Genomic DNA, 922,746 nt, shown 5'->3' with positions numbered 1-922,746 from the left:
CAGGTGGACCACGATCTCGTACGCGCCGAGTTGCCGCGTATCCAACCGGGGCCCGCCACCGAAATGGCCGAGCTATTCCTCGAATTCGAGGAAGCGGATTTCGCCCTGCAGCCCGAGGTCAGCGATATTGCGAAATTGCTCGGTGTATCCACGGTTGCGGTCCGTGACGTGCTCGCGCGGAGTGAGCCGTCCTACACCGAGGAAGAGCAGCGTGTTATCGCAGCTCTCCAATGGTTCGGCGCTCCGATCCCGAATGCGCTGCGCACGGCAGTGGATACGGAATTTCTGGCGAACAGGTTCACCCCCGGTCGGTTCGTCGATGGGCGTTTGGTGCCCGGATCCTTTACACGCCAGCCGAGTCAACAAGAAGTGGCTTCGCATGCCGGAGTCTCGCAACAAACCGTCAGTAAGGCGATCAGGGGCGTCGGTGACATCAGTGAAAGAACAAGAGAGCAGGTCCTTGTCGCCGCCGAGGAACTCGACTTCTGGTATTTCAGGAATGTTGCCGCCGACGGGTCGGCCGCGAGGTCCGACGGCGAGCCACCCCACGGGCAGCTCCCGGACAGCGCAGGGCTGGATCAAGTGGCCGATCGAGCCGGGGTGCCACTGACGACGGCTCAGGAGGCGCTGAGCGGTCGCCTGGTGGGCACCGTCCGCCTGGTGGATGCCGTCACGATGCGCGCGCTGTTGGCAGCCGCGACCGAGCTCGGGTTCCCGTTGCCGCCGACCTTGCTGGCGCAACTGCGACTGCCGCCGCAGTTGGTGGCCGAACTCGCCCGGGCGGCGGAGGTCTCGAACGACGCTGTCCGACGGGTATTCGCCGGCCGGACGGTTTCTCTGGATGCCTGGCACCGAGTACGTGACGCGGCGACGCGAGCGGGACTGTTGCCCGCCCGGCCGACGCGCGCGGCGGTGGTTCGACTTGCGGGGCTGGACAGCGCCGCCGACGCGGCTCGCATATTCAACCGAACTGTGCCCGAGTACTCGGAGGCCGAGCAACGACTCATCGTCGCCGCCCGGTCGCTCGGCTATCCCGTTCCGGCCCATCTCGAGGATGTCGCCGACCCGAGGTTCGCCGCGGAGAGGTTCTTCCCGGATCGGGCCGCCGACGGCGACAGCGGCGAGACGCTGTTCGCCCCCCAACCTTCGCTTGCCGAGTTGGCCGATGAATCCGGCGTCGGTGCGGAGATCGTCTCCCGAGTACTGGCAGGCGAATTCGATGTCGACCCGGCGGACCGGCGTCGCGTGTACCGGGCAGCGGACCGGATCGGCTCCTGGTATTCGCCCCTGCATCGGAGGGGCGCCGAACAGGTGCGGGCGCTGCGCGGGGAATTGGCGGACATGTTGGGGGTGGATTGGCGAGATGTGGATCGGGTCCGGGTCGAGAATGCACTCGCCGCGCCCGGAAGCGATCTCGAATTGCCGGAACGATTCGTCGAGGTGGCGGATCGGTTCCTCGCACTCGAAGATGGCGAGCGCGATCACGCGCCGAGTCAATACGATGTGGCGCTGCTGGCGGGCACCGACCAATCGACTGTCTCTACCGTGCTCAGCAGGCAGGAACCGGTACTCGAGGAGGCAGAACAACGAGTTCTGGTGGCGGCCCAGTGGTTGGGCCACCCGATTCCGTCGCACCTGGTGTCCGCGATCGATCCGGCATATGCGGCGAACAGGTTCATGCCGGGGCACTTCGCGGGCCACCGATTCGTGCCGGGACGTTTTGTTCCGCAACCGATGCAAGCGGAAGTGGCGGCGGCGGCCGGAGTTTCACCGCAGACGGTGCACCGAGTGCTCCTGGAAGGGCGCGGAACCACACGGAATCAACGATTGGTATTCGAGGCGGCCTTCGATCTCGATTACTGGTTCCCGAGCAGGTTCGTCAAGGCCACACTTGCCGATGTCGCCAGGCTGGCCGGGGTTACCTGGCGTACATCTCGCATCTTGATGGGCCGGACGGCGCCGATCGGTACCGATCAAGAGCTGAGGACGCTCCTGGCCGCTAGGCAACTCGGCTACCCGGTGCCGCGTGGGCTCCGGGTGGTGCTCGAGCAACCTGAGATCTCGCAGCCGGGCGGAACCCGGGATCCGAGTCCGGAGGAAGCCGGCCCTCTCGGCGGTCGCCCGGAACTGACGGCGCCTCCGCCTCTGCCGACTGCACTTCCACCGACGCCGCCGCGGCGCTCGGCATTCGTGGAGTCCGGAGACGTGACACCTCACGAGCAGTCGGAGTCGCTGCGGCAGCGGTGGGCCGAACTGGTCGGGCACGCTCCCGACGCGCCGTTGGATTGCCTGCCGAAGGCCGCGCTGGATATGTGGGCGGAGTTGGGTCAGGAACCGCCCGCGGGGTTGGCCGAGGCGGGCCTGGGCGGTGTGCTGCTGGGTAGTGCCGCCGCAACGGCGGGCGCGGGCTGGGATCCGGACGTCACGGACTTCGCTCAGGTGCGTGAGCGGGTCGAGGCTACGGGACGCCCGATGGTCGCGGTGATGGTGTACGAGGGTGTGGACGGCGCGCCGCCGCAGTGGGGGCATGCGGTGAATGTCAAGCGGGCCGCCGACGGCACGGTGGTGGTGCACGAGTTCGGGGTGGACGTCGCCTTCGAGGAATGGTCGCCGCCCGCGGGAGTGGTCGCGGTGCTGGGGATGCGGGTCGCGGAAGGCCCGGAGGACCGTGTGGTCGCGGACCTTCCCGAGCACGCCGCTGGGTTCGCCGATGTCCTGGTCGGCGCCGAGCTATCCCCCCGCATCGGGAAGGAACCAGAGGACGGGACAGGGGCCCTCTGGCTCCGCGCCGTGGCGGACCTTCCGGAAGAGTTCACCCCCGACGGGGTGCTGCGGACGCGCGGCGTGAACGCCGATGAGCTGTTCCGCGTGGACGGCATGAGTTTCCTGGGGCGTGTCGCGGGTATCGAGGCCATGCCGACCGGCGTGGCAGTCGCCCTCACCGTGGATTTCGGCCCGGGCGCGCCGGCGCGGGTCGAGCTGGAGCTGCGGCGAGAGAACGGAAAGATCGTCGCGCGCTACCGGCATGTCGAGGTGGCGAACGGCTCCCGTGCCACCTGGGCGATGGGCCGGCTGCACGACCGGCTCACCGAATGGCTGACCGAGTCGGATGCGACCTGGGCTGCGGACAGTGCGACCGCCCCGATCGAAAATCGGCCCGGCCGGGATGAGTCGGCGATCTGGGAATCCCGGCCGATGCAGTCGATGATGGTGACCTATCCCAGCACTCCGGTCCAGAGTGTCGCGGTCGATGCGGTGCTGAACATGCTGGTCGACCAGCTGCGCGGCTGGCCGGTATGGACTGTGGCCGACCTGGTGACCGAGATCGACGATATCGCCGCCGTCATGCGGCAATCCGGTAGTGGTGATTTCCAGTTGCAGGTCAAGGCGGTCCCGGGTCGGCTGCGGGTGACCATGTCGGATCGCGGCACCGCGCTCGTCGGCACGGCGGAACAGCCCGAAGAGCGGCGGCAGTGGTACCGGTCCGGGATGGAGCGGACCGAATCGGGCCGGGAGATCTGGTTCGAGATCGACAACGAATCCCCGGAGCTCGTGGCGATCGTGCGCGACACTCTGCAACGGGCTGGTCTGCAGACCATGGATCTACCGGATCTGGTCGCGCAGGGACCGGCGGACGCCGCCTCGGCTCGCCGCCTCGGCGAGATGATCACCCAGCTGTGGCAGAGAGCGGAAGCCGCGGGACGGCAGGATGAACTGCTGGACCGGTATCCGCAGCTGCGGCAGATGATCACTGCCCTGCCCTCCGACGTTCTGGAGTCGCATGCGCAGGACCAGTTGCAGGCGGTCGACGAGGCCGTGGTGTCGGCCATCCCGGACACCTTGCGCGATGCCGTTCCCGGCGAGCAAGTGCGGCTGCTGGCTACTGAGCAGGTGCCCGATACGGGTGAGCGGGGCGTCGCAGTGGACAGCGGTGGGCGTCGGCAGGTCCGGATGGGCATCGGGGATGTCGCGAATGCCGACACGCTGATCTGGTTCGAGGCCGGCTCGGCCTCCGACCAGCACGGTATCGACCAGGCTGCGATCGAGGCCGGTGACATTCTGCGCAGCCATCAGCAGACCGGCAACGGCTCGGTGGCGATGATCATGACGATCGATTACGACTTCGCCGCTCACACAGGCGTGTCCGCCATGTGGAGCGAGGTACTGAACGCCCGGGTCGAACGGGATGCCGCGCGGCTGGTGGCGCACGTCGCGATGGCGAACACTGTCTACGAGAGTCGGCACGAGGGCGCGCGGCGGCCGAATGTGGTGCTGTACGGGCGCCGCGGCGGCAGCGACGTGGTCGGGATCGCCGCTCGGAACCTCGACGGTGAGTATCGGTCCAGGCACGTCGACGATCCGTGGGACCCGCAGGGGGTGCTGCAGAAGATCACCGAGGACCCCACGATCGATGACGGAGCGCTGGAGCAGGCGCAGCAGTTGGCGCAGGAATTGCGCGACGCACTGGGGGCCGAACCGACTGCGTGGCAGCTCGAGGAGGCACTGGTCCGTGCGGGGCGCGGTCGACATGCACTACAACACGTCGCCCTGGTTGCTCGCGATCTGGTGGCGAGGCTGCCGGGAGCGCCGATCTCGGCGCGCACTATCGCCGGCATGCTGCGGTACGCCGACCAGCTGCGGCAGCTATCCGATCTGGCCGAGCAGCAGGAACGCGATACCGGCAGTGCTGATCCGGAAATCCGGCGGCAACTGAACGAACTGACCAACATCGACTTGTTGTTGCGAGACTTCGTGCGCTCGGCCGACCGGTTGCCGGGTCGCCCCGAGGTGTCGGTGCTGGAATCGGACGGTCTGACGGTCGCGCTCGGCGACACCGACAACGTCACGAGGATTTACGTCGTGACCCAGCTCGGCTACGCGGAGCCGCTGTACAAGGGACTCGACCGGGCAGTGCGGTTGCACCGGGAGCATACGGCCGAAGCCCCGCAAGCGGTGACGTTGCTGAGTTCGGGCCTCGATCTGGCCGAGGTGCTCGATGCGGTCACCCCGGTCCTCGAGGCCGAGGCCGTGGCGTCTATGTTGTCGGGCAAGCAGTTCCCGGACCTCTCAGTGGTGGCCCAGACAAGCTCGGGCCTTCATTCGTATGTCTTGCACGAGGCCCTGGTCCTCATCGCGGTCGCCGCTGTGCGGCATCGGACCGTCGCGGTCGCCAATTTGAAGAATGCGGCCGCAGAGGTCGAGTTGAACTGGCTCGATCTGATGGACCCGGGACCCGGACGTATCGCCTTGGAAGCCGGGATGATTGCTGCGCGTGCGGAGTTCGCCGGGGTGGTGGCCCGGCTTCGGCTCGGCGAGGATGCCGCCCCGGGTCGGTTCGCCGCGGAGCGGCAACGGTTGGTGAGAGTATTGGCCGACCCGCTGTTGGCCGAGCACGAACTGAACGGTCCGGCGTGGCTGCTCGCCTCCCCGGAACAAACAGAGGTGCAGGCGAACTTCCGGCGCTGGCACCTCTTGACGGAGCAGGTCGCGGATATCGACCGCCATGCCACTCGGCGACATCGACTCATCCAGTTGGACGCCGCACTGCGGGAAATGAACGAGCCCCGGGGCCGGGACACCCGGGACGACTACGAGCGGTTCGTACGAGAATCCGCGGGGCTCGCCGAGCTGGCGGCGGATCTGAACGCCGTCCTGAGTCTGCCGCCGTTGTCGGGAGACAGGGAGGGCCGGCCCGAGATCCGACAGCGCCTTGTGCGTGATCTGTTCGACAGCCGATTGGCCGAAATAGTCCTACAACTGGAGGAACGCCCACCTGTCGCGGACCATCCCGAATTCGGCGATCACCTGGATCGGCTCAACGACGAGGCCGAGCGTCAGGCGTGGACGCGGCGGGAGCCCCATCCGTCGAAGCGGCACCTCGATCCGTCCAAGGTCACGGCGGCCGATCTGGCACCGTATCACCTGCGGCGGGATGAGCTCGCCGCCGTGGTGGCCGGCTGGCTGCACGTCGATCCGGAGGCGCTGTCCCAGCAGCGGGTGGCCGCGATGTCGATCATGGGAACGGTGGCGCGACTGCGCGAGGATCTCGGACACGACGAGGCCGATGTGGCCGTTGCCCATGAGCTGTTGGCCCTCAACGCCTTCCTCACCCACGTCGAGGAATTCCGCACCGCGCATGGCAGGACCGAACTCCTCGGCCGGTTGAACCGCATGCTCGGCGAGACCCAGATCCAATTGCTGACGGCCAAGGACAAGTTCTATCAAACGCTGCGACAACTCGTCGCGAAGTTCCCGGCCGAGGCCGAATACGTCCACTGGGGACCTGATGCCCGGCAGCAACTGGTCGCCCGATCGGCCGTCGAGACCGAGCCGCCGTCCGTGGCGTCACAGCGCACCGACCTGCTGAACACGATGCTCGAGCTCGTCGACACCCACACCCGGCTGGAACAACAGCTCGGCGCACTGGTCGAGGAAACCGGCGAACTGGAAACCCTGGCAGGTGACCGTGCCGCTGCCGTGACCGCGAGACAGACCGACCTCGTCGCCGACCTCGACTCACAGATCGATGCCGCGCTCGAGCGGATCACCACGACACCGCTCGAGGAGGAGGTCGCGCTGCGCACAACGGCGCCGCAAGCTCCGACCGATGGAATTACGGACACGGTCGCCTCCTCGCCGGAGGATCTGCTGGCTGCCGCGCTGCTGTCGGAGGCGTTCGACGGTGTCGATGGCACTGTGGAATGGTCCGGGTTCCCGAGCGAAGCGCAGGAAGCGCACCGGGACGGGGCGCCGAAGATCTGCGCGGCGGACGCGATGTGGTTCACCTCCGATTTCCTCGGTGTCGAGGGCATCGATCTGCCGTCGATGTCCGACTCCGAGATCCATCTCGACGGCCTGCTGCCCTCCAATATCGCCGCGCGGATGGGCGCCAAGTGGCACGAGAACGGATTCGCGAACATCGAGCAGATGCGCGAGCTGGCCGCAAAGGGCGAGATCGTCATGGGCACCGTCACCCACGGCAGCACCGGCGCGCATATGTTCGTGCTCTACCGGGGCACGGACGGCCGGGTGTGGGTGCACGAGCGCAACGGCCATCAGGTCGTCGATGTCCCGTTCGCCCGCTGGTCCTCCAAACCGAGCGGGAAGCTGCATGCCATCCGGCTCGTCCGGAACGCGGACGGCAAGTGGGTTCCCCAGCGCCCGTTGGCCAAGGGAGAGTCCGCTGGTCGCCCGTACCACGATATGCCCGGTGCACTGGACGAGCAGGGCAACCTGGTCGAGATCCCGGTGGCCGGGCAACCGCCCACGGCGGAAAGTCCAGGGGGCGACGGCGCCGCGAACCTGCCGCCACGCCCCTATGTCGAGCCTCGGGCTGCCCTGCCGCCCGTGCGTGACCTGGGTGAGCGGTGGCAGGAGGCTCCGGCCACGTGGGCGGAGTTCCGGCAGTCGGTGGACGACCTGGCCGCCGAGAACGCCGGGCTGCCGGCGCCGGAGGATCCGGACGAGGCGCGGCAGCAGATCGTGGATGCGATGGATCGGCGCTGGCGGCATCTCACCGACGAGCAGCGGGAGCTGATCCTCGCCCACCTGACCGATCTCGGGTCGCAGCTTGTCGCGGTCGCCACCGGCGAAGAGCTTCCCACGGCCGAACTCCTGCCGGATTCGATGGCGGACGCGCTGAACCGGGCTCGCTTGCGCATGATGCGGGATGATCTGGCCGGGCGGGAGCCCACCGCCGAGAACACGTCGCGGCTGGCCGAAGTCGACGAGTGGATCAACCGGTTGCTCGTCGCGGAGCGGTGGGCGACCCACCAGAACGACCATCCTCCGGTGCGACTGCTACGGCTGGAACTGGATGAGCCGCGATATGTGGTGATCGAGGTCGGCGTGGATGTGCGGTCGGCGGTGGATCCGACCCTGCACGTCGTCCACAGTGATATCGACGACTCGGTGGATTCCGCGCTCGAGGCGGTGATGCAGGACGTGGTGCGCGGTCGGGGCGGCTCCACCGCGGCGGTGCTGTGGTTCGGGCAGGACCCGCTGGAATTGGCCGGATATATCGCGGACCTGGCGGGACCGGCCCCGGCCGAGCAGACCGAGCTCGGCGTTTTCTGGAGTGACCTGCCATCACGTGAGCTGCTGACCGCTGCGCGGGTGGGCTTGCTGGCGCGTCAGCGGGAAACGACCGCTGCCCTGTACTCGAACGTGTGGCAGGAAGCGGGCGAACCGGACACGATCGTGCAGGCCGCGCTGCGCTGGGCCGGGATCGAGAGTCTCGACGCCATGCGGCTCCCCGAGAACGCGTCGTTCGAGGAGGCGGAGCGGGTGGCCGCCAGGAACGCGGCGGCATGGCGTGGGTGGCCGCGTTACGTCCGGAGATTGTTGATGCAGTGGCACCCGGACGTGCTGGGGAGTGCGGTCGGGTTGCCGTACCGGGTGCGTTCCGCCGGCACCGAGGCAGCGATGCGCGCCGAGCTCGCCGAACTCCGTGGGATCGCCGGGATCGATTCCGGGGTGAGCGAGCGCCTCGACGCCGCGCAAGAGCGGCGGTACCGCGAACTCGAAGCCGTCGATCGCATGATGTCCTCGGTCCGGCAGCAGTTGTCGGAACAGCAGATCGAGCCGACTGAGGCATTGCTGGTGTCGCTGCACCGTACGCCCGACGGCGCCCTGGAGATGACTGTCGGGCTGGGGAGCCCGGACACCGCGAACCAGGTGAACCGGCTCGAACTGGACACCGAGGCGGGCGCGGCCGCGGCGCTGTCGGTGGCCGGGCGAGGGTACGGGGAGCTACCGAAGGGCACCGCGGCGATGGTGGTGACGGTTCGGGTGCCCGTGGGCGACAGCGCGGCGGCGGCCGAGCGTCCCGCTGCTGGAAGGCGGCTGGCGCTCGGGGTTGTGGCGGACAACAGTGCGCGGCGCCAGCTCCATCCCTACGGGCGGCGACCGGAGAGCCACCTCCTCGGAGCGGGCCTGGGCGAGCACACGGTGAACAGTGCGATCGAGATGCTCGCCGGAAGGGACGAGGTCGACTCGGCCAGCTGGCCCAGCCGAGACGACATCTGGTTCCCGGACCCGAGGCGGGAGGTCATGTTCCAGCGTGACGACTACCGCCAGCTGTTCGACCAGATCCGTGCCGACATCGAAAATGTGGTGCGCGGTCTGACGATCGACGGACTGCCCGCTCGGTTGCGTCCCGGGGCCCTCGATCCGGATCGGATCGACGAGTCGCTGGACAGCCTTGCTGCCAGAGTCACCGGAGTCGAGCATCAGGCGGCCCTGGCGCAGCTCTACGCGTTCGCCGGGCGTTTGAAGACCGTGCATGCCATCGGCGTGCATCTGGATCGGCAGCTGCTGAGCGGGCGCGACCCGGCCTTCTGGTCCGGGCTCGATGATCGTGGGACGCGCCTGGAGGCGGCGGGTGCGCTCGCCAGGCGGCATGTGCTGACCGTGCGGATCGCGGAATCCCTGCAGAGTTCGATATCCGACGCAGCAGGCGACGCAACCCTGCAGCCGGTGATCGAGGCATGGCAGCGGTCGCGCGATCTGGTCGGCATGGACACGCACCAGGTAGAGGAATGGGCCACCCGACTCGCGGTTCTCGCCGAGACGCAGTCCGATAGTCGCCGGGCGGCCGAACTCGCCGGTTGGGCAGCGGAACTGGCGGTCATCGACGCCGAGATCACCCACCTGCGGTCGCGAACCCGGATCGACGCCCTCGAGACGATGGGAACCAGGCTGGCGGAGGCCTTCGAGACGCGCGTCGCGTCGCGAGCGATCATCGCTGACACGCTTCGCGCGCTCGGGCGGCCGGCGGACACCGACCTGGGGCCCGAGGGATTGCGTGAGTTGCGGCAGCAGCGCGATTTCGCGCAGGCACAACAGCCCGAGCTCTACTCCGATCTGCGCGCCCTGGTCGAATCCGTGGAGCAGCACGCGGCGGCCGATGCGGAGCTGCGGTGGTTCCTGGAGCGGGCCCACCTGCTCGCCGGTCTGAACGAGCAGGTCGCCGAACTCGACCCCGAGATGGCCGGTTTCGCCGAGGATATGCGTCGCTGGGTAGCCGAAGAGCGACTGCACGATGTACTGGCCGAGCTCGCCGGGGGTTACCAGCCGCCCCGGCCCCCGGCCGTGCCGACCGCGATCCGGACCGAGGCCGCGCCGGAGTCCGATACCTCCACCGCCGCCTACTCGTTCCAGGACAACCATCCGCAGGTGCCATTGTGCGGCCCGTGGGTGCAGGCCGTTATCGCGGTCGGCGCCGGGGTGCATGCCGCCCAGATGGATATCGCCGCCGAGGACGATCCGGTGATCGCCATGGACGGCATGACCGGGACGGCGTTCGCGCAGGGTTTGACCGCGGACTGGGATTCGGATCCGTGGCCGGCCGGCCGGGCCGGGCTGGCCGAGTTGGTGCGCCGAGTGGGCTTGGACGGCAACGACATCGGCATGTTCGCCGCCGTGTTGCAGATCGCCGGACAGCCTTTCGAGCACGCGGTGGCGGTCGTGCGGGTCAACGAGCTGCTCGCGAGTCGATACACGCAGTTGGAGGGCAGGGTCGGCCAGGTCGCCGTGTTCGACGGCGGGTGGATCGTCGGGGACGATGCCGTCTGGCAGTGGGTGGAGCACGCCGGGCGGGGTGTGCAGAAAGTGCGCCGGCTCGTCTTCCGCGAGAACGGTGCACCGCGGGACCGGCTGGAGCGAGGTGCGGCTCCGTCACTTCAGCTGGGGCCCGATCAGCCGGTCGGCCTGCGGCTCCAGCGCCCCGGTTTCGATCAACGCCCACTGGGGCTGACGTCGCAGTTGACGGCGATTTCCCACGGCCTGTGGAGTCTCGACGCGGAACCGGCCGACGTTGAGCAGATGTATGCCGTGTCGGTCGAACTGCTGGGGCTCGACGCGACGCAATCGGTAGCCGCGCATGTCGCGCAACTGGGCGACCGCGTCGCGGACACGGACCGGAGGCTGCGAACCGCTGTCGAGGCGGTGTACCGCTACCACCGGCTGCGGCGGGCGCATGCGTGGTCGGCGGTGGTGAGCTCCGCCCTCACTACCGCCTTGGTGGACCGGGCGCACTGGCTGGAAACGGTGTCGAAGACAGCGGCCGCGCTCGGAGTCGAGCTGCACGCGGGCGATTCGCCCACGGCAGTGGTCGAAGCGCACACCAGGCACTGGGATGACGAGCAACGGCTTGCGCACGCCACCATCTCGGCCGAATTCGCCACGGCCGTCGAATCGTTGCGCATCGCGGAGGAACAGATCCAGGACGTCGTCCCGGTGCTGGAACTCGGACTGGCGGAGCTGGAGGTGCCGCCGCTCGAGGATGGCGACGTCACCGACGGAGCGCAGCTGGCGCCCGCCTTGCGCACGATCACGGACCTGCACGGACTCGGTGCGGTGGCGCCCGCCGACACCGTGAGCGGCGACACCCCGGCGGCCCGGTTGCAGACCCGCCTCCGCGCGCGGTTGCTGCAGTTCCCCGGCCTCGAGGATCTCGCCGGCCGGGTGACCGGGCTGGGGCGGGGAGCTTCGGCTCTGGTGATGGAGCGCACCAACGACGGAGACACCCGGTGCTACGTGCTCACCAACCGCAACGACACCATCGTCAGAATCGATGCCGACGATGTCGCGGTGGTGAACCGACCCGCCGCGAGGTCTGCGCACGACACGGCCACCTTCGCCGTCCTGTTGCGGCCGGACGGCACACCGGTCCACCCGGTCGACCCCGAATGGCACACCGCGCCGCAGTCCGACCGCGCCTCTTCGGCGAGTCGATTCGACCAGGCCGGCCGGTTGTCCGCGACCGTTGTCGAACGTGGGGACGCCTGGCGCGAAGCCCTGAGCCTGGCGTCGTCGCTCCGGCTGAGGCTGAACCCGCAACGTCTGGAACACATCCGGGCCGAACTGACCGAGCTCGTGGCAGGCCCCGACAGGGAGCGAGCGGATAAGGCCCGCCAACTGATCCAGGTGCTGCGTCGGCATGAACAGATCGACACCGAACTCACCGGGTTGCTCGACCTGGAAAATCAGCGCTGGCAGGCTGTTTTCGAGCACCATGCGGCCGCCGCGCGGCTCCGCGCCGCGGAGGCGCTGCCGGATCTCACCGAATCTCAGGCCACCGAGGTGACTGGGCTCGTCGCCGAGGCCGCGCGGGCCGCCGCCGAGGTCGAGCGGCTCGACGGGGCCGTGAACGCCGCATTGGATGCCCGCCTGCCAGTGCCCGAACCGGCGGGGCCCGACACGAGACTCGGGCCGTGCGCCCCCGATGCGGTTCTGGGGGCGAGGACCATCACCGGTAACCGGAACATCCGGTTGCTGGACCGCGCGACCCCGCTGGAGGGCACCCACCGCTTCGAAATAAGTGCCGCGATCGGCGGAAAGCTGGAGCAGTTCACCGATGTGGAAGCGATGGCGAACGAGATTCCGGCCAATGGCACAGCCGTGGTGACGGTGACCTACGGTGACCATCGAAAGGGACCCGGCGGGCACGCGTACCTGGTGAAGTCCATCCATGGCCGGCTGGTGGTCGTCGACAACAACGGCATCGTTCTGTACGACTTCCCGCCTGACGGCAGCAGGGATGTGGCGTATGCCCAGGCGATCGTGCTGGACGAGGCGGGTGTTCCGCGCCACCGGTTGTCCGAGAGCGAACGGGCACGTCTGTTCGCGTACTCCGACGAGTACCACCGGCTGAGTGAACAAGTGCCGGAGCCCGGCACAGAAAAGGCTCAGCGGCTGGAACAGCTGGTCGCGGAGACCACCTCACTGTGGTTGTGGGACGGGTCATCCGAGCAGGAACCCGAGAGCGACTCGCTCGGGAACCTCACCGATGACATATATGGTTCGGATCAGGACTCCGGCCGCCGGAGAATTCTTGCTGTGGCATCGCCGGTGCCCTCTGCGCCCGGGTCCCGGGAGCCTTCCGCGCTGGCCGGCGGGAAGGTGCCCAAGCGGGCCGCGCAGCTGTTGCGCGCGGCGGCCCGGGACATCGGATACGACCTGCCGCAGCTGCCGCTCTGGCAGGCGGTCGCGGCCGACGCCGGGGTCTCGCCGCAGACCGTCCTGTGCGTGATCAAGGGCATTCCGGTGCCAGAAGAGGTCGCGCGCGGCGTCGCGGACGCGGCGCGGCAGCACGGATTGGTGTTGCCGCAGGCCCCGGCGGTGGATCGGGGCGCGCAGACCGATCCCTATCCCATGGCCACGGCGCAGGAAGTGGCCGCCGCGGCGGGAGTCACGCCCGAGACGGTGCGAGAGGTGGTGTCCCGGCGTGAACCGGTGCGCGACCCGTCGCACCGTCGCGCGCTGGCCGCCGCCCTGCAGCTGAGCTACTACGATCTGCCCGCCGGGATGCGCGCGGCGCGGCAGCGTACGGCGGATATCGCCGCTGCCGCCGGAGTCGACGCGGCCGTCGTCGCGCTGTTCCTCGACGGGCGTCTGTCGATCGAAACCGGCGACGGAGCCCGAGTATTCGACGCCGTCCAGGAACTCACCGACTGGGACGCGAACCCGAACGACGGGCGCGGCCTGCTCGCCATGATCGGGCCGGCGCCGTTCTCCGCGCTGTCCGGGCCCACCGTCGGCGTACCGCCCGCGGTCGTCGGCGACGGCGACACCGAAGCACCGGTCACCGAAATCGCCCGCGAGTCGGTGGAGGCGGCGTTGGCGGTGCTGCCCGAGGGCAGCCGGGCGAAGCAGGTGGCCGCCGAGGCCGGGGTGGACCCGGTGGATGTCGTCGATCTGCTCGCGGGTCGCGCCGATCGGGTCGATGCCGAAGTCGCGCAGGCGATCCGGGCCGCGGCCGGGCCGGGCGGCCTGCCGGGGCCGTCGACCCAAGCGGCGGTCGCCTGGGTGGCCGGCTACTCGACCACCACGGTCGGCAAGCTGCGTAGCGGCAATCGGGTCGGGGCGGACACCGAGCAGAATATCCGCGCCGCGGCACGGTTGGTCGGCTACACCCTGCTCGACCAGAAACAGCCGGGTGCCGCGCGACGGCCCAGGACGCCCGGTTTCGGCACGCTGATGATGACGATCGCCACGCTGCCGTTGGCATTGCTGACGAAGAACGCGGGCGGCGACGGCGGCGGGCATGCCCGACCGACCACACACGGCTTCGGTGACGGCGCCGTCGCTCCGGTCGAGCCGGACGCCACGGAACAGGCCCGCCGCGAACTCGTGCGCGCGGCCCAATCCGGTGACCCGAAGAAACTGCGCGAGCTCCGCGCCCACTACGACCGTCTGGTGCTGGCCTCGCTGGAGACCGAGGTCGACGACAAGGACCTGGCCGGCAGGCTGCGGGAACGGGTGTTCGACCGGATCGCCGCCGAGACGCTGCCGCCGGACCGGAATGTGCGGTCCTGGCTGGACGACCAGGTCGAGCGCGTGCTGGGAGAGCACCGGTGGTTCCAGATGTTCACCGAACGGGTATGGGCGGCGTTCGTCCAGCGCGCTCCCATGACCGAGACCCAGCTCGCGAGCCTGCCGGCAGCACCCTACGAGCCCACGGCGGCGCGGCTGCCCGGTGGCCCGCTGGCCGGTGTCGCACCGGAAGCGCTGCGGATCGCGTTGCGTCAACTGCCGCCGGCGCAGCGATGGATAGTGCGGCAGCGGTTCGAACACGGGCGCGACCTGAGCGTGATCGCCGCCGCCGCGAAACGTCCGGTACAGGAGCTGGCGATCCTGGAACGCCGGGCCACCCAGGCCTTCGTCACCGAGGTCCGGATGCTGACGAACCCGGACGCGCTCGTGCAGGATGTCGGTCGCAGCGAACGCGACAGCGCCGATGCGGAACAGTCGATGCCCGACGCCGCGGCCCGGGTGGACTTCGAGGCGATCGCCCGGCGCATCGCGGGCCGGACGCACGAGGCATTCCGGGAGTTGTTCCGCGAATCCGAGAGCAGCTACAGCCGGCAAGGTCGGATGCCGGACGGCTCGCTGATTCCGGGGGGAACGCTCGAGAGCGACCAGATCGATATCGCGAACCTGACGTTCGACGAGCTGCCGCAGCACTGGCAGCAGGTCTACCTGACCGAGGCCCGGACGGCGATGCGAGCCGCGCTGGTGGAGCGTGACGCGGGCGCGAACCTGTACTCGCCGTCGGCGATCGAGTTGGTCGCCGCTCGGATCCAGGAAACGCGGATCCACGAGCGGATCTTCGCGCCGCGTGCCGAGACCCGAATCGAGCCCGGGGCCACCCTCACACCGGTGAACATGCGCCCGCTCGACGGGTTGACCGTCGAGGAAGATCTGCCCGCCGCGGAGCAGGCGAAGGTCGTGGCCGCCGCCCGGCTCGCCATCGAAGAGATAGCCCCCCAGGCCCTGGACCACGAGACCTGGCAACAGCATCGCGCGCAGGTGCTGGAGGGTTTCGCCGACCAGATGCGCTGGTACGGCTGGACCGCCCCGCCCGCGGTTGCGCTGCTGGCGCAGGTGGTGGACGCTCTCTTCGCCGACACCCCGCAGGCGCGGGTGACGGTTCGGCCGCAGATCCACGGGACCCCGGGCGGCCGCGAAGTGCAGGTCGACGTCGTGGTCACCGGCGCCGCGCTGTCCGACGAGTCGATGGTGGCGGCCACCGAGATAATGGCCGGGACGGCGGAACGCTGGCAGCTCGAATCCACTGCCGACGCCGACACGCTCCGGTTCGAGTTCGTCGAGCGGCCGACCACTGGACCGGACGCTCCCGTTCGCCGACGTGCCCAATTGCTCGTCGGTGTCGGCCCCGACGAGCGGGAGGCCGATGTCGGGAAGGTTCGGGCTTGGCTGGTCGAGTTCTTGAAGAACCAGAAGCTGCCCGAAGACATGATCCAGGATGCCCGTCGAGCGCTGTCCGAATGGGGCGGAAACGCGCTGAACCACACCGATGGCCCAGTCCTCGTCCGGGCCACCGTCATCGGCGTTCCGGGTAATGCGAACGTGCCCGGGCGGGTGTTGGTCGAAGTCCTCGACGGTAGTACCCGATTCCCGCCGCCCATGCCTGCCGAGGTGAAAACGCCGGAGCAGTACCAGCTCGATGCGATTACCGACGAGGGCAATATCGGCTCCCTCATCAACGCGTATCTGGACATTGATCTCGACGCGGACGAGGCGGACGATGCGGACGACGCCGAGGGCTCCGATGCGGCCGCCGCCGACACCCAGGTGGATCGGAAGTTCGAGCGGAACCGGGGTCGCCTCGTGGTCCGCGAGTCGATGGATCAGCTGGGTGCCCATCCGCTCGCTCCGGGCGAGCAGGGTCCGTACCGCAAGGTGGTGTGGTTCGCCATCTTCCGGCCGGGCGTCGCGCACACCGAGGCTTCGATCGGCCCGGCTGACCCCGACTTCCACGGAACCAGCGCCCTGCTCGCGGAGATCAACGATATCGACGCCGAGACCCGGGCCGCGGCGGTGGCCGCGACCGATGCCGTATTGGATGCGGCTTTCGGTGAGCTCCACCTCGCCGACGGCGTTCGCACCGACCGCGACGAATCCGGCAGCACCGTGTACCGGGTGGATCTGCACGCCGCGTCCGAGCTCCCCGAGGCGAGCCTGTCGCTGGTGGCCTCGGAAACACCGGTGGTGGAACTTTCCGCTCAGCTCAAAGCCCGCCGTCCGGAACGCATCACCGCGTTGGAGCAAGCAATCCGGCGGCTGACCCGGGACTGGGTGTCGCCACTGGACGCGGCGAAGGCCGCGGTGGCTGCGGCCGAGACCGCGCTGGCGGAGTCCGAGGGCCCGCGGGATACGGCGCTGGCGGAGGCGCGCGCCGCGCTGGAAGCGGCTACGGCTGCCCTGGCGCAGGCCGAGGCCCCGCTGGAGGCGGTCGACCGGCATCTCCGCGTCACCGCGACCGAACTCGCCGGCCGAGCGCATGTGTCGATATCGGGTGAGCCGGGCAACCGGGTCATGACGGTATGGGTCAGAACCGCCCTGAGCTTTGCCGGGGTGACGGTGTCCGAGGCCGACTGGGCGGTCGGCAGGGCCGACCGGACCTCGGCTCCGACCGAACTGGAGCAATTCGAGGCCGACGCGGATGTGCAGAACATCCAGGTCGGTGCGGATTTCGCAGATCTGCTGGGCGCACCGGCAGCGTCGGCTCTCCTCGAGGCGGAGCCCCCCGGAGCGCTGGGTGACGGGATGATCGTCGACGGATTGCACGGTCAGCGCGGGTTGGTCTGCGGTCGCGAGGTGCAGCTGCGGCTCCAGCAGCTGCTGGGCGAAGGATCCCGGATCGTCCCGGCCGAGCTGACCGACAACTTGGTGCTGAACGGGATGACCGATGGGAATCTCGCCGCCGGGTTGGTGGCCGGGTGGCGGGAGCGTCCGTACGGCCGGGGTGTCGACGGACTGGTGGCCGCGGTGGCCGCGGTGGACACGGACGGTGACGATCGGGGCGCGGTCGCGGGTGTGATCGACTACGGCGAGACCGGTGCCCACGCGTTCGCGGTGATGCGCGTGAATGCGGCGTTGGCGGCGGCGAATCCGCAGTTGCGTGTAGGCGACGTGGTGGTGTTCGACAATGCCGACCCGGTGGCGGCCCGCAACGGTGGCTGGCTCGTCGGGGAAGAGGCGATCGCCGCGTGGATGCAGCGGGTCGCCGCGGACAGCGACGCCGTGATCAGGGGCATCGAATTCGACGCAGAGCTCGAGCCGGTCGTCGGCCTGGAGGAACGCCCGACTATCGGCATGGCCGGAATGATCGGCGCGCTGCCGGAAGCCCAGCGCTTGGCGGATTTGAACCGCAGGCAGCAGGCGGCCCTGATCGAATTGGCCGATCTGCGGAACAGCTATCTCCAGGCTGTTCGAATACTGGGATCCAGCGATTTGTCGGTGGACGAGGTGTTGCGGCGGTTGGAGGATACGGGGCCCGATGTCCTCGACGCCGAGAGCCGATCCTCGCTGATCGACCGGACGCGGCGATACGGCTACGCGGTCGAGGCCTTCCGCCGGCTCGATGTAGTGAGCGCTCGGCACACCACAGCCCTGGTGGCGCGGGTGGCACGCACCGCCGAGGCCCGGCGCTCGGCACTGCAGGCGGGTGTCGAGGTGCCCGATACACAGTGGCGGGGCAAGCGGATGGCCGCGCAGGCCGACCGGTCGCAGCGCAGCGGCGACTTCGACCAGGCTCAACAGTTGCGGAGTGTGGTCGACGCCGCGACGCGCCTGCGCGAGTCCACCGAGCAGGCACGCATCCTCGAGAAGGAGCTGGCTGCCGGACTGAAGAACCCAGCCGTGCTGCCTGCTGGAGCCGATATCGCCGGCGCCGTGCAGGGGGCCGGCATCGGGGACGGCGGCGCGGCTCTGCGGACACTGGTCGACATCTACGGCTACGACGCAGTGGATCTCGTCGACTACTCGGGCTGGGAAGGCCTGCCCGATACGGTGCTGCAGGCGCGAGCACGGGGCAGGCTGTTGCGTGTGCCGGGGCCGAAGACTCTGGCCGAGACGCTGACTGCGCTGGGCTCCAAGGCGTCGGCGTTGGTTGTCGAGGTGCAGCCCGACGGCGCCATCGCCCGCTATGTGGTGACCAACCAGGACGGAGTTCTCGTCAAGGTCGCCCGGCATATCGGAGAAGTGTCGGAATTCGACACCGATTCCGACTTCCGCTCACCCAGCTACAGCGCGCGTTTCGACGTCACCCGGATGTATGCCGTCGTCTATGACTCGGTCGGCACGCCGGTGCAGCCGAACGACGCCGCGAATCCAGTTGTCCCACAATCCGTGAGCTTGCCGGACCTGGGACAGCGGCACGACGACACCCGGCTGATGTATCTCATCTCCCTCGACCGGGCCGAGTGGTTGGCAGAGGCGGAAGCCGCGGCAGCGCGTATCGGTCGTCCGATAGATCTGTCGGATCCAGCAGTCCGGGCTCGCACGGTACGCGAGTTCGCGGAGACCGCGTCGCTCGATGAGGGAGATCCGCGGCGTCGCCTGTGGACGGCCCTCCATCGGCACCAGCTGCTCACCGAGGAACTCGACCGACTGCACGGATCGAATGCCCGCCGACTGCGAGCGCTGCTGGCATGGCACCGCCACCGGTCCGACTCCCTGCTCCAGGCCGCCGAACTCGACCTCGCCCAGGGACGCGTGGATGATCTCGCCGACTCGGCGGAGATCGCCGAGGCCTTGGCACAGGCGGCGGCGCTGGTGGCCGAGTTGGATCAGGAGATCTCCGAGGCCGTTGCGTACCGGCGAGAAGGACCGCTGCGTTCGCTGCCCAGCTTCTGCATGCCCGCCGCTGTCATGGTGATCAAGGCGCTGACCGGCAACCCGAACATCCGACTGCTAGAACGAGATGGCGATGGCGCGACCGGTTTGGAGCTGGCTGTCGCGTTGGGTGGTCGGCCGCGAGATTTCGTTGATCACGACGCGGTCGCGCAGACCCTGATCGAGTCGGGCCCGGGAAGCATGATCGCGGTGACCGATTCTCTTTCGGGAGAAATCGGTGGCGAGGATGACGGACACACCTATGTGGTCGTCAACGACAACGGGCGTCTGGTGGTAGTCGACTGGAACGGTGTCGTCGTCCACGATTTCCCGCCGCAGCAACAGTCGAAGGTGCTGCTCACGCAGGGAATAGTCTTCGACGCCGCGGGGCAGGCTCTCGACCCGATGAGCGAAGCCGAACGCACGATGTTCCAGGCCTTCGTACTGAGGTTCGAGGAAAAGCGTGCGGTGCAGCGGAGTGTGCGGCACCGGATCGGGCAGGAACTCGCGGGGCTGGATATGGCTCTGGGGCACGACTACACCGATGCGGCAGGAGCTGCCGAGTTGCTCGCGCAACTGCGCGCCGCACCCGGGAATCGCGAGGCCCGCCAGCAGATCGACAGAGTGCAAGAGCTGGTCGGCGAACACCTCGATCTCGTCCGCGAATTGGACGAGTTGCGGGACGAGCTCGACCAGTCGATCGCGAATTTCGACGCCGCACAGCAAGCCGCGCACTATCGGGGCGGCGACCTGCCCGTGTCCGCCGAGGCGTTGGTGCGCGGAGTGCTGGACCGGGCCGGGCTGGCGCATGTCTCGGATATGCTGGCGACCGGCAGTGTCGACGAAGCGCGCGCGCAGGCGCTGGTCAATCGGCAACTCTGGGCCGACTGCAGCGACACCGAGAAGCGGGTGCTGCGGATACTGCACCCGGAGGTCATCGGTGCGGCGGAGGGTATTCCGTGGTCGGTGCGTGACGAGGTGAACCGGGCGGAGTTGGCGCGGTTGCGGGCGTGGGCCGATACGACGGACCAGTTCGATATGCTCTACGAGCTGGACGCACTCAGCGCCGCTCTGCGTGACGCCGGCGATCAAGCCGGTCGGACCCCCGGGCAGCCGACGATCTCGGTGTTGTCGATCCCGCGTCCATCGGATTCCCGCACCCGTGGCCGGTTTGTGCTCGGATACGGGCCCGAAGACGCGACCGACCTCACCGGCTATGTGCCGAGGACCGCTCGCCAGCAACTGAGTGGGATATCCGACGCCTCGTTGGAAGCTCTGCGGTTGTTCGGCGTCGAACGCGAGAGCGCGGCGTCGATCGCAGTTCTCGCGGTGGTGCGAATCGATCTCGACAGCGCGGCCCGGGCCCGGGCGCCGCACTCGGTCGACCTGGTCCGATTCGATGGCGACGATCTGGCCCACCGGGTTGTGGCCATGAACGCGGTGTGGCAGGCGGAGAACGCGGCCCGCGACGCGCCGACGCGCCGGGACGCGAATTCGCGGCAGGTCGAGTTGGTCGGCAGTGCCGACGTACTGGCCGCCGCGACAGCCGATGGCAGGTTGGCCGGTGCGGTCCAGCAGATCGTGCCCACCGAGACCGAACCGGACGATTCCGATGCTGAGCGGAGCCTTTTCGGTGCTCGCGCCGAAATCACCGAGGCCGCGCGGGCGATCGCCGAAGCCGACGAACAGCTGATCGGGAATCCGGACCTCACGGTCGGCGATGTCGCCCGGCAGTGGGCGCAGTGGAACGAGGCGAAGCGGGCCGCGTTCGTCGGCACCTGGCCGGAATCGGTCGCGGCGGCCGACGGCATCGTGGGCCGGCACCGCGCGGCCGCTGTGCTGCGGGCGCTGGAATTGAAACTGGGCGATCTGCGGCTGCAGCGTGAACTGTCCGACCCCGACCGGTCGGCGCCGGACGACGGACAACTGTCCCGGCTCGAAGAGCTCGTGAACACTCTGGCCCTGGCCCGACCTTGGATGCAGGCGTTGCAGTCCGGCGATCTGCAACCGCTGGCACTGCCGCTGGGGGACGGGGATCCGTCGGACCGGGCGGCGGTATCGTCCGCGGACACCGGAACAGCCTCGAACATCACCGTTTTCGTGTCCGCGCAGGAGCCGACGCCGGCGGCGCTGCGGGCGGCGCTGTACCGGACTCGCGGCTACCACGCGGTTCGCAATGATCTGGGCCGCGATCGGGCGGTGATCGCCTGGAACGGCATGGACCCGCGGCGGCTGGCCGAGGATCTGGCGGGCTTGGCCGAGTCTCGGCGAGTCCTGGCGGAAGACCCGTTGGCCCCGGCGCCGCCGGTGATCCGGGTCGTCGCTGTCGACGGTGCGGAGGCATTCGTGGCGGAGGCGCTGGCCGATGATGTATTGGCCGGCGAGGGTTTCCGGATCGACCCGGAGCCGCCCGCAGGCTGGCTGTCGGATCCAGCTCCGACCGAAATCCCCTCGGCTCCCGTGCCGGACGCCGCCCCCACCGCGTCCGTTGTGCCGTCACTGGCCGCACCGATCGAGGCGCTGAACCGTCTCCGTCGCGAGTACGCGGACGAATTCCGGCAGCTGAGCCTGCGGCTGGCCGATCGCATCGACCGGGAAAACGACCTGGACCTCCCCGCGGGTCTGAATCCGAGTCTGCTGCTGGTGGAGGACTCCGCGGAACGAGCGCAATGGAACGACCGCGCCAACGAGGCCGCGGCGGCGCTGTTCAGCCGACCCGATCTCGACGACTCGGAGTTCTCGGGTGACGAAGAGCAGTGGCTGGACCATCTGGCCGACTCGGATGATCCGGAGGTGGCCGCGGCGGCCAAGCGGCACCTCTTCTTCGTGCGTGCCGGGCAGGAAATCGAGGCGATCGAAACCTTCACCGAAAAATTCTTCTGGGTCGATCGGATGGAAGATGTTCTGCACCAAGGGAATATTCTCCGCGAGCAGGGCCTGAGCCCGGCGGACGATGCCGCGTGGCTGGCCGAGCGGGTCGATCTCCTCGGACGGGCATCCCGCGCGCTACTGGAGTTGCAGGTCGCCCCTCGGACGGGAGGGGATGCGGATCTCGAACGTGAGGCACGGATCGGCCGGCACCGCCAGCAGATAGAGAACGTGGTGTACGTGGCGCGCAACAGGGTGGGCCGGGGGAAGCCCGTCCTGCTCGGATCGGGACCGGAGTTGTTCTGGATCCAGAGCGAGAACGCCGCCACCGTCCGACGGCTGGAACTGGAGTTGGCGCGGCGTGCGGCGGGACTCGGGATCGATCCGACGGATCCCCGGCAGGCGCGCACCCAACTGCTCGAAATGCGTGACCGCCTGGACGGATCCGACCGCGAGACCACGCGGCGCAGGAACCTGGTGGACACGATGCTGCCGCTTGTCGACGAGTTCGTTTTCGCTCGTGACCGTTTGCACAGGATCGAGGCACTGGCGACAGTGCGGCGCCGGATCGCCGCGCAACAGGCCGTACTGGAGCGGGAGTTCGAGCTGCGGCGCGGCGAACACCTGACCTGGTTCCCCGAGGATTCGGATCGGTTGCCTGTCTCGACGGCAGATCTGGACGCGTTGCGTGCCCTGCACGCCGAGGCCGAGCCGGGTGGCCCGGGCCGGACCGGCTTCGATCCGACGCGACGCCATCGAGGGCTGGGCAGGCTCTTGCAGGTCGCCGAAGCCCGCCTGGCATCGGCCGAGCCCGCCGACCAGCTCACCCTGCGCGCGGCCGAGCTCGAGCTGAAGGCCGAACAGCTGATGCTGGCTCGGAATGCCGTGTTCGCCCGCAGCTGGGAACTCGCCCTCGTCGGCGCCGGTGAGATCGGGCTGTCCAAGGATGCGGACAGTGTCGCGGCAGCACTCACCGGACTGCGTGAGCGTCAGCAGGAAGCGCGCCGGCGCTTGCTGGCCACCCTCGATGCCGAGGCCCGCGGTGAGCTGGGAATCACCGAAGAGAACGCGACTGCCGACCTGGTCCGCGCGCTGCTGCGTCAGCAGGCGCTGCCGGCCGACGCCCAGGGCGTCGCCGACGACTACGTCTCGTTGGACGGCTCGGTGGCCGCCGCCGAGGCGTACCACGATGCCGTGGTGACAGTCGATCGGCTGGACGCGGAACTGAACACTCTGCTTGTCGCCGCGACCGCCACACCGATCACCGCCGCCACCCTCGACCCGCCCGTCGCGGATCTGGCCGCCTATGAGCGCCCCCCCGCCGCAGCGGACCATCTCGTCGGTACCGACCCGAAGATCTGTGTTCCGTTGGTGCAGGCGGTCATTCATGCGGTGGTGGACGAGGCCGTAGCCGCCCGGATGCGCCCGGAATCGGTCGGCAACGCGATCGTGCGTGCCCGTGGCATGTCGGATGTGGCCATGGCCGTGGGGCTGGACGCCGACTTCCGTACCGAGCCCCTCGGAGTGGGTGTCGAGGGTCTGGCTGCGGCCGTGGCCGAAGTCCGCGGCGGCAAACACGCGATCGCGGGTGTGATGAACCTCGGCCGGTTCGGCGATCACGCGTTCGCGGTGGTCCGGGTGACGGAGAAGCTGCTCGTGGAGAACCCGGAGCTGCGAGGGCGGGTGGAGATCGGCGACACCCTGGTCCACGACAACGGTTTCGCCGGTGCCGTCGAGGGTCGCTGGATATTCGGCGACGCGATCGACGAGTGGGTGCAGGCGGCGGGTGTCGGCGTCGGCGACGTGGACGCCATAGTCTTCGACAGCCCCCGGGATCCGGAGCTTCCGTTGCACGGCCGCCGGCCGCTGGGATTGGGGCAGGGCCGCATGATCGGCGCCCGCCCGGATGCGCCCGACGGTGGTCGGGATCCGGATGCGCCCGACCAACCCGAGCCACCGGCGAAGGTACTGCAGGGGCGGATCGTGACCGGCGAGAACATCGGCGAAGCCGAGCCGGAGGCGCCGCGGGCGGAGAACGACGGACCGTTCGTATACCGGCCGCTCCTCTCCGACGCGGATTTCGAGGCCCTGCCGCTGGAACGCAAACATGAAGTGGCCCTGGCCGAATTGTCCGCTACGGCATTGATGTTCGATACCCGCGAGAAGGCTGTCGAATTCGCTCGGCGGTACTGGAGCGAGCCGTACCCGGACCCGGTCCGCGACTCCCTGGCCTGGATCAAGGGCGCGGTAGCGCAGAGTCCGCTCGGGTACACGGCGGCCGACGACTATCTGACCGGTACTCCGGAAGAGCGTTCCGCCGACGAGGACGGGGCGGGCCATGTGCGCCGGGCGGACGAGACGATGCACCACAACCGCTCGGACCGCGACCTGTTCTTGACCATCCCGTTCCTGTCGGACGGACAGGGCGGGCCAGGAGTGTTCTGGAACCCCGGCTTCAGCGCCGCCGACATCGGCCACATCCCTTCGAATCGTTTCGATTTCGTGGACCTCGGCGTATTCCTGGCTCCCAAGGGGACCCGGATGTTGTGGGTCGAGTCCGTAACCGGGATACCGGAGATCGCGCTGGGACACGGATTCACCCGGGTCGTCACTCGCAGCTTCACCGACGGGGACCAGACAATCGAGTACGGCTACCTGCTGCCGGACGCGGGCGAGGTCACCGAGCCGAGGCAGCTCACCGGCGGCCCGGCGGGCGGCCCGTCCACGCCCGAACTCCCGGGAGTCGACAGGCCGCAGATCGGCGCCGGATCCACCCGTCCCGGCCTGCCCGCGTCGGGGCTCGCACCGTTCGGCGGCGGGCATCCGCGCGCAGGGGCGCGTTTCGACCCGACCGGCCGAGTGACGCCGAACGCATTCGGCGGCGACGATCTGTCCGCGCACGCCCACCGGGGACCGGGGGCCGGGCGCCGGCTGCTGCGAAAACTGCTCGGGAACAGGGGTAGTGGACCGGCCGCCGCCCAGTCGCCCGTGGTGCTGCCCGAGTCGCTGGCCGTGCGGCGCCGCGACGCCGAGCTCCAAGCGCGGGAACTCCGTTATCGACTGAAGTACAGCATTCCCGAGGGAGTGACGGTCGAGGCTCTGCTGGAGGCGGGGCCGGTGCTGGCGGCGATGGCCGATGAACTCGTCCTGCACCGCCGCCGGTACGCGGCGTTGCTGGAGATCCCGCAGGAGGATCTGCTCGACGATGTGCGGGTCGACGAGGAGCGTGCGGACGTACGGGCGCAGACCCCGTCGTCACCGTCGGAGCCGATCAGCGATGAACTGCGGGAGTTGATCTCGGCGGACCACGAGTTCTTCAAGCGTTACTCGGTCATGAAAATGCTTGCGGACCTGCGTCGTCTCGAGGCGTGGTCCGACACGGTGGACGCGCTGGAAGACGCGCTCTACGACGCGCATGCACGAGCCGAGCAGGGTGCCGGGTCCGTCGACGACTTCCGTCGGCTGGCCGGGCAGGTTGCTCGGATCGCCGCCACCGCCCAGGAAATCGAGGAGGTCCGCGCCGAACGTCCGTTGCCCGGCGCCCTGCGTTACGTCCCGGACGGCGCGATCCGCGACACCGTGAGGTACGGCTTCGAACCGGACAGTGAGAATCAGCCGCGGCTGGGGCGGCGAACACTGGCGAAGTTGCGCGATCTCAGCGCCGCCACGCAGACGGAGCTGGAGTCCAGCGATGAGAAGTCGGGCAGGCGCCTACTGCGCGCCAACGCAGACGAGTATCGGGTGCTGCTCGAATGGGCCGACGTGGTCGCCGCGCGCGATCAGAAGCTGCGCGAACTCGACAACAGCCTCGATGACGCCATCGCCGATACCGGCGTATCGACCGCGGGATCGCGGTTCACGCTGGTCGGCGAGCTCGCTCAACGCGCCCAGGACGCCCGATCCCGGCAGGAAGAGCTGGGCCGCCGGTTGGCACGGACCGGCGAGGAATTCGGCGTCGATCCGGCGAAGCTGGACGAGAAGGTCCTACAGCGACTCAACCGGCGGTCGACTCTCTTGGAGAGTGCCTTCGCCCTGGGCAGGGAGGAAGCCAGGTCGGAGCAACAGCGTCTGCGCGAGGTGATCGACAGTGTCACCGAGATTCTCGAGCTGCGCCGGCAGGTCCGCGAAGTCGAGGCGGTGCGCGCGGCGCTCCGTCTCTGGCATGCGCGCCGTTCCGTCGCCCAGCAGCGATTCGACGAGTATCGCGCCACCTACGCGACGAAAGTCGACGACGACGAATTCACGCTGGTGGGCGCGCCGCAAGACCTGGACGGACTGCGCTGGCTGCACCAGCAGGCCGCGGCGGACCCGGCCGGCGGTCGCCGCCGCGATGAGCTGGGTCAGCTGCTCGAACTCGGGGCGGAATACCAGCGTCGGGCGGCGGAGACCGAACGCCTCGAGGAACGGATCCGCCGGTTCGATCAGTTGATCGAGGAGTCGCGGCGGGTCCGGGACCGCCGTGACAGTGCCCTCAGCACACTGCGGGACCTGGCCGCCGCCTTCGGCGTTCCGTTGGACAGCGCCAAGTCCGGCCTCGAAACGCTGCGGACACTGCAGGAGCTTCTCAGCGCCCAGCAGACCCACATGATGGATCTGCTCGGTCCGGACCGCCGGCGGGAACTCGGGGTGCCCGAGGCCACCGACCTGACTCCGGCACTGCTGGAGAACCTGCTGCCGCGGCTGGTGGACGCAGAAAGCGAGTCGGTCGCGCGGCTCGTACAATTCGACAGCCTGGTCCGGGCCGCCGCCACCGTCCAGACCAACACGGTGGAACTCGGCCGGATAGAGCGGGTGGTGCGGGACGGTCTGGTGCAGCCGCCCGCCGAGATCGTCGACCCCGGTGACGGTCGTGCCACAGTGAACCGGGCTCCGTCGGCAGCGGCGGAAGCTGTTCGCCTGAAAGGCGATTGCGCGCCGTACGCGGTCGCGGCGACGGCGGCGGCCAACCAGCGTGCGCGTGGTGAGGAGCCGGACGAGCCCACCACGAAGCCCCGAGAATTCTCGCTGGCGGGTGACGATCCCGTGGATGTCGCCGTGTCGTTGCGCGGCAACTGGCGTCCCGGTGGTTACGCGAACATCTCCGAGCCCATCGACTACGTGATCGCCATGCACGAGGCCGGCGTATCCGCGACCGTGACGCTCGGCATCGACTACCGCCGCAATCGCGGTGCGCATCTGGCGGTCCTCACCTGGGATCCGGACCTCGACATGATCGTGGTGAAGGAGCGCCAAGACGGCCGCGAGCTGATTCACCGCGGTGAGCACGCGGTCCGGAAATGGGCGGCGCGCCAGGAGCGCGACGCCGAGCGCGTCTTCGGCTTCGAATCGGAGAACGGACAGCTGAAGCTCCCGCTCGCCGAGGGAGAACGGCCGACCGGAGTCTCGGGCCAGGATATGCCCCGCCAGCTGCTGCGCGGCGCGCCGCGGGATCCGGAGCCCGCCGCGGACCCCGGCCCGGCGGACAGCGCCGACGGCCGGCCGGAGCGGAAGCGGTCGCGCAGGCCGTCCGCACGCGACTTGTGGCACGCCGCTGACCCGAACATTCCCGAAGGAACGGGCGCGCACGTATACGAAACACGTCCGTCTACGGCCAACGGTGAGGCCGCTGTCTCCGCTGCCCGGACCGACAACACGGACGCCGGCGTCTCCGCGGATTCCGATCTCCCGGGCAAGCCCCCGAATCTGGGTGTGTATCTGGCGGAATCGGTGCGGCAACGGCGGGAGGTCGATTGGGAAGAACTGCTGCAGGGTCGAGAAATCGTATTCCTGGCGGACAACCACGGCAATGAAATGATCGGGACCCATCTGATAGCCCAAGCGGGTGAACTGCGCAGAGCGGGAGTCGAATTCTGGGCATTCGAGGCTCCGCACAATCCGGCGTTCGACCGTTTGAACAATGGCGAATACGTGAATCTCGATACGGTGGACTGCGGGCCGGCGGCGGGCGCCCGCGAGATTCTGCATGCAATGGTTTACGTCGGAATCAAGCTTGTCCCGGTCGATATCGATCATTCGACATCACCGTCGAAGGAAGAGCGTGAAGCGTATCTGACCGATCGAGTGGTTGAGGCTAAACAAGCGAATCCTGATGCGTTGATGGCCATCCATATCGGTGCAGCCCACGCAGGATCGCATCCGATCCGGTTGCACAATCACTCGGTGGCCATGGGCCGTGAGACCGAGGGTGTGACACCACTCGGGGAACGAATCAGAGGGCTCGGTTATCGAACCACCACGATCGGGTTCGACGGCGGGTACCAAACTCAGAGTTCTCTCGCCCGGGCTGCACAGTCGGAAGGGCAGCAGGACTTCGTTTTCCTGGTCGACCTCGAGAAACTTCACCGGGCAGGTGTCGAATACTTCGATCGTCGTATGGATTCGATGATCCACCTCTACCAGATACCGGGAATGGCGAGCTACGCAGGCCTCGACGTCGGGGAACTGTCCAGTTGGGTGGAGCCGCCCACGCCCATCGGTTTCGTCTCGCCGACGGATCAGCCCGGGATGGGCGGGAGCGCTGCGGCAGGTGCCGTGTTGGGCGCTCTCGGAGGTGCCCTGGCAGGCGCCATGGCGTCGCAGGACTGGGCGCCCGATCCTATTGTGAGAATCGGTGGCTTCGCGGGTGCACTGCCATTCGAGTTCGCGCCCTGGGGACTCTCGTCGAGTTCGCCCTCCTCCGACGGTGTGGCGGATACCGAACAGCCGGACAGCCGCCGTGCCGACGACGCCGCCTCGATCGAGCAACTGAACGAGGGCCGGGGACACGAGGAAAACCAGTGCGGGCCGATGCTGCTGCGTCTGCTGCAAGAGCAGAACCCCGCCATCGACGCCCCTGAGCGGGTCGGGCTGCAGGGCATGCTGGTCAGCGATTTCGTGCGGCGCGTCGGCGGCGACGAAGCGCTGGCGCTGGTGCGCCGCTTCGAGGTGGATCCGCAGCGTGCCCACCAGCATGCGGAAGCCGCGCTGCGCCGGTTGGTCGCATCCCTGCCCGCCGCCGAGCGGGAAGGCGCCGGCATCGTCGTCTTCGACGCCTTCCGCAATCCGCAGGAACACGGCGCCGAGGGCCACTGCTTCCGGCTGGTGTGGCGCGACGGCGACGTGCATATCGATGACCCCGGCAAAGGCTTGCGGGAAGTGTTCCGCGACCGCGACGAACCGGCCGCCGTACGCGGTTTCGTCGCCCTGGCCGTCGATCGCCACGGCAACGCGATCGAAATGGCCGTCGACGACAACGGCGATCGGATCGTGCTGCCCGGGGAGGTCACCGACGGCGAGATGTGGGACTTCCACGTCGGGGAAAACGCCGCCTCGGAGGACGCGCAGGCAGCCATCGGCGACGGGGATGTCTCCGAATCGATCGCCGGCGCGGTGGCGAGCATCCGCAGAATGGCCGACTGGCTGCAGGAGGACCGGCGGCAGCTCCCGTCGCGAAATGCAGAGGAGGAGCTGCACTTCCGTCAGCAGAATTACATCTGGGACGCGTTGATCCAGGAGGTCGAGGCACGGCCGGACGGAGCAACCGCTCGGGTGCTGTTCCCGCACGTACCGCCCAACGCGCGCCTCACGAGCCACCCGCCGACCCGGCTGCTCCAAGCGCTGAATCAACGTGCGCTGGCCGGCCTCGAACCCGAGATCGCGCAGTGGCATTCCGTCATGGGTGGCCGGCCCGCGCGGACACCGGCGGCCCTGCGGGCCGTTGCCGATGCCTACCTCGCGGCGATCAACGCGAATGAATCCGAGATCGCGCAGTACATGGAGCGCGGGACGCAGACCAATGATCCCAGGCGCGCGCGGTTGCTCTATCTGGTCGAAGTATTCGCGACCATCGCCACCGGGAAGCCGCTGGAAATCGTCGTGCCGGGCGCGTGCGGGTTGCTCGAAGCGCGCGCACACCAGTACCGCTTCGATTTCCGGGGCGAAGAGATCGGTGATCCCGACGGCAGGACTCTTGTCGAGGACCGCTGGGAGTGCCCGGACCCGCAGGTGAACCGAGTACGGGAACTGCTCGCGGTGCGGCCCCGGGTTGTCGACGTAGCCGGATGCGACCTGGACCCGTTGCATGCCACGAACCTCGACGATCAGTATCGACTTGCCGCCGGATTCGTCGATATCGAAGTCGAAGCGGTGCGAACGATATTGACGGCTTTCGAGGATGCGCGACGTGGCGATCCCACGCGGATCGACCAGGAGAGCGCGCTCACCTGGTTGCCTCGGGAGCTCGCCGGGGAGCGTACCGGGCGCGCCACCATCGTCTGGGATTCGATGTTGCGCAGGTATCTGACGCCCGAGGAGAACACCGAACTCGACACTGTCATCGAAGAGGCCGGTGCCCGGGCCACTTCCGACGCTCCGCTGATCCACGCGAAGTTCGAGACAGTGGACGGTACGGAAACATTGGTTATCCGGGCCTTCCTGGGCGACGGTCGGCGCGACGAATTCGTCGCTTCCACTCGGATGCCCAACCGCACGCCGGGTGTCGATGTGGCGGAGCTCTTCACCGTGCTCGGGGTGCTGCCGCAGGTGAGCGATCCGAGCAGCGAGGCACGCCGGCTCCCGGACGAGGATTCGGGCAGCAATCTCGACCACACCGCGGCCGACAGCGGGGTCGCCGCGCCGGTTCGTCCCCGTGCCGCACTCGAATGGGCGCGGACAGCGTGGCGCCAGGACCAGAGTCTGCTGGCCGGGCACCTGGGGGGATTGGAGCCCTTCCAGGCCCGTTGCCTGCGGCTGTATATGGACGGATCGACCGTCAATGCCATTGCCGGGATCGTCGGGCGAGATCAGCGTGCGGTGAACGCCGCGCTGTTGCGCGCCGGATTCCTGTTGGCCGACCACATACCGGCAGCGCTGCGCGTCGTCCCCGAGTCACTGCCTCCGATCGGGCTGTCCGAGATCGCCGCCGCAGCCGGAGTGGGTCAGGCGACCGCGCAACGGGCGCTCACGCACGGTGTGGCGATGACCCCGGAGACCCGGCAGCGGATCGTGCGGGTCGCCGATGCCTTCGGCTACGACTATCGAGGCAAGTACACGAGTACTGCCGCGACGGCCGGGCAGGCCGTGACCCCCGGTGCTCCCGAAACAGCTGGTGAAACCGCTGCGTACCGCCTCCCGGATGCGCTGCGGGAGAGGCCGTTCAACTGTGCGCCGGCGATGGTGGGGTTCATCGGGGATTTCCAGGATGAGATCGGGGCGGTGCGTGGTCCGGGGTTGGCGGATGCGCCGGAGATCGACCTGTTCGGGGTGTATGAGGACGCGATCGTCCGCGGTGTGGGTTTGGAGTGGAAAGACGGCGGTTTCGGTGTCGGGGTCGACGGTCTGCACGCGGTATTGCAGTTGGTGGATGATCCGGCGGCGCGTAAGGATCCGAGTCTGCGTCGGGCGGTGGCCGGTGTCATGGAGTTCGGTGAGGCGGGTGGCCACGCGTTCGCGGTGAAGATGCGTGCCGACGGGCAGTTGGAGGTGTTCGAGAAGGTCCGTGGGCGAGTGCGGCGCTGGATCGGTGACGAGCAGGTGCGGCAGTGGCTCGCCCAGTGGTCGGCGTCCGAGGTCGCGGTGGGCCGGGTGCGCGGGATCGTGGTGGAGAAGAATCCCGATTCGGCACGACGGTTCGTCGAGGGCCGGGATCGGTCCGAGATCGTCGCCCGGTCGGCGCCGAGGGGCCGGATCCGCGGCACGGCCGTCGGGGCCGTGGCGGTAGCGCCGCCGGAGGTGAACCTCGCCGGCCTGTCCGAGAGTTCGGTTCGATCCCGGCTCGCTTCGGCGAAGCTGCTGGCCGAGGCGGGTTTCCGTGTCGACCCGGTCGGGACGCTGCGGCTGGACGGCCGGGAGTTCGCGCATCTCGCGCCGCCGGCGACCGGGTTGCGCCGGCTGCGCTCATGGCTCGAGCACACAGTGACCGGCACGCGAGCGGACCGGATCGTGGTCGATCTGCTCGAGGCGGGTGTCGGCACCCAGGACCTGGCACGGGAATTGAGCCGCAGGCCGATCACGGGGTTGCGCGAGGTGATCGTGATCGACCGGTACGGGACGGTCGTTCAACTGGACTCGTCCGAGGCCGACGAGCCGTCCGACGCGGATACCCGGAACACGGATCGCCGCGCCGATGGTGACGACGGCAGTATCGAGGCGGGTGGGCGCGACGGGGGCGACCGAGGTGGAGACGGAGACGGCCCGCCGTCGCCGCCGCCGGAGGACGGGGATACCCCGGCCGACGGGATGCTGCCCGCCGAGCTGATCGCTGTGCGCCGCGAAGCCGAGGTACGGCTCGAGAAGATACATGCCGACCTTCTGGTCCGGCACTCTCTCTCCAGAGCGGACCTGGAACCGGGGGCGCTCGTCACGGTCAGGTTGCAGCTGCAGATCGCCACCTGGATCCAGCAGTTGGAGTCCGGGTTCGGCCTCCCGGCCGGGGAAATGACCGATGAAGCGTCGGTGCGACGAGGGATTGCCGAGCTGCAGGCTCGTGGAATCCCTGCGGAAATGACGAAGCGGCTCCAGGATCTGTTCACCGATCTGTACGAACAGCTCAGGTTGCTCGCGGAGTCCGATCGCTTGGATGTCCGGATCCGCGGGATCGACCGGCTGGAAGCGTCGCTGTCCGAGGCGTACCGGGATAGTGAGCGCGTCGAGGAGCTTCGCTCGCTGACGGTGGATGCCGCCCGGCTGGGTCGGCTGGCGGCCGACTGGCACGCGGCGCAGGATCAGCCGCTGTGGTCTCAGCAGGTTGTCGGCGCACCCGAGTACGGTTGGCAGCCGGGGGAAACGCGGCCGACCGAACAGGCCGCGCAGGGCTTGCGTGACCGGTTCGCGACGCTGGGAATGCATTTGGCCGATGCGCTGCCCGGCCTCGATCTGAATGCTCCGACCGTCGAGCAGGTCACACAGCTACTCGGCAATGATCTCGTCCGGATCATGGAGATCGAACCGCTGGCGGTGGAATTCGAGTCCCTGCGCGGTCTGAACGATGTCATCGAGGAGATCGACACCCGGGAGACGGGCCTGCGTGAGCTCGAAAACCGGCTGGATGACGATCTGACGGCTGCAGTCCGCTCCCGTCCCGCACCCGAAACCACCGAGTACCCGAGGATCGGGCTCGGCATGGAGTTGGTTGCCAAGCGGCTGGAGTCTACGAGCCTGCGGGATATCTACCACGCGGTGCTCGCCCGAATCGGCCCGCGGTTCGGCGTGACCCCGGACGGGTGGAATCGCGGCCAGGCGCAGCAGTTGAAGGACCGGCGCGCCGCACTGGCACAGCGACTGAGCGGATTGCTCCGCGAGGTCACGGCACAGGATCTGACGCCGGATCGGGTCGCGGAAATGGCGGGGCAGCTGGAGCCCGGGCTGGGCGGATCCCCAGCGGTGGACGCAGTGCTGGAATTGGCCGCGCTCGATCAGGTGCAGCGGTTCGCGGACGGGTTCGCCGCCGCGGACAACGCGGCCGACGTCTACAACGATGTACTCGGCAGGCTGGAAAGCGCTCTGGTAGAGGCGCAGACGGAGCAGCGCGAGGCCGCGAATCGTCTTGCCGCGATGCAGCGTTCACGCCGCGACCCCGCGGCGGGCGGGCTGTCCGCGCAGTTGAACCGGTCGCAAGAGCGCCTGCACCGACTGCTTGCCCGGCGCGACGAACTCGCTGATCTTGCACAGCGCCTGCGCGAAAAACAGCTCGAGCAGGTCGCCGCGCGGAAGCGGATCGCGGATTCGATCGACCGGCGCGGTGCCGACGTCAACGAACTGCTGGCCCTGGACCCCGAACTGGCGCAACTCCGCACCGAACTCACCGAGCTGCAGGGCCGGCTGACCCGGATGTTGGCCTTGACACATTTCTTGCTGATAGCACCGCCGCCCGGGCCGACGACCTGGGCCGCCGGCTTCAGCTCACCGCTGACCGGTGCAGGGCCTGCGGCCATCGCCGACGCAATGGGTGGTGCATTCGGCTCGGCGCTCTCGACAGGCCTGGGTGGGGGCCTGCTCGGGACAGGCTTCGGAATCCCGGGCGGGGTTCTGAGCGAGAACTCCCTCACATGGCAGCCGTTGCCTCCGAACGACGGCTCGAACGAGTTCGTGACCCCGGATCGGGACGAGGATGCGCCCGAGCAACCCGCATCGTCGGGTGAGCGCGCAGAGATCGACGCCGGCGATGCCGGCCGAGAGCCGCGCTACAGTCCGCTGGACCCGCAGGGGCCGTTCAACTGTGCGCCGGCGATGGTGGGGTTCGTCGGGGATTTCCAGGATGAGATCGGGGCGGTGCGTGGTCCGGGGTTGGCGGATTCGCCGGACATCGACCTTCATGGGGTTTACGAGGACTCGATCGTCCGCGGTGTGGGCTCGGAATGGAAAGACGGCGGCTTCGGTGTGGGAGTCGGCGGACTATTCGCTGTCGTGCGGTTGGTCGACGACCCGGCGGCGCGTAAGGACCCGAGCCTGCGTCGGGCGGTGGCCGGTGTTATGGAGTTCGGTGATGCGGGTGGGCACGCGTTCGCGGTGAAGATGCGGGCCGACGGGCAGCTGGAGGTGTTCGAGAAGGTCGGGGGGAGAGAGCGTCGTTGGGTCGGTGACGTGCAAGTGGGGCGGTGGCTGGCGGAGTGGGCGCAGTCCGAGGTCGCGGTGGGCCGGGTGCGCGGGATCGTGGTGGAGAAGAATCCCGATTCGGCACGACGGTTCGTCGAGGGCCGGGATCGGTCCCAGATCGTCGCCCGGTCGGCGCCGAGGGGCCGGATCCGCGGCACGGTCCTGGGAGTGCGCGCAGATCCGAGCGTCCGGCCGGCTGCGTCGCCGGTCGATTCGGCCGGAGCCCGGTATTCTTCGGCGGTTTTGCTGTCGCGGGCCGGTTTACGGGTCGAAGAGGGCCGCGATCTGCGTATCGACGGAGAGGAGTTCGCGCATATCGCACCGCGGGTGCCGGGGCTGCGTGGGTTGCGCTCGTGGCTCGAGCACACAGTGGCGGCCTTCCCGGAGGGCCGGATCGTGGTGGATCTGGTCGATGGTGGTGTCGGTGTCCAGGAGTTGGCTCGGGAGTTGAGCCGTCGGCCGATCACGGGGTTGCGTGAGGTGGTCGTGATCGACCGGTACGGCACGGTCGTGCAGCTGGATCCGTCCGACGGGAGCGGGACCGGCGACCCGGTCGATGCCGACGCCGAGGCCGGTGCGCCGACCTCGGACGGGCGCACCGATGGTGACGACCGCGGTGTCGCGGCGGGTGGTAGTGGACGCGGCGATCAGGGCGGAGACGGGGACGGCCCGCCGCTGCCGCCGGAGGACGGGGGCGACCCGGCCGACGGGATGCTGCCTGCCGCACTGGTCGAATTGCGCCGCGCGGCGGAAATGCGGATGGAGAACGTACACGCGCACCTGCTGGTGCAGCACTCGTTCTCCAGGGCGGACCTGGATCCGAGCGCGCTCACCGGGGCCAGATTGGCCCGGCAGAGGCGCCAGCTCGAGCACATGTTGCAGGACCCCGACACCGCGCCGGATGACGCGGAATCGATCGAGAAGGCGATCGCCGGAATAACCGAAGAGATGGGCTTGTTCAAGGAAGCCTCGATCCTCGGCAGCCGGATCATGCTGATCGACAGGCTGGAAGCCTTGCTGTCCGAGGCCTATCGGGACGGTGAACGCACGGCGGAGTTCGCCGAGCTGGCCGCGGACGTCGCCGAGGTCGCCCGGCTGGCGGCCGATCTGTCCGGCGCGCAGGACCAGCCGCTGGTGCCGGAACAGGTACTCGGTGCGCCATACGGTTGGCAGGCTGGAGAGTCGCGGCCGGGTGCGCGGGTCGAGCAGGCTATGCGGGACCGGTTCGTGACGCTCGAAATGGAGTTGGCGGAGCTTCTGCCCGGGGTGGAACTCGACGCGCCGACAGTCGCACTCATACTCGACAGCGACCCTGCCCGAGTCTCGAGAGTCACCACTCTCGCAGCGGAATTCGGAGAGCTGCGGCGCCTGAACGACGTGATCGAGAGGATCGATGCCCGAGAGGTCGAGAAGAGTGATCTCGAAGCCGAATTCTATCGGAGTCTGGCGCGTGCGGCCCTGCACCGTCCCGGTCCGGAGCAGATCCCGGACCCGAAGGTCGGGCTCGGCGCGGAGCTCGTCGCATTGCGGTCGCGGTTCACCAGCATCCGGGATGACCGGTACGCGGACCTCGCTCGGGTCGGTCCCCGGCTCGAGGTGTTCCCGGATGATCTCGGCCCCGAACAGTTGCAGCTGCTGGCGGACCGGCGTGCCGAGTTGGCAGAGCAGTTGGCGAGGTTGCTCGGGCCTGTTTCGGTAGAGCAGCTGACTCCGGCGTGGACAGCCGAGGTGGCGAACGCGCTGGAGGCATTCGGCGATGAATATGTGCTCGACTTCTTCCGGGAAGCGGGGCTGGGTAGCGACCCGCAGGTGATCGACGCCCTCCGGGCGCTGGCCAACGTCGACGTGGTGCACGGTGCGGCGTCCAGGTTCACCGCCGCGGACGAGGATGCCGCGTTCCACGACGAGGTCCTCGGCAGGTTGGAGCAGGCCCTGGTCGATGCGCATTCGCGGCTTCGGCAGGCAGCGAATCGACTTGCCACGATGCATCGTTCACATCCCTACGGGGCGGTGGGGCAGTCGGCGGCCGCGGCGCAGTTGAACCGGTGGCACGAGTGGCAGCAGCGGTTGCGGACGCAGCGCGACACACTCGACGCTCTCGCACAGCGGCTGCGCGAGACACGGAAAGAGCGTGGCCAGGGGATAGCGGATCTCATCGAGTCGGCGACCCTGACTGGTGCCGACATCGTCGAGCTGATCGCCTCGGACCCAGAGTCGGCCCGACTGAAGCGTGAGGTCCTCGAGCTGGAACGGCAGCTCCGTGCGGCGTTGGAGCAGACGATTCCGCTGCTGGCGAAGCCGCCCACGGATCCGCTGGCATCGGTCGTCGACGGCGGAATCCACTCGGACGGTAATTCACCTTCGGCTTACCCCGGTGTGTCCAGTGGTATCGGCGGCGGCATCGTCGGCGCGTTGGCGGGGCTCGGGCTTTCGGGCGACGCCTGGAAGCTCGACAGCGGCCTGAAGGGACTGGGCGCGTTCAATTGGACGCAGCCGAATCAGAACGACGGCTCGGCCGATTTCGAGACGCCGGATTCGCCCGAGCAAACCGCAACGCCGGGCGAACGCGCCCAGGACGAGGACAACAGCGGCGGCCCGGAGCCGGATAACGGTCCGCGCGACTCGCAGACGACTCCGGAGCCCGCGTTGCAGGGCAGCGACGACCAACAGGTCCTCGGCGACCGGCTGCTGGAGTTGCGGGCCAGGTTGCAGGAGCGGCAGCTGCGGCTGTACGCGGAATTGCGCGACCGCCGCCTGTCCGGCGAACGCCTGTACATCCGTACCGAGACCCTCGTGCAGCGCGTCGACGAGCTCGAGCGCCTGCTGCGCGCGGAGCCCGTCCGGCGGGACGCGGCGGCGGCCCGCTTCGACGAACTGGCCGTGGCGCTGTTCCCCGACGAGATCACGCGGCCCGGCCGAGCGGACCTGACGCGGCTGCGGACGCTGCGTGCGGAAGCGTATCGGCCGGGCGAGCAGGTCCAGTCGACCCGCTACCGCCGCTTGCACGAGCTGGTCGAGGCAGCGCAACAGCACCAGCGGGCCGTCGATCAGCTGCGGCATCTCGTTCAGCTGGCCGAACAGCTCGAGGCGGTGGCCGGACAACGGCTCGCGAACTGGTCGGCCGTGGACGAACACCGCGAGCCCACGCAGGTGTCCGACAGCTCCGAACACCGTGGGTCCGACCAGGCCGAGCAGCTGGACAGGAAACTGGCCGAGCTGTCCGCGCAGGTGCTGTGGCGACCGGTTCTGCCCGATCCGCCGGCGCCCGGCGCACGCGAACGGGCCGACCGGATCTGGCGGCGCAGCGAGGGATTCGACAGTGTCGGCGAGTTCTTCGCCTCGCTGAGCGCCGAGGACCGGTGGACCCTCGCCGAGGGCGGGCTGTCGGACGAGGCCCCATACGACCTCGCCGGGGTCCCGGCCCGCTGGCGCAACCGGATCAACCGGCACGAACTCGCCCACCGCCAGGCGGCGGGACAGGACGTTCATCAGCTGGTGGACGACCTGACCACGGCCGAGCGGCAGGCAGCGGAGTTGCCGGGGCACCCGCCGGTGCACCTGCTGACCCTCGACGCGCCGGTGGTCGCCTTCGGCGATGTGGACACCACCGAGAAGGCGGGGGTGCTCGACATGGGCGTCGGCGGGACGCTCTCGGACGGGTTCCCGCAGGCCGCGGCGCAATTCGAGACCTATGTGCTGGAGGGTGAGCAGGAACGCGGCGACGAGTATCCGGCGGTCGTCGTCTACACCGCCACCGAGGAGACGGATGTCTTCCGGTTCACCGAGGAGCTCCTCGGATTCACGCAGACCCGGGAGCACTACAACGTCTACGACCAGGCCGGCGGTATCGGGCAGCTGGCGCCCGACCTCCTGTATCCCGCGCCCCGCTTCTCCGGCGAGCCGACGTTCGACCCGGGGCCGGCCACCTCGGACCCCAACGGCATCGCGAACTATGTCGGCCCCCACCAGTCCCGGGTGCGGCCGCTGCTCGAGCACGCGCTGGAAGGGTATTACGCCGACTGCACCACCCATGTCCTCGTCAACGCCACCGGGGTGGATCCCGCGACGATCCCCAGCTCGCGCAAGCCGGGCCGCGACGCCGACGAGTTCAGCGGCCCACTGGCGGGCATCTGGTTCAAGGGCGGGTTCGTCACCGACTCCGAGCACTGGAGCCAGTCGGGACGATGGTCCGCGGGCGGTCCCCGGACGGCGTGGGACAAGGTCGCCGACCAGTTGGTGCGCATAGGGTCCCCCGGCGCGGTCGCCGCGGTGGTCGACGAAGCGGCCGGGCTGTCCGACTCGCCCGATATGGTCGGCGCGCACGCCTACGAGCTGGAATACCAGGGCGAGGACGAGCACGGTTTCCCGATCATCATCGAGCGGCACTGGATTCGCGGCGAGGCGTCGGCGAACGCGATCGAACGCCCCGAGGCGAGGAAGGTCGAGAAGCGCTACCAGCCCGGCCTGGTCCGACCCGGGGTCGCCCGCACCTACGTGATGTTCCGCCTGGCCGACGGGACCGCGTGGGTTCCACCGGAGCAGGGACCCGCCGACTACACCGAAGGCAACGGTGAACCCGGGGTCGACAAGCCGGTCACCCGGATCGGTCGCCCCCTGCCGCCGGCCGGTCCCGGCGGGCCCGCGGCGGCCGGTGAGCCTGCGCCGACGACGGCAGCGAATCGGCCCCTGCCCGAATCGTCGTCGACCGGCTCGGTCGAGGGTCTGCCCGTTACTCTCGATCAGCTGCGCGAACAGTTCGCGGCGGCGGTGCAGGAGCGGGTGGCTGTCGTGGGTAACCCGAAGGTGGCCGCCGACCTGGTTACGGAGGTGTTCCGCCGCGCCGAAGCCCGCATCGATGCGCTCGGCGAGGTCCGGGACATCGGCCGGTGGATGATCTCGCTCGCCGATGGAGTGTTGTCGGATCAGGCGAAGTTCGTTCGGCATGCGCGTTTCCGCCGCGCGCTCGAGGATGCGGTGCAAGGGGTGCAGCGGACGGCGTTGGCCGGAGCGAGTGATAGGGACTTCCGCAATGCCGTGGCTGCGCTGCCCGCCGGCCGGCGTCGGGTGCTCATGCTGCTGTTCATGGGGAACGGTATGTCGGTCGGGCAAGCTGCCGCGGTGGTCGGTGTCGGCGCGGACCTGATCACGACGATGGTGCCGGACACCCTGCGCCGGCTGGCAGTCGAGCTCGGCGCGGAACTCGGGGAGGACGTGTCCGACGACGATGCGGATCGGTTCCCGACGGGTGGGGAAGCCCTGGCGGAGCTGCTCGCAGGTGGTGGCTTGGAGCTTTCTATGTCCGAGGGACCGCTCGCGCCCGCGATCGCTGTGATTCGGGAAGCGCGCGATCAGAGGCTCGACGAGTTGCGTCTTTTGGTCGAGCAGACGTCTGCTGCGTCTCGGGATGTCTTTGTCCGATGGTTCCTCGGACAAGGCGTTACTGAAATCGCCAAGGCCGACGGTGCCGGGCGTGAACTGACCGACAACCGGGTGCGAAGGACGGTTTACCGTCTGGCCGAACAGCTCACCGCTGCCGCGCAGCGCGAATCCGAGCCCGGCGCCGGGTCGCGGCAGGAGCCGAGTACCGAGCCGACAACCACGAAATCACAGCAGGATTCCGGCTCCGAGCGGAATCAGACCGCTGTGGAGCCGCAGCCCGGGCCGGAGCCGACCCGCGGTAGGCCGCGTGAGAAGCGTGAACCTGCGCAGTCCCAGCAGCTTCGGGACGAGCCCGAGCTGATTCCGCCTGCGGCTGAGGAACCGCAGCCGTCGGAGTCCGACGGGAACGATCCGGCGCCTGAATCGCCCGGTGACAGGTTGTCCGAGCGTGAGGTCGAGGCGCTTCGACTCGTCGGGGACGGCGAGACGGACCAGGCGATAGCAACGGCGCTGGGAATATCCGAGGCCGAGGCAAGTGTCCTGGTGGGAGATATCGTCGGCAAACTCGGCGCCGGCCATCGCGCAGTGCTGGTGGACGTTGCGCGGTACAGCCCCATATCGGAGACCGAAGACGATTTCGTGCTGCTCCGGCAACGCCTGGCACTGATGACGATCAGTCCGCCCGGCTGGGGGATCGCGGAGTCGGCGTTGGCGAGAACGGCCCTGGCGCAGGTGAGTGCCGTGGATCTGCGGGATCGTCTCCGTGGATTGGGCAGTTCCGAGCGACGACTCATCGCCAATGCGATGGGCGCTGTGCGAAATGGCGGGGTACTGAGCCCGCGTGAGCGTGAGGCGATCGCCGTGGCTGTCGGCGATCTGGTCCTTTCGGTCCGTGCTGGGCAACCGCGAACTTCTGATGTGCTGACCTACCGAGAGGTCGGCGTGCTGTGTTTGGTCGCGGAGGGCTGGTCGAATCAAGAGATCGCCGATGCGCTGGGACGGTCGCTGGACACTGTGAAGTCGCGCCTGGTTCGCATCAGCTTCAAGCTCGGCATCAGCGGGCGCGCCGGAATGGTGGCGACGGCGATGCGAGAGGGCAGAATCCCGCTCCACAGTGCCGAACTCGTCGGCGGACCGACCGCCCCCTATGGCCCCCTGAGCAGCCGAGAGGTCGGAGTGCTCGGTTTGGTCGCCGAGGGCTTGACGAACCCCGAGATCGCCGATGCGCTGGAGTTGGCGACCGCAACCGTGAAGACCCACTTGGCCCGCATCGGCGCAAAGCTGGGTACCGGTGACCGTGCTGGAATGGTCGTGGCGGCGATGCGCGCGGGTGTAGTCCCACTCCACCGTCCGAGCGCTGTGGACCCTGCCGCCGATATCGGTGCGTCGACCGCTGTCACGTCCACGCCTGCCCCGACCTCCGCGGATCGAGCACCGATCGATCTCGCGGAGGCCGGGGCAGGCGTGGACGAAGCACCGCCCATGCCGGAGGGGGCGGCTGACTCGACGGTACTGAGCGATGACGAGGAGCCCCCGACAGAACAACCCACCGGACTCCGGGTTTTCACGTATGCGGAGGCAGAGGCCCTGATCCAGGAGACCAAACGCAATGAGCGCGATCGGTTGCTGGACTGCATCGCCGAACTCCCGCCCGTGCTGCAGGAATTCAGCACGCTGTGGCTCGTCCGCGAGAAACCGCTCGGCTTCATAGCGGTCGATATGGACAAGCCCGGTCGTCAGCTTCTGCTCGTGCGGCGGCGCGCTGTGCGTCGGCTGGCCGAGCTGTTGTCCGCTACCGAGGTGCTCACAATCGCGGAGGCGTCAGCGATTATCAGGCAGGCCCTCAGCGGCGGGCCCGACGCACTGTCGCCCTATCTCGGTCGGCTCACACCCAAGCGGAGCAAGTGCATCGAGCTGGGGTTCCTGAGAGAGCCTCCCATGTCGGTCGACGCCATGGTGGGTCAGCTGGGCGGCAACCTGAAGTCAGTGGTAGTACTGCACTTACGTGCAGTTCGCCAGTTGGCCGAGCTGTTGGCCTTGGAGCCCGACGTTGCGCAGGACGCCGTGTCGGCAGCGCCAACCGGTCATACCAGAGCCTTTACTTCCGGCGGCCCGGCGCTGGAGCTGGTCAACGAGACCCCGCCCGGGGAGCTGCGGCTGGCCAGCAAGAACCTCCCAGCCAAACAGCGGAAGTTCGTCGAGCTGCGGTTCATCCGGCGGCTGTCGACTCGTGAGACGGCGGCCGCGATGGGTCTCGAGGAAGATGCGGTATCGGACCTGCAGAGCCGCGTCGTCCCTCGGTTGGCGACAGTGCTCAAAGGTGGCGAGGTGTCGAACACCGCAGGAAGGGCGTTGGAGTTCGTCGAGAAGACTCTGCGCGACTCCCCGGCCGAGTTCAATTCGGCGGTCCGCCGGCTCACCGACGACACGGGCAACCCCGACGTTGAGGCGCAGAGGTGCATCCAGCTGCGGATCGTGGAGAAATGGCCCGTTCCCGACACGGCGAAATTGATGGGTCTCACACCGGCCGCTGTCAGAAAGCTGCAAGGCCTGACGGTGCGCAAGCTCGCCGGGACGCTGCTCGGAATCCAGTCGCTCACGGCCGACGCGGCGTCGGCGATAGTCAAGGCCTGGCAGGAGCACGACGCCGAAGCTTTCAAACGTCTTGTCCGGCGGCTGGGCACGGATCCTCTTTCGGATCACGAGCGACGGTTCATCGACCTGCGGTTCGTGGAGCGCCGCACGTACAGTGAAATCGCGCCGGTCCTGAAAATTGCCAGAGGGTCGGTTGCTCAGTTGCGGAACCGTGCCGTGACCAAGCTGGCAGACTTCCTTGTAGCGGAACTGCTTCCGGTCGAGAACGGTGACAAGTACACGATCCTCGGCACGGTCCGTCGAGCCACGGTCGAGGATGTGGCTCGCGTGGCCGGGGTTACCCCCGAATTGGTCGACCAGGTCCTTCGCAGCGGCGCCCAGTCCACTCGATGGAGTTCGAACACGGCGAACCATGTACTGGAGGTGGCCGCGCGGCTCGGGTTCCACTGGCCGGTTCCGGAGAGCGTCGCCGCCTACGAAACCGATACGGTTCCGGATAGTTCTGTGCCGCCGCTCGCAGGTGCGCCGGTGGTCGACGCATTCGGTCCGCGGCCCCAGCGCGACCCGGCTGGTGTCGACGATGTGCTCGCCGAAATCGGTGGGCCGCGGGAGCCGAAGAAGCGTGCCCGGCAGGCGGCTCCGGGGGAGTTCTTCGCCCGCGAAGAAGAAGGTGCTTCGCCCGACGAAAACAACGAGCCGGATTCGTTCGGGTTCATCAAGGAGAACAACTGGACATACTATCCCGACCTGCAATCCGGTGAATACAACAATTCGTATGGGACAACGCATTACGGAATTTCGGCGGAGCTCGAAGACGGTATTCTCCATCTCCGGATCATGGCCGGCCCCGGAACGCCTTCGGGTCGGGCAATGTTCCGTGAAGTCATGGATTCCGTTTCCTACCCGGTGAACGAAATTCATGCGCACTGGAATTTCTACGGTCTCCGGGATCGCCCGCTTCGCCCCCATGAGGTGACCGAAGGGGACAGAAGCGATTGGAGGGGGGACAATCTCGAAACCTTCAATGCCCTCATGCAGGACCTGTTCCTGTCCCCCGAGGACGCGGCACGGGAGACCTTCACCGGCAAGATGGCGGCCGAATACGGCTACACCCGAGTTCGGGTCCTCACACTCAACGGAGACGAGGGTGCGGGTGCCGTAGCAGGTCGACAGTTCTACGGCGAGTACACCGAGGTCGATGTGCGGTTCGGTAGATCCGACCCGGCACAGCCGAATGGACTGTCGGAGCTCGAGTCGGTTGCGCGGCGGGCTGCGGAGTTGTCCCGCCGTCTCGATCTGTCCCCCGAGATATACGGCGAGTGGACAGAAGAGCAGTGGCGCGACGCACTCGCGATGCGGGCGGAAGCGGTGGCCGCCGACCGGGCCGGGTTGTCCGCCGAACTCGGCGTGGAACCGGCACAGTTGGAACAGGTGGAGCTGCTGCTCCAGTTGGGATACGGCCGTGCGTTGGACGCGCGCAGGGCCGACATTTCGTGGCGCGAAGAGGCACTGGCCGAACTGCCTCGGGTGCTGGCCCAGTATCGCGACTTGGTGGCGGCAGCAGTGCGGCACAACGAAACCGTCGATGCGCAGGCCCGCGGACCGGTCGTCGAGGAGGTGCTGCGGCGGCGTCCGGGCGGGAAGAAGCTGGAAGGCCGCGACATCGTCCGGTTCCCCGACGGGACACTGGTCGTGATCGCTGTCGACGGCGAGCATCAGCGGGCGTTGGACAGGTTGCGGTCGCAGTGGCGTGAGTTCGAGCTCGAACTGGGCGAGGAGCCGACCCGGATAGAGGACCGTTTCCGCGTCGAGCGGGAAGCGGTACCGGTCCCGGCAACGCGGATCGAGATTCCGCAGGCCCTGCCTGCTTCCGGCGTCCCTGCTCGGCATTTGGGCGCCGTCGACCTCGCCGCCCTCGACCAGCGAGTCCGCGCGGCGGAACGAGAGTGCGCCGCATTGGCAGACGCGTTGGGAATCTCACGACGGGGCTGGCCCGATACGGCGGCGGCGCAGATAGCCGATCTCCAGTCGACGATCATGGCGGAGTGGACCGCACTGGCTCAGCGGCTGCGGGTGGACCCGGCGGACCTCTCCGATGTCGTGCTCGACAATCCCCTGCAGTCGAGCCTCTTCGATTCGTCGCCGGTGCTCCGGAACTCCCGGCAGCAACGGGCAGAACTGCGCCGCCGGGACGACAGCATCACCCGGCTGTCACAACTGCTCGACGGGTATTACCGCGCGGTCGCCACGCTCGACGCCGAGGCGGCGCGGCGCTTGATCGAGGCCGAGACGGCGGCGCACCCGGGCGGCGTCCGGTTGACCGATCACGTCATCCATGTCCCGGACCCGAGCGGTGGCCGCGGCCACTTCGTTGTGCTGGCATTGCCGGGCAGGCATGACGCGGCGCGGACCGAATTGGCCTACGCCCACCCGGAATTCAAGGACATACTGTCGGCGGGGCCCGGTTACCAGATCTCACAGGTGCCCCTGACCGTAGGCCGGGACGGTTCGGTGCAGGTTCTGCACAGCACGTGGGCGGCCGCGGATGCCGTAGCGGAGCAGGCTCCGAACCAGGTCGAGATCGTCTCCGCGCTCTTGGACGCCTATCTGCGCGGTCTGGACAACGGCTGGGTGGACATGAGCTTGAATGAGTGGCTCGAGCCGCTCGGACCGCTCGATCACACGGCGACGGCCGGTCCCCTCTCGGCCGATCGCGATCGGTTGCCACTGGACGAGGAAACCTCCCCCGTGTTGCGCGCGGGCCGTGACCTGGCCGATTCCGGTGAGGTCACCGACCCCTTCGGACCGTTGGAGGTCGCGCGCAAACTGGCCAACGGAGAGGTCACACGAGGCGATACCCCGACTTCGGCGCAGCCGGGCCCGCCCACAGCGTGGCAGGAACTCGACATCTGCGGCCTGCGCACGAAGCTGCCGATGGTGCAGGACGAACAGCAGCAGTGGCGGCTGGTCGCTGTCACGCCGGACCAGGGCCTCGCGCATGTCCTGGGGAAGTGGTTGGCGGCTACCCGCGGGAGCAGCCCGAGGGAATTGGCGCGGAAGTTGGATGACGCGCTGAAAACTCGATCGGTCCAGCACTTCGGGGTGTTGGAAGCCCAGATAGAGGCCGCTGTCCAGTCCGCAGTCGACGAGGAGTGGGAGCAGAGGCTCGAGCGGGAGACGGCCACCGTCCCCGGCTGGTTGAGCTGGAGCGCGGAATCGGCGCCTTCGCCGGGTGAGGTCCGCGACAGCGTGCGCGCCGGGATCGAGAGTGCGGCACGCATGGAATCCGAGACCCGCGCGGATGTGACCGCGTTGTGCCGTGAGCTCGGACTGGAGGTCGCCGGCACCGATCCGGAAGCGATCGAAGCGGCACGGCAGCAGCGGATTCAGGAAGCGGAAGGCACCGACGACCTCGAGCGGGTCCTCGACGAATACGGTGTGCTCCCGGATATGCTGGCGCGCCTCGAGTCGGCTGAGCGGTACCTGACGCGGGTGTGCGAGGCAGCGACGGTACTGGCCGCGCGTGACGTGCTCGCCGCCGCGCACGCGGTCCCGGTAGCCGAAGGGGTGGGAGTGGTCGTCCGGCCCGGGGCTCGGCCACAGGTCATCGTCGCCGCGCCTGCTGCGGAACTGTCCAGGGTGTTGCGGTATGCGGGTCTATCGCACGACAAGTTGACCGCAGAGGGTGTCGATGTCCACTATCGCGAGGTCCGCGTCGACCGGCACGGGCGTCTGCAGGTGTTCGATCGGTCGCACGATCCGGACCAGCAGCCCGCCGAGGAGACCTCGTCCGGTGGCTACTACACCCACCCCGATGCGCGTGCGTGGATGGACCGCTTCGCCGACGGGCGACCGTTCGGCCGAGTGGTTGCCCAGGCTGTCACGATGGGCGAAACGTACCGCGGATCGTTGTACTTCGGATCCGGCAATGGAGAGTCGACAATGGCGAGGGTCTACTTCGCCGACGGCACCCTGCTGGCCCACACACGAGTCGACAACCCGCGGCAGGTCGAGGTAGCGAAGGCGGCCGCGCTGCTCGCCGCGGCATGCGACGTGGAACCCGCACAGGTGGAGGCGGATCCGGCCGGTCTCGGCTATTACCAACGTTTCCGCGAGGGAACACCGGAGAGCGAATTTCGTAAGGTCGGCCATCTCAACTCGTGGCGTGCGCAATACGATTCCGCGGCCGGGAAACGGCTCGGTCTGTTGCAGGCGTTGTTGCAGCTGCCCCGAAGTGCCAACGCCTGGATCGTCGGCGAAGACCAGGCGCTGATCGGCGTCGATCTCCACCTCGCCTTCACCGGGAACTCCACACCGCCGCAGGGAGCAACCGACGATGCGAGACCGGCGCTGTCCGAGCATTACGTCCGTCGCAATGAGGACGGCACCGAAACCTGGCTCGACCACGATGTGCCGAGATCGCGGATCCGGGAGATCCGGCAGCGCATCCTGCGGGCACAGCCGGAACTGCGCAGCCTGGGCTTGCCGGAGTACCAGGCCGTTCTGAACGGGCTGGACGAGCTGGAACGGCACGCGCCTGACGACGGCGACGGCGGTCTGCCACCGGCGAGCGAGCCACCGGGCTCGGGGACGCAGGACGGGACGAGCACGACCGCCGGGACCGTCGATGAGAATGGGCAGCCGGGCTCAGAGCTGACGCCCGCGCCCGCCGACGCACCGCTTCGCGGCGTGCTGAGCCACGATCCGGCTGCCGTGACCCCGGTGGTGATGTGGCTCGGCAATATCCGGATCGAGTTGACTCCGGGGCAGCCGGTCTCGTTCGGGCGAGGCGATGTCGATCCCGGCGACCGGTTCCCCAACCAGTACAGTGATGTCGCGGTCGAGCACATCACCTTCGGGGTGGACCCGGACGGACGGGTGTGGTTCGAGGACCAGGGGACCCGGGGCGGCACCCGAGTCGTCTCCGAGGGTCGTGATGTCCGAGCGAAGCCCGGACGGCGGGTGTATCCGAGGCCGGGTCAACGGATCGTGCTGGGCTTCTCGTTCTCCGCGGTCCCGATTGTGCTGCACCCGCTCGCGGACGCGCCGATGCCCGATCATGTGGCGCGCGGGTCCGATCTCTCGGCCGGTCTGGATTATGTCGCGGTCGCGGGGATGCTGCGTGACGATCTCGCTTTCGACCCGGGACTGACGGAAATCGCGCGGTTGCAGGGATTCGACGCTGTGCCGACCGTGGTCGACCCGACCGGGGTGGACGCGGTGGTGCAGGCGCAGGGCCTGGAGTTGTTCCGGGGCGTTTTCGAACCGGCGGAGGTCGCCGAATTCGAATCCGGGCCATACTTTGCCGGCAAGTCGGTCGCAGGGTCCGCCTCCGGCAACGGGATCCGCGTCTCGGATCGGGAAGCGACCGCACTGAAACATGCCCGCGATGCAGGTCCGGATGGTGTGATCCGGATGGCGCTGCGACCGGGCGCTCGAGTGATACACGGTTCGGATCTGCGCCGGGAGCAGCAGGCGGTTCTCCGTGAACTCGCGAACGAGCAATCGCGACTCGAAGCGCGACCGCGCACCGCCGCCGTCGCGGCGGAGCTGGCACAGGTAGAGGCGCGACAGGCGGTGCTGTCGGACCTGGGACGGTACGCGGCGATCCGCGGATATGACGCGTACGTGACCGACGGCGGGAACGAGCGGGATCAATCCGTCTACTGGGTGGTGGTGAACCGTTCCGCGCTCGTCGTGCAGGGCCAGGGGATTCCGCACCCCAGGGCCGCTGTGCCCCGTGAATTCGACGGTGCGCTGGACCTCGCTGTGCTGAACACGCGGAACCAGATCAGCCTGGGTCTGGAATTCGTCCGGAATGCTCGGGACATCGTCGCGCGTTCGGGCTTCGGCCGCGGGATGGCCGCGGGTGCGGCGAAGGGGGCGGATGCGGTTGTCGCACGGCCCGTTACCTCCGATCCGGGCCGACTGCCGCGGACCTGTGGCCTGGTGGGATTGCGGTTCGGCCGATACCGGCTGGGTTTGCGAGTGGATGTCCCGCAGTCGACGAGCACGGTGCGCGCCCGGGGCCTGTCGGGCATCGAGATCGCTCGGGCCACCGGCGGCAAGTGGCGGGGCTTCCGGTTGGTCGCGGAGATGGCCGAGTTGGCCGCCAAGGGGCGGACGGTGTTCGGTGCGGTCAACTTCGGCGGGGATCGGGGTGGCCATCTGTTCGTGGTCTACAAGGACCCGAAAACGGGTGTGGTGCGGGTGCACGAGGGGATCGGTGACGAGGAGCGCGATGTCCCGTTCGCCGAATGGAAGCCGCCGATGGATGTGGTGGGCATCGCGGGCATCGTGCTCGATCGGCGCGGTCGGCCGGAAGACAGGTTGCGGCCGGAGGACGGGATCCGGGTCGATTCGAGTGTGAGCGTTCCGGAGTGGGTCGGCGCCCGCCCGCCCGCTGAGGAACCGCCGGGCGACGACCCGGGCGAGGAGAGCGCGGATGCCGACGGCATTCGACCGGAGCAGATTCCGCCCAAGCCGGGCCCGGGGGAGCCGTACGGGTGGATGTCCGACGAGGCGTGGCGGCGGCTTGTTCTCGCAGAGCGAGATTCGTACAACGAGGTAACGTCTGCTTCCGGCAGTATTCCGACCGAGCCGAACGACTCGGTGTTGTCGGCCGCTGCCGGCCGATCGGCCGCTGAGGCGCTGGACCTGCGCAGGCTGACGCCGGGCGCGCCGGATCCCGACTCGGACAGCTCGGCGTCGTCGTTCGAACTGCTCGGCGATACCGATCCCCGGGAACACGGGCCCGGGTGGCGGTATGTGATGGTGCCGTTGAGCGCGGGCGGCACCATGCTGCGCGAGTTGATCGGCCCCGATTCCCGAATCGCCCGGTCGACGCCCGAGGATGCATTCGTTCGGGATCCCGACCGGGTCGGCGCCCATCATGGATACGACTCCGATGTGAACCGGTTGATGTCGCATACACCGGCTCTCATCGATGCGGATCATCCGCCGGAGCATGCCGGTCTGCTGATCGCGTTGCCACCGCAGAATCTGCATCTGGCGTGGTCGACTGCGGGCCCGATCACTGGACACAGTCTGATGGCGGATGAGCGTCGGATGGGTCGACCGGTAAATCTGAACAGCACTTTCGGCCCTGGAGTGCGGATTATCGGGGTGGTAGTTCCGCAGACCCGGACCGAGGGTGATCCGGCGGCGCCGGTCAGTGCGTGGGACGCCGAATGGCTGGGCCGGTTCGCCGCTGAGCGGGACCTGCCGGTTATCGAGACTCCGGCCGCGGACCGCACAGGTCAGAGCATCGAACTCGGGCCCGACGGGTGGCGGGTGCGGATTCCGATCGACGATCGGCCGGAAGGTGACGTATATCCCCTGACCGGTCCCGCCGCTTTCCGTTCCATCGAAACGGAATTCGCCAATGGTCTGTTGATGTCTCCGCGTCAGCTCGCCGAAGCGCTGGAGGATCTGAAAACGGCGGGAGTGCGCGACGAGGAACTCCGCGCGATCGCCGCTCACTACGAGTCGTTCATGGAAGAGAACGAGAAACCACGTGTGATTCTGCGGCCTTCGGACACCGATCCCGACAGCTTTGAGGTCGTCGGCGTGACAGTGACGGTTCGGGAGCAGTCGGACTACCAATACGGCCGGTACGAGGAACGCACGGTGATCACCGCCGCCGGTGCCCATGCCGGGCGTCTGCATGCCGATCGGTGGGGAGGAGTGGTCGACGCCCTCGCCCCGGACGAGACGTTCGAGCTCATGGAAGAAACCAAGCGGCACTATCCCCATCTGGCCGACGAACTCGACGCGCTCTACCAGCAGGCGCGGACACCGAACGCTGAGCAATGGGCGCACGAGCAGCGGATGGGGGGCCGAATTCCTGACGGCGTCATGGAGGTGGCCGACAGGTGGGCTGGTCGGCCTGTCGATTGGGTAGCCGCCCAAGCCGAAGCTGCACGGGCTACCGAAATGGGCTGGGCGCGAGCATTCGCACCCCTCATTGCGGCAGGTGTACCGGTAACAATCATCAGTAACCGGGGCACATTCACGGTTCCGGCGCGCGCCGCCTGGCAACAAGCGCCCGGGACCGAACTCGCAGGTATCAGCGCCGTACCCGCCCCGCAAGTTCCGGCGCCGGCCGACGGCGTCGCGGCCTACTCCGAGCGAAACGTCGCGGGGCAGATAGATGAACAGTCCGGCGACCGTCCTCTGGCCGGTCCGCCGGGCGACGGTGATCCCGGGACCGCTGCCGAACCGGGGGTAGGGCCTGCGGGCGCGGAAATCCCCGAGGTTGTACAGCCGAATGACGCGGCGGCGCCGATCGCGTCCACGTCGTCGGCTGCCTCCGCCCGGCCGAGCTCCGACAGCAACTCGGCGCCGGAGCCGGTGGTGATATGGCTGGGCGATCGCCGGATCGAGCTGACGCCCGGGCGCCCGGTCACGTTCGGGCGCGAAGACGTCGATCCCGAGCACAGGTTCCCGACCCGATTCCAGGATGTGGCGCCCGAGCACGTCACCTTCGGGGTGGACCCGGACGGGCGAGTATGGCTGGAAGACCTGGGGACACCGGGCGGGACTTCGCTCCTCTACTACCTTCGGGGTACCGCTCGGGCCGAATCCGGCCGCCGGATTTATCTGACCGGGCACGAAAGTATCAAGTTGGGTGGGGAGTTCGGTGTGATGCCGAGCATTTTCCACCCGCTCGCGAGCGCGCCGTTGCCCGATCATGTCGCGCCGGGCCGCGATCTGCTGGCCGATCTGGACTATGTCGCGGTCGCCGCGCTGTTGCGGGACGACCTTCCGTTCGACCCGGCGTTGGCGGAAATCGCCCGGTTGCAAGGATTCGACGGAGTGCCGACCGTGGTCGATCCGACCGGAGTGGACGCGGTGGTGGCGGAGCGTGGCCGGGAGTTCTTCCGGGGTGTCGAGGATCCGGCGAATGTCGCGGAGTTCGAGTCGCATCAATATTTCGCCGGTAAGCCCGTCGAGGGGCTCAGAACCGGAAACGGGATCTATGTGTCGACCCGGGAAGCCACCGCACTCAACTATGCCGAAGGCGACCCGGATGGTGTGGTCCGGATGGCGCTGCGACCCGGTGCCCGGGTGATCCACTCCAAGGATCTCGATCCGGAGAGGCAGGCGGTCAACGATGAGCTCTCGGCCGAGGAGCGGCGACTCGAAGCGCTGCCGCAGACCGACGATGTCGTAAACGAACTGGCACAGGTGCAGGCACGCCTGGCTGTGCTCTCGGATCGCGGACGATACGCCGCGATCCGCGGATACCACGCGTACATGACCAAGGGCGGCATAACGGCGGATGACTCCGAATACTGGGTAGTCCAGAATCGCTCGGCACTCGTGGTGCAGGGGCAGGGGATTCCACACCCGCTGGCCGACATTCCAGATCGTGGCGCCGGCGACGGTGCGATGGATCTGGCACTGCGGTCCAGCCGGGATTGGGCCGGCCTCTATCACGGTGCCGGCCGGCGTGTCCGGGGCGCGCTCGCGCGGATCGGATTCGGCCGCGGTGCGGCTGTTCAGGCGCCCGTGGGGCCGGACGCGGTTGCCCCTTGGCCCGCTATCTCCGATCCGGGGCGGCTGCCGCGGACCTGCGGGCTGGTCGGGTTGCGGTTCGGCCGGGACCGGCTGGGCTTGCCGGTGGACGTTCCGTGGGCGACGAGAAGGGTTCGTGCCCGGGGCTTGTCGGGTGTCGAAATCGCTCGGGCCACCCGTGGTAGGTGGCGGGGTTTCCGGCTGGTCGCGCAGATGGCGGAGCTGGCCGAAAATGGCCGGACGGTGTTCGGCGCCGTTAATTTCGGTGGGAACCGGGGTGGCCATCTGTTCGTGGTCTACAAGGACCCGGAGACGGGCGTGGTGCGGGTACACGAGGGGATCGGTGACGAGGAACGCGACGTCACGTTCGCGCAATGGAAGCCACCGGCGGGCGTGGTGGGCATCGCGGGCATCGTGCTCGACGAACACGGTCGGCCGGAGGACGGCCTGGAGCCGGGAGCCGGGGTACGGGTCGATTCGGAGGTGAGTGTTCCGGAGTGGGTCGGCGCCCGGCCGGACGAGCCGTCGCCCGGTGACGGGGACAGCGGTGCTCCCATCGACCCCGGCGGGTCAGGGCCGGTGGACGACGGTGTCACCCAGACGACCATCACCCGCGAGGAGTGGGAACTGGGTCGGTGGGATGTCGAGAGTCTCCTGCCGGGAAGCTGGCCGCAGAACTCCCGCGCACCCCAGGCCGTCCGATTGATCTCCGCGCTGCTGGACGACGCGTTCCGGTACAGCGGTACTGCGCGGGTGGCGATATCGCAGGAGTACGCCGCACTGCTGTGCACCGTCACCGCCGACGGCCGCGAGGCGTCGGTACGGGATTCGCCGGGGCCGCAAGATCAATGGGTCGCCGAATTGGATCGAGCGGCCGCGCGGTGGAGTTTCGCCATGCACCGGACGCCGCCCGGCCGCGAAGTCGGCTTCAAACTGTTCCGCTCGGACGAGGAACCCCGGCGCAGGCCGAACTGGACGGTCACCACCGAGAACGACGCCGCCGGTGGGCGCGGACCGGTCGATCTGAGGGACGGCGTGCGGATCGGCCGGGACCAGCGGCAGCTGATCGCCGAGGTCCGGCGAGCGTTGGTCGCGCTCGCGGGCGCGGGACGGAGTCAGACCCTGTTCCCGGAGCTGTCGTTGCACGCGTTGGTCGACAACGCCCATCGGCACTCGGACGGGGAGGTGTGGGTGCGGGCGTCGATATCGGATCAGGGCGTCCTGCGGGTCGCGGTCACCGACAACAACCATCAGCTTCCGGTGCCGGACCGCGTGCGTTCGAGCCGCTTGGCCATGGTGGACGACACCGCGGCCCGCTGGGGTGTCGAACTGCACCAAGAGGGCAAGACCGTGTGGTTCGAGTACGACATCGACCGGGCCGCGCCGAGTCTCGAGCTCGACGCCCGAGCCGAGGCCCTCGCGGATGTGCTGGACGATACCCGGGACTGGCCGGACGAGGAGGTGTTGCGCAGCGGCACGACGGTCGAAGTCACCGAATGGTTGCGGCGGACCTGGCAGGTCGAGATGACCGGGATCGACGATCCGGAGGCGTCCCGGAATGTGGCTCGCGGCCTGCACCACATGCTCGCCGGCCACCGGCAGTTCGCCGTACAGAACGGCGCCACGATCTCGGTCGGCAAAGACGCCCGAGGGGTCGGCGTCGCGGCTCATGCCGACGACAACGGCCGAATTCTCATCGAGTCCATCACGGTCGATCCGAAGTTCGTCGGGGAAGGGACCGAGGTCGTCGGCGGGGTCGTCTTCGCGGCGGTTGTCGGTGCGATCGGCGCGGTTCTGGTGGACTCGGGAGTCGGCATCGTGCGCGAACGCGGCTTCCAGTATCTCTTCGCGCATTTCCTGGGCGCTCGGCCCGAACTCGGTGTCGCGGACGAAGCGGCGTTCGAAGCGTGGGTGGGCGAACAGCTCGGCGAGTCCGTCGTCTCGTCCCGCGGCCGGAATCCCTTCGAACGGTTCGGCGGTCTGTCCAGGCGTTTCGATATCGAACGCGCCGCGCGCGCGGCGGTCGCCGAGGTGGAGGTCAAGGGCTGGGACAACGCCTCGGACGCGGCGCGGACGCTGTCCCGGCTGCTTTTCGCGCAAATCCGCATCGCTCCGGAAATGCTGGATCTCATGCGTCCCGCGGTGCCGAAGGGCGACCCGAACGACTGGGTTATGTGGTGGGGCAGAAATCTCAACATTGGGGACCTGGTCGAAGAGTTCCAGGAGGTACGTCGCATCCCGGTGGAGGGATTGTACGACCCGGGCATTCATCGGCCGGACATCCGCGACTTCCTCCGCGGGCTCAACTGGATGTGTGAGATCTTCCCCGAGGTCGAGATTCGTGCAGTAGGTGGCCGACCGATGGACAACTCGACGATGGCTACGAGTGACGGGCACGAGATATTCCTCAACCACACCTATCTCACCGCCAACCGGCCCAAGGTCCGGTTCGACCGATTCCGATACACCGTGGGTGACACTTTCCAGGAGGCCATATATCAGTTCTCGTCGGTCATGGTCGCCACTGCCGGCCAAGCTGTGGTCGACGAGGTGTTCCCCGCACTGCTCGCACGGTGGCAGTACGGCAGAGTGACCGGGGACCCGGACTATCAGCAGCCCTTCTCGTCGTGGCTGGCCGAACAGTTCACCGAGCACAGCCTGCTGCGCATAGCTCGCGTAGGCAGGGAGCGTCGTCACCCCTTCCTGCACCTGGACGAGAAACTGGCCCTTGCGGAGTCGGTCGCCGACGTCATGCGTCGAGCGAGAACCACCGCTGGGCACCAGGTGCTGTATACGCTGCTGATGAAGCATCTGGTGCCCACCTGGAATGCCACACTCACCGCACCCGGCACGGCGACCGGACCCGTCGGTGCCAGCGACTCCGCGAGCGAGCACGAGTCCGGAACCCGGGCGGCCACCGAGGTCTTCGAGCTGCCGCCCCAGCTGAGTGCCCTGTACGGCGACCTGCGCGCCGTGGCGCACCTGCTGCGTCGCGACCTCGCGGAAGACATCGAGTTGTACCGCGGCCACTACGGGCTGGACGAGACGGTACCCGCGGCGGATCTCATCGCGGACCTCCTGGTTCCCGGCTCGCCGACCTGGCATTTCTGGTTCACCGAGCTGTCCGAGGCGCGCGCCGCGCTGGCCGCGTGGTTCGGCATCTCCCCGGAGGAGCTCGTGAACGCCGAGGACGTCGCGGCGGCGTTCATGGACCGGCAGGGGACCCACGACGAGGCGGAGCAGAAGTTCGAGCGGGTACACGAGATCGTGCAGCGGGTCGGGGAGGTGCGCGATCTGCAGGAGCGTGCCGAGGACATCGGCGCCCTCGCCGCGGCACTGCGCGGCGCTCGGGCGCGGTTCGAGCAGGGTGTGGGGTCCGTCGACGATATTCGCCGGCTGACCGCACAGGCTGCTCGAACCGACGTGGTGGCCGGACAGGTCCGGCAGTTGGCGAACTTCCGGCGACCGATCGGGGAGCCGTTCGACCTCGCGGCGAGTGCCGAGCGTGCCGAGCAGCTGACGCGACTGCGCGGCCAGTTGCACACCGAACTGGTCGAGCTCGCGCTCGATCGAGCCGGTGCCGTGCGGGATGCCGAGGGCGTCAGGGTAGGGAACGAATTCTCGCGCGTCCGGGCCGAAGCGCTGGTGGCGCGGGGCACGGCCCGGGACGAATTCGCCGATCTCACTGCGGATGTCGGTGTATCGGTCGACCTGGCCGATCTACGTGCCGAACATGCCCGGCTCCAGTCCGCGCGGAAACATTGGTGGACCATGCTCACCGCGTCACTCCGTGACGTGGCGTCGTGGGAACAGCTGACAACGGACCAGATCGCGGCGATCCCCCTGGAATCGATCTCGCTGGAAGCGTTGCCCGGGGAGTTCCGGGCCGCGTGGCCCGAATGGGTGCGGCAGCTACAGAACATCGACACGGTGCTGCCCGCACTCGACGCGTTCATCGCCGCGGACGACCAGCTGCGCCGGTTCGACGCCGCCGAAGCGGAAATGGCGCAGGCGGCGGCACTGCGCACCGTCGCGCGGACCCGCTACACCACGGCATACGACGCTCATCGGGCTCGCTTCGCCGACACCCACATCCCGGCGCGACCCGACCATGCGTCGACCGCGCTGCGGCCACTGCTGCGGGCCGCTGAGGCCGACGTGGAGCGGTTGCCGGGGTGGCACGCCGCCACGGTGACAGCGGAGACCGTGCGCGAGCGATTGCGCCGGAGCCGGCCGGAGGCGACCGATGAGCTCGAGACCGCGCAGCGGTATCTGAGCCTGCGCGAGTTGGTCGGTGCCGCGATGGACTACGACGACGCGAATCTGCACGGACACGACCTGGCGGCCCAGGCCCATCGACTCGAGACCGTGCTGGCGCGGCGCCGTGAGGTCGCCGGTCTGCAGGCGGCGGTCGACGCCGAGTTCGCCCGTCTGGCCGCCCAACTCGGGGCGGCGACCGATGGCGATGCGACCCGCCCGACCGTGCTGCGCCGCGCGCGGGAGAAATCCCGCGCGGCACTGGAACAGCTGGTCCGGGAATCGGATTCGCTGCGCGGCGAACTGATCGAGGGCAGGCTGCCGCTGCGCCGGGTGCCCGAGCTCCTGAACATGCTCGCGCCCCAGGACGAGGCGCTGCGCGCGGCGGCGCAGCAGGTGATCGACTACGGCGATCTGGCCGAGAAAGCCACTCGCCGTGCGGAACTGGCCGCGACGCTCGCCCAGCAGGACCGCTACGTGGACGCCGGTCTCGCCGAACTTGCCGGGCAGACCTCGGAATCGGTGAACGACGAAGGCATATCGCTGGGTTCGACCGACTTCCTGGTACCCGATGTCGAGCGCAGGATCCCGCCGGGCAACTGCCTGCCGGTGGCGGGCCGGTCAGCGCTGAACTCGGTGGGCGCGCCGATCCCGCCGGGACTGGCCGGTTTCGTCGCGGGCCCCGATGGTGTGTCGGCCCGCGAGGCGGCGAAACTGCTGCGCGCGGACTGGCACCCGGGCGGCTTCGATTCGACCGACGCCATCCGCGCGCATCTGCGCGCCAACGGCGGCGCGGTGGTCGCGGTGCTGGTCTTCGACGGCTTCGGGCGCAAAACCGTCGGCGGCCACGCGGTTTCCTTCGAACTCGACGGTGACCGGGTCGTGGTCAACGACGACGGTCAGGTGACCGACTACGACGACTGGGCCCGCCCGGACAATGTGGTCGGGATCTTCGGTTTCGTTTTCAACGCCGACGGCACCGCGGCCCGCCCGCTCGCCGACGGCGAAGAGTCGGCGGCCGTGGCAGGCACCGATTTCGAGGACACCAATGCCGGCGCGAAGCCGGACCCGGACCGGACCGGACCGGCTCCCGCGGAATATGAAGTAGCGCCGCCGATCAGCACCGCGTTCTACCGGCCCGACCTGGTCACGGGTGTCGGCGTCAAGAAGCCGACCATCGGCGCGGACGGGTTGTTCTACGGGGAGGACGGTGAGCTGTACAACACCAACAATGAAGAGTTCTTCCTGATCGGCGCCGGCCCGACGGATATTCGAACCGGGAATTACGGGGATTTCTTCGAGGATTTCCAACGGGTGGGCTCGCCGCACGCGGTGCTGTACAGCACGTATGCGGATCCGGGTGCCGGGCCGATCGCGTTCGGCTACTGGAAGATCGTCGACGGCGAACTGAAGGGGGTCAATTTCAGTAGTGGGACATTCCTGGACGGCCCGGCGGACCTGGCCGAGCAGTTGAAGTTCGGAGCCCAGCTGCGGAAATGGCTCGATGCGCACCATGTGGACACCTCGAGTGTCGAGTACATTCGCGGCACCCTGGACGGCGAGGTGTGGCGTCCGTGGATCGACGGGCTGGAGCCGACGGCCGGTGAATTCTTCACCGCGGACCCCTTGTCCGCTGCTCGAAGGCTGTTCTGCAGCGTCGGCGACGGCTTCTGGGTGGACGTCGACGGAGTCGAGTCGACTCCTGGCCGCGCGGCGGTGTCGGTGACGCTGAATCTGTTGAGCGGCGCGTCCGGCAGGTTCACCTGGACCCTCACCGAGCAAGACGGCGCCTACACGGCCGTAGTCTCGGACAAGGACTGGGAATCGTCCGCGAGGGAACTCGCCGCGGCATTCGACGACCTGGACACGCATGTGATCGCTTCATGGCCGGCCCGCCCGGACGCGGCGGACGCCGATACCGTCGGCGAACCAGGGTCCTCGACGTCGGAAAGCGAGCAATCGCAGCCGCTTCCCGATGCCCTCCCGACGCTGCCCGACCGGGCCCGGTCTCTGATCGATCAACTGCTGCCGCCGGGAGCGATCGGCTACGAACTCGACGGAGGCGAGCTCACCGCGGCCGCCGGAGACGGGGACCCGGGTTTCACGGCCGGCCGTCTCGTCCTGGAACGGCTGGGTATCCCCGCCTCTGACGCACCCGGATTCCAGGGCGCCCGCCGCCCGAACTCCGGGCTGCCGCAGTGGCCGGATGGCGTGGTCGGAGCCATCACCCCGGTGTGGTCGCCGGACGCCTACGCGGCGGCGGTGGTAGCCAACAGTCAGGATTACCGGGGGCTCGGCATCGGTGTGGGAATGAACGAACCCATGTCCATCGAGCGGAGCGCCACGGAACCGCGAGGTTTCGTCGACGCCGAGGAATGGATCTGGCTGCAGGAGGTCGGTGGCCCGGATCTGGCTCACGACGGGGTCCAGCTGGAGCCGCTGCTCCTGGCCGTCAAGGACTCCGTCGGTGAAGCCTTGGACGGGTTGGTCCTCGAGGAAGTCCGGGCCCGGAACATCCATGTGACCCTCAACCTCGCCACCGGCACCTTCCGGGCGACCCTGAGCGTCGGCGGGGCCGCTTTCGTCGGTGCTCCGGTAGAGGTGGTGTCGGGCGGATGGAGCGTGGGGGAAGACAGAGTAATAGTCGCGGTCGCCGCGGTGCGATGGGAAGGTGACCCGGGTAGCGACCCGACTGCCGCCGAGCCGGGTGCTGGTGCGCCGCTCGGTGGATCGGCCGACGGGACCGTCCCCGCTCTCGGACCGCGCGGTTCGATCGTGAACCGTGACCGCCCGGCGGAGCGGCTGCGGCAGGAGTTGGCCGAGTTCGCCGAGCGCGGGGAACCGGCATCCCTGCCCCGCGCCGACCGGGCCCGGCTGCGCTGGTTGGAGCTGGTGCGCGAGGAGACGGCTGAGACCGACGCCTACCTCACCAGGATGCAGCCGTCGGCGTCGGTATCGGTGCGCTCCTACGAGCACGAGCCGGATGCGGAAGGGGACGGCATCGGGCAGGCGAGCATGACCGTCGCCTACGGCGACCCCGAGACCGCGGACCGGGTCATCTGGTTCGCGACCGACACCGCGCGCGGCGAGTACGGGATCAGCTCGCTCATGGTCGAGGCCGCTGATATGTACGACGACGAACTGCGTAGCGCGCAGAGCGAGGATCCACCCCGGACGGTCGCGGTGATGGCGGTGGTGCGCTACGACGACACCACACACCCGGAGGGCGACTGGGCCGATGACCTCGAGGCCCGGGATCGGGCGGCCGGCGCGCGGCTGGCCCACCAGATCCGCGCGTTGAACGCGGCTCGACGCGAATCGTCCGGGCAGCGTGCGCTGATCACGCTGCGTGGTAAAGGCAACGGTCACGGCGGCGACCTGATCCTGGCCGCGCTGGCACAGGAACAGTTGTCCGGCGAGGTCGACACGGTGGATGCCCAGCCGAGCCACGATGTGCTCCGCTCGGTGACCGCCGACTTGGACGTCGATGAGCAGCGCCCCCTCGCGGAGGCGGCGTGGCAGGGCTATCGGCCGGGTATGCCGGTCACCGACGTCGTGGACTGGTGGAGTGGGCTGACCTTCGTGGGTGGGCCGGCGTTGGCCGCGGTCATGCCGGGACGACTCGGCGCGGCCGACGCGGTCCCTCCGCAGTGGCGCCACGAGGCGGCCGTGCAGTTGCTGCGCACGGAACTCGCCGAATTGCGGGCCGTCGCCGAACCGTCGCCGCGACAGCGAGACCGGATCGAGCATCTGGAAGCCACGGTGACCGCGCTGAACCGCGCGGCACGCGCCGCCGCGCGGCTGCCGGGCAAAGCGACCGTCGAGGTCCGCGCGCTCGACGTGGCATACGAGGACGGCGCAGGCACCCCGGTGGTGGCGGTCGGGGGCCTGGACGGCGGCCCCGCCCGGCAGATCCGGGTGCACGTGCTGGCCGGTGAGCCGGACCCGGCAGCCTTGGACGCGGAGTTGCAGAACATCGTCGCCGACCGCCAGAAAGCGAGCGACGAGTACAGCCGGGTACTGACGGTGGTGTGGCAGGGCACCGACCCGTGGCGGCTGGTCCGCGATATCGAAAGCCTGGCCAGGGAATGGCAGGTGCAGGTCGCCATATCGGACTCTCTCCCAGCGGAATGGGATCTGGTAGTGACACGGCCTCGCGAAGCGAGGGCGATGGACCTGCGGCTGCACGACAACGGCGACCCCGCCGCGGCCGCGCTCGTCTCCCGGGCGCACGCGATGGTGACCGCCGCCGTGGCCCTGGAAGACACCGGGATCGACACCGGCATCCAGCGCACCGCCGCCGACCTCGGGTTGAGCCTGGTGTGGTTGCTCGTGGAAGACGAGCAGCGCAGTCGTCTGCTCCGCCGCGGAATCGAGGACTGGGCACGAGACGAGCGGGTGGATGTCGGGGAGCTGCTCCGCCCCGGATCGGACACCTGGACCGAATGGTTCGACCGGTTCGTCGCCGCGCGCACGGAACTGGCCGGACTGCTCGACCCGCCACGTACGGCCGTGGAGTTGGAGAACGACGCGACGCTGCGTCAGGTACTGGCCGACCTGCGCGAGATGGGCCCCGAGGACAAGCCCGCCGCACTGGCCGAAACCGAACGCTTCGTGTCCGCTGTGCGTGTCGTGCTCGAATCGGTCGAACAGATCCGCCGGCGCGGGGACCGGGCCGAGCAGATCGAAAAGCTGGAAGACGCGCTGCACGACGCCCATGACCGGGCCGGGGACGATCCCGCCGGTCACGGCGAGTTCTTCCAGTGGATGGTCGCGCAACTGCAGCAGGTCGATGGCCTCGCCGGAGAGCTGCTGGTGTCGCGCACCGAATTCGACAACTTGTCGCCGTGGTCCGAAGAGCCGTCGGACGCGTTGATCGAGGTCATGTTCAGATACGACGCGGTGGTCACCGAGCCGCCATTGGGCGCGGACACGAAAGCCCGGCTGCGCACGCTGCTGAGCGTGGCGCGGGAAAGCCTTCGATTCCTGATCGGCGGTGACCCGGCGCAGGCGAGAGCCGAGGCGCTGGACCGGATGCAAGCCCAGCCGACGACGGCCGACCTGGTCACCGAGTACCGCGAACTCGTCTTGCTGATGGACCGGTTCGATCGGTTCCAGTACCTCGAGGAGGAGCAGACCCGCCTGGACGACGAGATTCACCGGGCCGTGGACGTGCTCACCCGGGCCCTTGTCACCCGGGCCGCTGCGACCCAGGTCGACGGCGATGCCCCGTATACCGCGCCGAGCCCGTCGAAGCCGGCGGACGAATCGTCGAGATCGGAGGAACTTTCTTCACAGGAACCGGATTCCGGTGAAGTCTCGTCGCCGGTGGAGGGAACGCCGGAAGTCGCCGAGAGCAGCGAACTCGACGGTCGATCGGCCTCGCCACGCGGCGGCCGGGATACGACGGCCGGCGAGGTACGCGGCGGTCCGCTCGAGCAGCCGCCCGCACCGCCGTCGGCGCCGGGCGAGGGCCAGGGTAGGCGCGGTGCCGGGGTCGCCGACGGCGCGGCGGCGGATGACGCGGTTCTCGATTACTTCGACAACCGGTCGGAGGGGAACAATTGCGCGGCTTTGGTGCAGGGTGTGGCGGGGGTGTGGGTGGCGCCGGGGCAGGCGGTGTTGATGGATCCGGTGTCGCCGCGGGATCCGGGTGTGGTGCGGGCGGGGATGTCCGGCACCCGGTTTGCGCAGGGGTTGGCGGGGGATTGGTTGCCGGAGGCGTTGGGGTCGGGTCGGTTGGGGCTGGCGGAGGTGATCGGCCGGGTTCGGGATCGTGATGGTGGTGTGGGGATGATGGCGTTGGCGTTGGAGGGCGACCACGCGTTGGGGCATGCGGTGTTGGTGGTCGAGGTGAATGAGAGGTTGGTCGAGCGTTTCCCGCATCTGGAGGGGTATCGCGGTGAGGTGGTGGTGTTCGACAACGCGTATGCCGGTGCTGATGAGCACGGTTTCGTTGTCGGGCGGACTGCGGTGGATCAGTGGGGTCACGATGTGGGTGCTGTGGTGGAGCATTTGCATGGGGTCGGGTTCGGTAAAGACGGTATGGCGCTGCAGCAGTTGGCGGCGGGACAGGTTCCGGCACAGCGCGGCCCGGTAAAGAATCTGGGGGCTGCGCTGCCGCGGATGCGTGAGTGGCTGGACGGCCACTTGCCGCAGTTGCCGGGCCGCGGTGGCTCCGGCGAACGGCCGCGCGCGGCGCCTTTTGCGCATCGTTGGCCGTGGCATGCGGACGGTGAGTACGGGATCAGGTCCGGCCGGGCGCAGTATCTTCGCCGGTCGGTGGAGACGCAGCGGGGCGCGGACACGTGGCGGCTCCATTCTCCGGCCGAGACATCGACACCGGACGATGCGGCCACCGAAATGCCGTCGGCAGCGGAAGAGTCGGCCGACCGGTCGGGCTCCACGGCGGGTACGACCGAGCCGCCATCGCCCGCCAACGCACCCGATTCCGACTCTGGGCTCGCCTACTACGAGACCGCACCGATCGATTCCCCGCGAGCGGCTCAGGTGCGGTCGGTGCGCATGGGGGTCGAGAGGGAGCGTCGGGAGCGGGCGATCGATGCGGATGGAACACAGTTGTGGCCGGATGCGGGTCGGCATTACCGACTGAACGGCATGATCGGCCTGTTGAACGAGCTGTCGGATGTGATGGACGGGTTGGCGCCGGTCCCGCCGGAACGCCTCCCGTTGCTCGAAGAGTTCGTACACCGGGTGGGCGCATGGTCGGCGAGTGCGGAAGAAGTCCGCACTGCCACCGCCGCGAACGGGCAGCTGCCGCACGAGGCCACGATCGCGGACCAACGGGCCCGGCAGTCAGCGGCAGAGAACCGTGTTCGAACGGCCCTCAGCATGGTCGAGCCTTTCGAGGCGCGAGCGCTCATGGAATCCGAGGCTCGGGAGGAGCCGATAGGCCCTCGCGATATGGGCCTGCTCCGGGGCCTCGACCGCGACCGGTTGCGCCAGGTGTCCGAAATGATCTTCGACGAGCTGGTGCAGGCCGAGGAAGCCGTCGATCCGGAGAGCGAGCACGTATGGGAGGCCAGGGAACGGTACTTCGCGCTGGAACGAAGGCTCGCGTTGCTGAGGGAACTGCGGGATGCCAGACCGCTCCAGGGGGTGGGCAGGAAACGGCTCGCGTTGCTGATCGAGCACTTCGAGGCGACGTCGGAGTTCCTGAACGCCACAGCGGCCGCCGAACGAGAGCGTCAGGTCGCCCGGGCTCTCGAGGGCTATTCGGCGGCCGACCGCGCTGTCCGCCACCTCGCGGCGAGGCTCGGTGCGCCGGATGCCGCGAGCGCCCGCCCGGCGACTCTGGTGGACTTGCGGATCAGCGAACTCGATGCTGCGGGCGGGTTGCTCGAGGTATCGGATCAGGATTTCGCGGATGAACCTTCCGGAGGCGTTCCGAACCTCCCGGGACCGCCGAAGGCGCTGGACAAGACTTTCGCCTCGCAGGACACGCTGGGAGGCGGGTTGCGGATTGCACCCGATGCCGCCGAGGCAGCGGACGAGCCCGGCGACACATCGCAAACCCCATACCCGGAGCCGGCGCCGGGGTTGGAAGAATTCCACTCGGCGGAGACGCTGGGGGGTGGGGTGTGGATTGCACCCGATGCGGCCCGGGCAGCGGACCGACCCGGCGACACGTCGCAGAACCCGCCTGGGCACGACGCGCCCGAAGTATGGGCGGACGGGCAGTGGGTCGGCCCGCCGGCGGCAGCGACGTCGAGTTCAGATGGCCAGGCGGATTATGCCGACTCCGGTGTCTGGTGGCCGGGGGCGCCGGGCCAGCCCGACCACTGGTCGCCGACACCTCTGGACGGCGTCGATGAGCAGTCGGCCGGATCACCCGAGGAGCGGGCGGCCGCATCGCGGGCCGGGCGCGCCGGATCGCCACGGGAACCCGGGCCGCGGCAGCCGACTCTCGGAGACGGCGAGATCTTCAGCAGCGTGGAGCCCGCGACACCGCCGGCTGACGATCGGTCCCTGCGGGAGTTGACCGAGGCGCGGCGTGCGGCAGTGGAGCTGCCGGAAGTCGATCCCGGTGTGGCGGCGTACGACTACCTGGACAACCGGTCGGGGGAGAACAATTGCGCGGCTTTGGTGCAGGGTGTGGCGGGGGTGTGGGTGGCGCCGGGGCAGGCGGTGTTGATGGATCCGGTGTCGCCGCGGGATCCGGGTGTGGTGCGGGCGGGGATGTCCGGCACCCGGTTTGCGCAGGGGTTGGCGGGGGATTGGTTGCCGGAGGCGTTGGGGTCGGGTCGGTTGGGGCTGGCGGAGGTGATCGGCCGGGTTCGGGATCGTGATGGTGGTGTGGGGATGATGGCGTTGGCGTTGGAGGGCGACCACGCGTTGGGGCATGCGGTGTTGGTGGTCGAGGTGAATGAGAGGTTGGTCGAGCGTTTCCCGCATCTGGAGGGGTATCGCGGTGAGGTGGTGGTGTTCGACAACGCGTATGCCGGTGCTGATGAGCACGGTTTCGTTGTCGGGCGGACCGCGGTGGATCAGTGGGGTCACGATGTGGGTGCTGTGGTGGAACACCTGCATGCGGTCGGGTTCGGTAAAGACGGTATGGCGCTGCAGCAGTTGGCGGCGGGACAGGTTCCGGCACAGCGCGGCCCGGTAAAGAATCTGGGGGCGGCGTTTTCGCGTATGCGTGAGTGGCTGGACGACCAGCTGTCGCAGTTGCCGGGCCGGGGTGCCCCCTACGAACGGGAGCTCGCGGCACCGTTTGCCCGTCTCTGGCCGTCGGATGAAGACGGCCAGTACGGGATCGGGCCCCGCCGAGGGTGGAGCCTGAGGCGGTTGGCGGACCTCCAGCGAGGTGCGGACAAGTGGCGGCTCGATGCGGCGGAGAAATTCCGGGACGCGGTGACGGCGTTGCGTTTGGACGCGACGCGTCCTGTAGCCGAACATGTCGCCGCGCTGGGTGATCCGGCCGAGGTCCGGAGTAAGCGGCGCCGCGGGCACATCGAGGCGGTGCGTCGCTATCACTACCTGCAGCAGGCGCACACCTGGTTGGACGCGGTGAGTGCCGATCTGCACAAGGTGGTGCTGGCGCGTACCTTCTGGGCGAGCACGCTGGCCCATAGATTCCGGGCACTGGGCATCGATATCGGGACCGAATCCGAAACCAGGAGCTCGGGGGTCACCCTGGCGCAGCAGCTCGCCGACGGGATCCGCGATTGGGACGCCGAGGAGCGGCAGGAGAAGTCCGCCGAGCTGGCCGAACTGGATCAGTTCATCGAGAAACTGCGGATGGCCGACGCCGAACTGAATCGGCTCGCGATGGCGTTGGATGAGGGTCTGGTCGACCTGGCCGAACCGGAACTGTTCGATCACGAAGCACCCGACGAGTTCAACACCTACACAGTGGTGCGCACTTTCAAGAATATGTACGGGCCCGCCGCAGTGGAATCAGCCGAGGACAGTCTCCCGGACGGTGACAGGTCCGGTCGGTTCGATCGGGATCATCGCCTGCAGGACATAATCCAGGACGAGCGCTTGCAGGACCGGCTACGTGGTCGAATGGTGCGACTGCCGGGTTACAAAAACATGGACGCATTGCTGAAGGCACTGCCCTCGGGGTCTTCGATCACCGTTGTGGACAAGAGCTACCTGATTCCGCGACGTTACACCCTCATCAATTGCGAGGGCATCGTTATCGAGAGCGATCCTGCCAACAGGGTCTACGAGGAATTCGACCCGAATTTCCGGGATCGCCCGAAGGACCCGGACTTGTACGGGATCGTCGCTGGTGCCGACGGGGTCCTGCTGCATCCGGCCGAACTGTTCGGAAACCTCCCGTTTCCGTTGGAGCCGGTCGAACCTCCGGAGCGCAGGTACCAGGAGCTCCAGATGTATGCCCTCGATGTCGAACGCGGCGACGAATGGCGGCGGGCTCGGGGAATCGCCGACGAACTCGGGCAGCAGCTGGTGCGCCCGGAGGACAGTGAAGAAGTTCTGGCCAGGGTCTCCGGTGAGGATGGGCCGCGTGCCGGGCGGGTGCGGGAATTGCGTCGCGTGCTCACCCGGCATCGGCAGATCACGGCGAAAATCGCCGAGGTCACAGAGCTCGACCGAGCCAGAACGCAGGCGGTGCTGGTGCAGCACATCGTGTCCGCGCGGGTGGCGGCGGCAACCGCGGTGCCGACGCCGCCGTCGCTTGCCGAGCCGGAAAAGATGAATGATGCCCTTATCCGGGCGAACTCGGATGTGGAGCGCGCCGATCAGGCGTTGGACAGGTGGTTGCTCCAGTTCGGGCCAGGTCCCCGCGTACTCGATTCGATAGAGCTGTACAAATTCTACTGCGGCCCCGTGACGATCCGGGCCGTGTCGGCGCTGACCGGGAATTCGACGATCACACCGATAGAACGCGGTGTCGCCCTGTCGGGTACCGCATTTTTCGAGTTGGTAACCGCGCTGGGCGCCCTCCCGCAAGTGTTCGACGACTACGAACATCTATTGAAATATCTGCCGGACACAGGAGTTACCTGTGTAGTCGACGATTTCGGTGTATACGGTCTCACATATCTGATCGTTTCGCTGGGCTCATATCGCATTGTGTACGACGAAAACGGTATCCTTGTGCACGACTTCCCGCCGATCCCGGCCGACCCCTTGCAGGACAAACCGCGTGCCTTCGTGCTCAGCCCGGCGGGCGAATCCCGGTTCCCGCTGCCCGACGACAGCCGCCGCCGCCTGCAGGAGCTGGCCCAGCAGCTGAGCGAGCCCATGATCGCGGCCACCCGGGCCGGGATGAACCGACAGGAGTTCTTGGACACGGTCGTCGGCGGGCAGGAGATCACCGGCATCCTTGCTGAAGCCGACGAGGTGATGACCGTAGCAGTGGAGTCCGGATTCCCCACGGCACCGCAACAGCCGGTTGCGTCGGATCCGCTGCTTCCGAAGGTGCTGGAACGGGTGGATCAACTGCTGGCCGGCATACCCGCTCTGGCGCTCGATCCTGTGGTGGCGAAGGAGACCGCACCACAAGACGGGCCGCCGTCGAACCCCGCCGACGCACAGCCGGAACAGCCGCCGGCCGACAATGGTGACGCGGTGCGGAATTCGCCGTTTACGGCCGGGAGGGCGTCGGGGCGCTCGGGCGAGGGGCGCGTCGACCGAGTTGGCGACAGCGAGGCCCCGGAAGGCCCTTCCACCCGGGCATCCGAGATGCCGGGGTCTCAGGTGGGCGGACAACCTTCCACAGAGCTGCCGCCCAGCGTGCGACGAGCGATCGCCGCGGCCGCGAAACATGTCGATGAGGTGGTTGTCGCCGCGCTCAGCCCGGCCGTTCAACTCGGCGTCGACACCGCGAACCTGACCCCAGCGGAGATCAGCCGTGCGGTGACCGAGGTGTTGAGCACCCACGAGAGGCAGTACGAAGCCGCCCTGCGGCAGTTCGTCGTCGACGACACCACATCGCGCGTACTGCTCGACGCGGAGTTCATACCCGAGTTGGTTGCAAGATTCCGGATCGCCGCCGAACACGTCGAGACCGCTCGCGTGTACGAGAACGACGTACGCGAGGCGCTGGCCGTGCTGGTCGCCCGCACACTGCTCCCCACCGAAGAGGCACAGCCGATCGCCGAGGGCGTCGTAATGGTGCGGGGCGACTCCCCGCGTATTGTCGTCGCGTCGCCGCTGCGCAACCAGGAAAGCCTGCTGGACGCGGTGGCGCCGGGGTTGCGTAGCTGGGCCGAGCTCGCCGGTGTGCCGATCGAGTACCGGCGTGTGCGGATCGATGCCCAGGGACGATTGACGGTCGCGCTGGTGTCCGGCGCGCACACCGAGTTCGAGCCGGGGATTCGTTTTTACGTCGACGATGAACACGCGGCGTGGATGAACGAGCTGGTCGACGAGCGGTCTTTTGCGGAGAAGTTGGCCGAGGCCAGAGCCTCAGGTGAGCGCTCACGCGAGCCGGCGAGGACTACGGGCCATCTCAATGGATCCGAGAAGGTCGAGCTGGTCACCCACAACAACGGTTATCGCGTGATCGAGAAGAAGGTCCGCAACGTCGAGCAGCGGGAGGCCGAGATACTGGGATCGGCTGTCCTCCGGGCGGTCGGCGTGGATGCTCCGGAGGTGCTGAGGCTCGACGAGCTGGACGAATTCGGCGAATCCGACGATATCGACGAGCTCGTCGTCCTGATCGAATATGTGCCGGGAACCGATGCGAACGCGCTCGGCCAGAAAGATCTCTGGTGGCGATACTTCGATACCCCGAGCGGTCGGCGTCTCGGTAAGGCAGACTTCCTGCTCCAAGCAGTGGACCGTTATCTGAACGAGAACTTGCGAATCGGTCTCTTCCGCGACGATGTGCGGCCCATCGACAACGGTGTGCTGTTCAGGGGGCGATTGCGGCGCGACGGACTCCACCGCCGGTTCCTGTCGAAAGACTTGGAACCGATTCCGCACGACATTCCGCGAGCCGAACTCGCGGCGGACCGCGAGCGAATCATGGAACTGCATCCGGAGTTCGTGCGACCGAATCGCCGGGACTGGTACCAGACCGTTCTGGAAAATTTGACGTTGCTCGAGCAGTACGCGGTCGGTGGTGAGTCTTCGCGGACGGAGGCGCCGCTCGAAGAGGTCCTGGAGGTGCTCGAACGGCGTGGGGACCGCCTGGTCGAAGAACTCGGTCTCGTGCAGCGCCTGAAACCACAGGGATGGCGCAGAGAACTGGCGGAGCTGAACGAGCGGGCGCTGGCCCGTGGTGACGATCGGACCGGCATCACGGCGCTCATCGGCGTAGTCAAGCTGCACTTGCACGTTCAGATGCTCCTCCTGGGAGTCGATGAACTGGCGGAATCGCACGAGCTGCTCGACCACTACCTCGACCGGGTGTCCCAGCGGCTTGCCGACCTGGATGAGCAGTCACAATCACAGGTGAGCGGCGAGACCCACGCGCAGTGGACGGAACGCTTCGACCGCGAGATCCAGCGGGTCCTGGAGGACCGAGCGAAAAGGCCGGCACCCGGAGCCCGGGATGTGCAGTCCGGCGGTTCCACCCCGTCGCAGCGGTACTCCGGCGACCCCCGGACCGTGGTGGAACCGCCGTCGGCCCCGGCCGACGGCGACGCCGCTTACACCGTGCCGACCGCCATGGCCGGTCCGGAAACACAGGACCAGCCCGGGCTGCCCGGCGCGCGTGGGCGCGCGCAGTCGCGGGTACTGCACGGCGAGCCCGGGCACCGCAATGACTGTGTGCCGGTGGCTTTCGGGAGGCTGGTGGAGTTGCACCAGCGTGCTGATCTGGTGGATCTGTCGAAGCTGTTTCCCCTAGGGCCGCAGGGGGTGTCGGGACGGCAGATCGTCGATGCGTTGTTCGGGGATCGTCCGGCTGGTTTCGGTAGCCGTGGGGCGGTGGCGCAGGCGGTGCTGGATGGTGGCACGGGGGCGTCGGCTGTGCTGTTCGAGGAGTACGACGGTATCGGTATGGGTCATGCCGTGGTTCTGGTGAACCGGGGCGGTGAGGTGGTGGTCCTGGACAGCGACACCGACGAGGAGGTGGGGTTCGAGGAGTGGGACCGCACGCATACCGGACCGACCGGGGTGTGGGCGGTGGTCGTGGCCGATGGCCGGATCTCGGCGGAGGCGGGAGACCCGACGTTGCCGCGGTTGCCGCTCGATGCCGTATTCGGACGGCAGCCGGGTCCCGCCGACGAACCATCGCGCGGCGAGAGTGTCGAAGCGGATCACCAGCCGTACGCCCAGGAAGGGCGCCGCGTCGCGAAATTCGGGGAACCCGAGCCGCGTGAGCGACCAGCAGGGGAACCCCCGTCGGCCGAGGCGACGTTGTCGGCGGCTACCGTCGCGCGGGAACTGGGACTCTCGCCCGACGGCGCGCGTGCGCTGGACGAAGCGATTCAGGAGCGTGCGGGCCGGGTGGAGTCGTGCATCGCGGACGTGCACGCCTTGCGGGACACGATCCTCGGATTGCTGGGCGAGTCGAAGGCTATCGGTGCGGCCCGGATCGTGACGGATATCCGGGCCGACCTCGATACGCTCTTGGAGGCACGGCTGGCCGAGTTCCTCGAAACCGACCAGGGCAAAGAAGACCGGACTGTCGGGCTGCTGCGCATGGTCACCGATCGCCCGAGCCTCGACGAGGCCGGTGTTCGCGCGCTGACCGACCTCGCTCTCCTGGCCCGTGGCAGGCTCGCGAGCCTGCTCCCCGGGGGGAAGAACCGTTACGCGAGGGACCTGCACGCCGCGGCTCGAGCGCGCCTGGCCGAGCTGGACGCACAGCGCTCGACATTTGAATCCGACCGTGCCGAAAGCGCTCTGCGCAGCTTGTCTTTCGAGGTTCGTCGCCCTGTCGAAGAACTGCAGGACAGGTTCTTCCGCAGCGTGGGCAAGAAGGCGCTGGATCCGGTACGCGTGATCGAGAGCTTGGAGAAGCTGCGAAGTGATATGCCGTCCGCGCAGCAGCGGATCGTAGCCGGCTGGAACAACGCATCGGAGCGCGATCTGCGTCCACTTCTCTCCGAATTGGTGCGGGGTGTCCGCACCAAGGAGGACGTGCTCCTGGCGATGGAGTCCGCCACCGCACCGTGGAGCATCGTCAAGCTCGTCCGCGATGCACTGACCACCATGGATGAATCGGTCCGGTACGAGTTCGCCGAATCATCCCTGCTGGGATTTGTATTCGGCGAACCCGAGATGCGGCAGATCGCAACCTATGAGGCCGCCACGGCGGAGCTGCGCGGCCTGTTCGGCATCGACGAGGTGACCGACTTCCGTGGCGAATTGGCGGAGCAGCGCCACAAACGGCTGATCGACTTCGAGGCGTACGTAGATCCGGCTGACACGCTGTATCTCCACTTCACGCCCAATATCCGGGCGATCGCCCAGTCCGGCGAGCTCAGATCCGGCGCAAGCGACGACATCAATACCATGACTCCGCGTTCCAAAGGAATGCATTTCATCAAGCCAGGTGAATGGCAGGGTTCCGAAGACTACGATCTCTATCTCGGATATCCCGGTGCTACCAACTTCGACAATGGAAGCAGAGTGCCCGATGCGCTCGGCGCCATCGTCGTGATGCCGGTGGGCATGATCGTCGAAGCGGCTCCGCTGCGCAACGAGGTCAAAACGACGACAGCGTTCGATGACAGTCATCTCTCCAGTGACTCCACATTTCGGCCGCTCGACGAATCAGCGCGATACTCGATGTCCATCGAGAACGCCTATTTCATACCCTGCTACAACAACTCTCAGGTGCCTTGGGAAGACCGAGTCACCATAGACCCGAAGACGGGTGAGGCGCAGAAGAAGCCGATTGCCGAGCCGATCCGTGAGGCTTTCCGTCGTGCCGGGTACGACGAGGAGTGGATCGCCCTTCATGTTCTGGACCTGGCCGAGCCGATTCCCGACGGTGTGACTCGCAGGCATGACCCAGAAGGTTATGCGAAGGTGCGCAGGCAGATTGCGGAAGTGCAACGTGAGATCTCCGAAAGGATAGTCCGAGAAGGAAAATACAATGGAAAGTTCGTCGCGCCGTTGCGGACGGAGCTCGGCCGAGAATTCGAGGTCCTGGACGACCATGGGCTGCCACGCAATCGCAAGAACTTTTCGCAAGCCGACAATGCCGTCGAGCGCCTCACAATATTGGAAGGGCCGCGCGGTGACCACGCGGACTCCGACACCGCGGGACTCGCCGGGCAGGAGGGTCCGAGAGATTCACCGGCGGTTACCGGGTTCCACCCCGCGGCGCCGGCCCGGCGCCTCGCCGACCTGGACGCATCACGGATCCGGCGGGGAGACGCGTCCCGCGAGCCGGCGACCCGGATCGGCGGCGAACAACACAACACGGCGTCGCCGCCCGATTGTGTGCCGGTGGCTTTCGGGAGGCTGGTGGAGTTGCACCAGCGTGCTGATCTGGTGGATCGGTCGAAGCTGTTTCCCCTAGGGCCGCGAGGGGTGTCGGGGCGGCAGATCGTGGATGCGTTGTTCGGGCATCGTCCGGCTGGTTTCGGTGATCGTGGCGCGGTGGAGCAGGCGGTGCTGGACGCGGGTCCGGATGGGTCCGCGGTGCTGTTCGAGGAGTACGCCGGCACGGGGATGGGCCACGCGGTGGTTCTGGTGAACCGGGGCGGTGAGGTGGTGGTCCTGGACAGCGATACCGACGAGGAGGTGGGGTTCGAGGAGTGGGACCGCACGCATACCGGACCGACCGGGGTGTGGGCGGTGGTCGTGGCCGGCGGCCGGATCTCGACGGAGGCGGGAGACCCGACGCTGCCGCCCCTGCCGCTGGACGGGACCTTCGGTCAGCAGCCGGGCGGACCGGCGTTCGATCCTGCCGAAGCGGACGGACTGTCCTACGGTCCCGACGGTGAGCGGTACGACACCAACGGCGAAGAGATGCTCGGCCGGCCCGAACTCGTGACCGACGAGAATACGGCCGAATCACGCATCCACGCCCTGTTCGGGGTGTTGCCTGTCGCGGGCGCCGAGAACGCGCCGCTGCCGCTGCTCGACCGGATCTCGGCCGCCGACCTTCTGCTCGCCGCCAGGACCGGGATCGAACTGCACAATGCCGAATTGGCGGAAATCGCCACCAACCCGGAACCGGCGACCATCGAGAACACGGTGCACGCACTGGCCGCGTCGGGCGCACTGCTGTCCGCCCTGATCGAGGTGATGTCGATCCTGTCCACCGCGGATCGGACTCCCGGTCTCCGTGAGGTCGAGCCGACCGTCGTAGAGCTGCTGGCCGAGCATCGCAGCGCGGTGCTGACCGACGAGCGCCTGTTCCGCCGCATCGCCGCCCTGTACGACCGGCGCGGCGACCTCGAATTGGATCCGAGAACGCGTTGGTATCTGGAACGGCTGCATCTGGATTACGTCCGGTCCGGGATGAGTCTGCTGGAGAGCGACAGGGCCGCACTCGCCGATATCAACCGCGAGCTGTCGAAACTGCAGATCGAGTTCAAAGCGAATCAGGTGGCGGCCTCCAATGCCGTCGGCGTCTGGGTGGCCGATGCCGCCGATCTGGACGGTCTGACCGCTGGGCAGATCGCCGCGGCGAAGGCCGCCGCCGGGGACCGCGGCGGTTTCCTGCTGAAGCCCGACCCGGGCTTGAGCGGCTTCTACCATCCCGCGATGGCTTCGCTGCGCAACCGTGCGGTACGTCAGCGGCTGTTCGACACATCGGTCACTCGGTGCGTAGGCGGCGATTTCGACACCAGCCGGAATCTGGTCCGCCAGGCCGAGTTGATGGCGCGGCGCGCGGAGATACTGGGGCGCGACCATCACATGGCGTTCGCGACGGAAGTAGAAGCGTTCGACTCGGTGACCCTGGTGGAGAATCTGCTCGGAAAGCTCATTCCGGCTGCCGTTGCCAAGGCTCGGATCGAAGAGGTGGAGGGCGCCGCGGCAATCGGTCTCGAGCGCCTCGAAGCCTACGACACCGTGTTCGCGATCAACACTCTGAGCGAGCAAAAGTTCGGGATCGATACCAATGAGATCCGCGAATATTTTCAGCTGGATCGAGTGCTGGAGAACGGTGTCTTCTTCGTCGCGGACAAACTGTTCGGGCTGAAGTTCACGGAACGCGACGACCTACCCGTTTACCACCCGGATGTCCGGGCGTTCGAGGTCTTCGACGCCGAGAACGAATCGATCGGATACTTCTTCTTCGACCCCTACTCGCGCGAATCGAAGAACGGCGGCGCATGGACCGATCTCATCCGCGCCAAGTTCGCCCGGACCGGTCAGCGCCCTGTGGTGATCAGTTTGATGAACCATCAGAAACCGGCCGACGGGGACCCGGACCTGATCAGTTGGGATGAAGTTCGCACTGTGTTCCACGAGTTCGCACACGGCCTGAACGTGCTACTCGGCGAGGGCGTGAACGAGCGGACCGCGCGCCGGATGCCGTTCAGTTGGGGCGAGTTCGCGGCCCAGATACTCGAGATGTTCCGGTCACATCCGGATGTGGTCGCCAACTACGCTGTCCATCACCGAACCGGGGCGTCGATGCCGCGGAAGACGATCGACATGTTGGACGAGTGGACAAAGGCACACCGCGGTATTCTGACGGTCGAACGCCTGACATCCGCTCATCTGGACAAGGCGTGGGCGACTCTGCCGGCCGGCCGCATTCCCGGTGGCGAGAACCTTCCCGAGGCGGTCCGCGACTTCGAGAAATCCGCACGGGCCGCGGTCGGTATCGACCTTCCGGAAGTCATGGGCATTTTCACATCCCAATGGTTCGGCCACATATTCGCTCACGCGGGTGGTTTCGGATCCTATGCCGGTCGGTACTGGTCCTATCTTCTGACCGAAGTGATCTCCAGGAACGTCGCCGCCCGCGTCCAGCAGATGATCGACGAACAGGGCGGGCTCACCCGAGAGGTCGGTGATTGGCTGCGCCGTCACGTCTTCGTGCACGAAGAGGCGAACCTCGGTGCGGCCATCCGGGAACTGGTCGGTCCAGAGCCCGACGCAGGGCCATTTCTGGAGGCGAACGGTCTCGATATCACCACCTGGTTCGACGGGATCGAGCTGCCGCGGGCGGCCGACGACGAACTGGTGACGCGAGCGCTGGAGAAGCTGGGGCCGGGCGCGACGATCGACCAGCTGGCCGCGGTCGGCGACGATCTTCCCTCGACCGGGCACCGCGCGGCATGGTGGGCACGGCTCAGTGCCGTCGAGCAGGCGGCACTGATCAGGTCGTATCCGGATCAGGTATGCGCCGTGAGCGTGGCGCCGGAGGCTACGACCGCGGCGAACCGTCAGCGGGTGAAACTGCTCGTGCATTCGTTGAGCACGAAACCGCCGGGCACAGAGCTCACCGCGGCGGAACGCCGGCACCTGCTGTACAGCTGGCGCCTGTGGCAAGGGCTGGCGGTGGCCGACGGGCTGGCCCGCGCGCTGGCCGAGCCACACGAAGTGCGGTTGCTCTCGTTCGATCCGCACACCTCGACGGCCCGTGTCGAATTGCGCCGGGTGGGTCCCGGCGGGAGCGGCGCCACGGTACGCGAACGCACTGTAGGCCCGGATGACGTTTCGTGGCCGGAACAGTTGCTGGCGCCCGCGGTATCGGACCCGCAGAACACGGCGACGACACAAGCGGGCGCGGGCCTCGTGGAGCCGCCGCCCGGCGCCGCACCCGCAGCCCTACCGGCCGACGCGTCACACGTCGCCGCTTCGAGTGCGGAGATCGAAGCGCTTCAGGAGAAACTGCGGCGGGCGCGTTTGCTGCTCGACGACGAGACCAACCGGGTGAACAGCGCTCGATTCGGGCGTGCCGAGCCGTATCCGAGCAAGCTGGTCCGGCCCGGTGATCCGGCGGCCGCGGCTCCTGGTCAGGGCGGGCGCCCCGCTATCAACCTGCGGACGCTTTTCCTGGGCGACACCGTCCTGCTCAGTACTCGGGTATCGGAGGAATCGGGTGATATCGGCACCACAGCCATCGACCCGGCACTGCTGGGTCCGGGTTCGACGCGGTTGTGGCGGCTGCGCCGCGAAGCGGCCACCGGCCGCGCCGAACTGGCCGAACTGCTCAGGCTGGACCCGGATCTGCTGACTCCACGCCGACTCCGGAACGTGTTGGAGTTCGTGCAGGACGAGGTGGCCTCGCTGCGTATACGTGGTTGGGAGACCGCACTGCCCCGTGGTTATCGGCCGACGGAGGTACCGGGCTGGATCGCTCGCGCGATTCGCCACGATGCCGCCTTCGACGCGACGACACCCGATGCGGAGCCCGCGTGGCGCCGTGCGTCCACCGAACTTCGTGACGAGTTGCGCGCACTCCTCGGCGCGTCCCGATCGAAAGTGTCGACGATGTACGTGTCGTTCGACCATCCCACCACTCCGCTGGACGATCTCGAGCACCTCGCGGAAATGACGGGACTCGGCACACTCCGACACCTGGCCGCTGCCGCCGGGCGGTTCGACTTCGAAACTCTGGTCGAGCGTGCGGACGAGTACAACGTGCTGGAACAACGTCTACTCCTGCTCGAGCGGTCCGCGTCGGGGAATAACGGGATCGGTTCTGCCGCGGGACTGCCGTTCGACGGTGTACGCCGTACCCCGAATTCGCGTGAACAGTTTCTCGCCGACTTCCCGGAGGTGCCTGTCGAGGACGCCTTCAACGATATCGACGAGCTTTGCCGCACATTCGTTCTCGATGCGTCCGAGCGGCAACTTGTTCTCGATGCCTACCACGTCGGCCGCTCTCTCTACGGCCCTTTCTTCGCATGGGTCGCCGACGAGATGCTGCCGCGTCTTCATCGCCGTGCGGCCGAAAACCTCGACTGGATGGCGGGGTTCGCGGCGCGGGACGGGCATGTCATGGCAGCAGCGGTACGCGGCCGCGATCCTGTCTTCTTCGCCCGGAACTGCCGAGAATTCAAGTTGTCCCGTAAGCTCATCGAACTGATAGCTCAGGACTACGAGGCGCAGTCCGGGACCCACCTTCCGCTGGGGCCTTCGCTCCGCCGTGAGCTGAGCGAGCAGCAGCTGAAATTCGTTTCGGGATCATTGCGCAGGTACACGAAATATCTGCACGATATGGGAATACCCATCGGGCAGCCCGGCAGCGCCTTTACTTTGGTGGACAACGGATTCCGCGGCACCTCCGAGGAGATCCTCAGAGCCGTGTACAGAAATACGGAATTCAGCGGCGAGTACGCGATGCTGGGTATTTCTCCCGATGATCCCAACCCCCAGACCAAGACAGGGTCTGTGTTCCAGCTGCCGGCCACGGACTGGCAGGGCGGCCCGGTCGGATTCGTCCCGGCCGGCGATATGCGGCTGACCATGTTGTCGAATCAAGCCCTGATTGTGCTGGAGTGCCTCGGCCAAGGACCCGGTCGATCGGTATGGGCCATTACGGACGACGGGTTCGAAACGGATAAGGACCAGTGGGCGGCACGCCGGTACCTACCGATCGTGCGGGACGCCCGTTTCCAGAACGAGTGGGTGGTCCAAGCGGTGAGAACCGCAATTCTTCTCGGTACGGCTCATTACGCGCGTTCCGGTGGCGACGGCGATCTCTATCCTCTCCTCCGGCAGATCCGCTCCTGGATCCTCGAGGACGGCTCCACCGATCCGCGGTTCGCGCTGCTGGCCGACCAACTGTCCCCGAAATGGAAGAATTTCGAACAACCGATGGGTGTCGTCGGGCGGCCGGGGAACCGTCGCACCAGGCCGGGCGGCGACGGTGCGGACGGGGCGGCGTCCGGAGCGGAGCGGGCTCTGGACGATCCGCGGTCGGGCGGGCCGGACGGCGACGAGATGGCAGTGCCCGGTGATCACGCCGGCAGGTGACGACCGGGATCGGAGGCAAGTCGCACAGGTGCCCGGGAGTGTGACGCATCGCCACCGGATCCGGGGCAGGAGGTATGTGGATGTTGCCGGTCCTCGACCGCGCCAGCGGGGCGGCTTCCCACTTGTGGAGGGTTGGAGGCTGTGTGTCGGATCGGAGGGTGTGTGCCAGAATGTTGCTCAGGCATTGGTGAAAACTGAGGGAAGCAGCGTAGACGATGATCGAGCAGCACGCGAAGCTGTTGACAGAGGCCGGTGACAGCCTGGATGCCATCAAGGCCAATTTCGCCGCTATCGCTGCTGATGCCAGGGATGTCCTTGCCGACCTGAAGGCGGCTGTCGGCGACGATCATTTCGGCCGTAAGTTCATGGACGGGGACGAGGGTTTGAAAACCCGGGTGGCCGGGGTCATCCAGGCGACGAAGAATGTGTCGACCACATCCGGTTCCTATTCCGAAGGCCAGTATCAGGCCGCGAAATTGCTGTCGGGGACCGATGACGCGTCGGGCGCCGAGATCTCGAAAGCGGTTTAGGACGTGGATGCGGAACCGGAGCTAGCGTCTGTACTGGAAGAATTTCAGCAACAGATGAAGACGGTCGTCCGGCTCCAGCAGGAGCGGGCGCGGCTCACCGCGACGGCATCGGTACAGGAGCAGCGGGTCACGGTGACCGTGAATGCGAATGGCGCGGTGATCGAGACCCTATTCGCCGACAATGTCTCCGACCTGAGCTACAGCGAGATCGCGGAAGCAGTCACCAGCGCCGCGCTCGAAGCGGCGGCCGAAGTGGCTCGCCGAAGCCGGGAACTCACCGAACCGCTGGCAGAACACCGGAAACGGATGCCGAAACTCTCGGACCTGGTCGAGGGGATGCCCGACCTGGAGAGTTTGCGTCCGGCGCGGGTGCCGGTGCCCACCACACCGCCGAATTCCCCTGACCGGCTGGAGGCGGAAACTCCGGAGATGGAGTTCGCCGACGTCGAAGACCGCCCGGGTCCGACCTCGGGAGTCACCGACAAGAGCTGGTGACCGCGGTTGTCTCTGTTCGCCGACTGCCTCGCCGCTCCGTCGTGTGGTCCCCGTCGCCCGACCGAGCGCCGGGACCTATGACGGGTTACTGGTGGGCCGCTCCCTGCTTCGCTTCGGTTGAGGGGTATTCCGGGCGGGTGACGCCGTGGCGATAGAGATTCCCGGATGGGCGACTCATTTGGAATGGGTCGCGGGCGCCGCGTGGCCGCGGATCAACGAGGATGTCGTCAAAAAGCAGTCCTGGGCTTTCACCGATCTGGGTAAACGTGCGCGCGCCGAGCTCGACAACCTCGATGACGCGATCGACCAGGCGCGAAAGGGCTATCCCGCGGGCGTGGGCGCGGAGGAGAACCTGAAGGCACTGAAACAGCTCCGCAAGGACGCCGCGGGTCTGCCCAAGTTCTACGACAACATCGCCGAATCCACCCATAGTTTCGCGGGACAGATCGTTTCGCAGAAACTGAATGGAATCATCGGGTTCGCCTGGCTGGTATTGGAATTGGCGCAGGCGGCACTGCTGGGGCCCGGTGCGCCGTTCGAGGAAGCATTTGCCATCGGCCAGGCCAATATCTTCTTCCGGATGCTGGGAGGCCGGCTCGCGAGCGCGATCGAGTCGATTCTGCTGCGTGCGGGGATGTCGGCCGAGGCGGCGAGCATCACCGCGAAGTTCATCTACGAAATGGTGCAGGAAGCGTTCGTCGAGGTGTTCCAGGGCACCTCACAGGAGATGGCCGTTCAATGGGCGCTGATCCACGGCAACTATCAGGAGAAGCTCGACTGGGGCCAGATCGGGCAGAACGCCTGGATTTCCGGGGTGGCGGGCGCGGGCGGCGGTGCGACCGGGCATCTGCTGCACCGAGTGTTGCACCGGTTGCCGCTGGCCGAGAGCGGCTGGCAGGGCGGGTTGCGCGGGTCGATGATGGGCGCGGGCGCGGGGCTGGGTGGTCAGGCCACGGCCTACGCGGCGACCGGTTTGAGCGGCGGCGGCTGGGAGTTCGATCCGTATGCCTGGGTGGGCGGCGCGCTGGGCGGGATGGGCCCGAGCATCATCCACGGGTGGCGGGGGAACTCGGATTACGGCGGTGGCCCTATCCCGCGGGGTATGCGGGTCGGCACCCGGATCGGGCAGATGCCGGGCGATCCTTCGGACGACACCGCGCCGGTGGGCGATGGCACCGCGCCGGTGGGCGATGACACTGCGCCGGTGGGCGATGACACTGCGCCGGCAGGCGATGACACTGCCGCGTCGCCGGCTGCCGCGGCGTCGGGTTCCGGCGGGTCGAGTGCGGCGCGCGGGGCGTCGTCCGAGCCCGCGGCGGCAGGCGCGCGGGCCGAGAACTCCGCGACCGGCGACGATGACGCGGCGGCGCAGCCCGGCGATACCGGATCGGGCGCTACCCGGAGCGAGACGACGGGTGAGGATACGGCCGAGGGGAAACGACCGGAGTCCGGAGCGGCCGCGGATACCGCAGAGGGGGATTCACCCGCGAGTTCGGCAGCCCGTGGCGACGCCGCAGCGCCCGACGGCGCCGGTTCCGTGGCGGCAGCCGGTGCGTCATCCGAGGGCGGCGCACCGAGCGGGGCCGCACCGGGCGCAGCGCCGTCGGGTGGTGCGACGCCCAGTGACCCCGCCGCGTCCGCCGTCATCGGCGACGCGAACAGCAGCCCGGGGGCCGACTCTCCGTCGGCCACCGGGGCAGCGCCGACCGGCGCTTCGGCCCCCGGGTCTCCGGCAGTTGGCACCTCGCCGACCGGGTCTTCGACCGCGGGATCTCCGGCGACGGGAGCGCAGGCACCGGCGTCGTCGTCGAACACGACCTCCACCACACCGGCCGCGGGCGTTGCCGGGGCCGCTCGATCGGGCGAGAGCAGCCGCTCCGGCAGCGCGGCGCGGACGGGCGACAGCAGCTCCGCGCGGACCCGGAACACCACGGACGCCGACGCGGATCCCGGTGCCGCGACCTCGCCCTCAGCCGGCGAACCCGCCACCCCGGAAACGCCTACGGCCGCTCCGCGCGCCGGGGCCGCGCCCGATGCGGCACCGCAGAACGTCGGTGCGGCACCGCGTGCCGAAGGTGCACCGGACAGCGCGGCGCAACAGACCCGGGCCGACGACGGGGTCACCGAACCGGCCCAGCCGCAGACCCCGGACGACACCGGCTCGCAGCCCGATCCGGCGGCGCCACGAGACCCCGACGACCCGACCCGGCAGCCCTCCGGCGACGACGAGGCGAACCGGCCACAGCCGGAACCGGACTCGGACCCGGACTCGGACAACGTCGTTCCCGATGTGGACAACCAATGTGGGCGGTTCTCGTTGGCGCGCGTTGCGGAGCGGACGGGTAACCCCTTGGTAACTGTGCCCGTGCCGGGTGAGGTCGGGTCGAATGGTATGCACCAGCGCGACTTGCAGGGTCATGCGGGTGGGATCCTGATGCCGATGCGGGGCCGTAGGCGGATGTCGGCGCACGCGAGGGTGGCCCAGCAGCTGCGTGATCTGGGCGACGGCGCGACCGTGCTCGTGGTCGATCGCCAGCGCGGCCGGTTCGGTCCGAACGATGTCGGGGCGCACGCCTATGTGATGTACAACGAAGGCGACCGGATCATGGTGGATGATCCGCGGATCGGTCCGCCGTTCGAGTTCGACCCGGACAACGCGCCGGATGTCCGAAAAACCTTCGTCATCACCTACGGTCCGACCGGTGAGTTGCTGACCCCGTCGCTGGCGGCGGGCTCGGGCAGTAACCAGGAGGAGGACGAGGAGTCCGGGGACGGTGCCGGGACGGTCCCGGACACGGCGGCGCGCCGGGACGCGGCCGCGTGGTTGCAGGCCGTGTATCAGTCCATGGTCGCGCGGCGAGACGAGGCGGCGACCCGGCTGGAGGAAGTCGCGGGCCGGATGCCGCGGCCGGTCGCTGTCGCGGACTTGCGGTCGCCGGACTTCCGGCCGGTGCTGCGGCAGCTGGCCGCCCAGCTGGGTGCATCGGGCCGGGCGGACCTCGCCGACCTGACCGAAGCGGTGCGTGCGTTTCACGAAGTCAACGGCATGGTCGATCGTTTCGACGCGATGCGGCGGGGTTTCGCGGGGATTCTCGGCGAGCGGGCGGCGGCGCTGGCCGAGTTGCGGAATCTGGCCGAGGATTTCTCGCTGGACCTCGCGCGATTGCGGTCGGACGACTATCAGCAGGTGCTGGACGAGTTCGCGGCGTCGCCGGACCGGGAGGTCGACGCGGCGGATCCGACCCGCGCCGACCGAGCCCTGAGCGCGGCGGTGCGGCGCTACCGCACTGTCGACCGGGCGCTGGGGGAGTTCGCGCCGTTGGCCGCGGTGGCGCGGCAGTCCGGGGCGCCCGACGGGTCTTCGGAACCATTCGGCGAGGCCATGTCCCGCGCGGCCGGCGCGCTGGGGTGGATGTCGGCGCTGCGGCAATTGCGGCACGGCGCCGCGCAGTTCCCAGCGGTGAACGTGGCCGAGCTGGAGGCGTCGGCGCGACGGGCCGAGGCCGAACTGGCCCGGGTGGCCGAGCCGGATTCGGGTATCTCGGTGCGGGATCAGCGGCTGTTGAGCGTGCTGGTGAGTCAGTTCCATGAGGCCGCGGGCCGTATCGGTCTCACCGATTCGGACGTACCCGAAACCGAGCCGGCCGCGGACCCCGATGTCGCCCCCGGCGCCGATTGGCTGCGGCAGGTCTACCGGTCGGCGGTACTGCGACACGACGGGATCAACGACGAATTGGTCGAGATCACCGACGGTCTGCCGGTCGATCCGGACGCGCTGCGGTCCGCCGACCACGCCGCCGAACTCGAGCGTTACGCGCAGACGGTTCCCGACGACAGCCCGGAGCTCGCGCGGCTGCGCGACGTGGTGCGCCGCTATCACGAAACCGGCGAGATGGTCGACCGTTTCGACGAGATGCGGCGGGCATACGCCGACGTGCTCGCCGAATGCGACACCGCGGAACAGGAACTGACCCGGCTGGCGGATGATCTGTCGCTGGATCCGGCGCCGTTGCGGTCGGATCGATACCACCAGGTATTGGACGGGCTGGCCGATTCGCCGGAGCACCGGGCCGTGCGCGCGGCGACTACGCGCTGGCACGAGGCCGACGGCATCGCCCGCCGGATCGACGAACTGGCCGAGACGGCAGCACGATCCGGGCAGGAACCGGAGCGGTTCAACCTGTTGTACGCCCACGCCACCGAGATGGTGGAATGGGCGGCGGCGCTGGCGGCGCTGCGACATGTGTCCGGCCAGTTCCCCGTCGATCTGGGCGAACTGTGCTCAGTGGACCGGACCGCCGCCGAGCTGGACCGGTACGCGACCGCACCGGACCGGGTGGTCGACCCCGCCGACCCGGCCCGTGATGTGCGAATGCTCACCCACGCCGCACAGCGGTACAGCGAAGCCAGCGTCCGCATCCGGGATATCGGAGCCCGGCTCGCGGCACTGGACGGGAGCATCGAGACCGGTGGTGCGTGGTTGTGGCGCACCCGCCAGGCGGCGCTGGTCCGGCACGGCCGCGCCGCGGCGGAGTTGGCCGCGGTTGCGGGCCGGCTGGGTGTGGATCTGGATGCGTTGCAGTCGTATCAATACTGGCAGGAGGTGGAACGCTACCGGTCCGCTGCAGGCTCCGTCGACGAGGAGGTGACCGAACTACGGGCCGCAGCGCGGCTCTACCACGAAACCAACGATCGAGTAGTGCAACTCGGCGAACTACGGGACGGCTATAGGGCGGTCGTCGTCGGGCGCAATGCGGCGTTCGCGGAGCTGACCCGGCTCGCCGAGGCCGCCGCGGTGGATCCGGCCGAACTCCGGTCGGCGCGGCACGGCCGAGCCCTGGACCGGCTCGCCGACACCCCGGAGTACCGGGCGCTACGTGCGGCGACAGTGCGTTTCCAGGAAGCCGACCGCATCCTCGGCAGGTTCGACGAAATACCGGAAGCGGCGCAACAGTCACCCCAGCGGTACGCCCTGTTGATGGCACACGCCACCGCCACGCTGGAATGGACCTCCGCGCTGTCCGGTCTGGCCTTCGTCGCCACCCGGTACCCGGTGGACCTGGCCGAATTGCGGACCGCGGAACGTACCTCGGCCGAGCTGCGGCGCTATGAGAAGGCCCCGGATCGCGTGGTCGACCCCACCGACCGCAACCGCGACCGTCGCGTCATCGCCGCCGCCGCCCAGCGTTATCACGATGCCACCGCCCAGGTCCGGACCCTGGACCAGCAGCTCATCGCCGCCGGCCCGGTCGTCGGCAATGTCGCCGCCGCGAACCCGATGGGCCTCGACCTGGCCGGCTACCAGCGCCCCGACCTTCCGGAGGCGTTGGCGCGCGGCCCGATGAACTGCGCCCCCGCCGTGGCGCGGGCCATGCGGGCGTTCGTCCTGCGCGTAACCGGGTCGCCCCTGGACGCGCCCGGGTTGCCCGACAGCGTCCTGATCGATATGTACGGCGTCCGCGAACACCAGCTCGCCCGGGCGCTCGGCGGCGACTGGCAGAACTTCGACTCGCTGCGGCAGGTCGTCACGCATGTCGCCAAGTACGGTGGCGCCGTCGCGGGTGCGATGAGCTTCGGCGCCCGGGGCTGGCACGCCTTCCAGGTCGAGAAGGTCGGCAGTACGGTCGTGGTGCGCGAGCGGGTCAACGGCGTCGATCGCGAATGGAGTGGTCGCGTCGGCGAGAACGGCTGGGACGCCTGGTTACAGGAACGCACCGGAGCCGGGGTGTCGCGAGTAGCCGGTATCGTCTTCGACCGCCACGGGAAACCGCTGATCCGGTATGTCGAGGGCAACCGCCTGATCGATGCCGCACGGGTGGCCCCGGACGGTCCCATCGGCCGGCTGCCGCCCCCGGAGCGCGGGCCGCCGGCGCAACAGTGGCATGACCGGCTGGGTGAGTCCGGTGACGTGCACGGCGATCGGCTCGCTGCGTCGGCCCGGCTGAGTGAACTGGAACCCGGCACGGTCGAATACGCGCGGTTGGCCGCGCAGATCGCCGATGTCGATGCACTGGCGCACCGTCAGTTGGCGTTGGCGATCGAGGTGATGGGTCTCGAACACGAATTGGTCGAGCCCGGTATCGACCCGGTCGCGGCCTACCAGCTGACCCATAGGCTGCGCCGGTCGAAGGCCGAACTGTCGAGGGTGAACAGCGAACTGGCGCCGCTGTCCACCGACCCGAAGGCGTTGCTCGGCCCCAGCCGCCTTCCGCACTCCGCGCCCCTCCCCGACGATATGCGTTACGGGTTCCAGGCGGTGAACGACCGGTACGGCCGACAGGTGCTCGACCTGCCGCACGGGTCTAGTCCGGACAGGTTCGGTCGGCCCCGAGCGGACTTCGAGAACGCGGTGGGGAGTCGCACTCATCGATTCCGGACCGAGGCCGAAGCGGCCGCGCTGCTCGCGCGGCTGCCCGGCGCCGCCACCATGGTCGTGCACCGGGAATACCGGATGGGGATCAACCAGGTCGAGGTGTTGACCAAGAACGCCGGCGGGCCGGTGGTGAGGATCCGCCGCGATCTGGCGCATATGGAGGTCTTCGAGCCGCGTCCGTCGCAGGACGCGCAGCTGCGGGGCGTCTCGGTTGTCCTTTTCGACGGGAACGGCGAGGTGGTCGCACCCGGCGACGCACGCCTGGCGCGCGCCCCCGAACCGGATTCCGCGGGCCCACCGGTTCGTGAGCTCGATATTCCGGCCGAACTGCGGCAGGACTACGACGCGGTGATCGCCGAACGCGATGCGGCAGCGGCGAAGATGGAAGCTCTGATCAGCGGTGAGCTGATCCCGGTGGACCTGGCGGCGCTGAAGTCGGCGGATCATGAACAGGAGTTGCGGTCCCTCGAGGGGATGGCGCGGCTCGGCGGCCTGGCAGATATCACCCGCGTCGATGTCGCGCTGTGGGCGGCGGTGCTGCGGTATCACGAGGCGGACCGGGTGCTCTCGCGGTTCGTCGAACTGGCGGCCCTGACGCAGGATCCGGGGCGGCAACCGCACGTGCGCGAGTTGTTGCGCGAGCACGCCGCCGCCACTCGGAAGTGGCTCGCCGCACTGCGGACATTGCGCACCGTCGCCGGCTCGGTGGACGCCGATATAGCAGAGCTGCAGTCGTCTCGGCCTTCACCCGAAGTGGCGCGGGTGCGGGAGTTGATGAAATCCGCGGAGCGCTACGGTTTCCCCGACTGGGATCGGAACAACACCCGATTGGCCGCGGCGATCGGGGGCTACCACGCGGCGGCGGCCGCGCTGCGGGGACTGGAGCGGCAGCTCGCCGGAGCCGCGCCCGGCTGGTCGGTGTCGGTGAGCGATCTGCAGAGCCCGACCGGGGATATCGACAAGGTGGGCCGGAAGTTCCTGCACCGGCTGCCGCCGCCGGGTCTTGCGGCGGATGCCGCGGTGGCGCCGTTCGAATCACTGCCGTGGGCGCACGAACTCAACCTGTGCTGGCCGCAGGTGGCGGCGGATGTTCGCGGTATCACCGGTCGAGACCTGCCGATGCCGGCGAGTACCGGCGCCGGCGGGACGTTCGTCCGGGATATCGAGGACGTCGTAGGCGGTCGGGCCCGGCGCCTCGGCGGGGTCCGCGAAATGGCCCGGATCCTGGACAACTGGGGGAAGCTCCAGGATTCGACCCCGCCATCGCGGCAAGACCAGCCGGGCAGCGGAAATCGGATGTCGGTGCTGCTGTTCGACCCGACCGTGTCCGGAACCGGCCCGCACGGCGACGTCGGCCACGCCTTCTGGCTGGTGCGACACGTCCGCGGCGACGGCAGCTCATGGATCGAACTGCGCGACCCGGGGCGGGGCATCTTCCGCGCCGTCGACCTGGATGACCCGGACGATCCGGTCAACGAGTTGTACGGTCCCGAATTGTGGGGGCTGTTCCTCGAACCGAACGGCCGGGCGTTGCGGTTCCCCACGCCCATCGGCACCGAACCCGAGCGCGTGCCCGCCGATCTGCGCGTCGGCCGTAGCGACGCGCCGGCGGAGCTGCCGCCCGCCGAGCGGGACATCGCCCCGACCGCCCGGGAGCAAGAGCTCGCCGAACAGGCCTGGGTCGCGATGTCACTGGAGATCGATCGCTCCGAGGTCGGGCAGGTCGCGCAGTGGTGGAATGCGCTGACCGATGACGTGAAATGGGCGCTGGTGCGGGTGATGCCGGCGCGCATCGCGGGCCTGGACGGAGTCGCGCATCAGTGGCGGCACGAGGCGAACCTGCGGATGCTCGTTCGTGAAGCCGCCGACTTGCGGGCCCGCGGCAGACACCTGCGCGCGGCCCAGTTGCTGGCCACGGCGCAGGTGCTGGCAGAAGCCGGTCAATGGTCGGACGCGCAGCTGGCAGGTAGTCCGAAGGTCTCCGCGGTGGCATTGGATCTGCGTGATCTCGGGAATACCGGGCGGCAGTTCGCCGCGATCGGAGACGTCGGATCCGCTCACGAAGTGGGAGTGGTCGTGCTGGACGGTCCTGCCACTCCGGCGGCCCTGCGGATGGGTCTGCAGCGGGCGGCGGACTACTTGAAAATGCGCGAGGGGTCGGAGGGGAAATACGCGGCAGTCGTGGTGCAGGGGCGCGATACGAGGCGGATCGCACACGACCTCGAGGGTCTGATCGCGACCCCGGGGGAAAAGATATGGAGGCGGGTATTCCGCTTCATCGTCGATGAGCAAGGGGCGGAAACGGCACGCGCCGTCGTCTTCGATGAACTCGTGGTGCGTAACGGCTCTTCTTTCAAGGATGTGCCGCCCGCCCCGCGGTCCCGGCCGCTGACGTCGAGGGCCGCCCCCACCGTCGCGGACACCGCCCTGGATGTGCCGGTCCGGAACGGCGACGCTCGTGACGGGCGCGACCTGGAGTATGCCTTGGCCGGGATGCGTCTGACTGCCCAGCGGCTACGCGAATCGGCCCACGCCGGCCTGGTCGAGATGTGCGCGGCGTTCGAGGCGGAGCTGGAGCAGAAGGTGGACGTCGCCGAACTCCTGCTCCCGGACTCGGATACGCGGCGGGAGTGGAACGGCCGCTTCGCCCGCGCGCGCGATGATCTGGCGCGGTTGCTCGGCATCGAACGCGACGAGCTGGTCAGCGATGACCGGCTGCGGCGCGAGCTCGCGAAACTCATCGGGCGAACCGGCAAGTCCGCGGAGTTGGCCGCGGCGGAAGTCGAATTGATCAGGCATTTCAACCTGCTGTTGACGGTCAACAACATCGAGTCCTTCGATAGGCGGATTCGCCGGATGCGCGCGCTGGAATACAAGGTGTCCGTCGCGCGGGCGCAGATCGATCAGGGGGTCGCCTCGGCTGACGAATTCCAGCCGCTGCTCACCGAGGCTGCCCGACTCGAGGCGGCGGCCCAAGCGATCCAGGAAGCCGAGGAGCGGCTGGCCCGCAACAAGACGCTGGTCGGCCCGTTGTGGGTGCGCGGCAATCACATCGACAGCGTCGAATACGAAGTGCTGCCCGGGGATTTCCGCCCCGACAAGGACAATGTGGCCCGCTTGCGGGACATGTTGTGGGAGACACAACTGGAGCTCGGCGCATTCCTCGACCTGGATCCGACCACGCCCGTGTCCCGGTACGAGCTGACGGAGATGGCGCCGCGTCAGGGGCTACCGAAACCGCCGGAGAACGATGCCGCGGTATCCGACTATCTGGAGGCTCTGTCGAAGGCGTTGTGGGCGAACCGGAAAGCGGAGCTGGTCACCCGATTCCTGGAGCTCGACGGGCTGCTCCAGGTGATCGATGAGACAGCCCGGCTGGACAAGCTGATCGACGAGCTGGATTCCGGATTGGAGTCCTCGACCTGGGAAATCGACCCAGTACGCCTCTCCGACCTCACGGTGGGCGATGGGCTGCTCTGGTATCACGACCACCTGGTGACACAGCTCGCGAACCAACTCGGCTCGCTGCAGTTCGCGAATTACCAACAGTTCGACGTCGACCTGCTCGCTTTGGATATGGGGGTGCTCGCTCGACTGCGCGACACGGCCGTCCAGCTGCGTGCGGAATTGGCGGCACGGCTCGATCTGGCGCTCGCGGACCTGGCGCCGGACCGGATGGGGCGACTCATCGCCGACTTCGAGGGCCATGCGGCACTGGATGACCTCGTGAAGTTGCGGCACCTCGACTACCTGATCCAGAAAGCCGGTCCGGCTCTCGCCACGATGACGGCAATCCGAGACGTTCGCGCACTGGAAGCCGCGCAACGCCGGGCGTATATCGAGATCGCGGTGGCGAAGGAGCGGTATTCCGCACTCCGCGACGAACATCTGATGCGATTCCCGCAGGATATCGAGCAGCTGCGTCCGGGGCGCAAGGACGAGGTCCGGAGCCTGGAACGTGCCCGGGAACAGGCGCGCGCGGAACTGGAGGGGGCGTCGCAGCGGGACCGGGCCACCGCCGAGCAACGCTATCGCGGGCTGACCGAACTACACGAAGTCGCCGTGGAACGTCAGCGGTTGAGCGATCGGTATCGGCATCTGCTGGGGCGGCTGCGCCGGCTCCATGACCGGGCGCTGGAGCTTCGGCGCACCGAAGGCCGGATTCAGGAGAACGACGATCTGGTGAAGTCAGTGGGTGAGCGGGCCCAGACGTATGTGTCGCCGACTACCACGCTGGCCGAACTGGCCGGTAAGCGTGACCGGGAGCAGCTGCGGCTGTCGCGTTGGCTCCGGATCCCGCGTGCCGAACTCGGGCCCGCGCGGGTGCGGGCGCTGCTGGCGGATCCCGCGGACAGTCTCCTCGCCGAGCATGCGTACGTCCGCGCGGTGGCGGAGCGGTATGTGGTGCTGGACGACATGGTCAGCGTCTTCGTCGAGAACGAAGCCGCGCGGGCCGACCGCGACCGCCTCCACGCGGCGCTGATCGCCGCCGTGGCGAATCCGGCCTCGATGGATGTCGACGGCGGTGCCAGCTACAACTGGCCCGCTGCCGTACCGGCCGTGCTGCGCGGCGGCCCGATGAACTGCGCCCCGTTCGTGGTGCAGTCGATGGCCGAGTTCGTGGCGCGGGTGTCGCGCGGTGAACTGTCGATACCCGGGATGCCCGACAATCCGCTGATCGACCTGTACGGGGTGGACGAGGAGACGTTCGCCGCGGCGGTGCAAGGCGATTGGCAGAGTTTCGGCACGCTGCGCGAGGTCGTCGAGTCCGTGGGGCGGCGAGGTGTCAACGCGGGCGGCGCCGTTGCCGGCGCCATGGGATTCGCTGGTGCGGGCTGGCACGCGTTCCAGGTGGAGCTAAGCGCAGACGGCGAAGTGGTGGTCCGGGAAAGGGTCGCCGGCGTCGAAAGGGAGTGGAAGGGCGCGGAGGAGGTCGAAGGGTGGCTACAGGAGCGGGAGTCGGACGTATCCCGGGTAGTCGGCGTCGCTGTCGACCGCACGGGGAGATCGCTGATCCGGTACGTCGAGGGCAATCGCCTGATCGATGTCGCGGAAGTGGCGCCGGACGGGCCGATCGGTCAGCTGCCGCCGGCCCGGGGACCGCCGTCGCCCGAGGTCCAGGGTGTGCTGCGGCGGAACATGCTGCGGCATCAGGACGAGATGCTGCACCGGCTCGCCGCCACCGACGCGGAGGTCGAGGATCGGGCGCGGGCCAACGCCGAACTGTGGCGCGGCTCGAGCGACGCGGAGAAGGCCGTGTTCGCGGCGCTGTGCCGGGACGCCGTCGGGGAAGCGGAAGGGATTCCGCGTTCGGTCCGCGATGCCGCTAATCGGGCTGCACTGGAAGATGAATGGCGCGAGCTCGAATCCCGTTCCGGGAGCATGGACTTCGACCGGCGACAGCGGTGGCGCGAACTCACCGCGATTCGGAAGATCCTGGCCGAGGCCGATCAGCGGGCGAAACGTCGCGGTGCGGTGGCGCACCTGTTGTCCTACAACCGTGATCCGGAGCCCAACAGTGCGCGCGGGCGGGTTGTCCTCGCCTTCACCGACGCCGGGGACGATCCGGCGGTTCCCGCCGACGATGTGGTCTGGCAGGTGACCGCGGGGCCCCGGTCGGCCGAAGCCATGGAATCAGCCGTCGAACACTTCGCGGCCCAACGCTACGGCCGGGACGGCACGCTGGAATTGGTCGCGGTGTTCAGGTACGCGGGTGACTACACCGCCGCCGACAGTGATGATCTGGTGCAGCGCATCGTGGCGTCGGATGCGGTGCGCACCGGCGCCGGACCGTCGCGGCGCACCGAACTGGTCGCCGACCGCAAGAGTTTCCAGATGCTGCGCCGCGCGGCCGATCGTTTGGAAGACCGGGTCGACGCGGCGCGGATCCTGACCGGTCCCGGCGAAAAGCCCCCGCTCCGCCTGGCCGATCGGCAGCGGCGACTCCGGGTCGCTGCCTGGTGGCGGCTGATGAAGTCCGCCGGCGGTCCACTCGGCGCGAGTTACTGGCTTTCCTCGTGGTGGGTGAGTTTGTCGCCACAGGAGAAGCGGGCGTTGGCCTGGATGCGTCCGAGGCCCGCCGCGAGCTCCGCGAACCTGTCCTTCGCCGAGCGTGCCGAGGGCAGTCTGCGGGGTTTGCACGGCGTCGTCGAGTTGCTCGGGAACAGCTATGAACTCACCCTGGCGCAGTGCATCGTCCTGGCGGAGGCCGAAGCCATATCGGCGGTTTCGAGTGGGCCCGGCCGGTCGGAGCGGCCGACGGCAGCGGCGTTGCTCCAGGTGTTGTCGCACGATGTGACGACGAACCCGGACGCGACCACACGCCACGTGATGATCGCGGACGGCCGACTCGACGCTGCCGAGCGGATCGCCGTGTTCGTGCAATCGTCGAGTGCGACACCGACGTCACTGGAAGCCGGCCTCAGGGAAGCCGACGACTATCACCGCGGGGTCACCGCCGAGCACCCCGACCTGACGGTGGCCACGGTGGTGTGGCAGGGCACCGACCGGCAGCGGTTGGCGGCCGATCTCGCCGAGCTCATCGAAACCTGGCGCCGGCAGAACCCGGGCCGGGCACTGCCGGAGTTCCATTTCCACGGGCCCGGCGCCACGATGGTGCCGATAGCCGACGCGCGCCTGGCGCCGCATCAGGAACGCTTCCGCTTCCCCGCCTTCGACCCGGACGCGGTGCACACTGTCGCGCGGGGGCCGGCCGGCCGCGAACTCGGCCCGGATCTGGCCGCGGCCGCAGCGGCTGCCGCTCAGCGGCTGGGGGCTTCCCGCACGGCGTTGCGGGGTAAGGGCGGGGATTTCAACGTCCATCCATTCGAGCTTGAGAGCCACGGACCCGAAGAGGTGGCGCGGCTGCGCAGCCTGCGTCGGCGGTTGTGCGCCGAGCTCGCGGCGCAGCTGGGCGAGAGCCGACCGGAACTTCTGACACCGGCCAGGGTGCGGGAACTTGCTGACAGCCACAGCGGCACGGTGGCCGCGCGTCTGCGGGACCTCGACGAGGTGATCGGTCACGCCACAGCCTTCATCGCCGCCGATGTTCTGGTCCGTGCTGTCGCGACGCTGAAGATCGGACTGCGCGAGGCGCATGCACATCGCTCCGACAGTGCGGGGCATCGCCGCTGGGAGGAGCGGTTCCGGCGGCTGGCGGCGCAGGCCGGTGAGCTCGACGACCTGTCCGGGCAGCTGAGCCGGAGCAGGGATCGAGCCGAGCAGTTCGACGAGCGGATCCGGCGGCTGGGCGGCGAACTCCATATCGCTCCCGAAGAGCTGATGCCGACCGAGCGGCGCGCGCGTCGCCTGCACGGTGTGCGTGCCGGCCGCCAGCAGCAGCTGGCGGAGCAGCTCACGGAGCAGTTCGGTGAAGAGCGGATGATCGAGCTGTTCGGTGACGAATTGGGGTCACAGTGGGGCCCGGACGAAGTTCAGCGAGTTCGGGACGCGGTGGAGGCCGATCCGCTGGCGCCGGGGCACCTGCGCACGGACGCCGAAGAACTCCTCCTCCTGAACGAGCTGGTCTACGCCGCCGACGAATTCGAGCAACTTCAGTACGAGATCCGCGCCGTCGAGGACGCGCTGCACAGGGGCTCAGCGCGGGTGCATCCCGTCGCCAGGGACCGGGCGATCCTGCTGTGGGCTGCGGTGTTCGGGGACGTCGATGCCGATTTCGCCGCCGGAACAGTGGCGCAGCGGTGGCGATATCAGCTGGGTCCGCGGGAACAGGCCGTGCTGGCCGAACAGCTGCCGGAAGCGCTGGCCGATACCGACGGCGTGCCCTGGCCGGTGCGGGACACGGCCAACCGGACGCTGATGTCGGCCGAACTCGCCGCACTGGAAGACAGCGAGCGCGACGGCCGGCTCTTCCCCGACGAGCGGCGCAGGCTGATCGCGCTGCGGGAACAGCTGCAGGCGCTGGCCGACCTCGAGAAAGAGACCGGCGGCCCGGTGTTCGTGCTCTCATACGACACGCGAGGTGAGCACAACGGTCGCCTGACCGTCGTGTCCGGTAGCGTCCGGGCGTCGCGGCTCGAGGTCCACTCGATGGGCCGCCGCTCCCAGCAGTCGGTATCGGAGACGCTGCGGGGCGTCGCGAGTTCACCCGGCAGCCGGGACCCCGCCACCGCGCTCGTTGTTCACATCGCGCCGGACACCACCGAGGTGGAGGCCGGGCACCAGCTGGCGCGCGATATCGACGGCGTGATCGCGTCGTGGGAATTCCACCAAGATTCGAGCGGAGGCGATCCCGGCCCGTCGGTGCAGGTCGTCGCACATCTCGACGGCGGCGCAATCGCGCGGACCGCGTTGCGTGATCTGCGGACATGGCAGTTGACGTGGAACCGCGCCCACGCCCCGCGCATCACGATCGACACGATGATGTCGATCGCGCTGCCCGAGCCGGAGCCCGGTGCGTTGGCCGGGCCGGAGGAGTTTCCGGAACGGGCGGCCGAGTGGCAGGCCGCCGCCGAGCAGCGACGTGAGGAGGTCCGCGACGCGATCGCGACGAGGGCAGCCGAATTCGCGGAGTTCGACGTCGATCCGCGCGCGGTGGACTTCGGCGACCTGGACCGGTTGCTCGGCATCCGTGCCCGGCTGGCCGCGGAATTTGCCCAGCGGCTCGGCGATCGGACCGAGATGACCCCGGCGATCGTCGATGACCGGCTGGCCGAACTGCGGATACTGGGCGGCGATCCGGCGGTGATCCGGGCGGGTGAGCGGTTGCGCGACCTGGACGGCGTGATCCGGCTCGTGCAGGCGCTGGTCCGCGCCGATGCGCGGGCGAACGGTCTCGGCACGCTGCTGACCACCGTGGCGGAGAACGCATCCGGGCCGCTGGCGGCGTGGACGGAATTCGCCGCCGCCCGGGATACCTATCTGGCGCGATTCCCCGATGACGCCCGGGCGTTGGGGGTGCTGCCGTACCGGGCGGACGCACTACGTGACCTGCGCCGCCGCGCCCGGCGGGACTTGGCCGAGGCGCTGGGCCTGGATCCGACCGAGATCGAACTGGGCACGGGATCGCCGCAGACGGTTGTGCCCAGCCTGATCCGGGAGCTGGGCGCCGACGCGCACGCGGCCCGCGTCCGCCTGCTCTACGCGCGGTACACCGAATCGGGCGATCTGCTCCAGACGGTTGTCCGCTATCAGGATGCTCTGAGCAGACAGCGCTCGTTGAGCCGACTGACAGAAGAACTCGATGACCTGTTCCGGGCACAACGAGCGGTGGCGCGACGGCGCACCGCCATCGGGCGGCGCGATCGTGCTATGGCCGCCCTTGTCGGATTGGATACGCGGGACTGGGGTGCGCGTGCCCAGCGGCCCGGTGCGGTGGCTCGACTGCGGGAGCGCCTGCAACAGGAGTTGAAGACCGGCCTCGGCCACGGCGAGACGACATCGGTCGAGCGGCTCTTCGGCGGTGAGATGCCTTCGAACCTCACCACCGATCAGGTGCGGCAAGTGTCGCAACATCTGGGTGGAAAGCGGAAGCGAACCCGCCTGCTGGCGGTGGCCGAACAGATCATGGGCCTCGATGCCCTGGACGGTGACACCGTCGAGTTCAACGAGCTCACCGTGCAGCTGGCCGGTATCGAGGGCCGGATCGACGCGGTGCTGGCCGAAGCCGGGCAGGCGGCGCCCCGCACCGCGCGGCCGGCGCAGTCCGACGGCGTCGTGCCCTACCGGAAGCCGAATGCGCCGGAGCCGCTGCGCAACCAGTGCGGCAGTGCGGCGGTCGACAATGTCGCGCTGGTCACCGGACGCACGGACATCGGGATCGGCGCTGTCGATCCCGACACCGGAATCATGGTCGGTGAGCTCGAAGCACATATGGCCGGCGACCGGCCGGTGGTGCGGTCGCAGCGGATGTCCGGTCTCGGCGAAGCCTACGATCGGCTGCTGGCGTGGGGAGCCGAGCTGGATCGGGAGAATCCCGGCAGCGGCAACGGAATCGGCGTGATGGTCTTCCAGCCGACTCACACCGGCAAGGGCGGCCGGCTGGGCCACGCGCTGGTGCTGGTGCGCCACGTCGAGAACGGCGTGGTCCGGGTCGAGCTGCGCGATCCGGGCCGGGACGTGCGGAATTTCGTGCCACGGGACGGGGATGCGGAGTCGGTGGTCTACGGGCTGTTCCTGGAGAACAACGGACGCCCGGTGGACCTTCCCGGCCCGGACGGGACCGTCGTGCACCGGGGCACCGCCGAGGACTTCGCCGTCGGTGAATCTCCTGGCTCGGTCGCGGGGCGGGCGCCGCCGCCGGGCGAGCCGCCGCCGCGCGTCGAGAAGGACCTGGGTTCGATTGCGGCGGTGAGCGATATCGGCAATGTCGCTCGCCATGGGCATGCCAACGAGGACGCCTTCGCCATCGATGTCGTCGATGTGCGCGGCCGGCCGGCCGGTGTGGTCGTGGTGTGCGACGGGGTATCGATGTCGCAGGACGGCGATCGGGCGGCGCGGATCGCGTCGGATGTGGCCCACGCCTACCTGAAGGAGATCCTGGAGACCCAGGGGCATCGCGCGGACTTCGATCCGGAGCAGGCGGTGCGGGACGCGATCGCCGCCGGGCATCAGGCGCTGGTCGAGTTGGCGGGGCGCGAGTACGCGGGTGCCACGGATCCGCCCGCCTGCACGATCGCGATAGCGCTGGTGGAGTCGACGCGGATCACCGTCGGCTGGGTCGGCGACAGCCGGGTGTACCTGCTCGATCCGGAGGGTCTCGATTCCGAGTTGGTGACCAGTGACCATTCGATTGTCCCCGCGTTGACCGCGTATCACATCCGCCAGGGCATGTCCCCGCAGATGGCCGAGCTCACGGCATTGCAGAACCCGCGCGCACACGGGATCGACCATTGGCTCGGCGGCGGCGAGGGCGGCGGACCGCCGGCGAACCGCGTGTACACCAGGACGATCACGGTGGCGGGTCCGCGCGTGGTGATGGTGAGCACCGACGGGGCCTGGGGTGAGCGGCCGGATGCCCAGGGGTTCGCGGCGATCGTCCGCCGTCATCCGGGTGACCTGCACGGGGCCGTGCTCGAGGTGATCGACCAGGCGTTGGACGACGGTGGGGGGGACAACGACACTGTCGCCATGGCGCAGTTCCCACCCGCGTCCGCCCGGCCCGGCCCGACGCCTCGGCCCGCTCAGCCTGTTCCGGTGGGATTACGGCGTGGCCACGCGGCTCTGGTCGCCGAGCGGGATGCCGCGCTGGCCGAGCTGCACACCCGGGCTCGGCGGCTGGGGTTGCCGAATCGTACTGTGGAGAAATTGAAATCGTCCCGGTTCGGGAGTGCGCTGGGAAGGCTGCCGGATCCGGACCGGCGGCAGCTGGCAGCGCAGACACGTCGTTATCGCCGGGCGAGCAACCGGCTTCGCGCACTGGACCAGCGGATCAACGCGCATCGCGGCGGGGTGGATTCGGCGGCCGCGCGCCCGCGACCGATGCTCGCGGCCGATCCCGGATTCAGCGCCGAGCAGGAGTCGAAGGCCGCGGACATCTGGGGATGGCTACGGCAACAGGCGAGGTCGGCCGGTGATTTCGCGGCCCGGTGGCGTTCGGTGCCCGGCTCGCATCGAGCGCTGATCCAGGCCACTCCCGAACAGGTCGCCGATACCCCCGGGTTTCCGGTGGCCGCGCGGCACGAGGCGATGCAGATCGCGCTGTTGCGCCGACGGAACCAGCTGGCGGCCCTATCGGGTCCGGTAGACGAATCGGCACAGCTGATGATGGACGAGCTCGACGGCCGGATGGACATGTTCGCCGCCGCCGAGCGCGGGGCCGCGCAGGTGCCGGGTCACCCCGCGGTGCGCCTGCTGGGCACCAGCGGCACCCTCATGGTGGTCGGCGATCTCGACGCCGCGGAACACGTGACCGTGCATGCGCTGGAATGGGGTTCGAGCCCCGAACGTCTGCTCCAGGGTGCGGCCTTCGCGGTCGACGATGTCGCGTCGGGCCGGGTGCCGACGGCATCGATAGTGTGGCGGGCCCCGGGTCCCACCCTGGCCGGCGATATCGCCGCTCTGGTGGACACGCGGGCCGGCGACCGGCCCGGCCCCGGTATCACGCTGATCGGCCACGGCCGCGAGGTCGCCGAGTTGCGTCGCGCGCGCGACGATGCCGCCCTTTCCGGCTACTCCGTCGGTGTCGGCGAAGCCGTTCCCGGTCAAGGCCTGGCGGCGCACGCGGTGTCGCACCGGGTGGAAGGGGGCGCGAACAACTGTTTCGCGGACGCGCGAGACGTGGCGCTGGCCTGGGTGCGCAACCTGCGGCGGGCGGCGGGCAACCAGTCTCGGGTGCACGCCGATCCGCTTCCGGACCGCGATGTGTTCGGCATGAACGGTGTGTGGGGTGCGGACGGGGCGACGAGTCTGCGCGCCGACTGGCACGAGGGAGGGTTCCCGGACACCGAAGCGATCCGTGATCATCTGCTGGCCAATGGCGGCGTGGTGATCGGGGCGCTGGCCTTCGACGGGTTCCAGCGTCGCGGCGTGGTCGGCGCGCATGCCGTGACCTTCACCGTGGTCGGCGGCGTCGTGATGGTGCACGAGGCGGGTGAGTCGACTACCTACGACGAATGGCGGAAGACGCAGCCGCGGGGCGTGGTCGGCGTGTACGGGATCGTGTACGACCGCTACGGCATCGCCGAACACGAGCTCACCGAAGGTCAGCCGTCGCGGCGCGTCGCGGGCAAGGACTTCCCGATCGCGGATATCGGCGCCCGGATGGACGGCGCCCGTTCGCCGCCGCCCGACCCCGGCCGGGCTGCGTTGCAGCGGGCCGGAATAGCGCAGGTCGCAGACCTGCTGCATCCCGCCGACGGCCCGGTGGGCGACGTAGTGTCGGCCGCACGCCGTCGAGGCGTGGTCAATGCCGCTCTGTCGCAGGATGACGCCGCGCTCGCCGCGTTGCGGGGCAAGGAGTATCGGGCGTACCTGGGATCGGCCGACGGTGTGCCGGCGCAGACACGCCATGAGCTGAACCAACAGGTCCGGGAGGAGGAGTTCGACGCGCTCAGCGCCCGGGTCGGCGAGGACCTCGACGCCGAGGGGTTGCGGCGGCTGGTGCTGCTCGACGCGGTGCGGGTCGCGATGTCGGCGGCCGAGGACGTACGGTCCGGAATCGACGCTGCGCCGGTGCGGCTGCTGTCTTTCGGTCACCGGCCCGATATCGATGCGGACGGCGCCGAGGCCGTGGCGGGTGGCCGCGGCGGGATCCAGATCGCGTTCGGTGATATCGACACCGCGGACACGGTGATCTGGTACGTGGCAGACACAGTGGGGTCCCGGGAAATCTCCTACGGCGTGCACGCCGCCGCCGAGTACCTCGCCGATTACGTCACTGACCCACAGAATTCGGGCGGCAGCGTGGCGATGGTCGCGCTGGTCGGTTACGACGACACCGTCGACCCGCCCGACAGTTGGGCCGCCGTCCTCGACCGGCACGAACGCGCGGACGCGACAGCGTTGGCGCAGCACCTGGCGGCCACGAATGCGGTCCGGATCTTCCGCGATCCTGCGGCGGGCAGGCCCATCGTCCGGTTGGTGGGTGAAGGCAGCGGTGGCGACGTGGTGCGGACCGCACTCGAGATGTACCCGTTGGCCGCCGAGGTCGATGATGTCCGGGCCGAGCGAGCCTGGAACGTGCTGGCCGCGGCCGGTCGCATCGAGGACGGTTCGCCGCGTGAGCGCCATCGTGCGACCATGACACAGCTCGCCGACGACCTGCGCAGGGCTCGGGAGCGCGCTGCGGCCGCAGCACCCGCAGCGCAACTCGAGCTCGCGCGCCTCGAGTCCATCGCCGCGGCGCTCGACCGCGCCGCCCGCTCGGCGAATCAACTGCCCGACGCGCGGACCCTGCAGGTACTGTCGCTGACTTCCCGGACCGCGCTGGTCGAGATCGGGCCGAGTGCGGGGGCCGAACAGATCGATGTGCACGTGCTGGTCGGTGAGCCCACCCCGCAGCAGCTGGCGGCGGGCCTGCAGCGGGCCGTCGACCGCCACCAGGCGGCCGCTTCCGACGGGGAACTACTGGTGGCGTCGCTGGTCTGGCAGGGGGACGACCCGGCGGGGCTGGCCGCCGAACTCGCCCGCGTCCTGGACGCGGAGCCGGGGTCGGGGTCGGCGCCGATGGTCCGGATCATCGTGCACGGTGACGGTATCGCCCTGGTGCGCCGGGTGCTGGCCGACGAGGCATTGGCGGCGTACGCCGACCGGATCGGGTTCTATCGGGACAGCAAGGCCCTGGACAGCCGGGCCGCGAACCAGCAGCCGCTGCCGGTCCGGGTCGCCGAGCCGCCCGCTGTGGTCGTCGTCCCGGCGGTCGCCGACAAGCCGTCGAAGCCCAGCGCGCCGGATCCGGTCGCCTTCGAACCAACCGATGCCCTCCCGCTCAGCGGACTGCCGGAGTCGCTGCTCGCCCTGCGCCGCAGCGACAATCGCGAAGTGCGGCGGCTGCGTGCCGCGGTAGCCCGCCATTTCGCGGAACGCGGTGTGGCAGAGGCAGATACGGTCGCGGCGGCGTTTCTGGACAGGGCTTCCGACACGTGGAGCGAGTGGACGACGAAGTACCAGACCGCGAGAGGCTTCTTCGCCGATCTGGCGGGGCTCGACGACTTCAGCTTGCAGGTCGACCTGAAGATGCACGGCGAATTGGCGGATCTGCGGGCGCGGCCGGAGGTCTCGGAGGAGGTGCGGGCCGCGGAAGCGGAGTTCCGCTGGTACGACACGCTGATGCGGCTGGGATCGGAGATCCAGTTGCGCACCCAGCGGGCCCGAGCGCTCGATCTAGTGGAAGAGACGCTTGGCGACGCCTACGCGCGTTTCCAGGGGGACCCCCAGAGCGTGGGGGAATTCCGTCGGCTGGCTGCGCAGGTCGACAGGCTGTCGGGCGTGGTCGATCAACTGCACGAGGTGCAGAGCCGGAAGCCTGTGCCCCCGGAGAGCTCCGGGCAACCGGATCCCCTTGCCGAATACGGTGTCGACCCGGAGCATCCGCGCTTCGGCCCGCGGGCCGTTCAGCACGTGCGGGACATGCTCGCCGACGCGCGCATGGGACTGGCCCTGCTCGATGAAGATCCAGTGCTCTGGTCGGCTGAGACGCTGACGCGCCGGATGTCGGATCCTGACCCGGAAAAGGCGGTTCTGGCACGGGATTATGAGAAGTACCGGCAGCTGGACCGGATGATCGACGAGATCGCGCGGCGCGACAAGGATTGGTCGGAACACGCCAACTCGTTCCAGAAGATCCTGGAATCGGTGCTGGGTCGCGCGGCTGTGCACAACCGGACCGCCCGCACTGCCCTGGGCGCCGAGTTGGCCCGGCTCCGCGACGAGGTCGCACCGCCGGGGAAGCGCCTGGCGGCCTGGACCGGGCAGCGTATCGACGCGGAGAGCGATACGCGGAACAGTGCGGCCGAGGTGTGGGTCAGCGGTATCGACGCATTGCATACCGCGCTGCGCCGCGCGGATTCGAGCCGGCATATCGCGCAGGCGGCGTTCGACGAGGTTCTCGGCGAGCACCTGAAGTGGTATCCCGACGACGCGTCGGCGCTGCGGGGCGCCCCGGACGCACTGGGCGGGCTGCGCGAACTGCTCGCCGGAACCGACGTCGAGCCCGCACGCCGGGGTCGACTGCACGAACTGCAGAGGCTCGGGCAGGAGTATCAACGGCGCACCGAACACGTAGGCCGGCTGTACACGCGGGCCCGGCAGCTCGACCTACTGGCCGGGCAATGGCAGGCGGCCCGCCTACGCGGGGATCCGGCGGAAAGCCATCGGCTCGGCGCGGCATTGAATGCCGCATTGGCGCAGGAAGCCGGAGCCGAGCTCGCCCACGACGGCGACCACGCGCAGGCCGGGTATCAGCGCCCGGCCGACGGGACCGCGCATCTGAACTGTCTGCCGGAGGCGGCCCAGGACGCCTGGGCCGCTGTGGGCTACCCGCCGCCGCGGCAGCTGGCCGGGTACGTCGCGGGCCCGCAGGGCGTCGACGCGCGGGAAGCCGCCTGGTTGGTGGGCGCGGACTGGGAGCCGAACGGTTTCGAGTCCATCGATGCGGTTCGCGACCATGTCGAGGCCAACGGCGGCGCCGTGATCATGGTCATGGAGTTCGAGGGCTTTGCCGAAATGGGCCCGGACGTCGTCGGCGCCCACGCGGTGAGCGTGAAGAAGCTGGCCGACGGCAGCGTCGTGGTGCACGAGAACGGCAGCGATATCCCCTTCGACCAGTGGGCGCGGCCTGCCCGCGTGGCCCGGACCTCCGGCATGGCGCTCGGGGTGGCCGGGCCGGCACGGGCGCTGGACGCCGACGGGCGTTCCCGGGCGGTGCCGGGTCGCGACTACGGGATGGTCCGGATCGGCGCCCGGGTGGATGTGGACCGCGCGGCGGTCGGCGTCGAACCGGATGTCTCGCTGACGCCGGTCCCCGCGGCGCCCCCGAACACGGCGTATACCGAGCCGTCCGGCCCCATCAACGCTCGTGCCCGGCCATCCGGTGAAACGACCCTGGCCCACCTGAACACAGACGCGGCCAACGAACACCGGTTGGCGTTGGAGAACGAGTCGGCCGAGATCCTGGCCCGGGTCGGTTTCCGGGTCGACCAGAACCCCGCCGTGCCGGGCACGCAGAAGAATCCCGACCTGCTGGTCGAGGGCTTGGTGTTCGACGTCTACTCGCCGTCATCGGACTCGGCCGACAGTGTGCTCGGCGGGATCGCGGAGAAGGTCGGTGCGGGACAGACGGACCGGGTGGTGGTGAACCTGGCCGACAGCGTCGTCGACCTCGCTGCCCTGGCTTCGTTGCTGCGCGGGGATCCGGGCGTTCCGAACCTGCGGGAAGTCATCGTGATCGACCAGTACCACGATGTCATCCGCCTCTATCCGGTTGTGGACGCACCGGTGCTGACCGACCCGGGCCCGGCGAGCCCGGATCCGCGGAGCCGGGCGGATTCGGCCGACCCGGTGGACGTCGAACTTCCCGTCGCGCCCACCGGCGATCTCGTCGATACGGCCGCGAACATGGAGCTACTGCCGCCGCCCCGACCTCGCGATTACACGATCCCCGGCTACCGACGCAAGTATCGGTGGGAGGACGAGTCGGTCGAGGCGCTGGCCGAGGCCGGGTACAAGGTCGTGCAGAATCCCCCGGTCCGGGGGCGCCGACAGAACTCTGACCTGCAGATCGAGGGCCGGAGATTCAACTTCTACGCACCGGACTACGATCTCACTCCGAAACGGCTGCTGGGCACGATCCAGGCCACGGTAGCCGGAAACCCGGGCGGCCGGCTCATCGTGCATCTGGGCGACAGCACCCTCGATCTCGGAGTCGTGACACAACTGCTGAACCACGGTTCCGGCGTCGCCGGTCTGCGGGAACTCATCGTGATCGACAGGCAGGGCAAGGCTGTTCCCGTCTATCACCGCTCGGGAATGCTTCTCGACGGCCGCGCGCTCCATCGACGGCCGCAGCGGCGGACGGTGCTCGGAGACTGCGCCCCGCCGGTGGTGTCGTTCATCGAGGATTTCGTCGAACAGGTGGGCGGCGTGTGGCACGGCGCGGGTCTGGTGACCGACGACGCGGTGGGCGGAGTGACCGAGGAAGCGTTCGTGCGCGCGCTGGGCGGCGAATGGCGCACCGGTGACAATCGGTTCCGCTCGCTGGAAGAAGTCGTCGAACATGTGCGGGTGCACGGCGGGGCCGTCGCCGGGGCGATGACGTTCGGACCGGCCGGCGACCACGCTTTCGGAGTGAAGAAGGTTGGCGGCGAGATAGTGGTCTTCGAACGCGCCCACGGCCGCAACCGCACCTGGACCGGTGCCGCCCAGATCGCGATGTGGCTGCATCAGCGCGGCCGGCTGGGCGTCACCGCGGTGCACGGAATCGTCCTCGACCGCAGGGGAAGGTGGGAACAGAAGTACATCCCGGGCACGGACCGGACCGTCCTGATCGAGCGCGGCGACGCTCCGCGCGGCCCGATCCGCGGCCTCCCGGGGCAACCGCGCGGCCCCGGCACCCGCACCGCACCTCCCGCCGACCACGACGCCATGTCGGCCCGGGGATATTCGACCCTGATCGTCGAACAGAGCGCGGCCGCGGCGGAGGTGGCGCGGCTGGCGAGCGCCCTGCCCGTGCACGAAGCGGATTTGTGGTCGCCGCTGCGGTACGAGGCGGCGCTGACCCGGTTCGAACAGGGGCCGTGGTCCTCGACCAGCTCCCGCAATGGGCTGTTGCTCCGTGAGGTGGTCGAGCGCTATCACGCTATCGAGAGGATGATCGGCCGGGCTGCCGAGCTGATTTTCGCCGAGCCGAACCTCGCGCGTGAGCACTATCGGTTGGCGCTGCGAGCGGCCGACGCGGCGCGGGTGTGGTCGGTGACCGCTACCCAGCTGCGGTCGGCCGTGACGTCGCGCACCGCGGATCTGACCGAGCTGTTCTCGAATCGGTACGCGGCGGAGCTGGATCGGGAGGATCCGCATCGGCAGGACAGGGAGTTGCGGGAGCTCACGTGGCGGCATCAGCACGCCAGGGCGACCGTTCGTGAGCTGGAACAGCGGCTCGCTGCGCACCGGGCCGGCCCGACAGCGAGACATGTCGGTGTCCACGGGTTCGCCGAGCCGACCGATCTCGTCACCGGGATGCGGAGTCTGCGAGCGCAATCCAGGCTGATCGCCCCGGATCTGCGATTGGAGTTCCTGCCGGGCCAGGCCGAGCATGTGGCGGCGGCCGCTCGTGCGCTGGGTGACCAGCTGCGGGCATCGGGGTGGCGAGACCAGGCGCAGATCGACGCGGCGACCGGAATGGTGCGTCAGGCTACGACGAAGGCGCTGCGCCATCTGGAAGCGGCGGATCCGGACCTCCGCGATGATGCGTGGACGGTGGGCACGACGCTGCGCTTGTCCACCGACGAGGCCGGCTTCCGAGTCCTGCACATCTCGGTCGAGGTCTTCAAGAACGGGGAGCCCTACTTCGATACCGAGAACACCGTCGACTCCGGTGTGATGGCTGATCCGCAGATGGCGACCTTGCTGGCGTCGGCCACTCGGTGGACCGCGGAATCGTGGCCGGAACTCTGGGCCGACTTCGTCGAACCGCGTCCCGCGGTCCCCTCGGTCGAGCCGAGCTCCGATACGGATCCGACCGATGCCCGGCTCCGGGTGGTCCACGCGCTGTACGACGACCACCACATCCGGTTGCACGGCTGGGAGGGGGCCGATCTCGAATACCTGGAAGCCGCCGATCAGGAGCTCCGGGACTGGATAGCCGCGCACAACGGCCGGTACGACCTCCGGGACCTCATTTTCCTTGATATCGCCGACCGATTCCGGCAGACGAGGGTCGAATCCACGGCGGGCCTCACATTCCATGGCGGCCATCGTGTAGTCGTCGTCGACAGGAGGGCGGTCACCGATCGCGGGTGGGTGATCGAAATGCAGCAGGCCGAGCAGCGGAAGCTCGGCGACGTGCGCGTGCCGGGGCCATACGTCCGCAGGGTCTTGCGGCACGAACTCGAGCATGTGGGCGATGGCGCGCGCAAGCAATTGCCCGCGCGCACGTTCGCGGAAGTATTGCGCCAGTCCTTCGGGATCTATCGGGAAGAAGGCGCTGTCCCGATGACCGGCGAGTCCGCGCCATGGCGCGAATCGCTCGCGTTCCTCCGCTGGCGCGGGCAGCTGCCTCCCTACGGGTTCCATGCCGCCAACCGGTGGGGCCGGCTGCGGCCGGGGGAAGCATTTCCGGAGGGGGCGGTGGCCGGACTTTCCGCGGCGACGGCCTTCACCGATCCGGCTCGGATCGCGGCCTGGCACGCGATCACCGGCAATGGAGTCGAGGCCGCACAGATCTATGTGTCCTGGCTGAAGCAGCGAGCCGCGTTGGACCGGATGATGACGACTTCCGCGCCGACCGATGCGGAAGGGCTGCTGCAGCGTTGGTGGAGGAAGGTGAAAGCCCTCGTCGGGCAGCCGGGTCCGGTTTCGGAGCCGATCGCGCTCGTCGAGGACGGACTGGCCGAGTATGTCGCGGCGGACCGGCCGAACCTGGCGAACCAGTGCGGCCCCATGGTTCTGGGCGACGTTCGGGAAGTGTTCGGTCGTGCGGATCTCGATATCAGCCCGGCCGATCCACTGGCCGGCATGCTGGTCAGCGAGATCGAGGCGCGGATCGGCGGTCGGGCGGACTGGCTGGGCGGAGTCGGCGAGGCGGTCACCCGGTTGAAAGACTGGGGCGCCCGGCTGGACGATCCGGAGATTTCCGATCCGGATCCGGACAAGGGCATCCCGGGAGGCGCGGGCGACGGTGTCGCGGTGCTGGTCTTCGACCCCGAGTCGCAGCACGTCCGCTGGCTGGTGCGGCGAGTCGGCCCGGACGGCGCGGTACGGGTCGAGCTGCGCGACCCCGGAAAAGGTGAGCTCCGCGCGAATTTCGCGCCGGGTCGAGATTCCCCGGGCGGCCCCGGGCAGAAGGCGCTGTTTCTGGACAGAACCGGCCACGCCGTGCCGCTGCCCGGCTGGGAAGGGCCCGATTTGCGGCCGCGCGCGATCGACGACTTCGCTGTCCGCACGTCGCGGTACACGATCCCCGACCCGCAATCGAACGAAATGCGGGTGCGACGGTTCCGTCGTGAGATCCTGGCCGCGTTGTATACCGCCCGGGGTGGCGTGGGCAGACTGGAAGCGACCGAACTGGCCGCGGCGAACGAGGAGAAGCTGAACGCCGCTCTCCGGCGATTCGATCCAGATGAGCAACAGTTGCTGCTGCGGCGGTTCCGTGACGGGGAATCGGATGTGGATGTCGCCGCGGACATCGGTCAGGCGGTGAATGTCTACCGCGGCAGAGAGCAGCGCCTGGTGGCCGCCTTCACCGCGGCTGTCACCGCGGCCGAACATCCCGAGCTGGCCGCGCTGTGGGCCGACCGCCGGGCGATCCCAGGATTGTTCAGCGCGGCCGCGGCCGTCGTCGCCGCGCGCAACGAGAGCCCGGCGGATTTCCGGGGTGCGATGGCGTCGTTGACGGCCGAGGAACAAGGAGATCTCGCGTCGTTCCTGCAGGCGCGGACGTCGCACCAGGTCGCCTTCGAGACCGGTCGCGACCGCGGGGAGATCAGAATGCGACGGGGCGCCGCGATCCGCCGGGCGGTCGAGCTGCTCGCCGCGGCCGCGGCGCCGGTCATGGAGACCAAGCGGGAGTACACCGTCGATCGGGACACCGCTGAGCTGATCGCGGACGCGCTCTCCGCGGACAGCGCAGCCTCCGGCGAGGACCTGGCCGATGCGATCATCTCGACGCTCTGGGACCGCGCCGCCCGTGCTTCCGCCGCACTGGGGATCGAGTCCGGCGTCGCGTGGATCACCCCGGCGGAGGCGAAGAGCCTGGCGGCGGCGTTGGACGTGGTCGCGCCGAAGCTGCTGAGCTCGGCGATGCTCGCACTGGCAAGAGACACGGTGAACGACAAGGTCGCCCGTCGGCGGATACGGTGGGGGCGGTCGGTCGCCGAGACCGCTGCCGAGTTGGGCATCACCGAAGAGGAGGTCGGGGCCCACGAGGCCCGGGCGCTGGCGAAGGTGGCCACCCGCGTCGCCGGATTCCGGGTGCCCCGCTCCGATGAGGACATCTCGCTGGTGACGGCGTTGCGTCGGGGCCCCGGAGAATTGCGAAACCTGCTGGACCGGCTCCCCGCGGTGGAGCGGACCGTCATCGAGGGGTATCTGACGGGGCGTTCGAGCAGCGAAATCGCGGACGGGCTCGAGCTGCACCCCACCAAGATTCCGCAGCAGCGACGCCGTGCCGTCCAGGAGCTGTTCTCCGACGTCGATCCCAGCGAACTGGTCGCGGACCGGCTCGATGACGTGGACGAGGACCTCGTCGACGACCCCGCGGCGGATGTCATCTCTTCGGAAGCGACCGCGCTGATCGCGGCGGCGCGGGCGGCAGACCCCGCGGGCTTTGCCGCGAACCCCGTCGACGCGGTCGTCGCCGCGCTGCGACACCGCGCGGTCGGGCAATCCATCGAGTTCCCCGGCGCCGAGCCAGGAGCCGTGTGGGCCGACCTGGACGACGCCCGGATTCTGGTCCTGGCCGTCCATCGGGTCGACCCGGCGGCGTTACGGGACGCCATGCGGAAGTTGCCGGATGCGCAGGCGCGCAAAATTATTCGGCGACGCGTTCTGTGGGGCTCATCGGGCGCCGGGACAGCCGTCGAATTGGGCGTCAGCGAGCACCGGGTCGAGGTCGGCGAAGCCCGTGCGCTGGCACTGCTGGCCGACCTGCTCGGCGAGTTCCGGCTACCGGTGGACGACGAACTGAACCTGGTGTCGGCGCTGCGCCGCGATGCCGCAGGCGTCCAAGGGCTGCTCGCGCAGCTGTCTTCGGTCGACAAGACCCTCATCGAGCGGTATCTGCAAGGGGCGCTCGACAAGGATGTCGCGGCCGAGCTGTTCCGCGACCCCTCCGAGATCTCCCAGCTCCGGCGCCGCGCCATCCAGAGGTTGTTCGAGCTGCGGGCACGGCCGGTCACGGAACTGCGCGACCGCGCGGTCGCCTGGGCGGTCGAACTGTTCGGTGCCGCGCCCAAGGCCGGCTACGTCACGGCCGAGGAGGCATGGGGCATGCTCGAATCGCGTGCCGAGGTGGACGAGCAGCGGCTGCGGGACGAGATGCGCGCGCTGCACGATAAACGCGCGCAGGTCATGGAACGGCGACTCTTTCAGGGGCTCACCGTTACCGAGACCGCCGCCGAGCTGAGCTTGTCCGAAAGCCAGGTCCGCGAACTCCAGGACAGTGCGGCGGCGCACTTCGTGGCCGGCCTCGCCGGTCTCTGGGTGTGGCAGCCGCGCGGTGCGGCGGGCCTCCGGGTGATCGAGGCATTGAGCGACGATCCCGACGATTTCCTGGACTGCCTTGCGCTGCTGGCTCCCGACTCGGCGACCGCGGTGCGACTGTTCCTGCTGGGCTGGTCGGACCCCGAGATCGCCGCTGAACTGGGCGGCGAGGTCAGGACGGTCACGAAACTGCGGCAGCGTGCGATCGACCGGCTGGCTACCTTGCTGGACACCGATCCCGGCGACCGCGCGCCGCAGCGAGCGATTCGACGCTCCACCGCCGCCGGATATGAGCGCCCGGCCGCCGCGGGGATTCCGGAAAAGCTGCGCGGCCGGATGAACTGCGCCCCGGCGGTGACCGACAAGGGCCGGAAGTTCATCGAACGACTGACCGGCAGCCTGCCGCCGGGGCCGGCGCTCTTGGACAGCCCGGACGTCAAGACCCACGGTGTCCGGGAGGACGAGATCGCCCGGACGCTGGGCGCGGAGTGGCATGAGGGCGGGTTCGGCGCCGGCGGGCTGGCGACGGCGTTGCGCATGGTCCAGGACGGCGAAGCCGGATTCATCGCGGGCGCCATGGTGTTCGGTGACGCCGGGGCGCATGCGTTTTCGATCGAGCGAACCGCCGACGGCACGGTGGTGGTGACCGAGAAGATCGACGGCGAGACCAGGACCTGGAGCAGTAAGCGGGGATACACCACATGGCTGCGCGAACGAGCCGGCTGGCCGATCACCCAGGTGCACGGCATCATCATCGGCACCGACGGCCGGCCCGAGACCGCCTTCGACGAAAATCGCGACCGCGCAGAAGTTCGCGGCCACTCCGCCCCGGCGGGGCCGATCGGCGGCCTGCCGTCCGAGGCCGGTGGATCGCCGCTCCCGCCGGAGGGCTCCGGGGAAGTGTCGGCAGTACCATCCGACCAGCAGAGCGGCCGCGGACTACCTGCGTCCGAACTGCCGTCTCCGGACGGTGTGTCCGCCTACGTGGAGCCCGACTCGGAGAAACCTACTGCCGCGGCGCTCGGAGCCGCAGAATTGTCGCCCGGCCGGACGTCCGCGGAGTCTCCGGCCGCGCACTCTGCGCCGGAAGGCGGAACGGAATACTGGGCCGAGGTGGACGCGGCCATCGAAGAACTCATCGCGATCGATCCTGCCTTCGCCTATCTGGAGGATCTGCCGAGGGGGGAGCCGGGGGAGCCGTTCGGCGCCGACTGGGTCAGTAAGCGTGGGATCTGGTTCGACGCCTTGTTCTCCCAGGTCGTCGAGGACCTGCGCGCGCTGGAGCTCTCGAACGCGGAACTGCGCAGGATGGGTCCGCGCCGGCTGGGGAAGATGGTCTCCTTGTCCTTCTCGCGGGGCATCGATAAATTGCGCGAGACGGATTTCGCGGAGGAGTTCACGGATAAGGACGCCCTCGAGATGCGGCGGGTCGTCGCGCGTGCTCCCGTCTACGCCGCGCTCGCCTTGCTGGCCGTGACCGGCCTGTCGATAGATCAGCTGGTACACAACGGCAAGATCAGCCGGCAGTCGCTCTTCGTGAAGCAGCAGAAGATCACCAGCGACGGCCGGACCATCTCAGTCTGGAAATTGCGTACGCTGCCGGAGAATTCACCGCAGCGGGCCAGCAGCCTGCAGAGCCGAGACCGGATCTCCCGGTGGACGAAATTTCTGGCCGCGACCTCGCTCGACGAATTGCCGCAGCTGGTATCGATCCTGTTCGGCAAGATGCAGTACTACTCGGGCCGGCCGCTGCTGGGCGACGACCACGCGAGAATGCGCAAGGTGCTCACCCCCGAGGAGTACGCGAACTGGAATCGGTTCCTGAAGGACGATCTGTGGTCTGCCCTGCATTTCCCGGGCTGCCGGGCGCTCACCCCGCAGAGCGACGAATATCTGCGCGCTCGGTATCTGGCCGCGTTCATCTGGTCGAGGATGGGCAGCCGGGCGGGTGAGGAATACATGATGAAGGTCGTCGACCGTTACCTGCTCAGTACCGTCGTGCGAGAGGGCACGGACCTGGTGCTGGGAACCGGGAAGGATATCGCCGACGGATCAGTCGGGCTGCTACCCGACGCAGCGGCCGCGCGAGTGCGCGATATCGCGCGGCCGACCCTCGGGGGAGCGGCCGGCTGGCTCGGGAGGTTGATCCGGGGCGCGGCGGATCGTGCGGCGGGCTTCATCTACCCGGTGACCCGGATGAGGTCCCGCACGGACGGGACGCGGCTGGTCACCCACAACCAGCGCCTTTCTGCACACGGTGGGGAACAGCCGGGCGGCCGCCCCACCGTGGCGTCACCGACCGGTGAATCAGCGTACGAGGCATCCGCTCCGCGCCGCCCCGCAGCGCTCAACTGGACCATGGGCGTCCCCGACCCCGACGCACGCTGGGACGGCAGCGGTGACCTGTGGGATCGCGGTCCCGCGCCGACGCGGGGGCAGAACCGGATACAGAGGCTCGCGCAACTGAACGCGGACGGCGGTGGATTCGCGCGCGGCGCCGGACAGTCGTCCGAACGGGCGGATGTCGCCGCTGGCGACGGGGCGCAGCCCGGAGGGATCGCCGGTGCTGCCGATCGGGGCATCTACGAGGTGGCGCGGCCGGACCATCCGGCAGTGATCCGCCCGGAGGGTAAGCGCCATCACGGAGTTCGGCGGGTCACTGTGGAGGGAGGGCTTTTCTACGACTGGAACGGCGATCTCTACAACACCACTGGTGAAGGCGATATTTTCCTGATCGACGCGAACACGCTCGACATCCGGATCGCGGGCGACCCCGAGATCGATCACTCGATGGTGTACAGCGAGTACGACGACCCGGAGCAGGGCCCGATCGGCCTCGGATTCTGGAAATGCGTCGAGGGCGAGATAAAAGAGATCTCCTCCGGCAGTTGGGTATTCGGCACGGCATCGGAGAACCCGAAGTTCGCCGCTCAGATCAGATATGCGCTCCGAGCGAAGGGGGTGAACCTCGCGCCGGTCGAATTCGGTGAGCGAGGCCAGCACGGGTTGTGGAAGTCCAGTGTCATCAACCCGGATCTCGGCGGATTCATCGATCAGGGCGGCCCGGACGCCGCGCAGGTGTTCAGCGGCTTCGGTGACGATTTCTGGATCGACATGGTCGGGAAAATCGCGACCGTCGACCAGGTGTCGGTGATCCTGCGGGTCAATCTTGTCGGTGGGAAGCCCGGAAAGTTCACCTTGGTACTGGCCCGCGAGAACGGGGCTCTCACGGCCCGCATCACGAATGTGGATCTGGGTCCGGACGCTGCCCGGGTGGCGCCTGCCCTACCGGAGTTCTATTCGAGGGCATTGGCGCCGTGGCTGGCCGAGGCCGGCGCCCGCTATGTCGGGGATCCGGGCGTCATCGGCGGGATGAGTCCTGGCGCGGGCCGCCACGGGGTCGGTTCGATCCGGGAACCGTAACCGCGGTCGGCCGGGGCCTCGGCGATGACGCGTGCGACCCGAAGCCCGGGACCACTGGTAGCGCCGCGGCGGCGGCCAGCGGTCGCCGCGAATCGAGTGAGTCGCGCGCCGCGCGACGGAACGAGGAACCACCGGTTCCGGAGTTCGACGAGCTACGTGTGCAATTCTTGCCGGAAATATCCTTGACGGTGCTGTCCGAGGTGCGCGATCGGCGGTTGGCGCACTGCGCCGCGTGCTCGGAGTCGCCGCAGTGCTCGGAATCGAACCGGGGCAGTGACGGAAACCAGGCCGGCGGGCTGTCGAAGTCTGTTCCGTCGCAGCCGGAGTAGCCGGCTCCGGCAGCGGGAATCCGGTCGGCCGCCCCACCTCTTCATTCCCCACGGTGGGAGTAAAAGAGGTGGGGCACATGGAAAAATTATGGCGAGTCAGGACGGCGCGGAGCAGGAAGACCGGCGGAATCGGGCAGTGCAGGATCGGAACAGCAGGAAGCAGGATTCCGTCGGAGACGGTAACCATCGGCCGGAGATCGATTCCGGTCCGTGCGCAACGAGGACCCCACAGCCCACAGCTGTCCGTCCGCCGATGCGCGCAGTAGTGGTATGAGAGTGCGCACCCGCGCCTGGACGGTTGAGGATTCACCATGCCAAGAGATATCGAGGCGGACGCCGACGGCCTGCGGGAGGCATCGGAGCTGATCGCCGAGATCAAGGACAAGTTCTCCGATATATCCGCGACCGCGACCGGCATCCTGGGTGATATGACCCGGGCGTGCGGTGACGACCACTTCGGGCACAAGTTCACCGACGGAAAAGAAGGTTATCGCGCACGGTGCGACAACCTGGTCGCCCGCAACGACGACCTGGCCGGCGCCTTCGACGACTACGCGTCCAGCCTCGGCGACGCCGGCGCGGCGGGAGCCTGGGACGGGAGCGAGAGTCTCTCGGCCGCCGAACAGCGGCGAGCGGTCTGACGCCCGGTGACCGAGAATTATTCCGACGCGGCCGCGTCGGCGATGGAGAACCTCCGCAAGCAGATGAGCATGATCGCGCAGCTGCAGCAGCAGCGCGCAGAACTCACTGCCTCCGCGTCGGTGCGCGATAACCGAGTGACCGTCACGGTGAACGCCAACGGCGTGGTGATCGCGACCGAGTTCGCATCCGATATCGGCGACCTGAGCTTCGACGAGATCGCCGCGGCCGTCACCGAAGCCGTGCAGCAGGCGGCCGCCGACGTCGCGCGGCAGAGCGAGGAACTCGTGCGGCCGTTGCGCGCCGAGCGCGCGCGCCGGCCGAAATTGTCGGAGACCGTCGAGGGGATACCCGATCTCGAAAGTCTGATCCCGGCGGAGCCGCCGGTCCTGCTCTCCGCGCCCGGCTCCCGCGAGCGGGTGTCTGACGACGACGCAGACGCGGCAGATCCGGTCCTCGTCTTCGACGATGTGGTGGAGATCGATCTCCGTCGGGACGCGGCGGCACGCGACTCGAGCGTTTCCGATTCCAGCTGGTGACCCGTTGTGGAGTGCGGTGAGTGCTGATTCGATGCCGAGCGGAGATTCTTCGCCCGGCATCGGCGACCTCACGGCCGGGTGGTGGTGACCCGGGGTGGCGATCCCATTTCCTCCTCCCGAACTCGCCTGGTTGGGCTGGGTCGCGGGCTCGGAACTTCCGATCGGCAACGAGGATGTCGCGGAAGTCATGCGCGAGGGGTTCCAGGGACTGCGACAGCAGATCCTGAACGACGAACTGCCGCGCATCGACGAGGCGATCCGCAAAGTGGAAACGTCCTATCCCCAGGGTTACGCCACGGGCCCGATTCTCGAGGGCTTGGAAAACCTACGCGACCAGGCCAAAGGAATGGCGAAGGATTTCGGCGACCTCGGCGTCGGGATCCACGACTTCGGCGGGGAAATCGTCTCGGCGAAACTCAACGGCATCATCGGGTTGTCCTGGCTGGCAGGGGAATTGGCGTGGGCCGCGCTCATGGGACCCGCGGGGCCTTTTGCCGAACAAGCCGCGATCGCGGCGGCGCGGACCTTTTTCCAATTGATCGGGGAAAAGCTCACCTTTGCGATAGGCGCCATTCTGCGGAGGTTCATCACCAATGCCGGGGTCCGCACGGCAATCGCGCACGGGCTCTACGAAGCGCTTCAGGAAGGCGTCGTAGAGATCTTCCAGGGCACCACCCAGGAACTGGGTGTGCAGGCGTACTTGATCGAACAAGAATACAAGGACGGCTTCGACGGTGAGGCGCTCTTCCAGAACGCCTGGATCTCCGGTTTCGCGGGCGCTGCCGGCGGCGTGGCCGGCTTCGGACTGCACTCCGGGGCCCGGCGCCTGCCCTGGCGGCCGGACCGGTGGGGCGGCCTCGGACGCGGCGCCATCGTCGGTGCGGGTGCGGGCGCGTTCGGCGCCCTCGCGGCGTGGGTCGCTACCGGGTGGAGCACCGGGGACTGGACGCTGGACCCGCGGATGATCACCGGTGGCGTGCTGGGCGGTATCGGGCCCAGCATGCTCTACGGATGGCGCGGCGGGTCGGATTACTCCGGTGCGCCGATGACACCCGACGACTATCGGAGATTGGTTGTCGGTCGTCAGGACCCGGGCCCCGAAACGGGTCCCGACGAGGACGGCACCGCCCCGACCCCGGGCGCGACCCCCGGCAGTCCCCACACTCCCGCTCCCGATACGGCTGGATCGTCGAGTGCCGCGCCCGGGCCGGCGGGACCGGGACCGGACTCGGCGGCGGGTTCGGCCCGGGGGGCCGCCGCCGGGGGGCCGTCGCGCGGGTCTTCGAGCGACCCGGCCGGTCCCGATACCGATGCGCACCCCGATGATTCCGATGCCGGCGAGGGTGACGGCGACGGTGCGGTGGCGACGTCCGAGGACGCGGACGGTGAGGCCGGGGGCGCTCGACCACCGGATGAATCGTCGGCGATGTCGGAATCCGACGACCGAGGGTCGGTGTCGGACGCCGGTGCCCGGGGGACGCCGGCGGCGCCCGGCGCCGGTCCCGACGGTGAGAGTGCGGACGGTACTGCCGAAGGCGCGACCGGTGGCGCAGAGGGCGGGGCGGGCGCCGGGGAAGGCGGGGCCGGTACTGCCGAGGGCGGGGCGGGCCCCGCCGCGAGCATGGGGGATACGAATGCCGCGGACGGAGCTGGAGTTCCGGAGTCCGGTAGCGACGGGGACGCCGCCGCTCCCGACGAGACCGACGCGGGTGCCCCTCCCGGCGGTGCCCCGGCCGTCACCCCAGGCGTCGCGGCCCCGGCGGCCGGCAGGCCCGCTGGCCGCACCGGCAACCCGGCGGAATCGGATGCGGCGGGCAGTTCCGCCGCGCGCGGCTCGAATCCCGCGGGTGGGACCGCGGGACGGAGTTCGCCCGCACGATCCGCGGCAGCCGATGACACGGCGGGGGCAGCCGCTTCGGCGAACGATGGTTCGGGCGCCGGCCCGGGCCCGGTCGGTGCCGGCGCGGCGGATTCCACGGCAGGCACTGGTGTACGTGCAGGGTACGCGGATGCCGAGGGGGCTCGCGCCGATGGCGCCCCGCCGGACCCAGGGGGAGTTCCCGAGCCGGTCGGGTCGCCGGGTGAACCGTCCGCCTCGGATCCGGATCCGGCGGCGACCGGAGACCGCGACGCGGGCCGCGGCGACCGGGATGAGTCCGGTGGCAGCCGGACCGACGCCGACCGTCCGGGTAATCGGAGCGATACCGATGATCGCGAGGGTGATCCGGGCCCTGCCCCGGACCGTGGGACGACCGACGACGACACCGCACCCGATGACGGGGAACCTGATGGCGCTGACGATGATTCCCGGACCGATGACACCGCGGACGACACCGGCCCCGACGATGACGCCCCCCGGCGCACCGACGACCAACCGGACGGCGACAACTCGGACGTAGACGACCCGGACCGCGACAGCCCGGACCGCGACAGCCCGGACCGCGACAGCCCGGACCGCGACAGCCCGGACCGCGACAGCCCGGACCGCGACAGCCCGGACCGCGACAGCCCGGACCGCGACAGCCCGGACCGCGACAGCCCGGACCGCGACAGCCCGGACCGCGACAGCCCGGACCGCGACAGCCCGGACCGCGACAGCCCGGACCGCGACAGCCCGGACCGCGACAGCCCGGACCGCGACGACCCGGACCGCGACGACCCGGACCGCGACGACCCGGACCGCGACGACCCGGACCGCGACGACCCGGACACCGACGACCCGGACACCGACGACCCGGACCGTGCTCCCGACAACCGGAAGAATCAATGCGGGCCGGAGACGCTGGCGGCGGCCGCGAATCGCCATCCCGGCGCGGGTATCAATCCGGTGGGTCCGGTGGGTCTGGGTGGGATGCGCGCACAGGATCTGCAGAACGCGGCGGGCGGGCAGCTGGTCCGGTCGGGATCGGGCCGGGGGGCGACGCCCCGGCAGGCGTCCTGGCTGCTGCAACTGACCGCCCGCCGCGAGCAGCACCGCCTCGAGGGCATGGGCCACCAGCTGCAGAGCGGGACCGGGAAGCGAGCCAAGAAGCGCAACAGGCGGGTCGGCGCCGCGGAGCAGCGGTTGCGCCGTGCGCAGCGACTGCTGGAGGCGGGCCGCCCGATCGATCCGCTGCTCCAGCGTCAATTGACGCGGACCGCGGAGCAGCAGGGGCTGTCGCTGAGCGAACTGCTCGAGCAGCGTATCCGGAGTATGACCGGTACCACCGAAACGCGGCTCGGCAGCGAACGGGAGCGGGCCGACCGGCAGGCACGGCACCTGGAAGAACGCGGCGCCGCCGAACGGACCCGGTTGGAGGAGTTGGCGGCCCGGCGCCGCCGGGTGCCGAAGGCGCAGTGGCGGCAGGTCCCGACCCGGCAGCGGCTCCGGGAAGAACTGGAGGAGGTGGGTGAGGGCGGCACGCTGATCGTCGTCGACTCGCTCGGCACCGCCGACGAACACGGTGTGAACGGACATTCGTTTCTGCTGTACTCCGACGAGGGTGTCGCCATCGCGGACGATTCGGCGGTGGGTCTGCCGCAGCGGTTCGATTTCGCCGAACGCTCCGATGTCGACATCACGTGGGTCATCAAGCTCTGGCCGGACGGGGCCCCGGTGGATCCCCTGGTCGGGGGTGGCGGCGGAAACGATCCGCTGGGCGAGGACGAACTCGAGTATTTCCTGGACGAGCAGCGGCGCCGCACCCGAGCCCAGCTGGATGCCCTGCGGGATGAGTACACCCGGGCACGTGACGAACTGGCCGATATCGCGGGGCGGTCTCGAATCCGGCCGGCGGATCTGGACGCGTTACTCGATCCGGGCCGTTTCGGCTACACACTGGACCACCTGCAAGTCCCCGACGTCGACGATACGACACCCCCGGAGGAGATCCTCGCGATCCTCGACGGTCGTGCGGAACTGCGCGCCGCGGTCGACAGGTACCACGATCTCGGCCGGATGCTGGAGACGTTCGACGATCTGAACCAGATGACGGCGACGCCCGCCGATCCGCAATGGGGGCCCGGGACGGGGCAGCGACACCCGATGCTGGTGCGGGCGCACGCGGCGGCGGTGGCGGTATGGCTCTCCGCGCTCGGCGATCTGCGCGCGGTGGCCGGCGGGTTACCGGATGCGGACCTGGGCCGGCTGCTGTCCAGGGATACGTTCGAAGACGAACTGACACGGCTTCAGGGAAGCCCCGCGGATCTGGGCGACCTGGCCGCGGTAGTGCGCCGGTACCACGTTCTGGAGGCCCGGATGCGCGCCGCCCAGGAACAGATGGATGTGCGCGTCGTGTCGGATCCCGACGAGGGGACCATGCGGACGCGGTATGCCGCGGTGGCGACACAACTACTGGGCCGGGCGGTGCGGGATCTGACCGAGGAACGCGCCGCCGCCCGCACGGAGTTGACGGCCCTTGCCGACGACGTTGCCGGAGCCACGCCGGATGCCTTGCTGTCCACGCGGTTCGAGGAAGAACTGAACGCCGTGGACGACGGGTCCGACGCGGCCCGGACGCTCGCCGCCGCGGCGCACTACCACCACGAACTGGCCCAGATGGTCGCGCAGGTCACGGTGCTGCTGGACGAACTCCGGGAGCGGGCCCAGCATTCGCCGGGCTGGATCGCTGCGGCAGCCCAGTGCGCGACGGCGCTGCCGGAATGGTCGGCGGCGGTGCGCGCGGTCCGTGATGCCGTCGCCGGCCGGGCCGACCCGGTGCGACTGTCCGCGGTGATCCGGCGCGCGCATACCGCGATCGACCAGATCGCCACGGCTCGGCGGACACTCGGGCGCGACCATCTGGAACTCGACCAGTTGTACTCGAATCCTGTTGCCGGGGTGAGTGATCGAGGGCCGGACAACGTCGGCAATCAGGACGCCATGGCGGGCGGCGAGATCGTCGTCGACGGGGTGCCGTTGCGGTTCGCGATCGTCGCCAAGGGCGTGGCCGGCTCGGTAGACGGCCACCGGGCCGCGGCCGTCGCGACCGAGGCGGCCCGGAAGAGCCTGCGCGATGCTCTGATCGCGGCCGAGGAATCCGGTGCTCCGATCGATCGTGCTGCCCTGGTGCGCAACGCCATCGATGCGGCGCAGCGTGCCGTGATGGAGCTGATCCAGCGCGATTATGCCGATGTCCTCGCGCGGGCCGAGCAACGATCGGCGGGGGACCCGGATACGGCCGGGGCGCCGATGCCGCCGCAGACCACGATCGCGCTCGTCCTGGTGGAACCGGGTGCGGACGGTCGACCGGGACGTTTCACCACGGGCTGGGTCGGTGACAGCCAGGTGGACATCCTCGATCCCACCGAGCCGGACCGCTCGCGGACGGTGACCTTCGACCATTCGCCGGGTGGAATGATGCGGGCCGCCGCCGCGGCCGCCGCCGGTGTCGCCCACGTAGTCGATGACAGCGTGGAGGCGGAGGGCGGACCACAGAATGTGCTCGGCTTCCACCCAGCGGGCGGCGGGCCGCCGAAACCCGAGCAGACCCATCACCAGTACATCAACGAGGGTGAGCTGCAGGATACCGATATCCTCCTCGTCCGCACCGGCGGTCTGGGGGTTCGATCCCGGCGGCCTGCGCAGTTCGCCCGCGTCTTCGGCGCGGATCCCGGCGATGTGGAGGGCGCGCTGGGCGAACTCGTCGATCAGGCGCGGGCGGCGGGGGAGACCGACGACATCACCGGTGTCGCGGTGGTGTGCACCCCGGTGCTCGCGCCCGCCACCCCGGAGCCGAACGGGCAACCGAACCAGGCAACTCCGGCCGACGAGGCCCGGATCCGGGCGGGGCTGCGGGACCTGGTGGACCGGGCCACCGCTCGGGCCGAGCTGGAGGCGGCAGCGGCCCGGGTGCACGAGGCGCGGGAACTGGACCGTGCAGACCCGCGGGAACGCGCGCTGGCGGAGTACCTGCGCGCCGAGTCGGCCTACCGGCGTGTGCAGATGGACGGAAACGTCGAGGAAATCGCGGCGGCCGAGCGCGAATTCGATAGGGCCGCGGACGAATACGAGGCCACGATGGCCGAAGACGTCCCGCCGTCCGACGACGCACCGGGACCGGCCGAACAGGCCGCGCGAGAACAGGCGCGGGCGGCCGTCGCCCGCTGGCGGACACTGGATCGCAAGGCCGGCGAGTTCGCGGAGTTCCTGGGCTATCGGGCACGAGCGGAACTTTCGGCGGGCCGGCTGCAACAGCTGGCCGATTTCGCCGCGGCCCTAGCGGAACTGAACGCCGCTCAGGAGGCGGCCGAGAACGGAGTGCCGCCGGAGGAGGCGGATCCACGTGTGCGTGAGGCAACCCGGCGCGTGCAGGGCGTGGCGCGAGTGTTCGCCGCTGATCCCGCCACTCGCCCGGTGGCCGAAATAGCCGGGCCGGTACCGGATCCCGCCGCCCCGGGCGACGCCGATTTCGCGGAGCCGGGCAACCGGCCGGCCGATCGTGTCGACGAGGATCTCGGATCGATCGTCGGTATCAGCGATAAGGGCGCGTACAAGGACCGCAACGAAGATGCGATGGCCGCCGCCGTCGTCGCCACCGACGACGGTCCGATCCGGATCGCGGTGGTCGCCGACGGGCATCCGGCCGGGCAGGTCGCCTCGCGGGTCGCCCGCGACCATCTCGCCCACCGTGCGGGTACCGGTGAAATCCGTACCGATTCGGCGGCCGCCGACGCGGTACGGGAAGCGATCGCCGCCGCGCAGGCCGCGGTCGTCGCGCTGACCGAGCAGACCGAACGGGAGATGCGGCAGCGGATCGATGCCGCGCGGGCGGTGGTCGTCGCGCTGACCGAGCAGGGCGAGCAGGTGGCCACGGCAGAGCTGGCCGCCGCCCGGGCGCGGGTCGACGAACTGGTCGCGGAAGCCGACGCCTACACCCGCACACCACCGATGTGCACCCTCGCGGCGGTTGTGGTGCGTCCCGGGCGCAACGGCGGCGAGGGCCGGTACACCGCCGGTTCGGTGGGCAACAGCCGAGTACAGGTGCTCAGACCCGGCGGCGTGTCGGAGACGGTGACCGACGACCACACCGCTCTGCGGACGCTCATGGACGCCGAAGGGTGGACTCAGCGCCGGGCGATGCGGGCCCCGGAAGCGCACCGCGTACTGCACCTGCTCGGCCGGGACTCCGGCCCGCCGGCCGCGGACGGCGAATCCGGTGACTACATTCACTCCGGTGCGGTGTCGGCCACCGATATCGTCCTGGTGGACAGCGACGGACTCTGGGGCGCCAACCCGGAGCCGGCCGAGTTGGCGGCGGCGCTGGACGGTGGGAAGGTCACGGACCTGCGCACGATCACCACCGGTCTGGTGAACGACGCGCTCGTCGCCGGCGGCCGCGGCAATATCGCCGTGCTCGCCGTGTCGTGCGCGTCGGTCGAGCCGCCGCCGCGCCGGCTGCCGGTGCCGCCGCCGGTGCTCCCTCCGGAAGCGGTGGCGCGATACCGCGTGCTGGCCGGACAGTACGAGAGCGCCTTGACCGAGCTGCGGGAGCTGGCCGGGCAGGAGCCGTTCGCGAACCCGGACGAATTGACCGATCCGGACGGATTCCTCGACCATCTGCGCGCGCTCTCGCGCGCCGGGGTGCCCGCCGAAACGGTGGCAGCGCTCGAGGCCGGGTCCCGCGTCTTCCACCAGTTCCGGGCCGCGGCCGAGGAACTGCGCGATCACCTGGACACGCTGACGGCCGCGCGGCCCGCGGTGTGGTCCGATGACGATACCGATTACCTTGCCGTGCTGTCGGATTGGTCGCAGACGCTGGGGCGGCTGCGGGACGCCGAGCTGGGCGAGCCGACCGGCCCCGGCATACAACCGGAAACACCGAGCCCGGCTCTGCTCGCCGCACTGGCCGATCACGAAGCCGCCGCACAGGATCTGCGGACAGTGCGACAGTGGCTGACCGACACCCACACCGCCGACGGAAGCACCGAGGTCCCGCCCGGCCTGCGTCCGGCCTACCGCATGTTGCGGGCCGAACTGCGCAGCAGCGAGCGGATCCTGCGTGAGCTGGCCGAGTCGCTGTCCCTCGATATCGCCACCTTGACCGGGGATGAGCACCGAGCGGCGCTGGCCGCCGCGGCGACGCAGGCCCGCGCAGGGGAGCACGCCGACGATGCGCGCACCGCGCTGCTCGAACATCTGCGTTACGTCACCGCTCGATACCACCGCGCGAAGGCGAGTATCTCCGCGCTCGAGGAACGAATAGCCGCCCACGGCGGCGGCCTGGACGGGGTGGTCGCGCAACCCAGACCGGCCTTGCCGGCCACGGACCCGGGGTACTCGACCCAGCAGTACCACCGCGCCCAGCGGCGGTGGCGGACCATCCGGGCGTCGGCGCGGACAGCCGAGGAGATCCGCACGGCGTGGGAATGGACCGACTCCCGGACTCGGCAGGCGCTGCGGGTGGCCCTCCCCGAAGTGCTCGCCGAGACAGCCGGTATCCCTCGCGAAGTCCGTGACGAGGCGATGCGCCTGCTGCTGCGCCGCCACCGCGACCGAACCGCTGCCGACCCGGACCAGGACCCGGCGCAGGCCGGCCAGCAGAATTTCTGGGCGGATCTGGCGATCGCCGCGGAGCGCTGGTCGGCACAGGTTCCGGGACATCCGCCCGTGCAGTTGCTGGGCACCGACGGCACGCTGATGGTGATCGGCGACCTCGACAGCGCGCACGAGGTGCGTTTCCACGCGGTGCACCGCGAATCCGACGACGCCGCCGCGGCTGTGCAGCAGGCGGTGGCCGCCGCGGTGCACGACGCGGGCGCGGCGGAGCGCCCGACCGCGGCGGTGGTGTGGCTCGGGACCGACGGTCACGCGCTGGCCCGGGACGCGGCGGCGCTGCTGGCGCGGGAGCCCGGGGGTACCCCTGTCGACACCGTGCTGATGCGGCACGACTCCGGGGTCGCGACCCGACCGGATTCGGATTCCGACGGACAGGCGGTCCCGGAAAACCTTGCGGACCTGATCCGCGACGCGCGCGACGATGCGGCGCTGGCCACGCGGGACGGCCGTCTCACGGTGCTGGAACCGGGCGAGGGCGTTGCGACGTGGCTGCCTTCGTACCGGGTGGACGACCTGGTCGCGAACTGTTTCCCGGAGGCGGCCCGGGTCGCGCTCGAGCGGGCGATCAGGGCCCGCGCACAGCGAACCGATATCGATCCGGCCACCGATCCCGTGCTGGCGGACCTGCGGCAGCGGCTGGCGCTGGTCGAGCTGGTCGGCGTTCCACCCCATGGGATGGCCGGTGCGCTGGGGGCGCAATTGGTGGGGGCGGACTGGGATCCGGAGGGTTTCGCCGATTTCGACGCGATGCTCGCCGCCGTACCGGCCGAGGGCGGCACCATGATCGCCACGGTCGCCTTCGACGGATTCGCGCAGCGGGGCGTGGTCGGCGCACACGCGGTCGCGATCTATCGCGAGAACGGCCGGATCATGGTGCGCGAAACCGGCCGGATGCCCGTGGAGTTCGCGCAGTGGCGGCAGGGGTTGTCCGGGGTCGTCGGCTGGCACGGGATCGTTATCGAAGCGGACGGGACGGCCGCGGTCGCGCTCGAGGACGGGCTGTCGCGGGGGCAGGAGGGCAAGGCGTTCCCGAAAGCGGCGATAGGCGCGCGGCGCGATCGCGCCGGACCGGATACCGCCGATATCGGCCGCGTCTTGACCGGAATGGTGGCCGAGGCGCAGCGCGCGGCGCCGATACTGCGGGAATCCGTGCACAGGCAATTAACTGTGCGTGGCCTGGCCGTCCCGGACGACCTGTGGTCGCCGCGTTCGGCGGCCCGTGCGCAGTGGAACACCGAGTTCGCCGCGGCGCGCCGGCGACTGGCCGAGGCGGCGGGTGTGCCGCCCGCGGCGCTGGCCGACGTGTTGCTGGTCGGCCAGGAACTGTCGGATCTGCGGGAGCGGCTCGGCAAGCCCGCGGAATTCGACGCCGCGGAGCGGGAATTCCGCTGGCGGCACGAGGTGACGCGGTGGCTGCACCTGCACGATCGCGGGGTGCGGCGGGTGGACGGGCTCACCGAGCTGTCCCAGCGATTGCGCGATGCCGGTCGCCGCGTGCGCGCCGGTGCGCCCGCGGCCGAGTTCAGCCGATTGGCCACACAGACCTACCAGTTGGAAGAGCTGGCCGAGGCGCTGGCGCGGACGCGGGCGCAGATACCGGCCGGTGTCGAGCGCCCGAGTCGCGCGGCGTTCGACCGATTGTCCCTGGACTACCGGATCGTCCGGGTCCGACTCGCCACCAGACTGGCAGGCGTCGATCCGGCCGACCTGTCCCCAGCCGACCTTGACGCCCGGCTCGCGCAGGTCCCTGCCGGGCGTGATGCGGAGTTCGTCCGGGAGCGGGCGGAGCTGGCGGCGAAATTCCGTGAGCTGAGCGAACTCCGCGAACGATTCCGGCGACTCGACGAGACCGCGCAGACGACCCGCATGCTGGACGATCTGCTCGACGCCCATCTGCGCGACGCACTGGGCGACCCCGACCGGCGTCCGCCGCGGCGCCGCCACACGCTGGGGCCGGAACTGGTGCGGGCACACCGCGCCGCGGTCGCCGCTCGCCTGCGCAATTCCGAGATCCCGCTGCCCGATACCGCGCTGCCCGAAGCCGCCGACCCGACCACCGGCGTCAACTCAGTGGATTCCGCCGACCTCGCGATATGGCGCAAGGAGCGGGGACGAATCGCCGCCGAAGTAGCGGCGGCGCTGCGGCTGCTGGGACTGGATATGCCCGACCGGCTGGAGTTGCGTGACAAGTTCCCCGAGCTGTTGGCGCGGGTTCGTGCCGCGGGCGGGGAACAGATTCTGAGCGATCAGCTGTGGGCGCTGCGCCGATTCGACGGGGCCATCGCCCAGCTGGAACAGTTCCTCGCCGCGGCCCGCCGTGTCGACCTGTTGGACAGACTGTCGACCGCGGTCGGCTCTGTCCGCACGGAGGGGGCGCGGGCGCAGACCCGGTTCGCTGATCTGCTGCGCGACCTGCGCAACGGCATGCCCCCGGAGGTCGCGCGCCGGCTAGGGCCCGGTCCCGGAGGGGTCGACGAGGACTGGTTCGCCGAGGTGTCGGTCCTGCGGGCGACCGCGCGCGACTCCGATCCGACCGGCTCCGGGGGAACCGTCGCCGCGCTGGACCAGCTCGTCGACGCGGCCCGCGCTCATCGCGACTCGAAAACCGCTCTCCGATACCTCGAATCGGCTCTCCAGCGCCTGGACGATGCCGCGGCGGCGCTCCGCCGGGCTTCGGAGCAGCCGGATCCCGCACAGCAGGCAGCGCCCGCGGAACTGAGCCGAACCCTGGACGAACAGCTGTCCCGTGAGGTGGCCGAGGCCGAGCGGACGGCAGCCGAGACCGCGGCCGGCACGCTCGGCCGAACCGCACCCGATATGCCCGGTGCCGATCGGTCCGGCAGGGCACGGCACCGGGCCCCGGCGTCCCTGCCGGCCACCGAACCGCCCGCCGTCGGAGACGGCAGCGTGGTGGCCCGGCCTCCCCGCGCCGCCGCGAAATCGGTAGTGGACGAGATGGCGCCGCTGTGCGCCGCCGAAGTGCAGTGGTTCGCCGCGAAGGTACTCGGCCTGCCCATAGATCCGCCCTCGCTCTACCTCGCCGCCGAGCGGCTACGACACCTCGACCCCGTCGAGCTCTCCCGGGACGCCCGTGCGAAATGGCAAACACGCTGGTTGGGGTCCTACGACGAGATGTACGCGCTCGCCGACGCGGGCGGATACGTGCTCGGGGCCGTCGACGGAGAATTCAGCGCCCACCTCTTCGTGCTGTACAAGGCCGCGGACGGTGACGTGTGGGTGCACGAGCGGGGCCGCGGACCGGACAACGATGTGCGGTTCGACCGATGGGCCCGGCCGCGCGGGAAGCTGTACGGAATCGTCTTCGACGCCGATAAGCGGCCGGTATCGCCGTTGGGGCCGGATGATCCCCCGCAGGTGCGCGGGGAAGACTACCCCGAACATCCGCTGGGAGAGAGATATCCCGGAGACGACGACGAGGGAGACGATTCTCCGAGGGACCCGTCGGCGAACTCCGTCGATCCCGCCGCGGTGGGTATCGGCGCCGAGCTGGCGCCCACCTTGGCGCGCATGCGCCGGGAGCTGGGCGCTCGTCGACGGTTGAGCCTGGAACACCTCGAGCGGATGCTCGATCGCGCCCGCGAACCGGATACCGAGACCGGCACGACCGCGGTGGCCGGCCCGCCCACCAGCGCGGGACTGCTGGACCCCGATTCCCGGATGAGGGCAGAGGCGACCGGGGCGCGCGCTCGCGCCCGGGACACGCTGAACGAGTTGCTCGAACTGGCGTTCGCGGCAGGTGCGCGAGCGACTGTCGCGCCCTTGCCGCAGGACCTTTCCGACCGGGTGGCGGTGCTGCAGGTGCTCGGTGATCTGCGGCAGTGGACCGACGCGCCCGAGGCCGTGACCGAGGCGCTGCAGCGCTTCGCGGCATGGGACCGGACGATAGCGCTCGTCGAGGAGATCGAACAGGTCGGAAACTGGGTCCGGGCGATCGACTCGATCGACGCGGCGTTGCACCGGGCCTACGCCGCGGCGGCGCAGGGCGCGCCGTACGCCCATGTGTACGACTCGCTGGTTCGGCAGGCGGTGGAGCTCGACGAGCTGGCTCGCGGGTTCGACGAGGCCCAGCAGTCGCTGGGGGATCTCGATTCGGTGGCCGGGCAGCGGATCGACCCGGAGATCTACGGTCTCGCACCCGAGGATGTCGGGCAGCTCCCCGGCCGGGCGGCCCTGGTGCGGTTGGCGAGCGAGCTCATCGACGCCCAGAACGAGCTGGCGGCACGGATCGAGAGCGATCCCGCCACCCTGAGCGTCGCCGACCTCGAACAGATCGTGGTGGAAGCCGGAGATCGGCCCACCGAAGCCGCCGGGTACGCGCGGCGCTGTGCGGAACTGATGGTGCTGATCCGGTATTTCGAAGCGGCCACGGAGCGGGCCTTCCGGGTGCGGGCCGCGGCCGCGGCGTTCGACTTCGGATCTACGTTTGCGCCGGGTCCCGGGCAGGTCGTCATCGAGAACGACGGGGGCGAGCGAGAAGTCCGGACGGCCGCACCGGCGTTGGGTCCGGAACTGACCATGTTCGGGGAGGACTTCCGCGCCGAACAGATCGGTCTCCTGAAATCGGCCACGTCCATCGCGGCGAATCTCGCGGCGGTGAGCGACGGCGCGTACACGATCGACCCGGCCGCGACGAGCCGGGCGACGCAGGACCGGTTACGACAGTGGCGAACCCAGGTGCGTCACGCGCTCGCCGAGTTGCTGGGTATCCCCGTGGAGCACGCGAGGTCCGTGTCGATCGCGACAGTGGCGGCGAACGCGGGCCCGGCGCTGCCACTGGCCACGATGCACCAGCTGCTCGACCGGTTGATCGCTACCTCGGAGACAGCGATCCGGTGCCGGAATCGGGCCGACGGAGTCGACGCGCTGGCCCAGGCGACGCGGTTTGCGACCGCCCAGCGCACGGCTGCCGAGGACCGGTATTCGGCGGCCCGGGTCCGGTATCTGCGGCTGCTCGGGACACCGGCGGAGGCCGATCTGCCGCCCGCGCACATCAGAAATGCGGGGGACCTGGATCGGTTGCGGGCCGTGCTGCAAAGCGGCGAGCCGAGCCCGGCCGCCGGACCCGTGAGCCCCGACGACGAATCCGCCCGGACTCGGCGGGCGGCGGCGGAGTTGCTGGCGGCGGGTGCCGGGCTCCGGCACTGGTCGCAGGTGGCCGCGCGGCCCGAGGCGCGGGTGCGGCGGCTCGAAGATATGACGGGTCGCCGCCGCTGGATCCGCGGTCGGTTCGCTCAGCTCGAACGCGAGATGGCACACGCGATCGGCGATCAGCGCGCGGAATTCGATGCCGCGCTGACACATTCGACCGGGGTGCCTCGGTCCGGCAGCCGGGAAGGCGTCGAACCGGGCCCCGGTCCCAGTGCAGCGGGCGAGCCGGCCGGAACGCAGGGCCCGTCGGCGGCCCGGCGGCTGTTGCGCGCCGATGCGCGGAACCTGTCGGCTCAGCTGCTGCGGATGCGCGACGCGGCGATTTCCGCGTGGTCCGAGCAGGTCGCCGACGGAGCGGTCACCGGCCGGGACAACGCCGGCGAGTCGCTCAGCGCACGAGTCGCCCGACTGACCACGATGGTCGAGATCGCCGACGAGTTCGCCGTCCTCGACGCGGAACTCGCGCGGCTCGACGACCGGTTGGGCACGCTGCTCGCCCCCGCCGACCCGCGCGCGGTGTTCCGTGACCTCGCCGCCGGAGCCGGCCCCGGCGTGGCGCCCTATGCGCACCCCGCCACCGGCGAAACGACGACCCCACCCGGCTCGGTCTCACCGCACGAGCTGAACCAGTGCGCCGCCACCCTGCTGGCGGATATCGCACGGTTCTTCGGGCGCCATGTCCGGGTCCCGGACGAGGCCGGTGACCTCAACGGCGTACGGGTCAGTCGAGTGGAGAAGGCGCTGGGCGAACTCAGGTCGCTGGAGTTGCGCGATGTCGAGGAAGCGACGCAACTGCTGCGTATCTGGGGTCGCAAACTCCGGGCGTCCGGGATGAGCGACCGCGTCGGAGTGGTGATCTTCGACCCGACGGTCACCGCGACCACCGGTGCGGGCGGGATGGGGCACACCTACTGGCTCGAGCTGCGCGTCGACGAGACCGGAGAGCATATCGATCGCCATGATCTCGGGGTGGTCCACCGCGACTACGAGGCGTCGCCGGACAGCGCCGACAACTCGGTATTCGCGCTCTTCCTGGACCGCAAGGGCAAAGTGACGCCGCCACCGTCGGGGCATTATCGAGGGCGGCTGCGGCACGACGATCAGGACTTCCCGGTCGGTGCGAGCGGGGGCGATCAGCCGCAAGGGATCGGGGCGGGGTCGCCGGAACTGGTGACGCTGCTGCGAGACGCGGTAGGACGCACGGGAGCGGCGACCCTGCAGGCGGCCTTGAATCCCGGCGAGCCGGCGGGCGACGTCGAAGCCGGGCGGGCCCGTGGACGTCTGCTCGCCGAGATCTGGGACAACGCCACGCGGCTCGGGGTGCGGCAGGAATTGCTGGACAACTACCCCCTCATCCGTTCCTGGCTCGATGTTCTCGGCGCTGATCTGCCGCCCGCCGTAACCAGGGAAGTGTTCCGGAACAAGGTCGAGGCAGCGCGCGCGCCGGACCCCGCTGTCGATCCGGAGTCGACGCGCGGGGAGCTGGACGGTCTGCGGTTCGCGGATGAGTTCCTCATCGATCAGGTGACGGATCTGCTGGAAGAGCACGGCCACCGCCACGATCAGCCGGTGCGGTTCCTCTCGGCCGAGTACCGCCGGGACGATCCGGCGACCGAGGGCAGTGCCGCGCGGGGCTTGCTGCGGATGCGGTACGTGATCGGTGACCCGGATTCCGCGGACACGGTGATCTGGTATCAGTCGAGCACCGTCGCCGGGGAGGCGGAGCTGTCGGCGGCCGTCGCGGACGCGAGTGACGTGCTGCGCGCGGAGCAATCGGCGTCACAGGGCCGGGTGGCGATGATCGCGCTGATGGATTACGACGCCGGCGACGCGGACCGGCCGGCGCACACCCCGGGCGATGTCGCCGCGGATCGGGAGCGCAGCGGCGCCTCGGACCTGGCAGGCAGGGTCGCCGCACTGAACGGGGCGCGCGAAAGCCGGGCCGGCGGCCACCGGCCGCGCATCCGTTTGGTCGGCCGGGGCGAAGGCGCCGATATCGTCGAAGCCGCGAGCCTGATCCCGGGCATGCGCACCGAATTCGACGGTGAACCGGATATCGATCGGGCCCGGGAGCCCTTCGCCGGGCGGTCTCGGCTCACGCTGAACGACGCAGAACAACAGCGGGCCGTTGCCGCGATCCGCGCCCTGGACGAACTCGGTCCGAACCCTTCGGTGCGGCAGGTACTGCGGCTGCTGACCGAACAGGCCGAACTGTTCGCCGCGCTTCCCGATGCCGCGCCCGAGCGGATCGGCAATCTCGCGGGAGCTCCGCTGCTGGCCCGCCATCTGGCCAATACTGTGCTGCACCACGACGAATTGCGGCCGGGTGACGGCGGCGTACCCGCTGCCGCGGCCGAAAGGGCCGGCGCCCTGCGGCGCCTGGCGCGGGCCGCGCAGCTGTTGCCCGGATCGCCGGAGATGGCAGTGCTGTCGCTGGATTCGGCCGTCTACGGGACTGCGGGCGCGGATTTCGTCGCGATCGGCAACCCCGAAACCGCCCAGCGCATCGCGGTGCATTTCGCGGTGGGCCGCGACAATGGGAAATCGTTCGATTCGATCGCCCGTTCCGCTGTCGAGCAGCATCGGAACGGACTCCTCGCGGAGGAGGGGGCGGCAGCGGAATCGACGGCGACGCTGATCTGGCGGGGACAGGACATCCAAGCGCTGGTCGGACATCTCGCGGGGGTCCTGGAGAAACGCGCGCTCGTCGCCGCCGAGAGCGGAATCCGGATGCCCACGGTGTCGTCCCGGGCTTATGACAGCAAGCTGCGGCCGGCGGACCCGGACCTCGGTACCGCGCTGGCGGCGACCGCCGCCTCGGCCGCGATCATGCGCGCGGATCTGATCGCGGCGCTGCTTCCGCACGTCGGATCGAGTTCGGTGGTGGAGGTACTCGATCCGCGGTCTCCGCTGCGTGTGGGATGGCAGCAGCGTTATGACGCGGCACGGGAAGCTGTCGCCGCGCACCTGAAGGTGCCGGTGGCGGCATTGGCCGATGAAGTGCTGGTCGAGCAGGCATTGTCCGATCTCGCTGCCGAGGCCGATCTCGGCCGAGCCGAACAAGATTTCCTCCGTCTGCATCGAGTCCTGCAGGAGGCCGCCGACCTCGACCGCTGCGAAACCTGGATCGCGCGGCTGATCATGGTGGAGAACACGCTGCGCGATAGTTGGGGACGGGCGGACAGCAAGCTGGACACCGGCGACGATTTCGAGCGTTTCGCCGTGATCGCCCAGCAATTGAACACAGTGGCACAGCAGCGGTTCGTCCAGCGCAACGAGTTCTCGCCCGTGCTGCGGCCCGCCCGCGTCCGCGGTCGCGATCTCGATGTGGGCGCCTATGGCCTGGACCCGTCGGAGCGCCGGCAGAGCAGTGCGGCGCTGAAGCGACTCTCCGCACGATTCGAGTCGAGCAGGCTTTTGCTGAGTCTGCACACCGAAACTGATCCGGCGACGCTGAGCGCGGCGGAGCTGGCCGCGCTGGAAGTACCGCCCACGATCGACGCTGTTCCCGATCCAGGGCAGGATCGGGGCGGACTGGTCCGGGAATTCGAGGAGCTGCGCGGGCTGGTCGACGCGGCGCGCGCGGTCGACGCCCACGACATCAGGGTGCATCTGCTGACCAGTTTGCTGGATGCGGGCCTCGCGGATTTCGCCGATGAGGTGCGGGACCGTCCGGCGGCGCGAGGACCCGGCCTGGGCGCGGATCTCGCGCTGTTGCGCGGGTACCGGGCGGAGGCGCTGGAGCGTGTCGCCCGCATCGCCGAACGGGATACCGGTGCCGCCGACCAGCTCCGGCGGATCGACGCCGCGGCCGCGGCGCTACGCGAAATCCACCGGCAGCGGCTCGCCGCGAAACGGCAGACTTTCGAGCGTCGTCGGCAGCTGGCCCGATTGTTTCCCGCCGACGCCGCCCGGGTCGGCTGGGGACCGGATATCCGGGCGCGACTGCGCGCCCAGCTCGCCGAGCCGGCGCCCGACGGCCCGAAACGTCCGGCCCGTGTCCTCTTGCTGAGGCGGCTGCTCGCGGCTGTCGAGAGCCAGCTGCGGGGACAGGACCTTCTCGGACTGTTGGGCGTCCGCGCGCAGGAGCTGAACGATATTGCGGCACAACGTAATGCGGCCGCCGGCGTGCTGTTCGACCGCGTTCTGCGCAGCCGGGAACTGGTCGCGGACGCTCGGGTCACCGGGAACGATTCCGAAGGCGCCGTCGGACAGACCGAGCACGCCCGCCGGTTGCGCACCGAACAAGCTGCCCGGCTCCTCGAATTGTTACCTCCCGAGCAGCGGGTGGCGGTGCCGTCCGCGCTGACCGCCGAACAGGTCTGGTTGCTGCCGATGGGGCCCGAGCAGACCGATGCTCGGGTCGCCGCACAACGGTTCCTGCTGCTGGACGAGCTGGTGGAGGTATCGGCGTCGATCGAAGACCAGCACCGGATCATCGCCGACCTGGACCGGCGATTGAACGAGGGCCTGGACGAGATCGTCGCCGCGGCCGCGGTGGAGGAGACCCGGAACCCGGCCGGGCCACCGGCGGACGCACCGACCGGCGGTCTCGGACCCGTTTCCCAGCAGCGCCCGGATGCCCGAACGCCACTTCCCGACGTCGGTGACGGAATCGCGCCACCACACGCGCCACTCGCCGCCACCCCGGTGGACCCGCTTCCCGGTATTCCGAAGATATGCGCCGCGGACGCCTTGTGGTTTCTGCGGCTGCTCGGCGTCGAGGTGGACGCGCCGTCGCTGTTCGACAGCGGGATCCAGCTGAACGGCATGATGCCGACGGCGGTCGCGAAGGCGGCGCACGCCAATTGGCATCCGGGTGGTTTCGACGGGATCGACGCGATGGTGCGACGGGCCGCGGCGGGGGAGATCGTGCTGGGCGCGGTGAGCCACGGTGACGCCGGCGCGCACGCGTTCGTCCTGTACCGGGGACCCGATGGCCAGGTGTGGGTGCACGAGCGTAAAGGCAATGAGGTGGTCGACCGGCCGTTCGCGCGGTGGCGGCCCCCGGCGGGGAAGTTGTACGGCATCGTGTTCGACGCGGACGGCACGCCGCAGCGCCCACTGGAACCCGGTGCCGAGCCGGAGGGTGAGCCGGGCCGCGACTACCCGGCGCACGCTCTTTCGGGCGATCCGGACCCGCCCGACCCGTCCGGCGCCCGCCGGGAAACACTGCAGGTCGCCCTGGCGCGGGCCGGCCTGCTCGACGTCGGGGAACTGTTCCATCCGACCGGGGCCCGAGCCGATACGCCCGCGCTCCGGGTACACCTGCGCCGCGCCGCCGCGTTCTGGGACCGGACCGGACACGATGTGGCCGGCGCCGCGGAGCGCAACGCACTGCGCGTCGAGTACCCGGAGATCTTCGGTGCGCTCGACGTGATACCGGGTTCCCTGCGCGATGCGCACCACCGGCAGCGGCTGGCACTGGAATTCGACGAATTGTCGGCGCGCGAATCGGCCGGTGATCTCGATGCGGCGGGCCGGTCCCGGCTCGCCGAACTGAAGGATATCCAGAACGCGCTGGACACCGCGGACAGCCGGGCGGCTCGGGCCGGGGTTCCGGCCCGCCTGCTCGCGTTCCCGCAGGCGTCGGGTCCCGGCGTGCTGGTCGTGGAATTCGGCGATACGAATGCGTCGGCGGAGCACGCGATCTGGTATCTGCCCGACCAGCTGGCCGATTCGACCGGGCTGGCCGGTCCGGTGGGCGAGGCGGCCGATCTCGTCGCGGACGGTGACTCCGCCGAACGAACGACAGCCACCGTCCTGGTCGCGCGCTACGGCGCCGCGGCGAGCACGGCGGCGGGTGTCGCCGCCGCGACGGAGGACGTGGTGCGCCGGATCGTGGCCACCCACGAGGTTCGTGAGTTCCGGGCGCCGACCGCACCGCTACCGACCCAGGAGGTCGTCTACCGCGGTGACGGCCGGGCGATCTGGGAATCCGCGGCGGCCCGGTTGCACGGGATCGCCGGGGGACGCGAGGCCGTGCCGCCCCCGGGGAGCGGTGCTGTCCCACCGGTGCCCGGCGACGGGAATGTCCCGGTGCGTCCCCGTCGTGACCGGTGGCGTCGTTTCAAGAATATGGTCGCGGGGGTCGTTCGGACGCAGCGCGTCGATCCGCCCACGGTCACCGTCGACGACTCCGCGTCGCGGCTCGGCATCGGCCTGGATCGCGTCCGCCGTGCCGCCCGGATGGCGCAACGGCCACCGGAACTTTCCGCCGCGGCGGGCAGGCCGGCGCGGCCTTCGGCGGACAGCGCGCTCGCCCTGGGGCTCGACGTCCTGGAGACGGCCCTGGCCCGATCCTGGACGCTGCTGACGCAACCGGGCACACCCGACGAGGAGTATCAGCGGATCCTCGCCGGCCGCGACGAGCTGCTCGACAGGGTGGCTCAGCTGCGCGAGCATGCGGATCGGCTGCAAGCCCACGAAGTCGACGCATGGGCGATTCGCTCCGGCGACCCGACCCGCCGCCGGGAAATTCTCGACACCATCCGCCTGGAGATCAGCCAGCTCGAGATCCGGTTGGAGGGCGCCCTGGAGTTCGTGCGGAGCCTGGGGCTCGCCGACGAAACCGGGCTCCCCCCAGCGGTGGTCGGCCCCGTGCTGACCCAGTTGGCGCACGCGGACGCGCGGCTGCGCACCGAACTCGGTGTTCCCGAGTCGGTGCGGCACGCCGACCGCGGCTCGGGTCCGGATCTCGCCACCACCTATGACGCCATGCGCCGGCAGCGAGATCTGGATGCCGAGCGACTGGCGTCGCAGGTGGGTATCCCGGTGGCCCGGCTGACACCGGGGCGTGTCGCCGAACTGGCCCGGATCTTGTTCCGGCAACACGGCCACCGCGCGGTCACCGGCCTCGCGGAGCGGATCCGGCAGCACGACACCGATATCAGTGCCACGAAGGAGTTCGCGGCCGCGACACAGCGACTCGCGGGCATCGCCGGACTGCATGCGGCGGCGATCCGGACCCGGGCGCAGATCGACCACGTGGACGAACGATTCGGCCGGCTGCAGGCAGGCCACCGGCGTGCCCTCGTCGCCGGACCCTTCACATTCACGGAGGGACCCGGCGATCTCGCCCGCCTGCGTGAACTGCGGAACCTGGCGCTCGAGCGGAAGCCGCGCCGCGGCCGGTCGGCGATGACCGCGCAGACTCGCACCGCCCTCGACCACTTGATCGATCTCGCGGAGACCCGGGACCGCCTGGTCCAGCGGGAGCGCCTACTGCGTGGACTGGCTGCCCGGATGGAAACGCTCGCCACCGAGCGCGTCCGGGTGGAGGCCGATCGCTACGCCGCGCTGCTCGATCTGGCGGCGTCCCCGATCCTGGTGGAATACGGCTGGTCGGCGACGGAACCGCCGAGTGCGGAACAGCTGCGCGCCGAGCGGGACCGCGCCGCGGCCGGACTGCTCGCCGAACTCGGCGACCCGCCGGTAGCCGGGGCCGTTGGCTCGGCCCCGGAATCGGCGGCGGACCGGGCCCGGGCGCTGCTGTCGGATCGGACCGGTCCGGGAACCGCCGCACAGGTGACGACATTCACCCAGCTGGACGGCATCGTGGCCGCCCGGGAAACCATCGACCGGGCGTCGTCTCAGCTGGAGCGTATCGACGCGGCGCTGGAAACCGGACTCGGCTTCCAGCTCGACACGCTCATGGCGGAGGAACCGCCGCCCGCGGATGTGTCCGATCACAGTGAACCGGACTCGGCCGCCGCGCCGAATCTCCGGGGCGGCGAACTCGGGACCTGTCTGTTCACGGCCACCGACGCCGTTTACGCCGCGGCGGGTCGGCGGCCACCGGCCCGACCGGCGGGCATCGCGGCCGGTCCGAGCGGTGTGGCGGCAGCCGACGCGCCGCGCGTGGTCGGATCCGACTGGGAGCCGAACGGTTGGGCGTCCTTCGACGAATTGCACGACCGGGTCCTGCATTCCGGGGACGCCGTCGTCGCGGTCGTCGGGTACTCGGGGCACGACAACCCGGACGCGGTGGGATCGCACGCGGTGGCGGTGCACCGGGACGGGCGCGAGGTCAAGGTCACCGACGGCACCGAGGTGATCTCGTTCCGGGAATGGGTGTCCCGGCAAGAGGGTTTTGTCGACTTCATCTCCGGCATGGTGGTGCGCGCCGACGGATCGCCGGGCCGGCGGCTCGGCCCCGGCTGGACGTCGATCGCGGTGGCGGGACTGGATTTCAAGAATGTGCGGATCGGCGCTCGCCTGCCCGGCTATGTCGAGCCGCGACCGGCGCTTCCGCACCTGGACCCGCGGTTCGCCGACCGCAGGGGACGCGAACGACACCGGTGGGCCGCCCGGGACGTCTGGCATACGCTGCGGCGCGTCGTGGATCTCGAGCTCGGGAGCCTGGGGACCGGCAGCGCGACACCGCCGGAGATCCGGCAGCTGCGGTTGCCGATCATCGAGAAGCACTGGAACAGCCGACCGGCGGCGGTGGCGCGCGCCCTGGTCCTCCAGACGTTGACCGATGAACTGGCGGAGATGGATCTGCCCGACTCGCTGCGAGACGAGCTCAACCGGACCCGGATGGCGCGCGCGCGAGCGACTCTGCAGGCCGCGGCGCGGCTGTCCGATTCGAGTGCCGTGGACCCACTCGTGGCCGCCCAGCTCGCCGAACTCGACGCGTGGGCGGATCGCCTGACCATCGCGGAACGGTGGACCACTCAGCTGCCGCAGCGCCCGCCGGTGCGGTTGCTGGAGTTCGCGACGCCCGCCGAAGCCGGGCACCAGGCCCTCGTACTCGGCGATATCGACACCGCGGACCGGATTCACGTGCTCGTCGCCGCGGAGTCGGATATCCGTGAGAGGCGAATCGGCACGGCCGAAGACACCGATCTCGTCCGGGCGATGAACCTGCTCACCGCGCCGGGCGGTGACAGCGTCGCGGTGGTCCTGTGGCACGGTCTGGGCGTCGGCAGCGCGAGCGATGTGGCGAGCCGGCTGGGGCTGGGGGCGGACGCGGCCGCCCGGATGCGGCTGGTCGCGCGTGCCGACGGCGAACCCGAGGTCCGAGCGCGCGATATCGCTGTCTCGCCACTGCCGGAGGATCCGGCCGGGGTGGTCGACACAGCTCTGGAGTGGGCCGGGATGCGCGATATCCGGGAGATGCTGCTGGACCCGGCGGCCGGCCCCGACGAAGCGCGCCAGCTGGCGCGCGCCAACGATCGGCGCTGGCAGACCTGGCCGGCGTATGTACATTCGATTCTGTTGCACAGGCATCCGGAGGTGCTGGCCGCGGCCCCCGGACTGCCGATCTCCGTGCGTGACGAGGCGGCCCGGGAAGTAGTGCGCCGCGCGATTCCCGGCGACTCGGGCGTCGTCCATTCCGCCTTCGACGGTCTGCTGCGGGAAGCGGCCGCCCACGCTCCGCCGGTGTTTCTGCTCTCCGGTGGAGTCCAGCCCGACGGACCGGCACTCACCGTCGCTTTCGGTGACCCGGACGCGGCGCGACGGGTGCACTACGCGGTCTACGAACACGCCGACCTCGAGGTGGCCATGGGCTGGGCGGTCGACGCGGCCCGCGATATCGCCGACGGTGACGCGGTGGTCGCGGTGGTACGCGGGTACGGTCGCGAACCGGCCGCGCGGGCCCAGGACCGCGCCGCCTCCGACGCGGCCGAGTTGGCGCGGCTGCTCGCCGCGCACAATGCGGTGCGGCAGCAGCGCGACCCGTGGGGCCGCCGACCCGAAACCCATATCCTCTCCGATGCCAACACGTCGGACGCGGGCGCGCTCGTCGCGACGATTCGCGGCGTGGCGACCGAGATCGACTCGGCGCCGGACCTGGTGGACCGGCATATCCGGCAACTGCTCGGTGCGGCGCGCACCGCCGCCCGGGTCGCCGTCGCCGAGATCGCGGGTCTGATCACCGCCCTCGAATCGGTCCCGGGGGCCCCACCTGTGCTCGCGGCGGATCTCGCCCCCGACCGGATCCTCGAGACGATCCGCCTCGTCGCGGCGCGTGCCACCGGATTCGAGCATCTCGCGGCCCTCTCCGGCCTCTTCCACACGGCCCCCGCGGTAGTACAGGCCGACGCCGCGATACGGCGATTCGAGCGGCACCTGGCCGACCGGGCCGCCGCCGTGGCACCGGCTACCCCTGAGGAAGCGGCGACAGAACTGGTTGCGGCGCAGGTACGCCGCCTCCTGGGCGGAACCCGCCTCCTCGGCGAAATCGACGGTCTGTTCGCCGAGTTGAGCCGTGGTATGAATTCGCCGGATCGCGCCACCCTGGCGGACGCGGTGGGAATGCCCTTGACGCCTCAGGATCTGACCGCGGACCGGTTGCGCGCGGTCGCTTCCACCCTGCTGGGGCACGCCGTATCGGAGGAGCACACCGGCCGGATCACCGGCCTGTTCGCCGACGCTGCCGACCTCGTCCTCGCGGATGCCGCGATAGCGGCGCTGCGGCGGCTGTCGGGCGCCGCCGGCCTGGACCCCGTGGTGGAGCTGTTGCACCGCGCCGATCTCGACCGCGGCTTCGCTCGGCGCGAGCTGGCCGAAGCCGGACTCGGGACCGGCAGCCCGACCCCGCAGACCCTGCGTGCGGCCCGGGCCGAGCGGGCCCGGTTGCACCGGCAGGTGGCCGAGCGGCTCGACGTACCCGGAGCGGCGCTGTCCGACCGGTACCTCAACACACAGGTGAACCGGCTGTCCGTCACCGGCGACCTCGCCCGTACCAGCAGCCTCATCCGGCAGTACCAGGAGCAGCGCATCGCGGTATCGCTGGTCGAGCAGCTGGAGCGGGCCGATCGTCGGTACCACTGGCTGCTGGCGCAGATCCGCGAGATCGGTGAGCTGACCGGCCGTCCCGGTACCGACGGCCGGATCCGGGCCCTGCTCGCCGACGCCGCCGGTCGCTTCGAGGCGATCGATCCGAGCGCGGGAACGCCGTTGCATGCCACGGAGGACGGTCCACCGCGCTGCGCGTTCTTCGCGGTGGCCCGATTCGTGGAGTTCCGCAGACAGCGGGGCGGTCTCGCGCGCACGCCCGACGCGCTGGCCGCGCTCGCCGACGCCGGGCTGGCGGGAGCGCCTGAACACCAGGTCGCCGCGGCAGCCGACGCCGACTGGCAGCATTTCGGATCGCTCGAGGAACTCGTGGCTCAGGTGAGCGAGCACGAGGGAGCGATCGCCGGGGCCATCACCTATCGTGACGGTGCCCGAGTCGGCGGGCACATGTTCGAGGTCGAGATCGACGCCGCCGGCCACCTGCTGTGGCACGAGGGAGACGGCGAGCCCCTGCGCGACGGCGAGGTCCGCGAGCGACTGCGGGAACTGAACGAGCTGAAGATCCTGAATGTGCACGGGATAGTGGCCGATAGACACGGCGCCGACGCGATTCCCTTCGTGGCAGCCGAGCGTATCGCGGTCGACGACGATGTTCCGGCGGTGGGGCTCACCGGTCTTCCACACGATGAACGGGGGCCACCGCGGGACTCCGTGTGGCGGGACGAGCAGAACCGGGCGGCGCTGGATGCCGAGCTGTACCGATTTTCGCGTCGGCCCGATGCCGTGCGTCGCATCGAACTCGACGCGCTGGATCTCACTCTCGCGCAGGCGGATATCGAGGTCGTCCGCAACCGGATCGGGTCTGCCCGATTGCTCGAGTTCAACCGGGCCGATGCCGATACCGATCGCGGCCGGATGGTTCTGGAGTTCGGTGACCCCGCCGCCGCGGACGTCGTGCTCGGCTACGTGGCCGAGACGGCGAACGAGCTGGGGCAATTGCTCGGTCGTCCCGCGGCGATCGCCGAACTGCTGAATGCGTATCGGTCACGCGGCTCGGTGGCGATGATCGCGGTGATCCGTTATGACGACGACCTCGAGGTGGCGGGCAGAGCCCCGCACACGGTCGATATCACCGCGGCCGACAGCGCCGCACTGACTCGCGAACTCACCCGGGTATCCGAACTACGGCGGGAAACGGGACAGCCCGTGTTCGAGATCATCGGCCAGGGCGACGGCGCGGCGGTCGCGCGGGCGGCTCGTGACCAGCTGCCCGAACGGGCCGCCGGCCTCCGAGAACTGCCTGCCGCGCAGCCGCCGGCCTTCGACCTCACGGACTATTCGGCGCCGCCGGACGCCGGTATCCCGGGCCCGTCGCGAGGCGAATTCGAGAATCCGATCGCCGGGGCGACCGGCGGCGGCGAACAAGGCGGCGTCACCGCGCTGTTGCGACTGCTGGCGGAGCAGAGCCGCTGGGCAGCAGCACTCGACGATGCCGCGGAGGTCGCCCGGCTCGCGGCCTTGGTCGAATGCCTCAATCGAGCACACCGAGCGGTTGCGGTGCAGCCCGCCGACTCCGGGGCGCTGCCGAGTGTCCGCCCCTTGGCACTGCCCGTATCGGTTGTCGGCGATTCCCGTTCGTTCGTCCTGATCGGCGATCTGATATCGCCGAAGGAGGTCACGGTGTTCGTCACCGCGACCGAACCGACGCCCGAAGCGCTGCGGTCCGGCCTGCACTCGCTTCCCGCATCATTGGGCGATTCCGGCACTCGGGCGGCCGCCGTCTGGCAAGGGACCGATCCGGCGGTCCTGGCCGGCGACCTGCGCAGGCTCGCCGAAGCACTGCCCACCGAAAGCATTCGCCTGGTGATCGTGGGGGAGAGCAGCGAGCTGGTGCGTCTCGCGCTGGACGACGATCAGCTGGCCGCGCAGGGAAGCCGCTTCGCGGTCGGCGACGACGCCGATCCGAGCCTGTCCGCCGAGGAGATCCTGCTCGCGGAACTGCTCGGCGACTGGAACCCGGATTCTCCGGTGGAGCCGAAGTTCGCGGCGCGCACCACCACCGGAGACACCGGACGGCAGCGCGTCCTGCCCCGGATACCCGGTCTGCACGCGACAGCGGAGGCGGACGCTCTCTGGCGCAAGAGATTCGGCTCGGCGGCGGTCCTCTCACCGGACAACTTCCTGGTGAACTGGGTGGATCTGAGCCGGAGCGACCGGTGGACACTGGTCGAAGGCGCACCCGAGAAGCTCGTGGAACAAGCGGGGGTTCCGGCACGCTGGCGCAACCGCGCGAACCGGATGCTGCTGGCTCGCCATATCGCCGAGCTGGAGGTGCAGCACGCGGCGGGAATGCTCACCGGGGCGGACGAGCGGCGCCTGGAATCCCTGCGGCAGCTGGTTTCGGACCTGCGCCAGGCCGAAGCGATGGCGGCGTCGCTACCCGGGCATCCACCGGTTCACGTCCTGTCGCTGGGTCTCGGCGAAGCCGGCCGGCCCGCCCGCCTGGCCGTCGCCTTCGGCGATATCGATACCGCGCGCCGGATCAGCGTGACTGTCGCTGGACGGGCCGGCGGCGAATCCTTGGTGAACGCGATGGTTTCCGCGACTGAGGCCTTCCTGCCCTACGGCAACCGCGTGACCGTGGCCTACCTGGGCGCGGATACCGCCGCCGCGGTGGCGGGCGACGAGCTGGTCACCGATATCACCATGCTCATGGAAGCCCAGCTCCACTACCGCAACCCGATACTCGGTGCGCGGATGGCCGGGCTCGAGGTGGTGGCACTGACCCCGGGTCACGATATCGTCGCGGCAGCTCACCGTCGCTCGACCTCCCTGGCCCGCTACCTCGACATCGAATGGGACGAATCAGGTTTCGCGCCTCTGCGCGACCTCGCCGCCTACCGTCTCCCGGACACCCATGAACTGCCGAAGCTGGACCATGAGCTGGAGGGCGAGGAAGCCAACTGCACCACGCTGATCGGCAACGCGCAGCGCGAACGCTGGCCGCACCTGAACCTGCGGCGCGCCGACGATGTCGGCGCCGCGGGTCGAACGGCCGACCAGTTCTCGGCTTTGCTGCGGGCGGGATGGCATCCCGAGGCATTCCGGGCGGACCCGGACGGTGTGCGCACCGCGCACGACAAGATCGCCGACGAACTGCGGCGGCTGGGACCGGGAGCCACCGCCGCGGTGGTGGACGAGTACCGCCCGTTCGACCCGGCGCGCCCGGAAGCCGTCGGCGCGCATGTGCGCGAGATGTTCCTCGACACCGACGGGCAGGTGAAGTGGCGGGACTGGATCAAACGCGACCAGATCGACCGCGACGCGATCGAACGCCCCGATCCAGCGGAGATCGAGTACCCGCACACCGAGGGTGCGGTTCAGGGCCAAGGCTTCGCCAACTACGCGATCTTCCGTCATCCCGACGGTACGGCCGTCGTCGACTATGACCCGAAGATCGACGCGCTCGCACCGAAGCCGCTCACGCACATCGGCCGTGCGCAGCCGGAGGGCGATGCGGATCCCCCGGACGGGCACCGGGAATCAGGCGGGAACGCCGCGGGCCGCGGGCCGGACGAGAATCCCACAGCCGGTGAGGGCACGGCGACATGGGCGGTACCGACGTCTCCCCGGCCCGCGAACTCCACGGCCGCTCCCGGCCGGGTGAGCCCCGAATTCGCGGCGGCGTACAGGCGGCCGGGAGCTGAACGCGACAGTCGCTTCGAGCGGTTCGCGCCACGGCGGTTCGTTGCGGCGCTGCGTGACCTACTGAGCCGGGACGATCCTGCCGGGCTCCCGGCACGGCTCGTTCCCCTGGTGCGCGACCTGCTGGATCCGGCGGGAGAAATCCGGCCGGCGGACGCGGCGGCCGGAATCGGCGAAGCCGGTTCGCTGGTCGCCGAGTCCCGGGACCGCGGGCGGATCGCCGCTCAACTGTGCGCCGCGGCGCACGAACTGGGCATATCGCCCACCGAGCTGGTGCGATACGTGCCGCCGCTGCGCGATGTCGTGGGCGCTCTCCCGCCGGCGCTGGTGGATGTCTGGTCGCGGGCCGAGTTGCTGGCGCAGACCGCGGCGCCGGAGACGAACCGGGCGGCGGCGTCACATGCGCAATGGCAGCAAGCGGCCGAGGTGTTGGGCCTGGTCGACGAGCAGGCGGAAACAGCGGGACTGGGCGTGCAGCTCTTGTCCGCGCGATTCGTCCCGGACACCCGGGCGGACGGTGCGCCGGCCGGTGCCGACGGCCGCGTCCAATTGCTGGTCGCGGTGGGGGATAAGGGTGACGACGACACCGGTGTGCGAAGTGTGGACACGGCGGACACCGTGCTCTGGCATCAGCCCGCCACGGTCGAAGAAATACTCGGCGAACCCGAGGGCGGCGTATCGGACATCCTGTATCACCTCGAGCGCCGGAAACAGGAGAACCCGTCGGAACACGCGGCCCTGGTGTTCCTGCTCGACGTCGATCCGACACCGGATCCCGCGGACCCGGCCCAGCGGCCGATAGTACGGTCGCGGCGGCAGCGCACGGCGGTGGACGCCGAGAATCTCGCGACAATGGTGGTATCGCTGAACGCGGTACGTGAGGTCGGGACGGGCCATCGGCCGACAGTCTTGCTCGTCGGTGACGACACCGGCACGGATACCGTGCGCGCCGTGGCCGAACTGCCGGGTATGCGGGGCGAGTTCGACGGTGAGCCGCGCCTGGGTGATCCGTTCCTCTACCCCTTCGAGCCGCACTTGGCCGAGCTGGAACGGTCCGTGCCCGCGGAGCCGGGTACCGAACGCGACCAACGGTTGGCGGAGTTGCAGCGGTTGCGCGAGATTCTGCGGGACTTCACGAAGGAGTTCGCCGAGTTCGGAGAGCCGAGCCGAGCGTCGCTCGGGTGGGGCGGCCGGGCCGAGCTGGTACTGGGCGATCCCGAGTCCGCGGGCCGGATCGAGATCCACGCGGTGGTGGGACGGAAGAACCCGGTATCGCTGGAGGACACGCTGTCCCACGTTCTCGACCAGGAGCGGAGACGGACCGTCGAGGACCGCGAGGAGGGCGAAGACGGGATCGCGTCGCTGGTATGGGCGGGCCCGGATCTCGCGGCGTTCGTCGGCCGGGTGACCGAGTTGCTGGAGTCGTCGTACAACGCCGGACAGAAGCCCGAGGTCGTGTTCCGGGGAGCTGATGCCGACACCCTGCGCGAAGGCGACCCGGATCTCGGAAGGGCATTGATCTCGATCGCGTTCGTGGAAGTCGAGCAGCGTGCCCGCGCACTCGCCGGCCTGCGCACGACCGGCGACGCACTTGGAATCGACACAACCGAACTGCTGGACCCGGATTCGCCGGCTCGCCAGGAGCTCATGGCGCACTACCGTTCGCTGCTGTCGGTGATTCCCGCACGCTACGGGATCTCCGCGGACCTGATCACCGATCCGGCGACGGCCGGCCGAGCGTGGCAGGATCTGCGGGCTGCAGTCCGGACCGTGCCCAGACCACAGGTGTCCGGACCCGTTTCCGACGAGGTGATCGATTTCAGGTTCCACGCCAGCACCCCCGAGACCCGTGAGTTCAACCAGTTCGCGATCTTGTCCGGCATGCTGGATCAGTTACGGACCGTCGAACGCGCCGATACCCGGCTGGCGCAGCTCATCGGCCTGGAAGGCGCCCTGCGCGACACTGCCGCACGTGCGCAGGAGCGCCCCGGCACCCGAACCGTGTTCGAGTATTTCGCCACGGCCGCCGCCACGCTCGACCAGGTCGGGAATAAGACCCACGGCGCGCGGTTGGCGGTGGTACTGGATCGGGTGGACAGTGCCGGTGGTCGCCCGGCCGTGCGGAACAGTGCGCGGCTGCGCATGCTGAACGATTTGTTCGACAGTCTCCTGGCCGAGGTGTCGAGGTCGGCGGGCGAACAGCGGGCACCGGCGCCGATCCGTCTCGTCGATATCGCGTCGCGGGCGCTACAGGATGAAGGCCGGACAGCGCTGGTGGATGATGTGCAGGGCGGCCTGCGCACGGCCGCGCTGCGGCGGTCGTCGGCCGAAGAGCGCTATCTGGCCGTGCGCGACGAGCTGGTCGCCCGATTCCCGGCCGAGTCGGAGTACGCGGGACCCGTACCGGCGCCGATCGATCCGGTGCGGATCGCGGTCCGGATGGGGCAGGTCGTCGGAGAGGGAGCGAACTGGCGGGAACGTGTCCGTCTGCTCGACGAGCTGCGTACCGCGGCGGAGCAGTTCGCAGCCTGGGACGCGCGGTTCGACCGATGGCGGGCAGCGGCCGACGCGCTTGAAAAGGCCGCGGTCGCGCGGGCCGCCGCCGCCATCATGGGCCAGGACGAGAAAGTGGTCGAGTACCGTCGGCGCCTGGACCGAAGCGCGGCGACGGTGGCGCGGCTGGCGGCCGAGCCGGAGCCGGGACCGAGCCCCCTGCGCTCGGGAACACTGCGCGGCACCGCATCGGAGACCGCTCAGCGAACACCCCTGCCGACCGTCGGCGACGGCGCCGTGGGACCGAACGCGGCACAGCTCGCACACGGCCTCGGCGATATCCCGAAGATCTGCGCGATCGAGATTCTGCAGTTCGCGCAGCTGTGCGGGTTCGAAATCCAGGGCGAGATCCCCTCGCTGCTCGACGAACAGATCCGATTGAACGGATTCGGCCCGGTCGAGTTCGCGAAACTGCTGGGCGCTCATTGGGAACCGGAGCCTTTCGCATCGCTGGAAGCGATGCGGGCCTTGGCCGCCGACGGCATGACGGTGTTCGGCGCTGTCGAGAACGGTCCGGCGGGCGCGCACGCGTTCCAGCTGTCTCTGCGCGACGGCCAGGTGTGGGTGCACGAGCGCCGGGGAGACCAGGTCATCGATGAGCCGTTCGCCCGGTGGAAGCAGCCCAGCGGCACATTCCACGGCATGGTGTTCGACGCCCGGCGCAAACCACTGCGGCCCCTGCTTCCCGGACAGGAGCCGGGCGGCAGCTACCCGAAGACGCCACTCGCGGGCATGGATCCGGTCGGCGGCGCGGAACCGGAGTCCGGAGCCGAGCCCGGGGCGTCCGAAGCGGACGGCAGCGACACTTCCGATACGCCGGGTGCGATGCCCGGTGCGGGGGTGCCACGTCCGACCCCGCTGACGATGGCGGCCCGGCTGGGTCGGTCGGGTGTGGTGCCCGATGCCGCGGTGCGGCGTCCGACCCCGATGACGATGGCGGCTCGGCTGGGCCGCAAAGGAGTTGTCGCCCCGGCCGGCGAGGGCGGCTCGCGCGACGGTTCCGTCGAGAAGCCGGCCACCGGAGCCGGTCCGGGCACGCCATCGACGGACGGTGTCGTCGCCGTGGCCTTGAACGACGAGAACTTCGCTGCCGCGCACGTCCGTATGGTCTATGCCCTCAAATGGCTCGCCGTGCACGAGGTATACGCCCGGCACGGTGTCGCTCCGACCCTGACGGCGCGGCTCGGCGCCGGCGGTATGGAGTTCGGGATGGCCATCGATCACTGGCCGGGGGCTTTTCCGGATGCCGCCGTGGACGATCCGGTTGCCACTGCCCTCGTGTGGGCGTTCCGCAAGTTCGTTCCCTACGGCGAACCGATCAGGGCAATGCGCAGTGTCACAGTAGTCAACGAGGGCACGGGCCCGGGAACGCTGCGGATGGCTTTCTCGGAATTCCTGCTGTACCGCGAGTTCGGTTCGCCTTTCACCGCCACGCCCGAGATCGCCGCCGCGGTTGCCGACCTGGTGACTCCCCGCCGACTGGAGGCACTGGCGGCGGCGGTACCGGATTCGCCGCATCGGGCGTCGCGGGTTGCGGCACTGACAGAGAGCGCCGATGTGCTGCGCGCTGTTTCCGGTAGCTCGAGCCCGGTCGCGGCAGCGCTGGAACCCGATACCGCGCTGCTGGTCTGGACGGTTCCGGTTGTGGGCCGACACGATCCGTCGATACCGGACGAGCCCGTTCTCCTCAGGGTCGACTACCCGGAGTCGGCATGGAATGAAATGCGGCCGTCACGACGGATGGGGAAGGGGCCGTTCGCGCCGCCGTACCGGATCAAAACCCTGCCCGGTCACCCCACGCTCACCGCGCCCCCGGGCGCCGCGCCGGAGGTTTCCGTCGTGCCCCCGTGGGCTCGGGCGCGGCGGACTCCGACTACGTCGGCCCCTCCGCGCGGCGGCGCGCGAGCCGACCTGGCCGCCGCGGACGGGGCAGCCGGATACATGGTTCCGCGACGGCTGCCCAGTCTCGTGCCGACGTCGTTCCGTCGGACCGCGCGGGATATCGAGCGATCCAGCCTGTTCGCGCGTCGGCGCGACGAGTTGGCAGCCGAACTCGGCGTGCCGTGGCACGAAGCGACCGAGCAGTTGGCCGCCGCCCGTACGGAACTGGCCTCGAGGCTGGGCATCGAAGCGGTCCATCTGCGTTGGCCGGATCTGCTGTCCGAATCAGTGCGCAAGGTCGGCGGTCTGTTCACCGCGTCGGACTGGGACCGGGTTGCGCGACTGGCGCCGCCCGACCTGTTCGTCCGGATACGGAATCTGCTGGCTATCGAAATCGTGCTGTCGGCGACGGATCGGGTCGCCCCCGCCGAGCCGTCGCTGCCCGGCGCCGACGCCTGGCGCAAGGTCTCGCGATCACAGCAGGAGGTGGCGGAGCAAGCACTTCTCTTGTTGCTCGCCTCGCTCGGTGAACGGGATCCGGACGAGGCCAGGCCGTCCGTTTCCGCGGCCGATGTTTTGCGACAACTCGTCGACTCGGCCGGGGACTCGGATTCCGCCGCCGAGTTCGCCGCGGTGGGCCGGGTCCTGCGGCTGATCGAACTCGAAAACGCGTCCGACCGCACACAACCCGACGAGGCGGCCCGCAAGCTGGACCACGCGTTGGTCGGGTCCTTGACCGAGGGCATCGGTACCGTGCACGACACGGCCGGTGAACTTCCTTGGTCGGAGTACCCCGGGCTGCGGGAAGAGCGTGCTGCCGCGGCCCGCGAATTCGTCTCCCTGTTGCGCGCGGGCCTGGCGGGCAGCGCCGCAGCCCGGGCGAACCCGCCGGTCGACATGACCGTCACTCCGGATACGTTGACGGTGGCCCTCGCCCAGCAGATACGCGATCTTGCTCGCCTTCCCCGGGGGCGTCGCGATCCGAGCCTGCAGCGGCTCGCGGCCGCAGCGGAGAAATTCCTGGGTGCGCATTGGCGAGCGGCTACGTTCCTGCCCCGGCTGCGCTGGGCGGGGGAGACGGCACGGCTGACGGCCGTGCTCAGTGAGCTGGGGCCGCTGGCGGTTTCCGGAGAACGGTTCGCCACCTTGTCGATGCCGGGCAAACTGGCGATAGCGCAGACCGAATATGCCGCCGGTGCCGTGCTCCTGAGGAACAAGCGCGCCGCCCTGGAATACGCCGGACGGCGTCTCATCTCCGGCGACGGGGCCGCGGTCGTCACTACCGAGGCCCTGGCGGTGGTCGGCCGACTCCCCAACGCGGTCGCCGCGTCCGCCAGCGCCGAGCGATTCATCCCGGGGAGCGGCAGCCCTGACTGGGAGGTCGTCACCGGCCCGGCCGAGGGATTCGACGGGCAGCCGCAGCTGTATCTCCGAATTCCGGCGGGGACCAGAGTTCGCTGGAACACCGAGCGGGGGCGTCTGGAAATTCACGACGACCTGCAATGGTCGGTGACCCGCTCCTTCATCGACGCGGCCGGCCGACTACGCGCCTACGGGATCGCCGAAGCCGCCGGCGCCACGGAGCCGGGGACGCAACAGCGTGGTCCGCGGGAAACCGGCCGGATCCGGGCATCCGATCGCGGTTCGGGGGCGACCGGCCCGACCCGTTCCGCGCGCGAGCGGGCCGAGCGGGCGAAAGATCGCGGTGCGCACCGGGCGCGATTGGCCCACGATCTCGAGCGCGCCCGGGAACGCGAGGACCTGAGCGCGCTCGTCCGAGCGATTCTCGACTCGCTACCCGCATCCGAGCGCCGGCCCGGGGACCATCGGGAAATCGTCGCCACGCTGCTGGGATACCGCCCGTCGGCAGCGCCGTCCGCCGTCCGGGGCGACTGGCTGACCACAGCCCGGTCGGCGGCATTGACCGGGGTTTTGGCGACACTGCGGGACAAGGGGGTCGGGCCCCGCGAGCGGAACATGCTCGTGGTCGCCTTCGGGAGGTTCGCGGCGGCCGACTCGAAGTTGCTGAACGCCGACCTCGCCGGCGCTGTGCGGATCACCTATGAGGCGAACGCGCTCGTGGAACGGATCATTCGGCAGCGTACGCGCACCCCTCTCACCGAGGGTTCGGATCCGGCGCCCACCGAACCACCGCCGAAAGACGGCAAATGCGCGGTGCTGGCCGGGCAGGCAGCCAACGACTATTACGGCCGCAGGCGGCGCGCCGGGCGAGTCGTCGCCATGCCCGAGGTCGCTATCGATGACGAGGGCACCCCGGGCGCCGCACTGTCCTGGCTGGCGAACGGACATGCCGACTACCGGGGCGACGGTGTGTCCGGCCACGAGGCGATCGCCGCACGGCTGTTGGGCGCCGAACCCGGGCAGGAACCCACCGAGCAACAGCGCATGCGGAACCAGGGCCGCGGCATGCTGGTCGTCGACACCTATATCGGTGACGTCGATTCCGAGCCCCGCTCGCACGCGTACCTGGTGGTCAACCACCAGGGCGTGCTGCTGAAATTCGACTACAGCGCCGGTGAGAGCGGCGAATTCGTACCCGGCCACGCCGAAGGTCTGGTGGCGCGGACCCACGGCATCGAACTCGACACGGACGGCAACCCGGTCCGGCCGCTGATCGACGACGACGGCAACGAGGTGATCGCGTCCGAACCGGCCCCTGACCTGTCGCCCGCAGAGCGGCGACGCCGTCGGCTGGGAAATATCACCGGCCGGGCCGAGGACGACGGACACCGGGGCGAATCCCGGCCCACCGGCAGGACGGGCGATCGCACCGCCGCGGGCGGCCAGAACGAGCAGACACCGGCGGCATTCGACGATTTCGTGTCCGTGCGGGAACTGTTCGCTTCGAACAAGCCCTACCGGCGGTTGTACATCTCCAACGGAGTCACCGCGCTCGGCGACGGCATCCAGCAGTCGGCCCTGCCGTTGCTGACCCTTCAGCTGACCGGTTCGCCGATGGCCGCGGGGCTCACCACCTTCGCGACCTACGTCCCGAGAATTCTCTTCGAGATCCCCGCCGGCTATTTCGCCGACTTCACCGACCGCCTGAAGATGATGATCGCCGCGCAGTGGGTCGGCGCGGGCGGCATGCTCGGCGCTGGTGGGGCAGTGTTCTTCGGCGCTTCGGACCTGTCGACGATTCTCACCGCGACGACCCTGGTCGAGAGCACCGCGGCCGTGTTCTATATGCGCGGACTCGGCAGCGCCGTACTGGATCTCGTCACCCCGGCGCAGCGCTCCGCCGCGAACCAGATGTCGGTGCTCGAAGGGTATGTCACCGGTGCCGGCGCGCGGGCGGCCGGCGCTGCGCTGTTGGGCGTGCACGTGACAGCTCCGTTTGTGGCGAACGGCCTATCGTACGGCTGGAACCTGGGCGCACTCGCACGAATGCGGGACTCTTTTCCCCGGCATATACCCCGCGAGCACAGCATCCGCAGCCTGGTGACGGATCTCGGGGCCGGCGCTCGAGCGGCCTGGCGGGTTGAGTTCCTGCGGCGGTACACCGGGACCACCCTGTTCACCAACGCGGCCGCCGCGGCACTGAACCTGCGGGCCGCGGCGGTGGTCGAGCAGTCGGCACTACCGGGCTGGGTGGCCGGACCGGTGCTGGCCGCGGGTGCGGTGGGTGCGGTGGCCGGCGGACTCCTGCCCCGCCGCCTGTTCGACAAGATCGATATCGACACGCTCTACCTGGGCGCGCTGGCCGGCTTCACCGGATCCGCCGGGATCCAAGCGGTGAGCACGAATCCGTTCCTGACGGCGGTCGGCAGCTTCGGTTTCGGAATGTTCGGTGTGGGGATGAACGCCCGGATCCTCGGCCACCAGCAGGAATTCATTCCCCGTGACCTGTTCGGGCGGGCGGTCAGCGTGGGCAGCGCGGTGATGGGAACCGGTTCGGCCGCCGGTGCGCTGCTCGGTGGCGCGCTGTTGTCCGCGCACGGCGTCGACGTCGCCGGCTGGATGCCCGCCGCCGTCGTCGGCGCGGCCGCGGGCGGCATCGGAATGCGCAGCCTGATCAAACAGTGGCGCGGCATGTTCGGGTTCCGTTGGCGTGGGGAGGCCATCCGCGCTCCTCGGGAAGCGGGGCCCTTCCCGAGGACCATCGAACTCGACTCGAACGCGACCCGAATCGTCGTTCCCGCCGCCCCGCCCGGCCCGGCGGGTGAAAAGCCGGTCCGGACAGTCCGAGTCGGTCGCCTCCTCGGTAACGATCCGGCCGTGCGCGCCGCACACGAGGCCGGCGACCGGCTCGAACGCCTCCGCGCCGAGTCCGCGCGTCCCGCGCATCTGCGCGGCACTCAGCACACGATGTGGGCCACCACCGACGGTATCGCGTACCGCCTCTACTGGAACAGCGGCCGGTATTCGCCTCTCGCGCGGGCCGCCCATACCGCCGTGAACAGTGCCCGCCGATCCGGACCGAACCCCGCGCTGCGGCCGCCGGTGGACGGTAGGGCCGAGGTGGCCGGGCACGCATCGCCGGAGTGGAAGGACCGGCACAGCACGGACCGGCGCAATGCCGAGGCCGAGGCGGTGCTGGCCGCGGGGAGAGTCGTTCCCGAACTGGGCGAAGAGGTCTGTGAACTGGTGGTGAAATCCGCCGCGCTCACCGCGCGCATCACCGAACTCCGCATGGCCGGGTGGACATTCGAATACGGACCGCCCGGAGCCGGCAGCTACGCGGATCGGGATCTGCGGGCGATCGTCGTGGACGGAAAGTATCGAGACGCGCACTTCGCCCCGAAGACGGTGGCGGTGCTCGCCGAAGAGTCGGCGCTGGCGACCTTCGACAGCCCGGTCCGGGAATCCGGCTACCAGGGCGGGCCGGTCGAGGAATGGATCGAGGCCCTGGTCGTCGAGCGCCTGCGGGCCGAGGCCGAGGCGAAACTGTCCGCCGTCGCGGATATGTGGGAGGTCGAGCGCGGCGGCGGCCCCTACATTCCGGCCGGCGGGTCGTACTTCTCGAGGTACGAAGCGATCTACGAACAGATGATGGAAGGCTCCCTCACCCGGGACGAGGCCAGGAACCAGGTCGCCCGGATGCGCGACGGGAATGATATCGGGCAGGACACGACGCAGACCTTCGACGAGTACTGGCGTACCCGTTACACCCGGCGCAACCCCGAATCGGCCCCCACCGCGATGCAACTGGGGGAGATCGCCTATCGCGTGCTCGCCGAACACAATGCGGCGGTCGCGGCCGTCTCGGAAACGATGGCTGCTGCGGGGGCGGTCGGCGCCGCTGTGGCCGCGGCGGCGCCGACCCGCCGGTCGGGATCGAACTCCGGCGGCGCACTGTTCCCGAGCGAAGCGCCCGGCCGGCATTCCGCCCGGTTCGGTGGTTCGGGAAGGTCGCGGACCGTGCGTGGCGCCGGCCCGCTCGATCTTCCGCCCGCTGCGCCCGCTGCGCCCGCTGCGCCCGCTGCGCCCGCTGCGCCCGCTGCGCCCCGCTCTCCGGTCGGCGAGGGTCCCCGTTCCCGCACGGCCGGGGGCGACGGACACGGTGAACATGCACCGATCACGGCCGGTGAACCGCCGGGCGGGCCGCGTAACTGCGCGCCGGGCGTGGTGCGGTTCATCGCGGATTTCGTGCGCCGGGTCTCCGGCCGCGAACTCGGCACGCTGGCCGACGACGCGCAGGTCCGGGCCCGCGGAGTTCCCAAGGGCGACTTCGCGGATGCGCTGGGCGCGGTGTGGACACGCGATACGGTGTTATTCGATTCGCTAGGGGACGCAGTCGATCTCGTTCGGCGGACCCGAGGTGCGGTCGCCGGGGTGATGCGGTTCGGGACACGTGGCGACCATGCGTTCGGTGTGGCGATCGACGACAAGGGTCGCGTGGTGGTGCACGAGGTCGTCGACGGGGCGGAGCAGAAGTGGGTGGGCGAGAGACGGATCCGGAAATGGCTCGCCGATCGCGAGGGCCTGGCGGTGACCGCGACCCTGGGGATCGTCGTCGACCACAAAGGCAGTCTGGTGCGGCTGGGCCGGGGTGCGGGCAAGGACCTGGTCGCGGCACATGATTCCGAAGACGGTTACATCACCGGCCTCGTCCGGGAACGGCCCGGCCCGGCACGGCCCGCCGGGCCCGGACTCACTTTCGAAACGCAGCAGCCCTGGCTGGGGTTTCATCATCCGGATGACGATTCGCCCGGACAGTGGGGCGCCGGCCGGTCTGCTGACGCGAGCGGCCGGAATGAACTCCACGTCAGCTCGTTCCGGCCACTCGGCGCCGTAGACGACCCCCGGCCCGAGCTGCCGGACGATATCGTCGGGGAGCTGCTGCTCCGAGCCTTGCACAACGACGATATGCGGCAAGGTTTCAATAATTTCAATTACGCCCTCCCGGAGCTCGGCTGGTTCTTCCGGATGCGCAAGCCGTCCGTCGGTGTGGATCCGCGCATGTTCATCGAGCACGAACTGCTCCAACTCATGGCCGAGTTCGGGGTCGACAATGTGCCGAAACCGTATGCGGTGAAGACGAATCTGATCGTGCCGGGCCGCTGGGTGGCCACCGAGTCCACGCCGATCGTCCTCACCGATATGCTGCCCGGTCGTCAAGCGACCCCGGCGGATTTCTACGCGCAACAGGAACAGGTCATGGCCGGGTTCCGGCGGCTGTGGCGGCAGACGGACCAGATTCCGGTATCGGCCGTGCGGCCGCTTCTTCAGGGGGATGTGCCCGAAAGCGGAGATCCCCGTGAGTTCTTCCGGTGGGTGATCGATATCCAGCGGCGCCTGTTCCATTCGCTGCTCGAAGACGACGACGTGGCCGATCTCTTCCACCGGGCCGAGATCCCGGACACCTTGTTCGATGTCGTCGATCGGATGGTCGACGACGCGGAACCCGAGCGGTCCACCGTGTTGCACGGCGATATCATTCCGCCGAACGTCCTGCTCGGCCCGTTCGGCGTGGTGGACTGGGATCTGGGGTTGTGGGGACCGCGATCCTGGGACAAGGGAATTCTGCATCAACGCGGCGTCGCCGGGTATCTGAGCACCGCCGAGATGACCCCGAATGTCAGGATCGCGCTCGGGATCCTGCACGCACAGCGGCTGGCCCACGATACGGCCCCGGCCTTCCTGGGACGGGTTTCCGATCCGAGCCGGGATACGACGTACATGGCCAGTTTCGCCGCCGTCCGGGAGATGCTGGACAGACCCACCCGAGGCAGTGCTGAGCTGGTCAGGAAAGTGATGGGGTCAGGAGATCAGCTGCGCACCGGCGTGCACAGCCAGCCCACTGTGCGGACCGTGGTCCTGCGTACCGAAGGTCTGAATTACGACGAGGCCGATATCGTCTTGGTTGCGGAAGAGGTCAGAGCGCTCATCAGGGCGGAGATGAAACTCTGGCCGGGGGTAAAACGCAGTGTGGCAGGCCTTGCCGTCGAGATGACGGTCAGGCACGTATTGCGCAACTCCGGCGGTCGGTCCGTACTGATGCTGGTGAGCACGAATGAACCCTGGTGGAATCGGGTGGCTCGAATAGTAGTCTTCCACCAGGGTGCGGAGATGCCGCCGGTCGATCTCTCCTCGCCGGTACTCGACTGGGTCGGTGAGCTCGAGAACACCCGGCTCGAGAACAACGCCGAAGGGTGGACCGGTTCACTCAGTTTCGTGATGCGCATGCGGTATTTCGGCGACTTCAGCTCGGACAAGGTGCTGGTTTCCCGGGCGAGGACCGATGCCCTTATCGGCCGGCCCGGCGTACTCGGCCCGGAGTTCCCGGCGCGCCGATACCGGACGCTGGGCGGCACCGAGGGCCGTGCCCTGACCGGCGCCGAGGCCCAGCTCCTGATCGAAACGGCCGCCGAGATACGGGTGGCGAGGATGGAGGGTGCGCGCCGCTACTGCCTCACCGTGGGGGACGGGTTCTGCGTGGTCGGCGATCTCGCGGATCGCGCGGCCGCCGCGGTCCGCGGGCAATGGGAGGGCCGGGAACACAAACTGCTCGCCGTGCTGGATCGCCACGGTGTGCGGCGGGTTCCCCGTCCGCTGTACCGGCTGGAGACCGAAGACGCGGGCACGGTTCTCATCGAGGAGCGCATGCCCGGCCATCCACTGGCGTTCCTCGATCGCCATCTGGTGACGACAGAGTTGGTCGCTCCGGTCGACGAACTGCTCGAACAGCTCGGTGCCGTACCGCTGTCGGACCTGCCGGGTGAAGTTCGGGTGGCGACCGACGCCGAGCAGTTGCTGCGGTCGCTGATCGCCGCGGAGATGGAGGCACTGGACGCGAACCTGTCGCCGACCTCGCGGGAGCGGTTCAGTGTGCCCGATCAGCCGTTCGCTCCGATACTCGCGCAGGCAGCGACCCTCCGGCAAGATCGCTGCCAACTGATTCCGGCGCTGACCTTCGACAACATCCTGTTCACGAACGGTCGTGTCTCCGGGTTCACCGGGTGGGGATCGGCCATGTGGGGCACCCGCGATCTTGCCCTGGCGATGCTGGGCGTCTCACTGGAAACGCCCGCCGCCACCCCGTCCCAAGCCGTGTATCAAGGCTACCTGCGTATCAGCCGGCTGCTGCGGGCGATGACGGCCGCGGACTCGGAGCCGATTGCGCAAGCCCAGATCTCGGATCTGCGGTTCGCGCGGAGTATCTGGTCGGCTCCGGTGGACGAACTGCCGGGGCGATTGGCCTCACGCTGGGGAGATCTACCGCTCGGCCGCGGCGAGGACAGAACCGGAGCCGCGCAGGAGTCCGGCGGCTTCCACTACCGCCCCGTCGACGACGACGACGATTTCGACAAGCTACCCGTCCGGGAGCAGACCCGGCAGGCCGAGTTCGAAATCATCGGCGGCACAGTGGAGCTACGGACCGAAGCCGAGGCGACCGAGTATCTTCGCCAGGTCTTCGAAGGTGACCGTACCCAGGTGCTGCCGCACGACGCGCTGGTCGTGTTCGAACTCGACCCCGGCGCTCCGGACGCAGATGGCTCGGATGGGATGCGCGACCGTACTCGTACCGAACCGGAGAATCGAACGGCTGTCCTGTTCTACGACGAATACGAAGCGGCCGGGCCCCGCACGGCAGTGGTGCGGGTGCCCGCCGGGACGCCGGTGCGAGTGACCGAATCGAGCTCTGGCAGAACATCTCTCGTGTTGACCGAGGGACTGCGTTATCAGGTGACCCGGGTATTGACCGAGTCCGCCGGACGACCGTCGGTCTACGGTTTCGGTTCTCCCGGGCTCGCGCCTCGAGCTACCGTGGAGCCGCTCGTCTCGTCGGCGATCGAGGTGCGGACCCGGATCGGGCTGGATCACTTCGCGGTCCCCGACTACCGCCCCCTCGGCGGCACCCTCGGCGAACGCCACATGTCGGATGCCGAAGCAGAGATTCTGGTGTCGTACGCGGGACTCGGGGCGAGCCGCTGGGACGGCTCCTTCCACGGCAGCCGCAGGCTCGGCGGTCTGACCGTGCGCATCGAGGACGGTCCGGTAGCCCCTGGCGCGCACCCCCGGGGTTTCTCCGCTGTACGGGTCCTACCGGCGATCAGGCAATTCGTCACCATGGCAATCCCCGAGTTGCTGCATACGGCCGCGGATGTGGCGGTCCCTTCCGTCGACGGAATGGACTCGGTGACCGTAGCCGTCTGGCGCCGCATGCGCGGGGCACCGGTTCGCGCCGAGGAGCTCCGGGACCCGACCGGAATCGTCGGCGATATCGAAACCCTGCTGGCGGAGCTGAAAACAGTGCCGCACGCGGTGCTGACCGAGCTGAACGACGGTCCGCTGGAGCCGAATGACACCGCCGGATTCCTGCGCGGCCGGGTCGCTGCGGCATTGTCGGCGCACCAGGAGTTCCGCGACGATTCCGCGGCGTCGCGGACGCTGGCCGCGGTCGGGGTCCCGGCAGAGCCCTACGCCGTCGTGCTGACCGCCGCGGACACCATGGCGAGCGCCGAACTCCAGCTGATCCACGGCCGCCTCGTCCCGGAGAGCGTCCACGTGATCAGTGGAACGGTCGTGGGGTTCAACGGCTTCGATTCCACGCAGCGCGGCGATCCGGACTTCGACCGGGCCACGTTCGGTTACCGGCCCGGCGCGGAATCGTTGCGTTTCCCGCAGGCAGGCCCGAACGCCCGCGTCTACGACGATCTGCTCCGGATCTCGGACACGATCGAGACCATTGTCGCGCTGTCCCGGGGACAGGTGGATCCGGAGCTGCGGGCGCAGACGCTGCGGGACACGGCCGCGAACCTGACCCGGCTCCGGCGGCTGTGGGGTGACCGGAGCGAATCGGTGACCAGCGTCGACGATCTCGTCCGAGCCCTGGGAACCGAAGACACCGACTCCGCACCCGCTGATCGCGGCACGCCGTCGACCGATAGCGAACGGGATGGACTCGGGAGGTACGCGCACCCATCCAGTGACGGAAATCGAGATGACGACGGTCCGGCGGCGGAGCAGCCGACGGCCGTCGATGACACGACACAGGCAGAGCCGTCCGAGAGTGTGCCCGGGCCGCAGACGGGCCCGGCACAGCACGCCTCGCCCGCTGCCCGTGAGCCGGACGGCGGTGCCGCCACAGGGGAATTCGCCGACTTTCTCGAACATCTCCGGTCCGGGCGTCAGAACTGTGCCGCGCTGGTCGAGATGCGTGTGCAGGACATGTTGGGCGATGCGGGCCGTGACGTGGCCCCCGCGGACGCCGATGATCCGCGTTTCGAGACCGCGGGTATGTCGGCGGGCGAGCATGCGCGGCGGCTCGGTGCGGGGTGGTCGGCGGAGGAACTCGGCACCGGCGCCGAGGGTTTGGCCGTACTCGTGCAACGTATCCGCGCGCTGGGCGGAGTGGCGGCGGGGGCTGTGGAATTCGCTGACGCGGGTGCGCACGCTTTTGCCGTCTTCCGGGTGACCGAGGAGTTCCGGCAGCGCCACCCCGAGCTGGGCTTCGCGGTGGATGAGGTGGTGGTGTTCGACAACGCGGCGGGGGGTTGGGTGCGCGAGGCCGATGTGGAGGCGTGGATCGCGCGGCTGGACGCTGCGGGTGCGGGCGAGGTGCACAGGATCTTCTTCCGGGTGGACGGGCGTCCGGCGGTGCCGTTGGACGGCAGTGTGCCGAGGGGGGATGGTCCGCGTGGTCCGATCGCGGGGGTGCCGGACGGTCCGGGGCGCGGCCGAAATGATCCGGAATTGCTCTCGGCCGCCATCGACCTGCTCGAGACCTCTGAGGTGGACGGTACCGAGGACACCGGCGATACGCGGATGCTGGTTCGGGTACTGCAGGCCGCGCCGCCCGAGATGGTGGTCGAAGCCATGAACGAGCGTGTCGGAAAAGACCATCGGGACTGGCTTCGTCAGCGATACGGCCGGCGAGTCGCCGCCGACGCCGAGGGCAGTTCCGCCGCGGCGCGCGCGTCGGTTTCGCAGGCGGAGGCCGCCCCCGCAGCGGATGTCAGGGCGGTGGCCGAGGCGGTCGCCGCGACATTGCCGCTACCGCTGGGCAGTCTCGACCGGCCGAAACCTGCGGCCGGGTCCGCCCGGTCGGATGTCCGCGAGTACGAGTTGCTCGAGTTCCTGGTGTCCCGGCGATTCCCCGGCGAACTGGTGGCGGCCCTCGACGGGAATCTGTCCCGATTGCAGCAGGCGATAGCGGAACGGACCGGGCAGGTCGCCGAATACTGCCGACTCCGGTATCTGAGTGGGTTCGGCACCGATCGGATCATGGCGTCGATGGGTCTCGACGCCGCCGCCGTGCGCGAAATCCGGCGTCGTGCCGAGGACGAGTTGACGCGGTCGGTGCTCGACGCGATGGGCTCGTTCGAGGTGGCGTCGGCCACGGCCCGGTCCGATGCTGATGCGGCGGAGTCCGCCGGACTGCGGCCGCAGTCGGCCCGACGCGTTTTCGGCGATGTCCTGACAATTCTCGGATACGACCGAGGGAAGGACCAGGGGGAGCAAGCAGCCCTGGCGTCATTGGCGCGTGCCGTCACAGACGATGTCGCTGCTACGGCTCGATTGCGGCACGGGGAAATGCCCGAGGGAACGAGTCAGCACGACTGGTTGATATCGATCGCTCGGCTCGCCTTGCAGCGTAGGATCACCGAAAATATTCGTGCCGGTGTAGTGGCTACGCTCACCGAACTCGGGGGCGATGGGGAGCGCTCGGCCGGGCACGTGCGATTGCTCGCCCACGCGGTGGATTCGGCGCCCGTCGCGGTGATCGACTCAGTGCTCGATCACCATCTCGGCGAGAGCCGCCGTCGGTGGCTGCGGCGGCGGTTCGGGCTCCACTCGGTATCGTCGGACCCGAACCTGGACAGAGCTTCGGCGTCCGCACTGGCCGAGGCCGTGCTGGCAACACAGGCGATCTCGCTGGAACCGCTGCCGGCGCGGGCAACACCCGACTTCGCGGTGCTCCAGCTCAGGGTGGCCGAGCGGTTCCCCGCTTCGGTCGTCAAGATCTACGGTGATGACCTGGCGGGGTTGCGGACCGCGCTGGCAGCGCAGACCGGCCGTGTCGCCGAGTACTGCACTGTGCGGTTTCTGCGCAATCTGACGCCTGCAGAGGTCATGGCGTCGATGGGCCTCGACGAATCGGAAGAGAAAGCCCTGGGGCAGCGTGCCGAGGCCGAACTCTCGCGGCGGCACATCCCCCCGCAGGCGGCGCGGCGCGCAACTCGACCGGAGTTGGCGCGTGAGGCCGGAGTCAGCCACCGCGCCGTGGACACCGTGCTGAAAGGTCTCCCGGTCGGATTGGAGATCTGGTGGCGGGTGGTGGTCGCGGCTGAGCGGATCGGTTTCGTGTTGCCGGACGAGGTGTATGCCGCCCCGCTGCCCTCGGAGTCGGGTCCGTCGCGGTCGGAGCTGGCGGTGGTTGCCGGTGTCGCCCAGGACATCGTCGACAGGGTGCTTCGTGGTGACAAGGTGAGCACACAGATGTGGTGGCGAGTGGTCGAGGCGGCCGATGACATCGGATTCGAATTGCCGCCCACCGCCACGGATCTGGCCCATGCCGCAGAGGTCGAACTACCCGTTGTCATCCTGGTGTTGAACAAGAAGGCGGTGGACCCGCAGGTCCACGCTCGGGTGCTGGAGGCCGCGATTCGGATCGGATTCGATCTCGGCGACGATCTCGCGCGACCTCCGGAGATCCGGCGCCGGGTGAGCGTCGGCATCGTCGAGAAGCATGCCGGAGTGCCGCGTGGCACCGTCCGCCGCATGGCCGCGGGCGGCGCGGTCGCCGACACCGCCCGGGCACTCGTTACTGCCGCCATGGCGGAACTCGACATCGAGTTCCGCCATGGCGGCGTGGTGCCGAGGAGTGGGTTCGCACCGGAATTCGATTGGCGTGCCATGGCCGGTCTGGCCGGATTGGACGTGGAATTATTGCTCCACGTCCTCCGTGGCGGCCCGGCCCTGGCCGAAACGAGGCAAGCGGTTACCGCGGCCGCGGACCTGCTGGAGTTGACGCTCCCGCCGGAGATACCCCGGAGAATACCCAGGCGCGTCATGGCCGAGCTCGCCCTGGAGTCCGGGCTGTCGGTCGCCATGGTCAAAAGGATCCTCGACTACGGGCACGGCACACCGAGCACGAAGCAGCGGCTCATCGATGCTGCTCGCCGGAGGGAGGTGCGGTTCCCACCGGAACTGCTGCGGCAGGAACCGCCGCCCGCGCCCACCAGGATCGAGCTGGGGCGTGGCGCCGGGGTGTCGGACAATACGGTGCGGCGGATGCTCAACTACGGCGAGGGCAGCGACAAGGCCAAACGTGCCGTGATCACCACCGCTGCCCGGATCGCATTCGAGCTGCCCCCGGGACTTGCCTTATTGCTGTCCGGATGGCCTGTCGACGAGATCGCCGCGGAGGCGAAGGTACACACCGGCGTGGTTCGTGCCGTGGCGGTGAACGAAGATGTGGACCCACAGGTGCGGGAGGCGGTATTCGCTGCCGCGGAGCGGATCGGGCATCAGGCGCAACCGGTGGTGCGGTACGGGCCGGTCGCGTACGTCGACGGAATATCCCACGATCTGCTCGAAAAGCTGTTCAGCGGCTTCCGGCTCGACTACGAATCGTGGCATGAGGTCGTCGATACGGCCGACCGGCTGGGTGTCGAGTTGCCGGAGCGGGTCAGGTGGGCGCCGTTGCGCTGGCCGATCGCCGACATCGCCCGCGCCGCCGGTGTCGAAGAGGACATCGTCCGCGCGCTGCGCGACCAGCGCCGGGTGGAATCGCGACTGCGCGAACAACTGCTGCGGACGATCCGGACGCAGTTCCCCGGGTTCGTCGACCGGGTGCCGCCGGCGCCGCCGGACGGCGTGAGCCGACGCGATCTCGCCCGGGCGGCCGGTGTCTCCGAGCATGCACTGTGGCAGATGTTCGAGTCCGACCGCTACCGGTTCGCCTACTCCTCGTGGGCCAATGTGCTCGCCGCGGCCGAACGAATCGGGTTCGAGCTTCCACCAGAGTTCCTACTCGCCGAGATCATGTGGCCGGTCCGCGAGATCGCCGCCGCCGCCGGGGTCGGCCTGGAGACGGTACGCCGAGTGCGCATCGGCCGGCTTACCGTTGATCCGGCCCTTCGCGAGCGGGTGCTGGAGGCGATGCGACGGGTGACGCCGAGACTGGTGGACAGGCGAACTCTCGCACCACCCCTGCCGGACCTGCCGCGCCTGGACGAGCTGATCCGCGAGGCACAGGTGCCGACGGAAATCGTGCGCCGATTCCTGCAGGGCATCGCGGTGGATTACCGCAGCCGTCGCAAGATCCTCGCGGCCGCCGACCGGATCGAGTACGACATTCCGGCCGATGATCTGGCCGGCCCGATCCTGTGGCCCTTGGAGGAGATCGCGCAGAAGGCCGGAGTCACGGTGACGACTGTGAAGGAAGTCTGCGACGGGCAGCGGGTGCAGCGGGATTCGCGGGCGAAAGTCGTCGAGGCCATCGCGGTCGTCGTCCCGGAATACCGGGACAGAGTTCCCCCGGAACCTGCCGGGCCGATGATCGTGAACAAGAGCGAACTGGCTCGGGAGGCGAATGTCGAAACCGAGACGGTCGACAATCTGCTGAACGGCCGCACGGTGGAACTGCGCGCATGGCGTGCCGTCGTCGCCGCGGCAGCGCGGCTCGGGTACGACATCACGGAGCAGGCGGCAGCCGCCGACATCAAGTGGCCGACCGGTGAGATCGCGCGGGCTGCCGGTGTTTCGCCGGAGACCGTGGTGAAGGTGCGCAAGGGTGACCCGACCGTGAAACCCGAGCTTCGGGCCCGGGTGATCGCGGCGATCGCGGCGATCGCACCCGAGCTCGCGTCGCGGGTACCCGATATCGATTCCGGCTCTGCCGATCTGGGCTCGTGAGCAAGTTGATCCTCGGGATCCCGGTTCGATGAGCGCTGAAGCACTCCGTAGCGACTGCTCGCCGAACCGGGTCAGCGGCGTTCGTCCCGGATGGCCGACACCACTTCCGCGATGCTGTCGTTCAGCATCGCGGTGAGTTGTTTCGCCTCCACGGGCACGGCAACCGGCGAGGGCCCGAGGGTGATCGCGTAGCGGCCGTCGTCGTCGAGATCACGCCAGCGCATTCGGATCCGGAAGACCCCGCGCGGGCCGAACCGGGATATGCCCTGGCTGATCGTGATGATGCCCTCGCCGGTGGTCGGCGCCTCGAGGAACCCGGTCGTCTGTTCGTGGACGGTGTCGTCGAAGGAGTCGTGCACGACCGAGCGCCCGAAGCTGTAGTCCACATCGGGATTCCGGGAGTGACGCGCGAGCACGGTTTCGCCCCGGGTGCCCGCGGCAACCTCGGGAAGTTCGGCCGTGAGCGCCCCGGCCAGGTCCACCGGAGCGCATTCGGTGACGATATAGCCGCCGCTGTGCCACACCGTTTCTCCGGGAAGTTGTTTGAGCAGGTATCCGTCGTTCCCGCGGCGGACCGCGAGCAGCCGGATCTGACTGTCGGGGTCCTCCTCGTCCCGGCCCCATCCGTGAAGTTCGATGCGGATATCGGGTCGCGCCGCGATATCCACCACCCGATGGAAATCGGGATCCAGCGTCGTGCGCAGCCGCTCCCTGATCTCCCGCTTCTCGCGCTGGTAGTCGTAGTACAGCGGGGTCCGGCTGGTGAACACGAACGGCCCGGGCAGGATATCGGCCTGGGTGTCCTCCCAGGCGACGACGAACTCCAGGTCGGTGAATTTCCAGGTACGGGTCATTTCTCCACGACGGCCTTGGTGACGGTGCGCGCCTCGCCCATGGCTTCCTCCAGATGCTCCTTGGAGTTGAGGCCGGCTGGACGTTTGTGGTCTTTGTTCTGCTGTCCCTGATTACCGCCCGCGCCCGAACCGGGGGAGCCGGGCGTTCCGCCGCCCATCGGCATTCCCGAGGCGGGCATGCCCATGCGAGCTGCGGAGGAGGCCGCCGGTCCCGCGAGACTGGCCCGGGGGAACAGGCGGGCCGCTTCGGATTCCGCCCGGATCGAGGGAGCCGCCGGGCTCGAACCGCCACCGCCCACGCCCGCGCCGCCTCCTCGGGCGCCGCCGGGCCCGCTCGGTGCGCCGGAACGGGCGAGATCGCCGAGGCCGGGGATGTTCGGCATGGAGCGCATGGCGGCGTCCTGCGCCGCGGCCTGGGCTGCCTGCTGGGCAGCGGACCCCACACCACTCAGACCCTGTTGGGCGAGGCCGGCCAGTTGACCGAGCCCGTCCGCGCCGGATGCCGCCGGGCTCGTGAGAGCCGGGTCGTTCGCGCCGCCGCCCACCTGTGTGGGGTCTATACCGCTGGTGTCGTAGTCGACGGGCGTCGCCATCAGCGAGCGCGATGCGGCGTACGGATCGATCCCGCTGATGCTGGGTGCGGTGCCGCCGCCGATGCTGGGACTGAGGCCGCCGCCGCTGATGCTGGGACTGATGCCGCCAGGGCCGGTGCCGCCGGGTCCGGTGCCACCGGGGCCCGCAGCGCCATCCTTAGCGGTTTTCTTGTCGTCCCCTCCGGGCTTGCCGTCGGGTTTGTCAGTGGGTGGGCTCGGCAGTTCGGTCAACGCTGGAACAAACTGGGACGATCCCTGAACACCCGGAACATAGTTGTTTTCCATGTTCTGCCGGTATATGGCCAGGTTGCGCCGGTTCACCGACTTCTGTATATCGGAACTCCAGTAGTCGTTGTCCTCGCCTTCGAACTTGGGTGGTGTCCGGTCGGTGGGCATACCTTTGTGGGTATTCGCCAGCCACTGCGCGGTGTAATCCAGGTTCGCGCCGAACGACTGCATGCGTTTGGTCAGGTCAGTGGACTTACCGTGATAGTTCTTGACCGCACCTATCGCGGTATCGGCTCCTTCGCCTTTCCAGAGGGAGTCGGGCATCTTCGCCAGCCGCTCGGCGAAGCCGCCTACGGCCTCGTCTATTTCGTCGGCCATCCATTTCCACATTTTCCCGACGTAGATCACCGGGGTGGTCGCCTTCTTGGTGGTTTCACCGAGTTCGTAAAGGTCCCCCCAGGACTGGCTTTCGGGGTTCTCGGTGTTTGCGCCGAGCTCTAATCGCCACTGTTCAAGCGCCGCCGGTTGAGTCTGGTTGGATCCCAGGTATTCAGCCATCTTGTCCGAGATTGTCGCCGGTCGCACCAGTTCCTCGGGTCGGATCGGGATGCCGTCGTCAGGGTTTACCTTCATGTTCCGCGTGCCCCAAAGATCTGGCTCATCCTCCTTCTGGAGGTGGGTCTTCGGTGCCTTCAGTCCGGTGGCTTTCGGCGCCTTCTTGGAGAAACCTTCCGTGCCGTCCGCAGGCTTCACTTTGACGCGGTCGAAGTCTTTCTTCATGTCTTCGCGGGTTTGCTTATCGAATCCCCACGCCGAATCGAGTTCGGTATCGATGTACTTTTTGCCGGCTTCCTTGAACGCGTCCAGCATTCGGGTGAGCACCGCCTTATGGCTGCCCAGCACATCGTTCAGGCCGTCGAGAGTGTTGTTGAACTGAGTGGCAAGCATTCCACCGGAAGCCAACTGGCTCAGCGCGGTGAGGTTGAGGTCGTCCGTGTCGGTGGCGATCTTCTTCTGGACGCCCAGAATTCTGCTGATGGCTTCGGCGCATTCTTCGGCCGCTGTCTGTGCCGCGATCGGATCGAATACGAGATCACCGGCCGCCACCTGCTTCGCGACGTCCTTCCATGGATCGTCGTCCGTGGCCGGCGCGATCGCGCCGACGAGCGGGGTCGGCTTTCCGCCATCCGGGTCGTCTAGCATCCTCGCCTCCGACTACGTCCCCACGACAACCATAAGAAGTCGACCGCACCCATGTGTAGCTCCCGAAACCTCATCACTCAACCGTCACATCCTGACATGAACCGGCCCGCGGTGGCTCTCGCTTCTTCCCGTCAGTGGCAGGAGTGCGAGCAAGGCCAGGGGTCGGCGGGTCCGGTCACCGTAGAATTCCAGGGGAACAACGAGTGGACGAGGTGTGATGACAACAGCTACGTCGAGAAGCGGCTCGATCTCGGTGGAGACCACCGAGCAGGGCCTGCCGATCAAGATCGGGATCGAACCGGGCGAATTGCGTCGTGCGCCCGGAGATCTGGCCCGGGAGATCATGAGATTGTGCACACGGGCGGCCAACCGGGCGGGCCTGGCCCGCCGCGCGGAACTGGAAGCCGCCGGGATGAGCAGTGAGATGCTGGCGCTGACCGGCCTGCCGAAACCGGAGGACGTCGCACGCGACGAGTACGTCGAGGAAGCCGAATACGATTACGAACCGCAGAGCTGGTTGAGGTCGATATGAGCGAGGCGATGGATGCGCTGGAGGCGCGGGTGCACCGCCAGCTGAACATGATGCGCGACCTGGGAGATCGGCTCGCCGGGATCCGGGTGCGCGAGACCTCGCCCGACGGCGCGGTGACCGCCGAGGTCGACGGTAACGGCTCACTGTGCGATCTGGTTTTCACGGAGGCGATCTCGAAACTGTCGCCGAGTGAGTTCGAGTCGGTGGTGGTGGCCACCGCCGGGCGGGCCGCCCATCTGGCGATCGCCCGGCGCGGCGATCTGGTCGGCGCGTTCAATGCTGAACTCGCCGAATCGATGCCGGGCGGTGAGCCCGGCCACTGACCGCCCGGCGGCGGCCGGGCCCGGCTTCCCAATAGAGGCAAGCTTCTGTCTAGGGGGGAGTCATCGGGTTGGGTAGTTTTACATAGCGAATGTTCACTTCCCGGCCGTTAGGCGTTCTGATGACTGATATTGCAGCGGAATCCCACATCGTCCGCGGGTACGGCGATGCGTCGACTTCCATGGCGGTGGAGACGGCGACCGCCGGCGCCGCGAACCAGGCGGCGCTCATCGCGGCCGCTATCCCGGTGTTCGGCCTGATCGGTCAGGATTTCCTGGCGGCCTTCGCCTATGCCCAGGCCAATAATCTGATGTCGGTCAACGAGCTCGCCGCGGTACACGCCGGAACGGCGCTGACCTGCTATGAGGGTGCTACCGCCTACGAACTGACCGAATGCAGTACCGCCTCCGAATTCGGGGCAATCGGCAGACTGGCATGACCGGACCGATCGACGCGACCGTGCTGGACCTGCTGCGCAAGAGCGCGGCCGGTCCCGCCCTGGACCGGCCGGTCAACGATGTGCTGGCGGACTTGGGGCTCGGGCCGCTACCACAGTTGCCCGCGCAGATCGCGATGCCGGAACTTCCGCCCCTACCGGCGCTGGACCTGTCGCTGCTGACGAAGCCGATCACCGATCTGGCCAGTAGTTTCGGCACCGGACAGTTCGTCGCCGGCCAAGGCAACGATCCGTCCCAGGTGTTCTCGCAGATCTCCTCCGTACTGCAGACCTCGATGCAGCTGGGCTCGTCGGCGGTGCAGGTCGCGATGACGTTGTGGCAGGGCATGGCCGCGATGGAGGCGGCGAACAAGGCGAGCGCGGCGCAGCGCGACGGCGCCGCGATAGCCGGCCAGAGCGCCGGAACCGCCGCCGGCACAGCGACAGCGGCGACATCGGTGTTCACCGGATCCACCACCATGGCGGCGATCATGGCGCGCTACCTGGCCTCCGTGGCCGCCGCGGGCCCGTTCCTGCTGACCGGTATCGGTCAGGTGTTCCTGCTCTCGGCCACCACCGAAACCCTGGCCGAGGCGGCCGCGGTGACCGCCAAGACCCGGACGGAACTGGGCGTGGAGAGCGCCAAGATGATGGAGACGGGTGAGAAGGTACCGGTCACCAACGCGCCGGACGGCGTCGATCCCATGCAGATGGTGTCGCAGTTGATGCAGATCGTCCCGACACTGGTGAGTGCGGTCTCCTCGGGAGCGCAATCGGTCGCTCAGCTGCAGGAAACACTGAATCCGGTGAAGTCGATCGCGGACGGAGACCGCGCCGACTCCCCGGCCCGGGGCGGCATCGGTGGCGCGGGTTCGCCCGGCGCCCCCGTCGTGGGCGGAATCGGCGGCGGGATGGGCGGTGCGGGAGCGCCTGCCCAGCAACTCGCCCCATGGTCCGGAACCCGGGCCGCCGGCGGCAATCTCGGTGGGAGCGCAGCCACTGCGGGCAGCTCACCCGCCGCCATGACCAGCAGCAGCGCGAACCGCAACAGCGGGAACGCGATCCCGATGGGCGGCGGAATGGGCGGCGGCGCCGGGATGGCCAAGGGCGGTGATTCCACGACGGCCGACGGTGCGCGTGACCATCTGATCAACGCGGAGCACGGCAACGAGGTCGTCGGAGATATCGAAGGAGTGTCGTTGCCGGTCGTCGGCACGGCCGAGCGTGTGTCCGAACCGGTGAGCGGCGACTCCCCGGACAAAGCACTGACCCTCTGACAGGAGATCGGCATGGAATTCGATCCGCCCCAGGTCCGGCGGGCCGGCACCGAACTGGACGCGCTGGCCGGCCGGTTGGAAGACGCACTGCGGGCGAACCTGCCCGCGCTCGCCGTCGAACCGGCCGGTGTGGACGAGGTTTCGGTGCGTGCGGCCGACACCTTGCGTGCGGTGGCCTCCTCGTACGACGACGCCACCACCCGCGGTGTCCACGAGATCCGCAAGCTGGCCGCGGCCCTGCGTTCGCAGTCCGATCAGCTCGTCCGGATGGACGAGGACAACGTCGCGGGCTCGAGAGCAACGACCTAGCCGTGGAGCGGAAGAGATGATCGAACCGCCGGTCCCCGGTTTCACCGGCGTGATATGGGAGGCACGCCCAGCGGAGAAGCTCGCGCACGACCTGGCCACCGGTCCCGGTGTGCGGCCCATGGCCGAGGCGGGCACCGCATGGGCGCGGTTGGCCGCGGCATTCGGTGCGGCAGTGGTCGAATACGACCAGATCATGGCCCGGATGCGGGATTCGTGGCGGTCCACCGAGAGCGGCCCCGCGATCGACCGATTCACCACGCTGCGGGAATGGCTGGTGGACGCCGCCGCGGCCGCGGGACGCAACGCCTCGCTGGCCGGCGGTCAGGCGGTCGCCTATGAGATGGCGAGTCTGGCAATGCCGCATATGGCCGAGATCGCCGCCATGACAGCGGCGATTCGGAGTATGGAGCAGATCGGCGCGGCGCTCGGCGCCCCGCTCGTGGCGGCGGTGGCGGAGGTCGACGCCGAACAGCACATCGCCAAGGCGAACGCCGCCCGGGTCATGCACGGCTACGAGTCGGCCTCCACTTCGCTGGCACTGCCGTGGGAACAGGTGCATCCACCGCAGATCGTCTCGAGCGCGGCATTGGAGGCCGAGCAGAAGGCCGCTCCGGCGGCCCCGAGCCGGGCTGTGCCCGGTGGCGTACCGGCCATGATGGCGGGCACGGGTCTGGGTGTGCCCCGCGCGCCCCGATCCATCTCCGCGTATCAGGCCAGGGCTTACACCTCGTTGTCCACGGCCGCGGCGGAGCCGGTGCCCGTGCAGTCCTCCTCCGCGGCCGCGCAGTCGGAAGCGGGACGGATGGTTCCGGGCGGTATGACACCGTCGTCGGGAACCGCCGGCGTCGATCGCCCGGTGCGCGCCGGAATCGTCGACTCCGAGGACGGCGAGGTGATGGAGATCGAGGCCGGTATCCAGGCGGCCCCACCGGTGCTGGGCGCGGCCGAACCTTCCCATCATGCGGTCCCGGGAACGGGGTCGCCGTGACGCTGCCCTGGTGGGAGGGGGTGTTGTGACGACGTTGACCAATGACGGCCTGCTGGCCGTGACGGGTCTGCTGGGTGTGCAGACCCTGCCGTTGGTGCTCGGCGCCGGGCCCCAACAGGATTCGGCGGCCGCGTGGGCCGCCGCGCAGCGCGAGGCGCTGGCCGGGTTGCGGAGTTCGGGCCTGGTGGACAGCTATGACGAGGTCGACACCGATCTCGCCGCGGCCCTGCACGTCCTGTCCCAACCGGACCGTGAACTGGTGGCGCGGGTCCACACCGAGGCCGGAGTCCGGCGCGCGTGCCTGGCCCGCCGCGCCGAACGGCACGCGGTGGCGACCAGGGCCGGTGACGTCTTCGAGGTACGAACAACCTGGGCCGATGCGACGGGTACCGCGCTGGCGCGCCCGCTGCTCGATGTGCTCGGCGCCTGCCCGCCCGCGGCGACAGCGAGTTTCAGCGCTCCCGTGGCGGCGCTGCGGGAACGTCTCGACGGCGCCACCGATTCCAGCGAGTACACCCAGGCCCTCTATGACCTCGGGGTCGAGGAGCGGACGGCGATCGAGTTCGGTCTCGCTTTGTCCACCTGCACCGCGTATTCCGAAATCGTCGCCTACGCCCACGGCGAGGGTGTCACCCACCGATCCGCGGGAGCCGTCGTGGTGTACGACACCGCGCGCGGGCGGCTGGTCGCCAGCCCCGGTACCGCACCGGACCACCAGGTCTGGTCGACATTCACGCCTGGTTCCGATCACCGGATAGCCCAGGCGGTTTCCGCTCTCGTCCACTCGCTGCCGGTAGGAGGGTGGATGTCGTAGGCCAGGCGATTGCCGGGGCCGATCACGCGGAGACGCGGACGGGTCCGTCGGCGGCGAAATCAGTAGCTCCCGAGGCGCTGACCCACCGTCTCATCATCTCGAGATCCTCGGATCTCGGCACGAACACAACCTCACGAAAGGAATCCAGTAATGGCGACACAGGGTGTTGATCTCGATATCGAGCTGGTCAAGAAAGCGACCGGCGAGATGTATCAGGCCATCGAGAATCTGCGGCTGTCGGTGAAGGCCGTGGATTCGGCCGGCGATGCCGCCCGCGCGGGCTGGAAGGGTTCGGCGAACGCCTCGTTCGTCACCACCTCGCGGGACTGGAGCGACGAGTCCGACAAGCTGAACAAGAAGCTCGACGACCTGACCCAGGAGACCGAGAAAGCCACCCAGGCGATTCTCGGTATGGACGAGGACGACTTCATCCCCGGCGGCGGCTACACCAGCCTCTGATCCGGCCGCCGGCCTCTTCAGCTATCCGCTTCACCGAAAAGGAATTGGAATATGAGCGACGACAGGATTCTCTACGACCGGCCCACGATGGAGGCGCTGTTCGACGCGCTGAACACCGAGGGCAGCAAGATCCAGGGTGAGATCGAGGCCCTGGGCACCGCCAAGGACAACTTCCTCGCGGCCATGGCCAGCGAGGGCGCGCAGGAAGGATTCCAGGGGGCTCACCGTGCGGTGAACACCGAACTGGAGGACACCCTGCACAAGCTGGACCAGCTCGCCATCGCGGTCGAGAACGCGCTGCATCGCGCGCTGCAGACCGATAAGAAGATCGGCGACGGGTTCGCGGCTTTCAGCTGAAGGCCGGTTCGAACACTGCGCGAACGGTCGGCCGGATCAGGATCCGGCCGACCGTTTTCGTATGACTTCCGTTCCTTCGTCGACCGGGTGCGGAACCTGCGTGGGTCGGCGAGGAACTCATCGGGCACGAGCCGGCTCAGCCGGTCCTGCCGTACAGATAGTCGTCCACCGGGAAGCGGACGGCTTCACGATGTGCGCTGACCGTGCTGGTCGGGCGGAGTAGCGCGGCCTCGCCGTGCTGGTTGAAGTAGTAGCTGCGGGCAGTGGCGCAGTCACCGCCGTAGAACACCGAGGAACCGAGTTTGTCGGTGACCCGGTCGAGGAACTCGGTGTTGGCGTGTTCGCTGACCTCGAATGTGGTCTCACCGCGGCGCGACATCTCTCCGAAGAGCCGGCCCATATGCTTCATCTGCGCCTCGATGGTGGTGAAGTAGGACAGCCCGCTGTAGGAATAGGGGCTGTTGAGGCTCAGGAAATTCGGGAACTTCGGTACCGTGATGCCCTCGTAGGCCTGGAAACGGTTGTCCCGCCAGAACTTTCCGAGATCGACCCCGTCGCGGCCGATGATCTCGATGGCCGGGAAGTTCACATCCCACAGGTTGAAGCCGGTGGCCAGGATCAGGGTATCGATCTCGGTTTTCGTACCGTCGCCGGTGACGATGCCGTCCGGCTCGATCCGTTCGATGCCGCCGGTCTCCAAACGCACGTGCGGTTCGTTGAAGGTGGTGAAGTAACGGTTGGAGAAGGTGGGGCGTTTGCAGCCGAAATCGTAGTCGGGGGTGAGTCGTTCGCGGGTGTGCTTATCGCGCACCTGCGCGCGGAGATGAGCCTTGGCCAGCAGGGCCGCCGCCTTGTTCAACGGTTTGGCCTGTTTGTAGTGCAGGACGCCGATCACCATGAGCGCTTCCAGCGCGGTGGTGTTGGCCAGCCGGGCGGCCTTCTGGGCGGCCGGCACCCGGGCGAACAGCCGCTGGACCGCGGGCGGGATCGGCATATCGACCTTGGGGACCACCCAGATCGGGGTGCGCTGGAAAACGGTGAGCTCCCGGGCCCGCGCGGCGACCTCGGGTACGAGTTGGACGCTGGTGGCGCCGGTGCCGACGATCGCGACCCGGCGGTCGGTGAGGTCGTGGCTGTCGTCCCAGGCCGTGGTGTGGATGATCTTGCCGGCGAAGGTGTCGATACCGGGGAACGGCGGGGTGTAGGGCTGGGAGAGGAACCCGGTCGCGGTCAGCAGGTACCGGGCGGTGATCGTTTCACCGCCGGCGAGCGTGACCACCCAGTGCTGGTGCTCGGCGTCCCAGCGGGCGCTGTCGACGGAGGTGTCGAAGCGCATCCGCTCGCGTAGTCCGTACTTGTCGGCGACGTGGTCGGCGTACTTCTTCAGTTCCGCGCCCGGTGCGAACAGGCGCGACCAGTTCGGGTTGGGTTCGAAGGAATAGGAGTAGGTCACCGAGGCGATATCGACGGCCAGACCGGGGTAGCGATTGACGTGCCAGGTGCCCCCGAGGTCCGATTCGCGTTCGAGGATCACATAATTGTGCAGGCCGAGGCGGTCGAGCTGGATACCCGCACCCATACCGCCGAATCCCGCACCGACCACGACCGCGTCGTATCGAGGTGCCACGCCGAACCTCCTGCTGCTGTGCTGAACGAACTGTATTTCTGAACGGTTCATCACAGAATGACACATCATTCCGCTTGTGATGACAGTATCATCGGTGGCGTGACGAAGCCATCGACGCGGGCCGAACGCCGTAAGGCCGAGCTACGCCAGGAGATCATCGACACCGCCTTCGTCTGCTTCGCCGAAAAGGGCTATCACTCGACCGGGATCGCCGATATCGCGGCGCAGCTCGGTATCGGCCACGGCACCTTCTACCGGTACTTCAACAATAAGCGCGACATCATCGACCATGTGATCGACGATCTGGCCGCCCGGATCATCGACGCGCTGGGCACCGATAACGCGCCCGATGCCGCGACCACCCTGGACCAGTACCGGGCGCAGATCGACCGCATCGGCGTCGCGCTCACCCGGATCCTCATCGAGGACCGCCGGGTGGCCCAGCTGCTGCTGTTCCACGCGCCCGGAATCGACGACGAACTCACCCAACGCCTCTACGGTCTGCTGGACACCGCCGACGCCCTGACCGCCGGGTATCTCGAGCACGGGGTGGATCTGGGCTACCTGCGAGCGGATCTCGACACGGCCAATACGGCGCGCGCGGTGACAGGGATGCTGCTGGCCGGTGTCGTGCACGGGTTGCGCGATCCGGACGAGAACGCCATCGCCGCACTGAACCAGGCGATCCGGCGGCTGCTGGTCGACGGCGTCCGGCGGGACTGACGCGGCGACGGTACGGCGACGCCGCCCGGTAGTGACCCTCTCGGCACTTACAGTGGAGGGATGTCGCCGTTGGACGAATGGCATCCGTCCAGCGTCGGGGACTGGAGCGAGGAACGTCGCCGGGCCCGGTTGCGAGAAACGCGCCTCGGGCACGGGTGGAAGACGTTGCGCCGCACCAGACTGGCGTTGTCGCGGGTGGCCGCACTGTTGTTGATCATCCTGGTCGCGTTCGCGCAGTACTGGGATCACGATGTCGAGCCGGAGCGCACGCGTCTCGCGTTGACCGAGCCCGCGCTGTTGCCGATCGCCGAACCGGCACATCCGGACAAACGGGATACCGCCGTGGTCGATCTGGTGGGACTCGGCAATCTCAACGCGAGCGATACGGCGGCCTCGCTTCCGGCTCTGCGGGAGATGGGCGCGGTGTGGGCGATCCGCTATGACAACCGCGGCATCGACACCGAGGTGATCGCCGATCTGATCATCCGCGCCGCGGTGATGTCGGGTGTGCGCAATATCGTGCTGACGGGGCACAGTATGGGCGGCGTGATCGCGCTGGAGGTCGCCGAGCACATTCACACCGGCAGTGATCGCAGGCTGGTCGGGGTGCTGCTGGATTGCACACCGCTGGACCTCGATTCGGTGCGCCCGGAGAGCCGGGGTCTCGGCGAGGATATGGTGCGCTGGATGGGCTGGCTGCCCGGAGCGCGGGAGAGCCGGGGGTTGCGCACCGCGGTGGAGACCTACGCGCGGCGCGATAGCTTCCTGGACCGTACCGGAGTGCCCGGGATCCGGTTGCACGACTTGCGTGCGTCGGTGGCGCAGGTCTTGCGGGACAAGATCTTCAACGAGGACGCCGCCAGCAACGGGCTGATCGAAGCGCAGTTCCTGGCGATCGTGGCGGGCGGCGCGACCGATAACCTGCGCGCGGTGGCCAGGCCCGCGCACGGCAAACCCCGGCCGGCCATTGTCTTCATCCGCCCGCACACCGCGAGCCGGGACCGGGTCGTCGACGTCGCGCACACGCAGCAGGTGCTGATCGACAAGGTCGGCGGAATCAATGGGAATCTGCTGGTGGTGAAGCCGCGCGGTACCGGCCATGCCAATCCGCGGCAGCGGCCCGCCGAGTACAACAAGGTGATCGCTCAGCAGGTGCTGCCGTTCGTGGAGCGGTACCAGGCGCGGATCAGCAGCGTGGCCGGCGCGGCTCCCGCCTGGCCTCGGTGACCATGCCGCGGGCTGTTGTCGGCAGGGGGTGCGGTTACAGGGCGGTGTCGGTCGGCGCGGCCGCGACCTGGGGGACGGGTCCGGTCAGGTATCGCTGGATCGTCGGTCCCAGCCAGTCGATGATCTCCTGTCCGGTCATCGCGACCAGCGGCGGAAATGCCAGCACGAAGCGGCACAGCGCCATGCCCAGGATCTGGGAGGCTGCCAGACCGGCGCGCATCGGCGCCTCCGCGGGGTCGTTGCCGGCCTTCGCGGCCACCGGCCCGAGTTGGGTCGCGAAAATCGATCTCATCCGGTCGGCCGCCGCAGTGTTGGTCACGCCCGCGCGCAGCAGGATCAGCAGGGTTTCATCTCGCTCCCAGCGGTCCAGGAAGTGAGCCACCAGGGCGGGACCGATCCGGTCGCGCGGAACCGCTGTCAGGTTCGGTAGTTCCAGATCGAACTCGGCCGCCGCCGCGAACAGCCGCTCCTTGTTGCCGTAGTACCGCATCACCATCGCCGGGTCGATATCGGCGTCGGATGCGATCGACCGGATGGTGGCCCGGTCGTACCCGTCGGCCGCGAAGCGCTCGCGCGCCGCGGCGAGGATGACTGCTTTCGTTTCCGTCGAGGACCTTCTCATGCCAACGATTGTAGGCCAACATCTGTTGACAACGGCCGGCAGGCCGCCATAGTCTTATGCCAACAAGTGTTGACCTACTGAGAGCGGGTAAGAGCAATGACGACCGAAATCGCAGATGTCCTGATCATCGGGGCGGGGCCGGTCGGCCTCACCGCCGCTGTCGTCCTGACGCAGCTCGGCCACGACGTCGTCATCGTCGACAGTCAGGCCGAGGGCGCGAACACCTCGCGCGCCGCCGTCGTCCACTCGCACACCCTCGAGCTGCTGGAGCCCTACGGAGTGACGCCGGCGCTGGTCGGCCGTGGGCTGCACACCCCCGACTTCACGATCCGCGACCGTGATCAGGTGCTGGTCGCCGTCCCGTTCGACAAGCTGCCCACCGACTACCCCTACACCTTGATGATCTCGCAGGCCGATACCGAGAAGTTCATCCTGCAACGGCTGACCGAACTCGGCGTAGCGGTGCGGCGGCCGGTCACCGTCACCACGGTCGTGCAGGACGCCGAGCTGGTCACCGCGACCCTGTCCGACGGGGAGCAGATCCGCGCCCGCTACCTCATCGGCGCCGACGGTCTGCACAGCGTGGTGCGAGAACAGGCCGGGATCGGATTCACCGGCGGAAGCTACGCCGAATCGTTCAGCCTGGCCGATATCCGGGTGTCCGGCGGGGTGCCCGAGGACGAGGTGATCCTGTACTTCTCGCCGGCCGGTCTGGTCGTCGTCGCGCCGCTGCCGGACGGGATGTACCGGATCGTGGCCACGGTGGACGAGGCGCCGCACGAGCCCGATATCGCCTTCTTGCAGAAACTCCTGGACGAACGCGGTCCGCAGGCGCACCCCGCGGTGGTCGAGGAAGTGGTGTGGGGTTCGCGCTTCCGGGTGCACCACCGCATCGCCGACAGCTTCCGGCAGGGCCGGATCCTGTTGGCCGGAGACGCCGCCCATGTGCACTCGCCGGCCGGTGGGCAGGGGATGAATCTGGGAATCGAGGACGCGGTCGCGGCCGGTACGGTCCTGTCCCGCGTGCTGCGGGGCGAGCCGGAGAGCCTGCTCGACGAGCATGCGGCGACCCGGCGCCGCAATACCGAGACCGTCCTCTCGACCGCCGGGCAGCTCACCCGGCTGGCCACCATGCCGGCCGCGGTGCGTCCCCTCCGCAATCTCGTCATGCGGCTCGCGGGCGGCACGTCCGTGGTGCGCAACAAGCTCTCCTGGCGGCTGTCCGGTCTCGACCGCCGCTGATCCCGGGACCCTCTCTCGCAAAAAGGAATACAACGATGGAAATCGTCAACGAGCAACTCGCTGTGAAGGTCCGCCTCACCACCCCCACCAGCTCGGGATTTCTACTCCTGGCCGCCGAGATCGGCGGCGGGGCCGGACCGTTCGCGCTGCCGTCCCGCGCGCACCGCGAACCCGCTCGCGAGCGCCGAGCCGATGGCGCCGTCCGCCCCGCCCGGGGCACTCGCGGCGGGCGCTACCCTTCCGTGTCCGCTACATCCGCGGGTTCGTCGTCGGGACGGGTGAGTGGAAGCCACACCGTGAAACGGGTATCCCCGGGACGCGAATCGACCCGGATGTCTCCACCGTGTTTGTCGACCACGATCCGGAACGAGATATCGAGACCGAGCCCGGTGCCCTCACCGACGGGCTTGGTGGTGAAGAACGGCTCGAAGACACGTCCCTGTACCTCCCCGGGGACACCCGGGCCGGTGTCCCCGACGACCACCACCGCGCAGTCGTTCTCCAGCCGGGTGCTCAGCGTCAATGTGCCGCGACCGTCCATCGCGTACACCGCGTTGTCGATCAGATTCGTCCACACCTGATTGAGTTCGGCGGCATAGCAGGGGACCGCGGGCAGCGAGCGGTCGTAATCCTTCACGACCTCGATCGAATCGCCGATCTTGCGGCTGAGCATCACCAGTGTGCTGTCCAGCAGTTCGTGCAGATCCACCACCTGGAACGGGGCCCGGTCCATCTGCGAATACTGCTTGGCCGCGTCGACCAGGGTGGAGATCCGAGTCGTGGAGTCGGCGATCTCGTTCATCAGCAGTTCGGTCTCGATGGTGTAGTTCAGCCATCGGAAGGCGCCCTCGAGAACCGGCGGCGGACAGCCTTCCAGGGTGGCGGCCACCCGCTCCAGCCAGTCCGTATCGAACCCGGCCTGAACGTAATTCGGGGCGAGTTCCCAGCCGTCGCGCACCCCGTGTTCGTCGAGCCAGTCACCGAGCAGGTCTTCCCGGTCCGCGGCCTCCATCGGAGACAGGTCCGGCGCCTTGGCGACTTGGGCGGCCGCCTCCTCCTGCAACCGGACCAGGGTCTCCAGGACCGCGGTATCGAATTTGCCCTGCGCCATCATGGCCAGCTTGTGCCGCATGCCGGCGATCCGGTCACGCAGACCCGAGGTCGCCCGGACCGCGGCAGCGGCCGGATTGTTGAGCTCGTGGGTCAGCCCTGCCGACAGTGAACCGAGCGCGAGCAGCCGTTCCCGCTGGGCGATACGGGCATTGGTGTTGCGATTGCCGAAGAACGCGCCCTCGAGCAGATGGACGGCCATCGGGAACCACGCGTGCATCATGCGGGAAAAGGTCTGCGCGTCCAGCACGTAGAAGCGCGACGGACGGGTCACGTACAGCGACGTGCTGTACTGCGTTTCGGCGCGTTCGCCCAGATAGGCCGTCCACGCGCCGGCGTAGGTGCCGCGATGGTCGGTGAGCGACATCTCGATCTCCCGGCCTCCGGACAATTTGGTGAGCCGTACCTCGCCGTCCATCAGGACGTAGAAGCAGGTCGCCGGATCGCCCTCCTGATAGACAGGGCCCGGTTCGAGATGTTCGATGCGGCCGTCGGCGCACAACCAGGCGAGCTGCTCGTCGTCGAGTTTCTCGAACAGGAACAGCGTCCGCAGTTCGATGGGGTCACAGATACTCATCGGTCGGCCTCCCTATGCCAGATAGCGGTGCACGAGCATGACGGCCATGGCGCCCTCGCCGACGGCCGAGGCCACCCGTTTGGCGGATTCGGCGTGCACGTCACCGGCGACGAACACGCCCGGCACGCTGGTCTCCAGATGGTGCGGCGGCCGGGACAGCTCCCAGCCCGCCGGGCGGTCGCCGTCGACGAGCAGATCCGGGCCTGCCAGGACATACCCGGCCGGGTCGCGGTGCACCACGCCGTCGAGCCACTCGGTCTGCGGCGCGGCGCCGATGAACAGGAACAGCCGTTCGGTGGCCGCTTTCTCCTCGGCTCCGGTCCGGTTGTCGCGCAACACCAGTGTGTGCAGGTGGTCCGCGCCGTCGACCGCGACCACCTCGGTCTCGGTGTGCACCTTGATGGTGTGAACCTGCGCGATCTGCTGGACCAGATAGTGCGACATCGACGTGTCCAGTGCGTCACCGCGGACCACCAGATGCACGGTGCGCGCGTTGCGGGACAGGAACATCGCCGCCTGGCCCGCCGAATTGGCCCCACCGACGATATAGACGTCGTGTCCGGCGCATTCGGCGGCCTCGGTCATCGCCGAGCCGTAGTAGACCCCGCGACCGGTGTACTCGTCCACCCCCGGTGCGGGATGGCGCCGGTAGTCCACGCCGGTCGCGATGATGACCGTATGGCCCGACAATGCGCCGCCGTCGGCGAAACGGACGGTACGCGCCGACCCGTTGACCTCCAGCGCGACCACCTCACGAGTGGTGATCACTTCCGCGCCGAACTTCGCCGCCTGCCGGCGAGCCCGATCGGCCAATTGCGCACCCGACAGGCCGTCCGGGAATCCCAGGTAGTTCTCGATCCGCGAACTCTGACCCGCCTGGCCACCCGTGGCGGTGCGTTCGACCAGCACGGTCCGCAGTCCCTCGGAGGCGCCGTACACCGCGGCGCCGAGACCGGCCGGGCCGCCACCGACGACGACGAGATCGTAGAAGTCCCCGGCCGGCTCCGTGCTGAGCCCCACGCTTTCGGCCAGCTCACCGTCGGTGGGCTGGACCAGCGCCTGTCCGCCCTCGGTGATCACCACCGGGCAACGCCGCGGATCGGCGCCGGCGGCCTCGAGTAGTCGCGCGCCCTCGGGTTCCTCGGCGAGGAACCAGCGGTAGGGCAGCTGGTTGCGCGCGAGGAACTCCCTGACCTGGGAGGAACGCGGCGACCACCGGTTGCCGATCACCTTGGTTCCGTGCACCGGCCGGTGCTCACTACTGCGCCAGGCGTCCAGCAGAGTGTCCAGTACCGGGTAGAGCTTCTCCTCCGGCGGATCCCAGGGTTTGAGCAGGTAGTGGTCCAGATCGACGACATTGATCGCGTCGATGGCCGCAGTGGTGTCGGCGTAGGCGGTGAGCAGCACCCGGCGTGCGTAGGGGTGCAGGTCCATGGCCTGTTCGAGGAATTCAATCCCGTCCATACCCGGCATCCGGAAATCCGCGATCAGTACCGCGACGGGCTGGCCGCGCAACTTCATCTCGCGCAAGGCCTCCAGTGCCTGCGCCCCCGACTCGGCGCGCAGGATCCGATAATCGGCGCCGTAACGACGCCGCAGATCGCGGACCACGGCCCGGGATACGCCCGGATCGTCGTCGACGCTGAGGATGGCGGGCTTGGCGACAGCGGGGGAACTCACCCAACGAGTATGGCGCGTCCGCACGTCAGGGAGCTGCTCCGGTGGCGGGCAGCGCACCCGGTTCGCTCGGGATCTCCCGCTGAGCGGGGTGTGTGCGGGGCTCCGCCCTCGGCGCCGCTCGGCCTGCCCTCGACAGAGCCGGTCGTTGCGGGCGGGGGTGGGCGACGTTGCCGCCGGTGCGATCGCGAGGGATTTCTCCGGGCTCCCTGACCGTCCGGCCGTGTTGCCGAGCGCCGAATACGGACCGGATGCTCGCCTTCTACCTCGGCGAATGAACCGGCGTCGCAGGATCACGCGCTGGAGGTTTGCGGAATAGTTATCCGGCGCGCCTGTTTGACAACCACCCTGCCGGGTAGTTGCCCCGATGTAGCTGATCGGGTGTTCCCGTCGGGAAACCGGACCCGCTACGAGGTGGGTGCAGCGTCGCGCTCGATTCGATATCGCGTGGAGCCGGGAGCGACGGGCACGCCGAGCGATGAGGCGGCGGGTCGCCGTCCGGACTGCGATCGGAGATGAGCCGGAAGAGGCCGGGACCGCCTTCGCTCGGTCGGCCGACCACGTATCGGACGAGAAATGAGGAATGAACATGGCTCAGCATGTGGAAGATCTGATCGGCGACGCGGTGTACGACCTCGGCGGCGCCAGGATCGGCAAGGTCAAACGGGTCTACGTCGACAACAGCTCCGGCGCGCCGACGTGGGCCTCGGTGAGCACGGGAATGTTCAGCGAAGACTCCCTGGTGCCGCTCGCCGGCGCCCAGTTACGAGAGGACGCGACCGAGGTACAGGTGCGGGTACGCAAGGACGCGGTGAAGTCCGCGCCGCACCTGGCGCACGACGGGCTGATCACTCAGGATTCCGAGAACGAATTGTTCGTCCACTACGGCATCGATCCCAACCGCGCCGGCTGGGACGATTACGGCCGCCACGCCGGGCAGCCCGACCTCGGCGAGACACGGGCGGCCGGTCTCACGGGTGCCGCCGGCACCGCGACCCCGAAGACCACGACTCCGAAGCCCACGACCCCGATGGCGGCGGCCCCGGATACCCATGCGATGCGCGACCGCGTGGACTTCCTCGTCCGGTCGGAGGAACGCCTGAACATCGGCACCGAGGAGATGGAGTCCGGGCGCGCGCGGCTGCACAAATACGTGGTCACCGAGGAGCAGACGATCACGGTGCCGACGAGCCACGAAGAAGTGCATATCGAACGCGAACCGATCACCGATCCGGCGGCCGTGCCCACCGACTGGGGCGAACAGGAGCGGGAGGTCACCCTGCACGAGGAACGCGTCACCGTGGAGAAGGAGACGGTCCCGGTCGAACGGGTCCGGATGGTCGTCGACAGGGTCGAAGGCGAGCAGACGGTCACCGAGACGGTTCGCAAGGAGCGGATCGACATCGAGGGTGCGGATCGCGGCGACACCCGCCGCTGAACCCGCGCGACGGTGGGTCCGGGCTCGGGTCGGGTCCGGACCCGCCGGCGGCCGTGCTCATCCGTTCCGGACCTGCTCAGCCCGTCAACCGCGGGACCGCGAGAACGCGCCGGTGATATGTATCCCCGGCAGGAGGTCGAGTTCGGCGAAGATGGTGCCGACGCGCTTCTCCCACTGCCAGTTCCGAGACGGCGGGCGCGCGGGTGGCGCTGTCGGTCAGCCGTCCGCCGGCCGCGGCGCCCACCGTCGGGTTCCGTGGCCGGTCGCCCAGCCGCGCGATTTCGGTCGGCATCGTGGCGGACCCGCGAGCAGTCGGTTCGGCGGGCCGCTCCCGGCAGCCCATCTGTCGGTGCCGGATCGATCGAGCGCGGGCGTATTCGATGGGTTCGGGCCGGGTCGAGGTGAGGAGTCGTCGTCATGCGTTGTGTCGTATTCGGGGCCACCGGGTACCTCGGCGGTCGCCTGGTGCCGGAGCTGCTGCGGGCTGGTCACTCCGTGCGTGTGCTCGCGCGCACGCCCGGCAAACTGGCCGACGCTCCGTGGCGGGATCAGGTGGATATCGTGCGCGGTGATGTGACGGTCGCCGACGATGTCCGTACGGCGCTGGCGGGCCGGGAGGTCCTCTATTACCTGGTGCACTCGTTGACGCGCTCCGATTTCGACACGGTGGACCGGGATGCGGCGACGATCGTCGCCCGGGAAGCCGATACCGCGGGCCTCGATCGAATCGTCTACCTCGGTGGCATCGCCCCCGCCGGACAGCAGCTGTCGCGGCATCTGTCCTCGCGTGCGGAAGTCGGCCGGATCCTGCTCGACGGCGCCGTTCCCGCCCTCGTCCTGCAGGCGGCGGTGGTGATCGGGTCCGGTTCGGCCAGTTTCGAGATGCTGCGCTACCTCACCGAACGGCTGCCGATGATGGTGACACCGCGCTGGGTGCGCTCGCGCATCCAGCCGATCGCCGTGCGCGACGTGCTGTACTACCTGACCCGCGCCGCGGACCTGCCCGCCGCTGTGGACGGCGCGTTCGATATCGGCGGACCGGATGTCCTCACCTACGAGCAGATGATGCGCATGTACGCGGAGGTGGCCGGTCTGCCGCGCCGGATCATCGTGCCGGTGCCGGTGCTGACACCGTGGTTGTCGGCGCAGTGGGTGAATCTGGTGACGCCGGTGCCCAAGGCGATCGCCGTGCCGCTGATGGAGTCGCTGGTGCACGACGTCGTATGCGGTGAGCACACCATCGCGGCTCATATTCCCGACCCCGACGGCGGTCTCACCGGCTGCCGGCGGGCGGTGGAACTGGCGCTGGCCAAGATCCGGGATCTGGATGTGCCGACGCGGTGGTCGGACGCGGGGCCCGAACCGTCGGAGCCGCTGTCCACCGACCCGGAATGGTCGGGCGGGTCGCTGTACCAGGATGTCCGAGAACGCCGGACGCTCGCCGATCCGGCCGCGCTGTGGGCGGTGATCGAGTCCATCGGCGGCGAGCACGGTTGGTACTCGTTCCCGCTGGCCTGGTCGTTGCGCGGATGGCTCGACCGGCTCGCCGGCGGCGCCGGGCTGCGCCGGGGCCGGCGCGATCCGCACCGGCTGCACGAAGGCGAAGCGCTGGACTGGTGGCGGGTGGAGCGGATCGAGCGCCCCACGCTGCTGCGACTGCGCGCCGAGATGCGAGTTCCGGGTCGCGCCTGGCTCGAGCTGTGCGTGCGCTCCGCAGACGGGCGGCCCGGCGCGACCTACCACCAGCGCGCGGTGTTCGAGCCGCACGGGTTGGCCGGCCATCTGTACTGGAAGTCGATCGTGCCGTTCCATGCGCTGATATTCGGTGGCATGACCCGCAACATCACCGGCGCGGCGGAGACCACGAGCAGCGTCCCCGGTGGATCCCATCGCGTCCGGCGGACCCCGCTGCGGGTCCTGCGGCGCAGGCTCGGCCGGTCCGCACGCTGATATCGCGCCCGGCGCGCGCCCGCTCGCTGCGCGCAGTGTCGGAGGCCGTCGTTACTCTCGCTGTATGTCGCTGGCATGGTTGCGTTCCAACGCCGTCGCCTGGTCGCTGCCGCGCAGCACGGGCTCACTCGCGGGCGCCCTTGCCGAGCTCGAGTTCGTGCAGGCCGACCCCATTCGCGCGCCCGCCCGCGCGCAGGACCTCATCCTGCGTCACCGAGTGCGCGGATACCGGGCCGGCGACCTCGAGCGCAGATACCCCGAACTCGATCTCGACGAGGACTTCGTCTACGCCTACGGCTACATCGTGAACCGCCTGCGCCCCTACCTGCACCCGCGCCACCATCCGCGTGGTGGCGACGGCGGATTCCCGCACGACACGCACACCGCCGAAGTGCTGGATTTCGTCCGGGAACGTGCCGTGGTGCACCCGCGGGACCTCCAGGCGCATTTCGGCCATCGGGGAGTGGTGAACGCCTGGGGCGGAACATCGTCGGCGACCACCGTCCTGCTCGAGGAACTGCATCGGTACGGGTTGCTGCGGGTGGCCGACCGGGTTTCGGGAATCCGACGGTACGAGCTGGCACCGCGCCTGGAAGAAGTGCTGGATCCCGGTGATCGCCGCCGGGCGTTGGCGCTGCGGGTGGCCCGCACGCTCGCCCCCGCGACGGAATCGACCCTCACCGCCACGGTCAATCGTGTGGTGCGCCGGATCGACGGTGTGACCGGATCCGCGACGATCCGCGAGCTGCTTGCCGACGGCCGCCTATCGGCGATCACCGTCGACGGCGTCCGATACCTGTGGCCCTCGGATCTGGCGCCCACCGACAGCGCGCCGCCGGCGCGGGTGCGGTTCCTCGCACCTTTCGATCCGCTCGTCTGGGATCGGAAGCGGTTCGGCCTGATCTGGGGATGGGACTACCGTTTCGAGGCCTACACTCCCGTCGCGAAGCGGATCCGTGGCTACTACGCGATGCCGATGCTGTGGCGTGATCGGGTGATCGGCTGGGCGAACTGCGCCGGTCCGGGCAGTGAGGTCGAGGTCGGCTTCGTGGACGGTGCCCCGAAAGGCCGTGCCTTCGCCACCGCCCTCGACGCCGAAATCGGAAGACTGCGGACGTTTCTGGGACCGGGCTGATTTCCGGGTGTTCGGCACAGCGGAGGGCGGCGTAACCATCGCACCTGCCCCCACACCTCGAAACAGTGTTGCGAGGGGGCCGTCACTGCGAGAAGAGTGCCAGGTAGCCGGCGAGCCCGAACCCGCATACTGCGACGCCGACCCGCATCAAGGTCGGCGGCAGGCGGGCGACCACCGGGGGGCCGTACCATCCGCCGGCGAAGGCGCCCAGGCCCATGCCCACGGCGGCGAGCCAGTGGACGGGCCCGAAGGCGGCGAATCCGATCGCGGCCACCAGGTTGGCGACCCCGGTCAGCACGCTCTTGAGGATGCTGGCCCGCCAGATCGTCTCGGAGGTGCACACCAGGATCAGGGCGAGGAACATGACCCCGACTCCCGCTCCGAAGTAGCCGCCGTAGAGCGCGACAACGGCGGTGGCGAGGGGATACAGCCGGGGGAAGGTCCTGCCGCCGGCGAGTTCGCGCAGTTTCGGCTGGAGTAGCAGGCTCGCCGACGCCGCGGCGATGAGGAAGGGGACGACGACGGCGAAAACCTCGGCGGAGGTCGTCAGGAGCAGGGCCGCACCGGCGAGGCCCCCGGCGGCGGCGCAGGCAGCGTGCAGCAGCAGTGCCCGGGAATTGTCGCTGACCGCCGCACCTGCCTTCGCGGTCGATCCGGCGCCGACGGCGACCATCGCGACGGTATTGGTCACGTTCGCCGAGACCGGGGACAGACCGACGGCGAGCAGGGCCGGATAGGAGATCAGCGACGCCATCCCGGTGACGTAACCGACGAGTCCGGCGAAGAACCCGGCGACCGTGACCAGGCAGAAGGTGAGCACGGTCACGCTTGTATCTCCTGAGGTGGGCTGGATGCCGACGGGTCGCGCCGTCGCCGCGGGTGTTCCAGCCACTTCGGCGCCGTTGCCGAATCGTGCCGGTACGATCTGCCGCAGCATAACGGGCGTACTGGTCAGCCGATCACGCGGCTGTCTCCGGCGTCAGCTGCACCAGCAGCGCGCCGATGAGCAGGATCGCCGACCCGGCCAATTGCGCCGGACCGAGGGTCTGGCCGAGCAGTAACCAGGCCAGCCCGGCGGCGACCAGCGGTTCCACCATGGCCAGTGCACTGGCCATGGTGGAGGACAGAGTGCGCAGCGCCCGTAGTCCGGCCAGGTAGGGCAGCGCGGTGCCGGCTACGGCCAACACCAGCAGCAGCGACCATGCCGGGGCGTGGAAGCCGCCGAGTTCCGCGGTGGCGGTGAGCAGCGCCGGGGACAGTGTCCAGGGCGGGCTCACGGCGACCACCACCACCGCGCCGATCGTCAGGCCGGCCGCGGTCAGCCCGAATGAGTCGTGCCTGCTCGCGCCGTGCTCGCCGAGCAGAAAGTAGCCGGCCGAGCACACCGCCGCGCCCAGCCCGGCGGCGATGCCCAGCGGGTCCGGTCGGGCGCTCTGCCAGAGCTGCGCGACCAGGACCAACCCGGCCACGGCCAGTCCGATACCGAGCCACGCTTGCCCGGGTAGCCGGGTGCCCCGCACTACCCGCAGCCACAGGGCTACCAGTGCCGGCGCCAGGTTGACCAGCACCATGGCCGCCCCGACCGGGACCCGTGCCACGGCCACGAAGAAGAAGAGCTGCACGCCGGCGACACCGAGGAGACCGTAACCGAGCAGCGGCCAGAGGTCGGTGCGCCGGAATCGCAGGGCCCGTGGCCGGACGATCACGATCGCCGGCGCCAACAGGACCGCGGCCAGCGCGATCCGCGCCGAGGTCACCGCGGCCGCGGACCAGCCTGCCTCCATCACCGCCTTCGCCAGTGGGCCGGAACTCGCGAACAGCACCCATGAGGTCAGGCTCAGCCCCGTCGCCCGGGGCCGGCTCGGCGCCTGCGCAGTCTGCTCCGATACCGCCACATAAGGCAATATGCCCACGGGATCGCCGCTCTGGCCACTGGTTTTCGGGCACCCCGGGAGAACTCCCTGACGGAGATCTGGCGGACCCCACGTCCGAGGAGTGCGCGACCGACCCGCATATTTGCGACATTGTACAAAAATGTCTCACTTGGGGGTTGAACTCCGGACCGAAGTGCGGAATACCTATTAGGTGAGTGGCGATGTCGCGACCCTGCGGCACGGGATCGAAGGAGACGCACTGTGCGTACATTCACCGGTAAGGACGAGGTGCTCGCGGCGGCGGGGGAGACCCTGGGCACCAGCGACTGGCTGGAGGTCACCCAGCAGATGGTCGATCAGTTCGCCGAGGCCACCGGGGACCACCAGTGGATCCACGTCGACCCCGAGCGGGCGAAGCGGGAGAGCCCCTTCGGTGGGCCCATCGCGCACGGATATCTGACCCTCTCGCTGCTGCCGCTGCTGGGTTCGCAGATCTTCGGCTTCGAGAACGCCAAACTGGGGATCAACTACGGCTCCAACAAAGTCCGGTTCCCGAGCCCGGTGCCGGTCGGCGCGAAAGTGCGGTCGACGGCGGTACTGGCGGAGGCCGGTGAGGTATCCGGTGGCGCGCTGCAGCTGGTGGTGCAGCACACCGTGGAGATCGAGGGTGGATCGAAGCCGGCGTTGATCGCGGAGGCGGTGAGCCGGGTCGTATTCTGACCCGGCGCACGCCGGTGGTCAGCGATCCGCGTCGGTGAAGCGGATGATCCCGCGAATATTGCGGCCCTCGAGCATATCGGCGATCCCCTCGTTGATCTGTTCGAGGGAGTATTCGCGGGTGATCATATCGCCGAGCCCGAGGTCGCCGAGTTTGTAGAGAGCCAGTACCTCCGGGATGAGCAGCTGCGGGTTTCCGCCACCGAACAGGGTGCCGCACAGACTCTTCTGCTGGAAGGTGAGCGCGGACAGGTTCATTCGCGGATTGGTCTCGGCGGCATCGCCGGTGGCGGCGAGTACGCAGCTGCCGCCCTTGGCGGTGATCCGCATCCATTTGGCGAGGTCGTGGCCGTCGCAGCGCCCGACCGCGATGATCACCGTCCGGCACATCTGGCCGCCGGTGACCTCCTCGATGCCGCCGATGGCGCTGTCGATATCGGCATAGGTGTGGGTCGCGCCGAACTTCGTGGCCTGCGTGCACTTGGCGGCGATCGGGTCGACGGCGAAGATGCGCCGGGCGCCCGAGATCACGGCCGCCTGCACGGCGGCGGTGCCGACCGCGCCCGCCCCGACCACCGCGACGTCTTCGCCGGGCCGGACGGTCGCGGTATTGACGACGGCGCCGTAGCCGGTGGTGACGCTGCAGCTGGCGAGGCAGGCGATATCGAAGGGGATGGACGGGTCGATCTTGACCACCGAACTCTTGTGGACTACCGCGTACGGGGCGAACGCGCCGATCAACGAGGTGGGATGGACGTTGCGGTCGCGGGCGCGGATCCGGAAGGTGCCGTCGGAGACCGCGCCCCGGGTGAGTAGGTCCTGTCCTCGGTCGCACAGGTTGTGATGCCCGGATAGGCAGGACTGGCAGATGCCGCAGGCCGGGATGAAAGAGAAGACCACGTGATCGCCCACGGCGAGTTGCTCCACGCCGGCGCCGACCTCGACGATCACTCCGGCCCCTTCGTGCCCGCCGAGGATCGGGAATTCCGCGGTGGGGACGTCGCCGCTGGCCAATCGCTGATCGAACTGGCACAGACCCGCGGTCTCGACCCGGACCTTGACCTCGCCCTGCTGCGGGTCGCCGATCTCGATCTCCTCGACCGACCACGGCTGCGCGTAATCCCAGATCAAAGCGCCCTTGGATTTCATCGGCTTCCCTTACTGTCGTGGCGGTATCGCGTGTCTGTTCACGGCAGTAACCAGGTTGCCTGATAATGACGTTCTCGGAAAGTGTTATATGGAATTTTCCTCCAGTTTTCCGCCGCCCGCTACCCGGTCGGGTGCGGGCGGCGCGGGGGCGGGACTCGGGCCGGTCACCTGCTCGAACGAACCCCGGGGTCGTCGTGCGCTCCGGTCGGGCCCGGATCCGGTCAGCACGACGGGCACGCCGAGGAATCGCTCGAACCAGGGGAGTGGATCGGTGGGCAGATCGGTGAGCACCGGTGCGGCCGTGGTGAGCGTGGAGGTCAGCTCGCTCTGGTACTCCAGGTTTCGCCAGGGGCCGGGGACGAGAGTGTGCCGGATGCCGCGCGGTGTGGTGTAAGCGGTCGCCACCCGAGTCCGGCCCGCGACGTCGAGGTGATTCACCACGATCCCGTCGACGCCTCCGCATACCGCGATCGCGTAGCGGAGCAGGACGGCATCGAGATGCCCCCGCCGGAAATCGCCCTGATACCGCCCGGAGCCGTTGTGCGGCTCGGGCAGCCGGAGTCCGGGATCCTCGGTCGGAAAGGGACCCGCGCCGTGCCGGGTGGTGTAGGTGCGAGTGACGCCGAGTACCGAACCGGCCGCGCCGATTCCGGCCAGCATCGCCCGGGCATTGCGCGGTTCGACCGTCGACCACGTCGTGTGCGGATGGAATCCGCGCCACTCGTCCAGCAGTACCCCTTGGGCGCCTTCGAACACCAGCCGGCCGCGCCGGGCCAGTCGCGCCGGTTCCCCGGGGCCGGTGACGCGTACCGCCCGGCCGAACTCCCGGTACATGTCCACGAGCACCTCGATCGGTTCGCAGGTGTGTCCGCTGCGTTCGAGCAGCGGCCGACAGTGCCGGGCCAGCGCCCGCAACTTCGAACGCAACGCCTCCGGCTCCCGGCAGTCCGAGACCCGGGGCGCGTCGTAGTGCAGGGCGTACGAGGCCGTTTCGCCGATCCCCATCCCGCACGAACCGTGCCGGCCGACGCCGCGCGCGTCCTCCCGCGCGCGATTGGCCGCAATGTGGAAAGGAGTGGTGAGCAGTGCCCGGCCGTCGACGGCGAGCAGGGACAGCGGGTCGGTGACCCCCTGTTCTGCCAGCCGGTCCGCCTCTGCCGCCAGCGCCATGGGTTCGACCAGAACATGCTCGGACAGCAGGGTCGGTACACCGGAGAACGTTCCCGAACCGAACTGGGCGAAGGTGTGTTGCCGTCCGCCGGCGACCACGGTATGCGCCGCCTGCGCCCCACCGTTGAACCGCACCACCGCCGCGACGCCCAGGTTCGCCTCTGGTGAACACAGCCAATCGACCGTCGCACCCTTGCCCGCGTCCCCGAATCCGAGATCGACGACGATCAAATGCCGTCCGATGGGGGCGCTGCTGATCGCCATGACTGCTCCTGTCGTTCAGTGGGCACTACCGCCGGGCAGGGCCTTCGGCTCGAGCGCGTGCAAGGCCCGGCCGACGACCTCCGCTTCGGCCGCCGATCCGATATCGCGCAGATCGGCCAGCCCCGTGTGCACGTCGACCCGGTCCTCGGCCGAGCCGATCGTCAACGCGATCAGCTCGCACACCGCGGCCGGGTCGTCGAGCCGCAGGAAATTCTGTCCCAGCAGCCGATTCCAGTGCTCCGCGATCTCCGGGTCGTGGTAGTACGACGACTGGTTCGGCAGGATGTAGTGCACCTGCCAGCGCTGGGCGAGGTCGCGGTAGATGGATTCGACCGAGATATCGGTGCGTACATGGTCGCCGATGACGCCGCGAATATGGCGGGCGGCCAGCCGGGGTTTGTTGAGTTCGTCCCCGATCAGGAACAGGTATCCCTTCTTGCCGCGTTTGTCCCAGGCGTCGGTGACCACGTGCTCGGCCATGAAATAGGCAGCCAGCTCGTAGCTTTCGGATTTCTGGCCGCCGCCCCCGCCTTCGAGGAGGATGGTGCGCAACTGTTCGTCCATGCGGTTGTCGGATTCGAATTGGCCCACCTGTAGCGGTGCCCGGTCGACGTCCGCGTCGCCGATTCCGCCGAACAGTATCTGTGGATCGTCGGCGTAACCCTTGTTCTTCAACAGGTCGTGCAGCTTGCCGAGCTTGCTCTGCATGATCACCGGTACCCGGCCCATGGAGCCCGTGACGTCGAACAGCACGGCGATCGGCAGCGAATTCCCGTGCTCGGCCGAATCCCGGCATTCGCGGGCGGTGACCCCGAACGGATCCAGATCGGGGTGGACCTTCCAGGTGTCGTAGGGCTGATCGCGCAGTTCTGCGGTGTATCCGAAATCGTCGATGCCCCGGCGGGTCCGGTAGGCCTTGGCGGCCCGGTACGCGCTGTGGTCCCAATTTCCGTAACCCATCCCGGGGCCTCCTCATGTTTTAGTCTTTACGACTATAACTCGCCCGGTGTGAGATGGCGAGGGAATTCGGTGGGTGCGGTCGCGGATGCTCCGCGGTGCCGGTCGCTGTCGCGGCTCCGAAGCTGACCCGCCGGTGTCCGGGGGTCGACCCGCGCGGGGCGCGGGCTGGCTATCGTGAGCACGTGCCCACCCGCATCGTGAAGCGCACCGCCACACTCGCCGACGGCCGGGACCTCATCTACTACGACGACGCCGATACCCGGCTCGGCCCCGAGCGCCGGATCGACACCCGGCGGCTGGAGCCGCGGCCACCCACCGCGGTGATGCGCCAGGATGTGCTCACCGGGGAGTGGATCTCCATCGCGGCCGCCCGGCAGAGCCGGGTCGTGCTACCCCCGGCCGATCGCGATCCGCTCGCCCCGCAGACGCCGGGAAACCCCTCGGAGATACCCGACCAGTACGACGTGGCCGTGTTCGAGAACCGGTCCCCTTCCTTCGGTCCGGCACTGCCCGCCGATGTGACCGGGGACCCTCCGGCGCCGCGCGGTATCGAGGATGTCGCCGATATCGGATTCGCGCGCGAACGGGTGGCGGTCGGGCGGTGCGAGGTGGTGTGCTTCAGTCCGGAACACGAAGGGGCGTTCGGCGATCTCGGTCCGAATCGGGCGCGAACGGTCATCGAGGCCTGGGCGGATCGGACCGCCGAACTGTCCGCGTTACCCGGGATCCAGCAGGTCTTCCCGTTCGAGAACCGGGGGGAGGCGATCGGCGTGACCCTGCCGCACCCGCACGGACAGATCTACGCCTACCCCTATGTGACACCGCGGACGACCCGGCTGCTCGAATCCGTGCGACGACTCGGTCCGGATCTGTTCGAGCGCATTCTGGACAGCGAACGCGCGGGCGGCCGGGTGGTGCTGGCCGGGCAGCGGTGGACCGCCTTCGTCCCGTTCGCGGCGCGGTGGCCGATCGAGGTGCATCTGCTCCCGCACCGGCAGATCCCGGATCTCGCGGCCACCGACGAGGCGGAACGAGACGAACTCGCGACGCTGTACCTGCGGTTGCTGCGGGGGATCGATGCCCTGTACGACGATCCGACACCCTATATCGCGGCGTGGCACCAGGCGCCCGTCCATACCGGAAGGGACACGGTGCGGCTGCATCTGCAGCTGACCTCGATCCGGCGGGGGGCCGACAAGATCAAATACCTGGCCGGTTCGGAATCGGCGATGGGGGCGTTCATCGCCGATATCCCGCCCGATACAGCGGCCGAACGGATCAGGGCGGCCGTGGCCTCGGTCCGCCCCGTGCCCGGTGCGGGTGCGCACCGGGCACGGGCGGTCAGCGGCTGGTGCTGAGCTGGAAGGTCCGGGTCGCATCCAGATAGATGCTGTACTGGGCCTGCTTGCTCGGCGGGGGGAGCTGGGATACCAGCTGGTTCAGCGATGTCGTCGCGCCCACCACCGGAATGCCGGCGACGTACAGATCCGCGACCGCCCGGCGGATATGGTTCGGGGAGGTCACGGCGACCGCGCTGGTCGCGCCCATGCCGTGCAGGATGTCGGCGCTGAACAGCGCATTCTGCACGGTCGAACCGGCTCGGTTCTCGACCTGGATCCGGTTGGCCGGGATACCGTGACCGACCAGCCAATTGCGCATGGCCTCGGCCTCGGTGATGCCGTTGCTCGGGTTGTTCCCGCTCACCACGATCGGCGAGAACGGCGAGGCCATGGCCTGCAGCCAGGCGGCCTGGAGCCGGTCGACCAGTTCGGGCCGCGGTGCGCCGTCCGGAAGCAGGCCGAAACCGAAGACCACGATGCCGGTCTGCGGGCCGACCAGCGCCGGAATCGGGTTGGGCAGGGTGGCGATGCCCGCACCGACCGCGTGCAGTACGCCGTCGGTGCCGGCGGCCATACCGCCGTCTATGGCGCGCAGCCGGCCCATCGCATCGTGCAGCGCCGGGACATCGCCGGCGTAATGGGACCAGATGGCCTGTAAGGAGAGCGCTTCGGCGTCGGTGGGATCTCGACCGATGAGGTCCTGGAGTGCGGCGCGGCCGGCGACCTCGTCGCCGTCGGTGAAATGGCGCTGGGCGGAGTTGTAGAGAGCGTCCGTCTCGGGGCTGGCCTGAGCAGGAGTGCCGGTGAGACCGGCGAGCGAGATGCTCGTCGCGGCGGCGGTGATCGCCACCAGATACTGCAGACCTCTGCGATTGTGCACTACGGCGACACCTTTCCACGGGGGAGTTGGTTCTCGTAGGTGATCGTTGGGTTGACTGTCGGTTGCGGTATGTGGCAACCCACCTTAGGGCCCGTCACGGTCGGAACACGGTATTTGGGCCTGTCCGATTCGTGACATGTCTCGAATTCGGGACGGCTCGTCACGGGCCGCTCCGTGCCGAGGTTCCGGGCCACCGCCGCCGCTCCGGCCTGGGCGCGGGACGGCGGATGGGTTCGGCCGCATCGCGCCCACTAGGGTGAATGTTCGTGGATACCGCATCGCTGACCGGGAAAGACCTCGCCGCCGCCCTGAACGCCGAGACGACCGCGCGGGCGCGGACGCTGACCGAGCAAGCGGGCCGGGCCCCGCGGCTGGCACTGATCGTCGCCAATGACGACCCCGCGAGCGCCTGGTATGTCAACTCCCTGAAGAAATCGGCCACGAACCGTGGAATCGAGTGCGAGACCGTGGATCTGGGCGCGGACGCCTCGGCCGAGGCGCTGCGGACCGAACTCTCGGTGCGCAGCGCGGACCCCGACACCGACGCCATCATGCTGCAGACTCCGCTGCCCGCCGGCGTGACGCTGGAGGACGTCTCCCCGGCGATCGCGGCGAACAAGGATGTGGACGGGGTGAGCCCGCTGTCGCTGGGCCTGCTCGCCGCCGGGTCGCCGGGGTTCGCGCCGGCCACCGCCGAGGCGGTGGTGGAGTTGCTGAAGCATCACGACATCGCGCTGGAGGGCCGGCACGTGGCGGTGGTCGGACGGTCGAACGTCGTCGGCAAGCCGCTGGCCCATCTGCTGCTGGCGCGCCACGCGACCGTCACCGTCTGCCATTCGCGCACCACCGACCTGCCCGCGGTGACCGCGGCCGCCGATGTCGTCGTCGCCGCGGCGGGCCGGATCGGATTGGTGACCGGGGCGAACCTGAAGCCGGGAGCGGTGGTGATCGATGTGGGCACGAACGAATCGGCCGATGGGACGATCGTCGGGGACGTCGACACGGAATCGGTGCGCGGTATCGCGGCCGCGCTCAGCCCCGTGCCGGGCGGTGTCGGACCGGTGACGACCGCGCTGCTCATGCGCCATGTCGTGATGGCCGCCGAACAGGCGCGCCGATCGGGCTGACCAGGTGTCCGGATCAGGTTCGAGAAGGGTTCCCACGGGGTAGCGCTAGGGTGTGTGCGGCTATCGGTCCGCACTCGTAGTCGAGTTAAGGTGACATCGTGAACGTCGAAGTGACACCCTTGCCCGGAATAGGCGTACGCAAGGATTTTCCACTTACCGCCGTACGCCGGCGGATCGGGGTCGTCGACCGCAAGGACGGAACGATCGATCTGATCTTCACCAAGATCGGCGACCCGGACGCGACCACCCAGATCCCGATGACCGAGGCCGAGGCCGGGACCCTGGCCAACCTGCTGGGGGCGCCGCAACTGGTGGGCCAGTTGCGCAGCGAGCACCGGGATATGGCCGGGGTGAACACCCGGCAGTTGCCGGTCAGCGAGAACTCGCCGTACGACGGCCGGACCCTCGGCGAGACCCGGATGCGCACCCGGACCAAGGCGTCCATCGTGGCCGTCATGCGCGCGGGACAGGCGATGCCCGCACCCGGTCCGGATTTTGTTTTCACCGGTGGTGATGTGTTGATCGTGGTGGGTACCACGGACGGTCTGGACAGCGCTGCGAATATCTTGAAAGACGGCTGAACTTACGGCGATGAATGCGACCACGCTGGCGATGATCCAGCTGGGGGCGGTGTTCTTCGGGCTAGGAGTGCTCGGACGCATCGCGGCCCGGATCGGCATGTCCCCCATCCCGCTATATCTGGTGGGCGGATTGGTTTTCGGGGAAGGAGGTTTCTTCGGACTTCATGCGGCCGATGAGTTCATCCATCTCGCCAGCGAGATCGGCGTGGTCCTGCTCTTGTTGCTGCTCGGTCTGGAATACAGTGCGGCAGAACTGTTCACCGGGATGCGAAGATCCTGGATGGCGGGCCTGCTCGACCTGGTGCTGAACACGACGCCGGGTGTTGTGGTGGCCCTGCTGCTGGGGTTGGGGCCCACGGGTGCGCTCGCGATGGCCGGCGTCACCTATATCTCGTCCTCCGGAATCATCGCGAAAGTCTTGAACGATCTGGGGCGGCTCGGCAACCGGGAGACCCCGGTGATCCTGTCGATCCTGGTCTTCGAAGATCTGGCGATGGCCGCGTATCTGCCGGTGCTGACGGCTGTGCTGGCGGGCCTGGGGTTCGTGGCGGGCCTGCAATCGCTGGGTATCGCGTTGCTGGCGGTGACGGTGGTGCTCGTGGTCGCCTTCCGGTACGGGAAATACGTTTCGGCGATCGTGTCCAGCGAGGACAACGAGATCTTCTTGCTCAAGTTGCTCGGCTCCGCGCTGCTGGTGGCCGGCGTGGCTTCCGCGCTCCAGGTGTCGGCCGCGGTCGGCGCCTTCCTGCTGGGTATCGCGATCTCCGATACCACCGCGCACAACGCGACGAAGATCCTGGAACCGTTGCGCGACCTGTTCGCGGCCATGTTCTTCGTACTGTTCGGCCTGACCACCGATCCGCGCAGCATTCCACCGGTGCTGGGGTGGGCGGTACTGCTGGCGGTGATCACCACGGTCACCAAGATCGCCACCGGATGGTGGGCCGCCGCGCATGCCCGCTCCTCGCGACTGGGTCGCGCCCGAGCCGGGGCCGCCCTGGTGGCGCGCGGTGAATTCTCCATCGTCATCGCCGGTCTGGCGGTATCGGCGGGCGCCGTACCGGAAGAATTCGCCGCATTGGCGACCACCTATGTGCTGTTGATGGCCTCGCTCGGCCCGATCGTGGCCCGGGTGGTGGAACCGGTGCTGCGGATCGTGACCCGCCAGCCGAAACCGGAACTCGATACAGCCGACGAATAGGCCGTGGCCGGTCAGAGCGCCGTGTAACCGCCGTCGACCAGATATCCGGCGCCGGTGACGAAGGAGGCGTCGTCGGAGAGCAGGAACGCCACCACCGCGGCGACTTCCTCGGGTCGGCCGAAGCGTTTGAGCGGGTGCTTGTTCTCCAGGAATTGCCTGGCTTCGGCAGGCATTTCGGTGAGCGGAGTAGCGATGACGCCGGGCTGTACGGCGTTGATCCGCAGACCGGTCGCCCCGTACTCGACCGCGGCGGCCTTGGTCATTCCCAGCACCGCGTGTTTGGACGAGGTATAGGCGGAACCGGGCGCGTCGGTGGCGACCGTGCCGTGCACCGAGGACATGTTGACGATCGCGCACCGCTGCGGCCCGGCGGCCAGCATGGCGGGGATCTGATATTTCATCCCGTACACCACACCGTCGCAGTTGATCGACATGAGCAGCCGCCACTTCTCGGGATCGAGTTCGCCGATCGGTCCGGGGCTCACGCCGATCCCGGCATTGTTGACGGCCAGATGCAGCGCACCGTAGGTCTGGATCGCGAAGTTCACCGCGGCCTCGTGGTCGGCGAGCCGCGAGGTGTCCTGCGCAATGGCGGCCGCGGTTCCGCCGGCCGCACCGATCTCCTGGGCGACCCGCTCGGCAGACCCGAAATCCACATCGCCGAGGACGACCTGCGCGCCCGCCCCCGCGAGCCGCAGCGCGGTCGCCTTCCCGATTCCGGAACCCGCACCGGTGACCAGCGCGACTTTCCCGGTGAACTCCGCCATATCTCCTCCATGACGTCGGTGACAGCAGGGACTACAGGTACGCGTGCTCCGGGAACAACTGAGCCGGGCCGGGCCGGGCCACTCGGCATGCCGGTGGAGGCATGTGCCGGGACCGCAGGGTGTTCGGTCTCTCGTCGTATGCGATCGATCGGCTGCGTCGCCGGTACCCTACCGGCCGATATCGATTCCGCGGCGAGTAACGGTGTTCGGTGGGCGAGTCGGTCCACTCGACCGGCTAGCCGAATACTCGATCTCCGGCGCCGCCGCGTGCCCGCGGTCCGACAGCACCCGGAGCCTTCCCCGTGACGCGAACTTCGCCGTACTCATCGGAGACCGAGTCGCACGAGCGCCCGGCACCCCCCGTTCGCAAGAGGCACCCTCCGCGCACATCCCTCGGACTCTCCGGATGGCCCACTTCCGTGGCCGGGGTCACCCGGGCCCCCGCCCGCGACGCCGCAGGCGGGGCAATCCGACCGGTCGGGGCCCGCCCTGGTTCTGGAGTGATAGAGCGATGGATCGCAGCGGCTGACCGGGTGGAGTGAAGGCCGGAGACCACCGAGATCCAGGTCCGTGCCGCGACTTCTTCGTCGGATGGTCGGCTGTGGTGGTCGGGGCCCGCCCTGGTTCTGGAGTGATAGAGCGATGGATCGCAGCGGCTGACCGGGTGGAGTGAAGGCCGGAGACCACCGAGATCCAGGTCCGTGCCGCGACTTCTTCGTCGGATGGTCGGCTGTGGTGGTCGGGGCCCGCCCCGGTTCTGGAGCGACGGAGCGAAGGAGCGCAGCGACTGAGCGCAGGAGTGAAGAACCGGGGTTGACAAGGGCCCCGACCCCGCCCCGCCGAAGGCGGGGCAATAGATACAGCCGCCGCTCAGGCCGCGGCGGCGTGCCGCAGTGAACTCAGTGCCGTGCCGACGTCGTCGACATCGACGACCAATCGGGTGTAATCAGTGCCGCGGAGGTCGATACGCACCGCGTTTCCGCCGAAGAGGGTATCCCAGAATTCTTTTCGGCCTTTACCGCGGAAGGTCCCGGCCGCGATCGCGCCCGGGAAGAACGCGCCTGGTGCGCGTACCCATGGGGGTCGCCGATCGATCTCGGCCGGTTCGACCGCCACGATGTTCGCGAGGTCGAAGGTGATACGTTCGCACAGCGACAAAACCCGGTGCGCGCCGCGGACGTGAACAGTGACGGTGGTGCCGGTGATCTCGATATCCACCATGGGTTCCTCCCTGATGCCGAGTTCTGCTGCCGAGTTCCGCTCGTCTTGTTCCAGGATGACGCGCCGGGCTTGCCGTTGGCTGTGCTGCGGCTGTGAAAATCCTCAGGTTCGCATTCGTCCGGCCGAATTGCCGCGGCCGGTGCGTTCGCGGGTGGCCGTCGGCGGCCGGGCTGCCCGTTATGCGGCACTGGCGCGGTGCGGGCGCTATCGGTCAGACTCGTCGGTGTGGATCAGAAGTCATACGAGTGCCGGGCCGGGAGCCGGGCACCTCGGCGGGCCGGTGCAGGTGTGCGCCGGTACGCGTCGAGTCGAGGTGATATGCGGTGACCGCACTCGCTCCGGGGGAGAACCGGCCCGCGCCGGGCGACCGGCTGACCGTCACGGTCACCTGCTCCGCGGCGGTGGACGTTTCCGCGCTCCTGCTCGCCGGTAACGGAAAGGTCCGGTCCGACGGCGATTTCGTCTTCTTCAACCAGCCGGCCGGACCGGGGGTCACCTACCGGCACGGGCGGGGTGCGGGGGACGTCGTCGATGTGCAGACCCCCGCACTACCGCCCGATATCGACAAGGTGGTGGTCACCGCGAGCCTCGACGGCAGCGGCCCACCCGCTTTCGGTTCTGTCGGTTCGCTCACCGCGACCATCACCGGCCAGCAGGGCACACTCACGTTCCCGGTCTCGGGGTTGAGTACCGAGACGGCAGTGGTGTGCGTGGAGATCTATCGCCGGGCCGGTGCGTGGAAGGTACGTGCGGTCGGGCAGGGCTATGACAACGGTCTGGCCGGTATCGCCACCGATTTCGGGGTGAACGTGGACGACGAACCGGTCGCCGCGGCACCGCCGGCACCGCCGTCTTCGCGGACCGATCCCACCACGGTCGCGAACCCCGCTGCCGCCCAGCAATATTCGGCTCCGCAGTACGCGGCTCCGCAGTATCCCGCCGGGCCGGGACCCGCGCCCGTCCCCCCGCCGACCGGATATCCCGGGGTCCCTCCGGGCGGCGGCTATCCGCCTCCGGCGCCCGCCTACCCGCCGCAGCAGCCGTATCAGCCCGCTCCGGTACCTCCGCCTGCCCACCATTCCTATTCTTCTCAGCAAGGAGCTCAGCCGATGCACAGCGAGCTGTTCGATCCGCGGCACGCCGAAGTCTCCGGAATGGGGATCCAGAAGCAGGGCGGCAAGATGATCAAAGTCGGGGTGAACGGCGAAACGCTGGTCCGCTCCGGCTCGATGGTCGCCTATCAGGGGGAACTCAATTTCCAGGCGCTCGGTTCCGGCGGGATCGGCCGGGCGATCCAGCAGCGGCTCACCGGCGAGGGCGTACCGCTGATGAAGGTTTCCGGCCGGGGTGATCTGTTCGTTGCCAATGGCGCGGCCGATGTGCACATCATCGATCTGGACGGCACCGACGGGCTCACCATCAACGGGTCGAACGTGCTCGCCTTCGACCCCACGCTGGGCTACGACATCCGGATGGTGCAGGGCGCGGCCGGCTACGCCAGCAACGCCGGTTTGTTCAACTGCGTGTTCAGTGGCCGGGGCCGGATCGCGATCACCAGCCACGGCACCCCGGTCGTGCTGAATGTCGACCAGCCGACCTATGCCGATCCGCAGGCGGCGATCGCCTGGTCGTCCAGTCTGCAGACGGGGGTCAAACGCAACGACTCCTTCGGCCTCGGCCGGCTCATGGGACGCAGCACCGGCGAGGGGATGACGCTGGCCTTCTCCGGCCGGGGCTTCGTCATCGTGCAGCCCTCCGAGCTGCCGCCCGGCGGGATGCTCGGCGGCACCGGCGGTGGGCAGGAAGCCGGACAGAGCGGCGGACTGCTGGGCGGTCTGCTCGGCTAGCCGCACCGCCGCCGGGTCGGCGGTGTGGTATCGACGACATATGGTGATGCGGTCCCGGTACGACGTGGCGATCGTCGGTGGCGGGCACAACGGGCTCGTCGCCGCGGCCTATCTGGCCCGGGCCGGGTGCTCGGTACTGGTGCTGGAGCAGGCGGCCGCGGCCGGGGGCGCGGCCGTATCGGCCCGGGTGTTCGACGGGGTCGATATCCGTCTGTCCCGGTATTCGTACCTGGTCAGCCTGCTGCCGCAGCGAATAGTGCGGGATCTCGGGCTGCGGTTCGAGACCCGGAAGCGGCGGATCTCGTCCTATACCCCGGCGGGCACGTCGGGCCTGCTGGTGGACAACGGGTCACCGGCGGCCACTCGGGAGAGTTTCGCGCGGGTCACCGGATCGGACCGGGAGTTCGCGGCCTGGCAGCGCTTCTACGCGATGACCGGGGAGGTGGCGCACGCCGTTTTCCCGACCTTGACCGAGCCGCTGCCCACCCGGACAGAGCTGCGGAAACTGGTCGGCGGGCGGGCGTGGGCGGAACTGTTCGAACGGCCGCTCGGCGAAACGGTGGAGAAGTACTTCGCCGACGACCTCGTGCGCGGTGTGGTGTTCACCGACGCGCTGATCGGTACCTTCACCCACGCGCACGACCCGTCACTCGCCCAGAACCGGTGTTTTCTCTACCACGTGATCGGCGGGGGAACCGGTGACTGGGATGTGCCGGTGGGCGGAATGGGGGCGCTCACCGATGCGCTGATCACCGCGGCGCGCGCGGCGGGAGCCGAACTGGTGACCGGTACCGAGGTCACGGCGATGGCTACCGACGGGACGAACGCGGAAGTTCGTTTCACCGGTGCGGCGTCCGGCGCGGTGGCGGCCCGGTATGTGCTGGTGAACGCGGCGCCCACCGAAACCGCCCGGCTGCTGGGACGGCCGGCGGGCAGCAAACCCGAAGGGGCGCAGCTGAAGATCAATATGGCGCTGACCCGGTTGCCGCGGCTTCGCGATACCGCGGTGTCCGCGGCCGACGCCTTCGCCGGGACCTTCCATATCGCCGAATCCTATGCGCAACTCGAACAGGCCTACCGGGACGCGGCGGCGGGGCGGTTCCCGGCGACTCCGCCGTCGGAGATCTACTGCCACACCCTCACCGACTCCGGGATCGCCGGCCCCGGCCCGGCCCGGCACACCCTCACTCTGTTCGGGCTGCACACCCCGGCAAGACTTTTCGAGACCGATCCGGAGGGTGCGAAGGCGGCGGCGGTCACCGCGACCCTCGCCGCGCTCGACGCGGTTCTGGCCGAACCCCTGCACGACTGCCTCGCCCGCGACGCCCACGGCGCGCCGTGTCTGGACACCGCCACTCCGGTCGATCTGGAACGTGCGCTCCGTCTCCCCGGTGGGCACATCTTCCACGGCGAGCTGTCCTTCCCGTATCGGGCCGGTCCCGCCGACACACCCGCGCAGCGCTGGGGTGTGGACACCGCTGATCGGAACATCCTGCGCTGCGGCGCGAGCGCGGTCCGCGGTGGCGGGGTGAGCGGTATCGGCGGGCACAACGCCGCGATGGCGGTTCTCGAGGAAACCGCTGCCCAGCGGATGGGAAATATCGGATGAATTCTGGTCGGAGAATCAGCTGCGACGCTCACTGCTGGGAGTATCCGAATACTGTGTGGCGGTAGCGTTGTCGGCTGTCGATCGGCCCCGCGGGTCGTTCGATTCCGATGCCCGGCGCCGAGGAGATACACGTGGCACTCGATACCGTCCCGAGGGGCGCGGCCCCCGAAGACAAAGCGGCCCGCGAGCGGAGGGCGATCCGTGAACTGGAGAATCGGCTGGCCGCAGCGTATTCCGAGAATCGCTCGGCCGACGAGATCAACGTCGCCGTCCGATCGGCGCACGATCGGTTCGCCGAAAGCTCGGTGCGCGACTTCGTTCCCATTCTCGTGGAACGGGCGGTGCGCAAGAAATTCGAGTCACCGGACGGTCCCGAAACCCCCGTGGTGCTCACGAAGCCGAATGCCGCACAGAAGCCGGCCGAGAAGATCACGGCGGCGACTGCCGCCGAACTGCCCCCGGCCGAGGGCCCACGCGGGTTGACCACCGACCGACGGGGTCTGTTCGCCCTGGCGGGGGCCGCCGGTGTGGTGGCGGTCGGCGCGACGGCGTGGGCGGTATCGCGCCCCGATTCCGGTCCCGCCCCGGCGGCGCCCGCGGCGGGAGCGCCGCTGGCGACGGTCACCGGGGTGGTCGGGTCGGAGAAGCTGGCGTTCTTCGAAGATCAGCGGGTCGTCGAAGTATTCGCCGCACACGGGTTCGATGTGCGGGTGAAGGCGGCCGGGTCGCGGGAGATATCCACCTCGGTCGATCTGCACGGCCAGGCCTTCGCGTTTCCGTCCAGCCTGCCCGCGGCGGAGCGACTGAAACGTGAGGTCGGGGTGCGCACCCACTTCATCCCGTTCTATTCGCCGATGGCGATCGCCACCTTCACGCCCATCGTGGAACTGCTGGACGCGGCCGGCGTCGTGAAATTCGACGGTCCGGCGCCGACCCTGGACTTCTCCGCCTATATCGATCTGGTGCAGCGCGGCGTGCGTTGGGACGAACTGGCCGACAACACCGCCTATCGGGTGGATAAGAACATACTGGTCAGCACCACCGATGCCCGGACCTCCAATTCGGCGGCCATGTATCTGGCGGTGGCGAGCTACGTGGTCAACGACGACGCGGTGGTGCGCGGCGCGACGGCCGAACAGCATGTGCTGCCCACTCTGCAGCGGCTGTTCCTCGCGCAGGGCTATACCGAGGGTTCGAGTTCGGGTCCGTTCGAGGAATACCTGACGGCCGGGATGGGGGCGACGCCGATGACCTGGATATACGAAGCGCAGTACGTCGCGGCGGCGGTCGAGGCGAGGTTGCGGCCGGAAATGGTACTGCTGTATCCGTCGCCCACGGTGGTCTCCCGGCACACAGTCGTCCCGCTCACCCCGGAAGGGGAGGAGATCGGCGCCCTGCTGCACAACGATGCCGGATTGCAGGCGCTGGCCGCCGAGCACGGTTTCCGGACCGGGGACGCCGCCCGCTTCGACGAGGTGGTCACCGAGCACGATGTGCGGGTTTCGGCGGATCTGGTCGACGTCGTCGATGTTCCCGCCTACGAAACGCTCGAGCATCTGATCGACGGGGTGGCCGGCGCCTACGAATGACCGACCGGGTGGCGGACGGAGCCGGGAGGACGCCGTCCACCGCCGGGCTCACAGCTGCGGGGCGACCTCGTTCGCGATGAGCGCGAGATGGTCGATATCGGCCAGGTCCAGGATCTGCAGGTAGATTCGCTGGGCGCCGATCTCGCGGTACTGCCCGATCTTGTCGACGACCTCCGCGGGGGAGCCTGCCAGTCCGTTGGCGCGCAGTTCGTCCGCCTCGCGGCCGATCGCCGCGGCGCGCCGCGCGATCTCCGCCTCGCCGTCGCCCACGCAGGCCACGAGTGCGTTGGAGTACACCATGCTGTCGGCGGCGCGGCCCCGCGCGGCGACCGCCGCGCGGACCCGGTCGAATTGGGCGGCGCTGTCGGCCACCGAAACGAACGGGACATTGAACTCGGTCGCGTACTGCGCCGCGATCCGCGGGGTGCGTTTCGGTCCCTGACCGCCCACGATCACCGGGACCGGCCGCTGCACCGGCTTCGGCAACGCGGGCGATTTCACCAGCTCGTAGTACTTGCCGGTGAAATCGAAGCTTTCCCCGAGCTCGGTCTCCCACAGGCCCGTGATCACGGCCAGTTGTTCTTCGAAGCGACCGAACTTATCGTCCGGGAACGGGATCCCGTAGGCACTGTGTTCCTCGGCGAACCAGCCGGTGCCCAGCCCCAGCTCGACCCGCCCGCCCGACATCTGGTCGACCTGGGCCACCTGGATCGCCAGCGGTCCCGGCAGCCGGAAGGTGGCCGCGGTGACGAGCGTGCCGAGCCGGATACGGCTGGTGTCGCGGGCCAGGCCCGCCAGCGTGATCCAGGCGTCGGTGGGGCCGGGGAGACCGTCCACCGACCCCATGTGCAGGTAGTGGTCGGAACGGAAGAAGGCCCCGAAGCCGAGGTCCTCGGCCGCGCGGGCTACTTGCAGCAGCGTCGGGTAGTCCGCGCCCTGCTGCGGTTCGGTGAAGATTCTCAGTTCCATACGACTCATCGTGCCGCACCGCGGGGCGGCGTCGGCTTCGGGTGGCGGGCCGGGCGGGGGTCAGGCCGGCGCGGCACCCGGACCGGTCATCTTCGTCGGCGACACCCGGTCCGACCAGCCGCAGGGGAGCCCGCAACTGGCGATGACGAGGGTTTCGACCTCACCGTTGTCGAATATCCGGCGGGTCGACTCGGCACGCGCCGGATACCCGCAGGATTTGCATTTGCCGAAATAGTCGAGGATCTCGGTGATATGGGTGATGGCCACCCGGCGTCGGGTCTGGTGCATGGTGGGCCTCCGGGGTGGGAGCGAGTGTGACGCGGCCGAATGTAGTTCGCGCACAAGGGCCGTGCGGTCGGAGTGCGGGGTCGCTGGGAGTTCTCACACCGTGGTCGGGGCCGGATTGGGCAACCTCCAACAGCCAGGTCGGTCCGGGCGTAGGGGTGGGGAGTGAATACCGGGCAATCCGGTTCGTGACCTGTCACAGACCACTCGCGGACCGGTTCTACTCGCTGGTAACAAGTGCGGCGGAACGCTATCGTGAGAGACGTTACAGATGGGTTACCCGCCGACCCAGTTGTCCGTTGCGGGCCGACGAGAAGTTGCGCGAGTTGGTTACCGACGTCATCGATGTGGTCGCGGATCTCCCCGCAGCACGTGCCGCTGTCTGGGATCTGCTCCTCGATCCGCAGACCTACCCGCGGGTGTTCATCGGTATCGGCGCCTGCGTCCGGCTGGACGTGCCCGGCGAACAACCGGTGCTGGAATTCCGTATCGGCACCCCCGAAGCCGGGATCCGGATCCTGCGCGTTCGGGTGGTCACCGGTCGCTGGTACGAGAGCCTGGAGTTGCACGCCCCGGAGATCGGCAGTTTCGCGGCGCTGCGGCTGTACGGCGAAGGAGACCGCTGCACGGTCTCGGTCACCTACTTCACCCCGGGCCGCGTGCACCGTCACATCGCTGAGCTGTCGAACTCCGCGATCCAGGACTGGACCGCCAAAGGGCTGCGCCGGGTGACCGATATCCTGCGCGGCGCCCGCACCTCGACGGTGGTCAACGGCGAGAGTTCGCTGGTGTTGCGCCGGGTCGAGGTCCTGCGCCAGGTCACGGTCAGCGGGGTGGTGCGTACGCGTGCGAACGCGGTGATGAAACAGTTGCTGTCACTGAACAAATGGGGGTTCAACCTCGCCGGTGGCTACGCCGCCGGCGCCGCCTACGCTCCCGACCGTGCCGCTGTGGTCGATGATCAGGGCTACCGCACCTTCGCTGAGATGGACAGGCGCACCACCGCGCTGGCCGCGGCGCTGGCCGCGGTCGGCCTGGCGGCCGGCGACGCGATCGGCCTGCTGTCGCGCAATCACGCGGGCATGGTCGAAACCATGGTCGCCGCGGGCAAGCTCGGCGTGGACGTGGCGTTGCTCAACGCGGGGCTGTCGGCCCGCACGATCGAGCAGATCATCCAGCGACACCGGCTCTCGGCGCTGTTCGTCGACGGTGACCTCGAACAACTTGTGCAGTACCTGCACGACGACATCCCGCGGTACAACACCGATCTGCGCCCGCCCTTCCCGGAGCGGTACACCATCGAGGACCTGATCGAGTTGGGGGAGAGCGAGTTCCGGCTCCCCACCCATCCCGGCCGGCTGATCGTGCTCACCTCGGGTACCAGTGGGATACCGAAGGGGGCGCGCCGCCCGCACCCCAAGGGTTTCGGCACCATCGCCGCGCTGCTGTCGCGGATCCCGATGGAGATGGACTCCACGATGCTCATTCCCGCTCCGCTGTTCCACACCTGGGGACTGGCCGGGCTGCAACTGAGCACCGCGCTGCGGTCCACGGTGGTGCTGCCCGAGCGGTTCGACGCCGAGGACTGCTTGCGGGCGGTCGCCGAACACGGGGTCACCACCATGATCGTGGTACCCACCATGGTGAACCGCATCCTCGATCTACCCCCCGCCGTACGCGCCCGGTACGACACCTCCAGCCTGCGCCATGTCATCAGCTGCGGCGCTCCGCTGGCCGGAATCACCGTGCTGCGTTTCATGGATGCCTACGGCGACGTCCTCTACAACGTGTACGGGTCCACCGAGGTCTCCTGGGCCACCATCGCCACCCCGCAGGATCTGCGGTTCGCGCCCACCACGGCCGGTCGCCCGCCGCTCGGCACCCGGGTGTCGGTGCTCGGCCCCGACCACAAGCCGGTGCCGATCGGCGCCACCGGCCATATCTTCGTGGGCAACCACATGCTGTTCGACGGTTATGTGAACTCCGCGCCGCCCGACGAAGCACACGGGATGCTGGATACCGGCGATGTCGGATATTTCGACGTCAACGGCCGGCTGTTCATCGCGGGCCGGGACGACGAGATGATCATCTCCGGAGGTGAGAACGTCTTCCCACGGCCGGTGGAAGAGGCCTTGGCGCATCTGCCCCAGGTGAGCGAGGTCGCGGTGGTGGGTGTGCCGGATCCGGAGTTCGGTCAGCGGTTGGCCGCGTTCGTGGTGAAACACGAAGGGTCCGGTCTGGATTCCGATATGGTGCGTACCTATATCCGGCATCGGCTGAGCCGGTTCTCGGTGCCGCGGGACGTGACCTTCATGGCCGCACTGCCGCGTGGGGAAACCGGGAAGATCCTGAAATGGCTACTTGCCGGAGGGCAGAACGGAGACCTCCCGCCGTCCGGGTTGGGCGGGCTGGGAGTCACCGGGTCGGTGTGACGCCGACCGCACCGGTCGAATGCGGTCGGGTGTGCGGGATCGGTCGCGCCCGGGCGAATGCCGGTGTGATGCTGGGGTACCCGATAATCATTGCTACATGGTCTTATCTATGGTTGCCGGGCCCGACCCGCCGAGGGGGGTGCTACCGCGGCGTGGTGTAACAGGTGCCGGGGCCACGGTCGGCCGGGCGGCGAGGGGTAGATTCATCAGCCGCATAAGCAATCGGTCAGGGAGAGGCATCCTTCCGTGGTAGTAGTTTCCGTACTCACAGGGCTGGCCGTGGTGTGGTTGATCGCCGTGCTGCACTGGTACCTGTGGCGGCGGCTCGTGCGCGACACCACGCGAGAGGGTTCCCGCTGGCGGGCGCCCGGCGGCGTTGTCCTGGCGGTCGGCGCGACGGCGATGTGCGGCGCGTTCGCCGCGATGCTCAGGGGTGTCGACTGGGCTGCCTGGCGCTGGCTGTCCTGGCCCGGCTTCCTGTGGGCGGCGCTGTTCCTCTACCTCCTGATCGGGGTGCTGGCCGGTGAGATCGTCCGGCCGCTGCTGCTGCGGGGTCTGGTGATCCGGGATGCCGGGACCGGCGCGCCGGCCGGGGCGGGCGCCGCGGCTCCGGCGGGTGACGCAAACCTCACTGCACCGGCCGCCGCGCCTGTCGAGCCGCATATGACGCCGGAGCCCGTGGGCGCCGCGGTCGGAGAGGGGCCCGGCACGGACACCTCGCGTATCGCGGTCCCCGGACCGGCTGGTCCCCCCGTAGTGGGTCCCGTCGTCCCATCTCCCGCCGAACCGGCGGTACCGGCGCGGCGCCCGATATCGCGACGCGCGCTGATCTCGCGTCTGGCCGCCGGGGCCACCGTGATCGGGGCCGGCGCGGTGGTGGCCACCGGCGCCTACGGAGTGCTGGACGGGCCGGCGGTGCGGCGCGTGACCGTACCGTTGGCGAAGCTGCCCGTTCAGGCCCACGGCCTACGGATCACCCTGGTCAGCGATCTGCATCTGGGGCCGGCGCTGGGGCGCGCGTTCTGCGAACGCGTCGTGCGCACGGTGAACGACACCCGGCCCGATCTGATCGCGGTCGTCGGCGATCTCGCCGACGGCACCGTGGCGGATCTGCGCGCGGACACCGAACCGCTGGCCGGACTCAGCGCCCGGCTGGGCGCCTATTACGTACCGGGAAATCACGAGTACCTCTCCGATGCCGACGCGTGGCTCGCCCGGGCCGCCGAGCTGGGGATGACGGTGCTGCTCAACGATCGGGTATCGCTGCCCGATTTCGACCTCGCGGGAGTCGACGACCCGAAGGGGGTGGCGATCGGCCGGGGGCCCGACTTCGGCGCCGCCCTGGACGGCCGGGATACCGGGCGCGCCTGCGTGCTGTTGGCGCATCAGCCGGTGGTGGTGCACGAATCGGTCGCGCACGGGGTCGATCTGCAACTGTCGGGGCATACGCACGGAGGGCAGTTGTGGCCCGGCAATCTGCTCGCGCGCCTGGCCAATCCGACCGTGGCGGGTCTGGAACTGTACGGGGGGACCGCGCTCTACGTCACTCGCGGTGCGGGTGCCTGGGGCCCGCCGGTGCGGGTGGCGGCTCCGTCGGACATCACGGTGCTGGAACTGGCCTCGCTGCAGGGCGTCTGACCCGTAATGCCGCCACGGTGCGGGTTGTCGCCGATCAGAGCCGGGTGAGCAGTGTCTCGAGATGCCGGATCCGGGGGATCTGCACCGGAGTGAATTCGGGGGGATGGTGGACCTCGACGCTGAGCCGGTCCTCGTAGGTGCTGATGATGCTGGTACCGCCGCCGGCCTGCGGTGGCCGGCGTCCGGTCGGATCGGGCTTGGCGATCATGGTGGTGCGGAAGTCGTGAATTCGCAGGTTCGGTACGGGCAGCCGAGGTAATCGGCCCCAGTTGGTGGTCATCACCGTGTCGAACGGGTTGGCCGGCGGCGCGGCCAGGGTGTCGGGAAGCTGTAACGGTGTCTGCTGGATGTAGCCGGAGGCGAGTCCGGCGCGCAACGCGTGGAATACACCGTGCGCCAGCGCGGTCAGGGTGGCTTCGGTTCCGGGGCCCGGCCGGTAGCCGGCGAAACCCAGAACATTCGTCCCCTCGGTGGGGCCGATCGGCGGCCGGACCCGGCGGCGTAGATCCACCGAATACGAACACAGCAGTTCGTCGACCGGTAGTTGCCTGGCCTCGGATTCGATCAGCAGCAGGGCGGCCGCTATCAGACTGTGCACCGTCACCCCGGCGTGCCGCCCGTATGCCAGGAGTGCGCCGGTCTGCTCCCGGCTCAGCCGACAGCGAGTGGTGATCAGGGGCGGGTAACGCTCCTCGTTCGCGCTCAACGCGTCCGCCGGGGGGAGCGGCGGAGCGATCCGGGGTGGTTCGGCGCCACCCGGTACCGGCCGGCGTACGACGCCCCGGGCCGCGAGTAGATCCTCCACCGGCAGCGGTTGCCGTGTCGGCGCGAGGAACGGGACCCGGCCGGCCGCGGCGGCCGCGTAACAATGCCACAGCTGCTCGAGCAGTTTCAGGGCGTGGGTTGCGTCGGCGATGCTGTGATGAACGAGCAGTGTCACGCCCGCGGTCGTTCCGGATCGGACGACGTGCACCGTGCCCAGGGCACGTCGCTGGTCCGGCTCGGCGCCGGTGAGCAGCATTTCCGGATCGCCGTCGGCGACGGTGAGCACGATTTCGGGCGGTCCGGAGGTGACCAGCGTGTGCCCGGTCGGTTCGGTCGGCGCCAGTTGTGCTCCGAGCATGGGATGGGCGGTGACCAGGGCTTCGAAGGCGGATGTCAGGGCGCTGAGGTCGAGGGGCCCGGACACTCGCGCGCAGTATCCGACGAATACTTCGCTGAATGCGAAGATCTGTTCGCTGGGCGCCAGCGGACGAATGACGGTTGCCGCGGTCATGGTTGGTGCCTTTGTCCGGAAGTTTGTGTGAGGTTAACCCAATAATGGTTCGTTGCCTCATATTTCGGTGAGGACGAGACGGACGCTACACAGGGCCCGCATCCGGGCTGGTACGTTCGGTTAGGTAAACCTAATTAAGTGAGGAGGCCGGATGGCCAGGAAGCGCACCACCATGACCGTGGCCCGGACGGAGTGGCTCAGCCCACATATCGTCCGGGTGTATCTGGGCGATCCGGCTTTCGGTGATTTCGATGCCAACGAGTTCACCGATGCCTACGTGAAACTGCTGTTCGACCGCCCCGACGGCGAGGTCGTGCGCACCTATACGGTGCGGTCGGTGGACAGCGCGGCCCGGGAGATCGCCATCGACTTCGTGGTACACGGTGACGAAGGCATCGCCGGGCCGTGGGCCGCCGCGGTCCGGCCCGGTGAGCAGATCACCTTCTTCGGTCCGGGCGGGGCCTACGCACCGCGCGCCGATGCCGACTGGCATCTGCTGGCGGGCGACGAGGCCGCGCTGCCCGCGATCTCCGCGGCGGTGGAAGCGCTCCCGGAAAGCGCTCCGGCGAAGGTGTTCATCGAGGTCGCCGACGCCGCCGATGAGATCACCTTCACCTCCAAGGCGCTGGTGGACGTCACCTGGGTGCATCGCGGCGGCGGCGCGCACGAGGTGGGTGACGACCGGGCCGGCGATCACGCCCCGCTGATCGCCGCGGTCCGCGGAGCGCCCTGGCTACCCGGGCAGGCGCAGGTGTTCATCCACGGCGAGGCGCAGGCCGTGATGCACAATCTGCGCCCGTACATCCGCCGGGAGCGCGGCGTTTCCGCGCAGTTCGCCTCCATCTCCGGGTACTGGCGCCGGGGGCGCACCGAAGAGGGATTCCGGGTCTGGAAGAAGGAACTCGCCGAGACCGAGAGCGCCGGTTAGGACGTTCCGGGCACGGACCCGAAAGCTCAGTTCGCCGGGCAGTCGGCGCCGTTCGGGATCGGGAGGCAGATACCTTCGGTCGCCGACAGCAGCAGCCCCGCCCCGACCACGAGCGCGCCCAGCGCCACGGTCAGGAACACCGCCACCCACAGCAGGCCCGGCAGTTTGGTGAGCCGGGCCAGCTGATCGGCATCGGTCGTGCCGTCGCGCATCCGGGAGCGGGTGCGCTGCAATTCGAGCACCGGGCGACTGCCGGCGAACAAGAGCAACCAGGTCGCGAGATAGGCGAAACCGGCCTGCAGGGCATCGGAGCCGAACCAGGAGACCGCGAAAACCAGCGCTCCCGTGCTGACCACGGACACCACGCCGTACACATTTCGGATCATCACCAGCATGACGGCGAGGGCGGCGATCGCCGTCCACAGCATGAGGGTGATCCGCCCGGCGCCGAGCAGGGCGGCGAAGCCCAGGCCGACCAGGGGTGGGGCCGGATATCCGGCGAGCGCGGTGAGGATCATGCCGAGCCCGTACGGCTTGCCGCTGGACACCGTGAGTCCGGAGGTGTCCGAATGCAGGGTGATGGCGTTGAGCCGGCGCCCGCTCAGTAGGGCCATCAGGGCGTGGCCCCCCTCGTGCGCGATGGTGACCACATTCCGGGTGATCCGCCACAGCGGCCGGTATCCGACCAGTACGATCGCTGCTACGGCGGTGGCGAGCACCAACCAGGACGGGGGCGCCGCCTGGGTCGTCGTGAGCCGTTCCGCGATGGAACTGCTGCGGTCAATCAGATCACCGGTATCCACTGCCGCACCTTAACCGGGGGGAGCGGCGGGGCGCGCGTCGTACCGTCGGGGGTGCCGGCACCGGCCCGCGCGGTGGGCGACTACACGAAATCCAAGTATGTGTTGATGGGACGTCTCACTATCTTTGCCGGGTCCCGTTCCGAGGTGGACCGAAGTCCGGGCGATGTGTCGTATCGCAACGGCTGGGTAACTATACGTTTGTCCATATCGGTTGTCGGTCGCTGGTGGAGGGAGCACGCATGTGCACGAGTGGGCAGTACGACCGCGAGCCGGAGGACTCGCGGGAGCTGTTCGACGTCCCGGATCCGGCCGAGCTGCTGCGGATCTGGTCGGCGAACACCGTCGATCCGTCGACCACCGAACGACCGAGATCGGATTTCGAGACGGCCTTCCGGGTGGGGCTGGGCCTGGCGCTGGCACTGCTGGACGATTCGGATCCGTCCGGGCAACAGGTCCTGGCCCGACTGGAGGTGGCCACCGCCCGCTGGGCGCGCGAGGACGTTCCGCTCGAAGTCATCCAGCACGCCCTGCACGAAGGTGTGAAAAGCGGCCTGGGGTTACGTGATTCGGAGTTGCGCGCGACATTCGACCCGGCGGCCGACGGTGTGGACGGCTGCTTCGTGGTCGATGTCCTCGACACGCTGACCGCCGCGGTGTCCCGCGCCTACGTCGCGCAGATGCGCAGCGGCCAGGAGCCGGCGTGACGGTCAGCCCGCTCGGTAACTCCGGGCGACCAATGCGGAGCGCAGATACCACAATCCCGAGGGCTGTGTCGGATCGAAGCCGGTGAGCTGGGCGACCCGCTTGAGCCGATAGTCGATGGTGTTGGTGTGGATGTGCATGAGGCGAGCGGTGCGCTGCCGGTTCAGGTTGTTGCTGATATGACGCTGCAGCGTCTCCAGCAGTTCGGGATGATCGTCGAGCGGGTCCAGCAGCGAACCCAGGTATTCGCGGCCGGGGCCGGGTCTGGTCAGCTGGTATTCCAGGGCCATATCGTCGAATCGGTACAGTCCGGGAACGCAGTCCAGGCGCTGCACCATGTCCAGCAACTCGTGTGCTTGATCGGCCGCCGACGGTACGTCCGCGGTCGGCGCCTGCACCACCGCGGCGCTGATCGGCACCTGGGCCGCGCGCGACACCTGCGCGATGAGTTCGTCCAGCTCTTCGCCGTCGAGGATATCGGCCGGCAACAGGACCGTCCCGCCGTCCACGCTCAGCAGCGACAGCGCCGAATCCTCACAGCGGGTGGCCAGTTCGGCCTGGACCCGGCGCAGTTTCCGCCGTGCCACCACCTTGCCGTCGAGCGCCGGGACCGACTCGTCCGGGTGTGCCGGGATGGCCACCGCCAGCACGGTGTAGGCGTGCGCGATCTCGATCCCGCACTCCCGGGCCATGGTCGAGGTGCTGTGCCCGCCCAGCAGTGCCGAGGTCAGCGTGTGCACGGCCGTATGGTGTTCGCTCACCACCGACCGCAGTTCCCGCACATAGGCCATGGAGATGCAGACGGTCATCTTGTCCAACATCTCGACCACCAGCTTGGCGCCGTCCACCAGCGCCGAGTAGTCGGTCACGGTGGCATTGGAGACCACCAGGTCCAGGCCGAGCCGGAAGCCCTCGTGCACGGCGTGGTGAATGGTGTCGATCGGTACGCCCTCGCGCGCCCAGCCCGCCGCGGCGTTCTCCAGCCGCCTGGTCTTCTCCGGGATGTCCTGGCCGTCGAGCATGCTGACGGCGAGTTCGAGACAGGTGCGGGTGATGGTGGTGACGTCGCCGTAGATCGCGTCACCGGGCAGCGTGCCGCAGGGCACCACGTTCTCCACGAAATGGCCCACCATCCGGCGGGATAATTTGCGCACGTCCTGTAACGGGGCGGACATTGGCTGGCCGGATAGCGTCAGCTTGGTTCTGGTCGCATCGACGGTCATGCTGACTCCTTCTACCCCTGGGTGGCGAGACTGCGGCTCCACAGTAACGATCGTGTCTCGTATTGCGGGCGTGTTTGCGAACTCGACTGGACGACCCTGAAGGTCGAACCATCTGGCTTGTGACTGGTCACAGTGGTGTGGGTTACGGTCGGTTCGGCCGATCAGGCCGGAAACGCGGGTGCAAGGGTGCTTGTCGCCCGTTCGGCCCGCGCACAAGCACCGCCGGCGTCCCCGGGTGCGCTGTCCACCCGGACCCGCACGACGCCGCTGTCGGCGGTGGGCAGGACGACCGTGCAGGTGGTCGCGGTATCGGCGGCGCCGGTGTGCAGGCGTCGTGCGGTCCGATTCGCGAGGGCGATCTCGGTGCTGGTGTCGCCGTCCCCGGCCACGTCGTCCGGTGAGCCCGCGCTGCTGAACAGCACCCGTAGCGCGGCCCGGTCACTGCTCCAACCGCACCCGGCCCAGCCCGGCTCGGTGGCGACGTCGCGCCGGACCGAATCCGCGGCGAACCCGGAATCGGCGAGGAGGTCAGCGGGCAGGCCGCACGGATCCCACACCGCCGCGGGGTCCGCAGGTTCCGTGGCGTCCCCGCATCCCGCCGCGCCGAAGCAGCCGGCTGAAGCCAATGCGCTGAACAGGATTCGTGCGAGGAAACGACGGCGGTGACGGTGCAGGGGCGCGCTCATGCCGCGGATGCTATCCATCCGCCCGGCCGCGCCACACGCACTCTGTGGGGGCTCACAGCGGTGCTTCCGGCGCGGTTGCGCTGCCCCACAACCTCGCTCGGCGGCCGCCGCGGACCGAAGTCGTCCCACCATGTGGAAAACCTGCGGTGTGCGCCGGAGTGGGAGGAATACCGTGACCCGGCGGCCGTGTTGGCCTTTCTGGTCTGGAGAAAGAGGTGCGCTGGTGGTGGCGGAAACGGTGAAGACCGGCGTCGGGCTGCGCTCCGAACGCGGTGCGATCCTCGGCTCGCTCATGCTGGCCACCGGTCTGATCGCGCTGGATTCGACGATCATCGCGACCGCGGTCCTCACCATCACCGAAAGTCTGGGCGGTTTCGCCCAGTTCCCCTGGCTGTTCTCCGTGTACTTGCTCGCCCAGGCCGTCAGCGTGCCCGTGTACGGCAAGGTCGCCGATACGGTGGGCCGTAAACCGGTGCTCCTGTTCGGAATCGCGGTCTTCGCGATCGGCTCGCTGCTGTGCGGGCTCGCGGGGAGCATGCTGTGGCTGATCGTGTTCCGGGCGGTGCAGGGTATCGGCGCCGGCGCGATCCAGCCGATGACCATGACCATCGCCGGTGACCTGTACACCCTGGCAGAACGCGCCAGGGTCCAGGGCTATCTCGCGGGCGTCTGGGCGTTCTCCTCGGTGATGGGCCCGCTACTGGGCGGGGTGTTCGCGGATTTCGTCGGGTGGCGCTGGATCTTCCTGGTGAACCTGCCGCTGTCGGCGTGGGCCGGGTGGATGCTGTGGCGCCACTTCACCGAAACCGCCCCCCGGCAGCGGCAGCGGGTCGACTATCCGGGTGCGGTTCTGCTCACCGCGGGCGCCGGGGCGCTCATTCTCGGGTTGCTGGAGGGCGGCCGGGCGTGGGCGTGGGATTCACCTGTCAGCATCGGGATCTTCACCGGTGGCGCGGCGGTACTCGTGGTGTTCGTATTACTGGAACGCCGGGCGGCGAATCCGATTCTGCCGCTGTGGTTGTTCACCCGGCGTGTCGTGGTCGCCAGTTCGGCGATATCCGGGCTGGTCGGCGCGTTGCTGCTCGGCCTCACCTCCTATGTTCCGACATTCACCCAGGGGGTCCTGGGCGCGAGCGCCGTGCTCGGTGGGCTGACCGTGGGGGCGCTGACCCTGGGCTGGCCGGTCTCGGCGTCCCAGTCGGGCCGGGTGTACCTGCGTATCGGTTTCCGCCGCACCGCTCTCGCCGGCAGCGCGATCGCGGTAGTCGGCGCCGCCGGCACGCTGTTCATCGGGCCGCACACGTCGATCGGGCAGATCGCGGCCACCTGTTTCGTGATCGGCCTCGGGATGGGCCTGGTGGCCAGTCCGACGCTGATCGCCGCCCAGACCACCGCGACCTGGGGTGAACGGGGCGTGGTGACCTCGGCGAACATGTTCGCCCGGTCCATCGGTAGCGCAGTGGGTGTGGCGGTATTCGGCGCGCTCGTGAATTCGCGGGTGGGCGATACCGGCACCCCCTCGCCCGCGGCACTGGCCGAGGGGGTGCATCTGGTGTTCGTGGCGGTGGCCGTGATGGCCGCGGCCATCGTGGTCGCGTCCGCCTTCATGCCCGGACGCGCCGAATCCGCTCGCTGACGATCATCCGGTCACTGCGGGGCGGGCAGGACCTCCACGCGTTCGCCTGCGTCGAACTCGATCACCTGATGGACCCGGGTGTCTCCCACCGGTCCGAGGTCGGCGACCACCACTTCGCCGCGTTGCGCCACTGATTCGACGAGGGCCTCCACCGGGTTGCCGTCGGATCCGGCGATCCGGATCCGATCGCCGATCTCCAACGCGTCGGCGCGGACTCCGCTGTCCACGAGACGCGGGGTGAAGACGCCGCAGTAGGTCCGGCCGGCCGAATCCCCGACCCCGCGTTGCGCGATCGTCCACCACACCGGCGCGGAACCGTCGCTCGCGGTGCGCCGATGCCAGCCCAGTACGCGATCTCGCCCCGCTTCGGCGGCGGCCCGGCTCTCGTGCACCGATACATGCCTGCGGACCGGCGCGCTGCGCGGTTGCACGGTGCCGGCCGCGCCGTCGACCACCAGGACCCAGTTCGCCGACTGGTCCTGATCCCGGGTCGCGTTCACCCGTTTCGCCAGTGCCTGACCGGGTGTGGCGCCGAGCCGGTCGGCCACCTCGGCCAGATTCTCGGCCAGGCCGAGCGCGCGTAGGAAACCGGCCACCTCGATCTCGGCGGTATCGAGCCGCTGGGCGAGCACCGGCATCGGGGTGCGATCCCGCCACGCGCCGCGCACCAGGTGCTCGTGCTCGGTGAGCCACAGCGCCGAGGGCCCGTGCCGGTGGTATTCGAGTACGACCGCCCACCAGTCCCAATCCGGCTCGGCGGCCAGCCGGTCCCGGATCCAACCGGCTCGATCACCGGCGCGCACCTTCTCTTCGGGTGGCACGAAGTTCCGCAAGGCCGCCTGCACCGCGGACGGCGTGCGGCCGAGCTCCGCGGCGATCGCGGCCAGCCCCTTGCCGGCCCGCAGTTCCGTCGCCACGACCCGATATTCGGATTCCCGCCACGACGTCCCGTGCTGACGCGGCGGCAGCAATCGTTCCTGTCCGATTTCACTCATCACAGAACCCCCGGTTCCGATACGCCGGAGGGCTTGTCGCCCGGCCGGTTCGCCGACCGCGCTGAACCCTTCCGACTGTGTCCTACCTGCACAATTATAGGAGGGGGGTCCGACAGAAACGGGGCTCTCGGCCGCCGCCGCGGGAGTGGATTCCGATTCCGGCGCAACGGAATCGGGCGCCGTTCGGGCTGTGCGAACCCGGCGGACCCACCGGGTGCGGTGGGCCATCGCCGAGTCCGGTTGTCACGGAGTGGAATAGCCGATCAGGGCGCCGACCCCGGCGCCGATCGGAATGGTGATCAGCGCGCCGACCCCGCCCAGGAAGAAGCCCAGCACCGCGCCGATACCGCCGCCGATCAGGGCGCCGACGCCGGCATTGTGCAGTTTGCGGGATTCGGTATCCGGATCGGCCACCAGCTGGGCCACATGCTGCCCTGCGGGTGTGGACGCATCCGGTGTCAGGGTGAGGGTGCGCCCGTCGGCGGAGATGGCCGAGGCCAGCGGTGCGGTCTGCCCGGCGGCCGCGACCCCCAGCGGCAGTGTGGTGAGCACGCGGCCCGCCGGATCCGACAGGGTGACGGCCGCGCCGTCGGCAGTCAGCGCGAAACTCCCGGCGTCGAGGGTCGTGACGACCGCGGTGCCCGTCTCGTTCGGTGCCACGACATAGCCGACCCCCTGTTCGGCGCCGTGGGCGGCGATCTCCGTGGCGGCGTTCGGATGGGCCTGTGCGGTGCCCGCGGCGACGCCGAGCGCGCCGATGGAGAGCAGAGCTGTGGCGGCGAGGTGCTTGATTCTCATGGTCTTTCCCCACTTGTTCTGCCGGCGCCGGAGCGCCGACGGTCCCCAAGAAGCCGGATTTCGGCTCGGAACCCATTCTCACGGAACAAGATCGGGCCGACAATACTTTCGGTGAATTGCGATTCCGGTGAATTCCGCTTCATCGGCGATTCTTTCACCGGCGAGTCGCCGGCGCCGTGGCCGGAGATTCGGTGCGGGCAGCGGTCGATGTTTCCCCCCGGGACGCCACGCCGGGGGCGGCCGCCGCACCGCCGCTACCCGTCACACGTCCAGGATGTGGGGGAGCCCGGCCCGGAACCGGTCCGCGTCGATCCGCTTGGCGGCCTCGAACGCCGGGAGCGCGACCAGGGGGAACACCGGGGCGTGCGGTGCGGGGTCGTCCGCGGCGTCGAGGATCGCATTCGCGGCCGACCGGCCCGATTCGTTGGCGCTCTCCATCGTGGCCAGGTCGATATTGCTGCGCACGTGGTCGCCGCCGAAGAACAGGTTCGGAATCGCGCAGTGCGCGGTGGGGCGTTTGTCGTAGGAGCCGACGGTGTTGACCAGCAAGGGGGGTTTCGTTGTGCGTGGCGCCCCCGGACCAGCTGACCCCCGGATCCAGATGCCAGGAGTGGATATCCTCGTCGCGCAGCCACCCCGTGCCGTTGTTCAGCCACATTTTCAATTGCGCCCACACCTCGGTCGCTATTTCCTGCGCACTGCACTGTTTGGCCGGCCGGTGATGCAGAATCCCCGGGGAATCCCAATCCGAGATATCCACCGAGAAGCATTCCCGTACGGATCCGTCGCCGTACTGGGCGGCGAAATCACCCACCCACATGGGAGCCTGCCGCAGCGCGGTGAGCGCCCACGGAGAACCCAGCGCCGCGACATGCCCCTCCGGTATGTCGGTGGGCCGGCGCAGGTAGTACTGGATACCGACCATCCAGTCCGTGAGCAGGTCACGCATACCCGCCAGATGCGGGTCGGCGGACAGGATCCGGTCGTCGAGCAGCGGGACCGTCTTGTCGACCGGTATGGCGCAGACGTAGTAGTCGGCGACAACGGAATTCGTCGCGCCCCCGCCGCCGGTGACCGATACCGAGGTGATCTTCCCGCCGTCGTAGACCAGACGGCTCGCCCGCTGGCCCATCACGAACTGCACCCCGCGCGATTGCAGGTAGGCCACCCAGGGGTCGATCCAGGCCGCGTTGGTCGGCCGGTTCAGGATCCGGTCCACGCCGCCGGAGAACTCCGGGATGAGCCCGGTGCCGGCCAGTACCAGAGCCTCGCCGATCGTGCCGATGGTGCGTGCCGAGCTGAGATGCGGTTTCGCGGCGACGGTGATCCGGGTGAGCGCGTTGACCAGATAGGCGCGGTAGGCCTCGGATTTGCCGTCGGCGCGCATGATCTGCTCCCAGGTCAGATACTCCCACTGGCCGAATCGGCGTTCGGTGCTGGAGGTGAACCACATGAGCATCTGCTTGCCGAAGAAGGCCAATTCGTGCGGCGGGAGTTCCGGGATGAAACTGAACGCGCCGATGATGCTGTTCTGCAGGCGTTCGGGCGTGAGCTGATCGAGTGCGCCCACCTCTACCGGTGCGAAGATCGGCGGCTTGTCACGGAAGCCCGCCACCGTTCCCTCCACCCGGATGAGATTGTCCAATACGCCGTTCGGGTTGCCGGGAAACGGAATCCGGCGCATGGTGTCGGGAATGTTCTGGTAGCAGCCCGGGAAGAAGCGGAATCCGTGCTCACCCGGCAGATCGGCGCGGCCTCCGGTCCCGGTGTCGGGGACCGGCATACTGCGTGCTTTGCCACCCAGATAGGACGGTTCGTACACGGTCACCCGGAATCCGCGTTCGATGAGTTCGTGTGCGGCCGACAGCCCGGCCATTCCGCCGCCGAAAACGGCGACCTCTCTTCCGCCGGTTCGTAGCCCCGGGGTCCGGCGGCGGGGCGCGGCGGCGGTCGCGGTGCCGCCGGCCGCCGATCCGGCCGCGAGAATCGCGGCGCCGGAAAGCGCACCGCGCAGGGCGGTGCGGCGGTCGATCGAGGCTGACGTCTTCGGCAGCTGATCCGACATGGTGTTCTCCTGGTCAAGCGGTGGCGGTTCCCGGGGACGATGGGGGGACAGGGGGCGGAGTGCCGCGCAGCAGGGTGCACGAGGTGTGCAGTTCACGGGCCGTCGCACCGATCTCGTGGGCCACGTCGGCCAGTACCGGTGCCGGGTCGCCCCGGTGGTGCCAGAGCGCCCCGGCGGTGAGCCGCGCCATCCGGGCCGGTGTGTAGAGCTCGGCCGGACGCCGGGTGCGGGCGAAGATTCCGGTGGTGATCGCCGCGAGTTCCTGATCATCGGCCGCGGCTCGGTACAGCTCGACCTCGAGCGGGCTCATCTCCGTACCGCGGGCGAGCCGGTTGGTCCAGTGGTAGATCTCCCGGCACTCCCGGACCCGCCGGCGCTCCCAGCCGGCGACGGCGCGGTCCAGCCGCGCCGGATCATCGAGCACCGGTGCGACGGCCTCGGCCAGCAGCCGTCCGTAGTGCAGCGCGTCGCGGATGCCCTGGGCTGTCACCGGATCCTTGAAGTGCCCGGCGTCGCCGGGCAGCGCCCAGCCCGGTCCGCCGGAGCGGCGGAAGTAGGAGACGAGATCGGTCGCCGAACGCACCCGGCCCACCTGTTCGCAGCCGCGCAGTCGTGCGCGCAGCGGCGGGATCCGGTCGAGTGCGGCGGCGTAGCGGCGTTCGGCCTCGCCGGGGCGTCGCCGGCCGGATTCGGCGGGTGGCTGGACCAGACTCAGCAGCAGGCCGTCGTCGCAGGGGAACGCTGTCCCTAGGTCGGACCCTTCGCGCCATTGGGCGGCGGTATCGCGCCAGTCGGTCGAGGTGTCGCGCCAGTAGGCGAAATAGCAGTCGCGCCCGCTGGGTTCGGCGGCATACGGGGACTGCGCGCCGACCAGTTCGGCCACCGTACTGCGGCGGCCGTCCGCGCCGACGACGAGCGCGGCGCGGATCTCGACGAGACGGTCGTCGGGATCGGTGTACCGCACGCCGGCGCAGCGCCCACCGTCCCAGACGAGCTCGGTCACCCGGCACCGCTCCCGGATCTCGGCGCCGGCGGCACGGGCGGTGCGCAACACCGCGTGATCGAGTCCGGTCCGGCGTACACACAGGGTGTAGTCGATACCTTCCACCTGTGGAAATCCGCTGGCGATCGCGAAGCTCGCGCCGGCTGCGTACGCGTGGGTGAGCCGGGGTGCGCCCAGTTCCGCCACTGCGTCGAGGGCGCCGAGCCGGGACAGTTCGGCGACTCCCGCCGGCCACAGCAGGTGGGTGGACAGGGTGTCGGACGGGAAGCGTGCACTGTCGAGTGCGATGACCCGGCGGCCTGCCCGCGCCAGGGTGGCCGCGGTGGCCGAACCGGCGCATCGGGCGCCGACGACCACGACGTCAGCTTGCTCGACCAGGAGGGGGGAGTCGGTCATTCGAACCACCTCGGTCAGCAAGTCTCGGACATGGTGTCCGATTGATGGTGAGCTGTAGCGGCTCGATTGTCAACCATGTGAGCGGCACTGTCCCGCACAGTCTTCCGTATACCGCGGCGAATCGGGAAACCGGTGCGCGGACCGCCCCGAGGGCCCGAGAGGAAAGCCGCTCCAGCGGTGGAAGGCGTGAATACGGGCACAATGGGCCCATGGACCTTCCGAGCCGATATCCACTGCACCGCACAAGTGAGAGCGCGGACCCCGGATGCCCTCGCTGACCCGGGCTCCCCGGGCCGCCCGGAAAACGGACGAGGACCGCCGGGCCGAATTCGAGCGGCGGGTGCTGCGCGCCGTCGAGGACCTACTGGCGGACGGCACCCCGTTCACCGAGATCGCAGTGCAGAAGATCGCCACCGCCGCTCAGATGGCGCGGTCGACCTTTTATCGGTACTTCCCGGACAAGAGTCAGCTGCTGATCCGCACGGCGGACCTGGCGACGGCCGACCTGTTCGCGGCCGCCGAACGATGGTGGGGCGCCGAGGACCCCGATCGCGAGGCAGGGGTGCGCCGGGCGATGGCCGCGATGATCGCCGGATTCCGCCGGCATCGCTATCTGCTGCTGGCGCTGAGCGAGGTCGCCGCCTACGACCGGGATGTCGGCGCCTACTGGCGAGCGCGGGTGGCCACCTTCGTCGACCTGGTCCGGGTGCGCCTCGAAGCCGATCGCGCGGCCGGACAGGTATCGCCGGACCTGGACCCCGCGGCGACGGCCCTGGTCCTGGCGGCCATGGTGGAACGCTCCATCACCACCGCGTTCGCCGTGCGCACCGGGATCACCGACGCGGAGCTGGCGGACGCACTGGGCCGGTCGATCTGGCTGGTCGTCTACGGTGACGCCCCGTCCGGAAACGAGCCGGCCGGTACAGCGTGACCTCCGCCGCCGCGCTGGTGCGGGACTCCCTGGGGTAGCCGGCCGACCAATCGCTGCGCGGCGAGCACGACAGCCGCCCGCTGGGCGGTGATGCGCTCGGCCGGTCCGGGCCGGGCGTGCACGGCCGTGGTGCGAGCCAGTTCGGTGAGCATGCGCAGCAGTGTCGGCGCCGCGATATCGGCGGTGACGATCCCCGTCCGCTGGCCGCGGCGGATCTCCGCGAGCTTGGGGTCCACGGATCGGCGCAGCACTTGTTCGATGCGCTCGTCGACCGGTTCCAGATCGGCCCAGGCCTGTAGCCGCGCGTTTTCCGGGTGGGCCAGGAAATGGTCGAAGAGGCGTCCGACATACCCCGGCAGGTCCTCGGCGCGCAGCGCGGTCTCCGTGGTGGTCTGGGTGGTCCACTGTTCGGTGACGGCGGCGTAGAGCTCGGATTTCCCCGGGAAATAGGCGTAGAGACGGTCCTTGCTGGCGTGCGCGGCCGCGGCGATGCGATTGATCCGGGCTCCGGCCGTGCCGTACTCCGCGAACTCCGCCTTGGCGGCCGCGAGGATCCGATCCCGGGTTGCCTGACCTGCCGCGCGCATATTCGGATCCTATCTTGCCGAACCGGATGGTTCGGAACTATCGTCATTGCCGAACCAGATGGTTCGCCGAATCCAGCGATGGGACAGCAATGAGCGCGGACAAACCACGGTGGCAGCAACTGCGGGAGACGACCGAGGGCGTATCCGTCGAGGAGCTCGACGAGTTGTGGACGCGGCTGCGGCCCGCCCGGGCGGAGGACATCCTCGGCGAATGGCGGGGTGACGCGTTCCAGACCGACCATCCGCTGTGCCGGGCGCTGCCCAAGAGTCGCTGGTACGGCAAGACCTTTCACGCGCTCGACGACGCCAAGCCGCTGATCTGTCGTGCCGAGGACGGCACGCTGTTCTCGAATGTGGAACTCGGTCAGGGCGAGGCCACGCTCTGGAACATCGAATTCCGCGGCGAGGTGACCGCGACGATGGTCTACGACGGGCGCGCCGTCTTCGACCATTTCAAATGGCTCGACGACACCACCCTGATGGGCATCATGAACGGCCGCCCGGAACTGGTGCTGGCCGGTGGCGAGTTCTTCTACTTCCTCCTGGAACGGGTGTAGCGATGCGGACGACGGCGGTTCTGTCCCGTGATCCGGCGGCCCCGTTCTCGGTGGAGACTGTGGATCTCGACGGGCCCCGCGACGACGAGATCCTGGTACGCATCGTCGCGGCGGGTATCTGCCACACCGACCTGGTGAATCGCGTGATCGGCAGATCCGACCGGCCGATCCTGCTCGGACACGAGGGTGCGGGGGTCGTGGAAACGGTCGGCGCGGCGGTGACCACGGTCGCACCCGGTGACCACGTGGTCCTGACGTTCCGGCACTGCGGCGCCTGCCCGAATTGCGTGTGCGGCCGGCCCGCCTACTGCCGGGACTCGACCGCGCTGAACCATTTCGGCCGCCGGCGCGACAAGTCCCCGCGCGTCACCGTGGCGGGCGTCCCCGTACGGGACGGATTCTTCGGGCAGTCCAGTTTCGCCCGCTACGCACTGGCCACGGCGGACAACACGATTGTCGTCGATCCCGCGGCCGATCTCGCTGTGGCCGCCTCGTTCGGCTGCGGATTCCAGACAGGCGCGGGTGCGGTCCTCAACGCGCTGCGTCCGGAATCCGGTGCGTGGCTGGCGATCTACGGGGCGGGTGCGGTCGGCTCGGCGGCGCTGCTGGCCGCCCGCACGGTGCCCGGCGTACGGACCGTCGTGGTGGAAACCGCCGCGCCACGGCGCGAACTGGCGCGGGAACTGGGCGCCGACGAAGTCCTGAACCCCGCCGAGACCGAGACCGTCTCCGCCATCCGCGAGATCACCGGCGGCGGTGCGACACACGCGCTGGACACCACCGGCGCGCCGAAGGTCCTGGCCGACGCCTTCGCGGCACTCGGTACCGGCGCGACGGTGGTCGCGGTCGGGCTCGGCGTCGGCGTCCCGCCGATAGACGTCCGCGATCTGGTCCTGAGCGGAAAGACGATCCGCGGGTGCCTCGAGGGTGACGCGGAACCGGCGACGTTCATCCCGCATCTACTCGATCTGCACGCTCGGGGCCTGCTCCCGGTCGACCGGCTGGTGACCCGCTTCCCGTACACCGAGATCGAGAAGGCCCTGGCCGAGCAGCATTCGGGGTCGGTGATCAAACCGGTGCTCACGTGGTGAGCCTGTTCGGCCGGGCCCACACGGCGGGTCTCACCGACCGATAGGGGGTTGTGGTCACCACCGCCGACGGGCACGGACGCTGCCCCGTTCGATTCTCTGTTACCTGCGGGATGAAACCCGTTCGGAGGGAGAACATCCGGACGTCGTGTTCGTGGTCCGCTCTGCACGGTAGCGATGCGGGGTCGGCAGTCCCGGGCCGTCGGGATCCGGCGGTCGGAACATCGGAGAAGGGCGGTCGCGGTGTCGGACACGATTTCGAGCCGGGACTATGTCGCGGAATTCCTCCACACCCATTGCGATCTGGAATTCGCCGAGATACCGCCCGGCGCCACTTTGGGCGACCTCGATATCGATTCGCTGACCGTGTTGTCGATCATCGTGCTGGTGGAGAAGCAGTACGGACTCGAACTGCCCGAGCGGCGAGTGGCCGCCGCCCGGACATTCGCCGAGCTCCTGGCTCTGCTGGGCGTGCGTATCGCTTCCGCCTAGCCGACCGGGTGGTGCGACTCCGGGGCGTCCACCGCTGCGGCGGCACCGGATTCCGCGGCGCGATCACCGGACGCGGAGCCTCCGACGGACGGAGAACTGCTGTCCACTCCGGACGTGCCGGTGGCATTGCCGCCGGTCTCTCCGGGATCCGTCGCGGTCACGCCGCCGTTGCCGCTGCTGCCGGTCTCCGCCGGGGGTGTGGTGCCGTCTCCGGCGCCACCGGGTTCCGTGCCACCGCTGCTTCCGGACCCACCCGGGGTGGTGGCGCCCTGCTCCGGCGTCCCGGCGCCGCTGTCACCCGGCGTCTCGGAGGTGCTGCCCTGCCGCTCGGTGTTCGATTTCTCGCTCGGCTCGGTGCCTGATTTCTCGCTCGGCTCGGTGCCCGACTTCTCGCTCGGCGTCGGCGAATCCGGGCGGGGGCCGAACCAGAGGAAGAACTGCGGAGTCGGCGCCGCCGGCTCCGCGAGGACCGTGGCGGGCGCCAGGGCGATAGCCGGCGCCACGAGACCGGCGAGGCCCGCGATCGCGACCGAGATGCGTCGTGCTGTTCGTGTTCCCACGTAAAACCTCCCAGGTGAATGATCGGTTTTCGTTGGTGCTGAAACAGTCGAGCGGTCCGACGCTAGCTGGCATTCGGGACCAGGTCGCCGCCGCGCCGAGCGCGTGACCGAGACGTCGGTGTGTTGTGACCGGCCGGTGATCGGTATCCGCGGCCGCCGGTCACAACCCTCGAACCGGATGCTGATCGGATGCCAGGTGCGGCAATGAGTGCGTGTCGCGCTCGCGACACGCCGCTATTTACCGGCCTGACCAGAAGAAATCGGTGAGTCTCGCCCCATTTTGCCTGCGATTGCGCTTGAATAACCGGTCGGGTTCGGCTTTACGGAATCGGCATTCGTCGCCACCGCATATACCGGCATCCGAGAGGGGCACGACCAGATGAGCACGATCCTCACTGCACTGCACGACGGCCTTCCGGCGCTCCATGATCACTACGCCGTACTCGCCCAGCTGGGCGATCCCAGCCCCGAAGCACCCCCGCTGTCGGACAAGATCATTCAGATGACCAGGTATCTCACCTGGTTCGTGCTGTTGTCCGGCGTCACCTCCATCGTCTTCGGCGGCGGCAAGTTCGCCTGGGAGAAGTGGAACGGCGGGGCGCTGACGGCTCCCAAACAGATCGCGGGCGCGATGGCCGGCGGCGCCGTGGCGACCAGCGCCGGGACCATCATGAACGCCATCATGGGGTAGTCCCGGAGAACCCCTGATCGGCTGGGCGAGATCGGGAACGGTGCTCTCGCTCCGCCCGGCGTCTTCACGGCCCCCGTCGCGGCCGGTGCTCGAGGAGTGCTGCGACCGGAGTTCGGGCCGGTGTTAGATTCGGGCGGTGAATTCCGGCCTCGTGGGAACACTGGTGCGCTGGCTGTTGCCGGCCGTACTGGCGGTGGCCGTACTGGGCATGCACCATGTGCCCGTCGAGGCCGGCCACGAGGCGCACCATCCGGTAACCACGCACTACGCGTCCACGGGTCCGGCGCCCCTTCCGATTGTGGAGGGGGTGTGGGAATCCACGAACCCGTCCTGCTGTCCGGAACCGGCGGCCGCGGCATCGGCGGGGCAGCACGACGAGGCTCCCGCCGAGCACGGGAACGGGCACGATCTGCTGCACCTGTGCCTGGCGATCCTGATCGCGTCGGTGGCATCGGTGCTGGTGTTCGCGGCGCTGGGCCGGTTTCTGTGCGCGAGGGTCCCGGCTGCGACCGCTGGGCGCCGGCCGATCACCCTTGCCCGGCCGCCGCCGTTACCGACACCGCAGCGCCTGGCCTTCCTGGGTGTATTGCGGCTGTGATCGACGCCCGCCGGGCCCGGTATCCCCGGGTCGCGGCGCTGCTCAGTCACGCGCAATACGACCGAATCCCAGGAGTACATCCATGATCAGCAAACCGATTACCGCGTTCGCGTCGCTCGCCGCCGCCGTCGTGCTGACGAGCTGCGGTGACAACGACAGCGCGGACGGTGCCGGTGCGGTCACGAGCGCTACCGTCACCGCCCCGGCCGGTGCGACCGCGCCGGTGACCGCCGACCACAACCAGGCCGATATCCGCTTCGCCGAGGGGATGATCCCGCATCATCGCCAGGCTGTGGCGATGGCGGCACTGGTGCCGTCACATTCGACCGACCCGCAGGTCATCGACCTGGCCGCGCGTATCCAACAGGCGCAGGACCCGGAGATCGCGACCATGACGGGATGGCTGCAGGAGTGGGGAGTCGCCTTGCCGGAAGAAACCGGACATTCGGGTATGGATCACGGTGATATGCCCGGCATGATGACCGATGAGCAGATGGCGCAGCTCGAAGCGGCCCGGGGTCCGGAGTTCGACCGGATGTGGCTCACCATGATGATCGACCACCATGAGGGCGCGGTGCAGATGGCCCGTACCGAGCTGGCCGAGGGCTCCGATCCCGACGCCCTGGCGCTGGCGCGGCAGATCGTCGATTCCCAGCAGGCCGAGATCCAGCAGATGCAGGCGCTGCTGAACGGCTGATCGCAACCGGTCACCGGCGTCCGCGCTGTGCGCGGGCGCCGGGTCACCCGGTCGTCCGGGGCCGAGGTTTCCCGATGCGTCGGAAAGCCGGCCCGCGCCCTTTCGTCGATACCCCCTAGGGGTATATATTCGCGGTATGTCCTCCGATCGCACACCAGCCGAAGCGGGCCCCGGCGCCGCCGGCCCGGCCGACCGCTCCCCAAAGCATTCGCACGGGGAATCGCGTCACAGCGGTGCCGAGTTCGCGTCGTCGCCGCACGAACACGGTGACGGCGCGGACCACGGTGGCCACGGCGATCACGCGGCGATCTTCCGGCGCCTGTTCTGGGCGATGCTCGTGCTTGCGGTGCCGGTCGTGCTGGCGGATGCGATGTTCGCGGATCTCATCGGGTATGCCGTGCCCACCGCGCTGTCCTGGGTGTCACCCGTACTCGGCACCGTTATGTACGCGTGGGGCGGCCGGCCGTTTCTGACCGGCGCGATCTCGGAGATCCGCACCCGACGCCCCGGCATGATGCTGCTCATCACCCTCGCCATCACGGTGGCATTTCTGGCGTCCTGGGGGGCCGTTGCCGGGCTGCTCTCGCACTCGCTCGATTTCTGGTGGGAACTGGCACTGCTGATCGTGATCATGTTGCTCGGTCACTGGCTCGAGATGCGGTCGCTCGGGCAGGCCTCCAGCGCCCTGGAATCGCTGGCCGCCCTGCTGCCCGATCGGGCCGAACGACTGGAGGGGGCGGACACCGTCATCGTCGATTCCGGTGACCTCGCACCCGGTGATCTGGTCATCGTGCGGCCCGGTGGCCGGGTCCCCGCCGACGGCACAGTCGAATCCGGTGCCGCCGACGTGGACGAATCCATGATCACCGGTGAATCCCGTGCGGTCCGCCGCGCACCGGGTGACCGGGTGGTCGCGGGCACGGTGACCACCGATTCGGCATTGCGGGTGCGGATCACCGCCGTGGGGGCGGACACCGCGCTGGCAGGTATCCAGCGCCTGGTCGCCGAAGCGCAGGATTCCTCCTCACGCGCCCAGGTGCTCGCCGATCGGGCCGCCGGCTGGCTGTTCTGGTTCGCCTCCGGCGCCGCCGCGCTGACGGCGCTGGTCTGGCTGCTGCTGGGACAGCCCGAATCCGCGGTCACCCGGACCATCACCGTGCTCGTCATCGCCTGCCCGCACGCGTTGGGGCTGGCCATTCCACTCGTGGTCTCGATCGCCACCGAACGTGCCGCGCGGGCCGGGGTGCTGATCACCGACCGGCGGGCCCTGGAGGCGATGCGGACGGTCGACGCGGTGTTGTTCGACAAGACCGGCACGCTGACGAAGGGGGAACCCGCCGTCGTCGCGCTGACCGGCGCCGGGGCGCTGGACGAGGACACCGTGCTCGCGCTGGCCGCCGCGATCGAGGGCGACAGCGAACATCCGCTCGGCCGGGCGATCGTCGCCGCCGCTGCGGATCGGGCCCTGAAGGTCCCGGTCGCCACCGGATTCGCCGCCCGCAACGGCATCGGCGTCATCGCGACCGTATCGGGAGCGACCGTCGGTGTCGGCGGGCCGGGGATGCTCGACGAATACGGGCTCGCGCCACTGCCGGGCACCTCGGGATGGGCCGCCGCGGGATCGACCGTGCTGCACGTCGTCCGGGACGGCGAGGTCGTCGGTGCGCTGGCGGCGGCCGACGCGGTCCGGCCGGAATCGGCGGCGGCTGTGGAAGCACTGCACGAGCGCGGCATCCATGTCGCGATGATCACCGGCGACGCGGTGGCGGTCGCGCGGTCGGTGGCCGCCGAGCTCGGCATCGACGAGGTGTTCGCCGGTGTGCTGCCGCAGGACAAAGGCGAGAAGGTGCGGTCGCTACAGGCAGCCGGGCGGACGGTCGCCATGGTCGGCGACGGAGTGAACGACGCACCGGCGTTGGCGCGGGCCGATGTCGGCATCGCGATCGGCGCCGGTACGGATGTGGCCATCGCCTCGGCCGGGGTCGTGCTGGCCGGCGATGATCCGCGGTCGGTGCTGTCGGTGATCACGTTGTCCCGCGCGACCTATCGCAAGATGATCCAGAATCTCGTCTGGGCGGCGGGTTACAACATCATCGCCGTGCCCTTGGCCGCCGGGGTCCTGGCGCCGTGGCACATCACGCTGCCCATGGAGGTGGGTGCGATCCTGATGTCGGTGTCGACGGTGGTGGTCGCACTCAACGCCCAATTGCTGCGGCGCCTGGACCTGAGTCCCGGCGCAGTGCCGGCCCGTCGAGCGGTCGGGGCGCCGAGCGCCGGACCGGGCGGCGGCCGCCGGTGACCGCCGGTCTCAGCCGCCGGGTTCGAGAGCGGCGAGTGCGGCGATCGGCGGGGCGAGCGCGGCGGCGTCCAATGCCGACCCGCTCGACAGCGCGTGCAGCAGTGTGCCGTCGAGGAACACCGCGATGGCCCGGGCGCCGGCCGGGCCGGTGTGCGGAGTGAGGATATCTACCAGACCTTCGAACCAGACGCGGGCCAGCGGGCGGAGTTCGGGCAGGCGGGTGGCAGCCAGGTAGAGCTCGTTGACGGTGAGCAGCCGGGCGGGCTGGTCCAGACATTCGGCGGTGAGCCGGGCCAGTGTCGCCGGGACGTCGGCGGCGGTCCCGAGCGCCGCGGACCATTCGGCCAGCGCGGCACGCGTGGCCACCGCGGTATCGGCCAGCGCGGCCTCGGTGAGGTCGGCGAGATCGGCGAAGTAGTAAGTCGTCGAACCGACCGGGACCCCCGCCTCGGCGGCGACGAGGCGGTGGGTGAGACCGGTGATTCCGTGGGTGGGAATCAGCGCCCGCGCGGCGTCGAGGATGCGCTGGCGGCGGTGTGGATCACGGGGGGTCAATGCGCGCCCGCGAGATTGAGCGTGACCACGCCCGCCACGACCAGGGCGACCCCCGCGATCTTGGTGGCGCTGAGCGATTCACCGAGGAACAGCGCGCCGATGATGACGATCAACGTGGTGCCCAGCCCGGACCAGACCGCGTAGGCGAAACCGACGTTCATGCCTCGCGCGATTGCCTGGGCCAAGAGCACGAACGCCAGGGTGTACGCGGACAGCGAGGCGACCGTCGGCCAGAGTCGGGTGAACCCCTCGGTGGCCTTGAGCAGGCTGGTGCCGATGATTTCGGCGACGATGGCCGCCCCGAGCAGCGCGAGCGACATAACAGACCTCCATTTGTGTACGTTTGTACATGGACAACCGTACACAATGAGGCGTGCGGGCCGACCGGCCGTACCGAGTTGTCGGACGGAGTCCCTACGGTGGGTGCATGCCGATGACGTGGCCGCAGGTTCGGGGATCGAACTACAGCACTATGGGGCGATCTGTACGCGCCGAAATCTGGAGCGGCGATACCTGTACCGGACGGGTCTGGCACTTGCCGCCCACATCCTGGCGGATCGAAGACGCGAACGGTGACGCCACCTATATCGAGAACGACACCGACGAATATCGCCGGGCTGCCGACGGAGTGATGGTGCACACCGTCAAGGCGGCGAACCGGATGGTGGCGATAACCGGCGCTTCCCCCGCGCAACTCCTGAAGGCGTATTCGATGTGGCCGCCGGAAGATCGCGGCGCAGAGCCGCGTTTGGTTCGGCCGAGCCGTCCTCAGCAGGTGGAGGTGCGCGGCCGCACCGGCTGGCAGGTCCGGTTCGTCGACACCGCCTCCGGCGGCGAGGTGACCTACGTGATCGACGCCGAGTCGGGCGTCGCGGTGTCGAGGTTCGCGGACGCGCAGTCGATGGAACTGGCCGACCCGGTCGTCGACGAGGATTTCGAGCCGGCGCTGTTCGACTGGACGGGCCCGGCGCGCGAGAAAGCGGATCGGCTCGTGTCGCCGGCCCAGCGCGAAGACGACGCGAAGACGCGTGCCCTCGGGGCGATCCCGCGGCCGGAGGTCGGCTGGTTGCCGCGGACAGTCGATACTCGGCCGATCGACGGCGATCCACGAACCGGGGCACTGGATTTGCACGTGGCGGGTCAGTACAGCTCGATCATGTTGCGCCAATGGGTAACCGCGGTCGGGGAGCCTACGGTCGGTTCGATGTACGACCGCGTTCCACCCGTGCACCGGGAGGTAGTCGGCCCGTGGACGTACGAGATTCGCAGCCGTGACTCGATCGCTCAGGATGCCTGTGCGCGGATCATCGCCTCTATCGTCGCGCCCGACCCGCCGTCCACCTCGCCCGCGCAGATCCGTGAGATGCTCGACTTGGAGGCCGCCGCGCATCACGAGGCCGAGCTACGGGAATCTCTGGGGACGGGACGCCGTCTCGACGACTGTCTCGACGACCAAGGCGAGCTTTCACTGTTCATCCGAACCGATTTCGGCGATGATGCCGTGTGGCGCGAGGTGGCCGCGGCGGCGATGGCGCCCGGCGAAGGCGAAGACTCCGCGTTCTCCGCCTACCTGACCTGTATCGACAACCCCGAAAACGAAGGGTTGTCGATACCAGCTCTGCTCGACCGGATCGGTGACCGGCCCGTGTACTACGTGTTCGTCGCGGACACCGCCACGATGACCGATCCCGAGCACCCCATCCTCGCCGTGGACACCGGCCCCGCCGAAACGGGCCACGAGCCGGGCCGAACGTTACGTGTGATCCCCACGCAGATGTGGGCCATCGAGAACAACCTCTCGATCGCGAACCTGGACTTCGCGGATTTCGCGGATGCCGCCGATCCCGACGGCGTCTACCGCGGTTTCTCCTGAGTCCGTGTGTGCACGTGGCCCCGATCGATCGGGTGCGCCGACCATGACCCTTGGGCTCGTCTCATCGAGGAGACACGCCTCAACCGCCGGTGTCGGGGCGCCGCCGCCGGGTGAGTAGCAGCAGGAGTACCAGCACCGTCGCACCCAGCGCGAGCAGGAGTTGCCGGTTGGCGGTGATACCGGCGGCGGCCATCAGATCGATGGGCTCCGCCGCCGGGCGGGGAGCGATCGGGGTGACCGGAGCGGGACCCGCCGTCGGCGACGGTTCGGCGGCCTCCGACTCGACCGCGCCGGGAGCGGAGGAGGTGATCTCCGCGGCGAGATTGTCGGCGAAGGCTCCGATCAGGCTGCCGGCGACATCGGCGAGCGCGCCGCGACCGAACTGAGCGGGCTTCCCGGTGATCGCCAGATCGGTATCGACGAAAACATCGGTGATCCCCCCGGATTCGACCAGTCGGCAGGTGATGACCGCCTTCGCGGTGCCGTTGCCGCGAGTTTCGCGCCCGCCACCTTCGAGGATTGCGATCTTGGCCTCCTCGTCCTGGGAGACGACTTTGATGATGCCGTTGTAGCTGAGCCCCACCGGGCCCAGTTTGACCTTGATCTTGCCGTGGAAATCGTCTCCGTCCCGGGAAGTGAGGACGGCTCCCGGAACACAGGGCGCGATCCGCTCGAGATCGAGCAGAACCGGCCAGGCGTCGGCGGCGGGTACGGGAATCTGGAAGGTGTTCGCTAGTTTCATTCGCGGTCCTTGGCGTCGGTGCCGGCTCAGGCCTGCGGGGTCACGGGGGCTTCGGTGCTGATCGTGGTGGCGGCGTCGCGGACCGCGCGGATGATGCCCTGGTAGCCGGTGCAGCGGCAGATGTTCCCGGACAGCCCTTCCCTGATCTCGTCGTCGCTCGGATCGGGTGTCTCCTGCAGGAATGCGGTGGCGGAGACGACGAAACCCGGAGTGCAGAAACCGCATTGGAGGCCGTGATGGTCGCGGAAGGCCTGCTGGACGGGGGACAGCGTGCCGTCGGTGTCGGCCAGGCCCTCCACGGTGGTCACCGCTGCGCCGTCGGCTTGTACAGCGAACACCAGACAGGCGCGCACGGCATCGCCGTCGAGCAGAACCGAGCAGGCGCCGCAGACACCGTGTTCGCAGCCCAGGTGGGTGCCGGTGAGGCCGCAGGTCTCCCGGAGATAATCGGCCAGGGTGCGGCGCGGTGGGATCCGGTCCCGGCGTTTCACCCCGTTGACGACCACCGAGATCTCGACATCAGTCATTGCTCGCCTCCTCTACCGCGCGGGTCCAGGCCCGCGCGACCATGACCGCGCCGATCCGGCGCCGGTAGTCGGCGGAGCCGTGGATATCCGCCGGGACAGAACTCAGGGCCGCGGTCGCGGAGCGGCCGACCTCCGTCGCGTCGACCTCGGCGGCCGGGCGTCCGACCAGCTCGGATTCGGTCGCGACGGCCCGCAAGGGAGTCGGCGCCAGGCCGAACAGCCCGACCGCGACCCGGTCGATCCGGGAGTCGGCGTCCAGCCGTATCGCGATCGTCGCACCCGCCATCGCGAAATCGCCCGCCCGACGAGCGAATTCCTCGATCGCGAAACCACTGCGTCCCCGCCACGCGGGGAAGGTGATCCCGGTGAGCAGTTCATCGGCCGCCATCGCCGTGCTCCACATGCCGGTGAAATAGTCCGCGGCCGGGATGGTGCGCTGCCCGCGTGGGGACAACGTCTGCATCTCGGCATCGAGTGTGAGTGCGACGGCCGGGTACTCGCCCGCGGCGTCGGCATGGGCGATCGCCCCGCCGATGGTCCCGCGGTTGCGGATCTGGAAATGACCGATCAGCGGCGTCGCCCGGTGCAGCAGCGGGATAGCGCGCCGGATCTCGGGGGAGCGGCCGACCGCGGCATGGGTGGTCCCGGCGCCGACCCGTACTTCGTCGCCGTGGGTGTCGATCCCGCGCAACTCGTCCAGCAGGCGCAGGTCCACCAGATGGTCGAACACGGCGAGCCGCAGTGCCAGCATGGGCACCAGGCTCTGCCCGCCCGCGATGATCTTGGCCTCGTCGCCGAGGTCGGCCAGCAACGCCACAGCCTCGGCCGCCGTGGTGGGTGCGTGATAGTCGAAGGCGGCGGGCTTCATGCGGTCACCTCCGAATCGCCACGGGCCGCTTCGATCAGGGACACGATCCGGGCAGGGGACAGCGGGAGCCGGTCGAGCTGGACGCCGAACGGCGACAACGCGTCGGCGACGGCATTGAGCACCGCGGGCGTCGAACCGATCGCGCCGCCCTCGCCCACGCCTTTGAAACCCCCGGGCCCGGTGCTCGGCGTCTCGACGTGGCCCAGTTCGATCTCGGGCACCTCGGTCGCGGTGGGCAGGAGATAGTCCAGGAAGGTGGTGGCGACCGGATTGCCGTCGTCGTCGTAGGCGAGGTGCTCGTAGAGAGCGCCGCCGATGCCCTGGACGGTGCCGCCGTAGATCTGGCCTTCCACGACATTCGGGTTGATCATCGGACCGACGTCCTCGCTGACGACGAACCGGAGCAGGGTCACCTGCCCCGTCTCGATATCGACCTCGCAGGTGCACACATGAGTGGCGTTGGCCCAGATCATCAACTGGTCCGCCCGGTGGCGGCCGGTCGCCTCCAGCCCGGGCGGTACTCCGGGTGGGAGCAGTTCGGTCTGGTAGTAGGCGATCTGGGCGATCTCGGCGAGCGACAGGGATTTCTCCGATTCCGGTACTCCGGCCCGGCCGTGCGCGAACTCCACGTCCTCGACGCCGACACCCAGCTGTTTCGCCGCGATGGCGATGATCCGATCCCGCAGCACCCCGGCGGTCTGCGCGATGGCGCCCGCGGCCATCGAACCGGAGCGGCTGCCGTTGGTCCCGCCGCCCTGCGGGGCGACCGCGGTATCGCCCTGAATGGTCTGCACATCGGCGATATCGATTCCGAGGGCATCGGCGGTGAGCTGCACAGCGGTGGTCTCGAGACTGTTTCCGGCCGATCCGCCCGATAGGTAGACGTTCACCTTGCCGGTCGGCGCGATCCGGATGGTCGCGCCCTCGGTGCTCAGGAACGGGGTCGCGCCGGTGGTGGGTTCCACGTAGGTGCAGGTGCCGACACCCAGATAGCGGCCGACGGCGCGCGCGGCGGCTTGTTCGGCACGGAAGGCGTCGTAGTCGAGGATCTGCAGCGCCTGTTCGAAGGTTTCGCGCGGCGACGCGTCGGAATAGGGCATACCGTTCGGATTCGCGACCGGCATATCGCTGTGGCTCAGCATGTTCCGCCGCCGTAGTTCCACCGGGTCGAGTCCGAGTTGCCGGGCGGCGGTGTCCAGGAGCAACTCCCGCGATACCGATTCGAACTGCCAGGGCCCGCGATAGGCGACTCTGCCCACGGTGTTCGAATAGTACGAGGCGGTGCTGAACCCGGATTCCGGTACCCGATAGGGCCCGGGAAACAGCATCCCGACCGCGATCGACGCGGTGAGCGGCGACGGCACCGGGTAGGCCCCGACGTTCTGAACGTGCTCGATGGTGGCGGCGAGGATATGCCCCTGCTCGTCGAAGGCCATCGCGACCTCGCCGTGTTCGTGGCGGGCCATACCGGCCGCCATCAGGCTCTCCTGCCGATCCTCGATCCATTTCACGGCGTGCCGCACGGTGCGGGCGGCCAGCATCACGCAGGTCTCCTCGCGCTGCGGCGCCACCTTCTGCCCGAATCCGCCGCCGGTGTCGCGCACGATCACCCGGACCCGGTGTTCGTCGATACCGAGCAGCCGGGAACAGAAGCCGCGGACCTCGTGCGGCGACTGGGTGGAGGTCCAGATCGTCATCTCGCCGGTGGGGGCGGTCCACTCCGCCACTATGCCGCGGGTTTCCAGCGGCACCGGCGCGTACGCCTGTTGGTGCACGGTCTGGCGCACTACGTGCGGGGCCGCCTCGAGCACCGCGGCCAGATCCGACGGCGCGCGTCCGGCCAGGCCGCCGGCCGAGTTGCCCGGGTGTTCGGCGTGCACGAGTTCGGCTGCTGTGGCGGCGGTTTCGTAGTCGACGACCGGCTCGAGGGGGTCGTAGTCGACGATGACCAGTTCAGCCGCGTCCTCGGCGATATAGCGGTCGGTCGCGATCACGAGGACGACCGGGTCGCCCACGAACCGCACCTCGCCCTCGGCCAGTGGCGGACGGGGGACCGCCGGGAAGCCCGGTGTGTCCAGGGCATAGGAGATCTCGCTGACCCGCGGATTGAGATCGGCGGCGGTGTAGACGGCGACGACGCCTTCGAGATCCGCGGCTTCGGTGATATCGATGCCGGTGATCCGGGCGCGGGCCAGCGGGCTGCGGACGAAGCAGGCGTGCACCATGCCGGGCCGGGTGATGTCGTCGACGAAGGTGCCGGCCCCGGTCAGCAGGCGCAGATCCTCGATCCGAGGTACGCGGGCGCCGACGGCCGTCGTTTTCTCGGTGGTGCTCATCGGCGGCTCCATCGCGTCGGTACCTGATTGGTGGTGCTGCGAGACAGCCTGATTCGACCCATCCGGCCGTTCCTCCGTTCGCGGGATGTCGCGGGCGCCGGCATCCGAGCGCCCACAGGTGCGGCACGCTGATGCTGAGCACTTGTCTAGCATTGGTGCGAGGGCAGTGTCAATACAGGATATGTCGTGTTCAAGAATTCCAATGTCATTTTGTGAAAGTGGTATTCTCGCATGTTGTCACCGGTTTCCGGTATCCGTTGCGGCGAGGAGGTGGAGTATGCGCGACCTGGCCGCGCACCTGGTTCGATGGCACGCCGAGGGCGTCGTCTACGCGCTGGCGACCGTGGTGGCGACCCGGGGTAGTGCCCCGCTGCCGCTCGGGACCTGTATGGCGGTCGACGCCTCCGGTTCGGTACACGGGAGCCTGTCGGGAGGCTGTGTCGAAGGCGCGGTGTACGAATTGTGCACCGCGGTACTGGCCTCGGGTGAGCCCGTGCGGCAGACATTCGGGTACAGCGATTCCGACGCTTTCGCCGTCGGCCTGACCTGCGGTGGTGAACTCGAAGTCTTCGTCCAGCGGATCACGGCCGCGGACCGCCGGGCCGTCGAGGCCGCACTCGACGGGTCCGAACCCGTCGCGCTGGTCCGGGATCTCGGCACCGGGGCGATGCTGGCGGTCACCTCCCGGACGGTGACCACGACGGGTGACTGGCCGGATTCGGTCGTGGAGCAGGCGCGTGCCGTGCTGGGTCAGGGGGTCGGCACGGTGCAGGTGATCGGCTGCGGGGCCGCCGCGCGTGCGGTTTTCGTCGTCTCGTTCGCCGCGCCGCCGCGGCTGATCATCTTCGGCGCGAATGTCTTCGCGGCCGCCCTGTGCCGGGTCGGGCGATTGCTGGGCTATCGGGTCACCGTCTGCGAGGCGCGCCCGGCTTTCGCCGATCGCGCTCGGCTGCCGGAGGTCGACGAGGTGATCGCCGAATGGCCGGACCGCTATCTGCGCGGCACCGCGGTGGATTCCCGGACCGTGCTGTGTGTGCTCACCCATGATCCGAAGTTCGATATCCCGGTACTGGTCGAGGCGCTGCGGCTGCCGGTCGCCTATATCGGCGCCATGGGATCGCGCCGCGCCGACGCAGAACGTCGGGCCGCGCTGCGGGCGGCCGGCGTCACCGACGATCAACTCGCGCGATTGCATTCCCCGATCGGGCTGGAATTGGGCGGGCGTACTCCGGAGGAGACGGCGGTCGCCATCGGCGCGGAGATCATCGCGCGGCGTCACGGCGGGTCGGCGCGCTCGCTCTCGGCCACCCGGCGGCCGATCCATACTTCCGCCGTAGCGGGCCGGGTCGACGCCGCCGGATCCGGCTCGGCGCGCGGCGAGGATCAGCGCATCAGGTCCTGCGGAGTGTCGACGTCGTCCGGCGAGCCGGTGCCGTCGCACGGAATATGCTGAACCAGAGCGGGGTTGGCGGTCAAAAACTTTCGCGCGCCGATATCGCCGGCCGCCTCGGCCGCTATCGCGGGGAAGTATTCGGCGCCGAGCAGTACCGGATGCGCGGGCCGACCGCCGTACGCGGCCATTGCCAGCCGTGCGTCACTCGCCAGCAGCCGGCGTACGGATTCGGCCCCGAGCCAGGGCATATCGACAGGAACCACCACGACCCTGGTCTCGTGCACCGCGCGTAACCCCGTGGCGAGCGAAGAGCCCATTCCGGTCTCCCAGTGCGGGTTGTGCACCACCGTGGCGTGGGGGACGTCCAATGCCACCGCTCCGGACACCACGACCACCCGTGCGCAACCGCCGTCGCGCAGCAGCCGGACCGCGCGGTCCACGAGTCGTTCGCCGTCCACCACGACTTCGGCTTTGGGGCGGCCGAAGCGACGTCCGGCGCCGGCGGCGAGTATCAGTCCCGCGGCGCCGGGCCGCGGCGGGGAGGTATCCATGACCCGATCATGGCCGCCGCGGCCGTCGGTCGTCCGGTAGATCGATTCCCAGCAGGGCGGCCTGGACCTGGTGGAGGCGGTCCACATCGCCGCGCAGGCCGGTCACGTTGTCCTGGTAGAGGAACGCCTCTCCCAGCCGCACCAGGGAGTAGGCGAGCAGCGAGCGTTCCAGGTGGGGTGCGTACCCGTCCTGCTCCTCGGCGCGGGTGATCAGCCCTTCCACCGCCACGAGGATGCGCGGCTGGACCGGCCCGTCGCTGGAGGTGAGGATGCGCAGCCCGGCCAGCGGCTCGTTCTCGAAGTACTGCCGGAACGGTTCGTTGCCGGCCATCCAGCGGTTGACCCGGTCGAGGACGGTCAGGATGCGCCGGGCGCCGGAGTCGCGCCGACGGGCGTCCGCGCGTTCGATGAGAGATTCGAATTCCCCGGCCAGCACGGCGCCGAGCACGCCGTCGCGGGAGCCGAACCAGCGGTAGATGGAGGCTCGGCTCAGTTTGAGCTGGGCCGCGATCGCCTGGACGTCGACTCGGTCCCCGCCGAGGAAGGCCTGCCGGGCCAGTGCTACGACTTCTTCGCGGGTTGCCGAGGCCGGGCGGCCGGGCGGTCTGGAGGTGCGGCTCGCGGTGGTCACTTCGTTATGGTACACACTATGTCCCGTGTATCTAAAACGGAGTAGATCCTGATCCCGGGGTATCGAGTGTAGAGCCGCTCAGGCCGGCAGGGCCAGCGGAGATCGCGCCGACCAGCGGCCGCCCTGCCGCTCGACCCGCACCGGATGGTCGAAAGCCGCCGAAATATGTGCCGTAGTGATGATTTCGGCGGCCGAACCCGTGGCGACCGTGCGGCCGCCCGCGATCAGCAGCGCATGGGTGGTCGTCGTCGGCAGCTCCTCGAGGTGGTGGGTGACCAGTACCGAGGCGAGGTCGGGATGCGTTCGGTCCAGCGCATCGATCGTATGCAGGAGCTGTTCCCGGGCCGCCACATCGAGACCGGTGGTCGGCTCGTCGAGCAGGAGCAGCCGGGGGGCGGTGATCAACGCGCGCGCGATCAGGGTCCGCCCGCGCTCGCCCTGGGAGAGGGTGAGCCAACTGCGATCCGCCTTGGCCGCCATGCCGACGGCCTCGAGGGCCGCTGTCGCGGCATCGATCTGGTCGGCCCGGGCCGACCAGCGCGTCGGAGTGTCCACGGTGCCGGTGAGGCCGGTGAGCACCACATCGCGTACCGGCAGCGGATAGCGCAGCGGATGGCGCGGGTCGACATGTCCGATCGAGCGCCGCAGCTTCTGCAGTTCTACGTGACCCAGTTGCTCGCCGAGTACGTGGACCGTGCCACTGGAAGGGTGGGTCACCGCGCCGCAGAAGCCCAGCAGGGTGCTCTTGCCCGCCCCGTTCGGGCCGAGCAGCGCCCAGTGCTCACCGGCGCGCACGGTCAGCGAGATCCCGTCGATTATCTGGTTGCCGTCGCGCCGGAAGGTGACATCGGTCAGTTCCAGAACGGGTGTGGTCACGAGAATGCCTCCTTGATGGCACGCAGATGCGCGCGGCTGTGTGCGGCCGCCGCGTCGGGGTCGCGAGCGGCGACGGCGGCGGCGAGCCGCTCGTGCGCCGCGTGATCGGCGGGTAGGGAGGGCAGCGGGCGGATGTGCAACATATCGATCATCGCGGTCCGCAGCCGGGGCAGGAAAGTATCGAACAGCTGGATGAGGATGTCGTTGTGCGCGGCGACGATCACGGCCCGATGGAAGGCCATATCGGCGTCGACGTGCTCGGGTACCGACAATCCCGCGACGGCCCGGCCGGCCAGAGTGCGCCGGATCGTGCGCAGATCGGCCGGGGTCCGGCGGTGGGCGGCCAGCGCGGCCGCCTCGGTCTCGATGGCCATCCGGGCCTCGACGACCGCGGCGATGGTGGCGCGGCGCACCACGATATCCCAGTCCTCGGCGATGTCGAGAGCGGTGACGAAGACGCCCGCCCCCTGCCTGCTGGCCAGGACGCCCCGCCCCGCGAGCTCGCGGATGGCCTCGCGCAGCGTCGAACGGCCGACGCCGAGCTGGGCCGCCAGGGTGGTCTCGCCGGGCAGCCGGTGCCCGAGCGGCCACTCGCCGGCACGGATCCGCGCCAGCAGCAGTTCGGCCGTCTGCTCGGCCAATGGGTGGCGTCGCACCTGGGTAACCATGCTGAACCTCGCTACTTGTCTGAGGAGTCGTGTACAGTCTGCCATATGTCGCACCCGGAGCTTCTCCTCGACCGCCACGGCGGGGCCTGAACGATCGGCCGCCCCGCCGTGGGGTTGTCGTCGGCCGGTCACCGTTTCGAGACGGCCGAATGATCGAGAAAGTCCGGGGAGAGCACCCTATGAGCACACAAGCCCATCCCACCATCGACACCCCCGTCGGCGCGGTCCCCGCCGACGCGCCGAATTGGTACCGGCAGCGCGGTTCCCGCATGCCCTCGCACCGGTACCGCGACATCTTCGACCGCGTCGATATCCCGCGCGCCGACCGCCACTGGCCGCAGGCCCGTATCGAGCGGGCGCCGCTGTGGGTCCCGGTCGACCTGCGCGACGGCAATCAGGCATTGGCCGAGCCCATGGATCCGGAACGCAAACGGCGTTTCTTCGCCCTGCTCGTCGCCATGGGCTACAAGGAGATCGAGGTCGGTTACCCTTCGGCCTCCCGTGCCGATTTCGAATTCGTCCGGCTGCTGGCCGATACCGGTGCGGTCCCTCCGGATGTGACGCTGGTCGTCTTCACTCCGGCCCGGCGCGATCTCATCGCCCGGACCGTCGACTCGGTCCGCGGGCTGCACACCGAGGTGGTGATCCATCTCTACACCGCGACCGCGCCGGTCTGGCGGGACACCGTACTGGGCAAGGACTCCCACGCGGTACGCGAACTGATCCTGGCCGGTGCGCGCGATGTGCTCGAACTGGCCGCCGACCTGCCGCGGGTGCGCTTCCAGTTCTCGCCGGAGGTGTTCAACCAGACCGAACCCGGCTATGTCCTCGATATCTGCGACAGCGTCACCGAACTGTGGCAGGCCACTCCGCAGCGACCGGTGACCCTGAACCTGCCGGCGACGGTGGAGATCGCGACACCCAATGTGTACGCCGACCAGATCGAGTACATGCACCGCCACCTGGCCCGTCGCGACAGCGTCATCCTGTCGGTGCATCCGCACAACGACCGGGGGACCGGCGTCGCCTGCGCCGAACTGGCGGTACTGGCCGGCGCGCAGCGGGTGGAAGGCTGTGTATTCGGCAACGGTGAGCGCACCGGAAACGTCGACATCGCCACGCTCGCGCTCAATCTGCACGCCCAGGGCGTGGATCCGATGATCGACTTCTCCGATATCGACGAGATCCGGCGCACCGTCGAATACTGCACCCGGCTGCCGATCCACGACCGTCACCCCTACGTCGGCGACCTCGTGCACACCGCCTTCTCCGGTACCCACCAGGACGCGATCAAGAAAGGTTTCGCCGAACACCGCGCCCGAGCCGCCGCCACCGGCCGCGACGAACGCGAGATCGAATGGCGGGTCCCGTACCTGCCCATCGACCCGGCCGATATCGGGCGCAGCTACGACGCCGTGGTCCGGGTGAACTCGCAATCCGGGAAGGGCGGAATCGCTTATCTGCTGGCCACCGAGTACGGGCTGGAACCACCGCGCCGGTTGCAGATCGACTTCGCCCGGCACGTCCAGGATCACGCCGACGGCACCGGCGGCGAGGTGAGCGCAGCCCAGTTGCGTGCCCTGTTCGACGAAGCCTACGTCGATACTCCGGAACCGCCGGATGTTGTGCTGAAGGATCTGCTGGTGGCAGGCGGGGATTCGGCGCCCGCAATATCCGTCGAGCTGACGGTCGAGGGCCGGGCCCACCTCAGCTCGCATCAGGGTGCCGATCGAGTGACCGCGGTCGTGGCGGCCCTCGCGGCGGCCGGGCGCGCCATCGAGGTGCTGAGTCTGATCGGCCATCCGGTCACCGATCATGCCGTCGCCTATCTCGAGTACCGGCGGTCCGGACGGACCGGATGGTCGTGCGCGCATGGGGATTCGGTGGCAGCGGCGGGAGTCGCCGCGGCCGTTCGCGCGGCCGCCGGCGTCGCCGCGACCTGAGCGGGGCCGGGATCAGTCTCCGGTGCGGCCGTCGATCCGTTCCCGGAGCAGGTCGGCGTGGCCGTTGTGCCGGGCGTATTCCTCGATGAGGTGCAGGTACACCCAGCGGAGGCTGTACTCGGCGCCATGGGGAAGGCGGCAGCGGTGGTCCAAACCCGACCGTGCGCGCGAATCCTTTTCCGCGCGAGACTGGGGATCGGCCGACGCGTCAGAACCAGCTGTCGTGCATATCCAGGGTGGTGGTGTCGAGGTCGGCCAGCAGATCCAGTTGCGGGCCGGTGCGGGGGAGTTCGTGGCGGAAGAAGTATCGGGCCGCGTGCCGTTTGCCCTCGTAGAAGTCGCCCGGGTGACCGTGCGCGGCGACCATCTGGTCCAGCCAGATCCAGGCGAGGACATGATGGCCGAATGCCTCCAGATAGACCGAGCTGTTGGCGAGCGCGACCTCGATATCTCCCGTCGCGAACAGGCTTCCGGTGACCGAGACCAGGCGGGTCCAGGATTTGTCGAGCCGTTCGGCCAGCTCCGCGGTGTCGCCGCCGAGGTCGTGGGCGGCGGCGAGGGTCGCGCGGATCCTGGTGTCGAGTTCGCGCAGGCTCGCTCCGGACTGCTGGGTCACCTTGCGGCCCAGTAGGTCCAGGCCCTGGATCCCGTGGGTGCCCTCGTGGATCGGGTTGAGGCGGTTGTCGCGGTAGTGCTGTTCGACGTTGTATTCGCGGGTGTAGCCGTATCCACCGAGCACCTGGATGGCGAGATCGTTGGCGGCCAGGCACCATTGGGAGGGCCAGCTCTTGGCGATCGGGGTCAGGATGTCCAGGAGCAGGGTGAGGGCGCGGCGTTCGTCGCCGGAAGCGGCGGTGTGCTGTTCGTCGATCAGGCGGGCGCAGTACAGCACCAGCGCCAGACCGCCTTCGGCGTAGCACTTCTGCGCGAGCAGCATGCGCTTGACGTCGGCGTGCTCGATGATCGGGCGCTGTGCGGAGGACGGGTCGGCCGCACCTTTGGTGCGGCCCTGGGGGCGCGCGCGGGCGTACTCGAGTGATTCGAGGTAGCCGGTGTAGCCGAGAGCGGCCGCGACCAGACCGACACCGCTGCGGGCTTCGTTCATCATGTGGAACATGTACTTCAGGCCCTGATGCGGTTCGCCGACCAGATAGCCGACGGCGCCCGGTGCGCCCGTCGGCGTCCAGCGGCCCTCGCCGAAGTTGAGCACCGTGTTGACCGTCCCCCGGAAGCCCATCTTGTGGTTGAGCCCGGCCAGTACCACATCGTTGCGTTCACCGCGGGCGCCGTCGTCGCCGACCAGGTAGCGCGGCACCACGAACAGTGAGATCCCCTTGGTGCCTGCCGGGCCACCGGGGATCTTGGCGAGGACCAGGTGCACGATGTTCTCACCGAGTTCGTGATCGCCGCCGGAAATCCACATCTTGGTGCCGAACACCCGGTACGTACCGTCGTCCCGGGGTTCGGCCCGGGTGACGATATCGGCGAGCGAGGAACCGGCCTGCGGCTCGGACAGGCACATGGTGCCGAAGTACCGGCCCTCGAGCATCGGCGGCACGAACCGCCGGACCAGATCCGCGTCGGCGTGCGCGCTGAGCAGGTTCGCGTTGCCGATGGTGAGCAAGGGATAGGCGCTGGTGCCGGGGTTGGCGGCGTGGAACCAGGCGAAGGCGGCCTGCGCCACCGCGGCCGGGAGCTGAGCGCCGCCCAGCTCCGTGTCCATGGTCGCCCCCACCATGCCCGCGTCGGCGAATGCGGTGAGGGCCGCGCGTACCTCGGGGATGATGGTGACGGTCTCGCCGTCGAAGGTGGGTTCGTGGGCGTCGTTGAGTTTGTTGTGGGTGGCGAAGTACTTGGTGGCCAGCTGTTCGCTCAGTTCGAGCACGGCGTCGAACGTCTGTCGCGAATGGTCCGAGAAGCGCGGTCGCCGGGTCAGGTCTTCGACGTCGAGCCATTCGTAGAGCAGGAACTCGAGGTCGCGCCGGGACAGCAGAGTAGACCGCATAACCACCCTTTCGGTACAAGTTGCCGCCAGAGTATCAAACCCTGCCGTGGTAGTGCCCGCGGATCCGCACTCCACCAGCGCGGCCGCACTCACCCGAGCGTACTGTTCACCGCGTCCGGCGGATCAGGGGATCGCCCGGGCGAGGGCGGCGACGCGTCATTCTGTGCCCAGCGCCCCGCGCAGCACGGAGACCGCCTGGGCGACCGCGGCTTTCGCGGCCTCGGTGCCGTGCATCGAGTTCACCATCACGAAGTCGTGGATGATGCCGCCGTAGCGGGTCTGGATCACCGGAACGCCCGCCTCGCGGAGTTTGCCCGCGTAGGCCTCGCCCTCGTCGCGCAGGACATCGGCTTCACCGGTGACGACCAGCGCCGGCGGCAATCCCGCGAGCTGCTCCCGGGTCGCGCGCAGCGGAGAGGCGGTGATCTGGGCCCGGTCGGCCTCGCTGGTGGTGTACTGGTCCCAGAACCACCGCATGCCCTCGCGAGTGAGGAAGTAGCCCTCGGCGAACTGCCGGTAGGAGCCGGTATCGAAGGCCGCGTCGGTGACCGGGTAGAACAGGACCTGCTGAGCGAAGGTGATATCGCCGCGTTCCTTGGCCATCAACGTCAGCGCGATGGCCATATTGCCGCCCACCGAGTCGCCCGCGACCGCGATCCGCGTCGGGTCGAGCCCCTTCTCCGCGCCGTGCGTGCTCACCCATTGGGCCACCCGGTAGGACTGTTCGTTGGCGACGGGGTAGCGCACATCGGGCGAGCGGTCGTATTCCGGGAAGACGACCGCCGCCCGGACGCCGACGGCGAGATCGCGAACCAGGCGATCATGGGTGTGGGCGTCGCCGAAGACCCAGCCCGCACCGTGCGTGTAGACGATCACGGGCAGCGGGCCGGTCGTGCCGGGCGGTGTGACGATCCGCGCGCGGACCGACCCGGTCGGCCCGCCTTCGACGGTGATCCACTCCTCGTCGACCTCGGGCTTGTCGATCGGTGAGTCCTGGACCGAATCCACCGCCTTCCGGCCTTCTTCCGGCGGCAACTGGTAGAGGAACGGGGGCTGCGATGTCGCGTCGACGAACTCCTGGGCGGCCTGCTCCAGCGAGATGTTCAGCGGGTTTCCGGTCATCGGCGGGTGCCTTTCGGTTGCGGTGCGTGGGATGTTGCGGGAATTCAGGCGAGGTCGTCGAGTGCGCCGGTGATGACTCCGGCGACCTCGTCGGGATGGGTGTGCATGACCAGATGGGGCGCGTCGACCTCCACGATCCGGCGCAGCGCGGCCCGCTGGTACCCGAACCGCTCGACCTCGGGATTGATGGTGTGGTCGGCGGTGGAGACGATGCCCCAACCCGGCTTGGTCTTCCAGGCCGCGACGGTGGCGGGCTCACTGAAGGCCACAGCCGACAGCGGCCGCTGGGAGACCGCCAGCGCCCGTGCCGTCCGCGGATCGAGGCCCGCGGCGAAGATCTCCGGGAAGGCGGCGGGGTCGACGCTGACATCGGTGCCCGGTTCGCCGCTATCGGTGGGGTAGGGGCGGTAGACGAGGTGGGCGGCCAGGGCGGAGTCCGGGAAGCCGCCCTGCAACTGCCCGAGACTCTCGCCCTCTTCCAGCGCGTAGCCGGATACGTAGACCAGACCGGCGACATTCTCGGCCACTCCGGCGACCGTGATGACCGCGCCGCCGTAGGAATGCCCGGCCAGCAGCACCGGCCCGTCGATCTGCTCGACGAAGGACTTGATGTAGGCAGCGTCGGCGGACAGGCTGCGTCCGGCGACCGGCGGCGCCACCACGTGGTGGCCGCCCGCGAGCAGTCGCTCGATGACCGGGTGCCAGCTGGACGCGTCGGCGAAGGCGCCGTGGACGAGAACAATCGTTGTCGTGGAGGTCATGGGGGCTCAATTCGGTCGCGGTGTCGGCGCCGATTCGTGCGCCTGATCCAGCTTCCGCCGGGCGACCTCGTCGGCGCCCCTCGCTACCGGCCGTGAAACCCCCGGATCAGGACGCGACGGCGGTAACAGCGACCTCCGGGGCGGAAACCACGCCGGTCGAGCGGAACCGCTGCTGGTACTTGCGCGGGGAGACGCCGAGACGGGCCACGAACGCGCGCCGCAGCGCCTCGCTGCTGCCGTATCCGGCGGCCATCGCGGCCTCGGTGACGCTGTGGCCGGCGTGCAACATATCGCGTGCGACACCGAATCGGATGAAGGCGACGTACTCGGCGGGCGAATGTTCGAGTTCGGCGCGGAAGAGCCGGGTGAGGTGGCGCACGCTGACCCGGGCGTGGTCGGCCAGGGTCTGGACCGTATGTGGGAAGGCGGGGTCTGCGCAGATCAGGTCGACGACCTTGCGCACCAGTGGGCTGCGCGGCGCCGGGCCGCTCAGCGATGCCGAGAACTGCGATTGACCGCCGGCGCGCTGCAGGTGGACCACCAGCAATTGGGCGACGCGCCGGGCGATATCGGCCCCGTGATCCTCCTCGACGAGCGCCAGGGCCAGATCGATTCCCGCCGCGACACCGGCCGAGCTGTACAGATTGCCGTCGCGTACGAAAATCGAGTCCGGTTCCACCGTGACGGCAGGAAAGCGGCGCGCGAGGTCGGCGCCGAACTTCCAGTGGGTGGTCGTACGACGGCCGTCCAAGAAGCCGAGTTCGGCCGGTACGAAGGCGCCGCTGCAGATCGAGGCGAGTCGCCGCGTGTTCCAGGACAGGTGCCGCGCGGCCGCGAGCAGTTCGGGGGTGATGAATTTCGACGGCGGCAGTTCGCTGCCGGGGATCACGACCGTGTCGAACCGCCCGGCGTCGGCGGCCGCGGCGCTCACCTCGATGCGCACGCCGATCGAGGTCTGCACGCTGTTGCCGTCCGGCGAGACCAATACCACCTCGTATCCGGGCACCGCCTGGTTGGCCTCGACGAACACCTCCGCGGGGCCCACGAAGTCGAGCGTTTTCACGCCGTCGAAGACCAGGACGCCTATCCGCCTGCGGGGCGACCCCATACCGTCAGAGACCATGTAGCGAGTGTTCTGGAGCAGTGTCTCCATAACAAGCGCATGTGGGCGATCTCGCAGCACGATTGGTACGGTGACCGAATGGGACGGCCTCGACAGTTCGATGAGCCGCGACTCCTCGACGCCGCTACGGAACTGTTCTGGTCACGTGGTTTCGACGACACCGCGGTAGGGGATGTTTCCGCGGCGACCGGTGTCGGCAACGGCAGTATCTACGCCGCGTACGGCAGTAAGCGGGGGTTGTTCCTGGCGGCTTTCGAGCAGTACTGCGATCTGCGTGCCCGCTTCGTCCGCGACGTCGTGACGGCCGCGCCCGGGTCCGCCCGTGACGCGGTGCGCGTCCTGCTGCGCGCGATCATCGACGACTGCGCCGCGCAGCCGGATCGGCGCGGGTGCCTGATGCTGAACAGCATCGCCCAGTTGGGCCCGCGGATGCCGGAGGTCATCAGCATCGGCAACCGCACCACGGCGGCCATGGAACAGGGAGTCGCCGAGGGCATCGCGCACCGCGGCGATGCCGATGCGACTACTCTCTCCGCGCGCAGTGCCGGTGTCGTGGTGATGGCTCAGGGGCTCATCCAGTTGAGCCGTCTCGGAACATCCACACAGCGATTACGCGAGATCGCCGACGTATCGAGCGGTCAGATGCTGCTGGGTACGCCGGTCGAATGATCGCGCGACCGCCGTGCATGCGCCGTCTCCGGTGATTCGCCGTGCACGCAAGCGACCGCGCGGTGCGGGAGCTCATCTCCGCGCCGCGCGGCGGCCGTGACGTCAGCGGGTCGTGCCGATATCGGGCACCGCCGTCGCGGTATCAGGCACTGTCGTCGCGTGCCAGCACGGCCAGGATCGCGGCGGCCATGGCGGCCGGATCGCCGTCCTCTGGACGCAGCACCAGGGCTGCCGCGGGCGGTGGCTCGTACGGATCGTCGATACCGGTGAAGCCCCGGACCTCGCCGGCCCGGGCTTTGGCGTACAGGCCCTTGGGGTCACGGGCTTCGCACACCTCCAGCGGTGTGTCCACGAACACCTCGAGGAACGCGATGCCGGCGGCTTCGTGGACGGCCCGAGCGCGCTCGCGATCGGCCTGATAGGGGCTGATGAGCGAAACGATCGCGATGGTGCCGGACTCGGCGAAGAGCCGGGCCACCTCGCCCACCCGGCGGATGTTCTCCGTCCGGTCGGCGGCGCTGAACCCCAGATCGGAGTTGAGGCCGTGCCGCAGATTGTCGCCGTCGAGCAGGAACGCGGGCCGTCCGGCGGCCACCAGTCGCCGCTCGAGCTCCACCGCCACCGAGGATTTGCCGGACCCGGACAGGCCGGTGAGCCAGATGGTGAGGCCGCGGGTCGCGCGCTCCGAACGTTCCACCGCGCTGGAATGCCAGACCACCCGGGACGAGGGGAGGCTGGGGCCGGTGATCATCCCGGCGCCGACCGTATCGCCGGTGATGTCGTCGACGAGCAGGAAGCTGCCGGTGGTGCGGTTGCGCCGGTAGGGGTCGAACTGCAGTGCCTGGCGCGTGCGCAGCTGAACCCGGCCGATCTCGTTGAGCGATAGCGAGGTCGCGTTCTCGTCGCGGTGCAGGGTGTTGACATCGAGGCGGTAGTCGAGTGTGCGGATCTGGGCCGCGACGCTGCGGGTCGTGTGACGGACCGTATACGACGCACCGGCCCGCATACTCGCCTCGTCGCTGAACCAGCAGACCATAGCGTCGAGATCACGGCTGGTCTGTGGTCGGTTCGCCGGCCGGCAGAGCATATCGCCGCGACCGATATCGAGCTGATCGGCGAGGCCGACGGTGACCGCCTGCGGCGGGAACGCCTGATCGAGTGGAACTCCGCCCGGCCCCCAGATCCCGGTGACGGTGGTGGTGAGCCCCGAGGGCAGCACGGTGATCTCGTCACCGGGGGACCAGACCCCGCTGGCGATCGTTCCGGCGTAGCCGCGGAAATCCGGGGTGTGGCTGCGGATCACGTACTGCACCGGCAGCCGGGCATCGATGAGGTTGCGGTCGGAGGCGATGTGCACTTCCTCGAGGTGGTGCAGCAGCGGGGTCCCTTCGTACCAGTCCATGGTGGTGCTGCGGTGCACGATATTGTCGCCGTGCAGGGCCGACATCGGGATGAAGGTCAGGTCCGCGATCTGCAACCGGGACGCGAAACCGGCGAAATCCTCGCGGATCTCGGCGAACCGCTGCGCCGAATATCCGACCAGATCCATCTTGTTCACGCACAGCACCAAGTGCGGCACCCCCAGCAGCGAGGCCAGGAACGCGTGCCGCCGGGTCTGCTCGACCACCCCGTAGCGTGCATCGACCAGGATCAGCGCCAGATCGGCGGTAGAGGCGCCGGTGACCATGTTCCGGGTGTACTGCACATGCCCCGGTGTGTCGGCGATGATGAATTTGCGGCGGGGGGTGGCGAAATAGCGGTGCGCGACATCGATGGTGATGCCCTGCTCCCGTTCCGCGCGCAGGCCGTCGGTGAGCAGTGCGAGATTCGGATAGTCCTCACCGCGGTCGCGGCTGGTGCGTTCCATCGCGTCGAGCTGGTCGGTGAACAGGGTCTTGGAGTCGAAGAGCAGTCGTCCGATCAGCGTGGATTTGCCGTCGTCGACGCTGCCCGCGGTGGCCAGGCGCAACAGGGTGCCCATCAGAAGTAACCCTCTCGTTTGCGGTCTTCCATCCCGGCCTCGGAGATCCGGTCGTCGGCGCGTGTCGCGCCGCGTTCGGTGACCCGTGCGGCGGCCACCTCGGTCACCACATCGGCGGGGGTGGCCGCGGTGGATTCCACACAACCGGTGCAGGTGGCATCGCCGACGGTGCGGAAGCGCACCAGCGCTTCCTGCGGTTCCTCGCCGTCGAGCAAGGTGAGGAACCTGGTGTGCGCCAAGAGCATTCCGTCACGCTGCACCACCGGGCGGCGGTGTGCGTAGTACAGCGCCGGCAGTTCGATGCCCTCGCTCGCGATATAGGTCCAGATATCGAGTTCGGTCCAGTTGGACAGCGGGAACACCCGGATATGTTCCCCCGGGCGGTGTTTGCCGTTGTAGAGGTTCCACAGCTCCGGGCGCTGGCGGCGCGGGTCCCATTGCCCGTACTCGTCGCGGAAGCTGAAGACGCGTTCTTTGGCGCGGGCCTTCTCCTCGTCGCGGCGCGCACCGCCGAAGACCGCGTCGAAACGGCCTTCGCGCAGGGTGCGCAGCAGGGTCGTGGTCTGCAACCGGTTGCGGCTCGCGCGCGGGCCGGTCTCCTCGGCGACCCGGCCCGCATCGATATCGTCCTGGACGCTGCCGACGAGCAGGCGCACCCCGTGCCGGGCGACAGTTTCGTCGCGATAGGCGATGACCTCGTCGAAGTTGTGTCCGGTATCGATGTGCAGGACCGGGAAGGGGGGCGGGGCCGGCCAGAACGCCTTGGTGGCCAGATGCAGCATCACCACCGAGTCCTTGCCGCCGGAGAAGAGCAGGACGGGGCGTTCGAAGGTTGCGGCCACCTCCCGCAGGATATGGACCGATTCCGCCTCGAGTGCGGCCTGATGCGAGAGCTCGTATGTGCTCGCCGCCGACTTCGTGTGCTGGCTCACCCCTAAAAACTAGAACACGTTTCTATGTGCGGTCAACGGTCCGTCGGGTGACGGCCGCCCGCCGCGGCGGTGACGGCGTCGGCGGCGGCCACCAGTGCGGCGCCCCGGCGGGCGATCTCGGCGCCGGTGATCGGCTTTCCGACGTACATGGTGAGAACCAGCTGCTGGCGGCCGTCCGCGTCGTAGGTCGGGGCGGCGAGCAGGCTGACCGGGTGTTCCTTGCGGGGGCGCAGGTCGTCACCGAGATACACGCGTTCGCCCAGGGTGGTGACCAGTTCGGCGACAGCCGTGCGCAGCTGATCGGGCAGTTCGTGACCGCCGACCCCGGCCAGCAGCGAGTACAGGCGCCGGCTCGCGCCGGTGGTGCTCTCCACCAGGTAGCCGCGCTCCCGACATTCGCTGACTATCCGGCGCAGCCGGGTCTCGTCCTGGTGCAGCGGGACGGTCGGCGCAGTGGTCGACCAGGCGTCGAAGGCGGCCGCGGTATCCCACAGCACGTACATCAGCCCGACCGGCGGCGCGAAGCGGTAGGTGGCCCCGACCTGCACCATCGCCGGTCCGGCGCTGTCCAGGACGCTGATGCGCTCGCCCACCACGGCGGAGGCGGTGCAGGTGGTCGCGTAGGCCGCGCTCAGTCGCTGTAATTCGGGATGGGCGAGCGCGGCGATGGAGAAGCTCTCCTGGGCCACCCGCCCCGCGGCGATGAATGCCGGCCCGGGCCCGTACCCGCGGGTACGGGGATCGCGGGTGAGGTATCCGGCGGCGGTGAGCTCGGTGAGTATGCCCAGACAGGTGGGTTTGGCCAAGCCCAGGTCACGGGCTATTTCGGAGAGTCCGGCCCGGCGTCCGCGGCGGGCGACCACATAGTCGATCACCTGGACCACTCGCTGGGTGGGGGCCGAGCGCCGACCTACTTCGCGGACCTCCGATATCGCTGCCGACGTCGACGACATTGACCACTCCTAGAACAGGTTCTAATGTTTCTTCTATCGAAATGTACCAGGGCGGTACATATATGGAACACCCGGGAGAATCGTGCTGACGCAGCCCTTCGCGGACTCGATCGCCGCCGCCGAGGAAATAATCAAGAGCGCACCCCATATCCGCACCGAACAGGACCTCGCCGAGGGCTACGACTACCTGGCGGGCAGTATCCGTGCGTCCATCCAGATGTCCTGGGCCTTCGAACGCGACTTCCCGTTCTTCGTCCAGTCCACCGGCCCCTACACCAAGATGGGCCTGGACAACCCGGATACGCTCTACTGGCACGCCAACCTGCGGCCCGACGCCGAATACCTCGTCACCGGCACCCGCGGCACCACACGTGACCTGAGCTTCCAGGTGCTCAACGGCAACTACTCCGCGACCGAGGTACCGGGCGGGGAAACCGCCTTCGACGACCGATCCATCGATATCGCCGCGGACGGGACCTACCGGATAACCCTCGGTCCGGGGCCCGGCGGACGCAATCACATCCAACTCGCCGCCGATTCGACGATGCTCGCGGTACGCGAGGTCTTCGGCGACTGGGCCGACGAGAAAGCGGGCACCGTCCGCATCAGCCGCGTCGATACCGCCGGCTCCGCCCCGCCCGCGATCACCTCCGACCTGATGGCCAAACGGTACGAGGTCGCGGGCAAGATGCTGGTGTCGCGGTTGAAGACCTTCCTCGCGTTCCCTGAATGGTTCTATCTGAATCTGCCGGTCAACACGATGACCGAACCGCGGCGTACACCCGGCGGGCTGTCCACGCAGTTCTCCTCCGTCGGTCACTACGATCTCACCGACGATCAGGTGATCATCCTGACCGTCCCGAAGTCCGATGCGCCGTACCAGGGCTTCCAGCTCGGCAGCATGTGGTATCTGTCGCTGGACTACATCAACCATCAGACCAGCCTCAACGCCGATCAGGCCGGGGTGGACCCGGACGGCATGATCCGGCTGGTCGTCAGCGAACGCGATCCCGGCCTGGTCAACTGGATCGAGCGCACCGGCCACGACCGGGCCTATCTCCAGTTCCGCTGGCAGCGGCTGTCGCGTGAGATGACTCCCGAGGACGGGCCGACGGTAGAACTGGTGTCGTTCGACGAACTGCCCGATCGGCTGCCCTACTACAAGGAGTCGCGGATCAGCCCGCAGGACTGGAAGGCCAGGATCGCCGGCCGCCAGGCCGCCGTGGCCGAAAGGATGCTGGGCTGATGCTGTTGCGGGACAAGGTCGTCGTCGTCTCCGGAATCGGCCCGGGGCTGGGGCAGGCCATCGCGTTGCAGAGCGCGAAGGCGGGCGCCGACGTGGTGCTGGCCGCGCGCACCGAGAAGCGGTTGCGCAAGGTGGCCGCACAGATCGAGGAACTCGGTCGCCGCGCCCTGGTCGTGCCGACCGACATCACCGACGATACGGCCGCGCAGCACCTCGTGACCGCCGCGCACGAGGAATTCGGGCGGGTGGACGCGCTGGTGAACAATGCGTTCGCCATGCCGCCGATGGTCGACCTCGCCGAGGTGGCATTCGACGATCTGCGCACCAGCCTGGAAACCAATGTGTTCGCCGCGCTACGGCTGACCCGGCTGTTCGCCCCCGCGCTCGCCGAGCGCGAAGGGTCGGTGGTGATGATCAATTCGGCGGTGCTGCGACATTCGCGCCAGCCCTACGGACCGTACAAGTTGGCCAAGACCACCCTGCTGGCGCTGGCGCAGAGCCTGGCCACCGAGCTCGGTCCACGCGGTATCCGGGTGAATTCCGTGGCCCCGGGCTGGATCTGGGCCGACACCCTGAAATGGTATTTCGACTATCTGGCCAAGGAACGTGGGGTGAGCGCCGAGGATGTCTACACCGAGACCGCCGCCGATATCGACCTGCGCCGCCTGCCCGAACCCGATGAGATCGCCGACGCCGTCGTCTTCTTCGCCTCCGAGATGTCCCGGGCCATCACCGGGACCTGTCTCGACGTGAACTGCGGCGAATTCCACCACTGAGGAGAAACCAGAAAATGATCGGCAGAGACGACGTCGGAACACTCGACGATCTGCACGCCTCGGCCACCAAGGTGATCGGGCTCGACGATTTCGGCGACGACGACTACCGGACCGGGCTTTCGGTGCTGCTGGACTCCTATGCGCACGACGCCGAACTCACTCCGTTCGGCAACAAGGTCAATCGCGCGTTCCTGCGCGGTGCGCTGATCGCCCGGGCACTGAGCGAGGTCGGGTGGCGGCAGTACCCGCAGCACGCCGATATCGCGATCGAACGTCCGATATTCGTGACCGGGCTGCCGCGTTCGGGCACCACGGCCGTGCATCGGCTGCTCACCGCCGACCCCGGGCATCAGGGTCTGGAGATGTGGCTGACCGAGATGCCGCAGCCACGCCCGCCGCGGGAGACCTGGGAACAGAACCCGGTGTTCCAGCGGTTGCAGGCCGGCTACGAGAAACATCATGTCGAACACCCGGAGTTCATGGGTGTGCACCATATTTCCGCCGATCAGGTGGAGGAGTGCTGGCAGTTGTTACGCCAGTCGGCGATGTCGATCTCCTACGAATGCCTGGGCTATCTGCCCCGGTACTCGGAATGGCTGCGCGAGCAGGACTGGACGGGCGCCTATCGGCGGCATCGCCGGAACCTGCAGCTCATCGGAGTCAACGATCCCGACCGGCGCTGGGTGCTGAAGAATCCGAGTCACCTCTTCGCGCTCGACGCACTGCTCGCCGTGTACCCGGACGCGTTGGTGATCCAGATGCACCGGGTGCCGAAGACGATCGTCGCCTCGGTGTGCAGCCTCAACGAGCAGGCGACCGCGGGCTGGTCGGAGAAGTTCCGCGGCCCCGTGGTGGGCGCGGCGCAGCTCGAGCTGTGGTCGCGCGGGGCGAAAACGTTCCTGGCGGATCGAAAGAAGCATCCGGCGGCGCAATTCTGCGATGTGTACTACGAGGACTTCGTCACCGACCCGCTCGCTACGGTCGAGCGGATCTACGCGCAGTTCGAGCTCGATTTCAGTGACGCGGCCCGGGCCCGGATGGCCGCCCTGCACGGGGAATCCACCTCGGGTGCCGCGCGGCCCGCGCACAAGTACTCGCTGGCCGATTTCGGATTGACCGAGGACCAGGTCGATGCGGCGTTCGCGCCGTACCTGGACGAGCACTACCCGGGCGGTGGCCGGCGCTGAGTTCGATGGGCAGCGGAACACGACTACGTTCCGCTGCCCGGTCGTCCGGCGCGCCGGCAGTCCGGGCGACAGGCTCCGGGCCGCGGGAAGTCAGGGCTGGCCGGGTTTCAAGACGATGAACAACCCGTTCGCCTCGGCACAGAGCCGGTCCCCGTCGTGCAGCGTGGCCTTGATCCACACTTTTCGGCCCTCTCGGCGGTCCGCCCAGGCGTGTAGTGCCAGTTCCTTGTTCAACGGTGTGATCGATCGATAGTCGACCGTGAGCGAGGCCGTCCGGGTGACCGAGCCGGTATGCGCCGAACCCGCCAATCCCATGAGATCGTCGAAACCGAGCGAGATGTAGCCGCCGTGGGCCGCCGCGTTACCGCCCAGATGGAAGGTCCGGTAGGTGATCCGGGCGTCCACGCCGTCGCGGTCGACGCGGTCCACCCGGTACGGCGGCAGGGTCACATTCCCGCGCGAGGGCAGATCGAACCGGGTCCAGCCCGGCGCGTTCCATTCGTCGCCCACATACGGGGCGAGCCGGTCGTTGAGCTTCTCCAGGAGCCCGGCCGCCTCGAGCACCAGATCGTCCGGCGGCACCGCCAGCCGGGCCCGGTCCATGAGCGTGCGCACCTGCTCCACGAAGTCGCCGTAGTGCGGTCCGCCCCGGGTGGTGTCGATCGAGCGGACCGCGTCCATCAGCTCCGACATGGGCCGGAATCCGCCCTCGTGATGCTGGGCGTCGGGGAGGGCTTTCCCGGCCTCGTTTTCGCTCATGAGAACACGTTATCGGTCGAGGTGGCCTCGGCCGGCGACCGGGGCGGCCGCGAAGGGTACGCGACCGGGCTGCTCCGGACCCTTCCCGGCGCGTAGGCTGCCGGATATCGGCGGCCCGGGAGGAGACTCATCGCCCGGCGGCCGAAGCCCGTTCGTGCGACGATTCCGGACGGGGTGAGCACGCACGCGGGGCGGCCCGGCACGGGCCGCCGGGAGGACTACCATGCCGACGACACCACTGACCCAGCAGAACTTTCAAACGGTGGTGGCCACCAATCACATAGTGCTGGTGGACTTCTGGGCGACCTGGTGCGGTTGGTGCACCCGGTTCGCGCCCGTGTACGAGGCATCGTCGGAGACACACCGCGATATCGTGCACGCCACCGTGGAGGCCGAGGCCGAACCCGCGGTCGCGGCGGCCGGACAGGTCGACCGGTACCCGTGGGTCATGGCGTTCCGCGAAGGTCTGCTGGTGTACTCGAAGGCCGGATTCCTGCCCGGCGATCAGCTCGAGGAACTCGTCCAGCAGGTCCGCTGGATGGATATGGAGGAGTTCCGGCGGGAGAACGGTCACCAGCAGCAGGCTGCCGCCGTAATGCCGGCGCCGCAGCAGGCGCAGGCACAGGCGGGTCGGGCCGGGCCCGCGCCCGGACCTCAGGCATACGGGTGGCCGGGACTGCGCAGCGCGTGAACCGCGGACCCGAACCGGGACACACGTTCGCCGGGTACCGCATCGAACGCCTGCTGGGCGCCGGCGGAATGGGGGAGGTGTATCTGGCCCGCGACCGCGACCTGCCGCGCCCGGTCGCCTTGAAATTGCTGACCCCGATCGTCGGCGACGACCGTGCCATCCGCGAGCGTTTTCTGCGGGAAGCCGATACGGCGGCGCGGTTGTCGCATCCGAACATCGTCGCCGTCTACGCCCGGGGCGAGGAACGGGACCGGCTGTGGATGGCCATCCAGTACATCGAGGGCACCGATGTCGCGGCGGTACTCCGGCACGGGCCCATCCGGCCGGATCACGCGGTCCGGATCACCGAGGAGACCGCCCGGGCACTCGACCACGCGCACGCCGCCGGTGTACTGCACCGGGACGTCAAACCCGCCAACATCCTGCTGGCCTGGGGAGATCAGCAACAGGTGTATCTGTCCGATTTCGGGATCGCGAAAGCCCTGGACCGCGTCGACGGTCTCACCCGCACCGGTGAGCTGTACGCCAGTTTCCATTACGCGGCGCCCGAGCAGTTCGCGATGCGCGCCGATACCGACCGCCGCGCCGATGTGTACTCGCTCGGCTGCACGCTCTACTACATGCTGACCGGGCGGTTGCCGTATCCCGCGGTGACCACCGGCGCGCTGATCAACGCTCATCTCAACGCGCCGGTACCCCTGCCCTCACAGGTCGATTCGCGACTGCCGCCGGGTCTGGACGGGGTGATCGCCCGGGCGATGGCGAAGGACCGGAACGAGCGCTTCGCCAGCTGTGGCGAACTGGCGCAGGCGGCCCGCCGGGCGCTCATCGAGCCGGCCGCGACCGTCCCGGCCGCGCTGCGGCCGCAAGCTCCGCCTCCGCCGCTCCGGCCACGACCTGCTCGGCGGCGTGCGATCACCGCGCTCGCGGGCGTCGCCGTGGTCGCCGTCTTCGGCGCGGCCGCCTGGCTCACCTGGGTGCTACGGGGCGGGGCAGCGGCACCGCCGCCGCCCGCGGATGCGCAGGCCGCCGCCGAACAGGCCGCCTGCGACTACACCGCGCTCGTGGCCACCTACGACTACGACGATCCGGCCGGCTGGGAGCAGCAGGTGCAGGCCGGGGCCACCGGACAGTGGAAGAGCCAGGCCTCGACCGTGATACCGATGGCCCGGGTGCTGGTCGCCTCGGACCCCGAACGATCCCGGGCCGGTGACACCCGCTGCGCGGCGACCATGTCCGAGGGGGACACCCGGGCCGAGGTCCAGGTGCAGCTCACCACGGTCAACCAGGAAGCCGGCGCGGCGGAGACCACCCGGGACATGTCGGTGTCCGCGGTGATGGAACTCGTGGACGGCCGGTGGCTGTGCAGTGTCTTCAACGCGCCCTTCATGCCGAGCTGAACCGCTGTGATGGTTTGCACAGCTCCGGAACGGGGCATCGTCAATACCGTTCGGTTCGCTGCGCATAAGCTGGCCGAGCTGCACGATGGAGGTAAGTCTTGACGGTCGAGGTGCTGGCCGACCCGGAGCCGGGCGGGTCGTGGCGGGTTACGCAACCCCCGGCCCGGCCGACGCCACCGGTGTCGATGATCGAGCGGATGACGCTCATCCTGGACGCGTTCGAGCCGGGGACACCCGTGCTCACCCTGCAGGACCTGGTGGAACGCACTGGGCTGCCGCGTTCCACGGTGCACCGGATCCTGGACCAGATGATCCGGCTGCGGTGGCTGGCGCACTATCCGGGCGGATACCGTCTCGGTTTGCGTGCACTGGAACTGGGTGGGCTGGCAGCGGGCCACAACGAACTGCGTGCCGTGATCGGTCCGCTGCTGCACGAACTGTGCCAGCGGACGCTGTCGGTGGGGCACCTCGGGGTGCTGGACGGCCGCGACGTCGTCTACCTCGACAAGACGGGCGGACGCCAGAGCGCGGCCGTACCGACTCGGGTCGGCGGCCGGTTGCCGGCCCACAGCACCGCATTGGGTAAAGCGCTGCTCGCCAGTCTCGATCCGGGCGTGGTGGAGACCTCGCTGCGCGAACAGCTTCCCCGCCTCACCCCGCGCACCATCGGTGACCGGCTGGAACTGCACCGGGAGCTGGCGCGGATCCGCGGCCGGCAGGGGATCGCGGTGGACAACGAGGAAGCCGTCACCGGTATCGGGTGCGTGGCGGTGCCGGTGCGCCGCCGCGGCGTCACGGTGGCGGCGCTGTCGCTGTCCACCCGGATCGGATCCGGACGCCCGGCGATCGACACGGGCAGGCAGGCCCGGCAGCTGGCCGCGCTGGCCGCCGAGGCCGGGCGGCTGCTCTCCCAGACCTGAGTGCCGCGAGCGCGTCCGCCCGGCCCGCCGGTCAGGCGGGACCGAGCGTCGTCGCGAGCGCGCGGCCCGCGGCCCGGCCGGAGAAGATGCAGCCGCCGAGGAAGGTGCCTTCGAGGGCGTTGTAGCCGTGTACCCCGCCGCCGCCGAACCCGGCGACCTCACCGGCGGCGTACAGACCGGGCAGCGGGGCACCGTCGGAGCGCATCACCTGCGAATCCAGATTCGTCTGCAAACCGCCGAGAGTCTTGCGGGTGAGAACGTTGAGCCGGACCGCGATGAGCGGTCCCGCGGCCGGGTCCAGGATCCGATGCGGTTTGGCGACCCGGGCGGTCCGGTCGCCGAAGAAGTTGCGGGCGTTGTGGATCGCCATCACCTGGGCGTCCTTGCTGTATTTGTTGGTGATCTCCCGATCGCGGGCCACGATCTGGCGCTCCAGCGCCGCGTGGTCCAGCTGCGGACCGCGGGACAGCGCGTTCATACCGTCGACCAGTTCACGCAGCGTATCGGCGACCACGAAATCGGCTCCGTGCTCCTTGAACGCCTCCACCGGCCCCGGCGCGCCCTTGGTGAACCGGCTGCGCACGGTGGTGAGGCGGTCTTTGCTGGTGATATCGGGGTTCTGCTCCGAACCCGACAGCGCGAATTCCTTCTCGATGATCGACTGGGTCAGCACGAACCACGAATAGTCGTATCCGGTCGCCAGGATCGCCTTCATGGTCGCGTTGGTGTCGAAGCCGGGAAAGCACGGCGCCGGCAGGCGCACCCCGGTCGCGTCGAACCACAGCGACGACGGACCAGGGATGATGCGGATCGCGTGGTCGGGCCAGATCGGGTCCCAGTTGTTGATGCCCTCGGTGTAGTGCCACATCCGGTCGCGGTTGACCAGGGCGGCGCCGGCCGCCTCGGAGATACCGAGCATCCGGCCGTCCACATGCGCGGGTACCCCGGAGATCATGGTTTCCGGCACGGGACCCAGCCGATCCGTCGGCCAGTTCGCCCGGATGAGGTCGTGGTTGTGGCCGATCCCGCCGGAGGTGACGAGTACCGCGCCGGCGCGGAATTCGAAATCGTCCACGACGGTGCGCGGCGAGGCCACGCCGCGGGCGAGTTCGGTCGGCTCGAGGACGCTGCCGCGAACCCCGGTGACCGCGTCGCCGTCGACGAGCAGTTCGTCCACCCGGTGCCGGAACGCGAAGCGCACCAGACCCTTGCGCTCGGCCTCGAGGACGGGGTTCAGGAAAGCCTCCAGGACGCCCGGGCCGGTGCCCCAGGAGATATGGAAACGCGGCACCGAGTTCCCGTGGCCGTCGGCCAGGGCCCCGCCGCGTTCGGCCCAGCCGACCAGCGGCGTCACCCGCAGTCCGAGGTCGTAGAGGTAATCGCGTTTCTCGGTGGCCGCGAACCGGACGTAGGCCTCGGCCCACCGCCGGGCCCAGTGATCCTCGTCGTCACGGTCGAATCCGGCCGAACCCAGCCAGTCCTGCAGTGCCAGTTCGTAGGAGTCCTTGATACCGAGGCGCCGCTGTTCGGGGCTGTCCACGAAGAACAATCCGCCCAGCGACCAGAACGCCTGGCCGCCCAGGTTGTTGCGGTTCTCCTGATCGAGCACGAGAACTCGATGTCCGGCTCGGGTCAGTTCGTAGGTGGCGACGAGACCGGCCAGCCCGGCGCCGACGACGATCACGGGGTGCTCGTCGGCCGGTACCCGGCCGGCAGGGGAGGTTTCGGACACGATTCACCCTTCGTTCGCGGTGGCTACCGGCGGGAATGTATCAGACGTCCAAGTCGGCCGGGCCGGGATCAGGAGGGGCGCCGGGCGGGGAACTCGGCGGCGAGTTCGGCGAACACCGCGCGGTTGAGTACGAAGGCACGTTTGCCCTCGTCGAGGATGCGGCGTTGTTCCAGGTCGTCCACGCCGATCCGATCGAGCAGCGCCCGGTATTCGCGTTTGAACGCCGCCGGATTCCCGATGCCGTCGAAGATGTAGAACCGGACGCCGTCACCGCGATGCGGCAGGTCCCACAGCTTCTCGGCCCGGCCCCGGATCACCTGACCACCGGACAGATCACCGAGGTAGCGGGTGTAGTGGTGGGCGATATAGCCGCCCGGCCAGGTCCGGGCGCACTCTTCGATCCGCGCGGCGTAGCCGGCCGTCGCGGGCAACGGAGTCAGCTCCTCGCGCCATCCCGGACCGGCGAGGTGGGCCAGATCCCGTTCCAGTTCCGCGGTGCGGGCCAGTTCCGGTTTGATGAACGGGCCCGCCACCGGATCCGCGGCGAGCGCCTCGGCATGCGCCTCCAGCGCCCGGTAGATGAACCAGAGCTGACCGGTATAGCGACGATAGGAGTCGATACCCAGCGATCCGTCCAGCATTTCGGTGATGAAGGTCGAGTTCTCCGCCTCCTCGTGCTCGCGGGCGGTGGCCTCCCGGATACGAGTGGAGAACGCGGACACGGCCGGATCGATGGTTTCGGGGGTGTCCGGCATCGAGTGAACCTTCCTGCGAACGTTGATCCGGGCGCCTCGCCCGGATCAATTCGGCCGGTCGCGCGGAGTGCGGGGGCACTCCGCGCGACCGGGTAGTCGACAACCCGACGATACCGGGTCCGACCTCTGCCGCGGGTTTCTCCGTCAGCGGCTGTCGGGACGCAGCGCGACGGGCAGCGGTTCGGTCGGCGCCTGCCGCTGTTGCGCCGCGCCGACACCCACGGGTTGTCCGGTCCCGAGCCCTACCGGTTCCGGGGGAACGAGGATCGGCATCGCTGCGGTGGGCAGGAGGTCCTCGGCGATACCCAGGGGTTCGGTCGGCAATGCGACCAATTCCGCCGGGAGGGCCGGCATCTCCAGCATGTCGGTGGGCAGGGCCGCCGGCGTCGCATCGGGCAGCGCCGTGGGCGGGCCCAGCGGCGTCGCGTCCAGGTCGCGTGTCCAGACACCGCTGTCGAACTCGGGAACCGGTGCGGTTCCACGTCCCGCGGTTTTGGGCACCTGCGGCAGTTGCCCGGCCGCGGGAAGGTTCAACGCAGTGTCCTGGGCCGCGGAAGCCGAGTGCTGCACCGGCACCCGGATCGGGTGGCGTCCCACCGGCGTCGCGCGGCGCTTGCCGAGGTTCACTGCCGGACGGCGTTTGCCCAGGTTCACGGTGGGACGGATTTTGCCGAGGTTCACGGTGGGCCGCCTTTTGCGCTGGACCACCGGCCGACGCAGGGCGCCGAACTTGCGCAGGATCGGCGGGCGGCGCACCGTCCGGTCGAACCATTCACCGAGCGTGACACCACCGGCCAGTGCGCAACCGACACCGAAGGCCGCCAGCAGTTGGTTCGCGCCGCGGGCCAATTCGTCGTTGAGCAGGCCGTACAGCCCGCGGTAGATGCTGAGGCCCGGCAGCAGCGGGGTGATACCCGCGAGGGCCACGACCAGCGGCGGGGTCAGCGCACGCCGGGCGAGCAGACCACCGACGAGGCCGATCACGATGGCGGCCGCGCCCGCGGCGACAACCGGTCCGAACCCGGCCGTGATCACCATCAGGTAGCAGATGGTGCCCATGGCGCCGCTGCCGGCCGCCGCGGCCAGCGCTCGCCGTTCCGCGTAGCAGGCCAGCGCGAACGCTGTTGCCGCCGCGGCGCCGGCTACGACCTGCACCGGCAGGTTCGACAGCGCGTGTCCTGGATCGAGATCGAAAGGCACCGTGGTGTCGAACATTTCGCCGATGCGCAGGGTGAGCGCGATACCGGCGATGATCCCGCCGGTCATCATCAGCAGTTCGAGCATGCGCGCGGCCGCCGTGATCGGCGCGCCCGTGATCGCATCCTGTACCGAGCCCACCAGGCTCAGGCCACTGAGCAGCACCGTGATCCCGGCGGCGATGATCAGCGTGGGGCTCACCGAGATCCCGAGCGGTCCGGCGACGGCGGCCAGCGCCACCGCCGGTGTGGCCGCGATCGCACCACCCACCAGATGCTGGAAGAAGAACGGCAGACCGTAGCGGTTGAGGGTTCGGTTGGTCCGGTCGATCACCGCCGTGGTGACGAAGCTGAGTGCCGCGACCAGGAAACCGCCGCCGAGCAGCAACGAGATCGCGGCTGCCATCAGCGACCAGCCGAAGGTGGCCGTCCAGCGCTTGTACGGGTGGGGCGCCGAGGTGATGGCGTCCAGGGCTTGGCGTGCGTCGTGGGGCGGCACCACTTCGCGGCGGATGCGGCGGGTGAGCCGGTCCACAGCCGCGAGCCGGGTGAAGTCGAGCGAGCGGTACTGCACGATGCGCATCGAGCTCGCCGACGGCAGCCGCGCACCGCGATGCACATAGATACGGATGGAGTTGTAGGTGACCTCGACATCGCATGCCGACAGTCCGTAGGTAGCGGCGATGAACCGCATGGTGGTCTCGGTGTCGGTGACGGCCGAACCCGAAGCCAGCACGACCTCACCCATACGCACCGCGAGATCCAGCACCTCGGCGACCGCGCCGTCATCGGACAGATCGATCGGCTGCAATGGCGCCGGCGCGGACACGATCGTGTCCGCGGTGGCGGGGCGATCGGCGACCAGTTTGCTGATGGCGCCGGTGAGGACGGGCAGGCGAAGGGGATTACGCCGAGGGTCGGCGTACCCGGACGGGTCCGGGGAGATCGGTGGTTCGGAGGTCGCTCCTTCCAGGAATCCTTGCGCAGCCATAGCCGCGAAGGTAGTGGCCGAAGGTGCCTCTTGCCCACCGCAAAACGGGCTCTGGAATTGTGACGTTTGTTACGTCCTGGTTTATTTGACATTTCGTCTGGACATAGAGGCCCGAACACGGCCTTGACCTGGCGTGTCATTCAGGTCGTCGATACCCGGTTCTCGGGCGTTACAACGCTGTGTGTCCCTCGTTACACCGTCGCGTGTCCGTGAACCCCGCCGGTCCGGAGCCCCGGCTAGGGTCGAAAGCATGAGCACCGGCAGCACTGTGACAGCGCAACGTTTACGTCAGGCACTGGACGGGCCGTGGGGCGAGATCCGGGAGCAGGCCCGCACCCAGCTCGCGGGGGGCGAATACACCGGCGATCCCGATCTCGATCTACCCGCGGCGCGGGCCCGGGTTCTGGAACAGATGCGGGCGCTGGCGAAACTGGGGTACGCCGAACGCGGATTCCGGCGCGAGCACGGCGGTACCGGGGAACCCGGCGCGGCCGTCGTCGGGCTGGAAATGCTCGCCTACGCCGACCTCTCGCTCTGGGTGAAGGCGGGCGTGCAGTGGGGGCTGTTCGGCGGCGCCGTGGAGAACCTGGGCAGCGAACGGCACCGAGAGCACATCCTGCGCCTGATCTCACTGGATCTGCTCGGCTGTTTCGCCATGACCGAATCCGGGCACGGCAGCGATGTCGCGAATCTGGAGACCACCGCGACCTACGATCCGGCCACCGAGGAATTCGTGGTGCACACCCCCACGCCGTCGGCGCGCAAGGACTACATCGGCGGTGCGGCCGAACACGCCCGGATGGCGGCGGTCTTCGCGCAGCTGCGCACCCCCTCCGGCGACCACGGTGTGCACTGCCTGCTGGTCCCGATCCGTGACGAGCAGGGCAACGATCTGCCGGGCGTCACCACCTCCGACTGCGGCCGAAAAGGCGGGCTACCCGGAGTCGACAACGGCCGTATCGTCTTCGATCAGGTGCGGGTGCCCCGCGAGAACCTGCTCAACCGCTACGCCGATGTCGCGCCGGACGGCACCTACAGCTCCGAGATCGAGAACCCCAGCCGCCGCTTCTTCACCACCCTGGGCACCCTGGTCCGCGGCCGGGTGAGCGTGGGCGGGGCCGCGGCCGCCGGCGCCCGGGTCGGTCTGAGTATCGCGCTGCGGTATTCACTGAAACGCCGCCAGTTCGGCGATCCGGACGACGGCGCGGAAACCCTGCTCCTCGATTACCGGATGCATCAGCGGCGGCTGCTGCCGCTGCTCGCGCACTCCTTCGCGCTGTCCTTCGCGCAGAACGACCTGGTCCGCCGGATGCACCTGGTGCAGACGGGACAGGACCTCGCGCCCGGCGCGCAGCGCGCGCTGGAGAAACGCGCGGCCGGCTTCAAGGTGGCGCAGACCCGGCATGCCACCCGCGCCATCCAGGAATGCCGCGAGGCCTGCGGCGGCGCCGGATATCTGACGGAGAACAGGCTTGTCACCCTGAAGGCCGATACGGATGTGTTCACCACCTTCGAGGGTGACAATGTGGTGCTCACCCAGCTCGTCGCCAAGGAGATCCTGACCGCCTACGCCGACGAGGTCCGCGATCTGGACGCGCTGGGCTGGGTCCGGTTCGCCGCGACCATGGCCGGTGACGTGGTGCGGAAACGGTCCGGGGTGCGTCAGCTCATCCAGACCCTGCGCGATCGCGGCGACGAGACGGTCGACGAGGGCGACCTGGGCAAACGCGCGACCCACCTCCAGTTGTTCGCGGACCGCGAGGACTATCTGACCCGCACCGCCGCACACCGGTTGCGCGCTCGCGCGCAGGAGACCGAACCGTTCGAGGCGTTCAACAACGCCCAGGACCATATCCTCGCCGCGGGCGCCGCGCATATCGACCGGCTGGTGCTGGAGGCGTTCATCGAGGGCATCGCCGATATCGAGGACGAGGAAGCCCGCCGGCTCGCCGAGACCGTCTGCGACCTGTACGTGTACTCGCTGCTGGAGGAGAACTCGGCCTGGTACATCATGCATCGGTTCATCTCGGTGGAGCGGGCCAAGGCGATCCGCCGCGGCGTGAACGAACTCGTCGACCGGCTCCGCCCGCACGCGTTCACTCTGGTCGAGGCGCTGGGGGTGCCCGAGTCCATGCTGGGCGCGGCGATGCTGGACGACGCGAGCGTGTACGAACGGCAGTAGGCGAATACGGCGGCGCCCGTACCGGTCAGCCGGACCGGGCGCCGAGAGTCCGCGCGGTGTACACCGACACCCAGTACAGAACGATGGCCAGCGTGATACCCGCCGTCGTGCCGCCCACGATATCGGTGGCCAGGTGGTAGTCGAGCGCGACCATGCCGATGCCCGCACCGGACCACGCGACCGCGGTGACTGCCGTCAGCGCGATCCGGGCGCGCGCCGATCGGAGCAGCAGCACCAGCGTGGCCACCACCGACACCAGGTGCACGGTATGGCCACTGGGGTACGCGAGATAGTCCTGCAGCGGCCGCGACCACCACGGTTTGAGCGCCCAGGCGTTGATCGCGACCGCGACCTCGGGAACCGCCACCATGGTCGCGGCCTCCCACCATTTCCGCTGCCACGCGAACCAGGCGGCACCGCCGCACAGCACCGCGAGCACCACACCGGTATTCGTCGCCAGGGCCAGGACCTCGGCCACCCAGGGCCGCGGGTCCAGCCGCGGATCCACCTGCGCGTTCACCGCGAGATCGAACGAGGTCGGCCCGCCACCGGGCGGGAACGACAGCGGAATCGCGGCTGTCACCGTGGCCCCGGCGGCCGCGGTCAGCGCGGTGGCGAGCGGACTCGCGGGGTGCGGTGGTCCGCCGCGGTGTGAATCGGCCGGGGCGGTGCCCGATTCGGTTCCGTCCGATTCGGCGGGTTGCGCGGCGGTGGGGTCCGTCGTCCCGGAGCGGCCGACATTCGCGCGACCGACCCGGTCGTACGGCCGGTCCGTGGGGAACGGATCCGGCGCGCCGGATGCTGTGCTCACGACCCGACCCTATCCAGCGCCCGGTCGTCCCGTGCAGGTCGTGCCGGGGACCGGGCGACCGGCCGGGTCAGCCCGGGCCGTAGGTGAGTACGGCGGTGATCACGAACCACAGTATCCAGGCGATCGCGACGAACATGCCGATCGCGAACGCCGCGCGCATGACCGCACGGCCGAAATCGATATCGCCCACTTCCCGCGGATACAGCCGCCACGGGCTGTACCAGGGCGAGCGGAGGCGGCGTACCCCGGCCTCGCGTTCGGCGAGTGCGAGATCCTCGACGTACTGCTCGGCCTCGGCCTGCGCGGGCCCCCCGTGCCACAGGGTGACGTCGATCGGGCCCAGGAACCCCTCCTCGAGCAGATGCTGCGGCGCCGGCAGATACGGCAGCATCCCCATGCCCCGGAAGGCGATCGCGATATCGTTGGCGGTCCAGCGGTGCGACTCCCGTTGCGCGAGTACACCGAAATACTGCCGGAGCCGCTCCCCGTCGTCGCCGAGGATCACATCGAAACTCGGATCGTGCACTTTCTGCTCGATCTGCACCGGGGCCCCCTGCAGGGGCACGATCAACGCGACCCCGTGGACGGCGCGCTGTCCGAGTCCGCGCGCGGCCAGCCAGGTCTGCAGCGCGAAGGTGTGGTCGCGCGACCTGTCCAGGACCGAGCGGTCGTCAGTGCTCTCCAGCTCGGCGCGGACACCGTTGAGCGTCCATTCCCCGGTCAGCGGGACCTGGAGGGTACCGCCGTGCGTGGAGCGCAGCCCCGCCACATCGATGACCACACAGCTGGTGGGCGTCCACACGACGGCGTCGAACCGGTGCGCGACGCCCTGATGGGCCAGTCCGCAGTTCACCGTCGCGATCCCCTGCGGGCTTCCCGCGCCGTCCCAGCCGCTGAGCCGATCGAGCAGGGCCCGTTCGGCAACGCTGTCGGTGCTGTTCTGTACCTGCACGAGCATGGTGACCGCCCTTCGCGTCCGAACCCCATGGCGGCGCCGGCTGCGCGGCGCCTCTTCGAAACTACCGGTCCGGTTCCTGCGCCGGAAGTTTTCCGGCGCGAACCGCGGCGACGAGTTCGTCGTGGTCGGCCTCGGTGCGGTCGGCGTAGCGCACCGCGAAATCGGCGATCGCCCGGTCGAAGTCCGCGTCATCACCCAGATAGCCGCTGATCAGCCGTGGATCGAGCGAGCGTGCATGAGCGCGGGCCAGCAGCGCGCCGGCCAGGCGGCCGTAGTCGTCGAGATCGTGCGGCGCCAATTCCTCGGGTGCGATCGCGCCCTTGAGATTGCGGAACTGGCGGACGATGAACGGCAGTTCCCGGCTGCCACCGCCGGGCGCGGGGACCGACATGGTGGTCCAGCCGAGCAGGATATCGGTCTCGGTCTGAACCAGCCTGGCGCCCTGCACTATTCGCTCACCCTCGTGTTCGGGCGGGGGGACCCCCAGCACGGGCGCCAGCGAGGAGGGCGCGGCCTGCTTGAGCTGCAGCACCAGCACCTCCCCGGAATTGCCGTGTAGCAGCGCGACGTAGCTGTGCAGTCCGACGCTGCCGGTGCCGACGATGCGGAAGGCGATATCGGCCACCGCGAATCGGGACAGCAGTCCCCGCCGCGATTCGCGCAGCGTCGCGCCGTAGCGCTCGAGGGCGTCGATCGCCGCGTCCTCGACCGCCTGTGTCACCGTGGTGAGCACGGGGGGATCACTGACGAAACGGTGACTATCGATACCGGTCTCGTGATCGTCGATATGGGTCCACTTCTGCACGACCTTGTCGCTGTTGTTCTTCCGGGCCTTCTTGGCCGCTTTCTTGTAGTTGTCCAGCAGATCGTCGGCTTCGACCCGGTCGAGGACCGACTCGTCGGCGAGCGCGGACCAGGTCTGCAGGAAGGGGCGCTCCGCCATCACCGCCGCGGCGCGGCGGTAGCTGCGGGCGGCGTCTCGCGCGGCGGTGCGGCAGTCGTCCTCATCCGCTCCGCCGACCCGGCCCGCGAGTACCAGACTGGTCGCGAGCCGCTCCAGATCCCATTCCCACGGGCCGCGGACGGTTTCGTCGAAATCATTGATGTCCATGACGATTTCGCCGCGCGAGGTGCCGTACAGCCCGAAATTGCCGGCGTGGGCGTCTCCGCAGAGCTGTGCCGTGAAGCCGGTATCCGGGCTGCTCGCCAGATCGATGGCCATCAGACCCGCGGCGCCCCGGTAGAACGCGAACGGTGACGCGATCATCCGGCCGATGCGCAGCGGGATCAGATCCTCGATCCGGCCGTGGTTGGAGGCCTCGACGAACTCCACCACCGATGGCCGGTCCGCGGCGCCGGCGGCGCGGTCACGGGCTGTGCGCGGCACCCGGTCGCGTACGGCCGCACCGCGGGCGAGCACCTCTTCGGCGGGGGTGTACGACCGCAGCGTGATACGACTCTTCGACACCTCGCAACGGTACCGACACCCGCGTCACCGAACGGAGTGGGCCGCGAACCCGCCACGCCGCGGGCAGGGCCCGAGCGCTCTCGTCACGTGCGGGTCCGGGCCGGGGTGATCGGCAGCCGCAGCGCCCCCACCGCCGCGGCCGGGACCACCGGATGCGCGGGCGCGACCGGGGCGATCAGTTGATACGGCGTGCCGAGCCCCGGGCGGGTGTCCTCCTGACCCTTGTTGGGCCAGAAGGCCATGGCGCGCTCGGCCTGTGCGGTGATGGTCAGCGAGGGGTTCACCCCGAGATTGGCGGTCACCGCGGAGCCGTCGGCGATATGCAGCCCCGGATACCCGTAGACGCGCTGATAGGGGTCGATGACGCCGGCCTCCGGGCGGTCGCCGATGACGCAGCCGCCGATGTAGTGCGCGGTGGCGGGGATGTCGAGAACATCGGTGTAGAGGCCGTGGGTGTCCCCGTCGATCTTCGCCGCGAACCGCCGTCCCACCTCGTGTGCCAACGGTATCCAGGTCGGGTTCGGTTCACCCGTGCCCTGTTCGGTTCGCAGCCGGCCGCGGTGCAGGAACGAGGCGAGCGAGTTGTCCAGCGATTGCATCACCAGCAGGATCACCGATCGCTCCGAGGCGTGCCGGGCGTTGAAACTGCGCAGGAACACCACCGGGTGCCGGGCCGCCGCGAGCAGGAAGCGCAGCGCCCGGAACGCTCCGCCGTCGATCACCGGCGCCGACAGGGGGAACAGCGCGTTCTGCCCCTTTCCGTAGTGGCAGACCTCGATATGCGTGTTCGCCTCGGGATGTATCGAGGAGGTGATGGCGATACCGTCGGCGAAATCCCGCCGGGATCGGCTCACCACCGCGAGGATCGCCTCCGAGTTGCTGCGGGTGAGTTCACCCAGTCGCGGGGAGATCCGCGGCAGGACGCCCCGATCGCGCATGCGGTGCAGCAGTCGCTGGGTGCCCAGTGCCGCGCCCGCGAAGACGACCTGTCCGGCGGTGAACGTGCGTTTGCCTGTGCGGATCCAGCGGTCCGGGCGTTCGGTGTCGACGGCGTATCCGCCCTCCGGCAACGGCCGCACGGCGGTGGCGGCCGTGAGCGGGTGCACCGTGGCGCCCGCCTGTTCGGCGAGATAGAGGTAGTTGGTGGTGGTGGTGGTGTTCTTGGCGTTGTGCGGGCAGCCCGTCAGGCAGCGGGCGCAGTGCACGCAGCCCTGGCGGCGCGGCCCGGCTCCGCCGAAGTACGGATCGGCGACTTCGGCGCCGGGGTCGTCCTCGTTGAAGAAGACTCCGACCTCCGTCGGATGGAAGGTCTCGGCGACGTCCATATCGGCGGCGACGTCGCGGATCACCTCATCGGCCGGCGTCGTCCGGGGGTTGGTCGAGACCCCGAGCATGCGTCGCGCCTGGTCGTAGTACGGGGCGAGTTCGGCCCGCCAGTCGGTGATATGCGCCCATTGTCGGTCGGTGTAGAAATCGGTGAGCGGCTCGTAGAGCGTGTTGCCGTAGATGAGTGAGCCCCCACCCACGCCGGCCCCGGAGAACACCGCGCACCCGCCGAGCACGCTGATCCGCTGCGGTCCGGTGCAGCCGAGTTTCGGCGCCCAGATGGATTTGCGCAGATTCCAGTTGGTACGGGGCAGATCCGCGGCGTCCCAGCGCCGCCCGGCCTCGAGCACCGCGACGCGATATCCCTTTTCGGTCAGCCGCAGCGCGCTGACACTTCCGCCGAAACCCGATCCGACGACCACGACGTCGTAGTCGAACTCTGACATGATCTTCCTCTCACCCGAGTCGATGATGAGATGGTTTCATACTCATTCACTCATCGAATAATGCGCGGGGTGTGCTGGCGCAGGTGGGTCGCCATACGGTAAGCACTGCCATGTGATGAGTGATTCGGGAACCGGCGCATCCGATACCGGGGCCGCGGACCGGGATCCCCGCGGTGTGGTCGGACAGGTGTTGTCGGACCGCCTGTTCACCGTGCCCAACGTCCTGAGCGTGCTGCGGTTGATCGGCATACCGGTCTTCCTGTGGCTCCTACTGGTCGAACACGCCGACGGCTGGGCGTTCACGCTGCTGATCCTCAGCGGCGTGACCGATTTCCTGGACGGCAAACTGGCCCGTCTGCTGGACCAGTCGTCGCGGCTCGGCGCCTTGCTGGACCCCCTCGTCGATCGGCTCTTCCTGGTGACCACCCTGATCGGGTTCGTCGCCCGTGGCCTCGTTCCCTGGTGGGTGGCGGCTCTGCTGATCGGCCGCGATCTGGTGCTGACCCTGACGCTGCCGATCTACCGGCGCCGCGGGCTCGACCCGCCCGAGGTCATCTACCTGGGCAAGGCGGCCACCTTCGCGCTCATGTCGGCGCTGCCGTGGCTGCTGGCCGGGCAGATGGACTGGGCCGGAGACGGTTTCGGTCGTGCCTTCGGCGGGGCACTACTGATCTGGGGTACAGCCGTGTATGTGTGGACGGGTCTGCTCTACCTGGGCCGTGCGATCGCCGTGGCGCGGACGGTGCCGTCGGCCCCGGCCGGAGGAGGTGGGACACCGGGCCGCCATACCGACGCGGCGGATGGCGGCGGGCTCGCATAGAGTTGCGTGCATCGTGCACGACGACACGAGGAAAGGACACCACGTGAACCGGGCTCCGGAGGATCTGCGATACACCGCGGAACATGAATGGGTGCGTCGGATCGAGCCCACCCGGGTCCGGGTAGGGATCACCGATTTCGCGCAGTCGCAACTCGGTGACGTCGTGTTCGTGCAGTTGCCGGAGACCGGCGCCGAGGTCGCCGCCGGAGACAGCATCGCCGAGGTCGAATCGACGAAGAGCGTTTCCGATATCTACGCTCCACTGAGCGCGAAAGTCGCTGCGGTGAACCAGGAATTGGAGGCGAAGCCGGAAACGCTGAATACCGATCCCTACGGTGACGGGTGGTTGTTCGAACTCGAGGTGGACGACGCGTCCGCACTGGACTCGAGTGTCGCGGAACTGCTCGATGCCGCGGGTTATCAAGGAGTTATCGGGGGCTGATCCAGCCTTCCCGGTTCTACCTGCACGGGCACGGCCCGGCAGGGTACGGTCAATGCCAACGGATGTGCCGCCCGGAGTCGGGGCCGCCCAGCCACGTCTTATCGCGGCATCTGCCTGCATGGTTTATGAGGTTCGAGGAGGAGAGAAACGGTGAGCGAGAACAAAGACCCGGGTTACGGGGAGACCGCGGCCGAGACGACGTCGGTCTTCCGCGCGGATTTCCTGAACGAGGTCGACGCATCGCGCTCCGGCGAGCCGACCGGTGAACAGCCGGTGCAGGGTGTCGAGGGTCTTCCGGTCGGGGCGGCACTGCTGGTCGTCAAACGTGGTCCGAACGCGGGCTCACGCTTTCTGCTGGACCAGCCCACCACCTCCGCCGGTCGTCATCCCGACAGCGATATCTTTCTCGATGATGTCACCGTCAGCCGTCGTCACGCCGAGTTCCGGCAGGACGAGGATTCCTTCCAGGTCGTCGACGTGGGCAGCCTGAACGGCACCTACGTCAACCGGGAGCCGGTGGATTCCTCGGAGCTCCAGAACGGGGACGAGGTACAGATCGGTAAGTTCCGGCTGGTGTTCCTCACCGGTCCGCGGACTCAGGAAGCCGGTTCGGCGGCGGGTGCGGGAAGTTTGTGAACAGCTGATGATCGGTGCGCCGGTCCGGGTGATCGGCGCTTCGGCATGAAAGACTCCAAGTCATGACAGGCGCGGCGCAGCAGTGGGCGCACGGAGGGATGTCGATCGGCTCCGTGCTCGATCTGCTGCGACCGGATTTTCCGGATATCACCATCTCCAAGATCCGCTTCCTGGAAGCGGAGGGGCTGATCCGTCCCGAGCGGACGCCGTCGGGCTACCGGCGGTTCTCGGTCGCGGATTGCGAACGGCTGCGTTTCGTACTCACGGCGCAGCGTGACCAGTACCTGCCCTTGAAGGTGATCAAGGAACAACTCGAGGCGATCGACAGCGGAGCCGCGACGCTCGGGGTGCGCGAAGCCCGTGCCCGGGCGCGGACCGCCCGTCCGGATGCGGGGCAGCCGGTGCCCGAAGACGCCGCTGATACGTCACAGCGCCCACCGCGGCGGCTGGGGGTACCCCCGGGCCGGATCACCCCGGACGATTTCGAGTTCGATCACGAGATCCGGGTGACCCGTGCGGATCTGCTGGAGCAGGCCGGTATCGAGGAGACATTCCTCAACGACCTCATCCGGGCGAATTTGATCACACCGGGTCCGGCCGGTTTCTTCGACGCCGACGCGGTGACCCTGGCGGCCACCGCTAAGGCGATGGCCGAATTCGGTTTGGAGGCGCGGCATCTGCGCGCGTTCAAACTCGCCGCCGACCGGGAGGCGGCTCTGGTCGCGCAGATCGCGGCGCCGATCGCCAAGAGCCGCGACGCGGGGGCTCGGGCCCGTGCCGAAGAGACGGTGCGCGAACTTGCCGCACTGTCGCTGACCCTGCACGCCAGCCTGGTGAAGGCCTCGGTGCGCAACTCGCTGGGCGGATGATCCGCCCGGCCCATTCCGGCCGCTGGCGGCCGCATCCAGTCTGACCTGCGGTCGAGCCACCGGCGGGTACGCCGGTGGCAACACACCGATTCCGGTGTTCGCCAGCGATCGCGGCGCCGCGCGAAGTTCGCCTAGACTCGTGGTACGGCGAGCCCTGCATCGGCGAGGGCGGGCGGCCGGGGAGTATGGGAGGCAGTGCGATGAGCGAAATGCGCGTGATCGGCATCCGGGTCGAGCAGCCACAGAATCAGCCCGTCCTGCTGCTGCGGGAGGCGGAGGGTGAGCGGTACCTGCCCATCTGGATAGGGCAGGCGGAGGCCACGGCCATCGTGCTCGAACAGGAGGGGGTCACGCCGATCCGGCCCCTCACCCACGATCTGATCAAGATCTTGATCGCCGATCTCGGGCACACCCTCGAGGAGGTTCATATCGTGGATCTGAAAGAAGGCACCTTCTACGCCGATCTGGTCTTCGAGAACGAGGTGCGGATCTCGGCCCGGCCGTCCGATTCGGTGGCCATCGCCCTGCGCGTCGGCTGCCCGATCTACGCGGCGGAATCGGTGCTCGAGGAAGCCGGTCTGGTGATGCCCGACGAACGCGAGGACGAAGTCGAAAAATTCAAGGAGTTCCTCGAGTCGGTATCGCCCGACGATTTCAAAGCGACCGATAGTTGAGTTTCGGCATTATTTTCTAGACCTCAACTACAGGTCGAGACTGTTACCGCGCGTCGCATTTGGTTCGGCACTGCTGCGGCCGAGAGAATGGGAAGAGTAGCCTCATAGTCGACGCCGGGCCGCCGGCTATGGGCACTGATCGGCGGAGCAAGGGAGTAGTTCAGTGGCAGAGAATATGCGGGATATGCGATCGGAAGTGGGCCCGCCTCGGCGCTACGAAATACAACCCGGATTGTTCCCCGACGATTCGGTCCCCGACGATATGGTCGGATACCGGGTGCCGACGGCGTGTCAGGTCGCGGGGATCAGTTACCGGCAGCTGGACTACTGGGCGCGGACGAGTCTCGTGGTCCCCTCTATTCGCGGGGCGGCGGGTTCCGGAAGTCAGCGGCTGTATTCGTTCAAGGACATCCTGGTCCTGAAGATCGTCAAACGGCTCCTCGATGCCGGTATTTCGCTGCAGAACATCCGGATCGCCGTCGATCACCTGCGTAGTCGCGGGGTTCAGGATCTGGCGAATATCACCCTGTTCTCCGACGGCACGTCGGTATACGAGTGCACCTCACCGGAAGAAGTCGTCGATTTGCTGCAGGGCGGCCAGGGAGTATTCGGGATCGCGGTGAACAGTGCCATGCGTGAACTCACCGGGGCCATCGCCGCATTTCCCGCCGAACGCGCCTCGGAAGCCAGCGAACGGCCCGAGGACGAATTATCCTATCGTCGTAAGGCGCGGTTGACCCGCAAAACAGGGTAGGCGGTTCGCCGGCGATACCGGCGGGGTCGAGGTGAGGGCAACGACACAGTGCGGGTGACTGCGGGTCGTGCCCGTTGCCCGGGCTAGAATGACCGGGCGTCGTAGCCGTGCGGGAGAGTCCCGGATCCAGGCCGGATCCGGGCGCCGAAGGAGCAGCACCTCCCCGTCAATCTCTCAGGCCCCAGGACCGTGCGGGAACCGGCGCCTCTGGAAAGTGGTGGCTCCGGGCCGCCCGCCCAAGGTGAAAGGCGCCCGGGATCCGTTCCGGGCGCCGAAGCTCTCAGGCGCCCGCGACAGAGGGGGAGGGCCCTGCGCCGACCGCGCCGGTCGGCCGCCCGTACCAGGGAGCCGTCGTGACCCAGACCTTCGCAGATCGTCATATCGGACCCGATGACCGGGAGTTCGCGCGAATCCTCGCCGCGATCGGCGTCGATTCGGCCGATGAGCTGGCCGCCGCGGCGTTGCCGGTCGGCATCCGGGATACCGACCCGCTGGCCGGGCTGCCGGCGCCGGGTAGCGAACACGAGGTGCTCGCCGAACTGGCCGAGCTCGCGGCCGCCGATAAAGTCGCCACCTCCATGATCGGACTCGGCTATTACGACACGCTGACCCCACCGGTACTGGTGCGCAATCTGCTGGAGAACCCGGCCTGGTACACCGCGTACACGCCGTACCAGCCGGAGATCAGCCAGGGCCGGCTCGAGGCGCTGCTGAACTTCCAGACCATGGTGACCGATCTGACCGCCATGGATGTCGCCAACGCCTCCATGCTGGACGAGGCCACCGCGGCCGCCGAGGCGATGACGCTGCTGCGCCGGGTCAACCGCCGTGGTGGTTCCCGGCTGGTCGTCGACCGCGACCTCTTCCCGCAGACCCGCACCGTACTGGCTACCCGTGCCGAACCCCTCGGCATCGAGATCGTCGAGGCCGACCTGGTCGGAGACGGTCTCCCCGACGGCGAGTTCTTCGGTGTCCTGGTGCAGGTGCCGGGCGCTTCCGGCCGGATCGTGGATTGGTCCGTGACGATCGCGCAGGCGCACGACCGCGGCGCGCTGGTGGCCGCCGGTGCGGATCTGCTGGCACTCACGCTGATCGCCCCGCCGGGTGAGCAGGGCGCGGATGTCTGTTTCGGCACGACCCAGCGATTCGGGGTGCCGATGGGGTTCGGCGGTCCGCATGCCGGGTACCTGGCAGTGCGCGCCGATTACGCCCGGCAGCTGCCGGGCCGGTTGGTGGGGGTCTCGAAGGACGCCGACGGCTCGCTCGCCTATCGATTGGCGCTGCAGACCCGTGAGCAGCATATTCGGCGGGAGAAGGCGACCTCGAACATCTGCACTGCCCAGGTGCTGCTGGCCATTGTCGCCGGGATGTACGCCTGCTACCACGGCGCGGACGGATTACGGGCGATAGCGCGCCGGGTCCACGGGCACGCCGCGACACTGGCGGCGGCGCTGGGCGAGGACCTGGTGCACGACACCTACTTCGACACGGTGCTGGCCCGAGTGCCCGGGCAGGCCGAGACGGTGGTGGCCAAGGCCGCCGCGCGGGGTGTCAACCTGCGCCAGGTCGATGCCGACCAGGTGGCCGTGGCCTGTGACGAGGCCACCACAGCGGACCACGTGGCGGTGGTGCTCGACGCCTTCGGTCGCGCGCCCGCCGAGCCGGCCGGAACGGGGATCGCGAACCGGACTTCGGAATTCCTGACCCATCCCGCATTCACCCGCCACCACACCGAAACGGCGATGCTGCGCTACCTGCGAGCGCTGTCGGACAAGGACATCGCCTTGGACCGCAGTATGATTCCGCTCGGCTCGTGCACGATGAAGCTCAACGCCACCGCCGAGATGGAACCGATCACCTGGCCGGGCTTCGCGCGTCTGCACCCGTACGCGCCGATCGCCGATACGCCTGGTCTGCGGCGAGTGATCGATGATCTGGAGCGCTGGCTGGCCGAGATCACCGGATACGACGCGGTGAGCCTGCAGCCGAACGCCGGCAGCCAGGGCGAGTACGCGGGTCTGCTGGCGATCCGCCGCTACCACCTGGACCGCGGCGACACCCGCCGCGACACCTGCCTCATCCCCTCCAGCGCCCACGGAACCAACGCCGCGTCCGCGGCGATGGCCGGGTTGCGGGTCGAGGTCGTGAAATGCCGGGCCAACGGCGATGTGGATCTGGACGACCTACGGGCCAAGATCGCCGACCACGCCGAACGACTGGCCTGCATCATGATCACCTACCCGTCGACGCACGGTGTGTACGAGCAGGAGATCGCCGACCTCTGTGCGCTGGTGCACGATGCCGGCGGTCAGGTGTATGTCGACGGCGCGAATCTGAACGCGCTGGTCGGGCTGGCCCGGCCGGGTCGATTCGGCGGCGATGTCAGTCATCTGAACCTGCACAAGACCTTCTGCATTCCGCACGGTGGCGGCGGTCCGGGAGTCGGTCCGGTCGCGGTCCGGTCCCATCTGACCCCGTACCTGCCCGGTGACCCGCTGGTCGCCGATTCGCACGCGGTCTCGGCGGCGCACTACGGGTCGGCATCGATTCTGCCGATCACCTGGGCCTACATCCGGATGATGGGCGCCGAGGGCCTGCGCCGGGCCACCCTCACCGCGATCGCCTCGGCCAACTATCTGGCGCGCCGTCTCGGCGAGCACTACCCGGTGCTGTACACCGGCGACAACGATATGGTCGCCCACGAATGCATCCTGGATCTGCGCGAGCTCACCAAGCGCACCGGTGTCACCGTGGACGATGTCGCAAAACGCCTCGCGGACTACGGGTTCCACGCGCCCACCATGAGTTTTCCGGTGCCGGGCACGTTGATGGTCGAACCGACCGAGAGTGAGAATCTGGCCGAGCTCGACGATTTCGTCGAGGCCATGATCGCCATCCGGCGCGAGATCGATCAGGTCGGCGCCGGTGTATGGCCGGCCGAGGACAATCCGCTGCGCAACGCGCCGCACACCGCGATGAGCGTGGTCCGCGAATGGGATCACCCGTACAGCCGGGAGGTCGCGGTGTACCCGCGCGGACTCGCGCATGCCCGTGCGAAGGTGTGGCCGGCGGTCCGCCGCATCGACGGTGCGTTCGGAGACCGCAACCTGGTCTGCTCCTGTCCTCCCCTGGAGGCATACGCCGAGTGACGCCCGAGGGTCGTGGCGAAATGCCCGACCGCCGAAAGGCTGAGCGCGCGCCCCGGCCGTGGTCCGGTTCCGGAGAAACGGAACACGGCCGGGGCCGGTATCCGGGCTCGGCGGAGTCACCGGGCGATTTCAGGCCGAGACGAGAACCTGCGTGCCGGTCTCTTCGGCGGGGCCCGTTTCGTGGTCGTCCACCATCGTCTGCTCGTCGAACGGCAGCTTCCGGTCCAGGACCGCACGCACCTGCTCGGAATCGATTGTCCTGGTCCAGGTCCCGATCAGCAGGGTGGCGACCGCATTGCCGGAGAAGTTGGTGAGCGCACGGGCCTCGGACATGAAGCGGTCGATGCCGACGATCAATCCGACACCGTCGAGCAGTTCGGGCCGGTGACTCTGCAACCCGCCCGCCAGCGTGGCCAGCCCGGCGCCGGTGACACCGGCCGCACCCTTGGAGGCCACGATCATGAACACCAGCAGGCCGAACTGTTCACCCAGGCTCAGCGGCTGCCCCATCGCGTCGGCGATGAATATCGACGCCATGGTCAGGTAGATGGCGGTGCCGTCCAGGTTGAACGAATAGCCGGTCGGCACGACCACACCCACGGTGGTGCGCTGGACCCCGATGTGCTCCATCTTCGCGATGAGTCGCGGCAGGGCCGATTCCGATGACGAGGTCGCCACGATGAGCAGGTACTCGCGTGCGAGGTACCGGCACAGTTTGAAGATCGACACCCGCGAAACGATCCGCACCAGCACACCGAGAACCCCGAAAACGAACAGCAGGCAGGTCAGGTAGAACGCGACCATCAGGGTGGCCAATTGGACCACGGCGTCCAGCCCGGTCCGGCCGACCACATTGGCCATCGCGCCGAACGCCCCGATCGGAGCCAGCCAGAGGATCATCGCCAGAATCCGGAATACCAGTTTCTGGATCAGCGCGACACCGCGCAGGATCGGCTCACCGGCCGAGCCCATGGCCTGCACCGCGAAGCCCACCAGCAGCGCGACGAACAACGCCTGCAGCACGCTGCCCGCGGTGAGCGCGGAGACCAATGTCGTGGGGATGATGCCGTGGAGGAATTCCACGGTTCCGCCGGCGCCGTGCGCCTCTTCCGCGTAATGCACGCCCTGGCCCGCCGAGTCCGCGATGTTCATCCCGGTGCCCGGGTCGAGCAGATTGCCCACCAGCAGACCGATCCCCAGGGCCACCGTCGACATCACCAGGAAGTACCCGATGGCCAGACCACCGACCTTGCCCACGGTGGTGGCCGCGCGCACCGAACCGATGCCGAGCACGATCGTGCAGAAGATCACCGGCCCGATCATCATTTTGATCAGGTCGACGAACATCGTGCCCAACGGCGCCAGCGCCCGGCCGGTGCCCGGCGCCAGCCATCCGATCAATATTCCCGCCAGCACGGCGACGATGACCGCCAGGTAGAGCCAATGGGTGCGATCCCGCCGCGTTCGAGTCCGGTCTGTCATGACCCGACCTCCTCCTGAGTCGTAGTACATGGGCGAGGTGAACCCGCCACCACGCCCTGTGCAGAATGATGGACTGATACGTGACGGCCGTCATGCTTTCGTGCATTTCGTTCAGCGGAGGAGCTCGTGCGAACCGGTCGATGGTCCCTGGCGGGACAGGTCTTCGCCCTGCAACCGGTGCTGGGATTACGGCCGGACCGGCCGCCCCAGAACCCGCTACCGCTGGCGGCGACCCCGGGCGGGCGGTCCGGATGAGCGCTGCTCAGGGTGTGGTGAGCGCGCCGACCATCGCGGTGCCGAACTCGAGGTCGTTGCTGCTCGGCAGGACCTTGTAGGTGCCGCCGGTGCGTTCGCTCAGGGTGCGCAGCGTATCGGCGCCCGCACCACCGACCACGATGACATCCACCCGGATCGGGGTCGCCGGATCACCCGCGTCCTCGATCGCGGACAGCAGTTCCTCGCCGCTGAGCGCGGAACCGTCCTCGGGTCCGTCGGTGACGAGCAGGATCGAGTTGGTGCGGTCGGCAGCGTAGGAGTCGACCGCGTTCCGGTACGCGGCGAGCAGCGCCGGATAGCATTCGTCGGTGGTGCTGGAGGTCGCCCGGATAGAACCCAGCGAACCCATCAGGGTGTCGCGCTGCCGGTCGTCGAGGCGGGCGGTGTCGGCGATGACTTCGTAGGGGTTGTCCCCGCTCACGTTCTTGCCGAACGTCCAGATCCCCAGACCGAAGTCGGGCGGCATCACATTGAGGGTGGAGGCCAGCGCACCGACGGTATTGGCCAGTCGGGTGAGATCACCCTCGGTGGTGCTCATCGAGGCCGAGACGTCGAGGAGTGCGGTGGCGTGCACTCCCAGCACCGGGTGGGCGAGGGCTTTTCCGAGTCGATCCAGCGCGGCCCGCGGGGGTGCCGCCACGGCGTCGGCAGGCGGCGCGGCGAACCCGGCTGCGACGAGATCGCGCTGCTGTTCGGGCTTGCGCAGGTAGTCGGCGAACAGGCCGGCGATCAGGTTCTGTGTTTTGTCGACCCAGGGGCCGGCCATGAGCGCGGCCGGATAGTCGGCCACCGGGGCGGCTCCGACGGGGATGTAGAACGTCGCGTTACCGTTCGCCGCGAGCAACCGCTGAGTGACCGGTACCGCGTGCACCGAGGCTTCGGCCGGGGCCGCGGCGGACAGTGTCGTCAACGCCGCCGAGATATCGACGGCCTCGGGCGCGGCCGCGGCCAGGCCCGACACCGCGGAGATCGCTTGACCGGACGTCGCCGCCTCTTCGGTCAGTGGATCGGTGCCGGAAACCGCGCCCGCGACCGCGGCGGCGACGGCGAGCGTGGTATCTCCCGGCGGCAGCGCGAGTTTCAATCCGTCCCAGCCGGGGAGTCCGATCTGCTCCAGCGAACCCTGTTGCAGCCGTGGCAGATCCGCCCAGGAGGTCTGGGTGGCGCCCAGTGCGTGCCGCAGTATCTCCGGGACCGCGAGCACGATCGGACTGGACGCGATGGATTGCGGACTGCCCTCGATGAGGCCGGGGACCCGCATGGACTCGATATTGCGGTGGGAAATCGGGATCCACAATGCGGGCCGGGGGCCGAGCACCGGATTCCAGGTGGCGTTCGAGGTGAACGCGGCGACCATATCCGCCGACGGACGTTCGGTGACGACGACCTTTGCGCAATGGTCGCGGACCACCGGATGGGTCTCGTTGTAGCGTGCCGCGATGGTGCGGACGGGATCGGCGATCTCCGGATCGGCCGTGACATCGAGGATGGCCGCACCCTCCACGCAGGATCCCGAACCGGAGGCCGTCGGATCCACCGGATCCGCGCCCAGTCTGGACCATCCGAAAACGACGACGACCAGTACCACCACGACACCCGCCGCGATCACCGGTCCCTTGCTGATTCTCCGGGAAGTGCCGGTGCTGCGATGGGTACCCACGGGCAGTCAGTCTAGGTACCGGAGCCCCGCTGTGACGCACCACGGTCACGACTGTGGGGCCGCGTTCGGCACGCGGCCCCACCGCGGTCGGGCCCGGTTTCCGGCCGGCTATTCCCGGACCATCGTGCCCCGGTCGAACTCGTGCCCGCCCCAGACCCCGGACTGGCCGGTCCGCTCGGCGAAGGCGCGGCACTCGGGCCGGATCGGGCAGCGTCCGCACACTTCGCGCGCGTACGCGAAATCCTGGGACGGGTACGGGAACCACGCCTCGTGGTTCGAGTCGCCGCGGCATGCGGCGCGCTGCCATTCGCGGCTGTCGGACAGGGGCAGCAGATCTGCCAGAATCTCGACGGTCATATCGATCCCTCCTTTCGCGGATCGCCTCAGGGTGTGGCGGCGAGTTGTCTCCATACCCGCCGCTGTACGCGGGCCAGCGGATCGGGTGCCCGGGGTTCCCAGAGCAACCGCATACCCGCCTCGTCCGGGGTGCGGTCCGCTTTACCGGTGTTGCAGGTCGCGCAGCAGGCGATCAGGTTCTCCCAGGTGTTGGGCCCGCCCCGGCTGCGCGGGCGGATGTGGTCGACGGTGTGCGCGCGGTCGCCGCAGTATCCGCACCGGTTGCCGTCGCGCCGCAGGACCGCGGCGTGGGTGGTCCGGGCGCCCGGGTTGCGTACGGAGATACGGGCCAGGTACCGGTAGCGGACCAGCCGGATCGTTTCCGGCAGCATGATCTCGGTGTGCTGCGACCGGATCGGGAAGTAGGGCCGGCGAACCACTACGGACTCGGCGATCCCGGTGGTCAGCAGCACCACCGCGCGATCGGCCGGGATCTCTGCCAGCGCTTCGAAACTGGCGTTGAGTACCAGTACGCGGGTGTGTATCCAATTGTCCGGAGTGAGCGTCGCCGCGGTGGCGGCAGCGGGTATCGGCATGGGGATCACCAGGTTTCGACGGCCCGGTCACCCGGGACTACAACAGGAACGAAGAGTGCGGACGGTCAGCGCCGCCGCGGGAGGAGCCGGTCGATCACGAGTTCGCCGGCGGCGGGTTTCGGCTGTCGCGACGGATCGCCGTAGCCGGCCATCGGCCGGGACCGCATCTCGGCGTACCGCGCGGATCCGGCGATCGACCGGGTGCTATCGGCCGGTGCGACTGGATACAAGACCACTCCTCCTTTCTCTGTGTCGTAGACCTGCCGTGTCGGCAGACCGGGTGGAATACATGGTGGCACAGCGCAGTAACACCTGTCGGCCCATTTATTTCGGGCACCGGTGCGGGCGCCTGCACAGAGCGGGATCGTCCGTGCGCGGTGCCCCGGCCGAACGGCGTGAAACGCGGCGCCCGGGCCTTCCCGCGTCCGGGTCACGGCCGGCGGCCCGGAGTAGAGTCCGGGCCTGGAAGGCAGCCTCTGCCGACGTGCTCACCCGGCGATCGGAGCAGCGCTACCGGTCGGTAACATAAGTGTCGACTTTTCACCCGGCATTCGCGGAAGTGAGGCAAGTAATGACAGAGCGGAAAAAGGTCGGCGGGCTCGAGGTTGCCACCGTTCTTCACGACTTCGTAGAGAACGAGGCCCTCCCCGGCTCCGGCATCGATTCCGCCGCGTTCTGGGCCGGCGCCGAGCGGATCATCACCGAGTTCGCCCCGCGGAACCGGGCTCTGCTCGCCGAACGCGACGAAATCCAGGGCAAACTGGACGCCTGGCACAGCGAAAACCCGGGCGCGAACTACGACAAGGCCGCGTACAAGCAGCTCCTGGTCGAGATCGGCTACCTGCAGCCCGAGCCGGCCGATTTCGCCATCGGCACCGGCGGCGTCGACGACGAGATCAGCAGTACCGCCGGTCCGCAGCTGGTGGTTCCGGTGAGCAATGCCCGATTCGCCGTCAACGCCGCCAACGCGCGCTGGGGCTCGCTCTACGACGCGCTCTACGGCACCGACGCGATTCCGGAGACCGGTGGCGCGGAGAAGGGCAGCGGCTACAACAAGGTTCGCGGTGACAAGGTCATCGAATGGGCCCGCAACTTCCTCGACGACTCGGTCACCCTGATCACCGGCTCGCACATCGGCTCGACGTCGTACGCGATCGTGGACGGCGAGCTCGAGGTCGGCCTGGAGGACGGCACCACCATCGGACTGGCCGACGCCGGCCAGCTGGTCGGGTACCTCGGCGACCCGGCCGCGCCCCGGTCGATCCTGCTGAAGAACAACGGCCTGCACATCGAGATCCAGATCGACCCGGAGTCGCCGATCGGCAGCACCGATAACGCGGGTGTGAAAGACGTGGTCATCGAGTCCGCGGTCACCACCATCATGGACTTCGAAGACTCCGTGGCAGCGGTGGACGCCGAGGACAAGACCCTCTGCTACCGCAACTGGCTGGGCCTGATGAAGGGCGACCTCGCCGAGGAGGTCACCAAGAACGGCAAGACCTTCACCCGCACCATGAACCCCGATCGGGTCTACACCGGGCTCGACGGCTCGGATGTGGTGCTGCACGGTCGGTCGCTGCTGTTCGTGCGCAATGTCGGTCATTTGATGACCAGCGACGCGATCCTCGACCCCGAGGGCAACGAGGTGCCCGAGGGCATCCTGGACGGCATCATCACCTCGCTCATCGCCAAGCACTCACTGCGCGACGATGTGGCGCTGACGAACAGCCGCACCGGTTCGGTGTACATCGTGAAGCCGAAGATGCACGGACCCGACGAGGTGGCCTTCACCGATGACCTCTTCGCCGCCGTCGAAGACGTGCTCGAGCTGCCGCGCAACACCCTCAAGGTCGGCATCATGGACGAGGAGCGCCGCACCACCGTCAACCTGAAGGCCTGCATCAACGCGGCCGCCGACCGGGTGGTGTTCATCAACACCGGCTTCCTGGACCGCACGGGCGACGAGATCCACACCTCCATGGAGGCGGGCCCGATGATCCGCAAGGCGGAGATGAAGACCCAGCGCTGGATCTCGGCCTACGAGGACTGGAACGTCGACACCGGTATCGCCGCCGGGCTGCCCGGCAAGGCCCAGATCGGCAAGGGTATGTGGGCCATGCCGGATCTGATGGCCGGGATGCTGGAGCAGAAGATCGGGCACCCGAAGGCCGGCGCCACCACCGCCTGGGTGCCGTCCCCGACGGCAGCCACCCTGCACGCCACCCATTACCACCTGGTGGACGTGTTCAAAAGGCAAGCCGAGATCGCCAAGGGCGGGGCACGCGCGAGCGTCGACGATATCCTGCAGATCCCGCTGGCCGCCGATCCGAACTGGACCGAGTCCGAGAAACAGCAGGAGCTGGACAACAACTCGCAGTCCATCCTCGGCTATGTGGTGCGCTGGATCGACCACGGCGTCGGATGCTCCAAAGTGCCCGATATCTCCGATATCGGCCTGATGGAGGATCGCGCCACCCTGCGGATCTCCAGTCAGCTGATGGCCAACTGGCTGCGCCACGGCGTGGTCACCACCGACCAGGTGGTGGCGAGCCTGGAGCGGATGGCGCCGGTGGTGGACCGGCAGAACGCCGGTGACCCCGGTTACCGTCCGATGGCGCCGGATTTCGCGGGCAGTGTGGCGTTCCAGGCCGCTAAGGACCTGATCCTCGAGGGCACCGCGCAGCCCAACGGTTATACCGAGCCGATCCTGCACCGCCGCCGCCGTGAGGCCAAGGCACTGGCGGGCAAGAACGAGTCGTAAGCGACCGTAGCCCCCGCGCGCAGTCCCCGACCGAACGGTCGGGGACTGCGCGCGTTCGCGGCGAAATCAACTGCCAACGGTGCGGGCGGCGCGCCCGGGCAAGGTTCATCGTCGGCCCCGGGCCTGCGGCGGGTGGTTGCGGCCCGGTCGCCAGGAATGTTCACCACCGAAACGGATGTTGCCCGGTGCGTGAAGGTTTTGATCGTGTACGCACACCCGGAGCCCGATTCGCTGACCGGGACCTTGAAGGATGTGGCAGTCGAACAGTTGCGGTCGGACGGGCACGAGGTCCGGGTGAGCGACCTCTACGCCATGGGCTGGAAGGCGCACGCCGACGCCGCCGATTTCGGCTCGGTCGCCGAGACCAACTTCATGCTGGCTTCGGGGGAGGCGTTCGAGAACGGGACGCTCGGTGCCGACATCCGGGCCGAGCAGGAGAAACTGCTCTGGGCCGATACCGTGCTCCTGCATTTTCCGCTCTGGTGGTTTTCCATGCCCGCCATTCTCAAGGGCTGGGTGGATCGTGTGTTCACCTGCGGATTCGCCTATGGGGCAGGCGGGACCGCCATCCCGCGCTACGGCGACGGCACGCTGGCCGGGCGGCGGGCCATGCTCGTGGTCTCCGTCGGCGGACGGGAACCCGCCTATTCCGATCGCGGGATCAACGGGCCGATCGAGGATCTGCTGTTCCCCATCCACCACGGGATCCTGTACTACCCCGGGATGGACGTGCTCGCGCCTTTCGTCGTACACGGCACGATCCGAATCGACGACGAGGGGTTCGCGCGGATCGCCGGGGAGTTGCGCGAGCGGCTGTCGTCGCTCGAGAAAGACGAGCCGATCCGATATCGGCGGCAAGCGGGCGGCGACTACGACCGCGGCCTCCGTCTCGAGCCCGGGCGCGAGACTTCGGGGGCCACCGGATTCGGGTTGCATATCGCGTAGCGGGTCGTCGACGGCGATCCCGCGCACCCCGCCGGGACGCGATTCCGTTCGGGCACTGGGTGGTCCGTGGGGGCCCGGGCTGCGGCCGGACCGTCGTACGACTAGCTTTGTCGAGTCGAGACCATATCTGGGGAATGAGCGGATCAGTCCCCGTCGATGGAGGAAAAACGTGCGTGTCCTGCTGGTCGCCAGCGCTTTCAACAGTCTCACCCAGCGCGTTCACACCGAACTGCGCTATCGCGGGCACGAGGTGGCGGTCGAGCTGGCGCTCGGGGAGGATCTGCTGCGGGCCCGGGTGGCCCGTTTCCGCCCCGACCTCATCGTCGCGCCGATGCTCACTACGGCCATCCCGGAAGACATCTGGACCGAGCACACGGTTCTGATCGTGCATCCCGGACCGAAGGGTGATCGCGGGCCCTCCTCGCTCGACTGGGCGATCAGCGAGGGCGCGCGCGAGTGGGGTGTCACCGTCCTGCAGGCCGTCGAGGAAATGGACGCCGGGCCGATCTGGGCCTCGCACTCTTTCCCGGTGGCGGACTGCGGAAAGAGCGAGCTCTACCGCAACGAGGTGTCGGACGCGGCCGTCGCGGCGGTGTTGCTGGCGGTCGAGCGGTTCGCCGCCGGCGATTTCGTGCCCGAGCCGCTGGACTACGGCCGCCCGGATGTGCGAGGCCGGTTGCGGCCCTACCATTCCCAGGAATATCGCCGGATCGACTGGTCGACGGAGACCACCGCGGACGTGTTGCGCAAGCTGCGTGCCGCCGATTCCCAGCCGGGTGTGCTGGACGAGCTGTACGGCCGTGAGTACTTCGTGCACGGCGGCCACAACGAGGACCGGTTGCGCGGCGCCCCCGGCGCGGTGATCGCCACCCGCGACGGCGCGATCTGCCGGGCCACGGTCGACGGCGCGGTCTGGTTGCCGCAGTTGCGGCCGCGCCGGATTCCCGGCGGGCCCGCGACGTTCAAGCGTCCTGCCGTCGACGCTCTCGGCGCCGACCTGCCCACGGGCACGCCGGAGGTCGCGGTCACCCCGGCCGACGCCGCTGTGCGCGACACTTGGTCGGAACTGCGCTACCGCGAACTGGGTTCGGTGGGGTACCTCGAGTTCTCCTTCGCCGGCGGCGCGATGAGCACCCGGCAGTGTCGGCGCTTGCTCGCGGCGTACCGGCAGGCCTGCGCACGGCCGATCAGGGCGATAGTGCTGGGCCCGGACCGGGACTTCTTCTCCAACGGCATCCATCTCAACGTCATCGAGTCGGCCGACGATCCGGCGCAGGAATCCTGGCACAACATCACGGCGATGAACGACCTGGTCGAGGCGATTCTCACGACAACCGACCGACTCGTGATCTCGGCGTTGCCCGGTAACGCCGCGGCCGGCGGCGTGATGCTGGCACTGGCCGCCGACGAGGTGTGGTGCCGGGAGTCGGCGGTGCTCAACCCGCACTACCGGTTGATGGGTTTGTACGGGTCGGAGTACTGGACGTATTCACTGCCGAAGCGAGTCGGCGCCGCCGAGGCCGCCCGGCTCACCCGGGAGACCATGCCCGTCGGCGCGCGATCGGCCGCGGACTCGGGTTTGGTGGATCGCGTCGGCCCGGGGGATACGCACGCGTTCGGCGCCTGGGTGCGGCACGAGGCGGCGCTGCTGGCGGATTCGCCGGAACTGGAGAACCGCTTGACCGCCAAGAAACAGCTGCGTGCGGCCGATGAGGCCGCCAAACCGCTGGCGGAGTATCGGGCGGAGGAGTTGGCGCAGATGCGCCGGAATTTCTTCGACGAGGGCGAGCCGTATCATCAGCTGCGGCGAAACTTCGTCTACAACGTCACGCCGCCTGCCACTCCGGCGTACCTGCTGAGCTGACCCCGGACATTCCGTCCGTAGCTCAGTTGTGACATCAAGTGGCGGATATCCATCGACCTGAGGTGAAATTTTTACTCTGCAGGCCCCCTCGGGCCGTGCCGAACTATTGTTCATCCGGTCTTGTTTCGGAAATCGACTAGTACAGCGGAGTTACACGTGCAGCTCGAGCACTTCAGCAATGGGTGGGTGACACCAGTCCTCGCCTACCTCATGTCGTTCATCGGGTCGGTGTTGGGCCTGCGGTGCGCGGTGCGCGCGCGGTCGTCCGAGCAGGCCGGCGGCTGGCTGGTCGCGGCGGCCGTCGCGCTGGGCGGCGCGGGCATCTGGGTCATGCACTTCACCGCGATGCTCGGCTTCTCCATCGGCGGCGCGACCATCCGCTACGACATGCCGCTGACCCTGCTCAGCGCGGCGATCGCCATCGTCGTCGTGCTGATCGGGCTGGCGATCGCGGTGCGCGGGCATCGGGAGGCGATCGCCCTTCCACTGGGCGGGTCGATCACCGGAATCGGCGTGGCGGCAATGCACTACCTGGGTATGGCCGCGATGAACAGCGGTGTGTCCATGGAATACGGTACCGGGCTGGTCCTGCTGTCCCTGCTGATCGCGGTGGTCGCCGCGACGGCGGCGCTGTGGTTCATGCTGCATGTGAAGGGCTGGGCCAATACCATCGGCGCGGCGCTGATCATGGGCGTCGCGGTGTGCGGTATGCACTACACGGGAATGGCCGCGATGAGCGCCCACCACGGCGACCACGATATGACCAGCGTGCCGGAGGGGGTCGCGCCGGTGGAACTGCTGACTCCGCTGCTCACGACCGTGGCGTTGGTGGTCGTGGGTCTGGTCGTACTGGTCGGTGTGGCCGAACTCGAGGTGCGCTCCACGGCCGCCGCGAATCCCGAACGGGAGTCCGGTGACGGCGATACGCTCACCACCGATCCGGCCACGCTCGCCGTCAGTGGTCGCGAGTGGCCGCGCCAGCGGGCCGACTGGTAGGACCGGAAGCTTCCCGGGGCGGTGCCTTCCGTTTCGTGGGCGGGCGCGTCAGTGCAGCCAGCGTGGCCGGCTGCACCGCGCCGGCCGCGGCCGAACCGCGCAGTAGTTCGGCCAGGTCATGCGGCCGAGCCGGCTCCCCGGTCGGCGTAGCGGCAGTGATCCGGTCCAGGCGGAAGCCGCGGCCGGCTCGTCGCTCGCGACACCAGGCGATGAGGTACCACCGGCCGTCGGCGGTGAGCAGGCCGGCCGGTTCCACGGTGCGGTCGCTTTCCCGCCCGGCGGCGTCGATGTAGGACAGGCGCAGGACCGTGTTGGTGCCCAGGGATTGCTCCACCGCGCCGCGGACCACGGTGTCGGTGGCAGGCGGCAGCGAAACGAGCTGTGCGGCGAGTTGCTGTGCCGCCACCGCGGCGGGGCCGGTCATCGACGCCGCGATCTTCTGGGCCGCCGTGCGGGCAGCGCCGGCGTACGGGGTGGCCGCGTCGGCGGCGGCGAGAGCGATGGCAAGTGCCGAGGCTTCCGCGGCGCTGAACCGAATCGGGCGCAGGGTCATCTCCGGGTCGATCGACCAGCCCCCGCCGCGCCCGGCTGTGGCGCGTACCGGGACGCCGGTCTCCATGAGCGCCTGGAGGTCACGCTGCACAGTGCGTGGATTCACCTCGAATCGTGCCGCGAGCGCCGCGACCGTCAGCGAGCGCGGCGCGGCCGCCCGCAACTCTTCCACCAGCGCATAGAGCCGAGCAGTGCGGTTCACGCCCCGACGCTACCTTCCCGTGGCGGCCGTAGGTCCCGCTCGCCCGTGGTAGCCAGGAAGTCCCGCTCGCGCCGCAGTTCCCGCTCGGTGACGGTCAGCGGAAACAGGGTGAAGCCGTGCATCGCACCGGCGACGACACCGAGTTGCACCGCCGCGCCCGCGGCCTGCCACCGCTGCGCCAGGAACAGCGAGTCGTCCAACAGCGGGTCCTCGGTGCCGACGACGATCCGGGCGGGCGGGAGCCCGGACAGGTCGGCGAACAGCGGGGAGACCGCGGGGTCGCGCCGCTGCTCCGCGCCCATCGCCGGGGTGAACAGCGCATAACTGCCCCGCAGTGAGTCCGTATTGCTCAGCAGCCGTCGTGATCCGAACAATCGTTGGCTCGGCGTCATCGACAGGTCGTAGGGACCGAAGAGAAGGTTGGCCGCGCCGAACGCGCCGAGGATGCCGTGCCGATCGCGAAGGCGTAGCAGTGTCACGACACTCAGGTGGGCGCCGGCCGATTCACCACCGATCAGCAGCCGCCGGGTGCCGAACTCGGCTTCGGCCCGTTCCACCAGCCATAGCGCGGCGGCGGCACAGTCGTCGGGCCCCGCGGGGAAGGGATGGTCCGGTGCGAGGCGGTACTCCACGCTGACCACTGCCAGCCGTGCCTGCTCGGCGAGCCGCCACAGCCGCGCGTCCTGCCCGTCGGCCGACCCGAATGCCCAGCCTCCGCCGTGGATGTGCAGGTATACGCCGTCGACGTGGTCGGGGACGAATACCCGGACCCGCACGCCGTCCGTGATGACACGGTCTCGGCCGTGCGGCAGCCGCACCGGCGGGGTGTCGCCACCCAGCCGGTTACGGCGCAGAGTGGCCAGCCGGATCGCGTCCGGCGTGCCCGTGCGCGCGGGGCGTTTCGCGGCATCAGCGGCGAAACGCTCGTTGAAATCCAGAGTCTCGGCCAGGACATCCTCGTCGGTGATCATCATGCTGTCGACAGTCGCAGCCGTCCGCGACAACACCCTGTCACCTTTTCCTGGAGATCCGCGTCACAGATAGCCGACGCGCAGGCCAGACGACCGCCCGATCCGGTCATTGATTCAGGTCACGGGGCGTCGGGATGTCCTGGCAGGGACATGCGGCCGCGGCCCGTTTGTCGTACCCGGCGCCGGACGCCTACTCTGGGCCGCCGTACGTGCAAGCTGAAGTGAGGATTAGTTCGAATGGGTAGTACCGTGCTCGACATCGCCGCGCTCATCGTGCAGCGCGCCGGAGATTTCTGGAACTGGATCGCCACCGGATCGGCGGGATTCCCGCCCCTGTGAACGAGTAGTCGATCGAATCGGACGAGCCCGGACGCTCTGTGCGTCCGGGCTCATCTGTCCACTGGACCGGGTTGCCCCGGCGAGGGCGCGACAGCCGCCGGGTAGTGAGACGCGCACGCGCGCACCAGGACGAGCCCCGGTAACGCGGTGCGGTGTTCTGGGTGACCTGGACAGGTGGTGTACGGCCTCGCACAGTGGACGGCCGGTGTGCCGGGCTCCGCGCACGAGGGTCGCCGCTGCTCACGAACCCACGGTGGATCGCTGATCCGCGGGCGCCGAATACACCGATTCGTCGACGTGCAGCACCATGAACCCGTTATCCGAGCAGGTGACGAACAGCTCGTTGCCGCGCCACTCCGGTGGGGACATGCACCAGTCGGTGGAGATATCGCCGAAGGCGAGTTTCCCGGTACGGGAGCTCAGTGCCTGGGAGGGATCGAACTGGCCTTCGAGGACCGCGCGCGCCGCGCTCGGGGCTGTCATCGCCGGGATGCCGAGCAGCGAGGCCAGCGCGTGCGGTGAATTGACGAGTTCGAGGTTGCGTCCGGTACGTGCGGGCGGGTTGAAGTAGGCGACCTCCCGGATGGCGTGCGGATCGCGGATATCGAACACCCGGATGCCGGACGAGATCCAGCCGCAGGCCAGTGCTGTCGGATCCACCGGGCGATCGGCCGCGCAGTAGTGCGATTCGTAGGCGAAGATCGAACCGCCCATGGACGAACTGATATTGCTGTCCAGGTGCTGCGGAAGGTTGATCTCCAACTTGATCTTCGTCACCACCCGGGGGTCGGCGTCGTCGGAGATATCGATGAGTTTCACTCCGCCGGAACCGCCCTCGTCCACCGTGTAGACATAGGGTGTGCCGTCATAGGTGACCGGGATGCTGTGCTGGGTGGCCCAGCCGTCCGACCAGAACATCCGTCCGAGGTGCTGGACCTGCGGATTCGGATCGCGCCGCTGAACCGCGCTGATATCGAGAACGGTGACCCCGCTCAGCGCCGACAGGTACAGCCGGTTGCCGTCCGGACTGACCCCGAAACCGTGGGCCGTGAGCCCGGTCAGGCCCTGCCAGACGACCCGTGGATTCGCCGGGTCGGTGAGGTCGACGGCGCTGAGGAATCCGGGGGTGATCCCGGAGGCCCAGTAGGTGTTGCCGTCGGGGGAGAAGCCGCCTTCGTGGGTGGTGATCGGCAGCGGCATACCGAGGTTCGTGCCGGGCCCGGGATTGAGCAACCGTGGATGCGCGCAGTCGGAGATATCGTAGACCGACAGGTATCCGGCGCCGACCAGCAACGGAACCCCGGTGCCCACCAGCAGTTTCCGCTCGGCGTTGACCTTGAGGCTCTCCCAGGTGCCGGCCACCATGGCAGGTTCGTTCAGTGTCGCCGTCGGTTGCGGATGCGCCGGATCCGAGACGTCGAGCACCTGGACCCCGCCGTTCTGGTGCAGCAGGTTACCGGGGAAGAAGGTCCCCATATAGGCGCAGTGTTCGAAGCTGGTGGAGGTGATACCGGCGCCGCGGCCGGCGAACTGGCCGACCATCGACATATTGCAGCGGTATCCCTGCGTGCTGCGCCCGCTGTCGCGGTCGGCCGCCGGGACATCGCCCTGCAGACCGGGTTCGGGCATCGACCCCGGCCCGCAGTCGGCGCGGGGCACCGACGTACGGCCGATATCGAGGAATTCGCGGACCTCGTTCTGGATATCGGACTGCAGATCGGCCGCCGCGCTGCCCGGCAGCATGACCGCGACGACGATACCGACCGCCCCCAGAACCAGCGACCTGGTCCCACGCAGTTTCCCGAAGGGACGCTCCATTGCATCCTCACGCTTCCCGAGCAGTCTCGCTCGACCCGGCACCCGGCAGGCATTCGGTACACACCCCGGAATTTGTCCAGTGATGGTAACTATCCGGGACGCGCGGGATACGGGTTTTCGCGAACAGCGGGACCGGGTCTTCGAAAGGTCACCGATCGGAGTCGCGCTCTCGGCAAACGAAACGGGCCGCCGCAACCCCACTTCACGGGTAGTGCGACGACCCGGGGAACCTGTCCTCGGTGGGGCTCTTCGCGTTTACCGGGTTACGCGCGATCGAACTCGCTGTTCTTCGCGCCGTGCAGGAACGCGTCCCATTCGCCGGGGGTGAAGATCAGGGCGGGTCCGTTCGGGTTCTTGCTGTCGCGCACGCCGACCATGCCGCTGTCGAGGTGGGCGGCTTCGACGCAGTCCTGCTTTCCACCGCTGCGCGTGCTCTTGAACCACTTTGCGCCGGACAGGTCCATCATCATTGCTCCTTCGCTACCTGCAGCATCAGGTCCCTGGATGCCGACGCGGACAACGCTACATGGCGAATTCGTTGAGCCTCTTGTGAGTATTTGTCGACCTCGGACGCACGCTCCATATATAGGCCGCCGGACAGGCCCTCCATGTAGGCGACAGGGGGCTCCTGGAGCTTGGACGTGGGAAGAGGCGGGAAGCTGAACAGGACGAAACTGCCTGCATTCAGCCCGTACGGAATGTCCTGTTCCGAGGGGACGATGCGGATCTCTACGCTGGAATCTTCAGAACGCTCGATCAGGTGCTTGATCTGTCCCTCCATCACTGCGGATCCACCGACGCCGTAACCGAGAACGGCCTCTGTCAGTAGCGCTTCGAATCGGAAGTCGTCACGCTGAAGGAGGTCTTGTCGGCGCATCACTACATCGAGGATGCGTTCTGTCTCGTCGGGGGAGCTGTCCGGAACTGTGGCCCACGTCAGAGCTCGGCGGTATTCGCGCGTTTGGAGCAGGCCCGGAACTACTGCTGTCTGCCAAGACGTAACCCAGTTCGCTGCCTCTTCCAGAGCCAGGTAATGGTCGAACCCCTTCGCGATCGCATCGTCATACGCTCGCCACCACCCGCTACCGGACGGGCTCGATGCCCGGATTTCCTGGGCGAGATCGAGTAGGAGTCGACGTTCGGAATCGCTGGCGTTGTAGACGTTGGCCAGGGCGTTGAGGCCGAGGTCCATCACCTTGGTTACTCGCCCGTCCTCGATGCGGCCGTAGGACTGCGGTGATATCTCGGCGACCCGGGACGCCGCCGATTGTGTCAAACCTGCTCGCTCCCGCAGTTTTCGCAGTTGGCGGCCCAGAGCGCGCCGCGGGAGGGTAGATCCATTGGACATATCGTTCCCTTTGCTAACCGGATGCGTGGAATATGGAAAGCTCCATGTCGAAAGCGCTGTGGTGAAAATCCGAAACTTCCCCCTTGGATCTGCCACCGTCCTGCTTTCAGATCCTTTGCGGCAGAGGTCTACTGAGGAAGCACGCGGCGCAGGCCCACCCCAGTGTCGTTGGGGGACACCGGATCGACGCCAGGAAGGCCGAGAGCCGGTGGTCCAATCATTCAGTTGGTCGCTGATTCCCTGTTGGACCCTGCGTCGGGTGCACTCCAAAATTACGCCAGGAACAGGGGATTCGTCATGCATACCATGGGTTCGGGAAGTGCAGCAGCCACCGGATGGCCGATGCAGCTGTACCCGCGCGGCCATCGCTGGCCGATGGACTACCTCCGTGGTGAGCGGGCGAGATGATGAGCAGTGCTGTACTGGTCCAGCTGGCGCTGGGTCTGCTCGGCCTCACGGTGGCTCTGTACTGGCCCGACTGAAGGTACTTCCGACCGGGCACCCCCTCGACCGGTGGGGCGCTGTTATGCCGGGAGCTGGGCCAGCAGACCTTCGCACGCGTCGAGCAGTCTCGAGCGCAGAATCGCCGCCCTATCCGCGACCTCGGACTGACGGCGGACGTATTCGGCACGGCCGGAAGGGGTTTCGATACAGATCGGATCGTAACCTTGCGTGCGCAGATCGTAGGGGCTGGCCCGCATATCGAGTTCGCGGGCGTCCCGGGCCAGCGCGAAACAATCCAGCAGCAGATCCGAGCCGATCAGCGGGCTCAATTTGAAATTCCATTTGTACAGATCCATATTTGCGTGCAGGCAGCCCGGCTGCTCGGTGCGGATCTGGTCGTCGCGGGTGAGCTGCCGATTGTTGCGCCCCACCGCGTCCGGAGCGAAGAACCGGAACGCGTCGAAATGGGTGCAGCGCACCGGCATCGACTCGAACACGGCGTCTGTGCCTGCCGCGCCGAGCCGCAGCGGCACCGAATCGTGGCGGAGCGCCCCGGTCCGGTACACCATCGCCCATTCGTGCAGCCCGAAACACGACAGCTGGGCCGGTCGGTTCGCGGTCGCGCGCAGCAGGCGGACGATATAGGTCACCGTATCTGCCCGTGCGCGTAGGAATTCCGGATCGGCGGTGACCGCCGGGCCTGATTCGGCGCCTGCCCGATCGATCCGGTGGTACCCGCGTAGCCCCACGTAGTCCGCGGCGCCGGTGAGCGCGATACCGAATCCGGGATGCCACCGGCGCAGCTGAGCGGGTTTGTGCCCGTAATAGGTGAACAGGAAATCGAGCACCGGATGTTTCGCCCCGGCGGCCCGGGCCCGCAGGTACGGGCCGGCCAGGGTATCGACGCGGTCGCGGTGCGCGGCGGCGCGTGCACGCCACTCGGATCCGGCCAGGACCGAGCGGGTGTCCGCTGCTGTCATTCCGCCACCCGGTGCGTGGTATCCCGGACAGTGCCGACGAACTCTTCGACGAGATCCTCCAACGCGACGATGCCGACCGTGTTGCCCCGCGTGTCCACCACCCGGCCCAGATGACTGCTGGTGCGCCGCAACCGCGCTAGCGCCTCGTAGAGGGTGGTGCCCATCAGCACGGTGGGCAGCGGCCGGATGTCGGTGCGCGGGATCACGGTGCTCGGGCCCGCGGTTTCGTCGGAGACCTTGTCCAGGACATCCTTGACATGCAGATAGCCGACCAGCGAGCCGTCGTCGGCGCGCACCGGGTAACGGGAGAAACCGGTTTCGGCCACGGCGGTCTCCATATCGCCCAGCGTGGTGCCGTCGGCCCACAGCGGGACCGTGCGCGCCCGGTCCAGCGGCACCATGACTTCGGCGACGAATCGTTCACCGGTGCCGAGCGCCTGGGTGAGACGCCGGTGCTCCTCGGCGTCGAGCAGGCCTTCGGACCGCGATTCACCGATCATCTCGGCGAGTTCGTCGCTGGAGACCGCGGACTCGAGTTCGTCCTTGGGTTCGATACGCAGCATCCGCAGGCTCAGGTTCGCGGCGAAGTTGTAGATCGCGATGAGCGGCCGGGCGATCCGCAGCCACGCCAGATGCAGCGGTACCAGCAGCAGCGCACTACGTTCCGGACCGGCCAGCGCGATGTTCTTCGGGATCATCTCACCCAGCAGGATGTGCAGGATCACCACGATGGTCAGCGCCAGCACGAACGACACCGGATGCAGCAGCGATTCGGGCAGGCCGGCCAGTTCGAACGGCTGTTCCAGCAGGTGGGCCACCGCGGGTTCGCCGACCCGGCCGAGCAGGATCGAGCAGATCGTAATGCCCAGCTGGGCGGCGGCCAGCATCATCGACAGATTCTGGCCGGCCCGGATCACGGTGTCGGCATTGCGTTTCCCCTGCGCGGCGAGCGCTTCGAGCCGGTCGCGGCGCGCGGAGATCAACGCGAATTCCGCGGCGACGAAGAAGGCGTTGCCGGCCAGCAGGAACACGGTGAACAGCACGGCGAGCAGGTCACCCATGGTGTGCCTCCCGCCCGGCCGGTTGCTGTTCGCGTCCGGCGATGGCATCGGCGTCCACCGGTACCAGGCGGACCCGGTCGACCCGGCGTCCGTCCATCCGCTCGACCCGGGCCAGCCAGCCGCCCTGCCCGTCGGGATGGCGGCGGTCGTGGCCGCGACGCAGCGGCAGGATCACGGTATCGCCGGTCACCGGAATCCGGCCCAGGCGGGTGAGCACGAGACCGCCGAGGGTTTCGTATTCGCCCTCGGGGGCCGCGTATCCGGTGGCCCGGTCGACTTCGTCGATCCGCAGCAGGCCGGAGCAGTCCCAGCCGTCGGACACCCGGCGCACGTCGCGTTCCTCTTCGTCGTGTTCGTCGCGGACATCGCCGAGGATCTCTTCGATGATGTCCTCCATGGTGACCATGCCCGCGGTGCCGCCGTATTCGTCGACCACCAGCGCGACCTGCATACCGTCGGCGCGGACCCGTTCGAGCACCTCGTCGCCGTCGAGGCTGGCCGGTACCACCGGAACGGGTTGCGCGATCTGGGCCAGACCCACGCGGGCCCGGGTGGGTGCGGGATGGGTGAAGGCCTGCTTGACGTGCACGACACCGAGGGTGTTGTCCAGGTCGCCGTCGATCACGGGGAAGCGCGAGTAGCCGGTCCGCGCCGCGGCCGCGAGCAGATCACCGATGGTCGCGGTGCGATCCAGCGCTTCGATCTTCACCCGCGGGGTCATCAGTTCCTCGGCGCTGCGCTCGCCGAACTGCAGGGACCGGTCCAGGAGCTGGGCGGTGCGCTGGTCCAGGGCGCCGCGCCGGGCCGAGGTGCGCACCAGCGATCCGAGCTCCTGCGGGGAGCGCGCCGAGCGCAACTCCTCCGCGGGTTCCACTCCGAAGCGGCGCACCGCCCAGTTGGCCGTGCCGTTGAGGAATTGGATCATGGGTTTGAACACCGCCGAGAACGCGACCATCGGACCCGCGGTGGCGCGGGCGGTCGCCATCGGGGCGGCGATGGCGATGTTCTTGGGGACCAGCTCGCCGTAGATCATCGACAGCGAGGTGGCCAGAATCAGAGCGAGCACCAGCGAGATACCGGTGACCGCGGAATCCGGGATCCCTACCAGCCCGAACAGTGGCTCGAGCAGCCGTGCCAGCACGGGTTCGGCGATATAGCCGGTGATCAGGGTCGTGATGGTGATGCCCAGCTGGGCGCCGGACAACTGGAAGGAAAGGGTGCGGTGCGCCTGCCGGACCGCGCGCGCCCGGACATCGCCCTCGCGGGCATGGGCTTCGACCGTGCTGCGCTCCAGCGCCGTGAGGGAGAACTCGGCGGCCACGAACAATGCGGTGCCCGCGGTGAGCGCGACGAATCCGATCAGACTGAGAACGGTGAGTGCGATTGCCATATCACCACCACCCGGCGGACATCGGCGTCAGCGATGCGAACGGGGCCGGATGAGGGGGGAGGGTCGTACAAGGGAGGACGCCGGGTCTGTCACCCGGCTCGATAGATGAGCCCTCCTGAGTGGCGCCCTCGGACGCGGGTGACAACTGGTTCCTTTCGTCCTGACGACAGCGGCCGGCGGTCGCCGGCGACTCTCATGCTACCCGGACCCCGCGTGGGGGCGCAGGGTCCGGTGGGTGTCGTGGCCGCGTGGCGGTTGCCTCGGTGGTGCCGGTGCGGGTCACCATCCGCCGGGCAGCGGGCGGCCCTCCGCGAAGCCGGCGGTGGACTGCACACCGACCACCGCGCGGTCGTGGAACTCCGCCAGGGTGCGGGCGCCGGCGTAGGTGCAGGCGCTGCGGACCCCCGAGCAGATGTGGTCGATGAGGTCTTCGACACCGGGACGTTCCGGGTCCAGCTGCATCCGCGAACTGGAGATCCCTTCCTCGAAGAGGGCCTTGCGGGCCCGGTCGTAGCCGTGGTCGGCGACGGTGCGCGCGGCGACCGCGCGCTTGGAGGCCATCCCGAAGCTCTCCTTGTAGGCATTGCCGTCCCGGTCCATCCGCAGATCGCCCGGGGATTCGTAGGTACCGGCGAACCAGGACCCGATCATCACATTGGACGCACCGGCCGCCAGGGCCAGCGCGACATCGCGCGGGTGCCGAACTCCGCCGTCGGCCCAGACGTGGGCGCCGAGTTCGGCAGCCGCGGCGGCGCATTCGGCCACGGCGGAGAACTGCGGCCGACCGACGCCGGTCATCATGCGGGTGGTGCACATGGCGCCGGGTCCGACCCCGACCTTGACGATATCGGCGCCGGCCGCGATGAGGTCGCGGGTTCCTTCGGCCGACACGGTGTTGCCGGCGACGAGCGGGACGCCCAGATCGAGATCCCGGATGGCCCGGAGCGTCTCCAGCATTTTCACCTGGTGACCGTGCGCGGTGTCCACCACCAGTGCGTCGGCGCCGGCGTCGACGAGTGCTTTGGCCTTGGCCGGGACGTCGCCGTTGATCCCGACGGCGGCCGCGATCCGGAGCCGGCCCTCGGTGTCCACCGCGGGCGTGTAGATCCCGTGCCGCACCGCGCCGGTGCGGGTGAGCACACCGGCGAGGGTGCCGTCAGGCGCGAGCAGTACGGCCGGCCCCACGTGCGCGGCTTCGAGACGATCGAAGATATAGGAGGGTTCGGCGGTTGCCGGGGCGGTGACGAAATCGGTGGTCGCGATCTCGTGCAGCCGGGCGAACCGATCGACGTCGGCGCAGGCGGCCTCGGTGACCAACCCCACCGGCCGACCGTTGTCGACCACCACGACCGCGCCGTGCGCCCGTTTGTGGATCAGCGCCAGCGCATCGGAGACCGAATGATCCCCGGTGAGCGTGACCGGGGTATCGGCGATCAGCGACCGGCTCTTGACGAACGCGATGGTCGCGGCGACGGCACTGTTGGGCAGGTCCTGTGGAAGCACCACCAGGCCGCCGCGCCGGGCCACGGTTTCGGCCATCCGCTTGCCCGCGACGGCGGTCATATTCGCGACCACGAGGGGAATGGTGGTGCCGGAGCCGTCGGCCGTCGCGAGATCGACATCGAACCGGGAAGCGATATCGGTGCGGTTCGGAACCAGGAAGACGTCGTTGTAGGTCAGGTCGTACGGCGGGTGATGTCCGGGGAGAAACTGCACTGCGCCCATGGTAATCGGGATGGCTGTCCGGCGGGCGGCCGCGACGGATTCACTTCGCCGGGCGGCGGCGGGGCCGGTGTGCGGGCGGCGGATTCGCGGTGCCCCGGCGGCCGCGCCCCCTGGTCTCGGGCCTGCGCGTGCGCCCGCGGTCGGCGGCGGCCGCGATCGCAGGAGCCTCCGTGGCGGCCGGGCCGGGAGGAGTGCGCGCACCGGTGAGCCGGTGTAGTTCCCGATCTCCCGGGCGCACCCGGTGCTCGACCACGTGCACACCGGCCGCGCTGGTCAGCGCCTCGACTTCGGTGCGCTGGTCCGGGGTGACCACGGTGATCACAGTTCCGGTCGCACCCGCCCGGGCGGTGCGTCCGGCGCGATGGACGTAGTCCTTGGCGTCGGCGGGCGGATCGGCGTGGACGACCAGCGATACCGCGTCGACATGGATACCCCGTGCGGCGATATCGGTCGCGACCAGTGCGGAGATACCGCCGTCGGCGAACGCCGCGAGGGTCCGGATCCGCCGATTCTGCGCCTTGCCGCCGTGCAGGGCAGCAACCCGTATCCCTTGGTCGCGTAGTCGGCGGGTGAGTTTCTCGGCGCCGTACTGGGTGCGCGAGAACAGCAGGGTGCGCCCGTCACGTGCGGCGAGTTCGGCGAGGACGGCTGGTTTGTCCGCGGTCTCGACGTAGAGCAAGTGGTGGGTCGCGACGGCGGTATCGGGCTCGGGCGCCACGGAATGCGTCACGGGTGCGTGCAGATACCGGCGCACCAGGTCCTGGACGGAGTCGTCGTCCAGGGTCGCCGAGAACAGCAGCCGCTGCCCGTCGGCGGGAACGAGGTCGAGCAGTTGGCGGACCTGGGGCAGGAAACCGAAATCGGCCATGTGATCGGCTTCGTCGATCGCGGTGACCTGAACCGCGTCCAGTACGGCGGCGCCCTGTTCGAGCAGATCGGCGAGTCGGCCGGGGGTGGCGATCAGCAGGTCCACGCCGCGCAGGAGTTTCGCGGTCTGCCGGACCATGGGCATACCGCCGACGGCGGTCCCCAATCGCAGACCGAGGGCGAAGGGTTCCAGGGCCTGTTCGATCTGCAGGGCCAGTTCCCGGGTCGGCGCGAGGATCAGGCCGCGCGGGGCCCGTGCGATCGCGGGCGCCCCCGCGAGGCGCGCGAGCATCGGCAGACCGAAGGCGAGCGTCTTACCGGACCCGGTGGGGGCCCGCCCCAATACGTCACGGCCGGCCAGCGCGTCGGGAACGGCGGCCACCTGGATGGGCAGCGGGTCGGAGATGCCTTCCCGGTGCAGCGCCTGCACCGTGAGTACGGGCAGTCCCAACCTCGCGAAGGGTGGGGGAGTGCGGGCGGCGCCGGAACGCGGCTCGGCAGGGCCCTCTGCGCCGGTCTCCGGCGCCTGCCGCACTCGTGGCGGCGTGCGGCGGTCAGGCACGGAACAACCGGCTCAGTTCGACCAGCCAGGGGATCGCGACGGACAACGTCGGCACGACGAGGATCGCGATCGACGCCAGGTACGCGGCGCCGGCGATCCGGATATCGCCCAGCGGGCCGGCCAAGCGCTGGATCCGGATCAGGGTGCTGGGCCCGCCCACCGCGAGAGCGCCCTGCGGGGCGGTCGATTTCGAGCACGCCACCAGCGCCCGGGCCAGCGGTTTGGGGCCGGTGACCTTGACCGCGGAATCGTCGGCGAGTAGTTCGATGAGCAGTTTCACCGAGTCCAGCGCGGATTTGCTGCGCACGAAGCGGGGGAACGCCTCGTGCGCGGCGGTGAACGCTTCGAGGACCAGGTCGTGGCGGGCCCGTAGATGGGACCGCTCATGGCTGAGGATCGCGGTCAGTTCCTGTTCGTTCAGGTTGTCGAGGGTGCCCGCGCTGACCACCACCCGCCGTCGCAGACCCGGCAGGCAGTAGGCGATGGGCTCGGTGGCCGACAACACCCGGATATCGGCGGCGCGCCGGACCGGACCGCTCTGGTCGAGGAGATCCACCAGCATGCGATGACGCGCCCGCCGCCTTCGGGTGTGGATTCCCACCCGGATCGAGGCGTATACGAGCCGGGCGCCGACCAGCAGGGTCAACATGAACACCGACACATAGGCCAGCCACAGCGGCAGGCCCAGTGCCTCGATCTCATCGGTGGGTTTGGTGGTGGGGCGGCCGTCGTGCCCGGGGACCAGGAGCTCGGCCGCGATGGCGAGCCCGGAACTGAAGGCGCTGAGCACCGCGGCCAGCGCGATGGCCTGCCAGAGTACGAGGGCGGCGCGCGGCACGCGGTAGGTCCAGGTCGCCCGGCTGAGTGATTCCGGGACGGGACCGGCGAGAAGCAAGGCAAGTACGGCGAAGGCCGGTGCTGCTGCGTTCATCGACTCTGCTCACTGCGTTGTGGGGCCAGGGTCCGAGATCACTGTCCAGGCGGGGTGTCCTCGGTTGCTTCGAGCTTAGCGAGTGCGTCCCGCAGAGCGGCGGCCTCGTCCTTGCCGACCTGTTCCACGAAGTGCACCAGGGCCGCAGCCCGGCTGCCGGCCTCGTCGGCTTGTTGCAACGCGTCCATCATGAGACCGGCGACCAGCTCGTCGCGGGTGTGTACCGGAGCGTACCGGTGGGCGCGATCGTCGCGCCGCTGCACTACCAGATTCTTCTTCGCGAGACGTTGCAGCACGGTCATCACCGTGGTGTACGCGAGTTCGCGGCGCGCCGACAGGGCCTCGTGCACCTGCCGGACCGTTTGTGGTTCATCGGTCGACCACAACTGGTCCATAACCGCTTTCTCGAGTTCACCAAGTCCAGCCATCTTTCGATTTTACGACTTCAACGACGCAAAGGCGTACTACAGGGTGTCGTAACCGCGTGGGATTGGTCATACCTGGTGGAGCGCCGGAAACGGCGGTTCGCCGCGGGACGCGGCTGTCAGGACTGCGCGGCGGTCACCGGCGCCGGTCCGCCGACGGTTCCCCGGACGTGCCGGGTGCCGATCGGCACGATCATCGGGCGCGCCGACACCGGATCGGTGAGAACCTGCGCGCGCAACCCGAACACCTCGTCGAGCAGCCCGGGCGTGATGATCTCCCCCGGTGCGCCCTGGGCGACGACCCGGCCCTCGCGCAGCACGATCAGCCGGTCGCTGTAGCGGATCGCGAGATTCAGGTCGTGCAGCACCATGACCACGGTGCGGCCGAGATCGGCGTGCAACCGGTCTACGAGATCGAGAACCTCGAGGGCGTGGGCGAGGTCCAGGTAGGTGGTCGGTTCGTCGAGCAGGAGGATATCGGTGCCCTGCGCCAATGCCATGGAGATCCAGGCGCGCTGGCGCTGCCCGCCGGACAGTTCGTCGAGCGGGCGTTCGGCGAGATCGGCGATACCGGTCTGGTCGAGCGCGGCCCGGACCTCGGTTTCGTCCCCGGACGACCATTGCCGCAGCCAGGACTGGTGCGGATGGCGTCCGCGGGCCACCAGATCCCCGACGGTGAGCCCTTCCGGCGCGACGGGAGTCTGCGGCAGCATGCCGACGGTCCGGGCGACCTCCTTGGTCTTCATCGTGGCGATCGCCTTCCCGTCGAGCAGGACCTGCCCGGACTGCGGCCGCAACAGCCGCGCCAGCGCGCGCAGCACCGTGGACTTACCGCAGCCGTTCGGGCCGATGACAGTGGTGACCAGCCCCGGTGCGATCTTCAGGTCGAGACCCTCGACGACGCGCCGGTCTCCGTATCCCAGGGAGAGGTCGTGCGCAGTGAGCCGGTGGTCGCCGGGATCCGCGAGTTGTCCGGTCACAGCGTGGCCTTCCGATTGATGAGGACGAGCAGGTACAGCAGGAACGGCCCGCCGAGCGCGGCGGTCACGATGCCGACGGGCAGGTCGACGGGCAGTAGGACCCGGGCGAGGATATCGGCGCCCAGCACGAGGATTCCTCCGGTCAGCGCGGACCCGATGAGCGGTTCGCCGGGGCTGCGCAGGAGCCGCCGGGCGACTTGCGGTGCGACCAATCCGACGAAGGCGATCGGCCCGACCGCGGCCGTGGCCACCGAGACCGCGACGACCGCGGCGCCGATCAGCAGCGCCTGCTGGGACCGCAGCCGCACACCCAGCATCCGGGTCGAGTCCGTGCCGAGGCGCAGGGCCGCCAGTGTCCGCGCCGAGATCAACGCGACCGCGACCACCAGCGCCAGGGCCACGGCCGCGGGGGCGAGTGTCGCGCCGGTGGCGTCGTCGAGGGAGCCGGTGAGCCAGCGCTGGGCGCGCGCGGCTCCGGCGAAATCGGAGCGGACCAGCGTCCAGTTGATACCGGCCAGCAGCAGTGAATTCACGCCGATGCCGATGAGTACCAGGCGTATTCCGGTGGTGCCCACGTCGCCTGATCGTCGGCGTCCCCACGCCAGAAAATAGATGAGCCCGGCCGTGCCCAGACCGCCCAGTACAGCGGCCAGTGGAGCGCCGACGGCCGCGGCGAGGCCCGTGGCCGCGCCGCCGGAGCCGGCCAGCACCGTCACCGCGCCCAGGCCCGCGCCGCTCGTGATGCCCAGGACATCGGGTGCGGCGAGCGGGTTGTGCAGGACGGACTGGGTCAGGGCGCCGGCGATGCCGAGTGCCATCCCGACCACGACACCGGTGAGCGCCCGGGGAAGCCGGGAGTCGAGCACGATGAAGCGCTGGGACCGGGTGCCGCCGCCGCCCAGTACGTCGAGAACACGGCCCAGGGGGAGGGCGGTGCTACCGGTGGCGATATCGACGCAGAAGAGGGTGCACAGCGCCACGGCCAGCAATGCCACGACGAGGATGACCGCGGGCCGCCGGACGAACGACAGCCGCCCGACTCGGACCGCCCCGGGCAGGATTGCGGCGGACTCGGCTGACCGGCGTCGCGAGAGGACCGTCATGCGCGCACCAGTTTCCGTCGTCGCACCAGCAGGATGAAGAACGGGGCGCCGAGGAGCGACAGCATCACCCCGGTCTGCAGCTCACCGGGACGGGCGACCACCCGCCCGGCGATATCGGCGAACAGCAGGACCACCGCGCCGAAGAGCGCCGAATAGGGGAGCAGCCAGCGCTGATCGGGTCCGGTGAACTTGCGCGCGAGATACGGCGCGATGAGGCCGAGGAAGGCGATCGGCCCGGCGGCGGCGGTCGCGGCGCCGCACAGCAGCACCACCGCGGTGAAACCGAGTGCCCGGCTACGTCCGAGGTCGACGCCGAGACCGCGCGCGACGTCGTCCCCGAGGCCGATGAGGTTCAATCCCGGCGCGGCCGACAATGCCAGTAGCGTTCCGGCGACCAGGAAAGGCAGGACCTGCCAGAACACCGACGCGTCCCGCCCGGCGACCTCGCCGATGACCCAGAAGCGGTAGGTGTCCAGCGCGTAGGCGTCGAGGGTGACGATGGCGTTGGTGAGCGCCTGGAGCAAGGCGGCCATCGCGGCGCCGGCCAGCAACAGGCCGAGGGGGCTCCCACTGGATCCGCCGATCCGGGACACCCCGAACACGACCAGTCCGGCGATCAGTGTGCCCGCGAAGGCGAACCAGATGTACTGCTGCGGTGCGGTGAGCGCGAACAGGTAGATGCCCAGGGCCGACAGGAAGGCCGCGCCGGATGTCAGACCGAGCAGCCCCGCGTCGGCGAGCGGGTTGCGGGTGTAGCCCTGGATCAGGGCTCCGGCCAGCCCGAGGGCGAGGCCGGTGATCAGGGCGAGTGCGGTACGCGGAATGCGCATCTCGCGCACGATTTCCTCGTCCGCGGAAAGTGCCGCGCAACTGAACGGACCGTCCGGGCAGGACAGTGCGTGGACGAGTGCGTCGTGGACGACGCCGAGGGGCAGGGTCTGGCTGCCGACCGCGACGCCGGGCACGAGCAACAGTGCCGTGAGCGCGGCGAGCAGCCCGAGTCCGAGCAGGCGGCGGCGCCGCGGGGGGCCGAGGTGTGTCACAGGCCCGTTATTCCTTTGTTCGCGGGAAATACTTGCTAGGTCTGGTAAGGCTAACCTATCTTTCGATCAAGTCGTTGCTGCGACGCCGATCTCGAGGAGGTTCGAATGTCCGAACTGGCCACTGTGCGCATCCATCGTCCCCATGAGGCGGCGTTCGGGTCGGCATGTTCCCGGTTGCGATCCCTGCAGCCGGAGCATCCGCGTGTCTATGCCGCCGCGGCCATGGCCGAACAGGGTAAGCGGCGCTGGTGGGCGCTGTCCACGGGTCTGCGTGAAGGCCGTATCGACCTGATGTACCGCCGCCACGTCGCGGAGATGATCAGTGCGTCCGCGGCGTCGGAGGTGGTGGCCACCGCGCTCATCCATGCCGTGGTCGGCCGGGTGGCGGCGCTGTGGATCGCCGACGGCCGGGCCTGGGATCCCGGGCTGGAGAATCTGTGGATCCACACCGATAACGACGGTGGGATCGACTGGGCGGGCCTCGCCGATACCACCGTCCGCGTCGTCGCCGGTGATCCGCTGGAGGGTTCGCCCGGGGTGGCGACGCTGCCGTGTGAGCGGGCGATGTGGGTGTGGCTCGCCTACCGCTGTGAACCGTCGCTGCTGCTGGTGCAGGGGGCGTTGGCGCGATGTGCCGGACTGAGTTCCCGGCGGTTCTGGGCGCTGGTCGCCGAATCCGTCTCCGGCGCTACGACCTACGTCCCCGACCTGGCGCGAACCGACCCCGTGGCAGGCGCACGGCGTGGTCACGGGTTGCTGATGGCGCTGGAGGATCGAGGTATGGCGATCCGGCGCGCCCAACGTGTTGCCTAGTTAGGTAAGCCTGACCTATACTCGGAACCGGCGTACGGATCGAGCGAGAGTCCCGAGGGCTGCGGCGACCCCCGATCCAATGCCCGCGGCGGACCCCACCTTCGAAGGTGGGGTCCGCCGCATCATTTCCGGATCCGACCACCGGCCCGTGCTCCGCCATCCGGACCCGGCATGCGATCGTGGAGCCATGACCGAACAGCAGACCCGCCCCCCGACATCGATGGCCGATCTCAGTGCCGAACAGATCAACGAGATCAGCAAGGGGACCTTCGCGGATCTCATCGGTCTGCGGGTGACCGAGGCGGGTCCGGACCGGGTCTGTGGCGAATGGACCGTCACCCCGCAGCTGCACCAGCCCGCCGGGATCCAGAACGGCGGTGTGCTGTGCACCGTGGTGGAAACTCTGGCCAGCACCGGCGGCTCCGCCTGGTACGGCGAGCGGGGCGTGGTGGTCGGAGTCAACAACAGTACCGACTTCCTGCGCGCGGTCCGTGAGGGGACGCTGACCGCTGAGGCCACCCCGCTGCATCGCGGCGGCATGCAGCAGCTGTGGCAGGTCGTGGTCACCGACGAGGGTGGGCGAAAGATCGCGCACGGCCAGGTCCGGTTGCAGAACCTTCCGCATCGCGCCTGAACAGCGGCCGTACGACCGAAAACGACCCGGGCGGGGACAGTACGACGTACTGTCCCCGCCCGGGTCGTTCTAGGTGGGGGGTTCGATTCAGAGACCGCCGGTCGACAGCAGACCGCCGTCGACGCGAACCGTCTCACCGGTGATCCACGCCGCCTGATCGGAAGCCAGGAACGCGATCAGTCGCGCCACGTCCTCCGGGGAGCCCAGCCGTTTCATCGGATAGACCTGCGCGGCGGCGTCCTCGTCGGCCGAGTAGAGCGCATCCGCGAAGCTGGTCTTCACGACCCCGGGCGCGACCGCGTTGACCCGGATGTTCGGGCCCAGCTGCCAGGCCAGTTCGTCGGTGAGCCGGATCAGTGCCGCTTTGGACGCGCCGTAAGCGGCGATCACCCCGGTGGAACGGATCCCGGCCACGCTCGCCACGTTGACCACGGCGCCGCCGTGCTCGCCCATCCACGCCTTGTACGCCTCCTGGATGTAGCCCAGCGCGGCCACGACGTTCACGTCGAAAATTTTGCGCACCGCATCGAGGTCGGCTTCCATCAGCGCGCCGTACACCGGATTGATCCCGGTGTTGTTGATCAGGATGTCCAGCGACCCGAATTCGGCGACCGCCCGTTGCACCGCCGCGGTACGCGCCTCGCCGTCGCCGGAGTTGCCGGCCACGGCGACGACCTCGCCCTGGTGTCCCAGCGCACGCAGTTCAGCGGCCGCTTTCTCCAACGGTTCGGGTTTGCGCGCGGTGATCAGCACATTCGCGCCCCGGCTCAGCAGTTCGGCGGCCACCGCGTGGCCGATCCCCCGGCTGGCTCCGGAGACCAGCGCGCTCTTGCCCAACAGATCGGTGCTCATATCCGGGCACGTTACCGTGCCCGCCCGGGAGCTCCGCGGGCGCGGACCGCCCTGCGGCCGCCGTGACCGGGCAGTGTCGCGGTCCGGGTAAAATCAGTGGTTCCATGTCCGCCAGGCATCCGATGATCGGTGGACGGGCCCGCCGTCGGGATGAGCCGGGCCGCTGCCTCCAACCCCTGTTCCGAGGAGATATCTGTGATCACCGCGACCGACCTCGAGGTCCGGGCCGGCGTCCGTACCCTGCTGTCCGCGCCGGGACCGGCGCTGCGGGTGCAGGCCGGCGACCGGATCGGTCTGGTCGGGCGTAACGGCGCCGGTAAGACCACCACCCTGCGGATCCTGGCGGGCGAGGGCGAGCCGTACGCCGGGACGATTCTGCGCTCGAGTGATATCGGCTACCTCCCGCAGGATCCCCGGGAAGGCAACCTGGACGTCCTGGCCCGCGACCGGGTGCTCTCGGCCCGCGGACTGGACGCGCTGATCCGGGATATGGAGAAGCAGCAGGCGTTGATGGCCGAATTGGCCGATGAGAAAGAGCGCGAACGCGCCGTTCGCAAATACGGCCGGCTCGAGGATCGCTTCTCCGCGCTCGGCGGGTACGTGGCCGAGAGCGAGGCCGCCCGGATCTGCAACAGTCTGGGCCTCCCGGACCGGGTGCTGGACCAGACGCTGCGCACCTTGTCCGGTGGTCAGCGCCGGCGAATCGAGCTGGCACGCATCCTGTTCGCGGCCTCCGACGGCAGCGGCGGCCGTTCCGACACCACCCTGCTGCTGGACGAGCCCACCAACCACCTCGACGCCGACTCCATCACCTGGCTGCGTGGATTCCTGCAGAACCACGACGGGGGACTCATCGTGATCAGCCACGATGTGGACCTGCTCGCCGATGTGGTGAACAGGGTGTGGTTCCTCGACGCGGTACGCGGTGAGGCCGACGTCTACAACATGAGCTGGCAGAAGTACCTCGACGCCCGTGCGACCGATGAACAGCGCCGGCGCCGGGAGCGGGCCAATGCGGAGAAGAAGGCGTCGGCGCTGCGCGCCCAGGCCGCCAAACTCGGCGCCAAGGCCACCAAAGCCGTTGCCGCGCAGAATATGGCCAAACGCGCCGATCGGCTGATGTCGGAGCTGGACGAGGTCCGGGTGGCCGACAAGGTCGCGCGGATCAAGTTCCCCGAACCGGCCGCGTGCGGCAAGACGCCGCTGACGGCAGAGAACCTGACGAAGGTCTACGGTTCCCTGGAGATCTTCACCGGGGTGGATCTGGCCATCGACCGGGGTAGCCGCGTGGTGGTGCTCGGCCTCAACGGCGCGGGTAAGACCACGCTGCTGCGTCTGCTGGCGGGCACCGAGGAACCGACGGCCGGTGGGCTGGTGCCGGGCCACGGACTCAAGGTCGGGTATTTCGCGCAGGAACACGACACCCTCGACGACAGGGCCTCGGTCTGGGAGAACATCCGGCATGCCGCCCCGGACGCGGGTGAGCAGGAACTGCGCGGTCTGCTGGGCGCCTTCATGTTCAGCGGCCCGCAGCTGGAACAGCCGGCCGGGACGCTGTCCGGCGGTGAGAAGACCCGGCTCGCGCTGGCGGGGCTGGTCTCCTCGGCGGCCAACGTACTGCTGCTGGACGAACCCACCAACAACCTCGACCCGATCTCGCGTGAGCAGGTCCTCGACGCCCTGCGCACCTATGCGGGCGCGGTCGTCCTGGTGACCCACGATCCGGGGGCGGCCGAAGCGCTCAACCCGGAGCGGGTGATCCTGCTTCCGGACGGCACCGAGGACCACTGGTCGGCCGAGTATCTGGAATTGATTCAGCTCGCGTGAGTTTCATCACAAGAACTCATTGCCGGATGGTCGCGGAGTGCTTAGCCTGAGAGTGACGCTGCTCGGCGACTCGGAGGAAGCCATGGGCGACAGGCCGGTACAGAGCAAGAGCACATTGGGCAAGGGCACTCGCGTTACGGGAAAGTCGCGTGATCGCCTGCAAAACCAATTGAAGAAGCAATACGAGGCGGGGGCGAGTATCCGGTCACTGGCACGTGCGACCGGGCGCTCCTATGGATTCATCCACAATGTGCTGACGGAGTCGCATGTGCAACTCCGCAGCCGTGGCGGCGCCAACCGCCGTAAATCCCGCTAACCGCGCCGTATTCGCAGGTTCCGCCGCCGGTGCATACGACCGGTGGCGGGGATCTGCGTGCCGGTGCGGTCGGTGGGGCGGCACTCGGTCACCAGCCGGATACGGCCCCGTCACCGTGCGCCAGCAGGTTGGCGAGACTGGTGAAGATCGGCAGTCCGGTCTTGATCTCGAGATAGGCGAACTGCCCCTGGGGGTTGACTTCGAGGAAATAGTGCTCGCCGTCGATGCCGACTCGCAGGTCCAGGACGCCGAAACTCAGGCCCAGCGTGCCCATGAGCGTCGCCAATGATTTGCTGACCGTCGCCGGTAGCCGAGTCGGGGTGAAACCGACGGACGTATCCAGCCGGGAGTCCACGCGTCCGGCCCCGGCGCGGGAATCGATGCGCACCGCCCATTCCTGCCCGTCCACCCAGACCACCCGCAGATCGCATTCCGGATCGATATAGCGCTGGAACGTCGTCGGCGCCCAGCGGATCCCGGTGAGCCGGTCCAGTTCGGCGGTCCCGACGAGCCGGGTTTCGGCGAATTCCGCGCGCGAGGTCCCGGTGCGCTTGAAAACGACCCGGTCGCCACAGGATTCGATGAATTCCCGCGCCTCGTCGGGGTCGTTGGTGACCAGGGTTTCCGGTACGGCGCAGCCGGCGCGCACGGCGGTGTCGAGTTGCACTATCTTGCGATGGGCGATCCGGTCGCAGCCGGGATCGTTGACCCATCGGGCCGGGAGCGACCACAGGAGCCCCTGTACGAACCCGTCGCATTCGGCTTGCCGATAGGCATTGTCGTCGGCGCGTACGCCGGCGGGCACGCGGCTCGGATGCGGGCGGCGCCACCAGACCGCGCGGACTTCGTCCAGACCGGCCGTGCCGGTCAGCGACCGGGCGACCCCGGCCCGGTCGAGCCGGAAACTGCCCGATTCCTGTGGGAAATCGCGTAGGTCCAGCCTGAGGGGATGGATCCCGTGGTGCTCCCGCAACGTCGCTTCCATGGCCGCTGCGTGCAGATCGTCGGATTCGGAGACGATGAGAACCGGCCCCTTTTCCCGGGTGCTCACCGTGTCCGCCGTTCAGTCGAAGCTATCGCAGTGGACGCCGTCGTCGCTGGTGTGTTGCGACCTGGTCTGCGCGCAGGTGAACGTCGCCGGGAAATCGGAGTCGTCCAGGTTCAGGCGTTGCGCCCACGATTCGGTGAGCCGGCGTAGTTGCAGGTCGCCGAACGATTCGGAGGGCGGGGCCGCCAGTGTCATCGGCCGCTCCACCACATCGATGCGCAGGCTGCGGGTGAAATCGGCGGTCGTGCCGGGCCGGATGTCGACGCGGACCCGGCGACCCGCTGTCTCGATGGTGTCGTCGGCACTACTACAGAGAGCGAGCACATCGCGGCGCCGGATGGTCCACGTCCCGTCTGCCACTAGTACCCGGATATCACGGTCGGATTCGCCGACCAGGACACCGGTGAGGGTGGCGACCGCACCGCATTCGGGTGTGTCGAGGAGGTGGAGGGCATCGGTCATCTGGATTCTCCGATCTTGCTCGCAGTGTGCTACGACCCGAGCGCGTCCGGATCATAACGCTGTCGGCAGGCTCCGGAAGCCGATATCGCCGCATTTCCCCCGTCCAGATACCTGATCTTGCTTCCGGAAAAAACCTGTGGCGGAAGATTTCCGGATGTGCAGGGCCGCACGCCTGTCGGAGAATTGTTTGCCGCGCGCGAGTGCCCGGTGGTCACCGACGTTGGGCGTGGCGCTGCGCCCACCACTGTGGAGCGTCGACGAAGTGGTTGTCATATTCCTCTTGGGCCGCGGCGAGTTCGTCCAGTGCGGCCTCCTTCCGGGCGATGCGCTCGAGCAGCCGGAAGTATCCGAAGCGCTGTACCCCGGGCATGAGCGCGATGAGGATGCGGGCGCCGCTGTCGGGCGTCGCGCCGAAGGCGTGGACGGTCGTCCGGGGCACCACGAGCGCCCCGCCCGCTCCCACGGTGACGATCCGTTCGTCCACCATGACCTGCAGTTCGCCGTCGGCGACGTAGAACAGCTCGTCGGAGCGGGTGTGGTAGTGCGGTGCGGCCCCGTCGGCACCGCGGTCCATGGTGACCTCGAGGGTGCTCACCGCGTGGCCGGTGTCCTCGGCGTCGATCAGCAGGCGCATGGTCACCGATTCGGTGCGCAGGGTTTCGGCGTCTCCGGGCTGCCGGATCGCGACGGGATGCGGAGTGGCGTTCATGGCGGATCCTTTAATTCGCTGCCGAATAATTCGATGCCTAACTATATTCCAGCGAATAGAATATTGTCCATGACCGAACCCGAAGTGGACGCGCTCGGCGTCATCGAACGGCAGTGGCGGCGCGAACGCCCCGATCTCGACCTGGCGGCGATGGTCGTCTTCGGCCGGCTGGGCCGGTTGGCCCTGGTCGCGGAGCGCAGGATCGACGCGGTGTTCCGGGAGCACGGACTGCGGCACGGTGAATTCGATGTGCTCGCGGCGCTGCGGCGGGCCGGTGCGCCTTTCGAATTGAATCCCTCCGCACTGGCCGACACCCTCATGCTGTCGCGGGCCGGGATGACGGGGCGGCTCGACCGTCTGGAGGGAGCGGGCCTGGTCCGGCGCATCGCGGACCCGGCCGATCGACGTGCGGTGCGGGTCGCGCTGACCGGCGCCGGCCGAGCCCTCATCGATGTGGTGGTCACCGAGCACACCGAGAACGAAACCCGGCTGCTGGCATCACTGTCCGCGCCGGAGCGGGACGAGCTGGACCGGATCGCGCGAAAACTGCTCGGCGCGCTGGAATCCGGGTGAGGGGTCCCCGTCGGCAAGGGCCGCGGGCGTCAGGGTCGGCGGCGCACCGAGGCTTCCACCAGATCCAGTACGGCCGTGAGGTTTTCATTGGTGTGCCCGGAAGCGATCCGGGCGATGAGCCCGTCGAGAACGAGATCGAGATAACCGAGTAGGACATCGGTCGGTACGTCGTCGCGCAGCGCCCCGGCAGCCTTACGCCGCTCCAGTCGGGCCAGAGTGGCCGCGGTGAGTTCGGCCGAACGCTGGGTCCAGCCGGCCCGGAACTCCGGGTCGGTGCGCAGCCGCCGGGCGATCTCGAGCCGGGTGCCCAGCCAGTTGTATTCCTGCGGATCGGCCAGCATGTTCCGCATCACCTGCACGATGCCCTGGTTGGCCGCCACCTCGGCCATCCGTTCGGCGTCGTCCTGGGCCAAGGCGAAGAAGAGTGCGTCCTTGTCCCGGAAGTGGTGGAAGATCGCGCCACGCGACAGTCCGATGGCTTCTTCCAGGCGCCGCACGGTGGCGCCGTCGTACCCGAACTCGGCGAAGCACCGGCGGGCGCCGTCGAGTATCTGTGTGCGCCGGGCGGCCAGATGATCCTCGCTGACCTTGGGCATGGGTGCTCCTCGCGGAATATGGCGAACGGTCGGTACGGCCGGAAACGTGCGCACCCGGGGATGCGCGAAGGTCCGTGCACCCGCCGCGGCGGGTGCACGGACCTCACCGCGGAATCAGCCGCGGATCATGTTCCGCAGGACATACTGCAGAATGCCGCCGTTGCGGTAGTAATCGGCTTCACCGGGGGTGTCGATCCGGACCACCGCGTCGAACTCGACCTGCTGGCCGTCGTCCTTGGTGGCGGTCACGTGCACGGTCGACGGGGTGGTGCCCTTGTTCAGCTCCTCGATGCCCGCGATATCGAAGACCTCGGTGCCGGTCAGGCCGAGCGACTTCGCCGATTCACCCGCCGGGAACTGCAGCGGGATCACGCCCATACCGATCAGGTTCGAGCGATGGATGCGCTCGAAGGATTCGGTGATCACGGCCCGCACGCCCAGCAGGCTGGTGCCCTTCGCGGCCCAGTCGCGCGACGATCCGGAACCGTATTCCTTACCGCCGAGCACGACCAGCGGGATACCGGCCTTCTGATAGTTCTGCGACGCGTCGTAGATGAACGCCTGCGGCGCACCCTCCTGGGTGAAGTCGCGGGTGTAGCCGCCCGAGACGTCGTCGAGGAGCTGGTTGCGCAGCCGGATATTGGCGAAGGTGCCGCGGATCATCACCTCGTGGTTCCCGCGCCGCGAACCCAAGGAGTTGTAGTCCTTGCGTGCCACGCCGTGCGAGTCGAGGTAATCGGCGGCCGGAGTGCCCGGTTTGATGGCGCCGGCGGGGGAGATGTGGTCGGTGGTCACCGAATCGCCGAGCAGCGCCAGGACGCGCGCACCCGTGATATCGGCGACGGGCTCCGGGTCCATCCCCATGCCGTCGAAGTACGGCGCCTTGCGGACGTAGGTGGAGTCGTCGCTCCACTCGAAGGTGTTGCCCTCCGGAGTGGGCAGGCTGCGCCACCGCTCGTCGCCCTTGAAGACATCGGCGTAGGACTTGGTGAACATCTCCTGGCTGATCGCCGACTTGATGGTGTCGTCGATCTCCTGGGCCGAGGGCCAGATGTCCTTCAGGAACACCGGATTGCCCTGAGTGTCCTTACCGAGCGCGTCGTTCTCGAAGTCGAAGTCCATGGTGCCCGCGAGCGCGTAGGCGATGACCAGTGGCGGCGAGGCCAGGTAGTTCATCTTCACGTCGGGGGAGATACGACCCTCGAAGTTGCGGTTACCGGACAGCACCGCGGTGACGGTGAGGTCGTTGTCGTTGACCGCCTGGGAGATCTCCTCCGGCAGCGGACCGGTGTTGCCGATGCAGGTGGTGCAGCCGTAACCGCCCAGGTAGAAGCCGAGCTTCTCCAGGTAGGGCCACAGGCCGGCCTTCTCGTAGTAGTCGGTGACGACCTGCGAACCGGGGGCCATATTGGTCTTGACCCACGGCTTGCTGGACAGACCCTTCTCGACCGCGTTGCGGGCGAGCAGTGCCGCGCCGATCATGACCGACGGGTTCGAGGTGTTGGTGCAGGAGGTGATACCCGCGACGGCGACCGCGCCGTGGTCCAGGATGAACTCGCCGCGCTCCTCGGAGGCGACCCGCACCGGCTTGGAGGGCCGGCCGTTCGAGTTGAGCGCCGCGGACTGCACGTCGACCGCGCCGTCGTCGGCGAAGGACAGCGTGGCCGGATCCGAAGCCGGGAACGATTCCTCGACCGCCTCGTCCAGCTGCGAATGCGGGGTCGGGTGCTGATCCTCCACATAGTTGTGGATGTCCTTGCGGAACGCGATCTTCGATTCGCTCAGCGCGATCCGGTCCTGCGGGCGCTTGGGTCCGGCGATGGACGGCACCACGGTGCTCAGATCGAGTTCGAGATATTCGGAGTAGGTGGGTTCGGCGGCCGGATCGTGCCACATGCCCTGTTCCTTGGCGTAGGCCTCGACGAGCGCCAGCTGCTCATCGGTCCGGCCGGTCAGGCGCAGGTAGTTGATGGTCTCCTCGTCGATCGGGAAGATCGCCGCGGTGGAGCCGAACTCGGGGCTCATATTGCCCAGGGTCGCGCGGTTGGCCAGCGGCACCTCGGCGACGCCCTGCCCGTAGAACTCGACGAACTTGCCGACGACACCGTGCTTGCGCAGCATATCGGTGACCGTGAGCACGACGTCGGTGGCGGTGACGCCCGGCTTGATCTCGCCGGACAGCTTGAAGCCGACCACCCGCGGGATCAGCATGGAGACCGGCTGGCCCAGCATGGCGGCCTCGGCCTCGATGCCGCCGACGCCCCAGCCCAGCACGCCCAGGCCGTTGACCATGGTGGTGTGCGAGTCGGTGCCGACGCAGGTGTCCGGGTAGGCCTGGCCGTTGCGGACCATGACGGTGCGGGCCAGGTACTCGATGTTCACCTGGTGCACGATGCCGGTGCCCGGGGGCACGACCTTGAAATCGTCGAAGGCGCCCTGTCCCCAGCGCAGGAACTGGTAGCGCTCGCCGTTGCGCTGATATTCGAGTTCGACGTTGCGCTCGAAGGCGTCGGCGCGGCCGAAGACGTCGAGGATGAGCGAGTGGTCGATCACCATCTCGGCGGGGGAGAGCGGATTGACCTTCTCCGGGTCACCGCCGAGGGCGGAGACCGCCTCGCGCATGGTGGCCAGATCGACCACGCAGGGGACGCCGGTGAAGTCCTGCATCACCACACGCGCGGGGGTGAACTGGATCTCGATACTGGGCTGGGCGTCGTGGTCCCAGTTCGCCAGCGCGCGGATGTGGTCGGCGGTGATGTTCGCGCCGTCTTCGGTGCGCAGCAGGTTCTCGGCGAGGACTTTGAGTGCGTACGGGAGTTTCTCGGTGCCGGGCACGGCCGAGAGCCGGAAGATCTCGTAGGAGTTGCTTCCGACCTCGAGGTTGCCCTTGGCGCCGAAAGTATCGATACTTTTCGTCACGTCAGCTCCACTTGTCGGGTGTGCGGACGCCGTCGGCGGGGCTGTGCCGGCGGCGGTACGTCTCTGGCATGAGGTCCCGGCCCGGGATGGCGCCGGTCCTCCGCGATTCCCAACCCTAACAGTACGCTTGTCCTGTGAAATTTCGGGGCCGACCGGCAGGCCCGTCGGCCATTGGGCGTGGCGTGTGTACGGCAACCGTCCACTCGTCGCGTAATCTGCTCTCGAGCTGGTCCGGGTTGCCGGGTCGTACCGTCGGGTACTCCCGTGACTTGTGTCCAGTTATCGGATTCCCCGTCGCTTCGCCGAGCGAGGCGGCTCGACCAGACCGGATGGAAGATGACCGTCACCCACACCTCGGCCTTCTCCCTCAAGGCCACCAAGTTGCCGGACGGATTCGACTCGAAGACCATGCAGAAGGTCCGGGCCGATCTCGCCGACAACGCGGTGGCCGCTCCCGACGGCGCGGACCAGGAGAAGCTGGCCGCCGTAGTCGACGCAGCCCGGCACGAGGGGATCGAACTGAGCGTCGTGGTGATCGAGGGCAACCCGGGCCACGATTCCGAACTCCGCGATCTGGCCACCGAGATCGCCAAGACCGAACACGACACGGTGCTGGTACTCAGCCAGGACTGGGTGGGAACCTACAGTGATTCGTTCAGCAGAGTCCGTCTCGAACTGGCCGAGGACCATGTGCGGGCGGTCCAGCCCGCGGAGGCCGTCGACGTCAAGACCCGGACCTTCGTAGATCGCGTCCAGCACGAGGGGATCATCGATCCGACCACCGTCACGATCGTGCTCCTGCTGGGAATCGTGCTCGGAATCGCGGGCCTGTCCTGGCTGAAGGCGAGAGCCGGCACGAAAACGCCGCTACCCGAAGATGATTCACATACCCCGGAGCGCGTGTCCGTGTAGCGACCGGACACGCCGACCCGATCCGTCGGCACGGACGAAACGAGGTGCCCGACCGCCACGGCGGCCGGGCACCTCGTTTCGTCCGCAGGTATCGCAAACGCAGGACAGCGGTGGCCGCCGAATCGGTGAATCTCCGGCTCCGCGAGCATGCGAGCGCGTCGGTTTTACGCCTATGGTGGAGCCGGTTACGGCATATACGGCCGTTACCTGGAATAGTTGTGACAGCACGCACAGGACCGAGGCGAAAGCGGGGATGTTGGTGACTTCGACGGACGGTGTCAGCAAGGCGGATTTGGCGAAAGAACCGCCGACGCCTGCTTCGAGCACCCTCGAGCGAGACGTCCAGACCCTGGAAAAGGCGATCTACGAGGTCAAGCGGGTCATCGTCGGACAGGATCGGCTCGTCGAGCGGCTGCTCGTCGGGGTGCTCGCCAGGGGTCATGTCCTGCTGGAAGGCGTCCCCGGTATCGCCAAGACGCTCGCGGTCGAGACCTTCGCCAAGGTGGTCGGCGGTTCGTTCTCGCGCGTCCAGTTCACCCCCGACCTGGTGCCCACGGATCTCGTGGGTACCCGCATCTACCGGCAGGGCCGGGAAGAGTTCGATACCGAACTCGGTCCCGTCGTCGCGAACTTCGTCCTCGCCGACGAGATCAACCGCGCCCCGGCCAAGGTGCAGTCGGCGCTGCTCGAGGTGATGGCCGAGCGCCATGTGTCGATCGGTGGCAAGACCTATCCCATGCCGGATCCGTTCCTGGTGATGGCGACCCAGAACCCGATCGAGAGTGAAGGCGTGTACCCGCTGCCGGAGGCGCAGCGGGACCGGTTCCTGTTCAAGATCGTTGTGGACTACCCCTCGGTCGAGGAAGAACGCGAGATCATCTACCGGATGGGCGTCGCCCCGCCGGAGGCGAGCCGGATCCTGGAACCCACGGAGCTGATCCGGTTGCAGAAACTGGCGGCGAACACCTTCGTGCACCACGCCCTGGTCGATTACGTGGTCCGGGTCATCTCCGCCACTCGTACCCCGGCCGAGTTCGGTATGCACGATGTGGCGAGCTGGGTGTCCTACGGCGCCTCACCGCGCGCCAGCCTCGGCATCATCGCCGCGGCCCGTGCCGTCGCACTGATCCGCGGCCGCGACTACGTCGTCCCGCAGGACGTGATCGAGGTGATTCCCGATGTGCTGCGGCACCGGCTCGTGCTGTCCTACGACGCGCTCGCCGACGAGGTCAGTCCCGAGGACGTGATCCAGCGGGTGCTGCAGACCGTCGGCCTCCCGCAGGTTGCTCCGCAGGCCGTGGCGCCCGGCGGCGCCCCGCCCGCCACGGAGAACGGCAATCGGCCGCCCGCGCCGCCGCAGCAGCAGGCCCCGGCGCCCCAGGTACCGCAGACCGCCGGCACGAACCAGCCCCAGTGACCCGGCCGCCGGACCCCCGCGCCCGAGAGACCGTGCCCGACCCACACGCCCCGCCGTCGTTCCGTTCCGGTGAACTCACCGACCCGCATCTGACGGCTGCCCTGAAAACCCTCGAGCTCACCGTGCGCCGCCGTCTGGACGGCGTCCTGCACGGTGACCACCTCGGCCTCATCCCCGGTCCCGGTTCGGAACCGGGGGAGGCCCGCGCCTATCAGCCCGGTGACGACGTCCGTCAGATGGACTGGTCGGTCACCGCCCGCACCACCCATCCCCATGTGCGGCAGATGATCGCCGACCGGGAACTGGAGACCTGGATGGTGGTGGATCTGTCCGCCAGTCTGGACTTCGGCACCGGCGCCTGCCAGAAACGCGATCTGGCGGTGGCCGCCGCGGCCGCGGTCACCCATCTGACGATGGGCGGGGGAAACCGGATCGGCGCCGTCGTGGCGACCGGTGAGCAGATGGTGCGGATTCCGGCGCGCAGCGGCCGGGTGCACGCGCAGTCGCTGCTGCGCAGCGTCGCCACCACCCCGCACCCCCGCGACGGCGTCCGGGGTGATCTGCGCGGTGCGATCGAATCGCTGCGCCGCCCGCAGCGCAAACGCGGGCTCGCCGTGGTCATCAGTGATTTCCTCGGGGATATCGACTGGCAGCGGTCGCTGCGGGCCATCGCCGCCCGCCACGATCTGCTGGCCGTCGAGGTGCTCGACCCGCGCGATACCGCGTTACCCGATATCGGCGACGTGGTGCTGCACGATCCGGAGACCGGACGCACCCGCGAGTTCAGCGTCACCCCACAACTGCGCGCCGACTACGCGGCGGCCGCGCAGCGGCACCGGGACGAGGTCGAGCAGACCCTGCGCAGTTGCGGCGCCCCGGTGCTCACCTTGCAGACCGACCGGGACTGGATCGCCGACGTGGTCCGGTTCGTCTCCACTCGGCGCCACAGCCTCGGCGCCTCGACCGCGCGGGTGCCACGCCAGTGAGTATTTCGAATTTCGCCGCGCCGATCTGGCTCGGATTTCTTGCTGTCATCCTCTTGCTCGCACTCGGATACCTGCTGGTGCAGCGCAGCAAGCATCGCCAAATGTTGCGATTCAGCAATATGGAGCAACTCGAGAGAGTGGCTCCGAACCGGCCGAGCTTCTGGCGTCATGTGCCGATCGTGCTGCTGATCGTGGGCATGGTCTTCTCCACGATCGGCGCGGCCGGTCCGACCGCCGAGAAGAAAGTGCCGCGTAACCGGGCCACCGTCCTGCTGGTCATGGACGTGTCGTTGTCCATGGAGGCGACCGATGTATCGCCGAACCGTCTGCAGGTCGCACAGGAAGCGGCCAAGAGCTTCGCCGACGGCCTCACCCCCGGTATCAACCTCGGGTTGGTCACCTATGCCGGTACCGCCTCGGTGCTCGTCTCGCCCACCACAGATCGGGGTTCGGTGAAGGCCGCGATCGACAACATCAAGCTCGCCGAGCGGACGGCCACGGGTGAGGGAATCTTCACCGCGCTGCAGTCCATCGAGACCCTGGCCTCGGTACTGGGTGGATCGGAGACCCCGCCGCCGGCCCGGATCGTGCTCATGTCGGATGGCAAGCAGACCGTCCCGGATTTCGAGGATGTCGACAATCCGCGGCACGAGTTCGTCGCCGCCCGTCTGGCGAAGAGCAAGAAAATCCCGGTCTCGACCATCTCGTTCGGCACCAAATGGGGTGTGGTCGAGATTCCGCGCGAGGACGGCGGCACCGATTCGGTCGACGTCCCGGTGGACGACGAGGCGATGCAGGAGATCGCGAAGTTGTCCGGTGGCGAGTTCTACACCGCGTCCAGCCTGCAGGAACTCTCCAGTGTCTACGACACCCTGGAAGAACAGATCGGGTACGAGGTGACCAGGGGCGACGCCAGCCGTCCGTGGTGGCTGCTCGGCCTGCTGGCCACCCTCGCCGGTGTGGTGGTGGCGCTGGTCATGCGCCAGCGGCTGCCCTGATCTCGATGCCGGAAGCGGTGCGGCACGGTCCGCCGCCGCACCGTTGATCACCGTGTCCTCCGGGGCCGGGTTCGAATCGAACCCGGCCCCGGAACCTTTTGTGCGACTTGTGTGTGATGAACAATCATGGAGGGTGAATATCGGTGGACGTCCCATGGCGAGGGCAGGGTGGGGGCCAGGTAGGTTTGTCCCCATGTCGAACTTCACAGCACGCTCGGTCCTGGTGACCGGCGGTAACCGCGGAATCGGGCTCGCGGTGGCGCAGCGTCTGCACGCCGACGGCCACAAGGTGGCGGTCACCCATCGCGGTTCGGGCGCCCCCGAGGGTCTGCTCGGGGTGAAATGCGATGTCACCGACAGTGAATCGGTCGACCGGGCGTTCGCCGAGGTCGAGGCCGCGCAGGGTCCGGTGGAAGTACTGGTGGCCAATGCGGGCATCACCGAGGACACGCTGCTCATGCGGATGAGCGAGGAACAGTTCACCAAGGTCGTCGACGCCAACCTGACCGGGGCGTTCCGCTGCGCCAAGCGGGCGAACCGGGCGATGCTGCGCGGTCGCTGGGGCCGGCTGATCTTCCTCGGTTCGGTCGTCGGCATGGCCGGTATGGCCGGCCAGGTGAACTACGCCTCCACCAAGGCGGGCCTCGTCGGTATGGCCCGGTCGCTGACCCGGGAACTCGGTTCGCGGTCCATCACCGCCAACGTCGTCGCGCCCGGTTTCATCGAAACCGATATGACCAACGCCCTGGACGACAAGTACCAGGAGATGGCCCTGCAGGCCATCCCGCTGCAGCGCAAGGGCCGACCCGAAGACGTGGCCGCCGTGATCAGTTTCCTGGCCTCGGAGGATTCCGCCTACGTCTCCGGCGCGGTCATCCCCGTCGACGGCGGTCTGGGCATGGGGCACTGAGCGGGCCGGCGAGCCACCGATCGACGGTACCGGTCACCGGGCCGCATCCATCACACACTTCGAATATTCAGGAGAACCGACAACTCATGGGCGGATTGCTCGAAGGCAAGACGATCCTCGTCACCGGCATCATCACCGATGCCTCGATCGCGTTCCACGCGGCGGCGATCGCGCAGAAGGAAGGGGCCCAGGTGATCATCACCGGCCTCACCGAGCGCCTGCGGCTGATCGACCGGATCGCCAAGCGGCTGCCGCAGGAGGTGCCGCCGGCCATCGGGCTCGACGTCACCAGTGACGAGGACCTCGCGAAACTGCCGGACGAGATCCGCCGCCTCGCGCCACAGGGCATCGACGGTGTGCTGCATTCGATCGCGTTCGCTCCGAAGACGCTGATGGGCCCGGACGCTCTGCCCTTCCTCGACGCCCCCAGCGCGGACGCGGCGAAATCCTTCGAGATCTCGGCGTGGAGCTATGCGGCGCTGGCGCGCGCGGTGCTCCCGGTGATGAACGAGCGCGGATCGATCGTCGGAATGGATTTCGATCCCCGGACCGCCATGCCGTACTACAACTGGATGGGTGTGGCCAAGGCCGCGCTCGAATCGGTGAACCGGTACGTGGCGCGCGAGGTCGGCTACGCGAAGAAGATCCGGTCCAACGTGATCGCGGCCGGTCCGGTGAAAACGCTTGCGGCCAAGGCGATCGCGGGTACCGCCACCGACGACGCGAAGCAGCTGAAGCAGCTGGACACCTATTGGGACGGCGCGTCGCCCATCGGCTGGGACGGCGGCGCCGAAGTGGTCGGGAAGTCGATCGTCGCGCTGCTCTCGGACTGGCTGCCGGCCACCACCGGGTCGATCGTCTACGTCGACGGCGGAGCCAGCCACAACACCTGGTTCCCCGAGAACATGCCGCTGGACTGACGGATCGACCGAGGAGGAGACACTGTGGCCCGCGCGGCCGACGCACTGCTGCTGCTGTCCTTCGGCGGGCCGGAGGGGCCCGAGGACGTGCTGCCGTTCCTGGAGAACGTGACCCGCGGCCGCGGTGTCCCCCCGGAACGGCTCGCCGAGGTCGCGCAGCACTATCTGCATTTCGGCGGGGTGTCGCCGATCAACGCCCTCAACCGCGACATCATCGCCGCCGTGGAGCGGGAACTGGCCGCCGCCGGTGCGGACCTGCCCGTGTACTTCGGCAACCGCAACTGGCATCCGCTGGTCGAGGACACCCTGAGTCGGATGGCGGCGGACGGGGTCCGTTCGGCACTGGTGTTCCCGACCTCCGCATGGGGTGGGTACTCGGGTTGCCGACAGTACGACGAGGACATCGTCCGGGCTCGGACAGCCGTCGGGTCCGGCGCCCCGGAACTGGTGAAACTGCGTCAGTATTTCGACCATCCACTGCTGGTCGCCGCCTTCGCCGACGCGGTGCGCGCGGCCCGGGACACACTGCCCGCCGAGACCCGGGACGGCGTCCGGCTGGTGTTCACCGCGCATTCCGTACCGGTGGCGGCCGACGCCGCGGCCGGGCCCCCGGCCGACGGCGGCCACCTCTACAGCCGGCAGGTCGCCGAGACCGCCCGGTTGTGCGCCGCGGCGACGGGTGTCGACGATTACGACGTGGTCTGGCAGTCGCGTTCCGGTCCGCCGCGGATCCCGTGGCTGGACCCGGATATCGTCGATCATCTGGAAACCCTGCCGGACAAGGGATTCCGATCAGTGATCGTCTGTCCGGTCGGTTTCGTCTCCGACCATCTCGAGGTGATCTGGGACCTGGACAACGAGGCCGCGGCGAAGGCCGGGGAACTCGGTATCGCCTTCGCCCGGGCCGCCACACCGGGGACCGATCCTCGGTTCGCCGAAATGGTCGTGGAGCTGATCGGCGAGCAATTGCGCGGGATCGCGCCGCGGCGCCTCGGTGCGGTCCCGGGGTACGGGTGCACGGTCGACGGTGCGCCCTGCGCCGTCGATTGCTGCGCCTCGGTGCGCCGTCCGTCCAGCCGGTGATTCTCCGCGACCGATCCGGCACGGCAGGCGGTCGGCGGGAGACCCGCGGGTACAGGTAGTCGTGCTGTGCGTCTGTGTTCGCGGAAGTGGGCGGGACCGGCGACCGGACGCGACGCCGGGTCAGCGAGCGGGGGGCGCGGCAGTGTGCACGGCGACCAGCCGGGCCGCTCGGATCGCGTCCCACAGCGGGCGTAGCAGCGATTCGTGGGCGGAGGCCGAACTGGCCGAGGTGGGCGCGGAGGCGGGCTCGCGCTGTGCGACCGTCAGGATGGCCGCCACATGGTCCGCGGAGTCGAGGATCCGCTTGGCGCGCAACGGTACGCAGTCCGGGTAGATGTGCCGGGAGTAGTCGGCCAGTTCGGCCTCGATGAGTTCACGCGGGTCGGCGTCGCCGGCGCCGAGGCCGGTGGTGTGCAACTGCATGAGCGCGTCGGCGGCGTCGCGCACGGCTTCGCGCATCGCGTATTCGGCCTCGCCGAGTGACATATCGGGTCCGGCCACGCGCGGCATCGGCACGCTGTAGACGGTCCACTGCAGGGCGTCGTCGTCGGTGCGGTAGGGGATGAGACCGGTACCCTCGGCGCCCGGCACTCCGATGACCGTTCCCTCCCCGGCTTCCACCGCGTCGGTGGCGAACGCGGTGCCGGTCGGCAGGCCCCGGACGTCACCGGGCACCGGCAGCACCAGCCGGAGCTCGGCCCCGGGTACGGCCAGCGCTTCGCGAATCATCTTGAGCAGCGGCATGACTCCGGTGCCCGCACCGTTGCCGAGCGCGGACCACGGCAGATCGGTGCGCCCACCGGCTACCGGGTCGCCGGCCGCGAGGGTGTGCCGGGGCGCCCACGCGTGCAACGCCTCGAGCACGTCGTCGGGCGCGCTGCGGCCCGCGAGCCACGAACCGGCCCACAGTGTGAGGGTGGCACTGGGAGAGCACATAATCATCGAGCATAAAGGGTGTCGGCAACCGGCGGGCAGCCTCTGCGGAGGCTGTTTCCGGCGGTTAGAATGGTTCGCCCGGTTCGGTCACGAAATCGATCAGACGCTCCACCGCGCCCAGCAGCGGGGCCTCGAGATCCCGGAACGAGTTCACCGCCGAATAGACTCGCCGCCAGCCCTCTTGCGGCGTACCCCAGCCCAGCCGGCGGCATACTCCGGTCTTCCAGTCCTCGCCGCGCGGTACTCGCGGCCATTCCGGGATCGCGAGGGCCGCCGGTTTCACCGCCTGCCACACGTCGACGTACGGATGCCCGGTTACCAGCACATAGGGCCCGAGTCCGGTGGTGAGCAGGGTCTCCTTGGAACCGGTCACGAGGTGGTCGACGAGGACCCCGACCCGTTTCCCGGGGCCGGGCGCGAATTCGGTGAGCCGGTCGCCGAGGTTGTCGAGACCTTCGAGATGTTCGACCACCACCCCCTCGACCCGCAGATCGTGCCCCCACACCCGCTCCACGAGCGCGGCATCGTGCACCCCTTCGACCCAGATCCTGCTGGGCGCGGCGACTTTCGCGCGCAATCCCGCTACCCGGGTGGACCCGGACGCCGAGCGGATGGAGGGCGCCGACGTGGTGGCCTTCGGCCGGACCAAGGTCACCGGTTGACCGTCGATGAGGAAGGCCGCCTCCCGCATCGCGAACAGGCGGACGGCGCCGCGTGCGTCGGCGAGTTTCACGAAATCACCGTCGTAGGTCCGGTCGAATCCGACCACTGCCCCGCAGAACCCGCTGGCCGCGTCCTCGACCACCAGATCGGATTCGGCGTTCACCCGCGGGACGGTGCGCCGGGCAGTGCGCGGGTGGCCGGAGAAGATATCGCCGTATCGATCGCTCACCGGGCCGAACGTAGCGCACTCGCCGCCCCCGGGTCGGTTTCCGGGCCGGGGTGTCGCCGGTCCGTCCCCGCGAACTGGGCGATCCGGCTAGGGTGGGCGTGTGGCCGCAATTGTCTGGTTGGTCGCCGGTGTTCTCCTGGCGGCGGCCGAGATGTTCGTCGGTGAACTGACTCTCCTGATGCTCGGTTCCGCCGCGCTCTTCACCGCGGGGGTGAGTTTTCTCGCCGGTACCGCGCCGGTGGTCGACGCGGTGGTGTTCGCTGTGTCGGCGGTGGTGCTGCTGCTGGGTGTGCGACCGGTCCTGTTGCGGCGCTTCGGAACTCCGCCGCCGACGTTGACCAACGCGGACGCACTCCCCGGCAAGACCGCCCTGGTACTGGAACCGGTGGGTGAACACGGCGGCCTGGTGAAATTGAGTGGTGAGGTGTGGACCGCGCGTGCCCTGGATCCGGGTGAGGAGTACCCGGAGGGGGCGACCGTGTACGTGATGAAGATCGACGGGGCGACCGCTGTCGTCTGGAAAGGGCCGTAATGGCTGCATTGATTATCGTCATCGCACTGGTACTGCTGGTGGCGGTGGTGGTGTTCAAATCCATCGCACTGGTGCCGCAGGCCGAGGCCGCGGTGATCGAACGGCTCGGCCGATATTCGCGGACGGCATCGGGACAGCTGACCTTCCTGATCCCCTTCGCCGACCGGATCCGCGCCAAGGTCGATCTGCGGGAGCGGGTGGTCTCCTTCCCGCCGCAACCGGTGATCACCCAGGACAATCTGACCCTGCAGATCGATTCGGTGGTGTACTTCCAGGTGATGCAGCCGCAGGCCGCGGTCTACGAGATCTCCAACTACATCGCCGCCGTCGAGCAGCTCACGGTCACCACGTTGCGCAATGTGGTAGGCGGGATGACGCTGGAGGAGACGCTGACCTCCCGCGATCAGATCAACAGCCAGCTGCGCGGCGTGCTCGACGAAGCCACCGGGCGCTGGGGTCTGCGGGTGGCGCGGGTCGAGCTCAAATCCATCGACCCGCCGCCGTCGATCCAGGAGTCGATGGAGAAGCAGATGAAGGCCGACCGCGAGAAGCGCGCCATGATCCTGAACGCGGAGGGCACCCGGGAATCGCAGATCAAAACCGCGGAGGGCGCCAAACAGGCGCAGATCCTGTCCGCCGAGGGCGCCAAACAGTCGGCGATCCTGTCGGCCGAGGGCGAGCGGCAGAGCCGGATCCTGCGGGCTCAGGGTGAACGCGCCGCCTCCTACCTGCAGGCGCAGGGGCAGGCCAAGGCCATCGAGAAGGTCTTCGCCGCGATCAAATCCGGGAAACCCACCCCGGAACTGCTCGCCTACCAGTACATGCAGACCCTGCCCATGGTGGCGCGTGGTGACGCGAACAAGGTGTGGCTGGTGCCCAGCGATTTCGGAAAGGCGCTGGAGGGTTTCGCGAAAAATTTCGCGACCCAGGGCGAGGACGGGGTCTTCCGGTACGCGCCGCCCGCCGACGAGGAGACGCCGGGTAAGCCGGAGGACGATTCCGACGAGGTGGCCGATTGGTTCGATACGAGTACGGACCCAGCGGTGGAACGGGCGGTGCGCGCCGCGGAATCGGTCGCCCGGACCCCCATCGACACCGCGGCGCCGGTCACGACCACAAAACCGGCTCAGGATTCCGCTCCGCCCGCGTTGCCGCCGCAGCCGCCCGCGTAGCCGGTCCGCTCCCCAGCAGCCCGCGTATCACCGCCGTATCAACACGAGCAGCAGTATCGGCCGCCGAATCAGCCGTGACCGAGTTCTGACCCGGGCCCCGGTGCGAGCGCCGGTGCCGCGGGTTCCGCGAACAGCCCGCGTTCGGCCGGCGTCTGGGACATAATCGAAACCCTCTGCCGGACAACTGCATCGGGGCCTCGTGAGAACACGTCGTGCGGTACTCCAGACGGCGGCGGTTGTGCCGCTGCTGGTGGCCTGCTCACCGGATGTGCTGCTGGGCGAACGCGACGCGGTGCGAATCGCGGTCGCCTGGAGCGGACTCGAACTGGCGGCATTCCGGTCGGTCCTCGAGGCCACCGCGCTGCCGGAAGCGATCGAGGTGGTGCCGCTGGGCGACGAGATCGGGACGGCGCTCACGGCGCGGGGACGGTCGGCGCCCGATATCGTGATGCTCCCCCAAGCCGGTCAGGTCCGGGGGTTGGTCGCGCAGGGCCGGTTGCGGGAGGTGCCCGACACGCTGTGGTCCGATCCGGGCGGTGTCCGCTACGCCGAGCAGTGGCGGGAACTGTGCTACTACCAGGGCCGCCTCTACGGCGTGCCCTTCAAAGCGAGTGGTAAGTCGCTGGTCTGGTACGACCGGGAGGCGATCGGCCGGTCCGGGCTGGGCGATCCGGCGCAGTGGACCGTGCCCGACTGGCTCGCCGGGGTCCGCGAATGCGCGGCGTCGCCGCGGCGGTTGCTCGCGCTCGGCGCCGCCGACGGTTGGGTGCTGACCGATCTGTTCGAGAACCTGTTGCTGGCGCAATCTCCGGCGGTGTATCGCGAACTGGGCTCCGGGATCCGGAACTGGGATGTCGGGCCGGTCCGCGCGACCTTCGAACAACTCGGCGGCCTATGGGGTATCCGATCCGGGCTGCCCGGCGGGGTGGGCACGGCGCTGACGCGGCAGTTCGCCGACGCGGTACGCGATGTCTTCGAGCACCGGCGGGCGCTGGCGGTGGCCGCCCCGGATTTCGCGGAGCCGGTGGTGCGGGACGCGCTGCGCCGGCTGGGACGCGCCGAAGAGGCGGCCGCGGTCGTGCCGTTCCCGAGGGCGGAGCCGGACCGGGAGAACCCGCGCATCGTCGGCGGGGACGTCATGGTGCTGACTCGATCGGCGGGACCGCGCGCGGAAGCGGTCGTCGCCGCGCTCGCGGCCGACCAAGCCCCGGTGCCGTGGATCGAGCAGGTGGGCGGCTTCCTCGGCCCCAACCTGCGCACTCGCGCCCACTATTCGTCGTGGTCGGCGCCGACCGCCGAGGCACTGGCCGAGTGGCCGGATTTCGATCTGTCGGACCGGCTCGGGGCCGTCGGAGGCCGGGACGGGCTGTGGCGGGTACTCACCGAATTCCTGATCACCGTCGGTGACCGGGGCGGTGATGTGGGCATTGCGACCGATACCGCCGTCGGGACGCTGAGCCGGTTCGAGAGAGGGTGGAGATGAGCACGCCGGTACCGGAATTCGAGGCGCACGGGCTGAAACTGGAATTGCCCACCGGGCGGATGCGCGGGCCACTGGTACCCGGCCGCCCGCCGTCGCGGGGCATCACCCTGATCGCGTGCCTGCCCGCGACCCTTTTGCTGACGCTGCTGCTGGTACCCGCCGGACTGACCGTCGGCCTGGCGGTACGGACGCGCTTGTGGCCGGTGGTCGGCTGCGCGGTGGCGGCCGTAGCGTTCGTGGTCGCGGTGGAATCGGCGCGGCGGGGTGCGCACCGGGGCCTGTGGGGGGTGCCCGGGCTGGTGGCGGTGATCGCGCTCGGGATCCTGTACTGGTCGGACGAATCGTACGCGCGCAGTCTGTACTGGATGGCGTTCGCCGCCGCGCTGCTGGTCGCCGCGATGCTGCTGGCCTGGTGGAGTCGCCGGACCCGCGGACTGTGGTTGCCGCTGATCGTGCCGTTCGGTATCTCGGCTCTCGTATCCGGTGTGGCGTTCCGGCTGATTTTCCAGTATTCCGGGGCGCGGCTGGGTTTCGACGCTTTCCCCGGATACCGGTCGTGGTTCGTGGTGATGCTCGGTTCGGCGTTCCTGTGGACCTGGCTGGGTTTCCTGATCGGGGTGTTCCGCGCGGGGATCCGGGCCCTCGAACGTGACCCGGTCCGCTGGACCCGGCTCCAGGAGAAGCCCGGGATCACCCTGTTCTGGCGGCTGTTCACCCTGCAGCGGCCGATCGTCCTGGTGGCCGGGCTGGTGGTGGGCGTGGCCGCGGCCCGCGTATTCGATGTGGTGCTGATCGGGGTGCCGGGTTCGGTCCAGTACCAGGTGGACAGCGCTACCGTGTCCTGGTGGCGGCTGGCCACCGACCCCGCCACCGCCGGCGAGGCGGCCGCCTACGCTCTGCCGCTGGCTGTGCTCCTCGGGGTGGCCGCCTGGGCGCTGCAGAGCGATTTCCGTGACCGCCGCGCCGGTTTCCCGCCCGCCGAGCATCCTGGTGACGGCGGGCCCGTCGCACCCCCGGGCAGCACCGTCGCGGCCTACGCCCTGAGCGCGGTGATCGCCGCGATATCGGTCGCCGCGGTGATTCCGCTGGTGGTGCTCGCGGTGGTGGCGTTTCGCGGCCCGGACGGGTGGTCGGCCGCCGCGTTCACCGATGTGTGGCGCGACCGGTGGCTGCTGCATTCCGTCGAGGCCACGTTCTGGGTGGCGGTACTGGCCACGATCATCGTGGTGGCAGCGGCCGCGCCCCTGGCCTACCGGCTCGCCGTGGCGCCCGCCGGGTGGCCGACGCGGGCGCTGGTGACCGCGCTGGTGGTGCTCGCGGTGCTGCCGGTGCAGGCCTACCTGGGGCCGCTCGATACGTTCATCGACGACCACGGCCTGTCCGGGACCCGGGTGCCGCTGGTGCTGGCGCATGCCGCGGCGGGCCTGCCGATCGCGGTGCTGATCCTGCGAGGCGCGGTGGCCGCACCGCCGGGCAGTCCGGCCGCGGACGCGCTGCGCGGGCTGGCTGCGCCGGGGACCATCAGCCGCCGGCTGCTCGGCTCGGCGGGCCCGGCGCTGGTCGCGGTCGCCGTGCTCGAATTCGTGCAGGTGTGGAACGATTTCATCGTCGGGTTGCTGATCAGCGGGGCCGGCGCGTCGCCGTGGTCGTTGCTGCTCTGGGGTGAGGCACGGCAGTTCGGTGAGAACGCGGCCCAGCTGGCGGCCGGAGCGCTCATCGCCGCATTGCTGCCGGTGGCACTGGTGCTGGCGACCTGGCGGCGCTGGATCGTGCCCGGACTGACCGGCGGGGTGCTGCGATGAGGGAACCGCTGCCACGGACGTCCACGGTCTCGGGGGTACTCAGTGGGCTGTCGGTGCTGGCTTCGGCGCTGCTCCTGGAACTGGGCCGCAACCTGGTCATGAACTCGTTCGGCGACGGCGCGGAGGTGCAGCTGCTGGCCTCCGGCCTGCGCTGGCTGTCGGTGGCCGTCATCGTGCTGGCCGTCGTCTACACCGGGTACCGCCTGACTGCCGAGCGACGGTCCCGGGCTCGGCTCGCGCGCCGCCGGATGTTGCTCGCCGACCTGGACGGGCCCGCGCTCACCGAGCCGGTCACGCCGCCGCCACCCCCGCCGCCACCGCAGCGCGACCCCGGTCTCGCCGGCGATCCGGTGGCCGCTGCGCTGCGCGAACTGCCGGTCACCGAGTACGACGCCGCGACGGTGTACGCGATCGCCACCGCGGTGGGAATGGAGCAGGCGCTCGCGCCGGAGCCGCCGCCGTCCGGGGATCAGACGATCGCGCTGGGGGAACGGTGGACCGCGTCCGATCTGCTGGCCCGGCTGGTGGCGGCCGGGGTGCTGGTGTGCCACCAGCCGCAGCGCTATCGGCTCGCGCGGGTTCCGGTGTCGCCCGGCCGGGAGGTGGTGATCGCCGGCGCCGTATGGCAGGCGGCGCTGTTCGCGCTGTTGTGTCACAACGCGGATCGGGCCGCCAGCTGGGCCGCCGGAGCGACAACTGTTCCGTCCGCTCCACGCGCCCGCCGCTGGTTCATCGCGGCGGAGCCGCGGCTGCGGGCACTGGTGCGCCGGTGCTGCCGCGACGGTATCGCGCATGCGATCCCACCTGCCACCGCCGCCCAGTTGGTCCGAATCGGGGACGCACTCGACATCTGGTACGCCGTCAGCCGCGCGGAGGGCGGTGAAACACGTGCGGTGGCCAGGGATCTGGCCGAGCTCGGCCCTGATGCGCTCGGCGGCCATCAGACGGCCGTCCTGCTGCGGGCGGGCCGGCTCACCGGCTCGCCGTCCCGGTGGCAGCGGCCGTGGCGGCGGGCCACGGGTGTGCGCGCCCGCGCCGAACACGGCGCGGGTCTGCGGCTGCTCGATACCGCGACCACGCCCGAGGCGCTGGCCGCCGCCGTGGACCGGTTGCGGGCGGCCTATTGGCGATTGCCGCGCGAGGATCTGGCGAACCAGGTGCGGGTGCTGGCCGACCTCGCGGTGGCGCATATCCACCAGGGGCGACTGGACGCGGCCCAGGATCGGCTGGAGTTGGCCGCGTTGCGCGCCCTCGACGACGAAGACATCGACGGATGGGCCCGGGTGCACGAACTCGCGGGCGCCGTCTACTGGGCCCGTGGCGAGCCGCGAGCAGCCCTGCGCTGCTGGCAGCGGGCGTTGACGAGTTACCGGGATCTGGCCGATGACAACGGTATCGGCCGCTGCCTGCAGCATCTCGGCGCCGCCGTCCTGATCGCGCCCGAGCACGGCGACCTGGTCCTCGGCGGTGACGGGGCGCCCGGAGCTCCAGAGGTGCTGCGCCGCGCCCACAGTTGGCTGGCCGAGGCGGGCCGTCGTGATCCGGGTACGGCCTATGTGAGTGAGTATCTCGCGCGGGCCGCGACGATCCGCGGCGTGAGCGAACCACCGGATCTCGACCACTGGCCGGTCGCGGTGCGCGACGCCACCGGAACCGACCCGGTGTGATCCGTGAGCCGGTCACGAGAGCACGCGGTAGAGCCGCCAGGTCGGTTGATCGTCTCCGTCGTTGGGGATCTCGAGCTCGAGGGCGGCGATCTCGGCGCCGGTCTCGTAGAGCGTGGGGTAGCGCACATTGATCGCGTCGGAGGAGCCGCGCCCGCTGTTCGGGACGGCCAGGATGTACCGGACCCCGTGTGCGGCGGGGTCGTTGAGGATGGTGATGAAATCCTGGTCGGACGGGATGATGTAGGTGCGCGGCCGGTCGGCCGCCGTGAACACGGCGAAGCCGTACACCGTGTCCATCAGTACCGACGAGTCCGGCAGACCCAGCGTGTCCAGATACTGCGCCAGTTCGCGTTCGGTATGGAACGAGGCAATGATCCGCCGTTCCTCGGAGCGGGTGGCCGAGGTGTCGTCGGGGTCGGGGAACACGATCTCCTGGAGCGCGTACTGCTGGACCGACAGCGTCGGTGACATCATCAGCGCCCCGGTGATCACCGGGGTCACCAGCACCACTGCGGTGGCGAACACCGCCGGGGCCAGCCGTGCGCCGGGCGCGGTGACCCGCGGTCGGCGGTGCCGTCCCGGCCGTCGAGCGGGGACCTCGCCGCGGACCGGTACGAGCTGGCAGGCCAGCACGATCATCAGCGGTATCGCGCTCATGTAGAAGCGAAGGAACGGAAAGGTCGTTCCGGTCATGTAATTGCGGGTCGCGAACACCAGCACCGCGCCGAATACGACGCCCGTCGCCAGTACTTCTGGATCGCGCCGTTGCCATGCCAGCGCCAGCGCGATAGGTATCAGAATCGGCAACGCGGGCCCGAGCACCATGATCTCGCTGATCGAGAAGACCAATCCGTAGAGCGGGCCGATGGTCGACCCGTCGCCGCCGCTCTGTTCGATGATGCTGGTGTTGCCGTAGTTCGACGTGAACTGCTGGAAGGGTTCACCGGTGATCAGCCAGCTGGTCACCGTCCACACCACGAACACGACCCCGGTGGGCGCCGCGACCAGGAGCGCGTCCATCGCGGTATCGGTGACCCGGTCGCGGCGCCGGTCGCGCGCCCGCAGCCAGGTCACGACAGCCACGAAGACCGTGACTCCGGCTGCGGCAGGCAGTGCGTCGTAGCGGGTCAGATACGCCAGGGCCAGGGCGATGCCGGCGACGCACAGATCGTGGACGTCGTCGGTGTGCAGCCAGCGGATCAACCGGCGGGCGGTCCAGCACAGCAGGAAGACGAACGGCGCTTCGCTCATCCCGTTGGCGGCGTAGAAGATCACCATCGGGTTCAGCGCGAAGAGCGCGGTCAGCACCCACACCAGCCAGATCGGTACTCCGCGGTCGAGGCAGATGCCGCGGATCTGGATCACCGCGCCGGCCATGAACGGCGCCGACATGAGCACACCGGAAATGTTCCACGCAGTCAGCACCGGCCACCAGTGGCTGAGTAATACGACCGGTAGCTGGATGACCGTCGTCAGCGGGGTGAAGATGAATCCGATGGCCGCCAGGTGCGGATCGCGGCTGAACAGCACACTGCGGGCGGCGGACACCCGGCTCAGCGAATCACCGAGAATGTAGTGGGGTTCGATCGCCAGATACAGACCGGCGGCCAGGTAGCCGACGGTGGCGAGGGCGAACAACCACCGGGCCGTCCTCATCGCGCCGCGCCCGTCGCTTCCGGTTCCGCGGCGCCGGGCAGCCCGTGGAAGGTCTTCTCCCAGTACGACGGTTTGCTGATCAGCTGGTAGGTGCCCTTGATCGCGGCGACACTCATCAACACCCAGTACAGCGGTGCGGTGAGCGCGGCCGGCAGCAGAACGGTCAGGCGGCTCTCCCGGCAGGCGACCAGATTCATGTACAACACCGCCGTATTGCCGAATACGAGGCAGAACAGGGCGGGGAAGTACACGTAGGCGGGGAACTGCTCCTGCACCGCCTGCGGTTGGCCGAGCAGCCAGGCCAGGGTGATCAGCCAGAACAGCATGTTGAGACAGGCGATGAGCGGGGTCCCGGCCATCAGGGTCGTGAAACGCGAGAAGCCGACCGGACCCAGCGTCCGCCACAGCTGGACCGGGCGGCGCATATGCACCAGCCAGGTCTGCAGATAGCCCTTGTACCACCGTGAACGTTGGCGTATCCAGTTGACCGGATCGCTGTTGGCCTCCTCCCAGGTGACCGAGTCCAGCACTGCCGTGTGATATCCGCTCTCGGCGATACGGACTCCTAGATCGGCGTCCTCGGTGACATTGAACGGGTCCCAGGCGCCGATCTCGTCGAGAACGTCGCGGCGCAGATGATTCGAGGTGCCGCCCAACGGAATCGGCGCGTTCCCGCGCATCAGACCGGGCAGCACGAAGCCGAACCACAGCGCGTAATCCGCGGTGAACCAGGCGGTGAGCAGGTTCTGGCCGCCGTTGTGGAACGCCAGCCGCGCCTGGATACACGCGGTGTCGGCGGGCAGTCGGTCGAAGACGACCGCGGCGCGGCGCAACTGCAGCGGGTCGGGCCGGTCCTCGGCGTCGTAGATGGTGACGATGTCGCCGGTGGCGAAATGCAGGCCGAAGTTGCACGCCTTCGGTTTCGTCCGGGGGTCGGCGGGCGGCACCTCGATGATCCGCAGTGATTCCGGTGCGTCGACGGCCCGGGCGGCGGCGATGGTGGCGTCGTCGTCTGCCTCGAGCAGGAGAAGTATCTGGAGTTTGTCCGCCGGATACCGGAGCGCCGCCAGGTTCTCGATCACCGTCGCGATCACTTCCGGTTCGTGGAAGGCGGGGACGAGAATCGTGTAGTGCGGCAGGACATCGCCGGTGGCCGCTTCGGCTTCGGCGTCGGTGACACCGACGATGCTGCGGCCGTCGAGGCCGCGCAAGAACAGGATGAGGCGATCGACCAGGGTCCACACGTAGGCGGCAGTGCACACCACGGTGATCGCGACCAGTGTCGGAGTCCGGGCGAACACTGCGCCCACGACCAGCGCGGCCAGCAGCCCGATCAGCACCCGGCGTTGCCAGGGCACCACCACCGTCGCCGCGGAGGCCTCGGGCCGGCGCTCGCGCAGGCCGTGCACGGCGTCGTGCAGCGCGGCCGCGACCAGGTCCGGCCGATCCGAGGGATCGTCGTTCACCACGGCTGCACCTCCACCAGTTGCCGGCCCAGCGTTTCGAGCAGGTCCGCGTCCTTGAAATCCGGATCGGTATCGGTGACCGCCGAGACGCCGCGCGCGAGCAGGGCGATCATCGCCGACGCCGTACCCGCCACGGAGGGTTCCGGCGGTAGGAAGTAGGCGTCGGGTTCGTGGTTGTCGACGGTCATCACCGTGACGCGCTGGATATGGTCGCCGTCGCGGCGCCAGGTGAAGGTGAGGTAGTTCCAGGTGAGGTGAATGCGCTCGTCGACGACCGAGTACATGGTCCCGGTGAGGCCGCGGCCGAGGTCGACCGATCGCGGCGGATTGCTGACCCGGGCATACCGCAGGTCGTAGGTGATGAGGGTGGGCGTGACATCGAGGGCGGCGCCGTAACGCACGGTGAGGAGATCGATCTGGGCCGTGCGATTGCGGTCGAGGGTGTCCCAGCGGGGGTTGGGCTCGAGGGTGCGGATGGTCTGGCGCAGGAAGGTGGATTCGGTGTGGAAATAGTGGACCGGCCAGTCCAGGTTCTGCAGGTCGGTCTGGCGCCAGCCGGGCGGGACCACGAGACCGGTCGGACCCTGGTAAGCCGGTCCCGCGGCGATCGCGTCACTCGTCATGGGCGGCATCGGCGATATCGCGATGATCAGCGTCGCGACGGCGAGCACGGCCAGCGCGTACCACGGGTTGTCCGGGCCCCCGCCGACGCGGGGCGCGGAACCCCGCGGCGGCAGCGGTTCGTGCAGGATCACCGCGCAGCCGCACACCACCAGCGCCGACAGCGCCACCACACCGGCCGTGACCAGCGAGATACGTAGATTCGGATACCACTGGCCGACCGCGGCCACTACGGCGGTGTCGACGAACACGGCCAGCGCGGCTACCGCGGCCACCCGCGGCTTTCCGATATGGAATCCGTAGGCCAGGGCGACCGCGGATGCCACGATCATGACGAACGCGTAAGCGACCTGGCCGCCGCCCAGCGCGACGGCGATGAGCCGGTAGGTGATCGGGTTGACCACCAGGAACAACACCCAGACTTCCCAGTAGCGCAGGGTGGCCCGCACGCCGAAGAGCAGGACGGCCCCCGACAACACGAACAGGGTCAGCGCGAGCACGTCGAAGTGGAACAACTCGTAGAACGGCGCGTAACGGGGGAGCAGCAGTCGCTGTACGAACAGTGCCACCACCAGACCGATGAGTCCGACGATGACATCGGTTTCCCGGTCGTGGATCGGCAGTACCGGCTTATCGCGTCGCCGAACGCCGAGCACGAGGGCCGCCGCGAGCAACGGCAGGGCGAAAAGGTACCCGATCGAGGTGCCCTCGCTCGCGCCGATCCAGATGTCGACCAGGGTGCGCCCGAACGCGAGCCCGGTGAATGCGACCAGCACCAGCCAGCGGACCGTGACACGGGTGGTCGGGTCCGCCGTGCCGCACAGCATGGTGTTCAGCGTCGGTTCGCCGGGCGGAAGCCGCGAGCGGCGATCCACAGTGCCGCGACGAGGCCGACGGCCACGAGCACTCCCGCCGCGATCAGCAGGGTGCGCATCGTTGCCGATATCCCCGCGTCCGTGCTCGATTGCGCTGTGTCGGAGGGCAGGGCGTAGTCGACGGGGTCTCGGCCGACGGCGGTGAACAGGACATCGCCCGACAGCGAGTACCAGCCGTCGGGTTCGGCGGCCAGCCGGTCCAGTGTGCGATCGAGTTCGCCGGGTCCGGCGTTGCTGGTGGCGACGAGCAACTGCCGGTCGCCGTCGTAATAGCTCTGCAGCGAGGCGAATCGCAGATCGGGGGAGAGTTGCAGTGGGGTGGTGGTCCCGTCGTGGTCGGTCACCGCGATACGGGTGTCGTCGGTCTTGCTCAGCGGCGGGGCGATGCCCGCGGGTATCTCCCCGTCGGCCAGGACGAGCACGGCGGGCCGGTTGTTCGAGACCGCGTCGGGCAGGGGTGTCCAGCGCGGATCGAGCCGGGTCGAGGTGAGCGACTGCAAACCCGCCGCGATGGCGACCGCTCGATCGAGATCGTCGAAGTCGCCGGTGGCGGCGGCGACGTCGAACATCGGAAGCAGCCCTTGCGGCAGTGCCTGGAACCCGCGCGGCGGACCACCTGGATCCGCTTCGCTGGTGACCTCGCTGCCGGGCAGGAGCGTGAGCGTGAGCGGCTGGTCGGTGCCACAGCGTCCGGTATCGCCGGTGGTGCGGAGCGTGACGGTCACTGTCGTGGCGCGCTGTAGGACGTCGTCGGGGATATCGATCCAGCGGTCGATCTGCCCCGACGGTTCGGCGGCCCAGTTCGCGACTTCGCGGTCGCCCGCGGTGACGGTCAGCAACCCGGCCTGGCTCGGCGGTAGCGGCGTGTAGTGACCCTGCAGCTTTACCCGGATATCGCCGGAGGGCCGGCCGAGCCGGGACTGGTCGAGTTCGAACGAAACGCTGACCTGGGCATGTGAACTGGCGCTGAGGTCGCCGGCGCCGAGTTGTCCCAGTGTGGTGGTGTCGGGCGCCAGTACCGGCGGTTGATCCAGCGACCCCGCGACGGCCCGGCTGCCGACCGCGAACTCCGAGACCCGGCTGGTGATCAGCCGGATCTGGTCGAGGAGGGCGGTGCCCGTACCGGTGACCAGCAGTGCGGGCGGCCCGGCGGCCGGGACCAGCGTCGTTTCGGTATCGCCGGTGGCCCGGATGGCGACCGACCGGGCGAACGCGTTGTCCGCTTCGGTGATCGCCCCGTCGATCCCCAGTCTGCGCAGGCTCACCCGGACCGGTTGACTGCCGTAGTAGGCCACGATCGCGGTGGACAACGACAGCGCGGCGGTCGATTCGACGTCGGTCGGTGATTCCGGGACATAGATCCGCAGTTCCTGCAGGATCGGCGGCAGGAAATCCGCGATCACGGTGGGGGCCAGCGGTGTGCCGGAGTATCCGATGCGGATATCGCGCAGCACCGCGCCGTGGTCGAACCAGTCGTCCGGGCAGCGGCCCACATCCGGATACAGGTTCACGTGCAGGACCACCGCGGCCGCCTGCTCCTCGACGTCGGCTCCGTCCAGCGGCACGGTGACCGGAACTCGCGTGGCGGCGCCGCCGGGCAGATCGGCATGACCGATGAACCGGTTACCGGATTCGATATCGATCGTGCCGCGCGCCAGATCGGCGGGCAGATCGACGGCCGCGGTGAGTCGGGTGGGCGCCGTCCCCGGCGGAACCGGGATCGTGAGGTCCACCTGATCGTCGTCGCCGCGCAGGACGATCTGCTCGCCGAGACCCAGATCGCGGCCGGAGAATTCGGTCGACGGCGCCCCGGACGATTGTCCGGCCGGGCCGGCGGGTTGCGCGGCGCCCGTCCCCGCCGACGGGGCGACCACGGCCAGCACGGCCCAGCAGGTGCACAACGTCCGCACGGCAATCCGCATGCACACGACCCCTCAGCTATCCGGTGGCGCTTCCCGGCTACCCCGATAACGCCATGACTGCGCGGCACTCCCGGTCACGAAGATGGTAACGAGGATCGTGTCGGCTATCGGTCAGCAATGACGGTGGCGTGGCGTGGCCGCCTGGGTGGGGGATCAGTCGAGTACGGGGTCCCGGTCGAGCACGGTGCTCTCCTCGACCACGGCAGCCGGGCTCTGTCCCGCCGGGTTCCAGCGCTGGTCGATGAGCAGGCCCAGCAGGCCCGCGGCTATGCACGCGATCGAGACCGCCACGGTGACCGGGTGGGTGCCACCGGTCAGCGCGTCGGCCAGGATCACCGTCGCCGCCGTGCCGGGCAGGATCCCGACGGCGGTGGCGCCCAGGTACGGCCAGAACCTGATCGAGGACAGGGCGCAGGAATAGTTCACCACCGAGAACGGCGCGAAGGCGATGAGCCGTAGCGCTCCCACGGCGAGCCACCCGCGCCGGTGCAGCCGCTCGTCGACCATCCGCACGGTGGGATGGTCGAGGTGAGCGCTGACGCGATCACGGCCGAAAGTGCGGACGAGGAGGAAAGCGGCGGCGGCGCTGAGCACGGTCGCCGTGAGGGCCACCGCCAGTCCGACGACGGGGCCGAAGAGCAGCCCCGAAGCAACGGTGAACACGGTGCGCGGGACAGGGAAGATTGTGATCAGGGTGTGTGCGAGGAAGAACAGGATCGGGAAGTAGGGCCCGGCCGCCCCGGCCCATTCCTGGATCTGCTGGGGGCTCGGCAGCGGGGTCAGCAGCGCCGCCGCGCAGACGATCGCGGCACCGCACAGAACAAGGACCAGCCGCCGGTCGCGAAGCATACGGAGCACCGGGCGAGGTTACCGGTCGCCTGCCGGACGAGCCCGGCCGGTGCCGGGGACGAGCGACGGCGCGGGGCCCGGCGGACCGCCGCCCGGCGGAGGTTACTCGCTGGTAGTGGTGGCCACGGGTAAACCCGTACGGCCATCCCGCTAGCATCGGAGGAGCGAGCTGAATGCTCGTTAACCAAAGTATTCGCTGAGCTGGGCGGATACCAAGGTACACGCGTGCACAGCTGGTGCGCTTGTACTGGAACGACAATGAGGGAACAGGGTATGCCGATTGCTGCAGAGCCCGCGGCCGGGGCTGATCCGTCCTCGTCCGCGGTGCCCGAATATCCCGCCTGGCGCAAGGGTGTGGCGGGTGTGCTGGCCAAGGCCCGCCGGGTCGAGCCGGCCGAACTCGGCGAGGAACCCGAAAAACTGCTGGAACAGTCCACCTATGACGGGCTGACCATCGCGCCGCTGTACACACGGCGGGACGAACTGCCCGAACAGCCGCTGCCCGGCGCCTACCCGTTCGTCCGGGGCGTGGCGGCCACCCGGGATGTGCACCGCGGCTGGTTCGTCAACGCCCGGATCGGCTCGGCCGCCGCCGCAGACGCCAATCGCGAGCTCCTGAGCGGGTTGGAGAACGGCCTCGGCGCCGTCGAGCTCGGAATCGGCGATCACGGTATCCCGGTGGGTGATCTGGCCACCGCGCTCGACGGCGTGATGTTCGAACTCGCGCCGTTGACCTTGCGGGCGGGAACGTCGACCGCCGCAGCCGCGGCCGCCGTCTACGAGGTGATCGACCGGTACGCGACGCCTGACCGGGCTGCGATCCGGCTCTCCCTCGGCGCGGCTCCGCTCACCAGTGCCTTCGCCGGATCCGATGATCTGGACATCACCGCGACCGCGGCTCTCGCCGTCGCGGCGGGGCAGCGGCCGGAGACCGTCCGCGCGATCACCGTGGACGGCACCGTCTTCCACGACGCGGGCGCCTCGGACGCCCAGGAGCTGGGCGCCGCTGTCGCGGCGGGCCTCGAGTACCTGCGTGTGCTGTCCGGGGAGATGCCGGTCCCCGAGGCGTTGCGCCAGCTGGAGTTCCGGTTCGCCGCCACCGACGACCAGTTCGCCACGCTTGCCAAGTTCCGGGCCGCCCGGCGGCTCTGGGCGCGGGTCGCGCACGTCTGCGGCACGCCGTCGGAGGGCGCGGCCCCGCAGCACGCGGTGACCTCGGCGGCCATGATGAGCCGGCGCGATCCCTGGGTGAACCTGCTGCGCACCACCCTGGCCGCGTTCGGGGCCGGAGTCGGTGGCGCGGATACCGTGACCGTGTTGCCGTTCGATTCCGCGCTGCCCGCGGGTGAACTCGGAGTCTCGGCCTCGTTCTCGGAACGGATGGCCCGCAATACCCAGCTGCTGTTGCTCGAGGAATCCCATCTCGGCCATGTGCAGGACCCGGGCGCGGGTTCCTGGTACGTCGAACAGCTCACCGCCGACCTCGCCGGGGCCGCGTGGACGTTCATGCAGGAGATCGAGGCCGCCGGTGGCTACCGGGCGGCCCAGGACTCCGGTCTGCTGGCCACGACGATCGGCGCGACCCGTACCCGGCGGGAAAGCGATATCGCCCACCGGCGGACCGCGGTCACCGGTGTGAACGAATTCCCGAACCTCGCCGAGTCGCCGCTGTCGGAAGCGGCCCGCGCGGCGGGACCGGGACAGCGCTACGGCGCGGCGTTCGACGCACTGCGGGACCGGTCGGACGCCTATCTGGCGGCGCACGGCACGCGCCCGCAGGCGATGCTGGTGCCGCTGGGCACAGTCGCCGAACACAATGTGCGGGTCACCTTCATCGCCAATCTGCTCGCTTCCGGCGGTATCGAATCGATCAACCCCGGGCCGCTCGCCGAGTACGAGATCGCGGCCGCGGCGAAGGAATCCGGTGCCTCTATCGCGGTGCTGTGCGGCACCGACGCCCGGTACGGCACCGACGCGGCGGGTGCCGTGGAACAACTGCGGAACGCGGGAGTCGGGACCGTCCTGCTGGCCGGGCCGGAAAAGGTCCTGACCGGTATCGAGGAGGCCCGGCGTCCGGACGGGTTCCTGGCGGCCCGGATCGACGCGGTCGCCGCCCTGACCGCCCTGCTGGAGAAGGTGGGAGCCTGATGACGACACAGCGAATCGAGCAGGTGGTCGGCAATTTCGCCGAGGTGCCGCTCACCGAGCCGGGGTTCACCCCGGAATCGGCCGACGGCACCGCGAAGGACGCGTTCGTCGCGGCGTCGGCCGCGGCCAACGACTACGCGCCCGAACAATTGGTGTGGTCGACGCCCGAAGGCATCGAGGTGCCGCCCGTCTTCACCAAGTCCGACCGTGACGCGGTGGCGGCGGCCGGTTTCCCGCTGGACAGCGTCCCGGGTGTCGCACCCTTCGTGCGCGGCCCCTATCCGACGATGTATGTGAACCAGCCGTGGACTATCCGCCAATACGCGGGTTTCTCCACCGCCGCGGATTCCAACGCCTTCTACCGCCGTAATCTGCAGGCAGGCCAGAAGGGTCTGTCGGTGGCGTTCGACCTGGCCACCCACCGCGGCTACGACTCGGATCATCCCCGGGTGCAGGGCGACGTCGGAATGGCCGGCGTCGCCATCGACTCCATCCTCGATATGCGCCAGCTCTTCGACCAGATCCCGCTGGACCAGGTCAGCGTCTCGATGACCATGAACGGCGCGGTGCTGCCGATCCTGGCGCTCTACGTCGTGGCCGCCGAAGAGCAGGGCGTGGCGCCCGAACAGCTGGCCGGAACGATTCAGAACGATATTCTGAAGGAGTTCATGGTCCGCAACACCTATATCTATCCGCCGAAGCCCTCGATGCGGATCATCTCCGATATCTTCGCCTACACCAGCGCGAAGATGCCGAAGTTCAACTCGATCTCCATCTCCGGCTATCACATCCAGGAAGCCGGCGCGACCGCCGATCTGGAACTGGCCTACACCCTCGCCGACGGCGTGGAATACCTGCGGGCCGGGATCGACGCCGGGATGGAGATCGACAAGTTCGCGCCCCGGCTGTCGTTCTTCTGGGCGATCGGGATGAACTTCTTCATGGAGGTCGCCAAGCTCCGGGCGGGCCGGCTGCTGTGGAGCGAACTGGTTGCGAAATTCGACCCGAAGAATCCGAAGTCGCTTTCGCTGCGAACCCATTCGCAGACCTCCGGCTGGTCGCTGACCGCGCAGGACGCCTACAACAATGTGGCCCGCACGTGTATCGAGGCGATGGCCGCGACCCAGGGGCACACCCAGTCGCTGCACACCAACGCCCTCGACGAGGCGCTCGCGCTGCCGACCGACTTCTCGGCCCGGATCGCGCGTAACACCCAGCTGCTCATCCAGCAGGAGTCCAACACCACGCGCCCGGTCGATCCGTGGGGCGGTTCGTACTACGTCGAATGGCTGACCCATCAGCTGGCCGAACGCGCCCGCGCCCATATCGCCGAGGTCGAAGCGCACGGCGGAATGGCGCAGGCCATCGGCGAGGGGATTCCCAAGCTGCGCATCGAGGAGGCCGCCGCCCGTACCCAGGCACGTATCGATACCGGCCAGCAGCCGGTGATCGGCGTGAACAAGTACCAGGCGGAGGAGGATCACGAGGTCGAGGTCCTCAAGGTCGAGAATTCGCGGGTGCGCACCGAACAGCTCGAGAAGCTGCGGCAGCTGCGCGCCGACCGGGATTCCGGCGCCGTGGAACGTGCCCTGGCCGAATTGTCCAGGGCGGCCGCCTCGTCTGACGGTGGCATGGCGAACAACCTGCTGGCGCTGGCCATCGACGCGGCGCGCGCCAAGGCCACCGTCGGCGAGATCTCCGACGCCCTGGAGAAGGTCTACGGCCGCCATCAGGCCGAGATCCGTACCCTGTCCGGTGTGTATCGCGATGAGGCCGGCAAGGTCACCAACATCACCACCGCCGGAGACCTGGTGGCCGAATTCGCCGAGGCCGAGGGGCGGCGACCCCGCATCCTGGTCGCGAAGATGGGCCAGGACGGTCACGACCGCGGCCAGAAGGTGATCGCCACGGCCTTCGCCGATCTCGGGTTCGACGTCGATGTGGGCCCGCTGTTCCAGACCCCCGAAGAGGTGGCTCGGCAGGCGGCGGACAACGACGTGCACGTCGTCGGAGTGTCCTCGCTGGCCGCCGGTCATCTCACGCTGGTGCCCGCACTGCGGCAGGCACTGGCCGATGTCGGCCGGCCCGACATCATGGTCATCGTCGGCGGGGTCATTCCGCCCGGTGATTTCGACGAGCTGTACGAGGCGGGCGCCGCGGCGATCTTCCCGCCGGGCACGGTGATCGCGGACGCCGCGATCGATCTGCTGCGCAAGCTCGGCGCCGCGCTCGGGCACGAGCTCGGTTCCGGTGACGCCGAATCCGGGGTCGACACCCAGGGATGAGCACACGTGTCATCGACGTGGAAGCCACCGCGGAGGCGGTCCGCTCGGGCGAGCGGGCCGCCTTGGCGCGGGCCATCACCCTGGTCGAATCGACTCGTTCCGACCATCGGGATCAGGCCCAGCAACTGCTGCTGCGACTGACTCCGGAAGCCGGTGCGGCACTGTCGAATCGGGTGGGAATCACCGGGGTGCCCGGGGTCGGGAAGTCGACGTTCATCGATTCCCTGGGGATGCGACTGATCGAACAGGGGCATCGGGTCGCGGTCCTGGCGGTGGATCCGTCCTCCACCCGTACCGGTGGTTCGATCCTCGGCGACAAGACCCGGATGGCGCGGTTGTCGGTGGAGCCGAACGCGTTCATCCGTCCGTCGCCCACCGCGGGGACGCTGGGCGGGGTGGCGAAGGCGACGCGCGAGACCATCGTGCTGCTCGAAGCGGCCGGTTACGACGTGATCCTGGTGGAGACCGTCGGTGTCGGACAGTCCGAGGTGACCGTCGCGAACATGGTCGACGTCTTCTGTTTCCTCACTCTCGCCCGGACCGGCGACCAGTTGCAGGGCATCAAGAAGGGCGTGCTCGAGCTCGCCGATCTGGTGGCGGTGAACAAGGCCGACGGCAGGCACGAGATCGAGGCGAAATCGGCGGCCCGGGAGCTGTCCGGCGCGTTGCGGTTGATCCACCCGCACGATGCGCTGTGGCGGCCGCCGGTACTCACCATGAGCGGGCTGGAAGGAATCGGCCTGGAGAAGTTCTGGCAGACCGTGCTGGAGCATCGGCGGGTGCTCACGGACGCGGGCGAGTTCGATGAGAAGCGCCGTCGGCAACAGGTCGATTGGACCTGGACCATGGTGCACGATCAGCTGCTGCGCCGGCTCGCCGATAATCCCGCGGTGAAGGCGATCCGGGGACAGGTGGAGCGTGAGGTCCGCGACGGGACGCTCACCGCGGCCCTCGCCGCGGGGAAACTGCTGGACGCCTTCGACAGCTGAAAAAAGTTTCCGGCAAGGAATTATTTCCAATCCGGAAAATATATGTACGCTGGTTCGCATGGATGATGCCGAACCCGGGCTCCGGGAACGCAAGAAACGCGAGACCCGCCTCGCGCTGAGCCTCGCCACGATCCGGCTCGCGGTCGACAAGGGCTGGGACGAGGTCACGGTCGAGGACATCGCGGCGGCGGTCGGTGTTTCCGACCGAACGTTCCGCAACTATTTCGGCAGCAAGGCCGAAGCGGTGGCGTCGCGGCACCTGGATCGGATGCGGGAGATCGCGCGGCAGGTGCGTGCCCGCCCGGCGGACGAACCGCTGTGGGAGTCGCTCACCGCATCCGTTCTCGGTGGATTCGGGCTGGGACAGGACGACAGCGGTGCGCAAGCGGGTCGGGCCGCCGATACCCGCTGGGCCGAAACCATCGGGCAGATCCTCGCCGAACCCGCCGTCCGCGGAGCCGTACTGGAAGCCGACGCGCTCGCCCAACGGGAACTGGCCGCGGCCGTCGCCGCCAGGATCGGTGCGGACGCCACCCTGAACCTGTATCCGAAGCTGGTGGCGGCGGTCGTGGGGGCGGCCTGCGCGGTGGCCACAGAGCAGTCCCTTGCCACGCGCCCGCCCGAACCGATCTCGGATGTGCTGCGCTGCGCGCTGACCCAGGTCGCTGCTGGTCTGCCCGTACCGACCACCGGGAGCTGAGATGCGCTACGACGTGATCATCGTCGGGGCGGGCCCGGTGGGCCTGCTGCTGGCCTGCGAACTGGGCCGGGCCGGGATACGTCCGCTCGTTCTCGAACGCCTGCCCGAACCCGCTACCGAACCCAAGGCCAACGGGTTGGTGGGGCATGTTGTGCCGCTGATGGACCGGCGCGGCCTGTTCGAGCGCCTCAGCGGCACATCGGGTCCGCCGCGGCCGAACGACCGCTACTTCATGTTCGGCGGACTCGCGCTGGATCTGAGCCTGCTCGACGACGGGCCGGTGTACACCCTGGCGGTTCCCCAGCGCGAAATAGTCTCGGTGCTCACCGAATACGCGACCGAGCTGGGTATCGAGATCCGCCGGGGCTGCGAGGTCGTGGCCGTGGACACCGACACCGGCGGGGTCACGGTCGAGATCACCGGACCGACGGGCTCCGCCCGCGCCCGCTACCTCGCGGGTGCCGATGGGGCGCACAGTGTCGTCCGGAAACAGCGCGGCATCCCCTTTCCCGGCATCGGTTACGACCGGACGACCGCGCGTACTGTCCACGCCTCGATTCCGGCCGACTGGGTGAATCCGGCCTCCGGTGAACTCGACGTGCCCGGATTCGGCGCGATCCGGCCGTTCCTGCCGCTGCGCACCGAGCGCGGCGGCTTCACCTATGCCCCGTTCCCCGGCCGTGCGCCGATGCTCGCCACCATGGAGTGGGACGAGCCGCCGACCGAGGAAGCGATGACACTGGGTGAGATGCGGGCCAGTATCGCCCGTGTACTCGGCGTCGAGTTCCCGCTCGGGGAGCCGGACGGATCGGGACCGCATCTGCTGCGGCGGCTGCGCGGTGGCCATACCAGGGTGGCGCAACGTTTCCGCGACGGGCCGGTGTTCCTACTCGGCGACGCGGCGCATGTGTACACCGGCGGCGGTGGGCCGGGGCTGAACGTGGGGTTGACCGACGCGGTGGAACTCGGCTGGCGTCTGGCCGCGGCGATAGCCGGCGGGGCGCCCCCGGGGCTGCTCGACAGTTACGACCTGGAGCGGCGGCACGCGGCGACACGGACGGAACTGGCCGCCCGCGCTCAGTCCGCGCTGCTCGCACCCGGTGAGGATGTCAGCGCGCTGCGGGTGGTGTTCGGTGAGTTACTCGCCGACGAATCCGCGGTCGGGCGGGTGGCCGCGTTGATCGCCGGTACCGATGTGCGTTACGACATGGGCCTCCCGGACCCGCATCCGCTCGTCGGTTACAGCGCCCCGGACCTCACGCTGCGCACCGCACACGAAACCGTGCGGTTGGCCGAACTGCTCCGGGACAGTCGGCCGTTGCTCGTGGACCTCGGGGGCGAGGGGGCATGGGCCGCGGCGCTGCACGATCTTCCGAGCCGGGTCGCGGTGGTCGTGGCCCGGACCGAGGACACCGCGGCGACCGCGCTGCTGATACGCCCCGACGGCCGGGTGGCGTGGGCGACCGGATCGCCGCCCACTCGTGAGGAGTCGTCCGAATTGCGTTCGGCGCTGACCCGCTGGGTCGGCACCGAGACGCCGGAACAGATCGTCACGCCGGAGGGGAGTGCGAGTCGCTAGTTGTATGAGGCCAAGACGTTGGTTACGCCTGCGCGTAGTCGCCGGGCCGGCGGTTGGCCTCCAGCTGCACCGTGGGGCCGGTGGTAGTTGTAGTGGATGTTCCAGACGCCGAGGGCATCTCGGCGTTGATCCTCCGAGGCCCAGCAACGGACGCAGAGGAACTCTTCGGCGATGATCCGGTTGTAGCGCTCCACCTCGCCGTGGTGGCGAGGCGTGTACGGCGTGATGCGCTGGTGTCGCGCCTCGAGCATGGCCCGGGCGAACGTGCCGGCGCGGTAGCAGGCGCCGTCGTCCGTGACGATGCGTTCGATCCCGACGATGCCGTGGGCTGCGAACCAGGCCCTGGCTCGGTTCGATGTGGACCCTGTGTCCCGGACGGCGAGCGGTGACCTTCTGCGGTTCCCGGTTGAGGTCGCCGTGGGGATCGATGAAATGGCGTTCCTAGTGCCAGGGATCGAGGGCAAGCTTGCCCCGGGTCTGGCCCGCTTCCAGTTGCTGGAGCACCGCCGGTCCTTCGGCCAAAGGATGCACGCGTGGGGTGCCGGGCGGGTAGACGCCGTGGGCGATGAGAGCCTCGATCTCGACGAGCAACGACTGGTAGATGGACGGGGCCGCGACCGCCATCGCGCCGATGTGCAGGCCTTTGATCTGAACCTGATGGGTGAAGACCAGGTCGTGTGTCGTCAGATCGGCGTCACCGGAAGCGGCTCCGAATACGACGATGCGTCCGGTGAAGGGCTTGGTAACCGACAGGCTGGCCGCGAACGTGGCCTGGCCCACCGATTCCAGGACCAAGTCGACCCCGCCGGTCAGGCGGGTGATCTCCGCAGCCAGGTCGGGGCGGCGGCTGTCCAGCACCTCGTCGGCGCCGAGGGCTTTGACGGTGTTGTGCTTCTCCGGTGAGGCCGCGGCGATCACGCGTGCGCCGTAGTGGCGGGCGAGGCGGACGGCAGCCTGCCCGACGCCGCCGGCCGCGGCATGAACGAGCACCACCTCGCCCGTCTTGATCTCGCCCAGCGGCTTCAGAGCCGCCAAGGCGGTAGCCCAGTTCAGGACCAGGCCCAGGGCTTCGGCGTCGCTCCAGCCGGATGGCACGGGAAGCGCACCCGCGGCCGGCATAGTCATGTACTGCGCGAAGGCGCCCGGGCCGGCTCCGACGACGTGGGTGCCGAGCGGCAGCGGATTCTCGACGTCCGGGCTGATCTCCACGATCTCGCCGGCTCCCTCGAAGCCCGCCACATAGGGTGCTTGCGGGCCTCCTCCGTAGGTGCCATGGGTCTGCATGACATCGGCGAAGTTCACCCCGGCGGCGCCGACGCGGATCAGGTACTCGCCGGGCCCCGGGGTAGGGCGGCGGTGATCCGTTGCCAGAGTCAGATCCTTCGGTCCCCGGTTCGATCGCTGGACCAGTGCTCGAACGGTCTGCTCGGCGGTGTGCTGCTGCTTGTTGATCTCCATGCACCGAACGTAGGAACCTCACACTTACGTCAAGGTCAAGTCGCTGTCAGCGATCAGTACCGCGGGCCTCTCGCAGGTAGGCATCGAGTGCCGCTTGCTGGTCGCTGAGAAGGGCGATGCGAGCAGCGAGCCGGTCGCGATAACCCTGCACCTCGTGCAGGAACTCCGCGCACACCAATTCGGTGCCGGTATCGGATCCGTCGGTGAGGCCGGGCAGAATCTCCCTGATCAACCGCACGGACAGCCCGGACTCCAGCAGCGAGCGGATGACGAGCACCCGGTCGATCGTGGACTGGCAGTAGTCACGGAACCCATTGCTGAAACGCCCAGGGACGATCAAGCCCTCGTCCTCGTAGTGCCGCAACGACCGCGCACTCACACCGCTGAACTTGGAAGCCTCGCCGATCTTCATACCAGCAGCCAACGTCCAGGAGCACCGCAACCTTCCGGCGCTCGCTGCGATGAGTCGACGACCTACTCAGGCGCCGACAACCTCATGTCCCGCAACAGCTAGTGCCCAGCAGCGGTGGCCGGGACCGCCTTCTCCCGTGCGGTTCGGCCCTGGTCGAGAGGTCAGGCGAGACCGAACAGGCCGGCTGCGTTGTGGTAGCAGACCCGCCTCAGCCACTCGTCGCCGAGGTCGAGTCGTTCCAGCGCGTGCACCGCATGGCGGTACGGGTAGGGGATGTTCGGGAAATCGCTGCCGAACAGGATCCGATCGCCGTGGTCGGTCAGGCGCTGCCGGCCGGCCATGGGGAACGGGATATCGGCCTCGGCGAAATCGGTGAACGCCATGGTGGTGTCCAGCCGTACCCCCGGATAGCGGTCGGCGAGGTCGAGGAATTCCTGGTACTCCGGCATGCCCATATGCGCCACGATCAGCGGCAATCGCGGGAACCGCCGGAGCACCGCGGCGATCGGGCCGGGCCCGGTGAACGCGCCGGGCGCCGGGCCGGAACCGCAGTGGATCACGGTGGGCACGCCCGCATCCTGGAGGACGCCCCAGACCGGATCCAGCAACGGGTCCCGGGGGTCGTACGCGCCGACCTGGATATGTGATTTGAAGACCCGGGCGCCCTGATCCACTGCGGCCGGAACGTATTCGGCGGCACCCGGTTCGGGGAAGAAGGTCGCGGTGTGCAGGCACTCGGGAACGTCGGCGGCGAATTTCGCGGTCCACTCGTTGAGCCAGGCCGCCATATCCGGCCGGTGTGGATACACCAGTGCGGTGAAGGCGCGAATCCCGAAGCGGCGCAGGGTATCCAGCCGCACCGATTCCTCGTCACGGTAGGTGATGGGCCACGGCCGGCCGGTCAGCGGCCCGGCGTCGTCGAAGTACGCCCAGACCTTGCGCAGCACCTGGTGCGGCATGAAATGGGTGTGTACGTCGATCATCCCGGGCAACCCCAGCCGCGTCCGGAACTCCGCCAGATACGCCTCGTCGGCCGGAACCTCGGATTCTGCGGAGGTGCTCACATTCGTACTCCTCGACGAGTCGGTCGGCCGGTCAGCGTGGCGGGGTGACGACATCGCCGCGAAGTTCGCCGGGATACCGGGCACGGGCATAGTCGCCGATCCGGGCGATCATGCGATCGAAGAATTCGCCCGGATCGGTGCCGACGACGATATCGGCATTGGGTGCTCGCCCCCACATCCCCGCCCAGTCGGCGACGGTCGTGGCGCGGGTGAGAGTCCCGGCCAGCTCGACGTCCACGGTCGCGGGCCGGGTGCGGGCCAGCGTCGGGTCGAGGGCGACGGCCGCGGCGAACGGGTCGTGCATATGGGCGAGGTAGCCGAGGTCGTAGCCGTCGTGGAAATCGAAATAGAAGCGGACCGCGTCGGTCAGCTGCTTGATGATCGGATTGCTCGCCGCGGACCGGGCCCGGGGCGGATCCGCGGGGGACACCGTCTCGATCGGACGACTGCCGGCGCGTTCGGCCAGCCGGACCAGGTGGGCGGGCCGCATCTCGATGGATTCGGTGATATCGAGTGGGCAGACGATCGGGCGGCGATCCGCCGGGGCGGCGGAGAACGCGTCGAAGACGATTTTCGCGGCCTCGGGATCGACGTGGATATTCCACTCGTTGGTCGGTGTCGTGTTCCCGGGGTGGTTGAACGCCCCGCCCATGACCACGAGCCGGCGCAGCAGCCGAGGGAGTTCTGGTTCCTCGCGCAATGCCAGGGCGAGGTTGGTGAGCGGTCCGGTGCACAGTCCGATCAGCTCTCCCGGCTGCTGCCGGGCCAGGTCCACCCACATCCGGGCCGCGGTGCGCGACGATATCGATCGCGTGGGGGCCGGGAGTTCGGCGTAGCCGACCCCGTGCGGCCCGTGGGTGTCCTCGGTGGTGCGCAGCGGAATCTCCAGGGGATCCGCCGCACCGAGCGCGACCTCGATCTCCGGCGCTCCGGCAAGGTCGAGCCAGGCCAAATTGTTGATCGCGACCTGTGCCGCGGGCACGTTGCCGGCGGTGGAGGCGATACCCGCTATCTCTGCCTCGGGGCTGGCGAGGAGATAGAGCAGGGCCAGAGAGTCGTCCACTCCGGTGTCCACGTCCACGATGATCCGCTGCCGCACGCTACGACCCTATCGAGGTGGGCCGCGGGCGATCCGGCGCGGGTCATGTCACGTGACATGACCCGCGCCGCGGACGGCCGTTCAGTCGCGGGTGGGCCAGTAGTTGTCGGTCGCGGGCCGCCGGGACAGCGCGCCGCCGCCTCCGCCCACTTCGGTGAGCCCCAGGTGGAACAACATGCCCACCGTCATCAGGCTGACGCCGACGATCAGCGGGGTCAGCAGCTGGGCCGCTCCGGCGCCCGACGGCGCCATCTGGTGGTGTTCGCCCACATGCATCGCGTACATCCCGGTGTAGTGCATTCCGGCGACGGCCACACCCATCGCCAGGGCGGCGCCGACGGTGGCCAGGGTGCCGCGCACATTGAGGGTGAACCAGAGTGCCGCGGTCGCGGCGATCACCGCGATCACCAGGGAGAGTGCGACGGTCGCCCAGTCGTAACCGAGCTCGACATCGGTCTTCATGGCGTACATGCCGGCGTAGTGCATGGCGCCCACGCCGATTCCGGTGACCACTCCGCCGACGAGCAGGCTCTGCCCACCGAGTCTGCGCTGCTGGGCCAGGCACAGTCCGAGCCACACCACGATCATGGCGATGACCGCGCTGACGAGGGTCACCGGTACGTCGTATTTGATTGCCGCGCCGTTGATCCGGAAGCCGAGCATGGCGATGAAATGCATGACCCAGATGCCGGTGCCGCCGATGGCGACCGAGGCCGCGATGAGCCAGCCGTCGAACGGCGATCCGCTCCGGACGCGGCTCATGCACCGTAGGCCGAGCAACGATCCGGTGAACGACATGACATACGCGACCACGGGGGTGAGCCAGCCATGGCTGAAGTGGTCGATCTCCACCGGTGGACCTCCTCGCTGGGGTGGAATACCGCCCCCGCAACAGCGGAACACGAGCATTCCAGAATGGTGAACGTGCAGGAGGTGAATTTAAAGGAGTCATGTCATAAAAAACAAGAGCCGCAAAAAGGACATCGGCGCACCTGTGACATGAGTGCGGCGCGGTATCGATCCGACGGGCCACACGTGACGGCCGCCATAGTACCGGGTGGGCTGCTATCCATTCTGGCAATCGATCGGCATCGGCGCGTCCGGTACGGCCGTGGCGCCCAACGCATGCCGGGTCGGCGCTATCGTGCCGGCACCCCGGATGCGGGAGCGGTCCGCGCGGCGCGGCGCGCGAACCGTCGAGATCGTGCGGATGCCGTGCCTCCGCTGGTACGCGGAGCCGTGTTACCGGTTGCGCTGTGCGTCATCTGTCGTGGGCGTAGGCTTCGATCAACTCGAAGGAGACCCATGCCTGGCACATCCAGCCGCCACACGCCCGTCGATCACGAACTTCCCGAGTCCGAACTGGCCGAATTCGCCGAGATCCGCAGTGCCGAACGCGCCGAGGCCGCTCGCCGCAGCGCGGTCGCCGCCCGGATCGTCGCCGGCCACTCCACCGATGCCGCCGACTGCCAGAACCTGTTGGCGATGCTCGGCCTCGACGCGGAAGCGGGCAAGCTCGCCGGTCTCCAGACCTGATCCGGGTGGCGTGCACGGCCCGGGGTGGCGGCGGACGGTGTCCGCCGCCCCGGCACGTACCCTCGTGCCATGCCCGTCACGGCACTGCGCAGCGATGACCACACCGAATGCCGGCCCGATCACCTCGACGAACTCGTCGAACTGATCGGCGGCCGGCCGGTGGTGGTACTGACCGGCGCCGGGATCTCCACCGACAGCGGGATCCCCGACTATCGCGGCCCCGGCTCGCCGCCGCGCAATCCGATGACCTACCAGCAGTTCGTGGGCGATCCCCTTTTCCGCCAGCGGTATTGGGCGAGGAACCACGTGGGCTGGCGATACATGGACGCCGCCCGCCCGAACGCGGGCCATCGCGCCCTGGCCGAACTGGAGCGCCGCGGTGTGGTCGCCGGTGTGATCACCCAGAACGTCGACCTCCTGCACACCAAAGCGGGCAGCCGGCGGGTGATCGACCTGCACGGCAGCTACGCCCAGGTGCGTTGTCTGGACTGCGGGGCGCGGATATCCCGAATGGCTCTCGCCGACCGGATGGAGCAGGCGAATCCGGGTTTCGCGGCGACCTCGGTGACCGGGCTCGAGGTGGCGCCCGACGCCGATGCCGTGGTCGAGGACACCAGTGGTTTCCAGATGGTGGACTGCCTCCGGTGCGGCGGGATGTGGAAGCCCGATATCGTCTACTTCGGTGAAAGCGTGCCGCCCGAACGAGTCGCGGCCGCCTACGAACTGGTGGATGCCGCCGAGGTGATCCTCGTGGCGGGATCCAGTCTGACGGTCCTGTCGGGCCGGCGTTTCGTGCGCCGGGTCGCCCGCAACGGCGGCACGGTCCTGATCGTGAACCGCGGACCGACCCGCGGCGACGAGCTCGCCACCCGGCGCCTGGACGCGGGCTGTTCGAGCGTTCTGTCCGCGCTGGCCGATCGCTACCGGGATCACGCCGCGTCATCGCGGACCGATCGGGCCGGATCCGCGTAGGCTCCCCGGGCATGCGCAGCACAGTCATCGCCGTGCACACCGGCGGGACCGAGGTGGTCCGCGACATCACCCCCGAATGCACGGCGTTCGCGCAGGACGCGGGCGGTGACGGGCTCTTGCACATCTTCGTCCCGCACGCGACCGCCGGCGTCGCGATTCTCGAACTGGGCGCCCACAGCGATGCGGACCTGCTGGCCGCATTGCGCGACCTGCTGCCGGCCGATGATCGGTGGCGGCACGCGCACGGCTCCCGCGGGCACGGGCGCTCCCATGTGATGCCCGCGTTCATCGCCCCGTACGCGATCGTTCCGGTGCTCGACGGCACACCCGCGCTGGGTACCTGGCAGTCCATCGCGCTGGTCGATCTCAATGTCGACAATCCGGACCGTGCGGTGCGGTTGTCGTTCCTGACCTCTGCGGGGTGAGTCCGGCCGCCGGGTAACGTCGGCGGTATGAGCAGCCTCGGAGTCGCGATCATCGGGTACGGGCTGGCCGGTTCGGTTTTCCACGCGCCGCTCGTCGCCGCCGAACCGCGGTTGCGGGTGGCCGCGGTGGTCACCGGTTCGGCCGAACGCGCGGCGCAGGCACGGCGTGAGCATCCGGGGGTGCGCGTGCTGCCCGACGCCGACACCCTGTTCGCCGATCTGTCCGATATCGACGTGGTCGTGGTGGCGACGCCCAATCGGACGCACGCGGCGCTCGCGCGGCGGGCATTGGCCGCCGGGGTCGCCGTGGTGGTGGACAAACCGTTCGCGGTGACCTCCGCCGAAGCCGAAGACCTGCTCCGCTTCGCAGAGGAAACGGGGCAGCTGCTGACCGTTTTCCAGAACCGGCGCTGGGACGGTGATTTCCGGACGGTCGGCCGGCTCGTCGCCGACGGTGCGCTGGGCCGGGTGCGTCGGTTCGAATCGCGCTTCGAACGCTGGCGTCCGGTACCCAAGGGCGGCTGGCGCGAGACGGGCGGCCCGGCCGACGCCGCCGGGATCCTCTACGACCTCGGCAGTCATCTGGTCGACCAAGCGCTCACGCTGTTCGGTCCCCCGGCCACGGTCTACTGCGAACTGGATATCCGCCGGCCCGGCCTGCGCACCGACGACGATATGTTCCTCGCCGTCACGCATGCCGGCGGCGTGCGCTCCCACCTCTGGGCGAATGCGGTGGCGCCACTGCTCGGACCGCGGTTCCGGGTGCTCGGCGACCGGGCCGGGTACGAAGTCCACGGTCTGGACCCTCAGGAGGCCGCGTTACGGGCCGGGCGCCGCCCGGGCGACGGACAGCCGTGGGGGGTCGTGCCCGCCGCGGACTACGGCGTACTCGGCGCCGGATCCGAGTCGGCGCCCTGTGCCACCCTGCCGGGCGAATATCTCGCCTTCTACGCCGCCACGGCCGCCGCGATCCTGGACGGTGCGCCCCCGCCCGTCGATCCCGCGGACGCGGTGCCGACACTGCGGGTGCTCGAGGCGGCGCGGGAATCCGCCGCGTCCGGTGTCGTCGTCCGCCTCTGAACCGCTTCGTTTCGAGATGCACGGGAGTGGGAGACCCAGCTCCGGTGTGCGTGTGATGCCGACAGCCTGTTCCGCACCGGGCGGCACGGCGGCCGGGGGATCTTCTCGAACACTTCTCATGGGGTGCGCCGGAGAGTGATGATGGTGTCATGGCCGCACCGACTCCCGCTGTACCCGCCTCCGGCGTCCGGAACCTGCTCCGCACCTGTCCGCTGTGCGAAGCGGTCTGCGGGCTGGAACTGACGGTCGACGCGCAGGACCGGGTCACCGGTGTGCGCGGGGACAAGAAGGATCCGTTCAGCGGTGGATTCCTGTGCCCGAAAGGCGCCAGTTTCGGGCAGCTCGACGGCGACCCCGACCGGATCACCGAACCCATGATCCGCGACCGCGCCACCGGCGCGTGGCGAACCGCGGGCTGGGCGGAGGCCTTCGATCTGATCGCCGCGCGCATTCCGGCGGTACAGGCCGAACACGGCAAGCAGGCGGTCGCGCTGTACCTGGGCAACCCGAACGCGCACACCGTCGCCGGAACCCTGTACGCACCGGCGGTGATCCGGGCGCTCGGCACCAAGAACGTGTTCTCCGCGAGCACCGCCGATCAGATGCCCAAACAGCTGGCGTGCGGGCTGCTGTTCGGTGACCCGCTCGCTGTCCCGGTCCCCGATCTGGACCGCACCGAGTACATCCTGATGCTGGGAGCCAACCCGCTCGAATCGAACGGTTCGCTGTGCACCGCGCCCGATTTCCCCGGCCGATTGCAGGCACTGCGCGCACGTGGCGGCCGCCTCGTCGTGGTGGATCCGCGCCGGACTCGCACCGCCGCCCGCGCCGATGAGCATGTGTTCGTGCGGCCGGGCACCGATGCCTACCTGCTGTTCGGCATCGTGCACACGTTGTTCGCCGAGGATCTCGCCGATATCGAAGTCGAGGTCACGGGACTCGGCGAGCTGCGGGGCGCGGCCGCTGAATTCGATCCGGATACCGTGGCCACCCACACCGGTGTTCCCGCCGACACCGTGCGGCGTCTGGCCCGTGAGCTCGCGGCGGCCCCGACCGCGGTGGTGTACGCCCGGATCGGTACCTGCACCGCCGAATTCGGCACGCTCACCCAGTGGCTGGTGGACGCGATCAATGTGCTCACCGGCAATCTCGATACGCCGGGCGGCGCCATGTTCGCGACCGCGGCCGCCCGCGGGATCGTGCGGACCAAGCCGTTCCGGCCGGGGCGCTGGCGCAGCCGGGTGCGCGAACTTCCCGAGGCAATGGGCGAATTGCCGGTGGCGACCCTGATCGACGAGATCACCACCCCGGGCGAGGGGCAGGTCCGCGCGCTGATCACCGCGGCGGGCAACCCGGTGCTGTCCGCACCCAGCGGTGCCCGGCTGGACGCGGCATTCGCCGGTCTGGACTTCATGGTCAGTCTGGACTGCTACCTCAACGAGACCACCCGGCACGCGGATGTGATCCTGCCGCCGCCGCGTCCGGTCCAGTCACCGCATTACGATTTCGCGCTGCTGAATTTCGCCGTCCGCAACTATGCGCGTTACTCGCCGCCGCTCGTGCCGCTGGGGGACCGGCCGTCGGAGGCGGCGGTCTATGTCCGGCTGGCCGCGGCGGTCGGCGGGCTGCCGCACAATCCGGCGCCGGACTACGATCCGCTGGCGGCCTTCGACGAACTCGTCATCGACACCACATTGCGGCAGGCCGGTCTGGCGCAGCGGCGTCCCGAACTGACCGGGAGCACGAGCACCGAGCAGCGCCTGGATCTGATGGTGCGACTGGGCCCCTACGGCGAGTGGAACGGCGGCGACCTGAGTCTGCGCACACTGCTGGACAACCCGCACGGAATCGACCTCGGCGCGCTGCGGCCCCGGCTGGCCGAAGTCCTGCGCACCGCGTCCGGCAAGGTCGACCTCGCGCCGGAGCTGCTGCTGGCCGATATCGGCCGGCTGCGCGCCGGGTCGGCGGCCGTACCAGCGGATCTCGTCCTGATCGGCCGACGCCATCTGCGCTCCAACAACAGCTGGATGCACAATGCCCCCCGGCTGGTCGGTGGAACCAATCGCTGCACGCTGCAGATCCATCCCGACGATATCGCCCGCCTCGGCCTGGGGGAGCGGGCGCTGGTGAAGTCGGCGGTCGGTTCGCTGACTGTTCCGGTGGAGGCGACCGATTCGATCATGCCGGGGGTGGTGAGCCTGCCGCACGGATGGGGTCATACGACCAGCTCCCAGCAGGTGGCGCGGGAGAACCCGGGTGTCAACGTCAATGTGCTGACCGATGATTCGATCCTGGATGTCCCGTCCGGTAACGCGGTGTTCAACGGTGTCCCGGTGTCGGTGACCCCCGCCTGACGACCGCGGCCCGCGGGATTCTCAGCGGTAGGCATCAGCGGCCGGAGCCGTGGGACGAGGGTCAGCCGCCGCCGGGATGGGGATACATGAGCGGTGCGAGATAGCGTCGGGCGAAGGCCCGGGCCGCCTCGGTGTCGCCGAGCGGCAGCACGCCGCGCGGGTTGGAGATGAAGGAGACGGTGAGCCGGACGAACAGTTCGGCCACCACCTCCGGGTCGAAGCCGCCGAGTTCACCGCGGTCCTGCCAATAGGTCAGGAACTGGGCGACCAGGCCGCGTCCCTGCTGGATCACGTCATCGTCGGTGAGGAAGTCGGCGAGCTGTCCGGCGCCGCCCGATACGCGCAGGCTTCGGGTGAGCAGTTTGGGCGCGGTGGCCTCGCCGACGAACGCGGCGAACATATCCGCCAGTGCGCCGACCGGTCCCGCCGAGCGGTGCATCGCGTCGGCCACGATCATCGCCAGCCGCTGCGATTCCGCCATCAGCGCGTATCGGACCAGCGTGGATTTCGTGCCGAAGCGGCGGTAGACCGTCGCGACGCCCACTCCCGCTGTCTCGGCGATCCGCACCATGGTCGTCTCCTCGAAACCTTGGGCGGCGAAACATTCGCGCGCGGCATCGACGATCCTGCGCGATCTGGTGTCCAACTGCTGCAGTTCGGTCCACTGCGCAGCGGTCGTTTCCATTCGGGTCAGCCTACCGGCTCGATACCGGGGCGGGGGCGGCGCGGGGACCGGGCGGGCGCGCTGAACCGTGGATGGAACGGTGGCCGAATGATAGAATGAAGGCTCTGTATCTATCATTTCTGTTTCTTCTTCCCGCCCGAGGTGACGAGATGGCGACCCACGCAACGGAGCGCACCGCCGAAGAGTCGACCGACCCCCGAGTCCGGCCCGAGGTACTACGCGAATTCCGCAAACATTCCGGCAGCGTCCTGGCCGGCGTCTTCGCCGGGGCCGCCTTCGACCAGGTGGCGCTGGTTCCGGTCGCCGCCGCCGTCGACCGGACCGGCCGGTTCGACCGGAACTTCGCTGATCGCGGCGTACGCAGCGGCGTCTCGGCGATGATCGCGCTCTGGGGCGATTCCGACGACCGGCGGGCCGAAGCCGAATGGCTCAAGCTGCGGCACCGCGAGGTGCGCGGATCCGGTACCGCGGCATTCGGCGAGGTCAAGTACAGCGCCCTGAATCCGTTCAGCTGGAAATGGATTGCGGTGAGCGGCATCTTCGTCGTGCTCAATACGTTCACCTACTGCACGGGCACAGACCTGCGTCCGGAGGAAGAGGAGGCGGCCTATCAACAGTTGCGTGCGGCCTTCGCGGATCTCGAACTCCCCAGTGCCGGCGGGAAACTCCCCGCCGATCTCGCCGAGGCTCGTGCGTATTACGACCAGATGGCGACGCAGGAACTGGCCGAGAACCCTTTTCTCGTACAGAAGTTCGCCGATCTGACGAAGCTGCCGCTACCCACTCTCGGGTTGCCGTCGCTGGCCCGCCGGGCGCTGACACCCATGTGGCTGCTGGTTCGTCCGGTGGCCGGACATGTGATCCAGGTCTGTTCTTCCAAAGCGCTGCATCCCGCCGTGCAGCAGCTCACCGGATTCGAACTCGTGCCGCGCCACGATGTGGAATTCGCGCTCTACGTCCGATTATTGCAGCTGGCATGGCGTGTTCTGCCCGACATGCTGCTGATGCAACCCCTGGCGTACAACCGCTTCCAATACGAGAAGCTCGTGGCCGTCTGCCGCAGCTATGGTCTCGAATCCTTCGCGGTGCCCGCCGACCGGCACTGACCCCATCCGCCGGCTGTCCGCACGCCGTGCGCCGAGCGCGGTGGGTGTCGCGAGTCAGCGCTGTCCGGCCCGGAGGAAGCGTCCGGTGCGAGTGGCGCCGAGGGTCGAGTCGGCGGTGCCGTCACCGAACACGTAGTGCCCGCCGATGTACACCGCCGACACCGCGGCGTCGTTGCGGTTCACCATGCGTTCCAGGCCGCCGTACTGAGCCACCGGGCTCTCGGCGTAGGCGTCGAGCGAATCGTCGAGCCCGGCGGGATCGACGACGACCAGATCGGCGCGGTCGCCCTCACGGAGGCGGCCCGCGTCGATGTCGTACCAGTCGGCGAGCTCGCCGGTGAGCCGGTGTACCGCGCGTTCGAGCGAGATGACCGGTTCACCCGCCTGTTCGGCGCGATACATCCGGCGCAGGAACCGGAGCCCGAAGTTGTAGAAGGCCATGTTCCGTAGATGCGCGCCCGCGTCGGAGAATCCGAGCTGGATACCGGGGTGCGCGGCGAAGCGGTCCAGGATCTCGGGCCGATGGTTGGAAATGGTGGTGCGCCAGCGCAATTCGGTGCCGTGTTCGAGCACCAGATCGAGGAACGCGTCCACCGGGTGCAGCCCACCGCGGTCGCGGCCGACCTGCCCGAAGGTCTGGCCGACGACCCCTTGGTCCGGGCAGCTCACGATCTCGGCGTCGAAGAAGTCGCGGTGCCAGACCCGCAGCCCGAACTTCGCGTCGTAGTCCTTGCGGAACCGGCGGCGATAGTTCTCGTCGGCGAGTAGCGTGTCGCGTTCCACCCGGTCGGCCAGGTGCAGAGCCGCCGCACCGGAGCCGAACTCCTCGAAGATCACCAGGTCGATGCCGTCGGCGTAGACCTCGAACGGCACCGGGAGATGCTGCCAGCGGAAATTACCGCCGAGCGCGTTCACCAGGCGCGCCAATGTGCCGATGAGGACGACCGCGAAGGGGTTGGCCTTGATGTCGGCGGCGGACAGGAGAGTGGTCTTCAATCTCTTGCGCCCGATGCCCAGGCTGCTGAAGATCATCGCCCCGAGGCTGCGCGGCGAGGTGATGTCCGGTCCGCCCTGCAGAACCCGCCCGCGCCGGCGCAGGATCGCGTTGAGACGGCGCCGCTCCTTTGCCCGGGCGTAGGTGGAGGGCAGGGTGCGGGACCGGCAGGTCTCACCGTCGACCTTGTCGAACAGCAGCTGCTGCGCCGACAGCCCGAGGAATCCGGCGTCGAGTGCTTCGTGCAGCGCCGCTTCCATATCGGCCATCTCCGCGCGGCTGGGCCGCACTTTCTTTCGGGTGGCCCGATCCAGTCCGAGCCGAGCTGTCCGGATATCCGAATGACCCAGCATGGCGGCGATATTCGGTCCCAGCGGCAACTGTTCGAGCGCGGTCACGTACTCGCTCGCCGAGCTCCAGGTCTTCGTATCGGCGAGGGTGTCGATGACATGACCGCGCGGAATGGCCTCGACGCGGCCGAAGATATCGCCCGCGCCGGTGGGGTCGATGTGCACGGTGGACAGCGAGCACGAACCGAGGAGGACGGTGGTGATGCCGTGCCGGACCGACTCCGCGAGCGCGGGGGATTTCAGCACCTCGATGTCGTAATGGGTGTGGATATCGATCATCCCCGGCAGCACCCATTTTCCTGCGGCGTCCACCACGTCCGGGCAGCCGGTTTCGTCGAGGGGCTCCGCGGAGACGGTGACGACCCGGTCGCCGCGTATTCCGAGATGGCGCACAGCGGAACGCGCCCCGGTGCCGTCGAACCAGCGGCCACTCTTGATGATCGTGTCGTAGCTCACAACCCCATTGCAACTGGTCATATGACCCGGAGTCAAGGGGGCGGGGTCGCCGGGCGGGGGACCACCCGGCGACCGGCGCTCAGCTGGTCCGGACCTCGCTGCGGTCCTCGCTCCACAGGGTGTGGTACTTGCCCTCGGCGTCCACCCGCTCGTAGGTGTGCGCGCCGAAGAAATCGCGCTGCGCCTGGGTGAGTGCGGCCGGGAGGCGCTCGGCGCGCAACGCGTCGTAGTAGGACAGCGAGGAGGCGAAAGCCGGGACCGGGATCCCCAGCAGCGTCGCGGTCGCGACCACTCGGCGCCAGCTGTCGATCGCCGTTTCGATCGCGTTGCGGAAGTAGGGGGCCAGGATAAGGCTCGGCAGCGCCGGATCGTTCTCGTAGGCTTCCTTGATCCGGTTCAGGAAGCGGGCGCGGATGATGCAGCCGCCGCGCCAGATGGTGGCGAGATCACCGGGGTGCAGATCCCAGCCGTATTCGGCGCTGCCCGCGGCGATCTGATCGAACCCCTGGGCGTAGGCGACGACCTTGGACGCGTAGAGGGCCTGCCGGATGTCCTCGGTGAACTGCGCGATATCGGTGGGCTTGGCAGCCAGTTCGCCGGAAGCCAGACCCTGGGCGGCCGCCCGCTGGCCGCGCGAACCCGACAGCGCCCGCGCGAAGACGGCCTCGGCGATACCGGTCACTGGGACCCCGAGATCGAGCGCGGATTTCACTGTCCAGCGGCCGGTGCCCTTCTGCTCGGCGGCGTCCACGATCACATCGACCAGAGGCTTACCCGTCCTGGCGTCGACCTGCTGGAGTACTTCGGCGGTGATCTCCACCAGGTAGCTCTCCAGGTCACCGGAATTCCACTGGGTGAAGATATCGGCGATCTGCTTCGGGTCCAGGTCCAGCGCGGCCCGGAAGAGGTGGTAGGCCTCGCCGATCAGCTGCATATCGGCGTACTCGATACCGTTGTGCACCATCTTCACGAAATGCCCGGACCCGTCGGGGCCGATATGGGTGCAGCACGGGGTGCCGTCCACCTGGGCGGCGATGGACTCCAGCAGGGGGCCCAGCGATTCGTAGGATTCCGCGGGACCGCCCGGCATGATGGACGGGCCGTTGAGCGCCCCCTCCTCGCCGCCGGAGATCCCGGCGCCGACGAAGTTCAGCCCGCGGGCGCGCAGCGCTGCCTCGCGGCGAATGGTGTCGGTGTAGAGGGCGTTACCACCGTCGATGATGATATCGCCGGTCTCCATGGCGTCGGCCAGTTCCTCGATCACCGCGTCGGTGGCGTCACCGGCCTTCACCATGATGAGAACACGGCGCGGCTTCTCCAGGGCGGCGACGAACTCCGCGACGGTTTCGGTGCGGACGAAATCACCGTCGTCGCCGTGCGCGGCGAGCAGCGCATCGGTTTTGGCGACGCTGCGATTGTGCAGTGCCACGGTGTACCCGTGCTTGGCGAAGTTGCGGGCGATATTGCTGCCCATCACCGCCAAGCCGGTGACCCCGATCTGTGCGCGCGCTGTGGAGGACGCCATCAACCAGCTCTTTCGTTCGACAGTTCCAACATTTCGGCGGGTTCCACCGTTGCCGCGGTGATCGGTGGAGACCGTCCGCGAGCACAACGACTGCCCTGTGTCATTTCTACCGGGTGACGCTTCGCGCGCGTGCGCAGACCCGCCGACAACGGTCCGGGGCGGTCCGGGTGCGCGGAGACGCCGCGGTCCGCCGCCACCCCCTACGGAGCACGCCGGGGCGGCTCGTGACGATCTCACGCCGCGCCGAGTAGTGCTCGCGCGCAACGGAATGAGAGGTTTCGCCCACGCCGGATCGGTGCGGCGTGTCGGCGCCGCCGGCCGTTGTGTCGCGGTGCGAATGGGTATCCCGGGGATGTGCGGTACAAATATCTGTTCGCGGTGCTGGCCGCCGCGATGTCACTTGTCGTGATCTGTCCCGCCGCGGCCGACCCGGGTCCCCGGGTCGACGCGGAGAAGCCGCTGGGGGAACGGGCGGTCCAGATCGATGTGTATTCCCCCGCGATGAACCAGGTGGTGCGAAATCGGGTCATCCCGGCCGCGGACGGCGGTCCGGCGCCCACCGTGTACCTGCTGACCGGTATCGGCGGCGGAGCCGACGGTATCTCGTGGTGGGACGATACCGATGTCCGGCATTTCTTCGCGGACAAGAACGTGAACGTGGTGATGCCGATCGGCGGCGCCTACTCGATGTACACGGACTGGCTCACCGACGACCCCGCGGTGGGCCGCTCCCGGTGGCAGACCTATCTCACCGAGGAACTGCCCTCGGTGGTGGACGCGCGGTTCGGCACGACCGGCCGCAACGCGGTCGCCGGGGTGTCCATGAGCGGCGGTTCGGCGGTGGACCTGGCCATCCAGGCGCCCGGCCGTTATCAAGCGGTCGCGTCCTACAGCGGCTGCCCGTGGTCGGCGGACGCCGCGGGCGTCGCGATGGTGAGCGCGCAGGTGCTGCGCGGCGGAGGCAACCCCGGCAATATGTGGGGCGTGCCGGGGGCCGCGGGCTGGCAGATCCACGACGCGTTCCGGCACGCGCCGAGGCTGGCCGGGAAAACCGTCTATCTGTCCGCGGCGTCGGGCGTCCCCGGCGCTATCGACCGGGGCTGGGGGTTCCCGCCCGTGGAGGCCGTCGCCAGTGCCTGTACCGCGGCCTTCGCCGGTCGGCTCGGGCAACTCGGGATCGGGGCCGTGCACATCGACCGGCCCGCCGGTGCGCACACCTGGGGTCAGTTCGAATACGACCTGCACGACTCGTGGCCGCACCTGGCGCGGGCCATCGGTGCGTGATCGCCGGGTGCGGGTCTCGCCCGGGCACCGCCGTTGTCCCGGGAGAGCGTGCCGAGCGCGGCCGCCACGTATCGGCGATCATGGGAGCATGAAGGAATCACGGTGCACCCACTGTGCGGGCACCGACCTCGAGCCCGGCTTCCTGGAGGATCGCGGTGAGGGTTCCGCCGGGTATCTACGCTGGATCGAAGGACCGCTCGAGCGCGGAATCTTCGGTGGCGCCAAACGATTCGGGCGACCCCGCCGGGTGGTCGACGCCCACCGGTGTGTCGCCTGCGGTCATCTCGAACTGTTCACCCGTCCGGAACTGGAATGATCGGGCGTCCTCCGGACCGATGCGCCGCCGAAATATGAATCGGCACAGGGATTCGCCGCGGGCATAGCCAGATCACCGCGTATGGACGAGGATGAGCCGGAATCGGAAACGCTGACCCGGTGCTGGCCGGGACGGGGGTGTGCGGGTGTACGTGCGGCGAAACGGGACGGGCCGTCGGCGCGGCCGGGGTATGTGCTGATGGCGGCGGTCTGGGATCGTTTCCGCCTGTTCAATATCGGCGACCTGCTGGTGCATCGCGGGCGGAGCCTGCTTGCACTGACGGTGATGGCTGTTTCCGCGGCACTGCTGGTCGCGGTGTTCAGTATCTCCGGTTCGGTGACCGGTTCGGTGGACAAACTGGTCGCCGGTCTCGGCGGTGACGCCGTGCTCGAGGTCAGCGGGATCACCGACGCGGGCTTCGGACAGGACCTGCTCGGCCCGATCGCGGCGACCCCCGGCGTGCGCACGGCCGTGCCGATGCTGCGCGCGCAGACCGGCGCGGACGCCGACCGTGCCCTGCTGGTGGGGGCGGACGCCCGGATCGCCGAACTCGGCAGTTCACTCACCGGATCGTTCGGCGATCAGGCGCCGAAACTGCTCACCGTGCCCAACGGTGTGCTGACCGGAGCGGCCATGGGCTACCGGGAAGGAGAAACCTTCCCACTCGGAAACGGCACCGCCACAGTGGCCGGTGTCCTGGACGCCGACGGCGCCGGACAGCTCAACGGCGGCTATCTGGTGGCCACTACCCTGGCCACCGCCCAGAATCTCACCGGACGGGTCGGGCAGCTGGATTCGGTGCAGATCATCGCCGAGCCGGGCGCCGATACCGGCCGGTTGCGCACCACGCTGACCGATATCGTCGCCGGCCGGGCCGTGGTCGCCGATCCCGGATTACGGGCCGCGCAGGCCGGCGGCGCGGTGCTGATCATCCGCTATTCCACCTTGATGGCCGCGGCGGCGGCCCTCGTGGTCTCGGCATTCCTGATCTACAACGCCATGGCCATGGCGATCGCCCAGCGCCGCCCCACGCTGTCGCTGTTGCGGGCGATCGGCGGGCGGCGCGCTCCGATGGTGCGCGATCTGCTGGCCGAGGCGGTACTGGTCGGTGTGGTCGGCGGTATCGTCGGCGCGGGGGCCGGGATCCTGATGGGTCGCGTCGCCATCGGGCAGCTGCCCGCCGCGATCGTGCAGTCGGTCGAGGCACGCACCGAATACCAGGTGCCTGGATACGCCGTCCCGGTCGCGATCGGGTTGTGTGTGCTGGCGAGCGTGCTGGCCTCGGCCTTCGCGGCTCGCGCGGTGTACCGGGTGGAACCGATCGAGGCACTGGTTCCGGTGGGCGCGGCCGCTACCGACACAGTGCGACCGGCGCTGCGCTGGGCGGCGGTGGTGCTGGGCCTGGCCATGGTCGGGTCCGCGATCTACTCGGCCGAGAACGATTTCGGGCTGTGGTCGCTGACATCGATCTCGCTGTCCTTCGGGGCGGCGATCGTCCTGTGCTTCGCCGCGACCGGACCCATCGTGCGCGGAGCGGGTGCGATCGCCCGCTTGTTCGGCGGACCCGGCGCGCTCGGCGCGACCACTCTGGAACGTGCGCCGCGCCGGGTGTGGGCGACGGCGATGACCGTCCTCATCGGGGTATCGGCGGTCGTGTCCACCGGTAGCGCCACCCGGAATGTGGTCGATTCTGCGGGTGCGAGTTTCGAGAATCTGGCCACCACCGATTTCTGGGTGACTCCGGGATCCATGGCCCAGTTCCCGACGGGCCCGCTGCTGCCCGACGGCCTGGAGGAAGAGCTCGAGGCGTTACCCGGTGTGGCGGCGGTGAACCCGGCGCAGCTGGCGTTCGCCAGTATCGGCGCGGGGCGGGTGCTGCTGCAAGGGTTCCCGGCCGACGCCGACAACACCCGGCTCAGCTCGGAGATCACCCCGGAGGTGGGTCGCCGGCTCGTCACTGGGCAGGGTGTGGTGGTATCGCGCGATGTCGCACGGTCGCTGGGTGTGTCCGAAGGGGACACCGTGACCCTGCCGACCCCCACCGGCCGCCACGATGTACCCGTATTACAGGTGATCCCGTACTTTTCCGCGATCGCCGGCGTGGTCATGATGGATCTCGAACAGATGCGCACGTGGTACGAACGCCCGGGGGAGACCACCCTCGCGGTGGATCTCGCCCCCGGCGCCGATCCGGAAACCGTGCGGGCCGCGTTGCGCCGGGTAGTTCCCCCGGATCTCTACATCGATTCGGGGGACGAAGCCGTCGCGGCCACTTCGGGCAGCTTGCGGCAGGGGACCGCGCTGGCCACCAACATTCTCTGGATTGTGGTGCTGGTCGCCACCATCGCGCTGCTGAACACGCTGATGCTCTCGGTTCTGGACCGCCGCCGGGAGATCGGGGTGTTGCGCGCGATGGGAACCAGCCGGCGTTTCCTGCTCCGATCGGTGCTCGCCGAGGCGGCCGGGATCGGGGTGATCGGCGCCACCCTGGGCCTGCTGGTCGGGGCGGCGGTGCAGTATCTGTCCGCGATCGCCATCGGGCACGCGCTGACCATCGATGTGGTGTACGAGCCGAGTCCGCTGCTGGTCGTTTACGGTTCGGTGGCCCTGGTGCTCGCGCTGCTGGGGTCGGTGCCGCCCGCGCTGCGGGCCGCGCGGATGCCGATCGTGGAGGCGTTGGCCGTGGATTGACCGGGTGACCTACTCGCGTTCGCTCGCCGCGGCGCGAAGGATGCGGCCGAGCGCGGCGAGGTAGCGGTCCACTGATTCGTGCGCGACAGCGTTATCCGGATAGATCACGCTGATCGTCGTCTCGGTGGGCAGCCGGTTGATCCAAATGAGGGCCTCTTCGCTGGCCGCCCGGTTCCCGTACAGGCCGCCGCGGGCGATATCGAAATACTCGCTGCCCGCGAAATCGCGGGCGTCGACATAGGAGATCATCGGATTGGACCAGTTCGGCCCGACCGAGATCCCGCTGTCGGGCGGCACCAGTTCGAGCACCCGGTGGATGGTGGTCGTTGTGAGGCGCATCCCGTTCTCGTAGGCGCGCTGGGCCCGCGCCACTGTCCTTTCGAACGAAGCCCGTCCGCCGATCGGGAACGCCACCGGGACCAGGGCGACATACCAGCCGACGGAGGCCATCTCTTCGAAGGTCGTCCGGGTGTTGAGCGGGGTGATGCCGAAGTAGTAGTCGCTGTCGGTGAGTTCGCGTTCGGCGAGCGCCGCCCCGGCGAAGACCCCGCCCGCGAACTCACCGCCGTTGTCGCGGCACACCTTCTCGAACCGGGCGGCCTCGTCCTCGCCGAACAGGGGCACCGTGCGGTGGGCGCTGCGATCCGAGTCGCCGCCGCGCAGCCCCAGATCCAGTGGGAAAGAGGGGAGCTCACCGTCGTTGCCGCGGAGCAGCCGCAGCCAGGTACCGACCTCCGGCGAGGCGAGGGTGAGCTGGGCCGAGGCAGCCCGCTCCCGGGCACAGTACTGCGTATAGCTCGCCGGCAGCGGTATGGGCGGGATCTGCCCCCAGGCGTGCTTCGCGTACGAGCAGGCCAGGTCGAAGCACGAGATATGTTGTCCCACACCGTCGGTGTGCAAATGGTCCACGGCCAGGCACACGGTCGTGGATTCGGCGTGCGCGATCGTCCAGAAGGTGAAGCAGTCCCACTGCGGCGGCGGGGGTGTCTGTTTCTGTACGAGATCGCGGATCGACTCGGCGTTGTCGATATGGCCGTGGTCGACCGGAGCGAATTCGATCTGTTCCGGTTCGAGCAGGTGGCGCCGGATGGTGCCGTCGGATTCCGAGGAGAACCAGCTGCGGAACGTGTCGTGCCGCTCGAGGAACTCGTTGACCGCCCGGGTCATCGCGTCCTGATCGAGCACCGCGGGAACCTCCGCCGTGACCAGGCACAGTCCGGAGCCGCGGCAGCCGGCGCCGGCGTTGCGGTAGGCCTGGCGCAGATAGTGTTCCTGCTGATGTGACGGCGGCGCGGGATGGATCGGCGCCGCCGCCGCACCGGCCAGCGATTCGGGTGTCGCCACCCAGCTCACGACCCGGCCCGGTGCGGGATTCCATTCGTCGATGAGACCGAAATCGACCATCTCTCGTTCCTCAGTTCACCACCGGCGCGGGCGCCGGGCCGGAGCGGTCCGGCATCACTGCCGGTTCGGGTAGGGCCAACGTGACGGCGGCGAGCGCAACGGCCGCCACCGCGATCGCCGACAGCATGACGGTGCTGCCGCCCAACGTGTGGGCGCGGAAGAACACCGCGGACAGCAGCGCGAGACCGACACCGTTGCCGATCTGCTCGAGGGTGGGCAGCAGCCCGGAAGCCTCGGCCATCTGGCCGTCGTCGAGACCGGACAGCATGATGGGCTGGAGCGGCACCGCGAACACCCCCGCCCCGAACCCGCACAGCAGAACCGGTGCGGCACAGAGCATCATGTTCACCCTGCCGCCGGTGATGTTCACATAGGCGACGCCGAGGGCCACGCACGCCGCGAACAGCACCAGCCCGCCGGCGAGCGCCCGGATACCCCAGCGCTGAACCAGCGGGGGTGACAGCAGCGCGCCCGCCCCGGCGCCGAGCGCGAACGGGGTCATCGCGATCCCGGTGCGCAAGGGGGAGAAGTCCAGCACATCCTGCAAGGTGAGGGAGATGGCGAACACGAACGCGGTGAACAGTCCGAAGAACCCGGTGACCACGATCGATCCGACGGCGAAGCCGCGGTCACCGAACAGATCCAGTCGCACCAGCGGCCCGGCGTCGCGGCGAGCCACCCGCCGTTCGTGGAGCAGGGTCACCGCTCCGAGGACGAGCGCGACCGCGATGATCAGGCACGGTACCGGTCGCCAGCCGCGCAGATGGATCTCCGAGAGCGCGTAGAGCAGGCCGAACAGGGTAGCGGCGGACAGGATCACGCCGGTGGGATCCAGCGGCGACCGCTGCCGCGGCGTATCCAGCCGCAGGAACCGCCATCCCAGCGCGAAGGTCACGATCCCGAGCGGCAGATTCATCAGGAAGATGCTGTGCCAGCCGAATCCGGCCGGATCGGTGGTCACCAGGGCGCCGCCCAGGATCGGGCCGAGCAGGCCCGCGAAACCGGAGGTGGCGCCGTACAGCGCGAACACCCGGGTGTGCAGGTCGCGCGGGAACAGCGCGGTGAGGATGGCGATGGTCTGGGCCGCCATACCCGCGCCCGCGATCCCCTGGGCCACCCGCGCGATGACGAGTTCGTCCGCGGTACCCGCCGTTCCGCACCACACCGAGGCGGCGGTGAACGCGAGAACCGCGATCAGGAACATGCGGCGCCGTCCGGTCATCGCGCCCACCCGCGCCGCGGGCAGCAGGGTGCACGCGAAAGCCAGCGAATACCCGGACACGATGAGCAGTTGCTGCGCGGAGGTGGCGTTCAGATCGGTGGTGATCGCGGGCAACGCGGTGTTGACGATCGTCACGTCGATCATCTGCATGAACACCGACAGCAGGCAGCCGGCGAAAGCAGGCCAGGCGCCCGGGCCGCCGACGGCCCGGGCGGTGGTGGCTCCCTGTGTCACGAATGCGCCTCTTCAGCGATCAGCACCTCGGCGGGAGCGGCCTGCGCCGTGCCGGTGTCCGGATGCGCCCTCCCGTTCCCAGCGGTCGCGCCGCTATCCGGGGCTGCCGTACCGCCTCCGTTCGCCACGTGCCCATTTCCCGGGGCGCCGGTCCCATTCGGGTTCGGTGCGCCGGCACCGGCCTCCGGTATCTTCCCGGCCTCGGCTACGCCCGTGGCGGCCGGCAGGGAGGCCGCGAACCCGGCGGCGGGGTCGGTGGCCAGGATCAGCTCGGCCACCTTCGGTCCGGCTTGTTCCAAGCTGAAGGACCGGCCCATCTGCAGTGACATCAGTTCGATCCCGAGCTGTTTGCTCACCCGGGAACCGAATTCGACGGCCATGAGCGAATCCAAGCCCAGTTCGGTGACCGGTACGGTCAGATCGATGGTGTCGGGCTGGACGCCCATCACCACGGCCAGCTGGTCGGCGAGCATCCGCGCCATGGCCTGCCCGCGTTTGCTCTCCTCGAGTGCCGCCAGCTCGGCCTTCAGCTTGGCCAGCATCGAATTGTCCTCGACCGAGGCGGCGACGAGTGCCGTGAGCCGCCCGGTACGACTCATCTGCGGGAACGCCGCGGTGAGTTTCGACCAGTCGATGGGAATGACGGCCGCCCGGGTGACCCCCAGCCGCAGCGTCTGCTCCAGGTAGACGGTGCCGTCGGCCATATCGATGGCGCCGAAACCGGCCAGCTCCAGATATCTGGCGACCTTGTCGTCGGCGGCCATCCCGCCGGTCGCACCCGACATATGACCCCAGCCCACGCACAGCACCCGTTCTCCGGCCCGCGACCATTCCTCGGCCAGGGCCTCCACGGCCAGGTTCGCGGCGGTGTAGTTGTACTGGCCGAAGATACCGAACATGGCGCCGCCCGAGGAGTACAGCACGAACATGTCCGGTGCGGCTCCGGCTGCGAGGACCGCGTCGTGCAGAACCCGTGCACCGTGCACCTTGGATCGGTAGACCCGACCCAGTTGTTCGGCGTCCATATGCTCGACTCGGTTGTCGGCGACCGCGCCGGCGGCATGGAAGACCCCGCGCAGTGGATGGCGTGGATCGTGTGCCCGGGCGACCACCGAGGTGACGGTGGCAGGGTCGGCGATATCGGTGCGTTCCTCGATCACGGTGACATCGGCGGCCCGCCAGGCCGCCAATTGCTGTCGCGCGGCCGGTGTCGCCGCGCCGCTCCGGCCGAGCAGTACCAGCCGCCGCGCGCCTTTGGCGATCAGCCAGGTGCCGGTGGCCATACCGAATCCGCCGAATCCGCCGGTGATCAGATAGGTACCCGCCGGGTCGATTTCGAGCTCGGGCAGCATCGGACGGACCGGTGGCGCCTCATCGGTCATCGACAGCGCGACCCGGCCGATCTTGGTGGAGCGGATGGTGTCGTCGAACGCCTTGGCCACCTCGTGCGTGCCGTACAGCTCATAGGGCAGCGGCCGGTATTCACCCGACCGGAATTTCTCCACCACCCGCCGCAGCAGGTCGGCCAGTTGCCGCGGCCGCACCCGGCACATGCGGTCCAGGTCCATGGAGAAGTACGAGAGGTTCTTGTCGAAATTGGCCAGCTCCAGCAGACCGCCGGTGTAGATATCGGCCTTGCCGACCTCGATGATCCGGCCGAATTCGCGGACCGCCTTGAAGTTCTGGCGCAGGGCCTCACCGGGCGCCGAACTCAGGATCACATCCACTCCGGCGCCGTCGGTGAGACCGAGGATATCGTCGGCGAAATTGAGCGACCGTGAATTGAGCGCGTGGTCGGCGCCGAGTTCGAGAATATGCGCGCGCCGCTCCGCGGTGCCGGCGGTGCCGATGATGCGCGCGCCCCGCGCCTTGGCGACCTGGATCGCCGCCGAACCCACTCCGCCGGCGGCGCCGTGGATGAGGACGGTCTCCCCGGGCTCCAGGCGCGCAAGGTCGAGCAGGGAGTACTCGGCGGTGCCGAACGCGGTGGTGCTGGTGCACACCGCGGGGTCGGTATCGGCGGGCAGTGCAATGACCGCACCGCGATCCACCACGTGATAGCGCCGCATCATGCCTTTGGCGGCCAGCGCCACCAGATCGCCGACCGCGATATCGGTGACCCCTGCGCCGACCCGTGTGACACTGCCGATACCTTCCATCCCAGGGCTGGTGCCGAAGAAGGTCTCAGCGAGTTCACGTTCGCCGAGGATGCCCATGACCTTGAGCGGATCCTTGTAGTTGAGGCCGATGATGCGCATCCCGACCTCGACTTCTCCCGGTCCGGGGGCGCGGCGCACCGTGCGCCGCCAGGCCAGCGCGGACAGCAGCTTCGATTTCGGTATCTCCAGCGCGAAATCGGCTTCGGGGTCGGTGAGGGGTTCGGCGGTTTCGAGGATGTCGATCCGCTCCTGCAGCGGCCGGGTGATCCGCGGCAGCCAGCGGCCGCCGTCGCGCAGCAGCACCTCGTCGGAGTTGTCGTACTGGAACGCGCCGGGGACGGAGAGTTCGGTGATCAGCTCGCCGGTCGTGGTGGCGGGTTCGGTGTCGACGAGCCGCCAGCGCAGCGCGGGCTGCTCGTTGAGCAGGACCCGGCGGGCGCCGGCGAGCGCGGCCTGACGTGAATCCGGGGCCCCGGCGGCGGGCAGGCTGAAGGCTTGTTCGGTGACCAGGGTGAGGTGACAGGTCCCGTCCCCGACGCCGACCATCGGGGTTTCGCTCGCACCGGGTGCGATGAACTGGTGCGCGGCGACAGCGACGCGTTTGAGCGTCCACAGATCCGCCAGATCGTCGTCGATCCGGCCGGCCACCACAACGAGGTGGACCCGCGTGGTGTCCGGATCATCGGCTCCGCCCCGCAGCAGCGCCGTGAGTTCGGCTTCGAGTTCGGGATCGTCACCGGAGGTGAGGCGATACCGGGCGCGGGGAAGGGAGTCGGCGAGTCGACGGGCGCGGTCGCTCTCCCCGAGCGCGAGGACGATCGTGGTGGCCGCGCCGGTATCGCCGAGGATTTCCGGATCGATCGGTTCGGCCCGCTCCACGGTATCGGCGTAGTAGAAGTCCGTCATCCGCTGCAGCGGGCTGCCGCCGGGAGTCAGCGCACCCAGCCGGACCCCCACCAGGTGCAGGCACAGCGTGCCGTCGGCGGCCAGCAACCGCACATCCGCGAGGGGGGCGGCATCGCTGTCGCGCCGGGCGACCACTGTTATCTCCGCGGGCAGCGGCCGGTACATCCGGACGGCCGAGACGCCGACCGGCACCATGGCGCCCTCGCCCAGGCTGTCCTGCGCGAACAGCAGCGCCACGGTCTGCATGGCGGCGTCGACCACGGCCGGATGCGCGAGATGCCCGGAATCGGCGGCGATACTGCCGTCGACGGTGGCCACCACGGCGTCGCGACCGGCGCGGACCGCGGTGACCCGGCGGAACGCCGGACCGTACTGCAATCCGCGGGACGCGAGTGCGGCGTAGAACAGGTCCGGCTCGAAATCTATCGCCGACTCCGGCTCGGGCACCGTTTCCAGGACCGGCTCGTAGGCTCCGGTGAGCACCCGCCCGGTGGAATGCACCGTCCACACCGATCCGGTGGCGCTGCGGGAACGAATCAGGAAGCGGCCGCTGGCGTCCTCGATGCCGAGCTCCAGGAACGGCACATCCGGCTGGGACATGACCAGCGGCGCCACGAACCGGACGTCCTCGAGCGCGATCCGTTTGTCGCCGGACCGGGTGGCCGCCGCACTGAGCGCGGCATCCAGGTACGCCGCTCCCGGCATGATCCGCATCCCACCGACCACGTGATCGGGCAGCCACGGCAGCAGTTCGGTGCCGACCTGCAACATCCAGCCCGGGCGGCCCTCCATATCCGGATCGCCGAGCATCGTGTAGGTGTCGGGGCTGCCGAGTCGCAATTGCTCGAACAGCGGCAGCGGGTTGTGCAATCGGGTGTTCTGCCACGGGTAGCGGGGCAGCGGCAGATGTTCGGTGGCGCGTCGGTTCTCGGGAAAAGCGGCGCCGGTATCGAGTACACCTGCGGCGTACAGGCCGGCGACGGTACGACGGATACTGTCCTCGTCGCCCTGTTTGCGGTTCAGGGTGCCGACCGTGGCGCCGTTCTCCCCGGTTGCCAGCAGGATTTCGCGGATATTGCCGGCCAGCACCGGATGCGGGCCCACCTCGAGGAAGACCCGGTGCCCGGCGGCCACGAGTCCGGTGATCGCGTCGGAGAACCGAACCGGCTGCCGGACGTTGGCGCACCAGTACTCGGCGTCCCACCCGTCGTCGGCCTCGACCACGGCTGCCGCGGTCACTGTGGACACCAGCGGAATTCGCGGCGCTTTCGGCGCTAGGTCGGCGAGCGCCGTCCGCAGCTCGTCGAGGATGGGGTCCATGTACCGGCTGTGGTACGGCACCTCCACCCGCAGCGCGCGAGCGAACGCACCCTCCTCGGTGAGTTTTTCGGCGATCTCGTCGAGCCGATCGATGTCGCCGGCGAGGGTGAGCGAACCGGGGCTGTTCACCGCGGCGATATCCACCGAGTCCTCGTCGCCGAAGTATTCGCGCACCTTGTCCGCTGCGGCGCCCACGGCCAGCATCCCACCGGTTCCGGCCGTGGTGGCTTGCAGACGTGACCGGTGGTAGGCGACCGTGACCGCTTCCTCGAGCGTCAACATCCCGGTCGCATACGCGGCCGAGACCTCACCGACGCTGTGACCCACGATCCGCGCGGGAGTGATCCCGTGTTCGGCGAGTTCGGCGACCAGGCCCACCTGGACCAGGAAGTTCGCGGGCTGGGCGACCTCGGTCGCGGTGACCCGTGACTCTTCCTCCGGGCGGAGCAGTTCCTCGATGATCGACCATCCGGCCACCTGCCGGAACGCGGTGTCGACCGTCCGGGCGGTCGCGGCGAACGCGCCGTCGGCGCCGAGCAGGTCGCGAGCCATACCCCACCACTGCGGACCCATTCCGGAGAAGACGAAGACCGGCTCATCGGTCCGCTGGGAGACCGTACGTACCGCGTCGCGACCCGCACCGCCGGCATACTGCCGCAGTTCGTCGATCATTTCCGCGCGGTCGCGCACGGGTGCACCGGTGCGGAACCCATGGTGGGCGAGGCGCGTCCAGGCCGCTTCGGCGAGGTGGCCGGGGTCGGCGCCCGCGGCGAGTAGATCGGCGAAGCGGCCGGCCATGGCGCGCACCGCGGTGGCGCTGCGCGCGGAGATCGGCAAGATGCCGAGATGCTCTCGGTCGCGCGGGACCGGTGGGCCGGCGCTCGGCTGGTACTCCTGCAGAATGGTGTGCGCGTTGGTACCGCCGTACCCGAAACCGTTCACCGCGATCGTCATCGGGCCGGCGTCCGCGGGCAACGGCCGGGCCTCGAGCTGGACGTGCAGATTGAGGTCGGCGAACGGGATGTCCGGATTGGGCTCGTTCAGCCAGCCCTGCGGGGGGATCGTTCGATTGTGCAGCGCGAGGGCTGATTTGATGACACTGGCGATTCCGGAGGCAGCCTCGGTGTGGCCGAGAGTCGCCTTGAGCGACCCCACTCCCAGGGTCTGCCCACGTGCCCCGGGCACGCCGTAGACACTGCCCAGCGCGCGCAATTCGATCGGATCGCCGACCGGGGTGCCGGTGCCGTGCGCCTCGACGTAGGTGATCTGTTCGGGTGCCAGTCCCGAACGTCCGCAGACCGTCCGCGCCAGCGCCTCCTGTGAATCCGCGCTGGGGACGGTGATCGCCGCGGTGCGTCCGTCCTGATTGGACCCGGTGGCCTTGACGACCGCGTAGACGCGGTCGCCGTCGCGCAGCGCGTCGTCGAGCTTCTTGAGTACGACGATCCCGCCGCCTTCACCGCGCCCGTAACCGTCGCCGGCGGCGTCGAAGGATTTGCAGCGCCCGTCGACGGCCAGGAATCCGCCCTTGCACATCATCACGAAGGTTTCCGGCTGCAGCATGACATTGACCCCGCCGGCGAGTGCCATTGCGCAGTCGCCGTTCTGGATCGCCTGGCAGGCGAGATGGAAGGCCACCAGCGACGACGAGCACGCGGTGTCGACGGTGAGTGCCGGGCCGACCAGGTTGAGCGCGTACGCGATCCGGTTCGACAGCATGGTGTAGGACGCCGACGCGGCGGTGTGCATATCGACATGCGCGAGCGCCGGGCCCACCACCCCCACCACGGACTGATCGACCACGAATCCGCCGATGTAGACCCCGACCGATTCGCCGGCGGCTCGACCGGCGACCCCGGCGTCGTCGAGTGCCTCCCAGGTCACCTCCAGGAGCAGCCGCTGCTGCGGGTCGAGCCCGGTGGCCTCGCGGGGTGAGATGCCGAAGAAATCCGGGTCGAATTCCCAGGGGTCGGTGGTGAGGAACGCGCCGTGCCGGGTGTAGCTGCGTCCGGGAGTGCGCTTCTCGGGATCGTAGTAGCGGCGGTAGTCCCAGCGGTCCGGCGGTATCTCGACCACAGCATCGCGTTTGTCGACCACGAAGTCCCAGAAGGATTCCGGGGAGTCGATTCCCCCGCCGAAGCGGCAGCCGATTCCGACGATGGCAATGTCCGACATCTGTATGTCCTCCCGAGTCCCGGGTGAGCCGCGGTTTCCCGCCGGGGAAAGCTGAAAGCAGGGTTGCGCCGGGAACGCCGCCGGAACTTCTTGTTGCGATGAAAGTCCGGCTCAAATGCCAAATTGTCGCAAAATATCCGGTGCCGCTACGGCATTGGGCCCGATGCTACCGACCGGTTCCCGGTGGCTGGAACGGGTTGCCGATAACGTTCCGTCACCGCACAACCTGTGCGGTGATCAATTGTGAACTTGCCCAGCAAATGTGCGACGGTACGACATCGAAAAGTCTTATTTACCAAGGGCTGCAGCGAATATCGGCCATGATTCGTGCAGATCGCGTTCCCAATATCCCCAGGAATGCGTACCGTCCGGGCGCAGGATCACGGTGGCCGGAATATCGAGGTCGCGCAGATGATCCCGCAACCGCACCGCGCAGCCCGCGGCGACGGTCTCCAGGATTCCGCCCACCAGCAGCTGGTCGGCCAGTGTGTGCGGATCGCCGTGGATTCCGGGACCGTCCATGGTGTCGAGCGGTCCGGGCGCTCCGGTGCCGGCGGACAGGTACAGCGCGGTGCCGCGCAAGGCCTCGGTGTGCACGAACGGATCGTTGTCGCGCCAGGCGCTGTCCTGCGGGGCGCCCCACATATTGTCCGGGTTGCCGCCGTTGCTGCGCACCACCAGTTCGACGATGGCGCGCCCCTGCGGATCGCTGGTTCGCGCGCAGCCGCTGTAGGAGCCGAGCGCCCGATACCGACCGGGCGCGGCGAGGGCGAGCTGGAACACCGACGCGGCGCCCATGGATATCCCCGCCAGTGCGTCGGCCCCGGTGCCGTGGAAGGCGGCGTCGATCAGCGGTGGAAGTTCCCGGGTGAGGAACGTGGTCCAGCGCTGGCGGCCCAGTACGGGATCATCGGCGCGCCAATCGGTGAAATAGCTGCCCGCGCCGCCGAGCGGGTTGACGACGGTGACCTGTTCGTCCCGGAAGAACTCGGCGATATCGGTGCGGTCGAACCAGTTTCCGCCGTCGCCGCCGCCGGTGATTCCGTTGAGCAGATAGAGCACCGGGGCGGGGGCCGCGGGATCGGCCGCGGGCAGAATTCGCACCGGGACGACCCTGTCCATCGCCGCCGAGTAGACGGCGAGCTCGAGCTCACGGCCGGTCCGCTGCGCAATGCCGGTGATCCGGGCGACCGGCGTCGCGATATCGGCCGCCGGGGGAGGGCCCGGCAGGTCCGCGATCGGTGCGGCCGCGCCGGGGCCCATCGCGGCGGGCGCGAGCGCGAGCACGGTGGCGGTCACGAGCAGTGCCCGGCTCGGGTGGTGCGGCCGGTGAGGGTGTGGCATCGCCGGAAGCTAATATCCGCGGTCCGCCCGGCAGGGCGCAATCGGTGGATTCTGTGAAGGAGGCCAGTCCGGCTCGGCTTTTGCTGCGCCCGGTCCCAACCGCTGCGGCGCGCGCCGCGGAGTCCAGCGCTATGGACAGATGACTGGACAGGTGTAACCATCGGTGCACAGCCGGGACGGCTCGGCTGTGCCGAGCGACGAGAGGATCCTGCGCATGAACAACCGTGCCGACCGGGAACGGGTGAGTGGAATCGGCGGTGGCCGGTCATGAGCACCCTGCGGCCGTGTGAACGTGTCGGCCTCGAGTTCATCGACAACGCCCCACTGAAGTTCAGCAACAGCGTGGACCTGGCGATCACCCCGGCGCAGCTCTTCGAAGTGCTGGCCGATGCCGAGTCGTGGCCACAGTGGGCGACGGTGATCACCAAGGTCACCTGGACCAGTCCCGAACCCCGCGGGGTCGGCACCACCAGGTTGGTCGATATGCGCGGGGGTATCACCGGCGACGAGGAGTTCCTGGCCTGGGAGCCGAACACCCGGATGGCCTTCCGGTTCAACAATTGCTCCACCGGTGCCGTGGCGGCTTTCGCCGAGGACTACCGGGTGGTGGAAACCCCCGAGGGCTGTCGGCTGACCTGGACGCTGGCGCAGCGTCTGGCGGGTCCTGCCCGGTTCACCTCGTTCGTCGCGGGACCGTTCATGAATGTGGCGTTCCGGCGGTTTCTGGCGAATCTGCGCCGCTACACCGACCGCCGTTTCGCGACTGCCCGCTCGTGAACCGCCGCGCTGCGGGTCCGGCGGCGGACCCGCAGCGCCCCGGCGTCAACCCATCAGAAATGAACCCGCCAGCCAGGCGGCGAGTACCAGCACCACTCCGACCAGCGCGCCGGGATAGAGCGCGCGGCCGCTGCGCGCGGCATTGACAGTCGTCGCGGCCCCGAACAGAAATCCGAGACAACCGCCGAGCACGATGATCCAGTTCCCTGTGCTCGGATCGGTGCTGCAGTCCGCCCGCCCCTCACACACCCCGGTCGCGAGCAGGAACCATGGCGAGATCGCGACCGACACGATGGCCAGCGTCGCGAGCAGGAACCACAGCAGCGCGGTGACGACCAGATCCGGTGTCCGCGGTGCGGGGATCGGCGCGCCGCGCCCATAGACGTCATCGGGGATGGGTGAGATCGGATAATCGGTGGAAATCTGGTCCGGGAACATATGCCTCGCGATCGCTCGATCCGATAGGGGGCCGCTGGATGGGATTTCAGAACCTCCCCTGTGCCGCAACTGATCCGGCACCGCGCGCGACACTACACTGCGCACAGCCCCGCGGCACGGGCTGCGGGCGGCGATATCGACAACCGTGCGTGACACGAGCAGAGGAGACGGTGTGATGCGTGTGCTGTACACGGCCGAGGCCCTGGCCACCGGCGACGGCCGCAACGGCCATACCCGTACGACCGACGGCAGTATCGACCTGGAACTGGCCGTGCCCAAGGAAATGGGCGGCAGTGGGGGTGGGGCCAACCCGGAGCTGCTGTTCGCCGCCGGGTACGCGGCCTGCTTCCACTCGGCGCTGCGTCTGGTGGGATCTCAGGCCAAGGCGAACGTCAACGATTCGGCGGTGGGCGCCACCGTGGGCATCGGCACCGTCGAGGGCGGGGGTTTCGGGCTGTCGGTGGTTCTCGAGGTCACGCTGCCGCATCTGTCCGACGAGGAAGCGCAGGCGCTGGCCGACAAGGCGCATCAGGTTTGCCCGTACAGCAACGCGACCCGGGGCAATATCGATGTCGAGGTCCGGGTCGCGCAGGACTGACATTCCGGGACCACCCGGCACTAGCCGGGTGTCGTCGGCCCGGGCCCGCCGGTAGCGTCCGGATCGTCCGCCGGCGCCCGCTCGGCGGTGGCCTGTGCCGGCTCCGGTGCGGTCTCCGCTGCGGCCACGGTCGGGGTCGCAGCGGAGCCGGATTCCGGTGCCGGCGTAGTCCGGGCACTGGTCCCCGGCTGCTCGGTGCTCGACACGACATTCGTCGAAGCCTCGCGGGATACGCTGATCTTCCACGGCATTCGCGCCCCGCGGGCACTGCGCGGCAGGGCCGCCACCGCGACCACCGCGGACCCGACCGAGATGAGGACCGCCACGATCGCGGCGGTGGTGATCGTGCCGCTCGCGACGTAATCCACCTCGTTCAGGCCCGCGACCGGTTTCGTGCCGTCGTTCACCGCCCAGTTGATCCAGGAACCCAGCTGGCCCCCCAGATCCCACCGGCGGATCGTCATGTTCTTGAGGGCTTTCTGCCGGGCCGTCAGATACAGCATGTTGGCGATGACCAGCAGGGTACTGAGCACGGCGCCACTGGTGGCGATACGTGCGAAACGCTGCGAGTCGGTGATGATGTAGATCGCTATCGCCGCGATGGTGAGTGCGATCATGCTGCTGGCGGCGACGGCCCACGACCCGGTGAGGTCGGCAGAGGGCGGCGGTCCCTGTGACGACCAGACCGTGAGATAGCGGGTGGTGGAGTCGACCTGCCCGAACGGGGTGGCTTCGGCCAGACCGTCCGGCCCTTCCGCGACCATCCAATGCTGGAACATGAGGATGAAGGTGATGACACCGCCGAGAGCGGTGAACACGTAACCCCATTTTCCGCTCATTCGCGGCGCGGCGCGGATGTCCTCGGCTCGTTCACGCGCTCGTCTCAGCCCGGCGCGGGCGACCGCACGCCGCTGCTCCCAGACCGCGGCACGCTCATCGCCGGGGGCGGCCGGAGCGGCAGTCGAGGAAGGGATCGCCGAGGTTCCGGCCTGTTTCGCGGTACGGACCGCGCCCGACGAGGTGGCGCCGTCACCTTCGCTCGCTCCCCACGGGGTCGCCTTGACCATCGCCCCAGTTTAATTCTGCGTCCACGAGTGGGAATAGCGCACCGAGCCTGCGTGGACCGGTGCCCGCGGCCCGGCGGATCATTGCTCAGGCGGCGTCCGAACGGGCCGCCCTACCGTTGGCCACGAGGTCCACCACGATGTCGCGTACCGCGGTCTGGATCTGTTGTGCGTGCGCACACAGCAGCTCCGAGGCCGGTCCGCCGGTCGTCGATTCCGTCTCGGCGAGCTCGACGAGGTCGTTGACGATATGACACAGCGCGACGAGACGTCGCACCGTATCTCGCCGCTCGGCCGGCGGTAGTGCTTCGGTGTTCACGACCATGTCATCGCCCGCGGCCCGGCAGTTGTTTCGCGGCGCGGACATGACGCCGGAAAGCCTTGGCCGGTCACGGTATCGGCAGTCGCGCCGCGCCGGACCCTGGGCGCGGCCCGTTCGGTACGGTGAGCCCCGATCGAATCGAGTCCACAGCCGGGAGGCGAGAGTGAACGTGCGGCGGGCGCTGCTATCGATGATGAGCGTGCTCTGCCTCGCCGCCGGCGCGTGCGGGGGTGCGGAAGATGTCGCCCGCCCGTCGTCGCGCGGGGCGATCGTCTCGGTGGCGCCGGTCTTCGAGATGACGGGCCCGGAGACGAGCGACTATCTCGCGGAGTGGAAGTATCCCGTGGCGGCGGCGAACGGGGTCCGCGCGCACCGGGTCGTGTACGAAACCGTCGCGGCCGACGGGACGCCGACCACCGCGAGCGGTCTGGTCCTCGTACCCGATACCGCGACCGAGCGGTTGCGGCTGGTCTCCTACGCGCACGGCACAACGGTGCGCCGGGACGAGGCGCCCTCGGCCGATGGAGAGACCGAACGCGCCCGCACGGTACAGTTCGCCGCCGCGGGTTACGCCGCGGTCGCGCCGGACTATCTCGGTCTCGGTGAAGGTCCGGGCGCGCACCCGTATGCGCACGCCCCCACGGAGGCGTCCGCCTCGGCGGATCTGCTGCTCGCGGCCCGGGCCCTGCTCGCCGATCAGCACCGTGAACTGGATCCCGGGGTTCTGGTCACCGGGTTCTCCCAGGGCGCCCAGGCCGCGCTCGCACTCGCTCGGGAACTGCGCGGCGGGACGGTGCCGGGTTTCGGGCTGGCCGCGTCCGCCGCGGTGAGCGGCGCCTACGCCGTCCGGGAGGTGCAGGCCCCGGCCGCGCTGGACGGCCGCGTCGAGGGCCGGCGCGCGGTGCTCTACCTGGGGTATTGGATCACCGCGATGAACCGGATCTATCACGTCTACGACGATCCGGCCGAGGCGTTCCAGCCGCCTTACGCGCAACGGATCGAGGGGTTGTTCGACGGTTACCACGATCTACTGGCGGTGACCTCGGGTCTGCCGAACAGTCCGCAGAAGTTGCTCACCCCGGAGTTCCTGGCCCTGGCGGCGAACCCCACCGGCGCCGCGCTGCGTGCCATGGACGACAGCGACACCGTTTGCGACTGGGCATCGGATGTCCCGGTCCGGCTCTACGCGGCTCGCGGTGATCGCAGCGTCCCCTTCGAGAACTCGCAGCGGTGTATGAAAGCAGAACTCGGCGGTACCGCAGAACTGGTCGATCTCGGTGATATCGACCACGGTGACACCGTCCGCACCGCGCTACCGCAGATCCTCGACTGGTTCCGGAAAACGCAACCGCCCGCCTGAACCGGGTCGGCTCGGGCGGGCGGCGGGGTCCGGAATCGCCGGTCAGTGCATGAGCACCGGTGTGGGCGTTTCGGATTCGGTTTTCTCCACGGCACTCGCTTTGCGCGGGAGCATTACCGAGAACGCGAGGGTGAGGACGCACAGCACGAATGCCACCCAGAAGGTGCCGGCGTAGGCATCCGACAGCTCGCCCAGCATCACGGATTGGAACTTGTCACCCAGCCCCGCGACATACTGCAGCACCGACGGGTCGGGCTGCTCGCCGGTCCGCTGGGCTTCCATCATCGCCTGTCCGGCCGATACCGCCTCGGAATTCTTCATCCGGTTGGTCAGGACCACCGAGATCACCGCGACGCCCACCGAACTGGCGATCTGCTGAATGATGTTCAGCAGTGTGGACCCGCGGGCGACCTGAGCTTCCTTCAGGGTGCGGAGCGCGGCGGTCATCAGCGGCATCATCGTGAGGCCCATGCCGAGACCCATGACGAACAGCACGCCGAGCACGTACAGGTAGGAGCTGTCGGCCTCGATCTGGGTGAGCCCGAACATGGTCGCGGCCAGAATCGCCAACCCGACCGGCACCACTCGGCCGACCGGCACCTTGTCCACGAGCATGCCCGCGATCGGCATGGTGAGCAGTGAGCCGATGCCCTGCGGCGCCACCAGCAGCCCGGCCATCAGCGCACTCTCTCCCCGCACCTGCTGGAAATAGGTGGGGATCAGCAGCAGTCCGCCGAAGAACGAGGCGGAGAACAGGAACATGGTGACCGTGGCGACGGTCAGATCGCGGTTCTTGAACAGGCGCAGGTCCAGCAGCGGATTCTTGGGCTTGAACGAGTAGAAGACGAACGCGACCACCAAGGCGCCGCCGGCCAGCATGGTCGCCCACACCTTCGGGGTGCCGACGGTGCCCTCTTCCGGAATGGAGGAGATACCGAACAGGAAGAGCGCCAGGCCCGGCGACAGCATCAGCATGCCCACGAAATCGAACGGTTCACTGGCGTGCGCCTCGTCCTTCGGCAGGACGAACCAGGAGTAGACCAGCGCGATGGCGCCGAGCGGCAGGTTGATCAGGAAGATCCAGTGCCAGGAAGCGTCTTCGATGAGCCAGCCACCCAGGATCGGGCCGAGGATCGGCCCCAGCAGCATCGGCACACCGAGGATCGCCATCAGCCGACCCATCCGCTCCGGTCCGGCCGCTTTGGTCATGATGGTCATACCCAGTGGCATGAGCATGCCGCCACCGAGGCCTTGGATCACCCGGAATCCGATGAGCGCGCCGATGTTCCACGACAGCGCGCACAGCACCGAACCGAGGGTGAACAGCACCAGAGCCGTCATATAGAGCCGTTTGGTGCCGAATCGGTCGGCCGCCCACCCGGTCAACGGGATGACCGTGGCCAGAGCCAGGGTGTAGGCGGTGACAGTCCAGGCCACAGTGGAGTAATTGGCGACATCGAACTCGGTCTGGAACGTCGGCATGGCGACGTTGACCACCGTGATGTCCAGAATGGACATGATGGCGCCGAGAACGACGACACCGGCCAATTTGAGGACCGATGCGTCGATTCTGTCCGAAGCCCCCGCGTCGGTCGCGGGGGCTGGGCTTGCGTTCACGAATTGTCTCCTGAGGATGCGGGGGGCCACGCCACGACGTCGTGAACGGCCCCGGACTCGAGCACTGCGGCGAGAACCCTTTCGAGGTCCTTCCGCAACGCCTCGGGCAGGTTGGCGACGACCTTGTCGATCGTCGCCCGATGTACGGCGATCTGATCCCAGGCGAGGTGATGCCCGTGTTCGGTGGGGCCGACGAGTTTGACCCGCCGGTCGGTGGGGCTTTCCTCCCGGGTGAGCAGATCCAGGCGCACGAGCCGGTCGACATTGCGTCCGGCTGCGGTCATCGATAGGCCGAGTTCGCCCGCGATGGTGTGGATCGGTTGGGGCTCGGTGTGCCGGACGACGCTGAACAGCACCCGGGCCTGTGACAGTGTCAGGTCCAGTTCGGCCAGCCGGTCTACACCCTGCCAGCGTCCCGGATCGCAGACGGCGAGCACGAAGTGCTCGATCAGGGTGCTCGTCTCCTTCTCACTTGCCACCGCGCGATCATATGGCTGCGCGTAATAGTCGCGAAAGCGGGACTATCGCGTATGTGATCGGAAACATAGCGGAATCGAAGGCGTATCGGCTCGGGTTGTTGCGCCGCGGACCGTGGAGGACGAAGAAACCACAGACGGACCGTGGGGGAGTGGCGTCAGGATTCTTGTTCCGCGTCGCCGGTGAAGAAATCTCCGATCAGCCGTGCCACGTCGTGGGGCTGTTCGAGGTGCAGGAAGTGCCCGGCTCCGGCGAGTGTCTCGCAGGTTCCCCCCGACGGTGTCAGCACGTCCCGCACTCCCGCGGTGAACGCGGGGTGCATTGTGGTGTCGGCGCCACCGTGCAGATACAGCATCGGCACCCGCGGCGCGCCGTCCCAATGACGATGGAGTTCCGTATACGGGGCGGGCGGTTTCCCTGCGACTCGTGCGAACGCGCGGTAATAGGACAGGGCTGCGCGCCGATGTGCGTGGGTGGGCAACGCGGCCAGGGCGTGCGCGATATCGGAATCGGCGTCGTAGCCGGGGGACCAGTCGTGCCACAACCGCGGGATCAATCGGTCCAGGGCGCGTTCGCTGATCCCCGGCAGCTGGTTGAACAGGATGTACCAGCTGAACCGCAACTGTCGTAGATAAGCCCCGACTCCGGCGCCACGGCGGGGTCGCATCGCCGGGATCGGCGGAACTGCCAGCGACGCCACCCGGTGAAATGGGCAATCAGGATGTGCGGCAACCGTATTCGTGGTCAACGCGCCCCAATCGTGCCCGATCAGTACCGCGTCGCGCGGTGCGCCGAGCGCGCGGTGCAGTGCGAGCACGTCGTAGGCGAGCGCGCCCAGGTGGTAGTCGCCGTCATCTGGTACAGCAGTGGGCGCATACCCCCGTGTGAAGGGAGCGACGACCCGGAACCCGCGCGCGGCGAGCGCGGGACCGAGATGGCGCCAGGTCCACGCGCTGTCGGGGAACCCGTGCAGGCACAGTGCCAGTCGGCCGGCGGGATCACCCCAGGCCAGTGCGGTGATCGACAGATGCGGCAACCGATATTCGATGATTTCGGGCTGATCCGCCTCGTGCGCGCCCATCCGTGGCTCCTCTCGTCCGGCCTGGCCACGGTAGCCCGCGCGACCCGACCACGCCCCGGCGACATCGCCCACAACGAGAGCGGTATGCTCGCATCCCCCGGACGAGGTCGCTGTGCCGGCGCTGCGGGCAGGCGCGGATTCGCACAGCCGCGGGGTTGGCTGATGTCATATTTGGCAAGGTAATTGGGGATCGGGAGGAGCAGGCCCATGGTGCGCAAGGTCGTCATCACTTTGATAGATGACCTCGACGGCGAATCACCCGCAGCCGAAACGGTGGTGTTCGCTTTCGAGGGCGTGACGTACGAGATCGACCTGACCGAGGCCAACGCGGGGGAGTTGCGCGCAGTCCTCGGTAAGTGGACCCCCTTCGGGCGCAAGGCAGGACGAGCGACGCGCACGAAGCGAGATCGGCCGACCCGGTCGGCCTCCGCGAAACTGATCCGGGAATGGGCGGTGCGCAACGGACACGAGGTGTCGGCGCGCGGCCGGATCCCGGCCGGGATCCTCGCCGCGTTCCGTCGCGTCAACGGATAGCGGCGGGCCCGGTCCGGGCGCTCGGGTCAGCTCGGCTGGTCGGTGCTGTTGTCCGCCGGTTTGTAGGCGACACCGCCGACCATGACTCGTTCCTCGGGATACTGTTCGCGTAGCGGCGGGCCCGCCGGCCACCAGTCGTCGAGTTGGACGAGGCCCGGTTCGATGAGTTCGAGCCCGCAGAAGTATTCGAGGATCTGCTCGGTGGTGCGATACCAGCCCGAACCCAGGCCTTTTTCGGTGAATCGCCGTTCGAGTTCCTTCGCGAGCGCGTGCAGTTCCGGATCCGCTGGCCCGGGATCGTAGAAGTGGCTGATCGCCAGATAGGAACCCGGTGGCAGCAGTTCGACGTATTTGTGCATCATGGCGACCGGATCGAGTTCGTCGTCGACGTGGTGCAGCAGCCCGCATAGGATGAGCCCGATGGGCCGGTCCATATCTAGGTAGCGGGTGATATCGGAATTTCGCAGCAGCGTATCCGTTTCGAGCAGGTCCGCCGGTACGAAGTGCGTGTTCTCGTTCTGTTCGAGCAGCACGCGTCCGTGGGCGTTGCACACGGGATCGTTGTCGACGTAGATGACCTGCGCGTCGGGATTCTGCTGTTGCGCGACCTCGTGCGTGTTGGCCACCGTCGGCAATCCCGCACCGATATCGAGGAACTGGTCGATTCCGGCGGCGCCGGCGAGATGCCGGGTGACTCGGTGTAGCCACCGCCGGTTCATGATGGAGACGTCGCCCTGGCGGGGCGCGACCTCCAGGATCGAGGCGTAGGCGGCGCGGTCGACGTCGTAGTTGTCCTTACCGCCGAGACTGTAGTCGTAGACACGGGCGATACTGGCCCGGGTGGTATCCACCCCTACTGGTTTGCGAACGCCGGTCCGGTGAGCCGGTTCGGCCATGTCGACCTCTCTCTGCACGAAAGAAACAAGTATGAAATGTGAGTCAGGTCACCCAGCGTAGAGCGCGGCGCCTGGGTGGGCAATTGCCGCCGATCGAGCTGCGCTACAAGGGGTTCGCGTCCTCGGAGTGGATCCGAGCCTAGCCCGGATGCGCGCAGTCGGCGCGGTATCCGAGCCGGATCGGCGTAATTGTGAAACAGAGTGCGCGCCAGCGGCATTCGCTGTCGTCCGGGGGTGGCGGACGCCGGGCGGGACCCGGCGCCCGTCCATTACCGGACAACGCCGCGCGACGTTACGCGTTTCCGATGACGCTGTGCAGTCGCACATTTTCGACGCGGGGTTTGAATCCGAGTCCGCCGGCCACGAGCCGTTCCTCGGGCAGCCGGGGTCGCGTCGCCGGTCCGGCGGGCCACCAGTCCTCGAGCTCGACCAGTCCGGGGGATATCAGTTCCAGTCCGGCGAAGTACTCGAGGTGCTGTTCGCGGGTGCGGTACCAGCCCGAACCCAGCCCCATTTCGGTGAACGCGCGTTCCAGGCGTTTCGACAGGTCGTGCAGTTCCGGATTCTCGTCGGCCGGATCGTAGAAATTGGTGATCGCGACATAGGAACCGGCGGGCAGCCGGGAGATGTAGTTGCTCATCACGCCGGGCGGGTCGAGATCGTCGTCGAGATGGTGCAGCAGCCCGCACAGGATCATCCCGACCGGCCGATCCGGATCCAGGTACTGGAGGACGTTCTTGTTCTCCAGCAGGGTGTTCTCTTCGAGTAGATCGCCGGAGATGAAGTGCGTGTTCTCGTTCTGTTCGAGCAGCACGCGGCCGTGCGCGTTGCACACTGGATCGTTGTCGACGTAGACGACCTTCGCGTCCGGATTCTCCTGCTGTGCGATCTGATGTGTATTGCCCACGGTCGGCAACCCGGCGCCGATATCGAGGAATTGATCGATACCGGCCGGCCCGGCCAGATAGCGCACCACTCGGTGTAGCCAGCGTCGATTCATCCGGGAGACATCGCCTTGAGCCGGGGCGATCTGCTGGATCTGTTCGAAGGCGGCCCGGTCGACGTCGTAGTTGTCCTTACCGCCGAGACTGTAGTCGTAGACACGGGCGATGCTCGGCCGGGTGGTGTCCACTCCGACCGGTGCTCGAACCCCTGTCCGAGGAGCCGGTTCGGCCATGAATGCCTCTCTCTACGTTGCGAATCGAACAGGGCGATGGTATGCCGTCGATCCGGGTCCGTTCCTGTCAGGCGTCCGTAGCGCGGTCGAGTACCTTGCCCGGAAGCCAGCCGCCACCCAGATGGGTGACCCGCCACCAGTCGATATCGATGACGATCGCGGTCACCGGGGTGGCGAAGAACGGCTCGACCTGCGGCTCCTTGCGCAACAGGGCCTGGAAGGTCTCGTCGCGGTCGGCTTCCTCGCGCAGTGTCACCGTGCCCAGTCCCTGGGCGAAGGGATCGGCGATACCGCCGGGCACCACCTTCACCCCCACATTGGGGTTGGCCCTGAGCTGGTCGAGGGTCCGGCCGGTGTCCTCCAGGATCAGAGTGAGGCGGAAGAGGTCCTCGTCGAGATTGGCGAAGTAGGCGCTGGTGGCCCAGTTGACGCCGTCCTTCGAGGTGGCGAGGTCGATACTGGAATAACCGAGGACTTCGGTCAGCTTCTTGCGGATTTCGGTAGCGGTGACTTCGTCTGACATTCGGGGGCCTCCACTTGCTCTCGGTCTACGGGATCGGGTTCATCTCCGGGGTTTCGGCTACCGGCCGCGCTCCGGAGGGCTTCAATGAGGATGGACTGCGGAAACCGTCCGCTCCGGCTCGCGCGGGGCGCGGGGGCGGCACCGGCCGCGAGATACCTCGTACGGCGGTAGTGGGTGACGCATGATCCCGGCTGTGTCCTGTTCGTCGAGCACATGATGCGAAACCGCGGTGCCCGAGGGCGGCCGGTTCCGGATAGCTGCGACAACCATAGCGGTCCGTTGCCGGGCGAGGTGGGTCGGGACCGCCGGGCCGGTGGGCGCTAAAGTGTTGTCGGGCAAGGGCTTACGATCGAGCACGGTTACGGCGCGATAGCTGGGGATCTCGCGGAAGTCGGATGAACCGGCCGCAATCTCATCGCCATCCGAGGGGGCGCGCGGTACGCTGGGAGACACTCCAGTGGTATCCGCTCCGTCTGCCGATGCCCTCATCGGTGTCGTCTCCCCAGGTCTTCGCGGTGGTAGGTGAGGCCGGACGTCGTGTCGTGAGGGAGTTTACGCAAGGGAAGCTGATACCGCGCGCAAACAGCAAGAAGCTACGAGCAAGCGGCACTGTAGGATTCGATTCGCATGCCCGCGGCAGCCGGTTGCCGCTCGACTGCCGGCCCCGGCCGAGGTGAGCGCGTTGCCGGAAATCGCGCTTACCGGAGAGTAGGATCGCCTGCCGACCGGTGCGGTTCGTCGGTGGCGGGCGCCGTACGATGCAGCACAGCACGAACTGGCCAGAGGCGATCATGACAAACGAGCACGACGATTCCGATATCCCGGATCAGGCGGATGCCGATCGTGGGCCGACCGTATTGCGTATCTCGCTCGGCAGCAGACTGCGGCGGTTACGCGAGGCGTGCGGTATCAGCCGTGAGGACGCCGGTGATCACATCCGTGGTTCGCATGCCAAGATCAGTCGGCTCGAGCTGGGCCGTACCCGGTTCCGGGAACGGGACCTGCTGGATCTGCTGAAACTGTACGGAGTCGATGATCCCGGTGAGCTTGCCGTCTATCTGGACCTGATGAAGAAGGCGAACGATCCGGGGTGGTGGCAGCCGTTCAACGATGTGCTGCCGAACTGGTTCGAAACCTATCTCGGTCTGGAGCAGGCCGCGACCACCATCCGTACCTATGAGGCGCAGTTCGTGCCGGGTCTGCTGCAGACGAAGGCTTATGCCCGCTCGGTGATCACGCTGGGCAACGACGACGAGACCGAGCGGCGTGTCGGTATGCGGATACGCCGTCAGGACATCCTGAGCCGTGCCACGGCGCCGACCCTGTGGGCGGTAGTGGACGAGAACGCACTGCGCCGCCCGGTGGGCGGCTATCCGGAGTTGCGTGACCAGATCGAACATCTCATCGCGGTGTCCGACCGGCCGAATGTGAAGATCCAGGTCCTGCCGTATTACGTGGGCGGCCATCCCGCGGCCGGCGGTTCGTTCAGCATTCTCCGGTTCCCGGAGCCCGAGCTGCCGGACATGGTCTACATGGAGCAGCTCACCACCTCGCACTACCTGGAGAAGAAGCAGGAGGTGGAGGTGTACATGACAGTGATGAACAAACTCAGCGTCATCGCCCTCACTCCCGGCGAGAGTCGGGATTACCTGCGCAAGGTCCTCTCCGAGTTGCCCGCCGAATAGTTCCGGGTGTCGATCGGCCCGGACTGCTGGGGGACGCTGTCGCGGCGGTGGGGTAGGGGAGCGGTTTCCCTCTCCGAGATCGTATGCACCAGTGGGTTGCTCCCGTACTTTCCGAGCCGGGTTTCCTGGAAGAGCTCCGGGGCTCTTCGTCGAAGATATCGCCAGGTCAACAAACAGCCCAGATCCCGAGGTAGCTAAACAATCACCTTACGTAGATATGCGCATCTAACCATGAATCGCACTTGTCCAACCGCGCCAAAAGGAAACAAAGACCCCGAAGATGGTAGGAAAGGGGCGTGGCCGCAACAGGTGATAACTCGGGTTCCCCTCGTTCTCGTGCCGTGGCGGAGGTGGTGGAGCTGGTCAGTACGCTGATTCGCTTCGATACATCCAATACCGGCGATCTGGCGACCACCAAGGGTGAGCGTGAGTGTGCCGAGTGGGTCGCGCAGCAGTTGGAGGAAGCCGGATACACGACGGAGTACGTGGAGTCCGGGGCGCCGGGCCGCGGGAACGTGTTCGCGCGGCTGGCGGGGGCGGATTCCAGCCGCGGGGCGCTGCTGATGCACGGGCATCTCGATGTGGTGCCGGCCGAGGCGGCGGACTGGAGCGTGCATCCGTTCTCCGGCGCCGTGCAGGACGGTTATGTCTGGGGCCGGGGCGCGATCGATATGAAGGATATGGTCGGGATGATGCTGGCGGTGGCCCGCCAGTTCAAGATCGAGGGCACCGTGCCGCCGCGGGACCTGGTGTTCGCCTTCCTCGCCGACGAAGAGAACGGCGGGAAGTGGGGATCTCAGTGGCTGGTGGAGAACCGGCCGGACCTGTTCGAGGGCGTGACCGAGGCGGTGGGGGAGGTCGGCGGTTTCTCACTGACGGTCCCGCGGCCGGACGGCACCGAGCGGCGGCTCTATCTGGTGGAGACCGCGGAGAAGGGCCTGGGCTGGATGCGGCTGCGGGCGAAGGCACGGGCGGGCCACGGTTCGTTCCTGCACGAGGACAACGCGGTGACGATCCTGGCCGCGGCGGTGGCGCGACTGGGCACGCATACGTTCCCGCTGGTGCTCTCCGACTCGGTGGCCGAGTTCCTGGCCGCGGTATCGGAGGAGTCCGGGCTGGTGTTCGATCCGAGCAGCCCTGATATCGAGGGCACGCTGGCGAAACTCGGGTCCATCTCCCGGATCATCGGGGCGACACTGCGCGACACCGCGAACCCGACCATGTTGAACGCCGGATACAAGGCGAACGTCATCCCGCAGACCGCGGAGGCGGTGGTGGACTGCCGGGTGGTGCCGGGCCGGCAGGCCGAGTTCGAGCGCGAGGTCGACGAGCTCATCGGCCCGGATGTGGAGCGGGAGTGGATCACCAAACTCGACTCCTACGAAACGACTTTCGACGGTCACCTCGTGGACGCCATGAACGATGCGATCCTGGCGCACGATCCGCAGGGGCGCACGGTCCCGTACATGCTATCCGGAGGCACGGACGCGAAGGCTTTCGCGCATCTGGGTATCCGGTGTTTCGGGTTCGCGCCGCTGCGGTTGCCGCCGGAGCTGGATTTCGCGGCCCTGTTCCACGGTGTCGACGAACGGGTTCCGATCGACGCGCTCGAATTCGGCACCGGCGTACTGGAACACTTTTTGTTGCACAGCTGATCCGATTCGAAAGAGGAGAACATGGCCGACAACCCTTATGACGCGCTGCCCTCGGTGCCGTCGTTCACCCTGACATCCGCCGATCTATCCGATGGTGCGCCGTTGGGCAACGATCAGGTGAGCGGTGTGTTCGGCGCGGGCGGCAAGGATGTCTCGCCGCAGCTGAGCTGGTCGGGTTTCCCGGCCGGCACCAAGAGTTTCGCGGTGACGGTTTACGACCCGGACGCGCCGACGGCTTCCGGTTTCTGGCATTGGGCGGTGGCCGATATTCCGGTGTCGGTGACCGAGCTGCCGGCGGGTGCCGGTAGTGAGGGTGGTCAGTTGCCGACAGGTGCGGTGACGCTGCGCAACGACGGTGGTTTCGCTGGTTTTGTGGGTGCGGCGCCGCCTGCGGGTCACGGCCCGCACCGCTATTTCATCGTGGTGCACGCGGTGGATGTGGATTCGCTGGGTGTTCCGCCGGAGGCGTCACCGGCCTTCCTCGGGTTCAACCTGTTCTCGCACACGCTGGCGCGGGCGGTTCTGGTGGGTACTTACGAGCAGAAGTGAATTCCGGACAGGGCGTGGCCCCGGCAGCTGCCGGGGCCACGCCCTGTTTGTGGTGGTTCCCGAGGCGTCAGCCCCGGACGTCGATGATGTCGTCCGGTGGCGGGTCCGCGTAGAGGGCTGTGATCAGCTCCGCGTACTTGGCGGCGATCGGTACTCGTTTGAGAGACATCTTCAGGGTGAGTTCGTCGCCGCCGGGTTCCCAGGCGGTGTCGACGATCGCGAACCGTTTGATCTGTTCGATGCGCGACAGTTTCCGGTTCCCGGCGCGGACGGCGGTGCGGATGTCGTCGATGATCCGGGGGTGCCTGGCGAGGGTCGCGGTATCGGCGGCGGCATCGATCTCCTTTGCCCGTACGGCGGCCATGTCGGGGTCGAGCACGATGAGTGCGCTGATGTAGGGGGCGGCTTCGCCGATCGCGACCACCTGTCCGACGAGTGAGGACACCGCCTTGACCGCGTTCTCGATATTGCTGGGGGCGATGTTCTTACCGCTCTCGGTGATGATGAGTTCTTTTTTGCGGTCGATGATCCGGAGGTAGCCGTCGTCGTCGAGTGCACCGATGTCGCCGGTGTGCAGCCAACCCTCGGAATCGAGGGCTTCCGCCGTTTTCTCGGGCATTGCGCGATATCCGTGGGTGACGATGTCGCCGCGTACGAGTACTTCGCCGTCGTCGGCGAGACGGAGTTCGACTCCGTCGACGGGGCGGCCGACGGAACCGGGCCGGGGCCGGTCGAGTTCGGTGAAGGTGGCGACGCCGCTGGTTTCCGACATTCCCCACACTTCGGAGACGCAGAAGCCGAGTCCGAGGAAGAATTCGAGTGTTTCCGCTGGGATGGGCGCGGCGCCGGAGGAGGCGACGCGGAGTTGGTCGAGTCCGAGGGCGGCGCGCAGTTTCGCGAGTAACAGTTTCTCGGCGACGCGGTGCTGGAGGGTCAGCAGTGGGCCGTGTCCGGTGCCGTTGAGATCGGCTCTGGCGGCGGCGATCCCGGTGGCGACGGCCCAGTCGGCGAGGGCTTTCTTGGCGCCGGTTTCGGCGGACAGTTTCGCTTCGACGCCGCCTTTGATCTTCTGCCAGACGCGGGGGACTCCGAAGAACACAGTGGGCCGGGCGTCCGGTAGGGCGGCGGCGACTTCTCGGGGGTCGGGAACGGTGGTGATCTGGATGCCGGTGACGAGGTTGATGGCGTGCCCGGAGATCCGGTCGGCGACGTGGGCGGCGGGTAGGTAGGACAGTGCGCGATCGTCGAGTCCGACGTTCATGGGTCCGCTGTTGAGCGCGGTGAGTTGGGCGAGCACGTTGCGGTGGGTGAGTTCTACGCCTTTGGAAGGTCCGGTGGTACCGGAGGTGTAGATGAGGGTGACGAGGTCGTCGGGGTCGACGGCCTGCCAGGCGGCGTCGAAATCGAATTCGGGGTCGGATTCGTTTTCGAGGTCGGTGAGGGTTTTTGCGCCTTCGGCGGGGCCGTCGACGACGACGAGGTGTTCGATGGGCACGCCTGCGGCGTGGATGGTGTCGAGGAACCGCTGTTCGGTGATGACGATCTTGTTTCCCGCGTTGGTGAAGGTGTGTGCGATCTGCTCGGGCGAGCTGGTGTTGTAGACGGAGAACGGGGTGGCGCCGATGTGCAGGGCGGCGGTGTCGAGGAGGTTGAATTCGGGGCGGTTGGTGAGCATGACGCCGAGGGTGTCGCCGCGTCGGGCGCCGAGGGCGGATAGGCCCGCGGCGAGTATGCGTACGTGTTCACCGTATTCGCGCCAGGTGATCTCCCGGGTGCCGCCGACGGTGCGCAGGGCGACGGCGTCGGGGCGCAGGGTCAGGGTTTGCTGGAATGCCGCGGGCAGTGTGTGGACGAGTGTGCCCGTCTGATGCCGGTAGGCGGTATCTGTGGTCATGATCGGATCCCGGGTGCTTCGGTGTGCCGCGGACACGCGCGCCGTCGGGGACGGTCCGGTGCATAGTGATGTGGATCACCAATGGTAGCGGGGGTGGCGCGCCGGTGTGGTGGTTCTGCCGGGGTGGACGGATCCGTGACCTCGCCGGTGTGTTGCGGCTCGCTTCAGTGCGTGTGTCCCGGATCGGTTGCCGGGATCCAGTGCCCGCGGTGTCGGCGTTTGGCGTCGAGATAGTCGGCGGCGCGTTCGCTCAGTGGCTCGGTGTGCAGCGGCTCGGGGAAGGCACTTGGGGTCCAGTGACGGGAAAGTCGCGCTAAGAAGCTTCTTTGAACCAGCGAATTCTCCGGTTGGTCTTCCGGTCGTGTATGCGGCTGACGCGGACGCAGCGAGGCGTTCCGATCCTGTCGGTTGAGGGATGGCCTGAGGTTCCGCTGCCTCGACCAGATAGGGGCAGCGGAACCTGATCAGTTCGCCATGGATGGGTGTGCTTTCGGAGCGACAACGACCGCCGCGGCCAACATGAGCGCGCCCGTCATACCCGTGATGCCGAGTTGATCCCCGAGCAAGAACGCGCCGAGAACAGCGGCCGTCAGCGGTTCTAATAGCGTGACGATCGTCGCGACCGTGGCGCTGACGCTGCGAAGACCTCGGAAATATAGCGTGTACGCAACTGCTGTCGGGGCCGTGGCCAGGCCCAGGAGCAGCCCGAGTGCGGCAAGGCTGGGATGAAACGCCAAGCCGGTCGTCATCTCCACGACCGGCGCCAGGAATAAGCCACCGATGGTGAAGCTGATCCCGATCGTCGTGAGATCATCCAACGCGTGTACCGGGCGAGCGCCCAACAGTGTCACGGCCACGAACCCGGCCGCGGCAAGCAGCGACAAGCCCGCACTGCCGAACAGAGCGGTCACGGCGAATCCGCCCGAGGGCAGTCCCACTAGCAGTGCGAGGCCGGCCAGCGACAGGACGATCGTGGCGATCATCCAGCGGTTGACCTTGCATCGACCCGTGATCCGCTCTATCGCCAGCATGAGCACTGGGCCCGCTGCGATCGTGATCAGGGTGGCCAGACTGACAGAGGTCAGCCGCACCGCGCCGAAGTAGCAGCCCTGGAACAGCGCGGATAACCCCGCGATCAGGACGAGACGAGTCCATGCTGCACGCCCTCGGGGTAGCGGTCGTCTCGCCAGTATTAAGAAGACAGCGATGATCACACCACCGAGGAGGAGCCGATAGGCCGCGACCGCGAGCGGCGAGAGGCCCACGATAGTGGTGAGCAGGCTCCCGAACAGCCCGCCGGTTCCCCACAGCACTCCGGAAGTGACCAGGCACGCCAGTCCGGTATTGGATCGGCGGTGTGCAGCCGCCAATGATGTATGCATAAGAATTCGCGCTCCTGCGACGAAAGGAATGGGTCGCGGAAGCGGGGCTGGCTCAACTCACCCGCGTGAGAACCGCACGCTGGCCGTGCTCGGCTCAACGCGCTCGAAAATCCGCCCCGCTCAGGAGCGGGGCGGCGGAAGGATAAGGAGTCGATGCACGTCGCCACCTTACCCACCGCAGGAAGCGCTGGAGATTCGATTTTCCGAGCGCGGGCGGCCCTTGTCGGGCTCGAACTGCTCTCCTGAACGTTGTCGGCCGCGCACTGATTGTCCCTTGGGAGTCGTTGTGAGGTGCAGCCTTTCGCGGACTCAGTCCAAATCCGTGAAAAGTCGCGCTAAGGATTTACCGCAGATAAGAACGTACTATCTGCGATAGACCCGGATCCGGCATGGCGTGATGCCTCGCCCGGAGCGGGGAGACTCCGCAAATTATCTGCGATAATGTGGATGATCTTGAAAGGTGTCGGACCGAGGGAGGATGGGCCCGATGGCCGGGTCGAGCAACGTCCGGTCGATTCGGCAGAGCGTGCGTCTGGCCGACGCACGCGATATCTACCTGAACACGGTCGGCTCGGCGAACACCCGCCGCGGCTACGGCATCGCGCTGGCCGCTCTGGTTGATGGGTTCGGTGCAGACTCCGATGCCGGGTTGCTGGATCCTGATCGGGTCGACGGCTGGTTCCGGTTCCGGTGGGGCGGGGCGTCGGCGTAGACGTTCAACGTCCGGCTCGCGTCGTTGCGGGCCGCATGTACCTAGGTTGCGGCCCCGGCTGGTGCCGGCGGACCGGTCACGGGCGATCACCCGGGCGGAGGTGACCGCGATCCTCGGCCTGGACGTGCCGCTGCGGGAGCGGGTGCTGTGGACGATGCTGTACGAAACCGCCGCTCGCGCAGAGGAATTACTGGAACTCGACGTTTCGGACCTGGACACCGCGAACCGGTGCGCCCGGGTGAGGCGAAGGGCGGGACGGTGGACGTGGTGGCGTGGCAGACCGGCACCGCCCGGTTGTTGTACCGGCGGGCAGCGGATAGTCCTGTTCCCGCAGCGCGGCCAGGGCCCGGTCGCTATAGACGGAATTCCACAGCACCACGATGTTGAGGATCAGGCCCAGTGCCGAGAGCTGGTTCTCCATGCCGTCGAGATAGCCGCGGGTGATCTCGCCCTTGCGGCCGTGGAAGATGGCACGGCCCAGGTCGTGGCGGCCTTCCTGAAGGTTGGACTGGGCTTTGGCTTCGCGCCGGTAGGGTTCGTCGTCGGCCAGGCGCAGGATGTGCAGGGTCTTGAAGATCCGCCCGTAGTGTGCGATCGCCTGCCCGAGCGAGGTGGGGTTACCGTCGCGAGAGATCATCCGGGTGACTCGGCTCCGGTGCGTTCGGCTTCTCGGTAGCCGAGTGCTTTGGCGAGGAGTCAGGCTCCGCGTCCTTCTTGTTCGAGATAGACGAGGATTCCGGAGCCGGCTTCTTGGAAGAGGTCCACGGATTTGTGGAGTTCGGGTCCGCAGTCGCAGTCCTGGGAGCCGAGAGCTTCGCCGTATAGGCATCTGGAGTGGACGCGCACCAGGCAGCCGTCGTCCGGCCAGCCGAAGATCAGCAGGTGGCCGAGGTCGGGGTTTCCGTCGACGGCGAGGACGCGCACATAGGACTCGTGTCCGCGCCGGTAGAACCGGTGTCCGGTCTCGGCAGCGGAATCGTCGGGTGTCGGGCCCGCTCAGTGTCTTTCGGCGGTGAGCCGGACGATTCGGTCGATATCGCCGACTTTCGGCATCGTTCCGGGGATGTCTCCGGAGAAGGATTGTGTGGCGACCATGGCGGCGGTGGCCCAGGTGAAATCGTGTTCGTCGGCTGGTTGTTCCGGTTCGGTGCGGTCGCCGCGCTTGGACAGGAGCCGGTAGATGAGGGCGCCGGTGAAGGCGGATCGGGAGCCCGGGATATCGGTGAAGGCGGCTGCCTGGAAGCGCGGTATGTCGAGTGCGATCTGGTCGGAGCGGACGGTGCATTCGAAATCTTCGACGACGCAGACCGCACGCGCGCCGAGCATTTGGAGCAGTTCGGCGATATGTGGACCGGATCGTGCCGGGACCTCGGGAACGAGGTAGTCGAGTTCTCGGGTGGAACCGATGAGGTAGTCGATCGACGACAGGTACCGGTAGAGGACCTGTGGTGCGTCGACTTCGGCTGCGGTGACCAGTACCAGTGGACGTTCGGGTAGCGAGTGCAGGGTTGTCAGGGCTTGGTCTATCACTGGCAGCGGTGGTTCGAGGGTGAGGAGCACGGCATCGGAGTCGGTGAGCGCGGACCGTACGACGCTGCTGCCGAGTTCGTTGTCGGTCAGGCGGATCCGATCATCGGTGCAGGCGATCGTTCCGGTGACTCCGGTGCGGTTGACGATGAGCGCGGTGATCGGTGTCGCGGCTTTGGGGACGACTCTGACGAGTGAGGTGTCGATGTTCTCGGAGCGCAGGTAGTCGAGAATTCGATGGCCGGCGGCGTCGTCGCCGACTGTGCTGACGAATCGCACGTCGATGCCGAGGCGTGCTGCGGCGACGACGCAGTTGAGCCCTTTGCCTCCGGGGTTTTCGCTGAACCGCCCGCGGGTGAACCCGCGGGCGTCGGGGATCCTCTCCACCTGGTACACGTGGTCGATCACGGCGTCGCCGATGACGGTGAGTGTGCCGACGGTGGAGCCGGTGTTGCGGAGTGTGGTGGCGTGGCCGGATCGGTCGCCGGTGTGTACGGCTCCGGTGACCATGAGGGCGGCGAGCGCGGTGAATGCTCTGCGTTCGGGTGCGGCGCGCAGTGAGCGGACGGTGGGCGCGGGCGGGATCGGGTCGGCGTCGGCGATTTCGTGGAGGCGTCGCCAGTGTGCGGAGAGGTACTCGCGCCGGGTGCCGAGGTCTTGGGAGTAGAGCGCGCGCGGGTCGATTCCGCCGGGCTCGGGGTTGTTGAGCAGGCCGAGTGAGAGTTCGGCGTCGGCGATCACACGGAATGTCGGCGGCAGTTTGGTGGCGAGTTCGCGGATGACCGGGAGGACGGCGTCGACGGGTGGGATGCCGTGCAGTTCGGCGTGGCGTCGTATCACCGGCAGTTCCAGGAGGGGGGTGACGTCGATTTCGGTGGTCGTGAGTCGTTCCTGGCTGAGTCCGGAGCGTTTGCACAGGCGGGTGAGGATGTTGCGGATGGCGACGATGACGGTGTCGTCGTAAGGGGCCATTCGACTGCCTTTCTCTCGTTCCGCCGTCATCCGGAGGTTTCTGCGCTGCAGGTTCTGGCAATAACCATAGTGCAAATGGCGTTTGACATTGGCATTGACCCGCGGAACTGTCAAATGACACACTTGAGGGAGCTTTTTCCGCTATCACAGGAACGGGAGGGCCTGGTGGTGACAGTGAGGACAGCCCTGGTGTACGGATCCCGATACGAGTCGCGGCGCGACAGCGATCGTGCCGGTGCGGATCTGGAGCCGTCCTCTGCGGAGGCGTCGAGTGCCCCGCGATCCGCCGACGCTCGACGGCAGCGATGCCGTGCCGGCCGATTCTCCGGCCCGGTCTCGGTGCCGAGCCCCCTGAGGAGGCAGCTGTGACCATCCATATCACCGACTGGCTGATGACCAGCGGTATCTCCCCCGAATTCGCCGAACGCGCGCAGACCCGGCACGGGTCGTGGTGGCAGTTGAGCTGGCTGCCCGGCCGGGCGCTGTCCTTCGAGCAGGCCTACGCCGGTATGGAAGTGGACGAGATCCTGTCCGACCCGGCGTTGGTGAACAACGAGAAGGCGCTCGCGCACGCGATCGCCCTGGTGGATCTGCTCGGGCTGGTGTGGGAGCAGGTCGTGCATCTGCTCGCGAACCGGGTGCAGGCCCGGTTGCTGGAGTCGGAGTTCCTGCACGGCCCGGGGGCTCCCTACCGGGGTGGCCCGGGTGCGATTCGCAGTGGTTCGGCGGCCTGACGGCCGACGTTACCCGCGGTGGGCGGCGTGACCGGCGCCGATGGCGTCGGTCAGGCTGCGGTAACCGCCGGCGCGCAGCCGGTCGGCGATGCCACGGTGGATGCGCCGGGTCCAGAGCGGGCCGCCGTAGATGAAGCCGGTGTACCCCTGGAGCAGCGAGGCCCCCGCGAGGATGCGTTCCCACGCCTGTTCGGGGGTTTCGATTCCACCGACGGAAACAAGGACCAGGCGGTCGCCGACCCGGGCGTAGAGCCGCCGCAGCACTTCCAGTGACCGGTCGGCCACCGGCGGGCCCGACAGGCCGCCCGCGCCGATGGCGGCGACCTGCTCGGGTGGGCTGGCCAGCCCGGTGCGGCCGATGGTGGTATTGGTGGCGACGATCCCGGCTACGCCGAGTTCCACGGCGAGATCGGCGGCGGCGTCGATGTCCTCGTCGGACAGGTCGGGGGCGATCTTGACCAGGACGGGCACCCGCACACTGTCCAGGACGGCCCGCAGCACCGGCCGCAGCGATTCCACGGCCTGCAGGTCCCGTAGCCCCGGGGTGTTGGGGGAGCTGACGTTGACGACCACGAAATCGGCGAGCGGGCCGAGCAGGCGCGCGCTGATGGCGTAGTCGTCCGCGGCGTGCGCGGCGTCCGCGACTTTCGTCTTGCCGATATTGGCGCCGATCGGGACGCCGGGCCGACGGCCGTGCAGGCGCGCGGCCGCCGCGGCGGCCCCGTGGTTGTTGAAGCCCATCCGGTTGATCAGCGCCCGGTCGTCGGGGAGCCGGAACAGACGGGGTTGCGGGTTACCGGGCTGGGCGGCGGCGGTGACGGTGCCGATCTCGGCGAATCCGAAGCCGAGTGAGCCCCAGGCGTTCACGCCTGTCGCGTCTTTGTCGAATCCGGCGGCCAGGCCGAGCGGGGCCGGGAATTCGATCCCGAACGCAGTAGTGCGCAGGATCGGGTCGTTCACGCCGAACAGGCGGTGCAGCAGCGCCCGGGTGGGGGCGAGGGCGGTGGCCGCGCGGATCACCGCGAAAACGATCCGGTGGATGCGTTCCGGCGGCACCAGGAACATCAACTGGAGCAGTGATCGGTACAGCACTGTCATAGCTCCGAGGTGTGCCCCGCGGGGCTGGTGAGGGCGGTCTTGCGGCGGCGCAGCAGGACGCGGCGGCTGCCGTCGGTGTAGGCGCGGACGCGTGAGAGTTCCCAGCCGCCGTATTCGGCTTGGATCGACAGCCGCATCGAGGCCGTGACCCGGGTGACGTCGGGCGGTAGCCGCAGCGGTACGTATTCGTAGTCGTCGCTGCTGGTGTCCCAGGTGGCCGGAAGCGTGGTGCGCGAGGTCGCCGCACGTGGAGTGGAAGCCATCATTGCCCTCTCTTGCGCTGGTCCGCGGGGATGCGCTGCAGACCCTGTTCGGTGGCGGAGCCGATATAGAGATCGCCGGTTGCGTCGTCGACGGTCACCGCGTTCGGTTGCCGGACGGTGGGGTAGCGGCCCACTTCGCGCGGTATTCCCGTCGACAGGTCGTAGCCGACGATCTCGTTGCTCTGCGTGCACGTCGCCCATACGGTGTCAGAACGCCGGTCATAGGCGAGTGCGTAAGGCGACGATCCTACCGGGTAGCGCTGACGCAGGACGAGCGGTTCGGTGGTGAACACCATGAGTTGGCCGCTGTCGGGGTCGGTGACGATGACCCGGTCGTACGGGGCTTCGACGAGATTCGCGGCGCCGGTGCCCGCGCGCAGCGCGAGTCCGAGCCGGTCGTATCCGGGCTCGATTTCGGTGAGCAGGGTCTGGTGCCGGTCCAGGACGGCGAGGGTGTCTCCGGTGAGGGCCAGCGCGTCGGCCGACACGAGGCCGGACACGGTGTGCTGGAGCCGGCCGTCGCGGTCGAGAATGTGGACGCGACCGTCGGCGGTGCCGGCGAACAGAGTTCCGTCGGGTCGCGACCGTACGCTGCGCAGGTCGCCGTCGACGGGGATCCGGGTGACGGCGCGGGTGGCGGCGTCGACGCGCAGGATCGCACCGTCGGTGGCGGCGAGGATCTGCCCGGGACTGCCGGCGGCGATCGCGGCGGCCGGGGCGGGGAGTCGCACCTGATGGCTGGTGGGCGGTTCGGTGGCGGGGGTGAGCAACGTGAGGACGGTTCGGCTGTCGTCGAGTCCGGCCAGGTTGCCGCTGCCGGGGTCGCTGACCAGGGCGGTGAGCGGTGTGGGGGTCGGGAAGACCTGTCCGGCGGGGGCGGTGGTGACCGGTGGCGAGGCGGCGGGCGTCGCCGGTTCGCGGGTGGGCGCGTCACCGGGGCCGGGTTCGGAATCGTTCGAGCAGCCGGTCAGCAGGACGGCGGCGGCGAACAGGGCGATGGCGGCGGTAGCGCGTGGTCTCCGGCGCCGAATCCGGCGCACTGTGTCCGGAAACGACCGATGCTGCATTCGATTATCTGATCACGACGCGGTTGGGCGGCGTGGCAGCGGGGTATGTGGGGTGTCGGCGGGCGGCCTCCGGTGGGCCGGGTTACCGTACGGATCAGGCGGTGCGGAGGTCAGGAGTTGACGATGCACGAGTTGTCGGGTTTTTCTGCCGACGAGGTGACCACGGGCCCGTTCGCGCACGGGTTCGGTCGGACCGGGGACGGGCGGTCGTTCGCGTTCCGGACGGTACGGGCGACGTTGCGCCTGGAGATCTATCGGGCGGACCTGGATGCGGAGGTGCCGGGTCCGGAGGATGTGGTGGCTGTCGCCGAGACCCATGTCAAGGACACCGATCTCGACGACGCGCGCAGTGTGGTGGCGTTGGTGCGTGATCTGCTGCCGACGGCCGCGGAGCCGCCGCGGGGCCGTAATGTTCCGACGGTGCGAGCGCTGCTGGCGCGTATCGGGTCGGTGATCGAGGGTATGTAGTGAATGGTGGTATGCAGGACGTGATGCGGTATACACCTGTTCTTCGGCCGGTGCGCGGATCACGCGCCGGAATTATGTTGCTCGCGGTTCTCGCGGCGGCCGCGGTCGCGGGCTGCGGGTCCGGTGTGGACGAGGAAGCGGTCGCCGCGGCGCGCTCATCGGCCAAGGCGGCGTTGTCCTCGTCGTCGGCGGTGACGTCGCGTGAGCTGGCGACGCGGTCGTTACCGACGGCCACGGAGCTCGACGGGCAGATCAAACGGGCACTCGATCCGGCGCTGCCCGATTCGGAGCGGACGGCGCTGATCGAAGACGGGGCGGCGTTCACGGACACGATCCCGGATATGTACAAGGCGTTGCGGGAAAATCCGCGAGCCGTATACGGGGTGACCGATCCGGTTTTCGACAACCACGACGGCACGGTGACGGCGACCTTGCGGCTGGACAAAGATGGTTCCGGGACCGCGGTCCGCACCACGGTGGTGCATTTCATCTACCTCGACGGCGCATGGAAGCTGTCGCGGACAGATCTGTGCGGGATCCTGCGTTCGGCCGATTACCGCACCGCGGCGTGCGGGTAGGCGGCGGGACACCGGAGGTGTTCGCGGCGGGACCGTACCGGTGGGGTCGTTTCGTGTACCGGCACCGGGTCGCGGTGCTGGTGGTGTTCTTGTTCGTCGTCGGGGTATCGGGTCTGTACGGGCGGGATCTCGCGGATCGGTTGACACAGGAGGGCTGGTTCGACGAGTCGAGCGAATCGGTGGCGGCGTCGAAACTCGCCGACGCGACATTCGGTCGGGATACCGACAGTGATGTGATCGCCCTGTACACCGCGCCCGCCGGCCGAACCGTGGACGATCCGCAGGTGCGGGCGGCGGTCGTCGCGCAGCTGGACGGGTTGCTGCGGGAGCATCCGGACCAGGTGCTGCGGATCGACAGTTACTGGGACAGTGCGCTGTCGGGCCAGTTCGCCGACGATTCCCGTCGGTACGCGTTCGCGAGTATCGGGTTGCGGGGCGAGGGGTCGGCGACGGTCGACAATTATGCGGCGATTCTCGGTGATCTGGTCGCGGACGGTCCGGGCACCGGCCCGGCCGGGACGACGGTGCAGCTGGCCGGGTTGCAGCCGGTGGTGGAGGGCATCAACACCGGGATGCAGGACGATATCCGGCGCGCGGAGATGATCGCGCTGCCGCTGGTGGCGATCCTGTTGTATTTCGTGTTCGGCGGGGTGGTGGCGGCGTTGCTGCCGGTGCTGGTGGGCGGGATGACGATCCTGGGCACGCAGGGCATCATGCGGTTGCTCACCGGTGCGATCGATGTGAACGTGTTCGCCAGCGCGGTGGTGACGCTGGTGAGTCTGGGTCTGGCGATCGATTACGGGTTGTTCACGGTGACCAGGTTCCGGGAGGAGCTGTCGGCGGGCCGCGGGGTCGAGGAGGCGGTGGCGCGTACGGTCGCGACCGCGGGCCGTACGGTGCTGTTCTCGGCGGCGATCATCGCGGTGAGCCTGGGGGCGCTGTTCATCTTCCCGAACGGGGTGCTGCGGTCGGTGCCGTACGGGGGGATCAGTTCGGTGCTGCTGGCGGCGTTGCTGTCGGTGACGGCGCTTCCGGCGATGCTCGCCCTGGTGGGCGAGAAGATCGATCTGTGGCAGTGGCGGCGGTTCGCGCGGGCCAGTACGGAGGCCGAGATCGATCGCGGAATCTTCTCCCGGCTGGCGGTGCGGGCGATGGCGCGGCCGTGGGCGGTGATCGTGCCGGTGGTGCTGGGCCTGCTGTTGCTGATGGTGCCGTTCCGGCATATCGAGTTCGGGGGGTTGAGCGAGAAGTATCTGGCCGCGGACAATTCGGCGCGGATGGCGCAGGAGAAATTCGACGCGCTGTTCCCGGGTTTCCGGACCGAACCGTTGCGCCTGGTGGTGACGGGCGCGGATGCGGCGCAGTTGAGCGATATCCGGTTGCAGGCCAACGCCACCCCCGGCCTCACCGGGCCGTTCGAGCCGGCCGCGCCCACCCGCGACGGGATCAATGTGCTCGAAGCGGGTCTGGTGGACGATCGTGGCGCCGATACCGCGATCGCGGTACTGCGCGGTATCGAGGAACCCGAGGGTGTGCAGGTGCGGGTGGCGGGCGTGCCGGCCCTGGAACGCGACAGTATCCACGGCCTGTTGGACGGGCTGCCGCTGCTGGGTTTGCTGCTGGTGGCGGCGGCGATCGGGTTGATGTACGCGGCGTTCCGGTCGCTGATCCTGGCGGTGAAGGCGGTCGCGATGTCGGCGTTGGGGCTCGGCGCGACCCTGGGCATTCTGACCTGGCTCTTCGTGGAGGGGCACGGGTCGGAGTTGTTCGGTTTCACCCCGGGTCCGCTGATGTTCGCGGTGCTGGTGTTGATCGTGACGGTGGTGTTCGGGTTGTCCACCGACTACGAGGTTTTCCTGCTGTCGCGGGTGGTGGAGGCGCGGGCGGCGGGCGCGGCGGCGCCGGAGGCGATCCGGTACGGGATCGCGCACACCGGTGGTGTGATCACGTCGGCGGCGGCGATCCTGATCGTGGTCACCGGCGCGTTCGGTTTCTCGGAGCTGGTGATGATGAAGTACATCGCCTACGGGATGATCGCGGCCTTGGTTCTGGACGCGACGGTGATCCGGATGCTGTTGACCCCGGCGGTGCTGAAACTCGTCTGGCACCCGAAATGATCCGGGTGGCGGTCAGTTACGCACAGGGCCGCGGGCGGGCAGGACCAGTTGTGCGCCGGTGCCGGGATGGTCGAGGACCTCGACGGGGTACCGGTATACGCGGGTGAGCAGTTCGCCGGTGAGGATAGCGCGCGGTGGCCCGGCGGCCGCGATGCGCCCGTCGTCGAGGACGGCGACGCGGTCGGCGTAGGCGGCGGCGGACGCCAGATCGTGCAGCACCACCACCACGGCCGCGCCGGCCGCGGCGCGGGCGGCGGCGAGGGTCAGCACGGCCTCTTGGTGGCCGAGGTCCAGGGCGGCGGTGGGCTCGTCCAGCAGCAGGGTCGTGGTGTCCTGCGCCAGGACTCGGGCGAGTGCGACCCGGGCTTTTTCGCCGCCGGACAGGCTCGGGAACGCCCGTCCGGCGAGATGGGTGCAGTCGGTGGCGTCCATGGCGGCCGCGATGATCTCGTCGTCGCTGTCGGCGCGTGCTGTGCGCTGCCAGGGTGCGCGGCCCATGGCGATCACCTCCGCGGCGGTGAACGGGAACCCGACCGTATGGGATTGGGGGAGGACGGCGCGGCGGCGGGCCATGTCGATCGGCGTCCACCGGTCGAGTGGGCGGCCGCCGAGTTCGACGCTGCCCTGTCCCGGTTCCAGTTCGCCCGCGAGGACGGCGAGCAGTGTGGATTTGCCGGCGCCGTTGGGGCCCACGAGTGCGACGACTTCACCGGCCGCGACCTCGAAATCGACATCGTCGAGTATTCGCCGGGTCCCGGCGCCGCCGCCGTGCCGGTCCAGGGTGACCGCGTGGGCGCGCAGTGTGACGGTGCCGGTTTCGGGGGCGGCGGGCAGGTCGTGGGTGCGGTGCAGCAGCCCGGTGAGACCGCGCCGCAGCGGTGTCGCGGTCATGCCCAGCCTCCCGCCCGCGCTCGGGTGCGGCGTAGCAGCCAGAAGAAGAACGGGGCGCCGATGAGCGAGGTGAGCATGCCCAGCGGCAGGTCGGCGTTGTCGACCAGGGAGCGGGCGGCGACGTCGGCGGCGAGGAGGACGACGGCGCCGGTGACGGCGCTGAGCGGGATCAGTGCGCGATGCCCGGGCCCGACGATCATGCGCACCACGTGCGGGACGATGAGTCCGACGAACAGGATGATGCCGGTGAACGCCACCCCGGCGGTGGTGAGTACCGCGACGATCACGATCACCGCCCGCCGGAGCCGTTCGACGTCGACGCCGAGGTGGCGGGCCGCGGATTCGCCGAGGGCGAGCAGATCCAGGCGGGGCGCCACCAGGATCGCCGCGGCGATCCCGGCGACCGTGAGTGCCGCGACGATCGCCACCGCGTCCCAGGTGGCGCCGTTGAGGCTGCCGAGTTGCCAGAACACGATCTGGTCGCGGGCGGCGGGGCTGGCGACGAAGAGCAGGAACGCGATGAGTCCGCCCGCGAACGCGTTGATCGCGACCCCGGTGAGGACGAGGGTCACTACTTCGGTGCGGCCGTTGGCGCGGGACAGTACGTAAACCAGCGCGGTGGTGACCAATCCGGCGGCGAACGCGGCGGCGGCCACCGACCAGGCGGCGACGAACGCGCCGCCGAACACGATCACCGTCCCGGCGCCCACCGCGGCGCCGGCGGACACACCGATCACTCCCGGCTCGGCGAGCGGGTTGGCGAACACCCCCTGCAGCAGCGCACCGGCGGTGGCGAGGGCGGCGCCGACCAGGATCGCCAGCACGACCCGCGGGAACCGGACCTCCCAGAGCGTGACCTCACCGGCGGGGTGGGCGGGTAGCGGGCCCCAGTCCAGGCCGACGCGGTGCGCGACGCTACCGGCGACCTCGGCGGGTGTGGTGGGTACCTGCCCGATGGCGGCGGACGCGAGAGCCAGTGCGACGAGCGCTATCGCGGCGACGGTGAACGCGATCAGGAAACGGCGCTGCGAGTGACCGGTGTCCGGCGGCCCGGGAGGCTTGTCCAGGGCTACCGTCATGCGCCGGTGCGGCCGTAGACGGCGTCGGACAGGGCGGAGATGACGCGACCGGTGTTGGGTCCGAAGGACAGCAGCACCGCGTCGGACATGTCGACGATCCGTTTGTTGCGCCCGGCCGGGGTCTGCGCGATACCGGGGATCTGCACGATTCCGTCGATTCCGCCGATCGATTTCATTCCGTCGGTCATGACCAGCAGGACGTCCGGTGCCGCGGCGATCATGGCTTCGCTGGTGATGGCGGTGAACGGTTCGGTGAGTCCGGCCTGCTGTCCGGCGTCTTCGGCGTCGAGCGCGGCGATCAGCGCGTCGGCGCCGGAACCGGGTCCGGCGAGCATGGTGATGGCGCTGGAGCGCAGGTAGAGGAACGCCATGCGCAGGCGCGGGTCCGGGGCGGGGACCGCGGCGGAGGCGGCCGCGATCTCGTCGCTGGTGCGGCGGCCGAGTTCCTGCCCGCGCTGCGGGACCCCGAGCGCGGCGGCGACGGCCTCGATCTGCGGCACCACACCGTCCATGGTGCGTTCGGGGTCGAAGTAGACGACGGTGATCCCGGTGGCGCGCAACTGTTCCCGGACGGCGGGTGAGGCGCTGGTGGTGTCGGTGAGGAATACGCTGGGCCGCAACGCCAGAATCGATTCCACGTTGAGTGCGCCGTTGCCGCCGGTGACGTTCGGCAGGTGAGCGACCGCGGGGAACGACGCGGCGGTGCTGCGGCCTACCAGATCGTCGCCGAGTCCGAGTGCCCACACGATCTGCGCGAGGGTGCCGTAGCGGTCGGCGGCGACGATGCGGCTCGCGTCGGTGACGGTGACGTCGGAGCCGTCGAAGGAGCGGACGGTGGCCGGCAGCGCCGGGGTGGGCGGCGGGGTGATGGGTACCGGGTCCAGGTTGTCGAGGGCGGCGGTGGCCGGGCCCTGCTGTCCGGTGGCGTCGGCCGGTTCGGGGCTGTCGCAGGCGGCGGTGAGTACGAGCAGGCCGGCGGCGAGGCCTGCCAGGAGTGCGCGCGCCCGTCCGGATCGGGCCCGGTGATACCTCATGGAGGCAAGGCTAATCCGTGCGGGTGTGAGTGGTGCTCGCCCGCCCCCGCACTACGGGGTGGAGCTCACATCGTCGAGGGCGGCGGCGATCGCGCGCGGCAGTTCCAGGGTTTCGGCGGCCAGCACGCCCGTGAGCTGGCCCATATCGCGGGCGCCGACGAGCATGGTCGCCACCCCGGGCCGGTCCCGCACCCAGGCCAGCGCGACCGCCAGCGGTGAGGTGGCGAGTCCGTCGGCGGCGGTGACGAGGGCGTCGACGACGGCGGTGGCCCGGTCGTCGTCGAGTCGGCCGCGGATCTCGGCGGCGGTGTCCTCGTCGGCGGCGCGGGAATCGGCGGGGACGCCGTCGCGGTATTTGCCGGTGAGGATGCCGCCGGCGAGCGGGGCGGTCGCGACGAGGCCGGCGCCGTGATGGGCGGCGGCGGGCGCGGTGTCGTCTTCGGCGCCGCGGGTGAGCAGTGAATACGGTGTCTGCACCGCGGTCACGGGTGTGACCGCGGCCAGGCTGGCCAGCTGCCAGGCGGTGAATCCGCGGACCCCGGCATAGCGGGTGCGGCCCGAGCTGATGGCGTACTGCAGGGTGGCGGCGATCTCGTCGAGCGGGGTGCGCGGATCCCAGGCGGTGAGCTGCCACAGGTCGAGGTGGTCGGTGCCCAGTTCCAGCAGGGTGCGGTCCAGTTGCCGTAGCAGCGTGCGGCGCGAGCAGTCGACGGTGATCCGTGTTTGTTTGGGTGGTGGCGGTTCGCTGCCCGCGGGGACCGCCGGCAGATGCGGGACCAGGCCCGCGCCGGCGCACAGCACGAGTTCGTCGCGGGACACCAGGTCACCGAGGAGGTCGGCCAGGATCCGCTGTGCGGCGCCGCCGGTGTAGGCGGGGGAGGTGTCGACGAGGGTGCCGCCGGCTTCGGCGAATGCGATCAGTTGTGCGGCGGCGGTATCGGCGTCGGTGTGGCTGCCCCAGGTGTGGGTGGCCAGCCCGATCCGTGAAACCCGCAGCCCACTGCGGCCGACGGTGCGCTGTTCCATCACCGGGTCTCCGTGTCCCGCAGCAGCGAGTCGGGCCCGGGGGCGGCAGTGCGCAGAAGACACGGCACGGTTCGACGTTTCCTCACGGCGCCCAGCCTAGAGCGTGTCTGCGCGGTGGCGGTCCGGGACGAACCGTCCGCGTGGCGTGTCCGCCGCGGAACCGGCCGCCGCGCGTGCCGTCGGGCCGGCACTGTAGGGTCGCTGCCGGTCGATCGCCGTGCCCGTATGCGGCCGGGGTGCCGTAAGACCGAAGGCGGAGCGGGTTTTCGGCGTTGTTCAGGAGGATGTGTGGTTGGCGAGTCGATGACCTGGGTGCAGGCGTTGGTGCTCGGTGTGGTGCAGGGTTTGACGGAGTTCCTGCCGGTTTCGTCGTCGGGGCATTTGCGAATCGTGTCCTCGGTGTTCTTCGGCGGCGACGCGGGCGCGTCGTTCACCGCCGTCACCCAGCTCGGCACCGAGGCCGCTGTGTTGTTGTTCTTCGCCAAGGACATCTGGCGCATCGTGCGGGTGTGGTGCGCCACGGTTTTCGAGCGGCTGACCGTGCGTTCCCGGGAGACGGTGCCGGTCAGTGAACAGGTCACGACCAAACTTCCGGTGATCACCGGATACGGACCTGCCGGCTACGACCCGGATGCCGAGGCGCAGCGCGACCTCGATTACCGAATGGGCTGGTATGTGATCATCGCCACCATTCCGATCGGGGTGCTGGGGTTCGTCTTCAAGGACCAGATTCGTACCGGTGCCCGGAATCTGTGGTTGGTGGCGATCATGCTGATCGTGTTCGCGTTGGTGATCGCCGCGGCCGAACATTTCGGGCCCAAGCAGCGGCCGCTGGAGCAGCTCACCACCCGCGACGGTCTGGTGATGGGTTTTGCGCAGTGCCTGGCGCTGGTTCCCGGGGTTTCGCGGTCGGGGGCCACGTCCAGCGCGGGCCTGTTCTGCGGGTTGAAACGAGAGGCGGCGGTCCGGTTTTCGTTCCTGCTCGCGATCCCGGCGGTCACGGCGTCCGGGCTGTTCAGTCTCCCCGACGCTTTCGAACCAGCCGGGGAGGGGTTGAACGCGTCGGGGCTGCAGTTGTTGGTGGCGACACTGGTGTCGTTCGTGATCGGTTACGCATCGGTGGCGTGGCTGCTGCGGTTCGTGGAGAAGCATTCGTTCTATTGGTTCGTGGGATACCGGATCGTGCTCGGGTTCGTGATCATCGGCCTGCTCGCCGGCGGGGTCGTGTCGGCCACATGATCAGCACGGGTTACGCCGCCGCCGGACCGGTTCGGCGCGGGTTCCTCGGCCGTCCGGGCGCGGACGCGCCGACTAGGCTGGCCCCATGACGGTGATCCTGCTGCGACACGGTGTATCGACTTCCAATACCAGCGGCACTCTCGCGGGCCGCAGTCCCGGTGTGGAACTCACCGACCGTGGTGGCGAACAGGCCCGCGCGGTCGCCGATCGGCTCGCGGGCCTGCCGATCTCCCGGATCGTCACCTCGCCGATGTTGCGCTGCCAGCGCACGGTTTCCCCGCTGGCCGCCGAACTGGGCCTGGAACCGGTGGTCGACGATCGGCTCGCCGAGGTCGATTACGGCGAGTGGACCGGCCGCCGGATCCACGACCTGCTGCAGGAACCGCTGTGGCAGGTCGTGCAGCGGCATGCTTCGGCCGCGGTGTTCCCCGGCGGCGAGGGGTTGGCGCAGGTGCAGACGCGGGCGGTGTCGGCGATCCGGGAGCACGATCGCGCGCTCGCCGAACTGCACGACGGGGACCAGTTGTGGGTGGTGTGCACCCACGGTGATGTGATCAAGTCGGTCCTCGCGGACGCCCTCGGCATCCATCTCGACGGCTTCCAGCGGATCATGGTCGAGCCCGCGTCGATCAGTGTCATCCGCTACACCCGCACCGCACCGTTCGTGGCCCGGGTGAACGACACCGGTGCGGACCTGTCCGGTCTGGCGCCCGCGCCGGCGGCCGAGTCGGGTACATCGGGGCCGGTGCCCGGCGGTGAGATCGGGGCGGGAAGGAAAGACGGATAATGGGTATGCCCGATACCGGCGGATGCGCCACCTCTCGGCGGCTTCGGGCGAATCGGCGTCCGCGTCGGGAGACGGCGCAGCGGAGCACCGCAGCCGAACAGGGTCACGTATCAGGAGGTGCATGTGTCACGCGCAATCCATGTTTTTCGCACCCCCGAACGTTTCGTCGCCGGAACTGTCGGTGAGCCGGGCGATCGCGCGTTCTACTTGCAGGCGGTGGAGGAACCCCGGGTGGTGAGCGTGCTGCTGGAGAAGCAGCAGGTCAAGGTGCTCGCCGACCGGATGGGACTGCTGCTGGACGAGGTGGCGCGGCGCTTCGGCGCGGAGGTGCCGCCGCAGGCCGACCAGGTCAACGACAACGCGCCGCTGGTGACGCCGGTCGACGCGGAGTTCCGGGTCGGCACCATGGGCTTGGGCTGGGATGCCGACGCGGGCGCAGTGGTCGTCGAATTGCTGGCCATCACCGAGACCGAGGTCGATGAATCGGTGGTGCTCGACGACACCGACGAAGGTCCCGACGCGGTCCGGGTGTTCCTGAGCCCGGATCAGGCGCGGGAGTTCGCGCTGCGGTCCACCCGGGTGATCGCCGCGGGCCGGCCGCCGTGCCCGCTGTGCGGGGAGCCGCTGTCGGCGCGCGGGCACATGTGTGTGCGCACCAACGGGTACAAGCGCGGTGAACTGTTCGGTGCGAACGATCTGGAGGAGTGACCGTGTCCGGCCCTGTGGACGCGCTGCGCTCCGGTGAGCTGACGGTGCTGGGCCGGGTGGGGGTTGCCAGCAATGTGACGCTGGTCTGCGATCTGGCCGTCGGCGACGGTGGTGTGCGGGTGGTGTACAAGCCGGTGCGCGGTGAGCAGCCGCTGTGGGATTTTCCCGACGGTACGCTCGCCGGCCGGGAGGTGGCGTCGTATCTGATCTGTCGCGCGCTCGGCTGGAGCGTGATCCCGGAAACGGTGTTGCGGGACGGACCCTACGGTCCCGGGATGGTGCAGCGCTGGGTCACCGCCCGGGAACCCCGCGAACTCGGCGACACCCGGCTGGACCTGGTGGATCTGTGCCCACCGGAATTGGCGCCGGACGGCTATCGGGAGGTGCTGCGCGCCTACGACGGCGCCGGCGACGAGGTGTCGCTGCTGCACGCCGACGATCCGCGGCTGCAGCGGATGGCGGTGCTGGACGTTCTGCTCAACAACGCCGACCGCAAGGGCGGGCACGCGCTGGAATCGGTCGACGGCGATGTGTACGGCGTGGATCACGGGATCTGCCTGCACCAGGAGAACAAGCTGCGCACGGTGTTGTGGGGGTGGGCGGGTGAACCGGTTCCCGCCGATCTGCTGGCCGATATCGGCGCGTTCACCGACACTCTGCCGGGTGAACTGGCCGACGGGCTGGCCGAGCACATCACCGATGCCGAGATCGACGCCCTGCTGCGTCGCGCGAAACGTTTGCTGGACGAGCCGGTGATGCCGTTCCCGGAGACCGCCCGCCCCATCCCGTGGCCAGCGTTCTGACATCGGTGTCGCACGGGTCGTCCGATGATTCGCTCTGTCTGAAGCCAATGGTTGTCTTCTCCTCGGCGCTGCGTCGTCGCAGGTCCACGGCCTACCGGTGACAGTGGTCGCGGACCCGGCGGCGGGGCGGGCGGGGCACGGTAGGCCCGGACCTCTACTCTCGACGGTATGCAGTCCTGGTCCGACACCCCGATTCCCGCGGTCCCCGGAACAGGGCCACCGTTGCGTTTGCACGACACCGCCGACTCCTGTATTCGCCCGGTGACCCCGGGTACCACGGCAACCATGTACGTCTGCGGGATCACCCCGTACGACGCCACCCATCTCGGCCATGCGGCCACCTATCTGACCTTCGATCTGGTCAACCGTGTCCTGCGCGACGCCGGACACGATGTGCACTACGTGCAGAACGTCACCGACGTCGACGACCCGCTGTTCGAGCGCGCCGAGCGCGACGGGGTGGACTGGCGGGACCTGGGCAACGCTGAGATCCAGCTCTTCCGCGAAGATATGGCGGCGTTGCGGGTGCTGCCGCCGCGGGAGTATGTGGGCGCGATCGAATCGGTGGAGGAGGTCGTCGAACTGGTCGGGAAACTATTGGCCGGGGGCGCGGCGTACACGGTCGAGGACACCGAGTACCCCGATATCTATTTCCGCACCGACGCCACCGAGCAGTTCGGATACGAGTCGGGATACGACCGGGCCACCATGGAACGGCTGTTCGCCGAGCGCGGCGGCGACCCCGACCGGCCGGGCAAACGCGATCCGCTGGACGCGCTGCTGTGGCGGGCCGAACGCGCGGGGGAACCGTCGTGGCCGTCACCGTTCGGGCCGGGCCGTCCCGGCTGGCATATCGAATGCGCCGCGATCGCGGTGAACCGGCTGGGGACCGAATTCGATATCCAGGGCGGCGGCAGCGATCTGATCTACCCGCATCACGAGTATTCCGCCGCGCACGGTGAGGCATTGGCCGCTGGGCGGCGGTTCGCCCGTCACTACGTGCACACCGGGATGATCGGGCTCGACGGCGAGAAGATGTCGAAATCCAAGGGCAACCTGGTGCTGGTGTCGAAACTGCGGGCCGAGGGTGTGGATCCGGCGCTGATCCGGCTCGGCCTGTTCGCCGGGCATTATCGCGCCGACCGGATGTGGACCGGCAGTGTGCTCACCGACGCCGAGGCGCGGCTGGCGCGCTGGCGGCAGGCGGCGGCCGCCGCGACCGCGCCGCCCGTCGCCGATACCGTGGCCCGGCTGCGCACTCACCTCGCCGACGATCTGGACACCCCGGCAGCGCTCGCCGCCGTCGACGCGTGGGTGACCGAAACGCTCGCCTACGGCGGCGCCGATCCCGAGGCCGGCGCCGACCTCGCGGCCGCGGTGGACGCCCTGCTCGGTGTGCGCCTGCACTGACTCGGTCCGGGCACGGTCCGTTTCGGGCGCCCGGTCTTTCGTAGCACGACCCGGCCACCGGCCGGGTCGTGACCTTTCACTACCCGCAACGGACGCCGCTGCTGATGGGGTACTGTTCGATCCTCGAAATCCCCCACCCGTTCACCGAAGAGATCGGCGCCGTATGTCTCGTATCGTCAGTAAGGACAACTACTTCGACACCGGCCTGGAGGTTCTGTCAGAGCTCGGTTTCCGGCATCTCAATATCGGCGTGCTGTGTCGGCGGCTGGGGGTGACCAGCGGATCCTTCTATCACCATTTCGGCAGCTGGCAGTCGTATGTGGATGCGCTGCTCGATCATTGGGAGAACCGGCAGGTACTGATCCTGCGCACCCTGAACTTCGATCCGTCCACCCCCGACGATGCGATCCGCGCGCTGTCGGATCTCACCCTGGGCCTGCATCATCGGGCCGAGGCCGCGATCAGAGCGTGGGCGGCCAACGACGAAGCGGTGGCGGTGGCGCTCAAACGGGTCGACGAATCCCGGCGCCGCACCGTGCGCAAGACGGTCCTCGGCATCGTCGGTGACGAGCGGATCGCCTCGATCGACACCGAACTCGGTATGGCCCTGTTGATCGGGTACCAGCAGATGGTCGCCGCCGGTCAGCAGGTGTCCCTGGACGAGATTCTCGGCGAGTACGCGCGGCTGGTCTATTCCCATGTCCGGCGCCCCGTGGCGGACAGCTAGAGCCGACTCCGCCGCGGTGTCCGGCTCACACCCTGCGGCGACCCGTAGATGCGGGCACGATCCAGGGGGTTATTGCCAGGTCGCCCTGGAGGTTTCGGCCGACCGCCAGTGGTCGGCAAACATGCGGATGTCGGTAATATCGAGACGGTGCGTTACGAATGCCACCGGACCCGGGTGCCCGGAAGCCTTCCCTGTCGGGTGATCGCGAAACTGCAGCCACTGAGATGGCGTGTGATCGTGGGTGAGGGCGACGGACATCTCGACGGGGGTGTCGAGCAGGACTGGTTGGATGACGAACTGCCGTTCGAGTTCCGCAGGCCGAATGCGGTCTTCTTCGCCATCGGCCCCTACTGAGCCGGAGTGGTGCGGGCCGATCTGAGGTCGACGCGCCCAGGAGGCGAGGAACACTCGCGCGGAAAGTGTCAGCAGGGCGGCTGGATCCCGGTCATGGAGTAGGACGGCGTCCAGGTTGGTTTCGGCCCGCGCGCGAGCTCTCGTGATCGCAGTCGACGTGCGGTGCGGGTCGGGGTCCGGGCTGTTTTCGACCGAGGCGCCGAATCGGTTCGAGATGTACCGGCGGATGGAGCAGTTGAGCCAGCGGTTCGGAACCGCGCACTGGTACGAGCACGTTCCCGGCGACTTCTGGGACACTCTCGCCGACGACCCCGACACGGGTTTGCGCACTGCGTGGAGTCAGTGGTGTGTTCCCGAGACGACGAAATCCAGATGCACTGCGTGTCTGCCGATGATGTCTATGTCTATCGGTGCCAAGAAACAAGCCCGGTGGACTCGCTCGACGAGTTGGATGCCTGGGTGGAAGCAAACGACCGAAGAAGCGAGCCTCGCCCGACGCAAGCCGAACACGATCGGGCAGATGCGTACACGACCATGCTGGTCGAGCGTGGCGGTGACGATCGCTTACCCCCAGAAGACCAGGAGCCCGATGAGTCGGGGATCACGGTTATCTCCTGATAGACCCCGTGCAGGATGTGGTTTTCGGTGCACGTGCAGCGGCACAGCGGGTGTCGATCGACCTGGAGAGCCTAGGCTCACATACCCGAGTTCAAGGCGCCGGAGTGCTGGCCGTACCGCATTCGTTGCGAAACCGCCTACGTCGCGGCGCACTACCGATCTGACGGACGAGATCACCGATCCCTACGGCGCCGACTCGGTTCATTTGAGGACGAGCAGCGCGGCGCGTTCGAGCCGGTCGGCGATATCGGCATAGGATTCGTAGCCCATTCCGGCGCGTACCAGCGCTCCCGCGTACAGCAACTCCAGCGATTCCACGGTTTCGGGGTCGGCTTCGGGGTCCAGGGCGCGGGTGAGGCGGTGGCGGATCTCCACCCCGATGCGGGTGCGTAGGTGCTCGACGTCGGGGTCGCGGCCCAGCAGCGCGCTCGTCACCGCGCCCGACAGTTCCTGTTCGTCGGCTACCAGCAGGGCGATACCGCGCAGTTCGGCCAGTACGCGCACGGTGGGGTCGGCGTCGTGGCTGGCCGGGGACTGCGAGGACCGGATCCGGCGCCAGAAGATCTCGGCCACCAGATGTTCTTTGGAGGAGAAGTAGGTGTAGGCGGTGGCGGTGCCGACGCCCGCGGTGCCGGCGACCATGCGGATGGTGAGTCCGGCGAAACCCTCGCGGGCCAGAACCTCCATCGCCGCTTTGGTGAGTTTGTCGACGGTGTCCGCCTGCTTGCCGCTCAAGCGCCGCCGGGTGGCCTCGAGAATTCTGGAATCGCCTTCGGACATGTGTCTAGATAGTAGTGTCGGTCAGGTGTTGGATCAACCTTCTCCCAGCACAGGACCCGTCGAGTACTGTCGGTCGCCGCCGTGATGGGATACCTACGCCTTCGCCGCGGCCCGCATGTACCTGATTCGAAGGAGGGCTCGATGCCCCTGCCAGTCCCCGCTCCACCGCTGACCGACGAGCAGCTGTTCGACCATGCCCGCCGGGCCACCGGTTTCATGCCGGACGAGGAGGGGCGCGCGCTGCACGCCGCGGCCGTGAAGTACTGCCGCGGCGGGGTCATCACCGAGATCGGCACCTACTGCGGGAAATCGGCCGTCCTGCTGGGCGCCGCGGCCCGCACACAGGGCGGCGTGGTGTTCACCGTCGACCACCATCACGGCTCCGAGGAACACCAGCCCGGCTGGGAGTACCACGACACCTCCCTGGTCGACCCGGTCACCGGCCTGTTCGACACACTGCCCCGGTTCCGGCACACCATCGACACCGCCGGTCTGAGCGATACGGTCGTCGCGATCGTCGGCGCCTCCGCGCGTGTCGCCGCCACCTGGCGCACCCCGATCGAATTCCTGTTCATCGACGGCGGCCACACCGAAGAAGCCGCCGGCCGCGACTACAACGGCTGGGCCAAATGGGTCGTCCCCGGTGGCGGTCTCGCCATCCACGACGTATTCCCCGACCCCGCCGACGGCGGCCAGGCCCCCTACGGCATCTACCGCCGGGCCCTCGACAGCGGCGAATTCCGGGAGGTCTCGGTTACCAGCTCGCTGCGCGTCCTGGAGCGGATCACACCCTCTCCCGACCTCTGACCCCTATGCCGGGCGCGGTGTCCGTGCCGTGCGGAACCGGGACGCGGTATGCGCCGCGTCCCGGTACTCCCCGCCCGGGGCGGCGTTACCCCGCCCGGTAATCCGGTGCCCGGTCCGCCGCGTACGCGCGGGCCCAGGTGTAGTCCGGCTTACCGCTGGGGGAGCGCACGATCGTCTCCGCGACCCAGACCGCGCGGGGGACCTTGTATCCCGCGAGATGGCGGCGGACATGGGACTGCAGATCGGGCAGATCCAGCGCCTCGCCGGTGAGGCTGACGACCGCGGCGACCTGCTGTCCCCAGCGCTCGTGGTCCACCCCGACCACGGTCACGTCGTAGATGCCGGCATAGGACTTGACCACACCCTCCACCTCCTCGGCGAACACTTTCTCCCCGCCGGTGTTGATCACCATATTGCCGCGGCCGATGAGACTGATGGTGCCGTCGTCCTCCAGCCGGGCGCGATCGTCGGTGACCACGATCCGGCGCCCGTCGACCACTTTGAACAGTTTCTCGGTACGTGCCGGGTCCTTGTAGTAGCCCAGCGGCACCGAGCCGGTTTTCGCGAGCCAGCCCTCGTCGCCGGGCTCCACGGGATGTCCGTCGTCGTCGACCACCACCGCGCCGCGTCCGATCGACACCCGCGGTTTGCGGGCCGGATCGTCGTCACGCTGCGCGAACCCGATACCGCCGAAACCGGTTTCCGAGGAGCCGATCGAATCGGAGACGAACAGGTTCGGGATCAGGTCCAGTAGCGCGTTCTTCGTCGACTGGGTGAGCAGCGCGGCCCCCGAGGCGATCATGAACAGTCCGGTGGCGTCCACCGGTTCGGCGCGATAGGAGTCGATGAGCGGGCGGGCCATGGCGTCCCCGGTGACCACCATGACGCCGGGACGCTCGGCGGCGACCGTCCGCCACACGTGTGCGGGATCGAATCGCGGCACGAATACCACACAGTTGCCCGACCACAGGGCGATGAAGGTCGGCATCATCGCCGCCAGATGCATCAGCGGCGGCAGGATCATCCAGGTGGACGGTTCACCCGCCGCGCCGGTGCGGGACTGCTGGTGTTCGTCGGTGACCGGTTCGTTGTTGTAGAAATCGATACCGCCACCGAGGACCCGCCACATGTCCTCTTGCCGCCACAGCACCCCTTTGGGCAGCCCGGTGGTGCCGCCGGTGTACATGACGAACAGGTCGTCGGCGGTGCGCGACACCGCGGGTCTGGTGGTGGGGGCGGCCGCGCAGACGTCGGCGAAACAGTCCACGCCCGAATCCGCCTCGGTCCGGTCGTCCGCCGCGCACAGCAGGTATTTCAGTCGCGGCGTCCGCTGCGCGGCGGCACGCACCGCGTCGCCGTAACTGGCGTGGTAGACCAGGTATTCGAGGTCGGCGTTGTCGTAGAGGTAGGCGAGTTCGTCGGGGCCGTACCGGAAATTGATATTGATCGGTACGGCGGCCAATTTGAAGCAGGCTATCAGCGTCTGCATCGTATCGATGCTGTTGTGCATCTGGAACCCGACATGGGTGCCGCGCCCGACTCCCGTCGCCGCCAGATGATGAGCGAGCCGGTTGGCGCGTTCCTCCAGTTCACGGTAGGTGACGCGGCGGCCCTCCTCGATCAGCGCGATCCGGTCGGGCATGGCGTCGACGGAGTGTTCGAACAGGTCGGCGAAATTATTGGCCATATCAGTCCTGCGGTGTGCCGGGCACGCGTGCCGGGGGATCAGAGAACGGTGAGGGGCAGTGGTTTTCCGCGATCAGCGAACTGGAAGTCGACACCCGTGCTGAAACGCGTGATCGCCACCTCCGGCGCCTCGGCGAACGGTTCGTCGGCGAGCGAGATCTCGGCGGTCCAGCCACCGGCATCGCTGTCGACGACCCGGCTCTGGAAGCGCGGGTTCACCCCGCGGACCAGCGAGTCCAGCGGGCCGAGCAGGTCGGGATCGACCATCGACGGCCAGCCGCGATCGGTCAGTGCGCCGCTGGTGGCGGGGAAATGAATCCGCAGCACGCCGATGCCGGGCTCGACGTCGACATCGGTGTAGTGCTGCGGATTCAGCGCCGGATGAATGCGCAGCACCTGCGCGAGCGCCTCGATATCATCGCCCAGCCCGAGGCAGGCGCGGATCCGCTCCGAGGCCACCCCGGCGATTCCGGTGAACTGTTTGCGCCCGATCTCGAGTGCGGAGTCGTCGTCGGTGCGTTCGTGCACCGCGACCATGAACCCGAGTACCAGCAGATGCTGTTGCAGGCAGACTTCTTCGGCGATCCGGATCAGGGCAGACCGGGAGAAGTCCGCGAATCGCAGATCGCTGAGCAGCGGCCCGCTGTACTCTGCCCGACCCTCGTCGCCGGGATCGATCTCGGCCAGCGGTAGCCGCGCCGCCACCGATTCGGCGACCAGCGGCGCATTGTGCGGCACCTCGGGCGGTGTGTGCGATTCGTCGATGATCACCGTCCACGCGCACACCGGATGCCGGTCGGCGGGGACACGGGGCGGCCGGTGGATCGGCCGGACCTGCGCGTACTTGTTGGTGGCCAATGCGGTGGCGTCGAAGGTGGGATCTTCGATGTCGTGGCACATGGACTTCACGTAGTCGGTGCCCATCGGTTCCACATCGGCGAGCGCGCCGCAGTGGTCCAGCCAGAATTCGCCGTGGCGCGCGTCGTCCACCCGGAACCGGAAGTCCATGAACTGTGGCGGCGCGCCGATATCGAGCTGCAGACCTTTGAAGATGGTGATCACGTCGTCACCGGTGTAACCGAGCGCGACCTGCATCCGGCGGGTGTAGATCGGGCTGGACAGCTGCCATTCCTCGATGGCGACCTCGGCCATCCCCTCCCGGCCGAACGCGGAGATGCAGTGCGCCATCCCGGACCGGTCGATCAGCTGTCCGCACAGCAGCAGTTCGGGAACGAGTGCGGCCAGCTCGGATCGGGTCAGATCGTGGAACCGGCTGGCGGGAAAGGTCATCGGGATCACCACAGGGGAGCCGGCGAGGTGCCGATCTTGTACCAGCCGGGCAGCCGGCCGGACGTGGCCTTGGCGATGCGCTGGTTCATACCGTCCGACATCGCCTTATCGGTCATCATCTCCAGGAACAGCGCGGACACGTTCCCGAAGTCGAAGAAGTCGCGCTGCCACGACCACTGGTAGTCGCCGCCGTACCGGAACCAGCTGCCGCCGATCCCGTTCACCGTGTACTTGCTGCCGTCGGCGCGCGGTGTGGTGTCGTACACCTGCTTCCAGAAGCCGATGGCGTCGCCGCTGCGTTCGTCGATCACGAACTGCTGGTAGGGGTACTGCCAGCCCTCCAGGCCCTCCATTTCCTGGCCCAGCGCCAGGTCGCGGATCTCGTCCCGGCCCACGGCCATGAATTCGTCGGTGGGACCGTAGTTCCAGCCGTAGGTGGCGTCGACGGTGTACATCTGCGCCAGCGGCTTCCAGTCGCCGAGTTTCTCGCAGCGCTCGTTCTCGGCGATCCAGCGGCGCACCATCTCATCGAGTTCGGCGCGATCGAAACCTGTCATGAATACGTCCCTTTCGAAAAGAACCTGTCGGGTGGATCAGTCGGTCACGGTGTTGATCGGGCATGAGCGCGGCCGGTGATCGGCCGTCGCGCCCAGGGCCGAAGCGCACGCGAAGGTAGCGCCCGCCCTATTGCCGCAGGGCCCGGCGCGCTCATCCCTCGTCGGCGACGAGCATGAGGGCCTGGGTGGGGCAGTAGCGGACCGCGTTGTCGACGTCGGCTTTCAGCTCCGGGCCGGGATTCGCGTCGAGGATCTCCACCTGGCCGCGTTTGGGGACGGAGAAGACATCGGGTGCTTCGGCCGCGCAGACGGCGTGTCCTTGGCACAGGTCCAGATCGGCCTCGATTTTCATGGTGTGTGCTCCCTCGGCGTGGAGTGGGGTGCGGGCGCGGCGCCGGGGACCTGGGGTTCGCGGCGCGGTGTGACGAACGGGTGCGCGGCCGGACGGAGGCGTTTCCCGCCTCCGGCGACAGCCGTCGCGGGGCCGGTTTTCCGGGTCGCGCGGGGCGATGCTGCCGGGGTGGAACCTGCCCGGTCCGAGAACGAGTTCTTCCCGTGCGGCGCGCGTCGCGCTCGTCGGGGAGACACATAGCTGGACATGTGTCTGGACGCTACCATCGACACGTGTGCCCGACAACGATTCAGCGATTTTCCCAGAATCGCCGCCGCCTCCGGGGTGATTTGCCGATGTTGCCGCAGGCCTCGACCGTCCGGCCGCCGGTGGCACGAACGAGAACATGTTCTTGCGTGGCGGAGAGTGACCGAATTATATTCCGTACACCTGTCCAGACACTCCCGCCGGAGCGATCCGGCGTAGAAGGAGCAGTAATGAGCGACCCCACCCCCCAGCCCACCGTGCGTGAACGCGGGCTGGCCAAGATGGCGGAAGTCTACGGATGGGAATTCAAGGACGGCCCCGGCGAGCATTTCGCCGTCACCGCCGACCACCTGTTCGCCGATATCTGGTCGCGCCCCGGCCTCACCCTGCGCGACCGCCGGCTGCTGCTGCTCGGGGCGCTCACCGCACAGGGACTCTTCGACGTCGCCGGCATCCAGATCGGCGCCGCCCTGCAGAACGAGGAACTCGACGAGACCGAATTGCGCGAGATCTCCCTGTTCCTGTGCCACTACGTCGGCTGGCCGGCCGGGACCTCACTGGACCACGTGATCGGCGCCCAACTCGACCAGCACGCCAAGAAGGCCAGGAAGGCCGCCCAGAACGGTCACTGACGACCGCGATCTCCCTCCGCCGGGACGCGCTACTGCCGCCGCCCGCCGACCCCACCACAGACAAGGCCCCAGGTATGCGCTTCGGCATCGTTTTGTTCACCAGTGACCGCGGGATCACCCCCGCCGCCGCGGCCCGTGCCGCCGAGGACAACGGATTCTCCTCGTTCTACGTCCCCGAACACACCCATATCCCGGTGAAACGCGAAGCCGCGCACCCGCAGACCGGCGACGCCTCGCTGCCCGACGACCGCTACATGCGCACCCTGGACCCGTGGGTCGCGCTGGCCACGGCCGCCGCGGTCACCGAACGCATCGAACTCGCCACCGCGGTCGCGCTGCCGGTCGAACACGATCCGATCACCCTCGCCAAGACCATCGCCACCCTCGACCACCTCTCCGGCGGCCGAGTCACCCTCGGCGCCGGTTTCGGCTGGAACACCGACGAGCTCGCCGACCACGGCGTACCCGGTAACAAACGACGCACCGTGCTGCGCGAATACCTGGAGGCCATGCGTTCGCTGTGGGCCGAGGACGAAGCGTCCTACGACGGCGACTTCGTGAAGTTCGGGCCCAGCTGGGCATGGCCCAAGCCGGTCGACCGCGCGGTCCCCGTCCTGATCGGCGCGGCCGGCACCGAACGCACCTGCGCCTGGATCGCCGCCCACGCCGACGGCTGGATCACCACCCCCGGCGAATCCGATATCTCCGCGAGCCTGGCGACCTTGAAGAAAGCCTGGGCCGACGCGGGCCGCGAGGGCGCGCCGCGGGTGGTGGCGCTGGACTTCAAACCCGACGCCGACCGGCTGGCCTCGTGGGCCGCCGACGGTGTCACCGACGTGCTGTACGGGTTGCCGGACAAGGGCGAACCGGAGGTGCGTGCCTACCTCGAACGGTTGGCTGGCAAACTGCGAGGCATGAATTCGATCACCGAGACCGGTGAGGACAGCTAGCCGTGCGAATCGCCCTGTTGTCCTACCGCAGCAAGCCTCATTGCGGTGGGCAGGGGGTTTACGTGCGCCGACTCAGCGCCGGACTGGCCGAACTCGGCCACGACGTCGAGGTGTTCTCCGGTCAGCCCTACCCGGCCGATCTGGACCCGCGCGTAACCCTGACCGAGGTGCCGAGCCTGGACCTCTACCGCGAGGACGATCCGTTCCGAACACCCCGGCCCGGTGAGATCCGTGACCGGATCGACCTGCTGGAATTGGCCACCATGTGGACCGCGGGGTTCCCCGAGCCCCGAACCTTCAGCATGCGGGCGGCGCGACTGCTGCGCGATCGCGTGCAGGACTTCGATGTGGTGCACGACAACCAGTGCCTCGGTAGCGGGCTGCTCGATATCGCGAAACGGCTGCCGCTGGTCGCCACCGTGCACCACCCCATCACCAAGGACCGGGAAGTGGATCTGGCCGCCGCGATCTGGCGCCGCAAGCCGCTGGTACGCCGCTGGTACGGATTCCTCGGTATGCAGGAGCGGATCGCCCGGCGGATTCCCGATCTGCTCACCGTCTCCTCGTCCTCGGCGACCGATATCGCTCAGGACTTCGGAGTCGACCCCGCGCAGCTGAGCGTGGTGCCGCTGGGTGTGGACACCGAACTGTTCGCGCCGCGCGGCGCCCGGGTGCCCGGGCGGATCGTCGCCGTCGCCAGCGCCGACAAACCCCTCAAAGGCATCACGCACCTGCTGCAGGCCCTCACCCGGCTGCGCATCACCCACCGGGTCGAACTGCAGCTGGTGGCGAAACTGGAGCCCAACGGCCCAACGGAGAAGCAGATAGCCGAACTCGGCCTCTCCGATATCGTCACCGTCCGCTCCGGACTGACCGATACCGAACTCGCCGAGGTGCTGGCTTCGGCGGAGATCGCCTGCATCCCGTCGCTGTACGAGGGTTTCTCGCTGCCCGCCGTGGAGGCGATGGCCTCGGGCACACCGCTGGTGGTCAGCCGCACCGGGGCGCTCCCGGAAGTCGTGGGCGAGCCGGGAGTGTGCGCCGAACTGACCGAGCCCGGCGATTCCGCCGCACTGGCCCGGGTCATCGGGCGACTGCTGGATTCCCCGCAGACACGGCAGCGGATGCAGACCGCCAGCCGGCAACGCGCCGTATCGGTATTCAGCTGGGAATCGGTGGCCGCGCAGACCGAGCAGGTGTACCACCGGGCGATCGAGCGGCACGCCGGAACTCCGGAACTCACCACCACAGGAGGCGCATCGTGCTGACCGTCGACTTCGACCGCGCCGGAATCGGGCCGGGCACCCGCGTGATCGATGTGGGGTGCGGGGCCGGCCGGCATTCCTTCGAGGCCTACCGGCGCGGCGCCGACGTGGTCGCCTTCGACCAGGACGCTCCCGAACTCGCCGGGGTCGCCACCATGTTCGAGGCGATGGCCCAGGCCGGGGAGGCGCCCGCGGGCGCGAAAGCCGAAGCCGTGCACGGCGACGCCCTGGACCTGCCCTACGGTGCGGGCGAATTCGATGTGGTCATCGCTTCGGAGATCCTGGAGCACGTCCCCGCCGACGACGCCGCCATCGCCGAACTCGTGCGCATACTGCGGCCGGGCGGGCAACTGGTGGTGACGGTGCCGCGGTGGCTGCCCGAACGGGTGTGCTGGGCGCTGTCGGACGAATACCACGCCAACGAGGGCGGGCATATCCGCATCTACAAGGCGGACGAGTTGCGCGACAAGATCACCGCGCGCGGGTTGCGGCACACTCATCGCACCCACGTGCACGCCCTGCACTCGCCGTACTGGTGGATAAAATGCGCGGTCGGGGTGAACAAGAACGAGCACCCCTTCGTACGCGCCTACCACCGGATGCTGGTGTGGGACATGATGAAACAGCCACTGCTCACCCGGACGGCGGAAAAGGCGCTCGACCCGCTGATCGGCAAGAGTGTGGCCCTGTACTTCAGCAAACCGGCGGTGACACGTGCCGCCGGGTGAACTACCCTCGGTACCTTCGGTTCTCACCCGCCGTCAGTGTCTGCAGACCGCGCAGTCCATCGCCGCCGCACAGGAATCCAGCGGTGCGATCCCCTGGTTCGCCGACGGGCACACCGATCCCTGGGATCACATCGAATCCGCGATGGCGCTGACCGTCGCCGGACTTCGCGACGAAGCGGTCGCCGCCTACACATGGTCGGCGCGCACCCAGCGCGCCGACGGCTCATGGCCGATGCAGTTCCGCGACGGCGAGATCGAGAACGCCGCCACCGACGTCAATTTCTGCGCCTATATCGCGACCGGCGTCTGGCACTATCTCGCCGTCACCGGGGACACCGCGTTCGCGGCCGACCTCTGGCCCGTGGTGTCGGCCGCGATCGACCTCGTGGTGGCCAGCCAGGGCGACCACGGTGAGATCTATTGGCTGCGCGACGGCGACACTGTGCTGCCCGAGGCGCTGGTGACCGGTTCGGCGAGTATGTATCACAGCATCGGCGCCGCACTGCAGCTGGCGCGACGGCTCGGCGACCCCCGCCCGGAGTGGGAGTCCGCCCGGACCCGGCTCGGGACGGCGCTGCGTGAACACCCGGAGGTGTTCACGCACAAGGACCGCTATTCGATGGACTGGTACTACCCGGTCCTCGGCGGCGCGCTGCGCGGGCAGGCCGGTCACGCCCGGATCGCCGAACGCTGGGACACGTTCGTGGTCGGCAATATCGGTATCCGCTGCGTCAGCGACCGGCCCTGGGTGACCGGCGCCGAAACCTGCGAACTGGTGTTGTCCCTGGATGCCCTCGGCGACCGCGATCGGGCCCGGCAACTGCTGGCCAGCATGCAGCATCTCCGGGAAACCGACGGCTCCTACTGGACCGGACTCGTGTACGCCGACGGTAAGCGCTGGCCGGTGGAACGCACCACCTGGACCGGGGCCGCCGTGATCCTGGCCGCCGACGCCTTGTCGCGGACCACAGCGGGCAACGGGATATTCCGCGATCTCGCCGCCGACGCCGTCCCGGGCCGGGCGATCCCGGTGCGGGTCACCGGGTAGCGACCGGAACGGGCGCGCAGCGGGATTCTCGGATCTCGACCCCCCGCACTTCGCTGGATTTCGGCAGCTACTACCGGGACCCCAGTTCGGCGAGCCGGGGCACCACCGGCGCGAACGTGTCGATCCAGACGCCCGGCGCACCGCCGGGCGGCATGACCATCGCCGTGTCCACCCCGAGCCGGGCGTACTCGGCCATCTGCTCCACGAAATCGTCGTGCGCGGTGGGGTCCGGGCTGCCGGCGAGCACGGTTTTGCGGATCCGGTCGTAATCGGTGCCCAGATCGTCGCAGTGGCGGCGCAGGACGTCGAGCTTGTGCGCGACATCCTGCGGGGCGGAGGCGAACAGGTTGCACGCGTCGGCGTACTGGGCGACCAGCCGCAACGTCCGCTTCTCTCCGCCGCCGCCGATGAGCACGTTCGGCCGGTGCAGCGGCTGTGGCGAACACAGGGTTTCCGCCAGCTGATAGTGCTTGCCCTCGAACGGCCCGTTGTTCTGCGGGTCCCACATCTGCGCGCAGATCCGCAACGTCTCCTCCAGGCGGTCGAACCGTTCCCCGACCGGCGGGTAGGGCACGCCCAGCCCGTGATGTTCCCGCTCGAACCAGGCGGCGCCGATCCCCAGTGCCGCGCGGCCGCCGGACAGGACGTCCAGGGTGGTGACAGTTTTGGCGAGCAGCCCCGGATGCCGGTAGGTCACCCCGGTGACGAGCAGGCCCAGTTCGATCGTGGAGGTGTGCGCCGCCATGAACCCGAGGGTGGTGTAACCCTCCATCATGTTCGCCTCGGCGGGCAGCCCGGTCGGCTCGATCTGGAAGAAATGGTCCATGAACGACAGCCAGGTCGCGCCGGCCTGTTCGGCCGACGTACCCGCACGGGCCAGTTCCTCTGCGATGGCGGCGGTACCGCCGTCGAACTCGAAGATCGGTATGTGCACACCGAGATCCATCGGATTCGTCTCCCTTGCCGTGGTGGACGCTGTGTCGCACACACGCTACGACCTGGAGTGCCCTCCAGGTCAAGGCGAACACTGTCGCGCCGACAGATCGAGATGTCAACGATCCGAGCATGCGACCGATACGCACGCCCCGACGCCGCCATCGCGTTCTACCGCGACACCCTCGGCTTCGAGATCCGCAACGACGTCGGCACGGGGTCACCCTGGTCAACTTCGGGTTGTTCGACTTGCTCGGGATGCAGCTCTCACCGCGCATCCGCGATTTGGGCCGGATCACCCTGTATCGACCCGGCCCGCGTGCCGAGGCCGAGGCTCGGTTCCCACATGCGGGACCGTTGATGACCCGCAAGCTGAACCTGGACCTGATCGCCGAGCACTACGACGACCTGCTGCGGCTGGCCGGATCACTGAAGTTCGGGCACGCCACTGCGTCGCTGCTGGTCGGCAACCTGTCCGCGTCGGGTCGGCAGAACGCGCTGGCCGCGGCGCTCAAGGAGTACGGGGCGATGCGGCGCACGATCTATGCCGCCCGGTATCTGTCCGATCCGGGGTATCGCCGCAAGATTGCCCGCCAGCTGAACAAGGGCGAGTCTCTGCACGTACTGCGCCGTGACCTGCTCTACGCGCACGAGGGCGCGATCCGGGCGCGGCATCTGGAGGCCCAAACCGAGCAAGCGTGGTGTCTGACTCTCGCCACGAACGCCGTAATTGCTTGGACCACAGAGTATTACGGTCTCGCGATCGAGCAGATGCGCCGGGCGGGGCGGCGGATCGATGACGATGTTCTCGCCCATATCAGCCCGGCGCACACTTCTTCGGCGCGATAGAGGGTCGACATCGATGCCGAACTCGCCCAGCTCGGGCCGACCGGATACCGGCCGCTCCGCGTCCGCGACACCCTTTTCTGACCTCGACCCCAGTGCTCCGGCCGCCCTCTCGGCGACGTCCTATGCCGAATGGTCGGCCAGGTAGGTGCTAGGCGGAATCTGTCTATTCCGCGCTACATGTCGGCTACGAGATGTAGCGGACGGTTCCATCGGCCGCGGACTGTTCGATGGCCGCGAGGAGTCGGTGATGGCGTAGGGCGGTCTCGAAGCTGGGATGAGGCTGTCGGGCTTCGGTGATGGCCTGGGCGACCTCCAGGTAGAGGGCCGCGATGTTGGCCGGTGGGCCGAACCGCACGTTGGCGGGGACGTTGCGATAGATCTCGGGCACGGCCAGGGCCTCGTCACCGATCCGGATATCCCAGTCGCCCCAGTGGATGAATGTCCCCGGTTGGGTTGGGGTGGCGGTCAACGTTGCGTCGCTGCCGACGAGCATGAGGCGGAACCCGTCCTGGGCGGACCCATTGCCGCCGTGCACGGCGACGGAGGCGGTAGCACCGCTGGCCAGAAGTCCGTGCAGCAGTACGTGACTGGGCGTGGAGTTGGGCACGGTCCGCTTCGTCCCGGCGACGAGCACACGGTCGTGTGTGCGGGGCAGCCGTGCGGAGACTTCGGTCAGTGGGCCCGTGACCCGTTCGAGTGCGGCCAGGAAGTGACCGGCCATGATCGTCAGGATATTGGTTCCCTCCGAAGGGTTGAGGCCGAAGACCAGGTCCGGCCATATTCGATTCCCGCCCCAGGGAGCGCCCTCGGCCACCAGCGCCACCGATTCGAGCGCGCCGATGCGGCCGTCTGCCAGGAGGTCCGCGACGAAGCGGGCGCTCGGGGCGTGGTGGCCCTGGAGGACGACCGCGTGAACGACGCCTGCGGCAGTGGCTGCCTCGGCGAGCTCGCGCGCTTCGTCGGCGTCGACGCCCAGCGGCCACTCGGACACGACGTGCTTGCCGGCATCGAGCGCTGCCCGGATCAAGGCGGCATGCCCGGAGGCCTTCACCGAGACGACGACCAAGTCGACCTCGGGGTGCGCGATGAGCTCGCTTGCGTCGGCGAAGGCGTGCCGTGCGCCGTGGGCGGCGGCCGCCCGGTCGGCGCTGACCTGGTTGGTCGTCGCGACCGCGGTCACCTCGAACTCGTCGAGCGCTGCGAGCGCGGGCAGGTGCGAACTGTCGGCCCAACCGCTCGCACCGACAACTCCGACTCGGATCATGTGCCACTCCTCTAGTTGTGTACCTTTCGGTAAGAAACTAGGTGGCACTGCACGCTCGCGCAAGAGGTAATGTACCGATAGGTAAAAAACATGGAGAGAGCCCGGAGGACAGCATGCCCGGCGGACGCCCACGCTCGTTCGACGCAGACACCGCACTCGACCGCGCGCTGGAGGTGTTCTGGCGACACGGCTACGAGGGCACCTCGCTGGCCGACCTGACCGCCGCGATGGGCATCAACAAGCCCAGCCTCTATGCCGCCTTCGGGAACAAGGAAGAACTGTTCGGCAAGGTCCTCGCCCGCTACCTCGACGGCCCCGGCGCCTACGCCGCCGACGCGCTGAACGCATCCGCCGGCCGTGAAGTCGTCGAGCGGCTCATCAGCGGGGCCGTCGACCTGACCGCAGGCGAGAACACGCCCCAGGGTTGCCTGTGCGTCAAGACCGTTCAAGCCTGCGGACCCGACGCGCACGCCGTACGCGAGGACGCCGTCACGGTGCGCAAAGCTGGCGAGACTGCGCTGCGCAGACGACTTGAGCAGGCCACCGACCTGCCGTCCGGCTACGAACCCGCCGCCCTGGCCGCACTCGTCCACACGATCTCTGACGGCATCGCCGTCCAGGCCGCAGCCGGGCGCAGCCGCGACGAGCTGCGACAAATCGGCAACTTGGCGTTGCGCACCATCATCGGCGACGGCACGTAGACCGCGGGGCAAACGAAATCGGGCACTTCACAACGGTTCAGCGGAGCAACCTACGGGCGTGTCCTGTTAGCCCCAGGCATCTGATGAACGCACGCTAAGCAGCCGTATACCGCGTGTTCGGCAGCTTCGCCCGAGTGCCTTTGTTGCCCCGGATAATGGTCTGTTATCCGAGGTAACATCAGGAGCGGCCTGCGACAACCCCGCTGCGGTGCTGCGCGAAGCACCCCCGTTATCCGGGGCAAGCCCGAGAAGGCGGGAACGCATGGCGGCGACGGTGCACCGGATCCACACAGCCAGGCCCCGGACCCTGCGAGCCTGCGCCGAGGCGTTCCTCGACACCATCCGCTCGCCCAACACCCGCCGCGCCTACACCCGCCGCGCCTACACCATCGCGATCGGCAAGACCGTCGACCGACTCGACGGCCACACCCCGGACGGACTGCCCGCACCGAGCCGTCGGCTGGACTCGGTAATCGATGATGAGATCGGCGCAGCCCTCGAATCCCTGTGGGGTACAGCGGCGGTCAACACTTGGAACACGCGCCGCGCGGCCGTGGGCAAGTGGCTGAGCTGGTGCCGCGAACAGGGCTGGACCGCGCCGGGCGTTCCCGCCTCGGCAGTCCGGTCGACCCCGCCGGACTCCAACACCCCGGTCCGCTCGCGCACCGCGATCGACCGGCTCATCGCCCGCCGCGACATCCACATCCGGGAGAAGACACTGTGGCGGATGCTGTACGAAACCTGCGCTCGCGCAGACGGACTGCTCCAAGTCAACATCGAAGACCTGGACCTGACCGGGCGCTGCTGCCCTGTGAAATCCAAAGGCGCGACACCCCGTACCCGCCGCTGCGGCGCCGCACACCACGAATACGTCCTGCAGACCGTGTACTGGGACGCCGGCACCGCCCGGCTGCTGCCCAGGCTCATCTAGGACCGGACCTCGGGGCCCGTGTTCGTCACCCACCGCCGCCCCGGCCCCGGCAAGTACCTCGCCGATCGCGACGTCTGCCCCGACACCGGGCTGGCGCGGCTGTCCTACGACCAGGCGCGCGATCTGCTCGACGTCGCCACTTCGATCAATGGGACCGGAACTGGGTGGGACCTGCACGAACTCAGGCATTCCGGCCTGACACATCTGGGTGAATCCGGGGCCAGCCTGCTCGAACTCATGGCGAAGTCCCGCCACCGCAAACCCGAGAACCTGCGCCGCTACTTCAAACCGTCGCCGCAGGCAATGCGCGACCTCACCAGCATCCTCGGCCCCGGCGCTGAACGGCGACGCTGACCAGCGGCTACCCGAACTTCGTTGTTTTCTGCGCCATTACTACCGGGACCCCGACCGCCCGGCCGCCGACCTACAGAATTGCCGTGCCGCCAACCCCGACCTCATCGGTTTCGATACTTGGCTCGACACACCCGGCGTGACCGAGGCACTGAGCACCTACCTGTCCGCCGCCGAGCCGGTCTGACAGATGAGCACCGCCGGTCCGCCACTGCACAGCGAAAACGAAACAGGTCGCGTGCCGGTCGGCATGGTGCAGCCGGATTCAGCCGCGCCGGGCGGTCGCGAGCAGTTCTTCGACGGTCGCGAGTTTCACCCGGGGCCGGCCCGCGGCCGCACCGGCGGCGCGTTCGGCGCGATCCACGGCCTGCCAGGCCGTCCGATCGACCACCTCGGGTCGCCGGGTGCGCACCAGATCGGACAACTCGGCCCGATCCCGGACCGGCGCGGACAGGGCACCGGCCCGGAAATCGTCGAGTATCGCGGCCACGGTCTCCGCGGCGTCGGCACGATTGGAACCGATCACCCCGCGTGGACCCCGTTTGATCCAGCCGGCGGCATAGACACCCGGCACCGGCGCACCCGCCGGACCGACGACCCGGCCGTCCACGGTGGGCAACACACCGCGCCGCTCGTCGAACGGCAGATCACCTACCGGTTCACCCCGATACCCCACCGCGCGCACCACCAGCGATGAGTCCAGTGCACCGGTGTCGCCGGTCGGCCGGGCGGTCGGTGCGGCGGCGGGGCCGGTGAGTTCGTTGTGGACGTAGCGCACCGCGCGCACACTGTCGTCGCCGACGATCTCGACAGGAGAAAGGCAGTACCGGAACCGGATCCGCTTGTGCCCGTCGCGCAATGGACGGGCCGCGTACTCGACGGCGGCGCGGTGTTTCACACCGAGCTCGTAGGGCGCGTCGGGGTCGGCGAGGTAGGCGTGCCCGGCTTCGCCGACGGCGAGGTCGTCCGGCTCGACGACGATATCGACGCCGTCGAGTTGCCCCAGCGCGCGGAACTCCGGTGCGGTGTAGGCCGCTTGGAGCACACCGCGCCGCCCGACGACCACGACCTCGCGGATCGCGCTGTTCCGTAACGCGGCCAGCGCGTGATCGGCGATATCGGTGCGCGCCAGTTCGTCGGGATCCGTGGTGAGCACCCGCGCGATATCCAGGGCCACGTTCCCGTTGCCGACGATCACCGCCCGCTCCCCGGACAGATCGAATACCCGGTCCGCGTATTCGGGGTTGCCGTTGTACCAGGCCACGAATTCGGTGGCCGAGACGCTCCCCGGTAGATCCTCGCCGGGGATATCGAGGCGCCGGTCGGCCGGCGCGCCCACGGCGTAGATCACCGCGTGCACGCTGTCGCGCAGTTCGGCATGGGTGAGATGGGTGCCGATCTCGGTGTTCAGGTACATCTGCAGCGCGTCACGTTTGAACGCGGCCGTGAACATCTCGGTCACCCCGCGGGTCTGCGCGTGATCCGGGGCCACCCCGTAGCGGGCCAGCCCCCACGGGGCGGGGAGCCGGTCGAACATCTCCACCTCGACCGACCCCGCGCTGAGCAGTTGTTCGGCGGCATAGCAGGCGGCCGGTCCGGTGCCAACGATCGCGACCCGCAGTGTCCCCAGGTCCTTGGCGAGCCGCCGCACCGGCGGTGGGGGAGACATATCCGGCTGGAGTGGGTGTTTCGCGAAGTAGCCGGCGTTGATCCCGCGGAAGCCGTCCAGGTGTGCGGGCAGGTCCTCCTCGGCGTAGATCGCGTCGACCGGGCACGCCTCGTAGCAGGCCCCGCAGTCGATGCAGGTGTCCGGATCGATGTAGAGCATCTCCGCGGTCGCGAACTGCGGGTCCTCCGGGCGTGGCCGGATGCAGTCCACCGGGCATTCGGCCACGCAACTGGCGTCGTTGCAGCAGCGTTGGGTGATGACGTAGGCCATCTAGTTCTCCCGCTGCCTGCGGCGGTACCGGACGCGGCACGGCTGCTGCAACTGCACCACCATCTTGGAGTGATCGTTGCGGTAGGACTCCGAGGGCTGCACCATCTCGAATTCCCAGTCCCGCAGCAGCACCGAGAAGATCGCTTTGAGCTGCATCAGGGCGAACGCCGCGCCGACGCAGCGATGGCGTCCGGCGCCGAACGGGATCCAGGTCCAGCGGTTGATGAGGTCTTCCTGGTTGGGATCGATGTAGCGGCCGGGGTCGAAGCTGTCGGGATTCGGGAAGTCCTCCGCCAGCCGGTTGGAAATCGCGGGGGTCGCGGCGACGTGGTCGCCGGGCTCGATGCGGTTCCCGCACACCTCGAACTCGCCCTGCGCGACCCGCATCAGGATGATCAGGGGCGGATGCAGGCGCAGGGTTTCCTTCAGGACCGCCTCCAGTTGCGGGATCTGACGCAGCGCGTGAAAGCTCACTTCCTGGCCGTCGGCGTACAGCTCGTCGAGTTCCTTGACCACACCGGACAGCACTTCCGGATGTCGCAGCAGTTCGATCACCGACCAGGCGGCGGTACCGGAGGTGGTGTGGTGGCCGGCGAACATCATCGAGATGAAGATGCCGGTGACCTCGCTGGCGCTGAAGTGCGGGGTGCCGTCCTCGCCCTTGACCGAGACCAGCACATCAAGCAGGTCGCGGTCGTCCTTGTCGGCGGGCGGGTTCGCGACGCGCCCGTCCATGATCTCTTGGACGAGTTCGACCAGTGCGGCGCGGGATTCGTCGCGGATCCGGAAACTGTCGATCGGCATGTACGGGTCCACGTAGGCGAGGGCGTCGGTGCCGCGTTCCAGGTTGTGATAGAGCTGCGCGAAGCGGCTGTCGAGTTCCTCGCGGAACTTCACCCCGATCAGGCAGGCCGACGAGGTGTAGATGGTGAGTTCGGCGAAGAAGTCGAGCAGGTCGATCTCGCCTTCGTCGCCCCAGGTCGCCAGCATCTGGTCGACCTCTTTTTCGATGGTCGCCGCATGCCCGCGCATCTGGTCGCCGCGCAGTGCGGAGTTGTGCAGCATCTCCTTGCGCCGTTCGGGACTGGCATCGAACACCACGCCTTCGCCGAAGATCGGCTTCATGAAGGGGTAGGCGGCGGCCTGGTCGAGGTCCTCGTCGGCGGCGCGGAAGAAGAATTCGTTCGCTTCGGCCCCCGTGAGCAGGATGACGTGACGTCCGGCGAGCTCGAACTGGCCGACGTCACCGCATTCCTCCCGGACCCGGCGCATCAGCGCGATCGGGTCGGTGCGGAATTCCTCGAGGTGGCCGTGTTCGTGTTCGCCTCCGGACACCCGCGGCGGTTTCACCGAAGTCATGTGGAAATCCTTCCCCAGATTACTGTCCAGGATCTATGGTAGACACCTGTCTGGACAGTACTACGGGGTAATGCGTGCAAGCAAGGCGCGCGCCGCGGCGCAACAGCCGATCCGCTCCCGGCGCACCGTCAGAATGCCATACTGTCCGGACACCTGTACGGAATAGTGTTCGGCCGAGGTGCGCCCCACCCCGGCCCACTGAAACAAGCGAGAACAGGCAGGTCCATGAGCGGTAACCAGACCCTGTGGGGACGCGGCGCCGTCGTCGTCGGCGCCACCAGCGGCATCGGCTACGCCGTCGCCCACGCACTGGCCGGGCACGGCGCCGGTGTCGTCGTCAACGGCCGCACCGAAGCCTCCGTCGAACGCACCGTCACCTCGCTGACCCTCGCCGGGCACCGCGCCGTCGGCGTCGCCGGCAACGCCGCCGACGAAACCACCGCCATCGAACTCGTCGACACCTGCGTACGGACCTTCGGCGCCATCGACGTCCTCGTCAACTGCGCCGGAATCGCCGAACCCGCCGGATCCTCGATCCTCGACGTCAGCTCCCGCGACTGGCGTGCCCTACTCGACTCCCACCTCACCACCACGTTCAACACCTGCCGCGCCGCCGCCCCGAAAATGGTCGCTCGCGGCCGCGGCAGCATCGTCAACACCAGCTCCTTCGCCTACCTCGGCGACTACGGCGGCACCGGTTACGCCGCCGGCAAAGGCGCCGTTAATTCCCTCACCCTCGCCATCGCCGCCGAACTCGCCGAACACCGGGTTCGCGCCAACGTCGTCTGCCCCGGCGCCAAAACCCGCCTCTCCAGCGGCTTCGCCTACGAAGCCAAGATCATGGAGCTCTACCGTCGCGGCATGCTCGACGAGATCAGCAAAGACGCCGCCCTCGACGCCCCGCCCGCCGACTACGTCGCCCAGCTGTACCTGTACCTGGCCGGCGCGGCCGCCGAACAGGTCACCGGGCAGATCTTCGTCGCCGCCGGAGGATTCGTCGGCCGCTACGACCGCCCCACACCCAGCATCCTGGGCTTCCGCGACCACAACGACACCCCGCCCTGGACCCAGGACGAACTGCACCGCATGATCAACGGCAGCAAAGCCGAGGCGGGCTCGCAGTGACCGAATTCCCCGAACTCGGCTGCTACGGCCTCGCCGGGCACGCCACCGACCCGCACGTCCTGCTCGACGAAGCCCGCGACGCCGAACGCCTCGGACTCGGCGCGATGTTCCTGTCCGAACGCTTCAACACCAAAGAAGCCTTCGCCCTGGCCGCCGCCGCGGGCGCCGTCACCACCGACCTCGGGATCTGCACCGCCGCCACCAACCACAACACCCGCCACCCGCTGGTCACCGCCGCCGCCGCGGTAACCCTGCACCGGCTCACCCGAGGCCGCTACAGCCTCGGCCTCGGCCGCGGGTTCGGCGCCCTCTTCGACGTCATCGGCCTCCCGCGCATCACCTCCGCGCAACTGCGCGACGCCGTCGACCTCTACCGCCGCCTCTGGCACGGTGACACCGTCCTCGGACACGACGGACCCGCCGGGAAATACCCGCTGCTGCAACTGGACCCCACCTACGACGAGGACATCCCCGTCACCCTCACCGCGATCGGCGCCAACACCCTGCGCCTGGCCGGACAGATCGCCGACTCCGTCGTCCTGCACACCTTCTTCACCGACGACACCACCGCCCGCGCCGTCCACGCCATCCGCGCCGCCGCCGAAGCGGCCGGGCGCGATCCCGCCGCCGTGCGCATCTGGTCGGTACTGGCGGTCGTGGACGACACCCAGGGCGAAACCGCGCGGCTGCGCAAACTCGTCGGCCGGCTCGGCACCTACCTGCAGGGCTACGGAGACGTCCTCGTGCAGGTCAACGAATGGGATCAGCGGGTACTCGACCACTTCCGGACACATCCCCTGGTCACCGGCGCCGGCGGCGCACTCGACGCGGTGGCCGATACCGCCACCCTCGCCGCCGTCGAAGAACTGTTGCCCGCCGAATGGCTCGCCGCGTCCGCCACCGGGACGCCCGACCGGTGCGCCACCCGGATCGCCGACCAATTCGGCACCGGGGTCGACGGAGTCATCCTGCACGGAAACACCCCCACCGAACTAGCACCCACCCTCGACGCGTGGCGCCGCCGGCGGCCCCCCGGTCGGTTCGCCGCACTGCCCGCCAACCCCGGCAGGAGCCGCCGATGACCAGCCCCACCGCGATCACCGACCTCACCCCGGAATGGCTCACCGCCGCCCTCGCCGGCCACGTGACCACGGTGAGCACCGAAACCGTGGGCACCGGCCAGATCGGCACCGTGTACCGGCTGCGGCTCACCGGCGACGGGGTGCCGGAACAAGTCCTGGCGAAATTACCGGCTGCCGACCCGGGCACCCGGGCACTGCTGGCCGGCGCCTACCGCCAGGAAGTCCGCTTCTACACCGAAATCGCCCCCACCGTCGCCGTCCGCACACCCCGCTGCCACCACGCCGAGACACACGGCGACGGCGCCGAATTCGTACTCCTGCTGGAAGACCTCGCGCCCGCCCGCCAAGGCGACCAGATCGCCGGCTGCCCGGTCGCCCACGCCCACCCCGCGGTGGCCAACCTCGCGGGTCTGCACGCGCCCCGCTGGTGCGACGAGACCCTGCTCGGTATCGAAGGGTTCAGCCGCAACGGCCCGCAGGAGGCGGAAACGCTGCGCGAACTCTACGGGCCCACCACCGATATTTTCCTCGACCGGCTCGGCGACCGCCTCTCCGCCGAGGACCACGAGACCGTGCGCGCCTGCGGCGAGGTCATCGCCGACTGGTTGCTCGCCCGCCCCGAACGGTTCGGGCTCGTCCACGGCGACTATCGCCTCGACAATCTGATGTTCGGCGCCGGAGCCACACCGCAGGTGACCGCCGTCGACTGGCAGACCGTCAATCTGGGCCTGCCGGCCCGCGACCTCGCCTACTTCATCACCACCAGCTTCGACCCGGAAACCCGCCGGAGCGCAGAGAAAAGCCTGGTCGCCACCTACCATCAGCGCCTCACCGAACTGGGGGTCACCGGCTACACCGTCGAGGACTGCTGGCAGGACTACCGGTTCGCGACCCTGCAGGGGCCACTGGTGGCCGTGTTCGGCGCCGCCTACGGCGCCGCATCCGACCGTGGCGACCAGATGTTCGCCGCCATGGTCGCCCGCAGCTGCGCGGCGATACGCGATCTGGACTCGCTCACACAGCAGCCAGCGCCGCTCCGAGCGAGCACGCCCGGTCCCACAGCCGCCGGTTAGCGGCGCCCTCCGGGCACCCGCGCCGCTCCCCGAGAGGCCACCGCCCCGAGAAGGCCGGTGGCCTCTCGTGTCCCTGCCCGGCGCGGCGGAATAACCCCGCCGACCCCACCGTTCAAGTAGATGCAAACGCATAGAAACTACGGTGGGAGTGACATCAGATGCAGTTCGGAATCTTCTCGGTCAGCGACATCACCCGCGACCCCGTGACCGGCGTGACACCCAGCGAAGCCGAACGGATCGACGCGATCGTCCAGATCGCCCGCAAAACCGAAGAAGTCGGCCTCGACGTCTTCGCCATCGGCGAGCACCACAACCCGCCGTTCTTCTCCTCCTCACCGACCACCCTGCTCGGGCATATCGCGGCCACCACCGAGCGGCTGATCCTCACCACGGCGACCACCCTGATCACCACCAACGATCCGGTGAATATCGCCGAGGACTACGCCATGCTCCAGCACCTGTCCAAAGGCCGCATGGACCTCATGCTCGGCCGCGGCAACACCGGCCCCGTCTACCCCTGGTTCGGCAAGGACATCCGCGCCGGGCTGCCCCTGGCCCTGGAGAACTACAACCTCCTGCACCGCCTGTGGCGCGAGGACGTCGTCGACTGGGAAGGCGAGTACAGGACTCCACTACAGAACTTCACCGCCACCCCCCGCCCCCTCGACGATGTGCCCCCGTTCGTCTGGCACGGCTCCATCCGCACCCCGGAAATCGCCGAACAGGCCGCCTACTACGGCAACGGATTCTTCGCCAACCACATCTTCTGGCCCACCGCCCACTCGCTGCAACTCATCGAGTTCTACCGGCAGCGCTTCGAGCACTACGGCCACGGCACCAAGAAACAAGCCATCGTCGGACTCGGCGGCCAAGCCTATATCGCAAAGAAATCCCAGGACGCCTGGAACGAATTCCGCCCCTACTTCAACGAGGCACCGGTCTACGGACACGGCCCGTCGCTCGAAGACTTCGCGGACATGACCCCGCTGTCGGTCGGCAGCCCACAGGAGATCATCGACAAAACCCTCACCTTCCACGACACCTTCGGCGACTACCAACGCCAACTGTGGCTGATGGACCACGCCGGCCTGCCACTGAAAACCGTGCTGAACCAGCTCGACCTGCTCGGCGAGGAAGTCGTCCCGGTGCTGCGCAAGGAACTGGAGACGCGCCGCGACCCCGAATCCGCCGCCGCACCCACCCATCCGGCGCGCGTCGCCGCGAAATACGGCGACACCGCGCCCCGGCAGGCACGCCCCAACGCCAACCAGGGCGACAACCTGGCCGGCGCCAGCCCCTACCAGGACGCCACCGCATGAGCGAGGCAGCGAAACGGCACTGCCGAGAGCCCGCGATCAACCCCCCGGACACCGAGACCCCGGCCGATCGATGAGCAGAACCAGCGGGCGCCTCGCCAACGACGCCTGGGAAGCCGTACTGACCGCACACGCGGTGCTGATGAAACGATTCGCGGCCGAGGACGTCTGGCAGGGCCTGGCCATGCGTGAATACGACGTCCTCTACACCTTGTCGAAATGCCCCGAACCGATCCGGCCCGCCGAACTCAACCGGCACGTCCTGCTCACCCAGCCCGCACTGTCGCGCATGGTGGACCGCCTCGTCGAACGCGGCCTGGTGCAACGCACCCCCGACCCACGGGACGGCCGCGGTGTCCGGCTCTCCCTCACCGATGAAGGCCGGACACAACAACGCCGGGTAGGTGGCCGGCACGCGGTCGGCGTCGTACGGGCACTGACCGCAGCCCTCACCGACGACGAACTGCGCACCCTCGAAGAACTCTGCGAGAAACTCGCCGACACCACGAACAGGAAACCAGAATGACAACCAACGAACCGGCCCGCACCCCCTATCGGCTGGTAGTGGTCAGCGGCGGCACCAGCAACCCGTCATCGACCAGAATGCTGGCCGACCGCGTCTGCGCCCGCGTCGGGACACTCGCACAACGCCGCGGCGCGGCCGTCACCGTCACCGTCATCGACCTGCGCGAACTCGCCACCGAGATCAGCGCCGCCCTGGTCTCCCAACTCATGGGCCCCAAGATGACCGCCGCCGTCGACACCCTCGCCGCCGCCGACGGCCTCATCGTCGCCGCCCCCGTCTACAAAGCCGCACCCAGCGGGCTGCTCACCTCCTTCTTCCACGTCCTCGACAACGACCTGCTCATCGCCAAACCCGTGATCCTCGCAGCCACCGCCGGCACCGCCCGCCACGCCCTGGTCGTCGACGAACAGATGCGCGCGCTGTTCGCGTTCCTGCGCACCATGACCGTGCCCACCGCACTGTTCGCCGCCTCCGAAGACTGGAGCGACGCCGACCTGAACACCCGGATCGACCGCGCCGCCCTCGAACTGGTGCTGCTCATGGAAAGCGAATTCGCGCACAAGGTGAAAGACGAATCCTGGGGCAGCTACCAGCATTCGTTCGGCAGCGCCGGCGGCAACGAGACCACCGTCGACCTGGACACCGACCTCATGCGCCTCGCCGCCGGCGGGGGAGCGCCGGTACGGCCCCGAGCCTGAACCCGCCCGGCGGCGGGCCGAACCTGCCCGCCGCCGCTCCCACCCCGAGAACCACCCACCGGGAACACCCGGTCACACATGTTATTTTGCTGCGGTGGCCGCACCTATCGACACTATCGACCAGGCCACGCGCTATCTCGACCTCGCGGGCGTCTTCGCCGCCGCCATGCTCGGCGGCGCCGTATCCCGCACCGAAGGCCTGGACCTGTTCGGATTCCTGGTCGTGGGCATCGTCTCCGGACTCGGCGGCGGCATCATCCGCGACACCCTGCTCCAACAGGGCCCACCGGTCGCCCTCACCGACTACGCCTACCTGCCCACCGCCGTAGCCGGCACGCTCATCGCCTTCGTCATCCACCTCAGCGAACACGCCTGGGATCGGCTGTTCACCGCCCTCGACGCCGCGGTGATCGGCTTCTGGGCCGTCACCGGCGCACAGAAGACACTCGCCGCCGACCTGGGCTGGCTACCCGCCGTCCTGCTCGGCATCACCACCGCCGTCGGCGGCGGCGCCACCCGCGACGTCCTGCTCCGACGGGTCCCCGCCGTGTTCGGCGGCAACGGCCTCTACGCGACAGTCGCCGCGGTCGTCGCCGGCACCATGGTCATCTGCACCTACCTCGGCGCCCCTGCCCTGGGCATCGTCCTCGGCATCGTCTGCTCCCTGCTGCTGCGGCTCGCCGCCGTCCGATTCGGCTGGGGGCTGCCCAACGGACTGGAATGGCAACCGCACACACGCCTGGCAGCCGCCTTCCGCGGCACCCGGTCACCACGCCGCCGACGACGCGCACACACCCGCGCCGGCACCGACGAAACCAATTGACCCCCCACCCCTGCGCCCCCGAACACGCCACCAGAACTGGGCAACACACGCCCGATATGGGACGATCGGCCACGTGACCAGCAGATCCACCGCGGCAGAACACCTCCGCGACCTCGCACGGCTACGGCGTGTCCGCGACCGGATCGACCGGGAATACGCCCAACCACTCGACGTCGAGGCACTCGCGCGCGGCGTCAACATGTCCGCCGGGCACCTCAGCCGCCAATTCCGCCTCGCCTATGGCGAATCCCCCTACGGATACCTGATGACCCGCCGCATCGAACGCGCGATGGCCCTGCTGCGCCGCGGTGACCTCAGCGTCACCGAAGTCTGCTTCGAAGTCGGCTGCTCGTCCCTGGGAACCTTCAGCACCCGCTTCACCGAACTGGTCGGCATGCCGCCCAGCGCCTACCGGCGCCACGAAGCCGACGCCGCCGCCGGAATACCCTCGTGCACCGCGAAACAGGTGACCAGACCGATCAGGAATCGAGAAGCTCCGCCGACCACCACACAGCTAGCGTGATCGCCATGGACATCACCATTCACGCGAGCTACCTCCCGCAGGACGACCCCGACGCCGCCATCGCGTTCTACCGCGACACCCTCGGCTTCGAGATCCGCAACGACGTCGGCTACAACGGGCTGCGCTGGATCACCGTCGGCCCCGCCGGCCAACCCGGCACCTCCATCGTCCTGCACCCACCCGCCGCCGACCCCGGCGTCACCGACGAAGAACGCACAACGATCACCGAAATGATGGCCAAAGGCACCTACGCCGGCATCAACCTGGCCACCGCAGACCTCGACGGCACCTTCGAACGTCTGCAGGCCGGAGACGTCGAGGTCGTACAGGAACCGACCGATCAGCCGTACGGCATCCGCGACTGCGCAGTCCGCGACCCGGCGGGCAATATGATCCGCATCCAGCAACTGCGCTGAGCACAGGCCCACCCGAACAGGCCGGAACCCGGAAACGGCAATACCCGAACTCCGGCCCACCGCCCGACACCCAGCGGGCCGGCTGACCGAACACCCACCGTGCCGGCCGACGAACCGCACGGCGGCGACGACCGTGACCGACCAGAGGGAGACACGATGAGCACTGCCGCGAAGACAGGTACACGGGCGTCCGCACAACACGCCGCCGACACCCACGATCTGATCCGTGTGCAGGGCGCCCGCGTGAACAACCTCAAAGACGTCAGCGTGGAAATCCCGAAACGACGACTCACCGTCTTCACCGGCGTCTCCGGCTCCGGTAAGAGCTCCCTGGTGTTCGCCACCATCGCCGCCGAATCCCAGCGGATGATCAACGAAACCTACAGCGCCTTCGTGCAGGGCTTCATGCCCACGCTGTCCAGGCCCGACGTCGACCTGCTCGAAGGCCTCACCACCGCCATCATCGTCGACCAGGAACGCATGGGCTCCAACCCGCGCTCCACCGTCGGCACCGCCACCGACGCCAACGCCATGCTGCGCATCCTGTTCAGCAGGCTCGGCACACCCCACATCGGCTCACCCAACGCCTACTCGTTCAACATGCCCTCGGTGACCGCCAGCGGAGCCATCACCGTGCAACGCGGCGCGAAAACAGTGTCCGAGAAAGCCACCTTCAGCCGCCTCGGCGGTATGTGCCCGCGCTGCGAAGGGATGGGCTCGGTCACCGACTTCGACCTCACCGCCCTCTACGACGACAGCCTCTCACTCAACGCGGGCGCCCTCACCATCCCCGGCTACAGCATGGACGGCTGGTACGGCCGCATCTTCCGCGGCTGCGGCTTCTTCGACCCCGATAAGCCGATCAGCAAATACACCAAGAAACAACTCCACGACCTGCTGTACAAAGAGCCGACCAAGATAAAAATCGAAGGGATCAACCTCACCTACGAGGGAATCATCCCCAAAATCCAGAAATCGTTCCTGGCCAAGGACATCGACGCCCTGCAACCCCATATCCGCGCCTTCGTCGACCGAGCCGTCACCTTCACCACCTGCCCCGACTGCGAAGGCACCCGACTCACCACAGAAGCACTCTCCTCCAAGATCGCCGGCAAGAACATCGCCGACCTCTGCTCCATGCAGATCAGCGACCTCGCCGACTGGGTCCGCGACCTCGACGAACCCTCGGTCGGCCCCCTGATCAACGGCCTGCAGCACCTACTCGACTCGTTCACCGAGATCGGCCTGGGCTACCTGTCCCTGGAACGCCCCTCCGGCACGCTGTCCGGGGGAGAAGCACAACGCACCAAGATGATCCGCCACCTCGGATCCTCCCTCACCGACATCACCTACGTCTTCGACGAACCCACCATCGGCCTGCACCCGCACGATATCCAGCGCATGAACGACCTGCTGCGCCAACTACGCGACAAAGGCAACACCGTACTCGTCGTCGAACACAAACCCGAAGCCATCGAAATCGCCGACCACATCATCGACCTCGGCCCCCGCGCCGGCAGCGAAGGCGGCGAGATCGTCTACCAAGGCACCGTCGACGGACTCCGCGCCAGCGACACCCTCACCGGCCGGCACCTCGACGACCGCGCATCCCTGAAGAAAACCGTACGCACACCGTCCGGCGCACTCGAAATACGCGGCGCCGACACCCACAACCTGCGCAACATCGACGTCGACATCCCACTCGGCGCCCTCGTCGTCGTCACCGGCGTCGCAGGATCGGGCAAGAGCTCACTCATCACCGGATCGGCATCGGGACGAGACGGCGTCGTCACGATCGACCAGGGCGCCATCCGCGGCTCACGACGCAGCAACCCCGCCACCTACACCGGCCTGCTCGACCCCATCCGCAAAGCCTTCGCCAAAGCCAACGGCGTCAAACCCGCCCTGTTCAGCTCCAACTCCGAAGGCGCCTGCCCCACCTGCAACGGCGCCGGCGTCATCTACACCGACCTCGGCGTCATGGCCACCGTCGAAACCACCTGCGAAGAATGCGACGGACGGCGGTTCCAAGCCGCCGTGCTGGAATACACCCTGGGCGGACGCAATATCGCCGAAGTACTCGAAATGTCGGTCGCCGAAGCAGAAGAATTCTTCGGCTCCGGGGAAGCCCGTATCCCGGCCGCCCACAAGATCCTCGACCGGCTCACCGACGTCGGACTCGGCTACCTGCGACTCGGCCAGCAACTCACCACCCTCTCCGGCGGCGAACGGCAACGCATCAAACTCGCCACCCAGATGGCCGAAAAAGGCGGAATCTACATCCTCGACGAACCCACCACCGGCCTGCACCTCGCCGACGTCGAACAACTACTCGGACTGCTCGACCGGCTCGTCGACACCGGAAAATCCGTGATCGTCATCGAACACCACCAAGCGGTGATGGCCCACGCCGACTGGATCATCGACCTCGGTCCCGGAGCCGGCCACGACGGCGGCCGGATCGTCTTCGAAGGCACACCCGCCGACCTGGTCGCCGCCCGCGCCACCCTCACCGGAGAACACCTCGCGAAATACATCGGAGCCTGACCCTCAGCGCACGAACGTACCGAAACCCTCGGAATCGTAGAACTCCAGCCACAACCGGTCACCGTCGAACCGGGCCTGCGAGATACTGCCCGGATTCGCGCTCTCCCCGACCGGGGAGAACACGAACGTGTCACCGTCCCGATGCCGTAACGGCATCGGGACATTACGCGGCCCCATCGTCAACAGCAACGCGTCCCCCTCCACCGACACGGTCGCCGGACCGAAATAGTCGTTCCCGTAGCTGCCCGCGTAACCCTCCAACGGCCCCGCCGGCGCGGGAGCCGGCGGCGGGGCCGCACCCACCAGCTCGCCGACCGGCGCGTTCAACTGCTCGAACGCATCCGAGTACAGGTCCCACCAGTCCTGCCGCACCTCACCGAACTGCACCAGATCCGCGAACTCGGCATTCAACGTCTCCGGCACACCGATCGGTGCGGCATTGGTCAACGTCACGATCCCCACATCCGCAGACGGAATCATCGTGACCGCGGTCGCCGCACCCTGATCGAACGCCCCCGAATGGCTCAGCACCACCCGCCCCGCGGCCGACGTCCCCACATTGAACCCGAACCCGTAATCACCCGTCCGCGCATCCGGCGCCGACGGCGGCGACGACACCGCCTGCGGGGACACCGCCGGCAACAGCGCATCCGGCGCCACCAACTGCTTCCCGTCGTAGGACCCGTCCGCCAGAACCATCGTCATCCACCGGGCCATATCCGATACCGACGAACTGACACCACCGGCGGGGGACTGGGCATCGGGCTGCCGCCCCGGGTCGGCCCGCCGATACTGTCCGTCCACCAGTACATGCCCCGCAGCCCGATCGCCCACGGCCAGGAAATCGGCATACCGCGAACTCGTCGAGTTCATCCCCAGCGGCCGGTAGATGCTCTCCTCCGACAGCGCCGACCAACGCTGTTTCGCCGCGTCCGCCACCGCGATCGCGGCCGCGGTGAGCCCGAAATTCGTGTACCCGTACGAATCACGAAACGGGGCCAACGGCAGCATCCGCAGCCGACCCAGGATCTGATTCCGGTCGAACCCCAGATCTTCGAGCTTGTCACCGGCATGTTCGGGCAGACCAGAGCGATGCGCGAACAGATCCCCGACGGTCACGTGGTCGCTCACATAGGGGTCACTCAACCCGAACGACGGCTCCGGCTCCCGCACCGGCGTATCCCACCCGACCACGCCCGCCTCGACCTGCCGCGCGACCACCGTCGCCGCCACCGGTTTGGACAGCGAGGCCAGCTGGAACACCGTCTCCGGGTCCACCGACTGCTTACCGTCCACATCCCGCACCCCGAAACCCTTCTGGAACACCACCTCACCGTCGTAGACGACAGCGACCGCCATCCCCGGAATGTTCGTGGTCCGCATCAACTCGTCGGCCCGATACTCGAGAGTCCCCAGGATGTGCTCGACCCGGCCACGCGGAATCGCGACACCGGCCGCCTGATCAGGATGCGGCGCGGCCGCGGTCGACGACGTCGCCGCACCCGGGACCGGGGTCGGCTCCCGGTCTCCGCATCCCGACACCAGACCCGCGGCCGTCACCGCCGCAATACCGAGCACTACCAGCCGACGTCTGCGCATTGCCCGCCTCCGGAGGTCGTCGCTGACCGAGCCCTGTTCGTCCGAGCCTAGCCCCGGCGGTGCGCCCCAGCGGCGAACCAAGGGTGTCGGCTCGTCGTAGATCCCGGTTGGGTTTATTCGTCAACGTGACGAATTGCGGAGGTAACCCCGCCCTACGCCTGATCGCACCATGAGTCCGGCCTGCCGAGTCCGACACGGCCGCTACTTGCCCCTGAGGCCGAACCGATTCCCGTCAGAGTCCGCCAGTACGCATACCCGCACACCCGGTGCGACTTCGCGTGGTGCGGAACGCTCGGTCGCGCCGGTGGCGAGCAGGGCTGTGCGGACCGAGTCCACATCGTCGACATCGGTGAACACCACCGGCCCATCCGCCATATCGCCCTGGGGATTCAAGCCGACCTCGAACCCGTCGACGGAATAGCCGACGTAATACGGCTCATCTGTGTGCGGGGCGCCGAACAGCGCGGTGTAGGTCGATTTCGCGGACCCCAGATCGGACACAGGAACAACCACGCTACGGATTGTCGAACTCATCTGTTCTTCCTCTCGGTGCGGCGCCCGCATTCACAACAGCCACTTCATCGATGGTGACGGATCAAAAGAACGGAACACGACCGCGGTGGACGAAAGACATGAACTGCGAGAGCAGCCTACCCACCGCACCGCACCGATCGGCTCGCGCGGACGGGCGAGCGTGTCGCGCCGACTGTCTTCGACCGGTCACCGAGGAGAATCCCGGCAGACAGGACCCATAAACAGGGGGAGAGGTGCGGGGGACAGCGCGCGGTGCCGTCGATCCTCGGACGTCCGGCCGCGGGGCGGCACTGTCCCGCCGATCGACAAACTACCGACCGGTCTGTTCCCGGTGATGGTCACACCGGCTCCGGCCTCGACTTGTACCGTTATCGCCGCATGTCGCCACGGTCGCGATCTCGTCCGAGCTGGAAGCCCGGCGGACCGCCCGTCGACGTGTCCGCAGAGAGAGTGAAGTACCTATGAACAAACCAGACTCGGCCGTGGCCGAACAGTCCGAGCCCGCGGGCAGTATCCCTACCGGCACCGCATCCCACGGTCGGGGTTGGGTGCTGGCCGTCGTCTGCATCGGCACCATGATGACATTCGTCAACGTGTCATCGACCGTCGGCGCCCTCGCCACCATTCAAGCCGACCTGCATTCCAGCTCCAGTGCCATTGTCTGGATCAGCAGCATGTACAGCCTGGTCGTCGCCAGTTTCGTGCTGGGCTCCGGCACCCTCGGCGATCTCATCGGCCGGCGCCTCGTCTTCGCCGGCGGCGCCACCGTGTTCGCGCTCGGCAGCGCCCTCGCCTTCGCCGCCCACAGCGCCTCGGTGGTGATCGTCGCGCAGGCCATCATGGGTATCGGCGGTGCGATGGTATTGCCCACCGGCCTGGCCATTGTCAGCCACACCTTCACCGACGCCCGCAAACGCACCGAGGCGATCAGTGTCTGGGCGGGCACCTCCGGACTCGGCCTGGCGGTAGGCCCGATGGTCGCGGGCACTCTGCTGAACCACTTCTCATGGCATTCGGTCTATCTGATCAATGTCATCCTGGGCGCCCTCGCCCTCGTCGGCGCCCTCGTATTCATCACCGAAAGCCGCCAGCCGGATCGTAGAACCGACCCGATCGGCATGGCACTGGGGACACTTTCCGTCGCCTCGTTGACCTATGCGGTGATCGAAGGCGGCTCGCTCGGTTACACCTCCGGTCGCATCATCGCCGCCTACCTCGTGCTCGCCGTCTCATTCGCGGCCTTCATCTGGTACGAAGCGCGCCACCCCGACCCGATGCTCGACGTCACCCTGTTCCGCTCAGCGTCCTTCAGTGCGGTGATGGCCGCGGCCACTATCGCCATGTTCGGGTTCACCGGTACCGCCCTGGCTACTGCGCTGTATCTCCAGCACGTGCAGGAGACGACACCACTGGGTGCGGGTGTGCGCCTGCTGGTGATGTTCCTGCCGTTCATAGTCGTCAGCGCCATCGCCGGGCGCATCGTGGACCGCGTCGGATTCAAGACCATGCTCACCGTCGGCCTGCTCGTCATGGGCGCCGGAATCTTCGCGCTGCTGGCAACACCGCCGGAGCCCGGTTTCCTGCGGGTGTGGCCGGGCCTGCTGCTCGCCGGCATCGGCAGCGGCTTCCTCGTCGCCCCGTCCACCGCGGCCGCGGTAATCAGCGTGCCGATTCAACAAGCCGGAATGGCCAGCGCCGCGGTCAATATGTTCCGGCAGGTCGGGAACGTCTTGGGTGCCAGCATTCTCGGCACCATCCTCACCACCCGGTTCGCCGTCGACCTTGCCGACAACCTGCACCGGCAGCAGCTACCGGACCACATCGTCGATGCCGTGGTGGATGCCGCCAGCGCCGGCGACGGCGGCAGCACGCCACTGCCGGCCGCGCTGGCCGAGCGGGTAACCCCCGCCCTGCACCAAGCATTCACCAGCGCCGATCATCTCGCCCTGGCCACCGCCGCGACCGTTCTGGTCCTCACCGCGATCCCGGTCGCCGTCTTCGTCCGGCAGAAACCGGGACACCTGTAACCATCCTGCCGCGGCCCGGATCCGGGCCGCGGCAGATGCGCAGTGGACACCCCGGGACCCACCCGCATTTCATCACATGTGACGAAATGCGGGTGAGGGGAGAGTTGGACCGAAGCGGTTCTTTCCCAGGCATTTCCGGCAACTCGGCTCGGGTCGGTTCGGTACGCGGGACACGGCTCGGCTTCTTAGCTGGCCCGCGCTGCACCCGGCCGCTCAGCACGAATGCCGTACGCATGCGTCCCTGGTAAACCCCCTCTCGCCTAAACGCCGATAATCTACATTATGTCAAGTAGAGCTCGTGACCTTCGCTCCCCCAACAGATTTCATCAGATCCATCAGATCCTCGGCGGACTGATCCCGAGTCTCCGGCCACCCGCGTTCACCGATGAGCGGCCAGCACTGCCGCGAGGCCTTCTTGCAGGTCCTTGACGAAATACTCGGGCACCTCCAGCGACGGGAAATGTCCGCCGGTCTCGGGCGAACTCCATCGGACGATCTGCCGGTACCGCTCCTGCGCCCAGGGACGCGGACACTTCTCGATGTCGCGGGGATACATACTGATTGCCGACGGGACGTCGACCCGAAGTTCGGGGTCCAGCGAGTTGTGGCTTTCGTAGTAGATGCGGGCCGCCGAGGCGCCGGTCCGCGTCAACCAGTACAGGGTGACGTTGTCGAGAATGCTGTCTATGGAGACCGTCTCGAACGGGCTGTCTTCGGTATCTGTCCACTCGGCGAACTTGTCCAGGATCCAGGCGAGAAGCCCGACCGGTGAGTCGACGAGCGAGTAGCCGATGGTCTGCGGTCGGGTCGCCTGCTGCTTCGCGTACGCCGCGCGGTGGCGCCAGAAATCGCGGGTTTCCTCGGTCCATGTGCGCTCGGCTGTTGTCAGCCCGTCCGTTGTCAGCCCGGGCGGCGCCTCCGCGAACGTCGAGTGGATGCCGAGAACGTGCGCCGGGAACCGGCCGCCGAGAACCGTGGTGATATTTCCGCCCCAGTCGCCGCCGTGGGCTGCGAACTTGCGGTAGCCGAGCCTGCCCATCAGTTCCACCCATGCGGCGGCGATCTTCTCGGTTCCCCACCCGGTAGTGGCCGGCTTGTCGCTGTAACCGAAGCCTGGTAGCGACGGGGCCACGACGTGGAACGCCGGCGCGTCCGCATCTTTCGGATCTGTCAGCTCGTCTACGACATCGATGAACTCGGCAATGCTGCCCGGCCACCCGTGCGTGAGGATCAGCGGAGTGGCCTCTGGGTGCGCGGATCGGCGGTGCAGGAAGTGGATTCCCAGATCGTCGATGGTCGTGCGGAACTGGCCGATGCGGTTGAGGCGCTCTTCGAACGATCGCCAGTCGTACCCGGTGCGCCAGTAGTTCACGACATCGACGAGGTCGGCGAGCGGAACGCCCTGTTCCCACCGGCGAGGGTCGGGCGCGGCGCGATAGACGGTCTCGGCTTCCGGTAACCGTGCCGCGGCCAATCGCGTGCGCAGATCGTCGAGGTCGGCGTCGGTTGCGTGGGATTCGAATGCTTGCACGTCGATGGGGTCGGGCGTGAAAGCCGGATCGAGGCGGTCGAGTGTGGGCATGGGACCTCCTGGTCATCGCGGAACCGGCTACAGACATCGCGAACCGGCTAAGACGGTTCTAACATGCGTTCATGTCGGTCCGCAACCAGCTATGGTGGTTCCATGCCTGGTGAGTTCCCTGACTTTCGCCTCGGTAGCGTGCTGGCGACGAGCTTCACGGCGACTCTGACGGAGCGTCGAGGCGAAAACGTGGAGCGCATTCCCACGCCGCAGCGACTCGTCGACTGGCTGGCAGTGAGCGGCCTCGCCGTGGACTCCTGCACCACCGCCCAGCTCGAACTCGCTCGGGAGTTGAGGGAGGCGATTCACGCCGCCGCGACAGCGGCCGCGAGCCGAGACGCTCCCCCTGTATCCGCTGTCCAAGTCATCAATGACTGCAGCATTCGTGGTCGGGCGGCGGCCGTCCTGACGCCCGAGGGCGGTCGGCGATGGCGACTCAGCTCGGCCTCCTGCGTAGAAGACGCCCTGGGCGTGATCGCCGCCGACGCGATCAGCATCATCGCGGGCGAACGAGACGGAAAATTGGCCTTGTGCGCATCGCCGACCTGCCGAGCCGCCTTCTTCGACACCAGCCAGAGTCGCACCCGCAAATGGTGTGAAATGAACACGTGCGGGAATCGGCAGAAGAAGGCACGCTTCCAGGCCAATCAGCGAAAAAGCCCTGGATCAGCCGAGTGATTCCGCACCTTCGCCGCCACGCTGGCGCGCTACCGCCCGTCGGGAGCTGATGCGCCATCCCCGGGCTTCCGGTGCGAGAACGTCTTCGTATACGGCCGACCCGCACGTTCCGGTGGCCGTGACCGTCAGCGCCTTCGACCGCACGCGCACCGTCGCGCCATCTCGACCGAGAACGACGACATTGGTCACGTGATGTCCCAATGGCGCGCCCTCGTCGCCCTGGTTGCCGCGCGCCAGATCCTGCACGGCCTGCAATCCGCGCACTATGCCGTACCCGTAGTCCGTCACGTCGAAAACCACATCCTCGGCGAAAACCTCGCCGAGGCGATCCCATTCTCGATCGTCGACCAAATGCCCGTGTAACGCGATCACCTCATGGATCGCTGCCCGGTCTTCGGTGGTGATGTCCGGCATCGGGCCTACCTCGTCTCCGTCAGTGCCAGTTCGGCGAGGACGCTGATGGTGCGGTTCTGTTCGGCGGTGGTTCCGTACGGCGCGGCCATGAATTCGGTGACCCCGGCCGCACGGAAGCGGGTGAGTGCCTGTGCCACCTCGATGTCGGTGCCGACGATCGCGACGTCCTGTGGTCCGGTTGCTCCTTCCCGGTCGAGGGTGGCGCGGTATTCGGGTACCTGTGCTGCGAGTGCGAACTGCTCGGCGATCCGTGCTCGGACGTCGTCGGCCGTGTCGGTGACGCAGACGGGCAGGCCGGCGATGATTCGCGGGGATGCTCTACCGGCCTCTGCCGCGGCCTTGGTGATGACCGGAACAATGTGCTCAGCGAGGGTTTTCGGTCCCGTCATCCAGGTCGCGGTCCCGTCGGTGAGTTCGCCGGCCAGTCGCAGCATGTGCGGCCCCAGCGCCGCGAGCACTACCGATGGTGCCGGTATGCCGCCGGGGATCAGCACGGCGCCCACGGCGGTGAGCGTCTCTCCGTGGTGGTCGACACTGTCCCCGCGCAGAAGTGGGCCGAGCACTGACAGATATTCGCGCATGCGCCGTACGGGCCGGTCGGTGGGCAGTCCGAACATCCCCGACACCATCGCGCCGATGCCCGCGCCTACGCCGAGCGTCAGAGGTCCCGTTACGGCGGCCTGCGCTGTCAGTGCCTGCCCCGCCAACATCAGCGGGTGTCGCTGGGGGGCGGGTACGACGGCCGTGCCCACGGCGATATCGCTGGTGGCGCCGGCCACCGCGAGTGCGGTCAGCGCGTCCCAGCCGAGTGCCTGGCTCGCCCATGCGGTGGCGAAGCCGGAGTCGGCCGCCACCCGTACCTGGTTCACGACAGTCGCCAATGTCGCGGGACCGCGCACATCACCGACCGCCAATCCGATCTGCATTCTTCGTCTCCTGTGTCCGCTGCCCGCAATAAGTGGGGTGGGTACCCCGTTTGTGATTGTGTACGATACGGGGCGACCACCCCACTTAGCAAGGAGGTGTCGGACCGATGGGAGAAAGCCCCGACTCGCCAGGTCGGCAGCGGGCGGACGCGCGCCGCAACCGGGACCGGCTGGTTGCCGCCGCGAGCACCGTGATCGCCGAAGCCGGTGCGGCAGCGTCACTGGAGGAGATCGCTCGTCGCGCCGGGGTCGGGTCGGCCACCCTGCACCGGCACTTCCCCAGTCGCGCTCAACTGCTGGAGGCCGTGCTCCGCGACCGCGTCGCGACGTTGTGCGGCCGGGCGAAGGAACTACTCACCGCGCCTAGCGCTGGAAAAGCATTGGTGACCTGGCTTCGTGATGTGGTGGCGCACGCCGCTACCACCCGGGCGCTCGGACCGGCGCTCGCCGGCCACGAATCCGATCCGGAGTTCTCGCCGCACACCATGATCCGGGACGCCGCACAGCATCTCCTCGTTCGCGCCCAAGAAGAAGGCTCGGTGGCCACCAACGTCACCGTCGACGATGTCCTGCAACTCACCAACGGCATCGCCCTGGCCACCGAATCTCTCCCCGAGCCCGCGCAACGTGCCGACACACTGATAGCCCTCGCCGCAGAAGGTCTCCTGCGCAGCGCCACCGGCAACTGACAGGCGGACCCTCAGAGTCGTTCGTTGAGCACCCTGGCGATCTGGGCGACGGCCGCCGGTTCGGTCATGGCGAGGTGGGTCGCGTCGATATCGAAGTTCGAGATCTTTCCGTGGACCACCGGCGCCCACCCTCGGTGCCCCGTTGCGTCGGCTCGGCGGTCGCTCGTCGCGGTGAAGTACAGCATGTCGCTGTCCACCGGTTGCGGCCGCCAGACTGCGGCGGCGCGGATCGACTGGTTGTAGGCGTCGGTCATGCGCTGGATCGACGCGGCGTCGATACCGAGGCTGGTTCCCAGGTGCTGTCCGATCAGGTCGGCGGCTTCCTCGGCGGTCGCGTCGGAACTCACGAAATCGATGCCCATGACCGGGCCGAGGTTGCTGACCAGCTCCCCTGCGGTGACCGTGGAGACGATCGATTCGTCGACGCCGTCGGCCTCGGCGTCCAAGAGCGCCAGGAGCGCGACCTGTTCGCCGGCCGCGCGCATTTCGACGGCGACGGCCTGGGCGATCTGGCCGCCCAGCGACCACCCCAAAATGTGGTAGGGCCCGTGCGGTTGGACGGTTCGGATCTCGTCGAAGTAGCGGCGGGCCGTTTCTTCGATCGAGGCCGGGACGGGGCCGTCACCGCTGATCTGCGGCGCTTGGATGCCGTATATCGGTCGGTCGCCGGACAGGTACTCGTCGAGGGGGCGATAGCACCAGGCCAGGCCCGACGCCGGGTGGATGCAGAACAGCGGGGGTAGTTGACCGCTGGTCCGGATCGGCAGCACGACATCGAAACCGAAGGTGCTCTGCTCGGTCTCGGTGTGACCGGACCGCATCCCCGATTCGATCCGCTTCGCGAGGTCGGCCGGTCGTGGGTCCGAGAGCATCCAGCTGACCGGCACCTCGTAGTCGAGTTCCTTCTTCAGCGCGCTCACGACCTGCACCGAGCGCAGCGAGTTGCCGCCCAGCGCGTAGAAATCGTCGTCGGCGCCGACCCGCTCCACGCCGAGCACACGCTCGAAGGCTCGGGCGACTTCTGTTTCCAGCCACGACGACGGCTCCCGGTACTCCCCTACCGCGATGGCCGGCTCGGGCAGTCGGGTGCGGTCCAGTTTGCCGGAGGCGGTGAGCGGTACGGCGTCGAGCACCATCAGCGTGGTGGGCACCATGTAGTCGGGCAGTTCGGTGGCGGCGTGCGCCAGGATCGCTTCGGTGTCGGCTGTGGCGCCGGCGGTGGGGACGAGATAGCCGACGAGTTGGCCGCCGCCGGCGGTGTGCACCGCTGCGATCGCCCGGGCGATGGTGTCGGGCTCGGCGAGTACTGCCTCGATTTCGCCGAGTTCGATGCGCAGACCGCGCAGCTTCACCTGGAAATCGGTGCGGCCCAGGTATTCCAGTTCGCCGGCATGGTTCCAGCGCGCGAGGTCGCCGGTGCGGTACATGCGGCGTCCGTCGTCGGCGTAGGGGTCGGGCACGAACCTTTCCGCGGTGAGGCCCGGGCGGGCTTGATAGCCGCGCGCGACCTGTACGCCTGCCAGGTACAACTCCCCCGCTACTCCGGGTGGGACGGGACGTAACCGGGAGTCGAGGATGTATGCCTGCACGTTCCAGACCGGTGCGCCCATCGGGACGCTTCCCGAGTGGTCCTGGTGTACCGGGTGCGCGGTCGCGTGGAGGGTGAACTCGGTCGGCCCGTACAGGTTGTGCAGTTCGGCGTCGGGCAGTACCCGCCGCGCGGCGGCCACCACTTCGGCGCCGAATGCCTCGCCGCCCACGAGCACCGCCCGCAGCGATCGCAGTGATTCGGCGGGCGCCGCGTCGGCGAACGCGGCCAGCATCGACGGTACGAAGGAGGTGGCGGTGATGCGGTGGGTGGCGATGGCGTCGGCGAGGTAGGCCGGGTCGGTGTGTCCGTAGGGTTGTGCGATCACCATGCGAGCGCCCACTGCCAGGGTCGCGAACAGTTCCCACACCGATACGTCGAAGGTTGCGGGGGTTTTCTGCAGGATCGCGTCCGCGGGTGTCAGCGTGTAGGTGTCGATTATCCAGTGCAGCTGATTCAGCACGGCCTGGTGCGCCACGGCGACGCCTTTGGGGCGTCCGGTGGATCCGGAGGTGAACAGTACGTAGGCGGTGTTGTGGGGGCGTAGCGGTCCGAGCCGGTCGCTGTCGGTGACGGGTGTGTCGGCGAACCCGGACAGGTCGATGTCGTCGAGGCCGGACAGCACCACGACCGGGTCGGCTGTCGCCAGCATGTAGTCGATGCGTTCGGCGGGGTGGTCGGGGTCGACCGGTACGTACCCGCCGCCCGCGGCGTGTACCGCGTACATGGCGGTGACCTGGTCCACGGAGCGCCGCATGCGCAGTGCGACCAGTGATTCCGGGCCCACGCCGCGGGCGATCAGCCATCGGGCCAGCCGGTGCACGCGGGACGCGAATTGTGCGTAGGTCAGCGTCCGGTCGCCGGCTACGATCGCGGTGCGGTTCGCGTGTTCGCGCGCCGCGTGGGCGAATACCGATGCGAGGGTTTCGTCGGGGTCCAGCGGGTGGTCGGTGGCGTTCCACCGGGTCAGGACGGCTTCTCGTTCGTCGGTGGTGAGCAGGTTCACCTCGTGGACGGCTTGTGCGGGGTCGGTGACCAGTGCGTCGAGCACGCGCAGGAGCCGGTCGGCGACGGCGGTCACGGTCGCCGCGTCGAAGAGGTCGGTCGCGTAGGTGATGCCGCCGGTGAGGCCTGCCGGGGCGCCGGTGGGATCGTAGGAGTCCGATACGGTGACCTGCAGGTCGAACAGTGAGGTGCCGATATCGGCTTCGACGGCCGACATCGAGAGTCCGGGTAGTTCGAAGTCGGTGGTGGTGAGGTTCTGGAAGGCGAGCATCACCTGGAACAGGGGGTGGTGGGTGTGGGACCGGACCGGGTTCAGTTCCTGCACCAGCCGTTCGAAGGGTACGTCCGCGTGCCCGAAGGCGGCCAGGTCGGTGCCGCGCACGCTGTCGATCAGTTCGGTGAACGACATTCCGGGTGTGAGCTGTGTCCGTAGTACGAGGGTGTTGACGAACATGCCGACCAGATCGTCGAGTTCGGGTTCACCGCGTCCGGCGTAGGGTGTGCCGATCGCTATGTCGTCGGTATGCGCAAGTCGGGCCAGGGTGGCTGCCAGGGCCGCGTGGAACACCATGAACAGGGTCGTGTTGTGGGCTCGCGCGATCTGTTCCAGCCCGGCGTGGAGTTCGGCGTCGATGGTCAGCGCGACGTTGGCGCCCTGGTAGGACTGCATGGCGGGGCGCGGTCGGTCGGCGGGTAGTTCCAGGAGCGCGGGCAGGTCCGCGAGCTGGGTCGTCCAGTAGTCGATCTGGGCGTGCAGCAGCGATTCGGGGTCGTCTTCGGCGCCCAGTACTGTCTGTTGCCAGATCGCGTAGTCCGCGTACTGGACCGTGAGCGGTTTCCAGCCGGGTTCTTCGCGGTACAGCCGTGCCGAGTACGCGGTCATCATGTCCCATGCGAGGGGGGCCAGTGATGATCCGTCTCCGGAGATGTGGTGCATGACGACTGCCAGTACCCATTCGTCGGGGCCGAGTTCGAACAGCCGCACGCGGAAGGGCGCTTCGGTGGTCACGTCGAAGACCTGGGTGACGAACACCGCCACCGATTCGGCCAGTTCGGCTTCCGCGACCGGGATCACGGCCGCCGGCGGGGTTGCTCGGTCGGCGGGCAGGACGACCTGTGCCGGTTCTCCCCCGGTTTGCGGGTAGACGGTTCGCAGTACCTCGTGCCGGGTCAGGACGTCGACGATCGCGGCTTGCAGTGCGTCGACGTCGAGCTGTCCGGTCAGCCGGATCACGATCGGGATGCTGTAGGCGGCGGAGTCGGGTTCGAACCGGTTGAGGAACCACATCCGCTGCTGCGCGTAGGACAGTGGGATGCGGTCGGGTCGCGGTTGGGCGGTCAGTGCGACTCGGCCGGTGTCGGCGTGTGATTCGGCGCGTGCGGCGAGTTTCGCGACGGTCGGTGCTTCGAAGATCATCGATACCGGGACGTTGACGTCGAGGGCAGCGCCGATGCGTGCGGCGACGCGGGTGGCGACCAGGCTGTTGCCGCCCAGTTCGAAGAAGTCGTCGTCGGCGCCGACGGTGGCGGTGATGCCGAGTACTTCGGTGAACACACCGGCGACGATCTCCTCCACCGGTGAGGCCGGGGTCCGGAACTGTCTGGTTTCCAGGACGGGTTCGGGTAGCGCTTTGCGGTCGAGTTTTCCGTTCGGTGACAGGGGGATCTCGTCGAGGACCATGACTGTCGCGGGCACCATGTAGGACGGCAGGGTTTCGGCGAGTGCCGCGTTCAGGTCCGCGCCCGACAGAGTTGCTCCCGCGGTCGGTACCACATAGGAAACCAGGCGGACCGGTCCGGTGCCGTCGCGATACGGCACCGTCGCCGCGAACGAGACGTCCGCGCGTGCTGTCAGTGCCGCGTCGATCTCGCCCAGTTCGACGCGGAATCCGCGCACTTTCACCTGGAAGTCGTTGCGTCCCATGAATTCCAGGTTTCCGGTGGTGTTCCAGCGCACCACGTCTCCGGTGCGGTACATGCGGTGTCCCGGGTCCGCGAACGGGGCGGCCACGAATCGCGCGGCGCTCGTGCCGACCTTGTTCAGGTATCCGCGGGCCAGTGCCGGCCCGGTCAGATACAGTTCGCCGGCCACCCCGACCGGTACCGGCTGCAACCGGTCGTCCAGTACGAGCGCCTGTATTCCGGGCAGGGGGCCACCGATCGAGGGCCGGTCGCCGGGTTGTATCGGGGCTGTCGCGGTGGCGACCATGGTGGTTTCGGTGGGGCCGTAGAGGATCCGGAATTTCCGGGATCCGGCGGTGTCGGTGCCCGACCACCGGTTCACCAGGTCGGCCGGTACCTCTTCGCCGCCGGACATGACGGTTCGCAGGCCGTCGAGTGCGGCCGGGTCGACCGATGCCAGCGCGGCGGGTGTCACGAACGCGTGGGTGACCTGTTGTTCGCGCAGGAGGTCGGCGAGTTCGTTCCCGCCGTAGATGCCTGTCGGCGCTACGACCAGGGTGGACGCCCGCCCGATCGCCATCAGGATTTCCATGAGTGACGCGTCGAAGGCGGGTGAGGCGAATTGCAGCACCCGGGAGGCGGGTCCGAGGTCGGGGTCGACGCGTTGCGCGGTCAGGAAGTCGGCGATGCCGGAGTGGCTGACGGCGACGCCTTTCGGTACTCCGGTGGATCCGGAGGTGAACACCACGTACGCGGTGTTGGCGGGCCGTATGGGGCGCAGGCGCTGTGTGTCGTCGATCGGGCCGGCAGCGACGGTGTCGAGTTCGGCGGCCACGCTGGTGTCGTCGAGCACGATCCAGCGCACCGAATCGGGTAGTTCGGCGCGGGCGGACGATACGGTCACGCCCAGGGCCGCGCCCGAATCCGACATCATCTGGTCGATGCGGGCGGCAGGGTATCGGGGATCCACCGGCACGTACGGTGCACCGGACTTGACGACCGCCCACCAGGCGACGATCGATTCCACCGACCGTGGCGCCGCCACGAGGACGGGGTCTTCGGTTCCGGCGCCGCGCCGGATCAGCAGCGTGGCCAGCTTGTTCGAGCGTTCGTCGAGTTCGGCGTAGGTCAGCCGGGTGTCCCCGGAGATCACGGCGGGTCCGTGGGTGTTTTCGCGGACGGCGGCGGCGAACACCTCGGTCAGCAGGACCGGTGTGCGCGGTGCGTCCGCGGGGCGTGCCCCTGTCCGGGCCAGCAGGTCCGTGCGTTCGGCCGCGTCGAGCCAGTCGATATCGCCGACCGGGACGGCTGGATCGTCGACGATGGCTTCCAGGACCCGGATCAGCCGTTGTGCGTATCCGGCCGCGGTCGCCTCGTCGAACAGGTCGCGGGCGTACATCATCATTCCGGAGATGCCCTGGGCGGCGCCGCCTTCTCCGTAGGAGTCGGAGACCACCAATTGCAGGTCGAATTGACACATTCCGGTGTCCACATCGGCGCGGGAGACCGTGACGTCGGGCAACACCACATCGACCGACCCGAGGTGCTGGAATGCGAGCGCGACCTGGAACAGCGGATGCTGGGCGGCCGACCGTTCGGGTTTCAGTTCTTCCACGACGCGTTCGAACGGCACGTCGGAGTGCTCGAATGCGCGCAGGTCGGTTTCCTTGGTCCGGGTCAGCAGCTCCGCGAACGGTTCATCGCCCGGTACGGGGGTCCGCAGCACCAGTGTGTTGACGAACATGCCGACCAGATCGTCGAGGCCGCGCTCGCCGCGTCCCGCGACCGGGGTGCCGATCACGATGTCGTCGCTGCCGCTCAACCGTCCGAGGACCACTGCCAGTGCCGCGTGCACCACCATGAACAGCGACGATCCGCGTGAGCGGGCGAGTTCCACGAGCCGTCCGTGCAGGCCGGCGCCGATTTCCAGGGGGATCCGTCCACCGGACAGCGACGCCACGGCCGGGCGGGGCCGGTCGGCGGGTAGTTCCAGCCGGTCCGGTGCGTCGGCCAGTGTGGTGCGCCAGAATTCGAGTTGCGCCGACATCAGGGATCCGGGATCGTCGGCGGCGCCCAGGACGCGGCGCTGCCAGAGGGCGAAGTCCGCGTATTGCACGGTCAGCGGTTCCCATCCTGGGGCGTGTCCGGCGGCGCGTGCCGCGTACGCGACCATCACGTCGCGGGCCAGTGGCCCCATGGACTGTCCGTCGCCGGCGATGTGGTGGACTACCAGCGCCAGGAGGAAATGGCCGGTGTCCGCGCCGGTGTCCGGTGCGATATCGAACAGGCCGACGCGCATCGGCACCTGCGCGGTCACGTCGAATCCGGTTCGGACGAGTTCGCCGACGATCTCCGCGGCCGAGCCGGCCTCCACCCGTACCGGTTCCACCGTCACTCCGGGATCGTCCAATACGACCTGTCGTGGTTCGCCGGCTGTTTCGGGGTAGATGGTCCGCAGTACCTCATGGCGTCCGATCACATCGTGCAACGCCGCGGCGAGCGCTTCGGTGTCGAGCCGGCCGGACAGTCGCAGCATCACCGGAATGTTGTAGGCCGCCGATCCCGGTTCGAACCGGTTCAGGAACCACATCCGCTGCTGTGCCAGTGACAGCGGCACGATGTCGGGGCGCTCACCGGCGGTGAGCGGTTCGCGGCCGTCTCCGCTGAGCGCACCGGCGAGTTCGGCCAGGCGCGCGACGGTCGGCGCCTCGAATACCGATCGCACCGGGACCCGTACGTCCAGGGCGGCGCCGACCCGCGCCACCACCAGGGATGCGCTCAGTGAATCTCCGCCCAGGGTGAAGAAGTCGTCATCGGCGCCCACGCGGTCCAGGTGGAGCACTTGCTCGAACGCTTCGGCGACCACTTCCTCCAGCCACGACGACGGCGGCCGGAATTCGCGGGCGGCGAACACCGGATCGGGTAGGCGGCGGCGGTCCAGTTTTCCGCTGGAGGTCAACGGTATGTCGTCGAGCACCAGCACGGCGGCCGGGACCATGTACGGCGGCAGTACTTCGGCGAGCGCCGTGTTCAGGGTTTCACCGGATACGGTGGCCCCGGCGGCGGGCACCACATACGACACCAGCGTCACCGGACCCGCTTCGGCGGTGCGCGGCACGGTGACCGCGAACGCGACATCCGCGCGGGCCCCCAGCGCCGCGTCGATCTCACCCAGTTCGACGCGGGTGCCGCGGATCTTGACCTGGAAATCGTTGCGCCCCACGAATTCGAAGTCGCCGTGGCGGTTCTGTCGCACGACGTCGCCGGTGCGGTACATGAGGTGTCCGGGTCCCTCGAACGGGCAGGCGATGAACCGTGCCGCGGTCAGGCCGGGCTTGCCGATGTAGCCGGCGGCAAGTCCCGGGCCGCAAAGGTACAGTTCGCCGGCCACGCCCTGGGGCACCGGCCGCAGCCAGGTGTCGAGGACCGCGGCGGCGACCGGGCCGACCGGCGTGCCGATCGTGATGGGTTGTCCGGGTTCCAGTGCTTCGCTCGCGGTGGCCCAGATGGTGCTTTCGCTGGGACCGTAGAGGTTGATCATGACGCGATCGGGTGCCCACCGGTCGACCAGTTCGGGCCCGACCGGTTCCCCGGCGGTGGCCAGTACTCGCAGTTCGTCGAGGTTCTGGTGCGGGATCGTGGCCAGCGCGGAAGGGGTGACGACGGCGTGGGACACATGTTCGCGCCGGATCAGCTCGGCCAGCTCGGGGCCGCCGTAGACGTCAGGTGGTGAGATGACCAGCCGCCCGCCCGAACCGTGCGCCATCAACAGTTCGAACAGGGAGGCGTCGAAACTGGGTGAGGCGACCTGCAGGACCGTCGATGCCGGGTCGACGCCCAGTTTCCGGCGCTGCGCGTCGACGACATCGGCCAGGCCGCGATGGCCCACCAGTACACCCTTGGGCGTGCCTGTCGATCCGGATGTGTAGATCACATACGCCGCGCGGTCCAGCGGTATCGGTCCGCCGCGCTCGGTCTCGGTGATCGGTGTGGGCGGTGCGGCGTCGACCGTGCGGCGGGTGTCGTCGTCGTCGAGGATCAGCCAGTCGATATCGCTGGGCAGCGAGTTCGCGGAGGCGGTGTCGGTGGTTCCGAGGGTGGCGCCCGAATCCGAGATCAGGAATTCGATGCGCTCGGCGGGGAGGTTGGGGTCGACGGGCAGGAACGCGACGCCCGCCTTCGCCGCGGCCCATATCGTGACGACCGCTTCCATTGATCGTGGGAGTGCGGAGGCGATGATCCCGGCCTGCCCGGTGTGCCGGAGCAGGACCCGGGCGAGCCGGTTGGACTGTTCGTCGAGCTGCCGGTAGGTCAGGGCGGTGTCGCCGAACGTCATGGCGACGGCGTCGGGCCGGGCGGCGGCGGGGGCTGTGAGGAGGCCGGCCAGGGTGCTCGGGCGGACCTCGCGGTCGGCGGTGGGCAGCGCCGGGACCGTGTCACCGGTGAGTGCGAGTTCGCCGAGCGCGGTGGCCGGGTCCCGGGCGATCCGGGCGAGCACCTCGACGAAGCGGTCCAGGATTCGGCGCGCCTGCACGGTGTCGAATTCGTCCTGGAGGTAGCGGAGGGTGATCCGCAATCCCCGCGCCTCACCCCGTTCCGAGTGCGTCGGCGCGACGACCAGGCTCAGCGGGTAGGGGGTGGCGTCGACACCGGTGAGGTCGTCGACGCGCAGGCCGGCGGAGTCGACGAGTTGTTGCAGGGCCGGGCGGTCGACCGGGAACGATTGGAAGGCGACGGCGGTGTCGAAGAGTTCGGATACCCCGGCGCTGCGGTGGATATCGGGCAGCCCGACGTGATGGTGGTCGAGCATGCGGGCGTGCTGGGCTTGGATCGCGGTCAGCAGACCGCGCAGCGACACGGCGGGGTCGAGCTGTACGCGGACGGGGATCGTGTTCAGGAACATGCCGAGGGTCTGCTCGACCCGCGGGAGTTCCGGCGGCCGTCCGGAGACGGCGGAGCCGAAGATCACGTCGGTTTCACCGGTCAGGACCCGCAGGTTCAGCGCCCAGGCCGCGGCGACGGCCGCATTGACGGTGACGGCCGCGTCCGACGCCACCCGCTGTAGTTCGACGAGCCGATCCGCGGACAGTTCGGCGTCGACTTCGGCGGCGGGCGAGGTCGACGATGCGCCGGTCCCACGCGAGACCCGGGTGGGTGAGTCGACGTCCACCAGGGCTTCGGTCCAGGCGGCGGTCGAGGCGGTGAGGTCTTGGCGGCGCAGCCAGGCCAGGTAGTCACGGTAGGAGGGGGCGGGGGCGACGGTGTCGATCTGTGCAGGCGATCCATAATTCTCGAGCAGTTCGCGCATCAGCAACGGCATCGACCAGCCGTCCAGGATCACGTGGTGGTTCGTGACGAGCAGCCGGTATACGTCCGAATCGATACGGATGAGCGTGAACCGGATCAGCGGCGGAGCCGTCAGGTCGAAACCGGCCGCCGCGTCCGCCGCGGCGACGGCGGCGGCATCGGGTCGCGCCGCCGGGTCGCCGGCGGTGAGGTCTACCTCAGCGAACCGCACCGGCGCACGGTCCAGCACGATCTGGCACGGTCCGGCGGCGGTTTCCACGAATGCGGCGCGCAGGATGTCGTGCCGGTCTATCACGGCCTGAGCGGCGCGGCGCAGGCGTGCGCCGTCGACCGCGCCGGAGAACCCGATCGAGGTCTGGACGGTGTAGTTGTCCGCAGTGTCGGAGTTGTAGGTCGAGTGGAAATGGATGCCGGATTGCATCGGGGACAACGGCCATACGTCGGACAGGGCGTGATATTCCCGTTCGAGATGATCGATATCGGATTGGGCGAGCGCGACGAGCGGGAAATCCGAGGGGCGAGCGGCGCGTCCTTCGGGCCGGCGGATCCGCGGCTGCGGGTCCGACACCGCGGCGGTCGGTTCGGTGCGGGCGATCTCGGCGAGGGCCTCGACCGTTTTACCTTCGAACACATCGCGCGGGGTGAGGGTGAGGCCGGCGGATTTCGCGAGGGCGACCAGTCGCATCGAGACGATGCTGTCACCGCCGAGGGTGAAGAAGTTGCTCTCCGCCGACACGTTGTCGAGATGGAGTACGTCGGCGAACAGTTGCGCCATGATCCGTTCGGCAGGCGTCGCCGGGGGCCTGCCGGCTGTGGCTTCGGCGGTGAATGTGCGCTGCCGCAACGCTTTCCGGTCGATCTTGCCGGTGGGGGTGACCGGCATGTCCTCGATCTCCACGATCGCCGTGGGATTCATGTAGTGGGCGAGCGTGCCTTCGAGGTGATCGTGCAGGGCCGTGGCGTCCAGGGCCGAACCCGGTGCGGGAACGACATAGGACACCAGCACCGGTTCACCGGCGGGACCTTGCTGGGCGACGGTGGCTACGCTCGCCACAGCGGGGTGTCGCGCCAGGTGGGCATCGATCTCTCCGGGCTCGATCCGCAGGCCGTGGATCTTGACCTGCTGATCGTTACGGCCCAGGAACTCCAGCGCGAAACCGGTGCGGTCGCGCACCCACCGCACCGAGTCGCCGGTGCGGTAGATCCGTGCGCCGTCGGCCGACCCGGGGTCGGCGACGAAGCGGGACGCGGTCGTGCCCGGTCGGTCGAAGTATCCGCGGGCGAGGCCGGGACCACCCAGATAGAGTTCGCCGACGACCCCGACCGGTACGGGGCGCAGCCACATATCGAGCACCGCCACCGCCACTCCGCGGATCGGGCCGCCGATGGTCACCGGTTCACCGGGCTGCAGCACCGGCGAGCCCGTCGCCCAGATCGTGGTTTCCGTCGGTCCGTAATGGTTCATCAGCCGACGTCCGGCGGCCCACCGGTTCACGGTGTCGGCGCCGGTGGCCTCACCCACCACCGCGACCGCTTCGAGCTCCGGCAGCCGGGACGGATCCATGGTGTTCAGCGCCGACGGCGTGATGATCGCGTGGGTCACCCGCTGCGCCCGCAGCAGTTCTTCGAGATCGGCTCCACCGTAAACTTCCGGCGGCGCCACCACGAGGCAGGCGCCGCTGCTGTGCGCCAGCAGCAGTTCCGACAGGCAGGCGTCGAACCCCGGGGACGCGACCTGCAGCACCGCCGACGAGGTGTCCGCGTCGAACGCTTCGGCCTGGGCGTCGACGAGGTCGGCCAGGCCGCGATGACCGACGTGGACCGCCTTCGGTTTGCCGGTCGACCCGGATGTGTAGATCACGTAGGCCGCGTTGTCGGGGAGCAGTGGATCGGCCGGCGCCGCGGTGTCGGCCGGTTGCGTCCGGTCCGGCGCGGAGTCCAGGACCAGCCAGTCGACGGTTTCCGGAAGGCGCGGTGCGACCGCGCCGATCGTGACGCCCAGCGTGCTACGCGAATCGGACAGCAGTTCGGCGACCCGCTCGGCGGGGGCGGCGGGGTCCAGCGGCACGAAGGCGGCACCGGTTTTCGCCACCGCCCAGATCGCCACGACCAGCTCCGCCGAACGGGGAACGAGCAGCGCCACGAACGATTCCGGGCGCGCACCGCGCTCACGCAGCAGACCGGCGACCCGGTCGGCGCGGTCCTCCAGCTCACGGTAGGTCAGGACGGTTTCGCCGGCGCGGACGGCGACCGCGTCCGGATATCTGTGCGCTGTGCTCGACAGGATCTCGCGCAGCGTGCGGTCCGGCGCCGGCGCTTCACTGCCCACGGGCAGCAACCGGGTGCCTCCGGAATCCCGGGACGAGGAGATCGCGGCGACCCGGCGAGTGGGTTCGCTGACCAGCTGCGCCAGGATCAGTTCGAATCGTTCGAGCAGGGTGCGGGCCTCGTCCACGCCGAACCGGTCGGTGGCGTACCGCAAGGTCACCAGGTGGGTGTCGGGGGGCTGCCCGGGTTCGGGTCGCTCGACGAGAGCCGGTGACGGTGGCGTCACCTGCAGGCTCAGCGGATACGGGGTGGCGTCGCGGGCGTCGACATCGACGAATCGCAGACCGGCGTCACCGATATCGCGTTTCAGGCCCTCCCGGTCCAGCGGGTAGGACTCCAGCACGGTCACCGTGTCGAACATATCGGCGATCCCGGTGGCTCGTTGGAGCTCCGCCAGGCCGATGTGCTGGTGATCCAGCATGGCGGCCTGCTCGGACTGCACCCGCACGAGCAGTTCGGAGATGGTTTCGTGCGGGTCGATACGGACACGCACAGGCAGTGTGTTGATGAACAGGCCGACCATGCGCTCGACGCCCAGGACCTGCGGCGGACGGTTGGACACCGTATTGCCGAACACCACATCCGAGCGGCCGGTCAGGGTGGTGAGCAGCAGCGCCCACGCCACCTGCACGGCCGTGTTCGCGGTGACACCGTGGGAGCGCCCGAGGCCGGTGACCGCGGCGCTGGTCGCGGGGTCCAGATTCAGACCGACATCGCCGTTGTCGGAAATGACCGCCTGATCCGGCCGGCCCGTGACCTGTGTCGGGTTCTCGATCCCGGCGAGCATCCGCTGCCAGGCGGCGGTGGCGGCGGCGGTGTCCTGCGTGTGCAGCCACTGCAGGTAGTCCCGGTAGGACCGCGGGGGCGCGAGTACGGCCGCATCGTTGTCGGCCGTGTACAGCGACAACAGTTCGTGGATCAGCAGCGGCATCGACCAGCCGTCCAGCACGATGTGGTGATTGGTGACGAGCAGTTGCAGTTCCGCGGCGCCGGTGCGGACGAGGTGGAAACGCACCAGCGGCGGATGCGCCGGGTCGAACGGCGCCGCCTCCGCGGCCGCGATCCGCTGGAGTTCGTGGTCGCGTTCACCCGCGTCGCCGATCCCGCTGATATCGGAGTGGTCCCATTCGACCCGAATGTCACGCAGCACGAGCTGGCGTGGCCCGTCCGGGCTTTCGACGAACGCGGTCCGCAGGCTGTCGTGCCGGTCGATGAGCGTTTGGGTGGCCTGCCGCATCCGCGTGGCGTCCGCCTCCCCGGCCAGCGTCAGTGCCGCCTGCACGGTGTAACCGTCGCCGCCGGCGGTGTCGTACAGGGCGTGGAACAGCAGCCCGGACTGCAGCGCGGTCAGCGGCCACACATCGGTCAGGGTCGGGTATTCCCGCAACCAGCCGTCGATGTCGTCCTGCGATACCGCGACCAGCGGGAAGTCCGACGGGGTGAACCCGCCCGCGGATTCGGCACGGATGTGGTCGGCGAGTGCCCGCAGCGCCCGCACCCACAGCCCGGCCAGTTCGCCGACCTCGTCGGCACTGAGCACACGCGAGGCGAATTCCCATGTCGCGTCGAGTTCGAGCCCGTCGGCACCCGGCTCGGCGATCGCGTTGATATCGAGTACGGCGGGCAGCGTCATCCGCGGATCGCTCGTCCCGGTCAGCGAAGTGAATTCGGTGGTGGGTGTCCACGCCCCCGAGCGTTCGTGGACACCCACCCGGCCCAGGTAGTTGAAACTCACCTGAGGTTCCGGTGAACTCCCGAGCTCGGCGTGGCCCCGGGAATCCAGACTGCGCAGCATTCCGTAGCCGATGCCGTTGTCCGGCACCGCCCGCAGCTGCTCCTTCACATGTTTGAGCGCCTGCCCGGCGGCCGCTCCGCCGGCGAACGCGTCATCGATATCGATGTCACCGAGTTCGAGCCGGACCGGGAACCGGGTGGTGAACCAGCCCACCGTGGCGCTGAGATCGGCGCCGGGCACGGCGTTTTCTTCGCGGCCGTGCCCTTCCAGAGCGATCAGCTCACCGTCGGCCGGGATGCCGCCGCGGCCGCGCCGCCACTGGCCCAGGGCCAGCGCCAGCGCCGTCAGCAGCGCGTCGTTGGCGCCGCCGTGAAAACGGGCCGGGATGGTGGTGAGCACTGCCTCGGTGACGTCCGCCGGGATACGCACCTGTATCCGGCCGGCGGTGGATGCCACGTCGCGTACCGGGTCCAGGCGCCGCGCCCCGAGTAACCGCTCGCCCCGGCCGAGGACGTCTTTCCACCGGTCGAGTTCCGCGGCGGCGCGGTGCGGCGCCTGTTCGACCAGGCCGTGGGCCCAGCGCCGGACAGAGGTGGTGCCCGCGCCGGTGAGCGCGTCGCCGCCGGCGGCCTGCGCCAGATCGGACAGCAGGATCCGCCACGACACCCCGTCGACGGCGAGGTGGTGGATCACCAGCCACATCAGGTCGGGGCCCGGGCCGTCCCGACCCTGCATCCGGACGGCCTGGACGAGAACACCGTTGCCGGGATCCAATCTGTCCGCGGCCTCCTGGAGGCGCCTGTCGACTTCGTCCGCGTCACGCCGATCGAGCACGACGTCGGTCAACACCGCGCCGGCATCCAGCGCGCCACGATCGCGCACCTCGACATAGCGATCGACGGACCCGGTGCCGCGCAACACGGCGCGCAATATGTCGTGGCGGTCCAGCAGGGTTCGCAGCGCGCGCACGAGATCCGCGCGATCGACCTGCTCCGGAAGCTGGATGAGGCTCGCCTGCGCGAATCGGTCGAAGTGGCCGCGACCGAGCATGGCGTGCGCGATCGGCGACAGCGGCATCGTTCCCACCCCGCCGCCGGGCAGTTCGGCGAGGCGGGGGGTGTCGCCGGCCTCGGTCGCCATGGTGGCCAGTCCCGCGACGGTCTTGTGCTCGAACACATCCTGGGTGGAGAACCCCAGACCCACGACCTTGGCTCGTGCCACCAGCTGAATCGAGAGGATGCTGTCGCCGCCCAGGGCGAAGAAGCTGTCGTCGGCGCCCACCTGCGGTACGCCCAGCACCTCGGCGAACAGTCCCGCCATCAGGATCTCCCGGGGAGTGACCGGCGGCCGGCCCGCCGGTTCGTTCCCGAATTCGGGATCGGGCAGCGCATTGCGGTCGAGTTTGCCGAACGCGTTCACGGGCAGGCTGTCCAGCGGCAATATCACGGCCGGGACCATATGCGGCGCCAGCCGTTTGCGGGCGAAACGCTGGAGGTCGAGTGGATCGAGGCGGCGGCCGCTGACGGGAACGACATAGGACGCCAGAACGGTGGCGCCGGCATTGTTGTGCACGGGCACGGTGACGGAGAGGTCCACGTTCTCGTGACCGGTGAGCGCCGCGTCGATCTCGCCGGGTTCGATCCGGTAGCCGCGAATCTTGACCTGGAAATCGCTGCGCCCCATCAACTCCAGTGTCATCTCGGAGCTGTCGCCGGCCCAGCGCGCGATATCGCCGGTGCGGTACATCCGTTCACCCGACTCGCCGTAGGGGTCGGCGACGAACCGGGCCGAGGTTTCGGCGAACCGATGACTGTAACCCCGGGCCAGGCCCGGACCGGCCAGGTACAGCTCCCCCGCGGTGCCCTTCGGGACCGGTTGCAGGGCCCGGTCCAGGACCATCGCCGACACACCCCGGATCGGGCCGCCGACGGTGAGATCGTGGTCGGGGGTGATCGTGGCGCCGGCGGCGGTCACGGTGGTTTCGGTGGGCCCGTATTCGTTGTACATCGACCAGCTCCGGGTCCACCGCTCGACGACGTGCGGGGGGCATACGTCGCCGCCGACGACGACGACGCGTAGATCGGTCAGCGGGGTCGGGTCGACAGTGGCCAGCATCGCCGGTGTCAAAGTCAGGTGGGTGACGTGTTCGTCGGCGAGCAGCCGAGTGAGCTGCTCACCGCCGATCACCTCGGGCGGCACGATCACCAGGGTGGAACCGTTCGCGAAACAGGTGAGGAACTGTTCCAGGGAAGCGTCGAAGCTGGGTGAGAGCGCGTAGGACACCCGGGAAGCCGGGTCGATCCCGTAGGTTTCGCTGCGGTCGGCGATGAGGTTCGCGAGTCCGGTGTGGGTGACCTGCACGCCCTTGGGGAGTCCGGTGGATCCCGACGTGTAGGTCATGTAGGCGACGTTCGACGGCCGCAGCGGCCGGATCCGCTCGTCGTCGGCGACCGGGCCGCTTCCGGCGTCCGCGATGTCGCGGGCGGTCGCGGGGTCGTCGAGAACGAGCCTCCGCAGCTGCGGCGGAAGTTTTCCGGTGTGCGCGTCGACGGTGATCGCGACCCGGGCGCCGCTGTCCACGATCATGTGTTCGATGCGTTTCGGCGGATACTCCGGGTCCACCTGCACGATCGCCGCCCCGGATTTCGCGACCGCCCACGCCGCGGTGACCGAATCGACCGAGCGCCGCAGCACGATCGCCACCGCGGTGTCCGGTCCACAGCCCAGCGCGATCAGCCGACGGGCCAGCCGGGAGGATCTGGTGTCGAGTTCGCGGTAGGTGACCGTTTGTTCCGGCGCGGAGATCGCGTCGGCCGCCGGGTCGCGGTGCGCGCTGTCGGTCAGGAAATCGGGCAGCAGCCGGGTTGCGACGCCGTCGGCGCCGTGCACCGGGAGCAGTTCTGCCCGCTCCTGCTCCTCCAGCAGCGGCAGCCCGCTGACGAGGCAGTCCGCACCTCCGGCGAGGAACTCGTGCAAGAACATGAGGAACCGCTCGTGGTGCCGACGGAGTTCCGCGGGACTGTAGACGTTCGGGTTTCCCTGGAAATCGATATGTGTACTGTCCTTGCCGGCTCCCGGGTAGATATTGACGAACAGGTCGGCGGTGGGGCCCGACGTCAGCACGTTCAACCGCCCGGTCGTGTTACCGAAGACGACCTCGTTCTCGATCATCATCAGGTTCACGGCCGGCCCGAAGGACGCCGCCTCGTCGCGGGCGATCCCCATATCGTGGAATATGTCCTCCTGGCGGTAACGCTGTCGCCGCAGGGCGCTGGTCAGCTCGCCCTGTGCGGCGCCGATCACCTCACCGACGCTGCGGGCGGCGACCCGCACACGCAGTGGGACCACATTGGCCACCATGCCCCCGGAACGTCGCAGCACCGCCGAATGCCGGCCCGAGACCGGCAGGCTCAGCAGGACTTCGTCGCTTCCGGTCATCCGGGCGAGATAGGCGGCGAAGGCCGCGACGATGATCGGGGTGACGCTCGTACCGCGTTCCAGCACGACACTGTCCAGCAGCTGTGCGGTGTTCTCCGGCAGCGGTCCGCTGACGAGCTCCGGGTGGATGGTCGGTTTGCTGACACGCCCGGCCAGACTGGCGACGGGCGGTGCGCCCGCCAGATGTTGCGTCCAATATTTGCGGTCGTTCTCGAAACGCTCCGAACCACGGTAGGACAGATCTTGCTCGACTATGTCCCCGAGTTCTTTCGCCGTAGCGGGCGACGCCTCCTCACCGTTTACCCAAGCGTTGTACAACTCGGTTATCCGACGCAGCATTGTCACCGCGGCGAATCCGTCCAAGGCAATATGGTGAGCGCGTTGATACCACAGGAAATGATCCGGGCCGACCTGGAAAATAAAACTCTTCATGAGGTGGTCGCTCAACAGGTCCAGTGGCGCGGAATAGTCCTCGACCATCAGCCGGTGCGCGGTGGCGACCGGTTCGTCGTGCTGGCGGAGGTCGACGATCGACACCGGTGCGGGATGGTTTTCGTCGACGAACTGGCAGGGTTCCCCGTCGACCTCGGTCAGGCGCACATATCCGGATCCGAACTCGCGGTCGGCGGTTTCGCATGCTTCGACCAGTAATTCCTGCTTCAGTTCGCCGATAATTTCTACATATTGAGCGACAGATATGGGAGACGATCCCGCAAGGTGCTGGGCGAACCAGATTCCTCGTTGCGCCGCCGTCAATCGGAGGACATCGTACGACGGCGGGCTCGTGAACTCTTTGCCGTTGTCAGGGGCGCCCGAACCGTTACCCGATCCCAAATCGCCGGAAAATCCGGATGGGCCGGACAGCGCTGAACTCGGTCGCTGCGGACCGATATCAAGGTTGCGCTTGGACTGGGTCACCTGACCTCCAAATATTTCGTCGTTCCGAGAGCGGCCGACCTATCAGGCCGCCCCCTACAACCAAAGGTCCGCGCATCGAATTCCGAATCCTCTGCGGGTTATTGGAATGACACCGAGTGTCGGCGGGACGAGGCATTCAACATTGCATTACTGTGTCGACGGCCCCCATCGGCCGCGCCGGTAATAACCCTGAAGTAACGAGATGCGACGGTTATAAATATCCGAATCCGTGTCGCATTTCAGCTGCTTCCGCTACCTGCGCGAGATGTTCGTGGGCGTCACGAGTGGACTTGTTTGCGGCGAAACCGATGACTTCTGAGGCGTCGCACCCCGGGTCCGGTGTCGACAGGATCCCCGGGACGCGCGCCCACGCCGGTGCCTGCACGGCGAGGAAGTAAGCGCAGGTCATCGGGTTGCCTCGGAACCGGGTCGGGTTCGTCGAACAGGAATCGAACGTCATGGGAACTCATCGGTTGCACCAAATCGTCTTCTGGACGTGGCGTACCCAGATACCAGTTTTGTTCCAGCATAAATTCACCGACCGCACTGTCGTCGAATTCGTGCTACGGATTCCCCGCAACCCCGACAATTGGAGGATTCGTCTATCTTGCCGATCTGCCTCGTAAAGGCAATCGGACCGGCAGTCGTCGGAGCGCCATCGCGATCTCGGCGACCAGCTTGAGAAGCCAATGATAAGCAAGTTCGAGCGAGGACCGCAACGTGTATTGAAAGAGGGCGCTCTGTACTGGTGCGGTGGCCGCGCAGCGGGTTCGATTTTTCGGCGGTTTTTCAGCGGACCGGGCAATCGGTGCGGCTCGGAGCGAATGATCGGGTGCTGTCGATGAACCGAGCCGAATCCGATACACGGCGCGGCGCCGGTGCACCCGAGTGGTCATCGGCCACGTGCGCGACCAGACCTCGCGCGGCACGGGCGTATGCGGCGGCCGTCCAGAACTGTGCGGGGGGCGCATCGTGACCCCGCGGAGTGGGCAGTCAGTTCGTGTTCGGTCGCCCATCGCGCAACACCGGTTGCCCCTCCTATCGTCCTATCGTCACGGCAGGGGCGGCGACACGGCCGCAGCACCTCGGGGCCGGCGCCCGCTCCTGCCCGGAATCAACTCGACGGCGTGACAATGCCCGGGATGCGGACGGGAAGCATCACGTCCTTCGGGTGAAGCTGTCCCGGGCATCCCGCATGCGGCGAGGGCGACGGCGCAGGTTCAGGCGGTGGGCCGGAGACTGGACAGGACGCGGATAGCGTCGGACAGCGGGATCATCCGCTCCGGTTGTTCACCGGACAGGCCCAGCTCGATGTACTGCCGGATGAGCATGGACGGGGTGACGCAATGCGCCGCGGCGGCGTCGCGGAGTCGGTCACGCATATCCTGCGGCAGTTTCACGGAGGTGGTCACCATGCCGCGCTCGATCTCGTCGGTCGTCGGTGGCAGCGACGGCACCGACGCGGTGTCGTCGAAGGTCAGGCCGTTGAGGAACTGCTCGGCGTCCGCGGCGCTGCGCGGATATCCGGGTTCGTGTTCGTTATTCATCTCGGTTCGCCTCCCATGCGGTGAACTCGGCGAGCTGGTGGGCTCCCATGGGTGCGGCCATGAGAATCTGCCACCGGTCGGGGTACGAACGAGGCCGCAACACCACAACCAGGGGCCGTCCGTCGTCGGTGCGGCCCCATATGGTGAGGACCGCCAGTCCCTGGTCGGTGCTCGCCGGTCGCGACCAGCGCCGCGGCGAATACAGCACCTCCACCACTTCCCAGGCCGCGACCTCGAAGTGCCGAAGGAACGGTTCGCTGGACGCGTGCCATTCGTACTCCACGACTGGTCACGATAATACCTCGGTATTACCCGAAGCGACTTCGCGGAACTGCGGGGCACGTGCCTGCGTGTTTCCGGCTCCGGCCGCCGCCGCGTTTCGGTGGGGACCGAACCCGCGGTGCGCGGGCCGCGGGTGGTGTCAACGCCAGTGCGCGCCGTTCGGGATTCCGGTGGCGAAGACGCTGTAGAAGAACTGACCGCGGGCCAGTTCGTTCATATCGTGCCAGGCGCCCGATGGGTCGCGTTGGTAGTAGTCGGCAAGACCGGTTCCGTTGTCGTAGCAGACGATGCCGGCGGTGCCGAACGGACTCCAGTACACCGAGGTGCCGTGCCGGGGCGGGTCCAGCGGCGTCCGGAACAGATAGCCGCACGGGGTGAGTTCGGGGTCGTAGTAGCTGGGCCGGGCCGTGGCGGCCGGGGCGAGAACGGTCGCGCTCGTGGCGGTGATCGCGGCGGCCGCACCGATTGCGGTGATTATCCTGCGGCGGAACGTGAATCGCATATATTCTGCTCCTCCTGGTCGGGATCGAGTTCGTTCACGAGGCGCGTCGATCCGGGCGAGGTCGTGTCGACGAGCCGCATGGCTCCCGACCTTATCTGGATACAACCAGATACTTGATTGATTCCAGAAAATCGTGTTAGTTTCGGATCGTGACCACGACCGCGGAGTTCGAGAACATGTTGCGCGAGGCCGCGCTGCGTGTGACCGCGCCGCGGCTCGCGGTACTGAGCGTGGTCCGCGACCATCCCCACGCCGACACCGACGCGATCATCGGCCACGTGCGCGAATCCCTGGGTGCGGTCTCACATCAGGCCGTGTACGACGTGCTGCGCGCACTGACTACCGCGGGCCTGCTCCGCCGTATCCAGCCCACCGGTTCCGTGGCCCGATACGAAACCCGGGTCGCCGACAACCATCACCACCTCGTATGCCGGTCCTGCGGCGTGATCGCCGACGTCGATTGCGCCACCGGTCCCGCACCGTGCCTCACCGCCTCCGACGATCACGGCTTCACGATCGAGGAGGCCGAGGTCATCTATTGGGGCCTGTGCCCCACCTGTTCGTCATCTCCCAGCCCGAAATGACTCCTGTTCACCGGAAGGAACGCAGTGTCCGATACCACCACAGGTCAGTGCCCGTTCGCGGCCAAACACCCGACGACGGGTGCCGGCAACCGTGACTGGTGGCCCAACCAGCTCAACCTGAAGATCCTGCGAAAGAACGCCCCCGCGTCGGATCCGATGGAACCGGATTTCGACTACGCCACGGAGTTCACAAGCCTCGACTTGAGCGAGGTCCGTCGCGATATCACCGAGGTTCTCACCGACTCGCAGGACTGGTGGCCCGCCGACTTCGGCCACTACGGCCCGCTGATGATCCGGATGGCGTGGCACAGCGCCGGCACCTACCGCACCATCGACGGCCGCGGTGGTGGCGGCGGCGGTATGCAGCGCTTCGCGCCGCTGAACAGCTGGCCCGACAACGGCAACCTGGACAAGGCCCGTCGGCTGCTGTGGCCGGTGAAGAAGAAGTACGGCAAGAAGCTGTCCTGGGCCGACCTGATGATCTTCGCCGGCAATGTCGCGCTGGAGTCCATGGGATTCGAGACCTTCGGATTCGCCGGCGGCCGCGCCGACCTGTGGGAACCGGACGAGGACGTCTACTGGGGACCGGAGTCGGTGTGGCTCGACGATGAGCGCTACACCGGTGAACGCGATCTGGAGAGCCCGCTGGGCGCGGTCCAGATGGGCCTGATCTATGTGAACCCGGAAGGCCCGAACGGCAACCCGGATCCGCTGGCCGCCGCCGTGGACATCAAGGAAACCTTCAGCCGGATGGCGATGGACCACGAGGAAACCATCGCGCTGATCGCCGGCGGGCACACCTTCGGCAAGACCCACGGCGCCGGCGACGCCGACCTGGTCGGCGCCGAGCCCGAAGGCTCGTCCATCGAACAGCAGGGTTTCGGCTGGAAGAGCGCGTACGCCTCCGGTAAGGCCGGCGACGCGATCACCAGTGGCCTGGAGGTCACCTGGACCACCAAGCCGACGCAGTGGACCAACGACTTCTTCGAGATCCTGTTCGGCAACGAATGGGAACTCACCAAGAGTCCGGCGGGCGCGAACCAGTGGGTGGCCAAGGACAGCGAGGCCATCATCCCGGACGCGCACGACGAGTCCGGGCGCAAGAAGCCGATGATGCTGACCACCGATCTGGCGCTGCGGTTCGATCCCGAGTTCGAGCCCATCTCGCGCCGGTTCCTGGAGAACCCGGACCAGTTCGCCGACGCGTTCGCCCGCGCCTGGTACAAGCTGACCCACCGCGATATGGGTCCGATCGAGCGCTACCTGGGCGCCGAGGTCCCCGCCGAGATCCAGATCTGGCAGGACCCGATCCCCGCAGTGGACTTCGAGGTGATCGACGAGGCCGATATCGCCGCGCTCAAGGAACAGGTGCTGGCCACCGGCCTGACGGTGCCGCAACTGGTGTCCACCGCATGGGCGTCGGCCTCGACGTTCCGGTCCAGCGATAAGCGCGGCGGCGCGAACGGCGCCCGCATCCGGCTGGAGCCGCAGAGGAGCTGGGACATCAACGAACCCGAGCAGCTGTCCACCGTGCTCAGCGCGCTGGAGAAGATCCAGGAGGCGTTCAACGGCGGCCAGTCCGGCGGCAAGAAGGTATCGCTGGCCGATCTGATCGTGATCGCGGGCGCCGCCGGTGTCGAGCAGGGCGCGCAAGCGGCCGGAGTGCAGATCACCGTACCGGTTACGCCCGGGCGTAACGACGCGCTCCAAGAGCAGACGGACGTGGATTCGTTCGCGGTGCTCGAACCTCGCGCCGACGGTTTCCGTAACTACATCGGCAAGGGACACCGGCTGCCCGCAGAGCATCTGCTGATCGACCGCGCGAACCTGCTGGGCCTGACCGCACCGGAGTTGACCGTGGTGATCGGCGGTCTGCGGGTGCTGGGTGCGAACTACAAGCAGTCGAAGCAAGGTGTGTTCACCGAAAACGTCGGGACGTTGACCAACGACTTCTTCGTGAACCTGCTCGATATGGGTGTCGAGTGGAAGTCCACCGACGAATCCCAGGAGACCTTCGAGGCCCGCGATACCGCGACCGGCGAGGTCACGTGGACCGGAACCCGTTACGACCTGCTGTTCGGCTCGAACTCCGAACTGCGCGCGGTGGCCGAGGTGTACGCGGCCGACGACGCGAAGGAGAAGTTCGTGCGCGACTTCGTATCGGCTTGGAACAAGGTGATCAACGCGGACCGGTTCGATCTGGTCTGATCCGGCCCCTCGTGTGACCGGATAACCACAGCGCGCCCGGGAGTCGTGGACTCCCGGGCGCGCTGTCGTCCATCGAGTCAGCGTTCATCCGTATGCATCTCGGCATCGGCGACCACTGCTCCTTCCGCGTGCTCGACCTCGGCGGCACCCTCGGAACCTACGCGATTCCCAGCAGCCTCCGGGGTGAGGTTGACCTGCGCCCTCAGGCGCGCAGGTAGGTGACGGCGGCTTCCAGTACTGCGTCCGCATAGGCGGTGGTGAGGCCGCCCAGGCCCAGGGACCACCGCATCTGGATGGGCCCGAGCAGGAGATCGATCGCGAGTTCGAGATCCAGGTCGCGGCGCAGCTCACCCGCCTCGACCGCGGTCGCGAGTCGGACTGCGACGGCGGCGCGCTGCGGCAGGAGCAGCCGCTCCCGGTAGGTGCCGGCCAGGTCGGGATCCTGTTGGATCTCTACGGACAACGCGCGCAAGAAGGCCTCCGTACCGGGGTCCGTCAGGGCCGCGATCGACCCGCGCAGCAGTGCGCGCAGGTCCACGGCGATATCGCCGGTGTCGGGAAGGGCCAGGCCTTCGGGGCCGGCATCGGATTCGAGCATAGCCTCGAACACCACCGCCCCTTTCGACGGCCACCAGCGGTAGATCGTCTGCTTGCCCACTCCGGCGCGGGCGGCGATGGATTCGATGGTGAGTTTCGCGTAGGGAACCTCACCGATGAGATCGGTGGTGGCCGAGAGGATCGCGGCGCGGGAGCGGTGGCTGCGCCGGGTGGCGGGTGTGTCTGCCATGCGCCGACCCTAGCATCCACGAGACGAAACGTCTCGTCTTGACAGTGCGAGGCTCCGGTGGCACTCTCTGTCGAGACGAAACGTCTCGTTCCGAAAGGGGTCTCCGTGACCAGAACCTGGTTCATCACCGGCGCCAACCGCGGCCTCGGCCGCGCCTTCACCGAAGCGGCGCTCGCTCACGGCGATCATGTCGTGGGCACCGCCCGCGATCCACAGACCCTGCGCGACCTCACCCAGGACCGTCTCACCGTGCTACCCCTCGACGTCCGGGACCGCGAGAACGTACACGCGACGGTGCGGCAGGCGTTCACCGTCACCGGAGCGCTCGACGTCATCGTCAACAATGCCGGTTACGGTCTCGTCGGCGCGGCCGAAGAGTTCACCGAAACCCAGATACGCGACCAGATGGACACCAACTTCTACGGTGCCGTATGGGTCACCCAGGCGGCACTCCCCCGGCTGCGCGAGCAGGGCCACGGCCATATCGTGCAGATCTCCACCGTCGGCGCCGTCGGCAGCATGCCGCTGTTCAGCATGTACAACGCCGGAAAATGGGCGCTGGAGGGGTACAGCGGAGCGCTTGCCGACGAGCTGCGCCCGTTCGGTATCGCCGTCACGATCGCGCAACTGGGCGGATTCGCCACCGACTGGGCCGGATCGAGCATGAAATTCGCGAACGCGAACCCGGCCTACGACGAACTGCGGTCCGCGGTACTGGGTACCGCGAACTACCCCGACCCGCAGGCCGTGCCGGTCGCCGCGGACGAGCAGCCGGATCCGGAATGGGTGGACGCCGACCCGGCAGTCGCCGCGGCCGCGGTACTGCGACTGGTGGATATGACCGACCCGCCGCTGCGCACGATCATCGGGCCCGGCGCCCACCAAATGGTCGCGATGGCACTGGACCAGCGGCGTCGCGACTACGAGACCGATCCCGAATTCACCTGGCCGGCATGAATACTCGCGCGGTGGCCGCTCATCGGCGGCCCCGCGCGTAGCGTGGCGCCATGAGCACCGCACTCCCCGAGTTCACGCGGCAGGCCTGGCGCCTGCTCGAACCCCTGCACGCCGTCACCTACTTCTCACCCGAGCCGTTGCAGGCCCTGAAATCGGCAGGCTACCGGGGATTCTGGATGGGTTACTTCGCCGGCCGCGCGGCCCCGCTCGGCGCCGTCCAACCCGAGGTCGTGCACGCGCTGTTCTACAACTTCACCGTCGAACGGGTGCGCCGGGCCCTGCCCTCGGCCTGGGAGTTCGCACCGCCGGAGGCGGCGCTCACCGCCCGGGAGAAGGGATCGAGCGCCGCGCTGCGCCGACAGTTCGGGGAGCTGGCCGACAATCCCGACGTGGCGACGGCGGCGGAATTGGCCTCCCGAGCGGCCGCCGCGGCGCCCACCGAGGGGCGGGCGCTGTTCGCCGCCAATCGGGCGCTACCGGAACCGGACGAGCCGGTCGCCCGGTTGTGGCACGCCGCGTCGCTGTTACGGGAACATCGCGGCGACGGACATGTCGCCGCCCTGCTGGCGACTGGAATCAAGGGCCGGGAATCGCATGTACTCCAGGCGATGTCCCACGGGACCCCACGCCATATCTACACCGTGTCGCGCGATTTCGACGACGAGGAATGGCACACCTGCCTGGACTCGCTGCGGGCCAGAGGCCTGATCGGAGACGACGGCCCCACGCACGCGGGGGCAGCGGTCAAAGCCGAGATCGAGGCCCGGACCGATGCGCTGGCCGCCCCGGCGTACGAAGTGCTCACCCCCGGTGAACGCGACGAACTGGTGCGACTACTGCGCCCATTGACACACGCGGTGCTGGCAGCCGGGGAGATCCCGGACATCACGCCGATCGGATCGGATCTGCGCGAGGTTCCGACGCGGAACTGACCCCGCGCAATCTCGGTCGACAACCGACCGGGGCACGAGTGCCCTACAGCGCGGAAACAGCCTGTTCGGCGGTCATGAGGTTGATGAACGCCGCGCAAGTGATGAGGATGTAGCGAGCCAGCGACTGGGTGATGGCCTCGTGCGGGACAGTCTCCCCGCCATGGCGAATACCGCTTTCGTCGCTGCTCCAGCCGTAGAGCTGGGCCCAGGCACCGAGCAGCGCCTTGTGTTCGAACCGACCAGCCGCAACCCGCTTGGCCTTCAGCTCGGCCAATGCCTGGCCGAGGGTGTTCTTGCCCGTGATCGGCAAGAGGAATGCCTCAAGAGCGCTGATCGATTCTTTGATCGAGTTCGGGTAATCCGGCGTATCTCGGTCGGATAGCAGCTGGATTGCCTGCTGCAGATGGTGTTTTACCGGGTCGCTCCCAAGCGTCACGGCCGACTCGATCTCCGTGAGCTCGTGGCTGTCGGAGATCGGGATGATGCGTCCGTTCAGCAATCGGTATCCCGCGAGGTGCTGTTCGAGCACCGCGTTGTAGAGCTTGCTCTGATCCTCGTAGCTGTTCAGGTAGTCGAGAAGGTCATAGACCCTGTGCCACGGTTCATTCAGAATCCAATCCTTCAGCGACTGGTTGAAAAAGGTGGGGAACCGATCCAGCTCCCCACCCATCAGTCCAGACCAGATGAACTGGAAGTGCTTATAGCTCTGTCCGTAGCTGGCTCGGACGGGCTCCACGTAGACAAGGAAGGTCGGGCCGTGCGAAGAGGGGTATCCATCTCCTCGACCTGGGCTACGGACCGGACTTTGACGTAACCGTGGCGTTCCGAGAACGACTGCATCTGTGGATGATGCCGTAGCGATCTGACACTCCGAAAATCAGCCCGAGGATGACTGGCCGCAGTCTCATTACCAAGGTTTCGAGACGGGGATTTGGGCATGTCCGACGCTGTACGTGCCGGGCCGGTGTGTCAGGGTGGTGTGTCAGAGCGCTGTCAGGCCGGTGTCAGCCGGTCCAGCGACTGTATTCATATGAGCAACGCAGGGATCAGCAATAACTCGACCACTTCGGCGTGGACCGGCATGGTGCCGGTCGAGGACACCGCGCTGGCGGTGTCCGATACCGGCGGCTCCGGCCGGCCGGTCGTCTACTTGAACGGCGCCTACGCCGACCGGTCGCACTGGAAGAAAGTGATCGCCGATCTGGGCCCCGGTTACCGGCATATCACCTTCGATGAGCGGGCCCGCGGCAAATCGAAGCAATCCGCGGACTACTCCTTCGAGGCGTGCCTGCGCGATATCGATGCGGTGCTCGCGGCCAGGGGCGTGGCGGGGCCGATCATCCTGGTGGGCTGGTCCTACGGCGGGGTGCTGAGCTGGCACTGGGCCGACCGCAACCCCGACCGCATCCTGGGAGTGGTGACCGTGGACGCCTTCCCGCACGGCCTGACCGGCGAAGAAGGCGCCGAGCGGATCCGCAAGCTGTTCCACAAGATGCGGTTCCTGTTGCCGCTGGCGCGCCCGTTCGGGATGGCCGCGCGGATGAGCGCCGCCCAGCATGCCGAGTCCAATATCGAACTCAACGAGATCGCCGCAGCCAGCGTGCCGGTGCTCGAACGCGCGACCCGCCCGGTGCGGTTCGTCCTGGCCACCGGAGATAGCCTCGGCAGCGAGAACGATGAGATGGAAGAGGGTCGGAAGGTACTCGACCCGATCATCGCGCACAACTCGAACATCACGATCAGCGCGAAGGTCGCCAGTAACCACTCCAAGATCCTGCGCAAGGATTCCCCCGCGGTCGCCGACGCCGTCCGCGAGACCGCAGTCTGAACGCCACCCCCGCCACACCATGTCCGCGTTCCCGGAATCGTCCAGGTCGGCGAGATCCTCGTCCGCCGGCTTCGCCCCACGGAATTTTCTCGGACTTCTGTGGGGCCGGGCATTGCCCAACAATCGATCGTTTCTTGAACACTCGGTCCGAAACGGGCTCGGACACGGGAACGCCCAGGTCGGCCGAAAACGACGACTGTTCAAAAAACGTGTCGTAGTTCCAGGCACAGGGCGCCGGGGTCGAAGCGATAGTCGGCACCGGTATGGGAGCGCAGTGCCAGGCCGGGGGTTGCACCTGAATCCAGGTAACCATTATGACTAGTTACATGACCTTGGGTTGGAAGCTCGTCATCGACAGCACGGACGCCCCCACCATCGCGGGCTTCTGGGCCGCGGCACTGGAATACGAACCGGAGGATCAGAGCACCCTGATCGGACAGCTGCTCGACGCCGGGCACATCGATCCCGCTGCCGTTATCGACCACGGCGGCCGGAAGTTGTTCCGCGGCCTCGCCGCCGTCCGCCACCCCGACGATCCGTTCGACCCCGTCACCGGTATCGGACAGGGCCGCCGACTGCTCTTCCACGATGTTCCCGAACCCAAAACCGTCAAGAACCGGCTACATATCGATATCCACGGCGCGCCCGGCGGTCTCGACGAACTCGTGATGCGCCTCGAACAGCTCGGGGCGACCAGAGTCGCGGAATTCGACCAGGGACCCGCGGGACACTGGTGGGTCATGCGAGATCCGGAAGGCAACGAATTCTGCGCCTCCTGACCCGTCACTGCAGCTCACCGCCTTCGTCCCGCGCGACGGGCTGCGGCCCCTGCGTGACCCGCCGTCGATCTCGATGACGACGAGGCAACGACGAGTGGCCCACCGCCGCCGCCCACCACCCGGGCGGCGGCCGTCGTTGAGCACGACACGGCTATGTGTGGTTTCGAGGGAGTTCACCAGTTGAACGGCGCACGAGCGGGCAATCTCGGGCATCTATGACATCCGCGCCGGTCAGCGTGACTTGGGGAAGGCCGCGCGCAATGCGGAGCACCGGGTGAGGAACGCGACTTGGATGATGGGCAGCATGCAGACGGCCTGCATGACCGTGTACCACGGCGGGCAGACACCCGGGATCAGGTCGACGGCGATGATCGCGATCGGCATGATCACGGAGAGCGCGCTCACCCGCTCGAAGGACCGTCGGGATCCCCGCGAAGCGGAGACGGTCATCCGGTAGATCAGCACGGCGATTACAGGCAGCAGGACTGCCCGGACCCACATGAACGTGTTCACCGGTTGACCGCTGGTCGACACCGCGATGACCACCAAGAGGGCGGCGGCGCCGAGTGCGCCGTAGACCTTGACGCTGTTCTTCGCCGTGGCGAAGGCTTTCCGGGTGCGCGGGCCGTCGAGTGCCGCCTCAGTCGTGTGCTTGTCGGTTTCCATGCTCACCGACGCTAGGAAGCGCCGGGCCGACGCGTTATCCGTCTCGACCCACAGGTGGGTGGGGCCAGCCCCACTATCGGGCTGACCAGGGCGGTAGTGGGCTCCGCGTGGTGCACAGTGGGAGCACCGAACGGAATGCGAAGGAAGAATCATGAGACAACTGGGGTCGTGGCCGGCGCGCGTCGGCGTGGGGTTCGTACGGGCGTGCGTCGTGGCGGTCATCAGCATGCTGGTCCCGGCTGTGTGGGTCGGCGCTGTCGCGCTGGGGATCTGGTGGGGGGCGGGAAACCTGTGGTCGTGGGTCGCGCCGGCCGTGCTGGTGTGCGTGGGCACGCTCGCCCTGTCCCGCCCGGTCTGCCGGATGGTCCGCTTCCTCGTCGCGAGGTGGACGGCCACCGTCATCCCCGCGGGATACCGGCAGGCCGGGCCGGTGACGCGGATGTCCACCGGGTACTGGTGGAACGGCTTCAGCTACAACCGCAGCCGCCGCGATGCCCTCTTGGATCAGAAGTGGCGGGTCCGGTGGAGCGACCCCGCCAACTGGCGCGACCTGCGGTTCACGGCGATCGCGCCGCTCACCGCGGGCGTGGTCGCGTCCTTCCCGCCGGCCGGGGTGGCCGTGGCGGTCTTCGGGTTCGGCCGGCCGGGGCTCGCCGCGCAGGTCGTCGGGGCGCTCGGCCTGGTCGTGGCCGTCGCCGGCGCTCCGTATGCCTGGCGGTGTGTCGAGCCAGTGGCCGTCCGCTTCCTGCGCCCGTCGCCGGCGACGGCGCTGGCGGACCGGGTGGACGAGCTGACCGCCCAGCGCGCGGACGCGACGGTCGCTCAGACCGCAGAGATCCGCCGGATCGAGCGAGACCTGCACGACGGGGCGCAGGCCCGCCTGGTCGGGCTCGGGCTCTCTTTGGCGACTGCGGAGAAGCTGATGGAAACCGACCCTGAACAGGCCAGGACGCTGATGCGGGAAGCGCGAGCCGGAGCCACCGCATCACTGACCGAGCTCCGCGAACTGGTCCGGGGAATCAACCCGCCCGTGCTGAACGACCGCGGGCTCATCGATGCCGTTCGCGCTCTTGCCCTGGACAGCCCGCTCGAAGCGGCTGTCAGCGCAGACCTTCAACTCAGCCTGGACCCGCCGATCGAGTCCGCCCTGTACTTCGCCATCGCCGAACTGCTGACCAACTCGGTCAAGCACGCCCGTGCGACCCAGGCCCGGATCTCCATCACCCGGGACGACACCGGCATCGTCATCGATGTCGAAGACAACGGCCGCGGCGGAGCCGGCCCGCGAGCCGACGGCGGCATCTCGGGGCTGCGCCGACGCCTCGCGGCCTTCGACGGGACTCTGGAGATCACCAGTCCGGAAGGCGGCCCGACCCGGGTGAGGATGATGGTGCCGTGCGAATCGTTGTAGCCGAAGACCTCTACCTCCTGCGTGACGGCCTCGTTCGCCTCATCGAGGCATACGGACACCAGGTGGTGGCGACCGCAGCCACCGGACCCGAGACGCTGCACGCGCTGTTGACGTGGCGGCCTGATGTTGCCGTCGTCGACGTTCGCATGCCACCGACCCAGTCGGACGAGGGCCTGCGGGCGGCTCGTGCCGCCCGCAGCGAACTGCCCGGACTGCCGGTCCTCATCCTGTCCCAGTACGTCGAGCAGTTGTACGCTCGCGAACTCCTGGCCGACGGCGCCGGTGGCATCGGCTACTTCCTCAAAGAGAGCGTCTTCGACGCCGATCAGTTCATCGACGCCCTGGAACGCGTCGCCGCCGGCGGGACCGCCATGGACCCGGCCGTCATCGCCAAACTACTGTGCAGCGGATCCTCGAACCGACGGCTCGAACGGCTCACCGAACGCGAACACTCCGTGCTCAGCCTCATGGCCGAAGGACTGTCCAACCAGGCCATCGGCCAACGGCTCTTCCTCAGCGAAAGCGCCATCAGCAAATACACGACCTCCCTGTTCGGCAAACTCGGCATCACCGACGACGGCACCAACAACCGCCGCGTCCTCGCCGTCCTCACCTACCTGAACAACCCCTGAGGCACCTCGGATCCACCCCAGTCGGTGTTTCATTCCGCCGCCACCGGACAGCTCTACCAGACGAGCGTGATGTCGGGGATGCGGACACGACCGAAGAAACGTTTCGCGATATCACTGCCGTCGCAGTTGTAGCCGTTCATGATGTCGGCCAGCTCGGTCGCCAACTCCTGCAACTGCGGTCCGACACACTCGATACTGTCCTCGATCACCCAACCCCAATCCCGGGGAACGTTGTCGATGGTGATATCGATGCATCCGTGGTGCGGCAGATCCACCGAGATATCGATCTGCACAGGGGCGTCGCCGAGCGGATCGCGGATCGCCGGCTCACCCAGGCGTGTCTGCGGCGCGAACATGATCCGGCCCAACGCGATATCGGCGCGGATCATCTCCGCCACCGACGGCAGATCGGCGTGCTTGCCGACCCGATGATGGCGATTACCGTACGTACGGTCACCGGTCGGCGAATAACCGGAGCGGTCCAGCATCCGGTCCAGCATGCGCTGGGCTGTCGCCCGTTCGTCGGCGCCGGTATTGGGGTGCTCGATGAGAGCACGCAGGCGCATGATCCGATGGCTCGTAATGATCGCCATACCCGGAAGGGTATCGAAACCGAAGCCGATCCGGCGCGTCAGTCGCGGGTGCGTCCCCCGGAACCGCCGGCACTCGCGATCACCGTCGTCAGATGCTCGTCCGGAGTCAGGGAAGCGCCGAGCACGGCCAGCGGTGAACGCACCGCCGTCCACACCTCCAGCGCCCCGAATGCCGTGATACAGCACCCGGCGACCAGCGCCAACGTCTGAATATCGTCGAACGGGGCGATCGCGATCACCAAGCCCGCAGTGAGCGTCAGCAGACCGAACACCTCCTGCTTACCGCGGCCGGTCACATCATCGTCGTCCCACACCCCGGCCACCGCGTGCGCGATCCCCCGCACCGACCACGCCAGCCCCAGCCACATCGCCAGCAGCAGCGTCCAGTCACCCGCCCGGAAACACAGCGTCGCGGTCACCAGCGATACCAGCGCCGCGACCAGCAACAGAAACCGCGGGAATCGCCCGAGCCGACTCCCGAACGCCACCGCCGCCAACGTCACCGCACTGCACAACAGCGAGAACATGAACAGATTGCCGACCGTGCCCAGCGATTTGTCCGGCCAGATCACCGTCGCGACGCCGATCACCACCGAACACACGCCCATCGCCAGCATCGTCTGGCGTACACCACGGCCGAACATCGGAGCAGCGTCCGCTTCCTCGTAGGTCGGCATAGCAGAATGATATGGGCCGAAGGCTCTGATTGCCGCCCGTTTGCCGAGAGTGTCCGCCCATCGCGCTGCCGTAGACTCCGGCCATGGGGATCGTATGGGCGATGACCGTGCCCGGGCTGGTATGCCTGCTGATCGGTCTGGCCTTCGCCGAAGTCGCCGTCAACCGGCTCACCGGCGGCCGTGTCCTGCCCTGGAACCGGCGCCACGGCTCACGCACCGCGGCCGCCACCGGCTTCGAACAGGTCTCCGCGCTGTTCCAGGGGTCGAAACACATCGAGTTCGAACAGCGGCAGCACACCCTCATGCACCGCGCGGAAGACAGCGACGCCGCGCCACCGCTGCTCGCGTTCGACCCCGCCGCCAACCGGGTCACCGTGCGCTCCCACACCGACTCGCCGGAACCGGCGCACCCGGAGTAACCCGGCCACACCGCTACCGTCCGACACCACCTGCGCAAACCCGCTGCCGCGAGCCGGTCCCGGGCTACAGTCGCCCCGACCCCCTCACACGCGCACCAGTCAGGAGGCTCGTCGTGTCCGTTCCCGCGCTGGCATGGGTGTGTGCGCTCGCATTGATCGTGGCCCTGCTGCTGTTCGACTTCTTCTTCCATGTCCGCACCGCACACACACCCTCGCTCACCGAGGCGGCGGTCTGGTCGGCCGCCTATATCGGTGTCGCGGTCGCGTTCGGATTCGCCGTCTGGGGGTTCGGCGGAACCACCATGGGGGTCGAATACTTCGCCGGATACATCACCGAGAAAGCACTGTCGGTGGACAACCTGTTCGTCTTCCTCATCCTCATGACCACCTTCCGGGTGCCCAGCGCCGCCCAGCAGAAAGTTCTGCTCGTCGGCATCGTGTTCTCGCTGGTGGTGCGTACCGGCTTCATATTCGTCGGCGCCACCCTCATCAACCAGTTCTCCTGGGTGTTCTACGTGTTCGGCGCGGCACTGCTGATCACCGCCGGGAACATGCTGAAACCGGAGAGCGAGGACAGCCACGCCGGCGACAACATCGTGCTCCGGCTGGCCCGCCGATTCCTGCGCACCAGCGACAACTACGACGGCGACAAATTGTTCACCATGATCGACGGCCGCCGCCGGATGACACCGATGCTGCTGGCCATGGTCGCCATCGGCGGTACCGACGTCCTGTTCGCCCTCGACTCGATACCCGCCATTTTCGGCCTCACCCAGAACGTCTTCATCGTCTTCACCGCGACCGCGTTCTCGCTGCTCGGTCTACGCCAGCTGTTCTTCCTCCTCGAAGGACTCCTGGACCGGCTCATCTACCTCGGTTACGGCCTGGCCGCGATCCTCGCCTTCATCGGGGTCAAACTGGTGCTGCAGGCACTGCACGAGAACAATGTGCCGTTCATCAACCACGGCGACCCGGTGCCGGTCACCGAAATCTCCACCGGCGCCTCCCTGGCGGTGATCGTCGTCGTGCTGCTGGCGACCGTCGCGGTATCCCTGCTCAGTCCCGCCGGCCGCGCCCAGACCGCGGTGTCCAACGCCCGCCGGCACGCCACCCGCTACCTCGACCTCGGCTACGAAGCCGACCAGGCGCTGCGGGAACGCACCTACGCCGAGATGATCGGCGAAGAGGGCACGATCGCGCGGCTCCCGCGCAAATACACCCGCCGCATCCGCGAGGGCGAAACCGGACTCATCGCGCTGCTCGAACGCGCCCATATCGTCCACGCCGACCGAGTCGCCCGCATCGAAGCCGGTCTGCCCCTGCGGATGTGATCACCGGCGCAGCGCAAAGTTAACGGGCACACAACAATTCGCTAACACGTTAACGCGATGGGAACACAGCGGGTAACCACGGGCAACACAACACGCCGACCATCAACTGGCAGGTGCGTATGCCGGTACGGACCAGCGAGTACACCCTGGATGAGGATTGTGCAGGTGTGACTCGACGTCCATTCGCTGTGCAAGACAAAGGCTGTAGACACATGCAAACACGCCGGTACATCGCCGCTTCCCTGCTCGCCGTCGCCGCACTCGGCGCCACGAGCGCCACCGCCTACGCCGCGCCGGTTCCGACCGCGCCCGACAACGGCTCCACCCTGCAGACCGACATCCTGCCCGGTATCCACTACACCGCCAGCATCGTCGACGGCTCGGTCGTACTCCGCACCGACGCCGGGTCGCTGACCGTGCAGGGCAACCAGTTCCAGGTACTCGACGACCAGGGCCGCCTCGTCTCCGGGCTTCCGCTCACCTACCTCAAAGACGGAAAGGAATGGCCGATCGCCGCGCAGGTCGACGGCAACACCGCGACCTTCACCCCCAGCACCGATCCTGCTCTGGCCCGCCCCGCCGCCATGCTCGCACCGGTGGCGGCGGAAGATTTCGACAGCGCCCTGAGCACCGCGGCCACCCAATTCGGTCTGGCCACCGGTATTGGCACGCTGCTGGGCAGCCTCATCGGCGGCGCACTCGGCTGTGTCGCCGGCGCGGTCATCGGGCTGCCGCTGGTCGTCCCGACCTTCCTCGCCGGCCCGATCGGTCTGTGCATCACCGGCGCGGCCGTGGGTGTCACCCTGGGTGTCGCCGCGGGCGTTGTGCTCATCGGCGTCCCGGTCGGGATCGCGGCGGCGCTGCAGTTCTACGACACCGTGTACGTGAAGTAATCACAGGAATCGCTTGGTGGTGTCCCGCCGGTCACCGGCGGGACACCACCAAACGCGTTCAGGGGCGGGGGAACCCTATCGCAGCTCCGAGAGGACCACACTGCGTACTGTGGCGCCATCGGGAGCGGTCCAGGGCAGCAGAACCTGACCGGTCCGCAACACCGGTTCCCCGCGGCCCAGCACCCGGTGCACCCGCAGCATCCCGTCGGCGACGGTGATATCGGTGCCCACCGGGTTCTCCGCCGCCGACACCGCCGCCGACCCACCCGCGGGCAGATCGGCGGCGGCTACGAGAACGGTCGTATCGGGGGTGTCGCTGTCGGTGCCGTGCTGCGGTGTGGCACCGCCGGCCAGCAGCGCCACCATCCGGTCGACGACCACCGGGTCACGGCTGCCGTCATAGATCCAGCGTGTTCCCAACACCCCGTGCTCGGCGGTACCGAGCAGCCCGTCGGCGGCGTTCGCCAGTTCGCCCTCCCGGTAACCGAGCGGCACGAAGTAGGTCATCGGCTCGGCGCTGCCGGTATCGAATACCGCCAACAGCTCGATTCCCACCGCGCCCGCCGGGTCATCGAGGCGGAACCCGCCCACCCGGCGCAGGTCCTCCGCCCTACCGGGGCCGGAATACCACGGTCGGCTCGGTAGCCAGCGGGCCAGCAGTTCCATTTTCGACGGATCCAAAGTCGTGCGGTGGATGACAGCCATAGTGGAGATTCTGCCCCGTCAGCTCGCGTCGCCGGCGGCGACCGGCGTATGCGCCGCCCGGGGCCGTCGATCGGCGAGCAGATCATCGAGTTGACGTTCCGCGCGTTCGGCGCGGGCCAGTGTCTGAGCGCGGGCGTGTTCGAGCGCATCGATCCGTTGCGCGGCCTCCTCCCGGGCTTTGTCCAACCGGGTCCCGGCCTCGGCGCGGACCGCGGAAAGGTCCGCCGCCGCGCCACGCCGGGATTCGGCGAGTTCGCTACGGAACGAGTCGGCCTCGGCGCGTAACCGCTGCAGTTCCGTGCGCATCTCCTGCGCCGTCTGCGCGCGTTCGGCGGCGGACTGCTCCGCACGTTCGAGAGCACGTTCGATATCGGCGGCTCGCTGTATCGCCAGGTCTCGTTCGGCGACAGCGGCGGATTCACGCTGGGTGAACTCGCGCCGCATTCGCTCGACCTCGGCCGCGGCGTCACGCTGGGCCCGCGCCACCTCCTGCGCGCAGCGCTCTTCGAGGTGTTCTCGCTCGGCCTCGGCCGCGCTACGGGCGGCCCGGATCTCTTCCTCCGCTGCGGTGCGGGCGGCGAAGACGTCCTCGGCGGCCTGGGTGGTGACGTTTTCGATCTCGCGTAGCGCCTCGTCGCGGTCACGCCTCGCCGCGGCTGTGTGTGAACGGGCTTCGGCGATATTCGCTTCCGCGGTCTCGGCGGTATGCGCGGCGTCCTCGGCAGCTTCCTCCGCCAGGGTTCGGGCCTCGTGCGCTTCACGGCGTGACCCTTCGGCCGCGGCGGCCGCCATCTCGGCTTCGGCGATCCGGCGCGACGCATCGGCCTGCACGGCTTGCACCTGCGCTTCCGCCGCCGATGGGTCGGCGAGAGTGGACATCTCGGTGACCGCGGCGTTGAGGGTGGTGCCGAGCTGGTCGGCGAGAGTGCGGAACTGGGTGAGCAGCTCGTCGGCCCGCAGCCGGGCGGTGGTCACCGGACCCTGGGTCGTCACAGTGACGTTCTCAGCGGGGGTGATGGACTCCTGTTGCAGGCGTTGCCGTTCACGCCATGCGCGCCATCGAGTGTGGTCCGGGAGGTCGCAGTATTCGGAGGGGCGGCCGGGACCCGTAGGGCGAGCGAGCGGGCGGGTGCAGCCGGGGTAGTTGCAGACTGTGGGCACCGATGAATCGTAGCGTTATTACGTTGGCGTTCTACGTATTTAAACGTAACGGAATGCCAATTGGGCCCGAATTGCTTCGACGGAGACGCCTGGTTCCTAACCTCCGATAAGTGAACATTATCGGAGGTTAGGGCGGTAGGGTTCGAGAAGACCGCTTCGTTTTCAATACATTTCGTTTCGTTTGCGCCAACCAAACGTATTCCGCTACTTAATTGCCGAGGGGCCCCGTTGACCGACTTCGACATCGACCACGCACTGCCCGACACCGTCCGCACCGAACTCCGCCGCGGAGTCACCAGCGTTCTCGTCGACACCGCCGCCCTGCGCCAGGTCCGCGAACGCTTCGACACCGAACAATCCACCGCGCTCGGCCGCTACCTCACCGCCTCCCAATCCCCGAACACCCTGCGCGCCTACCGCACCGACTGGATCGCCTGGGCAGCCTGGTGCGCCACCGAAAGCCGCTGCGCCCTCCCCGCCGACCCCCTCGACATCGCCGTCTACCTCGCCGCGGCCGCCGACGCCCGCACCACCGACGGACGCCACGCCTACGGACCCGCCACACTCGAACGCAAATCCGCCGCCATAGCCGCCGTCCACGCCGCCAACGGATTACCCGCACCCACCCGCAGCGACGTCGTCCGCCTCACCCTGCGCGGAATCCGCCGCACCCGCCGCGCCCGCCCCGACCGCAAACGGCCCATCCTGCTGCACACCCTCACCGAACTCCTCGCCGGACTCCCCGAACCGGGATGGCCCGGCGAACCCGCCCGCCGCCGCGACACCCTGCTGCTACTACTCGGATTCGCCGGAGCACTGCGCCGCAGCGAACTCGCCGGACTGCGGATCGCCGATATCCAGTTCGGCACCGACCACGGCACCGGCGAACCCCTCCTGGTGATCCACCTGCCCACCACCAAAACCGACCCCACCGGCATCACCGAACAACAGGTCGCGCTGCCCAGGGGCCGGCAGGCGCCCACCTGCCCCATCTGCGCCTGCGCCGACTGGCTGCGCCTACTCGCCGCACACACCGAAAACCCGCGGCGTGTACGCGACTGGATCGCCGACCTTCCCACCGGCGACCCCCACATCCACCGGTGCCACGGATACGCCCTCGACACCCGCCTCGCCCCCGACCGAGCCCTGTTCCCCGCGATCAACCGACACGGCGGACTGGGCACGACACCCCTGTCCGGGCGGGCAGTCGCCGAAATCGTCAAACGCTACGCCGCCCGGGCCGGACTCGACCCCGCACTGTTCTCCGGCCACTCCCTGCGCGCCGGATTCGCCACCCAGGCCGCCCTCGGCGGCGCGGCCGACCGCGAGATCATGCGCCAGGGACGATGGAGCAACCCCCGCACAGTGCACCGCTACATTCGCACCGCGGACCCGCTCGCCGACAACGCCGTCACCAAGCTCGGACTGTGAACACAGAACAGGCTCCATGGTGACGGTGCGATCTCGGTCCGGCATCCGGCGACCTCACGGACACCGCATCGGACGCCGTCACACCCCGGTCGCGGCCGATAACCGCGACCGGCAGCGCCGCCGGAAAATATTTCCCCCGTGTTTCTCAAAACGTGACGGGTGGTGCGGTATCGGCCTGTGCGAGGATATGAGCGCTCCACGAGTAGGTCCGTTTCAAACCCCCCCTTTGAAAGGATGCTCAGATGGCGCAAGACACCAGTACTGCCACCCGCACCAGCAACAACGGCGTCGGCCAGGATATCCAGAACCTGGAGATGCTGCGGCTGGGTCTGGATGAGATCCGGCAGGAAGCGCAGAGCGCTCGGCAGTACGCCCAGCAGGCGCAGAACCTTGCTCGGCAGGTGCAACAGCAGGCCCGCCAGGTCCAGCACCAGTCCCAGGTCGCCCAGAATGCGGCCAACCAGGCCAACCAGCAGGCCCAACAGGCCCGCCAGCAGGCACAACAGGCGCAGAACCAGGCGCAGCAGGCTCAGAGCGAAGCCGACCGCGCCCAGGGACAGGCGCAGCAGGCCCAGAGCGAGGCCAACCAGGCCAACCAGCGGTGCCAGTCGGCGCAGGACCAGGCCGATCAGGCCGCCCAGCTCGCCCAGCAGGCCGAGGAGCAGTCCAGCCGGTCGCAGGACCGCGCCATGCAGTGGGAACTGCAGCTGCACCAGGTCCGCCAGCAGGTCCGCCAGATGCAGACGGGCTAGCATTCCGCCGGGCTCGTCCCGGCGGCGCAGGCGCGGGGTCCGGTGAACTCGAACCAGTTCACCGGACCCCGTTCTCATGAGCCGGTGACGCGCCCCTGGGACACACCGGCCACGGGGCGAGGCCGATACGAATCGCGTCTACGGTGCCGCGGCCATGGCTGCGGCCACTCGGGTCTGCAGTGAGTCTCCGACGGATGTCGAGGCGAGTGGCGCCAGCCTGATCGAGTACGGCAGGCCATACTCACTGATTCCCGATGATCAGGGACAGACCGGCGTCGAAGATGTCCGTGGCGGTCAGGCCGGCGTGGCGGCCCTCGTGCATGGTGCGGGCCACGGTCGGGTAGGCCAGCGCGAACTCCGCGGTGGGCTGGGCGTCGACGGAGTCCTGTTCCTCGATGACGTGGCCGAAGGTGTAGTGGACAGCGGTGTAGATGACGGTGGCCGCCTGCGGCAGGGATAGTCCGCTGTCTTCCAGTGCGCGCAACCCGTATTCGGGGATGCGGGCGAGCGTGGGGGTATTCGGTGGCCGAGCGCCGGCCACGACCCGGGCGCCGTCGGGGTAAGCGAGCATGGCCCGGCGCAGGCAGTGCAGCATCTCGCGCAGCCACGGCCGCCAGTCCAGGCCGGGCGGCATCGGCGACAGCTCGCCGAACTGCTGTTGCAGCATCGCCTCGGCCATGGCTTCCAGCAACTCGCGCTTGTCCTTGAATCGCCAGTAGATGGCCGGCGCCTTGACCTGGAGGTCGGCGGTGAGCTTGCGGAAGGTCACACCGGCCAATCCGTGCTGCTTCAGCAGCGCCAGGCCCTGGCCGGTGATCGTCTCTGCATCCACGGACACCACCATATAACCGTGTTATATTTCAGCAGAATATAACAACGTTATAGAGAGGTGTTGTCGTGAATCAGGCACTCGTGGACAGCATGTGGACCTACCTGAACGCCGGATTGGCCATGGACGTGGATGCGCTGGATCGGCTGTACGATCCCGAGTTTCAGAACGTGCGGGTCGACCAGGCCGGGCAGACGGTTACCTTGACCAAGGAGCAGTTCATGGCCCGCTTCCGGGCGCTGCGCGAGCAAGATCGGAAGATCGGTGAGTCCGTCGACGATGTGACCTTCCCGGCGACCACCGACCTCGGCGACCAGGCCGCAGTCATGATGCGACGAGTCAAGGGCGGCGCCCCGGTGCTCTACACCTTCATCTGGCGGATGAAGGACGGGCAGCCGACCACGATCCTGCGTGAACTCACCTTCGATCGCGACATCAGCTATCTGCTGGGCTCAGGCCATCTCGATGAGGGCGGCGACACCGCTCGTCGGTGAACATCTTTCGACCACACATCCCTGTTCGACCAGACCGACCTCCGGTCAGTGCAGCTGTAAGTAGCCGAATACGGCCTCGGGGAACATCGGTACGGCGGTTATCGGTGAGAACGATCATGGCCGCCTAGCACAGTGATCCACTTCGCCGCTGGGGTTCGGCGAAACGCCTCCGGGCCCGGTCCGGGGCTGGCTACGGTCCGGCTCGTGCCGGTGGAATTTCTGAGCGATGAGCAGGCCGAGGCGTACGGGACGTTCGCCGAGGAGCAGGAGACGGACCTGGACGTGGCCGCGCTCTGGGCAGCTGTGGAGGAAGTCGCCCCGCGCGCCGCCGTGATGACCGCGGCGGCCACCGTGGTGACCCTGGTGCCCGAGGACGAGAACTCGGCCGAGGTCGCCATGCGGGCCGCGCTCGCGAGCCGGTACGCCACCGTGCGCCCGTTCCTCGCGTTGCTGGGTGAGTCGAAGGCTCTGAACGCGGCGAGCGCCGGGAAACGCGTCCTGGCCGGGGTCCGGGGTCTTCCGGCGCTGGCCCGGCGGAAGGTGGGGGTCAAGCCGCTGCTGCCGCGCGAGGTCGACGACAAGCTCGTGCCGCTGGCGTGGCGCAAGGCGGTGTACGCCAATCCGGATCTGCCGCAGGGCGCGGTGGACCGGGACGCGTACGTGGTGTGCGTGCTGGAGTAGCTGCACCGGGCCTTGAACAACCGCGACGTCTTCGCCTCGCCCTCGCACCGCTGGTCCAACCCGCGGGCCCGCCTGCTGGACGGGCCCGACTGGGATGCGGTCGAGGAGGACGTCCTGGCGGCCCTGAGCCTGGACATGCCCGTCACCGAGCACCTGGCGGAGCTGGTGCGGGGCCTGGACGTCGGATGGAAGCAGCTCGCCGAACGCCTGGAGGATGCGGGGCCGGCGGCGAAGGTCTCCATCGAGGTCCAGGACGACGGGCGGGTGAAGCTGAACGTCGACCAGTACTACCTGCGCGCCGACACCATCGCCGCGGCGAACGCGCGGCTGATCGCCGCCCAGGCCAGCATCCCGATCGTGCGTTACTGGGGCGACGGACTACTCGCCTCCGTGGACGGGCTGCGCTTCCAGGTGCCGGTGCGCACCATCAACGCTGCCCCGTCGCCGAAGTACTTCGGGTTCAAGCGGGGCATCACCTGGCTCAACGCCGTCAACGACCAGGTCGCGGGCATCGGGCAGATGGTCGTGCCCGGCACCCCACGCGACTCCCTGCACATCCTGGACGCCCTGCTGAACCTCGATGGCGGGGTCAAGCCGGAGATGGTGGCGACCGACAACGCCTCGTACTCCGACATGGTGTTCGGCCTGTTCAAGATCCTCGGCTACAACTTCAGCCCCCGGTTCCGCGACCTGGACGATCAGCGGTTCTGGCGGGCCACCATGCCCGGCGTCGAAACCGGCAGGTACGGCGCGGTGGAGGACCTGGCCCGCAACCGCGTGAACCTGAACAAGGTGATCACGCACTGGCCGGACATGCTGAAGATCGCCGGTTCCCTGGTCACCAACCAGGTCCGCGCCTACGACCTGCTGCGCATGTTCGGCCGCGACGGCCGCCCCACCCCGCTGGGCGCCGCGTTCGCGGAGTACGGGCGGATCGCCAAGACCGAACACCTGCTGCGCGTCGTCGACCCGGTCGACGACACCTACCGCCGGCAGATGAACCGGCAGCTCACCGTGCAGGAATCCCGCCACAAGCTCGCCCGGGACGTATGCCACGGCAAGCGCGGCACCATCCACCAGGCGTACCGCGACGGCATGGAGGACCAGCTCGGCGCGCTCGGCCTGGTCCTCAACGCCATCGTGCTCTGGACCACGAAGTACATCGACGCCGCCGTCACCCAGCTCCGCGCCGAGGGCCACGAGATCCGCGACGCGGACATCACCCGCCTGTCCCCGCTCAAGCACCGAAACCTGAACCTGCTCGGCCGCTACAGCTTCACCGCAAGCGTCCCGGCCGCTGGCGTCCTGCGACCACTGCGCGATCCGGACACGCCGGAGCTGGACGAGGACGACGGCGGCGAGGATTAAGACACGTCGTGCAAACCTTGCAACGCGCTGATCGGCTTGAGTGCCTGTTTGGCATCCGATGCACTTCCAGAGAGGCCGACGCTGAAATCGGGGATTACCTGATCTGGGTGTTCGTCTCGACCCAGTGACGCAGGTGTGCCAGCGGGGCTGCAGCACCGTGTCCGAGGTCCGTGAGGGCATAGTCGACGCGGACCGGGACTTGCGCGATCACAGTGCGGGTGATGAACCCGTAGTCCTCCAGTTGGCGCAGGGTCCGGGTCAGAACTTTCGGGCTGACGCCCTGCAGGCAGTTCTGAAGGCTGGTGAACCGGCGCGGGCCTTCTTCGAGGGCTCCGATGGCCAGGGCCGACCACTTGCCGGACAGAACGTCCAGGACGTCGCGAGCCGGGCAGAGCGCGGCATAGACGTCTGCGGTGCGGCTGAGGGGTTCGACGGGTGTCGTTGTCATGAAAGATGCCTCCTGCCTGCGACTCTACCCAAAGGGAAGCAAGGGTGCTTGCGGGTCACCAAGGGTGCCGACCTACCGTGGACCGCATCACCACTGCGATCGCCCGAGGATTGTTGCCGCCCTTACTGGAAGAGTCGTACATGTCTGATCAGAACGTCGGTTCCGCGATGCGGGCCGTGGTCTTCACCGACTTCGGCGGCCCGGAGGTTCTGGTGCCGACGACGGTGCCACGCCCGGAACCTCTGCCCACTGAGGTTCTGGTTCGGGTGCACGCTGCTGGGATTAACCCGCTGGACCTGCGCACCCGGGCTGGTTTCCCTACCCCCGCCAGGGCGGCCCTCGGAACGGGGCCGCACATCTTGGGCTGGGACGTTTCGGGCACAGTGGTGGGGATCGGACCAGGTGAGTTCCTCTACGCGCCCGGCGACGAGGTCTTCGGCCTGCTCTGGCTGCCCCGGCCCGCCGGCGCCTACGCGCAGTACGTCACCGCACCCTCACGGCAGTTTGCTCGGAAGCCCGCGAGCATCGACCACGACCACGCTGCCGCACTGCCCCTGGCCGGGCTGACGGCCTGGCAGTCCCTGACAGACATCGCCCAGCTCGACGGCGGCGAGCGCGTACTGATCCATGCCGCGGGGGGAGGTGTCGGCCACCTCGCCGTCCAGATGGCCAAGCACCTTGGGGCGCACGTCATCGCCACCGCTACCGCCGGCAAGCACGACTGGCTGCGCGCTCTGGGGGCCGACGAGGTGATCGACTACCGGGCCACGCCATTCGAGGAGGCCACCGGAAACATCGACGTGGTGCTCGACCTCGTCGGTATCGCCCAGCCAGATACCGCTACCCGCTCCCTCACCGTCCTGAAGCCCGGCGGGCTCTTCCTGGGTGTGGCTCCCGGCCGGCCGGCAGGCTTCACCGAGGCAGCCGCAGCAGCCGGCGTCCACCTCGCGCCCGAACCGCTGGTTGAACCCGACGGACACGGTCTCCAGAAGATCGCCCGGCTGGTGGAGGCCGGCGCGCTGGCCGTTCACCTCGACAAGGTCTTCCCTCTCGACGCTGCTGCCGACGCCCACACCTATGCGGAGACCGGGGCACGCGGGAAGACAGTCTTGCGTGTGATCTGACGACGCAGAGGCCGACACCGGCCACCTCCCCGCCGAGCTCCGCTGGACTGGCTTCCCGCCAGAGCCCCACGTCTGAGGCCCGTTGATGAGATCGATGTTGAACCGTCGGAGAAAGCATCTGCCCCTGTCGGAAAACGATCGAATGACGACAGGCACGGCGGGCGTCCAATGAACCCAGGCTTTCCGGGTCCCGACGGCCGTGCAGATCCAATCAGATCCGATGACGGCTGCTGACAGGGTTTGCTGACAGCTAGGGTCGAATGCCAGCACCGACACGGGGAGCGGCATGGCCAACCTGGTCTACAAACGGGTGTCGACCGACCAGCAGTCGACCGACCGCCAGAACCTCGTCCTGGCCGAGGCCGGGATCGAGGACCCGGTCGCCTTCGAAGAAGCCGCGGGCACCTCCAGCCGCCTCCACCCGCTCCAGCGCCCGAAGTTCGCCGAACTGCTCGTGTACGCGCGGCCGGGCGACACCGTCCACATCTCCGAGATGTTCCGGCTCGTGCGCGGCACCGGGCACATCCTCGACGTGCTCGACGTCCTCCACCGCGACCGTCTCGCCCTGCGCATCCACGACGGCGCGTTCTCCGCGATGGACCTCACCGCCCGCCACCCACGTACCGGCGAGCTGCTGTCCACCGTGAAGTTCATGGTGCAGACCCTCGCCGCCGTCGCCGACCTCCTGCCCGAGTACACGGCCGCCGACCCGGACACCTCAACCCCTGAACTGCCGGTCGTCCTCGACATGCCAGGCAAGGTCGCCGACTTCCTCCGCGCCACCGAACTGGAGCCCGCCGAACGCACCACACTCGACCAGGGCGTGACCGTCCGGCGCGGACAGGGCTACACCCTGCGCGTCACCGCCGTGCCCGCGATCCACCGCCGACTCCTCGACCTCCGCCAAGCCCTCGACGGCACCGCGGCGGTCCCGGCCCAGCGCAAGGCCCGTCGCGAGTACGAGAACCGGGTCAACCTGCATGCCCCCGCTACGAACCTCGGAAGTCAGTCACGCTCCGCTACATGACGGGCAACGGCAGCTTCACGAGTACAGGGCCGACCATGATCGTTCTCACCGATATCCGCTGTACCGATGTTCCCCGAGGCCGGAATAGCGGATGCCGCGAAAGCTGGCTGCTGCGGATGACGGGTGCTGCCGCGGTCAGGGAGTTGTGGTGAGAGAACGAAGTTCGGCGATCACCTCGTTGCCGGTAGGTGCGTGTTGCGGGTCCACCAGAGATTGCAGCATCAAGCCGGTCAGCAGCGCGAGTGGTACCGAACCACCGAGTCCTGCTCGTCCCTCGCGTTGTGCGCGGGCGAGGTGTTCGCGGATGTCCGGTGACCTTTCGGCTTGTACAACGGCTTCGAGTTGAGCCACCCACAGGGTCCGGTGGGTGGTGAAGGTGTCGATCAGTCCCTGCCAGGCCTGTTCCGGGGTGTCCGTGGGGGCGCGGTGAGCGAGTTCGGCGCTGAGCTCGTCCACCGCATGCACCAGCGCCTGGGTGAGAAGCGCTTCCCGCGAACCGAAGTGGTAACCAATGGCCGCGTGGTTTACCCCGGCGGCGGTTGCGATGTCCCGGACCGTGGTGCGGGCCCAACCACAGTCGATCAGGCATTGCTTCGCTCCGGCCAACAAGGCCTCTCGGTTTCCCATGGTGTGAGCATACCGGCAGGCTTAACCATATGGTTTATCCAAATGGATTGACCATGCGGATAAACCTCGGATACGGTCCTGTCCATGACCAAGCCGAAGGTTCTGATCTCGGGTGCCAGCGTGGCTGGACCCGCTCTTGCCTACTTCCTGCACCGCAGCGGGTACGACGTGACCGTTGTCGAGCGCGCGCCACTGGTCCGAGACAGCGGGTACGCCGTGGATTTCCGCGGGGCGGCGTTCGAGGTGCTGGCGGAGATGGCGATCCTCGACGAAATCCGCGGGCACGATACGAAGATGCGCGGCACCACCTTGGTAGACGACAGTGGCACCGAAATAGGGCAACTACCCACCGAGTCCTTCGCCGGCGAGCTCGAAGTGCCCAAGAGCGCACTGACTCGAATCTTGCACGAGATCACAGCTGATGACGTGGAATACATATTCGGCGACTCGATCACCGCGTTGGCTCCGACCGGGTCCGATATCGCGGTCGAGTTCGAACGTGGCGCGGCCGGGAAGTTCGATCTCGTGTTCGGCGCGGACGGGGTGCACTCCAACGTCCGGCGACTGGCGTTCGGCCCGGCCGTTGGCGAGCTGCGGCATTTGGGAATGTCCGGTACCGGGTTCACTACCGCCAACTACCTCGGACTGGACCGCCAGGGACTGCTGCAGTCAGGACAGGGCACCGCTGTCTACCTGTTCAGCACGCAGGACTCGGACCGGTTGACGGTGAGTCTTTCCTTCGCCACCGTCTCCCCGGAGTGGGACCGGTGCAGCCGTGCCGAACAAGAGCAGGCGGTGCGGACAGCCTTTGCCGGGCAGGGCTGGGAAGTGCCCCGCCTGCTGGACGCGATGGCCGACGCCGAGGATTTCTACTTCGGCTCGTCCTGCCAGGTTCATCTCGACGCGTGGTCACGCGGACGGGTCGCGCTGGTCGGGGACGCCGGATATTGCGCCGCCCCGACCAGCGGCATGGGCACCTCCCAGGCGCTGATCGGCGCTCGGACCCTTGCCCACCACCTGGTCGAGACGACAGGCGACCACGAATACGCTTTCACCGCATACGAAACAGAGCTACGTCCCTATGTCACGGACAACCAGATGAAGGGCTACCGGGCCGCAGCGACGTTCGGCGCCGCCGCCCAAGCTGCATCGACACAACCAGACTACTGAAAGGCATTGGTTGGCTGCCCGGTCTCGGTTCCGCCTCTGCCGAGCTCATTGCCCGCCCTGAATCCGTTCCCGACGAATGCACTCTTCTAGCCGCATACCGCACGACGCGATGGGTCGAAAACGAACGTTGCCTACCCACCGTCAGCCTCTCCGGCTCTCCCCGGAAACCGGTGCGGCGCCCGGAGCGCGCCGCCGGCGAATCCGAGGAGTAGCGCGCCGGTGAGGATGCACTCCTCGGGGCCTCGCACGCGTAGGGCCCCGTCACCGCGTCATGCACCAGGTGACACGACTCTTACCGGCACCTCACGCCACGGATTCCGGAATAAGCAATCAAGACAACTCACAGTTGCGCTTTTGATAATCCCGGCGTGTTGTCATCGACGAGCCGCGCCACAGGTCGTATTACACCGGCAGAGCGATCGAATTCGCATCAATATACTGCCCGTGGATCCACCACACGGCTCGGACAGGCGGGGCCGCCTCGTGGATTTCCCGCACGGTCACAGCGAAGTCGCGGGCGTCGCGCCGATCAGCCCGCCATCGACGAGAAGGTCCTGGCCGTTGACATAGGACGCCTCGCCCGAAGCCAGGAAGGCGACCGCGGCGGCGATATCCTCCGGCGTGCCCAGTCGGCCGGCGGCAACTGCAGAGATCGCCGCCGCTTTGGCCGCTGCCGAAACATTCGCCTCGTACGACGGCGTCTCGATATATCCGGGACTGAGGGAATTGACGCGAATCCCGCGCGGGGCCAGCTCGGCGGCCAACGACTGCGCGAGACTGCGCACAGCGGCCTTGGTCGCCGAATACAGCGCCGCGGCCGGGACCCCGCGGTGCACCGCCCAGGAGGAGTTGAGCACGATCGCACTGTGATCCGCGAGCACAGGCAGGGCCTTCTGGACGGTGAAAAAGACACCTTTGAAGTTGGTGGCCACCGCACGGTCGAAATACGCCTCGGTGATCTCGGCCGTGGGCAGGAAAGCGGCGAGACCGGCGTTGGCGAACAGCACATCCAGGTGACCGAAGCGGCTTCGGATCACCTCCACGAGTACATCGAGGTCGGTCGGCTCGGCGACGTCGCCACGGACTGCGACGAGACGATCGCCGGCATCGAGATCGCGCACCGCGCTGTCGAGACCGGCTTGCCCGCGGCCGGTGATGATCACCCGCGCACCCTCGTCGAGCAGTCGGCGAGCGGCAGCCAGGCCGATACCGCTGCTACCGCCGGTCACCAGCGCGGTCTTGCCATCGAATCGAGACATATCAGTGGGCATCCCGGAACCTTCCATCACGACGATACGGTTTGATGAACTTCAAACCACGTCGAAACATTCCGGAAAGCGCGCCCACTCCGCCACGCCACGGCGGCCGGGTAAACCCGCAAGAGTCACGCGAGCCACCCGCCGTGACCCGACATTCGGCCCGCTACCCGCCGATCGCATCGATATTGCCGACCATGGTCGGCAATACCTCGCGTGGGAACGCACCGTGTTCGACGCCCGCCATCATCACCAAGCGCGCCGAAGGTCGCAGCCGGCGTTCCCACGTCGCGATTGTCCGTCCGCGTCATTCTGCGCATTTCACTGCGGAGACATCGTCGAGCGGTGTCGTCGACGCGACTTCACGGTGGGTGAGGTCCACCTCGGCCGGGCCGCTATGTCACCGGCCTGATGCGAGAGGTATCGGCGGCTCGCTGCGAGCCGGTCGCCGATACCGCAGCCACAGTCTGGATCGACCGCTCGTAGCCGGCCGGCACCGTCGACGAAAACGTAACCGAGAGCGCCGCCGCATCCCCGTCAGCGGCGGTTTTCGGCGGAAGGCGGTATCGGTCCCGGCCTGCCAACGCCCCAAGGCCACGGGTCACCGGCCATGGCGTCGGTCGATCCGTCCGCACGAGTTTGCCGCATGGCTGCACCTGAAAGCTGTTGGCGGCCAATTTCACTTGGCTTCATGCGAAACGCCTGCTGCCTGAGGTTGGGCATGGGCTGTTGCCACCGCAGGGTCGGGTGCGAGCGAGGAACCCTCGCGGCGGGGTAGCAGCAGCGGGCTGGCGAGGATCAGCAGTCCTGCGACCGTGATAGCAGCGCGGGGGCTGGTGGCCTCCGCGAGCAGCCCGGCCAGCGCACTGAGGATGGCAATGGAGGCGCTGCTGCTGATCGACCAGGCCGACAGGGTCCGGGTCACGCGGTCGTCGGGTGTGTGCTCGAGTCGATAGGTGGCCAGTACCGGGTTGTACAGGCTCATGCTGATGATGATCGCCAGCTCGACAGCGATCACCGTCGCGAGGCCGACGACACCGGGCTGGACGAATGCGAGGCCGATCAGCCAGACCGCTCGCAACGTGCCGACGGCACGGAGGATCCGGTGTTGGCCGTACCGTGCCACGGCATGGCCGGCAAGGCGTGAGCCGATGAGTCCGCCGAGGCAGGGGGCGGCGAAGGCGAGCGCGTACTGCCAGGGTGGGAACCCGAGCTGGCGCAATAGCAGCACGGCCAACAGCGGCTCGGTGGCCATGATCAGACCACTGACGACCAACTGGTTGAGGTAGAGCGCCCGTAGGCCGGGATGGGCCAAGAGATGCCGCCACCCATCGAGCAGATCTCCGGCCCGGAGCTGGCGTTTGCCGGTGCGCTGCGGGTGTTGTTCTCGGCCGCGGATCGCCGTGACCCCCAGCGCGGAGAGCAGGTAGCTGAGCGCGTCGGCCACCACGGTGATGACCGGCCCGAACAGGCCGATCGCCGCCCCGCCCAGTGGTGGCCCGACAGCGATGGAACTCCAGTTCGTCGACTCGAACCGCGCGTTGGCCACGAGCAGGTCGTCCGGCCGGATGAGAGCTTTGAGGTAGGCGCCGCTCGCCGCATTGAAGGCGATCTTGCCCGCGGCAACCACAGCGGAGACGACCAGCAACTGAACGAAACTGAGCCGGCCGAAGGCATAGGCGACCGGGATCGTCATCATGGCCGCGAACCGCGCCAGATCCATCGCGATCATCACCGGCCGCTTGCGGCGAAACTCCACCCACGGCCCGAGCGGCAACGCGATCAGCGCACCCACTGCCGGCCCCACCGCCGACAGCGTGGACACCTGCATGGGGCTGGCGTGCAAGACCAACACGGTGATCAGCGGTAACGCACCGAACCCCAACCCGGAGCCGTAGGCGCTGACTGCGTAGGACGCCCACAGCCATCCGAACTGCCGACCCAGCGACCTTCTGCGCCTCAAGCTCCGTACCTCCCGCTTCGAACGACTCGCTGTCGACGGTTGTGATCAAAGCAAGGCCGAACGGGCGGAATCAAACAACTGAGGCGGCGGTGAGACACAACCGTATGTTGTGCGAGTTCGTCTTCCGTCGCCACCTCGGCAAGACATCCTCATAGCTGGCCGCGACCATGGCTGGTCAAGCCCTGGTTGCTGTTTCGCACGACTACTACCGGACCCCTGGTCATCGCTGCATGCTGGCCAAAACCACCGCCGGGTGCTAGACACCTGTATCGATGCGTGTCCCGCACTGGCCGGATGGGCTCACACGACCACCGAGAGCACTGGAGGATCAACCATGAGCACATCACCGGATATCGCGGTCGTCATCGGCGGAGCGTCCGGGATCGGCTGGGCCACGGCGCAGCTCATGGCCGCCCGCGGCGATACCGTCGCCATCGCCGACCTCGACGGCGACGCCGCGACCGCTCGCGCCGCCGAACTCGGCGGGCGCACCAGCGGTCACCGAGTGCAGGTCACCGACGAGCACAGTATGCGAACCGTGTTCGACACGATCACCGAGCGCCACGGCGCGATCGGCGCGGTCGTCGATTGCGCAGGAATTTCCCGGCCGGGAACCATTGCCGACCTCTCTCTCGCCGACTGGAAGGCCACTATCGACGTCTGCCTGACCGGCGCGTTCCTGTCGGTCAAGGAGGCCACCCGAACGGTTCGGGACGGCGGCTCCGTCGTCCTCGTCGCCTCGCTCAACGGGCGGCAGCCGGGCGTGGCGATGAGCGCGTACTGTTCGGCGAAAGCCGGAGTGCTCATGCTCACCGAAGTCGCCGCCATGGAACTCGCGCCCCGGCGGATCCGCGTCAACGCGGTGAACCCGGGATTCGTACACACGCCGCTCACATCCGGTGCAGGCCTGGTTCCTGGACTGGTCGAGGAGTACGTCGAGAACACGCCACTCGGACGCGCAGGCACACCCGAGGACGTCGCGCAGACGATCGGCTTCCTCACCTCCGACGCGGCGAGCTGGATGACAGGTTCGGCGATCGACCTCAACGGCGGCGCCCACACGATGCGTTACCCGAACATCATCGAGCGGATCGCCGACATGTCGGCGGCGAACGGAGCCACCGACGCCTGAGCCCTCCCCTCTCTGTGGTTTTTGAGGTGGATGGCGACTTGAAGGATGGGTAATCTGATTCATGTATAGATGCGCATATCTAGGTATCCTCGTGTTTTTCTTGTGGGGAGCCGGGTGTTCGGGTAGTCGAGCTCGCCCCTTCGCATAACAGCCCGGTGTGCAATCCACAGCTCTCACTCGCACGCCTCGCCAGTTCCTGTGCGCGCCGGCGGACCGGCACTTCCCTACCCCACCGGGGTGAGCATCTGTGCGGGCTCGCCTACCCGACCGCCCCGCACGGTCCCCCGGGAGTGATCTGGGCCATTCGGTGTCACAGCAATCGACCGCGCGGCGTCTTGTGACCGAACCCCGCTACGGAGGAGACACCATGACCGAGAACATCCGTGTGGTCGTGATCGGCGGCGGATACGCCGGCGTGATGGCCGCCAACCGTATGACCCAGCGCGACGACGTGACAGTTACCCTGATCAACCCGCGGGCGAACTTCGTCGAACGAATCCGCCTGCACCAACTGGTGGGCGGATCGCACAGCGCGGTCGCCGACTTCGGAAAGATCCTGGCCGACGGAGTCGGCCTGGTGGTCGACACCGTGACGCGGATCGACGCGCCCGCCCGCGAAATCACGCTGACCTGCGGAGGCGCCCTCGGCTACGACTATCTGATCTACGCGGTCGGCAGCGGCAGCGCCGATCCACGCGTCCCCGGCGCCGCCGAGTTCGCCTATCCCCTCGCGAGTCTCGAAGACGCACAACGACTGCGACCGGTCCTCGCCGCCACGCCGGCCGCTGCGGCGGTGACGGTGGTCGGCGCGGGTCCGAGCGGTATCGAAACCGCGGCGGAACTGGCCGAGCGAGGCCGCAACGTGACCCTCATCTGCGGCGAAGTACTCAACCCGTATCTGCACCCGCGAGGGCGACGTTCGGTGGCGCGGCGACTGGAGAAACTCGGCGTGCGCGTAATCGAAGGCGCCGGCGCGAGGGTGGCCGGTGTGGTCGACGGCGGCGTACAGCTGAGCGACGGCCGCACCCTGCCGAGCGCCGCCACCATCTGGACCGCCGGCTTCGGCGTACCAGATCTGGCCGCCCGCAGCGGGCTGACCACCGATGCTGTCGGACGCCTGCTGACCGACGAGACGCTGACCAGCGTGGACGACCCCCGGATCATTGCGGCCGGAGATTCGGCCGCGCCGTCCGATCTACCGTTCCGAATGGGCTGCCAGTCCGCGGTACAACTGGGCCCACAGGCAGCCGAGACGGTGCTCAGCAACTTGCCGGTACCCAGCCCACGCCGATCGACGTCGGGTTCGCCGGACAGTGCATCAGCCTGGGCCGCAACATGGGCATCTTCCAGTTCGCGTCCAAGGACGACGCAGCCAACAGGTACTACGTCGGCGGCCGCCCAGGTGCGGCACTCAAGGAACTCGTCTGCAAGAGCACTGTCTGGCAATTGACGTACGAGGCACGCCGTCCCGGCTCGCACACCTGGTGGTCGAAGGACGACAAGCGCCGGGAACTACTGCGGGCCGAGCGTAGCGCCGGTTCGGTGAGGCCGACCGCCGTAGAGTTCGGTTGACGCCATCACCGGGCGCGGCGCGGATGTTCCGGAACCCTCGCCGGACGCGGGCCGGGGTCGATCGTCCGGGTGCGGCTGGTTTCTCCCACCGATACCGCAGGTTTTGGGCGCGGGGCGGGGGCGGGTGTAATAGCGCCCCACCGCCAACCGGCACGCTCATCCCCACGACCTTCATGCTGGTCGCGTGATTGCTTGGTAGGAGCAGATGGACGAGGTCTCCGGTAAATGGTTCCGCGAACAGCCAGAATCTGAATACCGGCAAGCCCGGCTGACCCGCGCAGCTGCAACCTTCTCACCGGCTCAGGCCATCTCGACACCTACCTCGCCATGCGTGATCAGACGAAAGACCTGGGTTAGGTGGGGGTATTCCATGCTGTCAGCACGATTTTGCCGCGCACTCGGCCGGACTCGCTCAGGCGGTGCGCTTCGGCGATATCGGCCAGCGACATCACCCGGTCGATATCGACACTCAGGCGACCGGCGGTGACCATGGTCGCGATCTCGCGCAGGTCCGCTCCCGACGGCCGCACGTAGTGCCGCCGGTAGCGCGGGTCGTCCGCGGCGTTGTTGCCCTGGGCGTCTATGAGGCGACCGTCGGGCTTCAGCACTCGCAGTGAGCGCGCCCCGTACTCTCCGCCCACCAGGTCCAGCACGATATCGACCGGGGCAACGGCGGTGGTGAAATCCGTTGTCGTGTAGTCGATCACCTCGTCGGACCCGAGCCTGCGCAGATGCTCGTGATTGATGGTGCGGGCGGTGCCGATCACGTAGGCGCCACGGGCCTTGGCCAGCTGTACCGCCAGGTGCCCCACACCGCCTGCGGCGGCGTGCACGAGCACCCGGTCGCCGGGGCGGACATCGGTCAGCGCCTGCCAGGCCGTGAGGGCGGCGGTGGGCAACGCCGCGGCGTTGGTGTGGTCCAGGCCGGGGGATTTCGGGGCCAGCGCGGTCACCGGCGCCACCACGTACTCCGCGTTCGCTCCGAAGACCATGCCGAATACCGCGTCATGCGGCCGGAATTCACTCACCTCCGGTCCCACCTCGGCGACAACTCCCGATACGTCGAGTCCCAGCGTGAACGGCGGGGGCCCGAGCCGGTCCACCACTCCGCTACGGAGTTTCCAATCCGCCGCGTTGATCGAGGTGGCGACCACTCGCACCAGTACCTCGCCGGCCGCCGGCTGCGGCATTTCCGTCTCCACGGTCCGGAGGACATCGGGACCGCCCACAGTTCGCTGACTTACTGTTTTCACGATCTTGATTTTTCCAACCGTTAGTATCTAATGGCAAGAAGGCACTCTTATGATCCCGAGGTACCTGATGTATACCGTCTCTGAGCTGGCATCCTCTCCCAACCCGGTCGAAAGTTACCTCCGGCGCTGTCCCGCCCGCGACGTACTCGGCGTCTTAGCGGACAAGTGGGTGTTGCTGGTGCTCGGCACGTTGCGCGCCAGTGACGGTCCGGTCCGGTTCAACGATCTGCGCCGACGGCTCGATGGCATTACGCAGAAAATGCTCACACGCACGCTGCGCAATCTGGAGCGCGACGGCTTGGTCCGGCGCGCCGTGTACCCGACGTTACCTCCCCGAGTCGAGTACTCGCTCACCGATCTGGGCGCGGACTTGGGTCGCGTCACTCAGGCCATGGGCGAGTGGGCGCTGCGGAATCACAATCAGATTCTCTCCGCGCGTACGGAATTCGATGAAAAGGCGCAAGTGGAGCCGGAAGCGCTGCCGCACTGAGGTGAGGGGTGGGCACCGGGGTGCGGACGGGATTCGCGTAGATACGGCTGGCTTTATCGCCGCCGCCGCGTGGCGGAGTCGGTGTGGGCCTGCCATCGCACCAGCTCGACTGAGGCTACTGATGGCCGGATCCGCCATGCGGTACGCGGGATATTCGGCCGGTGTCGAGTTGCCAGGTGTCAGCGCCGTCCCCGGAAGGTCCGGCGTAGATCGGCGGACCATCGGTCGGGAATCTCCCAGGGGATGAAGTGGCCGCCGCGCTCGTGCACGGTGAGGTTGACGTGATTGTACCACTCGGCGCGGTCGCCGGTGCGGAAGTCTTCGACGCGTTGGGCGGTGCTGATGCCGGGTGGATTCTCGTAGCCGACGAAGGTGATGCCGGTGGGGGCCTGCACGACCGGGAGACGATCGTGGGAAGGCGTCCAAGGGTAGCGATTGTGGTTGGCGTAGAGACGTATCGAGGTGCCGATGGTATTGGTTGCCCAATAGATTGTGGCGTGCGTGAGTAGATCGTCTCTGCTGAACACGGTTTCGATATCGCCGCCGTTATCGCTCCACTTGAACCAGCGTTCCAGGATCCATGCCAGCATGCCCGCCGGGGAATCGGACAGCGCGTGGCCGAGAGTGCTGGGGGCGAGGAGGTGTGCGGCCAGATGGACGGCGAAACGCCTGTCCAGCTCCACGATTCGTGCGCGCGCCTCGGCCGGTAAGCCGTCGGGAATCGACCGTCCACCACTGAAATCCCAGGCACGATCGCCGTTGAACATGGTGAGTTTCAGTCCGGATCCGATATGGATGGCATACAACTCGTCGGCGTACTTGTGGCCCAGCTGCGCGGTGACCAGCGCGCCCACGTCGCAGCCGGCGGCACCATACTTCTCGTAGCCCAGGACATCGGTCATGAGCGTGTGCCAGAGGTCTGCGACCTTCCAGAAGTTCATATCGGGGCGGGTCGCCAGCGGGCTGGAGAACCCGAAGCCGGGAAACGAGGGCGCGATCACGTCGAACGCCTCGGCCGGATCACCGCCGTGCGCCCCCGGATCCGCCAGCAAGTCGGCGACCTTGGACCAGTGCCAGAACGTCCAGGGCCAGCCGTGCGTCAGAATCAGCGGTGTCGGATTCGGGCCTACGCCCGGCCTGCGCATGAAATGCACTGGCACTTGTTCGATTTCGGTCTTGTAGTGCTGGTAGGTGTTGATCTCGGCTTCGGCTGCGCGCCAATCGTATCCGCTGTGCCAGTAGTCGACGAGCTCCTGGAGGTAGCTGCGCGGCACGCCGTAATACCAGTCTTCATTGCCGACATCGTCGGGCAGGCGGGTCAACTCCAGGCGCTGCCGCAGATCGCTGAGCACGCTATCGGGGACGTGAATCGTCGACGGCGTCAAAGGGAACGGTCGGGCATCGCAGGTTCTGTCGCTCATCTGTCCTCCTGAGCCATGTGGTACCCCACTTTATATAAGATACTTATCTAAGCAATTTATATAAGTCCAGGATATAGTTGCTCGCGTGGATGACACTGACGCCTTCGACGTGGACACCTTCGCCGCGGCGATAGAGGACTTCAACCGCGTCTACATCCGAATCCCGACACGGGAGAAGCTGCCGTTCACCACATTGTCGGTGCTCGACACCCTGGCAGATCGGGGCCCGGCGCGGCTGATCGAGCTGACCGAGACCGAGCAGCTGACCCAGCCGGGCATCACCCAACTCATCGCGCGCCTGGAGCGCGACGGGCTGGTGCTGCGCCGCCGCGACCCCAGCGATGGACGAGCCGTGATCGTGCACCTCACCGACGCAGGCAGGCAGGTCCGGCGAACCCGTCACGACGACCGGGTCCGGCATCTGACTCCGCTGGTGCGCGAGCTCAGCCCCGCACACCAGCGGGCACTCGCCGCTGCGCTGCCCGCCCTCACCCGACTCGCCCAGCTGGAGCGAGAGCGCTGATCGCACCGCGTCGACATCGGACCGCCGGCCGCGCTGCCTGTGCTGCGCGGCCAGGGTAGTGGCACGATCGTGCAGATGAGCAGTCAGGGCGGACGGGTCGCGTTTCCCGGCGTGTTGGCCTATTGCTCCTCGAAGTTCGCGCTCGAAGGCTGGTCCGAATCCCTCGCGGCCGAGGTCGCGCCGTTCGGGGTGCGCGTGATGATCGTCGAGCCGAGCCGGTTCCGTACCGCGTTCAACGCGGAGCTCGAGTTCAGCACGGTGTCGGAAAGCTACCGTGACACGCTCGTCGCGCTGCGGGCCGACATGGCCGGCGCCGACGGCATCCAGGAGGACGATCCGGTGCGAGCGGCCGACATCATCGTGCGCCTCGCGCACAGCGAGGACGTCCCGCTGCGCCTGCCGCTCGGATAGGAGGCGGTCGAACGGCTGACCGGCGTCTATCGTCGTGGCCTGCACGAGGTCGAGCAGTGGGCCGAGACCGCCCGCAGCGCCGATTTCGACGACGCCGTCTCCTCGGTTCGCCCCGTTCAGGCTGGATAACGTGGCGACAGACGAATTGATGGAACGGGCACTGGCAATGCTCGGCGACGAGGACGACGACCCGGCCTCGATCGAGGTGATCCACCGTCTCTCGAATGCCGCGGACATCGAGGCGCCGATGACCATCGCCGAGGTCGCGGGCATGCTCGACGTCTCGCCCCACACCCTGCGCTACTACGAGCGTGTGGGGCTGATCGAGGTCGGCCGCGACAGCAGCGGTTACCGCGCCTACGACACCGAAGCGGTACGGAGGTTGGTGTTCCTGACCCGGATGCGGCTGTCCGGCATGCCGATGCGCGATCTTCAGCACTACATCGGGCTCGTCGACGCCGGGGAGAACACTGCGCCGGAGCGGCTCGACATGCTGATCGAGCACCGCGACATGATCCGCCGCCGTATCCGCGCACTGACCCTGTCGCTCGCCGCGACGGAGTACAAGATCGCCACCTACGGCGGCCGCACCGGCCCCGACGTCTGAGTTCGCCGGTGCGCTGCACCCGTTCACACCCCGGTCACCGACAGCACACCCGGTTGATCGTTGTCTCGAGCATCGGGATCACGCAACCTGCGGTGTGCGCCGGCGAGATCGGGCAGGTGGAAGGCGTGGTGGCCATCGATAGAACCCGTGCAGTTGATCTTCCATGCCCTCGTAACAGGTTCGGGTCATCTCCCCCTTCTTCCCGTGATAGATCGCGGCGACCCTCCGCCGCGACCCGACATATGGCTGAATACATGTTTCAATGCGCATATTTACATAGCCGCACTGTTATTTGCTCCTCCCGAGGCACGGAGATCGGGGGGTTGACCGGTGGCGCGGGAGTTAGGGGAAGGCCCATACGGACGCGCCGCAGCGCACGCGAATTCCGGGACGTCTGCCCGTCTGAGTGTTCCGAACCGGCCGCGGTGGGTAGTCGCCCGTGCGTTGGACCCGGCTTCCGATTCCGACTGTGCGGTTAGGCTGTTCGATGGCAAGAGCGCCGCGGGGAGGAGGCGGCGACCGAGCACAGAACAGGAGACCGATCCGATGGGTTCACTGAACCGTCGTCGATTTCTGACCACCAGCGCTACCGCCGCCGGCGTCCTCGCCTTCGGCGCCGGCCGGGCCGCGGCCCGGCCCGCTCCCCCGGTCGAGGTCGCTGCGCTGGGTCCCGACTTCCTGTGGGGCGTCGCGTCTTCGGGGTTCCAGTCCGAGGGACGGGCGCCGGACAGCAACTGGACGCGCTATATCGCCGCCGGGAAGACCGAGGACCCCTACCTCGATTCCGTCGATTTCTACACGCGCTACCGGTCCGATGTCGAACTCGCCGCGGAACTCGGAGTGCGGGTGTACCGAATCGGGATCGAATGGGCGCGAGTACAACCGCGGCCCGGCGAATGGGACGAGAACGGATTCCGGTTCTACGACGATGTCATCGGCGCCATCCGCGCGGCCGGCATGCGGCCGATGCTGACCCTCGACCACTGGGTGTATCCGGGCTGGGAGTTCGACCGGGGCGGCTGGCGGCGCGCGGGAATGGTCGACGACTGGCTGGCGAACGCCCGGACTGTCGTCGACCGGTACGCGCCCCACGACCCGCTGTGGATAACGTTCAACGAACCCGCGGCCTATCTGATGAACGAGGCGCGACACGGCGGCATCGGGGTGATCGACATTCCCGCCGTGCAGGATCGGATGGCAGCCGCGCACAACGCCGTCTACGACCACATCCATCAGGTGCAGCCGGGGGCGATGGTCAGCAGTAACGTCCCCTACATCCCGACCGCCGAAGATGTCGTGAACGGGGCATTCCTGGACCGTATCGGCGCGAAAATCGACTATGTGGGGATCGATTACTACTACGGCTTCTCCCCCGAAAGTGTGCTCGCCCAGTTCCCCGACCCCGGGAAACTATGGACGCTGTCATTGCAATCGGAGGGTATCTACTACGCGCTCGACCACTACGCGCGCCGTTTCCCCGGCAAACCTCTCTACATCGTCGAGAACGGGATGCCGACCGAGAACGGCCGGCCGCGCGCCGACGGGTACACCCGGGCCGATCTGCTCCGCGACACCGTCTACTGGTTACAGCGCGCGGCCGCCGACGGCATGAACCTCATGGGCTACAACTACTGGAGCCTCACCGACAACTACGAATGGGGTTCCTACACACCGCGGTTCGGGCTGTACACGGTCGATGTCCGCAACGATCCCGGCCTCACCCGCCGTCGCACCGACGCTGTAGCGGCCTATACCGCCATCACCCGCGCGGGCGGCGTGCCCGGAGACTACCGGCCCACCCGGGCCCCGGCCCGCTGCTCGATCGCGGACGGGCTCGCCAGCTGTACAGATCAGGTCACCGTACCGCGCTGATCCGCGATACGGTGACCTGATCTCCATCCCCGCTCCCCCGCTCGATTCCGAGCGGGAGGCAGAGCGGCCTAGTGGACCTGCACCGGAGTGGGAGCGGTCGGGAGACTCCCGGATTCTGCGGCGGCGTCACCGAGCGATCGCCACCGCGACACCACCCACGCGATCACCGCCGACATCGCCGACAGGCCGGCGATCAGGTACAGGCCCATATCGTCGCTGCCGGTGAGGTCCTTCACCCACCCGAAGAGGTAGGGCCCCGCGAAACCGCCCAGGTTTCCCACCGTGTTGACCAACGCCAGGCCCGCTGCCGCCGCGGTGCCCGCGAGAAATTTCGTCGACATGCCGAAGCACAGCGGTATACCCGAGCACAGGCCCATCGCGGCGATCGCGACGCCCACGAGGATGCCGTAGGGGGAATCGACCCAGATCGCGAGCAGGATACCCACCGTGCCCAGCAGCGCGGAACCCGCCACATGCAGCGGAACCTCGTCCTTGGCACGCGAATGCCACGCCCAGAACAGGGTGAAGACCACCGCGCACCCGTAGGGAACCGCCGTCAGCAATCCGACTTCGAAGATCGAGTACTCGACGTCGAAGCGGTTCTGGAATCCGTCGATGATCGTGGGCAGGAAGAAACTGATCGCGTACAGGCCGTAGACCAGACCGAAATAGCCCAGCCCGAGCAACCAGACCTTGCGATTACCCAGCACACCGCGGACGCTGTGACCGGACTTCTCCTCGCCGGCGTCTGCCGCGACATCGGCTTCCAGTACTTCGCGTTCGGCGGCGGTCAGCCACCGGGCGTTCGCGGGACGATCGGGCAGCAGGAACAGACACGCCACACCGAGCAGCATCGCGGGTACCCCGGTCACCAAGATCATGAACCGCCAACCCTCCAGGCCGAACAAGCCCTCACCGCTCTGCACCAGCCAGGAGGCCAGCGGCGAGCCGATCGTCGACGACAACGGGATGCCGACCAGGAAGAGCGCGAAAGCCTGGGCCCGATCCCGCTGCGCGAACCAGTAGGTGAGATACAGCAGGATGCCCGGGGTGAAACCGGCCTCGGCCACACCGAGCAGGAACCGCAGGCAGTACAGCATCGTGGCGTTCTGCACGAAGGCGGTCAGCGCGGCCACTATCCCCCAGGTGATGAGGATGCGGGCGATCCAGACCCGGGCGCCGAACTTGTGCAGCGCCAGATTGCTGGGGACCTCCAACAGGATGTAACCGATGAAGAAGATTCCCGAGGCGATGCCGAACATCGTCGCGGTGAGCCCCAGCGCGTCGTTCATACCGTTCGGACCGGCGATACCGATATTGCTGCGATCGAGATAGTTGACGAAATAGCAGAGCAGCAGGAACGGCATCAGCCGGACCAGCACCTTGCGGCGAACGACAGGGCGCAGCGCGGCGGCAGTGGAAAGGGACATCATTGTGACTTTCGATGGTAGGTAGGCGGGTCCGCGGGGTCGCACGCGGCGTGGCGGACGAGGGCGGCGCTCAGCCGCGGCGGAAGACCTCGACGATCCCGGAATCGTCGCCGTCGCCGAACCCGAGCTCGGCGGCCTGTGCCCAGGCCCGGCCGGCCGCGCGGGTGAGCGGGGCGTGCGCGCCACTGTCCTCGGCGGCGGCGCGCACCAGACCGCTGTCCTTGACGAACACCGACAGCCGGGTCTCGGTAGGGCGCTGCTGCGCGGGCAGGCACATGCGCGGACCACGATCGGCGAGCATCCACGACGATGCGGCGCCGGTCGGCAGTAGTCGCTGCACCAGGACCGGGTCGAGACCGAGCCGCTCGGCGAACGCGATCGCCTCGCCCGCGGCGGCCAAGTGGATGCCGGCCAGCATCTGGTTCACCAGCTTGAAGGATTGACCGTCACCGAGTCGCGGTCCGACCAGGTGGACGGTGCCCACGACCTCGAGCGCCCGGCGCGCGTCGGTCAATGTTTCCTCCGCACCGGCAGCGAACAATGTGAGCGTCCCGTCGGCGGCACCGGCGACCCCGCCGGTGACCGGGCAGTCGAGCAGGCGCAGGCCGTGGCGCTCCGATACCGAGGCCGCGTCGCGGAGCAATTCGGGACCGACCGTGCTCATCACGACCAGTACCGCGCCGCGCAGGCCGCCGCCCGTGACGACCGGGGCGGTGAGCAGCTCTCGGAGCTGGGCGCCGGTGGCGACCATCGCCAGCACGATATCGCTGCCGGCGACGATGCCGAGATCGTCGTCGGCCTGCATACCCTCGGCACGGCACTGCGCGACCCGGGCGGGCGAGATATCGACGGCCCGGACGGAGAACCCGTGTGCGTGCAGCCTGCGGGCCATGGGCAAGCCCATGGCGCCCACGCCGACGATGCCCACGGTCGGCGGGGCGGCGCGGTCCGGGCTCGGCCGGAGAAAGGGGTCGGTTTGCGTCACGTCACGATCGTGCATCGCATGTGATCGGGGTCACGACCGTCAGGCGTCGGGATCTGGCCGGGCTTTTTCCACTCTCTGTAGGAAAACGACGGTCATCAGCCGAGAACGTCCAGGACGTGCATTCCGAGATGCAGCGTCAGGCGGACGCGGCCGTCGGCCAGATCGACACCGCTGAACTCCTCGATGCGCTGTAGCCGGTAGTAGAGCGAGGTGCGGTGCAGGTGCAGCGCTTCGGCCGTCGCCGGTGACGAGCCGGCGTGATCGAGATAGCAGCGCAGGGTGTGCACGAGACGCCCGTGCGGGTCATGGGCGCGCAACCGCACCAGCGGCTCGGGCAGCAGCGATTCGGTGAGCTCGCTGTCGGGGATCTTCAGGATCAGTTCCAGCGGGCCGAGTTCCTCGGCCAGCGCGGTTCCTCGGAACACGGCCACCCGGTCGGCGGCGCGCAGCGCGATCTCGGCCTCGGAGTAGGCACGATGAGCATCGAGCAACTGGTCACGCGTCCGGCCGATACCCACGAGCGAGGCCGTTCCCTCGCCGAGCACTCTGGTGAACGCGTCACGCAGTGCGCCGGCCTGCTCGCACAGCCGGTCCGGGCCCGGGGGCCGGTCCCAGGTCTGCAGTAGCACCCCCCGGCTGTCCAGCACCACGCCGACTGCGTATCCGGACCGGGCGCGAGCCACCCCGGAGGTGGCGATCCGCAGGGCCAGAGCCGTTTCGGTGGCGTCGGCGGAGGTGCTGTCCCGGACCGGCTCCATCGCGGTCACCGAGACATGCGGAGCCTGCCGGAGGGCGCCGTGGCGCTCCAGCTCGCGAATCGTCGCGGCACGGCGGGCCGGATCCGGTCCCAGCAGGTCTGCGACCGTGGCCTCCAACTCCCGGCGCAGCCGGTCCTGGCCGAGCAGCTCACCCAGCAGCAGAACGCCGATCTCGCGGCCGGTGCGGACCACCTCCTGCTTCTCCATCTCGGTGATGGACTGGTCGCCGTCGATCACCAGGAGCAGCCCCAGGAGCTGCCCCTGCCAGCGGATCGGTTGGCACAAGCGGCTCTTCATGCCCAGGTCGTCGCGGGCAGGGATCACGCCGGGCGCGTTCCAGCGGGTGACCCCCTGCCCGAGGATGTAGCCGATCGCGGCGCCGCCGACGTCGCGCTGCAAGACCGCGCGCACCCGCTGTTCGTCCGCGTCGCCGAAGTGGCGGCTCGCGACGATGAGGTTCACCTCGGGATCGTCGAGCACCACCGACCGGCCGAGTTGTTCGGCGAGGGTGTCGACGAGGCGTTGTAGTTCTCGTTCCGCCATGACCTCACTGTCCCACCGGCTTCCTACAAAGCGAGGAACGGGCCCCGCGATATCCCTTCCCGATGCGGTGGTGCGCGGAGTAACGCGTCTCACACACTGGGCGGTATGAGCACAGATCCCTTCCTGATCGGGTGGGCGCACACCGTTTTCGGCAAAACGGCTCCCGAGATCACCGTCGAGGACCTCATGGCCGAGGTCTCCGGCGCCGCAGTCGCCGACGCCGGGCTGTCGGCCGACGATGTGGACGCGGCGTTCGTGGGCGTATTCAACTCGGGGTTCTCCCGTCAGTCCTTCGAGGCCGCACTACTGGGCGCGGGCCGTCCTGAACTGGCCCGGGTGCCCGCCGCCCGCCAGGAGAACGCGTGCGCCACCGGCAGCGCCGCCCTGCACGCCGCGATGGACCATATCCAGTCCGGGCGCGGGCGGGTCGCCCTGGTGGTCGGCGCGGAGAAGATGACCGGTGTCGGCGCGGAGGTGGTCAACGACGCCCTGCTCGGCGCCAGTTACCGCCGCACCGAAGAGGACGCCGGAAGTTTCGCCGCGATCTTCGGGCGGCTCGCCGATATCTACGCCGACAGATACGGCGATCCGCGGGTGGCGCTGGCGCAGATCGCGGCGAAGAACCACCGCAACGGGGTCGCCAACCCGTGGGCACAGATGCGGCGCGACCTGGGCTTCGAATTCTGTTCGGCACCCTCGGAGAAGAATCCGGTGACCGCGGGACGGCTGTTGCGCACCGACTGTTCGCTGGTGTCCGACGGTGCGGCGGCGCTGGTGGTGGCCTCCGCCGATATCGCCCGCAGCGCGCGGCGGCGGGTGCGGGTCGCGGCGCGAGCGCACGCCAACGATGTCTTCGCCGTCGCGAACCGCGAGGATCCGATCGCTTTCGACGGGGCACGGCGGGCATTCGGTCGCGCGCTGGCGGATGCGGGGATCGGACTGGACGGGCTCGACCTCATCGAAACCCATGATTGCTTCACGCTGGCGGAGCTGATCCAGTACGAGGCGTTCGGCCTGGCCGAACCGGGCAAGGGCGCCACGGTGCTCGCCGAGGGTGTCACCGACCGGGACGGACGGCTGCCGGTGAACGTCTCCGGGGGCCTCAAGTCCAAGGGGCATCCGGTCGGTGCGACGGGAGTGTCGCAGCATGTGATGGCCGCGCTGCAGTTGACCGGAGAGGCCGGCGACATGCAGCTGCCGAAGGCGGACCGGGCGGCAGTGTTCAACATGGGTGGCGCCGCGGTGGCGAACTACGCGTCGGTGCTGGAGGTCGCGTGATGGGGACACCGTCGAACCGGGCGATGAACCTCGCGCATTTCCTCACCCAGACCGCGCGCCGGTTCGGCGATCGGGAGGCCGTCGTCCATGGCGATACCCGCTGGTCATGGCGCGAACTGGACGACCGGGTGTCGCTGCTCGCCGCGCATATGCGCAGCCGCGGCATCCGCGCCGGCGACTGCGTGATGCTGCACAGCCCGAATCATCCCGAATTCGTGCAGGCGATGCTCGCGACCTGGCGGGTCGGGGCGGTGCTGGCGCCCACCAATTTCCGGCTGACAGCCGCCGACGTCTCGGTGATCGCGCGCGTGTGCAAGCCGCGACTGCTGCTGGTGCACACGAGTCTGACCGACCAGGCACCCGAGATCACGGCGGCCGGCGGGCCGGACTGCGCGACGATGGTCATCGACGGCACCGGTCCCGACGCCGTCGGCGCGTTACCGCAGGACGGGCCGCGGCTGGGCGACCAGGACGTCACCGTGGGACAGCACGCCTGGTATTTCTTCACTTCCGGAACGTCGGGACCGCCGAAAGCCGCGGTGCTCACCCACGAGCAGATGGGTTTCGTCACGCTCAATCACCTGTGCGATCTGATGCCGGGCACCGGCGTGGACGATGCCTCGCTCGTGGTGGCGCCGCTGTCGCACGGCGCCGGCATCCATCTGCTGCCGCAGATCGCGCGGGGCGCGCGCACGGTGATCCCGGTGGCCGCCGGCCTCGACGGCGACGAGGTCTGGCGGCTGGTCGAACAGGAACGGGTGACCAATATGTTCACCGTGCCGACGATTCTGAAAATGCTGGCCGAACATCCGGCCGCGCAGACGCGCGACCACTCCTCGCTGCGGTACGTGATCTACGCCGGGGCGCCGATGGCCATCGCCGATCAACAGCACGCGCGTCGGGTGCTCGGTGACGTGCTGGTGCAGTACTACGGGCTGGGCGAGGTCACCGGCAATATCACGGTCCTGCCGCCGCATGCGCACGACCATGCACGGCCCGCGGGCGTGGAATTCGGCACCTGCGGATTCCCGCGCACCGGAATCCAGGTCAGCATCCAGGACGACGACGGCGGCGAACTGCCGCCGGGGATGCGCGGCGAGATCTGCGTCGCCGGACCGGCGGTGTGCCACGGTTACCTCGACAATCCGGACGCGAACGCGGCGGCGTTCCGGGACGGCTGGTTTCGCACCGGCGACCTGGGCATGCTCGACGACGAGGGCTATCTGTACGTCACCGGACGGGCCTCGGATATGTACATCTCGGGCGGGTCGAACATCTTTCCGCGCGATATCGAGGAGAAACTTCTGCAACATCCACGGGTGGCCGAAGCCGCGGTATTCGGTATGCCCGATCCCAAATGGGGTGAGGCAGGGGTCGCGGTCGTGGTGCCGCGCGGCGACGGGGTGCTCGACGGCGAGGAATTGCGGGACTTCCTGCGCGGGAAGCTGGCGGGTTACAAGGTGCCCCGGCACGTCGTGGTGTGGCGCGAGCTGCCCAAATCCGGTTACGGCAAGATCGTGAAACGGACACTGCGCGAGATGTTGCTGGCCCGGGGCTGGCCGCCGGCGACCGCGGGATCCGTGCCCGGTGCCGCGGCGCCCGCCGGAGCGCGCCCATGACATCGGTGGTCGATATCCGGGCCGGGTTGCTCGGCGCCCTGGGTCGACCGGCCGACGAGATCGTGATCAGCGACCCCGACATCATGGCCGCGTACACACGGGACGAGTCGCGATTCACCGAGGCCGCGGTGCCGCTGGCGGTGCTCACCCCGCGGTGCACCGATGAGGTGGCGGCGTGCCTGCGGGCGTGCCACGAACTCGGCATCCCGGTGGTGCCTCGGGGCGCGGGCAGCGGGTTGAGCGGCGGCGCCAACGCCGTGACGGGCGGTGTGGTGCTGTCCCTGCACCGGATGAACGCGATCCTGGAAATCGATCCGGTCGAACGGCTCGCCGTCGCGCAGCCCGGTGTGGTGACCGGGGATCTGCGGGCCGCGGTCGCCGCGCAAGGTCTGCTGTATCCGCCCGATCCCGGCTCGGTCGCATTCTGCACGCTCGGCGGCAATGTCGCCACCGGCGCGGGCGGTATGTGTTGTGTGAAGTACGGGGTCACCGGAGACTTCGTGGTGGCGCTGGAGGTGGTGCTGGCCGACGGCCGGGTGATGCGGACGGGCACCCGCACCGTCAAAGGCGTCGCGGGTTACGACCTGACCGGCCTGTTCGTCGGTTCGGAAGGGACGCTGGGCGTCGTCACCGAGATCACCGTCCGGCTGGTACCCGCACCCGGGCCGGCCGCGACCGTGGTGGCGACGTTCACCGACCTGGCGGCGGCCGGTGCGGCGGTCGCCGCGATCACGGCGGCGGGAGTGTCGTGTTCGGCGGTGGAGATCCTGGACCGGACGACACTGCGGGCGGTGGACGGGTACGCGAAGATGGGCCTGGGCGACGCGGCGGCGATGCTACTGGTACAGGCCGACTCGCCCGACGCCGACGCACTGCTCACGCAGGTCGCCGAGCTCTGCCTGGCCGCGGGCGCCGAGGTGGGGCGCAGCGATTCACCCGAGGAATCGGAGATGCTGCTGGAGGCACGGCGACTCGCGCTCCCCGCGCTCGAACAACTCGGCGACTGGCTGCTCGACGATGTCTGCGTGCCACGCGCGAAAGTCGTCGAGCTGATCGAGGCGGTCGAACGGGTCGCCGCCGATACCGGCCTCACCATCGGGGTCTTCGGCCACGCCGGGGACGGGAACCTGCACCCCACCGTCATATTCGACCGGTCCGACGATGTTTCGGTGGCCGCCGCGACGGTCGCCTTCGACGCGATCACCGCGGCCGCGCTCGAACTCGGGGGCACCATCACCGGCGAGCACGGAGTCGGCCGGCTCAAAGCGACCTGGCTCACCCGTGAACTCGACCCGGTGAACATCGCGGTGCAGCGCGAGTTGCGCCGCACCTTCGATCCCCGCGGCATCCTCAACCCGGGGGTCGTGCTCTGAGCCGTGCCGCCCGAGCCCGGCACGCTGCCGAGGGCGGGCGGGTCGTGCAAGACTGGCCGGGTGAACGGGGAGAAGGAAATCCGCGACGAGAGCGACCGCCCTTCCGCCGCCACCCGGCCCGACCGGGGGGACGTACTCGGCTCCGGGTTGATGTGGCTGGCGAAATGGGCGGTGTGCGTGGTTGCCATCGCGGCCGGAGCGTGGGTGCTCGGGTTCGTGGCGGCCCGGCTGTGGGTGGTGCTGTTGCCGGTGTTGCTGGCGATCGTGGTCGCCACGGTGCTGTGGCCGCCCACTCGGCTGCTGGTGAAAGCCGGGTTACCGCCCGCCGCGGCCGCATCGTTGACGCTGATCGGATTCGTGGGCGTGCTGGCGGGCGGTATCGCGCTGATCGTGCCCTCGGTCGTGGATCAGATGCCCGAACTGTCCGACAAAGCCACCACGGGCATCAACACCGTGCGGGACTGGTTGCAGGGTCCGCCGTTGAACATCCGCGACGAGCAGCTGGATTCGGCGGTCGACGCGATGGTGTCCCGGCTGCAGTCCAGTGCCGAGCAGATCGCGTCCGGTGTGTTCACCGGAGTCAGCACCGCCACCTCGGTGCTGGTCACCATTTTCCTCGTGCTGGTGCTCACGTTCTTCTTCGTCAAGGACGGGCCGAGGTTCCTGCCGTGGATGCATCAGGTGCTGGGCGGCCGCAGCGGACGGCACTTCGAGCAGGTGCTGGTGCGAGTCTGGGATGTGCTGGGCGGCTTCATCCGCACCCAGGCACTGGTCAGCTTCATCGATGCCTTCTTCATCGGGCTCGGGCTGGTACTGCTCGGTGTGCCGCTGTGGGGCGTGCTGACGGCGCTGACCTTCCTGGGCGGGTTCATCCCGATGGTCGGCGCGTTCGTGGCCGGTGCGCTGGCGGTGCTGGTGGCGCTGGTCGGCAACGGGTTCACCACCGCTCTGATCGTGCTCGCCATCATTGTCGCGGTCCAGCAGCTCGAGGGAAATGTGCTGCAGCCGGTGCTGCAGAGCCGGACCATGAAATTGCATGCGGTGGTCGTGCTGCTGGCCGTCACCGGTGGCGGCACGCTGTACGGGATCACCGGCGCGTTCCTGGCGGTGCCGGTGGTCGCTGTGGTGGCGGTGGTGATTCGCTATATCAGCGAGCAGATCGACGAGGCGGTCGCGCGGTCCGGCCCCGACGACGAGACCGGCGGCGAGCCGGAACCGGCGACGACCGACGAGCCCACCGGAACCCTCGAGAAGTAGGGCTATGCCGGTCGCATGCCGAGCAGGATTTCCCATTCCGCGATATGGGTTTCGAAGACCTGCGCGCGGTCGGTGAAGGTGTGCGCACCGTACATATCGAAGACGTCGAAGCTCACCGCGCCGAACAACGCGCACCACACGGTGAGCCCGCGGCCGAGCAACCAGTCCGGCAGCTCGAGGCCGAATTCGTCGCGGATCCGGGTGAAATCGCGGACGATCGGCCCGGCGAGGGGCAGCGCCTCGGCCGGCGGGGTGAGCAGATCCCGGCGATGCGCCTGGTCGAACAGACGCAGCAGCGTGGCGATCACACGGGTTCCGGGAGTGACGGTGCGGTCGGCGGGAGCGGCGTACCCGGGCACGGGGGTGCCGAACAACAGTCCGTACCAGGCCGGTTCGGCCAACCCCCAGGCGCGGACGGCGCGGGCGGTGACACGGAACTGTTCGATCGGGTCGTCCGGCGCCGCGGCGAGGGCCGTGTCGACGGCGTCGCCCAGCGCGTCGTAGCCGTCGACCACCAGCAAGGTCAGCAGTTCGTCACGGCTGCGCACGTAGCGGTATACCGCCGAGGACACGACACCCAGATCGCGGGCGACCGCGCGTAACGACAGGGCCGCGGCGCCGTCGGTGGCAAGATGTTCGCGCGCGATGCGCTTGATATCGGTCATCGTCTGGACTCGGGCGCGAGCGCGTGGGGTGGTCACCAGAGCAGCCTGACCAATTTCGAGAGCACTGTCAACAAAAGTGATCGCCGCTCCCCATTCATTATGTTAATGTTACCGCCAGTCACTGATGACCCTTCCGAACCAAGGAGAAGTCCCATGTCCGAGGCGGCCACGGATTTCGATGTACTCATCGTCGGCTCCGGGTTCGGCGGCAGTGTCAGCGCACTGCGTCTGGTCGAGAAGGGTTATACCGTCGGAGTTCTGGAGGCGGGACGGCGCTACGCCGACGACGAACTCCCGAAAACCAGTTGGGACCTGCGCAAATTCCTGTGGGCGCCGAAACTCGGCTGCTACGGGATCCAGCGGATCCACCCGCTGCGCAATGTGCTCATCCTCGGCGGCGCGGGCGTCGGCGGCGGTTCGCTCAACTACGCCAACACTCTCTACGTGCCGCCGGAGCCGTTCTTCCAGGACCCGCAGTGGCGCGATATCACCGACTGGCGCGACGAGCTCACCCCCTACTACGAGCAGGCGAAACGGATGCTCGGAGTGGTGCAGAACCCGCATATGACACCGGCCGACGAGGTCTTCCGACAGGTCGCCGAAGATATGGGCGTCGGCGACACCTTCGTCCGCACCCCGGTCGGGGTGTTCTTCGGCGAAGCCGGCGAAACCGTGGACGACCCCTATTTCGGCGGTGTCGGCCCGGCCCGCACCGGCTGCCTGGAGTGCGGGGACTGCATGGTCGGCTGCAAATTCGGCGCCAAGAACACCCTCGTGAAGAACTACCTCTACCTGGCTGAGCAAGCCGGGGCTCAGGTCGTCCCGATGACCACGGTGACCGAACTGCGGCCCCAGGCCGACGGCGGCTGGGCAGTCTCGGCGCAGCGGACCGGCGCATGGGTACGCACCCGCCGCACCACCTACACCGCACGACATGTCGTGGTGGCCGCGGGCACGCTGGGGACCCAGCGCCTGCTGCACGCCATGCGGGATCGGCGTGTCCTGCCGGAACTGTCGGACCGGCTCGGGCTGCTCACCCGGACCAACTCCGAATCCATTGTCGGCGCGGCCACCAAGAAGCTCGCCCCAGGACAGGATTTCACCCGCGGCGTCGCGATCACCTCGTCGATCCATCCGACCCCGGACACCCATATCGAGCCGGTCCGCTACGGGCGAGGTTCGAACGCGATGGGGCTGCTGCAGACACTCATGGTCGACGGCGGCGGCCGGGTACCGCGCTGGCTGCGGTTCCTCGGTATCGCGCTGCGGCATCCGCTGCTACTGCTGAGCTTCATGAGCGTCCGCAACTGGAGCGAGCGCACCATCATCTCGCTGGTGATGCAGCATCTGGACAACTCCATCACCACCTACACCACGCGCGGGCTGTTCGGCCGGAAGCTGACCAGTAAGCAGGGCCACGGTGAACCGAATCCGACCTGGATCCCGGCGGGCAACGAGGCGACCCGCCGAGTCGCCGAACAGATCGGCGGAATCGCCGGCGGGACCTGGGGCGAAGTGTTCAACATCCCGCTCACCGCGCATTTCCTCGGCGGCGCCGCGATCGGCGCCGACCCCGGCACCGGAGTGATCGACGCCTATCACCGGGTGTTCGGCTACCCGACCCTCAGCGTCGTGGACGGGGCCGCGGTCTCGGCCAATCTCGGCGTCAACCCCTCACTGACCATTACCGCACAGGCCGAACGGGCCGCCGCGTACTGGCCGAACAAAGGCGAACAGGACACCCGCCCCGCACAGGGCGCGCCCTACCGCCGGATCGCTCCGGTGGCGCCGAAGTCCCCGGTGGTACCGGCCTCGGCGCCGGGCGCTCTGCGGTTGCCGATCATCCCGGTCACCGACCCCGCCGCCGGCTGATCCGGCCGGCTCAGTCCTTGTAGTAGACGAGCTGGTGACTGGTCGCCAGCAACGTGCCGTCGTGACCCCACAGGTGGGCGTTCTGGTCGAAATGACCATGCCCGAAACGGTTCGCGCGCGCACTGCCCAGCAGGTATTCCGTGCCCTGAGCGGCCAACTCGTCGGCCGTGGCGTGAAAGTAGACGGTGAGCGAGATCGTGCCGGCCGCGAGGTAGCGCCCGCGCCGCAGGAACACCCGCGGGAAGAAGGCGTCCGAGAGTGCGGCGAGGGACGCGAAGTCCAGCGGGCGGGCCGGACTGTCCCGTAGCCACAGCGTGCTCACCGAATCCGGGTGGCCGGGCTCCGCCCCGGCGGCCGCGATATCGGGTACCGCGCCGGCGACGAACCGCAGTTCGTAATTGCGGCCCCATGCGATGAACTCGGGAAAGACCTGCGGGTCCGCCTCCTCCGGGCCGGGCACTGAGGGCATGGCGAGTTCCAGAGCCGACCAGGTGTCGCGCCGGATCCCGAAAACCGCGGTCGCGGTGGTGGCGATCGCGCCGTCCTGGGCCAGTTCCAGCTGCCAGTGCTGATTCGTGCGGTTGGTGCGGACCGGGCGCGCGGTGATCTCGAACGGACCGTCGGCGATCGGACCGGCGTAGTTGACGGTGAGCGAGAGCGGGTCGCCCAGCCGCTCCGGGTGACGTTCGATCGCCCGCAGCAGCGCCGCCGCGGTCACCCCGCCGAACGGGCCGACCATGTTCGCGTAATCCGGGCAGGTGTGACCGGCCAGTTGGTGCGTGCCGACGTACTCCGTGGCGATCGCGGTATCGAAGGGGTGCGGCGGCGCGTCGATCCCGGTCACAGATCCTCCTGGAAGTTGGGCCGTTTCCGGCGGCGGTCGTATGTAAGTATGACAACATACATAGGAATCAACAGGCAAGGAGGGCGGGGTATGCCACGGCACAGGGATCCGGACGGCCCGCGGGCGGCGATGATCAACAGCGCCATCTCGCTGATCCGGCGGCGCGGAGTCGCGGCCGTCTCGTTCGCCGATGTACTCGACGCCAGTGGCGCACCCCGCGGCTCGGTGTACCACCACTTTCCCCGCGGCCGCGCACAGCTGATGACCGAGGCGACCGAGGTCGCCAGCAGCCGGGTCGCCGCCGGGGTCACCCGGGCATTGGCCACCCCGGCCACGTCGGCCGCACTCCGCGCGCTGGCCGATATGCTGGCCCGCGGTCTCGACAAGGACGACTACGCGGTCGGCTGCCCGATCGCCGCGGCGGCACTGGGCAACGAACCCGGCGCCGTGGCCGCCGCCGGATCGGCATTCGACACGCTGCGCGACCTCATCGCCGCGAAACTCGTCGCCGACGGCGCCCGCCCGCAGCGGGCCCGCTCGATCGCTGTCACGGTGATCAGCGCGCTCGAGGGAGCACTGATCGTCGCCCGGACCGAACGCAGCCCGGCCGCACTGGACACGGTGGTCGAGGAACTCGGCGAGCTGTGCCGGGTCGCGGTCGAGGCCGGACGCACCGGCCGCTCACTCACTCCACCGGACGCGTCTTGATGGCATCGCGGGAAATGAAGACATCGTATTCGCCGGGAGTCGCGATCACCGCGTTCCCGTAGGCCGAACGAACGAACGGTGAGGTGAACCAGCGGTCTTCGTTCATGTCCTGGAAGAAGTCCCGGTCACCGCCGTTGAGGAAGATGTGGTTCTGGTCGGTCGCCACACCGTCGAGTCGTTGCCCGTACAGCCGTGACACCTTGTACCCCGAATGGAAGCCGAGCGCGTTCACCCAGGGTTCGAGCTCCACGATCTGCGCCTGCAGCACCCACATGTCGCCCTCGACACGATGACTACTGCGCTGCGCGGTACCACCCTCGTCGTCGTAGAGTGTCAGCTCGACCTCGAGCTCGTGCTCCGCACCGGATACCTGCGACACCACCACATGGGCGGCGCGGACCTCACCCGTCAATCCCAGGTAGGTCTGGACGAGAGTCGCGATCCACAGCAGCAAGGCCGCGGCGACCAGCACCGCGGTGCCGCTCACCCCCCGCGCGACCAGCGTTCGCGCCCCCCTCTTACGAAATGCGACCAATGCCGAAATCACCAGGGCCACACCGATGATGATCGCGATGATCGAACCGGCCTGCAGCACCCCGAAATCCACCGGGTAACTCATGCCGTGGTTATACCCCGGCCGCGCGCAACCAGTACTCCGAAACCGCGATTTCCCGAACGGCGCCGACCCGGTCGATCCCGGCTCGCCGACGGACCCGGCACGCCGAGCCGATGCGATTCCGGACGGGCCGCCGAAGACGGCCCGCATCGCGCCTTGCTCTCGTATGTTTGCGGATACACGAGATCGAAAGGTGCGAAGGTGACCGAAAACAGTGCGGACTATGTGATCGTCGGGTCGGGATCGGCGGGCGCCCTGCTGGGAGACCGGCTCAGCGCGGATCCAGGTCACTCGGTGATCCTGCTCGAGGCCGGTGCGGCCGACAAGGACAAGTTCATCCACATACCCGCCGCGTTCTCCAAGCTCTTCCGCACCGGCTACGACTGGGACTATCTCACCGAACCACAGCCCCAGCTCGACAACCGGCAGATCTACTGGCCGCGCGGCAAGACCTTCGGCGGCTCGTCGTCGATGAACGCCCAGATGTGGGTGCGCGGATTCCGGGCAGACTACGAGGAGTGGTCGGCCGCCGCGGGATCGGACTGGGGTTTCGACAAGGCGGTCGAACACTTCCGCCGGATCGAGGACGTCGAGGGCGCCACCAGCGCCGAGCACGGCACCGGCGGCCCCCTGCACATCTCGCGCCAGCGCAGTCCGCGCGCCTCGACAGCCGCCTATCTGCGGGCCGTTGCCGAACGCGGCTTCACCGTAGAGGAACCGAACCTCGCGGAACCGCAGGGTTTCACCCAGACCATGGTCACCCAGTACAAAGGCCGGCGCTGGAGCACCGCGGACGCTTACCTGCGACCGGCCATGAAGCGGCGCAATTTCGCTGTGCACGCCGAGGCGACCGTCACCCGGGTGCTGTTCGACGGTGACCGGGCCGTGGGTGTCGAATACTCGCGGGGCGGCCACCTCCAGAGGGTGACCGCCCGCAAGGAAGTGATCCTCTGCGGCGGCGCGATCAACACCCCGCAATTGCTCATGCTGTCCGGCATCGGCGACCGCGCCGAACTCGAACGGCACGGGATCGAGGTGCGCCACCACGCGCCCGAGGTCGGCGCCAATCTGCAGGACCATCTGGTCACCGGCCTCGGCTACGGGGTGAGTGCCGATTCGCTGTTCGACGCCGAGAAACCCGCTCAGCTGGTCAACTACCTGCTGCGGCACCGCGGCATGCTCACCTCCAATGTCGGTGAGGCATACGGATTCGTGCGCAGCAACGCAGACCTCGCGCACCCCGATCTCGAGCTGGTCTACGCGCCCGCGCCCTTCTATCACGAGGGACTGATCGACCCGACGGCGCACGGCGTCATCCTGGCGACCGTATTGCTGCGCCCGCACAGTCGCGGCACGATCACCCTTGCCTCCAAAGACCCCCTGGCCAAGGCGGTGATCGACCCGAAGTACCTCTCCGACGAGAACGGCATCGACCGGGCAGCGTTGATGGCCGGGCTGAAGTACTGCGCCGAAATCGCCGATACCGCCGCCATGAAGGATGTACTCGGCCCACTCTGCTACCCGCCGGACGCACCCGCGGACGGTGCGTCGGAGGCGACCCGGGCCCGCGCCCTCGACGGCTACGCGCACACCCTCTACCATCCGGCCGGTACCTGCAGGATGGGGTCGGACGAGAACAGTGTGGTGGATCCGCAACTCCGGGTCCGCGGCGTCCGGGGACTGCGCGTGGCCGACGCGTCGATCATGCCGGTACTGGTCCGCGGGCACACCCACGCGCCCACCATGTTCATCGGCGCACAAGCCGCCGATTTCCTTACCCGCGGATAGGGCGACCGGCCGGAGCCGCCGGCCCGGACGCGGTTCGGAACCGGTGGCTTCGGCAGCCGGGCCGGCGGATGGGTTCCGACCCGGCGAACCCACCGGGTGGCCCGAGCGGTCGGTATGCCACTCGGTGGGCTCGATGCCGCCGGGCCGGGCGGATGCGCACGAAATATGAGGCGGATATTCCGTACTCGGCCCGTGCGGCGGCCGTGTGCGTACCGAACCGATCAGCGGAGTCGAGCCGGCCGGCCCGGAACGCACCCGTTCATTACCCGGTCACAGCGTGCCGCCGTCACCGGTGCGCCATGGTCGCAGGGGTCTCCCTGGAGAACCGCGCTGTCCGATTCACCCGCTGCAGTGCCCTTTTCGCGGTAGGAGCTGCACCGACAGTACGGTGATCGACCGCATTCCGGACGCGTACGCGCTGGAACTGGAGATCTCACGAACACCGGATAACGAATTCGGCTGTCGTCACAGCAGGACGCAGGGGTGAATCCGGCAAATCCGTCCTGAGCGCGTCACCGGCGCTCGACGAACACGCCGAAGCACGCGCCAACCGGGTTGCTTCCAGTCGGTGAAATATACAATCTCCGAGCAGATCACGAATAGATTACGGCTCGCTCATCGGATGTAGAAGAGGAATTCTCCGCATCGGCCCCCCGGCCCCGTCTGTTCGGAGCACCCGTGTTCGACACCTACCGCGGCACCGGCCGCCCCGCCCGCACCTCGCGCACGATCCGCACCGTGATCACCACCCTGCTCGCCGCCGCGGCGATCACCGGAACCCTCGCGGGCACAGCCGCGGCCGCACCACCGAACGCACCCGCCGAAGCCGCGGGCCTGCTCGGCGAACTCACCGGACCGCTCGCGCTACCCCACGGCCCCGGCACCGCGATCGTGGTCCTCGGCTACGGACTGCTCCCCGACGGCAGCATGCGCCCCGAACTGGTAGAACGACTCCGCGCGGGCTACACCCAGGCGCTGCTGGCACCGCTCTCACCGGTGATCGTCACCGGCGGCAATCCGCGCAACGGGGTCACCGAGGCGGGCGCTATGGCCGATTGGCTCGTTCAGCGAGGTATTGCGCCGCGACGCGTGTACCGGGAGGACAGCGCCACTACCACCGCGCAGAACGCCGAGCGCACTGCTCCGCTCCTCCGCGCGCTCGGCGCGCACGACGCCGTGGTGGTGACCTCGGAGGACCATATCGTCCGCGCCGCGCGCAGTTTCGCGGACGCCGGGATACCGGTCGCGGCAACGCTCACACCGCGTCAGATCCCGGAATTCGCCGCTGCCTTCGCACCGGGATTGTGAGCACCCGCTGCGGATCATCGAGATATCGCCGACGATAATCCTCAGGAATCCTGCGGAATTCCCAGAGCACCGCTGAGCGTGGGCCAGCTACGGTGTAGCTGCACTTCGAAATCCGGCCACGAATGCATACCTTCGGGTAGATAGTCGACCACGGCCGGAATCCCCAATTCGGTGAGCCGGGTGGCCAATCGTTCCGTGCACAGTTTGGCGCCGGACTCGAGGAGGGATCCACCGCCCAGCAGGACGGCCAGAATTTCCGGACTGTCCCCTATGGACATCAGCGCGGCGCCGCTCGGAGTCCCGTTGGCTACCGACACATAGATCTTCGTACCGCGCAGTGTGTCGGCACCCAGGAGACTGTCGTGGGCGAGCCATTCCGGCGACGCGGGCGGGCCGAACAGGTTCTCCGGATTTCCGCCGCGTGAGGCCACCGTCATGGTGGTGACTGCCCGACCCAGCTGGTCGGACGTGGAATAGCAGCCGCTCATACCGGCGACGCCCTGGTAGAAGCCCTGATGGCGCTGGGTCAGCATCATCGCGGCCTGCGCCCCCATCGACACTCCGGCAATGGCGCGAGTTCCGTTGGATCCCAGATACTTCTCGACAATGGGCGGCAACTCCTCGGTGAGGAAGGTCTCCCATCGGTTCAGCCCGAGCGCGGCGTCCACTCGGATCCAGTCGGCGTACAGGCTCGCGGTGCCGCCGGTGGTGAGCACCACATCGACCGGCTTGTCGGCGAAGAACTCCGCGGCGCCGCCCCGGGTGAGCCAGCCCGAGGTCGGTCCGCCGTCCACACCGTCGAGTAGGTACAGCGTGGGCCGGGGCGCCGGTCCGAGGCCGACGAGCGTATCTATCGCGATCTCACGGCCCATGGCCACCGAGCGAATGTGCAACCGGATCCGCCGATCGCCGAGTACCTGCACCCGCAACAGTTCCGCGCCGGACCGCTGCGGCTCGCTCGCTGCCGGCGCGGCCGGAGCCGGCGACTCCGGCCGCCCACCCGGCGGGAGCGCGCCGGCGGGAGCGATAGCGGCAACCGCGCTCACCACGACCAGAGCGGCCAGAACCGAAACCCGTGCTCTCATTTCACACCTCGCCCCACTCGGTCCGGATCTCACGCCGCGCCCGGTTTGCCGGGTCGCGTCCGCCGTCCGGTCCCGACGACGGGCCGCGGCAGCCGATGCACGCTCATCGCGCCCACCACGGCGCCGTCCTCTTCGACCATCGAACCGTCGGTTATCCGGTACAGACCGGGTGGCCGCCCGGTCGCCCGGAGGCGGTCCAGCACTTCATGGGTACGGCCGGCCAGTTCCGGTATCTCGTCGGTCGCGCCGGTGGCGACGGTCGCCATGGGCCGGACCTCGGCGGCCTCGGCGACCAGTTGCAGCATCTCCGCGCTCATCACCCCGGCGGCCGGTCCCCCCGCGACGACCTGCGCCGATTCCAGCGGGATCAGGACGGTCCCGCCGTCGGCGCGCAGCAACGACAGCGACCGGGAACCCAGCGGGGTGCCCAGGGCGGCCTGCACCCGGCGCAGTTTCCGACGGGCCGCCGACACGGCTCCCGGTCCACCCGCGCGCTCCTCTGCATGGGGCGGGATGGCCAGCGCGACAACCTGATAGGCGGAGGCCACGCGGATACCGGACCGTTTCGCCAGCACGCTCACCCCGTGCCCGCTCAACAGAGCCGCCACCATCGTCTGCGCCGAGGTCTGGTGTTCGCGGGCGACGATCCGATGCTCGTCCAGATACGCGGCTGCGGCAGCGGTAGTCACCACCTCCACCACCCGCACCAGGAGCCGGGCCGCGTCGACCATCGCCTCGGCGCGGATCGCCGCGTCCGACATTCGCGCGGCAAGGAACTCGAGCCCGTCCCGGGCGCTGCGGTGGCAGACGGTGAGTACGGTTTCCAGCGCCACGCCTTCTCGCGCCCAGCGCACGGCCGCGGCCACGACCATCGGCGGCGCCGCGGCCGGGGCGACGGATTCCGGGGCCAGGTCCTGTGCGGTGTCGGCGAGGCAGTGCCGCACAGTCGCGGCCACATCCGCCGCCTCCGCGAAGCGATCGGGTCGCCGCAAATGCGCTACGAGTTCGGCTTCCAGGGTCGTTCTCCCGGATCCGGCCTTACTGCCCACCATAACTACCGAACAGTAACCTCGTTCCGAGCCCCGCGGGACGATCCTTCGTTTGTCCGGACAGTTCATCAGGCACGCGGCCGCGCATTGGGTCCGATCACAAGAAGGTAACAAAATACCCGGCGGCGGACCGGTATTTCAGCGATACGAAGCCACTACTCGGCTCCGCCGACCGGCCTCGTTCGGGCCCGGGTCCGGAATCACTGACCGGTACGGCCCGGTTCCCGGCGCGCGGGCTGATCCAGTATCCGCGGTTGCCGGCGGCGCAATGCCGACAACAGACCCGGCGTGTACTCAGGGGGCGCGGCATGTACCGACAATTGATTCGCGACCGCGCGGTAGGCGTCCAGATCGGCCTGTTTGTCCAGATACAGTGCGCCGGTGAGCTGTTGCAGGTAGACGATATCGGGAAGGTCGGCCTCGGCGAATCGAAGATAGGTGAACGCACCGTCGGCCAATGCCGGGCCACCCACGTGGTCGGCCAGGACCTGCACGGTGATGTGCGGCTCCTTGGCCGCCGCCAGCAACCGGTCCAGCTGCGCGCCCCAGATCCGCGAACCACCGATTCGGCGGGTGAGCGCCGCCTCTTCCACGATCAGCCAGAGATGCGGCGGATGCGCGCGAGTGAGGATGTGCTGGCGTCTGATCCGCAACGCGACCCGGCGTTCGATCGCCTCGTCCGACTCTCCGGGATGCGCCAGTGTCAGCAGGGCACGTGCGTAGTCGGAGGTCTGGAGCAGCTCGGGTACTGTACGCGGTTCGTAACACCGGATCACCTGCGCGGCCTGCTCCAAACCCAGGTACATATCGAACCACTTCGGAAGCCAGTCGTTGTCCCGATGCCACCAGCCGGAGGTATTGGCCTGACGTGCGAGTTCCTGGAACGCGGTGAGCTCTTCGAGATCGGTGACGCCGTAGAGTTCGAGTAGATCCACCAGATCGCGTTCGCGGATACTGGTCCGCCCGAGCTCGAGCCGGCTGATCTTCGAATCCGAACCGCGGATGTGATCACCGGCCTGCTCCCGCGACAACCCGCTCGCTTCACGCAGCCGACGTAAGCGGCCGCCGAGCACCATCCGCAGCACCGTCGGCCCTCCTTCGGCCGCGGCCCGCGCCGTGGACCCCGGTTCGGTCGAGGACTCCGCCGCCAACGCCGATCGCATCCCAGAAGCACCCATTATTCGAGTTTCGCATGGGAGCGGTGCCGGAGACCAAACGAAACACCCCTGGCATGAACGACATTCGCATCGAACGGGCATGCCAGGAGAGTCGCCGGCCGGCAGTGCTGCGACGCGGCTCATACCGACACGTGCCTGTTGCGGGCGCAGACTCCGCCCAGGTGGACGTGGTGACCCACCCCGACCCGACTCGTCACGTGCTGTGAATTCCCCAGACCCGTTTCCGGAACATGTTCTCAACAATGGTGCGGACCTACTGTTACGAACAACGGCGCCGACGGTGACGCCGTCCGGAAGGAGACGCGGATCTTGGACGCCACGACACCGGCCACGGCCGAACGCGACGACACCGCCCGCAATACCCTGACCCGCCGGGTCACGGTCTACTTCGACGGACCCGCCGCGGACAACGCACTCGTTCTGGAGTACGCAGCCACCAACACCGAGGCGTGGGAATTCACCTCCGCCGCCGTTCACGCGGGACTCACTGTCACGGTGGACAGCAAGATCAGACCCGGTTTGCGCCGACTACCCTGCCACAGCCTCTGGCACTGAGTCCACGCGATCGCGGAATCCATCGAGCGGCCAGAGAGTCATTCGCGCGCAAAGCTTCCCGATCACGGCACGGCAACGGCACGCATTACGATCGGCTCGCCGAAGTCCCCGAACCAGGTGCGGGCAACCCTCCTTGAAGCAGCCACCGGTCGGAGACGCACCCCGCCGACCGGAACCGGGCGCCACCGGCGACCGATCGCCCCCGGGTGATCGCCGGGCTCGAACCTCGTGCCGCGCAACACCGGACCTGGCAACCCGCGCGCCGGCAGGTCGTCCGGCCACCAGCCCGGGCGGTCGCCTACGCACCGATCATCGGACCGGGCGGCGTCATCGGGCGAGATCCACAGCCGCCGCACACGCGCCACGCTCGCGCGCAGACACATCGGACCGGCCGCACCCTCTAGGCTCGGGGACAACCGGTGCGATGGGCGGGCCGGAACCGACCGCAGGAGCGTGTATGCCGATCGAATCCGCGACCCGCGCGGGCGGGGCGCTCCTGATCGCCACCGTCGTGGCGATCACGGGATGCGGATCGCCGGACCCGGGCTCCCGCTCCGACAGCCCGCCGATCGCCACGACTACGCCGGTGACAACCTCACCGGCTACCGGGTCCCGCACCGTCACGCACCCCGCGACCTCCACGGTCGACCCCTTTGCTGGGCAGTCCTTGATCGACCATGTGGAATGGACGGGGAACGCCGACGGCCCACGATTGATGGTCCACCCCACCCGAGCCGGTCGCGACACCACGTTTCCCGGGTCCGACCTGCGGGCCTGGCAGGAGATCCGCGCCGCCGATCCGAGCGCGGACACCCCCGGCATGTGGGATCAGTTCCGCTGCCACTGGGAGTGGGCCCGGCTCATCGCCCCGGACAAACCCACCTGGAATCTGGAACCGTGGCGGCCGTCGGTGGGATACGACGCGACCGTCGACGCCGCCTGCAACCCCGGCGGACCCGAACGCTGACCACTCGAAAGGACCTCGTATGCGCATCGTCATCGCCGGTGGACACGGCAAAATCGCTCTGCTGCTCGCCGAACGACTCACCGGCCGGGGCCACAGCGCCATCGCCTTGATCCGTAACTCCGCACACGCGCCCGAGGTGTACGCGACCGGCGCCGAACCGGTGGTGCTGGATCTGGAACGAGCGCTGGTGACCGATCTCACCGCGACCGTACAGAGCGCGGACGCAGTGGTTTTCGCGGCGGGCGGCGGACCGGGTAGTGGGGCGGCCCGCAAGTACACGGTGGACCGCGACGGATCGGTACTCCTGGCAGAGGCCGCCGAACGAGTGGGTACCCGGCGGTTCCTGCAGATATCGACGATGGGCGCGGGCCTGGCTCCGGCGCCGGGTACGGACGAGGTGTGGGCGGCCTATATCGACGCCAAGACTCAGGCCGAGGACGACCTGCGCAGCCGTGACCTGGACTGGACCATCCTGCGGCCGGGCCGTCTGCTCGACTCTCCCGGCACCGGATCGGTCACGCTGGCTCCGCCGCGGCTCGAACGCGGCGATATCCCGCGCGCCGATGTGGCCGCCGTGCTCGCCGAGCTGTTGGACGCGGGCCATACGGCCGGTCACACACTGGAACTGGTCAGCGGCGACACTCCGATCGAGGCCGCTGTCGCCGCGGCGGCTCGCTGAAACCGCCGCCGAAAACCGTTCGGACACAATAAATCGATCGTGCAGATGTACTTGCATTTGAAAGCACCCGCGACCTAGACTCTTCCCACACCGCTATACAGGGGAAAGTAAGGGGAGGCCGCGTGAGTGAGCCGACGACAACATTCGCCAGTGGTTTACTGCCGCAGCTGCGGGAGAGCCCAGCGGATCCAACTCGATTCGTCAACAGTTCAGCAAGAATCGATCCCGCCCCGATCGGCAGGCCGGCGAACGGTATTGATATGACTACATTCGGCGTCCGCAGCGGCCGCCCCTTCGATTCGACGCGCGAGAGTGCCGTCGAATTCGTCATCGACGCGATCGAATCCACCGGCGCGGCAACACGTGACGATTTCGATATCGATCAGATTGTCACGACGGCCCATGCGCTCGCCGACGATTGGGATTTCCGGTTGTTGCAGCCGGATACCTTCTGGCGCGTCGCGTCGACCTTCATCAAGGCCTGAAATCTCGTCGCATTCCTATCGCCTCGGTGGTGGAGTCACCGAGGCGATAGGAATGCGAATCTGCGGGAGGCGCTCTACCTTGTCCCCCACAAACCCTTCGCGTAATCGGCGATGATGCCGCGTGACTTCTCCGGTGGCGCCGCCTGCACACTCAGCCGGTCCATGACCGACAAATACAGTGCGAGATCCTCACGGCGGTCCAGATACAGCGCACTCGTCAACTGTTCCAGATAGACGATATCGGGCAGTTCGGCCTCGGCGAACCGGAGAATCGTGAAAGAGCTTCCCGCCGCGGCATGTTCGCCGGCGGAGAACGGAACCACCTGAATCGTCACATTGGGCAGGCGCGTCAGCTCGAGCAGGTGTTCCATCTGCGCCCGATGCACGTCGGCACCGCCCACCGGCCGGTGCAGTGCCGCTTCGTCGAGTACCGCCCAGATAACGGGCGGGTCGGATCGATGCAGGATCTCCTGCCGCCGCTGCCGGAACGCCACCCGCCGATCGGTATCGGCGTCCTCGTAACCGAGCGTCACCACGGCCCGCGCGTAATCCGGGGTCTGCAACAGACCGGGCACCAGATGCGATTCGTAGGTACGGATCTTGCTGGCCGCCTGCTCCAGGCCCAGATAGGTGCCGAACCAGGACGGCAGCAAGTCGCCGTAACGATGCCACCACCCCGGTTCGTTCGCCCGGCGCGCGAGCTCGAGGAAGCTTTCCCGCTCCTCGGGATCGGTGACGCCGTACAGCGTCAACAGGTCCCGGATGTCTCGCTCTTTGAAGCTCGTCCGACCCAGCTCGAGCCGACTGATCTTTGCATGGGAGCCGCGGATGGCATCACCCGCGGCCTCTCGGGTGATCTTCTTGCTCTCGCGCAGTTTTCGTAACTGGCCGCCCAGAGCAATACGCAGAACCGTGGGGCCACGCTCCGCATCCACGGATTGCGTACCACCACGGTTCTCGGGCTCTGCGATCATGGAGTCGTCTCCGCTTTCGGGTTAACCCACGGTGCGCCGATCATCCGATCCGGGCGCACCACGCCGACGGCCCATGCTACCTCTCAACCCGCCAGATCGTCGAACTCTCCCGCTTTGGCGCCCTGCAGGAAGGCATCGATCTCCGGACGCGTGTAAAAGATCACGCCGCCATCAGGGAATCGCGAATTGCGTATGGCAACCAGGTTGTTGGCCGCCTCGGCGAACTCGACGCAGTTCCCGCTCGGGTTGCTGAACGTGCTCTTACGCCAGGCTCCGATCACCTGGTTGGTCATTTCCGACATAGGACCCACTCCTTGCTCATGGTCGCTGACGCCACTGTCGCATACCGCCGGTCCTTACAGATGCAAACGCAGGTGTTCTTGCATCTGCACCGACATCAGGACGATAGCACGAAGTTCGCCGACGCGCGTCCAGGGGTTCTCACGCACTCGCGAACCCGACTTTCGTGCTGCTCGAAGGCCTTCCGACACACCGTCGGCCCGGGACTGTACGACGCGGGACGCGGCCACCCCTCCCGGCCGGATCGTCTCGCCGCACCTGCGGCGACGAGTCTTGTACTGTCGCAATCGACATCGGCTTCACCGGCCGTCGGAACCACCCGCCGGCCCGCGCTCCGGCATATTTCCGACCATGCACCGCCGAGGAGTCCGCCATGACCGAAGACAGCCGCCCCGCGATCCGGACGGATATTCCGCATTCCGCGCGCATCTGGAACTACTGGATGGGCGGCCACGACTACTACGAAGTCGACCGCATCGCCGGCGACGCAGGTCTCGCCATCGACCCGGAGATCGCCACCATGGCCGTGCAGTCCCGGCAGTTCCTCATCCGCGCCGTTCGATTCCTGGCCGAGGAGAAGGGAATCCGCCAGTTCCTCGATATCGGCACCGGCCTGCCCACCATGCAGAACACCCACGAAGTCGCCCAGGGCTTCGCACCGGAGTCCAAGATCGTCTATGTCGACAACGATCCGCTGGTCCTCGCGCATGCGCGGACATTACTGGCCGGCACCACCGACGAGGGCGTCACCACCTACCTCGACTCCGACTACCACCGCCCCGAACTCATCGTCGCCGATGCGCGTCACGTCCTGAACTTCACCCAGCCGCTGGCGGTGATGTTCATGGGCGTACTCGGCCACGAACACTCCCCCGAGGAGATGCGGCGGATCGTGCGCACCGTACTGAACGCGACCACCGCCGGTAGCTATCTGGTCCTGTGGGACGGCACCGACGACAGCGAGGCCTACGTCAGGCTGTGCCACGACTACACCGACACCGGCGGCGTGCCCTACGTACCGCGCCCGCTGGTGGATCTCCGCACTGCTTTCGACGGGTTGGAACTGGTGGAGCCCGGGCTGGTCCCGATCAACCGATGGCGCCCGGACAGTGGCGCCGCCGAGGACACGCCGCCGGTTTCCGCATACGGCGGCGTGGCTCGCAAGCCCTGACGCGCCCACCCAGGTACTGTGGTGCCGGAAAGTGCAGCGCCACAGCGGCGGTCGCGCGGGGGCCGGGCGTGAACGTTGCCGCTGAAATTTCGTCTGTAGTTTGCAGATGTACTTGCATTTGTAAGTGACGTCGGCCTAAACTCGAGCGCACAAGAGGGGCGATACGCAGCATCTTCTCCAGCTGATTCGCCGGCCGGAGGTCTCGTCCCGCAACGTCGCAGTGAGGGGCAATCGAATGACCCAGCCATTCCGAAGTCCCCACCAGAACGCCATGGGAAGCGCCGGCGGTGCGCACTCGCTCGGCCGTCAACAGGAATCGCTCCTCCGCTACGCGGCCGCGGATCCGGGCACCGATTGCAGCGCGGAACCGCCGGTACTCACCTACCGGCAGGCACGCGAGATCCTGCACGTCCATGATGTACACGGTCCGCAGTGCCGCCAGTGGCTGGCAGCCGCCGCGTACCTGTCCGCGGGACTCGACGACGAATAGCCACTCGGAGAGCCGGGCGTCCATGGACAACAGTCGAACAACCGGCCGATGCCGATTCGTGCTGGCTTTCGGCCACCGCACGGGGGATTCTGTAATCCCGCGCTCATGTGGATGGTAACTATGCGAATCGCCGAGATACTGAACACCAAGGGCAGCAGCGTCACCACCGTCGGTCCGGATCTCGATATCCGGAGCCTGCTCGCGTTACTGACCGAACACAACATCGGGGCCGTGGTGGTCTCTCCGGACGGCAGCCGGATCACCGGAATAGTCTCCGAGCGCGATATCGTCCGCGCCCTGCACCTGCACGGCGCCGCGCTCCTGGACTCCCCGGTGTCACGGATCATGACCACAGAAGTCCGCACCTGCAGCCCCGACGACCATGTCGACGGACTCCGCAGAGTAATGACCGACCATCGAGTGCGACACCTGCCGGTGGTCGTCGACGGACGACTCACCGGCATCGTGAGCATCGGCGATGTGGTCAAGAGCGCGATCTCGGAACTGAAGACCGAACGCGAACAGCTCGTCGAATATCTACAGGGCGGATACTGACGGCCGATCAGCCGAGATCAGCGGACAGCCAGCGCTCCGGCTGCATGAACACCATCACCTGCTCGCCGAGTTCGGCCTCGGCGTAGGAGAGGAAGCCCTCCACGCGATCTGCGGGCAGGTAGCGCGCGGCCATTTCGCGATGCCGGGCATCGGTCATCGGTTCGACCCGGGTCATGGGACCTTCCACGCTCACATAGCGGACCGTCGGTGCGACGCGTTCGGCCATGAGACTGAAACGACCCGCCGCCCTGATCCGGCGCAACTTCTCCGACTCGAGACCGGTCAGTACCCACAACTCACCGCCGGGCGCGTACTGATACCAGATGGGAACCGTGAGCGGCCCCCGATCCGCCCCCGCCGATACGGCGAGCGCACCGATATGCGGTTCGGCCAGAAACGATTGACGTTCATCGAGGGTAAGAGGCATACGGGCACCATAACGCGAGCCACCGACATGTCCCGGGACCTCACCGGGGCCGTTCGATGACGACACGAAACCGGTTGCGTGACAATCGTACTGGGCGAACATTCCGACAATGAGTATCGTTGTTCGCAGTCCGGGCGGATCGGCGGAAGGAGCGATCACCATGGGATCATCCCTGCGCCGTCCCGATCCAGTGGAACTTCACGCCAGTGCCGCGGCGGCGGATCCAGCGGCCGGACTGCTCTCGCCGCGGGTGCGGGCCGCGTTCCCCGCGCTGGCCGATACCGCGGAAACCTACCTGGACAGTGCCGCGACAACTCAGAAACCCGGCGCGGTCGTCGAGACGGTGCGGGACTACCACGCCACGGCCACCGCGAACGCCGCCCGCGGCACCTACCCCTGGGCGACCGTCCTCACCCAGCGAATCGCCGGTATCCGCGCCCGCACCGCGAGCTTCCTGGGCGCCGCCCATACCGACGAGATCGTCTTCACCGGTGGCGCGACCGCTGCACTCAACGCCGTCGCGATGTCGTGGGGCCTGGCCGCCCTCCGCGACGGCGACGAGATCCTCTACAGCCCCCGGGACCACGCAGCCAATGTCCTGCCCTGGTATCTGCTACGAGATACCCTCGCGCGGTTCGACCGCCGGATCGAACTCGTACCTTACCGGGTCACTCCGGCCGGACAGGCCGACCCGATCGATATCGCCCGGAAGCTGAGCCCGCGCACACGGCTGCTCACCGTCACCCACCTACACCACGTGTTCGGCGCGCTGACCACCCTCGCCGAGCTGCGAGACCGGATCCCCGCACACGTACTCCTCTGTTTCGACTGCAGCCAGAGCGGAGGCCATCTCCCCGTGGACGTCGGCGCGCTGGGCGCCGACTTCGCGGTGTTCGCGGCACACAAGATGTTCGGCGCACCGGGGACCGGAATCCTGTACTGCCACCGCCGGACCCACCCGCAACTGCGCCCGTTCCTACCGGGGGGCGCTACCGATGCGGCACTCACGGTCACCGGTTTCGACGGCGGAACCATGCCGGGCCTGTTGGAGGGCGGCACCATGAACATTCCCGGGATCCTCGCCCTGGGTAGCGCGCTCGAGGTCCTCGACTCCTATGGAATGGCCGCGATCGCCGAGCACAACAGGTTGCTGACCCGCCGGCTGGTCGGCGATCTGCGCACGGTCCCCGGTCTGCGCTTCCTGCCCGGACCCGCCCACAGCGGAGACGACAGCGGGCACGGCATCGTCTCGTTCACCCTCGCCGGGATCTCCGCGGCCGACCTGGGTTTCGTGCTCGCCGAATACGGGTTCCTCGTCCGCACCGGCGCACACTGCGTGCCGGTGAGCTCCGGCGATCCCGAATCGGTGCGGGTCAGCACCCATGTCTACACCACCGTCGACGATATCGATCGCTTCGCCGACTGCGTCCGGACTCTCGCCGAGGAGCTGCAGTGAATACAGAAAGCGCATCCGCCACGACCGATGCGACCCGCTACGACCGGCGGACCGCCGCACGGATCCTGGCCGAACTCAGCGGGCCCGAACTGTTCGCCGCCGCCCGGCCCGGCCGGGTACGACGGATCGAGTACACCGCCACCGAGCTGCGGCCCGAACCGGACAGTCACCTCACCTTCTCGCAGCGGCTGTACCTCGAGCGTTTCATGCGCCCCTGTCAGGCGGACGAGGTCACCTCGGCGACGCACCGGATGACCTGGACCGACAGCGCCGGCATTCCGAACACGGGGTTCTACCGCGCCGACGGGCTCGGTCCGCTCGTACCGATCGTCACGCGGGAAACGGTGCTCACGCTCTGGCAGGAGATGGACGGCAACACCGCGCTCGCCGAGCGCGTGTCCCGTCTCGATATCGCGGCGCGCGGTGTGCTGGCCGGTACCACGACCGATCACGAACCGATCGATATCTTCCGGGTCGGTGTGGAGTCCGCCGGGCGGGCGCTCGCCCAGCACGCCCTGCTCGCCCAGCAGACGCCCTACCGCACCGCCGGCCGATTCGCCCGCGGACTCCGCGATTCCGGCATATTCACCGCGGTCGCCACCCGCTGGTTCTGGGAGCTCCAGGCGTCCACATACCGGCGTGGCATGATCCCGGTCAGCTTGCGCACCGAGCCCGACGGGTCGATGCGCTACACCCCGCGGACACTCGCGACTCTACGGGCGATGAAGGACGCGACCATCGGTGACGCACACCGGGTGATGCGCCGGGCGACCGCGGAAGAGGGGTTGACCGTTCACCAGGCGATCGCCCGGTACCACGACGATCTGGACCTCATATCCCGCCAGTACGCGCTGCTGTCGGCCCGCGAGCACCCGTCCTGCCTCGCCGCGGTCACCCATCGTGTCGACGGCGCGAACCGCGGCGTGCTGCCCGTGGTGGTGGACCACTTCGTCGAGGTTTTCACCGAACTCATCGGCCGCTGCGCACCGGTGGCCGCGCCGGCCGACGCCGACAACGACGACACCGACGGAGCGGCCTCCGGGCAGGAGGACCGCGTTTTCTATGTACCCGATATGACTTGCAAACACTGCGTGCGCACGATCGGCGGAGTGCTGGAGTCGATGGATATCCGGGTCGAGGACATCGATCTGGACACCAAACGAGTGGTGGCGGAGTTCCGGAGCCCGCGCAACCGCGCCCGCGCCTTCGAAGCATTACGGGACGGTGGTTACAACCCGGTGGTCGAACGGCCGGGCCCGGCGCGATCGGTGAACCGCGAATGACCGTTCACCGGCCGCTAGCCGAGCCCTCCCCGCACTCTGGGCTTCCGGCACTTCCGGCCCGCTGGGATCCACTCGTCGAATCCTTCCTCGCCGACCGCGCTGCCCTCGATGAGGTACTGGGCCGGTTCGGGACGCCGCTGCACCTGCTGTTCCCCCAGGTGTTCGACAACAATCTCGGCCGGTTGACCGCGATACTCGACGACTCGGGTGTGGGCTACCGGATCTACTACGCGCACAAGGTGAACCGGTCCCGGGCGCTGGTGCGAACAGCGGCCGTGCGCGGGATCTGCGTGGATGTCGCGTCGGCGGGGGAACTGGACTCGGCCCGGACCGCCGGATTCGAACCCGAGCGGATCGAGGTGACCGGACCGAAAGGAGAGGCGTTCCTGCGAGTTCTGGCGGCTTCCGGGACGACGGTCAACGTCGACAACGAATGGGAATTGCGCACCCTCGCCGACCTCGCCGACCCAGCGGCCCCGGTACCGGTGCTGATCCGGGTCAGCGGCTTCACGGGTTCACAGGTCAGCCGGTTCGGGATCCCCGTGCATCGGATCGATCGCGCGCTGAATTTCCTCGCCGGGCACCGGGATCGGCTCGTGTTCCGGGGACTGGCCTTCCACCTCGACACCGGCGACACCACGGAACGGGTGCGCGCCGCAGACACCTGTTTTGCGTTGCTCGAACAAGCCTACGCGGCCGATCTCGTGCCGTCGGTGCTCGATATCGGCGGTGGTCTGCGCCAGGTGTTCACTGCCGACGGGGCGCGCTTCGACGACTACGTCCACCGCTTGCGCGAATCACTCACCGGCCGCGGTGCGCGGATGAGCTGGGGCAAAAACACATTCGGCTATCAGGTCGACGGCGGTGCGGTGCGCGGGATACCGGTGTTCCACAAGTACGCCAACACCGTTCCCGCCGCGGAGATGCTGGCCGAGTTCCTCGCCGCGCCTCTGGAACGCCACGGCGGGCGCGCAATCGCCCGAGTCGCCGCCGACAACCTTCTCGATCTCTGGCTGGAACCGGGCAAGGCGCTGGCCGACCAGGCCGGAGTCACCGTGGCCCGGGTCGAGTTCGTGAAGGAAGCCTCCGACGGCAGTGTGCTCGTCCATCTCGATCTCAGCCGCGACGCGGTGACTCCCGCGGATCAAGAGGTCATGGCCGATCCGCTGCTGCTGCCCGGTACACTTCCAGCGCCGTCCGGCAGTCCGGTCGGCGTGTTCCTCGCCGGGCGGCTCTGTCTGGAACGAGATCTCGTCGCGACGCATATGGTTCGGCTGCCCTGGCTGCCGCGGCCGGGAGACCTGCTCGTGTTTCCGAATACGGCGGGCTATCACATGGATCTATCGGCCACCGTGGCCGCCATGCACCCCCCACCGGAGAAAGTAGCGGTGGACCACCGCGACGGGCGGTTCGTGGCCACCCCCGACGCGGACTACCGGCCACTGCCGTTCCCGACCACCGGCTCCGAGTCTCCCGAGGTTTCGTGACGATCTACCAGCACATCACCGATCTGATCGGTGACACTCCCCTGCTCCGCCTGGATCCGGCCGTGCACGGACTCGACGGCGTCGAGCTCTACGCCAAGCTGGAATCACACAATCCGTTCGGCTCGGTCAAGGACCGGGTCGCGTGGGCGATGCTGCGGGACGAGATCGATGCCCTTCGCGCGCAGGACCGGACGCTGATCGAGGCATCCAGCGGCAACACCGCCAAGGCGCTGCGCATCCTGGGGGCGGTCCACGGAATCGGGTTGCGGGCCACGACCAACCGGATCAAGGTCGGCGAGGTACGGGATCTGCTCCGGCTGATCGGCACCGAGATCGTCGAACTCCCCGGGCTGTCCGAATGCCCGGACCCCACCGCCCCCAACGATGTGTACTCGGCGATCGACGCAGCCCTGGCCGCGGAACCGGCCAGGTTCCGGCATCTGTCGCAGTACACCAGCGAGAAGAACGTCATCGCCCATCACGACGGGACGGGCCGCGAGATCCACGAGGATCTCGCGGCCGCCGGGATCGACCGCGTCGACTACCTCTTCGGTGGACTGGGCACCACCGGTTCCAGTCGCGGAGCGGGCAGCTACCTACGGAAATATCATCCCGAGCTGCGGACGGTGGCGGTGGTGTCCGAGCGCGAGGACTTCATCCCCGGTATCCGCTCGGAACGAGAGATGTGGGAAGTGGGCCTTTTCCAACCGGATTTCTACGACGAGATCGTCACTGTCGAATCCGGCCCGGCGATCGAAGCGACGCTCGAGCTCGCCACCGGTTACGGCGTACTCGCCGGACCCACCAGTGGCGCCGCCTACGCGGCCGCGCGCACCGTACTCGGTCGCCGCGACCCGGCAGACGAGCCGCTCGTCGCGGTGGTCATCGTCTGCGACCGGCTGGAGCCGTACCTTTCCTATATCCAACAGCGCCGTCCGGACCTGTTCGGTCGCGACGGCGAGCGCCCGACGCCGGACCCGGCGGAGATTGCCGCCGCGCCCCTGCTCACCCCCGCCGAATTGGCCGAACTGGCACACAACGCGCGTCCGGCCATCGTGGACACCCGGGGCGCCATGGCCTACCGGGTCGCCCATATCCCGGGTGCGATCAATATTCCCGACGACCGCCTCACCGACCTGTTCGCACACGGCACACCGTTCTCCCGGGCCCATCCGGTGGTCTTCACCTGCCCCACCGGCGATATCTCGCGGCAGTTCGCCGCGATCGCACGCCGCACCGGGCATACCGCCTACAGCCTGGACGGTGGCATCGCCGGGTGGCGCGCGGCCGGTCTCGAGCTGGAACGAGGCCGCTGAGCGACGGTCAGCGATGGTATCCCGAGGCGACGGATCGCATCGAGCCCGCGGAATCTGTGACTGGCTGCCCATCCCGGGACACCGGGTCCGCTATCCGGCGCCGCGCCAGCAGGCCCAGTACGATGAGCAACCCGCCCAGCGTCCAACCGGCCAGTACATCCGTCGGCCAGTGCACTCCCAGATAGATCCGCGACAGCCCCACCAGCGTGACGAAAACCGCCGCGAGCACCGCCACCGCCCAACGCAGGATCCGGTGCCGAGACCGCATCCAGAACAGGACGGCGACCACGCCCACTACGGCAGCGGAGCCGAGGCTGTGCCCGGAAGGGAACGCCGATTCACCGACCTCGACCAGCCGATCCGCGGCCGGTGGCCGTGCTCTGCCGATCAGCTGCTTCGATACGGGGACCAGGATCGCCGAGGCCGCGCCCACACCGGCGACGAGCAACAGATCCGCCCGGGCCCCGCGCTTCAGCAATATCGCGCACACCAGGATCGCCAGTAGCCACATGGCCGCCGACCCCCCGAGATGAGTGATCACCGTGGCCGCCGTGGTGAGCGGTTCGTCCCGCCACGTGAGCACCCAGTCGTGCACCGGGCGGTCGACCCGGGCGGTGGCCCCTCCGGCGACGACGAACACAGTCGTCGCCGTGGCCACCGCGAACAGCATCACAGCGAGCACAACCACGCGTTTCACCCTAGTCGCGGGATTCGCCGGTCGGGCACCCCGGCGTGCGCCGATATCGTGGCCGTGCTCGGACCCGGCGGATCGCATCCGTCCGGCGGCGGCTCTACCCTGGAGCCGTGGATGCCCTCTTTCTCGGCGCACCTCTGTGCATGTTCCTGCTCGCCGTGGTCGCCGCGGCGCGCTGGGTGTACGCACGCTTCCCGAAGGCCGGCCGGGCGAGCGGCGGCCACACCTCGACACGGCTCGCGGCCGCAGGGGTCGAGGAGATCACCGCGTTCTGGTACGGCAGCAAGCGCGACGAACTGGACCAGCGCGCCGCGCAGAGCATGCTGCGCGACGAGGACACCGACGGCGCGCCGCCACGGGACCGGATCGACCTCGACCACGGCCGGGCAGTGCTCATCGCCCGGCAACCGGACCCCGGCGCCCTACCCGCCCCGTGACCCGATACGCCCACCGCCTCGAGTCGACCGGGTCCGCGGGCGCACTACTGTGGACCCGTGCATGCAGATCAGCGATCGGACGACGGCGGACCCAGGATCTGGGGTGGCACCACGCTTTCGGAACGGAAGCAGGCCCGGCGCGGCGCACTGCTCGAGGCCGCACTGGATCTGATCGGCGAATCCGGCGCCGCGGGAGTCACCATGCGCGCGGTCTGCCGCCGCGCCAACCTCACCGACCGGTACTTCTACGAAAGTTTCGCCAGCCGTGACGAACTGCTCGACGTCCTGTACCGGCAGATCGCCGACGATTTCCTGGGTCCGATGACCGCCTTCGCGGTCGCCGACGACGCATCTCGTGACCGGGCACTCTCGGAAGCGTTGGTGGACAAAGTCCTCGAGGATCCGCGAAAATCCAGGCTGTTCCTGGTGGAGCCCTATTCCAGCACCGGACTCGGGCAGACCACCATCGCCGTGATGCCCGCCTTCACCCGACTCATCCAGGACCACCTCTTCGATCGGATCGAGGATCCGGTCCGGCGCCGGCTCGCGGCCGTCACGATGGCCAGCGGCAACGCGGGAATGTTCTCGGCCTGGCTGAACGGCTCCCTGCGCGCTACTCGTACGGAGATCGTCGACCATCTCGTCGCTATGCTCGGCGCCTACCGCGGACTCTATCGGTGAATCTGCGGCCGGTCGGCGAACGGTTCGCGGAAGGTACGGCCGGGCAAGGAGGTTCAGCAGATAATGCACGACGAAGTCGTCGGGTCGACGGGTAAGCTGATCTCGCCGATCCGAGGCCCCGGGATGCTGGGTGAGGTCCTGGTCGCTGTACGAGGGGGAACCGAGGGATATATCGCACGCGCCGCCGAAGCGATCGCGGCCGGGAGCACCGTGCTGGTCGTCGCTGTCGATTCCGGGCGCATCGCCGATGTGGTGCCCTGGATACCTCTGGTCCCGGACCCGGCGCCGTAGCAGAACCAAACGCGAGGGAGTCATACGTGCTGGGTTACCACGTACCGGATCCGGACGAGGCCATGCTGGTCAGCGGGGCCAAGAGCCGCGATGCCACGCCGTTCCGGGTGATCATCGGACGCGGCACCTGGGTCATGCCGCTGTTCCGCAAGGTCCGGTATCTGTCGCTGGCCATGTTCGAGGCAGAGATCACCGAACGGTGCGTCACCCAGCAGGCCATCGTGCTGCAGGTGCGCGCGGTGATCGCCTTCAAGGTCGCCAACGATACCGCCTCGATCGTGAACGCCGCCCAGCGTTTCCTCTCCGAACAGGAACAGGAGATGTCGGTGCTGACCGGGCGGATCTTCTCCGGGCACCTGCGGTCCATCGTGGGTTCGATGACGGTGGAGGAGATCATCCGGGAACGCCAGCGCCTCGCCGACGAGGTCCTCGTCGCCTCCAAGGTGGAGATGAGCAATATCGGCCTTTGGGTCGACTCGTTCCAGATCCAGTCCATCGACGACGGCGATCTCGGGTATATCTCGGCCCTCGCCGCACCGCACAACGCTGCCGTGCACCGGGACGCGCAGATCGCGAAGTCGCAGGCCGCCCAGCGCTCGGCCGAAGCCGAACAGGAATCTCTGCGTAAACAGGCCGAGTACTCGCGGGAGACGTCCATCCTCAAGGCCGGCTATCAGCGCGATATCGACAAGGCCCAAGCCGAAGCGGCCGCCGCCGGGCCGCTCGCCGCCGCCCTCGCGCAGCAGGAAGTGCTCGGCGCCCAGGCCGCCCAGGCCCGCAAGGAGGCCGAGCTGCGCGAACAGCAGCTGCAGGCCGAGGTCGTGAAACCGGCGCAGGCCGAGGCCGACCGGGTCCGGATCCTGGCCGAGGCCGAGGCCAACCGCACCAGGATCCAGGCCGAGGCGGCGGCTTCGCACAACCGGATCGCGCTCGACCAGCTGCTCATCGAGCAGTTGCCGCTGATCGTGGAGCAAGCCGCCCGCGGACTGTCCAACGCGAATCTGACCGTTCTGAACGGGCCGGACGGGGTGAGCGAGTTGCTCAACGGCATGGTCGGGCAGGGGCTCACCGTGTTCAACTCCCTGCAAAAGGCGCTTTCGGCCACCGACGGGGAAAAACCGGATATAGAGTGACCAGCAGAACTGCGGCGAGGAGCGGTGTGGTGGCCAGCGGGAAATTGGTGTCGTTCGACGGATCACGAGGTTTCGGATTCATCCGGCCCGAGGACGGTGGACCCGACGTGTTCGTCCATGTCAACGATATCGGCCTCGGCGAGGACGAACTCCGGCAGGGCCGGGTGTTCGAATTCGATGTCACCGAGGGTGATCGCGGTCCCAAAGCCATCAACCTCCGCTCGCCCCGGGGCCAGCACATCCGGCCGAAACCGGCGGCTCGTGAGGGCGCCCGGCTCACGGCCGACGAGCACACCCGGCTGGTGACCGAACTGCTCCTCGACGCCTCCCCGGCGTTGACCGCCGGGGAGATCGTCGCGATCCGGGAACGGCTCACCGATTTCGCCGCGGAACAGGGCTGGATCGAGGACTGAACGGCCGGATCCGACGATCTGTCGCAGCGTTCTCCTATCATCGGGTGCGATGATTCGGCGCCGGCCGCGGCGTCGATACGGGTGAGGATCAACCCGAGGAGGATCGTGTGGATCTACCGGTGATGCCGCCCGTACGGCCGATGCTGGCCAAATCCGCGCCGGATATCCCGCCGGGCCCGGGGCTCAGTTATGAACCCAAATGGGACGGGTTCCGCTGTGTGGTGTTCCGGGACGGCGACGACGTGGAACTCGGGTCCCGCAACGACCGGCCGCTGACCAGATACTTCCCCGAGGTCGCCGAGCTGTTGCGATCCGCGCTCCCGCAGCGTTGCGTCGTGGACGGGGAGATCGTGATGGTCACCGAACACGGACTGGATTTCGATGTGCTGCAGCAGCGGTTGCATCCGGCGGCCTCACGGGTCGCCAAACTCGCCGCGGAGACGCCGGCCAGTTTCGTCGCGTTCGACCTGCTCGCACTGGACGACCGGGATCTGACCGCGGCGCCGTTCGCCGAGCGGCGCCGCCTGCTCGAGACGATTCTGGACGCCGCGCCGGGACGGGTGCATCTCACCCCGCTCACCGGCGATCCGGAAATCGCCCAGGACTGGTTCACCCGGTTCGAGGGCGCCGGGTTCGACGGTGTCATGGTGAAGGCCGACGATCAGCCCTACCAGCAGAACAAACGGGTGATGCTCAAGGTCAAACACGAGCGCACCGCCGATTGCGTGGTCGCGGGTTTCCGCTGGCACAAGGACGGGCAGGGCGTCGGGTCGCTGCTGCTCGGCCTGTACGACGACGCGGGCCGGCTGCACCATGTGGGAGTGGCGAGCAGTTTCACCGCCGCCCGGCGCACCGCGCTGATCGAGGAGCTCGCTCCCTATCGGAAGAACGCGCTGGACGATCATCCCTGGCGGGAATGGGCCGATGCCGTGGCTCAGGCGGAGTCCGGCGCGACGATGCCCGGTGGGGTGAGTCGCTGGAGTGGCGGCAAGGATCTGTCCTGGGAGGCGCTGCGCCCGGAACTCGTGGCCGAGGTCAGGTACGAGCACTTGCAATCCGGCCGGTTCCGGCACGGCGGGCGGCTGGCTCGGTTCCGCGCCGACCGCACCCCCGATTCGTGCACCTACGCCCAGCTCGACGAGGCGGCACCCGCCGAACTGCGCGAGATCTTCGGCTCCCCGGTGACGAAATGAGCGAATCCGTCGATATCGAAGTCGCCGGCCGGGTGCTCAGCATCAGCAACCCCTCGAAGGTGTACTTCGCCCGCCGCGGCGAGACCAAACTGGATCTGGTCCGCTACTACCAGCAGGTCGCCGAGCCGTTCCTCCGCGTCAACGGCGGGCGGCCGCTGCTGCTGGAACGCTATCCCGACGGCGCATCGGGAAAATCCTGGTTCCAGAAGCGGGTGCCGAAATCGGCCCCGGACTGGCTGCACACGGTCGAGGTCTCCACCCCGAACGGCACGACCAGCGATGCTCTGGTGGCGCACGATATGGCCCATGTGCTGTGGGCGGTGAACCAGGGGTGCCTCGGCTTCCATGTCTGGCCGAACACCGCCGCTGATCTACGGATCGCCGACCAGCTCCGGATCGACCTCGATCCCTCCCCGGGAATCGGATTCGACGAGTTGCGCGCGGCCGCCGTACACACCCGGGAACTGTGCTCCGAACTCGGTATCGAAACCTGGGTGAAAACCTCCGGCTCGCGCGGCCTGCACCTCTATATCGCGCTGGAACCACGCTGGGACGGCTACGAGGTGCGCGCCGCGGCCGTCGCGCTGGCCCGCGAGCTGGAACGCCGACATCCCGACGACATCACCGCGCACTGGTGGAAAGAGGAACGGGGCCGGCGGGTCTTCGTGGATTACAACCAGAATGCCCCGCACAAAACGGTGTTCGGCGCATGGTGTGTGCGGCCCAAGGTCGGCGCACAGGTGTCCACGCCGCTGACCTGGTCCGAACTCGATGCCGTGGTTCCCGAAGAGCTCACGATCGCGACGGTTCCCGCCCGCCTCGCCGAGCACGGCGATCCCTGGGAGAATCGCCCGCCGCAGACCATCGAACCGCTGCTGCGGATGTCGGAACGCGATCTGGCGTCGGGCCTCATGGACGCGCCCTGGCCGCCCCAGTACCCGAAGATGCCGAACGAGCCGCCACGAGTGCAGCCCAGTCGGGCACGCAAGCCGGACCCGGCCGAATAGGTCCGCACGACGAGGGGGTGAGGCCTCACGAGGACCAGAGAACCCATGCGCCGTTCTCACAGACGAGTGCGTATCCGCCGGAGGTGCGGGCGGTCACGTTCGTGCCGCCGGTGCAACTCCCTCCTTCCTCGCGTACGGCCTCGCCCACCCGGTACGGGCCCGACCACTGGTATCCGGTGACCGAGTCCACCTCGGTCAGGCACAGCAGCGTGCCGCCGTCGGCGGCGGCGCCGACCAGCGCCGGTTCGGGGCAGGCGGTATCGAGCTCGGCAGCGGGCACCGTCGCGGATCCGCTCACCGACGCCGAGGGCGCGGCAGTCGCCGGGGTTCCGGTCGGGCTCGCGCTGTCCGAGGTGGGTGGCGATATCGTCACGGGATCATCCGGCACCTGCGTACCCGTCATATCGCCCACCGCGTCCCCGAAACCGGCGAACACGTCCTCGGCTGTCTCCCTGGGCAGCAGCACGAAGGCGGCCAGCAGCGCCACCTCGAGCACCCCCAGCACCAGCGCGGCAAAGGCCATGAACCGGCCGCGCGGATGCCCGAACGCGATCAGCCCGAAGACGATCGCGACCGGGAAGAGCAGGATCAGGGCCGCCACCAGGGCCACGATCGAATACGGGTTGACTACCGGACGTTCCTCGTAGAAGAACGGGTCATCGGCATATTCACCGAGGTCGCCTCGCTGCCCGGCCCGGCCACGATCGCGCGACGGCTCCTCGTCCCGGTCCGGCGGAATCTCCGGCCAGCGCTCCCCCGCCCGGCGCCGCGAATATGCCATTGACCGATCCCTTCGAGCTGCCGTCGGCGCATCCTCGAACAATGGACTGCGCCCGGCACCCCGAAAGAATAAGCCGGACCGGGTCGGCGGGTCTCGGTAAATCCCCCTGGCCGTGGTCCGGGGCACGGGCCGGACCACGACAGCGTTCAGCTCTCCCGGCGCACCCGGGGCAGTGATTCGGTGACGAGGGTGGTCAGCATATCGACCAGCAGCGCGTGCACCTGGTCACGGGACATCGTGCCGCGGGTGAGCCATTCCCGGCCCGCGACTTTCACCAGACCGCCGTAGGCCCGGACCATCGCCCGCTGCGGCTCCCCTCGGGCCGCGTCGTCGGCCAGGCCGATCATCACCAGCAACCGCTGTGCCGCCGCGTCATCGGCGGCATCGAGGATCTGCTGCACCTCGGGGTCGTCGCCGACTCCCTCGTGACTGGTCACCTTCACCCAGGTACTGCCGTGTTCGGAGATCGTGTCCAGCAACCAGCGCACGCTGGCCTCGACCCGTTCCCGGGTACTGCCGGTGGGTACCGCCAGTTCGTCGGCGCGCGGCAGGGTCACCATCCGGCGGACCACCGCGAGGTAGAGGTCGCGCTTATTGCCGAAATAGTGGTTGATCAGGCCGCGGGCCACCCCGGCGCGGTGCGCCAGTTCCGCGGTGGACACCGCCGCGTAGGGACGCTCACCGAACATCTCGATGGCCTGGGCCAGGATCTGGGCCCGGCGCTCGTCGGGTTCGAGGCGCCGACGCCGCGGCGGCTCGTCCGCCGCGTTTCCGCCGGACCCGGGCAGGCCGGGAGCGGGCGGGCACTGTGCCGCGGCGGCGGCCGAAGGTTCGAGATCAGAGCCCACGCGCGATGAGATCTTTCATCACCTCGTTGCTGCCGGCGAGGATGCGCAGCACCCGGGCGCCGGTGTACAGCTGAGAGATCGGATATTCGGTCATATAGCCGTAGCCGCCGAAGAGTTGCAGGCAGCGGTCCACGACGACACCGAGCTGATCGGTGGACCAGTACTTGGACATGGCCGCCGACTGGATATCGAGCTCACCACGCAGGTGGCGGGTGATGCAGTCGTCGAGGAAGACACGGTTCGTCCGGGCGATGGTCGCGCACTCGGCCAATTCGAACCTGGTGTTCTGCATGGCGAACAGCGGTTTGCCGAAGGCCTCGCGGCCCTTGGTGTACTCGACCGTCAACTCGACGGCGCGTTCCATCATCGCCACCGCCATGATGGCGGTGACCAGCCGCTCCTGTGCCAGTAGCTGCATCATCTGGTAAAAGCCTTGGCCCTCGGCACCGCCCAGCAGATTCGCGGCGGGGACCCGGAGTCCGTCGAAGAACAGTTCGGCGGTGTCCTGCCCCTTGCCGCCGATCTTGGACAGGATCCGGCCGCGGGTGAAACCGGGCGTATCGTCGCCGACTTCGGCGAACAGCAGCGAGACGCCGGCCGCCCCCTTCTCGGGATCGGTCTTGGCGGCGATGATGATGCCGTCGCAGAGCCAGCCGTTGGAGATGAAGATCTTCGACCCGGTGATCACGTACTCGTCGCCTTCGCGGACCGCACGGGTTTTGATCGCCTGCAGATCCGAGCCGGTACCGGGTTCGGTCATCCCGATGGACAGCACCATCTCGCCGCTCGACGCCTTGGGCAGGACTCGGTTCTTGAGCTCCGCGGAACCGAATTCGGCGAGATAGGGCGCGATGATCGAGCTGTGCACCGGGATACCGAGCGCTCCATCGCCGGCCCGGACCTGCTCTTCGATGATCGCGGCCTCGTGCGCGAAGCTGCCGCCGCCACCGCCGAACTCCTCGGCGACCGCCGGGCACAGCAGGCCGAGCTCTCCGGCCCGCCGGTACAGCGCCTTGTCCGGGTGGCCCTGTTCGATGAACTTCTCCTCGTGCGGCACCACTTCCTTCTCGAAGTAGTTGCGCGCGAGTTCCCGTACCGCCTCGACCTCGTCGTCGCTCCATGCGGGGCGTGCCATATCCGCGTCCTCTGCTCGTGATCACCCAGCCCGGCGCCGGGGCACCGGATCGTCGGAACGACTTTCTCGCACTATTGGCGCTATGTCAACGAAGTGGGGGGCGGTGGACGACGGGCAGGACGGCCCGCCTGCGCCCACGCCCGCCGCTCTTGCCACAATGGTGGCCACGCTTTCCCAGCTCACGAAGGAAATTCCCCGTACCGATGTCCGAGCCCGAGCCCAGTATCGATCCCGACGACCTGGCCACCTGTCTGCGCGTACTCGACCAGGCAGGACAGCTGGACCCCGGCCACCCGGACTCGAGCACCGTGCAGCGCGCGGTCGGCCGACTGTTCAAAGAACTCAAACGACAGCGCCGGACCGTCGCCCGGCAGGCCAAAACCGACGCCGATCGTGCCGTCGTGGCCGCCACGGCCACCGGTTCGCCGAACCGAATCGACGACGAGACCGCGGGCATCCCGATCAGTTCGGCCACCAGCGGCGGCTCCGCCGGAACGCTGCTGCGGCCCCGCGGCTGCTATATCTGCAAGGAGAAGTACACCCGCGTCGACGCCTTCTACCACCAGCTGTGCCCGGACTGCGCGGCCCTGAGTCATGCGCGGCGCGATGCCCGCACCGACCTGACCGGCCGCCGCGCCCTGCTCACCGGTGGCCGCGCGAAGATCGGCATGTACATCGCCCTGCGGCTGCTGCGCGACGGCGCGCACACCACCATCACCACGCGATTCCCCAACGATGCGATCCGCCGTTTCGCCGCACAGCCCGACAGCGGCGACTGGCTGCACCGGCTCCGGATCGTGGGAATCGACCTGCGCGACCCCGCCCAAGTGGTGGCGCTGGCAGATGATGTCGCCGCCCAGGGGCCGCTGGATATCCTCATCAACAACGCGGCGCAGACCGTTCGCCGCTCCCCCGGCGCCTACAGCGCCTTGGCCGCCGCCGAATCCGGCCCGCTGCCGGCCGGGCAACTACCCGAGAAGGTCACCTTCGGCCAGACCACCCGGGCCCATCCGACGGCGCTCACCGCTTCCCTCACACCCACCCTGAACGGCGCCGACGTCGCGGAACTCGCGCTCGTGGCGGGGTCGGCCACTCCCGACCGGATCGCTCGCGGCGTGGCCATCGACGCCGGCGGCCTCGTTCCCGATCTCGCGCACACCAACAGCTGGGTGCACACCGTCGGCGACGTCGATCCGACCGAACTGCTGGAAGTGCAGCTGTGCAACTCGGTGGCGCCGTTCATCCTCGTCTCCCGGCTGCGTCCCGCGCTGGCAGCGGCCGCCGCGCGGCGGAAATACGTGGTGAACGTGTCGGCGATGGAGGGCCAGTTCTCCCGCGGCTACAAAGGCCCGGGACATCCGCACACCAATATGGCCAAGGCGGCGCTGAACATGCTCACCCGCACCAGCGCGAACGAGATGTTCACCGTCGACCGCGTCCTCATGACGGCGGTCGATACCGGATGGATCACCGATGAGCGCCCGCACTACACCAAGGTCCGGCTGGCCGAGGAAGGCTTCCACGCGCCCCTCGACCTGGTGGACGGCGCGGCGCGGGTCTACGACCCGATCGTGCGCGGTGAAGCCGGCGAGGACGTGTACGGCTGCTTCCTGAAGGACTACCGGCCGTCTCCGTGGTAAATCCGATGCCGACGGCGGCGCGAGGACATACCCTGGAAGGGTGTGGTACCGGCTGCTCGCCGATCTGATCGCCGCCGTGCATCTGCTGTTCATCGGCTATGTGGTGGCGGGTGGTTTCGTGGCCTGGCGCCTGCCGCGCACCATCTGGTTGCACGGCCTGGCCGCTGCCTGGGGTTTCGGCACGGTGCTGATCGGCTACGACTGCCCGCTGACCTACGGCGAGAACTGGGCCCGGCAGCGCGCCGGGATCAGCGGACTGCCGCCGGAGGGATTCATCGATCATTACCTGACCGGGGTGATCTATCCCGAAAGCATGCTCTTGGAGGTCCGGGTGCTGGTGGCGGCATGCGTGCTGGTGTCGTGGGCCGGTCTCTGGTGGCGTACCCGCCGTGCTCCCGGCGGGGCCGGCGTGGGGATCGCCGGCTGATCGTCCCGGTCGCTCCGGTGACCGTGTGATGAAAATCGCTGTGCCGTCGAGTGACTCGGTGCGCGCCGGCGGCACCGACCAGTACGCTCGGTGCGGTGGACGTGGGCGCACGACTGGTACGTGATTATGAGGACGGGGCAGGCGTCGGCGGGTCCGGCCCGGTCGACTGGCCGGACCCCGGACAGTATCTGGCCGCCACCCTGCCGGTCTGGGGCCTCGCCGCGGGATCGGTGCGGGCCTTCACCGCCGCGGCCGGTCGTTATCGGCAGGCCACCGGTACCGCGCCCATCCGGCACCGGCTGGATCCGGAGCGGATCGCGGCGTCCTTCACCAGCGACCGCCTGCTCCGGATCGACGGCGCACCCGTCGACGGTTTCGCCGATCTCTCCGGCTTCTTTCCCACGTTCGACGGCTGGGTCCGAACCCATGCGAACTATCCGCACCACCGGGCCCGCCTGCTGGCCGCGCTCGAGCTACCCGAGGACGCCCCGGTAGCACTCGCCGAGGCTCAGATGGCCGTGATCCGCGCCGCCGATCTGGAGGAATTGGCGGCGGCCCGCGGCGCGATCGCGGTGCGGGTTCGCGACGAGGCGCAGTGGCGCGCGTCGCCACAGGCCGGCGCGGCCGGGGCGGGACCGCTGGTCGCCCTGGTGGAACGCGCCGACCGATCCCGGTACACCGTGCCGCTGTCCGGCACCCCGTACCAGCCGCTGCAGGGAGTCCGGGTACTGGATCTCACGCGGGTGATCGCCGGCCCGGTGGCAACTCGGGCGCTGGCGCTGCTCGGCGCCGAAGTGCTGCGGGTGGACCCACCGCGGATCCCGGAAATTCCCTGGCAGTTCATCGATACCGGTCAGGGCAAGCATTCCACCCTGTTGGATCTGCGGGCGGCGACCGCGCAGTGGGAAGGACTGCTCGATTCCGCCGATGTGCTGGTCACCGGTTATCGGCCGGGCGCGCTGGAACGACTGGGACTCACCGGGCGGCCGGGCCTGGTGCACGCCCGGGTGAGCGCCTGGGGATTCACCGGCCCGTGGGCGGGCAGACGCGGTTTCGACAGTATCGTGCAGGCCGCGAGCGGGATCGCGGTGATCGAAGGGGCGTCGGCGATGCCCGGTGCGCTGCCCGCGCAAGCCCTCGACCACGCCTCCGGCTATCTTCTCGCGGCCGGCGTCGTCGACGCTCTCGCCGCGCGGTCTGCCGATGGACGCGGTCGCGACGTGCGGGTGTCGTTGGCCCGGACCGCGACCTGGCTGCTCTCCGAACGGGGCCGCACCCCGGATCATCCCGCTCCGGCAGTGCCCGGCTCGCGGGCCACGGTGACGCACGGCCGGATCGTCACCGCGGCACCGGCGCTGGCCGAATTTCCCGACTACCCGTTCCCGGCGACCGGTTACGGACGGGCCGAACCCCACTGGGCGGAGAAACCGGTCGCCGAGCACAGCTGACCGCCACGACGAGCCGACCGGCACACCGCGGGTCAGAGACCGGTGGCGAGCTGGACCACGACCTTGTCCTGGGTGACCTCCTGCACCGTGAGATCCAGGCCCTCGGCCGATCCGGTCTGCCCGACCGGCACGGTGACCTGCTGGCCCGCCACCGTCAACGTGACGAGATTGCCTTCCACCGAGGTGAGCTCGGTATCCACGCCCAATACGCTGATCTGCGCGTTCACTCCTCGATCGAACGTGACGGTGCAGCCGCTGACTTCGCAGCGGCTGGTCGCACCCGACCCGGTCGCAGTGCACGCGGACACCCCGAGCGAGGCGGCGGCAGCGAGCGCGATAACGGCGATCAGCCGTCGAACAGACATGCGGACAGTGTAGGGACCCTCTACCGCGTATCCACCCGAATCGGACGAAACACCCTTACCGCGGGAGGCGGTGGGCGCGAATCTCGCCCAGTGACAGACCACGCCGCCGCCGCGCCAGTGCGCGCAGCGCGCTCGCGTTGACATACCCGACCTCCCGTGCCACCGCACCCACCGTGAGCTCGCCGGCGCGCAACAGCTGCGTCGCCCGGTCGAGCCGGATGTCGTCGGCGAAATCCTTCGGCGACATACCGAGCGCGGCGCGGGTGGCCCGCTGCAGGCTGCGTTCGGCGACGCCGAGTTCGCGGGCGGCGGCGGCGATGAGGAACTGTTCGGAGATATGGTCGCGCACCCAGCGTTCGTATCCCACGATCAGGGGGTTGCCGCGGGCCACCACCTCGGAGATGACATACGGCGCCTGGCTCACCCGGGTTCCGACGGTGAGGTAGCGCATGGCTCGTTCGGCGAGTTCCGGACTGGTCCGGTAAACCAGCGACAGCGCCATATCCATGTGCGACAGCGAAGCTCCCGCCGTCGTGATCCGGTCGCCGTGGCACAGGATGCAGCTCTCGTCCAGCTCGACCTGTGGATAGCGGCCACGGAAACAGGCGCCCAACCACCAGCTGGTCGTCGCCGGGGAGCCGTCCAGCACCCCGGACTCGGCCAGAAAAAAGGTCGCAGTGCAGGCGGCCGCGAGGTGCACGCCGCGGGCGCGGGCCGAACGGATGTGCTCCAGCAAGCACGCGTGCGCGGGGTCGGAGACGAGTTCCACCAGGGGTTCGGGTTCCAGGAGATCCACCGCGGCCACCGCGAGTGCGTCGAATGGTTCGGATACATCACGCAGCGGGGTGGTCGGCACCAGATTTCCGCTCCCCGAACGGACCGACGTGCCCAGCGAGACCATGCGCACATTCCACGGGGCAGGTGGATTCTGCAGCTCCTTGCGCAACGCGTTGGCCGTGCCGAACGCACCGAGAAGCGCACCCAGTCCGAAATCGGCCACACCGTCGACCACCAAAATCCCGACATCCACGCCCGGAGGATACGGCGAGTGCCCCCGGACACGAAACTGATCGGTCCATTTTCCCGCGCGAGCACCGGACGAACACACCGACGGGATGTCGCAAACGCATCGTTTCCTGTCGCGTCTGCCCCTCGGACCCGCCGACTACACCCCGTAGCGTGTGGGCCATGGTTCCGGCGCACCGAGCGACGGCGCCAGTGTTCGTGTGAGTATCGGAAACCGAGAGTGAACGGCCGGCCATGACAACTGCGCAACTTCCCGACGGCGTGGCTCGCTTATCCGACGTCCGCCGCCGCTCTCCGCGAATCTCGCACTCTGTCGAGGAATCCACCAGCAACCACGCCTGACGGAATCCTCTCGCTGTCGGGGGCACCGGCCACCACGCCTGTAGCGCTCAGGTGTGCGACCTGTCCACCGGACTCGATGTACGAAGGCATGGTTGCGGCGCCGAGGGGTGCGCCGCAGCTTTACGTTCGTACACACCCGGCTCGGCGGCCGATCCGTGTGCATACACCTCAACGACCTGTAAGGACTCATCCGCAGCGGCCTCGTTCGCGCAGCGACATGCTTACCGTTGACCCGGATCCCATCGATCGGCGTCGTATCCATCATCGAACGCATGGGCTGCCGCCCAGGGCCCCTGCCGGACCGATCGTCAGCGGACATGAGGTCCCCGCCCCGGTGAAGATCTCATGTACACCTCGCCAGACCGTACTGCGCGAAAACCGAAGAAAGAACCGTAATGACCAGCTCCACCGAAGCCACGCCCGTCCCCGTTACCGGAAAACCACCCACCGCCGGTCTCCGCCCGGGTCTGTTACGAGACCCCTTCGGTTACCTCATGGACGCCAGCGCCCGCCATGACGGCCTGGTCCGGATCGGCCCCGGTCCACTGCACATCTACGCCGTCAGCCATCCCGATTACGTTCGCCGGATGCTGGTCACGAATGCGGCCAACTACCCGAAAGGCTCGATGATGGGTCCGTTCCGGGCCGCATTGGGCAATGGACTGGTTACCAGCGAGGGCGACTATTGGAGGCGGCAACGGCGGCTCATGCAGCCCGCATTCCACAGTGAACAGTTACAGGCCATGGAATCTCACATCACCGGATGTGCCGCGCGCGCGGTCGAGCGCTGGCGTCGCGCTGCCGGACAGGGAAACCCGGTCGACATCCTGGACGAAGGGATCCGGCTCAACGTCGAGATCGTGCTCGGCACACTGTTCAGCACCTCGATCGACGCTCCGCGCGCCGAGCGTCTGCGCGCACTCACCTCCCGGGTATTCGTCGGGCTGGCGTCGAAGGTGTGGACCTTCTTCATCCCCGACGGTCTTCCGCTGCCGGGGGCGAATGCTTATCGGCGTGCCGTCGCCGAGCTCGATACAGAGATCTACCGGATCATCGCCGAACGACGGGCCGCCGACGACCGCCCCCGAGACCTCCTGGGCCTTCTGCTCGCCGCCGAGGATGCCGACAGCGGTGAGCGGATGAGCGATCTCCAACTCCGGGACGAGATCTTCACCCTGTTCATGGCGGGCTATGAAACCACCGCCACCGGAACAACCTGGATCGCCTACGAACTCGCCCGTCACCCCGAAATCGCCGACGCCATGGTCGGCGAACTCGACCGGGTCGGTGTGGACGGGCTGCCCGCCTTCGCCGACCTTCCCCGGCTCGAGTACCAGCGCCGTGTCATCGATGAGGCGTTCCGCCTCCATCCACCGTTCCCGATCTGGTTTCGCGGCACCATCGAGGCCGACACCGTCGGGCCGTACCGGCTGCCGAAAAATGCGAAGATCGTCCTCAACCCACATATCACCCATCGCGACCCGCGGTTCTGGAACGATCCCGAAACGTTCGACCCCGACAGGTTCACTCCTGAGCGCTTCGACTCCACAGCTCGGCTGGCCTACTACCCGTTCGGCAAAGGCAGCCGGATATGCATCGGAGAGCGTCTGGCGGTCACCATCACCCAGACGGTGGTGACCGCACTGGTTCGCAACTTCGAGTTCACGATATCGGACGGCTTCGAGGTGATCCCGCGGTATGTGGTCACCTGCCAGCCCAAGGGGGGTCTACCGCTCGTACTGCGGGAACGCTGAGTGGACGGATACACCAGCACGCGCGACCTACTCCGCGGCCGCGGCCGACCGCCCGGCGGGCTCGGTAGTCCGCGCGGATATCTCCTGTTCGAGGGGTCTGCTGCGGGCACTCGAGAACAGGCGCCGAATATGCCGCACACATCAGAATTCTCGACCTCGATCCGGCACGAACAGGATCGCCTGGCATAGGATTCACAATGACGAATGCCGGTTACCATTCGGCATAAATCCCGGAGAGCAATCTAGGAACACGGTTATATGTACGGCAACGCGCTTCGGTCGCGTGCTCCCTATTCCCTCCCGAACCCGCACGACCGCATCCTTCGGTCGGGTCGTGCGGGACTCCGGCCCGGAAAGGCCCCGCGGCGGCGCAGGATCTCGGGTTCATGATGCGAATCAACAGGCGCGGCGTGCTGACGCTTGCCGCCGGCATCGCCGCCGGCCTGGCTACGAACGGCTGTTCCGGCGTTACGACCCGAGTCCGGCTGGGCACCGCACAGCCCGGTGGTCAGTTCCACGAATTCGCCAGCGCACTCGCGGCAGCGGCGGCGGAGCACAGCACGATAAGGATCGACCCGGTCGTCACCGAAGGATCGCTCACGAATCTGCGCCTCTTGGCGGACGGTGAGATCGATGCCGCACTCACACTCGGCGACGCGGTCCGCCCCGATGATCGCGCTCGTGCGATCGGACGTGTGTACGAATGCTATATCCAAGTCGCGGTCCGGCCCGACAGCCAGGTTCGGCAATTGCAGGACCTGCGCGGCCGGCGGGTCGACTTGGGATTGATCGGGTCCGGCTCAGCCGCGACCGGTGAACACCTGCTGCGGACCGCCGGTCTCACGCCCGGGCTAGATGTGGCCATCGAGCACCGGAACCTTTCCACAGCGATGCAGGCCCTACAACGCGGGCAGATCGATGCCATCCTGTGGGGCGACGAGGTTCCCACCCCGGTATTCGCTCCGCCGATGCGGCTGCGCCTGCTCGACCTCGCCGAATGGGTGGCACCGATGTACGACCGGTCCGGCTACCCGTACGACGGGCTCACCGTTCCCACGAATACCTATCCGGGATCCACAGCAGTGGACACGGTCGGCGTACCGACCCTGCTCCTGGCCGCGCCCGACCTGGCCGACCATGCCGTAACCGAAATCGCCGAGCTCCTGATCAACCAAGGTGACCTGCTCGTCCCCTCACAAACCATCGGCTTCCAATTCCTGGACCGACGCTGGCTGGTCGGCACCGGCCGGGTACCGCTGCACTCCGCCGCGGCAGCCTATTACCGCGCCGGACACGGATGATCAATGCTTCTCCTATGTCGCCCACACCGGCACACGGACAACTATCCTGAGGCCGCGCGGTTGCACCGACTCGACGGACAGCTCGCCGCCGTGCTGCGTCGCCAGGGCAGCCGCGATCGAAAGGCCCAGCCCGGTCCCGCCGGCCGATGCCGACGCACCGCGAAAGAAACGGTTCACCAACTGATCCAACTCGGCAGGCGAAACCCCTAGCCCATCGTCGGCCACCGCTATCTCCACACATTTCTGCACGGTCTCGATGGTGACCCGGGTGGCCGCACCGACGCCCGCGTACCGGGAGGCGTTGCTCAGCACGACATCCAGAATCTGGTCCAGCACTTGACCCGGTATCGCGGCAACCAGATCGTCCGGCACCGGCGAGGTGCCGAGGTTCAGAGTCATGTCGGCTGCTTCGAAGGCGGGTTGCCATTCGTCCACCCGATCGGCCACCACATGGCGGACCACGCATTCCCTCGGCCAATCACCATCCGGATGAGCGGCAGCGAAGCCCGTCGGAGTCTCGGCGACCGCCAACCGGAGCAGGCCGTCCAGCACCGACGAGAGCCGGTCCACTTGATAACTCGTGCGGCGATAGGCGGCGGCGCCCTCTTCCGGGATGAACCGTTCCAGCGATTCGAGCCGGATCGCCAAGGCCGCCAGCGGGTTCCGGATGGCGTGTGCGGTATCGGCGACCAACTGTCGCTGGGCGTCCACCGATTCGGTCACCGCCAGGGCCATCGAATCGAACGACTGCGCGAGCGTCCGGACCTCCGGCGGCCCACTGTAGTGCCGCTGCATCGCCCCCGAAGTCACCGTGGCAGCCGGTTTCGGCAGCGAGGCGGTCAAGCGCCGCACCGAGTTGGACAACCGCATCAGCGGGCCGAGTATCCAACGACTGAGCAGTACCGCCGCGACGGCGAACACTGCCAGCGCGGTCCAGGACAGGACCGTGATGATGGCCAGTCCGTCCTCGATGTCCTCGATCGCCTCGTCGGTGGAGGCCTCGATGAGCACCGCGCCCTCGATCCGCACACCTCGGCCCACGGGAAGCGCGATCAGCATCGTCTCCGGATCCCACGGACGCAGCCGGTGCGGGGGTTGCCGAGCGTGCCGGTTCCGACGCGCCTCGGTCAGCATCGCTATCACCGCTGGATCGTCCGACGGCACTCCCGTGTTCGCCACTTCGCGGCCCGCCGCGTCGACGACCATCACAGAGTCGCCGTAGAGGTCGTGATAGCGCCGCATGGCCAGAACCAACGACTCGATGTTTCCGGTCGTCATCGCCTCGGCGGCGAGATCAGCGAACCATTCCGCATCGACGTACCGGCTGAACCACAGCTCCTGAGTTCGCCCGGTCGCCGACGACGCCCCCAGCGGGAAGGCCAGTCCGGCGACCGTCAGCGCGGCCATGACCACCAGGATCGCCACTAGGCGGTTGCGCATGCCCACCGGCACTCACGAACCCCACCGGTACCCGAATCCCCGGATCGTGGTGATAAGCCCCGGACGACCCAATTTGCCACGCAGGGTGGAGATGTGCACGTCCAGTGACCGGGAGACCGCCAGAAACGCATCACCCCATACCTGGTCCATCAACATCTCCCTGCTCACCGCGCAGCCGGGACGGCTGACCAGCACCTCCACCAGTTCGAATTCCTTCTGAGTGAGATCGACTGGGAGATCGGCGACCGTCACCTCCCGCGCGCCGAGATCCACGCGGACATCGCCGGTGACGACGACCCGGTCGGCCCCGGCATGGTCGATGGGATTGACTCGCCGGACCACAGCCTCGAGACGAGCGATCAACTCGGCGACCCTCGGTGGCTTCACCAGGTAGTCGTCGGCGCCGATACGCAGCCCCCGCACGACGCTGCGTTCATCGTCGCGCGCGGTCAGGATGACCACCGGAACCGAACTCACCTCGCGCAGCTTGCGCAGGACATCCAGCCCGTCACCGTCGGGCAGGCCGAGATCCAGAATCACCGCGTCGTAGCGTCGGTGCCCGAGCAAGAGGTCCGCCCCGCGGGTCTTGCGCTCCGCGCGATAGCCGTATTCTCCGAGCACCTCGACCAGCGCGTCGCCGACGTCGTCATCGTCCTCGACCACGCCGAGTCGAATTCTCCGGCCTTCCGGCGATTCGATATCGGCCACCGGCGGGGCCGTCATTGCGCTGTTCTCCCCGCCTGTCGCGTCTCCGGTCACGAACACATACTCCTTCAGGCCGGAACAAGTCGGCGTCGAACCAATCGAATGCACCGGCGCCCGTCCGCCCCGAACTGGGTTACCCGGAAACCGGCCGACCCCATAGATCGCCGCGGCCGCGCGGACGGTGGGCCGCAGAGGGCGCGACGAATGCGGATCCGTCGATCAGTCTGCACCATCGAATCCCTCACCGCGCTCTCATTTCGAGGCTGTTTCCAGATTTTACCGCCGCTTGACATCGCCGTACCGGGAGAAAGTTGCGGATCGCGCGATCATGGCGGCGCGGCTTGATCGATAGCGTCCCGTCCGAGCGAATCACTCACCGGCAGTACGGTACTCGACGAACAAAGGCATCCCGAGGGATAAGAGGTCAGCCGCGTGTAAATCTCGGTGCCACTCATGGCTGATCCCATCAGCATGCCACGCCGGAGGGGACGGCCGGCTCGGACACCGTGGCCCGCGAGTTCATCCCGCAGCCGATTCACCGACCCGTCCGGACTTTCGGAATATTTCGGCGATCAATAGGCATCCCACTGCGACTGCGATATTCTGTACTGTTCGCGACACGGCTGGACCTCTCAGGTGGGTGCCGGCCGATTCAGTTGAAATCGAGGAGCGCAGCGATCCATGTTCGGCACCGCTGCCCAGGCAACGATGTTCACGCGCCGCCGAATGCTCCACCTCGCCGTTGCGACCGTGACTGTCGCGGCGGCAGGTTGCGGTTCGACCGCACCGCACCGCATCCGGCTCGGCTCCGGACTCGCCGGCGGGCTGTTCCACGAATTCGGAAACACACTGGCCGAGGCAGCCGGCCGCTCCCCAACGGTCCGGATAACCCCGGTGCCCACCGCCGGTTCGGTGACGAATCTCGACCTGCTCGAGAACGGAACCATCGACGCGGCCCTCACTCTGGGAGATACCGCCGTCGCCATCGGTACCCGGGGGCTGGCAGTCGGCCGACTGTACGAGAGCTACATACACCTGGCTGTTCACATCGACAGTCCGGTCCGGCACATAGGCGATCTGCGGGGAACTCGGGTGGATGTGGGCGTGGCCGGATCGGGCGCCGCTCTCACCGCGGAGCGGTTGTTTCGCACCGCCGGCCTCGACCCCGGTACAGATATCACGGTGCACCATCGCGAGTTGGCCGAAGCCGCCGAGGCGCTCCGGTCCCGGACCGTCGACGCGATCCTGTGGGGCGCCGGTGTCCCGACCCCCGGAGTCGCGGTACCCGGATCCATCCGGCTTCTCGACCTCGGGCCGTGGGTGCAACCGATGCGGGAACGGTTCGGTTACCCCTACGATCGGGTACCGGTCGCCGCGAACACATATCCCGGAGTCGCCGGGTTCGAGACCGTCGGGGTGCCGGTGTTGATGCTCGTCGCCCCCGATATCGCCGACCGCATCGTCGTCGCCCTCGCCGAGCTCTTCCTGCACCACAGCGGTGAGCTCGTTCCCGAACGCGCACGCGGTTTCCAGTTCTTCGACCGACGCTGGCTGGTGAGCACCGGGAATATTCCGCTACATCCCGCCGCAGCCGCTTACTACCGAAGTCAGCACAACTGATCACCGGCATCGATCGGTGACGAGCGCGACCAGCGCCGGGCATGGCCGCAGGCCGCCGGGACCGATGCCGTAGGTGTTCGCCCCCGGCAGCGCGGTCAGCGTCACACCGATCGCGACCAGTCTCGCGGGTGCACGCGACTACCGCCGCTCGTCCCGGCGCCGGATCACCCGCAGGCCGGCGGCCTCGCCGATTCCCCCGCCGTCTTGCGCGAGCATCATCACGCCCAGGAGCACGAACCCGAGCAGCCACCGGCCTACCGCGCGCCAGAAGCCCGAACGGTGGCCGTCGGTCACGCGGACCACCCGCAACCCGAACAGAAGTTTGCCGACGCTGCCGCGGAACAACACCGTACCGAGCACATGGTTGGCGAACGATACGGCGACAGCGAGTCCGATCACCGCCGGCGCGAAGACCGGCTCACCCAGCGAGTACTGCAGAGCCCCGGCGACCAGGGCGACGCCCGCCAACGGGGACACCAGACAATCGACGATCGCGGCCCAGATCAACCAGCCCTCCCCCGCCTCCGGGGGCACCCACCGCGGGGCAGTACCGCTTCGAGGACTAGAGATTCCGCCGTCATAGCGTGCTGCGTTCACATTTCCGATTCTGACCGACCGCGGGGACGGTACCTACCCGTAGCCCAGAATTTCTGCTGCTGCAGAAGATCAGTGCAGGTAGGGATAAGATCAATGGGAGGTAAAGAGTTCTCGTCCCGGGTCGCGAGGACCCACTCGGAATATTCATTATTACGGTTTCGCGCTGTTCTCCGTGCTCTGTCGGACGTGCCCATTCACTTCTCAGGAGGTCCGGTGTCCCAGCCCGGGCAGCCGAATCCGCTGCCCACCGGCCGGTCATCCCATGCCAGAGCAGCAGTCGTATACACCGCAGGGACAGCCGTATCCGGCGGCGGGTCATCAGCCGTATCCCCCCGGCCCACAATGGGTGCCGCCGCCCCCACGCTCGAGTCGCGGCGAGATCATTGCGCTGGTCGTGGTACTCGTTGCCGTGCTGCTGGGCAGCGGTGGTGTCGGTGCGTACTTCCTGTTCGGCGCCGACGCTTCCGAAGACGGTCCGGTGGTGGACGCCTCGCACGACCTCAGGGATGCACCCATGGGATGCGGACTTTTCACCGAGGCCGAGATCACGCCCTCGATCCCGGGCCGATTCACCACCGAGCCGACCGCCATCGTCGGTGGCAACAAAGACTACGAAAACTCGGCCCAGTGCATGTATTCCAATCAGGGGATCGCCACCGGTTCCCTTCCCGTCGCATTCCTCAGTGTTACCACTCGCCTGCACAAAGCCGATGCCCGCGAGTCCGGGGTCGACAAGGCGAATGACGCCCTGCACAGTAAGACGGGCTAGCCCGTCGGTGTCCCGGGGGCCGACGACGACAAATTCCGTGAATTCGACAGCAGCCGCGGCCGGGTGATCGCAGCCGAGATCTCCGTTCTCTACCGCAATGTCGTCATCACCATGCACGACACCCACTACACGCTCGGCGAGAAGCAAATCACCCAGCCATTGCTGGCCATGTCCATCGTGGCGTCGGACAAGCTGTCACCGGCGACCTCAGCCGTCCCGGCCGAGGTACGTGGTTCTATCGGCGATCTGTGACGTCACCGATCGGCGTATGCCAGCGTCGGCCGCGATCGGAAGAACTCCGTATCGGCGAATTTTGAGGTCGTGATGTTGGTTGCGGTGCAAGGATGTGTGTGTGTGTGTTTCATCCCCGAACCTTTCGGGAATCCGGGCACGGCCATGGATGTCGGTGGCTCATGGCAGTGTCAGCCACTGTGACTGCTCCAGCTGATAACGACGTCTGGTTTCATGACCATGGACTGCGTTTCCCGACCTTGGTCGCGATCAACGAACCGGGGACATCGTGAACACCACGACCGGTGGCCTCGGCTGGATGTACGACAGGGATCTGCCGCTGCACAACCTCACCTTCGCGCGTCAGATCAACGCGCGAGAGCTATTGGAGCGGATGGGCGTCGACCAGAACACGATGGCGATGCGCGAGCAGGATCACTTCCACTACGAGCTGGGCGGCCATCTCTACACAGACGACGGATATGTGGTCAGCGCAGGGCATTACCGAAGCTGGGCCTGGGCGTGGGAGCACGGCAGTTGGAAAGGCATCGAGGACCGCGGACTGGTGCCGCGCGCCTCGATCGGAACCGCGGCACTGGAGCTGCCCGCCAGCGAGAAACCGGGAGCGGTGTTCCGGTACGCCGAGGACGGCCGCCTCACCACCGGACTCGGCACCACCGACAGCAGCCTCGCACGGACAGGCAGCGACCCGCACCGCTTCGACACCGAGATCCAGGCCCTCGGCGCTCGACCCGAAGAATACGAATACGGCCCCCGGGGGTCCCTTGGAATGTTCTACAGGCTTGCAGAGAACCTCGGCGTCGGGCTGCCTCTGGATGACCTCAACGACCGTCCCGTCCTCAGCGGCCGGCTCCTGCCCCCCAGCCTCGCGGTAACTGCCGAGTCACTCAATACACGCGCCGCCTTTCCTCGCCTCGGAAGCACAGGACGGTCAGCCGACTCCCTGGAAGGTTTCGATCATCTGGATCAGCAGCGCGCGTTGAGCTTCGTTCCGATCAGCGTGACTTCCTCCCGGATGCTCCTGGAACCCGGCTGGCAACGGCGTCACTTTTCGTCGTCACGATAGGTCTTGTCCGGCGTCACGCGATGCCAGAGTTCGTTGATAAACGACTCCAGAATTCACTGCCGCACCACGTACGGGATGAAAGCTCGCCGGGACAGGTCTGGCTTCGGTCGCGAAAACTGGAGCCAGTCGGTCGCGAATCTGGGCATCGGTTGGAATCGTTGCCGCGAGTTCCTGATCGCGAATTTCGGCACCACCGGACCGAGGTGTCGGTCGGGTGATGCCGGGGCGGTGAAGCACGCCTATCTGCCGACCGTACCCACGCGGTCATGTCCGGTTCACCAACACGAGCCGCTGTACTGCAAGCTCTCTCGATCCGTGTTCCGCAACCGAGAGCTCGATGTCTGTCGACAGGTCAGAAATCGGGAATGGTCCGTAGCCCGGCCAGGGCGGCAGGCGCATGATCGGGATCGAACGACCAACCCGGCATCCCACCCCATGAAATGGAAAGCCGCAAGTAATCGACCAGCGAAATGTCCGGCCGAGCGTCTACTCCCCAGATAACGGGATCGGCCACACGCTGGGTCAACGTGATGTAGTGGGTGGATCCGCTGATGTTTGCCTTGTGTAGCTCGTCGGGTGCGAAGTCGAAGTCGAATCCGTCCAAGATGAGCGCGGAATCCTCCTCCCGTTGCTCGCGGTACTCGTCCCAGGCCAATCCCAGCCGCAGAACCGGCGGGATGACCAGTGGATCGGGGGTCTCGTCGGCGCCCGCTCCGGGGGAGCCACAGCTCTGCCCCGGGCCCGGAGAGTCCTCATACCACAGGTCCAACGCTGGACAGTCGCCCATGAACGAGACTTCTCCGACGTATCGCAGGCAGGCATCGAGGGCTATTGGAAATGTGCCGATTTCGCCGGCGACCAGGTCGAGCTCCGCGTGATCCTCAGAGGTGGGTGGCTCCAGAACGGAGCCGGCCGGAACCAGCCCGAGATCGGTTAGTTGCTCAGCAAGACGCGAAACGTGTCTCGCGACCCGTTGCATTGTCTCCCTCGCCACAGCCGTGCAGTCTTCGAACAGACCGTCAGGAATCGGGCCAACGCGTCGAAGATCCTCCCATACGCCCTCATGGTCGCCACCGACGTATCGCTTCACGTATGTAACCACGCGGATAGCGTGCCCAACTCCGGTCACGACCGCAGTCCCAGCGGCGAGAACCAACCTCGAGCACCGCACTCACCTCCGCCATCTCGGCAGGAAGCCAGGCCGGACCCGGCGCAGACAACGGCGATGTCCGAATTCGCGATCACAGACATCCTCGTTCCACAGCTGGTGTCGAGCTTCGCGACCAACCGCCGCCGAGATCCACGATCGGAATCACAGGTAGGTCAACCCGATCCGGGCTGCCATCGGTCGCGCTGCGCCGGGTTCTTCGGTGGGTTCGGCCCTGCCTGCCTCGGCTACCGTCCGGGCGGAGAACCGGCGCGCCCCGCTGATGGACGGTAGTCGCTTCGGCGTGGCAGACCGAAGCAAGGCAAGCCGGCCGCGCCGGGTCCAACCCGTGTACCCAGGTCAGCACCGACGATTTCGTCGAGCAGCGCCACCGCACGCTCGGCGGAGCCGAGACCTTCCGCTGTCCGGTCGAGGCTGCCGAGCCGGACCGCCTGGTCGGCCATGGCCAGCCGGCCCGATGCTTCCGTCCCCACTCGGGACGGCACGAACTGGTCGGCGCAGTGGCGTCCTCGGCGAGGGCCACGGCGCCGTCACCACCAGCAGAGGCACCCGGGTCCGTCATGCCCGAGTCTCCTCCGGGTCGACCGGCACCCCTCACACACCGGGATCCCCTCCCGCGGAATCCCACACGACACCCACCGTGCGATCTACCCGCGACTTTCCTTCCTCAGCGGGACGCTCCTCCTGGGCACGCGGCTCGCGCACGCGCCGTTCGTAATCCACCAGGCGCAGCCAGACACCCATCGCCGTGGCGTACACCTGTACCTGCCCACCGACATTCTTCAACACCCAACTGCGAGCACACATACTGTTGCCCGCGGTCTCGTATTCCTCGACACCGAGCGCGAACCCGCCGATCGGGACCTGCGCGGCCAGTGTCCGGAGTGTCCCCACACCGTCAGGTCCGTGGTATTCCTGAAACTTTCGTCCTTTCAACGTCCGCTCTACCTGTTGCCGGGTATACCCCGGCCGCTCCGTCCCGTTCTTTTGCAGAGCGTCCCGGTCGACCACCTCGTCGGGCAACACCGCTACCGACCTCTCTACAGAGACATCCGCACGCTCCCGTGTACCGGCACCCGAGACCACAGCGGACGACGCCGCCGAGCGGTCGTCATCCCCTGTGGTGTCAGGTACGCGTTTCCGCACGGTCATGTCATCGCGACCGGCCGATACAGCAGCCAGCACGTCGGTTGTGTGCACCGCAACCGTGCTGGTCACCGGATCGGATCCGGTTCCGTCGAAAACGACCGCACCGGGCCCCGGCTCCCCGGTCGGTCCGCTTCCTTCCGCCGTCCGGTCCGCAGCACCCCGGTCCGCGACCTTCGGAGGCATGGGGTCGCCGGGCTCGGAGTCACTTCCTCGGGCGTTGTCCGCAAGGCGTTGGTACTCCTCGGTCACGGCTCTTCCGTGGGCACGGACCGCCGGCTGCCCCGCGTCCGACCCGGTACGCATGAGCTCGATCAAGGCCAGGGCTTCCTCCAGCGTCGTGGGCTCGCCCGGCGTGGCAGCCTGTTGCCCCCGCGCTTCCTTGGCAAGCTGCGCCTTGTCCCCATTGGCCGCGGTCCGGCCTCGCCGCGCGATGAGATCGGCCACACCGTCCGGCTGCTCGAGCCTGTCGCCCACGGCGGTCACGGCATCGCGCATCGTGTACAGGAACGCCAATTCCGACAAAGCTTCGACCAATTCGGGAGATCCGGCGTCGATATCGAAATGGAATACCCCGGGGTTGTAGTCGAGGCCGTTCAACTCGTTGGCTGCCGCCACGATCCGCATCTGCTCGACGAGGTAGGCAGGCAGGATCACGGTGTGGTTGGCGTTCAGGTTGCGGATCCGGTCCGTCAGGTCGTTGAAGTACCCGGCAGCATCCCAACCCTCACACGAGGGCCGGTACGGTTCCAGGATCTCGAAGGCGACACCGTTCCGGAAGACCAGGAAGGCGCCCATCGGCCGGTTGGGCCGGCATTCGGTGCACCTACCGCGTGCTGTGTGCGCACCACCGTGGGCGGCGCAGCCGAAGTAGAAGTCGAGGTCTGGGCGGACAGCGGCCAGGTTCCTCACGTGCGTGAGGAACCCTTCCGTTTCGATGGCGATTTCGTCTTTGATCTTGATGGCCGGTCGCGGAATGCCCTTCGACTCCATGAACAACTGCACGCGCGTGGGATAGGCGAGCGCAGGCAGGGAAGGTACCTTGGTCCGTCCCTCGAACAGGAACGATGATGGATTGCCGAGGCGTTCGAGATCCTCATACAGCTCGTGTGCCCGGTCGACGAGCAGAATGATATGGGCCCGACCGGCGAACACCTTGTAGAAAAGGCCTGCCTGGGCTGCGCCGAGTAGCTCGTGCATCGGTGCGTCCGCGGGCAGGATGGTGATCACAGCGTCGTCGGTGACCACCAGTTGAGCCGCTTCGGAGGCATAGGGCCCGACAAATTCGGCTTCATTGTATTTTCCGTCGGCCACATCGCATTCGACTGCGGCTTCGAAGGGGTTCGGGCCCCCCTCGTGCACCGACTCGATGAAGAAGCCCTTCTCCTTCAGTTGCTCCCGTGTCGGCGCCGACGCACCGAGCATGTATGCGACCTCGGCGATCTGGTCGTCCAGCATCTGCTGTGTGCGGGTGTCAACATCCGCGTGACGCTGCCGGATCATCTCCTCGTACTCGGGCTTCTTGCCTTCGGCCCACCGCCAGGTCTCCTCCGTCAGCGCGGCGTCGTCCACCGCATGGTGATAGGCCTGTTCGGTCAGCTGGATCGCTTCGTCGATGAGCTCTGTGCGCGCACCGCTCTCACCCAGAACCCCACCCGCACGCCGGACGAGGCTGTACAGCACCTGGAGCGCGTTCGCCGTGACATCGCCGGTCTCGAGCGCTGCCTTCGGCCTTGCCTTCAGGTTGGCCGAAAGCAGTCCCTCGAAAAACTTTTCGGCCTCGATCGACAGGTTCGGTCCGGAATCATCCAGCTCCGCGCCCGCCTCCAGTTCGTCCAGGGCCGCCGCCAGCTGCACGGTCACGGCGCTTCGATTCTTCCCTTTCTTGAAGTACGGGTCGACCACTTTCAGCTTCACCTGCTGCTTCCACAGCACCGGGCCGTCCGCCCAGGCAGGATTCGGTCTCAGCAAATGCTCGACCTGTTCCTCCTGCATATTCTGACTACGAACCACATGGGCATCCATCACCGCCCACTGGTCACGTGACATTCCGTCCGCAGCCGACGGCACGAACTTCAGGAAATCGAGCATCGTCTCGGCGTCGGTCGCATCACGCACGGCGGGAAGATGCCAGCCGTACCATCCACCGGGCAGCTGCGGGTCGAATTCCCAACGCGGGCCGAAAGCATCCGCCTGCTCACGAAGCTGCGGATTGCCGCGCAACAACGCCTCGAAATCCTCCAACAGACTCACATGGTCCGAGAGTTGCTCCGACATCCTGCGGGCCGTCCAAGCTTCGATCAACTGATACACGACCGGGTGACCGCTGAGCTGTCGCTGACAGGTCCGCAGTACCCCCGGAGACTTTTCGCTGCGCGCCGCCGCCAACATCTCGAATTGTTCAGGCGTCAATCCGTACAGACCTTGCGCCTCCGCGGGCAGAAGTTCGAGCACAACCCGCTCGGGCGCCAGTAGAGCCTCCACTCGAGCCAGTTCTTCTCTCAGCTCAGCGATTCTCGCCCGTAGCTCTTCCCTCAGCCCAGCGATCCTCGCCTGTGTTTCTTCGCGGCGCCCGCCGTCGTAGGATTCCACCGATTCTTTGATCTCTTTCAGCACCCGGAGGCATCCGGCAATCTCCCGGGTGAGCCGATCCCTGGGCTTTTCCAGCTCAGGGACCCTTGCCTGTGTCTCTTTGCGGCGCCCGCCATCCCCGGATTCCACCGATTTTTCGATCTCTTTCAGCACCCGCAGGCATCCGGCAATCTCCCCGGTGAGCCGATCCCTGGGCTTTTCCAGCTCTGCGACCGCCGCCTGCCTTCTGGTGAAGTACTTCACGTGTTCGGACAGCCTCGAATCCTGGATCTTGACCAACCGCTCGTATTCGGCTTCGAGACCCGCCGCGCGCTTCCTTTGCTCCTCCACCGCTGTCCGTACCCTGGACAGCAGGTGCGGCTGATCACTTCCGCGCACCAGCAGATCAGTGCCGTCCGATCGCACGGTGAATGTGCAACGATCGACATGCGGAGCCGGCGGCCCCTCGAGCTCGGCGACTATTGCCGCACCCTCGATCAGCGAGAACACCTCGGTAAACGGCTTCGCGGTCAGTTCGGAACCATCACGATGCCAGCCGAGTTGCCAAGCCTCGAGTTGAGCTACTACCCCCCTACCGACCCAGCCGGCGTCGGTCCGGTGCATCGCCGCAATGAGTGCCGCATCCAGCTCACTGATGTCGGTAAGGTGACCGGCGCTCTCCGCGGTGGCAATCGATTCCGAGACTATCCGGGCGATCCAGGGCAGGTCACGGCGCCGGAGTCCTTGCACTGAACCGACCGCTACTTCGGCCACGACTGAGCCGAGAGTCTTGTGGTCGGCGTCGAGAATCGACACGTTCTTCAGCTCGGACAGTACCCTCTCGGCGGTGGCGAGTACTCGTTGTCTCGACTTGTCCGGCAGGCGATCCACTGCGCCCGAACGGATCCGCTGGACAGCGCGGATCAACGCGCCGATTCCGTTCGCGCGGTGCAGAATCCCTGACATCTCTCGCGGCGGGACTCTCCAGTCGGCGTTCCAGATACCTGCTTCGTTCCGGGTCAACCTATGCCAGGGCAAAGTATCCGATTCCGACAGGAACAGCTCGAGCTGCAATCGCCCGTCCCGGCGGTCGACCACGACCCGCGTCCCCTGGTCCAAACCCTTGGCGATCCAGTCGGTCAGCCAGAGCGGATCCACTTTCCCCTCCCGCACAATTTCTTTCCGGTCGCAGTGCGCTGCGATCAGCTCCGCAACACCGACCGCAACGTCTCGAGACGCCGCAATCACATCCACATCGCTGTCGGGTGCGGCTTCCGCACCGTTCCAGACCATGAATGTCCACGCAAATTCCCGGTCACGAGGGCCGAGGCCGCCTCGTGTACGCCCCTCCTCGACCACCTCGACCTGGTGCGATCGCGCCGTCGACCACGCGGAACCGTCGCCGCCGGAGTCGCTTGCACTCGCCATCGAGCGCGGTGGTGTCGACGACATGTTGCCGGGTCGTCGTCGACCCGCCTCGACGGCGGAAACCAGCGCGTGTTCACCGATCGTCGCGCGCGCACTGTCGGTGCGGATCGATGCGCGAGCCTCCGCGTGCGCCTCCGAAATGTCGAGACGACCGTCGTGGAAAGAGTATCGACTCAACTGGCTTCGCAGCCACTTCCGGAACGTAACAGTCGGGTCTGTACAGGTCGTGTGGAAGGCGTCCAACAGTGCGCTCAGTACCAAAGCCCGCTCGACGAGTAGTTCATGCACACCTTCGGCACGGTCTGCCGAGAGCGCTCGAGCCCAGGCCAGGAATTCGTCCGGCGGTAGGCTCAGCCCGGCGTCCAGCGGCCCTTCCTCGGGCGAGGGCGGGCGCAGCAGATGGGAGACCTCGTGTTCGACGGCAAACCGCACCGCCTGACCGGGCCGCCCGGGATGGAATCCGACATACCGGCCGTAACGGCCGGGGTCCACGAGACGGCCTTTCGTCCTATCCGCGCTGGGCTCGACCCCTTCCCACAGGTCCGCAGTGAAAACGGCATTCAGATACTCGAGGTCGACGGCAAACCGCTCGTTCAGCACTATTTCCAGACCGACCCCGTCGGAGCGCACCATGGCGATGACAGGCCGACCGTTCTCGTCGTCGGGCAACGGTGCGATACCGAAGGCCGTGAGCCCGGTCGCCGGATGCCCGACCAGGCTGTCCCGCAGGGAGTCGACGAATTCCTGCACCAGGTCGTGATCGAGCCCGGGCAGATCGAACCCGAATGTTGAGACGCCGAGCTCGGATGCCAGTTGGGCGGCATACCGCAAATCCTGGTTCGATGGGTCCTCGGGAGCACGATGACCATGCCATCGCGTTGCCGCCCCCAGTAATAATCGGTGCAGAATTCGGTGACAGTCAGTTGCCTGTTCAGGATGTCGTTCGACCATCCGGAACGCTTCGTGCAGCGCAGCTCGCCCACGCAGGGTGCCGTCCGGGAGGAAGCACTGCTCGGACAGCTGCTCGACCTCCTTCCACTCCTGGAATCGAACCTCGTCATCACCGACGATCGTGCCGTTTTCAGCCTCGTAGAATTCCTGGAACGCACCCTCGGCCGCGGCAGCGGCGCGCCAGCGCCCGGTGTAGATCAAGGCGTCACAGAATGCTGCTTCCAGCGCCGCCGGCAGGTCAGCCGGGTCGATCTCGGTGCTGATGCGAATGCGGTCCGCCCACATCCTCCTGTTCCCGTACTCGAAGTCACAGATGGCGGGTTCGCCGTCCGCGGCGGAAACCGCCGGGCTGAAATGGATTTCGGTAAGACCCAACAGATGCCCATACCGAGCGAGCCAGTATTCGACGAGGCGAGCAGTTTCCTCCGCCTTGTCGACCTGCAGAGCCCCGAATCCCGTGAACTGAATTGTGGGGTGGGCATTCGCGAGTCGTTCTGCCACCGCTCTACCCGGTCCATCCAGATCCTTCGGACCGCCGAGGTCGACGAAGTCGGTCTGGTCGATCTCGTCGAGATCCTCGGTGCGCGACTTTCCGCGACGGCCCTCACCTACTGCCATCTTGTTCGAACCACCCGCATCCACGAGATCACGCCGCGACACGGTGCCGTCCTCATCGCGCATCGAGCGACCGGGGGCCGGCGGATCTGGAATATGCTCGCCGACCTCCTGCGACCCCCGCCCGCTCGGCCGGTCGATGAGCACGAACACCCGAACGAACTCGCCGGGTTCGCCCACCACTTCGAGTACACGAACCTGTTGGAAACCGTACTCAGCAGCCACAGACGCGCTGACGGTTCCCCTCGCCGCATCGTCGAGTGACTCTCCGCGGGCGGCTTGCTCGTTGAACGTGTCCAGGTCGGCGCGGTTCTGATCACTGTCCCAAAGACACTGGATCTCATCGACACGCCCACCGAGCGCGTTCAGCAACGATCGCAGCATCTGGTCCTGCTCGCCTTCGACGTCCGCTCCCGCCGACACCCGGTACTCGAGTACCCGGTCCGGGTAGGCGGTCCCACGCACATCGCCGAGACTTCCGGCCCGCTCCCAGAGGTAGTGGACGCGCCGGTCGCCCGGATCACCGAACACGTCGAGGAAAGTTCGGACGGCAGCCCGGCTACCGTCTGCACTGGTGACCTCGATTCGAAGAAGACCGTCCGACAGCCGGATCCGAACTCGCCCGTTCCGGTCGCCGAACAGCTCGGTTAACCATCGCGTGATCCAGACCGGGTCACGGCGCCCTTGCCCGTTGACCGCAATATCGTCATATCCGGCCCGCTCGAGGATGCCCGCCACCTCTTCGAATCCGGCACCGTCGCGCACGCCGATATCGCACAGAACGCCGTCACCGAGCGCCGCATACATGTCGAATCCGGATTCCGCCTCTTCTGGGAATCGACGACTACTGCCCCCACCCGGATCGCTGATGGTGATCACGCCACGCGTATCTCCGCGGTGCAGTATCACTTCCTCGTGTTCTGCGCCCACCGTGACCGCGTGTTCTATGACGGCCCCGAGCATATTGTCCGGAAACGAGGTGCCAGCAAGGATCTGCAGCTGGTGGGTGATTCCCCACCGCGCGAGGTCGTCGCTCACCCCGGACCGATCGACCCCTACTCTGATGCTCCGCTCCCCACGTCGGCCGAAGACATCGATCCGTATTGTGGGCCGGCCGTCGGCCGCCGGCAGTCGCATGTTCAACGACAGCGCGCCGGGCTCGCCGCGCAGTGACACCGTTACCTGCGTCGCCGCGGCGCTCTGAACCATGGCCTCCAGGTCATTGCCGATATCTGTGAACCCGTGCCCCGCCATCAAGTCACGCAGCGGAATCGACGAGCCGCTGAACCAGGTGTGCTGCTCATTGACCTGCCACGGTCGATCCTCGCGATATTCGCAGTCCACGGTGCGCTTCTTACCGTCGAACGGCGTCGCTTCGACGACGACCAGATCGGCGGATCGCCCGTTCGAATCCGGTGCGGCCACCGTGACAGCGACATCCCCGACCTGACTACGCGCCGCAACCACCTCGCTTATCCGTTGCACGGCCGCGGCTGCCTGCTCGGTGGTCAGCCAATCCGGCAGGATGTCGGTGATCACCTGGTCGAGGTTGTCGACGGCCTGTCCCGCCGGGAACATCACATGGCCCGGCCGCTCCGCCGCGACATCGACATCGCTCGCGCTGCTCGGTCCACTCGGTCCGGCAAGTGCTGTGGCAGCGGATTCCGGCGCCGAAGCGGGACGCGACACCAGATCGGTGCCCCCTGGATAATGATTCGGATTCGGTATCCAGTACTGCGACAGCTCGTCCGCTATCCCAGTGTGGCCGGCCGCGCGCCCCCGGAGATCGGGCCACCTCTCCTCTGGGATTTCGAAGCAGCCGGCAATGAATCGCCGGTCGATGCCGCCGGGAAACGACACGATGAACGGAAAAGGGCCCGCCTGTGCGGCGTTTACGAAACCGCCGGGTGCGTCGAACACATAGATCCGGCGCACCGGGCCCGCGCGACCGTAATCCCCCGCAGCACCGAACCACCGGGTCGTGGACGGCCACGACCACTGCCGAGGAAACGGCTCTGGTGTTGTTCCGTGCCAGATTCCTCGCTCGAAAACCTCATCGGGGAGTAGGTCGCTGCCACGGAGCAGTAGACAGTGATCGGTGCGCCAGCCCGCCTGCGGCGAGTGCTGTTCGCCGGCGGCGATATCACCGAGGATATGGGATATGTCGGCGTCGGAGACGTTCCGATCGCTGGGCGCTGCCCCGACCACACAGCGCTCGTCGTCCAGCGACGCGGTCTGCGACAGCCGCACTGCGGTGCCTTCGACCGACCACTCCGATACCAGTCGGCGAGCGATCTCCGACCCCGTTGTGGGCACACCCGAAGCAGCATTCGCACCGGCGGCCGCGACCTCCGACTTGCCGCCGTGCTCCTCATCCGGCACAGCGACCCGCTCGATAACCGTGGGGTCGTGTCCGGGACGCTCATCGCCCGTCCCTCCGGTGTACTCCGCGAGCATCCGCGCCAGCGCGGCGACGGCATCGTGGGCGGGCTGCTCCGGCGGGCCGCCGCGGCGGCCCTCGGGGCCGCGGTGGCCGTCGCCGTCAGGGGCGCGGGTGGCGCGACCGGGGCCACCCGGACCGGAGCGGGGGCCGGGTTCGCCGCCCCGCTGCTCGGCGATGACAGCCGGTGCGACACCGTGCAGAACCCAGTCCGCAGCGGCAGCGGAGTCGGCGGGGATCTCACCGTCGTGCACGCGACGGCGGATGGCCGCCAGCGTCGCGGGCACGTCATCGGCGGCGACGGATGCGCGTACCCGGCGCGTCAGCGTAGCGTCGTGCTCGGCCAGCAAGGCGTTCGCGCGCTGCTCGTGATCCCGCCGGCTCTGGGCCTCGGCCACAGCAGCAGGTCCCAGATCGCGCGGCACCGCCGCCTCGACCCGGCCCAGCTCGTAGTCTCCGAAGCAGGTACCGGCCAGGTCCCAGAGCAGCAGACGATCGCCTCTCACCTCCATCCGGATCGAACGAGGATCATTGGCACCGAACGAATACATCTGCTGCGCTATGGCATCTTCCGCCCGGCGATCGGCCCCTGGATTCAGCCGCTGGTCGCTGAGCATGAGCCGAGCCGCTTGCGCGAAATCGGTGCGCTCAGCGGCGGTATGCCGACCACGTACCACTACGGCGCGCCCAGCCGGGCGGGCCTCGAGGGTCAGCCACTCCCGACCTGCATCGTCGTGCAGGCGCACGCACACCGCGCTATCCGCAGTCTCCACCGACGTCCAGCCGCCCCCGGCGATGTCCGCCGCCCGCCCCAGCATCGCCTGCACCCACATCGCGTCCCCGGGGAACCCGCAATCGCCGACAGCATCGCCCACTCGCTGCAGGGCATACGGGTCTGCCGGTGATCGCGACACACGTATCACCCCGTGCTCGGCCAGCCACGCCCGATGCCCGGCCACCACCGCACCGACTCTGGAGACGAGATCCTCGCTGTCCGGCTCCCCGGCCAGCCGCGTGAGAACGCCCGCGAACTTCTCTGTGAGCAGCGCGAATTCGACACTCGCGGCACCGAGGTCGCGCTGCCGGTCCAGCAGCCGGGCGAGCGCGTCGACCACCGCACCGACAGGCACCACCGCCGCATCGTCGACACCCGCCACCATGCCGAGCAGCTGCCCCGCCCGGTTCAGTACCTCCCCCGCATCGACCGCGCCTGTCGCGGCGTCATCGAGCAGCGCTGCCGCACGGCGCATTTCGTTCCCGAGGTGGTCGATCTCGTCGGCCGGCATCTCCCCCGAACCGCGGGAGGCCGAATCCATGACACGGGCGCGAAGCGATTCTTCGCGGAGGTCGGAGCCGGTGTCGGCGGACGCGTCGGCCCGCGACACCGTCAGGTCGTCACGCGGGTCACCCGGCTCGGTATCCCCGGCGTAGAACTCGGCAAAAGCCTTCCCGGTGATCTCCGCCGCACCGGCGTTCTCGCGCGCCGCGGCGACCATCCAGGCCGCCGGCGGGTAGTGATCGGGGCCGATCGTCACGCCGCCGGGGAACTGCTCCCCGACTCTCATCGCCACGACCAGGTCGCCTGAGTCGTATCCTCGTCCCGCACGACGCACGTACACCCGCCCGCCGAATTCCAGATTCCGGGCGATGTGGTAGCGCTTTTCGTCCATGGTCGGCCGGCCCGCGGCGACGATCGATAGGCCCGAACCCTCCTCCAGCACAACAGTGCCGTCCCAGTCGCAGAACGCGCCGTACGGGAGGTTCCGCCGCCGTCCGATCAGCTCAGCAGCCCGTGCCCGCGGACCCTCGGGCACCTCCACCAATTGGTCGTCCAGCGCCGCGTCGAGCTCAGGATTGACACGACTCACCACGACCGTCACCCGGATCGGCTCCAAATCCTGGGCTCTTTGTGCGGCCTTGTTCTCGAGATCCTTCAGCTGCCGGGCCCCGATCGGGCCCACCGGGCCGACGAAGACCTGCTCGTACCCGGGGGAGCCGACCAATGCGACCGACTGCGTCACACTCGCATGTTCGCCCGGCAGGTCATCGCCGAACACATAGGTCTCGTACGCGGTGCCCCCGGCACTGCGTATCGGCCCCTCCTCTGGATCGTCGTACAGCTCGGCCTTCTGCGCGACGATGAATGTCAGGGCCGGATCACCGGCGAACGCGTCGGCCAGCATGCCGAACACCGCACCGACATCCGGCGCGTCCCGCACATCCGGATCCCCGTCATAGACCAACGCCACCGGCAGACCCTGCGCCCGCAACGCATCGATTCGTTCCCGCACATGCGCCACGACCGCATCGAGATCGGCCGGATCGATTCCGTTGTCGCTGCCCGCGCCGCGTACCGTGATGATCCGCGTGCCCGCCCTGACCAATTGGGCGACCCGCTGCTCCCACACGCCGAGATCAGCCGACAGCTCGATACACCGCGTCGTCGCATCAGCGATCCTGCCGCCCTCAGACGACGATCCGTCCGCAGCCCGATCGTCAGGCCCTCGAAGTCCCCCGCCCGCAGGGTCCTCGAAGCCCGCGCGCATGTCACGAAGCCTGCGGAGGAACGAACCACGATTATCCAACTGGCGGGCACGATCCCGCTGCGCATGCCGATCGAGCCCCGGCAATCCGCGCCGCACACCACCGCCCGACCCCGATCCGGTGGGCGGCTGCGCGGCCATCCCGGCAGAGGCGGCCGTATCCCCGGCCGCCGGGTCTCCGGTTCGGACGGCGCCGTCCGAACCGGTGCTCGCGAGCGACGCGGCCGCATTGCGTCGGAACAGTGCCAGCAGGCCCAACGGTAGAAGCGTATTCCAGCTCTTCAGTCCAGGCTGGAGACCGATACCCTCCGCCCAGGTGTTGCCCTCACGAGTAACAGCACGGTTGTGGAGTTCGTCCCACGAGAGCTCGCAGTCTTCGACGATTTTCTCGTATAACGGCATCTCTGTCGGGTCCGCCATGATCTGCTCGGCAACCCACTGGCGAGCCTGCTCTCGCGTCCAACCGCCGTTCTCCGGATCTTCGAGCGTCTGCGCGTATGCTTCGACTTCCCCGTATCTATTGGGCGGTATACCGAAGCTGTCGCCGAGATCGACATCGAAGATATCGATCTCGCCGTTGCCGGCTTCCAGAATCTCCTGCCGGATCTGGGCGGAGTAGAGAAGCCGCTCCGCGACGGCTGCCAGCCGGTCGACCACTCTCGAGCGCACCCACTCGTCCCGGGACTGGGACGGAGCCCACTTGTCCAATTCGTCACCCGTGATCTCGGTCCCGGGCGCGAAGCGCTGGGCAACAAGAAAAACCAGCTCGCGCGGATCAGAGATTCCATCCTCGATGGTCATCCACCGAGCCCGGAACGGTGATTCCGAATCGGACTCGAATCCGACACCACCGCCCTCGGCCAATCGGGCACGGACTGCCGCGGTCAAAGTCGTCGACAGTGCGATGAGCTCGTTCGCTTCCTCGCCGAGCTCCGTCTCCGCCGGCACACGCCCGTCGATTCCGGCGTAGCTCTCGTCCCAATGCCGGGCGAGCTCCGGGTAGTACCCCTGGAAATGGAAATCGTCGGCATCGTTCAGCTTGTGCTCGAGAATGCTCTCGAGAGCGTCCTCGCGCGACGCGCCCGCAAGGTAGCTCTCGTAGGCGGATCGGGCCAAGCTGTCGAACGACCCGATGTCACCGCCGCCGTCCTGCATTATCTCGTGCCGCACCTGCTCGCCCGCGAAGTCCGCTTCCGCTTCGTGCACGAGCTTTCGGCGCAGTTCCCGCTGCAGCCACTCCATCCTGGCCATTCCGGGCGGCGGTGGTTGCACGGGATCGTCCGAGTGGTACACGGCATGATACAGCTCATGCACCAGGTGGTAGACGGTACGACCTGCCTGGGTGCTGTAATCATCCAGGATCGCGATCTCATCGACGGAATATCTTGCGACGCCCGCCGTGCCGTCTTCGAGCTGCTCGTATTCGATTTGCCACGAATCGTTCGCTCCCCGCACCGTCCGGAGCATCTCCATGGCGAAATCCGAATGCCTCATCAGCTGGTCGACTTTCGACCCCAGGCCGGTCGAGACGCCGGCGCCCGGCGCCAGCGCGCCGAGCGTCGTCATCGTCGCGGCCACACCGATACCCGTTGCCAATCGAAGGAGGTCGCGACGAGGCAGCCCACGCCGTAGCTCCCCCCAGCAGGCAATCGTTTTCGACTGCCATTTCGAAGCACCGGTCTTGCGGCCCGGGCTTCCCGGCGGATGTTTCGCCCGATTGGCCGGGGCCGCGTCCTGCTGCACCAAGTCGTCGTGCGCTGTCCGGCGAACGTATATCCAGCCACCGATATCCAAAGCGGCGACATTGTCCACAGCGCCCGCGATCCCTGTCACGCGATCGGGTTGGGCAACTCCGAACGAGTACCGGCAGAACGTCACTTTCAGGCCGTGCCGGCCGCCCGCGCACAGGGCTTCGAACAGGGCCCGATCCGCTTCCATCGCCGCCAGCAACGCCTCGGCCAGTTCGCCTTGCTTCTCGTTCGCCGCGCCGATGACGAGTATGCCGTCCGGTTCCATCGCGACCCGTGGGGTGATGTAGCGCCGGCCGGACCCGGGGCCCACGCTGTCGAGCCCGTACAGCCAGTCGACGCACCGAAGGACACGCGCATGGGCCAGTTCGTAGCGCCGCCGCATCGCATCGTGAGCGATGGCCTGCTCGAGCGGATTCGTCGAGTCCACGCCTCGATGTTCGGCGTCCAGTACCTCCGGGGTGCGTACTCTCCGGGCGGCGACCGCGACGGCAAGCTTCCCGGCCCCGGCTCCGAGAGGCTCGGCCGACTGCACCAGCTCGTCGATGGCGCGCAGACATTCAGCTCTGCGCGCGTCGGATTCGCTGAGCGATTCGAGGAGCCGGACCTGGGTGAACAGTTCCTCGACGATGCGCCGCGCCGCCGCGAATCTCGCGTCGTCCGGCAACTGTCCGACAAGGTTCAGGCCGTCTTCCAACGCGTTGGCCAGCACATTCGAGGCACCCAGGGCATCCCCCAGTCGCTCACGGGCCGCGTCGAAGCCGGCCTGTTCGTCCTGTTCGGTTCCGCTGCCGCGCGACGATCCCGGCGGCGGACCCGCCTCGAGCCGACCATTGGCAGCGCGCCAGAACTCCCGTACATCGGACGCCGGCTCGGTGGTACGCAACCGCTCGAATGCGACCTCCAGCTCGGTAAGGAAGTGCGTGGCGACCTGGTGCGAGGTGGCGTCGACAGCCGGGGTGACGGCATCTGAGGCGGCGCCGAACGTGAACTGGACAGCGGCCCCGGAAATGCCGGCAGATTCCGAATCGATGCCCACACGGCCGAGACCGTCGCGGATTCGGCCCTGGGCCAGCCGGCGGTCGGCGTCGACCGCGACCGTGCCGCGGACCTGCCACAGGGTGTCACCCATCCCGATGGTCAGTTCCGCGAGAGTGGTTCCGTCACGGTCGACAACACGCACGATGGCATCGCTGCCCACGATCTGCTTATCGAGTCGCACCGCGCTGTCGCCGCAGAAGCCGCGCAGGAAGTTCTCGACCGGGCGGGCGGCTGCGGCGCAGGCCATGCTCCCTCCGACGCGGTCGAACAGCCAGTGGTGGACATCGTCGATCTGTTCGCGGCCGCCGGGTATCCGCCAATATCCGTCGGCGTCCTGGAACAGCACCTCGTTATCGATGATGTGGGCGTGGCCCAGGGTGCTGCGTGCCGGTTCGGGCGAATCGGACGACACGCGAAGAACATCGACGGTCATGCCGGTACGCGCGCCCGCGTCCAGTTCCGGATCGGACGCGATCGCTAGAGCGAGAATGCGCGTCGCATCAGCAGTCGCCGCGGTGCAGACGATACTGGCCCGGTTGCGGGTCGGGTCGTACCACACGCGGTCGGTGACGGGGCGTTCGGCGGGTTCGGGGTCGACGACGAGACTGAGGGCGGTTCCGTCGCGATCGAGTGTCATTGTTCCGTCGGCGGCTTCACCGGTGATCTCGTAGGCGCCGGCCAACACCTGCAGCGCGCCGTCGGGAATGCGGTCGACGATCACGGCCGCACGCCCGGGTATCAGGTCGGCGTGAAGCGCGAGCCCGCGCAGCAGGTCGCGCAGAGTGACGGCATCCGCGATGGGTTTCCGATAGGCCAGGGCGCGCCCGGATTCGGCAGGCAGGAAGTCCGGCCGTTCCTCGGCGACGGACCGCGCCGCACTCGGCATGATCGAGGCGCGCCTCTGCAGCACCGATTCCAGACCGAGCGCCTCGCGGATGAAGTCGCGTAGAACGGTCCGGTCGGGGGCGCCTACGCCGTCCGGCGGCAGCACGCCGGCCAAGAGCAGCTCACGCTCGAGGAAGGCCCGGTCCAGATCGCCGGGCGGTACACCGAACCAGTACGCCATCGGCTTCGCCGCGGCAGCGCGTAACTGGCCCGAGGTGGCCGCGGTGGTGGGGCCGCCGACCTCGAAGCCTGCACCCGTCTCGAGGCATCGCAGCAACACCAGTCCGTCGCCGACAGTGATGGTGAGCTCGCGCTGCCCGGGCGTGCCGATAACGGTGACGGTAGCCGGGCTCCATCGGGCGGTGGTGTCACCGGCGAACTCTCCGGCGGCAGTGAGAACGGGGTCGGCGGAGCAGTCGGGAACGAGCAACGCGGCCGCATCCGGACGTGGCGTGTACAGGGTGAGCGACCGGCGCGGGGTGGGTGCCGGAAGATCGGTGTAGGTGATCGACATCGCGCCCGCGACATCGCGGAGCTCGAGGTACCGGCGATCGGCAGTATCGGTGAGCTCCAGGCTGTCGGCACCGGAGCACAAGGTGCGGAGCGGGGCATGCATATCCCGGCCGATCCGACCCCACAGCGCGTTGTGTACCCCGTCGGCCGGGACACCGCCGCGCCAGCTGAAACCGCGTTCCCGGGCGCCGGGCTCGTCGTCTTCGCGCGCGACGAACCGCGCCGACCAGTCCGGGCCGGCCGCCTCGACGACGAGGGTGCGCGCTCCGGCGCGCCCCCTGATGCGCACCGACAGGTCCAGGTCCGAATCGCCCAGATGATCGTGTGCGACGGCGGCGAGCCAGGATTGCAGGTCTTCGATCGCACTCATCCGGCCGGGACGGCTTCGTGTCCCGCCGACACGACGTCGGCCGGTCGGGGGCTCCCCTCGATCGGGCCAGACGCCTTTCAGGTCACCGAGCCACAGCCACAGCTCGTTCCACCGATCGACGGCATTGCGCGGCACATGCCATCTCCCGCGCATCTCACCGTCCGGGGCGGGCGACAGGACCGGTGTCATCGTGACCGCGACGGCCAGCATCGCGTCGAAGACCTCCACCCGGTCCCGCCGGCTCGCTGCCGCCGCTTCCTGACGGAGACGCAGCAGCGACGGGATGCGTCTGCCCTCCGGAATATCCGACTCCGCCAGGGTCATGCTGCTCCGTGCCGCAAGCTCGGTGAGCCGATCGGAGGCGGTGGTCAGCCGTTCGACGGGGTATTCGCCCCGCACGTGGGACCGGATATCCCGCATCCGTGCGGCCGCCGCCATTTCGTCCGCATAACGCTGGTCCGAATTGTGTTCGGGGCCGGGCCGGGGCTCGGATCCGTCCCCACCAGAGCTCGTCGACCTCAGAGCCGCCAGGACTTCCGCGCGGCGCTCCTCGGCGTGCCGCAGAAGCAGTTCCGCAGCGCACCAGGCGATCACCTGCCGGACCGGATCGTCGGACTCGGGATCGACGTCACCGATGGCGGCAGCGGATTCGGCGGACATCGCGGCGACGGCCCCGGCGAGGGTCTCTGTATCGGTCAGGTGCCTCGCATAGCGAAGGAGCTCGGCGATCCGCGAGATCCGATCGTAGTCACCGGCGTCGACAGGTTCGGTCCCGCGCGAAATCGTCACCGCCCTGTTCAGCTCCACGACCAGCACCTGCGCAGCCCTGAATTCTTTACCGCGCAGCTTCGCGAGCAAGGCCTCGAAGTCGGCGCGGCGCGCCGACTTCTCCCGGTCGGCCGCGACGAGCGCTGACAGATCAGCCACGATCGCCGGCGCGTCCGGCGCGGAGGCACCGGCTCCCATTCGTTGTTCGGCGGCGGACAGAGCGCGATAGAAGTCCTTCACCTCCGACGGCATATCGGCGGCCGCAGGCGTCGTCGGCTCGGCGAAATAGTTGACCCAGCGCGGGCGGCCGGCGGCGACAACCGCCGACTCCAGCCCGCCGGGAGCGTCCGGAGCGGCGGCGTCCGGAGCGGCGGCGTCCGGAGCGGTCTCGGCCGCGCGGAAGGACTCGACAATTTCGTCAGGGGCCCCCGCGCGGCTCGGGTCAGCCGTTGCACCGCCGGGCAGGCCCGATTCGCTTGCCACGCCGGCAACTGAGGTAACTTCCGCGGGCGGGCGGTCGACATCGACGACCTCGGCATGGATGTCGTAGCGGGTAAAGGTCACCTCAGTTCCATCGATGATCCGGCTGACAGTTGACTCCTCCCTCCGCAAGATCCGGATCTCGAGGTCGCGCCGGAGAAGCAATTCATTGGCGTCGAACCTGTTCGACCCGTCACCCACATGGCCGATGAACAATGCGGGAGTGCCGGCCGGGACATCCAAGTGCAAGCGCCAATCGGAACCGGTGTCGATATTCGGGCCCCACTGGCGCAGCGGTCCCAGGCTCGTCGACATATATGTCGGCAACCGATGAACATCACCGGCCGCACACTCGCGGAGCCCGAGCAAATCGATCAGTTCTGAATTAATATCGCGGCCTACACGCATATTTTCGGGCGTCGGCGTGAGCATGAGCATTCCGTCGAGATACTGGATCTGCCGCAAACGCCCTGAACTTACCGATTCGTTGGCGATCTGAGCATTGATTCCTACTTCGTAAAAATCTCGAATATACGGTAGCAGCCCACCGATAACAGCCTCGTTGGGAATTCTTCTCGTCGCCGCACCCCATACTTCGCGACCATATCCGAAGGCTTCTTCGCCGGTATCGAATGTCCGATACCCCCCGCGGAGCGGCTCGTACTCGCGCGGCCAGTTGCCGCTTCGGGTCAAGGTGCCCTCATCCCAATCCCCGTCGGTCCACCAGTACGGCTTCTCGACCAGAATGCTCGCGTATTTCGGCCCGAGCTCCTCATCTACGCTTTCAGCGGCGAATATTCGACCGATTCGTGCAACCAGCACACGGTAGCCGGATTCTTCGTATCGGGATCTCTCATGGTCGATCGAGACACCAGTGAATCCGTATCTGGACGCGAGATCGCCCATCAGGGTGCGGAACCGAATACTGTCGGCACCCCAGAGCCCTTGGTCGATTGCGTCGTTGATATCCTGAATCCTGCCCGCGAAATTCTGCGGATCACTGTCCCAGGTCGCCTCTATCGCCTGCACATTTCGGCCGAGTACCTGCCACATATTCGACCACATCTGCTCGACGACAGAGATTTCATCGTCATTGCCTGCGCCCTGGATGATCCTTCCGGAAAGGACACCGCCTTCGTCGATCCGGAAATCGAACGACGGTCCGCCGGCCGGGGAACTCACATATTCCATCGCGCCACCGGCCGACCACAGCAACGACCATCGCACGTCCTCCCCCGATACCTCTACTGCGATGCCCGGGACGTGCGGCGACGGTATCGGCACCACACTCAGTGATCGCGAGTTGTCCTCCTGCAGTAGCTTCGAAACGGTGTCGACGGCCATTTGTTCGACGAAGAAACTCTCATCGGAGGTCGACCAGCCTTCCATCGCAGCCCTGATGCGTCGCCGAACGACCGACACCGACTCGGGTTCAGCCGAGACATCCGAGGCTGCGCCGTCCGAAGCCCCCTGAGCCGGCCCGACCGGCCCCTCCGAACCAATGGCGAACTCGTATGTCCAGCCGTATACGTCCGACCCCTCACGAGCTTCTCGCCAATCGGTCTCGTCGGCCAGAGCCCGCATCGCCGCAACGGCCGCACCGTCGCAGGCGGGTGGCCGCCGGCCGGGAACTCCGACTGTCACAGCCCCGGTCACAATCTCCGCACGAGAGTCGAGGACTACGGTTCCCAGTCCATCGCCCTGTACCAACGCGTGCAGCAGGGTCGACAACAACTGCCGGACTTTGGCTTCCTGGGCGGGAGGTCGGTCGAGCAGAATCCCACGGAGGTGCTCGTACACCAGACCGGAGTCCAGCTGGCGATTTGGTGTCCGGACGTCGATTTTCAGGTGCCGGTGACCGAGGTCGTCGAATGTGGCAACCAACCTGGTGAGTCCGAACCGGTCGAGACCTGTTACCGATACCCGACCCAGATCCGCCCCGGTCATCTCCACAGCAACCCCGAATCCGCGGCGCAAGAGCCGGATGACGGTAGCTGAAACCGCAGCTCGCGTATCTGATTCGACGGCTGCCTCGTCCCACCATGCCGCCAACGATTCAACACCGGCGCCGATGGCCGCACCGAACCGTGCGGCATCGTCGGAGGCGACTGCCACCGGCTGCAGCTCGAACCGCATCGGAAGTCGGCCCGGCTCCTGAGGGCCGGACCGGGGCGTCTCGCGGCCGCCCACTTCCCACGCGCTCGCTGGGCCGTGAACGAAATCACCCGCGCCGGAAGCACTACCTCGTCCCACCGACGGTGGCGACTCACCGCCGGCACCCGGAAGGGCCGAGACTTCGATCGCCAGCCCCGCCGCCTGTTCCACGACAACGTTGCCGTCCTGGTCACAGAACGCTCCATACGGGAAATCCCACCGCTGTTGGATCTGTGTGGCGATCGTCGCCCGACGGGCATCGTCTGGTGCCATCCCCAGCAATTTCTCGATCAACACCGTGTCCCGTTCGCGATTCACGCCGCCCACCACGACCGTCACGCGAACCGGCTCCGAATCCACTGGGCGCTGTGCGGCCTTCTCCCCCAGATCCCGCAGCTGCTCGGCCGCGATCGGACCGACCGCACCGACGAACGCCTGTTCGTACCCCGCGTAACCGACCAACGACGCCGATTGGGTCGAGTTCGAATGCCCATCGGGGACATCATCGAACACGTAGGTCTCGTACTCGGTGCCCATAGCACTGCAGATCGGCCCACCCGCCGGATCGCTGTATTTCTGCGCGCTCGGCGCAGCGATGAACGACACGTCCATATCAGCGGCGAACGTATCCGCCAACATCCCGAACACCGCACCGACATCCGGCGTGGCCCGATCATCTGCGTCGCCGTCGTACATCAGCGCCACCGGAAAGCCCTGCGCACGCACCTCCTCGATGCGTGCATGCATGTACGACACGATCCGGTCCATATCGGCGGGGTCGATTCCGTTGACGCTGTCTGCGCCGCGCACGGCGATGATCCGCGTGCCCGCCTCTGACAATTCCGCGACCCGCCGATCCCACACGGCCAGATCCGACGACAGCCTTGTACACCGCGGCGCCGCATCAGGGATCTTCCCGCCATCAGGCGCTGATCCGTCCGCAGGCCGGTCTCGAGGCCCCCTACCCGCAGAGGCTTCGAAGTCCGCCCGCATTTCACGAAGCCTCTTGGTGACAGCACCACGACTACCGAACTGGCGTGCACGATCCCGCTGCACATGTCGATGTTCGTGCATCAGGGACTCCACGTCGTTCCGGACGTGCATATCCGGTACATGGCGCGCCACCCGGATCAGCGACTCGTACAACATCTCCACTGCGGTCGCGGTCGCTCCGTCGGATACCCCCGAAGTCCGGATGGTCTCCAAAAGTACGCCGAACCCCGCCACCGCGCCCGCGGCGTTCGGCGTCTCGTCCCAGAGGAGAGCGTCGGGAACGGTATCCAGAAGCTCGCCGGCCCGTCGGATCCGGTCCGATTCCCCGCCCAGGTCCGAACCGGACTGTTCGAGTAGCGAGCGCACCGTGTCCAGTAGCGCTGCCAGGTCCGCGCGTTCGGCACCGGTGACGCCGGCGGCATCACGCCGGTCCGCGGCATGCCGTGCCGCCACGGCGTCCTTGGCGGCGGCTCGTTCTCCCGAGTCGCGGGAAACGAGCGGCCAGATGTCCTCCTGCTCGGCGCGGCTCAGACCCGCGAACACCTCCGCCACCCCCGGATCGCGGATCAGCGAGAGGTCGAACTCGGATCGGCCCGGCCAGCCGTACTCGGCGTTCACCCGCGCAATCGCGGTGTCGAGCGCCTCTGTCCCGCCTACTGCGTCGAGCAGATAGCCGAAGGTACGGATGACGTCCTCCGGATACATCCGGAACGAGGTCCCCGGACCCTGGTAGAAGAAATACTTGTCTACCAGGTGTATGCCGAGCTCGGACGGCATACACGCCGCACCGGTGGCGGTGTTGGTCACGGTGTAGACGGCCCAGCCCTGGCTGTCGTCGCCGAACGGCGAGCGCTGCGAGGACTGGTGTCCGGACCGGCTCGCGGTATACGTGACGCCGTCGGCGGCGAGGGCGAACCGGTCCAGGCCCCAGACTTCGATGAGATGCGCGCACAGCCGGAGGGCGTCGACGAGGTCGGCGTGGGTGCAGTCGACCTCGGCGAGGAGGTCGTTGTCCCGCGCGCGGGTCTGATTCAAATCGTCGTCGAAGCCGAGGAAGCCGTCCTCCGAACTGTCGAATCCATCCGGGTGTATCACAATGCCCGGGCGCATTCTGCGTTCGAGCCATTCCTTCGAATGCCCGTTCATCCCGGTGCTCGCCAGAATTTCCGCGGTATCTTCCGTTCGCCTGGTGGCAGGCGGCAATCCCACGTCCGCCAGGGTGATCGGGCGGCGGGCACTAGACCGTGTCGGCTTGCACGAGCCGGCCGCCAGGGTTGTCTCCACCCAGTCGTTGCGCAACCGCAGCGCGGGCTCCTCGCCGGCGGTCTCGACAGCCACGACTTGCCCCTGGGCTGTCACTATGTCCACAGCAGCGCTGCCAACGGAGAAGAACAGCTCGCTGCGGCCTTCCGCCGTTGCGACAACGGTGACCTCGGTGTCACCACAGCGCAGACGCCGGACTCCGGGGGCCGGCACACGAAAGCCTGCCTCGTCGAGTTGCTGTTCGAGGGAACGATCTGCGATGTCGTCGAGGTTCATCCGCTTCGTCGCGTCCAGCACCGGAACTTGCTCTCCACCGGTACAGTCCGCCCAGTATTCGGCCGACTCCCCCGACTCGGTGACTCGGCGCGCACCGACGAGAACCCGGCCGTCGCCGGTGTTGCGCACCCGCAACGCCGCGATGGCCTGGTCGGGGCCGCCGAAGACGGTCTTGCTGGCGGGCCTGTGCAGTCGTAAGCCACCGCTGTGCTGCTCGAGCAGGAAACCGCCGCCACGGAATACCCCGCCACCCAGATCTTCGATTCCCGGAATCCTGGCAAGGTCTCGACCACTCGGCCCGGCGGCCGGAGTGGTCGGCGCGTCCGGGTCCGAACCGGCGACATCGGGGTCGGGTCCCGAACCCGGCTCGACGACCCTTCGTGCCGGATCCGGCGTGGGCTCATCACTCTGGCGTCTGCCCATGTCGCGTCTCTTGCTGACCAGCGGATCGTCCCCTGAAAGTCGATCGCGTATGCGCGGGGGTTTCGTGGCCGGTGCGGAGCCAGAACTCGTGGACGGCTCCTCGGACGGGGCGTTCGATCGGATCGGCTGCGTCGGGCGCTCGTCCGACGATTCACCGAGCTTCGCCGCAGCGCGATATTCGGCGTCGGCGAGTGCCGGTCCGGCGGCGAGAGCGACGAGCATTTCCATGGTTTCGATTTCGGCGCGGGTGAAGTCCGCGGCGGCCGATGCACTCGCCCGCATCGCCCGACCCGTGGCCTCCTCGACCGGAATATCGGGCACGATGAACCGCTCGCGCACCAACGCCCGTCGGTGTCCGTCGAGTTCGATCAGGGCATTACGGAACTCGCGCGCCGTCATCGCCCGCAGCGGCTCGGGCAGACGCATACGAATCTCGGTGAAATACTCCTCGGCCAATGCCCCCACGGCGGCAGTGGCCAATTCGATTTCTATGGCATCACGTGATGCGTTGGGTGCCCGGTAGGCCTTTTCGATCGCGGAACGCTGTACCGGGTCCAACGCACGCCATGCCTGCTGCCATCGCCGCGTCCGCGCGTCACCCATACCGATGCCCGCCCAGTCGTACCGCTCGACGATCCACATCGCAAGACCGCCGCGACCGGCAGCAGCCGGGTCGGCGCCGGTGACAGCGGTTTCGGCGGCGGGCGACGAGCCGACCGGCACATCGGCCCCTGTCGTGCTCGCCGGCTCGCCATCGCGCGCTGAGGTCCGGGCGGTGCCGTCGTCTTCCGGAGGCGCCTCTGCGCGGACCGGCGAGAACTCGGTGGGCGCGATCTCCCTCTCGGCTTCCACCACCGGCAGGTCCATGATCACGGTCTGCGATTGCCGGCCGCGAGCGTCACGACAGGTGAGGAACAGAACGTCGCAGCCTCTGGCGTCCAGCTTGGTGGTAACCGACACACTTACCTCACCACCACCGGCTTCGAAGGCCATGGAGACCATCAGGCGAACGCGTCTGCCGCCCTCCTCGGGTCGACTCCATCCGGCATCGGACAGGACACTCTCGGCCCAGGCCTCGGCCTCGAGCTCGGCTGCGGTAGTGCCGAGCTTCCCGGCGTCGAACGTTGTCGTCCTGGACAGCGGCTTCGTGTTCCCGCTGCGCGCAGGCGCAGCTCCGCGGGGCGCGGGTACCGGTGGTACCTCGGCGGGCCGACGGGCGATCAAACCAGTGGGCCCCTCGGCATGCGCCCAGTTGCGGGCCGGGTCGTGCGGGTGCATCGCACCCCACGGCGTCAGCGCGATCACCGATATCTGTTCTTCCGGGCCGGGGATTCGCCCGTCCGGCCGGTACACGGGTTGACCGGGCCGTTGCGCGATCGCCGAGAATTCCGCGGCCGGTCCCTGCGGGTTCTGGACGGCCGAATAGAACAGGAACGGGTGAACGTCCGCGGGGTCCAGCACCCGGACCTCGCCATCCAGCACATGCAGCAGCTCGACTGTGTTGCCCCGCGCGACAACGGCGACGGCACCGGGTGTGTCGGAGACCCACCGAGCCACCATGTCGACGGATTCGAATTCCGAACCCGCACCTATGTGCTGCCACGCGCCGCCGACACCGGCGGAGACCTCCGAGTTGAACCAGCCGTCGGCGAAATCGTCGGCGCCCCCCAGTTCGGGCGGCCGGACATAGGACAGCAGCGCGGCCGCGACACCTTGCAGGACCGGGCCGTCCAGTCGCGGATACCCGAGCAGTGCCTGTTCCCATGCCGGATCCGCAGGCTCGGGCTGTGCTTCCGGCAAAGTCGGGTCGCTGTGAGGCTCTTCGATATCGGCGATCGTGTGCTCGGCGTAGGAGATTTCGGGACGCACGGCGCCGAGTTCCTGGCCGGCGTAGTAACTGCGGCTGCTTTCCAGATCGTTGTCACGGTTTTCGATCTGACGCCGAGGCCTTCCAGCGCCGGCCGGATACTGGCGCAGGACGAGCGTCCGCCGCACCGGCCGGCCCTCGGCGCTGTCCGCGCGTTTCGCCCGTGCGTACTCTCCGATCGCACACCGCAGGCTGTCACCCACACGGTTGACCGGAATCTCTTTGAACTCGTGAATATCGATACGCTCGGCGGTGTCCGGATCCTCACCGATAGTGATTTCGACAAATCCGGCGTAAAAGTGGAACCCCGCGAAATAAACCCGCGAGCGGCCGGGCTGTGTCAGGGCCCAGGCATCCGCCTCATCCACGGCCTGCAGAACCGCAGTCCCGTCGGTGAGCGCCCGGCGCGTCAGATGGTCGAGCTCCGACCGGTCGGTGAGATCAGCGACCAAGCGCGTGAACAGGGATCGGTACAGCTGGTCACGCCAGGATGCCGACAGGCCGTCCGCACGGATGCCACGAGCGAATGCCTCCGCGAAGTCGGGACTCTCGACGAAAAGGCGCATCTTCTCCATGCCGCGCAACAGCCGCCAGGCATGCGAATACGCGGACCCGCTCTCGACCGAACGTCGTCCGAATACATTGCCGTACGTGCGAATGAGCTCTTCGAAATGCCCGGTTGTTCCGCCCGCGGGCGCGGTGGCCCGGCCGGACGGATCGGGTTCCGTGCTCGGCTCCGGAGCCTCCTCGACGCGGTACCGGGTGTGCCCTATCTCGCCGAGATCGTCGGCGACCGTGACAACTCCAATGGGACGATCGTCGTCGCGCACGACCGACGACGACACCCGGACAAAGGCAGCGCCGCGACGGAACGCTTCCAGGACCTGTTCCCACACGCTCCGCACTGCCGATACGACAGCATCCGGTTCATCCCGCAGCTGCCGCTCGACTACCTTCTTGGTCCACCTCGCGGCGCGGGCGGCCGCTTCGACGGCGCCCATCCTCGAATCCAGTTCCAACGGAATCCGCGGGTCCACGGAACCCCCGTTGTTCTCTTCGGGCACCCCGGATCCGGCGGAGGGCTGATCAGACGGTCCGGATTCGTCGAGAGGATCACCAGCGGGCGGCATCGTGTACAGCCCCGGCGCCAACAGGCCGCGCAGCCCGCCGAACGGGAAAGCGCGGCGCAGCTCCTGCGGACCGGGGCCCGCGTGCAACGGAGCGGTGCGTGACCAGGAGTCACGCGGGGTAGACCCGTCCTGGTCGCTGAGATAGACCCACCAGCGACCGGCGGCGGACAGTTCGATACCGAGGACCCCGTCGGCGCGCACGAAGGTGACCGCGGCGTCGGCGCCGACCTCGCTGAGCGCGTGCGCCAGGTGGTCGCGAGCGTCCGCACGACGACCAGCCGGATAGTCGCCCATCACCTCGTCGAGCACTGCGAGGGCGGTACCGCCGACCACCGTGTCGACCCGATCGACGCCGGTGTCGCGGAACGGGAACGGATCGGGGATCACGCCGGCGGCGGCAAGCAGCGCAACGGCGCGAGCGACAGTGGGCACGAGTTCGGGCGACAGCTCGATACGACCATCACGGTGGAACAGCGCTTGCAGGGGTGTAGCGCGCCCGCCGAGCTCCGTGAAGACCCGCGCCCATTCGGGCGCGGTGACCGTGACCAGACCAGCCGCCCAGGGCGGGCAGACCTCCGCCAGCAGACTGCCGAATGCGACGGCACGGGTCAGACGCGGAACGAGGGCATCCGCGGCTTCCCTGGCCCTTTCGGCCGCGTGGGGCTGGGCGGTGACCGCGAGCGGCGCCGCGGCGGCGGGGATCGCCTCGCCCAGCAGGGCGTGCAGCTGGACCACGAGCTCCGGCGCGTCCTCGGGCCGCCGTGACATCTGGTCGACTACGGCGGTCAGCACCGAGACCGGATCGAGGTACCCTTCGCGCATGATCGGGGCGCCGATCCGCTCCTGTACCCAGGAATAGAAGCCCGGCGAGTGGTAGAAGGACAGCCCCGCACTCTGTTCCTCGACGAACTTCCGATATTCCCGGTTCATCGTGTTCGACAGCAGGCTGCGGATCGGCTCGAACGCGGAGCCCACCAGCAGACCGAGGATCTCTCGAACGAAAGTTCGCTCATCCGGCGCGAGCCGGGAAGACGCCGGGGTAACGCCGGAACGGTAGCCGCGACTCCAATCCAGCAGATCCTTTCCGACGATGATCCGTGGAATTCCCTCCGCCAAACCGGGATAGAGCGTGAGCAGATGCGACACGCTCCGCAGGAACTGCCGGGCAACTGCCTCCGCCGAGGTGAAGTACGGAGCCTCGAGTCCGCGGACCTCGATCCCGTACCGCCTCCGAATCCACGCCGTGATCTCGGCCGCGTTCCCTTCGTCCACCAATGCCTGCTCGGACACTTCGGACCATTCCCCGGTATCGAGGTAGGGAAGAACCGCTGTGCGCAACATCCGCCGCTGATTACGCGACAGCTGGTCGCGACGGACCAGGTCCAGTGCGGTGTCGATGACCTCGAGGGGCGAATTCCCGGATAGCTCGTCGAGCAGTTCGGCGACCTGCTGCGCATCCGCGTCGGCGGCTGCACGCGCCTGTGTCAATTCCTGGCGCAACTCATCGAAGGTGTCCATCGGAAAACCGAGACCCGCGGACTCGTAGATATCGACGTACTGCGCAATCGTGTCGCAGTATTCGAAGATCCCGCGTAGCCGCGCGCTCGACTCCGCGGTGTCGCCGCCGGCCGACCCACCCGGGATCGCCGAACGCACGGCCCCGAGCTCGGCCTTCGCCTCCGCGGTGCTGCCCAGCCCGCCACTGCGGTCCGGCTGATCCGTATACGATTCACGCGCCTGCTCGATCAACAGCGCATGCAGCTGCACAGCCAGGTCCGACGCATTCTCCGGCTGCCGCGTCATCTGCTCGATTACCACGGCCATCACCGCCGTGGCATCGAACTGTTCGCCGCCGAAGGCATCGGAACCGAGTTTCGCCCGCACCCACTCGCGAAATATCTCCGCGGCCTCCTCGCTCGATTCACCGCGGTCCGGGTGCGCTTCGCGAAATGCGCCGGTCAGCGTCTCGGAGATGATTTTTCGCGCCCGGCCGTCCCCGGCGTCGAGCAGGAGCCGGGCGAGGTCGCTCTGGAAGGCGCGATCCTGGCGGGTGAAATCCGACGGCGAGTGCGGCATTCGACCGACGCGGAAACTCGAACTCCAATGCTGGAGATGTGATCCGACGAACACCCGCGGCAGCGCCCGCGCGTAGTCGGGATACAGCCGGCATACGATCGACAGCCGATGCAGCAACTCCCGGGACAGGAAGTCCGAGTTGTGGAAGTACCGGCCATCCAGCCCGAAGGCTTCGAGACCGTACCGCTGTTCGAGCCAGTCCTTGATCTCGGCCGTACTGCCGTCCCGGCTGAGCCGTCGCTCCTCGACCTCGGCCCATGCGTCGGTCTCCATGACCCCCGCCAGTGCCCGAACGAGATCACGCCGCATAGGGGGCGACATCCGGTGCTCGCGTAGCAGTTCCAGGGCCCGGTCCACGATCTGTTCCGAGGGACCGGAGGACAGCTGGTCCACCAGGGTGATGACAGTCCGCACCGAATAGGCCGTCAGCTCGCTGTCGAGCTCGGTGCGCAGATTGTCCGAGTAATAGCCGACCACCGACAGCAGGTCCCGGGCACGAGCGGCCGCAGCGTCCGACGGGGCGGTGCGCAGTTCATCGATCGAGTCGTAGACCTCCACAGTCGTGGCCAGCCGATCTCTCGCCGATGTGGAGTCCTGGTAGAACCTCAGCAGATTCCGTGCCTCCACGGCGACCTCGGCGGACGGTGCGGCGGCGAAGGCTGTGATCAGCTCCTGGGCATACTCCTCGAGCACGACGCGATCCGGCCGCCGATCGCTGGCATCGGACGCCTCGGATACGAAGAACGCCCGGTACCGCACCCCCGCATCGCCCAGCGACTGCACTGTCCGGGTCAGCATCACCGGATGCGCGGAGAGTTCTTCCGATTCGGAAGGACGGAATACCGCGGCGGATCTTCGGCCACTGGCGGCCACGAGCTCCACGTGCACGCCGTGATCGCCGTAGATCGATACCGTGACCGACGCCGCACTACCGCTGCCGACCACCGTATCGACGGCCTGGCCGATCCTGCCCGCCAGTTCTCCGGCCTGATCGGGCGACCATCCATGCCGTAACAGCGCACTCTCGGTCCCGGCCGCAAGGCCCGTACCGGCGGTGTCCGCGCCGGCGAGCAGATTCTCGACGAGGTCCGTCCGCTGTGGCGTGGACACTTCCGCCTCGGCGGAGCCGATATCGGGCAACCGGGCCGCGGTGCGGGTTCCGCCCGCTTGCCCCTGAACTGTCGGAGCGCCACCCGACCCCGGAGAACGCGCGGCGTTCGAACCGTCCGCCCCACTTCGGCTCTCGGTCTCGTGCGAACGGCGGGGCAGCTCCGCCGGACTCTCGGGATGCGCCGATTCACCGTCGAACCACATCGAAATGCGCTGGCCGCCGGAATGAACAGGTGCGAAGTCGAATCCGCTGGTCGCTGTTCGGACCGGCAGCCATCCGGCATTCTCGTCCAGCAGATCGAGGAAATCGACACCACCCTCGACATCGATGAGATCGACGCGCAGACCGTCCCCGTGGGGCACCTCCACCCGCACCACGCGACCGGTCCGCGTCACCGCATCGACAGCACTGCCCACCGCCGACCGAATCCGCGAGACCTCCCCCGCCGAAACCCCCCGCCCGGCAAGCACGGCGCCCACCTCATGAACCGCCCGCGCCGCGCTACCCGCATCACCGGGAACCACGCGATACCCGAGCGGATCCGGCGCGCGATCGAATCCGAGCCAGATCCGCCGCCCGCCGTCGACCATCGACTCCACACCGAACACCTGCGTAGACGGCCGACTCCCCGGCTCCCCGAAAACCTCCCGCGGTGAAACCCGGCCGGTGGGGTCGACTATGAGGACCTGCACCGAATCTCCGAGCTGCCACACCTCCACTGAGGTCCCGCCGTCGACCTTCCCCGCGTCCAGGGCATCGTCGGCCACCAGCGCGACCTCAGCAGCCCGTTCCGCCGACCAACCAGCACGAACCAGCAGCGGCGCAACCCCGTCCCGAACCTGATGCGCGGTCATCACCGCATGGGGAGTACTCGATCCGATCGCCGCCGTTGCCGCACTCGGCCGCACACCCACCACACCGGGGGTCGTGCGTTCGGCGAGTCCGGCATCCCACTCTCCGGCCAGCTGTTCGAGTCGCGCCAACCGTTGCGCACCGCTCAACTCCCGGCCGCCGATAATCGGGCTGTTCACCGTCTCCGCGGCGTCTCCCAGGAACTTCGCCGCGCGATCACGGGCAGCGCCCGCCGGATGCAGGTCCGGATGGGCCTCCCGGTAGAACCGCTGCAGAATCGCCTCCGACCGTGCCCTGGTTTCCATCGACTCGATCGCGGAGGCCCCGCGTTCCGGAAGGGCGGGCCACCGGAGTTCGACAGCACCCGCGGTTGCCTCCGCACCGGCACCGGCACGAGGTCCGCCCCCGGCGACAGCCCCGTCCACCAATCCCGCCTGCGCCACGCGATGCGCCGCCTCGAACAGGGCGCGCGCGGCGGACAGATCCGCCATTCGCGACGGACTCGCCGGGACACCACCGTCGACCTGCACCCGCGACGAACCCGGCCCGTCGGGTGCCGGGAGGACGCCGCGTAGCAGGTAGGCCATACTCTGCCGCAACAACAGCTCTGCCATCGGACCGGGGGACGAGCCCACCCCGCTCTGCACCGGATGGTTGCCGGGCGGCATCGAAGTGAACAGCATCGGAAGTTCGTCGAATCTCAGCTGATACCGGGTGCCGCCCCAATCCTCTTGGAAGATCCGGAAACTGTCCGCGGCATCGCGGGCTGTGGGAAAGTTCGGTCCCTCCGGACCGTCGAAGATCTCGGCGGAGACCGATCCGCCGCCGTTGAACACGTTGACGAACAGTCCGACCTGCCCGGTCTCGGCGAGGACAGCCGCACCCCGCACGGTCACCTCGGCGCCACCGGCCCCGGCATGATCGACGACCTCGCTCAGAGCTGCCGCGATCTCACCGATACGCGACGGATCGATCCCGGCTTTCCGCAGCGGGGCCAATACCGGCTCGAGCTGCGGCCCGGTTCGGTCCCCGGGCCGGATTGCCACGTCGAAGTCGGTGCGCCCCGTGATCGGTTCACGGATCTCGAACCGAATCCGGCCGCCACCGTCCATCGCCGTGACCTCGGCGGTGCTGCTGTCGAATGCCGAGCGCACGGCCCCTCCCGGCCGCGACAGAGCCGTCGTCATCCGGTCGTTCGACACCGTGATGTCGAGGCGCAGCCGTCCGTCCGCCAGTACCGCGGCGTCGACTCGCACCGGGCCACCCGCATCCAGGGCGACCGTCACATCCGTGGCCACCGCCCGGCGCACTGCTTCGATCCCCGGAGCGGACCAGCGTGCTTCGGCTGCCGTAGCCGCGACCGCATCGGCCGCTTCCACCGCACCGAGCAGATGGCCGCGCGGAATCTCCACACTCACAGCCGAGTCGGGTCCTGCGCTGTACCATTCCGGCACAGCGTCGGCAGGTACCCGCGGGTCCGGGACCGCGTCGGCAGCCGGCGATTTCGCGGCAGCCGGCGGATCCTGCGGACCGGCTACCAGGTTCGGACCCGGCGCACGGTCTGCGGGGGCGCTGCCCGATCGGCCGAACTCACCGGTCCCGGAACCACCGGAAACCGGGGGTGTCTTCGGCGCGGAGCTCATCCCGCCGACACCCTCCACTGGTCCCGCCGTGATGGCTCGAGGGGTAGTTCCCGAACCGGCGGACGATGCCGACGCTGCTGGGGAGGGCGCTGCGTTCGTGGACGACGCGTGCATGTTCGCGCCGGCGGACCGCGCGGGAGCAGCGGTTGGAGAATCAGATCCCCGTGGGCTCGTTTCCGCCTGCAAATCCTGGTGCAGTTTGTTCAGCCGAGCAAGGTCGATCGGATCACCCTCGGCGTGACTGCGTTTGATGTCTTCGTACGCTGCGGACGCTTCCTTCACGAAATTCTCGTTGTAAGCCCGCTTCTCCGCACTCATGGCGTGTTCGTTCATGCGCGTTTCACGCATCAGGTCCTTGAACAGCTGATCCGCTTCTTTCCGCGTCCCGTACTCGGGCGTGGGCACATCGACGTCGCGCGCTGCCATGTTCACGCCACCCGAGTGCCGCCGGGGCTCAGCCGCCGCCAGCTCGGACCGCATCCCCGAGGCAGCACCGGCGGCAGCACCGGTCACGACACCACCGATCAGCATCTCCTTGTGCAGCGTCCAGTCGATGGCGTCCAGATCGACGGCGCCCTTTTCGGCGAGTTGCACGGCCGCCTGGTACATGATGCCCGCGGTCCACATGCCGACAGCGCCACCCGCTCCGCCGAGCGCACCCGAGATCGCGCTCCGCGCCACCAGGGACATGCTCTGGCCCAGCCACCGCTCGACCTGCTTCGCGACCGAGACACCGGCCATACCACCCGAAGCCCACATCACCAAGGTGCTGAAGAATTGCTCGGTATCGAACTCCTGCCGATTGCCGCCGGCAATCTGATAGGTCTGGATTCCCGCGTCCATACCCGCCCCGGCGAGCCCCATTATTCCGCCGGATTTCAGACCCGGGACAATGATTTCCTTGAAGAACAGCGGCAACGAATTTCGTGCTCCCGGCGTTGCGGCCAGCAGCGCAAGCCGCTCCCCCAACCGCACCCCGGCCGCCGCGATGGCCCTCCGCCCACCGGCGAGCAACATCGGAACGATCAGGCCGGCCCACTGCGGCGCGAGCGTCAGCACCTTGATGACCGTGTAGGCAGTGATCACGGCGAAGATCGCCATGACCAGCTGCTCGTATTCCATCTGGGTGGCGGCCTTGTCGAGGAAGTCCCCCAAGTCATCGATCCCCGCGCCGACGTTCTGGAAGGACAACTCTCCGGATATCAAACCTTCGAGTTGATCCACTACCGTATCGGCCAGCTCTCCGTACAACACGGAGTAATTCAGCGCCGACTCGACGGCACTCTGCAGCTCCGGAGACAGCGTCCTGATCTCGTCGGCATACGTCCTCAACACCGCGACGAGTGCGCGCATGCGGTCCGGATCACCGTCCGGGTACTCCGCACCGAAGTTCAGAACTTCCAGAATCGGGTCAGGAATCCAACTCAACAGATCAGTAGCAGACATGTGCCCGATTCGCCGTACACCGCCGGAACCCGGAACCGATCGATCCGGATTCACCAGCCACGATCGGCGACCTCCGAATCCGGGGTGGCAACGGCCTGCTCACTATCGTCGTAACGATCGATGGATCCCGGCTCCGGGTCCACCGGCGGATCGCTGTGCCAGCCGGTATCCCGAACCCCCGGGTCCGGTGTAGGCGGCAACTCCACCACATCGGTGAATACCAGTCCCTCGTCATCCGAGGCAGCCGGTTTCCCGGGCGGCGGGAGCAGATCCTGCGGCGGACCGGGAATCAAGGCCGATAGATCGGGCACGCCCGGAAGAAAATCGGAGAGCTTCGGCAGATCCTGCGGGTCGTGCACCGACTGCACCAGGCCGGCCGACTGTCGTCGTACCTCCAGGGCGGCTTCGCGAGCCGCGGACAGTACACCCCGGGCAATTTCCGGGTAGCCCAATGTGCTTATATCCGCCGTGAATTCGACATCTGCCGGAACACCGTCGGCATCCACGGTGACGGTAATTCGCCCACCGCCTGCCGAGGCGGAGGCCGACAGGCCGGCGCGCTGCTGCTGCACCTGCCGCAGTGTCCGCAGATCCGAACGAAACGAATCCACCAGGGCAGCCAACTGTTCCTTCATCATCTCATTGGCCATATCAATCCTCCCGCCCTCGGCTCGTATCCGGTGTCGGTCGGCGCCGATTACGCCCGCTGCCGCTTGTCACTTGAAGAGTTCCGCGTTGTCCGCTTCGGTCTGCTCGAAACGGGTGGTGACGTCTTTCAGCCCTGTCCCGTATTCGTCGGTCGATTCCGCCCGCGATCGACCTACCTCGATCAGACTCTCGCGCGATTCTCGGTAGCCGTTGTCCCCGCCCGCGATCCGCTCGCCGTACTTATCGTTCCCGCAGGCTCCCGCAAAGGCTTCCGTATCGGTTGCGAACCCTTCTATCAGGCTCATCATGTCCTCGCCCATACGCTGCAGACGCCCGCCGGCGGCGCGCACCGCGTCGAGATCGACGTGTAGTTCACCGGCCATTACGGCCTCCTTCACCAACCAGCACTGCGGGACTCAGCAGGACAATCATTTCACGGACCACCCGGCGATCCACCTCAAGAGATCATCAGATCTTCCCCTCGCCGACAGGATTCGCGAAAGTGGAATGCGAATTGCCGGCGGATTCCGCTTCTCCAATCCCACCTTTCTCGCAACCGCATCTACGAATTACCGGCCTGGCGGCGAGCAGCACCCGCCACGAGGAATCGGCATCCGCCCCCCCGCTCGGTCACGCGAGGGTGATTCGCGCCGGAGTCGATCCGCAGCACGCCGCAGCGGCGGCGGTCCTCAATCCGAACCCCGCACCACCTGACGCTGCGGCGGTAGCTGGTTCGAGACCGGGGTGGGGGCTATCGGCGCCGCCGGGCGCTCCGGCCCGGAAGGGACCGGCGCCGCCGAAGGCTGGCCTGTCGCCGAGCGAGCAACCCCCTCACCCACCACCGCTCTGGTCATATCGGGAGCATCACCCAGCGCATCGTCGAGGTTGTCGGTGCGGTCCAGATACTTGGCACGTTCGTGCTTGTCGTCCTGCCCTGGCCGCGCGCCGGCCCCGGGCGCGCCGGCAGAGCCCGGCATACCAGGTGTGCCGGCCATCGGCGAGCCGCCCATCTGCATCCCGGCCGGCGATGCACCCGCCGCGAGGGGGTTCGTGGAGCCGGGAGCGACACCGGCCCGGGGGAACAGCTTCGAGGCATCGTAGGCACTCTTCGGCGCACCCGCGCCGGTAGCCGTACTCGCAAGTCCCGCCCCACCACCGAGAGCTCCGGGCCCGAAGGAGGAGTTCTCGCCGAGGTCGAGACCGCTGGGAGCCGCTGGAACCATCGACGGGTCCAGCGGCTGCGCAGCGGATTCCATCGCTCGCTGGGCCATTGCCAGGCCCTGGTCCAGGGCATTCTGCGCGGCACTCAACCCCTGTCCGAGCATCGACTGCAGAGCCTGTTGCTTCGCCGCCTCGTCCTGGGCCCGAGCCCACTCCTCTTGCTGTGCGGCCAGGTCATCGGTAGAGGACGAGTAGTCCGGCAGCACGGACGACGTCGTTCCGGCGGGCTCCAATCCGCCGGATCCGGCATATCCACCGGTACCTCCGTAGGGGTAGGGATCGGATTCGTACACGTAGGGATCAGTAGCCGGGGTACCCGAAGATCCTGTCATGAATTCCGGCAGGACCGGAACACCCGCGTCGGCTTTTTCCATCGGGCCGGTGTAGGTTTCCTCCATAACGCCCAAGTAGTAGTTGACGAGATTTTCGTCGACCTCTTCGAAGAAGTACCCATCGTTGCTGTAATGAGGAACCCAGACATAAGAAGCCGGAGTATACAGTTGCCATCCCGTATCGGGAACAATTGTTTGCGTCTTGGGCACATCGGGATCCGTGGGCAACTGTTCCGCCGCCTGCTGGAACCAGTGCGCGAGATAGCTGCAGAGGTCGCGCATTCCGAAAGGCCCGGGGGCGCAATTTATTATGCCTTTCTCGTCCCCCTCGACCGCGGCAAACCCAGCGGCACTCGATTTCCCTTGCCAGTCTTCGGCCGTAACGGTCCTGATCACATCCACATAATCTTCGAAGATACTGTTCAGCACAGTTCCCACCTGCCCCCACGAGCTCGCCAGATTCGTCGCGTATTCGAATAGCGAGTTGTTTCTGATGTACTCGCCCAGCTCGTACGTCATCACGTACGCCGCGGCACTCGGATCGAGCAGAATCGGATTGATGAACCCTGTCGTAGTGAGTTCCACCTCGGTGTGCGATGTGACGCCGTCTTCAGGTTCGGTAGCCGGGTTGGGCGGGTGGAAATTATCGATGAACAGCGGGTCCGCATCCCACGGCCCACCCTCATCGACGAGGGAAGCGCCGCGGACCAACTCGGCCGCGGGTGGTGGCGTATAGGCGAACTCCTGCAGGGCAAAGCTCTCGGCGGCGGCGGCATCCACCTTTTCCAGCAAATTCCCTGCGTCGATGAAGGTCTCATGCCTCAATCGAACGTTGTCGAGCACCTTGTCCAGAATTTCCAGGAACTCCACGCGCTTCACCGCCAGCCTGTCCGCGAAGGCCTTGCCCTCCGGCAGACTCGACAGCGGCAGGTCGCAGTTGGTGTTCCGATCCGCGAACGATCGCACCGCACCGACGTTGTAGTAGAGGTCGGCCGTCGCCGACGCACAGCGCGTTGCCGCACCCTCGGCCAGCGTGAGACGGCCATCGTCTACCTTGGCCTTCACCTCTTCCCAGCTGGGAACGAACGCTGTGTCGGTCACGCCGAGTTCCTCGGTGCTGACGTAGGCCGGATCGACGATTTCCTCCTGGGCCCGGCCCGGCTGCTCTTCCGCTCCCACAGACATTCGTCAATCTCCCGCCGATTTCGACCACGCTCGGGCAGACGCGCCGAACCCGGTTCCCCGCGAACCCGAAGCATCCCCGCTTCTCGCCGGCAAGCGAAGTCGTCTTTCGTATCGCCAAGGGCGTACCTGTTGCCGAATCATCGGCGTTCGTCCCTGATCGCCCGCACTACTTCGGTCAGTTCGTTATCGATTCGCGCAGCGAAGCCTGCGGTGTCCACCCCGTACGCCACCGGATTCCCCTGCCCGCTGATGACATATCTGCCGTCATCGTGCAGATCGCGCCACTCGAGTACCCGCCGGGCCGTCTGCCGGGGCCCGAACCTCGAAACGCCCTGGGCGATCAGCATGGCGCCGATATCGACAACCGGCGTCCGCAAGAATTCCTCGGTTCGGCGCCAGGCCGGGTCCTCGGCCGGTTCACGCGTGAGATAGCGGCCGTATTCTTGATCCATATCGGTGTCGACGTGCGTGGACAAGTCCACGCAGCGGAGCCTTCCGGGTTCGGCATCGGAGAAACACGACGCCACAGCAGCGCCGAGTTCCACCACCCCGTATTCCCGAAAGACGAACTCACCGCCGTGTGCGCCCGGCTCACCCCGCACCTGCTCCACCAGGTACGCGTGGCCGCCCCTGCGTGCCGCGTTGAGCCGGGTACGCACACCCCCGGTAACCAGGTTCATGGCGTTCGCCACGATCCGGATATCGGGTTTGGCCACCACATCGAGTACATCCTCGATATCACTCCCCAAGCGAGACCGCACCGCGGTCCCCGCCGCGCGCTTCGCCGCGCAATAGTCGCGGTACAGCGGTATACGGCAGGTGAGAACGAACGGCGCCGGCAGCGCACCCGATTCCCGCATCCCCTCCCATAAGGCGGCGAACTCGAGCCCTGTGAGACTCCAACTTCGCATCACACATCACCGCGGTCGGTCATACCGGCGTGTGCCGTGCGGACGGCCTGTGCCGGCGGCTCGATTCCTTCGGGCAACGAGCCCGAGCCGACCCAGTGGACCCGCCGACGCGGCGGACCGATCGCTGTGACGTCACCCTCGGACCGACTCATGACCGCACCCCCCGCCGCCGCTGCTCGAATCGCCGCTCGAATTCGACGACGAACCGTGCCGGCGGGATCGAGGACGACGAGGGCTCCAGCACACCGTCGTCCGCGATATAGAAGATCGCCCGGCCGATGGCGAGCTCCCCCCGCGGCACCGGTACGTGGACCATCCACCCGCAGTCGAGCCGGTCCGCCACGAGTTCGTCCAGCGAATACCCGCTGGTGTCCAGTCCGCGCCCTCGAATGTATTGCCGCACTCGGGCGAGAGCCGATCCCGCGGGCAGTGCGACCATGGCCTCCGCCACCAGACCGGCCAACCGGAACTGGAACAGCGCACCGTCCACATCTGTCGCCCCCGCGCCGCCGAATGCGGCGATCACCGTCTCCTCGCTCACCGACCCGGCCTCCGCGGCCGACACCAGCGCTGCCACCGCCGATCTTCCTGCGGTATCCCGTGACCGGGACACCACGCGAGTGGCGATATCGGCCACGGTCCCGCCGGTCCAGACCCCGGGCACGGCCGGTGCGCAGTCGTCGGCCGCCGGTGACTCGCCCCGATACCAGCGGCCGGCGTCCCACCAATAACAGAACGACAGCAATCCCGACGCGGCACGCGAATTCAGCACCGGGTCGGCGACCCATTCAGGTGCTCCCGCGAAGAACTTCGGCATGGCGTCGCCGCCGTTGTAGACCTGGTCGAGGGTAGGAGCGTGCCACACCCCTCCCGACAGCACGGCCCGATCACCGGGCAGCACATACAAGGTCGCTCCGCTACGGCGGGCGCTCTCGAACCAGCCCGACGACGGCAGAATCCGCGGCCCCCATTCCGATCCGCAGGCGACGAAAGCGGCGGCAAGCGTGGCCCAGCGAGCCCACATCACGGGAAACGGCGGGAATTCGTTCTCCACCAGCTCCGACCATACCGATGCGGCGCGATCGGCCCGCGCTGACGCCGCGGCCCGTTGCGGGCTGCGAGCCTGCCGTCCCGCGTGTCCGATATAGGCGGCCAACCACACCGGCAATCGTTCGCGCGGATAGACCTCCAGATCCTCACGATAGGTCTCGGTGGAAAAGAGCTGATCGTCCGGAAACGGTTCGGCCCCATAGTCGTAGTCGATCTCGATCACCCGATCCGAGGTAGCGTGGATCAGCAGCCGCCACCACGGACCTCGCCCCGGTACCACCGAGCGGTCCCGGTACGCGCGGACCGCCTCGATGGCGGATTTCGGTACGGTGCCGACAGTTTCGACACCGTCGGCGCTGAAGACCGCCTGCGCGGAATCGACGGAGACGGTGACCGCGAATTCCGCGTACAGCCGATCCCACGCGGGCGGCGCCGCAGCCACCAACTCATCGACGATCCGTTCGAAGATATCCGGTCCACCCGCCTCATCGGACCGATCGGCACCGGCATCGGCATCGGCATCGGCAGACACTGCCGGGACACCGGCGTTGCCCTCTGTGGCCCCGGAGGTGTCATCGGCCGGCTGCCCAGCATCCGCGCCTGCCGGATCCTGGGACACCGGATCTGCCCGGCTCCCGGATTCGACCGGATCCGCGGAATCGGAATACTCCCCCGCCGCGCCCGTTCCCCCGTTCCCGTCCAGCGTCTCGGCTTCGTGGAGGGTGAACGCAACATCTGGAGAACCGTTCGCATCATCCTGATCCACCATGCTCTGGGAACCCCTTTGACCTTTCCGATCGAGGCCGTACTCCGTATCGGCCGCGGTCGGGCCGCAGCCGATTTCTCCGATACCTGGATTTCAAGTTCAGCCACTACCGAGTGCGACTGTCAACAGAACGACCACCGACGATCGGTTTGCTTACGTTCCCTTGATATCCCGATTCGTGGTGAAGCGGTAGGCGACGGTCAGCCGTTCGATCGATACACCCCGCGGGGGCAACTGGTCGACCGAACAGAATTCCGCTTGCACTCGAGAAAAAGCCCGGCAATCGATCAGCGACGTCCTCCCCGACTCTCGAAGCTCTCCGGCACCCGGAATTCCGGGGCGCCGGGTGTCGCCGCCGCGGAGAATGTCAGGCGAATGTAAATATTCGGTGCGCCGGCGAGCTGGAACAACTTAACTCAGTCTTGAGCCTGCACGACACCGAATCCGGTCATGATCGAGGTACGTTGGTTGTGACGTTTCCACGACTCTATGCCATTTCGAAAGCCACCGGGGGTCCCGCCATGCCCGAGCTGTCGGCCGCACTCGATGCGATCCGCTACCACGGCGATTCTTCGGCGGATCGAGACCCCCATCGTTTCACCGGATCATCCGGTCCCCGCGACAGCCGTCCCGAGCAACGATCATCGAAAGCCCCAGCTGAGCGCCACGCCGATCGATGGGTCGCACATCAGGAGGTGGCCGACACCATGAGTTCACAACGTCACCACCGATTACGGTGCCGTACCCAGCTGGGCAGCACCGCCGAATTCGCACACCAAAGGAGATGACAATGGCAACGCAAGGCTACTCCGTCGACGAGGCCGCCGCGAGTCGATCGATCACCGCTTTCTACGACGCCGCCGATGAGATGCGGGCGATCATCCGATATGTCGCAGGGGCCGTGGACAACACCGGCAACGGCTGGTGGGGGGACGCGCGCAAAGCATTCTTCGGCGGAACCGATCACTGGGGGGACGGCTTCTCCAAACTTCTGGCCACTCTCGATGATCTCACCGATCGGTCCGGTACGGCTGTGGGGACTTTGACCACCGCCGAAAAAGACAACATCGCAGCTGTCACCAGTTACACCACCCTCGCCCACTGAAACATCATCCGACCAGGAGCAGAAATGGATCTCGCGTACAACAGAGAGACGTTCGCGGCACTCGATTCCGATCTGAGTACGGCTTTGGGGAGACTCGAAGAAGCCCGCATTAATCTGACCAATGCAACGAACAACATGATCGACATCGCACTCGCGGGAAGTGACACCGCAGAGGGGGTCCGCATCGAACTCGACGAATTCAACGTCGACTTCGACAACACGGTAGCAAATCTCACCGGTCTCAGAAAGGGTGCGGATACCGCGCAGAACAATGCATTCGATGCCGACGCGGCCGCCCGTGCTATGTTCGCCTGAGCTCGCCGGACCCGAGGAAAGCCGTTACCAGGCCGTCGTCCGGTTTCGATAGGACCCAGCAGCGGATCGGCGCGGACCTGATCATGATTGCGGCCGCGCCGAGACGAGATCACGGATAACCGACATCGAGCAGCACAAAGGCGGCGATCCCGAGCCGCCACCCGGATGCGGCCGGACGACGAAGGCCGTGACCTCCGCCGTCCGGCCGCTACGGACCAGTGCGAAGAACTGTGCTGCTCGGACGCTCGTCAGCCTTTCACCGAATGGCACGGCTGCCGCGGATCTCGGCGACGCTGAGAGCACGCCGGCGCCGGATCAAGGCGCGCAGCGCGCCCCCGCTGAGATAGCCGACCTCCGAGGCTATCGCGTCGACCGTCAGCGTGGTGGAACGCAGCAGGTACACCGCCCGCTCCAGCCGGATATCGTCGGCGAAGTCCTTCGGCGACATCGCCAGATCGGCCCGGACCGCGCGCTGCAGGCTGCGCTCGGTGACTCCGAGTTCGCGGGCGGCCGCGGCGATGAGGAATTGGTCGGATATGTGTTCACGCACCCACCGTTCGAATGCCGCGATCAGCGGGTTCCCCCAGGCCATGACCTCGGGGATCACAAACTGTGACTGACTGGCCCGATTCCCGTGGGCGAGGAATCGCGAGGCCCGTTCCGCGAGGTCGGGACTGGCGCGATGCACCAGCGACAGCGCCAGGTCGAGGTGCGACAGTACGGCGCCGGCGGTGGTGACCTGGTCGCCGTGGCACAGGATTCGGGTTTCGTCCAGACGCACCCGCGGGTAGCGGTGACGGAAGTTCGGACCGAGCCACCAGCTGGTGGTGGCCGGCGAGCCGTCCAGCACACCGGCCTCGGCGAGAAAGTACGTCCCGGTGCATGCGGCGGCCAGGTGCACACCGCCCGCATGCGCACCACGAATCTGGTCGAGCACGGGTCCGTTCACTGCATCGGAGACCAGATCGACGAGCGCCGTCGCCCCGAGCACGTTCACCGCTGGAACAATCAAGGTATCGATCGGGTGCCCGGATAATTCGGACAGTGGCGTCGTAGGAATGATATGGCCGCGGGACGATTTCGCGCTCGAGCCGAGTGAAACAGTGTGGATCGTCCACTCCGCGGGGGGTCGTTCCATGTCCGCGCGTAGCGCGTCGGCCATATCGAACGCCTCCAGCACTGCGCTCAAGCCGAAATCTGCCACACCGTCCACGACGAATACCGCCAGCTGCATGCCGGGAATCGTATTGAATATGTCGCGCCCGGCAATATCCCACCCCGCACATCGCCCGTGATCTCGAGGTCCGTCAACGCGGGGCACCCGACCCGAGGCACGGTGGCGACTCGCCGGGTAGCGAACCGATCCGCCCGTCCGGGGGACGGACAGAGGCTGATCGGTGGCCGAAACCACCCCATATTTGTCGCATCCGGCACTCGGCACCGTGCTATCGCTCTCGATACGCTCTGCCCATCCTTTCCGGGCGCGGTCACTCGGTCACGGCCGAGACCACGCTCCGCTCGACCCATAGTCATGGAAGGCACAGGTTGGATCGATGACCGGTTTGCAGATTGCGGCCGCGGTGGTCGTATGTGCCGATATCGGCATCGTGTTCGCCGCCTTGCTCTGGCCCGAACCACACGAGACCGAGATCCCCGACCGCAGCGCCCCACTGCCCATGACCGCTTGGTCGTCCATCTCGGCGGAACCCGCTCGGCCGCAACGCGGTCCCGGCCCCACCGGGCGGGCCAGGACATTCCTCGCGAGCCGCTGGGTGCCCGCCCAGCGGCTCACTCGCCGGCATTCGGCGCAGACCTCCGATGCTCACGATTCCGGCAATTCACGATTGCACGCCACCGGAAATATCAGCCGAGTGTAAATACTCGGCGGACCGAACTGGTTTCGATCGGGATTCTTGACTGATATTTGAGCCTGCGCCACAGCGATTTCCATTGAATTCGGGGTACGTTGATCGGGAAACTTTTACGATCAACGTATTTCCGAATGCGACGGGGGTCCCACCATGTCCGAATTACGCGCAGTACCCGATGCGATCCGTTGCTACGGCGATTCCGCAGCCGCGACGGCCTTCGAGGTCGCCGCCGCGGGCGCCATGAACCAGGCGGCGGTCATCGCTGCCGCCGTCCCGGTGTTCGGGCTGATCGGCCAGGACTTTCTCGCGGCATTCGCCGTCGCACAGACCAACACCATGCTGTCGGTGAACGAGATCGCGGGCGTGCACGCGGCCACCGCCGTCACCGCCCACCGGAGCGCCGCCGCCTACGAGGCCGCCGAACACCACTCCGCCGCCGATCTCGGTATGGTCGGCGGATTCTGATGTCCGGACCTCTCGACCAGACCATTCTCGATGCGCTGAGGTCGAGTCCGGTCGGCCCGGTCATGGACAAGCCGATCGATCAGGTCCTGCGGGATATGGGCCTGCCGCCGCTACCGGAGATTCCGCCGCTGCCGGAATTCCCGATGCCCGCACTCGATCTGTCGGCGCTGGCCCGACCGCTCACCGACCTCGCGAGCAGCTTCGGGACCGGCCGATTCCCCGCCGCACCGGAAGTCGACCCCGTGCAGGCGCTGTCCCAGGTGTCCTCGGTGGTACAGATGGCGGTCCAGGTCGGCTCGTCCGCAATCCAAATGGCCGCGGGGTCGTGGCAGGGCGCGGGTGCGGACGGCGCGGCGGCCAAGCAGGCGCAGGTAGGCGCGGACAGCGCCGCCGTCGGGGCACAGGGTGCGCAGACATCCCAACAGGTCGCCGTGGCCGCGGGTTCGGTCGCCCGGGGGTCTTTCGCATTGTCGGCGATCATCGCGAAATTCCTCTCCTCGGTCGCGGCGGCCGCACCGTTCGTCGGCACCCCGCCGGGACAGGTGTTCCTGGCGGCCATGTCGGCGGAAACGTTGGCCGAGGCACTGGCTGTAGTCGGGACGACCCGGGCGGAACTCACCGCGCACAGTGCGGAGATGACCGCTACCGGCGCCAAGGTCCCGGTCACCGACGCCCCTGGCTCAGATGCGGCCGTACAGCTCCTCTCCCAGGTGGTGCAGCTGGTGCCGAGCATCGTCGGCGCCGCTACCACGGGCGCCCAGGCGGCTGCCGAAAGCCTCGCCAGATCGCGGCCCCGCGAACTCACGGATTCCGCACTGACACAACACACATCGGCCACATACCCCAGCGGCGCCCCGGGCGGCGGAGTTCCGATGTTCACCATCGGCGGGAGCGCTTCTTCCCCGGTGCGGCCGCTGGCGCCCTGGACCGGTGCCCCAGCGTCCGGAAGCACCGGCGCCACCGCGGCGTCCGCCGCCACATCCACAGGGAGTTCCCCTGCCGGGTCGCCGATGCGCAGTGGTGGTCCGGGGTTCCTGCCCGGCGGCGGTGTGCCCGCGGGGACGGCGCGCAGCGCCGGGGAGTCGACGATCAGCGAACTGCAAGGACAACTGATCACGGGGCAGCACGGCAACGAAGTCGTGGGCGATGTCGATACGGCCACCCCACCGGTGATCGGCGCCGCCGGCACCGCACCTGGATCAGCGCTGGACGGGCCGTCGCCCGACAAGGCACTGACACTGTGAAACGGGGAGGACACCATGGAATACGATCCTGATCAGGCTCGGGCTGCCGTCCGGGACCTCGATGCGCTCGCCGACCTACTCGAGACCGCGTTACGCGACGACGGGCCGCAGCTGGGAACTGAACCGGCCGGCTGCGACGAGGTTTCCGTGCAGGCCGCTCAGACCCTGTGCCGAGTCGCCGACTCCTTCGGCGAGGCCGGCGGGCTTCTCGTGCACGAGTTGCGCAAACTCGCCGCGACGGTCCGCGCCCAATCCGACAGAATGATCGAGATGGAACGGGTGAACACCGAGCAATTCCGCACGGCCCGGCCTACGAGGTAGCCGTTCGGAAGACCCGCGGGTCAGGACCCCGCGTCGTCGACCGCTACGTCGATCCGGCCCCGATCGCCCACTGCTTCGACAACCTCGACGGTCACCCCGATCAGTGAACCGTCGCCAGTGTGCAGCAGGCAGCGGGTCAAGGCGTGGGTTCGAATCTGCAATGAGTCCGGACAATCGACCACAAGTATTTCCATTGTGCCCTCTTGTTCCAGAACATGTTCGACCGTGCGTTCGAGATCTACCTGTCCGAAGCAATGAGCGGTACCGCTCAGCACGGGGAGGCAGGCGCTGAGGAACAGCACACTACCGCCGGCCAGTAGCACCGGGAGTGCGGTGATTCGCACGGAAACTCCTTGTGAAAGATGACGAATCCCGCTGCCGCGCCGAGTTCGTACCGGAGAAATCGGGAATTGATCACTCCGAGAATGCCTGCCGCCGCTTGGCGTTACCTTATTGATTCCTTTGTGCGGCAACCGATTGTGTGCCATCTGCGACCCGAACCGGACCCGGCGACGATAGGCGGAACGACATTGATCGCCACTTATCAAGGTTCGCCGCCGAACGACACTGTCGGGGACCTCGCCCGTACCTTCGGCACGCGCCCGGGCGGTGCAACCGAAACCCGGTCGGCGCGGATGAGCTGCCCGGCCCGCGCCGAGTGCCCGCACCACGCCGATGCCGCAGATGCTCTCGCGCGACTACGTAGCGAATCCTGAGCAACCGACCGCGACCAGGGATCGGCGGCAGCCGTGGCAGAGTCATCCAAGACCGGATTCGATCGGCAGGCCGGAACATCGATATCCGGCTCGCACGCACGTGTCTCCCGCGCCCCGCGGCGCCACGCACGCCCGGGAGCAACGATTCGTCAGCACCCGGAGCCGTCACGAGTCCGAACAATTTCGTTAACAATAGCCGGTCATTAAAAATGAGATTTGAATCTCATAAGCAAGCCTGCATTCGACCAAGCGCAGCGCCGACGAGCTGGGGTTATGTCAAATATTCACGTTCCAGACACCACGAATGCTCGGTAACCGAGCGCCCGCTCACCGATGAATTCCTCGGGGACGACCCCCGGCCGGGACATCGGTCAGCTAATGTCCCATCCGCACAGTCGGTTGGGGCCCGGGCGGCGCCAGCGCTTCCGGACTCGCGGCCGCAGTGCCGATCGATCCCGGCAGAGAGTTGGTAGAGCGCAGATGGCCACGATGACAGAAATTCGGCCCGCCGCCTGCCACCGCCCGTTCCGGATGCCCAGCACGTCCAGCGAACAGCTGGTAGCCGATGCTTTCGCCGCCGTCCTGCTCCACCGGGACCCGACCTACCGGACCCGGACCACCTGCCTCACCGCCACGCGAGCGAACCCGACCGCCTGCATCGGATTGGACGAGAACTTCTTCGACCTCGGTGGTAACTCGATGCTCGCCGAACAATTGGCGATCAGGCTGGGGGGCACCCTGGACATCGAGCTACCGGCCCGGCTGGTCTCCGAAGCGCCCACGGTCATCGCGCTCGCCTGCCGGATCGACGAACTCCTCACCGCACGCGGGATGGGGTGGTCGGAGCCGCGACCGGAACACCGCGACATCGTGGACCGCAGCGCCTTCGACACGCTGCTGCCGTTGCGCCCGGGACACTCCAGCGCACCCCTGTTCTGCATCCACCCGATCACCGGACTCGCCTGGTCCTTTGCCGGATTGGCCGCCCATCTCGAGCCCGATCTCCCGGTCTACGGCCTGCAGTCGCCGGCGCTCACTCCGGGCGCCGACCTGCCCGGTTCCATCGAATCCTGGGCGAACCTGTACTCGACATTGATCCGCTCGGTCCAGCCCAGCGGTCCGTACCGGTTGCTCGGCTGGTCGTTCGGCGGCCTGCTCGCGCACGAGATCGCGGTCCGGCTGCAACGCGCGGGAGAACAGGTCGCGTTCCTGGGCATCATGGACAGCTACCTGTCCGATCCGGACGCACCGGCGGCACCGGTCTCGCTCGCCGAGGTCCTCGGCGGCCTCCTCGAGGACGACCCGGGCGATCTCGGCACGCTGGACGATTTCGATCCGGCCGCCGTGCTGGCCCGGCTGCCCGAGCCGCTGGCCTCACTCGGTACCGATCGGTTCGAACGTCTGCGGGACGCCGTCGGGCATTCGATCCGGCTACGCGACGCCTATCGCGCCCCCGTCTACCGAGGTGAGGTCGTCTACTTCAGCGCCACCCAGCGCAGCCCCGGTACCGGCGCGCGAGCGTGGCGTGCGCTCGTCGACGGAACCCTCCACCACCATGCGGTCCCGACCACGCACTGGCAGATGACCTCGGCGCCGGGACTGGCCCGGATCGCCGAGGTTCTACGAGATCACTGAACGCGCCCCGGCCCGCTCGGCGCTCCTACGGGCCGCCGATACCGAAACCGGAGTCATCGAATTCGATATCGGGATCGAGGATCCCGCACACCTTCCAGTCGCCGTCCTCTTCGACGAGATCGTAGGTCGCGGTCGAGGTGCTCTCGTTACCCATGACCGACATCGTCATCTCCATGGTGAACGTCCCGGAGCTGCTCCCCGATTCGACGTCCACGCTCTTCAGCGTCGACGTCGATTCCGGCAGATCGGTATCGGGCACCGCGGTGGGTTTCGCCGGACTCTGCTGCTCGTACTGCGAGATCTCGTCCAGGTCGGCCGCGCACACCAGATCTTTCGGATCACCCTTCTGATCCACCCAGGCCTGCGCCACATCGCGCGGGTCGTCGTAGCCGCCCCCGACAACCGCGCCGCCGCCACCGGCGAACAGGAAGAACGCACCCACTCCAAGTGCGATCAGCACGACTGCGCAGCCACCGACGATCAGCGCGATCTTGCCGCCGTTACCTCCGGACTGGCGGGGCGGCCCGCCGTAGCCCGGGGCGCCGAACTGCGGTGGACCGGGCGGATACTGCTGCCCGTAATGCGGTTGTCCCGGATACGGCTGTCCGGGGTACGGCCCGCCCGCCGGAGGCGGCTGACCGGGCTGATGCTGGTACGGGTTGGGTTGTTGCGGGTGACCCATTCGGTAGCCTGTTTCCCTTACTTGCCTGCGCGTCACCCCAGTGGCGCCGCGTCCTCACACTGATTCCCCCACGGCGATGCGGCGTTAACACTAGCACCGGCCCACCTGGGCTCGGACAGAGAAATATTGCGACGGAACGGCTTTGGGCAAGTTTTTACACGATCAAGAGGTAGGACCGGGCGCGGACGCCGATCGCTACGCCGACACCATCGAATTCGCGATGCTGTTCGCGTTGGCGATGCGCTGCCCCCTGGCCTCTCCGGAGCTGCGTTCGTAGTACTGATCGAAGACCGCGGCCGCGTCACCGGCCGACGAGGTCCGACGGAGTCTGCCGAGTGCGCCCGATTCGCTTCCGTTCAGTTCGTGCATCATGAAGTCGATCTGGTTCTTCCAACTGGTCACGCCGCCTTCGCGGCCGCCCGCGAAGGCCTCCAGATTCTCGCGGCGCCCGCCGAGCCACTGAGCCAGACCGATCGCGCCTTCGTTCGGGTTGTACGCACCGGTGTCGAACCCGGATTCGACCTGCAGGTTACCCAGGATCCCGGCGGCCTGCTCCGGGGTGAATCCGTAGTGATCGATCAGATACTGATACATAGCCTGCACGTCAGCCTTCTCGCCCGCACCGATGGGCTGGGCCGATTCGCCGCTGTACGCGCCGCTGGTATCGGTGAGTCCGGGGAAGTACGGCGACCCGCCACCACCGCCACCGCCGCCCGACCAGTCCTCGGGGACCTGCGCGGACTTGCCTTCCAGCGCGGCGTAGGCGACGTAGACCTTGTCGACGGCGTCACCGACCGCCTTGTCGATGGCATTGACCGCGTCGAGCTGCCGAGAGGGGGTCGGATCATCCGGCACGTTCTTCGTGATCTCGACGGCCGAATCGCGTAGTTCCTCGAACTCCTCGGTCACCCCATTGGCGTCGTCGGCCGCGTGGGCGGCGATAAAGCCGATCTGGTCGTCGAGTGCGTACCAGTCCTGCTGATACTCCTCGACCTGGTCGCCCTTCAGTTTGTACTTGTCCCCCAGTTCGCTGGCACCGGGACGTCCTTCGCCCTTCTTGACCAGCTCGGCGGGCGTGAGGGTCTTCGCGCTCTTGTCCCCGAGCCCGCCCTCCAGCGCCTTGAGCACCTTCTCCGTGTAGTCCACATAGGGATTGAGAATCGGAGCGTTACGCGGACGATGGAGCGTCCAGTCCTCTTTGGGGGCCATTTCCACCATCCTCGCCGCTATGCCTCCACCTAAATAACAGAATTCCACCTCGCAGCGACATCAGGTGCTCCCGCTGGTGAGAATGGGGGGGGTTCCGGGTGGAGCCGGACACCGATGAATCTGCCACACACACCCCGTCTACTCGTGCAAGCCCGGCAAACCGCCCGAACACGGACGGACCGGCAGCCCCAACGATACGCAGCCCGCTCCGGCGGCCAGGAAGGACATCGTCATGGGAACCATCGCCGTTCACGAGTTCATCTCCCTCGACGGGGTGTACGAAGACCCCTCGTGGACTTTCGAATTCGGCTTCGAGCCGCAGATGGGCGAGACCCTCGCCACGATCACCGGGGACGCGAGAGCAATCCTGCTCGGCCGCAACACATTCGAGATGTTCGCGCCGGCCTGGTCCACCCGCACGGTCGACGACGATCCGGGCGCTCCGTTCTTCAACGACACCGTCAAGTACGTGGTGGGCGCGGGCGAACCCCGGGCGGAATGGTCCAACAGCAAGCGGCTCGGCGCGTACGACGCCGACGCGATCCGCACGCTCGAGGACGAGATCGACGGGACCATCTACATCAGCGGGAGCGGCACGCTGGTGCGGGCGCTGCTCGCGGACGGACTCGTCGACGATCTGCACCTGTTCGTGTACCCGATCGCCCTGGGCAAAGGGGAGAGACTGTTCGCCGACGGCGTCGACGCGACGAAGCTCGCCCTCAAAGCCCACGATGTGTACGCGAACGGCGTGGTGCATCTGAACTACGGCCCGGCGCGGTCCTGACCCGGCGCGCCCGCACGGGACCGGCCGGCCCGGCGTCACGGCCGGTCCGGTGGCGGCGCGCTGGTCGTATCCACCACGGGCGCGCTCGCACCGGCTAGGTTCGAGACCAGTGCCGAACCCTCAGGAGGAACCGCATGCCGGACCCGGTCGCAGCCACCCCGGAGGATCTGATCGCCCCGCTCTCCACCGAGGAACGCGCCCGCCTCGGCAGCGGACAGGACTTCTGGTCGACCGAACCGGTCCGGGATATTCCGTCGATCACCGTGTCGGACGGCCCGCACGGGCTGCGACATCAGGATCCCGACCAGGGCGGTGACGCGCTGGGTATCGGGCCGAGCATTCCGGCGACCTGTTTCCCGCCCGCGGTGGGACTGGGTCAGAGCTGGGATCCGGACCTGGCCGCCGAAGTCGGCGCCGCGGTCGGTCGCGAGGCCCGGACTGCCGGGGTGCAGATCGTGCTAGGTCCCGGGATCAACATCAAACGGGACCCGCGCTGCGGCCGGAATTTCGAGTACTACTCCGAGGACCCCCGGCTCACCGCCGCGCTGGCCACCGGTTGGGTGCGCGGACTCCAGCAGCAGGGGGTGGGTGCGTCGCTGAAACACTTCGCGGCGAACAACACCGAGCACGAGCGGATGACGTCCAGTTCCGATGTCGATCCGCGGCCGCTGCGGGAGATCTATCTGCACGCGTTCGGGCACGTGGTCCGGGAGGCCGCGCCGTGGACGGTGATGTGTTCCTACAACAAGATCAATGGCGTGTACGCGGCGCAGAATCATTGGCTGCTCACCGAGGTCCTGCGCGGCGAATGGGGATTCCAGGGGGCGGTCGTGAGCGATTGGGGCGCCGTGGACGACCGGGTCGCCGCGGTCGCCGCCGGACTGGATCTGACGATGCCCGGCGCCGACGAGACCGGCGACCATCGGGTCGCGGCCGCGGTCGCCGACGGTTCCCTCGACGAGGCGGCTCTCGCGAGATCGGCGGGCCGGATAGCCGCGCTGGCCCGGCGCGCGACCGGGAGCGCCCGCCCCGGCACGGTCTGGGAGGTCGACGACCACCACGCGCTCGCCCGATCCGTGGCGAGCCGCTGCGCGGTGCTGCTGAAGAACGACCACCATGTCCTACCGCTGGAACCGAGCGGTCGGATCGCGGTTCTCGGGGAGTTCGCCACCGCGCCGCGCTATCAGGGCGGCGGATCCTCGCATGTGAACGCCACCCGCGTCGATATCCCACTCGACGAGATCCGCGTCCTGGCCGGTTCGGCGACGGTAACCCACGCCCGCGGATTCGACACCGAATCCGATTCCCGCGCAGCGGAACTGCGCACGGAAGCCGTCGGGACGGCCGCACAGGCCGACGTCGCGGTGCTGTTCCTGGGGTTGGCGGCCGCGCAGGAGTCCGAAGGATTCGACCGCGACCATATCGACCTTCCCGCCGACCAGAGGGAACTCCTGCACGCCGTGCGCGCGGTGCAATCCCGGGTGGTCGTGGTGCTCGCGCACGGGAGTGTGCTGCGGCTGGCTCCCCTCGTCGACGCCGCCGACGCGATCCTCGATGCCGCGCTCCTCGGGCAGGCCGCCGGTGGCGCGATCGCCGATCTGCTGTTCGGCGCCGCCGACCCGTCCGGCCGGCTGACCGAGACCGTGCCGATCCGGCTCACCGATGTCCCCGCCTACGACAACTTCCCCGGCGAACAGGGGCACGTCCGGTACGGGGAGGGGATTTTCGTCGGCTACCGCTGGTACGACCGTCGCGAACTCGGGGTCACGTACCCGTTCGGGCACGGCCTGTCCTATACGACCTTCGACTACTCCGAGCCCCGGGTGGCCGCCGACGCCGACGGTGTATCGGTCACCGTGCGGGTGACCAACACCGGCGCCCGACCGGGTCGCGAGGTGGTGCAGGTGTACACCGGTCTCGCCGCCTCGGCCGTACTCCGGCCGCCGCGCGAACTGCGCGGGTTCGCACCGGTCGTCGTGGAACCCGGTGCGGCGCAGGAGGTCACCGTGCGGATTCCGCGCCGGGAGTTCGCGTACTGGAACGAACCCGCCGGCCGATGGGTCGTCGAAGGCGGTGATTACACCGTGCACATCGGTTCCTCCAGTCGTGATCTGCGGGTGGCGGCCACCGTGACGATCACCGGAGACTCCTTCTCCGTGCCGCTCACCCGGGAATCGACCTTTGCCGAGGTCATGGCCCACCCGATCGCAGGTCCGGAGCTCGGTGCGAAACTGCAGCCCTTGTTCGGGGATCGAGGCGCCGCTGCCGGAGCCGATCTGGGAGTCGATATGGCGCGGATGATCGCGTCGATCCCCATCGGACGGCTCGCACTCAGCTTCGGCGGCCTGATGACCGCTGCGGAACTCGACGGTCTGCTCGACCGCGCGAACGCCTGAACAGGAACCCGGTACCGATGAATCCGGCGGGCCGGCCCGGGAATGCCGGTGTCGACACACGGGCGCCGTGGCGATTCGCGAGCGCTGACCCGCCATTCGGACAATCGTGCTGCCCAAATTTGCGATCATCGTTCTCGTGTCCAGCTTTCTGACTTCTGCCGTGCGCCGGGTGATCCCGGGCCGGAATCGCCACACCCACAGCCCCGCCGACGCGCGACCTCGCCGGCGATCGGTGCTGATCGTCACCGCGATCGCCGTGCTGTCCCTCGCCGCGCCGGGTCCCGCGCAGAGCGCACCCTCCGATCCGGTCGATCCGCCGGTCCCCTCGGCCGGCTGCGCCGCCGCGCCGCCGCAGGCGGGTGTCGAGCCGGTGCTCTTCGCCTCGCGCGGCGTTTCGGGCGTCTACCTGCGGGACGTGCCCGCCGATGCGGATCGACCGCTGCCGGTGGTCCTGGATCTGCACGGATACCTCGAGCCCGTGTTCATCCAGCACACCAGCACCGAATTCGGCGCCTACGGCCGCGCGCACGGATTCATCACCGTCACACCGCAACTGCTGCGCCCCGGCCTGCCCCGATGGGATTTCGATCAGGGGTCCGCAGATATCGGCTACCTGGGTGATCTGCTCACCCAGGTCGAGTCGACACTGTGCGTCGACACGCGGCGAATCTATGCCACCGGTCTGTCCATGGGCGGTTTCACCACGTCGTCGCTGGGATGCCAGTTCGCCGACCGGATCGCCGCGATCGCGCCGGTCGCCGGCCTCTCCGATTTCGCGTGGTGCGCTCCCGCCCGCCCGATCCCGGTGATCGCGCTGCACGGCACGGCGGATCCGATCGTCGCCTATGAGGGCGGCACCGGCCCGAACGCGCGGCTGCTGCCGTCGCCGGACGGCAGTGGCTCCGCGGACCCGCGGCATCAGCGACCCGATGTGGAAGGGCCGGGCCCGCAATCGATCCCACAGAACGCGGCGGCCTGGGCCCACCGCAACGGATGCGGTGCGGAGGCGACCGAACAGCGGATCGCCGACGATGTGGTCCGCACTTTCTACCCGTGCCCGGCCGGCGCCGAGGTGGAACTGTGGTCCATCCTCGGCGGTGGCCACATCTGGTTCGGCACCCGATCGGAGATCTTCCCGGGCGCGCTGGTCGGAAACGATACGGACTCGATCAGCGCTACCACGCTCATCTGGGATTTCTTCCGCACGCACCCGATGCAGGCCTGAGCCGGGATAGTGGCCGCGGCTACTTGCGCGGCAACCCCAGCACGAGTGTCGCGATCGTGTTGAGCTGGATCTCCAGCGTCCCGCCGCCGATGATCCAGGTCGGGATATCGAGCTCATGGTGCACCGGCTCGGAGAGCGCCGCACCGAGCGCCGCGGCCGGACCGATCAGGTTCAGCGCCGCCGCCGCGGCATCGGTGTGCAGCATGGACGCGGCGGCCTTGGCGATGCTGGTGGCCGGCCCCACCGGCTGACCGTCGAGGCGGCGGATCGTCTCCCGCAGGTTCAGCGCCGAGATCGCCGCGCCGCGCGCGCTGATCCGGCCCAGGGTGCGCACCGCGTCCGCCCGGCTGCCCGCGTACTCGGCGCGTTCGATGATGCCCTGAAGGCGCTTGTTGTGTCCGGGATCCCGGACACCGCCGATGAACAGGCGTTCCTGGGCCAGGGTCTCGAGGGTCAGTGTCCAGCCCTGACCGGGTTCGCCCAGGACCATGGTGTCGGGTACGAACGCGCCGTCGAAGAAGACCTCGTTGAATTCGGCGTCACCGCTGGCCTGGGTGATCGGACGGACCTCCACCCCGGCTGCGTGCATATCGACCAGGAACATGGTGAGTCCCCGGTGGCGTTCGGCCTCCGGATCGGTGCGGGCGAGCAACAGACCCCAGTCGGCGCGATGGGCGAGCGTGGTCCAGATCTTCTGCCCGTTCAGTTCCCAGCCGCCGTCGACGCGGGTGGCACGCAGGCTCAGCGAAGCGACATCCGAGCCGGCTTCCGGTTCGCTGAACAACTGGCACCAGATCTCCTCGCCGCGCAGCGCCGGGCCCGCCAGCCGGGCGAGCTGGTCGGACGTGCCGCGATGCAGGACGATCGGCACCACCCACTGCCCGATCCCCATGGACGGCTGGGCGATACCGTGCCGGTCGTATTCGTCCTGCAGGATCAACTGTTCGAGTGGTCCGGCCTCGATCCCGTAGGGCTGGGCCATCGGCGGCGACACCAGTCCGCTGTCGGCCAGCAGGGTGCGACGCGGGCCGGGGTTCACCGAATCCTGGTCGCCGATCTTCGACGGGCCCGGATTGTCCAGCCCGGCCGCTCGGTCGAGGATCTCCGAAACCCACTCGCGGAAGGACGGATCCGTCTCCGGCAGCGGTACGGCGAAGTTACGCGGTCCGTGCAGGGCGGCCTCACCCAGCCGCAGTTCCCACGACTCGGCCGGTCCGGCGAGCCCGGAAAGGGAGATCGCCCGGCGCCAGTACAGGTGCAGATCGTGTTCCCAGGTGAACCCGATGGCGCCGTGCAGGCCCAGGCATTCCACGGCGGCGTGCACGGCGTTGCCGAGCGCGGTCAGCGCCGCGCCGGCTACGGCGTGCGTACGCTGCCGGGCGTCGTCGTCCAGGCCGCGCACCGCGTCCCAGGCCGCCGCGGCGGCCAACTCGCTGGTGATCAGCAACTGCGCGGTGCGATGCTGCACGGCTTGGAAGGCGCCGATCGGGCGACCGAACTGGGTACGCGATTTCACGTAGGCGGTGGCGGTATCGGCGCACCAGCGGATCACGCCGGCGACCTCTACGGCCGCGAGTGCCACCGCCACGGCCCCGGCCCGCCCGGTGTCGAGATCTACCGGCACACCGGCGGATACCTCACGAAAGCGGACCACACCGATATCGCGGCCCAGGTCGGCGCCGTCCCGCACCTCGACTTCGACACCCGGCGCCGAGCGTTCGACGAGGAACCACCGGGTCTGCGCGCCGTCCGTCCCGGCGACGACGAGCAGTTCGGCCGCGGCCGCGCCCAGCACCAGGCCGGTCTCGCCGGTGAGCCGCGCGCCGTCGGATCCGGTGGATACCGCGACGGCGTGCTCCGGTGGGATCACCGCGCCGGTGGCGCCGTCGGCGAACCTGCGTAGCGCGGCGTCGGCGGTCGCAACTCCGGCCGCGGTGGCGAGTATCGCGCTCGCCACGACGGTGGGAAGCAGCGGCCCGGGCAGCAGAGCGCGCCCCGATTCGTCGAGTACCACTGCCAAGTCGTCGAGTGTGCCGCCCTGTCCCCCGACGCTTTCCGGTAGATGGACACCGGTCAGCCCGAGCGCCACCAGGCCGGACCAGAATTCCGGCCGCGCGCCCTGTTTCAGGCTGCCGGTGTTCTTCCGGGTGTACTCGCGACCGGCATGGCGGTCGGCGAATCCGGCGACGGTTTCGGCCAGTGCCGCCTGGTCGGCGGTCAGCGCAACAGGCACGGTTCTCATTCCGGTCGGGGCTCGGGCGGGCTCCCGCGGCATTCGCGGGACCACCAGATTAGAACACGTTCTACTAGCGGCGCGGGGATTCGGGACCTCTCACCCCGAATTCCCCCGGCGAACAGCCCACCCCGGTTCCTCAGATGGCCGAACCCACATCCTGCGCGACCAGATTGTCCATCGCCCGCTCGGCCACCGCGGCGATGGTCATCGAGGGATTGCACGCACCGGAGTTACCGGGGAGCAGGGCGCCGTCGAGCACGTACAAACCGGGCTGATCGTGTACCCGGCCGTCGAGATCGCAGACAGCGCCCATGCACGCACCGCCGAGCGGATGCCAGGTCGAGGGAAACGCCCGGTTCGTGTCGCCGATCACCGACGCCGGACCCGCCACCTTGTGCACTGTCTTCTCGATCTGGCCGTACTGGATAGCCGCGTCGCCGTCGGCCGGCCAGGACAGCCGGGCGGTATCGGTGGCCGAGTTGTAGACGAAACGGCCACGCGCCGCACTGACGCCGTAGCCGACCAGCATCGTGGTGTGGGCGTCCATGCCCAGCGGCGGAATCGACGCCTGGATCACGGTATGCGCGGTCGCCGGATCGTCCCAGTTCAGGCTGCCGTAGACGACCGGCCCGCCCTGTTTCGCGCCGAAGTCCTCGGCCAGGCTCGTCCAGGTGTAGATCCGGTCGGCGTTGGTGCCCCAGCCCGCACCGAGTTCGTCCGGCATATCCGGGATCAGTCCCTTGCCGGACGCCCGCATCAGCAATTCGGTGGTGTTGAGACTTCCGGCGGCCATGATGAGCGCCTTGGTGGTGAGGATCTTCTGCTCCAGCACCCGGGCGGATTCGTCGGTCCGGTCGACGTGGACGATCCAGCGGCCGTCGGCTCCTCGTTCCACATCGGTGACGTTGTGCATCACCTGAACGTCCACCAGCCCGGTGGCCTCGGCTTCCGCGACATAGGTGACGTCCACCGAATGCTTACCGCCGTTGTTCACGCCGAAGGCGCCGGCGCCGTCGGAGTACGCGGCTCGCATCTCGCCGCGCGTCTCGGCGAGTGCGTAGTTCCAGTCGATGGGCATCGGAATCTTCGACACCGGCAGACCCGCCGCCGCCGCGTTCCGCGCGAAGACCCGCGCGGCCTTGTAGTTCGGGTGAGCGATCAGCTCGTCCGGCGCCACGGCCAACTTCAGCATCGAGGCGACCCGCGGATAGTGGACGCGGTCCATCCGGCGCCAATCGAGTTCCTGTGGGAAGTACGTATTGAACACCGCTTCGGACGGCTGTAGCGACATCCCCTGATAGAGCAGCGAACCGCCGCCCAGACCCGCCGCGCACAGCGCCGTCATATTGTCGCCGACGACCGCGTCGAGCAGCCCGGTGTAGGGCTCGAACGAGACCGGCTTCCCGAACAGCTGCGGGTCGGAGCCGTACCAGAGCATCCGCTTGTCGGGCGACGTCGGGCTGGCGAAGGTGTCCGCGTCGGGCCCGGTGGCCCAGCGCTTGCCGCGTTCGAGCAGGAGGACCGGAACGCCGGCGCGGGCCAGGCGCAACGCCGCGATTCCGCCGCCGAACCCGGAACCGATCACGATCACCCGATGTTCTTCGCGCGCGACCGGTGTGCGCCGCCGTGGCGCCCGGGCGGCGGGATCGGCCGCGGCGAATCCCGCGCCCGCGAGCGTGATACCGGCCGCCGCGGTCGTACCGCCCAGGAAAGTGCGCCGTGAAATTGCGGACAAGACCGACCTCCGAAACAGCTGTGCACACGACTCCGCGCCGAGCATCGTCCGCCGCCGCATCGTTGCGGACGCGACGACCCGGACAGCCGACGAACGGAGTGCCCGTGGAGCTTCCCCCGGGCGGGCTCAAAAATAGATACATGTCACAGCGAGTGTCAAGAACCTATCGGTCGCTCGCCCAACTGTCGGACCTAGATCTTGAAAGCCCTTATCACACCAGGTCAGCGAGCTTTCCGCTAACTCGAAGGAAACGACCTGGACACTAGTCCAGCGCTGGTCGGAGCATTGTTCACGGGCGCGGTGCGGTCTCGAGTTCCCGCTTCAGCCGTTTCAGCGTGCGGCGGATGTTCCCCTTCTGGAATTCGGCGAACCCCCGCTTGCCCGTGGCGACCCGGTCGAACCACAGCGCCGGCGTATCCGGCCAGCCGGTCCGGTCGTCGTACCAGGCCTCGGTGATCCGGGTCCCCTCCGCCACACGCTCGAACCGGTATTCCCACGTGGCCACCGCCACCGGCAAGCTCGGCTTCCACAGACCCCACCGCCGGACCTCGAAGACGAACCGGCTCGGGCGCTCGGCCACAGTCACCGTGCAGCCGGTGTGCCAGCGCATGGGGCCGCGCCGGTTGGACCCCACGAAGGTCATTCCGGGATAGGGCGGCCGTCCGGGTTCGGGCACCACCGCGCCGGTGTTCTCCGGGCTCCACCGGCCCATCTGCGTCACATCGGTCACCGCGTCGTAGGCGGTCTCCGGATCCGTGTCCACGATGATGCTGTCGGACACCTCGACGGTCCGGCTTATCTTCACCACGACTGCACTCCTTATCGGCGCGATTGCCGTCGATCCTAGATTTCCGCCGCGGCGGCCGCCGGGCGCCGCGGACAGTACCGGTCCAGCCGGGGCCGGCGAACGGCAGCGCACTCCCAGCGCCGCTACTCGCAGTGGGTGCACGCATTGCCGGCGCTAAGTCGACCCGGCCCCCAGCCGCCCGCCGGCCGCGGCCTCATCTTCCTCCGGCCCGGACCGGATGCCGTATCTCATCAGCGGCACGATCGCGGCCCGGATGAAACCCCGCGCGGCATCCTCGTCGTCGAAGTCCACACCCGCGGTCGGTGTCAGCATGAGCGAATGCGCCATCCGGGCAACCAGTTCCGCGACCGGCCGCGGATCGTATCGGGCGAGCATCCCCTGTTCTTGACCGGCTTCCAGCACACCCACGATGTATTCGATGCCCTGGGACACCATCTCCTGACCCCGCACGGTATAGAAACCGAGCGCCTCCTCCGGGGCGACCGCCAGCAATTGGGTCACCAGCGGATGCGTACGGGTGAGCCGCAGGATATAGAGGACGGTCTCTTCTATCTGCGCATCGATTCCGGAGGTGGCGGTGGCGATGGCGGTCGCCTCCCCGAGCACCCGGCCGATCTCCCGGGACAGCGCGGCCTCGATCAGATTGTCCTTGCCCGAGAAGCGCCGATAGATCGTGACCCGGTTCACCCCGGACCGCCGCGCAATATCGTCGAGGCTGCTCCGCCGGACCCCGACCTGCAGAATCCGCCCCAGGGTCGCGTCGAGAATCCGCTCGTCGACTTCGTCATAGCTCCGGAACATGTATCGGAATTTTAGACCGTGTTTCATTGTGTCATCGTCGGCCGCCCCGGGGCGCTGCGACGTGGGCGAGCAGCGCCGCCACCGCCCGCTCCGCGCTCTGCGCGGCGCTTTCCATGGTGGCCGACCAGTCGGTCCGGGTCCAATCACCGGCCAGCACCAGATTCGGAACCGATGTCCGCTGGTCCGGACGCAGCCCAGCGGTTCCCAGCACCTGCGAAAAAGTGGCCTTCGGCATTTTCACGACCTGCGCGTGCACCAGTCGCGCCTGCGCGGCTTCCGGGTAGTAGCGCCGGATCAGCGCGAACTGTTCTTCGATGATCTCGTCGTTGCTCTTGTGGATCTGCTCGTAGGCACCGCTGGTGGTCAGGCAATAGAGCCAGGCGCCCGCGGGTGCCCGGCCGTGCATGCGCTGCCGGTCGAACACTTCGTCGATCACGCCGGCGCCGCCGATCAGCGCCTCCATCGCGGATTCGGTCCGCAGCGGCCGGTCCAGGTAGAGATTGGTGCTCACGATCGGCGTGACACCCAACTTGTCCGCGGCCGCGTAGATTTCCGCGTGCTCGGGCAGATCGTCGAGCAGACCGTGGATCCGCGAATTGGGCACCGCGCAGACCACCGCGTCCGCCGGGATCTCGGTGCCGTCCGCCAACTGCACACCGGTCACCAGTCCGTCCGTGATCACGACCTTTCGAGCAACCGTCCGGTAGCGGATATCGACACCGTATTTCTCGAACGCCTTCTCGGCGCCGGCGATGTAGAGGGTGTCCAGGTCCACGGTGGGATAGCCGATGGTGACACCCACCCGGTCCTGCGCCCCGATTCGAATCCCCGTAGCCAGGACGTCGGCGAAAACCTTGGCGGATTCCCGCTGCACCGGCTCGGCGGCGATGCCGAGAGCCAGCCAATCCCACAGCGCCTCCCGGGCTTTCGCGGGCATACCCACCCGCTCGAACCACTGTTCGGTGGTGATGTCGGCGAGGTCGGCGGGCTGGAACAGTGCCTGCCGGCCCAATCGCGCGGTCGCGCGCAGGGCGCGGAGACGGTCGAGGACGCCGGCGTCGGGATGCGCGCCCAAGAGGGTCTTGACGGCGCGAAACCCTCTGGTATGCAACATGACCGCGCGCCCGCCGGGCCAGCGCAGGGTGCCGCCGCCCGGGAATTCTACATATTCGCGGGTACCCACGCTCTCCAGATATCGGAAGAGGCTGCGGTACCCGCTGGCGACCACATGCTGGCCGTTGTCCGGAGTATCGCCGACTTCGGGGACCGCCATCGCTTGGGTACGCCCGCCCAGCCGAGCGCGCCGCTCGAGCAGAGTCACCTGCTGCCCCGCTTCGGCCAGCCACACGGCGGCGGCGAGGCCCGCGAGACCACCCCCGATCACGATATGCCGACGGACATCGTTCATCTGCTTCTCCCAGACATCGCGAACCTGCTGATTGACACAATGTAACTCACTCAATACATTTGTTTCATGGGTTCCGAGAACACGGGTGCGAACGTCCCCACCCGACATCCCGCCGCCCCGGTCGAGGTGCCCGGGTTGCGTCCGTTCGCCATGCTCATGGGCATCGGCGCACCCGATGCCGAACAGTGGGCGGCCATGGGTACGTCCCTGCTGGTCGGCGACGAGCCGATGGACGCACTGGTCGACTGGATGCTCACCACCGGCATGGCCACGACCCGGCCGCTTTTCGAGCAGGCCCTGCACACCGGCATCGACTCCGTCCCGGATGCTCCGGCGCCGCTGCGCGCCTTCTTCGCCGCGGTCGAAACGACACCACCCTGGGTGAACGAGCGGACACTGCGCCACGGCGAGCAGGTGCTGCGCCGGGGCGGCTACGACGGTCTGTACCTGGCCCGCGACGTCTCCTTCCTCGGCGGCTATCTCGCCTCCGGCTTCAACAAGACGCTGCTGCGGACCGGCGCGCTGGAAAAAGGGCCCGCCCAGCGGTTCGCCGAAACCATGCAGTGGGCGCTCGACGTCCAGAACGGGATGGAGAAGTTCGGCCCCGGCTATCGGTCCACGCTGCACGTACGCTTCGTCCACTCCCTGGTCCGCCGGCACGTCGGCGCGATGCCCGACTGGGACGGCGACGCCTGGGGGCTGCCGATCAACCAGACGGATATGGCGGCGACGCTGGTGGGGGCACTCATCGCCCCGTTCATCGGCGGCATGACCATGGGTATCGTCCCCTCCCGGGCCGACCGGGAAGCTGCGGCGCAGCTGGCCCGCTACGTCGGCTGGCTCATGGGCGTCTCGGACGAGTGGCTGCCCACCGGTTTCCGCGACAGTGTCCGGATCCTGTACCACTGCATGACGGCCATCACCAACCCCGACGAGACCACCCGCCAGCTCGCCCTGCCGATGGCCGACGATCCGCTCGACTGGCACTACCCGAACCTGCCGTGGCTGCGCGGCCGGATCGCCCGCGCCCAGCATCTGTCGATCTCGAGTATGTATCTCGGGCCGAGCGCCATGCGCAAACTCGGGCTGTGGCCGTATATGCCGCCGTGGTATCCGCTGCTGCGGCTTCCGGTGAACTTGGCCCGCACCGCGGCCATTCGGATCAGTCCCGCCGCCCGTGCACGCGCCGAAGAACGCGGCCTGCGCGAGCAGGAGGCGTTCCAGCGACTCCTGGTCGGCTCCGGCCCCGCCACCGTCGGAATGTCGGCGCACCACCTACAGGCCACGGCCTGACCGGCTCAGCTACCAGGTGGCGCGTTGCGCTCCGGTCGTCTCGCCAGTTCCCGGAGTCGCACCCAGTCCAGTACCGGTGCGGCAGAACGTATCCCGGGACGAGTCCGCGGAACCCGCACACGCAGGGAACCGGCTTCGACGACGCAGCGCACCGGTGTCTGCAGGAGCAGCGATTCGCCGTCCACTCCTACCGGAATCCGCGGTGCGTCGCTCTCGACCTCGATCACGGTCGCGGTCCGCTGCGTCAGACCGCGACTGTTGGTACGACGCAGCAGGCCGACGGCGTCACGAGTATTCGCGACCGAGACTGTCACCGCGCCGAGTACGCCGCGGTCGAGTCGATCGCGGCGACTGAGACCGGCCGGATCGCCGGTGCCGTACGGGTTGTTGCTCACCAGTATCGCCTGCGGCCCGTCGACGACGGTCCCACCGATCCGCGCGACGAGCCGGGCGCCGGTATGCCCGGCCAGGAGGTCCGGGAGCAGCCGCAGCACCGTCGCGGTCTTGTCGTCGCGGTAGGCGGGACTGCGCACGATTTCGGCGTAGACGCCGAACGACGCATTGTTGACGAACGGCAGCCCGTTGACGCGGCCGAGATCGACCCGGATCTCGACGCCGTCGCGCAGCGCGTCGAGACAGGCGACCGGGTCGCCGCGGTCCAGGCCGAGATCCAAGGCGAAGTGGTTGCGCGTTCCGGCACTGATCACCAGGAAAGGCACCTGGTGTTCCGCGGCGACCCCGGCCACGAGGGCCTGCGTCCCGTCGCCTCCGGCCACCCCGAGCAGGTCGGCGCCGCGCGCGACCGCCCGGCGGGCCACCGCCGCCACATCCACGGGAGCGGATCCCTCGAGCAGCACGACGTCGGCGCCGAGTTCCTCGGCCCGGCGCCGCAGGTCGAACTTCTCGACCTTGCCGCCGCCCGAGTGCGGATTCATGATCAGGAAGGGGCGTTGCGGCGGCGCGGACGAGTACTCGGACGACGGCGGTGCGCCCCCGCCCAACGCGGCGCGTGCGCAGACCAGGGCCAGGAACACCGCCGCGCACGTGAGCACGACGACCCACAACAGATGCGCGCGCACGAAGAACACCACCACGACGACCGGGGCCAGCACCGCGACGGCGAGCGCGACCACTCTGAGTACTCCGCGCCTGGTCAGGAACCAGTACAGTGCCGCAACCGTGACCACGACGCCGCCGGTCCCGACGACGAGCAGGCCGAGGGCGCCCAGCACCCCGGCGAACAGTACGGGCAGCGCGGCCGCCACGACGGCGAACAGCAACGCCGCCCGGGCCGCCCAGCGCCGGAGCGGGGCACCGGGTTCGACATCATCGCGCCGGTTCACCGTCCGGACCCTGGATCGCGCGCGGTGGCGACGAGCGTGATCAGGAGCGAGCGGGTCGTGCGTCTGTGGCCCATGATTGTCTTTCCGCACGCCACCGTGCCGGTTCCGGCCTCGTGGCCAGGTCACGATCCGCGCGCGCAGCATCACGGCCGGACTCGCCGAAGCCTGCCGAATTCTCGGTCATCGCACCATCGTCGACCCCTCGAGGAAATCCGGTCAAGGCACGAAACGGGCGCGAACGCGCATCGTGTGCGCCTGGGTCAGTGTCCGGGTTCCCATGTCGTCACGGCCCAGCTGACCACCACGCTCAACGCGATGATCACCATGGACCACGCGGGGTAATAGGGACGGTTCACCCGCGATGCGCTGTCGGTCATGGTCAACCCCTCGCCGATCGGAAAGACCTGATCATCGGAACCGGTACCGTCGCGGCGTCGAACCGCCGACCGAGACCCGGCGGCTGCGATGTCCGTGCCGACCCAGCTTCGTCGCCGGACCGGGCAGTGACCTCACCCTTCGCGGGTGAGGCGAGGCCGGGCACAGCGGAGCAAGCTCTCGTCGAGTAGCGAAACCGGGCGCGCACAGCGATCCGGAAGGCCTTGATCCGGCCCGCACTCACGGGCGGAGGCAGGTGCATGACCGACTCCGGTGACAGTCGATCCGCCGACGGCGCACTCGGCGCGGACGAGCGCCGCGAACTCGCGCGCCTGCGCGCCGAACTCGCCCGGCTGCGCCGCGAACAACCGGGCGCGGGAACCGGGTCGCGCCGGGCACGCTGGACCGCGGTGGTGGTGCTGCTGGTGCTCGTCGGCTTCCTGCTCGTGGCTGCCGTCGCGGCCCGGTACACACGTTCGGAAATACTCGATACCGACCGCTATGTGAGCACCGTCGCGCCGTTGGGAGCCGATCCGGCCGTCAAAGGCGCGGTCACCGACAGGGTGACCGAGGCCATCGTCACTCGGCTCGATATCGAAGCCGTCGCCGCGGAGGCGTTGACCGAACTCTCCCGGTCCAGACCCCGCCTCGAGCCGGTGGTGGGCCTGGCTCCCGTCCTCGCGGAGCAGGCGGAGACCTTCGTGCGCGACACGGTGTCCGAACTGGTCGACTCCGACCGGTTCGAAGACCTGTGGGTCCAGGCCAACCGGGCGGCGCATACGAGACTCGTCGCCGTGGTGACCGGCGACACCCGCTCCGGCGCGATCGAGGTCGACGACACCGGCACGGTGAGCATCTCGCTGGACGCTGTCCTCGCGGAGGCGCGAACGCGGCTGTCGCAGCGGGGTTTCACGTTCACCCGCGAGCTCCCGCCGCTCGACGAGCAGTTCGTGCTGTTCCGATCACCGGAACTGGCCTCGGCGCAGCGCATCGTCGGCGCGCTCGACAAAGCCGCCGGCATCCTCCCGTGGGCGGCGGCGCTCGCGGCGGCCGTCGCGGTGTGGGCGGCGCCCCGGGGATCGCGGCTCCGTGCCCTGGCCGCAGTGGGCGTGACGTGCGCCGTCGCCATGGCGGTGCTCGCGCTGGCGATCTATCTCGGCCGGTCGCTGTATCTGGGCGACCTCCCGCCGGAAATCCGTTCCCCGGCCGCCGCGACCGCGGTGTTCGACACTCTCGTGGCTCCGCTGCGCAGCATGCTGCGGGCGGTTTTCGTGGCGGGGCTCGTCGTGGCGGCCGCCGGCTATCTATTGGGCGGATCGGACTCGGCGTCGGCACTGCGCCGGACCTGGGGCCGATTCCTCGCCGTGCTCCGCCGTCCCGGCGGCACCCGGCCTCCCACCGCGTTCCAGTTGTCGCTGGCTCGGGCGCGGGTACCGTTGCGGGCCGCGATCGTCGCGGCGGGCGTGGCGATCGTCGTGTTCTGGAACTACCCGACCGGGGCCGTGGTCGGCTGGACCGTATTGCTCGCCCTGATCGCCCTGGTCCTGCTCGAGCTGGCGATGCCGCCCACGATCGCCCGGTCGCGGAGCGGGGCACGAGAAGGATCCGAGACGAGCTGACCACAAGACCCGGCCCTTCCCGGCGCCGGTCCCGACCGGCACTTTCATCGAGACTTCTACGAAAACTCTGGTCCCGGCTCCTCGGCTCGCTATAACGTAGGTCGGTACCCGTTCGGCGAGAGCACCTCTGCCGCACCCCGACAAGGACAGGAAATATGGAGATTCAGGGAACACGGGCGATCGTGGTCGGCGGCGCCTCCGGAATGGGCCGGGCCAGCGCCGAACTGCTCGCCGCGCGCGGCGCCACGGTGGCGATCGTCGATCGGACGGCCAGTGCGGGCAACAAGATAGCGGCCGACCTCGGCGGCGCCTTCTACGAAGCCGATGTCACCGACCACGCCGGAATCGAAGCGGTGCTGGCCGCGGCAGTGGACCGGCTGGGCGGTCTCGATATCGCCGTGAACACCGCCGGCGGCGGTCTGGCCAAGCGCACGTTGTCCAAGACCGGGCCGCACGATCTGGAGTCGTTCACCCAGATCGTCAACCTGAACCTGATCTCCACGTTCAACCTGAACCGGCTGCAGGCCTGGCATATGAGCCAGGGCGAGCCGAACGCCGACGGAGAACGCGGTGTCATCGTCAACACGGCGTCCATCGCGGCGTTCGAAGGTCAGATCGGGCAGGTCGCGTACACCGCGTCGAAAGCCGGAATCGCCGGGATGGCGCTCACCATGGCTCGCGACCTCGGTTCGGTGGGCGTCCGGGTGCTCGCCATCGCGCCGTCGCTGTTCGATACCGGCATCCTGGCCGGAGTCCCGGAGGAAATGGTCACCCCGCTCGTGTCCGGGAATGCCTTCCCCAAACGAATGGGGCGGCCCGAGGAGTACGCGAAACTGGTCGGTGCCATCGTCGAGAACGCCATGCTCAACGGCCAGTGCCTGCGCCTGGACGCCGGGATGCGGTTCGCGCCCAAATGAATCGGTGACCGCCGCGGCCGGTCGCGGCCGCTGCGGCCGCTGCGGCCGCATCCGGGGTCGCTCGCGGGCGGTGCGACCCGCGCCCACCACAATGGGTCCGACGGTAGTTCCGGCCCCGCGGCTCAGGGCCGCACTTCGCACCACGGGAGGTGGCCCATGACCTCGGAGTCCGTCCGGCCCGCGGAGTCGATCGCGGACCGGCTCGCCCTCCAGCGCATCGGCGAGCACCGGTTCCGCGGTCGCGTCCATGACGGCCCCGCGCGTCGCAGCTATGGCGGCGAGGTCGCGGGGCAGGCGGTGCTCGCGGCGGGACTCACCGCACCGCAGGATCGGCCCATCCATTCGGCGCAGACCTACTTCCTGCTTCCGGGCGACACGACGGTACCCACCGAGTTCGCGGTCGACATTGTCCGTGACGGCGGGTCGTTCTCGACCCGGCGGGTCGAAGCCCTCCAGGACGGCCGGGTGATCTTCACAATGCTCGCGTCCTTCCATCGCTGCGAGGAGGGGCTCTCCCACCAGGTCGCCGCGCTCGACACACCGGGCCCCGACGAGGTACCCGAACTCGCGGAAGCCTTCGCCGAGCATCCGGCGGCGCTGGCGTGGACGACGCGTTTCCTGGACGCGCTCGGTATCGACGCCCGGTTCCCGGACCCGCCCGCGCGGGCGCACGCCATGAACGGACAGGCCGCCCCGGCACGCCAGCGGGTCTGGCTGCGTGCCCGGCAGCCGGTTCCCGACACGGCGCTGGGTCAGGCGGCCTGCCTCATGTACCTCAGCGATCTGCTGCTGCTCTCGGCGACCACCGGACCACACGGGCCCGAACTGAAGGACCGGGACCTCCAGGTCGCTACCGTCAACCATTCGATCTGGTTCCATTCGCCGATACGAGTGGACGATTGGTTCCTGCACGATCAGCACGGCCGGTGGTCGGGCGGCGGGCGCGGACTGGCCCACGGCGAGATCCTCGACCGGTCCGGGCGGCTGTGCGCCACCACGATGCAGGAGGGGCTCATCCGCCCACGGTGAGTTCACGGATGGTCGTCCAGCGGCTCACCGGAATCGCCGCCGCGACAGATCAATCGGGCCGGGAGTGCTCCAGGTACGCGACGATCGCATTGGTCAGGCCGCGGCGGGCCACATCCAGATCCGTGTAGGTCCCCAATTGCCGTTCGGACGCGATTCCACGCATCGCCCCCGGCAGAAAAGCGGCCACTTCGCGCACCCGGGCCGGGTCGACGTCCAGATCCGCGAAGGCTTTCTGGCAGGCTTCGCCCCACGATTCACCCCACGACGACAATTCGGCCGCGGTGTGCGGATAGAGACGCTCGAGTTCGGCCCGATCCCGCGGTAGGGCGGTGCGCAGGGTCTCGATCGCCCGTGAATCGGTCGCGGTCAGGCCTCGGAAAAGCGTTTCGACGGTGGCCGCGACCCGGTCCCGCAGGGGCGCGCCGGTATCGGCGACGATCGGCAGGGCGCCCCGGCGTTCCGCGGTTCGGCGCAGCACCGCCGACCACAGACCGTCGGCATCGTGGAATTGGTATTTGACCGCCCCCCAGGTGGCGCCGATCTCCTTGGCGATGCGGTTGGCCGATACCGCGCCGGGATCACCGGTGGCCAGTGCGCGCACGGCGGCCTCCAGCATGCTCTCCCGGGTCGCCAGGCCGCGCCGGTTGACCTTTCGTCCCCCGGCAGCCGTATCGGTCATTCTTCGGATGGTAGCGGTATTCGCGGGGGCACCGAGCACGGTTGCGCGGCGTTCACGCGGTGGCGGTACGGGTTCGCAAAGATATCCTCCAATTTTCACAGAACCTACTGTGAAACTCTCGAATCCTCGCTACGATCGCGAGTGCACGCCCGGCCACCGGCTCCGGAACCGCGCGCAACCGATCACAGGAAAGGACAGACCGGATGGCGAAACCACCGCTGTCGATGCAACCGACCGGCTGGTTCCAGGTCGCTTGGTCGGCCGAGGTCGGCGTCGGGGATGTCCACCGGATGAAGTACTTCGACCGGGAACTGATCGCCTGGCGCACGAGCAGCGGCGAAATCGCGATCATGGACGCCTACTGCGAACACCTCGGCGCACACCTCGGTTACGGCGGCCGGGTCGAGGGCGAGCGGCTCGTATGCCCCTTCCACGGGTGGGAGTGGAGCACCGAGGGACGCAATCTCTGCATTCCCTACGAGAAACGGCCCAACCCGGGCCGCCGAATACGCAGCTATCCGGCGGTCGAACGCAACGAGGGCGTCTACCTCTGGCACGACATCGACGGCCGCGCACCGTATTTCGAGGTGCCCGATGTCTTCACCGGTTTCGGTGACGGCATCACCGAGGCCGACTACTACCCCGCCTACGGACAGTCCACGCTGCACCGGCAGCAGCTGGAACTACACCCACAGTACGTCCTGGAGAACGGCGTCGACTTCGCCCATTTCGAATTCGTGCACAAAGTGCCGATCACCCCCGAGTTCACTCGGCAGGACTTCGCGGAACCGGTGTCGTATGTGGACTTCACCATCACCTTCGGCGGCGACGGCGCCGAATCCATCGACGAGGTCACCAGCGGGGTGAACGCGATCAACGGCGGACTCGGGGTCGCGGTCACCAAGAGCTGGGGAATGATCGACAATCGCACGGTGTCCGCGGTGACCCCGGTGGACGATTCCACCTGCGATGTCCGGTTCGCGGTGTGGATCGGCCGGGAGCCCGGCGACGACGGCGACACCCAGCCCCGCTCGGCGAACCGGGTCGCCCGAGCGGTGATCGAACAGTTCGAAGCCGACATCCACATCTGGCAGCACCAGCGCTATTCCGATCCGCCCGCCCTGGCCCGCTCCGAATACGAGGGCTTCACGGCCCTGCGCACCTGGGCCGCCCAGTTCTATCCCGAGACCAGAAGGACCGCCGCCCATGGCCATCGATGACACCCGCCCGATCCGCGTCTTCCAGGTCGCCACCGGCAATGTCGGCACCGAGATGATCAAGCGGGTCGGTAACCATCCCGACCTCGAGCTGATCGGGTTGCACTGCTACACACCGGAGAAGATCGGCCGCGATGCCGGGGAGATCGTCGGCGGCGAGCCGATCGGCGTGGTCGCCACCGGAACGGTCGAGGAGATCATCGCCGCGAAACCCGATGTGCTGACCTATCACGGGGTCTTCCCGGACGAGGACCTGTACGTGCGGATCCTGGAAGCCGGGATCGATATCGTGACGACAGCCGACTGGATCACCGGCCACCACCGCAATGCCAACCACCCGCATCCCTCCGGGAAATCCACCACCACGGTGCTGGAGGAGGCGTGCCGTAAGGGCGGGGCGACGTTCTACGGTACCGGGATGAATCCCGGGCTCACCCAGATCCTGGGCATCGTGCAGACCTGTGATGTCGCCGATCTGGAGAACGTCACCGTGATCGAGTCCGTCGACGTGTCCTGTCACCACTCGGTCGGCTCGTGGGAGATGGTCGGCTACGGCCGCCCCGTGGACGATCCGGAGCTGCCGGGAATGCTGGAGAAGGGCACCCGGGTGTTCGCCGACGGAGTTCACCTCATGGCGGACTGTTTCGGCCTGACACTCGACGAGGTCACCTTCGACTACGAACTCGGCGCGTGCACCCGCGATATCGATCTCGGGTGGTATCGGCTGCCCAAAGATTCGCTCGGCGCGAACTACATCAAGTATCAGGGGATGGTGGACGGCGTGCCGAAGGTCGAGGTACACGTCGAATGGCAGATGACCCCGCACACGGACCCGCACTGGGATGTCCAGGGCTGCTATATCACCACGATCAAAGGAGATCCGTACATCTCCAGCAAGCACCGGGTCCTCCCCAAGCCGGGAACGGATTTCTCCTCCCCCGAAGCGTTCGCCTCCGTGGGAATGACGGTCACCGGGCTGCCCGCCCTCAATGCCGTCCGCTCGGTGGTCGAGGCGCGGCCCGGCGTGATCACCAGCGCCGACCTGCCGCTACGCGCCTTCGCCGGCCGTTTCCGCTGACGACGCCGCGGCGCGGCCGGGTCCAGCGGCGATATCCGGGCGCGGTTGCTCGCTCGTCTCGAGACGGAACCGCACACCGGTGAGCCGCTCGGCGGCCTCCCACAGCCGACGGCCGATCGCCGGATCGTGCGCCGCCGGGGAGGCCGGCATCGCCACCGCCGGCCCCACCAGGCCCCCGCGGTTCCCGGGTCCGTAGAACCCGGCGCCCACCGTGTCCGGATCGAGGGCGGCCCGCAGTATCGGCAACGCCCCCCGCTCCGGCGTCTGGGTGACCAGGCGCGCCAGGGTCATCACCACACCGCTGTAGGCGATCCGGACGAGCAGGCTCTCGTCTCGCAGGATCGTGGACCGCACCGCACCGGGGTGCGCGCCCACCGAGAGCGCCCGCGATCCCGCGGCGCCCAGTCGGCGCTGTAGTTCCACCATGAAGGTCGTGGACGCCATTTTCGACCGCGAGTAGGTGACCAGGCGCCCGAAGTTCCGCTCGGACTGGAGATCGTCGAAGTCCAGTCGCGCCATGCGGCGGCCGTGGCTGAGACTGCTGATACTGACGACCCGGCCCGCGGGCGCGGCGGTGACCAGATCGATCAGGCGGGCGGTCAGGGCGAAATGACCCAGGAAGTTGACGCCGAAATCGCTTTCGAACCCGTCCGCGGTCAGCGTATGCGATCCCGCGACCACACCGGCGTTGTTGATCAGCAGATCGATCGCGGGGAATTCGGCGTGCAGCAGGCGCGCGCACTCCGCGACCGAGGCGAGATCCCCGATATCGACGTGCACCGTCCGGATATCGGCGTCCGGCACCGCCGCCTCGAGGCCCGCCTTCGCCCGGGCGGCGGCGACATCGTTGCGACAGGCCAGCACGACCGTGGCGCCGCGGCGGGCCAGTCCGCGAGCCACCTCCAGTCCGATACCAGTGTTCGATCCCGTCACCACTGCGGTGCGACCCGACTGATCGGGCGCGTCTGCCACTGTCCACGGTTCGTACGAAGAGCTCACGGCATATATCCAGTTCCAGCACGGTGTACACCGCCCCGGGGACGGCAGGTCCAGCCGAAGTATAAGTCAATTCTCTTCAGAGAAGAACGGTATTATCGCACCAGCGCGCTGTCTGCGGACGCCGTGGCCTCCCGTACCGGAACCCGGTTCCCGCGGGCGCTCATTCGACCGGCGCCGCCGAACCACCCTTCGGACCATCGCCCTTACGACCGACACCGCCCAGGATCAGCCGCTCTTCGGAGGTCACCGGCGACCGCGCCGGCCCCGACGGCCACCATTCGTCGAGCGCCACCACCCCCGGCTCGACCAGGTCCAGTTCACCGAAGTAGGACACGATCTCCTCCCGGGTCCGGTACCAACCGGACCCCAGACCTTTCTCGAGAAAACGCCGCTGCACTTCCCGCGCGAGATCGTGGTCGGCCGAACCGTCGGCGGGGTCCCAATAATGCGTGATCGCCACGAACGAACCCGGACTCAGCTCCCGTGCGCACCGCGCCACGATCGCCGCCGGATCCGCGGCGTCGTCGAGATGATGCAGAACCGAACCGAGAATCAGCGCCACCGGACGGCTCGGATCGAGATAACGCCAGACCGCCGACTCCGGGGCCAGCACCGCGGGATCGGTCAGGTCGCCGTCGAGATAGATCGTGTCCTCATTGGTTTCCATCAGCACCCGGCCGTGCGCGCTGCACATCGGATCGTTGTCCAGATACACCACCCGCGCCCACGGATTCACCAGTTGCGCGATCTCATGGGTATTGCCCAGCGCGGGCAGGCCGGCGCCCGCGTCCAGGAACTGGTCGACCCCGACGATCCCCGCCAGATACCGGACCACCCGGCGCACCCAGGCCCGGTTGCGCCGGGCCACCTCACGCATCCCGGGAGCGATCTCCAGTACCGCGTCGAGGACCTGGCGATCGACTTCGAAGTTGTCCTTGCCGCCCAGGCTCGCGTCGTGCACCCGGGCGATACTGGCCCGGGTTGTGTCGACCCCGGCGGGCGGCCGGCCGGTGGCCGGTGATCGGAACGGTGAATCTGGCATCGTTTTCTCTCTATCCGGTTGTGGTGCGGCGCGACATCGACAGGTAGTGCTCGACACATGTGACGTCGGTCGCGTAGCGAATTCATCGCTCCCGGAACAGATTCGTCCACGAAGATCTCGAAACGATAAGTTTCGGCTGTTCGACGCCGAAGAAGTCGATGGCGCACCTGCGTCGAGGCCACGTCGATTCGCCGGAAGCGACAGCCGGGGACAGCGATCCGCTCTAGAGTGTGTGCTACCGGCGCGCATTCGGTACCACCGCGTCCACCGCGCGCGGTACCCATGGTCCGCCAGCTCGGAGCCGCTCATGAACCCTACCGATAGCGCCTCGGCGGCCACCCGCCGCTACCATCGGCTCGATATCTCCCAACCTGCCTTCTGGGCCCGGGATTTCCGTACCCGCGACGAAGTGTTCGCACAGCTGCGCGCCGAACCGGGACTCACCTGGCACGCGCCGCCGCCCGCGTTCTTCCCCCATGACGAGCCCGGGTTCTGGGCGGTCACCCGGCATCGCGATATCGCCCAGATCAGCCGTCATCCCGAACTGTTCACCTCGAGCCTCGGTATCAGCCTGGACCCGATGCCCGTGGAGGTGCAGCGCCCCACCACCTTTTTCCTGATGATGGACCCACCGCAGCACACCCGGTACCGGCGACTGATCAGTTCGGCGTTCACTCCGAAGCAGGTGCGGCGCATAGAATCCCAGATCCGCGACAACGCCGCCGAGATCGTGGACGAGTTCCTCACCGACCTGCGCAGCGGGCAACCCACCGATTTCGTGGACAGTCTTTCCCGGAAGCTGCCCATGCGCACCGTGTCGGACATGATCGGCATCGAACGATCCGATCGGGAAGGCGTCGCCTACGCGGCCGAGGCGATGTTCAGTTCGAGCGACGAGGAGTACGCGAGCCTCGAGGAACGTGCCACCTTCTTCATGACCCAGTTCGGCATCCTGCACGGGGCCGGCACCGACCTCGCCCAGCGTCGTCGCCAGGATCCGCGCGATGATCTCATGTCCGCGATCGTCGAGGCCGAAGTGGACGGCCACCGCCTCACCGACGAGGAGATCGGCGCCTTCATGGTGCTGCTCGCCTCCGCGGGCAACGACACCACCAAACAGACCACTTCGCACGGGTTCAAGGCACTGGTGGACCATCCCGCGCAACGCGAATGGCTGCTCGAGGACTTCGACGCCCGGATCGGCGGCGCCGTCGAGGAATTCGTCCGCTGGGCGACTCCGGTCATCCATTTCGCCCGGCACGCGGTCACCGATACCGAGGTCGCCGGCACACGCATACGGGCCGGCGAGAAGGTGGTGATGTTCTACTGTTCGGCCAACCGGGACGAGACCGCACTCGACGCACCGCATATCTTCGACATCACCCGCGGCCCGAATCCGCATTCCGGATTCGGCGGCGGCGGCGCCCATTTCTGCCTGGGCGCCTGGTTGGCCAGGATGCAGATACGGCTGCTCTTCCATGAGCTGCTGACCCGGGCGCCCGAGGTAGTACTGGGCGAACCGGAATACGTGCACAGCGATTTCGTGCACGGTATCAAACGGATGCCCGTGCGCCTGGCGTGACCGGACCTCGGGCACAACCGCGCCGGACCGTCCCGACCGACACAGAATCCCGGTCCGCGGGCCCCTGCGGCGAGCAGCGCGGATAGCGCGGCGACCGTTGGTCCCCCCGGCATCGAGGGTCCCGATAACCGTCGCACGAGCGCTCGGACACGTACGCTGTTCCCGATCGATTCACGCGACGAGAGGATCTCTGATGAAAACCAAACTGAACTGCCCCTGCGGCGAGCACCTCACGGGAGCCAACGAGGACGAACTGGTCGATATCGTGCGCAAGCACCTCACCGAGAACCATCCCGGCCACGACTACTCCCGCGACGAGATCCTCTTCATCGCCTACTGAGCCGCGACCCCGCCTCGGCGATCCGTCATCGGCCCGGCACACCACGCCACCGCGGATGGCCGGACGCCCCGGCCACGCCACCGCACGACGAGAACCCCGGACGCACCGTGGTATATGGATCTGGGCAGCATCGCTCGCCAGGAAGGATCCCCATGGACGACCACACACTCGCCGCGACATTGGCCGAAGAGGCCGGAGAACTGCTCCTGGAAATCCGGGAACTCGGCGGCAGCGTCGGTGACCGGCGGTCCAACAGTTTCCTGCTCGAACGACTCGCCCGGGAGCGCCCCGCGGACGCTGTGCTCTCGGAGGAGTCTCCCGACGACGGCGCCCGCACCCGGCGGTCCCGGGTGTGGATCGTCGATCCGCTCGACGGCACCCGCGAATACGGTGAGCCGGGCCGCGTGGATTGGGCGGTCCATGTAGCACTCGCGGTGGACGGCGAGGCAGCGGTGGGCGCGGTTGCCCTACCCGCACAAGGGCTGGTCCTGCACACCGGCAGACCGCCCGTCCTCCCGCCACCGCCACCGCCCGGCACCGTGCGGGTCGCGCTGTCGCGCAGCCGCCCCTCTTTCGCGGTCCGGCGGCTGGTGGCCCGACTGTCGGCGACCGAGGTGCCGATGGGGTCGGCCGGCGCCAAGGCGATGGCCGTCGTCCGGGGAATCGCCGATATCTACGCCCATTCGGGCGGCCAGTACGAATGGGACTCCTGCGCGCCGGTCGCGGTAGCGGCCGCGGCCGGGCTGCACGTCTCCCGTCTCGACGGGAGCCCGTTGCGCTACAACCGGCCCGACCCCTATCTCCCCGATCTCCTGATCTGCCGCCCGGAACTGGCCGAACTCGCGCTCAAAGCATTGTCCGAGTAGCCGAACGCGCTGGCGACTCGCGCATTCCGGCAGCGAGCAGGGCTGGAACTCGCAGCTCACGGCCCCGCGGATCGACGGTCCGTGCGGCCGGGGCGTCGGTGGGCACACAATGGTCGGACGTGTCCGCAATGACAGGAGAACGGCAAGTGAGTGGTCGACTATCCGGCAAAGTAGCTTTCGTCACCGGCGCAGCGCGCGGTCAGGGGCGGGCGCACGCGGTACGGCTGGCGGCGGAGGGCGCCGACATCATCGCGGTGGACCTGTGCGGCCCGCTTCCGCCCGCGGTCCCCTACGACGCAGCGACCCCGGCAGATCTCGATGACACCGTCCGACTGGTCGAGGGCACCGGACGCAAGATCATCGCCTCGGTGGCCGACACGCGGGACGCGGCCGCCCTGCGGGCCGCCGTCGACGACGGAGTGGCCGCCTTCGGGCGGCTCGACGTGATCGTCGCCAATGCCGGGATCTGCATCCCCGAACCGTGGGACACCATCACCCCGGAATCGTTCGGGGCGGTCCTCGACATCAATGTCACCGGCACCTGGAACACCGTCACCGCCGGGGCGCACCGCATCATCGAGGGCGGCCGGGGCGGTTCGATCATCCTGATCAGTTCCGCGTCGGGCGTCGCGATGCAGCCGTTCATGGTGCACTACACCGCCAGTAAGCACGCCGTGACCGGAATGGCCCGAGCGCTGGCGGCCGAACTCGGCAAGCACTCCATCCGGGTCAACAGTGTCGCGCCCGGCCCGGTCGCCACACCGATGGGTTCCGGGGACATGGTCGGCGCGCTCACTCGCGCGGCCGAAACCAACGAACTGCTGGGCCGGATGAACACACCGCTGCTGCCGGAAGGGATCGCGCAGCCGGAGGACATCTCCGACGCGGTGTGCTGGCTGGCGAGCGAAGAGTCCCGGTTCGTCACCGCGAGCAGTATCTCTGTAGATCTGGGTGCGGCCCAGTACTGAACGACCTCCACCGCGGCCCGTCGCGACCGGATCGGAGGTCGGGCCGCGGCGGGCCGCCAGTGGCCGGTCCGTCCGCTCGCGGTGCAGCGGGCCGCCGCTGATCAACGCAGGATCGTACCGCCGTCGATATTGATGATCTGCCCGTTGATCCAGGCGCCCTCCGCGGAGAGGAGGAAGGCCACCAGCGCAGCGACATCCGCCGGTTCGCCGACTCGGGGACTGTGCATCCGCGCCAACGCGGCCTTCTCCAGATCCGGCCACTGGGGCGCGGAACGGATCGTCTCGGTGGCGGTGAACCCGGGCGCCACGGCATTGCAGCGGATTCCCTCCCTACCCCATCGGGTCGCCACATGCCGGGTCAGCGCGCCGATACCGGCCTTGCTGGTCGCGTAGGCGGGTCGCGTGGGTTCGCCCTGGAACGCCGCCGCGGACGACATGTTCACGATGGCGCCGCCGCCCCGCGCCACCATCAGCGGGATGGCGTTCTTCATGGTGGTGAGGTAGCCGCGCACGCTCACCGCCATCACCCGATCCCAGATCTCGAGGTCGATATCGACGATATCGGTGTCGTACCGCAGGGTGCGCATATCAGCGCCGACATTGAACAACGCGTCCACTCCGCCGAAGCGGTCGGTCGCCGACCGGAACAGCGCGCCGACGGATTCGGGGTCGGCGAGGTCGAACCCGGCGGCGACAGCCGTACCGCCGGCGGCCGTGATGGTCTCCACTGTCGCCGCGGCCTCCGACTCGCGCAGATCTCCCACCACCACCCGGTAGCCCTGGGCGCCGAGCCGGAGCGCGGTGGCCGCCCCCAATCCGGTCGCGCCGCCCGCCACCACGGCCACTCTGCCGCCCGGACCCGATGAGTTCATCTCCACGCACTCCTCCCCGTCGCCTACGCGAACAAGGTTCTCTCATTTAGAGAAGACGATACCCGCAGCTCCGGATGCGCCCGCGAATGCGGCAGTATGGATCCTGTGGAGCAATCGGCGGTATCGATGGACGTGGTGGCGTTGCGGTTCGGTCCCGACGACGCGGCGGTCACGTTCGGGATCGCGGCACGCCCTCATGAGCCTTTCACCGGACAGCTCGCGCTACCCGGTGTGCTACTGGGACGCGGGGAGCGGCTCGCCGAGGCGGCCCGCCGTGCGGTACACACGAAACTCGGCGTACCGGCCGCGGCCATCGGGCCGGTAGGCCAGCTGGTGACCTTCGACGAACCGAACCGCGACCCCCGCGGGCCCACGCTGTCGATCGTCATGTGGGCGGTGACCGGACCGCACGAGAGTCCGGCGCGGTGGGTGTCCTTCGACGACCCGCCCACCCTGGCCTTCGACCACAACAGCATCGTGGACGCGGCGCGCGGGCTGCTGGCCGGGCTGCTCTGGAAGGATCCGCCGCTCACCCGCGCCCTGCTCGGCGACCAGTTCCCCGCCACCCGCGCGGTGGACCTCACCACCTCCCTGCTGGGCACCCGGCCGGACGCGGCGAACCTGAACCGGACGCTGGCCGGAATATCCGGACTGGAGAAGACCGACGAACGGCGCCGCACCAAACCCACCGGCCGCCCGGCGGCGGTCTGGGCGTTCACCGGCGACCGGTAGCCGGTGAACGCGGACCGTGACCGGTCGGCGTCCGCGCCGGACCGAATCGTTATTCGGTTGCGTGCCGAACGCACACTCGACACACTGGCGCACGTGACCGAATTCGACACGGCCGCCGTCATCCGACGGCTCCGGGCGGCCGGATGCGTTTTCGCCGAAGACGAAGCGCGCCTGCTGGTGGCCGCCGCCGAGTCCGAGGAAGATCTGGACACGCTCGTCGTACGACGGGTCGCGGGTACACCGTTGGAACATGTGCTGGGCTGGGCGGAATTCCGCGGGATCCACGTTGGTATCCAGGAGGGGGTTTTCGTGCCACGGCGGCGATCCGCCCTGATGGTGGACGAGGCGCTGGCTCTGGTCGCCGAACGGCCGGTGCGCACCGTGGTGGATTTGTGCTGCGGTTCGGGCGCACTGGGTTTGGCGGTGCTCACCGAACTCGGCTCGACCTCGGTCGAGCTGGTAGCGGCGGATATCGACCCCGTCGCGGTCGCCTGTGCCCGGGACAATCTCGCGCCGGTCGGCGGGCGGGTCGAGCAGGGCGATCTGTTCGACGCCCTCCCCGACGGACTACGCGGCCGGATAGATATCCTGCTGGCCAATACCCCGTACGTGCCCACGGATCTGATCCCGCGGATGCCGCCGGAGGCCCGCGATCACGAACCGGCGGTAGCGCTCGACGGCGGACCCGACGGACTGGGTCCGGCTCGCCGCATCGCGGCGGGCGCCCCCGGCTGGCTGACGCCCGGCGGGAGTGTGCTGATCGAGATCGGCACCGAGCAGATCCCGGCCGCCACCGCGATACTCACCGGCAACGGGCTGACTGCGGCGATCGCCCGCGCACCGGATCTCGACGCCACTGTGGCCGTCGGCCACCGGCCCCCTATTTCCGGCCGCTGAAATCGTCCATCGAGTGGTACACGCCGACTGTGTTCAGGAACAGGTCGCGCAGTTTGATCGGTAACACCCCGGACAGCGCCTTGTTCAGACGGGAGGTCCAGGGCAGGATCACCACCGGCGTACCCTTCTTCATCTCCGTCCAGGAGGTGTCCACGACCTTGTGCTGGTCCAGGATCGGAGTGAGCCAGAATCCCTTGGCGCCCTCGAACATTCCGGTATTGATGTAGGTCGGACAGACCGTGGTGACCCGGACGTGGCCGTGACCGGCCTGTTCCAGTTCGATACGCACCGAATCCGACCAGCCCAGCGCGGCCCATTTCGAGGCCGCGTAGACACTCATCCGCGGGTTGTGCACCAGACCGGCCGAGGAGGAGATGGTGAGCACCCGGGCCTCGGTGGTCCCGGCGACCATCGCCGGCAGGAACTCCAGGGTCACGTACATGGGCGCCAGCGAGTTGATCGCCATGGTCTTGTCGATATCGTTGCGGTCCTCGGTTTCCCAGAAATAGGTGTTACCGCGGACGATCCCGGCATTGTTGACCAGCACATCGATCGTGCCGACGTCCACGCGGACCGATTCGCCGGCCGACGCGACCGCGTCCGGATCGGAGACGTCGACGGTGTAGGTGTGCACGGTGCCACCCGCGGCCGTGAGTTCGGCGGCGGTCTCCTTCAACCCGGTGTCGTTGATATCCCACAGCACCACCGCGGCGGCGCCCTCCCGCACCGCCCGGGCGGCGAACAGTTTGCCCAGGCCCATGGCGGCGCCGGTGATCAGCACCTTCTTACCGGCCACCGTGTCCAGTTTCATCGGTTCGGATCCTTGTCGTCAGAGAAAGAGCTGGGGCAGTGGCCTACTTCTGGCGCAGCGTTTTCATGACCCGGAAGTACAGTGTCATGGTTTTCGCCCACGTGGCCTCCGACATCCCCGGCAGTGGCGCGATCGGGAGCATCCGCTGGACCGCGATGGTCTGGGTGTCGACGTATTTCAGCAGGCCCTCCGGACCGTGGCGGCGACCCGTCCCGGAAATCCCCACTCCGCCGGAGGGCGCGTCGGCGCTACCCCACGCGGCGATGAAACCCTCGTTCACGTTCACCGAACCCGCGTTGATCCGGGCGGCGAATTCCCGGCCGCGCGCCGCGCTGCGGGTCCATACGCTCGCGTTGAGTCCGTACGGGGTGTCGTTGGCCTGAGCGACGGCCTCGTCGTCGGTCGCGACCTTGTAGACCGAGACGACCGGGCCGAACGTCTCCTCGCGGTACACCGCCATCTCGGAGGTGACATCGGTGAGCACCGTCGGCTCGTAGAAGTAGGGGCCGAGGTCGGGGCGATGGACCCCGCCGGCCAGGACGGTCGCGCCTTTCGCGACCGCGTCGTCGACATGGGACCGGACCGTGTCGAGTTGCCGCGGGAAGGTCAGCGAACCCATATCGGTGGAGTAGTCGAGCGGCGATCCCAGCTTCAAGGCTTTCACCGCCGGAACGAACTCCGCGATGAACCTGTCGTAGACCTGCTCGTGGACGTAGATCCGCTCCATCGATTCGCAGAGCTGACCGGCTGAGGCGAAACTGGCCCGGACCGCCGTCTTGGCGGCGGCGCCGGGATCGGCGTCCGACAGCACCAGCAGCGGGTTCTTGCCGCCCAGTTCGAGGGAGCAGCCGATGAGGCGCTCCCCGGCCTGGCGGCCGATGGTCCGGCCGGTCGCGCTCGAGCCCGTGTAGTCGACATAGTCGGCGCGATCGATCACCTCGCCGCCGATCACCGACCCGCGGCCCAGCACGATCTGCCAGAGGTCCTCCGGGAGGCCGGCCCGGACGGCGGCGTCCACGGCCCACAGCGCGGTGAGAGCGGTCTGATTGTCGGGACGGCCGACGACCGCGTTACCGGCCACCAGCGCGGGCAGGGCATCGGAAACCGCCAGGGCGAGCGGATAGTTCCACGGCGAGATCACCGCGACGACGCCTTTGGGGCGCTGGCGTACCTGCACATCGGTGAGCACCGGCAGCACCCCGCGCGGGTTGCGGCGGGCGAGCAGTTTGGGGGCGGTCGCGGCATAGTACCGGGAATTGACCGCGACATCGCCGACCTCGTCGAAGGCGTGCGCTCGGGATTTTCCGGTTTCGGCCTGGACGATATCGAGAATGGTGTCCTGTTCGGCGAGCACCAGGTCGTGGAAGCGCCGCAGGACCGCGGCCCGCTGCCGGACCGGCACCTGCGCCCACTGCCGCTGGGCGACGCGGGCGCGTTCGAAGGCGGCGTCGATATCGGCGACCGAGGACTGGGGCAGTTCGGCGATCTGCTCCCCGGTGGCCGGCGCGGCCACCGTGACCGCCGGGGCGCCTCCGGCCGCGGCCCGGGCGAGCAGCGGTTTCACCAGATCCGGGGTCAGCGCCCCGGTGGCGGCAGGACGCTGGGCGGTCGTCATCGTCGGCGTACTCCTGGGTCGATCTCGCACCGCGGCCACGAGACCGCGGCGGCAGGATTAATTGAACAGCGGTGTTAGAGTAATGCTCGTGCCGTACGCCGTGTCAAGGGCTCCGTTCCGAGCAACAGTCCGGAACCGCCGCGGGCTGTGGGATCTCACAGGCCGGCCGGAGGCCGTATCGTGAGCGCGGCGAACACCGACCGGCCCGCCCGCCGGGGTCGGCCGCCGCAGACGCTGGAGCAGGCCGAACAGGTACGCGCCCGGATCGTGCGGGCGACCGCCGAGGTGTTCACCCGCAACGGGTCGCGCGGCTCGAGCGTCGCGCAGATCATCGACGAGGCGGGGCTGTCCCGCCCGACGTTCTACCGCTACTTCGCGAACGCGACCGAACCCCTCAACGCGGTGCTCGATGTCTCGAATGCCGAACTGGTCGGCGGAATCGGGGCCGCGGTCGAAGCTTCCGGCGAGGGCGTCGACCTCGGCATCCGGCTCATCGACGCCTATCTGGATTGGGCCCGCGGCCACGGCGCGATGCTGCGGCCGCTGTTCGCCGAACTCCACGATCCGGGGTCGCCGGTGTCGGGGTATCGCAATGAGGCGCTGGCGGGCATCCGGTCGATAGTGCGGTCGAAATTCGCCGAACTGGGCCGGCCGGTGCCTGCGCCGCTGGACCTCGACGCGGCACTACACGTATGCGAGTACGTGGTCTACCGGATCTCGGCCGCGGCGGAACCCGGCAGCGAACCGGATCCGAACACCGTCGCCGCGGCCCGGCTGACCATGATCCGGGTGGTCCTGGCGACGCTGGGTAACACCGACGATGTGCACTACGCCATGGCCTTGCCCGGTATCTTCCCGGGCGCGCCGGCGGATACCTCCGGCGGGTAGCCGGGCGCCGGCACGGCTCACTGCGACGGGTCCGCCTCGTCGAGACTCAAACCGCTGGCACGCAGCACATGCCGGTCGATCGCCGCCCGGATCGCCTCCTCCGTGCCGAGAATTCGCACGTGGCGACGCGCCCGGGTGATCGCGGTATAGAGCAGCTCGCGGGTGAGCAGACCGGAACCGGGCTCCGGCAGAACCACGGTCACCGCGTCGTACTGACTGCCCTGGCTGCGATGGATGGTCATGGCGAAAACAGTGACGACGGAGGGGAACTGAGTCGGATGGACCAGATATGGTTCGTCGCCGCGTTGCAGGGCGACCCGCAGCGAGCCGTCGGGCCGCCGCACCACCACCCCGGTATCGCCGTTGTAGATGCGGGCCTCGTGATCGTTGGCGGTGACCAGCAGCGGTTGCCCGGGATACCAGGTGCTGTACCGGCCTTCGGGACCCGACCCGGCAGTGGCCGCCCATTCCGCGGCCGCGCGATCCCACTGTTCGACGCCGTAGGGGCCGCGCCGGTGGGCGCAGAGCAGGCGATGTGATTCGAAGGCCGCGAGCGCGGCGGGTGCGTCACCGGCCACGGCCGCCGCGGTGACCTGCTGCGCGGTGGCGACGACATCGGCCCGGACGGCGGCGATATCGTCCGGACCGCGCAGCTCGAGACCCTCGCCGGCGGCGCGCAGCAGTTCCAGCGCGGTCTCGGTGTCACCGGCCCGCACCGCGACAGCGAGATCGGCGATCCGACCGCCGAACCGGCGGCCTCGGGTCAGCCGGACTATGCCGCCGCGCAGGCGGTTTCGCTCCAGGTCCGTGAGTGCACCGGGCTCCTCCGGGTCGCCGGGCGCAGCGGCACCGGACTCGCGCGTCGCCGCGAGATCGGCGGCGAGCACCTCCTCGAAGGACGGGTCGGCTGTTCCGGGGAAAGGCGCGGCCACCAGGTCGGCCAGGACCGCGCCCGCGTCCACCGACGCGAGTTGGTCCGGGTCACCGGCCAGCACGAGGCGGGTATCCGGGCGCAGCGCCGCGAGAAGCCTGCTCATCATGGTCAGCGAGACCATCGAGGTCTCATCGACGACCACCACGTCGTAGGGCAACCGGTTGTGTTCGTGATAACGGAACCGGGTGGTACGGCCACGCTGCCAGCCCAGCAGCCGATGCAGGGTCGCGGCGGACAGTTCCGGAAGGCCCAGTGCGGCAGCCTGATCCCGGACTGCCTCCTGGAGCCGGGCTGCCGCCTTACCCGTCGGCGCGGCCAGCGCGATCCGCGGCGCGGAACCGGCGCCGTGTTGGGCGACGAGCAGGGCGAGGATACGGGCGACCGTATGGGTCTTACCGGTTCCCGGACCGCCGGCGACCACCGTGGTCCAGTGGGTCGCGGCGAGCGCCGCCGCGAGGCGTTGCCGATCCGGAACAGCACCCGGAGGGCCGAACAGGCGGTCGAGTTCACGGCGCACCACCGCGGCATCGGCGGCCGGATGGCCCGCGGCTCGCGCCGTGAGCACCCGGCGGATGATCTGCTCCTGCTGGAAATAGCGATCCAGATAGAGCAACGGACCGACGCCGGGCCGAGCCGGATCGGTGAGCCGCAGTGGGCGCAACGGTCCGGCCGGACCACCCAGCACCAGGGGACTCTCGCGCAGCGCCGCGAGGACGTGTTCCTCCTCCGGCCACGGCAGATCCGCGGGATCGAGCAGATCCGGGCGTTCCTCGTCGGCGTCCACACCGATCTCCCGCATCCGCGTGAGATCCAGGCACACCGACCCCGACCGTACGGCGCGCACCGCCAGCGCGGCGGCGAACAACACCAGCTCCTGCTCTTCGCCGGCGAGCCTGCCCAGCCGCTCGGCCACATGGACATCCGCCGCCGAGAGCACCCCGGCCTCGTTGAACTCCCGCAGCATCCCGGTCCCCCGCTGCGCCACCCGGATGGGTATCACGAGCCACCTCCGGCGAGCAGGTCCGACAGCGCCACGATCAGTCCGGCCGGCGGGGTCCAGTCGAACACTCCGGCGCCCGCCGGGGTCCCGGGCCCGATCATGCCGCGGACGAACAGGTAACGGGTTCCGCCCAGATGGACGGCGGGGTCGTACCCGGGCAGTCGCCAACGCAGATACCGGTGCAGCGCCACGGAGTACAGCATCGCCTGCAACGGGTAGTGCGAGCGCACCATTTCCGCGGCCATCCGGTCGCGGGTGTAATGGGCGACGGTGAGATCGCCGGAGCCGAGCCGGTTCGTCTTGTAGTCCACGACGACATAGCGCCGATCCGGGGTGCGCAGCACCGCGTCGATGCTTCCGGTCAGATAACCGCGCAACGGAGCGCCGTCGAGGGTGTCGAGCTCGTCGGCGTAGGCGTGGAAAACGTCATCCGGTGCCAGTTGCGCGCGGACGGTCGCGGCGATCCGGTGCAGGGTGGCGGCGGCGTCTGCCGGTGTCTCGCCGCCGGCGAGCGGGAGTTCGAATTCCAGTTCGCACAACCGGTCCCGACCCGGGATATCGGCGAGAGCGCCGAAGCCGATCGGGGTGCGCAGCACTTCGACCAGGGCCGCCGCCAGCAGGTCCGGATCGGCGTCGGAGAACATGTCACCGATCGTCTCGGCGCAGCGTTGACGCACTTCGGCGGCCAGCTCGGCAGCGTCGGTATCGACCCGTTCCAGGACGGCGTGCACGAGGGTGCCGAATTCCGCGCCGTAGGGCAGCGCGTTCATAAGCGAGGGTGCGCCGGGTTCGGGCTCGTCGAGCGGTGCGGGAGCGTCGGGCTCGTCGCCCGGGCCCGCAGCGTCCTCGGGTTCTGATTCCGGCGCCACCAGATGGGCGGTGGCGGTGAGCGCCGAGTACGAAGTGCGCCGCCAGTGATCGTCCAGGTCGCGATCGAAGGTCGCGACCGCGATGGCGCCATCGGTGGAATCGGCCCGGGTTCGCAGGACCGGGACACTCGCCGCGGGGTCGGCGGCGGTCACCGAGATCGCCGCGCCCACCTCGGCCGCCCAGGCCCGGACCTGTTCCACCACCGCGCCGTCCGCACCGATCGGCGCGCGGGACCGCGGTTGCGCGGCATCGGGCGTCCTTCCGAACAACAACCGGTGCAGCGGCGCGGCGGCGGTACTGAACGACGGGGCCCACCAGGCGACCACCTGGCAGCACGCCCGGGTCAGCGCCACATAACAGAGGCGCAGTTCCTCGCCCGCGGATTCACTGTCGGCGCGTTCCTTGCGGGCGGTGTAGCCCGGTGCGTCGGGACCGCCGATATCGAGTACTCGCGCGTCGTTCTCGTGCATGAGCAGAGTGGCGGGTTTGGGATCGGCGGAGCTGTCCCATGCGAACGGCAGGTAGACGACCGGGAATTCGAGACCTTTGCTGGCGTGCACGGTGGCGATCTGCACCGCCGCGATATCGCGGTCGAGGCGGCGGCCGCGCCCGGGTACCGAACCCGACGCGGGCTCGCGCACCCTATCGGCCAGCCATCGGGTGAGCGCGGTGAGTCCCAGTCCCTCGGTCGCCGAGACCTCGTCGAGCAGCTGCGCGATATGCCGGATATCGGTGAGCCGTCGTTCCCCGTGCTCGACAGCCACCAGCCGGGGTGCGAGCCGGGTACCGGTGGCGATCCGGTCGAAGACGGCGGCGAAACCGGTACGAGCGAACAGCCGCGCCGCGTCCCGCAACTCGGCGCTCACCCGACCCACCAGATCCGCTGCACCGGTATCGATGTCGGCGGCGCTGTATCCGAACAGGGGTGTGAGGGCGGCGAGCCGCACCCGATCGGCGCGGTGCGGCTGTTCCAGCGCACGCAGGACCCATAGCCAGTCGGTGGCGCTGCGCGTCGCGAAAATGCTGCTGCCACTCGCCAGCACCACCGGGACGCCGGCCTGTTCGAGCGCGGTGCGCACTACGTCGAGCTGGGTATGAGTGCGAACCAGTACCGCGATATCCCCGGGACCGATCTCCCGCTCGTGCGGCTCGCCGGGTTCGTGACCGTCCGCCCGGTCCGGCGCGGCGGGGCGACGTCCCGGCGCATCGGCGAGGACAGTGCCCGATTCCAGGAGTTCGACGATATCGGCGGCCAGATCGGCCGCGACCCGGGCGCGTTGCCGATGGATATTCGGGAATCCGGACGCACCCCGCGGACCGGCGCCGGTCCGCGGCAGGCACCGCAGACGCAATGGGGTGATCAGCTCGGCCGGGCCGCGCAACCGGGACCACGGCTGGGTCGGCGTCACCGTGGGAACGACGATCGCCTCGTGGCCGAGTGCCGCCCCGCCCAGCAGATGGTCCAGGGCCGCGAGCAACCCGGCGTCACTGCGCCGGTTGGTGGTGAGTTCGCGGCGGTCGGTGGCGTGACCGACCGCGTCCAGGTAGCTCAGTACCTCCGCGCCCCGGAACGCATAGATCGCCTGTTTGGGATCGCCTACCAGGACCAGCGTGTTGTGGCCGTGGAACGCACGGCGCAGGATCTCCCATTGCAACGGGTCGGTGTCCTGGAATTCGTCGACCAGCACCACCTGATGACGATCCCGGATACGCCTGCAGGCGGCCGGACCGCGCGCGGGGTCGGCGAGGATATCGCGCAGCAGGATCAGCAGATCGTCGAAATCCCGCAGCCCGGAAAGGCGTTTGCGACGTTCGGTTTCCGCGCGGACCGCGGCGGCGAAGGCGACCCGCTGGGCCGATACCTCATCGGTGTCGGGCGCGAGGTGCGCCTGCCGGTCCCGGACCGCCGCGAACGCGAACCGCTGCGCCTGTTTGACCGAGAACGGCGCGGGCGTACGCGAGTACCGGCTCAGATACAGATCGTCGACGACCGTGCGCACCAGGTCGTCGGCCTCCTCCACCACACGCGCACCGGGATCGAGATCACCGGCGAGGCCGAGTTCGGCGAGCATACGCTGGCAGAAGCTGTGGGTGGTCGCGATGACGCCGGCGTCGAAATCCGAGAGCGCGGAGCGGAGGCGGGCACGGCGGAGCCCGACCTCCTCGGGCGCCGCGTCGGCCAGATGCCGGACCAGCTCGTCGGACGCGGTGCGGGCGGTATCCGGATCGGCGAGCGCGGCCGCGACGGCGACGAAGCGCTCGCGGGTACGCTCCCGCAGTTCCTGGGTCGCCGCGCGACTGAAGGTGACCAGCAACAACCGGGAGATATCGATACCGGCCTCGGCGACGTAGCGGACGGCGAGACCGACGATGGCGTAGGTCTTGCCGGTACCCGCGCTCGCTTCCAGGACGGTGGTGCCGTGCGGCAGCGGCCCGCACAGCTCGAAGACATGGCCGGGAACCGGCGGTGCGGCCGTCATGGTCGTCGTCATCATCGCTCCCCGGCGGCACGGCGGCCGTGTGCGCTCACGGGGCCCCCTGGTTCTCGGCACGCAACAGCGGCACCCACAACCGGCGGGCGAGAGAGCCGAAACGTGTGCTCTCGACGGGTTCGCCGGCGGGGGCCGGCGCCTGGGTGAGATCGCGCAGGTCCGGACCCGCGCCCCAGATATAGCGCAGGTTCCGGTCGGTGTGCTCGGCGAAATCCCGGTTCTTGTCGCCGCCGCCGAACTCGCGGTCGGCGGCGACGATCGCCTCCTCCGGGGTGAGCCGGCGGTACCGCGCTTCGGCATAGGCCGCGGTGGCGGCGGTCGCGATCGGCAGCGGTTCGGTGAGGCCCGTATCGCGCAGCGCGACCAGCATCCGTAACAGCGACGTCGCGTCGGCCGCCGCGGGGGCGGTGAGTTCGGCCCGCCACGCCGGCGTCGGGAACCGGCCACGGCCGGTGACCGCCGCGCGCCACGCCCCGTCCTCGGTGACCGCGAGAGCCAGCAGCGAGACCCACGCCGCGAGCCGGTGTTTCGGCGCAACCCGGGAGTAGGTGGTGCGCACCAGGAGGTCTCCGCGCACCTCGGCGACCGTCCCGGTCAGGCGGCGGCCGTCGCCCAGATCCACGGCGATATCGATATCCCGCGGCACCGCTGTGTAATCGGGACTCGCGGCCCGGACCAACGTCTCGACCGTGCGTTCCACCTGATCGAGCACCGAGCGGCCGAGTTCGGCCGGCGGGAGCGTGCCCCGCCGCCATTCCGCGGCCCGGAGTTCGGCCGGATCGGCGCCGGCCAACCGCGCGGCCAGCATCCGCTCGCCGAGTGCCCAGGTGTCGAGACCGCCGAACTCGATGGGCAGCCGGTCGGCGATATCGTCCTCCTGGTCGGGGACGCGCACCCCCAATCGCTGCCACAGGAACGCACGCGCCGGATGTTCCAGGAACGAGATGAGTTCGGCCAGACCGATCTCGGTGGTCGCGGCGGCGGGCAGCGTCGCACCGATCAGCCGGGGCGGCGGTACGGGCGAACCACCGGCCGCGTGGGCGGCGGCGAACGCCACGGTGTCGAAACTGAACGGATGCGGTGCCGCGAAATCGCGTGGATCGTGCGTCTGCAGCGGATGGCGGGTGAGCACACCGCCCATACCCGCCGCACCGGTATGGGCGCGCAACACGTCGAGGAGTTCGGCGATCGGCACGGCGGGTGGCCGTTGGGCGCCGGTGACCGGGTCCGCGCCGGAGTGGACCACGACCAGCGCATCGCGGGCGGCCATGATCGCGTCCAGGAGGAGCTGCCGGTCCTCCGAGCGTGGATCACGTTCGCCCAGTAGGGGATCACGCGCGGGTACCTCGTCACCGTCGCTCCCGGCACCGCGCGGGAACACCTCGTCGTCCACGCCGAGCAGCACCACTACCCGATGCGGGACCGACCGCATCGGCGTCATGGTGCAGACGGTGAGTTCACCGGTGCGGAAATTGGCCCGGGTCGCGGCGGCGGCGAGTCTGCCGTGCAGCAGCACGGTGATATCGGCGAGCCGAAGTGGGATATCCCCGGCGTGCGCGGTGGCAGCCGTCAGTTCCCGGCGGGCTTCGGTACTGATCCAGTCCTGGGCAGCCGGCACATCGGTGAGCAGGTCCAGGGCGCGGCACAGCACAGCCGACCACTGCGCCGCGGGGCACGGCCCCTGCAGATCCCGCAGCACCGACGCCAGCCGATCGATGTATTCGGCGAACCGGCCGGCCAGATCGATATCGTTACTGTCCACATCGTCGAGCGGCAGGACCCGGTCGAGCCACTCCTGGGAGCTCTCGTCGGCGGTCACGCCGAGCAGGATCCGGTCGACAGCCGCGTTCAGCGTGTTCTGCTCGAAGTCACCCAGACCGAACGTATGACGCTGGCGTCGCCCGATTCCCCATCGGGCGCCCGCCTCGACCGCCCACTCCCGCATTCGCTCGATACCGTCGTCGTCGAATCCGCATGCGCGGCGCACGGGTTCACAGGCCGCCAGGTCCAGCACCTCGGTCACGGTGACCCGTCCGTTCGCCAGGTCCAGCAGCATCGTGATCACGCCCAGCAGCGGGTTGGTCAGCGCGCGGCCGCGATCGGCGAGACGCACCCGCAGCCGATGGCCCGGATGCGCCGCGACCTCCGGTGTTTCCGCGCCCGCCGGCCCGGGCTGGCCGAACACGGCCCGCACCAGCGGCGCGAACGTCTCCACCTCGGGGCATACGACCAGCACATCGCGCGGTTCGAGGGTCGGATCGGCCGCGAAGAGTCCGAGCAGGCATTCCCGGAGCACCTCGACCTGCCGCACCGGGCCATGGCAGGCGTGCACCTGCACACTGCCGTCGCCGGCGTGTTCGGCCACCGGCGGCCATCGGTCGTCGCGGATATGCGCCTGCAGGGTCCGCAACAGAGTCGCCGGGGCGCCGGACGGGTCGTCCCGGGCGGATCCGGTCTCCGCGGCACGTTCCGTTCGCGGCGCATCGTGACCGCTCGGTCGCTGCTCGCCCGCCACGATCGCGGTCCCGCTCGGCGCCACCGCCGCGGCGTACCGCACATCGGACGCCGCCGGGGGCAGGCGTAGCTGAAGCTCTCGGATATCCCGGCTCAGCCCCGCCAGCAGCGGATGCGCGACCACTGCGGCCGAAACATCCTCCGCCCGTGGCGGATCCGCGACCAGGCCATGGCCGGGCGGCACGGCATCGGCAACCGCCCCCACCGGATCGGAGCCGGAGCACTCGGCCCGCGAAGTCCCGGACCCGTGCCGCCCCAGCGCGTCCCACATCGCGGGACTGGGATGAGCCAGCCACAGGTGCAGGTCGCGATGCTCGGCCAGCGCGGTGAACACTGCCAGCTGGGCCGGCGGCAGGCGGGTCGCGCCGAACAGTGACAGCCGCGGCGGGAGGTCCACCACCGACGGCTCGGAGCGCAGTCGCCCGCATGCGGTGAGCAGCCGTTCGGCCGGTCCCGGCGTACCGACGGCGGCACGCAGCCGACGCCACAGGGCCGGCTGCCACACCAGATCGTCCGGGAGCGGGCGGCCGGTGCCGTCGGTATCCGATCCCCGTGCCCATTCGTTGATGAGGGTGGGTCGCTGGAGCGCGTAGCCGTCGAACAGTGCCGCGATTCGTGCGGCCGTGGCATAACGCCGGCCACGACGGTGCTCGGCGCCCGGGCCGGGCGGCTCGGACGAACCCTCCGCCGCCGCGGGCACCGGAGGGCCCTCGAACTCGGCCGGTTCCAGCCCCAGGTGCCGGGCCAGCACAACACACCAGGGTTCGCGCACCGATTCGTCGATCACCTCGAGCAGCGTCCATACCACACGGTCGGGCGACCACGGATCGGTGTGCGGGTCGATACCGCCGACCCGGCTCAGCACCTCGTCCACCAGCGCAGCCGGAGTGGGAAAACGAATATTGGCCGCAATGCCGTCACGGGCGTGTGACGAGGCGCCGAGAACGCCCGAAAGTTGTTGTGCCAGCCACCGTTCCACCCCTTTGGCGGGTACCGCGACTACCTCCGCGGTGAACGGATCCGACAGCGGGCCGGCGAGTATCCCGGCCAGCGCGGCCGCCAGGACGTCCGCGCGTTCGGCGCGGTGGATGTGCAGTGGCATCTCCGCCCTTTCGCTCGGTCGATCACCGCCGGTTGCCGCGTCCGCACAGTTCGGGCGGGCAATTCGTCCACCCGTTTATACGCCCAGCCGCCGACACCGCTGCGCAACCCCCCGCGACGAGTAGGACAACCCGGGGACAGGCGATCATCCCCCGAATGTCCCTAGCGCCAACGGCTTCTACCCGATATTCACATGAAGCGCACAGTGATTTAGCACACATGAGTTACCGACACGCGGTCGTATGGCCGGGATCTGGCGGACGCACTGTGTCACAGTGCAACCCCGGGAGGAACGGGTTACCGCACGAAAGGCTGGTTCGCGTCGATGAAAGCGCTGGTTGTGCCCCTGATACCGAAAGACGGATTCACCGTCCGCCGGTCCGGTGACCGCTGGGAGCTGGTCAACTCCCGGCACTACGGACGTACCGTCGTGTTGCACTCGTGGCCGCGCGACGAACACACCGAAGCGTTCGCGCACTGTTATCGACTCAACGGCCGCCCCGCGGCGGAACTGAACGCCACCGCACGGGTCCACTGAGCGGGTCCGCGGGAAAACGTGCGCGCAGAGCGCCGATATGACAAGGTGTTTCCTCGTGCGTTACCCCCTGCTCACCGGTGCGGCACCCCGCGTGGCCGCACCCGCCACTGTCCTGGCCGCCGCCGCGATCCTGTTCGCCGGTGTGCCCTCCGGTCTGCCGTCGGCCGATGCTGTGCCGCACGCCCACACCCAGGGTTGCGCCAATGGTTTCGACTGCGATATGGCGAGTCGGATCGACTCCGCCAATTCGTATCTGGACTCCCGGCCGGGGGTGACAGGATACGTACTCCGCGATCGCCAGACCGGTGCCGTGTATTCCAGCCAGCACGCCGAGGAAATGGTGTGGACCGCGTCCACCATCAAACTCGCCATTGCCGAGGACCTGCTGAATCGCGCCCGCATCGGGGCCATCGCGCTCGGACCCGATGATCGTCAGCTCATCGAGCAGATGATGTCCACGTCGAACGACCAGGCCACGGATCTGCTCTGGAACAAGTACTCCGGCATGGACGGGCTGGCGTTCAACAACGCTTTCCGCGCCAACGGGATGACCAGCCTGACCCCGCAGCCGCCCGGTAGCCGTCCGAACTGGGGATTCCAGAAGGCGACCCCGGCCGATCTGGACCGGCTCATGTCCAATGTGCTCGACCGCATGCACCCGGACGACCGCGGCTACCTGCTCGATCTGATGCGCCGGGTCGACTCCAACCAGCACTGGGGGGTGTGGGGCGCGGGCGCGGCGATGCGTCCGGGCCTGAAGAACGGCTGGTCGGAGGAACAGGGCGGCTGGGTGGTGAACTCGGTCGGTTTCGCCGGACCGGGTGAGCGCTACACGCTGGCGATCATGACGTCGATGAACGGTGAGGGCGGATACCAGGAGGGTTCCGAGACCGATAGCACCGTGGCGGAGAAACTGCTGGCCGGACGCTGAACTGGCGTCGGCTCCGCAACGCCGGGCTCCCGTGACCCACGGAAGCCCGGCGTTTCCGTTCCGGTATCAGGTGAGCCGACGCAGTCGCATCGGCGCGTCGTCACGCGGGAACGGGATCGTGGTGAAACCCCACGGCATCCGGTAGTTCTCCGGAAAGCTCCACTCGTAGTCACGCACCATGGCGGAGATGACGGTCTTCACCTCGAGCGTGCCGAAGTGCATACCGATGCACTTGTGCGAACCGGCACCGAAGGGCATCCAGGCCAGCCGATGCGATTTGTCCTCACGCCGCTCTTCGGAGAACCGGAGCGGATCGAAGACCTCCGGATCGGTCCAGAGCTCCTCGAGCAGGTGATTGACCTGGTAGCCGAGATCCACCGGCGTACCGGCGGGAATATAGTGGCCGACGATCTCGGTATCGCGGACGGCGCGGCGCACCATTCCCGGCACCGGCGGCATGAGCCGCAGGCTCTCTTTCACCACGAGATCCAGACTGCGCAGGGCATCCAGGTCGGCGATGGTCGGCGACGCGTTGTCCAGATCCAGCGCCCTCACTTCCGCGCGCACCCGCTGCTGCCATTCCGGGTGCTTGCCCAGGTAGTAGGCGACCGCGGTGGCGGTGGTCGTGGTCGTATCGTGCGCGGCCATGATCAGGAAGATCATATGGTTGACCACATCGGCGTCGCTGAATACCGACCCGTCCTCGGCACGGGCATGACACAGGCCGGAGAAGAAGTCGGGCGCGTCACTGCGCCGCTTCTGCGGCAGCATCGCGGTGAAGTAGTCCTCGAGCACCTTCCGGCCGCGCAGCCCGGCCCGCCATTTCCCGCCCGGGACGTTGTGGCGGACGATCGCGAGCCCGGCATGGGTGCAGGCCACGAACGCGTCGGTGAGCTGTGCACGCTCGGCGCCGACCTCGACCGCCATGAAGGTCTCCCCGGCGATATCGAGCGCGAGCTCTTTGATCGCAGGGAACAACGGCACCGTCCGGCTCGCCCCCTGCCCCTCCGGCACCCATCGGCCGATGGTCGAGCGGACGACCGGGGTGAGTTCGGACAGATGCGCTTCGAGACGTTCCCGGGTGAACGCCTGTTGCATGATCCGGCGATGGAACATGTGCTCGTCGAATTCGAGCAGCAGCAGTCCGCGGCGGAAGAACGGCCCGATGAAATAGTCCCAGCCCTGCCCGAAATCGCGGCGGCGGCGGCCGAGCACCTCGTCGAGCGCCTCGGGTCCGGCGGCGAACACCCGCTCCATGCCCAGTGAACTGTTGAGGGTGACCGGGCCGAAGCGCCGGTATCTGTCCAGCATCTCCGCCGGACCCCAGCGCATGTAGTGGAACGTGCGGCCCATATAGGGCAGGCCGGCATCTCCCTTCACCGCGAGGGTGTTGCCGCCCGCCGGTGGGGTGGCCAATGTTCTGGACCGCTCGGGCACAGTCGACAGCAGGCGGTCCACGATATTTCTGTGCGGTATCTCGATGAGCGCCGAGTTCTCGGTGTCAGTGCGCGCACGCGCTCGTCGCGTGGCGACACGGTCGGCGGTGACCATGGCGAAACCTCCTGAGAGACAGCACCCATCGTATTGTCTTTGTTGCATCGGACCAGCCGTTTCGACCGAATCGGTATTATCCCGCCTCCCCGCGAGACCCCGGCGTTATGGCTATCGTGGTGAGTTGCCGCACCACCACGAGCGAACAACCGGCGTCTCGGTGTGTCGTAGCGGGGTACTGCTACTACCGTGTGCGTTGTCAGGAAATGATCACCAGGCGGCCCACCGCTGGCGAGGAGCGACCATGAGCACGCAACCTGTTGGGAACGGCCGGCATCGCGTCGTGGTGATCGGCTCGGGCTTCGGCGGCCTGTTCGGTACCAAGCACCTCAAACGGGCCGACGTCGATGTCACCCTCATCTCCAAAACCACCACCCACCTGTTCCAGCCGCTGCTCTACCAGGTGGCGACCGGAATACTGTCGGTCGGCGAAATCGCGCCCGCGACCCGGCTGGTCCTGCGCAAACAGAAGAACGCGCAAGTCCTGCTGGGCGAAGTCACCGATATCGACCTGGACAACCGCACCGTCACCTCGGTGCTACTCGGCGAATCGACGGTCACTCCGTACGACAGCCTGATCCTGGCGACGGGCGCTCAGCAGTCGTACTTCGGCAACGATCAGTTCGCCACCTTCGCACCGGGTATGAAAACCATCGACGATGCTCTCGAGCTCCGGGGTCGCATCCTCGGCGCGTTCGAACAGGCCGAGGTGGCGCGCACCCAGGAGGAGCGCGACCGGCTGCTCACGTTCGTCGTCGTCGGCGCGGGACCCACCGGGGTCGAACTGGCGGGCCAGATCGCCGAGCTGGCCGATCGCACCCTCGAAGGAACCTTCCACAACATCGACCCGCGGGACGCCCGGGTGATCCTGCTGGAGGGCGCGGGCGCGGTACTCGGCCCGATGGGTCCCAAGCTGGGCGGCAAAGCTCAGCGCCGGCTGGAATCGATGGGCGTGGAGATCCAGTTGAACGCCATGGTCACCGACGTGGACGCGCACGGCGTGACCGTGAAGGACTCCGACGGCACCACTCGGCGGATCGAGTCGGCGTGCAAGGTGTGGTCGGCCGGGGTGCAGGCCAGCCCGCTGGGCAAGATGGTGGCCGAACGGTCCACGGGGACCGAGGTCGATCGGGCCGGACGGGTCGTGGTGGAACCTGATCTCACTGTCAAGGGACACCCGAACGTCTTCGTGGTCGGCGACCTGATGTCGGTGCCCGATGTCCCCGGGCAGGCCCAGGGCGCCATCCAGGGCGCCACCTACGCGGCAAAACAGATCAAAGCGGAACTGGCGGGCAAACAGACGTCGCAGGAGCGGCGACCGTTCAAGTACTTCAACAAGGGCAGTATGGCGACCATCTCGCGCTTCAGCGCCGTCTGCCAGGTGGGGAAACTGGAGTTCGGCGGATTCATCGCCTGGCTGGCCTGGCTGGGTTTGCACCTGTACTACCTGGTCGGCTATCGGAGCCGGATCACCACGATCTTCCAGTGGTTCGTCACTTTCCTCGGCCGCAGTCGCGGTCAGATGGCGGCCACCGAACAGTGGATCTTCGCCCGGCTCGCGCTGGAAGCGGTGTACGGCGACAGCGAGGAAGGCGAGGAGATCGTGCGCGGCGCGGCGGGTCGTCGGCCACCGACTCCCCCACCCGGCCTGCCCGCGGGCCCGGCCGACGCAGCCGGGGCGGACAGCGCCGCGCCGACCACCGATAAACCCGGGGGCGATCGCAAAGTCGGCTGAAGCGGCCCGATGTCCCATTGATTGCACTCCTCCGGAGCTAATATCGGGCAAACCGACTAATCCCGGAGAGAGGCGACCATGGGTAAGCACGTAGCTAACGGTGCAACCCGGCGCGCTGCCGGATCGGTCGTCGCGGCGGGCGCCGTCCCGCTCATCGCGGCGCTGATCGGCGCCGGCACGGCCGAAGCCGAAGTACTCCCCGCCCCACCCGCGCCCCCTGCCGTCCCGGCCCTGCCGGTGCACCTGTTCCCGCCGACCCCCGGCCCGGCCGTGGATCCCTTCCAGGCGGCGGTCACCGCGGTCCAGGAGGCGACCCGGGGCGCCGTCCAGTCGGCCACCGATACGATCACCGCCGCGACCGCGCCGTACACCCACCCCGTCCCGGCGGTCCCGGCGGTAGCGGCGCCGCCGCTCGTCGCGGATCCGGCACCGGGCACCCGGCCCGTACCGGAGTACACCTACCTCGCCCCGCAGGGCGCCCTGCACGCTCCCGTACCGGTCACGCCCGTCGCGCCGATCGAGGCGCCACCCGGCACATTGCGGATCGGCAATCTGACCATGACCGTGCCTTTCGACGCCCGAGAGGTCAATCAGGGCGCGGCGCAGACGGAAGCCCAGCTGGCGACCTTCCTCGATTCGGTCGGCGTCGAGCGCAGCCGGTCGGACCGGATCGCGGCGCAGACCATGGGGTCGGCCCTGGTAGGTGCGGCGATCGGCACCGCCGTGGCCACCCCGGTGGCCATCCCGTTCGCCATGCTCGGCGCGGCCGCCGGATTCGTCGCCGGGATCCCCTTCCTGCCGACGGGACTCGTGATCGGACCCGTACTCGGTGCGACGATCGGCTACGGGGTCGTCGCGGTACCCGCCGTGATCGCCGGCGCCGCGCTCGGGGCCGCGTTCGGGGCGACCGACGGTTTCACCGCTCAGCCCTTCGGCCCGGTGCCGCAGTAGATCCGCCGCCCCGGCCGGAGCCGCCCGGCCGGGCGAGTGCCCCACGATCGGCGATCCCGGCACCGATCGCACGGGGAGGGACCGTTGCGCCGCACCCGCGGAGTCGGCCGACGAGCTCCTCCACCGGGGCGATTTCAAGCCCGCTGAACAGACCGATCCCATCCGCGGGGCCCTCCGGAACGAATATCGGGCAAACCGACAATTTCCGGAGAAAGGCGACCATGGGTAAGCACAGGGCAACCGGTCCGTCCCGGCGCGCCGCCGGATCGGTCGTCGCGGCGGGCGCCATCCCGCTCATCGCGACACTGATCGGCGCCGGCACGGCCAATGCCGAAGTACTCCCCGCCCCACCCGCGTCATCCCCGATCCCCGCCGCCCTGCCGGCCCCGAACCCCGCCGATCAGTTCCGGACGGGCACCACCATGCTGCAGGAGGCGGCCCGGGGCGCCGTCCAGTCGGCCACCGATACGATCACCGCGGCAACCGCGCCGTACACCCACGTCGCACCGGCGGCCCCCGTGTTCCCGCCACTCACCGCGGTCGCGGAGCCGGCACCACCGCCGGCCCTCACGAACCCGGCCACCCGCCCGCTGCCGAATCACGCCTATCTCGCACCCCAGGGCGCCCTGCACGCTCCCGAACCGGTCGCACCGGTCGCGCCGATCGAGGCGCCACCCGGCAAGCTGCGGATCGGCAATGTCGAGATGGACGCGCCCTTCGATGTCCGCGAGATCAACACGGGCGCGGCCCAGACCGAGGCCCAGCTCGCGACCTTCCTTGATTCGGTGGGCGTCGAGCGCAGCCGGTCGGACCGGATCGCGGCCCAGACACTGGGTTCTGCCGCCATCGGCGCGTCGGTCGGCAACACCCTGTCCTCGCCGATCGCGGGTACCTCGGCCATGGTCGGTGCGGTCGCGGGATTCATCTCGGGGATCCCCTTCCTCCCGATCGGCCTGGTCATCGGCCCCGTCCTCGGTGCGGCCATCGGGTACGCGGTGATCGCCGCACCGGCCGCGGCCATCGGTGGCGCCATCGGTGGCGCCATCGGGGCGGCCGACGGTTTCGCCGCCGCGCCGTACGGCGAGCCGCCCGCGCAGTAGCCACCCGGTGGGTGGGCGGGCCGCTCCGGGCTCGCCCACCCACCACCGTGGATCATCCTCGGCCCGAACCTTCCGGCCGATCGCCGCTGCCCACCACAATGGCGATCGCCGCAACGACCAGCAGCACACCCGCACCCACCGCGATGGATACGTGCGCGCCGGAAACGAATGCGCCACGGGCCGCGGCCAGCAAATCGGACTCGTCCGGGTAGCGCTGGATCGTCTCGCCCAGCGTCGACGCGAAGTCGCCGCCGGACCGGAATATCAGCGCCGCCAGCGAACCCAGCAGCGCCAGACCCAGGGCGTTTCCGAGTTCGAAACTGGTTTCCGAGATCCCGACCGCCGATCCGGCCCGCTCCGCCGGGACCGCGGCCACCGCGACCTCCGACACCAGGGTGAACACGACGCCGTAGCCGATTCCGGCGATCGCCGACCCCGCGACATACCAACCCGCGCCACCGTCGACGCCGATCCCGAGGACCAGAAGATTGCCGGCCGCGGCCACCAGCAGCGCCGCGGCGAATGCCCAACGCACACCGAGCAGGCGCCCCACCGCCGATCCGTTCACCGCGAAGATGAAGACGGTGACCGCCATCGGTATCCCGAGCAGTGCCGCCTGCAGCGGATCGCGCCCGGTCACCGATTGCAGCCAGATGCTGCTCAGATAGCTGAGCCCGGCCAGCGACATCATGCCGGCGGTACTCGATCCGATGGCGAGTGAGAACCTGGCCCGCGCGAACAGCGTCAGATCGAGGAGCGGTTCGGCGAGCCGGCGCTGCCGGCGCACGAACAACGTCAGCACCACCGCGCCGATCAGGGCACTCAGCAATGCCTCGATATCGAACCCGTGTTCGGCGACGCGCTTCACCGCATACACCGCGGGCAGGATGCCGCCGATCGACAGCGCCACACTGGGCAGATCCAGCGGCCCCAGTGCCGGGGCCCGGTGTTCGGGCAGCAGCAGCGGTGCGAACGCCAGCAGAACCAGCAGCACCGGCACATTGATCAGGAACACCGATCCCCACCAGAAATGGTGCAGCAGAACCCCGCCGATGATCGGCCCCACCGCCGATCCACCCGCGAAGAACGCCGTCCACACACCGATCGCGGTGGACCGTTGCCGCTGGTCGAGGAAAAGACTGGAGATGAGCGCCAGACTCGACGGCAGCAAGGTGGCCCCGCCGATCCCCATCAGCGCGCGGGCCGCGATCAGCACCTCGGCGGTCGGGGCGAACGCCGCGAGCGCCGAGGCGATGCCGAACACCGTGGCTCCCGCGAGCAGGACGTTGCGCCGGCCGATCCGGTCACCGAGATTGCCCATGGTGATCAGCAGACCGGCAATGAGGAACCCGTAGATATCGAGGATCCACAGCTGCTGCGCGGCGGTCGGATCGAGGTCGGCGGTGAGCCTGGGCAGAGCCAGGAACAGCACCGACATATCCATCGACACCAGCAGCACCGGCAGCAGGAGCACGGCCAGACCGAGCCAGGCCCGCCGCCCGGCATCCGGTGCGGCCCGCGCCGCCTCCAGGTTCGTCATCGAGGTCCCTCCAGGTTGTCGGTTCACCTAGTCGTAACACGATCGACCGACGCCGCTGTTCCGCATCGCGGCGTCGACCGGCGACGATCACACCACCCGCCGTTCTCTGCCCGGCCGCTGCGTGATTCGATCCGTCGGTGACCGTCGATATCGCGATCTGCGGACTCGGCCCGGCCGGGCGGGCGCTGGCCTACCGCTGCCTCGCGCTCGGAATGACCGTCACCGCGGTGGACCCCAACCCGCGGCGACGCTGGCGGGCCACCTATGCCGCTTGGTCCGACGAACTCCCGGCCTGGCTGGATCCGGCCGCTGTCGCGGCCACTGTCGCCGAACCCCGCGCCCATGGACTGCGGGATCATCGGATCGCCCGGTCCTATTCCGTCCTGGACACCTCCCGGCTGCAATATTCACTGGATCTCGCCGGGGCAACCCTGGTCCCGGATCGCGCGGTCTCGCTCGACCGGCACACCGTGACCCTGGCCGACGGTCGGACCCTGCGCGCCGGCCGGGTGATCGACGCGCGCGGGCTCCGGCGCCGGGCCGGCCGCCCCGAGCAGACGGCGTACGGACTGCTGCTGCCGCGCAGCGCGCACCCGGAACCGTCCCTTTTCATGGACTGGCGGCCCGACAACGGGGCCGACCCTCGGGCGACTCCCTCCTTCCTGTACGCGATTCCGCTGAACGACGACACCGTCCTGCTGGAGGAGACCTGCCTGGTCGGCGCACCCGCGCTCGAACCGGACGAACTCGCACGCCGCCTGACCCACCGCCTGCGGGCGCGCGGTATCGGATCCCGCGGCGACGAGCCGGTCGAACGTGTCCGGTTCCCGGTTGCCGGCGGTGTGCCCGGCGCGGCGCGGTTCGGCGCGGCCGGCGGTTATCTGCATCCGGCCACGGGCTACAGCGTGGCCGCGTCGCTGTCGGCGGCCGATGCCGTCGCCGCGGGCCGATCCGGATGGTCGCCCGCCGCCCGCGCGGTCCACCGGCTCCGGTGCGCCGGATCACGTGCTCTGCTGGCCCTTCCGCCGGGCGATATCCCCCGCTTCTTCGACGCCTTCTTCGACCTCGATATCGAACTGCAACGCGCCTATTTATCGCGGCGCGACGATCCGATCGGCACGCTCACCGCCATGTCCAGGATCTTTTTCGCGGTACCGGGGGCCCTGCGGGCCCGGCTCACGGCGGCGACACTCGGGGTCGGATCCCTCTCGCACCGACCGTCCGGTTCGGTCATCATGGAGTAATGCGGTCAATCTGGAAAGGCTCGATCGCTTTCGGGCTGGTGAACGTCCCTGTGAAGGTCTACACCGCCACCGAGGACCACGACATCAAATTTCACCAGGTCCACGCCAAGGACGGCGGTCGGATCAAATACGACCGCGTGTGCACTGTCTGCGGGCAATCCGTCCAGTTCGCCGATATCGATAAACAATACGAATCGCCCGACGGCGACAAAGTCGTCCTCACCGACGACGACTTCGCCAAACTGCCGGTGGCCGAGAAACACGAGGTCCCCGTTCTGCAATTCGTCCCGTCGGACCAGATCGACCCGATCCTCTACGACAAGACCTACTACCTCGAACCGGATTCGAACACACCCAAGGCGTACGTGCTGCTGGCCGCGACCCTCGACCGCATCGACCGGACCGCGCTGGTGCATTTCACCTTGCGACAGAAGACGCGACTGGCCGCGATGCGGGTCCGGGACGGCATGCTGATCCTGCAGACGCTGCTGTGGCCCGACGAGGTGCGGTCGGTGTCGTTCGAATCCCTGGAGGACGCCACGGCGCCGCGGCCCCAGGAGATCAAGATGGCCGAAACGCTGGTCGAATCGATGTCGGAGGATTTCGATCCGGACCAGTACACCGACGAATACCGAATCGAACTCCAGCGCCTGCTGGACGAGGCGATCGCCAGCGGCGAAGGCCGAGCGCCCGAACGCCCCGAGGCGGAGTCCGCGGCGACCGACGCCGAAGTGGTCGATCTCGTGGCCGCCCTGCAACGCAGCCTGGAGGCCAGCGGCGCCCACGGCGGCGAGTCCGGTACAGCGCGGAAAACCTCGGGTTCGGCGTCCCGGAAAACCACCCAGAAGAAGACCGCACCGAAAAAGGCCGCACCGAAGAAGACCGCGGACAAAAGAACACGTAAGGGCGCGTGAAATTCGGTCACACCGCCTGGATGAACCAGTCGAGTTTGCCGTCCGGGCCGGCGGCGGTGTGATGGAAGTGGAATCCGAGGTGATGAGCCAGCGCGATCGCCGCCATATTGTCCGGGTCTATCCGCAGTACTGCCTCATCGGCCAGATCGTGCCGGGCCAGATATCGACAGGCCAGAATCACGCTCCGGCCCGCGATGCCCCGCCCACGCCACGGGGCGTATATCCCGTACTCGATATCGGCCTGACGCTTCCTGAGGAATTCCTGTTCCAGCGCCAGAGCCAGAGTCCCGGCCAGCGTGCGGGAAACGACATCCACCACACCGAATGTCTTCCGAGGACCGTCGTCGGCCCATTCCGCGACGTAGCGTTCGAATTCCGCCACAATATTCGGAGTCCGAGTGCCCGGCGCACGGCGCAGCGATTCCCGGTCCCCGGCGGCCGGCTGCGCGGCGGCGTCGGCCACCTCGATCGGCCGTAGCCCGATCACTCCGTCCGATATCAGCACGCGATCATGATCTGCATAATCCGACGCATTCGACAAGCCTCGTCCACGGCGCGCCGCGAATGGAAATCGCCGGTCGCGCACGGCGGTACCGGCGAGCGACGATTTCCGCGACATTCGATCATGGAGACACGGCCGGGGATATCGCCGGTACCAGTTGCCGGGTGGATACTCGGCCTATGACCGCACACGAAGACGATCCGCACCGGCTCGTATCCGCTGCCGTCGTGGTGGGCGCCGACGGTTCCGCCGCCGCCCATTCGGCCATCCGCTGGGGCGCCGCGACGGCCGCCCGCCGCGGGCGGCGCCTGGTCATCGCCTACGGGATGAATTCGACCCCGGCCAAGACGTGGCTCGTCGCATATCAGCCGATGGTCGACGAAGCCGTCCAGACCCTGCGAACGCACGGCGAGCAGGCATTGGCGACCGGGGCGCAGGTAGCGCACGAGACCGCTCCCGACCTTGCCGTGGACACCCTGCTCTCGGAGCAGAGCCCCGCCAAGATGCTCATCGAGCTGTCCAAATCGGCACATATGGTGGTGCTCGGATCTCGGCGCGGGGGCGCGGTCGCGCATCTGGGATCCACCATTCTGGCGGTCGCTTCACATGGTCGCGGCACCATCGTCGCGGTACGCGAGAACGGCGAGGACATCACCGACGGTCCGGTCGTCGTCGGCATCGACGGCAGTCCGGTCAGCGATACCGCCGTGGCCGCCGGGTTCGCGGAGGCCGCCGAGCGCAAGACGGAGTTGGTCGCCGTGCACACCTGGAGCGACCTCACCTTCACCGAATTCGCCAGTACCGGCTATATCGAGATCCCCGCCGAAGACCTCCAAACCGCCGAGCAGGCGGTCCTGGCCGAACGGTTGGCCGGCTGGCAGCAGCGTTATCCCGAGGTGACGGTCCGGCGGGAGGTCTATCCGTCGACTCCGGCGCAGCACCTGCGGGAATGGTCCGAACGCGCGCAACTGGTCGTGGTCGGTAGCCGGGGTCGCGGCGGATTCCGCGGACTGCTGCTCGGCTCGACCAGCCAGTCGTTGATCCAGCACTCCGCATGCCCGGTGATGATCACCCGCGCCGGCTGAGCCGGCGCGGCCGAAGTCGCCGGGTCAGGTCGCCAGCCCGGCCAGTAGCGCGCGGGTGCGCTGGGCGTCGGCACCGCCGGCGAAGACCGAGCCGACGAACTCGGTGGCGCCCGCCTCGAAGACCTCGCGAACGCGGTCCGCCACCTGCTCCTCGGAACCGATGATCGCCAGATCCGCGGGACCCGCCGCGCCTTCGCGGTCCATCATCGCCCGGTACGACGGCAGTGTGCCGTAGGTGGCGAAGGTGCGGGCCGCGCGCTCCCGTGCCCCCTCGACGTCATCGGTCACCAGCACCGGCAGCGAGCACACGATCCGAGCCGGCGGCCGCCCCGCCTCCGCGGCGGCCGCGGCGATCGTGGGTTCGATGTGGTCGCGAATGGTGGCCGGGCCCGTCATCCACAGCACGGTGCCGTCGGCGCGCCGGCCCGCCAGGCGCAACATCTGGGTGCCCAGGGCGGCCAGCAGCACCGGGATCCGGCCCTCGTCGGGTATGCCCAGCTCCAGATTCCCGGTCACCGTCTCGCCCGTGTAGGACACGGGCTGCCGGTCCAGCAGCGGACCCAGCACCGAGAGATACTCGCGCATATGACGGGCCGGCCGCTCGAAGTCGTATCCGAACATGTTCTCGATAACGACCCGGTGGGACAGCCCGATCCCCAGGTTCAGGCGATCCGGGCCCACCGCGAGCGCGGTGGTGCGCACCTGCTGGGCCAGCGCCCCGGGATGTCGCGGATAGGTGGGCACCACCGCGGTACCCAGTGCGATATCGGGTACCTGACTCCCCGCGACCGCGAGCGCGGTGAGCGCGTCGAAGCCGAAGATATGGGAGAGCCAGGCCGACTGGAACCCCTCGTCGGCGGTGCGGCGGAGGTCGTCGGTGAGCTGGCGCAGAGCGTCGGCGCCGGACCGTTCACTGAGCAATATGCCGATCCGCACTGGCGGCCTCCTCGTTCGGATTGAATTCGGACTGGACTTCGACTGTTGCCGGGCGTCGAGCCTACCCCGGCGGGTGGACGATTCCGGCGGGCGCGACGTCGCGCCGACGCGCCCGCGACATCCTCGACCCGGGCACCGTCGCGGGGCATGCTGAGAGCATGGACGAGTTTGTGAGCTGGCGGTCGAAAGGGCAGCGCTTCACTCATCGCGGACACCAGATCTTCTGGCGCTCGGGCGGTACCGGGTCCTCGGGCACATTGCTGTGCCTACACGGCTTTCCGACCGCCTCTTGGGACTGGCACGCCATCTGGCCGGAGCTGTGCGAGCAGTTCGAGCGGGTGCTGGCCCCTGATCTGATCGGATTCGGCTGGTCGGCCAAACCGCAGCACTACGACTACACGATCGCCGATCAGGCCGACCTTGCCGAACAGCTCCTGCGCGAGCAAGGTGCGGCGCAATTCCACGTACTCGCGCACGACTACGGCGATACGGTGGCCCAGGAACTGCTCGCCCGCGATGCCGAACGCCGGGCGGCAGGCGACCGGTCCCTGGTCGTCGAATCGGTCTGTCTGCTCAACGGCGGTCTGTTCCCGGAGGCCCACCGGCCCCGCCCCATCCAGCGTCTGCTGGCGAGCCCGCTGGGCCCGGTGGTCGGCCGGTTCGGCACCGAGCAGACGTTCGCACACAGTCTGGGCGCCGTATTCGCCCCGGAGTCCCGGCCCGACGAGGAACAGATGCACCAGTTCTGGATGCTGTGGTGCAGTAAGCACGGGAAACGCAATGGCCACAAACTCATGGGTTATATGGCCGAGCGCCGGACCCACCGGCAGCGCTGGGTCGGCGCACTCACCCGCCCGCAGACGCCGGTCCGGCTGATCGACGGTCTCCGCGATCCGGTGTCGGGAGAGAGGATGGTGCGCCGCTACCGCCAACTGATCGCCGATCCCGATGTGGTGGAACTGCCTGGAGTAGGCCACTATCCGCAGCTGGAGGCGCCGGCCGAGACGCTGCACGCGTTCCGCGAATTCCACACCACCCGGGTGGGTTAGCGGGGCGCCGCGCGACGGGCGGGTTCCCCGCCACCCGCTCGGTCGAAGCCGCCGACACCGATACCCGCGCGCGGCAGCCCGGGGCAGACGCGCGTACGCAACCCGAACAGCCCGGCCGTGGCCGATGATAGCGTCGCCCACGGGCCCGGTCAGGGCGCCCTCCGACGTCGCTGTCAGCCGCTGCGCCGACGTGGCCACCCGTTGCGGCCGCCACAGGTAAGGTGCCCGAATTGGTTGAGACGGAATCGGTTTCCGAACCCGATCAGCACAGTCAGGGTTCGCCGGGGTGGGTCACCACCCGCGACGGCCGGCGCCTGCACATCATGGTGCTGTCCGGTCCCCCGGATTCGACGGCGCCGACGGTCGTCTTCGAAGCCGGCGCCGCGGCGACCCGCTCGATGTGGGGACTCGTTCAGCCCGAGGTCGGCCGTTTCGCCCGCGCCGTCGTCTACGACCGGGCGGGCCTCGGCCGGAGCCCCGCCGACCCGGCCGGCCGCACACTGGACCGGATGGCCGACGACCTGCTGGATGTGCTGGACCACTTCGGGAACGGCCCGTTCATCCTCGCCGGACACAGCGCCGGCGGGGTGATCGCCCGCCTCGCCGCGGCACGGAGCCGAGAACGGATCGCCGGGCTGGTACTCGTCGACCCCACCGACGAGGCGGCCGACCTGCTGTTCGGCCCGGCGTTCCGCCGTGCCGAACGGGTCGTCATCACGGTGAACGCGATCCTCGCGCGGCTGGGGGTGCTCGGCCTGATGTACCGCTCGATGCTCGACGCGGTACCGGCGGATGTCCGGCGGGATATGAAACGTGAGGCGTTCGCCCCGGGAATCGTCCGCACGCAGTCGATCCAGGCCCGTACCTTCCTCGACGAGCTCGCGACCTGGCGCGACGCCCCACCCGATCTCGGCGATCTCCCGCTCACCGTCGTTTCCGGGGGTATAGCCGCGGACGGAATGAACGCCCGCATCCGGGCGGCCGCGAACGCCTCCCACGCCCACCGCGCCGCGCAGTCCCCCGCGGGCCGCCACGTCCTCGCGGACCGATCCGGCCATTATGTCCCCGTCACCGAACCCGAAGTGGTGATCGAGGAGATCAGGCGGCTCACTCGTCGTCGGCTGTGATCAACCGGCGATGATCCGCGTCAGCGCGGCATCGGATTCCGCGAGGGCGGCACGGTCGTAGGTGGAGGTCGTCACCAGGAGTTCGGCGGCTCCGGTGCGATCGGCGAGTTCCTCGAGCCGACGACGCACGGTGTCCGGCGAGCCCGCCACCGCGTTCCGCGTCACCGCCTCGACCCGGCTGCGCGTCTGCTCGGTCCACGACCGGTTCTCGATCGACTCGATCGGTTCCAGCGGCGGAAACTCACCGGTAGTCCGCGACCGCGCGAGTGCCCACGCCTCGGGCAGCACCAGCCGACGGGCCTGCTCATCGGTGTCGGCGACCGTAACGTCCAACGCCAGGACGATCTCGGGCCGTTGCGCCCGAATGCTCGGCCGGAAGTCACGCCGGTAGCCGGCCAGCGCCGACTCCAGATCCGGACTCTGTACCAGCGGACCGCCGAGGACCGCCGGCAGACCCGACCGCGCGGCTACCCCGAGCCACTCGCCGGTGGCCAGCACGAACAGGGGAATCGTCCCGTCGACGACCGGATGCGCGGTAACCGGACCGGTCCGGTCGAGGTAGCCGCGCAGTTCGGCCAGGTCCGCTTCGAACCGGTCCGGTCCGCCCACGTCCTGGCGCATCGCCCGGCGCACCGGGGCGGTGAACGCGGGCGAACGGCCCAGCCCGAGATCGATCCGCCCCGGGAACAGCGCTTCGAGCACCAGGAACTGCTCGGCGACCACCAGCGGCTGATGGTAGGGCAGCATCACACCCCCGGATCCGATCCGGATGGTCGATGTCCGCACCCCCAGTGCCGCCATCAGCACCGGCGGCGACCCCGAAGCTATTCCCGGCACCGCATGATGTTCGGCCACCCAGAACCGCCGATACCCTGCTTTCTCCGCGGCCACCGCCCGTTCGACGGTATGCGCCAGCGCGGCCGATTCGGGTTCGCCGACCCGCGTCCGTGACCGATCCAGAAGCGACAGTTGCACACCCGTGGAACACCGCGCGCGGCCCGCGTCTTCCGGCTCCGTGATCACGGACCCAACTGCCGGATTCCGATCCGGGCGTCGCCTATGGCTACGATTACCCGGAAAATTTGCCCACCGTTCGGAGGACTGTATGGCGCGCAAGGTCATCGTCGAACTGGTCGACGACTACGACGGAACTTCCACAGCCGAGGAAACTGTCACGCTGGCGCTGGACGGTGTCACCTACGAGATCGATCTCTCGGCGCGCAATGCCGAAAAGTTGCGCGACGCGCTGGGATCGTGGACGCCGTTCGCACGCCGAGTCGGCGGTCGGCCGACGAAGGGCAAACGCCGTCCGCAGCCCAGGACGAACAGCGCCGATACCCAGACGATCCGGGAATGGGCCCGCGCGAACGGAATGGAAGTCTCCAACCGCGGCAGGATTTCCGCCGAGATCGCCGAGGCTTATCAGAAGGCCCAGAGCTAGGCGGCCCGGCGAACTCTTCGGTCGGGGCCGACCCCCACGCGGTGGCGCGCTCTACTTACGCTCGGTGCGCCCGAAGTCAGTGATACCTCCGACTCGACCGACGCGAGTAAGATCACAAATAGGTAACGGGCAAGAGTCCGGTAGCGACAGACCGATCGGTATGCCGATGCCGTGGCGGGGGCCACGGGCTGTTCGGCACCGGTCGGAAAGACGTGGTCGGCGATAGCCGGCGGCGCCGACCATGCGCTCATCCGGACGAAAGGCCCTGCTCCCCGATGCGAACCCGTTTGTCTCCGGCGCCGTGGGGCGCCCCGCTCCGCCGCGCTTTCTGGCTGGCCGCCGCCGCGCTCGCCGTGGTGATCCAGGCTGTTTCACTGGTCGGCGGCAGCACCGCCCCCGCCCGGGCGGCCTTCGATCCCGCCGGGGCGGATTTCTGGGTCGATTCCAGTATGGGTCCCATCAAATCGCGGGTTTTCCGCGCCGCGGACGGCAATACCTCGCGGGTGGTCTACGCATTGGACGGAATGCGCGCACGCGAAGATCTCAGCGGCTGGGAGATCGATACCGATATCGTCCGGGAATTCACCAAGTGGAATATCAATGTGGTCATGCCGGTGGGCGGGCAATCCAGCTTCTACACCGACTGGAACGCACCCAGCACCTTCCTCGGCGTATCGCCGGGATCGGGATCGGCCGCCGGCTCCTCGTCCGGATCGTCTTCGGGGTCCGGCGGGCTGCAGGCCCTGTCGGCGGGCCCCGGCAAGTCCTACACCTACAAGTGGGAAACCTTCCTGACCCGCGAACTGCCCACCGCGCTGCGCGACCGGCTGGGCTTCTCCACCCAACGCAACGGTATCTTCGGCCTGTCGATGGGCGGCAGCGCAGCACTGACGCTGGCGGCCCAGTACCCGGCCCAGTTCAGCTTCGCGGGGTCCTACTCCGGCTACCTCAACATCTCCGCACCCGGAATGCGCGAGGCCATCCGGGTCGCCATGGTCGATGCCGGCGGCTACAACGTGGACGCGATGGCCGCGCCCTGGGACCCGAAATGGCTGCGGATCGATCCGTTCGTCGCGGCCCCCCGGCTCGTCGCGAACAACACGCGGCTGTGGGTCTCGGCGGCGAGCGGTCTACCGGCCGCCACGGATACCCCGAGCATCAATACCGTCAATGGGATGGGACTCGAGGCCCTGGCCCTGGTCAACACCCGGGCCTTCCAGGTCAGGATGGCGACACTCGGCGCACAGAACGTGCACTACGACTTCCCCGCCTACGGCATCCACGCCTGGAACAATTGGGCCGAGCAAGCCCTGCGCATGCTGCCCGATCTCTCCGCCAATATCGGCTGACGGAGATGAGCGACGCCTTCGTTGCCGATGCCCCGCCACGGGCGAGCGGCCCGGGCCTACCGCTGGGGCAGCGCTACCGCGCCCGTGACCATTACGTGGTCGGCCGGGAAAAGATCCGCGAATTCGCCCGTGCCGTCCAGGATCACCATCCGGTTCACTGGTCCGAGGACGCCGGCGCCGACTACGGACACGGCGGTTTGATCGCACCCCTGACATTCTTCTCGGTGCCGGGATTCCTGGCGCAGGCAGAGATGTTCGAGTCCGTGCTCACCGGCTACGACCTGAGCCAGATCATGCAGACCGATCAGGTGATCCGCTATCTCCGCCCGATCCGCCACGGCGATTCCTTGTTCTTCGAGGTGCGCCTCGACTCGTTCCGGCGGGCGTTCGGCGGCGATCTGATGGGTTTCACCACCGTGGTCACCGACGGCGACGGTGAACCGGTCATCATCTCGCGCACCGGCATCGTGGGCAGAACCGGCGTCGATCCGAACCTCGCCGACCTCGGCGCCGGGGTGCTCATGCACAGCTTCCGATCCGCCGAGAGCTCGCCGGCTCGTCCGACGCCCGCGCCCGTGAACATCGGGTCACCGCCGGAACTCGACGGGATACCGACGGAAGCGCGCTCGGTGAGCCTGTACACGCGCGCCTTCGACACCGTCTCCGTCGGCGACGAACTCCCGTCCCGAACCGTCCGGCTCACCGCCGGTGATCTCGTGAACTACGCGGGAGTATCCGGCGATCCCAACCCGATCCATTGGAGCGGCGAGGTGGCCGGGCTGGCCGAACTGGATTCGCCTGTCGCGCACGGAATGCTGACAATCGGCATCGGCGCGGGATTCATCACGTCCTGGCTCGGCGACCCCGGCGCGGTCAGGGAATACGCGGTGCGTTTGACCAGTCCGGTCCACGTCACCGGCGAGGGCGCGCGAATCGAGTACAGCGGCAAGGTGAAAGCGGTCGATCCGGAGAACCGGACGGCGACGATCGCCCTCACCGCGCGGCACGCGGGTCGTCGGATCTTCGGCCGCGCGACCGCACTCGTCCGACTCCGCTGATCGGTGACCCGCGACATCCCGACCGGGCACCGAGACACGACACCGGCGGCCGACAGTCAGCTGCCGATCGCCTCGTCCGCGACGCCGGCAGGATCCGGAGCGGGGCCGAGAGCCCGGGGAGGGGCGCTCAGCGCGGCCGCCGCGCCGATGCCCGCGCCGATACCCGCACCGATCCCGGCCAGCGGAGCCGCCATGAGCGCCGCGCCATAGGCGGCGCCCAGCGGTGCCGCGCCGAGACCGATGGGCGCGAACGGCATGCCGACCGCCAACCCGATCGCACCTCCGACACCCGCCCCGATCAGGGCGAAGGGGCTGGCCACCGCGGCGCCCGCGGCCGCCCCGAGCGCGGCCGCGCCGAGCGTCTGACCGGCGACGCGGTCGGAGCGGGTGCGCTCCATGCCCACCGAATCCAAGAAGGTCGCGAGATCGGCTTCGGCCGTCGCGGACCCGTCGTTGAGCTGAACGGCTTGCTCCCGGGGCAGCCACTCCGGCGACTCGACCTGCACATCGCCGAACCGCAGCACGCCGGGCGGCGGCGTGATCGGCGGTACGGGCGCCACCGGAGCCGGTGCGTGCAACCCCTCCAACGGCGCCAGATACTCGTTCTTCGGGGCCGTCCGCGCCCACTGCAGCGAAGACAACGTGTCATCAGGGAATCGGACGCCGTAGTACGGACGCACATTCGGCGCATCGGCGGCCGGCCGCTGCGAGGATCCCTCCGTTTGCTCGGATCCGGCGGCCGGATCCGCATCGCCGGCCACGGGCGCGATGCGGTCGGTCGTGCTCACCGGAACGTGCCGATCCGGTTCCGCGTTCGCGCTACCGCTTCCGACCAGAGTGAGGACCACGGGAACCGCCCCCGCCACGACCATGGACCCCACCCGCTGCCGACGCGGGCTGACTGCTCTGTGCTTGCCGGTGCCCATCTATCACCTTTCACCTGAAAGAGATGTTGTCGTTTCACATTCGGATCCGCGCAGCGATTCGGATGGGTCGACACGCCCGGAGAATGCCGAAATATGGCTTTCACCAGGTATTCAGAGAGTGTTCAGCGCCCTGAACTTCGGAACCGATCCCAGGATCCACTCGACCGCAAGCCGTTTCGCACACCCACCCTCGGGCACACCCGACCACCGGTGAACCCGGGCGAACGCCGAACCGGCGAGCCGTTCGGCGGCAGCGGTTGCACAACAACGCGGCCGTAACAGCCCCCGCACGACCGCGATCCGGCACTTCTGCAACATGTTACTGTCCAGTAGGTCACATGCACGGCGTCGATCACGGCGTGCCGTGGATGTGCGCAGCGCTCGGACAACGGTGCCGGGGCGGACAGCATGGAGATCTATCGATGTTCGGAAAGCGTCGGCCGTCCCGGCCGGTACTGCGCGGTTCGGCCGGGCGGATCATCGCGGCAGCGGTGGCCCTGGTCTGCATCACCGGGGTGGCCGTGGTGGCCACGGACTCGCCGCGGGCGGCGGCCGCCCCCGAGGACTTCTACGCCCCGCCCGATCAGATCCCCGCCGCGCCCGGGGCGGTCATCCGGACCCAGCCGATGTCGCTGCTCGCCACCCTGCCCTCCGACCAGGGCTGGCCCGGCAAGGCCGACCACATCATGTACACCACCCGGCTGCAGGACGGATCGACGGTCGCGGTCACCGGGACCTACATAGACGCCGCCGGGCCGTGGCTGGGGGCCGGGCCGCGACCCACCGTGGTCATCGGACCCGGAACTTCCGGGCAGGGCGACCGCTGCGCAATGTCGAAGGCGTTCTCGACAGGGATCACCGTCACCACCGATCCCTCGCCGTCGCTGTCGGCGAACCAGGAACTCCCGTCGTCAGCGGTGTGGAGCAGGCTCGGTGCCCGCGTCCTGGTGACCGACTACGTCGGTCTGGGCACCCCCGGCATCCACACCTACGCGAATCGCATCGAGCAGGCGCACGCGGTCCTCGACGGAGCCCGGGCCGCCAACAACCTCGCCGGTGTCGGCCCCGAGACCCCGCTGGTGTTGTGGGGGTACTCCCAGGGCGGCGGGGCCACCGCCGCGGCCGCGGAGATGCAGCCCCGGTACGCACCGGAACTGAACCTCAAAGGCACCTGGGCGGGCGGACCGGTGGCGGATCTGGCCGCGATCCTGGAGCGGATCGACGGGGCGCTCATCGGCGGCGCCATCGGCTTCGCCGTCAACGGACTGCTGGCGCGCTATCCCGATCTGGAGAGGGCGGTCGGCCGGGTGACCAATCAAGCCGGACGCGACACGCTGGCGGCGCTGAGCGATGCCTGCATCGGTGATGTCATGACCCACTACCCATTCCTGAAGACCGAATCGCTGACCAACGACGGTCGCCCGCTCAGTGCCCATCTGCAGGCGATCCCCGAAGCTGCGCCTGCCCTGGCCGAGATGAAGGTCGGCAACCTGACCCCGGCCGCACCGGTGCTGATCACCAGCGGCCGCAACGACGACACCGTCCCCTACGGCCAGGCGCGACAGCTGGCCGACGACTGGTGCGCCCAGGGCGCGACGGTCACCTTCCGATCCAACGAACTGCCGCCGATACTGCCCGGAACCACCATCCCGAACCATTTCGGTCCGGAGATCATCGACGGTTTCGGCCCCGACAACGCGATCACCTATCTACTCGATCGCCTTGCCGGCAAACCGGTGTCCGGTTGCACCTTCGACTGAGATACGCACGGCCCGAACGCGTATCGACGACCGCGGGAGCTCAGGAGCCGAGGAGCTGCAACGAACGGTCGGCGGTGGCCGCCATACCAGCCGAGTTCGGGTGATAGGCACCAGCGACGGCGGCCGGATCACCTGTGGTCAGCGGATCGCGGAGACCGTTCACCCACGGAGCCGCGGCGCAGGCCGTGTGCGTTTCGGCGCCGGGCACCGCCACGCTGACGGCTCCGGCGGCCGCCGCGGCAGCGCGGGTGGCGGCGATCAGCCCGTCGTAGGTATGCCGCGCGGCGACGGCGTCGGCCGGAGCAAGAGGCACATCCGGACACGTGGATGCCGTGGGATCGAGCACGGGAAGATACTCGACGAGCAGCACCCGCGCCCGCGGCGCCCGGGCCCGGACGGCGCCGACGATATCGACCATCGACTGTTGTACGGCGGCGAAATCAGCGGGTGCCGGCGGGTTCGCCGCTCCCAGCGCGGTGGCGCACGCCCGGGAGGCCGTCGCCGCGACCGCGGGATCGTTCGGCGCGAGGAGAGGTCCGCAACTGCGTCCCAACATTCCGCCGATCAGGCCGAGGTCGTTGCCGCCGATACTGACGGTGACCAGTGTCGTATCCGGTGTGACCGAGTCGACCTGCGGGGCCGCCACGGTCCCACCGCCGGGCACCTGCTGCTGTCGCCCGAGGAGGACATCGGCGGTCGTCGCGCCGGCACATGTGGCATCGACGAGTTCCAGGCCCAGGCCGGCGGCCAGGCGATGCGGGTAGTTGCCGGCCGAACGCATACAACCCCGGTCCTCCATCGGTTCGATACCGGGACCGGACGCGTAGGAGCTGCCCAGCGCGACATACCGCTGGGCGGTGTCCGGTTGCGCGGACGCGATCGGACCGCCGACGGTGACCGAGAGGCACATGAGGACCGTCAGGACTCCGCCGAGATGGGACTTGCGCACGACCCCGAGTTCCATTCCGACACCCTATCCACCCCGCCCCGGCGGATTCGCGAGCTGTGCCGGACACGCCTTCGAGGCGAGTCGGCTCCGCCGGGACCGTGCCCGTCCGCACGGTGACCCGGTTATCCGAGGCCGGTGAACGAACCCCCACGGCCGGCTCCTTCGGCGAATCGCCGAGCGCCTTCGACGGCCTCGGCGGTGAACGATGCCACCCCGTGCTCCCATTCGTTGGCCAGCGCGCCTTCTTCGGACATACCGTGCTGCTGTAGGACCGAGAGGCGGTCGTGCCGGGCGCAGGTCTGCGGGAAGCGAGCGATCTCGGCGGCGATCTGTTCGGCGGCCTGCCGCTCCTGGCCGGTGGGCACGACGCGGTTGGCCAACCCCATCCTGAGCGCCTCGGCGGCCTCGACCGGACGCCCCGTGAGCACCATGTCCATCGCCTGGCCGGTGCCGATCAACCGGGGCAGCCGGACGGTGCCGCCGTCGATGAGGGGCACTCCCCAGCGGCGGCAGAACACGCCGAACACCGCGTCCTCGGCGGCCACGCGCAGATCACACCAGATCGCCAATTCGAGACCGCCGGCGACGGCGTGCCCGGCGACCGCGGCGACCACGGGTTTGCTCAATTGCATGCGGGTCGGGCCCATGGGACCGCGACCCTCGGCCGACAGCGGATTGGCGCGGTCGGTGCCGAACGCCTTGAGATCGGCACCGGCGCAGAAGGTCCCGCCTTCACCCCACAGCACCGCCACCGACGCCGTGTCGTCGTTGTCGAATTCGGTGAACGCCGCGAACAGCGCGTCGCCCGTGGGGCCGTCGACGGCGTTGCGCGCCTGCGGCCGCGAGAGGATCACGGTGAAGACCGGGCCGTCGCGTTCGATCCGTACCGGTTCGGTGGTCATAGCCGTCCTTGTCCCGGCACACCGGAACATTCCCGGGCACCGTAGCGTTCGATCGAACTACCGCTGAAGCACTTTTCCGAACGTAGTACGCGAACGCGCCCGAGGCGAGCAAGCCCGACGCACAGGCCACCGAGTCGGCGGACTCCGGTCCCACTGAAAGCGTCGCCGCTCGCCCCGGATCGACAGCTCCACGCCCACGCCGGCACCGATGCCCGAAAACCAGGCGCCCGAAAACCAGTGGACCCGACGCACCGAGAAAGGCGACTGTGGTCACCATGACCGATCTACGCAGCAGCCCCCGACGAGCGCGGCTGACCACCCACGAGCGCTCGAACCGACGAACCGAGGCACGAACCCATGAGTGATACGAAGAAACCCGAGCGCCCGGACCTGACCGGTTGGCGCCGCCGCCACGAACTCCGCAGATCCAGTGCGGCCCGGCCCGTCCGGTCGGGCAAGCAGTACCAGCGCACACCCAAACATCAGCGCATGCAGGATAAACGAGACGCGACGTGATGGACTCGCGGTACGCGTATCCGTCTCCGACGACACTGTCCGCACCCCGGTGCCGCCCACCGATGCGTCGGCGGCCCGGGCCCCACCGACGGACTGCGATCTCGGGCGCGCGGATGCGCTGAACACGCGCACCCCTTCCCATTCGCCCGATTCTCGATTCGCTCTCTCCCGTTCTCACGGTCAGCACCCATCTCCTCGGCCATCGGCCTCGCCCGCTGCATCCTTCGCCGCGATTCCGCTTCGCGCCCGGCATGCGACCTCTGACCTGTCGCGCCGGCAACTCTGGCCGGACGGACGCAGACCATGCGTACGCGCGTCGTCGTCGACCGACTCGCGCCAACCGTCCGAGTTCGCGCCAACCGTCTGAGCCAGTGACCTGTAGTTATCAACCATTCCTCCGCAGATTCGGTCGGTTCAGCACTTCCGTACCGCAACGGAAGAGCCCGACCGATCGAGTACGGGCCGCAGCGTTATGCCCATTTACGCAGCTCCAGACGATTTATCGAGGTCAATCACTCCGACGTGAGCCAGAAGAATATCCAACACCGGCAATTGCAGGAAATCGGCGACACCGTCCCACACTCCTTGCTAAGTTAATATGTATTCTTCCACTGATCACGGCGCGCTTCGCGCACCGACGTGGGGGTGTCCGAACTCGACGAGGAGTAGCGACATGGACGAACTCAGCAGGCGCAACGCATTGCTGGCGGGCGGGGCATTGGGCGCGTTCGGCGCGCTGGCCATGGTCACCCCCGCACGAGCCGAACCGTGGTCGTGGTCGCCACAAGGCTCGGTGGCGGGTGACGGGGCCGGTGTCGATCCGCTGGGAGTGTGGGATCCCGAAGCCGACGAGCTGGTCGCCTCACTGCTCGATCGAGGCGAGGCGCCCCGGGTCAACGATCTGCTGCGCACCTGGACCCGCAACGGTCAGCCGTTGCCGGCCGGCCTGCCCACGGATCTGCGAGATTTCATGGAGTACGCCAGGCAGTTGCCGCAGTGGACCGATCCGGGCAAACTGGCGACCGCGGTGGATTTCAACAAGAAGCGCGGCCTGTACCTCGGGGTGCTGTACGGGCTGGCCAGCGGCATGATGAGCACCGTCATCCCGAAGGAAGCGCGCGCGGTCTACTACTCCAAGGGCGGCCACGATCTGAAGGACCGCATCTCCAAGACCGCCAAACTCGGCTACGACATCGGCAGCGCCAACGCCTACGGACCCGACGGGCAGATGGTCGTGACCTGTGTCAAAACCAGGCTGGTACACGCGGCCGTTCGGCATCTGCTGCCACAGTCGCCGCACTGGGTCCACTCGGCCGATGAGGACATCCCGATCAGCCAGAACGACATCATGGTGACCTGGCACAGCCTGCCCACCACCGTCATGCGCCACCTGACGGCATGGAAGGTGCCGATCCCGGCGCACGAGTCGGACGCTTTTCTGCATTCCTGGCAGGTGGCCGCGCATATGCTCGGCGTCCGCGACGAATACATTCCCAATTCCTGGGACCAGGCGAATTCTCAAGCGGCCCAGGTTCTGGACCCGATCATCGCGCCCACCCCGGAGGGCGCGAAGCTGGCCGACCGGCTGCTGCGACTGGGGTTCAACCTCGACCTCGCCATCCTCAGCAAAGGCGTTCTCGGCGCCTTCACCCGGTTCCTGCTCGGGGACGAGATCGCCGACGGGCTGGCCATCGCCCGCGAACCGGTCTGGGATCCGCTGCTGCGGGTGAGCTGGGGACCTTTCATCGCCGTGCGCGAAGGCGTCCTCACCATCGCACCACCGACCCAGGAGGCGTACTGGCTCTTCGACGAATTCCTGCGCCAGTTCGCCCTGTGGTATCTGGCCGAACTGCGGATGCCGATCAGTATCGAACTACCGACGATGAACCGGGATATGAGCCGGCCGCCGCGCTGAGAACCGTCACGCTCCGGCGGCAGGGCCCTCTCCGGCCCCCGGGAGCCAGCTGTCGCCGGGCCGGGTCCAGCCCCGCTCTTTGAGCATCTTCCGCGCGTCCCGCCGGTTCCGGCCGAGAAGTCTGGACAGGTAGAGGATTCCAGCGAGGTGGTCGGCCTCGTGCTGCAGACAGCGGGCGAGGTATCCCGTCGCCTCCACCGTGACGGGGTTCCCGGTCATATCGACGCCGGTGACCTCGGCCCGGTGTGCGCGGCCGGTGGGGAACCATTCTCCCGGAACCGACAGGCAGCCTTCCAGATCGTCGTCGGGGTCGGGCATCGTCTCCGGGATCTCGGAGGTCTTCAGTACGGGGTTCACGATGTGACCGCGGTACCGCGTGCCGGAGTCGGTGAGGTCGTAGACGAAAACGGCACGCGGGTCGCCGATCTGGTTGGCCGCCAGCCCGGCACCGTGGGCCGCGGTGTTGGTCTCGAAGAGATCTGCGACGAGGGCGGCGAGCTCGTCGTCGAAAACGGTCACCGGAATCGCGGGTGCGGCCAATCGCGGGTCGCCGGCGATCAGGATCGGTCGAACTGTCATACGGGCCAGACTACTCAAAAGCGAGTAGTCGTGTAAGACTGAGCGAGTGAACGAAACCCGGTTGTTCGTCCTGGCCGCGCTGGCCCGCCGGGGCCCCATGCACGGTCATCAGTTGCGCCGCGACGCACGACTGGACCGCGCCGACCTGTGGTCCAGAGTGAAGCCGGGATCGCTGTACGGCGCACTGCATCGCATGGAGAGCGAGGGACTGATACGCCCGCTGCGGACCGAACAGAAGGGCGCGCTACCGGCGCGCACCATCTACCAGATCACCGACGAGGGAGTGCGGGAACTACGGGCGTTACGCGACGAGGCGTTCACCGAGGTCGGTATCCGACCCGATCCGGTCGACCTCGCCCTGGCCGTCGGCGACGATCTCGACACGGAGTTGCTGCGCGGCTACCTGGAGGATCGGATCGCGGCACTGCGGGCGCTGAGTTCCCGAATCGAACACCAGTCGGATCGGCGATGGCCGGACCAGAGCGTCGCCGATGATCTCATCGTGGACCACGCCCGGATGCGCATCCACACCGAAATCGCGTGGCACGAGAAGGTTTTGGCCAGTATCGGCAAACCCTGACCGACTGCCTGGAGTGTGAGCGCGCCGTAACCGCGTTCGACGATCAGCCGCGCGGCGGCCGCCGGCAACGCGATATCGACTCGGCTGTCCCGCGGGCGGCCGGCCCGGGGCGCGACGGCGCTGTCCGGCAGGCGTTGACCGTCCCGACGCCGACCCCCGGGGCTAGGCATCGAAGAGCAGATAGAGCCCGGTGAAGGTGAACCCGACCATGAGCAACATGAGCGCGAGCTGCCCGGTGAGCCGATGCGCCGGTGGGAGCAGTCGCAGGCAGCGATCGTGGGCGGCGGCGACACCGAGGATATGCCCGGACACGACCGCTAGCACCTTGATCGTCCCCAGCACCGCCGGATTCGCGGACAGCAGGTAGGCGACCTCGCGGTCAGCCAGTCCGAACAGATTCCACCCGGCCCCGAACGGGTCGGCGAACAGGATCACCGTCGCCTGTCCCTTCTCGACCAGAAAAGTCAGATAGTGCGCGAGCACATAGCCGGCGATGATCGGGGTCAGCGTGTAGGAGAGCCGAGTGGGCAGGAGCGCGCGTTCGGCGCGCGGAAGCCCGCCGGTGGCTGCGGCGGCGAGCCGGAAGGCCACGCCGACCACAGTGATGAACAGCAGCAGACCGAGGGTGCGCACCAGCGTCGGGGATACTCCCGCACCGGCCGCGTCCGCCACCAGGCCGCGCCACCGCGGGAACAGCGAAAAACTGTCGAACGCGGTGGAACCGAGTAGCGTCGCGGCGACCGCCACCGCACCCGCACCCACCGGAGTCCCGGCGAGATTCGCCAGCGGCGAACGCACCACGAGCGCGCCACCCGCGCCGCGGCCGAGCGCGCTCAACCGTCCGAGCAGACTGCTGTACACCTCGAGCGGATCCGCATGTTCGGCCCAGTCGGTGCCGTAGACGATCAGCCCGGCGACGGTGACCACCAAATAGCCGGTCAGCCACAGGGTCACGGCGGTCACCGAGCCGGGAGCGGGCGAAGCGAGTTCGAGCCACACGAAGGTGAACAGCCCCCACGCCGCCGGCCACCGCCCCCACGCCGCGGGATACCGCAGCAGACCGGTCGCGGGCGACCGCCGCCGCACGGCGCAGTACACGCGATGAACCCCGCGCGCCGGGGACATCGTCTTCCACACCGGACCGGCGACGAGCGAGACGACCGCAACGCCGACCCACACATAGACATAGACGACACCCGGGACGGGATTGCGGGCCGGATCGGACGATCCGAACGCCCCGATCGCCAGCACGAAGAGGAACACGGCCACACCGAGCCCCGAGATCCCCGCGCGCACACCGGGTGCGTCGACGACCGACCGCACCGCCGCGGGCAACGCGACCCCGGGCGAGTCCGGGTCCAGTCGAGGTTCGCGCCAGGCGAACGCGATCACGGCGAACGAGAAGGTGAGCGCCCACGCCGCGCCGATCAGCGCATAGGTCAGCGGGATCGGCAGATCGGCCGCACCGCCCAGTCCGTGTGCGAGCAGCGTCATTCGCGGACGAGCAGGGTCGCCACCGTCCGGTCGGCGCGATGCAGTTCGATCTCCACCCGGCCGGGTACGTCGACGGTGAAACGGAAACGCTCTCCCGTCCCGGGGGTGATCGCAAAACTGTGATCGGGTTCGGCGTGCACGTGCAGCTCGTCGTCGACGTCACTGTCGACGATCACCTCGATCGGCTGCCCCACCCGAGCCTCGAACCGGGCGTCGGTGGGGGTCACCACGCCCCCGGCGATACGCACCGGGACGAGTACGGCCTCCGCGCTCTGCGACGCGCCCGCACTGTCCGCTCCGGACGGCTCCGGGTCGCCGGACGCGCAGCCGACGGTGAGCAGACCGGCGAAAAGCACTGCGGCGCATACACGAGATACGGACGACATCAGTTCTCCTTCTCGGTGTCGGGATCGGTGCCCGGATCCGGCGGCTGGTCCTCGTCGTCGCCGCGCCGGCGATCGCGTACCGCGACGACGATCACGACCCCGGCGATGAGGAAGGCCGGGAGGAATGCGGGAACCGCCAGCAGGACGGAGTGGTCGGCGAGGATGTCCACGCCGTCGTACCGCCCGGTCACGGCACGGGCGCCTGTTCGCGCTCCCCCGTCCGGGACCCGTGTGTATACCGATCGTTGATCCGGGCGGCGCCCCAGGACAGCGCCCCGATCAGGATCAGGCTGCACACCAGGACCACCAGCGATGCCGCCGTGAACAACCAGCCGGGGTGATCGAAGGACCGCTCCCGCTGCAACACCGTGATCTCGGAGACGAAGGGCCGTGTGAACGAGTCCAGGGCCGGGATCTCCGCCGCGCCGATACCGGGATCGGCGGCCATGAAGATCGGCAGCGCGGTCAGGGTCCGGCCGTCCTGCACCCGCAGGATCGTCTTCCAGGTTCCGTGCACCGGGACGGGGTTCGTCGATACGTAATGTCCCTCCCCCGCGCGCCGCAACTGGTCGACCACCAAGCCCTGTCCGGGGCTGTCCCGGCCGACACCGCCCTGCCAGGCCAGGATCTGGATCCATTCGGGGTCGGTGCCGACCAGGTCGGCCGGCGTGATCCGGATATCGGCGTAGACCATCCGGCCACCTTGTTCCGGGGCGTCGCGCAATTCCACGGTCGCCCGCGCCGAGTCCGGCACCTGGATCATCAGACCGTTGGCGGTGGCCGCCGCCACGACGACCACCGCCGCCACTATCAGCGACCGGCGGATCGCGGGGCGCGGCAGCGGTTCGCCCAGCAGCACCGTGGCCAGCAGGGCGCCGACCACACCGCCCGCGATCCCCGTCGGCACCGCCATGGCCAGCAGCTCCGGCCACATCGCCGCAGGCCACGGGTCGACGAACATCGCCGAGACCCACAGGGATTCGAGCCAGAGTCCGACCGTGGCAGCCGCCAGGCCGGACACCGCACCCCACAGGATCCGGTGCCGGACCAACGGCAACAGGGCGAGCAGTTCCACGATGACCGCGATCCCGAGGTACAGCGGAAACGCGTTGCTCGGCGCCTCGATGATCGGCCCACCCACCAGCGAGGCGACGAGGGCGCGCACCAGGGCCGAGAAACCGATCACGACCAGGGTGCCGCATGCCCCCAGGGTCAGCCGGGCGGCGACCAGGGCGACGGTCGCGGCCACGACGATCAGCATCGGCTGCAGCACCAACCGGAACTGTTCGACTCCGAAGTCGTATTCCACTTGGAAGACCGATAACCCGATGAGCAGACCTCCGAACGCGAACGCCCGCAGCAGCCACACCCACGGAGTCTCCGGTGTATCCGGATCGGGCCGGTTCTGCTTCCCTTCGAATTCGAGCAGCAGTACACCGATCAGCGAGAGACCGGCGCCGCCGATCAGCATGAGGTGCGTCGGCCCCCAAAGTGTGACGTCCTGACCGAAGATCCGGTGCCAGAGATCGTCGAGCGGGAACCCGATCAGGGCGTAGAGCCCGGCGCCGGCCAGCAGGATTCCGCCGACGGGTGCGTACCAGGTGCGGGTGATCCGCACCGCGGCGGCGCCGGGTTTCTCGTCCAGCGGCAGCACTATCGCCGTCATCCCCGCGGTGAACAGGAAGAACAGTCCCACGAGAATGAAATAGTGGGCGGGGTTGGCCAGCGGCCCCTCGTCGCGGCCGTTGCCGATGTGCAGACTCACGTCCCAGATGAAGCCGAGGAGGGCGGTCAGGATGGTGACCAGGAACATCGCCACCGGGAGCGCGACCCAGCCGGGCCGATCGACCGCCCGGCCGAGCCGATCGGCGAACCGCTGTAGCCAGGTGATCCGGCGCGTCCGGTGCAGGTATCCCACCCACAACAGCACCAGCGCGATCACTCCGGCCGACACGGTCATGGCCGCGACCTGATCGAGCGCCGCACCGCCGCCTTCACCGCCCGGCGCCGCCGACCAGCGCACCACCGTGTACGTACCTTCCGGCACAGAACCTCCACACCCTCAGCGGAATATGTGTAACGCAAAGTAGCATGAATAATGACCGGCACGGACGGTTCCGGGACACCTCACAAACAGCACCCCGTACCTTCGGCAGTCCGCAGGTCCGCGGCCACCGGTGCCCGTAACGGTCGTACGGCCGTCGCCGAGATCTCGATCGGCGTTCGCCGAAACCGCCTCAGACTACCGCCGCGGCTCCGGCACGCCGCACAGGTCAGCTGAATCGGACGATCGACACCAGTCCGGCGAACAGCGAGTACACCGCGAAGGGCAACAGCGTACGGGTCTGGAAATACCGCTCCAGATACCGCACGGCCAGCCACGACGAGATCCCGGACACGATCGCGCCCACCAGGATCGGACCATGGATCCCTTCGGTCTCCGGACCGATCAGCTCGGGCATTTCCACCACACCGGCGCCCAGGATCGCCGGAGTGGCGAGCAGGAAAGCGAATTTGGCGGCGTGGGTGTGTTCGAGCCCGCGCCACAGCCCGCCGACCATGGTCAGGCCCGCCCGGCTGAATCCGGTGAGCAGGGCACCGAGTTGGGCGAAACCGATACCGACGGCGTCACGCACGTCCAGGGCCGCCAGTCGCCGATCGGCCTGGCGGGGACTGCTCTCCAGGGTGGAGGTGGCCCGTCGGCCCGCCCCTTGGAGAGCGAACCGCCGCCCGTATTCCGCCAGGGACGGCTCATTGCGCCGGCGTAGCCCTTCGCCGAGGAACAATACGACGCCGTTGAGGGTCAAGAAGACGGCGGCGCAGATGGGCGCCGAGAAGACCGCGTGCAAGGGATGGACGAGCAACGGCCCGATGACGGCCACCGGTACAGAGGCGATCACGAGCAGCCACGCCAGCCGTTGCGGAACGGTTTCCAGTCGCCGCGTCCGTAACGTGGTGACGAGGCCGGTGACGATCGCGTACCAGTCCCGCCGGTAATGGCACAGCAACGCCACCGCCGTAGCCACGTGCAGGGCGACCACGAAAGCCAGATAGGGAGTGCCGGCTTCGGATTCGTCCTGACCGACCAGTGTCCTCCAGTCACCTCCGAGCCAGGCGGCGAAGAGCACGGAGTGACCGAGGCTCGACACCGGGAACAGTTCGGTGACACCCTGCACCGCACCGATGACCGTAGCTTGAAGGTAGGTGAGCATCGCGATGATTCTTACACGGGTCCCACCACGCCTCCTGCCGGGCGTCGCCATGGCGCGGATCCGCTGAAAGCGCTCGTCCACAGTGCCTTTCGTACGAGTTCGCCGGACAACGTCCGGCGACGACGGTGCGGGAGCCGGGTCCGTGCGTCGCGGCCCCGAACGCGATCCGCGGGGTACGGATCGGCGCGATCACCACCTGCCACTCGGCGAGAGCCGAGCGGGATCCCGGCGGGACACGGAAGCCGGCAACGCCGCGGCGTCCGGTGCCGCGGGTAGGCTCCGGGCATGGCCAGTCACGATTCGGAGAGTGCGCCCACCACACCGGCTCGTACCGTCGCCCGCCTCCTGTTGTCGGCGGCGCTGGTGTTCGCCGGGCTGAGCCATCTGTTCTGGGCCCGGCGGGATTTCCAGGCCCAAGTACCCGATTGGGTGCCGCTGGACAAGGACGGTGTGGTCATGGCCTCCGGTGGCGTGGAGATCATGCTCGGAGCCGGGCTCGCGGCGCTCACGCGGGACCGCGTCCGGATGGGCCGTATCGCGGCCCTGTTCTTCGTCGCGGTGTTCCCCGGCAATATCGCCCAGTGGCGCGGACACCGTTCAGCGTTCCGGCTCGACACCGACCGTAAACGCTTCGTACGGCTGCTGTTCCAGCCGGTGCTGATCCTGTGGGCACTGTGGTCCACCGGTGTCCCGCCGCGCGCCTGAGCAATACCGCGGTACAGCACCACCGAGGCCGGCCGCCGACGTCGCCGCGCCGTCTAGGCTCATCCCATGGCTGCCCCACCTCCCACCGTCGCCCGGTTGCGGCCGTTCGCCGCGACGATCTTCGCCGAGATGACCGAACTCGCGGTCCGGCACGAAGCGGTGAATCTGGGGCAGGGATTCCCGGATACCGACGGCCCCGCCGGGATGCTCGAGGTGGCGCGCGGCGCTATCGCCGACGGCCTGAACCAATACCCACCGGGGCGCGGTATGCCGGTACTGCGCCGGGCGATCGCCGCGGACCGCTCCCGCCGCTACGGCACCGACTACGACCCGGATACCGAGGTGCTGGTGACCGTCGGAGCGACCGAGGCGGTCAGCGCCGCGGTACTCGGGCTGGTCGAGCCGGGCGCGGAAGTGGTGCTGATCGAGCCCTACTACGACTCCTACCCCGCGGCCGTGGCCCTGGCCGGTGCCCGGCGGCGCACCGCGCGCCTGGTCGCCGACGGCGATCGTTTCGTCCTCGACCACGACAGCCTGCGCGCCGCGATCACCCCGGCCACCCGGATGATCGTCCTGAATTCGCCGCACAACCCCACCGGCACGGTCCTCGGCAGCGCGGATCTCGCCGCCATCGCCGAGATCGCCTGCGAGCACGATCTGCTGGTTCTCACCGACGAGGTGTACGAACATCTGGTGTACGACGAGGCCCGGCATATCAGTATCTCCACCCTGCCCGGCATGCGCGAGCGGACGCTCGTGGTGTCCAGTGCCGCGAAGACGTTCAGCGTCACCGGTTGGAAGATCGGCTGGATATGCGGCGCGGCCCCGTTGATCGACGGTGTGCTCGCGGCCAAGCAATTCCTCACCTTCGTGGGCGGCGGTCCCTTCCAACCGGCGGTCGCCCACGCGCTGACTCACGAACTCGACTGGGTCGCCCGGTTACGCGACACCCTCGCCGCCGAACGACTCCGGCTGTCCGCCGCGCTCGCCGATACCGGATTCCGGGTGCACCCGAGCGCCGGAAGCTATTTCGTCTGCGCCGATATCCGCCCCCTCGGCGCGGCCGACGGAATACGGTTCTGTCGCGAACTCCCCGAGCGGCTCGGTGTCGCCGCGGTGCCGGTGAGCGTTTTCGCCGACGATCCGAGCGCCTGGCGGCACCTCGTCCGGTTCACCTTCTGTAAGCGCGCCGAGACCCTCGACGAGGCGGTGCGCCGGCTGCGGACAGTCGGCACGCACACGTCGCCGCCCGGCACTGCCGCAGGTTGAACCGAGCGGGCGCGCGGCGGCGGACAGGTGTGGGCCGCACCCGGCCGATCGATCAGCTCCGCGGCCGCCGTGGAATCAGCGCGTCCGCCCCGTGGATCACCGCGACGCGCGCAACATCCGGCCCGCTGCCTCGACCGCCGGACCCGAACTGCCCGCGTCGGCGACGAATACCGCGAACGCCAGATCGCCCTGTATCCCGATGAACCAGCCGTGCGCGTGGGTGTTGTCGCCGTACTCCGCGGTACCGGTCTTGCCCATCAGGCCGGGGATATCGGCGAGCTGAGTGGCGGTTCCCGCCGTGACCGTCTCGCGCATCATGGTCCGCAGCTGGTCGGTGACGGCAGCGGGCAGCGGCTGCGGCGTACGGTCGGGTGTGCCCGGGGACCCCGTCACCAGCTGGGGCACGGGCGGTGCGCCGTGTGCGACCGACGCGGCGACCAGCGCCATGCCGAACGGTGACGCCGTCACCTGCCCCTGGCCGATGCTGGCTTCGACGCGTTCCGCGGGACTCCGGGTGACCGGCACCGTGCCCGTCACGGTCGTGAGCCCGGGTGTCACGTAGTCGACTCCGAGACCGAGCCGCTCGGCGGTACCGGTGAGCGCTTCCGGTGGCAGCTGCACGGCGAGGCCGGCCATGGTGGTGTTGCAGGAACGGGCGAACGCGGTGTGCAGCGGAACCTGTCCGAGATCGAAACTGTCGTCGTTGGGAATCCGGCGGCCCTCGATATCGGCGACACCGGGACAGGGCAGCACCGTATCGGGCGTGGCGATTCCCGCGTCCAGCACGGCGGCGGCGGTCACGGTTTTGAAGGTCGAACCGGGCGGATACAGACCGGTGAGCGCGATCGGGCCTTCGGTGTCGGCGGCCGCGTTCTGTCCGAGCGCGACGATCTCCCCGGTCGAGGGCCGCACGGCGACGATCGCCGCGGGCGTGGCGATCGGGTCCAGTGCCGTCTCCGCGGCGCGCTGCCACCCGGTGTCGACGGTCGACCGGATATCGGTGGTCGGCCGTGGATTCTCGCCCGCGATCCGCTGGGTGTCGTCGGGGGTCTGCGCGCGCACCACCCAGCCCGCGGCCTCATCGGCCTGCTGCTGCCACAGCTCGCCCAGCCCGGACAGGGCCGGCCCGGATATCGTCTTGTCGGCAGTCAGCAGCCGCGTCTGCGGGGCGAGGGTGACACCGCGCGTCGCCGCCAGGGCGTCGCGGATCGGCGCGATATCGGCTTCGCGCAGGCTGATCGCGGTCACTGGTTCGCCCTGCGCCGCGGACAGCTCGGCATCCAGCGATCCCGCCGTGATCCCCGGCGCCAACGGTGTGAGCAGCCCCGCCGCGGCGACCGTGTCCGCGCCCGGTGCGAGCTGTACGAGGGTCACCACCTGCTCGGTCATCAGGTCGCCGCCCGCGGCATCGAGGACACGCGCCGGGTCGGGGTAGACGGGCGTGTAGGACAACGGGCCCTTCTCCAGACCTGGCGCGACCGTGGCCGGATCCCAGTGGACCTTCCAGCCGTCATCGGTCTCGCCTGCCGTGCCGGTGGTCGTGTACTTCCATTCCGCCCGGCCGCCGGCGCCCAGCTTCCAGGTCACCTCGAGGTGGAAGGTGTTCTCCTCGACACCGGCGACCTCGAAGTTCCCCTCTTTACCCAAGCCGTTGTAGAGCGTGCCGAGAGTATCGGCCGCCCGAGCCGGATCGTCGGTGAGCGCCGCCGCCGCGCCGATATCGTCGCCGGTCAGCGCGGCGGCGAAATCTCCGGCGACGGTATCCGGTTCGGGCGGGCCGGAGGAGCAACCGGCCAGCGCCAGACCGAGGGCGGCCAGGAGGGCGAGAACTTTCCGATCGGTGCGCATCGGCTCGACTGTATCGACCGGGACCCGGGACGCGGGGACGGATCGCGCCGTCGTGTTGCGTATGCGGGAAAATACCGGCCGCCCGCACCGCACGGCATTCGGGGCCGGGACCCTTCGCGCCACGGATTCGGTCGTACCGGGGACGGGCGTCGTTCGCGTTCCGTCCGGCGCGAGGGATGTCACGCCTGGAGATCTACCGGGCGGACGACGATATTTCGTTGCCCGGGCGGGCCCGGTGCGGTGATGATTTCGAGGTGAGCACCGCGTATCCGCCCACCCTGGCACCCGGAATCGCCCCGCCGCGGCGCCTCAAGCTCGGCGACCTCGTGGTGCGCGGCTGGGAAACCGGGGACATCACGGCCCAACTCGAGGCGATCAACGCCTCCTTCGACCATCTCCATCCGTGGATGCCGTGGTTACCCGCGCCGCGCACGGCGGACGAGCAGCGTGCCGCCAACGAAGCCGCGACCGCGGGATGGCCGCCGACCGAGGGGGACTTCCACTTCGGCGTCTTCGACACCGCGGGACCCCTGCTCGGTGGTGTGGGTCTGCACGATCGTGTCGGTCCGGGTGTGCTGGAGATCGGCTACTGGTGCCACGCCGCGCATACCGGGCGCGGCATCATCACCCGTTCTGTCGCCGCACTCACCGACGCGGCGCTGCGACTGCCCGGTGTCGAGTATGTCCAGATCCGGTGCGACGCCGCGAACGTACCCAGCGCCGCTGTCCCCCGCCGGCTGGGCTACCGGTTGACCGGGATGGAGCAACGAGAGCGGTGCGCACCGGCCCAGACCGGTCGCGGCATGGTCTGGACGAAGGGTCGGTAGCACCTCGGCCGCCGCGCCCTGTCCGATACCCGAGAACTACTGCGGTCGTGTGGCTTCCGGGCGCGGAGAACTCGTCGTTCCAGGCTTCGAACACATATTCCCCAGAGCTGGGCTCGTAAACGATGCGCCAGATCAGCGGCGTTATCTCGTGGACAGTGTCTTCGACGCAGCGATATTGTCGGTTCGCCGCTGGCCGTGCGCGAGTGGAGTTGGGTGCGGAGATCGGAAATTCGACGGTAAGGCACCGACTGCTCAGCTGCTGTAGGCATGTGGATGCGATAGATCTTCCGAGAAAAGGGCAACTACGTGCGGATCACAAGCGACCACGTCCCTGCGTTCCTCGACAGGTTCGTCAACTTCTACGACAGCGTCATTGTCGGAGTTTCCATCCTGGCCGAACCCGGAAAGCTCGCGACGGTGAGCGTCGATCTGCAAGCGATGGATAAGGCGTCACCCAGGACTCCCGGTCCCGGCGACGGGCGGATGTCCGAGTGGTGTCACGTCCAGCTGACCGTGCACGGAGTACAGGAATATCGCTTCCTGGAGAGTCGGCGATTTCCGTATCGGGTGCTCTCCGATGGCATGGCCGTCGCGGCATCTGCGACAGAGTTCGTGCTCGACCTCGACCCAGGTCCCGATGCATGGAGTCCTTCACAGGTGAGTCGCGAAGGCAACTATTCCAAGCAGTATGTCGTGGGTGGGCGGGGCGACTACGAGGTGACGAACATCCGATAATGCCGCTGGCTGTCAAGGATTGGGCGCCGCTGTCATTTCCGTTCAGTCACGGCAGACATGTTGTCGGCTCGCCGCTGGCCGTGTGCGAGTGCGAGCTGGGTGCGGAGTAGCCGGATTTCCTCGTTGAGTTCTTCGATCCGGGCGTGGGCGAGTTCGAGGCGTCGTTGCCAGGATTTCTCGGTAGACCGAACGCATACGACCGCACCGTCCCCGGCGACCGCTCCGTTGCCGTCAGATGCGCCAAGAAGCCATCGACGGGATCCACCACCCCGTACTGCGCATCCAAAACCGTCCACGACTCCGGCCCCGCGGATCAGCTCGGGTGGTGTCAATCGCTGACGGTCACCTTCGACAAGGCTCCCAGCGAAGGTCGGGCGGTGATCGAGTCGGTCGACGATTCCGCTGCCGGTGGACGGTGTCGAAGTGGCGTGCGATCCTCACGGCGTAGGGCTGCGAGCCTCTAACGGTCGAGCGGGTCGAGTCCAGTGAGAGCCGTTGTCGCCGTCCACAGTTCGGTAGCGACCGAGAGGTCGGTCATATGAGGATGCGGCGTCTCCCCATGTGGTTTTCCACGTAGACCGAACACCCTCGGGCCCCATAGTTGTCCCCCGGTGATCTCCTGATCCAGCGCGGCTCGTGTGATTGGCTCGGCGCCTGCGTGTTTGCCGTGCAGTACCAGACCCGCTGGCAGGCCGCGCAGGCGTTGGGCGGTAGTGCGCGCGAACAGGGGCGGGCGCGACGGGGTCAGTGAGTCCAGGGCACCGCCGGGATGGACGATCACACTGGCGGTGTGCTCGCCACGGGCACGCAGGCGACGATCGAGTTCGAATCCGAAGGACATCTGGGCCAGCTTCGAACGGCCGTAGGTGCGCTTGGACCGATAGTCGCGCTCGGACTGCAGATCGGTAAGGTCCAGCCGCTCCGTCCGCGCCGCGTAGCTACCCACCGTGATCACCCGACTGTTCGCGGTGCTCGCCAGCACTGGCGCCAGATGGGCGACCAGCGCGAAGTGCCCGAGGTAGTTCGTGGCGAACATTAGTTCGTATCCCTGCGGGCTCACGTACCGCTCGGGGCCGGACAGCAGGATTCCGGCATTGAGTACCACCGCATCCAATCGGTCGACTCCGAGTGCATCCACCGCCGCGGGTAGCGAGGACAGATCAGCCAGATCCACCCGCACCGATCGCAGCCGGGCGTCCGGAACTCGCGATCGGATCGCTTGAATCGCGACGCCCGCCTTGGCGACGTCCCGACACCCCAGCACGACGGTGGCGCCGCGGGCTGCGAGCTGCTCGGCAGCGAAATAACCGATGCCCGCACTGGCGCCGGTGATCAGAAACGTCTTCCCCTCGGCCCTGCCGGGGCTCTGCCAACTCATGACACCGATGGTCACACCGGACCCTTGCACCGTCGTTGCACCGTCCTTGCGTCGCACTTGTGATCGAGTTCCGGGCGAGTGATTGTCCTTTTCGGGCTGTCTGCCCTTGGAAGAAGTGTTGTGTGATCCGGCCCGCGCCGAGCGTGCCCGACTCAATCCGAAGGCGTACTGATAGCGCAGCACACGCCCGGACCTCGGTCACCGGAAACATAGGCTTCGGCGGAGCCGTCGGGCCACCCCGTGGGGTGGGGTCGCCGGGCACCGGAAGTGATCACCCGGTCCGACGTCCGCGCCCGCAGGCCCCCATCGGATACCGCTACGTTGCCCGCGCGGGTATCGCGTGGTCCAGTACCGTCATCAATCCGGTGACGACACCGATGCCCAGCATGATCGCTCCGACGGCGTGCAACCCGGCGTCGGTGGGGGCGGCGCCGAAGGTGGCGGCGATCAGGCTCGCGGAGAAGATCGCACCGAGATAGGCGAAGGTGCGGAAGAGACCGGCGGCGACGGCGACGTCCGAAGCCGGCGCCTGCACATAGAGCGCGGCCTGATTCGCGAATCCGCTGAATCCGTTCGCCAGTCCGAACAGCAGCGACATGACGATCAGTACCGCGACCGGGGAATGGTGGGTGATCAGCAGCATCAGGACGCCGGTCACCGAGAGCGACAGCCCGGTCAGGATCAGCGGCCGCCGGATCCAGCCGCGGTCGGACACGATCCGGGCGACCACGATGCTGATGGCGGACAGCGGAAGCAGGATCAGCCCGACCTGAGACGCGGTGTAGTGCGCGGCCTGTTCCATCCACTGGCTGGTGCCGTAGAGCGCGGTATAGGTACCGAGCGCGACGACGCTCTGCCTGAGGTAGGTGCGCAGTAGCCCGCCGTTGCGCGTCAGCATGCGGATATCGATGAGCGGACTACGAGCCCGGCGCTCGCGGAGGACGAGACCGGCCGCGAGGCCGATCACGAGCGGCGGCAGCCACCAGGTGGGTGAGCGCAGATCCGACAGGAACAGCAGGAGACCGACCACGGTGCCGGCGAACAGGGCGATCCCGGCAATGTCGACGGTCGAGAATATCGACCCGCGGCGGCGCGGCGGCTCGTCCTTCGGCACGCCCACCAGTGTGAGGGCGAGAGTGATCAACGCCAGGGGGATGTTCACGAAGAATATTGCGCGCCAGCCGAACACACCGGCGAGGACGCCGCCGAGCGGCAGACCCACGACAGTGGTCACCTGCGCGGCGATGGAGAAATTGCCCAGTACCCGGCTCGGCACCCCGGTGCCCACGGCGTCGGCACGGCGGCGGATCAGTGCCATCGCGGTCGGATAGGCGGCCGAGGTCCCGATACCGATCAGCGCGCGCGAAGCGACGAGGAATCCGAATGCCGGGGCCGCCGCTCCGAGGACGCCCGCGGCGACCAGGATGATCAGCCCGCCGACGAAGATCCGGCGTGGACCGAAAACCGTGGCCAGCTTGCCCATGGTGGGCTGCATGACGGCGCTGCACAGATACAGCGAGGAGATCAGCACAGCGGTCGTGCCGGGCCCTTTGTGGAAGTCGACCCCGATTCCGACCAGCGCGGTGGCCAGGGTGGAGCTGTTGATCGGGTTCAGTGTCGAACCCAGCAGCAGCGGACCGACGAAGCGGGCCCGGAAGGGGTTGTTCAGGGCGGGAGGAGGTTCGGTGGCGGCGGCTGTCACGAGCGTGCGGACAGATGTCGCAGGACATCGTCGGTGGTGCCGGTTTCGGCGATACTCGCGAATACGTGGGCGATGCTGCGCTCGTGCCGGGCGGCATCGGAATCGGTCATCGCGTCCACCGGGAGCGTGACATGGAAGCCCTGTTCGTGGGCGTCGCGTGCAGTGGATTCCACGCCGACTCCGGTGGCGATGCCCACGACCACGACCTGGGTGACGCCGCCCGCGCGCAGCCGCTCGGCCAGTCCGGTGCCGGTGAAGGCACTGCGGGCGTATTTGGTGACGAGTATGTCGCCGGGATCGCGGTCGAGTTCAGCGACGAGATCCGTCCATTCCGCGGGCAGTGCGCTCATGTCCAGCGGCCCGCCGGCATCCGTGCGGCCGGGAGGCGCTCCGGCGACATTGACGAGCACCACCGGCAGGTCCCGGTCGCGGAAGGCCCGCGCCAGGGTGGCGGCCCGGTCCACGATCGGATCGGTGGGGTGGGCCAACGGGCGTCCGACAATGCCCTGCTGCAGATCGATGACGACGAGAGCGGTGGTGGGGTCCAGAGCAGTGATCGGCAAGACCATTTCCTTTTCGTGATGGTTCATCGCCACGGTCGTGGCGGTGCGGCCCCGAACACCTCGGTGTCCGGCGGTCTCGGGGCAGCCGGGAGCGGCGCGCAATCGGTTGCGGCCGACCGGCGGGATCGCAGGCGAAGGATCCGGCGGACAGGTCCGGGTCCTCGGCACCGATCTTCCGAATCGGGAACCCCCGTCGGATGACGGGTCAGGTCGACTGCGCGATACGTTCGAGCAATTCGATACTCGCGGCCAACTGTTCTATTTCGGCGTCGGCGAGCTTGGCTTCGATCGTGCGGGTCAGCCAGTCCTCCTTCGCGCGGCGGCCGGTGCGGAATTCCTCGCGGGCCGCTTCGCTGAGCCCGAGCAGGGTCTTCCGCCCGTCGGCCGGATCGGGCGAACCGGTCACGAGCCCGGCGTCCTCCAGCGCGCGAACGATTTTCGCCATCGATTGCGGGCGCATCCCCTCGGCGTTGGCCAGCGCGGTGGCCGTGGCCGGGCCGCCCTGTTCGAGCCGGACCAGTACCGCTGACTGCGACTTGGTGAGGTCACTGCCTTCGGCCTGTGCGCGCAGACGCCGCAGCAGCTGCCCGAGGACGACCCGCAGGTCTGCCGCGACCGCGGCCGTTCGGGTGTGCTGGTCGTTCATGACACCAGGCTACAACTTATTCAGCCAACTGTACAGCTGGCTGTGTAGCTGGCTGTAGATTCGCTGCGCATCGGGCAGCGCGGAGACACCCTGCGCACGGACCGGCGAGGTCAGCCCCGGCCGCCGAGCTGATCACCACCCGGCTCCGGCTCGACCCGGGCCGCCGGCGAGGCCGAGGCCGCTCCGGGACGATGATCGGGAAATACCGGGACCCCGTCGTCCCACGGCTGGCGGACGACCATATCCGCGACCCGCACATATCCGCTCTCGAATTCACCGGTCGCCGCGTCGACCAGACGGTAACGCTGGATCTGGCGATGAATCGGCTGTGCGTCCAGCAGCACCACCCGCACCTCGCCGGGTTCGAAAGCACAGCGCTGCTGCAGTGCGGCGATCAACTGTTCGTTGTGCAGGTGGCCGTCGCCGAAATTCCAGCCCAGGGCGGTGGAACAGATCCGCTCGCCGTCGGTGAGGACATAGTCGCTCTCGTCCCGGCCCGCCATCGCACGATGAGCGAGCGTGAACAGCGCCTTACCGTGTGTATTGAACGCCCGGAAGGCATACCCCAGGTACAGCGGGATCTGGGCAGCCTCCGGACTTCCGTAGAACCGTTGCAGTTGCGCGGCGGGCATGGCCGCGACGGCGACGATCCCCGCGCGGATCTTCGCGTCGGCCGACGGCCGGATACACCACAGCGTCGTATCCCAGTTGCCGGCGTAATACCGCATGCCCGGCAGGAAGGAAACCTTGCGCGGGAACAGATTCCCGACCAGGACCACGCCCGCGAGGACGATCAGCAGCAGCACGACGAGCACCGGATCGCCCACATCGGAGACGCCCACCTCCGCGTGCGCGACGAACAGCGTCAGCACGCCGAAGATCATGAAGACGTTCCACTCGAGCGGGACCCCCATCGGAATCGCGGTGAGGATCACCAGATGGAAGCAGATCAGGGCGGTGGCGGCGAGCGCGGTCGGCCAGCCACCGTGGCCGAAGAAGAGCACCAGCGGCGCACCCATCTCGATCGCGGTCCCGCCGTGCGCGAACCACCGCGACAGACGTCCCGGGCGCAGATCATCGGGGAACCGCTCGAAGAACAGCCGCTTGAGCGCACGCGGCCGGACCACCGGACTGTTGGACATCATGGTGGACACCACGAACGGGAAGTGCTTGTTCAGCTTGGACACCGCCGCGCCGATCCAGATCACGACGAACACGACCTTGGCGGCGACGATCATATCCGCGCCGCCGAAGAGAAAGGTGACGGCGAGCGATGCGTACACCTCACCGCGCGCGGCCAGGAAAATAACCTTGTCGCGCAGCCCGAGCACCCCGAGCAGTCCCACCACGGTCGCGATCTCCCACACCGGGAGGAGGCCGACGGAGGTGTCCAACGCCGCGACCGGTCCGGTCCCGTTCGAGAACAGCGCCACCAGCAACATGATCAGCAGGGCCGCATAGAGCGCTACATCGATCAGCGCGCGGCGGGTGCCGCGGGTGCCCGGGACTCGCTCCGGCCAGGGCGGCAGGCGGATGGTGCCGGGGCGCAACCAGTACAGGATCGAGCCCATCGGAGGGAAGAACCGGTTGTTCAACGGCCCGAACCCGCAGCCCAGTCCGAGGACCTCGAACAGCATCGTGAAGAGCACGACCTTTTGGAAGACGATCGGTTCCGACCACCAGCTGCCCACCTCGGTGAATCCGTCGACACCCGCGGTGGTCAGCGCGAACAACCATCCGCCCAGGATGTAGAGCGCGATCTTGCCGACGTAGCACAGATGTAGCACCGCTGGTGTGCCGAAACCGACCTCGGCCCAGTGCCGGGCCATCGGACGGATCTTCTCCGACCTGGTCCCCCGGCTCCATTCGTCGTAGTCGACCACCGGCAGGTTCGGCCGGAGAAGGCCGAACAACCGATCCGTTCCACTCACTGCGCACCCGATCCCATAGCTCGTTCAATCAGATGATTGAAACGTACTACGGGTCGGGTTCCCGTCGTTCCGGAATCGCTCGACAAAACCCGGCGACCCGGGCCCCGCATCGACGAATCCGGCACAGCGGACCCGGGTCGACCACCGCCTGCGGTCTACCGGCCGCGACGGGCCCGGAGTCCGCAACCGATGACGTCGACCGTCCATTCGAGGTCGCCTTCCGGATCGCCGGTCCGCTGGTCCCGACTACGCGCGCAGGCGGGCACGAGCTCGGCCTCGCGGTTCATCCGGCCACGAACCGAACGCGCAGCACCGTTTTGTACTCTGAAATACATAATGATGTAGGGTCATGTCCATGGGTAGACCGCGGGCATTCGACGAGGCCGCAGTACTCGATGCGGCAGCGAGTCAGTTTCGAGTGCTCGGATTCAGCGATTGCTCGACCGAACGACTGTGTGAGGTCGCCGGTGTGCGACGAAGCAGCCTGTACAACACGTTCACGTCGAAAGAGGAGCTGTTCGTCCAGGCCCTGCGGCGATACCTGTCGGTCGTCGACGAGATGCAAGAGGCAATCCTCACCGACAAGACCCGCGACGGTCGCGAACGGCTGGAGACGCTCGCCGAGCTGGTGCTGGCCGAGGAACGGGCGGCCGCCGAACAGGGGCATGCGGCCGGCTGCATGGTCGTCGGCACCTACATGACGCCGGGACTCCGCGAACGCGATGAACGGATCGTCCGAGCCCTGGAAGCGTCACTGGAGCAGCGACTGTCGCTGCTGGCACACGCAATCCGAGCCGGCCAGGCCGATGGCAGCCTACGACGCGATGTCGACGCCGACGACGGCGCACTTCTTGTGGTGACAGTCATTTCCGGGCTTCGCGTCAGCGCCCAGGCCGGGGTCGTCCCGGACCAGCTCCAGCGAGTCTTCACCCTGGGACTACAACCCCTCGTCGGCTGACCCGCGGTCTGTCGACCGCGGCCCGCGGACCTCGCACGCCACCGTTTTGGACTCTCGAATACAGAAAGGCGTTCTGTCGAATCGGCCTTTTCCGCAACGCATCACGCCCCAAACACACGATCACACGATCCGAACGACCGGCCGTGCCCGGTCGCGCACGCACAGAGGAGTTATTCCATGACCCTGACCACGCCCGCCGAACTCACCGACCAGCGCACCGCGATCGTCCGCCGCGCTTTCGAGCTCATCGATGCGGGTGATCCCGCGTTGCTCGATCTCTACACCGACGATGTGGAACTGTACTTTCCGAAATTCGGTGTCGGACACGGTAAACAGGACATGGCCGAGTTCGCGCAGCGCCTCTGGGCAGACCTATCGGCCCTCGAACACGATATCGACGGCCTGGACATCATGGTGGCCGGAGACAGGATCATCGTCGAAGGCCGTGAATGGGGCATCACCGCCGACGGGAGTCGATGGCCGGACCAGCGCGTCTCGACCGGCCGTTTCTGCAATGTCTTCACGTTTCGCGGCACACTCATCAGCGCGGTCCACATCTACGTCGACCCGGACTTCACCAGCAGCCACGAGGAGAAAGTCCGTCAACTGCACCGCGGCGACGGCACGAAATAGTCAGTCCCGAGCCCATGACGGCCGAAAGGCCCCACTTTCGTCGGGCCGCCGGTCGTCAATAGGTGAGGGGCACCGCAAAGCGGCGCCCCTCACCTGATGGTCTTATTTCACGCCCGCCTTGATGGCGGCGTCCTGTTTCTGTGCGATCTCGATTGCCACTTCGTCCGGGACACGTTCACCGGTGCTGCTGTTGAACTCGAGGATCGCAAAGGCGCTGCCCTCACTGAAAACAACGACCGTCGCATCCGGGGCATACATTATGCCGCCGCCTGCACCGACCTCGATGGGAGAAAAAGCGACGCCTCCGGCTTGTTGGGACGCGGCGTCCTTTGCCGCCGCGACGGCTGCAGTGGCGGTCTCCGGACTATCCCGCACAATGATGGACGTACTGATCTTTTCAGTGCCCTCGCTGTTGCCGAAAATGCCGGTGATACCGTCCTGCTCCGGCTGGGTGGTCTTCAATGTCCAGCCGGCGTCGATATCGCTCGGCTCGATGAGCAGGCCGGCGTACTCGAGCGTCGCGGGCGAGGAAGCCGCGGCGCCGGTCGACGCGACCAAGGTGGCGGCGGACGACGACTTCTCGTCGGAACTGCAGCCGGCAATTCCGAAGGCCAGCGCCGCAGCGGCACCGAGCACCGCAACTTTCGATATGTTCACCGGAAGATCATGGCAGGGGCGTAAACCGCCACGCAACCCGGTATCGCGGACGTCAATAGACGTTATGCGGTAGGAACTCGCCCCGCGGCTCGCCACATTGCCGGAGGGTGTGATCGCTCCCCCATTGCGCGAGTCGGATGGCTCGACTCTCGGTCGCGAAAATCATCGAACTAGCCTTGTTCGCACCAATTCATTTCTCCGCAGAACAATCGATCAGTCACTCATGGCGCACCGACCGGACCCGCGCGGTCCGGCCCACATCCGGCGTTGCACGCGTGCGTCGGAGTGGCGCGGAATGTCACCACCAATTCGGTATCGCAAGATTTCCCGACCGATCCCAACGATCGACGAGATCTCGCCTAGATACCCACGCGGGCATCATCTTTCACCGAAACGAGGGGTGGACGGCACCGCATCGCGGTGCCGTCCACCTTCACCCCGAAACAGGCCCTGACCCCACTCATCCCCGCATCCTGCGTGCCACCCGGGCACGCTCCTCGGAGATGGCCAGCCGCCGAGCTGCCATGGCCGCGGCGGGCGATCCGCCCGTGACGATCGCACGGTGGACCGCCACGACGTCTTCGATGCCCTCCCGCGCCCCGACCCCCGCCGCGGGAGTGATGGCGTGATCGGCGTCGCCGACCAGGATTACGGGGGACGACGGCGCCGCGGCCTGCGCGAATGGAACATTGCGGGCATTGGATACGTGGACGGTGTCGGTCCCCGCGACCAGTTTCTCGGTCAGTTCCCGGACCGAGGCGGGCGTCGCCGCGAGCACTTCCTCGGCCCACCGGTCGACCGGCTCGATCCGGTCTCCGCGACCGGCAGTGGCGCGCGGGTGACGCGCAAGAACCACAGTGCCGCGGCGGCGCCAGGACGCCAGATATGCCCGAACGTCGCGGCCGGGCGGGTACCGGAACCGGACTCGGCGTGGAAGTGCAGGACGAACGGATCGGTGGGGCATTCCACGGGCGTCGCGGTCATTCCATAGAGCACCACGTCACCGGCGTACTCGGTGACCCGCCCGGGTTCGCTGCCCGCCCGCGCCGCCGAGTCGATGCCGTCGGCGCCGATCACCAGGTCCTCGGTGGTCACCGAACGGTCGCCGACGCGGAAGGTCGTGTGCCCGTGCGCGGCGTCGACCGTCACTTCGGTGACGGGGCTGCCGTAGCCGATCTCCGCTCCCGCGTCCCGCGCGAATCGCTTCAGCACCTCGATCAGATCGCTGCGCAACCAGAACCGGTGCCCCTCACTCGGACGCCGGCGGGTCACGCCGTCGTCGGGGGTGTACTGCAACTCGGTCAGCGGATACGAGGCCGCGTGCAGTTCCGCCTCCGGCACACCCAGCTCGAGCAGACCGCTGTGCCCGCGCCCGTCCAGGATCAGGAACGCCCCGCCTCCCCCGCCGTGCTGCTGCTCGTACACCGTCACCGGCCGTCCGGACCGGGACAAACCGCCGGCCAGGGCCGTCCCGGCTATACCACTTCCCAGAATTGTGATCATCGGGCCTCCGGGTGTCCGATCCATGGACGCCAACATACAAGAACGACACAGGTTCCCGCCTACGTGATCAGCTTCTCGCTCTTCAGCCAGTCGTAGGCGACATCGGCCGGATCCTCACCGTAGATATCGACGCGGCCGTTGAGTTCCTGCATCAGATCGTCGGTGAGCCGCTCGGACAGCGTCCCGAGCAGCGGAGCCAGTTGCGGGTAGCGGTCGATGATCTCGCCGCGCACGACCGCCGTACCGCTATACGGCAGGAAGAACTTCTGGTCGTCCTCGAGGACAGCCAGATTCAGGTTCTTGACCCGGCCGTCGGTGGTGTAGACCATGCCGAAATTGCACGGCGAGGATTTGGCCGTGGCCGTGTACACGACCCCGGCGTCCATCCGCGTCACGTTGCCGGCCGGCACACCGTTCGGATCGTTGTAGGGGATCCCGTACTTCTGCAGCATGGGGATGAAACCGTCGGAGCGGCTGAAGAATTCGTCGTCGACGCAGAACGTCCGGTCGGATACCGGGAGCGCGGCGACCTCCGACAGCGTTCTCACTTTCAGACGTTCGGCGGTCGGCGTGGACGCGGCGAACGCGTAGGTGTCGTTGAAGTTGGACGGCGGCAGCCATTCCAGGTCGTAGTCGCGCTTCTCGACGTCGTGCACACGCTGCCACAGTTCCTGCGGATCCGCGATCGTCTCGGTTTCGTTGTGGTAGTTGACCCAGCCGGTGCCGGTGTACTCCCAGAGCACATCGGCGTCACCGTTGAGCTGGGCCTGCCGCGACGACGCCGAACCCGGAGCTCCGGTCAGATCCGTGACCTCGGCGCCGGCCGCGGCCAGATAGGTCGCGGTGATCTTGCCCAGCAGCACGCCCTCGGTGAAGCTCTTCGAGGTGACGACCAGTTTCGCGCCGTCCAGCGGCCGGGCGCCGTCCGGCAGACTCGCGTCGTGAAAAGTTCCCGACGAACTCACCAGACCGCACCCGGCCAGCAGCGCCACCGCCGCGACGAATGCGGAAACCGCGGTGACCAGTCGCGCGCGGGGCGAACTCATGACACACCTCGTGGGGTCGCGGCCAGTTCGACGAGTCGGCCCAGCCAATCGATGGTGAGGGCCAGCAGTCCGACCAGGATCGCGCCGGAGATGAGCAGTTTGGGCAGGAACAGGGTGACGCCGGTGGTGATCAGCGTGCCGAGGCTGGTCGCGCCGATGAACGTACTCAGCGTCGCGGTCCCGACCAGGATGACCAGCGCGGTGCGTACACCGTTGAGGATGACGGGCACCGCGAGCGGAAGCTCGACCTGGAACAGCGTGCGGGTGCCGGAGAAGCCGATACCGCGCGACGCCTCGATCGTGCGCTGATCCACCTGCCGCAGCCCGACGATCGTGTTCTGCAGGATGGGCAGGATCGCGTATACGACGAGACCGACTATCGCCGTACGGAATCCGGTGCCAAGCCAGAACGTGAACAGGACCAGCAGCCCGACCGCGGGCGCCGCCTGGCCGATATTGGCGATATTGACGGCGATCGGCTCGAATCGCTTCAACCCCGGGCGGGTCAGCGCGATACCCAGCGGTATCGCGACCACCACCACGATCACCGTGGCCACCACGGTCAGTTTGATGTGCTCCAGGATCGTGGTCTGCAGAGTGGACCAGCTCAGGGACGCCTGCTCGGTCGGGGTGAACGTCGTCGACCGATACCACAGGACGTATCCGATACCGATGACCGCGATGATCAGCGGTTCGAACCAGACATCGATCGGCAGCCGGCGCAGGCGGTTCACGACGGCTCAGCCGATCCGGGTTCGTCATCGGCGGCGACCACCGGGGTCGGCGCCGGATCGGTTCCGTCGACGTAGGTCACATACGAGGGGTCGGTCTCGTCGGCGTGCGCGTCGGCGAGTTTGTCCCGGATCACCTCCGTCACCGAACCGATGCTCAGCGATCCGACGACCGCGCCCCGGCCGTCGGTGACCAGGGTGGCGCCCTGGCTGGTCGCGAGCATGGCGTCGAGCGCGTCGTTGAGGGTCGAGGACCGGGCGACGACCGGCAGCCGCCGATCCAGGAAGTCCGAAACCTCCGGTTTGGTCGCCAGTTCCGTGAGCGTGGGCCACGACCGCGGCCGGCCCGCCGCGTCGACGACGACCACCCAGGTGTGCCCGGCCGCTTTCGCCCGCTCGATCACGGTCTGTGACGATTCGCCGATCCGAGCGGTGACGACCTTGTCGCTGGGCACATCACGGACCCGCGATACGGTCAGATACGCCAATTTCGCACCCGACCCCACGAACTCCTCGACGAAGGGCGTGGCCGGGTCGGTGAGAATGTCTTCGGGAGGCGCGTACTGCTCGATATGGCCGCCTTCGGACAGGATGAGCACCTTGTCGCCGAGTTTGGTGGCCTCTTCGAAATCGTGGGTGACGATCACAATGGTCTTGCCGAGCTCGTGCTGGATCGCGATCAGACTGTCCTGCAGCCGAGCCCGGGTGATCGGATCGACCGCGCCGAACGGCTCGTCCATGAGCAGGACCGGCGGGTCGGCCGCGAGGGCCCGCGCCACCCCGACCCGCTGCTGTTGCCCACCGGACATGTCCTTGGGGAGCCGGTCGGCGAAAGTCGCGGGGTCCAGGCCCACCAGATCGAGTAGATACTCGGTGCGTTCGGCGATCCGCTTCTTGTCCCAGCCGAGGACCCGCGGGATGGCGCCGACGTTCTTGGCGACAGACCAGTGCGGGAACAGACCGCCGGACTGGATGACGTACCCGATCGACTGTCGCAGCTTGTCGGGGTCCTCCCCGGTGACGTCCCGGCCGCCGATGAAGATGCGGCCCTCGGTGGGTTCGATCAGCCGGTTGATCATCTTGAGCGTCGTCGTCTTACCGCAACCGGACGGGCCGACGAAGGCGACGATCTGCCCCGCCGGTATTTCGAGGTCGAGTCGCTCGACCGCCGGTTTCTCCTGGCCCTTGAAACGTTTGACGACCGCGTCCAGAGTGATGGACACCCCGGTCACCGTCCGCTCCGGCGTCTCCGCCGCGATCCGACTGGTCACATCCCCGGTCACAGGGCCTCCTTCGAAGCGGGTTCATGCGGTCCGCGGAGACCGAAGCGAAGGCGGAGGTACCGCATCACAGGGCCTCCTTCGAAACGAATTCATGCGGTCCGCGGAGACCGGAGCGAAGGCGGAGGTACCGCATCACAGAGCCTCCTTCGAAACGAATTCATGCGGTCCGCGGAGACCGAAGCGAAGCCGGAGGTACCGCATCATGACAGTCCCTTTGCGATTGTGAGGCGTCCGAGCAGGACGAGCAGCGCGTCGAACACCAACGCGATGATGACGATGAGGATCGTTCCGGTCAGTGCCATTTCGAGGGCGTTCGCGCCGCCGAGCCGGGACAGTCCGTTGAAGATCAGCGATCCGAGCCCCGGTCCCAGCACATAGGCGACGATGGCCGCGACGCCGACGATCATCTGGGTGGAGACCCGGATTCCGGTGAGGATCACCGGCCAGGCGATCGGCAATTCGACGGTCAGCAGAATCCGCAACCGCGAAAAGCCGATACCCTGAGCGGATTCGACGACCGAGGGCGGCACCGACCGCAATCCGACGATGGCGTTGCCGATCACCGGTAGCGCCGCGAAGAACGCCAGCATGATGAACGACGGGACGACACCCAGACCGAACGGGACCAGCAGCAGCGCCAGCAATGCCAGCGAAGGGATGGTCAGCGCGACCCGGCTCGAGGTCAGCGACAGCGCCGACAGCAGCGGGAGCCGATAGACCGCGACCGCGATGAGCACCGCGACGACCGTCCCGACCAGAACGGTCTGGAACGCCAGGGAGGCATGCTGATAGGTGAGGAACGTCAGGACTTCTCCCCGCCCTCGGACGTAACTCCACAAATTCACGGGATTCCCATCGTCAGCCGAAGACCAGCCGGTAGCTGTCCGCGCACGGGACGCGCGGGGCCGTCAAAGATTAATCGATTCCGGGCGTACAGTTCCGGACGTCGCGCGGCGGGCGATTCGCCGATCGAGCGGCCGCCCGCGCTTTTTCCCCGCCGGCCAGCGGTGACATGATCCGGACACCGGCCCGCCACGAATTCACGCACGGCGATTTGTATGCGAGCGATGTCATCGATTCCAGTCGAGGTCAACGGTTTGCGCCTTTCGGTGGAACGGCCACAGCGACCGGCGTCGAAGGCCCCGGACGAACCCCCGACTGTCAGCGCTTCCGCCGAACCCACTCTGACACAGACACTCTCGCGGCGCCGGGTATCCGATCGCAGGCCGCTACGCGGCCTGCAACTGCGCGCCGGCCTTCGCGTAGTGCTCGGCGCTACCGGAGATCACCGTGCTCGGCCTGCCGTCGACACCGACCGGCACCTCCCCGGCCAGCGTGATGCGGGTCAGTCGACGGTGCTCGCTACCGTCGTAGTCGTCGACGGCGTAGTGCTGAGTGGCGCGGTTGTCCCAGATCGCGACATCACCCAGTGCCCAGTTCCAGCGGGTGGTGTGCTCGAGGCGGGTCACGCGGTCCTGGAACAGGCGGAACAGCGTCTGCGATTCGGTGCTGCTCAGGCCGACGAACTGCTTGACGAACCCGCCGAGCAACAACGCGCGTTCACCGGTGTCCGGATGAACCTCCACAACAGGATGCTCGGTCTCGAAGTAGGTGGCTTCGAATTCGCGCCGATACGCGGTGGCGCCCGCGTCCGGGTCGTCCGCGGCGGTGGCGGCGTAGTCGTACTGGTTGGTGTGGCGGGCGCGCAGACTCTCGGCCAGCCGCTTGAGCGGTTCCGGGAGCGAGTTGTACGCGGCGACGGTCGAGGCCCAGGTGGTCGAGCCGCCGTAGCTGGGCAGGGTGACCGCCCGCAGGATCGATGCTTTCGGGACGCGATCGACGAAGGTGACGTCGGTGTGCCAACTGTTGGAGCGACCGTGGCGGGAATCGATGGCCAGGCTCTTCACACCCGCCGAGGTGACGGTCGGATGCGGGGTCGTCGGGTTGCCGAGCAACTCCGCGAACTCGTACTGTCCGTCCTCGGTCAGATGGTGCTGCCCGCGGAAGAAGATCACCTTGTGTTCGTCGAGTGCCGCCCGGACTGCGGCCACGATGCCCGGGTCCAGGTCGCCGCACAGCCGGACGCCGTCGATCCGCGCGCCGATATGGGTGCCGAGTTTGACCACCTGCACGGTGGTCACGGTGTCAGCGGTGTGGTCGACGGACATATCCAGGGCCTTTCGCTCGAACCTGAGGATCGCTGCAGATGTAACCACCGCCGGTTCGGCTCGGCCAGTATTACGGTCAGCGGGATTCGAATGGGCAAACGCACAGCGAACCGGCCGTCGCAGCTCCTCGGGACCGGCGCTCTGCCGCGTGCGCGCCGGCGGACGCCGTCTCGTCACACCGGTGAGCGCCGCATGCACGGGCGTGCGGCAGCTCATCGTCCATTCCGGCGGCGAACTCGGACCCTCCTCCCCGACCGCACCGGGTCGGCGTCAGTTCTGGCGTGGCAGCAGTTCGGCGGCGAACCTGTCCGAGAACCGGCCGAGCGGCGCACCGGCGGCGGGCACTATGACGAATTTGCTGAGCCCGGCCGCGAGGTATCCGTCGATCAGGCGGTGCAGTTCCGCCCAGCTGCCGGCCACCAGGTCCGCGGGATCGGCCCCGGGCTGCTGCCGCCGCACCGTCGCGGCGAGTTCGGGAGGAAGACCGTCTTCCGCGAGCAGCAGCGTGATACCGAAATGGTCGGCCTCGATCTCGCGACCCGCGTGCGTCGCCGCCGCGTTGATCGCCGATACCGCCGCCGCGGCGTCGGTCGGAGTAAGGAAGCTCCCCAGCCAGCCGTCGCCGTAGCGGCCGATTCGGCGGAAAGCGGCCGGCGACCGCCCACCCAGCCAGATATCCAGCGGCCGTGCCGGCCGGATACCCACCCGGGCACCGCGCACGGTGAAGTAGTCGCCGTCGAACGCCACATCGTCGGCCCGCAGCACCGCCCGCAAAAGCCGCAGTGATTCGTCGAAGACCGCACCCCGCGGGCCCGCCACCGGAAACAGGTCGCGTTCGCCTGGGTTCGCCGGCTGCAGTCCGAACACCGGCAGGACCCGCTTCGGGGCGAGCGCGGCCAGCGAGGCCAGTTGCTCGGCCACCAGCACCGGATTACGGCCGGGCAGGATCGCCACCGAGGTGCCGACCTTCAGCCGCGTGGTGCGCGAGAGCGCGAACGCCATGCCGACCACCGGGTCCACGGCCGGCGAGTACACCAGTTCGGAGAACCAGATCGAATCCACGCCCGTGGTTTCCAGCCGATCGATGACGGCCGGCAGGTCTGCCGTAGAGATATTCGAGCCCACACCCACGCCGAACCGAATCTTCAACTCATCACCCCTCGATCTGGTCAGCCGCACCCGGCTGCCTTCCTCCAGTAGACCTCCCGCCCCGGCGCTACCGCCGACCGGGTCACACCCGGTGCGGCTGATCGTCGGCCGGATCCGCCGCCCCCGAGTCGACCGTTTCTCCGATACGGCGCCGACGCTCGGATTCGCCGAGGCCGCACGCGACAGTCACGTCATCGCCCGGCGGCGCTGATCGGATCCGGGCTGTGCGAGCTTGTGGCCGCGGCGGCGCGGTGGGCGGCGCCGCCGGGGATTCCGAGCAGGCTCGCCAGCAACGCCACGCTCCACAGCGCCGCGGCCGACCAGGAGATCAGGTGCAGCGCCCCGAGGAAGCGCGGTCCGGTGGGTGGCCCGGCGAGGACCCCGAACACCGCGACGCCCAGCGCGGTACCGGTCTGCCGGGCAGTATTCGACACCGAGGTCGCCACCCCGGGCCGATCGGGCGGTGTCGCCTGCACCACCGCCGCGACAGCTGCCGCGGTGACCAGGCCGGCGCCACAGCCCAGCACCGCGAAACCGGCGAGCAGCCAGCCGATTCCGCCCTCCGGCAGCCGCGCGAACAGCAGTGAGCCGGCAATCGCGAGCACGCAACCCGTTGCGACCGCGGTGCGCGGTCCACGTCGCGCGGTCAGACCGCCGGACAGCGGCGCCAGCACGACGAGCGGCACGGCCAGCGGCAGCACGGCCGCACCCGCCCACACCGGCGGCCATCCTCGCACGTTCTGCAGATAGAGCATGCAGACGAAGAGCAGGCCGTTGACGACCAGGTTCATGATCAACGCCACCAGATTCGGCGCAAGGAATTCGCGGGTTCTCAGCAGATCCGGCGGCAGCACCGGATACCGGGCCCGGCCCGCCGACCACCACGCCACGCCGAGTGCCGGCACGGTCACCGCCACAGCGCCCAGTACGGTGACGCGCCCCTGCCCGTGCCCGAGCGCGATAACCGTGAACACCGCACCCACCAGACCCATGAGCAATGCCACCGTCCCGAGGACGTCGAGGCCCTCCCGGCTACCGCCCGTCCTCTTCGCCACCACCACCGCAGAGCCCACCATCGCCGCCACACCGAGTGGAACATTGATGCCGAAGACCGGACGCCAGCCGTAGCGATCCACCAGTAGACCACCGAGCAGCGGGCCCGCGGGCAATGCCAGCGAGGAGGCCGCCGCCCACACCCCCAGTGCTCGCGACCGGGCACCCGCCTCGGGATAGGCGTGCACGATCACCGCCAGCGTGCTCGGCAACAGCAGCGCCGCACCGATCCCCTGCACCACCCGGGCGCCGATCAGGGCGGCGGCCGTGGGGGCCAGGGCACAGGCCAGCGAGGCCGCGCCGAACACCGCGAATCCGGTCAGGACGACCGGGCGATGACCGATCCGGTCGCCCACCGGCCCCGCTGCGGGCAACAATCCGGCGATGGCCACCACATAGCCGTCCACCACCCATTGCAGGGTCGCGCTTCCGCCGCCGACATCGTGGCCGATCGCGGGCAGCGCCACATTGACGACCGTGACGTCCAGCAGGACGAAGAACATCCCGGCACACATCACGCCGAGCACCACCGCGGGTGCGGCCCGCGTAGAGGACGAGCGATTCACGACATTCACCGTGCTCATACCCGGCAGTCTCACCCTGCCGGACTTCGGCCGGGACCGAAGTATCGGCGCGCGACAATGGGGAGCATGACCGCGCACGGGCCCGAACACGGATTCGCCGATATCGCCGCCGTCGGCGGACTGCTCGCCGATCCCACCCGCGCAAAGGTGATCGGCGCGCTCACCGACGGTCGCGCCCTGCCCGCGTCGGTACTGGCCGCCGAGGCCGGTATCGCGCCGTCGACGGCCAGCGAGCACCTCGCCCGGCTGGTCGGCGGCGGCATGCTCACGGTGGAGCGCTCCGGCCGACATCGCTATTACCGGTTGGCGAACGCACAGGTCGCCGCGGCGTTCGAAGCCCTGGCAGCGCTGGCCCCGATCCGCCCCGTGCGGTCGCTGCGGGAATCCGGCCGGGCGGCGGCGATGCGTAACGCGCGCAGTTGCTACGACCATCTGGCAGGAAGGCTCGGTGTGGCCGTCACCGAGGGACTCGTCGCCGCGCAGGCGCTGGTCCGCGACGACGGCGCGACCGGGACCGAGCGAGCGGCCGGAGACCGGCTCGCGGCGCCGGTGGCCGAGCACACCTACCGGCTCGGACCCGCGGCGACGCCGGTCTTGGCCGAACTCGGCGTCGATCTCGCCGAGGTACGCGGGCGGCGGCGGCCGCTGCTGCGCTTCTGCGTCGATTGGAGCGAACAGCGCCATCATCTCGCGGGCGGGCTCGGCGCGGCAGTGCTCACCCGGATGGAATCGGCGGGCTGGGTCGCCAGGCACGAGAGCAGGCGCGCACTCCGGGTGACCGATGCGGGGGCCAGTGTCCTGCACAGTGTTCTCGGCATCGAACCGAGCTGACAGCGATCCCACGGCAAGAGCCCGAACCGTCCCGCCCCGCTCGCTCGCACCGCCGGCGAATCCGGCCTAGGCGGAACTTCGCGGTGCGCCCACCGCCCGCTTCGCATCTCGGCTGCCGGCGCATCCGAGGGAAACAACCACCGATCGATCAGGCGGCGAGATCCTGTTCGGGTCGCCGCCGCGTGGCGTATTCGTCGACGTAGTGCTGCCCCGTCCGGGCGGCGATGGTCCGCATCAGCGCGTCGGTCGCCCCGCGGATTCCGTGCGGTCCGGACCTTCGATGAACCGCCAGGTCCACCGGAGGCAGGATCTCGACCACTACCCGTCGGCGCCACCACGGGCGTGCGGGAGCGGAGCCTGTCCCGGTGATGGCCACCGGCAGCAGCGGCGCCCCGGTCTGCATCGCGACCCGGACAACTCCGGTATGGCCACGGTAGAGCCGGCCGTCCGGAGAGCGGGTTCCTTCCGGGTGGATACCCCACACGCCCCGGCGTTCGATGATGCCGGCGGCGGCCGTGAGCGCGGGCGCGGCGCCGGGGCCGCCGCCGCGATCGACCCGGATCTGACCGACTCCGTGGAAGAACCATCGCTGGGCCAGTCCGAACGGGCCGGGACGGTCGAAATAGTCCGATTTCGCCAGGAAGAACACCTGCCGGCGGACCGCCCAGGTGAGGTAGAAGGAGTCGAGTACCGCCAGGTGATTGGCCGCGAGGATATAGGGACCGTGAGCTGGAAGATGTTCGCGGCCGATCACTTTCGGCCGGCCGAGCACCCGGAGCAGGGGTCCGATGAAGATATACCGGCACAGGCGGTAGCAGAACGCGCTCCACAGGGACATAGACACTGTCTACCCCACGACAGTAGACAATGTCTACATGAGTGGCAGTGGAACGCGCGACGCCCTGGTGCAGGCCGGTATCGCCCTACTCGAGGAAACCGGTTCGACCGAGATCGGGCTGCGGGAGATCGCGCGGCGGGCCGGTGTCTCGCACGGCGCGCCGCGCCGGTGGTTCCCCACCCGCAAAGCATTGCTCGGGGCGCTCGCCGAGGTGGGGCTGCGCGATCTGGCGCTGACGCTGGCCGCGGCGGGCGACTCCCGCGATGCCGATATCACCGAATGGGCGAGGGCATACATAGAGTTCGCCTGGGCCCGGCCGGCGGTGTTCACCTTGATCTTCCGGCACGACCTGTTGGAAGGCTCCGGCGCCGGGTTGCGTTCGGTGTCCACACCGCTGTTCGAACGCCTCGTCACCCAGGTCCGGAACACCCGCCCCGAACTGGACCCGCTCACCACAGCCACCGCATTGTGGGTGGGCGTGCACGGCATCGCGGTGCTCTCCACCACCGGCGCGCTGACCCTGGCCGCTCCCGGCGTGGACATCGACGATCTGATCCGGCGTGTCGTGCGCGACGCCCTGGGGTGAACCGGCGCCGCGGTGATCCACCGCGGCGCCCGCTCTCACTCGCGGCCGGTCAGCCGGAACTCCGCACACTCACCGGAGGTACTGAACCGGACGAAGCCGGCCTTCTCCAGCACTCGGACAGACGCGGGATTCGCGAGTTCCACCGACGCGGACACGGCGTGCACCAGAGGTGCGGTGAGCGCGTAATCGGCCAGCGCCCGGGTCGCTTCCGTCGCATACCCGCGGCCCCGGCGCGACGGCACGATGCCGTAGCCGAGCTCCAGCACACCGTCGAGCGGCGGCCAGAACAGACCTATCGACCCCACCGTCGTACCGCCGTCGCGCTCCACCACCAACCGGTGGCCGTACGGATCCAGCCATTCGGGTCGCGCCCGCAGCGCGTCGGCGATCTCCCGGTCGCCGGTGGCCGGGAAATCCCGCGCCCAGTGCGGCTGCGCGGTGCCGGCGTGCACCGCGACGAGGTCGTCGGCCGTCCACGAGCGGAGAAGTAGTCGCGGCGTACGGATTTCGGCGGAATTCGCCATGGCAGAAGTAGACACGAGAGCTCCAGATCATCGGAGGTGATCCGGTCGCGCGTATCAGACGTGCGCGAACCGGAGCAGGACATGCTGAAACAGGCCTGTGTGGGCCATATTCATCGACCTCCTCACCGCCTCGCACCGATCGCCGGGTCACGCTAGCCGTGCTCGCGCACCTCGGCAAGTCACGCGCGAGGGGCCCGGACTCCGGATCCGCGGACACGAAACGGTTCCGGCGTCGCAATCCGGCGGTCGCCCGCCCGGCAGCGGTACCTTGCGCACAGCGGATCCTCATGGCCGCCGCGGGCCGCGTTTCCGGCGCGCGGACTGCTCCCACACCGATATCCGAATGATGCGCGAGGTGGTCTCCTGTGCTGGGGCGTAGCGACAGTAGAACGTTCGGAAGCCGGGCGTCGACGAATGCGGCCCGTCGCGAACGGCCCGCCGGGCCCGCGCCCGGCACCGTGCCGAAACCACCGAATTCCGGGCAGGCACCGCATTGAACACGACCACCGCGGCCCGGGCCCCTCGGCACCACACCAGGTTCGTGCGGAACGCGTACGGCAACGCGGCCGCCGAAACCTTCCTCATCATCGCGATCGCGACCATCCTGGTGACGCGCGCGTATCTCGCGATCACCGATTATCCGCAGGTGGGCGGCGGCTCACTGCATATCGCGCATGCCCTGTACGGCGGCGCGGCCATGATGATCGCGTTACTGCTGGGCTGGCTGGTCCTCGGGTCCGCCGCCCGCACCGGCGCCGTGGTGATCGGGGGTATCGGGTTCGGGCTCTTCCTGGACGAGGTGGGCAAGTTCGTCACCGCCGACAACGACTACTTCTACGGCCCCTCGGCCGAGATCATGTACGTACTGGTGTTGGTGATCCTCGTCGCCAACCGGCTGGTGCGAGTGTTGCGCGCGCCCACGACGGACGAATATCTGGCCAACGCCGCCGCCATCGCGGCGACCGGCGCTGCCGGCGGGCTACCCGCGCATCGCCGGGCGGCGGCGCGCACACTGCTCGACCGGGCCGAGGACGGCGGCGCCGACCCGAGTGCGGTGCACGGGATCCGGCTGCTGCTGCAAGCGGCGGATCATCGCACGGATCGGCTGTACTCGGTCCGGCGACTGCTGCCGCGCCTGGTTCCCCGTATCTTGCGCAGCGCCCGGTGGATACCGGTGATCGGCTGGCTGCTGGTGGTCGCGTCGTGCGCGGGCGTCGCCACCGGAATCGCCCAGCTGGTGGCCGGTGGTCTGCATCTGGACCGATCCGAAACCGCCTTCGATTTCGGGCGGATGGGAGTCGCGGAGGCGATCCTTTTCGTCAGCGCATGCCTGACCCTGGTGACGGCGGCGCCCGCGATGATCGGGTACCGCCGGACAACCGCCCTGTGGCCGTTGCAGACCCTGCGCGTCGCGGCTTTGATCTTCACCGTCCTGAACGCCTTCGCCGATTTCGCGACCGAAGGATTCGGGGCGCTGGTATCGGTCGCGGCCGGACTCTTCGCGATGGCGCTGCTCTCGTACCAGATCACGCTGCGCATCGGTACACCTGCCGGGCCCGCGGACAACGCGCGTCGGGAGCGCCGTACCTGACTCCTCGTCACCCGGCCGGTGCGACGGCGCGACCGCCGGTCGAGTATCTTTCCCGCAGTTCGGTTTTGAGAACCTTCCCGCTGGCGTTGCGGGGCAGCGCCGCGACGATCGCGATCTCCTTCGGGCATTTGTATCCGGCCAGCCGATCCCGGGCGAACGCCTCGATCTGCGCGGCGGTGGGCGCGGCGGCCGGGTCCGCCGCAACGATCACCGCGAGCGGCGCCTCGCCCCAGGTGGGGTGCGGCACACCGATCAACGCGATATCGGCCACCCCGGGATGCCCGGCCAGCACGTTCTCCACCTCGGCGCAGTAGATGTTCTCCCCACCGGAGATGATCATGTCCTTCTTGCGATCGACGACATAGAAATAACCGTCCTCGTCCGCGCGCACGAGGTCGCCGGAGTGGAACCAACCCCCGGCGAACGCCTCCGCCGTCGCCTGCGGTTTGTTCCAGTACTCCTTCATCACCGTGGGGCCCCGGTAGACGATCTCCCCGACCTCGCCGGGCGCCACCTCGTTCATCTCCTCGTCGACGACTCTGACCTCGACGTTCAGGATGGGAGTCCCGACCGACCCGATCTTGCGAACCGCATCCTCGCCGCGCAGAGTGCAGGTGACCGGACTGCATTCGGTCTGTCCGAACGCGGTGGACACCGCGGCCTGCGGGAAGGTCTCGATCATCGTGCGCAGCAGCGTCGTCGACGCCGGGGCCGCGCCCCAGGAGATCTGCCGCAGCGCGGACAGGTCGTAGCGCGCGATATCCGGGAGCGCACAGATCGCCTGCCACTGCGCCGGGACGAAGAAACAACTCGACACACGCTCGCGGGCGAGCAGTTCGACCGAGGTGGCCGGGTCGAACCCGCCCGACGGCGTGATCACGAACGTACCGCCGGGCAGCAGGCACATCAGATAGCTGGACAGCCCGGCGATGTGGAACAGCGGCGCCCCGTTGAGCGCGACGCGATCGTCGCCGGATATGCCCTGGTGCATGCCGACGCTGAAGGCGTGCAGCATGAGGTTGTAGTGGGTGAGCACCGCGCCTTTGGGGCGACCGGTGGTGCCGGAGGTGTACATGATGTAGGCCGGTTCGTGCTCGTCGACGGTCACCTCGGTGAATTCCGGGCCGGCGTCACGCAGCGCCTCTTCGTAGTCTTCGCCGTCGTGCTCGCCGGCGCCCCCTCCGATCACCAGGGAGGTCCGCAGCTCCGGCGCCTGTCGGCGTGCCTCGCCCAGCACCCTCGCGAACCGCGCGTCGACCACGGCCGCGGCCGCACCGGAATCCTGCAGCAGATAGGCGATCTCGCCGGCGACCAACCGGAAATTGATGGGCACCCCGATCGCGCCGAGCCGGTTCGACGCGAGGAATGCCTCGACCACCTCCACGGAGTTCAGGCCGAGAACGGCGACGCGATCACCGGGGCCGATTCCGCGTGCCCGCAACGCGTTCGCCAGCCGGGACACTCGCTCGTCCAGCTGTCGGTAACTTCGCGATTCGCCCCCGAACCGGAGGGCCGGAGCAGCGGGGATCTTGCGGGCGGGCCGGGCGAGCTGCTCGCCGGCTGTCATTCCTCGAGATATCGGGGGTGAACTACTGGCCATGACGGGCTCCACATCTCGGTCGATCAGTTGCGAAGCGTACGCCGCCCACGCGCCGCACACGGCGGAATCGATGCGGCAGCAGCTACCGGACCACATCGTCGATGCCGCCGGCGCCGGCGACGGCGGGAGCACGCGCGCACAGGGACCTGTGGTTACCACATCACCACGAGATCCGGCCAGACCTCGATCCGGTGGGTCGACCGCGCGAGATCGGGTATCCGGCTTCGACAGGCACACAACTCTTTCGAGGAGGTGGACCGTGAGCACTATCGCAGGAATCCACAAGGAGAGTCGTTCGACCCGGCTGCCGGGGACGCACTCCGCCCGACCAGGTGCGGCCCGCTCACTGCTGATCGTCTGGGTGTTCCTGATGGCAGTGGCCAGTCTCGCGCTAGTCCTGCTCTGAACTGTCCGCGAGCCGAACCGACTGTGCCCGAGGGCTCCGCGGGGCGCAACCCCCGCGGAGCCCTCGGGCACAGTCGCACCTAACCGGCCCGGCGCACCGCACAAGCCTTCTCACGCATGATATTCGTCACCGCAAATAGTACTGAAAATCATTATCATTACGGCTACCATACTCTCCGTGGCTCGGCGTTCATTTGAATTATGCTGCGCGGCAACCTATTTCGATATCGGTTCACACGGTCCGCCGGACGAACCGGTCCCCTCGACGGCAGCGCCGCCGGTGCGGGCTCATCCCGATTCGCACGACTACGGAGTTCCATGGACAACGCACTGCACATCCTCACCCGCACCGATCTGGCCGATATCGACATCACGCCGTCCGAGGTGATCGAACTCGTCGAGGAGGGCTATCTCGCGTTGGCCCGCGGCGACTCACGGTGTCCGGTGAAACTCATGATGCCGATCCCGAAACTCGAACGTGACGCCGTGTCGTACTCGATGCTCGGATACGACGGATCGCTCGAACACCTGGGCTTCAAGACCTCCTACCGGCAGGGCAGCGAGAGCGCCGCCAAGTACTACACGACGATCAGCCTCTACGACGACGCCACCGGACTGCCGTTCGCACTGATGGACTGCCAGCGCATCGGCGCCGCCCGCACCCCGGCCACCACCGCGATCATCGCGAAGCATGCCGCGCCGGAGGGCGCCGACAGCGCGCTGATGATCGGCACCGGAGTCCAGGGCCGCAATACACTGCCCTATCTGCTCAGCGCACTGCCCGGTCTGCGGCGACTGCGCCTGTTCGGGACCCACCCGGACGGAATCGCCGAAAGTCGCGCGGCGCTGCGGCGGTGGTTCCCGGATCGCGAACTCGAACTGGTCGAGGACGTGCCCGCCGCGGTCGCCGAATCCGATATCGTCGTGGTGGCCTCGGGCCGCGCCGCGCACCCGAAGGTGCGCACCGAATGGCTGCGACCGGGTGGTCTGCTGATCTCGGTGGCCAGCAAGGGCGTCGCGAGCGGCGCGCTGCGGGCCGCGGATTACGCCATCGCGACCAGCACCGGTCAGCTGGGCGTCACCGGCACGCGTCTGGCCGGCGACGACGATGTCGTGATCGACGCCGAACTTCCCGAGATCGTGGCCGGGCGGGCGCCGGCCCGGCGGGACCGGTCCGACCGCGTATTCGCCTTCTCCAGCGGGATGGTCATCACCGATATCCCGGTCGCGCATGCCCTGGCGACCCGCGCGGTCGCGGCCGGGCGTGGACAGCAGGTGCGGCTGTGGACCTGAGTCCCACCACGATCGACCTTCCCGCACTGCCGGCCGTCGAGCTGGCCTGGCAACGGCGGGTCATCGACGATCGGCAGCTCCTCTTCGATATTCACCACGCCGTCGGCGGACCGTTCCATGTGGTCCACCCCGAGCAGTTCGGCGCCAATCTCCGGGATTTCCAGACGGTGCTGTCCCGGCACGAGACCCGTGGTCGGGTGTACTACGGCAAGAAAGCGAACAAGGCCGGTTGCTGGCTGCCCGTGGTCGCCGACCTCGGCGCGGGAGCCGATGTCGCGTCCGAACCCGAGCTGGTGCACGCCTTGGCGCACGGCATCCGGGGCCGCGATATCTGCGTGACCGGGGCCGCGAAGACCGATGCGCTGCTGCGGCTGGCAGCACGGCACGACTGCATTGTCGCCGTCGACGCACTCGACGAACTGGCACGCGGCGCGCACATCGCCCGCACGGCGGGGCGATTGCGGATTCTGCTGCGCGTACTGCCGCCGACCGCCCCGGACAGCCGATTCGGTTTATCGGAGGCCGACCTGGATCACGCGGTCGCCCGCTGCGTGGATCTGCGCGAGCAGGTCGAACTACTCGGCTTCTCGTTCCATCTCGACGGCTACGCGGTCGCGCCCCGCGCCGAACTCGCCCACCAGGTGATCGGGCTGTGCGAGCGAACCCGCGCGCGCGGACTCCCGGTATCGGCGATCTCGATCGGCGGCGGCTTCGCCTGCCGATACGTGCGGGACGAGGACTGGGCGGCCTTCCAGCGCGATCACCGCGACGAATGGTTCCACGCGGGCAGGCGGTTCGAGAAGTTCTATCCCTACGCCCAGCAGCCCACCGGGGCCGCCATGCTCGATGCGATCCTCACCGAAACCTGCCACGGGCGCAGCCTGGCCGAGCGTCTGCGGAGCGCCGATATCGCGCTCTTCCTGGAACCGGGCCGCGCCCTGCTGATCGACGCGGGGTTCAGCGTGTTCCCGCTGCTCGGCTTCAAACAGAACGCCGACTACGGGATCGCCACCGTGCACGGCCTCAGCATGAGCGTGTCCGAGCAGTGGAAGGGCAGCGAGTTCCTGCCCGATCCGATCCTGGTGCCGCGCGCCGCCGACCCGGACCCGCGTCCGGTCGCGACCTGTGTCGGCGGCGCCAGCTGTATGGAGTACGACGTCCTCACCTGGCGCAAGGTGCTGCTGTCGCAGCGGCCGCGCGCCGGTGATCTGCTGCTGTACCCGAATACCGCCGGCTACCAGATGGACAAGAACGAGAGCGAGTTCCATCAGCTGCCGCTACCGCCCAAGATCGTCGTCACCGACGCGGACGACCGACTGCGCTGGAGGCTGGACCGATGAGCGCGCAGCCGCCCCGGCACGGCGAGAACGTGGTTCGGTTCGCCTCCGAGCTGATCGGCGCCACCCCTTTGCTCGAGCTGGTCCGCACCGGTGCGGGCACCCGGCTGCTGCTCAAACTCGAGCAGTTCAACCCGACCGGATCGGCCAAGGTGCGGATGGCGCGGGAGATGGTCGTGCAGGCCGAGGACAGCGGGGAACTGCGGCCGGGCGGTCATATCGTGGAACCCACCTCCGGTAACACCGGCACCGGCCTGGCGCTGATGGCGCTGGAACGCGGCTATTCCTTCACGGCCGTGGTGGACGATCACGCCGCCGCCGACAAACTCCGGGCCATGAAGGCCATGGGCGCGCATCTGGTGATCGTGGACAGTGCCGGCACCGAAGGCCCCAGCAGTGTGCGGCGCCGCCGGGTCGCGGCCGAGATCAGCACGCGCACCGGGGCCTACCAGCCCGATCAGCACAACAACCCACACAACAACACCGGGTATCGCGAGCTCGCCGCCGAATTGCGCAAAGATCTGGCGACCGATATCGACTATCTCGTCGGCGCGGTGGGCACCGGCGGCTCCCTGTGCGGCACCGTAGCGGAACTGCGGCGGCTGGGCTCCGGAGTCCGCGCGATCGGTGTGGAACCCGCGGGGTCCATCATCTTCGGCGGCCCGGCGGGCGGCTACTGGCAGACGGGCGCCGGCAGCCCCGCGGGATTCCCGGTGGGCGGCAATGTGAAATACGACGTGATCGACGAAGACTGCCGGGTCCGCGATATCGACGCCTTCGCCACCGCGCGGGTGGTCGCGCGGCGCACCGGCATCCTCATCGGCGGTACCGCGGGCGCCGCCGTCCATGTCGCATTGCGCCGACTGGTGCACCTGCCTGCGGGCAGCACGGTGGTAGTGCTGGTGTGCGACGCGGGCGAGAAGTACCTCGACACCGTCTACGACGAGGATTGGCTCGCGGCCCGCGGCCTCTACGATCAATCCGCGCACCAGCGGATCGTCCGGCTCTGCCGCGCCTACGACGAGTCGGTGCGGCTCGCGTCCACCGATCTCGTGCGGACGGGAGCATAGGTCACCGATGACATCTCACTGGCGGAACTACCGGGCGATCCTGGCCCTCGCCGGGCCGATCGCCGGGATCCAACTCGCACAGGTCGCGCTGACCACGGTCGATCTGGCCATGATGGGACTGCTCGGGGTGGCCGCGGTGGCCGCGGGCGGGCTCGCGCTGTTGCTGTACAACCAGCTGCGCACCATGTGCGTCGGCATGATCACGGGTGTCGGGAACATGATCGCCGCGGCGGCCGGGCGCGGCGAGCAGCGAACCGGGACCGACGACCTCGGCACAGCCGCACACGAAGAGATCAGGGAATATCTGCGGGCGGCGCTGCTGGTCGCGACCCTGACCTCCGCGGCCGGCGCGCTCGTCCTGGTCGCGCTGAGCTATGCCCTGCGCGGGCTCGGGCAGGACGCGGCCGTGCTCGAACTCGCCCGGCCGATCATGTGGACCCTGGCCCCCGGACTGATTCCGATGCTGTGGCTGAACGTACTGCGGCAGTTCGCCGTCGGCATGCGCCGCGCCGGTTCCTTGCTCCGGGTGACACTCTGGTCGATCGGAGTCAACGCGCTGCTCGATGCGCTGTTCGTCTTCGGCTGGTTCGGCGTCCCGCGACTCGGCCCGGCGGGAATCGGGCTGGCCACCACACTGGTCCAGGTCTGGACCTGCGGCATCTATCTGTTCCGCGTCCGGCGCGACCCCGTGCTCGGTGACCTCGTGTCGCTACGGGCCTGGCACGCCGACCGCGCGACCGTGCTGCGGATAGTCCGCACGGGGGCGCCGATCTCACTGACCTACGGCGCGGAGGCGGCGATCACCTCGATCGCCACCGTGCTGATGGGCGGGTTCGGGGCGGTGGCGCTGGCCGCCAGCAATATCGTCAACCAGCTCGCCTACATCGTCTACCAGGTGAACATCGGACTGTCGCAGGGTTCGTCGATCCTGGTGAGCCGCACCGTAGGACAGGGCGACCGGGACGCGGTCGCCGCCATCGCGGGCCGGACCTTCGCTCTCGGTTTCGCCTTCATGACCGTGACCGGCCTGATCTACGTACTCGCGCCGGGACTCGTGCTGGCCCCGTTCCTCGGAGCCCACCGCGACGACGCCGCGGTGGTCGGGGCCGCTTCGACACTGCTGTGGTTCGCCATCGTCCAGCAGTACTGCAAGGGCTCGCAGAACCTGTGCATCGGCCTGCTGCGCGGTATCGGCAACACGAAGGCCGGGATGCAGAGCACGCTGGTGGGCTATTTCGCGCTCGGTGTACCCGCGATGACGGTCTTCGGACTGGCCTTGGACTGGCGCGGCCCGGGTATCTGGCTCGGTCTCTGCGTCGGTTTCGGTGCGACGGCCGCCCTGGTGTGGCGCCGCTTCCTGCGCGACCTGCGCATCGGTTCGCGCGAACGGGATCTGGTGGGCTGACGGCGGGTTCGACGCGACGTCGGACGGGCGGCCGGGGACCTCCGGCGGCCCGTGGTCGGAGACCGTGCCGCGTCAGCGGGCGATCGGGGACCTGCGCTCGGCGGGGGCTCGGAACCCGCCGCGCCGACAGATCACCCGATGCCGATCGACTGGGCCAGGAAGGGCCAGGAACTGCGCAGATCGTCCTCCCAGTAACCCCAGGAATGGGTTCCGGCCGGACGGTCGTCCAGCGTCACCGGGATATCGAGTTCGCGCAGACGATTCGTCATGTTCACCGTGCACTGGTGGATGGCCGCTTCGATCGGACCACCGAACGCGAGCTGTACCGGGAGCGGAATCCGGCCCTCCTGTACCCGCCGATCGGCAGGAGTGTCGTGCGGCGCCGCCGGGATCCCGCTGCCCGTGCTCAGATAGACGGGAGTCCCACGCAGTCGATCGGCGTTGACCAGCGGATCATTGGCACGCCACAGCGGCCCGCCGGCGGGACCCCACATGTTCTCGACGCTCTGCCCACCGCCCCAGAGTTCCACGGTGAGCCGCACGTACTCGTGTCCGACCGGATCCGAGGTCTGCGCACACCCGCTGTAGGACGCGACGCTCTTCCAGAATCCGGGCTCGGCGATCGCCAGATTCAGTACCGAGGTGCCGCTCATCGAAACCCCGGCCAGTGCACGGTCCCCGTTGGCGCCCAGGTAGCCCTCGATGACCGGCGGTAGCTCTTCGTTGAGGAAGGTCTGCCATTTGTTGCGACCCAGTACGGCGTCGTCGCGTAGCCAGTCGGTGTAGTAGGAGTTGGCGCCGCCGTACGGGGTGACGACATTGACATCCTTGCCGCGCAGGAAACTCACGGCGTCGGTCTGCACATCCCACCCGCTCTCGTTCGGACCACCCCCGGAACCGTTGAGCAGGTACATCGTGGGTCGCGGCTTTGACGCGTCGGCGGCACGGATGACCTGCACCGGAATCGCCCTGTTCATCGCGGGCGAGAACACCGTGACTGTTTGCCGGCGGTCGTCCACGGGATCCACCGATACGACACCGGCCGCCCCCGGGTCGGCAGTCACCGCGCTGCCCGACCCGACCAGGCCGCCGGTGGCCAGCGCAGCGGCCAGCACCCAGCGCAGTGTCGCGGTACCCATCGATTGCCTTGTTCTCACTATCCGGGACCCTCTCGTCTGACTGTCGTCGGTCACTGCGGGGATGCCGTCGCGGCGCCCCGGTGGCGACCGGGGCCGGGAACGGCACCCGAGGGAGTTCGTTCTGCCCCGGTTCCCGGTTTGGTCGATCGTCGACGAAAACTCGGAACAGCCCGGACGTGAGCAGGCTCGGCCCCGTGATCGAGAGGGAGATGAAGCTGCGGGCGGTTCGCCCGACACCGACGCGAGCGGACCTCAGTACGCCCCGTCACCTCTGGCGACAGCTCGGAGGGTGCGGGCGATGATCCGCAGATCCAACAGCATGGACCAGTTCTCGACGTAGGAGATATCGAGCTCGACCGATTCCTCGGGGGACAGATCCGAGCGTCCGCTCACCTGCCACAGCCCCGTGATCCCGGGACGCACCAGCAGCCGCCGGCGCATGACCCCGTCATAGGAATGGACCTCACGGCGCACCTGGGGGCGCGGTCCGACGACGCTCATATCGCGGCGGAGCACATTGAAGAACTGGGGCAGCTCGTCGAGGCTGTACTTGCGCAGGAGGCGGCCCACCGGAGTGACCCGCGGGTCGTCCTTCAACTTGAAGAACAGCGGGTTGCCGCCGTTGGCGCTGATCAACGTGGCGGCTTCGCGATCGGCCCGCAGGTACATACTGCGGAACTTGATCATCCGGAAGGGTTTGCCGTCCACGCCGATCCGCTCCGACAGGTAGAAGACCGGCCCGGCGCTGGTGAATTTGACCGCGCCCGCGAGAACGAGCAACACCGGCGCGATCGCCGTCAGGATCAGCACGGAAAAGCAGAGATCGAAGACGGCCTTGCCGAACGAGAGCGCCCGATCGTATTGCGGACGTTCGATGTGCAGCATCGGAATACCGGCCAGTACCTGGTTCGACATGCGGGTGCCGGAGATGTTCATGATGCCGGGCGCGACGATCAGCTCGGTGCCGAACGCGTCGAGGTCCCAGGCGAGTCGGCGGATATCGCGGGGGCCGAGCCGGTCGGTGGCCATCACCACGACGGTGTCGGCGCCGGTGCGGCGGACCGCACTGCGGACCGAGCGATCATTGCCGACGATCGGGATCTCGCGCGGGCCGACGCGCAGTGTGGCGGGTTCGGCGAGCGCGTCACCGGTGGGCGTGCACACACCGACGACGTAGTAGCCGTGCATATCCTGCTCGGAGAGGGCGGCCGTCACAGCGCGGGCGGCTTCGGGGCTGCCGACCACGAGAACCGAGCGGCGATACCGGCCCAGCGCCCGATGCCGGGCCGCGTGTCCCCGCCACAGGGCGCGGGTGGCGATCAGGCCGAACAAGCCGAGGGGCAATGCGACCACCAGGTGGTCGTGGGCGATATCGACGCGCAGGATCAGGGAGGCGATGGCGATCGTGCCGAACAGCTGCAGGGTGGCCGAGATGAGGCGACGGTATTCGTCGGCGCCCGCACCGATCGTGTGTGGAGACCGGGACCCGTTCGAGCCCAGCAGAATCGACCAGGCGAGCCCGATACCGAGGGTGAGCGCGGTGGTCCGCGGGTCGAGTTCCCAGCCGAGGGGATACATGCTGAACAGTTGCGCGCACAGGACTGCCGCGGCGACCACGAGGATGTCGGTACCGGCGAGCCGGCGCACATAACCGGCGCGCCATGAGTCCCGATCACCGGGACCCGGAAGGTGCAAGTCGACGGCACCTCCGACCACACCGAGATCCAGAACCATGAAACTTACCCGCTTGAACTTCGAACGTCCGTGCCCCGGCTGTCGTGCGCGACAGCTGATTACACGCTGTTTTCCGGGATGGCCCGCCTCGGGAACGCAGAGACGCCGCGCGGCGGAGCCGATCTTGTTGCAGAAGTATTGCCCCCATCGCCCATTCGCACAAGAGTCGAGTACGGAATCGTGATTCCGGACCGATCGGATCGGTCGCAAGTCCGGGGGAATTGCCCTTTTCGGTTGTCCACCATCGTTGTTCGACGGGCATTCGTTACGGAGTTTGCTGAAGATATGCCATAGGTCACTAATGAGCAAAGGTCTGGTGAGGCCGTGTCGCAACTGCGCCGGATAGGTGCTATTTTTCCGTCGATCGGCACAGAGAAGTTGCTTCTCGGGGCTGCGGGGCGCCGCCGATGTACGTGACCGTTTCGAGTGGAGCCCGAGTGCATTGTCGATTGTGTGATTCGTCCCGGCTGACCAGTGTCGTGGACCTGGGAGCGACACCTCCTTGTGAGAGTTTCCTGTCAGCGGAGCAGCTAAACCTGCCGGAATCCACCTATCCGTTACACCTGCGGGTGTGCGCGGACTGTCTTCTGCTGCAGATCCCCGCCCTCATCACACCGGAGGAGACGTTCACCGAATACGCCTACTTCTCCTCCTACTCCGACAGTTGGGTGCGGCACGCGCGGGAGTTCGTGCAGGCGGCGATCGCCCGGCTGGGACTGGATGAGCACTCGTTTCTCGTCGAGGTGGCGAGCAATGACGGCTATCTGCTGCGCCACGTGGTGGCGGCCGGTATTCCCTGCCTGGGTATCGAACCGTCGGAGAACGTGGGCGCGGCGGCGCGGGCGGCCGGAGTCCCGACAACCACCGGGTTCCTGGACGAGGACTCCGCTCGGCAGGTACGCGCCGAACACGGGCCCGCGCAATTGGTCGTGGCGAACAATGTGTACGCGCACATCCCCGACCTGCGCGGTTTCACCCGGGCATTGCGCACGCTGGTCGCCGACGACGGCTGGATCTCGATCGAGGTCCACCACGCGCTGAACCTGGTACGGCACGGCCAGTTCGACACGATCTACCACGAACATTTCCAGTACTACACCCTCGCATCGGCGCAGCGCGCGCTCGCGACGGCCGGACTGGCGGTGGCCGATGTGGAGACACTTCCGACGCACGGCGGGTCGCTGCGGATCTGGGCCCGGCCCGAAGCGGTGGCCGAACCGACGCCGCGGGTGGCGGAGCTGCTCGCGCTCGAGGCGGACGCCGGACTGCACGCGGTGCCGGGTTACCGCTCGCTGCGCGACCGGGCCGAAACGGTGCGCCACGAACTCCTGCGGTTCCTGCTCGAACAGAAGGCCGCCGGCAAGCGGGTGGTCGGCTACGGGGCGCCCGGTAAGGGCAATACCTTGCTGAACTATTGCGGTATCCGCCCCGACCTGCTCGAATACACGGTCGACCGCAATCCCTACAAGCACGGCCGTTACACCCCGGGCACCCGGATACCGATCCATCCGCCGGAACGGATCGACGCCGACCGCCCGGATTTCGTGGTCGTGCTGCCCTGGAACCTGGAGGCCGAACTCACCGAGCAGTTGCGCCATATCGGTGAATGGGGCGGGCGGCTGGTGTTCCCGTTACCCACCGTCCGTGTGGTGGAGCCGAGTCCGGTGGAGGTCGGCGCGCGATGAAGGTCGTGTTGTTCTGTGGTGGGTACGGCATGCGGATGCGCAGCGGAGAGACCGACGGTCCGCCCAAGCCGATGCAGATGGTGGGACCGCGGCCGCTGATCTGGCATGTGATGCGCTATTACGCGCATTTCGGCCACACCGAATTCATCCTCTGCCTCGGGTACGGCGCCCATCACATCAAGAATTTCTTCCTGACCTATCAGGAGACGATGTCCAACGATTTCGTCATCCGCGACGGCCGGGTCGAATTGCTGCACTGCGATATCGCCGACTGGACCATTACATTCGTCGACACCGGATTGGAGTCGGCCATCGGGGAGCGGCTGCGCCGGGTGCGGCCCCACCTCCAAGGTGACGACACGTTCCTGGCGAACTACTCCGATGTCCTCACCGACGCCCCGCTCGACGAGATGATCGACCAGTTCACCGCGTCCGGCGCCGCGGCCTCGATGATGATCGTGCCGCCGCAATCGTCGTTCCACTGCGTGGATGTGCTCCCCAGCGGTGAGGTCAAGCAGATCACCCCGGTGAGCAAACTCCCGATCTGGGAGAACGGCGGCTATTTCGTGCTGACCCAGGAGATCTTCGACCACCTGCCCGCGGGCGGGGACCTGGTGGAGGACTCCTGTGGAGCGCTGGCCGCGGTCGGCCGGCTGTACGGATACCAGCACGACGGGTTCTGGAAACCGGCGGACACCTTCAAGGAACGTGCCGAACTGGACGCCGGATACCATCGGGGCGATCGCCCGTGGATGGTGTGGGAGCGGGCCGCGCGGTGATCGATCTCGTTCCCGCGCGACTCGATGAGATCGCGCTGCTCGGCGCGCACTGCGACGATATCGCCATCGGTATGGGCGCGACCCTGTTGACGTTGACGCGCCGCCGTCCGGGACTGCGGGTGCGCGCCCTGGTGCTCTCCGGGGGTGCCACCACCCGCGCGGACGAGGAACGCACCGCGCTCGGCGCCTTCTGCGTGAACGCGGATCTGGAGTCGACGGTGCTGGACATCCCGGACGGGCGCGCCCCCGCGCACTGGGATCAGGTGAAGACAGCGCTCGCGCAGTTCCGGCGCGGCACCGATCCGGACATCGTGTTCGCCCCGCAGCGCGGCGACGCCCACCAGGACCATCGGTTGCTCGCGGAACTGGCGACGACCGAGTTCCGGGACCATCTGATACTCGGCTACGAGATCCTCAAATGGGAGACCGACACCCCCCGGCCGGCCCTACTGCATCCGGTATCGCCGGAGACCGCGGCCGAGAAGGCCCGGCTGCTGGCCGAATGCTACCCCTCGCAGTCCGGTCGCGACTGGTTCGACGACGAGGCGTTCCTCGGGTTGGCGCGGATCCGGGGAGTGCAGTGCCACGCCGCATATGCGGAGGGGTTCGAACTGACCAAGGCCGTCCTCGATTTCGGAGGTGCATAGCGATGCGTGTTCTCGTCACCGGCCACCAGGGGTATCTGGGCACCGTCATGGTTCCGGTGCTGCGTGCACACGGACACGAGGTGACCGGACTGGACACCGGATGGTTCGCCGACTGCGTCCTCGGCGCCGACCCCCAGGACCCACCCGGCCTGGCGGTCGACCTGCGCGATGTCTCGGTCGAACAGCTCACCGGTTTCGACGCGGTCATCCACCTCGCGGCGTTGTCGAACGACCCGCTGGGATCGTTGGTCCCCGAGATCACCCACGACATCAATCATCACGCCTCGGTGCGGCTCGCGACGCTGGCGAAAGAGGCGGGCGTCCGCCGCTTCCTGTACGCCTCCACCTGCTCGGTGTACGGGGCGGCCGGGGACGGGCTGGTCGACGAGACCGCGCCGCTGCGGCCGATCACCCCGTACGCCGAGAGCAAGGTGCGGGTGGAGGACGATCTCGTCGCGCTGGCCGACGCCGATTTCGCGCCGGTATTCCTGCGCAACGCGACCGCGTTCGGGTTCTCGCCGCGCCTGCGCGCCGATATCGTGCTCAACAATCTGGTCGGCCACGCCGTACTGGACGGGGTGGTGAAGGTGCTCTCCGACGGCACCCCGTGGCGTCCGCTGGTGCACGCCGCGGATATCGCCGAAGCGTTCGCGGTCTGCCTGACGGCTCCGGTCGCGGCGATCCACTGCCGGGCCTACAACATCGGCACCGAAGCCAACAACCGCACCGTCGCCGAGATCGCGCAGGCGGTGGCCGACGTGGTGCCCGGCGCCGAGGTTTTGATCACCGGCGAGTCCGGGGCCGATCCGCGCTCGTACCGGGTAGATTTCGCCGCCGCGCGGCGGGACCTGGGCTACGAGGCGCGCTGGACGATCGCCGACGGCGCGGCGCAGCTGTACACCGAGTACGTCGCCCGCGGCTTGACCGCGGCCGATTTCACGGGCCGATTCGTCCGGCTGGCGCGGCTGCGGCAGCTCGGCGAATCGGGCGCGGTGGACGCGACATTGCGTCGGGTCAGGGCCGGTGCGTGAGATGACCCGAGTCCAGCAGCGCCCGCCAGCTGCCCGCGGCCCGGTCGCGGGCCGAGACCACGGTGACCTCCTGCGGCCAGGCCAGGGCGAGATCGGGGTCGTCGTAGGCGACCCCGAGGTCCTCGGCCGGGTCGTGCGGGCGGTCGATGCGGTAGCAGACGTCCGCGGTGTCGGTGAGGGCCTGGAAGCCGTGCAGGAAGCCCGCCGGGATGTAGAGGTGCCGGAAATCGGCGTCGTCGAGCAGGAAAGCCCGGCTCCGGCCGAAAGTCGGCGAATCGGGGCGGATGTCGACCAGCACATCGTGCACCGCGCCGTGCGCGCAACGCACCAGTTTCGCTTCACCGCGACCACCGCGTCCGTGCATGCCGCGCACCACGCCGCGCGCCGACCGCGACTGCGAATCCTGCACGAAGGCCGCGGCCGCGCCGGGGCCGAGATGAGCGTCGAAGAGGTCGGCGTCGAAGGTGCGGGTGAACAGGCCACGCTCGTCGTGGAAGGGTTCGGGCGTCAGGATCAGTACATCGGTGAGTTCGGTCTGCTCGATTCGCACCGGGAGATCGTGCCATGAGCGGTTCCCGGGCCGCGGCGGCGCACGGCGCGCGTACCGCCGCACTCGATTCGGACCGGCCGGCGGATCCAGCGGGCTGCCGGGCCTGCGGGCACCGCGACTCGGCGCCGGTGCTGGATCTGGGCACTGTGCCCGCGGCCGATCACTTCCCGCCCGCCGCCACTCCCCCGCGTCCGGACGAGGCGGCGCATCCGCTGGCGATGGCGGTATGCCTCCGGTGTGGACTGGCGCAGTTGGTGCGTGACGATACGGTCACCGCCGAACCGCGCGGAGTGGAACCACGCGCGCTGCGCGACCAGGCCGCCGACGCCGTGGAACGGGTCGCCGCGGCCGGGCTGCTGCGCGGCGGCACGGTGCGCGAGTTCGCCAGCCCGCACGGCGGCAGCTGGCTGGAGCTGCTGGCCGAGCGCGGATTCGCGCGGACCGACCGGCCCGCGGACGTGGTGCTGGATTCGTTCGGCCTCATGCACGCACGCGATCAGGCGGCGGCCATGGCCGCGCGGGTCGCGGCGACCGCGCCGGACGGTGTTCTGCTGCTGCAATACCATCCGCTGCGCACCATCGTGTCCGGACAGCAGTGGAACGCCCTGCGGCACGGCCATTTCGCCTACTACACCCTGCGGGTCCTGCGCACAATGCTGCGGACCGCCGGGATGTCGGTGATCACGGCATGGGAATTCGGGCTGTACGGGGGCACGGTACTCGTCGCCGCCGTGCACGGCAGCGCCGAACCCGACGACGCGGTGCGCCGAGTACTGGCCGGCGAGGCGGGGATGGACGATCCGGAACTGCTGCGCGGACTGCAGCGGGCGGCCGACCGGCATGCCGAGACCTTGCGCGCGACGCTGGAATCGGCGGCCGCCCGCGGCGCCCGGGTGTACGCCTACGGGGCTGCCTCGCGCGCGGTGGCGCTGTTCTGCCGGGCGGGGGTGAGCCGTGCACTGCTGGCCGGGGTCGCCGACGCCGCACCGGCCAAACAGGGCCGCCGGATGCCGGGCACGGATGTGCCGATCATCAGCCCGGCCGAACTCGTCGCGGCACGGCCGGATCGGGTGCTGCTGACGGTGCCGGACCTGCTGCCCGAGGTATCCGAACGTTTCCCGGAACTGGCCGGACGCTGGTTCGTCGACGAACCGGCCGATCCCGCGCGGGAGCTGCCCATCCGGTAGTCAGTGCGGTCACCCCGGAGTGCGCGATGCCTGCTGCCCATCCGCTTCTCCGGTCGTTTCCTCGGATCGTCTCGTCCGTCGTACAGACGGTCTACACCTCGCCGAGCAGCGAATGCGGAACGCGGTCGTCAGGCCGATCGTGTTCCGCCCTGTTCCATTTCCCTCCATCGAAAGGATCATCAGTGGTCAGCGTGTCGGTCTGTGTGCCCGCCCTGGATGCCGGGCGGACGCTCGAGCAGACGCTGCGTTCGATTCTGAATCAGGACGCCGATTTCGAGCTGCTGGTACTCGACAACGCCAGCACCGACACCACCGGCGAGATCGCCGCGTCCTTCGACGATCCGCGGGTGCGGATACAGCGCAACGACACCACGCTGCCCATCGGCGACAACTGGAACCGCGCCGTCGCGCTGTCCACCGGCGACTTGGTGAAAGTCGTATGCGCCGACGATATTCTGCTGCCGGGTGCGCTGCCCGCGCAGCTGGCGGTCATGGAGGATCCGGCGTTCGCGATCAGTTCCAGTCGCTTCCAGGTGATCGACGAGCAGGGTGACCTGGTCGAAACCGACCTGGGCCTGCCGGGCCTCGACGGCGTACGAACATCGCGCGCGCTGGCTCGGACCATCGTGCGGCGCGGTCCCGCCGAGTTCGGTCCCACCGCCGCGGCGATGTTCCGGCGCGAGCATTTCGACCGGGTCGGCGGGTTCCGCGGGGACCTGGTGTTCCCGATGGATGTCGACCTGTTCGCCCGGGTCGGCCAGTTCGGCTTGTTCTTCGGCCTGCCCGGGGTGGCGGCGGCTTGGCGGTCCTCGTCGTTCAATCTGTGCGCGCGCACCTCGACGGTGAGCAAACTGAGCGAAAGCCTGCGCAGCCACCACCGCCTGGTCCGCGACGTGCCGCGACTCCTGTCGCCACTGGATGTGGCGATCGGCGATCTGCGCTTGGCGCGGACGGCGCTGGAACGGCTGCGGGTGCGGACGGGCCAATTCCTCGGCGCCCGGATCGAGGCGCGGCTATGACCGCCACGGCCGCGCCGCCGCGGGTGCACATGACCGGCTCGGAATGGTTCGGATCGGCGCCCGGCGGGCTCAACCGCTACTTCACCGATCTGTTCGGCGCGCTGTCCGCCCGCCCCGAGATCCGGGTATCGGCCGCCGCGTTCGGGACGGCGCCGGTGGGCGGACAGTCCTGGGGACCGACCGGAGGCTCCACGTGGCGCCGCGCACGTACCGCGTTCCGGGACGAGGCGGCCGCGGCGCCCGGCGGCGCGGCCGTCCTGGATCGGCATTTCGCGCTGTACGGCCCGCCGGCCCGCCCTTCCCGCCGGCGGCGGCTGGTGGTGCATTTCCACGGACCGTGGGCGGCGGAGAGCCGGCTGGCCGGCAGCGGCGCGCTGGCGGCGGGGGCGAAGTACGCCCTGGAACGCCTGCGCTGCTGGCCGGCGGACAGGTTCGTGGTGCTGTCCGAACATTTCCGGGACCTGCTGGTGCACGACTACGGGGTACGCGCGGAGGCGGTCACGGTGATCGCGCCGGGCGTCGATACCGCGCGCTTCCGGCCGACTCCCCGGCCGGAACACGACGCACCCGTCGTCTTGTGTGTGCGTCGCCTGGAGCACCGGATGGGTATCGATGTGCTGTTGCGGGCCTGGCCCGCGGTGCGCGCCGCCCACCCAGAAGCCCGGCTGGTACTCGTCGGCACCGGCACCGCCGAGACGGCGCTGCGCGAACAGGCCGGAAAACTCGGCGCGAGCGTGACGTTCGCCGGACGGACCACCGACACCGAGTTGACCGGCTGGTACGCACGCGCCGCGGTCACCGTGGTGCCGTCGGTGGCGCTCGAGGGGTTCGGGCTCATCGCGCTGGAATCGCTGTCGGCGGGGCGGGCGCCGGTCGTCACCGACTGCGGCGGTCTCCCGGACTCGGTCCGCGGCCTGGACTCCTCGCTCATCGTCGCGGCCGGCGACGCCGACGCCCTGGCCGCCCGGATCGCCGCCGCGCTCGACGGCACCGTCCCCGACCCCGACCGTTGCCGCGCGCACGCGGGAACCTTCTCCTGGTCCGCGGCCGCCGACCGGCATATCGCGCTCTACCGGGAGCTGACCGGATGATCCGCGCTGTCTTCCTCTCCCACACCGCCGCCCCGTCCGGCGCCGAACTCGCGACGTTGCGCCTGCTCACCGCCCTGCGCGACAGCGACGCGGTCGCCGCTTCGATGCTGCTCACCGCGCCCGGCCCGCTACTGGACCTGATGCGCGCACGCCGGATCCCGGTCACCCTGTGCGATACCGATTTCGACAGCCGATCGCTGACGATCGCCGGATCCGGGGCGGGCCGGCTGATCACGGGCGCCGTGGAACTGGTGCGCCTGGGGGCGCGGCTGGGCGGCGCGGTGCGTGCGGACGGCGCCGACGTGCTGGTCGCGCAGAGCACGAAAGCACTGCTGATGGGCGCGGTCGCGGCGCGCCGCGCGGGAGTGCCGCTGGTCTGGCAGGTGCACGACCGGGTCAGTGCCGAATACTTCGGCCGGCCGCTCGCGGTCGTGCTGCGCGTGCTGGGCTGGGCGGCGGTACGCGGCGTCGTCGCCAACAGCCGCGCCACCTTGCGCACTCTCCACACCCGGGGACGGTTTTCGGTGGTCGCCTATCCGGGTGTCGAGGACACCGCGGCGGCCGGGCGAGTACCGCAACGCGACCCCGGCGCGGTGCGAATCGCCATGGTCGGCCGGCTGACCCGATGGAAGGGTCAGGATGTCCTGCTGCGCGCACTCACGCTGATGCGCCACCGCCCGAGCGCCGTCCACCTGGTGGGCGGCACATTCTTCGACGAGCAGGACTACCGCGCCGAACTGGAACGCACCGCCGCCGAACTCGGTCTGACCGTCGACTTCGCCGGTCACGTCGACGACCCCGCCCTGTACTACGCACAGGCCGATATCGCGGTGCACTGTTCGGTGCTGCCGGAACCGTTCGGTCAGGTCGTGGTGGAGGCGATGCGCGCCGGTTGCGCCGTCGTGGCCGCCGACGCCGGCGGACCCGCCGAGATCGTCCGGCCGGAGGTGGACGGCCTGTTGACCCCGCCCGGCGACCCGGTCGCCCTGGCCGCAGCCCTGGATCGGCTCGTCGCCGACCCGGCGCTGCGCACCCGGCTGGGTGCGGCCGCGCGGGACCGGGCCGCCGATTTCGGAATCGCGGCCACCGCGCGGGCCGTCACCGGCCTACTCGAACAGGTCGTCGGCCGACAGGCGGTACCGGCACGATGAATCTGTCCAGCCAGCACACCATCCCGATCCGCATCGTCCACCGCCACTATCCGGTCTCGCTGGACGGATTGCGGGTCCCTGATTACGACCTGCCGACCGAGATCATTCCGGCCTTCGCCGACTGGCCGACCGAGAAACTTCCGCTGATCACCACCGTCCCCGAGCAGGCCGCGGACGAACCGCGGAGCAGAGCGGCGCGGTTGCGGGAGCTGGCGACCGTCCTGCGCGATATCGCCTACGTCAGTTTCGGGAAATACGGCCAGTACCTGGTGACGGTGGCGACGCTGCCGCTCATCGCGCGGCTGCTCGGCGCCTCCGGAATGGGACTGCTGGCCATCGGGATGTCGTCCTACTTCCTCGGCTCGCTGATCGTGGACCTGGGGATCACCTCCTATCTGGCCGCCCGCGTGCAGGACTCGGGTACCGACCGGGACGTGGTGAACCACACGCGCGGCACCTACCTGGCGATCCGGGGCGGAATCCTCGGTGTGCTCGGTACCGCGCTGGTGGCGGCGGTCCCCGCCGGGGCGCCGGAGTACCTGACGATGGTGCTGCTGGGTTTGTTCGTCGGCGGCTTCTGGTCGATGTCGGAGGACTGGGTGCTGATCGGGCAGGGCAGGTTCGGCGCGTCGACCCTCTACCAGTCGATCGCCCGGGTCGGTTACCTCGCCGCGCTGCTGACACTGCTGCCGCGTTTCCCGACCGCCGCCATGGCGATGCTGTGCTTGCTCGGGTCCTCGGTGATCAGCCTGGCACTGACCTGGTGGGACACCTGGCGGACGTTCGGTCCGCCCGGACGGCCGCGCGGGGCCTGGAAACTGCTGCGCGCGGCGCTGCCGGTGGTGACCGGACGACTGCTGGTCACCAGCTACGGGCAGGGTGCGGCGGCGGTGTACGGGGCGGTGCTCAACGCGGTATCGCTCGGGCTGTACTCCGCATCGGACCGGCTGGTGCGGGCGGTGCAGTCGCTGCTCGACCCGATCGGGTTCGCGCTGCTGCCCCGAATGGCCAAACGCGGTGGCGACGAACGGTTCTGGCCGGACGCGCTGCGCGGGCTCGCGGCATGCGTGGCGATCGCGTGTGTGGCCACCGTGGCGCTGTGGACGGCGGCGCCGCTGATCATCCCGCTCGTGTTCGGCGCCGAATTCGGCGGCGCGGTGGGGGTGCTGCGCCTGGAGGCGGTGATCCTGCCCGCCACCACGGTGACCTCGTTCGTCACCACCGCCGTGCTGCCGGTTCGCCAGGACACGGTCGGCGTGCTGATCGGGTCGGCCGCCGGTACCGCCGTGGCGGTCTGCGCGCTGCTGCTCACCATGCGCACCCATTCGCTGTGGACGCTGGCGGGCGGCATCGTGGCCGCCGAATTCGCGGTGGCGATCTGGTATCTCGCGCGGATGCGCGCACTGATCGTGCGCGAACGCGCCGGGTTGATCGAGCGCGGACGCGCACCGGGCGCAATGCTGCCCGCCGACGCGGGTGAAAGAGGAACGCCATGAGGATTCTGTTCGTCGGCGACGACTGGCTCGGCAGCAACGCCCGCTCACTCGCGGAGGGGTTCCGCCGGCTCGGGCACGAGGTGATCGTGGTCGATTCGACTCCGGTGACCCTGCCGCCGCGGCTCTCGCCGTCGTGGCTGTATGCGAAAACCGGTGAGCGCCGGGCACCGTGGACCGTCGATCAGGTGCACACCCGGCTGGAGCGGGCCGCCGCCGAACTGCACCCGGACCTGGTGTTCGGCTTCAAATCGGTGTACCTGGACCAGGGCCGGCTGCTGGAGATCCCGGCCGCGCTGCACGTGCACTACAGCCCCGACGACGTATCCAACCCCGGGAACACGACCGCGGACTATCTGGCGCACGAGCCGGAATGGGACATGGTGGTCACCACCAAACGGCACAATCTGCCCGAACTCGCCGGCCGCGGTGTCCGCCGGACCCTGTTCGTGCGCAGCGCCTACGACCCGGCCTGGCATCATCCCGCCGCGCGGCGCGGCACCCGGCAGTTCCTCGTCGGGTTCATCGGCGCGTGCCGTCCCGACCGGCGACCCGGCATGGTGTCGCTGGCCCGCACCTACGGATCACAGCTGCTGGTGCGCGGCCCGGGCTGGCGACGGGTGCGCCAGTTGCAGACCACCCGCGCCGCGGTCGCCGGACCGGTGTACGGCGAGGATTTCGCGATCGCGGTGGCATCGGTGACCGCGAACCTGGTGCTGCTCAATTCCGATAACCGCGACACCCACACCTGCCGCACCTTCGAGGTGCCCGCGTCGGGCGGACTGTTCGTCGGCGAACGCACCGACGAACACGCCGAACTCCTCGACGACGGCACCGAGGCGTTCCTGTTCTCCAGCCGCGACGAACTCGACGAGATCCTGGAACGCTGCGCGCTGTACCCGGATCAGGCGGCGAAGACGGCCGAGGCCGGGTACCGGCGGGTCGTGGAGGGCGGCCACACCTATACGGACCGGGCGAAGGAGATCCTGCGTGCACTGGACTGAACCGGCCGGACCGGTCGCGGCGGGACCGGTCCGGTGCTGAACGAGCTGACCGCGAATACGCCGCTGGTGGTGGTCGTCGCCGCGCTGGCGACCATGGTGTGCGCCGCCCTGCTCACCCGCGGCGTGCTCCGGGTACTGCTCATCGCCCAGGCGTTGTACTGGGCGATGTCGTATGTCGCACGGCCGGTCGTACTGCTGACCGTGCAACCCGAACCCCGTTTCGGCGACAATGTCGCCGACCCGCGGCTGGCCGAGATCGGCTACGACGTGGGCATCGAGGCGGCGCTGCGGCCGGTGGCCTTCGGCCTCACGGTGTACGCGCTCATCGTCCTCGCCTACGTCCTCTGGGACCGCCGTCGGCCGCGACCCGGGCCGGTGCCGCTGGCCGGCGACCCGGACCTGGTCGGCACCCTGTGGGTCCTGTACGCCCTCGGGACCGCCGCGCGGCTGCTCAGCGTGGCCACCGGCGCCGCCGGCCAGGCCGGTGACGTGCAGAGCGCCTCGCCGGTATTGAGCCTGCTCACCATGCCGGGCACCATGGGTGCGGTCGGGTTGATCGTATTCGCCCGTCCGTCGCGGCAATCCGGCACGATCCTGCTGCTGGGTGTGTTGATGGCCGGCGAATTGTGGTGGACCATGGCCACCGAGTCGAAGACACCGGTCCTGGGGGCCGCGTTGGCGGTCGCCGTGCGGTTCGCGCTCACCGGCTGGACGCGGGCGAAAGTGCTGGGCATCGGGGCGGTGTCGGTCACCGGGATCGCCGGATTCGACTGGCTGCAATCGCTGAAGACCTCGCCGCAACTGCGCGCGGAGGCGGCCGCGGTGGACGGCGCCTACCCCGACGCGGTACGCCCGTTCCTGAGCCTGCTGCGCCGTTTCGACCTGCTCGAGGCCGCGACCGACGCCTACTACGTGGGGCCGAACTACTGGTTGAGTCCCGGGGAAGTGGTGGGGCATCTGGCGCGCAGCATGGTGCCGGCCCAGTTGCTGGCGGACGAGAAGCTGCACGCCGGAACAGCGTGGGCGGCCGAGGTGCGCGGCGCCTCGGTCGATATGAGTCAGGTGTCGGTATCGCTGGCCGAAGGCAATATCAGCGAGGGGTACGTGATCGGCGGATTGCCGGGGGTGGTCGTCGGCGTCGCGTTCACCGCGGTGGTCCTGGTGGGGTGGTCGCGGTCGCTGTACGCGCGGCATCTGGTGCCGGTGCTGTTCGGCATCGCGTTGATCGAGGTGCCGGTGGTGTTCGAACGCGGCATGCTCGGCAGCGCCGAAACCCTCGGCAAATATCTACAGGTCGTGGTGCTGGCCTGGCTGGTGCGGCTCCTCGTGGGCCAGTGGCGGCGTACGCACTCCCCGCCCGGGCGGCAGCGCGGGGAACATGATCGAGAATCGCCGATCGGGCCGGCCGCGGCACCGGTCGGCGCGAGCGTGGGAAGTGAAGGAAGACAATGATGGAACTGCCCGATTACCTGCGCCTGTTGCGCCGCTACTGGGCGGTGTTGCTGGCGGGTCTGGTGCTCGGACTGGGCCTGGCGGCGTTCCAGGCCGAATCGACGCCCAAAACCTATACCGCCACCAGCACCCTGTACGTGTCGATGGCGACCGGCACCTCCGTGGCCGACTCCTATCAGGGCGGTCTGGCCGCCCAGCAGCGGGTGCGGTCCTACCTCGAACTGGTCACCAGCGATCATGTCCTGGACCGGGTCATCGGCCAGCTCGGTCTCGACCTGGACCGCGACGAACTCCGCGGCAAAGTCCTCGCCGACACCCCGCCCGCGACCTCATTGCTGCGGGTATCGGTAACCGATGAGGATCCGGAGACCAGCCGTATACTCGCCGACCAGGTGGTGGCCCAGTTCCGGTCGCTGGTGGACGAATTGGAGACGATCGAGGTCACCGCCGCCCCGGCGGCACGCGTCTCGGTCGTCGACGCCGCGCAGGCGCCGGAGGCGGCGAGCGGTCCCGGTGGCTCCCGGCTGCTGGCGGTCGGTGCGCTGGCCGGGCTCCTGCTCGGCGCGGGCGTGTCCTACCTGCTGGATCGACTGAACAAACGAGTGCGCGATATCGCGGAGCTCGAAGCCCTCGGCCAGCCCGTTCTCGGTACGGTCCCGCTCGGCGCCGACGGGGAACTGGCGGCGTTGCGGTCGGTGCGGGCACGGCTGCCCGAGTCGAAGCAGCTCGTGGTCACCGGGTTCGGCGCCCGCACCGAACCCGCGCTGACGCTCGGCCTGGCCACAGTCCTCGGCGCCACGGGCGCCCGGGTACTGGTGATCGACGCGAACACCCTCGGTACCGGCGTCTCCGGTCTGGTTCCCGATTCCCTGCTCCAGTCGCCGTCGGGCAACGGTGAATGGCCGGTCCGGGACGGCGGCGATCCACGCCGGGAACTGGTCACCGCCGCGTCCGGGCGCACCTCGGCCGCCATCCGCGGCGAGGTCTTCGACCCGCCGACGATCAAGCTGGATCTCCGTGCCAAGGCCGGTACCGCGCTCGATGAGCTGCCCGCGCCGGCCGCCGCCTTCCCGACGACTACCGGCGCGCGGGCGGCCGAGGGTCTGGCCGCGGTCCTGCGCGAGACCGTCCAGCTCGACGAGGCGTTCATCCCGTGGCCGGACAGATCTGTCGTGGTGCTGGCGCTGGGCAAGGCCGATGAGCACACTCCGGATCTGCTGGCGTCGGCCCGTTTCGGCACCCTGCTCGCCGACGTCGCGAAACGCTTCGATCGAATCGTCGTGGACATCGCGCCCGCCGACGCGCCCGCTGTTACCGGCGAGTCCGTCGGTGTCGTGGGCGGGGTCCGGCTGGGCGCCGAACGCCGCGACCGGATCGAGTCCGCGATCGACGCGCTCACCGGTACCGGCGTCACCCCGGCCGGTATCGTGGCGGTCACTCCCCGCCGGACCTGGTGGCGGCGCTCGTGAGCGATAAGCGTTCCGCGGAAACCGGTGGGCGGCGCGGTGTCCAGCGCCGCGATCTGCTCGCCGCCGGGCTGGGCGCCGCGGGGATCGGCGCGGTCGCCGTGGCGGCGTCGGGCCGGGAGCCCGCACCTGTCGTCATATCCACCGGAACGGCGTCACCGACCATCCGTGACGTCCGCGCGTTCGGCGCCGTGGGCGACGGCGAAGCCGACGATACGGAGGCACTGGCCGCCGCGTGCCGCACCGACGGCACACCACCGGTGCTGTACCTGCCGGCGGGCGACTACCGCGTCACCGCCTGGCCCGATCTACCCGACCACTCGGTGGTCTACGGTGACGGCGCCGATGTCACCACGGTGTTCTGTGATCAGGACACCACCCTGGTCGATCTGGCGGGCAAACAGCGCATCCGGTTCGCGCGCATGGGTTTCTACCTCACCGGGTCGAAGGCTACGGCGGTGCGGCTCGCGGAATGCTTCCGCTGCAGTTTCGACACCGTTCTCATCCGTGGCAATCACCTCGGCGACAATCACCCCAGGTACGCCGCGCAGAAGGGTGTGGTGCTGGAAGCCAATACCGGTGGAACTTCCTTCATCGACTGCGATATCAACAATTTCGGTGTCGGCCTGACGACCTCCTGCATCCAGAACTACGTCACCTCCTCGAAGTTCGCCGGCAACCGCGTCGGCGTACTCGGCACCGGCAACGACCACAACGCCGGGTTGTCGCTCACCAATGTCGAGTTCGTCTCCGACGCCGATCCGGCGACCACCGACCGGCATCTGCTCATCGACGGCGCGGCCAACAACTGGTGGCTCACCAACGTGTGGTTCGAGGGCGCCGAGGTCGCGGTGCAGGTCGGCACGGCAGGCCGGGGCGGACCCTCGCAGTTCGGGATGGTGAACTGCAAGGTCGCCGCCAGGTCGTGCGATATCGATCTGATCTATTGCCGGCAACCGTATCTGGCGAATATCGCGTTCGACGCCGACCCCGACAGCCGCCCGGTCGAACTGCGGATCGACGAGGCCGGCTGCCCGGAGGGCGTTGCCGTCGGCCTGATCTCCAGCGCGGGCGACGAGATCGGCGCACCGGTGTTCCCGCAGAACTGGCAGGTCCTCGGTCGCGGTCATATGCTTCGGCCGACCTTCACCGGGACGGTGACGGCCCACGGCAGCGGCGCCGACGAGATCCTGCGCGCCACCGCCCCCGACGGCACCGGCCTGGCCTCGGTGCTGGCCAGCGGGGCGTGGCTGTCCGATCGCGCCGACGCCGGTGTGGTGCTCAAGGATCCGGAGGGCGGGTACTGGCGGCTCGTGGTCGCCCCCGACGGCGCCTTGCGTACCGCACCGCTGGGCCGGGACCGGCCGGTCCGCTGAGATGACCGGACACACACCTCGTTCACGGCGGCCCGGCGGGTGGCGGGTAGCGGCGGCGGGACTGATCATGGTAGCCCTGGCCGCCGTCGCCGGACGGCCCGTGTTCGTCGACCCGCAGCTCGACCCGCTGCGCCGCGCCGACGCCATCGTGGTGCTCGGCGGCACCCCGTACGAACGTTTCGATCTCGGCTTGGAACTCGCCCGCGAGAAGTGGGCGCCGGAGCTGCTGATCTCGGCCTCCACCGGCCTCGACGACCCGCACATGGACCGCTACTGCCGCACCGCGCAACCCTTCCGGGTGTCGTGTTTCGAACCGCGGCCGTGGACCACGCGCGGCGAGGCGCAGGAGATCCGTCGGCGCGCCGACGCCGAGGGATGGCGCCACATCATCGTCGTCACCTTCACCCCGCACATCTCCCGTGCCCGCTATATCGTCGGCCGCTGCTTCGACGGCGAACTCACCATGGTCGCCAGTCCCGGCCGCACCGACGCATTGTTCCGAACGTGGATGTACGTCCGGCAGAGCGCCGGATACCTGAAGGCCTTCACCGAATCCGGCTGTTGAGCCGCGAGACACAGGAGCGAGTGTGATCACCGAATTCCGGCGCAGCGCCGACGCCCAGGCGCGCCTGCACGAACTGGTGCCGGGCGGCGCGCACACCTATGCCCGCGGCGCGGACCAGTATCCGGAGGGTATGGCGCCGGTGCTGGTGCGCGGTCACGGCTGCCGCGTCACCGATTGCGACGGCAACGAATTCGTCGAATACGGCATGGGTCTGCGGTCGGTGACGCTCGGGCACGGCTACCGCCCCGTCGTCGACGCGGTGACCGCGGCGATCGCCGACGGCGTGAACTTCTCCCGCCCCACGGTGCTGGAACTGGCTGCGGCCGAGGATTTCCTGTCCATGGTGCCGGGCGCGGAGATGGTCAAGTTCGCCAAGAACGGCTCCGATGCCACCACCGCCGCGGTGCGGTTGTCGCGGGCCGTGACAGGCCGGGTCACCGTCGCCGCCTGCGCGCAGCCGTTCTTCTCCGTCGACGACTGGTTCATCGGCACGACGGCGATGTCGGCGGGTATCCCCGGCCAGCCGACCGTGTCCTTTCCGTACGGAGATCTGCCCGCACTGGAACAGGTGCTGGCCGGCCACGAGGTCGCGTGCGTGATCATGGAGGCCGCGACCGCGCTGCACGAACCCCCGCCCGGCTATCTGGCCGGAGTCCGGGAACTGTGCGACCGGTACGCGACGCTGCTGGTGTTCGACGAGATGATCACCGGATTCCGGTGGGCGGCCGGCGGCGCGCAGCAGGTCTACGACGTAGTTCCGGATCTGTCGTGCTGGGGGAAGGCCATGGGCAACGGCTTCCCGATCACCGCCCTGGCCGGGCGGCGCGAATACCTCGAACGGGGCGGATTGCGCACCGCCGCCGAGCGAGTGTTCCTGTTGTCGACGACCCACGGTCCGGAGACCGGCTCGCTGGCGGCGTTCCGGGCGGTGGTGCGCGCCTATGCCACGACCGATCCGATCGCCCGGATGGAGCGTGCCGGTCGGCGGCTGCGCGCCGGAGTCGAGGAGGTCACCGCCGAGTTCGGGATCGGCGACCGGCTGCGGATCGCCGGTCGTCCCTCGTGCCTGGTGTTCCAGACCCTCGATCCGGATGGAATGCCCTCCCAGGAGTACCGCACATTGTTCCTCCAGGAACTGCTGCGCCGCGGTGTACTCGGTCAGTCCTTCGTCACCTCCGCCGCCCACACCGACCCTGATATCGACGAAACCGTCGAAGCCTGCCGCGGCGCCGCCGCTGTCTACCAGCGCGCCCTCGAACAGGGCACGGTGGCCGGCCTGTTGGAGGGCCGCCCCGTAGCTCCCGCGCTGCGGGCCCACGCCGCGCCGCGCCGCCTCGCGGAGGTCGTGGGATGAGGTGGCGCAGTCGACCGACGGACAGCTCGGTGCGGTCGCTCGAACATATGGGGGTGGAGCCGGCCGGCTCGCGTGGTACCCGCCTGGCGATCGTGCACGAACGATTCACCGAGTACGGCGGATCGGAGGCCGTGGTCGGCGAGTTGGCCCGTACCTGGCCGCAGGCCCCGGTGTTCGCGCCGCTGGTCGATCCCGCCGCCGCGCCGGCCATCGCGCATCCGCCCTGGGACACCGTCACCAGCACCTGGCTCTCCCGCGCGCACGCCGCCACCGGCCGGCGCTCCCATGCCCCGCTGCTCCCGCTGGTCCCCCGCGCGCTGCGGCGCCTCCCCTTGCGCGACCGGTTCGACGCGGTGGTGGTCAGCCATCACGCGTTCGCCACCCAGGCGGTGTTCGCCACCGACGCCCCCGTGATCGCCTATGTGCACAGTCCGGCGCGCTGGGCCTGGGAACCCGCCTTCCGGGCCCAGGAGTCGAACAGCCCCGCCGGACGCGTCGCCCTGGCAGCCCTCGGGGCGCTCGCACGGCGCGGCGAGACCGCCGCCGCCCCCCATCTCACCGCGGTGGTCGCGAATTCCCGTGCGGTCGCCGACCGGGTCCGGGACTGGTGGGGTCTACCGTCGGACGTAGTGCATCCGCCGGTGCGTCTCGATCGCTTCGCGCCCGATCCGGCGGTGCCACGCGAGGATTTTCTGCTCTTCGCCGGCCGTCTCGTCCCGTACAAACGCCCCGACCTCGCCATCCGCGCCGCCCAGCGGGCCGGTTGCCGCCTGGTGGTGGTCGGCGACGGTCGCTACCGGCGGCGGCTCGAGGCGATCGCGGGCCCCGAAACCACTTTCCTGGGCGCCGTGCCCGATGCGGTTCTGGTCGATATGTATCGGCGTTGCCGCGCTCTGCTGATGCCCGGCGTCGAGGATTTCGGCATCGTGCCGGTGGAGGCGATGGCATGCGGCGCACCGGTGGTCGCGGTGGGCGAAGGCGGCGCGGTGGATACGGTACTGCCGGGGCTCAGCGGCGCCCATGTCCCGTTCGGTCCCGACGACGTGGTCATCGACGGATTCGCCGCGGCGCTCCGCGAGCGGGCGGCCACCGACCTCGACCCGGCCCGGATCCGCTGCCATGCGGAATCTTTCGGCCCGGAGGCGTTCCGGTCCCGCATGGCCGAAGTCGTAGCCCGGGTCCTGGTGACTCCGAACCCGGACCTGCCTGTCATCTGAGGAACCCGGACGGCGTCGCCGACCTACCCCTGCGCGACCCGGACCTCGGGCTTTGATCAATCAATGCGCATATCGCCGTATCGGCAAGTGGTGCTCGGCGGCCGGTCCCCCCGTCCCGAAACCCGAGCACCCCGCCCGACTCGCTCAGCTCATCGCACGCTGATACGAATCCCGTACGGCCGACGGAATACGGCCGCGATCGGGAACCTCGAACCCGTTGCCGCGAGCCCACTCCCGTACCACCTTCGCCGAGACCGTCTGCGCCACGATCTCCCGCCGCGCCCGGCGCAGCCGACCGACCTTGCGCGCGAACGGTGTCCACTTGCTCAGGACCGCGCGTAGCTCCCGCGCGTTCGCCTCGGACAGGTCGATCTCGTACATCAACCCGTCGATACCGAACGACACCGTTTCCGCCGCAACGGATTCACCGTCCAGGTCATCGACCACAGTGACAACAAGTTTGCGCGCCACGCCCTGATCCCTCCACTCACCACACCCGCCGGCCATCCCGGCGCCCCGGGAACCTTAGTAGCCCACACCGCAGGCGACCCACAGGAAACGCTGAGAAACCGATGAGAAAGCGCAACTCGAACAACCGAATCCGGCGTTCGCCCCGAAATCCGGCAGCCGAGTCCCGTAGTCCGGACCGGACGGCGTGGCACCGGCGCGGCGCCGCTACGGGAGCGGGTGCGCGGCGGCGTACAGGATGTCACGCAGTCCGGGCAGGGATTCCCGGTCCGTACGCCACACCAGCCGCAGGGAGAGCGCGGGGGCCGGAAAGTCGAGCCGGACGAGCGTGCCGCGTTCGACGCTGTCGGCAACAGCGATCTCCGGCAGCAACGAGATACCGAGCCCGTGTTCGGCCCAGGCACGCATGACGGGAACCCCACCGGACCTCACCCGGGTGGGGCCCGGACCGAGAACGGCCGCACCGGCCATCCAGAACGAGCATTCGGGCACATTGACCAGGAGCCGTTGACCGGCGAGATCTGGCGGAGTCAGCGAGGTCCGGTCCGCCAGCGAGTGCGTCGGGGCAGCGACCAGGGCCAGCGGCACGGCGTCGAGGTCGAGAAAGGACAGCGGCTCGGCGGGCGCGGGAAAACCGAGTTCGCCCAGCCTGTTTCCGGAATCCAGCAGCAGCACCGCGTCGAGGGCCCCCTCGGTCACCGCGCTCAGCAATCCATCACGTGCGCGATCGGCGCGGACGTCGATCTCGATATCGGGGCGGCGTTGCGCCAATCGGGTCAGGACCCGCGGCACATAGAACCCCGCCAGCGTCTCCAGCGCGCCGAGGCGGAACCTCGGCCGCTCGTCGCGGACCTCTCGCCGCGCCTGCTCGGCCTGTTCGAGTAGTTGCCGAGCCCAGGCGGTGAGGCGTTCGCCCGCCGGCGTGAGGCGCATACCCGTGGCCTCGCGGACGAACAGCGATACACCGAGGGAACCCTCGAGTGTGCGTATCTGCTGCGACACCGACGAAGGGGCGAGGTCGAGCGCGACAGCGGCCTCGGTGACGGTGCGATGGCGTACCACCGCCTCGAAGGTGCGCAGCTGGCGTAGTTCCATGCGCTGACCAACGACGCGCGGCGTTCGGAAATTCCGAATGACGTGTTCGAACCAGCCGGTGGAGCGTTTTCCCCGCCCACCGCAGAGTGGACCGGGTCGTACCCGAACTATTCAGGAGCAGTCACCGCTGATGAGCACTCTGCCGTCACCGACGTCCACGTCCACCGAGTCGATACCGGGGCGCACTCGTGCGCTGCTCGGAATCTCGCTCGGGTATTTCATGGTGTTGCTGGACATGACGGTCCTCTCGGTCGCCGAACCGGATCTGGCGGCCTCGCTGGGATCCTCGATCGCGGGCCTGCAGTGGGTCACCACCGGCTACACGATCTCATTCGCCGCATTCCTGCTCTCGGCGGGAGCGATTGCCGATCGATACGGCGCACATCGGGTATTTCGCTACGGCACAGCGGGTTTCGGAGCGTTGTCGTTGCTCAGTGCCTTCGCGCCGGATCTGGTGACGCTGGTCGCGCTGCGGGTGGCGCTCGGCATGGCGGCGGCCGCGTGCGTACCCGCCTCGATGGCGATGATCGCCCAGTTGTACCCCGAGCCGGCCCGGCGCGCGCGGGCCATCGCGAGCTGGGCGGCGATCAGCGGGGCGGCCGTCGCCGCCGGACCGATCGCGGGTGGCGCCCTGGTCGGGCTGGCGGGATGGCGGTCGATCTTCGTCGTGAACGCGCCGATCGCGGTGCTGGTGCTGGCGCTGAGCGCGGGAGCGGCGGTCACCTGCCCGCGTGGCGAGGGCCGCATCGACTGGCCCGCTCAACTGGCCGCCGCCATCGTGCTGGCGTTGTGCACCGATGCCTTGATCGCCGGTGGTGCGCAGTCGTGGCGCCACTGCGCGTTGTCGGCGGTGGGCGCGGTTCTCGCGACAGTGACGTTCGCGCTCCTCGAACAGCGCAGCACCGCGCCGGTGTTGAATCGCGCGCTGCTGCGCAGCCGCCGGGTGTGCGCCGGGCTGTCGGCGGGCGCGGCCGTGAACTTCGCGCTCAGCGGGGCGCTTTTCGTACTGCCGTTGTTGCTGCAACAGCAGCGGCAGCTGAGCCCGTTGCACACCGGTCTGGCGTTCCTGCCGCTCACCGTTCCGTTCGCGGTGATCCCGCCGTTCGCGGGCAGGCTCGTGGCTCGTATCGGGCCGGCCCGGCCGATCCTGGCCGGATTGTCGCTGCTGGCGGCAGGCGGGGCGGTACTCGGCGTGGCGGTCTTCGCGGCGGCGGGCTACCCGATCCTGGCGACGGGGCTGCTGCTCTCGGGCTTCGGCGTCGCCTTCGCACTTCCCGCTCTGGTCGCCGCCATCGTGAATGCCGCGCCGGCGGGTACGGCCGGATCGGTCGGCGGCATGCTCAACGCCGTCCGGCAGGTCGGCGCGACCCTCGGCGTGGCGATCATGGGGATGTCGGCCGGCACCGGCATCGGGTGGTCGTTGCTGATCTCGGCGGGTGTGTGCGCGACGGCCGCGGCCCTGTTCGCCGCCGCCGGCACGACGGGATGAGGGAGCACCGGTCACCTGACCGGCGGGTACCCGGCGACCGACCTCCCCGCCGCCGGGTAATGCACTGCCTCATGGCCTCGCATCGTGCGCGAGCCTGCGGTTGGTGACCCGCAACTGTCGGCCGGTGGTCGCGGCGAGCACCCGTGCCTGCGCGGGTGTCAACCGCCCGCACAGCCGGTCCCAGTGCAGCGCCACCACCTGGCCGGGGGCCGCGTCCGGAACGGCGGAGAAACCGTCGGTCCACACCGGAACCCGGCGCGTCCCGCTTTCTCCCAGACCCAGCCGGAGGCCGTCGTAGGTCAGCCGACGGCCTTCGATCAGCAGTTCGTCGTCCTGCCGGGACACGACGGCGCCCCAGCTGATACGGCAGTTGTCGAGTACGCGCAGCGGCTGATCGCCCCCGGCACGGGTGAGTAGGCGAGTCCACGGGTAGATGCCGAAGACGTGGAAGCAGTGATTCGCCGCCGCCTCCCCGACCAGCGAACCAGCGGCGAGGTATTTCCAGTAGTGGCCCGCGGCCGGGCCGATCACCGCGAGCAACTCGGTGACGAATGCCGCCGGGTCCAGGCCCGCGCCGATACCCCCGCCGATCCAGTACGACTCGACCAGCCGGTGGTCGAGCGGGTCGGGGAGTCCGCTCATCCGCGACATCACCTGAAGATAGGGCCACGCCCCGGTGAAGCGACGTGCCACGGCCCGCACCTCGTCGTCGGACCCCTCGCGCAGCACGGCCGCGTCGGCGGGTCCGCAGTAACCGAGCTGGTTCGGTGCGTAGGCGAACCGGGCGAACATCTCCGTTCCCCGTAGCGCTACGGCGTCCGCGCCGGGGTTCATCCGTCCACCGGCAATCCGCGCTGCCACCGCTGTTCCACCTCGCCGAACCGCCAGATCGCCGCCGCGAGCGCCCAGGTGAGGACGAACAGGGCGACGATGATGAACCCCATCGCGCCGAGATCGAGCGCACCGATCCACGCGAGCGGGCCCGAGGTGAGGTCGAGCTTCTCGGTCATGATCGAGATGATCTCCTGCGCCCCGATCAACAGCGCCACCGCGACCGACAGGCCGGTGACCACGAAGTTGTAGTAGATCTTGCGTATCGGCCCGGCGAAGGCCCAGCCGTAGGCGAAGTTCATGAACGTCCCGTCCAGCGCGTCGAACAGCGACATACCCGCTGAAAAGAGCACGGGCAGTACCAGGATCGCGTACCAGGGCAGATCAGTGGCCGCCGCGCCACCCGCGATCACCAGCAGGCCCACTTCGGTGACCGTGTCGAAGCCCAGCCCGAACAGCAACCCGACCGGATACATCTGCCGGGGTGTGCGCACCGCGCGCATCAGCGGCCCGAACACGCGATTCAACGCACCGCGATCGTCGAGTCGGCGTTCGAGTTCGGCTTCGTCGTAGTGGCCGCCGCGCATACCGCGGAACACCCGCCAGATGCCGATCAGTGACACCAGATTCAGCAATCCGATCAGGATCAGGAAGGTGCCCGACACTCCGGTGCCGAAGACACCGGTCCACTGCTGCAGTCGCGAGTTGTCGTCCTCGAGGTTGACCGCGAGGGCCTTCACCCCGGCCGCCAGCAGGGCGACCAGGACGAAGACGATGGTGGAATGCCCGAGCGAGAACCAGAACCCCACCGAGATCGGCTTCTGGTTCTCGGCCACGAGTTTGCGGGTCGTATTGTCGATCGCGGCGATATGGTCGGCGTCGAAGGCGTGCCGCATACCCAAGGTGTAGGCCGTGATCCCGAGGCCGACGCCGAACACCGTGCCGTCCACCAGATAGCCGCCGGGCACCACGAGGAACAGCAGTGTCGCGAACCCGATGAGATGCAACGCGACGATCGCGAGGGTCATCCCGGTGGCACTGCGCCGCTGCCCCGGATCCAGATCCCGCCATCCGTCCCGTATCGCCGCCGCCGACAACCGCGCCATCGGTGCACCTCGCTTCCTCACCGGCGGCAGTCCGGACGGCCCGCCGCGTCAACAGATTCGCGGCAGCTGCTCCCCCGCCGGCAGGTCGACCACACGGGTTCCGCCGAGCGCGGTGCGCGCCACCACCATTCCCGGATGCTCCTCGACACAGGTCCCGATCACCGCCGCCCGCGCCCCGAGCGGATGCGCGTGCATCGCCTCCAGGACCCGATCGGCGTCCTGCGGCGGTACGAACGCGACCAGCTTGCCCTCGTTGGCGACGTACATCGGGTCCAGGCCGAGCAGCCCGCAGGCATCGCGCACCGCGCCGGGCACCGGCAGCGCGGTCTCGTCCAGCGAGACGCCGACACCGGCGGCGCGGGCGATCTCGTTCAGGGTGGCGGCCACCCCGCCGCGGGTCGGATCGCGCAGCACGTGCAGATCGGCGCCGGTGTCCAGCATCGCGGCCACCAGACCGCCCAGCGGCGCGGTATCGCTGAGCACCGTCGTCCCGAATTCCAGACCTTCCCGGCAGCTCATCACCGCGATGCCGTGCACACCGATATCACCGCTGACCAGCACCACATCGCCGGGCTTCGCGCGCTCGGGACGAATATCCACAGTGTCGGGGAGGACACCGATGCCGGCGGTGTTGATGAATATCCCGTCCCCGTGTCCGGCGTCGACCACCTTGGTGTCGCCGGTCACCAGTGAGACACCGGCCGCGGAGGCCGCCGTGCCCAGCGCCGCCGCGACATGGGCGATCTCGGACAGGGCGGTGCCCTCTTCGAGGATGAACGCCGTGGACAGCACCAGCGGACGCGCACCGGACATGGCCAGATCGTTGACGGTCCCGTTGACCGCGAGCTCACCGATCGAACCGCCCGGGAACACCAGTGGTTTCACGACGAAGGAGTCGGTCGAGAAGGCCAACCGGGCCGCCCCGACCCGGACTACGGCGGAATCGCCCATTCCCGCGTCGGCGGCGGCCCCGAAGGCAGGTAGGAACAGGTGCTCGATCAATTCGCCCGACATGGCGCCGCCGCCACCGTGACCCATCACGATATTCGGCGAATCGCGCAGCGGCATCGGGCACACCCATCCGTCCGCGTCGATCGTCGCCGCCGAGGGTGTACTCAGATCGTCACGCATGGGCCACCTCCGCGGGCTGGTCCAGGCGGCGGTACAGGTAGTAGGCGGCGCAGGCGCCTTCGGAGGACACCATGGTGGCGCCCAGCGGGTTGCGCGGCGTGCACTGGGTGCCGAACGCGGCGCACTCGTTCGGTTTGATCAGCCCCTGCAGTACCTCGCCGGACCGGCAGACCGCCGATTCGGCCGCATGCATCTCGCCGACGGAGAACCGATATTCGGCGTCGTAGTCGCGGTAGCGCTCCGAGAGCCGCCACCCGCTGCCCGGTATCATTCCGATGCCGCGCCACGCCCGGTCGGTCACCTCGAAGACATCGGCCAGCATGGCCTTGGCGGCCGGATTGCCCGCGTCCGATACCGCCCGCGGGTACGCGTTCTCCATCTCGTGACGACCGGCCTCCAGTTGGGCAACCGTGCGGCGGATCCCCTCGAGGATGTCCAGCGGTTCGAAGCCGGTGACCACCATCGGCACCCGGTACTGCTCGGCCAGCGGCGGATACTCCTGGGTGCCCATCACCGTGCATACGTGCCCGGCCAGCAGAAAGGCCTGCACCCGGCACAGCGGTGACTCCATGATGGCGGCGATCGCCGGTGGCACCAGCACATGCGACACCAGCAGCGAGAAATTCTCTATGCCGAGCCGCTGGGCCTGGTAGACGGTCATCGCGTTGGCCGGGGCGGTGGTCTCGAAGCCGATCCCGAAGAAGACGACCTGCCGATCCGGATTGGCTCTGGCCAGTTGCAGGGCGTCCAGTGGCGAATAGACCACCCGGACGTCCCCGCCCTCGCTCTTGACGTGGAACAGATCCTTCTCGCTGCCCGGAACCCGGAGCATATCGCCGAACGAGCAGAAGATGACCCCGGGCCGCGCGGCGATCTCGAGCGCCTTGTCGATGACCTCCAGCGGGGTCACGCACACCGGGCAGCCCGGACCGTGGATCATCTCGATCTGGTCCGGCAGCAATTGATCGATCCCGTGCCGGATGATCGAATGCGTCTGCCCGCCACACACTTCCATGATGGCCCAGCGGCGGTCGGTGGTGGCGCGAATCCGGTCGAGAAGATGCTTGGCCAACTGTGGATCACTGAATTCGTCGAGATATTTCATGACTCCTCCTCGGGATCGCGCTGCCGCGCCGTGTCCGGGTTCTCCACACCCGCCTGCGCCGCCGCGACGGCGAAACCGTCCGCGAACTCCTCGTTCAGCACACCGAGGTGTTCGAATTCGGCCAGGGTCCGCAGCGCCGACTCCTCGTCCAGGCGCTGGATGGCGAATCCGACGTGGACGACGACGTAGTCGCCGATCGCCGCATCCGGGATGTACTGCAGACATACGTCCTTGTGCAGGCCACCGAAGTCGACGACCGACATCAGGGTGCCGTCGCGCTCCTCGAGGCTGAGCACCTTTCCGGGAACTGCCAGGCACATGATCGTTGCTCCTTACTCCGCTCAGCCCGCGGCGGCCGCGAGCACCTGCCCGTAGGCGAGGCCACCGTCGTTGGGTGGCAATCTGTGGTGCGTGAGCACGGTGAACCCGTGCTCACCGAGAAGCCGCCGGGTGGCGGACAACAACAACGCGTTCTGGAACACCCCGCCGGAGAGGGCGACGGTATCGGACGGCACGGCACGGACCAGGGCCGTGTCGAGCACCAGCCGCGCGAGGGCGGCGTGGAAACGGGCGCCGATCACCGCCGGCGCCACCCCGTTCGCGGTATCGGCCACTACCGCCGCGATCACGGGAGCGGCATCGATCAGCGCCGGATCGACGCCCGAATCGACCACGAACCGGTACTCGGTGCCGTCGGCCGCGCCGCCGCGGGAAATGCCCTCGAGTTCGATCGCCGCCTGCGCCTCGTAGTCCACGGTGTGTCGGACTCCGGCCAGCGAGGCCACCGCGTCGAACAGCCTGCCCATGCTCGAGGTCGGGACACAACCGAGCCCGGTCTCGAACTGGTGCCCGAGCACCGCACGTTCGTCGGGCGGACAGGCACGGACCGAGGCGATCGTCGGAGACCACTCGATATCGGCCGCCCACAAATGCGCCAGCGCCATCCGATACGGCCGGTGCACGCTGGTGTCGCCACCGGCGAGCGGAACATATTTCAGATGCGCCAGCCGCCGGTAACCCTTGTATCCGGCGGCGAGCACCTCACCGCCCCAGACCGCTCCGTCCGGGCCGAATCCCGTGCCGTCGAACGCGATTCCCAGCACACTGTCGGTGAGGCCGAGACCGTGCTCACCCATCACGGCGGCGATATGGGCGTGATGGTGCTGGACGGTGCGGACCGGCCGGTCGCCCGCATTGCGGCGGGCCCATTCGGTGGATCGATAGCCCGGATGCGAATCCGCGGCGAGTTGGGTGGGGCGCACACCGGTCAGGTTCTCGAGATGGCGTTCGGTGGCGTCGAACGCGCGCAGTGTCGCGAGATCGTCCATATCACCGATGTGCTGGCTCAGCCAGGCATACCGTCCCTCCGCGACCGCGCAGGTGTTCTTGAGGTCGGCCCCCACCGCGAGCGTGGGCGCGACCGCCATCGGCAGGGCGAGCGGCAGCGGCGCGTATCCGCGCGAGCGACGCACCGGCGACTCGACGCCGTCGACAGATCGCACCACCGAATCGTCACAGGGCACCAGGATGCGGCGGTCGTGCCACAGGAATCCGTCCGCCAGCTCGGCGAGACGCTCCCGGGCATCCGCGTCGTCGTAACAGATCGGTTCGCTACTGCGGTTGCCCGAAGTCATCACCAGGATGTCCGGTCCCGGCGGGTCGCCGGGCAGTCCGAACAGCAGGATGTGCAGCGGGGTGTAGGCCAGCAGCACGCCCAGGTCCGGGTTGCCGGGCGCGACGGATTCGGCGATCGGCCGGATTCCGCGCGGAAGCAGGACGATCGGGCGCTGCGGTCCGGTCAGCAATGCGGCGGCCGCGGTATCGACAGCGGTGATCTCGCGGGCCACCCCCAGATCCGGTGCCATCACCGCGAAAGGCTTGCCGCCACGGTGTTTCCGGCGGCGCAGTTCGGCGACCGCGGTCTCGTTCGCCGCGTCGCAGGCCAGGTGGTAGCCGCCGACGCCCTTCACCGCGAGGATGCCGCCCGAACGCACCAGTGCGCGGGCCGCGGCCAGCGGTTCGCCGCCGCCCGGTCCGGTGTAGAACAGGCGCGGGCCGCAGTCGGGGCAGGCGATGGGCTGGGCGTGGAACCGCCGGTCGGCCGGGTCGTGGTATTCGCGCGCGCACCGATCGCACATCCGGAAATCGGCCATCGAGGTATTCGGCCGGTCGTAGGGCAGCGCGGCGATGATGGTGAACCGCGGACCGCAGTTGGTGCAGTTGACGAACGGGTGACGGTGACGGCGATCGGCGGGATCGCGCAGTTCCGCCGCGCACGCCGCGCAGAGGGCGATATCGGGTGAGGCGAGGGTCCGGCCGCCGCCACCGGTGGTGTCGGCGATCCGGAATCCGGTGCCGCCGCGGACCGGGAGTTCGGACCGCTCGACCGATTCGACCACCGCCAGCGGCGGCGGGGACAGTGTCAGGCGCCGCTCGAACTCGTCCAGATCGCCCGGGGCCCCTTCTGTTTCGACGATGACGCCGCCGCTGTCGTTGGACACCCGGCCGCTCAGCGACAACTCGGCCGCAGTGGTATAGACGAACGGACGGAACCCGACGCCCTGCACCACACCGCGCACCACGAACCTGCGTCGCGCCCGACCGGCGGTCACGGCTGCTCACCGCTGCCGAGCATGCGCAACCCGGCCATCGCCTCGGCCGCGCCGGCCTCGTCGGTCTTCTCGACCACGAACCCCATATGGATGATCACCCAATCGCCGGGACGGGCCGGATCGTCCTCCAGCAGGCCGATGTTCACCCGCCGTTTCTCACCGGACACATCCACCAGGGCGATCTGGCGGTGGTAGCCGTCGGGGATCTCGACGACCCGGCCGGGAATGCCGAGGCACATGGTCACACCTCCTGAGGTGAGCGGAGCAGGTCGGCGACCACGCGGCGCACCGCACCGACGGCCGCGTCCACGGCGGCGGCGACCGGGACGGACAGACCGAGCCGCTCGTCCACCGATTCGATCTGGCATCCGACGACCACGGCCGGCGGCACCGCACCTCCCAGGGCGCGGACAGCGGCGAACACCGCCGCCGGATCCATCGCGTGGGCGTCCAGTCCGGCGGCGACGTCGGCGTCGGGTTCGACGCGCAGGATCTCGACTCGCCCCGGCGTCCCGCGGTCGGGCACCGCGTCGACCAGGACCAGCGCGTCCCATCCGTCGAGCAGGTCGTAGGCCAGGTGCGTACCGCGGATGCCGTAGTCGACCACCCGCACACGCGGCTCCTTGTCGTAGCGCACCCGGCGCACTACCTCGGAGCCGAATCCGTCGTCGCCGAGGAAGATATTGCCGATCCCGGCCACCAGCACCCGATCCGGCATCTCACATGTGGCGGATCTTGAGGTACCGGCGCACGTCCGGAACCGATCGGATGCCGATATACACGCCGATCGCCGCCGCCACCGCGGCGACACCGGTCGCGATCATTCCCACGGTTGCCATAGCGGGCCTTCCTTTCCGTTGTCCTCCGGTTGCCGAGCCCGGCGACCGGCGATAATGACCGTCGGCTCATCCCTCCCCTTCGGTCGGCGACGTCGCTCCACCGACATTCGCGTCGTCGACCGTGCCGGTCGCTGTCTCCGCCGGTTCGTTCGCGGCCGGCTTGCGGTCGTCGTAGGGTGGGGTCGGCGGTTCGCTGCCGGGGGCCGGCTCCGAGGTGAACTCGGCCTCTCGCTCGGCGGCGGTGCCGTGGGCGGAGGTCGTCTCTTCGTGTTCGAGATCGCCCGCTTCGCGGTCGGTGGGACCCGCGGCCGGGGTATCCGCGCCGGTATCGCGCGAGCCCGGCTCGCCGCGTGCCTCCTGTGGTTCTTCGCTTCGGTCCTGCACGATGTCTCCTTTCAGTTCTCGGCACTGTCGAGCGGCTCCAGTTCGTCGGGCGCGAAATAGAGGTAGCGGCCGAACCATTCGTGCATATCGGCCGCCGGATCGTCGTCCAGTACGACACCGACGTGCGCCTGCCCGTCCACGTCCTGGTGCACCGAGACGACACGCGCGGGTTTTCCGTCGACGAACAGATCCTGGGCGTCGGCCCGCCGGGAGGGATGCAGGCGGACCCGGCTGCCTCTGCGCACCAGCACACCCGCCACCGGCACCGCGTCGGCGTCCGGACGCACGGCACCGTCGGCCGACGGGTCCCACCAGTCGATCCCCTCGGGAACCTCGGGAACCAGTCCCGGGCGCGCGGGCCGCGGCTCCCGCAGCGCGCCGTGCAGCTGCCGCATCGCTTCCGGCGATATGGCGTCACAGCGGTCGATGATCTCGCCCGCACGTGGGTCTGTCGCGCGCGCCTGCGCCTTCTCCTCATCGGTCATGGTCATCACCCGCAGGGTGAGGATCTCGTCGATCTCGGTGGAATCGAACAGCGCTCCCTCGCTCTGTTCCGCGATCTCCGGGTGGTCGTACAGGATGATCGGCGAGATCAGCAGCAGACTGTGGTCGCCGGGCGGGCCTGCCAGCACGGGGAAGCACCGATGCTGCGCACACCGCTCGACCGCGGCCGCGGCGTCCGGTGACGGTTCCAGCGAGGAAACGAACTGTCCTCCGATGAGTTCCACGATGACGTGCGCGCCGATCAACGAGCGGGCGATGGCGTCCGGCTTGCCGGACGCGGGCGCGCCCACATTGCGGACCTCGACCGCGAGCCGCAGGAATTGGCCGTCGGGCTCCACCGCGAGTTCCAGTTCGGCCGCGAGCGACTGCCGGGTCCGCACCAGCGCCCCGACCGCCTGCCCCGAAGCGTCGGCGATTTCCTCGGTATCGGCGCCACCGGGCACCGTCAGTGGGTGAACCAGGGACCCGGGCCCCACCGGACCGACGACGACCTCCCGTACCACGGCCTCGTCCCAGGACAGCCACGATCGGCCGCCAACGGACAGTTCGTCGCGCGGCGTGCCGTCGCCGTCCACCACCTGCCGCCGCTGGAGCTGGAGGAAGCGGATCGTCCACGTCAGCACCGGCTCCCTGCCCGGATCGAGCAAGAATCGGGCCGATAGGGACGGCTCCTCGCCGATCCCGGCCGCGGCGGCACCGTCGGGCCCCAGCACTCCGAACTGCCAGCGCGCCTGGTTCTTGCGCGAATTGGATCGATAGGGATAGAGCAGATAGCCCTCATAGAGCACCGCGTCGGCGACGGCGCGTGCCCGGGCGAGCGGCTCGGCGTTCACGGCAGTTCCTCGGTACGAGCCAGGAGCCGGGTCACCGCGTCGTCGAATCCGAGCAGGCCGTGGTCGGATTTGTAGGCGGTCAGGGCCTCGAGAGTGTCCCGGTGCAGGCGCAGCCAGCCGGTATTCGGGAAATGCGCGGCCATCAGGTCGCGCCATACCGAAACGGGCATATCGAAGGAGTCCTCCCGGTCCCAGGGGATCTGCTGGATTGCGAATCCGCTGCTGCCCTTGATGAAGACGGTGCCGCTGAACAGGAAGATCAACGGCGCCGCGCCGTCGCGTAACGCGTGCAGATACTTCGATCCGGTCACTTCGAAGTCGTAGGTGCACGGCATCGGCAGATCCACCTCGGCACCTCCGGAGAACCCGGGAACCATGGTGGCGCAGTGCATCCAGAGGAACGACCGTTGCGTATCGCGCCAGCGGTCGCGGGCACCGAAAAGATCGGTCAGCCCCGCGCCCTCCTCGTCGGAGTAGCGGCGGCGAGACGGCTGGATACGCACTTGCGCGCGCAGGGCGATCGCGTGCACAGGCTCCTCCGCGAGCGAGGCGATACCCACCCGCGCGGACAGGATCGGCGCGACCGCGTACGGTTCCGGCTTGATCTCGAGGACGGCGAACGTCGTCGAGTGGACGGGACTCATACCGCACCGACCGACCGCGCGCGGTCGGAGACCGTGGCGAAGAACTCGTCCAGATAGCGGCGCACATCCTGGCCGCCGTCGAAGCCACGCCACAGCAACCGCATCCGGCCGACGAATTCGTAACACGCGTCGATCGGCAGCAGGAGACAACTCGCGGCCGTGGTCCCGCGCTCGGGGATCCGGATCAGCAGGGCTTCGACATCGGCGCTGAGGGTGTCCAGTCCCGGGTGTCGCTCCAGGATCGTGCTCCATTGCGCCAAGGGCAGTTCCGATTCGGTCGCTCCCGCGGGTCCCGGATAGAACGCCACGGTCCTGCCCAGCGCGGAGTTGCGGAAGAAGAAGGCGAGCCCCACCGGTATCTCCAGTGCGTCCCACTCTCCCTGGCTGATCGTGAAACCGGGAAAGGCGAGATACCGATCCGGCACCGCCCGGTACCGCAGGGCCGCCTGCTGATCCACGAACAGCAGATAACAGCCACGACATACACACATCAGCTGCCGGCCTTCGATGTTCACGACGTGCTGGTGTTCGGCGGCGATCGGTTCGGCACACATCTCGCACCGTTCGCCCAGCCGCGGCGCGGGCGGGCCCTCGGCGGTGATCCGCTGCAGCACTCGGAACGGTGTGTTCAACCGCCCACCCCCACCGGTACGGCCACCGACAGTTCACCGGAGCGCACGAGAACCGGGAGCGGTTCGAGGTGCCCGTCACCGTCGACACGCGCGCCGGCCCCTACGACGTCGAAATGCGCGCGACAGGTCGGGCAGCGCAGTACCGCGTCGCCGACCGGGAATCCGGCCCGACGGTGCAGGGCGGCACCCGCGAGCGAATGCGCACAGACCGGGCAGTGATCTCGATAGGCGAACAGCTGCTCGCCGACCCGGCAGGCCAGCACCGTGAGCCCGGCGACGGTGAACCCGCCCACTTCGCCGGGAGCCAGGTCGCCCAGTTCGGGGACCGCCACCCAACTGCCGGACCCGTGGTCACTCGGCCGGACCCGCGAGAACAGCGAGTCGGCGGAGATGAGGTCCGCCGACTCCGTCTGCGCGGCGACGACTTCGATCGCCTCGATCTCCGGTGCCGCCGCGCGCACCGCGTCCTCCACGGCCAGCTCCAACGTCACCGACGAGGACGGGCAGCTGCGGCAGCTCCCGGCCAATTCCAGACGCACCACGCCGTCGACGATCTCGACCAGGCCGACGTCCCCGCCGTGCGAACCCAGGTAGGGCCGCACGCTGTCCAGCGCCGCCCCTACCCTGGCCTCCACGTCGTGCGGGTGCAGCCCGTGTACGAGCAGCAGGCTCGCCAGCAGGTCGTCGCGAACCAGGTGTTCGAGTGCCCCCGTATCGAGCAACTCGACCACCCTGGCCAGCCCCGCGCCGTACAGCTCGACGACCTCGCGCACCAGCTGCTCGGCGCGCTCGCGGGCCAAGGCGCCGCCCGCCGAGCTCGCCTCCAACAGCGTCTCTATCCGATCGCCCGCCTCGCGCCATCGGCGATCGTCAGGTCTTGCGTGGTCCTGTTGTTCCGGGCGACCGTTCACCGTCACCCTCCCGTCGCCGGTACGGATACGGACTCACTCCGGGGTGTTCGTCTGCGTCGGTGAGTGCAGTTTCTGCAGGGTCTTGCCCTTGCCGAGGTACATGTGCACACCGCACGGCAGGCAGGGGTCGAAACTGCGCACCGTGCGCATGATGTCGATGCCCTTGAAATGCTCGCGGTCGTTCTCCTCGAAGATCGGCTGTCCCTGCACCGCGTCCTCGTACGGGCCCGGCGTGCCGTAGCCGTCTCGTGGACTGGCGTTCCACGGCGTCGGCGGATACGGGTGATAATTCGCGATCTTCCCGTCCCGGATCACCATGTGGTGCGACAGCACCCCGCGCACCGCCTCGGTGAAGCCGCAGCCGATGCCCTCCTCGGGCACCTCGAACTTCTCCCAGGTCTTGGTGTGGCCGGCCCGGATCTCCGCGAGCGCCTTTTCCGCGAAGTGCAGCGCGCAGGCCGCCGCGTACGCCTGGAAATAGGTGCGGGCCCGATTGCGTTCGATGGTGTTGCTGCCCTGAGCAGGGATCTTCCATTCCAGCGTGACCGGACCCAGCAGCGCGGTCTTGGGCAGGTTGATCTGCACGCTGTGGCCTGTCGACTTCACGTAGCCGATATCGACAAGGTTCGCCAGCGCCGTCGACCACAGGCGCGCCAGCGGTCCACCACCGGTGTCCAGGGCGAGGTGGTCGCTGCCGTCGAACCAGCGTGGCGACATCACCCAGCTGTACTTGTCGTCCAGGTCGCGCTTCTGCGGCCTCGGATTGGTGTGCTGATTCCAGGGATGGCGCCGGTCCACCGGATTGCCCAGCGGATCGGTCTTCACGAACATCTCCTGATCGGTCCAGTCCTCGTAGTACGAACTGCCCAGCAGGATCCGGAGACCCAGGTTGATATCGACCAGTGACGTGGTGACCAGCTTGCCGTCCACCACGACGCCCGGGGTGACGAACATCTTGCGACCCCAGTCCTCCATATCCTTGTACGCGAAGTTGCAGAACTCGGGGTCCTGGAACGAACCCCAGCAGCCCAGCAGAGTGCGCCGCAGGCCGACCTGGTCGTAACCGGGTAAGGCCTCGTAGAAGAAGTCGAACAGGTCGTCGTGCATCGGCACGACCTTCTTCATGAACTCGACGTAGCGCATGAGCCTGGTCATGTAGTCGGTCATCAGCTGGACCGTCGCCACTGTGCCGGGGCCACCGGGGTACAGCGTCGACGGGTGCACATGTCTGCCCTCCATCAGGCAGAACATCTCCCGGGTGTACCGGCTCACCTGCAGCGCCTCCCGGTAGAACTCCCCGGTGAACGGGTTGAGGGCGCGCATGATGTCGGCGATCTTGCGGTAGCCGTGCGCCTCGAAATGCGGCGCCTCGGTCCGCTCGGCCAGGGCGAGCACCCCGGGATTGGTCTCGGCGACCATTTTCTCGCAGAAATCCACACCGACCAGGTTCTCCTGGAAGATGTTGTGGTCGAACATGTACTCGGCCGCCTCACCGAGGTTGACGATCCACTCGCCCAGGTGCGGCGGCTGCACTCCGTAGGCCATGTTCTGGCAGTAACAGGAGCAGGTCGCGTGGTTGTCGCCGCAGATACCGCAGATGCGGCTGGTGATGAAGTGGGCGTCGCGCGGATCCTTGCCCCGCATGAAAACGGAGTAGCCGCGGAAGATGGAGGAGGTGCTGTGGCACTCGACCACTTCGTTGTTGTCGAAGTCGATCTTGGTATAGATACCGAGGCTGCCGACGATGCGGGTGATCGGGTCCCATGCCATCTCGACAAGGCGGTCCGGCTCGATCGTCCGATGCGAGGGCTCCGGAATAATCTGAGTCATGGGAGCTCCTTCGGGGCGGGTTCATGGGTTCCACAGAGGCCGGCGCGAAGGCGGAGGTATCGCATCATCGGAGATCCTCCTACCAGGTTCGGGTCGCGCCGGTTTCGAGCTTTGCGCCTCTGTGCCGCCAGCTCGGCTCTTTGTCGACGGTGCGACCGGTGATGTGCCGCAGGCTGCGGACCACCGAGCCATAGATGCCCGAGGCGGTCGACGAGAGCTTTCCGCCGGGCGGTTCGTCCATGAACGGCATGAATTTGTCGGGGAAGCCGGGCATTGTGCAGCCGATGCAGATGCCGCCCACGTTCGGGCAGCCGCCCACACCGTTGATCCACCCGCGCTTGGGCACGTTGCACTTGACCACCGGGCCCCAGCACCCCAGTTTCACAATGCATTTCGGCGAGCCGTACTCGGTGGCGAAATCGCCCTCCTCGTAATAACCCGCCCGGTCGCAGCCCTCGTGCACGGTCGCGCCGAACAGCCACTTGGGTCGCAGCGCCTCGTCGAGCGGAATCATCGGGGCCTGGCCGGTGGCCATGTAGAGCAGGTAGGTGAGCGTCTCCGACAGGTTGTCCGGGTGGATGGGACAGCCGGGGACACAGACGATCGGAATATCCGCCTTGCTCTTCCAACCCCAGCCGAGATAGTCGGGCACCCCCATCGCTCCGGTCGGATTGCCCGCCATCGCGTGGATTCCGCCGTAGGTCGCGCAGGTACCGACCGCCACTATGGCGGTCGCCTTCGGGGCGAGACGATCCAGCCATTCACTGGTCGTCAGCGGCTGACCGGTGGCCGGGTCGTTACCGAACCCGCACCAATAGCCTTCCTCGTGCAACTGCTCGTTCGGTATCGACCCCTCGACCACCAGGACGAATGGCTCGAGCTCACCGCGGTCCGCGCGGAAGAACCATTCGAGGAAGTCGTCGGCTCCCCCGTTGGGACCGCATTCGAAATCGATGAGCGGCCAGTGCACCGCGACTTGAGGTAGACCGGGTAGAGCGCCGAGGGCTATTTCTTCGATACTGGGCTGGGTGGCGGCGGTCAACGCCACCGAATCGCCATCGCAACTGAGACCGGCATTGATCCAGAGCACGTGGATCAAGGTCTCTTCAGCTCGGACCGCTTCCTGAGTTGGCATATGCTGCCACCTTCCGGAGTCGAAGCGGGGGCTGGCCGGTCCGGCTCGCATTCCACGTATTTGTGACGCCGATCACAACAGTCTAGACGGGGCCCGCTACACCCTCAAGGCTCACCGGGACCGCCCGACGCTGCTCGGCCAACCACTCGTACCAGCGCTCGAGCCCCTCACCAGCAGTGACCGAGATCGGGAGAATGTCCACACCGGGGTTCACCGCATGCGCGTACGCGGCACAGGCGTCGAGGTCGAAATCGACATAGGGCAGCAGATCGATCTTGTTCACGATCACCAGACCCGCCGCCGCGAACATATGCGGGTACTTCAGGGGCTTATCGGTCCCCTCGGTCACCGAGATCATCACGACCTTCCGGGCCTCGCCGAGATCGAACAGCGCCGGGCAGACCAGATTGCCGACGTTCTCGATGAACAGCAGGCTGCCGCGGTCGGGATCCAGGGCGGTCAGTGCCCGCTGCGTCATCTCCGCGTCCAGATGGCAGCCCGCACCGGTATTGACCTGCACCGCCCGCGCTCCGGTCGCGGCGATCCGCTCGGCGTCCCGCACGGTCTCCTGATCACCCTCGATCACGGCGATCGGGGTGTCGGGCAACGCTCGAATCGTCCGCTCCAGCAACGTGGTCTTGCCCGCTCCCGGCGAACTCGTCAGGTTGAGCGCCACGATGCCGCGCCCCTGCAACCACTCCCGATTGTGCTGGGCGAGGTGGTCGTTCTTGGCCAGCACCTTCTGTTCGAGCGAGACGGTGTCGGTCAGTGGCGGATGGGCGTGCGTGGTGCCGTCGTCGTGCCGATGCTCGTGTTCGGGTCCGTGCGCGTGCGCCGCCGGCTGATCCCGGCCGTGCCCGTGCCCCGCGCCGGGCGAATCATCGCGCCCGACCGTGATCACGCCTACCGTGTCGTTCCCGCATCCGCAGGTTGCGCACATTCTCGGCTCACTTCCATCGACCGGATCCGCAGTTCCCGACCCGCCCGCACCTCTACGTCGGCACTGCCGCACGCGCAGATCAGGAGCAGATCGGTGACGATGAAGTCCGCACCGCAGCTGCGGCACTGCGCAGCGCCCGGCACGCACCGGATATCCAGGTTCGCACCCTCCGCGACGGTGTCCTCGGCGGCGAGCTCGAAACAGAACCGCATCGCCTCGGGAACCACCGCTGTCAGGGCACCCACCTCGACGGTGACGCTGTAGACCCGCCGTCCCGCCGCATGCTCGCAGACGGCGTCGACGACACTCTGCGTGATGGCAAGTTCGTGCATCGCCTTCCCCACTCGTCGAGGGATACCTGGATGCTACCCCCGATGCCCATTCGCTATCACCCCTTCTCACAGTCCCCGTTTACGGGCGTCCGACAACTCGCTGGGCATCGAAACGACCAGGAGGAGCGCCGACGGGTGCCCCGACGCGCGCCCCGGGTCGCGACCGGGCGGAGCAGAAACACCCGGCAAGCCCGACGGCCGCACCGCGGCCGCGACAACGCATCGGAGAGGTCGGTCCGGCCGGTGACGACCGCAGTGAAGGCCCCGCCGTTCACCGCTCCCCGAAACAGGCCGGGACGCGGCAGAATTCGCGACCGCACAGGGTTCCGGATCGGCCACCGAGTTCATCGCAGAGTTCGGCGAACGGCACGGAACAAGATTGTTTCGACGGGCAGGCCTCGAACCCATTCGGCACGTGGAGAATTGCTAGATTTCAGCCCACGGTCCGGCCCGCCTGCCGGATATACATTTCCATGATCAAATACTTCAGCGAGTTCCAATTATCGGCCGCGCCAACGATTCAGCGGACAACGTGCGCGATCCGGGGTAGAGATAATCGGGCGGTGCGCACCTCTCGGAATTACCTGATCAGAATCCTTCTTCACACCTGTTTTCGTCGACCCTACGAAAACTCGTTATAGACCGGTGATTCAAACAGCGATCCGGCATCGGCCGATCTGTCGAGTGACATAAACCCAGTTCAGGTAGGACAATCGAGGCACACGGGCAATGAGACGGCCCGCCGGATCCGATCCGGCGGGCCGTCCACACAGCGCTCCTGCGCCGATCTACAAGCTATTCGGCGGAAAGGCTCGACAGGTCACCGAAACCACTGAAGATGCTGCCGAAGGCACTCAGAATGCTGCCGAGGCTACCGAGATCCACTGAACCCATCGTTCCCACTCCTGTCGGTCTGCGTTTATCACGACACCTTTTGCGCCGCCGCCATCATTGGTAATTCCGTAATCTTAACGTGGCCATCCAGTTATCTGAACGTTACTTTATCGATTGATGAACGGAAGGTGAACTGCCTACCAGAATTAGGCGCAACCGGCCAAATCGGTAATAACACTGATGTGACTTCGGTCGATGCGGACAAGGCCGTTACATTCGATTTACGCAGGAATTCGCAAATGTGATATCGATCAAATTATCCGGCATGCATCGGCGAGCCATTCGCGGCGATGCGCGCGCCGGACTCCGGTCCGCGGACTTCGGCACCGAGTTCGACCTCGACGGCCGAGATCACCGTCGCGGCGTACCCACCGACCGGATCGCCTCGGTGACCGTGGCCGGCGCCATCATCGATATCGCCGTAGGTGTTCACCGCGCACAGCGCCCCGACGGCCCGATCGCCGCTCCGCGTATCCGAGCCCACCTGGCAAGCGTGCCGCCGGCCGCGCCAGTGCGCGGTGTACGCGCCCGAACCGGCGCCGATACGCCCTCGAAGGACCTACTCGCCGACGCAGGCAGCCGCGGCGGCATAGCCGCTCTCGGCAGTGGGCCACGCGGCCGGGTCCGCCCTGCCCGACTCGCGCAGAACGCCGCGGATCGAGACCGGGCGGATCAGTGTTGTCGCGCGGCCACGTCGGAGTCCAGGAGCGCGAGTGCTTCCAGAGCGAGATACAACTCGGCGGACTGGCGCGGATCGGTGGTGTCGCGGCCGGTCAGATCGCGGATCTTGCGCAGCCGGTAGCGCACCGTGTTGCGGTGGCAGTGCATGGCTTCGGCGACGGCCGCGGCCGAACCGCCGCACCGGTACCAGGCGTCGAGCGCCGCGATCAGATCGCCACGTTCGGCGTCGGCCAGCTCGAGAACGGGACCGAGGATCTGCGCGGCGGCCCGGCGACCGGCATCGGGGACCGCGATGAGCAGATGACCGACGGGTTCGTCGCCGAAACGAACCGTGGTGGCCGAGCCCGGACGCGCGGACCGCGCGGCCAGACGCGCTTCGGTCGACGCACCGGTGATGGCGTGCGGAGCCGAGAACGCGGTGCTGATGCCGATCCGTTCGGCGACGAACGACGAAAGAGCCGCCGCGGCACGGTCGATAGCCGCTGGCGACGCCGCCGACAACAACCCGATATGCGCATCGATCTGCGCGTCCCATACCGACCGGACACCGAGTTCCTGCAGCGTGGCGGTGAGTTTCACCGGCAACGGCGCGGTGGGTTCGGTATCGATCGCGACCACGGCGAAGGTGCCGCGCTCGGGAAAGCCCAGGGTGCGCAGCACCTCGAGCACCCGCGCCGGATTCCCGGAGTGATCGTCGAAAAGGGTCCGGACGAGTCGGCTCTGGACTTGGGCGTCGGAATGCGCGAGCAGGACCTCGGTCTCACGGTAGGACTCGACGGACGCGTCGGAATACAGGTCGATGAGTTCCCACAGCCGCGTGGCCAGATCGTGCAGTCGTGGGTCGCCCGGACCGGCCGACCGTACTGTCAGTTCTTCCCAGATGAGCCGGCCGCCCAGCCGGTAGGCGTGCAGCAGCGCGGCGACCGGGATGCCCTGTTCGGCTTTGAGGCGGCCCGCCGCGCGGGCGGGCTGCAGCCGCAGCGGATCGGTGCCGGCGAGCGCCCCGATCACCGAGGTCAGGTTCTCCCGGCAGGTGTGGTGCAGTTGCTCCTCGGTCAGCAGACCGGACCGACCGTAGGCGGGATCGGCGGCGGCGATCCGGGCGACCAGGACGTCGGTCAGCACTTCGAGGGCATCCGCGAGACCGGCGACCAGGGTCGACACCGACGATGGCGGCGTCACGGGCGCGGGTGAGCTCATACCGGAGCAGTCTAAGCGACCGGAGTGACCCACGCCACCACCCCTTTGTGCGCGGGCACAAAAATCCCCGGCGAGCACGCAACGGCCACACATTCCGATCGGTCGTGAGCACAGTCACACTCATCAGTGTTCGGATCACCGAATCTCAGCTACGGGAGTGTGCCCACGTGCAGACAGAACAGGCCGCCGCCGATACGGCCATCGATGCCGCCCTCACCGACCTCGCCGAAGGCGAGCGGAAATGGTCGCGATTGCCGCTGAGCGGCAGACGCGCCCTGCTCGATCGGATGCGCGAACTGACCGGGAAGCACGCGCAGGAGTGGGTCGACGCCGCGGTGCGCGTCAAGGGATTGGACCCCGCGTCGCCCCTGGTGGGCGAGGAATGGATATCCGGCCCGTACGTGCTGGCCGCCACCCTGGACGCGGTTTCGCGCACGCTGGAATCGCTGGAGCGGGGCGTCAGTCCGCTCGCGAAGGCGAAGTTCGGCGCCGCCGGGGATCGGGTGACCGTGCGGGCGCTGCCGTCGAACCTGTACGACGAACTGCTGCTGAGCGGGTTCAGCGCCGAGGTGTGGTTGCGTCGGGGGGTCAGCTCGGCCGCCGCGAAGGCCGGCGCGGGGCTCGCTCAGCTCGACCCCGCCCGCACCGGGGGCATCGGGGCGGTGCTCGGGGCGGGCAACATCACCTCGATCGCACCGCTGGACACCCTCTACGAGCTGATCGCGCACAACCGGGTGGTCGCACTCAAGCTGAACCCGATCACCGACCCGCTGCGACAGGTGTTCGAGAAGATCTTCGCCCCGTTGATCGACCTCGGAGTGGTGCGCATACTCACCGGCGGCGCCGAGGTCGGCGGACGTCTGGTCACGCACGAGCGGATCGCCCACGTGCACATGACCGGAAGCGCCGCCACCCACGACGCCATCGTCTGGGGGACGGGCCCCGACGCGGCCACCCGGAAGGCCGCCGGAGCACCGCTGCTCGACAAACCGATCAGCAGCGAACTCGGCGGTGTGTCACCGACGATCGTGCTGCCCGGCGCGTGGAGCACCGCGGATCTCGAGTTCCAGGCCGAACACATCGCGACCCAACGGCTGCACAACGGCGGCTACAACTGTGTCGCGGCACAAGCGGTGATCGTCTCGGCCGATTGGCCGCAGAAGGATCGTTTCCTCGCCGCGCTCACCGCGGCGCTCGAGCGGGCGCCGGGACGGCGTGCCTACTACCCGGGCAGCGACGACCGGGTGGCCGCGGCCGGCGCCACCTATCCGGACGCGCGGCGGCTCGGTGACCACGGCGGGCGGCTGCTGGTGACCGGCATCGACCCGGCAGCGAACGAGGAGCTGTTCTCGACCGAGTACTTCGCACCGGTGCTCGGAGTGGTGGAACTGCCCGGCAGCGCCGCCACCTTCGCCCGGGACGCGGTGGACACGGCCAACGAGAAACTCGTCGGCACTCTCGGCGCCAATATCGTCGCGCACCCGGACACGATCGCGGAGCTGGGCGCGGAATTCGACACGATGATCGAGCGGCTGCGTTACGGCACCGTCGCCGTCAACGCGTGGACCGCCGTCGGATACCTGACCCCCACCGCGAGCTGGGGCGCCTATCCGGGACACACGCTCGACGATGTGCAGAGCGGTATCGGCATCGTGCACAACGCCTGGTTGATCGACGGGGTCGAACGCACGGTCGTCCGCGGCCCGTTCCGTCCCGCGCCGCGTTCAGTACTGCACCGCGAATGGGCGCTCACGCCCAAACCGCCCTGGTTCGTCACCAACCGGACTGCCGCGCGGACGGGGCGGCTGCTGGCCGCTTTCGCCGCCGACCCGCGTTGGTCCCGCCTGCCCGCCCTCTTCGCATCCGCCCTCCGCGGCTGAATCACGTCTGGAGCACATACCGATGAATGCCGATGCCGCCACGCCGTCCACCGTCGACTATGTCGTCGTCGGTACAGGTTCGGCCGGCGCGGTCCTGGCCGCCCGGCTCAGCGAGAACCCCGCGAACCAGGTGGTCGCCCTCGAGGCCGGGCCCGAGGACAAGAACCGCTTCGCCCACATCCCGGCCGCCTTCTCCAAACTCTTCCAGAGCGACTGCGACTGGGGCTATCTGACCACCCCGCAGCCCGCGCTGGGCGACCGCCGGATCCTCTACCCACGCGGCAAGTTACTGGGCGGCTCCTCCTCGATGAACGCCATGATGTGGGTACGCGGGTTCGCCGCCGATTACGACGAATGGGCCGACGCCGCCGGCGACGCGTGGTCGTTCGCCGAAGTCGTGAAGTATTTCGAGAAGATCGAATCCGTCGAGGGTGCGCGCGAACCCGATGAGGGACGCACCGGTCCGCTGCGGATTTCGCGCCAGCGCAGCGCCAGTTCGTGGACACAGGACTTCCTGGCCGCCGTCGAGTACGCCGGTTTCAAGAACGAACGGGCCAATACCGCGCAGCCCGAGGGCTTCTGCGAGACGATGGTCACCCAACGGCGCGGCGCCCGGTGGAGCACCGCCGACGCCTACCTGAAGCCCGCGCGGCGCCGCAAGAATCTGACCGTCGTCACCGGTGCGCAGGCGAGCCGGGTGCTGTTCGAGGGCACCCGGGCCGTGGGGGTCGAATACCGCAGCGGAGACCGGGTCCGCACCGTGCGGGCCCGCAAGGAGGTCGTGCTCTGCGGCGGGGCGATCAACACACCGCAACTGCTCATGCTCTCCGGCATCGGGGACGAACAGCAGCTGCGCGCGCACGATATCCCGGTGCTGCGGCACAGCCGGGAGGTCGGCCGCAACCTCACCGATCACCTCGTCTCCCTCATCGGGTTCGGCGTCGATTCGGGCACCCTCTTCGACGCCGAGAAACCGCGCCAGCTCCTCGATTATCTGATCCGCCGCCGGGGCATGCTCACCTCCAACGTCGGGGAGGCCTACGGTTTCGTGCGCAGCCGTCCCGACCTCGAACTGCCCGATCTGGAGATCATCTTCGGACCGGCGCCCTTCTTCGACGAAGGAATCGGGATCGCCCCGGGGCACGCTGTCGCGCTCGGTCCGATCCTGCTGAAACCGCGTAGTCGTGGCACTGTCACCCTCGCCGCCGACCCCGCGGCCAAGGTGCTGGTCGACCCGAATTACCTGTCCGACAGCGAAGGCGCCGACCGCGCCGCCGTCCTCGAAGGCCTGCGCATCGCCCACCGGATCGCGAACACCCGGCCGCTCGGGCCCGCCCTCGGCGGTTTCCTACAGCCCAAACGGGAACTGGCCACGCTGGACGAAACTCTCGAGGACGCGCTGACCTGGCATTCGCATACCCTGTACCACCCGGTCGGCACCTGCCGGATGGGCACCGATTCCGACAGCGTCGTCACGCCGGAACTGAAGGTCCGCGGCGTCGACGGGCTGCGGGTGGCCGATGCCTCAGTGATGCCGAACATCATTCGCGGCCACACGCACGCGCCCGCGGTGGTGATCGGCGAGAAGGCCGCCGACCTGATCGCGGCCGCTGATCGCTAGCTCCGTACCGGGGTCGCCGCGCGGTCCGCGGTGTCGATGTTCCGTGGTCCGGGGCGGGCCGCCCGCCCCGGACCAGGGCTCCGGTCCAGCTCGGGACTACGGCACATCGACTTCAGGCGGAGAGCCCCGTCCACTGGGTGGCGGTGTAGGGATGCCCGCCCACGACGCCGTTCCAGCGGCTGATCGACAATGTCAGATTCGTCGGTGCGGGCGAACCCGGGTGGATGTAGCCGCCGTAGAGACAGGGCAGCCGCGGCTTGCCCCGATGCGACTCCGGCCGCGTATCGTCGTGAACCACTTGGATCTTCTCGGCGGACCACACCGCGTCCGGCCTGGTGGCGGTGCGGGTCTTGATGCTGAGGTCGGCGCAATCGAAATACGACATCACATAGTCGGAGCCGATTCGCTTGACTGAGAGCTCACCGAGAGCGTTCCCCGGAGCGAAGAGCGGGGTCGGCGCATGCCGGTCGGCCGGGTGCCAGCCCCATTTCCCGTCGATATGCGCCCAGTTCTGCTGGGCGCCGAATTCCCCGTCGAAGAAATCGGCCGGATCGTAGCGGAACAGCTGGATGTAGCCGCGATCGTGGCGGTAGTGGTGGCTGCCGTTCCAGCGTTTGGCGAAGATATAGAGGTAGCCGTCCGGATCGATACCGGCGAACGTCCACATTCCGTACGGGTTCCCGTCGATACCCAGCGCCTGCCCGGGCCAATGGTGGTCGAAGTCGGTCCAGCTGGCAGCGTGGTCGTCGGAGTAGGCGACGCCCGAGAACGCGGAACCGTCGACAGCGGAGTCGGGCCGGACCCGAGTGTGCACCGAGGTGTATTGGATGAAGGTGCGCCCGCCGATCTCGATCACGTCGTTCGGGATGCGTGAGATCTCGGTGACGCCGAACCCGTTGTCCGCGTGGTGTTCGTAGTCGAACAGCTGCCCGGCGCGGCCTCCGCCGGGCACCGGGCCGGTGAATTCGATCGGGACGGCGCCGGAGGGGTCGAAGGTGTCCTGTACCAGCAGCAGCGGGGAGCCGAGATATACCCCGGTCTGGTCCTGCCCGCGCCAGCAGTCACCCCACAGGTAGCCCCAAGTGCCTTCGTGGGCGCGGTGATACGGGATGCACAGATCGCCCGATCCGAGACCACAGGTGTTCGCGGAATCGGCAGGATCGTCGCACAGTAGGGTGCCGTTCTGGGGTAGCTGGTCGACTGTCGGCATCACCTCGAGGGTAGCCCGACGCCGGAGACGCCCCCTTACGATCGTGGCGTGGAGATTCTCGAGGCGGTAGCGAGCCGGCGATCCATTCGTACCTTCACCGACCGCCCCGTGGCGCGCGACGTACTGAACAGGGTGCTGACCGCGGCCGCGCGCACACCGTCGGGCGGCAATCTGCAGCCGTGGCATATCTACGTTCTGACCGGTGACCGACTACAGGAATTGAAGAAGCGAATCGCCGACCGGGTGGCCGTCGGCGACGGCGGCGACGAGCCCGAGTTCGCGTGCTACCCGCCGCAACTCGGCTCGCCGTACCGGGAACGCCTCGCGGATATGGGATCTCGCCGCTACGGTGCACTCGGAATCGCCCGGGACGACACCGAGTCGCGGGCTCGGGCCCGCGCCGAGAACTGGAACTGTTTCGGTGCTTCCACCGCGCTGTTCTGTTATCTGGACCGCGATGTGCCCCCGCCGCAGTGGGCGGACGCGGGCATGTACCTGCAGACCGTGATGCTGTTGCTGCGGTCCGAAGGACTGCACAGCTGCACGCAGATCGCGTGGGCGGAATACCATCGCACGGTCGATCGGGTGATCGCACCGCCGGTGCGGCGAATGTTGTTCTGCGGTATGTCCATCGGCTTCGCCGACCCCGCCGCCACGCACCCGTACCTGCCCAGAGCTCCGCTGGCCGAGACCGTGACGTTCCTGGACTGAATCGTCGTCGCGGACCTCGGCGCCCGCCCGTCCGACCGCATCGGTCAGGGACGGGCCGGCGCGGAGTTCACACCGTGAACGTCATTCCACCGCCTCAACCCAGGTGCGCGGAGAGCAGCCAGGCCGGAACCGATTTGCGTCCGTTCGGCTCGTCGCGCAAACCCTGGAACGGGATCATGGGAACCTCCGCGGACTCCGCGTCGCGGGCGGGTAGCACGGCATGGATCCGGGACGGTTCTATCTCGTCGATCACCCAGTACTTCGCGACCGCGTCACGCAGTTCGTCGGCGGTGACCGGTGCGGGCCCCGGTCCGGGGATCTCCGGCAGCGCCGCCCGGTCGAAGACCAGGGCGAAATAGGAGGCTCCCGGCGCGGCGGCCCGCGCGATCGAGCGCAGGTAGCCGTCCCGGGAATCGACCGGGATCGAATGGAACAGCGTGCTGTCCACGACGGTGCCGAACCGTCCGTCGTAGCCGGTGAACGAGCTGATGTCGGCGACCTCGAACGAGGCGTTGTCCAGTCCGCGCCGGGCGGCCTCGCCGCGGGCCGACTCGATCGCCGTCGGCGCGAGGTCCAGCCCCACAGTGGTGAAACCGCGTGCGGCGAGATGCAGAGAGATCGCGCCTTCGCCGCATCCGGCATCGAGGACATCGCCGTGGAACCTGCCCTGCTCGATCAGCGCCGCGAGGGCGGGCTGCGGTTCCCCGATGCTCCACGGTGGCGCGACACCCGGCCCCAAGGGGCCGCCGTCGCCCCGGTAGACGGCTTCGAACTCGAACTCATCCGGTGTGGTCATTCCCCACGATTATCAGCCGGATCAGCACATGTACATGTAACCGACCAGCCGAAAGACACCCGGTCCGGGCGACCACGCAGTTGTTCGCTGTGAGCGCAATCACCATCGACGATATCAGCGGTAATCTTGTAATTAAGTAATTCCGCACCAGGCGAGAAGGTGAAATCCATGAGACACGGACATCGAGGACGTGGGTTCGGACGACCGGGCGGCTGGCAGCAGGCCGACCTGCCCGGGACCGAGGATGTGCCGGACTGGTTCGCGGGCAGGCTGCCCAGTGACTGGTTCACCGGCCGTCCCGTCATCGAGATCGATCGGGACGAGATCGTGGTGATCGGCGAACTACCCCTCCCGGAACCGGAGGCCGCCGACGACCAGGACAGCTCCGGGACGCCGGAGGACGGTCCGACCCGCACGGTCCCCACCGCGACCAAGGAGGGCGCGGTCTCCCGCTTCCGGGAAACCACCCGGGGCGCACGCATGCAGATCGCCGATGAAGCCCAGCAGCGCTACGGCCGCAGCGTAGCCTGGGGCGTCTCGGTCGGCGGCGACCGAATCCTGTTCACCCACCTGGCCGTGCCGGTGATGACCCGGCTGCGCCAGCCGGAACGCAAAGTACTCGACACCCTCGTCGACGCCGGCGTAGCACGTTCCCGGGCCGACGCCCTGGCCTGGACGGTGAAACTGGCCGGCCAGCACGCGGAATCGTGGCTGGAGGAATTGCGCGGGGCGATGCGCAAGGTCGAAGATCTGCGGGCCGAAGGCCCGAAGGGGGCGTAGTCCCCGGCGGCGAGGTGGGATTCCGCTACTCGGGCGGGGGCTGTCTCTGTAGCCATTGCCGGTACGTTTCGTGCCGGAACTGGTAGGCGGTGCCGTTCACTCGTAGCAACCCGCTGCGACGAGACCAGTCCAGGAAGACGGTGGGCCGAGCCGGAAACGCCTTGGTGAACCGGAAGACAAGGGTCGCGATGAAAAACCGTCCAGCCATCCTTCCGACCAGGGGAACTATTGTGAGCGCGACCATGAGTCCGAGCACGAGCCCGATCGTGAGCGCGTCCCCGGACGTGAGTCCGAGTACGACCGCGGATATTCCCCCGGCCGCGAGCCCGGACGTGAGCGCCGCGACTCCTCCGAAACGGATCGCGTCATAGCTTTCGTCGCGAATCAGCCTCGTCTCATCCTCCACCTGGCGCGCGGTGCCCAGTCCGAAACCGGCCGCGAGCCCACCGGCGAGTCCCACGATGAGCCCGGACTCGAGTACGAGCACGTGCGCGATCCCGATATCGACCCCGGCCATGACCCCGATAACAGGCGTTAACCCGAGCCAGAGCACGACCATCAGCCCCGACACGAACCCCACCACGAGCGCGTTTTGCCATGTGGATTCCTCGGGCGCACGCCGTTTTATATACCTCGGATCTGGAGGAGACTCGTCGTCCATCGCGACCATGAGCGCGATGCCGAGCGCGAGGATCAGCCCACCCGCAACCCAGCCCGCGACTCCGGATGGGCCCGAGCCCCTGAACCAGGCCGCGATCCAAATCGGGATCTCGGTCGTGAACCTGGCCGTAAGCCCGGACGCATTCACGAACAAGAACATGATCGTGGCAGGGATCATCACGATGGCAGCGACGGTGAGTCCGTGCAGGATGCGGCATCGGCTGCTGCCCGCGATTTCCCAGATCTCGTCGAGCCGGATGGCAGTACCGTCACGGCCGGTGTTGCGGCGGTTTTCGAGGCACCGGGCCAGTGACTGCATCCAGGCGCGGATATTGTCACCGGTGTACTCGCTATATTCGTTCTTCAGTTCGAGTTCGTGAATCGCAGCGGGGATCTGGGCGGCGAACAGGAGATCCTTGACGGCGTCGGCGGTGGTGCAGCTGCGCAGCCGATCGGCGGTGCCGGGGTCATGACGCAGGGCGGTAACGGCGAGGCCGAGCATCCAGGGGGTGTTCAACGCAGTCGCCAGCGGCCCGTCCGGCTCGTTGGTGACGCGGGTAGCGACCTGGGACCAGATCTCGCGGGTTGTCTCGGTGGCCCGCCGGGACTTACGGGTGAGGTGGCCACTGATCAGTTTGTCGGTTACTGATTGCAGGGTGACAATCGCGGCGCCGAACAGCCCCTTTTCCGTAGTCTCGAGTGACAGCGTCGTGAACTCGTCGGCGCGGCAGACGACAACGACCGGCTCGTTACACCAGGCCCCGTTGAGATGGTTCAGCAGCGCGCTGCCCCGCGATGCCTGACTCTCAGGAGTATCCATTTCGTCGAGACCGTCGATCACGGGCAGAATCCACCCGTCCTCGATCAACTTTTGTGCCATCTTCGGTCGCAGGTGCGGGTAGTCGTAGCAGAGCCTGGTGGCCAGCCAGTCGGAGAAAGCCTTCGTGCCGTCCCACCCCGCGGCGTTTACTCGCACAGGGAACGGTCGCTCGACGCGTTTCGCATCCGCTGACCCCGGGGATCGTTCCAGTAGTTGCAGCACCAGGAGATTCGCGGCGACGGTCTTGCCGCTACCCGCGTCACCTAGCACCAGCAGACGACGCGGTAGGTCGAGCGACTCGTAACGGCTCGCGATAGCGCACACATCGCTTTCATAGATCTCCATACCGGTCTTTGATGGAGAACTGACCTCGATTGCGACGGGCAAAAGGTCTCCCCGACCGCTGCGCAGATCCCGGCGCAACCGACTTTCCTTGCTGAACACCCTTCCGGCCAGGTCCTCGGCTGCCGCCGTGACCGACGCTGTGTCCGTAGGGGGTCTCCACCACCGCCACAAGGACGTCCCCCAATTGGCCGCCGTCACACCCGCCCGCACGACCGCCCCCTCGGTACCCGTCACACCAAACAGTTTGCCAGCCAATGCATGTCGGCACACTGTGATCGAACAACTGGACCGATCGACATGACGAGAAGCCCAGGTAAGCCGGGAGTCGCCGGATTGTCGATGCCCAGGCCTCGGCGGATGTGCGCAAACGCAGCCAGGGGACAAGGTGATCGATTCACTCCTCGACCTACTGGAGGCGAATGTCCGATCCACCAGCCCCTATGCCGCCCCATCCCACCGCCTCACCAGCGATCGAGCTCAGCGTCCTGCACGGCGGCGACGAAGCTGTCCCACTCGCGCGGCGTGAAGATCAGTGCCGGTTCCTCCGGATTCTTGGAGTCGCGAACACCGACTCCGTCCCCACCCAAGTGCGCGACCTCCACGCAGTCCTTGGCACCGGTGCTGTAGCTGCTCTTGAACCAGCCCTCGGCGGATAGGTCACTGTTCACGCTCATACTCCTCTGCGATCTCCCGAACCAGGGCCCGGCTACCGATCTCGTCCAGGGCCCGTCGCCTGATCCGACCTCGAGCTGTCCGACCAACGGGTCGAAGAATCCGGTTAGGAAACCAGACGCTCCAAGTCCTCGAATACCTGACACCGGCTCCGGCGGCGACCGGACCGTAGACCGCCGACAACCTAGCCCCCGGCGCGGCGCACGGCTTCTCCGGCGTTTCACACCGGGCCGGCCCATCCGGTCGACCTCGACCCGTGCTCCGTTCCCGGAGCACCTACCGGGCGTTCAGCGCGGCCCATCCTTGCGGCGGATTTCATCGGCACGGGCGCGCAGGGCGCCGCCGACGAGTTCCCGGCCTTCGGCTACCAGGTCGAGCACCTCCCAGGAGGCCTTACGGGCGGCGCCGCCGAGGATATCGGCGATCGCCCCGCCGCGCCTGCGCGCCGCGGACACCAGCTCCTGGGTCAGTTCATTCGTGTGTGCCATGTACTTTCGAAAGCTCCTCAGTGAACAGGTGTGATCCGAATGTGAAGATCATAATAGACCTGCACGTCTCCACTCCTGGAAGATCAATCAGGATTGAGAGTACATGTGTGCTCCGAGTTTGAATACAGTCGTCCGGAACACGATGACCCGGCACGCTCGGATGCACCCGCGGGTCGATCCCTGGGCGGCGCGGTGGTCAGCGCGCCGCTTCCTGGACAACGTCGGCCAATTCGTCGTCGAGCCCGACCCGCACCAGCGCCGCGGCGAAGTCGGCGGCGCTGTCGCCGGGTACCAGGCGCGCGAGCTCAGCGGGGTCGGTGGGGAGGTCGATGCGTTGCGCGCCCCGCACTGCGCGCTCGTCGAAATAGGGACGCACCCAGGTCCACACCTCCTGGACCTCACGCAGAAAGATATCGCTGCCGGTCGGGCCGATCCCCTTGAACTGCTGGATCAGATCGGCGGCGCGTCCGGTGTCGCGGTCGGCCTCCTCCGCAAGTTTGCGCAGGTCGCCGTCGTATTTGTCGAGCACCGTGGTAGCTGCCGCACCGAGTTGGGTGGCCGTGCTCTCGTCGTAGCGACGGTAGTGGCCGCGTCCGAGCGCGTCGACCAACTCCTGCCAGTCCGCGTCGGCGACCTTCCGCGGGGTCCGGTAGCCGCTGTCCACCAGTTCCGTCGTCGCGGCGATCGCGAGATCCGCCGATATGCGGGCGCTGAGCAGATCGGTCAGCATCAGCAACTGGAACAGCGGGGCCGGTTTGTCGGCGAGCCGGATACCCGCTTCGGCGGCATAGGTGCTGCCCGCCCGGTCGAGCAGTGCGTGCACTGTCTTTCGCTGGCTCATCGCGCCTCCCTTCTCGTCGGCGCATACCCGGCGCGGACCGGTTCACACCGCCGAACGAGCCGTGACCGTGCGGCTCGCGGCCCCGGCTCGCGGCCCCCGGCTCGCGGCCCCCGGCTCGCGGCCCCCGGCTCGCGGCCCCCGGCTCGCGGCTCGCGGCTCGCTAGGCTGTCCCGTCGTCCGTGCGTTCCGGTTCGGTGGCGGCATCCAACCAGCTCGTGTCCATCCCGGCCGTGCTCCCCGGGTACGCCGCGGCCGCCGCCTGCAATATCATCGCCGCGGCGGCCGCCCCCGGATCGAGGACACCGCGCGCCACCTCACCCACATAACTCGCACGCCCGCGTTTGGCCACCAGTTCTACCGTGCTCGCCGCGCCGCGCACGCCCGCCGCGGCGGTCGCCTCGAGTGCCGTGGCCGGTTCCGCGCCGCCTGCGGCGAGATCGGCGAGCGTCGCGGCGGCCGGCGCCAGCGCGTCGACCATCGTCTTGTGCCCGACCTCGGCCTTGCCGTACTTCTGCACCGTCGCGAGCCCGGCGGCGAGGCCGGCGGACAGCTCGGTCAAGGTGGGCTCCGAACCGGCTGCGCAGCGGGACAATTCGCGGAAGAACATCCCGAACAGGGGTCCGCTCGTCCCGCCGGTACCGAGAAAACCCCGAGATACCGCGGTCAGCCGGCCCGCGTAGTCCCGGGGCTGCTCGGTCTCGATGCCCGCGCGCGCCCGCCGCAGAGCCGCGGCGATATTCGCACCGAAATCGCCGTCGCCCGCGCGCCGGTCGAGGTCGGCCAGGACTTCGGTGCGATCGAGGAACGCGTCGAACATGGTCTGCACCCAGCGTTCACCGAAACCGTCGGGCAGTGGTCGATCGGTCATCGTGGATTCCTTCACCAGGTCAGGGCGGGAGTGCGCACGGCGGCGTCCCACAGCGGAAGCAGGTCGGCGTCGGCGGGCAGCAACGTGACCGAGAGCCCGACCATATCGAGTGAGGTCACATAGCTGCCGACGAGCGACCGCGCGACCGCGACGCCACGGTCGCGCAGCAGATGATGGACGGCGCGGGCGGCGATGGACAGCTCGATCGGATAGGCACCGCCGAGACCGTTGACGATCGCGATCACGGATGACCCGCGCGCGGGCGCAAGCTCGGCCACCAGCGGTTCCACCAAGCGGGCGGTCAGCGTGTCCGCGTCCGCGAACGGTATGCGCCCGGTACCGCGTTCGCCGTGGATCCCCACGCCGAGTTCGACTTCTCCGGGGTCCAGCGTGAACCCGGGGGTGCTGTCACCCGGATGGGTGCCCGCGCTCAACGCGAAGGCGAGGGTGCGCGCGTTGCGCGCGACCCGACGTCCGAGTTCGGCGACCTCGCCCAGCGCGGCTCCCGCCTCGGCGCTCGCACCACAGATCTTTTCGACCGCCAGCACGGCGGCGGTTCCGCGCCGCCCCGGTCCGTCGTCGCTCTCGGTGGCCAGATCGTCGTCGACGAGCACGATCTCGGTGGCGACCGAATCGTCCTCGTCGGCCAGTTCACCGGCGATCTGGAAGTTGAGCACGTCACCGGTGTAGTTCTTCACGATCTGCACGACGCCCCGGCCGGAGTCGGCGGCCACCGTTCCCTCGTGGACCTGCAGGGCAGTCGGGCTGGCGAAGACGGCGCCGGGCACCGCCACATCGAGCATGCCTCGTCCCACGAAACCGGCGTGCAGGGGTTCGTGTCCCGATCCGCCGCCGGAGACCAGGCCGACCTTGTCCCGTGCGGGCGTGGCCCGGGTGACGATGCCGCGCTCGCGGTCGTAGGCGATAAGTGTGGGGTGGGTCAGTGCCAGCCCTTCCAGTGCTTCCTCGGTGGCGTCCTCGGGACGGTTGAGAATTTGTCGCCGCACGCGCTGTTCTCCTTCGATCAGCCGTCGATCGATACCGATCTCGTACTGCAAGGACAATACTGGCTCTACTCACCGTCTCGGACCGCGGAAGCGGAGTCGGATATATCCAGCACACAACTCCCTTGGTCAGCGGCGATCGAGAATCACCCGGGAGAGCGTGTCGAGCGCGTATCCGATGATCCCGATCACCACGATCACCGCCATCACCTGGTCGTAGGCCAACTGGTCGCGGGCATTGAGGATCTGGTAGCCGAGTCCCGAACGGACGCCCAGCATTTCCGCCGGGACCAGCACCACCCACGCGATACCCAGCCCGACCCGGACGCCGGTCTGCACCTGTGCGCGGATCGCGGGCAGGATCACGGCCGACAGCTGTTCGCGCCGCGTCGCACCGAACGACCGGGCGACCAGCAGCAGTCCCGGATCGATCGCCCGCACGCCGGCCGCGGTATTGAGCACGATCGGCCAGACCGACGCCGCCGCCACGAGGAAGATCACCGGCTGATTTCCGATACCGAACAGCGCGACCGCGATCGGCGCCCAGGACAGCGGCGAGATCATCCGGAGGAACTGCACCACGGGCGCGACCGCGCGTTCGGTGACGGCGTGCAACCCCAGCAGCAATCCGAGCGGGATGCCGACGGTGACCGCTATCAGCAGCCCCACCAGCAGGCGCCACATACTCACCGCGATATCGGGCAGCAGCACACCGCGATCGAATAGTTGCGCGGCCGCGCCGGGCACATGTTGCGGGCCGAACTCGCGTAGCAGCGACTCGGGGCCCGCCACCAGGTCGGTGAGTATCCACCAGAGCAGCACAGCGGCGGCCACCGCGGCGAGGCGCGGCAGCCGAGCGGCGGTCGATGGCCGGGTGTCGACGGTGTTCACGATGGGTCGATCTCCTCGATGCGCGTGAGCCGAGCGGGTAACCCGAAGGCGTCCGGGCCGCCCGCGCGGTCGAGCGCGACCCGGACGAAACGGTCGTCGACGAGCGCGCCGTGTACCCGGTCCGGATCCAGGCCGGACAGGAACCGGGTGTCGCCGTCGACGACGGTGTCGTGCATGGCGGTCACCAGCGCGGCGGTGAAACTCGGAAAAGGGAAGGGCTGGAACCCGATCCGCTGCGGCTGCCACGCGGGGTGGCGCACCGGCAGCTGATCGGAGTAGGTGAGGGCCTTGGTGATCGCGGGCAGCGGCTGGGGAAGGTAGGCGCCCGCGAGCTGTTTCGCGGCGGCGGGCCGGTCGGCGCCGATCCGCAGCTGCGCCGCGACCACCGCGTCCGCGAGCGCCTGCACCGCCGTGGGGCGGCGCTCCAGCAGATCCTCGTGCACCACCAGCGCGCAGCAGGCGTGATCGCGCCATAGATCGCCGAGGAACCGGTGGATCCGCCCGACACCGCGTATCTCGGCGACGGCGTTGAAAGGATCGGCCACGGTGAAAGCGGAGATCGATCCGTTGGCCAGCGCCGGAACCATATCCGAGGGACTCATGACCACCAGTTCCACGGTGCCGGCCGAGCGCGACGCCGAACCCCGGATCACCGGCCGCAACCCGTGCGCGCGCAGCAACTGCTGGATCAGGATGTTGTGGATCGACCACCAGAACGGAATGGCGACCTGGGTCCCGGCCAGTTGGCCGAGTTCGGTGATCCCGGGCGCGACCGTCAACGCCGATCCGTTGGTGTGGTTCCATCCCAGGATCCGGGCGGGGGCGCCGAGTCCGAATCGCAACTGCACCGCCATCGGCATCAGCAGGTGCACGATATCCACCTGGCGGGTGAGGAAGGCTTCGGCCAGGGCCGCCCAGCTGCGGAACAGGACCGGTTCGGCGAGATCCGCGGCCACCGCGCCCCGGTCGGCGATCAGCAGCGGCGCGGCGTCGGTGATCGGCAGATAACCGATGCGGAGTCGTTCGCCGCCCGCGCCGCGCCGATCCGCCGCGGCACGGCCCAGATCGGCCAGCCCCGCGATCCCGCCGGCGGCCACCAGTCCCGCACAGCCGCACAGCAGTCCGCGCCGCGACAGCGCCGGCGGTTTCATATCGTCACCGACGAGTCGCGATAGCGGTCGATGATCCGCTGCCGCAGCCGGTCTCGTTCGTCGACCCCGCCGAGGTCGGCGAACTCCGCACGTACCGTGCCGCCCGGTCCGATGAGCACGATCCGGTCGCCCAGTCGCAGCGCCTCGTCGATATCGTGGGTGACCAGCACTGTGGTGCAGGAAATCTCGCGCACCAGCTCGGCCAGCCAGTCCTGGAGATCGGCGCGGACCGCCGGGTCGAGCGCACTGAACGGCTCGTCCAGCAGCAGTAGACGCGGTCGCACCGCCACCGCCCGGATCACCGCGACCCGCTGCGCCTGCCCGCCGGAGAGCTGATCGGGACGCCGGTCGGCGAGGCCGGCCAGACCGAACCGATCGAGCAGTTCGTCGGCGTGGCCCGGATCGAATCCCGTTCGGTGCCCGGCGAATCGGCCGCCGAACCGGACGTTGTCGCGCACCGTGAGCCACGGCATCAGCAGCGGTTGCTGGAACACCATGCCGGTGGCCGGGCGCACCGTCTCGCCCGCGCCCCAGCTGATCTCGCCGCCGTCGAGTCGGTCGAGTCCCGCCACCACTCGCAGCAGCGTCGACTTCCCGCTGCCGCTGGCGCCGAGCACCACCAGCAGCTCCCCGTCGCCGATCCGTAGATCCACTCCATCGAGTACGGGATCGTCGCGGCCCGGATAGGTTTTGCGGGCATCCGCTAGTCGTACTGCGACAGTTCCCACCGCAATTGGCCTTCCGAGGGAGATTGGACAGGGAGGAAGGCGGCTTCCCGGAACCGCCGGTTGGTGTCGCAGTGCCGGGCGTAGCCCGCGCCGCCGCGCAGTGTGACCTCCAGCCGGGTCGCGTCCACCGCGATGCGCGCGGCGTCCAGGCGCAGCCGGAGCAGGTCGGCGGGACCGGTCGCGTGGGCATCGGAGGTGTACTCGCGCAAACGCCCCCGGGCCGAGGCATGCCGTTCGGCGAGCGCGCGATACTCGTCGCGGAACTGGGCGCCGAGACCGTCCAGCCGGTCGCCCGCCGCACGGACCGAGGTGTCGGCGACGCCGGTGCAGAACGCGGTCTGCAACAGCAGGAACACCGGACGGATCGTCGCGCAGAACGCGCGCAGGTCCGCGGTGACGAGCTGATCCCCGCGTACCTCGACGTGCTCGAATGTCAGCGAGGTCGAGGCGGTAGCGCACAGTGCGAGCAGTTCCGGCGCCGGGCGGATACCGACACCTTCGGCGTCGGCGCTCACCACGCCGACGTGCCCCCGCCCGTCGTTACCGCGGAAAGGGAAGACGATCAGCGCGTCCTCGAAGACATTGGAGGCCCACGCGATCGGACCGGTGACCCGGTCGCTGCCCGCCGCGTCGGCGTGCAGCGGCAGCTCACCGAGCCCGGCGAGATGTTTCAGCGCGGCCGCCATGGCGGTGACACCGACCCGCCTGCCCGAAGCCAGCTCGTCGAGATGCCGCTCGCGAACCGGTTCCGGTGCGCGCCAGACATATTCGAGCGCCATCCGCTGAGCCCAGAGTGAGAACCCCGCGGCCAGGCTCTCGGCCGCGACCCGTTCGATAGTGCCGGCGATCTCGCGGATATCCGATCCGCCGAGTCCGCCGGTGAGCAGACCGCGCCCGCCGATCTCGGCGATATCGGCGCGGATATCGGTGCGGCCCAGGTCGAGGTCGGCGGCGCGGCCCCGCACGAATTCGGCGACCGAGCGGCGGGCGTCCTCGGTGGTGACGGTCGCGGTCACGGCCGTGGGTCCGCCAGTTCGTGCAGCCGGTCCACCGGCGTGTTCACCGCGTCACGGGCCCGGCGCACCGCGGCTTCGTCCGGCGCGTCGTAGAAGCACAGACATTTGTCCATATCCTCGCGGACGTAGGTGCGCAGGAAACTCACCTCGGGCACATCGGCGTATTTCGGTGCGTTGGCCTTCTTGCGCGCCAGGTAGGTGTCCATATCGATCTCGGCGGGGATATCCCACTCGACCAGATATCCGGCGGCCGGGCGCGCGGCCTTGATCGCCGCCAGATCGGCGCCTACCAGGCGTACTTCGTGCGGGCCGTCGACGGTTTCGGCGAACAGATCCTGGGCCGGTAGCGCCGGAGCCCGGCAGCCCGCGAATTCGGTGATCGCGAATATCCGCGGCGAACCGCCGGTGACCTGGGCCTCGATCAGCGCCCCGCCTTCCTTTTCGGCACGCGTGCCGAATTCTTCGATGGTGCGTCCGGGAGCGCCGGTGGGCACGAGCTCGTACAGGTACAGGGACATGGCAGCCGCCTTCCGAGGGGTGGAATCTGCGAGGATGCGGCCGCCGAAGAGGGCAGCCGAAAATGCGCGAAAGTCGCTCCGCCGTGGGCGGAGCCGGATCAGCGCTGGTGACGACAGGCAGCGTTGGCCACGCGCACGAGGTCCACGTGCAGGCGGCGGGTCAGGTTGCTGCGGGTCACGAGTACAGAGTAATCATAGATAGAACGATCTGTCTATATAGAGAAGTGGTTATGGTGGGGTACGTGGCCACAACAACCGAGTCCGCGGCGGCGGCCGCCGGCCGCCGGGGCAAACAGGCGCCGGCGCAACGCCTGCTGGAAACCGCGACCACCCTGTTCGCCCGGTACGGCATCCGCGCGGTCGGCATCGACCGGGTGCTGGCCGAGTCGGGAGTCGCGCGGGCCAGCCTGTATACGAGCTACGGGTCCAAGGACGCGCTGGTCATCGCCTATCTGGAACATCTCGACCGGCGTGATCGCGACCGCTGGAACGACGCTGTCGCCGATATCGCGGAGCCGGCGGACCGAATCCTCACCTTCTTCGACCTCGCCCTCGCCTCCGCCCCCGACCGGGGCTTCCGCGGATGCCAATATGCCAATGCCGCAACGGAATTCCCGGACGAGACACTGGCGCCCGTGCTCGCTCATCGCCGCTGGATGCTGGATACTCTCACCGAACTCCTCCAGGCATGCCGTACACCGGACGCCCCGGTTCTCGCGCGCCGCATCCAGCTGATCTACGACGGCGCCCTGGCCGGTTCCAAACTCGAGCACGCGGTGGAACCCCTGCGCACAGGCCGCGCAATCGCCGCCGAAATCATCCCGACCGGATGACAGGAGCACTACGAACCCTCATCCCGAGCGCGATCACGCTCCATGGGACCTGCTCCCCTCCCGGGATGAAATCTCGCCCGCACACACCACTGCGATTGATCAGGAATCGAGAAGCGCCGGCGCCCCGTGCGGAATTACCGTTTCGACCATGACCACCGAGACGAACACCCACACCGCCATCGACATCCACCTCGAAGTTCCCGACGCCGACGCGGCGGCGGCCACCTACGCCGCCGCGTTCGGGCTGGGCGACACCTTGAGCTTCCGTACCTCGACCACGCCCACCTCCGGATTCCGTGGATTCATGCTGTCACTGGTGGTGTCCCAGCCCGGCACCGTCGACAGCCTCATCGGCACCGCGCTCGAAGCGGGCTTCACCACACTCAAACCGGCCAAGAAGACTTTCTGGGGCTACGGCGGAATCGTCGCGGCTCCCGACGGGGCGATCTGGAAGATCTCCACCTCGAACAAGAAGGACACCGGCCCCGTCACCCGCGAGATCGACAATGTAGTGCTGCTGCTGGCCGTCGACGATGTCAAGGCCAGCAAGAAGTTCTACGTCGAGCGGGGACTGACCGTGGCCAAGAGCTTCGGCGGCAAATACGTCGAGTTCGCGACCCCGGGCTCGCCGGTCACGCTCGCGCTCTACGGACGCCGGGCCGCTGCCAAGGACGCCGGCGTCTCCCCCGACGGCACCGGCTCGCACCGGATCGTTCTCGGTGGTCACGCCGGATCCTGCACCGACCTCGATGGGTTCGTCTGGGAGGCGGCGGCCTGAGGTTCCGGCCGTGCGGCGGCGGTAACAGCGGCGCCGAACCCGGCTGGCATGCTGTGCCCGGTGTGGTTGATGCTCGCGGCGCTCGGCGCCCTCGTCGTGGTGACGGGATGGTTGCCCACCGACGCCGCCGTGGATATCGGCGTACACCGTGCGGGGCCGATCCTCGGTTTCCTCGTCGCGGTCACCGTGCTCGCGGAGCTGGCGGACAAGACCGGAGTCTTCGATATCGCCGCGGGTTACTGCGCCCGGCTCGGCCGCGGCTCGATACCGCTGCTGTTCGCGCTGATCGCCGCGCTCGCCACGACCACGACAGTCGCCATGAGCCTGGATACGACGGCCGTCCTGCTCACTCCGGTCGTCCTGGCGACGGCCGATCGGCTCGGTCTCCCGGCGGCGCCGTTCTCGCTACTGGTGGTCTGGCTGGCCAATACCGCGAGTCTGTTGTTGCCGGTGTCCAACCTGACGAACCTGCTGGCCGTCGACCACACCGGAATCACCGCGCACGAGTTCGCCCGCCAGATGGCTCTGCCGCAGCTCGTGGCGGTGGCGCTCACAGTCGGTTTCCTGGGGCTGGTGTTCCGCAGACGGTTACGCGGGCGGTACCCGGTACCCGCGCCCACTCCGCCGCCGGATCGGGTCCTGAGCACGGTCTGCGCGCTGGCCTGCGCCGGTTTCGCCGTCGCCGTCACGGCCGGCGTGCCGCCCTGGGCCGCGGCCACCGTGGCCGCGGCGATCGCCGCGGCCGGGTGCGCGCTGCGCGCCCGCGAACATCTACGTCCGGCCCTGCTGCCGTGGCGGCTCGTGGTCACCACGGAAGGCCTGTTCTTGGTCGTGAGCGCGCTGCTGCACCACGGCCTGGGCGATGTGCTCACCGGCTGGACCGGCCGATCGGAGCTGGGCACCGTTTTCGCCGCGGCCGCCGCGGCGAATCTGGTCAACAACCTGCCCGCCTACCTGGCGATGGAGACCACTGTGCCGGCGGGAAGCGCGGATCACATCTTCCCCGTATTGCTCGGCACCAATATCGGGCCGCTGGTCACCATGTGGGGTTCGCTGGCGACCCTGCTGTGGGCGGATCGTTGCCGAGCCCGCGGCGTCCACATCGGGGCCGGGCGGTTCGCGTTGCTCGCGACGGTGGGCGTGCCGCCGATCCTGCTGGCGACATGGGCCGTCTCGAGCTGGTGACTGCCGTAGATCCGGTGGTCGCCCGCCTCGCACGCGGACAACCACCGGATCAGCCGCTGCACCGCCCCTCATCGGCGTACAGCTGGACTCGATTACGCCGTTTCCGCCGCGGAATCCGACTCCCGTACGCGGACGACGCGACCGACCAGCAGGACATACGAGACGATTCCGAGCAGCGTCACCGCGGTCATGTAGACGAAGGCCGGTGCGAAACTCGCGTCGGTGACCAGGAATCCGATGACGATCGGGGTGGCGATTCCGGACAGGTTCCCGATGAAGTTGAACATCCCGCCCGTCAGCCCGATGAGCCGCTCCGGCGCCAGGGCCGAGACCAGCGACCAGGTGATGGAGGCCAGCCCGTTGCCGAAGAACGCGATGGACAGGAACACGATCACCAACGTGGTGGAATCGGTGAAATTCGCGCCGATCAGGGTGGTGCTCAGCAGCAGTCCGGCGATGATCGGACCTTTGCGCGCGATGCCGAGCGGGACCCCGCGCCGCAGCAGGAAATCGGAGAACACCCCGGAGAACAGCACACCGATCACCGCGGCGATGAACGGCAGCGACGCCAGGAATCCGGACTTGATGTAGTCCATATCGCGGTACTTGACGAGATAGGTCGGGAACCAGGTCAGGAAGAACCACAGCGTCGAGGTCAGGCAGAACTGCCCCAGATAGACGCCCCATAGTTTCCGCCGGCCCAGCACGGTGGCGATATCGGACCATGTCACCTTGGCGCGCTCCGGCCGGGAACCGGTCAGATCGACGAGACCGCCGCCCTCGCGGATATGGGCGATCTCGGCCTCGTTGGCACGGGACTCGCGCGGCTCGCGGTATACGAGGTACCAGACCAGCGCCCACACCAGGCCGATCCCGCCGGTGAATACGAACACCCAGTGCCAGCTCAGCACCGACTGCAGCCAGGACAGCACCGGGGTCAGCAGGGCGAGACCGATGAACTGGCCCGAGGTGTAGAACCCGATGACGGTGGCGCGCTCCCGCTCGGGGAACCAGGCGGTGGCCACGCGATTGTTGATCGGGTACGCGGGCGCCTCGAAGACACCCACCAGCAGACGAAGTGCGATGAGGGCGACGAAACCGCCGAGGACACCCATGAACACCGTCGCCAGCGACCACAGCAGGAGGCACGCCGGGTACAGAACCCGGGGCGGGATGCGGTCGACGAACCAGCCGCCGGGGATCTGCAGCGCCGCGTAGGTCCAGCCGAAAGCCGACAGCAGCAGCCCCTGTTGCGCCGAGGACAGGTCCATCTCGTCGGCGATGGCGGGGACCGCGATGGACAGGTTGGCGCGGTCCATGTAGTTGATGACCACGGTCACGAACAGCATGACCGCGATCAGGACACGTGCCCGGCTGGCTTTGGCGGCCAGCGCACCCCGCGAGACGGCGGGTTTTTCGATCATTGTCTTCATGCTCACCACTCCGCGAACGATCCGTCACTGTGACGCCAAATGGGGTTGCGCCACCGATGTCCCGTGGCCGCCCGCTCCGTCACGTATTCCTCGTTGATCTCGATCCCCAGACCGGGACCGGTCGGAATCCGCACCTGGCCGTCGGCATAGGTGAACACCGCCGGGTCCACCAGGTAGTCGAGCAGCTCATTGGTGGTGTTGTAGTGAATGCCCAGGCTCTGCTCCTGGATGGTGGCGTTGTAGCAACCCGCGTCGATCTGCAGACACGACGCCAGCGCGATCGGTCCGAGCGGGCAGTGCAGCGCCAGCGCCACATCGTAGGCCTCGGCCATATGCGCGATCTTGCGCGCTTCGGTGATGCCACCGCAGTGCGACGGGTCGGGCTGAATGATGTCGACCGCGCCCGAGGCGAGCACCGATTTGAAATCCCATCGGGAGAACAGCCGCTCGCCCAATGCGATCGGAATCGGCGACTGCCGCAGCACATCCACGACACTGTCGAGATGTTCGGACAGCACCGGCTCCTCGACGAACATCAACCGGTACGGTTCCAGTTCGCGCAACAACACTTTCGCCATCGGCTTGTGCACCCGGCCGTGGAAATCGACGCCGATACCGATATTCGGGCCGACCGCATCGCGGACGGCCGCCACATTCGCCACGCAACGATCGATCTTGTCCCAGGTGTCGAGGTACTGCAGTTCCTCGGTGCCGTTCATCTTCACAGCGGTGAAACCGCGGTCGACGGCGTCGCGCGCGGCCTTCGCGGTCTCGTCCGGCCGGTCACCGCCGATCCAGGAGTAGACCTTGATGCGATCGCGCACCCGGCCGCCGAGCAAATCGTGCACGGGAACCCCCAGGGCTTTGCCCTTGATATCCCAGAGCGCCTGATCGATACCCGCCAGCGCACTCATATGGATACCGCCGCCGCGGTAGAACCCGCCCCGATAGAGCACCGTCCAAAGGTCTTCGATACGAGCCGGGTCCTGACCGATCAGATAATCGGACAGTTCCTCGACCGTGGCGGCGACCGACGCCGCGCGTCCTTCCAGCACGGGCTCGCCCCAGCCCACGATGCCGTCATCGGTTTCGATACGCACGAACAGCCACCGCGGCGGCAGCGTGTACGTCCTGATCGACGCGATCTTCATTGATCTCCTCCTGTGCAGCGGACTGCGTTGTCCGGTGACGAGCGGTACTAGCGGGTGGCAGCCCAGATATTCGAGAGTCGGCGGGCCCTGACACGCACCTGGTCGGCGGTGTCACCCGGCCGGTAGAGACTCGTTCCGAGACCCGCCCCGCCGGCGCCCGCGGCGAGCCAGTCCCCGAGGTTCGATTCGTCCACTCCGCCGACCGGCAGCAGTTCCACATCGTCGGGCAGGACCGCGCGCACCGCGCGCATCCCGGAGATTCCCAGCGCGCCGGACGGGAACAGCTTGAGACTACGGGCGCCGGCGCGTACCGCGCCGAACGCCTCGGTCGGCGTGGCCACCCCGGGGTACGGACGCATACCCAGGGCGAGCGCGGCCGCGATCACCTCGATATTCGTATCCGGCGACACAATGAGGTCGGCGCCGGCGGAGCGGGCCCGGGCCGCGTCGTCGGCGCTCAGGACGGTACCGGCGCCGATCGGGCAGAGCTTCCCGAAGTGCGTGGCCAGTAGCTCGATGGAATGGTAGGGGTCGGGCGAGTTCAACGGCACCTCGATGGCGTGCACGCCTTCCTCGACCAGCGCCGCTCCCACGGCGACAACCTCCGCCGGGGTGATTCCTCGCAGGATGGCGATCAGCCCCGACCGGGTCGTATCCGATGCGGAATCCATGAACCTCTCCTCGATTGCGTTCGTGAACTGCTGCCGGGTCATCGCGAGGCCGCTTCCGCCGCGACGACCCCCGCCGCCACGGCGATCGACCACAGCCCCGCCGCGGCGGCGTCCTCCCCCACGACCTCGGTCACCACACCGCGCATCCGCAGCGCGGCGGCGTACCGGCGGCACAGGTCGGCATTACCGCAGAGCACGATGCGCTCCGCCCGATACTGCGGAAGCAGATGGCGCACCTCATCGGCCAGGACGACACCGGAGAGATAGTCGGCGAGCGACGACGGTGCGAGCAGGCCGTCGAGGACGAGTGCCCGCGCGCCGAACAGGGCGGTGGCCAGTCCACGCTCCCGTGGCGAGAAACCCGCGGTCAGGCCGCGGGTGAAGGCGGCGTCGTCGCGCCGCGGGTCGGTCGCGGTGTGGCTGAGCAGCCCGTGCCCGGTGACCAGTCCGTACAGCTCACCGCTCATCGCGGTGGTGAAGGACCGCACCGTGCGGTCCTCGATCCGCATCCACTTGGTGTGAGTCCCCGGCAAGACCACGATGTGTTCGGCATCGGGCCGGGCGATCAGCTCGAGCACGCCGATGACCTGAGTTTCCTCACCTCGCAGCACATCACCGGGGATATCGTGGCGCGCATCGGAGGCGACGCGCAGACCGGGCACCAGGTGCACGGCGCCCGCGGCGAGGGTGATCTCGGTGAGTGAGCGTGCGGTGCTGTCGAGACGGGCGGGCACGGTCAGATACCCGGCCTCGCACCACCCCTGAGCACTGCCGACCATGCCGCAGGCGAGCGCGGGGAGGCCCGGATGATCGCGCAGCCACCCACCGCACACATCCAGGTAGGCCGCTTCGTAGGCGCGCGCCCGCGCCGCCGGGTCCGCGGCGTCTATTCCGGCGGCCATATCGAGTAGCCCCCCGGCGGGCTCCCGGGTCTCGAGAATCCGCCCCTCGTCGCCGAGCAGCCAGGAGCGCATAGATGTCGTACCCCAGTCGAGTGCGATGAGGCGCGGCATCGAGAGCCCTGGCCGGTCCGGTGTCATGACCGTCACTATGAACAGAGCGTCCCATTATTTCCAACCAAGTCCCTATTTATGGGACTCTGGACGGATGAGTACTGCGCACGACGAGGTCCCGCCCGGCACCCAGACGCTCGCCCGGGGCCTCGCGGTCATCCGAGCGGTGGCCGACGGCGCACACGGATTACGCGCGATCGTCGAATACACCGGTCTGGGCCGCAGCAGCACCCATCGACTCGCCCAACTGCTGGTGAACCAGGACTTCCTGCGGCACGACAACCGGGGCTACACCCTCGGCCCGGCACTGATCGAACTCGGCTTCAAAGCCCTGCACGGCAACCCTTTGCCGCTGGTGGCCCGGCCGGTGCTCGAGGAGTTGTCGGCCGCCGTACTCGATACGGTCCATCTGGCCGTCGAAGACGGTGGTTCGGTGCTCTACCTCGACAAGCTGTCCGGGTCGCGCGGTGCGGAAATGCGGTCGCGGATCGGGTACCGGATGCCGCTGACCCGTGCGGGAGTCGGCAAAGCACTGCTGCTCGACGCCGCCGATCGCTGGACCGAGCAGTACACCGCCGACGAAGACCAACTCCCGGTCGCCGCCCGGAACGGCGACCCGGAGGGCTTCCGCACCCGGATGCAGGAATACGCGCGCGCCGGCGCGGCCATGGACCTGGAGGACAACGAACCGGGCATCCGCTGTGTCGCGGCCCCGATCCGCGACGCCTCCCGCGCCATCGTGGGAGCGGTGAGCGTTTCGGCCACCACGCCGTACATGCCGCACGAGCGGATGCGCGGGCTGGTCCCGGTCGTCCGCCGGGCCGCGGGACGGATCTCGGCGTCGCTGGGCTACCAGGGAACCTGACGCCCGGAGGTGTCGGGCCGACGAATGAACTCGTCGCGGCGAAGCCGCGCCGTGATCGCGCTACCGCCGGATCGTCGAGAGCGGCCCGCGGCGGGCGTCCTCCGCACGGTGCGATTCGCGCCGATCACGGCGCGTGTGTCGCGAACCCCTCACCTGCCGGGATCCGTATCTTCGGTGGCGTGAGCACCACTGAGCTGCCCCGACTCGGGTCGGCCGGCGGACGCTGGATCGTGCTGGCCACGGTTCTCGGATCGTCGGTGGCCTCACTGGACGCGACCGTCGTCAATATCGCGCTCCCCCGGATCGGCGCCGCGCTGGGCACCGATGTCGCCGGACTGCAGTGGACGCTCAACGGCTACACGCTGACCCTCGCCTCGTTCATTCTGCTCGGCGGCTCGTTCGGCGACCGGTTCGGCAGACGGAAGGTGTTCGTCGCCGGCGCCGTGGGGTTCGCGGTGGCGTCGTTGCTGTGCGGTGCGGCGGTGAACATCGAAATGCTGGTGGCCGCCAGAGTATTGCAGGGGGTGGCCGGGGCCATGCTCACGCCGGGCAGCCTGGCGCTGATCTCGGCGTCCATCGACCACCGCGACCAAGGTGCGGCGATCGGCCTCTGGTCGGGATTCGGCGGGGTGGCCGGCGCACTCGGGCCATTTGTCGGCGGCTGGCTGATCGAGGTCGCGGGATGGCGGTCGATCTTCTTCATCAATATTCCGCTGGTGCTGGTCGTGGTGCTGGTATCGCTGCGACATGTGCCGGAGAGCCGCGATCCGAACGCCGCCGGCCGGATCGACCTCCCCGGCGCGCTGGTGGTCGCGGTGGCGCTCGGGGCGCTGACCCTCGGACTGATCGACGCGGTACCGCTGCTGGTGGGCACCGGCCTGCTGCTGCTCGCGGTATTCGTCCGGATCGAGCTGCGCAGCGACCATCCGCTGGTGCCGCCGTCACTGTTCGCCTCGCGCGTGTTCACCGCGGCCAACCTGGTGACCCTCGCGGTGTACGCGGCGCTCGGCGGGGTGTTCTTCCTGCTGGTTCTGGAACTACAGCTGGTGGCCGGATACTCGCCGTTGTTGTCAGGGGTGGCCACCATACCGATCACGGTGCTGATGCTCGCGCTGTCCGCCCCCGCCGGGCGCTGGGCACAGCGGCACGGACCGCGGTTGCCGATGACATCGGGGCCGGTCCTGGCCGCGAGCGGACTGATGCTGTTGCCGCGGATCGGGCCCGGCGCGTCGTATCCGGTCGATGTGCTACCCGGTGTCCTCGTCTTCGGTCTCGGACTGTCGGTGCTCGTCGCCCCGCTCACGGGTGCGGTGATCGGCGCGGTCGCGGCGAGTGAGGCGGGTATCGCCTCCGGGGTGAACAATGCCGTCGCCCGGACCGCCCAGTTGCTCGCGGTGGCCGCGTTGCCGGGACTTGCCGGTATCACCGGGGCACTCGACGATCCGGCCGCTTTCGATTCGGGTTTCGCCGTCGCCATGTGGATATGCGCCGGCCTGCTGCTCACCGGCGCGCTGTTGGCGGCGGTGCTGCTGCGACCGCCGCGGCGCAAGCCCGACCTCGGCAATGTCGACTGCCTGCCGCAGTGCGGGGTCGCCGGCCCCGCGGTGGCCCCGGCGCACTCCGCGCGCTGAGCGCGCCGGTCGTCGGGGTCCGAACTGCCGGTCTACGCCCGGGCGATCGTGGTGAAGGCTTCGCGGAAACGTTCGGCGCCGTCCCGGTCGGCGAAACGACCTATGTCCCAGAGGATCACATGGGCGCAGCCCGCTCGGTGGTATTCGTCGAGTCGCCGACGCACCTCCGCAGGTGATCCGTGCAGGACCGATGCCTCGACGATTTGGTCCGGTATCCGGCGCAGCAGGGCTTCGGCGTCCCCGGGGGCGATCTCCTGCGGAATGTAACTGTGGTCGAGCGGATACCGGAATCCGGCCGCCTCGAAAGCCGCTCTGCCCCGGTAGAGCGCGACCGCGCGGACAGTGGGATGGTCCAGAAGGGCACGGCTCTCCTTGCGGGTACCCGCGAGCGCGGTCCACAGGAACAGCATCGGACCGACCGACGCGGGGTCGCGCCCGGCCAGCTCGGCGTGGCGGCGCAGCCGGCCGAGCTTGTGCCCGTAGTCGGCGGGCGTGATCGACGAGGGTATCCAGCCGTCGCCGTGGAGTGCGGTCAATTCGAGCATCCGGGGCCCGTGCGCGGCGACGCAGAGGTCGTAACCCGGCCGGTGCGCGATCGGAAGGTCGGCGTCCCATCCGGGCGAATCCGGCGTCCGGAGCGCACTGAGCTGTTCGAGCGCGGGCCGGACATAGTGCAGCCTGCCGGTTCTTTCCGTTCCGGAGTGCAATCCGAACGGGCGCAACTGCCCGGGATCACCGGCACCGATCCCGAGTTTGAACCGGCGGCCGCTGAGCCAGCTGATCGTGCTCGCGGTATGCGCCAGCGCCACATTCGTCCGCCGGACGGGGTCGGTGACCGCGACGCCGAGTCCCACCCGCCGGGTGGTGGCGGATGCCGCGGCCAGTACCGCGAGGGGGTCCAGCACATGATGCGGATCGCCGAGCACCGGGCTCGACGCGCCCCGCGGAAACCAGCCCTGGAGATGGTCGATCATCCACGCGGTATCGACCTCCGCGCGACCGTCGGCCCACCTGATGTCGTCGAGCGGATCGGCATCGGGGTGAATCGCGACGGGTGCGCCGAAGGTCAGCGGTTCGGTCATGGCGGGATCCTCGAGGAAGTAGGTCGTGGGTGGGTGCGGCGTGCGCGACCCCGCGGTGCGAATTCCGGCCGCGTCGGCGGTATTCGGCGGGGCGGCGCGGGATCATGCGCCCGGCGCGGCCGGGCCGGTCGCGCCGGGCGGCTCGGCGATCGGTGGGAGTTCTCGCATCGCGAGCGTCGCCACGAAGGAGACGACACCGAATCCGGTCATGAAAGCGGCTATCGCGTACCAGCTTCCGGTCACACCGAGCAGCGATGTCGCGATCAGGGGCGACAGACCGCTGCCGAACACTGTGCCGAGGCTGTACCCGATGGCCATTCCCGAGTACCGGACCCGAGCCGGGAAGATCTGTGCGAAGAACGCGGGCATCGTTCCGTAGGCGGCGCAGTACGGGATGAAGAGGAGGACGAATCCGGCGAACATGACGAGGACACTGGTGGTTCCGAGCATCGGAAACCACACCCACGGCACTACGGCCATGCCCGCGATACCGGCGAGATAGACGAGCTTGCGGTCGATGCGATCGGAGAGCCAGCCGAACGCGGGAACGCCGACGATCGCGACGACCGTGACGCCGGTGACCAGTTCCAGCGTCGTCGAACGGTCGACGCCGAGGTGCTGCGCACCGTAGGAGAGCGAGAACACCGTGGCGACATAGAAGGTCGCGCCGGCCGACAGGTACGACAGCGCCATCAACACCACCGAGCGCCAATGCACGGCGAATACCGTGCGGATGGGCAGTTTCTCGACTTCGGCCGCACTCACGACGGCCCGGAACTCCGGGGTTTCGGCAACGCTGACCCGGATCGCCATCCCGATCGCGATGAGCAGTGCGCTCGACCAGAACGGCACCCGCCAGCCCCAGGAACGGAACGCCTCATCGGGAAGATAGGAGAGCAGCAGGAACATCAGCGACGCCAGCAGCAGGCCCCAGCTCGCACCGGTGTTGATCAGGCTTCCGAAGAAGCCCCGGCGGGACGGTTTCGTGTGCTCGACGCTCATCAGCACCGCGCCGCTGTACTCACCGCCCAGCGAAATACCTTGCACTACCCGCAACACCACCAGCATGACCGGCGCCAGGACACCGATCGTGTCGTAGGTGGGCAGGAATCCGATCGCTACCGTGGCCACGCCCATCATGCTCAGCGAGATCACCAGCAGCTTCTTGCGACCGATCCGGTCTCCGAAATGCCCGAAGATCGCCGCGCCGACGGGCCGCGCGAGGAAGGCCAGCGCGAAACTGGAGAGTGCCAGCAACGTGCCCACGAGGGGGTCCGCACTGGGAAAGAAGAGTTCGCCGAAGATCAACGCCGACGCTGTGCCGTAGATATAGAACTCGTACCATTCGATCACCGTGCCGGCGAGGCTGGAGGCCACAACCCGTGTGGATTGTTCCCGCTCGCGCACTGAAGTGGTTGTCGCCATTGTGATTTGCCGTTCTCGATCTGTGGAGGCCGGTCGACACACCGTTGTGTTGGGGAGGCCGGGGTCCGAAACCCGGACAACTTGTCTCCTGTTCGAACAAGTGACAAGTTGGATGCTAAGCTCGAGGCCACAGGTTGGCAACCCCAGGAGCAGAGGAACAAGAATGGAGTTATCGGCCGCATTCTCGACGTCACTGTCGCGGCGACCGCTTCCGGAACTCATCGCCGAGCGGATCGTCGCGGCGATCGCCGCCGGAGTTCTCGCCCCGGGCGACCGCCTGCCCTCCGAACCGCAACTGGCCAAACAGATGAGCGTCGGCCGTGGTTCACTGCGCGAAGCTCTGGCCAAACTCCAGGACGCCGGCGTCGTGGAAGTGATCCGCGGGCGCGGCGCGTTCGTCCGTGAACCGCCCACCGACGACTCCCGGATGCGATTCGCCCTGTGGAGCCGCGCCGAGAGCGCCCGGGTCACGCAGCTACTCGAAGCACGAGTAGGGCTGGAATCCACCGCGGCCGGGCTCGCCTGCGAACGCGCGGACCCCGCGGATCTGACATCCCTCGCGGCCGCGTGCGCCGATCACGAAGAGGCCCACCGCACAGGCGATCTCGCCGCGATGGTGGTCACCGACGAGGAATTCCACCGTCGACTCGTCGCCTGCGCACACAACGACGTCGTCGCCGACCTCTACCGGACCCTGACCCCCGGTCTGAAAGAGTTCCGCCGGCAACTCCTGTCCCGGGAGGGCGCCGAACGGCGGTCCACCCACGATCACGCCCGGATCGTCGCGGCGGTCACCGAGAAGAACTACGACGCCGCACGAAAAGGCGTTATCGCCCATCTGTGGCCGATGTACTCCGAGATGGTGGCCGCGGCGGCCGGAGGCGACTACACGCCGGGCTACGACGGCGCCGAGATATTCATCGGATGAAGGACCGCGGTAGCCGCGCCCCCACCGCGGCGACCACCGGATCGTTATCGCAGCGGCGCAAATGCCGCACTGCCGCAATGCCGGCGCGACCCTGCTCGCCACACTCCCCGTCGTAGACTGCGGTTGTTGCTTCCGGCTCGCCGCGAGCGAGCGTATCCGGCGCGGCGGCACGGTCTCGGTGCCCGATTTCCGACCGGACGATTGTCAGGTCCATCTCCGCCGATTCGATCGGGAGGTGTTACGACCGTGCGCACCGATGGAGACGAGTGGGACATCGTGACCGGTGTGGGACTCACCGCGCTGGGCGTCGCGACATTCCGGGCACTGGAGTCGGCCCACCCCGATCCCTTGATCCACGACGACTACGCGGCACTGTTCGTGCGGGCCGCGGGCGAACAGTATTTCGTGGATCTCTTGGCCGATCCGCCGAAAATGGGCGATACCCCGCTGATTCCCGGTTTCATGGGGCTGCGGACCAAGTTCTTCGACGATTTCTTCCGGTCCGCCACCGCGGGCGGGGTCCGGCAGGCGGTGATCCTGGCCGCTGGGCTGGACGCGCGCGCCTACCGGCTCGACTGGCCCGCGGGAACCGTCGTGTTCGAAATCGACCGCCCCGAAGTACTCCAGTTCAAAGACCAGGTCCTCGCCGACCACGGCGCGCTACCGCGGGCCGATCGCCGGACCGTGGCCGTCGATCTGCGCGACGATTGGCCGAAGGCGCTCGCGGCCGCCGGGATGGACCCCGGCGCGACTACGGCATGGTCGGCCGAGGGATTGCTGCCGTATCTGCCGGGCGCGGCCCAGGACGCGCTGTTCGAACACATCGGCGACCTCTCCGTTCCGGGCGGCCGTCTCGCCGTGGAAAGCGCCCCGGTCGGAGCCGGACAGAGCTGCTTCGCGTCTATCGAGTCGAAATACTTCGACAAGAATCCGTTCGGCGATATCGACCCGACCGAACTCTTCTACTACGACGAGAGATCCGATCCGGAGCGATGGTTGCTCGACCACGGCTGGTCGGTCCGCGCCTTCAGCTCGGCCGATCTGGCGTCCGGCTACTCTCTCACGCTTCCGGAGTTACCCGATGAGATCGAACAGGAGTGGCAACGGCCGCGATATCTGTCCGCGGTCCAGGGCGGTTGAGGCCCGGGACGGCATTCATCTACCCGGTCGTGGCCGGGCGACCCAGGCGGCGATATCGGTGATGACCTCGATATCGACATGATGCGGGTGCGTATAGTCCGCAGGCATCGAAGGCCCGGCCCCGGGGAAGAACATGTGATCATCGGCCGGGTACGTGCGGATCGTCACGTCCCGGCGACCGGACAGCCCCGCCCGCCAACCGGCGAGGTCGTGCTCGACCGTGACCTGATAGTCGCGTTCTCCCTGCAGGATCAGCATGGGCACAGACAGCGCCGCGGCCACGGCCGGCGGATGGTAGGCGCGCAGGTCCAGCCAGTACGGCGCCGGCATCCCGAAGGGCAGTTCGTCGGCGGGAGAGTCGACTGTCAGCGCCGGACCGTCCACCAGTTCCGCCTGTTCGATGGCAGCTTCGACAGTGGGCAATCCCGCCGCCGTCGCCGGGGCGACCCTCGTCAGATGCTCGATGACACGCACCATCGACCACTGCAACGGCACCGTGTCCCCCGCGAGGACGACCAGACCCGCCACCGCGGGGTCGGCGGCGGCCACGCGCGGCGCGAACCGGCCGCCCATACTGTGGCCGATCACGAAGACACGTGCACCGTCGACGGTCGCGAACCCGCGCAGGAGGTCGACACCCGCGACAGCGTGCGGGACGTACTCCTCGGTCGGCGTGAATCCGGCCACCGCGGTCTGCTCGCGGTGCGTGTAGGTCACCTTGTCGAAGCGCAGCACCGCCACACCGCGGCAGGCCAACCCCCACGCGATGTCCTTGAGGTTCTTGTTCGGGCCCGCGCTACCGTCCCGGTCGAACGCACCGCCACCGGCCAGCAGTACGGCCGCGGGGTGCGGCCCGGCGCCGCGCGGAAGAGTCACCGTGCCCGGCACCGCGAGCGGCCCGGCGCCGACCGTCACCTCTCGTTCGTCGAACGCGTCCGGGTTCACGTATGCGGGTGGCCGCCATGTCGCCACGCCGGACTCGATTCGATCCATCTGACCTCCACATCGACCCGCCAACATTCTTAGATTTGAGAAAGGTATCACTGGTGAGATCATTGTGCTGTGGATACCTTGGAGCTGCTGGCACACCCGGTGCGGTTGCGGATCGTTCACCGCTTGTCCGGCGGACAGGCCTGCACGACCCGCCAGTTGTGCGACCGCCTGCCCGACGTATCGAAGGCGACGGTGTACCGGCACGTCGAAATACTGGTCACCGCGGGCATTCTCGAGGTCGCCGACGAACACCGGGTACGCGGCGCGGTCGAGCGCACCTACCGCCTCCGCCCGGCCCGCGCGGTCGTCGACGCCCACACCGCCGCCGCCGCGACGCGCGCGGATCATCGCGCAATCTTCGCCGCCGCCATGGCCACCCTGCTGGCCGAATTCAACACCTACCTCGATCGCGACACCGCCGACCCCGCCGCCGACCTGGTCGGCTATCGGCAACACGCGATCTGGCTCGCACCCGATGAGGTCGCGGGTCTGATCGACGACCTGCGCGCGGCAATCCTTCCGCACCTGCGGAATTCGCCCACCCCGGAGCGCGCACAGTATCTCCTGAGCCCGATCCTGTTCCCGGCCGGCGGGCCACGAGAGGACGAGCGGCCGGACGAGGCAGCCGAGCGGAACACGTGAGTGGACCGCGCCGCACCTCCGACCGGGCCCGCTCCGGCCATTACCCGCCCGTTCAGCGGTGGCGGGCCGCGCCGCCGACGCATTTGTGCGCCGAGCACCAGAACGCTCCGACGTTTCATGACGGGAGGACATAGGCGACGCCCTCCGCCGCATCCTACGATTGTGCTGCCCAGCCGCCTCACAGGTCGGCATTCCGCCTTCTAGGGGGCCAATCATGCGGCGCTCGCAGCACCGAGCCGGTACATCGGATCTACCCAGCGCGACCGAACTACTGCGCGCGCTCGGCGGCCGGAACGCTCGAGGACCTGTCTGTAGGCTCGCCTCGGAATTGTCGGAGTCCTACAGCCCCGAGTCGATGTCCGCCGAGGATCTCGCGCAGTCCCGCAGACGGCAACTGATCGCCGAGATCAACGCGTGGGGTTCTCAGCACCTGCCGGCGCCCGTCGCGGGCGCCCGGGTGCACGAGCGCAGCCTGGGCGAACTCATCGATACGATCGCGGCCGGCGCCGCCCGGGCATTCCACCTGCTGCGGCACGACGATCCAGCGGGTGAGCGCATGCACACCGAATGGACCCGGCTGGCCGAGCTGGAGATCGCCTATCGCGATCTGCTACTCGATATCGAGACCGGACGATGCCGCCTTCCCTGCGAATAGCGTCGCCCCACCGACCGCTCATCAGAATGCGGCGTCTCGGCCCGGACAACGAGGGTCGGCCGTACCCGCCGACCGACCAGGGAGTACCGAAATGAGCGCGACCGACCGCGATGTTGCCACCGACCTGGGCACGCTGCGGGTCCGGGTCGCCGGAACCGGGCCGGCCATGCTCCTGTGGCCGAGCCTGCTCATGGACCACACGCTCTGGGACGCGCAGGTCGCTCATTTCGCACCGCGATACACCACCATCGCGGTCGACCCGCCCGGCCACGGCGCGAGCGCGCGGCTCGACCGGATGTTCACCTTCGACGAATGCGCCCGATGCCTGCTCCAGATCCTCGACGCGGTCGGCGCCGAGCGCGCGCATATCGTCGGCAACTCCTGGGGCGCGATGATCGGCGCGACCTTCAGTGCGCTCTACCCGGAGCGAGTACTGACCAGCATTCTGATGAACGGCACCGCCTCGCCGGCCCGAATGCGACAGCGCCTCGAATACAGCGCCCTACTCGTCCTCGCTCGTATGCGCGGCGGGTTCCAGCCACCTCTCACTCGCCCCGCCCTCACCGCGTTCCTCGGGCCCACGTCGCTGGCGACCCGGCCGGACGTGGTCGAGCACACGCTACGGACGGTGCGCGCCAACGACGTCGGTTCGGTGGCGCCCGCGGTACGCAGCGTCGTCGTGCACCGGCCCGACCAACGCGGCCTCCTCGCACAGATCAGGACCCCCACATTGGTCATCGGTGGCCGCGAGGACGCGACCTTCCCGCCCGCCGAGGTCGAGGATATGGCGCGTGCCATCCCGGCGGCGCGGCTGATGTTCGTGGAGGATGCCGCGCATCTGGTCGCCCTCGAAGTGCCCGGCCGCGTGAACACGCTGATGGACGACTTTCTGCGGCAGCATGAGCCATCCCGCTGACCGGCCTGCCGACCGGCCCTCCGCCTCGGGTGATCCGTTCCCTGCGCGCGTGCGCAACACAGGTTCGCCGGGAAGCAACCGGCGGGCCGGTACGACGACTCGCGTCCGGATTACCCACCCGCAGGTCGGCCCGTATTTCGAGGTGAGCACCGCTGCTGCCGAGACTGCCGCATCGGGCGGTGGGCCGCGAGCGGGACCCCGGGCACGATGGACTCCTCGCGAGAGCACTTCGACGGATAATGATTCGGCTGAGAGATCATGATGCGTGTGTACGGGAGTTTCTGGCACTGCTTCGAATACACGCCCCTGTTTCCCGGGCCGTGCGGAATTGCGCTGGACGTACCGGCGATCGGGGCGTCGCGAGTCTTCTTCGAGTGCATGCTGGTGCGCGTAGTCGTGGAATCCGGGGACCGGTCTCCGGATTCCGAGGTATTGCACAAGATCAGGCGGGTGGGCGCCGCGCACGGTTCGTCGTACTTCATCGTCCACGGCGTTCCGGGGCACGCGCGAGGAACCGATCGGGGCACGGCGGTGCACGGATCCCGGGATGTCCTGGAACATGTGGCCGATACTCTCGATATCGTGTCGGAATTGACCGAGCGCTTGGAGGAGTACGGCGAGCGAGTGCATCTGATGCCGTTCGGCTGGACGCTGCACTACGGTATTCGCGAGGGTGCGGGACCAGTTGTTCCGTTGCGGAAGGATCATGTTCCGGAGCGCCCGGTCGCGGCCCCGGGATTATCAATAGCGCAACTGTGAGTTTCTTGATTGCTGATTCCGGACGACTTCCGGCTGCACGAACGGCGGAGCCGCCCGGCTCGGGTCGCTGAGAGCACGGCGTACCCGTGCCGGGACGGCGCGCCCGGTCACATCTCGGCGTATCGGGCACACGCGAAATCGTAGAGACCGTAGGTGGCGATACCGAGGCCTGCGGCGACCAGGAGGACCGGGCCGTACGGTTGCGCGCCCAGCGTTTTCAGGGCGGCGTCGAGACCACCGGCTTTGCCGGGGTCGGACTGGTTCACCGCGACGATCACCAGAACGCCGACGCCCGCGATGGCGAGCCCCTTGCTGGTGTACCCGACAGTTCCGATCCGGCGCAGCAGGGAGTTGTGGGTGCGCAGTTCTTCGACGAATTTGCGCGTGACGCCCTTGTACAGGTGATAGCCGCCCACGGCGACGAGGACGAGCCCGGCGACGACGAGGACGATCGTGCCCCCGGTACTCTGCATCAGTCGCGCCGACAGCCCGGCGCTCTGACCGCTGCTCGACCTACCGCTGCCACGGGCGAAGCCGAACGCGGTGATCGCATAGCCGAAATAGACGAGCGCGACCGCGAACGCCTTGGCCCGGTGTAACACTGCCGACGCGCTCCCCTGCGCGCCGCCGGGAGAGTTCTTCCCCAGCACTGCCTCCGCGAGCCGCCAGAGTGCCATGAACGCGAAGGCCGCCACGCCGCCGCCCAGCACGAGGACACCACCGGGTTCGGCCGCCAGCTCGCCCATCGCACCGGACTGGTCGGTGGCGCCACCACCCCCCGATGCGATACGCACTGCCAGATATCCGATCAGCACGTGCACGACCCCGGCCATCACGAAGCCGGTGCGGGCGAGACGCTCGAATACGCGATTGCGCCCGAGCCGGTTCGCGACCGAGGCCGGCCTGGCTGTGGAAATCTCGAACATCGGTTCTCTCCTCGCACGGAAACGGACCACCGGGCAGCACAGACCCGCCACGCGCAGGCCCCGGGCTGGACGAAAACCGCCCTGACCTGGAACCAACTGTCGTGGCCGGTGATTCGGCCACCCCCGCCTCCTTCATGATCGAACGGAATGTTCAGCACATACCCGGCGACAGGCCCCCGAAACGACACCGGGCCGGCCACGAGGGCCGGCCCGGTTCGGTCGAGACGGATCAGGCGAGATCGAACCGATCGTTGTCGACGACCTTGACCCACGCGGCGACGAAGTCGTTCACGAACCGCGCCGCGCCGTCGCGCTGCGCATACACCTCCGCTACCGCACGCAACACCGAATGCGAACCGAAGACGAGATCATTGGCGGTGGCCGTCCAGGTGGCCCGACCGGAGCTCCGGTCGAAACCTTGGTAGACGTTCTCCACCGACTCCGCGGCCTTCCACTCCGTGTTCTGATTGAGCAGGTTGACGAAGAAGTCGTTGGTCAATGCGCCGGGCCGGTCGGTGAAGACCCCGTGCGCGGTACCGCCGTGGTTGGCGCCGAGGGCACGCAGGCCGCCGATCAGCGCCGTCAGCTCCGGAGCCGTGACGTCGAGCATGTACGCCCGATCCAGCAGCAGACGCTCCAGCGGCGCCTTCTCCCCGGCCCGCACATAGTTGCGGAATCCGTCGGCGCGCGGTTCGAGCACCGCGAACGACTCCACGTCGGTGTTCTCCTGCGATGCGTCCGTGCGACCGGGCGCGAACGGCACCGTGACGTTGTGGCCCGCATCCGCGGCCGCCTTCTCGACCGCCGCGGATCCGGCGAGGACGATCAGGTCGGCCAGGGAAACCCGCTTGCCGCCGGGGGCCGAGCTGTTGAACTCCTGCTGGATCCGCTCGAGAACGGGCAGTACCTCGGCCAGTTCGGCCGGTTCGTTGACCTCCCAGTTCCGCTGCGGGTCGAGCCGGATCCGGGCGCCGTTGGCGCCGCCGCGCTTATCGGTGCTGCGGAAGCTGGCCGCCGCCGCCCACGCGGTCTTGACCAGGCGCGGAATCGACAGACCCGAGTCCAGGACCGTCCTCTTCAGCGCCGTGATGTCCTGCGCGTCGATGAGTGGGTGGTCGACCGCGGGGACCGGATCCTGCCACAGCTGCGGTTCGGCGACCCACGGACCGAGATAGCGGCTGATCGGTCCCATATCGCGATGCAGCAGCTTGTACCACGCCCTCGCGAACGCCTCGGACAGTTCCTCGGGGTGATCCAGCCAGCGGCGCGTGATCTCCCGGTAGATCGGATCCTCGCGCAGGGACAGATCCGTGGTCAGCATGGTGGGGGTCCGGGCCGGACCGCCGAACGGGTCCGGGATGTCGCCCGCGCCCGCGCCGTCCTTCGGCTTCCACTGCCACGCCCCGGCGGGGCTCTTGGTGAGCTCCCATTCGTAGCCGTACAGGTTCTGCAGGAAACCGTTGCCCCACTTGGTCGGCGTCGCGGTCCAGACGACCTCCAAACCGCTGGTGATGGCGTCCCCACCCTTGCCCGTACCGTAGGCGCTCTTCCAGCCCAGGCCTTGCTGCTCGATCGGGGCGCCCTCGGGCTCGGCGCCGACCAGATCGGGATCGCCGGCGCCGTGGGTCTTTCCGAAGCTGTGGCCGCCGACGATCAATGCGGCCGTCTCCTCGTCGTTCATCGCCATGCGGCCGAAGGTCTCCCGGATATCGCGCGCCGCGGCCACCGGATCCGGTTGCCCGCCGGGGCCTTCCGGGTTCACATAGATCAGGCCCATCTGTACGGCGCCGAGCGGGCCGGCCAGTTCCCGATCGCCGCTGTAACGCTCATCGCCGAGCCAGGCGTCCTCCGGGCCCCAGAACACTTCTTCCGTTTCCCAGATATCGGGGCGTCCGAAACCGAAGCCGAAGGTCCGGAAGCCCATCGATTCCAGGGCCACATTCCCGGCGAACACCAGCAGATCGGCCCACGAGATCGTGTTGCCGTACTTCTGCTTGACCGGCCACAGCAACCGCCGGGCCTTGTCCAGGTTCGCGTTGTCGGGCCAGCTGTTGAGCGGCGCGAACCGCTGGGCGCCCTGACCGCCCCCACCCCGACCGTCGGCGATCCGGTAGGTGCCGGCCGCGTGCCAGCTCATCCTGATGAACAGGCCACCGTAGTTCCCGTAGTCCGCCGGCCACCAATCCTGCGAATCGGTCAGAACCGCCGCGACATCGGCTTTGAGGGCGTCGACGTCGAGTTTCGCGAATTCCGCGGCGTAGTCGAAGTCCGCGCCGAGCGGGTTGGCCTTCGATGTGTGGGCGTGCAGGACCGAGACATCGATCTGCTCGGGCCACCAGTCCTTGTTGGAGCGGGGGCGATGGTCGGTCTCCGGGGTCGGGGCCGGGATCGCCGGGTTCTCACTCTCGCTCGCGCTTCGCGTTCCGGTGTCAGGAGCGGGTTGACGACTATCTGATGACACGACGTTCCTTCCTGAATTCGTGGGCAGAGATCGTGGAGATCAATCGGCGTGCGCGGCCGCGCACGCGGGGCACACGCCCCAGTAGATGACCTCGGCCTCGTCGATCGAGTAACCGTGGTCATCGGACGCGGTCAGGCACGGGGACTCGCCGACGGCGCAATCGACATCGGCGATCGAACCGCACGCCCGGCAAACGACATGGTGGTGATTGTCGCCGACCCGGGCCTCGTAACGGGCCACGGAACCGGACGGCTGAATACAGCGGAGCAGTCCGGCGGCGGTGAGCGTGCGCAACGAGTCGTAGACGGCCTGGTGCGATACCGCCGAGAGACGGGACCGCACTACGCGGATGATCGAATCCGTATCGGCATGCGGGTGATCGTGCACCGCGCTCAGCACCGCGACACGCGGCGCCGTCACGCGCAGTGAAACTCCCCGCAGCATCTGCTGGAATTCCATGGCCGTCTGCACAGGGCAAGTCTCGTCCGTTTTCTGGAACGAGTCAAACATATGCCGTGGTGCGGCCGCGCTCGAGATATCGGCGGCCCGAAGCCGGTGACCTCAGTGGATGTGTTCTCGCCAATCGCTCGGCACCCGATCTCGCGGGCCCGGCACCGTCTGAGCCTCCGGATGATGCTGCGGCGCAGCGAGTTCCGGACCGTCGGCGATCATCTCGCCGGTACGGAAATTCCAGAACCACGCCTCGCCCGGCTCGAAACTCCGGATGAACGGGTGCCCGGTATCCGCGAAGTGTCCGCTCGCGTGCTGCGCGGGTGAGGAATCACAGCATCCGATATGCCCGCACTGGGCGCAGCGGCGCAGGTGAACCCACCAGCCCTGCGCCTGTTCGCACTCCACACAACCCGGACCGCTGGGCGCGACGGCGGGGTCGATGCCCTCGATGGCCTGTGACATCACGTACCTCCGGAAAATCGGGACCGAACGGATGGCTGGGGACGCGACGGGCGACCACACCGACCGGACATTACCGCGAACCCCCGGGGCCGATCGGCCGCGAATCGCCCGCCGTCGTGTCGGGCGGCGCCGGGCCGGCGCGAACCCGGCCTCACTGCTGTGCCTTCTCCACGACCCAGGCCGCTATCTGCGCGCGCGAGGTGAATCCGAGTTTGGTCAGAATATGCTCGACATGACTCTGGGCGGTGCGCTGGGAGATCACCAGTTTCGCGGCGATCTGCTTGTTGCTGAGCCCGCGCGCCACCAAATCGGCGACCTGACGCTCACGTTTGGTCAACTTCGGTACCGCGCCGGATCCGGCGGCCCCTTCTTCGGCCTCTTCACCGAGTGCGTAGGCGACGGCGGTGTCCATGTTCATCGCCTGCCCCCGCTGGTACGCGGTGTCGAATCGGCGGTCTCCCAGGCTCGCGCGCACCCGGTCCTCGCATTCCTTGTGAAAGCGCGCCAAATTGTGGAAGACGGTCGTCATCTGGGCCCCCGCGGGCCACTGACCCCACGCCGCGCCCATGAGCACCGCCGCGCGTTCGGCGCCCCCGGGGATATCGACGGTCCAGGCCAGGGCCTCGAGACAGAACACGGTGATCACCGTGCTGCCCAACCCTTGGTTGACCCGCAACGCCTCGGCGAGGAACCGCTGGGCGCGATCCCGGTCGCCCTGTCGCCACGCGGCGACGCCCAGCCCGCGCAGAGCCGCCGCGCGATGGAGCACCTCTCCACTCGGCTCGGTGACCGAGAGCACGTCGCGGTAGTACTCACTCGCGCGGTCCGAGTCACCGTCCAGTTCGTGGGCCCAGCCGAGGAGGGTCAGCGCACTCATCCTGAGTTGACTCACCCGCTCCGAATCGGTCAGCTCGACAACTCGTTCGAACCAGCGGAACGCACTCTCGGATTCGCCGCGGGACAATACGAGCAGCCCCTCGGAGTAGGCGAGCTGCGCCCGGGTAAGCACCGGTAGATCGGGTCCGGCGCGGGCCCGGGCTTCCGCGAGATGGGTCGTCGCCGCGTGGAACTCACCGTGCGAGGACGCCAACTTGGCCGCCGCGCAGAGCGCTTCGATACGAGCCACCGCCGACCCGGCCCCGGGCCGGGCCAGGACACGCTCCAGCCAGGAACGCCCCTCTCCGTACATACCGCGAAAGTTCCAGAACTCGTACAGGCCGGCGGCGGTCCGCAACCCGGCGTCGACCGCGACCTCGGTGTCCTCGGCCAGACAGTACTCGAGCGCGTCCCGCAGATTGGGTTGTTCGCGGGCGATCCGGGCGATCCACGCGGGCTGCTGGTCGCTGATCCAGCCGTTCGCCGCGTCCTGGCACATCCGTTGATACCACTGCTGGTGGCGGCGGCGCATCTCCCCGTACCGGCCGCCTTCCTGTAGCTCCCGCCGGCCGTAGTCACGCAGTGTCTCCAGCATCCGGAAGCGCACGCCGGTACCGAATTCCTCGCTGACCAGAATGGACTTGTCCACCAGCGACGAGACCACATCCAGCAGGCTGCGCGGCGCCGGATCGATATCGCAGACACCCTCCACCGCGTCCAGTTCACAGCTCGCGGCGAACACCGACAGCTGTGCCCACAGCTGCTGTTCGGCCGGCATGCACAGGTCGTAACTCCAGTCCATGCACAATCGCAGGGTCTGCTGCCGCATCGGGGCGGTCCGGCGGGACCGGGTGAGCAGCGGATTGCCGATATCCATCCGCGCCAAGATCTGCTGCGGCGACATGGTGCGCATTCGCGCGGCCGCCAGTTCGATCGCGAGAGGTAAACCGTCCAGCCTGGCACAGATCCGAGCCACCGCGCCCTTGTTGTCGTCGTCGAGTTCGAATCCCGGTACCGCCGCCGCGGCCCGCTCGGCGAACAGGGTCACCGCGTCGAAGCGGGGCAACCCCAGCAGCGTGGGCTCACGGCCCGGATCGGGCACGGTCAGCGGCGCCAGCCGCAGCACGGCCTCCCCAGGGATGTTCAGTGGCTCCCGGCTGGTGACGAGAATGCGCAGACCCGGACACGCTTGCAGCAACGCCTCGTCCAGTTCGGCGACGGCTGCCACCAGCTGCTCGCAGTTGTCCAGCACCAGCAGGATCTCCCGCGGACACAGGAACTCCACCAGCACGTCGAACAGCGGCCGGGAAGATTCGTCGCGCACGCCCACCGTGGCCGCCACGATATCGATCAATATCGCGCGCTCGGACACATCGGTCAGATCGATCAACCACACACCGTCCGCGAAATCCCGCTTCACCTGCGTCGCGGCCCGCAACGCCAGTCGCGTTTTCCCGACGCCGCCGATCCCGGCCACCGTCACCAGCCGGGAGGTGGACAGCAGGTTCTTCACCTCCGCCGCCTCACTCCGCCGATCCACCAGACTGGTCAGCTCGAGGGGCAGGTTTCCGGTGCGGTCCCCGCCGACCGGCCGCCGTTGCGGCGGCCTCCGCGGTTTCTCCACCGGGGTATCGGTATCCGAACCGTTCTGCAACGCCATATCCCCGACCGGATACCCGTGCCGCTGCTGCACCTGCCGGATCTCTTCCCCGAGGGCCGAGGCGGAGGGACGCCGGCCGCTGTCGCGGTTCATCGCCGATTCCACCAGTGCCGATATATCGGTCGCGACCCCTTGGTCCCGCAGGTCAGGGGGCGGCTGGGTGGCTATCCGCAGGAACTGGGTCACCATCTTCTCGCCACTGCGACGCTCGAACGCGGCGTGCCCGGTGAGCGCGCAGAACATCGTCGCGCCCAGTCCGTACACATCGGCGCCGGGAGTCGGCGGTTCGCCCTCCAGCACCTCGGGCGCGGTGAACGCCGGAGATCCGGTGACCGTGCCGGCCGCCGTCTGGAAACCGCCCGCGATATGCGCGATGCCGAAATCGGTCAACGCGGGCTCGCCGTAGTCGGTGAGCAATATGTTCCCCGGTTTCACATCGCGGTGCACGACGTCGAGCCGGTGCGCGCTCTCCAGCGCACCGGCGATCTTCACCCCGATCTGCAGGACGTCCTCGGCGGGCAGCGGCCCGTGCCGCCGGATCCACCCCTCCAGCGAGCCCAGCGGATAGTACGGCGTCACGAGGTAGGGGCGACCGGCGTCGGTGACCCCCTCGGCGAGGACGGTGACGATATTGGGGTGCCCGGTCAGCCGGCCCATCGCCTGCTGCTCCCGGACGAACCTGGCCCGATTGTCCGGGTCGGAGTCGGTGGTCAGCACCTTCACCGCCACCGTCCGGTCCAGCGACTCCTGCGTACAGCGATAGACGACGCCGAACCCGCCCCTACCGATCTCCGCGGCATCCTCGAACCCCGCCGCGTCCAGCCCCGTCCCGACCGACTCCGATTCCGTCGCGACGGAAGAGTCCGGCTCGCGACGGGTTCGCAGGGGATCGTCGCCGGTCATCGGTCGAATGCGATCCACCGAGTATGTCCGAGGGCACCCGGCAACATGGGCTCACCTTTCGCCACCACCAACTCTATCGCCGGGCAACCCCGGCGGCGAGAGGTCGGGTGCGCTCAGGGCTGAACCGGGTCCACCGCGAAAACCGGGAACCGGTCTTCGCGCGGCGGCGCGCGGAACTGCACCCGTACCGGTAGGGGCGAGGATCCTGGCAACTCCCCCTCGATGGTCGTGTACATCCAGGGCCCCTCGTCGAGTTCGACGATGGCGATGGTCGACACCACCGCCTCGGCGCAGGCCTTCGCGGCGCGGCGCAGTTTCCGCCAGCACACGATCGACCCGTGGCCGGTGGCCGGCAGCCGATCGAATTCGTCGGACCGGCAGGACGAGCACTTGCTCACCGGTGGGGCGAACAGCCTCGTACAGCTCGCGCACCGGCGCAATATCAGCGCGTTCTCCGCGCATTCCGAATAATCTCCGACGCTGATTCCGATGTCCACTGGGTTCCACTCGTACATCTGCAAGCCTCGATCTCCTGGTCGACGCGATCGATATCCAGCGTCGCCCGGCTGCCGTCGCGGCGCCTCGGCCGAACGGCCCGGGATATACCTATTTCTGCCCCGACCCCCGGTCGCATGTGGTTTTTTTCGGATTGATCCCGGTGCCCGACGAACGCGACGCGAGCCCTACAGCGGTAGAACTCGCGGCCCGCGAACCCGGGGTCGCGGGCGGCCACGACGCGCCCGGCCACGGTTGACCGGTCAACCCCAGGCCTCCGATCGAGCGCCCTCGTCCCCCATCACCCGGTGCCGATCATGTGCCCCGCTATCGGATGGCTCCTGCCCGGCGAGTTCGCTACGCCGCCGCTGCCGGAATTCGCGCGGTGTCTCGCCCCGTGCTTCTTTGAACGCGGTGGAGAACCACGACGAGTTGAAACCGCACCGCGCCGCCAGCTCACCGATCGGCACCGCCGTATGGGCGGGATCCTCGAGGAGCGCGCACGCGGCGCGCAACGCTTCTTCGCGGCGCAGGTCGCGGAAGGTGATCCCGCTCCGATGCAGCATGGACCGCACCTGCCGAGGCGACCAGCCCAGCGCGGCGGCCACGGCCGGCAACCGGACGTCGCGGTGACCGGTATTGCTACGCACGTAGCGCCGCACCTGTTCGGTCACCTCGGCATGCTGATTATGTTGCGGGCTCGCGTCACCGACGGACAACATGCACAGCAGTTCCCCGATACGCTGGCAGACCGCGCCGAACTCGTGTGCGGACAGCGTCCCCTGCTCGGCATGCGTACTACGAATGAGTGTCCGGGTTATCCGGCCCAGACCCGAGGTGAGGTCCAACTCCGCGGCGTGGGTCCCGAACGGTCCTATCCGGCTGTCGATTTCATCGCGGGGAAGCTGGAACGCGTAGGCGGACGAGTGCGGGATGTGCAGGTGGCACACCGTATCGAGAATGGTGACGGCGCCCTGGCCCGGAGCGGCGCTGGTGACGCTGTCCTGATACCGGACCGTGTAGGTCCCGTGGTCGGGGACCACCACCCAGTAGAAGTCGTCGCCGGCGACCCTGCGGATGAGCGGACGGGTGCGGCACGAAGTCCGCGCCCCCCGCTGATCCCAGCGCAGCAACCGGTAATCGGCGCTCTCCTGCACCGACATCGTCGCGCTCCACCGTTCGGAATCACGGTAGTCGTGATCCATGGGCACGAAGCTGTCGGCGATCGTGGTCCACGACGACGAATTTCGCGCGGTCACGTTATAGAACTTCACTGGGTCCGTCCCACGGGTTCGAGCCGGCAGTACCGGCCGGCCGGTCGGCCGCGCTCACCGCGACCCTGTCCCACCGAGGGAGACCGGGATCGACAGCGGACCGATGGTGAAGAAGGAGGGTGTGTAGGGAATCTCGTTCGGGTCGATATCGAGTGCGAGGTCCGGCAGCCGCCGATACAGCGACGCCAGCGCCAGACGGCCCTCCAGCCGAGCGAGCCCGGCACCGATGCAGTAACGAGGTCCGTGGCCGAATCCCAGATGCCCGGCCTGTTGTTTGCGGGTGATATCGAACTGGTTCGCAGTCTCGCCGTATTCCGCCGGGTCTATACCGCACGCCTGGTAGACCACGCCCACAGCATTGCCTTTCGGGATGTCCACCCCCGCGATGTTCACATCGGTCAGCGTAAACCTCCAACTGGTCATCATCACCGAATGGCGATATCGCACGGTCTCCTCGACGACATCGGCCCACAGATGACCGGTTTTGGCCAGTCGGAGCTGGTCGGGATGTCGGGACAGCGCGAGTATCGCATAACCCAGCATATGAACGGTGGTCTCGTGACCGGCGACCAGCATGATCCACAGCACGGCCACCAGCTCGTCGGTGGTGAGCTGGTCGTCCCGGTCACGGGCCTGCACCAGACCCGAAGTGAGGTCCTCCCCCGGCTCGCGCCCTTTTCGTTCGACCAGGTCGTGCAGGTATGCCTGGAGCCCGCTCTGCGCCGCGAAGGCCTGCTCGGGAGAAGTGTTGTGCGCCAAGAGGGTCGCCGTCCAGTGGCGCAGCCGGCTCCGATCCTGTTCGGGTACGCCGAACAGTTCGCAGATCACCGCCATCGGCACCGCTTCGGTGAAGGTGGGCACCAGATCGACCCCGTCACCGGCGGCGACCACCTCGTCGAGCAGGCCGTCGATGATCTGCTGGATACGCGGTTCCAGCGCCTGCACCCGGCTGGGCGTGAACGCCTTGCTGATCAGGCCGCGCAGCCGTCGATGGTCGCCGCCGTCCTTGGTCGACAGGTGCTCGCCCTGCACCACCGCGCGCAACGGCCAGTCCCGGGCGATCGTGCCGTCGTGCAATGCGGGCCAGTGCCGCGGATCCCGGGCGAACGTGGTGTTGTCGCCGGCCAGGATCGCGCGGACGGCGTCATAGGTCAGTGCGAGGTAGCCCGGCACTCCCCCGGGGAATTCCACCTGGACGACAGGCGCGGTGTCCCGGAGCCGGATGCACGTATCGAGCGGATTCTCGTTCACGGCGGGAAAAGTGGGCAGTGTGATCGACACGAACGTTCCTTTCGACTCGCCCGGCCGTCACCGGACGTTCGCCGAGGAGTATCGCGCCGCTGGGCCGCCGCCGGAGGTCGCGCAACCGGACTGTGCCCCGAACCAGAAGACAGCGGTCGAAAACCCGAAATCGGTGGCCGCCGGGGCGACCCGACGGTATTCGTCCCGGAGTCCAGAGATCCCGAAACGTTCGATACGCCAGGGGCACTCGGCCGCGCCCCGAGCACGCCGTGGCGCAGCGGGCGGTCCCGCGTTCGCCACACCCGCGGCGCGGGTGTTCTGTCCGCTCAGGCACTCGCGCGGGTGACGATGCGATAGCCGACATCCACCGAAGTGTTCGCTATCGGGGCGCCGGACAGCCGGGCCAGCAGGAGATCCGCGGCCCTGGTGCCGATCTCCTCGATATCGACGCTGACCGTGGTCAGTGCCGGGTTGATATGGCGTGCCATCTCGAAATCACCGAAACCGGTGATGGCCAGCCGATCCGGGACGGTGATACCGCGGCGCTGGGCGGCGAGCACCGCGGCGGCGGCGAAGACGTCCGTCGCGAACATGATCGCCGTGGCCTCGGGAAAACGCTCGAGCGCGGCGTCGAGCAGCGCGACCCCGGTGTCCATGGAGATGTCCCGGTCCGGTAGATCCACGATCCGGACCGGCTCGCCGGGTAGCAGCGCCCGGACCGTCGCGGCGAATCCGTCGCGACGCCGGATCGCCCGCGCGTCACCGGAACTGAGAGTGCCGGCGAAGACGATCTCGCGGTGTCCGCGGGATACGAGATCGCGGACCAGGTCACCGGTGGCGGACTCGTTGGAGAAGCCGACCAGCGTATCCACGGGATCGTCTATCCAGTCCCAGGTTTCGACGATCGGCGCCCCGTAGGCGCGCAGCAGCCGCAGCGTCTCCGGGGTGTGCAGGGTGCCGACGAGGAAGAAGCCGTCCGGGCGGCGCTGAATGAAGCCCCGGATCAGGTCTTCCTCGCGTTCGGGGCGGTAGTCGGTGTAGCCGACGATCAACTGGTAGCCCGCGGGCGTCAGGCGGGTGGCCGCGGCGCGGAGCGTATCGGAGAAGACCGACGTGGAGATGACCGGCAGGATCGCGGCGATCGTCCGACTGCGGTTGGACGCCAGGCTGCTCGCGGCCAGATTGGGCAGGTAGCCGGTCTCCTCGATGGCGCGCTGGACGCGTTGCCGCGTGGCCTCGGAGACCTGCTCGGGAAAACTCAGCGCCCGGGAGACCGTTTGCGCCGACACTCCGGCCGCGCGACCGACATCCTGCATGGTGACCGATCTGGTGGACGACTTGGCGCGCACTCGCCGCCGCCCGTCCGTTCCGGCCACGCCGCCTCCCGACACTCTGTCCCTCGCGTTGTGCGGAGCGTACCCGCTCCGGACCCGCCCGGCCGCATCGCGGCGGCTGCGGCCGGGTCGATTCCAGGCGGGTCAGAAAATTTCCGGACGCCATTGCGTTAGCGCTAACGTGAGCGCTAACATTCGTGGCGCAGGACACAGCGGACCACGCATACGGTGGTTCCGGAGGCAGGAGAAGCGAGATGAACGTGTTGGAAGGGATCCGCGTACTGGATCTGTCGATCGCCATGGCCGGGCCGTTCGCCGCGCAGAAACTGGCTGATCTCGGGGCCGATGTGATCAAAGTGGAGCCCGTGACCGGCGAATGGCAACGCCACGTCTCGGCCGGCGGCGCCCGCGGCAACGCGGTGAACGCGTCGTTTCTCTCACTCAACCGTAATAAGCGTTCGCTATCGATGAACCTGAAGGACCCGGAAGGGCGCGCGCTGCTCCACGATCTGGTGCGGGGCGCCGACGTGTTCCTCCAGAACTACCGTCCCGGCGTCGCGGACCGCCTCGGCGTGGACTACACGACCCTGCGCGAACTCAAACCCGACCTCGTGTACGTTTCGATGTCCGGCTACGGAAGCACCGGACCGTACGCCGACCGGCCCGGGCAGGATGTCCTGCTCCAGGCGATGAGCGGCGCGCTGGCCAGCGCGCGGCGACACGGCGAAGCGCCTCGTCCGGCTCCGTTCTTCCTGGCGGACGCCATCACCGCCTACTCGGCCTTCGAAGGAGCCATGGCGGCGCTCTTCCATCGCGAGCGCACCGGCGAAGGGCAGTTGGTGGAGGTGAACATGCTGGATTCGATCATCGCCGCGCAGATGCAGGAGATCAGCGTCGCGACCGTCGGCGGTGTCCGGCAGGAACCGACCGATCAGATCCACGCGCACTCCTACATCCGCGCGCCCTACGGGATCTTTCCCACCTCCGACAGCCACCTCGCGCTCTCGTTCGCGGAGATGGACGCGCTGGCCGAGGTGTTCGGCGACGACCGGTTCCTGGCCTACGACGCCGAGCGGGACGGATTCACCCACCGTGACGAGATCTCCGCACTGGTCACCGAGAACCTGGCGGCGAACACCACGGCGCATTGGCTCGACGAGCTGGCCGCCGCGGGCGTCTGGGTCGGCCCGGTGTACGACTACACCCAACTCCGCGACGATCCGCAGGTGCGGCACAACGGATCGTTCGTCGAATACCAGCATCCCACCGAGGGCACCGTCGTGACCCCCGGCTTCACGTTCCGCCTGAGCGCACAGGACCAGGAGGTCTACCGGCCGGCACCGCTCAACGGCCAGCACACCCAAGAGGTCCTGCTGGAGCTCGGCCTGACCATCGATCGGATCGCGGAACTGGAGTCGTCGGGCACCGTGCATCGCCACCGCCGACCGGCCCTGTCCCAGCTTTCCTGACCGCGGACGCATCGTCGAAAGAATTCTCATGAGCACAACCGCACCACCAGTCCAGCAGGCCCGGCGCGCCGCAGCGGCCGCCGCCGTCGGCAGCCTCGTCGAGTGGTACGACTTCGCGTTGTACGGCGCGGCCGCGGCACTCGTCTTCAACTCCTATTTCTTCGTCGACAGCAGCCCCACCACCGGCTTGCTGGCGTCCTTCGCCACCTTCGCGGTCGGGTACTTCGCGCGACCGTTCGGCGGTGTGGTGTTCGGGCATCTCGGCGACAAGATAGGCCGCAAACCGGTCATGGTCGTCACGCTCGGGATCATGGGCGTCTCGACCGCGCTCATCGGGTTGCTGCCCAGCTACCAGTCAGTGGGCATCCTCGCGCCGGCGCTGCTGGTACTGCTGAGGGTCGTCCAGGGCCTCGGTGCCGGCGCGGAGTACGCGGGCGCGATCGTGCTGTCGTCGGAGGCGGCGCCCGTCGGCCACCGCGGTTTCTATGCCTCGTGGTCGGGCGCGGGCGTCTGGGTGGGCTCGGCGCTGGGACTGGGCACCTTCCAATTCGCGTTATGGGCGACCGGCGACAACTTCGAACAATGGGGTTGGCGCATTCCGTTCCTGCTCAGCCTCGTAATGCTGGGGATCAGCCTCTACATCCGACGCCAGGTCGCCGAGACCGCAAGCTTCGAGCAGGCGAAGAGCGACGATACGAAAATTCCGCTGTTCGAACTGTTCCGGACGGCCAAGGGCCGGCTCGCGCTGAGCCTGGGATCGAACTTCATGCTCTCCGGTTTCTCCTATATTCCGCAGGTCTGGGCGCTGAGCTATCTGACCAACGACATCGGTCTCGCGGCCATGGCCGGACTCGGTATCAACGCGGTGGTGCTGGCCGCGGGCGCGGCGTTCATGCCGGTGTTCGGGAGGCTGGGCGACCGCGTCGGCCGGCGCAGGTTGTTCATGTTCGGCGCCGGTTTCGGAGTCCTCTGGGCGTTCCCGATGTTCGCCCTCATCGACACCCGTGTCCCCGCCCTGATCATCCTCGCGCTGGTCGTCTGCTTCGTCGGCGCGGTGGCCACCTGCTACGCGGCCCAGGCCGCGTTCCTGGCCGAGATGTTCCCGCCCGCCATGCGGTATTCGGGCGTCGCGTTCGCCCGCGAGGTGAGTGGCGCACTGCTGGGCGGCACCACCCCGCTGATCGCCACAGCCCTGTTCGCCGGCTTCGGACACTGGTGGCCGGTCGCGGTGTGGATGGTGGTCATGGCCACCGTCGCGTTCGTATCGGTGTATCTGTCCAAGCACTATCGCAGCGACGCCGACCAGGGCAGCGACGACCACTTCAACCATCTGACCGATCGGCCGAGCGACGCCGTCCCCACCGGAGCGCACTGATGACGACACCAGCGACCCCCACCTTCGAAGACCGTTACTTCGAGGACTACACGATCGGTGAGACCGGTACCGGCGGAACCCGTGTCATCGACGCCGCCGATATCTCGTTGTTCGCCCACCTCACCGGCGACCACCACCCGGCGCATACCGATTCCGGTTACGCGACGCCGAAATTCGGCAGTGTGATCGCGCACGGCGTACTCACCTTCGGTGTGGTCGTCGGTCTCACCGTCGAGTACAACGGCCGCGCGGTCGCCTACGGCTACGACCGGATCCGTTTCCCGCGCCCGGTCGTCCCCGGGGACACGGTGCGCGCGACGTCGGAGGTCGTCGACCTCGCCGACCACCGAACCCCGGCCATCGGACTCGTCACCAAGCAGTACACAGCGGTCAACCAGCACGGCGACACCGTCCTTGTCTGCAAGCACGTGCTCGCTGTCGACCGCCGGACACAACGCAAGGAGCCGAACCTGTGAACGACACCATGGACTCGACCGTCGAAAACGTCCTGGCCGCCGCTCATCATGCCCGCCGGGCGGCCCGGCGCGGTACGGCGACAGAGCGGGCGACCTGGCTGCGCGCAATCGCCGACGGGCTCGACGCCGGAGCCGGCGAACTCGCCGATATCGCCCACCGGGAAACGGCCCTGCCGCTGCCCCGGCTACGCGGCGAACTCGTCCGGACCGCCTTTCAGGCAAGGCTGTTCGCCGACCGGCTGGAGAGGGGCACGCTGTTCGAGGTGCGCGTCGATCCCGCCGACCCGGAGTGGCCGATGGGACCGCGGCCCGATATCCGGCGCACTCATGTCCCGATCGGTCCGGTGCTCGTGTTCGCGGCCAGTAATTTCCCGTTCGCCTTCTCCGTGGCCGGCGGCGATACCATCAGCGCTCTCGCCGCGGGCTGCCCGGTGGTCGTCAAGGCGCACGAAGGCCACCCGGAGCTGGCGCGGGCGACGGCACGGATCGTCACCGAAGGGCTGCGCGGTGCGGGAGCGCCCGCCGGAATGTTCGGCCTCGTCGAAGGACACGATGCCGGCGTCACCGCGGTGCAGGACCGACGGATCCGGGCGGTCGGTTTCACCGGCTCCGAAGCGGGTGGACGGGCCCTGTTCGATCTGGCCGTATCCCGGCCGGACCCTATCCCGTTCTACGGCGAACTCGGTAGCACGAACCCGGTCCTGGTGACCGAGGCCGGATGGGCGGCGCGCGCGGACGAGATCGTCGCCGGGTTCACCGAATCCTGCACGCTCGGGTCGGGTCAGTTCTGCACTCAACCCGGTGTCGTACTGGTACCCGATCTGGCCGGATTCCTGGAGCGGCTCACGTTGCCCGCCGTCGGGCCGATGCTCAACCAGCGAATCGAGGACGGGTACACCGCGGCATCCGAAGCGGTGACGAGTCATCAGGACGTCGAGATCGCGAAGACCGGTCCGTCGGCGCCGGGTGCGCCCAGCGCCCGGATACTCACCACCAGCGCCCATGCGGCGCTCTCCGATCCGGCGATCATCACCACCGAGATCTTCGGACCCGCTTCGGTGGTGGTCGAGTACCGCGGCGCGGAACAGGCGCTGGCCGTACTCGAACTCTTCGAGGGGACCCTCACCGCCACCGTCCAGGGCGCCGCGGACAACGACGCTCAGGTCGCCGACGCGCTCGACGTCCTGAGCGAGCGCGCGGGCCGGATCATCTGGAACCAATGGCCCACCGGAGTAACGGTCAGCGACGCACAGCAGCACGGCGGCCCGTGGCCGGCCACCACCGCGCCGACCTCCACCTCCGTCGGAACGGCCGCCGCCCTGCGCTTCGCGCGCCCGGTCGCCTACCAGAACCTGCCCGCGGCAGTCCTTCCCGAGGAGTTGCGCCGATGACGGCCTGGTCGGGTGTGACCTGGGACCATCCACGCGGTTACCAGGCGCTGCGGGCCGCGACCCGGCACCCGGACGCGCCGGTATGCGATATCGACTGGGATATCCAGCCACTGGAAGGGTTCGAATCGGCGCCGATCGCCACGACCGCCCAGCGCTACGACCTCATCGTCCTCGATCATCCACATATCGGCGAAGCCCTCGAGTCCGGCGCGCTGCAACCGCTCGACCAGCTCTTCTCCGCAGCGGAGTTGGCGAGCTGGTGCGCCGACAGCGTCGGCCCGTCGGCGCGGTCCTATGAGATGTCCGGCCATATCTGGGCCTTACCGCTCGACGCGGCGACCCAGGTATCGGTCCGCCGCGACCCCGGTGTCCCGCTCCCGGACACCTGGGATCAGGCCGTCGAATTGGCCGGCGAGGTCACCGCGGCGGTGCCGACCTCCGGACCGCACCTTTTCCTCACCCTCTGCGGTATCGCGGTGGCCCACGGCGCTTCTCCGGGCGCGGACGTATTTCTCAGCGAGTCCGAGGTCGGCGAAGCGCTCGAGGTACTCCGCCGCTTCGTACCGGAACGACCCGCCCGCGACGACAATCCGATCGCCTTGCTGGAGCGGATGTCCGGCGGCGCAGGACCGGACTACTGCCCCCATGTGTACGGCTACGTCAACTACACGCGCGGACCCCGCCCGCTCCGATTCGGTGACGCGCCGCGCGGACGCGGCGGTCGCCGCGGATCGGTACTCGGCGGTACGGGCATCGCCTTCAGCGCCAGGCGGACACCGGACGATACCGTGCTCGACCATGTGCGGTGGCTCATGTCGGCGCGGACCCAGTGCGGGTTCCTCCCCGACGAGCAAGGGCAGCCCGGGTCTCGCACTGCCTGGGAGAGCGACGCCGTCAACGGCGATACCCGCGACTTCTACCGCGCGACCCGCGCGACCATCGACGACGCCTGGATTCGGCCCCGGCACGCGGGCGCCGTCGCCTTCCAGACCGCCGGCGCCGAGGCAGTGCGCGCCTGCCTGTTCGACCACCACAACATCCGCCGGCTCGCCCGCGAGGTGAACGAGAGCTTCGAGATCAGCTCACGGTGTGCCGCGACGCCGAGGAACGAATCATGACCATCTCCTGGCCGCCCACCACCGCCGATCTACTACCGGACGATCACGAACGGGCCGTTCTGGTCGGTCGGGTGATGCGCGCCGAGGGACCCAGTGTCGTCACCGTCCGCGACGGGCGGCTGGTGGATATCACGGCCCGGGTCGCGACGATACGCGACCTGGCCGAACAGACCGATCCCGCCGAGTTCGTCCGCGGCTGCCCGGGTGCGGACATCGGCTCGGTGTCGGAGATCCTCGCCCGTACACCGCCGGAATTCCGGCGGCCCGGTACTCCGCGCCTGCTGAGCCCGATCGACTTGCAGCCTGTCAAGGCGGCGGGCGTCACCTTCGCGGTCTCCCTGGCAGAACGAGTCATCGAGGAACGTTGCGGGGGCGACGCGTCCCTGGCGGATCGGTTCCGCGAACAGATCGCCGAACGCGTAGGCACCGACCTGTCCGCGCTGCGGCCCGGCTCCGCGGAGACCGCCCGGCTCAAGGAAGCGCTGGTCGCCGAGGGCTGGTGGAGCCAGTACCTGGAGGTCGGACTCGGCCCGGATGCCGAGATCTTCACCAAATCCGCGCCGATGGGATCGGTCGGCACCGCCGTGGATATCGGCATACATCCCCGCTCCACCTGGAACAATCCCGAACCCGAAGTGGTCCTGCTGGTCTCCGCTTCGGCCCGGATCGTCGGCGCGTGCCTCGGCAACGATGTCAACCTGCGCGACTTCGAGGGCCGGTCGGCCCTACTGCTGACCGCCGCGAAGGACAACAACGCGTCCGCGGCCGTCGGACCGTTCATTCGTCTCTTCGACGACAGCTTCGACCTGGACACGGTGCGGAAGCTGACGGTGACACTCCGGGTGCAGGGCACCGACCGGTTCGCGTTGCGCGCGGAATCGTCGATGGCCGAGATCAGCCGGGATCCCGAAGAGCTGATCCGCCAGCTCATGGGACGCCACCACCAGTACCCGGACGGCGTCGTGCTGTTCCTCGGCACGATGTTCGCCCCCGTCGCCGACCGCGCGGAACCGGGCCAGGGCTTCACTCATCACATCGACGACCTGGTGTCCATCAGCACGCCGACCCTGGGCTCCCTCGTCAACCGGGTGCGGACCAGCGACGACTGCGAACCGTGGGAGTTCGGAACGGCGGATCTGTTCCGCAGCCTCGCCGCCCGCGGACTGCTCTAGCTCGGGCCGATGCCTACCGGCTCGTGCGGTCGAGACGGATCCGCGCCACCAGGCCGCGATGGTCGGCGCCGGGTAGACCCACCGTCTCCGCCGCGACCGCGCGGCCGCCGGCGACCAGTATGTGGTCGATGCCGACTACGGGCGGCCACCACCTGTCGGTGGGATAGGTGACCAGATGCCCGGCGCCGGACTGTTCGGCGGCGTCGCCGAAACGCCCCGACGCCAGCGCGCGGAATTGCGAATGATCGTAGGTCGCGTTGAAGTCGCCGCCGGCGATCACCGGACGGCCCTGCGGCGAGCGCTCGAGTATTTCCCGCAGCCGGGACAATTCGTCGGCCCAGACCGCCGCCCCATCGCGCTTCCTCGCCATCGGCCGCCGCCCGCGCCGGTGCGGCCCCGCGGCCGGCCGGTGTATCCCGGACGCTGTTCGATCTTCCCGTACCGGGACATAGCTGGGCCGCAGCGGATCCCGCGAAGCTCCGTGCGCGGCACCGGCTGCCGCGGCCGATGACCCGCCCGACGAAATTCTCACACGTTCGTACCGTTCGGTCGGGTGACACGGCCATCCGCGTAGACGACACTTAGAGGGTTTGGATTATGCGGGAGGAGAGTCGTCGTGGCTTCTCGATACACATCGGCACTCGAGAGTGACATCGCAGAGATGCGTGCACAACATGACACCTGGATTCGCACGGGCGAGCCCTGGTCGTTGCGGGAACTGTTCAGCACATCGGACTGCGATATCGCAGACTACTGCAGAGAATTCCGGCCGAGCAACTTCGGCGGACAGGCATGCGGCGAGGTGGAACGATACTGCCGGGCGCAGGGCATCTGGCTGGATCCCGGAGGTGAACACTACAACAGCATGACCCCGTACCTACATCCCGGACCGATCAGTGCGGAACGGTTGACGGTGATCGGGCTGTTCAACGCAATCCTGTTCTGGCTCAACGACACAGTGGGCCGGGAGAAGTTCGGCCATCTGCCCGTCGACGCACAGCACCGGGCGCGAACGGACCTGGATCGCCTGAGCGTGCTACTGGAGTCGGGTGCCGCGCCCGGTGACCCTTCCCCGCTCGAGTCGGCGACCCTCGACTTCCTGTCCCGAGTGGCGGCGCAGTCCGACCCGCGGTGGCTCGACCGGTTCGTGAGCTCGACCCGCGATCATCTACGGACCGCGATTCGAGATCAGAACGCCCGGTCACGTGGCGACCTGCTGTCCACGAGCGAGTACATCGACCTCCGCGCGCAGGTGTCGGGAATGTATCCGGCGATCGCCCTGTGCGAGTTCGGCCGTGACCATTACCTGTCCTGGGACCAACTGGCCACCGCGGGCCTGGCCGCGGACCTTTGCCGATTACAGGTGCTCACCGCCGAGATAGGCGCGTTGATGAACGATATGTTCTCCTTCGAGAAGGAGTGCGTCGTCGACCGATCCGATTTCAATCTGATCCCGGTGTGCCTGCTGAACAGTCCCGGCGCGACGCTCGCCGACGCTGTCGGCGCGGCCGCCGCGATCGTGCGCGACCGCTTCGCCGAGTTCCGCCGATTACACAGCGCACTCACCGCGCACTGCGCCGAACCGGGCATCGCGGGCAGCGAGCTCGCAGCACAGGTCCAGGTGCATCTCGCCGACCTCACCGGCTGCGTTCAGGCCAGCTGGGTGTGGCAAGTGGCGACGAACCGGTACAAAGGCGCCAGCATCTTCGAGGAGAACCTCCCATCCGGCTGGAATGAGTCGGGGCCCATGGGGAAGGATGGGCATCGTTAGGGTAGCCACACTGCCGCCCGATAGGCGGAAACGCGTGGCTGCGTCCGGGGTCGCGGCAAGCGGATCGGCAAAGGGGTGCAATGGACGAGTCGGGGCACGACCAGCTGGTCCGCTCGTGGTCTCGCGCACTACACGCGACGGGCGAGTCCGACCCGCCCGACCCCGCGATCGATCAGCTGCTGCACTGGCTGGTCTACGACCTCGCGCAGGAACTCACCACACCACACTTCGATCCCGACGCCGGCGCCAGGGCGGGCGCGGCCCTGGCGACGGCGGGACCGGCAGCACACGATGTGGTCGCTGCTTCCGCGCCGATTCTGTGGTCCCTGGTCGGCGAGAGCGCCGACGCCGAAGCGATACAACGGATGTCGGTACTGCTCGCGAAGTTCGGGGAGGGCTTCGGGGCACGGCGGCAGATGCTGTTCACCGCGCACGACTACAGCGACGAGGCCGCGCGCCGATCCGACGAGCGCTTCCGGGTGGTATTCGACAATGCGGCGGTCGCCATCGCCATCGGCGATACCAACGGCATTCTGCTCGACGCCAACCAGGTGCTCGCCGATATGATCGGCGTCCCGGCCGATAAATTGCGCGGAATATCGGTATACGAGTTCGCGCATCCCGAAGACCGGGAGCGTATCCGCCGGCTCGTCTACGAACGTCTGGTACCACACCGGCGGGGCACCGTGAAGCTGGATCAGCAGATCGGCCGCGCCGACGGCAGCTACGGGTGGGCTTCGTTCTCCATCACATTCGTCGAAGGCAGCGAGGGCCATCCGAATTATCTGCTGGCCATGGGCGAAGATGTCACCGAGCAGCACCGGATGCGTGAAGAGCTGCATCGTCAGGCCCGGCACGACCCGCTCACCGGTCTGCCGAACAGGCGTCATCTGCTCGAGCGGCTGGACGCCACGATCCGCAACGCCGGCGCCGAGGACCATATCGGGTTGTGCTTCGTGGATCTGGACCGGTTCAAACACGTCAACGACCGATACGGTCACGGCACCGGGGACAAGGTGCTGACCACCGTCGCGAACCGGCTGCAGAACAGTGTTCAGGGGTTCGACTGCCTGGTCGCGCGGATCGGCGGAGACGAATTCGTCGCCCTGGTACCGCCGCCGGTCGACGACGACCGGATGGCCCTGGTGGCCGAGCGACTGCTCGGCGCCCTGGCCGACCCGGTCGGTACGGGCGGCCACCAGTTACAGATATCGGCCAGCATCGGGGCGGTGGTGACGACGGTCGAGGGCGGGCAGGCGGAAGCACTGCTCGACGCCGCCGATACCGGGCTGTACCACGCCAAGAACAATGGGAAGGCCCAGTGGGTGCTGCACACGCTCGGCACCGAACCGGGCGCCGGTCTCGAGCGCATCCGGCGCGATACCGACGAGGAAGGCACCGCCGAGAGGTAGCCGGGCGCTCCGCGACCGGACGGCAATTCGCCTCAGCACGAACACAATCCTGGCCGCGGGAAGCACCATCACCGCGGGAGTCCACCGCGTCGCGGTGGACGAACCACCCGCTCTCGGTGGCGAAGAGACCGCGCCGCGCAGTTGCAGGAGGCGGTGGACGCCCACTGCCCGGTACTGGATCTGACCACCGGTACGACACCGGTCCACACCACACTCGAAACCGTCTGAAACGCGCTGCCGCACCGGCACCGCGCCGCCCTCGGCGGGTGGTGGCCCGCCGGCTCTCCGGCGCGCGGCAAGAAATACCCGACCGCGGTGCGGTCACCTACCACCTGTAGTGCCCGCGGAGACGTCGCCCACCGGAGAGCCGGCGCCCACCAGCTTCGCGAGGACCGTCGACAGTGCGCCGACCACATCCGCGGTCTGCTCCTCCGGACTGCCCCGGGTATGCGCGGCAACTGTGAATCCGGTGCCGAACGAGGCCGAGGCCACCTCCTGCGGCGCCACGTCCGACCACCCCCATTTGGTCCCCTGCACACCGGGCAGCGCTGCCGTACCCCAGTTCTGTTCCGTACCGTCGGCGGCGCGCGGAGCGGCGTCGGCCATCCAACGCAGAATCGGCGAGCCGGGATAGGTGTGCTGTTCGGCCGCCAGGAAATCGGCCACATCGGCGGTGCTGGTGGTGGAGGCGCCCCAGTTCGGCCCGGGCCGGGATTCCTGGAGACCGTATTCGGCGGCGATCGCCGAGAGGGCATCGGGATACTTGGCCGCCATCCAGTCGGCGGCGGCGTCGTCGGAGTAACGGATCATCCGCTCGCCGTACGCAAGATCCTCGGCCGAACCGTCGCCGTGCCGCAGCGCGTAGCCGGTGAGGTAGAGCTTGGCCATCGATAGCGCGCTGCGTACCTCGTGCTCGTTGGGTGTTCCCCAGTGGAGTCCCGTCGCGGTACGCACCGAGATGGCGGTCCGGGCAGGGGCCGGAGCACTCGTGACTGTGGGCGGCGGCGGGGGGAGCGGCGCGGCGGCCCCGACCGCCGGTGCGAGAACGCCGCAGACAAACGTGACGAGTGCCGCGAATACCAAGGCCCGATAGCCCATGATCGTCTCCTGGCTCCGGTGTGGGGCGCTATCGCGTCCACGGTCACCAGCGTTTTCCCCGGAAACAGGCAGTCAAACCGGTCTGCGCACACAACGCCCACGATCGTGCGTGAGCCCCCGCCGGCCCGGCGGGCACGCTGCACCGCGCGCATCCATACCGGAGGAATTGATGCGCAGTCGGGCATGCGCGGTGGAGGCCGGTCCGGGCACGCCGTTCACCGGGTTTTCCAGCCCACCCTCAGTGACCGCCGACCGGTCCGCCGGCGCCCTGGACCGAACCGGTACCGGCCCGGTACGCGGCGATCTCCGGCATATGGGTCTCGGCCCAGTCCCGAAGGGCCGCGAGCCGTAGTTCGAGCGATCGCCCGAGTTCGGTGAGCCCGTAGTGGACCTGCGGCGGGATCGTCGCCTCCACGTGCCGGGTCACGAGCCCGTCCGCGACGAGCCCCTGCAGTGTCTGCGACAACATTTTCTGTGAGACACCGGGCATGCGCCTGCGCAGCTCGCCGAATCGAACCGTTCCCGGGCTTTCCGCGGACAGCACTGTGACGGCCATCGACACCCATTTCGTCCCGAGACGATCGAGCAACTGCCGAGTCGGGCAGTCCGGAACGAACAGGTCGCCGCGCCGCCCGGTTACCCCGGAGTGACCAGGTTTCGCCGGAGTGCCGTCTTGTTCCACCCGCTCCTACCTTTCTACGGTGACATGGTCACTATAGGTAACCAAGGAGGCCAGCATGCCCGTACGCGCCGCACCGCAGGTTCAGGTCGTGCGGACAACCGCGAATTCCGTCGAGCTCGCCGTGGCGGTCGCCGGCTCCGGTCCCGCGCTCGTCCTGCTGCACGGGTGGCCGCACACCCACCGGGTCTGGGACGAGGTGGTTCCGGCGCTGTCCCGAGAGCATCGGGTGATCGCCCCGGACCTGCGCGGTCTCGGTGACAGCGCCCGGCCGCGGGAGGGCTACGACGCGGCGACGATCGCCGCGGATATCGCGGGGCTGCTCGACGCCCTCGAGCTGCCCACCGCCGCGGTGATGGCGCTGGACGCCTCGGTGCCGGCGGCATTCCTGTTCGCGATGGGGCACCCCGAGCGCGTACGCCGGCTCGTGCTGATGGAATCACTGCTCACGCCGCTGACCGGTGCGGAAGAGTTTCTGGCCGCCGGGCCGCCGTGGTGGTTCGGCTTCCATGCGGTGGCCGGCCTCGCCGAAACAGTCCTACCGGGCCACGAGGCCGAGTACATCAACTGGTTCCTGACGGCGGGCACCAGCCACCCCGACCGGGTCCCCGCCGAACTCCGTGCGGCTTTCGTGCGCGCCTACACCGGAACCGAATCCCTGCGCAGCGGTTTCGCCTATTACCGGGCGATGCCCGAGAACGCCCGCCAGATCGCCGCCGCGGCCGCCGCCGCACGGCTGCGCGTACCGACACTGGCAGTGGGCGCCGGCAGCGTCGGCCCTGCCCTGCACCGCCAGCTGAGCACAATCGCCGATGATCTCACCGGCCACCTGATCCCGGATTGCGGCCACATCATCCCACTCGACCGCCCCGACGCCCTGCTCGCCGCGGTGATGCCCTTCCTACGCTGACACCGACCCGGTACGCGGGTCGCTTCGGAGAGCCGGCCCCATCGCACCGCCGAGGACGTCCCGGGCGCTGCTACGATCCCGCTGTGCCGTCGTCGGCCGACCCGCGCCGACCGCCCGAGGGGTTCGCGGCGAGCCCGGATGTGGAGACTGCCGATGACTGTTCGTGCCGAGGTGTTCACTACCGCAGGCGAATTGGCGGACACGATCGCGTCCGGAGCACAAGTGACGCTGCTCGATGTCCGTTGGCGTCTCGACCGGCCCGACGGCCGCGACGATTATCGCGCGGGCCATATCCCCGGCGCCGTCTACGTCGACCTCGACAACGAGCTGTCCGACCACTCGGTGACCGGGCGCGGCCGCCACCCGCTACCCGATGGCGCCGCCCTGCAACGGGCCCTGCGGTCGTGGGGAGTTCGGGACGACGTCCCGGTCGTGGTCTACGACGACTGGAATCGCGCCGGTTCGGCCCGGGCCTGGTGGGTGCTGACCGCCGCCGGCCTGCGCGATGTCCGGATCCTGGACGGCGGCCTGGCCGCCTGGCGTTCCCGCGACGGCGGGCTCGAACCCGGGGACGCGATCCCGTCCCCGGGTGATGCGACCGTCGCCCACCACGACCTGTACAACGGCGCGCTCGGTGTGGTGACCGCCGGGGAACTGCGCGATGTCGTCGCGAACGGCACGCTCGTCGATGCCCGTGCACCGGAACGATATCGGGGCGAGAAGGAACCGGTCGATCCGGTGGCCGGGCATATCCCCGGCGCCGTCAACGTTCCCGCCACGACCCTGCTCGACGAGTCCGGGAGCTTCCTGCCCGGCGCGCGGCTCCCGGCCCGGCTCACCGACCCGGGCGCGGACCGGCGGCGGCCGCTGGCGGTCTACTGCGGTTCCGGCGTCACCGCGGCGATCGCCGTGGCCGCCCTGACCGCCGCCGGCCGGGAAGCCGCCTTGTTCCCCGGCTCCTGGTCGCAGTGGAGCGCGGACGCGTCCAATCCTGTCGAGGTCGGCGAACCGCCGACACCCGACGGGGGCCGCGATTCCTGACTCGCCGCGAGCGCGGTACCGCCGTTCGGCCCTCCGTCGACTACCCACAGGGGCCGAACGGTCAGCGATATTTCCGGACGAGTGGGTATCGGCCGCTGCCGCGGGCGCGGTCGGCGATACCGCGCCGAGGGCGACCGCCCCAGGCGCGTGAACACGGCGGAAGGTCTCCCGGCACACTCACCCCGCCGCCCGAAACACCGAGTATTGCGTTCGAGCTGATCGCAATCCTGTTCGTCCGCGCGTACGCGCACTTGGATCGATACTGCCGGCCACACGTCGTCGCAGGGAACCGATGCGCGTATCGACCGGGCAGCCGTCGCCGGATCGGCCGCGGACCGAGCTTCGCAGGAGTACCGATATGACAACGCAGGCAGCAGCGAACACCGCGACCGACGCCTTCACCGCCGACTGGCAGGACTGGCACCGGCAGCAGGAGACAGGCCTGGCCGACGCCCACGGATTCCTGGCCGTCACCGGTTTGCACTGGCTCACCGCGACGCCGCGGCGATTCCCCGACGCACCGGGCGCCTGGTCCACCCACACCGAGGGTGTCACAGTGACTCTCGACGACGGGGAGGAGCTGGTGATCGACGGAACTCCGGTGCGCGGTTCGTACGAGTTCGGAATCATCCCCGAACGAGGCGGGGTGAACGCTGTGTGGGGTGACGCGGTGATCGAGGTCGCCAAGCGCGGCGGGCGCGATATCGTCCGCCCGCGGCACCCGGACAGCCCGTTGCGCACCGCGTTCCGCGGCACACCCGCCTACGCGCCGGACCCGAAGTGGGTGCGCACGGGGCGATACACCGCTTTCCCGGAGCCGCGGCCGACCACTGTCGGCGCGGCCGTGGAAGGGCTCGAGCACGTCTACGACGCGCCCGGGCAGGTCGAGTTCGAACTCGACGGACAGCACCTGCGGCTCACCGCTTTTCCCGGGCGCGCGCCCGGTGGTCTGCTGGTGCTCTTCACCGACGCCACCTCGGGCGTGACGACCTACGCCGCCAACCGCGCACTGCAACTGTCGCCGCCCGCCGCCGACGGGACGGTCGTCCTGGATTTCAATCGGGCGGTCAACCTCCCCTGCGCGTACACCGACCTGGCGACCTGCCCGCTCCCACCGGCCGGCAACCGGCTACCGGTGGCGATCGAAGCCGGCGAGAAGATCCCCTACGAGCGCCACTGACGTCATGAGCACCACGACGCCGCCGATCACGAACCTGTCGTTCCTGACACCGGGCAACTATCCCGACAGCGATCCCGCCGCCGGGCTCGAGGACACCCTGCGATTGTTCGAGTTCGGCGAGCGCCTCGGTTTCGACGGCGCCTGGATCCGGCAGCGACATCTCGAACACGGCGTCGGTTCGGCGGCGGTCTTTCTGGCCGCCGCCGGCCAGCGCACCAGTCGCATCCAGCTGGGGACCGCCGTGATCCCCATCGGTTACGAGAGCCCGTTCCGGCTGGCCGAGGATCTGTCGATGGCCGATGTGCTGTCCGGTGGCCGGTTGCAACCCGGCTTCAGCGCGGGCACTCCACCGCACGCGGAACTGATCGGCGATCGGGTCTTCGACGGCGACTGGCGCAGCTACGACCTCTCCCACGGCCGGATCTCCCGCCTGATCGACAATCTGCGCGGCGCCTACCTGGGCGATCCGGGCACGGTGATCCACTCCCCCGGCAACACCCAGCGACCTCGGCTGCAGCCGCACAACCCCGGATTGATCGACCGGCTCTGGTACGGCGGCGGGAGTATCCGCTCGGCGCGCTGGGCCGGCGAGAACGGCCTGAACCTGCTCACCGGCAATGTCGTATTCGGCGAGCACAGCGATGATTTCGGCGTTACCCAGCTGGCCTTGATCGACGAGTACCGCCGCCATCTCGATCCGGCCCGGCCGGGCCGGATCGCCGTCGGCCGGGTGATCGTCCCGCTCGACAGCGCCGACCGGGCGACCCGCGAGCGCTACCGGCAGTACGCGGCGGGGCGATACCCGCGGACGCTCACCCCACAGGGCGAGCGCCGCGTCCTGTTCGCACCGGACCTGGTCGGCACCGCCGAACAGATCCTCGACCGGCTGCGCGCCGATCCGGTCCTCACCCGGACCACCGAGTTACGCCTGGAACTGCCCTACGAATTCCACCGCGGCGACTACGAGCAGATCCTGCACGACACCGTCGAACTGATCGCTCCCGCTCTCGGCCGGCACATGGTGTGAGCGGTCGCCGGCTCCGCCGACTCGGCTGATTCCGGGAGGGGCGCAGCACGGCACCGCGATACCGGCGCGTCCGGATCGTCACCCGTGCCCAACTCTGCCGTGGCCGGTTTTCGATGTGGTGTGCGGCTTTTCGCCATCGGCCTCGTTCGTCCGGCCTCGCAGCGGACACCGACGGACACTGCGCATCACACAGGTTCGGGCGGCCCCGGTATCGGCTACCCTCTCCGATCGTGCGGGGTGGGTGTCCGCCGGGCGGAGGGACTCCCGTAGCAAGGTTCAGCCGCCGCGCAACGAAATGTCCATCGAGGAAGGGAGGTGTCCGGAACAGTCAGAACGGGTAGCGCGCGATCTCCGACTGCACTGTGACCCACTGGGTTTCGGTGAAAGTGTCGAGGTTGGCCGTTGCCCCGCCGAAGCGACCGCCCGAGCCGGATGCCTTGATCCCGCCGAACGGGATCGGGGCTTCGTCGTCCACGGTCTGGTCATTGATGTGAACAGCGCCGGATTCGATCCGGTCGGCGAGCTCGAATGCGCGATAGGCGTCGGAGGTGAGGATGCCGACCGACAATCCGTATTCCGAAGCGTTGATGATATCGATCGCCTCGTCGACGGTGTCGTAGGTCCGTACCGGAGCCACCGGTCCGAAGACTTCCTCCTTCCACACCGGGGTCTCGGGGCCCACGTCGGCGAGGACGGTGGGCCGGTAGAACAGATCCGTGTACTCGCCGCCGGTCAGCAGCGTCGCGCCGGATCGCACGGAATCGGTGACCAATCCGTGGATGCGGTCGCGCTGCCGGACATCGATGATGGGCCCGAGCGCGTTGGCCGGGTCGGCCGGATCGCCGACGGGGATCTTCTCGGCTTTGTGCACCAGTGCCGCGAGGTATTCCTCGGCGCGGGAGGAGTGCACCAGATGCCGCCCGGTGGTCATGCAGATCTGGCCCTGGTGCAGGAATGACCCCCAGGCCCCGGCAGAGGCGGCGGCCTGGACGTCGGCGTCGGGAAGCACCAGTAGCGCGTTGTTGCCGCCGAGTTCGAGATGGACCTTTTTCAGCAGCGGCCCGGCGGCCTCGGCGATCGTGCGGCCCGCCGCCGTCGACCCGGTGAACGACAGACACGGGATACCCGGGTGGGCGACGATCGCCGCCCCGACGTCGCCCCCGCCCGGCAGGACGTGCAGCAGTCCGTCGGGCAGCCCGGCCTCCCGCAGCAACGCCGCCAGTGACAGTCCGCCCGAGATCGGCGTGCGGGGATCGGGTTTGAGGATCACCGCGTTGCCCAGAGCCAGGGCCGGGGCGACAGAACGCATGGACAGGATCCCCGGGAAGTTGAACGGCGAGATCACCCCCACCACTCCCACCGGCACCCGGCGCGCGATCGAGAACCTCGGTTTGGCCGAACGCAGGACCTCCCCGTACGGGTGGGAGGCCAGGGCCGCGGACTCCTGGAGTTCAGTGGTCACCAGGCCCACTTCGAACTCCGCCTTCCCCCGGCCGGATCCGGCCTCGTCGACCAGCCAGGAGCCCAGCCGGTCCGGGTCCTCCTCCAGTAGCCGCGCGGCCCGCAGCAGCACCGCGACCCGCTTGTCGTAGGTCTGTGCGGCCCACTCTCGTTGCGCGGCCCGCGCCACGGTCACCGCCTGCTCCACATCGTCGCGCCCGGCCTCGCCGACGGTATCGATCACCGCGCCGGTGGCGGGCGCGATCACCGGCAGTGTCCGGGTGACTGCGCGGAAGGTCCCGTCGAAGAGCGCGCGGTGCCACGCCGTGGCGGGCAGGCCGGGGTTGGCGGTCATGAGAACTCCTGGATGCTCGGATCGTAGGAAATGCGGAGCCGAGACGCGTCCTGCGGCACTCGTCGAGCGCACCGGCGCCCGCGCAACGGTCTACCCGGACTATTGCAGGTGTTGCCAGCCGGTGTACGCCTCCGCCAGATACGCGGAGCCGTGGCGGGAACCGGTGACCAGCGCCAATTCTCCGCGCTGACGCTCGGTATCGAATGCCGACGCACCCTCGACCGAATGCAGCATCGTGGTCATCCAGTACGAGAAGTGCTGCGCCTTCCACACTCGATCCAGGGCCCGCTGGGTGTAGCGGTCGAGCGCTTCTTCACCGGCCCCGGCCAGGAAGTCGACGATCGCCTCGTGCAGCACCCGGACATCGGCCAGCGCCAGGTTCAAGCCCTTGGCCCCGGTGGGCGGTACGGTGTGCGCCGCGTCGCCGGCCAGCACGAGCCGGCCGTGCCGCATCGGCGCGGTGACGAAGGACCGGAACGGCAGCACCATCTTCGCGCTGATCGGTCCCTCTGCGATCTCGAAGCCGTTCCCGTTGACCCGTTTGCGCATCTCGGCCCAGATCCGGTCATCGTCCCACTCCTCGGATCGTTCGCCGGGAGAGCACTGGAAATACATCCGTTGCACGGTGGGCGTGCGCTGGCTCACCAGCGCGAATCCGTGCTCGGATTGCGCGTAGATCAACTCGGGGTGTGACGGCGGCGCCTCGGCGAGAAAACCGAACCAGGCGAACGGGTATTCGCGGAACCATTCACCACGCGTCCCCGCCGGAAAGGCTTTGCGGCAGATCGACCGCGAGCCGTCGGAGCCGACCACCAGATCCGCCTCGATCCGGACCGGGTGGCCGTCGGAATCGGTGCACGAGACGATGGGGCGCGCGGCCGAGATATCGACCGCGGTATCGGTGACGCCGTACCGCACATCACCTCCGTCGGCCGCACGGCGCGCCGCCAGGTCGACGAAGACATCGTTCTGCGGGTACAGCCACACCGATTCGCCGACCAACTCCTGGAAGTCGATGCGGTGATTGTCCCCGCCGAACCGGAACACCACGCCGTCGTGCCGGTCGCCGTCGGTGATCACTCGATCGGAGACACCCGTATCCACCAGGGCGCGCACCGAACCCGCTTCGAGGATGCCTGCGCGGATCGTGGTGGCGATCTCGTGCCGGGTGCGAATGTCGACCACGATCGATTCGATGCCGGACCGGTGCAGCAGATGCGACAGCAGCAGTCCAGCCGGACCCGCGCCGACAATGGCTACCTGGGTGCGAGTGGTTGTCATGTGGCGTACTCCTTCACATCGTCGGGTCCGGTGACCGAATTCGAGGTCGGCGGATCCGATTGCCGGACGGACAGTCGGGGCACGGTCGCCAGCGCGAGCAGCCCGATCGCGGCGACCACCGCGAAGAAATAGAAGCCCCACGGGTGAGCGGAGCCGGCGACGATGAGCGCTCCGGTGATACTCGGGCCGAAGATGGCGCCGAGCCGGCCGACCGCGGCGGCCAGCCCGAGCGCGGTGGCCCGGACCTCGTCCGGATAGGCCTGGGTGACGTAGGCGTAGACGAGCACCTGGGCCGAGAAGACGAAGATCCCGGTGACCAGGACCAGCGCATCGAGCACGACCGTGTTGGGCACCTTGATGCTGAGCAGGGCCAGCAGGACGGCGGCAGCGGCGAACCACACCAGGATCGTCGGTTTGGTACCGCGCCGGTCGGCCAGGGTCCCCGCGACGATCAGGCCGATGATGGCGCCGATGTTCAGTACCAGCAGCAGGGTCAACGAGGTGGACATGTTGTATCCGGCGTCGCGCATCAGCTTCGGCAACCAGGTGTTCAGCCCGTAGACCAGCAGCAGCCCCATGAAGGATCCGACCCACACGCCGACGGTGGTACGCAGATACCGGGGTTGTAGCACGACGGTGGGCCCGACCCGCCGGGGCTTGCCCTGAACGGCCAGGTAGGCATCGGATTCCGGCAGTTTCCACCACATCAGCGGCAACAGCAGGAACCCGGCGACTCCGCCGGCGTAGAACAGGATCTCCCAGTGGGGGACGAGCCACAGCGCGAGCAGCGAGGCGATGACCGCACCGGCGTGATAGCCGGTCATGGTGAATGTGCTGGCGAACGCGCGCCGGGACGCGGGCATATGTTCGGCCATGAAGGTGAGGGCGGTCGGCATGCAGGCGCCGAGCCCGAGCCCGGCGAGCAGCCGGAAGGCGCCGAACACGGCGACCGAGCCTGCCCAGGGCACCGCGATCGTGAACACCGAGAACAGGGTGATCGAGGTCAGCAGGACCGCGCGACGGCCGTAGCGATCGGCGAGCGGTCCGGATCCGGCGGCGCCCACGGCCACGCCGACCAGGGAGATGGTCGCGGCGAAGGTCGCTCCGGAGGCGGTGAACCCGATGTGGTTCTCGTCGATCAGCGTCGGTATGACCGCGCCGAGGACGACGAGGTCGTACCCGTCGAGGAGCACGGTGAGCCAGCACAACGCGGCCGGCCACGACAGCAGTTTGTTCATGATGGAGGTTCATTTCTGATCTTCGGGTCGAGCGCACCGACCCGGACTGTGACGGCACTCACGCTAAGCTGGCGTTCATCAGAAATCCAATAGATGTTTTTCTGAGATGGAATAGAGGAGATCTATGGCGGCGGAGGTCGATCTCAACCTGGTGCGCACGTTCGTCCTGCTCTACGAGACCCGCAGTGTCACGGCCGCGGCAGATCTGCTGGGCGTTACCCAGCCGACGGTCAGCTACGGGCTGGGCAAATTGCGCAGGCGACTGAACGACGAACTCTTCGTGCGCGGATCCGGCGGACTGATCCCGACCTCGGAATCCGAACGCCTCTATCCACCGCTGCGCGCCGCGCTCGCGGAGGTCACCGAAACGCTCGGCACCAGCGTCGAATTCGACCCGAGCCGGCCCACCCGGTTCACCCTCGGACTCTCCGACCTGGGCGAAGTGACGGTACTGCCGCTGGTGCTCGCGGAATTGACGGCCCGCGCACCGCAAGCCGGTCTGCGAGTCCAGGCATTCGATCTCGAGACCGCCACCGATCAGCTGGCCCGCGGCGAGATGGACGCCGTCGTGGCCAGTCCCGTACTCGATTCGGCCCGGCTGCGCCGGACCCCCTTGTTCACGGAGGGTTACGCGGGGATGGTCGCCGCCGACCACCCCCGGCTGCGCACCCCCGACCCGACCCAGGCCGATCTCGAACGGGAGCGCCATGTCGTGGTCGACGGCGGCACCGGACATCTGGGCCCGCGCCGGGCGCTGCTGGAACACCGGCTCGAAGGCCGCATCGCGGTCCGGGTCACCCGTTTCGCCACCCTGCCCTATGTGGTGCAGGACAGCGAACTGGTCGCCATCGTTCCGGAGCGGGTCGCCCGCGCCCTGGCCGGCACTCACTCGGTACGGATCTTCCCGCTGCCCTGGCCCATCGAACCGGTCGAGGTGGCCGCCTACACGCGCCACGTGCCGGGACGCGGCGCCCCGCAACGCTGGTTTCTGGAGGTCATCCGGGCGGCGATGGAAAGACTGCCCACCCTGTAGACCGGTCCGCGCGACCACGGCAGCCACGCCGTCAGCCCACTCGTTCCAGTAGTTCCGGCGCGATCTCGATCTCGGCGCCGGTGGCGGCGCGGACTTCCGCGACACTCACACCCGGGGCGGTTTCCACCAGCACCAGCCCTTTTCCGGTGATATCGAGAACGGCCATATCGGTGATGACGCGGTCCACGCAGCCCGTACCGGTCAGTGGCAGCGTGCACCGCTCCACGATCTTCGGTTCCCCCGACCGCGATAGGTGATCCATCATCACGATCACCCGGCGGGCCCCGTGCACCAGATCCATGGCCCCACCCATCCCCTTCACCATTTTCCCCGGAATCATCCAGTTGGCCAGATCACCCCCGGCGCTGATCTGCATGGCGCCCAGTACGGCCACATCGACCTGGCCGCCGCGGATCATGCCGAACGACTGGGCCGAGTCGAAGAACGAGGCACCGGGCGCCACGGTGATCGTCTCCTTGCCCGCGTTGATCAACTCGGGGTCGAGTTCGTCCTCGGTCGGGTACGGACCGACACCGAGGACACCGTTCTCCGAATGCAGGACGACGGTGATGTCGCCGGGCAGGTAGTTGGGCACCAGTGTGGGCATGCCGATACCGAGGTTCACGTATTGCCCGTCCTCGAGTTCGGCGGCGACCCTGGCCGCCATCTGTTCACGAGTCAGTGTCATGCGCGGACCGTCCTGTTCTCGATTCCCACCGTGACCTTGCCGACGTGCACCACACGCTGGACCTGGATTCCGGGTGTGTGCACTTCGTCGGGGTCCAGGTCACCGGGTTCCACCAGGTGTTCGACCTGGGCGATGGTGACGCGGCCGGCCGCGGCGGCCGGTGGATTGAAATTGCGTGCACTGGCGCGATAGACGAGATTGCCGTGCCGGTCGCCCTTCCACGCGTGGACCAGGGCGTAGTCGGTGACGATGCCGCGCTCCAGGACATAGGTGGCCCCGTCGAACACCCGGGTTTCCTTCGGCGGACTCGCCACGGCGATCCCGCCCGCGCCGTCGTAGCGCAGCGGCAGCCCGCCCTCGGCGACCTGGGTCCCGACCCCCGCGGGGGTGAAGAACGCCGGAATGCCCGCGCCACCGGCCCGCAGCCGTTCCGCGAGGGTGCCCTGCGGCGTCAGTTCCACCTCGAGCTCCCCGCCGAGGTACTGGCGGGCGAACTCCTCGTTGGCGCCGACGTAGGAACTGACCGTACGGCGGATCCGGTGTTCCGCGAGGAGCACACCGAGACCGAACCCGGAGGTGCCGCAGTTGTTGCTGACGACCTCCAAGTCCGTGGCGCCTTGGTCGAGCAGTGCGTTGATCAGCACTTCGGGCACGCCCACCAGCCCGAATCCGCCGACGGCGAGCGAGGAGCCGTCGGGGATGTCGGCGACAGCTTCGGCGGCCGAGGCAATGACTTTGTCCATCACGCGCTCCACTGTAACCTCGATCGTGCGTATTGTGAACCTGCGTACGCATAGCGAACATATTGGTGGTTGTCCCAGCCGATCGAGCCGCTCTATGCTGTTCGCATCCCGAAACAATGTCCACATCCCGAACGCGAGGTCGCGCGCATGCTCCATCTGCCACCGCCGTACCGCGGTATCGACAAGGACGAGGAAGCTCCGCTCGACTTCGCCGAATACCGCACCACCGCGCTACGCCACCCCCGGCAACCCCTGGTCCTACTACCGCAGCGACTCGGTGAACTCACCGGTCCGGCACTCGGCGAAGGCCGCGTCACCGACTCGGACGCGGATCTGACCCTGGCCCGCGGCGGCGAGGCCCTCGGGCAGCGGATCGTCGTGCACGGGCAGGTCCTCGACAGCGACCGCACGCCGGTGCCGCACACGCTGGTCGAGATCTGGCAGGCCAATGCCGCCGGCCGCTACCGGCACCAGGGCGACCAGTGGCCGGCCCCGCTCGATCCCTACTTCGACGGTGTCGGCCGGACCCTCACCGACAGCGACGGCCACTATTCGTTCACCACGATCAAGCCGGGCGTCTACCCCTGGCGCAACCACCGCAACGCGTGGCGGCCCGCGCATATCCATTTCTCCCTGTTCGGGCGCGCCTTCACCCAGCGCCTGGTCACCCAGATGTACTTTCCGGACGACCCGATGTTCTTCCAGGACCCGATCTACAACGCGGTTCCCGACGGCGCCCGCCAGCGCATGGTGAGTGTGTTCGACTACGGCGCCACCACCGACAACTGGGCGCTGGGTTTCCGTTTCGACATCGTGCTGCGGGGTCGCGACGCCACCCCGTTCGAGGAGGACGACCACGATGAGTGATACCGAATTCGCCCCCCGCTATCCGGTGACGCCCGGGGACTTCACCACCGTCGCGTTCGGGCCGACGCCCTCGCAGACGGTCGGGCCCTTCCTCCACATCGGGCTGCCCTGGCCCGACGGTCCCGAAGTCGTCGCACCGGGCGCCCCCGGGGCGGTGACGATCACGATCTCCGTCGCGGACGGCGGCCGGGTGCCGATGGCGGACGCGCTGGTGGAGGTCTGGCAGGCCAACAGCGAGGGCGTCTTCGAACATCCCGACGACCCCCGGCCGCAGACCGACGCGGCCTTCCGCGGGTTCGGCCGCAGCCCCGCCGACGCCACCGGCACCGCCCGGTTCACCACGATCAAACCGGGCGCCAACCCCGCCGGTGGCGGCGCCTTCGAGGCGCCGCATCTGAATGTGTCGATCTTCGCCCGCGGAATGCTCAACCGGCTCGTCACCCGGCTCTATTTCCCCGACGAGCAATCCGCCAACGACAGCGACCCGGTGTTGTGCGCGCTGCCGGGCGCTCAGCGGCACAAGCTGATCGCCGCCGCCACCGATCAGGGCTACCACCTCGACATCGTGGTCCAGGACGCCGACCCCGACGGCGTCGAGACTCCCTTCTTCTACTTCTAGGAGACCAGCCGTGCCGCGTGGAGCGCTGTTCGACCCGCTGTTCGGCGCGGCCGAACTCGGCCCCGCCCTGTCCGATCGCGCCTGGATCATCGCCCTGGTCGAGGTGGAATGCGCGCTCGCCCGCGCCCAGGCCGCGGTCGGCGTGCTGGACCCGGCCCACGCGGACGCCATCGGTATCGCCGGTCCGCACCTGGCCCGCTCGCTCGACCCCGTACAACTGGGCGCCGCGGCGGTCTCGGGCGGCAATCCGGTGATCCCGCTGGTCACGAAACTGCGCGCGGTCTGCGCGGATGCGGGGGTGCCCGCCGCCGCCGTCCACAAGGGCGCCACGAGCCAGGACATCCTGGACAACGCGCTGCTGCTGCTCGCCCAGCGTGCCGGAGCCCTGATCATCACCGATCTGCGTACCGCGGCCGACGCCGCCGCCCGGCTGGCGGCCGACCATCGCGGAACACCCATGGCCGCCCGCACTCTCGGACAGCAGGCCCTGCCCACCACGTTCGGCGCGCTGGCCGCCGGCTGGTGCGCGGCCCTGGACCGCGCGGCCGGCGCACTCACCGCCGTACTGGCCGATCTGCCGGTGCAATTCGGCGGCGCCGCCGGAACTCTCGCGGCGCTGTATCCACACGGCACCGCGGTCGCGGACGCGCTCGCGGCCGAACTCGGGCTGGCGCCGCAGCGCGTGCCCTGGCACACCGACCGGACCCCGATCGCCGAACTCGCCACCGCCCTCGGTGTCGGAGCCGGAGCGGTCGGCAAGATCGCCACGGATATCGTCGCGCTGGCCGCCACCGAAATCGGCGAGGTCGCCGAGGCCTCCCCGGGCGGCTCTTCGGCGATGCCCCATAAACGCAACCCGATTGCCGCGATCACGGCGCGGGCCGCCGCGCGCCGGGTCCCGGGTCTGGTCGCGGACGCGCTCGGCGCAATGGACCACGAATTACAGCGGGCCGCGGGCGCCTGGCACGCCGAATGGGAAACGGTCACCGATCTGCTGCGTCTCGCCGGCGGCGCCGCCCACCGGCTGGCCCAGAGCCTCAGCGGTTTACAGGTTCACCCCGCGGCCATGGCGCGAAACCTCGGGATCACGCAGGGACTGCTACTGGCCGAGCGGGTCACCGCGGCGCTGGCCGAGCACACCGATCGCGCGCGCGAAATCGTCACCGCCGCCGCCACCGGCGAGCACCCGGCGCTGGATACCGACCCCGCCGTCACCGAATACCTCGCACCGGATCGCGTACGCGAACTGCTGGACCCCGCCGGATACCTGGGTCACGCACAAGATTTCGTGACCCGCGTACTCGACGCACGCGGCGATCGCGCGTGATCGGGCCGCCACCGTCACCGTCCACCACCCGCACACCGGAATTCCGATCACGAAACGGAGCAGCTGATATGGGCACAACCGCCGCGGAAGGACCGCGGTCGACGGTCGAACTCGCCTATCGGGTAACCGGTCCCGCGGCGAACGCGCCCACAGTCGTTCTGCTCGGCTCACTCGGCTCGCACCGATCCATGTGGGATCCGCAGGTGGCCGCGCTGTCACCCGAATACGAAGTCCTCGCCGTCGACCTACGCGGTCACGGCGAGTCCCCCGGATCCGGCGGCGACTGCACGATCGCCGACCTCGCCGGTGACGTGCTCGCCCTCCTGGACCGCCTCGACCACGCGAGTGTGCATCTGGTCGGGTTGTCGCTCGGCGGCGCGGTGGCCCAGCACATCGCCGCCTACGCCCCCACCCGGGTCCGGACCCTGAGCCTGCTGTGCACCGCCGCGAAGTTCGGCGAGCCGCGGAACTGGTTGGATCGGGCCGCCGCGGTCCGGGCCGAGGGCACCGGATCCATCGCCGGCGCCGTGGTCGCCCGGTGGTTCACCACCGGCCTCGCCGAACGGGACGCGGACCTGATCGCGCGCAGCCGCGCCATGGTCGAGGCCACCTCCGACGACGGCTACGCGGCCTGCTGCACCGCCCTCGCGGAGTGGGACGGCCGCGCCGACCTCGCCCGGATCGTCGCCCCCACGCTGGTGATCGCGGGCGCTCAGGACCCGGCCACCACCCCGGGCGATCTACGGCTCATCGCCGACGGAATCGCGAATTCGACACTGCACGTTCTGGATCCGGCCGCCCACCTGGCCAGTGTGGAGCAGGCGGGACCGGTTTCGGCGCTGATCGGCGCCCATATCGCGGGACACTGCGGACGCGCCGCCGCATTCGAGCAGGGGATGCGAGTCCGGCGCGCGGTATTGGGCGACAGCCACGTCGACCGGACCGTGGCCGGAACCACCGATTTCACCGAACCGTTCCAGGACTTCATCACCCGCACCGCGTGGGGCGATATCTGGAGCAGGCCGGGGTTGGATCACCACACCCGCCGACTGCTGACGCTGGCCGTGCTCACCGCCGTGGGCAACAACCACGAACTCGATATGCACATTCGCGCGGCACTACGAGCCGGACTGCCCCCGGCCGAGCTCGCCGAGGTGTTCCTGCACACCGCGGTCTACGCGGGCGTGCCGAACAGTAACCTCGCCTTCGGACTCGGCAAGGCGGCACTGGCCGAGGGCGTCGGGTCCCGGCCGGTCGACGCAACAGCGGCCGGTCCCACCGACACAGAGGAATCACACCGCCCATGACCGAACCGTCTTCGGATTACGTCCAGTCGCTGGGCCGCGGCCTGGCCGTCATCCGGTCCTTCGACGCCGACCATCCACGGCGCACACTCAGCGACGTCGCCAAGGCCACCGGGCTCACCCGGGCGACCGCGCGCCGATTCCTGCTGACCCTGGTCGAACTGGGCTACGTCCGCACCGACAGCTCACTGTTCTGGCTCACCCCCCGGGTACTCGAACTCGGCTACAGCTACCTGTCCAGTGTGAGCCTGCCCGAGGTCGCGGGCCCCCACCTGGAAGCGCTGGCCAACCAAGTGCACGAGTCGACGTCGGTATCCATCCTCGACGGCCAGGACATCGTCTATATCGCCCGGGTCCCGGTGAACCGGATCATGACAGTCTCGATCACCATCGGCACCCGCTTCCCCGCCTTCGGCACCTCCATGGGCCGGGTACTGCTCGCCGGGCTGTCCGAGACCGCGTTCGAGGCGTACCTCGCCGCGGTCACGCTCACCCCGCTCACCGACCGCACCGTGCCCACCGTCGACCAGCTCCGCGCGGAAGTGCGGAGAACGCGCGAGTCCGGATACTGCCTCGTCGACCAGGAACTCGAGGAGGGACTGCGATCGATGGCCGCGCCGATTCGCGATCACACCGGTGCGGTGTGCGCCGCCGTGAACATCTCCACCCACGCCGCCCGCTACTCACCCGACACCGTCCGCGCGGACCTGTTGCCGCCGCTGCTGGCCACGGCCGCCGCCATCGGCACCGATCTGGCCCGGGTCCAGAACCGAACCTGAAATCCGTACCGCAAAGGAATTGCCATGCTCGACGCCGTCATCTGTGAACCTCTGCGCACCCCGGTGGGCCGGTTCGGCGGGGTTTTCACCGATATCGCGCCGCAGACCCTGGCGGCGACCCTGATCATCGAACTGCTCGCGCGCACCGGCCTGCCCCCCGAGCAGATCGACGACGTCGTCCTGGGGCAGGCCTCGCCCAATGGCGAGGCGCCGGCGATCGGCCGTGTCGCCGCACTCGACGCCGGGCTCGGCATCGAGGTCCCCGGCCTGCAGGTCGACCGGCGCTGCGGTTCCGGACTCCAGGCCGTGATCCAGGCATGTATGCAGGTCGCCACCGGCGGTAGCGATCTGGTGCTGGCGGGCGGGACGGAATCCATGAGCGGGGCCGAGTTCTACGCCACCGGGATACGCTGGGGCGTGCGAGGTGACGGCATCGCACTCGACGACCGGCTGGCCCGCGCCCGGGTCAGCGCGGGCGGCAAGAACTTTCCGGTGCCCGGCGGCATGATCGAGACCGCAGAAAACCTGCGCGCCGAATTCGCCATCAGCCGCGCGGACCAGGACGCACTCGCGGTGCAATCGCATCAGCGCGCGGTGGCCGCCCAACAGTCGGGCCGGTTCGCCGAGGAGATCGTCGGAGTCCCGGTACCGCAACGCAAATCGGAACCGGTCCTGGTCGACACCGACGAACACCCGCGGGCCGACACCAGTTTGGAAGCCCTCGCGAAACTGCGTCCGCTCCGCGCCGGCGTGGACCCCGACGCCACGGTCACGGCGGGCAATGCCAGCGGCCAGAACGACGGTGCCGCGCTGTGTATCGTCACCACCCCCGAGAAAGCCCGGGCACTGGGGCTTCGGCCGCTCGCCCGGCTGGCTTCCTGGGCGGTGGCGGGAGTGGCCCCGCGCACCATGGGCATCGGACCCGTCCCCGCGACCGACAAGGCGCTGTCCCGGCTGGGCCTGACCCTCGACGACATGTCCGTCATCGAACTCAACGAAGCCTTCGCCGCCCAGGCGCTCGCGGTCCTGCGCACCTGGAAATTGGCGCCCGACGACCACCGGCTCAACCCCAACGGCTCCGGAATCTCGCTGGGGCACCCGGTCGGCGCCACCGGCGCCCGCATCCTGGCCACCCTGCTGCGCGAATTGGACCGCCGCGAAGGCCGATACGGCCTGGAAACCATGTGCATCGGCGGCGGGCAGGGGTTGGCGGCGGTCTTCGAACGCGTCAGCCCGTGACGCTGCGGAGCCGCCGGGTTGTCGCCCGGGTCGGCGGAACAGTTGCGTTCGGTCCGCCGGTACAGCCGGCTACCGTGCGCCGACTCGCGCACGGACGGCCCGGAATTCCTCGGCCAGCGCGTCCAGCGTGTAGTGGGCGTTGAGCCCGCTCGGGTTGGGCAGCACCCAGACCTCGGTGTCGCCGAGCGACTCGGGCCGCCGGCCGACCGTGACCCGCGGACTACCGAAGGCGGTGCGGTAGGCGCCCAGGCCCAGGACCGCGAGAATCCGCGGGCGATAGTGCGCTACGCGTGCGACGAGGGCGCGACCGCCGGCACGCAACTCATCCTCGGTGAGTTCGGCCGCCTTCGCCGTTGTGCGGGGTACGACATTCGTGATGCCCAGGCCGAGCCCGAGCAGGTCGTCCTGCTCCTCGGGACCGAACAGGCGCGCGGTGAATCCCGATCGGAACAGCGCGGGCCAGAAACGGTTGCCGGGCCGGGCGAAATGGTGGCCGGTGGCCCCCGACCACAACCCCGGATTGATCCCGCAGAACAGCACCCGCAGATCCGGGGCCAGCACATCGGGAATGGTCTTCCCCGCCGCGGCGGCGAGGTCGGCCGGTGTGGGGCGGTATCCAGCGGAACGGGCCATCGCCCCAGTCTGCCCGAGACCGCTCCCGCACCGTCCTCCCGTATCAGCGACTGTGGGCCGAACGGCGCCAGATCCCGCTGTCCTGCAGTTTGCGCACCTGCTCGTCGATCACCCGCTTCTGATACCACTCGTGATTGCCGGGCGCCTCGTCCAGATACAGGTTCTTCGGATAGATCGGATTCTCGTAGATCAATTGCGCCGCTTCGGTGCGGATATCCTTCACCCAGTTGGTGACCTTCGCCGACTCCCGGTGGTATCGAAGCGATTCCACGTCGATCGTGGCGCCGATATACGTCGAACCGTTACTGTCCTGCTGCCGGCCGATCACCCTGCCCATATAGTCGACGAACAACGAGTTGCCGCCGCCGGCGTCGATCGGGACCGTCGATTCGGGACCCATGTATATCGGACCGATGTTCGGACTCAGCACAAAGAAATTGTTCTCCAGCGCACGTGCCCGACTCGAGATCTCCAGAACATCGCGTTGCACGAACGGGTTCGGCAGCGAAGCGCGATATACGACTTCCGCGCCGTTCAGCGCCAGCCCTCGGCCGTTCTCCGGAAAATTTCCCTCCATCGCCATCATTACTCCGAGACAACCGATTTCGGTATCCACGGTGGGCCAGAAAGCCTGCAGGGTACGTCCGTATTTCTCGATCCACCAGTCGAACAGATCGTGCGGCGACGTGGACCGTTCACACGCGGCCAGCGCGGTCATCTTGTAATGCTTCAGAATGATTTCCCCATGGGGATCGATGACGATGCCCACATTGAAGAACAGATCGTCCCAGTCCTCGTGACGGGCCTTGGCCTGCGCCATGATGTAGACGTTCATCGACCTGGCCAGGGCGGCGAGACGATCGGTCTCCGGTCCCGGAATCTCGATCGCGTGGTGGTGCGCGAATTCTTTCGGGTCCATATCGAGCGCCTCATCGGTGAATCCCTGCAGGGCTCCCTCCGGAACTACCAGGAGACGGACCGGGATATCCAGCGCCGAGAGCCACAGCGCTCCGTGCGCGAGTTCCTCGAGATGGTCGAGGTTCCGGCCGATGTCCACCCGGGAACGTGCTGCATGAATCGTCGGCACCAAACCCACCGCGCCATAGGGTTTCAACATCGTCACTCCTCGAACTAATTAGGCGAGCTAACCTAACATGAATTCCACCCACGGAAGACTGCCCCCGGAAACGTTCTCGGGCGGTCCGGCGCGAGCGGCCGGATCATGACTCTTTCCGGCGCGGAAACTCCACGAGTCGAGGCGCCAGGGATCATTCGACTCTCGCCTACGATCACCACGGCAGTCGGCCTACAGGAGTTTCGACCCAGTCCGGGGGCATCGGCCCGTCGCACGCTTCCCCGGCTGCCGATCGGTCATCGCCTTCGACCGACTCGCGGCCGGATCGCCCACGCCTCCGCCATCAGGCGAGCGTCGACCCGCCTGGTTCCCTCGAGTTCGACCGGCCGAGGGTCACACGAGGAACGGCTGAACCATGGCGGAGAACTCACGGTAGCGGTCGCGGTGGATGCTGTGACCACAGGTGAAGACGCCGACCGTGCAATCCGGGATGGCGGCGCGGACCAGCTCGAGCCCGTCCGGGTCGACCATTCCGCCGGGGCCGCCGCGCAGGACCAGAGTCCGCGCGGTGATGGCAGGCAGCCGTTCCCACCAACCGGGGTGCGGTTTGCGGAACTGCTCGAGCGCGGTGCGGGTCATGGACCGGTCGAAAGCCAGCATCGCGCGCGGGTGCCGGACCAGGCTGCTCGTCGCGTGCCACAGCTCCGGTGCGGTCGGGAATCGGCTGCTGAGCCGGCGTTCCTCACCGCCGGAGCGCAGCGGCAACGGGCATTCCTCCAGCACCAGATTGCGCACCTGGGCGGGGCGTTCCTGGGCGATGCAGGACACCGCGTAGCCGCCGAGGGAATGACCGACCAGATCCACCCGGTCGAGCTCGAGATGATCACACAACCGCAGCACGTCCGCGCCGAACTCGGCGAACAGATAGGACCGGGTATGCGAACTGCGTCCGTGCCCGCGCAGATCCGGAACGACCACCCGGCGCCCGGCGCGCGCCAGGGACCGGGCGAAGCGTTTCCAGGTGTGCCCGTCACCGCCCATACCGTGCACCAGGACCACGGGCACGGCGCCGTCCGCGCCCGGCCCGATGTCCCGGTAGGCCATCCGCAGGTCGCCGAACTGAGCCCAGGTCACAGTGGGATCCACGATGCCCGAGCCTACCGGTGACCTCCGCCATTTCTCATCGCCGCCACCGGCGTGATCTGTCGGTGATGTCCGGCGCGGCCGTCTCGGCGCTGTGCGCGCTTCGGTTCTGTGCCGGCGTCCGCCCTTCCGACGGCCGAGTCTCACCCGGATACGCGGGCACCGTCAAACCGCGGACCCGTCCGGGCAGGATCGAGCACGGCCGGCGCGCTCATCCCCGGTCCAGCGCAGGGTTCGATGGATCACTTCCGGGCGGGTTCTCGTGGCTCGGAGTACGTGTGCCGCCGCCTCCGGCGTTCCGGCACGGAGCAGCCGGGCGCCCGGGACATGCCGCCGGAAAGCGCGGGCGAACGCTTCGGCCGAATTCTTCGCGGCACCGATCCGGCGGGGAACGCGCCACGCCCGATCACCACTGACCAGCATCCAGCGCGGGGTGCCCAGCGGCCCCAGCAATTCCTCCAGTGCGTCGGCCCAGACCGTCGCGGCATCGTCGACGACGTGGTGGATCCGCACGGCTACCCCGTCGGAGTCGGATATCGCGACGATCTCGGCCGCTTGCAGTCCGGAGTGACCGGCGGCGGCCAGGCCCGTCGCCACGGCACGCCCGAACGCGACCAGGGTCGCGCGCTCGGAGCGGGCCCGCCCGCGAATCGCCACAGCCAGCAGACCCACGACCAGGGCGACGCCCGGCAGCACCGCCGCCGGACCGGTCACCTCGACCGCGGCGGCGCCGACCGTCCCCGCGGCGACTGCCAGGCCGGCGCCGGACAACCACCGGCCGCGATCGCGCGTACGCACCTGCGCGCGCCGGCGCCGGGACACGACCCGGAGCTGGCTCGTGGCGATTCCACCGGCGTCCACCATCGACCACACCCGCGACGTGCCCGGCTGGTCGGCCATCAGGGCCGCGCTCGCGCGGTTGATCGTCTCGTGTTCCGTCGCGGGCGGCGGTGTCACGCCGGTCGCCCGCGGATGCACTTTGCCGGGCCCGGTCACCACGGCGCCGTTCCCATCGGGACCCCACCACCGCGCATGCCGACGGCGAAACCGGCGCCAATCGCCGTGCGCGGTCGGGTGGGCGATCACGACATCCCACAGGGACGCGATCTTGTCCGGCTGCCGCGGGTCGATCCGCAGCGCGCGTCCGCGCAGCTGGGTCATCGCGGTGGAGCTACCGATCTCGGTGAGATCGACCAGCACGTTGAGCCCGGGGTAGTTCCAGCCTTCACCGACGAGCGCTCTGGTCGCCACCAGCGTCTGCGCGGCCCCGTCCTCGAGCACCCCGCGGGCCGCCCGCAGCCAGTGCGCGGGCTCCCACGCCGCACCACGGCCGACCAACTCCACGACCGCCGGTATATCGCAGCCGCGAGTGCTCACCCATCGTCCGTCCGGGGCGGACAGGGCGAAGGCGTGCTGAATACGCTCCGCACCCAGCGCATCACACCATGCCCCGCTGCCCGTGACACACAGGACTCCCCGCTGCGCCACCTGACCGAAGCCGCATATCGCCGCCAGCACTCCGGCCGCGGTGCCCTCGTCCTCGCCCAGCACGGCCCGCCCGGCGGCCGGCGGGCTCGTGGCGCGATCGCGTTCGACGACGACGAGCGCACGGAGCCGATCCTGCCGGACCTCGGCCTCCCGACACAGGATCTCGCACGCCGCCCTGCCTTTGGCCGCGGACCGCGAGCACACGATGTCCGCGGTCGAACGGGTCCAGCGCAGGCCCGCTGTGGAGATCGCGACGCCGTGGCGGCGCAGCATACGTTTCAGATCGTCGCGCAGCTCCGGTGGGACCTCGGCGTCCGGCGCATGCAACCACGCGTCGGCGAGCAGGAGGCGGTCGTCCAGAGTCATCGGATCATCAGCGTCCGCCGTCCCGGGCCGGCGGAATCCGGCGGGCAATACGAGACCGCGCGCCCGCCACCATCGTGCCAGCGCCGCGGCGACCAGTGGATCGTTGTCCCGGAGCCGATCCCAGGCGGTCACCTCTCCGCCCTCGACCCGGGTGACCACCCAATCGATGAACGGCTCGGTCACCAGTACCGTGTCGAGTTGGGCGGCGAAGGTAATCGACCAGGTGTCCAGGAACCGCGACTCGGCCGGCTCCAGCTCGGCGACGTGCAGGCCGTCACGCCACGGTGCCACGCCGCCCTCGGCAACCATCGCCGCCAGGTGCAGTTCCGCGTCCACCGCGCCGAGCAGACCGGTGTAGTTCGACTTTTCCTGCTCGGTGCCGGGTTCCGGTAGCGTCGCGGTCAACCCGATCACGGCCAGCGGCCCCTGCGCGGACAGCCGGGCGACCAGGGCGTTCACCACCAACGCCCACCAGTCCAGCAGATGATGGCATTCGTCGAGCACCAGACAGCGGATATCCCTCGCGGCGAGGCGATCGAGGAGGGCACTGGTCCGCTCCCCCAGCAAGGCCACCGGGTCCAGACCGACGTCCTCGCCCGTGGACAGCGATCTGCGCAGGGCCCGAACATGGCGGGCGAGTTCGGTTTTCGCGCGACGGGCATCACTGCGCTCCACCACGGCGATCCGGTCCGCGGCCGCGGCGGCACCGACCTGAGCTGCGACTTCCGCCACCCACCGCCGCCGCGCCGCGGCGCGCAGCTCCCGTTCAGCCGCGCCGGGGTTGCCCAGCAGTTGATAGGTCACCGAGTACAACTGCGCGGGACGATCCAATGTCGTGCTCGCGAAGGTCTCCGGTTCCGCACCGAACAGGCCGACAGCCGCACACCACTGGTCGCGGATCGCCGCCGTAGGCGACAGGACCAGCGTGCGGCCGCCGGCCTGTCGAGCGAGTTCCAGGCCGATGAGCGTCTTGCCCGCGCCGGGCGGCGCACACAGATGCCACCGGTCGCTGGTCACATGGGAACACAATTCGAGCAGGTGACGCTGCGAAGTCCGCCATTCGAAGGTGGGCCCGAGGTCTGCCCACTCCGGGATCGAATCCACCGCCCCTACTTCGACATCCGTAACTCGTCTCGGGCAATGGTACTCACCGGCCGGGCGGCGCGGGCGGGTTCAGTGGCAGCCTCCGGGTACCGCCGGAGCATTGCTGTTCAGCGGGGGAACCGCAGAATGCGCAAGGTCATCACCAGTCCGGCCACGATGCCGGCGGTGGCGAGGCCGGCAGTGAGGACCGATCCGGTCATCGCGACGACGGCGACAGCGAACAGCAGGCAGGTGATCAGCGCGAGCAGCGCGGTGCCCCATTCCATGCCGACGATTCGCAGAGGTTGTTCGTGCAACGCCCCGGAGTAATCGAGCGTCGATGTTATCGGGCCGTCACCTATTCCGGTTTCGGTCACCTGGGTTATGACGTGCAGATTCCCCGTGGGGGTCGCGTTCGAGCGATCCATGGCTGAACCTTCCGTGTCGTTTCGCACCATCTGATGTGCTCGGAAGTAACGACCCGGATAAGCACGAAACGGCACGTAGCAAATGATGAGACAACCATCACACCTGTGAAGTGTAACCGTTTTTCCGCCGCCTCAGGCGCAGTGGCCGAAGATCGAGCCGGTGACGTTCGCACGGACCGCCCGGCAGACATCCGCATGAACGCGCACGATACGCGACTCAACTGTCCTGAACTGCATAAATAGACTCCATAGATACATGGTCCGTGCATTACTGAAAAATGTTCCCACTGCGTTATCAGGGATTGTTTCGATCCGCAATTCGTCGATGCCGATCGAGGTAGTATCGCGGTGTCGGTGCGACCACCATCTCCGTTCGAGACGATCGAGCAACTGTGACGTTCATCGCTCGATAGATGGTCGGGCGTGACGATTATCGGGGCCGCGTGTCGTTCGGGTGAGCGGTGGAGGTGGGTGTGACCACGATCGAATCCGCACCGAATTCGGTGCCCGATACCGTAACCCTGGTCAGCCGGGCGCGTGACGGCGATATCCGGGCCTACGAGCAATTGGTGGTGCGCTTTCAGGCGCAGATGTTCAGGTTGGCGTCGAAGATGCTGGCCGACCGCGGTGAGGCAGAGGATGTGGTGCAGGAAGTCTTCCTCGGCGCGTGGCGGCGGCTGCACCAACTCGACGACGACGCCGCGTTCGTGGGCTGGCTGTACCGGATGACCACCAACCGATGCCTCAATGTCATCCGGGCTCGCCGCCCGCAGGTCGATGTCGATCTGGATACGACCGAATCGCCCCGGTCCGATATTCAGCCCGAACAAGCGGTCCAGGTCAGGACCCAGCTGGAGGCACTGAACGCGGCATTACAGGAACTGACTCCCGAACAGCGCGCCTGCTGGCTGCTGCGTGAGTTGCACGGCCTCGCCTACGCAGAGATCGGCGAGATCGTGGGCGCGAACAGTGACGCGGTGCGAGGTCGCATCGCGCGGGCCCGGGCGCAATTGGCCGAGGTGATGAAGCCATGGCGATGAATGAGACCACCGCACAGGACTACCGGCTGCCGTGCGGACGGGAACTGGAGCAGGTGTGGGCGCGGCTCGACCAGATCGAGCAGGGTCATCCCGATGCCCACGAGGCCACGTGCCCCTACTGCCGGGCCGCCTACGAGAGCCTGCTGGCCCTGCGCGCCGCGACCTCGGAACTCCTCGCCGAACCCGACACCGCGCCGCCCGATATGGTCGGACGCATCATGTCCGCGGTGCGTGCCGAGGTACGGCGCGGACGCACGCTGGACCTGCCGACGCCACGTGCGGGCAGCGTCGAGGTGAGCGAACAGGCTGTCGCGGCGATACTGCGTTTCGCCGCGGACTCCGTCCCCGGAGTGCGGGCCCGGCGGTGCCGGATCCGGGAGGCCGGAACCGGACCGGACGGCGCGCGCCTGCTCGACGTGGAGATGACGGTCGCGGTACACCTGGGTCCGCGCACCCTCGGCGAGCTGCTGCCCGAGGTGCGCACTCGGATCACCGCCGCACTGCCCGACCGCGTCGGCGCCGTGCTGCACCGGCTGGACCTGCACGTCGGCGATCTCTACGAGCACGACAGTGACACCGATCCAGGCGGCGGCCAGACGGGTGGCCCGGCATGAGCGCCGCCCGGACATCGATCGTCGTCGGCGATCCGGTGATCGCCGCCGTCGCCGCGCGGGCGGCGGCCGCCACACCCGGAGTCGTCCGCCTGGAGCCGGGTGTGCGGGGGCTGGTCGGCACGGCCGTGCGGCTGGGCCGGCAGCGATTGACCGGAAACCAGCCCGCCCCGGCGGAAGGCGTCCGGGTCCGGCGCACCACCGCCGGCCTGCAGGTATCGGTGGATATCGCCATCGGCGCGCACCGGCGGGCAGCCGATATCGGACCCGCCGTTCAGCAGGAGATCGTCCGGGCCGTCCGTGAACAGACCGGCGAGCGCGTGGACGAGGTATGCGTCTGCGTGCTCGATATCGAGCCGGAGCAGAGATGACATGACCCCCGACGACCTGATCGACACGATCATCGGCGCGCTCGAGGCCTGCCACGGCGTGCGTCCCGCGACGCCCCTGATCGGCGAACCGGCTGTGTGGTGGCCCCGGGACACCCGCAAGTACGCGGTGGATCTACACAGCGCGATCGTGCAGATACGCATCGTCGCGACCGCGATGCCCCTGCCGCCGCTACTCGAGCAGGTCGCCGCCGATATCCGGCCGTTGCTGGCCGGCACCCCCTGGGAAGACGCCGAATTGCGCCTGGTGGTCACCGAACTCGACTCGGTCGCGGTCACCGGCTCAGCGGCGCGGAACGAGTCCCCGCCGAGCGGCCCGGGCTCCCCGGAGTCGCCGGCGCCCGACACCACCCACGAATCCGCAGCACCTCGACAGGATCAGGAGAAATCATGACCTCTTCGACCGCTGACAAGACCAGCGTCGACACCGCGGCGGCCGGCTCCGGGAAAGCACCTGCGGAGTCGGCGAAGAAAAGCACGCTGGTGACCGAACAGGGCACCACCACCATCGCCGATATCGTCGTGCAGAAGGTCGCCGGGCTGGCCGCCCGGGAAGTGAACGGTGTGCACGATCTCGGCGGCAACACCGCCCGCGCCATCGGCGCGCTGCGCGAACGCATCCCCGGCGGGTCGGCGAGTTCGGGCCAGGGCGTCTCGGTCGAGGTCGGCGAAGCCCAGGCGGCCGTCGACCTGCAGATCGTCGTCGAGTACGGCGTCGCCATCGCCGATCTCGCGCGCGCGGTGCGGCGCAATGTGATCACCGCGATCGAGCAGATGACCGCACTCGAGGTGGTCGAGGTCAACATCAACGTCAACGATGTCTTCATCCCCGGTGACGACGACGAGACCGACGTTCCCAGCCGGGTCCAGTAGCCGCAATCGCACGCGCAGAGGAGTCGACGGTGAACGCCACTTCGATATGTCTGGCCATCGGTATCGCGCTGGGATTCGCCGCCGCGTTCGGCGGTTTCGCGGCGTTCGTGATCGTCCTGCTGTTCACCGCCGTCGGTCTGCTGGCCGGCCGCTGGCTCGACGGTGAACTCGATCTGTCCGCGATCGCGCGGTCCGCGCCGCGGAACAGGAACCGGCGGTGACCGCCGCGGCCGCCGACCTCCCCGGAACCACCACCGTCAGCGCACGGGCCGTCGGGCGGATCGCGGCCGCGGCCGCGGCCGAGGTGGCCGGCGTCGACACCCCGGTGCGGGTCGACGCGACGATCTCCGGCGACCGGACCGCTCTCGAGCTCCGGTTGCCGATCCGCTACCCCGAGCCGGTGGGACGGGTCACCGACATCTGCCGCGAACATCTGCTGCGCCGCACCGAGGAACTGACCGGCCTCGGGGTCGCACGCGTCGATATCGTCGTCACCGCGCTGACGCGCCGCGGGGTCGTCACCGGGAGAGTCCGGTGATCCGCAGGTCCCGCCGCACCCTGCCCGCCACGCTGGTCGCCCTCGTCCTGCTGGGCGGGTGTGTCGCGGTGATCGTGTCGCTGGTGCAGCGGTTGCGCGACACCGGCGAGTACATCTCCTACAACACTGTGGCGCGGTATGTGCACGAGACGGCGTGGAGCGATCTGCCCGTACTGTTCGCCGCGCTCGCAGCGGTGGTGATCGGGGTGCTGCTGGTCGCGGCGGCCGTCTTCCCCGGGCGGGCTCGGGTCCTGCCGCTGACCGCCGAGGATCCGGCCGGTGACCTCGACGCCGGGGTGCGTCGCGGTGATCTGGCCGCGATGCTGCGCGGCGCCGCGACGAGAGTGGACGGGGTGGAGTCGGCACGGATCAGGATCCGCCGCGACACCGTCACGGTGACCGCCCGGACCGACCGGCACAACCAGGACGGGATGGCCGAGGAAGTCTGTGCCGCGCTGCGCGCCCGGATCCAGCAGGTCGGGCGGCCGGTGCGCCGGGTGCGAACCGAACTGCACGGACCGAAATCGCCGACCGTGAAACGCGGCCGCCGCGCCGACGCACCGGCACGCGGATCCCACGCATCGATGGCGCGGGCCGGACAGCGACAGGCCGAAGACCTACCGGCAACCGGCGCCGCGCCCCGACCCGGAACGGGAGGACGGTGATGACACGTGCCGATCGGCCGGCCGCGCTGAACCGAATCCTGCTCGCGCTCGTGGGGGCGCTGTTGGTGGCGGTCGGCGCGCTGGGACTGGCAGCGCATTTCGGGCGGCTCGGCGGGGTGGACACCGATTCCGGCCTGGTTCCCGGTACCGCCGCGCCGCCGACCTGGGTTTTCTGGGCGGTGGTCGTCGGGGCGGTCGTCCTCGGCCTGCTGTGCCTGCGCTGGCTGTTCGCGCAGTTCTTCCGGATGCCGAAACCGGTGTCGTGGCGACTCGAGGCGCCGGAAGCCGCCGGAACGACGGTGCTGGATTCAGGGACCGCGGCGGCCCCGGTGGCCGCCGATATCGAGAGTTTCCCGGAAGTCCGGACCGCGAAAGCCTGGTTGAGCGGACCGTGCGATTCCCCTGAGCTGCGGCTCGTGGTGACGGCCGAGCCCTATGCCGATATCGCCGCACTGCGCCGTCGGATCCTCGATGACGCGGTCGCCCGGCTGGGCCGCGCACTCGACTTCGAGGACATCACGGTGCAGCTCGAACTGCGGTTCGCGGACGCGGGCCGTCCCGCGCCGCTGCGCTGACCGCTCGCTACGGATCAACTCGCGATCCGTACCTCGAACGGCAGCAGTGTCGCCGTACCGGGCGATACCCATAGCTATTCGGCGCGGGACGGGACCTGCTCGGCGGCCGAAGTCAGGTCGCCGACGCGGGATGGTCGTGGCGCATGACCTCATCCCACCAGTCGGCCAGCGGACTGGGGTCCGGCCAGCTGGCCGTCGCCGGATACTCACCCGCTACGGCGGATACAGCCTCATCCGGGCTGGAATCGAGCTCACTGTGCATCATGCCGTTCCTAGGTAGGTCGCATTGAAGGCATCCCCGGCGCGAGAGAAACGGTCCGAGGACATCTGGTTTCACCATCCACAGAGATCGCAGACCGCGGAGGCTTACTTGACGATCTCGCCGGGGCGGACGCACTGACGCGCGGCGTCGGATAGGGGCGAGGCTGGATGGTCGAGGGCGGCTCGTGCCACCCCAGCCTACGCGCTCGTATCACGGGCACCGACGCCGACACAGCCGCGGCCGGTCCCGGCGCACCGGCCGAAATCCGGAACAGCCGTGGATATAACACTTACGTTGCGACTCGGACAGGACCGCGATCACTTCGCCGTCCACCGATCCTCCATGACGCCCGCGGCCGCGGCCGGCTCACCGGCCGATCGCGAAATCAGCGAGCCGGTGGACACCGCCTCGGGTTGCCCGGGTAGTTCTGCCACCGGTAGACCGTGCTCGGGTCGTACACCGCCGGAGACCCTTTCGGTGCATCGCCGAACATACCCGTCGCCAGTGGGCTCCGCCCTATCGCGTCCGGCACCGGAAAGGCCTTGGGGCCCACCGGGCCGCCGCGGAGAAACCCACGCGGCCGCCGCGACATCGGGTGCTGACGCTCGGTTGCCGCGGGCACACCCACCACGTAAAATGTGACGCGCATCACTTTCTACTTCTTCGAGTGCGCAGATTGCGATAACCCCCAGGTGGGACGGGTGCCGCGCCGAATGCAATCGTCGGCATGGTGCGCATCAGCGAACGCTCGGTCGAGCCGACTCGGAGGACGGGTGCCGCGCACAGGCATGAGCAGCAACGCCGCGCACCCCGCAATCGCTCCCGACGAAGTGAGCGACAAGGCTGCCGACCCATCCGGAGAGCGAACAGCGATACCCAGGAGACGATCATGTCCGGTTTGGTGCGCAAGAATTTCGATTCGCCCGAGGAAACTCGCCTTTTCGAGCAGGGCAAGGGCAAACTCGATCTCGTCAACCTCGAATCCGGTGCGGTGGGCCGGGCAGTGTTCGAACCCGGCTGGCGATGGTCGGAGCATGTCAAGCCGATCGCACAAACCGACAGTTGTCAGGCGGCGCATACGGGCTATTGCGTCTCGGGGCATATGACGGTGGTGATGGACGACGGCGAGAAACAGGAATACGGGCCCGGCGATTTCATGATCGCTCCGCCTGGGCACGACGCCTGGATCGTCGGAGACGAACCCTGCGTCATGATCGACTGGCAGGGTTTCACCGATTACGCCAAGCGCTGAGCCGGGACGCCGGGCGACCGGGTCGCTCGCCCCCCACGCCGGCCCGACCCGGTAACCGGCGGGCCCGGCTTCGACGTCAGCGCTACCGAGGACCGGGAACCGACCGCACGGCCGAACCCTCGCCGGCCGGCGGACTACCCGCCTCGTCGGTCAGCGTGTCGAGCAGCTCGCGTTCCACTGCGACGAACTCGGGGGCCGTGATCATGGACAGTTCCCGCGGCCGCGGGAGATCGACGCGGACCTCGCGGCGCACGGTGGCCGGCCGCGCCGACAGCACGATCACCCGGTCCGACAGATACACCGCCTCACGGATGTCATGGGTGATCATCAACACCATCCACCGGTACCGCTGCCAGACATCCTGCAGCCACGACTGCATCTCGGTGCGCGTCAGCGAGTCGAGCGCACCGAAAGGCTCGTCCAGCAGCAGTAGTTCGCGCTCCTGGACGACAGTACGCAGCATCGCCGCCCGCTGCCGCATACCGCCGGAAAGCTGGGCCGGGCGCGCGTCCTCGAACCCGGACAGCCCGAAGACACCGAACAGTTCGCGAGCTCGGCGCCGGGCCTCGGACTTGGGAACACCGTGCACCTGCAGGCCCAGAATCGTGTTGTCGAGGACAGTGCGCCACGGGAACAACAGATCCCGCTGCGGCATATAGGCGCTGTGCGCGGACGCCGGCTCGCCGTCGCTCGTGCCGAAGTGGATGCTGCCCGAGTCGGGGGACTCCAGGCCGGCCAGCATATTGAACAGGGTGCTCTTGCCACACCCGCTCGGACCGATGAGGGAAACGAACTCGCCGGGTCGCGCCGTGAACGACAAGCCGCCCAGTACTTGCCGGTTCGCGGTCCGCCTACCGGGCCGGGGAAACGATTTGGTGAGGGCGTCGACGACGATCCGGTTTCCGCGTGCGTCAACCACGGCGGCTCCTGTTCTCCGCGCGGGCCCACGGTGCGACGACCCTTTCGATCGCGAACGTCAGCAGGTACAGCGCGATACTGATGAGCGCGGTCACGAGTACCGCCGCCAGCACCAGGTCGGTGCGGAACGAGTTCTTCTGCAGGCTCATGTAGATGCCCAGACCCTCGCGGGCGCCGACGTACTCGGCGAACACGGCGCCGACGACGGCATAGGTGATCCCTATCCGCAACGCCGTGAAGAACCGCGGTAGCGCGGACGGCAGTCGCACGTACCGGAACACCTGGCCGCGTGAGGCCCCCATACTGCGCAGCAGAGCGCCCGCCTCCCGGTCGGCCGCGGCGAACCCCTCGATCAGGCCGATTGCCATCGGGAAGAAGGTGACCAGCGCGACGACCAGGACTTTCGGAAGCAGACCGAACCCGAACCAGATGACCATCAACGGCGCTATCGCGATGATCGGCAATGTCTGCGAGGCCACGAACAACGGCACGAACGCCCGGCGCAGCCAGGGCGAGAAGTCGACCACGACGGCCAGCAGCCAGGCCAGGCTCAGGGACACGGCGAACCCGGTCAGCGTCACCTGCAGGGTGGCGGCGGCGTGGACGGCGATCTCGTCGCGGTGCGCCCACCCCTGCCCCACCACGCGCGAGGGGGACGGAAGCAGTTGCGGACGGATACCGCTGATCTCGACATAGGCCTGCCAGACCGCGACCAGCACCGCCACCGTCACTACGGACGGGATCACCCGGCCGATCCGCACCGATCGCCCGGAACCGGTTTCGGCTCCGGGGTCCGGTTCGGTGCGCCGCGGGTTGTCGAGCACGGAACCGCTACGGGGAGGAGAGGTAGTCATCGGTGAAGTACGTCGACCAGTCGGGTTCCTGGGCCAGCGGCGCACCGTCGGGACCGGTGAGCAGACCCTTCTCGTACAGGAATCCGGAGTTGGCCGCCCACTGCTCCCGGGTCTGTGCGCCTACCCGGCCGTCGGGTCCCTTCATGAACTGCTCGGCCAGCATGCGCTGACTCTCGAACACCAGCTTCTCATCGTTGAACGCGCCGGGGTTGGCGTCGATGAGGTCCTGGGCAGCCGCATCCGGATCGTCCGCGGCGAACTGGTAGCCGCGCTGCAGCGCCTGCACGAACCGCGCCGCGCGGTCGGGGTCGGCGGCCAGCCAGTCCTCGTTGGCGTCGATCACGATGGCGTACGAGTCGGGAAAACCGAAATCCGTATACCGGAAGTACTTCATCGGCGTGCCGTTGTGTTCGGCCTCGATACCCTCCCAGGCCAGGTAGGAGACGGTGAAATCCGCTCGGCCGGAGTAGACGGCCTCGTAGGCGGACGTGCCCAGCGTGACCGACTCGAAATCACCGGTACCGCCGTCGTTCCGGATCACCTGCTGCAGCGCCTCCACTTCGCCGGGATCGCCGAAACCGGCGTAGGTCTTGCCGTCCAGATCCTTCGGGCGCGTGATATCGGCGCGGTCCGCTTTCACCCCGATCCCGGTCGCCCACCGCTGCAGCGGCGCGAGCACCGACAGTGTGTGTCCCCCGGACGCACGCGAGAATGTCGACGAATTATGCGTGCTGACACCGAATTCGGCGTTCCCGGCGTCGATGACCGTATCGACGGCGGTGTTGTTGTACGGCAGGATCTCCACATCCAGGCCGGCCTCGGCGAAATAGCCGCGCTGCTGCGCGACGAACAGGCCGGTGTGGTTGGTGTTCGGAGTCCAGTCCAGCGCGAATCGAATGGTCCGATCGTCGCCGCCGCCCGCGTCGCACCCCGTGAGCGCGGACAGGACCGCCACCGCGGCGACGACCACGGCGAGGACACGGCCCCGGCGGGCGCTCACGAGGCGGGCCACGGTTGCGGGTTCAGCGCGGTGTCCCAGAACATCAGCTCGTACCGGGTGGCGACGGTGAACGCCGTCGCCATGGCCGCGCGCTCCGGCGCGCTCGCGACCTCGGCCGCCGCGTCGACCAGCGATCGCGCCGCGGCCGCCGACTCCTGGAACTCCGCGGCGCCGTAGGTGGCGACCCACTGCGCGTAGGGGTGGCCGGGGTCGGCGGCGAGGACCTCGGCAGCGCGCGCGGCCAGATCGCGGCCCACCTCGGCGTAGATCCAGAAGCAGGGCAGCGCGGCCGCCGCGCCCACGGCGTACGACTCGGTGGCGGCGGTCGCGGTCAGATACGAGACGTACCCCAGGCAGGCTGCCGAATGCTGCGGCTCCCCCTCCCGCGCGGGAAGCCGGCCGCCGGTGAGCAGATCGTTGTGCAGGGCCGTCTCGACGGCGACCGCCGACGCGGCGGAAGTCGCCCAGAACTGCGCGGCCCGCGCATTCGGCGACTTGGCCGAGAGGATGGCCAATACCTTCGCGTAACCGGCGAGGTACAGCGAATCCTGCTCGACATAGGTGCGGAAGACCTCGGGCGGCAAGGTACCGTCGCCGAGCAGCCGCAGGAACTCGAGATCGTCGATGGCGCCACGCAGAACCTCGGTCCGGGCCCAGAGGTGATCGGTGAAAACGCCGGTTTCGGTGGTTTGCGCGAGCAAAGCCAGACATCCCTTCGTCAGCATTACCTGAACAGGTTCTCGGGTCTCATCTCAGCCCCGCATTCGCGGAGCACCCCGTGTCAGAACGCACTCGACCATAGCAGTGGCGCGCCTCCGGACAATCGCCCAGGTATCCCGGATAATGCGGCGGACCGCCGAGACTGCCACCCGGCGACGACGCAACGAGCCCGCCGAGTCACCTCCACCGCCGGGGCACTCGTCAGCAATCCGCGGACCGATCGATCCGAACGAGTCGTGTCCGCGCGGAAGGAGCCCGGCCCGTGCCGAAACCGGATGTGGATCGCGGAAAGGCACTGTTCGACGCCGACGCGAGATTGTCCTGGGTGCTCGCCGGACTCGCCGGGCTCATCGGGGCCGCGGCTTTCACGCACACCGCGGGTTACTTCGTCACCTTCATGACCGGCAACACCGAGCGCGCGGTCCTCGGCTACTTCCACGACGAACCCGATATGGCGGTCGCGGCGCTGGGACTGATCGTGTCCTTCGTAGCCGGTGTCGTGATCGCCTCGTGGTGCCGCAGACGGTACTGGGCCAGGCACCCGCACGGACCGACCCTGCTGACAACTTTCTGTCTCGCGCTCGCGGCGGGACTCGACCTCGTCCTGTACGGAACCACCCCCGACGAGATCGACTTCGTGCCCATCCTGTTCGTGGCCTTCGGGGTGGGGGCCCTCAACACCTCGTTCATCAAGAACGACGAGGTGTCGGTACCGCTGAGCTACGTGACCGGCACGCTGGTCAAGATGGGCCAGGGAATCGAACGTCATGCCAGCGGCGGCGATCGGGCGGACTGGCTCGGATACTTTCTGCTCTACACGAGTTTCGTGCTCGGCGCGGGCGCGGGCGGTCTGCTCAGTCTGCTCGTCGCGGGCTGGGCGATGCTGATCACCGCCACGGTCGTCTGCCTCCTGGTCACCGGTTACACCTATCTCCATCTGGATCGGCACGGACCGCTCGACGAGTGACCGCACGGACGGGCGCGAGACGCCGACGGCGTGGCAGGTAGCGTCGAAACCGCGCGCGACGACCGCGATCGATTCCGGTGGATCCACCACACAATCTCCACAACTGGCACCGGTTCTCTCCACACGCAGTGGTTAGGCTCCCCGACCATGGAACAGAACGCACCGGTGGGGCGAGCGACGGCGCGTCGGATCCTGGTCGTGGACGACGAGCCCACCATCGCGGAATCGGTCGCGGCGCGACTCCGGGCCGAAGGATTCTGCGTCGAAATGGCGCACGACGGGCCCGCCGCCGTTGCTGCCGCGCGCACGTTCGGTCCTGATCTGGTGGTGCTCGATGTCATGCTGCCCGGCTACGACGGGTTGGAGGTGTGCCGGCGAATTCAGGCCGACCGCTCGATACCCGTGCTGATGCTCACCGCGCGAACCGATGAAACCGATCAGCTGATCGGGCTCGGCGTCGGCGCCGACGACTATCTGACCAAACCGTTTTCGCTGCGGGTTCTCACCGCCCGGGTGCACGCCCTGTTGCGCCGGGTCGAGCGCGCCGGAGCGCAGCACGACACGATCACCGTGGTCGGCGATCTGCGTATCGATGCCGACCAGCGCAGGGTCTGGCGGGGTGAGATCGAAGCCCAGCTGACACCGCTGGAATTCGATCTGCTCACCCAGCTGGCCCGGCGCCCCCGGGCGGTGCTGGCGCGCGAGCGACTCCTCGAGCAGGTGTGGGACTGGGCCGACGCCGCGGGCACCCGGGCCGTCGACAGCCATATCAAGGCGCTGCGCCGGAAGCTGGGCGCGGACTTGATCCGGACGGTGCACGGCGTGGGCTATGCCTTGGAGACCCGATGAGCGGAGAGGTCGTCACCCGGGCCGGCGGCGGCGCCGAGCCCCACGACGAGCCGGTCGTGCTGTCCGGGCTGCGGCGGGCCGTGGATCGAGTGGCGGCGGCCGCGCCGCGACCGCTGGACCGGGTCCGCTCCGTCAAGCTCAAATTGGCCGTCCTGATGACCTTCGCGGGGGGTATCGCCTTCGGTTATTTCCGATTGCAGATCGGCTGGCTGCCGCCGATGACCACACTCACCGCCATGGTCATCGCGCTGGTGTCCTCTCAGTTCCTGGCGCACGGCATCACCACGCCGTTGCGTGAGATGACCGCCGCGGCCCAGCGGATGGCACGCGGCGATTACACGAGCCGGGTGCGCGCGTCCTCCCGGGACGAGGTCGGACAGCTGGCCGAGGCGTTCAATCGGATGGCGGCCGATCTGGCCGCCGCCGACCAGCAACGCCGCGACCTGATCGCCAATGTGTCGCACGAGTTGCGCACTCCGATCGCCGCGCTCAACGCCGTGCTGGAGAACCTGGTCGACGGGGTGTCCGAGCCCGACCCGAAAACACTCGAAACGGCTCTCGCCCAAACCGAACGGCTCGGGCGGCTCGTCTCCGAACTGCTCGATATGTCCAGTATCGAGGCGGGGGCCCTGCCGCTGGAGCGCGAAGAATTCGGTATTGCGGAGCTCTTCGCGGAAGTGGTGGCCGAGGGCGAGGTCATGCCGGCGGCACGCGGCCGCGGTATCCGGTTTCGCAGCGAGGTCGTTCCCGATACCGCCACCGTGTACGCCGACCGTGGCCGCCTCCAGCAGGTTCTGCTGAACCTGCTGGACAACGCTGCCCGGCACGGCCCGGCCGGCGGTGAGGTCCGCCTGCGCGGCCACACCGAGGACGGCGCTCTCATTATTGATGTCGACGACGACGGTCCCGGCATACCGCACGCGCAACGCGAGCGGATCTTCGACCGCTTCACCCGCGGGGAACGCACCGGCGGAGGCGGCACCGGACTCGGACTCGCCATCGCGCGCTGGGTGATCGACCTGCACCGCGGCTCCATCGACGTGGCCGGCCCCGGCTCGCGTATCCGCGTGATCCTGCCGACCACCGAGTCGCACACCCGCTGACTTTCCCGTCTCCGACCACCCGGCAGCCGAGCGGCCCCGGGGCGATTCCGCGCACCTTCAGGAGGACAACCATGCCCGAACGAACCAGTCCGCAAGACGACACCGCGAACCGAACGGAGACGGACTCGGCGGAACAGCCCGGCTCAGCGGAAGCGACGAAATCGGCCGACTCGCAGAAATGGGCCCCGCAGCGTGTCCCCGCCGCCGCGCCGCGGTCCGAGACAGCCGAGGATCCGGTATCCGACCTTCCTCGCCCGGATTCCACCGGCGAGCGGCCCGCCGACCCCGAGTCAGGCCTCGGCAGCCGGGCGTACCGGCAGCCCGGTGCGCAGGATCGGCCGGGCAACCAGGTGCGAACATCGGAACCGGTCGCGACGCCTCGATGGCGGCAGGCGCCCTACTCCTCGGGTGCACTGTCCGCGGCAGGGGTCACCGGCCTGATCGCGGCGGCCACCGTTCCCCTCGATCGGCCCGGAATCGGCTGGCTGCTCGCGGGTTCCGCCGCGGCGGGCGCGATGAGTGTCGTCCATCGTCGCGCCCGGCGAACCGCAGACCCGGGACAGCGGGAACCGGCCGTCCCGTTCCGGAATCGGGAACGATTGTTCTGGGCCGTCGCGGCACTGGCGTTGCTAGCGGTCGGCACCTTCCGAGCCGCCGGATGGCTGTTCGTGCTCTGCGTGGGGGCGGCAGCGGTGGCCGGTTCGCTGGCGGTAGTGGATCGACGATCGGCCTACGGGGTACTCCACGACGCGATAGCGGTCCCGTTGTCGACGATCAGCGCCCTCCGGTGGGTCTACGCGGCGCGGGGCGGGCTGCCCGGCGGCGTCGGGACGCGCCATCGGCGACTCGGCGTCTCCACGGCTGTCACGGTGATGTTGCTGGCGATCTTCGTGCCGCTGTTGGCCGGCGCCGACGCCACCTTCGCCGCATTCGTCGAAGGACTGATGCCGCGGACGGACGGCGCCACCGTCACCGGCTGGATCGTCGTGTTCCTGGTAGCCGCTGTCGGAAGTCTGAGCGCCCTGTACCTGTCGGCCGGGACACCGGACCCCGCCGAGCAGCGGGCCGGCGTCGCGAATCAGACGCTGAGGCGGCTGGAATGGGGTCTGCCGGTCGGCGCCCTGACGGTATTGTTCGCGCTGTTCCTCGGGGCGCAGCTGGTAGCCCTGTTCGGCGGCGACGATTACGTGCAGCGCACTGCCGGCCTCACCTACGCCGAATACGCGCGCAGCGGGTTCTGGCAGCTGTCCGCGGTCACCGTTCTCACACTCGCGGTCATCCTGCCCGTACTGCACCGGGCTGCGCGGGATTCGGCCGCGGATCGCCTGTGGTTGCGCGCGCTGCTGTGCGCGATCAGCGGGCTCACCCTGGTGATCATCGCCTCCGCGCTCGGACGCATGTGGACCTATCAGCAGGCGTACGGGTTCACCGTGCTGCGACTCCTGGTGGGAACGTGTGAGCTCTGGCTCGGCATCGTGTACGTCCTGGTGATAATCGCGGTCCTGCGCCTGCAATCGGCGTGGTTGCCGCGTCTCACCGTCGGAACCGCCCTCGCCGCGTTGCTGGCGCTCGCCGTGCTCAACCCCGAGGCATTGGTCGCCTCCCAGAACATCGACCGCTGGCAGCACGGCAAGGACCTCGACGTCGCGTATCTCGCCGGGCTGTCGGTCGATATCGTCCCCGCCATCGATCGCCTTCCCGCGGCGATCCGCGTCGACCTCACCCACCGGCTCGGTCACCGACTCGACGACGACACCTGGAACAGCTGGAACCTGGCGCGGATGAAGGCCCGCTGAGCGCACGGTCCACGGCCTCCGCCCACGGTGTCCGCGCGCCGGAACTCGGTGGAATCGCCGAGCAGAAGCTGTTGCGCGAACCGATGTCGGCGGTATTGCGGCGCGAGATCGACGAGGTCCGCACTCGCGGCCGAACCGTCGTCTCGATTACGCCGGGTCCCGATGAGCTGCGCGCGCTGGGCTGGAATTTCATGAACCGGCGGCACCGCCGCGCCGCCTTCGACGCGGCGCGGGTCCATACACCCGCGGCCGTGTTGCGGGCGCTGGTCGCGGCCGACCGCCCGTCGTCCACCCCACCGCCGCCCTGAACAACCCGGCGGCCGCTCACGCCCGGCGAGAAGCAGTGCGCCGGGCGCCGTGGTCCAGGGCCGGCATCAGGAGGTCCACGCCGACGGTCATGCGCGCGACGAACTCGTCCCGGGTGGTCACCTCGTGCTTGATGCCGCCGGCGGTGCTCAGCAAGGTCCGGGCCAGATCCTGTGCCAGACTGCCGCTCCCGGAAGACAGTTCGGCCGCGACCGCCTTCGTGACCATCGCGAGAAAACGCTCGGGGTAGTCGGTGACGACAGAGCCCAGCAGCTCCGGGTTGGCCTCGATCAACAGGGCGACCTCTTTCGCCAGGGGACCGATATAGCGCCCGGTCCACAAGTCGAGCGCTTCGATCAGTCGATCGCGAAGTGGACGCTCGTCATCCGCCAGGCACCGCTGCGCGGCTTCGATATCGCCGTCGAGGGCGTGCGTGACGGCGGCCCGGAACAGGTTCTGCTTCGAGGTGAACAGGAAGTACAGGCCCGGACGGGAGATATCCGCGGCCGCGGCGACATCCTCCATCGATGTCTTCCGGTACCCGTAGCGGGCGAAGGTCCGGAGAGCCGCGCCCAGCACGTGCTCGCGCCGACGACCGCTTTCGGTCCAGCTCTCTTCGACGATGCCTGGCTCCGCGTCGCTCACGGATGCCAGCGTAGCAGCATGTGAACGTACTAGACAGAATATGCCGTCTATGTATAGTTAGTTCGGTAGGAGTCGCTGCCCAGCAGGCAGGACTCGATCAGCCGTTCCGCGCTGACCCATTCGTCCATTCGGAGGCTTCCGTGCCCACGTCCCACCCATTGATCACCACGCGATTCGACGCGGGCAGCACCGCCGATGACGTCGTCGCGGGTCGCGACCTCACCGGCGTCCGCGCCATCGTCACCGGCGCATCGTCCGGCATCGGCGTGGAGACCGCCCGCTCGCTCGCACGCGCCGGAGCCGACGTCACCCTCGCGGTCCGCGACCCGCGCGCGGGTGCGAAGACCGCCGCGGACATCGCCGAGTCGGCCCCGAACAGCGATGTCCACGTGCGTGTGCTGGATCTCGTCGACCGATCCTCCGTCGCCGCGTTCACCCACGGCTGGACCGGCCCACTGCACATACTGATCAACAACGCCGGCGTCGTCGTCAGCGAACTGACCCGGACCCCGGAAGGATGGGAACTCCAGTTCGCCACCAATCATCTCGGCCATTTCGCCCTGAGCACCGGCTTGTACGAGGCGCTGGCCGCCGGAGCCCGGGACAGCGGCGGAGCCCGGATCGTCGCGGTCAGCTCCACGGCGCATATGAGGTCGCCGGTGGTGTTCGACGATATCCAATTCGAGCGGCGCGACTACGATCCGCAGGCCGCTTACGCGCAGTCCAAAACCGCCAACTCGCTCTTCGCAGTCGAAGCCACGCGACGCTGGGCCGCCGACGGCATCGTCGCCAACGCGGTCAACCCGGGGGGCGTCGCCACGGGCCTACAGCGAGATTTCACCCAAAAACACAAGGACTACCTGGCCGCGGCCGAGGCGGCGGGAGCCTTCACCTACAGGAGCGCTCAGCAGGGCGCCGCCACGACACTCGTCGCGGCCCTCACACCCGAATTCGCCGGCACCGGCGGCCATTACCTCGATAACGGACGCGAGGCCCACACCGTGGCCGACGACGCGGCCCTGTTCGAGAACAGCGACGGCGTCAAGGAATGGGCGCTCGACCCCGATGCCGCCCGGAGGTTGTGGACGGTATCGCAGGATCTCATCGACCGGGCCGCGAGACTCGCGCGTCGTAGCGGGACCGCCGAAGACCGAGCTCCGGTGGATCGATGACCTCGACGTTGTTTTCAGCAGCGGGTCGTGCGCGTGCACGACCTCGCGCCGTACCGTGCGCGAGGTGACTCCGAGCCGGTCGGGTCCGGACCGGACGCTGTCCGTCACACCGTCCACTTCACCACCCGCCGGCGAAAGCGGACCGATCCTGTCCGCTAGGGATGCAAGGGTGGTCCCATGGACACACACGAACTCGACTGGAACGTGACCCTGCGCGAGCAGTGGGAGTTCCATTGGAACCATCAGCTCCGAACCCGGCTCGACGGTCTCACCGACGACGAGTACTTCTGGTCGCCGGTACCGGACGCCTGGAGTGTGCGACCTCGCGGCAGCTCGACGGCGCCCGTTCAGGCCGGGGCGGGCGACTTCGCGATCGACTACGCCTTCCCCACACCGGTCCCCGCACCCTTCACCACAATCGCCTGGCGACTCGGACACGTCATCGTGGGTGTCCTCGCCGCACGCAACGCCGCACACTTCGGGGCGCCGCCGGCGTCGTACGAGACCTGGGAATACGCCGGCAGCGCGGCCGGCGCCCTCGACCAGCTCGAAGCCCAGCTCGATCTCTGGCTGACCGGGGTGCGCGATCTCGGCCGGGCCCGGCTATCTGCCCCGATCGGGCCCGCAGAGCCCTTTCCCGAGCGGCCCGTGGCCGATCTGATCCTGCACATCCACCGCGAGCTGATCCACCACCTGTCCGAGGTCTGCCTACTGCGCGACCTCTACCTGTACACCGAACCGGGGCCGAACGGAACGAGTCGATGAATCGGAGCACGCGACCGATTCGCACGGCGTCACCCGGGTGAACCTCGGTCGGATCGACCACTCGGATTGCCGGTCGGCACGCTGTCGGCCGCCGGACACCCCGACCGCCAACTCGGTGATCACGTCCGCGCAGCTACGGACACGCTGAATTCCGACGAGCGTATTCAGCAGGACCGCTCGCGAACCGGCCGTGTGGATTTGCCGTCATCCGTCTTCGAGGCGTAGGGCCAGCGCTTGCCCGGAGGGCAACTGGTCGACGAAGCTGTGGACGAAGCCCAGCAGAGCGTCGGTGTCGTGGCCTTCGGCGACGGCGTCGATCATGGCGTAGAGGTCGTCTTCGACCTCGGCGACCGCGGTGGCGACCCGGTTGCCTTCGGGCGTGAGGCTGATCTCCACGTGGCGGCGATCCGCGGCGTCGATTCGACGGTCGACCAGCCCGAGGCCGACCACACGGTCGACCAGCCTGCTGGGACTGCTGCCGCTCTCACACACCAGGAGTTGTCCGATTCCGTTGAGGGAGAGGGGTCCTCGCTGCTGCAACAGGCGTAATACCTCGGCTTGGGACGGAGTGATGCCGAGGGGTTTGAGTGCCCGGGCCAGGAGCCTGTTGCCTTCGCGCTGGGCGGCCAGGATCGCGAACCGCAGGTGTTCAGCGCGCCGCATCGGCCGGGACCGTATCGGTGAGGGTCTCGGCCAGGAAGGTCTGCACCGCGTCGGAGTAGGTGGCCGGATGCGAGAACCGGAACATGTGGCCGGTGCGCGGCAGCACCACTTCGCGGGGGCCGGGGATACCGTCCGGCATGATCGCGGCAGCGTGCTCGCCGATGAGCTCGTCATGCTCCGGAGTGATGATCATGGTCGATACATTACACGACATATATGCCGTGTCGAATATTGGCACGGCATCCGGGCGATGCTCGGACTGCGAGGAGAAGAACCGACCGCACACCAGGTCAGGCCGAGGTCTCCTCGGGTTTCGCCTGAGCCATTTTCAGTAGGGCTTCGTGCAGCGTCTTTGCCGACTCCCCCGCACGCTTTCCGCGCAGCTCGACTTCCACGAAGCCTTCGATCAGCGCGCGCCGAGGATCGAGCAGTCCCTGACCGATACTCGGCCCGCCGCTGAGGGAATCGGCCATCATGATCCGCCATGCTTCCTGGCGGGCCCGGTAGCCGCCCGCCTCGTCGAGAGCGGCCGCGAATGCGCGGACGACCGCCGCGTGCACCGGACGCCCGCCGGTATCGGATCGACGGAAAAGTCTTCTGGTCTGTCCCGGCCCGGGCGCGCTCGAGCTCGCCAACTCGGTCCGCTCCAGGGTGATCCATACGCGCGGCCGGCCGCCCGGTCCGGGCTCCGCGGCTTTCTTGCGTTCGCGGCGGATCGTGTCCTCGCGCTGTTCGGCGACCTCGATGCCGTACAGCGGGACGGGATACTTCGCGAGCAGATCGTCCAGGGCCGCGGCGATCTCGTGAACGATATCGGCATCGAGATATCCATTCTCGAAGCCACGGATCTTCAAGCCGTGTCCGCGAGCCATATCCGCGGCGAGCCGGATCGCCGCCGAATCCTCGTCCCCGCCCGTCGCCCGCAGCACAGCCGGCGCCGCGGGGGCCTGATCCGGATCCGGTCCGGTGGCGGATCCGGGCGGCACGTCGGACCACCCGGGATCACCCACCAGTTGCAGCGGCGCGGCCGCCACGGGCCGCGTTGACAGTTCCGCGGGCGCGGGCTCGGCCGGGCTTCCCGTCCCGGACCCGTCCGAGCTCACCTCCGGATCCCCGAACACCGGCAACCCGGGCCGGAACTCGTGCGGCCGGGGCGACGACGCGAGAGACGGCACTATCGGCGGGGAGTCCGCCGACGCGCCGACCCGAGCCGAAACCGGGGATCCCGGTGGCCGCTCGCCTCCGGCGACAAGCGTGAGAGGGACGTCTCCGGGCTCGCGGGACACCGGCGCGGGCCTGGTGATCTCGCGGGGCGGGCCGCTCACCTCAGCGGCGGTCGCGGACAGCACCACGACCGGGTCGGCTGTCGCCGGCATGTAGTCGATGCGTTCGGCGGGGTGGTCGGGATCGACCGGTGCCGACTGCGTCCGGGATGGACGATCGACCGGCTGCGGCACATCCGGCCGTGACGCACGATCGTCGACATCCGAACTACGGGTGCGCGTGCCCACCGCGGCGACCGGCCTCGGCACCCGGCGCGCCTCATCCGGCACACCGACTGCGCCGACGACCGGCGAGCCGGGCAGCGGGTCAGCCGGACGCGGTGGTGGCGATGCCTTTTCGGGCACAGACTCTTCCGGGACGGCCGCCGTGGCCGGCGCCGGATCGGACTCCGCGGACCGGGAAAGCTGCTGATGTTTCGGCGCCGTAGTCGATGCGGACGCCAACGCAAGTGGTGCGCGCGCCGATCCCGACGCGGTGGAGGCGACCGCATCGAACGCGGCGGGTCGCACCGGCGCGGACGCTTTCGCTCGTTTGCGCGACCATGGGGTCGAAGCCGGTGTGCGCGTGGACAGGACGGCTCGGGACGCGTCGACGGCGCTGTTCGAGCGCTCGACCGATACCCCGCGGTCGGTTGAACTCGTCCGGGCCGAACTCGGCGCGGCGGCGATATTCCGCTCCGCGTGCTCCTCGGCAGAGGCCAGGGCGGTTCTCAGTTCCGCGGTGACCCGGGAAGCCTCGGCGATCAACTTCTCCAACGTGGTTACCAACGCGCGTAGTTCGCCCAGATCGTCCTTCGGGGTCCGACTCACCGTTGTCTCCGCTTGTCGTCGCAGCAGTCAGGGCTGGGCCGTCCATCACGGCCAACACAACGGTATGACTTCCACTGACACGAAGAAAGTTTCTTATGTGATGGTTCACGGCGCGAGCTGTGACAACTCTCCCGGATGGGAAGAGCCCGGGGCCGGTCCCAGTGTTCGCGAGACCGGCGACGACGGGCTGCGCGCCGGTGGCTGCGCTACCCGCGCTCAGAGGATCAGGGCGACCAGTGCCCACACCACGCTGACAGCAGCCACCGCGGCGGCGGAGCCGAGACCGATTACCGCACTCATGACGTTTTCTCTCTTCCTCCGACTAAAAATTCGGATTGTTCTCCGGTAAAGAAATCGCAAGAACGACGAAGCCCCCGGAAACCATCGGCCGGATCGAACCTCCGAACACCGTTACCCGGCAGGACTATCGCCCAGTGGGAACACCCTTCCTCGGGAAGGTCCACGTTTTGCACATTAGCACTTCGAAATCAATATCGTCAGGGCCCATTCCATCCGATACGATCGCGCGAATTTGCTTTTGCGGAATCCGTTTCCCGCACCGCGCGCGAATCGCGCCCGGCCGGCCAATTCCTATATCCGCTCACCGGCGGGCCCGAAGCGGCACCGGCCGACACCCGAGTGCGCACCCGACGCGGGCCCAGCGCTCGCTGTTTCCACCGCCACAGCGGCCCCGGTCACACGACGGACACCGGCCTCCGCGCGGCGGCACGACCGTCTCTGCGCGACCCGGGCCCACGCCGCTGCCGCGCTGCCGATCTCACGTGTGCGAGTCGCTCGCACAGCTCGCTGTTTCGTAATTGTGAGACAGTTCCACCGATGCATAACAGACCGGACGGCAATTATTATCGAGAGGCCGCATCGTCATTGATATCCGTCAACCGACCGAGGAATGACCACCGAATTGTGACGCCGGATCCGGGCCGGACAGAAATCATTATCCATCCGTAGTCCGAGATTGCCGTGATATAAACCGGAGATAATCTCGCGTCGAGCGCGCGCATAGCACCGACGCCGTTCGGATCGCCGCGACGGCACAGTGCGCCCTGGTGCCCACCCGGCAATCCACCGACGCGCCGGGTCGACGACGATCCGCCGCGACCCGGTGCTGATCAGGACGCGAACGAAGGCGGCCGGGACGGGCGTTCCCGCGCCGACTGTCGATCACCGTGCCGGGCAGCGCGCACCCGCATACTGGACGTTATGTCGTGGACCGGACTCGCGGAAAGGGTGCTCGACCTGCGTGTGACGACTACGCAGGCAACCGCTGTGTTCGTCGTCGTCACGGCGGTGGGCCTGGCCGTGCTGGCTGCGCGCCGGCAGCGTCGCTGGCTGCTCGCCGGGCTCACCGCCGCGGCGGGGGCGGCCGTGGCGACGGTGGTGCTCGCCGCCGTGCTCATCGACAAGGTGTGGCGGCCTTTTCCCGACCCGCTGCCCGCTGTCGTCTACCTCTGGTCGGGTCTGGCGATTTTCGCCATGGCGTTGCTGGGCGGCCGGTGGTTCGTACGCCGTCGGGACCGGTCGCGGCCGGCCGTCGGGGCCGGGCTCGTCGCGGCGGCGGTGGCGGTGCTGCTCTGCGCGGCCGGCGGGATCAACGCCGTGTACGACGCGTACCCGACGGTCCGTGCGGTTCTCGGCAGAACCGACTACCGCACGGTGCCGTTCGACGCGTCGCTGGCGCCCCAGGCGGTATCGGGCCAGGATCCGCCGCGGCCCGGGAATTGGGTGCCGCCCGACGATCTGCCGCAGACCGGCGCGGTGACCAAAACCTCCATTCCGGGTGCCGTCTCCCGGTTTTCCGCCCGCGCGGCACGGATCTATCTGCCGCCGGCCTACTTCGCCGCCCCACGGCCCGACCTGCCCGTGCTCGTACTCCTGGCCGGGCAGCCCGGCAGTCCCGACGACTGGCTCGTCGGCGGCCGGCTCACCGAGATCATGGACGCCTACGCGGCCGGCCACCGCGGGCTGGCGCCGATCGTCGTCCTCGCCGACGGCACCGGCGGCCGGCTCGACAACCCACTGTGTGTCGACTCGCATCTCGGCAATGCCGCGACGTACCTGACCGTCGATGTGCCCGAATGGGTACGCGCCCACCTGCAGGTCGACCCCGATCCACGAGCGTGGGCCGTGGGCGGCCTCTCCTACGGCGGCACCTGTGCCCTGCAACTGGCCACCACCCGCCCTGACGTCTACCCCACGTTCCTCGACATGTCGGGTCAGGCGGAACCGACGCTGGGCAATCGCAACACCACGATCCGCGACGTCTTCGGCGGCGATGCCGAGGCCTTCGCCCGCAACAACCCCGCCGACCTGCTGGCCCGTAATCGCTACCCCGACTCGGCGGGCGCCTTCGTCGTAGGTCTCGACGACGCCGAATACCGCGGCGCGATGGAGCGGCTCACCGCCGCGGCACGGGCCGCCGGTATGGATGTCCACCTCACCGAACTGCCCGGCGCCCACAGCTTCGCCGTGTGGTCCGCCGGACTCGAGAAGGAGATGCCTTGGCTCGGCCACCGACTCGGCCTCGACGCCCCGTGACCGCTCGCATCATCTCGGGGATTTCGCGCGCCCCTGTATCGCTCGGTCTGCTGGTGGCGATCTGGATACTCGGCGCGAGCACCGGTGCGTTGCTGAAGGGTCCGTCGCACGAGCTGGCGGGGAACATATCCCTGGGGCTCAGCACCTTCGGCGAGGGCCACGTGTGGACGCTGTGGACCTCCGGTCTGTTCGCCTCCGGGCTCGGCGAGTACGTGGTGTCGAGCCTGCTCGTCCTCGCTGTCGCGGTGCCGGTCGAGCATCGCATCGGCAGCCGGCGCTTCGCGATCGCGGTGTTCGTATCCCAGGGCGCCGGGGCCGCACTCGCGCTCGCGGCGGCGCGGCTCGCGTCGGCGGTGCCCAACGCGTGGGGTCTCGAGCTGCACGGGCACGTGACCGAGGATCCGCTGCCCTGGATCCTCGGTGCGTTGCTCGCCGCCACCGCGGCGATGCACACGCTGTGGCGCCGACGTATCCGCACGCTGGTGCTGGTGGTTCTGGTGACCACCGCGCTGTTCGCCGGCCACCTGCAGGATGTGACGCGATTGTCCGTCGCGTTGACGGGTCTGCTCGTCGGTCCGGTGTTGTTCGGGCGCGCCGCGCGCCGCCCGGCCCTCGGCGGGACGATCCGGGAACGCCGCACCCTCGTCGCCCTCGTCGTCGCGGCCAGCGTCCTCGGGCCGATCCTCGCGGCCTTCTCGCCCCATGCCATCGGGCCCCTGTCGGCACTGCGTGAACTGTTCGATCAGGTGCCGTACAACCCGCGCGAGCTGGTCGGTGTGTGTGCCGATCCGGGTCTGCACGACGAGTGCCGCGAAGGGCTCCAGGCACTGCGACTGTCCGGCATCGGGCCGGTGACGATGAACCTCATGCCGTCGGTGTTGTTGCTCGTCGGCGCCGAGGGGCTACGGCGCGGCCGGCGCGCGGCCTGGCTGCTCTCGGTAGGGGGCCATGTAGTGCTCGTGGTCGCCGCCGCCGTCAGTACGGTCGTGCGGATCACCGAACAGGACGAGGTGCGCTCGCTGCTGTACGGCATCCATCGCCACAGCTCGGTGTACATGGAAATCGCTCCGTTGCTGGCGCTCATCGCGGTACTGGTTCTGCTACTGGCCACCCGGCAACTGTTCGAGGTGCGCGCTGCCCGCGGGACGTATCGCCGCGTATGGCTGGGCACCCTCGCCGCGGCCGGTTTCGCCCTCCTGGCCTACCTGGCGTTGGGGACCCTGCTCGCCGGCGGCTTCGACCGTGACCCCGGGGTCGGCACGCTGCTGCGGGACGCACCGCTGCGGCTGCTCCCGCCCGTGTACCTTCAGCTCTTCGAGCCGCCCGTGCTGCCGCTGACACCCGCGGCGACGTTGCTGTTCGAATGGATCGGCGTGATCGTGTGGGCGACGTTCTGCCTGTTGATGCTGCGCGGCTTTCTCACCCCGCCGGCCGGGTACGACCTGGGTGGCGAGCGCCGGGTACGCGAACTGTTGCACACACCCGGCGGCGGCTCCCTGTCGTGGATGAGCACATGGCCGGGCAACAGGTACTGGTTCTCGGCGGACGGGCGCCATGCCGTGGCGTACCGGGTGCACTCCGGTGTCGCCCTGACCATCACGGATCCGATCGGTGACTCCTCCTCGTTGACTGCGGCAGTCGACGAGTTCGCGGCCTATTGCCTCGGCAACGGGTGGACGCCGTGCTTCTACTCCGTCGGGCAGGACACCGCGGCGATCGCCCGGGAGCACGGCTGGAGTTGCCTGCAGGTGGCGGAGGAAACGCTCGTCGAACTGCCCGGTCTGGCCTTCAAGGGCAAAAAGTTCCAGGATGTGCGGACCGCCCTGAATCGCGCGGGCAAGGACGGGGTCGAGGCACGGTGGACGACGTTCGCCGACGCCCCCCTGTCGGTCACCGAGCAGATCGTCGAGATATCCGAAGAGTGGGCCGCCGACAAGGGACTTCCCGAAATGGGTTTCACCCTGGGCGGACTCGCCGAACTCCACGACCCCGAGGTCCGGCTGTTGCTGGCAGTCGACCAGGACGATCATCTCCACGCCGTGACCTCGTGGATGCCGGTCTATCGGGACGGCGCACTGGTCGGCCTGACATTGGATTTCATGCGACGCCGTTCCGACGGATTCCGCGCGGCGATGGAGTTCCTCATCGCCTCGGCGGCATTGTCCGCGCAGGAACAGGGTCTCGAGTTCCTCAGCCTGTCCGGCGCACCGCTCGCGAGTTCCGACACCGCCGAACCCGGCCTCGATCGCGGCGCGCTCGACGCGCTGCTCGATCTGCTGGGGCGCACACTCGAACCGGTCTACGGTTTCCGGTCGCTGCTCGCCTTCAAAGCGAAGTTCCAGCCCCGGTACCGGCCCATGTACATGGTGTTCCCCGATCCCGCGGCACTGCCGACCATCGGGATCGCCATCGGCCGTGCGTATCTGCCGCACCTGTCGCTGGAGGAGGGCGGGCAGTTCCTGACCCAGCTGCTGCGACGCTGAAACCACAACGTCCGCCGGAATCATCGTGTGGATCGCGCCGCGGCCCCCGAATTACCGAATACGCCGTGTACGCCGGATCCCGTTGAGCGGCTTACCCGAATGCGGTATACCTGCGTGGTACCGATCTCGACATCACAAGGAGAACCCCGCCGTGCCCGACGGCCCTATCGATCTGCGTACCGATGTGGCGCACCCCGCCCGGATGTACGACTACTTTCTCGGCGGCAAGGATTCCTACGATGCCGACCGGGCCGCCGCCGAGCAGGCACTCCAGGATTTCCCGGCCGTCCGGTTGACCGCGCGCACCAACCGCGAGTTCATGCGCCATGCCACTCGCTACCTCACCGAACAGGGCATCCGCCAGTTCCTCGATATCGGCACCGGTATCCCCACCGAGCCCAACCTGCACCAGGTCGCCCAGGGCCTGGCGCCGAAATCGCGGGTGGTGTACGTGGACAACGACCCGATCGTGCTCGCGCACGCGCGGGCGCTGCTGGTGAGCGCCGAAGAGGGCCGCACCGCCTATATCCAGGCCGATGCCGGACAGCCGGCGGCCATCCTCGCCGCACCGGAACTGCGTGCGACGCTGGATTTGTCACAGCCGGTGGCGGTCTCGCTCATGGCTCTGCTCCACTTCGTGCCCGGCGACGTCTACGACATCGTGAACACATTGATGGCGGCGCTGGCGCCGGGTTCCTATCTGGCGATGTCGCATGTCACGACGGACTTCGACGAAGGCCCCGACGATCCCGACGGGATGGCACGGCTGCTGCAGGTGTACAAGGATCGCGGGATTCCCGTGCGGCCGCGTAGCCGCGCGGAGGTCGCGCGGTTCTTCGAGCAACTGGAGTTGGTGGATCCCGGCGTCGAGGTCATCCACCGATGGCGCACCGCGGGTATCGAGCATCCGAAGAGCCACGACAAGAAGGTGTCGCTCTACGGCGCAGTGGGCCGGAAGCTCTAGAGCCCGGGCCGCCGGAAGGCGCCCGGGGCGAATGCCGCGTCGGGCAGAGCTCGGTGGGGATCCCCCGGCAGGTGGGCTTGCTGATATCGCAACGCCCGAGTAGCCGTTCCCGGCCGACGGCATCGCAACACGTTGTGGCCGGTGCGATTCCGACGACCGGCTCGACACCGTCCGAGCTAGCGGCAAGTGGATCCCGCGCAGGTGGTCAGCGTCGCGAGACGGCGGTCCAGGTCGGCGACCACGGCGGCGTGGGTGGCGCGCCCCGCGGGGGTTTTGATCAGATTGGTCAACTGGTACGGGTCGGCCCGCAGGTCGTACAGTTCGTATTCGCGCTGGTCGAGCGGGCGTTCACGTTCGTACCAGCGCACGTACAGATAACTCGCCGTGCGTACGGCGCTCCAGGACGGCATATCCAGTACATAGACGAGCGGGGAGTCGGTACCGGGGATCTGCTCCTGGGCGATGCCGTCGCGACCGTCGTCGCCCGGTCCCCCGTACTCGGCGGCGAAATCGTCACGCCACCCGCTGGTATCGCCGGAGAGCACGGGCGCCAGGGAGCGGCCGTCCACCCGTCCGGAGATCGGTACGCCGGCCCAGTCGAAGAGCGTCGGGGCGAGATCGATCGAGAGGGCCATGGCCGCGCTGCGGCCGGGCCGGATACCGGGACCCGCGATCGCCAGCGGCACCCGCATGGACTCTTCGTAGGGAGCCATTTTCTGAGTGAGGCGGTGGGCGCCGAGACTGTAGCCGTTGTCGGAGGTGAAGACCAGGTAGGTGTTGTCGAGTTCGCCGGTGCGGGCGAGAGTGTCGACGATGCCCGAGACCATGTCGTCGAGAGATTTCAGGGCGCCGAGCCGGTTGGTGTAGTCGACGTCGTTGGTCGCGGCGATCGTCGCGGCCCGCGCGCCCGCGGTGTCGATCAGCCACGACGGTTTATCGGAGACGTCGGGCTCCTGATAGTTCGGCGACCGCGGCGAGGCCGTGGGCCGAGTGTCGGGCAGATGCCGGGGCGCGGGCGGGATCGGGAAGTGCGGGGAGGTCGAGACGGCGTACCAGAAGAACGGCTGCCCCGACGCGGCGGCATCGGTGATGAACCGCTCGGACTTGGCGCGGATCACGTCGGTCTCGTAATCCTGGGGCGTCACACCGTATTTCACGAATGTGCCGTTCTCGTTCAGTGTGTAGTTGTAGCCGGAGTACAGGAAGTTGTCGACGCCGGCGTTCCAGTCGTCCCAGCCGGGCGGGATGTGGCCGGGGTCGTCCTCGAGCCCGTTGAGGTATTTCCCGGCCATACCGGTCCGGTACCCGGCGTCGTGCAGGGCGGTGGCGATGGTGTGGGATTCGTTGCCGCGGGCCCGGAAAGTCTCGAAGCCGCCGACCTCGCCGGCATTGGTGAGGACACCGGTGTTGTGCCCGTATTCGCCGGTCAGGATGGACGCGCGGGCGGCGCAGCAGATCGGCATGGGCGCGAAAGCGTCGGTGAATTCCATCCCGCGATCGCGGATCAGCGCCGCGGTGCGCGGCATCGCCTCCCACACCGGCGTGGTGGCCGCGTCCAGATCGTCGGCGAGAATCATCACGACGTTCGGCCGCCGGTCACCGTGTTCCGGCGCGGCCGACGCCGCGGATACACACCCGGCCGCCGTCAGCAGCACCGCGACGGTCGCGCACAGCGACCTACGCACAGAACGAGCAGCACCCATGCGAACTCCTCGAGAGTATGTGTCGCCGGTTGGATGATTCGCGCCCGGCGTGCCCGTACTCCGACACGGTAGATCAGCGAACCGAGTGGACGCGGTAGCGCCACAAGGTTCCTCGCGGATTCTCGATCATCGGCGTACCGGGAGGGGTGCGGTCAGTCGCCGCTTCGCGGCTCGCGGGTGAATATGCAGCCCGCGACGAGTGCGACCTGGGCGACGGCGCGGTCGACGGCGCCCGCGGGCTGGAACAGGTGGCTCAGCACCAGCCGGACCACCGCTTCGACCCGGGTACCGATTTCGTCGTCGGTGAACGCGCCGAGATCGTACTGCGCGCACAGCACGACGGTGACCGCGGCGGAAGCGCGACCCAGGACGGGTTCCGGTTCGGTCATGAGCGCGGGCAGCAGCGTCGTGTCGGCGCTGGAACGGCCCGCGAGTATGGCTTTGAGCAGCGTGTTGTCCGCCGCGGTGCGCAGGGTGTACTCCGCCGCGGCGGTGATTCCGGCGAGAAGGTCGCCGGGCCGGGTGGCGATGGCCTCGGTGACGCCGACCAGAAATGTGTCGAGTTCGCCGGCGATGACCGCGTCGGCCAGGTCCTGCTTGGTGCCGATCTCTTTGTAGAGCACGGGGCGGCTCACGCCGACTTCCTTGGCCACCCGGGACATGTTGACCGCGCCCCAGCCCTCGTCGCAGACCAGGCGGCGGGCGGTGTCGATAACACGGGCGCGGAGTACTCGGCGCATCTCGCTGTGGAAGTTCGGCGCTTCAGCCACGGCCACCAGGGTACATCAGTCGGCAATATTGTCCGATCATTGACAATCCGAGAAGAACTGTCTGTAATGAATACACTTTGCTAAAAAGTGTAAACACCCGAAAGGACGGCTGCCGATGAAGCGGCCGGCGGTACAGACAGACCGTCGCACCCCGGGCAGGCGAGGAGGACAACGATGACGACGACGTCTCGGAGGGAGCAGCGCGGCGATGCGGCGCCGCCGCAGTGGCGCGACCGCAAGCGCTATCTGTGGTTGTTCGGGCTGGTCGCGCCGACCGCGCTCGGCCTGGGCGCGGCGCTGGTATGGGTCTTCAACCGGCTGGGCTGGCACCAGACGGCACCGGTCTGGTGGTGGATCGGACCACTGCTGGTCTATGTACTGCTGCCGATCCTGGATCGGTTCTTCGGACCGGACGGACAGAATCCACCCGAAGAAATCATGGAGCAGCTCGAGCACGACAAGTACTACCGCTACTGCGTCTACGCCTTCATCCCGTTTCAGCTGTTCAGTCTGATCTTCGCCGCCTACCTGTGGACCGCGGCGGATCTGTCCTGGCTGGGAGTCGACGGCGGACTCGGGCCGTGGTCGAAGATCGGGGTAGCACTCAGTATCGGCGTGATGGGCGGCGTCGGGATCAACACGGCCCACGAACTCGGGCACAAGAAAGACGAACTAGAACGCTGGCTGTCCAAGATCACACTCGCCCAGACCGGCTACGGCCACTTCTACATCGAACACAACCGAGGACATCATGTACGGGTCGCTACGCCGGAGGATCCGGCCAGCGCTCGGTTCGCCGAGTCCTTCTGGAGCTTCCTGCCGCGCAGCGTATGGGGCAGCCTACGATCGGCGTGGACATTGGAGTGCACGCGGTTCCAGCGTATGGGAAAAAGCCCGTGGACGATTCGCAACGATGTGCTCAACGCCTGGTTGATGACGGTTGTTCTGTGGGGTGTGCTGGCCGCGGTATTCGGCCCGGGAGTACTGCCGTTCCTGCTGCTCCAGGCCGTATACGGGTTCTCGCTGCTGGAAACGGTGAACTACCTCGAGCACTACGGGCTGCTCCGGACCCGGACGGACTCGGGCCGGTACGAGCGATGCGCCCCGGCGCACAGCTGGAACTCCGACCATATCGTCACCAATATCTTCCTCTACCACCTGCAGCGTCACAGCGATCATCACGCCAACCCGACGCGGCGCTACCAGACCCTGCGCAGCGTGGACGGCGCACCCAACCTGCCCAGCGGCTATGCCAGCATGATCACCCTTGCCTACTTCCCGCCGCTGTGGCGAAAGGTGATGGATCACCGCGTCCTCGACCACTACCGCGGCGATATCACCCGCGTGAACATTCAGCCCCGGCGGCGGGAACGCGTGCTGGCCCGGTACGGGGTGGCGGACCGATGACCGTCTACGCCTGCCCCGTCTGCGGCTTCCACTACAACGAAACCACCGGCGCGCCCCGGGAAGGATTTCCGGCGGGCACCGCATGGTCGTCGATCCCCGACGACTGGTGCTGCCCGGACTGCGGGGTCCGCGAAAAACTCGATTTCGAACCCGTCATGACGACGAAAGGATAATGACGTGGCCACCGGATACAAGTTGTTCCAATGCGTGCAATGCGGCTTCGAATACGACGAGGCGCTGGGCTGGCCGGAGGACGGCATCGCGCCGGGGACCCGATGGGACGATATCCCCGACGACTGGTCGTGCCCGGATTGCGGTGCGGCGAAGGCGGATTTCGTCATGGTCGAGGTCAGCCGCGCATGAGCGAACGTGTGTCCTCGTCGCCGCCGATCTCGCCGTCGCCACGGCGCGCGCCACGATACGGCAGCACGAACATGTACAGGCCGGAGAGCAGGAGCGCGGCGAGCGGGAAAAGGGGCAGATAGGACACCCAGACGAGGGGTTCCGGTAATGCCGATGCCACGAAGGTCGCGAGGACTGTCACCGTGAAGACCACGGCCGCCCCGCGGTGCAGTGTCCGTATCCCGTGCGCGGTCGAACGACCCCCGGCTCCGGGAGCCCGACCGGACGGGACGGCCCCGGCCGGTCCACCTCGCCATCTTCCGACGAACGGCAACACGTACAGGTAGAGACCGGAGAAGAACAGTAGGGCGAGGGGAGGCAACGGGAGGTACGACACCCAGATCGGCGCCCGCAGCACCAAGGCTACGACGGTGAGGACGACGGTCACGGTGAGGACGATCGCCAGCACCCGGTGGATCTGCCGAACCCGCTTGCTCCAGTTCATCGCGTCCTCCTCGATAACGAGTGCCCCGGCGATGCGCCGCCCGAGATCGATGACGACGCTAATGACTGTGCTGTGTCCAGTGCTTCTCGATTCCTGATCACTCCGTTTACGGGCGCCCGCGCCCGGAAGCGGACCGGCGGCGCGCCGAAAAGTCGAGTTACCATAACTCGGTGGATGGCCCCGGCGAGGTGGACGCGGCAGCAAGAATCCTCGATACCGTGGTCGAGATCATCGAGGCCGACGGCTACGACGCGGTGCAGCTGCGGACGGTCGCCAAACGTGCCCGGGTGTCGCTGACGACCATCTACGGTCTGCACAGCAGCCGCGACGAACTCATCCTGGCGGCGGTCGAGGCGTGGATGGCCGGCAATGCCTACACCGATTTGTCGCCCCACCCACAGCACGAGCCCCTGCCCGACGGTTTGATGCGGCTCGTTCGGCGGGTGTTCCAGCCCTGGGAGCGGAGCCCGCGTATGGCGCATGCCTTCTACCGCGCCCGCGCTACACCCGGCGGGAATCGATTGGACAGCCAAGGATTCGAAGCCGTTCTGCCCGCCGCCGGACACCTGCTCGCCGGTCTGGATCGCGACTATGTCGCCGATATCGCGCTGGTCCTGATCAACCTGTGTTATGCGATGGTCGGCCGGTTGGTCGACGGGACGGCCGACGTTCCCACGATTCTGTTGTCGCTCGAACGCGTGGTCCACCGGCTGACGAGCGACAATTCACAGCTGGCGACCCACAGGTCGGCCGCTGAACCGGATACGACCCCGTCGCTGGACTTTTCCCTCTTCTCATTGTTCGGACCGGGCTTCGCGGAGCCGAGCGGGCACACAGCCGACCACAACACAGCCGACCACAACGGCGACCGGCCCGACCCCGCGGCGATCGACCCGTAACGCGCTACCGAGGCCCGCGATACGTCCAGAACATCTCGGCGGCCGGTCGCGGATCACGCGCAGTCCCGACCGCGTCCAGCGCCCGGCATTTGAAGGCATGCCCCGCCAGGCTGACCTGATGGGAAGTCGCCACCGCGAACTCGCGACCGAATCCGATGGCCGGGCAACGTCCCCAGAAATAGGTCTGCTCCATCCCGAGGTCGCGCCGCGCGCGAACCATCTCCTGGACCCGGGCATCGGCGGTGTGGACGTCGGCGGCGACAGCCAGCACCTCGAAGCCGGTGGCCCATTCCGGATAGTCCGTCAGATCGCCGAATTCCGTGGCCGTCGCGCCGAGGATCTCCAGCGCTCGCGCATGACCGGCGCAAGGCGTGAGCACGATCGTCTCGCTGCCCGCCATGGTCCGGTCGAACATCCAACCCCCCAGGCAATCCACGGCGTCGGCCACGGTGGGCGTCACGACCACCGCGCGATGACGAAGCGTGCGGCGGCGTGCCTGTGCCGCCCCTCGTGCGGCCGAGCGCGTGGTAGCCATCCCGAGCTCGTCGGATACAGCGAATCGAACTGCCATACTTGCCATTCCGTTCTATCGAACTGTGCCGCCGGCCCACACGCGCGCGACAGCCATGGGCACACCTCGTGTTCGCCCGGACGGCGGAGCCGCCTCCTGGAGCGGGTTCGGCCGGCGATACGCCGCTCCCCCGCAACCACCGACGACCACGTGCACGAGCCCTGCCTTTTCCGGGCGACCGAGGCTTCCCCCGATCACCCACATCGACGCCGGTATCCTGCCCAGCCGCACCGACAGCGCGACAGTAACATGGTTATCGCCTGATCATCGCAGATTTGCGAACAACGGCCCATCCGGCTCACGCACTGCTCCGAAGACCGCATGAGTGATTGATAGCGATCAACGATCACAATCCGGAAGGGGTTCCGTTGTCCCGTCGATTTCGCTGCAGTGCCGCCGCCCTCGTCGTCGCGGCCGGAAGTGCCGCGGCGCTTCTCGTCCATCCCGCGGCCGACGCCGCACCTGTAGCGGGGTTGGTTCGCACCGAAGCCCCTGAGCAGGACCGAGTTCCGGTAGTCGGCGGCAGGCTGGTGCTCGACCTCGGCCGGGCGATCGACCTCGACGGCGAGAGCATCGTGGCCGCGGCCGACGGCGGGGCGGTCGACACCGATCACGGGATCGCGCTCGACATCGCGCGTGGCAGCACGATCACCTACCGCACCGCGCACAAGGGTATAGACGGATCAGCCCGGTTCACCGGTGGGATACAGCTCTCCAAAGGCAGTGCCGAGGTCACGATCTCGGCCCTGACCTACGACATCACGACCGGACACATCACTGGCGAAGTAGGTGGCTCGACGATCGATATCGCCGGCGTGTCCGAACCCGATCACGCCGAGGTCGTGAAGGAAGAGGGCTCGTCGCGGGCGACACTGCTGCTCGGCGGGCAAGGGATCACCCTGAGCCCCGGTCTCCTCACCGCCATCGACAAGGCACTCGGCACCGGCCTGTCCACCTCCGACAACGATCGCGAGATCGAGGGTTCGCTGACCCTGGACCTGGACCTGGTCCAGGGCAACAAGGTGAACACCGCATTGGTCACGGCACTCGGACTGGACGCCGAGATCGACTCCGACGCCGATCGTTCCGCACTGCACGAGATGGACCTCGACGTCGGGCTCCAGCTTTCCCTGCTCTGAGCCGATAGCGGCCGTTGGTTCAGTGCCGAGCGAGGATGGCGGCGAAATCGGTACCCGCAGGCAAGGATCCGTACTGCAGGTCACGATCTTCGCCCAGCCGGGCCGCGAGAAACGCCTCGGCGACGGCCGTCGGCGAATACCGCAACAGCAGCGACGCCTGCAGGCCCAGCGCCATCGAGGACGCCACAGCGCGGGCCCGTAACTGCGCCCGCTCGGGCGGAAGGGCCGATAATTCGGTGAGCGCGCGCCGCATGCGATCGTGATGCCGATCGAAGAGGGCGGACGCACCGCGGGCCGTGGCGAGTTCGGCGTCGAAAGCGTGTGCCGACTCGGGTTCACGAGTCATCGCCCGCAGGACGTCCAGGGCGATGACATTGCCCGAGCCCTCCCATACAGCCATGACCGGCTGCTCCCGGTAGCGGCGCGCCAGCGGGAACGACTCGGTGTAGCCGTTGCCGCCGAGGCATTCGAGAGCCTCGTAGGCATGGTGGGGGCCACGCTTGCAGATCCAATACTTCGACACCGCGGTGGCGAGCCGGCGGAACGCCTTTTCGCTCTCGTCGGCATCCGCGTCGTGCGCACGGGCGAGCCGCAGCGCGGTGACCGTAGCGGCCTCGGACTCGAGCGCGAGGTCGGCGGCGACCGCGGTCATGGCGGGCTGATCGATCAGCGTCGCACCGAAGGCACTGCGATGCCGGACATGCCACAGTGCCTCGGCGACGGACTGGCGCATACCCGCGGTCGAGCCGTACACGCAGTCCAGGCGGGTCCGGGAAACCATCTCGATGATGGTGCGCACCCCACGCCCCGGCTCACCGACGAGATGGCCCACAGTGCCGTCGAGTTCGATTTCCGAGGACGCGTTGGACTTGTTGCCGAGCTTGTCCTTCAGTCGCTGGATCCGGAATACGTTGCGGGTGCCGTCCTCGAGTACCCGCGGTACGAGGAAGCACGAGAGAGCCGCGGAGTCGCCGGCCGTGGCCGGGTCCTGGGCCTGCGCGAGGATCAGGAATCCGTCGGACATGGGGGCCGAGCAGAACCACTTGTGGCCGGTCAGCGACCAGGTCCCGTCCGAGTTCGCGACCGCGCGGGTGGTGTTGACCCGGACATCGGAGCCGCCCTGTTTCTCGGTCATCGCCATCCCGAACAGCACACCGGATTTGTCGCCGGGAGCCCGCAGGCGGCCGTCGTAGCCGCGGCCGTACAGCCGCGGCAACCACAATTCCGCGACTTCGGGGGAGAACTCGAGGGCCGGAACAACGGAGTGGGTCATCGAGATCGGACAGGCGTGCCCCGCTTCGACCTGCGCGAACAGCATGAACGTCGCGGCCCGCGCGACATTCGCTCCGGGCCTCGGTCGCGCCCACGCGGCGGTATGGGCGCCGTGCGCCACCGCGGCGCCGATTACCCGGTGGTAGGCCGGATGGAACTCGACCTCATCGATCCGGTTGCCGTACCTGTCGTGGGAGTGGAACACCGGGGTGACGGTGTTCGCCAGCTCGGCATCGTGCTGGAAGGACTCCGCGCCCACGAGATCGCCGACGTCGATCAGCGCCTCAGTCGCCCAGTCGGCGTCGTGCCGTGACACCCCCTCGACCAGCGCGACGTTCGACGTGTACTCGTTCACGCCGATCCGCGGGGGCGCCTGGTTGAACACCTCGTGGGTGCGGAATCCCGCGGGAGCGATGGCTGTCATGAGGGTGTCCCTTCGATACGTCGATTCGAGTAGGCGGAGCCCGGTGAGCGTCGGGCGTCATCGCCGGTGTAGCCGGTGCCGTGGAAACAGAAACGCATGATCGCCTCGACGATCCCGCGATCATCGGCGTCCTCGTCGTTCGTCACCGCATGAGTCGGCGAGAGCCTGCCGGTGAGCGATTCGCTGATGGCGCCGATCAGCGCGGCCGCCGTAACGCCGAGATGCTGGTCGGGGAACACCCCCGCCGCGATGCCCTCGCGCAGGATCTCGGTGGTCAGCCGGTGGTAAGCGGCCCGGTAGGTCAGGCGCTCGGCGTCGATTCGCGGATCGACGGGCTCGAAGAGCAGCGACCAGGCCATCTGCCTGCCGCGGATCGCGCGTATCGAGAACGTCTCGACCAGGGCGCGCAATCGCGCGGGCGCGCCGTCGGCTCCGTCGACCGCCGCCCGCACCACGGCGAGCTCCCGATCCGCACTGGCCCGGAAGACAGCCGCGAGCAGGTCGGCGTTGCCGTCGAAGTAGGAGTAGACCGTGCCGACGCCGAGTCCGCTGCGCTCGGCGATCGCCTTGACGGTCGCCGCGGCGAATCCGCTGGTCGCCACCAGTTCGGTGGCCTCACCGAGGAGCGCTGCCCGCCGTTGCGCCTGCGCGGCGCGCGTCTTCTCGGTCGGCCGGTACACCACCCGTCCGGGCCCCTTTCCGTATAGTTCGAATCATGATTCAATCCTTCGAAGAAGCACTGTAGACCCGAACCCGACCCACGGCAATGCCCCGCGGATCGAAGGCGAACGCGAGGAGCGGCCCCATGAACCTGACCACGATGCTGGAGAGCACCGTTCGCAGATACCCCGACAAGGACGCGATCGTCTACGGCGCCGAGCGGATCACCTACGCCGAATTGCTCTCCGCGTCCGAGCGGGCCGCGCGGGTGCTGCGCGAGCGCGGCGTCCGGCCGGGCGACCGGGTCGCGGTGATGACCTACAACAGTCCGGGGTTCGCGGTCGCGGCATTCGGCGCCTGGCGCGCGGGCGCGGCGCTGGTGCCGGTCAACCACAAGCTCGCGCCCCCGGAGATCGAGTACACGCTGGCCCACTGCGGGGCGAAGGTCGGCGTGGTGTCGGCGGATCTGCGAGCGAATGCGCAAGCCGGTGCGCCACAGGTCGATTGGCTGCTGACCGAACTCGGCGACGACGCGCCCGCACACGCCGATCGCGATTTCGACCGCCTGACCGGTGCGGCCGAAAAGTGGGCCGGGGCGCCGGTTCAGGAGTCCGATATCGCGCAGGTGCTCTACACCTCCGGCACCACCAGCGCACCGAAGGGATGCCTGCACACCCACCGCTCGATCACCACGGTCGCGCCCTATATCGCGAACACGCTCGGTCTCGACCAGGACGAGCGCGTATTGATCGCGATGCCGATCTGGCATGCCGCACCGCTCAACGTCTGGTTCATCACGACGATATTCCTGGGCGGCACGATCGTTCTGATGCGCGAGTACCACCCCCTGAAATTCCTGGAAACCGTCCAGGAACAGCGGATCACAGCGTTCTTCGGGGCGCCGATCGCCTACCTGGCACCGCTCCAGGCGGCACGGGCCGCCGGGAAGCGGCCGGCCGACTTCGACTTCTCGTCCATGCGCCGTTGGACCTATGGCGGCGCGCCCATCGGCGCCGAGGTCGCCCGCCGGCTCCAGCGGGAATACCGGTCCGAGAACTTCTACCAGGTGTACGGCATGAGCGAGATGGGCCCCACCGGCACCGCGCTGTACCCGCACGAACAGATCACCAAGGCCGGATCGATCGGCCGATGCGGTATGCCCGGGGTCGACCTTCGGGTCGTGCGACCCGACGGCGCCGACGCCGCGCCGGGCGAGACCGGGGAGATCTGGCTCGCCGGCGACACCCGGATGATCGGGTACCTGAACGACGCCGCGGCCACCGCGGAGGTATTCGAAGGCCGCTGGTATCGCAGCGGCGACGTCGCGCGGCTCGACAAGGACGGATACGTCTACATCGTCGACCGCACCAAGGACGTCATCATCACCGGCGGCGAGAACGTGTACTCCCAGGAAGTCGAGGAGGCGATCGGCCGCCGTTCCGATGTGCTGGACGTCGCGGTGATCGGCCGCCCGCATCCGGAGTGGGGCGAAACGGTGGTCGCCGTGGTCGTCGCGGCCCGCGGAGCAGTGCTCGAACTCGACGACCTGCGCGACGAACTCTCCGACCAGCTGGCCCGCTACAAGATTCCGCGCGAGTTGGTGCTGGTGGACGAACTGCCTCGAAACCCGTCGGGCAAGCTCACCAAACATGTCCTCCGGAAACAGCTGATCACCGGATGAGCCGACAAGTGTTCGCACCGAGGCACACTCACCCCGGCTCGGAGATCCCGGGTTTAATCGAAAGCGCCGCTACCCGGCAGCGGCTCAGCGCCGTCCCGGGTCGTACTCCCACGCGTTGTCCGGGAGCCCCGGGCGGGTGGGCACCTGCGTGATCCGCACGCCGGTCGCGATCCCGACCTGTCCCAGCGTGGTGGGCATCATGCAGTCCCGGCTCGGCCGCCCGGCAGGGTCGTCGGCGAACCCGGTGACCGACTTGTTGTAGGGCCCGAGCGGCCGGCCGTACGCCAGATTCACACCGAGGCAATCCACTTCGAGAATGTAGGCGCCCTCGCCACCGCAATGCGCCGACGCGCCGGTCGCCCACCGATCCAGCACACAGTCCCGCGGCTGCGCAACCGCCGCACCCGTCGCGACCGTGATCGACGTCGCCGCACCCGCGACCAGGATCGATAGTCCGACAACCTTCCGAGCCATACCCATATTCACGTTCTCCGTAATCGTCGTCCGACGAACATGCAGGCCGATCAAGATAGCGTGCGAACTCACGTTCGTGGGCGATAACCGCCGCCGCGCGTCCGGGACGGCGACTCCGGTGGATTCGCGGTAGCCGGTCCGGCACTCGCCGGTACGGCCGGCGCCTCGGCCAGGCGCCCCGGCGGGGCGCGCAGGCCGACCGGGTGGCGGACGAGGCCGAACACCGTGTCAGCGGACGTGTCAGACCGATATCAGGCCGGTATCAGCCGGACTGGCGACAGTATTCCCATGACGAGTTCAGCAATCGCGGCCTCCGGGCTGCGGAAGGCATACGGGGACAGAACCGTCCTCGACGGCATCGATCTGGATATCGGTGCCGGCACGATTTTCTCCCTACTCGGTCCGAACGGCGCGGGCAAGACGACCACGGTGAACGTGCTGACCACGCTGTTGAAGGCCGACGGTGGCACGGCGCGTGTCGCCGGGCACGATATCGCGTCCGAGACCGAGGCGGTGCGTGCGGCGATCGGGGTCACCGGCCAGTTCGCGGCGGTGGACGATCTGCTGACCGGAGAGGAAAACCTGCGATTGATGGCGGACTTACACCGCTTGCGGGGCGAGCAGAGCAAGCGCGTGGTCGCCGACCTGCTGGAGCGATTCGATCTGGCGGAGTCGGCGCGCAAGCGGGCGGCGACCTATTCCGGGGGTATGCGTCGCAAGCTGGATCTGGCGATGACTCTGGTCACCAAGCCGGAGATCGTTTTCCTCGACGAGCCGACAACGGGGCTGGATCCGCGTAGCCGGCGCACGATGTGGGAAATCGTGCGCGACCTGACGAGCGACGGTGTGACGATCTTCCTCACCACCCAGTACCTCGAGGAAGCCGATCAGCTCGCCGATCGGATCGCGGTGCTCGATCAGGGCCGCATCGTCGCCGAGGGCACACCGGAGGACCTCAAACGCCGCGTGCCCGGCAGCTACATCCAGTTCCGTTTCACCGATGCCACGGAACTGGACGCGGCGGCGCGGGTCCTGTCCGGCGCCGACCGCGACGACGACGCCCTGACCCTGCGGGTGCCGGGTGAGGGCGGGACGAAATCACTGCGCCGCCTGCTGAATCGGCTCGACGAATCCTCGATCGAGGCCGCGGAGGTCTCGGTCCACACCCCTGACCTCGATGACGTCTTCCTTTCCCTGACCGGTCACGCAACCACGGAGGTTGTCGCACAATGAGCACCCTGTCCACGTCGCTGGCCGATTCGTCGATCATGCTGCGACGCAATGCCAAACACATCGCCCGGACTCCGGTCACGGTCTTCAACGCGGCCCTGATGCCGGTGGTGATGATGTTGATCTTCGTGTACGTGTTCGGCAGCGCCTTCGATGTCGGCGGCAACTACATCGATTACGCCACCCCGGGAATGATCCTGCTGGCCATCAGCTACGGATTGTCGGGCACCGCGGTATCGGTGAGTTCCGATATGTCGAAGGGCATCATCAACCGGTTCAAGGTCATGGACGTCTCCCGCGGCGCCGTCCTGACCGGTCACGTCGTGGCCACCATCCTGACCAACGCGGTGGCCATCGCGGCCGTCGTCGGCGTGGCTTTCGCCCTGGGGTTCCGGCCGCCGGCCACCGCCCTCGACTGGCTCGGCGCGATCGGCATCATGGCGGCGACATCCTTCGCGGCCTCCTGGCTGACGGTCGCGCTGGGAATGGCCGCGAAGACTCCGGAATCCGCGGGCATGGGCGTCGTCCCGCTGATCATGCTGCCCTTCGTCAGCACCGCCATCGTGCCGGCCGAGAAAATGGGACAGGGCGTCCGGCAGTTCGCGCAGTATCAGCCCTTCACGCCGATCATCGAGTCACTGCGCGGATTTCTCACCGGCAACCCGTCCGGCGGCCACACGGCCGCGGCGCTCGCCTGGTGTGCGGGGTTCGCCCTCGTCGGATATCTGTGGTCGCGTGCCACGTTCAACAAGCGAGCGTGATCGCCACCAGTTCCCGCCAGTCCGCTTGTGCGCCCTCCTCCACGGCCTCGGTGAAGTTCGCTTCATCGAGGCCGTGACGTGCTGTCTGCTCGATCCGGGCCGCATCCGGTTGGGAACGATCTGCCAGTCCGCAGATTCCGGCACTCGCCGCGAGCAGCCGCACGGCCTGCTCGTACTGTTCGGCACGCAACGCCAGATCCGCGATCCCGACGAGGACCTGAGCGATGAGGGGTGCGTATCCCGCCGCGGACGCCGCGTGGAAGGCGGCGGCGCGGTGTTCCCGGGCGTCGCCGAGGTCAGCTGCGAGATACCCGAGCATATTGTGGATCACCGCGCTGGTGTGCGCCTGTTCCGCTTCGCTGCCGAGCACGGTCGTCGCGATATGGATCTGCCGGTGGGCCTGATCGCTGTCACCGCGCCACCGGGACAGCTCCGCCTTCGCCAGGGCCAATTCGGCCAGTGCGTTCGGCCAGGCGCAACGATCCGCGTACCGCTGTGCCTCGGCCATCGCGGAGGCGCTCGCCTCCGCGTCACCCAGCAGCCAGTACAGCTGAGCCTGCCGCGCCCGCACCCGGACGATGTCCTCCAGCGCGCCGACCTCGGTGACCACCGCGATCGCCTGGTCGAAATGCTCGCACGCGGCGGCGAACTCGCCGCGCATAGCGATTCGATCCGCCAGTTCGGTCAGCGCGAACGAAATCCCCCAGCGCTCGCCGATGGCCCGGAATTCGGTGAGCGCCGTCTCGAGATACGTGTCCGCGACCCGCCCCTCCTGACCGAGCACGATCCGCAGCTTGCCCAGTTGCAGCCGGGCCAGTGCGCAGACCCACGGATCGTCGTCGGTGAGCAGCGGTTCGAACGCGGGCAGCCACGCGTCCGGCCCCTGCAACATGTGCTCCAGCGCGGTGACGAAACGCAACAGCGGAGAGCGGGCCCGGCTGCTCAGGCTGAACCGGTGCGCCTTGCGGATCCATTCCTCCACTTGACGTTCGTCATTGCGCCCGGAACTCACGAAATGCACGACCAGGCTGTACACCATCGCCCGGGTCCCATCGTCCACTTCGCCGGTCGTTTCGGCGGCCGCGGTGATCAGCTCCATGCCCTCGGCCTTGTGCCCGCCGAGCCACCAGTACCAACCCGCCGCCGCCGCGAGACGCATCGCCCCGGTCGCGTCACCCGCCGCGAGCGCGCCACGCATCGCGACCGCGATGTTGCCGTGTTCGACCTCGAGAATGCCGAGCCACTCCAACTGCTCGGCGCGGCGCAGATGCGGCTCCGCGTTCTCGGCCAGTCCGATGAAGTACGCGAGATGCGCTCGGCGCGCGGATTCCGATTCGCCGGCCTCCGCGAGCCGGTCCGCGGCGTATTGCCCGATCGTGCCGAGCATCCGATAGCGCGGCGCGGGAGACACGTCGTCCACCGCGGTGAGCAGTAGCGATTTCTCGGCCAGCGTCGTCAGCAGATCGAGTACCTCCCACTGTTCGATCGTGGCGTCCGGCAGTTCGAGACCCGCGCAGACCTGTTCGGCCGCTTCCAGACTCGCGCCGCCGGAGAACACCGCGAGTCTGCGCAGGACCATCCGTTCGGCATCACTGAGCAGCTCCCAGCTCCAGTCGACCACCGCTCGCAACGTCCGGTGCCGCGGTAGTGCGATACGGCTGCCGCCGGTGAGCAGCCGGAAACGATCGTCGAGCCGGTCGGCGAGCTGATCGAGGGACATGGTGCGCAATCTGGCCGCGGCCAGTTCGATCGCCAGTGGTATCCCGTCGAGCGCCCGGCAGACCCGCGCCATGGTCGACAGGGTGTGGGCATCCGCCGCGAGATCCCTGTGCACCGCACCGGCCCGGTCCCGCAACAGCTGCACGGCCGGGGAGGATTCGATCTCGCCCGCCTCCGCATCCTCGGTGGGCAGCGCCAGCGGCTCGACCTGCCATAACGCCTCCCCCGTGATGCCCAGCGGTTCCCTGCTCGTCGCAAGGATCCGCAGCCGGCGGCACTCCCCGAGCACTCGGTGCGCGAATGCCGCCGCGGACTCGATCACATGCTCACAGTTGTCCAGGATCAGCAGCGTTTCGCGCTCGCGCAGTGCCGCGACGAGCCGGTCCATCGGTTCCGCGTCAGGTGCGCCACCGAGCAGCGCGTCACGCAACGCGAGCGCGGCGAGCGCCGATTGCGCCACGTCACCACTCGGGCCGACCGACGCCAGCTCCACCACCCAGGCGCCGTCCGGCAGGTCCTCCAGCATGGTCCGCGCGGTTTCCAGGGCCAGCCTCGTCTTCCCCGATCCGCCGGGCCCGGTCAAGGTGGTGAGTCGATGGTCGGCGATGAGATCGCGCACAGCGGCGACGTCGGCGTACTTGCCGACGAATGTGGTCAGCTCGGCGCGCAGGTTCGTCTTGCGTTCGTTTTCCGGCGCGCCCACTTCGCCACGCAACAGCGCCACGTGCAGCGCGGAGAGTTCCGGCGAAGGATCCACGCCGAGGGTATCGGCGAGTTCCTCGCGCGCCCGCTGATACACGGTCAGCGCCTCGGCGCCACGGCCCGCGGCGCCGAGCGCCCGCATGAGCGCGGCGACGAGCCGCTCCCGCGCCGGATTGCGGGCCACCAGCTCGGTCAGCTCGGGGACCAGTTCCGCACCCCGGCCCAGGCGGATCTCCGCCTCGTACAGATCTTCCGTGGCGGCCAGACGCAGTCCCTCGAATCGAGCGATCACCGCGTCGACGGCCGCACTGTCGGGCACCTCGACGTTCTCCATCAGCGCACCGCGCCACAGGTCGAGGGCTTCGCGCAGCAGCTGGGCGCGTTTGGCTTCGTCACCGCCGCGGGCCCGGTCGAGCAGCTGTTCGAACCGCACCGCGTCCACAGCGCGGGGTTCCACGGTCAGCCGGTAGCCGCCCGCCTGCCCGTCGAGCGACCCGTCCGGCAGTAACCTGCGCAGTCGGGAGACCAGCGCCTGCAGGGCGTTCGCCTCGTCGGAGGGCGGCTGCTCACCCCAGATCCAGTCGACCAGCGTCGCTTTCGGAATCACCCGGCCGGGCTCGAGCGCGAGGGCGATCAACAACACCCGCAACCGGGTACCCGGTATCCCGATCGATCCGCCGTCTATCCGGATTTCGAGCGGCCCAAGTATCCCGATCTGCACCCGACCATTCTGCCGTGCACGATCGGCCGCCACCGGGCGGCCCTCGCACGCACGGCTGCGGACCGATGCTGCTCCGGTCGCCGTCGTGCGATGCGACCAGGCCGAACACCGTGTCAGTGGATATGTCAGATCGGTGTCAGGGCGCTGTCAGCCGGACCGTCGACAGTGTTCCTATGACAAGTGGTGCACCGATGGAACTCAGAGTGGACCGGGAGCGCTGTATCGGCGCCGGCATGTGCGTAATGACCGCCCCCGACGTCTTCGACCAGGACGACGAGGACGGCCGCGTAGTGCTGCTGGCCCGTACCCCCGCATCCCACCTTGAGCGGGCCGTGGGCGAGGCCGCCGATATGTGCCCGTCCGGCGCGATCGTCCTCGGCTCCGGCCACTAGACCCTGTCCCCGACCCGACACACGCTACGAAGAGGAAATCCGATGACGCGAACCGTTCCCGTCCCCAACGGCCTGCCCATGGACCGCGATGCCGGGCCCTTCGACCCGCCCCGGGACATCACCCGGTTGCGCGAGGCCCGACCGGTCAGCCCCCTGATCTTTCCCGACGGCCACCAGGGCTGGCTCGTCACCGGCTACGACGCGGTCCGCAAGGTCATGGCCGACACCCGGTTCAGTTCCCGCCAGGACATCGGCATCGTCCACGTGCCGTACGAGACTCCCGGGATACCCGCCGCCACCGAACCCTCCCCCCAGATCCCCGGCCTGTTCATCGCGATGGATCCGCCGGAGCACACCCGGCTGCGGCGCAAGCTGATCGGCGCGTTCACCGTCAAACGCATGAAGCAGCTGGAAGAGCACATCATCGAGATCACCGAGCGACAGCTCGACGAGATGGCACGCCTGACCCCGCCGGTCGACCTGGTCGCCCACTTCGCGCTGCCCGTGCCCTCGCTGGTGATCTGTGAACTGCTCGGTGTCCCCTACGCCGACCGGCAGACCTTCCAGACCAACTCCGCCAAATTCCTGATCAAGGACCAGGAACTCGACGAGAAGATGGCCGCCTACGGCGCAATGACCACCTACCTGGCCGGGTTGGTCACCGCGAAACGCGCCGAACCCGGCGACGATATTCTGTCCGATCTGGCTCGCCACGACGACCTCACCATCGAGGAACTGATCGGCGTCGCCTTCCTGCTGCTGCTCGCCGGCCACGAAACCACCGCCAACATGTTGGCACTGGGCACCTTCGCACTCCTGGAGCACCCCGATCAGCTCGCCGCGCTGCGCGCCGAGCCCGACTTGTTCCCCGACGCCGTCGAGGAACTCATGCGCTATCTGTCCGTCGCCGATATCTTCTACCGCTACGCCACCGAAGATATCGAGCTCGGCGGCGAGACGATCCCCGAAGGATCAACTGTCGTCGTCTCACTGCTGGCGGCCAACCACGACCCGCAGCGCTTCGACGACCCGGACACCCTCGATATCGGTCGTAAGGCCCGCGGTCACCTGTCCTTCGGTCACGGCGTCCACCAATGCCTCGGCCAGCAACTGGCCCGGATCGAGATGCGGGCCGGGTTCGCCGGGCTGCTGAACCGCTTCCCGACCCTCGAGCTCGCCGTCCCCGCCGGCGAGGTGAGACTCCGGACCGATATGAACATCTACGGGGTCCATGAACTGCCGGTCACCTGGACCGGGACAACCCGCTAGCCACCGCGCCCGGAGCGCGCCGCCCGGGCAGGAGCACGCGGCCGGACGGCGAACAGCCCGCCACCCATCTCACTCATTCGACAGGAATCGAACCATGCCCACATTCGAGACACCGGACCCGATCGCCGTCACCGTCGATGTGCTCTCCGGCAGCGTCACGGTCATCGCCTCCGATCGTGCCGACACCGTCGTGGAGGTCCGGCCTGCCGAGGAGTCCAGGAAGAGCGATGTGCGCGCCGCCGAGCAGACCCGGGTCGATTTCACCGCCGGCACGCTGACCGTGCGGACGCCGAAAGACTGGCGGACCTACACTCCGTTCGGCGGCAACCCGTCGGTCGAGGTGACCATCGAGGTGCCCACCGGCTCCCGGCTGCAGGCCACCGCGGCGGTGGGCCGATTGCTGGGCACCGGCGAACTCGGCCGGTGCGACCTGGAAATCGCCGCCGGCGACATCATCGTCGAACGCCCACTCGGCTCGGTGATCGCGAAAACCGCCAAAGGCGATATCCGGATCGGCGAGGCATCGCGCGGCGTGCTCCGGCTGGAGACATCCATGGGCGAACTGGAGGTCGGTATCCACCCGGGCAGCGCGGCCCGAGTGGAAACCGACGCCCGGTACGGAGCCGTGCGGAATGTGCTGGGGCCGGTCGATCGGCCCCAGGAGAACGAGGACACCGTGCAGGTGTACGCGCACAACTCGTACGGAAACATCATCATCCGGCACGCCACCCCCGCGTAGCGCACCGCGACTCCTCGCTTCCGAGCCACGCGGCGCTGTTCACCGACCGCGGCGGCACCCGACTGCCACACCGATTCACACACTGGAGCGAACCACCATGTCCACCACCCTGACCGACCAGGACAAGCTCACCCTGCGGACCGCCGCGTACGGCGCGGTCTCGCTGCTCGCCGCGGCCGGTGCCGCCGGCAAGCCCCACAAGATCGCCACCGCGGGCAGTGTCGCCCTGGCGTCGGCGACCGGTCTGGTCGGGCATGTGCTCGCCGACGGGTCGACGGGCGTGGACCTGAAGGGCAAGTCCGTAGCCGGAATCGCCGACCAGGTGCTGCCGGCCCTGACAGCGGCGATGACGCTGCTCCACGAGAAGGCCCCGGCAGAGGTCGGCAACTTCCGCACCACCGTTCTCGTCGCCCTGGATGCCGCCCTGCTCCACCAGGACCGGCCCAGCCCCACCCTGGCCGAGATGACCCGCAAGATCACCGCAGCTCTGGACGCCGCCGCCACGGACAGCCGGTCCGCACCGGAAGCCGCTGCCGGACAGGAGCGCCCGGAACTGCAGAAGGCCATCGACGAGATAGTCGATTACGGTTTCACCGGGATCACCCTGCGCGTGCACGATGAACGAGGCCAGTGGGCCGGCAGCGCCGGGGTGGCCGAGCTGGGTGGGACAGCGAAACCTCCGATCGACGGACATGTACGGATCGGCAGCAACACCAAGACCTTCACCGCGACCTTGGTCCTGCAACTGGTGGGCGAAGGCAAAATCGAGCTGGACACCCCGGCGGCCGCGTATCTGACCGAGTTCGAGCTCGACCCGCGGATCACGGTACGCATGCTGTTGCAGCACACCAGCGGAGTTTTCAACTTCACCGGCGAGTACTACGAGGACGGGACGATGGTGGCGGGGATCCCCTCCACCGTCGCGGGCAAAGAGTGGGTGGACAACCGGTTCCACACCTACCGGCCGGAGGAGCTGGTTCGGCTGGCGCTGTCCGAACCGGCCCGGTTCGAACCGGGCGCGGGCTGGAGCTATTCCAACACCAACTACGTGCTGGCGAGGCTGCTGATCGAACGGGTCACCGGCAATTCGTTCGCCGATGAGTTGCGGCGACTGATCACGGGGCCGCTCGGGCTGTCCGGCACCTCGGCACCGACCACCGAGACGGAGATCGCCGAACCGCACGCCCACGCCTACTACCGGTACGAGGACGCCGGGCAGGAGCAGACAGTCGACGTCACCCGCCACAACCCCTCCTGGATCTCCACCGGCGGCGACATGATCTCGACGACCCAGGACCTGCACCTCTTCATCGCCGCACTCATGGACGGCACACTCCTGCCTGCTCCGCTGCTGGCCGAGATGTGCACACCGCGCCCGACGGGCATACCGAACATGGACTACGGCCTGGGGGTGTTCGTTCAGAAAACGGAGTACGGCACCGTCATCACCCACAATGGCGGCGCCGCGGGTCACGGGGCGCTGATGTACAGCACACTCGACGGCAGCAAGACCATGACCGGCGCGCTGAACTATGTGGACGACGCCGCACTGTCCCTGTCCGCGGCATTCCAGAAGACGCAACAGCTGCTCGTCCAGGAAGTGTTCGGCGGCGGGCAGGCCGAGGCATCCGACGGTAGGCCCTGACCGGCGGTCCGAGCACCTGGGACCCAGCGCACCTCGCGGATCGTGCGTTCGGTGATCAGGTAGGACGCGACCCGGGTCAGGCCGAGCTCACCGAGCCCGGCCTGACCCGGGTCGTCTGCTCGGCCGACGCCCTGGACCTGCCATTGGTCAGCCACGCCGTCGGCCCGAGCCCCGGAGCTAGTCGCTTTCGGCGGCTTGTTTGATTCCGGCGACGTGTGCCTCCCACATGCCGCCGGCGTGCTCGGCTTCTTCCACACTGGCGTTGTTGTCCTGGCTCAGCAGCAGATGCGTCGTCGCGCCGTTCCCGGTCAGCTCATAGGTGAGCGTGTGGTAATTCTCCGGCAGGTCCGGTCGGCCGCCGAGCGGGCTGTAATGAGTCATCGTCAGCAGCCGGCCGGGCTCGGTCGCCAGGATCTCGCCCCTGTCCTCGTACGGCCGTCCCTCGTACTCCCCCTGCCAGACGATCGGGCTGCCCACCTGCCAGTCGGTGTGCACCTCGGCGCCGAACATGAACCGGCGGATCTGCTCGGGGTCGGTCAGCACGGCCCACACATGCTCCGGCGAGGCGCTGATATCGGTTTCCGCGGTGGCGATATAGCCGGTCATTCGACTCAACTCCAATCGGTTGACAACTCGACCGTAAGACTGCGCAGGATCGTGGTCTTGTCAAAAGGCGACACGCCGCACCCGGCTGTCTTTCGGGGGACACGAATCGGCGATACCCCGCGCCTCGGACCGACACGGAACCGCCCCGACTACCGTTCGTCCCATGGGCGGTCTCAACGATCCTCCGGACAAGGACGGCAGCGGCCCCGAGCCGGCCCGAGCCGGCGCATCGGGCACCGAGCCCACCGATTCCGGCGCGACACCGGAAGCCGCCACCGCCGCCCATCCCGAGGCGGACCGCCGGTCGGTCAACACACCGGTGTTCCTCACGGCCGCCGGGCTCGTGCTGGCCTTCGCGATCTGGGCGCTCGCCTCGCCCACCAGCGCCGAAACCGTAGTCGGCGGGGTCAAGACCTTCATCGTCACCTGGTTCGGCTGGTGGTATTTCATCCTCGCGACGGCCATCGTCGGCCTCGTCGTCTTCCTCGGCGCCAGCAGGTACGGCGGCTACCGGCTGGGTCCGGAGGAGTCGCGACCCGAGTACAGCCTGTTCACCTGGACGTCGATGCTCTTCGCCGCGGGCATCGGCATCGACCTGATGTTCTTCTCGGTCGCCGAGCCCGTGTACGACTATCTGCACCCGCCCACCGGCGTCCCCGAGACCAACGAGGCGGCCCGCGCGGCGACGACCTGGACGATATTCCACTACGGCATCAGCGGCTGGGCCATGTACGCGCTCATGGGCGGCGCGCTCGCCTATTTCGCGTTCCGGCACAACCTGCCGTTGACCATCCGGGCGGCGCTCTACCCGATCTTCGGCAGGCGAGTCCACGGCCGCTGGGGCGATGCCATCGACGTCGCGGCGGTACTCGGCACGATCTTCGGGATCGCGACATCGCTGGGCATCGGCGTCGTGCAGCTCAACTACGGGCTGGAGAAAATGTTCGGCATCTCGCAGGGCAAGGCCGCCCAGATCGGGCTCATCGCGCTGTCGGTCATCGTCGCGACGATTTCGGCGACCACGGGCGTGGACAAGGGCATCCGGCGGCTGTCGGAACTCAATGTCGTCCTCGCGATCGCCCTGCTCGTCTACATCCTGGTGGCGGGCCCGGCGGACTTCCTGCTCAACGCGCTCGTGCAGAATGCCGGCGATTACCTGTCGACTTTCCTCGACCGGACGCTGGATACTTTCGCCTGGGACCGCAACCCGGAGACATCCAACGAGCCGAGCGCGTGGCTCGACGCCTGGACGCTGTTCTTCTGGGCCTGGTGGGTGGCCTGGGCGCCGTTCGTGGGCTTGTTCCTCGCACGCATCTCGCGTGGGCGCACTCTGCGGCAGTTCGTGTTCGGTGTGCTCGTGGTGCCGTTCAGTTTCATCCTGCTGTGGATTTCGATTTTCGGGAACAGCGCGCTGAACGTCGCGCGCGGCGACCGGGAATTCGCCGAGACGACGGCGGCACGGGCCGAGGTCGGCTTCTACTCGCTACTCGAGCAGTACCCCGGCGCACCGCTGCTGCTCGGCATCGCCACTCTCACCGGGTTGCTGTTCTATACGACGAGCGCCGATTCGGGTGCGCTGGTCATGGGCAATTTCACCTCGAAACTGCCCGATCCGATGGCCGACTGCGCACGCGGCACCCGCATCTTCTGGGCGGTGGCGATCGGTCTGCTCACCCTCTCGATGCTGTTCGCGGGTACGGACGGCGCCATCACCACCCTGCAGAACGCCACGATCATCATGGGCCTGCCGTTCTCGTTCGTGCTCGCGCTGATCGGTATCGCGCTACTGCGCGCGGTGCGCAACGATTCCTATAAACGCGACAGCTACCGCACGACACTGCCGAAGGCCCTCGCGGCCGGTCGCGGACCGGCCGAGCACGGCGGCTGGCGCCGCAGGCTGCTCGCCACCGTCCACTATCCCGGCCCGGCGGCGACGCGGCGGTTCGTCACGAACACCGTGATCCCGGCGATGCGGGCCGTCACCGGCGAATTCGGCAGTATGGGCGTCACTGCGACGTTGGACGAATCCGGCCGGAACGAAGACCTTCCGGCGCCGAAACTGATCGTCGATCAGGCGAATGAGCCCCGTTTCGAATACCGGGTGTGCCCGGTATCGGCCCCGACGCCCACCTACGCGGTGCTCGCGCAACGTTCCGGCGACCGTTATTTCCGCTGCGAGGTGTATCTTGCCGAAGGGTCACAGGGATATTCGCTCAACAGCTACGGCCGCGAGCAGATCATCGGCGACATTCTCGATCAATACGAAAGCCATCTCGGTTATCTCTACCTCCGGCGCTCGGCGAGCGAGCACCACGAGCCGAAACCGGGCGGCGACGATGTCACCGAACGCGATCCCGAAGGGACACCCACCGCATGAGTGCGACTCTGTACATCGACGGTGCCTGGCGGGCCGCCGCGTCCGGCGAAGTTCGTGAAATCCGTTGTCCTGCGGATGATTACGCTGTTGGCATCGTCGCCGAGGCGGATGCCGCCGATACCGTGTCGGCCATCGTCGCCGCCCGCCGCGCCTTCGACACGGGCCCGTGGCGGCAGACCTCGGCCGCGGAGCGGGGCGACCTGCTGCTGAAAGTCGCCGACGCGATCGACGTGCGGCGCGCGGAGTTCGTGCGCGCCGAAACCGGCGACACCGGAAAGCGGCCGTACGAATCCGATATCGACATGTCCGATATCGCGCACTGCTTCCGGTATTTCGGCAAGCTCGCGGCCGAGGATCCCGGCCGGGTCGTCGACGCCGGCTCCCCCGATATCGACTCCCGGATCGTCTACGAACCCCTCGGCGTGTGCGGGCTCATCACGCCCTGGAACTATCCGCTGCTACAGGCGGCGTGGAAGGTCGCCCCGGCGCTGGCCGCGGGCAATACCTTCGTCCTCAAACCGTCGGAGCTCACCCCGCACACCTCGATACTGCTGCTGTCGGTCCTGCACGACCTCGGCCTGCCGCCCGGCGTGGCCAACCTCGTGCTCGGCGCCGGCGCCACCGCCGGAGCGCCGCTGTCCGCGCATCCCGATGTCGACCTGGTTTCCTTCACCGGCGGTCTCGCCACCGGCCGGGTCATCGCCCGCGAGGCGGCGGCGACGGTGAAGAAGGTGGCACTCGAACTCGGCGGCAAGAACCCGAATGTGATCTTCGCCGATGCCTGCGATACCGGCGACCGGCTGGCCACCGCGGTGGACAACGCGTTGAATGCGGCGTTCCTGCATTCGGGCCAGGTCTGCTCGGCCGGGGCGCGGCTGGTCATCGAGGAGTCGGCGCACGACCGCTTCGTCGACGAGCTGGTGCGGCGAGCCGAACTGATCCGGATCGGGCTCCCCGACGCCGCGGGCACCGAGACCGGACCGCTCATCTCCGCCGCGCACCGCGACAAGGTGCACGCCTATGTCGAACAGGCCCGGGCCGACGGCGCGATCATCCGCACCGGCGGCGCGTTCGCGACCGGCGACCGCGGGTCGGGGGTGCTGGACGACGGCTACTTCTACCTGCCGACCGTTATCGACGGCGCCACCCGCGAGATGGCGTGCGTACACGACGAGGGGTTCGGGCCGACCGTCACCGTGGAGACGTTCCGCACCGAGGACGAGGCGGTCGCCGTCGCCAACGACACCGAATACGGTCTCGCCGGCGCGGTGTGGTCGTCGGATACCGCCCGGGCCCGCCGGGTCGCCGCCCGATTGCGGCACGGCACCGTATGGATCAACGACTTCGGACCGTATCTGCCGCAGGCCGAGTGGGGCGGTTACGGCCGTTCCGGTGTCGGCCGCGAATTGGGGCCGTCCGGCTTGCACGAGTACCGCGAAACCAAGCATGTCTACGAGAACCTGCGGCCGGGTGTGACCGGATGGTTCGCCGACACCCGGTGACCACATCGGAGCCCGGTCGATACCCGCGATCCACCTCGAAGGGAGCGGAAATGAGCGAATACGACTACGTGATCGTCGGCGGCGGCTCCGCCGGCGCGGCCGTCGCGGCTCGGCTGTCGGAAGATCCGGCGGTGACGGTCTGCCTGCTCGAGGCGGGGCCGACCGATCTCGGCGATGAGGCCGTCTTGCGGCTCGACCGCTGGATGGAGCTGCTCGAATCGGGCTACGACTGGGACTACCCCATCGAGCCGCAGGAGAACGGCAACTCGTTCATGCGGCACGCACGTGCGAAAGTGCTGGGCGGATGCTCCTCCCACAACAGCTGCATCGCGTTCTGGGCGCCCCGCGAGGACCTCGATTCGTGGGAGCACGACCACGGTTGCGTGGGCTGGGGCGCGGATTCGGTGTACCGGCTGTATGCGCGGATCGAGACCAACGACGCCCCCGGAGATCATCACGGCCGCGGCGGCCCCGTCCACATCATGACCGTGCCGCCGCACGACCCGTGCGGAGTCGCGCTGCTCGACTCCTGCGAGGCAGTCGGAATCCCGCGCGCCGAATTCAATTCGGGGCGAACCGTCGTCAACGGCGCCAACTTCTTCCAGATCAACCGCCGCGCCGACGGGACCCGATCGTCGTCGTCGGTGAGCTATCTGCATCCTCACCTCGACCGGCCCAATCTCACTCTCCGGACCGGTTCGTGGGTGAAACGGATCGTCGTCGTCGGCGGCCGCGCGGTCGGAGTGGACATCACCGACAATGCCTTCGGCCGCACCACCCGGATCTCCGCCGCCCGCGAGATCATCCTCTCCGCCGGTGCCATCGATTCGCCGAAGCTGCTCATGCTGTCGGGTATCGGCCCCGCGGATCATCTGCGGGAGAACGGTATCGACGTACTCGTCGATTCCCCCGGCGTCGGCGCGCACCTGCAGGACCATCCGGAGGGTGTCATCGGTTTCGAAACGACCCGGCCGATGGTGCGCAGTTCCACGCAATGGTGGGAGGCCGGTATTTTCACGCCGACCGTGGACGGACTGGACAGACCGGACCTGATGATGCACTACGGCAGCGTGCCGTTCGATATGCACACACTGCGGCAGGGGTATCCGACTGCCGAGGAGACCTTCTGTCTCACGCCGAATGTCACCCATGCCCGCTCTCGCGGCACCGTACGACTGCGTTCGCGCGATTTCCGCGACAAGCCGCGCGTCGACCCGCGCTACTTCACCGATCCCGAGGGCCACGACGTGCGCGTCATGATCGCCGGTCTTCGGAAGGCCCGCGACATCGCTTCGGCCGCACCACTTTCCGACTGGATTGCCCGCGAACTCTACCCGGGCCCCGATACCCGGACCGATACCGAACTGGCCGACTACGTCCGCCGCACCCACAACACCGTCTATCACCCGGCGGGAACAGTGCGGATGGGCGCCGTCGACGACCCCATGAGTCCGCTGGACCCGGAGCTCCGGGTGAAAGGCGTCGACGGCCTCCGGGTGGCCGACGCCTCGGTGTTCCCGGAGCTCACCACCGTGAATCCGAACCTCACGGTCATGCTGGTCGGCGAGCGCTGCGCCGAATTCGTCGCGGGTCGTTAGCCGAGGGCATCGTGCGGGCCCGCTCCGCTCCGGCAGCGCCCGCCGATAGGGTCACCGCACTCCCCGGGACGATGAGGATCCGGGGCTCCCTTCGCGATACGCGCGGTTCGCGATCACCGGAGATGCGAAACACTTTCCGCACGAACGACGTCGGCATCACGTACGGTTCGGAGGTCGGGACCGTTCAGGTCCTCAACTCGAAGGACGTTCATGTCCGATAAATCTCCGCGTAGTTCCACGGCAAAGAAGTCCGGAAAATCCCTCAAGGAGAAACGAGCGGACAAGAAGGCCAAGGCCGTCAAGAAGTCCGAGGTCGAGTCCACCCTCGAACCCAAACGCCGCTGAGCGAGTTCCCGCACCGCTGTTCGCTGCGCGAGAAGCGCACCGTCCAGCGGTGCATCGTCGCCACCGGTGGGTTATCGGGGCAGCCTGATCATCAGGGCCGGCCGACGGCCGGGCCGCTCGCGACGCGTCGCCCGCCGTCGTCGTCTTACCGGAGACGGTAGACGCCGACACCGCCCCTTCCGACGGGACCGGCGCCCGATACCCATCCGCTGTCAGGCGACTCCGGCATCATCGGAGGTGGCGCCGTCCGGAAGCGTCACGGTCGCAGCACGGCCGGCCCCTACCGCTCCGCGATCAAGACGGCGAAACCGTCGAGGTGACGCGCGAGTCCGTATTCGAACAGTTCGTCGAGATCGGCCGTCGTATCCTCGGGAATCGTCGCGAGCATCGGGAACCGGCCATCGGCGAGGAGTTCGTGCGCGCGCGCCCGCGCCGCCGCCCGCCAGCCGTCGAGAGTGACGCCGGTACTCTGCTCCGCTTCGGCTTCTTCCGCCACCGACAGCGCCACCGTGAGGACCAGTGAGTGCAGGGTGAGGGCTTCGCGCATCCGGACGTCGGCGGACAGGCCGAGCCCGTCGAGCGCTCGGAGAACCCATTCGGTGTGCGCCATCATGCTGGGCACGAGCAAGGGGCGGGTGAACGAGACCACCCTGGGCAGCCAGAGATGCTTGCGGCACAACTGCCATTGCAGACGGGCGATCCGTTCGAGGTCGGCGCGCCACCCGTCCACCCCCGGCCGCGGGAACTCCAGCTCACCGAAGGCTTCGTCGGCCATCTGGGTCAGCAGTTCGTCCTTGTTCGCCACATACCGGTACAGCGACATCGGGCCGACGCCCAGTTCGGCCGCGAGACGTCGCATGGAGACCGCTTCGAGCCCCTCGGTATCGGCGATCGCGAGGGCACTGCGCAGCAGGCGCTTGCGGTACGGCTCCCGATCGGTGGCCCCCGGCCGCCGCGGCGCCCCCGGGACACCCGGATCGCCCGCGGGCGCGGGGACGGACCGTTCCGGAACACCGGGCGCGCTGACCACCGTGCCCGAGCCGACCTTCGCTTCGACCAGACCCTCCACGCGCAGCGACGCCGTCACCTTGGTGGCGGTAGCGACCGCCACCCCCCAGCGCTGGGCTATCTGCCGGATGGAGGGCACCCGCTCGCCGGGCCGTAGGTCGCCACTCGCGATCCGGGCACGGATCTGCGCGGCGATCACTTGATACGGCGGGCCCGGCTGCTGCCTCTCGGACGACATTGCCCCTCCGATTCTTCGATTCGGTCGATGTCGTCGCCAAGTGTACTAGTGCACTATCGCTAGCGCACTAGTACACTATTCGACGCCAAAACTAGTGATTCCCACTGCATACTGCCTACTCTTGCCGCAGGTGTGGATACACCGTACGCGCTCACCGCGCCGTGTTCGCGGTCACCTCCCCGCCCGCCGGCTCCCCGCCGGACGGACCATCCATCGGCCTCGACGAGACAGCAGGAGAACCCATGAAGAACCGGAACATTCTGATATCCGGGGCCGGAATCGCCGGCCCGGCCCTGGCGTACTGGTTGCACAAGTACGGCTTCCACCCGACCGTGGTGGAACGCGCCCCCAGGCCCCGCAGCGGAGGTCACCTGGTCGATATCCGCGGTACCGCCCGCGAGGTGGTCGCGCAGATGGGTATCGTCGCGCGAATCCGCGCGGCGACCACCGGGGCGCGGGGCATGGCGTTCGTCGACGGCACGGGCAAGCGGGTCGCGAAGATGGGCACCGATGCGTTCGGGCATTCGGGCGGTCCCGTCGCCGAATTATCCATCCGTCGCACCGATCTGGCCCGGATCCTCTACGACACCACCCACGCCGACGTCGAGTACATGTTCGGCGAGGCGATCACCGCCGTCGAGCGGGGCGACGACGGTGTCCGGGTCCGTTTCGAACACAGCGAACCGAAGATGTTCGATCTGCTGATCGGCGCGGACGGTGTGCGATCCAACGTCCGGCAGCTGGTGTTCGGCCCGGACGAACGCTACCTTCGCGACCTCGGCTCCTACGTGTCGCTGTTCACCGCCGCCACCGAGATGGACCACGACGGGTGGCGGTTGATGTACACCGTGCCCGCGGGCGACGGCCGGCCCGGCCGGACCGCGGCCATCTATCCGCAGCTCGAGCCCGGCACCGCACTGACCGGATTCTTCCTGCGCTCGCAGCCGCTGCCCCACGACCGGGCCGATATCGAGGCGCAGAAGCGCATTGTGTACGGCGCGTTCGAGAAAGACGGGTGGGAGGTCCCCGCGATGCTCGACGCCATCTGGGACGCCCCCGATTTCTACTTCGACAGAACGCTCCAGGTCGAGATGGACACCTGGTCGCGAGACCGGACGGTGCTGCTGGGGGATGCCGGCTACTGCGCCTCACCGATGTCCGGCATCGGCACCAGTCTCGCGCTCGTCGGCGCCTACATCCTGGCCGGTGAACTCGCCGCCGCCGACGGTGACCACACGCGCTCCTATGCCGCCTACGAGCAGAAGATGCGCCTGTTCGTGGACCGAGCCCAGGAATTCGCCCGCAGCGCAGGCGACGGCGGCCTCATGCCCGACTCACACCTGCAGATCAGGCTGCGCAACCAGACGATCCGGATGCTGCGGTTCCTGCCGAAGCGCCTCGTTCGCCGCGGCATGGAAAAAGTGGCCGACACAGTCGAACTCGACGAATACCGAACCCCGGCACATCACTGAGAAACCCACACAGAGGAGAGAAGAACATGCGAGCGAGCACATTCCTGTGGTTCGACGGCCGCGCCGAAGAGGCCGCCGACCACTACACCGCTCTCGTCGCCGGGTCCGCGGTACTCGACCGGCAACGCGACGCGGACGGCCGGGTCACCACCGTGACCTTCGAACTGGCCGGGCAGCGGTGCATCGCGTACAACGGCGGTCCGCAGTTCACCTTCGGCGGCGCGATCTCGCTGTATCTCGACTGCGATACCCAGGAGGAAGTGGACACCGCCTGGGCGGCCCTGACCGAGGGCGGAAAAGAAGGCCCGGGTGGTTCGCTGACCGACCGATTCGGGGTCACCTGGCAGGTCGTCCCGACAGCCCTCGCCGAGCTGCTGGCGGCCGCCGATCCGGCGGCGGCCGGACGAGTCCTCACGGCGGTACACGCCATGACGAAGATCGATATCCAGGGCTTGCTCGACGCCCGCGACCGGTGAGGAACACGGATTCCTCGTAGCCATCGCGGCGGCGGCCACCCACCCCGAGAACGCCCCGATACCGCACACCGCTTCGATGCCGGCGGGGGCCCGGCCTACGGCCGCACGCCGATCTCGGGCGGGCCAGGTCTCGGCGTTGTCGTCAATGGGGGCAGAATACCCCTGGTGAGCGCAACATTGCAGGCCAGCGGTCTATCGGCCGGGCACGCCGAACGCACCCTGTTCGCCGACCTCGATTTCACCCTCGCTCCCGGCGACGTGATCGGCTTGGTCGGCGTCAACGGCGCGGGCAAATCGACGCTGTTGCGGATGCTCGCCGACGGCGCCCCGGACGAGGGCACGATCACGCTGAGCCCACCCGACGCCACCGTCGGCTACCTGACCCAGGAACCCGAGCGCGTCGACGGCGAGACGGTGCTCGAATTCCTGGCCCGCCGTACCGGCGTCGCGCACGCCCAGCAGGTCATGGACGCGGCCGCCGAACGCCTCGGCGAGGGCGGCGACGACGACTACTCCCCCGCCCTCGAACACTGGCTCGCGCTCGGCGGCGCCGACCTCGATCAACGGGCCGAGGAGGTCGCCGCCGACCTCGGGCTCACCGACGGCCTCGCCGGCGGACTGGACACCCCGATGACAGGTCTGTCCGGCGGACAGGCCGCCCGCGCCGGTCTCGCTTCGGTACTGCTGTCGCGCTTCGACATCCTGCTGCTCGACGAACCCACCAACGACCTCGACCTCGACGGCCTCGAACGCCTCGAACGCTTCGTCACCGGCGTCAGGGTCCCGTTGATGATCATCAGCCACGACCGGGAGTTCCTGACCCGCACGGTGAACAGCGTCCTCGAACTCGACCTCGCCCAGCAGCAGGTCAGCTTCTACGACGGAGGCTACGACGCCTACCTGGCCGAACGTGAGATCGCCCGCCGCCACGCCCGCGAGGCGTACGACGAATTCGCCGATACCAAAGCCGGTTTGGAAGCTCGGGCGCTGATGCAGCGCAACTGGCTGGAAACGGGGGTCCGCAACGCGCGGCGGAAGACCAAGAACGATTCCGACAAGATCAGCCGCAAGACCCGCGCCGAGTCCACCGAGAAACAAGCCGCCAAGGCCCGCCAGACGCAGCGCCGTATCGAACGACTCGACGTGGTCGAGGAACCGCGCAAAGAGTGGGAGTTGCGCATGGAGATCGCGTCGGCGCCGCGCAGCGGTTCCGTCGTCGCCACGGCGAACAATGCCACAGTCGCACGCGGCGACTTCGCCCTCGGACCGGTGACCACGCAGATCGACTGGGCCGACCGCATCATCTTGGCCGGCCCCAACGGTTCCGGCAAGTCCACCCTGCTCGCCCTGCTGCTCGGCAAGCTCACCCCCGATACGGGCACCGCCGCACTAGGTTCGGGCGTGCAGATCGGTGAGGTCGACCAGGCGCGTGGTCTGTTCCGCGGCGACGCCACTCTCGCCGACACTTTCAGCGCCGCGATGCCCGACTGGCCCGATGCCGAAGTCCGCACCCTGCTGGCCAAGTTCGGATTGCGCGGACCGCATGTCAAGCGCGCCTGCGACACCCTATCGCCCGGCGAGCGCACCCGGGCCGCCCTGGCCCTGCTGCAGGCCCGCGGAGTGAACCTGCTCGTCCTCGACGAGCCGACCAACCACCTCGATCTGCCCGCCATCGAACAGCTCGAACAAGCCATCGAATCTTTTACCGGCACACTCGTTCTGGTGACACACGACCGGCGGATGCTGGATTCCGTGCGGGCGACCCGCCGCTGGCGCCTCACCGGGGGGCAACTCACCGAAGAGTAGGCGCACCGGCGGTATCGCCGGGCGATCAGGATCCGGCGACGCCGAGCAGTACGCCCACACCGATGAAGACGGGACCCACCGCCAAGGCGGCGATACCCGCGGCTACCCCGGAGTTGCCGCCACGGGCCACCTGGGCCCGCTGCGGGTCTTCGGGATCGACCAGAATCTCGACCGGGAACGGAAAGCTACGCAATGTTCCGCCCGAACTTCCGGTCGGGTTCTTCGCGGTCCGTGGCACGCCCTGCTCGTCGACCCACCGCAGAATCCAATGCTGGATCGATGAGTTCGTCGAACCGGACTCCCAGACATAATCGAAAACCTCGCCCTGGTAGCGCTTCCAATGCCGGCGACGGTCCCGCACCTGCCACAGCTGCTCGATGCCGGTCGCGCACAGCACGGCCCCCAGGACCGTGAACCCGATGGCCATCCAGGTGCCGGTCTCCATGAGAGAAGAATAGTCCGCCGCCTTCGGCCCGCGTCGCCGTACAGCCAGGGCGGGCCGGGTTTGCGCCGCGCTCGGCGCGGGTAGTTGACAGAACCGGAGGTGTTGCCGGGGATGAGACGACGGTATCGCAGGCTGAGCTATCGACTGCTGCGCCGCGTCGAGACCCGGATTCTGGTGCGTACGCTGCGGGCCGCATGGTCGGACCAGCTGTCCGATTGGGCGGCGGCTCTGACGTACTACAGCATGCTGTCCCTGTTTCCGGCGTTGTTGCTCGCCGTCGCCGCGCTCAGCCTGGTGGGGCCGGTGCCGGCCGGGACGCTGGCGGGCGCGGCCGGGCATGTGGGCCCGGAGGGCAGCGGGACCCTGCTCGCCGATTCGGTCCGGCACCTCCAGCAGGTCGGCGCCTGGTCGGCGCCGATCGCGATCGCGGGGCTGTTGTCCGGACTGTGGACCGCGTCGGGCTATATAGGCGCGTTCATCAGGGCCGCCGACGCGCTCTACGCCGTCGCGGAGAGCAGATCCCGGCGCCGGACGATCCTGCTGCAACTGTCGTTCAGCATCGTGCTGGTGCTGATGATCGTGTTCACCGGCCTCGGCTTCGTCGTGACCGACGGCGTGGCCGGCCGTTTCGGTGGGCTGCTGTCGGGTGTGCCGTTCGTCCACGGCGCGTGGGGCGTCCTCAAATGGGTGGCGCTGGCGCTCGTGGTGAGTTTCGCGCTGTCCCTGCTCTACTGGGTGGCGCCGAACGTGCCCGGGCAACGCTTCCGATGGCCGACCGGCGGAAGCACATTAGCGCTGGTGGTATGGCTCGCAGGCTCGGCGGGACTGTCGTTCTACGCCTCGCATTTCGACTCCTTCAACAAGGTCTACGGTTCGCTGGCGGCGGCCGTCGTATTCCTCATCTGGTTGTGGGTCACCAATTTCGCGGTTCTGCTGGGCGCGGTGGTGGACGCGCAGCGGGCGCGCCCGGCGAGCACTCCCGAGGCGGTGGCGAACCGTCCCGCCGACAGCGCATCGCAAGCAGGCGACGACCCGGCCCATCAGTCCGGATAACGACTCCCGGCCCCCGGTACGAGGCCGGACCACGGACAACACGGTGACGGGATTCCCGGGCGCACCTGGATATTGCCGGCAAGCGTAGCCGGTCAGTCGCCGGAGCCCGCTTCTTGCGTCATCGGCGACGATCCTTTCGATCCTGTCTCGGCTACGCCCAACGGGCGATGATGTCGCGTCCTTGCGGGATGACGAGGTCGAGGAGCCCGGGGAAGCGAGTGTCGAGGTCAGTGCGCCGAAGTCGATTCAATCGCCTGGTTCCTTCGTCTCGCTGGTGGATCACCCCTGCCGCACGCAGCGTCTTGAAGTGCCCACTTTGGGTGGACTTGCTGACGGGCAGCGCGAATGTCGCGCAGGCCAATTCGCCCTCGGGTTCGACCTCGGCGAGCCGCGCAATGATCGCCAATCGGACCGGGTCGCTCAGCGCCGCCATCACGGTCGTGAACTCCAGTTCGCCCGCGGCTGGGTGCACGAGTGCGGTTGCGGTCCTACTCGCCATGCCCGCCACCATACCGAACATGTTCGACATACGCGAACATCTGTTATGTTCGGAAACTGTGAACATGAGACAAGGCGGCAGGACAGACGACAGCGGCGCTCATGATGTGGCCGCGCCTCCCGGCTCGGCAGCGTCGTATGTCCGCACCCCGCGGGCCGCTGGAGCGAGCCGCCGGCGGTTCTGGACGACGGCGTATGCGCTGCTCTCCGTGGGCGCGGCATCCGGGGCATTGACAGCTGCACTCAGCGAGCTCGAACCCACCGGCAACCGCCGCAAGGCCGCGTTGGTCACAACGGTGGCGTCGGTCGGCGGTCTGGGCCTGGGGCCGGTCCTGGCCGGACTGATCGCCGAGTACGCGCCGGCTCCTTACGTGGTGCCGTTCGTCGTCGAGATCGTGCTCCTCGTGCCCGCGGCCGTCACGGTCACGCGGATGCCCTCGACACAACAGGTGACACGGTGGCGTCCTCGGCGGCCTCACCACGGTGAACAACAACGCCCCCGCTTCCAGGCACGCCGAGGTGCTCTCCAGCTTCTACGTCATCGTCTACACCGGCGTCGGACTGCCCGTGCTCGGAGTCGGCATCCTCGCCACCGCCCTCGACCTCACCACGGCCATGACCTGGTTCGGCGGAACCGTTGCCGTCTTGTGCCTGCTCGTGCTCGCCGCGCTCTCGCGCGCCGACCGCGATACCGCCGCAATGCTCAGCAATTAGCCCGCATCAGCTCACCACCGTGCCGGGCTCGCCGAGCAACCCGGGCGCAGGCAGGACCGTGGCCGCCTCGGCTTCGAATAACCCGGCATACCTGGAGCTTTCATGATTCGCGAGCGGCGGGTCCGGGGGATCAGCGGGGTCGGTTTCGTAGGTGTTGGCGATGAGAGCGGCTTGTAGGTGCCACAGATCGTCGGCGTGCGCGGGATCCAGACCGGTGTGGTGGGCGATGCGGCGCAAGCGATAGTCGAGGGTGTTGGCATGGATGTACAGGGCGCGGGCGGTGAGTTGGCGGTTGCGGTCATTGGCCAGGTGGGTGGCAAGCGTGTGCAGCAGCTCGGGCTGGGACAGCAGCGGATCGAGGGCTCGCGCCAGACGCTGCCGCGCCGGCCCGGGACGCGTGATCTGGTACTCCACGGCCAAGTCGGCCATCCGATACAACCGGCCGGGCCGGTGCAGACGCTGGGCGAGGTCGAGCAGTTCGTGCGCGCGCCGGGTCGCGTCGGGCACCTCGTCGGGGCGAGCCCGGATCACGGTGGCCAGCAGCGAGCCGCGCGCCGCGACCTGCAGCCGCTCGAACAGTCGCGGGGCGGTCGAGTCATCGCGTGGATGCTGCGGAACCAGGACGGTGCCGCCCACCTCGCTGAGCCGTGCCAACGGCACATCGCCGCCGCGGGTGAGTTCGGTGCGCAGCCGGCGCAACCGCCGGCGAGCGTCCATGTGGTCGGGCCCGGCGTCGGCCGCCGGTCCGGTGAGGGCGAGGGCCAGCACCGCATAGGCATCCGCGTCCCGGAAACCGCTCTCACGCGCCATCTCCGCCGTACTCGTCCCCGAGATCAGCGCAGCGGCCAGCGCCTCGGCGGCCGCATGCCGCGTGGCAGTGTGGGCGCGGAGTTCACGCAGGTAGGCTCCGGTAAAGGTGGTGATGACGTGATTCAGGACCTCCGCCAGACGCTGGCCTGCCACGACCATCACTTGACTGTCGGCGCCGTGGGCACGCCGGGCGAGTAGGTCCAGTACGAACCGGAACCCGAGATGGGTGGCGTGTTGAACGGCTTCCAGGGCCACGCCCTCCGCCGCCCAGTCCGCGATCTTGCTGTGCAGAGGCTCGGGTACCTCACCCACCGCGCGGCCCTGTAGCGCCGCTGCCACCAAATGCAGACATCCGGTCACCACCTCGGCGGCCTCACGCCGCACCACACCGCACGGCATCATCGTTCTCGGCTCGGCGCCGTCGTCCGCGCCGGCCAGATGGTCCAGTAACTGCTGGGATAGTCGAGGGGTATGCGGCAGGTGCTCGGCTGCCGGCATCCCGGCGATCTTCAGTTCCCGAACGACATGAGGGCTGCTCGTCAGCACCGACCTCGACCTCCTCACCACCGCATGCACGGATCCCCTGCGCCGAATCGGTCCGCCGCCAACCGTCCATATCAGTAAAAACTGTAACCGACGGTGAGTTGCACCACAATGGCCCGCTTGCGGCCCGGGTCATCCCGAGCGGACCCGCAGTTTCGGCACCTCTGAACCAGCATCTACTGAGACAGTGCGGTTAAGATTGCCGAGATTCGTCTCGCGGACGGTGAGCGGAAGGATGACGATGACGCAACGCACACCGGAGTACCGGGTTGCGGAACTGGCCGAAGCCGCCGGCATCGCGGTACGGACGGTGCGCTACTACCAGGAGCGGGGTCTCCTCGACGCGCCGCGCCGTCAGGGTCGCCACGCCTTCTACAACCACACCCACCTCGAGCGGCTGCGACTCATCGCCGACCTGCTCGCCCGCGGCCACAGTCTCGAAGGCATCGCCGACCTGCTGACGAGCGCCGAGCACGGCGGCGGAGTCTCGGAACTACTGGGATTCGAATCGGCGGCCGCACAAGCGTGGGGCGACGGCGAAGTAACCATCGACTTCGAGCAGATGCTGACCCGCTTCGGCGAACAAGCGACCCCACAGGCCATCACCGAAGCCGTCGCGCTGGGCTATCTGCGCATCGAGGAGGACCGCTTCGTCTACTCCAGCGCACGACTGCTCGAAGCAGCCACGGCGCTGGTCGCCACCGGCATCCCGTTGCGCTCGATACTCGCGCTGAGCTGGGAATTGGAAGCGGCCTTCGACCGGATGGCCTTCGCGTTCGTCCAAGAGTTCCGGATCCACCTGCTCGGCCAGGTCCTGGAGGACCCCTCCCCCCAGCGACTACACGAGCTCGCCGGCACGATCACCGAGCTGCGTCCGGCCGTGCGTCAGGTCGCCGACGAACTGCTCGCACGAGCCATGGACCGCCGGATTCACGCCGACCTGCCCGAAATCTCCCAACAGCTGAGCCAGGCCGCCGGCGGCGACCCGGCTCACCGCGGCGACACCGCCGCGCCGACGTAGGACGAAGCGGTGACAGGGTTTCCAACGATAATCGGGTACGTCCTTGCGGTGATCGCCGTATCGGAGGCCGTCGGCCTCATCGTGCTGTGGCGGTTGCTCGTGCAGAGCCGCCGCGAACTGACCGAGCTGCAGCGCAGGCCCGATACCCGTCGACTGCTGATGGACGGCGGCCGGGACGCGATGAAAACCGCGTGGCAGATGGCGAGCCTCGTCCGCGAGAAGGGGTTGCGCGCGGCGGTACTCGACTCGATCGAAGATCTGGCCGGTTGGGCCCAGGTCGAGCGGCCCGACCTGGCCCGGTTGACCGCCGAGGGAGATGTCGTCATCGCCTTCTCCGATATCGAAGGGTCCACCGCGCTCAACGAACGGCTGGGTGATCGAGCCTGGGTCGCCCTGCTCGGCCGCCATGACCGGCTGATCCGCAAACTCGTCACCGAATACGGGGGGCACATCGTGAAGAGCCAGGGCGACGGCTTCATGATCGCTTTCGGCGACGCCGAGCAGGCGGTGCGCTGCGGCCTGGAGGTGCAGGGCGCCATCGGCGCCATCGCCAAACCCTCGGGCGGCGTGCGCGTCCGGGTGCGGATCGGAGTGCATATGGGCAGGTCGGTCCGCCGCGGTGACGATCTCTTCGGACGGAACGTAGCCATGGCCGCCCGGGTGGCCGGTCAGGCGCACGGTGGGGAAATTCTGGTCAGCGAGGAAGTACGCGCGGCCGTGGCCGGCGCCTCGGATATCAGCGTCACCGCCGCACGCCGAACCGAACTGAAGGGCTTCCACGGCACGTTTCCGCTGTATGCGGTCGCACCGGCACACTGAAATCGGCCGCGATCGCGCCGTTCCCGACCACAGGCACGCTGTTCCGCGACCCGACGCGATCGGATTCGGCTTGACCCTGACACTGTGACAAGGACTCGAATGGTCGGCGAAGGAGGTGGTTGTCGTGAACACAACCAACCACGGCGAGCCGGACGCTCGCCTCGTCGATGCCCTGTCCGGAGCCGATTCGTCGATTCGACTGCGGGCGGCGCTCTCGGCCGGCACGCTGGGCGATCCGCGACTGGCGGACATCCTCGTCGCCCGGTGCGCGGTGGAACCGGACTTCTTCGTCCGGGACATGCTCACCTGGGCGTTGTGCCGGTTACCGGCCGACATCACGGTACCGATGCTGCTCGCGGAGCTCGGGTCCGACACAACGCAGGCACGCAGTCAGGCGCTGCACACCCTGTCCAAGATCGGCGACCCGAGTGCCTGGCCCGCGGTGTCGACGCTGCTGCACGACCCAGAGGACGAGGTCGCGCTCAGCGCGTGGCGGGCCGCCGCGGTGCTCGTCGTGCCCGGAGCGGAGCGGGAGCTCGCCGTCGACCTGGCGACCGCGCTCGGGCGGGGTGACCGTCACATGCAACTCGGGCTGAGCCGTGCGCTGGCGACACTCGGCGCGGCCGCGGCCCCGGTGCTGGAGGCCGCCATGGCGAGTCCCGATCCGGGTGTTCGTGCTCATGCGGAGGCCACCGATCAGCTCTGCCGTGACCCCGACAGTGGCTTCACCCTCTCACTCGAGATGGCCACGCGCGTCGCCGTGACCGGTTCGGACGGATAGAAGGGAAAGCGATGCGATGTTGATCGGCGAGGTATCGCGGCGTTGCGGTGTCAGCACGCGCATGCTGCGCCACTACGACGCGCTGGGCCTGGTGCAGCCGTCTGTCCGCACGTCCGGCGGCTACCGCGAATACTCCGCCGAGGATATTCGCCGCCTCTTTCATGTCGAGTGCCTCCGGACCCTGGGGCTGTCGCTGAACGAGGCCAAGCGGGCACTCGACGAGCCCGGCTTCGCGCCGGGGGAATCGGTGGGAGAGCTCATCCGGCACACCCGCGCGCGAATCGCCGCCGAGCAGGAACTGCTGGAGAAACTCGAGCGCGTCGAGGCGGCCGCGCCCGCTCGGTGGGGCGAGGTCATGAGCATCGTGGCGCTGTTGCGCGCGCTCGACTCGGATTCCGGATCCCGCCGCCAGCAAGCGGTGCTGTCCCAGAACGAGACCGCGGCGCTGCCGGTCGGCGCGCTGGTCGAGGCGGCGCTGTCGGAGGACGATCCGAATGTTGCCGGTGCGCTGCGCTGGTCACTGGCCAGGGCGGCCGGTGCGGGATTGCAGAAGCTGGCCGCCGGTCTTGATTCGACAGAGGTCGATATCCGGCGCCGGGCGACCGAGGCGATAGCGGCGGTTCCGGGCGTGGAAGCAACGGCGCTGCTGAGGCGGGCTCTCGACGACTGCGATGTGACGGTACGAGACCGTGCCGCGCTGGCGCTCGGCTCCCGGCGGGTCGGCGAGGCGATGCCCGCACTCCTCGAGATGGTGGTCCAGGGGCGGTCCGATGTCGGGGCCGCCGAGGTGCTGGGATCGCTGGCAGAGGTCGCGATCCCGGCCCGCGACATCGTCCGGGCCATACAGGATGCGCTCGACGACACGGTCGACACCCCGACGCGTTCGCGCATCACCCAGGCGCTCGCTGAGGTTCCGGGTGATGCGGCCCAGGAAGCCCTGACCGTACTGGTCGGTGACGGCAACCGGACGATCGCGGCGACCGCGGCCGCGATCCTCGGATCCCGAGGTCCTGAGGTCCCGGAATCGAATCGCACACCGCCGGCGTCGGACGGTCCCGGCGCCGACCAGTCGGTCGACTGATCGGCACCGGTCAACGAGACCATCGCTGCGACCGAAATCGGCCGCAGCGATGGAGCTCTCGCCGTGCGACACGCCGCAGGGTTACACCCTCACCCCCGCCCGTCGAGCGCATCCCCTACAGCGGGCCTGGTCCGAGTTGCCCAGGCGGTGAGGTAGGGCGTCATCAGGCCCGCGCCGACCATGATGACGCCCAAAATGAGCCAGCCGATCTTGCCCAGCCCCACACACAGCCAGGTCACCAGAGCCGGTCCGGTGGTCTGTGCGATACGCAGACCCGCACCGTAGACACCGAGATAGCGGCCGATCGCCGCAGCGGGGGCCAGCGTGTTGGAGAGCTCGAAGCCCGCCGCGGAATGCCACAACTCGCCCACCGCCAGAACCACGGCGCCGATGCCGATGAGGATCAGCGACAGCCACGTGGAGTGATCGGCGGTCATGGAGACGAGCAGGCAGGCACCGAGCACAGCCCACCCCGAGTACACGTAGGCACGCGCGCCGGCCGTCGGGGTCGCGACCCTCCGACACACGCGGACCTGGAACAACACCACGATGACCGTGTTGACGATATCGGCCGCCGCGATCGACCACCGGGGCGCGACCGTGGCGGATACGATCCACAGCGGAATGGCCACCGCTTGGACGCTGTGCTGGAGTGACAGCACTCCGTCCGCCGCGGCCAGTGCGAGGTACGGCCGGTCTCGCCATACCGCTCGGGAGGCGCCGCCGTGGCCCGGGGCGTCCGGCGGAAGGTCGGGAAGGCCGCCCACCAGGGCCGCCACCGCTACGAGCATTACCGCGGTTCCGAAGAAGATCGCCCGATAGACACTCGGTGAATCGGACTGCGCCACCAGCCCGGACAGCCCCGCACCCACGGCCAGTCCGATATTGAGCACGGACCGCAGGTAGCCGCGTAGTTCGTTGGCATTCTCACCGCCCAGGCGGCTCACCATTGTCGCCACGGCCAGTTGGGCGCCGGCGTGCGCCGCCGAGGTGACCGGAACGATGACGAGAAATGTCGTACCGTCGCGTACCCAGGGCAGGGCCGCTGTGGCGAGCGCGGCGAAGACCAGGGACCAACGCAGTGTCCGGCCGGGACCGAAGCGGTCCGACACTCGACCGGCGGCGATGACGACGGCCACGCACAATCCACCGGCAATGCTCAGCCCGAAACCTATTCGACCGGAGGAGATATGGGCGATTCTCGTGAAATACAGGATGCCGGAAGTCAGGTAAACACCCGCCGCCAGTCCGGCGCCCGATACGACGATCATCAGGGTACGGCGGGCGTCCCGGAGCCGGCCTTCGGGACGGAGAACGGGTTCTGCCGAGGTCGCCATGGTCAGACACGCACCGCCGCCGACTCGGAATGCGCGGGCACGCAGTGCATGTGCAGACCGGCAGCCGTCCGCTCGATCGCGGCACGAACGTCGGTTGTCGACGGGCCGCGGAACCGGAAGCTCGCGCCGATTCCCTGATAGCCGAAGCTCTCGGTGATGGTCGTCCCGGGCTCGGGGATATTTTCGGCATACGGCCGCAGTGCGTCGTCCGGAACATACAGGCGCGCCGCTTCCACTGTGCACGGTGGATCGATCGGCGGGCGCACCAGGAGTTCCCCGGCCACGGCCGTGCCCGCGAGGTCGTGTGCACGCGGCGGCTGCCCGAGCTGGGTCTGCATCGCCGCGGCGACCAGGTCGTAGTCGTGCACCTCGCGCCACAGATCAACCGTTTCACCTCCGGCGAACCGGGCGGCGACCTCCAGGAATTCGATCCGGACCGCGCCGTCGGCATCGGTCAGCAGGAACACCTCCAGATGGAACACCGTCGCCGAGCCCGGGCTCAGCGCCCGGAACACCGCATCGGCGAACGACTCGAGCGCGGCCGTGCAGGCCGGATCGTCGATTTCCACCGTGCCCAGCGTCCGACCGCCCGCGGCGAAGCTCAGGCAGGTGTCCAGATACGACGACGCGCGCCACGGTCCCAGCTGTTCGCCGGTCCACACCCCGTCCACGAAGGCGATCTCGCCCGGGCAGAACTGCTGAACCAGCCAGGGTTCGGTATCCAGGGCGGGTAGCGATGCCAGGTCCGCCGGACCGTCCAGCTTCATCACGCCCCGGCTGCCGGCCCCCAGGCACGGCTTGACGATCACCGGATAGCCGTGCTCCTCGGCGAACCGCTGTACATCCGCCTCGGCGTGTGCGGCCGCGAAGCCCGGGATCGCCAGACCGGCCGCCTGTATCGCCTCGCCCATCGGCAACTTGTCGCGAAAGAGCCGGATATGGTCTGGTCGGTCACCGGGCACATCCCATTCCGCACGCAACTGCGCCGCGGTGAGCAGGTCGAACTCGCTCAACGCGACAATCCGGTGCGGGGGCCCGAATCGACCGCACAGTTGCGTTGCCGCCACCGACGCGTCGGACATATCGTCGACCACGATCACCTCGGCGGCGGCGGACGGCACCGCGGTCAGCGCCGCCGCGGGGCACACGTAGGTCACCGCGTACGAATCGTGATCGATGACCTCCGCATAGGGGATGGACAGTCCGCGGACACGATGCAGTACCAGGATGTGCGGGCGAACCGCGGTGGTTTCGAGAGGTACACAGGTTGATCGGAATCCGGCGACCGTGTTCAGGACTGCCCGCTCGACCTCGTCGGAGCCGGCGCCCGCGAAGCGGAACCGCGATTTACCGAGCTCGTACCCGTAGTCGTTGGCGACAACAGAACCCGGCTCGGGCAGGACGGCGGCATAGGGTCCGTCCGCAGCCTGGGCCAGACCTGCCGCGGTGACCCGATAGGGCGGCGCGGCGGTGGGCGCGATGAGCAGCCAGCCCCCGACGCGATCGTCGGAAAGCCGTTCTACCGAGGGCTGCTCGCCGAGCTGGATCCTGGTCTGCGCCTCCATCAGGTCGTACCCGTGGACCTCACGCCACAGGAAGGGAATCTCCGCACCGCCGGTCCGCGCGCCGATCTCCAGAAAACGGATCCGCGGTTCGCCGGCGTCGTCTTGTCCGAGGAACGCCTCGAGATGAAGGACCAGCGGCATGCCGGGGCTGAGCGCGCGACACACCTCGGCAGTGAATTCTTCTATATGCCGGTTCAATTCGACATCGTCGATCTCGACCGAGCCGAGGACTCCGAGATCCGCGAACCCCGCGCAGGAATTGATATAACGGGATGCCCGCCACGGCCCCAGCCCGGCACCCGACCAGACACCGTCGATATGTATCACCGGGTCGGCGCAGAATTCCTGGACGAGCGCCGGTTCCCAGGCCTCCTGACGCGCGGCGAGCTCGCCGGGACCGTCGATCCGGCGGAATCCGTAACTACATTGACCGACACGGGGTTTCGTGACAACAGGCCAGCCGTGGCTCGCGGCGAATTCCGCGATATCGGACTCCGCTACGGCCTCGGCGAATCCGGGAAGCGCGATACCGTATGCGGCAACGGCACGGTACATCGTCAGTTTGTCCCGGAATACGGCCGTCCGCTCCGGCCGGTCGCCGGGAATACGAAATCGGACACGGAGGTCTGCGGCACGGTCGAGATCCATCTCGGATAACGCGACGACACGTTCCGGTACCCCGAATTTCTCCACGAGTTCGTTCGCGGCGGCGGCCAGCGCGGCGGTCTCGTTGAGGTCGACGACACGTACCGCGGCCGCGGCCGGCGGGACAGAGTTCCGTCCGTCCGGCGAGCATATATAGGTAACGGAGCACTTCGAGTGGTCCAGGTAGGTATCGTATACGGCGAAAAAATCGCGCCAACGATGCAGGATCAACACATGCGGTTTCATCATTTCTCCGTGTATAAGGACGCACAAATCGACGCAATCGCCGCACATGATCCGGACATACATTAACAATTCGGACATATACGGCGGCGGCGCCGGAGGATGGTGTTCAGGCGGATTGCGGACGCAAAGTCAGTCAGCGAGACACGTCGCGCGCCAGCGTATTACCACATTGATGACCACAGGTGACATGGAAGCTGCCACTGAGGATGCGGCGGTCAAATCGGTCCTCGATTCACGCGTCGGTGTGTTCGCCCCATCTCGATGTCGAACATCACCGCTGCAGTGCAGCACACTGCGATCGGCAGTATATACACAGTCTGAAATGAACAAGTTTCCCAATAATGGGAACGCGCATCACCGCGCCCCCAAGGTGGCGTTACACGTTTCCGGACACCATACAGTAACGCCACGAGAGGGACAGTGAATTTCTTACCAGTGGCCCAAATCGGGTTTTACCGAGCATTACCACTCGATGAAGAGGGACCGTTCTCGGAATAATAATTCGAGAATCTCCGGTACACGGCCACCTGCCGTGCGGCCGTCCCGTGGCCGTCCCGCCATCCACCCCCGCCGCTCACCGGCGGCCGAGAAGGGCGGCGCGCCAGTCGTCGATCACGGATCAGATCCCGGCGACCACTGCGGCGACTTCCGGACGGCGAAGGGTCTCGGCACGGGCCACCAGCCAGTAGCCGAGCGTCACCGATACCGAGTCGGCCAGCACCCGAACCAGGTCGCGGTGGCGATCGGCCATGAAGCAGGGTGGAGCGCGCGATGAGGGCGCGCTCCACCCGGCCGATGGCGATTCAAGCCAGCGCGGCCTGCATGGCGACCCCGTCGACGTAGGAATGCTTCTCCTGGACCGCGCCGTCCTGGACCAGGACGTAATCCGCGAGGTCGACGCATACGTGCTTGCCGGTGGACGAAGTCCCGGTCAACTGCCACTGCACCACCCAGAAATCCGCCCCGACGCGCAGGGAGATCAGGTGGAAGCTCAGATCCGGAACCAGGGCGAAGGTCCCCGCCGCGGCCTCCCGGATCGCGGCCCGGCCGCGCACCGGGCCTTGGCCGGAGTGCAGATGGAACACCGAGTCGGCGGTGTGGAATTCGATGATCCGGTCCGGGTCGCGATCGGCCCAGCACGCGTGGTAGCGCTCGAACAGTTCGCTGATGGCAGTGGTCATGGCGGCAGCTCCGAGGTGTGCGCGGCAAGGGACGATCCGGGTTATCGCACAGACCGCGTGGACGATCTCGCCGGGTTGCCGCAGCCGACTGGATCGGTCCGCGGAACCGGCGGGCGGCGTCCGGATCGCTGAGGGAATCCCAGTATCGAGCGAGACGGTGCCTCGTGGCGATGGGCCCATGTCCCGACTTCGGCACCGCCCGTTGTGCACGCGCACACCGCCCGCTAGGTTGGCGGCAGTGAGCCAGGACACGCACTCCGAGCCGTCGCGCCTCTTACGCGAGCTCCGGGCCGATTCGGACGCGATCTCCGAGCTGGTGACCGCCCGGATCGGCAACGACGATCAGGACTACGACGACGCCGCGCTCGGTCACCACGAATTGCTCACCCTGGTGGCCGACAGTTGCGCGGCATGGCTGGACGCCCTCGCCGAGTCGCCGTACTCGCTCGAACCCGCGCGCCGGGCCGGACGCCTCAAGGCCGAGCGCGGGATCCCATTGGAAAGCCTGCTGCACGCATTCCGCGTCGCGGGGCTGGCGTTCTGGGAGGTGATCGTCGAACGCGCCGGCCCGGACGATCGAGCCGCGCTGCCCCGGCTGTCCACGCTGGTATGGGCCACCGTCGACGACTACTCCGTCGCGGCCGCCGAAGCCTACCGGCGCGTCGTCGCCACCGGGACCGCACAACCCGATCAGGGGTTGCTGCGGGCGCTGCTCGACCCGGGCCTTCCGCCCGCGCAGCGCGCCGAGCTGGGCGCCAGGATGCTGCGCTCGCGCACCCGAGCCACGTCGGTCGTCCTGGTCGGCGATATCCATCTCGTCGCGACCGGGGTAACCACCGCGCACACCCTCCTCGGCGAGGACCGGGTCACCCTCGCCGTCGCGGTATCCCCGGCCGCGCTCGACCGCGCGCTGGGCGCGGTGAGTGCGCGGGCCGGCGCGAGCCGGCCGTTCACCGACCTGCGGTTC

At 68.4% G+C, this 922,746-nt stretch carries 667 protein-coding genes, 10 pseudogenes and 3 riboswitches (2 of these 680 cut by a window edge); of the genes and pseudogenes, 352 read left to right on the top strand and 325 right to left on the bottom strand.

Annotation, left to right across the window (positions count from 1 at the left end; genetic code table 11):
• From OG804_RS08290 to OG804_RS08260, 7 genes are all read left to right on the top strand, one after another.
• Positions 1-77,616: the 3' portion of a M3 family metallopeptidase gene (locus OG804_RS08290; protein ID WP_328395556.1), read on the top strand. Its footprint begins 44,802 nt before the window's first position; 77,616 of the gene's 122,418 nt are visible here — the last part of the coding sequence; its start codon lies beyond the left edge, outside the window; the stop codon is at positions 77,614-77,616.
• A 215-nt stretch (positions 77,617-77,831) separates the two neighbouring features.
• Positions 77,832-78,146 carry a hypothetical protein gene (locus tag OG804_RS08285; protein WP_328395554.1) on the top strand — a complete coding sequence of 105 codons (315 nt, stop codon included), beginning with the start codon at positions 77,832-77,834 and terminating at the stop codon, positions 78,144-78,146.
• A 3-nt stretch (positions 78,147-78,149) separates the two neighbouring features.
• Positions 78,150-78,641 (top strand): YbaB/EbfC family nucleoid-associated protein, encoded by a 492-nt coding sequence (locus OG804_RS08280; protein WP_328395552.1) that lies wholly within the window; start codon positions 78,150-78,152, stop codon positions 78,639-78,641.
• 145 nt (positions 78,642-78,786) lie between these two features.
• A complete protein-coding gene (locus tag OG804_RS08275) occupies positions 78,787-111,249 on the top strand; it encodes a sugar transferase (protein WP_328395550.1) in 32,463 nt (10,820 codons plus the stop codon).
• A gap of 640 nt (positions 111,250-111,889) precedes the next feature.
• Complete coding sequence (locus OG804_RS08270) at positions 111,890-112,219, top strand: hypothetical protein (protein WP_328395548.1); 330 nt, start codon at positions 111,890-111,892, stop codon at positions 112,217-112,219.
• A gap of 6 nt (positions 112,220-112,225) precedes the next feature.
• A complete protein-coding gene (locus tag OG804_RS08265) occupies positions 112,226-112,756 on the top strand; it encodes a YbaB/EbfC family nucleoid-associated protein (RefSeq protein WP_328395546.1) in 531 nt (176 codons plus the stop codon).
• 94 nt (positions 112,757-112,850) lie between these two features.
• Positions 112,851-160,673 (top strand): MFS transporter, encoded by a 47,823-nt coding sequence (locus OG804_RS08260; RefSeq protein WP_328395544.1) that lies wholly within the window; start codon positions 112,851-112,853, stop codon positions 160,671-160,673.
• 71 nt (positions 160,674-160,744) lie between these two features.
• Here OG804_RS08260 and OG804_RS08255 read toward each other — a convergent pair whose 3' ends face one another.
• Both OG804_RS08255 and OG804_RS08250 read right to left on the bottom strand, forming a co-directional pair.
• The gene (locus tag OG804_RS08255; RefSeq protein WP_328395542.1) at positions 160,745-161,527 is read right to left on the bottom strand and encodes an ESX secretion-associated protein EspG; all 783 of its coding nucleotides are present in this window, start codon (positions 161,525-161,527) and stop codon (positions 160,745-160,747) included.
• Positions 161,524-163,551 carry a hypothetical protein gene (locus OG804_RS08250; protein ID WP_328395540.1) on the bottom strand — a complete coding sequence of 676 codons (2,028 nt, stop codon included), beginning with the start codon at positions 163,549-163,551 and terminating at the stop codon, positions 161,524-161,526. Before OG804_RS08250 ends, OG804_RS08255 begins: the two co-directional genes overlap by 4 nt.
• A gap of 217 nt (positions 163,552-163,768) precedes the next feature.
• Here OG804_RS08250 and OG804_RS08245 point away from each other — a divergent pair, with 217 nt between their 5' ends.
• The 9 genes from OG804_RS08245 (at position 163,769) to OG804_RS08205 (ending at position 169,044) form a co-directional block, all read left to right on the top strand.
• Complete coding sequence (locus OG804_RS08245; RefSeq protein WP_328395538.1) at positions 163,769-164,083, top strand: hypothetical protein; 315 nt, start codon at positions 163,769-163,771, stop codon at positions 164,081-164,083.
• A complete protein-coding gene (locus OG804_RS08240) occupies positions 164,080-164,406 on the top strand; it encodes a YbaB/EbfC family nucleoid-associated protein (RefSeq protein ID WP_328395536.1) in 327 nt (108 codons plus the stop codon). Before OG804_RS08245 ends, OG804_RS08240 begins: the two co-directional genes overlap by 4 nt.
• A gap of 119 nt (positions 164,407-164,525) precedes the next feature.
• On the top strand, positions 164,526-164,843 hold the full coding sequence (locus OG804_RS08235; RefSeq protein ID WP_328395534.1) for a hypothetical protein: 318 nt from the start codon (positions 164,526-164,528) through the stop codon (positions 164,841-164,843).
• Complete coding sequence (locus OG804_RS08230; protein WP_328395532.1) at positions 164,840-166,117, top strand: hypothetical protein; 1,278 nt, start codon at positions 164,840-164,842, stop codon at positions 166,115-166,117. The genes OG804_RS08235 and OG804_RS08230 overlap by 4 nt, the downstream gene beginning before the upstream one ends.
• A 12-nt stretch (positions 166,118-166,129) precedes the next feature.
• Entirely contained in the window at positions 166,130-166,426 is a 297-nt protein-coding gene (locus OG804_RS08225; protein ID WP_328395530.1) for a PE family protein, read from the top strand.
• 16 nt (positions 166,427-166,442) lie between these two features.
• On the top strand, positions 166,443-167,414 hold the full coding sequence (locus tag OG804_RS08220) for a PPE domain-containing protein (RefSeq protein ID WP_328395528.1): 972 nt from the start codon (positions 166,443-166,445) through the stop codon (positions 167,412-167,414).
• A gap of 25 nt (positions 167,415-167,439) precedes the next feature.
• A complete protein-coding gene (locus OG804_RS08215) occupies positions 167,440-168,228 on the top strand; it encodes an ESX secretion-associated protein EspG (RefSeq protein WP_328395526.1) in 789 nt (262 codons plus the stop codon).
• Between the two features lie 150 nt (positions 168,229-168,378).
• Positions 168,379-168,687, top strand: a complete 309-nt coding sequence (locus OG804_RS08210) for a WXG100 family type VII secretion target (protein ID WP_328395524.1) — start codon at positions 168,379-168,381, stop codon at positions 168,685-168,687.
• Between the two features lie 51 nt (positions 168,688-168,738).
• On the top strand, positions 168,739-169,044 hold the full coding sequence (locus OG804_RS08205; RefSeq protein ID WP_328395522.1) for a type VII secretion protein EsxR: 306 nt from the start codon (positions 168,739-168,741) through the stop codon (positions 169,042-169,044).
• 136 nt (positions 169,045-169,180) lie between these two features.
• Here the strand turns inward: OG804_RS08205 and OG804_RS08200 are convergent, their stop codons facing one another.
• Entirely contained in the window at positions 169,181-170,671 is a 1,491-nt protein-coding gene (locus tag OG804_RS08200; protein ID WP_328395520.1) for a flavin-containing monooxygenase, read from the bottom strand.
• 57 nt (positions 170,672-170,728) lie between these two features.
• Here OG804_RS08200 and OG804_RS08195 point away from each other — a divergent pair, with 57 nt between their 5' ends.
• Positions 170,729-171,394, top strand: coding sequence for a TetR/AcrR family transcriptional regulator (locus OG804_RS08195; RefSeq protein ID WP_328395518.1), 666 nt, complete (start codon positions 170,729-170,731; stop codon positions 171,392-171,394).
• A 60-nt stretch (positions 171,395-171,454) separates the two neighbouring features.
• Positions 171,455-172,621: an alpha/beta hydrolase gene (locus tag OG804_RS08190; protein WP_328395516.1), complete on the top strand. Its 1,167-nt coding sequence runs from the start codon at positions 171,455-171,457 to the stop codon at positions 172,619-172,621.
• Positions 172,622-172,655: 34 nt separating this feature from the next.
• Here the strand turns inward: OG804_RS08190 and OG804_RS08185 are convergent, their stop codons facing one another.
• On the bottom strand, positions 172,656-173,243 hold the full coding sequence (locus tag OG804_RS08185) for a TetR/AcrR family transcriptional regulator (RefSeq protein WP_328395514.1): 588 nt from the start codon (positions 173,241-173,243) through the stop codon (positions 172,656-172,658).
• A 96-nt stretch (positions 173,244-173,339) separates the two neighbouring features.
• Here OG804_RS08185 and OG804_RS08180 point away from each other — a divergent pair, with 96 nt between their 5' ends.
• On the top strand, positions 173,340-174,485 hold the full coding sequence (locus OG804_RS08180) for an FAD-dependent oxidoreductase (RefSeq protein WP_328395512.1): 1,146 nt from the start codon (positions 173,340-173,342) through the stop codon (positions 174,483-174,485).
• A gap of 232 nt (positions 174,486-174,717) precedes the next feature.
• Here OG804_RS08180 and OG804_RS08175 read toward each other — a convergent pair whose 3' ends face one another.
• Together OG804_RS08175 and OG804_RS08170 are read right to left on the bottom strand one after the other, a co-directional pair.
• Entirely contained in the window at positions 174,718-176,172 is a 1,455-nt protein-coding gene (locus tag OG804_RS08175) for an ATP-binding protein (protein WP_328395510.1), read from the bottom strand.
• Between the two features lie 12 nt (positions 176,173-176,184).
• Positions 176,185-177,852, bottom strand: a complete 1,668-nt coding sequence (locus OG804_RS08170; RefSeq protein ID WP_328395508.1) for an FAD-dependent oxidoreductase — start codon at positions 177,850-177,852, stop codon at positions 176,185-176,187.
• Between the two features lie 586 nt (positions 177,853-178,438).
• Between OG804_RS08170 and OG804_RS08165 the strand changes: the two genes are divergently transcribed.
• The 3 genes from OG804_RS08165 (at position 178,439) to OG804_RS08155 (ending at position 182,372) form a co-directional block, all read left to right on the top strand.
• Complete coding sequence (locus OG804_RS08165) at positions 178,439-179,287, top strand: PRC and DUF2382 domain-containing protein (RefSeq protein WP_328395506.1); 849 nt, start codon at positions 178,439-178,441, stop codon at positions 179,285-179,287.
• 417 nt (positions 179,288-179,704) lie between these two features.
• Entirely contained in the window at positions 179,705-181,237 is a 1,533-nt protein-coding gene (locus OG804_RS08160) for an SDR family oxidoreductase (protein WP_328395504.1), read from the top strand.
• Positions 181,238-181,301: 64 nt separating this feature from the next.
• On the top strand, positions 181,302-182,372 hold the full coding sequence (locus OG804_RS08155; protein ID WP_328395502.1) for a DNA glycosylase AlkZ-like family protein: 1,071 nt from the start codon (positions 181,302-181,304) through the stop codon (positions 182,370-182,372).
• 82 nt (positions 182,373-182,454) lie between these two features.
• Here the strand turns inward: OG804_RS08155 and OG804_RS08150 are convergent, their stop codons facing one another.
• Together OG804_RS08150 and OG804_RS08145 are read right to left on the bottom strand one after the other, a co-directional pair.
• Positions 182,455-183,198: a sulfite exporter TauE/SafE family protein gene (locus tag OG804_RS08150; RefSeq protein WP_328395500.1), complete on the bottom strand. Its 744-nt coding sequence runs from the start codon at positions 183,196-183,198 to the stop codon at positions 182,455-182,457.
• Positions 183,199-183,331: 133 nt separating this feature from the next.
• Positions 183,332-184,267 (bottom strand): EamA family transporter, encoded by a 936-nt coding sequence (locus OG804_RS08145; RefSeq protein WP_328395498.1) that lies wholly within the window; start codon positions 184,265-184,267, stop codon positions 183,332-183,334.
• A 240-nt stretch (positions 184,268-184,507) separates the two neighbouring features.
• On the opposite strand from OG804_RS08145, the gene OG804_RS08140 reads away from it, so the two are divergent.
• Positions 184,508-184,966, top strand: a complete 459-nt coding sequence (locus OG804_RS08140; RefSeq protein ID WP_328395497.1) for a MaoC family dehydratase — start codon at positions 184,508-184,510, stop codon at positions 184,964-184,966.
• 18 nt (positions 184,967-184,984) lie between these two features.
• Here OG804_RS08140 and OG804_RS08135 read toward each other — a convergent pair whose 3' ends face one another.
• The 3 genes from OG804_RS08135 to OG804_RS08125 form a co-directional block, all read right to left on the bottom strand.
• The gene (locus tag OG804_RS08135) at positions 184,985-186,112 is read right to left on the bottom strand and encodes an NDMA-dependent alcohol dehydrogenase (protein ID WP_328395496.1); all 1,128 of its coding nucleotides are present in this window, start codon (positions 186,110-186,112) and stop codon (positions 184,985-184,987) included.
• Positions 186,113-186,196: 84 nt separating this feature from the next.
• On the bottom strand, positions 186,197-187,546 hold the full coding sequence (locus OG804_RS08130) for an adenylosuccinate synthetase (protein WP_328395495.1): 1,350 nt from the start codon (positions 187,544-187,546) through the stop codon (positions 186,197-186,199).
• A 15-nt stretch (positions 187,547-187,561) separates the two neighbouring features.
• Positions 187,562-188,506, bottom strand: a complete 945-nt coding sequence (locus tag OG804_RS08125) for a hypothetical protein (RefSeq protein WP_328395494.1) — start codon at positions 188,504-188,506, stop codon at positions 187,562-187,564.
• Between the two features lie 182 nt (positions 188,507-188,688).
• Here OG804_RS08125 and galT point away from each other — a divergent pair, with 182 nt between their 5' ends.
• A complete protein-coding gene (galT, locus tag OG804_RS08120) occupies positions 188,689-189,864 on the top strand; it encodes a galactose-1-phosphate uridylyltransferase (RefSeq protein ID WP_328395492.1) in 1,176 nt (391 codons plus the stop codon).
• On the opposite strand, the gene OG804_RS08115 is transcribed toward galT, so the two are convergent.
• On the bottom strand, positions 189,848-190,726 hold the full coding sequence (locus tag OG804_RS08115; RefSeq protein WP_328395490.1) for a YdcF family protein: 879 nt from the start codon (positions 190,724-190,726) through the stop codon (positions 189,848-189,850). The genes galT and OG804_RS08115 overlap by 17 nt on opposite strands.
• 266 nt (positions 190,727-190,992) lie before the next feature.
• Between OG804_RS08115 and OG804_RS08110 the strand changes: the two genes are divergently transcribed.
• The 3 genes from OG804_RS08110 (at position 190,993) to OG804_RS08100 (ending at position 193,635) form a co-directional block, all read left to right on the top strand.
• Complete coding sequence (locus tag OG804_RS08110) at positions 190,993-191,853, top strand: bifunctional 5,10-methylenetetrahydrofolate dehydrogenase/5,10-methenyltetrahydrofolate cyclohydrolase (protein ID WP_328395488.1); 861 nt, start codon at positions 190,993-190,995, stop codon at positions 191,851-191,853.
• A 98-nt stretch (positions 191,854-191,951) separates the two neighbouring features.
• Positions 191,952-192,434 (top strand): cation:proton antiporter regulatory subunit, encoded by a 483-nt coding sequence (locus OG804_RS08105; protein WP_328395486.1) that lies wholly within the window; start codon positions 191,952-191,954, stop codon positions 192,432-192,434.
• 10 nt (positions 192,435-192,444) lie between these two features.
• Positions 192,445-193,635, top strand: a complete 1,191-nt coding sequence (locus tag OG804_RS08100; protein WP_328395484.1) for a cation:proton antiporter — start codon at positions 192,445-192,447, stop codon at positions 193,633-193,635.
• A gap of 11 nt (positions 193,636-193,646) precedes the next feature.
• Here OG804_RS08100 and OG804_RS08095 read toward each other — a convergent pair whose 3' ends face one another.
• Positions 193,647-194,402 carry an SDR family NAD(P)-dependent oxidoreductase gene (locus OG804_RS08095; RefSeq protein WP_328395483.1) on the bottom strand — a complete coding sequence of 252 codons (756 nt, stop codon included), beginning with the start codon at positions 194,400-194,402 and terminating at the stop codon, positions 193,647-193,649.
• A gap of 870 nt (positions 194,403-195,272) precedes the next feature.
• On the bottom strand, positions 195,273-195,623 hold the full coding sequence (locus OG804_RS08090; RefSeq protein WP_328395481.1) for a hypothetical protein: 351 nt from the start codon (positions 195,621-195,623) through the stop codon (positions 195,273-195,275).
• 323 nt (positions 195,624-195,946) lie between these two features.
• On the opposite strand from OG804_RS08090, the gene OG804_RS08085 reads away from it, so the two are divergent.
• The 3 genes from OG804_RS08085 to OG804_RS08075 all read left to right on the top strand — a co-directional run bounded on the left by OG804_RS08085 (position 195,947) and on the right by OG804_RS08075 (position 200,668).
• A complete protein-coding gene (locus OG804_RS08085) occupies positions 195,947-197,470 on the top strand; it encodes an AIM24 family protein (RefSeq protein ID WP_328395479.1) in 1,524 nt (507 codons plus the stop codon).
• A gap of 40 nt (positions 197,471-197,510) precedes the next feature.
• Positions 197,511-199,079 (top strand): phytoene desaturase family protein, encoded by a 1,569-nt coding sequence (locus OG804_RS08080; RefSeq protein WP_328395477.1) that lies wholly within the window; start codon positions 197,511-197,513, stop codon positions 199,077-199,079.
• Positions 199,080-199,210: 131 nt separating this feature from the next.
• Positions 199,211-200,668, top strand: coding sequence for a three-helix bundle dimerization domain-containing protein (locus tag OG804_RS08075; protein ID WP_328395475.1), 1,458 nt, complete (start codon positions 199,211-199,213; stop codon positions 200,666-200,668).
• Between the two features lie 48 nt (positions 200,669-200,716).
• Here OG804_RS08075 and OG804_RS08070 read toward each other — a convergent pair whose 3' ends face one another.
• Together OG804_RS08070 and OG804_RS08065 are read right to left on the bottom strand one after the other, a co-directional pair.
• A complete protein-coding gene (locus OG804_RS08070) occupies positions 200,717-201,637 on the bottom strand; it encodes an LLM class F420-dependent oxidoreductase (protein ID WP_328395473.1) in 921 nt (306 codons plus the stop codon).
• Between the two features lie 60 nt (positions 201,638-201,697).
• Entirely contained in the window at positions 201,698-201,925 is a 228-nt protein-coding gene (locus OG804_RS08065) for a hypothetical protein (RefSeq protein WP_328395471.1), read from the bottom strand.
• A gap of 323 nt (positions 201,926-202,248) precedes the next feature.
• On the opposite strand from OG804_RS08065, the gene OG804_RS08060 reads away from it, so the two are divergent.
• Both OG804_RS08060 and OG804_RS08055 read left to right on the top strand, forming a co-directional pair.
• Positions 202,249-204,354 carry an AMP-binding protein gene (locus OG804_RS08060; protein WP_328398284.1) on the top strand — a complete coding sequence of 702 codons (2,106 nt, stop codon included), beginning with the start codon at positions 202,249-202,251 and terminating at the stop codon, positions 204,352-204,354.
• Between the two features lie 246 nt (positions 204,355-204,600).
• Positions 204,601-205,992 carry a metallophosphoesterase gene (locus OG804_RS08055; RefSeq protein ID WP_328395469.1) on the top strand — a complete coding sequence of 464 codons (1,392 nt, stop codon included), beginning with the start codon at positions 204,601-204,603 and terminating at the stop codon, positions 205,990-205,992.
• 34 nt (positions 205,993-206,026) lie between these two features.
• Here OG804_RS08055 and OG804_RS08050 read toward each other — a convergent pair whose 3' ends face one another.
• Complete coding sequence (locus tag OG804_RS08050; RefSeq protein ID WP_328395467.1) at positions 206,027-207,268, bottom strand: phthiocerol/phthiodiolone dimycocerosyl transferase family protein; 1,242 nt, start codon at positions 207,266-207,268, stop codon at positions 206,027-206,029.
• A 151-nt stretch (positions 207,269-207,419) separates the two neighbouring features.
• Between OG804_RS08050 and OG804_RS08045 the strand changes: the two genes are divergently transcribed.
• Entirely contained in the window at positions 207,420-208,196 is a 777-nt protein-coding gene (locus tag OG804_RS08045) for a siderophore-interacting protein (RefSeq protein ID WP_328395466.1), read from the top strand.
• 26 nt (positions 208,197-208,222) lie between these two features.
• On the opposite strand, the gene OG804_RS08040 is transcribed toward OG804_RS08045, so the two are convergent.
• Positions 208,223-208,999 carry a M50 family metallopeptidase gene (locus OG804_RS08040; protein ID WP_328395464.1) on the bottom strand — a complete coding sequence of 259 codons (777 nt, stop codon included), beginning with the start codon at positions 208,997-208,999 and terminating at the stop codon, positions 208,223-208,225.
• A 239-nt stretch (positions 209,000-209,238) separates the two neighbouring features.
• Here OG804_RS08040 and OG804_RS08035 point away from each other — a divergent pair, with 239 nt between their 5' ends.
• Complete coding sequence (locus OG804_RS08035) at positions 209,239-209,703, top strand: hypothetical protein (RefSeq protein WP_328395462.1); 465 nt, start codon at positions 209,239-209,241, stop codon at positions 209,701-209,703.
• Positions 209,704-209,706: 3 nt separating this feature from the next.
• Here the strand turns inward: OG804_RS08035 and OG804_RS08030 are convergent, their stop codons facing one another.
• Positions 209,707-210,924: a PucR family transcriptional regulator gene (locus OG804_RS08030; protein ID WP_328395460.1), complete on the bottom strand. Its 1,218-nt coding sequence runs from the start codon at positions 210,922-210,924 to the stop codon at positions 209,707-209,709.
• A gap of 161 nt (positions 210,925-211,085) precedes the next feature.
• The gene (locus OG804_RS08025; protein ID WP_328395458.1) at positions 211,086-211,610 is read right to left on the bottom strand and encodes a DUF3558 family protein; all 525 of its coding nucleotides are present in this window, start codon (positions 211,608-211,610) and stop codon (positions 211,086-211,088) included.
• Between the two features lie 223 nt (positions 211,611-211,833).
• On the opposite strand from OG804_RS08025, the gene OG804_RS08020 reads away from it, so the two are divergent.
• Positions 211,834-213,246, top strand: a complete 1,413-nt coding sequence (locus OG804_RS08020) for an MDR family MFS transporter (protein ID WP_328395456.1) — start codon at positions 211,834-211,836, stop codon at positions 213,244-213,246.
• 11 nt (positions 213,247-213,257) lie between these two features.
• Here OG804_RS08020 and OG804_RS08015 read toward each other — a convergent pair whose 3' ends face one another.
• From OG804_RS08015 to OG804_RS08000, 4 genes and pseudogenes are all read right to left on the bottom strand, one after another.
• Positions 213,258-214,241 (bottom strand): hypothetical protein, encoded by a 984-nt coding sequence (locus tag OG804_RS08015; RefSeq protein WP_328395454.1) that lies wholly within the window; start codon positions 214,239-214,241, stop codon positions 213,258-213,260.
• 243 nt (positions 214,242-214,484) lie between these two features.
• Positions 214,485-215,039 carry a hypothetical protein gene (locus tag OG804_RS08010; protein WP_328395452.1) on the bottom strand — a complete coding sequence of 185 codons (555 nt, stop codon included), beginning with the start codon at positions 215,037-215,039 and terminating at the stop codon, positions 214,485-214,487.
• A gap of 261 nt (positions 215,040-215,300) precedes the next feature.
• A pseudogene (locus OG804_RS08005) lies at positions 215,301-217,104 on the bottom strand (hydroxysqualene dehydroxylase).
• 13 nt (positions 217,105-217,117) lie between these two features.
• Complete coding sequence (locus tag OG804_RS08000) at positions 217,118-218,503, bottom strand: NAD(P)/FAD-dependent oxidoreductase (RefSeq protein ID WP_328395450.1); 1,386 nt, start codon at positions 218,501-218,503, stop codon at positions 217,118-217,120.
• Positions 218,504-218,768: 265 nt separating this feature from the next.
• Here OG804_RS08000 and OG804_RS07995 point away from each other — a divergent pair, with 265 nt between their 5' ends.
• On the top strand, positions 218,769-219,434 hold the full coding sequence (locus OG804_RS07995) for a TetR/AcrR family transcriptional regulator (protein ID WP_328395448.1): 666 nt from the start codon (positions 218,769-218,771) through the stop codon (positions 219,432-219,434).
• Here the strand turns inward: OG804_RS07995 and OG804_RS07990 are convergent.
• Complete coding sequence (locus OG804_RS07990; RefSeq protein WP_328395446.1) at positions 219,389-220,021, bottom strand: TetR/AcrR family transcriptional regulator; 633 nt, start codon at positions 220,019-220,021, stop codon at positions 219,389-219,391. The two genes, OG804_RS07995 and OG804_RS07990, sit on opposite strands and share 46 nt — an antisense overlap.
• An 89-nt stretch (positions 220,022-220,110) precedes the next feature.
• Between OG804_RS07990 and OG804_RS07985 the strand changes: the two genes are divergently transcribed.
• From OG804_RS07985 to OG804_RS07975, 3 genes are all read left to right on the top strand, one after another.
• The gene (locus OG804_RS07985; RefSeq protein ID WP_328395444.1) at positions 220,111-220,578 is read left to right on the top strand and encodes a DUF4334 domain-containing protein; all 468 of its coding nucleotides are present in this window, start codon (positions 220,111-220,113) and stop codon (positions 220,576-220,578) included.
• A 2-nt stretch (positions 220,579-220,580) separates the two neighbouring features.
• Positions 220,581-221,669 (top strand): NAD(P)-dependent alcohol dehydrogenase, encoded by a 1,089-nt coding sequence (locus OG804_RS07980; protein WP_328395442.1) that lies wholly within the window; start codon positions 220,581-220,583, stop codon positions 221,667-221,669.
• A 240-nt stretch (positions 221,670-221,909) separates the two neighbouring features.
• The gene (locus tag OG804_RS07975; protein WP_328395440.1) at positions 221,910-222,158 is read left to right on the top strand and encodes an acyl carrier protein; all 249 of its coding nucleotides are present in this window, start codon (positions 221,910-221,912) and stop codon (positions 222,156-222,158) included.
• On the opposite strand, the gene OG804_RS07970 is transcribed toward OG804_RS07975, so the two are convergent.
• Positions 222,155-222,718 carry a hypothetical protein gene (locus tag OG804_RS07970; protein WP_328395438.1) on the bottom strand — a complete coding sequence of 188 codons (564 nt, stop codon included), beginning with the start codon at positions 222,716-222,718 and terminating at the stop codon, positions 222,155-222,157. The two genes, OG804_RS07975 and OG804_RS07970, sit on opposite strands and share 4 nt — an antisense overlap.
• 379 nt (positions 222,719-223,097) lie before the next feature.
• Here OG804_RS07970 and OG804_RS07965 point away from each other — a divergent pair, with 379 nt between their 5' ends.
• The 4 genes from OG804_RS07965 to OG804_RS07950 all read left to right on the top strand — a co-directional run bounded on the left by OG804_RS07965 (position 223,098) and on the right by OG804_RS07950 (position 227,003).
• The gene (locus tag OG804_RS07965) at positions 223,098-223,409 is read left to right on the top strand and encodes a hypothetical protein (RefSeq protein WP_328395436.1); all 312 of its coding nucleotides are present in this window, start codon (positions 223,098-223,100) and stop codon (positions 223,407-223,409) included.
• A 136-nt stretch (positions 223,410-223,545) separates the two neighbouring features.
• On the top strand, positions 223,546-224,007 hold the full coding sequence (locus tag OG804_RS07960; RefSeq protein ID WP_328395434.1) for a hypothetical protein: 462 nt from the start codon (positions 223,546-223,548) through the stop codon (positions 224,005-224,007).
• 82 nt (positions 224,008-224,089) lie between these two features.
• Complete coding sequence (locus OG804_RS07955) at positions 224,090-224,704, top strand: DUF305 domain-containing protein (RefSeq protein WP_328395432.1); 615 nt, start codon at positions 224,090-224,092, stop codon at positions 224,702-224,704.
• Positions 224,705-224,840: 136 nt separating this feature from the next.
• Positions 224,841-227,003, top strand: a complete 2,163-nt coding sequence (locus tag OG804_RS07950; RefSeq protein ID WP_442941766.1) for a copper-translocating P-type ATPase — start codon at positions 224,841-224,843, stop codon at positions 227,001-227,003.
• A 9-nt stretch (positions 227,004-227,012) separates the two neighbouring features.
• Here OG804_RS07950 and OG804_RS07945 read toward each other — a convergent pair whose 3' ends face one another.
• Both OG804_RS07945 and OG804_RS07940 read right to left on the bottom strand, forming a co-directional pair.
• Positions 227,013-227,558: a TetR/AcrR family transcriptional regulator gene (locus OG804_RS07945; protein WP_328395430.1), complete on the bottom strand. Its 546-nt coding sequence runs from the start codon at positions 227,556-227,558 to the stop codon at positions 227,013-227,015.
• Positions 227,555-227,878, bottom strand: a complete 324-nt coding sequence (locus OG804_RS07940; protein WP_328395428.1) for a DMT family transporter — start codon at positions 227,876-227,878, stop codon at positions 227,555-227,557. The genes OG804_RS07945 and OG804_RS07940 overlap by 4 nt, the downstream gene beginning before the upstream one ends.
• A 215-nt stretch (positions 227,879-228,093) precedes the next feature.
• Between OG804_RS07940 and OG804_RS07935 the strand changes: the two genes are divergently transcribed.
• Entirely contained in the window at positions 228,094-229,431 is a 1,338-nt protein-coding gene (locus OG804_RS07935) for a DUF6924 domain-containing protein (RefSeq protein ID WP_328395426.1), read from the top strand.
• 79 nt (positions 229,432-229,510) lie between these two features.
• On the opposite strand, the gene OG804_RS07930 is transcribed toward OG804_RS07935, so the two are convergent.
• From OG804_RS07930 to OG804_RS07915, 4 genes are read right to left on the bottom strand one after another with little or no spacing between them, the layout of a single operon-like run.
• Positions 229,511-230,173: an SRPBCC family protein gene (locus tag OG804_RS07930; RefSeq protein ID WP_328395424.1), complete on the bottom strand. Its 663-nt coding sequence runs from the start codon at positions 230,171-230,173 to the stop codon at positions 229,511-229,513.
• 26 nt (positions 230,174-230,199) lie between these two features.
• A complete protein-coding gene (locus tag OG804_RS07925; RefSeq protein ID WP_328395422.1) occupies positions 230,200-230,700 on the bottom strand; it encodes a (2Fe-2S)-binding protein in 501 nt (166 codons plus the stop codon).
• A complete protein-coding gene (locus OG804_RS07920) occupies positions 230,693-231,568 on the bottom strand; it encodes an FAD binding domain-containing protein (RefSeq protein ID WP_328395420.1) in 876 nt (291 codons plus the stop codon). Before OG804_RS07920 ends, OG804_RS07925 begins: the two co-directional genes overlap by 8 nt.
• Entirely contained in the window at positions 231,565-233,904 is a 2,340-nt protein-coding gene (locus OG804_RS07915) for a xanthine dehydrogenase family protein molybdopterin-binding subunit (protein WP_328395418.1), read from the bottom strand. Before OG804_RS07915 ends, OG804_RS07920 begins: the two co-directional genes overlap by 4 nt.
• Positions 233,905-234,181: 277 nt before the next feature.
• On the opposite strand from OG804_RS07915, the gene OG804_RS07910 reads away from it, so the two are divergent.
• Complete coding sequence (locus tag OG804_RS07910) at positions 234,182-235,357, top strand: XdhC family protein (RefSeq protein WP_328395417.1); 1,176 nt, start codon at positions 234,182-234,184, stop codon at positions 235,355-235,357.
• Here the strand turns inward: OG804_RS07910 and OG804_RS07905 are convergent.
• The 4 genes from OG804_RS07905 to OG804_RS07890 form a co-directional block, all read right to left on the bottom strand.
• On the bottom strand, positions 235,288-235,848 hold the full coding sequence (locus OG804_RS07905) for a nucleotidyltransferase family protein (protein ID WP_328395416.1): 561 nt from the start codon (positions 235,846-235,848) through the stop codon (positions 235,288-235,290). The genes OG804_RS07910 and OG804_RS07905 overlap by 70 nt on opposite strands.
• 7 nt (positions 235,849-235,855) lie before the next feature.
• Complete coding sequence (locus OG804_RS07900; RefSeq protein ID WP_328395414.1) at positions 235,856-236,479, bottom strand: QsdR family transcriptional regulator; 624 nt, start codon at positions 236,477-236,479, stop codon at positions 235,856-235,858.
• A 78-nt stretch (positions 236,480-236,557) separates the two neighbouring features.
• The gene (locus OG804_RS07895) at positions 236,558-237,355 is read right to left on the bottom strand and encodes an ABC transporter ATP-binding protein (protein WP_328395412.1); all 798 of its coding nucleotides are present in this window, start codon (positions 237,353-237,355) and stop codon (positions 236,558-236,560) included.
• Complete coding sequence (locus OG804_RS07890; RefSeq protein WP_328395410.1) at positions 237,352-238,023, bottom strand: FadR/GntR family transcriptional regulator; 672 nt, start codon at positions 238,021-238,023, stop codon at positions 237,352-237,354. Before OG804_RS07890 ends, OG804_RS07895 begins: the two co-directional genes overlap by 4 nt.
• A gap of 269 nt (positions 238,024-238,292) precedes the next feature.
• Between OG804_RS07890 and OG804_RS07885 the strand changes: the two genes are divergently transcribed.
• Complete coding sequence (locus OG804_RS07885; protein WP_442941862.1) at positions 238,293-239,966, top strand: 2-isopropylmalate synthase; 1,674 nt, start codon at positions 238,293-238,295, stop codon at positions 239,964-239,966.
• A 12-nt stretch (positions 239,967-239,978) separates the two neighbouring features.
• Here the strand turns inward: OG804_RS07885 and OG804_RS07880 are convergent.
• The 5 genes and pseudogenes from OG804_RS07880 to OG804_RS07860 form a co-directional block, all read right to left on the bottom strand.
• Positions 239,979-240,131, bottom strand: a pseudogene (locus OG804_RS07880) (mycothiol transferase); the annotation flags it as partial.
• 43 nt (positions 240,132-240,174) lie between these two features.
• Positions 240,175-241,971 (bottom strand): acyl-CoA dehydrogenase, encoded by a 1,797-nt coding sequence (locus tag OG804_RS07875; RefSeq protein WP_328395406.1) that lies wholly within the window; start codon positions 241,969-241,971, stop codon positions 240,175-240,177.
• A 156-nt stretch (positions 241,972-242,127) separates the two neighbouring features.
• The gene (locus OG804_RS07870; RefSeq protein WP_328395404.1) at positions 242,128-243,093 is read right to left on the bottom strand and encodes an alpha/beta hydrolase; all 966 of its coding nucleotides are present in this window, start codon (positions 243,091-243,093) and stop codon (positions 242,128-242,130) included.
• 44 nt (positions 243,094-243,137) lie between these two features.
• Positions 243,138-243,854, bottom strand: a complete 717-nt coding sequence (locus tag OG804_RS07865) for an alpha/beta fold hydrolase (RefSeq protein WP_328395402.1) — start codon at positions 243,852-243,854, stop codon at positions 243,138-243,140.
• A gap of 106 nt (positions 243,855-243,960) precedes the next feature.
• Positions 243,961-244,977, bottom strand: coding sequence for a GlxA family transcriptional regulator (locus tag OG804_RS07860; RefSeq protein ID WP_328395400.1), 1,017 nt, complete (start codon positions 244,975-244,977; stop codon positions 243,961-243,963).
• Positions 244,978-245,055: 78 nt separating this feature from the next.
• Between OG804_RS07860 and OG804_RS07855 the strand changes: the two genes are divergently transcribed.
• Positions 245,056-245,646: a TetR/AcrR family transcriptional regulator gene (locus OG804_RS07855; protein ID WP_328395398.1), complete on the top strand. Its 591-nt coding sequence runs from the start codon at positions 245,056-245,058 to the stop codon at positions 245,644-245,646.
• Between the two features lie 142 nt (positions 245,647-245,788).
• Here the strand turns inward: OG804_RS07855 and cysC are convergent, their stop codons facing one another.
• Genes cysC through OG804_RS07840 form a run of 3 tightly spaced genes read right to left on the bottom strand, consistent with a single transcriptional unit; the run spans position 245,789 to position 249,512 of the window.
• Complete coding sequence (gene cysC / locus OG804_RS07850) at positions 245,789-247,627, bottom strand: adenylyl-sulfate kinase (protein ID WP_328395396.1); 1,839 nt, start codon at positions 247,625-247,627, stop codon at positions 245,789-245,791.
• Positions 247,627-248,559: a sulfate adenylyltransferase subunit CysD gene (gene cysD / locus OG804_RS07845; RefSeq protein WP_328395394.1), complete on the bottom strand. Its 933-nt coding sequence runs from the start codon at positions 248,557-248,559 to the stop codon at positions 247,627-247,629. Before cysD ends, cysC begins: the two co-directional genes overlap by 1 nt.
• 32 nt (positions 248,560-248,591) lie before the next feature.
• Positions 248,592-249,512, bottom strand: coding sequence for a helix-turn-helix domain-containing protein (locus tag OG804_RS07840; protein WP_328395392.1), 921 nt, complete (start codon positions 249,510-249,512; stop codon positions 248,592-248,594).
• An 82-nt stretch (positions 249,513-249,594) separates the two neighbouring features.
• Here OG804_RS07840 and OG804_RS07835 point away from each other — a divergent pair, with 82 nt between their 5' ends.
• Genes OG804_RS07835 through OG804_RS07825 form a run of 3 tightly spaced genes read left to right on the top strand, consistent with a single transcriptional unit; the run spans position 249,595 to position 252,721 of the window.
• On the top strand, positions 249,595-250,758 hold the full coding sequence (locus OG804_RS07835) for a hypothetical protein (RefSeq protein ID WP_328395391.1): 1,164 nt from the start codon (positions 249,595-249,597) through the stop codon (positions 250,756-250,758).
• Complete coding sequence (locus OG804_RS07830; protein ID WP_328395389.1) at positions 250,758-251,534, top strand: SDR family oxidoreductase; 777 nt, start codon at positions 250,758-250,760, stop codon at positions 251,532-251,534. The genes OG804_RS07835 and OG804_RS07830 overlap by 1 nt, the downstream gene beginning before the upstream one ends.
• Before the next feature lie 14 nt (positions 251,535-251,548).
• Positions 251,549-252,721 (top strand): sulfotransferase family protein, encoded by a 1,173-nt coding sequence (locus OG804_RS07825; protein WP_328395387.1) that lies wholly within the window; start codon positions 251,549-251,551, stop codon positions 252,719-252,721.
• 90 nt (positions 252,722-252,811) lie between these two features.
• On the opposite strand, the gene OG804_RS07820 is transcribed toward OG804_RS07825, so the two are convergent.
• Positions 252,812-253,480, bottom strand: coding sequence for a PaaI family thioesterase (locus OG804_RS07820; protein ID WP_328395385.1), 669 nt, complete (start codon positions 253,478-253,480; stop codon positions 252,812-252,814).
• A 223-nt stretch (positions 253,481-253,703) separates the two neighbouring features.
• Here OG804_RS07820 and OG804_RS07815 point away from each other — a divergent pair, with 223 nt between their 5' ends.
• From OG804_RS07815 to OG804_RS07805, 3 genes are all read left to right on the top strand, one after another.
• Entirely contained in the window at positions 253,704-254,171 is a 468-nt protein-coding gene (locus OG804_RS07815) for a thioredoxin family protein (protein ID WP_328395383.1), read from the top strand.
• On the top strand, positions 254,168-255,571 hold the full coding sequence (locus OG804_RS07810; protein WP_328395381.1) for a serine/threonine-protein kinase: 1,404 nt from the start codon (positions 254,168-254,170) through the stop codon (positions 255,569-255,571). Before OG804_RS07815 ends, OG804_RS07810 begins: the two co-directional genes overlap by 4 nt.
• A 98-nt stretch (positions 255,572-255,669) precedes the next feature.
• A complete protein-coding gene (locus OG804_RS07805) occupies positions 255,670-256,491 on the top strand; it encodes an IclR family transcriptional regulator (protein ID WP_328395379.1) in 822 nt (273 codons plus the stop codon).
• A 31-nt stretch (positions 256,492-256,522) separates the two neighbouring features.
• Here the strand turns inward: OG804_RS07805 and OG804_RS07800 are convergent, their stop codons facing one another.
• The 3 genes and pseudogenes from OG804_RS07800 to OG804_RS07790 form a co-directional block, all read right to left on the bottom strand.
• Positions 256,523-258,223, bottom strand: coding sequence for an FAD-binding dehydrogenase (locus tag OG804_RS07800; protein WP_328395377.1), 1,701 nt, complete (start codon positions 258,221-258,223; stop codon positions 256,523-256,525).
• A 68-nt stretch (positions 258,224-258,291) separates the two neighbouring features.
• Positions 258,292-258,978, bottom strand: a complete 687-nt coding sequence (locus OG804_RS07795) for a biliverdin-producing heme oxygenase (RefSeq protein WP_328395375.1) — start codon at positions 258,976-258,978, stop codon at positions 258,292-258,294.
• 687 nt (positions 258,979-259,665) lie between these two features.
• Positions 259,666-261,069 (bottom strand): annotated as a pseudogene (locus OG804_RS07790) (threonine/serine ThrE exporter family protein); the annotation flags it as partial.
• A gap of 346 nt (positions 261,070-261,415) precedes the next feature.
• Here OG804_RS07790 and OG804_RS07785 point away from each other — a divergent pair.
• Entirely contained in the window at positions 261,416-263,347 is a 1,932-nt protein-coding gene (locus tag OG804_RS07785) for an acyl-CoA dehydrogenase family protein (RefSeq protein ID WP_328395373.1), read from the top strand.
• Positions 263,348-263,372: 25 nt separating this feature from the next.
• Here the strand turns inward: OG804_RS07785 and OG804_RS07780 are convergent, their stop codons facing one another.
• From OG804_RS07780 to OG804_RS07765, 4 genes are all read right to left on the bottom strand, one after another.
• Positions 263,373-264,158: a phosphatase PAP2 family protein gene (locus OG804_RS07780; protein WP_328395371.1), complete on the bottom strand. Its 786-nt coding sequence runs from the start codon at positions 264,156-264,158 to the stop codon at positions 263,373-263,375.
• A gap of 67 nt (positions 264,159-264,225) precedes the next feature.
• Complete coding sequence (locus OG804_RS07775; protein ID WP_328395369.1) at positions 264,226-265,116, bottom strand: NERD domain-containing protein; 891 nt, start codon at positions 265,114-265,116, stop codon at positions 264,226-264,228.
• Positions 265,117-265,177: 61 nt separating this feature from the next.
• Entirely contained in the window at positions 265,178-266,584 is a 1,407-nt protein-coding gene (locus tag OG804_RS07770) for a DUF2252 domain-containing protein (protein ID WP_328395367.1), read from the bottom strand.
• An 83-nt stretch (positions 266,585-266,667) separates the two neighbouring features.
• The gene (locus tag OG804_RS07765) at positions 266,668-268,356 is read right to left on the bottom strand and encodes a GMC family oxidoreductase (RefSeq protein ID WP_328395365.1); all 1,689 of its coding nucleotides are present in this window, start codon (positions 268,354-268,356) and stop codon (positions 266,668-266,670) included.
• Between the two features lie 115 nt (positions 268,357-268,471).
• Between OG804_RS07765 and OG804_RS07760 the strand changes: the two genes are divergently transcribed.
• The 7 genes from OG804_RS07760 to gcvP all read left to right on the top strand — a co-directional run bounded on the left by OG804_RS07760 (position 268,472) and on the right by gcvP (position 275,700).
• Entirely contained in the window at positions 268,472-269,176 is a 705-nt protein-coding gene (locus OG804_RS07760; protein WP_328395363.1) for a CDP-alcohol phosphatidyltransferase family protein, read from the top strand.
• Positions 269,177-269,219: 43 nt separating this feature from the next.
• Positions 269,220-269,618, top strand: coding sequence for a glycine cleavage system protein GcvH (gene gcvH / locus OG804_RS07755; protein WP_328395361.1), 399 nt, complete (start codon positions 269,220-269,222; stop codon positions 269,616-269,618).
• 150 nt (positions 269,619-269,768) lie between these two features.
• Entirely contained in the window at positions 269,769-270,254 is a 486-nt protein-coding gene (gene odhI, locus OG804_RS07750; protein WP_030520553.1) for an oxoglutarate dehydrogenase inhibitor Odhl, read from the top strand.
• A 62-nt stretch (positions 270,255-270,316) separates the two neighbouring features.
• Complete coding sequence (gene ftsR, locus OG804_RS07745; protein WP_328395359.1) at positions 270,317-271,123, top strand: transcriptional regulator FtsR; 807 nt, start codon at positions 270,317-270,319, stop codon at positions 271,121-271,123.
• Positions 271,124-271,323: 200 nt separating this feature from the next.
• Positions 271,324-271,797 carry a bifunctional nuclease family protein gene (locus OG804_RS07740; RefSeq protein ID WP_328395357.1) on the top strand — a complete coding sequence of 158 codons (474 nt, stop codon included), beginning with the start codon at positions 271,324-271,326 and terminating at the stop codon, positions 271,795-271,797.
• Between the two features lie 175 nt (positions 271,798-271,972).
• Positions 271,973-272,551 carry a MerR family transcriptional regulator gene (locus OG804_RS07735; protein ID WP_442941861.1) on the top strand — a complete coding sequence of 193 codons (579 nt, stop codon included), beginning with the start codon at positions 271,973-271,975 and terminating at the stop codon, positions 272,549-272,551.
• 100 nt (positions 272,552-272,651) lie between these two features.
• Positions 272,652-272,751, top strand: a riboswitch (glycine riboswitch).
• 4 nt (positions 272,752-272,755) lie between these two features.
• A riboswitch (glycine riboswitch) is annotated at positions 272,756-272,851 on the top strand.
• A 53-nt stretch (positions 272,852-272,904) separates the two neighbouring features.
• Positions 272,905-275,700 carry an aminomethyl-transferring glycine dehydrogenase gene (gcvP, locus tag OG804_RS07730; RefSeq protein ID WP_328395353.1) on the top strand — a complete coding sequence of 932 codons (2,796 nt, stop codon included), beginning with the start codon at positions 272,905-272,907 and terminating at the stop codon, positions 275,698-275,700.
• Between the two features lie 129 nt (positions 275,701-275,829).
• Here the strand turns inward: gcvP and OG804_RS07725 are convergent, their stop codons facing one another.
• Complete coding sequence (locus OG804_RS07725; protein WP_328395351.1) at positions 275,830-277,182, bottom strand: cation:dicarboxylate symporter family transporter; 1,353 nt, start codon at positions 277,180-277,182, stop codon at positions 275,830-275,832.
• A gap of 126 nt (positions 277,183-277,308) precedes the next feature.
• On the opposite strand from OG804_RS07725, the gene OG804_RS07720 reads away from it, so the two are divergent.
• Positions 277,309-277,437, top strand: a complete 129-nt coding sequence (locus OG804_RS07720) for a hypothetical protein (protein WP_328395349.1) — start codon at positions 277,309-277,311, stop codon at positions 277,435-277,437.
• Positions 277,438-277,444: 7 nt separating this feature from the next.
• Here the strand turns inward: OG804_RS07720 and OG804_RS07715 are convergent, their stop codons facing one another.
• The 4 genes from OG804_RS07715 to OG804_RS07700 all read right to left on the bottom strand — a co-directional run bounded on the left by OG804_RS07715 (position 277,445) and on the right by OG804_RS07700 (position 280,280).
• The gene (locus OG804_RS07715; protein WP_328395347.1) at positions 277,445-279,118 is read right to left on the bottom strand and encodes a VWA domain-containing protein; all 1,674 of its coding nucleotides are present in this window, start codon (positions 279,116-279,118) and stop codon (positions 277,445-277,447) included.
• Positions 279,119-279,226: 108 nt separating this feature from the next.
• Complete coding sequence (locus OG804_RS07710) at positions 279,227-279,475, bottom strand: WhiB family transcriptional regulator (protein WP_328395345.1); 249 nt, start codon at positions 279,473-279,475, stop codon at positions 279,227-279,229.
• A 26-nt stretch (positions 279,476-279,501) separates the two neighbouring features.
• Positions 279,502-280,050, bottom strand: a complete 549-nt coding sequence (locus OG804_RS07705; protein WP_328395343.1) for an HNH endonuclease — start codon at positions 280,048-280,050, stop codon at positions 279,502-279,504.
• A 65-nt stretch (positions 280,051-280,115) separates the two neighbouring features.
• Entirely contained in the window at positions 280,116-280,280 is a 165-nt protein-coding gene (locus OG804_RS07700) for a hypothetical protein (RefSeq protein WP_328395341.1), read from the bottom strand.
• Between the two features lie 341 nt (positions 280,281-280,621).
• Between OG804_RS07700 and OG804_RS07695 the strand changes: the two genes are divergently transcribed.
• The 4 genes from OG804_RS07695 to OG804_RS07680 all read left to right on the top strand — a co-directional run bounded on the left by OG804_RS07695 (position 280,622) and on the right by OG804_RS07680 (position 286,616).
• Positions 280,622-282,811: a malate synthase G gene (locus OG804_RS07695; RefSeq protein WP_328395339.1), complete on the top strand. Its 2,190-nt coding sequence runs from the start codon at positions 280,622-280,624 to the stop codon at positions 282,809-282,811.
• Positions 282,812-283,000: 189 nt separating this feature from the next.
• Complete coding sequence (locus tag OG804_RS07690) at positions 283,001-283,756, top strand: NAD(P)H-dependent oxidoreductase (RefSeq protein WP_328395337.1); 756 nt, start codon at positions 283,001-283,003, stop codon at positions 283,754-283,756.
• A gap of 169 nt (positions 283,757-283,925) precedes the next feature.
• Complete coding sequence (locus OG804_RS07685; protein WP_328395335.1) at positions 283,926-285,620, top strand: hydrogenase maturation protein; 1,695 nt, start codon at positions 283,926-283,928, stop codon at positions 285,618-285,620.
• Positions 285,621-285,776: 156 nt separating this feature from the next.
• Complete coding sequence (locus tag OG804_RS07680) at positions 285,777-286,616, top strand: MHYT domain-containing protein (protein ID WP_328395333.1); 840 nt, start codon at positions 285,777-285,779, stop codon at positions 286,614-286,616.
• Here OG804_RS07680 and OG804_RS07675 read toward each other — a convergent pair.
• The 15 genes from OG804_RS07675 to OG804_RS07605 all read right to left on the bottom strand — a co-directional run bounded on the left by OG804_RS07675 (position 286,576) and on the right by OG804_RS07605 (position 303,357).
• Positions 286,576-287,370 carry a helix-turn-helix transcriptional regulator gene (locus tag OG804_RS07675; protein ID WP_328395331.1) on the bottom strand — a complete coding sequence of 265 codons (795 nt, stop codon included), beginning with the start codon at positions 287,368-287,370 and terminating at the stop codon, positions 286,576-286,578. The two genes, OG804_RS07680 and OG804_RS07675, sit on opposite strands and share 41 nt — an antisense overlap.
• The gene (locus OG804_RS07670) at positions 287,367-288,344 is read right to left on the bottom strand and encodes an alpha/beta hydrolase (protein WP_328395329.1); all 978 of its coding nucleotides are present in this window, start codon (positions 288,342-288,344) and stop codon (positions 287,367-287,369) included. Before OG804_RS07670 ends, OG804_RS07675 begins: the two co-directional genes overlap by 4 nt.
• Before the next feature lie 576 nt (positions 288,345-288,920).
• A complete protein-coding gene (locus tag OG804_RS07665; RefSeq protein ID WP_328395327.1) occupies positions 288,921-290,498 on the bottom strand; it encodes an LVIVD repeat-containing protein in 1,578 nt (525 codons plus the stop codon).
• A 263-nt stretch (positions 290,499-290,761) separates the two neighbouring features.
• Positions 290,762-290,968, bottom strand: coding sequence for a DUF397 domain-containing protein (locus OG804_RS07660; RefSeq protein ID WP_328395325.1), 207 nt, complete (start codon positions 290,966-290,968; stop codon positions 290,762-290,764).
• Positions 290,965-291,846 (bottom strand): helix-turn-helix domain-containing protein, encoded by an 882-nt coding sequence (locus OG804_RS07655; protein ID WP_328395323.1) that lies wholly within the window; start codon positions 291,844-291,846, stop codon positions 290,965-290,967. The genes OG804_RS07660 and OG804_RS07655 overlap by 4 nt, the downstream gene beginning before the upstream one ends.
• 524 nt (positions 291,847-292,370) lie before the next feature.
• Positions 292,371-293,270, bottom strand: a complete 900-nt coding sequence (locus tag OG804_RS07650; RefSeq protein ID WP_328395321.1) for a 3-methyladenine DNA glycosylase — start codon at positions 293,268-293,270, stop codon at positions 292,371-292,373.
• The gene (locus OG804_RS07645; protein ID WP_328395319.1) at positions 293,267-294,331 is read right to left on the bottom strand and encodes a hemolysin family protein; all 1,065 of its coding nucleotides are present in this window, start codon (positions 294,329-294,331) and stop codon (positions 293,267-293,269) included. The genes OG804_RS07650 and OG804_RS07645 overlap by 4 nt, the downstream gene beginning before the upstream one ends.
• Complete coding sequence (locus OG804_RS07640) at positions 294,324-295,721, bottom strand: hemolysin family protein (protein ID WP_328395317.1); 1,398 nt, start codon at positions 295,719-295,721, stop codon at positions 294,324-294,326. The genes OG804_RS07645 and OG804_RS07640 overlap by 8 nt, the downstream gene beginning before the upstream one ends.
• A 279-nt stretch (positions 295,722-296,000) precedes the next feature.
• Entirely contained in the window at positions 296,001-297,437 is a 1,437-nt protein-coding gene (locus OG804_RS07635) for a GuaB1 family IMP dehydrogenase-related protein (protein WP_328395315.1), read from the bottom strand.
• Between the two features lie 49 nt (positions 297,438-297,486).
• The gene (locus OG804_RS07630; RefSeq protein ID WP_328395313.1) at positions 297,487-298,764 is read right to left on the bottom strand and encodes a DEAD/DEAH box helicase; all 1,278 of its coding nucleotides are present in this window, start codon (positions 298,762-298,764) and stop codon (positions 297,487-297,489) included.
• A gap of 103 nt (positions 298,765-298,867) precedes the next feature.
• Positions 298,868-299,806 carry a M56 family metallopeptidase gene (locus OG804_RS07625; protein WP_328395311.1) on the bottom strand — a complete coding sequence of 313 codons (939 nt, stop codon included), beginning with the start codon at positions 299,804-299,806 and terminating at the stop codon, positions 298,868-298,870.
• A gap of 38 nt (positions 299,807-299,844) precedes the next feature.
• Complete coding sequence (locus OG804_RS07620; RefSeq protein ID WP_328395309.1) at positions 299,845-300,234, bottom strand: BlaI/MecI/CopY family transcriptional regulator; 390 nt, start codon at positions 300,232-300,234, stop codon at positions 299,845-299,847.
• A gap of 116 nt (positions 300,235-300,350) precedes the next feature.
• Entirely contained in the window at positions 300,351-301,211 is an 861-nt protein-coding gene (locus tag OG804_RS07615; RefSeq protein WP_328395307.1) for an ABC transporter ATP-binding protein, read from the bottom strand.
• Positions 301,208-302,314, bottom strand: a complete 1,107-nt coding sequence (locus OG804_RS07610) for a FecCD family ABC transporter permease (protein WP_328395305.1) — start codon at positions 302,312-302,314, stop codon at positions 301,208-301,210. The genes OG804_RS07615 and OG804_RS07610 overlap by 4 nt, the downstream gene beginning before the upstream one ends.
• Entirely contained in the window at positions 302,311-303,357 is a 1,047-nt protein-coding gene (locus OG804_RS07605; protein ID WP_328395303.1) for a FecCD family ABC transporter permease, read from the bottom strand. The genes OG804_RS07610 and OG804_RS07605 overlap by 4 nt, the downstream gene beginning before the upstream one ends.
• A 105-nt stretch (positions 303,358-303,462) precedes the next feature.
• On the opposite strand from OG804_RS07605, the gene OG804_RS07600 reads away from it, so the two are divergent.
• Both OG804_RS07600 and OG804_RS07595 read left to right on the top strand, forming a co-directional pair.
• Positions 303,463-304,170, top strand: coding sequence for a hypothetical protein (locus OG804_RS07600; RefSeq protein ID WP_328395301.1), 708 nt, complete (start codon positions 303,463-303,465; stop codon positions 304,168-304,170).
• Positions 304,171-304,357: 187 nt separating this feature from the next.
• Positions 304,358-304,804: a PaaI family thioesterase gene (locus OG804_RS07595; RefSeq protein WP_328395299.1), complete on the top strand. Its 447-nt coding sequence runs from the start codon at positions 304,358-304,360 to the stop codon at positions 304,802-304,804.
• A gap of 87 nt (positions 304,805-304,891) precedes the next feature.
• Here OG804_RS07595 and OG804_RS07590 read toward each other — a convergent pair whose 3' ends face one another.
• Positions 304,892-305,656: an SDR family oxidoreductase gene (locus tag OG804_RS07590; protein ID WP_328395297.1), complete on the bottom strand. Its 765-nt coding sequence runs from the start codon at positions 305,654-305,656 to the stop codon at positions 304,892-304,894.
• Positions 305,657-305,851: 195 nt separating this feature from the next.
• On the opposite strand from OG804_RS07590, the gene OG804_RS07585 reads away from it, so the two are divergent.
• Positions 305,852-307,483: an ABC-F family ATP-binding cassette domain-containing protein gene (locus OG804_RS07585; protein WP_328395295.1), complete on the top strand. Its 1,632-nt coding sequence runs from the start codon at positions 305,852-305,854 to the stop codon at positions 307,481-307,483.
• 82 nt (positions 307,484-307,565) lie between these two features.
• Positions 307,566-307,799 (top strand): helix-turn-helix domain-containing protein, encoded by a 234-nt coding sequence (locus tag OG804_RS07580; protein ID WP_328398281.1) that lies wholly within the window; start codon positions 307,566-307,568, stop codon positions 307,797-307,799.
• Between the two features lie 88 nt (positions 307,800-307,887).
• Here OG804_RS07580 and OG804_RS07575 read toward each other — a convergent pair whose 3' ends face one another.
• The 3 genes from OG804_RS07575 to OG804_RS07565 form a co-directional block, all read right to left on the bottom strand.
• Positions 307,888-308,850: an MvdC/MvdD family ATP grasp protein gene (locus OG804_RS07575; protein WP_328395293.1), complete on the bottom strand. Its 963-nt coding sequence runs from the start codon at positions 308,848-308,850 to the stop codon at positions 307,888-307,890.
• A 12-nt stretch (positions 308,851-308,862) separates the two neighbouring features.
• The gene (locus OG804_RS07570; protein WP_328395291.1) at positions 308,863-309,309 is read right to left on the bottom strand and encodes a hypothetical protein; all 447 of its coding nucleotides are present in this window, start codon (positions 309,307-309,309) and stop codon (positions 308,863-308,865) included.
• Between the two features lie 211 nt (positions 309,310-309,520).
• Positions 309,521-309,943: a cupin domain-containing protein gene (locus OG804_RS07565; protein WP_328398280.1), complete on the bottom strand. Its 423-nt coding sequence runs from the start codon at positions 309,941-309,943 to the stop codon at positions 309,521-309,523.
• Positions 309,944-310,087: 144 nt separating this feature from the next.
• On the opposite strand from OG804_RS07565, the gene OG804_RS07560 reads away from it, so the two are divergent.
• Positions 310,088-310,591: a MarR family winged helix-turn-helix transcriptional regulator gene (locus OG804_RS07560; RefSeq protein ID WP_328395289.1), complete on the top strand. Its 504-nt coding sequence runs from the start codon at positions 310,088-310,090 to the stop codon at positions 310,589-310,591.
• 29 nt (positions 310,592-310,620) lie between these two features.
• Here OG804_RS07560 and OG804_RS07555 read toward each other — a convergent pair whose 3' ends face one another.
• Entirely contained in the window at positions 310,621-311,187 is a 567-nt protein-coding gene (locus tag OG804_RS07555) for a TetR/AcrR family transcriptional regulator (protein ID WP_328395287.1), read from the bottom strand.
• 114 nt (positions 311,188-311,301) lie between these two features.
• Positions 311,302-314,106 carry an aconitate hydratase AcnA gene (gene acnA, locus OG804_RS07550; protein WP_328395285.1) on the bottom strand — a complete coding sequence of 935 codons (2,805 nt, stop codon included), beginning with the start codon at positions 314,104-314,106 and terminating at the stop codon, positions 311,302-311,304.
• 336 nt (positions 314,107-314,442) lie between these two features.
• On the opposite strand from acnA, the gene OG804_RS07545 reads away from it, so the two are divergent.
• The 7 genes from OG804_RS07545 to OG804_RS07515 all read left to right on the top strand — a co-directional run bounded on the left by OG804_RS07545 (position 314,443) and on the right by OG804_RS07515 (position 321,332).
• Positions 314,443-315,018, top strand: coding sequence for an Rv1476 family membrane protein (locus OG804_RS07545; RefSeq protein WP_328395283.1), 576 nt, complete (start codon positions 314,443-314,445; stop codon positions 315,016-315,018).
• A 253-nt stretch (positions 315,019-315,271) separates the two neighbouring features.
• Entirely contained in the window at positions 315,272-316,435 is a 1,164-nt protein-coding gene (moxR1, locus tag OG804_RS07540; RefSeq protein ID WP_328395281.1) for a chaperone MoxR1, read from the top strand.
• 32 nt (positions 316,436-316,467) lie between these two features.
• Positions 316,468-317,421: a DUF58 domain-containing protein gene (locus tag OG804_RS07535; protein WP_328395279.1), complete on the top strand. Its 954-nt coding sequence runs from the start codon at positions 316,468-316,470 to the stop codon at positions 317,419-317,421.
• Positions 317,418-318,419 carry a VWA domain-containing protein gene (locus OG804_RS07530; protein ID WP_328395277.1) on the top strand — a complete coding sequence of 334 codons (1,002 nt, stop codon included), beginning with the start codon at positions 317,418-317,420 and terminating at the stop codon, positions 318,417-318,419. Before OG804_RS07535 ends, OG804_RS07530 begins: the two co-directional genes overlap by 4 nt.
• A gap of 193 nt (positions 318,420-318,612) precedes the next feature.
• Positions 318,613-319,329: a 3-oxoacyl-ACP reductase FabG1 gene (gene fabG1, locus OG804_RS07525; RefSeq protein ID WP_328395275.1), complete on the top strand. Its 717-nt coding sequence runs from the start codon at positions 318,613-318,615 to the stop codon at positions 319,327-319,329.
• Between the two features lie 86 nt (positions 319,330-319,415).
• Positions 319,416-320,249, top strand: coding sequence for an NADH-dependent enoyl-ACP reductase InhA (inhA, locus tag OG804_RS07520; protein WP_328395273.1), 834 nt, complete (start codon positions 319,416-319,418; stop codon positions 320,247-320,249).
• Between the two features lie 24 nt (positions 320,250-320,273).
• Positions 320,274-321,332, top strand: coding sequence for a ferrochelatase (locus OG804_RS07515; RefSeq protein ID WP_328395271.1), 1,059 nt, complete (start codon positions 320,274-320,276; stop codon positions 321,330-321,332).
• A gap of 120 nt (positions 321,333-321,452) precedes the next feature.
• Here OG804_RS07515 and OG804_RS07510 read toward each other — a convergent pair whose 3' ends face one another.
• Entirely contained in the window at positions 321,453-322,268 is an 816-nt protein-coding gene (locus OG804_RS07510; protein ID WP_328395269.1) for a hypothetical protein, read from the bottom strand.
• Positions 322,269-322,332: 64 nt separating this feature from the next.
• Complete coding sequence (locus tag OG804_RS07505) at positions 322,333-323,160, bottom strand: DUF3097 domain-containing protein (protein ID WP_328395267.1); 828 nt, start codon at positions 323,158-323,160, stop codon at positions 322,333-322,335.
• A 100-nt stretch (positions 323,161-323,260) separates the two neighbouring features.
• Between OG804_RS07505 and OG804_RS07500 the strand changes: the two genes are divergently transcribed.
• The 5 genes from OG804_RS07500 to OG804_RS07480 all read left to right on the top strand — a co-directional run bounded on the left by OG804_RS07500 (position 323,261) and on the right by OG804_RS07480 (position 329,816).
• Positions 323,261-323,692 carry an NfeD family protein gene (locus OG804_RS07500; RefSeq protein WP_328395265.1) on the top strand — a complete coding sequence of 144 codons (432 nt, stop codon included), beginning with the start codon at positions 323,261-323,263 and terminating at the stop codon, positions 323,690-323,692.
• Positions 323,692-324,864, top strand: a complete 1,173-nt coding sequence (locus tag OG804_RS07495; protein ID WP_328395263.1) for an SPFH domain-containing protein — start codon at positions 323,692-323,694, stop codon at positions 324,862-324,864. Before OG804_RS07500 ends, OG804_RS07495 begins: the two co-directional genes overlap by 1 nt.
• Positions 324,865-325,063: 199 nt before the next feature.
• Positions 325,064-326,347, top strand: coding sequence for an ABC transporter substrate-binding protein (locus tag OG804_RS07490; RefSeq protein ID WP_328395261.1), 1,284 nt, complete (start codon positions 325,064-325,066; stop codon positions 326,345-326,347).
• Entirely contained in the window at positions 326,344-328,149 is a 1,806-nt protein-coding gene (locus tag OG804_RS07485; RefSeq protein ID WP_328395259.1) for a hypothetical protein, read from the top strand. Before OG804_RS07490 ends, OG804_RS07485 begins: the two co-directional genes overlap by 4 nt.
• Positions 328,146-329,816 carry a tetratricopeptide repeat protein gene (locus tag OG804_RS07480; RefSeq protein ID WP_328395257.1) on the top strand — a complete coding sequence of 557 codons (1,671 nt, stop codon included), beginning with the start codon at positions 328,146-328,148 and terminating at the stop codon, positions 329,814-329,816. Before OG804_RS07485 ends, OG804_RS07480 begins: the two co-directional genes overlap by 4 nt.
• 12 nt (positions 329,817-329,828) lie before the next feature.
• Here OG804_RS07480 and OG804_RS07475 read toward each other — a convergent pair whose 3' ends face one another.
• The 5 genes from OG804_RS07475 to OG804_RS07455 all read right to left on the bottom strand — a co-directional run bounded on the left by OG804_RS07475 (position 329,829) and on the right by OG804_RS07455 (position 337,214).
• Positions 329,829-331,472, bottom strand: a complete 1,644-nt coding sequence (locus OG804_RS07475) for an ABC transporter (protein WP_328395255.1) — start codon at positions 331,470-331,472, stop codon at positions 329,829-329,831.
• On the bottom strand, positions 331,469-332,941 hold the full coding sequence (locus OG804_RS07470; RefSeq protein WP_442941763.1) for a glycosyltransferase: 1,473 nt from the start codon (positions 332,939-332,941) through the stop codon (positions 331,469-331,471). The genes OG804_RS07475 and OG804_RS07470 overlap by 4 nt, the downstream gene beginning before the upstream one ends.
• Positions 332,935-334,386, bottom strand: coding sequence for a hypothetical protein (locus OG804_RS07465; protein ID WP_328395251.1), 1,452 nt, complete (start codon positions 334,384-334,386; stop codon positions 332,935-332,937). The genes OG804_RS07470 and OG804_RS07465 overlap by 7 nt, the downstream gene beginning before the upstream one ends.
• Before the next feature lie 5 nt (positions 334,387-334,391).
• Positions 334,392-336,356, bottom strand: coding sequence for a hypothetical protein (locus OG804_RS07460; protein ID WP_328395249.1), 1,965 nt, complete (start codon positions 336,354-336,356; stop codon positions 334,392-334,394).
• A 153-nt stretch (positions 336,357-336,509) separates the two neighbouring features.
• Positions 336,510-337,214 (bottom strand): TVP38/TMEM64 family protein, encoded by a 705-nt coding sequence (locus tag OG804_RS07455; protein ID WP_328395247.1) that lies wholly within the window; start codon positions 337,212-337,214, stop codon positions 336,510-336,512.
• A 264-nt stretch (positions 337,215-337,478) separates the two neighbouring features.
• On the opposite strand from OG804_RS07455, the gene OG804_RS07450 reads away from it, so the two are divergent.
• Genes OG804_RS07450 through OG804_RS07430 form a run of 5 tightly spaced genes read left to right on the top strand, consistent with a single transcriptional unit; the run spans position 337,479 to position 344,906 of the window.
• A complete protein-coding gene (locus OG804_RS07450) occupies positions 337,479-339,353 on the top strand; it encodes a methylmalonyl-CoA mutase family protein (protein ID WP_328395245.1) in 1,875 nt (624 codons plus the stop codon).
• Positions 339,353-341,638 carry a methylmalonyl-CoA mutase gene (gene scpA / locus OG804_RS07445; RefSeq protein WP_328395243.1) on the top strand — a complete coding sequence of 762 codons (2,286 nt, stop codon included), beginning with the start codon at positions 339,353-339,355 and terminating at the stop codon, positions 341,636-341,638. The genes OG804_RS07450 and scpA overlap by 1 nt, the downstream gene beginning before the upstream one ends.
• On the top strand, positions 341,635-342,627 hold the full coding sequence (gene meaB, locus OG804_RS07440) for a methylmalonyl Co-A mutase-associated GTPase MeaB (protein WP_328395241.1): 993 nt from the start codon (positions 341,635-341,637) through the stop codon (positions 342,625-342,627). The genes scpA and meaB overlap by 4 nt, the downstream gene beginning before the upstream one ends.
• A 58-nt stretch (positions 342,628-342,685) precedes the next feature.
• Entirely contained in the window at positions 342,686-343,327 is a 642-nt protein-coding gene (locus OG804_RS07435) for a TetR/AcrR family transcriptional regulator (RefSeq protein ID WP_328395239.1), read from the top strand.
• A gap of 1 nt (position 343,328) precedes the next feature.
• Positions 343,329-344,906, top strand: coding sequence for an FAD-dependent monooxygenase (locus OG804_RS07430; RefSeq protein WP_328395237.1), 1,578 nt, complete (start codon positions 343,329-343,331; stop codon positions 344,904-344,906).
• Here the strand turns inward: OG804_RS07430 and OG804_RS07425 are convergent.
• The 6 genes and pseudogenes from OG804_RS07425 to OG804_RS07400 form a co-directional block, all read right to left on the bottom strand.
• Positions 344,903-345,256 (bottom strand): annotated as a pseudogene (locus tag OG804_RS07425) (integrase core domain-containing protein); the annotation flags it as partial. The gene OG804_RS07430 and the pseudogene OG804_RS07425 overlap by 4 nt on opposite strands.
• A 91-nt stretch (positions 345,257-345,347) precedes the next feature.
• Positions 345,348-346,364, bottom strand: a complete 1,017-nt coding sequence (locus tag OG804_RS07420; RefSeq protein WP_328395235.1) for an NADPH:quinone oxidoreductase family protein — start codon at positions 346,362-346,364, stop codon at positions 345,348-345,350.
• Positions 346,365-346,410: 46 nt separating this feature from the next.
• Entirely contained in the window at positions 346,411-346,776 is a 366-nt protein-coding gene (locus OG804_RS07415) for a MerR family transcriptional regulator (protein ID WP_328395233.1), read from the bottom strand.
• A 161-nt stretch (positions 346,777-346,937) separates the two neighbouring features.
• Positions 346,938-347,759: an amidohydrolase family protein gene (locus OG804_RS07410; RefSeq protein ID WP_328398279.1), complete on the bottom strand. Its 822-nt coding sequence runs from the start codon at positions 347,757-347,759 to the stop codon at positions 346,938-346,940.
• Positions 347,760-347,871: 112 nt separating this feature from the next.
• Positions 347,872-348,939 carry a nucleoside hydrolase gene (locus tag OG804_RS07405; protein ID WP_328395231.1) on the bottom strand — a complete coding sequence of 356 codons (1,068 nt, stop codon included), beginning with the start codon at positions 348,937-348,939 and terminating at the stop codon, positions 347,872-347,874.
• An 81-nt stretch (positions 348,940-349,020) separates the two neighbouring features.
• Entirely contained in the window at positions 349,021-349,791 is a 771-nt protein-coding gene (locus OG804_RS07400) for an MHYT domain-containing protein (protein WP_328395229.1), read from the bottom strand.
• Between the two features lie 453 nt (positions 349,792-350,244).
• On the opposite strand from OG804_RS07400, the gene OG804_RS07395 reads away from it, so the two are divergent.
• From OG804_RS07395 to OG804_RS07375, 5 genes are all read left to right on the top strand, one after another.
• Positions 350,245-350,475, top strand: coding sequence for a hypothetical protein (locus tag OG804_RS07395; protein WP_328395228.1), 231 nt, complete (start codon positions 350,245-350,247; stop codon positions 350,473-350,475).
• 69 nt (positions 350,476-350,544) lie between these two features.
• The gene (locus OG804_RS07390; protein WP_328395226.1) at positions 350,545-351,447 is read left to right on the top strand and encodes a Sir2 family NAD-dependent protein deacetylase; all 903 of its coding nucleotides are present in this window, start codon (positions 350,545-350,547) and stop codon (positions 351,445-351,447) included.
• Between the two features lie 11 nt (positions 351,448-351,458).
• Positions 351,459-351,872 (top strand): YjbQ family protein, encoded by a 414-nt coding sequence (locus OG804_RS07385; protein WP_328395224.1) that lies wholly within the window; start codon positions 351,459-351,461, stop codon positions 351,870-351,872.
• A gap of 27 nt (positions 351,873-351,899) precedes the next feature.
• Entirely contained in the window at positions 351,900-352,952 is a 1,053-nt protein-coding gene (locus tag OG804_RS07380) for a Gfo/Idh/MocA family oxidoreductase (RefSeq protein WP_328395222.1), read from the top strand.
• A gap of 149 nt (positions 352,953-353,101) precedes the next feature.
• Entirely contained in the window at positions 353,102-355,306 is a 2,205-nt protein-coding gene (locus OG804_RS07375; protein ID WP_328395220.1) for a molybdopterin oxidoreductase family protein, read from the top strand.
• Positions 355,307-355,367: 61 nt separating this feature from the next.
• Here OG804_RS07375 and OG804_RS07370 read toward each other — a convergent pair whose 3' ends face one another.
• Positions 355,368-355,991, bottom strand: coding sequence for a TetR/AcrR family transcriptional regulator (locus tag OG804_RS07370; RefSeq protein ID WP_328395218.1), 624 nt, complete (start codon positions 355,989-355,991; stop codon positions 355,368-355,370).
• A gap of 149 nt (positions 355,992-356,140) precedes the next feature.
• On the opposite strand from OG804_RS07370, the gene OG804_RS07365 reads away from it, so the two are divergent.
• Positions 356,141-357,097 carry an oxygenase MpaB family protein gene (locus tag OG804_RS07365; RefSeq protein ID WP_328395216.1) on the top strand — a complete coding sequence of 319 codons (957 nt, stop codon included), beginning with the start codon at positions 356,141-356,143 and terminating at the stop codon, positions 357,095-357,097.
• 54 nt (positions 357,098-357,151) lie between these two features.
• Here OG804_RS07365 and OG804_RS07360 read toward each other — a convergent pair whose 3' ends face one another.
• Positions 357,152-358,897, bottom strand: coding sequence for an N-acyl-D-amino-acid deacylase family protein (locus OG804_RS07360; protein ID WP_328395214.1), 1,746 nt, complete (start codon positions 358,895-358,897; stop codon positions 357,152-357,154).
• 79 nt (positions 358,898-358,976) lie between these two features.
• Complete coding sequence (gene gndA / locus OG804_RS07355) at positions 358,977-360,422, bottom strand: NADP-dependent phosphogluconate dehydrogenase (protein ID WP_328395212.1); 1,446 nt, start codon at positions 360,420-360,422, stop codon at positions 358,977-358,979.
• Between the two features lie 393 nt (positions 360,423-360,815).
• Here gndA and OG804_RS07350 point away from each other — a divergent pair, with 393 nt between their 5' ends.
• The 3 genes from OG804_RS07350 (at position 360,816) to OG804_RS07340 (ending at position 364,713) form a co-directional block, all read left to right on the top strand.
• Positions 360,816-361,706, top strand: coding sequence for an alpha/beta hydrolase (locus OG804_RS07350; RefSeq protein ID WP_442941860.1), 891 nt, complete (start codon positions 360,816-360,818; stop codon positions 361,704-361,706).
• A gap of 88 nt (positions 361,707-361,794) precedes the next feature.
• Positions 361,795-362,022: a hypothetical protein gene (locus tag OG804_RS07345; protein WP_328395208.1), complete on the top strand. Its 228-nt coding sequence runs from the start codon at positions 361,795-361,797 to the stop codon at positions 362,020-362,022.
• 81 nt (positions 362,023-362,103) lie between these two features.
• Entirely contained in the window at positions 362,104-364,713 is a 2,610-nt protein-coding gene (locus OG804_RS07340; RefSeq protein WP_328395206.1) for an ABC transporter permease, read from the top strand.
• Between the two features lie 9 nt (positions 364,714-364,722).
• On the opposite strand, the gene OG804_RS07335 is transcribed toward OG804_RS07340, so the two are convergent.
• The 4 genes from OG804_RS07335 to OG804_RS07320 all read right to left on the bottom strand — a co-directional run bounded on the left by OG804_RS07335 (position 364,723) and on the right by OG804_RS07320 (position 375,477).
• Positions 364,723-366,117 carry a condensation domain-containing protein gene (locus OG804_RS07335; RefSeq protein WP_328395204.1) on the bottom strand — a complete coding sequence of 465 codons (1,395 nt, stop codon included), beginning with the start codon at positions 366,115-366,117 and terminating at the stop codon, positions 364,723-364,725.
• A 10-nt stretch (positions 366,118-366,127) separates the two neighbouring features.
• Positions 366,128-367,573: an MFS transporter gene (locus OG804_RS07330; RefSeq protein ID WP_328395202.1), complete on the bottom strand. Its 1,446-nt coding sequence runs from the start codon at positions 367,571-367,573 to the stop codon at positions 366,128-366,130.
• Positions 367,570-374,133, bottom strand: coding sequence for a type I polyketide synthase (locus OG804_RS07325; RefSeq protein WP_328395200.1), 6,564 nt, complete (start codon positions 374,131-374,133; stop codon positions 367,570-367,572). Before OG804_RS07325 ends, OG804_RS07330 begins: the two co-directional genes overlap by 4 nt.
• Before the next feature lie 288 nt (positions 374,134-374,421).
• On the bottom strand, positions 374,422-375,477 hold the full coding sequence (locus OG804_RS07320) for an alpha/beta hydrolase (RefSeq protein ID WP_328395198.1): 1,056 nt from the start codon (positions 375,475-375,477) through the stop codon (positions 374,422-374,424).
• Positions 375,478-375,753: 276 nt separating this feature from the next.
• Between OG804_RS07320 and OG804_RS07315 the strand changes: the two genes are divergently transcribed.
• Positions 375,754-376,254: an SRPBCC family protein gene (locus OG804_RS07315; RefSeq protein WP_328398278.1), complete on the top strand. Its 501-nt coding sequence runs from the start codon at positions 375,754-375,756 to the stop codon at positions 376,252-376,254.
• Positions 376,255-376,299: 45 nt separating this feature from the next.
• On the opposite strand, the gene OG804_RS07310 is transcribed toward OG804_RS07315, so the two are convergent.
• Positions 376,300-376,692, bottom strand: coding sequence for a hypothetical protein (locus OG804_RS07310; RefSeq protein ID WP_328395196.1), 393 nt, complete (start codon positions 376,690-376,692; stop codon positions 376,300-376,302).
• A 175-nt stretch (positions 376,693-376,867) separates the two neighbouring features.
• Between OG804_RS07310 and OG804_RS07305 the strand changes: the two genes are divergently transcribed.
• Positions 376,868-377,290 (top strand): organic hydroperoxide resistance protein, encoded by a 423-nt coding sequence (locus OG804_RS07305; RefSeq protein WP_328398277.1) that lies wholly within the window; start codon positions 376,868-376,870, stop codon positions 377,288-377,290.
• A gap of 20 nt (positions 377,291-377,310) precedes the next feature.
• Here OG804_RS07305 and OG804_RS07300 read toward each other — a convergent pair whose 3' ends face one another.
• Together OG804_RS07300 and OG804_RS07295 are read right to left on the bottom strand one after the other, a co-directional pair.
• Positions 377,311-378,357, bottom strand: a complete 1,047-nt coding sequence (locus OG804_RS07300; protein ID WP_328395194.1) for a hypothetical protein — start codon at positions 378,355-378,357, stop codon at positions 377,311-377,313.
• An 85-nt stretch (positions 378,358-378,442) separates the two neighbouring features.
• Complete coding sequence (locus tag OG804_RS07295; RefSeq protein WP_328395192.1) at positions 378,443-378,721, bottom strand: hypothetical protein; 279 nt, start codon at positions 378,719-378,721, stop codon at positions 378,443-378,445.
• Positions 378,722-378,839: 118 nt separating this feature from the next.
• Between OG804_RS07295 and OG804_RS07290 the strand changes: the two genes are divergently transcribed.
• The gene (locus OG804_RS07290; protein ID WP_328395190.1) at positions 378,840-380,036 is read left to right on the top strand and encodes a hypothetical protein; all 1,197 of its coding nucleotides are present in this window, start codon (positions 378,840-378,842) and stop codon (positions 380,034-380,036) included.
• Between the two features lie 42 nt (positions 380,037-380,078).
• Here OG804_RS07290 and OG804_RS07285 read toward each other — a convergent pair whose 3' ends face one another.
• From OG804_RS07285 to OG804_RS07275, 3 genes are all read right to left on the bottom strand, one after another.
• Positions 380,079-381,653: a DHA2 family efflux MFS transporter permease subunit gene (locus tag OG804_RS07285; RefSeq protein WP_328395188.1), complete on the bottom strand. Its 1,575-nt coding sequence runs from the start codon at positions 381,651-381,653 to the stop codon at positions 380,079-380,081.
• On the bottom strand, positions 381,650-382,132 hold the full coding sequence (locus OG804_RS07280; protein WP_328395186.1) for a MarR family winged helix-turn-helix transcriptional regulator: 483 nt from the start codon (positions 382,130-382,132) through the stop codon (positions 381,650-381,652). The genes OG804_RS07285 and OG804_RS07280 overlap by 4 nt, the downstream gene beginning before the upstream one ends.
• 155 nt (positions 382,133-382,287) lie before the next feature.
• Positions 382,288-383,211, bottom strand: a complete 924-nt coding sequence (locus OG804_RS07275; RefSeq protein WP_328395184.1) for an alpha/beta fold hydrolase — start codon at positions 383,209-383,211, stop codon at positions 382,288-382,290.
• Positions 383,212-383,418: 207 nt separating this feature from the next.
• Between OG804_RS07275 and OG804_RS07270 the strand changes: the two genes are divergently transcribed.
• Positions 383,419-383,745, top strand: a complete 327-nt coding sequence (locus OG804_RS07270) for a histone-like nucleoid-structuring protein Lsr2 (protein ID WP_328395182.1) — start codon at positions 383,419-383,421, stop codon at positions 383,743-383,745.
• A gap of 26 nt (positions 383,746-383,771) precedes the next feature.
• Here the strand turns inward: OG804_RS07270 and OG804_RS07265 are convergent, their stop codons facing one another.
• The 3 genes from OG804_RS07265 to OG804_RS07255 all read right to left on the bottom strand — a co-directional run bounded on the left by OG804_RS07265 (position 383,772) and on the right by OG804_RS07255 (position 386,341).
• Positions 383,772-384,641, bottom strand: a complete 870-nt coding sequence (locus OG804_RS07265; RefSeq protein WP_328395180.1) for an SAM-dependent methyltransferase — start codon at positions 384,639-384,641, stop codon at positions 383,772-383,774.
• A gap of 292 nt (positions 384,642-384,933) precedes the next feature.
• The gene (locus tag OG804_RS07260; RefSeq protein ID WP_328395178.1) at positions 384,934-385,773 is read right to left on the bottom strand and encodes an SAM-dependent methyltransferase; all 840 of its coding nucleotides are present in this window, start codon (positions 385,771-385,773) and stop codon (positions 384,934-384,936) included.
• Between the two features lie 112 nt (positions 385,774-385,885).
• Positions 385,886-386,341 (bottom strand): hypothetical protein, encoded by a 456-nt coding sequence (locus OG804_RS07255; protein WP_328395176.1) that lies wholly within the window; start codon positions 386,339-386,341, stop codon positions 385,886-385,888.
• A gap of 791 nt (positions 386,342-387,132) precedes the next feature.
• Between OG804_RS07255 and OG804_RS07250 the strand changes: the two genes are divergently transcribed.
• The 3 genes from OG804_RS07250 (at position 387,133) to OG804_RS07240 (ending at position 390,230) form a co-directional block, all read left to right on the top strand.
• A complete protein-coding gene (locus tag OG804_RS07250) occupies positions 387,133-388,026 on the top strand; it encodes a helix-turn-helix domain-containing protein (RefSeq protein WP_328395174.1) in 894 nt (297 codons plus the stop codon).
• Positions 388,027-388,367: 341 nt separating this feature from the next.
• Positions 388,368-389,681: a M20/M25/M40 family metallo-hydrolase gene (locus OG804_RS07245; RefSeq protein ID WP_328395172.1), complete on the top strand. Its 1,314-nt coding sequence runs from the start codon at positions 388,368-388,370 to the stop codon at positions 389,679-389,681.
• Between the two features lie 21 nt (positions 389,682-389,702).
• Positions 389,703-390,230, top strand: coding sequence for a YbhB/YbcL family Raf kinase inhibitor-like protein (locus OG804_RS07240; protein ID WP_328395170.1), 528 nt, complete (start codon positions 389,703-389,705; stop codon positions 390,228-390,230).
• A 67-nt stretch (positions 390,231-390,297) separates the two neighbouring features.
• On the opposite strand, the gene OG804_RS07235 is transcribed toward OG804_RS07240, so the two are convergent.
• Together OG804_RS07235 and OG804_RS07230 are read right to left on the bottom strand one after the other, a co-directional pair.
• On the bottom strand, positions 390,298-392,124 hold the full coding sequence (locus tag OG804_RS07235; protein WP_328395168.1) for an AMP-dependent synthetase/ligase: 1,827 nt from the start codon (positions 392,122-392,124) through the stop codon (positions 390,298-390,300).
• Positions 392,125-392,588: 464 nt separating this feature from the next.
• Complete coding sequence (locus OG804_RS07230; protein WP_328395166.1) at positions 392,589-393,506, bottom strand: DMT family transporter; 918 nt, start codon at positions 393,504-393,506, stop codon at positions 392,589-392,591.
• Positions 393,507-393,993: 487 nt separating this feature from the next.
• Between OG804_RS07230 and OG804_RS07225 the strand changes: the two genes are divergently transcribed.
• The gene (locus tag OG804_RS07225) at positions 393,994-394,218 is read left to right on the top strand and encodes a hypothetical protein (RefSeq protein ID WP_328395164.1); all 225 of its coding nucleotides are present in this window, start codon (positions 393,994-393,996) and stop codon (positions 394,216-394,218) included.
• A gap of 187 nt (positions 394,219-394,405) precedes the next feature.
• On the opposite strand, the gene OG804_RS07220 is transcribed toward OG804_RS07225, so the two are convergent.
• From OG804_RS07220 to OG804_RS07210, 3 genes are all read right to left on the bottom strand, one after another.
• Positions 394,406-394,855, bottom strand: a complete 450-nt coding sequence (locus OG804_RS07220) for a Tn3 family transposase (protein ID WP_442941761.1) — start codon at positions 394,853-394,855, stop codon at positions 394,406-394,408.
• Between the two features lie 59 nt (positions 394,856-394,914).
• Positions 394,915-395,142, bottom strand: coding sequence for a hypothetical protein (locus tag OG804_RS07215; protein ID WP_328395162.1), 228 nt, complete (start codon positions 395,140-395,142; stop codon positions 394,915-394,917).
• 72 nt (positions 395,143-395,214) lie between these two features.
• Positions 395,215-396,717, bottom strand: a complete 1,503-nt coding sequence (locus tag OG804_RS07210; RefSeq protein WP_328395160.1) for a carbohydrate kinase family protein — start codon at positions 396,715-396,717, stop codon at positions 395,215-395,217.
• A 365-nt stretch (positions 396,718-397,082) separates the two neighbouring features.
• Here OG804_RS07210 and OG804_RS07205 point away from each other — a divergent pair, with 365 nt between their 5' ends.
• Complete coding sequence (locus tag OG804_RS07205; protein ID WP_328395158.1) at positions 397,083-397,451, top strand: hypothetical protein; 369 nt, start codon at positions 397,083-397,085, stop codon at positions 397,449-397,451.
• A gap of 9 nt (positions 397,452-397,460) precedes the next feature.
• Here the strand turns inward: OG804_RS07205 and OG804_RS07200 are convergent, their stop codons facing one another.
• From OG804_RS07200 to OG804_RS07190, 3 genes are read right to left on the bottom strand one after another with little or no spacing between them, the layout of a single operon-like run.
• Positions 397,461-398,540 (bottom strand): quinone-dependent dihydroorotate dehydrogenase, encoded by a 1,080-nt coding sequence (locus OG804_RS07200; protein WP_328398276.1) that lies wholly within the window; start codon positions 398,538-398,540, stop codon positions 397,461-397,463.
• A gap of 5 nt (positions 398,541-398,545) precedes the next feature.
• Entirely contained in the window at positions 398,546-398,812 is a 267-nt protein-coding gene (locus OG804_RS07195) for a DUF5703 family protein (RefSeq protein ID WP_328398275.1), read from the bottom strand.
• Entirely contained in the window at positions 398,812-399,879 is a 1,068-nt protein-coding gene (locus OG804_RS07190; RefSeq protein WP_328395156.1) for a YncE family protein, read from the bottom strand. Before OG804_RS07190 ends, OG804_RS07195 begins: the two co-directional genes overlap by 1 nt.
• 123 nt (positions 399,880-400,002) lie before the next feature.
• Here OG804_RS07190 and OG804_RS07185 point away from each other — a divergent pair, with 123 nt between their 5' ends.
• Genes OG804_RS07185 through OG804_RS07175 form a run of 3 tightly spaced genes read left to right on the top strand, consistent with a single transcriptional unit; the run spans position 400,003 to position 403,042 of the window.
• Positions 400,003-400,347 carry a hypothetical protein gene (locus tag OG804_RS07185; RefSeq protein ID WP_328395154.1) on the top strand — a complete coding sequence of 115 codons (345 nt, stop codon included), beginning with the start codon at positions 400,003-400,005 and terminating at the stop codon, positions 400,345-400,347.
• A 50-nt stretch (positions 400,348-400,397) separates the two neighbouring features.
• The gene (locus OG804_RS07180; RefSeq protein ID WP_328395152.1) at positions 400,398-400,925 is read left to right on the top strand and encodes a hypothetical protein; all 528 of its coding nucleotides are present in this window, start codon (positions 400,398-400,400) and stop codon (positions 400,923-400,925) included.
• Positions 400,916-403,042, top strand: a complete 2,127-nt coding sequence (locus OG804_RS07175) for an MMPL family transporter (RefSeq protein WP_442941859.1) — start codon at positions 400,916-400,918, stop codon at positions 403,040-403,042. The genes OG804_RS07180 and OG804_RS07175 overlap by 10 nt, the downstream gene beginning before the upstream one ends.
• A 12-nt stretch (positions 403,043-403,054) precedes the next feature.
• On the opposite strand, the gene OG804_RS07170 is transcribed toward OG804_RS07175, so the two are convergent.
• The 4 genes from OG804_RS07170 to OG804_RS07155 are packed head-to-tail and all read right to left on the bottom strand — an operon-like array spanning position 403,055 to position 407,072.
• Positions 403,055-403,933 carry a heme ABC transporter ATP-binding protein gene (locus tag OG804_RS07170; RefSeq protein WP_328395148.1) on the bottom strand — a complete coding sequence of 293 codons (879 nt, stop codon included), beginning with the start codon at positions 403,931-403,933 and terminating at the stop codon, positions 403,055-403,057.
• Entirely contained in the window at positions 403,930-405,012 is a 1,083-nt protein-coding gene (locus OG804_RS07165) for a FecCD family ABC transporter permease (protein WP_328395146.1), read from the bottom strand. Before OG804_RS07165 ends, OG804_RS07170 begins: the two co-directional genes overlap by 4 nt.
• Positions 405,009-406,046 carry a heme/hemin ABC transporter substrate-binding protein gene (locus OG804_RS07160; protein WP_328395144.1) on the bottom strand — a complete coding sequence of 346 codons (1,038 nt, stop codon included), beginning with the start codon at positions 406,044-406,046 and terminating at the stop codon, positions 405,009-405,011. Before OG804_RS07160 ends, OG804_RS07165 begins: the two co-directional genes overlap by 4 nt.
• Before the next feature lie 51 nt (positions 406,047-406,097).
• A complete protein-coding gene (locus OG804_RS07155; RefSeq protein ID WP_328395142.1) occupies positions 406,098-407,072 on the bottom strand; it encodes an aldo/keto reductase in 975 nt (324 codons plus the stop codon).
• A 225-nt stretch (positions 407,073-407,297) separates the two neighbouring features.
• Between OG804_RS07155 and OG804_RS07150 the strand changes: the two genes are divergently transcribed.
• From OG804_RS07150 to OG804_RS07115, 8 genes are all read left to right on the top strand, one after another.
• A complete protein-coding gene (locus OG804_RS07150; RefSeq protein ID WP_442941760.1) occupies positions 407,298-408,311 on the top strand; it encodes an undecaprenyl-diphosphate phosphatase in 1,014 nt (337 codons plus the stop codon).
• Between the two features lie 85 nt (positions 408,312-408,396).
• Positions 408,397-409,098 (top strand): histidine phosphatase family protein, encoded by a 702-nt coding sequence (locus tag OG804_RS07145; RefSeq protein WP_328395140.1) that lies wholly within the window; start codon positions 408,397-408,399, stop codon positions 409,096-409,098.
• 123 nt (positions 409,099-409,221) lie between these two features.
• Complete coding sequence (locus tag OG804_RS07140; protein WP_328395138.1) at positions 409,222-409,806, top strand: DUF3090 domain-containing protein; 585 nt, start codon at positions 409,222-409,224, stop codon at positions 409,804-409,806.
• Complete coding sequence (locus OG804_RS07135; protein ID WP_442941759.1) at positions 409,803-410,609, top strand: SCO1664 family protein; 807 nt, start codon at positions 409,803-409,805, stop codon at positions 410,607-410,609. The genes OG804_RS07140 and OG804_RS07135 overlap by 4 nt, the downstream gene beginning before the upstream one ends.
• A 168-nt stretch (positions 410,610-410,777) precedes the next feature.
• On the top strand, positions 410,778-412,019 hold the full coding sequence (gene mshC / locus OG804_RS07130) for a cysteine--1-D-myo-inosityl 2-amino-2-deoxy-alpha-D-glucopyranoside ligase (protein ID WP_328395134.1): 1,242 nt from the start codon (positions 410,778-410,780) through the stop codon (positions 412,017-412,019).
• Between the two features lie 163 nt (positions 412,020-412,182).
• The gene (locus tag OG804_RS07125; protein ID WP_328395132.1) at positions 412,183-412,746 is read left to right on the top strand and encodes a TetR/AcrR family transcriptional regulator; all 564 of its coding nucleotides are present in this window, start codon (positions 412,183-412,185) and stop codon (positions 412,744-412,746) included.
• A gap of 231 nt (positions 412,747-412,977) precedes the next feature.
• Complete coding sequence (locus OG804_RS07120) at positions 412,978-413,100, top strand: hypothetical protein (RefSeq protein WP_328395130.1); 123 nt, start codon at positions 412,978-412,980, stop codon at positions 413,098-413,100.
• Between the two features lie 381 nt (positions 413,101-413,481).
• Complete coding sequence (locus OG804_RS07115) at positions 413,482-413,718, top strand: hypothetical protein (protein ID WP_328395128.1); 237 nt, start codon at positions 413,482-413,484, stop codon at positions 413,716-413,718.
• A gap of 201 nt (positions 413,719-413,919) precedes the next feature.
• Here the strand turns inward: OG804_RS07115 and OG804_RS07110 are convergent, their stop codons facing one another.
• Positions 413,920-414,498, bottom strand: a complete 579-nt coding sequence (locus OG804_RS07110) for a TetR/AcrR family transcriptional regulator (protein WP_328395126.1) — start codon at positions 414,496-414,498, stop codon at positions 413,920-413,922.
• 141 nt (positions 414,499-414,639) lie between these two features.
• Between OG804_RS07110 and OG804_RS07105 the strand changes: the two genes are divergently transcribed.
• Positions 414,640-415,305 carry a class I SAM-dependent methyltransferase gene (locus OG804_RS07105; protein ID WP_328395124.1) on the top strand — a complete coding sequence of 222 codons (666 nt, stop codon included), beginning with the start codon at positions 414,640-414,642 and terminating at the stop codon, positions 415,303-415,305.
• Between the two features lie 85 nt (positions 415,306-415,390).
• On the opposite strand, the gene OG804_RS07100 is transcribed toward OG804_RS07105, so the two are convergent.
• From OG804_RS07100 to OG804_RS07085, 4 genes are all read right to left on the bottom strand, one after another.
• Positions 415,391-416,992, bottom strand: a complete 1,602-nt coding sequence (locus tag OG804_RS07100; protein ID WP_328395122.1) for an acyl-CoA synthetase — start codon at positions 416,990-416,992, stop codon at positions 415,391-415,393.
• 38 nt (positions 416,993-417,030) lie between these two features.
• Positions 417,031-418,281, bottom strand: a complete 1,251-nt coding sequence (locus tag OG804_RS07095) for a hypothetical protein (protein ID WP_328395120.1) — start codon at positions 418,279-418,281, stop codon at positions 417,031-417,033.
• A 5-nt stretch (positions 418,282-418,286) separates the two neighbouring features.
• Positions 418,287-418,838 (bottom strand): nuclear transport factor 2 family protein, encoded by a 552-nt coding sequence (locus tag OG804_RS07090; RefSeq protein WP_328395118.1) that lies wholly within the window; start codon positions 418,836-418,838, stop codon positions 418,287-418,289.
• A gap of 151 nt (positions 418,839-418,989) precedes the next feature.
• On the bottom strand, positions 418,990-419,190 hold the full coding sequence (locus tag OG804_RS07085; RefSeq protein ID WP_328395116.1) for a ferredoxin: 201 nt from the start codon (positions 419,188-419,190) through the stop codon (positions 418,990-418,992).
• Between the two features lie 476 nt (positions 419,191-419,666).
• On the opposite strand from OG804_RS07085, the gene OG804_RS07080 reads away from it, so the two are divergent.
• From OG804_RS07080 to OG804_RS07060, 5 genes are all read left to right on the top strand, one after another.
• Positions 419,667-420,068 carry a carboxymuconolactone decarboxylase family protein gene (locus OG804_RS07080; RefSeq protein ID WP_328395114.1) on the top strand — a complete coding sequence of 134 codons (402 nt, stop codon included), beginning with the start codon at positions 419,667-419,669 and terminating at the stop codon, positions 420,066-420,068.
• 74 nt (positions 420,069-420,142) lie between these two features.
• Positions 420,143-421,018, top strand: a complete 876-nt coding sequence (locus OG804_RS07075) for an LLM class F420-dependent oxidoreductase (RefSeq protein WP_328395112.1) — start codon at positions 420,143-420,145, stop codon at positions 421,016-421,018.
• A gap of 2 nt (positions 421,019-421,020) precedes the next feature.
• A complete protein-coding gene (locus OG804_RS07070; RefSeq protein ID WP_328395110.1) occupies positions 421,021-422,286 on the top strand; it encodes a glycosyltransferase family 4 protein in 1,266 nt (421 codons plus the stop codon).
• The gene (locus OG804_RS07065; RefSeq protein WP_328395108.1) at positions 422,280-423,011 is read left to right on the top strand and encodes a class I SAM-dependent methyltransferase; all 732 of its coding nucleotides are present in this window, start codon (positions 422,280-422,282) and stop codon (positions 423,009-423,011) included. The genes OG804_RS07070 and OG804_RS07065 overlap by 7 nt, the downstream gene beginning before the upstream one ends.
• Positions 422,998-424,059 (top strand): prenyltransferase, encoded by a 1,062-nt coding sequence (locus OG804_RS07060; RefSeq protein ID WP_328395106.1) that lies wholly within the window; start codon positions 422,998-423,000, stop codon positions 424,057-424,059. Before OG804_RS07065 ends, OG804_RS07060 begins: the two co-directional genes overlap by 14 nt.
• A 70-nt stretch (positions 424,060-424,129) precedes the next feature.
• Here OG804_RS07060 and OG804_RS07055 read toward each other — a convergent pair whose 3' ends face one another.
• Positions 424,130-425,005 (bottom strand): LLM class F420-dependent oxidoreductase, encoded by an 876-nt coding sequence (locus tag OG804_RS07055; RefSeq protein ID WP_328395104.1) that lies wholly within the window; start codon positions 425,003-425,005, stop codon positions 424,130-424,132.
• Between the two features lie 200 nt (positions 425,006-425,205).
• Here OG804_RS07055 and OG804_RS07050 point away from each other — a divergent pair.
• A pseudogene (locus tag OG804_RS07050) lies at positions 425,206-425,922 on the top strand (Tn3 family transposase); the annotation flags it as partial.
• A gap of 103 nt (positions 425,923-426,025) precedes the next feature.
• On the opposite strand, the gene OG804_RS07045 reads toward OG804_RS07050, so the two are convergent.
• On the bottom strand, positions 426,026-427,105 hold the full coding sequence (locus tag OG804_RS07045) for a Gfo/Idh/MocA family protein (RefSeq protein WP_328395102.1): 1,080 nt from the start codon (positions 427,103-427,105) through the stop codon (positions 426,026-426,028).
• Positions 427,106-427,218: 113 nt separating this feature from the next.
• Between OG804_RS07045 and OG804_RS07040 the strand changes: the two genes are divergently transcribed.
• From OG804_RS07040 to OG804_RS07030, 3 genes are all read left to right on the top strand, one after another.
• On the top strand, positions 427,219-427,806 hold the full coding sequence (locus OG804_RS07040; protein ID WP_328395100.1) for a TetR/AcrR family transcriptional regulator: 588 nt from the start codon (positions 427,219-427,221) through the stop codon (positions 427,804-427,806).
• Positions 427,807-428,068: 262 nt separating this feature from the next.
• Positions 428,069-428,737, top strand: coding sequence for a hypothetical protein (locus OG804_RS07035; RefSeq protein WP_328395098.1), 669 nt, complete (start codon positions 428,069-428,071; stop codon positions 428,735-428,737).
• Positions 428,738-428,755: 18 nt separating this feature from the next.
• Entirely contained in the window at positions 428,756-429,091 is a 336-nt protein-coding gene (locus OG804_RS07030) for a site-specific integrase (RefSeq protein ID WP_328395096.1), read from the top strand.
• Positions 429,092-429,353: 262 nt separating this feature from the next.
• Here the strand turns inward: OG804_RS07030 and OG804_RS07025 are convergent, their stop codons facing one another.
• Positions 429,354-431,027, bottom strand: a complete 1,674-nt coding sequence (locus OG804_RS07025; RefSeq protein WP_328395094.1) for a 4Fe-4S binding protein — start codon at positions 431,025-431,027, stop codon at positions 429,354-429,356.
• Positions 431,028-432,386, bottom strand: coding sequence for a cytochrome P450 (locus tag OG804_RS07020; RefSeq protein WP_328395092.1), 1,359 nt, complete (start codon positions 432,384-432,386; stop codon positions 431,028-431,030).
• A 225-nt stretch (positions 432,387-432,611) separates the two neighbouring features.
• On the opposite strand from OG804_RS07020, the gene OG804_RS07015 reads away from it, so the two are divergent.
• The 10 genes from OG804_RS07015 to OG804_RS06970 all read left to right on the top strand — a co-directional run bounded on the left by OG804_RS07015 (position 432,612) and on the right by OG804_RS06970 (position 442,515).
• Positions 432,612-433,511: an SDR family NAD(P)-dependent oxidoreductase gene (locus OG804_RS07015; protein WP_328395090.1), complete on the top strand. Its 900-nt coding sequence runs from the start codon at positions 432,612-432,614 to the stop codon at positions 433,509-433,511.
• A complete protein-coding gene (locus OG804_RS07010; protein ID WP_328395088.1) occupies positions 433,508-434,593 on the top strand; it encodes a TIGR03857 family LLM class F420-dependent oxidoreductase in 1,086 nt (361 codons plus the stop codon). Before OG804_RS07015 ends, OG804_RS07010 begins: the two co-directional genes overlap by 4 nt.
• Positions 434,590-435,666 (top strand): phosphotransferase, encoded by a 1,077-nt coding sequence (locus OG804_RS07005; RefSeq protein ID WP_328395086.1) that lies wholly within the window; start codon positions 434,590-434,592, stop codon positions 435,664-435,666. Before OG804_RS07010 ends, OG804_RS07005 begins: the two co-directional genes overlap by 4 nt.
• A 158-nt stretch (positions 435,667-435,824) precedes the next feature.
• Complete coding sequence (locus OG804_RS07000; protein ID WP_328395084.1) at positions 435,825-436,985, top strand: LLM class flavin-dependent oxidoreductase; 1,161 nt, start codon at positions 435,825-435,827, stop codon at positions 436,983-436,985.
• Between the two features lie 70 nt (positions 436,986-437,055).
• Complete coding sequence (locus tag OG804_RS06995; RefSeq protein ID WP_328395082.1) at positions 437,056-437,508, top strand: MarR family winged helix-turn-helix transcriptional regulator; 453 nt, start codon at positions 437,056-437,058, stop codon at positions 437,506-437,508.
• On the top strand, positions 437,505-438,206 hold the full coding sequence (locus OG804_RS06990) for a CE1759 family FMN reductase (protein ID WP_328395080.1): 702 nt from the start codon (positions 437,505-437,507) through the stop codon (positions 438,204-438,206). The genes OG804_RS06995 and OG804_RS06990 overlap by 4 nt, the downstream gene beginning before the upstream one ends.
• Positions 438,207-438,300: 94 nt before the next feature.
• The gene (locus tag OG804_RS06985; RefSeq protein WP_328395078.1) at positions 438,301-439,029 is read left to right on the top strand and encodes a trimeric intracellular cation channel family protein; all 729 of its coding nucleotides are present in this window, start codon (positions 438,301-438,303) and stop codon (positions 439,027-439,029) included.
• A 73-nt stretch (positions 439,030-439,102) separates the two neighbouring features.
• Complete coding sequence (locus OG804_RS06980) at positions 439,103-439,552, top strand: helix-turn-helix transcriptional regulator (protein WP_328395076.1); 450 nt, start codon at positions 439,103-439,105, stop codon at positions 439,550-439,552.
• 5 nt (positions 439,553-439,557) lie between these two features.
• A complete protein-coding gene (locus OG804_RS06975) occupies positions 439,558-439,968 on the top strand; it encodes a VOC family protein (RefSeq protein ID WP_328395074.1) in 411 nt (136 codons plus the stop codon).
• 156 nt (positions 439,969-440,124) lie between these two features.
• Entirely contained in the window at positions 440,125-442,515 is a 2,391-nt protein-coding gene (locus OG804_RS06970; RefSeq protein ID WP_328395072.1) for an excinuclease ABC subunit UvrA, read from the top strand.
• A 3-nt stretch (positions 442,516-442,518) separates the two neighbouring features.
• Here the strand turns inward: OG804_RS06970 and OG804_RS06965 are convergent, their stop codons facing one another.
• Both OG804_RS06965 and OG804_RS06960 read right to left on the bottom strand, forming a co-directional pair.
• Entirely contained in the window at positions 442,519-444,114 is a 1,596-nt protein-coding gene (locus OG804_RS06965) for a serine hydrolase (protein ID WP_328395070.1), read from the bottom strand.
• A gap of 201 nt (positions 444,115-444,315) precedes the next feature.
• Positions 444,316-444,627 (bottom strand): VOC family protein, encoded by a 312-nt coding sequence (locus OG804_RS06960; RefSeq protein ID WP_328395068.1) that lies wholly within the window; start codon positions 444,625-444,627, stop codon positions 444,316-444,318.
• Between the two features lie 482 nt (positions 444,628-445,109).
• On the opposite strand from OG804_RS06960, the gene OG804_RS06955 reads away from it, so the two are divergent.
• The gene (locus tag OG804_RS06955) at positions 445,110-446,675 is read left to right on the top strand and encodes an MFS transporter (RefSeq protein ID WP_328395066.1); all 1,566 of its coding nucleotides are present in this window, start codon (positions 445,110-445,112) and stop codon (positions 446,673-446,675) included.
• Positions 446,676-447,054: 379 nt separating this feature from the next.
• Here OG804_RS06955 and OG804_RS06950 read toward each other — a convergent pair whose 3' ends face one another.
• Positions 447,055-448,257 carry an epoxide hydrolase family protein gene (locus tag OG804_RS06950; protein ID WP_328395064.1) on the bottom strand — a complete coding sequence of 401 codons (1,203 nt, stop codon included), beginning with the start codon at positions 448,255-448,257 and terminating at the stop codon, positions 447,055-447,057.
• 102 nt (positions 448,258-448,359) lie between these two features.
• Between OG804_RS06950 and OG804_RS06945 the strand changes: the two genes are divergently transcribed.
• Positions 448,360-448,935 carry a CGNR zinc finger domain-containing protein gene (locus tag OG804_RS06945; protein ID WP_328395062.1) on the top strand — a complete coding sequence of 192 codons (576 nt, stop codon included), beginning with the start codon at positions 448,360-448,362 and terminating at the stop codon, positions 448,933-448,935.
• Here OG804_RS06945 and OG804_RS06940 read toward each other — a convergent pair.
• On the bottom strand, positions 448,924-449,349 hold the full coding sequence (locus OG804_RS06940) for a nuclear transport factor 2 family protein (RefSeq protein WP_328395060.1): 426 nt from the start codon (positions 449,347-449,349) through the stop codon (positions 448,924-448,926). The two genes, OG804_RS06945 and OG804_RS06940, sit on opposite strands and share 12 nt — an antisense overlap.
• Positions 449,350-449,354: 5 nt before the next feature.
• On the bottom strand, positions 449,355-450,275 hold the full coding sequence (locus OG804_RS06935) for a TIGR03564 family F420-dependent LLM class oxidoreductase (protein ID WP_328395058.1): 921 nt from the start codon (positions 450,273-450,275) through the stop codon (positions 449,355-449,357).
• Positions 450,276-450,382: 107 nt separating this feature from the next.
• On the opposite strand from OG804_RS06935, the gene OG804_RS06930 reads away from it, so the two are divergent.
• Positions 450,383-450,964, top strand: coding sequence for a TetR/AcrR family transcriptional regulator (locus OG804_RS06930; protein ID WP_328395056.1), 582 nt, complete (start codon positions 450,383-450,385; stop codon positions 450,962-450,964).
• An 11-nt stretch (positions 450,965-450,975) separates the two neighbouring features.
• On the opposite strand, the gene OG804_RS06925 is transcribed toward OG804_RS06930, so the two are convergent.
• The 4 genes from OG804_RS06925 to OG804_RS06910 all read right to left on the bottom strand — a co-directional run bounded on the left by OG804_RS06925 (position 450,976) and on the right by OG804_RS06910 (position 471,516).
• Positions 450,976-469,023 (bottom strand): amino acid adenylation domain-containing protein, encoded by an 18,048-nt coding sequence (locus OG804_RS06925; RefSeq protein ID WP_442941858.1) that lies wholly within the window; start codon positions 469,021-469,023, stop codon positions 450,976-450,978.
• A gap of 1,382 nt (positions 469,024-470,405) precedes the next feature.
• Complete coding sequence (locus OG804_RS06920) at positions 470,406-470,732, bottom strand: CopG family transcriptional regulator (RefSeq protein WP_328395054.1); 327 nt, start codon at positions 470,730-470,732, stop codon at positions 470,406-470,408.
• On the bottom strand, positions 470,725-471,015 hold the full coding sequence (locus OG804_RS06915; protein ID WP_328395051.1) for a hypothetical protein: 291 nt from the start codon (positions 471,013-471,015) through the stop codon (positions 470,725-470,727). The genes OG804_RS06920 and OG804_RS06915 overlap by 8 nt, the downstream gene beginning before the upstream one ends.
• Positions 471,016-471,153: 138 nt before the next feature.
• Positions 471,154-471,516, bottom strand: coding sequence for a hypothetical protein (locus OG804_RS06910; RefSeq protein WP_328395049.1), 363 nt, complete (start codon positions 471,514-471,516; stop codon positions 471,154-471,156).
• A gap of 176 nt (positions 471,517-471,692) precedes the next feature.
• Here OG804_RS06910 and OG804_RS06905 point away from each other — a divergent pair, with 176 nt between their 5' ends.
• Both OG804_RS06905 and katG (OG804_RS06900) read left to right on the top strand, forming a co-directional pair.
• Positions 471,693-472,100, top strand: a complete 408-nt coding sequence (locus OG804_RS06905) for a Fur family transcriptional regulator (RefSeq protein ID WP_442941857.1) — start codon at positions 471,693-471,695, stop codon at positions 472,098-472,100.
• Positions 472,101-472,124: 24 nt separating this feature from the next.
• Positions 472,125-474,308 (top strand): catalase/peroxidase HPI, encoded by a 2,184-nt coding sequence (katG, locus tag OG804_RS06900; protein WP_328395045.1) that lies wholly within the window; start codon positions 472,125-472,127, stop codon positions 474,306-474,308.
• Between the two features lie 202 nt (positions 474,309-474,510).
• Here katG (OG804_RS06900) and OG804_RS06895 read toward each other — a convergent pair whose 3' ends face one another.
• Positions 474,511-475,095 (bottom strand): TetR/AcrR family transcriptional regulator, encoded by a 585-nt coding sequence (locus tag OG804_RS06895; RefSeq protein WP_328395043.1) that lies wholly within the window; start codon positions 475,093-475,095, stop codon positions 474,511-474,513.
• A 105-nt stretch (positions 475,096-475,200) separates the two neighbouring features.
• Between OG804_RS06895 and OG804_RS06890 the strand changes: the two genes are divergently transcribed.
• The gene (locus OG804_RS06890) at positions 475,201-476,052 is read left to right on the top strand and encodes an SDR family NAD(P)-dependent oxidoreductase (RefSeq protein WP_328395041.1); all 852 of its coding nucleotides are present in this window, start codon (positions 475,201-475,203) and stop codon (positions 476,050-476,052) included.
• A gap of 50 nt (positions 476,053-476,102) precedes the next feature.
• On the top strand, positions 476,103-476,984 hold the full coding sequence (locus OG804_RS06885) for an SCO6745 family protein (protein WP_328395039.1): 882 nt from the start codon (positions 476,103-476,105) through the stop codon (positions 476,982-476,984).
• 43 nt (positions 476,985-477,027) lie between these two features.
• On the opposite strand, the gene OG804_RS06880 is transcribed toward OG804_RS06885, so the two are convergent.
• Positions 477,028-477,654, bottom strand: a complete 627-nt coding sequence (locus tag OG804_RS06880) for an AbiJ-NTD4 domain-containing protein (protein WP_328395037.1) — start codon at positions 477,652-477,654, stop codon at positions 477,028-477,030.
• 360 nt (positions 477,655-478,014) lie between these two features.
• On the opposite strand from OG804_RS06880, the gene OG804_RS06875 reads away from it, so the two are divergent.
• A complete protein-coding gene (locus OG804_RS06875; protein WP_328395035.1) occupies positions 478,015-478,812 on the top strand; it encodes an alpha/beta fold hydrolase in 798 nt (265 codons plus the stop codon).
• Positions 478,813-479,126: 314 nt separating this feature from the next.
• Positions 479,127-479,591 carry a VOC family protein gene (locus tag OG804_RS06870; protein WP_328395033.1) on the top strand — a complete coding sequence of 155 codons (465 nt, stop codon included), beginning with the start codon at positions 479,127-479,129 and terminating at the stop codon, positions 479,589-479,591.
• A gap of 231 nt (positions 479,592-479,822) precedes the next feature.
• On the opposite strand, the gene OG804_RS06865 is transcribed toward OG804_RS06870, so the two are convergent.
• Positions 479,823-480,257, bottom strand: coding sequence for a hypothetical protein (locus tag OG804_RS06865; protein WP_328395031.1), 435 nt, complete (start codon positions 480,255-480,257; stop codon positions 479,823-479,825).
• 151 nt (positions 480,258-480,408) lie between these two features.
• On the opposite strand from OG804_RS06865, the gene OG804_RS06860 reads away from it, so the two are divergent.
• Entirely contained in the window at positions 480,409-481,668 is a 1,260-nt protein-coding gene (locus tag OG804_RS06860; protein WP_328395029.1) for a sensor histidine kinase, read from the top strand.
• Positions 481,653-482,300 carry a response regulator transcription factor gene (locus OG804_RS06855; RefSeq protein WP_328395027.1) on the top strand — a complete coding sequence of 216 codons (648 nt, stop codon included), beginning with the start codon at positions 481,653-481,655 and terminating at the stop codon, positions 482,298-482,300. The genes OG804_RS06860 and OG804_RS06855 overlap by 16 nt, the downstream gene beginning before the upstream one ends.
• A gap of 53 nt (positions 482,301-482,353) precedes the next feature.
• Here OG804_RS06855 and OG804_RS06850 read toward each other — a convergent pair whose 3' ends face one another.
• Positions 482,354-482,893: a hypothetical protein gene (locus OG804_RS06850; protein WP_328395025.1), complete on the bottom strand. Its 540-nt coding sequence runs from the start codon at positions 482,891-482,893 to the stop codon at positions 482,354-482,356.
• 38 nt (positions 482,894-482,931) lie between these two features.
• Positions 482,932-483,570, bottom strand: a complete 639-nt coding sequence (locus tag OG804_RS06845; RefSeq protein WP_328395023.1) for a DUF308 domain-containing protein — start codon at positions 483,568-483,570, stop codon at positions 482,932-482,934.
• An 83-nt stretch (positions 483,571-483,653) separates the two neighbouring features.
• Here OG804_RS06845 and OG804_RS06840 point away from each other — a divergent pair, with 83 nt between their 5' ends.
• From OG804_RS06840 to OG804_RS06830, 3 genes are all read left to right on the top strand, one after another.
• The gene (locus OG804_RS06840; protein WP_328395021.1) at positions 483,654-483,989 is read left to right on the top strand and encodes a DUF6191 domain-containing protein; all 336 of its coding nucleotides are present in this window, start codon (positions 483,654-483,656) and stop codon (positions 483,987-483,989) included.
• 113 nt (positions 483,990-484,102) lie between these two features.
• Positions 484,103-485,320, top strand: a complete 1,218-nt coding sequence (locus tag OG804_RS06835; RefSeq protein WP_328395019.1) for a TerC family protein — start codon at positions 484,103-484,105, stop codon at positions 485,318-485,320.
• A 212-nt stretch (positions 485,321-485,532) separates the two neighbouring features.
• On the top strand, positions 485,533-486,213 hold the full coding sequence (locus tag OG804_RS06830) for a hypothetical protein (RefSeq protein ID WP_328395017.1): 681 nt from the start codon (positions 485,533-485,535) through the stop codon (positions 486,211-486,213).
• A 75-nt stretch (positions 486,214-486,288) separates the two neighbouring features.
• Here OG804_RS06830 and OG804_RS06825 read toward each other — a convergent pair whose 3' ends face one another.
• Both OG804_RS06825 and OG804_RS06820 read right to left on the bottom strand, forming a co-directional pair.
• Positions 486,289-486,918 (bottom strand): maltokinase N-terminal cap-like domain-containing protein, encoded by a 630-nt coding sequence (locus OG804_RS06825; RefSeq protein WP_328395015.1) that lies wholly within the window; start codon positions 486,916-486,918, stop codon positions 486,289-486,291.
• A gap of 18 nt (positions 486,919-486,936) precedes the next feature.
• A complete protein-coding gene (locus OG804_RS06820) occupies positions 486,937-488,079 on the bottom strand; it encodes a hypothetical protein (RefSeq protein WP_328395013.1) in 1,143 nt (380 codons plus the stop codon).
• A gap of 228 nt (positions 488,080-488,307) precedes the next feature.
• Here OG804_RS06820 and OG804_RS06815 point away from each other — a divergent pair, with 228 nt between their 5' ends.
• A complete protein-coding gene (locus tag OG804_RS06815; RefSeq protein WP_328395011.1) occupies positions 488,308-489,510 on the top strand; it encodes a site-specific integrase in 1,203 nt (400 codons plus the stop codon).
• A 242-nt stretch (positions 489,511-489,752) separates the two neighbouring features.
• A complete protein-coding gene (locus tag OG804_RS06810; RefSeq protein ID WP_328395009.1) occupies positions 489,753-490,262 on the top strand; it encodes a hypothetical protein in 510 nt (169 codons plus the stop codon).
• A gap of 241 nt (positions 490,263-490,503) precedes the next feature.
• On the opposite strand, the gene OG804_RS06805 is transcribed toward OG804_RS06810, so the two are convergent.
• A complete protein-coding gene (locus tag OG804_RS06805; protein WP_328395007.1) occupies positions 490,504-491,094 on the bottom strand; it encodes a TetR/AcrR family transcriptional regulator C-terminal domain-containing protein in 591 nt (196 codons plus the stop codon).
• Positions 491,095-491,159: 65 nt separating this feature from the next.
• On the opposite strand from OG804_RS06805, the gene OG804_RS06800 reads away from it, so the two are divergent.
• Both OG804_RS06800 and OG804_RS06790 read left to right on the top strand, forming a co-directional pair.
• Positions 491,160-491,585: a hypothetical protein gene (locus tag OG804_RS06800; RefSeq protein ID WP_328395005.1), complete on the top strand. Its 426-nt coding sequence runs from the start codon at positions 491,160-491,162 to the stop codon at positions 491,583-491,585.
• Between the two features lie 501 nt (positions 491,586-492,086).
• Positions 492,087-493,634 (top strand): annotated as a pseudogene (locus OG804_RS06790) (transposase); the annotation flags it as partial.
• 94 nt (positions 493,635-493,728) lie between these two features.
• On the opposite strand, the gene OG804_RS06785 reads toward OG804_RS06790, so the two are convergent.
• Positions 493,729-494,082, bottom strand: coding sequence for a winged helix-turn-helix transcriptional regulator (locus OG804_RS06785; protein WP_147961230.1), 354 nt, complete (start codon positions 494,080-494,082; stop codon positions 493,729-493,731).
• A 77-nt stretch (positions 494,083-494,159) separates the two neighbouring features.
• On the opposite strand from OG804_RS06785, the gene OG804_RS06780 reads away from it, so the two are divergent.
• Together OG804_RS06780 and OG804_RS06775 are read left to right on the top strand one after the other, a co-directional pair.
• The gene (locus OG804_RS06780; protein WP_328394999.1) at positions 494,160-495,206 is read left to right on the top strand and encodes an NADP-dependent oxidoreductase; all 1,047 of its coding nucleotides are present in this window, start codon (positions 494,160-494,162) and stop codon (positions 495,204-495,206) included.
• 286 nt (positions 495,207-495,492) lie between these two features.
• Positions 495,493-496,233 carry a recombinase family protein gene (locus tag OG804_RS06775; protein WP_328394997.1) on the top strand — a complete coding sequence of 247 codons (741 nt, stop codon included), beginning with the start codon at positions 495,493-495,495 and terminating at the stop codon, positions 496,231-496,233.
• A 135-nt stretch (positions 496,234-496,368) separates the two neighbouring features.
• Here the strand turns inward: OG804_RS06775 and OG804_RS06770 are convergent, their stop codons facing one another.
• The gene (locus tag OG804_RS06770; protein WP_328394995.1) at positions 496,369-496,860 is read right to left on the bottom strand and encodes a TetR/AcrR family transcriptional regulator; all 492 of its coding nucleotides are present in this window, start codon (positions 496,858-496,860) and stop codon (positions 496,369-496,371) included.
• A gap of 84 nt (positions 496,861-496,944) precedes the next feature.
• On the opposite strand from OG804_RS06770, the gene OG804_RS06765 reads away from it, so the two are divergent.
• Positions 496,945-498,030: an FAD-dependent monooxygenase gene (locus OG804_RS06765; RefSeq protein ID WP_328394993.1), complete on the top strand. Its 1,086-nt coding sequence runs from the start codon at positions 496,945-496,947 to the stop codon at positions 498,028-498,030.
• A 500-nt stretch (positions 498,031-498,530) separates the two neighbouring features.
• Here the strand turns inward: OG804_RS06765 and OG804_RS06760 are convergent, their stop codons facing one another.
• A complete protein-coding gene (locus OG804_RS06760; RefSeq protein WP_328394991.1) occupies positions 498,531-499,301 on the bottom strand; it encodes an SDR family NAD(P)-dependent oxidoreductase in 771 nt (256 codons plus the stop codon).
• A 664-nt stretch (positions 499,302-499,965) separates the two neighbouring features.
• Positions 499,966-501,249 (bottom strand): MFS transporter, encoded by a 1,284-nt coding sequence (locus tag OG804_RS06755; RefSeq protein ID WP_328394989.1) that lies wholly within the window; start codon positions 501,247-501,249, stop codon positions 499,966-499,968.
• A gap of 334 nt (positions 501,250-501,583) precedes the next feature.
• On the opposite strand from OG804_RS06755, the gene OG804_RS06750 reads away from it, so the two are divergent.
• Positions 501,584-502,381 (top strand): SDR family NAD(P)-dependent oxidoreductase, encoded by a 798-nt coding sequence (locus tag OG804_RS06750; protein ID WP_328394987.1) that lies wholly within the window; start codon positions 501,584-501,586, stop codon positions 502,379-502,381.
• Positions 502,382-502,748: 367 nt separating this feature from the next.
• Positions 502,749-503,953 (top strand): annotated as a pseudogene (locus OG804_RS06745) (NAD(P)/FAD-dependent oxidoreductase).
• A gap of 353 nt (positions 503,954-504,306) precedes the next feature.
• Here OG804_RS06745 and OG804_RS06740 read toward each other — a convergent pair.
• A complete protein-coding gene (locus OG804_RS06740) occupies positions 504,307-505,206 on the bottom strand; it encodes an NADP-dependent oxidoreductase (protein ID WP_328394985.1) in 900 nt (299 codons plus the stop codon).
• Positions 505,207-505,273: 67 nt separating this feature from the next.
• On the opposite strand from OG804_RS06740, the gene OG804_RS06735 reads away from it, so the two are divergent.
• Positions 505,274-505,696: a winged helix-turn-helix transcriptional regulator gene (locus OG804_RS06735; RefSeq protein WP_328394983.1), complete on the top strand. Its 423-nt coding sequence runs from the start codon at positions 505,274-505,276 to the stop codon at positions 505,694-505,696.
• Between the two features lie 179 nt (positions 505,697-505,875).
• Here the strand turns inward: OG804_RS06735 and OG804_RS06730 are convergent, their stop codons facing one another.
• The gene (locus tag OG804_RS06730) at positions 505,876-507,117 is read right to left on the bottom strand and encodes an epoxide hydrolase family protein (protein WP_328394981.1); all 1,242 of its coding nucleotides are present in this window, start codon (positions 507,115-507,117) and stop codon (positions 505,876-505,878) included.
• 85 nt (positions 507,118-507,202) lie between these two features.
• Here OG804_RS06730 and OG804_RS06725 point away from each other — a divergent pair, with 85 nt between their 5' ends.
• From OG804_RS06725 to OG804_RS06710, 4 genes are all read left to right on the top strand, one after another.
• Positions 507,203-507,640 carry a MarR family winged helix-turn-helix transcriptional regulator gene (locus tag OG804_RS06725; protein ID WP_328394979.1) on the top strand — a complete coding sequence of 146 codons (438 nt, stop codon included), beginning with the start codon at positions 507,203-507,205 and terminating at the stop codon, positions 507,638-507,640.
• Between the two features lie 39 nt (positions 507,641-507,679).
• Positions 507,680-508,051, top strand: a complete 372-nt coding sequence (locus tag OG804_RS06720) for an SDR family NAD(P)-dependent oxidoreductase (RefSeq protein WP_328394977.1) — start codon at positions 507,680-507,682, stop codon at positions 508,049-508,051.
• A 130-nt stretch (positions 508,052-508,181) separates the two neighbouring features.
• On the top strand, positions 508,182-508,658 hold the full coding sequence (locus OG804_RS06715) for a MerR family transcriptional regulator (protein WP_328394975.1): 477 nt from the start codon (positions 508,182-508,184) through the stop codon (positions 508,656-508,658).
• Positions 508,659-509,204: 546 nt separating this feature from the next.
• Positions 509,205-510,530: a family 1 glycosylhydrolase gene (locus OG804_RS06710; RefSeq protein WP_328394973.1), complete on the top strand. Its 1,326-nt coding sequence runs from the start codon at positions 509,205-509,207 to the stop codon at positions 510,528-510,530.
• A 68-nt stretch (positions 510,531-510,598) separates the two neighbouring features.
• Here the strand turns inward: OG804_RS06710 and OG804_RS06705 are convergent, their stop codons facing one another.
• From OG804_RS06705 to OG804_RS06695, 3 genes are all read right to left on the bottom strand, one after another.
• Entirely contained in the window at positions 510,599-511,963 is a 1,365-nt protein-coding gene (locus tag OG804_RS06705) for an MFS transporter (RefSeq protein WP_328394971.1), read from the bottom strand.
• Positions 511,964-512,030: 67 nt separating this feature from the next.
• Positions 512,031-512,945: an NAD(P)-dependent oxidoreductase gene (locus OG804_RS06700; RefSeq protein WP_328394969.1), complete on the bottom strand. Its 915-nt coding sequence runs from the start codon at positions 512,943-512,945 to the stop codon at positions 512,031-512,033.
• A gap of 95 nt (positions 512,946-513,040) precedes the next feature.
• On the bottom strand, positions 513,041-514,246 hold the full coding sequence (locus OG804_RS06695) for a PucR family transcriptional regulator (RefSeq protein WP_328394967.1): 1,206 nt from the start codon (positions 514,244-514,246) through the stop codon (positions 513,041-513,043).
• Positions 514,247-514,351: 105 nt separating this feature from the next.
• Between OG804_RS06695 and OG804_RS06690 the strand changes: the two genes are divergently transcribed.
• From OG804_RS06690 to OG804_RS06675, 4 genes are all read left to right on the top strand, one after another.
• Positions 514,352-515,524, top strand: a complete 1,173-nt coding sequence (locus OG804_RS06690) for a thiolase domain-containing protein (protein WP_328394965.1) — start codon at positions 514,352-514,354, stop codon at positions 515,522-515,524.
• On the top strand, positions 515,524-517,143 hold the full coding sequence (locus OG804_RS06685) for an AMP-binding protein (RefSeq protein ID WP_328394963.1): 1,620 nt from the start codon (positions 515,524-515,526) through the stop codon (positions 517,141-517,143). The genes OG804_RS06690 and OG804_RS06685 overlap by 1 nt, the downstream gene beginning before the upstream one ends.
• On the top strand, positions 517,140-518,516 hold the full coding sequence (locus tag OG804_RS06680) for an FAD-binding oxidoreductase (protein ID WP_328394961.1): 1,377 nt from the start codon (positions 517,140-517,142) through the stop codon (positions 518,514-518,516). The genes OG804_RS06685 and OG804_RS06680 overlap by 4 nt, the downstream gene beginning before the upstream one ends.
• A gap of 150 nt (positions 518,517-518,666) precedes the next feature.
• Positions 518,667-519,773, top strand: coding sequence for an AI-2E family transporter (locus tag OG804_RS06675; protein WP_328398272.1), 1,107 nt, complete (start codon positions 518,667-518,669; stop codon positions 519,771-519,773).
• 2 nt (positions 519,774-519,775) lie between these two features.
• Here OG804_RS06675 and OG804_RS06670 read toward each other — a convergent pair whose 3' ends face one another.
• Positions 519,776-520,438 carry a TetR/AcrR family transcriptional regulator gene (locus tag OG804_RS06670; RefSeq protein WP_442941856.1) on the bottom strand — a complete coding sequence of 221 codons (663 nt, stop codon included), beginning with the start codon at positions 520,436-520,438 and terminating at the stop codon, positions 519,776-519,778.
• A 153-nt stretch (positions 520,439-520,591) separates the two neighbouring features.
• Between OG804_RS06670 and OG804_RS06665 the strand changes: the two genes are divergently transcribed.
• On the top strand, positions 520,592-522,310 hold the full coding sequence (locus tag OG804_RS06665) for a GMC family oxidoreductase (protein ID WP_328394959.1): 1,719 nt from the start codon (positions 520,592-520,594) through the stop codon (positions 522,308-522,310).
• A 10-nt stretch (positions 522,311-522,320) separates the two neighbouring features.
• On the opposite strand, the gene OG804_RS06660 is transcribed toward OG804_RS06665, so the two are convergent.
• Positions 522,321-523,154 (bottom strand): acyl-CoA thioesterase, encoded by an 834-nt coding sequence (locus OG804_RS06660; RefSeq protein WP_328394957.1) that lies wholly within the window; start codon positions 523,152-523,154, stop codon positions 522,321-522,323.
• Between the two features lie 90 nt (positions 523,155-523,244).
• On the opposite strand from OG804_RS06660, the gene OG804_RS06655 reads away from it, so the two are divergent.
• Positions 523,245-523,862 carry a TetR/AcrR family transcriptional regulator gene (locus OG804_RS06655; RefSeq protein WP_328394955.1) on the top strand — a complete coding sequence of 206 codons (618 nt, stop codon included), beginning with the start codon at positions 523,245-523,247 and terminating at the stop codon, positions 523,860-523,862.
• Here the strand turns inward: OG804_RS06655 and OG804_RS06650 are convergent.
• Positions 523,840-524,481, bottom strand: a complete 642-nt coding sequence (locus OG804_RS06650; RefSeq protein ID WP_328394953.1) for a hypothetical protein — start codon at positions 524,479-524,481, stop codon at positions 523,840-523,842. The genes OG804_RS06655 and OG804_RS06650 overlap by 23 nt on opposite strands.
• A gap of 198 nt (positions 524,482-524,679) precedes the next feature.
• On the opposite strand from OG804_RS06650, the gene OG804_RS06645 reads away from it, so the two are divergent.
• Positions 524,680-526,266, top strand: coding sequence for a GMC family oxidoreductase (locus OG804_RS06645; RefSeq protein ID WP_328394951.1), 1,587 nt, complete (start codon positions 524,680-524,682; stop codon positions 526,264-526,266).
• 678 nt (positions 526,267-526,944) lie between these two features.
• Positions 526,945-527,574, top strand: a complete 630-nt coding sequence (locus tag OG804_RS06640; RefSeq protein WP_328394949.1) for a YdcF family protein — start codon at positions 526,945-526,947, stop codon at positions 527,572-527,574.
• Between the two features lie 41 nt (positions 527,575-527,615).
• Here the strand turns inward: OG804_RS06640 and OG804_RS06635 are convergent, their stop codons facing one another.
• The 3 genes from OG804_RS06635 to OG804_RS06625 form a co-directional block, all read right to left on the bottom strand.
• Positions 527,616-528,659 carry an alpha/beta hydrolase gene (locus OG804_RS06635; protein WP_328394947.1) on the bottom strand — a complete coding sequence of 348 codons (1,044 nt, stop codon included), beginning with the start codon at positions 528,657-528,659 and terminating at the stop codon, positions 527,616-527,618.
• Between the two features lie 29 nt (positions 528,660-528,688).
• Entirely contained in the window at positions 528,689-529,711 is a 1,023-nt protein-coding gene (locus tag OG804_RS06630; protein ID WP_328394945.1) for a transcriptional regulator, read from the bottom strand.
• Between the two features lie 197 nt (positions 529,712-529,908).
• Positions 529,909-530,784 carry a helix-turn-helix domain-containing protein gene (locus OG804_RS06625; protein WP_328398270.1) on the bottom strand — a complete coding sequence of 292 codons (876 nt, stop codon included), beginning with the start codon at positions 530,782-530,784 and terminating at the stop codon, positions 529,909-529,911.
• A 411-nt stretch (positions 530,785-531,195) separates the two neighbouring features.
• Between OG804_RS06625 and OG804_RS06620 the strand changes: the two genes are divergently transcribed.
• The 4 genes from OG804_RS06620 (at position 531,196) to OG804_RS06605 (ending at position 533,572) form a co-directional block, all read left to right on the top strand.
• The gene (locus OG804_RS06620; protein WP_328394943.1) at positions 531,196-531,441 is read left to right on the top strand and encodes a hypothetical protein; all 246 of its coding nucleotides are present in this window, start codon (positions 531,196-531,198) and stop codon (positions 531,439-531,441) included.
• Positions 531,442-531,898: 457 nt separating this feature from the next.
• Complete coding sequence (locus tag OG804_RS06615) at positions 531,899-532,408, top strand: DUF2599 domain-containing protein (protein ID WP_328394941.1); 510 nt, start codon at positions 531,899-531,901, stop codon at positions 532,406-532,408.
• Positions 532,409-532,427: 19 nt separating this feature from the next.
• Entirely contained in the window at positions 532,428-533,087 is a 660-nt protein-coding gene (locus OG804_RS06610; RefSeq protein WP_328394939.1) for an SDR family oxidoreductase, read from the top strand.
• 122 nt (positions 533,088-533,209) lie between these two features.
• Positions 533,210-533,572, top strand: coding sequence for a hypothetical protein (locus OG804_RS06605; RefSeq protein WP_328394937.1), 363 nt, complete (start codon positions 533,210-533,212; stop codon positions 533,570-533,572).
• Positions 533,573-533,646: 74 nt separating this feature from the next.
• Here OG804_RS06605 and OG804_RS06600 read toward each other — a convergent pair whose 3' ends face one another.
• The gene (locus OG804_RS06600; protein ID WP_328394935.1) at positions 533,647-534,546 is read right to left on the bottom strand and encodes a helix-turn-helix domain-containing protein; all 900 of its coding nucleotides are present in this window, start codon (positions 534,544-534,546) and stop codon (positions 533,647-533,649) included.
• Between the two features lie 83 nt (positions 534,547-534,629).
• The gene (locus OG804_RS06595) at positions 534,630-534,848 is read right to left on the bottom strand and encodes a DUF397 domain-containing protein (protein WP_328394933.1); all 219 of its coding nucleotides are present in this window, start codon (positions 534,846-534,848) and stop codon (positions 534,630-534,632) included.
• 371 nt (positions 534,849-535,219) lie between these two features.
• Between OG804_RS06595 and OG804_RS06590 the strand changes: the two genes are divergently transcribed.
• From OG804_RS06590 to OG804_RS06580, 3 genes are all read left to right on the top strand, one after another.
• Positions 535,220-536,017 (top strand): SAM-dependent methyltransferase, encoded by a 798-nt coding sequence (locus OG804_RS06590; RefSeq protein ID WP_328394931.1) that lies wholly within the window; start codon positions 535,220-535,222, stop codon positions 536,015-536,017.
• A gap of 235 nt (positions 536,018-536,252) precedes the next feature.
• Positions 536,253-536,507: a hypothetical protein gene (locus OG804_RS06585; protein ID WP_328394929.1), complete on the top strand. Its 255-nt coding sequence runs from the start codon at positions 536,253-536,255 to the stop codon at positions 536,505-536,507.
• Positions 536,508-536,627: 120 nt separating this feature from the next.
• Positions 536,628-537,062 carry a CBS domain-containing protein gene (locus OG804_RS06580; protein ID WP_328394927.1) on the top strand — a complete coding sequence of 145 codons (435 nt, stop codon included), beginning with the start codon at positions 536,628-536,630 and terminating at the stop codon, positions 537,060-537,062.
• 7 nt (positions 537,063-537,069) lie between these two features.
• Here OG804_RS06580 and OG804_RS06575 read toward each other — a convergent pair whose 3' ends face one another.
• Positions 537,070-537,489, bottom strand: a complete 420-nt coding sequence (locus tag OG804_RS06575; RefSeq protein ID WP_328394925.1) for a pyridoxamine 5'-phosphate oxidase family protein — start codon at positions 537,487-537,489, stop codon at positions 537,070-537,072.
• A gap of 109 nt (positions 537,490-537,598) precedes the next feature.
• Between OG804_RS06575 and OG804_RS06570 the strand changes: the two genes are divergently transcribed.
• The 4 genes from OG804_RS06570 to OG804_RS06555 are packed head-to-tail and all read left to right on the top strand — an operon-like array spanning position 537,599 to position 543,031.
• Positions 537,599-538,945: an aminotransferase class V-fold PLP-dependent enzyme gene (locus tag OG804_RS06570; RefSeq protein ID WP_328394923.1), complete on the top strand. Its 1,347-nt coding sequence runs from the start codon at positions 537,599-537,601 to the stop codon at positions 538,943-538,945.
• The gene (locus OG804_RS06565; protein WP_328394921.1) at positions 538,942-540,228 is read left to right on the top strand and encodes a heavy-metal-associated domain-containing protein; all 1,287 of its coding nucleotides are present in this window, start codon (positions 538,942-538,944) and stop codon (positions 540,226-540,228) included. Before OG804_RS06570 ends, OG804_RS06565 begins: the two co-directional genes overlap by 4 nt.
• On the top strand, positions 540,225-541,715 hold the full coding sequence (locus OG804_RS06560) for a decarboxylase (RefSeq protein WP_328394919.1): 1,491 nt from the start codon (positions 540,225-540,227) through the stop codon (positions 541,713-541,715). Before OG804_RS06565 ends, OG804_RS06560 begins: the two co-directional genes overlap by 4 nt.
• Entirely contained in the window at positions 541,712-543,031 is a 1,320-nt protein-coding gene (locus tag OG804_RS06555) for a pyridoxal-phosphate dependent enzyme (RefSeq protein WP_328394917.1), read from the top strand. The genes OG804_RS06560 and OG804_RS06555 overlap by 4 nt, the downstream gene beginning before the upstream one ends.
• Before the next feature lie 7 nt (positions 543,032-543,038).
• Here OG804_RS06555 and OG804_RS06550 read toward each other — a convergent pair whose 3' ends face one another.
• Positions 543,039-543,719 (bottom strand): phosphatase PAP2 family protein, encoded by a 681-nt coding sequence (locus tag OG804_RS06550; RefSeq protein ID WP_328394915.1) that lies wholly within the window; start codon positions 543,717-543,719, stop codon positions 543,039-543,041.
• A gap of 116 nt (positions 543,720-543,835) precedes the next feature.
• Here OG804_RS06550 and OG804_RS06545 point away from each other — a divergent pair, with 116 nt between their 5' ends.
• The 7 genes from OG804_RS06545 to ligD all read left to right on the top strand — a co-directional run bounded on the left by OG804_RS06545 (position 543,836) and on the right by ligD (position 548,880).
• Complete coding sequence (locus tag OG804_RS06545; RefSeq protein ID WP_328394913.1) at positions 543,836-544,162, top strand: DUF6191 domain-containing protein; 327 nt, start codon at positions 543,836-543,838, stop codon at positions 544,160-544,162.
• Between the two features lie 57 nt (positions 544,163-544,219).
• A complete protein-coding gene (locus OG804_RS06540; RefSeq protein WP_328394911.1) occupies positions 544,220-544,843 on the top strand; it encodes a TetR/AcrR family transcriptional regulator in 624 nt (207 codons plus the stop codon).
• A gap of 63 nt (positions 544,844-544,906) precedes the next feature.
• Complete coding sequence (locus OG804_RS06535; RefSeq protein ID WP_328394909.1) at positions 544,907-545,134, top strand: hypothetical protein; 228 nt, start codon at positions 544,907-544,909, stop codon at positions 545,132-545,134.
• A 26-nt stretch (positions 545,135-545,160) separates the two neighbouring features.
• The gene (locus OG804_RS06530) at positions 545,161-546,267 is read left to right on the top strand and encodes an SPFH domain-containing protein (RefSeq protein WP_328394907.1); all 1,107 of its coding nucleotides are present in this window, start codon (positions 545,161-545,163) and stop codon (positions 546,265-546,267) included.
• Positions 546,264-546,680 carry a cold shock domain-containing protein gene (locus OG804_RS06525; RefSeq protein ID WP_328394905.1) on the top strand — a complete coding sequence of 139 codons (417 nt, stop codon included), beginning with the start codon at positions 546,264-546,266 and terminating at the stop codon, positions 546,678-546,680. Before OG804_RS06530 ends, OG804_RS06525 begins: the two co-directional genes overlap by 4 nt.
• A 107-nt stretch (positions 546,681-546,787) precedes the next feature.
• Positions 546,788-547,873, top strand: coding sequence for an ATP-dependent DNA ligase (locus OG804_RS06520; protein WP_328394903.1), 1,086 nt, complete (start codon positions 546,788-546,790; stop codon positions 547,871-547,873).
• Positions 547,870-548,880 carry a non-homologous end-joining DNA ligase gene (gene ligD / locus OG804_RS06515; protein ID WP_328394901.1) on the top strand — a complete coding sequence of 337 codons (1,011 nt, stop codon included), beginning with the start codon at positions 547,870-547,872 and terminating at the stop codon, positions 548,878-548,880. The genes OG804_RS06520 and ligD overlap by 4 nt, the downstream gene beginning before the upstream one ends.
• A 25-nt stretch (positions 548,881-548,905) precedes the next feature.
• On the opposite strand, the gene OG804_RS06510 is transcribed toward ligD, so the two are convergent.
• The 3 genes from OG804_RS06510 to OG804_RS06500 all read right to left on the bottom strand — a co-directional run bounded on the left by OG804_RS06510 (position 548,906) and on the right by OG804_RS06500 (position 551,644).
• A complete protein-coding gene (locus OG804_RS06510) occupies positions 548,906-549,661 on the bottom strand; it encodes a DUF4190 domain-containing protein (RefSeq protein ID WP_328394898.1) in 756 nt (251 codons plus the stop codon).
• A gap of 146 nt (positions 549,662-549,807) precedes the next feature.
• Positions 549,808-550,449, bottom strand: a complete 642-nt coding sequence (locus tag OG804_RS06505) for a TetR/AcrR family transcriptional regulator (protein ID WP_328398269.1) — start codon at positions 550,447-550,449, stop codon at positions 549,808-549,810.
• Between the two features lie 49 nt (positions 550,450-550,498).
• Entirely contained in the window at positions 550,499-551,644 is a 1,146-nt protein-coding gene (locus OG804_RS06500; protein WP_328394896.1) for an acyl-CoA dehydrogenase family protein, read from the bottom strand.
• Between the two features lie 203 nt (positions 551,645-551,847).
• Between OG804_RS06500 and OG804_RS06495 the strand changes: the two genes are divergently transcribed.
• The 3 genes from OG804_RS06495 (at position 551,848) to OG804_RS06485 (ending at position 555,159) form a co-directional block, all read left to right on the top strand.
• Positions 551,848-553,284, top strand: coding sequence for an SDR family NAD(P)-dependent oxidoreductase (locus OG804_RS06495; protein WP_328394893.1), 1,437 nt, complete (start codon positions 551,848-551,850; stop codon positions 553,282-553,284).
• Between the two features lie 40 nt (positions 553,285-553,324).
• Positions 553,325-553,711, top strand: coding sequence for a DUF2784 domain-containing protein (locus tag OG804_RS06490; RefSeq protein ID WP_328394891.1), 387 nt, complete (start codon positions 553,325-553,327; stop codon positions 553,709-553,711).
• A gap of 101 nt (positions 553,712-553,812) precedes the next feature.
• A complete protein-coding gene (locus OG804_RS06485; RefSeq protein ID WP_442941855.1) occupies positions 553,813-555,159 on the top strand; it encodes a CoA transferase in 1,347 nt (448 codons plus the stop codon).
• A gap of 32 nt (positions 555,160-555,191) precedes the next feature.
• On the opposite strand, the gene OG804_RS06480 is transcribed toward OG804_RS06485, so the two are convergent.
• Both OG804_RS06480 and OG804_RS06475 read right to left on the bottom strand, forming a co-directional pair.
• Positions 555,192-555,524, bottom strand: a complete 333-nt coding sequence (locus tag OG804_RS06480) for a hypothetical protein (protein ID WP_328394887.1) — start codon at positions 555,522-555,524, stop codon at positions 555,192-555,194.
• A gap of 55 nt (positions 555,525-555,579) precedes the next feature.
• Complete coding sequence (locus OG804_RS06475; protein ID WP_328394885.1) at positions 555,580-556,554, bottom strand: GlxA family transcriptional regulator; 975 nt, start codon at positions 556,552-556,554, stop codon at positions 555,580-555,582.
• Between the two features lie 733 nt (positions 556,555-557,287).
• On the opposite strand from OG804_RS06475, the gene OG804_RS06470 reads away from it, so the two are divergent.
• Together OG804_RS06470 and OG804_RS06465 are read left to right on the top strand one after the other, a co-directional pair.
• Positions 557,288-558,646 carry a cytochrome P450 gene (locus tag OG804_RS06470; protein WP_328394883.1) on the top strand — a complete coding sequence of 453 codons (1,359 nt, stop codon included), beginning with the start codon at positions 557,288-557,290 and terminating at the stop codon, positions 558,644-558,646.
• Between the two features lie 386 nt (positions 558,647-559,032).
• The gene (locus OG804_RS06465) at positions 559,033-559,947 is read left to right on the top strand and encodes a TAXI family TRAP transporter solute-binding subunit (RefSeq protein WP_328394881.1); all 915 of its coding nucleotides are present in this window, start codon (positions 559,033-559,035) and stop codon (positions 559,945-559,947) included.
• A gap of 12 nt (positions 559,948-559,959) precedes the next feature.
• Here the strand turns inward: OG804_RS06465 and OG804_RS06460 are convergent, their stop codons facing one another.
• Entirely contained in the window at positions 559,960-561,387 is a 1,428-nt protein-coding gene (locus OG804_RS06460; RefSeq protein ID WP_328394879.1) for a sensor histidine kinase, read from the bottom strand.
• Between the two features lie 12 nt (positions 561,388-561,399).
• On the bottom strand, positions 561,400-562,062 hold the full coding sequence (locus OG804_RS06455) for a response regulator transcription factor (RefSeq protein WP_328398268.1): 663 nt from the start codon (positions 562,060-562,062) through the stop codon (positions 561,400-561,402).
• A 711-nt stretch (positions 562,063-562,773) separates the two neighbouring features.
• On the opposite strand from OG804_RS06455, the gene OG804_RS06450 reads away from it, so the two are divergent.
• On the top strand, positions 562,774-563,712 hold the full coding sequence (locus OG804_RS06450; RefSeq protein WP_328394877.1) for a TAXI family TRAP transporter solute-binding subunit: 939 nt from the start codon (positions 562,774-562,776) through the stop codon (positions 563,710-563,712).
• Between the two features lie 138 nt (positions 563,713-563,850).
• Here the strand turns inward: OG804_RS06450 and OG804_RS06445 are convergent, their stop codons facing one another.
• Positions 563,851-564,309, bottom strand: coding sequence for an RDD family protein (locus OG804_RS06445; protein WP_328394875.1), 459 nt, complete (start codon positions 564,307-564,309; stop codon positions 563,851-563,853).
• Positions 564,310-564,718: 409 nt separating this feature from the next.
• Between OG804_RS06445 and OG804_RS06440 the strand changes: the two genes are divergently transcribed.
• From OG804_RS06440 to OG804_RS06430, 3 genes are all read left to right on the top strand, one after another.
• Positions 564,719-565,078: a hypothetical protein gene (locus tag OG804_RS06440; RefSeq protein ID WP_328394873.1), complete on the top strand. Its 360-nt coding sequence runs from the start codon at positions 564,719-564,721 to the stop codon at positions 565,076-565,078.
• 63 nt (positions 565,079-565,141) lie between these two features.
• Positions 565,142-565,330 (top strand): hypothetical protein, encoded by a 189-nt coding sequence (locus OG804_RS06435; protein ID WP_328394871.1) that lies wholly within the window; start codon positions 565,142-565,144, stop codon positions 565,328-565,330.
• A gap of 268 nt (positions 565,331-565,598) precedes the next feature.
• Positions 565,599-566,396 (top strand): DUF6461 domain-containing protein, encoded by a 798-nt coding sequence (locus tag OG804_RS06430; protein ID WP_328394869.1) that lies wholly within the window; start codon positions 565,599-565,601, stop codon positions 566,394-566,396.
• 352 nt (positions 566,397-566,748) lie between these two features.
• Here OG804_RS06430 and OG804_RS06425 read toward each other — a convergent pair whose 3' ends face one another.
• The 7 genes from OG804_RS06425 to OG804_RS06395 all read right to left on the bottom strand — a co-directional run bounded on the left by OG804_RS06425 (position 566,749) and on the right by OG804_RS06395 (position 606,413).
• A complete protein-coding gene (locus OG804_RS06425) occupies positions 566,749-567,165 on the bottom strand; it encodes a hypothetical protein (RefSeq protein ID WP_328394867.1) in 417 nt (138 codons plus the stop codon).
• Positions 567,166-568,158: 993 nt separating this feature from the next.
• Positions 568,159-600,297, bottom strand: coding sequence for a hypothetical protein (locus OG804_RS06420; protein ID WP_328394865.1), 32,139 nt, complete (start codon positions 600,295-600,297; stop codon positions 568,159-568,161).
• Positions 600,298-600,347: 50 nt separating this feature from the next.
• Positions 600,348-600,947, bottom strand: a complete 600-nt coding sequence (locus OG804_RS06415; RefSeq protein WP_328394863.1) for a YbaB/EbfC family nucleoid-associated protein — start codon at positions 600,945-600,947, stop codon at positions 600,348-600,350.
• A gap of 66 nt (positions 600,948-601,013) precedes the next feature.
• Positions 601,014-601,328 carry a hypothetical protein gene (locus OG804_RS06410; RefSeq protein ID WP_328394861.1) on the bottom strand — a complete coding sequence of 105 codons (315 nt, stop codon included), beginning with the start codon at positions 601,326-601,328 and terminating at the stop codon, positions 601,014-601,016.
• A gap of 306 nt (positions 601,329-601,634) precedes the next feature.
• Entirely contained in the window at positions 601,635-603,683 is a 2,049-nt protein-coding gene (locus OG804_RS06405) for a hypothetical protein (protein WP_328394859.1), read from the bottom strand.
• Positions 603,684-603,820: 137 nt separating this feature from the next.
• Positions 603,821-604,594 (bottom strand): ESX secretion-associated protein EspG, encoded by a 774-nt coding sequence (locus OG804_RS06400; RefSeq protein ID WP_328394857.1) that lies wholly within the window; start codon positions 604,592-604,594, stop codon positions 603,821-603,823.
• A gap of 148 nt (positions 604,595-604,742) precedes the next feature.
• Positions 604,743-606,413 (bottom strand): hypothetical protein, encoded by a 1,671-nt coding sequence (locus OG804_RS06395; RefSeq protein WP_328394855.1) that lies wholly within the window; start codon positions 606,411-606,413, stop codon positions 604,743-604,745.
• A 787-nt stretch (positions 606,414-607,200) separates the two neighbouring features.
• On the opposite strand from OG804_RS06395, the gene OG804_RS06390 reads away from it, so the two are divergent.
• Entirely contained in the window at positions 607,201-607,515 is a 315-nt protein-coding gene (locus OG804_RS06390) for a WXG100 family type VII secretion target (protein WP_328394853.1), read from the top strand.
• Positions 607,516-607,539: 24 nt separating this feature from the next.
• A complete protein-coding gene (locus OG804_RS06385) occupies positions 607,540-607,830 on the top strand; it encodes a hypothetical protein (RefSeq protein ID WP_328394851.1) in 291 nt (96 codons plus the stop codon).
• 256 nt (positions 607,831-608,086) lie between these two features.
• On the opposite strand, the gene OG804_RS06380 is transcribed toward OG804_RS06385, so the two are convergent.
• Entirely contained in the window at positions 608,087-609,064 is a 978-nt protein-coding gene (locus OG804_RS06380) for a GlxA family transcriptional regulator (protein WP_328394849.1), read from the bottom strand.
• Between the two features lie 319 nt (positions 609,065-609,383).
• On the opposite strand from OG804_RS06380, the gene OG804_RS06375 reads away from it, so the two are divergent.
• The 4 genes from OG804_RS06375 (at position 609,384) to OG804_RS06360 (ending at position 611,731) form a co-directional block, all read left to right on the top strand.
• Positions 609,384-609,707, top strand: coding sequence for a hypothetical protein (locus tag OG804_RS06375; protein ID WP_328394847.1), 324 nt, complete (start codon positions 609,384-609,386; stop codon positions 609,705-609,707).
• 144 nt (positions 609,708-609,851) lie between these two features.
• Positions 609,852-610,166, top strand: coding sequence for a type VII secretion target (locus OG804_RS06370; RefSeq protein ID WP_328394845.1), 315 nt, complete (start codon positions 609,852-609,854; stop codon positions 610,164-610,166).
• The gene (locus OG804_RS06365) at positions 610,166-611,410 is read left to right on the top strand and encodes a hypothetical protein (RefSeq protein ID WP_328394843.1); all 1,245 of its coding nucleotides are present in this window, start codon (positions 610,166-610,168) and stop codon (positions 611,408-611,410) included. Before OG804_RS06370 ends, OG804_RS06365 begins: the two co-directional genes overlap by 1 nt.
• A gap of 15 nt (positions 611,411-611,425) precedes the next feature.
• Positions 611,426-611,731 carry a PE family protein gene (locus tag OG804_RS06360; RefSeq protein WP_328394841.1) on the top strand — a complete coding sequence of 102 codons (306 nt, stop codon included), beginning with the start codon at positions 611,426-611,428 and terminating at the stop codon, positions 611,729-611,731.
• Between the two features lie 20 nt (positions 611,732-611,751).
• Here OG804_RS06360 and OG804_RS06355 read toward each other — a convergent pair whose 3' ends face one another.
• On the bottom strand, positions 611,752-612,075 hold the full coding sequence (locus OG804_RS06355) for a DUF4333 domain-containing protein (protein ID WP_328394839.1): 324 nt from the start codon (positions 612,073-612,075) through the stop codon (positions 611,752-611,754).
• Positions 612,076-612,936: 861 nt separating this feature from the next.
• Here OG804_RS06355 and OG804_RS06350 point away from each other — a divergent pair.
• Positions 612,937-614,082, top strand: a complete 1,146-nt coding sequence (locus tag OG804_RS06350) for a thioesterase domain-containing protein (RefSeq protein ID WP_328394837.1) — start codon at positions 612,937-612,939, stop codon at positions 614,080-614,082.
• A gap of 25 nt (positions 614,083-614,107) precedes the next feature.
• On the opposite strand, the gene OG804_RS06345 is transcribed toward OG804_RS06350, so the two are convergent.
• A complete protein-coding gene (locus OG804_RS06345) occupies positions 614,108-614,764 on the bottom strand; it encodes an Rv0361 family membrane protein (RefSeq protein ID WP_328394835.1) in 657 nt (218 codons plus the stop codon).
• A gap of 195 nt (positions 614,765-614,959) precedes the next feature.
• Positions 614,960-615,973, bottom strand: a complete 1,014-nt coding sequence (locus OG804_RS06340; protein WP_328394833.1) for a phage tail tip lysozyme — start codon at positions 615,971-615,973, stop codon at positions 614,960-614,962.
• 232 nt (positions 615,974-616,205) lie between these two features.
• Between OG804_RS06340 and OG804_RS06335 the strand changes: the two genes are divergently transcribed.
• From OG804_RS06335 to OG804_RS06325, 3 genes are all read left to right on the top strand, one after another.
• Positions 616,206-616,757, top strand: coding sequence for a dihydrofolate reductase family protein (locus OG804_RS06335; RefSeq protein WP_328394831.1), 552 nt, complete (start codon positions 616,206-616,208; stop codon positions 616,755-616,757).
• Positions 616,758-616,891: 134 nt separating this feature from the next.
• The gene (locus tag OG804_RS06330; RefSeq protein WP_328394829.1) at positions 616,892-619,153 is read left to right on the top strand and encodes a glycoside hydrolase family 3 C-terminal domain-containing protein; all 2,262 of its coding nucleotides are present in this window, start codon (positions 616,892-616,894) and stop codon (positions 619,151-619,153) included.
• 136 nt (positions 619,154-619,289) lie between these two features.
• Entirely contained in the window at positions 619,290-620,378 is a 1,089-nt protein-coding gene (locus tag OG804_RS06325; RefSeq protein ID WP_328394827.1) for an alpha/beta hydrolase family esterase, read from the top strand.
• Between the two features lie 19 nt (positions 620,379-620,397).
• Here OG804_RS06325 and OG804_RS06320 read toward each other — a convergent pair whose 3' ends face one another.
• The 5 genes from OG804_RS06320 to hpnE all read right to left on the bottom strand — a co-directional run bounded on the left by OG804_RS06320 (position 620,398) and on the right by hpnE (position 627,366).
• Complete coding sequence (locus tag OG804_RS06320; protein WP_328394825.1) at positions 620,398-622,620, bottom strand: acyl-CoA dehydrogenase; 2,223 nt, start codon at positions 622,618-622,620, stop codon at positions 620,398-620,400.
• A gap of 130 nt (positions 622,621-622,750) precedes the next feature.
• On the bottom strand, positions 622,751-624,349 hold the full coding sequence (locus OG804_RS06315; RefSeq protein WP_328394823.1) for a GMC oxidoreductase: 1,599 nt from the start codon (positions 624,347-624,349) through the stop codon (positions 622,751-622,753).
• Between the two features lie 289 nt (positions 624,350-624,638).
• The gene (locus OG804_RS06310) at positions 624,639-625,157 is read right to left on the bottom strand and encodes an SRPBCC family protein (protein ID WP_328394821.1); all 519 of its coding nucleotides are present in this window, start codon (positions 625,155-625,157) and stop codon (positions 624,639-624,641) included.
• A gap of 153 nt (positions 625,158-625,310) precedes the next feature.
• Entirely contained in the window at positions 625,311-625,958 is a 648-nt protein-coding gene (locus OG804_RS06305) for a TetR/AcrR family transcriptional regulator (RefSeq protein ID WP_328394819.1), read from the bottom strand.
• Positions 625,959-625,989: 31 nt separating this feature from the next.
• Complete coding sequence (gene hpnE / locus OG804_RS06300) at positions 625,990-627,366, bottom strand: hydroxysqualene dehydroxylase HpnE (RefSeq protein WP_328394817.1); 1,377 nt, start codon at positions 627,364-627,366, stop codon at positions 625,990-625,992.
• Between the two features lie 66 nt (positions 627,367-627,432).
• On the opposite strand from hpnE, the gene OG804_RS06295 reads away from it, so the two are divergent.
• Positions 627,433-628,659: an oxygenase MpaB family protein gene (locus OG804_RS06295; RefSeq protein WP_328394815.1), complete on the top strand. Its 1,227-nt coding sequence runs from the start codon at positions 627,433-627,435 to the stop codon at positions 628,657-628,659.
• 5 nt (positions 628,660-628,664) lie between these two features.
• Here the strand turns inward: OG804_RS06295 and OG804_RS06290 are convergent, their stop codons facing one another.
• Positions 628,665-630,002 (bottom strand): diacylglycerol/lipid kinase family protein, encoded by a 1,338-nt coding sequence (locus tag OG804_RS06290; RefSeq protein ID WP_328394813.1) that lies wholly within the window; start codon positions 630,000-630,002, stop codon positions 628,665-628,667.
• Positions 630,003-630,262: 260 nt separating this feature from the next.
• A complete protein-coding gene (locus tag OG804_RS32310; RefSeq protein ID WP_442941756.1) occupies positions 630,263-630,379 on the bottom strand; it encodes a DUF7144 family membrane protein in 117 nt (38 codons plus the stop codon).
• A 258-nt stretch (positions 630,380-630,637) separates the two neighbouring features.
• Between OG804_RS32310 and OG804_RS06285 the strand changes: the two genes are divergently transcribed.
• The 3 genes from OG804_RS06285 to OG804_RS06275 all read left to right on the top strand — a co-directional run bounded on the left by OG804_RS06285 (position 630,638) and on the right by OG804_RS06275 (position 633,942).
• On the top strand, positions 630,638-631,996 hold the full coding sequence (locus OG804_RS06285; RefSeq protein ID WP_328394811.1) for a hypothetical protein: 1,359 nt from the start codon (positions 630,638-630,640) through the stop codon (positions 631,994-631,996).
• A 155-nt stretch (positions 631,997-632,151) separates the two neighbouring features.
• Positions 632,152-632,913, top strand: a complete 762-nt coding sequence (locus tag OG804_RS06280; RefSeq protein WP_328394809.1) for an SDR family NAD(P)-dependent oxidoreductase — start codon at positions 632,152-632,154, stop codon at positions 632,911-632,913.
• Between the two features lie 156 nt (positions 632,914-633,069).
• Positions 633,070-633,942 (top strand): acyl-CoA thioesterase, encoded by an 873-nt coding sequence (locus OG804_RS06275; RefSeq protein ID WP_328394807.1) that lies wholly within the window; start codon positions 633,070-633,072, stop codon positions 633,940-633,942.
• A gap of 49 nt (positions 633,943-633,991) precedes the next feature.
• Here the strand turns inward: OG804_RS06275 and OG804_RS06270 are convergent, their stop codons facing one another.
• Positions 633,992-634,621 (bottom strand): TetR/AcrR family transcriptional regulator, encoded by a 630-nt coding sequence (locus OG804_RS06270; RefSeq protein WP_328394805.1) that lies wholly within the window; start codon positions 634,619-634,621, stop codon positions 633,992-633,994.
• Between the two features lie 203 nt (positions 634,622-634,824).
• On the opposite strand from OG804_RS06270, the gene OG804_RS06265 reads away from it, so the two are divergent.
• A complete protein-coding gene (locus OG804_RS06265; protein WP_328394803.1) occupies positions 634,825-635,841 on the top strand; it encodes a Rieske 2Fe-2S domain-containing protein in 1,017 nt (338 codons plus the stop codon).
• The gene (locus OG804_RS06260) at positions 635,828-636,916 is read left to right on the top strand and encodes an NAD(P)H-dependent amine dehydrogenase family protein (protein WP_328394801.1); all 1,089 of its coding nucleotides are present in this window, start codon (positions 635,828-635,830) and stop codon (positions 636,914-636,916) included. Before OG804_RS06265 ends, OG804_RS06260 begins: the two co-directional genes overlap by 14 nt.
• On the opposite strand, the gene OG804_RS06255 is transcribed toward OG804_RS06260, so the two are convergent.
• Both OG804_RS06255 and OG804_RS06250 read right to left on the bottom strand, forming a co-directional pair.
• Positions 636,887-637,915 carry an oxidoreductase gene (locus tag OG804_RS06255; RefSeq protein ID WP_328394799.1) on the bottom strand — a complete coding sequence of 343 codons (1,029 nt, stop codon included), beginning with the start codon at positions 637,913-637,915 and terminating at the stop codon, positions 636,887-636,889. The two genes, OG804_RS06260 and OG804_RS06255, sit on opposite strands and share 30 nt — an antisense overlap.
• A gap of 160 nt (positions 637,916-638,075) precedes the next feature.
• Entirely contained in the window at positions 638,076-638,957 is an 882-nt protein-coding gene (locus tag OG804_RS06250; RefSeq protein WP_328394797.1) for an SAM-dependent methyltransferase, read from the bottom strand.
• Positions 638,958-639,264: 307 nt separating this feature from the next.
• Here OG804_RS06250 and OG804_RS06245 point away from each other — a divergent pair, with 307 nt between their 5' ends.
• From OG804_RS06245 to OG804_RS06230, 4 genes are all read left to right on the top strand, one after another.
• A complete protein-coding gene (locus OG804_RS06245) occupies positions 639,265-640,539 on the top strand; it encodes a cytochrome P450 (protein ID WP_328394795.1) in 1,275 nt (424 codons plus the stop codon).
• A gap of 193 nt (positions 640,540-640,732) precedes the next feature.
• Positions 640,733-640,879: a DUF1059 domain-containing protein gene (locus OG804_RS06240; RefSeq protein ID WP_328394793.1), complete on the top strand. Its 147-nt coding sequence runs from the start codon at positions 640,733-640,735 to the stop codon at positions 640,877-640,879.
• 152 nt (positions 640,880-641,031) lie between these two features.
• Positions 641,032-641,745, top strand: coding sequence for a 3'(2'),5'-bisphosphate nucleotidase CysQ (locus OG804_RS06235; RefSeq protein ID WP_328394791.1), 714 nt, complete (start codon positions 641,032-641,034; stop codon positions 641,743-641,745).
• A gap of 146 nt (positions 641,746-641,891) precedes the next feature.
• Positions 641,892-642,713, top strand: a complete 822-nt coding sequence (locus OG804_RS06230) for a mycofactocin-coupled SDR family oxidoreductase (protein ID WP_328394789.1) — start codon at positions 641,892-641,894, stop codon at positions 642,711-642,713.
• Between the two features lie 101 nt (positions 642,714-642,814).
• Here OG804_RS06230 and OG804_RS06225 read toward each other — a convergent pair whose 3' ends face one another.
• Positions 642,815-643,585 (bottom strand): SDR family NAD(P)-dependent oxidoreductase, encoded by a 771-nt coding sequence (locus OG804_RS06225; protein WP_328394787.1) that lies wholly within the window; start codon positions 643,583-643,585, stop codon positions 642,815-642,817.
• A gap of 105 nt (positions 643,586-643,690) precedes the next feature.
• Between OG804_RS06225 and OG804_RS06220 the strand changes: the two genes are divergently transcribed.
• Complete coding sequence (locus OG804_RS06220) at positions 643,691-644,317, top strand: NUDIX domain-containing protein (RefSeq protein ID WP_328394785.1); 627 nt, start codon at positions 643,691-643,693, stop codon at positions 644,315-644,317.
• A gap of 93 nt (positions 644,318-644,410) precedes the next feature.
• Positions 644,411-645,214 carry a putative protein N(5)-glutamine methyltransferase gene (locus OG804_RS06215; RefSeq protein ID WP_328394783.1) on the top strand — a complete coding sequence of 268 codons (804 nt, stop codon included), beginning with the start codon at positions 644,411-644,413 and terminating at the stop codon, positions 645,212-645,214.
• Here the strand turns inward: OG804_RS06215 and OG804_RS06210 are convergent.
• Together OG804_RS06210 and OG804_RS06205 are read right to left on the bottom strand one after the other, a co-directional pair.
• Entirely contained in the window at positions 645,198-646,025 is an 828-nt protein-coding gene (locus OG804_RS06210; protein WP_328394780.1) for an SDR family NAD(P)-dependent oxidoreductase, read from the bottom strand. The genes OG804_RS06215 and OG804_RS06210 overlap by 17 nt on opposite strands.
• Positions 646,026-646,068: 43 nt before the next feature.
• Complete coding sequence (locus OG804_RS06205) at positions 646,069-647,640, bottom strand: succinic semialdehyde dehydrogenase (RefSeq protein WP_328394778.1); 1,572 nt, start codon at positions 647,638-647,640, stop codon at positions 646,069-646,071.
• Positions 647,641-647,820: 180 nt separating this feature from the next.
• Here OG804_RS06205 and OG804_RS06200 point away from each other — a divergent pair, with 180 nt between their 5' ends.
• Positions 647,821-648,528: a TetR/AcrR family transcriptional regulator gene (locus OG804_RS06200; RefSeq protein ID WP_328394776.1), complete on the top strand. Its 708-nt coding sequence runs from the start codon at positions 647,821-647,823 to the stop codon at positions 648,526-648,528.
• 17 nt (positions 648,529-648,545) lie between these two features.
• Here OG804_RS06200 and recD read toward each other — a convergent pair whose 3' ends face one another.
• From recD to recC, 3 genes are read right to left on the bottom strand one after another with little or no spacing between them, the layout of a single operon-like run.
• Positions 648,546-650,462: an exodeoxyribonuclease V subunit alpha gene (gene recD, locus OG804_RS06195; protein ID WP_328394774.1), complete on the bottom strand. Its 1,917-nt coding sequence runs from the start codon at positions 650,460-650,462 to the stop codon at positions 648,546-648,548.
• Complete coding sequence (locus tag OG804_RS06190) at positions 650,459-653,824, bottom strand: UvrD-helicase domain-containing protein (RefSeq protein WP_328398267.1); 3,366 nt, start codon at positions 653,822-653,824, stop codon at positions 650,459-650,461. The genes recD and OG804_RS06190 overlap by 4 nt, the downstream gene beginning before the upstream one ends.
• A gap of 34 nt (positions 653,825-653,858) precedes the next feature.
• The gene (gene recC / locus OG804_RS06185; protein ID WP_328394772.1) at positions 653,859-657,440 is read right to left on the bottom strand and encodes an exodeoxyribonuclease V subunit gamma; all 3,582 of its coding nucleotides are present in this window, start codon (positions 657,438-657,440) and stop codon (positions 653,859-653,861) included.
• 324 nt (positions 657,441-657,764) lie between these two features.
• On the opposite strand from recC, the gene OG804_RS06180 reads away from it, so the two are divergent.
• On the top strand, positions 657,765-657,977 hold the full coding sequence (locus OG804_RS06180) for a hypothetical protein (RefSeq protein WP_328394771.1): 213 nt from the start codon (positions 657,765-657,767) through the stop codon (positions 657,975-657,977).
• A 55-nt stretch (positions 657,978-658,032) separates the two neighbouring features.
• Positions 658,033-658,908, top strand: a complete 876-nt coding sequence (locus OG804_RS06175; protein ID WP_328394770.1) for a serine hydrolase — start codon at positions 658,033-658,035, stop codon at positions 658,906-658,908.
• A gap of 66 nt (positions 658,909-658,974) precedes the next feature.
• On the opposite strand, the gene OG804_RS06170 is transcribed toward OG804_RS06175, so the two are convergent.
• Positions 658,975-660,459 carry a cytochrome P450 gene (locus OG804_RS06170; RefSeq protein ID WP_328394769.1) on the bottom strand — a complete coding sequence of 495 codons (1,485 nt, stop codon included), beginning with the start codon at positions 660,457-660,459 and terminating at the stop codon, positions 658,975-658,977.
• 244 nt (positions 660,460-660,703) lie between these two features.
• Between OG804_RS06170 and OG804_RS06165 the strand changes: the two genes are divergently transcribed.
• The 3 genes from OG804_RS06165 (at position 660,704) to OG804_RS06155 (ending at position 664,245) form a co-directional block, all read left to right on the top strand.
• The gene (locus OG804_RS06165; protein ID WP_328394768.1) at positions 660,704-662,194 is read left to right on the top strand and encodes an NAD(P)/FAD-dependent oxidoreductase; all 1,491 of its coding nucleotides are present in this window, start codon (positions 660,704-660,706) and stop codon (positions 662,192-662,194) included.
• A 78-nt stretch (positions 662,195-662,272) separates the two neighbouring features.
• On the top strand, positions 662,273-663,145 hold the full coding sequence (locus OG804_RS06160; protein WP_328394767.1) for a hypothetical protein: 873 nt from the start codon (positions 662,273-662,275) through the stop codon (positions 663,143-663,145).
• 221 nt (positions 663,146-663,366) lie between these two features.
• On the top strand, positions 663,367-664,245 hold the full coding sequence (locus tag OG804_RS06155) for a hypothetical protein (protein WP_328394765.1): 879 nt from the start codon (positions 663,367-663,369) through the stop codon (positions 664,243-664,245).
• Between the two features lie 52 nt (positions 664,246-664,297).
• On the opposite strand, the gene OG804_RS06150 is transcribed toward OG804_RS06155, so the two are convergent.
• Complete coding sequence (locus tag OG804_RS06150; protein WP_328394763.1) at positions 664,298-665,785, bottom strand: MFS transporter; 1,488 nt, start codon at positions 665,783-665,785, stop codon at positions 664,298-664,300.
• 137 nt (positions 665,786-665,922) lie between these two features.
• Here OG804_RS06150 and OG804_RS06145 point away from each other — a divergent pair, with 137 nt between their 5' ends.
• Both OG804_RS06145 and ku read left to right on the top strand, forming a co-directional pair.
• Positions 665,923-667,029 (top strand): lycopene cyclase family protein, encoded by a 1,107-nt coding sequence (locus tag OG804_RS06145; protein WP_328394761.1) that lies wholly within the window; start codon positions 665,923-665,925, stop codon positions 667,027-667,029.
• On the top strand, positions 667,029-667,943 hold the full coding sequence (gene ku / locus OG804_RS06140; RefSeq protein ID WP_328394759.1) for a non-homologous end joining protein Ku: 915 nt from the start codon (positions 667,029-667,031) through the stop codon (positions 667,941-667,943). Before OG804_RS06145 ends, ku begins: the two co-directional genes overlap by 1 nt.
• Positions 667,944-667,950: 7 nt before the next feature.
• On the opposite strand, the gene OG804_RS06135 is transcribed toward ku, so the two are convergent.
• Positions 667,951-668,448 carry a GNAT family N-acetyltransferase gene (locus tag OG804_RS06135; RefSeq protein WP_328394757.1) on the bottom strand — a complete coding sequence of 166 codons (498 nt, stop codon included), beginning with the start codon at positions 668,446-668,448 and terminating at the stop codon, positions 667,951-667,953.
• Between the two features lie 176 nt (positions 668,449-668,624).
• On the opposite strand from OG804_RS06135, the gene OG804_RS06130 reads away from it, so the two are divergent.
• Positions 668,625-669,530 (top strand): universal stress protein, encoded by a 906-nt coding sequence (locus OG804_RS06130; protein WP_328394755.1) that lies wholly within the window; start codon positions 668,625-668,627, stop codon positions 669,528-669,530.
• Positions 669,531-669,554: 24 nt separating this feature from the next.
• On the opposite strand, the gene OG804_RS06125 is transcribed toward OG804_RS06130, so the two are convergent.
• A complete protein-coding gene (locus tag OG804_RS06125; RefSeq protein WP_328394753.1) occupies positions 669,555-670,466 on the bottom strand; it encodes an LLM class F420-dependent oxidoreductase in 912 nt (303 codons plus the stop codon).
• Positions 670,467-670,624: 158 nt separating this feature from the next.
• Here OG804_RS06125 and OG804_RS06120 point away from each other — a divergent pair, with 158 nt between their 5' ends.
• The gene (locus OG804_RS06120) at positions 670,625-671,515 is read left to right on the top strand and encodes an alpha/beta fold hydrolase (protein WP_328394751.1); all 891 of its coding nucleotides are present in this window, start codon (positions 670,625-670,627) and stop codon (positions 671,513-671,515) included.
• Positions 671,516-671,745: 230 nt separating this feature from the next.
• Positions 671,746-672,642, top strand: coding sequence for an alpha/beta fold hydrolase (locus OG804_RS06115; protein WP_328394749.1), 897 nt, complete (start codon positions 671,746-671,748; stop codon positions 672,640-672,642).
• Here the strand turns inward: OG804_RS06115 and OG804_RS06110 are convergent, their stop codons facing one another.
• Positions 672,643-673,617 (bottom strand): MsnO8 family LLM class oxidoreductase, encoded by a 975-nt coding sequence (locus OG804_RS06110; protein ID WP_328394747.1) that lies wholly within the window; start codon positions 673,615-673,617, stop codon positions 672,643-672,645.
• Positions 673,618-673,747: 130 nt separating this feature from the next.
• Between OG804_RS06110 and OG804_RS06105 the strand changes: the two genes are divergently transcribed.
• The 3 genes from OG804_RS06105 to OG804_RS06095 all read left to right on the top strand — a co-directional run bounded on the left by OG804_RS06105 (position 673,748) and on the right by OG804_RS06095 (position 676,490).
• Entirely contained in the window at positions 673,748-674,083 is a 336-nt protein-coding gene (locus tag OG804_RS06105) for a histone-like nucleoid-structuring protein Lsr2 (protein WP_328394745.1), read from the top strand.
• 275 nt (positions 674,084-674,358) lie between these two features.
• The gene (locus OG804_RS06100; protein ID WP_328394743.1) at positions 674,359-675,432 is read left to right on the top strand and encodes an alpha/beta hydrolase; all 1,074 of its coding nucleotides are present in this window, start codon (positions 674,359-674,361) and stop codon (positions 675,430-675,432) included.
• A 5-nt stretch (positions 675,433-675,437) separates the two neighbouring features.
• Entirely contained in the window at positions 675,438-676,490 is a 1,053-nt protein-coding gene (locus OG804_RS06095; protein ID WP_328394741.1) for a fused (3R)-hydroxyacyl-ACP dehydratase subunits HadA/HadB, read from the top strand.
• 56 nt (positions 676,491-676,546) lie between these two features.
• On the opposite strand, the gene OG804_RS06090 is transcribed toward OG804_RS06095, so the two are convergent.
• The gene (locus OG804_RS06090) at positions 676,547-677,416 is read right to left on the bottom strand and encodes a hypothetical protein (RefSeq protein ID WP_328394739.1); all 870 of its coding nucleotides are present in this window, start codon (positions 677,414-677,416) and stop codon (positions 676,547-676,549) included.
• Between the two features lie 422 nt (positions 677,417-677,838).
• Between OG804_RS06090 and OG804_RS06085 the strand changes: the two genes are divergently transcribed.
• Positions 677,839-679,176, top strand: a complete 1,338-nt coding sequence (locus tag OG804_RS06085; protein WP_328394737.1) for a lipase family protein — start codon at positions 677,839-677,841, stop codon at positions 679,174-679,176.
• A gap of 40 nt (positions 679,177-679,216) precedes the next feature.
• Here OG804_RS06085 and OG804_RS06080 read toward each other — a convergent pair whose 3' ends face one another.
• Together OG804_RS06080 and OG804_RS06075 are read right to left on the bottom strand one after the other, a co-directional pair.
• On the bottom strand, positions 679,217-680,140 hold the full coding sequence (locus tag OG804_RS06080; protein WP_328394735.1) for an SGNH/GDSL hydrolase family protein: 924 nt from the start codon (positions 680,138-680,140) through the stop codon (positions 679,217-679,219).
• 107 nt (positions 680,141-680,247) lie between these two features.
• Positions 680,248-681,027 carry a crotonase/enoyl-CoA hydratase family protein gene (locus tag OG804_RS06075; protein ID WP_328394733.1) on the bottom strand — a complete coding sequence of 260 codons (780 nt, stop codon included), beginning with the start codon at positions 681,025-681,027 and terminating at the stop codon, positions 680,248-680,250.
• A 357-nt stretch (positions 681,028-681,384) separates the two neighbouring features.
• Between OG804_RS06075 and OG804_RS06070 the strand changes: the two genes are divergently transcribed.
• Positions 681,385-681,543, top strand: coding sequence for a hypothetical protein (locus OG804_RS06070; RefSeq protein ID WP_328394731.1), 159 nt, complete (start codon positions 681,385-681,387; stop codon positions 681,541-681,543).
• A 673-nt stretch (positions 681,544-682,216) separates the two neighbouring features.
• Positions 682,217-683,458 carry an oxygenase MpaB family protein gene (locus OG804_RS06065; protein WP_328394729.1) on the top strand — a complete coding sequence of 414 codons (1,242 nt, stop codon included), beginning with the start codon at positions 682,217-682,219 and terminating at the stop codon, positions 683,456-683,458.
• Positions 683,459-683,464: 6 nt separating this feature from the next.
• Here OG804_RS06065 and OG804_RS06060 read toward each other — a convergent pair whose 3' ends face one another.
• The gene (locus OG804_RS06060) at positions 683,465-684,037 is read right to left on the bottom strand and encodes a peptide deformylase (protein ID WP_328394726.1); all 573 of its coding nucleotides are present in this window, start codon (positions 684,035-684,037) and stop codon (positions 683,465-683,467) included.
• Positions 684,038-684,083: 46 nt separating this feature from the next.
• Between OG804_RS06060 and OG804_RS06055 the strand changes: the two genes are divergently transcribed.
• Positions 684,084-684,617: a PadR family transcriptional regulator gene (locus OG804_RS06055; RefSeq protein ID WP_328394724.1), complete on the top strand. Its 534-nt coding sequence runs from the start codon at positions 684,084-684,086 to the stop codon at positions 684,615-684,617.
• Between the two features lie 162 nt (positions 684,618-684,779).
• On the opposite strand, the gene OG804_RS06050 is transcribed toward OG804_RS06055, so the two are convergent.
• The 5 genes from OG804_RS06050 to OG804_RS06030 form a co-directional block, all read right to left on the bottom strand.
• Positions 684,780-686,111 (bottom strand): hypothetical protein, encoded by a 1,332-nt coding sequence (locus OG804_RS06050; protein WP_328394722.1) that lies wholly within the window; start codon positions 686,109-686,111, stop codon positions 684,780-684,782.
• The gene (locus OG804_RS06045; protein ID WP_328394720.1) at positions 686,108-686,497 is read right to left on the bottom strand and encodes a hypothetical protein; all 390 of its coding nucleotides are present in this window, start codon (positions 686,495-686,497) and stop codon (positions 686,108-686,110) included. The genes OG804_RS06050 and OG804_RS06045 overlap by 4 nt, the downstream gene beginning before the upstream one ends.
• Complete coding sequence (locus tag OG804_RS06040) at positions 686,497-686,688, bottom strand: hypothetical protein (protein WP_328394718.1); 192 nt, start codon at positions 686,686-686,688, stop codon at positions 686,497-686,499. The genes OG804_RS06045 and OG804_RS06040 overlap by 1 nt, the downstream gene beginning before the upstream one ends.
• On the bottom strand, positions 686,685-688,457 hold the full coding sequence (locus tag OG804_RS06035; protein ID WP_328398266.1) for a hypothetical protein: 1,773 nt from the start codon (positions 688,455-688,457) through the stop codon (positions 686,685-686,687). The genes OG804_RS06040 and OG804_RS06035 overlap by 4 nt, the downstream gene beginning before the upstream one ends.
• Positions 688,458-688,770: 313 nt before the next feature.
• Positions 688,771-689,715, bottom strand: a complete 945-nt coding sequence (locus OG804_RS06030) for an undecaprenyl-diphosphate phosphatase (protein WP_328398265.1) — start codon at positions 689,713-689,715, stop codon at positions 688,771-688,773.
• 279 nt (positions 689,716-689,994) lie between these two features.
• Here OG804_RS06030 and OG804_RS06025 point away from each other — a divergent pair, with 279 nt between their 5' ends.
• Both OG804_RS06025 and OG804_RS06020 read left to right on the top strand, forming a co-directional pair.
• Positions 689,995-690,414: a DoxX family protein gene (locus tag OG804_RS06025; protein ID WP_328394716.1), complete on the top strand. Its 420-nt coding sequence runs from the start codon at positions 689,995-689,997 to the stop codon at positions 690,412-690,414.
• A 66-nt stretch (positions 690,415-690,480) separates the two neighbouring features.
• Positions 690,481-691,683, top strand: coding sequence for a pyridoxal phosphate-dependent aminotransferase (locus tag OG804_RS06020; protein WP_328394714.1), 1,203 nt, complete (start codon positions 690,481-690,483; stop codon positions 691,681-691,683).
• Between the two features lie 96 nt (positions 691,684-691,779).
• On the opposite strand, the gene OG804_RS06015 is transcribed toward OG804_RS06020, so the two are convergent.
• Positions 691,780-693,531, bottom strand: a complete 1,752-nt coding sequence (locus OG804_RS06015) for a penicillin-binding transpeptidase domain-containing protein (protein ID WP_328394712.1) — start codon at positions 693,529-693,531, stop codon at positions 691,780-691,782.
• A gap of 254 nt (positions 693,532-693,785) precedes the next feature.
• On the opposite strand from OG804_RS06015, the gene OG804_RS06010 reads away from it, so the two are divergent.
• On the top strand, positions 693,786-694,358 hold the full coding sequence (locus OG804_RS06010) for a GNAT family N-acetyltransferase (protein ID WP_328394710.1): 573 nt from the start codon (positions 693,786-693,788) through the stop codon (positions 694,356-694,358).
• A 306-nt stretch (positions 694,359-694,664) separates the two neighbouring features.
• Complete coding sequence (locus OG804_RS06005) at positions 694,665-695,093, top strand: hypothetical protein (protein WP_328394708.1); 429 nt, start codon at positions 694,665-694,667, stop codon at positions 695,091-695,093.
• A gap of 460 nt (positions 695,094-695,553) precedes the next feature.
• On the opposite strand, the gene OG804_RS06000 is transcribed toward OG804_RS06005, so the two are convergent.
• The 5 genes from OG804_RS06000 to OG804_RS05980 all read right to left on the bottom strand — a co-directional run bounded on the left by OG804_RS06000 (position 695,554) and on the right by OG804_RS05980 (position 701,313).
• Positions 695,554-696,471, bottom strand: coding sequence for an SDR family NAD(P)-dependent oxidoreductase (locus OG804_RS06000; protein WP_328394706.1), 918 nt, complete (start codon positions 696,469-696,471; stop codon positions 695,554-695,556).
• 316 nt (positions 696,472-696,787) lie between these two features.
• On the bottom strand, positions 696,788-698,173 hold the full coding sequence (locus tag OG804_RS05995; protein WP_328394704.1) for an MFS transporter: 1,386 nt from the start codon (positions 698,171-698,173) through the stop codon (positions 696,788-696,790).
• Complete coding sequence (locus OG804_RS05990) at positions 698,170-698,736, bottom strand: isochorismatase family protein (RefSeq protein WP_328394702.1); 567 nt, start codon at positions 698,734-698,736, stop codon at positions 698,170-698,172. Before OG804_RS05990 ends, OG804_RS05995 begins: the two co-directional genes overlap by 4 nt.
• Before the next feature lie 205 nt (positions 698,737-698,941).
• Positions 698,942-699,382, bottom strand: a complete 441-nt coding sequence (locus tag OG804_RS05985; protein WP_328394700.1) for a MarR family winged helix-turn-helix transcriptional regulator — start codon at positions 699,380-699,382, stop codon at positions 698,942-698,944.
• A 110-nt stretch (positions 699,383-699,492) separates the two neighbouring features.
• Positions 699,493-701,313 carry a DUF3556 domain-containing protein gene (locus OG804_RS05980; protein WP_328394698.1) on the bottom strand — a complete coding sequence of 607 codons (1,821 nt, stop codon included), beginning with the start codon at positions 701,311-701,313 and terminating at the stop codon, positions 699,493-699,495.
• A 355-nt stretch (positions 701,314-701,668) separates the two neighbouring features.
• Here OG804_RS05980 and OG804_RS05975 point away from each other — a divergent pair, with 355 nt between their 5' ends.
• On the top strand, positions 701,669-702,271 hold the full coding sequence (locus OG804_RS05975) for a TetR/AcrR family transcriptional regulator (protein WP_328394696.1): 603 nt from the start codon (positions 701,669-701,671) through the stop codon (positions 702,269-702,271).
• A gap of 177 nt (positions 702,272-702,448) precedes the next feature.
• Positions 702,449-702,904 carry a nuclear transport factor 2 family protein gene (locus OG804_RS05970; RefSeq protein WP_328394694.1) on the top strand — a complete coding sequence of 152 codons (456 nt, stop codon included), beginning with the start codon at positions 702,449-702,451 and terminating at the stop codon, positions 702,902-702,904.
• 102 nt (positions 702,905-703,006) lie between these two features.
• On the opposite strand, the gene OG804_RS05965 is transcribed toward OG804_RS05970, so the two are convergent.
• The 10 genes from OG804_RS05965 to OG804_RS05920 all read right to left on the bottom strand — a co-directional run bounded on the left by OG804_RS05965 (position 703,007) and on the right by OG804_RS05920 (position 713,078).
• Positions 703,007-703,561 carry a hypothetical protein gene (locus tag OG804_RS05965; protein ID WP_328394692.1) on the bottom strand — a complete coding sequence of 185 codons (555 nt, stop codon included), beginning with the start codon at positions 703,559-703,561 and terminating at the stop codon, positions 703,007-703,009.
• A 460-nt stretch (positions 703,562-704,021) separates the two neighbouring features.
• Entirely contained in the window at positions 704,022-704,339 is a 318-nt protein-coding gene (locus tag OG804_RS05960; protein ID WP_328394690.1) for a hypothetical protein, read from the bottom strand.
• The gene (locus tag OG804_RS05955) at positions 704,303-705,064 is read right to left on the bottom strand and encodes an FAD-dependent oxidoreductase (protein WP_328394688.1); all 762 of its coding nucleotides are present in this window, start codon (positions 705,062-705,064) and stop codon (positions 704,303-704,305) included. The genes OG804_RS05960 and OG804_RS05955 overlap by 37 nt, the downstream gene beginning before the upstream one ends.
• Before the next feature lie 59 nt (positions 705,065-705,123).
• Positions 705,124-706,110, bottom strand: a complete 987-nt coding sequence (locus OG804_RS05950) for a glycine betaine ABC transporter substrate-binding protein (RefSeq protein ID WP_328394686.1) — start codon at positions 706,108-706,110, stop codon at positions 705,124-705,126.
• Positions 706,107-706,844, bottom strand: a complete 738-nt coding sequence (locus OG804_RS05945; protein WP_328394684.1) for an ABC transporter permease — start codon at positions 706,842-706,844, stop codon at positions 706,107-706,109. The genes OG804_RS05950 and OG804_RS05945 overlap by 4 nt, the downstream gene beginning before the upstream one ends.
• Complete coding sequence (locus OG804_RS05940; protein ID WP_328394682.1) at positions 706,841-708,124, bottom strand: ATP-binding cassette domain-containing protein; 1,284 nt, start codon at positions 708,122-708,124, stop codon at positions 706,841-706,843. Before OG804_RS05940 ends, OG804_RS05945 begins: the two co-directional genes overlap by 4 nt.
• 200 nt (positions 708,125-708,324) lie before the next feature.
• Entirely contained in the window at positions 708,325-708,969 is a 645-nt protein-coding gene (locus tag OG804_RS05935) for an ABC transporter permease (RefSeq protein ID WP_328394680.1), read from the bottom strand.
• A 384-nt stretch (positions 708,970-709,353) separates the two neighbouring features.
• Positions 709,354-710,292, bottom strand: a complete 939-nt coding sequence (locus tag OG804_RS05930; RefSeq protein ID WP_328394678.1) for a TauD/TfdA dioxygenase family protein — start codon at positions 710,290-710,292, stop codon at positions 709,354-709,356.
• A gap of 270 nt (positions 710,293-710,562) precedes the next feature.
• A complete protein-coding gene (locus OG804_RS05925) occupies positions 710,563-711,441 on the bottom strand; it encodes a TIGR03854 family LLM class F420-dependent oxidoreductase (RefSeq protein ID WP_328394676.1) in 879 nt (292 codons plus the stop codon).
• A 191-nt stretch (positions 711,442-711,632) separates the two neighbouring features.
• Complete coding sequence (locus tag OG804_RS05920) at positions 711,633-713,078, bottom strand: MFS transporter (RefSeq protein WP_328394674.1); 1,446 nt, start codon at positions 713,076-713,078, stop codon at positions 711,633-711,635.
• Positions 713,079-713,144: 66 nt separating this feature from the next.
• Between OG804_RS05920 and OG804_RS05915 the strand changes: the two genes are divergently transcribed.
• A complete protein-coding gene (locus OG804_RS05915) occupies positions 713,145-713,909 on the top strand; it encodes an ArsR/SmtB family transcription factor (protein WP_328394672.1) in 765 nt (254 codons plus the stop codon).
• 148 nt (positions 713,910-714,057) lie between these two features.
• On the opposite strand, the gene OG804_RS05910 is transcribed toward OG804_RS05915, so the two are convergent.
• Entirely contained in the window at positions 714,058-714,747 is a 690-nt protein-coding gene (locus tag OG804_RS05910) for a lysophospholipid acyltransferase family protein (RefSeq protein WP_328394670.1), read from the bottom strand.
• Positions 714,748-714,784: 37 nt separating this feature from the next.
• Between OG804_RS05910 and OG804_RS05905 the strand changes: the two genes are divergently transcribed.
• A complete protein-coding gene (locus tag OG804_RS05905) occupies positions 714,785-715,333 on the top strand; it encodes a TetR/AcrR family transcriptional regulator (RefSeq protein WP_328394668.1) in 549 nt (182 codons plus the stop codon).
• Positions 715,334-715,368: 35 nt separating this feature from the next.
• Here OG804_RS05905 and OG804_RS05900 read toward each other — a convergent pair whose 3' ends face one another.
• Positions 715,369-715,857: a GNAT family N-acetyltransferase gene (locus OG804_RS05900; RefSeq protein ID WP_328394666.1), complete on the bottom strand. Its 489-nt coding sequence runs from the start codon at positions 715,855-715,857 to the stop codon at positions 715,369-715,371.
• Between the two features lie 541 nt (positions 715,858-716,398).
• Between OG804_RS05900 and OG804_RS05895 the strand changes: the two genes are divergently transcribed.
• Positions 716,399-717,448 (top strand): hypothetical protein, encoded by a 1,050-nt coding sequence (locus OG804_RS05895; RefSeq protein WP_328394664.1) that lies wholly within the window; start codon positions 716,399-716,401, stop codon positions 717,446-717,448.
• A gap of 7 nt (positions 717,449-717,455) precedes the next feature.
• Here the strand turns inward: OG804_RS05895 and OG804_RS05890 are convergent, their stop codons facing one another.
• A complete protein-coding gene (locus tag OG804_RS05890) occupies positions 717,456-719,048 on the bottom strand; it encodes a long-chain-fatty-acid--CoA ligase (RefSeq protein WP_442941754.1) in 1,593 nt (530 codons plus the stop codon).
• 259 nt (positions 719,049-719,307) lie between these two features.
• Between OG804_RS05890 and OG804_RS05885 the strand changes: the two genes are divergently transcribed.
• The 5 genes from OG804_RS05885 to OG804_RS05865 all read left to right on the top strand — a co-directional run bounded on the left by OG804_RS05885 (position 719,308) and on the right by OG804_RS05865 (position 724,558).
• Positions 719,308-719,454 carry a hypothetical protein gene (locus OG804_RS05885; protein ID WP_328394660.1) on the top strand — a complete coding sequence of 49 codons (147 nt, stop codon included), beginning with the start codon at positions 719,308-719,310 and terminating at the stop codon, positions 719,452-719,454.
• Between the two features lie 317 nt (positions 719,455-719,771).
• Positions 719,772-720,746: an ornithine cyclodeaminase gene (locus OG804_RS05880; RefSeq protein ID WP_328394658.1), complete on the top strand. Its 975-nt coding sequence runs from the start codon at positions 719,772-719,774 to the stop codon at positions 720,744-720,746.
• Positions 720,737-722,086, top strand: coding sequence for an alanine racemase (locus OG804_RS05875; protein WP_328394656.1), 1,350 nt, complete (start codon positions 720,737-720,739; stop codon positions 722,084-722,086). Before OG804_RS05880 ends, OG804_RS05875 begins: the two co-directional genes overlap by 10 nt.
• Positions 722,083-723,153, top strand: a complete 1,071-nt coding sequence (locus OG804_RS05870; RefSeq protein ID WP_328394654.1) for a PLP-dependent cysteine synthase family protein — start codon at positions 722,083-722,085, stop codon at positions 723,151-723,153. Before OG804_RS05875 ends, OG804_RS05870 begins: the two co-directional genes overlap by 4 nt.
• Before the next feature lie 7 nt (positions 723,154-723,160).
• Positions 723,161-724,558, top strand: a complete 1,398-nt coding sequence (locus tag OG804_RS05865) for an MATE family efflux transporter (protein ID WP_328394652.1) — start codon at positions 723,161-723,163, stop codon at positions 724,556-724,558.
• A gap of 131 nt (positions 724,559-724,689) precedes the next feature.
• Here the strand turns inward: OG804_RS05865 and OG804_RS05860 are convergent, their stop codons facing one another.
• Together OG804_RS05860 and OG804_RS05855 are read right to left on the bottom strand one after the other, a co-directional pair.
• Positions 724,690-725,697 (bottom strand): alpha/beta hydrolase, encoded by a 1,008-nt coding sequence (locus OG804_RS05860; RefSeq protein WP_328394650.1) that lies wholly within the window; start codon positions 725,695-725,697, stop codon positions 724,690-724,692.
• Positions 725,698-725,949: 252 nt separating this feature from the next.
• Positions 725,950-727,431 carry a sugar transferase gene (locus tag OG804_RS05855; RefSeq protein WP_328394648.1) on the bottom strand — a complete coding sequence of 494 codons (1,482 nt, stop codon included), beginning with the start codon at positions 727,429-727,431 and terminating at the stop codon, positions 725,950-725,952.
• 437 nt (positions 727,432-727,868) lie between these two features.
• Between OG804_RS05855 and OG804_RS05850 the strand changes: the two genes are divergently transcribed.
• Genes OG804_RS05850 through OG804_RS05835 form a run of 4 tightly spaced genes read left to right on the top strand, consistent with a single transcriptional unit; the run spans position 727,869 to position 731,573 of the window.
• Positions 727,869-729,116 carry a class I SAM-dependent methyltransferase gene (locus tag OG804_RS05850; RefSeq protein WP_328394646.1) on the top strand — a complete coding sequence of 416 codons (1,248 nt, stop codon included), beginning with the start codon at positions 727,869-727,871 and terminating at the stop codon, positions 729,114-729,116.
• Positions 729,113-729,895 carry a glucose-1-phosphate cytidylyltransferase gene (locus OG804_RS05845; RefSeq protein WP_328394644.1) on the top strand — a complete coding sequence of 261 codons (783 nt, stop codon included), beginning with the start codon at positions 729,113-729,115 and terminating at the stop codon, positions 729,893-729,895. Before OG804_RS05850 ends, OG804_RS05845 begins: the two co-directional genes overlap by 4 nt.
• Positions 729,892-730,542, top strand: coding sequence for a PIG-L deacetylase family protein (locus OG804_RS05840; RefSeq protein WP_328394642.1), 651 nt, complete (start codon positions 729,892-729,894; stop codon positions 730,540-730,542). Before OG804_RS05845 ends, OG804_RS05840 begins: the two co-directional genes overlap by 4 nt.
• A 2-nt stretch (positions 730,543-730,544) precedes the next feature.
• Positions 730,545-731,573: an NAD-dependent epimerase/dehydratase family protein gene (locus OG804_RS05835; RefSeq protein WP_328394640.1), complete on the top strand. Its 1,029-nt coding sequence runs from the start codon at positions 730,545-730,547 to the stop codon at positions 731,571-731,573.
• Here the strand turns inward: OG804_RS05835 and rfbC are convergent.
• Positions 731,557-732,123, bottom strand: coding sequence for a dTDP-4-dehydrorhamnose 3,5-epimerase (gene rfbC, locus OG804_RS05830; protein WP_328394638.1), 567 nt, complete (start codon positions 732,121-732,123; stop codon positions 731,557-731,559). The genes OG804_RS05835 and rfbC overlap by 17 nt on opposite strands.
• A gap of 14 nt (positions 732,124-732,137) precedes the next feature.
• Here rfbC and OG804_RS05825 point away from each other — a divergent pair, with 14 nt between their 5' ends.
• From OG804_RS05825 to OG804_RS05770, 12 genes are all read left to right on the top strand, one after another.
• On the top strand, positions 732,138-733,310 hold the full coding sequence (locus OG804_RS05825; RefSeq protein ID WP_328394636.1) for a class I SAM-dependent methyltransferase: 1,173 nt from the start codon (positions 732,138-732,140) through the stop codon (positions 733,308-733,310).
• A 182-nt stretch (positions 733,311-733,492) separates the two neighbouring features.
• Entirely contained in the window at positions 733,493-734,329 is an 837-nt protein-coding gene (locus tag OG804_RS05820; protein WP_328394634.1) for a glycosyltransferase family 2 protein, read from the top strand.
• Between the two features lie 29 nt (positions 734,330-734,358).
• The gene (locus OG804_RS05815) at positions 734,359-735,420 is read left to right on the top strand and encodes a glycosyltransferase family 4 protein (RefSeq protein ID WP_328398263.1); all 1,062 of its coding nucleotides are present in this window, start codon (positions 734,359-734,361) and stop codon (positions 735,418-735,420) included.
• Positions 735,417-736,571 carry a glycosyltransferase family 4 protein gene (locus OG804_RS05810; protein ID WP_328394632.1) on the top strand — a complete coding sequence of 385 codons (1,155 nt, stop codon included), beginning with the start codon at positions 735,417-735,419 and terminating at the stop codon, positions 736,569-736,571. The genes OG804_RS05815 and OG804_RS05810 overlap by 4 nt, the downstream gene beginning before the upstream one ends.
• Complete coding sequence (locus OG804_RS05805; RefSeq protein ID WP_328394630.1) at positions 736,568-738,067, top strand: lipopolysaccharide biosynthesis protein; 1,500 nt, start codon at positions 736,568-736,570, stop codon at positions 738,065-738,067. Before OG804_RS05810 ends, OG804_RS05805 begins: the two co-directional genes overlap by 4 nt.
• On the top strand, positions 738,064-739,068 hold the full coding sequence (locus OG804_RS05800) for a CgeB family protein (protein WP_328394627.1): 1,005 nt from the start codon (positions 738,064-738,066) through the stop codon (positions 739,066-739,068). Before OG804_RS05805 ends, OG804_RS05800 begins: the two co-directional genes overlap by 4 nt.
• A 33-nt stretch (positions 739,069-739,101) precedes the next feature.
• A complete protein-coding gene (locus OG804_RS05795; protein WP_328394625.1) occupies positions 739,102-740,520 on the top strand; it encodes a hypothetical protein in 1,419 nt (472 codons plus the stop codon).
• Positions 740,517-741,989 carry a hypothetical protein gene (locus OG804_RS05790; protein WP_328394623.1) on the top strand — a complete coding sequence of 491 codons (1,473 nt, stop codon included), beginning with the start codon at positions 740,517-740,519 and terminating at the stop codon, positions 741,987-741,989. Before OG804_RS05795 ends, OG804_RS05790 begins: the two co-directional genes overlap by 4 nt.
• A complete protein-coding gene (locus OG804_RS05785; RefSeq protein WP_328394621.1) occupies positions 741,986-743,362 on the top strand; it encodes a glycosyl hydrolase family 28-related protein in 1,377 nt (458 codons plus the stop codon). Before OG804_RS05790 ends, OG804_RS05785 begins: the two co-directional genes overlap by 4 nt.
• Before the next feature lies 1 nt (position 743,363).
• Complete coding sequence (locus tag OG804_RS05780; protein WP_442941753.1) at positions 743,364-743,927, top strand: YdcF family protein; 564 nt, start codon at positions 743,364-743,366, stop codon at positions 743,925-743,927.
• Between the two features lie 25 nt (positions 743,928-743,952).
• The gene (locus tag OG804_RS05775) at positions 743,953-745,281 is read left to right on the top strand and encodes a glutamate-1-semialdehyde 2,1-aminomutase (protein ID WP_328398261.1); all 1,329 of its coding nucleotides are present in this window, start codon (positions 743,953-743,955) and stop codon (positions 745,279-745,281) included.
• A gap of 47 nt (positions 745,282-745,328) precedes the next feature.
• Entirely contained in the window at positions 745,329-746,498 is a 1,170-nt protein-coding gene (locus OG804_RS05770) for a glycosyltransferase (RefSeq protein WP_328398259.1), read from the top strand.
• A gap of 144 nt (positions 746,499-746,642) precedes the next feature.
• On the opposite strand, the gene OG804_RS05765 is transcribed toward OG804_RS05770, so the two are convergent.
• Together OG804_RS05765 and OG804_RS05760 are read right to left on the bottom strand one after the other, a co-directional pair.
• Complete coding sequence (locus OG804_RS05765) at positions 746,643-746,969, bottom strand: histone-like nucleoid-structuring protein Lsr2 (RefSeq protein WP_328394617.1); 327 nt, start codon at positions 746,967-746,969, stop codon at positions 746,643-746,645.
• A gap of 204 nt (positions 746,970-747,173) precedes the next feature.
• Entirely contained in the window at positions 747,174-748,061 is an 888-nt protein-coding gene (locus tag OG804_RS05760) for a LysR family transcriptional regulator (RefSeq protein WP_328394615.1), read from the bottom strand.
• Between the two features lie 130 nt (positions 748,062-748,191).
• Here OG804_RS05760 and OG804_RS05755 point away from each other — a divergent pair, with 130 nt between their 5' ends.
• Entirely contained in the window at positions 748,192-749,550 is a 1,359-nt protein-coding gene (locus tag OG804_RS05755; protein ID WP_328394613.1) for an MFS transporter, read from the top strand.
• Positions 749,551-749,619: 69 nt separating this feature from the next.
• On the opposite strand, the gene OG804_RS05750 is transcribed toward OG804_RS05755, so the two are convergent.
• From OG804_RS05750 to OG804_RS05660, 20 genes are all read right to left on the bottom strand, one after another.
• Positions 749,620-750,342 (bottom strand): DUF6390 family protein, encoded by a 723-nt coding sequence (locus tag OG804_RS05750; RefSeq protein WP_328398257.1) that lies wholly within the window; start codon positions 750,340-750,342, stop codon positions 749,620-749,622.
• Positions 750,343-750,380: 38 nt separating this feature from the next.
• Entirely contained in the window at positions 750,381-751,487 is a 1,107-nt protein-coding gene (locus OG804_RS05745) for a HoxN/HupN/NixA family nickel/cobalt transporter (RefSeq protein ID WP_442941752.1), read from the bottom strand.
• A gap of 48 nt (positions 751,488-751,535) precedes the next feature.
• Complete coding sequence (gene hypE, locus OG804_RS05740; RefSeq protein ID WP_328394611.1) at positions 751,536-752,618, bottom strand: hydrogenase expression/formation protein HypE; 1,083 nt, start codon at positions 752,616-752,618, stop codon at positions 751,536-751,538.
• The gene (gene hypD / locus OG804_RS05735) at positions 752,611-753,723 is read right to left on the bottom strand and encodes a hydrogenase formation protein HypD (protein ID WP_328394609.1); all 1,113 of its coding nucleotides are present in this window, start codon (positions 753,721-753,723) and stop codon (positions 752,611-752,613) included. Before hypD ends, hypE begins: the two co-directional genes overlap by 8 nt.
• Entirely contained in the window at positions 753,720-754,043 is a 324-nt protein-coding gene (locus OG804_RS05730) for a HypC/HybG/HupF family hydrogenase formation chaperone (RefSeq protein ID WP_328394607.1), read from the bottom strand. Before OG804_RS05730 ends, hypD begins: the two co-directional genes overlap by 4 nt.
• A gap of 21 nt (positions 754,044-754,064) precedes the next feature.
• Positions 754,065-756,335 carry a carbamoyltransferase HypF gene (hypF, locus tag OG804_RS05725; RefSeq protein WP_328394605.1) on the bottom strand — a complete coding sequence of 757 codons (2,271 nt, stop codon included), beginning with the start codon at positions 756,333-756,335 and terminating at the stop codon, positions 754,065-754,067.
• A complete protein-coding gene (locus OG804_RS05720) occupies positions 756,332-756,574 on the bottom strand; it encodes a HypC/HybG/HupF family hydrogenase formation chaperone (protein ID WP_328398253.1) in 243 nt (80 codons plus the stop codon). Before OG804_RS05720 ends, hypF begins: the two co-directional genes overlap by 4 nt.
• A gap of 2 nt (positions 756,575-756,576) precedes the next feature.
• Positions 756,577-757,053, bottom strand: a complete 477-nt coding sequence (locus OG804_RS05715; protein ID WP_328394603.1) for a hydrogenase maturation protease — start codon at positions 757,051-757,053, stop codon at positions 756,577-756,579.
• Between the two features lies 1 nt (position 757,054).
• Entirely contained in the window at positions 757,055-757,174 is a 120-nt protein-coding gene (locus OG804_RS32305; RefSeq protein ID WP_442941751.1) for a DUF6893 family small protein, read from the bottom strand.
• A 66-nt stretch (positions 757,175-757,240) separates the two neighbouring features.
• Positions 757,241-757,558 (bottom strand): hypothetical protein, encoded by a 318-nt coding sequence (locus OG804_RS05710; RefSeq protein WP_328394601.1) that lies wholly within the window; start codon positions 757,556-757,558, stop codon positions 757,241-757,243.
• A gap of 11 nt (positions 757,559-757,569) precedes the next feature.
• Entirely contained in the window at positions 757,570-758,895 is a 1,326-nt protein-coding gene (locus OG804_RS05705) for a hypothetical protein (protein ID WP_328394599.1), read from the bottom strand.
• On the bottom strand, positions 758,892-759,539 hold the full coding sequence (locus tag OG804_RS05700) for a DUF6084 family protein (protein WP_328394597.1): 648 nt from the start codon (positions 759,537-759,539) through the stop codon (positions 758,892-758,894). The genes OG804_RS05705 and OG804_RS05700 overlap by 4 nt, the downstream gene beginning before the upstream one ends.
• Positions 759,536-760,171 (bottom strand): DUF5947 family protein, encoded by a 636-nt coding sequence (locus OG804_RS05695; protein ID WP_328394595.1) that lies wholly within the window; start codon positions 760,169-760,171, stop codon positions 759,536-759,538. The genes OG804_RS05700 and OG804_RS05695 overlap by 4 nt, the downstream gene beginning before the upstream one ends.
• Positions 760,168-761,082 carry a NifU family protein gene (locus OG804_RS05690; protein WP_328394593.1) on the bottom strand — a complete coding sequence of 305 codons (915 nt, stop codon included), beginning with the start codon at positions 761,080-761,082 and terminating at the stop codon, positions 760,168-760,170. Before OG804_RS05690 ends, OG804_RS05695 begins: the two co-directional genes overlap by 4 nt.
• A gap of 33 nt (positions 761,083-761,115) precedes the next feature.
• Positions 761,116-762,912: a nickel-dependent hydrogenase large subunit gene (locus OG804_RS05685; RefSeq protein ID WP_328394591.1), complete on the bottom strand. Its 1,797-nt coding sequence runs from the start codon at positions 762,910-762,912 to the stop codon at positions 761,116-761,118.
• 79 nt (positions 762,913-762,991) lie between these two features.
• Positions 762,992-764,047 carry a hydrogenase expression protein HypE gene (locus tag OG804_RS05680; RefSeq protein ID WP_328394589.1) on the bottom strand — a complete coding sequence of 352 codons (1,056 nt, stop codon included), beginning with the start codon at positions 764,045-764,047 and terminating at the stop codon, positions 762,992-762,994.
• An 82-nt stretch (positions 764,048-764,129) separates the two neighbouring features.
• Entirely contained in the window at positions 764,130-764,987 is an 858-nt protein-coding gene (gene hypB / locus OG804_RS05675; RefSeq protein ID WP_328394587.1) for a hydrogenase nickel incorporation protein HypB, read from the bottom strand.
• Positions 764,951-765,319, bottom strand: a complete 369-nt coding sequence (gene hypA / locus OG804_RS05670; protein ID WP_328394585.1) for a hydrogenase maturation nickel metallochaperone HypA — start codon at positions 765,317-765,319, stop codon at positions 764,951-764,953. Before hypA ends, hypB begins: the two co-directional genes overlap by 37 nt.
• 1,150 nt (positions 765,320-766,469) lie before the next feature.
• Entirely contained in the window at positions 766,470-766,697 is a 228-nt protein-coding gene (locus OG804_RS05665; protein ID WP_328394583.1) for a hypothetical protein, read from the bottom strand.
• Between the two features lie 188 nt (positions 766,698-766,885).
• The gene (locus tag OG804_RS05660) at positions 766,886-768,094 is read right to left on the bottom strand and encodes a PucR family transcriptional regulator (RefSeq protein WP_328394581.1); all 1,209 of its coding nucleotides are present in this window, start codon (positions 768,092-768,094) and stop codon (positions 766,886-766,888) included.
• Between the two features lie 167 nt (positions 768,095-768,261).
• Here OG804_RS05660 and OG804_RS05655 point away from each other — a divergent pair, with 167 nt between their 5' ends.
• Both OG804_RS05655 and OG804_RS05650 read left to right on the top strand, forming a co-directional pair.
• Positions 768,262-769,974 (top strand): aldehyde dehydrogenase family protein, encoded by a 1,713-nt coding sequence (locus OG804_RS05655; protein ID WP_328394579.1) that lies wholly within the window; start codon positions 768,262-768,264, stop codon positions 769,972-769,974.
• 22 nt (positions 769,975-769,996) lie between these two features.
• Positions 769,997-771,595 carry a GMC family oxidoreductase gene (locus OG804_RS05650; protein ID WP_328394577.1) on the top strand — a complete coding sequence of 533 codons (1,599 nt, stop codon included), beginning with the start codon at positions 769,997-769,999 and terminating at the stop codon, positions 771,593-771,595.
• Positions 771,596-771,707: 112 nt separating this feature from the next.
• On the opposite strand, the gene OG804_RS05645 is transcribed toward OG804_RS05650, so the two are convergent.
• Positions 771,708-772,805: a DUF4185 domain-containing protein gene (locus OG804_RS05645; RefSeq protein WP_328394575.1), complete on the bottom strand. Its 1,098-nt coding sequence runs from the start codon at positions 772,803-772,805 to the stop codon at positions 771,708-771,710.
• A gap of 48 nt (positions 772,806-772,853) precedes the next feature.
• On the opposite strand from OG804_RS05645, the gene OG804_RS05640 reads away from it, so the two are divergent.
• The gene (locus OG804_RS05640; RefSeq protein ID WP_328394573.1) at positions 772,854-773,516 is read left to right on the top strand and encodes a nitroreductase; all 663 of its coding nucleotides are present in this window, start codon (positions 772,854-772,856) and stop codon (positions 773,514-773,516) included.
• A gap of 94 nt (positions 773,517-773,610) precedes the next feature.
• Here the strand turns inward: OG804_RS05640 and OG804_RS05635 are convergent, their stop codons facing one another.
• Positions 773,611-774,312: a class I SAM-dependent methyltransferase gene (locus tag OG804_RS05635; RefSeq protein ID WP_328394571.1), complete on the bottom strand. Its 702-nt coding sequence runs from the start codon at positions 774,310-774,312 to the stop codon at positions 773,611-773,613.
• A gap of 168 nt (positions 774,313-774,480) precedes the next feature.
• Here OG804_RS05635 and OG804_RS05630 point away from each other — a divergent pair, with 168 nt between their 5' ends.
• Positions 774,481-775,092 (top strand): hypothetical protein, encoded by a 612-nt coding sequence (locus OG804_RS05630; protein WP_328394569.1) that lies wholly within the window; start codon positions 774,481-774,483, stop codon positions 775,090-775,092.
• 25 nt (positions 775,093-775,117) lie between these two features.
• On the opposite strand, the gene OG804_RS05625 is transcribed toward OG804_RS05630, so the two are convergent.
• The 11 genes and pseudogenes from OG804_RS05625 to OG804_RS32295 form a co-directional block, all read right to left on the bottom strand.
• Complete coding sequence (locus OG804_RS05625; RefSeq protein ID WP_328394567.1) at positions 775,118-777,301, bottom strand: NACHT domain-containing protein; 2,184 nt, start codon at positions 777,299-777,301, stop codon at positions 775,118-775,120.
• A gap of 77 nt (positions 777,302-777,378) precedes the next feature.
• On the bottom strand, positions 777,379-777,585 hold the full coding sequence (locus OG804_RS05620) for a DUF397 domain-containing protein (protein WP_442941750.1): 207 nt from the start codon (positions 777,583-777,585) through the stop codon (positions 777,379-777,381).
• 291 nt (positions 777,586-777,876) lie between these two features.
• Positions 777,877-778,077, bottom strand: a complete 201-nt coding sequence (locus OG804_RS05615) for a hypothetical protein (protein ID WP_328394563.1) — start codon at positions 778,075-778,077, stop codon at positions 777,877-777,879.
• Positions 778,078-778,273: 196 nt separating this feature from the next.
• On the bottom strand, positions 778,274-778,918 hold the full coding sequence (locus tag OG804_RS05610) for an endonuclease (protein WP_328394560.1): 645 nt from the start codon (positions 778,916-778,918) through the stop codon (positions 778,274-778,276).
• 244 nt (positions 778,919-779,162) lie between these two features.
• Positions 779,163-780,793, bottom strand: a pseudogene (locus tag OG804_RS32300) (dihydroxyacetone kinase family protein); the annotation flags it as partial.
• A gap of 126 nt (positions 780,794-780,919) precedes the next feature.
• A complete protein-coding gene (locus tag OG804_RS05595; RefSeq protein WP_328394554.1) occupies positions 780,920-781,681 on the bottom strand; it encodes an ABC transporter permease in 762 nt (253 codons plus the stop codon).
• Entirely contained in the window at positions 781,678-782,832 is a 1,155-nt protein-coding gene (locus OG804_RS05590; RefSeq protein ID WP_328394552.1) for an ABC transporter substrate-binding protein, read from the bottom strand. The genes OG804_RS05595 and OG804_RS05590 overlap by 4 nt, the downstream gene beginning before the upstream one ends.
• Positions 782,829-783,560 carry an ABC transporter ATP-binding protein gene (locus OG804_RS05585; protein WP_328394550.1) on the bottom strand — a complete coding sequence of 244 codons (732 nt, stop codon included), beginning with the start codon at positions 783,558-783,560 and terminating at the stop codon, positions 782,829-782,831. Before OG804_RS05585 ends, OG804_RS05590 begins: the two co-directional genes overlap by 4 nt.
• Complete coding sequence (locus OG804_RS05580; protein ID WP_328394548.1) at positions 783,536-784,576, bottom strand: acyl-CoA dehydrogenase family protein; 1,041 nt, start codon at positions 784,574-784,576, stop codon at positions 783,536-783,538. The genes OG804_RS05585 and OG804_RS05580 overlap by 25 nt, the downstream gene beginning before the upstream one ends.
• Entirely contained in the window at positions 784,573-785,094 is a 522-nt protein-coding gene (locus OG804_RS05575; protein ID WP_328394546.1) for a DUF4242 domain-containing protein, read from the bottom strand. The genes OG804_RS05580 and OG804_RS05575 overlap by 4 nt, the downstream gene beginning before the upstream one ends.
• A gap of 98 nt (positions 785,095-785,192) precedes the next feature.
• Complete coding sequence (locus tag OG804_RS32295) at positions 785,193-785,240, bottom strand: hypothetical protein (protein WP_442941854.1); 48 nt, start codon at positions 785,238-785,240, stop codon at positions 785,193-785,195.
• Between the two features lie 84 nt (positions 785,241-785,324).
• On the opposite strand from OG804_RS32295, the gene OG804_RS05570 reads away from it, so the two are divergent.
• The 3 genes from OG804_RS05570 (at position 785,325) to OG804_RS05560 (ending at position 787,890) form a co-directional block, all read left to right on the top strand.
• Positions 785,325-785,927, top strand: coding sequence for a TetR/AcrR family transcriptional regulator (locus OG804_RS05570; protein ID WP_442941749.1), 603 nt, complete (start codon positions 785,325-785,327; stop codon positions 785,925-785,927).
• 148 nt (positions 785,928-786,075) lie between these two features.
• Positions 786,076-786,705 (top strand): glyoxalase, encoded by a 630-nt coding sequence (locus OG804_RS05565; protein ID WP_328394542.1) that lies wholly within the window; start codon positions 786,076-786,078, stop codon positions 786,703-786,705.
• 69 nt (positions 786,706-786,774) lie between these two features.
• A complete protein-coding gene (locus tag OG804_RS05560; protein ID WP_328398251.1) occupies positions 786,775-787,890 on the top strand; it encodes an SLC13 family permease in 1,116 nt (371 codons plus the stop codon).
• Positions 787,891-787,982: 92 nt separating this feature from the next.
• Here the strand turns inward: OG804_RS05560 and OG804_RS05555 are convergent, their stop codons facing one another.
• From OG804_RS05555 to OG804_RS05540, 4 genes are read right to left on the bottom strand one after another with little or no spacing between them, the layout of a single operon-like run.
• Positions 787,983-789,314: an MFS transporter gene (locus OG804_RS05555; RefSeq protein WP_328394539.1), complete on the bottom strand. Its 1,332-nt coding sequence runs from the start codon at positions 789,312-789,314 to the stop codon at positions 787,983-787,985.
• Between the two features lie 11 nt (positions 789,315-789,325).
• Positions 789,326-790,474 (bottom strand): galactonate dehydratase, encoded by a 1,149-nt coding sequence (gene dgoD, locus OG804_RS05550; RefSeq protein WP_328394537.1) that lies wholly within the window; start codon positions 790,472-790,474, stop codon positions 789,326-789,328.
• 47 nt (positions 790,475-790,521) lie between these two features.
• Positions 790,522-791,145 carry a 2-dehydro-3-deoxy-6-phosphogalactonate aldolase gene (locus OG804_RS05545; RefSeq protein WP_328394535.1) on the bottom strand — a complete coding sequence of 208 codons (624 nt, stop codon included), beginning with the start codon at positions 791,143-791,145 and terminating at the stop codon, positions 790,522-790,524.
• Positions 791,146-791,183: 38 nt separating this feature from the next.
• Complete coding sequence (locus tag OG804_RS05540; RefSeq protein WP_328394533.1) at positions 791,184-792,185, bottom strand: 2-dehydro-3-deoxygalactonokinase; 1,002 nt, start codon at positions 792,183-792,185, stop codon at positions 791,184-791,186.
• 67 nt (positions 792,186-792,252) lie between these two features.
• On the opposite strand from OG804_RS05540, the gene OG804_RS05535 reads away from it, so the two are divergent.
• Both OG804_RS05535 and OG804_RS05530 read left to right on the top strand, forming a co-directional pair.
• Complete coding sequence (locus OG804_RS05535) at positions 792,253-793,023, top strand: IclR family transcriptional regulator (RefSeq protein ID WP_328394530.1); 771 nt, start codon at positions 792,253-792,255, stop codon at positions 793,021-793,023.
• Positions 793,024-793,202: 179 nt separating this feature from the next.
• A complete protein-coding gene (locus tag OG804_RS05530; RefSeq protein WP_328394528.1) occupies positions 793,203-794,654 on the top strand; it encodes an MFS transporter in 1,452 nt (483 codons plus the stop codon).
• 32 nt (positions 794,655-794,686) lie between these two features.
• Here the strand turns inward: OG804_RS05530 and OG804_RS05525 are convergent, their stop codons facing one another.
• Together OG804_RS05525 and OG804_RS05520 are read right to left on the bottom strand one after the other, a co-directional pair.
• A complete protein-coding gene (locus OG804_RS05525; RefSeq protein WP_328394526.1) occupies positions 794,687-795,736 on the bottom strand; it encodes an LLM class flavin-dependent oxidoreductase in 1,050 nt (349 codons plus the stop codon).
• Positions 795,737-795,838: 102 nt separating this feature from the next.
• A complete protein-coding gene (locus OG804_RS05520) occupies positions 795,839-797,113 on the bottom strand; it encodes an MFS transporter (RefSeq protein ID WP_328394524.1) in 1,275 nt (424 codons plus the stop codon).
• 211 nt (positions 797,114-797,324) lie between these two features.
• On the opposite strand from OG804_RS05520, the gene OG804_RS05515 reads away from it, so the two are divergent.
• Both OG804_RS05515 and OG804_RS05510 read left to right on the top strand, forming a co-directional pair.
• Positions 797,325-798,089, top strand: coding sequence for a FadR/GntR family transcriptional regulator (locus OG804_RS05515; RefSeq protein WP_328394522.1), 765 nt, complete (start codon positions 797,325-797,327; stop codon positions 798,087-798,089).
• 246 nt (positions 798,090-798,335) lie between these two features.
• Entirely contained in the window at positions 798,336-799,229 is an 894-nt protein-coding gene (locus OG804_RS05510; RefSeq protein WP_328394521.1) for a class I SAM-dependent methyltransferase, read from the top strand.
• A gap of 15 nt (positions 799,230-799,244) precedes the next feature.
• Here the strand turns inward: OG804_RS05510 and OG804_RS05505 are convergent, their stop codons facing one another.
• Complete coding sequence (locus tag OG804_RS05505) at positions 799,245-800,222, bottom strand: alpha/beta hydrolase family protein (RefSeq protein WP_328394519.1); 978 nt, start codon at positions 800,220-800,222, stop codon at positions 799,245-799,247.
• Positions 800,223-800,291: 69 nt separating this feature from the next.
• On the opposite strand from OG804_RS05505, the gene OG804_RS05500 reads away from it, so the two are divergent.
• The 4 genes from OG804_RS05500 to OG804_RS05485 all read left to right on the top strand — a co-directional run bounded on the left by OG804_RS05500 (position 800,292) and on the right by OG804_RS05485 (position 803,194).
• Positions 800,292-800,864 carry a helix-turn-helix domain-containing protein gene (locus OG804_RS05500; RefSeq protein WP_328394517.1) on the top strand — a complete coding sequence of 191 codons (573 nt, stop codon included), beginning with the start codon at positions 800,292-800,294 and terminating at the stop codon, positions 800,862-800,864.
• 355 nt (positions 800,865-801,219) lie between these two features.
• Positions 801,220-801,519, top strand: a complete 300-nt coding sequence (locus OG804_RS05495) for a hypothetical protein (protein WP_328394515.1) — start codon at positions 801,220-801,222, stop codon at positions 801,517-801,519.
• Between the two features lie 91 nt (positions 801,520-801,610).
• Positions 801,611-802,435, top strand: coding sequence for an alpha/beta fold hydrolase (locus OG804_RS05490; protein WP_328394513.1), 825 nt, complete (start codon positions 801,611-801,613; stop codon positions 802,433-802,435).
• A 258-nt stretch (positions 802,436-802,693) separates the two neighbouring features.
• Positions 802,694-803,194, top strand: a complete 501-nt coding sequence (locus OG804_RS05485; RefSeq protein WP_328394511.1) for a hypothetical protein — start codon at positions 802,694-802,696, stop codon at positions 803,192-803,194.
• Positions 803,195-803,301: 107 nt separating this feature from the next.
• On the opposite strand, the gene OG804_RS05480 is transcribed toward OG804_RS05485, so the two are convergent.
• The 9 genes from OG804_RS05480 to OG804_RS05440 all read right to left on the bottom strand — a co-directional run bounded on the left by OG804_RS05480 (position 803,302) and on the right by OG804_RS05440 (position 815,322).
• Positions 803,302-804,120 (bottom strand): DUF1206 domain-containing protein, encoded by an 819-nt coding sequence (locus tag OG804_RS05480; protein ID WP_328394509.1) that lies wholly within the window; start codon positions 804,118-804,120, stop codon positions 803,302-803,304.
• Positions 804,121-804,349: 229 nt separating this feature from the next.
• Positions 804,350-806,581, bottom strand: coding sequence for a catalase/peroxidase HPI (gene katG, locus OG804_RS05475; RefSeq protein ID WP_328394507.1), 2,232 nt, complete (start codon positions 806,579-806,581; stop codon positions 804,350-804,352).
• A gap of 39 nt (positions 806,582-806,620) precedes the next feature.
• The gene (locus OG804_RS05470) at positions 806,621-807,025 is read right to left on the bottom strand and encodes a Fur family transcriptional regulator (protein ID WP_442941853.1); all 405 of its coding nucleotides are present in this window, start codon (positions 807,023-807,025) and stop codon (positions 806,621-806,623) included.
• 117 nt (positions 807,026-807,142) lie between these two features.
• Entirely contained in the window at positions 807,143-807,496 is a 354-nt protein-coding gene (locus tag OG804_RS05465) for a UBP-type zinc finger domain-containing protein (protein WP_328394503.1), read from the bottom strand.
• A gap of 151 nt (positions 807,497-807,647) precedes the next feature.
• Positions 807,648-810,935, bottom strand: a complete 3,288-nt coding sequence (locus OG804_RS05460) for a protein kinase domain-containing protein (RefSeq protein ID WP_328394502.1) — start codon at positions 810,933-810,935, stop codon at positions 807,648-807,650.
• Positions 810,936-811,048: 113 nt separating this feature from the next.
• The gene (locus OG804_RS05455) at positions 811,049-811,450 is read right to left on the bottom strand and encodes a Zn-ribbon domain-containing OB-fold protein (protein WP_328394500.1); all 402 of its coding nucleotides are present in this window, start codon (positions 811,448-811,450) and stop codon (positions 811,049-811,051) included.
• 243 nt (positions 811,451-811,693) lie between these two features.
• Complete coding sequence (locus OG804_RS05450; RefSeq protein WP_328394498.1) at positions 811,694-812,689, bottom strand: AraC family transcriptional regulator; 996 nt, start codon at positions 812,687-812,689, stop codon at positions 811,694-811,696.
• 69 nt (positions 812,690-812,758) lie between these two features.
• Positions 812,759-813,985, bottom strand: coding sequence for a cytochrome P450 family protein (locus OG804_RS05445; RefSeq protein WP_328394496.1), 1,227 nt, complete (start codon positions 813,983-813,985; stop codon positions 812,759-812,761).
• 287 nt (positions 813,986-814,272) lie between these two features.
• On the bottom strand, positions 814,273-815,322 hold the full coding sequence (locus tag OG804_RS05440; RefSeq protein WP_328394494.1) for a LacI family DNA-binding transcriptional regulator: 1,050 nt from the start codon (positions 815,320-815,322) through the stop codon (positions 814,273-814,275).
• A gap of 212 nt (positions 815,323-815,534) precedes the next feature.
• Here OG804_RS05440 and OG804_RS05435 point away from each other — a divergent pair, with 212 nt between their 5' ends.
• The 6 genes from OG804_RS05435 to OG804_RS05410 are packed head-to-tail and all read left to right on the top strand — an operon-like array spanning position 815,535 to position 822,281.
• Positions 815,535-816,749 (top strand): CaiB/BaiF CoA transferase family protein, encoded by a 1,215-nt coding sequence (locus tag OG804_RS05435; RefSeq protein WP_328394492.1) that lies wholly within the window; start codon positions 815,535-815,537, stop codon positions 816,747-816,749.
• A 28-nt stretch (positions 816,750-816,777) separates the two neighbouring features.
• The gene (locus tag OG804_RS05430; protein ID WP_328394490.1) at positions 816,778-818,124 is read left to right on the top strand and encodes an MFS transporter; all 1,347 of its coding nucleotides are present in this window, start codon (positions 816,778-816,780) and stop codon (positions 818,122-818,124) included.
• The gene (locus OG804_RS05425; RefSeq protein WP_328394488.1) at positions 818,124-818,600 is read left to right on the top strand and encodes a MaoC family dehydratase; all 477 of its coding nucleotides are present in this window, start codon (positions 818,124-818,126) and stop codon (positions 818,598-818,600) included. Before OG804_RS05430 ends, OG804_RS05425 begins: the two co-directional genes overlap by 1 nt.
• On the top strand, positions 818,597-819,991 hold the full coding sequence (locus OG804_RS05420; RefSeq protein WP_328394486.1) for an aldehyde dehydrogenase (NADP(+)): 1,395 nt from the start codon (positions 818,597-818,599) through the stop codon (positions 819,989-819,991). Before OG804_RS05425 ends, OG804_RS05420 begins: the two co-directional genes overlap by 4 nt.
• Positions 819,988-821,109 (top strand): extracellular solute-binding protein, encoded by a 1,122-nt coding sequence (locus OG804_RS05415; RefSeq protein WP_328394484.1) that lies wholly within the window; start codon positions 819,988-819,990, stop codon positions 821,107-821,109. Before OG804_RS05420 ends, OG804_RS05415 begins: the two co-directional genes overlap by 4 nt.
• Positions 821,106-822,281 (top strand): fumarylacetoacetate hydrolase family protein, encoded by a 1,176-nt coding sequence (locus OG804_RS05410; RefSeq protein WP_328394482.1) that lies wholly within the window; start codon positions 821,106-821,108, stop codon positions 822,279-822,281. The genes OG804_RS05415 and OG804_RS05410 overlap by 4 nt, the downstream gene beginning before the upstream one ends.
• A gap of 13 nt (positions 822,282-822,294) precedes the next feature.
• Here the strand turns inward: OG804_RS05410 and OG804_RS05405 are convergent, their stop codons facing one another.
• Entirely contained in the window at positions 822,295-822,651 is a 357-nt protein-coding gene (locus OG804_RS05405) for an endonuclease/exonuclease/phosphatase family protein (protein WP_328394480.1), read from the bottom strand.
• A 291-nt stretch (positions 822,652-822,942) separates the two neighbouring features.
• Here OG804_RS05405 and OG804_RS05400 point away from each other — a divergent pair, with 291 nt between their 5' ends.
• The 3 genes and pseudogenes from OG804_RS05400 to OG804_RS32290 form a co-directional block, all read left to right on the top strand.
• A complete protein-coding gene (locus tag OG804_RS05400) occupies positions 822,943-824,052 on the top strand; it encodes a terpene synthase family protein (protein ID WP_328394478.1) in 1,110 nt (369 codons plus the stop codon).
• A gap of 80 nt (positions 824,053-824,132) precedes the next feature.
• Positions 824,133-825,464, top strand: a complete 1,332-nt coding sequence (locus tag OG804_RS05395) for a diguanylate cyclase domain-containing protein (RefSeq protein WP_328394476.1) — start codon at positions 824,133-824,135, stop codon at positions 825,462-825,464.
• A 138-nt stretch (positions 825,465-825,602) separates the two neighbouring features.
• Positions 825,603-825,692 (top strand): annotated as a pseudogene (locus OG804_RS32290) (OsmC family protein); the annotation flags it as partial.
• Between the two features lie 93 nt (positions 825,693-825,785).
• Here the strand turns inward: OG804_RS32290 and OG804_RS05385 are convergent.
• Together OG804_RS05385 and OG804_RS05380 are read right to left on the bottom strand one after the other, a co-directional pair.
• Positions 825,786-826,562, bottom strand: coding sequence for a hypothetical protein (locus OG804_RS05385; protein ID WP_328394474.1), 777 nt, complete (start codon positions 826,560-826,562; stop codon positions 825,786-825,788).
• Positions 826,563-826,800: 238 nt separating this feature from the next.
• Positions 826,801-827,244, bottom strand: a complete 444-nt coding sequence (locus OG804_RS05380; RefSeq protein ID WP_328394472.1) for a winged helix-turn-helix transcriptional regulator — start codon at positions 827,242-827,244, stop codon at positions 826,801-826,803.
• 55 nt (positions 827,245-827,299) lie between these two features.
• Between OG804_RS05380 and OG804_RS05375 the strand changes: the two genes are divergently transcribed.
• From OG804_RS05375 to OG804_RS05360, 4 genes are all read left to right on the top strand, one after another.
• Positions 827,300-828,151, top strand: coding sequence for an alpha/beta fold hydrolase (locus tag OG804_RS05375; RefSeq protein WP_328394470.1), 852 nt, complete (start codon positions 827,300-827,302; stop codon positions 828,149-828,151).
• Between the two features lie 153 nt (positions 828,152-828,304).
• Entirely contained in the window at positions 828,305-829,192 is an 888-nt protein-coding gene (locus OG804_RS05370; protein ID WP_328394468.1) for a sulfurtransferase, read from the top strand.
• 358 nt (positions 829,193-829,550) lie between these two features.
• Positions 829,551-830,372, top strand: coding sequence for a DUF1684 domain-containing protein (locus OG804_RS05365; RefSeq protein ID WP_328394466.1), 822 nt, complete (start codon positions 829,551-829,553; stop codon positions 830,370-830,372).
• 4 nt (positions 830,373-830,376) lie between these two features.
• On the top strand, positions 830,377-831,399 hold the full coding sequence (locus OG804_RS05360; RefSeq protein WP_328394464.1) for an LLM class flavin-dependent oxidoreductase: 1,023 nt from the start codon (positions 830,377-830,379) through the stop codon (positions 831,397-831,399).
• A 328-nt stretch (positions 831,400-831,727) separates the two neighbouring features.
• Here the strand turns inward: OG804_RS05360 and OG804_RS05355 are convergent, their stop codons facing one another.
• The 3 genes from OG804_RS05355 to OG804_RS05345 form a co-directional block, all read right to left on the bottom strand.
• Entirely contained in the window at positions 831,728-833,194 is a 1,467-nt protein-coding gene (locus tag OG804_RS05355; RefSeq protein ID WP_328394462.1) for an aldehyde dehydrogenase family protein, read from the bottom strand.
• A 99-nt stretch (positions 833,195-833,293) separates the two neighbouring features.
• The gene (locus OG804_RS05350; protein WP_328394460.1) at positions 833,294-834,475 is read right to left on the bottom strand and encodes a 4-hydroxybenzoate 3-monooxygenase; all 1,182 of its coding nucleotides are present in this window, start codon (positions 834,473-834,475) and stop codon (positions 833,294-833,296) included.
• Complete coding sequence (locus OG804_RS05345; RefSeq protein WP_328394458.1) at positions 834,472-835,713, bottom strand: MFS transporter; 1,242 nt, start codon at positions 835,711-835,713, stop codon at positions 834,472-834,474. Before OG804_RS05345 ends, OG804_RS05350 begins: the two co-directional genes overlap by 4 nt.
• Before the next feature lie 124 nt (positions 835,714-835,837).
• On the opposite strand from OG804_RS05345, the gene OG804_RS05340 reads away from it, so the two are divergent.
• Entirely contained in the window at positions 835,838-836,746 is a 909-nt protein-coding gene (locus OG804_RS05340; protein WP_328394456.1) for a LysR family transcriptional regulator, read from the top strand.
• A gap of 31 nt (positions 836,747-836,777) precedes the next feature.
• Here the strand turns inward: OG804_RS05340 and OG804_RS05335 are convergent, their stop codons facing one another.
• Both OG804_RS05335 and OG804_RS05330 read right to left on the bottom strand, forming a co-directional pair.
• The gene (locus OG804_RS05335; protein WP_328394454.1) at positions 836,778-837,434 is read right to left on the bottom strand and encodes a CoA transferase subunit B; all 657 of its coding nucleotides are present in this window, start codon (positions 837,432-837,434) and stop codon (positions 836,778-836,780) included.
• A complete protein-coding gene (locus tag OG804_RS05330) occupies positions 837,431-838,177 on the bottom strand; it encodes a CoA transferase subunit A (protein WP_328398249.1) in 747 nt (248 codons plus the stop codon). Before OG804_RS05330 ends, OG804_RS05335 begins: the two co-directional genes overlap by 4 nt.
• 147 nt (positions 838,178-838,324) lie before the next feature.
• Between OG804_RS05330 and pcaH the strand changes: the two genes are divergently transcribed.
• The 6 genes from pcaH to OG804_RS05300 all read left to right on the top strand — a co-directional run bounded on the left by pcaH (position 838,325) and on the right by OG804_RS05300 (position 844,312).
• Positions 838,325-839,044 (top strand): protocatechuate 3,4-dioxygenase subunit beta, encoded by a 720-nt coding sequence (gene pcaH / locus OG804_RS05325; RefSeq protein ID WP_328394452.1) that lies wholly within the window; start codon positions 838,325-838,327, stop codon positions 839,042-839,044.
• On the top strand, positions 839,037-839,663 hold the full coding sequence (gene pcaG, locus OG804_RS05320) for a protocatechuate 3,4-dioxygenase subunit alpha (protein WP_328394450.1): 627 nt from the start codon (positions 839,037-839,039) through the stop codon (positions 839,661-839,663). The genes pcaH and pcaG overlap by 8 nt, the downstream gene beginning before the upstream one ends.
• A gap of 10 nt (positions 839,664-839,673) precedes the next feature.
• Positions 839,674-840,990 carry a 3-carboxy-cis,cis-muconate cycloisomerase gene (pcaB, locus tag OG804_RS05315; RefSeq protein ID WP_328394448.1) on the top strand — a complete coding sequence of 439 codons (1,317 nt, stop codon included), beginning with the start codon at positions 839,674-839,676 and terminating at the stop codon, positions 840,988-840,990.
• 68 nt (positions 840,991-841,058) lie between these two features.
• Positions 841,059-842,297: a bifunctional 3-oxoadipate enol-lactonase/4-carboxymuconolactone decarboxylase PcaDC gene (gene pcaDC / locus OG804_RS05310; RefSeq protein WP_328394446.1), complete on the top strand. Its 1,239-nt coding sequence runs from the start codon at positions 841,059-841,061 to the stop codon at positions 842,295-842,297.
• Positions 842,294-843,073, top strand: coding sequence for an IclR family transcriptional regulator (locus OG804_RS05305; protein WP_328394444.1), 780 nt, complete (start codon positions 842,294-842,296; stop codon positions 843,071-843,073). The genes pcaDC and OG804_RS05305 overlap by 4 nt, the downstream gene beginning before the upstream one ends.
• A 24-nt stretch (positions 843,074-843,097) precedes the next feature.
• Positions 843,098-844,312, top strand: a complete 1,215-nt coding sequence (locus tag OG804_RS05300) for an acetyl-CoA C-acetyltransferase (protein WP_328394442.1) — start codon at positions 843,098-843,100, stop codon at positions 844,310-844,312.
• A gap of 69 nt (positions 844,313-844,381) precedes the next feature.
• Here the strand turns inward: OG804_RS05300 and mug are convergent, their stop codons facing one another.
• The 5 genes from mug to OG804_RS05275 all read right to left on the bottom strand — a co-directional run bounded on the left by mug (position 844,382) and on the right by OG804_RS05275 (position 850,528).
• Positions 844,382-844,945: a G/U mismatch-specific DNA glycosylase gene (gene mug, locus OG804_RS05295; protein ID WP_328394440.1), complete on the bottom strand. Its 564-nt coding sequence runs from the start codon at positions 844,943-844,945 to the stop codon at positions 844,382-844,384.
• Between the two features lie 43 nt (positions 844,946-844,988).
• A complete protein-coding gene (locus tag OG804_RS05290) occupies positions 844,989-846,062 on the bottom strand; it encodes a nitrilase-related carbon-nitrogen hydrolase (protein WP_328394438.1) in 1,074 nt (357 codons plus the stop codon).
• Positions 846,063-846,413: 351 nt separating this feature from the next.
• A complete protein-coding gene (locus OG804_RS05285; RefSeq protein WP_328398247.1) occupies positions 846,414-847,124 on the bottom strand; it encodes an alpha/beta fold hydrolase in 711 nt (236 codons plus the stop codon).
• 204 nt (positions 847,125-847,328) lie between these two features.
• A complete protein-coding gene (locus tag OG804_RS05280) occupies positions 847,329-850,121 on the bottom strand; it encodes a DEAD/DEAH box helicase family protein (protein ID WP_328394436.1) in 2,793 nt (930 codons plus the stop codon).
• A gap of 107 nt (positions 850,122-850,228) precedes the next feature.
• Positions 850,229-850,528: a hypothetical protein gene (locus OG804_RS05275; protein ID WP_328394434.1), complete on the bottom strand. Its 300-nt coding sequence runs from the start codon at positions 850,526-850,528 to the stop codon at positions 850,229-850,231.
• A gap of 473 nt (positions 850,529-851,001) precedes the next feature.
• Between OG804_RS05275 and OG804_RS05270 the strand changes: the two genes are divergently transcribed.
• From OG804_RS05270 to OG804_RS05230, 9 genes are read left to right on the top strand one after another with little or no spacing between them, the layout of a single operon-like run.
• Positions 851,002-851,568, top strand: a complete 567-nt coding sequence (locus OG804_RS05270) for an RNA polymerase sigma factor (protein WP_328394432.1) — start codon at positions 851,002-851,004, stop codon at positions 851,566-851,568.
• A complete protein-coding gene (locus OG804_RS05265; protein WP_328394430.1) occupies positions 851,559-852,182 on the top strand; it encodes an anti-sigma factor family protein in 624 nt (207 codons plus the stop codon). Before OG804_RS05270 ends, OG804_RS05265 begins: the two co-directional genes overlap by 10 nt.
• Entirely contained in the window at positions 852,179-852,550 is a 372-nt protein-coding gene (locus OG804_RS05260) for an Asp23/Gls24 family envelope stress response protein (RefSeq protein ID WP_328394428.1), read from the top strand. The genes OG804_RS05265 and OG804_RS05260 overlap by 4 nt, the downstream gene beginning before the upstream one ends.
• 1 nt (position 852,551) lies before the next feature.
• The gene (locus OG804_RS05255; protein ID WP_328394426.1) at positions 852,552-852,962 is read left to right on the top strand and encodes a hypothetical protein; all 411 of its coding nucleotides are present in this window, start codon (positions 852,552-852,554) and stop codon (positions 852,960-852,962) included.
• Positions 852,959-853,441, top strand: coding sequence for an Asp23/Gls24 family envelope stress response protein (locus OG804_RS05250; RefSeq protein ID WP_328394424.1), 483 nt, complete (start codon positions 852,959-852,961; stop codon positions 853,439-853,441). The genes OG804_RS05255 and OG804_RS05250 overlap by 4 nt, the downstream gene beginning before the upstream one ends.
• 29 nt (positions 853,442-853,470) lie before the next feature.
• Complete coding sequence (locus OG804_RS05245; protein ID WP_328394422.1) at positions 853,471-853,662, top strand: hypothetical protein; 192 nt, start codon at positions 853,471-853,473, stop codon at positions 853,660-853,662.
• Complete coding sequence (locus OG804_RS05240; protein WP_328394420.1) at positions 853,659-853,979, top strand: Asp23/Gls24 family envelope stress response protein; 321 nt, start codon at positions 853,659-853,661, stop codon at positions 853,977-853,979. Before OG804_RS05245 ends, OG804_RS05240 begins: the two co-directional genes overlap by 4 nt.
• Positions 853,976-854,644: a DUF6286 domain-containing protein gene (locus tag OG804_RS05235; protein ID WP_328394418.1), complete on the top strand. Its 669-nt coding sequence runs from the start codon at positions 853,976-853,978 to the stop codon at positions 854,642-854,644. The genes OG804_RS05240 and OG804_RS05235 overlap by 4 nt, the downstream gene beginning before the upstream one ends.
• Positions 854,644-855,219, top strand: a complete 576-nt coding sequence (locus OG804_RS05230) for an alkaline shock response membrane anchor protein AmaP (RefSeq protein WP_328394416.1) — start codon at positions 854,644-854,646, stop codon at positions 855,217-855,219. The genes OG804_RS05235 and OG804_RS05230 overlap by 1 nt, the downstream gene beginning before the upstream one ends.
• A gap of 112 nt (positions 855,220-855,331) precedes the next feature.
• Here OG804_RS05230 and OG804_RS05225 read toward each other — a convergent pair whose 3' ends face one another.
• A complete protein-coding gene (locus tag OG804_RS05225) occupies positions 855,332-855,484 on the bottom strand; it encodes a hypothetical protein (RefSeq protein ID WP_328394414.1) in 153 nt (50 codons plus the stop codon).
• Positions 855,485-856,370: 886 nt separating this feature from the next.
• Here OG804_RS05225 and OG804_RS05220 point away from each other — a divergent pair.
• Positions 856,371-856,733, top strand: a complete 363-nt coding sequence (locus OG804_RS05220) for a cupin domain-containing protein (RefSeq protein WP_328394412.1) — start codon at positions 856,371-856,373, stop codon at positions 856,731-856,733.
• A gap of 82 nt (positions 856,734-856,815) precedes the next feature.
• On the opposite strand, the gene OG804_RS05215 is transcribed toward OG804_RS05220, so the two are convergent.
• The 4 genes from OG804_RS05215 to OG804_RS05200 all read right to left on the bottom strand — a co-directional run bounded on the left by OG804_RS05215 (position 856,816) and on the right by OG804_RS05200 (position 860,230).
• On the bottom strand, positions 856,816-857,652 hold the full coding sequence (locus tag OG804_RS05215; RefSeq protein WP_442941746.1) for an ABC transporter ATP-binding protein: 837 nt from the start codon (positions 857,650-857,652) through the stop codon (positions 856,816-856,818).
• On the bottom strand, positions 857,645-858,505 hold the full coding sequence (locus tag OG804_RS05210; RefSeq protein WP_328394411.1) for an ABC transporter permease: 861 nt from the start codon (positions 858,503-858,505) through the stop codon (positions 857,645-857,647). Before OG804_RS05210 ends, OG804_RS05215 begins: the two co-directional genes overlap by 8 nt.
• Positions 858,483-859,505 (bottom strand): ABC transporter substrate-binding protein, encoded by a 1,023-nt coding sequence (locus OG804_RS05205; protein ID WP_328394410.1) that lies wholly within the window; start codon positions 859,503-859,505, stop codon positions 858,483-858,485. The genes OG804_RS05210 and OG804_RS05205 overlap by 23 nt, the downstream gene beginning before the upstream one ends.
• Entirely contained in the window at positions 859,502-860,230 is a 729-nt protein-coding gene (locus OG804_RS05200; RefSeq protein ID WP_328394409.1) for a TenA family protein, read from the bottom strand. Before OG804_RS05200 ends, OG804_RS05205 begins: the two co-directional genes overlap by 4 nt.
• A riboswitch (TPP riboswitch) is annotated at positions 860,199-860,294 on the bottom strand. It overlaps the preceding gene by 32 nt.
• A gap of 193 nt (positions 860,295-860,487) precedes the next feature.
• Between OG804_RS05200 and OG804_RS05195 the strand changes: the two genes are divergently transcribed.
• From OG804_RS05195 to OG804_RS05175, 5 genes are all read left to right on the top strand, one after another.
• Positions 860,488-861,192, top strand: a complete 705-nt coding sequence (locus tag OG804_RS05195) for a YoaK family protein (RefSeq protein ID WP_328394407.1) — start codon at positions 860,488-860,490, stop codon at positions 861,190-861,192.
• Positions 861,193-861,339: 147 nt separating this feature from the next.
• On the top strand, positions 861,340-862,041 hold the full coding sequence (locus OG804_RS05190) for a response regulator transcription factor (RefSeq protein ID WP_328394405.1): 702 nt from the start codon (positions 861,340-861,342) through the stop codon (positions 862,039-862,041).
• 80 nt (positions 862,042-862,121) lie between these two features.
• Complete coding sequence (locus OG804_RS05185; protein WP_442941851.1) at positions 862,122-863,144, top strand: ATP-binding protein; 1,023 nt, start codon at positions 862,122-862,124, stop codon at positions 863,142-863,144.
• A gap of 71 nt (positions 863,145-863,215) precedes the next feature.
• Entirely contained in the window at positions 863,216-864,940 is a 1,725-nt protein-coding gene (locus tag OG804_RS05180; RefSeq protein WP_328394403.1) for a DUF4153 domain-containing protein, read from the top strand.
• Between the two features lie 71 nt (positions 864,941-865,011).
• Entirely contained in the window at positions 865,012-865,248 is a 237-nt protein-coding gene (locus OG804_RS05175; protein WP_328394401.1) for a hypothetical protein, read from the top strand.
• Positions 865,249-865,264: 16 nt separating this feature from the next.
• Here OG804_RS05175 and OG804_RS05170 read toward each other — a convergent pair whose 3' ends face one another.
• Positions 865,265-865,891 (bottom strand): TetR/AcrR family transcriptional regulator, encoded by a 627-nt coding sequence (locus tag OG804_RS05170; protein ID WP_328394399.1) that lies wholly within the window; start codon positions 865,889-865,891, stop codon positions 865,265-865,267.
• Between the two features lie 140 nt (positions 865,892-866,031).
• On the opposite strand from OG804_RS05170, the gene OG804_RS05165 reads away from it, so the two are divergent.
• Complete coding sequence (locus OG804_RS05165) at positions 866,032-867,063, top strand: SDR family NAD(P)-dependent oxidoreductase (protein WP_328394397.1); 1,032 nt, start codon at positions 866,032-866,034, stop codon at positions 867,061-867,063.
• A gap of 177 nt (positions 867,064-867,240) precedes the next feature.
• Positions 867,241-867,828: a DinB family protein gene (locus OG804_RS05160; protein WP_328394395.1), complete on the top strand. Its 588-nt coding sequence runs from the start codon at positions 867,241-867,243 to the stop codon at positions 867,826-867,828.
• Between the two features lie 204 nt (positions 867,829-868,032).
• Here the strand turns inward: OG804_RS05160 and OG804_RS05155 are convergent, their stop codons facing one another.
• The 3 genes from OG804_RS05155 to OG804_RS05145 all read right to left on the bottom strand — a co-directional run bounded on the left by OG804_RS05155 (position 868,033) and on the right by OG804_RS05145 (position 870,584).
• Positions 868,033-868,491, bottom strand: a complete 459-nt coding sequence (locus OG804_RS05155) for a MarR family winged helix-turn-helix transcriptional regulator (protein WP_328394393.1) — start codon at positions 868,489-868,491, stop codon at positions 868,033-868,035.
• Positions 868,478-868,684, bottom strand: coding sequence for an alpha/beta fold hydrolase (locus OG804_RS05150; RefSeq protein WP_328394391.1), 207 nt, complete (start codon positions 868,682-868,684; stop codon positions 868,478-868,480). The genes OG804_RS05155 and OG804_RS05150 overlap by 14 nt, the downstream gene beginning before the upstream one ends.
• 97 nt (positions 868,685-868,781) lie before the next feature.
• Entirely contained in the window at positions 868,782-870,584 is a 1,803-nt protein-coding gene (locus OG804_RS05145; RefSeq protein ID WP_328394389.1) for a hypothetical protein, read from the bottom strand.
• 1,221 nt (positions 870,585-871,805) lie between these two features.
• Between OG804_RS05145 and OG804_RS05140 the strand changes: the two genes are divergently transcribed.
• From OG804_RS05140 to OG804_RS05130, 3 genes are all read left to right on the top strand, one after another.
• Positions 871,806-873,140 (top strand): alpha/beta hydrolase, encoded by a 1,335-nt coding sequence (locus OG804_RS05140; protein ID WP_328394387.1) that lies wholly within the window; start codon positions 871,806-871,808, stop codon positions 873,138-873,140.
• Positions 873,137-875,623, top strand: a complete 2,487-nt coding sequence (locus tag OG804_RS05135) for a bifunctional lysylphosphatidylglycerol flippase/synthetase MprF (RefSeq protein ID WP_328394385.1) — start codon at positions 873,137-873,139, stop codon at positions 875,621-875,623. The genes OG804_RS05140 and OG804_RS05135 overlap by 4 nt, the downstream gene beginning before the upstream one ends.
• 151 nt (positions 875,624-875,774) lie before the next feature.
• Complete coding sequence (locus OG804_RS05130) at positions 875,775-876,587, top strand: SAM-dependent methyltransferase (protein ID WP_328394383.1); 813 nt, start codon at positions 875,775-875,777, stop codon at positions 876,585-876,587.
• A 176-nt stretch (positions 876,588-876,763) separates the two neighbouring features.
• On the opposite strand, the gene OG804_RS05125 is transcribed toward OG804_RS05130, so the two are convergent.
• Both OG804_RS05125 and OG804_RS05120 read right to left on the bottom strand, forming a co-directional pair.
• Positions 876,764-878,290: a sulfatase-like hydrolase/transferase gene (locus OG804_RS05125; protein WP_328394380.1), complete on the bottom strand. Its 1,527-nt coding sequence runs from the start codon at positions 878,288-878,290 to the stop codon at positions 876,764-876,766.
• 152 nt (positions 878,291-878,442) lie between these two features.
• Complete coding sequence (locus tag OG804_RS05120; RefSeq protein WP_328394378.1) at positions 878,443-879,060, bottom strand: TetR family transcriptional regulator; 618 nt, start codon at positions 879,058-879,060, stop codon at positions 878,443-878,445.
• Between the two features lie 174 nt (positions 879,061-879,234).
• Between OG804_RS05120 and OG804_RS05115 the strand changes: the two genes are divergently transcribed.
• Genes OG804_RS05115 through OG804_RS05105 form a run of 3 tightly spaced genes read left to right on the top strand, consistent with a single transcriptional unit; the run spans position 879,235 to position 880,830 of the window.
• Positions 879,235-880,467 carry an alkane 1-monooxygenase gene (locus OG804_RS05115; RefSeq protein ID WP_328394377.1) on the top strand — a complete coding sequence of 411 codons (1,233 nt, stop codon included), beginning with the start codon at positions 879,235-879,237 and terminating at the stop codon, positions 880,465-880,467.
• Positions 880,464-880,640: a rubredoxin gene (locus OG804_RS05110; RefSeq protein ID WP_328394375.1), complete on the top strand. Its 177-nt coding sequence runs from the start codon at positions 880,464-880,466 to the stop codon at positions 880,638-880,640. Before OG804_RS05115 ends, OG804_RS05110 begins: the two co-directional genes overlap by 4 nt.
• 4 nt (positions 880,641-880,644) lie before the next feature.
• Positions 880,645-880,830 carry a rubredoxin gene (locus tag OG804_RS05105; protein ID WP_328394373.1) on the top strand — a complete coding sequence of 62 codons (186 nt, stop codon included), beginning with the start codon at positions 880,645-880,647 and terminating at the stop codon, positions 880,828-880,830.
• Here the strand turns inward: OG804_RS05105 and OG804_RS05100 are convergent.
• Entirely contained in the window at positions 880,817-881,314 is a 498-nt protein-coding gene (locus tag OG804_RS05100; RefSeq protein ID WP_328394371.1) for a hypothetical protein, read from the bottom strand. The genes OG804_RS05105 and OG804_RS05100 overlap by 14 nt on opposite strands.
• A gap of 170 nt (positions 881,315-881,484) precedes the next feature.
• On the opposite strand from OG804_RS05100, the gene OG804_RS05095 reads away from it, so the two are divergent.
• Positions 881,485-882,213, top strand: coding sequence for a TetR family transcriptional regulator (locus OG804_RS05095; protein WP_328394369.1), 729 nt, complete (start codon positions 881,485-881,487; stop codon positions 882,211-882,213).
• Positions 882,214-882,217: 4 nt separating this feature from the next.
• On the opposite strand, the gene OG804_RS05090 is transcribed toward OG804_RS05095, so the two are convergent.
• Complete coding sequence (locus OG804_RS05090) at positions 882,218-882,748, bottom strand: hypothetical protein (RefSeq protein ID WP_328394367.1); 531 nt, start codon at positions 882,746-882,748, stop codon at positions 882,218-882,220.
• A gap of 404 nt (positions 882,749-883,152) precedes the next feature.
• Here OG804_RS05090 and OG804_RS05085 point away from each other — a divergent pair, with 404 nt between their 5' ends.
• The gene (locus tag OG804_RS05085) at positions 883,153-883,923 is read left to right on the top strand and encodes a hypothetical protein (protein WP_328394365.1); all 771 of its coding nucleotides are present in this window, start codon (positions 883,153-883,155) and stop codon (positions 883,921-883,923) included.
• Between the two features lie 19 nt (positions 883,924-883,942).
• Here OG804_RS05085 and OG804_RS05080 read toward each other — a convergent pair whose 3' ends face one another.
• On the bottom strand, positions 883,943-885,619 hold the full coding sequence (locus OG804_RS05080) for an acyl-CoA dehydrogenase family protein (RefSeq protein ID WP_328394363.1): 1,677 nt from the start codon (positions 885,617-885,619) through the stop codon (positions 883,943-883,945).
• Positions 885,616-886,302, bottom strand: a complete 687-nt coding sequence (locus tag OG804_RS05075; RefSeq protein ID WP_328394361.1) for a TetR/AcrR family transcriptional regulator — start codon at positions 886,300-886,302, stop codon at positions 885,616-885,618. Before OG804_RS05075 ends, OG804_RS05080 begins: the two co-directional genes overlap by 4 nt.
• Before the next feature lie 122 nt (positions 886,303-886,424).
• Between OG804_RS05075 and OG804_RS05070 the strand changes: the two genes are divergently transcribed.
• The gene (locus OG804_RS05070) at positions 886,425-887,960 is read left to right on the top strand and encodes a class I adenylate-forming enzyme family protein (protein WP_328394359.1); all 1,536 of its coding nucleotides are present in this window, start codon (positions 886,425-886,427) and stop codon (positions 887,958-887,960) included.
• An 84-nt stretch (positions 887,961-888,044) separates the two neighbouring features.
• Here OG804_RS05070 and OG804_RS05065 read toward each other — a convergent pair whose 3' ends face one another.
• Positions 888,045-888,434, bottom strand: coding sequence for a hypothetical protein (locus OG804_RS05065; RefSeq protein ID WP_328394357.1), 390 nt, complete (start codon positions 888,432-888,434; stop codon positions 888,045-888,047).
• Between the two features lie 288 nt (positions 888,435-888,722).
• Between OG804_RS05065 and OG804_RS05060 the strand changes: the two genes are divergently transcribed.
• Both OG804_RS05060 and OG804_RS05055 read left to right on the top strand, forming a co-directional pair.
• Entirely contained in the window at positions 888,723-889,667 is a 945-nt protein-coding gene (locus OG804_RS05060) for an ATP-binding cassette domain-containing protein (protein ID WP_328394355.1), read from the top strand.
• Positions 889,664-890,425 (top strand): ABC transporter permease, encoded by a 762-nt coding sequence (locus tag OG804_RS05055; protein WP_328394353.1) that lies wholly within the window; start codon positions 889,664-889,666, stop codon positions 890,423-890,425. Before OG804_RS05060 ends, OG804_RS05055 begins: the two co-directional genes overlap by 4 nt.
• Here the strand turns inward: OG804_RS05055 and OG804_RS05050 are convergent.
• Positions 890,409-893,567: a BTAD domain-containing putative transcriptional regulator gene (locus tag OG804_RS05050; protein ID WP_328394351.1), complete on the bottom strand. Its 3,159-nt coding sequence runs from the start codon at positions 893,565-893,567 to the stop codon at positions 890,409-890,411. The genes OG804_RS05055 and OG804_RS05050 overlap by 17 nt on opposite strands.
• Positions 893,568-893,740: 173 nt before the next feature.
• On the opposite strand from OG804_RS05050, the gene OG804_RS05045 reads away from it, so the two are divergent.
• The 4 genes from OG804_RS05045 (at position 893,741) to OG804_RS05030 (ending at position 897,612) form a co-directional block, all read left to right on the top strand.
• Positions 893,741-893,959 carry a ferredoxin gene (locus tag OG804_RS05045; protein WP_442941743.1) on the top strand — a complete coding sequence of 73 codons (219 nt, stop codon included), beginning with the start codon at positions 893,741-893,743 and terminating at the stop codon, positions 893,957-893,959.
• A gap of 42 nt (positions 893,960-894,001) precedes the next feature.
• A complete protein-coding gene (locus OG804_RS05040) occupies positions 894,002-895,228 on the top strand; it encodes a cytochrome P450 (protein ID WP_328394349.1) in 1,227 nt (408 codons plus the stop codon).
• A 94-nt stretch (positions 895,229-895,322) separates the two neighbouring features.
• Entirely contained in the window at positions 895,323-895,967 is a 645-nt protein-coding gene (locus tag OG804_RS05035; protein WP_328394347.1) for a DUF4097 family beta strand repeat-containing protein, read from the top strand.
• 97 nt (positions 895,968-896,064) lie between these two features.
• The gene (locus tag OG804_RS05030) at positions 896,065-897,612 is read left to right on the top strand and encodes a serine hydrolase domain-containing protein (protein WP_328394346.1); all 1,548 of its coding nucleotides are present in this window, start codon (positions 896,065-896,067) and stop codon (positions 897,610-897,612) included.
• Between the two features lie 177 nt (positions 897,613-897,789).
• On the opposite strand, the gene OG804_RS05025 is transcribed toward OG804_RS05030, so the two are convergent.
• On the bottom strand, positions 897,790-898,218 hold the full coding sequence (locus OG804_RS05025) for an SRPBCC domain-containing protein (protein ID WP_328394344.1): 429 nt from the start codon (positions 898,216-898,218) through the stop codon (positions 897,790-897,792).
• Positions 898,219-898,381: 163 nt separating this feature from the next.
• On the opposite strand from OG804_RS05025, the gene betT reads away from it, so the two are divergent.
• From betT to OG804_RS05005, 4 genes are all read left to right on the top strand, one after another.
• Entirely contained in the window at positions 898,382-900,595 is a 2,214-nt protein-coding gene (gene betT, locus OG804_RS05020) for a choline BCCT transporter BetT (protein ID WP_328394342.1), read from the top strand.
• The gene (locus OG804_RS05015; protein ID WP_328394340.1) at positions 900,592-902,097 is read left to right on the top strand and encodes an aldehyde dehydrogenase family protein; all 1,506 of its coding nucleotides are present in this window, start codon (positions 900,592-900,594) and stop codon (positions 902,095-902,097) included. The genes betT and OG804_RS05015 overlap by 4 nt, the downstream gene beginning before the upstream one ends.
• Positions 902,098-902,147: 50 nt before the next feature.
• Positions 902,148-903,695: a GMC family oxidoreductase gene (locus OG804_RS05010; protein WP_328394338.1), complete on the top strand. Its 1,548-nt coding sequence runs from the start codon at positions 902,148-902,150 to the stop codon at positions 903,693-903,695.
• Between the two features lie 210 nt (positions 903,696-903,905).
• Positions 903,906-904,040, top strand: coding sequence for a hypothetical protein (locus OG804_RS05005; protein ID WP_328394336.1), 135 nt, complete (start codon positions 903,906-903,908; stop codon positions 904,038-904,040).
• A 280-nt stretch (positions 904,041-904,320) separates the two neighbouring features.
• On the opposite strand, the gene OG804_RS05000 is transcribed toward OG804_RS05005, so the two are convergent.
• Positions 904,321-905,286: a TetR/AcrR family transcriptional regulator C-terminal domain-containing protein gene (locus tag OG804_RS05000; protein ID WP_328394334.1), complete on the bottom strand. Its 966-nt coding sequence runs from the start codon at positions 905,284-905,286 to the stop codon at positions 904,321-904,323.
• A 242-nt stretch (positions 905,287-905,528) separates the two neighbouring features.
• Here OG804_RS05000 and OG804_RS04995 point away from each other — a divergent pair, with 242 nt between their 5' ends.
• The 3 genes from OG804_RS04995 (at position 905,529) to OG804_RS04985 (ending at position 909,040) form a co-directional block, all read left to right on the top strand.
• Positions 905,529-906,758: an FAD-dependent monooxygenase gene (locus OG804_RS04995; RefSeq protein ID WP_328394332.1), complete on the top strand. Its 1,230-nt coding sequence runs from the start codon at positions 905,529-905,531 to the stop codon at positions 906,756-906,758.
• Between the two features lie 26 nt (positions 906,759-906,784).
• Positions 906,785-907,234: a VOC family protein gene (locus OG804_RS04990; protein WP_328394330.1), complete on the top strand. Its 450-nt coding sequence runs from the start codon at positions 906,785-906,787 to the stop codon at positions 907,232-907,234.
• 219 nt (positions 907,235-907,453) lie between these two features.
• Positions 907,454-909,040, top strand: coding sequence for an ABC-F family ATP-binding cassette domain-containing protein (locus tag OG804_RS04985; RefSeq protein ID WP_442941850.1), 1,587 nt, complete (start codon positions 907,454-907,456; stop codon positions 909,038-909,040).
• A 25-nt stretch (positions 909,041-909,065) separates the two neighbouring features.
• Here OG804_RS04985 and OG804_RS04980 read toward each other — a convergent pair whose 3' ends face one another.
• Complete coding sequence (locus tag OG804_RS04980) at positions 909,066-909,485, bottom strand: DUF3592 domain-containing protein (RefSeq protein WP_328394326.1); 420 nt, start codon at positions 909,483-909,485, stop codon at positions 909,066-909,068.
• Between the two features lie 111 nt (positions 909,486-909,596).
• Between OG804_RS04980 and OG804_RS04975 the strand changes: the two genes are divergently transcribed.
• A complete protein-coding gene (locus OG804_RS04975) occupies positions 909,597-910,538 on the top strand; it encodes a YihY/virulence factor BrkB family protein (RefSeq protein WP_328394324.1) in 942 nt (313 codons plus the stop codon).
• A gap of 151 nt (positions 910,539-910,689) precedes the next feature.
• Here OG804_RS04975 and OG804_RS04970 read toward each other — a convergent pair whose 3' ends face one another.
• On the bottom strand, positions 910,690-911,037 hold the full coding sequence (locus tag OG804_RS04970) for an ArsR/SmtB family transcription factor (protein WP_328394322.1): 348 nt from the start codon (positions 911,035-911,037) through the stop codon (positions 910,690-910,692).
• A 482-nt stretch (positions 911,038-911,519) separates the two neighbouring features.
• Between OG804_RS04970 and OG804_RS04965 the strand changes: the two genes are divergently transcribed.
• The gene (locus tag OG804_RS04965; protein WP_328394320.1) at positions 911,520-911,750 is read left to right on the top strand and encodes a hypothetical protein; all 231 of its coding nucleotides are present in this window, start codon (positions 911,520-911,522) and stop codon (positions 911,748-911,750) included.
• 6 nt (positions 911,751-911,756) lie between these two features.
• Here the strand turns inward: OG804_RS04965 and OG804_RS04960 are convergent, their stop codons facing one another.
• Positions 911,757-913,106, bottom strand: coding sequence for a PucR family transcriptional regulator (locus OG804_RS04960; protein WP_328394318.1), 1,350 nt, complete (start codon positions 913,104-913,106; stop codon positions 911,757-911,759).
• Between the two features lie 238 nt (positions 913,107-913,344).
• Here OG804_RS04960 and OG804_RS04955 point away from each other — a divergent pair, with 238 nt between their 5' ends.
• From OG804_RS04955 to OG804_RS04940, 4 genes are all read left to right on the top strand, one after another.
• Positions 913,345-914,124, top strand: coding sequence for a MerR family transcriptional regulator (locus OG804_RS04955; RefSeq protein WP_328394316.1), 780 nt, complete (start codon positions 913,345-913,347; stop codon positions 914,122-914,124).
• Between the two features lie 9 nt (positions 914,125-914,133).
• A complete protein-coding gene (locus OG804_RS04950) occupies positions 914,134-914,943 on the top strand; it encodes an adenylate/guanylate cyclase domain-containing protein (RefSeq protein ID WP_328394314.1) in 810 nt (269 codons plus the stop codon).
• Positions 914,944-915,067: 124 nt separating this feature from the next.
• On the top strand, positions 915,068-915,724 hold the full coding sequence (locus tag OG804_RS04945; protein WP_328394312.1) for a HEAT repeat domain-containing protein: 657 nt from the start codon (positions 915,068-915,070) through the stop codon (positions 915,722-915,724).
• 16 nt (positions 915,725-915,740) lie between these two features.
• Positions 915,741-916,805, top strand: a complete 1,065-nt coding sequence (locus OG804_RS04940; RefSeq protein WP_328394310.1) for a MerR family transcriptional regulator — start codon at positions 915,741-915,743, stop codon at positions 916,803-916,805.
• A gap of 89 nt (positions 916,806-916,894) precedes the next feature.
• On the opposite strand, the gene OG804_RS04935 is transcribed toward OG804_RS04940, so the two are convergent.
• The 4 genes and pseudogenes from OG804_RS04935 to OG804_RS04920 all read right to left on the bottom strand — a co-directional run bounded on the left by OG804_RS04935 (position 916,895) and on the right by OG804_RS04920 (position 921,779).
• Entirely contained in the window at positions 916,895-918,142 is a 1,248-nt protein-coding gene (locus OG804_RS04935; protein WP_328394308.1) for an MFS transporter, read from the bottom strand.
• Between the two features lie 2 nt (positions 918,143-918,144).
• Positions 918,145-920,601, bottom strand: coding sequence for an ATP-grasp domain-containing protein (locus OG804_RS04930; protein WP_328394306.1), 2,457 nt, complete (start codon positions 920,599-920,601; stop codon positions 918,145-918,147).
• A gap of 616 nt (positions 920,602-921,217) precedes the next feature.
• Positions 921,218-921,358 (bottom strand): annotated as a pseudogene (locus OG804_RS04925) (LysR family transcriptional regulator); the annotation flags it as partial.
• 43 nt (positions 921,359-921,401) lie between these two features.
• Positions 921,402-921,779 carry a nuclear transport factor 2 family protein gene (locus OG804_RS04920; protein ID WP_328394304.1) on the bottom strand — a complete coding sequence of 126 codons (378 nt, stop codon included), beginning with the start codon at positions 921,777-921,779 and terminating at the stop codon, positions 921,402-921,404.
• A 238-nt stretch (positions 921,780-922,017) separates the two neighbouring features.
• Here OG804_RS04920 and OG804_RS04915 point away from each other — a divergent pair, with 238 nt between their 5' ends.
• Positions 922,018-922,746, top strand: partial view of a PucR family transcriptional regulator gene (locus OG804_RS04915; protein WP_328394302.1) — the 5' portion only. The gene runs 396 nt beyond the window's last position; 729 of the gene's 1,125 nt are visible here — the first part of the coding sequence; the start codon lies at positions 922,018-922,020; the stop codon falls past the right edge of the window.

Origin of the sequence: Nocardia sp. NBC_00416 (assembly GCF_036032445.1) — a bacterium.
Taxonomy (GTDB): Bacteria; Actinomycetota; Actinomycetes; order Mycobacteriales; family Mycobacteriaceae; genus Nocardia.
Note: the sequence above shows the minus strand (reverse complement) of the source record. Positions and strands in the feature narration are given on the sequence as shown.

Excerpts from the sequence above, each read along its gene's own strand:
- OG804_RS08285 (WP_328395554.1), top strand. The coding sequence starts at position 77,832 with ATGATCGAGCAGCACGCGAAGCTGTTGACAGAGGCCGGTGACAGCCTG.
- OG804_RS08270 (WP_328395548.1), top strand. The coding sequence starts at position 111,890 with ATGCCAAGAGATATCGAGGCGGACGCCGACGGCCTGCGGGAGGCATCG.
- OG804_RS08255 (WP_328395542.1), bottom strand. The coding sequence starts at position 161,527 with ATGACCCGTACCTGGAAATTCACCGACCTGGAGTTCGTCGTCGCCTGG.
- OG804_RS08250 (WP_328395540.1), bottom strand. The coding sequence starts at position 163,551 with ATGCTAGACGACCCGGATGGCGGAAAGCCGACCCCGCTCGTCGGCGCG.
- OG804_RS08245 (WP_328395538.1), top strand. The coding sequence starts at position 163,769 with ATGACAACAGCTACGTCGAGAAGCGGCTCGATCTCGGTGGAGACCACC.
- OG804_RS08240 (WP_328395536.1), top strand. The coding sequence starts at position 164,080 with ATGAGCGAGGCGATGGATGCGCTGGAGGCGCGGGTGCACCGCCAGCTG.
- OG804_RS08235 (WP_328395534.1), top strand. The coding sequence starts at position 164,526 with ATGACTGATATTGCAGCGGAATCCCACATCGTCCGCGGGTACGGCGAT.
- OG804_RS08230 (WP_328395532.1), top strand. The coding sequence starts at position 164,840 with ATGACCGGACCGATCGACGCGACCGTGCTGGACCTGCTGCGCAAGAGC.
- OG804_RS08225 (WP_328395530.1), top strand. The coding sequence starts at position 166,130 with ATGGAATTCGATCCGCCCCAGGTCCGGCGGGCCGGCACCGAACTGGAC.
- OG804_RS08220 (WP_328395528.1), top strand. The coding sequence starts at position 166,443 with ATGATCGAACCGCCGGTCCCCGGTTTCACCGGCGTGATATGGGAGGCA.
- OG804_RS08210 (WP_328395524.1), top strand. The coding sequence starts at position 168,379 with ATGGCGACACAGGGTGTTGATCTCGATATCGAGCTGGTCAAGAAAGCG.
- OG804_RS08205 (WP_328395522.1), top strand. The coding sequence starts at position 168,739 with ATGAGCGACGACAGGATTCTCTACGACCGGCCCACGATGGAGGCGCTG.
- OG804_RS08195 (WP_328395518.1), top strand. The coding sequence starts at position 170,729 with ATGACACATCATTCCGCTTGTGATGACAGTATCATCGGTGGCGTGACG.
- OG804_RS08190 (WP_328395516.1), top strand. The coding sequence starts at position 171,455 with ATGTCGCCGTTGGACGAATGGCATCCGTCCAGCGTCGGGGACTGGAGC.
- OG804_RS08185 (WP_328395514.1), bottom strand. The coding sequence starts at position 173,243 with ATGAGAAGGTCCTCGACGGAAACGAAAGCAGTCATCCTCGCCGCGGCG.
- OG804_RS08180 (WP_328395512.1), top strand. The coding sequence starts at position 173,340 with ATGACGACCGAAATCGCAGATGTCCTGATCATCGGGGCGGGGCCGGTC.
- OG804_RS08175 (WP_328395510.1), bottom strand. The coding sequence starts at position 176,172 with ATGAGTATCTGTGACCCCATCGAACTGCGGACGCTGTTCCTGTTCGAG.
- OG804_RS08165 (WP_328395506.1), top strand. The coding sequence starts at position 178,439 with ATGGCTCAGCATGTGGAAGATCTGATCGGCGACGCGGTGTACGACCTC.
- OG804_RS08160 (WP_328395504.1), top strand. The coding sequence starts at position 179,705 with ATGCGTTGTGTCGTATTCGGGGCCACCGGGTACCTCGGCGGTCGCCTG.
- OG804_RS08155 (WP_328395502.1), top strand. The coding sequence starts at position 181,302 with ATGTCGCTGGCATGGTTGCGTTCCAACGCCGTCGCCTGGTCGCTGCCG.
- OG804_RS08135 (WP_328395496.1), bottom strand. The coding sequence starts at position 186,112 with ATGAAATCCAAGGGCGCTTTGATCTGGGATTACGCGCAGCCGTGGTCG.
- OG804_RS08130 (WP_328395495.1), bottom strand. The coding sequence starts at position 187,546 with ATGGCGATCAGCAGCGCCCCCATCGGACGGCATTTGATCGTCGTCGAT.
- OG804_RS08125 (WP_328395494.1), bottom strand. The coding sequence starts at position 188,506 with ATGGGTTACGGAAATTGGGACCACAGCGCGTACCGGGCCGCCAAGGCC.
- OG804_RS08100 (WP_328395484.1), top strand. The coding sequence starts at position 192,445 with ATGAATGCGACCACGCTGGCGATGATCCAGCTGGGGGCGGTGTTCTTC.
- OG804_RS08095 (WP_328395483.1), bottom strand. The coding sequence starts at position 194,402 with ATGGCGGAGTTCACCGGGAAAGTCGCGCTGGTCACCGGTGCGGGTTCC.
- OG804_RS08090 (WP_328395481.1), bottom strand. The coding sequence starts at position 195,623 with ATGGTGGATATCGAGATCACCGGCACCACCGTCACTGTTCACGTCCGC.
- OG804_RS08080 (WP_328395477.1), top strand. The coding sequence starts at position 197,511 with ATGGTGATGCGGTCCCGGTACGACGTGGCGATCGTCGGTGGCGGGCAC.
- OG804_RS08070 (WP_328395473.1), bottom strand. The coding sequence starts at position 201,637 with ATGGAACTGAGAATCTTCACCGAACCGCAGCAGGGCGCGGACTACCCG.
- OG804_RS08065 (WP_328395471.1), bottom strand. The coding sequence starts at position 201,925 with ATGCACCAGACCCGACGCCGGGTGGCCATCACCCATATCACCGAGATC.
- OG804_RS08050 (WP_328395467.1), bottom strand. The coding sequence starts at position 207,268 with ATGACCGCGGCAACCGTCATTCGTCCGCTGGCGCCCAGCGAACAGATC.
- OG804_RS08045 (WP_328395466.1), top strand. The coding sequence starts at position 207,420 with ATGGCCAGGAAGCGCACCACCATGACCGTGGCCCGGACGGAGTGGCTC.
- OG804_RS08035 (WP_328395462.1), top strand. The coding sequence starts at position 209,239 with ATGTGCACGAGTGGGCAGTACGACCGCGAGCCGGAGGACTCGCGGGAG.
- OG804_RS08030 (WP_328395460.1), bottom strand. The coding sequence starts at position 210,924 with ATGACCGTCGATGCGACCAGAACCAAGCTGACGCTATCCGGCCAGCCA.
- OG804_RS08025 (WP_328395458.1), bottom strand. The coding sequence starts at position 211,610 with ATGAGCGCGCCCCTGCACCGTCACCGCCGTCGTTTCCTCGCACGAATC.
- OG804_RS08015 (WP_328395454.1), bottom strand. The coding sequence starts at position 214,241 with ATGAGTGAAATCGGACAGGAACGATTGCTGCCGCCGCGTCAGCACGGG.
- OG804_RS08010 (WP_328395452.1), bottom strand. The coding sequence starts at position 215,039 with ATGAGAATCAAGCACCTCGCCGCCACAGCTCTGCTCTCCATCGGCGCG.
- OG804_RS08000 (WP_328395450.1), bottom strand. The coding sequence starts at position 218,503 with ATGACCGACTCCCCCCTCCTGGTCGAGCAAGCTGACGTCGTGGTCGTC.
- OG804_RS07995 (WP_328395448.1), top strand. The coding sequence starts at position 218,769 with ATGCCCTCGCTGACCCGGGCTCCCCGGGCCGCCCGGAAAACGGACGAG.
- OG804_RS07990 (WP_328395446.1), bottom strand. The coding sequence starts at position 220,021 with ATGCGCGCGGCAGGTCAGGCAACCCGGGATCGGATCCTCGCGGCCGCC.
- OG804_RS07985 (WP_328395444.1), top strand. The coding sequence starts at position 220,111 with ATGAGCGCGGACAAACCACGGTGGCAGCAACTGCGGGAGACGACCGAG.
- OG804_RS07980 (WP_328395442.1), top strand. The coding sequence starts at position 220,581 with ATGCGGACGACGGCGGTTCTGTCCCGTGATCCGGCGGCCCCGTTCTCG.
- OG804_RS07965 (WP_328395436.1), top strand. The coding sequence starts at position 223,098 with ATGAGCACGATCCTCACTGCACTGCACGACGGCCTTCCGGCGCTCCAT.
- OG804_RS07955 (WP_328395432.1), top strand. The coding sequence starts at position 224,090 with ATGATCAGCAAACCGATTACCGCGTTCGCGTCGCTCGCCGCCGCCGTC.
- OG804_RS07950 (WP_442941766.1), top strand. The coding sequence starts at position 224,841 with ATGTCCTCCGATCGCACACCAGCCGAAGCGGGCCCCGGCGCCGCCGGC.
- OG804_RS07940 (WP_328395428.1), bottom strand. The coding sequence starts at position 227,878 with ATGTCGCTCGCGCTGCTCGGGGCGGCCATCGTCGCCGAAATCATCGGC.
- OG804_RS07930 (WP_328395424.1), bottom strand. The coding sequence starts at position 230,173 with ATGAAACTAGCGAACACCTTCCAGATTCCCGTACCCGCCGCCGACGCC.
- OG804_RS07925 (WP_328395422.1), bottom strand. The coding sequence starts at position 230,700 with ATGACTGATGTCGAGATCTCGGTGGTCGTCAACGGGGTGAAACGCCGG.
- OG804_RS07920 (WP_328395420.1), bottom strand. The coding sequence starts at position 231,568 with ATGAAGCCCGCCGCCTTCGACTATCACGCACCCACCACGGCGGCCGAG.
- OG804_RS07915 (WP_328395418.1), bottom strand. The coding sequence starts at position 233,904 with ATGAGCACCACCGAGAAAACGACGGCCGTCGGCGCCCGCGTACCTCGG.
- OG804_RS07910 (WP_328395417.1), top strand. The coding sequence starts at position 234,182 with ATGCGCGACCTGGCCGCGCACCTGGTTCGATGGCACGCCGAGGGCGTC.
- OG804_RS07905 (WP_328395416.1), bottom strand. The coding sequence starts at position 235,848 with ATGGATACCTCCCCGCCGCGGCCCGGCGCCGCGGGACTGATACTCGCC.
- OG804_RS07890 (WP_328395410.1), bottom strand. The coding sequence starts at position 238,023 with ATGGTTACCCAGGTGCGACGCCACCCATTGGCCGAGCAGACGGCCGAA.
- OG804_RS07885 (WP_442941862.1), top strand. The coding sequence starts at position 238,293 with ATGCCCTCGCACCGGTACCGCGACATCTTCGACCGCGTCGATATCCCG.
- OG804_RS07875 (WP_328395406.1), bottom strand. The coding sequence starts at position 241,971 with ATGCGGTCTACTCTGCTGTCCCGGCGCGACCTCGAGTTCCTGCTCTAC.
- OG804_RS07870 (WP_328395404.1), bottom strand. The coding sequence starts at position 243,093 with ATGACCGGAAACCCGCTGAACATCTCGCTGGAGCAGGCCGCCCAGGAG.
- OG804_RS07865 (WP_328395402.1), bottom strand. The coding sequence starts at position 243,854 with ATGACCTCCACGACAACGATTGTTCTCGTCCACGGCGCCTTCGCCGAC.
- OG804_RS07860 (WP_328395400.1), bottom strand. The coding sequence starts at position 244,977 with ATGGTCTCTGACGGTATGGGGTCGCCCCGCAGGCGGATAGGCGTCCTG.
- OG804_RS07855 (WP_328395398.1), top strand. The coding sequence starts at position 245,056 with ATGGGACGGCCTCGACAGTTCGATGAGCCGCGACTCCTCGACGCCGCT.
- cysC (WP_328395396.1), bottom strand. The coding sequence starts at position 247,627 with ATGGGCACCCTGTTGCGCCTGGCCACCGCGGGCAGCGTCGACGACGGC.
- OG804_RS07840 (WP_328395392.1), bottom strand. The coding sequence starts at position 249,512 with ATGTCGTCGACGTCGGCAGCGATATCGGAGGTCCGCGAAGTAGGTCGG.
- OG804_RS07830 (WP_328395389.1), top strand. The coding sequence starts at position 250,758 with ATGCTGTTGCGGGACAAGGTCGTCGTCGTCTCCGGAATCGGCCCGGGG.
- OG804_RS07825 (WP_328395387.1), top strand. The coding sequence starts at position 251,549 with ATGATCGGCAGAGACGACGTCGGAACACTCGACGATCTGCACGCCTCG.
- OG804_RS07820 (WP_328395385.1), bottom strand. The coding sequence starts at position 253,480 with ATGAGCGAAAACGAGGCCGGGAAAGCCCTCCCCGACGCCCAGCATCAC.
- OG804_RS07815 (WP_328395383.1), top strand. The coding sequence starts at position 253,704 with ATGCCGACGACACCACTGACCCAGCAGAACTTTCAAACGGTGGTGGCC.
- OG804_RS07795 (WP_328395375.1), bottom strand. The coding sequence starts at position 258,978 with ATGCCGGACACCCCCGAAACCATCGATCCGGCCGTGTCCGCGTTCTCC.
- OG804_RS07785 (WP_328395373.1), top strand. The coding sequence starts at position 261,416 with ATGAGCACCGGCAGCACTGTGACAGCGCAACGTTTACGTCAGGCACTG.
- OG804_RS07775 (WP_328395369.1), bottom strand. The coding sequence starts at position 265,116 with ATGCTCGTGCAGGTACAGAACAGCACCGACAGCGTTGCCGAACGGGCC.
- OG804_RS07765 (WP_328395365.1), bottom strand. The coding sequence starts at position 268,356 with ATGTCAGAGTTCGACTACGACGTCGTGGTCGTCGGATCGGGTTTCGGC.
- OG804_RS07760 (WP_328395363.1), top strand. The coding sequence starts at position 268,472 with ATGAGTGATTCGGGAACCGGCGCATCCGATACCGGGGCCGCGGACCGG.
- ftsR (WP_328395359.1), top strand. The coding sequence starts at position 270,317 with ATGACAGGCGCGGCGCAGCAGTGGGCGCACGGAGGGATGTCGATCGGC.
- OG804_RS07740 (WP_328395357.1), top strand. The coding sequence starts at position 271,324 with ATGAGCGAAATGCGCGTGATCGGCATCCGGGTCGAGCAGCCACAGAAT.
- OG804_RS07735 (WP_442941861.1), top strand. The coding sequence starts at position 271,973 with ATGCGGGATATGCGATCGGAAGTGGGCCCGCCTCGGCGCTACGAAATA.
- OG804_RS07725 (WP_328395351.1), bottom strand. The coding sequence starts at position 277,182 with ATGACAGACCGGACTCGAACGCGGCGGGATCGCACCCATTGGCTCTAC.
- OG804_RS07710 (WP_328395345.1), bottom strand. The coding sequence starts at position 279,475 with ATGACCGTCGAGATTCTGGCAGATCTGCTGCCCCTGTCCGACAGCCGC.
- OG804_RS07705 (WP_328395343.1), bottom strand. The coding sequence starts at position 280,050 with ATGCCGATACCCGCTGCCGCCACCGCGGCGACGCTCACTCCGGACAAT.
- OG804_RS07695 (WP_328395339.1), top strand. The coding sequence starts at position 280,622 with ATGACAGAGCGGAAAAAGGTCGGCGGGCTCGAGGTTGCCACCGTTCTT.
- OG804_RS07670 (WP_328395329.1), bottom strand. The coding sequence starts at position 288,344 with ATGATGATCACCGACGAGGATGTCCTGGCCGAGACTCTGGATTTCAAC.
- OG804_RS07665 (WP_328395327.1), bottom strand. The coding sequence starts at position 290,498 with ATGGAGCGTCCCTTCGGGAAACTGCGTGGGACCAGGTCGCTGGTTCTG.
- OG804_RS07660 (WP_328395325.1), bottom strand. The coding sequence starts at position 290,968 with ATGATGATGGACCTGTCCGGCGCAAAGTGGTTCAAGAGCACGCGCAGC.
- OG804_RS07655 (WP_328395323.1), bottom strand. The coding sequence starts at position 291,846 with ATGTCCAATGGATCTACCCTCCCGCGGCGCGCTCTGGGCCGCCAACTG.
- OG804_RS07650 (WP_328395321.1), bottom strand. The coding sequence starts at position 293,270 with ATGACAGCAGCGGACACCCGCTCGGTCCTGGCCGGATCCGAGTGGCGT.
- OG804_RS07645 (WP_328395319.1), bottom strand. The coding sequence starts at position 294,331 with ATGGGTGACCTGCTCGCCGTGCTGTTCACCGTGTTCCTGCTGGCCGGC.
- OG804_RS07640 (WP_328395317.1), bottom strand. The coding sequence starts at position 295,721 with ATGGCAATCGCACTCACCGTTCTCAGTCTGATCGGATTCGTCGCGCTC.
- OG804_RS07625 (WP_328395311.1), bottom strand. The coding sequence starts at position 299,806 with ATGAACGCAGCAGCACCGGCCTTCGCCGTACTTGCCTTGCTTCTCGCC.
- OG804_RS07620 (WP_328395309.1), bottom strand. The coding sequence starts at position 300,234 with ATGGCTGGACTTGGTGAACTCGAGAAAGCGGTTATGGACCAGTTGTGG.
- OG804_RS07610 (WP_328395305.1), bottom strand. The coding sequence starts at position 302,314 with ATGACGGTCCTCTCGCGACGCCGGTCAGCCGAGTCCGCCGCAATCCTG.
- OG804_RS07600 (WP_328395301.1), top strand. The coding sequence starts at position 303,463 with ATGTCCGAACTGGCCACTGTGCGCATCCATCGTCCCCATGAGGCGGCG.
- OG804_RS07595 (WP_328395299.1), top strand. The coding sequence starts at position 304,358 with ATGACCGAACAGCAGACCCGCCCCCCGACATCGATGGCCGATCTCAGT.
- OG804_RS07590 (WP_328395297.1), bottom strand. The coding sequence starts at position 305,656 with ATGAGCACCGATCTGTTGGGCAAGAGCGCGCTGGTCTCCGGAGCCAGC.
- OG804_RS07580 (WP_328398281.1), top strand. The coding sequence starts at position 307,566 with ATGGGCGACAGGCCGGTACAGAGCAAGAGCACATTGGGCAAGGGCACT.
- OG804_RS07570 (WP_328395291.1), bottom strand. The coding sequence starts at position 309,309 with ATGACCGATGCCCTCCACCTCCTCGACACACCCGAATGCGGTGCGGTC.
- OG804_RS07565 (WP_328398280.1), bottom strand. The coding sequence starts at position 309,943 with ATGCGCCTGCTGATCGACGCCGAGGACACCGGCCACGCGGTGAGCACC.
- OG804_RS07560 (WP_328395289.1), top strand. The coding sequence starts at position 310,088 with ATGACCGAACCCGAAGTGGACGCGCTCGGCGTCATCGAACGGCAGTGG.
- OG804_RS07555 (WP_328395287.1), bottom strand. The coding sequence starts at position 311,187 with ATGCCCAAGGTCAGCGAGGATCATCTGGCCGCCCGGCGCACACAGATA.
- OG804_RS07545 (WP_328395283.1), top strand. The coding sequence starts at position 314,443 with ATGACCGTCACCCACACCTCGGCCTTCTCCCTCAAGGCCACCAAGTTG.
- moxR1 (WP_328395281.1), top strand. The coding sequence starts at position 315,272 with ATGTTGGTGACTTCGACGGACGGTGTCAGCAAGGCGGATTTGGCGAAA.
- fabG1 (WP_328395275.1), top strand. The coding sequence starts at position 318,613 with ATGTCGAACTTCACAGCACGCTCGGTCCTGGTGACCGGCGGTAACCGC.
- inhA (WP_328395273.1), top strand. The coding sequence starts at position 319,416 with ATGGGCGGATTGCTCGAAGGCAAGACGATCCTCGTCACCGGCATCATC.
- OG804_RS07510 (WP_328395269.1), bottom strand. The coding sequence starts at position 322,268 with ATGTGCTCTCCCAGTGCCACCCTCACACTGTGGGCCGGTTCGTGGCTC.
- OG804_RS07495 (WP_328395263.1), top strand. The coding sequence starts at position 323,692 with ATGGCTGCATTGATTATCGTCATCGCACTGGTACTGCTGGTGGCGGTG.
- OG804_RS07485 (WP_328395259.1), top strand. The coding sequence starts at position 326,344 with ATGAGCACGCCGGTACCGGAATTCGAGGCGCACGGGCTGAAACTGGAA.
- OG804_RS07480 (WP_328395257.1), top strand. The coding sequence starts at position 328,146 with ATGAGGGAACCGCTGCCACGGACGTCCACGGTCTCGGGGGTACTCAGT.
- OG804_RS07475 (WP_328395255.1), bottom strand. The coding sequence starts at position 331,472 with ATGAGGACGGCCCGGTGGTTGTTCGCCCTCGCCACCGTCGGCTACCTG.
- OG804_RS07465 (WP_328395251.1), bottom strand. The coding sequence starts at position 334,386 with ATGCTGTGCGGCACGGCGGACCCGACCACCCGTGTCACGGTCCGCTGG.
- OG804_RS07460 (WP_328395249.1), bottom strand. The coding sequence starts at position 336,356 with ATGCGGATTGCCGTGCGGACGTTGTGCACCTGCTGGGCCGTGCTGGCC.
- OG804_RS07450 (WP_328395245.1), top strand. The coding sequence starts at position 337,479 with ATGCCGATTGCTGCAGAGCCCGCGGCCGGGGCTGATCCGTCCTCGTCC.
- scpA (WP_328395243.1), top strand. The coding sequence starts at position 339,353 with ATGACGACACAGCGAATCGAGCAGGTGGTCGGCAATTTCGCCGAGGTG.
- meaB (WP_328395241.1), top strand. The coding sequence starts at position 341,635 with ATGAGCACACGTGTCATCGACGTGGAAGCCACCGCGGAGGCGGTCCGC.
- OG804_RS07435 (WP_328395239.1), top strand. The coding sequence starts at position 342,686 with ATGGATGATGCCGAACCCGGGCTCCGGGAACGCAAGAAACGCGAGACC.
- OG804_RS07430 (WP_328395237.1), top strand. The coding sequence starts at position 343,329 with ATGCGCTACGACGTGATCATCGTCGGGGCGGGCCCGGTGGGCCTGCTG.
- OG804_RS07420 (WP_328395235.1), bottom strand. The coding sequence starts at position 346,364 with ATGGAGATCAACAAGCAGCAGCACACCGCCGAGCAGACCGTTCGAGCA.
- OG804_RS07415 (WP_328395233.1), bottom strand. The coding sequence starts at position 346,776 with ATGAAGATCGGCGAGGCTTCCAAGTTCAGCGGTGTGAGTGCGCGGTCG.
- OG804_RS07410 (WP_328398279.1), bottom strand. The coding sequence starts at position 347,759 with ATGATCGACGTACACACCCATTTCATGCCGCACCAGGTGCTGCGCAAG.
- OG804_RS07395 (WP_328395228.1), top strand. The coding sequence starts at position 350,245 with ATGCCTGGCACATCCAGCCGCCACACGCCCGTCGATCACGAACTTCCC.
- OG804_RS07390 (WP_328395226.1), top strand. The coding sequence starts at position 350,545 with ATGCCCGTCACGGCACTGCGCAGCGATGACCACACCGAATGCCGGCCC.
- OG804_RS07385 (WP_328395224.1), top strand. The coding sequence starts at position 351,459 with ATGCGCAGCACAGTCATCGCCGTGCACACCGGCGGGACCGAGGTGGTC.
- OG804_RS07380 (WP_328395222.1), top strand. The coding sequence starts at position 351,900 with ATGAGCAGCCTCGGAGTCGCGATCATCGGGTACGGGCTGGCCGGTTCG.
- OG804_RS07375 (WP_328395220.1), top strand. The coding sequence starts at position 353,102 with ATGGCCGCACCGACTCCCGCTGTACCCGCCTCCGGCGTCCGGAACCTG.
- OG804_RS07370 (WP_328395218.1), bottom strand. The coding sequence starts at position 355,991 with ATGGAAACGACCGCTGCGCAGTGGACCGAACTGCAGCAGTTGGACACC.
- OG804_RS07365 (WP_328395216.1), top strand. The coding sequence starts at position 356,141 with ATGGCGACCCACGCAACGGAGCGCACCGCCGAAGAGTCGACCGACCCC.
- gndA (WP_328395212.1), bottom strand. The coding sequence starts at position 360,422 with ATGGCGTCCTCCACAGCGCGCGCACAGATCGGGGTCACCGGCTTGGCG.
- OG804_RS07350 (WP_442941860.1), top strand. The coding sequence starts at position 360,816 with ATGTCACTTGTCGTGATCTGTCCCGCCGCGGCCGACCCGGGTCCCCGG.
- OG804_RS07345 (WP_328395208.1), top strand. The coding sequence starts at position 361,795 with ATGAAGGAATCACGGTGCACCCACTGTGCGGGCACCGACCTCGAGCCC.
- OG804_RS07340 (WP_328395206.1), top strand. The coding sequence starts at position 362,104 with ATGGACGAGGATGAGCCGGAATCGGAAACGCTGACCCGGTGCTGGCCG.
- OG804_RS07335 (WP_328395204.1), bottom strand. The coding sequence starts at position 366,117 with ATGGTCGATTTCGGTCTCATCGACGAATGGAATCCCGCACCGGGCCGG.
- OG804_RS07325 (WP_328395200.1), bottom strand. The coding sequence starts at position 374,133 with ATGTCGGACATTGCCATCGTCGGAATCGGCTGCCGCTTCGGCGGGGGA.
- OG804_RS07320 (WP_328395198.1), bottom strand. The coding sequence starts at position 375,477 with ATGCCACACCCTCACCGGCCGCACCACCCGAGCCGGGCACTGCTCGTG.
- OG804_RS07310 (WP_328395196.1), bottom strand. The coding sequence starts at position 376,692 with ATGTTCCCGGACCAGATTTCCACCGATTATCCGATCTCACCCATCCCC.
- OG804_RS07305 (WP_328398277.1), top strand. The coding sequence starts at position 376,868 with ATGCGTGTGCTGTACACGGCCGAGGCCCTGGCCACCGGCGACGGCCGC.
- OG804_RS07300 (WP_328395194.1), bottom strand. The coding sequence starts at position 378,357 with ATGGTCAAGGCGACCCCGTGGGGAGCGAGCGAAGGTGACGGCGCCACC.
- OG804_RS07295 (WP_328395192.1), bottom strand. The coding sequence starts at position 378,721 with ATGTCCGCGCCGCGAAACAACTGCCGGGCCGCGGGCGATGACATGGTC.
- OG804_RS07275 (WP_328395184.1), bottom strand. The coding sequence starts at position 383,211 with ATGGGCGCGCACGAGGCGGATCAGCCCGAAATCATCGAATATCGGTTG.
- OG804_RS07270 (WP_328395182.1), top strand. The coding sequence starts at position 383,419 with ATGGTGCGCAAGGTCGTCATCACTTTGATAGATGACCTCGACGGCGAA.
- OG804_RS07265 (WP_328395180.1), bottom strand. The coding sequence starts at position 384,641 with ATGGCCGAACCGGCTCACCGGACCGGCGTTCGCAAACCAGTAGGGGTG.
- OG804_RS07255 (WP_328395176.1), bottom strand. The coding sequence starts at position 386,341 with ATGTCAGACGAAGTCACCGCTACCGAAATCCGCAAGAAGCTGACCGAA.
- OG804_RS07250 (WP_328395174.1), top strand. The coding sequence starts at position 387,133 with ATGACAAACGAGCACGACGATTCCGATATCCCGGATCAGGCGGATGCC.
- OG804_RS07240 (WP_328395170.1), top strand. The coding sequence starts at position 389,703 with ATGGCCGACAACCCTTATGACGCGCTGCCCTCGGTGCCGTCGTTCACC.
- OG804_RS07235 (WP_328395168.1), bottom strand. The coding sequence starts at position 392,124 with ATGACCACAGATACCGCCTACCGGCATCAGACGGGCACACTCGTCCAC.
- OG804_RS07230 (WP_328395166.1), bottom strand. The coding sequence starts at position 393,506 with ATGCATACATCATTGGCGGCTGCACACCGCCGATCCAATACCGGACTG.
- OG804_RS07225 (WP_328395164.1), top strand. The coding sequence starts at position 393,994 with ATGGCCGGGTCGAGCAACGTCCGGTCGATTCGGCAGAGCGTGCGTCTG.
- OG804_RS07220 (WP_442941761.1), bottom strand. The coding sequence starts at position 394,855 with ATGATCTCTCGCGACGGTAACCCCACCTCGCTCGGGCAGGCGATCGCA.
- OG804_RS07210 (WP_328395160.1), bottom strand. The coding sequence starts at position 396,717 with ATGGCCCCTTACGACGACACCGTCATCGTCGCCATCCGCAACATCCTC.
- OG804_RS07195 (WP_328398275.1), bottom strand. The coding sequence starts at position 398,812 with ATGGCTTCCACTCCACGTGCGGCGACCTCGCGCACCACGCTTCCGGCC.
- OG804_RS07190 (WP_328395156.1), bottom strand. The coding sequence starts at position 399,879 with ATGCAGCATCGGTCGTTTCCGGACACAGTGCGCCGGATTCGGCGCCGG.
- OG804_RS07185 (WP_328395154.1), top strand. The coding sequence starts at position 400,003 with ATGCACGAGTTGTCGGGTTTTTCTGCCGACGAGGTGACCACGGGCCCG.
- OG804_RS07170 (WP_328395148.1), bottom strand. The coding sequence starts at position 403,933 with ATGACCGCGACACCGCTGCGGCGCGGTCTCACCGGGCTGCTGCACCGC.
- OG804_RS07165 (WP_328395146.1), bottom strand. The coding sequence starts at position 405,012 with ATGACGGTAGCCCTGGACAAGCCTCCCGGGCCGCCGGACACCGGTCAC.
- OG804_RS07160 (WP_328395144.1), bottom strand. The coding sequence starts at position 406,046 with ATGAGGTATCACCGGGCCCGATCCGGACGGGCGCGCGCACTCCTGGCA.
- OG804_RS07155 (WP_328395142.1), bottom strand. The coding sequence starts at position 407,072 with ATGGAACAGCGCACCGTCGGCCGCAGTGGGCTGCGGGTTTCACGGATC.
- OG804_RS07150 (WP_442941760.1), top strand. The coding sequence starts at position 407,298 with ATGCGGCCGGGGTGCCGTAAGACCGAAGGCGGAGCGGGTTTTCGGCGT.
- OG804_RS07145 (WP_328395140.1), top strand. The coding sequence starts at position 408,397 with ATGACGGTGATCCTGCTGCGACACGGTGTATCGACTTCCAATACCAGC.
- mshC (WP_328395134.1), top strand. The coding sequence starts at position 410,778 with ATGCAGTCCTGGTCCGACACCCCGATTCCCGCGGTCCCCGGAACAGGG.
- OG804_RS07125 (WP_328395132.1), top strand. The coding sequence starts at position 412,183 with ATGTCTCGTATCGTCAGTAAGGACAACTACTTCGACACCGGCCTGGAG.
- OG804_RS07110 (WP_328395126.1), bottom strand. The coding sequence starts at position 414,498 with ATGTCCGAAGGCGATTCCAGAATTCTCGAGGCCACCCGGCGGCGCTTG.
- OG804_RS07105 (WP_328395124.1), top strand. The coding sequence starts at position 414,640 with ATGCCCCTGCCAGTCCCCGCTCCACCGCTGACCGACGAGCAGCTGTTC.
- OG804_RS07100 (WP_328395122.1), bottom strand. The coding sequence starts at position 416,992 with ATGGCCAATAATTTCGCCGACCTGTTCGAACACTCCGTCGACGCCATG.
- OG804_RS07095 (WP_328395120.1), bottom strand. The coding sequence starts at position 418,281 with ATGACCTTTCCCGCCAGCCGGTTCCACGATCTGACCCGATCCGAGCTG.
- OG804_RS07090 (WP_328395118.1), bottom strand. The coding sequence starts at position 418,838 with ATGACAGGTTTCGATCGCGCCGAACTCGATGAGATGGTGCGCCGCTGG.
- OG804_RS07085 (WP_328395116.1), bottom strand. The coding sequence starts at position 419,190 with ATGAAAATCGAGGCCGATCTGGACCTGTGCCAAGGACACGCCGTCTGC.
- OG804_RS07080 (WP_328395114.1), top strand. The coding sequence starts at position 419,667 with ATGAGCGACCCCACCCCCCAGCCCACCGTGCGTGAACGCGGGCTGGCC.
- OG804_RS07075 (WP_328395112.1), top strand. The coding sequence starts at position 420,143 with ATGCGCTTCGGCATCGTTTTGTTCACCAGTGACCGCGGGATCACCCCC.
- OG804_RS07055 (WP_328395104.1), bottom strand. The coding sequence starts at position 425,005 with ATGGATCTCGGTGTGCACATACCGATCTTCGAGTTCGACGGCGGTACC.
- OG804_RS07045 (WP_328395102.1), bottom strand. The coding sequence starts at position 427,105 with ATGATCCGAGTCGGAGTTGTCGGTGCGAGCGGTTGGGCCGACAGTTCG.
- OG804_RS07040 (WP_328395100.1), top strand. The coding sequence starts at position 427,219 with ATGCCCGGCGGACGCCCACGCTCGTTCGACGCAGACACCGCACTCGAC.
- OG804_RS07035 (WP_328395098.1), top strand. The coding sequence starts at position 428,069 with ATGGCGGCGACGGTGCACCGGATCCACACAGCCAGGCCCCGGACCCTG.
- OG804_RS07025 (WP_328395094.1), bottom strand. The coding sequence starts at position 431,027 with ATGGCCTACGTCATCACCCAACGCTGCTGCAACGACGCCAGTTGCGTG.
- OG804_RS07020 (WP_328395092.1), bottom strand. The coding sequence starts at position 432,386 with ATGACTTCGGTGAAACCGCCGCGGGTGTCCGGAGGCGAACACGAACAC.
- OG804_RS07015 (WP_328395090.1), top strand. The coding sequence starts at position 432,612 with ATGAGCGGTAACCAGACCCTGTGGGGACGCGGCGCCGTCGTCGTCGGC.
- OG804_RS07005 (WP_328395086.1), top strand. The coding sequence starts at position 434,590 with ATGACCAGCCCCACCGCGATCACCGACCTCACCCCGGAATGGCTCACC.
- OG804_RS07000 (WP_328395084.1), top strand. The coding sequence starts at position 435,825 with ATGCAGTTCGGAATCTTCTCGGTCAGCGACATCACCCGCGACCCCGTG.
- OG804_RS06995 (WP_328395082.1), top strand. The coding sequence starts at position 437,056 with ATGAGCAGAACCAGCGGGCGCCTCGCCAACGACGCCTGGGAAGCCGTA.
- OG804_RS06990 (WP_328395080.1), top strand. The coding sequence starts at position 437,505 with ATGACAACCAACGAACCGGCCCGCACCCCCTATCGGCTGGTAGTGGTC.
- OG804_RS06975 (WP_328395074.1), top strand. The coding sequence starts at position 439,558 with ATGGACATCACCATTCACGCGAGCTACCTCCCGCAGGACGACCCCGAC.
- OG804_RS06970 (WP_328395072.1), top strand. The coding sequence starts at position 440,125 with ATGAGCACTGCCGCGAAGACAGGTACACGGGCGTCCGCACAACACGCC.
- OG804_RS06965 (WP_328395070.1), bottom strand. The coding sequence starts at position 444,114 with ATGCGCAGACGTCGGCTGGTAGTGCTCGGTATTGCGGCGGTGACGGCC.
- OG804_RS06955 (WP_328395066.1), top strand. The coding sequence starts at position 445,110 with ATGAACAAACCAGACTCGGCCGTGGCCGAACAGTCCGAGCCCGCGGGC.
- OG804_RS06950 (WP_328395064.1), bottom strand. The coding sequence starts at position 448,257 with ATGCCCACACTCGACCGCCTCGATCCGGCTTTCACGCCCGACCCCATC.
- OG804_RS06945 (WP_328395062.1), top strand. The coding sequence starts at position 448,360 with ATGCCTGGTGAGTTCCCTGACTTTCGCCTCGGTAGCGTGCTGGCGACG.
- OG804_RS06940 (WP_328395060.1), bottom strand. The coding sequence starts at position 449,349 with ATGCCGGACATCACCACCGAAGACCGGGCAGCGATCCATGAGGTGATC.
- OG804_RS06935 (WP_328395058.1), bottom strand. The coding sequence starts at position 450,275 with ATGCAGATCGGATTGGCGGTCGGTGATGTGCGCGGTCCCGCGACATTG.
- OG804_RS06930 (WP_328395056.1), top strand. The coding sequence starts at position 450,383 with ATGGGAGAAAGCCCCGACTCGCCAGGTCGGCAGCGGGCGGACGCGCGC.
- OG804_RS06920 (WP_328395054.1), bottom strand. The coding sequence starts at position 470,732 with ATGAATAACGAACACGAACCCGGATATCCGCGCAGCGCCGCGGACGCC.
- OG804_RS06910 (WP_328395049.1), bottom strand. The coding sequence starts at position 471,516 with ATGCGATTCACGTTCCGCCGCAGGATAATCACCGCAATCGGTGCGGCC.
- OG804_RS06905 (WP_442941857.1), top strand. The coding sequence starts at position 471,693 with ATGTTGCGCGAGGCCGCGCTGCGTGTGACCGCGCCGCGGCTCGCGGTA.
- OG804_RS06895 (WP_328395043.1), bottom strand. The coding sequence starts at position 475,095 with ATGGCAGACACACCCGCCACCCGGCGCAGCCACCGCTCCCGCGCCGCG.
- OG804_RS06885 (WP_328395039.1), top strand. The coding sequence starts at position 476,103 with ATGAGCACCGCACTCCCCGAGTTCACGCGGCAGGCCTGGCGCCTGCTC.
- OG804_RS06880 (WP_328395037.1), bottom strand. The coding sequence starts at position 477,654 with ATGGGTGGGGAGCTGGATCGGTTCCCCACCTTTTTCAACCAGTCGCTG.
- OG804_RS06875 (WP_328395035.1), top strand. The coding sequence starts at position 478,015 with ATGAGCAACGCAGGGATCAGCAATAACTCGACCACTTCGGCGTGGACC.
- OG804_RS06870 (WP_328395033.1), top strand. The coding sequence starts at position 479,127 with ATGACTAGTTACATGACCTTGGGTTGGAAGCTCGTCATCGACAGCACG.
- OG804_RS06865 (WP_328395031.1), bottom strand. The coding sequence starts at position 480,257 with ATGGAAACCGACAAGCACACGACTGAGGCGGCACTCGACGGCCCGCGC.
- OG804_RS06860 (WP_328395029.1), top strand. The coding sequence starts at position 480,409 with ATGAGACAACTGGGGTCGTGGCCGGCGCGCGTCGGCGTGGGGTTCGTA.
- OG804_RS06850 (WP_328395025.1), bottom strand. The coding sequence starts at position 482,893 with ATGGCGATCATTACGAGCCATCGGATCATGCGCCTGCGTGCTCTCATC.
- OG804_RS06845 (WP_328395023.1), bottom strand. The coding sequence starts at position 483,570 with ATGCCGACCTACGAGGAAGCGGACGCTGCTCCGATGTTCGGCCGTGGT.
- OG804_RS06840 (WP_328395021.1), top strand. The coding sequence starts at position 483,654 with ATGGGGATCGTATGGGCGATGACCGTGCCCGGGCTGGTATGCCTGCTG.
- OG804_RS06830 (WP_328395017.1), top strand. The coding sequence starts at position 485,533 with ATGCAAACACGCCGGTACATCGCCGCTTCCCTGCTCGCCGTCGCCGCA.
- OG804_RS06825 (WP_328395015.1), bottom strand. The coding sequence starts at position 486,918 with ATGGCTGTCATCCACCGCACGACTTTGGATCCGTCGAAAATGGAACTG.
- OG804_RS06810 (WP_328395009.1), top strand. The coding sequence starts at position 489,753 with ATGGCGCAAGACACCAGTACTGCCACCCGCACCAGCAACAACGGCGTC.
- OG804_RS06785 (WP_147961230.1), bottom strand. The coding sequence starts at position 494,082 with ATGACAACGACACCCGTCGAACCCCTCAGCCGCACCGCAGACGTCTAT.
- OG804_RS06775 (WP_328394997.1), top strand. The coding sequence starts at position 495,493 with ATGGCCAACCTGGTCTACAAACGGGTGTCGACCGACCAGCAGTCGACC.
- OG804_RS06770 (WP_328394995.1), bottom strand. The coding sequence starts at position 496,860 with ATGGGAAACCGAGAGGCCTTGTTGGCCGGAGCGAAGCAATGCCTGATC.
- OG804_RS06765 (WP_328394993.1), top strand. The coding sequence starts at position 496,945 with ATGACCAAGCCGAAGGTTCTGATCTCGGGTGCCAGCGTGGCTGGACCC.
- OG804_RS06760 (WP_328394991.1), bottom strand. The coding sequence starts at position 499,301 with ATGCCCACTGATATGTCTCGATTCGATGGCAAGACCGCGCTGGTGACC.
- OG804_RS06750 (WP_328394987.1), top strand. The coding sequence starts at position 501,584 with ATGAGCACATCACCGGATATCGCGGTCGTCATCGGCGGAGCGTCCGGG.
- OG804_RS06735 (WP_328394983.1), top strand. The coding sequence starts at position 505,274 with ATGTATACCGTCTCTGAGCTGGCATCCTCTCCCAACCCGGTCGAAAGT.
- OG804_RS06730 (WP_328394981.1), bottom strand. The coding sequence starts at position 507,117 with ATGAGCGACAGAACCTGCGATGCCCGACCGTTCCCTTTGACGCCGTCG.
- OG804_RS06710 (WP_328394973.1), top strand. The coding sequence starts at position 509,205 with ATGGGTTCACTGAACCGTCGTCGATTTCTGACCACCAGCGCTACCGCC.
- OG804_RS06705 (WP_328394971.1), bottom strand. The coding sequence starts at position 511,963 with ATGATGTCCCTTTCCACTGCCGCCGCGCTGCGCCCTGTCGTTCGCCGC.
- OG804_RS06695 (WP_328394967.1), bottom strand. The coding sequence starts at position 514,246 with ATGGCGGAACGAGAACTACAACGCCTCGTCGACACCCTCGCCGAACAA.
- OG804_RS06690 (WP_328394965.1), top strand. The coding sequence starts at position 514,352 with ATGAGCACAGATCCCTTCCTGATCGGGTGGGCGCACACCGTTTTCGGC.
- OG804_RS06685 (WP_328394963.1), top strand. The coding sequence starts at position 515,524 with ATGGGGACACCGTCGAACCGGGCGATGAACCTCGCGCATTTCCTCACC.
- OG804_RS06680 (WP_328394961.1), top strand. The coding sequence starts at position 517,140 with ATGACATCGGTGGTCGATATCCGGGCCGGGTTGCTCGGCGCCCTGGGT.
- OG804_RS06675 (WP_328398272.1), top strand. The coding sequence starts at position 518,667 with ATGTGGCTGGCGAAATGGGCGGTGTGCGTGGTTGCCATCGCGGCCGGA.
- OG804_RS06670 (WP_442941856.1), bottom strand. The coding sequence starts at position 520,438 with ATGACCGATATCAAGCGCATCGCGCGCGAACATCTTGCCACCGACGGC.
- OG804_RS06665 (WP_328394959.1), top strand. The coding sequence starts at position 520,592 with ATGTCCGAGGCGGCCACGGATTTCGATGTACTCATCGTCGGCTCCGGG.
- OG804_RS06655 (WP_328394955.1), top strand. The coding sequence starts at position 523,245 with ATGCCACGGCACAGGGATCCGGACGGCCCGCGGGCGGCGATGATCAAC.
- OG804_RS06650 (WP_328394953.1), bottom strand. The coding sequence starts at position 524,481 with ATGAGTTACCCGGTGGATTTCGGGGTGCTGCAGGCCGGTTCGATCATC.
- OG804_RS06635 (WP_328394947.1), bottom strand. The coding sequence starts at position 528,659 with ATGAGAGCACGGGTTTCGGTTCTGGCCGCTCTGGTCGTGGTGAGCGCG.
- OG804_RS06630 (WP_328394945.1), bottom strand. The coding sequence starts at position 529,711 with ATGGTGGGCAGTAAGGCCGGATCCGGGAGAACGACCCTGGAAGCCGAA.
- OG804_RS06625 (WP_328398270.1), bottom strand. The coding sequence starts at position 530,784 with ATGGTGCTCGGCGGCCGCTTACGTCGGCTGCGTGAAGCGAGCGGGTTG.
- OG804_RS06615 (WP_328394941.1), top strand. The coding sequence starts at position 531,899 with ATGCCGATCGAATCCGCGACCCGCGCGGGCGGGGCGCTCCTGATCGCC.
- OG804_RS06610 (WP_328394939.1), top strand. The coding sequence starts at position 532,428 with ATGCGCATCGTCATCGCCGGTGGACACGGCAAAATCGCTCTGCTGCTC.
- OG804_RS06600 (WP_328394935.1), bottom strand. The coding sequence starts at position 534,546 with ATGATCGCAGAGCCCGAGAACCGTGGTGGTACGCAATCCGTGGATGCG.
- OG804_RS06595 (WP_328394933.1), bottom strand. The coding sequence starts at position 534,848 with ATGTCGGAAATGACCAACCAGGTGATCGGAGCCTGGCGTAAGAGCACG.
- OG804_RS06590 (WP_328394931.1), top strand. The coding sequence starts at position 535,220 with ATGACCGAAGACAGCCGCCCCGCGATCCGGACGGATATTCCGCATTCC.
- OG804_RS06585 (WP_328394929.1), top strand. The coding sequence starts at position 536,253 with ATGACCCAGCCATTCCGAAGTCCCCACCAGAACGCCATGGGAAGCGCC.
- OG804_RS06580 (WP_328394927.1), top strand. The coding sequence starts at position 536,628 with ATGCGAATCGCCGAGATACTGAACACCAAGGGCAGCAGCGTCACCACC.
- OG804_RS06575 (WP_328394925.1), bottom strand. The coding sequence starts at position 537,489 with ATGCCTCTTACCCTCGATGAACGTCAATCGTTTCTGGCCGAACCGCAT.
- OG804_RS06570 (WP_328394923.1), top strand. The coding sequence starts at position 537,599 with ATGAGTATCGTTGTTCGCAGTCCGGGCGGATCGGCGGAAGGAGCGATC.
- OG804_RS06560 (WP_328394919.1), top strand. The coding sequence starts at position 540,225 with ATGACCGTTCACCGGCCGCTAGCCGAGCCCTCCCCGCACTCTGGGCTT.
- OG804_RS06535 (WP_328394909.1), top strand. The coding sequence starts at position 544,907 with ATGCACGACGAAGTCGTCGGGTCGACGGGTAAGCTGATCTCGCCGATC.
- ligD (WP_328394901.1), top strand. The coding sequence starts at position 547,870 with ATGAGCGAATCCGTCGATATCGAAGTCGCCGGCCGGGTGCTCAGCATC.
- OG804_RS06510 (WP_328394898.1), bottom strand. The coding sequence starts at position 549,661 with ATGGCATATTCGCGGCGCCGGGCGGGGGAGCGCTGGCCGGAGATTCCG.
- OG804_RS06500 (WP_328394896.1), bottom strand. The coding sequence starts at position 551,644 with ATGGCACGCCCCGCATGGAGCGACGACGAGGTCGAGGCGGTACGGGAA.
- OG804_RS06495 (WP_328394893.1), top strand. The coding sequence starts at position 551,848 with ATGTCCGAGCCCGAGCCCAGTATCGATCCCGACGACCTGGCCACCTGT.
- OG804_RS06480 (WP_328394887.1), bottom strand. The coding sequence starts at position 555,524 with ATGTCTGTTCGACGGCTGATCGCCGTTATCGCGCTCGCTGCCGCCGCC.
- OG804_RS06470 (WP_328394883.1), top strand. The coding sequence starts at position 557,288 with ATGACCAGCTCCACCGAAGCCACGCCCGTCCCCGTTACCGGAAAACCA.
- OG804_RS06465 (WP_328394881.1), top strand. The coding sequence starts at position 559,033 with ATGATGCGAATCAACAGGCGCGGCGTGCTGACGCTTGCCGCCGGCATC.
- OG804_RS06460 (WP_328394879.1), bottom strand. The coding sequence starts at position 561,387 with ATGCGCAACCGCCTAGTGGCGATCCTGGTGGTCATGGCCGCGCTGACG.
- OG804_RS06450 (WP_328394877.1), top strand. The coding sequence starts at position 562,774 with ATGTTCGGCACCGCTGCCCAGGCAACGATGTTCACGCGCCGCCGAATG.
- OG804_RS06420 (WP_328394865.1), bottom strand. The coding sequence starts at position 600,297 with ATGTCTGCTACTGATCTGTTGAGTTGGATTCCTGACCCGATTCTGGAA.
- OG804_RS06415 (WP_328394863.1), bottom strand. The coding sequence starts at position 600,947 with ATGGCCAATGAGATGATGAAGGAACAGTTGGCTGCCCTGGTGGATTCG.
- OG804_RS06410 (WP_328394861.1), bottom strand. The coding sequence starts at position 601,328 with ATGGCCGGTGAACTACACGTCGATCTCGACGCGGTGCGCGCCGCCGGC.
- OG804_RS06405 (WP_328394859.1), bottom strand. The coding sequence starts at position 603,683 with ATGTCTGTGGGAGCGGAAGAGCAGCCGGGCCGGGCCCAGGAGGAAATC.
- OG804_RS06400 (WP_328394857.1), bottom strand. The coding sequence starts at position 604,594 with ATGCGAAGTTGGAGTCTCACAGGGCTCGAGTTCGCCGCCTTATGGGAG.
- OG804_RS06395 (WP_328394855.1), bottom strand. The coding sequence starts at position 606,413 with ATGGTGGATCAGGATGATGCGAACGGTTCTCCAGATGTTGCGTTCACC.
- OG804_RS06390 (WP_328394853.1), top strand. The coding sequence starts at position 607,201 with ATGGCAACGCAAGGCTACTCCGTCGACGAGGCCGCCGCGAGTCGATCG.
- OG804_RS06385 (WP_328394851.1), top strand. The coding sequence starts at position 607,540 with ATGGATCTCGCGTACAACAGAGAGACGTTCGCGGCACTCGATTCCGAT.
- OG804_RS06380 (WP_328394849.1), bottom strand. The coding sequence starts at position 609,064 with ATGCAGCTGGCGGTATTCGTCGTGGACGGTGTGGCAGATTTCGGCTTG.
- OG804_RS06375 (WP_328394847.1), top strand. The coding sequence starts at position 609,384 with ATGACCGGTTTGCAGATTGCGGCCGCGGTGGTCGTATGTGCCGATATC.
- OG804_RS06370 (WP_328394845.1), top strand. The coding sequence starts at position 609,852 with ATGTCCGAATTACGCGCAGTACCCGATGCGATCCGTTGCTACGGCGAT.
- OG804_RS06365 (WP_328394843.1), top strand. The coding sequence starts at position 610,166 with ATGTCCGGACCTCTCGACCAGACCATTCTCGATGCGCTGAGGTCGAGT.
- OG804_RS06360 (WP_328394841.1), top strand. The coding sequence starts at position 611,426 with ATGGAATACGATCCTGATCAGGCTCGGGCTGCCGTCCGGGACCTCGAT.
- OG804_RS06350 (WP_328394837.1), top strand. The coding sequence starts at position 612,937 with ATGACAGAAATTCGGCCCGCCGCCTGCCACCGCCCGTTCCGGATGCCC.
- OG804_RS06345 (WP_328394835.1), bottom strand. The coding sequence starts at position 614,764 with ATGGGTCACCCGCAACAACCCAACCCGTACCAGCATCAGCCCGGTCAG.
- OG804_RS06340 (WP_328394833.1), bottom strand. The coding sequence starts at position 615,973 with ATGGCCCCCAAAGAGGACTGGACGCTCCATCGTCCGCGTAACGCTCCG.
- OG804_RS06335 (WP_328394831.1), top strand. The coding sequence starts at position 616,206 with ATGGGAACCATCGCCGTTCACGAGTTCATCTCCCTCGACGGGGTGTAC.
- OG804_RS06330 (WP_328394829.1), top strand. The coding sequence starts at position 616,892 with ATGCCGGACCCGGTCGCAGCCACCCCGGAGGATCTGATCGCCCCGCTC.
- OG804_RS06320 (WP_328394825.1), bottom strand. The coding sequence starts at position 622,620 with ATGAGAACCGTGCCTGTTGCGCTGACCGCCGACCAGGCGGCACTGGCC.
- OG804_RS06305 (WP_328394819.1), bottom strand. The coding sequence starts at position 625,958 with ATGTTCCGGAGCTATGACGAAGTCGACGAGCGGATTCTCGACGCGACC.
- hpnE (WP_328394817.1), bottom strand. The coding sequence starts at position 627,366 with ATGAACGATGTCCGTCGGCATATCGTGATCGGGGGTGGTCTCGCGGGC.
- OG804_RS06295 (WP_328394815.1), top strand. The coding sequence starts at position 627,433 with ATGGGTTCCGAGAACACGGGTGCGAACGTCCCCACCCGACATCCCGCC.
- OG804_RS32310 (WP_442941756.1), bottom strand. The coding sequence starts at position 630,379 with ATGACCGACAGCGCATCGCGGGTGAACCGTCCCTATTACCCCGCGTGG.
- OG804_RS06285 (WP_328394811.1), top strand. The coding sequence starts at position 630,638 with ATGACCGACTCCGGTGACAGTCGATCCGCCGACGGCGCACTCGGCGCG.
- OG804_RS06280 (WP_328394809.1), top strand. The coding sequence starts at position 632,152 with ATGGAGATTCAGGGAACACGGGCGATCGTGGTCGGCGGCGCCTCCGGA.
- OG804_RS06275 (WP_328394807.1), top strand. The coding sequence starts at position 633,070 with ATGACCTCGGAGTCCGTCCGGCCCGCGGAGTCGATCGCGGACCGGCTC.
- OG804_RS06270 (WP_328394805.1), bottom strand. The coding sequence starts at position 634,621 with ATGACCGATACGGCTGCCGGGGGACGAAAGGTCAACCGGCGCGGCCTG.
- OG804_RS06265 (WP_328394803.1), top strand. The coding sequence starts at position 634,825 with ATGGCGAAACCACCGCTGTCGATGCAACCGACCGGCTGGTTCCAGGTC.
- OG804_RS06260 (WP_328394801.1), top strand. The coding sequence starts at position 635,828 with ATGGCCATCGATGACACCCGCCCGATCCGCGTCTTCCAGGTCGCCACC.
- OG804_RS06250 (WP_328394797.1), bottom strand. The coding sequence starts at position 638,957 with ATGCCAGATTCACCGTTCCGATCACCGGCCACCGGCCGGCCGCCCGCC.
- OG804_RS06245 (WP_328394795.1), top strand. The coding sequence starts at position 639,265 with ATGAACCCTACCGATAGCGCCTCGGCGGCCACCCGCCGCTACCATCGG.
- OG804_RS06240 (WP_328394793.1), top strand. The coding sequence starts at position 640,733 with ATGAAAACCAAACTGAACTGCCCCTGCGGCGAGCACCTCACGGGAGCC.
- OG804_RS06235 (WP_328394791.1), top strand. The coding sequence starts at position 641,032 with ATGGACGACCACACACTCGCCGCGACATTGGCCGAAGAGGCCGGAGAA.
- OG804_RS06225 (WP_328394787.1), bottom strand. The coding sequence starts at position 643,585 with ATGAACTCATCGGGTCCGGGCGGCAGAGTGGCCGTGGTGGCGGGCGGC.
- OG804_RS06210 (WP_328394780.1), bottom strand. The coding sequence starts at position 646,025 with ATGAAACTGGACACGGTGGCCGGTAAGAAGGTGCTGATCACCGGCGCC.
- OG804_RS06205 (WP_328394778.1), bottom strand. The coding sequence starts at position 647,640 with ATGACGACCGCCCAGCGTCCTGCCGCCACCGGGGCGCTGACCCCGGAT.
- OG804_RS06190 (WP_328398267.1), bottom strand. The coding sequence starts at position 653,824 with ATGACGACGACCATGACGGCCGCACCGCCGGTTCCCGGCCATGTCTTC.
- recC (WP_328394772.1), bottom strand. The coding sequence starts at position 657,440 with ATGCCACTGCACATCCACCGCGCCGAACGCGCGGACGTCCTGGCGGCC.
- OG804_RS06180 (WP_328394771.1), top strand. The coding sequence starts at position 657,765 with ATGAAAGCGCTGGTTGTGCCCCTGATACCGAAAGACGGATTCACCGTC.
- OG804_RS06170 (WP_328394769.1), bottom strand. The coding sequence starts at position 660,459 with ATGGTCACCGCCGACCGTGTCGCCACGCGACGAGCGCGTGCGCGCACT.
- OG804_RS06165 (WP_328394768.1), top strand. The coding sequence starts at position 660,704 with ATGAGCACGCAACCTGTTGGGAACGGCCGGCATCGCGTCGTGGTGATC.
- OG804_RS06160 (WP_328394767.1), top strand. The coding sequence starts at position 662,273 with ATGGGTAAGCACGTAGCTAACGGTGCAACCCGGCGCGCTGCCGGATCG.
- OG804_RS06155 (WP_328394765.1), top strand. The coding sequence starts at position 663,367 with ATGGGTAAGCACAGGGCAACCGGTCCGTCCCGGCGCGCCGCCGGATCG.
- OG804_RS06150 (WP_328394763.1), bottom strand. The coding sequence starts at position 665,785 with ATGACGAACCTGGAGGCGGCGCGGGCCGCACCGGATGCCGGGCGGCGG.
- ku (WP_328394759.1), top strand. The coding sequence starts at position 667,029 with ATGCGGTCAATCTGGAAAGGCTCGATCGCTTTCGGGCTGGTGAACGTC.
- OG804_RS06130 (WP_328394755.1), top strand. The coding sequence starts at position 668,625 with ATGACCGCACACGAAGACGATCCGCACCGGCTCGTATCCGCTGCCGTC.
- OG804_RS06120 (WP_328394751.1), top strand. The coding sequence starts at position 670,625 with ATGGACGAGTTTGTGAGCTGGCGGTCGAAAGGGCAGCGCTTCACTCAT.
- OG804_RS06105 (WP_328394745.1), top strand. The coding sequence starts at position 673,748 with ATGGCGCGCAAGGTCATCGTCGAACTGGTCGACGACTACGACGGAACT.
- OG804_RS06100 (WP_328394743.1), top strand. The coding sequence starts at position 674,359 with ATGCGAACCCGTTTGTCTCCGGCGCCGTGGGGCGCCCCGCTCCGCCGC.
- OG804_RS06095 (WP_328394741.1), top strand. The coding sequence starts at position 675,438 with ATGAGCGACGCCTTCGTTGCCGATGCCCCGCCACGGGCGAGCGGCCCG.
- OG804_RS06090 (WP_328394739.1), bottom strand. The coding sequence starts at position 677,416 with ATGGGCACCGGCAAGCACAGAGCAGTCAGCCCGCGTCGGCAGCGGGTG.
- OG804_RS06085 (WP_328394737.1), top strand. The coding sequence starts at position 677,839 with ATGTTCGGAAAGCGTCGGCCGTCCCGGCCGGTACTGCGCGGTTCGGCC.
- OG804_RS06080 (WP_328394735.1), bottom strand. The coding sequence starts at position 680,140 with ATGGAACTCGGGGTCGTGCGCAAGTCCCATCTCGGCGGAGTCCTGACG.
- OG804_RS06075 (WP_328394733.1), bottom strand. The coding sequence starts at position 681,027 with ATGACCACCGAACCGGTACGGATCGAACGCGACGGCCCGGTCTTCACC.
- OG804_RS06070 (WP_328394731.1), top strand. The coding sequence starts at position 681,385 with ATGAGTGATACGAAGAAACCCGAGCGCCCGGACCTGACCGGTTGGCGC.
- OG804_RS06065 (WP_328394729.1), top strand. The coding sequence starts at position 682,217 with ATGGACGAACTCAGCAGGCGCAACGCATTGCTGGCGGGCGGGGCATTG.
- OG804_RS06060 (WP_328394726.1), bottom strand. The coding sequence starts at position 684,037 with ATGACAGTTCGACCGATCCTGATCGCCGGCGACCCGCGATTGGCCGCA.
- OG804_RS06050 (WP_328394722.1), bottom strand. The coding sequence starts at position 686,111 with ATGACGCTGCTCGCACACGGACTGGGCGGTGCGGCCGATCTGCCGATC.
- OG804_RS06045 (WP_328394720.1), bottom strand. The coding sequence starts at position 686,497 with ATGTCGTCCGTATCTCGTGTATGCGCCGCAGTGCTTTTCGCCGGTCTG.
- OG804_RS06035 (WP_328398266.1), bottom strand. The coding sequence starts at position 688,457 with ATGACCGTGTCGGCCGGAGTGATCGCGCTGGTGCTGTTGTGGGTGGGA.
- OG804_RS06025 (WP_328394716.1), top strand. The coding sequence starts at position 689,995 with ATGGCCAGTCACGATTCGGAGAGTGCGCCCACCACACCGGCTCGTACC.
- OG804_RS06020 (WP_328394714.1), top strand. The coding sequence starts at position 690,481 with ATGGCTGCCCCACCTCCCACCGTCGCCCGGTTGCGGCCGTTCGCCGCG.
- OG804_RS06015 (WP_328394712.1), bottom strand. The coding sequence starts at position 693,531 with ATGCGCACCGATCGGAAAGTTCTCGCCCTCCTGGCCGCCCTCGGTCTG.
- OG804_RS06000 (WP_328394706.1), bottom strand. The coding sequence starts at position 696,471 with ATGAGTTGGCAGAGCCCCGGCAGGGCCGAGGGGAAGACGTTTCTGATC.
- OG804_RS05985 (WP_328394700.1), bottom strand. The coding sequence starts at position 699,382 with ATGAACGACCAGCACACCCGAACGGCCGCGGTCGCGGCAGACCTGCGG.
- OG804_RS05975 (WP_328394696.1), top strand. The coding sequence starts at position 701,669 with ATGGGTAGACCGCGGGCATTCGACGAGGCCGCAGTACTCGATGCGGCA.
- OG804_RS05970 (WP_328394694.1), top strand. The coding sequence starts at position 702,449 with ATGACCCTGACCACGCCCGCCGAACTCACCGACCAGCGCACCGCGATC.
- OG804_RS05955 (WP_328394688.1), bottom strand. The coding sequence starts at position 705,064 with ATGATCACAATTCTGGGAAGTGGTATAGCCGGGACGGCCCTGGCCGGC.
- OG804_RS05950 (WP_328394686.1), bottom strand. The coding sequence starts at position 706,110 with ATGAGTTCGCCCCGCGCGCGACTGGTCACCGCGGTTTCCGCATTCGTC.
- OG804_RS05930 (WP_328394678.1), bottom strand. The coding sequence starts at position 710,292 with ATGTCCGTCGACCACACCGCTGACACCGTGACCACCGTGCAGGTGGTC.
- OG804_RS05920 (WP_328394674.1), bottom strand. The coding sequence starts at position 713,078 with ATGAGCACGGTGAATGTCGTGAATCGCTCGTCCTCTACGCGGGCCGCA.
- OG804_RS05915 (WP_328394672.1), top strand. The coding sequence starts at position 713,145 with ATGACCGCGCACGGGCCCGAACACGGATTCGCCGATATCGCCGCCGTC.
- OG804_RS05910 (WP_328394670.1), bottom strand. The coding sequence starts at position 714,747 with ATGTCCCTGTGGAGCGCGTTCTGCTACCGCCTGTGCCGGTATATCTTC.
- OG804_RS05905 (WP_328394668.1), top strand. The coding sequence starts at position 714,785 with ATGAGTGGCAGTGGAACGCGCGACGCCCTGGTGCAGGCCGGTATCGCC.
- OG804_RS05900 (WP_328394666.1), bottom strand. The coding sequence starts at position 715,857 with ATGGCGAATTCCGCCGAAATCCGTACGCCGCGACTACTTCTCCGCTCG.
- OG804_RS05890 (WP_442941754.1), bottom strand. The coding sequence starts at position 719,048 with ATGGCCAGTAGTTCACCCCCGATATCTCGAGGAATGACAGCCGGCGAG.
- OG804_RS05880 (WP_328394658.1), top strand. The coding sequence starts at position 719,772 with ATGGACAACGCACTGCACATCCTCACCCGCACCGATCTGGCCGATATC.
- OG804_RS05870 (WP_328394654.1), top strand. The coding sequence starts at position 722,083 with ATGAGCGCGCAGCCGCCCCGGCACGGCGAGAACGTGGTTCGGTTCGCC.
- OG804_RS05865 (WP_328394652.1), top strand. The coding sequence starts at position 723,161 with ATGACATCTCACTGGCGGAACTACCGGGCGATCCTGGCCCTCGCCGGG.
- OG804_RS05860 (WP_328394650.1), bottom strand. The coding sequence starts at position 725,697 with ATGGGTACCGCGACACTGCGCTGGGTGCTGGCCGCTGCGCTGGCCACC.
- OG804_RS05855 (WP_328394648.1), bottom strand. The coding sequence starts at position 727,431 with ATGGTTCTGGATCTCGGTGTGGTCGGAGGTGCCGTCGACTTGCACCTT.
- OG804_RS05845 (WP_328394644.1), top strand. The coding sequence starts at position 729,113 with ATGAAGGTCGTGTTGTTCTGTGGTGGGTACGGCATGCGGATGCGCAGC.
- OG804_RS05835 (WP_328394640.1), top strand. The coding sequence starts at position 730,545 with ATGCGTGTTCTCGTCACCGGCCACCAGGGGTATCTGGGCACCGTCATG.
- OG804_RS05825 (WP_328394636.1), top strand. The coding sequence starts at position 732,138 with ATGAGCGGTTCCCGGGCCGCGGCGGCGCACGGCGCGCGTACCGCCGCA.
- OG804_RS05815 (WP_328398263.1), top strand. The coding sequence starts at position 734,359 with ATGACCGGCTCGGAATGGTTCGGATCGGCGCCCGGCGGGCTCAACCGC.
- OG804_RS05810 (WP_328394632.1), top strand. The coding sequence starts at position 735,417 with ATGATCCGCGCTGTCTTCCTCTCCCACACCGCCGCCCCGTCCGGCGCC.
- OG804_RS05805 (WP_328394630.1), top strand. The coding sequence starts at position 736,568 with ATGAATCTGTCCAGCCAGCACACCATCCCGATCCGCATCGTCCACCGC.
- OG804_RS05800 (WP_328394627.1), top strand. The coding sequence starts at position 738,064 with ATGAGGATTCTGTTCGTCGGCGACGACTGGCTCGGCAGCAACGCCCGC.
- OG804_RS05790 (WP_328394623.1), top strand. The coding sequence starts at position 740,517 with ATGATGGAACTGCCCGATTACCTGCGCCTGTTGCGCCGCTACTGGGCG.
- OG804_RS05780 (WP_442941753.1), top strand. The coding sequence starts at position 743,364 with ATGACCGGACACACACCTCGTTCACGGCGGCCCGGCGGGTGGCGGGTA.
- OG804_RS05770 (WP_328398259.1), top strand. The coding sequence starts at position 745,329 with ATGGGGGTGGAGCCGGCCGGCTCGCGTGGTACCCGCCTGGCGATCGTG.
- OG804_RS05760 (WP_328394615.1), bottom strand. The coding sequence starts at position 748,061 with ATGGAACTACGCCAGCTGCGCACCTTCGAGGCGGTGGTACGCCATCGC.
- OG804_RS05755 (WP_328394613.1), top strand. The coding sequence starts at position 748,192 with ATGAGCACTCTGCCGTCACCGACGTCCACGTCCACCGAGTCGATACCG.
- OG804_RS05750 (WP_328398257.1), bottom strand. The coding sequence starts at position 750,342 with ATGTTCGCCCGGTTCGCCTACGCACCGAACCAGCTCGGTTACTGCGGA.
- OG804_RS05745 (WP_442941752.1), bottom strand. The coding sequence starts at position 751,487 with ATGGCGCGGTTGTCGGCGGCGGCGATACGGGACGGATGGCGGGATCTG.
- hypE (WP_328394611.1), bottom strand. The coding sequence starts at position 752,618 with ATGCGTGACGATCTGAGTACACCCTCGGCGGCGACGATCGACGCGGAC.
- hypD (WP_328394609.1), bottom strand. The coding sequence starts at position 753,723 with ATGAAATATCTCGACGAATTCAGTGATCCACAGTTGGCCAAGCATCTT.
- OG804_RS05730 (WP_328394607.1), bottom strand. The coding sequence starts at position 754,043 with ATGTGCCTGGCAGTTCCCGGAAAGGTGCTCAGCCTCGAGGAGCGCGAC.
- OG804_RS05720 (WP_328398253.1), bottom strand. The coding sequence starts at position 756,574 with ATGTGCCTCGGCATTCCCGGCCGGGTCGTCGAGATCCCCGACGGCTAC.
- OG804_RS05715 (WP_328394603.1), bottom strand. The coding sequence starts at position 757,053 with ATGCCGGATCGGGTGCTGGTGGCCGGGATCGGCAATATCTTCCTCGGC.
- OG804_RS32305 (WP_442941751.1), bottom strand. The coding sequence starts at position 757,174 with ATGGCAACCGTGGGAATGATCGCGACCGGTGTCGCCGCGGTGGCGGCG.
- OG804_RS05700 (WP_328394597.1), bottom strand. The coding sequence starts at position 759,539 with ATGAGTCCCGTCCACTCGACGACGTTCGCCGTCCTCGAGATCAAGCCG.
- OG804_RS05685 (WP_328394591.1), bottom strand. The coding sequence starts at position 762,912 with ATGACTCAGATTATTCCGGAGCCCTCGCATCGGACGATCGAGCCGGAC.
- OG804_RS05680 (WP_328394589.1), bottom strand. The coding sequence starts at position 764,047 with ATGCCAACTCAGGAAGCGGTCCGAGCTGAAGAGACCTTGATCCACGTG.
- hypB (WP_328394587.1), bottom strand. The coding sequence starts at position 764,987 with ATGTGCGCAACCTGCGGATGCGGGAACGACACGGTAGGCGTGATCACG.
- hypA (WP_328394585.1), bottom strand. The coding sequence starts at position 765,319 with ATGCACGAACTTGCCATCACGCAGAGTGTCGTCGACGCCGTCTGCGAG.
- OG804_RS05660 (WP_328394581.1), bottom strand. The coding sequence starts at position 768,094 with ATGAGCTCACCCGCGCCCGTGACGCCGCCATCGTCGGTGTCGACCCTG.
- OG804_RS05650 (WP_328394577.1), top strand. The coding sequence starts at position 769,997 with ATGAATGCCGATGCCGCCACGCCGTCCACCGTCGACTATGTCGTCGTC.
- OG804_RS05645 (WP_328394575.1), bottom strand. The coding sequence starts at position 772,805 with ATGCCGACAGTCGACCAGCTACCCCAGAACGGCACCCTACTGTGCGAC.
- OG804_RS05635 (WP_328394571.1), bottom strand. The coding sequence starts at position 774,312 with ATGACCACACCGGATGAGTTCGAGTTCGAAGCCGTCTACCGGGGCGAC.
- OG804_RS05630 (WP_328394569.1), top strand. The coding sequence starts at position 774,481 with ATGAGACACGGACATCGAGGACGTGGGTTCGGACGACCGGGCGGCTGG.
- OG804_RS05615 (WP_328394563.1), bottom strand. The coding sequence starts at position 778,077 with ATGGCACACACGAATGAACTGACCCAGGAGCTGGTGTCCGCGGCGCGC.
- OG804_RS05610 (WP_328394560.1), bottom strand. The coding sequence starts at position 778,918 with ATGAGCCAGCGAAAGACAGTGCACGCACTGCTCGACCGGGCGGGCAGC.
- OG804_RS05590 (WP_328394552.1), bottom strand. The coding sequence starts at position 782,832 with ATGAAACCGCCGGCGCTGTCGCGGCGCGGACTGCTGTGCGGCTGTGCG.
- OG804_RS05575 (WP_328394546.1), bottom strand. The coding sequence starts at position 785,094 with ATGTCCCTGTACCTGTACGAGCTCGTGCCCACCGGCGCTCCCGGACGC.
- OG804_RS05570 (WP_442941749.1), top strand. The coding sequence starts at position 785,325 with ATGGTGGGGTACGTGGCCACAACAACCGAGTCCGCGGCGGCGGCCGCC.
- OG804_RS05565 (WP_328394542.1), top strand. The coding sequence starts at position 786,076 with ATGACCACCGAGACGAACACCCACACCGCCATCGACATCCACCTCGAA.
- OG804_RS05560 (WP_328398251.1), top strand. The coding sequence starts at position 786,775 with ATGCTCGCGGCGCTCGGCGCCCTCGTCGTGGTGACGGGATGGTTGCCC.
- OG804_RS05555 (WP_328394539.1), bottom strand. The coding sequence starts at position 789,314 with ATGATCGAAAAACCCGCCGTCTCGCGGGGTGCGCTGGCCGCCAAAGCC.
- dgoD (WP_328394537.1), bottom strand. The coding sequence starts at position 790,474 with ATGAAGATCGCGTCGATCAGGACGTACACGCTGCCGCCGCGGTGGCTG.
- OG804_RS05545 (WP_328394535.1), bottom strand. The coding sequence starts at position 791,145 with ATGGATTCCGCATCGGATACGACCCGGTCGGGGCTGATCGCCATCCTG.
- OG804_RS05540 (WP_328394533.1), bottom strand. The coding sequence starts at position 792,185 with ATGACACCGGACCGGCCAGGGCTCTCGATGCCGCGCCTCATCGCACTC.
- OG804_RS05535 (WP_328394530.1), top strand. The coding sequence starts at position 792,253 with ATGAGTACTGCGCACGACGAGGTCCCGCCCGGCACCCAGACGCTCGCC.
- OG804_RS05525 (WP_328394526.1), bottom strand. The coding sequence starts at position 795,736 with ATGACCGAACCGCTGACCTTCGGCGCACCCGTCGCGATTCACCCCGAT.
- OG804_RS05515 (WP_328394522.1), top strand. The coding sequence starts at position 797,325 with ATGGAGTTATCGGCCGCATTCTCGACGTCACTGTCGCGGCGACCGCTT.
- OG804_RS05505 (WP_328394519.1), bottom strand. The coding sequence starts at position 800,222 with ATGGATCGAATCGAGTCCGGCGTGGCGACATGGCGGCCACCCGCATAC.
- OG804_RS05495 (WP_328394515.1), top strand. The coding sequence starts at position 801,220 with ATGTCCGCCGAGGATCTCGCGCAGTCCCGCAGACGGCAACTGATCGCC.
- OG804_RS05490 (WP_328394513.1), top strand. The coding sequence starts at position 801,611 with ATGAGCGCGACCGACCGCGATGTTGCCACCGACCTGGGCACGCTGCGG.
- OG804_RS05485 (WP_328394511.1), top strand. The coding sequence starts at position 802,694 with ATGATGCGTGTGTACGGGAGTTTCTGGCACTGCTTCGAATACACGCCC.
- OG804_RS05480 (WP_328394509.1), bottom strand. The coding sequence starts at position 804,120 with ATGTTCGAGATTTCCACAGCCAGGCCGGCCTCGGTCGCGAACCGGCTC.
- OG804_RS05470 (WP_442941853.1), bottom strand. The coding sequence starts at position 807,025 with ATGCTGCGGGGAGTTTCACTGCGCGTGACGGCGCCGCGTGTCGCGGTG.
- OG804_RS05465 (WP_328394503.1), bottom strand. The coding sequence starts at position 807,496 with ATGTCACAGGCCATCGAGGGCATCGACCCCGCCGTCGCGCCCAGCGGT.
- OG804_RS05460 (WP_328394502.1), bottom strand. The coding sequence starts at position 810,935 with ATGACCGGCGACGATCCCCTGCGAACCCGTCGCGAGCCGGACTCTTCC.
- OG804_RS05455 (WP_328394500.1), bottom strand. The coding sequence starts at position 811,450 with ATGTACGAGTGGAACCCAGTGGACATCGGAATCAGCGTCGGAGATTAT.
- OG804_RS05435 (WP_328394492.1), top strand. The coding sequence starts at position 815,535 with ATGAACGTGTTGGAAGGGATCCGCGTACTGGATCTGTCGATCGCCATG.
- OG804_RS05430 (WP_328394490.1), top strand. The coding sequence starts at position 816,778 with ATGAGCACAACCGCACCACCAGTCCAGCAGGCCCGGCGCGCCGCAGCG.
- OG804_RS05425 (WP_328394488.1), top strand. The coding sequence starts at position 818,124 with ATGACGACACCAGCGACCCCCACCTTCGAAGACCGTTACTTCGAGGAC.
- OG804_RS05415 (WP_328394484.1), top strand. The coding sequence starts at position 819,988 with ATGACGGCCTGGTCGGGTGTGACCTGGGACCATCCACGCGGTTACCAG.
- OG804_RS05410 (WP_328394482.1), top strand. The coding sequence starts at position 821,106 with ATGACCATCTCCTGGCCGCCCACCACCGCCGATCTACTACCGGACGAT.
- OG804_RS05405 (WP_328394480.1), bottom strand. The coding sequence starts at position 822,651 with ATGGCGAGGAAGCGCGATGGGGCGGCGGTCTGGGCCGACGAATTGTCC.
- OG804_RS05400 (WP_328394478.1), top strand. The coding sequence starts at position 822,943 with ATGCGTGCACAACATGACACCTGGATTCGCACGGGCGAGCCCTGGTCG.
- OG804_RS05395 (WP_328394476.1), top strand. The coding sequence starts at position 824,133 with ATGGACGAGTCGGGGCACGACCAGCTGGTCCGCTCGTGGTCTCGCGCA.
- OG804_RS05385 (WP_328394474.1), bottom strand. The coding sequence starts at position 826,562 with ATGGGCTATCGGGCCTTGGTATTCGCGGCACTCGTCACGTTTGTCTGC.
- OG804_RS05375 (WP_328394470.1), top strand. The coding sequence starts at position 827,300 with ATGCCCGTACGCGCCGCACCGCAGGTTCAGGTCGTGCGGACAACCGCG.
- OG804_RS05370 (WP_328394468.1), top strand. The coding sequence starts at position 828,305 with ATGACTGTTCGTGCCGAGGTGTTCACTACCGCAGGCGAATTGGCGGAC.
- OG804_RS05365 (WP_328394466.1), top strand. The coding sequence starts at position 829,551 with ATGACAACGCAGGCAGCAGCGAACACCGCGACCGACGCCTTCACCGCC.
- OG804_RS05360 (WP_328394464.1), top strand. The coding sequence starts at position 830,377 with ATGAGCACCACGACGCCGCCGATCACGAACCTGTCGTTCCTGACACCG.
- OG804_RS05355 (WP_328394462.1), bottom strand. The coding sequence starts at position 833,194 with ATGACCGCCAACCCCGGCCTGCCCGCCACGGCGTGGCACCGCGCGCTC.
- OG804_RS05350 (WP_328394460.1), bottom strand. The coding sequence starts at position 834,475 with ATGACAACCACTCGCACCCAGGTAGCCATTGTCGGCGCGGGTCCGGCT.
- OG804_RS05345 (WP_328394458.1), bottom strand. The coding sequence starts at position 835,713 with ATGAACAAACTGCTGTCGTGGCCGGCCGCGTTGTGCTGGCTCACCGTG.
- OG804_RS05340 (WP_328394456.1), top strand. The coding sequence starts at position 835,838 with ATGGCGGCGGAGGTCGATCTCAACCTGGTGCGCACGTTCGTCCTGCTC.
- OG804_RS05335 (WP_328394454.1), bottom strand. The coding sequence starts at position 837,434 with ATGACACTGACTCGTGAACAGATGGCGGCCAGGGTCGCCGCCGAACTC.
- OG804_RS05330 (WP_328398249.1), bottom strand. The coding sequence starts at position 838,177 with ATGGACAAAGTCATTGCCTCGGCCGCCGAAGCTGTCGCCGACATCCCC.
- pcaH (WP_328394452.1), top strand. The coding sequence starts at position 838,325 with ATGCTCCATCTGCCACCGCCGTACCGCGGTATCGACAAGGACGAGGAA.
- pcaG (WP_328394450.1), top strand. The coding sequence starts at position 839,037 with ATGAGTGATACCGAATTCGCCCCCCGCTATCCGGTGACGCCCGGGGAC.
- pcaDC (WP_328394446.1), top strand. The coding sequence starts at position 841,059 with ATGGGCACAACCGCCGCGGAAGGACCGCGGTCGACGGTCGAACTCGCC.
- OG804_RS05305 (WP_328394444.1), top strand. The coding sequence starts at position 842,294 with ATGACCGAACCGTCTTCGGATTACGTCCAGTCGCTGGGCCGCGGCCTG.
- OG804_RS05300 (WP_328394442.1), top strand. The coding sequence starts at position 843,098 with ATGCTCGACGCCGTCATCTGTGAACCTCTGCGCACCCCGGTGGGCCGG.
- mug (WP_328394440.1), bottom strand. The coding sequence starts at position 844,945 with ATGGCCCGTTCCGCTGGATACCGCCCCACACCGGCCGACCTCGCCGCC.
- OG804_RS05290 (WP_328394438.1), bottom strand. The coding sequence starts at position 846,062 with ATGTTGAAACCCTATGGCGCGGTGGGTTTGGTGCCGACGATTCATGCA.
- OG804_RS05285 (WP_328398247.1), bottom strand. The coding sequence starts at position 847,124 with ATGGCCTACCGGGACATCGGGCCGGGCGCGGACGGCGCCGTGCCCGTG.
- OG804_RS05275 (WP_328394434.1), bottom strand. The coding sequence starts at position 850,528 with ATGGATCGCTCGAACGCGACCCCCACGGGGAATCTGCACGTCATAACC.
- OG804_RS05265 (WP_328394430.1), top strand. The coding sequence starts at position 851,559 with ATGGCGATGAATGAGACCACCGCACAGGACTACCGGCTGCCGTGCGGA.
- OG804_RS05260 (WP_328394428.1), top strand. The coding sequence starts at position 852,179 with ATGAGCGCCGCCCGGACATCGATCGTCGTCGGCGATCCGGTGATCGCC.
- OG804_RS05255 (WP_328394426.1), top strand. The coding sequence starts at position 852,552 with ATGACCCCCGACGACCTGATCGACACGATCATCGGCGCGCTCGAGGCC.
- OG804_RS05250 (WP_328394424.1), top strand. The coding sequence starts at position 852,959 with ATGACCTCTTCGACCGCTGACAAGACCAGCGTCGACACCGCGGCGGCC.
- OG804_RS05230 (WP_328394416.1), top strand. The coding sequence starts at position 854,644 with ATGACACGTGCCGATCGGCCGGCCGCGCTGAACCGAATCCTGCTCGCG.
- OG804_RS05225 (WP_328394414.1), bottom strand. The coding sequence starts at position 855,484 with ATGATGCACAGTGAGCTCGATTCCAGCCCGGATGAGGCTGTATCCGCC.
- OG804_RS05220 (WP_328394412.1), top strand. The coding sequence starts at position 856,371 with ATGTCCGGTTTGGTGCGCAAGAATTTCGATTCGCCCGAGGAAACTCGC.
- OG804_RS05210 (WP_328394411.1), bottom strand. The coding sequence starts at position 858,505 with ATGACTACCTCTCCTCCCCGTAGCGGTTCCGTGCTCGACAACCCGCGG.
- OG804_RS05200 (WP_328394409.1), bottom strand. The coding sequence starts at position 860,230 with ATGCTGACGAAGGGATGTCTGGCTTTGCTCGCGCAAACCACCGAAACC.
- OG804_RS05190 (WP_328394405.1), top strand. The coding sequence starts at position 861,340 with ATGGAACAGAACGCACCGGTGGGGCGAGCGACGGCGCGTCGGATCCTG.
- OG804_RS05180 (WP_328394403.1), top strand. The coding sequence starts at position 863,216 with ATGCCCGAACGAACCAGTCCGCAAGACGACACCGCGAACCGAACGGAG.
- OG804_RS05160 (WP_328394395.1), top strand. The coding sequence starts at position 867,241 with ATGGACACACACGAACTCGACTGGAACGTGACCCTGCGCGAGCAGTGG.
- OG804_RS05155 (WP_328394393.1), bottom strand. The coding sequence starts at position 868,491 with ATGCGGCGCGCTGAACACCTGCGGTTCGCGATCCTGGCCGCCCAGCGC.
- OG804_RS05150 (WP_328394391.1), bottom strand. The coding sequence starts at position 868,684 with ATGATCATCACTCCGGAGCATGACGAGCTCATCGGCGAGCACGCTGCC.
- OG804_RS05140 (WP_328394387.1), top strand. The coding sequence starts at position 871,806 with ATGTCGTGGACCGGACTCGCGGAAAGGGTGCTCGACCTGCGTGTGACG.
- OG804_RS05125 (WP_328394380.1), bottom strand. The coding sequence starts at position 878,290 with ATGGGTGCTGCTCGTTCTGTGCGTAGGTCGCTGTGCGCGACCGTCGCG.
- OG804_RS05115 (WP_328394377.1), top strand. The coding sequence starts at position 879,235 with ATGACGACGACGTCTCGGAGGGAGCAGCGCGGCGATGCGGCGCCGCCG.
- OG804_RS05110 (WP_328394375.1), top strand. The coding sequence starts at position 880,464 with ATGACCGTCTACGCCTGCCCCGTCTGCGGCTTCCACTACAACGAAACC.
- OG804_RS05100 (WP_328394371.1), bottom strand. The coding sequence starts at position 881,314 with ATGAACTGGAGCAAGCGGGTTCGGCAGATCCACCGGGTGCTGGCGATC.
- OG804_RS05090 (WP_328394367.1), bottom strand. The coding sequence starts at position 882,748 with ATGGCTACCACGCGCTCGGCCGCACGAGGGGCGGCACAGGCACGCCGC.
- OG804_RS05080 (WP_328394363.1), bottom strand. The coding sequence starts at position 885,619 with ATGACAGCCATCGCTCCCGCGGGATTCCGCACCCACGAGGTGTTCAAC.
- OG804_RS05070 (WP_328394359.1), top strand. The coding sequence starts at position 886,425 with ATGAACCTGACCACGATGCTGGAGAGCACCGTTCGCAGATACCCCGAC.
- OG804_RS05065 (WP_328394357.1), bottom strand. The coding sequence starts at position 888,434 with ATGGCTCGGAAGGTTGTCGGACTATCGATCCTGGTCGCGGGTGCGGCG.
- OG804_RS05060 (WP_328394355.1), top strand. The coding sequence starts at position 888,723 with ATGACGAGTTCAGCAATCGCGGCCTCCGGGCTGCGGAAGGCATACGGG.
- OG804_RS05055 (WP_328394353.1), top strand. The coding sequence starts at position 889,664 with ATGAGCACCCTGTCCACGTCGCTGGCCGATTCGTCGATCATGCTGCGA.
- OG804_RS05045 (WP_442941743.1), top strand. The coding sequence starts at position 893,741 with ATGACAAGTGGTGCACCGATGGAACTCAGAGTGGACCGGGAGCGCTGT.
- OG804_RS05040 (WP_328394349.1), top strand. The coding sequence starts at position 894,002 with ATGACGCGAACCGTTCCCGTCCCCAACGGCCTGCCCATGGACCGCGAT.
- OG804_RS05035 (WP_328394347.1), top strand. The coding sequence starts at position 895,323 with ATGCCCACATTCGAGACACCGGACCCGATCGCCGTCACCGTCGATGTG.
- OG804_RS05030 (WP_328394346.1), top strand. The coding sequence starts at position 896,065 with ATGTCCACCACCCTGACCGACCAGGACAAGCTCACCCTGCGGACCGCC.
- OG804_RS05025 (WP_328394344.1), bottom strand. The coding sequence starts at position 898,218 with ATGACCGGCTATATCGCCACCGCGGAAACCGATATCAGCGCCTCGCCG.
- betT (WP_328394342.1), top strand. The coding sequence starts at position 898,382 with ATGGGCGGTCTCAACGATCCTCCGGACAAGGACGGCAGCGGCCCCGAG.
- OG804_RS05015 (WP_328394340.1), top strand. The coding sequence starts at position 900,592 with ATGAGTGCGACTCTGTACATCGACGGTGCCTGGCGGGCCGCCGCGTCC.
- OG804_RS05010 (WP_328394338.1), top strand. The coding sequence starts at position 902,148 with ATGAGCGAATACGACTACGTGATCGTCGGCGGCGGCTCCGCCGGCGCG.
- OG804_RS05005 (WP_328394336.1), top strand. The coding sequence starts at position 903,906 with ATGTCCGATAAATCTCCGCGTAGTTCCACGGCAAAGAAGTCCGGAAAA.
- OG804_RS05000 (WP_328394334.1), bottom strand. The coding sequence starts at position 905,286 with ATGTCGTCCGAGAGGCAGCAGCCGGGCCCGCCGTATCAAGTGATCGCC.
- OG804_RS04995 (WP_328394332.1), top strand. The coding sequence starts at position 905,529 with ATGAAGAACCGGAACATTCTGATATCCGGGGCCGGAATCGCCGGCCCG.
- OG804_RS04990 (WP_328394330.1), top strand. The coding sequence starts at position 906,785 with ATGCGAGCGAGCACATTCCTGTGGTTCGACGGCCGCGCCGAAGAGGCC.
- OG804_RS04980 (WP_328394326.1), bottom strand. The coding sequence starts at position 909,485 with ATGGAGACCGGCACCTGGATGGCCATCGGGTTCACGGTCCTGGGGGCC.
- OG804_RS04975 (WP_328394324.1), top strand. The coding sequence starts at position 909,597 with ATGAGACGACGGTATCGCAGGCTGAGCTATCGACTGCTGCGCCGCGTC.
- OG804_RS04970 (WP_328394322.1), bottom strand. The coding sequence starts at position 911,037 with ATGGCGAGTAGGACCGCAACCGCACTCGTGCACCCAGCCGCGGGCGAA.
- OG804_RS04955 (WP_328394316.1), top strand. The coding sequence starts at position 913,345 with ATGACGCAACGCACACCGGAGTACCGGGTTGCGGAACTGGCCGAAGCC.
- OG804_RS04940 (WP_328394310.1), top strand. The coding sequence starts at position 915,741 with ATGTTGATCGGCGAGGTATCGCGGCGTTGCGGTGTCAGCACGCGCATG.
- OG804_RS04935 (WP_328394308.1), bottom strand. The coding sequence starts at position 918,142 with ATGGCGACCTCGGCAGAACCCGTTCTCCGTCCCGAAGGCCGGCTCCGG.
- OG804_RS04930 (WP_328394306.1), bottom strand. The coding sequence starts at position 920,601 with ATGATGAAACCGCATGTGTTGATCCTGCATCGTTGGCGCGATTTTTTC.
- OG804_RS04920 (WP_328394304.1), bottom strand. The coding sequence starts at position 921,779 with ATGACCACTGCCATCAGCGAACTGTTCGAGCGCTACCACGCGTGCTGG.